The organism is Pseudomonas sp. LG1D9 (genome assembly GCF_002949995.1).
GTDB lineage: Bacteria > Pseudomonadota > Gammaproteobacteria > Pseudomonadales > Pseudomonadaceae > Aquipseudomonas > Aquipseudomonas proteolytica.
In genome coordinates this window covers 5,127,004-6,049,749 of record NZ_CP026881.1, presented here as the reverse complement: position 1 = coordinate 6,049,749, position 922,746 = coordinate 5,127,004, and the positions used below count along the sequence as shown (strand labels likewise).

General features: G+C 60.7%; 759 protein-coding genes, 2 tRNA genes, 13 pseudogenes and 3 riboswitches (2 of these 777 cut by a window edge). Of the genes and pseudogenes, 355 read left to right on the top strand and 419 right to left on the bottom strand.

Annotated elements, in window-relative coordinates:
- From nfsB to C5F71_RS27690, 3 genes are all read right to left on the bottom strand, one after another.
- On the bottom strand, window positions 1-585 hold the 5' portion of the coding sequence (gene nfsB, locus C5F71_RS27700; RefSeq protein ID WP_104912513.1) for an oxygen-insensitive NAD(P)H nitroreductase. The gene continues 69 nt to the left of window position 1, outside the view; only the first 585 of its 654 coding nucleotides appear in the window; the start codon lies at window positions 583-585; its stop codon lies beyond the left edge, outside the window.
- A 144-nt stretch (window positions 586-729) separates the two neighbouring features.
- Window positions 730-1,623 carry a glycine betaine ABC transporter substrate-binding protein gene (locus C5F71_RS27695; RefSeq protein ID WP_104912512.1) on the bottom strand — a complete coding sequence of 298 codons (894 nt, stop codon included), beginning with the start codon at window positions 1,621-1,623 and terminating at the stop codon, window positions 730-732.
- 59 nt (window positions 1,624-1,682) lie between these two features.
- Complete coding sequence (locus C5F71_RS27690) at window positions 1,683-2,846, bottom strand: L-dopachrome tautomerase-related protein (RefSeq protein ID WP_104912511.1); 1,164 nt, start codon at window positions 2,844-2,846, stop codon at window positions 1,683-1,685.
- Window positions 2,847-3,180: 334 nt separating this feature from the next.
- On the opposite strand from C5F71_RS27690, the pseudogene C5F71_RS27685 reads away from it, so the two are divergent.
- Window positions 3,181-3,831: pseudogene (locus C5F71_RS27685) on the top strand (acyl-CoA synthetase); the annotation flags it as partial.
- 147 nt (window positions 3,832-3,978) lie between these two features.
- The gene (locus C5F71_RS27680; RefSeq protein WP_104912509.1) at window positions 3,979-5,400 is read left to right on the top strand and encodes an FAD/NAD(P)-binding protein; all 1,422 of its coding nucleotides are present in this window, start codon (window positions 3,979-3,981) and stop codon (window positions 5,398-5,400) included.
- A gap of 5 nt (window positions 5,401-5,405) precedes the next feature.
- Here the strand turns inward: C5F71_RS27680 and C5F71_RS27675 are convergent, their stop codons facing one another.
- The 9 genes from C5F71_RS27675 to C5F71_RS27635 all read right to left on the bottom strand — a co-directional run bounded on the left by C5F71_RS27675 (window position 5,406) and on the right by C5F71_RS27635 (window position 14,905).
- A complete protein-coding gene (locus C5F71_RS27675; protein WP_104912508.1) occupies window positions 5,406-6,335 on the bottom strand; it encodes an ornithine cyclodeaminase family protein in 930 nt (309 codons plus the stop codon).
- A gap of 7 nt (window positions 6,336-6,342) precedes the next feature.
- A complete protein-coding gene (locus C5F71_RS27670; protein ID WP_104912507.1) occupies window positions 6,343-6,879 on the bottom strand; it encodes a MaoC family dehydratase in 537 nt (178 codons plus the stop codon).
- A complete protein-coding gene (locus C5F71_RS27665; protein ID WP_158682913.1) occupies window positions 6,876-7,709 on the bottom strand; it encodes a CoA ester lyase in 834 nt (277 codons plus the stop codon). The genes C5F71_RS27670 and C5F71_RS27665 overlap by 4 nt, the downstream gene beginning before the upstream one ends.
- Before the next feature lie 31 nt (window positions 7,710-7,740).
- Window positions 7,741-8,907, bottom strand: coding sequence for an MFS transporter (locus C5F71_RS27660; protein WP_104912505.1), 1,167 nt, complete (start codon window positions 8,905-8,907; stop codon window positions 7,741-7,743).
- Window positions 8,908-8,950: 43 nt separating this feature from the next.
- Window positions 8,951-10,135 carry an aminotransferase class I/II-fold pyridoxal phosphate-dependent enzyme gene (locus C5F71_RS27655; RefSeq protein ID WP_104912504.1) on the bottom strand — a complete coding sequence of 395 codons (1,185 nt, stop codon included), beginning with the start codon at window positions 10,133-10,135 and terminating at the stop codon, window positions 8,951-8,953.
- 143 nt (window positions 10,136-10,278) lie between these two features.
- Complete coding sequence (locus C5F71_RS27650) at window positions 10,279-11,538, bottom strand: efflux RND transporter periplasmic adaptor subunit (protein ID WP_070994206.1); 1,260 nt, start codon at window positions 11,536-11,538, stop codon at window positions 10,279-10,281.
- On the bottom strand, window positions 11,528-13,009 hold the full coding sequence (locus C5F71_RS27645; protein ID WP_104912503.1) for a TolC family protein: 1,482 nt from the start codon (window positions 13,007-13,009) through the stop codon (window positions 11,528-11,530). Before C5F71_RS27645 ends, C5F71_RS27650 begins: the two co-directional genes overlap by 11 nt.
- Window positions 13,002-14,201, bottom strand: a complete 1,200-nt coding sequence (locus C5F71_RS27640; RefSeq protein ID WP_104912502.1) for an ABC transporter permease — start codon at window positions 14,199-14,201, stop codon at window positions 13,002-13,004. Before C5F71_RS27640 ends, C5F71_RS27645 begins: the two co-directional genes overlap by 8 nt.
- Window positions 14,198-14,905, bottom strand: a complete 708-nt coding sequence (locus C5F71_RS27635) for an ABC transporter ATP-binding protein (RefSeq protein WP_029291154.1) — start codon at window positions 14,903-14,905, stop codon at window positions 14,198-14,200. Before C5F71_RS27635 ends, C5F71_RS27640 begins: the two co-directional genes overlap by 4 nt.
- Window positions 14,906-15,260: 355 nt before the next feature.
- Between C5F71_RS27635 and C5F71_RS27630 the strand changes: the two genes are divergently transcribed.
- Window positions 15,261-16,016, top strand: a complete 756-nt coding sequence (locus C5F71_RS27630; RefSeq protein WP_029291156.1) for a TetR/AcrR family transcriptional regulator — start codon at window positions 15,261-15,263, stop codon at window positions 16,014-16,016.
- Window positions 16,017-16,379: 363 nt separating this feature from the next.
- Here the strand turns inward: C5F71_RS27630 and C5F71_RS27625 are convergent, their stop codons facing one another.
- Together C5F71_RS27625 and C5F71_RS27620 are read right to left on the bottom strand one after the other, a co-directional pair.
- Complete coding sequence (locus C5F71_RS27625) at window positions 16,380-17,441, bottom strand: FUSC family protein (protein WP_104912501.1); 1,062 nt, start codon at window positions 17,439-17,441, stop codon at window positions 16,380-16,382.
- A gap of 159 nt (window positions 17,442-17,600) precedes the next feature.
- Window positions 17,601-19,226, bottom strand: coding sequence for an NADP-dependent glyceraldehyde-3-phosphate dehydrogenase (locus C5F71_RS27620; RefSeq protein ID WP_104912500.1), 1,626 nt, complete (start codon window positions 19,224-19,226; stop codon window positions 17,601-17,603).
- A gap of 140 nt (window positions 19,227-19,366) precedes the next feature.
- Here C5F71_RS27620 and C5F71_RS27615 point away from each other — a divergent pair, with 140 nt between their 5' ends.
- Window positions 19,367-20,233, top strand: a complete 867-nt coding sequence (locus tag C5F71_RS27615) for a Dyp-type peroxidase (protein ID WP_104912499.1) — start codon at window positions 19,367-19,369, stop codon at window positions 20,231-20,233.
- Window positions 20,234-20,269: 36 nt separating this feature from the next.
- Here the strand turns inward: C5F71_RS27615 and C5F71_RS27610 are convergent, their stop codons facing one another.
- Window positions 20,270-20,791, bottom strand: a complete 522-nt coding sequence (locus tag C5F71_RS27610) for a DUF3087 domain-containing protein (RefSeq protein WP_104912498.1) — start codon at window positions 20,789-20,791, stop codon at window positions 20,270-20,272.
- Between the two features lie 144 nt (window positions 20,792-20,935).
- On the opposite strand from C5F71_RS27610, the gene C5F71_RS27605 reads away from it, so the two are divergent.
- Window positions 20,936-21,145, top strand: coding sequence for a DUF6021 family protein (locus tag C5F71_RS27605; RefSeq protein WP_104912497.1), 210 nt, complete (start codon window positions 20,936-20,938; stop codon window positions 21,143-21,145).
- Between the two features lie 59 nt (window positions 21,146-21,204).
- On the opposite strand, the gene C5F71_RS27600 is transcribed toward C5F71_RS27605, so the two are convergent.
- Window positions 21,205-21,447, bottom strand: a complete 243-nt coding sequence (locus C5F71_RS27600; RefSeq protein ID WP_029291166.1) for a DUF6555 family protein — start codon at window positions 21,445-21,447, stop codon at window positions 21,205-21,207.
- 160 nt (window positions 21,448-21,607) lie between these two features.
- Here C5F71_RS27600 and C5F71_RS27595 point away from each other — a divergent pair, with 160 nt between their 5' ends.
- The 5 genes from C5F71_RS27595 (at window position 21,608) to C5F71_RS27575 (ending at window position 26,528) form a co-directional block, all read left to right on the top strand.
- The gene (locus C5F71_RS27595; protein ID WP_104912496.1) at window positions 21,608-22,441 is read left to right on the top strand and encodes an arylamine N-acetyltransferase; all 834 of its coding nucleotides are present in this window, start codon (window positions 21,608-21,610) and stop codon (window positions 22,439-22,441) included.
- Between the two features lie 148 nt (window positions 22,442-22,589).
- Window positions 22,590-23,342 (top strand): outer membrane beta-barrel protein, encoded by a 753-nt coding sequence (locus tag C5F71_RS27590; protein WP_104912495.1) that lies wholly within the window; start codon window positions 22,590-22,592, stop codon window positions 23,340-23,342.
- Window positions 23,343-23,485: 143 nt separating this feature from the next.
- A complete protein-coding gene (locus C5F71_RS27585; RefSeq protein WP_070994213.1) occupies window positions 23,486-23,842 on the top strand; it encodes a cytochrome c5 family protein in 357 nt (118 codons plus the stop codon).
- A 77-nt stretch (window positions 23,843-23,919) separates the two neighbouring features.
- Window positions 23,920-25,248 carry a D-arabinono-1,4-lactone oxidase gene (locus tag C5F71_RS27580; RefSeq protein ID WP_169870718.1) on the top strand — a complete coding sequence of 443 codons (1,329 nt, stop codon included), beginning with the start codon at window positions 23,920-23,922 and terminating at the stop codon, window positions 25,246-25,248.
- A 68-nt stretch (window positions 25,249-25,316) separates the two neighbouring features.
- Entirely contained in the window at window positions 25,317-26,528 is a 1,212-nt protein-coding gene (locus C5F71_RS27575) for a DSD1 family PLP-dependent enzyme (RefSeq protein WP_169904604.1), read from the top strand.
- Window positions 26,529-26,791: 263 nt separating this feature from the next.
- On the opposite strand, the gene C5F71_RS27570 is transcribed toward C5F71_RS27575, so the two are convergent.
- Entirely contained in the window at window positions 26,792-27,730 is a 939-nt protein-coding gene (locus tag C5F71_RS27570) for a transporter (protein ID WP_104912493.1), read from the bottom strand.
- A gap of 225 nt (window positions 27,731-27,955) precedes the next feature.
- On the opposite strand from C5F71_RS27570, the gene C5F71_RS27565 reads away from it, so the two are divergent.
- Together C5F71_RS27565 and C5F71_RS27560 are read left to right on the top strand one after the other, a co-directional pair.
- The gene (locus tag C5F71_RS27565; protein WP_104912492.1) at window positions 27,956-28,981 is read left to right on the top strand and encodes an AraC family transcriptional regulator; all 1,026 of its coding nucleotides are present in this window, start codon (window positions 27,956-27,958) and stop codon (window positions 28,979-28,981) included.
- 87 nt (window positions 28,982-29,068) lie between these two features.
- Entirely contained in the window at window positions 29,069-29,890 is an 822-nt protein-coding gene (locus C5F71_RS27560; protein WP_104912491.1) for an aldo/keto reductase, read from the top strand.
- 54 nt (window positions 29,891-29,944) lie between these two features.
- Here the strand turns inward: C5F71_RS27560 and C5F71_RS27555 are convergent, their stop codons facing one another.
- Window positions 29,945-30,460 carry an Hcp family type VI secretion system effector gene (locus C5F71_RS27555; protein ID WP_029291189.1) on the bottom strand — a complete coding sequence of 172 codons (516 nt, stop codon included), beginning with the start codon at window positions 30,458-30,460 and terminating at the stop codon, window positions 29,945-29,947.
- 544 nt (window positions 30,461-31,004) lie between these two features.
- Here C5F71_RS27555 and tssA point away from each other — a divergent pair.
- The 16 genes from tssA to C5F71_RS27475 are packed head-to-tail and all read left to right on the top strand — an operon-like array spanning window position 31,005 to window position 50,897.
- Window positions 31,005-32,558, top strand: coding sequence for a type VI secretion system protein TssA (gene tssA / locus C5F71_RS27550; RefSeq protein WP_104912682.1), 1,554 nt, complete (start codon window positions 31,005-31,007; stop codon window positions 32,556-32,558).
- Window positions 32,559-32,590: 32 nt separating this feature from the next.
- Window positions 32,591-33,088 (top strand): type VI secretion system contractile sheath small subunit, encoded by a 498-nt coding sequence (gene tssB, locus C5F71_RS27545; protein WP_092237127.1) that lies wholly within the window; start codon window positions 32,591-32,593, stop codon window positions 33,086-33,088.
- Between the two features lie 28 nt (window positions 33,089-33,116).
- The gene (gene tssC, locus C5F71_RS27540) at window positions 33,117-34,592 is read left to right on the top strand and encodes a type VI secretion system contractile sheath large subunit (RefSeq protein ID WP_104912490.1); all 1,476 of its coding nucleotides are present in this window, start codon (window positions 33,117-33,119) and stop codon (window positions 34,590-34,592) included.
- Window positions 34,593-34,606: 14 nt separating this feature from the next.
- Window positions 34,607-35,026: a type VI secretion system baseplate subunit TssE gene (gene tssE, locus C5F71_RS27535; RefSeq protein WP_104912489.1), complete on the top strand. Its 420-nt coding sequence runs from the start codon at window positions 34,607-34,609 to the stop codon at window positions 35,024-35,026.
- A complete protein-coding gene (tssF, locus tag C5F71_RS27530; protein ID WP_104912488.1) occupies window positions 35,016-36,785 on the top strand; it encodes a type VI secretion system baseplate subunit TssF in 1,770 nt (589 codons plus the stop codon). The genes tssE and tssF overlap by 11 nt, the downstream gene beginning before the upstream one ends.
- Window positions 36,749-37,765: a type VI secretion system baseplate subunit TssG gene (tssG, locus tag C5F71_RS27525; protein ID WP_104912487.1), complete on the top strand. Its 1,017-nt coding sequence runs from the start codon at window positions 36,749-36,751 to the stop codon at window positions 37,763-37,765. The genes tssF and tssG overlap by 37 nt, the downstream gene beginning before the upstream one ends.
- 2 nt (window positions 37,766-37,767) lie before the next feature.
- A complete protein-coding gene (tssH, locus tag C5F71_RS27520; protein ID WP_104912681.1) occupies window positions 37,768-40,341 on the top strand; it encodes a type VI secretion system ATPase TssH in 2,574 nt (857 codons plus the stop codon).
- Window positions 40,341-41,864 carry a sigma 54-interacting transcriptional regulator gene (locus C5F71_RS27515; RefSeq protein WP_104912486.1) on the top strand — a complete coding sequence of 508 codons (1,524 nt, stop codon included), beginning with the start codon at window positions 40,341-40,343 and terminating at the stop codon, window positions 41,862-41,864. The genes tssH and C5F71_RS27515 overlap by 1 nt, the downstream gene beginning before the upstream one ends.
- Before the next feature lie 41 nt (window positions 41,865-41,905).
- Window positions 41,906-42,043, top strand: coding sequence for a type VI secretion protein TagU (locus tag C5F71_RS29475; protein WP_071609993.1), 138 nt, complete (start codon window positions 41,906-41,908; stop codon window positions 42,041-42,043).
- A 15-nt stretch (window positions 42,044-42,058) separates the two neighbouring features.
- Window positions 42,059-43,186, top strand: a complete 1,128-nt coding sequence (gene tagH, locus C5F71_RS27505; protein WP_104912485.1) for a type VI secretion system-associated FHA domain protein TagH — start codon at window positions 42,059-42,061, stop codon at window positions 43,184-43,186.
- Window positions 43,187-43,191: 5 nt separating this feature from the next.
- Window positions 43,192-43,677: a type VI secretion system lipoprotein TssJ gene (gene tssJ / locus C5F71_RS27500; RefSeq protein ID WP_104912484.1), complete on the top strand. Its 486-nt coding sequence runs from the start codon at window positions 43,192-43,194 to the stop codon at window positions 43,675-43,677.
- A gap of 1 nt (window position 43,678) precedes the next feature.
- Window positions 43,679-45,001, top strand: coding sequence for a type VI secretion system baseplate subunit TssK (tssK, locus tag C5F71_RS27495; protein WP_104912483.1), 1,323 nt, complete (start codon window positions 43,679-43,681; stop codon window positions 44,999-45,001).
- A gap of 4 nt (window positions 45,002-45,005) precedes the next feature.
- Window positions 45,006-45,872 carry a type IVB secretion system protein IcmH/DotU gene (gene icmH / locus C5F71_RS27490; RefSeq protein ID WP_104912482.1) on the top strand — a complete coding sequence of 289 codons (867 nt, stop codon included), beginning with the start codon at window positions 45,006-45,008 and terminating at the stop codon, window positions 45,870-45,872.
- A 14-nt stretch (window positions 45,873-45,886) separates the two neighbouring features.
- The gene (gene tssM / locus C5F71_RS27485; RefSeq protein WP_104912481.1) at window positions 45,887-49,285 is read left to right on the top strand and encodes a type VI secretion system membrane subunit TssM; all 3,399 of its coding nucleotides are present in this window, start codon (window positions 45,887-45,889) and stop codon (window positions 49,283-49,285) included.
- Window positions 49,282-50,013, top strand: coding sequence for a PP2C family serine/threonine-protein phosphatase (locus tag C5F71_RS27480; RefSeq protein ID WP_256588032.1), 732 nt, complete (start codon window positions 49,282-49,284; stop codon window positions 50,011-50,013). Before tssM ends, C5F71_RS27480 begins: the two co-directional genes overlap by 4 nt.
- Window positions 50,010-50,897 (top strand): serine/threonine-protein kinase, encoded by an 888-nt coding sequence (locus C5F71_RS27475; RefSeq protein ID WP_104912479.1) that lies wholly within the window; start codon window positions 50,010-50,012, stop codon window positions 50,895-50,897. Before C5F71_RS27480 ends, C5F71_RS27475 begins: the two co-directional genes overlap by 4 nt.
- Here C5F71_RS27475 and C5F71_RS27470 read toward each other — a convergent pair.
- The gene (locus C5F71_RS27470; RefSeq protein ID WP_029291219.1) at window positions 50,894-51,232 is read right to left on the bottom strand and encodes a DUF6388 family protein; all 339 of its coding nucleotides are present in this window, start codon (window positions 51,230-51,232) and stop codon (window positions 50,894-50,896) included. The genes C5F71_RS27475 and C5F71_RS27470 overlap by 4 nt on opposite strands.
- 32 nt (window positions 51,233-51,264) lie before the next feature.
- Window positions 51,265-51,525, bottom strand: a complete 261-nt coding sequence (locus tag C5F71_RS27465; protein ID WP_029291221.1) for a hypothetical protein — start codon at window positions 51,523-51,525, stop codon at window positions 51,265-51,267.
- Between the two features lie 398 nt (window positions 51,526-51,923).
- On the opposite strand from C5F71_RS27465, the gene C5F71_RS27460 reads away from it, so the two are divergent.
- The gene (locus C5F71_RS27460; protein ID WP_104912478.1) at window positions 51,924-54,026 is read left to right on the top strand and encodes a PTS sugar transporter subunit IIC/EAL domain-containing protein; all 2,103 of its coding nucleotides are present in this window, start codon (window positions 51,924-51,926) and stop codon (window positions 54,024-54,026) included.
- 198 nt (window positions 54,027-54,224) lie between these two features.
- On the opposite strand, the gene C5F71_RS27455 is transcribed toward C5F71_RS27460, so the two are convergent.
- The 11 genes from C5F71_RS27455 to nirS all read right to left on the bottom strand — a co-directional run bounded on the left by C5F71_RS27455 (window position 54,225) and on the right by nirS (window position 63,178).
- Window positions 54,225-55,685, bottom strand: coding sequence for a cytochrome D1 domain-containing protein (locus C5F71_RS27455; protein ID WP_104912477.1), 1,461 nt, complete (start codon window positions 55,683-55,685; stop codon window positions 54,225-54,227).
- Window positions 55,682-56,515 (bottom strand): uroporphyrinogen-III C-methyltransferase, encoded by an 834-nt coding sequence (gene cobA, locus C5F71_RS27450; RefSeq protein ID WP_104912476.1) that lies wholly within the window; start codon window positions 56,513-56,515, stop codon window positions 55,682-55,684. Before cobA ends, C5F71_RS27455 begins: the two co-directional genes overlap by 4 nt.
- A 67-nt stretch (window positions 56,516-56,582) precedes the next feature.
- Window positions 56,583-57,761 (bottom strand): heme d1 biosynthesis radical SAM protein NirJ, encoded by a 1,179-nt coding sequence (gene nirJ / locus C5F71_RS27445; protein ID WP_104912475.1) that lies wholly within the window; start codon window positions 57,759-57,761, stop codon window positions 56,583-56,585.
- Between the two features lie 81 nt (window positions 57,762-57,842).
- The gene (locus C5F71_RS27435) at window positions 57,843-58,376 is read right to left on the bottom strand and encodes an Lrp/AsnC family transcriptional regulator (protein ID WP_029291232.1); all 534 of its coding nucleotides are present in this window, start codon (window positions 58,374-58,376) and stop codon (window positions 57,843-57,845) included.
- Window positions 58,351-58,794, bottom strand: a complete 444-nt coding sequence (locus C5F71_RS27430) for an Lrp/AsnC family transcriptional regulator (protein WP_092237071.1) — start codon at window positions 58,792-58,794, stop codon at window positions 58,351-58,353. Before C5F71_RS27430 ends, C5F71_RS27435 begins: the two co-directional genes overlap by 26 nt.
- The gene (locus C5F71_RS27425; protein ID WP_029291237.1) at window positions 58,787-59,302 is read right to left on the bottom strand and encodes an Lrp/AsnC family transcriptional regulator; all 516 of its coding nucleotides are present in this window, start codon (window positions 59,300-59,302) and stop codon (window positions 58,787-58,789) included. Before C5F71_RS27425 ends, C5F71_RS27430 begins: the two co-directional genes overlap by 8 nt.
- Window positions 59,299-59,757, bottom strand: coding sequence for an Lrp/AsnC family transcriptional regulator (locus C5F71_RS27420; RefSeq protein ID WP_029291240.1), 459 nt, complete (start codon window positions 59,755-59,757; stop codon window positions 59,299-59,301). The genes C5F71_RS27425 and C5F71_RS27420 overlap by 4 nt, the downstream gene beginning before the upstream one ends.
- Window position 59,758: 1 nt before the next feature.
- Complete coding sequence (locus C5F71_RS27415) at window positions 59,759-60,931, bottom strand: cytochrome D1 domain-containing protein (RefSeq protein WP_029291242.1); 1,173 nt, start codon at window positions 60,929-60,931, stop codon at window positions 59,759-59,761.
- Window positions 60,928-61,254: a cytochrome c gene (locus C5F71_RS27410; protein WP_029291245.1), complete on the bottom strand. Its 327-nt coding sequence runs from the start codon at window positions 61,252-61,254 to the stop codon at window positions 60,928-60,930. The genes C5F71_RS27415 and C5F71_RS27410 overlap by 4 nt, the downstream gene beginning before the upstream one ends.
- A 16-nt stretch (window positions 61,255-61,270) precedes the next feature.
- Window positions 61,271-61,585: a c-type cytochrome gene (locus C5F71_RS27405; RefSeq protein ID WP_104912473.1), complete on the bottom strand. Its 315-nt coding sequence runs from the start codon at window positions 61,583-61,585 to the stop codon at window positions 61,271-61,273.
- 24 nt (window positions 61,586-61,609) lie between these two features.
- Window positions 61,610-63,178 carry a nitrite reductase gene (gene nirS / locus C5F71_RS27400; RefSeq protein WP_224791098.1) on the bottom strand — a complete coding sequence of 523 codons (1,569 nt, stop codon included), beginning with the start codon at window positions 63,176-63,178 and terminating at the stop codon, window positions 61,610-61,612.
- 302 nt (window positions 63,179-63,480) lie between these two features.
- Here nirS and C5F71_RS27395 point away from each other — a divergent pair, with 302 nt between their 5' ends.
- The 3 genes from C5F71_RS27395 to C5F71_RS27385 are packed head-to-tail and all read left to right on the top strand — an operon-like array spanning window position 63,481 to window position 65,025.
- Window positions 63,481-64,257 carry a CbbQ/NirQ/NorQ/GpvN family protein gene (locus tag C5F71_RS27395; protein WP_029291253.1) on the top strand — a complete coding sequence of 259 codons (777 nt, stop codon included), beginning with the start codon at window positions 63,481-63,483 and terminating at the stop codon, window positions 64,255-64,257.
- The gene (locus C5F71_RS27390; protein ID WP_104912472.1) at window positions 64,241-64,807 is read left to right on the top strand and encodes a cytochrome c oxidase subunit 3; all 567 of its coding nucleotides are present in this window, start codon (window positions 64,241-64,243) and stop codon (window positions 64,805-64,807) included. Before C5F71_RS27395 ends, C5F71_RS27390 begins: the two co-directional genes overlap by 17 nt.
- A 50-nt stretch (window positions 64,808-64,857) precedes the next feature.
- Window positions 64,858-65,025, top strand: a complete 168-nt coding sequence (locus C5F71_RS27385; protein ID WP_092237484.1) for a cytochrome C oxidase subunit IV family protein — start codon at window positions 64,858-64,860, stop codon at window positions 65,023-65,025.
- 162 nt (window positions 65,026-65,187) lie between these two features.
- Here C5F71_RS27385 and C5F71_RS27380 read toward each other — a convergent pair whose 3' ends face one another.
- From C5F71_RS27380 to C5F71_RS27340, 9 genes are all read right to left on the bottom strand, one after another.
- A complete protein-coding gene (locus C5F71_RS27380) occupies window positions 65,188-66,510 on the bottom strand; it encodes a carbohydrate porin (protein ID WP_104912471.1) in 1,323 nt (440 codons plus the stop codon).
- Between the two features lie 165 nt (window positions 66,511-66,675).
- Window positions 66,676-67,446, bottom strand: a complete 771-nt coding sequence (locus tag C5F71_RS27375) for an SDR family NAD(P)-dependent oxidoreductase (RefSeq protein ID WP_104912680.1) — start codon at window positions 67,444-67,446, stop codon at window positions 66,676-66,678.
- A gap of 149 nt (window positions 67,447-67,595) precedes the next feature.
- Entirely contained in the window at window positions 67,596-68,654 is a 1,059-nt protein-coding gene (rhaT, locus tag C5F71_RS27370) for an L-rhamnose/proton symporter RhaT (protein WP_070994237.1), read from the bottom strand.
- Between the two features lie 43 nt (window positions 68,655-68,697).
- Window positions 68,698-69,018 (bottom strand): L-rhamnose mutarotase, encoded by a 321-nt coding sequence (rhaM, locus tag C5F71_RS27365; RefSeq protein ID WP_177410420.1) that lies wholly within the window; start codon window positions 69,016-69,018, stop codon window positions 68,698-68,700.
- Window positions 69,018-69,902, bottom strand: coding sequence for an amidohydrolase (locus C5F71_RS27360; RefSeq protein WP_070994238.1), 885 nt, complete (start codon window positions 69,900-69,902; stop codon window positions 69,018-69,020). Before C5F71_RS27360 ends, rhaM begins: the two co-directional genes overlap by 1 nt.
- A gap of 67 nt (window positions 69,903-69,969) precedes the next feature.
- Window positions 69,970-71,403, bottom strand: coding sequence for an aldehyde dehydrogenase (gene aldA, locus C5F71_RS27355; RefSeq protein ID WP_029291268.1), 1,434 nt, complete (start codon window positions 71,401-71,403; stop codon window positions 69,970-69,972).
- Window positions 71,404-71,413: 10 nt separating this feature from the next.
- On the bottom strand, window positions 71,414-72,214 hold the full coding sequence (locus tag C5F71_RS27350) for an aldolase/citrate lyase family protein (RefSeq protein ID WP_104912470.1): 801 nt from the start codon (window positions 72,212-72,214) through the stop codon (window positions 71,414-71,416).
- Window positions 72,215-72,225: 11 nt separating this feature from the next.
- The gene (gene rhmD / locus C5F71_RS27345) at window positions 72,226-73,410 is read right to left on the bottom strand and encodes an L-rhamnonate dehydratase (RefSeq protein ID WP_104912469.1); all 1,185 of its coding nucleotides are present in this window, start codon (window positions 73,408-73,410) and stop codon (window positions 72,226-72,228) included.
- Window positions 73,411-73,427: 17 nt separating this feature from the next.
- Window positions 73,428-74,723 carry an MFS transporter gene (locus C5F71_RS27340; RefSeq protein WP_070994241.1) on the bottom strand — a complete coding sequence of 432 codons (1,296 nt, stop codon included), beginning with the start codon at window positions 74,721-74,723 and terminating at the stop codon, window positions 73,428-73,430.
- Between the two features lie 122 nt (window positions 74,724-74,845).
- Between C5F71_RS27340 and C5F71_RS27335 the strand changes: the two genes are divergently transcribed.
- The 5 genes from C5F71_RS27335 (at window position 74,846) to C5F71_RS27315 (ending at window position 80,651) form a co-directional block, all read left to right on the top strand.
- Window positions 74,846-75,790: a LysR family transcriptional regulator gene (locus tag C5F71_RS27335; RefSeq protein ID WP_029291275.1), complete on the top strand. Its 945-nt coding sequence runs from the start codon at window positions 74,846-74,848 to the stop codon at window positions 75,788-75,790.
- 107 nt (window positions 75,791-75,897) lie between these two features.
- The gene (locus C5F71_RS27330; protein ID WP_104912468.1) at window positions 75,898-76,416 is read left to right on the top strand and encodes a sigma-70 family RNA polymerase sigma factor; all 519 of its coding nucleotides are present in this window, start codon (window positions 75,898-75,900) and stop codon (window positions 76,414-76,416) included.
- Window positions 76,413-77,348, top strand: coding sequence for a FecR domain-containing protein (locus tag C5F71_RS27325; protein WP_104912467.1), 936 nt, complete (start codon window positions 76,413-76,415; stop codon window positions 77,346-77,348). The genes C5F71_RS27330 and C5F71_RS27325 overlap by 4 nt, the downstream gene beginning before the upstream one ends.
- A gap of 221 nt (window positions 77,349-77,569) precedes the next feature.
- Complete coding sequence (locus C5F71_RS27320) at window positions 77,570-79,960, top strand: TonB-dependent receptor (RefSeq protein WP_104912466.1); 2,391 nt, start codon at window positions 77,570-77,572, stop codon at window positions 79,958-79,960.
- Between the two features lie 475 nt (window positions 79,961-80,435).
- Complete coding sequence (locus C5F71_RS27315) at window positions 80,436-80,651, top strand: molybdopterin-binding protein (protein WP_003173733.1); 216 nt, start codon at window positions 80,436-80,438, stop codon at window positions 80,649-80,651.
- Window positions 80,652-80,670: 19 nt separating this feature from the next.
- Here C5F71_RS27315 and C5F71_RS27310 read toward each other — a convergent pair whose 3' ends face one another.
- Genes C5F71_RS27310 through C5F71_RS27300 form a run of 3 tightly spaced genes read right to left on the bottom strand, consistent with a single transcriptional unit; the run spans window position 80,671 to window position 83,484 of the window.
- Window positions 80,671-81,819: a MalY/PatB family protein gene (locus C5F71_RS27310; RefSeq protein ID WP_104912465.1), complete on the bottom strand. Its 1,149-nt coding sequence runs from the start codon at window positions 81,817-81,819 to the stop codon at window positions 80,671-80,673.
- A gap of 49 nt (window positions 81,820-81,868) precedes the next feature.
- Complete coding sequence (locus C5F71_RS27305; protein ID WP_029291299.1) at window positions 81,869-82,549, bottom strand: Crp/Fnr family transcriptional regulator; 681 nt, start codon at window positions 82,547-82,549, stop codon at window positions 81,869-81,871.
- Window positions 82,550-82,596: 47 nt separating this feature from the next.
- Complete coding sequence (locus tag C5F71_RS27300; protein WP_104912464.1) at window positions 82,597-83,484, bottom strand: LysR family transcriptional regulator; 888 nt, start codon at window positions 83,482-83,484, stop codon at window positions 82,597-82,599.
- Window positions 83,485-83,597: 113 nt separating this feature from the next.
- Between C5F71_RS27300 and C5F71_RS27295 the strand changes: the two genes are divergently transcribed.
- The gene (locus C5F71_RS27295; RefSeq protein WP_243733249.1) at window positions 83,598-84,458 is read left to right on the top strand and encodes a DMT family transporter; all 861 of its coding nucleotides are present in this window, start codon (window positions 83,598-83,600) and stop codon (window positions 84,456-84,458) included.
- Between the two features lie 359 nt (window positions 84,459-84,817).
- On the opposite strand, the gene narL is transcribed toward C5F71_RS27295, so the two are convergent.
- Both narL and C5F71_RS27285 read right to left on the bottom strand, forming a co-directional pair.
- Window positions 84,818-85,465, bottom strand: coding sequence for a two-component system response regulator NarL (narL, locus tag C5F71_RS27290; protein WP_029291304.1), 648 nt, complete (start codon window positions 85,463-85,465; stop codon window positions 84,818-84,820).
- Window positions 85,462-87,267, bottom strand: coding sequence for a HAMP domain-containing protein (locus C5F71_RS27285; protein WP_104912462.1), 1,806 nt, complete (start codon window positions 87,265-87,267; stop codon window positions 85,462-85,464). The genes narL and C5F71_RS27285 overlap by 4 nt, the downstream gene beginning before the upstream one ends.
- Before the next feature lie 310 nt (window positions 87,268-87,577).
- On the opposite strand from C5F71_RS27285, the gene C5F71_RS27280 reads away from it, so the two are divergent.
- From C5F71_RS27280 to C5F71_RS27220, 13 genes are all read left to right on the top strand, one after another.
- Window positions 87,578-88,843: a nitrate/nitrite transporter gene (locus tag C5F71_RS27280; protein WP_050492699.1), complete on the top strand. Its 1,266-nt coding sequence runs from the start codon at window positions 87,578-87,580 to the stop codon at window positions 88,841-88,843.
- Window positions 88,840-90,237 carry a NarK family nitrate/nitrite MFS transporter gene (locus C5F71_RS27275; RefSeq protein WP_070994248.1) on the top strand — a complete coding sequence of 466 codons (1,398 nt, stop codon included), beginning with the start codon at window positions 88,840-88,842 and terminating at the stop codon, window positions 90,235-90,237. The genes C5F71_RS27280 and C5F71_RS27275 overlap by 4 nt, the downstream gene beginning before the upstream one ends.
- A 70-nt stretch (window positions 90,238-90,307) precedes the next feature.
- A complete protein-coding gene (locus tag C5F71_RS27270) occupies window positions 90,308-94,081 on the top strand; it encodes a nitrate reductase subunit alpha (protein ID WP_029291314.1) in 3,774 nt (1,257 codons plus the stop codon).
- Window position 94,082: 1 nt separating this feature from the next.
- Window positions 94,083-95,621, top strand: coding sequence for a nitrate reductase subunit beta (narH, locus tag C5F71_RS27265; RefSeq protein WP_029291316.1), 1,539 nt, complete (start codon window positions 94,083-94,085; stop codon window positions 95,619-95,621).
- A gap of 3 nt (window positions 95,622-95,624) precedes the next feature.
- Window positions 95,625-96,380 carry a nitrate reductase molybdenum cofactor assembly chaperone gene (gene narJ / locus C5F71_RS27260; protein WP_029291318.1) on the top strand — a complete coding sequence of 252 codons (756 nt, stop codon included), beginning with the start codon at window positions 95,625-95,627 and terminating at the stop codon, window positions 96,378-96,380.
- On the top strand, window positions 96,373-97,050 hold the full coding sequence (gene narI / locus C5F71_RS27255; RefSeq protein WP_029291319.1) for a respiratory nitrate reductase subunit gamma: 678 nt from the start codon (window positions 96,373-96,375) through the stop codon (window positions 97,048-97,050). The genes narJ and narI overlap by 8 nt, the downstream gene beginning before the upstream one ends.
- A gap of 10 nt (window positions 97,051-97,060) precedes the next feature.
- The gene (locus C5F71_RS27250; protein ID WP_092237027.1) at window positions 97,061-97,957 is read left to right on the top strand and encodes a peptidylprolyl isomerase; all 897 of its coding nucleotides are present in this window, start codon (window positions 97,061-97,063) and stop codon (window positions 97,955-97,957) included.
- A 1-nt stretch (window position 97,958) separates the two neighbouring features.
- Entirely contained in the window at window positions 97,959-98,945 is a 987-nt protein-coding gene (moaA, locus tag C5F71_RS27245; RefSeq protein ID WP_104912461.1) for a GTP 3',8-cyclase MoaA, read from the top strand.
- Window positions 98,946-99,078: 133 nt separating this feature from the next.
- Window positions 99,079-100,131, top strand: coding sequence for a YhcG family protein (locus tag C5F71_RS27240; RefSeq protein WP_104912460.1), 1,053 nt, complete (start codon window positions 99,079-99,081; stop codon window positions 100,129-100,131).
- 96 nt (window positions 100,132-100,227) lie between these two features.
- Window positions 100,228-102,228 carry a ribonucleoside triphosphate reductase gene (locus C5F71_RS27235; protein WP_029291329.1) on the top strand — a complete coding sequence of 667 codons (2,001 nt, stop codon included), beginning with the start codon at window positions 100,228-100,230 and terminating at the stop codon, window positions 102,226-102,228.
- 137 nt (window positions 102,229-102,365) lie between these two features.
- Window positions 102,366-102,521, top strand: coding sequence for an anaerobic ribonucleoside-triphosphate reductase (gene nrdD, locus C5F71_RS27230; protein WP_029291331.1), 156 nt, complete (start codon window positions 102,366-102,368; stop codon window positions 102,519-102,521).
- A complete protein-coding gene (locus C5F71_RS27225; protein ID WP_092237015.1) occupies window positions 102,518-103,213 on the top strand; it encodes an anaerobic ribonucleoside-triphosphate reductase activating protein in 696 nt (231 codons plus the stop codon). The genes nrdD and C5F71_RS27225 overlap by 4 nt, the downstream gene beginning before the upstream one ends.
- A 99-nt stretch (window positions 103,214-103,312) precedes the next feature.
- Window positions 103,313-104,932, top strand: coding sequence for a methyl-accepting chemotaxis protein (locus C5F71_RS27220; RefSeq protein WP_070994254.1), 1,620 nt, complete (start codon window positions 103,313-103,315; stop codon window positions 104,930-104,932).
- 200 nt (window positions 104,933-105,132) lie between these two features.
- On the opposite strand, the gene C5F71_RS27210 is transcribed toward C5F71_RS27220, so the two are convergent.
- The 4 genes from C5F71_RS27210 to C5F71_RS27195 are packed head-to-tail and all read right to left on the bottom strand — an operon-like array spanning window position 105,133 to window position 108,205.
- Window positions 105,133-106,458 (bottom strand): 4Fe-4S binding protein, encoded by a 1,326-nt coding sequence (locus tag C5F71_RS27210; RefSeq protein WP_104912678.1) that lies wholly within the window; start codon window positions 106,456-106,458, stop codon window positions 105,133-105,135.
- A gap of 32 nt (window positions 106,459-106,490) precedes the next feature.
- On the bottom strand, window positions 106,491-107,333 hold the full coding sequence (locus tag C5F71_RS27205) for an FTR1 family protein (protein ID WP_104912459.1): 843 nt from the start codon (window positions 107,331-107,333) through the stop codon (window positions 106,491-106,493).
- 17 nt (window positions 107,334-107,350) lie between these two features.
- On the bottom strand, window positions 107,351-107,674 hold the full coding sequence (locus C5F71_RS27200) for a cupredoxin domain-containing protein (protein WP_029291342.1): 324 nt from the start codon (window positions 107,672-107,674) through the stop codon (window positions 107,351-107,353).
- Window positions 107,675-108,205, bottom strand: a complete 531-nt coding sequence (locus C5F71_RS27195; RefSeq protein ID WP_029291344.1) for an iron transporter — start codon at window positions 108,203-108,205, stop codon at window positions 107,675-107,677. It lies immediately after the preceding gene.
- A gap of 176 nt (window positions 108,206-108,381) precedes the next feature.
- Here C5F71_RS27195 and C5F71_RS27190 point away from each other — a divergent pair, with 176 nt between their 5' ends.
- Both C5F71_RS27190 and C5F71_RS27185 read left to right on the top strand, forming a co-directional pair.
- Window positions 108,382-108,591 (top strand): DUF3079 domain-containing protein, encoded by a 210-nt coding sequence (locus C5F71_RS27190; protein WP_029291346.1) that lies wholly within the window; start codon window positions 108,382-108,384, stop codon window positions 108,589-108,591.
- Window positions 108,592-108,867: 276 nt separating this feature from the next.
- Window positions 108,868-109,080 (top strand): PLDc N-terminal domain-containing protein, encoded by a 213-nt coding sequence (locus C5F71_RS27185; RefSeq protein ID WP_029291348.1) that lies wholly within the window; start codon window positions 108,868-108,870, stop codon window positions 109,078-109,080.
- Between the two features lie 202 nt (window positions 109,081-109,282).
- Here the strand turns inward: C5F71_RS27185 and C5F71_RS27180 are convergent, their stop codons facing one another.
- Entirely contained in the window at window positions 109,283-110,161 is an 879-nt protein-coding gene (locus tag C5F71_RS27180; RefSeq protein WP_092237003.1) for an alpha/beta hydrolase, read from the bottom strand.
- Between the two features lie 74 nt (window positions 110,162-110,235).
- Complete coding sequence (locus C5F71_RS27175; RefSeq protein ID WP_070994257.1) at window positions 110,236-111,405, bottom strand: GGDEF domain-containing protein; 1,170 nt, start codon at window positions 111,403-111,405, stop codon at window positions 110,236-110,238.
- 183 nt (window positions 111,406-111,588) lie between these two features.
- Between C5F71_RS27175 and C5F71_RS27170 the strand changes: the two genes are divergently transcribed.
- Both C5F71_RS27170 and C5F71_RS27165 read left to right on the top strand, forming a co-directional pair.
- A complete protein-coding gene (locus tag C5F71_RS27170; RefSeq protein WP_104912458.1) occupies window positions 111,589-112,185 on the top strand; it encodes an NUDIX domain-containing protein in 597 nt (198 codons plus the stop codon).
- A gap of 96 nt (window positions 112,186-112,281) precedes the next feature.
- Window positions 112,282-112,869, top strand: coding sequence for a LysE family translocator (locus C5F71_RS27165; RefSeq protein WP_070994258.1), 588 nt, complete (start codon window positions 112,282-112,284; stop codon window positions 112,867-112,869).
- 1 nt (window position 112,870) lies between these two features.
- Here the strand turns inward: C5F71_RS27165 and C5F71_RS27160 are convergent, their stop codons facing one another.
- The 11 genes from C5F71_RS27160 to gloB form a co-directional block, all read right to left on the bottom strand.
- Window positions 112,871-113,692, bottom strand: a complete 822-nt coding sequence (locus tag C5F71_RS27160; RefSeq protein ID WP_104912457.1) for an AraC family transcriptional regulator — start codon at window positions 113,690-113,692, stop codon at window positions 112,871-112,873.
- A gap of 104 nt (window positions 113,693-113,796) precedes the next feature.
- The gene (locus C5F71_RS27155) at window positions 113,797-116,265 is read right to left on the bottom strand and encodes a TonB-dependent siderophore receptor (RefSeq protein ID WP_104912456.1); all 2,469 of its coding nucleotides are present in this window, start codon (window positions 116,263-116,265) and stop codon (window positions 113,797-113,799) included.
- 262 nt (window positions 116,266-116,527) lie between these two features.
- A complete protein-coding gene (locus C5F71_RS27150; protein WP_104912455.1) occupies window positions 116,528-117,496 on the bottom strand; it encodes a FecR domain-containing protein in 969 nt (322 codons plus the stop codon).
- Window positions 117,493-118,023, bottom strand: coding sequence for a sigma-70 family RNA polymerase sigma factor (locus tag C5F71_RS27145; RefSeq protein WP_092236993.1), 531 nt, complete (start codon window positions 118,021-118,023; stop codon window positions 117,493-117,495). Before C5F71_RS27145 ends, C5F71_RS27150 begins: the two co-directional genes overlap by 4 nt.
- Window positions 118,024-118,242: 219 nt before the next feature.
- Complete coding sequence (locus tag C5F71_RS27140) at window positions 118,243-119,853, bottom strand: ABC transporter ATP-binding protein (RefSeq protein WP_029291366.1); 1,611 nt, start codon at window positions 119,851-119,853, stop codon at window positions 118,243-118,245.
- Between the two features lies 1 nt (window position 119,854).
- Window positions 119,855-120,874: an ABC transporter permease gene (locus C5F71_RS27135; RefSeq protein ID WP_029291368.1), complete on the bottom strand. Its 1,020-nt coding sequence runs from the start codon at window positions 120,872-120,874 to the stop codon at window positions 119,855-119,857.
- A gap of 1 nt (window position 120,875) precedes the next feature.
- The gene (locus C5F71_RS27130) at window positions 120,876-121,949 is read right to left on the bottom strand and encodes a microcin C ABC transporter permease YejB (protein WP_029291370.1); all 1,074 of its coding nucleotides are present in this window, start codon (window positions 121,947-121,949) and stop codon (window positions 120,876-120,878) included.
- Window position 121,950: 1 nt separating this feature from the next.
- Entirely contained in the window at window positions 121,951-123,789 is a 1,839-nt protein-coding gene (locus C5F71_RS27125) for an extracellular solute-binding protein (RefSeq protein ID WP_104912454.1), read from the bottom strand.
- Window positions 123,786-125,615 carry an extracellular solute-binding protein gene (locus C5F71_RS27120; protein WP_104912453.1) on the bottom strand — a complete coding sequence of 610 codons (1,830 nt, stop codon included), beginning with the start codon at window positions 125,613-125,615 and terminating at the stop codon, window positions 123,786-123,788. The genes C5F71_RS27125 and C5F71_RS27120 overlap by 4 nt, the downstream gene beginning before the upstream one ends.
- 235 nt (window positions 125,616-125,850) lie before the next feature.
- Window positions 125,851-127,263, bottom strand: a complete 1,413-nt coding sequence (locus C5F71_RS27115) for a lytic transglycosylase domain-containing protein (RefSeq protein ID WP_029291374.1) — start codon at window positions 127,261-127,263, stop codon at window positions 125,851-125,853.
- Window positions 127,264-127,361: 98 nt separating this feature from the next.
- A complete protein-coding gene (gene gloB / locus C5F71_RS27110; protein WP_104912452.1) occupies window positions 127,362-128,129 on the bottom strand; it encodes a hydroxyacylglutathione hydrolase in 768 nt (255 codons plus the stop codon).
- A 65-nt stretch (window positions 128,130-128,194) separates the two neighbouring features.
- Between gloB and C5F71_RS27105 the strand changes: the two genes are divergently transcribed.
- Together C5F71_RS27105 and rnhA are read left to right on the top strand one after the other, a co-directional pair.
- Window positions 128,195-128,953 carry a class I SAM-dependent methyltransferase gene (locus C5F71_RS27105; RefSeq protein WP_029291378.1) on the top strand — a complete coding sequence of 253 codons (759 nt, stop codon included), beginning with the start codon at window positions 128,195-128,197 and terminating at the stop codon, window positions 128,951-128,953.
- An 84-nt stretch (window positions 128,954-129,037) separates the two neighbouring features.
- The gene (gene rnhA / locus C5F71_RS27100; protein ID WP_029291380.1) at window positions 129,038-129,490 is read left to right on the top strand and encodes a ribonuclease HI; all 453 of its coding nucleotides are present in this window, start codon (window positions 129,038-129,040) and stop codon (window positions 129,488-129,490) included.
- Between the two features lie 30 nt (window positions 129,491-129,520).
- Here rnhA and C5F71_RS27095 read toward each other — a convergent pair whose 3' ends face one another.
- Window positions 129,521-129,826 carry a DUF2388 domain-containing protein gene (locus C5F71_RS27095; protein ID WP_104912451.1) on the bottom strand — a complete coding sequence of 102 codons (306 nt, stop codon included), beginning with the start codon at window positions 129,824-129,826 and terminating at the stop codon, window positions 129,521-129,523.
- A gap of 200 nt (window positions 129,827-130,026) precedes the next feature.
- Here C5F71_RS27095 and dnaQ point away from each other — a divergent pair, with 200 nt between their 5' ends.
- The 3 genes from dnaQ to C5F71_RS27080 all read left to right on the top strand — a co-directional run bounded on the left by dnaQ (window position 130,027) and on the right by C5F71_RS27080 (window position 133,784).
- Window positions 130,027-130,767 carry a DNA polymerase III subunit epsilon gene (gene dnaQ, locus C5F71_RS27090; RefSeq protein WP_166647897.1) on the top strand — a complete coding sequence of 247 codons (741 nt, stop codon included), beginning with the start codon at window positions 130,027-130,029 and terminating at the stop codon, window positions 130,765-130,767.
- A gap of 189 nt (window positions 130,768-130,956) precedes the next feature.
- Window positions 130,957-133,212 carry an Orn/Lys/Arg decarboxylase N-terminal domain-containing protein gene (locus tag C5F71_RS27085; RefSeq protein ID WP_104912450.1) on the top strand — a complete coding sequence of 752 codons (2,256 nt, stop codon included), beginning with the start codon at window positions 130,957-130,959 and terminating at the stop codon, window positions 133,210-133,212.
- An 8-nt stretch (window positions 133,213-133,220) separates the two neighbouring features.
- Window positions 133,221-133,784 carry a GNAT family N-acetyltransferase gene (locus C5F71_RS27080; RefSeq protein WP_071609994.1) on the top strand — a complete coding sequence of 188 codons (564 nt, stop codon included), beginning with the start codon at window positions 133,221-133,223 and terminating at the stop codon, window positions 133,782-133,784.
- Window positions 133,785-134,061: 277 nt separating this feature from the next.
- Here C5F71_RS27080 and C5F71_RS27075 read toward each other — a convergent pair whose 3' ends face one another.
- The gene (locus C5F71_RS27075; RefSeq protein ID WP_092236973.1) at window positions 134,062-134,961 is read right to left on the bottom strand and encodes a LysR substrate-binding domain-containing protein; all 900 of its coding nucleotides are present in this window, start codon (window positions 134,959-134,961) and stop codon (window positions 134,062-134,064) included.
- 92 nt (window positions 134,962-135,053) lie between these two features.
- Entirely contained in the window at window positions 135,054-135,278 is a 225-nt protein-coding gene (locus tag C5F71_RS27070) for a hypothetical protein (protein ID WP_029291392.1), read from the bottom strand.
- A 227-nt stretch (window positions 135,279-135,505) separates the two neighbouring features.
- Here C5F71_RS27070 and C5F71_RS27065 point away from each other — a divergent pair, with 227 nt between their 5' ends.
- A complete protein-coding gene (locus C5F71_RS27065; protein ID WP_104912449.1) occupies window positions 135,506-136,063 on the top strand; it encodes an NADPH-dependent FMN reductase in 558 nt (185 codons plus the stop codon).
- Window positions 136,064-136,147: 84 nt separating this feature from the next.
- Here C5F71_RS27065 and C5F71_RS27060 read toward each other — a convergent pair whose 3' ends face one another.
- Complete coding sequence (locus C5F71_RS27060) at window positions 136,148-136,642, bottom strand: DUF934 domain-containing protein (RefSeq protein ID WP_029291397.1); 495 nt, start codon at window positions 136,640-136,642, stop codon at window positions 136,148-136,150.
- Window positions 136,626-138,284 (bottom strand): nitrite/sulfite reductase, encoded by a 1,659-nt coding sequence (locus tag C5F71_RS27055; RefSeq protein ID WP_029291399.1) that lies wholly within the window; start codon window positions 138,282-138,284, stop codon window positions 136,626-136,628. Before C5F71_RS27055 ends, C5F71_RS27060 begins: the two co-directional genes overlap by 17 nt.
- Window positions 138,285-138,736: 452 nt before the next feature.
- Here C5F71_RS27055 and C5F71_RS27050 point away from each other — a divergent pair, with 452 nt between their 5' ends.
- Window positions 138,737-139,816, top strand: a complete 1,080-nt coding sequence (locus C5F71_RS27050) for an ABC transporter substrate-binding protein (RefSeq protein WP_092236967.1) — start codon at window positions 138,737-138,739, stop codon at window positions 139,814-139,816.
- A gap of 4 nt (window positions 139,817-139,820) precedes the next feature.
- Here the strand turns inward: C5F71_RS27050 and C5F71_RS27045 are convergent, their stop codons facing one another.
- Window positions 139,821-140,036 (bottom strand): DUF2970 domain-containing protein, encoded by a 216-nt coding sequence (locus tag C5F71_RS27045; RefSeq protein ID WP_029291403.1) that lies wholly within the window; start codon window positions 140,034-140,036, stop codon window positions 139,821-139,823.
- Window positions 140,037-140,168: 132 nt separating this feature from the next.
- Here C5F71_RS27045 and C5F71_RS27040 point away from each other — a divergent pair, with 132 nt between their 5' ends.
- Window positions 140,169-147,278, top strand: a complete 7,110-nt coding sequence (locus C5F71_RS27040) for an NEL-type E3 ubiquitin ligase domain-containing protein (protein WP_104912448.1) — start codon at window positions 140,169-140,171, stop codon at window positions 147,276-147,278.
- Window positions 147,279-148,695: 1,417 nt separating this feature from the next.
- Here C5F71_RS27040 and metH read toward each other — a convergent pair.
- Window positions 148,696-152,406, bottom strand: a complete 3,711-nt coding sequence (gene metH / locus C5F71_RS27035) for a methionine synthase (protein ID WP_092236961.1) — start codon at window positions 152,404-152,406, stop codon at window positions 148,696-148,698.
- A gap of 165 nt (window positions 152,407-152,571) precedes the next feature.
- Here metH and C5F71_RS27030 point away from each other — a divergent pair, with 165 nt between their 5' ends.
- Complete coding sequence (locus C5F71_RS27030) at window positions 152,572-154,863, top strand: fatty acid cis/trans isomerase (RefSeq protein WP_104912447.1); 2,292 nt, start codon at window positions 152,572-152,574, stop codon at window positions 154,861-154,863.
- Between the two features lie 86 nt (window positions 154,864-154,949).
- On the top strand, window positions 154,950-155,534 hold the full coding sequence (gene nfuA, locus C5F71_RS27025) for a Fe-S biogenesis protein NfuA (RefSeq protein WP_003190728.1): 585 nt from the start codon (window positions 154,950-154,952) through the stop codon (window positions 155,532-155,534).
- A gap of 443 nt (window positions 155,535-155,977) precedes the next feature.
- Here nfuA and cobM read toward each other — a convergent pair whose 3' ends face one another.
- From cobM to C5F71_RS29130, 6 genes are all read right to left on the bottom strand, one after another.
- Window positions 155,978-156,724, bottom strand: coding sequence for a precorrin-4 C(11)-methyltransferase (cobM, locus tag C5F71_RS27015; RefSeq protein WP_092236955.1), 747 nt, complete (start codon window positions 156,722-156,724; stop codon window positions 155,978-155,980).
- 69 nt (window positions 156,725-156,793) lie between these two features.
- Complete coding sequence (locus C5F71_RS27010) at window positions 156,794-157,186, bottom strand: cobalamin biosynthesis protein (protein WP_029291422.1); 393 nt, start codon at window positions 157,184-157,186, stop codon at window positions 156,794-156,796.
- A complete protein-coding gene (locus C5F71_RS27005; protein WP_104912446.1) occupies window positions 157,183-157,884 on the bottom strand; it encodes a CbtA family protein in 702 nt (233 codons plus the stop codon). Before C5F71_RS27005 ends, C5F71_RS27010 begins: the two co-directional genes overlap by 4 nt.
- 11 nt (window positions 157,885-157,895) lie before the next feature.
- Window positions 157,896-158,084 carry a CbtB-domain containing protein gene (locus C5F71_RS27000; protein WP_027606475.1) on the bottom strand — a complete coding sequence of 63 codons (189 nt, stop codon included), beginning with the start codon at window positions 158,082-158,084 and terminating at the stop codon, window positions 157,896-157,898.
- A 95-nt stretch (window positions 158,085-158,179) separates the two neighbouring features.
- A riboswitch (cobalamin riboswitch) is annotated at window positions 158,180-158,383 on the bottom strand.
- 182 nt (window positions 158,384-158,565) lie between these two features.
- The gene (locus C5F71_RS29135) at window positions 158,566-159,681 is read right to left on the bottom strand and encodes a hypothetical protein (protein WP_177410419.1); all 1,116 of its coding nucleotides are present in this window, start codon (window positions 159,679-159,681) and stop codon (window positions 158,566-158,568) included.
- A gap of 479 nt (window positions 159,682-160,160) precedes the next feature.
- Entirely contained in the window at window positions 160,161-160,625 is a 465-nt protein-coding gene (locus C5F71_RS29130) for a hypothetical protein (protein ID WP_169870892.1), read from the bottom strand.
- 221 nt (window positions 160,626-160,846) lie between these two features.
- A riboswitch (cobalamin riboswitch) is annotated at window positions 160,847-161,049 on the top strand.
- A gap of 92 nt (window positions 161,050-161,141) precedes the next feature.
- On the opposite strand from C5F71_RS29130, the gene cobW reads away from it, so the two are divergent.
- The 4 genes from cobW to C5F71_RS26970 all read left to right on the top strand — a co-directional run bounded on the left by cobW (window position 161,142) and on the right by C5F71_RS26970 (window position 167,802).
- Window positions 161,142-162,203 carry a cobalamin biosynthesis protein CobW gene (gene cobW, locus C5F71_RS26985; RefSeq protein ID WP_029291434.1) on the top strand — a complete coding sequence of 354 codons (1,062 nt, stop codon included), beginning with the start codon at window positions 161,142-161,144 and terminating at the stop codon, window positions 162,201-162,203.
- A gap of 3 nt (window positions 162,204-162,206) precedes the next feature.
- Window positions 162,207-165,968, top strand: coding sequence for a cobaltochelatase subunit CobN (gene cobN, locus C5F71_RS26980; protein ID WP_104912445.1), 3,762 nt, complete (start codon window positions 162,207-162,209; stop codon window positions 165,966-165,968).
- Window positions 165,969-166,147: 179 nt separating this feature from the next.
- Entirely contained in the window at window positions 166,148-167,146 is a 999-nt protein-coding gene (locus C5F71_RS26975) for an ATP-binding protein (protein ID WP_104912444.1), read from the top strand.
- A 53-nt stretch (window positions 167,147-167,199) separates the two neighbouring features.
- Window positions 167,200-167,802, top strand: coding sequence for a VWA domain-containing protein (locus C5F71_RS26970; protein ID WP_032866420.1), 603 nt, complete (start codon window positions 167,200-167,202; stop codon window positions 167,800-167,802).
- Window positions 167,803-168,082: 280 nt separating this feature from the next.
- Here C5F71_RS26970 and C5F71_RS26965 read toward each other — a convergent pair whose 3' ends face one another.
- Window positions 168,083-169,030, bottom strand: a complete 948-nt coding sequence (locus tag C5F71_RS26965) for a DUF1853 family protein (protein ID WP_104912443.1) — start codon at window positions 169,028-169,030, stop codon at window positions 168,083-168,085.
- A gap of 155 nt (window positions 169,031-169,185) precedes the next feature.
- Between C5F71_RS26965 and C5F71_RS26960 the strand changes: the two genes are divergently transcribed.
- The 8 genes from C5F71_RS26960 to C5F71_RS26925 all read left to right on the top strand — a co-directional run bounded on the left by C5F71_RS26960 (window position 169,186) and on the right by C5F71_RS26925 (window position 177,637).
- Window positions 169,186-170,076, top strand: a complete 891-nt coding sequence (locus C5F71_RS26960) for an NAD(+) kinase (RefSeq protein ID WP_010210870.1) — start codon at window positions 169,186-169,188, stop codon at window positions 170,074-170,076.
- Complete coding sequence (locus C5F71_RS26955) at window positions 170,073-171,047, top strand: metallophosphoesterase (RefSeq protein ID WP_166647898.1); 975 nt, start codon at window positions 170,073-170,075, stop codon at window positions 171,045-171,047. Before C5F71_RS26960 ends, C5F71_RS26955 begins: the two co-directional genes overlap by 4 nt.
- Window positions 171,044-171,913: a rhomboid family intramembrane serine protease gene (locus C5F71_RS26950; RefSeq protein ID WP_104912442.1), complete on the top strand. Its 870-nt coding sequence runs from the start codon at window positions 171,044-171,046 to the stop codon at window positions 171,911-171,913. The genes C5F71_RS26955 and C5F71_RS26950 overlap by 4 nt, the downstream gene beginning before the upstream one ends.
- A 30-nt stretch (window positions 171,914-171,943) precedes the next feature.
- Window positions 171,944-172,204, top strand: a complete 261-nt coding sequence (locus C5F71_RS26945) for a YeaC family protein (RefSeq protein WP_029291449.1) — start codon at window positions 171,944-171,946, stop codon at window positions 172,202-172,204.
- A complete protein-coding gene (locus C5F71_RS26940; RefSeq protein ID WP_092236931.1) occupies window positions 172,201-173,031 on the top strand; it encodes a DUF2797 domain-containing protein in 831 nt (276 codons plus the stop codon). Before C5F71_RS26945 ends, C5F71_RS26940 begins: the two co-directional genes overlap by 4 nt.
- A 13-nt stretch (window positions 173,032-173,044) precedes the next feature.
- On the top strand, window positions 173,045-175,702 hold the full coding sequence (pepN, locus tag C5F71_RS26935; protein WP_070995259.1) for an aminopeptidase N: 2,658 nt from the start codon (window positions 173,045-173,047) through the stop codon (window positions 175,700-175,702).
- Between the two features lie 185 nt (window positions 175,703-175,887).
- Window positions 175,888-176,994 (top strand): cell division protein ZapE, encoded by a 1,107-nt coding sequence (gene zapE, locus C5F71_RS26930; RefSeq protein WP_104912441.1) that lies wholly within the window; start codon window positions 175,888-175,890, stop codon window positions 176,992-176,994.
- Window positions 176,995-177,145: 151 nt separating this feature from the next.
- Complete coding sequence (locus C5F71_RS26925; RefSeq protein WP_029291458.1) at window positions 177,146-177,637, top strand: GNAT family N-acetyltransferase; 492 nt, start codon at window positions 177,146-177,148, stop codon at window positions 177,635-177,637.
- A gap of 98 nt (window positions 177,638-177,735) precedes the next feature.
- Here the strand turns inward: C5F71_RS26925 and C5F71_RS26920 are convergent, their stop codons facing one another.
- The 3 genes from C5F71_RS26920 to C5F71_RS28995 form a co-directional block, all read right to left on the bottom strand.
- Window positions 177,736-177,957, bottom strand: a complete 222-nt coding sequence (locus tag C5F71_RS26920; RefSeq protein ID WP_029291460.1) for a hypothetical protein — start codon at window positions 177,955-177,957, stop codon at window positions 177,736-177,738.
- Window positions 177,958-178,106: 149 nt separating this feature from the next.
- On the bottom strand, window positions 178,107-179,852 hold the full coding sequence (locus C5F71_RS26915) for a phosphoethanolamine transferase CptA (protein WP_104912440.1): 1,746 nt from the start codon (window positions 179,850-179,852) through the stop codon (window positions 178,107-178,109).
- 155 nt (window positions 179,853-180,007) lie between these two features.
- Window positions 180,008-180,157, bottom strand: a complete 150-nt coding sequence (locus C5F71_RS28995) for a DUF6026 family protein (RefSeq protein ID WP_222936214.1) — start codon at window positions 180,155-180,157, stop codon at window positions 180,008-180,010.
- Window positions 180,158-180,436: 279 nt separating this feature from the next.
- On the opposite strand from C5F71_RS28995, the gene gnd reads away from it, so the two are divergent.
- Genes gnd through C5F71_RS26900 form a run of 3 tightly spaced genes read left to right on the top strand, consistent with a single transcriptional unit; the run spans window position 180,437 to window position 183,758 of the window.
- Window positions 180,437-181,417, top strand: coding sequence for a phosphogluconate dehydrogenase (NAD(+)-dependent, decarboxylating) (gene gnd, locus C5F71_RS26910; protein WP_104912439.1), 981 nt, complete (start codon window positions 180,437-180,439; stop codon window positions 181,415-181,417).
- Window positions 181,414-182,937, top strand: coding sequence for a glucose-6-phosphate dehydrogenase (gene zwf, locus C5F71_RS26905; RefSeq protein ID WP_070995263.1), 1,524 nt, complete (start codon window positions 181,414-181,416; stop codon window positions 182,935-182,937). Before gnd ends, zwf begins: the two co-directional genes overlap by 4 nt.
- A complete protein-coding gene (locus C5F71_RS26900; RefSeq protein ID WP_104912438.1) occupies window positions 182,934-183,758 on the top strand; it encodes an HAD family hydrolase in 825 nt (274 codons plus the stop codon). The genes zwf and C5F71_RS26900 overlap by 4 nt, the downstream gene beginning before the upstream one ends.
- On the opposite strand, the gene nhaB is transcribed toward C5F71_RS26900, so the two are convergent.
- Window positions 183,746-185,248 (bottom strand): sodium/proton antiporter NhaB, encoded by a 1,503-nt coding sequence (gene nhaB / locus C5F71_RS26895; RefSeq protein WP_092236911.1) that lies wholly within the window; start codon window positions 185,246-185,248, stop codon window positions 183,746-183,748. The genes C5F71_RS26900 and nhaB overlap by 13 nt on opposite strands.
- Before the next feature lie 216 nt (window positions 185,249-185,464).
- Window positions 185,465-185,731 (bottom strand): hypothetical protein, encoded by a 267-nt coding sequence (locus tag C5F71_RS26890; protein ID WP_032861167.1) that lies wholly within the window; start codon window positions 185,729-185,731, stop codon window positions 185,465-185,467.
- Window positions 185,732-186,071: 340 nt separating this feature from the next.
- Here C5F71_RS26890 and C5F71_RS26885 point away from each other — a divergent pair, with 340 nt between their 5' ends.
- Window positions 186,072-187,397, top strand: a complete 1,326-nt coding sequence (locus C5F71_RS26885) for a sigma-54 dependent transcriptional regulator (RefSeq protein ID WP_092236905.1) — start codon at window positions 186,072-186,074, stop codon at window positions 187,395-187,397.
- 75 nt (window positions 187,398-187,472) lie between these two features.
- On the opposite strand, the gene C5F71_RS26880 is transcribed toward C5F71_RS26885, so the two are convergent.
- The 7 genes from C5F71_RS26880 to C5F71_RS26850 form a co-directional block, all read right to left on the bottom strand.
- A complete protein-coding gene (locus C5F71_RS26880) occupies window positions 187,473-188,765 on the bottom strand; it encodes an autotransporter outer membrane beta-barrel domain-containing protein (protein ID WP_029291476.1) in 1,293 nt (430 codons plus the stop codon).
- Between the two features lie 49 nt (window positions 188,766-188,814).
- Window positions 188,815-189,561: a hypothetical protein gene (locus tag C5F71_RS26875; protein ID WP_029291478.1), complete on the bottom strand. Its 747-nt coding sequence runs from the start codon at window positions 189,559-189,561 to the stop codon at window positions 188,815-188,817.
- 37 nt (window positions 189,562-189,598) lie between these two features.
- Window positions 189,599-190,279, bottom strand: coding sequence for a C39 family peptidase (locus C5F71_RS26870; RefSeq protein WP_029291480.1), 681 nt, complete (start codon window positions 190,277-190,279; stop codon window positions 189,599-189,601).
- A 59-nt stretch (window positions 190,280-190,338) separates the two neighbouring features.
- On the bottom strand, window positions 190,339-191,094 hold the full coding sequence (locus C5F71_RS26865; RefSeq protein WP_104912437.1) for a hypothetical protein: 756 nt from the start codon (window positions 191,092-191,094) through the stop codon (window positions 190,339-190,341).
- A 67-nt stretch (window positions 191,095-191,161) separates the two neighbouring features.
- Window positions 191,162-191,710, bottom strand: a complete 549-nt coding sequence (locus tag C5F71_RS26860) for an adhesin (protein WP_104912436.1) — start codon at window positions 191,708-191,710, stop codon at window positions 191,162-191,164.
- Window positions 191,707-192,165: a hypothetical protein gene (locus C5F71_RS26855; protein ID WP_029291484.1), complete on the bottom strand. Its 459-nt coding sequence runs from the start codon at window positions 192,163-192,165 to the stop codon at window positions 191,707-191,709. The genes C5F71_RS26860 and C5F71_RS26855 overlap by 4 nt, the downstream gene beginning before the upstream one ends.
- Window positions 192,166-192,483: 318 nt before the next feature.
- Window positions 192,484-193,482, bottom strand: coding sequence for a FecR family protein (locus C5F71_RS26850; protein ID WP_092236893.1), 999 nt, complete (start codon window positions 193,480-193,482; stop codon window positions 192,484-192,486).
- A 151-nt stretch (window positions 193,483-193,633) separates the two neighbouring features.
- Here C5F71_RS26850 and C5F71_RS26845 point away from each other — a divergent pair, with 151 nt between their 5' ends.
- Window positions 193,634-193,903 (top strand): PepSY domain-containing protein, encoded by a 270-nt coding sequence (locus C5F71_RS26845; protein WP_029291487.1) that lies wholly within the window; start codon window positions 193,634-193,636, stop codon window positions 193,901-193,903.
- Window positions 193,904-193,914: 11 nt separating this feature from the next.
- Here C5F71_RS26845 and C5F71_RS26840 read toward each other — a convergent pair whose 3' ends face one another.
- The gene (locus C5F71_RS26840) at window positions 193,915-199,020 is read right to left on the bottom strand and encodes a dermonecrotic toxin domain-containing protein (protein WP_158682909.1); all 5,106 of its coding nucleotides are present in this window, start codon (window positions 199,018-199,020) and stop codon (window positions 193,915-193,917) included.
- 182 nt (window positions 199,021-199,202) lie between these two features.
- On the opposite strand from C5F71_RS26840, the gene C5F71_RS26835 reads away from it, so the two are divergent.
- A complete protein-coding gene (locus C5F71_RS26835) occupies window positions 199,203-200,234 on the top strand; it encodes an Ldh family oxidoreductase (RefSeq protein ID WP_104912434.1) in 1,032 nt (343 codons plus the stop codon).
- A 39-nt stretch (window positions 200,235-200,273) separates the two neighbouring features.
- Here C5F71_RS26835 and C5F71_RS26830 read toward each other — a convergent pair whose 3' ends face one another.
- Window positions 200,274-200,594: a YqjD family protein gene (locus C5F71_RS26830; RefSeq protein ID WP_070995271.1), complete on the bottom strand. Its 321-nt coding sequence runs from the start codon at window positions 200,592-200,594 to the stop codon at window positions 200,274-200,276.
- A 164-nt stretch (window positions 200,595-200,758) separates the two neighbouring features.
- Between C5F71_RS26830 and C5F71_RS26825 the strand changes: the two genes are divergently transcribed.
- Window positions 200,759-201,010: a hypothetical protein gene (locus C5F71_RS26825; protein WP_029291496.1), complete on the top strand. Its 252-nt coding sequence runs from the start codon at window positions 200,759-200,761 to the stop codon at window positions 201,008-201,010.
- 72 nt (window positions 201,011-201,082) lie between these two features.
- Here C5F71_RS26825 and C5F71_RS26820 read toward each other — a convergent pair whose 3' ends face one another.
- Genes C5F71_RS26820 through C5F71_RS26810 form a run of 3 tightly spaced genes read right to left on the bottom strand, consistent with a single transcriptional unit; the run spans window position 201,083 to window position 203,540 of the window.
- Window positions 201,083-201,631 (bottom strand): GNAT family N-acetyltransferase, encoded by a 549-nt coding sequence (locus tag C5F71_RS26820; protein ID WP_104912433.1) that lies wholly within the window; start codon window positions 201,629-201,631, stop codon window positions 201,083-201,085.
- A gap of 5 nt (window positions 201,632-201,636) precedes the next feature.
- A complete protein-coding gene (locus C5F71_RS26815) occupies window positions 201,637-202,104 on the bottom strand; it encodes an LEA type 2 family protein (protein ID WP_029291501.1) in 468 nt (155 codons plus the stop codon).
- A gap of 8 nt (window positions 202,105-202,112) precedes the next feature.
- On the bottom strand, window positions 202,113-203,540 hold the full coding sequence (locus C5F71_RS26810; protein WP_029291503.1) for a nucleobase:cation symporter-2 family protein: 1,428 nt from the start codon (window positions 203,538-203,540) through the stop codon (window positions 202,113-202,115).
- Window positions 203,541-203,774: 234 nt separating this feature from the next.
- On the opposite strand from C5F71_RS26810, the gene C5F71_RS26805 reads away from it, so the two are divergent.
- The gene (locus tag C5F71_RS26805; RefSeq protein WP_104912432.1) at window positions 203,775-205,400 is read left to right on the top strand and encodes a methyl-accepting chemotaxis protein; all 1,626 of its coding nucleotides are present in this window, start codon (window positions 203,775-203,777) and stop codon (window positions 205,398-205,400) included.
- A 295-nt stretch (window positions 205,401-205,695) separates the two neighbouring features.
- Here C5F71_RS26805 and C5F71_RS26800 read toward each other — a convergent pair whose 3' ends face one another.
- The 5 genes from C5F71_RS26800 to C5F71_RS26780 form a co-directional block, all read right to left on the bottom strand.
- A complete protein-coding gene (locus C5F71_RS26800) occupies window positions 205,696-206,673 on the bottom strand; it encodes a D-glycerate dehydrogenase (protein ID WP_104912431.1) in 978 nt (325 codons plus the stop codon).
- Window positions 206,673-207,971, bottom strand: a complete 1,299-nt coding sequence (locus C5F71_RS26795; RefSeq protein ID WP_070995274.1) for an MFS transporter — start codon at window positions 207,969-207,971, stop codon at window positions 206,673-206,675. Before C5F71_RS26795 ends, C5F71_RS26800 begins: the two co-directional genes overlap by 1 nt.
- Before the next feature lie 54 nt (window positions 207,972-208,025).
- Window positions 208,026-208,970 carry a sugar kinase gene (locus tag C5F71_RS26790; protein ID WP_029291514.1) on the bottom strand — a complete coding sequence of 315 codons (945 nt, stop codon included), beginning with the start codon at window positions 208,968-208,970 and terminating at the stop codon, window positions 208,026-208,028.
- Window positions 208,963-209,745 (bottom strand): sugar phosphate isomerase/epimerase, encoded by a 783-nt coding sequence (locus C5F71_RS26785; protein ID WP_029291516.1) that lies wholly within the window; start codon window positions 209,743-209,745, stop codon window positions 208,963-208,965. The genes C5F71_RS26790 and C5F71_RS26785 overlap by 8 nt, the downstream gene beginning before the upstream one ends.
- A gap of 110 nt (window positions 209,746-209,855) precedes the next feature.
- Complete coding sequence (locus tag C5F71_RS26780) at window positions 209,856-210,875, bottom strand: LacI family DNA-binding transcriptional regulator (protein ID WP_104912430.1); 1,020 nt, start codon at window positions 210,873-210,875, stop codon at window positions 209,856-209,858.
- A 255-nt stretch (window positions 210,876-211,130) separates the two neighbouring features.
- Between C5F71_RS26780 and C5F71_RS26775 the strand changes: the two genes are divergently transcribed.
- The 3 genes from C5F71_RS26775 to C5F71_RS26765 all read left to right on the top strand — a co-directional run bounded on the left by C5F71_RS26775 (window position 211,131) and on the right by C5F71_RS26765 (window position 217,830).
- On the top strand, window positions 211,131-213,080 hold the full coding sequence (locus tag C5F71_RS26775; protein WP_177410418.1) for a hypothetical protein: 1,950 nt from the start codon (window positions 211,131-211,133) through the stop codon (window positions 213,078-213,080).
- Between the two features lie 193 nt (window positions 213,081-213,273).
- Entirely contained in the window at window positions 213,274-215,322 is a 2,049-nt protein-coding gene (locus C5F71_RS26770; RefSeq protein WP_256588026.1) for a hypothetical protein, read from the top strand.
- 252 nt (window positions 215,323-215,574) lie between these two features.
- Window positions 215,575-217,830, top strand: coding sequence for an autotransporter outer membrane beta-barrel domain-containing protein (locus C5F71_RS26765; protein WP_070995279.1), 2,256 nt, complete (start codon window positions 215,575-215,577; stop codon window positions 217,828-217,830).
- A gap of 60 nt (window positions 217,831-217,890) precedes the next feature.
- Here C5F71_RS26765 and C5F71_RS26760 read toward each other — a convergent pair whose 3' ends face one another.
- From C5F71_RS26760 to C5F71_RS26750, 3 genes are all read right to left on the bottom strand, one after another.
- Complete coding sequence (locus C5F71_RS26760; protein WP_070995286.1) at window positions 217,891-218,532, bottom strand: DUF1345 domain-containing protein; 642 nt, start codon at window positions 218,530-218,532, stop codon at window positions 217,891-217,893.
- Window positions 218,533-218,687: 155 nt separating this feature from the next.
- The gene (locus C5F71_RS26755; protein ID WP_104912429.1) at window positions 218,688-221,780 is read right to left on the bottom strand and encodes an efflux RND transporter permease subunit; all 3,093 of its coding nucleotides are present in this window, start codon (window positions 221,778-221,780) and stop codon (window positions 218,688-218,690) included.
- Window positions 221,781-221,798: 18 nt separating this feature from the next.
- The gene (locus C5F71_RS26750; protein WP_029291529.1) at window positions 221,799-222,956 is read right to left on the bottom strand and encodes an efflux RND transporter periplasmic adaptor subunit; all 1,158 of its coding nucleotides are present in this window, start codon (window positions 222,954-222,956) and stop codon (window positions 221,799-221,801) included.
- 303 nt (window positions 222,957-223,259) lie between these two features.
- On the opposite strand from C5F71_RS26750, the gene C5F71_RS26745 reads away from it, so the two are divergent.
- The 4 genes from C5F71_RS26745 (at window position 223,260) to nudC (ending at window position 227,193) form a co-directional block, all read left to right on the top strand.
- On the top strand, window positions 223,260-223,961 hold the full coding sequence (locus C5F71_RS26745) for a response regulator transcription factor (RefSeq protein WP_029291530.1): 702 nt from the start codon (window positions 223,260-223,262) through the stop codon (window positions 223,959-223,961).
- Between the two features lie 4 nt (window positions 223,962-223,965).
- Entirely contained in the window at window positions 223,966-225,261 is a 1,296-nt protein-coding gene (locus tag C5F71_RS26740) for an ATP-binding protein (protein WP_104912428.1), read from the top strand.
- A gap of 279 nt (window positions 225,262-225,540) precedes the next feature.
- Complete coding sequence (locus C5F71_RS26735; protein WP_029291534.1) at window positions 225,541-226,353, top strand: crotonase/enoyl-CoA hydratase family protein; 813 nt, start codon at window positions 225,541-225,543, stop codon at window positions 226,351-226,353.
- A gap of 6 nt (window positions 226,354-226,359) precedes the next feature.
- Window positions 226,360-227,193 (top strand): NAD(+) diphosphatase, encoded by an 834-nt coding sequence (gene nudC / locus C5F71_RS26730; protein ID WP_104912427.1) that lies wholly within the window; start codon window positions 226,360-226,362, stop codon window positions 227,191-227,193.
- Here nudC and C5F71_RS26725 read toward each other — a convergent pair.
- Window positions 227,161-227,940, bottom strand: a complete 780-nt coding sequence (locus tag C5F71_RS26725) for a TSUP family transporter (RefSeq protein ID WP_029291538.1) — start codon at window positions 227,938-227,940, stop codon at window positions 227,161-227,163. The genes nudC and C5F71_RS26725 overlap by 33 nt on opposite strands.
- 338 nt (window positions 227,941-228,278) lie before the next feature.
- Here C5F71_RS26725 and sfnG point away from each other — a divergent pair, with 338 nt between their 5' ends.
- On the top strand, window positions 228,279-229,391 hold the full coding sequence (gene sfnG / locus C5F71_RS26720) for a dimethylsulfone monooxygenase SfnG (RefSeq protein ID WP_092236843.1): 1,113 nt from the start codon (window positions 228,279-228,281) through the stop codon (window positions 229,389-229,391).
- On the opposite strand, the gene C5F71_RS26715 is transcribed toward sfnG, so the two are convergent.
- The gene (locus tag C5F71_RS26715) at window positions 229,380-230,471 is read right to left on the bottom strand and encodes a GNAT family N-acetyltransferase/peptidase C39 family protein (protein ID WP_104912426.1); all 1,092 of its coding nucleotides are present in this window, start codon (window positions 230,469-230,471) and stop codon (window positions 229,380-229,382) included. The two genes, sfnG and C5F71_RS26715, sit on opposite strands and share 12 nt — an antisense overlap.
- Before the next feature lie 92 nt (window positions 230,472-230,563).
- On the opposite strand from C5F71_RS26715, the gene C5F71_RS26710 reads away from it, so the two are divergent.
- The gene (locus C5F71_RS26710; RefSeq protein ID WP_092236837.1) at window positions 230,564-232,150 is read left to right on the top strand and encodes a RimK family protein; all 1,587 of its coding nucleotides are present in this window, start codon (window positions 230,564-230,566) and stop codon (window positions 232,148-232,150) included.
- A gap of 220 nt (window positions 232,151-232,370) precedes the next feature.
- Here C5F71_RS26710 and map read toward each other — a convergent pair whose 3' ends face one another.
- On the bottom strand, window positions 232,371-233,126 hold the full coding sequence (gene map, locus C5F71_RS26705; RefSeq protein WP_104912425.1) for a type I methionyl aminopeptidase: 756 nt from the start codon (window positions 233,124-233,126) through the stop codon (window positions 232,371-232,373).
- A complete protein-coding gene (locus C5F71_RS26700; protein WP_029291544.1) occupies window positions 233,126-233,326 on the bottom strand; it encodes a ParD-like family protein in 201 nt (66 codons plus the stop codon). The genes map and C5F71_RS26700 overlap by 1 nt, the downstream gene beginning before the upstream one ends.
- 250 nt (window positions 233,327-233,576) lie before the next feature.
- On the opposite strand from C5F71_RS26700, the gene ilvA reads away from it, so the two are divergent.
- Entirely contained in the window at window positions 233,577-234,593 is a 1,017-nt protein-coding gene (gene ilvA / locus C5F71_RS26695) for a threonine ammonia-lyase, biosynthetic (RefSeq protein WP_104912424.1), read from the top strand.
- A 167-nt stretch (window positions 234,594-234,760) separates the two neighbouring features.
- Here ilvA and eco read toward each other — a convergent pair whose 3' ends face one another.
- Complete coding sequence (gene eco, locus C5F71_RS26690) at window positions 234,761-235,243, bottom strand: serine protease inhibitor ecotin (protein WP_104912423.1); 483 nt, start codon at window positions 235,241-235,243, stop codon at window positions 234,761-234,763.
- A 266-nt stretch (window positions 235,244-235,509) separates the two neighbouring features.
- Here eco and C5F71_RS26685 point away from each other — a divergent pair, with 266 nt between their 5' ends.
- The gene (locus C5F71_RS26685; RefSeq protein WP_104912422.1) at window positions 235,510-235,773 is read left to right on the top strand and encodes a DUF1652 domain-containing protein; all 264 of its coding nucleotides are present in this window, start codon (window positions 235,510-235,512) and stop codon (window positions 235,771-235,773) included.
- Here C5F71_RS26685 and C5F71_RS26680 read toward each other — a convergent pair.
- Window positions 235,774-235,956 (bottom strand): annotated as a pseudogene (locus tag C5F71_RS26680) (hypothetical protein); the annotation flags it as partial. It lies immediately after the preceding gene.
- Window positions 235,957-236,048: 92 nt separating this feature from the next.
- Here C5F71_RS26680 and aqpZ point away from each other — a divergent pair.
- Window positions 236,049-236,738 (top strand): aquaporin Z, encoded by a 690-nt coding sequence (gene aqpZ / locus C5F71_RS26675; RefSeq protein ID WP_029291556.1) that lies wholly within the window; start codon window positions 236,049-236,051, stop codon window positions 236,736-236,738.
- 13 nt (window positions 236,739-236,751) lie between these two features.
- Here aqpZ and C5F71_RS26670 read toward each other — a convergent pair whose 3' ends face one another.
- From C5F71_RS26670 to C5F71_RS26630, 9 genes are all read right to left on the bottom strand, one after another.
- A complete protein-coding gene (locus C5F71_RS26670; protein ID WP_104912421.1) occupies window positions 236,752-237,693 on the bottom strand; it encodes a carbohydrate kinase in 942 nt (313 codons plus the stop codon).
- 12 nt (window positions 237,694-237,705) lie between these two features.
- On the bottom strand, window positions 237,706-239,187 hold the full coding sequence (gene xylB, locus C5F71_RS26665; protein WP_104912420.1) for a xylulokinase: 1,482 nt from the start codon (window positions 239,185-239,187) through the stop codon (window positions 237,706-237,708).
- A 137-nt stretch (window positions 239,188-239,324) separates the two neighbouring features.
- A complete protein-coding gene (locus C5F71_RS26660) occupies window positions 239,325-240,806 on the bottom strand; it encodes a mannitol dehydrogenase family protein (protein ID WP_092236819.1) in 1,482 nt (493 codons plus the stop codon).
- Between the two features lie 16 nt (window positions 240,807-240,822).
- Window positions 240,823-241,926 carry an ABC transporter ATP-binding protein gene (locus C5F71_RS26655; RefSeq protein WP_104912419.1) on the bottom strand — a complete coding sequence of 368 codons (1,104 nt, stop codon included), beginning with the start codon at window positions 241,924-241,926 and terminating at the stop codon, window positions 240,823-240,825.
- 28 nt (window positions 241,927-241,954) lie between these two features.
- A complete protein-coding gene (locus C5F71_RS26650) occupies window positions 241,955-242,785 on the bottom strand; it encodes a carbohydrate ABC transporter permease (protein WP_029291568.1) in 831 nt (276 codons plus the stop codon).
- 10 nt (window positions 242,786-242,795) lie between these two features.
- The gene (locus C5F71_RS26645) at window positions 242,796-243,707 is read right to left on the bottom strand and encodes a carbohydrate ABC transporter permease (protein ID WP_029291571.1); all 912 of its coding nucleotides are present in this window, start codon (window positions 243,705-243,707) and stop codon (window positions 242,796-242,798) included.
- A 153-nt stretch (window positions 243,708-243,860) separates the two neighbouring features.
- A complete protein-coding gene (locus C5F71_RS26640) occupies window positions 243,861-245,171 on the bottom strand; it encodes a sugar ABC transporter substrate-binding protein (protein WP_029291573.1) in 1,311 nt (436 codons plus the stop codon).
- Between the two features lie 182 nt (window positions 245,172-245,353).
- Window positions 245,354-246,259 (bottom strand): AraC family transcriptional regulator, encoded by a 906-nt coding sequence (locus C5F71_RS26635; protein WP_104912675.1) that lies wholly within the window; start codon window positions 246,257-246,259, stop codon window positions 245,354-245,356.
- 66 nt (window positions 246,260-246,325) lie between these two features.
- Window positions 246,326-247,618 carry a glycosyltransferase gene (locus C5F71_RS26630; RefSeq protein WP_104912418.1) on the bottom strand — a complete coding sequence of 431 codons (1,293 nt, stop codon included), beginning with the start codon at window positions 247,616-247,618 and terminating at the stop codon, window positions 246,326-246,328.
- Window positions 247,619-247,786: 168 nt separating this feature from the next.
- Here C5F71_RS26630 and tpx point away from each other — a divergent pair, with 168 nt between their 5' ends.
- The 7 genes from tpx (at window position 247,787) to C5F71_RS26595 (ending at window position 260,712) form a co-directional block, all read left to right on the top strand.
- Window positions 247,787-248,287 (top strand): thiol peroxidase, encoded by a 501-nt coding sequence (gene tpx / locus C5F71_RS26625; protein WP_104912417.1) that lies wholly within the window; start codon window positions 247,787-247,789, stop codon window positions 248,285-248,287.
- Window positions 248,288-248,520: 233 nt separating this feature from the next.
- Window positions 248,521-249,825, top strand: coding sequence for an MdtA/MuxA family multidrug efflux RND transporter periplasmic adaptor subunit (locus tag C5F71_RS26620; protein WP_104912416.1), 1,305 nt, complete (start codon window positions 248,521-248,523; stop codon window positions 249,823-249,825).
- Entirely contained in the window at window positions 249,822-252,923 is a 3,102-nt protein-coding gene (locus C5F71_RS26615; protein ID WP_104912415.1) for an MdtB/MuxB family multidrug efflux RND transporter permease subunit, read from the top strand. Before C5F71_RS26620 ends, C5F71_RS26615 begins: the two co-directional genes overlap by 4 nt.
- Window positions 252,920-256,027: an efflux RND transporter permease subunit gene (locus tag C5F71_RS26610; RefSeq protein ID WP_029291587.1), complete on the top strand. Its 3,108-nt coding sequence runs from the start codon at window positions 252,920-252,922 to the stop codon at window positions 256,025-256,027. The genes C5F71_RS26615 and C5F71_RS26610 overlap by 4 nt, the downstream gene beginning before the upstream one ends.
- On the top strand, window positions 256,024-257,550 hold the full coding sequence (locus tag C5F71_RS26605; RefSeq protein WP_256588025.1) for an efflux transporter outer membrane subunit: 1,527 nt from the start codon (window positions 256,024-256,026) through the stop codon (window positions 257,548-257,550). The genes C5F71_RS26610 and C5F71_RS26605 overlap by 4 nt, the downstream gene beginning before the upstream one ends.
- 231 nt (window positions 257,551-257,781) lie before the next feature.
- Complete coding sequence (locus C5F71_RS26600; RefSeq protein WP_104912414.1) at window positions 257,782-259,878, top strand: bifunctional diguanylate cyclase/phosphodiesterase; 2,097 nt, start codon at window positions 257,782-257,784, stop codon at window positions 259,876-259,878.
- Window positions 259,879-259,965: 87 nt separating this feature from the next.
- On the top strand, window positions 259,966-260,712 hold the full coding sequence (locus tag C5F71_RS26595; protein WP_029291594.1) for an SDR family oxidoreductase: 747 nt from the start codon (window positions 259,966-259,968) through the stop codon (window positions 260,710-260,712).
- Between the two features lie 321 nt (window positions 260,713-261,033).
- Here the strand turns inward: C5F71_RS26595 and C5F71_RS26590 are convergent, their stop codons facing one another.
- The 4 genes from C5F71_RS26590 to C5F71_RS26575 all read right to left on the bottom strand — a co-directional run bounded on the left by C5F71_RS26590 (window position 261,034) and on the right by C5F71_RS26575 (window position 264,955).
- Window positions 261,034-261,489 (bottom strand): hypothetical protein, encoded by a 456-nt coding sequence (locus tag C5F71_RS26590; protein ID WP_256588024.1) that lies wholly within the window; start codon window positions 261,487-261,489, stop codon window positions 261,034-261,036.
- An 81-nt stretch (window positions 261,490-261,570) separates the two neighbouring features.
- Window positions 261,571-262,980, bottom strand: coding sequence for a GntR family transcriptional regulator MpaR (gene mapR, locus C5F71_RS26585; RefSeq protein ID WP_029291598.1), 1,410 nt, complete (start codon window positions 262,978-262,980; stop codon window positions 261,571-261,573).
- A 124-nt stretch (window positions 262,981-263,104) separates the two neighbouring features.
- Window positions 263,105-264,520, bottom strand: a complete 1,416-nt coding sequence (ccoG, locus tag C5F71_RS26580; RefSeq protein WP_104912413.1) for a cytochrome c oxidase accessory protein CcoG — start codon at window positions 264,518-264,520, stop codon at window positions 263,105-263,107.
- A 195-nt stretch (window positions 264,521-264,715) separates the two neighbouring features.
- Window positions 264,716-264,955 (bottom strand): DUF3203 family protein, encoded by a 240-nt coding sequence (locus C5F71_RS26575; RefSeq protein ID WP_070994825.1) that lies wholly within the window; start codon window positions 264,953-264,955, stop codon window positions 264,716-264,718.
- A 120-nt stretch (window positions 264,956-265,075) separates the two neighbouring features.
- Here C5F71_RS26575 and C5F71_RS26570 point away from each other — a divergent pair, with 120 nt between their 5' ends.
- Entirely contained in the window at window positions 265,076-265,570 is a 495-nt protein-coding gene (locus C5F71_RS26570) for an MgtC/SapB family protein (RefSeq protein ID WP_070994826.1), read from the top strand.
- Between the two features lie 9 nt (window positions 265,571-265,579).
- On the opposite strand, the gene C5F71_RS29125 is transcribed toward C5F71_RS26570, so the two are convergent.
- Window positions 265,580-265,738, bottom strand: coding sequence for a hypothetical protein (locus C5F71_RS29125; protein ID WP_166647845.1), 159 nt, complete (start codon window positions 265,736-265,738; stop codon window positions 265,580-265,582).
- A gap of 200 nt (window positions 265,739-265,938) precedes the next feature.
- On the opposite strand from C5F71_RS29125, the gene C5F71_RS26565 reads away from it, so the two are divergent.
- From C5F71_RS26565 to C5F71_RS26550, 4 genes are all read left to right on the top strand, one after another.
- Window positions 265,939-267,912 carry an alpha-1,4-glucan--maltose-1-phosphate maltosyltransferase gene (locus tag C5F71_RS26565; RefSeq protein ID WP_104912412.1) on the top strand — a complete coding sequence of 658 codons (1,974 nt, stop codon included), beginning with the start codon at window positions 265,939-265,941 and terminating at the stop codon, window positions 267,910-267,912.
- A 153-nt stretch (window positions 267,913-268,065) separates the two neighbouring features.
- Window positions 268,066-271,383, top strand: coding sequence for a maltose alpha-D-glucosyltransferase (gene treS, locus C5F71_RS26560; protein WP_104912411.1), 3,318 nt, complete (start codon window positions 268,066-268,068; stop codon window positions 271,381-271,383).
- A 51-nt stretch (window positions 271,384-271,434) separates the two neighbouring features.
- A complete protein-coding gene (gene glgB / locus C5F71_RS26555; RefSeq protein ID WP_104912410.1) occupies window positions 271,435-273,663 on the top strand; it encodes a 1,4-alpha-glucan branching protein GlgB in 2,229 nt (742 codons plus the stop codon).
- Window positions 273,664-273,943: 280 nt separating this feature from the next.
- A complete protein-coding gene (locus tag C5F71_RS26550; protein WP_158682907.1) occupies window positions 273,944-278,107 on the top strand; it encodes a hypothetical protein in 4,164 nt (1,387 codons plus the stop codon).
- 48 nt (window positions 278,108-278,155) lie between these two features.
- On the opposite strand, the pseudogene C5F71_RS26545 reads toward C5F71_RS26550, so the two are convergent.
- The 17 genes and pseudogenes from C5F71_RS26545 to C5F71_RS26465 all read right to left on the bottom strand — a co-directional run bounded on the left by C5F71_RS26545 (window position 278,156) and on the right by C5F71_RS26465 (window position 299,707).
- Window positions 278,156-280,736: pseudogene (locus C5F71_RS26545) on the bottom strand (autotransporter outer membrane beta-barrel domain-containing protein).
- Between the two features lie 240 nt (window positions 280,737-280,976).
- Complete coding sequence (locus tag C5F71_RS26540) at window positions 280,977-281,738, bottom strand: PIG-L deacetylase family protein (RefSeq protein WP_104912672.1); 762 nt, start codon at window positions 281,736-281,738, stop codon at window positions 280,977-280,979.
- 174 nt (window positions 281,739-281,912) lie between these two features.
- Window positions 281,913-282,572: a glycosyltransferase family 2 protein gene (locus C5F71_RS26535; protein WP_029291615.1), complete on the bottom strand. Its 660-nt coding sequence runs from the start codon at window positions 282,570-282,572 to the stop codon at window positions 281,913-281,915.
- The gene (locus C5F71_RS26530) at window positions 282,569-283,168 is read right to left on the bottom strand and encodes an SAM-dependent methyltransferase (protein ID WP_104912408.1); all 600 of its coding nucleotides are present in this window, start codon (window positions 283,166-283,168) and stop codon (window positions 282,569-282,571) included. The genes C5F71_RS26535 and C5F71_RS26530 overlap by 4 nt, the downstream gene beginning before the upstream one ends.
- Window positions 283,165-283,923, bottom strand: a complete 759-nt coding sequence (locus C5F71_RS26525; protein ID WP_104912407.1) for a PIG-L deacetylase family protein — start codon at window positions 283,921-283,923, stop codon at window positions 283,165-283,167. The genes C5F71_RS26530 and C5F71_RS26525 overlap by 4 nt, the downstream gene beginning before the upstream one ends.
- Window positions 283,920-284,921 carry an acyl-CoA dehydrogenase family protein gene (locus C5F71_RS26520; RefSeq protein WP_104912406.1) on the bottom strand — a complete coding sequence of 334 codons (1,002 nt, stop codon included), beginning with the start codon at window positions 284,919-284,921 and terminating at the stop codon, window positions 283,920-283,922. Before C5F71_RS26520 ends, C5F71_RS26525 begins: the two co-directional genes overlap by 4 nt.
- Before the next feature lies 1 nt (window position 284,922).
- Window positions 284,923-287,064 (bottom strand): glycogen debranching protein GlgX, encoded by a 2,142-nt coding sequence (gene glgX / locus C5F71_RS26515; RefSeq protein WP_029291626.1) that lies wholly within the window; start codon window positions 287,062-287,064, stop codon window positions 284,923-284,925.
- 116 nt (window positions 287,065-287,180) lie between these two features.
- The gene (locus C5F71_RS26510) at window positions 287,181-287,411 is read right to left on the bottom strand and encodes a DUF2934 domain-containing protein (protein ID WP_104912405.1); all 231 of its coding nucleotides are present in this window, start codon (window positions 287,409-287,411) and stop codon (window positions 287,181-287,183) included.
- Between the two features lie 23 nt (window positions 287,412-287,434).
- Window positions 287,435-290,182, bottom strand: coding sequence for a malto-oligosyltrehalose synthase (locus tag C5F71_RS26505; protein ID WP_104912404.1), 2,748 nt, complete (start codon window positions 290,180-290,182; stop codon window positions 287,435-287,437).
- A complete protein-coding gene (gene malQ / locus C5F71_RS26500; protein WP_104912403.1) occupies window positions 290,179-292,263 on the bottom strand; it encodes a 4-alpha-glucanotransferase in 2,085 nt (694 codons plus the stop codon). The genes C5F71_RS26505 and malQ overlap by 4 nt, the downstream gene beginning before the upstream one ends.
- Window positions 292,260-294,017 (bottom strand): malto-oligosyltrehalose trehalohydrolase, encoded by a 1,758-nt coding sequence (gene treZ / locus C5F71_RS26495; protein WP_104912402.1) that lies wholly within the window; start codon window positions 294,015-294,017, stop codon window positions 292,260-292,262. Before treZ ends, malQ begins: the two co-directional genes overlap by 4 nt.
- Window positions 294,018-294,031: 14 nt before the next feature.
- Window positions 294,032-295,591 carry a glycogen synthase GlgA gene (gene glgA, locus C5F71_RS26490; protein WP_070994839.1) on the bottom strand — a complete coding sequence of 520 codons (1,560 nt, stop codon included), beginning with the start codon at window positions 295,589-295,591 and terminating at the stop codon, window positions 294,032-294,034.
- Between the two features lie 560 nt (window positions 295,592-296,151).
- Window positions 296,152-297,105, bottom strand: coding sequence for a D-2-hydroxyacid dehydrogenase family protein (locus C5F71_RS26485; protein ID WP_104912401.1), 954 nt, complete (start codon window positions 297,103-297,105; stop codon window positions 296,152-296,154).
- Window positions 297,106-297,131: 26 nt separating this feature from the next.
- Window positions 297,132-298,145, bottom strand: a complete 1,014-nt coding sequence (locus tag C5F71_RS26480) for an alpha/beta fold hydrolase (RefSeq protein ID WP_029291643.1) — start codon at window positions 298,143-298,145, stop codon at window positions 297,132-297,134.
- A gap of 64 nt (window positions 298,146-298,209) precedes the next feature.
- Window positions 298,210-298,641, bottom strand: a complete 432-nt coding sequence (locus C5F71_RS26475; protein WP_104912400.1) for a YqaA family protein — start codon at window positions 298,639-298,641, stop codon at window positions 298,210-298,212.
- A 3-nt stretch (window positions 298,642-298,644) separates the two neighbouring features.
- Complete coding sequence (locus tag C5F71_RS26470; RefSeq protein WP_029291648.1) at window positions 298,645-299,091, bottom strand: DUF411 domain-containing protein; 447 nt, start codon at window positions 299,089-299,091, stop codon at window positions 298,645-298,647.
- Between the two features lie 166 nt (window positions 299,092-299,257).
- Entirely contained in the window at window positions 299,258-299,707 is a 450-nt protein-coding gene (locus C5F71_RS26465) for an SRPBCC family protein (protein ID WP_104912399.1), read from the bottom strand.
- 226 nt (window positions 299,708-299,933) lie between these two features.
- Here C5F71_RS26465 and C5F71_RS26460 point away from each other — a divergent pair, with 226 nt between their 5' ends.
- A complete protein-coding gene (locus tag C5F71_RS26460) occupies window positions 299,934-300,365 on the top strand; it encodes a hypothetical protein (RefSeq protein WP_158682905.1) in 432 nt (143 codons plus the stop codon).
- 57 nt (window positions 300,366-300,422) lie between these two features.
- Here C5F71_RS26460 and C5F71_RS26455 read toward each other — a convergent pair whose 3' ends face one another.
- The 12 genes from C5F71_RS26455 to arnC all read right to left on the bottom strand — a co-directional run bounded on the left by C5F71_RS26455 (window position 300,423) and on the right by arnC (window position 313,449).
- Window positions 300,423-301,574 carry an acyl-CoA dehydrogenase family protein gene (locus tag C5F71_RS26455; RefSeq protein ID WP_104912397.1) on the bottom strand — a complete coding sequence of 384 codons (1,152 nt, stop codon included), beginning with the start codon at window positions 301,572-301,574 and terminating at the stop codon, window positions 300,423-300,425.
- A 3-nt stretch (window positions 301,575-301,577) separates the two neighbouring features.
- The gene (locus tag C5F71_RS26450; RefSeq protein ID WP_104912396.1) at window positions 301,578-302,684 is read right to left on the bottom strand and encodes an enoyl-CoA hydratase/isomerase family protein; all 1,107 of its coding nucleotides are present in this window, start codon (window positions 302,682-302,684) and stop codon (window positions 301,578-301,580) included.
- Between the two features lie 158 nt (window positions 302,685-302,842).
- Complete coding sequence (locus C5F71_RS26445; protein WP_029291657.1) at window positions 302,843-303,547, bottom strand: HPP family protein; 705 nt, start codon at window positions 303,545-303,547, stop codon at window positions 302,843-302,845.
- Window positions 303,548-303,771: 224 nt separating this feature from the next.
- On the bottom strand, window positions 303,772-303,990 hold the full coding sequence (locus tag C5F71_RS28990) for a type VI secretion system contractile sheath small subunit (RefSeq protein ID WP_133714315.1): 219 nt from the start codon (window positions 303,988-303,990) through the stop codon (window positions 303,772-303,774).
- A gap of 156 nt (window positions 303,991-304,146) precedes the next feature.
- Window positions 304,147-305,742 carry a glycosyltransferase family 39 protein gene (locus C5F71_RS26440; protein WP_104912671.1) on the bottom strand — a complete coding sequence of 532 codons (1,596 nt, stop codon included), beginning with the start codon at window positions 305,740-305,742 and terminating at the stop codon, window positions 304,147-304,149.
- A 12-nt stretch (window positions 305,743-305,754) separates the two neighbouring features.
- Window positions 305,755-307,128, bottom strand: coding sequence for a UDP-glucose 6-dehydrogenase (locus C5F71_RS26435; RefSeq protein WP_029291660.1), 1,374 nt, complete (start codon window positions 307,126-307,128; stop codon window positions 305,755-305,757).
- Complete coding sequence (gene arnF, locus C5F71_RS26430; RefSeq protein WP_029291662.1) at window positions 307,125-307,538, bottom strand: 4-amino-4-deoxy-L-arabinose-phosphoundecaprenol flippase subunit ArnF; 414 nt, start codon at window positions 307,536-307,538, stop codon at window positions 307,125-307,127. The genes C5F71_RS26435 and arnF overlap by 4 nt, the downstream gene beginning before the upstream one ends.
- The gene (arnE, locus tag C5F71_RS26425; protein ID WP_104912395.1) at window positions 307,535-307,882 is read right to left on the bottom strand and encodes a 4-amino-4-deoxy-L-arabinose-phosphoundecaprenol flippase subunit ArnE; all 348 of its coding nucleotides are present in this window, start codon (window positions 307,880-307,882) and stop codon (window positions 307,535-307,537) included. The genes arnF and arnE overlap by 4 nt, the downstream gene beginning before the upstream one ends.
- The gene (gene arnT, locus C5F71_RS26420; RefSeq protein WP_104912394.1) at window positions 307,879-309,534 is read right to left on the bottom strand and encodes a lipid IV(A) 4-amino-4-deoxy-L-arabinosyltransferase; all 1,656 of its coding nucleotides are present in this window, start codon (window positions 309,532-309,534) and stop codon (window positions 307,879-307,881) included. The genes arnE and arnT overlap by 4 nt, the downstream gene beginning before the upstream one ends.
- Window positions 309,531-310,418: a 4-deoxy-4-formamido-L-arabinose-phosphoundecaprenol deformylase gene (gene arnD, locus C5F71_RS26415; RefSeq protein WP_371923404.1), complete on the bottom strand. Its 888-nt coding sequence runs from the start codon at window positions 310,416-310,418 to the stop codon at window positions 309,531-309,533. Before arnD ends, arnT begins: the two co-directional genes overlap by 4 nt.
- Entirely contained in the window at window positions 310,415-312,418 is a 2,004-nt protein-coding gene (arnA, locus tag C5F71_RS26410) for a bifunctional UDP-4-amino-4-deoxy-L-arabinose formyltransferase/UDP-glucuronic acid oxidase ArnA (RefSeq protein WP_029291671.1), read from the bottom strand. The genes arnD and arnA overlap by 4 nt, the downstream gene beginning before the upstream one ends.
- Window positions 312,415-313,449: an undecaprenyl-phosphate 4-deoxy-4-formamido-L-arabinose transferase gene (gene arnC / locus C5F71_RS26405; RefSeq protein ID WP_104912392.1), complete on the bottom strand. Its 1,035-nt coding sequence runs from the start codon at window positions 313,447-313,449 to the stop codon at window positions 312,415-312,417. The genes arnA and arnC overlap by 4 nt, the downstream gene beginning before the upstream one ends.
- 453 nt (window positions 313,450-313,902) lie before the next feature.
- On the opposite strand from arnC, the gene C5F71_RS26400 reads away from it, so the two are divergent.
- Together C5F71_RS26400 and xerC are read left to right on the top strand one after the other, a co-directional pair.
- Window positions 313,903-314,697, top strand: a complete 795-nt coding sequence (locus C5F71_RS26400) for a M949_RS01915 family surface polysaccharide biosynthesis protein (protein ID WP_104912391.1) — start codon at window positions 313,903-313,905, stop codon at window positions 314,695-314,697.
- A 108-nt stretch (window positions 314,698-314,805) separates the two neighbouring features.
- The gene (xerC, locus tag C5F71_RS26395; RefSeq protein ID WP_104912390.1) at window positions 314,806-315,720 is read left to right on the top strand and encodes a tyrosine recombinase XerC; all 915 of its coding nucleotides are present in this window, start codon (window positions 314,806-314,808) and stop codon (window positions 315,718-315,720) included.
- A gap of 635 nt (window positions 315,721-316,355) precedes the next feature.
- Here xerC and C5F71_RS26390 read toward each other — a convergent pair.
- The 15 genes from C5F71_RS26390 to C5F71_RS26320 all read right to left on the bottom strand — a co-directional run bounded on the left by C5F71_RS26390 (window position 316,356) and on the right by C5F71_RS26320 (window position 336,107).
- Window positions 316,356-318,923 carry a fimbria/pilus outer membrane usher protein gene (locus tag C5F71_RS26390; RefSeq protein WP_104912389.1) on the bottom strand — a complete coding sequence of 856 codons (2,568 nt, stop codon included), beginning with the start codon at window positions 318,921-318,923 and terminating at the stop codon, window positions 316,356-316,358.
- Between the two features lie 89 nt (window positions 318,924-319,012).
- Complete coding sequence (locus C5F71_RS26385) at window positions 319,013-319,759, bottom strand: molecular chaperone (protein WP_029291681.1); 747 nt, start codon at window positions 319,757-319,759, stop codon at window positions 319,013-319,015.
- Window positions 319,760-319,833: 74 nt separating this feature from the next.
- The gene (locus tag C5F71_RS26380; RefSeq protein WP_070994850.1) at window positions 319,834-320,439 is read right to left on the bottom strand and encodes a fimbrial protein; all 606 of its coding nucleotides are present in this window, start codon (window positions 320,437-320,439) and stop codon (window positions 319,834-319,836) included.
- Window positions 320,440-320,585: 146 nt separating this feature from the next.
- On the bottom strand, window positions 320,586-321,233 hold the full coding sequence (locus tag C5F71_RS26375) for a response regulator (protein ID WP_029291685.1): 648 nt from the start codon (window positions 321,231-321,233) through the stop codon (window positions 320,586-320,588).
- A gap of 40 nt (window positions 321,234-321,273) precedes the next feature.
- Window positions 321,274-324,456, bottom strand: coding sequence for a hybrid sensor histidine kinase/response regulator (locus C5F71_RS26370; protein ID WP_104912388.1), 3,183 nt, complete (start codon window positions 324,454-324,456; stop codon window positions 321,274-321,276).
- 82 nt (window positions 324,457-324,538) lie between these two features.
- Complete coding sequence (locus C5F71_RS26365) at window positions 324,539-325,732, bottom strand: EAL domain-containing protein (protein ID WP_029291689.1); 1,194 nt, start codon at window positions 325,730-325,732, stop codon at window positions 324,539-324,541.
- Window positions 325,719-328,529, bottom strand: a complete 2,811-nt coding sequence (locus C5F71_RS26360) for an ATP-binding protein (RefSeq protein ID WP_104912387.1) — start codon at window positions 328,527-328,529, stop codon at window positions 325,719-325,721. Before C5F71_RS26360 ends, C5F71_RS26365 begins: the two co-directional genes overlap by 14 nt.
- Before the next feature lie 64 nt (window positions 328,530-328,593).
- Window positions 328,594-329,580 (bottom strand): fimbrial protein, encoded by a 987-nt coding sequence (locus C5F71_RS26355; protein ID WP_104912386.1) that lies wholly within the window; start codon window positions 329,578-329,580, stop codon window positions 328,594-328,596.
- 23 nt (window positions 329,581-329,603) lie between these two features.
- Complete coding sequence (locus tag C5F71_RS26350) at window positions 329,604-330,329, bottom strand: molecular chaperone (RefSeq protein WP_104912385.1); 726 nt, start codon at window positions 330,327-330,329, stop codon at window positions 329,604-329,606.
- A gap of 100 nt (window positions 330,330-330,429) precedes the next feature.
- Window positions 330,430-330,924, bottom strand: coding sequence for a DUF4019 domain-containing protein (locus tag C5F71_RS26345; protein WP_092236701.1), 495 nt, complete (start codon window positions 330,922-330,924; stop codon window positions 330,430-330,432).
- 88 nt (window positions 330,925-331,012) lie between these two features.
- A complete protein-coding gene (gene otnI, locus C5F71_RS26340) occupies window positions 331,013-331,819 on the bottom strand; it encodes a 2-oxo-tetronate isomerase (protein WP_104912384.1) in 807 nt (268 codons plus the stop codon).
- Between the two features lie 39 nt (window positions 331,820-331,858).
- Entirely contained in the window at window positions 331,859-332,497 is a 639-nt protein-coding gene (locus C5F71_RS26335) for an aldolase (protein WP_104912383.1), read from the bottom strand.
- Complete coding sequence (gene otnK, locus C5F71_RS26330; RefSeq protein WP_104912382.1) at window positions 332,494-333,786, bottom strand: 3-oxo-tetronate kinase; 1,293 nt, start codon at window positions 333,784-333,786, stop codon at window positions 332,494-332,496. Before otnK ends, C5F71_RS26335 begins: the two co-directional genes overlap by 4 nt.
- Window positions 333,787-333,806: 20 nt before the next feature.
- Window positions 333,807-334,781 (bottom strand): D-erythronate dehydrogenase, encoded by a 975-nt coding sequence (denD, locus tag C5F71_RS26325; RefSeq protein WP_104912381.1) that lies wholly within the window; start codon window positions 334,779-334,781, stop codon window positions 333,807-333,809.
- Between the two features lie 15 nt (window positions 334,782-334,796).
- Window positions 334,797-336,107, bottom strand: a complete 1,311-nt coding sequence (locus C5F71_RS26320) for an MFS transporter (protein WP_070994859.1) — start codon at window positions 336,105-336,107, stop codon at window positions 334,797-334,799.
- Between the two features lie 165 nt (window positions 336,108-336,272).
- Here C5F71_RS26320 and C5F71_RS26315 point away from each other — a divergent pair, with 165 nt between their 5' ends.
- From C5F71_RS26315 to C5F71_RS26305, 3 genes are all read left to right on the top strand, one after another.
- Window positions 336,273-337,052, top strand: a complete 780-nt coding sequence (locus tag C5F71_RS26315) for a FadR/GntR family transcriptional regulator (RefSeq protein ID WP_104912380.1) — start codon at window positions 336,273-336,275, stop codon at window positions 337,050-337,052.
- A gap of 141 nt (window positions 337,053-337,193) precedes the next feature.
- Window positions 337,194-337,628 carry a hypothetical protein gene (locus C5F71_RS26310; RefSeq protein WP_104912670.1) on the top strand — a complete coding sequence of 145 codons (435 nt, stop codon included), beginning with the start codon at window positions 337,194-337,196 and terminating at the stop codon, window positions 337,626-337,628.
- Window positions 337,629-337,921: 293 nt separating this feature from the next.
- Window positions 337,922-338,704 carry a hypothetical protein gene (locus tag C5F71_RS26305; RefSeq protein WP_256588019.1) on the top strand — a complete coding sequence of 261 codons (783 nt, stop codon included), beginning with the start codon at window positions 337,922-337,924 and terminating at the stop codon, window positions 338,702-338,704.
- 665 nt (window positions 338,705-339,369) lie between these two features.
- Here C5F71_RS26305 and C5F71_RS26295 read toward each other — a convergent pair.
- Window positions 339,370-339,819 (bottom strand): hypothetical protein, encoded by a 450-nt coding sequence (locus tag C5F71_RS26295; RefSeq protein ID WP_104912378.1) that lies wholly within the window; start codon window positions 339,817-339,819, stop codon window positions 339,370-339,372.
- Between the two features lie 85 nt (window positions 339,820-339,904).
- On the opposite strand from C5F71_RS26295, the gene C5F71_RS26290 reads away from it, so the two are divergent.
- Both C5F71_RS26290 and C5F71_RS26280 read left to right on the top strand, forming a co-directional pair.
- Window positions 339,905-340,186 (top strand): helix-turn-helix domain-containing protein, encoded by a 282-nt coding sequence (locus tag C5F71_RS26290; RefSeq protein WP_104912377.1) that lies wholly within the window; start codon window positions 339,905-339,907, stop codon window positions 340,184-340,186.
- Between the two features lie 1,064 nt (window positions 340,187-341,250).
- Complete coding sequence (locus tag C5F71_RS26280; protein ID WP_158682903.1) at window positions 341,251-342,246, top strand: fimbrial protein; 996 nt, start codon at window positions 341,251-341,253, stop codon at window positions 342,244-342,246.
- 134 nt (window positions 342,247-342,380) lie between these two features.
- Here C5F71_RS26280 and C5F71_RS26275 read toward each other — a convergent pair whose 3' ends face one another.
- The 6 genes from C5F71_RS26275 to C5F71_RS26250 form a co-directional block, all read right to left on the bottom strand.
- Window positions 342,381-343,481: a polyamine ABC transporter substrate-binding protein gene (locus tag C5F71_RS26275; protein WP_104912375.1), complete on the bottom strand. Its 1,101-nt coding sequence runs from the start codon at window positions 343,479-343,481 to the stop codon at window positions 342,381-342,383.
- 62 nt (window positions 343,482-343,543) lie between these two features.
- Window positions 343,544-344,359, bottom strand: coding sequence for a carbon-nitrogen hydrolase family protein (locus C5F71_RS26270; RefSeq protein ID WP_104912374.1), 816 nt, complete (start codon window positions 344,357-344,359; stop codon window positions 343,544-343,546).
- Between the two features lie 369 nt (window positions 344,360-344,728).
- Entirely contained in the window at window positions 344,729-345,748 is a 1,020-nt protein-coding gene (locus C5F71_RS26265; RefSeq protein WP_104912373.1) for a fimbrial protein, read from the bottom strand.
- Window positions 345,745-348,249 carry a fimbria/pilus outer membrane usher protein gene (locus tag C5F71_RS26260; RefSeq protein WP_104912372.1) on the bottom strand — a complete coding sequence of 835 codons (2,505 nt, stop codon included), beginning with the start codon at window positions 348,247-348,249 and terminating at the stop codon, window positions 345,745-345,747. The genes C5F71_RS26265 and C5F71_RS26260 overlap by 4 nt, the downstream gene beginning before the upstream one ends.
- A gap of 81 nt (window positions 348,250-348,330) precedes the next feature.
- Window positions 348,331-349,050, bottom strand: a complete 720-nt coding sequence (locus C5F71_RS26255) for a molecular chaperone (RefSeq protein WP_104912371.1) — start codon at window positions 349,048-349,050, stop codon at window positions 348,331-348,333.
- 54 nt (window positions 349,051-349,104) lie between these two features.
- Window positions 349,105-349,698: a fimbrial protein gene (locus C5F71_RS26250; protein ID WP_104912370.1), complete on the bottom strand. Its 594-nt coding sequence runs from the start codon at window positions 349,696-349,698 to the stop codon at window positions 349,105-349,107.
- A 307-nt stretch (window positions 349,699-350,005) separates the two neighbouring features.
- Here C5F71_RS26250 and C5F71_RS26245 point away from each other — a divergent pair, with 307 nt between their 5' ends.
- Window positions 350,006-350,788, top strand: a complete 783-nt coding sequence (locus C5F71_RS26245; RefSeq protein ID WP_104912669.1) for a helix-turn-helix transcriptional regulator — start codon at window positions 350,006-350,008, stop codon at window positions 350,786-350,788.
- On the opposite strand, the gene C5F71_RS26240 is transcribed toward C5F71_RS26245, so the two are convergent.
- The gene (locus tag C5F71_RS26240) at window positions 350,779-351,888 is read right to left on the bottom strand and encodes a P1 family peptidase (RefSeq protein ID WP_104912369.1); all 1,110 of its coding nucleotides are present in this window, start codon (window positions 351,886-351,888) and stop codon (window positions 350,779-350,781) included. The two genes, C5F71_RS26245 and C5F71_RS26240, sit on opposite strands and share 10 nt — an antisense overlap.
- 219 nt (window positions 351,889-352,107) lie before the next feature.
- Here C5F71_RS26240 and C5F71_RS26235 point away from each other — a divergent pair, with 219 nt between their 5' ends.
- From C5F71_RS26235 to C5F71_RS26210, 6 genes are all read left to right on the top strand, one after another.
- Window positions 352,108-353,817 (top strand): ShlB/FhaC/HecB family hemolysin secretion/activation protein, encoded by a 1,710-nt coding sequence (locus C5F71_RS26235; protein WP_104912368.1) that lies wholly within the window; start codon window positions 352,108-352,110, stop codon window positions 353,815-353,817.
- Between the two features lie 111 nt (window positions 353,818-353,928).
- Window positions 353,929-355,221, top strand: a complete 1,293-nt coding sequence (locus C5F71_RS26230; protein WP_104912367.1) for a filamentous hemagglutinin N-terminal domain-containing protein — start codon at window positions 353,929-353,931, stop codon at window positions 355,219-355,221.
- A gap of 223 nt (window positions 355,222-355,444) precedes the next feature.
- On the top strand, window positions 355,445-356,662 hold the full coding sequence (locus C5F71_RS26225) for an MFS transporter (RefSeq protein WP_104912366.1): 1,218 nt from the start codon (window positions 355,445-355,447) through the stop codon (window positions 356,660-356,662).
- A gap of 62 nt (window positions 356,663-356,724) precedes the next feature.
- Window positions 356,725-357,840 carry an efflux RND transporter periplasmic adaptor subunit gene (locus C5F71_RS26220; RefSeq protein ID WP_104912365.1) on the top strand — a complete coding sequence of 372 codons (1,116 nt, stop codon included), beginning with the start codon at window positions 356,725-356,727 and terminating at the stop codon, window positions 357,838-357,840.
- An 18-nt stretch (window positions 357,841-357,858) separates the two neighbouring features.
- Entirely contained in the window at window positions 357,859-360,960 is a 3,102-nt protein-coding gene (locus tag C5F71_RS26215; protein ID WP_104912364.1) for a MexW/MexI family multidrug efflux RND transporter permease subunit, read from the top strand.
- A gap of 10 nt (window positions 360,961-360,970) precedes the next feature.
- Window positions 360,971-362,404, top strand: a complete 1,434-nt coding sequence (locus tag C5F71_RS26210; RefSeq protein WP_104912363.1) for an efflux transporter outer membrane subunit — start codon at window positions 360,971-360,973, stop codon at window positions 362,402-362,404.
- Window positions 362,405-362,441: 37 nt separating this feature from the next.
- Here C5F71_RS26210 and C5F71_RS26205 read toward each other — a convergent pair whose 3' ends face one another.
- Complete coding sequence (locus tag C5F71_RS26205) at window positions 362,442-365,678, bottom strand: hybrid sensor histidine kinase/response regulator (protein ID WP_104912362.1); 3,237 nt, start codon at window positions 365,676-365,678, stop codon at window positions 362,442-362,444.
- A 195-nt stretch (window positions 365,679-365,873) separates the two neighbouring features.
- On the opposite strand from C5F71_RS26205, the gene C5F71_RS26200 reads away from it, so the two are divergent.
- Both C5F71_RS26200 and C5F71_RS26195 read left to right on the top strand, forming a co-directional pair.
- Window positions 365,874-366,719, top strand: a complete 846-nt coding sequence (locus C5F71_RS26200; protein WP_104912361.1) for an EAL domain-containing protein — start codon at window positions 365,874-365,876, stop codon at window positions 366,717-366,719.
- Window positions 366,720-366,821: 102 nt separating this feature from the next.
- Complete coding sequence (locus tag C5F71_RS26195) at window positions 366,822-370,454, top strand: transporter substrate-binding domain-containing protein (RefSeq protein WP_104912360.1); 3,633 nt, start codon at window positions 366,822-366,824, stop codon at window positions 370,452-370,454.
- A gap of 11 nt (window positions 370,455-370,465) precedes the next feature.
- Here C5F71_RS26195 and C5F71_RS26190 read toward each other — a convergent pair whose 3' ends face one another.
- Both C5F71_RS26190 and C5F71_RS26185 read right to left on the bottom strand, forming a co-directional pair.
- Complete coding sequence (locus C5F71_RS26190; RefSeq protein WP_104912359.1) at window positions 370,466-371,095, bottom strand: response regulator transcription factor; 630 nt, start codon at window positions 371,093-371,095, stop codon at window positions 370,466-370,468.
- A 449-nt stretch (window positions 371,096-371,544) separates the two neighbouring features.
- On the bottom strand, window positions 371,545-373,020 hold the full coding sequence (locus C5F71_RS26185) for an aldehyde dehydrogenase (protein ID WP_104912358.1): 1,476 nt from the start codon (window positions 373,018-373,020) through the stop codon (window positions 371,545-371,547).
- Window positions 373,021-373,106: 86 nt separating this feature from the next.
- Between C5F71_RS26185 and C5F71_RS26180 the strand changes: the two genes are divergently transcribed.
- Window positions 373,107-374,027: an AraC family transcriptional regulator gene (locus tag C5F71_RS26180; protein WP_104912357.1), complete on the top strand. Its 921-nt coding sequence runs from the start codon at window positions 373,107-373,109 to the stop codon at window positions 374,025-374,027.
- Here the strand turns inward: C5F71_RS26180 and C5F71_RS26175 are convergent.
- The 4 genes from C5F71_RS26175 to C5F71_RS26160 all read right to left on the bottom strand — a co-directional run bounded on the left by C5F71_RS26175 (window position 374,024) and on the right by C5F71_RS26160 (window position 378,362).
- A complete protein-coding gene (locus C5F71_RS26175) occupies window positions 374,024-374,773 on the bottom strand; it encodes an SDR family NAD(P)-dependent oxidoreductase (RefSeq protein ID WP_104912356.1) in 750 nt (249 codons plus the stop codon). The genes C5F71_RS26180 and C5F71_RS26175 overlap by 4 nt on opposite strands.
- Before the next feature lie 112 nt (window positions 374,774-374,885).
- A complete protein-coding gene (locus tag C5F71_RS26170) occupies window positions 374,886-376,703 on the bottom strand; it encodes a Gldg family protein (RefSeq protein ID WP_104912355.1) in 1,818 nt (605 codons plus the stop codon).
- A gap of 4 nt (window positions 376,704-376,707) precedes the next feature.
- Window positions 376,708-377,442 (bottom strand): heme exporter protein CcmB, encoded by a 735-nt coding sequence (locus C5F71_RS26165; protein ID WP_104912354.1) that lies wholly within the window; start codon window positions 377,440-377,442, stop codon window positions 376,708-376,710.
- Entirely contained in the window at window positions 377,439-378,362 is a 924-nt protein-coding gene (locus tag C5F71_RS26160) for an ABC transporter ATP-binding protein (protein WP_104912353.1), read from the bottom strand. Before C5F71_RS26160 ends, C5F71_RS26165 begins: the two co-directional genes overlap by 4 nt.
- A gap of 242 nt (window positions 378,363-378,604) precedes the next feature.
- Here C5F71_RS26160 and C5F71_RS26155 point away from each other — a divergent pair, with 242 nt between their 5' ends.
- Both C5F71_RS26155 and C5F71_RS28985 read left to right on the top strand, forming a co-directional pair.
- Entirely contained in the window at window positions 378,605-379,360 is a 756-nt protein-coding gene (locus C5F71_RS26155; RefSeq protein WP_104912352.1) for a hypothetical protein, read from the top strand.
- Between the two features lie 733 nt (window positions 379,361-380,093).
- On the top strand, window positions 380,094-380,699 hold the full coding sequence (locus C5F71_RS28985; RefSeq protein WP_158682901.1) for a fimbrial protein: 606 nt from the start codon (window positions 380,094-380,096) through the stop codon (window positions 380,697-380,699).
- A gap of 294 nt (window positions 380,700-380,993) precedes the next feature.
- Here C5F71_RS28985 and C5F71_RS26145 read toward each other — a convergent pair whose 3' ends face one another.
- The 9 genes from C5F71_RS26145 to C5F71_RS26105 all read right to left on the bottom strand — a co-directional run bounded on the left by C5F71_RS26145 (window position 380,994) and on the right by C5F71_RS26105 (window position 392,656).
- Complete coding sequence (locus C5F71_RS26145) at window positions 380,994-381,266, bottom strand: hypothetical protein (protein WP_104912350.1); 273 nt, start codon at window positions 381,264-381,266, stop codon at window positions 380,994-380,996.
- Window positions 381,267-381,428: 162 nt separating this feature from the next.
- Window positions 381,429-381,704, bottom strand: a complete 276-nt coding sequence (locus tag C5F71_RS26140) for a hypothetical protein (RefSeq protein ID WP_177410417.1) — start codon at window positions 381,702-381,704, stop codon at window positions 381,429-381,431.
- A gap of 177 nt (window positions 381,705-381,881) precedes the next feature.
- A complete protein-coding gene (locus C5F71_RS26135; RefSeq protein ID WP_243733208.1) occupies window positions 381,882-382,874 on the bottom strand; it encodes a fimbrial protein in 993 nt (330 codons plus the stop codon).
- 239 nt (window positions 382,875-383,113) lie between these two features.
- Window positions 383,114-386,131 carry a GLUG motif-containing protein gene (locus tag C5F71_RS26130; RefSeq protein ID WP_104912667.1) on the bottom strand — a complete coding sequence of 1,006 codons (3,018 nt, stop codon included), beginning with the start codon at window positions 386,129-386,131 and terminating at the stop codon, window positions 383,114-383,116.
- Between the two features lie 72 nt (window positions 386,132-386,203).
- On the bottom strand, window positions 386,204-387,880 hold the full coding sequence (locus tag C5F71_RS26125; RefSeq protein ID WP_104912666.1) for a ShlB/FhaC/HecB family hemolysin secretion/activation protein: 1,677 nt from the start codon (window positions 387,878-387,880) through the stop codon (window positions 386,204-386,206).
- A complete protein-coding gene (locus C5F71_RS26120) occupies window positions 387,873-388,574 on the bottom strand; it encodes a molecular chaperone (protein ID WP_158682899.1) in 702 nt (233 codons plus the stop codon). The genes C5F71_RS26125 and C5F71_RS26120 overlap by 8 nt, the downstream gene beginning before the upstream one ends.
- Entirely contained in the window at window positions 388,571-391,039 is a 2,469-nt protein-coding gene (locus C5F71_RS26115; protein ID WP_158682897.1) for a fimbria/pilus outer membrane usher protein, read from the bottom strand. Before C5F71_RS26115 ends, C5F71_RS26120 begins: the two co-directional genes overlap by 4 nt.
- Window positions 391,040-391,323: 284 nt before the next feature.
- On the bottom strand, window positions 391,324-392,070 hold the full coding sequence (locus tag C5F71_RS26110) for a molecular chaperone (protein ID WP_104912348.1): 747 nt from the start codon (window positions 392,068-392,070) through the stop codon (window positions 391,324-391,326).
- 25 nt (window positions 392,071-392,095) lie between these two features.
- Complete coding sequence (locus tag C5F71_RS26105; RefSeq protein WP_104912347.1) at window positions 392,096-392,656, bottom strand: fimbrial protein; 561 nt, start codon at window positions 392,654-392,656, stop codon at window positions 392,096-392,098.
- Window positions 392,657-392,968: 312 nt separating this feature from the next.
- Here C5F71_RS26105 and C5F71_RS26100 point away from each other — a divergent pair, with 312 nt between their 5' ends.
- Window positions 392,969-393,619, top strand: coding sequence for a response regulator transcription factor (locus C5F71_RS26100; protein ID WP_158682894.1), 651 nt, complete (start codon window positions 392,969-392,971; stop codon window positions 393,617-393,619).
- Between the two features lie 933 nt (window positions 393,620-394,552).
- Here the strand turns inward: C5F71_RS26100 and C5F71_RS26095 are convergent.
- Both C5F71_RS26095 and C5F71_RS26090 read right to left on the bottom strand, forming a co-directional pair.
- A complete protein-coding gene (locus tag C5F71_RS26095) occupies window positions 394,553-395,182 on the bottom strand; it encodes a dTMP kinase (RefSeq protein WP_104912664.1) in 630 nt (209 codons plus the stop codon).
- Window positions 395,182-395,562 (bottom strand): lysozyme inhibitor LprI family protein, encoded by a 381-nt coding sequence (locus C5F71_RS26090; protein ID WP_104912345.1) that lies wholly within the window; start codon window positions 395,560-395,562, stop codon window positions 395,182-395,184. Before C5F71_RS26090 ends, C5F71_RS26095 begins: the two co-directional genes overlap by 1 nt.
- Window positions 395,563-395,676: 114 nt before the next feature.
- Between C5F71_RS26090 and C5F71_RS26085 the strand changes: the two genes are divergently transcribed.
- Complete coding sequence (locus tag C5F71_RS26085) at window positions 395,677-396,336, top strand: TetR/AcrR family transcriptional regulator (RefSeq protein WP_218274769.1); 660 nt, start codon at window positions 395,677-395,679, stop codon at window positions 396,334-396,336.
- On the opposite strand, the gene C5F71_RS29785 is transcribed toward C5F71_RS26085, so the two are convergent.
- Both C5F71_RS29785 and C5F71_RS26080 read right to left on the bottom strand, forming a co-directional pair.
- A complete protein-coding gene (locus C5F71_RS29785; protein WP_371923359.1) occupies window positions 396,290-396,406 on the bottom strand; it encodes a hypothetical protein in 117 nt (38 codons plus the stop codon). The genes C5F71_RS26085 and C5F71_RS29785 overlap by 47 nt on opposite strands.
- A 13-nt stretch (window positions 396,407-396,419) precedes the next feature.
- Window positions 396,420-396,890: a VOC family protein gene (locus C5F71_RS26080; protein ID WP_104912343.1), complete on the bottom strand. Its 471-nt coding sequence runs from the start codon at window positions 396,888-396,890 to the stop codon at window positions 396,420-396,422.
- Between the two features lie 139 nt (window positions 396,891-397,029).
- Here C5F71_RS26080 and C5F71_RS26075 point away from each other — a divergent pair, with 139 nt between their 5' ends.
- Both C5F71_RS26075 and C5F71_RS26070 read left to right on the top strand, forming a co-directional pair.
- Window positions 397,030-397,410: a RidA family protein gene (locus tag C5F71_RS26075; protein WP_104912342.1), complete on the top strand. Its 381-nt coding sequence runs from the start codon at window positions 397,030-397,032 to the stop codon at window positions 397,408-397,410.
- 94 nt (window positions 397,411-397,504) lie between these two features.
- Complete coding sequence (locus C5F71_RS26070) at window positions 397,505-399,508, top strand: U32 family peptidase (RefSeq protein ID WP_104912341.1); 2,004 nt, start codon at window positions 397,505-397,507, stop codon at window positions 399,506-399,508.
- Between the two features lie 71 nt (window positions 399,509-399,579).
- Here C5F71_RS26070 and C5F71_RS26065 read toward each other — a convergent pair whose 3' ends face one another.
- Window positions 399,580-400,488 carry a DMT family transporter gene (locus tag C5F71_RS26065; protein ID WP_104912340.1) on the bottom strand — a complete coding sequence of 303 codons (909 nt, stop codon included), beginning with the start codon at window positions 400,486-400,488 and terminating at the stop codon, window positions 399,580-399,582.
- 131 nt (window positions 400,489-400,619) lie between these two features.
- Here C5F71_RS26065 and C5F71_RS26060 point away from each other — a divergent pair, with 131 nt between their 5' ends.
- On the top strand, window positions 400,620-401,063 hold the full coding sequence (locus tag C5F71_RS26060; protein ID WP_070994865.1) for an Lrp/AsnC family transcriptional regulator: 444 nt from the start codon (window positions 400,620-400,622) through the stop codon (window positions 401,061-401,063).
- A 41-nt stretch (window positions 401,064-401,104) separates the two neighbouring features.
- On the opposite strand, the gene C5F71_RS29470 is transcribed toward C5F71_RS26060, so the two are convergent.
- The 3 genes from C5F71_RS29470 to C5F71_RS26050 form a co-directional block, all read right to left on the bottom strand.
- The gene (locus tag C5F71_RS29470; RefSeq protein ID WP_256324310.1) at window positions 401,105-401,236 is read right to left on the bottom strand and encodes a hypothetical protein; all 132 of its coding nucleotides are present in this window, start codon (window positions 401,234-401,236) and stop codon (window positions 401,105-401,107) included.
- A 4-nt stretch (window positions 401,237-401,240) separates the two neighbouring features.
- Window positions 401,241-401,459 (bottom strand): hypothetical protein, encoded by a 219-nt coding sequence (locus C5F71_RS26055; protein WP_104912339.1) that lies wholly within the window; start codon window positions 401,457-401,459, stop codon window positions 401,241-401,243.
- Between the two features lie 85 nt (window positions 401,460-401,544).
- Window positions 401,545-402,090, bottom strand: coding sequence for a hypothetical protein (locus C5F71_RS26050; RefSeq protein ID WP_104912338.1), 546 nt, complete (start codon window positions 402,088-402,090; stop codon window positions 401,545-401,547).
- Window positions 402,091-402,465: 375 nt separating this feature from the next.
- On the opposite strand from C5F71_RS26050, the gene C5F71_RS26045 reads away from it, so the two are divergent.
- From C5F71_RS26045 to C5F71_RS26035, 3 genes are all read left to right on the top strand, one after another.
- Complete coding sequence (locus tag C5F71_RS26045; RefSeq protein WP_092236667.1) at window positions 402,466-403,875, top strand: circularly permuted type 2 ATP-grasp protein; 1,410 nt, start codon at window positions 402,466-402,468, stop codon at window positions 403,873-403,875.
- A gap of 2 nt (window positions 403,876-403,877) precedes the next feature.
- The gene (locus C5F71_RS26040) at window positions 403,878-404,828 is read left to right on the top strand and encodes an alpha-E domain-containing protein (RefSeq protein WP_029299950.1); all 951 of its coding nucleotides are present in this window, start codon (window positions 403,878-403,880) and stop codon (window positions 404,826-404,828) included.
- A gap of 207 nt (window positions 404,829-405,035) precedes the next feature.
- Window positions 405,036-405,467, top strand: a complete 432-nt coding sequence (locus C5F71_RS26035; protein ID WP_104912337.1) for a nuclear transport factor 2 family protein — start codon at window positions 405,036-405,038, stop codon at window positions 405,465-405,467.
- Here C5F71_RS26035 and C5F71_RS26030 read toward each other — a convergent pair.
- The 3 genes from C5F71_RS26030 to C5F71_RS26020 all read right to left on the bottom strand — a co-directional run bounded on the left by C5F71_RS26030 (window position 405,464) and on the right by C5F71_RS26020 (window position 410,378).
- Window positions 405,464-406,399, bottom strand: coding sequence for an alpha/beta fold hydrolase (locus C5F71_RS26030; RefSeq protein WP_104912336.1), 936 nt, complete (start codon window positions 406,397-406,399; stop codon window positions 405,464-405,466). The two genes, C5F71_RS26035 and C5F71_RS26030, sit on opposite strands and share 4 nt — an antisense overlap.
- Before the next feature lie 80 nt (window positions 406,400-406,479).
- Window positions 406,480-408,732 (bottom strand): ATP-dependent DNA helicase, encoded by a 2,253-nt coding sequence (locus C5F71_RS26025; protein WP_104912335.1) that lies wholly within the window; start codon window positions 408,730-408,732, stop codon window positions 406,480-406,482.
- The gene (locus C5F71_RS26020) at window positions 408,729-410,378 is read right to left on the bottom strand and encodes a VRR-NUC domain-containing protein (protein ID WP_104912334.1); all 1,650 of its coding nucleotides are present in this window, start codon (window positions 410,376-410,378) and stop codon (window positions 408,729-408,731) included. The genes C5F71_RS26025 and C5F71_RS26020 overlap by 4 nt, the downstream gene beginning before the upstream one ends.
- A 188-nt stretch (window positions 410,379-410,566) precedes the next feature.
- Here C5F71_RS26020 and C5F71_RS26015 point away from each other — a divergent pair, with 188 nt between their 5' ends.
- The gene (locus C5F71_RS26015) at window positions 410,567-410,791 is read left to right on the top strand and encodes a YgdI/YgdR family lipoprotein (RefSeq protein WP_029299958.1); all 225 of its coding nucleotides are present in this window, start codon (window positions 410,567-410,569) and stop codon (window positions 410,789-410,791) included.
- 39 nt (window positions 410,792-410,830) lie between these two features.
- Here C5F71_RS26015 and C5F71_RS26010 read toward each other — a convergent pair whose 3' ends face one another.
- From C5F71_RS26010 to C5F71_RS25960, 10 genes are all read right to left on the bottom strand, one after another.
- The gene (locus C5F71_RS26010) at window positions 410,831-412,678 is read right to left on the bottom strand and encodes a polyurethanase (RefSeq protein WP_104912333.1); all 1,848 of its coding nucleotides are present in this window, start codon (window positions 412,676-412,678) and stop codon (window positions 410,831-410,833) included.
- A 102-nt stretch (window positions 412,679-412,780) separates the two neighbouring features.
- The gene (locus C5F71_RS26005; protein ID WP_371923403.1) at window positions 412,781-415,858 is read right to left on the bottom strand and encodes an autotransporter domain-containing protein; all 3,078 of its coding nucleotides are present in this window, start codon (window positions 415,856-415,858) and stop codon (window positions 412,781-412,783) included.
- A 115-nt stretch (window positions 415,859-415,973) separates the two neighbouring features.
- Window positions 415,974-418,898, bottom strand: coding sequence for an autotransporter serine protease (locus C5F71_RS26000; RefSeq protein ID WP_104912331.1), 2,925 nt, complete (start codon window positions 418,896-418,898; stop codon window positions 415,974-415,976).
- Window positions 418,899-418,964: 66 nt separating this feature from the next.
- A complete protein-coding gene (locus C5F71_RS25995) occupies window positions 418,965-420,302 on the bottom strand; it encodes a TolC family outer membrane protein (protein WP_104912330.1) in 1,338 nt (445 codons plus the stop codon).
- Between the two features lie 2 nt (window positions 420,303-420,304).
- Complete coding sequence (locus C5F71_RS25990; RefSeq protein ID WP_070994874.1) at window positions 420,305-421,627, bottom strand: HlyD family type I secretion periplasmic adaptor subunit; 1,323 nt, start codon at window positions 421,625-421,627, stop codon at window positions 420,305-420,307.
- Window positions 421,624-423,375, bottom strand: a complete 1,752-nt coding sequence (locus C5F71_RS25985; RefSeq protein ID WP_070994875.1) for a type I secretion system permease/ATPase — start codon at window positions 423,373-423,375, stop codon at window positions 421,624-421,626. The genes C5F71_RS25990 and C5F71_RS25985 overlap by 4 nt, the downstream gene beginning before the upstream one ends.
- Before the next feature lie 175 nt (window positions 423,376-423,550).
- On the bottom strand, window positions 423,551-423,919 hold the full coding sequence (locus C5F71_RS25980) for an AprI/Inh family metalloprotease inhibitor (RefSeq protein WP_029299970.1): 369 nt from the start codon (window positions 423,917-423,919) through the stop codon (window positions 423,551-423,553).
- 234 nt (window positions 423,920-424,153) lie between these two features.
- A complete protein-coding gene (locus tag C5F71_RS25970; protein WP_104912328.1) occupies window positions 424,154-425,602 on the bottom strand; it encodes a serralysin family metalloprotease in 1,449 nt (482 codons plus the stop codon).
- A gap of 516 nt (window positions 425,603-426,118) precedes the next feature.
- Window positions 426,119-427,213: a P1 family peptidase gene (locus C5F71_RS25965; protein WP_104912327.1), complete on the bottom strand. Its 1,095-nt coding sequence runs from the start codon at window positions 427,211-427,213 to the stop codon at window positions 426,119-426,121.
- 9 nt (window positions 427,214-427,222) lie between these two features.
- Complete coding sequence (locus tag C5F71_RS25960; RefSeq protein WP_029299978.1) at window positions 427,223-428,587, bottom strand: APC family permease; 1,365 nt, start codon at window positions 428,585-428,587, stop codon at window positions 427,223-427,225.
- Between the two features lie 298 nt (window positions 428,588-428,885).
- On the opposite strand from C5F71_RS25960, the gene C5F71_RS25955 reads away from it, so the two are divergent.
- Window positions 428,886-429,680, top strand: coding sequence for a helix-turn-helix transcriptional regulator (locus C5F71_RS25955; RefSeq protein WP_092236630.1), 795 nt, complete (start codon window positions 428,886-428,888; stop codon window positions 429,678-429,680).
- 183 nt (window positions 429,681-429,863) lie between these two features.
- Here C5F71_RS25955 and C5F71_RS25950 read toward each other — a convergent pair whose 3' ends face one another.
- Genes C5F71_RS25950 through C5F71_RS25935 form a run of 4 tightly spaced genes read right to left on the bottom strand, consistent with a single transcriptional unit; the run spans window position 429,864 to window position 433,653 of the window.
- Window positions 429,864-430,943 carry a polyamine ABC transporter substrate-binding protein gene (locus C5F71_RS25950; protein ID WP_104912326.1) on the bottom strand — a complete coding sequence of 360 codons (1,080 nt, stop codon included), beginning with the start codon at window positions 430,941-430,943 and terminating at the stop codon, window positions 429,864-429,866.
- Window positions 430,944-431,003: 60 nt separating this feature from the next.
- Window positions 431,004-431,345, bottom strand: coding sequence for a cupin domain-containing protein (locus C5F71_RS25945; protein ID WP_029299984.1), 342 nt, complete (start codon window positions 431,343-431,345; stop codon window positions 431,004-431,006).
- Window positions 431,346-431,372: 27 nt separating this feature from the next.
- Window positions 431,373-432,779 (bottom strand): FAD-binding oxidoreductase, encoded by a 1,407-nt coding sequence (locus C5F71_RS25940; protein ID WP_104912325.1) that lies wholly within the window; start codon window positions 432,777-432,779, stop codon window positions 431,373-431,375.
- A 49-nt stretch (window positions 432,780-432,828) separates the two neighbouring features.
- Complete coding sequence (locus C5F71_RS25935) at window positions 432,829-433,653, bottom strand: AraC family transcriptional regulator (RefSeq protein ID WP_029299987.1); 825 nt, start codon at window positions 433,651-433,653, stop codon at window positions 432,829-432,831.
- Between the two features lie 257 nt (window positions 433,654-433,910).
- Between C5F71_RS25935 and C5F71_RS25930 the strand changes: the two genes are divergently transcribed.
- Window positions 433,911-434,183 carry a DUF1652 domain-containing protein gene (locus C5F71_RS25930; RefSeq protein ID WP_104912324.1) on the top strand — a complete coding sequence of 91 codons (273 nt, stop codon included), beginning with the start codon at window positions 433,911-433,913 and terminating at the stop codon, window positions 434,181-434,183.
- Window positions 434,184-434,429: 246 nt separating this feature from the next.
- Here C5F71_RS25930 and C5F71_RS25925 read toward each other — a convergent pair whose 3' ends face one another.
- Window positions 434,430-436,895 (bottom strand): UvrD-helicase domain-containing protein, encoded by a 2,466-nt coding sequence (locus C5F71_RS25925; RefSeq protein ID WP_104912323.1) that lies wholly within the window; start codon window positions 436,893-436,895, stop codon window positions 434,430-434,432.
- A 227-nt stretch (window positions 436,896-437,122) separates the two neighbouring features.
- On the opposite strand from C5F71_RS25925, the gene C5F71_RS25920 reads away from it, so the two are divergent.
- Window positions 437,123-437,818, top strand: a complete 696-nt coding sequence (locus C5F71_RS25920) for a pirin family protein (protein ID WP_070994883.1) — start codon at window positions 437,123-437,125, stop codon at window positions 437,816-437,818.
- A gap of 58 nt (window positions 437,819-437,876) precedes the next feature.
- Here C5F71_RS25920 and pgm read toward each other — a convergent pair whose 3' ends face one another.
- The 4 genes from pgm to C5F71_RS25900 all read right to left on the bottom strand — a co-directional run bounded on the left by pgm (window position 437,877) and on the right by C5F71_RS25900 (window position 444,219).
- Window positions 437,877-439,526, bottom strand: a complete 1,650-nt coding sequence (gene pgm, locus C5F71_RS25915; protein ID WP_029299995.1) for a phosphoglucomutase (alpha-D-glucose-1,6-bisphosphate-dependent) — start codon at window positions 439,524-439,526, stop codon at window positions 437,877-437,879.
- Between the two features lie 113 nt (window positions 439,527-439,639).
- Window positions 439,640-441,040: a PLP-dependent aminotransferase family protein gene (locus C5F71_RS25910; RefSeq protein WP_104912322.1), complete on the bottom strand. Its 1,401-nt coding sequence runs from the start codon at window positions 441,038-441,040 to the stop codon at window positions 439,640-439,642.
- A 43-nt stretch (window positions 441,041-441,083) separates the two neighbouring features.
- Window positions 441,084-442,496 (bottom strand): hypothetical protein, encoded by a 1,413-nt coding sequence (locus C5F71_RS25905; protein ID WP_104912321.1) that lies wholly within the window; start codon window positions 442,494-442,496, stop codon window positions 441,084-441,086.
- A gap of 700 nt (window positions 442,497-443,196) precedes the next feature.
- Window positions 443,197-444,219 carry a zinc-dependent alcohol dehydrogenase family protein gene (locus C5F71_RS25900; protein ID WP_029300001.1) on the bottom strand — a complete coding sequence of 341 codons (1,023 nt, stop codon included), beginning with the start codon at window positions 444,217-444,219 and terminating at the stop codon, window positions 443,197-443,199.
- Between the two features lie 247 nt (window positions 444,220-444,466).
- Here C5F71_RS25900 and C5F71_RS25895 point away from each other — a divergent pair, with 247 nt between their 5' ends.
- Together C5F71_RS25895 and C5F71_RS25890 are read left to right on the top strand one after the other, a co-directional pair.
- The gene (locus tag C5F71_RS25895) at window positions 444,467-445,381 is read left to right on the top strand and encodes a LysR substrate-binding domain-containing protein (protein ID WP_070994887.1); all 915 of its coding nucleotides are present in this window, start codon (window positions 444,467-444,469) and stop codon (window positions 445,379-445,381) included.
- A gap of 242 nt (window positions 445,382-445,623) precedes the next feature.
- Window positions 445,624-447,222 carry a hypothetical protein gene (locus C5F71_RS25890; RefSeq protein WP_092236616.1) on the top strand — a complete coding sequence of 533 codons (1,599 nt, stop codon included), beginning with the start codon at window positions 445,624-445,626 and terminating at the stop codon, window positions 447,220-447,222.
- Between the two features lie 39 nt (window positions 447,223-447,261).
- Here the strand turns inward: C5F71_RS25890 and C5F71_RS25885 are convergent, their stop codons facing one another.
- Window positions 447,262-448,509, bottom strand: coding sequence for an MFS transporter (locus C5F71_RS25885; RefSeq protein ID WP_104912320.1), 1,248 nt, complete (start codon window positions 448,507-448,509; stop codon window positions 447,262-447,264).
- 102 nt (window positions 448,510-448,611) lie between these two features.
- Between C5F71_RS25885 and C5F71_RS25880 the strand changes: the two genes are divergently transcribed.
- Window positions 448,612-449,580, top strand: coding sequence for an AraC family transcriptional regulator (locus C5F71_RS25880; RefSeq protein WP_104912319.1), 969 nt, complete (start codon window positions 448,612-448,614; stop codon window positions 449,578-449,580).
- A gap of 28 nt (window positions 449,581-449,608) precedes the next feature.
- Here C5F71_RS25880 and C5F71_RS25875 read toward each other — a convergent pair whose 3' ends face one another.
- The 5 genes from C5F71_RS25875 to C5F71_RS25855 form a co-directional block, all read right to left on the bottom strand.
- Window positions 449,609-450,370 carry an SDR family oxidoreductase gene (locus tag C5F71_RS25875; protein ID WP_104912318.1) on the bottom strand — a complete coding sequence of 254 codons (762 nt, stop codon included), beginning with the start codon at window positions 450,368-450,370 and terminating at the stop codon, window positions 449,609-449,611.
- Between the two features lie 29 nt (window positions 450,371-450,399).
- Window positions 450,400-451,227, bottom strand: a complete 828-nt coding sequence (locus tag C5F71_RS25870) for a DMT family transporter (RefSeq protein ID WP_104912317.1) — start codon at window positions 451,225-451,227, stop codon at window positions 450,400-450,402.
- A gap of 74 nt (window positions 451,228-451,301) precedes the next feature.
- On the bottom strand, window positions 451,302-452,207 hold the full coding sequence (gene gcvA / locus C5F71_RS25865; protein ID WP_104912316.1) for a transcriptional regulator GcvA: 906 nt from the start codon (window positions 452,205-452,207) through the stop codon (window positions 451,302-451,304).
- 57 nt (window positions 452,208-452,264) lie between these two features.
- Entirely contained in the window at window positions 452,265-453,461 is a 1,197-nt protein-coding gene (locus tag C5F71_RS25860; RefSeq protein ID WP_104912315.1) for a GGDEF domain-containing protein, read from the bottom strand.
- A gap of 108 nt (window positions 453,462-453,569) precedes the next feature.
- Entirely contained in the window at window positions 453,570-454,052 is a 483-nt protein-coding gene (locus C5F71_RS25855) for an Lrp/AsnC family transcriptional regulator (RefSeq protein ID WP_070994912.1), read from the bottom strand.
- 195 nt (window positions 454,053-454,247) lie between these two features.
- Between C5F71_RS25855 and C5F71_RS25850 the strand changes: the two genes are divergently transcribed.
- Entirely contained in the window at window positions 454,248-455,288 is a 1,041-nt protein-coding gene (locus tag C5F71_RS25850; protein WP_104912314.1) for a zinc-dependent alcohol dehydrogenase family protein, read from the top strand.
- Between the two features lie 169 nt (window positions 455,289-455,457).
- Here the strand turns inward: C5F71_RS25850 and C5F71_RS25845 are convergent, their stop codons facing one another.
- Window positions 455,458-456,393 (bottom strand): helix-turn-helix domain-containing protein, encoded by a 936-nt coding sequence (locus C5F71_RS25845; protein ID WP_104912313.1) that lies wholly within the window; start codon window positions 456,391-456,393, stop codon window positions 455,458-455,460.
- A 522-nt stretch (window positions 456,394-456,915) separates the two neighbouring features.
- On the opposite strand from C5F71_RS25845, the gene C5F71_RS25835 reads away from it, so the two are divergent.
- The 10 genes and pseudogenes from C5F71_RS25835 (at window position 456,916) to C5F71_RS25795 (ending at window position 466,713) form a co-directional block, all read left to right on the top strand.
- Entirely contained in the window at window positions 456,916-457,983 is a 1,068-nt protein-coding gene (locus C5F71_RS25835) for a phenylacetaldoxime dehydratase family protein (RefSeq protein WP_104912311.1), read from the top strand.
- Window positions 457,980-458,849 (top strand): transporter, encoded by an 870-nt coding sequence (locus tag C5F71_RS25830; RefSeq protein ID WP_104912310.1) that lies wholly within the window; start codon window positions 457,980-457,982, stop codon window positions 458,847-458,849. The genes C5F71_RS25835 and C5F71_RS25830 overlap by 4 nt, the downstream gene beginning before the upstream one ends.
- Window positions 458,850-458,966: 117 nt before the next feature.
- Complete coding sequence (locus tag C5F71_RS25825; protein WP_070994917.1) at window positions 458,967-460,481, top strand: amidase; 1,515 nt, start codon at window positions 458,967-458,969, stop codon at window positions 460,479-460,481.
- Window positions 460,482-460,561: 80 nt separating this feature from the next.
- A complete protein-coding gene (nthA, locus tag C5F71_RS25820) occupies window positions 460,562-461,164 on the top strand; it encodes a nitrile hydratase subunit alpha (RefSeq protein WP_070994918.1) in 603 nt (200 codons plus the stop codon).
- A gap of 39 nt (window positions 461,165-461,203) precedes the next feature.
- Window positions 461,204-461,866 carry a nitrile hydratase subunit beta gene (nthB, locus tag C5F71_RS25815; RefSeq protein WP_104912309.1) on the top strand — a complete coding sequence of 221 codons (663 nt, stop codon included), beginning with the start codon at window positions 461,204-461,206 and terminating at the stop codon, window positions 461,864-461,866.
- The gene (locus tag C5F71_RS25810; RefSeq protein ID WP_104912308.1) at window positions 461,863-463,113 is read left to right on the top strand and encodes a GTP-binding protein; all 1,251 of its coding nucleotides are present in this window, start codon (window positions 461,863-461,865) and stop codon (window positions 463,111-463,113) included. Before nthB ends, C5F71_RS25810 begins: the two co-directional genes overlap by 4 nt.
- A 28-nt stretch (window positions 463,114-463,141) precedes the next feature.
- A pseudogene (locus tag C5F71_RS29555) lies at window positions 463,142-464,074 on the top strand (PAS domain-containing protein); the annotation flags it as partial.
- Window positions 464,075-464,122: 48 nt separating this feature from the next.
- Window positions 464,123-464,392: pseudogene (locus C5F71_RS29780) on the top strand (methyl-accepting chemotaxis protein); the annotation flags it as partial.
- A 93-nt stretch (window positions 464,393-464,485) separates the two neighbouring features.
- Window positions 464,486-466,126 carry an AMP-binding protein gene (locus tag C5F71_RS25800; RefSeq protein WP_104912306.1) on the top strand — a complete coding sequence of 547 codons (1,641 nt, stop codon included), beginning with the start codon at window positions 464,486-464,488 and terminating at the stop codon, window positions 466,124-466,126.
- 11 nt (window positions 466,127-466,137) lie between these two features.
- Window positions 466,138-466,713, top strand: coding sequence for a TetR/AcrR family transcriptional regulator (locus tag C5F71_RS25795; protein WP_070994942.1), 576 nt, complete (start codon window positions 466,138-466,140; stop codon window positions 466,711-466,713).
- Window positions 466,714-466,735: 22 nt separating this feature from the next.
- Here the strand turns inward: C5F71_RS25795 and C5F71_RS25790 are convergent, their stop codons facing one another.
- The 9 genes from C5F71_RS25790 to C5F71_RS25750 all read right to left on the bottom strand — a co-directional run bounded on the left by C5F71_RS25790 (window position 466,736) and on the right by C5F71_RS25750 (window position 478,496).
- Window positions 466,736-468,154 carry an aldehyde dehydrogenase family protein gene (locus tag C5F71_RS25790; RefSeq protein WP_104912305.1) on the bottom strand — a complete coding sequence of 473 codons (1,419 nt, stop codon included), beginning with the start codon at window positions 468,152-468,154 and terminating at the stop codon, window positions 466,736-466,738.
- A 14-nt stretch (window positions 468,155-468,168) separates the two neighbouring features.
- Window positions 468,169-469,494 (bottom strand): aminotransferase class III-fold pyridoxal phosphate-dependent enzyme, encoded by a 1,326-nt coding sequence (locus tag C5F71_RS25785; RefSeq protein ID WP_104912304.1) that lies wholly within the window; start codon window positions 469,492-469,494, stop codon window positions 468,169-468,171.
- Window positions 469,491-471,008, bottom strand: coding sequence for a serine hydrolase (locus tag C5F71_RS25780; protein ID WP_104912303.1), 1,518 nt, complete (start codon window positions 471,006-471,008; stop codon window positions 469,491-469,493). Before C5F71_RS25780 ends, C5F71_RS25785 begins: the two co-directional genes overlap by 4 nt.
- Window positions 471,009-471,072: 64 nt before the next feature.
- Entirely contained in the window at window positions 471,073-472,353 is a 1,281-nt protein-coding gene (locus C5F71_RS25775; protein ID WP_104912302.1) for an OprD family porin, read from the bottom strand.
- A 129-nt stretch (window positions 472,354-472,482) separates the two neighbouring features.
- Window positions 472,483-474,114, bottom strand: coding sequence for an ABC transporter ATP-binding protein (locus C5F71_RS25770; RefSeq protein WP_104912301.1), 1,632 nt, complete (start codon window positions 474,112-474,114; stop codon window positions 472,483-472,485).
- Between the two features lie 2 nt (window positions 474,115-474,116).
- A complete protein-coding gene (locus tag C5F71_RS25765) occupies window positions 474,117-474,986 on the bottom strand; it encodes an ABC transporter permease (protein WP_104912300.1) in 870 nt (289 codons plus the stop codon).
- A complete protein-coding gene (locus C5F71_RS25760; protein WP_070994929.1) occupies window positions 474,983-475,924 on the bottom strand; it encodes an ABC transporter permease in 942 nt (313 codons plus the stop codon). The genes C5F71_RS25765 and C5F71_RS25760 overlap by 4 nt, the downstream gene beginning before the upstream one ends.
- Before the next feature lie 11 nt (window positions 475,925-475,935).
- Window positions 475,936-477,504 carry an ABC transporter substrate-binding protein gene (locus C5F71_RS25755; RefSeq protein WP_104912299.1) on the bottom strand — a complete coding sequence of 523 codons (1,569 nt, stop codon included), beginning with the start codon at window positions 477,502-477,504 and terminating at the stop codon, window positions 475,936-475,938.
- A gap of 125 nt (window positions 477,505-477,629) precedes the next feature.
- Window positions 477,630-478,496: a hydrolase gene (locus C5F71_RS25750; RefSeq protein ID WP_070994931.1), complete on the bottom strand. Its 867-nt coding sequence runs from the start codon at window positions 478,494-478,496 to the stop codon at window positions 477,630-477,632.
- Window positions 478,497-478,627: 131 nt separating this feature from the next.
- Between C5F71_RS25750 and C5F71_RS25745 the strand changes: the two genes are divergently transcribed.
- Together C5F71_RS25745 and C5F71_RS25740 are read left to right on the top strand one after the other, a co-directional pair.
- Window positions 478,628-479,506 (top strand): LysR family transcriptional regulator, encoded by an 879-nt coding sequence (locus C5F71_RS25745; protein WP_029290644.1) that lies wholly within the window; start codon window positions 478,628-478,630, stop codon window positions 479,504-479,506.
- A 230-nt stretch (window positions 479,507-479,736) separates the two neighbouring features.
- Complete coding sequence (locus C5F71_RS25740) at window positions 479,737-484,617, top strand: RHS repeat domain-containing protein (RefSeq protein ID WP_158682892.1); 4,881 nt, start codon at window positions 479,737-479,739, stop codon at window positions 484,615-484,617.
- A gap of 87 nt (window positions 484,618-484,704) precedes the next feature.
- On the opposite strand, the gene C5F71_RS25735 is transcribed toward C5F71_RS25740, so the two are convergent.
- From C5F71_RS25735 to C5F71_RS25710, 6 genes are all read right to left on the bottom strand, one after another.
- Window positions 484,705-485,466: a 1,6-dihydroxycyclohexa-2,4-diene-1-carboxylate dehydrogenase gene (locus tag C5F71_RS25735; protein WP_104912297.1), complete on the bottom strand. Its 762-nt coding sequence runs from the start codon at window positions 485,464-485,466 to the stop codon at window positions 484,705-484,707.
- A 10-nt stretch (window positions 485,467-485,476) separates the two neighbouring features.
- On the bottom strand, window positions 485,477-486,499 hold the full coding sequence (gene benC / locus C5F71_RS25730; protein ID WP_104912296.1) for a benzoate 1,2-dioxygenase electron transfer component BenC: 1,023 nt from the start codon (window positions 486,497-486,499) through the stop codon (window positions 485,477-485,479).
- Window positions 486,500-486,509: 10 nt separating this feature from the next.
- Window positions 486,510-486,998: a benzoate 1,2-dioxygenase small subunit gene (benB, locus tag C5F71_RS25725; RefSeq protein ID WP_070994934.1), complete on the bottom strand. Its 489-nt coding sequence runs from the start codon at window positions 486,996-486,998 to the stop codon at window positions 486,510-486,512.
- Window positions 486,995-488,371, bottom strand: a complete 1,377-nt coding sequence (locus tag C5F71_RS25720) for a Rieske 2Fe-2S domain-containing protein (RefSeq protein WP_104912295.1) — start codon at window positions 488,369-488,371, stop codon at window positions 486,995-486,997. The genes benB and C5F71_RS25720 overlap by 4 nt, the downstream gene beginning before the upstream one ends.
- A 107-nt stretch (window positions 488,372-488,478) precedes the next feature.
- Complete coding sequence (locus C5F71_RS25715) at window positions 488,479-489,426, bottom strand: AraC family transcriptional regulator (RefSeq protein WP_104912294.1); 948 nt, start codon at window positions 489,424-489,426, stop codon at window positions 488,479-488,481.
- A gap of 873 nt (window positions 489,427-490,299) precedes the next feature.
- Window positions 490,300-490,875, bottom strand: coding sequence for a TetR/AcrR family transcriptional regulator (locus C5F71_RS25710; protein WP_104912663.1), 576 nt, complete (start codon window positions 490,873-490,875; stop codon window positions 490,300-490,302).
- A gap of 178 nt (window positions 490,876-491,053) precedes the next feature.
- On the opposite strand from C5F71_RS25710, the gene C5F71_RS25705 reads away from it, so the two are divergent.
- Together C5F71_RS25705 and C5F71_RS25700 are read left to right on the top strand one after the other, a co-directional pair.
- Window positions 491,054-491,842, top strand: a complete 789-nt coding sequence (locus C5F71_RS25705) for an SDR family oxidoreductase (RefSeq protein ID WP_104912293.1) — start codon at window positions 491,054-491,056, stop codon at window positions 491,840-491,842.
- A 60-nt stretch (window positions 491,843-491,902) separates the two neighbouring features.
- A complete protein-coding gene (locus C5F71_RS25700; protein ID WP_104912292.1) occupies window positions 491,903-492,901 on the top strand; it encodes an NADP-dependent oxidoreductase in 999 nt (332 codons plus the stop codon).
- A 7-nt stretch (window positions 492,902-492,908) separates the two neighbouring features.
- Here C5F71_RS25700 and C5F71_RS29455 read toward each other — a convergent pair whose 3' ends face one another.
- On the bottom strand, window positions 492,909-493,448 hold the full coding sequence (locus tag C5F71_RS29455) for an ATPase AAA (protein WP_029290620.1): 540 nt from the start codon (window positions 493,446-493,448) through the stop codon (window positions 492,909-492,911).
- A gap of 28 nt (window positions 493,449-493,476) precedes the next feature.
- Window positions 493,477-494,460 (bottom strand): Lrp/AsnC family transcriptional regulator, encoded by a 984-nt coding sequence (locus tag C5F71_RS25690; protein WP_050492663.1) that lies wholly within the window; start codon window positions 494,458-494,460, stop codon window positions 493,477-493,479.
- A gap of 97 nt (window positions 494,461-494,557) precedes the next feature.
- On the opposite strand from C5F71_RS25690, the gene C5F71_RS25685 reads away from it, so the two are divergent.
- Complete coding sequence (locus tag C5F71_RS25685; protein WP_104912291.1) at window positions 494,558-495,847, top strand: MFS transporter; 1,290 nt, start codon at window positions 494,558-494,560, stop codon at window positions 495,845-495,847.
- A gap of 84 nt (window positions 495,848-495,931) precedes the next feature.
- On the top strand, window positions 495,932-497,344 hold the full coding sequence (locus C5F71_RS25680; RefSeq protein ID WP_104912290.1) for an amidase: 1,413 nt from the start codon (window positions 495,932-495,934) through the stop codon (window positions 497,342-497,344).
- A 119-nt stretch (window positions 497,345-497,463) separates the two neighbouring features.
- Here C5F71_RS25680 and C5F71_RS25675 read toward each other — a convergent pair whose 3' ends face one another.
- Complete coding sequence (locus C5F71_RS25675; RefSeq protein ID WP_092236539.1) at window positions 497,464-498,354, bottom strand: LysR substrate-binding domain-containing protein; 891 nt, start codon at window positions 498,352-498,354, stop codon at window positions 497,464-497,466.
- Window positions 498,355-498,483: 129 nt separating this feature from the next.
- Here C5F71_RS25675 and C5F71_RS25670 point away from each other — a divergent pair, with 129 nt between their 5' ends.
- Window positions 498,484-499,881: an MFS transporter gene (locus tag C5F71_RS25670; RefSeq protein WP_104912289.1), complete on the top strand. Its 1,398-nt coding sequence runs from the start codon at window positions 498,484-498,486 to the stop codon at window positions 499,879-499,881.
- Between the two features lie 50 nt (window positions 499,882-499,931).
- Here C5F71_RS25670 and C5F71_RS25665 read toward each other — a convergent pair whose 3' ends face one another.
- Complete coding sequence (locus C5F71_RS25665) at window positions 499,932-501,077, bottom strand: serine hydrolase domain-containing protein (RefSeq protein ID WP_104912288.1); 1,146 nt, start codon at window positions 501,075-501,077, stop codon at window positions 499,932-499,934.
- Window positions 501,078-501,208: 131 nt separating this feature from the next.
- Window positions 501,209-502,276, bottom strand: coding sequence for a fatty acid desaturase (locus tag C5F71_RS25660; protein ID WP_104912287.1), 1,068 nt, complete (start codon window positions 502,274-502,276; stop codon window positions 501,209-501,211).
- Window positions 502,277-502,593: 317 nt separating this feature from the next.
- Between C5F71_RS25660 and C5F71_RS25655 the strand changes: the two genes are divergently transcribed.
- Both C5F71_RS25655 and C5F71_RS25650 read left to right on the top strand, forming a co-directional pair.
- Window positions 502,594-503,157, top strand: coding sequence for a recombinase family protein (locus C5F71_RS25655; protein ID WP_070996240.1), 564 nt, complete (start codon window positions 502,594-502,596; stop codon window positions 503,155-503,157).
- Window positions 503,158-503,310: 153 nt separating this feature from the next.
- The gene (locus C5F71_RS25650; RefSeq protein ID WP_256588014.1) at window positions 503,311-504,291 is read left to right on the top strand and encodes an NAD-dependent epimerase/dehydratase family protein; all 981 of its coding nucleotides are present in this window, start codon (window positions 503,311-503,313) and stop codon (window positions 504,289-504,291) included.
- On the opposite strand, the gene C5F71_RS25645 is transcribed toward C5F71_RS25650, so the two are convergent.
- Complete coding sequence (locus tag C5F71_RS25645; RefSeq protein ID WP_104912285.1) at window positions 504,277-504,645, bottom strand: MerR family transcriptional regulator; 369 nt, start codon at window positions 504,643-504,645, stop codon at window positions 504,277-504,279. The genes C5F71_RS25650 and C5F71_RS25645 overlap by 15 nt on opposite strands.
- A 241-nt stretch (window positions 504,646-504,886) precedes the next feature.
- Between C5F71_RS25645 and C5F71_RS25640 the strand changes: the two genes are divergently transcribed.
- The 3 genes from C5F71_RS25640 (at window position 504,887) to C5F71_RS25630 (ending at window position 508,936) form a co-directional block, all read left to right on the top strand.
- Window positions 504,887-505,414 carry a sigma-70 family RNA polymerase sigma factor gene (locus C5F71_RS25640; protein WP_256588013.1) on the top strand — a complete coding sequence of 176 codons (528 nt, stop codon included), beginning with the start codon at window positions 504,887-504,889 and terminating at the stop codon, window positions 505,412-505,414.
- Window positions 505,411-506,373 (top strand): FecR domain-containing protein, encoded by a 963-nt coding sequence (locus tag C5F71_RS25635; RefSeq protein WP_104912283.1) that lies wholly within the window; start codon window positions 505,411-505,413, stop codon window positions 506,371-506,373. The genes C5F71_RS25640 and C5F71_RS25635 overlap by 4 nt, the downstream gene beginning before the upstream one ends.
- 97 nt (window positions 506,374-506,470) lie before the next feature.
- Complete coding sequence (locus C5F71_RS25630) at window positions 506,471-508,936, top strand: TonB-dependent siderophore receptor (protein WP_104912282.1); 2,466 nt, start codon at window positions 506,471-506,473, stop codon at window positions 508,934-508,936.
- 116 nt (window positions 508,937-509,052) lie between these two features.
- Here C5F71_RS25630 and C5F71_RS25625 read toward each other — a convergent pair whose 3' ends face one another.
- From C5F71_RS25625 to C5F71_RS25605, 5 genes are read right to left on the bottom strand one after another with little or no spacing between them, the layout of a single operon-like run.
- Window positions 509,053-511,080 (bottom strand): LTA synthase family protein, encoded by a 2,028-nt coding sequence (locus tag C5F71_RS25625; protein WP_104912281.1) that lies wholly within the window; start codon window positions 511,078-511,080, stop codon window positions 509,053-509,055.
- Window positions 511,080-511,664 (bottom strand): hypothetical protein, encoded by a 585-nt coding sequence (locus tag C5F71_RS25620; RefSeq protein WP_104912280.1) that lies wholly within the window; start codon window positions 511,662-511,664, stop codon window positions 511,080-511,082. Before C5F71_RS25620 ends, C5F71_RS25625 begins: the two co-directional genes overlap by 1 nt.
- Complete coding sequence (locus tag C5F71_RS25615) at window positions 511,664-512,950, bottom strand: exo-alpha-sialidase (protein WP_092236514.1); 1,287 nt, start codon at window positions 512,948-512,950, stop codon at window positions 511,664-511,666. Before C5F71_RS25615 ends, C5F71_RS25620 begins: the two co-directional genes overlap by 1 nt.
- Window positions 512,951-513,000: 50 nt before the next feature.
- Complete coding sequence (locus C5F71_RS25610; protein ID WP_092236511.1) at window positions 513,001-513,546, bottom strand: cytochrome b/b6 domain-containing protein; 546 nt, start codon at window positions 513,544-513,546, stop codon at window positions 513,001-513,003.
- Entirely contained in the window at window positions 513,546-513,812 is a 267-nt protein-coding gene (locus tag C5F71_RS25605) for a PepSY domain-containing protein (protein ID WP_065894972.1), read from the bottom strand. Before C5F71_RS25605 ends, C5F71_RS25610 begins: the two co-directional genes overlap by 1 nt.
- 158 nt (window positions 513,813-513,970) lie before the next feature.
- On the opposite strand from C5F71_RS25605, the gene C5F71_RS25600 reads away from it, so the two are divergent.
- The 6 genes from C5F71_RS25600 (at window position 513,971) to C5F71_RS25575 (ending at window position 521,408) form a co-directional block, all read left to right on the top strand.
- Window positions 513,971-514,633 (top strand): response regulator, encoded by a 663-nt coding sequence (locus C5F71_RS25600; protein WP_092236509.1) that lies wholly within the window; start codon window positions 513,971-513,973, stop codon window positions 514,631-514,633.
- Window positions 514,630-516,015, top strand: coding sequence for a sensor histidine kinase (locus C5F71_RS25595; RefSeq protein WP_092236507.1), 1,386 nt, complete (start codon window positions 514,630-514,632; stop codon window positions 516,013-516,015). The genes C5F71_RS25600 and C5F71_RS25595 overlap by 4 nt, the downstream gene beginning before the upstream one ends.
- A gap of 52 nt (window positions 516,016-516,067) precedes the next feature.
- Window positions 516,068-516,239, top strand: a riboswitch (yybP-ykoY riboswitch).
- Window positions 516,240-516,244: 5 nt separating this feature from the next.
- Window positions 516,245-516,808, top strand: coding sequence for a manganese efflux pump MntP (gene mntP, locus C5F71_RS25590; RefSeq protein ID WP_104912279.1), 564 nt, complete (start codon window positions 516,245-516,247; stop codon window positions 516,806-516,808).
- A gap of 131 nt (window positions 516,809-516,939) precedes the next feature.
- Window positions 516,940-519,345: a glucose/quinate/shikimate family membrane-bound PQQ-dependent dehydrogenase gene (locus C5F71_RS25585; RefSeq protein ID WP_104912278.1), complete on the top strand. Its 2,406-nt coding sequence runs from the start codon at window positions 516,940-516,942 to the stop codon at window positions 519,343-519,345.
- 108 nt (window positions 519,346-519,453) lie between these two features.
- Window positions 519,454-520,686: a carbohydrate porin gene (locus C5F71_RS25580; RefSeq protein ID WP_256588165.1), complete on the top strand. Its 1,233-nt coding sequence runs from the start codon at window positions 519,454-519,456 to the stop codon at window positions 520,684-520,686.
- Between the two features lie 95 nt (window positions 520,687-520,781).
- Window positions 520,782-521,408, top strand: coding sequence for a LysE family translocator (locus C5F71_RS25575; RefSeq protein ID WP_029290593.1), 627 nt, complete (start codon window positions 520,782-520,784; stop codon window positions 521,406-521,408).
- A 21-nt stretch (window positions 521,409-521,429) separates the two neighbouring features.
- Here C5F71_RS25575 and C5F71_RS25570 read toward each other — a convergent pair whose 3' ends face one another.
- Window positions 521,430-522,434, bottom strand: a complete 1,005-nt coding sequence (locus C5F71_RS25570; protein ID WP_104912276.1) for a hypothetical protein — start codon at window positions 522,432-522,434, stop codon at window positions 521,430-521,432.
- Between the two features lie 100 nt (window positions 522,435-522,534).
- Between C5F71_RS25570 and C5F71_RS25565 the strand changes: the two genes are divergently transcribed.
- Together C5F71_RS25565 and C5F71_RS25560 are read left to right on the top strand one after the other, a co-directional pair.
- Window positions 522,535-523,626 (top strand): YafY family protein, encoded by a 1,092-nt coding sequence (locus tag C5F71_RS25565; RefSeq protein ID WP_104912275.1) that lies wholly within the window; start codon window positions 522,535-522,537, stop codon window positions 523,624-523,626.
- Window positions 523,623-524,579: an arsenic resistance protein gene (locus tag C5F71_RS25560; protein ID WP_104912274.1), complete on the top strand. Its 957-nt coding sequence runs from the start codon at window positions 523,623-523,625 to the stop codon at window positions 524,577-524,579. The genes C5F71_RS25565 and C5F71_RS25560 overlap by 4 nt, the downstream gene beginning before the upstream one ends.
- Here C5F71_RS25560 and yddG read toward each other — a convergent pair.
- A complete protein-coding gene (gene yddG / locus C5F71_RS25555) occupies window positions 524,576-525,466 on the bottom strand; it encodes an aromatic amino acid DMT transporter YddG (RefSeq protein ID WP_070996245.1) in 891 nt (296 codons plus the stop codon). The two genes, C5F71_RS25560 and yddG, sit on opposite strands and share 4 nt — an antisense overlap.
- Window positions 525,467-526,347: 881 nt before the next feature.
- Here yddG and mexE point away from each other — a divergent pair.
- From mexE to C5F71_RS25540, 3 genes are read left to right on the top strand one after another with little or no spacing between them, the layout of a single operon-like run.
- Window positions 526,348-527,595, top strand: coding sequence for a multidrug efflux RND transporter periplasmic adaptor subunit MexE (gene mexE, locus C5F71_RS25550; protein WP_092237450.1), 1,248 nt, complete (start codon window positions 526,348-526,350; stop codon window positions 527,593-527,595).
- Window positions 527,596-527,610: 15 nt separating this feature from the next.
- Entirely contained in the window at window positions 527,611-530,790 is a 3,180-nt protein-coding gene (locus tag C5F71_RS25545; RefSeq protein WP_104912273.1) for an efflux RND transporter permease subunit, read from the top strand.
- Entirely contained in the window at window positions 530,787-532,202 is a 1,416-nt protein-coding gene (locus C5F71_RS25540) for an efflux transporter outer membrane subunit (protein WP_070996246.1), read from the top strand. The genes C5F71_RS25545 and C5F71_RS25540 overlap by 4 nt, the downstream gene beginning before the upstream one ends.
- Window positions 532,203-532,491: 289 nt before the next feature.
- Here the strand turns inward: C5F71_RS25540 and C5F71_RS25535 are convergent, their stop codons facing one another.
- Window positions 532,492-533,508: an AraC family transcriptional regulator gene (locus C5F71_RS25535; RefSeq protein ID WP_092236481.1), complete on the bottom strand. Its 1,017-nt coding sequence runs from the start codon at window positions 533,506-533,508 to the stop codon at window positions 532,492-532,494.
- A 209-nt stretch (window positions 533,509-533,717) separates the two neighbouring features.
- Here C5F71_RS25535 and efeU point away from each other — a divergent pair, with 209 nt between their 5' ends.
- The 5 genes from efeU (at window position 533,718) to C5F71_RS25510 (ending at window position 539,377) form a co-directional block, all read left to right on the top strand.
- A complete protein-coding gene (gene efeU / locus C5F71_RS25530; RefSeq protein WP_104912272.1) occupies window positions 533,718-534,551 on the top strand; it encodes an iron uptake transporter permease EfeU in 834 nt (277 codons plus the stop codon).
- 9 nt (window positions 534,552-534,560) lie between these two features.
- Entirely contained in the window at window positions 534,561-535,763 is a 1,203-nt protein-coding gene (efeO, locus tag C5F71_RS25525; protein WP_104912271.1) for an iron uptake system protein EfeO, read from the top strand.
- A 14-nt stretch (window positions 535,764-535,777) separates the two neighbouring features.
- Window positions 535,778-537,067 carry an iron uptake transporter deferrochelatase/peroxidase subunit gene (gene efeB / locus C5F71_RS25520; RefSeq protein WP_104912270.1) on the top strand — a complete coding sequence of 430 codons (1,290 nt, stop codon included), beginning with the start codon at window positions 535,778-535,780 and terminating at the stop codon, window positions 537,065-537,067.
- A 25-nt stretch (window positions 537,068-537,092) separates the two neighbouring features.
- Window positions 537,093-537,905: an iron uptake system protein EfeO gene (gene efeO / locus C5F71_RS25515; RefSeq protein ID WP_104912269.1), complete on the top strand. Its 813-nt coding sequence runs from the start codon at window positions 537,093-537,095 to the stop codon at window positions 537,903-537,905.
- A 269-nt stretch (window positions 537,906-538,174) separates the two neighbouring features.
- Entirely contained in the window at window positions 538,175-539,377 is a 1,203-nt protein-coding gene (locus C5F71_RS25510; RefSeq protein ID WP_104912268.1) for an MFS transporter, read from the top strand.
- Here the strand turns inward: C5F71_RS25510 and pssA are convergent.
- A complete protein-coding gene (gene pssA / locus C5F71_RS25505; protein ID WP_029290564.1) occupies window positions 539,374-540,717 on the bottom strand; it encodes a CDP-diacylglycerol--serine O-phosphatidyltransferase in 1,344 nt (447 codons plus the stop codon). The genes C5F71_RS25510 and pssA overlap by 4 nt on opposite strands.
- A gap of 124 nt (window positions 540,718-540,841) precedes the next feature.
- Here pssA and C5F71_RS25500 point away from each other — a divergent pair, with 124 nt between their 5' ends.
- Both C5F71_RS25500 and C5F71_RS25495 read left to right on the top strand, forming a co-directional pair.
- Entirely contained in the window at window positions 540,842-541,405 is a 564-nt protein-coding gene (locus tag C5F71_RS25500; protein ID WP_029290561.1) for a TetR/AcrR family transcriptional regulator, read from the top strand.
- A 32-nt stretch (window positions 541,406-541,437) separates the two neighbouring features.
- On the top strand, window positions 541,438-541,917 hold the full coding sequence (locus C5F71_RS25495; RefSeq protein WP_104912267.1) for a nuclear transport factor 2 family protein: 480 nt from the start codon (window positions 541,438-541,440) through the stop codon (window positions 541,915-541,917).
- 30 nt (window positions 541,918-541,947) lie between these two features.
- Here C5F71_RS25495 and C5F71_RS25490 read toward each other — a convergent pair whose 3' ends face one another.
- Window positions 541,948-543,105 (bottom strand): PQQ-dependent sugar dehydrogenase, encoded by a 1,158-nt coding sequence (locus C5F71_RS25490; protein ID WP_070996252.1) that lies wholly within the window; start codon window positions 543,103-543,105, stop codon window positions 541,948-541,950.
- Between the two features lie 19 nt (window positions 543,106-543,124).
- The gene (locus C5F71_RS25485) at window positions 543,125-543,442 is read right to left on the bottom strand and encodes a hypothetical protein (protein ID WP_070996253.1); all 318 of its coding nucleotides are present in this window, start codon (window positions 543,440-543,442) and stop codon (window positions 543,125-543,127) included.
- A gap of 197 nt (window positions 543,443-543,639) precedes the next feature.
- Between C5F71_RS25485 and C5F71_RS25480 the strand changes: the two are divergent.
- Together C5F71_RS25480 and C5F71_RS29775 are read left to right on the top strand one after the other, a co-directional pair.
- A pseudogene (locus C5F71_RS25480) lies at window positions 543,640-544,003 on the top strand (Ku protein); the annotation flags it as partial.
- Window positions 543,976-544,266 (top strand): hypothetical protein, encoded by a 291-nt coding sequence (locus tag C5F71_RS29775; RefSeq protein ID WP_371923402.1) that lies wholly within the window; start codon window positions 543,976-543,978, stop codon window positions 544,264-544,266. The pseudogene C5F71_RS25480 and the gene C5F71_RS29775, both read left to right, overlap by 28 nt.
- Window positions 544,267-545,141: 875 nt before the next feature.
- Here C5F71_RS29775 and lpxO read toward each other — a convergent pair.
- Both lpxO and C5F71_RS25470 read right to left on the bottom strand, forming a co-directional pair.
- Entirely contained in the window at window positions 545,142-546,041 is a 900-nt protein-coding gene (gene lpxO, locus C5F71_RS25475) for a lipid A hydroxylase LpxO (RefSeq protein WP_029290547.1), read from the bottom strand.
- A gap of 279 nt (window positions 546,042-546,320) precedes the next feature.
- Window positions 546,321-547,664, bottom strand: a complete 1,344-nt coding sequence (locus C5F71_RS25470; protein WP_070996256.1) for a Wzz/FepE/Etk N-terminal domain-containing protein — start codon at window positions 547,662-547,664, stop codon at window positions 546,321-546,323.
- Between the two features lie 400 nt (window positions 547,665-548,064).
- Here C5F71_RS25470 and C5F71_RS25465 point away from each other — a divergent pair, with 400 nt between their 5' ends.
- Complete coding sequence (locus tag C5F71_RS25465; protein WP_104912266.1) at window positions 548,065-548,475, top strand: TIGR03067 domain-containing protein; 411 nt, start codon at window positions 548,065-548,067, stop codon at window positions 548,473-548,475.
- Between the two features lie 126 nt (window positions 548,476-548,601).
- Here the strand turns inward: C5F71_RS25465 and C5F71_RS25460 are convergent, their stop codons facing one another.
- Window positions 548,602-549,414, bottom strand: coding sequence for a bifunctional 2-polyprenyl-6-hydroxyphenol methylase/3-demethylubiquinol 3-O-methyltransferase UbiG (locus C5F71_RS25460; protein WP_104912265.1), 813 nt, complete (start codon window positions 549,412-549,414; stop codon window positions 548,602-548,604).
- Between the two features lie 467 nt (window positions 549,415-549,881).
- On the opposite strand from C5F71_RS25460, the gene C5F71_RS25455 reads away from it, so the two are divergent.
- Complete coding sequence (locus C5F71_RS25455; RefSeq protein WP_071610063.1) at window positions 549,882-551,468, top strand: ABC-F family ATPase; 1,587 nt, start codon at window positions 549,882-549,884, stop codon at window positions 551,466-551,468.
- Window positions 551,469-551,635: 167 nt separating this feature from the next.
- Window positions 551,636-552,808 (top strand): MFS transporter, encoded by a 1,173-nt coding sequence (locus C5F71_RS25450; RefSeq protein ID WP_104912264.1) that lies wholly within the window; start codon window positions 551,636-551,638, stop codon window positions 552,806-552,808.
- On the opposite strand, the gene C5F71_RS25445 is transcribed toward C5F71_RS25450, so the two are convergent.
- Both C5F71_RS25445 and C5F71_RS25440 read right to left on the bottom strand, forming a co-directional pair.
- The gene (locus C5F71_RS25445) at window positions 552,802-553,839 is read right to left on the bottom strand and encodes a dienelactone hydrolase (RefSeq protein ID WP_104912263.1); all 1,038 of its coding nucleotides are present in this window, start codon (window positions 553,837-553,839) and stop codon (window positions 552,802-552,804) included. The two genes, C5F71_RS25450 and C5F71_RS25445, sit on opposite strands and share 7 nt — an antisense overlap.
- Window positions 553,840-554,040: 201 nt before the next feature.
- The gene (locus tag C5F71_RS25440; protein ID WP_092236453.1) at window positions 554,041-554,652 is read right to left on the bottom strand and encodes an FMN-dependent NADH-azoreductase; all 612 of its coding nucleotides are present in this window, start codon (window positions 554,650-554,652) and stop codon (window positions 554,041-554,043) included.
- Between the two features lie 126 nt (window positions 554,653-554,778).
- Between C5F71_RS25440 and C5F71_RS25435 the strand changes: the two genes are divergently transcribed.
- Window positions 554,779-555,687, top strand: a complete 909-nt coding sequence (locus C5F71_RS25435) for a LysR substrate-binding domain-containing protein (RefSeq protein WP_029290534.1) — start codon at window positions 554,779-554,781, stop codon at window positions 555,685-555,687.
- Between the two features lie 11 nt (window positions 555,688-555,698).
- Window positions 555,699-556,046 (top strand): MmcQ/YjbR family DNA-binding protein, encoded by a 348-nt coding sequence (locus C5F71_RS25430; RefSeq protein ID WP_032866318.1) that lies wholly within the window; start codon window positions 555,699-555,701, stop codon window positions 556,044-556,046.
- 317 nt (window positions 556,047-556,363) lie between these two features.
- Here the strand turns inward: C5F71_RS25430 and C5F71_RS25425 are convergent, their stop codons facing one another.
- Window positions 556,364-556,747: a DUF1294 domain-containing protein gene (locus tag C5F71_RS25425; protein WP_104912262.1), complete on the bottom strand. Its 384-nt coding sequence runs from the start codon at window positions 556,745-556,747 to the stop codon at window positions 556,364-556,366.
- Window positions 556,747-557,577 carry an undecaprenyl-diphosphate phosphatase gene (locus C5F71_RS25420; RefSeq protein WP_029290527.1) on the bottom strand — a complete coding sequence of 277 codons (831 nt, stop codon included), beginning with the start codon at window positions 557,575-557,577 and terminating at the stop codon, window positions 556,747-556,749. Before C5F71_RS25420 ends, C5F71_RS25425 begins: the two co-directional genes overlap by 1 nt.
- A gap of 250 nt (window positions 557,578-557,827) precedes the next feature.
- On the opposite strand from C5F71_RS25420, the gene C5F71_RS25415 reads away from it, so the two are divergent.
- From C5F71_RS25415 to C5F71_RS25405, 3 genes are all read left to right on the top strand, one after another.
- Window positions 557,828-559,462, top strand: a complete 1,635-nt coding sequence (locus C5F71_RS25415; protein WP_029290525.1) for a methyl-accepting chemotaxis protein — start codon at window positions 557,828-557,830, stop codon at window positions 559,460-559,462.
- Between the two features lie 746 nt (window positions 559,463-560,208).
- The gene (gene pnuC / locus C5F71_RS25410; protein WP_104912261.1) at window positions 560,209-560,772 is read left to right on the top strand and encodes a nicotinamide riboside transporter PnuC; all 564 of its coding nucleotides are present in this window, start codon (window positions 560,209-560,211) and stop codon (window positions 560,770-560,772) included.
- On the top strand, window positions 560,769-561,296 hold the full coding sequence (locus C5F71_RS25405; protein WP_070996260.1) for an AAA family ATPase: 528 nt from the start codon (window positions 560,769-560,771) through the stop codon (window positions 561,294-561,296). Before pnuC ends, C5F71_RS25405 begins: the two co-directional genes overlap by 4 nt.
- 66 nt (window positions 561,297-561,362) lie before the next feature.
- Here C5F71_RS25405 and C5F71_RS25400 read toward each other — a convergent pair whose 3' ends face one another.
- Complete coding sequence (locus C5F71_RS25400; protein ID WP_104912260.1) at window positions 561,363-563,669, bottom strand: acylase; 2,307 nt, start codon at window positions 563,667-563,669, stop codon at window positions 561,363-561,365.
- A gap of 252 nt (window positions 563,670-563,921) precedes the next feature.
- Between C5F71_RS25400 and C5F71_RS25395 the strand changes: the two genes are divergently transcribed.
- Complete coding sequence (locus tag C5F71_RS25395) at window positions 563,922-564,314, top strand: fe2+ zn2+ uptake regulation protein (RefSeq protein WP_029290517.1); 393 nt, start codon at window positions 563,922-563,924, stop codon at window positions 564,312-564,314.
- Here C5F71_RS25395 and C5F71_RS25390 read toward each other — a convergent pair.
- The 6 genes from C5F71_RS25390 to C5F71_RS25365 all read right to left on the bottom strand — a co-directional run bounded on the left by C5F71_RS25390 (window position 564,304) and on the right by C5F71_RS25365 (window position 570,360).
- A complete protein-coding gene (locus C5F71_RS25390) occupies window positions 564,304-564,498 on the bottom strand; it encodes a hypothetical protein (RefSeq protein ID WP_029290515.1) in 195 nt (64 codons plus the stop codon). The two genes, C5F71_RS25395 and C5F71_RS25390, sit on opposite strands and share 11 nt — an antisense overlap.
- 289 nt (window positions 564,499-564,787) lie before the next feature.
- A complete protein-coding gene (locus C5F71_RS25385; protein WP_029290513.1) occupies window positions 564,788-565,561 on the bottom strand; it encodes an enoyl-CoA hydratase in 774 nt (257 codons plus the stop codon).
- 14 nt (window positions 565,562-565,575) lie between these two features.
- Window positions 565,576-566,703 (bottom strand): acyl-CoA dehydrogenase, encoded by a 1,128-nt coding sequence (locus C5F71_RS25380; RefSeq protein WP_092236434.1) that lies wholly within the window; start codon window positions 566,701-566,703, stop codon window positions 565,576-565,578.
- Between the two features lie 9 nt (window positions 566,704-566,712).
- Window positions 566,713-567,906, bottom strand: a complete 1,194-nt coding sequence (locus C5F71_RS25375) for an acetyl-CoA C-acyltransferase (protein WP_104912259.1) — start codon at window positions 567,904-567,906, stop codon at window positions 566,713-566,715.
- 12 nt (window positions 567,907-567,918) lie between these two features.
- Entirely contained in the window at window positions 567,919-568,686 is a 768-nt protein-coding gene (locus C5F71_RS25370) for an SDR family NAD(P)-dependent oxidoreductase (protein ID WP_104912258.1), read from the bottom strand.
- 21 nt (window positions 568,687-568,707) lie between these two features.
- Complete coding sequence (locus C5F71_RS25365) at window positions 568,708-570,360, bottom strand: AMP-binding protein (protein WP_070996347.1); 1,653 nt, start codon at window positions 570,358-570,360, stop codon at window positions 568,708-568,710.
- 417 nt (window positions 570,361-570,777) lie between these two features.
- Between C5F71_RS25365 and C5F71_RS25360 the strand changes: the two genes are divergently transcribed.
- The 4 genes from C5F71_RS25360 (at window position 570,778) to C5F71_RS25345 (ending at window position 576,111) form a co-directional block, all read left to right on the top strand.
- Window positions 570,778-571,671 (top strand): bestrophin family protein, encoded by an 894-nt coding sequence (locus C5F71_RS25360; protein WP_104912257.1) that lies wholly within the window; start codon window positions 570,778-570,780, stop codon window positions 571,669-571,671.
- Window positions 571,672-571,746: 75 nt separating this feature from the next.
- On the top strand, window positions 571,747-572,805 hold the full coding sequence (locus tag C5F71_RS25355; protein WP_029290502.1) for a tetratricopeptide repeat protein: 1,059 nt from the start codon (window positions 571,747-571,749) through the stop codon (window positions 572,803-572,805).
- A 133-nt stretch (window positions 572,806-572,938) separates the two neighbouring features.
- Complete coding sequence (locus C5F71_RS25350) at window positions 572,939-574,441, top strand: ATPase domain-containing protein (RefSeq protein ID WP_104912256.1); 1,503 nt, start codon at window positions 572,939-572,941, stop codon at window positions 574,439-574,441.
- Window positions 574,438-576,111 carry a response regulator gene (locus C5F71_RS25345; protein ID WP_256588011.1) on the top strand — a complete coding sequence of 558 codons (1,674 nt, stop codon included), beginning with the start codon at window positions 574,438-574,440 and terminating at the stop codon, window positions 576,109-576,111. Before C5F71_RS25350 ends, C5F71_RS25345 begins: the two co-directional genes overlap by 4 nt.
- 57 nt (window positions 576,112-576,168) lie before the next feature.
- Here the strand turns inward: C5F71_RS25345 and C5F71_RS25340 are convergent, their stop codons facing one another.
- The 5 genes from C5F71_RS25340 to C5F71_RS25320 form a co-directional block, all read right to left on the bottom strand.
- Window positions 576,169-576,546: a response regulator gene (locus C5F71_RS25340; protein WP_029290496.1), complete on the bottom strand. Its 378-nt coding sequence runs from the start codon at window positions 576,544-576,546 to the stop codon at window positions 576,169-576,171.
- A gap of 78 nt (window positions 576,547-576,624) precedes the next feature.
- Complete coding sequence (locus C5F71_RS25335; RefSeq protein ID WP_104912255.1) at window positions 576,625-577,818, bottom strand: hybrid sensor histidine kinase/response regulator; 1,194 nt, start codon at window positions 577,816-577,818, stop codon at window positions 576,625-576,627.
- Window positions 577,812-578,417, bottom strand: a complete 606-nt coding sequence (locus tag C5F71_RS25330) for a chemotaxis protein CheB (RefSeq protein WP_104912254.1) — start codon at window positions 578,415-578,417, stop codon at window positions 577,812-577,814. Before C5F71_RS25330 ends, C5F71_RS25335 begins: the two co-directional genes overlap by 7 nt.
- Window positions 578,414-579,229 carry a protein-glutamate O-methyltransferase CheR gene (locus C5F71_RS25325; protein ID WP_029290490.1) on the bottom strand — a complete coding sequence of 272 codons (816 nt, stop codon included), beginning with the start codon at window positions 579,227-579,229 and terminating at the stop codon, window positions 578,414-578,416. Before C5F71_RS25325 ends, C5F71_RS25330 begins: the two co-directional genes overlap by 4 nt.
- Complete coding sequence (locus C5F71_RS25320; RefSeq protein ID WP_104912253.1) at window positions 579,230-582,730, bottom strand: response regulator; 3,501 nt, start codon at window positions 582,728-582,730, stop codon at window positions 579,230-579,232.
- A gap of 223 nt (window positions 582,731-582,953) precedes the next feature.
- On the opposite strand from C5F71_RS25320, the gene C5F71_RS25315 reads away from it, so the two are divergent.
- Complete coding sequence (locus C5F71_RS25315) at window positions 582,954-583,319, top strand: response regulator (RefSeq protein ID WP_070996270.1); 366 nt, start codon at window positions 582,954-582,956, stop codon at window positions 583,317-583,319.
- 34 nt (window positions 583,320-583,353) lie between these two features.
- Here C5F71_RS25315 and C5F71_RS25310 read toward each other — a convergent pair whose 3' ends face one another.
- From C5F71_RS25310 to C5F71_RS25300, 3 genes are all read right to left on the bottom strand, one after another.
- Window positions 583,354-584,025 (bottom strand): DUF3313 domain-containing protein, encoded by a 672-nt coding sequence (locus C5F71_RS25310; protein WP_104912252.1) that lies wholly within the window; start codon window positions 584,023-584,025, stop codon window positions 583,354-583,356.
- 141 nt (window positions 584,026-584,166) lie between these two features.
- Window positions 584,167-584,661 carry a DUF934 domain-containing protein gene (locus C5F71_RS25305; RefSeq protein ID WP_104912251.1) on the bottom strand — a complete coding sequence of 165 codons (495 nt, stop codon included), beginning with the start codon at window positions 584,659-584,661 and terminating at the stop codon, window positions 584,167-584,169.
- Window positions 584,658-586,328, bottom strand: coding sequence for a nitrite/sulfite reductase (locus C5F71_RS25300; RefSeq protein ID WP_104912250.1), 1,671 nt, complete (start codon window positions 586,326-586,328; stop codon window positions 584,658-584,660). The genes C5F71_RS25305 and C5F71_RS25300 overlap by 4 nt, the downstream gene beginning before the upstream one ends.
- A gap of 239 nt (window positions 586,329-586,567) precedes the next feature.
- Between C5F71_RS25300 and ccoN the strand changes: the two genes are divergently transcribed.
- Together ccoN and C5F71_RS25290 are read left to right on the top strand one after the other, a co-directional pair.
- Window positions 586,568-587,995, top strand: coding sequence for a cytochrome-c oxidase, cbb3-type subunit I (gene ccoN, locus C5F71_RS25295; RefSeq protein WP_029294717.1), 1,428 nt, complete (start codon window positions 586,568-586,570; stop codon window positions 587,993-587,995).
- Window positions 587,995-588,216: a hypothetical protein gene (locus tag C5F71_RS25290; protein WP_029294716.1), complete on the top strand. Its 222-nt coding sequence runs from the start codon at window positions 587,995-587,997 to the stop codon at window positions 588,214-588,216. Before ccoN ends, C5F71_RS25290 begins: the two co-directional genes overlap by 1 nt.
- A gap of 166 nt (window positions 588,217-588,382) precedes the next feature.
- Here the strand turns inward: C5F71_RS25290 and C5F71_RS25285 are convergent, their stop codons facing one another.
- Window positions 588,383-588,877, bottom strand: a complete 495-nt coding sequence (locus tag C5F71_RS25285; RefSeq protein WP_029294714.1) for a hypothetical protein — start codon at window positions 588,875-588,877, stop codon at window positions 588,383-588,385.
- A 119-nt stretch (window positions 588,878-588,996) separates the two neighbouring features.
- On the opposite strand from C5F71_RS25285, the gene C5F71_RS25280 reads away from it, so the two are divergent.
- Complete coding sequence (locus C5F71_RS25280) at window positions 588,997-589,698, top strand: aspartate/glutamate racemase family protein (RefSeq protein ID WP_029294712.1); 702 nt, start codon at window positions 588,997-588,999, stop codon at window positions 589,696-589,698.
- Here the strand turns inward: C5F71_RS25280 and C5F71_RS25275 are convergent.
- From C5F71_RS25275 to C5F71_RS25265, 3 genes are all read right to left on the bottom strand, one after another.
- Window positions 589,686-590,198 (bottom strand): GNAT family N-acetyltransferase, encoded by a 513-nt coding sequence (locus C5F71_RS25275; protein WP_104912249.1) that lies wholly within the window; start codon window positions 590,196-590,198, stop codon window positions 589,686-589,688. The genes C5F71_RS25280 and C5F71_RS25275 overlap by 13 nt on opposite strands.
- 60 nt (window positions 590,199-590,258) lie before the next feature.
- A complete protein-coding gene (locus C5F71_RS25270; RefSeq protein ID WP_104912248.1) occupies window positions 590,259-591,407 on the bottom strand; it encodes a glycerate kinase in 1,149 nt (382 codons plus the stop codon).
- Between the two features lie 386 nt (window positions 591,408-591,793).
- Window positions 591,794-592,900, bottom strand: a complete 1,107-nt coding sequence (locus tag C5F71_RS25265; protein ID WP_104912247.1) for a sugar diacid recognition domain-containing protein — start codon at window positions 592,898-592,900, stop codon at window positions 591,794-591,796.
- 170 nt (window positions 592,901-593,070) lie between these two features.
- Here C5F71_RS25265 and C5F71_RS25260 point away from each other — a divergent pair, with 170 nt between their 5' ends.
- The 10 genes from C5F71_RS25260 to C5F71_RS25210 all read left to right on the top strand — a co-directional run bounded on the left by C5F71_RS25260 (window position 593,071) and on the right by C5F71_RS25210 (window position 607,184).
- Complete coding sequence (locus tag C5F71_RS25260; RefSeq protein WP_029294704.1) at window positions 593,071-594,381, top strand: MFS transporter; 1,311 nt, start codon at window positions 593,071-593,073, stop codon at window positions 594,379-594,381.
- Between the two features lie 420 nt (window positions 594,382-594,801).
- Window positions 594,802-596,931, top strand: coding sequence for a TonB-dependent receptor domain-containing protein (locus C5F71_RS25255; protein ID WP_238353709.1), 2,130 nt, complete (start codon window positions 594,802-594,804; stop codon window positions 596,929-596,931).
- 16 nt (window positions 596,932-596,947) lie between these two features.
- The gene (locus C5F71_RS25250; protein ID WP_104912246.1) at window positions 596,948-598,660 is read left to right on the top strand and encodes an ABC transporter substrate-binding protein; all 1,713 of its coding nucleotides are present in this window, start codon (window positions 596,948-596,950) and stop codon (window positions 598,658-598,660) included.
- Window positions 598,657-599,580 carry an ABC transporter permease gene (locus C5F71_RS25245; protein ID WP_029294693.1) on the top strand — a complete coding sequence of 308 codons (924 nt, stop codon included), beginning with the start codon at window positions 598,657-598,659 and terminating at the stop codon, window positions 599,578-599,580. The genes C5F71_RS25250 and C5F71_RS25245 overlap by 4 nt, the downstream gene beginning before the upstream one ends.
- Window positions 599,581-599,764: 184 nt before the next feature.
- On the top strand, window positions 599,765-601,006 hold the full coding sequence (locus C5F71_RS25235; protein WP_070996277.1) for an acyl-CoA dehydrogenase family protein: 1,242 nt from the start codon (window positions 599,765-599,767) through the stop codon (window positions 601,004-601,006).
- A 14-nt stretch (window positions 601,007-601,020) separates the two neighbouring features.
- Complete coding sequence (locus tag C5F71_RS25230; protein ID WP_104912245.1) at window positions 601,021-602,358, top strand: LLM class flavin-dependent oxidoreductase; 1,338 nt, start codon at window positions 601,021-601,023, stop codon at window positions 602,356-602,358.
- 175 nt (window positions 602,359-602,533) lie between these two features.
- Complete coding sequence (locus tag C5F71_RS25225; RefSeq protein WP_240160289.1) at window positions 602,534-603,301, top strand: ABC transporter permease; 768 nt, start codon at window positions 602,534-602,536, stop codon at window positions 603,299-603,301.
- Complete coding sequence (locus C5F71_RS25220) at window positions 603,298-604,938, top strand: ABC transporter ATP-binding protein (RefSeq protein ID WP_104912244.1); 1,641 nt, start codon at window positions 603,298-603,300, stop codon at window positions 604,936-604,938. The genes C5F71_RS25225 and C5F71_RS25220 overlap by 4 nt, the downstream gene beginning before the upstream one ends.
- Before the next feature lie 8 nt (window positions 604,939-604,946).
- Window positions 604,947-606,119, top strand: coding sequence for an acyl-CoA dehydrogenase family protein (locus C5F71_RS25215; protein WP_104912243.1), 1,173 nt, complete (start codon window positions 604,947-604,949; stop codon window positions 606,117-606,119).
- A 54-nt stretch (window positions 606,120-606,173) separates the two neighbouring features.
- Entirely contained in the window at window positions 606,174-607,184 is a 1,011-nt protein-coding gene (locus tag C5F71_RS25210; protein WP_092236378.1) for an aldo/keto reductase, read from the top strand.
- 64 nt (window positions 607,185-607,248) lie between these two features.
- Here C5F71_RS25210 and C5F71_RS25205 read toward each other — a convergent pair whose 3' ends face one another.
- On the bottom strand, window positions 607,249-610,023 hold the full coding sequence (locus tag C5F71_RS25205) for a hypothetical protein (protein ID WP_104912242.1): 2,775 nt from the start codon (window positions 610,021-610,023) through the stop codon (window positions 607,249-607,251).
- Between the two features lie 146 nt (window positions 610,024-610,169).
- Window positions 610,170-610,646, bottom strand: coding sequence for an Lrp/AsnC family transcriptional regulator (locus tag C5F71_RS25200; protein ID WP_104912241.1), 477 nt, complete (start codon window positions 610,644-610,646; stop codon window positions 610,170-610,172).
- 133 nt (window positions 610,647-610,779) lie between these two features.
- Here C5F71_RS25200 and rarD point away from each other — a divergent pair, with 133 nt between their 5' ends.
- Window positions 610,780-611,661 carry an EamA family transporter RarD gene (rarD, locus tag C5F71_RS25195; protein WP_029294674.1) on the top strand — a complete coding sequence of 294 codons (882 nt, stop codon included), beginning with the start codon at window positions 610,780-610,782 and terminating at the stop codon, window positions 611,659-611,661.
- A 47-nt stretch (window positions 611,662-611,708) separates the two neighbouring features.
- Here the strand turns inward: rarD and hppD are convergent, their stop codons facing one another.
- Entirely contained in the window at window positions 611,709-612,785 is a 1,077-nt protein-coding gene (hppD, locus tag C5F71_RS25190) for a 4-hydroxyphenylpyruvate dioxygenase (protein WP_029294672.1), read from the bottom strand.
- Between the two features lie 269 nt (window positions 612,786-613,054).
- A complete protein-coding gene (locus tag C5F71_RS25185; RefSeq protein WP_104912240.1) occupies window positions 613,055-613,984 on the bottom strand; it encodes a DMT family transporter in 930 nt (309 codons plus the stop codon).
- A 78-nt stretch (window positions 613,985-614,062) separates the two neighbouring features.
- Here C5F71_RS25185 and C5F71_RS25180 point away from each other — a divergent pair, with 78 nt between their 5' ends.
- From C5F71_RS25180 to C5F71_RS25170, 3 genes are all read left to right on the top strand, one after another.
- The gene (locus C5F71_RS25180) at window positions 614,063-614,950 is read left to right on the top strand and encodes a LysR family transcriptional regulator (RefSeq protein ID WP_104912239.1); all 888 of its coding nucleotides are present in this window, start codon (window positions 614,063-614,065) and stop codon (window positions 614,948-614,950) included.
- Window positions 614,951-615,164: 214 nt separating this feature from the next.
- Complete coding sequence (locus tag C5F71_RS25175) at window positions 615,165-616,706, top strand: EAL domain-containing protein (RefSeq protein WP_104912238.1); 1,542 nt, start codon at window positions 615,165-615,167, stop codon at window positions 616,704-616,706.
- Window positions 616,707-616,904: 198 nt separating this feature from the next.
- The gene (locus C5F71_RS25170) at window positions 616,905-617,270 is read left to right on the top strand and encodes a histone-like nucleoid-structuring protein, MvaT/MvaU family (RefSeq protein ID WP_029294664.1); all 366 of its coding nucleotides are present in this window, start codon (window positions 616,905-616,907) and stop codon (window positions 617,268-617,270) included.
- A 198-nt stretch (window positions 617,271-617,468) separates the two neighbouring features.
- Here C5F71_RS25170 and C5F71_RS25165 read toward each other — a convergent pair whose 3' ends face one another.
- Complete coding sequence (locus C5F71_RS25165; protein WP_029294661.1) at window positions 617,469-618,005, bottom strand: DUF4946 domain-containing protein; 537 nt, start codon at window positions 618,003-618,005, stop codon at window positions 617,469-617,471.
- A gap of 192 nt (window positions 618,006-618,197) precedes the next feature.
- Between C5F71_RS25165 and gloA the strand changes: the two genes are divergently transcribed.
- Window positions 618,198-618,719, top strand: a complete 522-nt coding sequence (gloA, locus tag C5F71_RS25160; protein WP_092236355.1) for a lactoylglutathione lyase — start codon at window positions 618,198-618,200, stop codon at window positions 618,717-618,719.
- Between the two features lie 120 nt (window positions 618,720-618,839).
- On the opposite strand, the gene ahpF is transcribed toward gloA, so the two are convergent.
- The 3 genes from ahpF to C5F71_RS25145 all read right to left on the bottom strand — a co-directional run bounded on the left by ahpF (window position 618,840) and on the right by C5F71_RS25145 (window position 622,149).
- Window positions 618,840-620,393, bottom strand: a complete 1,554-nt coding sequence (ahpF, locus tag C5F71_RS25155; RefSeq protein WP_070996290.1) for an alkyl hydroperoxide reductase subunit F — start codon at window positions 620,391-620,393, stop codon at window positions 618,840-618,842.
- 127 nt (window positions 620,394-620,520) lie between these two features.
- On the bottom strand, window positions 620,521-621,084 hold the full coding sequence (gene ahpC / locus C5F71_RS25150) for an alkyl hydroperoxide reductase subunit C (RefSeq protein WP_010210361.1): 564 nt from the start codon (window positions 621,082-621,084) through the stop codon (window positions 620,521-620,523).
- 132 nt (window positions 621,085-621,216) lie between these two features.
- On the bottom strand, window positions 621,217-622,149 hold the full coding sequence (locus C5F71_RS25145; RefSeq protein WP_104912237.1) for a site-specific integrase: 933 nt from the start codon (window positions 622,147-622,149) through the stop codon (window positions 621,217-621,219).
- A 196-nt stretch (window positions 622,150-622,345) separates the two neighbouring features.
- On the opposite strand from C5F71_RS25145, the gene C5F71_RS25140 reads away from it, so the two are divergent.
- Window positions 622,346-623,353 carry a DNA-binding protein gene (locus C5F71_RS25140; RefSeq protein ID WP_104912236.1) on the top strand — a complete coding sequence of 336 codons (1,008 nt, stop codon included), beginning with the start codon at window positions 622,346-622,348 and terminating at the stop codon, window positions 623,351-623,353.
- Here C5F71_RS25140 and gorA read toward each other — a convergent pair whose 3' ends face one another.
- Together gorA and galU are read right to left on the bottom strand one after the other, a co-directional pair.
- Window positions 623,354-624,712 (bottom strand): glutathione-disulfide reductase, encoded by a 1,359-nt coding sequence (gorA, locus tag C5F71_RS25135; protein WP_104912235.1) that lies wholly within the window; start codon window positions 624,710-624,712, stop codon window positions 623,354-623,356.
- 101 nt (window positions 624,713-624,813) lie between these two features.
- Window positions 624,814-625,653: a UTP--glucose-1-phosphate uridylyltransferase GalU gene (gene galU, locus C5F71_RS25130; RefSeq protein WP_029294645.1), complete on the bottom strand. Its 840-nt coding sequence runs from the start codon at window positions 625,651-625,653 to the stop codon at window positions 624,814-624,816.
- A 309-nt stretch (window positions 625,654-625,962) separates the two neighbouring features.
- Between galU and C5F71_RS25125 the strand changes: the two genes are divergently transcribed.
- Entirely contained in the window at window positions 625,963-626,148 is a 186-nt protein-coding gene (locus tag C5F71_RS25125) for a hypothetical protein (protein WP_029294643.1), read from the top strand.
- A gap of 145 nt (window positions 626,149-626,293) precedes the next feature.
- Window positions 626,294-626,575, top strand: coding sequence for a hypothetical protein (locus C5F71_RS25120; protein ID WP_029294641.1), 282 nt, complete (start codon window positions 626,294-626,296; stop codon window positions 626,573-626,575).
- A 9-nt stretch (window positions 626,576-626,584) separates the two neighbouring features.
- On the opposite strand, the gene C5F71_RS25115 is transcribed toward C5F71_RS25120, so the two are convergent.
- The 4 genes from C5F71_RS25115 to C5F71_RS25100 form a co-directional block, all read right to left on the bottom strand.
- Complete coding sequence (locus C5F71_RS25115) at window positions 626,585-626,815, bottom strand: hypothetical protein (protein WP_029294639.1); 231 nt, start codon at window positions 626,813-626,815, stop codon at window positions 626,585-626,587.
- 74 nt (window positions 626,816-626,889) lie between these two features.
- On the bottom strand, window positions 626,890-627,813 hold the full coding sequence (locus C5F71_RS25110; RefSeq protein ID WP_092236345.1) for a c-type cytochrome: 924 nt from the start codon (window positions 627,811-627,813) through the stop codon (window positions 626,890-626,892).
- On the bottom strand, window positions 627,810-628,460 hold the full coding sequence (locus tag C5F71_RS25105) for a c-type cytochrome (RefSeq protein WP_104912234.1): 651 nt from the start codon (window positions 628,458-628,460) through the stop codon (window positions 627,810-627,812). The genes C5F71_RS25110 and C5F71_RS25105 overlap by 4 nt, the downstream gene beginning before the upstream one ends.
- 182 nt (window positions 628,461-628,642) lie before the next feature.
- Window positions 628,643-628,993 carry a hypothetical protein gene (locus C5F71_RS25100; protein WP_029294633.1) on the bottom strand — a complete coding sequence of 117 codons (351 nt, stop codon included), beginning with the start codon at window positions 628,991-628,993 and terminating at the stop codon, window positions 628,643-628,645.
- Between the two features lie 213 nt (window positions 628,994-629,206).
- Here C5F71_RS25100 and C5F71_RS25095 point away from each other — a divergent pair, with 213 nt between their 5' ends.
- From C5F71_RS25095 to C5F71_RS25050, 11 genes are all read left to right on the top strand, one after another.
- On the top strand, window positions 629,207-629,509 hold the full coding sequence (locus tag C5F71_RS25095) for a DUF1883 domain-containing protein (protein ID WP_003173824.1): 303 nt from the start codon (window positions 629,207-629,209) through the stop codon (window positions 629,507-629,509).
- Window positions 629,510-629,535: 26 nt separating this feature from the next.
- The gene (locus tag C5F71_RS29115; RefSeq protein ID WP_092236342.1) at window positions 629,536-629,703 is read left to right on the top strand and encodes a hypothetical protein; all 168 of its coding nucleotides are present in this window, start codon (window positions 629,536-629,538) and stop codon (window positions 629,701-629,703) included.
- Window positions 629,704-629,735: 32 nt separating this feature from the next.
- The gene (gene alkB / locus C5F71_RS25090; RefSeq protein WP_104912233.1) at window positions 629,736-630,404 is read left to right on the top strand and encodes a DNA oxidative demethylase AlkB; all 669 of its coding nucleotides are present in this window, start codon (window positions 629,736-629,738) and stop codon (window positions 630,402-630,404) included.
- Between the two features lie 421 nt (window positions 630,405-630,825).
- Window positions 630,826-631,902, top strand: coding sequence for a bifunctional DNA-binding transcriptional regulator/O6-methylguanine-DNA methyltransferase Ada (gene ada / locus C5F71_RS25085; protein WP_104912232.1), 1,077 nt, complete (start codon window positions 630,826-630,828; stop codon window positions 631,900-631,902).
- Window positions 631,903-631,972: 70 nt separating this feature from the next.
- The gene (locus C5F71_RS25080) at window positions 631,973-633,037 is read left to right on the top strand and encodes a nitronate monooxygenase family protein (RefSeq protein ID WP_104912231.1); all 1,065 of its coding nucleotides are present in this window, start codon (window positions 631,973-631,975) and stop codon (window positions 633,035-633,037) included.
- 113 nt (window positions 633,038-633,150) lie between these two features.
- Window positions 633,151-633,906 (top strand): molybdate ABC transporter substrate-binding protein, encoded by a 756-nt coding sequence (gene modA / locus C5F71_RS25075; protein ID WP_371923401.1) that lies wholly within the window; start codon window positions 633,151-633,153, stop codon window positions 633,904-633,906.
- Window positions 633,907-634,587: a molybdate ABC transporter permease subunit gene (gene modB / locus C5F71_RS25070; RefSeq protein WP_070996299.1), complete on the top strand. Its 681-nt coding sequence runs from the start codon at window positions 633,907-633,909 to the stop codon at window positions 634,585-634,587.
- Entirely contained in the window at window positions 634,587-635,672 is a 1,086-nt protein-coding gene (modC, locus tag C5F71_RS25065; protein ID WP_256588009.1) for a molybdenum ABC transporter ATP-binding protein, read from the top strand. The genes modB and modC overlap by 1 nt, the downstream gene beginning before the upstream one ends.
- Window positions 635,673-635,738: 66 nt before the next feature.
- Window positions 635,739-636,755, top strand: a complete 1,017-nt coding sequence (locus tag C5F71_RS25060) for a DNA topoisomerase IB (protein WP_104912229.1) — start codon at window positions 635,739-635,741, stop codon at window positions 636,753-636,755.
- Between the two features lie 289 nt (window positions 636,756-637,044).
- Complete coding sequence (locus C5F71_RS25055) at window positions 637,045-638,679, top strand: ABC-F family ATP-binding cassette domain-containing protein (RefSeq protein ID WP_104912228.1); 1,635 nt, start codon at window positions 637,045-637,047, stop codon at window positions 638,677-638,679.
- An 80-nt stretch (window positions 638,680-638,759) separates the two neighbouring features.
- On the top strand, window positions 638,760-639,464 hold the full coding sequence (locus tag C5F71_RS25050) for a YoaK family protein (protein WP_029294615.1): 705 nt from the start codon (window positions 638,760-638,762) through the stop codon (window positions 639,462-639,464).
- A gap of 137 nt (window positions 639,465-639,601) precedes the next feature.
- Here the strand turns inward: C5F71_RS25050 and C5F71_RS25045 are convergent, their stop codons facing one another.
- From C5F71_RS25045 to C5F71_RS25030, 4 genes are all read right to left on the bottom strand, one after another.
- The gene (locus C5F71_RS25045) at window positions 639,602-639,955 is read right to left on the bottom strand and encodes a hypothetical protein (protein ID WP_029294612.1); all 354 of its coding nucleotides are present in this window, start codon (window positions 639,953-639,955) and stop codon (window positions 639,602-639,604) included.
- A gap of 69 nt (window positions 639,956-640,024) precedes the next feature.
- Complete coding sequence (locus C5F71_RS25040) at window positions 640,025-640,336, bottom strand: AzlD domain-containing protein (protein ID WP_092236320.1); 312 nt, start codon at window positions 640,334-640,336, stop codon at window positions 640,025-640,027.
- Complete coding sequence (locus C5F71_RS25035) at window positions 640,333-641,028, bottom strand: AzlC family ABC transporter permease (RefSeq protein WP_070996350.1); 696 nt, start codon at window positions 641,026-641,028, stop codon at window positions 640,333-640,335. Before C5F71_RS25035 ends, C5F71_RS25040 begins: the two co-directional genes overlap by 4 nt.
- Before the next feature lie 190 nt (window positions 641,029-641,218).
- Window positions 641,219-641,434: a hypothetical protein gene (locus C5F71_RS25030; protein WP_003212603.1), complete on the bottom strand. Its 216-nt coding sequence runs from the start codon at window positions 641,432-641,434 to the stop codon at window positions 641,219-641,221.
- A 142-nt stretch (window positions 641,435-641,576) separates the two neighbouring features.
- On the opposite strand from C5F71_RS25030, the gene C5F71_RS25025 reads away from it, so the two are divergent.
- From C5F71_RS25025 to C5F71_RS25000, 6 genes are all read left to right on the top strand, one after another.
- Window positions 641,577-642,860 carry an arsenic transporter gene (locus C5F71_RS25025; protein WP_070996302.1) on the top strand — a complete coding sequence of 428 codons (1,284 nt, stop codon included), beginning with the start codon at window positions 641,577-641,579 and terminating at the stop codon, window positions 642,858-642,860.
- A gap of 41 nt (window positions 642,861-642,901) precedes the next feature.
- A complete protein-coding gene (locus C5F71_RS25020; RefSeq protein ID WP_104912227.1) occupies window positions 642,902-643,729 on the top strand; it encodes an AraC family transcriptional regulator in 828 nt (275 codons plus the stop codon).
- A 52-nt stretch (window positions 643,730-643,781) separates the two neighbouring features.
- Window positions 643,782-644,393 carry a LysE family translocator gene (locus C5F71_RS25015; RefSeq protein WP_092236314.1) on the top strand — a complete coding sequence of 204 codons (612 nt, stop codon included), beginning with the start codon at window positions 643,782-643,784 and terminating at the stop codon, window positions 644,391-644,393.
- 309 nt (window positions 644,394-644,702) lie between these two features.
- Complete coding sequence (locus tag C5F71_RS25010; RefSeq protein WP_104912226.1) at window positions 644,703-644,987, top strand: hypothetical protein; 285 nt, start codon at window positions 644,703-644,705, stop codon at window positions 644,985-644,987.
- Window positions 644,988-645,191: 204 nt separating this feature from the next.
- A complete protein-coding gene (gene mgtA / locus C5F71_RS25005) occupies window positions 645,192-647,903 on the top strand; it encodes a magnesium-translocating P-type ATPase (protein ID WP_104912225.1) in 2,712 nt (903 codons plus the stop codon).
- Between the two features lie 235 nt (window positions 647,904-648,138).
- Window positions 648,139-648,867 (top strand): hypothetical protein, encoded by a 729-nt coding sequence (locus C5F71_RS25000; RefSeq protein ID WP_104912224.1) that lies wholly within the window; start codon window positions 648,139-648,141, stop codon window positions 648,865-648,867.
- 58 nt (window positions 648,868-648,925) lie between these two features.
- Here the strand turns inward: C5F71_RS25000 and C5F71_RS24995 are convergent, their stop codons facing one another.
- Window positions 648,926-649,660, bottom strand: coding sequence for a tellurite resistance TerB family protein (locus C5F71_RS24995; protein ID WP_104912223.1), 735 nt, complete (start codon window positions 649,658-649,660; stop codon window positions 648,926-648,928).
- A 295-nt stretch (window positions 649,661-649,955) separates the two neighbouring features.
- On the opposite strand from C5F71_RS24995, the gene C5F71_RS24990 reads away from it, so the two are divergent.
- Complete coding sequence (locus C5F71_RS24990; protein WP_029294579.1) at window positions 649,956-650,240, top strand: hypothetical protein; 285 nt, start codon at window positions 649,956-649,958, stop codon at window positions 650,238-650,240.
- 97 nt (window positions 650,241-650,337) lie between these two features.
- Here the strand turns inward: C5F71_RS24990 and C5F71_RS24985 are convergent, their stop codons facing one another.
- Both C5F71_RS24985 and C5F71_RS24980 read right to left on the bottom strand, forming a co-directional pair.
- Window positions 650,338-650,514, bottom strand: a complete 177-nt coding sequence (locus C5F71_RS24985; RefSeq protein ID WP_104912222.1) for a DUF2188 domain-containing protein — start codon at window positions 650,512-650,514, stop codon at window positions 650,338-650,340.
- Between the two features lie 135 nt (window positions 650,515-650,649).
- Window positions 650,650-651,552, bottom strand: coding sequence for a LysR substrate-binding domain-containing protein (locus C5F71_RS24980; protein ID WP_070996310.1), 903 nt, complete (start codon window positions 651,550-651,552; stop codon window positions 650,650-650,652).
- Between the two features lie 107 nt (window positions 651,553-651,659).
- Here C5F71_RS24980 and C5F71_RS24975 point away from each other — a divergent pair, with 107 nt between their 5' ends.
- Window positions 651,660-652,262, top strand: coding sequence for a glutathione S-transferase family protein (locus C5F71_RS24975; RefSeq protein ID WP_029294575.1), 603 nt, complete (start codon window positions 651,660-651,662; stop codon window positions 652,260-652,262).
- Here C5F71_RS24975 and C5F71_RS24970 read toward each other — a convergent pair.
- A complete protein-coding gene (locus C5F71_RS24970) occupies window positions 652,252-652,683 on the bottom strand; it encodes an MAPEG family protein (RefSeq protein ID WP_029294573.1) in 432 nt (143 codons plus the stop codon). The two genes, C5F71_RS24975 and C5F71_RS24970, sit on opposite strands and share 11 nt — an antisense overlap.
- Window positions 652,680-652,991 (bottom strand): DUF2834 domain-containing protein, encoded by a 312-nt coding sequence (locus C5F71_RS24965; RefSeq protein ID WP_104912221.1) that lies wholly within the window; start codon window positions 652,989-652,991, stop codon window positions 652,680-652,682. Before C5F71_RS24965 ends, C5F71_RS24970 begins: the two co-directional genes overlap by 4 nt.
- A 295-nt stretch (window positions 652,992-653,286) precedes the next feature.
- On the opposite strand from C5F71_RS24965, the gene C5F71_RS24960 reads away from it, so the two are divergent.
- On the top strand, window positions 653,287-654,096 hold the full coding sequence (locus C5F71_RS24960) for a helix-turn-helix domain-containing protein (RefSeq protein WP_104912220.1): 810 nt from the start codon (window positions 653,287-653,289) through the stop codon (window positions 654,094-654,096).
- 103 nt (window positions 654,097-654,199) lie between these two features.
- Here C5F71_RS24960 and C5F71_RS24955 read toward each other — a convergent pair whose 3' ends face one another.
- From C5F71_RS24955 to eutH, 8 genes and pseudogenes are all read right to left on the bottom strand, one after another.
- Entirely contained in the window at window positions 654,200-657,037 is a 2,838-nt protein-coding gene (locus tag C5F71_RS24955) for a TonB-dependent receptor (protein ID WP_104912219.1), read from the bottom strand.
- 97 nt (window positions 657,038-657,134) lie between these two features.
- Complete coding sequence (locus C5F71_RS24950) at window positions 657,135-658,100, bottom strand: FecR domain-containing protein (RefSeq protein WP_092236285.1); 966 nt, start codon at window positions 658,098-658,100, stop codon at window positions 657,135-657,137.
- On the bottom strand, window positions 658,097-658,603 hold the full coding sequence (locus tag C5F71_RS24945) for a sigma-70 family RNA polymerase sigma factor (RefSeq protein ID WP_092236282.1): 507 nt from the start codon (window positions 658,601-658,603) through the stop codon (window positions 658,097-658,099). Before C5F71_RS24945 ends, C5F71_RS24950 begins: the two co-directional genes overlap by 4 nt.
- Before the next feature lie 75 nt (window positions 658,604-658,678).
- Window positions 658,679-659,703 (bottom strand): annotated as a pseudogene (locus C5F71_RS24940) (LLM class oxidoreductase).
- A gap of 23 nt (window positions 659,704-659,726) precedes the next feature.
- Window positions 659,727-660,362, bottom strand: a complete 636-nt coding sequence (locus C5F71_RS24935) for a glutathione S-transferase family protein (protein ID WP_104912218.1) — start codon at window positions 660,360-660,362, stop codon at window positions 659,727-659,729.
- Between the two features lie 229 nt (window positions 660,363-660,591).
- Complete coding sequence (locus C5F71_RS24925) at window positions 660,592-661,443, bottom strand: DUF1989 domain-containing protein (RefSeq protein WP_070996318.1); 852 nt, start codon at window positions 661,441-661,443, stop codon at window positions 660,592-660,594.
- A gap of 180 nt (window positions 661,444-661,623) precedes the next feature.
- Window positions 661,624-661,980, bottom strand: a complete 357-nt coding sequence (locus C5F71_RS24920; RefSeq protein ID WP_104912217.1) for a DUF1937 family protein — start codon at window positions 661,978-661,980, stop codon at window positions 661,624-661,626.
- A 56-nt stretch (window positions 661,981-662,036) separates the two neighbouring features.
- Window positions 662,037-663,281, bottom strand: coding sequence for an ethanolamine utilization protein EutH (gene eutH / locus C5F71_RS24915; RefSeq protein WP_029294550.1), 1,245 nt, complete (start codon window positions 663,279-663,281; stop codon window positions 662,037-662,039).
- 386 nt (window positions 663,282-663,667) lie between these two features.
- Here eutH and C5F71_RS24905 point away from each other — a divergent pair, with 386 nt between their 5' ends.
- Complete coding sequence (locus C5F71_RS24905; RefSeq protein WP_070996320.1) at window positions 663,668-664,447, top strand: DeoR/GlpR family DNA-binding transcription regulator; 780 nt, start codon at window positions 663,668-663,670, stop codon at window positions 664,445-664,447.
- Window positions 664,448-664,451: 4 nt separating this feature from the next.
- Here C5F71_RS24905 and C5F71_RS24900 read toward each other — a convergent pair whose 3' ends face one another.
- The 3 genes from C5F71_RS24900 to C5F71_RS24890 are packed head-to-tail and all read right to left on the bottom strand — an operon-like array spanning window position 664,452 to window position 668,527.
- Window positions 664,452-665,867 (bottom strand): FGGY family carbohydrate kinase, encoded by a 1,416-nt coding sequence (locus C5F71_RS24900; protein WP_104912215.1) that lies wholly within the window; start codon window positions 665,865-665,867, stop codon window positions 664,452-664,454.
- 25 nt (window positions 665,868-665,892) lie between these two features.
- Window positions 665,893-667,131, bottom strand: coding sequence for an NAD(P)/FAD-dependent oxidoreductase (locus C5F71_RS24895; RefSeq protein WP_104912214.1), 1,239 nt, complete (start codon window positions 667,129-667,131; stop codon window positions 665,893-665,895).
- Window positions 667,118-668,527: an NAD(P)/FAD-dependent oxidoreductase gene (locus tag C5F71_RS24890; protein ID WP_104912213.1), complete on the bottom strand. Its 1,410-nt coding sequence runs from the start codon at window positions 668,525-668,527 to the stop codon at window positions 667,118-667,120. Before C5F71_RS24890 ends, C5F71_RS24895 begins: the two co-directional genes overlap by 14 nt.
- 625 nt (window positions 668,528-669,152) lie before the next feature.
- On the opposite strand from C5F71_RS24890, the gene C5F71_RS24885 reads away from it, so the two are divergent.
- The 4 genes from C5F71_RS24885 to C5F71_RS24870 all read left to right on the top strand — a co-directional run bounded on the left by C5F71_RS24885 (window position 669,153) and on the right by C5F71_RS24870 (window position 678,290).
- Window positions 669,153-669,668 (top strand): sigma-70 family RNA polymerase sigma factor, encoded by a 516-nt coding sequence (locus tag C5F71_RS24885; RefSeq protein ID WP_092236264.1) that lies wholly within the window; start codon window positions 669,153-669,155, stop codon window positions 669,666-669,668.
- Complete coding sequence (locus C5F71_RS24880) at window positions 669,653-670,600, top strand: FecR domain-containing protein (RefSeq protein WP_235861037.1); 948 nt, start codon at window positions 669,653-669,655, stop codon at window positions 670,598-670,600. Before C5F71_RS24885 ends, C5F71_RS24880 begins: the two co-directional genes overlap by 16 nt.
- Window positions 670,601-670,665: 65 nt before the next feature.
- Window positions 670,666-673,077 carry a TonB-dependent siderophore receptor gene (locus C5F71_RS24875; RefSeq protein ID WP_104912212.1) on the top strand — a complete coding sequence of 804 codons (2,412 nt, stop codon included), beginning with the start codon at window positions 670,666-670,668 and terminating at the stop codon, window positions 673,075-673,077.
- A 218-nt stretch (window positions 673,078-673,295) separates the two neighbouring features.
- Window positions 673,296-678,290, top strand: coding sequence for a glycosyltransferase family 32 protein (locus C5F71_RS24870; RefSeq protein WP_104912211.1), 4,995 nt, complete (start codon window positions 673,296-673,298; stop codon window positions 678,288-678,290).
- A gap of 75 nt (window positions 678,291-678,365) precedes the next feature.
- Here C5F71_RS24870 and C5F71_RS24865 read toward each other — a convergent pair whose 3' ends face one another.
- Window positions 678,366-679,694, bottom strand: a complete 1,329-nt coding sequence (locus tag C5F71_RS24865) for a PLP-dependent aminotransferase family protein (RefSeq protein ID WP_104912210.1) — start codon at window positions 679,692-679,694, stop codon at window positions 678,366-678,368.
- Between the two features lie 91 nt (window positions 679,695-679,785).
- Between C5F71_RS24865 and C5F71_RS24860 the strand changes: the two genes are divergently transcribed.
- Genes C5F71_RS24860 through yghX form a run of 3 tightly spaced genes read left to right on the top strand, consistent with a single transcriptional unit; the run spans window position 679,786 to window position 682,156 of the window.
- Window positions 679,786-680,676 (top strand): DMT family transporter, encoded by an 891-nt coding sequence (locus C5F71_RS24860; protein ID WP_092236252.1) that lies wholly within the window; start codon window positions 679,786-679,788, stop codon window positions 680,674-680,676.
- A 52-nt stretch (window positions 680,677-680,728) separates the two neighbouring features.
- Window positions 680,729-681,223 (top strand): PaaI family thioesterase, encoded by a 495-nt coding sequence (locus tag C5F71_RS24855; protein ID WP_029294528.1) that lies wholly within the window; start codon window positions 680,729-680,731, stop codon window positions 681,221-681,223.
- A 45-nt stretch (window positions 681,224-681,268) separates the two neighbouring features.
- Window positions 681,269-682,156 (top strand): YghX family hydrolase, encoded by an 888-nt coding sequence (gene yghX / locus C5F71_RS24850; protein WP_029294526.1) that lies wholly within the window; start codon window positions 681,269-681,271, stop codon window positions 682,154-682,156.
- A 201-nt stretch (window positions 682,157-682,357) separates the two neighbouring features.
- On the opposite strand, the gene C5F71_RS24845 is transcribed toward yghX, so the two are convergent.
- Window positions 682,358-683,242, bottom strand: coding sequence for a LysR family transcriptional regulator (locus C5F71_RS24845; protein WP_029294524.1), 885 nt, complete (start codon window positions 683,240-683,242; stop codon window positions 682,358-682,360).
- A 132-nt stretch (window positions 683,243-683,374) separates the two neighbouring features.
- Between C5F71_RS24845 and ampC the strand changes: the two genes are divergently transcribed.
- Entirely contained in the window at window positions 683,375-684,517 is a 1,143-nt protein-coding gene (gene ampC, locus C5F71_RS24840; protein ID WP_104912209.1) for a class C beta-lactamase, read from the top strand.
- A gap of 234 nt (window positions 684,518-684,751) precedes the next feature.
- On the opposite strand, the gene C5F71_RS24835 is transcribed toward ampC, so the two are convergent.
- The 7 genes from C5F71_RS24835 to norR all read right to left on the bottom strand — a co-directional run bounded on the left by C5F71_RS24835 (window position 684,752) and on the right by norR (window position 691,311).
- A complete protein-coding gene (locus tag C5F71_RS24835; protein ID WP_029294520.1) occupies window positions 684,752-685,228 on the bottom strand; it encodes an SCP2 domain-containing protein in 477 nt (158 codons plus the stop codon).
- Window positions 685,222-686,112 (bottom strand): U32 family peptidase, encoded by an 891-nt coding sequence (locus C5F71_RS24830; RefSeq protein ID WP_070996333.1) that lies wholly within the window; start codon window positions 686,110-686,112, stop codon window positions 685,222-685,224. The genes C5F71_RS24835 and C5F71_RS24830 overlap by 7 nt, the downstream gene beginning before the upstream one ends.
- A 10-nt stretch (window positions 686,113-686,122) precedes the next feature.
- Window positions 686,123-687,118, bottom strand: coding sequence for a peptidase U32 family protein (locus tag C5F71_RS24825; protein WP_029294516.1), 996 nt, complete (start codon window positions 687,116-687,118; stop codon window positions 686,123-686,125).
- Window positions 687,119-687,166: 48 nt separating this feature from the next.
- Window positions 687,167-688,402: a gephyrin-like molybdotransferase Glp gene (glp, locus tag C5F71_RS24820; RefSeq protein ID WP_029294514.1), complete on the bottom strand. Its 1,236-nt coding sequence runs from the start codon at window positions 688,400-688,402 to the stop codon at window positions 687,167-687,169.
- Window positions 688,399-688,953 (bottom strand): molybdenum cofactor biosynthesis protein B, encoded by a 555-nt coding sequence (moaB, locus tag C5F71_RS24815; RefSeq protein WP_104912208.1) that lies wholly within the window; start codon window positions 688,951-688,953, stop codon window positions 688,399-688,401. The genes glp and moaB overlap by 4 nt, the downstream gene beginning before the upstream one ends.
- 92 nt (window positions 688,954-689,045) lie before the next feature.
- Window positions 689,046-689,693, bottom strand: coding sequence for a pyridoxamine 5'-phosphate oxidase (gene pdxH / locus C5F71_RS24810; protein WP_070996336.1), 648 nt, complete (start codon window positions 689,691-689,693; stop codon window positions 689,046-689,048).
- 100 nt (window positions 689,694-689,793) lie between these two features.
- Complete coding sequence (norR, locus tag C5F71_RS24805) at window positions 689,794-691,311, bottom strand: nitric oxide reductase transcriptional regulator NorR (RefSeq protein WP_104912658.1); 1,518 nt, start codon at window positions 691,309-691,311, stop codon at window positions 689,794-689,796.
- A gap of 178 nt (window positions 691,312-691,489) precedes the next feature.
- Here norR and C5F71_RS24800 point away from each other — a divergent pair.
- Window positions 691,490-691,939, top strand: a pseudogene (locus C5F71_RS24800) (hemerythrin domain-containing protein); the annotation flags it as partial.
- 124 nt (window positions 691,940-692,063) lie between these two features.
- Here the strand turns inward: C5F71_RS24800 and C5F71_RS24795 are convergent.
- Together C5F71_RS24795 and C5F71_RS24790 are read right to left on the bottom strand one after the other, a co-directional pair.
- Window positions 692,064-692,495 (bottom strand): membrane protein, encoded by a 432-nt coding sequence (locus C5F71_RS24795; protein WP_029294503.1) that lies wholly within the window; start codon window positions 692,493-692,495, stop codon window positions 692,064-692,066.
- A 10-nt stretch (window positions 692,496-692,505) separates the two neighbouring features.
- On the bottom strand, window positions 692,506-693,693 hold the full coding sequence (locus C5F71_RS24790) for an NnrS family protein (RefSeq protein WP_104912206.1): 1,188 nt from the start codon (window positions 693,691-693,693) through the stop codon (window positions 692,506-692,508).
- Between the two features lie 514 nt (window positions 693,694-694,207).
- On the opposite strand from C5F71_RS24790, the gene C5F71_RS24780 reads away from it, so the two are divergent.
- The gene (locus tag C5F71_RS24780; protein ID WP_029294499.1) at window positions 694,208-694,909 is read left to right on the top strand and encodes a Crp/Fnr family transcriptional regulator; all 702 of its coding nucleotides are present in this window, start codon (window positions 694,208-694,210) and stop codon (window positions 694,907-694,909) included.
- Window positions 694,906-695,106, top strand: a complete 201-nt coding sequence (locus C5F71_RS24775) for a protein DnrP (protein ID WP_092236226.1) — start codon at window positions 694,906-694,908, stop codon at window positions 695,104-695,106. Before C5F71_RS24780 ends, C5F71_RS24775 begins: the two co-directional genes overlap by 4 nt.
- Here C5F71_RS24775 and C5F71_RS24770 read toward each other — a convergent pair.
- The 3 genes from C5F71_RS24770 to C5F71_RS24760 form a co-directional block, all read right to left on the bottom strand.
- Window positions 695,100-696,941, bottom strand: a complete 1,842-nt coding sequence (locus tag C5F71_RS24770) for a nitric oxide reductase activation protein NorD (protein ID WP_104912204.1) — start codon at window positions 696,939-696,941, stop codon at window positions 695,100-695,102. The two genes, C5F71_RS24775 and C5F71_RS24770, sit on opposite strands and share 7 nt — an antisense overlap.
- Before the next feature lie 73 nt (window positions 696,942-697,014).
- Entirely contained in the window at window positions 697,015-698,436 is a 1,422-nt protein-coding gene (locus C5F71_RS24765; RefSeq protein WP_104912203.1) for a cbb3-type cytochrome c oxidase subunit I, read from the bottom strand.
- A gap of 3 nt (window positions 698,437-698,439) precedes the next feature.
- The gene (locus C5F71_RS24760; protein WP_029294425.1) at window positions 698,440-698,880 is read right to left on the bottom strand and encodes a cytochrome c; all 441 of its coding nucleotides are present in this window, start codon (window positions 698,878-698,880) and stop codon (window positions 698,440-698,442) included.
- A 466-nt stretch (window positions 698,881-699,346) separates the two neighbouring features.
- Here C5F71_RS24760 and C5F71_RS24755 point away from each other — a divergent pair, with 466 nt between their 5' ends.
- Entirely contained in the window at window positions 699,347-700,597 is a 1,251-nt protein-coding gene (locus C5F71_RS24755; RefSeq protein ID WP_029294423.1) for a ribonucleotide-diphosphate reductase subunit beta, read from the top strand.
- Between the two features lie 136 nt (window positions 700,598-700,733).
- Here C5F71_RS24755 and C5F71_RS24750 read toward each other — a convergent pair whose 3' ends face one another.
- Together C5F71_RS24750 and C5F71_RS24745 are read right to left on the bottom strand one after the other, a co-directional pair.
- Entirely contained in the window at window positions 700,734-701,033 is a 300-nt protein-coding gene (locus C5F71_RS24750) for a putative quinol monooxygenase (RefSeq protein WP_057441906.1), read from the bottom strand.
- 83 nt (window positions 701,034-701,116) lie between these two features.
- On the bottom strand, window positions 701,117-702,127 hold the full coding sequence (locus C5F71_RS24745) for a zinc-binding alcohol dehydrogenase family protein (RefSeq protein ID WP_029295136.1): 1,011 nt from the start codon (window positions 702,125-702,127) through the stop codon (window positions 701,117-701,119).
- 112 nt (window positions 702,128-702,239) lie between these two features.
- Between C5F71_RS24745 and C5F71_RS24740 the strand changes: the two genes are divergently transcribed.
- Together C5F71_RS24740 and C5F71_RS24735 are read left to right on the top strand one after the other, a co-directional pair.
- Complete coding sequence (locus C5F71_RS24740) at window positions 702,240-703,130, top strand: LysR family transcriptional regulator (protein WP_070994943.1); 891 nt, start codon at window positions 702,240-702,242, stop codon at window positions 703,128-703,130.
- 34 nt (window positions 703,131-703,164) lie between these two features.
- Complete coding sequence (locus C5F71_RS24735; protein WP_029295134.1) at window positions 703,165-703,653, top strand: DUF1289 domain-containing protein; 489 nt, start codon at window positions 703,165-703,167, stop codon at window positions 703,651-703,653.
- Window positions 703,654-703,814: 161 nt separating this feature from the next.
- Here C5F71_RS24735 and mdeB read toward each other — a convergent pair whose 3' ends face one another.
- Window positions 703,815-706,493, bottom strand: coding sequence for an alpha-ketoglutarate dehydrogenase (mdeB, locus tag C5F71_RS24730; RefSeq protein WP_104912202.1), 2,679 nt, complete (start codon window positions 706,491-706,493; stop codon window positions 703,815-703,817).
- 192 nt (window positions 706,494-706,685) lie between these two features.
- On the opposite strand from mdeB, the gene C5F71_RS24725 reads away from it, so the two are divergent.
- Window positions 706,686-707,624, top strand: coding sequence for a class I SAM-dependent methyltransferase (locus C5F71_RS24725; RefSeq protein ID WP_104912201.1), 939 nt, complete (start codon window positions 706,686-706,688; stop codon window positions 707,622-707,624).
- Window positions 707,625-707,774: 150 nt separating this feature from the next.
- Window positions 707,775-708,497 carry a phosphatidylcholine synthase gene (gene pcsA, locus C5F71_RS24720; protein ID WP_029295130.1) on the top strand — a complete coding sequence of 241 codons (723 nt, stop codon included), beginning with the start codon at window positions 707,775-707,777 and terminating at the stop codon, window positions 708,495-708,497.
- 124 nt (window positions 708,498-708,621) lie between these two features.
- Here pcsA and C5F71_RS24715 read toward each other — a convergent pair whose 3' ends face one another.
- Window positions 708,622-709,407, bottom strand: a complete 786-nt coding sequence (locus tag C5F71_RS24715; protein WP_029295128.1) for a sulfite exporter TauE/SafE family protein — start codon at window positions 709,405-709,407, stop codon at window positions 708,622-708,624.
- A gap of 203 nt (window positions 709,408-709,610) precedes the next feature.
- On the opposite strand from C5F71_RS24715, the gene C5F71_RS24710 reads away from it, so the two are divergent.
- From C5F71_RS24710 to C5F71_RS24685, 6 genes are all read left to right on the top strand, one after another.
- A complete protein-coding gene (locus C5F71_RS24710; RefSeq protein ID WP_092236208.1) occupies window positions 709,611-710,132 on the top strand; it encodes a DUF3455 domain-containing protein in 522 nt (173 codons plus the stop codon).
- A 90-nt stretch (window positions 710,133-710,222) separates the two neighbouring features.
- Window positions 710,223-710,762, top strand: a complete 540-nt coding sequence (locus C5F71_RS24705; protein WP_092236205.1) for a sigma-70 family RNA polymerase sigma factor — start codon at window positions 710,223-710,225, stop codon at window positions 710,760-710,762.
- The gene (locus C5F71_RS24700) at window positions 710,759-711,451 is read left to right on the top strand and encodes an anti-sigma factor domain-containing protein (protein ID WP_104912200.1); all 693 of its coding nucleotides are present in this window, start codon (window positions 710,759-710,761) and stop codon (window positions 711,449-711,451) included. Before C5F71_RS24705 ends, C5F71_RS24700 begins: the two co-directional genes overlap by 4 nt.
- Before the next feature lie 84 nt (window positions 711,452-711,535).
- On the top strand, window positions 711,536-712,093 hold the full coding sequence (locus C5F71_RS24695; RefSeq protein ID WP_104912199.1) for a UPF0149 family protein: 558 nt from the start codon (window positions 711,536-711,538) through the stop codon (window positions 712,091-712,093).
- Between the two features lie 102 nt (window positions 712,094-712,195).
- Window positions 712,196-713,452, top strand: a complete 1,257-nt coding sequence (locus C5F71_RS24690; RefSeq protein ID WP_070994949.1) for a 3-phosphoshikimate 1-carboxyvinyltransferase — start codon at window positions 712,196-712,198, stop codon at window positions 713,450-713,452.
- Between the two features lie 32 nt (window positions 713,453-713,484).
- Window positions 713,485-713,886 (top strand): hypothetical protein, encoded by a 402-nt coding sequence (locus C5F71_RS24685; RefSeq protein ID WP_092236192.1) that lies wholly within the window; start codon window positions 713,485-713,487, stop codon window positions 713,884-713,886.
- A 589-nt stretch (window positions 713,887-714,475) separates the two neighbouring features.
- Here C5F71_RS24685 and C5F71_RS24680 read toward each other — a convergent pair.
- Window positions 714,476-715,156 (bottom strand): GNAT family N-acetyltransferase, encoded by a 681-nt coding sequence (locus tag C5F71_RS24680; RefSeq protein ID WP_104912198.1) that lies wholly within the window; start codon window positions 715,154-715,156, stop codon window positions 714,476-714,478.
- A gap of 28 nt (window positions 715,157-715,184) precedes the next feature.
- Window positions 715,185-716,090: a LysR family transcriptional regulator gene (locus tag C5F71_RS24675; RefSeq protein WP_029295111.1), complete on the bottom strand. Its 906-nt coding sequence runs from the start codon at window positions 716,088-716,090 to the stop codon at window positions 715,185-715,187.
- Window positions 716,091-716,209: 119 nt separating this feature from the next.
- Between C5F71_RS24675 and C5F71_RS24670 the strand changes: the two genes are divergently transcribed.
- The 6 genes from C5F71_RS24670 to C5F71_RS24645 all read left to right on the top strand — a co-directional run bounded on the left by C5F71_RS24670 (window position 716,210) and on the right by C5F71_RS24645 (window position 724,204).
- A complete protein-coding gene (locus C5F71_RS24670) occupies window positions 716,210-717,430 on the top strand; it encodes an MFS transporter (protein ID WP_104912197.1) in 1,221 nt (406 codons plus the stop codon).
- A 54-nt stretch (window positions 717,431-717,484) separates the two neighbouring features.
- Window positions 717,485-718,195 carry a FadR/GntR family transcriptional regulator gene (locus C5F71_RS24665; RefSeq protein WP_029295107.1) on the top strand — a complete coding sequence of 237 codons (711 nt, stop codon included), beginning with the start codon at window positions 717,485-717,487 and terminating at the stop codon, window positions 718,193-718,195.
- Between the two features lie 110 nt (window positions 718,196-718,305).
- Window positions 718,306-719,499: an L-2-hydroxyglutarate oxidase gene (gene lhgO, locus C5F71_RS24660; RefSeq protein ID WP_104912196.1), complete on the top strand. Its 1,194-nt coding sequence runs from the start codon at window positions 718,306-718,308 to the stop codon at window positions 719,497-719,499.
- Window positions 719,500-719,671: 172 nt separating this feature from the next.
- Window positions 719,672-721,000 (top strand): MFS transporter, encoded by a 1,329-nt coding sequence (locus C5F71_RS24655; RefSeq protein ID WP_029295104.1) that lies wholly within the window; start codon window positions 719,672-719,674, stop codon window positions 720,998-721,000.
- Window positions 721,001-721,080: 80 nt separating this feature from the next.
- Window positions 721,081-721,932, top strand: a complete 852-nt coding sequence (locus tag C5F71_RS24650) for a CAP domain-containing protein (protein WP_104912195.1) — start codon at window positions 721,081-721,083, stop codon at window positions 721,930-721,932.
- 85 nt (window positions 721,933-722,017) lie between these two features.
- Entirely contained in the window at window positions 722,018-724,204 is a 2,187-nt protein-coding gene (locus C5F71_RS24645) for a response regulator (protein ID WP_104912194.1), read from the top strand.
- 2 nt (window positions 724,205-724,206) lie between these two features.
- On the opposite strand, the gene C5F71_RS24640 is transcribed toward C5F71_RS24645, so the two are convergent.
- The 3 genes from C5F71_RS24640 to C5F71_RS24630 all read right to left on the bottom strand — a co-directional run bounded on the left by C5F71_RS24640 (window position 724,207) and on the right by C5F71_RS24630 (window position 728,029).
- Entirely contained in the window at window positions 724,207-725,334 is a 1,128-nt protein-coding gene (locus C5F71_RS24640; protein WP_104912193.1) for a diguanylate cyclase, read from the bottom strand.
- A gap of 158 nt (window positions 725,335-725,492) precedes the next feature.
- Window positions 725,493-726,893 (bottom strand): amino acid permease, encoded by a 1,401-nt coding sequence (locus tag C5F71_RS24635; protein ID WP_104912192.1) that lies wholly within the window; start codon window positions 726,891-726,893, stop codon window positions 725,493-725,495.
- Between the two features lie 101 nt (window positions 726,894-726,994).
- The gene (locus C5F71_RS24630) at window positions 726,995-728,029 is read right to left on the bottom strand and encodes a histone deacetylase family protein (RefSeq protein ID WP_104912191.1); all 1,035 of its coding nucleotides are present in this window, start codon (window positions 728,027-728,029) and stop codon (window positions 726,995-726,997) included.
- Window positions 728,030-728,149: 120 nt separating this feature from the next.
- On the opposite strand from C5F71_RS24630, the gene C5F71_RS24625 reads away from it, so the two are divergent.
- A complete protein-coding gene (locus tag C5F71_RS24625) occupies window positions 728,150-728,650 on the top strand; it encodes an Lrp/AsnC family transcriptional regulator (protein ID WP_070994957.1) in 501 nt (166 codons plus the stop codon).
- 157 nt (window positions 728,651-728,807) lie between these two features.
- Here C5F71_RS24625 and C5F71_RS24620 read toward each other — a convergent pair whose 3' ends face one another.
- From C5F71_RS24620 to C5F71_RS24610, 3 genes are all read right to left on the bottom strand, one after another.
- Window positions 728,808-729,287, bottom strand: coding sequence for a VOC family protein (locus C5F71_RS24620; RefSeq protein WP_104912190.1), 480 nt, complete (start codon window positions 729,285-729,287; stop codon window positions 728,808-728,810).
- 55 nt (window positions 729,288-729,342) lie between these two features.
- Window positions 729,343-730,554, bottom strand: coding sequence for an EAL domain-containing protein (locus tag C5F71_RS24615; RefSeq protein ID WP_104912189.1), 1,212 nt, complete (start codon window positions 730,552-730,554; stop codon window positions 729,343-729,345).
- Window positions 730,555-730,805: 251 nt separating this feature from the next.
- Window positions 730,806-732,866, bottom strand: a complete 2,061-nt coding sequence (locus C5F71_RS24610; protein ID WP_104912188.1) for a TonB-dependent receptor — start codon at window positions 732,864-732,866, stop codon at window positions 730,806-730,808.
- Window positions 732,867-733,116: 250 nt separating this feature from the next.
- Between C5F71_RS24610 and C5F71_RS24605 the strand changes: the two genes are divergently transcribed.
- On the top strand, window positions 733,117-734,337 hold the full coding sequence (locus C5F71_RS24605) for a multidrug effflux MFS transporter (protein WP_104912187.1): 1,221 nt from the start codon (window positions 733,117-733,119) through the stop codon (window positions 734,335-734,337).
- 15 nt (window positions 734,338-734,352) lie between these two features.
- Complete coding sequence (locus tag C5F71_RS24600) at window positions 734,353-734,964, top strand: TetR/AcrR family transcriptional regulator (protein WP_104912186.1); 612 nt, start codon at window positions 734,353-734,355, stop codon at window positions 734,962-734,964.
- A 185-nt stretch (window positions 734,965-735,149) separates the two neighbouring features.
- Here C5F71_RS24600 and C5F71_RS24595 read toward each other — a convergent pair whose 3' ends face one another.
- Window positions 735,150-735,503 (bottom strand): hypothetical protein, encoded by a 354-nt coding sequence (locus C5F71_RS24595; protein ID WP_029295077.1) that lies wholly within the window; start codon window positions 735,501-735,503, stop codon window positions 735,150-735,152.
- A 303-nt stretch (window positions 735,504-735,806) separates the two neighbouring features.
- Between C5F71_RS24595 and C5F71_RS24590 the strand changes: the two genes are divergently transcribed.
- The 3 genes and pseudogenes from C5F71_RS24590 to C5F71_RS24580 all read left to right on the top strand — a co-directional run bounded on the left by C5F71_RS24590 (window position 735,807) and on the right by C5F71_RS24580 (window position 737,050).
- Window positions 735,807-735,893 (top strand) — tRNA-Leu (locus C5F71_RS24590).
- A gap of 96 nt (window positions 735,894-735,989) precedes the next feature.
- A pseudogene (locus tag C5F71_RS29450) lies at window positions 735,990-736,091 on the top strand (DUF159 family protein); the annotation flags it as partial.
- A 179-nt stretch (window positions 736,092-736,270) separates the two neighbouring features.
- Window positions 736,271-737,050: a hypothetical protein gene (locus tag C5F71_RS24580; protein ID WP_154907440.1), complete on the top strand. Its 780-nt coding sequence runs from the start codon at window positions 736,271-736,273 to the stop codon at window positions 737,048-737,050.
- A gap of 180 nt (window positions 737,051-737,230) precedes the next feature.
- Here C5F71_RS24580 and C5F71_RS24575 read toward each other — a convergent pair whose 3' ends face one another.
- Window positions 737,231-738,562, bottom strand: coding sequence for a HAMP domain-containing sensor histidine kinase (locus C5F71_RS24575; RefSeq protein WP_029294913.1), 1,332 nt, complete (start codon window positions 738,560-738,562; stop codon window positions 737,231-737,233).
- A complete protein-coding gene (locus C5F71_RS24570; RefSeq protein WP_029294912.1) occupies window positions 738,555-739,229 on the bottom strand; it encodes a response regulator transcription factor in 675 nt (224 codons plus the stop codon). Before C5F71_RS24570 ends, C5F71_RS24575 begins: the two co-directional genes overlap by 8 nt.
- 137 nt (window positions 739,230-739,366) lie before the next feature.
- Between C5F71_RS24570 and C5F71_RS29110 the strand changes: the two genes are divergently transcribed.
- Together C5F71_RS29110 and C5F71_RS24565 are read left to right on the top strand one after the other, a co-directional pair.
- The gene (locus C5F71_RS29110) at window positions 739,367-739,543 is read left to right on the top strand and encodes a hypothetical protein (RefSeq protein WP_177410416.1); all 177 of its coding nucleotides are present in this window, start codon (window positions 739,367-739,369) and stop codon (window positions 739,541-739,543) included.
- 67 nt (window positions 739,544-739,610) lie between these two features.
- A complete protein-coding gene (locus C5F71_RS24565; RefSeq protein ID WP_256588005.1) occupies window positions 739,611-739,892 on the top strand; it encodes a hypothetical protein in 282 nt (93 codons plus the stop codon).
- 337 nt (window positions 739,893-740,229) lie between these two features.
- Here C5F71_RS24565 and C5F71_RS24560 read toward each other — a convergent pair whose 3' ends face one another.
- From C5F71_RS24560 to C5F71_RS24550, 3 genes are all read right to left on the bottom strand, one after another.
- Window positions 740,230-740,679 (bottom strand): hypothetical protein, encoded by a 450-nt coding sequence (locus tag C5F71_RS24560; protein WP_029294908.1) that lies wholly within the window; start codon window positions 740,677-740,679, stop codon window positions 740,230-740,232.
- Window positions 740,680-740,868: 189 nt separating this feature from the next.
- Complete coding sequence (locus C5F71_RS24555; protein ID WP_104912184.1) at window positions 740,869-741,477, bottom strand: LysE family translocator; 609 nt, start codon at window positions 741,475-741,477, stop codon at window positions 740,869-740,871.
- A 144-nt stretch (window positions 741,478-741,621) separates the two neighbouring features.
- Entirely contained in the window at window positions 741,622-742,017 is a 396-nt protein-coding gene (locus C5F71_RS24550; RefSeq protein WP_104912183.1) for a MerR family transcriptional regulator, read from the bottom strand.
- Between the two features lie 73 nt (window positions 742,018-742,090).
- Between C5F71_RS24550 and C5F71_RS24545 the strand changes: the two genes are divergently transcribed.
- Window positions 742,091-743,167, top strand: coding sequence for an SDR family oxidoreductase (locus C5F71_RS24545; RefSeq protein ID WP_104912182.1), 1,077 nt, complete (start codon window positions 742,091-742,093; stop codon window positions 743,165-743,167).
- Between the two features lie 73 nt (window positions 743,168-743,240).
- Entirely contained in the window at window positions 743,241-744,125 is an 885-nt protein-coding gene (locus C5F71_RS24540; protein ID WP_104912181.1) for a LysR family transcriptional regulator, read from the top strand.
- A gap of 47 nt (window positions 744,126-744,172) precedes the next feature.
- Here C5F71_RS24540 and C5F71_RS24535 read toward each other — a convergent pair whose 3' ends face one another.
- From C5F71_RS24535 to C5F71_RS24520, 3 genes are all read right to left on the bottom strand, one after another.
- Window positions 744,173-745,267 (bottom strand): alkene reductase, encoded by a 1,095-nt coding sequence (locus C5F71_RS24535; RefSeq protein WP_070994985.1) that lies wholly within the window; start codon window positions 745,265-745,267, stop codon window positions 744,173-744,175.
- Between the two features lie 504 nt (window positions 745,268-745,771).
- Window positions 745,772-746,365 carry a hypothetical protein gene (locus C5F71_RS24525; RefSeq protein WP_104912179.1) on the bottom strand — a complete coding sequence of 198 codons (594 nt, stop codon included), beginning with the start codon at window positions 746,363-746,365 and terminating at the stop codon, window positions 745,772-745,774.
- A 279-nt stretch (window positions 746,366-746,644) separates the two neighbouring features.
- Window positions 746,645-747,049, bottom strand: a complete 405-nt coding sequence (locus tag C5F71_RS24520) for a hypothetical protein (protein WP_070994988.1) — start codon at window positions 747,047-747,049, stop codon at window positions 746,645-746,647.
- A gap of 220 nt (window positions 747,050-747,269) precedes the next feature.
- Here C5F71_RS24520 and C5F71_RS24515 point away from each other — a divergent pair, with 220 nt between their 5' ends.
- Window positions 747,270-747,668 (top strand): VOC family protein, encoded by a 399-nt coding sequence (locus tag C5F71_RS24515; RefSeq protein WP_104912178.1) that lies wholly within the window; start codon window positions 747,270-747,272, stop codon window positions 747,666-747,668.
- A 218-nt stretch (window positions 747,669-747,886) separates the two neighbouring features.
- Here the strand turns inward: C5F71_RS24515 and C5F71_RS24510 are convergent, their stop codons facing one another.
- Window positions 747,887-748,492, bottom strand: coding sequence for a LysE family translocator (locus C5F71_RS24510; RefSeq protein WP_104912177.1), 606 nt, complete (start codon window positions 748,490-748,492; stop codon window positions 747,887-747,889).
- 65 nt (window positions 748,493-748,557) lie between these two features.
- Between C5F71_RS24510 and C5F71_RS24505 the strand changes: the two genes are divergently transcribed.
- The 5 genes and pseudogenes from C5F71_RS24505 to C5F71_RS24485 form a co-directional block, all read left to right on the top strand.
- Entirely contained in the window at window positions 748,558-749,475 is a 918-nt protein-coding gene (locus tag C5F71_RS24505; RefSeq protein WP_104912176.1) for a LysR family transcriptional regulator, read from the top strand.
- A gap of 24 nt (window positions 749,476-749,499) precedes the next feature.
- Window positions 749,500-749,868 (top strand): annotated as a pseudogene (locus tag C5F71_RS24500) (LysE family translocator); the annotation flags it as partial.
- 215 nt (window positions 749,869-750,083) lie between these two features.
- On the top strand, window positions 750,084-750,590 hold the full coding sequence (locus tag C5F71_RS24495) for a hypothetical protein (RefSeq protein ID WP_135948267.1): 507 nt from the start codon (window positions 750,084-750,086) through the stop codon (window positions 750,588-750,590).
- A complete protein-coding gene (locus C5F71_RS24490) occupies window positions 750,580-751,326 on the top strand; it encodes a hypothetical protein (RefSeq protein WP_104912175.1) in 747 nt (248 codons plus the stop codon). The genes C5F71_RS24495 and C5F71_RS24490 overlap by 11 nt, the downstream gene beginning before the upstream one ends.
- A gap of 209 nt (window positions 751,327-751,535) precedes the next feature.
- Window positions 751,536-751,811 (top strand): annotated as a pseudogene (locus C5F71_RS24485) (LysE family translocator); the annotation flags it as partial.
- A gap of 109 nt (window positions 751,812-751,920) precedes the next feature.
- On the opposite strand, the gene C5F71_RS24480 reads toward C5F71_RS24485, so the two are convergent.
- Window positions 751,921-752,811, bottom strand: a complete 891-nt coding sequence (locus tag C5F71_RS24480; RefSeq protein WP_029294881.1) for a LysR family transcriptional regulator — start codon at window positions 752,809-752,811, stop codon at window positions 751,921-751,923.
- 165 nt (window positions 752,812-752,976) lie between these two features.
- On the opposite strand from C5F71_RS24480, the gene C5F71_RS24475 reads away from it, so the two are divergent.
- The 4 genes from C5F71_RS24475 to C5F71_RS24460 all read left to right on the top strand — a co-directional run bounded on the left by C5F71_RS24475 (window position 752,977) and on the right by C5F71_RS24460 (window position 758,194).
- Window positions 752,977-754,059: a 4-oxalomesaconate tautomerase gene (locus C5F71_RS24475; RefSeq protein WP_104912174.1), complete on the top strand. Its 1,083-nt coding sequence runs from the start codon at window positions 752,977-752,979 to the stop codon at window positions 754,057-754,059.
- 43 nt (window positions 754,060-754,102) lie between these two features.
- Window positions 754,103-755,416 carry a dicarboxylate/amino acid:cation symporter gene (locus tag C5F71_RS24470; RefSeq protein WP_104912173.1) on the top strand — a complete coding sequence of 438 codons (1,314 nt, stop codon included), beginning with the start codon at window positions 754,103-754,105 and terminating at the stop codon, window positions 755,414-755,416.
- A gap of 133 nt (window positions 755,417-755,549) precedes the next feature.
- Window positions 755,550-756,854, top strand: a complete 1,305-nt coding sequence (locus C5F71_RS24465; RefSeq protein WP_104912172.1) for a CitMHS family transporter — start codon at window positions 755,550-755,552, stop codon at window positions 756,852-756,854.
- A gap of 95 nt (window positions 756,855-756,949) precedes the next feature.
- Window positions 756,950-758,194 carry an OprD family porin gene (locus C5F71_RS24460; RefSeq protein ID WP_104912171.1) on the top strand — a complete coding sequence of 415 codons (1,245 nt, stop codon included), beginning with the start codon at window positions 756,950-756,952 and terminating at the stop codon, window positions 758,192-758,194.
- Between the two features lie 292 nt (window positions 758,195-758,486).
- Here the strand turns inward: C5F71_RS24460 and C5F71_RS24455 are convergent.
- Window positions 758,487-758,954: pseudogene (locus tag C5F71_RS24455) on the bottom strand (DJ-1/PfpI family protein); the annotation flags it as partial.
- On the opposite strand from C5F71_RS24455, the pseudogene C5F71_RS29770 reads away from it, so the two are divergent.
- Window positions 758,943-759,068: pseudogene (locus C5F71_RS29770) on the top strand (integrase); the annotation flags it as partial. The pseudogenes C5F71_RS24455 and C5F71_RS29770 sit on opposite strands and share 12 nt — an antisense overlap.
- A gap of 185 nt (window positions 759,069-759,253) precedes the next feature.
- Here C5F71_RS29770 and C5F71_RS24445 read toward each other — a convergent pair.
- The 4 genes from C5F71_RS24445 to ggt form a co-directional block, all read right to left on the bottom strand.
- The gene (locus C5F71_RS24445) at window positions 759,254-759,742 is read right to left on the bottom strand and encodes a hypothetical protein (protein ID WP_104912170.1); all 489 of its coding nucleotides are present in this window, start codon (window positions 759,740-759,742) and stop codon (window positions 759,254-759,256) included.
- Window positions 759,743-759,997: 255 nt separating this feature from the next.
- The gene (locus C5F71_RS24440; RefSeq protein WP_104912169.1) at window positions 759,998-761,020 is read right to left on the bottom strand and encodes a ParA family protein; all 1,023 of its coding nucleotides are present in this window, start codon (window positions 761,018-761,020) and stop codon (window positions 759,998-760,000) included.
- A gap of 579 nt (window positions 761,021-761,599) precedes the next feature.
- Window positions 761,600-761,673: transfer RNA gene (locus tag C5F71_RS24435), tRNA-Cys, on the bottom strand.
- Window positions 761,674-761,902: 229 nt separating this feature from the next.
- A complete protein-coding gene (ggt, locus tag C5F71_RS24430; RefSeq protein WP_104912168.1) occupies window positions 761,903-763,627 on the bottom strand; it encodes a gamma-glutamyltransferase in 1,725 nt (574 codons plus the stop codon).
- 145 nt (window positions 763,628-763,772) lie between these two features.
- Between ggt and C5F71_RS24425 the strand changes: the two genes are divergently transcribed.
- Complete coding sequence (locus C5F71_RS24425; protein ID WP_029294857.1) at window positions 763,773-765,059, top strand: MFS transporter; 1,287 nt, start codon at window positions 763,773-763,775, stop codon at window positions 765,057-765,059.
- A gap of 560 nt (window positions 765,060-765,619) precedes the next feature.
- On the opposite strand, the gene C5F71_RS24420 is transcribed toward C5F71_RS24425, so the two are convergent.
- The 6 genes from C5F71_RS24420 to nosR form a co-directional block, all read right to left on the bottom strand.
- Window positions 765,620-766,123 carry a nitrous oxide reductase accessory protein NosL gene (locus C5F71_RS24420; protein ID WP_240160348.1) on the bottom strand — a complete coding sequence of 168 codons (504 nt, stop codon included), beginning with the start codon at window positions 766,121-766,123 and terminating at the stop codon, window positions 765,620-765,622.
- A gap of 25 nt (window positions 766,124-766,148) precedes the next feature.
- The gene (locus C5F71_RS24415) at window positions 766,149-766,979 is read right to left on the bottom strand and encodes an ABC transporter permease (protein WP_029294854.1); all 831 of its coding nucleotides are present in this window, start codon (window positions 766,977-766,979) and stop codon (window positions 766,149-766,151) included.
- Entirely contained in the window at window positions 766,976-767,887 is a 912-nt protein-coding gene (locus C5F71_RS24410; RefSeq protein ID WP_092237407.1) for an ABC transporter ATP-binding protein, read from the bottom strand. The genes C5F71_RS24415 and C5F71_RS24410 overlap by 4 nt, the downstream gene beginning before the upstream one ends.
- Window positions 767,887-769,146, bottom strand: coding sequence for a nitrous oxide reductase family maturation protein NosD (locus C5F71_RS24405; protein ID WP_186352617.1), 1,260 nt, complete (start codon window positions 769,144-769,146; stop codon window positions 767,887-767,889). Before C5F71_RS24405 ends, C5F71_RS24410 begins: the two co-directional genes overlap by 1 nt.
- 239 nt (window positions 769,147-769,385) lie before the next feature.
- Complete coding sequence (nosZ, locus tag C5F71_RS24400; protein ID WP_029294848.1) at window positions 769,386-771,308, bottom strand: TAT-dependent nitrous-oxide reductase; 1,923 nt, start codon at window positions 771,306-771,308, stop codon at window positions 769,386-769,388.
- Window positions 771,309-771,346: 38 nt separating this feature from the next.
- Window positions 771,347-773,527, bottom strand: a complete 2,181-nt coding sequence (gene nosR, locus C5F71_RS24395) for a transcriptional regulator NosR (protein ID WP_104912165.1) — start codon at window positions 773,525-773,527, stop codon at window positions 771,347-771,349.
- A gap of 221 nt (window positions 773,528-773,748) precedes the next feature.
- Here nosR and C5F71_RS24390 point away from each other — a divergent pair, with 221 nt between their 5' ends.
- A complete protein-coding gene (locus tag C5F71_RS24390; protein ID WP_104912164.1) occupies window positions 773,749-774,540 on the top strand; it encodes a MipA/OmpV family protein in 792 nt (263 codons plus the stop codon).
- A 214-nt stretch (window positions 774,541-774,754) separates the two neighbouring features.
- On the opposite strand, the gene C5F71_RS24380 is transcribed toward C5F71_RS24390, so the two are convergent.
- The 3 genes from C5F71_RS24380 to C5F71_RS24370 form a co-directional block, all read right to left on the bottom strand.
- On the bottom strand, window positions 774,755-776,038 hold the full coding sequence (locus tag C5F71_RS24380) for an ATP-binding protein (protein WP_104912162.1): 1,284 nt from the start codon (window positions 776,036-776,038) through the stop codon (window positions 774,755-774,757).
- A gap of 4 nt (window positions 776,039-776,042) precedes the next feature.
- Window positions 776,043-776,750: a winged helix-turn-helix domain-containing protein gene (locus C5F71_RS24375; RefSeq protein WP_029294841.1), complete on the bottom strand. Its 708-nt coding sequence runs from the start codon at window positions 776,748-776,750 to the stop codon at window positions 776,043-776,045.
- 149 nt (window positions 776,751-776,899) lie between these two features.
- Window positions 776,900-777,502 carry a tRNA-(ms[2]io[6]A)-hydroxylase gene (locus C5F71_RS24370; RefSeq protein WP_029294839.1) on the bottom strand — a complete coding sequence of 201 codons (603 nt, stop codon included), beginning with the start codon at window positions 777,500-777,502 and terminating at the stop codon, window positions 776,900-776,902.
- A gap of 157 nt (window positions 777,503-777,659) precedes the next feature.
- Between C5F71_RS24370 and C5F71_RS24365 the strand changes: the two genes are divergently transcribed.
- On the top strand, window positions 777,660-778,523 hold the full coding sequence (locus tag C5F71_RS24365) for a universal stress protein (protein ID WP_104912161.1): 864 nt from the start codon (window positions 777,660-777,662) through the stop codon (window positions 778,521-778,523).
- A 381-nt stretch (window positions 778,524-778,904) separates the two neighbouring features.
- Here the strand turns inward: C5F71_RS24365 and C5F71_RS24360 are convergent, their stop codons facing one another.
- Window positions 778,905-779,375 carry a DUF1289 domain-containing protein gene (locus C5F71_RS24360; RefSeq protein ID WP_029294834.1) on the bottom strand — a complete coding sequence of 157 codons (471 nt, stop codon included), beginning with the start codon at window positions 779,373-779,375 and terminating at the stop codon, window positions 778,905-778,907.
- 395 nt (window positions 779,376-779,770) lie between these two features.
- Between C5F71_RS24360 and acnB the strand changes: the two genes are divergently transcribed.
- Window positions 779,771-782,380, top strand: coding sequence for a bifunctional aconitate hydratase 2/2-methylisocitrate dehydratase (gene acnB, locus C5F71_RS24355; RefSeq protein WP_029294832.1), 2,610 nt, complete (start codon window positions 779,771-779,773; stop codon window positions 782,378-782,380).
- Window positions 782,381-782,772: 392 nt separating this feature from the next.
- Here the strand turns inward: acnB and C5F71_RS24350 are convergent, their stop codons facing one another.
- The gene (locus tag C5F71_RS24350) at window positions 782,773-784,050 is read right to left on the bottom strand and encodes an HAAAP family serine/threonine permease (RefSeq protein WP_070995931.1); all 1,278 of its coding nucleotides are present in this window, start codon (window positions 784,048-784,050) and stop codon (window positions 782,773-782,775) included.
- 342 nt (window positions 784,051-784,392) lie between these two features.
- On the opposite strand from C5F71_RS24350, the gene C5F71_RS24345 reads away from it, so the two are divergent.
- From C5F71_RS24345 to C5F71_RS24320, 6 genes are all read left to right on the top strand, one after another.
- Window positions 784,393-784,605, top strand: a complete 213-nt coding sequence (locus C5F71_RS24345) for a hypothetical protein (RefSeq protein WP_092235817.1) — start codon at window positions 784,393-784,395, stop codon at window positions 784,603-784,605.
- 285 nt (window positions 784,606-784,890) lie between these two features.
- On the top strand, window positions 784,891-785,385 hold the full coding sequence (locus C5F71_RS24340; protein WP_104912160.1) for a DUF4822 domain-containing protein: 495 nt from the start codon (window positions 784,891-784,893) through the stop codon (window positions 785,383-785,385).
- Between the two features lie 63 nt (window positions 785,386-785,448).
- A complete protein-coding gene (locus C5F71_RS24335) occupies window positions 785,449-785,880 on the top strand; it encodes a hypothetical protein (RefSeq protein WP_104912159.1) in 432 nt (143 codons plus the stop codon).
- 147 nt (window positions 785,881-786,027) lie between these two features.
- Complete coding sequence (locus C5F71_RS24330; RefSeq protein ID WP_029294822.1) at window positions 786,028-786,981, top strand: 2-hydroxyacid dehydrogenase; 954 nt, start codon at window positions 786,028-786,030, stop codon at window positions 786,979-786,981.
- A gap of 129 nt (window positions 786,982-787,110) precedes the next feature.
- The gene (locus C5F71_RS24325; protein ID WP_029294820.1) at window positions 787,111-788,178 is read left to right on the top strand and encodes a phosphotransferase family protein; all 1,068 of its coding nucleotides are present in this window, start codon (window positions 787,111-787,113) and stop codon (window positions 788,176-788,178) included.
- Window positions 788,179-788,194: 16 nt separating this feature from the next.
- On the top strand, window positions 788,195-788,962 hold the full coding sequence (locus C5F71_RS24320; RefSeq protein ID WP_104912158.1) for an SDR family oxidoreductase: 768 nt from the start codon (window positions 788,195-788,197) through the stop codon (window positions 788,960-788,962).
- A 225-nt stretch (window positions 788,963-789,187) separates the two neighbouring features.
- On the opposite strand, the gene C5F71_RS24315 is transcribed toward C5F71_RS24320, so the two are convergent.
- The 3 genes from C5F71_RS24315 to C5F71_RS24305 all read right to left on the bottom strand — a co-directional run bounded on the left by C5F71_RS24315 (window position 789,188) and on the right by C5F71_RS24305 (window position 794,877).
- The gene (locus tag C5F71_RS24315; RefSeq protein ID WP_256588002.1) at window positions 789,188-790,879 is read right to left on the bottom strand and encodes a hypothetical protein; all 1,692 of its coding nucleotides are present in this window, start codon (window positions 790,877-790,879) and stop codon (window positions 789,188-789,190) included.
- Between the two features lie 72 nt (window positions 790,880-790,951).
- Window positions 790,952-794,317: a calcium-binding protein gene (locus C5F71_RS24310; RefSeq protein WP_104912156.1), complete on the bottom strand. Its 3,366-nt coding sequence runs from the start codon at window positions 794,315-794,317 to the stop codon at window positions 790,952-790,954.
- Between the two features lie 119 nt (window positions 794,318-794,436).
- The gene (locus C5F71_RS24305) at window positions 794,437-794,877 is read right to left on the bottom strand and encodes a carboxymuconolactone decarboxylase family protein (protein WP_104912155.1); all 441 of its coding nucleotides are present in this window, start codon (window positions 794,875-794,877) and stop codon (window positions 794,437-794,439) included.
- A gap of 163 nt (window positions 794,878-795,040) precedes the next feature.
- Between C5F71_RS24305 and C5F71_RS24300 the strand changes: the two genes are divergently transcribed.
- Together C5F71_RS24300 and C5F71_RS24295 are read left to right on the top strand one after the other, a co-directional pair.
- Window positions 795,041-796,474, top strand: a complete 1,434-nt coding sequence (locus tag C5F71_RS24300) for a PLP-dependent aminotransferase family protein (protein WP_029294810.1) — start codon at window positions 795,041-795,043, stop codon at window positions 796,472-796,474.
- 83 nt (window positions 796,475-796,557) lie between these two features.
- A complete protein-coding gene (locus tag C5F71_RS24295; protein WP_070995939.1) occupies window positions 796,558-796,965 on the top strand; it encodes a cupin domain-containing protein in 408 nt (135 codons plus the stop codon).
- Between the two features lie 162 nt (window positions 796,966-797,127).
- Here C5F71_RS24295 and C5F71_RS24290 read toward each other — a convergent pair whose 3' ends face one another.
- Entirely contained in the window at window positions 797,128-797,757 is a 630-nt protein-coding gene (locus tag C5F71_RS24290) for a DNA-3-methyladenine glycosylase I (protein ID WP_104912154.1), read from the bottom strand.
- Between the two features lie 232 nt (window positions 797,758-797,989).
- On the opposite strand from C5F71_RS24290, the gene C5F71_RS24285 reads away from it, so the two are divergent.
- The 3 genes from C5F71_RS24285 (at window position 797,990) to C5F71_RS24275 (ending at window position 800,845) form a co-directional block, all read left to right on the top strand.
- A complete protein-coding gene (locus C5F71_RS24285; protein WP_029294804.1) occupies window positions 797,990-799,300 on the top strand; it encodes a C4-dicarboxylate transporter DctA in 1,311 nt (436 codons plus the stop codon).
- A 150-nt stretch (window positions 799,301-799,450) separates the two neighbouring features.
- Window positions 799,451-800,152 (top strand): FadR/GntR family transcriptional regulator, encoded by a 702-nt coding sequence (locus C5F71_RS24280; protein WP_029294803.1) that lies wholly within the window; start codon window positions 799,451-799,453, stop codon window positions 800,150-800,152.
- A 15-nt stretch (window positions 800,153-800,167) separates the two neighbouring features.
- A complete protein-coding gene (locus tag C5F71_RS24275) occupies window positions 800,168-800,845 on the top strand; it encodes a GntR family transcriptional regulator (RefSeq protein ID WP_104912153.1) in 678 nt (225 codons plus the stop codon).
- Between the two features lie 724 nt (window positions 800,846-801,569).
- Here the strand turns inward: C5F71_RS24275 and C5F71_RS24270 are convergent.
- On the bottom strand, window positions 801,570-806,429 hold the full coding sequence (locus C5F71_RS24270; protein ID WP_029294799.1) for an NAD-glutamate dehydrogenase: 4,860 nt from the start codon (window positions 806,427-806,429) through the stop codon (window positions 801,570-801,572).
- A gap of 447 nt (window positions 806,430-806,876) precedes the next feature.
- On the opposite strand from C5F71_RS24270, the gene C5F71_RS24265 reads away from it, so the two are divergent.
- From C5F71_RS24265 to C5F71_RS24230, 8 genes are all read left to right on the top strand, one after another.
- The gene (locus tag C5F71_RS24265) at window positions 806,877-807,230 is read left to right on the top strand and encodes a hypothetical protein (protein ID WP_092235787.1); all 354 of its coding nucleotides are present in this window, start codon (window positions 806,877-806,879) and stop codon (window positions 807,228-807,230) included.
- Window positions 807,231-807,481: 251 nt separating this feature from the next.
- Window positions 807,482-808,441 (top strand): MoxR family ATPase, encoded by a 960-nt coding sequence (locus C5F71_RS24260; RefSeq protein WP_003218556.1) that lies wholly within the window; start codon window positions 807,482-807,484, stop codon window positions 808,439-808,441.
- A gap of 5 nt (window positions 808,442-808,446) precedes the next feature.
- Window positions 808,447-809,379 carry a DUF58 domain-containing protein gene (locus C5F71_RS24255; protein WP_029294789.1) on the top strand — a complete coding sequence of 311 codons (933 nt, stop codon included), beginning with the start codon at window positions 808,447-808,449 and terminating at the stop codon, window positions 809,377-809,379.
- Window positions 809,376-809,870, top strand: a complete 495-nt coding sequence (locus tag C5F71_RS24250; RefSeq protein ID WP_029294787.1) for a DUF4381 domain-containing protein — start codon at window positions 809,376-809,378, stop codon at window positions 809,868-809,870. The genes C5F71_RS24255 and C5F71_RS24250 overlap by 4 nt, the downstream gene beginning before the upstream one ends.
- Entirely contained in the window at window positions 809,863-810,951 is a 1,089-nt protein-coding gene (locus C5F71_RS24245; protein WP_104912152.1) for a VWA domain-containing protein, read from the top strand. Before C5F71_RS24250 ends, C5F71_RS24245 begins: the two co-directional genes overlap by 8 nt.
- Window positions 810,948-812,684 (top strand): VWA domain-containing protein, encoded by a 1,737-nt coding sequence (locus C5F71_RS24240; protein WP_104912151.1) that lies wholly within the window; start codon window positions 810,948-810,950, stop codon window positions 812,682-812,684. The genes C5F71_RS24245 and C5F71_RS24240 overlap by 4 nt, the downstream gene beginning before the upstream one ends.
- Window positions 812,681-814,321, top strand: coding sequence for a BatD family protein (locus C5F71_RS24235; protein ID WP_092235780.1), 1,641 nt, complete (start codon window positions 812,681-812,683; stop codon window positions 814,319-814,321). The genes C5F71_RS24240 and C5F71_RS24235 overlap by 4 nt, the downstream gene beginning before the upstream one ends.
- Window positions 814,322-814,912: 591 nt before the next feature.
- Complete coding sequence (locus C5F71_RS24230; RefSeq protein WP_158682890.1) at window positions 814,913-817,972, top strand: hypothetical protein; 3,060 nt, start codon at window positions 814,913-814,915, stop codon at window positions 817,970-817,972.
- Window positions 817,973-818,051: 79 nt separating this feature from the next.
- On the opposite strand, the gene C5F71_RS24225 is transcribed toward C5F71_RS24230, so the two are convergent.
- A complete protein-coding gene (locus C5F71_RS24225) occupies window positions 818,052-819,965 on the bottom strand; it encodes a hypothetical protein (RefSeq protein WP_104912149.1) in 1,914 nt (637 codons plus the stop codon).
- A gap of 99 nt (window positions 819,966-820,064) precedes the next feature.
- A complete protein-coding gene (locus C5F71_RS24220) occupies window positions 820,065-822,011 on the bottom strand; it encodes a hypothetical protein (RefSeq protein WP_104912148.1) in 1,947 nt (648 codons plus the stop codon).
- A 238-nt stretch (window positions 822,012-822,249) separates the two neighbouring features.
- On the opposite strand from C5F71_RS24220, the gene C5F71_RS24215 reads away from it, so the two are divergent.
- From C5F71_RS24215 to C5F71_RS24200, 4 genes are all read left to right on the top strand, one after another.
- A complete protein-coding gene (locus C5F71_RS24215; protein WP_104912147.1) occupies window positions 822,250-822,534 on the top strand; it encodes a hypothetical protein in 285 nt (94 codons plus the stop codon).
- Between the two features lie 250 nt (window positions 822,535-822,784).
- Complete coding sequence (locus C5F71_RS24210) at window positions 822,785-824,026, top strand: exonuclease SbcCD subunit D C-terminal domain-containing protein (RefSeq protein ID WP_029294773.1); 1,242 nt, start codon at window positions 822,785-822,787, stop codon at window positions 824,024-824,026.
- Entirely contained in the window at window positions 824,023-827,661 is a 3,639-nt protein-coding gene (locus C5F71_RS24205; protein WP_104912146.1) for an AAA family ATPase, read from the top strand. Before C5F71_RS24210 ends, C5F71_RS24205 begins: the two co-directional genes overlap by 4 nt.
- 41 nt (window positions 827,662-827,702) lie before the next feature.
- On the top strand, window positions 827,703-828,263 hold the full coding sequence (locus C5F71_RS24200; RefSeq protein WP_256588164.1) for a glutathione S-transferase: 561 nt from the start codon (window positions 827,703-827,705) through the stop codon (window positions 828,261-828,263).
- 201 nt (window positions 828,264-828,464) lie between these two features.
- Here the strand turns inward: C5F71_RS24200 and C5F71_RS24195 are convergent, their stop codons facing one another.
- From C5F71_RS24195 to C5F71_RS24185, 3 genes are all read right to left on the bottom strand, one after another.
- Complete coding sequence (locus tag C5F71_RS24195) at window positions 828,465-828,644, bottom strand: hypothetical protein (RefSeq protein WP_104912144.1); 180 nt, start codon at window positions 828,642-828,644, stop codon at window positions 828,465-828,467.
- A gap of 162 nt (window positions 828,645-828,806) precedes the next feature.
- Window positions 828,807-829,970 (bottom strand): lactonase family protein, encoded by a 1,164-nt coding sequence (locus tag C5F71_RS24190; protein WP_104912143.1) that lies wholly within the window; start codon window positions 829,968-829,970, stop codon window positions 828,807-828,809.
- A complete protein-coding gene (locus tag C5F71_RS24185) occupies window positions 829,957-830,244 on the bottom strand; it encodes a DUF5629 family protein (protein WP_092235756.1) in 288 nt (95 codons plus the stop codon). The genes C5F71_RS24190 and C5F71_RS24185 overlap by 14 nt, the downstream gene beginning before the upstream one ends.
- A gap of 153 nt (window positions 830,245-830,397) precedes the next feature.
- On the opposite strand from C5F71_RS24185, the gene C5F71_RS24180 reads away from it, so the two are divergent.
- The 3 genes from C5F71_RS24180 (at window position 830,398) to C5F71_RS29100 (ending at window position 835,890) form a co-directional block, all read left to right on the top strand.
- Window positions 830,398-835,047 (top strand): hypothetical protein, encoded by a 4,650-nt coding sequence (locus C5F71_RS24180; protein ID WP_104912142.1) that lies wholly within the window; start codon window positions 830,398-830,400, stop codon window positions 835,045-835,047.
- 364 nt (window positions 835,048-835,411) lie between these two features.
- On the top strand, window positions 835,412-835,609 hold the full coding sequence (locus C5F71_RS29105) for a hypothetical protein (RefSeq protein WP_092235748.1): 198 nt from the start codon (window positions 835,412-835,414) through the stop codon (window positions 835,607-835,609).
- A gap of 83 nt (window positions 835,610-835,692) precedes the next feature.
- On the top strand, window positions 835,693-835,890 hold the full coding sequence (locus C5F71_RS29100; RefSeq protein ID WP_177410415.1) for a hypothetical protein: 198 nt from the start codon (window positions 835,693-835,695) through the stop codon (window positions 835,888-835,890).
- Between the two features lie 1,016 nt (window positions 835,891-836,906).
- Here the strand turns inward: C5F71_RS29100 and C5F71_RS24140 are convergent.
- Window positions 836,907-839,282, bottom strand: coding sequence for an RND family transporter (locus C5F71_RS24140; protein ID WP_029292848.1), 2,376 nt, complete (start codon window positions 839,280-839,282; stop codon window positions 836,907-836,909).
- A gap of 15 nt (window positions 839,283-839,297) precedes the next feature.
- Window positions 839,298-840,338 (bottom strand): YCF48-related protein, encoded by a 1,041-nt coding sequence (locus C5F71_RS24135; protein WP_177410438.1) that lies wholly within the window; start codon window positions 840,336-840,338, stop codon window positions 839,298-839,300.
- A 431-nt stretch (window positions 840,339-840,769) separates the two neighbouring features.
- On the opposite strand from C5F71_RS24135, the gene C5F71_RS24125 reads away from it, so the two are divergent.
- Complete coding sequence (locus tag C5F71_RS24125; protein ID WP_104912136.1) at window positions 840,770-841,885, top strand: Gfo/Idh/MocA family protein; 1,116 nt, start codon at window positions 840,770-840,772, stop codon at window positions 841,883-841,885.
- A gap of 351 nt (window positions 841,886-842,236) precedes the next feature.
- Here C5F71_RS24125 and C5F71_RS24120 read toward each other — a convergent pair whose 3' ends face one another.
- The 10 genes from C5F71_RS24120 to C5F71_RS24075 form a co-directional block, all read right to left on the bottom strand.
- The gene (locus C5F71_RS24120; RefSeq protein WP_104912135.1) at window positions 842,237-843,940 is read right to left on the bottom strand and encodes an AMP-binding protein; all 1,704 of its coding nucleotides are present in this window, start codon (window positions 843,938-843,940) and stop codon (window positions 842,237-842,239) included.
- 30 nt (window positions 843,941-843,970) lie between these two features.
- A complete protein-coding gene (locus C5F71_RS24115) occupies window positions 843,971-845,269 on the bottom strand; it encodes an acetyl-CoA C-acetyltransferase (RefSeq protein ID WP_104912134.1) in 1,299 nt (432 codons plus the stop codon).
- Window positions 845,266-846,168, bottom strand: a complete 903-nt coding sequence (locus C5F71_RS24110; RefSeq protein ID WP_029292860.1) for a MaoC/PaaZ C-terminal domain-containing protein — start codon at window positions 846,166-846,168, stop codon at window positions 845,266-845,268. Before C5F71_RS24110 ends, C5F71_RS24115 begins: the two co-directional genes overlap by 4 nt.
- A 2-nt stretch (window positions 846,169-846,170) precedes the next feature.
- The gene (locus C5F71_RS24105; protein ID WP_104912133.1) at window positions 846,171-847,514 is read right to left on the bottom strand and encodes a 3-oxoacyl-ACP reductase; all 1,344 of its coding nucleotides are present in this window, start codon (window positions 847,512-847,514) and stop codon (window positions 846,171-846,173) included.
- An 82-nt stretch (window positions 847,515-847,596) separates the two neighbouring features.
- Window positions 847,597-850,122 carry an acyl-CoA dehydrogenase gene (locus C5F71_RS24100; RefSeq protein ID WP_104912132.1) on the bottom strand — a complete coding sequence of 842 codons (2,526 nt, stop codon included), beginning with the start codon at window positions 850,120-850,122 and terminating at the stop codon, window positions 847,597-847,599.
- Between the two features lie 298 nt (window positions 850,123-850,420).
- Window positions 850,421-851,860, bottom strand: a complete 1,440-nt coding sequence (locus C5F71_RS24095; protein WP_092235726.1) for an outer membrane protein transport protein — start codon at window positions 851,858-851,860, stop codon at window positions 850,421-850,423.
- 125 nt (window positions 851,861-851,985) lie between these two features.
- Entirely contained in the window at window positions 851,986-852,510 is a 525-nt protein-coding gene (praB, locus tag C5F71_RS24090; protein WP_092235723.1) for an alkane oxidation protein activator PraB, read from the bottom strand.
- A 129-nt stretch (window positions 852,511-852,639) separates the two neighbouring features.
- Window positions 852,640-853,134 (bottom strand): alkane oxidation protein activator PraA, encoded by a 495-nt coding sequence (praA, locus tag C5F71_RS24085; protein WP_029292872.1) that lies wholly within the window; start codon window positions 853,132-853,134, stop codon window positions 852,640-852,642.
- A 146-nt stretch (window positions 853,135-853,280) separates the two neighbouring features.
- Entirely contained in the window at window positions 853,281-854,558 is a 1,278-nt protein-coding gene (locus C5F71_RS24080; RefSeq protein WP_070995962.1) for an alkane 1-monooxygenase, read from the bottom strand.
- Between the two features lie 326 nt (window positions 854,559-854,884).
- Window positions 854,885-855,883, bottom strand: a complete 999-nt coding sequence (locus C5F71_RS24075; RefSeq protein WP_256587999.1) for an alpha/beta fold hydrolase — start codon at window positions 855,881-855,883, stop codon at window positions 854,885-854,887.
- A 299-nt stretch (window positions 855,884-856,182) separates the two neighbouring features.
- Between C5F71_RS24075 and C5F71_RS24070 the strand changes: the two genes are divergently transcribed.
- From C5F71_RS24070 to C5F71_RS24060, 3 genes are read left to right on the top strand one after another with little or no spacing between them, the layout of a single operon-like run.
- Window positions 856,183-857,739, top strand: a complete 1,557-nt coding sequence (locus C5F71_RS24070) for an NAD(P)/FAD-dependent oxidoreductase (RefSeq protein WP_104912130.1) — start codon at window positions 856,183-856,185, stop codon at window positions 857,737-857,739.
- The gene (locus C5F71_RS24065; RefSeq protein WP_070995959.1) at window positions 857,736-858,632 is read left to right on the top strand and encodes an SDR family oxidoreductase; all 897 of its coding nucleotides are present in this window, start codon (window positions 857,736-857,738) and stop codon (window positions 858,630-858,632) included. The genes C5F71_RS24070 and C5F71_RS24065 overlap by 4 nt, the downstream gene beginning before the upstream one ends.
- Window positions 858,632-859,468 (top strand): metal-dependent hydrolase, encoded by an 837-nt coding sequence (locus tag C5F71_RS24060; RefSeq protein WP_029292881.1) that lies wholly within the window; start codon window positions 858,632-858,634, stop codon window positions 859,466-859,468. Before C5F71_RS24065 ends, C5F71_RS24060 begins: the two co-directional genes overlap by 1 nt.
- A gap of 726 nt (window positions 859,469-860,194) precedes the next feature.
- Here C5F71_RS24060 and hemN read toward each other — a convergent pair.
- The 3 genes from hemN to C5F71_RS24045 form a co-directional block, all read right to left on the bottom strand.
- Window positions 860,195-861,580, bottom strand: coding sequence for an oxygen-independent coproporphyrinogen III oxidase (hemN, locus tag C5F71_RS24055; protein WP_032866570.1), 1,386 nt, complete (start codon window positions 861,578-861,580; stop codon window positions 860,195-860,197).
- Window positions 861,567-862,892, bottom strand: a complete 1,326-nt coding sequence (locus C5F71_RS24050) for a coproporphyrinogen III oxidase (protein ID WP_158682888.1) — start codon at window positions 862,890-862,892, stop codon at window positions 861,567-861,569. The genes hemN and C5F71_RS24050 overlap by 14 nt, the downstream gene beginning before the upstream one ends.
- Window positions 862,893-862,974: 82 nt before the next feature.
- The gene (locus tag C5F71_RS24045) at window positions 862,975-863,418 is read right to left on the bottom strand and encodes a CopD family copper resistance protein (RefSeq protein WP_029292887.1); all 444 of its coding nucleotides are present in this window, start codon (window positions 863,416-863,418) and stop codon (window positions 862,975-862,977) included.
- 320 nt (window positions 863,419-863,738) lie between these two features.
- Here C5F71_RS24045 and C5F71_RS24040 point away from each other — a divergent pair, with 320 nt between their 5' ends.
- From C5F71_RS24040 to C5F71_RS24025, 3 genes are all read left to right on the top strand, one after another.
- Entirely contained in the window at window positions 863,739-864,344 is a 606-nt protein-coding gene (locus C5F71_RS24040) for an SCO family protein (RefSeq protein ID WP_029292889.1), read from the top strand.
- Window positions 864,344-864,814 carry a copper chaperone PCu(A)C gene (locus C5F71_RS24035; protein WP_029292891.1) on the top strand — a complete coding sequence of 157 codons (471 nt, stop codon included), beginning with the start codon at window positions 864,344-864,346 and terminating at the stop codon, window positions 864,812-864,814. Before C5F71_RS24040 ends, C5F71_RS24035 begins: the two co-directional genes overlap by 1 nt.
- A 591-nt stretch (window positions 864,815-865,405) precedes the next feature.
- Window positions 865,406-865,900, top strand: coding sequence for an HIT family protein (locus C5F71_RS24025; protein WP_029292893.1), 495 nt, complete (start codon window positions 865,406-865,408; stop codon window positions 865,898-865,900).
- Here C5F71_RS24025 and C5F71_RS24020 read toward each other — a convergent pair.
- Window positions 865,881-866,351: a GNAT family N-acetyltransferase gene (locus C5F71_RS24020; RefSeq protein ID WP_104912129.1), complete on the bottom strand. Its 471-nt coding sequence runs from the start codon at window positions 866,349-866,351 to the stop codon at window positions 865,881-865,883. The two genes, C5F71_RS24025 and C5F71_RS24020, sit on opposite strands and share 20 nt — an antisense overlap.
- Before the next feature lie 192 nt (window positions 866,352-866,543).
- On the opposite strand from C5F71_RS24020, the gene C5F71_RS24015 reads away from it, so the two are divergent.
- Window positions 866,544-866,879: a hypothetical protein gene (locus C5F71_RS24015; RefSeq protein ID WP_029292897.1), complete on the top strand. Its 336-nt coding sequence runs from the start codon at window positions 866,544-866,546 to the stop codon at window positions 866,877-866,879.
- Here C5F71_RS24015 and C5F71_RS24010 read toward each other — a convergent pair.
- The gene (locus tag C5F71_RS24010) at window positions 866,869-868,482 is read right to left on the bottom strand and encodes a hybrid sensor histidine kinase/response regulator (protein WP_070996380.1); all 1,614 of its coding nucleotides are present in this window, start codon (window positions 868,480-868,482) and stop codon (window positions 866,869-866,871) included. The genes C5F71_RS24015 and C5F71_RS24010 overlap by 11 nt on opposite strands.
- Before the next feature lie 113 nt (window positions 868,483-868,595).
- On the opposite strand from C5F71_RS24010, the gene C5F71_RS24005 reads away from it, so the two are divergent.
- Window positions 868,596-869,198, top strand: a complete 603-nt coding sequence (locus C5F71_RS24005) for a response regulator transcription factor (protein ID WP_029292902.1) — start codon at window positions 868,596-868,598, stop codon at window positions 869,196-869,198.
- 217 nt (window positions 869,199-869,415) lie between these two features.
- On the top strand, window positions 869,416-869,907 hold the full coding sequence (locus C5F71_RS24000; RefSeq protein WP_092235708.1) for a GNAT family N-acetyltransferase: 492 nt from the start codon (window positions 869,416-869,418) through the stop codon (window positions 869,905-869,907).
- A 14-nt stretch (window positions 869,908-869,921) separates the two neighbouring features.
- On the opposite strand, the gene C5F71_RS23995 is transcribed toward C5F71_RS24000, so the two are convergent.
- Window positions 869,922-871,133, bottom strand: coding sequence for a YgcG family protein (locus tag C5F71_RS23995; RefSeq protein WP_104912128.1), 1,212 nt, complete (start codon window positions 871,131-871,133; stop codon window positions 869,922-869,924).
- A gap of 131 nt (window positions 871,134-871,264) precedes the next feature.
- On the opposite strand from C5F71_RS23995, the gene C5F71_RS23990 reads away from it, so the two are divergent.
- The 4 genes from C5F71_RS23990 (at window position 871,265) to C5F71_RS23975 (ending at window position 875,386) form a co-directional block, all read left to right on the top strand.
- Window positions 871,265-872,080 carry an alpha/beta fold hydrolase gene (locus C5F71_RS23990; protein ID WP_104912127.1) on the top strand — a complete coding sequence of 272 codons (816 nt, stop codon included), beginning with the start codon at window positions 871,265-871,267 and terminating at the stop codon, window positions 872,078-872,080.
- The gene (locus C5F71_RS23985; protein WP_104912126.1) at window positions 872,070-873,236 is read left to right on the top strand and encodes a PAS domain-containing sensor histidine kinase; all 1,167 of its coding nucleotides are present in this window, start codon (window positions 872,070-872,072) and stop codon (window positions 873,234-873,236) included. The genes C5F71_RS23990 and C5F71_RS23985 overlap by 11 nt, the downstream gene beginning before the upstream one ends.
- 221 nt (window positions 873,237-873,457) lie before the next feature.
- Window positions 873,458-874,246 carry a GNAT family N-acetyltransferase gene (locus C5F71_RS23980; RefSeq protein ID WP_104912125.1) on the top strand — a complete coding sequence of 263 codons (789 nt, stop codon included), beginning with the start codon at window positions 873,458-873,460 and terminating at the stop codon, window positions 874,244-874,246.
- Window positions 874,247-874,267: 21 nt separating this feature from the next.
- Entirely contained in the window at window positions 874,268-875,386 is a 1,119-nt protein-coding gene (locus C5F71_RS23975; protein WP_104912124.1) for an acyl-CoA dehydrogenase family protein, read from the top strand.
- Between the two features lie 46 nt (window positions 875,387-875,432).
- Here C5F71_RS23975 and C5F71_RS23970 read toward each other — a convergent pair whose 3' ends face one another.
- Both C5F71_RS23970 and C5F71_RS23965 read right to left on the bottom strand, forming a co-directional pair.
- Window positions 875,433-875,816: a hypothetical protein gene (locus C5F71_RS23970; RefSeq protein ID WP_092235692.1), complete on the bottom strand. Its 384-nt coding sequence runs from the start codon at window positions 875,814-875,816 to the stop codon at window positions 875,433-875,435.
- A gap of 147 nt (window positions 875,817-875,963) precedes the next feature.
- Window positions 875,964-877,529 carry a murein L,D-transpeptidase gene (locus C5F71_RS23965; RefSeq protein WP_104912123.1) on the bottom strand — a complete coding sequence of 522 codons (1,566 nt, stop codon included), beginning with the start codon at window positions 877,527-877,529 and terminating at the stop codon, window positions 875,964-875,966.
- Window positions 877,530-877,566: 37 nt separating this feature from the next.
- On the opposite strand from C5F71_RS23965, the gene C5F71_RS23960 reads away from it, so the two are divergent.
- The 3 genes from C5F71_RS23960 to C5F71_RS23950 are packed head-to-tail and all read left to right on the top strand — an operon-like array spanning window position 877,567 to window position 879,393.
- A complete protein-coding gene (locus C5F71_RS23960) occupies window positions 877,567-878,265 on the top strand; it encodes a murein L,D-transpeptidase catalytic domain family protein (protein WP_029292921.1) in 699 nt (232 codons plus the stop codon).
- A gap of 44 nt (window positions 878,266-878,309) precedes the next feature.
- The gene (locus tag C5F71_RS23955; RefSeq protein ID WP_104912122.1) at window positions 878,310-879,059 is read left to right on the top strand and encodes a creatininase family protein; all 750 of its coding nucleotides are present in this window, start codon (window positions 878,310-878,312) and stop codon (window positions 879,057-879,059) included.
- Window positions 879,060-879,117: 58 nt separating this feature from the next.
- A complete protein-coding gene (locus C5F71_RS23950) occupies window positions 879,118-879,393 on the top strand; it encodes a hypothetical protein (protein ID WP_070996374.1) in 276 nt (91 codons plus the stop codon).
- Here the strand turns inward: C5F71_RS23950 and yfcF are convergent.
- Window positions 879,368-879,985, bottom strand: a complete 618-nt coding sequence (gene yfcF / locus C5F71_RS23945) for a glutathione transferase (RefSeq protein WP_186352432.1) — start codon at window positions 879,983-879,985, stop codon at window positions 879,368-879,370. The two genes, C5F71_RS23950 and yfcF, sit on opposite strands and share 26 nt — an antisense overlap.
- A 124-nt stretch (window positions 879,986-880,109) precedes the next feature.
- Complete coding sequence (locus C5F71_RS23940) at window positions 880,110-880,655, bottom strand: DUF924 family protein (protein ID WP_029292927.1); 546 nt, start codon at window positions 880,653-880,655, stop codon at window positions 880,110-880,112.
- 135 nt (window positions 880,656-880,790) lie between these two features.
- Here C5F71_RS23940 and C5F71_RS23935 point away from each other — a divergent pair, with 135 nt between their 5' ends.
- The gene (locus C5F71_RS23935) at window positions 880,791-881,954 is read left to right on the top strand and encodes a DUF1624 domain-containing protein (protein WP_104912121.1); all 1,164 of its coding nucleotides are present in this window, start codon (window positions 880,791-880,793) and stop codon (window positions 881,952-881,954) included.
- A 207-nt stretch (window positions 881,955-882,161) separates the two neighbouring features.
- Here C5F71_RS23935 and metE read toward each other — a convergent pair whose 3' ends face one another.
- Both metE and C5F71_RS23925 read right to left on the bottom strand, forming a co-directional pair.
- Window positions 882,162-884,450 (bottom strand): 5-methyltetrahydropteroyltriglutamate--homocysteine S-methyltransferase, encoded by a 2,289-nt coding sequence (metE, locus tag C5F71_RS23930; protein WP_070995915.1) that lies wholly within the window; start codon window positions 884,448-884,450, stop codon window positions 882,162-882,164.
- 121 nt (window positions 884,451-884,571) lie between these two features.
- A complete protein-coding gene (locus C5F71_RS23925) occupies window positions 884,572-885,480 on the bottom strand; it encodes a DUF4238 domain-containing protein (RefSeq protein WP_158682886.1) in 909 nt (302 codons plus the stop codon).
- Between the two features lie 205 nt (window positions 885,481-885,685).
- Here C5F71_RS23925 and C5F71_RS23920 point away from each other — a divergent pair, with 205 nt between their 5' ends.
- Window positions 885,686-886,783, top strand: a complete 1,098-nt coding sequence (locus tag C5F71_RS23920) for a carboxynorspermidine decarboxylase (RefSeq protein ID WP_070995917.1) — start codon at window positions 885,686-885,688, stop codon at window positions 886,781-886,783.
- A 29-nt stretch (window positions 886,784-886,812) separates the two neighbouring features.
- Complete coding sequence (locus tag C5F71_RS23915) at window positions 886,813-888,057, top strand: saccharopine dehydrogenase family protein (protein ID WP_029292938.1); 1,245 nt, start codon at window positions 886,813-886,815, stop codon at window positions 888,055-888,057.
- A 95-nt stretch (window positions 888,058-888,152) separates the two neighbouring features.
- Here the strand turns inward: C5F71_RS23915 and C5F71_RS23910 are convergent, their stop codons facing one another.
- The gene (locus tag C5F71_RS23910; protein WP_104912119.1) at window positions 888,153-891,134 is read right to left on the bottom strand and encodes an amino acid adenylation domain-containing protein; all 2,982 of its coding nucleotides are present in this window, start codon (window positions 891,132-891,134) and stop codon (window positions 888,153-888,155) included.
- A gap of 275 nt (window positions 891,135-891,409) precedes the next feature.
- Here C5F71_RS23910 and C5F71_RS23905 point away from each other — a divergent pair, with 275 nt between their 5' ends.
- From C5F71_RS23905 to C5F71_RS23895, 3 genes are all read left to right on the top strand, one after another.
- Window positions 891,410-891,916 (top strand): sigma-70 family RNA polymerase sigma factor, encoded by a 507-nt coding sequence (locus C5F71_RS23905; protein ID WP_104912118.1) that lies wholly within the window; start codon window positions 891,410-891,412, stop codon window positions 891,914-891,916.
- A complete protein-coding gene (locus C5F71_RS23900; RefSeq protein ID WP_104912117.1) occupies window positions 891,913-892,872 on the top strand; it encodes a FecR domain-containing protein in 960 nt (319 codons plus the stop codon). The genes C5F71_RS23905 and C5F71_RS23900 overlap by 4 nt, the downstream gene beginning before the upstream one ends.
- Before the next feature lie 101 nt (window positions 892,873-892,973).
- Window positions 892,974-895,418, top strand: a complete 2,445-nt coding sequence (locus C5F71_RS23895) for a TonB-dependent receptor (RefSeq protein WP_104912116.1) — start codon at window positions 892,974-892,976, stop codon at window positions 895,416-895,418.
- Window positions 895,419-895,858: 440 nt separating this feature from the next.
- Here the strand turns inward: C5F71_RS23895 and C5F71_RS23885 are convergent, their stop codons facing one another.
- From C5F71_RS23885 to C5F71_RS23875, 3 genes are all read right to left on the bottom strand, one after another.
- Window positions 895,859-897,112: a hypothetical protein gene (locus C5F71_RS23885; RefSeq protein WP_104912114.1), complete on the bottom strand. Its 1,254-nt coding sequence runs from the start codon at window positions 897,110-897,112 to the stop codon at window positions 895,859-895,861.
- A gap of 176 nt (window positions 897,113-897,288) precedes the next feature.
- Window positions 897,289-898,470, bottom strand: coding sequence for a sugar transporter (locus tag C5F71_RS23880; RefSeq protein WP_092235649.1), 1,182 nt, complete (start codon window positions 898,468-898,470; stop codon window positions 897,289-897,291).
- Between the two features lie 87 nt (window positions 898,471-898,557).
- Window positions 898,558-899,556, bottom strand: a complete 999-nt coding sequence (locus C5F71_RS23875; RefSeq protein WP_104912113.1) for a bile acid:sodium symporter family protein — start codon at window positions 899,554-899,556, stop codon at window positions 898,558-898,560.
- Window positions 899,557-899,641: 85 nt separating this feature from the next.
- Here C5F71_RS23875 and C5F71_RS23870 point away from each other — a divergent pair, with 85 nt between their 5' ends.
- The gene (locus tag C5F71_RS23870) at window positions 899,642-900,430 is read left to right on the top strand and encodes a helix-turn-helix domain-containing protein (RefSeq protein ID WP_029292952.1); all 789 of its coding nucleotides are present in this window, start codon (window positions 899,642-899,644) and stop codon (window positions 900,428-900,430) included.
- Window positions 900,431-900,824: 394 nt separating this feature from the next.
- Here the strand turns inward: C5F71_RS23870 and C5F71_RS23865 are convergent, their stop codons facing one another.
- A complete protein-coding gene (locus C5F71_RS23865; RefSeq protein WP_029292954.1) occupies window positions 900,825-901,853 on the bottom strand; it encodes a LacI family DNA-binding transcriptional regulator in 1,029 nt (342 codons plus the stop codon).
- A gap of 212 nt (window positions 901,854-902,065) precedes the next feature.
- Between C5F71_RS23865 and C5F71_RS23860 the strand changes: the two genes are divergently transcribed.
- On the top strand, window positions 902,066-903,397 hold the full coding sequence (locus tag C5F71_RS23860; protein ID WP_029292957.1) for an MFS transporter: 1,332 nt from the start codon (window positions 902,066-902,068) through the stop codon (window positions 903,395-903,397).
- Between the two features lie 13 nt (window positions 903,398-903,410).
- Window positions 903,411-904,778 carry an amidase gene (locus C5F71_RS23855; RefSeq protein ID WP_104912112.1) on the top strand — a complete coding sequence of 456 codons (1,368 nt, stop codon included), beginning with the start codon at window positions 903,411-903,413 and terminating at the stop codon, window positions 904,776-904,778.
- A 270-nt stretch (window positions 904,779-905,048) separates the two neighbouring features.
- Here the strand turns inward: C5F71_RS23855 and C5F71_RS23850 are convergent, their stop codons facing one another.
- The 7 genes from C5F71_RS23850 to C5F71_RS23820 form a co-directional block, all read right to left on the bottom strand.
- On the bottom strand, window positions 905,049-906,284 hold the full coding sequence (locus C5F71_RS23850; protein ID WP_104912111.1) for a Zn-dependent hydrolase: 1,236 nt from the start codon (window positions 906,282-906,284) through the stop codon (window positions 905,049-905,051).
- A complete protein-coding gene (locus C5F71_RS23845) occupies window positions 906,281-906,772 on the bottom strand; it encodes an L-2-amino-thiazoline-4-carboxylic acid hydrolase (protein ID WP_029292963.1) in 492 nt (163 codons plus the stop codon). Before C5F71_RS23845 ends, C5F71_RS23850 begins: the two co-directional genes overlap by 4 nt.
- 186 nt (window positions 906,773-906,958) lie before the next feature.
- Window positions 906,959-908,098 carry a branched-chain amino acid ABC transporter substrate-binding protein gene (locus tag C5F71_RS23840; protein WP_029292965.1) on the bottom strand — a complete coding sequence of 380 codons (1,140 nt, stop codon included), beginning with the start codon at window positions 908,096-908,098 and terminating at the stop codon, window positions 906,959-906,961.
- A gap of 84 nt (window positions 908,099-908,182) precedes the next feature.
- Window positions 908,183-908,899 (bottom strand): ABC transporter ATP-binding protein, encoded by a 717-nt coding sequence (locus C5F71_RS23835; RefSeq protein WP_029292968.1) that lies wholly within the window; start codon window positions 908,897-908,899, stop codon window positions 908,183-908,185.
- Window positions 908,892-909,665, bottom strand: a complete 774-nt coding sequence (locus C5F71_RS23830; protein ID WP_029292970.1) for an ABC transporter ATP-binding protein — start codon at window positions 909,663-909,665, stop codon at window positions 908,892-908,894. The genes C5F71_RS23835 and C5F71_RS23830 overlap by 8 nt, the downstream gene beginning before the upstream one ends.
- The gene (locus C5F71_RS23825; RefSeq protein ID WP_029292972.1) at window positions 909,662-910,762 is read right to left on the bottom strand and encodes an ABC transporter ATP-binding protein; all 1,101 of its coding nucleotides are present in this window, start codon (window positions 910,760-910,762) and stop codon (window positions 909,662-909,664) included. Before C5F71_RS23825 ends, C5F71_RS23830 begins: the two co-directional genes overlap by 4 nt.
- Window positions 910,759-911,706: a branched-chain amino acid ABC transporter permease gene (locus tag C5F71_RS23820; protein WP_029292973.1), complete on the bottom strand. Its 948-nt coding sequence runs from the start codon at window positions 911,704-911,706 to the stop codon at window positions 910,759-910,761. The genes C5F71_RS23825 and C5F71_RS23820 overlap by 4 nt, the downstream gene beginning before the upstream one ends.
- Window positions 911,707-911,912: 206 nt before the next feature.
- On the opposite strand from C5F71_RS23820, the gene C5F71_RS23815 reads away from it, so the two are divergent.
- From C5F71_RS23815 to C5F71_RS23805, 3 genes are all read left to right on the top strand, one after another.
- Complete coding sequence (locus C5F71_RS23815) at window positions 911,913-912,812, top strand: LysR substrate-binding domain-containing protein (RefSeq protein WP_092235633.1); 900 nt, start codon at window positions 911,913-911,915, stop codon at window positions 912,810-912,812.
- A gap of 149 nt (window positions 912,813-912,961) precedes the next feature.
- Window positions 912,962-913,753 (top strand): hypothetical protein, encoded by a 792-nt coding sequence (locus tag C5F71_RS23810; protein ID WP_104912110.1) that lies wholly within the window; start codon window positions 912,962-912,964, stop codon window positions 913,751-913,753.
- 96 nt (window positions 913,754-913,849) lie between these two features.
- Window positions 913,850-914,278 carry a hypothetical protein gene (locus C5F71_RS23805; protein ID WP_104912109.1) on the top strand — a complete coding sequence of 143 codons (429 nt, stop codon included), beginning with the start codon at window positions 913,850-913,852 and terminating at the stop codon, window positions 914,276-914,278.
- Window positions 914,279-914,654: 376 nt separating this feature from the next.
- On the opposite strand, the gene C5F71_RS23800 is transcribed toward C5F71_RS23805, so the two are convergent.
- Window positions 914,655-915,134 carry an Lrp/AsnC family transcriptional regulator gene (locus C5F71_RS23800; protein WP_029292979.1) on the bottom strand — a complete coding sequence of 160 codons (480 nt, stop codon included), beginning with the start codon at window positions 915,132-915,134 and terminating at the stop codon, window positions 914,655-914,657.
- Between the two features lie 161 nt (window positions 915,135-915,295).
- Between C5F71_RS23800 and C5F71_RS23795 the strand changes: the two genes are divergently transcribed.
- From C5F71_RS23795 to C5F71_RS23780, 4 genes are all read left to right on the top strand, one after another.
- Window positions 915,296-917,110 (top strand): tyrosinase family protein, encoded by a 1,815-nt coding sequence (locus C5F71_RS23795; protein ID WP_104912108.1) that lies wholly within the window; start codon window positions 915,296-915,298, stop codon window positions 917,108-917,110.
- Window positions 917,107-918,852 carry a hypothetical protein gene (locus C5F71_RS23790; protein ID WP_104912107.1) on the top strand — a complete coding sequence of 582 codons (1,746 nt, stop codon included), beginning with the start codon at window positions 917,107-917,109 and terminating at the stop codon, window positions 918,850-918,852. Before C5F71_RS23795 ends, C5F71_RS23790 begins: the two co-directional genes overlap by 4 nt.
- A gap of 157 nt (window positions 918,853-919,009) precedes the next feature.
- The gene (locus C5F71_RS23785) at window positions 919,010-920,608 is read left to right on the top strand and encodes a hypothetical protein (RefSeq protein WP_104912106.1); all 1,599 of its coding nucleotides are present in this window, start codon (window positions 919,010-919,012) and stop codon (window positions 920,606-920,608) included.
- Window positions 920,605-921,426 (top strand): hypothetical protein, encoded by an 822-nt coding sequence (locus C5F71_RS23780; RefSeq protein WP_092235617.1) that lies wholly within the window; start codon window positions 920,605-920,607, stop codon window positions 921,424-921,426. The genes C5F71_RS23785 and C5F71_RS23780 overlap by 4 nt, the downstream gene beginning before the upstream one ends.
- Window positions 921,427-921,542: 116 nt before the next feature.
- Here the strand turns inward: C5F71_RS23780 and C5F71_RS23775 are convergent, their stop codons facing one another.
- A protein-coding gene (locus C5F71_RS23775; protein WP_104912105.1) for an OprD family porin crosses the window boundary here: on the bottom strand, window positions 921,543-922,746 show its 3' portion. 38 nt of this gene lie beyond the right edge of the window; only the last 1,204 of its 1,242 coding nucleotides appear in the window; its start codon lies off the right edge, out of view; the stop codon is at window positions 921,543-921,545.

Here is a 922,746-nt window from a genome sequence, read left to right as displayed (position 1 = left end):
GCTGCGATATCCCAGGCTTACCACCACTGAGCTGGTAAACCCGCGCTCACGCAAACCCAGTTCGATATCCAACACCTTGCTGTCGAAACCTTCCATGGGCGTGGCATCAAGGTCCAGGGCTGCAGCCCCCAGCAACAGGGTGCCCAGGGCCAGATAAGTTTGTTTCTCCATCCAGTGCTGGACGTCCTTGAGGTCATAGCGATGCAAGTTGACAAAATTGTGCCGCCCTCTGTCCTGGCCAGCCTTGGCTTGCTCGTCGTGAAAGCGTCCATCGCTGGCCTCTTGGCTGAGCAGGGCCTGCAAGTATTCCTCAGTCATCTGGGTTCGGGTACACAGCACCAGCACATGGGAGGCGTCGAGGATTTTTGCCTGGTTGAAGCCAAAGGCACCTTCGGCACTTTTGGCAATACGTGCTTTGGCATGCTCACTTTCTGCGACCACAAAGTGCCAGGGTTGCGAGTTGACCGACGAGGGGCTGTTGCGCAGTTGCTCCAGCAACGGCTCCAGGGTGGTTTTGGGAATCTTGCGTGAAGCGTCGAAGAGTTTGGCGGTGTAACGGCGTTTGGAAAGTGTGACCATGTCCATCATTGAATCCCCGTTTTTGGTTAGTTGAAGCCTTGGGTGCGTTGCCGCAGGTGCGCGGCGCGGATGTCCCGTCCAGCCCCTTGGTGGGGGATGGACGGGGCCGCTTTTTCAGAAATCTTCAAATACGTTTAAAGACGCGCCTGTTCAGGCCAGCGGTGCCAACCAGCGGCGCAACGTTTCCGGGTGCCTTGCCAGCCAGTCGCTTGCCGCTTCGTCAGCCGACTGTTCGCCGCGATTGAAGGCGTCGTCGAGCTCGGCAACGATGGCGTTCGACAAGCGAATGTTGTCCAGCACCTGGATCTCGGCGGTTGTCAGTAGTGCCAGGCGATCCTCGCGAGCCAGCAGCACGGCCCGGTCGACGCTGCCGAGCAAACCCTTGGGGTCGCTGAGGTCGCGGATGCGATAGCGGTGATGCAGGAACTGCGGATGCCACAGCGGCACGACGCCCCAGCGCTGCTGGCGGTACAGGGCTTCAAAGGCGTCAATGCAGTCATCCTGGGAGCCGGTGCGGAACTGGTACCCGGCGCGGTTCAAGCCGTACTCATCCATGATCTTCAACGAGAACCGGGTAATTCCGGCCCCAGGTCCGATGCCCTGGATCAGCGGGTGCATCCGGGCGCGCACGGCTGGCTTGAGCAGGTCCTCAATGGAGGCCACCTCCTGTTCGTTCACGTAGTCAGGTACACCCCACAATGCATAGGGCTCGTAATGCAGGCCCAGTTCACGGGTGGGCGTCACCGCATCGACGGTCTGCTTGTAGATGCCGTGGCTGAACGGAATCCAGGCCGAGGCAATCATGTCGATTGCGCCTTCGCGCAATCGCTTGAAGTTGTCCTCGTGCAGGGCATATTGGCGCTCCACGGTCAGGCCCATGTGCTGCATGACCTGGGCGACTACCGCGGCCGTGGCGCGGTGGAACGACAGGTCCGTGACACCCAGCCGTACCCGCCGTGAGCCGTTGGCGATATTGGCCCGGGCGAAGTCTTGATGGGTCACAGGCAGCTTTTTACCCGGACGCCTTGGTGTGGTTTTACCCATGGTTGTTCCTTCACGATGATTGAGCGGCGTGGGACGCATGAACAGGACAGATCCTTGGCCTAGCGCGTGGGCGCCGGCGCTGCATCAATCTTCACCCGCAGCAGGCTGTAGGGTTTCTGGCGCAGATCCTTGCCCGCGTGAAAAATGCCCTGGCGATGCAGCTGGTTGGCCATGAAGTACAGGTAGCCATCCGGTCCGATGGACAGGGTGTCAGGCCAAAGCACGCGCGGGTCGTGGACGATGGTTTGCCACTGCCCATCTGCCAGGCGTTTGCGCACGCTGTTGTGTTCGTAGTCGCCGGCATACAGGGCGCCGGCGGCGTCGGCTTCGAGGCCATCGGAGGCGCCTTTTTCCCCGAGGTCCTTGACCGCCATATCGAGCCGCGCTTCGCTGACCGAAGGATCACGCAGCAGCGCAGTTGGCACCGAGTACAGATGGCGGCTGGACAGCGGGCAGAAGTACAGCGTCTGGCCGTCAGCCGACAGGGCGATGCCATCGGAGGCAACCGCAAATGGCCGGGTGCTGCCGTCGGCGTTGCGCACCTGCAAGACCTGGCCTTCGACCTTGGGCACGAAGTTGGGGTCTACCGAGGTCGACGGGGCGCCACTGAGTCGGCGTATGGCGGTGCCGCTGGCAATGTCCATGACGATGATCGCCCCCGGACCGCTGAGGGAGGAGTCGGTGATATAGATCACACCTTCATTGCCCACCCGGAAATCAAAGCGCATGTCATTGACGTAGGTGCTGGGCAGCATCACGTTTTTCGGGAAGACCAGGGTCTTGACCACTTTATTGCTGGCCAGATCGACGGCCACCAGCTTGGCGCCGCCCGGCGTTGGTGATGCGAAGCCGGGGGCGGCGGTATCCAATATCCAGATACGCCCGCGACCATCGGCCACCACACTCTGTACGCTGATAAAACCCTTGGCCGGGTCCTTCGGGTCGGCCTGGTTCAGGGCCAGGTCAGGGTAGGGCACGACCTTGCCTTCACGCAGCTCACCGACGGTAAACGGCACGGCATCGCCCCAACGTGGAAAGTTGACAAAAATCCGCCCGTTCTCGGCAACGCTGACGCCGGTGGGCATGGCGTCGTGGAACGCGAATACCTGCTCGATGGCGCCAACGGTTTGTTCGCTGGGCAACGGCTGGCTTTGGGCTGCATGGCTGTTGCTGGCAATCGTCAAGGCCAGGATCGACCAGATAAAGCGGTGCTTGAGGTGCATGAAAAACTCCGGGAATCAGCAGGCAAAGGCGCGTTGCGGCTTATGGTGTGCGTTCCCGGCGTATGGAAAAACCCACTAATGGCGCTAACAGTTTCATCGCAATCGAGAAAGTGCACGGCGCTTGCGCGTTGCTCTGCCGCTGTTCGCCAGCCAACAGTCAATCAACAGTTTGCTGGTTTCCCCAGGTGTGAAATGTTCACGGGGCCCTCTGAAAGCGCGGTTTTATTGGGCTTTTCAATCTTGGCGCAACATCTGCAACGGAGCAGGTCTGGCTACTGAAGAACGCGGAGCACGGACCACCGCACGCGCATTCCAACGAGAGGAGCAGTCCCCTATGAGCGTGCATACACTCAAACCAGCGCAGGATGTGAAGTGGCCCGCCGAGTGGGTCGCCGGCTTGCCCGAGGCCTTGGAGCAATTGCAGCACTGGGCCCAGTTCCGCCCGTTGCACTGCGCGTTGCGCCACAAGCGTCATGGCCGGTGGTATGCCTGGCGCTGGATCGACGCCTTGCGTGATGTCGAACGCCTGGCCGATGGTTTGCGCCAGCACGGGTTTGGCCAATACTCGCGGCTGCTGGTGAGTGGGGCCTTTGAGCCCAATCTGTTGCTGCTGGCCCTGGCGGCCGAGGCCTCTGGCGGGCAGGTGTTGACGCTGGCTGACACCCTTGAGCCCAGTGCGCTGCACGGGCAAATCTGGCGGCTGCGCCCGACCCATGCGTATGTCCCGGACTGCCAGCAGTTGCAGCATTGGCTCACGGTCGTGGGCAGCAGCGCCGTACCGCAGGTTTTGATCAGCGACCAGCAGGTACCGGGTAGTGAGGTGGTCGCCTTCACTCGATTGCTCGGCCCGGCGGAGCCGCTGCAGCGCCTGAATCGCTGGTGGCAACCCGCCGGCGAAACCGCGTTATGGAGCGAGGAGGGCACGCGCTGGCAAGGTGGCCTGGCGGTGTTACTCGAACAATGGCTCAACAGCGGCCAAGGCCTCCAGTGCGCGCCAAGGCGCCCAATGGCTGGATGAACTGAAACGCGATAGTGCATGATCGGGCAATACGTCACACGGCGACGCAACGGATTTTGGGCGCAAAGCAATTGGCATGATATTCATCCGGGCAAACAGTAAGGGCGCATTTTCATGAGTGAAACCGAACGCGGACAGGCGACAAAGGCCATCCGCAACGCCGATGTGCTGATCATCGGAGGGGGGCTGAGCGGCACCATGCTGGCCGTGCAGTTGCTGCGTTTGCCTGGCACACGGCAGATCCTGGTGATCGAGCCGCGCACGGAACTTGGGCGGGGTGAAGCCTATAGCGCGGTGGAGCTGGGGCACACGCTCAATGGCAACGCCGCGCGCATGAGCGTAGACCCGGACAACGCCGATGACTTGACCCAGTGGTTGACCGACTACATTGCTGCCGGCGGCTGGCCGGAGTCGGACCAGCAGCACGTGCCCGTCAGCGAGCTGTTCCCACCCCGGGGGATCTTCGGCCTGTACGCGCAACAGCGCCTGGCAGAGGCTCGGGCGGGGTCTGCGTCGACGCTGGAGCATGTTCGCGCCGAGGTAGTCGACCTGCAGGTGGCGCCGGGCGGTGTACTCCTGACCCTGGATGAAGGCCAGCAACTGCAGGGCGCCCAGGCGGTACTGGCCACCGGCATGTTCCCGGCGGCGCGCACACCACAAACCCAATCCAGCGGCCTGAATGCGGCGGCGGTAGACCCGTGGGACGTGCGCGGCATGACCCAACTGGACCCACACTCCACGGTGCTGATCATTGGTTCCGGCTTGACCATGGTCGATGCCGTGGTGTCCCTGGAGCAGGCCGGTCATCGTGGGCCGATCGAGATTTTTTCGCGCCATGGCCTGCTGCCCCATGTGCGCCGGCAACCACCGACCTGGCCGGATTTTCTCGCTGAAGATCACAGCCTGCGCAGCCCGCTGCAGTTGCTGCGGGAAGTGCGCCGCCAATGCCAGGGAGCCCAGGCACTGGGCATTGACTGGCAAGCGCCATTGGATACCGTGCGCGCCCATATCGGCCGTTTGTGGAGCCAGGCCAGCGAACGCCAGAAACGCCAGTTCGTGCGCCATGTTCGGCCCTGGTGGGAGAGCCATCACCATCGCTCGCCGCCGCTGAGCGCCGAGCTGGTGGCGCGGCTGCACAAGCAAGGGCGTCTGCGGATCCAGGCGGCATCGTTCCAGGGCCTGGAGCCCACGCTAAACGGCGAAGTGACCCTGCGCCTGCGCCGGCGTGGCGAGCAACACACCACGCAGGTCAGTGGTGCAGCGCTGATCAACTCCAGCGGGATCGAATACGACTGGCGCCGCGTGGCCCGCCCGCTGCCCCAGCAGCTGTTGGCGCGAGGCTTGATCCAGCCTGGGCCACTGGCGCTGGGGATTGCGGCGGATGCATCGGGTGCGGTGCTGGACGCACAGGGCGTGGCCAGTGAACGACTCTTCGCCATGGGCCCACCGCTGCGCGGCATGTGGTGGGAGAGTACGGCGGTGACGGATGTGGCAATCCAGGCCAAGGCACTGGCATGCCGATTAGGAGCCTCGTAATATCTTCAAACTTCGCTTACCAGCTTTAACTTCTTCAGGATTGCGATGCAGATGCACGCGTCCTGAAAAGCCGTCCCTACCGAAGAAAAAATCGTGGTCTCGCCTTGGTGAGCTGCATACTGGCTGTTCAGCATGTCAACAATGGATGTTGAGTTTTGGTGATAATCCCCTGCCTCTTCAATTGCAGCTTTTCTATCCTCCACCAGTAAGATAGCTCGATGCAGAAGCTCCAACGGGAACTCACGCGACACCAGTGTGTGCTTGCCTACCGCGTTTATATGGGCCCCCTTTACTACGTCGCAGGCGGAGAACAAAGGGGCTGCGCAGGTGGTCGCCGTGCAGATGATGTCGGCGCCTGAGACTGCCTGGCGGGCGCTATGATGGCTGATGTATTCAATTTCACGTAAGAACCGATTTTTTGCGTCAGCTATAAAACGCTCTGTGCTTGCCCTGCTTGTAGAGCATACGGCCACCTGGTTTATCTTTCTGACGCTCAATACAGCCTCAAATACGGCCATTGCCTGAGCACCTGCGCCGATGACGGCAACTTTTTTAGAGTGGGCCATTGCCAGCAAATCAGTCGCCAATCCTGCAGTGGCGCCTGTGCGTAGCGCGGTAATGGCTGCTGCATCCATTTGGGCTTTTATCTGCCCTGTAGCGCCATCCTGTATAACGATCACTCCACTTATAGATGTTCGTCCATGGGCTTTGTTGAGTAAATGATGAGAAACAATCTTGACCATAAATAGATTGTGAGAATGAGAGTAGTAGGGCATTACCCCGAACGTTGCATGTTTCTCCTGGACTCTCACGATAGTTCGCGTTGGGTTACTGTCGTTTGAGCTGTTGTATTGACGATAGTTTTCACGAAGTACGTCAATCGCCTCTTCCATACTGATGGTGTTTTTTATCAAGACCTCATCTAATATTTTCATAGGCTACTCATGCCATGGGTACTTGGTCGAGAGTGATCAGAAAACTGCGCTCGTAGGATAAACATATTTGTCCATTTGCCTTGAGCCCTTTTGTTCGCACTGTTACTACGCCTTGTCCGGGACGACTGGCAGAGGGACGTTTGTGGATGACTTCGCTTTCTGCATACAATGTATCGCCGACAAATACAGGGGCTACCAGACGAACATTATCCCAGCCTAAATTGGCAATTGCCTTTGCGCTCGTGCTCGCCAGGCTCATCCCACCGACTATCGAAAAGGTCACCAGGCTTGATACCAGTATTTGTCCAAATTCGGTTTGCTTCGCATATTCTGCATTGATGTGGGCAGGATGGTTATTCATGCAGATTAACGACATCCAGACGTTATCCGCCTCTGTCACCGTACGGCCTGGACGATGTTCAAATATGTCACCAATAATAAAGTCGTCAAAGCCAAGCCCATGATCCTCACGATAGCGTCCGGGCCCAACTTTGGTTAGTTTGCTTAATGCCTTGCTGCCGGGGAGCGATTGGTTGATGTTCATGCTGGCCTCCTATTGGTTCTTGAGAGCGATTCGTTAATTTTCAAAAGCCTGCGGGCCATGATTTCGAAAGGAGGGCCTAGCATTTCCCCATCTAAGGTGGATATGGCTGTCGTTGGGCCCGCTGCTTCGAGGCATTTGATAATTGCTCGTGCTTTTTTCAGTTCGATTGCTGTCGGGGTAAATAATTTGTTTATCAGTTCTACTTGAGCTGGATGAATGGCGATTTTTCCGGAATAGCCAAATTCTTTCGCTGTTTCAATTTCTGTTCTAAGCGCTTTTTCGTTGTTCAGTTTGAAACAGGGCGAATCAATTACCATTAGCCCCATGCTGAGGGCAGCGATGGCTATATCGCATTTTATATGGGTAAGCGCGCGCTCTGCGATTTTGAAATTGATCTCCGAGGAGAGGTCAGCGCTACCTAAAATCAACCCGCGCAGGTTTGTTCTTTCATTGATAATGGAGTCGATGCAGCGCAATCCTTTTAAAGTTTCGATGATTGCAAAGGTTTTTACTCGTTGGCCAGTAGCGGATATCAGTTCATTAAGGACTCTCAGTTCTCCGGCTGACTCTACTTTGGGGATGATCAAATATTCGGGAATAATGTTGTGGTCTAACAAGAAAACCAAGTCTCTGATGCCTTCTGGTTTGGTGAGTGTGTTAACTCTTATCGCTAGATTGCGCCGATTGTGGATAGAGTGGTCCAATGCCAGCAGTTGTTCTCGTGCAAATTGTTTTTTGTACATTGGGACTGAGTCTTCCAAGTCCAATAATACGATATCGGCGCTAGACTCAATAATTGTCCGTTCTATATGCTTTTGGCTGGCGGGCATGCATAGCCAACTTCTAGTCAATATGTCCATATCAAGCCTCTCTTTTCAGAATGAGCAGTGTGGTGAGTACACCAAGTCCACCCAGGCATGCGGTGAGCAGTGCCACAGTTTGAATGCCGTAAGGGATAAAGAAAGTCGCAAGAGCACCAAATATTAACGCTACCAATTGTTGTAGGAAACTAAACAGCATCATTGGGTGGGCGCCGGGTATTCTGCTTACTGCCATGGCTGCTGCACATGGGTAGAGTGTTGCTTGGGCGTACCAAATAACCAGATAGGTCCCAACAACCAAGTGGATTGACATGTTTTGCCAGGCGGCCAGAAACAACACGCTGCTCGAAGCGATTAATAGGCATGCGCCAAAAATTGATAATTGGCAAACACTGACAACAGTCAAGGCTCGCCTTACAGTCAGTGCGCCTAAGTAATAAGCCAGGCCCAACCACAAGCCGAATGTGCCGTAATCGGCGCTGTTCCAACGGAAATTAGAGTGAAATACATACGCTCCGATACCTTGATAGATAATAAAAATACCATAGCCGCACCCTCCTAAAATGACCGGTAGAAAAAAACTGGGCTGGGTTGCAGTGGAGTAGTAGTTTGGCGTTAATGCGGATTCTTTTTCCACGGCGTCTAGTTTGTAAAGGCGGGTGCGTATTTTAAAAGCTAGTGCGTAGGTAAGTATCAATCCGATGATCATTAGGTATGGCAGAGCGATCCAGTTAAGGCTTGATATCAGAAAGCCGCCTACTACTTGCCCGCCGATAAGCGCAAGAATAAATGAATAGGATAATACAGACAGGTTTTTCGCAAGGGCTGCCCCTGATGAGATATCCGTTAACAGTGCTCTGCCGATCAGAGCTCCTCCGCCAGCACCTATGCCTTGCATGAGCCGGGAGAAAAAGAACACCTCGGAGCCCAAACTGAATAAGGACAGCACGCTACCGACGAATAAAGTCGCGCAGCAAACGAGAATTGCAGTGTGGCGCCCGAAACTGCGAATAAGGCGTGACATAAATACTATCGGTAGTACAGCGCCGCCCAAATAAAATAGTAGAACTTTATAGCTTTCCGCCTCTTCTGTATTTAGTATCGAGGCGAGTTGGGTTGTTGCAGGTATATATAGTGTTATACCAAGCTGGGCAATTATGGTCGTGCAACACGCGAGTAGGAGTACTTGCTGGGGGGATGATGACATGTAAATTCCTTTTGTCACGACGTCCTAATGTGCGAGGTTGCATCTACAGCATTGAGTTTACCGCTGTGCAAAACTGTTTTAAGTCGTCTGAGGCCATGTTTGCTCTGAGCATGACGCGAAGGCCTGGAGTTGATTTGGGAACGACAGGGTAAAATAGCGGCGATGTATAAAATCCACGCTCCATGAGTTTTGTTGCGGTAGTGATTGCATGTTGCTCATCACTCATGGGAATCAACCTGATAGGTAATCCATCTCCTGCCAAGGTGGTCTTGATGTGTGTATCGAACAGTTGGATGTTGGTCGTCAATCTGTTTTGCAGGTGTTGCAGTTCTGTGGATCTATGTATCTTTGCGGACGCGATAATTGCACCCAAACCTGCTGTGTTAATTCGTTGGGACCAAGAGAGAGGGCCGCCAAACCGCAATAAATTTGATTTGCTAATCGACGAATCAAAGAGGATCGCCCCGCCCGATGCACCAAAGCCCTTGTTCAATGATGCGATGATCATGGTGTTACTGTTTAGTGTGCCCATTGTATTGAGAACTAATCCGCAGCCATTTGTACCCTGTGCCGACAGGCCATGAGCCTCGTCATATAGAACAAATAGACCGTACTTGTCTTGCAGGCTCATAAGCTCCGATACATTGGCGGATCCTCCCGTGCTATAGACGCCGTCCGCGATGTAAGCGACCCGTTGCTTTTGTTTGCAGCAGTCTTCCAGAAAGTTTAAGTCATTGTGCGGTGCTGTCACTACTTCGGATTCATCTGCGCAAACGGCTTTCATCAAACTCAAGCAGAAGTGCGCGGACTGGTCAAAAATCATTAGCGGGGGGATGTTTTGTGTGAATAAACCTGTGGCGAGTAATGGAAGCATTGCTGCGGCGGCTGAAGCGCATGAAACTGTAGTCAGCACCTGGACGGAAAACAGATCTGACAGTGCAAGCTCTGCCTCTTCCAATAGCGGTAAACAAATTCGGACACGGGATGTGGATGAGTTTAAGGTTTGCGACGAGTCTAGTGCTGTTATTGCTCCCTTCAAAATTTCTATATTGGAGTCCAAGCCGAGGTAGGAGTAAGAGCACATGTTTATGAATGGGTCACCATCGACTTGCATGAAGCCGTCACCGAGATTGTCGGCGACAATTCCGCTCATTCGGGCTTCTTGTGTTCGACTCCAAAATAAATCACCGCCAGCCACCATTTTTTTGATGTTTGAATAACGATTCATATTGCGCACCTGTCGCCCAAGGCAAAACGGATGACAATACTTTCCTAAGGAGTATTTTTTTACAATATTTTATGGCGTGGTAAGTTTCCTATGCTGATGTAGGTAAATTCCTAAAGTGTTTTTTAGGCACGATACAAAGGGATTCACAAGACAGTTTTGATAAACCCAGGCTGGAGCCCAAACACTTCCACCCCTAGGGCAGTCGATTGTCCCGTGGTGATTTTCACCCGTTCCACCGGCTTGTTCATGGCTGCCCGATATTCCACCGAAAGCCCGCCTGCCTCATGCCTGATCGCCTGGGCCGGGACGATGATCGCCTGCTCATTGTTATAGGTCACGATAGTCAGGCGCGCGCTCATGCCCAGGCGGACCCTTTGCAGCTGTTTATCGGTCAACTTGGGAATGGCCAGGGTCACCGGGAATTGCGCGCTGCCCTGGCTGTCATTGGCGATTGCCAGGCCGCTGACCACACTGACGGAACCGCTCAGGCGCTCGCCATCAAAACCGTCGCCCATGACTTCCACCGGCTGGCCCTGATGCAGCTGGTTGATATCCAGTTCAGAGACTTTGGCAACGATTTTCAGGCGTTCGATATTGGCCAGCCCGAACAGCACCTGGCCTTGGCTGACCTTGCTTCCCGCTTGCACCGGTACGTTGCTGTTGCTGCCGCCCTGGGGGGAGCTGCTGCCCGGTGGGGGCACGACAATCCCGGAAAACGGGGCCTTGACCTCCTGGCCTTCGAGCAGCTTGCGCAGGGCCTCGTACTTGACCGTGGCGTTGGTCAACTCCATATCCGCAATCTGTCGGTACTCACCCTTGCCCTGGTCCAGGGCTTGTTGCAGTTCACTGCGCGCGGCAGCCAGATCCAACTGTTGCTGCTGGGCCTGTTGCTTGAGGTCGTCCAATTCGTTGCGCGGGATGATGCCGCGCTTGAACAGGTTCTCGCTTTCAAGCAGTTTGCGCTGGGTGTTGTCGGCACTCATTTGCGAGGTGCGCAGGCCGCGTCGGGCGCGGCTGACGGTGGGGCTGGCGTCCCAGTCCTGCATTTCCTGCACGGTGCGCCGGGCCTTGAGTTGGGTAGACAACGCTTCACGCAGCTGCACTTCAAGGGTAGCGGGGTCCATGCGCAGCAGGACCTGGCCGGCCTCGACCCGTTGGCCCTGTTCCACCAGGTTGGCTTGCACGTTGCCGTCGAAGGGGGCCGTGAGGGTAATGGTGGTGTCGGGTTCGATCCTGCCCACCAGCCCAATCTGGTGGACCAGGGCATCATTTTTTATCTCAAGCCACTGCTCGGCCATGGCGGCCTGGTCGGCGGCAGGCGTTGGGCGGCTGAGCAGCGCAAATGCGCCAGCGCCCAGCAATATCAGCAGTCCAGCGCCCAGCAGGGCTTTTTTAGTAGTCATTGAGGGCGATTTCCCAACTTTCCAAAGTCATGCCCAGCGTCAGGTCGAGCTGGGTCTGGGCATTCAGATAAGCAATCAACGCATTGAGGCGGGAGTTTTCGGCGCTGCGCAAGTCAGCTTCGAAACTCAACACCTGGAAGTTGGTGGAGCGCCCGGCGCCCAGTTTGTCCCGCTCGATCTCGATCTTGCGCCGCGACAGTTCCACGGCCCGCTGGGCAATTTCATACTGGCGCCAGCGGGTGCCGAGGTCGCGCACCACGTTATTGACGCTGCGTTCCAGCTCCTGGCGTGCGTCGGTGATCAAGATGGCCTGGTTTTCCACATCCACCCGCGCGCGGACTTCGGCCTGCCGGGTGCTGATATCGCCGATGGGAATACGCACCTGGACACCTGCATAACTGTCCCAGCGCCGATTGCTGGTGCTGCCTGCATCGTTATCGGTATTGGCGCGGATCTGATTGGCGCCGCCCACCAGGTCGACCTGCCAGCGCCCGGAATCCTTGGCCAGCACCAGGTTGAGGTCGGCCTGTTGGCTGCCCAGCAGGGCCGATAGGTATTCGGGCTGCTGGGTTTGCGCCAGGTTGAACGCCTCGCGTTTGTCGATCGCCATGGGCGAGGCTTCGAGGGCTTCGGTGGCGCGGATCGGTGTGGCCAGGTCCAAGGCCAGCAGGCGCAGCAACGACAGGCGACTCATGTCCAACTGGTTCTGGGCTTCCTCGACCCCCAGTTGTTGCGAGGCAATGTCGGCTTCGGTCTGGACGATTTCGAACTCGGCCATGCGCCCGGCAGCGATCAACGCCTTGTTGACCTCCAGCAAGGTGTTGGAGCGCTTGAGCGCTTCCTGGGCGATGCTCAGTTGCTCCTGGGCGCGCAGCAATTCGCGGTAGGTGGCGATGATCTGGCTGATGGTCTGCGCGACGTTGGCCTTGAGGTTCAAGCGGTTGGCCTGCTCGGAAAGGCGCGACAAGCGCAGTGGTGCGGTGGTGGCGTCCCAACCGGCACCGCGCATCAGCGGTTGGATAATGGCCAGGTCCAGGCCGTCGCTGCGGTAGCGCCCGGCTCGGTTGGCGTTGTTCAGTTGCTGGGTCCAGCCCATGCTCAGCCGAGTGCCGTATTCGCCAAGCAAGCTGGTGGTGGGCGCCAGGTTGGCGTTCCGGGCGCGGTCGTCACTGCCTTGGGTGGTGCGGTAGGCACTGTTGAGCACCAGTTTGGGGTTGAAGGCATCTTCGGCCACCCGCAGGTCGAATTTCTGTGCCACCCGTTGCAGGTACGCGCTGCGAATCGCCGGGTTGTTGCGCAGGCCCAGGTACACCGCATCGCCCAGGGTCAAGGTAGTGAGCTGGGCATTGAGCGAGACACTGCGCTCATAGCCGCTGCGTGTGGTGGTCGGCGCCGAAGGACGGATCACGATATCGGCGGCCACACAGGGCAGGCTCACCAGGGCGATCAGCAACAGCCAGGGTTTATTCATCGCGCAGGGCCTCCACCGGCTGCAAGCGAGACGCCGAGACGGCCGGGTAAAGGCCGAAAAACAACCCCACCAGCAACGTACTGCCCACCCCCAGAGGCAGGGCCGACACGGCCAGGGCAAACTGCCAGCCCGACAGCCAGGCGTAGAGATAAGCCGCGCCCATGCCCAGTACCGCGCCGCACAGCGCGCCGACGGCGGTGAGGGTAACGGCTTCGAGCAGGAACAGGTTGCGGATATCGCGCTGGCGCGCCCCCAGGGCCATGCGAATGCCGATTTCCCGGCGCCGTTGCGAGACGTTCATCAGCATCACATTCATCACGCCGACGCCGCCACCCACCAGGGAGATCGCTCCCAGGGCCAGTAACAGATAGGCGAATGTGCGGCTTTGGCGGGTCATGCCGTCGATCATTTGCTGGGGGATCTGGATCTCGACGGTGTGGTCTGTGAGTTGAGCGCCCAAGGCGTGGGTGGCGTCGGCGGCGGTACGCTCCATGTCCTGGCCGGCGGACGCGCGCAGGATCACGCTGCCAACCTGCGGCGCAGAATAGATGCGGCGCATGCCAGGCGCCGGGATAAACAGTGAGTCGTTGGTTTGCACCGGAATCAGCATTGATCGCGGCTGGTTCTGCAGGATGCCGATGATCAAGAACAGATAGTCGTTGACCCGCACCCGGTCACCCAGGCGCAGTGGGTCGCCGGGCGTGCTCAACGCCTGGGCGATCTGGTCGCCGACCACGGCGTAGGTTTCGCCGTTATCGAACTCGGATAGGAAGCGGCCTTCGCGCAGTACCAGGCGCATCGCATCCTTGAGGCCAGGCGTACTGCCAATCAAGCCGGCGTTGGTGGTGCGACCATGAAAGATGACCGGCCCGCTGAACGAGGAAATGGCACCGATGTGGAGGATGCCCGGCACGGCCTGGCGCACGACTTGCAGGTTGAGGCTGGTGGGCATCTTCGCGGTGCTGTTGCCCTTGGGCGGGAACTGGGCCACCAGGGTATCGGTGCCCATGTCCTTGAAAATCATCGCCGCATCCTCGGCGGCGTTATGCCCGATATTGATCAGCGCGACCACCGATGAACTGCCGATGACAATCCCCAACAAGGCCAGGATGGAGCGCTTGCCCAGGGTTCGCAGGCTCACAAATGCTTCGTGCAGCAACTGGCTCAGGCTCTGTTCGACCCGCAGGCTCATACGCACTCTGCCTGATGAACCACGCCGTTGCGTACCAGGATCTGGCGATTCAGGCGTTCGGCGATCTGCGCATCATGGGTGACGATGATCAGCGTGACGCCTTGCTCGCGGTTCAGGGCCAGCAGCAGGTCCATGATGTCTTGGGCGGTGTGGCTGTCGAGGTTGCCGGTGGGTTCGTCGGCCAGAATCACCGCCGGCGCGCCTACCAGTGCCCGGGCAATCGCCACCCGCTGGCGCTGGCCGCCGGACAAATCGGCGGGGCGATGATGGGCCCTGTCGGCCAGGCCAACCTGCTCCAGCATATGCAGGGCCTGCACTACCGATTCCTGGCGCGACACGCCGCGATAAGCCAGGGGCAGGGCGACATTGTCCAGGGCGCTGAGACGCGGCAGTAGGTTGAAGCTCTGGAAGACAAACCCGATCTGCTGGTTGCGCAGCGCGGCCAGCTGGTCCGGTGTAGCGTTGAAAATGTCGTGGCCGGCAAAGCGGTAGGCGCCGCAGTCCGGAAGGTCCAGCAGGCCGAGGATATTGAGCAGGGTACTTTTGCCGGAGCCGGATGCGCCGAGGATGCCGCAGCTGTCGCCACGGGCGATGGACAGGCTGACGTCGTTGAGAATGGCCAGGTGCTGGCCAGCCAATTGATAGCTTTTACCGATGCCTTGCAGGGAAATGAAGCCTGGGAGCGTTGGGGTATCTGTCATCATGACTACGCCTTGCGCTGCGGCAATCCGGCCTATCCCTGAAAATATTTGAAACATGTTCAGGAACCGCGCCGCGGCTGCCAACAACTGGTTTTTATTCTTCTTTTAAAAACATTGTTTGAATAGTAACCGTGATCCAGCGGCTTCGCCAGCCACAGAGATAGAGCGGGTTTTTCTGGTTATGGAGCCGATTCTGGCCTTTGGAAAACGCTTGGGCCCACCCTGGGGGGAACGTTTACAGGGCGGCCCGGCCTGGGTTTGGATAGTATGGCGTACTGTCACTACTTGCTTTCGGACACCCGCCCCGGTATAAAAAATCAAATTTTTTTTTAAAACATATTTCCTCCGTGGAACTTATATGGTCGCGAAGAAACTCAGCGCTCCAAATGTAACCAAGACTCGACTGCTGGATGCGACAGAGGCTCTCTTCATCAAGTACGGCTACGACGCCGTGTTGTTGCGGCAAATCACCGAGAAGGCCCAGGTCAATCTCGCCGCGGTCAATTATCACTTCGGGGACAAGGATTCCCTGATGAAAACGTTATTGATGCAACGCCTGGAGCCGCTCAACGAGCAGCGCCTGGAGTTGCTCGCCCGCTGCGAGGCGGAGTCTGATGGCCCGCTCGATTGCGATACCTTGCTCGGCGTATTGTTCGCCCCGGCCATGGGCCTGGAGCGCAGTGATCCGGCCAGCGGCGAAGGGCGTTCCTTCATCCGGTTCCTGGGTCGGGTCTACAGCGACACTTCGCCCTTCATCCAGGAATACCTCAAGGTCCATTACCAGCCGGTGTTCCAGCGCTTCTTCGAAGCCTTCGCCCTGGCGTTGCCCGACCTGCCGCGCAATGAGCTGGGGGTGCGCCTGCAATTTGCCCTCAAGGCGATTTCCGGGGTGATGGCCGGCACCGAGCTGCGCCTTTTGATGAACTCCATGAGCCTGGGACGCCCGGCGACCGACGCGGAAGTCATGGCCAAGCTGATCACGCTGGTCTCGGCGGCCATTCGTGTGCCACAGCAAAGCCCGGAAGCCGAAACGGCGCTGGGGAGGGTACTCGATACCCAGCGGGCGATTCGTGAACAGTCGGCGCTGCCGGCGAGCAGCAAAGTCGCCCGCTGAACCCGTCGCAATCAAATGGAGTAGTCCCCACTACCTCTCGTGGCAAGCCCGCTCGCCACACAAGTACGGCCATCTAAGTAAAATATAGTTGTTTAAAATCAATAGCTTATTTGCTTTTTACAAGAGTGGTGGGTGACTCGGCTTCACCGGCATATCGAGTCGGCTCTATCGCCTGCGCTAGGCTCAACAGGTGCTCGCACAGGTTTGGCGGTGCTGTTCTGATCAAATCGCGCGCAAAAAAAAGCCCGCTGGGGCGGCGGGCTTGATATGCAACATTTGTAACGGATGAGGCTTCACCTTACGTTTGCGGATGTGAATAAAACGTGAAAAAAATGTGGATCCAATATTATTTCGCAACGCTTTTCAGATATTCCACGCCTTGACACTTTTCGCCAGTCGCGCATGCATTTCATCGATATTTGCCGCCAGTTGCGCCGTCAACATTCGATAACCATCCAGCGCACTGTGCACGGGAGTATCCGGCGACGGCTGTTCGGCGGGGACCGGGCTGGCCCGCTCCAGGCGTTGCGCGGCGCCGGTTTGTAGTGCCCGCGCCATTGCGATCAACTGCACGCGAATTTGCCGGTGCTGCGTTTTGAGCGCCAGTTGCAAGCGCGCCATGCCCTGTTCATCTCGTGGATCGGGACGGGTGTTACCGAGAATTTCCAGGGTGCTGATGCACATCCGTAGATGCCGCTGGATCGCGTCCAGTTCGGTCATGGAAATCCGCACTTCCTTGGACACCGACGGCATCAACGAGCGCAGTTGCAGCATCGCCGCATTCAAGCGGTTGAGCAGCTTGAGGTGTTCATCATCGGTGACCGACTGGCCACTGATGATCCGGCTGTAAATGGCGGCGCAATCACGCAGCGCACCGGCCAGGTTGTAGCGCCAGGAATACACCGCATACAGCGGCAGGGCGAAGGAAAATGCCAGGGCCAGGGCGATGCCTATCAGGATATCCACGGTGCGCCACAGGCCATCGGACAGCGGGTTAGCCCCATGCCCAGCGACGATAAACACGGTAATCGCCGACAGCAGTGCGGTGTATCCACCCTTGCCGATGGCGTGATAGGAAAAGAATCCGCACACCACTGACATCAGCAGATAAGTGAGCAGTGGCTGGCCCACATACGCTTCTTGCACCACCAGCAACAGGCCGACGCTGGCACCGATCAGCGTGCCATAGGCCCGCTCCACGGCTTTCTTGCCGATGTTGCCGTGGTGCTGCAAGCCGCCGATGACCACCAGCATGGTCACCGAGGCCCATTCGCCATGGGGCAGGTTCAGACCGGTGGTGAGCAGGATGGTGGCCAGCAGGCCGATGGACACGCGCACGGCGTGGATCAGCTTGGCGTTGCGATAGCGGCGATAGGGGTCGAGCAGGGGCCGCAACAGGCGGCGGGCGAAGGGCGGCAGGTTCATCGGGATTAAGAGGGCCTCATCTATAGATGTCATGCAGTCCAATGTGGGAGTGGGCTTGCCCGCGATGGCAGTGGGTCAGTCAACTGTATCTAACCTGGCACTGCGCTATCGCGGGCAAGCCCGCTCCCACACAAACCCCACACTGGAGCAATGTCGAATCTAGAAAATATAGTCGGTGGTCAGGAAGCTCGACGCCCGGTCACGAATGATATCGCTGATCAGGGCCTTGTTGCTGTCCTGGAACTTGGTTGCCACCAGGGTGCGTATCGAGAACACCCGCAACGCGTCATGCACCGACAGCGTGCCCTCGGCCGAGTTCTTGCGACCATTGAACGGGAACGTATCGGGGCCTCGCTGGCATTGGGCGTTGATATTGATCCGGCCCACCTGGTTGGCGAAGGTGTCCACCAGGCGCCCGACTTGCGCCGGGTCGGTGCCAAAAATACTCAGCTGTTGGCCGAAATCCGACTCCAGTACGTAGTCGATCACCGTGTCCAGGTCGCGATAGGGCACGATGGGCACCACCGGGCCAAACTGCTCCTCGTGATACACACGCATCTGCGGGTTCACCGGGTACAGCACCGCCGGGTAGAAGAACGAGCCACGGCTGGCACCTCCATTGGCGTTCACCACCGTGGCCCCGTGTTGCGCGGCATCGGCCACCAGCCCATTGAGGTAATCCACCTTGCCTACCTCCGGCAACGGTGTCAGCGACACACCGTCCTCCCAGGGCATGCCCGGCTTGAGGGTGGCGAGCTTCTGGTTGAATTTTTCGATGAAACGCTCGACCACCGCTTCATGCACAAACAGGATTTTCAAGGCGGTGCAGCGCTGGCCGTTGAACGACAACGAGCCGGTGACGGCTTCGTTGACCGCGTTATCCAGATCGACCTCCGGCAATACGATGCCGGGGTTTTTCGCATCCAGCCCCAGGGCCGCGCGCAGGCGATGGGGGCGAGGGTGCAGCTTCTTCAAATCACTGGCTGCCTTGTTGGTGCCGATAAACGCAAAGATATCCACCTTGCCGCTGGCCATCAGCGCACTGACGGTTTCGCGGCCGCTGCCATAGATCACATTGATGACCCCGGCCGGGAAACTGTCGCGAAAGGCCTCCAGCAACGGACGGATCAGCAGCACGCCAAGCTTGGCCGGCTTGAACACCACGGTGTTGCCCATGATCAGCGCCGGGATCAGCGTGGTGAAGGTTTCGTTGAGCGGGTAGTTGTAGGGGCCCATGCACAGTGCCACGCCCATGGGCACGCGGCGGATCTGCCCCAGGGTGTCCTGTTCCAGCTCGAAGCGGCTGGAGCGGCGGTCCAGCTCCTTTAGGGCATTGATGGTGTCGGTGATGTAGTCGCAGGTGCGGTCGAATTCTTTCTGGGAATCCTTGAGGTTCTTGCCGATTTCCCACATCAGCAGTTTCACCACGGCATCGCGCTGTTTGCGCATGCGGCGCAAAAAAGCCTCGACGTGCTGGATCCGCTCGACCACACGCATGGTCGGCCATTGGCCCTGGCCACGATCATAGGCTCGCACCGCTGCGTCGAGGGCGAGCAGGGCGGTGTCGGCATCCAGCAGCGGGGTGCTGCCGATAATCACTGGCGTGTCACCATCAGCGCCGACCAATTGGACCGGGCTGCGCACTTGGGCCAAGGGGCCGTTCCAGGTGCGCAACTGGCCGTCGACCAGATAGTCGCGCTGTTCGATGGGGGCGGCGAGGCGAAATTGTTCGGGAATGTCGTTGGCGCGGGGAAACAGATTGGCAAGCAGGTGATTGGTGGTCATGTCGCTACCCCTGGAGTGGTTGCACAGCTTGAGTCAGAGATTCCCCCATCCGAGGGCTCTGTTGCAAGGCTTACGCGCATTTCCCTACGCACAGTGGGGCTGTGCCGGGTAAACTACGCGGCTTTCTTGAAGGAGTTCATATGAGTCAGTACCAGCCGGGCATTCTTGCCGCACCGGTGCCATTGCAGGCACGCCATCTGTTTTTTGCCATCGAGTCCATTGACGCCGTGCCGGCAGCGCTCGACGCGCTGGTGCAGTTGGTCGACTCGGCAGTGGTGGTGGGGTTGGGTGAACCGCTGGTCAAGGCCCTTGGCGCACAGATCGAAGGGTTGCGCAGTTTCCCACAGATCTCGGGGCCTGCTGCCCACAACCCGTCCACGCAGCAGGCGTTGTGGTGCTGGCTGCATGGCGACGACCGGGGTGAATTGCTCCTGCGTAGCCGGGCCTTTGAGAAAGCCCTGGCACCGGCGTTTCGCTTGGTGCAGATGACTGAAGGTTTCCGCTACAAGACTGGTTTTGACCTGACCGACTACGAAGACGGCACCGAAAACCCCCACGACGACGCCGCCGTCGAAGCCGCCGTCGCCGGCAGCGGCGCCAGCTTTGCCGCGATCCAGCAATGGCAGCACGACCTGGATGGTTTCGCCGCCTTGCCGGCCCAGGAGCGCGACCACATCATCGGGCGTCGTCATGGCGATAACGAAGAACTGGACGACGCCCCCGAGTCCGCCCACGTCAAGCGCACCGCCCAGGAGAGCTTCACCCCCGAAGCCTTTGTGGTGCGCCGCTCCATGCCCTGGGCCGAAAATGGCCAGGCGGGGTTGATGTTCCTCGCGTTCGGCCACTCCTTCGATGCCTTTGAGGCCCAGTTACGCCGCATGAGCGGCCTGGAAGACGGGATTGTCGATGGCCTGTACCGCATCAGCACGCCGTTGACCGGTGGCTACTACTGGTGCCCGCCGCTCAAGGACGGGCACCTGGACCTTGGCGCGATCTTCCCCGCCTGACCCCCTGTAGGAGCCCGCTTGCGGGCTCCTACAAGGTCAGTTGTCCTTCATGGCCTTCAGCCACGCTGGATCCAGGCGTGTTTGTTCGGCCTTGATCCCCAGCGCCTTCATCTGCGCCTTATGCTTTTCGATCTCCCCGACCAACTGCGCCTGTGCGCTGGAATTGGCGTCCAGCTCGTGCATCTGCGTCAACCCCAAGTGATAGAACCGCAGCAATTTGAGCGCCGTCGGATCGTTGGCCTGTACCCGTTCGGTCACCTTGTGCATCACGTTGGTCACCCGCATCAGGTTGCGTTTGAGCTGCCAGCCATAGACCGCCGGCGCCAGCCACGCCTGCGACCAGAGCGGGCCCCGGACCAAGGCAATGGTCAGCACCACACCAGCCACCACGCCACCGATATTGAAGCGGAAGTTGTCACCACCGGGCTCGCCAAACAGCATCACGGCCAGGCTCGACAGCAGCATGGCCAGGGCGACGAAGATCACCGCGACGATCAACGTACTGCGGCGGGTCTGCTGGCGATAGGTTTGCGGATCGACGGGTTTGATCTCAAACATGCGGGATGCAGTCTCCATGAGCTAAGTAGGGGTATTGCGCGGCGCGGCATCTTCTCACGGTTTGTAGGCGGGCGTGAGAAAGTTGAACGATGGCGGCCAGGGTTTTCTCTAATAGCTGTATGCATCGCAAGCAAGGCGAAGGAGATGACTGTGACTGAACAATCGAAAAAGCCTGATGGCCCGCACTCGTCGGAACATGCCAGTGATCAGCACGACTTGGGCTTTGATCCGGACTCCCCGGATCTGGCCGACCCGCAGGTAGACCCGGTCGGCCCGGCCATTGCCCCGTTGGACAAGAAACACAAAGCCGGCAAGCAGCCGGCTTATGATCCGTTGGGCAATCTAAAGCTATAGCGGCCTGTGGCGAGGGGCGATACGGCGTCTTCGCCAGCCCCTTGCCAAGTCCCCAGCGACTACAAGCGCTGGGGTGCGATCCAGGTAACTTCGGTGATGCCGTATTTCTCCGCCCATGGCCGGGTGGTTTTCTTGGTGCGTTCATGGCCCTGACGGCCAATGCGCCCGACGTGGGCCACCCCAGCATCACAGCTGGCCCAATGCCATGCTTCGGCGTTGTTCATCACCTCCGCCCGCACCACAAAGGACTTGGGTTCGCCGTGCAGCCTGTAATGGATGGTGTAGATCGTTGCCGTGCCCATATTGCCTCCCTGTTTTGATATGGAGTTGATGCAATTAGGTTCAGAAAGGTTCAGAAAGTTTGTGGTGTGACACGCCGACCTCTTGCTACAGATCAGTATTGGCAGCGGCACCGGTTACAGGTATTAGTGAAACCTTCGCTCTACGCCCAAGGAATGCGCCATGCATCAGGATTCACCGAGCCTGTCTCACAGCAGCCTGTACCTGCAACGCCTGGGGTATGACACACCGCCAGCGCCTACCTTGGAGACCCTGGCCCAGTTGCAATTGCGCCATGTCAGTACCTTCGTTTTCGAAAGCCTTTGCACCTTTTTGCAGGTGCCGGTCCCCATTGATCTGGCCAGCGTCGAACAAAAAGTCCTGCTCAACGGGCGAGGTGGCTACTGCTACGAGCTCAACCAGATGTTCCTGGCGTTGCTGCAAGAACTGGGCTTCGACGCACGGGGTATCACTGGCCGCGTGGTGATGGGCGGGCCACCCGATGCGTTGACCGCCCGCACGCATCGCCTGACCCTGGTGACCCTGGACGGTGAACGCTACATCACCGATGTCGGCTTTGGTGGCATGGTGCCGACCAGCCCCCTGCGCCTGGACGATCAGGCGCCCCAGGCCACCGCCCATGAACCCTATCGACTGACCTCGAATGCCGGCAGCTACACCTTATGGGCCCAGGTTGGCGAGGAATGGCGCGGGCTATACGTGTTCGACCTGCAGCCGCAGTCGCACTTCGACTACGAAATCGGCAACTGGTACGTATCCACTCACCCTGACTCGCCGTTCCTCGGGCAGTTGAAAGTGGCCCTTATCGGACCGGGGCTGCGGCGTACCTTGAACAATGCCCACTACGCCGTGCATCACCTGGGCCGGGACAGTGAGAAACGTCGGATCACCGATGTCGACGAACTGTTGGCCGTGCTGCAAGAGGCGTTCGGTTTGCGCCTGCCCGAACACCCACAGCTACGCCCGAAACTCGCGCAGTTATTGGCCGATACGTGATGGGCCCGCTCAAAGAGGCTTGATCCAGAGCCTTCGCTGAAGCGTTTTACCTCCAAATCAAGGCAAATTAATTCGAACCTTTCGCGCCGCAGGGGGTTCGAACCGGTTCCTGAATAATTTGCCCACCCTAAAATGGAGATGTAAGACGATGTCCAAACTATTCGGAAAAATCCTCAAGAATTCTTCGATCCTGGCCTTGGTTGCTGCACCGGCCGTGGTCTTCGCTGCACCGTCCACCGACCCGATTTCCACCTTCGGTATCCTGGGCAGCTACAACGACTTCAAGCTTGAAGGCGGCAGCGAAAGCGAAAAGGACCATATGCCCGAAGCCGGCGTGTTCTATAACTTCGGCAACAAGCTGACCGCCGAATCCGGCTTTATCTACCAGGCCGGTGTAGACGCCAAGTTCGGCAAGAAAAGCGACAACAAGCTCAAGGAAGGCCAGGCTGACCTCGACCTGGGTTGGCGCGCCGCGCTGGATGCACGCAACTTTGTCGATGTGCTGGTCGGTGGTGGTTATAGCTGGACTCGCTATGAACCAGACTCCGACGACTACGACATGAAACTCACCAGCAAGTCGCCGTTTGCCAAGGCTGCGGTGGGGTACAACCATCAGTTCGACAGCATGACCATGCGCGTCGAAGTCGGCGCCCGCCACACCCTCGACGGCCGCGCCAAGCTCAAGGTCGACGGCATTGGCAGCGATACCGTGGACCTCAAGGACCGCACCAACCCTTACGCCGAAGTCAGCCTGCTGATGAACCAGAACGGCGACCTGCCGGTGATGGCTGGCCTGTACTACACCCGCACCGAGTACAAGCTCGATGCGGATTCGGAAGTGGCCGATAACACCAAGCTCAAGCGCGATGAGTACGGCTTCAAGGTCGGCCTGGCTTTCTAAGCCGGCTGTTACGGGCGCCGGCTTCGCCGGTCGCCCAACCCTGTCCGCCCAAGCCCCCTTTATGTCCGCCAATACCCTCAACACCGCGCCGCCACTGACTTAGTGTGAACCCAGCTGTTCATACCTAAAAAGAGAGGGTGGCTATGTGGTCTACGACCTCCTGTCGCATCGGTTTGCTGCTGGCCTTGCTTGGCCTGCTGTCAGCCTGTGACGACAAACCGCAACAGACTACGGCGCGCAACGCCGTACCCACCGATCCGACCCTGGCCCAGCTTTACGACAGCAGTTGCAAACTCTGCCACGCCAACCCGGCATCCGGCGCGCCACTGACCGGCGATAGCCAGGCCTGGAGCCCGCGTGTCGCCCAGGGCGCGGATACGCTGTTGGACCATACCCTCAACGGCTACAACGGCATGCCGCCGATGGGCCTGTGCATGCAGTGCTCCGAGGAGCAGTTCCTGGGGCTGATCGGTTTCATGGCCGGTGTTCATATCCAATAACAACAATGGGGTAGGTGATGGTGCTTTCACGCAGGCAACTGTTGCAGCGCTCGGCGGTGGCCGGTGCATTTCTGGCGATGAGCAGTAACCCGGCGCTGGCGCAATTGGCCCGGGCACCGCGCTTGATCCCCTGGCGTAACTGGTCGGGGGCACAAAGCTGCCTGCCCCTTGAGCGGCTGGCACCCAAGGACCTGGGGGAGTTGGTAAAGGCCATTCGCCAGGCGCCGGGCAAGATCCGTCCAGTGGGCTCGGGTCACTCGTTCAGTGCCTTGGTGCCGACTGATGGCACATTACTCTCGCTGAGCTTTTTCAACGGCTTGCTCGACCACGACGCCAGCACCCTGCAAGCCACCTTCGCTGCTGGCACACCCATGTCACGCATGGGGCCAGCGCTCAAGGCGGTCGGCCAGGCGTTGCCGAACATGGCAGACATCGACTACCAGACGCTGGCGGGGGCCATTAGCACCTCGACCCATGGCACTGGCGTCGGGTTTTCCTCGTATTCCGCCGGTGTCACCGGCCTGCAACTGGTGACGGCCCAGGGCGAAGTGCTGGACTGCGACGCCAACCGTGAGCGCGAGGTGTTCAGTGCCGCGAGGGTGTCACTGGGCGCGCTGGGCGTAGCCACCCGCGTGCGCCTGCAAAACCGCACGCCTTACCGCCTGCGGGAGCGCCAATGGATCGCCCGCACCGAAGAACTGCTGGAGGATGTGGCGAAAAACACCCGGGAAAACCAGCATTGGGAGATGCTGGTGGTAACACATTCGGACTACGCCTTGTCCATCGCTCTCAACGAGACCACCGACGCTCCGACCCCACCGATCGATCCGGCAGAGGCGGGCGGCAATGAGTTTGTGTCGATCATCGAAAACCTCGACAAATACGCCAGCGACTTTCCCCAGGCACGCCGCACGTTGCTCAACAGCCTGCGTTATTTCGCCAGTTTCCAGGACCGGGTGGCCGAGTCATTCGAAATCTACGCCAACGTACGCAACGTGCGTTTCAACGAGATGGAGTATTCGGTGCCCGCCGAGCATGGCCCGGCCTGCCTGCGGGAAATCCTCAAGCTGATCCGCGACAAGGACCTGCGCACCTGGTTTCCCATCGAGTACCGCTACGTCAAGGCCGATGATATTCCCCTGAGCATGTTTGAAGGCCGCGACAGCTGTTCGATCTCGGTGCACCAGCACTACACCATGGACCACCACAACTTCTTCGCGGCCGTCGAGCCGATCTTCTGGAAATACGCCGGGCGGCCGCACTGGGGCAAATTGCACACCCTCAATGCCCGCACCTTGCAGGCCCTGTACCCGCGCTGGAATGAGTTCGCGCGAGTGCGCCAGGCCCTCGACCCCGGCGGCAAATTCCTTAATGCACACCTGTCATCCATCCTGGGAGTTGCCTGATGAATCGCAGACACTTCATGGCCGGTACCCTGGGCGCCGGCGCCTTGCTGGTGGCGGGCGCGGCGCTGCTGCGTCCGGCTGACCGAGGGTCGCCGTACAGCGAGTATTTTCGCCAGTTGAACCAGCAGCTCAAGGCCCATGGGCCCATGCGTCCGGTGCTGCTGATAGACCTGGATCGCCTGGATCACAACATCGACATCGTCATGCAATCGGTACAGCGTGGTGGCAAGCACCTGCGGCTGGTGGAGAAATCCCTGCCAGCACCGGGGCTCTTGGCCTACATCGCCAAGCGCGCGGGTACCCGTCGCTTGATGTCGTTTCACCAACCCTTTCTCAACCACGACGCCCAAGTGTTTCCCGACGCCGATATCCTGCTGGGCAAGCCGTTGCCGGTACGTTCGGCCGAGCTGTTCTATCAACACCACCAAGGGGCATTCGATCCCGCCCGGCAATTGCAGTGGTTGCTGGACACGCCACAGCGCCTTCAACAATACCTGGCGCTGGCCCAGGGCCTGGGCACGCGGCTGCGGATCAATATCGAACTGGATGTGGGCCTGCATCGCGGCGGTATCAGCGACAACGCGGTGCTGGGGCAAATGCTGGGATTGATCCGCGCGCATCCGCAGCACCTGGAGTTTGCCGGCTTCATGGGCTACGACCCATTTGTCGGCATGGGCGTGCCGGGCATTCTCGGATCGCCCCAGGCGCTGTTCGAAAAGGTCATGCAACGTTACAACGGTTTTGTCGACTTCAGCCGCCAGCAGTTTGCGACGCTGTGGCGTGATGACCTGACACTCAATACCGCTGGCAGCCCCAGCTACCGGATGCATGAGCAGGAACAGTTGAGCAGCGAAGTCTCGGTAGGCACGGCGCTGCTCAAGCCTACGCATTACGATCTGCCTTCCTTGAGTGAGCATGTCCCGGCGGCCTACATCGCCACGCCCGTCCTCAAAAGTACCGGTGCGGTCAACATCCCGGCGCTGGACGACAAGTCCCGGTTGCTGTCGTGGTGGGATCGCAACCAACGCGCCACGTTTTTTATCTATGGCGGCAACTGGATGGCCGATTTCGAGTCGCCTGCGGGGCTGCAAAGCAATGGCTTGTATGGCCGTAGCTCCAACCAGGAGATGGTCAACGGTTCGCCTGGGGTTGGCTTGAACATCGACGACCAGGTGTTCCTGCGCCCGGCCCAGACCGAGTCGGTACTCTTGCAGTTTGGCGATCTGCTGGCGGTGCGCGGCGGCAAAATAGTCGACAGCTGGCCGGTTTACACCGGATGAAATACCGCGTCCCTATGTAGGCACCGACGGTGGTGAAGGCCTTGTTGTGGCTAGGGGGCAAGCCCTAATGCCGTTCAGTTAAGCGGATTCTGCTTTCTGTAGGAGCGAGCTTGCTCGCGAAGGACGTCAACGATAACGCGTGTTGGCTAGGTAAACGCGGCGCTCTCAAGTTCTTCGCGAGCAAGAACTAGGCGCCCCCCTCGCTCCTACAAAAAGGCTTAACTGAACGGCATTAGGACAAGCCCCCTAGCCACGAGTGGTTGCTACAAGGCAAACGGAATTGTCAGCTTGGCCCACAACATATCGCCTTGCGGCCGGTTCTCGACATCAAACTCCTTGGCCCAACGGACCTCCGCGCTGGCGTACTCGAGAAAGGTGAAGTACACCGCCGGCCCAATCGCAAACACCTGGCCACGCACACCGTCGTTGACTTCTTCGCCATAGATATTGGTCACGGTGCGTCCGTACTGCTTATCGTCAGTCGTCTGCTTGAGGTAGTAGCCATTGATGCCCAGGCTCAGGTTGTCGGTCACTTTGTAGCTGGCCGAGTAATCGAAGTGGAAAATCTGCCCCGAGCGGTAGTCCGTAGCGTGGTTTTCCTGGTTGAAACTGTAGGTGGTCTTGATCGACAGCTCAGTGCGCTCGTCAGGTAGCCATGTCACTGACACCAGCGGCTTGTAGGTGTAGAAATTGTTGCTGGTGTTGGCCAGGCGCGAAGCGTCGTATTCACCGGTAGGCACGGTGATTTCTACCGCGGCGCCCAGGGTCAGATTCTTGCCCAGGTCCCACAGGATAATCGGCGCGATAGTGGTGTCGCCTATGCTTTCACGTTGGTCAGACATGCCAAACAGGGCCACTTGTTGCTTGAGGTAGGGCTGGGCGATATAGCCACCCAACCGCCCGCCAAACACCCGCAACGGGCTCAGGTAATCCAGGCGCGGGATAATTGCATCCGAGCGGATCTTCACCTGTGGCACCTTGCCCCCGAGGGAACTGATATCCAGCTTCGTGGCTTCATAGTGGTTGTAGTAAAGGTTGAAGGCGAACATGTGGTCCGGCAGGTGATCCACATCCAGCGGCAGGATGTAAAAGCCATCGGTACCGGGGCCGATATTGTCCACGCCGCCCTCGGTGGCCAGGGTCGGCAGGCTGAGAAGGGCCAGGGCAAGGGGCAGGGGGGCAAGCGCGCGGGTCGGGTTCATGTCTGGGCTCATTATTATTGTTGGATGAATGCACCGTCGGCCCTCATCGGAGCCTTGCCCATAGAAATAAGCCCTCGACGCCCCGGAGGGCAGGGTATTGGCGGCCACATAGGGGGGCTTTGCCGGACAGCGTTCATTCAGAGTGCGGCAAGCCTTGCAAGCACCTATGATTGTCAGGATGTTTCTAAAACAATAACCGGGCATAGAGTCGGGAATCGCAGATCCATGCACAGCAAAACCGTTGATCCACACTACGAACTGGCGCTGGTCTCGCCTTTTCTCCTGCAAACCCTGGGGCAGGTTGCGGCGCAGAAGGGCGCCAATGCCGAGCATCTGTGCCGTGGCCTGGGGTTTACCCTGGCAGACCTGGATGACCCGGCGCTGCGCATTTCCTACCGCCAGGCGGTGGCGATGATCCAGCGTGCACTCAAAGTCCTGCCAGACCAGGGGCTTGGCCTGTGTGTCGGCAATCAGAATGTGCTGGGCACCCTGGGCCTGCTCGGGCATGTCATCTCACTGTGCAAGACCCTGCGCGATGCCTTTGCCGTGGGCGAGCGGCACCAACACACCTCCGGCGGCATCGCCACCTCGCGTATCCACGAAGGCGTCCAGCAGGTCATGGTCGATGTCGAGTGCCTGCTGCCCTTTGCCGAGGTCCAGGTATTTGCCGCCGAGGAGTTTTTTGCCAGCCTCATGATCTACGGGCGGACCTTGGTGGGCAGTGAGTTCAAGCCACTGCGCATGGAGTTCATGCACGCGCCACCGGCGTATGCCGCCGAGTACCAGCGTTTGTTCGGTGACGATGTGCGCTTTGGCTGCCTGCACAACCGCATGGTCCTGGAGGCCCAGTGGCTCGACGTGCCGCTGCCGAATCACCACGCCTTGGCATTGCGCCAGGCCCTTGGCCTGCTGGAGCTGGAAAGTGCCCAACTACACCGGAAAATGGACCTCATCCAGGCGGTGGAACGCGCTATTTCCCGCGACTTGCAGGGCAGCCAACTGGAGAAGGTCGCCAGTGACCTGAACATGAGCGGCCGCACCCTGCGCCGGCGTCTGACCGAGCATGGGCTGACCTTCGAAGCCTTGCTGGAACAGGTGCGTCGCGCCCGGTGCATGGGGCTGCTGGGCAACCCGAGCCTGTCCATCGAACGCATTACCCAAGAGGTGGGCTACAGTGATGTGCGCAGCTTTCGCCGGGCGTTCAAGCGCTGGACGGGGCTTAGTCCCAGCGCATTCCGCAGCGTGGGATGAGGGCCACGCCGGGCCGCGCAATTGCATTGAACCCTATTGCCCGGCCAGTGCCACATTAGGGGAACGCACACTTATCTGGAGGTTGGCATGCGCACCATCGATCTGGCGGGTACCCCAGTCCCGGTCATCGGCCAAGGCACCTGGCGTATGGGTGAAGACCCTGGACGGCGTACAGCGCAAGTGACTGCGCTGCAATTGGGCATTGACGAAGGCATGACCCTGATCGACACCGCCGAGATGTACGGCGAAGGCGGTGCTGAAGAAGTGGTCGGGCAGGCGATCCAAGGGCGTCGGGAGCAGGTATTCCTGGTCAGCAAGGTCTACCCGCATAACGCCAGCAAAGCGGGAGTTCCCCGGGCCTGTGAGGCCAGCCTCAAACGGCTGGGCACCGATCATATCGATCTGTATCTCCTGCACTGGCGCGGGCAACACCCACTTGCCGAAACGGTTGAAGCCTTTGAACGACTGCGGGAGGCCGGCAAGATCGGGCGCTGGGGCGTTTCCAACTTCGACGTATCAGACCTCCAGGAGCTGGCATCACCCGCCTGCGCCACCAATCAGGTGCTCTACAACATCGAACAGCGCGGCATTGAATTCGACCTGTTGCCCTGGTGGCAACAGCATCACCTGCCGTTGATGGCTTACTGCCCAATCGCCCAGGGTGGGGAACTGTTGGCCAGCCCCACCCTCAAGCAGATCGCCCGTCGACATCAAGTCACACCGGCCCAGGTTGCCCTGGCGTGGGTCTTGCGGCAGACCGGTGTCATCGCCATCCCCAAGGCCGTCACCCCCGAACATGTGCGCCTCAATGCCGCCGCGGCCAGGCTGGTTCTCGACGAACATGACCTTGACGCTATCGACCGAGTATTCGGTGCGCCGATACGCAAGCATCCGCTGGCAATGGTCTGAAGCCCTACTGAGGCGGGCGCGCGTTCCGCGCTACCGCCTCACCTGTGGCCGGGTTCAACCCGCTACCGGGCTGCGCCAGTCGTCAGAGCCGGACGTGCCCGAGACCTCATGGGTCCAGACAATTTTGCGGTAGGTAAAGTGCACATCTTCAAGGTGGGTGAAGTGTGCATTTCCCGGGTCCTGGCAGTTGGGCATCCGCGACTGGATATCGACGATGATCGCGTCCTCCAGCTCGATGGTGAAGTAATGCTCCTGGGTGCCGGCGGAGGAGGTGCGATACCACTCCAGGCGGCACTTGACCATTTCCCCCGACGTCAGTGCGCTGAACAGCAACGGTGAAGATTTATCGAATACCTTGCTGATCATCAGCGGCTTGTGTACACGCTGGCCGGTGGGTTGGCCCGACTGCGGATCACGGGGAATGATGACCTGATGCTGGAAGGCCTCGACCAGGATCTGGTCCTCGTGGCCTTCCTGATAGATATTGCCTACCGAATCCTGGGTGAACGTGCCTGCCGTGATCAAACCTTGCTTGGTACCGGTGATCGAGAGGTATGCGGGTGTTGGCATAATTGGTTTCCTTGCCTGATAGATAAGTTGGCGCCACAGGGCGCTACTACTCGCTAACAAGAAGTGTGCCGGATAATAGTTGGCCTAATAAAATAAGGGCGTTTCTTGGAGGAGGGGGCGTGACGGTGCATGGGCGGTATGATTTCTGGTTTATAAGTTGGTTTTCTTTGCGCAATAGTGCGCAGATATTTGCACTGTTGGGCACGTCACGATATTGAAAGGTGAATGTTTGCTTTCAAGGTGAGTTGATTGAAAAGAGTGCGCAGTTTTTTGCGCATCCCTGCAAGCTGTATGAGGCTCGCTAAGGCTGGAAACCTCTTGGTGTGGCAGGAGCATCGATTACGTGCGCTTACAAAGTTGCGAGATTTTATTATCTTTGTAGGATTCTACTTAACTACGCTTTAGTGGCTTGTCCAATAAAATCTGGCTGCTATTGTTTGCACTTGTCCCAGCGTGAAAATGGAATTCAGCAAGTATGTCTTCGGCGCTTAATAGCTGTTTGCCATACTTTAATTCAGCATTGATCAGCACAGTGCAGCCCATCATGATTTACTCAGACAAACTTTCTGCGCATTACTTGGAAGTTGCCCGCTCACCGATCTCCATTGCCTGTTTTGCAGGGCCGGACGTCCGTTATTCGCCAGCGTACGAAGCGCTGGAAAGCGAGTTGGACAAGGCCCGGTTGATCCATGGTAACAACCAGCCCGACTGGCAGCAGGTCATGGACAAAAGCGAGGCGTTGTTGCGTCACGAGTCCAAGGATCTGCGGGTCGTTGCCTGGCTGACGTGGGCCCTGTATCGGTGTGAGTCCTTTCCTGGCCTGTTGGCTGGGCTTGGCATGTTGCGCTACCTCTGTGAACACCACTGGACGACGGTACACCCCATCAAGCAGCGGACTCGCATCGCGGCCTTTGGCTGGTTGATGCAGCGCATCGAGCCGGTACTGGCGCAGAGCGTTGCCCTCAGAGAGCAACGCTCCCTGTTCCAGTGCATGGCTGGGCATTTGGCGTGTCTTGACGAGCTATGGGTTGGGCACCTGGGGGACGACGCTCCGTTGCTGCTGGCAGCCCGCAGGCATCTCGCGGACAAGCTGCAACGAGCCCAGGAGAGCGCTGCGCCACAGTCCGGGGTAAGCGCGGTGGTTGCCCAGGTCAAGCAGGCGGCGACTCAACTGCTGGCGCCTGAGCCTGTGGTGAACAACGAAAAAGACGTACACAAGCTCCTGCGCGCACTGCAAGACAACGCTCGCCCCCTATGTGCCTGGTGGCTGCGCCAGAACGCCACTGACCTGCGGGCCTTGCGCCTCAACCGCACACTGGCGTGGCTGGGCATCACCGGTCTTCCCGATAGCAACAGCGATCAGATAACGCCCTTGCGCGGGCTGGTGCCCGACAAGCTCAAGCGCTACCAGGAGCGATTTGCCCAAGGGCATTACGCCGACCTGCTGCTGGAGCTTGAAGCCAGCCTGGCGAGTGCGCCTTTTTGGTTTGACGGTGTGCGCATGGTCTGGGAGTGCCTGCAAGCGCAGCAGGCCGAATTGGCAATGGTCGAGACAGAGATTCAGTTCGCCCTGTTGCTACAACGATTACCCGGGCTCGCCCAGTTGCGCTTCCACGATGGAGCGCCCTTTGCCGATGCCGCCACCCGCGGATGGATCGACACCCAGGTCAGCCGCCACCTGCAAGCACGGGTGCCGGTCCGGAACACTGGCGGCGCCGGTCCGGCGCCATGGGAGGAGGCCTTGCAGGTGGTTGCTCCGCTGCTGCGCAAGGAGGGGCTGAAAGTTGCGGTCCAGGCCTACAAAAGTGCCATGCAGGCGGCGCGGGGTGATCGGGCGCGGTGTTACTGGCGCCTTGGCCTGGCTCGGTTGTGTATCCAAGGTGCCAAGCACGACTTGGCCAGGATCCAGCTTGAGCAGCTCGAGCAGGAGTTACAGCACGCCGGCCTATATCGCTGGGAGCCCGATCTGACCCTTGAGGTATTGCAACTGTTGTACGCCTGTTACGACGTATTGCCCCAGGGCCATGGCCTGCGCGAGCGCAGGGAGGATGTCCATCGCAAGCTGTGCCAGGTCGATCTGGAAGCGGTACTCGAATAGGTTTTCCCGTCATCAAGCAAAGGAGAAACAACATGGCCAAAGAAGGTTCGGTCGCCCCCAAGGAACGTATCAATATCACGTTCAAACCGGCCATAGGCGGTGCCCAGGAAGAAGTAGAGCTGCCTTTGAAGCTGCTGGTCGTGGGTGATTTCACCCAGCGCGAAGACACGCGCAAGGTTGAAGACCGCAAGCCCATCGGTATCGATAAGAACACCCTGGACGAGGTGTTGGCCAAACAAGCCTTGATGCTGACGTTGAGTGTTCCCAATCGGCTGCAGGAAACGGACGAAGCCGACGAGTTGGCGATCCAGGTGCGCATCAACGCCATGAAGGATTTCAATCCGGCTCAACTGGTGGAGCAAGTTCCGCAATTACACAAGCTGATGGCGCTGCGTGAGGCGCTGGTGGCGCTCAAAGGCCCCCTGGGCAATACACCGAGTTTTCGCAAGGCCATAGAAAGTGCGCTGGCCGATGACCAGGCCCGCGCGCGGGTGCTGGCCGAACTGGGGCTGAACAGCCCTGCCGCATGACCCACTCAGTAAAAAGGACACTGATAGCATGACCTCCAGCCCTAACGCCTATGCGGCACCCCTGGATACCGGATACAGCATTCTCGACGACATCATCGCCCAGACCCGCCTGACCGCCGATGATGAAACCTACGACATCGCCAGGCGCGGCGTCGCCGCGTTTATCGAGGAATTGATCAAGCCACAGAACCGCGGGGAACCAGTCAAGAAGCAGCTGGTGGACCGGATGATTGCCGAGATCGACACCAAGCTCAGCCGGCAAATGGACGAAATCCTCCACCACCCCGAATTCCAGGCACTGGAATCGGCCTGGCGGGGCTTGCAGTTGCTGGTGGATCGCACTGACTTTCGCGAAAACATCAAGATCGAGTTGCTGAACGTCTCGCGCCAAGACCTGCTGGATGATTTCGAAGACTCACCGGAGGTCGTTCAGTCGGGGCTCTACAAACACACCTACAGCGCCGAATACGGTCAGTTCGGTGGTCAACCCGTGGGCGCGATCATCGCCAACTACTTCCTTTCACCCAGCGCGCCCGACGTCAAGCTGATGCAGTATGTTTCCAGCGTCGCTTGCATGGCCCATGCGCCATTCATAGCCGCCGCCGGGCCTGGCTTTTTCGGCCTGGAGAGCTTTACCGGCCTGCCAGGCCTGAAGGACCTGCAGGACCACTTCGAAGGGCCACAATTTGCCAAGTGGCAGAGCTTCCGCCAGAGCGAGGATGCCCGTTACGTCGCCTTGACGGTGCCACGTTTTCTCCTGCGAACGCCCTACGACCCGGTGGATTCTCCGGTCAAGACCTTCGCCTATAACGAACATGTCGTCAGCAGCCACGAGCATTATCTCTGGGGCAATACCGCCTATGCCTTCGCCACGCGCTTGACTGACAGCTTTGCCCGTTTCCGCTGGTGCCCCAACATCATCGGCCCGCAAAGCGGGGGCACGGTGGAAGACCTGCCGCTGCATCATTTCCAGAGCATGGGCGAAATCGAAACCAAGATCCCCACCGAAGTGCTGGTTTCCGACCGTCGCGAATATGAATTGGCCCAGGAGGGTTTCATCGCCCTGACGATGCGCAAGGGCAGCGACAACGCCGCATTCTTTTCCGCCAGTTCCGTGCAGAAGCCCAAGCGTTTCGGGATCAGCGCCGAGGGAAAGGCGGCCGAGTTGAACTACAGGCTCGGCACCCAGCTGCCGTACATGATGATCGTCAACCGCCTGGCGCACTATTTGAAAGTGCTGCAGCGCGAGCAGTTGGGTTCGTGGAAGGAACGTACCGACCTGGAGTTGGAACTCAACAAGTGGATTCGCCAGTACGTCGCGGACCAGGAAAACCCCAGCGCCGAGGTTCGGGGGCGACGTCCATTGCGGGCGGCGCGGATTGTTGTCAGTGATGTTGACGGCGAGCCAGGCTGGTATCGCATCAACCTCAGCGTACGCCCGCACTTCAAATACATGGGGGCGGATTTCACCCTGTTCCTGGTTGGCAAGCTCGATAAAGAATGAGCCGGGAACTTGAGATGAGTCAGTACAGCGGTCTCCTTGAGCGCCTTGCCGGTACTGCGCCTGCGTTGGCGGGGCGCACGCCACGCGCCTGCGTTGCGGCATCGGTGGCCACCCACTTGGGTAACATGCTCAGCACCCGGGCAGGCAGTGTGCAGACGCTGCCTGACTACGGTTTGCCGGACCTGAATGATATGCGCCTGAGCCTGCACGAATCCCTGAGCCAGGCACGCTTTCTGATCGAACGCTTCATCGCGGCCTACGAGCCGCGCCTGAGCAATGTCCGGGTCGTCGCATTACCCCAGGGTCGCGATCCGTTGGCGCTGGCCTTTGATATCCAGGGCGCGCTGAATATCGACGGGGTCATGCAGGACGTGGTGTTTAGCGCAAGCCTGGCGGGCAGTGGACGCGTTGAGGTCGCCCCAGGTGTCCTTTAACCGCTATTACCAAAGTGAACTCAATGCCTTGCGGCAATTGGGGCGGCGCTTCTGCGAACGCAACCCGGCGCTTGCCCCATTCCTCGGGGACAGAGGCCGGGACCCGGATGTAGAGCGGTTGCTTGAGGGCTTTGCGTTCCTGACGGGACGCCTGCGACAGAAACTCGATGATCAGTTGCCGGAGCTCAGCCATTCGTTGATGCACCTGTTGTGGCCCAACTACATGCGACCAATACCCGCGTTCAGCATGTTGCAGTTCGCGCCGCTGTTACGCGCAGGGCCCGGCATTACGGTCGAGCGCGATACACCGGTGGAAAGCGTGGCGATCGAGGGTGAGCGTTGCCGTTTCCGTACGTGTTATGCAACGCAGGTGCTGCCACTTGAACTCACAGCGCTGGATTACTCCGCGCAAGGCAAGGGGGCCTTGCTGAGCCTGCGCCTGGAGATGACCGCCGAAGGGTATATGGGCGAACTGGCACTTGAACACCTGCGCTTGCATCTTGCCGGGGAGCGCTATGTCAGCCAGATGCTTTACGTGAGCCTGCTGCGTCACATGCAGGGCATTGAGCTGCTGCTGCTCGATGGTGAGTGCAAACCCCTGCAGGGGCGCGACGGTCAGGTCCTGTCGTTACCATTACCGGCTTCTGGCGTTCGGCCCGCCGGTTTTTCCCAAGACGAGGCGCTGCTGCCCTATCCGCCGAATGCCTTCACCGGGTATCGGCATCTACAGGAGTATTTCGCGTTTCCTGACAAGTACCTGTTTGTCGACGTCAATGGCCTGGATGTGCTGCAAAGCTTGCCGGATGACCTGCTCAAGCAGGCTCGGGGTTTGGAGTTGCGCTTCAAGCTGCGTCAGCGCAATCCCGAGCAGGTGCTCCCCACAGTGGACAACGTGAAGCTGTTTTGCACGCCGGTGGTCAACCTGTTCAAACACGATGGGGTACCGATCCGACTGGATGGCAAGCAGGACGAGTACCTGCTGCAGGGAACTGACTACGCACCAGGCCACTGCGGGGTGTTCTCCGTAGACCAGGTCACGGGATGGCGTCCGGGTGGCCTGGGCTACCAGACCTATGTGCCGTTCGAGTCGTTCGAGCACGATCAGCAGACGGCGAGCTACAGCATTCGCCAGCGGCCCTCGGTGCAACACACCGGCCTGGATACTTACCTGAGCTTTGGCATTCGTCAGTCCCAGGAGCAGGAAACCCTGTCCGTTGAACTGACCTGTACCAACCATGATTTGCCGCGCAAATTGCGGATCGGTGACATCAACCAAGCCTGCGAACAAACACCCGACTTCCTGTCCTTTCGCAATATCACGGTCGCCACCCCTGGCATCGCGCCTCCGCTGGACAGCGGTTTCCTGTGGAAGCTGATCAGCAACATGTCGCTCAATTACCTGTCCCTGAGCGATATCAATGCGCTGAAAGTGGTGCTCGAAACCTATGATTTGCCGCGCTACCACGATCGCCAGGCCGAAAAAGTCAGCATCCGTCGGTTGGGTGGATTGCGCTCCATAAGCCAGCGCCCCATCGACCGGTTGCATCGTGGCTTGCCGATTCGGGGGGTGGCAATCGACCTGATCGTCGATCTCCAGCACTTTCTCGGAGAGGGCGATTTGTTTGTATTTGCTTCAGTCCTCAACGAGTTTTTTGCGCTGTACGCGAGCCTTAACTCGTATCACGAACTGCGTGTCACCAACACACAAGGAGAGGTGTATCTATGGCCATCCCGGATGGGCCAGCAAGCCCTGCTTTAACCGAATTATCCCGGACCATTCGCGAGTATTCGCTGTTCCAGGCGGTCTCGCAGGTCATTGAGCGTATACGCGATGCCCACCCCTCCCTTGACGATGAGGCGCTTTATGAGCACCTGGAGTTCCAGGCCAATCCGGGGCTGGGGTTTCCCGGCAACGACATTGACCGAGTGACATTTTTTGTCGAGCGCGGGCAACTTCGGGCACGCATGCGCCTCAACGTATTGGGGCTGGTGGGGGCAAACTCGCCGCTGCCGGCATTCTATGCCGAACACGCATTGAGCGAGCGCGCGGGCGGTAATCCTGTCGCGGATTTCCTCGACGTGTTTCACCACCGTTTGCATCGGCTGATGCTGCCTCTGTGGCGCAAGTACCGCTACCGGGTGTGCTTTCGAGCGGGTGCCAGCGACTCGTTTTCCGAGCAGATGTTTGCCCTGATGGGCCTGGGCGGCCGGGCCATACGCAGTGCGACACAACTGGATTGGAATCGCTTGCTGCCCTACCTGGGTTTGCTGGGTATGCGCGCCCATTCGGCGGCGCTTATTGAAACGGTGCTGCGTTACTACTTCAAACACTCGCAGTTGATGATCGAGCAATGCGTCAAGCGCAAGGTGGTGATTGGCCCCAGGCAATGCAACCAATTGGCGCAAGCGAACAGTCGCCTGGGGCAGGACCTGGTCCTTGGGCGGCAGGTTGTGGATCGTGCCGGCAAGTTCAGGGTGCATCTGCAGGACCTCGACTGGCAGCGTTTTCATGACTTTTTACCTGGCGGCGCAAGCTACTCGCCGCTGTGCGCGCTGGTTCGTTTCGCCGTCCGCGACCCGCTGGACTTCGACCTGCGCCTGGCCCTGCGCCCCGGCGAGGTGCGGGCGCTGCACATAGGCCAACGCAACGTGTGCCGGCTGGGATGGACCAGCTGGATGGGGCAGGCGCGCGCGGATGGCGTGCTCATCCTGGCCAGTCAACTCGGGAGCGACGGATGAATATGATGAATGTGGATTTGCAGCAATTGATTCGTGTGCTGGCGCCTCAGACTCGCCATGACCTGGAGCACGCCGCCGCACGCTGTGTGGCCCGTGGGGGCGCCGAAGTCCTGGTGGAGGATGTCTTGCTGGCGCTACTGGAGCGCCCACAAGGGCTGCTGGCGCGTGCTCTGCAAGACGCTGGCGTTGAACTGGGCGAACTGCAAGCGACACTGCAGCCCAGGATGGGACAGGGGACTACGCGCAACCCGGTGTTCGCACCGCTGCTGGTGCAATGGCTGCAGCAAGCGCTGGTCGTTGCCCAGTTGGAGTTGGCGCAATCGAATGTCAGTGACGCGGCCTTGATCCTTGCCTTGTTGCGTAACCCACTGCATCACGCAGGCAGCCGCTATCAGGTGTTGTTGGCCCGCCTCGACGCGCAGCGCCTGCTTGAGTTTGCCTTGAGCGACCATGCCGAAGCTTCCCGTACACCCGCTTGTGCCCAGCATGAATCACTGTTGCAGCGTTTCACCCATGACCTGACCCAGCAGGCCCGTGAAGGGCGGGTCGACCCGGTGTTGTGCCGGGACGCAGAGATCGCGCAGTTGATCGATATCCTGGCACGCCGGCGCAAGAATAACCCGATCATTGTGGGGGAGGCCGGTGTCGGCAAGACCGCGCTGGTCGAGGGGCTGGCCAGGCAAATTGCCCAGGGACAGGTGCCTCCGGCGCTCAAGGAAACGCGCCTGCTGAACCTCGATATGGGGCTGTTGCAGGCGGGCGCCAGCATCAAGGGCGAGTTCGAACGGCGGCTCAAGGGCGTTATCGAGGAGGTCAATGCCGCGTTGGTGCCGGTGATCCTGTTCATTGACGAGGCACACACCTTGATCGGTGCCGGTGGCTCGGCGGGCAGCGGCGATGCGGCGAACCTGCTCAAGCCAGCGCTGGCTCGTGGCGAGCTGCGTACCATCGCTGCTACCACCTGGTCGGAGTACAAGAAGTACTTCGAAAAGGATCCGGCACTGGCCCGACGCTTTCAGCCGGTGCATGTACATGAGCCGAGTGTCGATGAGGCAGTGACGATCCTGCGCGGTCTCACTTCGGTGTATGAAGCCAGCCACGGCGTGTACGTGCGCGATGACGCCGTGGTTGCCGCCGCGCAGTTATCGGCACGCTACCTGGCTGTGCGCCAGTTGCCCGACAAAGCCGTGGATGTGCTCGATACCGCCTGCGCCCGCGTGCGCATCAGCCTCGTCACAGCCCCACCGGCGTTGCAGGCCGTGGCCACCCAATTGGCGCAAAGTACTGGCGAGTACCGGGCGCTTTGCCGCGACAGGGATGCCGGGTTGCCCATTGATCCAGGTGCGCTGCAGGTCCTGGCTGCGCGCCTGGACGCCGCCGGTTGCGAACATGAGCAGCTCACGCAGGCCTGGACGCGTCAGCGCGAGATGGCCGAGCGGGTGCTGGCCCTGCGCATGCAGTTGAATCAAGCCAGGCAGGCAGGCCAGGCCGTCGAGGTGCTTGAGCAGCAACTGTGCGAAGCCCACGGCAGCTTGCTGGCCGAGCAATCGCGACAGCGCCTGGTGAGTTTCGAAGTGTGCCCGCGGCTGGTGGCGCAAGTGATCAGTGCCTGGACTGGGATTCCACTCAGCCAAGTGGCTTGCGAACACAGCGTCAAGGTGCTCGACTTCGCTACCGATCTGCGTACGCGCATTCTCGGCCAGGAACAGGCGGTACAGATGCTGGACCGTTCGATGCGTGCGGTTGCGGCGGGCATCAACCGTGCCGATGCACCCGTGGGCGTGTTTCTGCTGGTCGGCCCCAGTGGGGTTGGCAAGACGCAGACGGCACTGGCCTTGGCCGACCTGTTGTATGGCGGCGAACGGTTCCTGACCACCATCAACATGTCCGAGTACCAAGAGAAGCATTCGCTGTCGCGCCTGATTGGCGCTCCGCCCGGGTATGTCGGTTATGGCGAGGGCGGTGTGCTGACCGAAGCCGTCAGGCAAAAGCCCTATTCGGTGGTGCTGCTCGATGAGGTCGAGAAAGCACACCTGGGTGTCATGAACCTGTTCTACCAGATCTTTGACAAAGGGCGGGCCAATGATGGCGAGGGGCGCGAGATCGACTTTCGCAACACGCTGATTCTGATGACCTCCAACCTTGGCAGCGACTGCACCATCGACCTGTGCGGCGCTACGCAGCGCCCCAGCGCACAAGTATTACAGGACGCCCTTGCGCCGCTGCTCAATCAGCATTTCAGGCCGGCACTGCTGGCCCGCATGCGTGTCGTGCCGTACTACCCACTGAGCGGTGCGGTGCTACGGGAGTTGGTACAAAGCAAGTTGCAGTGCCTGGGCCAACGTCTGCTGCAGCGGCACCTCGCATTCAGCTATTGCCCGCGATTGGTCGATTACCTGGCAGAGCGCTGTACCCACAACGGCAGTGGCGCGCGGTATGTCGATCAATGGATCGATAGCCATCTATTGCCCCTGATAGTCGATCGCCTGCTTGAAGCGATGGCCAGGGATGAGCATGTGCAGCGCGCCCACGCCATGCTGGACGGCGACGATCACATCACCTGTGAGTTTGCGTGATGAGGGATACCCCATTGTTACAGGCACCGGACGTTGCCGAACAACTGGTGCAGTGGCTCATGCGTCTGGGCCTCGATAGCGATAGGGCAAGTATGCCTGGCAACCTTGCCCATGCCGCCGCGCAGTTGAGCCAGTGCTCGCTCAGCCAGGTGTACCTGTCAGATGAGGCGGGTCACGGCTTGTTCCTGGCGGCCGAACATAGGCCGCAAGCAGGGCCGTGGGAAATCGGTGCAGGCGCAGAAGTGGATCAGCAGGGCCAGCAATTGCTGCGGTTCGCCCTGGAACATAAGCGTCCCCTGAGCCTCTGCGGCCTGCAAGACAGCATGTATGACACCGCTTTCATTCCATCAGGCCTGGTCCCATGGCAGTCGCTGTTGTGCGTCCCACTCATCCATCACCACCTACCGGTGAGGGGCATGCTGCTATGCGTCACGGAGCGCGCCCTGGACCTGCAGCCGTATGCCACGCCACTGGGGCAGTTGGGGGTTTTTGCGTTGCGCCAGCGGGCGCTGCTACAGGAGCCCGGTCGGCCAGCGGCGGCCCATCAGGCGCTCGGTAGCGTAGTGCGTCCCGCAGGCCTTGGCCTGATTGGCAACAGCGCAGCGATGGATGATACCTGTCGCTTGATCGGCAAGGTGCTGGACAGCACCTACACCGTGCTCCTGCGCGGTGAGACCGGTACGGGCAAGGAGGTGGTCGCCAGGGCGATCCATGCCATGGGCCCGCGCCGATCCAAGGCGTTTGTCGTACAAAACTGCGCGGCATTCCCGGAGGGGTTGCTCGAAAGCGAACTGTTTGGCTATCGCAAAGGTGCCTTTACGGGTGCTGACCGTGACCGTCCTGGGCTGTTCGATGCTGCCGACGGCGGTACGTTGCTGCTCGATGAAATCGGCGATATGCCCCTGTCACTGCAAGCCAAATTGCTGCGGGTATTACAGGAGGGGGAAATCCGCCCGCTGGGTGCCAGCACCGCCCATAAAGTGGATGTGCGCATCGTTGCCGCCACCCACCGTGACCTTCGTGCGATGGTGGCCCAGGGCAGTTTTCGTGAGGATCTCTACTATCGTCTCGCCCAGTTCCCGATCGAGCTGCCGGCGTTGCGCCAACGTGAAGGCGATATACGAGAGTTGGCCCGGCACTTCGCAGGTAAAGCCTGCGCCACCCAGGGGCGATCGCCGGTGTCCTGGTCAAACCAGGCGCTGGACCAGCTTTCCTGCCACAGCTTCCCCGGCAACGTGCGTGAACTTAAATGCCTGGTGGAACGTGCCGTGTTGATGTGCGACGAGGGGGTAATCCTGCCGCAACATCTCATGCTGCCACTGGCGTCACCCGCACAGGCCACCGACGCAACGCTGCGCCAACGCCTTGAGCGCGTCGAACGGGGCTTGCTGATTGATTGCCTGCACAAGAATCGCGGCAATCGTACCCGTACCGCCCGCGAGCTGGGGGTTGCCCGGCGCACCCTGTTGTACCGCCTGGCGCGGCTGAATATCCCCTTTGGTGACGTCAAGGAAGGGTGCTGAATGTTCCGCTCAATCGAATTCAATTCAATGGGAGAGCCTTGATGGTTGTTTCTCGAGGGCAGGTATTGCTGCTTGGTCTGCTGGTGTTGGCGCTAAGTGGGTGCACGGCAAATTACGTGTTTGACGACGATGACTACCGGCCGCTGGGTGATCCACGGTCCCACCAGCGTGGGCAGTAAGCCAGGAGACCTTCTATGCAGTTGGTATTTGAATTATGTAGCCATGGGCCTGGCATGCCCGGCGGCACCCGCAATAAAGTCTTCGATGGCGCCGGAGGAGTGATTGGCCGTGGTGCCGATTGCGATTGGGTCATTGCCGACCACAGTCGCCAGTTGTCCAGCCATCATGCCTTGGTCAGCTTTCGCGACGGTCAGTATTTTCTGACTGACATCAGCAGCAATGGCATTTGCCTGGGGGGCAGCGCCGTGCGTTTGCGCAAAGGCCAGGCTCGGCCTATCACCCCTGGCACTGTATTTCGCATGGGCCCGTTTGAAATTCGCGCGCAGCTGGTGGAGCGCTCGGGTGGTACGAGCCCTGGCGATAACCTGATTCCGGATGACGCGTTCCTGCAGCTGGATTCCGTGCGTGCCATGAATGACCCGGCCCCGCCCAGTGTGGCGCCGAACTGGACGGATACCAGCACTGTGGAGCGTCACCATGTGATTGTGCCGACCCTGGTCGAGCCTGCTGCGACGTGCGCGCCAGCCGCTGGGTATGTTCCGGCAGTCGATACGCATGAGCGGTTCTGGCGGGATTTTTCCGAGGCGCTGGGTGTGTGCCTGGAGCCTCTCGACGAGCCTGGGCGACAAGCATTGGCAGTCAAGGCAGCTGGCTTGCTCAGGCAGGCAATCGAAGGGCTGCAACAGAACCTGCACACCCATCAAGAGCTGACAAGTGAATTGAACACCGCACTCGGTCGTGCGCCAACCAGCGCCGAGCGTCCGTCGATGTGTGGCACCCCAGCACTGGAGGCCATGTTGGTGGCCGATCGCCAAGGGCAGTTGCCCGCCGAACAGATGATTACCCAGGCCTATCGTGATTTGCAGGTTCACCAGGTCGCGGTGCTCGCTGGCTGTCGCGCGGCGATGCGCGGCGCTCTGGCCGCGTTTGCGCCAGGGCAACTGCTGGCCTGTTTCCAAAAGCAGGGCAACACGCCGTGGATCCCCAGCAGTGGCGCCTATTGGCGGGCTTATCTGGTTCATTACCAACGCCTGGTCGAGGAAGACGGTTGGACTGAGCGCTTACTCAGCGAGGACTTTGCCAACGCCTACACGGAACAGGTACGCCTGGTTTCCACCCTTCATAGCACCTGTTCTGGATGATCTGCATGTCACGCTCCACCTCTGTTCTGCTACTCGCTGTGCTGGGGCTGTTGCCCGGCTGCAGCAATCTGTCTCCCTATTCGACGCTGACCAAGCTCGATCTGACGCTGGCCGCCAGTGATCTGGTCAACCCGGATCTGCATGGCCGGCCGTCACCGATCGTGGTGCGCCTGCTGGAACTCAGAAACCCCGTGGCCTTCGAGAACGCGGACTTTTTCAGCCTGTATGGCCGTGTCGAAAATACCTTGCCCAAGGACCTGGTCAGCAGCGAAGAGTGGGAACTGCGCCCCGGTGAACAGGTGACGCTCAAGCTCAGTGCAACGCCGGGCAGTCGCTATATCGGGGTGTTGGCCGCCTACCGTGATTTGCCCCAGGTGCGATGGCGTCATGTCGTGTCGTTGGACGTCGAGTCACGGACCCGTGTCGATCTGGTACTCGACGAAACGGGTGTGCACGCGACGGATGTGCCGCCCGCCAAGGCAGGTGGCTGACATGCTGATTGATAAAGTGATCTGGCAGGAAGGCATGTTGCTGCGCCCTCAACACCTGCAGCACAACGACCGCTATTACCATCAGCAACTGGCGCGCCGCAGCCAATTGTCCCCGGGCTATGCCTGGGGGTTCTTGAGATTGGAAATCGACCCGCAATACCTCGATATGGGCAAGGTGGTTGTCAATCAGGCCAGTGGGGTATTGCCTGACGGGACGTTGTTTGAGATGGCCACGCCGCTGGTGATGGAAATTCCAGCCAACAGCGCCAGCCAGGCGCTGTACCTGGCCCTGCCCATGCTCGCCGGCCATGCGGTCGAGGTTCGTCACCCGGCGCAGACTGACGTATTGGCCCGTTATAGCAGCTACGAAGTGGAGGTAGGAGACGCCAATGCCGGGGAAGACACGCGCTGCGCCATCACCTGCGCACGCGCGGATTTTCGCTTGGTGCTGGGCGATGATCACGACGTCCAGACCTACGTCAGACTCAAAGTCGCACAAGTCCTGGATTGCGACGCCCAAGGCCTTGTGCAGCTCGATAGCGCATTCTCCCCGACGTTCATGCACCTGCATGATTCGCCATTTTTGCTGTCGTGCCTCAAGGAGGTGGTCAGCCTGTTGGCGTTTCGCGCTGATGCGATTGCCGAGCGCTTGCAGGACGCGGGCCAGGCGGCGGGGGCCGAAATGGGGGACTTCTTGATGTTGCAGTTGATCAACCGAATGGAGTTGACCCTGCGACACTGCCTGGACCAGGCCCGTGTGGGCCCCGATGTGCTGTATCAAACCCTGCTTGGGCTGCTGGGGGAGCTTTCGACATTTTCCAGCACGACAAAACGCGCCTGTTTTGAAGGGCGTTACCGACATAGTGATCAGGGGCCGAGCTTTCGTGAATTGATGGCCGCGATTCGTTCGGTCCTGTCGATGGTGCTGGAGCAACATGCCATTGAACTGGTGCTGCAGTCGCGCCAATACGGCGTGCTGGTGTGCCCGGTCAATGGCCTGAACCTGCTGGGTTCGGCGACCTTCATTCTGGCGGTCAGCGCGCACTGCGATTCTGAGGTGTTGCGCCAGCGGCTGCCGGCGCACCTGAAAGTCGGGCCTGTGGAGCGGATACGCGAGTTGGTCAACCTGCACCTGGCGGGGATTCAGGTCAAGCCGATGCCTGTGGCACCACGGCAGATCCCGTTCCATGCCGAGAAAACCTATTTCATGCTCGAACTCAGCGCCCGTGACCTGGAGCAGTTGGAGCATTCAGGTGGGTTCGCCTTCCATGTGAGTGGTGAGTTTGTCGATCTTGAATTGAAATTCTGGGCTATCAGGAACTGAACCCATGACCACAGAAAACGCATACCCGCAGGACGACAGAACGATCCTGCTGGACCGTCAGGGTGTCGGTCCGGCGCAGGGCGCCATGACGGATTTCGAGGCGCCACCGCGCTTTGAGCAGCTTGAGGACCGAATGATTTATGCCGCTCATTTGCACGCCGCCCAGCACTTCAGGCTTGGCCTCAACCCTCTGGTGACGTTGGCCTGGAACCTGTTGTCGGAGGTGGTTCGACTCAAGGGCAGCCCGGCCCGTGAAGGCCTGCGCGCACTCAATGAACGTTTGTCTGCGGGTATTACGCACTTTGAAAACCAGGCCCGGCACGAGGCAATTCTCGACAGCCAGATCATGGCGGCGCGTTATGTGTTGTGCAGCGTAATAGACGAGGCAGTGGTCACCACGGCATGGGGTAGCCAGAGCGACTGGTCACAAACAAGCCTGTTGAGCCGTTTCCACAACGAAACCTTTGGTGGCGAAAAATTCTTCGAACTGCTTGAGCGACTGTCCAGGGACCCGATCAAGCACCTGGCGATGCTGGAGCTGATGTACCTGTGCCTGGCGCTGGGCTTTGAGGGCAAGTACCGGGTCTTGGAACGTGGGCTGCTGCAATTGGACGGCATTCGTGACGCCTTGTACCGACAGATCATCCATGTGCGCGGGGACACGCCCCAGGCCACCGGCGCCGGGCCGTCGTCCAGCGCTGCTCCCCGGCAGGCGATACGTATTGTTTCTGCAACCTGGGTTTGGCTCGCCGTCGCGATGGGCCTGGCCATCCTGTATTCGGGGTTCGCCTGGGTACTTGGAGAACAGCGCGAGAGCGTGCTGCAGCCCTATCTGCCGAGTACCACCGACATTACCCGGACACTGCTGTAACGCAGGAGCAATCAATGAAAAGTCTATTCAAAAAGCTGGCCGCTGCCCTGGGGCTGACCTGGGTCTGGAGCCTGCTGCTGGTGTTGTTGCTGGCGTGTGTGGTGTGGTGGATCGGGCCGCTGCTGGCGGTGGATGACCGGCGTTTCTGGCTTGGCGCGACTTCGCGCCTGCTGACCATCAGTGGATTGTTCCTGGCCTGGGGCCTGACGATGGTTTTCGTCAATCGGCGCGACGCCGTGCAACCCGTTGCAGATGATGCCGGCCCGGGCCAGGTGAATTCCAAACAGCGCAAGGGACTTGTGGAGCACGAGCACAACAACGTTCGCGGCCGTTTCACGGAGGCGCTGCAGGCCCTAAAGATGTCGCGACGCTATGGCAAGCGCGGTAAGCGCTGGCGCAACGAATTGCCCTGGTACCTGGTGATGGGATGCATTGCCAGTGGCAAGACCCGGCTGTTGCAGGCCGGTGGGCTGCAACAGCCGCTGGATCGCGTTGACTCCGGTGCCCCGCACGCAGAGGGCGCAGTGCGTCATTGCGAGTGGTATTTTGCCGAGCAAGGGGTATTGATCGAAACCCCGGCGCGCTACCTGACACACGCCGATGCGGACGTTGATAGCGGTGGCTGGGCGACCCTGTTAAACCTGCTGAAGGCCCGTCGTCGTGCGCGTCCGCTCAGTGGCGTGCTGCTGACGCTATCAGTCGATAGCTTGCTCAATGGCAGCGAGCAGGAACTGAGCGTCGCTGCGCGCCAATTCAACAGTCGCCTTCACGATTTACAACAGACCTTGCACATGGAGCTGCCGGTCTATCTGGTGCTGACGCAGGCCGATCATATGCCTGGCTTTGCCGAGTTCTTCGAGCACACGCAAGGGCATGCCCATGATGACCTATGGGGCGAGTCCATCTTGTCCGGCAAGACCGGGACCGATATTGCCGAAGTACGCCAGGCCTTTGAAACCTTGCTGCAGCGCCTGAGCGCGGAACTGATCCAGCGCCTGCATCTGGAGCGCAATGGCGAGCGCCGGGGCCGGATGTTGGACTTTCCCCGGCAGGTGGCGCAGATCGGTGAGCGGCTGTGTCTGTTTATCGAACTGGCGTTTTCTGCTCACCGTTACCAGCGCGTCAACGCATTGCGCGGTGTCTACTTGACCAGCTCCGGCAACGCTGCACACAGCCGTCCACGGTTTATTCAGGGCCTGTTCAAGCGGGTGGTGTTCGGTGACGTCGACCTGGCAGGCCTGGACCAGCGGGAGCGGGTGCACATCCGTCGCCGCCAGAGAGGCTTGGCGCTGGCCGCGTTCCTGGTGCTTGGAGGCATGGGTTCGTTGTGGATGTACAGTTATTCGCAGAACCATCAACGGCTGGAGCAACTGCGCGAATTGGCGCGGCCGCCCGTGCCTGGGCAGGCGGCAGAAGACCCGATTTTGGCGATGGTTGCGTTACTGGACAGTCGATTGGCAGCCACCCAGGTCTTTGCTGCGCCGCGAGGCGCGGGTTGGTGGCAGTTCGCGGGGCTGTTCCAGGGCAGCATGAGCCGCCCGGTACTGGACACGGCGTACCAGCAGGCACTGCTGCAACACCTGCTGGCACGGGTCAGCGAGATGTTGGAGGAGCAGGTACGCAACAGTGTGCACGACCGTCAGCAACTGCTTGTCAGCCTGCGGGCGTACCTGATGCTCAACCTGCCCGAGCACCGCGACAAACCCTGGTTGATGGATCGAGTCGCCGGGCTGTGGTCGGGGCACTACCCGGCGGACCCTGGGCTGCAGGCGCGGTTGAACGCACATTTCGCGCAATTGCTCGAACAGCCCTTTGAGCGACCGCTCGACGAAACACTGGTCGCCCATGCCCGTCAGGTCTTGAAGGTGCAACCCCTGGCGGGCGTGGTCTACCGCCTGCTGCGCGAACAGGGTGCGGAGCTTGAACCCTACCGTTTCACCCAGCATCTGGACCCGCATGAGCAGGTATTCGCCGGCATTGACCAGCCGATCCCAGGCTTCTTCACCCAGCATGGCTACCGTCAGTTCTTTGCGGTACAGGGCACCCGGATGGTCGATACCATCGTGCGCGACAACTGGGTACTGGGAGAGGGCACGCAATTGAGTGCAACGGGCTTGCGCCAACTGATGGTAGAGCTGGAACAGCACTATTTCAGCGACTACGCCCAGGCCTGGGGCGCCGCACTGGCCCAGGTGCGCTTGCAGCAAAGCGATAGCACCCGCCAGGTTGCCGGGCAGTTGGCGAGCCTGACGTCCGCGCGTTCGCCATTAGTGCAGTTACTGCAGCAAGTCAGGGAAAACACCCGCTTTGCAAGCCCGGTCGAGCGGCTGGAAGCGCTCCAGCCGGGCTCGCCAGTGGCCCAGACCGTCTTGGACAGTGTTGCGCAGCGTGCGCCCGACAACGCACAGCGCGCACTGCAGCGGCGCTTTGAAGCCCTGCATCACTTGCTCGATGAGCAGGACAACCCAGGGCCTGCGTTGTCCCAGATGCTGCAAACCCTCAACCAACTGCAGGCGCAGTTGGCCGCCCTTGGTCGGGAAAGCCAGCCTGAGCGGGCGGCCTTTGAGATGGTCAAGCGGCGCATGCAGGGGCAACAGGATGCTTTGGGCAACCTGCGCAATGCCACGGAGCGCCTGCCCGCAGCCCTCCACGGTTGGCTGGCCGCCATGGCCGACGACAGTTGGCGCCTGGTGCTCGATGATGCTTATCGTCACCTCAATCGGCGTTATCAGAGCGAGGTGTATGGGTTCTATTCTTCTGCGATCAAACAGCGCTACCCGTTCAGTGCCCATGCCAGTAGCGACGTTGCGCTCAATGATTTCCGCGAGTTTTTCAAACCCCAAGGGTTGATGGCGCGGTTCCTGGATGAGGATCTGCGGCCTTTTGTGATTGGCGATGGCCATCGCTATCGGTTGCGCAGCCTGGATGGCCGTAGCCTGCCGATGTCACGGGCGTTGCTGGAGCAACTGGCAAAGGCGCGCACTATCCGCCAGGCATTCTTTGCCGATGACCCGAGTGAACCCGGGGTGCGCTTTACGTTGGCGCCCTACAGCCTGGATCCCACGGTCAGCCGGGCGACCCTGCGATTCGGTGACCAACAGATGGAGTACCGCCACGGGCCGATCGTGCCGATGCTGTTCCAGTGGCCAACCACCGTCGAGGACGGTCGCAGCAGCCTGGTACTGGAAGGCATGGCGCAGCGGCCAATGGGCATCGAAAAAAACACCGGGCCATGGTCCCTGTTCCGCCTGTTCGATGTGCTGCAAGGCGAGGCGGCGAATGGACGTGATGCGCGGTTGCTCAAGGCCGATATCGGCGGCCTGCGCGCCAATTACCTGCTGACCAGCCAGCGCACGCCGAACCCGTTTGAAATGGCGGCGTGGCGTACCTTCCGCATACCGGAGCAACTGTGAGCCCGCGGCTCGATGCCTGTAGCAGTGCAGGGCGCACAGATCGTGGCAAGGTCAGGCCGCGTAACGAGGATGCATTTCTTCAACACCCGCAGATGGGCTGTTGGGCGGTGGCCGATGGCATGGGGGGCCACCGCGCGGGGGATGTCGCCAGCCAGTGGGTGGTCGATAGCCTGGCTTCGCTGCCCAGCGGCGGCGGCCTCGATGCGCGGATCAAGAGGGTCTGTCTTTGCCTGCAATGGCTTGACCGGCGCTTGCGCCAGGAGATCACCGTAACCAGCTCGAATGCGGATTGCACCATGGGCAGTACGGTGGTGGTCCTGTTGCTGGAAGGGGATCGTGCCGTCTGCATCTGGGCCGGGGACAGCCGCTGTTATCTGTGGCGCGAACGCACGTTGTACCAGTTGTCCCGCGACCACTCGCTACAGGAGCAACTGATGGTCGAGCAGCAGTTGAGCCCTGCACAGGCCCGCGCCCATCCGGCCGCGAATGCCTTGACCCGCGCGATCGGCGCCGATGAGCCGGTGGCGCTGGAAGTGTTGGAGCTGACCCATAACCCAGGAGATGTGTTCCTGCTGTGCAGTGACGGCCTGTACCAGGCGCTGAGCCATGCCGAACTGGGTCAGGCATTGAGCCTGGCAACCCCTGAGTCAATGCTGGATCGTTTGTTTGATGGGGTCCTGCGCGGTGAAGCGCGGGATAATCTGACGGCGGTGGTTATAAAACCATGATCGCAAAACAACCCCAGTCCAGCGCTCCGCCCGGCGCCAGAGCTTCTATGCCGAAGTTACTTGCCGGTCGCTATCGCCTGGAACGGGTGCTCGGGGTGGGTGGCATGGGCACCGTGTACCGGGCCCGTGACTTGCTCCATGAGCAATTCGGCGAACCGAGGCCCCGGGTGGCGCTCAAGGTCCTCAGTGAAAACCTTGCCCAGTCACAGGACGCGCACCTGCTGCTCTACAGCGAGTTTTCCCTGACCCGCTACCTGCGACATGAGCACGTGGTGCGGGTGTTTGCGTTTGACGTGGACACGGTCGCTGGGGTGGCGTTCTTTACCATGGAGTTGATGAGTGGCATGACTCTGGACCAATTGTTGCTCGACTGCCCGCGCGGGCTGTCCTGGCAGCAATTGCGGCCTATTGCAACTGGGCTACTGGATGCGCTGGGTCATGTCCATCGACAAGGTGTGCTGCACGGCGATGTGAAGCCCAGCAATGTCATGTTGGTGGATGACGGGCTGCGTCTGTTTGACTTTGGCCTGGCCCAAGCCACGACTGCGCCGTTGACGGAGCTGGCGGCTTTGAATCCCCGGCGCTTCAGCGCCTGGACACCGGCCTACGCGGCCCCCGAACTGTTGGACGGCGCGCCGCTGTCGGCCAGCACGGAGCTCTATGCAACCGCGTGCCTGTTGTACGACTTGGCGCTGGGCGGGCGTAGTGCACAAGGAGGGCGGCGAGAGCCTCCCCGGCAACTGCCACGGCGTTGCTGGCCAGCATTGCGGGTTGCGCTCAGTAGCAACCCGCAGCATCGAACCATCACCACCGACGAGTTGCAGGCAGCCATGCAGTGTGAACACTCGGTGGTGGGCCGCTGGTTCGCCGCCCGTGCTCGTTAAGAGGAGTGCTCAGCCAGGCCATGCAACTGACAGTACTCACCCCACTCCAGGCCCGCCATTTGAGCGACTTCCCTGTGCACCTCCAGTCGCCTGGCGGCGAACTCCTGCGGCGACTGGCTGATCAGTTGCAGTGTCAGCTCCCACGCAAACAGGTTCTGGGATTCTGCCTGGGCCTCGAAGGCTTCGTGCAAAAGCTCGCGGCGGTATTGCTCCATGGTCTGGCGCTTGGCCTGGGCGGCCAGAGGGTTGAGGGTGTCCAGTTCGGCGCGCAACTCGGGATGCTGGTTCAAAAAGATATCCAGGGCCAGCCGATGGTTTTCGCCAGGTTCAGACACGGGGTTGCTCCAGGAGTACAGGGGGTACAACGTCAGGATGAGGTTTGTTCGTAACGGCTTTTGCGGCGGGCGCGTTTGCGCAGGCGATTGGCCGTCCACTGTTGCAGTGGATCGAGCAAGAAAAAGAACAGGTACGCGGCGAGTACCAGCGTCAAGTCGACCCAGGTCTTGCTGATAGGCCCTTGGACGGCTTCGACGGCGGCCTTGATCAAAAACAGTACGGCGACCCCACACAACCAGAGCACTACAGTGAAAACCAGAGGTCGTGCGCGATTTGAGATCCTGCGTTGCATGTTCAATACATCTCCCTGAGATTGCTGGGCCAGTCGGTGTGCCGACACCCGCGCGTGTAGAAGTGGTCTGCGGATCGATTCATTCGATACCGGCCTTTAGGTCGGTAGACCTGCTCAGCTCAAGACCTGTGTGGGTGACCATTGGTTCCGACAATAGCTGGCGCACCCACGGGCAGTACTGCCCTTAAGCGGGCTATTGTTTCAAAAAGCGTAGGAAATTACACCCTTGCCAGTGCGCCCGCAGGTATGGAGGGGCGATTTATCCTGCCCAGGCGGGGCAAAACCCTTTCACTCCCGGTGCCTGGGCGTGTAGCGTTAACCCCTCGTTGAAGACTCCGATTGAAGCGCTGCCCCCGATCAGGCGGCCTCAAGGCCAGGAAGGGTGTAAGGAGAAAATCATGGCGCAAACGCTGTTCAAACTCTTTTTCACCCAACGCCTGGCGGCCCTGGCGAGCACGGAGTCGCTGCGGGCCATCCGTGAGGGGCTGTTGTGGATCCTGCCGTGCCTGCTGGTCTCGGCAGGGTTCCTGCTGTTGTCCGAATGTGCCCGGATCCTCGATTTCCCACCGCCGGTGGTGGCATTCCTGGCGGGCCTGCATGCCCAGATCAGCTCCGTGATCCCCCTGCTGGTCGCGGCTTCCATCGGCTATATGTTGGCGATCCAGCACCGCTTACCCCAGTTGCCAGTGGCCTTCCTGTGCCTGGCACACGTCGTCATCGCCACCTTTGTCCTGCGCGACTACCCCCGCGCCTCGGCGACGTTTGTCTTGTTCATTGCCATTGCCTCGCCGCTGATCAATGTCCCGATTATTGCCTGGCTGCATCGGTACCGCTGGACCCGTCTGGTCAATGAGGACCTGGTGGGACACAACCTCAAGGGCACCATCAACATGGTCGTACCGGGGGCAATCACCGCGTTGCTGCTGGTGGCGACGTTGTCGTTGCTGTTGCAGGTTCCCCATGTGGCCCAGTTCCAGGGCCCGGTGATGCTCGATGCGTTGCAGTCGCCTTATGGCAGCGGGATGTTTATTACCGCGATCAATTCGCTGCTGTGGTTTTTTGGCATCCATGGTGTGTATGCGATCCAGCCGCTGTTTGACGCACTGGATCAGGCGGTGGTGCTCAATGGGGCGGCGTTGGCGGCGGGAGAGCCCATCCTCTATGTGCTGAATGCCGGCCTGCTGGGGTGCTTTGCCTTTATTGGCGGGGCGGGCGGTTCCCTGTGTCTGTTGCTGGCGATTCTGCTGTTTTCCAAGAGCCAGTCCATGCGCCTGCTCGCCGTGGCCAGCCTGCCGTTGTCGCTGTTCAACGTCAGCGAGGTGTTGCTGTTTGGCTTGCCCATCATCCTCAATCCGCGCCTGTTTATTCCCTTTTTAGCCGTCCCGGTGATCAACACCTTGCTGGCATTACTCGTGGTGCAGGCCGGTTGGGTCTCGCCGGCGGTGGCCAGTGTGCCGTTTACCGCGCCGGTGCTGCTCAATGCCTACCTGAGCACCCAGGGCGATTTGGCCGCGGTGGCCCTGCAACTGGTGTTGCTGGGGGTGGGGACGCTGGTCTACGCGCCCTATATCCGGGCAATCCATCGGCAGACCCTGGAGGGCGCGACCGTCTACCTCAAGTCATTCGACATGACCTTTCGCGGGCTCGAAGAAAAAGGCCGTCTGCTGGAAATGGACCCGGTGCTGACGTCGCACAAGACGCTGGCCCGCCAGGCCCTTGATTTAAGCAGGATCCAGCAGATCAGCGACTACGAGTTCTACCTGGAGTACCAGCCCCAAGTGTCCTCCCGGACAGGCTTGTGCACCGGCTGCGAAGCCCTGATGCGTGCCCGTGATGGCGCAGGCAAGGTGCATTCGCCCTGGGAGTTCCTCCAGTGGCTGGCCCAGGCCCGCTTGATGCCGGACGTCGACCTGTGGGTGGCTTCCCAGGCGGTGCGCCAGTACCAGAAGTGGCAGAAAATCGGGTTTGCGCTGCCAATCACCATCAATATCTCCAGCGCTACCCTGATGACCCCGGCGTACGGCAAGCAACTGGTGCAGATCCTGTCCCAGGCCAACGGCCAGGTGTCAGTGGAAATCACCGAGGATGCGCTGGTGGGCGATATCCAGATAACCCGGCAGATAATCGAAAGACTGCAGGCCATTGGGGCCAAGGTCTATATCGACGACTTCGGCACAGGGTATTCCGCGCTGAGTTATCTGCACCAGTTTCCGGTCGACTTCATCAAGATCGACCGCAGTTTTGTGGTGGCCCAGCAGGACCCCAAGGGCGCGCAGGTCTTGACCGGCATGTTGCGCTTTTGTGAAGCACTGAACCTGGGCGTGGTGGTGGAAGGCGTGGAGACGGCCGAGCAGTTGGCGTTCCTACAGTCGGGCAGGGGGCACGCCGGGGCGGAGCTGATTATCCAGGGCTGGTACTTCAGCAAAGCGCTGCCTGGCGAAGCCGTGCAAGGCTTTGTGCGCGAGCGTGCGGACAGGGTCAGCGATGAGGCCGGTGCATAGCCCTGCCGTGGTGAGCGGGGCTGTTGTGGCGAGCGGGCTTGCCCCGCGCTGGGCTGCGAAGCAGCCCCATTCAAGAACAATGAGGTGTGTCAGGCATTGCCCGTTGCCTGGTTTTGGGGCTGCTTCGCAGCCCAGCGCGGGGCAAGCCCGCTCGCCACAACAAGCCCCACTCACCACGACAGCCCCACTCACCACGGGCTAATGGGAAGTCCCTTCGGCAAACTCGATCTTGTTGCCCACGTTGTACTTGCCCGATGGCTTGTTCATGGGCAGGCGCTTGACCTCCTGCAAGGTCTGGCTGTCGTAAACGATCAACGCACCCTCGCGGTCCCAGATGCTCAGCAGCAGGTAGCGTCCATCCCGGGTGAATTCCACGTGCGCCGCGGTCTTGCCCGGCATCGGCCGTAGGGTGTGGGCGATTTCCAGGGTCTGCTTGTCGATCAAGTGGATCGCGTCGTTGTCCGGACCAAAAAACACATCACTCCATACATAGCGCGAGTTGGCGTGGCTGCGCATAAAGAACCCAGGCCCCAAGGTGGGGATCTGTTTGATCAGCTTCCAGGTCTTGAGGTCCAGCACCGAAATCTGCCCCTTGCTGATATTTGGCGTGGCAAATACCCACTGCCCGTTGCGTTGCCAGTAAGTGCCCGAGCCCAAGTGCGGCATGCCCGCCAGTGCAATGTCGGTCACCACCTGCCCGGAGTCGAGGTCGATCACTTGCCCGCCGCCGGCCTTGCGTGAGGTGGCGAGCAGTTGGCGGTAGTCGGGAGAAAAGGAAAAGTCATCGAGCACATCCTGGGCCTGGATGCGTCGGGGCTCGAAGTCCGGGTTGGGCGCCGCGTAGGACAACTCCCAGACTTCATTCACATCCTTGAGGGCGACGATAAAACTGTTGCGTGGCGGGGCGGTGTACACCGCGCTGACCCGTGAGCCCGTCGGCAGCGTCTTGACCAGTGACAGGTCGCGGGCATCCAGCACCACCAGGTTGCCGGGCAGGTAATTGCCCACCAGCACCCAGCGCCCATCCTTGCTCACCGCGAGGTTGCGGGTATTGAGGCCGGCGCGGATCTCGGCGATCAGCTTGAGGTTGTGCAGGTCATACAGGCTGATCCAGCCGTCGCGCGAAGCGAAGTACACAAAGCGCCCGTCCGGCGAGAACTTCGGCCCGCCATGTACAGCAAAGTGCGAGGCAAAACGGTCGAGCACTTCAAAGCGATCCCCGTCGAGAATATCGATGTGATGATCGCCCGATTCCACCACCACAAACAGGTTCAGCGGGTCGGCGTGGTGCTGCGGGGTGCTGGGCAGTTGACTGAGGTCGGCCAATTGGCGATGGCTGCTGCGCATGTCCTGCTCGCTCCAGGTCGCGGGCGTGGCGGGCGGCTGTTGCAAGAAGCTCACCAGGCCGTCGATCTGTTGCGCCGTCAGCAGCGGGGCGAATGCCGCCATCTGGCTGGCCGGGCGACCTTGCTCGATCACCTGGCGAATTTCGGCCGGCTTGATCCGCCCCAGGCTCTCGGGCAGCAACGCCGGGCCGCTGCTGCCGACCCGGTTGAGGCCATGGCAGCTTTGGCAATGCTGCTGGTAATCGGCGGCGGCATCGGTTGCGCCGTGGGCGGCGCTGGCCCAGAGCAGCGGCACCAGCCACAGGCGTTTCATACCGCCACCCCGGACACTGCGCGGTGTGCGGGCGCCAGGCTGGCGGGGTAGTGCAGGGACGCATCGGCAAACAGGTCGACCACATGCCCGATCACCGTCAAGGTCGGCACCCCGGGTTCGCACATCAAGGCCAGGGCTGGCAGCAGGCGCAGGGTGCCGCGATGCACCTGCTGGTCGGCGCGGGCACCGTTGCAGATCAACGCAGCGGGCGTGTCGGCGGGCAGGCCGGCATCGATCAGGCGCTCAGCGATCATCGCCAGGTTCGACAGGCCCATGTAGAACACCAGGGTCTGGGTGCTGTCGGCGAGGCTGGCCCAGGGCAACTTCAATTCGCCGTCGCGCTGCAAATGCCCGGTGACGAAGCGGCACGAATTGACCAGGTCACGGTGGGTCAGGGGGATGCCGGCATAGGCGCTGCAACCGGAGGCCGCCGTGATGCCTGGCACCACCTGGCACGAAACGCCTTGTGCCAGCAGGTACTCCAGTTCTTCGGCACCGCGGCCAAACACGAACGGGTCGCCGCCCTTGAGCCGAACCACGCGCTGCCCCTGCAGGGCCAGCTCGGCCAGCAGTTCGTTGATCTGCGACTGGGGCAGGCTGTGATACCCGCTGGCCTTGCCCACGTAATGGCGGGCACAGGTCAGCGGGATCAGGGTCAGCAGGTCGGCGCTGATCAGGCGGTCGAACACCACGGCATCGGCCTGCATCAGCAGACTCCAGGCGCGCAGGGTCAACAGGCGCGGATCACCGGGGCCGGCGCCGACCAGGGCGACTTCGCCGGGGTGGAAGGGGCTGTGCAGCACGGAGGGTAACGCGTGGGATGAGTGCATGAGACTTCCTTGGTTCATCATCAGGTTGGCGGCCCCCGGTTGTTTCACCAGGTAGCCGGCCGGTGGTTCAGCGTGCCGAGCAAGGAATCAAGGTGGGCGGCGTGCGGGCGATTTCAGCGTCGCTGAGGTAGCAACCGGGGTCCGGGCCCCAAAGGTCGCCGCCAGCCCAGGCGCGGGTGCGGGTGTTGCCGTTGCAAATGCCCAGCCAGCGGCAGTCGGTGCAACGGCCACCGATCTCGCGCGGGTATTGGCGCAGGCGCAGCAGCAGCGGGTCGGGACGCTCCAGCCAGATTTCGCGGAACGAGGTGTTGCGCACATTGCCCACCGAGTGTTGCCACCAGTAAGTGTCCGGGTGCACTTCGCCGGTGTTGTCGATATTGGCGATGCCACTGCCCGAGGCATTGCCGCCCCAGGCATGCAGCAGGTGTTCAAGTTGCGGGTAGTGTTCCGGCAGGTGCTGGTGCACCCATTGCAGCAACAGAACGGCGTCGGCGTCGTTGTTGCCACTGACAAAATCGCTGGCCACGCCATTCTGGATGTCGTCCCAGGCCTGCTGGAACAGCATCAGCATGGCGTCGCGGCTCATTTGTTGATGGGCGTCCAGCTGCCGGCTGCGCTTGCCACGCCCGCTGTAGTTGAGGTGCGAGAGGTAGAACTTCTGCACATCGTATTCACGCATCAGGGCCAGCAGTTGCGGGAGCTGCGCGTAGTTTTCCTGGGTCAGGGTCGTGCGCAGGCCGACGCGGATCCCCGCCTGACGGCACAGGTTGATGGCGTGCATCGAGCGCTCGAAACTGCCCTCGCATTGGCGGAAGGCATCGTGGGTGGCCTTCAAGCCATCGATGCTGATGCCCACATAGTCAAAGCGTGCGGCGGCGATCTGCTGGATATTGCCCTCATCGATCAGCGTGCCATTGCTCGACAGCGCCACGAAAAACCCCTTGCTGCGGGCATAGGCGCTGAGCTGGAACAGGTCTTCGCGCAGCAGGGGCTCGCCACCCGAGAGAATCAACACCTTGACCCCGGCCTCGTGCAGATCATCGATTACCTTCAGTGCCGCTTCGGTGTCCAGTTCATCGCGGAACACACTGTCGGCGCTGGTGGCATAGCAGTGCTTGCAGGTCAGGTTGCAACGGCGCAGCAGGTTCCAGATCACCACCGGCGCGCGCTGGCTGCCGGGTTTGGCGCTGCGTGGAGGCGGGCATTGGCCGGCCAGGGTGCGCAGGTAATGACTGATCCTAAGCATAAGATGTTCCTTGTTGTAGGAGCGAGCGTGGTCGCGAAAAACGCCCCGGCGACACGTTCATCCAGGATGCCCGCGTTATCGTTAACGACCTTCGCTGGCAAGCCAGCTTCCACTGGAGCGAGGAGAGGCCAAGCGCAGGCCGGTTTTTTTCAGGATGCGGCTGCTTACCAACATCTCGTCGGCCCGGCTGGCAGTGCCCAGCAGAAAGCGCAGGTGTTCACGGTAGCTGTCGATTTCCTCACGGCTGCGCCCATGCACCATGGCGAACAGGTTGTAGGGCCAGTCCGCACGCCTGGGCCTGCGATAGCAGTGGCTGACAAAGGGTTGGGCGCCGATCAACTCGCCCAGGCGCGGCATCTGTTCATCGCACACATCCCACACGGTCATGCCGTTGTGGCGGTAGCCCAGGCGGTAGTGATTGGGCACGGCGGCGATCCGGCGGATGGCGCCTTCCGCCTGCAGGCGCTTGAGCAGGTCGAGGGTGGATTCGACGCTGATGCCCAGTTGCTCGGCGAGCCAGGTCCAGGGATCTTCCACCAGGGGCAGGCCGGACTCGGTCAATTGGATCAAGCGTTGGGCCAGGGTTTCGTCAAACCGGGAAGTACAGACCGACATGGTAGGTTTGCTCCTTGGGCAGGTTGAGCACCTCAAGCCCGGTAATGGTGTGGATATGGGCCAGGGTCTGGTCGAGGTCGGCGCAGGTCGCGCAGGCCAGCACAAACCACATATTCCAGGGGTGCTCGCGCCGGTAGTTGTGGGCCACTTGCGGCAGTTCGTTGAGTTGCGCCGCCACCTGTTCAAAGCGGGACTCGGGCACCGCAAGGGCGGCGAGGGTGAACGCGCCACCCAGGCGCTCGATATCAAACATCGGCCCGAAGCGCGTCAGCACGCCGTCTTCGAGCAACAGATGCAGGCGGTCGAGCAACTCGTCGGGCGTGCTGCGCAGCTCTGCCGCCACGGCTTGCCAGGGGTGACGTACCAGAGGCAGGCCCCGCTGCAGGCGGTTGATCAACTGCCGGTCGAGTTCATCCATGGGCCCATACCTGTGACGGTGGCGGTGCAAAGCGCCCGCCGCATTGTTTGAACATGCGCGTGCTGAACAGCAGGTGGTGGGGCAAGTCGGCGAGCAGGTGCTGGTCCAGCAGTGCCTGGATCTGCGCCTGCACTGCTGCGCGCTCACGGCCATGAACCATGCAAAACAGGTTGTAGCGCCAGTGCGGCAAGCGCCGTGGCCGCTGGTAGCACAGGGTGATGCCCGGCGCGCGGCCCAGCCGCTGGCCGACTTCATCAATCAGCGCATCGGGCACGTCCAGCACCAGCATCGCATTGGCCACATAGCCCAGGGCGCGATGGTTGAGCACCAGACCGACGCGGCGGAACAGGCCCTGTTCCTGCCATTGCTGCATCTGCTTCAACACCTGCAAGTGGTGGGCGCCGATCTGCTCGGCGAGGTCTTCATAGGGCCGCGAAACGCGCGGCAGCCCACGCTCCAGGCACTGGCGCAGGTCGAGCAATTGCTCATGGTTCAGCGGGGCGATCACGGGTGGCCTCCCAGGGCAAAACCCAGGTCGATGCGGTAGGAGGTGAGCATTGGCAGGTCCAGGGGGACCAGGCCGGTGTCCTTTTCCAGCTCCTCCAGAATCTGTTCCAGATGGCGGCGATTGGGCCCGGTCAGCACAAACCACAGGTTGTAGTGATGTTCGCGGGCGTAGTTGTGATTGACCTCGGGGTATCGACTGATGCGCGCCGCCACCTGCTCCAGGCGCTCGGCGGGCACCGCCAGGGCGGCGAGGGTACTGGCGCCGGCGCGGCTGTGATCGAATACCGGCCCGACCCGCGACAGCGCGCCCGCCAGTTCCAGGCGTTGCAGGCAGGCCATCAACTCTTTCTCGCTGCAGCCCAGGGTGTTGGCCATCTCCAGGTAAGGCTCGGCGCACAGCGGCATGCCATGTTGATAGCGGTCGATCAGGCGTGCGGTCAGTTCATCCAGTTCCATCTCAGTACCCCATTTTTTGCGCGCGGCTGCTGAAGAAGATGCCGCTGGGGCTTTCGGCCGGCAGGGTCTTGAGCAAGGTCAAACGATAAGGATCCCAAACCTGCACCTGCTGGCCGTCGCGAACCGACAACCACAGCTGCTCACCGCGCCCGGTGAATTCCATGTGCAACACCCCGGGGCCGGGGCGCAGGTCCGCGACCACTTGGTGGGTCTCGGTGTCGAGTACCTGCACCCGGTCGTTGTCCGGGTAGGCGAAGTTGACCCACAACTGGCGCCCGTCGGGGCGCGCGGTGACAAAAATCGGCTGGCCGGCCACGGCGATGGCGGCGGTCTGTTGCCAGGTGCGTGCGTCCATCACCAGCACTTGGTGGCGACCTACGGCGGGCACGAAGGCCTGGTTGTCGGCCACGGCCCAGCCTTCCAGGTGCGGCATCTTGTACACCGGCAGTTTTTCCTGGCCACGGCCGTAGTCGGCGAGCACGCGCTTGACCCCGTGCTCGGGGTGCCACAGGTCGAGCTGGGCCATGCCATCCTCGCCAAACAACCCGGCCATGTAGTAACGGCCATCGGCAGTGATCAATGCGTCATAGGGCTGGCGGCCAATACCGCTGAAGCGGGTGATGACCGGGGTGTTGCCCTGGCTGAAATCGGCACTCCAGATCTCGTCGGTATCGAACAGGCTGAACACAAAGCGTTGCCCCGGCGCATCCACCAGGCCCACCACCCGCGAACGCTTGCCGTCGGCCAGGGGTGTGGCCGGGATATCGGCCACCTGCTTGAGGGTTTGCGCGTCGAACACCTTGACCCCACCTGGCTGGTAGTTGGAGACCGCAATCAGGCGCCCATCCTGGCTGATCGCGCCGCCGATGCTGTTGCCGCCCTGGATCAGGCGTTGGTCGATGCGCATGGTCAGCAGGTCAACCTTGGTCAACCCGCCGTCGCGACCAAACAGATAGGCGTAGCGTTGGTCCCGGGAAAACACCGCCGAAGCATGGGACAAGTCGCCCAGCCCCTCGACCCGGGCCAGGCGGGCCTGGTTGCTGCTGTCGATAATCAGCAGGCTGCCGCTGGCACGTTCCACCACCAGGCCCAGGTCGCCGGTGCCGCGCAGCGGGGGTTGGGCACAGGCCGTGAGCAACAGGCCGGCAAAGCAGGCAAGCAGGGGACGGATCATGGCGCGGGGGTTCCTTGCAGGAGGCGGTCCACCAGCCAGGCAATCTCGCCGGCATTGAGCAACGGGGCCCAGCCGGGCATCGCCAGGGCAGGGCGGCCATAAGTCACGGTGGCAATCAGGGTGTCGCGGGTCTGTCCGGCCAGGGCTTGGGGCGTCAGGGCCGGGCCCAGGCCGCCGGTCAGATGCAGGCCGTGGCAGGCCCCGCAGTCCTGGGTCAGCAGGTGTTCCAGCTGGACCTGGCGTGCAGGCGCCGGTGCTCCATGCACCGGCGCGGGAATAAGAAAAAGCAGCGCCATGGCCGAACCGATCATCGAGACTTGCATGGCGTGCTCCTTGTGCTTATTTGAGGCTCAACACCCATTGGGCGAGGGTCAGGGCTTCGGCATCGGTGACTTGGTTTGGCGGCATCGGAATCGGCCCCCAGTTACCCTGGGTACCGTTCTTGATATGGCCGGCCAGAGTCTTGTCTGCGTCCTTGACCCCGGCGTTCTTCTCCGCGACTTCCTTGAGCGCCGGCCCCACCATCTTGCTGTCGATGGTGTGGCAGGCGGCGCAGGGTTTGCTCTTGAACAGCGCCGCACCATCCTCGGCAAGCGCCGTGGACAGGCTCAACGCCGCGCCCAGGGCCGCGAGTGCAAGCAGGATATTTTTCATTGGGTTGCCTCTTGTTGATGAAGCTCAATAGATATCGAATTGGGTGTTGTAAACGTTGAACTTGCCGGTCGGGGTAATCAGGCGCTTGTCCCTGATCACGTTCTTGAGCTTGAGGGTCTTGTCATCGACCACGACCAGCGCCGACTCCTCTTCCTGGCCGTTCCACACCGAGAACCACACTTCATCACCCGCCTTGTTGTATTCCGGCTGCACCACGCGCAGGGCGCCTTGCTTGATGCCGGACCATTCGGCAATCGGCAGCACGGTGTAGCCGGCGTCGAGCTTGTCGATGTTGAACACGGCCACCGACTGGCTGAGCTTGGTGTCGGGGTTGAGGGTGGTGTCGACGTAGAGGTTTCGCGAGTTGGGGTGGGTCTTGATAAACAGCGAGCCACCGCCCTGGCCGTTGAGCGATGTCACTTGCTTCCAGGCGTACTGCGGGTGCTTGACCGGGTCGGTACCAATCACTGAAACACCGCCGTCACCCAGGTGGCTGGTGGCCCACACCGGACCATATTGCGGGTGCACAAAGTTGGCGCCACGACCGGGGTGCGGGGTCTTGCCCACATCCACCAGAGCGGTGAGCTTGCGCTCCTTGGAGTCGATGACCGCGACCTTGTTGGAGTTGTTCGCCGCCGTCATGAAATAACGATGGGTGCTGTCCCAACCGCCGTCATGCAGGAACGGCGCGGCGTCGATGGTGGTGATGGTGAGGTTCTTGATGTCCTGGTAGTTGACCAGCATCACCTTGCCGGTTTCCTTGACGTTGACGATGAACTCCGGCCATTCGTGGGAGGCGATGATCGCCGCTACACGCGGTTCCGGGTGGTACTCCTGCTTGTCCACGGTCATGCCACGGGTGGAGACGATCTGCTTGGGCTCCAGGGTCTCGCCGTCCATGATGGTGAACTGCGGCGGCCAGTAGGAACCGGCGATCGCGTACTTGTCTTCGTAGCCCTTGAACTTGGACGTCTCCACCGAGCGAGCCTCGATGCCCACCTTGATCTCGGCGACTTTGGTCGGCTCGACGGGCCACAGGTCGATCATGTCGATCTTGGCGTCACGGCCGATCACCAGCAGGTAGCGCCCCGAAGCGGAAATCCGCGAGATATGCACGGCATAGCCGGTGTCGATGAGCTTGACGATTTTCTTGCTGTCGCCGTCGATCAAGGCGATTTTGCCGTCGTCACGCAGGGTGACGGAGAACAGGTTTTCCAGGTTGAGCTTGTTGAGTTGCTTCTTCGGACGGTCTTCGGGCTTGACCAGCACCTTCCAGGTCTTGAGGGTTTCGGCCATGCCCCATTCCGGTGGCGTTGGCGCGGTGTGCTGGATGAAGGTGGCCATGCTGGTGATCTGCGCTTTGGTCAGCGCATTGGAGGTGCCCCAGTTCGGCATGCCGGCGGGGGAGCCATAGGTGATCAAGGCCTCCAGGTACGCCTGGCCACGGGCCTGGGTGATGTCCGGGGTCAGCGGCTTGCCGGTGGCGCCTTTGCGCAACACTCCATGGCAACCGGCGCAGCGCTCGAAGTAGATCTGCTTGGAGGCATCGAACTCGGCTTGGCTCAAGTCGGGTGCGCCGGGGCTCTTGACCATGGCTGCAGCCGGTGCGGGGGCCGCCGCGAAGGCCTGGGTTGAGAGGGCCAGGGCCAGCGCGCAGCTGAGCCCGGCCAGCGTCAGTACAAAGGGTGTTTTGTTGCGAGTCAGCATTCCATATCTCCTCAGGCAAGACCTTTGCGATCCGGTTAGAACGCAGGTTCTTAGTGCCAGCAGAGACTATGTCGCGGTGGGTGAATGACCGCTTGACGGCGATCAAGTTTGCCTTGAGTACGGCTTGCCAGGTTGTCGCAGGCCCCCGTAGCGTGGCGGTCAAACCCGTTGTCCATGCAAGGTGCGCCATGACCGAACCCTTCTATCAAGCCGTCAACAACGAACATGAGTTGTTCGAACACGCCTGGCGTCACCGCATGCCGGTGCTGATCAAGGGGCCCACCGGCTGCGGCAAGACCCGCTTCGTGCAGCACATGGCCCACCGTCTGCAACTGCCGCTGTATACCGTGGCCTGCCACGACGACCTCAGTGCGGCCGACCTGATTGGCCGCCACCTGATCGGCGCCCAGGGCACCTGGTGGCAGGACGGCCCGCTGACCCGCGCGGTGCGCGAAGGGGGCATCTGCTACCTCGACGAAGTGGTCGAGGCGCGCCAGGACACCGCCGTGGTCTTGCACCCGGTGGCCGATGACCGTCGCGAGCTGTTCCTGGAGCGCACCGGCGAAGTCCTCAAGGCGCCGCCGTCGTTCATGTTGGTGGTGTCCTATAACCCCGGTTACCAGAACCTGCTCAAGGGCATGAAACCCAGCACGCGCCAGCGTTTTGTGGCGATGCGCTTTGGCTATCCATCGACACTCGAAGAAGAACGCATCGTCGCCCGCGAAGCCCAGGTCGACAGCGCCCTGGCGGCCCAGGTGGTGCGCCTGGGGCAAGCCTTGCGCCGGCTTGACCAGCATGACCTGGAGGAGGTGGCCTCTACGCGCCTACTGATCTTCACCGCCCGCCTGATCGCCGCCGGCATGCCGCCCCGCGAGGCGTGCATGGCCTGCCTGGCAGAAGCGCTGAGCGACGACCCGCAAACCGTCGCGGCCCTGATGGATGTGGTTGATGTTCACTTCAGTTGACCGGCGCCTGCCGGGTGATCTGGCGATGTGGTTTTTTATCCTTGCCGAACTCTCGGTGTTTGCGATTCTGATCCTTGCCTTTGCCGTGACCCAGACGCTACGGCCCGAGGTCTTTGCCGAAGGCCGCGCACAACTGGACACCTCCACCGGCCTGGCGATGACCCTGAGCCTGCTGACGGCCGGCCTGCTTGCGGCGTTGGCCCAGCAACAGGCACTCGCCGACCGCTCGCGGCGGGCGGCTGGGTTATTGGTACTGGGGTTGTTGGTGGCGCTGGTGTATGTGTGGATCAAACTCAGCGAGTACGGCCACCTGGCCGCTGCGGGGTTGGGGATGGAGCACAGTACGTTTTTTACCCTGTATTGGATTTTGACCGGCTTTCACTTTTTGCATGTACTGCTGGGGATGGTGATCCTGGCGTGGTTGGCGTTGCGCTGTTGGCGCGGGGCTTACGGGCCGGGGCGCCAGTCGGGGATGGAGTCCGGGGTGTTGTATTGGCATATGGTGGATCTGGTGTGGGTAGTGTTGTTTCCGTTGGTGTACGTGTTGTGAGGCTGCTGGCGTGCTGGACGGCGCTGGTGCTGCTGAGCGTGGGCACCGTCATGTCCGGTGCTGCGGGGTGGTGGTGGGCAGTGGTGCTGGCCGCAGTAGCCAAGGCCTGGGTGATTGCCGATGGGTTCATGGAACTACGTCACGCGCCCCTGGGATGGCGAGCCGCGATGTTGGCCTGGCCGGTGGTGTTGGTGGCGGGGATTGTGGTGATGCGTTAAGAACGCTGTAGTGCGACCAAAATCCAACCCCTGTAGGCGCGGGCTTGCCCGCGAAGGCGGTGTGTCAGCCCAAGCATAGGTTGCCTGGTACGCCGCCATCGCTGGCAAGCCAGCTCCTACCGGGACTGCAGCTTCGCGCTCCGGCTCTGCGGCCAACCTCTCTCAGAAGTCGGCAATAAACTGCACCCCACCCACCACTGCACCGTTGGTTTGCGTCAACCCTCCAGGGTATTTCACGTATTGCAGGTTAGGCCGCACCATCAGCCATTGGGTGGCCTGTACCCCGTAGTTGACCTCATAACTGTACTCACGCTTTTGCTCAGGCACATACAGCGGATCATCCATGCCCGTCACTCCATTGCGCGCGTTGAGCGCCTGGGTGTTGTCGGTATAGCGGTCACTGACCTGCAACTTCGAAGCGCCGATGCCAAAAGTGTCATCTGGCCGCGAGTCGAAGGGCCCTCGATAGATCAGCCCCACCTGTACCAGGCTCTTGATCACGCTTTTATGCGGATCATTCATGGTCAGGTTGGCAAACACGTTAAGCCCGCGCTTGTTGTTGCCATCGACCGTGGTCAACTGCTGTTGGCCCGACAACCACCAGCCGGCATTGCCTGAATACATCCGATAAGGCTTCTGGCTGCTGGCCGCGTAGTTGCCGTCGGCGTCCTTGAGCATGTCCTTGGTATCGGCATTGGCGTAGTAATAACCGGCGTGGTACTCCGAACTCAGCCCGCCAACCTGCCCCTTCCAGATGGCTTCGATAGGGAAGCTGGTACCTTGGGAGCCACTGATAAACGGCTTGAAGCCGTTGCTCGCCTCAGCGTTGCCAGGGTTCTTGTCGTAGGCGCCAATCTGCATCGCGAACTCATCGGTGAACTGGTACTTGGCGCGCACCGCCCACTGGCTGATGGGGAAGCTGTTCCACACGCCATTCCAGTTGCCTTCCTGGGAGCCGCACAGGGTGACGTTCTGGAATTCGCAGGGGAACTGGTCAAAGTCCTCGCCATGGCCGAAGCGCCCCAGTTTCAGGGCGAATTTGCGCTCGAAGAATTTCTGCTCGTACCAAAATTGCGACAGGCGCCAGGCATTGCCGCCGCCAAACACTTCCATGGTCGAGGTCAGGCCGGTGGCGTCGGGGTGATGCACACGGTCATTGGTGATGTCCTTGCCATGGCGCTCGCCGATGCCGATGCGAAAGGTCGCGTCCTGCCAACCCCAGAGTTTTTGCAGGTCCATGGTCACGCCGAGGATCAACTGGTCGCTCCAGCGGGCGGTCATGTGGGAGTCGTAGCCGGCACCGAGATTGGAGCCCGCTTCACCGACATACTTGAAGGTAAAGTCGTAGCCCTGCTCGGCCAGTTGCGGGCGCAGGCCGTTCCAGTCGCCGAGCATGGCCGGCGAGGCAGGGTCGAGCAAACCGGCGCTCAGGGCGTAGGTGGACACCGTGCTGCAAAGTAGGGCCAGGGGGAGGTTGATGCGCATGAATGCTCCTTGGTTTTATTGTTGTTATCAGGGGTAAAACACAAATTCCAGGCACACACAGACCCCCAATGTGGCAGCGGGCTTGCTCGCGATGGCGGTGTGAAGTGCGACCGCTATCGCCGGCAAGCCGGCTCCTACAGTGGATGTGTGGTGTCGGGGGAAGGGTTACTGCAAGTTGACGAACAACCCGCCATCGACCAGCAACGATGCACCGGTCACGTAGCGCGCCATATCGGAGGCGAGGAACACGATCGGCCCGGCGACGTCGTCCGGCTCACCCAGGCGGCCCAACGGCGTGCGCGAGGTCATGTAGGCGAGTTTTTCCTCGTCAGCCAGGTCTTCTTTGTTGATGTCGGTGGCGATAGTGCCCGGCAAGACCGAGTTGCAGCGGATGCCATACGGCCCCAGGGCGATGGCGCAGGACTGCATCAGCGAATGCAGGCCGGCCTTGGTCGGCGTGTAGTGGGTCTGCATGCCGCCGCCCACCAGGGCGCTGATGGAACTGACGGCAATGATCGCACCGCCACGCCCCTGGTTCTTCATTTGGTTGGCCGCTGCCTGCACCGCAAAATAGGCGCCGTTGAGGTTGGTGTTGACGGTCTTGAGGTACACCTCGCGCGGCATGTCGAGGAAAGAGTGGAACGGGCAGATACCGGCGTTATTGACGAACACATCGACACTGCCAAAGGCCTTGACCGCAGCGGCCACCAGCGTGTCGCCGGTGTCTGGGTCGGCGGCATCGCCACCCACTTCAATGGCCTGGCCGCCGAAGGCGCGGATCTCTTCGATCAGCGACAGCGCGGCGTGTGTGCCTTGTTCGCTGCCGCTATGGCCGATCACTACGCGGGCGCCCTGGCGTGCGCACTCGCGGGCGGCGGCGCGGCCGATGCCACGGGAGGCGCCGGTGATGATCACGGTTTTGTCTGCTAGCAACATCATGGGAAATCTCCTGAAAAAAATTAACGCTGTTGTAGGAGCGAGCTTGCTCGCGAAAAACGTCAACGATAACGCGGGCTTAGCGGCTAAACGCGGCGTCATCAGGTTCTTCGCGAGCAAGCACGCTCCTACAAAAAGACATTGCGGCCTCAGCCGAGGTAATTACCGTAGCCAACCATGGCAATCGCGCCGAGGATCACCGCGATCCCGGCCACCAGCACGCTTTTGTTGGTCGCGCTGGTGCCGTGCCATTCGCGCAAATACAGGCCCCAGCAATTGGACACAATGATGATGAAGGACATGTGCAGCACCCATGAACTGGCGTCGTTCTGCAAGCGGCTTTCGCCCATGCCATAGAAGAAAAATTGCAGGAACCACAGGGTCCCGGCGCACGCCACCAGCAGGTAGTTGCGCAACAGCGGGGTGCTGCGGTCGGTGTAGTTGCGGAACGTGCGGTTGCGCCAGTTCAGCCACAGGCACCAGATGCCGTTGGTCGTCAGGCCGCCCCACATGATTACCATGAACGTCACGTTGTTCTGGAACAGGCTGTTGGCACCATGTTCCACCGCTGCAGCGGCCAGTGGGCGCCCGGCGGAAATGCCATAGCTGAAACACGCGCTCAGCACCCCGGAAATCACCGCCACCAGCATGCCCTTGCCCAGGGCGAACTCGCTGACACTGGCTAACTTCACTGCCTGGGACACTTCCCGTTCCTTGATCAACCCGGCCTTGCCGCACACCGCGATGCCGATCAGCGACACGGCCACGCCCCATAGCACCCAATGGCCGCCTTGTGATGCCAGCATCGAGGTCAGGGTGCCCTCTGTCTCGTGGGTGAACAGGTCGCGGTACAACGCTGGCATCAACGCACCGAGGGCCGAGGTCAGGCCCATGATCAGCGACATGCCCAGTGACAGCCCCAGATAACGCATGGTCAGGCCGAACGTCAGCCCGCCGATGCCCCACAGCACGCCGAACATATAAGTCCAGAGCAGGGTGCTGGTGTCGGCGTTACGCAGGATCTCGACCCAGCCGGGCACGGTCAATTGCGCGGCAATCAGCGGCACGATCAGCCACGACACCAGGCCACCGGTGATCCAGTAGCTTTCCCAGGCCCAGCCACCGACTTTTTTGTAGGGGATGTAGAAACTGCCGGAGGCAAAGCCGCCGATTAAATGCAGAATCACACCGAGGAGAATGATTTCCACGTGTTCGAATCCTTTTTATTGTGGTGGTAAGCAGATGAATGGATCAGTCGGGCGTGAGGCTGAACATCGGTAGCAGGTCCATGCTGACCGGCGAGTTATCCGGGTGGCTGGGCATGATGTCGTGCATGTAGTGCCACCAGCGCTGCATCAGCGCAGTGCCGGGCAGGGCGTCGAGGCCATGCACCTCTTCGTGGGGCAACACTGCAAACAGTGCGTTGCTGGGCTCGTCGAGGAAGATCCGGTAATCCACCACGCCGGCATCACGCAGGGCCTGGGCCAGCTCCGGCCAGATCTGGTCATGGCGCCGACGGTATTCGTCGGCCATGCCGGGGTTGAGGTTCATGCGAAAGGCACGGGTCGGCATCAGAGGCCTCCAGGGGGCAGGGTCGGGCTGTAGATGCGCACGGCGTTGTGCAGGAAGAATTTTTCCTGGACGGCCTGTCGCTGATCAGCCATGCAGCGTTTGACCAGGCCCAGGGTGGCGGCGAAATCGGCGAGGTGATCGCTATTGGGCCAATCGCTGCCAAAGAAGCAGCGGTCTTCGCCAAACGCGTCCCACAGTACGGCCAGGCGGTCGTTGTAAAACGCGCTATCGACAATCAAGCCGTTGGGCCCGTGCTGGGGGATTTCTGCCAGCTTGGCAAATACATTGGGCCGTTCGGCCAAGCGCAACAGGTCTGCATGGTAGGCCGTTTCCTGGCCCACAGGGATCTGGGCGTTGGGCAGGTGATCGATAATGATGCGCAGCTCGGGGAGGGCATCGCTCAGGTGCAACAGGCCCTTGATCAGCCGCGGGTCTGGGTTGGCGCTGTCCAGGCAACGGCCGCAATCGGCAAGCTGGCGCAGGCCGTCGATAAACCCGGGACGTGTTTGGTCGACCAGCAAATCACGGTCCCACAGGTTGCCGTAGCGCAGGCCAAGGAACAGTGGCTCGTAGGCCAGTGCCGCAAGTTCGCCGGCAAACTGCGCGTGCAGCGGGTCGAGATTGCCGACAAAGCCAAGCATTCGCGCATCGCTGCGCAGGGTTTCCAGCAACCAGCGGTTATCGTCGCGCCACGGGCTGGCTTCTACCGCAATGGCACCGATCACGTTATGTCGGGCCGCCAGCGCCCAGTAGTCTTCAGGCAAATGTGCGGCGTACAGGCGGTTGCCCGGCTCGGGCCACGGGATACCCTGAGGGCGGCGTGGGTCGAACAGGTGCAAATGGCTGTCGATGATCGGGCCGCTGTAGAGGTTGGCAATGCTCATTGCGCAATCCTTGTTGGAAGGGTCGTTGTGAGGGCCGGCACTCACATGCCGTGACCGTTGCACCACCTCAGCTCTGCAGGTACACCACATGGGTATGGGTGTACTCGTACAGGCCGTGTTTGCCATCGGCGCCGCCGATCCCGGATTTGCGCACGCCGGCATGGAAGCCCTGCATCGCCTCGAAGTTCTCGCGGTTGACGTAGGTTTCGCCAAAGTCGAGTTCGCGCACTGCGTGCATCGCCTTGCCCAGGTCACGGGTGTAGATCGAGGAGGTCAGACCATAGTCGCAGTCATTGGCCAGGGCGATGGCTTCGTCGAGGTCGTCGATAATCTGGATCGGAAGCACCGGGCCGAAGATTTCTTCGCGCATGATATCCATGTCGGCGCGGCCACCGGCCAATACCGTCGGCTGAAAGTGAAAGCCGGCGCCGAGGTCGGCAATCTGCCCGCCGGTAACCAGGCTGGCACCTTGGGCCAGGGCCGTGCGCACCTTGCGGTTGACACTCTCCAGACCCTGGCGGTTGATCAGCGGGCCCATTTCCACATCGGCCTGGGCCAGTGGGTCGCCGTAGCGGGTGGCGGCCATCGCCGCGCTGATGCGCTCGATAAACTGGTCGGCGACGCTGCGTTGTACATACACACGTTCTGCGCAGTTGCACACTTGGCCGCTGTTGATGATCCGCGAGTCACGAATGGCTTTGACGGCCAGCTCCAGGTCGGCATCGGCCAGGACGATGGCCGGCGCCTTGCCGCCCAGCTCCAGGTTGAGCTTGGTGATGTTTGGTGCCGCCGCGGTCATGATCCGCGAGCCAGTCGCGACGCTGCCGGTGAAGCTGATCATGTCCACGCCCTTGTGGGCGGTGAGGGCGCCGCCGACCTGGCCGTCGCCGCAGACTACGTTGAATACCCCGGCCGGCAAGTCGGTCTCGGCCACCAGGCGGGCGAACTCAAAGCAGTTGTTCGGTGTTTCTTCGCTGGGCTTGATCACGATGGTATTGCCGGTCAGCAGAGCCGGGGCCATCTTGCGGGCGATGAGGAAGAACGGGAAATTCCACGGCAGGATCCCGGCCACCACGCCCAGGGGTTTGCGGAATAGGAAGATGTTTTCGTTGGGCCGGTCGCTGGTGATGATCTCGCCTTCGATGCGGCGCGCCCATTCGGCCATGTAGTCGAGGTAGTCTGCGGTGAAGTTGACTTCGATTTCGGCCAGGCTGCTGATCTTGCCCTGTTCTAGTGTGACGGTGCGGGCCAGGTGCGCGACGTTTTCCCGCAGCTTGGCGGCGATTCGTCGCAAGTGCCCGGCGCGCTCGATGGCCGGTTTGCGGGACCAGTCTTTTTGCGCTGCGCGGGCGGCGGCCAGGGCCTGGTCGACATCTTCGGCAGTGGCGGCCGGCACCTTGGACAGCAGTGCGCCGGTGGCCGGGTTCAGCACGTCGATGTGCGCGCTGCTGGCGGTAAAGCAGCCGTTGATGAAGTTCTGGTAAACCGGAACGGATGGCATGGCAGGCTCCTTAGTAAGTGCGCGAAGGCGCTTTAGCGTCGGCGGCAGGGCGGTAGCGGGCGAGGGTACTTTGGGCGCTCTGGCGCAGCAGGCTGATATCAATGGCTACCGCGATAAAGCGGCAGCCCCAGGCCTGGTAACGTCGGGCGTCTTCTTCATTGGGTGCAAGAATGCCGCAGGCCTTGCCCGCAGCGAGCGTAGCGCTGACCGCGTGCTGGATGCGCTCCTGGACTTCGGGGTGGCCGGGGTTACCGGCATGGCCGAGGCCGATGGACAGGTCAGCGGGGCCGATAAATACCGCGTCCACGCCTTCGACGGCGGCGATGGCCTCGACGTTTTCCACGCCCAGGCGCGACTCGACCTGAACGATCAGGCATAGCTCTTGATGGGCGGTCGTGAGGTAATGGTCGACGCCATCCCAGCGCGTCGCCCGGGTCAGGCCGCCGCCCACGCCACGGATACCGTGGGGCGGATAACGCATGGCGCGCACCAGGGCCTGGGCTTGCTCGGCGGTTTCGACCATGGGGATCATCAGGGTCTGCGCGCCGAGATCCAGCAGTTGCTTGATCAGGTTGGCATCGCCGCTGACCGCACGCACCACGGGCGCGGTGCTGTACGGCGCCACTGCCTGCAATTGATTGAGCACGCTGGGCACGGTGTTCGGCGCGTGTTCGCCGTCAATCAGCATCCAGTCGTAACCTACGCTGGCGACAATTTCTGCGGCGTAGCCGGTGGCAAAACCCGCCCAGATCCCGTATTGGCTGACGTCCTGCCGCAGGCCGGCCTTGAACGCGTTGTGAGGCATTTTCATGGTGAAATTCCTTAGCGGTTATACGGACGGTGCAGTTGGCAAGCGGGGTTCAGGTCTACGCCGAAGCCCGGCTTGTCGAGTACCGACAAGCGCATGCGGCCATTGATCGGCACCGGTTCGCCCAGCAGTTGCGGGTGGAACATCGGCACCACTTCGTCGGCCTTGGGCGCCATCATCAGGAATTCGGCGAACGGGCTGTTCTGCCGGGTGGCGACGAAGTGGTAGCTATAGACCGAGGAACCGTGCGGCACCACCATGGCGTTGTGCGCGTCGGCCAGGGCGGAAATTTTCACCAGTTCTGTCAAGCCGCCGCACCAGCCGACATCCGGCTGGATAATGTCGCAGCAGCCCATCTCCAGGAGCATGCGAAAGCCCCAGCGGGTGGCTTCATGTTCGCCGGTGGTGACCAGCATGCCCTTGGGTACGTTGTTGCGCAGTGCTGCGTAGCCCCAGTAATCGTCGGGGGACAGCGCCTCTTCAATCCATTTAAGGCCGTATTCGTGGGCGCCAATCGCCAGTTTGGTGGCGTAGTTGAGGTCCAGGCTCATCCAGCAATCGAGCATCAGCCAGAAGTCCGTGCCGACCCGCTCACGCATGGTCGCCAGCTCTTCGAGGTTTTTGCGCAAGCCTTCTTCACCTTCGGCTGGGCCGTGGTGCAGGGGCATCTTGCCACCGATAAAACCCATCTTCTGCGCCAGGTCCGGGCGCGCGCCGGTGGCGTAGAACTGCAGTTCATCGCGCACCGCACCGCCGAGCAATTGGTGTACCGGTTCCTGGCGGATCTTGCCGAGCAGGTCCCACAGCGCCAGGTCCACGCCGGAGATGGTGTTGATTACCAGACCCTTACGCCCGTAATACAGAGTGGACTGGTACATCTGGTCCCAGATTTTCTCGATATCAGTGACGCGTGCGCCTTCAAGGAAACGTGCCAGGTGTTTCTCAACGATATAGGCCGCAGGTTCGCCACCGGTGGTCACGGCAAACCCAACGGTGCCGTCGCTGGCTTCTATCTCCACTACCAACGTGCCGAGCACATTGATCCCGAAACTGCGGCGGCTCTGGCGGTACTCGGGGTACTTGCTCATGGGCGTGGAAATGTGGTCGTCGATCCAGTGACCGTCAGCCTGGTCGTGATAGTCCGCGCCACCGCCGCGCAACACAAAAGCGCGGACGTGTTTGATGGTGATGTTGCCCATGGTGTGACTCCTGAAAATTAAACAGTGGCCGGCGTGTTCGACGCTTTTTGGCCGGGGGAATGGATACCCAGCACCAGCAACGCAGCCAGTACCGTGGTGGCGGACAGCAGGTACAGGCCGGCTGCCGGGGAGTGGAAGGCGGTTTCCGCCCAGTTCTTCAGGACCGGGGCGATAAACCCGCCCAGTGCGCCAAAGGAGTTGATCAAGGCAATTCCTGCAGCTGCGGCGCTACCTGCCAGGTAGCTGGACGGGAAGGTCCAGAACACCGGCTGCACGGCAATAAATCCCGAGGCGGCGAAGCACAGGGCGAGCATGCCCAGCAATGGGTTGGCGAATGTCACTGAGCAGGCGATGCCGGCGGCAGCCATGAGTAAGGTGAGCGATGCGGTGCGCCGGCGTTCGCCGCTGCGGTCGGAATAACCGGGGATCCACCACGCGGCGAACAGCGCGCACACCCAGGGAATCGCCGAGACCAGCCCGACCATCAGGCCGACCTTGGTGCCAAGCAAACCACTGACCTGGGTCGGCAGGTAAAACACCACGCCGTACACACTGGCTTGGATCAGCAGGTAGACCAGGCACAGGTAAAGCACCGACGGCTGGCACAGCACGCTGAGCAGGCTGCGGCCATGGGAACCTTTGTGCTGGTCTTCGGCGTCCAGCAGGTCCTGGATCTGGCGGCGCTCCTCAACGGTCAGCCATTTGGCGTCGGCGGGGCGATTGTCCAGGTACCAATAGGCCCAGATCCCCACTGCCGAAGCCATCAGGCCCTCCACGACGAACAGCCATTGCCAGCCATGCAGGCCGCCGAAGCCGTCCATTTCCAGGAGCAGGCCAGACAGCGGGCTGCCGAAGATGAAGGCCAGTGGCGCGCCAAAGTAGAAAAAACCCATGGCCTTGCCGCGTGCGGCCTGGGGAAACCAGTAGGTGAGGTAGAGGATTACGCCAGGGAAAAACCCGGCTTCGGCCACACCCAGCAAGAAGCGCAGGATGTAGAAGCTGGTTTCGTTGTGGGCAAACATCATGGCCGCCGAGACCAGGCCCCAACTGACCATGATCCGGCACATCCACAGGCGGGCACCGACGCGATGCAGGATCAGGTTGCTCGGCACTTCGAGCAAGGCGTAGCCCATAAAAAACACCCCGGCGCCAAAGGCGAAGGCGGCGTCGCTCAGGCCGGTGTCGGCCTGGAAGGCTTGTTTGGCGAACCCGACGTTGGCGCGGTCGAGGAAGGCCATGATGTACATCAGTAGCAGGAAGGGCAGCAGCCGCCAGGAAATTTTGGCGAGCAGGGACACGGGTAGCGTGGTCATCTTGAAGTCCTTTTGTAGGGCTTTGTTCTTATGGGCCGGACTGTACGGCGGCCGAGCAATGCGCTACAAATCGAATCTCGCTCATAAGCGATAACCTCAGGGTATCGATAGTAAGGAAAAGAATGAGTAGTCCGCTGATCTCCCGCAGCCTGTTCAACCGCCTGCGCTACAAGCATTTGCATATGCTGGTGGCCTTGAGTTCGAGCCAGAACCTGCACCGTGCTTCCCAGGCCCTGAACATGTCGCAACCGGCGGCCACCCGCATGCTGCGCGAGATCGAGGACATGTTTGCCTGTGACCTGTTCGAACGCTTGCCCCGTGGCATGCGCCCCACGGCGTTGGGCAAGGAGTTGATTCGCTTCGCCGAATCGGCACTCAGCGGCCTGGACCGCTGCGCCGAAGACTTGATGGCCCGCCAGCAGGGCGGTTATGGCTACCTGGCCATCGGCACCATCATGGGCGCCGCGCCGGACCTGGTGATGGACTCGATTGCCCAGATCAAGTCACTCAACCCGCAACTGCGCATTCGCATTATGGGCGACACCAGCGACCAGGTGATCCAACTGCTGGAACAAGGGCGTATCGACCTGGCCATCGCCCGTCGTAACGCTGCCACAAATAGCGAGCATTACAGCTTTGAGCCGTTGGGCAACGAGCGCCTGCTGGTGGTGGTACATGCCGGGCATCCGTTGGCGCAGCGCGCGAGCTTGCCGTTGGAGGAACTGGTCAGCGACTGGCCGTGGATTCTGCAACCGGAAAGCAGCCCGGCACGCATCGGCTTTGACGAAGCGTTGCAGCGCCTGGCCTTGCCCCTGCCGGCGGACATCATCGAATGCAGCTCGGTGTATTCCATGCAGCAACTGATCCAACTGACCGATGCAATCATGGTGCTTTCGGAAAGCGCCCTGCGTGATTACCTGAAGATGGGCCTAGTGGTCGAGTTGCCAGTGGAGCTGGAAGTGACGCTTGCGCCATTTGGCATCTTGCTGCGCAAGGGTGAACCGGTGAGCCACGAGTTGGGGTTGTTTATTGATCTGCTGCGGCATAAGGCCAGGGCGCTTGATTAACAGCCTCCGCCCGTCTACCCGGCAAAAAGAACATGGTGCAGCGCAGGGATATTAAATAGAATGAATCTCATTTGAGACTCACTCGCGCTGCTCAGGGTTCGCTTGCCATGAATGATGCTGTATCGCCAACGACCACCGCCGAACCCAGCCTGAGCACCTTGTACCGCGACCATCGCAGTTGGCTGGAAAACTGGCTGCGTCGGCGCCTGGGCAATGCCTGGGATGCCGCCGACCTGAGCCAGGATACGTTCCTGCGGGTGCTGGCCAGTGCCCAGCCGGTAGCGCAATTGCAGGAGCCACGGGCCTATCTGGTGACAGTGGGCAAGCGCCTGCTGGTCAATTTCCATCAGCGCCGCAGCCTGGAGCAGGCCTACCTGAACGCCTTGGCACGCTTGCCCGACGACTGCGTGCCATCGCCGGAGCAGCGCTGGTTGCTGCTGGAAACCCTGCAGGCACTGGATGAATTGCTCGACGGTTTGCTGCCGGTTGTGCGTCGGGCGTTTCTCTGGAGCCAGCTCGAAGGCCTGGGCTACCGGGAGATTGCCGAGCGTCTCAAGGTCTCGGAACGTACGGTCAAACGCTACATGGCCCAGGCCTATGAGCATTGCCTGCTGGTGGAACTGTGAGCCGCACCGCGCCGGATGTGGCGCGGGCAGCGGCGCAGTGGCTGGCGCTGCTGGAGTCGGGCACGGCCGGCGAGCGCGATCACGCGGGCTTGCAGCAATGGCGCGACAGCCATCCCCAGCACGAACAGGCCTGGCAAAAAGCCCAGCTGCTGCGCCAGCGTTTTGCCGAATTGCCATCCTCCCTGGCCATGGCCAGCCTCGACCGCCCGCAACCGGGGCGGCGTGCCGTGCTCAAACGCGCCCTGGGCGTGGCAGCGCTGGTGCCGGCGGCATGGCTGCTCAGTCGCCAGTTACCCCTCGACGTGTGGCGTGCCGACCTGCATACCGCCACCGGCGAGCGCAAACGCGTGCCGCTGGCCGATGGCAGCGCCCTGCAACTGAACACGGCCAGCGCGGTGGATGTAAACCTTGCGCAGCGGCGCCTGACCTTGGTCGACGGGGAAATGGCGCTGAGTGTGCCAGGCGCGGCGGCGCTGACTGTCCACACCCGTTATGGCCAGGTTGTCGCCAGCCAGGCGGAGGTCTGTGTGCGCCAGTTGGCGCAGGCGTGTGTGGTGTCGGTGCTCAAGGGCCAGGTGCAAGTGCGCGACGGAGCGGGGCATAGCGCCCTGGTGCGCGGCGGGCAACAGATACGCCTGCAGGCCTCGGGGCTGGGGGCGCCGGTTCCGTTCGACGCGCTGCAACTGGGCTGGCGCGATGGCGTGCTGACGGCGCAGAACCAGGGGCTGGGCGACTTCCTGCGCGAGCTTGATCGCTATCGCCCGGGCGTTTTGCGCTGGGACCCGAGCCTGGAAGCCTTGCGCGTCACCGGCAGTTTCCGCCTGGACGACACCGACCGCATCCTCAGCCTGCTGGCCACCACCCATGGGCTGCAGGTGCAGTGGCGCACGCGCTATTGGGTCACGCTGGCACCGCGTAAAACCCTGGCTTGACCACGATTTAATTGTTGAGGCAGATCCAATGTGGGAGCGGGCTTGCTCGCGAAGGCGCAGGGTCAGCCAACTCATCTATGTCTGATACACCGCCTTCGCGAGCAAGCCCGCTCCCACACAAAGCGGCTCCAACATTTTTTCGGCCAGTTTGAACGATCGTGTCCCTTTTTTTCGGCTCGCCTGTCATCCAAGGCAAGTGAACGAAAACAGAGAGCCTTTTAATGCCTGTCGTCCCGCCATCGCTACTGCGCCTGAGTCTGGTCCTGAGCCTGAGTGCCAGCCCAATGTTTATCCCTGTGAGCTGGGCCGAGGACGCGGCCCGGCGCAGTTACCAGGTGCCCGCCGGCAGCCTGGGCAGCGCCTTGACCCGCTTTGCCGGGCTGGCCGGGGTCAATCTTTCGGTGGATCCGGCCCTGGTCGGCGGTCGCCAAAGCGCCGGGATTTCCGGTGAGTTTGCCGTCGAAGAAGGCTTCGCACGCCTGCTGCAAGGCTCGGGCCTGCAATTGCAAACGGTGGGTGAGCGTGCCTACACCTTGATCCCCGCGCCACAGGGCGGTGCTTATCAGTTGCCAGCCACCTCGATTCTGGGGACCGCGAACACACCCATTGCCCAAACCTACGCCGGTGACCAAGTGACACGCAAAGGCGCCCAGGGCCTGTTGGGCGATAACGACTTTATGGATACCCCGTTCAACCTCACGTCCTACACCGCCAAGGCGGTGAAGAACCTGCAGGCGCGGACCCTCGGCGAAATGGTTGCCAGCGACCCTTCGGTGCGCATCACCAACCCCGCCGGTGGGCGTTTCGAGCAGTTTTCGGTGCGTGGTTTCAGCCTGTTCAACAGCGATGTGTCCTACGGCGGCCTCTATGGCGTGCTGCCGACTTACGCCATCGACATGGAAATGGTCGAGCGCGTCGATATCCTCAAGGGCCCCGGCGCCTTGCTCGGTGGTATCGCGCCGCGGGGCAGTATCGGTGGCGGAATCAATATCGAGCCCAAGCGTGCCGCCGATGCACCGCTTACCGAGTTCACTGGCAGCTATGCCTCGGCCGGGCAGTTCGGTGGTGCGGTGGATATCGGTCGGCGGTTTGGCGACGAGCAGCAGTTTGGCGTGCGTTTCAATGGCGTGAAGCAATCCGGCGATACCGAATGGGATCACCAGGAGGTCGACCGCGAAATGACCGTGATCGGCCTCGACTATCGCAAGGAGCGAGTGCGCCTGTCCCTCGACCTCGGGCGTCAGGAACGCACCGCCGACGCGCCCCAGGAGCGCGTGGAAGTTGCCAGGGGCAGCGTGATGCCCAAGGCCCGTGACATCCGCGACAACTTTGCCCAATCCTGGACGTACTCCCATACCAAGGACACCTTTGGCGCGGTGCGTGGCGAGTTTGATGTCAGCGATTCACTGATGGTCTACGCCGCCGCCGGTGCGCGCAAAGGCAACTACGACTTCCTGCGCCACGGCGTGCAGGCGACCCAGAGCAATGGCGACTTCACGGTAGTGCCGCGCAGCTTCCGCCGCGACGAAGACGTCAAGACCGCCACTGTGGGCGCGCGCAGTTGGTTCAATACCGGCCCTGTAGGGCACACGCTCAATGTCAGCCTCAACCAGTTCAACATGGATTTCGACAATGCCGGCGAGCGCTATACCCCCGGCAGGAGCAACCTCTACAACCCGGTGGTGTTGCCCCGTCCAGGCCAGGCGGTGCGCTGGGACACCAGCACCCACACCGAAAACCGCTTCACCAGCCTGGCTTTGGCCGACACCCTGGCCTTCTTCGATGAACGGGTACTGCTGACCCTGGGTGCGCGCCTGCAAAAGGTCCAGGTCACGTCCTGGAGCAATGGCATCAAGGACCAGCCGGAGTACGACGAACAAGCGACCTCGCCAGCCCTGGGCCTGGTGGTGAAAGTCACCGATCAACTGTCCCTGTACACCAACTACATGGAAGGCCTGAGCCAGGGCGAGACGGCACCTTCGAGCGGGGTAAACAATGAAAACGCGATCTTCCCGCCGACCAAGAGCAAGCAGGTGGAGGTCGGCGCCAAGTACGACATGGGCAGCTTTGGCATGACGGCCAGCGTGTTTCAGATCAAGCAGCCGGCCTATGGCATCGACAACCAGGGCTTCTTCAAACCCAATGGCGAATTGCGCAACCAGGGCGTGGAACTGAACGTGTTTGGCGAACCTCTGGCCGGCGTGCGCCTGCTCGGCGGGGTGATGCTGCTCGACAGCGAACAGACCAAGACCGCCCAGGGCCTGACCGACGGCAAGCGCGGCACCGGTGCACCAGTGGCCAACGTCAACCTGGGTGCCGAATGGGATATCCCACGCCTGCAAGGCCTGACCCTGACCGCCCGCGCGATCCATACCGGCGCGCAGTACCTGGACGCGGCCAACCAGCAGAAGATCGACAATTGGGAACGCTATGACCTGGGGGCGCGCTACACCTTCAAGGTCAAGGAAAACCCAGTGACCCTGCGTGCGACTGTGGAGAACGTGCTGAATACGACCTACTGGGCATCGGCCGCGACCTCCAGCGACAGCGCGCCCGGCCTGACCCTGTCTACGCCACGTACCTGGCTGGTGTCGGCAACAGTAGGTTTTTGACCAAACCCATGTAGGAGCCGGCTTGCCGGCGATGGGCATAGGTATCTACACAACTTTCAGAAACTGACGAACTCTCCTGTGGCGAGCGGGCTTGTCGGAACGCCGCATCGCCCGCGCTGGGCTGCGAAGCAGCCCCAAAACCAGCCGCTGCGGTGTACCTGGTACAACGCATTCGGCTTATTGGGGCTGCTTCGCAGCCCAGCGCGGGGCAAGCCCGCTCGCCACAACTGCGCTATCTGCCTGGATTTAGGCGTTGTGGCAAAGTTGTGTAGATACCTATGCGGCGATGAGGCCCGTGAATCATGTGCTGAGTTCAAGGACGCCATCGCCGGCAAGCCGGCTCCTACAGGGTTTTGCATATATCTATATGGAATAAATAAATAGTTATTTATTCCTTTTGTTGTTGGTGTGAATGGCGCATTTTGAAGGTCTGCGCATTCGTGCGGATTGACCCAACAGTGAAAGGAAAACCGACATGACCATCAAAGCGATCAACGTGCGCAACCAGTTCAAAGGCGTGATCAAGGAAATCCTGCTCGGCGAAGTGGTGTCCGAGATCGACGTGCAAACCGCGTCCGGGATTGTCACCTCGGTGATCACCACACGTTCGGTGCGTGACCTGGAGTTGAAGGTGGGCAGCGAAGTGATTGCCTTCGTCAAATCCACCGAGGTGTCCATCGCCAAGCTCTGATCAGCCGCCAGGGCCGCGCCTACAGGTTTTGCAGGCTGCGTTCCAGGCGTGAAATACCTTCTTCGAGCAATGCCCGCGGGCAGCCAAAGTTCAAGCGTACGAACTGTTGGCTGTCATCGCCAAATTCCACGCCCGCACTCAAGCCTACCTTGGCCTGCTCAAGGAAAAACCGCTGTGGGTCTTCCAGGCCCAGGGCGCTGCAATCCAGCCAGGCCAGGTAGGTACCTTGAGGCGCATGCATGACCACCCCTGGCAGGCGTTTTTGCACGGCATCCACCAGGTAGTCGCGGTTGCCTTGCAGGTACGTGACCAACGCCTCCAACCACTCACTACATTGGCTATACGCCGCCCAGGTGGCTTCCAGGCCCAACGGGCTGACGCTATCGACCATGCCGCAGCGCGCCTTGTTGAAGCGCTCGCGGATGAGTGGGTCCTGGACAATCGCAAAGCAGGTCTTCAGGCCGGCGACGTTGTAGGCCTTGCTCGCGGACATCAGGGTGATGGTGCGCCGTGCGATCTCTGCACTCAACGAGGCGGTAGGGATATGCCGGCGCCCGTCGAAGCACAGCTCGGCATGGATCTCATCGGAGACAATCAGCGTGCCTTGTTCCAGGCAGGCATTGGCGACGGCCAGCAGTTCCTCGCGGGCAAACACCTTGCCCAGGGGGTTGTGGGGGTTGCTCAACAGCAGTGCGCCGGCACCTTTCAAGGCCTGGCGCAAGGCGGGCAGGGGGGTGAGGTATTCGCCCTGGTCGCTCAGTTCAAACGGCACTTCGATCTTCGGCAGGTTCCAGTTGCCCGCTGCATGGCGCAGCGGCGCGTAGTTGGGGGTTTGCAAGACCACCGACTGGCCCGGTTGGACAAAGGCATGCAAGGCCATGTTGAAGCCTGGCTCGACACCCGGCAGGAACAGCAATTCATCGGGTTGCACGTGCCAGGCGTACTTGTGCCACAGGTCGCTGATGATCGCCTCGCGCACTTCCGGCCGGGCGACGCTGTAGCCGAGCATCTGCTGGTCCAGGCGCGCGTGCAGGGCCTTGAGGATCGCCGGCGGGGCGGCGATGTCCATGTCGGCAATCCACATCGGCAAGACGTCTTCGGGGTAGCGGCTCCACTTGGTGCTGCCGGTGCCGAGGCGAGGGTGGATCGTATCGAAATCAAAGCTCATGGGGGCGCTCGTGTCAGGAAGGCGGGCGAAGAATGGCGTCGATTCTAAGTCAGCCGGCCTGATAGGTCATCAACTGCTCCTCGCACAGGATGCGGATCGTGCGCCGTTGTACATCGATCAGGCCGGCGTCTACCAGCCGATGCAGGATCCGCGAAAACGTCTCTGGCTGAATCCCCAGTTTGGAGGCCACCAGACGCTTGGGCACCTGCAGCACCACATCGCCGCTGGCCAGGTCGCGCTCCTGGATCAGAAAGTTGATGACCCGGCGACTGGCATTGGCCAGGCTCAGGGTGTCGATGTCCTTGAGGCGTTGATGCAGGTGGATGCTCATGGTGCCGAGGATTGCCAGGCAGATCTGCGGCTGGTCTTCCAGGGCCTTGCGGTAATGATGGCCCTCGATGGTAACCAGCACGCTGTCCTTGAGGGCCGTGGCACTCACCGGGTAGGCCTTGGCCTGGCTGAACAGTAGGGCTTCGGCAAAGGTCTGGCCGGGGCGAATGACTTCCACCAGATGCTCCTGGCCTTCACCGGTGACCCGGTGCAACTTGACCTGGCCACTGATCAACAGGAAAAACCGCTCGGCGGGGTCGCCCTGATGCATCAAGGTCGCGTGCCCGGGCAGGCGCTTGAGATTGGCCAGGGTGCAGACGTCCTGGAAGATTTTTTCCGGCAAGGGGCTGAACAGATGATGCCGGCGCAGGGTTAAAACGATGGATGGGTGGGTCAGCATGGCGTACCTCCGCTCCCCCCCATGGTAGGGCGCAAGGCTTGCCGGGCCTATGCCTCGTTGGAGGTAGCCCCGAGGAGGCAGTGATCGCGCAGCAGTGCCGAAAATGCATCCCGGGCCGGATGGCAGCCTGTGTTGGCGTGCCAGTAAAACCGGTTGTCGATGCGCGTCAGTTCCGCGAACTCGTGGCCTTGCCAGTTGGCGCCCTGACGATATTGCTCGTAGATCCCCCGCGGTACCAGCGCGGCGCCGCTGCCGGCGCTGACACAGCCGATAATCGTACCGTAGCTGGCGATGCTGACGATTGACGCGACTTGGCCGTGGCGTGACAACCACTGCTCCAGTGCCAGGCGATACGGGCAGCCGGTCGGCCACATAAACAGGGTCAGGCCCTGCAGGTCGGTCACGGTGCGCACCGGCCCCAGGGACTTGGGGGCGATCAGCACCAGGTCTTCGCTATACAGCAGCGTGCTTTCCAGCCCCGGGCGTTGCACATCCACGGCGACAATCGCCGCGTCCAGCCGATGGTGCTGGATATCATCGAGCAACTGCGACCAGGTGCCGGTGCTCAACGCCAACGACACTTGTGGGTACAGCGCGTGGTAGCGCGCCAGCAAATGGGGCAAGCGCCCCGTAGCACTGGACTCGATAGCCCCGATCCGCAGGTGCCCATGGGGCGCGCCACCAGATGCGACGGCACGCCGGGAGGCTTCGGTGAGGTCGAGGATTTTTGTCGCGTATTCGATAAACACTTCGCCCGCAGGACTGACCCGCAGGCCCCGGCCCTCACGCAGGAACAACGCGACCCCGAGCTCCTGCTCCAGGGACTTGAGCCGTGCGGTGATATTGGACGGCACGCAATGCAGCTTTGCGGCTGCACGGGCGATGCTGCCCAACTCGTAGACCGTCTTGAACATGCGCAGTTGGGACAGTTCCATGGTTCACCTGAAGTGAAGAGTGGGCTCAGTTTAAGTCACTTTTTTCAGGGCTTGGGTTTTCTCATACTTTTGCCAGGCAGTGCCTGTGTGCTGCCACGTCCCTGAGAATGCTCATGCCCCACGCAAAAGTTGTCCTGGCGACCCTCTTCGTCATCCTCTGCTGGGCGTATTCGCCTGTCGGCATCCATATCGCGCTGCAGGCCTATGCGCCCGACAATCTGGCTGTGCTGCGCTTTTTGATTGCTTCGGTGTTTATGGCCGGGGTGGCCTGCTGCAAGGGCATTGCACGGCCCCGGGTCCGGGATTTGCCTTTGTTTGCGGTGTTGGGATTGTTTGCGGTGACGCTGCACCACATCGCCCTCAACTACGGCCAGCGCGGGGTGAGTGCCGGCGCCGCCAGCGTCCTGGCGCAATCGACGCCACTGTTCAGCGCATTGCTCGCCAGCACGTTGTTCAGGGAGCGGCTCGGCGCCTGGCAATGGGGTTGTGTCCTCGGCGGCCTGCTCGGTGCCGGAGTCGTGGCGGTGGGGGATCGCGGCTTGGGCGAACTGGATGGGCATGGCGTGTTGATCCTGCTGGCAGCGGCGTCCTGGAGCCTGTATTTCGCCCTGCAAAAGCGTTACTCACAGCGTTATGACGGACTGACAATGGTGTGTTTCACCCTCTGGTCAGGTACGGCGTTGCTGCTGGTGTATCTGCCCGGATTACCGGAGGAAGTGGCCCAGGCGCCGGTGTCGGTGAACCTGGCAGTGCTGGTGCTGGGCATCTTTCCCAGTGCGCTGGCCTACCTGGCCTGGGCTTATGTACTGACGCACAGCCAGGTCAGTCGGGCAGCGATTGCGCTTTATCTCATACCGCCGGTGGCGATGGTGATGGCATGGGTGATACTGGCGCAGCGACCTTCGATGATGGTGATTGTGGGGACGGTTATTGTTTTGGCGAGTGTGGGGGCGTTGACGGTGAAAGTGCGGTAATGCAACGCCAGAGCGCGCAGCTGCATTCCCTGCGATCACCATAGGTATCTACACAATTTTGCCGCAACGCCTAAATCCAGGCAGATAGGGCTGTTGTGGCGAGCGGGCTTGCCCCGCGCTGGGCGGCGAAGCCGCCCTAAACCCGGCCATCGCGGTTTATCTGAAGAAACGTGGAGGGCTTTTGGGGCTGCTTCGCACCCCAGCGCGGGGCAAGCCCGCTCGCCACAGGGAAGTTCGTCAGTTTCTGAAAGTTGTGTAGATACCTATGCTGCGATCACGCCAGCAAGAACACCTCGGGGTGTCAGTTACCCAACGTCATCGCTAACGACCCTCGCAGGCACGCCAGCTCCCACAAAACCCTACCCAGCCTGGCGCAAATGCTCCATCGCCCACACCGCAGCCTCCACCCGCGAGCGCAACCCCAGTTTGTGCAGCAGATTCTTCACATGCACCTTCACCGTGCCCTCGGTAATCCCCAGCTTGTGCCCGATCACCTTATTGCTGTAACCCCCGGCGATGGTCTTCAACACCTGCCGCTCGCGCTCGGTCAGTTCAACCGCGGCATGGGGTTGGGGTGAGCGCAGGGCCTGGGCCAGCACGCGCGTCAGGCCAGGGCTGATCACCAGGGCGCCGTGCAGGGCATCGCGGATGTACTGGATCAGCAGTTCCGGCTCCATGTCCTTGAGCAGATAACCGTTGGCATCCAGGCGCAGGGCGTCGCGGATGTCGTCTTCGGCATCGGACACGGTAAACAGCAAGACCTTGCCGCCATAGGCCATGGCGCGCAGGCGGCGCAGGGTTTCCAGGCCGTTCATTTGCGGCATGTTGTTGTCCAGCAACACCAGGTCCGGTTGCAACGATTCGATCAGCCCCAGGGCTTCCTCGCCATTGCCGGCTTCGCCCACCACGTGCAGGTCATCTTCCAGTTCGAGCATCTGGCGCATGCCGTGGCGCATCATCGGGTGGTCGTCGACGAGCAGGATGCCGTGGCGGTGTGGGGTGTTCATGACAGGCTACCTTGTTGTAAAGACTGCCCGAGGAATTCCGGGCGAAACAGCAAATGTACCCGTGTGCCTTGGGGCTCGCGGGCAGAAATATCCAGTAGGCCGTGCAGGCTGCGGGCGCGTTCATCCATGATGTTCAGGCCGTGGTGTTCGCGTTGGTCCACCGGCTCGCTGAAGCCGCGGCCGTCGTCTTCAATGCTCAAGCTCACGGTTTCGCCGTGCTGGCGCAGTTGCAGCCAGGCGTTCTCGGCATGGGCGTGGCGCAGGCAGTTGGACAAGGCTTCACGGGTCACCTGCAACAGGTGGATCTGTTCACTGGCTGACAGTTGGAAGGCCAGGGCGTCCACATGCAGGTGTACTTGGAATTCGCCACGGCGCGAGAACTCCTCGGCGGTGTCCTTGAGCTCCTGGACCAGCCCGGCATCGTGGATTTGCAGGCGGAAGGTGGTAAGCAACTCACGCAGTTGCCGATAGGCGTTGTTCAGGCCTTCGCGCAGTTCGCCGGTGACGGTTTCCAGGGTGGCCTTGGGTTCGTCACGGCGCAGCAGGGTCTGCATGCGGCTGACTTGCAGCTTCATATATGACAGCGCTTGCGCCAGGGAGTCGTGCAGCTCGCGGGCGATGATCGTGCGTTCATCCAGCAGTAACAGGCGGTGGTCCTGTTCACGCTGGCGCTTGAGGGACAGCGAGGTGCCAATCAGGTTGGCCAGCGCCTGGATCAGCTGTTTTTCCCAGTCCTGGGGCGCATGCCCGTCGACGAAATGCGCCTTGAGTTCGCCCAACTCTGCGCCCTGGTTGCTGATGCTGAACACCTGGGGCGGGGCCACGTGATGCCGTTCGCAGGTGGCGCAGTCGCCAATGGCGCAGACGTTGCGGCTGTTTTCACCATGCAGCGCGAGCATCTGCTGTGCCGGGGCGAGGAAGTGCCCTTGCAGGCACAGCGACAGGCGCAGGCCCGGCAGGCGCTTCTGGAAGCGCCGGATCAATTCGTCGAGGCCTTCGGCGTTGGCCAGGCGCGTGGCCAGGCTGCGGCTGCTCTCGTAGAGCAACTCGAGGGCGGCGTTGGCTTGTTGCAGGTTGAGGGTCTTGTGCTGCACCTGGCTTTCCAGGGTGCGGTGGGACTGCTCGATGGTTTCGGCCAGGGTGTTGAAGCTCAGGGCCAACTGGCCAAGCTCGTCTTGGGAGCGGTGATTGACCCGGGCTGTGTAGTCGCCCTCGCGAAAGCGTCGCGTTGCATCCACCAACTCCTTCAGGGGCGTGACCACGCCGTACTGCAATTCATACAGCCCCAGCAGCAGGATGATCAGGGTGCTGAACAGCGCCAGGCCCTGGATCAGCTGTTGCCAGCCTTGTTTGTGCTCGCTCTGCTGCTGCAACAGGCTGACGAACTGGTTCAGTTGCTCGACAAAGGCTGGCGCGCGTTCGCGGAACAGGGCGCCGTCGCCACGCTCGATGGCCGGGCGCAGCTCCAGGTTCCAGTGTTGCTGGATCTGCTGGTAGCTCTGTTGCAGGGCGCTCTGGGGGCCGTCTTCCAGCACCGCTTTCAATGACTGGCTGTCCAGGCGCCGTTGCAGGCTTTGGGTGATGGCCTGGATCTCGTCGGCGGGGGCATGGTCGGCGAGTTTCCAGCTCAGGTGGTAGGTCTCCATGCGCACCGAGCCTGCGGTGTTGATGGCCGCGCCGTCGCCCTGGCTGAACCAGGCGATCAGCCCGGCGCTCAGGGAACTGGCCAGGGCCAGGATCGCAATCAGGATCACCGCGACACCGGCCCGCGCGGGCAGGGAGCTGCGCAGCCAGTTAAACATCACGGCGTAATCGAAGGAGGAAGAACAGCAGCATGGCGGCACCTGGCAAGGAAAACAGCATTGAATTCTGCAATCCCTGGCGCACTACCTCTAAAGAGTTGCCGGCGAACCCTCCCACGGGAAAAAGCCGGCACAAGAGACCAATCCATTGATAAATAAAGACTTTCTCTTGTTATTTGGCCTACCTCCTTGGAGGTAGATGGGGCAAGCATAGGCCAATACCCCCCAGGCGGACGTTGATCTGGGTCAAGTTCTGCGAGGACGTCGCCCCTAACCTGCGCTCATGGAATCACTTCTGGGAGCGCAAACCGTGACTCAACCCCGTGTAAGACAAGGCCTGGTGCTGGGCATGAGTACGCTGGCCTTCACCGTGTGCTTTATGGTCTGGATGATGTTCGCCGTCCTTGGCGTGCCGATCAAAGAGCTGCTGCAACTCAACGAAACCCAGTTCGGCCTGCTGGCCGCCACCCCCGTGTTGACCGGCTCCCTGGTGCGCCTGCCCCTGGGCCTGCTGACGGACCGCTTCGGCGGGCGCATCGTGTTCTTTGTACTGATGCTCACCTGCGTGCTGCCGCTGTACCTGATCACCTATGCCACCGCCTTCTGGCAATTCCTGGTGCTGGGGCTGTTTGTCGGCCTGGCGGGCGGCTCGTTCTCGGTGGGCATCGCCTATGTCGCCAAGTGGTTCGACAAGGACAACCAGGGCTTTGCCATGGGCGTGTTCGGTGCCGGCAACGCCGGGGCGGCGGTGACCAAATTTCTTGCGCCGGCCCTGATCGCCCTGGGTACCTGGCACCTGGTGCCGAAGGTGTTCAGCGCGATCCTGTTTATCACCGCGCTGCTGTTCTGGTTCCTCACCAGCGAAAACAAGGCCCACCGCAATGCCAGTGGCGCGACCTTTCGCGAGCAGTTGCTGTGCCTCAAGGACCCGGCCGTGTGGCGCTACTGCCAGTACTACTCGATTGTCTTCGGTGGCTACGTGGCCCTGGCGCTGTGGGCGACCAAGTACTACGTGCAGGAATACGGCTTCAGCCTGCAAAGCGCCGCGCTGCTGGCCGCGTGTTTTTCCCTGCCGGGTGGGGTGCTGCGCGCCGTAGGCGGCTGGATGTCCGACCGCTGGGGCGCACAAAGCGTGACCTGGTGGGTGTTGTGGGTGAGCTGGATCTGCCTGTTCCTGCTCAGCTACCCGCAGACCCAATTGCAGGTGCAGACCGTCAACGGCCCGCTGGATTTCCATATCGGCCTCAACGCCACCGTCTTCACCATCCTGCTGTTTGTGATGGGCATCGCCTTCGCCTTCGGCAAGGCCTCGGTGTTCAAGTACATCGCCAATGACTACCCGCAAAACATGGGCGCGGTGTCCGGCATCGTCGGCCTGGCCGGGGGGCTGGGTGGCTTCGTGCTGCCGATCATGTTCGGCGCCCTGGTGGACCTCACCGGCGTGCGCTCTTCCTGCTTCATGTTGATGTACGGCGTGGTCTGGGTCTCCCTGACCTGGATGTACTTCAGTGAAATCCGCAAGCAACCGCTGCTCGGTAAAGCGGTGGCCCAGCCTCTCCAAGGAGAATCCGCATGACTATCGCGCAAAAGCCCAATTCGGGCCCGGTGATCCACGACTGGCGCCCCGAAGACCCTGCATTCTGGGGCGCCAGCGGCAAACAGACCGCGACCCGCAACCTGTGGATCTCGATCCCGGCGCTGCTGTTGGCCTTCGCTGTATGGATGGTATGGAGCACGGTAATCGTGCGCCTGAACGCCATCGGCTTTAGCTTCACCACCGATCAGCTGTTCTGGCTGGCCGCCTTGCCGGGCCTGTCCGGTGCCACCTTGCGCGTGTTCTATTCGTTCATGGTGCCGATCTTCGGTGGCCGCCGCTGGACCGCCCTGAGCACCGCGTCGCTGCTGATTCCCTCGTTGTGGATGGGCTTTGCGGTGCAGGACCCCAGCACCTCCTACAGCGTATTTGTGCTGATCGCGCTGCTGTGCGGTTTCGGCGGCGGCAACTTCGCCTCGAGCATGTCCAACATCAGCTTCTTCTACCCCAAGTCCCAGCAAGGCACGGCCCTGGGCCTGAACGCCGGCCTGGGTAACCTCGGCGTGTCGGTGATGCAGTTCTGCGTGCCGCTGGTGATCACCTTTGGTGTGTTCGGCCTGCTCGGTGGTCAGCCGCAGACCCTGGAAGACGGCAGCCAGTTGTGGCTGCAGAACGCTGGCTTTATCTGGGTGCCGTTCATTATCACCGTGACCCTGTTTGCCTGGTTCGGCATGAACGACCTGTCCAGCGCCCGTGCTTCGTTCAGCGAGCAGGCAGTGATCTTCAAGCGCAAGCACAACTGGCTGATGTGCTGGTTGTACCTGGCGACTTTCGGTTCCTTCATCGGCTTCTCGGCCGCCTTCCCGATGCTGATCAAGACTTCGTTCCCGGACGTCAACGCTTTGAAATTCGCATTCCTCGGCCCCCTGGTAGGCGCCCTGGTACGCCCATTGGGCGGCTGGCTGGCAGACAAACTGGGCGGTGCGCGGGTGACCCTGTGGAACTTCGTGCTGATGATCGTGATGGTGTTTGGCGTCCTGCACTTTCTGCCACTGAACGGCCAGGGCGGCAGCTTCTACGGCTTCCTTGGCCTGTTCATGCTGCTGTTCATCACCACTGGCATCGGCAACGGCTCCACCTTCCGCATGATCCCGGTGATCTTCCGCACCCAGCATGAAAAAGCCAGCGCCGGCAAACCTGCCGCCGTGCGTGAGCAAGCCCTCAAGGATGCGACCAAGGAATCGGCAGCCGTGCTGGGCTTCAGTTCGGCCATGGGCGCCTTCGGTGCGTTCTTCATTCCCAAGACCTTTGGCTCGTCCATGGCCTACACCGGCAGCCCGGCATTGGCCTTCTACATGTTCGTCGGCTTCTACCTGAGCTGCATTGTCGTGACCTGGTGGTGGTATGCGCGCAAAGGCGCCGAGACCCCCTGCTGAGTCGACCCCGAATTCAAACCTTGCGTGGGCGGGGCACAGAACCCCGCAGCAAGCCTGAGAGGAAAGCACCATGAGTCATTTACTCGATCAACTGCGGTTCTTCAATCGCAAGCAAGACGAATTCTCCGAAGGTCACGGCGAGACCCGCAAAGAGTCCCGCGACTGGGAGAACGTCTACCGTTCGCGCTGGCAGTACGACAAGATCGTGCGTTCCACCCACGGGGTGAACTGCACCGGCTCGTGCTCGTGGAAGATCTACGTGAAGAACGGCCTGATCACCTGGGAAACCCAGCAGACCGATTACCCGCGCACCCGCAACGACTTGCCCAACCATGAGCCGCGCGGCTGCCCCCGTGGCGCGAGCTACAGCTGGTACATCTACAGCGCCAACCGCCTGAAGTACCCGAAGATCCGCAAGCCATTGCTCAAACTGTGGCGCGAGGCGCGCCTGACCCTGTCGCCGGTCGAGGCTTGGGCGAGCATTGTCGAGGACAAGGTCAAGGCCGACTCCTATAAAAGCAAACGCGGCATGGGCGGCTTCATCCGCTCCAACTGGGATGAAGTCAACGAGATCATCGCAGCGTCCAACGTCTACACCATCAAGCAATATGGCCCGGACCGCATCGTCGGCTTCTCGCCGATCCCGGCCATGTCCATGGTCAGCTATGCCGCCGGTTCCCGTTACCTGTCGTTGATTGGCGGCGTGTGCCTGAGTTTCTACGACTGGTACTGCGACCTGCCACCGGCCTCGCCGATGGTCTGGGGCGAGCAGACCGACGTGCCGGAATCGGCCGACTGGTACAACTCCAACTACATCATTGCCTGGGGCTCCAACGTCCCGCAGACCCGTACCCCAGACGCGCACTTCTTCACCGAGGTGCGCTACAAGGGCACCAAGACCGTGGCCATCACCCCCGACTATTCGGAAGTGGCCAAGCTTACCGACCTGTGGCTCAACCCTAAGCAGGGCACTGACGCCGCGTTGGCCCAGGCGTTCAACCATGTGATCTTCAAAGAATTTCACCTGGACAAGCCCAGCGCGTACTTCACCGACTATGCCAAGCGCTACACCGACTTGCCCGTGTTGGTGATGCTCAAGCCCATGACCGGCTTTGCCCCGGGCGCAGGCTTCCAGCCCGACCGCTTTTTGCGCGCGTCGGACCTGGTCGACAATCTGGGCCAGGACAACAACCCGGAATGGAAAACCATCGCCCTCGACGAGAGCGGCGAACTGGTCTCGCCACAAGGCGCCATCGGCTATCGCTGGGGCGAGAAGGGCAAGTGGAACATCCTCGCCAAAGAAGGCGGTGAAGGCCGCGAGATCGACCTGAAACTGAGCCTGATCGGCGATGACGTCGCCGAAGTGGCGTTCCCGTATTTTGCCGGTGAAGCCCACGACTACTTCCAGCACGTGGCCGGCGATGCCGTGCAGTTCCGTCGGGTGCCGGTGCACAGCGTGACCCTGGCTGATGGCACGGTGGCTAAAGTGGCGACGGTGTTCGACCTGTCCGCCGCCAACCTGGCCATCGACCGTGGCCTGGGCGGCAGCAATGTGGCCAAGGACTACAACGACGCCAGCGTGCCGGGTACACCGGCCTGGCAGGAAGCAATCACCGGCGTCAGCCGCGAGAAGGCGATCCAGATCGCCCGCGAGTTTGCCGACAACGCCGACAAGACCCGTGGTCGCTCGATGATCATCGTCGGCGCGGCGATGAACCACTGGTACCACATGGACATGAACTACCGCGGGCTGATCAATATGCTCATGCTCTGCGGTTGCGTCGGCCAGACCGGTGGCGGTTGGGCGCACTATGTGGGCCAGGAAAAACTGCGCCCACAATGCGGCTGGCTGCCCCTGGCGTTCGGCCTGGACTGGAACCGTCCGCCACGCCAAATGAACGGCACCAGCTTCTTCTATGGCCACAGCTCGCAATGGCGCCACGAGAAGATGAGCATGCACGACATCCTCTCGCCGCTGGCTGACAAGTCGCAGTTCCCCGAGCATGCCCTGGACTACAACATCCGCGCCGAACGCGCCGGCTGGTTGCCCAGCGCGCCACAACTCAATACCAACCCGCTGCATATCTGCCGCGACGCGGCGGCCGCTGGCATGGACCCGAAAGACTACGTGGTCAAGTCCTGGCAGGACGGCAGCTTGCGCTTTGCCTGCGAGCAGCCGGACAGCCCGGTGAACTTCCCGCGCAACATGTTTATCTGGCGTTCCAACCTGCTCGGTTCGTCGGGCAAGGGCCATGAGTACATGCTCAAGTACCTGCTGGGCACCAAGAACGGGGTGATGAACGAAGACATCGGCCACAGCACCGAATGCAAGCCGACCGAGGCCGAGTGGGTCGAAGACGGCGCCATCGGCAAGCTGGACCTGGTGACCACCCTGGACTTCCGCATGTCTTCCACCTGCGTCTATTCCGACATCGTGTTGCCGACCGCAACCTGGTACGAAAAAGACGACATGAACACCTCGGACATGCACCCGTTCATTCACCCGCTGTCGGCGGCGATTGATCCGGCGTGGGAGTCGCGTTCGGACTGGGAAATCTACAAAGGTATCGCCAAGGCGTTTTCGGCCATGTCGGTCGGCCACTTGGGCGTGGAACAAGACCTGGTCACCGTGCCGTTGATGCATGACAGCGTCGGCGAACTGGCCCAGCCGTTTGGCGGCACCGACTGGAAAAGCGCCGGTGTGGCGCCGGTACCGGGCAAGAACGCGCCAAACATGGCGGTGGTGGAGCGCGATTACCCGAACATCTACAAGCAGTTCTCGTCCCTGGGCCCGATGCTGGAAAAACTCGGCAACGGCGGCAAGGGCATCAACTGGAATACCGATGAGGAGGTCGAGTTCCTTGGCGAACTCAACCACCACGAAGGCGATGCGGGCATCAGCCATGGCCGGCCAAAGATCGACACAGCCATCGACGCCGCCGAAGTGATCCTGTCCCTGGCCCCGGAAACCAACGGCAAGGTGGCCTTGAAAGCCTGGGCCGCGCTGTCGGAATTCACCGGCATCGACCACAGCCACCTGGCGATTTCCAAGGCCCACGAAGCGATCCGCTTCCGCGATATCCAGGCGCAGCCGCGCAAGATCATCTCCAGCCCCACCTGGTCGGGCCTGGAAGATGAGCACGTGAGCTACAACGCCGGCTACACCAACGTCCATGAAAACATCCCATGGCGCACCATCACCGGCCGCCAGCAGTTCTACCAGGATCACCCGTGGATGCAGGCGTTCGGCGAGCAATTGATGAGCTACCGGCCACCGGTCAACACCCGCACCATCGAAGGGGTGAAGGGCAAGCGCAGCAATGGCGAGACCGAAATCGTCCTGAACTGGATCACTCCGCACCAGAAGTGGGGGATCCACAGCACCTACAGCGACAACCTGCTGATGCTCACCCTCAGCCGTGGCGGCCCGATTGTGTGGCTCTCGGAAATCGACGCCAAGCGCGCCGGGATCGAGGACAACGACTGGATCGAGTGCTTCAACGTCAACGGCGCCCTGACCGCCCGTGCGGTGGTTAGCCAGCGGGTCAAGGAAGGCATGGTGATGATGTACCACGCCCAGGAACGCATCGTGAACGTACCGGGTTCGGAAACCACCAAGACCCGTGGCGGCCACCACAACTCGGTGACCCGCGTGGTGCTCAAGCCGACCCACATGATCGGCGGCTATGCCCAGCAGGCCTACGGTTTCAACTATTACGGCACAGTCGGCTGCAACCGCGATGAATTCGTGGTGGTGCGCAAGATGGTCAAGGTCGATTGGCTCGATGGTTCCAGCGGTGATGATCTGCCGCGTCCATTGCCGACCGATATCGAGGAGAACTGAGATGAAGATTCGCTCACAAATCGGCATGGTCCTGAACCTGGACAAGTGCATCGGCTGCCACACCTGCTCCATCACCTGCAAAAACGTCTGGACCAGCCGCGAAGGCATGGAATACGCCTGGTTCAACAACGTTGAATCCAAGCCGGGCATCGGCTACCCCAAGGAGTGGGAAAACCAGGACAAGTGGAAGGGCGGCTGGATCCGTAACGCCAACGGCTCGATCAACCCACGTATCGGCGGCAAGTTCCGCGTGTTGGCGAACATCTTCGCCAACCCGGACCTGCCGAGCCTGGACGACTACTACGAGCCGTTCGACTTCGACTACCAGCACCTGCACACCGCGCCCCTGGGCGAGCACCAACCCACTGCGCGCCCGCGTTCGGTGGTGTCGGGCAAGCGCATGGAGAAAATCGAGTGGGGCCCCAACTGGGAAGAAATCCTCGGCACCGAGTTCGCCAAGCGCCGCAAGGACAAGAACTTCGACCAGATCCAGGCCGACATTTATGGCGAGTACGAAAACACCTTCATGATGTACCTGCCGCGCCTGTGCGAGCACTGCCTGAACCCGGCGTGCGCGGCATCGTGCCCCAGCGGCGCGATCTACAAGCGTGAAGAGGACGGCATCGTCCTGATCGACCAGGAAAAATGCCGCGGCTGGCGCATGTGCATCAGCGGTTGCCCGTACAAGAAAATCTACTTCAACTGGAAAAGCGGCAAATCCGAGAAGTGCATCTTCTGCTACCCACGGATCGAAGCGGGCATGCCCACCGTCTGCGCAGAAACCTGCGTCGGGCGGATCCGCTACCTCGGCGTGTTGCTGTATGACGCCGACCGCATCAGCGAAGTGGCGAGCACCGCCAACGAGCACGACCTGTACGAGAAGCAGCTGGAAATCTTCCTCGACCCCAATGACCCGGCGGTGATCCGCCAGGCCCTGGCCGATGGTGTACCGCAGTCGGTGATCGACTCGGCCCAGCGTTCGCCGGTGTACAAAATGGCCGTGGACTGGAAGCTGGCGCTGCCGCTGCACCCGGAATACCGCACCTTGCCGATGGTCTGGTACGTGCCGCCGCTGTCGCCGATCCAGAACGCCGCCGCTGCTGGCACCGTGGGCATGAACGGGGTGATCCCGGATGTCGATAGCCTGCGCATCCCGCTGCGCTACCTGGCCAATATGCTGACTGCCGGTGACGAAAAGCCGGTCAAGCGTGCGCTTAAACGCCTGCTGGCCATGCGCGCCTTCAAGCGCTCACAGCAAGTGGACGGTGTGGAGGACCTGCAAGTGCTGGCCGACGTCGACCTGAGCGTTGCCCAGGTGGAAGAGATGTACCGCTACCTGGCGATTGCCAACTACGAAGACCGTTTTGTAGTGCCCAGCGCCCACCGTGAAGACGCGATGAGCGATGCGTTTGCCGAGCGTTCCGGTTGTGGTTTCAGCTTTGGCAGCGGCTGCAGTGGCAGCTCCGACACCAATATGTTCGGGGCGAAGAAGGCCAACCGCCGCGACGTGCTGAAAACCGTACAGATCTGGGAGGACTGAGCCATGCGCATTCTTAAAGTGATCTCGTTGCTGCTGGACTATCCCACCGAAACCCTGGTGAACGGCCGCGATGAACTGGAGCAGGCGATTCTCGAATCGCGGGAAATCAGCCCCAAGCAGCGTGGTGCGTTGTTCGAGCTGTTGGAGCTGATCTGCAGCAATGACCTGATGGATGGCCAGGAGCACTACGGTGCGTTGTTTGGCCGCGGTCGCTCGCTGTCGCTGCTGTTGTTTGAACACGTGCATGGCGAGTCGCGCGATCGCGGCCAGGCTATGGTCGACATGATGGCCCAGTACCAGGAGGCCGGGTTTGCCATCGGCGTCAAGGAGCTGCCGGACTACATCCCGTTGTACCTGGAGTTTCTGTCCACCCGCGAAGACATCGAGGCCCGCGAGGGCCTGGCGGATGTGGCGCACCTGCTGGCCTTGCTGGCGGCGCGCCTGGACGAGCGCGAAAGCGCCTATGCCAGTTGCTTCCGTGCGCTGTTGCAGATCAGCGGCGCCGAGCCGCACCAGGCGATTGCCGAGTTGCGCGCCCAGGTTGCCGCCGAAGTGCGCGACGACTCCCTCGAAGCCCTGGACAAGGTCTGGGAAGAGGAGGCCGTGGACTTCATGCAGGCCGAGCAGCAGGACCGTTGCAGCGCCATGCCCAGCGCGCCGGGCAAGGCCCGCGAAGAAAGTGCGGTGCCGTTGCACTGGGTGGATTTTCAGCACGAAGGGCTGGCCGCCGTGCCAGCCAAGGAGGTGGGTAATGTCTAAGTGGAATTTGCTGGTATTTGGCGTGTATCCGTATGTCGCCCTGGCCATCTGCCTGTTGGGCAGTTGGGCGCGGTTTGACCTGTCGCAGTACACCTGGAAGGCCGGCTCCAGCCAGATGCTCAATAACCGTGGCATGCGTGTGGCGAGCAACTTCTTCCATATCGGCGTGCTGTTCGTGCTGGCCGGGCATTTTGTCGGCCTGCTGACGCCGGCGTCGATCTACCACCATGTGATCAGTACCGAAAACAAGCAGCTGCTGGCGATGGTCTCCGGTGGTTTCTTCGGCTTGCTGTGCCTGGTGGGCCTGGTGATGCTGGTCAATCGTCGCCTCACTGATCCACGGGTCCGGGCCACATCAAGCCCATCGGACATCCTGATCTTGCTGGTGTTGCTGGCGCAGTTGGTCCTGGGTTTGCTGACTATCGTTGCGTCGACCGGGCATATGGACGGTTCGGTGATGGTGATGCTCGCGGACTGGGCGCAGAACGTGGTGTTGCTGCGGCCGGTGGAAGCAGCGGCGGCGATTGCCCCGGTGAGCCTGATCTACAAGGCGCACGTGGCGCTGGGCCTGAGCCTGTTTGTACTGTTCCCGTTTACCCGTCTGGTGCACATGGTCAGTGCGCCGATCTGGTACCTGGGCCGTCGTTATCAAATCGTGCGGCAGAAGTGAGGAGAACGTCATGACTACAGGATGCGGATGTGGTGGCGGCAGCGGCGGTGGTGGTTGCAGCTCTTCGGCCAAAGAGCCGGAAGTGGTGGTGGCCGTCGAGCCGCAACTGATCGCCAGCAGTGAACAGGAATGGCCGATTGTCAGCGTCAACGGGGTGCAGATTACCCCCGAGGCGATGGCTCAGGAACTGCAATATCACCCGGCTGAGAGTCGCGAGGAGGCGGTGTTCCTCGCCGCCCGCGCCTTGGTGATCCGTGAGCTGCTACAGCAGCGGATTCGTGAGCTGGGAGTGTTGCTGGAAGTCGGCGCCGGCGAGAACGAAGAAGAGGCAGCGACCCGCCTGTTGCTGGAGCGTGAAGTCAAGGTGCCGGACTGCGACGAGGCCACCTGTGTGCGCTACTTCGAAAGCAATCGCGGGCGCTTTCACAGCGCGCCGTTGCTCGCGGTACGGCACATTTTGCTGGAGTGTGCGCCGGACGACGCCGAGGCGCGGCATGTCGCGCATTCCCAGGCCGAGGTGTTGTTGTTGAGCCTGCAAGAGTCACCGGCCAGCTTTGCCGACCTGGCCTTGAAGTACTCGGCGTGTCCGTCCAAGGCCCAGGGCGGTTCGTTGGGGCAGGTGAGCAAAGGCCAGACCGTGCCAGAGTTGGAGCGCCAATTGTTTACCCTGGCCCCGGGCCTGGCCAGCAAACCCCTGGAAAGCCGCTACGGCTGGCATGTGATCTGCGTCGATCAGCGCATCGAAGGCCAGCCGCTGCCCTACGAGGCAGTCGCCACGGCGATTCGCACCCAGTTGCAGCAAGGGGTGTGGCAGAAGGCACTGGTGCAATACCTGCAAACCCTGATTGGCGCGGCCGATGTACGTGGCATCGCGCTGCAGGGCGCCGACTCGCCGTTGGTGCAGTGACATGAGCCTGGTGGATGGTGTGGGCCGTTCCATTGACTACCTGCGGTTGTCGGTGACTGATCGTTGTGATTTTCGCTGTGTGTACTGCATGGCAAAAAACATGACCTTCCTGCCGCGCCAGCAAGTGTTGACCCTGGAGGAGCTGCAACGGCTGGCGACGGTGTTCGTCAGCCAGGGTGTGCGCAAGATCCGCCTGACCGGGGGCGAGCCGCTGATCCGTCCCGGCATTGTCGAGCTGTGCCGCCACATCGCCGCGTTGCCCGGCTTGCGCGAACTGGTCATGACCAGCAACGGCTCGCAACTGGGCCGCCTGGCGCGGCCGCTGGTGGAGGCTGGGGTCAAACGCATGAATATCAGCCTCGACAGCCTCGACCCCGAACGTTTTCGCGCGATCACCCGCAACGGCGACTTGCGCCAGGTGCTGGACGGCATCGAGGCCGCACGGGATGCCAGGTTCGAGCGGGTCAAGCTCAACTGCGTGGTGATGAAGGGCCGCAACTTTGATGAAGTGCCGGCGCTGGTGCAGTACGCCATCGACCAGGGCATCGATATCAGCTTTATCGAAGAGATGCCGTTGGGGGATGTGGGGCGCTCGCGGGGCGAATCCTTTTGTTCCAGCGAGCAGGTTCGGGCCTTGATTGCCGAGCATCACTCGCTGCTCGACAGCACCGAAAACAGCGGCGGCCCGGCACGTTACGTGCGCCTGGCCCGGCATTCGCAGACGCGCATCGGCTTTATCTCGCCCAACTCCCACAACTTCTGCGCCAGCTGCAACCGGGTACGGATGACGGTGGAAGGGCAGTTGCTGCTGTGCCTGGGGCAGGACAACGCGGTGGATTTTCGTGCGTTGCTGCGCCGCTATCCGTTGGATGATCGGCCGTTGGTGGAAGCGCTGCACAAGGCGCTGCGGGGTAAACCACTGCGCCATGACTTTACCGGGGAGGGCGAGGTGCAGGTGGTGCGGTTTATGAACATGAGTGGGGGGTGAGGAGGTGCTGGAACCCTGTCGAACAGTAGTTCCCGTTGTTTTGTATCAAGGGCATTCCGCTGGCCCGCGTGGCGTTTTTCCGTCGTTACCATTGCTGGTTTCTACAACGGGCAATATCGACAAGGAACCCGGAATGAATCGATCCGCTGACAGCCTCACTACACCTCCTGAGGGATATGGCGACTGGTTGAAGGAGCTGAAAAACCGTACTCACTCTGCCCAGCAGCGTGCATCGCTGGCAGTAAACCGTGAGCTTGTGCTGCTGTACTGGCAGATTGGCCAGGACATCTTGACCCGCCAGGCGCAGCAAGGGTGGGGAGCAAAAGTCATTGAGCGCCTGGCGCAGGATTTGCGTTCAGCTTTTCCTGATATGAAAGGTTTTTCGCCGCGCAACCTCAAGTACATGCGCGCATTTGCCGAGGCTTGGCCGGAACCTGAGTTTGTGCAAGCGGTGCTTGCACAATTGCCTTGGTATCACCAAATAGCACTGCTCGATAAACTGCCCGGCCCCGAAACCCGCCGCTGGTACGCCGCCCAAGCCATTGAACACAACTGGTCACGCAACATTCTGGTCATGCAGATCGAGACCCGTTTGCTGGAGCGCAGTGGCAATGCTGTCAGCAACTTCGAAACCCTGCTGCCCAAGCCCCAGTCGGACTTGGCCCGCGAGTCGCTGAAAGATCCCTATCGTTTCGATTTTCTGGGGCTGACCCTGGACGCGCAGGAGCGTGAGATCGAAAGCGCTCTGATCAGGCATGTCACCGACTTTTTGCTGGAGTTGGGGGCAGGCTTTGCTTTTGTCGGCAAGCAGGTCCTGCTGGATGTGGGCGGCGAGGAGTTCTTCATCGACCTGCTGTTTTATCACTTGAAACTGCGCTGTTACGTCGCTATTGAGCTCAAGGCCGGCAAGTTCAAGCCAGAGCATCTGGGGCAGTTGGGTTTTTACCTCGCAGCGGTGGACGCCCAACTCAAGCACCCGCAAGACAGCCCCACCATTGGTTTGCTGCTGTGCAAAAGCAAAAACAAGATAGTGGCTGAATATGCCTTGCGTGACAGCGCTCGACCCATCGGGGTGGCGGAGTACCAGTTGGTCGGCTCCCTCCCGGCAGAACTCCAAACCAGCTTACCCAGCATCGAACAGATTGAACGTGAACTGGCCCGTGACGATACCTCTACGCAAACTTGACCCTGGTCAATTGCAACCCATCTTTCACTGCGTACCATCACTGCATCTTGTGTCTATACGAACTATTAAATCTATATGTAGTGTTTTGGAGCCCCCATGCAGATCACCTCAAGCCCGCTGGTCAGTACCCGCCTACACAAGCGCGATGGCACCCTCGTAGCCTTTGATGCCGAGAAAATCCGCCAGGCGATGATCGCCGCGGGTAACGCCACTGGCGAGTATCAGGACGCCGAAGTCGATCTGTTGTTAGGGGCGGTGCTCGCCCGTCTACGCGGGATTACCCGCCTGGATGTGGAGCAGATCCAGGACAGTGTCGAGCGGGTGTTGATGGACGCCGGGTACTTTTTGGCGATGCGTGCCTATATCGTCTATCGCGAGCAGCACGGGCGCCTGCGCCGGGATCGCAAGACCCTGGTGGAAGTCGCCACCTCGATGAACGAGTACCTCGACCGTGAAGACTGGCGTGTGCAGGCCAACGCCAACCAGGGTTACTCCCTGGGTGGGCTGGTGCTCAACGTGTCGGGCAAGGTCACCGCCAATTACTGGCTGGACGAGGTCTATAGCCAGGAGATCGGCCAGGCCCATCGCGAGGCGGACTTGCATATCCATGACCTGGACATGCTCGCCGGCTACTGCGCCGGCTGGTCCCTGCGCACGCTGCTGCACGAAGGCCTCAATGGCGTGCCCGGCCGCGTCGAAGCCGGGCCGCCCAAGCACCTGGGCAGTGCCTTGGGGCAGATGGTCAACTTCCTCGGCACCCTGCAGAACGAGTGGGCCGGTGCCCAGGCTTTCAGCTCGTTCGACACCTACCTGGCGCCCTTTGTGCGCAAGGACCAACTGACGTTCCCCGAGATTCGCCAGGCGGTGCAGGAGTTTATCTACAACCTCAACGTGCCCTCGCGCTGGGGCACGCAAACGCCGTTTACCAACCTGACATTCGACTGGGTCTGCCCGGAAGACCTGCGCGAGCAGATCCCGATTATCGGCGGCGAAGAAATGCCGTTTGCCTACGGTGACCTGCAAGCGGAAATGGAGCTGATCAACCGCGCCTATATCGAAGTGATGCAGGCCGGCGACGCCAAGGGCCGGGTGTTCACCTTCCCGATCCCCACCTACAACATCACCCATGACTTCCCGTGGGACAGCGAAAACGCCGACCGCCTGTTCGAGATGACCGCGCGCTACGGCCTGCCGTACTTCCAGAACTTCCTCAATTCCGATATGCAGCCCAACCAGGTGCGCTCGATGTGCTGCCGCTTGCAGCTGGATGTGCGCGAGTTGCTCAAGCGTGGCGGCGGGTTGTTCGGTTCGGCGGAGCAGACCGGCTCATTGGGGGTGGTGACGATCAACTGCGCCCGCCTGGGCTACCTGTTCAAGGGCGACACCAGCGGCCTGCTGCAACGCCTGGACCACCTGATGGAGCTGGCAATGGAGAGCCTGGAGGTCAAGCGCAAGGTGATCCAGCACCATATGGACGCCGGCCTGTACCCCTACACCAAGCGCTACCTGGGGACCTTGCGCAATCACTTCTCAACCATCGGCCTGAATGGCATGCACGAGATGCTGCGCAATTTCACTGGCGACGAGGAGGGCACCCATACCGCCCGCGGGCGCGAGTTTGCGCTGCAGGTGCTGGACCATGTGCGCGCCACGTTGCTGCGCTTCCAGGAAGACACCGGCCACCTCTACAACCTGGAGGCCACGCCGGCCGAAGGCACCACCTACCGCTTTGCCAAGGAAGACCTCAAGCGTTTCCCCGCGATCCTCCAGGCCGGCAGCCTTGGCGCGCCGTATTACACCAACTCTTCGCAGTTGCCGGTGGGCTTCACCGAAGACCCATTCGAAGCCCTGGAGCTGCAAGACGAACTGCAATGCAAATACACCGGCGGCACCGTGCTGCACCTGTATATGGCCGAGCAGATTTCCTCGGCCCAGGCCTGCAAGCAGCTGGTGCGCAAGGCCCTGGGGCGTTTCCGCCTGCCTTACCTGACGGTGACGCCGACGTTCTCCATCTGCCCGGTGCACGGCTACCTGGCGGGCGAACATGAATTCTGCCCCAAGTGCGACGAGGTCCTGGCCCTTAACGCCACCTTGTAGGAGCGAGCTTGCTCGCGAAGCACTCAAGTACACCGCGTTTAACCAGGCAGCACGCGTGATCGTTGACGTTCTTCGCGAGCAAGCTCGCTCCTACAGAGCAAGGTGCTAACCGTTTTCCAACCCCAAGGAGATTCACCATGCAAACCACCCAGCCACAACGCCAACGCTGTGAAGTCTGGACCCGTGTCATGGGCTACCACCGACCGGTTTCGGCCTTTAACCCCGGCAAACAATCGGAGCACCGTGAGCGCGCGCACTTTACCGAAAGTGCGGCGGCGGCCGGGCGCCAATGAGTCGAGCACTACGGGTCGGGGGCCTCGTGCCCCTGACCACCCTCGACTACCCCGGCATGCTCGCCTGCGTGCTGTTTTGCCAGGGCTGTGCCTGGCGTTGTCGGTATTGCCATAACCCGGACCTGATCCCCCCTCGCGGTAGCGATGAGGTGGATTGGCGCCGGGTTTTGCTGTTTCTGCAACGGCGCCAGGACCTGCTGGATGCCGTGGTGTTCAGCGGTGGTGAACCGACCCTGCAGGAAGGCCTGCCGGCAGCCATGGACGAAGTGCGCAAGATGGGCTTTCGCATCGGCCTGCACAGTGCCGGGATCAAGCCTGCGGCGTTCGCCAATGCCCTGGCCCATGCCGATTGGGTTGGCTTCGACGTCAAGGCCCTGGCCGAGGACTGCCAGTTGATCACCCAGGTCAAGGGCAGCGGCACCGCCAATTGGCGCAGCCTCGACCTGCTGCTGCACAGCGATGTGGACTACGAATGCCGCACCACCGTGCATTGGCACCTGATCGACCCGCAGCGCCTGCTGCTGCTGGCCCAGCGTTTGCAAGAGCGGGGAGTCAAGCGCTTCGCCGTACAGCTGGTGCGCACCGCGCGCATGCTCGATGAGCAATTGCCGAGCGTTTCGGCACAGGCCTTGCTGCCTGAACTATGGGAGAAAATGCGGGCACTGTTCCCGGCATTTGTTTTACGGGGTTGATCCCTTCGCGGAGCCCTTTCAAGCGTGGCGATTGAACTCCCACCGGATTATCAAAGATGCTGCCCCCTGGGGGCAGGTATTCATCAGGGAGCTTATGACATGACTCGACTAACCACCGCCCGCCGTATCGCGATCGGCTTTGCCATCGCCCCCTTGGCCCTGGCGGGCATGGCGCTCTACGCCTTGCACGACCTGGGCACCCTCAAGGAACAATCAGAACTGATCGTGCAGCAGGACTGGCCGAAAATTGCCCCGATCATGGTGATTGCCACCGGTGTGCGCGACAACGGCCGTAACACCCGCGACTTGCTGATCGATGAGGACAACCAGGCCGCACAACAGGCCATTGGTACCACCCGCCAACGCATTACCGATGCCTTCACCCAACTGGAGCCGCTGTTCAACACACCTGCGGGCCAGGCGGCCTATGCCGACCTGAAGCAGCGTCGCGAAGCCTATGTGGGCGCCTTTACCCAGGTGCAGGCACTTATCCGCCAGGGCGCCCATGCCGAGGGTGTGGCGCAGCTCAAGCAGAATGTGCAACCCGCCGAGCAGGCCGTATTCAAGAGCCTGGAGGCGATGATGGCCTTGCAGGGGCAGATCTTTACCGAGCGCGAGCGCGCGGCGCAGACCCTGTACAGCGAGGCGCGGCGCAACATGCTGGGGCTGTTCCTGCTGTGCGTGGCCCTGGTGGTGGCGGCGGGGGTGATTGTCACCCGCAGCGTGACCCGGCCCCTGGGCGGCGAGCCCGACGAGGCCGCGCGGGTATTGAGCCAGATTGCCCAGGGCGACCTGACTACCGAAGTGCCAACGGCGGGCAGCGCCGACGGCAGCGTGATGAAAAACATGCAACAGATGCAGGACAACCTCAATGAAATGGTGCGCCAGATCGCCACGTCGGTGGACCGCGTGGCCAGTTCTTCCGAGGAGTTGAGCGCGGTCAGCAGCCAGACCAGCAGCAGCTTGCAACTGCAAGGCATGGAGATTGAACAGGCCGCCACGGCGGTCAATGAGATGACGGCGGCGGTAGATGAAGTGGCGCGCAATGCAGTGAGCACCAGTGAAGCCTCACGGTTATCGGCGCAGACGGCCCAACTGGGGCGCGATCAGGTGCAAGAAACCGTCGCGTCCATCAACACCCTGGCAGAGGGCGTCAGTGGCACCTCGGTGCGCATCCAGCAACTGGCCGGGCGGGTGCAGGACATCAGCGGCGTGCTGGAGGTGATCCGCAGTATTGCCGACCAGACCAACCTGCTGGCCCTCAACGCGGCCATCGAGGCGGCACGGGCCGGGGATGCCGGGCGCGGGTTTGCCGTGGTGGCCGATGAGGTGCGGGCCCTGGCCCATCGCACCCAGGCCTCGACCCAGGAGATCGAGCAGATGATCGGCAATATCCGCCTGGACACCGAACAAGCTGTGACCGCGATGCAGGGCAGCAGTGATTTGGTACGGGCTACCTTGAGCGTGGCCGAGCGTTCGGGCCAGGCCCTGGAAGCGATTACCCAGTCGATCTCGCAGATCAACGAACGCAACCTGATGATCGCCAGCGCCACCGAAGAGCAAGCATTGGTGGCGCGGGAGGTGGATCGCAACCTGGTGGGGATTCGCAATCTGTCGGAGCAAGTCTTGCTCGGCGCACGGCATACCGATACGGCAGGCCATGAACTGGCGCAAATGGCAGGGGAACTGCACCTGACGGTTGCCAGGTTCCGCGTCTAACCGCGCAAGACGGGCCATTGTGGCGAGCGGGCTTATTGTGGCGAGCGGGCTTGCCCCGCGCTGGGCGGCGAAGCCGCCCCAATAGCCTCACCCCGTTCTGCCAGATATACCGAGGTGGCTGGTTTTGGGGCTGCTACGCAGCCCAGCGCGGGGCAAGCCCGCTCGCCACAATAAGCCCGCTCACTGCGACAAGCCGGTTCCTAGAGATTCCAGCCCCAGAACTGTAGCCACCAGCCGTACCCCACCAGCCCATTGCCCAGTAGCAGGCAAGTCCAGGCGGCGCAGTGTCGTGGCAGTGGCGTGTCGGCCAGCTGTTTCCACCCCAGCCACAAACACCAGCCTATCGCCCCAACCAGCAGCGCGCCGCGTGCCGGCTGTACCCAGTCGAGCAACAACCCTTCATAGCGCAATAACTTGACGGTGGTTGCCGACAGCCCCAGGAACAGTCCTGCACCGCCAAGGGGCGTGAAGGTCAGCGCCAGGGCCCAATACCGTGCACGCTCACCGCTCAGTCGTGCGGCGAGGTGCACCAGCCCCATCAATGCGCCGCCGATCAGCAGGCTGCTGGCACCCAGGTACGCAACGATACAAAACCCATCCAACCAACTGAAGCTGTCGTTGGCCTGGGGGTAATGGGTCAACAGCCACCAGGGCGCGTTGTCCTGCAACGGCCACAACCAGTCGTGCTCCACCAACCATTGCGCCAGGGCCTGCTTGAACGTGATGAACCACGGGCTGACGGTCCACTGGAAGGCGCCCATCGCCAGGCCGATCACGCCAAACAACAACAAGCGCGTATCCCAGGCCAAGGCGGGTTTGCGTGGGGCCTGGAGGATTTCGCTATTGCACGAGCGCGCAATCAACTGCACCGCGCCACGTTGCCCGCTGCAGCGGCCACAGGCGTGGCAATCGCTGGCACCTTGCAAGCGGCGGATGTCCAGCAGTGGCGCGCAGTTGGGCAAGGGTAGCCGTGGGCCGTCGTTGGCTTTCCAACGTTGTTCATCAACCTGGAAATGCACGGGCGCCAGGCGCGCGAGCAGGGCGAACACACCGCTGACCGGGCACAGGTAGCGGCACCACACCCGTTTGCCGCGCACAAACAGCAGCCCTACCAGCACGGCGGCGACGGTCGAGCCGCCGAGGATCAGCAAGGCCGCCTGGGCGTAGTCGTACACACTGATCAATTGCCCGTAGAGGGTGGTCAGGCAGAAACCCACGGTGGGCCAACCGCCCCAGCGGATCCACCCCGGAATGCCCAGGCCGCGCCCATGGCGGCTGGCCCATTCGCTCAACGAGCCTTCAGGGCAGAGCACGCCGCACCACACGCGGCCGAACACGACGATGGACAGCACCACGAACGGCCACCACATGCCCCAGAACAGGAACTGTGCCAGTAGCGTCAGGTTATCCAACAAACGCGCCTGGCTGGCGGGCAGCGGCAGCAGCGCGGGTACCACCAGCAATCCCGCGTAGAACAGCACCACCGCCCATTGCATACCGCGAATCAGCCGCGCGTGGCGGCGCATGCCATCCCCCAGGCGTTGCAGCCAGGGGGTGTTCACAGCGTTGCTCGTCGGGTGCGATACAGCCCTTGGCCCACCAGCAACCAATAGCCGGCCAGCACCAGCAGGGTGACCGTGCTGGGCGTTGCGCGGTACCCGGCAAAGCCGGCGAGCACTGCGCCCAGGCCGTGGCTGTCACTGAGCAGGGCGCTGCTGTCCCACCAGGCTTCGCCCACCAGGGTGTAGACCCAATCGGGCATGTCCATCGCCAACAGTTGCCCGCCGATGCGTTCTGCGGCAGCGACCAGCAAGGAGGCCGCCAAAAGCAGCAACAGCACCTCACTGAGGGCGAAAAACCGCGACCACGAAATCAACCGCTGCGTGCTGCGCAGCAGCATCACTGTCAACCCGGCCAACACCAGGCCCAGCCCCCCGCCAATGGCGAACAGACCCAATGCCGGGCCATGCAGTTGGGCGCCGGCGCCATACAGGAACACCACGGTCTCGCTGCCTTCGCGGCTGACTGCCAACAACGCCAGCAACAACACACCGAGGCCGCCCTGGCGCGCCGCGCGCTGCTCGGCGTCCCGTAACAGTGTGTGCTTGAGGCCCGGCCCGTGGCGGTGCATCCAGAACACCATCTGCACCATCAACAGGCTTGCCACCAGGGTCATGCCGGCCTGGAACCATTCACCGCTGGGCCCGCTCATGGCTTCACCGGCCCACAGCATCAAGCCCGCCAACCCGGCGGAACACAGCAGCCCCAGGAGCACCCCGGCCCACAGGAAACGCCCCAGGCGCGAGCCCTCGGATTGTTGGCTGATCCAGGCCTGGAGGATGCCGATCACCAGCAACGCCTCGACGCTTTCGCGCCAGACGATAAACATCGATTGATTCATCAAATGCTCCTGGGCCGTTATTCGGCGAGGATGCTGCCCTCGGGCAACTGTGGGTTGAATTCGTCGAAAAACCCATAAGTGCCCGGCTTGAGCGGGTGGATCACCACGAAGGTGGTCACCCCAGGCGACAGCACTTTCTCCACGCGCAGCGGCGTGCTCTCGAACTCGGCCGGGCCTTGGCCGATGTTTTTCAACACGATCTTGAAGCGCTGGCCGGCCGGCACCTTGAGCTGCGCCGGGTTGAAGTGGCCGTCCTGCAGCGTCAATTCATAGGTCGGCAAAGGTGCTGCCAGGGCCGCACCAGCGGCCAGCAGGGCGCACAGGGCGAGGGCGCGGCGCATTCAGTAGCCGCCTTTCTTGCCAATACCCGCGTAGACGAATTCGTAGTGCACTTCGCAGCGCTCGAACCACGGCGCGACCCCGGTTTCCTTGTCGGTATGCCGGCCCAGTGAGCCGTGGCCGCTGGGTGGCATCACGGTGAAAGTCAGCTGGTACTTGCCAGGGCCCAGCAGCTTGACGTTATCGCCGTAGTGCGGCCCGTCGTTGGCCACCATGGCGTGGAACTCACCGATGATCGGGCTGGCTGCACCTTGCTTCTGCAGACGGAACGAGACGTTGAGGTAAGGCACGAAACTGCCTTCCTGGAAGCCCTGCTGATTGTCGGCAGTGGCGCGGATATCGGCCTCCAGATGCACATCCGAATCGGCGGTGGCGCGCATCATGCCCGGTGGCGCCATCTCGATCGGTTGCAGATAGACCGCACCGACTTCCAGGCCGGGGCACATTTGTGGCTCGCCGATCGGGTATTCCTTGGCGACGGCCGCGCCAGTCGACAACAGCAAGGCCAGTGACAGCGTGAAGGGGATACGCATGGGGGCTTCCTGACAGGGCAAAAGAGAGTCCGAGTCTAGAAAGCTTTGCTGTAAATAATAATGATTCCTGTCAAGTTTCCAGGGATATAACCACAACCATTCTTGACGTTGGTCAAGGCTGTGGGCGGGCGGCGGCCGTAGGATCAAATCACCGCCCACTGCCGTGGAGCCTGCTCATGGCCAAGCCATTCCCGCTAAACCCCAAACACCCTGAGCGTATCTGCTGGGGCTGCGACCGTTATTGTGCGACTAGCGCCCTGGCCTGCGGCAACGGTGCCGACCGCACCATGCACCCGGCCGAAATGATCGGTGAGGATTGGTACTTGCATGGCGATTGGGGGATTGAACTGCCGATTGCAACAGACAAGGTGCCAGACCCTGGTTGACCTAAGCCTGCAACTTGCAGCCCACCGCTGGCTTTTTTGTGGCGAGCGGGCTTGCCCCGCGCTGGGTGGCGAAGCCGCCCCAATAGCCTCACCACCTTCTGCCAGATATACCGAGGCGGCAGGTTTTAGGGCTGCTGCGCAGCCCAGCGGGGGACAAGCCCCCTCGCCACAACAAGCCACCCTCCCACAACAAGCGCCCTTGCCATAACTTGGTATTTTTTCTGAACCCTCGCGTTCACCCCTGGCCCTAAGGTGTATGACCTCAGGAGGTGAACCATGCAAATCGAATACGTCTGGATTATTTTGGCCACGCTGTTGGTGCTGGTGGAGTTGTGGGCCATCAACTGTGTACTGCGCAGTGCCAGTCGAGCCGAAACCAAAATGCTATGGGTTGTGGTGATTGTCTTCGTACCCCTGCTGGGTGTGATTCTGTGGGCGATCACTGGCCCCAAGGCGATTGCCAAGCAAAAGGCTGACGTCAGCCGGTGAACCATCAGCGTAAAAAAATCGTTTAAATGCAAAAAGAGTTGTCCACGAAAACCGTGGGTATCTCTGTGGATAACCTTGCGTGGCCCCGGCGCCACTGGCGATTCGACCTGCGATCAATATTTGATCAGGAACGTTTGCAAGCCTTTTGGCGCGTGGCATGCGCTTGACACGCGTCGCTCCAACCGGTGCCGGATTCGCCGTTCTACAGCAAACCCTGGAGTGCCTGGCGATAGCTGCGCCCGCCCAGGCTCAGGCTGTTGTTGTGACTGGCTCCCGGTACCAACAGCAAGTGCTTGGGTTCTTGCGCAGCATCAAACAGTTGCTGGCTGAAACGCGGCGGTACATAGCGGTCATCCAGGCCATGCACGACGAGCAAGGGCATATGGATATCGGCGATCTTGTCGATGGAGTCAAACTTCTGTGACAGCAACCACCGCACCGGCAGCGAGGTGTTGGCCACCGCCGCCGCGACATCGGCCAGGGAGGTAAAGGTGGATTCGATCACCAGCCCACGCACCGGCGGCGGCAGGTGTTCAGCGACGGCCTGCTGGCCCAGTTCGGCCGCCAGGTCAATGGCCACGGCGCCGCCCAGGGAGTGGCCGTAGATCAGGCGCTTGCCCGGGTCGGGTTGCAGCAGTTGGAAGCGCTCCCAGGCCACCCGTGCATCTTCGTAGACACTGGACTCTGAGGGCAGGTCGCCCCGGCTTTGGCCAAAGCCCCGATAGTCGATGGCCAGCACCGAGTAACCCTGGGCATGCAGTTGCTCGATGCGAAACAGCTGGCCGGTAAGGTTCCAGCGCACGCCGTGCAGATACAGGATCGCCGGCGCGTCTTTTTTCGCCGCCGGCCACCACCAGCCATGCAGGCTCTGCCCGGACTTGAAGCTGGCGGGCTTGAGCTCGAACTCCTGCACATCGCTGGGCAGCCCGCGATACCAACTGGCAGGGCCGGGTTCGATACGAAACACCAGCTCCCGCTCCTTGTGTTGCAGCACATTGCACCCTACTGGCAGGCCGAGGATCAGTAGCGCCATGCACAGCAGCGGTAGCCAGCGCCAGCGCGAGAGAGAACGTGAGGACATGGAGGTTCCAGGACAGAAGCGAAGCAGGTTTTTTACCAGAAGCCTTGCCCGTGAAGGAATTATTCAGACCGCCGTCAGGGGGCGATTGCTTGCAAAGTGTTACAGGCCGTCTGTACGCGGTTGCGCCCCTGATCCTTGGCGCGATACAGCGCCTGGTCTGCCTGGGACAGCAGCCGTGACAGATCGTGGCACGCGGCGGTGCTGGTCACCACCCCGATACTCACACTGAGGAACCCCGGGGCCAACAAGTCCAGTTCGGCGAACCGCTGGCGGATACGTTCGGCCACCTGCACCGCGCCTTGTTCATCGGTGTCGGCCAGCAGGCAGGCAAATTCTTCGCCGCCGATGCGCGCAAACAGATCGTGCTTGCGCAAAATCGACGAGGTCAGTTGGCTGAAGGCTATCAATGCCTGGTCGCCCATGGGGTGGCCGAAACTGTCGTTAAGGCGCTTGAAGTAGTCCAGGTCACACAACAGCAATGTCACCGGCTTGCCGCGTTGTTGGCTGTCGGCCAGCAGTTGCTCGCCATGCAGCATGAACGCCCGGCGATTGCCGATGCCGGTCAATACATCGCTGAATGCAGCGGCCTTGAAGTTGAGTTCGGCGCGCTCCTTGACCATCGCCAGGGTGACGTAGGCGATGCCGATCGCATACAGCATGGATTCGAACAGCATGAACGAAAAAAACGGCACGCCTTCGCCCATCAGCGCATGTTCATTCTTGAGCGGCATGCCGGGGTCAATCACCGCCCGTACGCAGTAAAACGTCGTATGAAACAGCATCAGCCCCATCGCTGGCAGATAGGCCACTTCCAGGTGTCGGCGATGGCGCCACAACTCCAGCGCCGACAGCACGCCATAGCTGGCAGCCAGCAGGGAGTAAAGCGACACCCGGCTGGACATCGACCCATAGAACTGCGGCACCAGGCACATCAACAGCCATAGCGCGGGGCCTGCGAGGATACCCGGCAGGTGCGGCCTGCCATGGACGAACAGGCGCATGGCGGTCCAATTCATGGCGGCACTGAGCAGCAGCACCACATTGCCCAGCACCAGCGCGACAAAATCCACGCCCACGCCGCGCACCACGATCAGCGTGGTGCCGAGGGAAGCCAGCAACAGCATCACCCCCAGGTAGCCCAGGGTCGGCTCACGCACGCGATGCCAGGCGTGGACGGTAAGCAGGCCCATCAGGCAGAAAACGAAGACCGCGACCATCAAGAGCGTCGGTATGTGCAGCATCATGTCCTTGACCCCGCAAGATGCATTGTCGAGATAACCCCGTCAGCCACAGGCGTGGGCGGTCATCCGGTACAGAAAGGGCGCGATTGTAGCCGGATAACGCGCGCCGATGCTGGCCGATGGACAGCTTGACGCTGACAGGATGTCCCCGACATGCTGCGCCCCCTGCGACCAAAAGGACCTGCCATGGACAACAGCCCCGTACGCATCACCTCCCAAGAGCTGCTCTCGGACAACTGGTACCTGCTGAAAAAGTACAGCTTTGACCTGCGCCGCCGTGATGGCAGTTGGCAAGCCCAGACGCGGGAGGTGTATGACCGTGGCAACGGAGCGACCATCCTGCTGTACAACACCCAGCAGCGCACGGTGTTGCTGATTCGCCAGTTCCGCATGCCGACCTTCGTCAATGGCCATGACGGCTACCTGATCGAAACCGCTGCAGGCCTGCTGGACAACGCCAGCCCAGAGGAACGTATCCGCCTGGAAGCCGAGGAAGAGACCGGCTACCGCATCGGCCATGTCGAAAAAATCTACTCGGCGTTCATGAGCCCCGGGTCGGTGACCGAGCGCATTCATTTCTTTATCGGTGAGTATCAACCCGGCGACCGCGTGAGCGAGGGCGGTGGGCTTGCGGAGGAAGGCGAGGATATCGACGTGCTGGAACTGGGCTTCGACGAGGCTATCGCCATGGTTGCGCGCGGTGAGATTGTCGATGGCAAGACCATCATGCTCCTGCAATACCTGGAGCTGCGATTGCTCAAGGCAACCCTGGCGGGAAGGTAGGCGCCGGCTCCTGCAGGGGCATTTTGTTCAATACGCATTGGCTACAGGAACGTAGCGTACAGGCCTCGCTCCCTGTGATTACAAAAAGGAAATGCAATGAGTTTGATCATGTCCATGGCCGCCTTCGCCCTGGCGACCTCTATCACCCCCGGCCCAGTCAATATCGTCGCCCTCGGCTCGGGGGCGCGCTTTGGTTTTGTCGCCAGCCAGAAACACGTGGCTGGCGCGGCGCTGGGGTTTACGTTGTTGCTGGTGTTGATCGGCCTGGGCTTGCATGAATTATTGATCCGTTGGCCGCTGTTGACCCAGGGCATCCAGTGGGGTGGGGTGATATTCCTGCTGTACATGGCCTACAAGCTGGCGACCGATGACGGCCGGCTGGATGCGCAAGATGCCAGCGTTGCGCCTTCGATGCTGTATGGCGCGGTCATGCAGTGGCTCAACCCCAAGGCCTGGCTGGCATGTGTCGCCGGTATGGGCCTGTTTGCGGCCGACGGCGAAGCCGCGCGGGTCTGGCAACTGGCGGCGGTGTACCTGGTGATTTGCTATTTGTCGGTGGCGTGCTGGTCGTATGTGGGCACTTTTTTTCGGCGTTACCTGAGCAATGCGCGGGGCATGCGCCTGTTCAACCGGGTGATGGCGTTGTTGCTGGTGATCAGTGTGGCGTACCTGTTGCTGGGCTGATTCAGCCGCGATATTGCCCTGGCGTGGCTGCCAGGTGCTGCTTGAACGTGCGCTGGAAGTGCGCCTGGTCGGCAAAGCCCGCGGCCAGTGCCACATCGGCAATCAACTGGCCGCTGCGCAGTTGCTGGCGGGCAAACTGGATCCGCTGGTTGACCAGGAATGCGTGGGGCGTCATGCCGTAATACTGCTTGAACGCGCGGATCAGGTACGACGGCGACAGCTGCGCGGCCTGGCAGATATCTTCGAGCTTCAGCGCCTCGGTGCACTGTTCGCGGATGTACTCGGCGGCGCGTTCCAGCTTGTGATTGACCTCCCGCACCACTGTTGCCGCCGGGTTCAGGCGCAATTGCACGTCACTGAGAAAACTCACCACGGCGCTGTGTTTGTGCAGGTGCTCGGCGTGTTCGTCGGTCAGCACGGCGTAGAGTTCGAGCAGGCCGGCAAACAGCTGCGGATCATCGGTATGGGTGGTGCTGAAACGGCGAAAGTCCAACTCGCTGGCAAACCCCAACTGGTGTTGCAGGTCGGTCAGCCAGGGCGTGTCTATGTAGAGCATGTGATACGACCAGGGTTGGTCGTCGATAGGGTTGCAGGCGTGCACGTCGCCGGGGTTCATCAGCACCACGGTGCCGGTATGGATATGGAAGGTGTCTGCGCCATGGATATACAGGCTCTGCCCGGCGGTGATCGCGCCAATCGAGAAATGGTCGTGGGCATGCCGGGTGTAGCAGACCTTGCGCCCATCATCGATGGTACGTGCTTCGATAAACGGCAGGCTGGCATCACGCCAGAAGCGCGGGGCGGCCAGGTCGGGCAGCGACATGATGGCAATCTCCAATGGGCCTTGTAGGGCCTCGATGATTACACATAAATACGCCGCCGACCTTATGTAGGCGCCGGCAAGCCGGCTCCTACGTTTGTGTTGGGTTAGAAGTCCCAGCGTGTGGCCAGTTGCAGGCTACGCGGCTCGCCGTAGAAACCGGTGCCGAAGTTGCCCAGGCCTGTGTAGTACTTTTTGTCGAAGGCGTTCTTCACGTTCAACGTGGTGCTCAAGTGCTCGTTGAAGCGATAGCGTGCCATCAGGTCCACCAGGTAATAGCTGTCCTGGGTGATGCGCGCGTATTGGCCGAAGTTGACCGTGTCATTCGGGTTGGGCTGGAACACATTGCCGAAGAACTCGCTCTGCCAGTTGACCCCGGCACCGATCGTCACCTTATCCAGCGCCCCCGGCAGGCGATAGGCGTTGAACAGGCGCACCACCTGCTGCGGCGTGGTGGTTTGCAGGACGGAGCTGTAGACATAGTCGTCGTTGGCATCACGGGTGTGCTGGTAGGTGTAGCCGGCCGAGACATTCCAGCCGTCGAGTACTTCGCCGGCCAGTTCCACTTCAAAGCCCTTGGTCGTGGCGCCGGCAATCGGGCGGTAGATCGAGTCGCTTTCAAAGCCCGAGACGTATTGCGCAACATTGTCCTGCTCGATACGGAAGGCGGCGAAGCTGGCATTCAGGCGGCCGTCGAAAAAGGCCGCCTTGAGCCCGGCTTCGTAGGTGTCGCCTTCAATCGCGTCAAGCAGCTTGCGGTCGGCGTCCTTGGTGTTCTGCGGGCGGTAGATCTTGGTGTAGCTGCTGTACACCGACCAGATATCGTTGAGGTCGTAGACCACCCCGGCATAGGGTGTCACCACGCCGGTCTGCTTGTAACTGGTGCGCGCGTCGGTGGCGGTCGGATCGTAGAAATCCGTGGTGTCGTTGTTGCTGAAATTGCTCACGCGGGTGCCGAGGATCACCGACAAGTCATCGGTAGGTTTCAGTCGGGTCGCCAGGTAGGCGCCGGTCTGGCGTTGCACAATGTCGTTCTGGCCGCTGCGTGGAATGTTCGGCTTGGCATACTCGCCACGCCAGTCATAGATGCTGCCGCCCACCGGCGGGTAGACCGAACCGTAGACCGGCACGTCCTGTTTGGAGCGGGTCGCCATAAAGCCCATGATCAACTCATGCTCGCGGCCCAACAGGCTGAACGGGCCGCTGAGGTTGACGTCGAGGGTGTTCTGCACCTGGTCGCCCTTGTACTTGCCCATGAACATGTACATGCCTTCGCCTGTGACCTGGTCCGGGTTGCCGCCGCTGGCGGAGGCGAGCAGGGTGTCGTGCTGGCTGCGCTTGCGGTCCAGGCTGACTTTGAGTGACCAGTCGTTGGCCAGCTTTTGCTGGACCGAGGCGAAGATCGTCTGGTTCTGGAAGTCGCGGCGGCTCCAGTCGGCGGCCGGGTTGAACGAGCGCGAGAAGTTCGTGCGATTGCCGTTGCTGAAGTACATCGGGAACCCGGTCCAGCTGGCGCCACGGGAGCGGGTGTCCTGCTGGTCGATACCGAAGGTCAGCAGGGTGTCGGGGGTGAGATCGGCTTCGAGGATGCCGTAGGCAATGTCCTTGGTGTTCTGGTAGTGGTCCAGGTAGGACGAGCGATCCTGATAGACCCCGACAAAACGCCCACGCACATTGCCCGACTCGGTCAACGGCCCGGAGATATCACCTTCGGTGCGGTAGTTGTCCCAGGAGCCCACGGTGCCGGTCACCGAGGCCTTGAATTCCTTGGTGGGCTTTTTGCGGATCAGGTTGACCGTGGCCGAGGGGTCGCCGGAACCGCTCATCAGGCCCGACGAGCCCTTGATGATTTCCAGGTGGTCGTACACCGCCATGTCGGTGCTGGTGGTGCCGTAGTCATACACGCCGTCATAGGTGGAGTTGACGCCGTCGTACTGGAAGTTGGTGATTGGCAGGCCCCGGCTGGAGAATTCCCAGCGCTCGCTGTCGTAGTTCTGCACGCTGACGCCAGGGGCGCGGCGCAGGGTGTCGGCGATGTTGTTGGAACCCTGGTCGTCCATCTGCTGGCGGGTGATCACGGTGACCGACTGTGGGGTCTCGCGGATCGACAATGGCAGGCCGGTGGCCGAGGCCATCGAGCCGGTGGTGTAGGAGTGGCTGTCTTCGGTGGTGGCCCCCAGTGCCACGCCGGAAATCGTGGTAGCGCCCAGTTCAAGTTCGCCGTTATTGAGCGGCGCAAGTTCCAGCACATAGCCATTGTTGCCCTGGGGCTGGGCCTGCAGACCGCTGCCTTGCAACAAGCGTTGTAGACCGGCAGCCGGGGTGTAGCTGCCGCTCAGGCCCGGGCTGGTCTTGCCTGCCGCCAGGCTATTGTGGCCGGCGATGAAAATCCCCGACTGTTCGGCAAAGCGGTTCAACACACTGACCAAGGATCCTGCGCCGATGCTGTAGCTGCGGGCGGTTTCCTGGGTTGCCGGCGTTTCTGTCGCCTGCACGGTAAGCGGGCCCAGGCAGAGTAGGGTTGCGGTGATGGCCAGCGCCAGAGGGCGCAGCGTGAAAGCAGCGGGTTGTGGCATGGAAGGTTCCCTAGGGGTTCGGCGAATTTGAAAGCGTCTGCTGGGTTAACCGAACGAACGTTGAAAAGGGGAACTGGGGGAGCCGATTTTTTTTGTGGCGCAGTTGGTGGGGTGAGAGGGCAGTCGTGGAGGCCTTTGTGGCGAGGGGGCTTGTCCCCCGTTGGACTGCGTAGCAGGCCCATTTTTGGGGTCGCTTCGCAACCCAGCGGGGGACAAGCCCCCTCGCCACAAAAGCCCCCACAACAGCCTGGCAGCCCGGCAGTCAGGTGGCGTGTATTTTCGGTCCCACGCTGACCCACCATGGCATCACTTTGTCTATCTGGATCGGCAGCGCGGCCTCCAGCAGTTGCAACGCGTGCTCGCTGTCCTTGAGCGGGAATGAGCCCATCACCGGCAAGTGCGCTACGGCCGGATCGCATCCAAGGTGCCCGGGGTGGTAGCGATTCAGTTCGCTGATCAATTGGCCCAGTGGCAGGTTGTCCGCCAGCAGCACGCCCCGGCTCCAGGCCTCGCGGGTGGCGGATGCCGTGCTGGTGCCGCGGATGGCGTGGCGATCGAATACCGCCTGTTGCCCTGCCTCGATAATGCGCACCTGTTGGCCGTCGGCGGTGCGCACTTCTACCCGGCCATCGAAGACATTGAGGGCGGTGTCGTGCTCGCCTTGCAGCACGCTGAAGCGGGTGCCCAGGGCACGCAGGCGGCCGTGCGCGGTGTCGACCAGGAACGGGCGCTGGAGGTCCTTGGCGGTGTCGATCAGCACTTCGCCAAAACGCAGGTGCAGCAAGCGTTGATGTGCATCGAAGCGCACGTCCATGGCGCTTAATGCGTTGAGCCAGATATGCGTGCCGTCACCGAGCAAGGCATCGCGGATCTCGCCGCTGGCCGTGGCGTAGTCGGCGCTCCAGCCGCCGACCACCCGGGGCAGGGCGGTGCCGCGCCAGGTGCCCCAGGCCAATGCCGAACCTACACCCAGCACCAGTAGCGTCTTGAGGGTTTGCCGTCGGGTGCCGCGCAGGGCCCGGCTGGCGCCGATGGGCTCGTCGGTCAGGGGCGCAAAGCGCTGGCTGACGCGCTCGACGTACCGCCAAGCCGCCTGATGCTCTGGGTTCTGTCCAAGCCATGTCTGCCAATGCTGTTGTGCCTGGTTGCCGCCCTGAGGGTCTTGCAGGCGCACATACCATAGGGCTGCCTGCTGCAAGCTGGCGTGGCTGAGTTTTGCGCTGGGGTTCATTCCACGAGCAACCCGTCGAGTTCGGCTTCCAGCACCGCGCAGTGCAACAGCGCCTGGGCCATGTATTTTTTCACCATGCGCTCACAGACCCCCAATTGCACGGCGATTTGCTTGTAGGTCAGGCCATGCAGTTGCGCCAGCAGGAAGGCGTCGCTGACCTTGCGCGGCAGGCGCGCGAGCATGGCGTCTACCTCGTACAGGGTTTCGACGATGATCGCCCGCTGCTCCGGCGAGGGTTGCACCGCTTGCGGGCGGTCGGCGAGGCTTTGCAGCCAGGCCTGCTCCAGTTGGCGGCGGCGCCAATGGTCGATGCACAGGCCCCGAGCGATGGTCGCCAGGTACGAACGCTCGCGCACTGCATCGGCCTGCTCGGGTGGGCGTTTGAGCACGCGGATAAAAGTGTCTTGCGCCAGGTCGGCTGCATCCCAGCGATTGCTCAGGCGTCGGCGCAGCAGGCCGAGCAGCCACGAGTGGTGGCTGCCATAGAGCTGACTGAATGAAGTGGGGGAAGTCGACACAATATCCAACCGGCGCTGACGCCATGACGTGAATAGGAATTGGTCGCGATTAAAGCAAAGGGCTGCGGGCAGCGCAAATGATATTGGTTTGCTTTTGCGAAAGACGTTGCCTGCAGATCTGCACAGATCAAATGTGGCAGCTGGCTTGCCTGCGATAGCGGTGTGTTGCCTGACCCACCGCTATCGCAGCCTCGCCGGGCGAGACGGCTCCCACAGGATCCCCCTGAATCAGATGCGAGAGGTCGGCACCAGGAACGCGGCCTCCAGCAACTGCCGGGTATAGGCATGCTGGGGAGCGGCGAAGATGGTCTTGGCATCGCCCTGTTCCACCACCTGGCCTTGCTTGACCACCATCAACTGGTGACTCAGCGCCTTGACCACCGCCAGGTCGTGGCTGATAAACAGGTAGGTCAGGTTGTACTTGGCCTGCAGGTTGCGCAGCAGTTCTACCACCTGGCGCTGCACCGTGCGGTCCAGGGCCGAGGTCGGTTCATCCAGCAGGATCAGGCGTGGCTTGAGCACCAGGGCGCGGGCGATGGCGATGCGCTGGCGCTGGCCGCCGGAGAATTCGTGGGGGTAGCGGTGGCGGGTCTGCGGGTCCAGCCCCACTTCCTTGAGCGCGGCGATAATCGCCGCTTCCTGCTCGGCCGCCGTGCCGATCTTGTGGATGCGCAAGCCTTCACCGACGATCTCGCTGACACACATGCGCGGGCTCAGGCTGCCAAATGGGTCCTGGAACACCACCTGCATTTCCCGGCGCAATGGCCGCACCTGTTGTTGGGTCAGTTGGTCCAGTTGCTGGCCTTCAAAACGGATCCCGCCCTTGCTCCCGATCAACCGCAGGATCGCCAGGCCAAGGGTGGATTTGCCGGAGCCGCTTTCGCCGACGATGCCCAGGGTCTGGCCCTGGGGCAGGCTGAAGTGGATACCGTCCACGGCCTTGACGTAATCGACGGTGCTGCGCAAGAAGCCTTTCTTGATCGGGAACCAGACCTTGAGGTCGTCGACTTCCAGCAATGGCGGACCAATGGCGTTGCTGGCTGGCCCGCCGCTGGGTTCAGCGGCCAGCAGCTCCTGGGTGTACGGATGCTGCGGGGAACGGAACAGTTCTTCACAAGACGCCTGTTCGACAATGCAACCGCGTTGCATCACACACACGCGGTGGGCAATGCGCCGGACCAGGTTCAAGTCATGGCTGATCAGCAGCAGCGCCATACCCAGGCGCGCCTGCAACTCCTTGAGCAGTTCGAGGATCTTCAACTGCACGGTGACGTCCAGTGCGGTAGTTGGCTCATCGGCGATCAGCAGTTCTGGCTCGTTGGCCAGGGCCATGGCGATCATCACCCGCTGGCGCTGGCCGCCGGACAATTCATGGGGCAGGGCCTTGAGGCGCTTGTGTGGCTCCGGGATGCCCACCAGCTCCAGCAACTCCAGGGTGCGCAGGGTCGCGGCCTTGCCGGTCAGGCCCTTGTGCAGGCCCAGCACCTCGTTGATCTGCTTCTCGATGGAGTGCAGCGGGTTCAGCGAGGTCATCGGCTCCTGGAAGATCATCGCAATGCGGTTGCCGCGGATCTGGCGCAAGGGTTTTTCTTTCATGGTCAGCAGATCCTGCCCGGCATACCCGATCGTGCCGGACGGATGCCGCGCCAGGGGGTAGGGCAGCAGGCGCAAGATCGAGTGGGCAGTCACCGATTTGCCGGAGCCGCTTTCGCCGACCAGGGCCAGGGTTTCACCACGGCGGATATCGAAGCTGATGTTTTCCACCACGCGCTGATGCTGCTCGCCGGTGACGAACTCGACACTGAGGTCGCGGACTTCGATCAGATTGTCCTGGTTCATCTCATTTCCTCGGGTCGAAGGCATCGCGAGCGGACTCGCCGATAAACACCAGCAAACTCAACATAATCGCCAGCACCGCAAAGGCGCTGATGCCCAGCCACGGTGCTTGCAGGTTGGATTTGCCCTGGGCTACCAGCTCGCCCAGGGACGGCGAGCCTGCGGGCAGGCCGAAGCCCAGGAAGTCCAGGGCAGTCAGGGTGCCAATCGCGCCGGTGAGGATGAACGGCATAAACGTCATGGTCGAGACCATGGCGTTGGGCAGGATATGGCGGAACATGATCGCCCCGTTCTGCATACCCAGGGCCCGCGCGGCGCGTACGTATTCCAGATTGCGTCCGCGCAGGAACTCGGCGCGCACCACGTCCACCAGGCTCATCCACGAGAACAGCAGCATGATCCCCAGCAACCACCAGAAGTTGGGCTGGACGAAGCTGGCCAGGATGATCAGCAGGTACAGCACCGGCAAACCGGACCAGATTTCCAGGAAGCGCTGGCCGGCCAGGTCGACCCAGCCGCCATAGAAACCCTGCAAGGCGCCGGCCGCCACGCCGATGATCGAGCTCAATACGGTGAGGGTCAGGGCAAACAGCACCGAAACCCGAAAGCCATAGATTACCCGCGCCAGCACATCGCGCCCCTGGTCATCGGTGCCCAGCAGGTTATCGGCCGACGGCGGTGCCGGTGCCGGGACTTTCAGGTCGTAGTTGATGCTCTGGTAGCTGTAGGGGATCGGCGCCCAGAGCGTCCAGGCATCCTTGGCCTTGAGCAGTTCGCGGATATACGGGCTTTTGTAGTTGGCTTCCAGGGGGAATTCGCCGCCGAAGGTGGTTTCCGGGTAGCGCTTGAGCGCCGGGAAGTACCAGTCGCCGTCGTAATGCACCGCCAGCGGTTTGTCGTTGGCGATCAACTCGGCGCCCAGGCTCAGGCCAAACAGGATCAGGAATAGCCACAGCGACCACCAGCCGCGTTTGTTGGCCTTGAAACGTTCGAAGCGGCGGCGATTGAGGGGGGATAGGTTCATCTCAATGCTCCCGGCTTTCGAAGTCGATGCGTGGGTCGACCAGGGTGTAGGTCAAATCACCAATCAGTTTCACCACCAGGCCCAGCAGGGTGAAGATAAACAGGGTGCCGAACACCACCGGGTAATCGCGGTTGATCGCCGCCTCGAAGCTCATCAGCCCCAGGCCGTCGAGGGAGAAGATCACTTCCACCAGCAACGAGCCGGTAAAGAAGATCCCGATAAACGCCGAAGGGAAGCCTGCGATCACCAACAACATGGCGTTGCGGAATACGTGGCCGTAGAGCACGCGGTGATTGGTCAGGCCCTTGGCCTTGGCGGTGATCACGTACTGCTTGTTGATCTCGTCGAGAAAACTGTTTTTGGTCAGCAATGTCATGGTGGCGAAGTTACCGATCACCAGGGCCGTGACCGGCAGCGCCAGGTGCCAGAAGTAGTCGAGGACCTTGCCGCCCCAGCTCAGTTCGTCAAAGTTGTTGGACGTCAGCCCGCGCAGGGGGAACCAGTCGAAATAACTGCCGCCGGCAAACACCACGATCAACAGGATGGCAAACAGGAACGCCGGGATTGCATAGCCGACGATGATTGCCGAACTGGTCCACACGTCAAAGTGGCTGCCATGCCGGGTGGCCTTGGCGATCCCCAGGGGGATCGAGACCAGGTACATGATCAGGGTGCTCCATAACCCGAGGGAGATGGACACCGGCATCTTCTCCTTGATCAGGTCGATGACCTTGGCATCGCGAAAGAAGCTGTCGCCAAAATCCAGCTGGGCGTAGTTCTTGACCATGATCCACAAGCGTTCCGGCGCCGACTTGTCGAAGCCGTACATTTTCTCGATTTCCTTGATCAGCGTCGGGTCCAGGCCCTGGGCCCCGCGGTAGCTGGAACCTGCCACCGAAACTTCGGCGCCGCCACCGGCGATACGGCTGGTGGCGCCTTCAAAGCCTTCGAGCTTGGCAATCATTTGCTCCACCGGGCCGCCGGGCGCAGCCTGGATGATGACAAAGTTGATCAGCAAAATGCCGAACAGCGTCGGGATGATCAGCAGCAACCTGCGAAAAATATAAGCCAGCATGTCAGTCGCCTCCGCTCGCCGGGTCGGCGCTGGTGTCTGTGGGCGGTGTCATTGCCGGTGGCGTGTTGGGTTTGATCCACCAGGTATTGATACCCACGTCATAGCGCGGCGGGACTTCGGGGTGACCAAGGTGATTCCAGTAGGCCACGCGGTAGGTCTTGATATGCCAGTTGGGGATCACGTAGTAGCCAAACTGCAAGACCCGGTCCAGGGCCTTGGCGTGGGCCACCAGGCTGTTGCGTGAGTCGGCGTTGATCAACTGTTCCACCAATTCGTCGATGGCCGGGTCCTTGAGGCCGATGTAATTGCGGCTGCCGGGGTTGTCGGCACTGCTCGATTGCCAGAATTCACGCTGCTCGTTACCGGGTGACGAGGACTGCGGGAAACTGCCGACCATCATGTCGAAATCCCGCGAGCGTACGCGGTTGACGTACTGTGAAACGTCGACCCGGCGGATCACCAGTTCAATACCCAGGTCCGCCAGGTTGCGCTTGAAGGGCAGGAGGATGCGCTCGAAGTCGGTCTGGAACAGCATGAATTCGATGCTCGCCGGTTTGCCGTTGGTGTCGACCATCTTGTCGTCGACGATGCGCCAGCCGGCTTCCTGCAGCAGTTGGTAGGCTTCGCGCTGCTGGCTGCGGATCATGCCGCTGGCATCGGTTTTCGGCGGGGCGAAGGCTTCGGTGAACGCTTGGGGCGGGACGCGGCCGCGCAGCGGTTCGAGAATCGCCAGTTCGGCTGGGCCGGGCAGGCCGGTGGCGGCCATGTCCGAGTTTTCGAAATAACTGCGGGTGCGGGTGTAGGCACCGTTGAACAGTTGCTTGTTGCTCCATTCAAAGTCCAGCAACAGGCTGATGGCCTTGCGTACCCGCACGTCCTGGAACATCGGCTTGCGGATATTGAACACAAAGCCCTGCATCCCGGTGGGGTTGCCGTTGGGCAGTTCTTCCTTGATCAGTCGCCCCTCGGCGACGGCCGGGACGTTGTAGGCATTGGCCCAGTTCTTCGCCGTGGTTTCCTGCCAATAGTCGAATTGCCCGGCCTTGAGTGCTTCCAGGGCCACCGTGCTGTCCCGGTAGTAATCGCTGATGCGGTAATCGAAGTTGTACAGGCCCTTGTTGATCGGCAGGTCCTTGGCCCAGTAATCCTTGACCCGCTCGTAGCGGATCGAACGCCCCGGTTTGACCTCGGCCACCTTGTACGGGCCGCTGCCCAGGGGGATCTCCAGGCTGCTCTTGGCAAAATCGCGGCCGGCCCACCAATGCTTGGGCAACACGGGCAATTGGCCGAGGATCAGTGGCAGTTCGCGGTTGCTGGTGTGTTTGAACTTGAACAGCACCCGCAGCGGGTCTTCGGCCACCACTTCGGCGACATCGGCGTAGTAGGTACGGTAGATGGGGCTGCCTTGCTTGATCAGGGTGTCAAAGGTGAACACCACATCCTCGGCATGCACCGGATGGCCATCGTGGAAGCGCGCTTCGGGCCGCAGGTAAAAGCGTACCCAGCTGTTATCCGGGGCTTTTTCGATTTTGCCGGCGATCAGGCCGTACTCGGTGATGGGTTCGTCCAGGCCTTGCTGGGCCAGCGTGTCGAAGACCAGGGAGATGTTATCCGCCGGCACGCCCTTGCTGATAAACGGATTGAGGCTGTCGAAGCTGCCCATGGCCGACTCGCGGAAGGTGCCACCTTTGGGCGCGTCGGGATTGACGTAGTCGACGTGCTTGAAATTGGCCGGGTACTTGGGCGGTTCGTCATACAAGGTCAAGGCATGTTGGGGAGCGGCGACAGCCTGGGTGCACAACAACAGGCCACTGATAATCGCAGTACGCAAAGCCATCATTGGGGTTTCTCCGATGCTTTCAGCCACCACGCGCTCAGGCCCAGGCTGTAGGGCGGCGTGGTCACGAAGGCGAACCGGTTACGGTACGCCAGGCGATGATAGTTGAGATACCAATTGGGAATACTGTAGTGCTGCCACAGCAGGACCCGATCCAGGGCCCGGCCGGCGGCGATTTGTTGGTCGCGGGTCTGCGCGGCGAGCAACTGCTCCAGCAGGTGGTCGACCACCGGGTTGGCGATGCCCGCGTAATTCTTGCTGCCCTTGATCCCGGCCTGGCTGGAGTGGAAGTACTGCCACTGCTCAAGGCCGGGGCTGAGGGTCTGGTTGAGCGTCATCAGGATCATGTCGAAGTCGAACTGGTCGAGGCGCTGCTTGTACTGCGCGCGATCCACGGTGCGCAAGCGCGCATCGATGCCGATGTAGCGCAGGTTCTCCACATAGGGCTGCAGGATCCGCTCCAGGTTCGGATTGACCAGCAGGATTTCGAAACGCAGCGGTTGCCCGTCGCTATTGAGCAGGCGCTGACCGGACAGTTTCCAACCCCCTTCGGCCAGCAGGCCGAGGGCGCGGCGCATGGTTTCGCGGGGGATACCGCGGCCGTCGGTCTGCGGCAGGCTGAATGCCTGGGTAAACAGATTGGCCGGTAATTGTTCGCGGTAAGGCGAGAGCATCAGCCATTCATGGCCCACCGGCAGGCCGCTGGCGGAGAATTCGCTGTTGGGGTAATAGCTCAAGGTACGTTTATAGGCGCCGCTGAACAGCGTGCGGTTGGTCCACTCGAAGTCGAACATCAGCCCCAGTGCCTCGCGCACCTTGGCCTGGCTGAAGGTGGCGCGGCGGCTGTTCATGAACAGGCCCTGGCTTTGGGTCGGGATCTGGTGGGCAATCTGTGCCTTGATCACCTCGCCACGGTTGACCGCCGGGAAGTTGTAGCCATTGGCCCAGTTCTTGGCCTGGTGTTCGATGTAGATATCAAACTCGCCGGCCTTGAACGCTTCGAAGGCCACGTCGCTGTCGCGGTAAAACTCCACCTCGACCTTGTCGTAGTTGTAGAACCCGCGATTGACCGGCAGGTCCTTGCCCCAATAGTCCTTGACCCGCTCGAACACCAATTGCCGGCCTGGCTGGACCTGGCTGATCCGATAGGGCCCGCTGCCCAGCGGCGGCTTGAAGGTGGTGGCCTTGAAGTCACGGTGCTTCCAGTAGTGCTGGGGCAGCACCGGCAGTTCGCCCAGGCGCAGGATCAACAGCGGGTTGCCGGCGCGCTTGAATACAAAACGAATGCGGTGGGGGTTGAGCACATCTACCCGGGCCACTTCCTGCAGGTTGGTGCGGTACTGCGGATGGCCTTCGGTCAGCAATGTGCGATAGGAAAACGCCACATCGTCGGCGGTGATGGGCTTGCCGTCATGAAACCGCGCTTGCGGGCGCAGGTTGAACACCACCCAGCTGCGGTCTTCGCTGTACTCCACCGATTGCGCAATCAGGCCATAGCTGGACGTGGGCTCGTCGCCGGAAGGGGCGTATTGGCCGGTGCCGACCATCAACGGCTCGTTGAGCTCATTGACGCCGTATTGCAGGAAATTGGCGGTGGAAACCGGGCTTGAGCCCTTGAAGGTGTAAGGGTTGAGGGTGTCAAACGTGCCAAACGCCATGACCCGCAAGGTACCGCCCTTGGGCGCTGCGGGGTTTACCCAATCGAAGTGGGTGAATTTGGCCGGGTACTTGAGCGTACCGAACTGCGCATAACCGTGGTTCTCGGTAATGGTCGCGTTCGCGGAAAAGCTCAAGGCCAGACTTATTAGTAGAAGGAGGGAACGCTTCAAGTCAGAGATCCGATCCGGGCGGCTTGGGCTTTATGATCGGTACAGTAACAGCTTGTTCCACTTGGAAAAAGACTGTTGAAAAGGCCATTTTCAGGCCCGGCGAAATCTTGAGTGGTGCGCGGACCCAATGTGGGAGCTGGCTTGCCTGCGATGCAAGTGCCGCGGTGAATCAGTCACACCGCGTAGATGCATTCGCAGGCAAGCCAGCTCCCACACAAGCCCGCTTGCGCTCGGGTCAGCGTGGTCCGGAAACCACCAGCATCTGCCCCGGCTTCAGCGCCTGGCCAGTGCGTGGGTTCCAGCGTTTGAGATGTTGCATCTCAACGTTGAAGCGCTTGGCAACCATGTAAAGCGAGTCACCTTTCTTGACCTTGTACTGCACCGGCTTCTTGCCGCCAGCCTTGGCCACGACTTTGCGGGTGTCCTGCATCACCAGGGTCTGGCCGACTTTCAAGGCCTGGCCATTGAGCTTGTTCCAGCGCTGCAGGTCATGCACATCGACCTTGTTGGCCTTGGCAATCAGCGTCAGGTTGTCGCCGCTCTTGACCTTGTAGCTGCGCGAACGCCCGGCCACGGCCTTGTGCTCGACTTCGTCAAACACCGGTTTTTTCGGGCGCAGGCTCAACAGCTCCTCGGGGTTCATCGAGGACAGGCTGCTGGCCAGCAATTGCGCCTTGGAAGTGGGCACCAGCAAATGCTGGGGGCCGTCCAGGGTGGTGCGTTGCTTGAAGGCCGGGTTGAGCTGGAACAGTTCGTCTTCGTCGATCTCGGCCAGCGCGGCGACCCGGGACAGGTCCATGCTTTGCTTGACTTCAACCATCTCGAAGTACGGCGTGTTGGCAATCGGGTTCAGGTTGACGCCGTAGGCCTCGGGGGCCAGCACCACCTGGGACAGCGCCAGGAACTTAGGCACGTAGTCCTTGGTTTCCTGGGGCAGTGGCAGGTTCCAGTAGTCGGTGGGCAGGCCAAGCTTCTCGTTGCGCTCGATGGCCCGGCTGACCGTGCCTTCGCCCGCGTTGTAGGCTGCCAGGGCCAGCAACCAGTCGCCGTTGAACATGTCATGCAGACGTGTCAGATAGTCCAGGGCAGCAGTGGTGGAGGCGGTGATGTCGCGGCGGCCATCGTAGGCGCGGGTCTGGCGCAGGTTGAAGTAGCGCCCGGTGGAGGGAATGAACTGCCACAGGCCCACCGCATCGCTGCGTGAATAGGCCATTGGGTTGTAGGCACTTTCAATCACTGGCAGCAGCGCCAGCTCCAGGGGCATGTTGCGTTCTTCAAGGCGTTCTACGATGTAATGAATATAGAGACTGCCGCGTTCGCCGGCGTTCTCCAGGAACGATGGGTTGCTGGCGAACCACAGGCGCTGTTGCTCGATACGCGGGTTGACGCCGACACCGTCCTGCAGTTGGAACCCCTGGCGCATGCGTTCCCAGACATCCTGGGGTACTTGCGGGCTTGGCTTCTCTGAGAGCCAAAGGGGTTTTTGCTTGATCTTGGCAGCAAATACGGGTTTGGGTTGCACGGTGGATTGTGCAGCGAAATTATTGGTTTGGCAGCCCGCCAGAGTTGCGGATACGGCCACCGCAATGGCTTGAGCCAGGCGGGTCAATGCGTCTGAATGGTTGGATTTACGAATAGATGACGACATTGGCTGGAAGTTAGTTCCGGGCAAAAATGTCGGGCGATTCTAGAAAGCGCTTTGGTTCCGGTCAACCATTCAGAAATTTCGTACCAGAACCTCTCTGCTTAGAACGTATCTTTCCAAGCGCGCAAGCTAGCAAACACCTCGCTCCCAGAGCGGTTGTCGCGGCCATTCCGCTCGTCCGCTTTTTGTTTAACGGATGTTTCAGCGGTGCGCAGAAAAGGGTTAGTCAACTTTTCCAGGGCCAAGGTCGAAGGTAATGTCATCTTGCCGCCTGCCCGCAGCTCGCTGACCTTTGCCACTCGTTCGGCTATATCGGCGTTATCCGGCTCCACTGCCTGGGCAAAGCGCAGGTTGCTTTGTGTGTATTCGTGGGTGCAGTAGACCAGCGTGTCGGCGGGCAGGGCGGCCAGGCGTTCCAGGGAGTGATACATCTGCTCTGGCGTGCCCTCGAACAAACGCCCGCAACCGGCGGCGAACAGGGTGTCGCCGCAGAACAGCAAGCCATGATGATAAAAAGCTATATGTCCCAGGGTATGTCCGGGCACGGCCAACACCTGGAGGTTCCAGCCCAGTACCTCGATACGGTCGTTATCGTGGAGCGCGACGTCACGGGCCGGGATCTTTTCGTTGGCCGGGCCATAGACCGTGGCGCCCGAGGTCTGCTTGAGCTGCTCCACACCGCCGACGTGGTCTGGGTGATGATGGGTCACCAGGATGTCGCTGAGGGTCCAGCCGGGGTGCTGCGCAAGCCACGCCAGTACGGGCGCGGCATCACCGGGGTCAACCACCGCGCAGCGATGGCTGCGATGATCTTGTAACAACCAGATGTAGTTATCGGTGAAGGCGGGCAGGGCACTGATCTGTATCATTCTTCTATTCGCCAAGCTGAACACATTGGTGCATCTTAGAACGTCTTGGCGAGTTGGAGAATGCAATGACTGATAAAGCGTTCGCCCAGGCCGATCCTGAGTGGCTGGCCTTGATCAGCGCAGCCCGTGAGTGGCTGTCCGGGCCGATCGGGCAATTTCTGCTGGAACAAGAGCGGCTTATGCTCGAAGAAGAGCTGGAACGCTTCTTTGGCGGTTACTTGGTGCACTACGGCCCTTCGGCCCAGACCCCACCGCCCGCACCCCAGGTGCAGCGCAATGTGCGCCTGGGTGCGCCGTTGCCGGGGGTCGAGATTGTCTGTGAAGAGCAGGCATGGCCTTTGAGCGAGCATGCCGCCGATGTGGTGGTGATGCAGCATGGCCTGGATTTCTGCCTGTCGCCCCATGGTTTGTTGCGTGAAGCGGCCAGCGCCGTGCGCCCAGGCGGGCATTTATTGATCGTTGGCATCAACCCCTGGAGTTCGTGGGGCCTGCGGCACGTCTTTGCCCATGATGCGCTGCGTCAGGCCCGCTGCATCTCGCCCTCGCGGGTCAGCGACTGGTTGAACCTGCTGGGCTTCGCGCTGGAGAAACGCCGCTTCGGGTGCTATCGTCCGCCGCTTGCCTCGCCCAAGTGGCAGGGCCGCCTGGCTGGCTGGGAGCGCCGGGCCGGCGCATGGCAGTTGTCCGGTGGCGGTTTCTACCTGTTGGTAGCCCGCAAGATCGTGGTCGGGCTGCGGCCGGTGAGCCAGGTGAGGCGCGAGCCCATGGGTAAACTGGTGCCGATGCCCCTGGCCAAGGTTAACCGTCGCTCCAGCGAGCCATAGATCATTTTTTGGAATTCAGGTCGCCATGTTCGACCTCGGGAACTGCCGGTCGATTGCCGGTAACCCGCTTTGATGGATAGCGTAATGACCGATAGCGTAGAACTCTTTACCGACGGCGCCTGCAAGGGCAACCCTGGTCCCGGGGGCTGGGGCGCCTTGCTGGTGTGCAAGGGGGTGGAGAAGGAGTTGTGGGGCGGCGAAGCCAACACCACCAATAACCGCATGGAACTGATGGGCGCGATTCGCGGCCTCGAAGAGCTCAAGCGCCGTTGCGATGTATTACTGGTGACGGACTCGCAATACGTCATGAAGGGCATCAACGAGTGGATGGTCAACTGGAAAAAGCGCGGCTGGAAAACCGCCGCCAAGGAGCCGGTGAAGAACGCTGACCTGTGGCAGTTGCTGGATGAGCAGTGCAACCGCCACAACATCACCTGGAAATGGGTGCGCGGGCACATCGGCCACCCCGGCAACGAGCGCGCAGACCAGTTGGCCAATCGTGGCGTGGATGAAGTGCGCGGGTACAAACAGAGCTGAAGCTCCCCATCGCCTCGCCGGGGCTGGAAGTTACAGCGCCAGCATTGCGCAGGCGAGTTGCCCGTCCGTCTCGCGCAACGCCGGCAAAGTGCGGCGGATGTGCAGCAATGCAGACTCCAGCCGCGCACCGCGTATTTCACCCCCGCTTGCGACGTAAGCCGCCGCATCGTCCTTTGCCGCCAATACGATTTTGTCATCCTTGAAACTGCTGCTGGTGCCCTTGGTAGCACTCATCGACAGGCTGACCAGGGCATCCGTGGTCATCACAAAGCTGGTGGCCTGGGCATTGGCGGCACTGATCAGGCACAGGGCGAGCAGGTAGTTTGGTGTGGACATGGGTAGTTTTTACGCATAGTAAAGAGCGGCGCAGGCTACCAAAGGGCGTGATGGCAAACTGCGCAAGCTTTGCTAAACCTTGTTAAAAACTGTTGGGCGAGGGGGCATGGCGCTCCGCCATGGGGCGCGTCGGGTATAGAGCGTGTTAATATCCCGCCCCTTGAAATACACACACCGTTGAGAGCTGAACCCTGATGGCCATCCGATCTGTTGTACTCGATACCGAAACCACCGGCATGCCGGTGACCGATGGCCACCGGATCATTGAAATCGGCTGTGTCGAACTGATGGGCCGTCGCCTCACGGGTCGCCATTTCCACGTGTACCTGCAACCGGACCGGGAAAGTGACGAAGGCGCCATTGGCGTCCACGGCATCACCAACGAATTCCTGGTGGGCAAACCGCGCTTTGCGGAAGTTGCCGATGAGTTTTTCGAGTTCATCAACGGCGCGCAGTTGATCATCCACAACGCGGCGTTCGACGTTGGCTTCATCAACAACGAATTCGCCCTGATGGGCCAGACGGATCGCGCGGACATCACCCGTCACTGCTCGATCCTCGATACCCTGATGATGGCCCGCGAGCGCCATCCGGGCCAGCGCAACAGCCTCGACGCCTTGTGCAAGCGCTATGGCGTCGACAACTCCGGCCGTGAACTGCACGGCGCCTTGCTCGACTCCGAGATTCTGGCGGACGTCTACCTGACCATGACCGGTGGGCAGACCAGCCTGTCCCTGGCCGGCAACGCCTCCGATGGCAACGGCTCGGCAGAAGGCTCGGGCAACCGACCTTCGGAAATCCGCCGCCTGCCGGCTGACCGTAAGCCCACCGCGATCATCCGCGCCAGCGAGCAGGACATGGCCGAGCACGCGGCACGCCTGGAGGCGATCGCCAAATCGGCGGGTGCGCCGGCGTTGTGGACCCAACTGACCCAGCAATAATCGCGGTCAAAAATGTGGGAGCGGGCTTGCCCGCGATTGCGGTGTGACAGTCAGCGCATTCGTTACTGACCCACCGCCATCGCGGGCAAGCCCACACACGCCCATTCCTACATTACTTATTATCTTCATTCGCCACATTCGCTCCCAGCTTCTACCCTGAGTACATCGCCCTCAGGACGCCAAGCCCTCATGTACAAAGACCTGAAGTTCCCCATCCTGATCGTGCATCGCGACATCAAGGCCGACACCGTCGCCGGTGATCGGGTCCGGGGGATCGCCCGGGAGTTGGAGCAAGAGGGTTTCAGCATCTTTTCCGCCATGGATTACGCCGAGGGCCGCTTGGTGGCCTCGACCCACCATGGCCTGGCGTGCATGCTGATCGCCGCCGAAGGCGCCGGGGAAAATACCCATTTGCTGCAGAACATGGTGGAACTGATCCGCCTGGCGCGCCTGCGTGCACCTAACCTGCCGATCTTTGCCCTGGGCGAGCAAGTCACCCTGGAAAACGCCCCGGCCGATGCCATGAGCGAGCTCAACCAACTGCGCGGCATTCTCTATCTGTTCGAAGACACGGTGCCGTTCCTGGCCAGGCAGGTGGCCCGCGCGGCGCGTACCTATCTCGATGGCCTGTTGCCGCCCTTCTTCAAGGCCCTGGTACAACACACCGCCGACTCCAATTATTCCTGGCATACCCCCGGTCACGGCGGCGGCGTTGCCTATCGTAAAAGCCCGGTGGGGCAGGCGTTTCATCAGTTTTTCGGGGAAAACACCCTGCGCTCGGACTTGTCGGTGTCAGTGCCGGAGCTGGGTTCGCTGCTGGATCACACCGGCCCCTTGGCTGAAGCCGAAGCCCGCGCGGCGCGTAACTTTGGCGCCGACCATACCTTTTTTGTGATCAACGGCACCTCCACGGCCAACAAGATCGTCTGGCACTCTATGGTCGGGCGCGATGACCTAGTGCTGGTGGACCGCAACTGCCACAAGTCGGTATTGCACTCGATCATCATGACTGGGGCGATCCCACTGTACTTGTGCCCGGAGCGCAATGAACTGGGGATCATCGGCCCCATCCCACTGACTGAGTTCAGCCGCGAATCGATTCGCGCGAAGATCGAGGCCAGCCCGTTGACCCGTGGCCGCGAACCCAAGGTCAAGTTGGCCGTGGTGACCAACTCGACCTATGACGGGTTGTGTTACAACGCCGAGCTGATCAAGCAGCAATTGGGCAACAGTGTCGAAGTGCTGCACTTCGACGAGGCCTGGTACGCCTACGCGGCCTTCCACGAGTTTTTCGCCGGGCGCTATGGCATGGGGACCTCGCGCACGCCCGACAGCCCGCTGGTCTTCACCACGCACTCGACCCACAAGCTGCTGGCCGCGTTCAGCCAGGCCTCGATGATTCATGTCCAGGACGGCGGGGCTCGGCAGCTGGATCGTGATCGCTTCAATGAGGCGTTCATGATGCACATCTCCACCTCGCCGCAGTACAGCATCATCGCCTCGCTGGACGTGGCGTCGGCCATGATGGAAGGGCCCGCTGGGCGTTCGTTGCTTCAGGAAATGTTCGATGAGGCCTTGAGCTTTCGCCGGGCCCTGGCCAATTTGCGCCAGCATATCGCCGCCGATGATTGGTGGTTTTCCATCTGGCAACCGCCTTCGGTGGCAGGCATAGACCGGGTGGCGACAGCTGACTGGTTGCTGCAGCCCGAGGCTGATTGGCATGGTTTTGGCGATATTGCCGAGGACTATGTATTGCTCGACCCGATCAAGGTCACGCTGGTCATGCCCGGCCTGACCGCGGGTGGCGCGTTGAGCGATTGCGGAATTCCGGCGGCGGTGGTCAGCAAATTCCTCTGGGAGCGCGGCCTGGTGGTGGAAAAAACCGGGCTGTATTCGTTCCTGGTGCTGTTCTCCATGGGCATTACCAAAGGCAAGTGGAGTACCCTGCTCACCGAATTGTTGGAGTTCAAGCGCAGTTACGACGCCAATGCCGGCCTGGCCAGTTGCCTGCCGTCGGTGTTCCAGCAAGGCCCGGCGCGCTACCAGGGCATGGGTTTGCAGGACTTGTGCGACCAGTTGCACGGCTGCTATCGCAGCAATGCCACGGCCAAACACCTCAAACGCATGTACACGGTGCTGCCGGAGATTGCCATGAAACCGGCCGATGCCTATGACCAGTTGGTGCGCGGCGAAGTCGAGGCGGTGTCCATCGACGCCTTGCCAGGGCGTATCGCTGCCGTGATGCTGGTGCCTTATCCGCCCGGCATTCCGCTGATCATGCCGGGGGAGCGCTTTACCGAATCGACGCGCTCGATCATCGACTACCTGGCCTTCGCCCGGGAGTTTGATAGCAGTTTCCCTGGGTTTGTCGCCGATGTGCATGGCTTACAACACGAAGACGACGGCAACGGTCGTTGTTACACCGTCGATTGCATCAAGTGTTAAGGATGGTTATGCAAGCTGTAATGAATCCGAAGTACCCGGGGCTCAGTGTGCGAGTCGCCGACGAGGGATTTGACGCCTACGTGTGGGGTAATGATTTCAGCTTCGAGGTGTGCACGTATGGCACGCCGGAGTTGGGCAAGCCTGTTGACCAGTGGGCGGTGGAGCAGATATTGCCGTACCGCAAATGCTACGGCATCGATCCCGAGGAGTTCGCCAGTTACCGCAATGCCACCGACAGTGCGGTATTCATGGCGTACCTGGATGATCGGCCGGTTGGGCATATTGTTGTCAGTACCAATTGGAACGGCTTTGCCCATGTCGATGAACTGGCGGTGGTGCTCCCGGCCCGTCGGCATGGCGTGGCCAAGGCTTTGCTTGATGTTGCGCAATTCTGGAGCCGCAAGAAAAACCTGCCGGGGATGATGCTGGAGACGCAGAACAATAATCTGGGGGCGTGCCGGCTGTACGAACGCAGCGGCTATGTGATGGGCGGCATCGACCACCTGCGCTATCGCGGGATTGATCCGCAGACCCGTGAGGTGGCGATTTTCTGGTATCGGCTGTTCCACTGACCAGGGGCAGGTGGTGGCTATGGGTCTTTTATGGCGCTTTTTGTGGAGAGGGGGCTATGCAGCAGCCTGAAACCTGCTGCCCACCGCTGGCATTTTGTGGCGAGCGGGCTTGCCCCGCGCTGGGTGGCAAAGCCGCCCCCGTAGCCTCACAACGTTGTGCCAGGTACACCGTGGTGGCCGATTTTGGGGCTGCTGTCGCAGCCCAGCGGGGGACAAGCCCCCTCGCCACAACTGGCTCCCGCAACTGGCTTCACAACTCCACAATAAGCCCTCTGACCTAGTTGATCGGGGACAGCAGGGCCTGTGCCTTCTGCGTGACAATCTCCAGCAACGCATTCAGCGCAGGGCTCGGGTTGCTGTCCTTGACCGTCAACCCGTACAAACTCACCAGGATCGGTGGTGACAATGGGCAAGTATCCAGCCCGGCTTCCCGTGCGCCACTGGCGGTGAAGGGGTCGACCACTGCCAACCCTTCGCCAGCTTCGACCATGCTGCGCATCATCTGGTAGGTCTGCACCCGTGTCTGGATCACCGGCAACGGCCGCAGCGCTTGTAGCTTGCTGTCCAGCAACTGACTCAACGGGTCTTGCCCCTCCAGGCCGATCATTGCCTGGCCGGCCAGTTCTTGCAGGGCGATGTATTTTTGCCGTGGCTTGAGCCAGCCATGGGGCGCCAGCAACTGCAGCTTGCCCTGGCCCAACAGGGTACTGGTGATTTGCGGGTGTTCGGGGTCATGCAGGCTCAGCCCCAGGTCCGCCTCGTGCAGCAGCAGGCTCCTGACGATGTCGCGTGTCGGTTGGCTGGACAGGTTGCAGGGCGTGTCCTGGAAGCGGCGGCGCAACAGCGCGATGCTTTGCGGCAATAGCTGGTTGGCCAAAGGCGGGGTACAGAGCGTGCGCAGCGGCGGGGCATGATGGTGCTTGAGGCTGCTGGCCAGGCGCTGTATGGGTTCCAGTGCTTCGTAAAGGTGGGCGATCTGCGCCTGCATGGCCAGGGTTTCACGGGTGGCCTGCAACCGCCCGCGGACGCTGGCAAACAGCATGAAGCCCAACTGTTGTTCAGCGTCCCTCAGGGTAGCGTCCACATCGGACACAGCCAGTTGCAACCATTCGGCGGCCGTGCCGAGGTGTCCGGTCTGCAAAATGGCTTGAATCACTTCGATATGACGTAAACGCATGCATGAAGTCCATGTTCAGCAGGTAAGGGATTCACCGGGTGAATCCTAACCCAAGTCCGCTCATATGACTTCTGCCTGGAGGCACAGCCTTGTCAAACAGGCATGTTTTCAGGCTCGCGGGTCAGGGATACCTGCGACTGAACCAAAACGAAGGTGTTCTCATCGACCTTGTTGACCCGGTCGCCAATCGCCAGCTTGTAGGAAATTACCGGTTCTGAACCGTCGCCTGACGAGGTGGACTCCTGGAATTCATGCACGGAATAAACGCGACCTTCCGCGTCACGAGCATGGAATTGTCCGACAAGTACTGCTGCCATCTGCTTAGAACCTCTGGAGAAAAACACCGATTTGCGGTTCTGTAGACCGTCATTAAGGCGGGTAGTTTACCTACATCAAAAAAATACTATTCGTTGATGTTCCGCTTATTTTTCCTACGGGCCAGCGATGGGGCCAAACCGCTGCTGATTGAGCAAAACCTGCTGGTGATAGGCCGGCGAAGGCTCTATAACTACAGGTTCCTTTAGTCAGATGTCGGGAAAGCCCCATGAGCAAGGTCTATACGATTGCCGTACTGGTCGGCAGCTTGAGAAAAGAGTCGATCAACCGCAAGGTCGCCTTGGCATTGGCACAGTTGGCGCCGGCCAATCTCAAGCTCAACATCGTCGAAATCGGCGAATTGGCGCTCTATAACGAAGACCTTGATGGTGCAACGCCACCTGCGGCCTACACCACGTTCCGTCAGCAGGTGGCGGCGGCCGATGGAGTGCTGTTCGTCACCCCTGAATACAATCGTTCGGTGCCGGCAGCCCTGAAAAATGCCATTGATGTCGGCTCGCGCCCCTACGGCCAGAGCGCCTGGAACGGCAAGCCGGGGGCGGTCATCAGTGTTTCGCCGGGGGCCATTGGAGGCTTCGGCGCCAATCATCATTTGCGCCAGTCCCTGGTGTTTCTGAATGTGCCTTGCATGCAGCAGCCGGAAGCCTACCTGGGAGGCGCGGGCAGTGCGTTCGATGAGTCGGGCAAACTGTCGGAGAAAACCAAACCGTTCCTGCAAGCGTTTATCGATGCCTATGGCCATTGGGTCGCACAGCACAAGGGCTGACGTACACAACGGCGCCTCTCGGAGCCCATAAAAAAACCGAAACCTGCGACGCCAAGTTTCGGTTTTTTTGTTTCCCGGCAGGGCTTAGCGACGACGGAACAGCGGCAGCGGTTCGTCGGTTGCGGCCTGGTACGTCACCGAGAAGTCCTTGAGGCTTTCCAGCGCTTCGTACGGGTCTTTGTCGGCGCGCAAGGCGTAGGCATCGAAACCGCAGCGGTGCAGGTAGAACAGCTGATCACGCAGCACATCGCCAATCGCCCGCAGTTCGCCTTTATAACCATAGCGGTCACGCAGCAGGCGCGCGTTGGAGTAGTTGCGCCCGTCGGTGAAGGCCGGGAAGTTCAGCGCGATGACCTGGAAGTGCTGCACGTCATCACCGATTTCTTCGGCTTCTTCATCGGCGTCCAGCCACACACCCAGGCCGCCATCGCGGGCCTTGAGGGCGTGGCCATGCTCACGCCACAGGGCCAACGGTACGATCAGGTCGTCGCAGTTGGAGATGCCATCGAACGTCGCGTCCTTGGGCAGCAGGTGCCAGGTTTCGTCGACGACTTCGTTGTTCTTAATGATTCGCTGCATAGACGCGCTCCTTGAACAGGTCAATGCCGATGCGCTGGTAGGTGTCGATGAAGCGCTCATCTTCGGTGCGCTGTTCGACGTAGACGTCGATCAGCTTGCCGATCACCTCGGGCATGGCTTCCTGGGCGAAGGATGGGCCGAGGATCTTGCCCAGGCTCGCATCACGGCTGGCGCTGCCACCCAGGGACACTTGGTAGAATTCTTCGCCTTTCTTGTCCACCCCCAGGATGCCGATATGGCCAACGTGGTGGTGACCACAGGCGTTCATGCAGCCAGAGATGTTCAAGTCCAGCTCGCCGATGTCGAACAGGTAGTCCAGGTCGTCGAAACGGCGTTGGATCGACTCGGCAATGGGAATTGACTTGGCGTTGGCCAGGGAGCAGAAGTCGCCGCCCGGGCAGCAGATGATATCGGTCAACAGGCCGATGTTCGGCGTAGCGAAACCGCCTTCGCGCAGTTCGCCCCACAGGGTGAACAGTTGGCTCTGCTCAACGTCCGCAAGGATGATGTTCTGCTCGTGGGAGGTGCGCAGTTGGCCAAAGCTGTAGCGGTCGGCCAGGTCGGCGACGGCGTCCAGTTGCTTGTCGGTGATATCCCCAGGCGCAACGCCGGTGGGCTTGAGTGACAAGGTCACCGCCACATAGCCCGGCTGCTTGTGCGCCAGGGTGTTGCGGGTCCGCCAGCGGGCAAAGCCGGGGTGCTGCTGGTCGAGTGCGGTCAGCTCGGCGTCCTGGTTGCCCAGGGCCTTGTAGTCCGGGTCGACGAAGTGCTTGGCCACGCGATGCACTTCGGCTTCGGTCAGGGTGGTCTGGCCCCCGCGCAGGTGTTCCATCTCGGCATCGACCTTCTGGGCAAATACCTCTGGAGTGAGGGCCTTGACCAGGATCTTGATGCGCGCCTTGTACTTGTTGTCACGACGGCCATAGCGGTTGTACACACGCAGGATGGCGTCGAGGTAGCTCAACAGGTCTTGCCAGGGCAGGAATTCATTGATGAACGCGCCAACTACCGGGGTACGACCGAGGCCGCCACCCACCAGGACGCGGAAGCCCAGTTCGCCGGCGGCGTTGTACACCGGTTCCAGGCCGATATCGTGGACTTCGATCGCGGCGCGGTCGGAAGTCGAGCCGTTGATGGCGATCTTGAACTTGCGCGGCAGATAGGCAAATTCTGGGTGGAACGTAGTCCACTGACGAACAATCTCGCACCACGGACGCGGGTCGATCACTTCATCGGCGGCAACGCCGGCGAACTGGTCGGTGGTCACGTTGCGCAAGCAGTTACCGCTGGTCTGAATGGCGTGCATCTGCACGGTGGCCAATTCAGCCAGGATGTCTGGCACGTCTTCCAGGGCCGGCCAGTTGAACTGTACGTTCTGGCGGGTACTGATGTGGGCGTAGCCCTTGTCGAAGTCGCGGGCAATCTTGGCCATCATGCGCGTCTGGCGCGAGGTCAACTGGCCGTAAGGCACGGCCACCCGCAGCATCGGCGCAAAGCGCTGAACATAAAGGCCATTTTGCAGGCGCAGAGGGCGGAACTCTTCTTCGCTCAGTTCACCTGCCAGATAGCGTCGGGTCTGATCACGGAACTGCTTGACGCGGTCCTCGATGATGCGCTGATCGTATTCGTCGTATACGTACATATAGGTCCTGTTCTCGGCAAATCTGCGCGCACGGCCGCGCACTCCCAACGGAGCCGGCGCACGATACCAGCTTGCGTTTATGCGCAAAAGTGATGTTTTAGTATATGCAAAGAACCAAATCGACTAATGAGAACGTTTATCGCGATACCCCCATTTGTCATAAGGGCAATCATCGACTTTACTGTGGTCGAGTCTTAGTGCAATCACCTATAAAACCGACAAGAGGCGATGCGATGAGCAATCCAATCAAAGCCCGTAAAACCGACAGTACCGTGGACGCCTGGGCGATTCTGTTTCTGATTATCCTGGTGGTTTCAACCGCCGTGTTCTGGGTCAGCCATCAATAACCGGCGCTGATCCCTGCGAAGCTGTCCGATCTGCCGGTAAATAGCCAAGATCAAAAGGCTCGTTGCCATTATCATGATCGGTCAATTTCCGGGGTTCGGGCTGTAATGTTGAAGGTTCTCTGCGGGTGCGTGTGGTGGGTGGGAATGACGTTCGGGGCGATGGCCCATGCCACGTCAGTGGTGTTTCTCAACCCTGGAATGTCCACTGAAGCCTTCTGGGTCAGTTACGCGCAATTCATGCAGGCTGCGGCCAAGGACCTCGGCCTGGATTTGCGTGTGCGCTATTCAGAGCGTGATCCGCAAAATACCCTGCAGCAGGCCCGCGAAGCATTGCAGGGGCCGCAGCGCCCGGATTACCTGGTGCTGGTCAACGAGCAATACATTGCCCCGCAGATCCTGCGCATGGCCCAGGGCAGCACGGTCAAGTTATTGATCGTCAACAACGCGCTGACGCCGGACCAGGCGCAATTGCTCGACGCGGGCAAATACCCCAACCTGCTGGGCAGCATGGTCGCCAATGACGAGGAGGGCGGCTACCTGATGTTCACGGAGTTATTGCGCCAATACGGCCCGGTCCCGGCGGGCACGACCCTCGACGTGCTGGCGTTTTCCGGCGCCAAGAACACCCCCACCGCGCAACTGCGTGAACAGGGCCTGCAGCGTGCCCTGCGCGAACACCCCCAAGTGCATCTGCGCCAACTGGTCTACGGCGAGTGGAAGCGGGAGCGCGCGTTTGAACAGGCCATCCAAATGTTCAAGCGCTACCCGCGCACCGCGCTCGTCTGGTCGGCCAATGATGAAATGGCCCTGGGCGCAATGCAGGCGCTCAAGGCCAGTGGGCGCACGCCCGGCAAGGACGTATTGTTCAGCGCGGTCAACAGCTCGCCCGACGTCCTGCGAGCGCGGCTCGACGGGCAGCTCAGCGCCCTGGTCGCCGGGCATTTCACGGTCGGTGGCTGGGCGATGGTGCTGCTGCATGATGATGCACGGGGCGTGGATATCCAGCGCCATGGCGGGCGCGAGCGCCAGGTGAAGCTGTTTCAGGTGATCGCCGAGCCACAGGCCCAACGCTTGCTCGACAGGGCGGGCCGCGAGGGCGAGGGCGTGGACTTTCGCGCGCTGTCGGCCCAGGGCAAGCCTGCGGCCTATCAGTATCCCTTCAGCATGCAGAGCGTGCTGCACTGAACCCCTAGACCCCGGCCAGATGCACCACCAGCTTGACGATGGCAAACAGGGTCAGGGCAAACAGCACGGTAAACACAATCCCCAGCACCACAAAATGACTGGGCTTGCCATGGGTAAAGTCCCGGGCGCGGTTTTTCCCGCTCTGTACGCCGAACGCGGCGGCCATCACGCTATGCAGCATCTGCCAGAAGGTCGGCGGTTTGTTGTCGGGGGCATCCATAGGTCCTCCTGCTGGGGTGGGTACGTGGGCGACTTCACAGAGAATAGCCAACCCCCCGGGAATGTGCAGACGTAGTTACCGCCGCGATTTCCAGTGGGCGTGGTGTGCTGTGGCTTTTCCTGGAGCCGCACCATGACCGACTCTCCTGTATTGCCCCCGACCCCCAGCATCCACGGGCGGTTGTTGAAGACACGTACGCCGCAATGGCTGATCGACGCCACCTCCCCACGCCGCGAGGCACTCAAGCGCAGCGATGCGCCTGTGCCGCCCGCCTACCGGCGCGCGCCCCCCGAGCAACGCCAGCGAGTGCGCGACTGCATTGTCGCCAGCTTCACCGCGCAGACTGCCCTGGACAAGACGATGTCAGCCCTGCAGGACATAGAGACCTTTGCCCGGCCGCTGCTGGTCAACGCCCTCAAAGACCAGTTCGGCGTGACGCTGGCCCCGCGGATCGAAACCTGGCTGAGCCTGCGCAAATCACTGCAAGTGACTCACTTCAACGTGGACACGCTGGCCTATGACTTTCTGAAACTGGAACTGCTGCAAGCGGCGCTGCATAACTTTGAGGAAGCCGAGTGCGAGCAGGGTGCGTTTCACCCGTCATCGGGTTTCAAGTGGCAAGTACCGACGCGTGGTGTATCACCCCAACATTCCTTGTTGCCGTTGCGCATGCGAGGCCTTGAAGTCCATCAGTTCATGACCATGTGCCGGACCCTGGACCTCGGTGGCCAGTACCGCAGTTACATCAGTAAATTCTTCAACCCCAGCGATGCCGCAGTCGAGACAACCCTGCGCCAACAGTTCATTGCCAGTCAAAAGACGGCGATGAGGGCGGCCGCCGAACTGGCCCTGGTGGGCAAGGACATAACCCACGACGACTACAACATGCTGCTGTCGGTGATCGATGGCGAGCGTTCACCGCGCAGTGGCGGCCAACCGGTATGGATCTGCGACCTGGGCCTGATGAAGCTGCGCATGACTGGGTGCGTGTTGTTTCTGGCTTTCGATCACGCCCGCGCCCATTTCCCTATCTTGTACATCCCCCACGACCCCTATACCCCGCTCAAGCGCTACGCCTCCCTCACGCAGATGCTGGAAACCCTCACGCAGCGCCTGATCACGCCGGGCTCGGCGTCAACCCGCGTGACCCGCCCGACGGATTACCAACGGTTCTTCAGTCAGTTCGTTGACGACGCCGATCGCCCTCACTATTTCAGCGAGTTCACCGAGGATGCTGCCGATGCGACCTTGCTGGAAAAAATCGGTTCTAACTTTGCGGGTCTTGAGCAGACATACGAACTGATCAGCAAACTGACGCCATTCACCGTGAACAATCTGCCGGCCATGCCGTTAGCGCCGCAGGTCCCGAACCCGCAGCCTCATCTGGCACCTATAGCGCTGGCGTTAAAAGGCCAGGTGCATGGCAGCGACAAGGTCGATCTGTGGAGCTATTTGTATGAACAGCACCGGCAAAAATGCATCGCTGATGCAGCCAGTCGTGCGGTGCCCACGGTCGATGTCGATGCCAGGGTGCGCAAACGCAAACTGGCGACGCTGTTGAATGTGGGGCTGTTCGGGCTCAGCGCGGTTGCGGGGTTCGTGCCGGTGCTGGGGGAGGTCATGATGGCGGTGATGGTCGAGCAACTGTTGAGCGAGGTGATCGAGGCGGCGCAGGAGTGGAGTGAAGGCGACCGCAAGGCCGCCAAGGCGCATATCATTGATCTGGCGCAAAACCTGGCCTTGATCGGGCTGACGGCGGCGAGTGGTGCCGCTTTGAGTCGGCTCAGGCCTGAGCCGGTAATCGAGGGCCTGGTGCCGGTGCAGTTACCCAACGCCAAGGTACGCCTGTGGAAACCTGACCTGGGCCCCTACAAGCAGGCCGACAGCCTTGTTGCCGGGAGCACGCCCAATGCCTTGGGGCAATACACGGTCGGCAACCGGCATTACGTGCGTATCGATAACGGCGTCTACGAGAAGGCCTTTGACCCGCAGCTGAAAAAATGGCGCATCCAACATCCCCATGACCCCATGGCCTATCAGCCGGTCCTCGAACACAACGGGCTGGGCGCCTGGCGCCATCGTCATGAGTCGCCCCTGGCGTGGGACCGCCTGACCTTGCTGCGGCGCCTGGGGCACATCACTGATAGCTTCGCGGATGAGACCTTGAGGGTTATTGGCGAGGTCAGCGGCGTTGATGACGACGTGTTGCGCAAGGTACACATGGATGGTTTGCCAGTACCTGCGGCGCTGGCCGATACCCTGGAGCAGTTCCAGGTCGATCAGGAGGTCGAAGCGCTGATTGGCCGGCTGCGCCGTGGTGACGGGTTGGACAGCCGCGATACCTACGCCGTGCCCCTTGCGCTTGAAATGCGCGGCTGGCCACGGGGGCGGGTGGTGGAAGTGTTTGAACAGGCTGTTGTAGATCTTCCTACCGTTGAAGAGCGGCAGTCGTTGTCAGATTTGGGCGAAGCACAGGCGCGTTACCTGCTCGGCACGCCTGACCGTCGAAACCTCCATGGCGTGCCCCTGAGCGATGAGTGGGGCGGCCCCACCGTCACTGCGCCGAAGCCCACTGGCCGCTCTGTGCGTTATGGCAGTCCGGCGTCAGCCGACGACCTTCGGCCCACCCTGAAAATCACCCGTGCCGACCTGCTGCAAGGCAGGCTCGCCCAAGCGGTGCTGGCGGGCCTGGACGAGCAGGAAACGGCCGCTCTGTTAGGCACTGCGTCAAATACAGGCGAGCTGACCAGGGCGCAGCGCTTCAATGAGCGCCTCGCCGAGCATGCCCTGCACAGGCAACAGGCGCTGTTTGACGCCCTGCTGCGCGCCAAGGGGCCGCACCCCGCCGATACAGGGTTGCTGGCGCGCCGGTTTCCCTCGCTGTCCCACCGCGCCCGCAGTGAGGTGCTGAACCACGCCAGCCCGCAGGAACTGACCAACCTGCACCACCACGCCCGGGCCAGTGCCCGTCTTGATCACCTGGCCCGTACCGCGGTGCAACAGAGCCGGGTGAGCCGTGCGATCAGTGGGCTGCATCGCGAACGGCTTGCCAGCCCTGACAGCGACCGCTTGGCCTTGCATGGCCTGGAGCGCCTGTCGGGTTGGCCCCAGGGCCTGCGTCTTGAGCTGCGCCTGGACAGTCATCGCGGGCCCCTGGTGGACAGCATCGGGGATGCCGACGCCGCCGTGCGCCGCTACCTGGTCAAGCACGGCGTTCACTTCCAGGCCTTTGATGCCGCAGGCAACGTGCTCAATAGCGCCGACGCCCCAGGGCGTAACTTGTTCCCGTCGATCCTTGCTGCGCTGCCCGATGACACCCGCCAGGCGTTGGCGCTGACGGGGCAGGGCACGGACTTGCAGACGCTGTTGGCGACTTACGCCAGGGCACATCGGCAGATCGTCGCCGAGCAGATTCTGAAGCTGCGTGCCCCCAGGTCCCGGCCTTCGCTACGCCTGCAGCGCGGGCGCCTGGGCTATGCGTTGTCCGGTCGCGGCCCGCTGCTGGGCATGGATGAGTATTTGATTGTCCTGGCTCGGGGTGTCTATCCGAACTTGGCGGACGATGAGGTCCTGGGGTTCATCGAGGCCCGCCGTCGCGACGGCGAAAGCGAGCGGAAAATCGCCCTGTTGTTTGCCAACCGCCAGCGCGAATTGACGACCTTGCGCGCGACGCTGGAGCAATGGGCAGGGGATGATGCGTCGCGCCTGCCCGCCGTGAACGATGTCATTGACTGTTGGCGCCAGGGCCTGGATCGGGAACGCGCTCCCCACGCCACATTGAATATGCGCGCGGATCAGGTGCTGCCTGAGTGGGAGGCGGACTTTTCCCATGTGCAGACCCTGAACTTGTCGGGGGCGCGCTTGCTGGCCGAAGAGCCAACACAACTACTGCGACCGTTTCCCCGTGTGCAGCAATTGGAGTTGTACGTGAGCCCCGAGCAACTCGAGGCCGTGACCCAGCGACTGGCGGATGTTTCAGGCCTCACGGCCGTGTCGATCACTGGTCCGGAACTGACCTACACCCCGCAAGCGCTACAGCCCCTTGAGCGCATGACCGGCCTCCAGCAACTGTCCCTGGTCGGTAGCTTGCCGGCCCTGGACCTCAGTGGCCTGACCTCATTACGCCGCTTGAGCGTATCCGGCACGCTGTCTGCCTGGCCTCAAGGGCTATTGGCACTTGAGCACCTGGAGTTTGTGGATTTCACAGGCACGCCGCTGCGGAACGTGCCGCCCGAAATGTTTGCCGGGCACCATCGCCTGTGGCGGGGCCTGCACATGAATTGGTCGGAATACGAACCCCAGGATTTCATGAGGGTGTATGAGCACCTGCATGACAACCCGGCCCACCTGGTGGATGAACAGCGCCTGGTGCAAACCTATTGCGAGGGGGCCTTGTCCGGCTTGAAAGATGGCGACCAGGGCTTTGCCGATAAAGTCCTCGCCGGGTTCAGGGCCCAGGGCCTGAGCGCGCGTCAACGCTTGGATCGGGTCAATACCTTGCGCAAGGAATACCGCGAGTTGTTCGAGGTGCTGGAGCAATGGTCGGATCACGAGTCCAGTGTCGGTAGAGTGGAGGTCGAGCGTCAGGTGGCGACTGAAAAAATCCTCGATTGTTGGCGCCACGGGCTGCCGCCGCGCTTGGTGACCGACGGCGAGTTGCCTGCCATGGGCGCGCACCTGGATCTGTCCGGCGCCAGACTGGTCGATTTGCCACGGTTGCCTGCCCCTGGGTTCAGCCATGTGCGCAGCCTGGACCTGAGTGATATAGGCGTCTCAGTGGAAGGCATCAATGGCTGGATCGGTCAATTCCCCCATCTCGACACATTGAGCCTGGCCCGAAACAACCTGATCGAACTGCCGTCAGCGCTTGTGCAATGCCCATCCCTGCGCCATTTGGACCTTTCCCATAACTGGCTGGTCGTCAGCCCGACGATACAGGCGCAGGTCAGCCAACTGACGGGGTTAGTGTCGCTGCGCTTACCGTATAACCCGATCCGCAGCCTGGATGTCAGTGCCCTGCATGACCTGCACACTCTGGACCTGAGCCACAGTGCGCTCGACGAGTGGCCGCAAGGGGTGCTGGAACTGCCGTCGTTACAACGTCTGGATCTGAGTTACAGCGCCGTGACCGGTATCCCCGAGGCGGCTTTGAGCGGGCATGACCCCTTGTTGCTCAACACCCACCTGCGGGGTTGCCGCCTCGACATGGCGACGCGTGCCGAGGCGCGGCTTTTTGCGCGCCGGTACCCAGCAACCCGGCTGGAAAACCCCCTGGGTATCCCCCGCGACCTTCTTGCCCAGGGGCTGACGGGGGGCAAGCCCGAATATTTTCCCGAAGATGCCTTGCGCCGTCCTGAGCTGCTGGCGGCGCTGCCCACGGCGTCCGCTGCCGACGCGGTGCAGTTAGCGCCAAGCGCCCGCTTGCAACGGCTGGCCCCAGCCCTGGATGACCTGCAGGCGGCGGCTCGCATAGACGAGCTGCACAGCCATGGCCTGGATGCGCAGCAGGTCCACGCCCGCCTGGATGAATGGGAAGCGCAATACGCGCAATGGGTGTCGCTGCTCAACGACTGGATGGATGTTCACGGCTATTTGGACGGCAGTTGGGTCAGTGCCCTGGATCGCCGCCGGGCGGCGGATCGCCTGTTGGAGAGTTGGCGGCACACCCTGCGCGCCACACCGCCCGCACCTGGGCTGGACGGCGTGCAATTGCTGGACTTTTCCCAGCTCTCGTTGGGGGATCTGCCCACGTTGCCTGACTATTTTGCGCATGTCAGCGAACTGAACCTGAGCCGAATCCGGCTTACCGCCCAGGGCTCCAATGGGTTTCTGCGGGCCTTTACCCATGTGCGTAAATTGACCCTGAGCCACAACGGCTTGCGCGCCATACCCGATGCCATCGCTGAGTTTCGGGGGCTGCGACACCTGGATATGGCCAACAATGAACTGCAGGCCACGGCGCCACTGTCGGCCCTGGGCGAACTGGAGTGGCTGGACTTGAGCGAGAACCTGTTGACCGAGGTGGAACTGGGCGGCCTGGCCCGGCTGAATACGCTGTATCTGCAGCACAACCTGCTGGACGATTGGCCCATGGCGGTCCTGGAACTGCGACACCTACGCAGCCTGAACTTGCAAGACAACTGGATCGAGAACCTGCCGGAGGCGGCACTCGCACTCCAGTATCGGCAACTGCTGGCGGGGACCAGTTTGTCAGGCAACCGCCTTGAGCAAGCTGCCTGTGAGCGCCTACAGGTCTATCTAGCCCAGACCGGCAACGGCCTGGGCTTTTCCACCGAGCAACTCGACGCCATGATCCGCAGCTATCAGGAACGCGACGAACTGGCTGCTTTCGACTCCCCGGATTACTCCCTCAATCATCCCGACATCGAAACGCCCCAGGAGCAGAAAGCTCGCTGGTTTGGCGGTGTCGCGCCGTATTCGTCAAAGCACCGGCTGTGGCAGCAACTGTTCGCCCAGGAAGGCAGTGGCGACTTTTTCTTCACGCTCTCGCAATTACGCAATACCGAGGACTTTCTTGAGACGCCAGCGGACCTGACGCAACGGGTGTGGGCGCTGCTGGAGGCGATGGATAAAAAACCGTCCCTGCGCCGCGATCTGTTTGCCCGGGCCACGGCGCTGATGCCCGAGGTGACCTGTGGGGATGGCCGCATCCTGATGTTCAATGAGCTGGAAACCCGTGCCCTGGAGTTCGATGCACTGACCCTTGCTGAAAAGGGACAGGACGGGGCCACACTGTTGAAATTTGCCCGCAGCATGCTGCGCCTGGAGGCTGTGGAAGAGATTGCCCAGGCCACTATCGAAAGCCGCGAGGACATTGACCCAGCAGAGATTCGCCTGGCCTTGCGCATCGGTCTTGCCCAGCGTCTGGAGCTGCCGCGGCAACCGTTGAGCATGCTGTACAGCGAGTTATCGGAAGTGACCACGGCCGATCTGGACAGCGCCTTTGCCGCGGTGCTGGAACGTGAGTGCACCTCGACGTTCGAGGAAAAGCTGGTGGGGCTGGAGTATTGGCTCAATTACCTGAAGCAGAAGTACGCCGCTGATTTTTCGGCGTTGGCCCAGGAGGTGGAGCAAAAGGCCGAAGCCTTGGAAGAGCGCTATCCCGACAATGGTTCGGACTACTTGCGCGACTATGCTGAGTTGGGAACCTGGAGCAAGGAGCAGCGCACGGCCCTGGCGATCCGCCTGACCCGGCAGGAGCGACAGGCGCTGAACCTCTAAGCGGCCAAGGAAAGCCGTGACCCGGCACTGGTTTTTTTGTGGCGAGCGGGCTTGCCCCGCGCTGGGCGGCAACGCCGCCCCAACACCCTCACCAAGTTCTACCAGATACACCGAGGGAATGGTTTTGGGTCTGCTGCGCAGCCCAGCGGGGGACAAGCCCCCTTGCCACAGAGGGCTATGCAGCACCCTGGAACTCGCTGCCAACACTGGCTTTTTTGTGGCGAGCGGGCTTGCCCCGCGCTGGGTGGCGAAGCCGCCCCAACACCCTCACCACGTTCTACCAGATACACCGAGGGGAATGGTTTTGGGTCTGCTGCGCAGCCCAGCGGGGGACAAGCCCCCTTGCCACAGAGGGCTATGCAGCAGCCTGGAACTCGCTGCCAACACTGGCTTTTTTGTGGCGAGCGGGCTTGCCCCGCGCTGGGCGGCAAAGCCGCCCCAACACCCTCACCAAGTTCTACCAGATACACCGAGGGGAATGGTTTTGGGTCTGCTACGCAGCCCAGCGGGGGACAAGCCCCCTTGCCACAGAGGGCTATGCAGCACCCTGGAACTCGCTGCCAACACAGGCTTTTCTTGTGGCGAGCGGGCTTGCCCCGCGCTGGGTGGCGAAGCCGCCCCAACACCCTCACCACGTTCTACCAGATACACCGAGGGGAATGGTTTTGGGTCTGCTGCGCAGCCCAGCGGGGGACAAGCCCCCTTGCCACAGAGGGCTATGCAGCAGCCTGCAACCTGCTGCCCACCACTGGCTTTTTTGTGGCGAGCGGGCTTGCCCCGCGCTGGGCGGCAAAGCCGCCCCAACACCCTCACGACGTTCTACCAGATACACCGAGGGGAATGGTTTTGGGTCTGCTGCGCAGCCCAGCGGGGGACAAGCCCCCTTGCCACAGAGGTCTATGCAGCACCCTGGAACTCGCTGCCAACACAGGCTTTTCTTGTGGCGAGCGGGCTTGCCCCGCGCTGGGCGGCAAAGCCGCCCCAACACCCTCACCACGTTCTACCAGATACACCGAGGGGGCTGGTTTTGGGTCTGCTGCGCAGCCCAGCGGGGGACAAGCCCCCTTGCCACAGAGGTCTATGCAGCACCCTGGAACTCGCTGCCACCACTGGGTTTTCTTGTGGCGAGCGGGCTTGCCCCGCGCTGGGCGGCAAAGCCGCCCCAACACCCTCACCACGTTCTACCAGATACACCGAGGGGGCTGGTTTTGGGTCTGCTACGCAGCCCAGCGGGGGACAAGCCCCCTTGCCACAGAGGGCTATGCAGCACCCTGGAACTCGCTGCCCACCACTGGCTTTTTTGTGGCGAGCGGGCTTGCCCCGCGCTGGGCGGCAAAGCCGCCCCAACAGCCTCACCAAGTCCTGCCAGATACACCGAGGGGGCTTGTCCCTCTAGCCAGAGGGACCCATGCAGCCCTTAGTTGTCGTATCCCAGGTTCGGCGCCAGCCAGCGTTCGGTCACGCTCAGGTCTTGCGCTTTGCGTGCGGTGTAGCTCGTCACCTGGTCCTTGTCGATCTTGCCCACGGCGAAGTACTGCGCCTGCGGGTGGGCGAAGTACCAGCCGCTGACCGCCGCTGCCGGGAACATCGCGTAGTGCTCGGTGAGGAACACACCGCTGCGCCCAGCGTGCATTTCGCGGGCCTCAGGGTCCAGCAACTGGAACAATTGGGCCTTCTCGGTGTGATCCGGGCACGCCGGGTAGCCTGGGGCAGGGCGGATGCCGCTGTACTGCTCTTTGATCAGGGCCTCGTTATCCAGCGCTTCGTCCTTGGCGTAACCCCAGTAGTCCTTACGCACCTGCTGGTGCAGCCACTCGGCGCAGGCCTCGGCCAGGCGGTCGGCCAGGGCCTTGACCATGATCGAGTTGTAGTCGTCGCCCGCATCCTGGTAGGCCTTGGCCACCTCTTCGGCGCCGATGCCGGCGGTGGTGATAAACCCGCCGATGTAGTCGGTCACGCCGCTGTCCTTGGGCGCCACAAAGTCGGCCAGGGAGAAGTTCGGCTTGCCGTCGGTCTTGATGATCTGCTGGCGCAGGTGGTGCAACTTGGCAATCGGCTGGCCATCGTCGCCGTACACTTCCAGGTCATCGTCCTGCACCTGGTTGGTCGGCCAGAAGCCGAACACCGCGCGGGCGCTGATGAGTTTTTCGTCGATCAGCTTCTTGAGCATCTCCTGGGCGTCGGCGTACAGCGCGGTGGCGGCTTCACCCACCACTTCATCGGTGAGGATGCGCGGGAATTTGCCGGCCAGATCCCAGGAAATAAAGAACGGCGTCCAGTCGATGTATTCGGCCAGGACCTTGAGGTCGATATTGTCCAGCACCTTGGCCCCGGTAAACGTCGGCTTGACCGGGGTGTAGGTGCCCCAGTCGAACTGGGGCTTCTTGGCGATGGCCGCCGCGTAGCTCAGGCGCTCGGTGCGGGCGCTGCGGTTCGAAGTGCGCTCACGCACGTCGATGTATTCCAGGCGGGTCTTCTCGACAAAGCCGGCCTTCAGTTCCTTGGACAGCAACTGTGTGGCCACGCCCACCGCACGCGAGGCGTCGGTCACGTAGATCACCGCATCGTTGCTGTACTTGGGTTCGATCTTCACCGCCGTATGCGCCTTGGAGGTGGTGGCGCCGCCGATCATCAATGGCAGGTGGAAGTCCTGGCGCTGCATTTCGCGGGCCACGTGCACCATCTCATCCAGGGACGGCGTGATCAGCCCCGACAGGCCGATGATGTCGCACTTCTGCTCCTTGGCCACCTGCAGGATTTTTTCCGCCGGTACCATCACGCCCAGGTCGACGATGTCGTAGCCGTTGCAACCGAGTACCACACCGACAATGTTCTTGCCGATATCGTGCACGTCACCCTTGACCGTGGCCATGAGGATCTTGCCCTTGGCTTCCGGCTTGTCGCCTTTTTCCAGTTCGATAAACGGAATCAAGTGAGCCACGGCCTGCTTCATCACCCGGGCGGACTTGACCACCTGGGGCAGGAACATTTTGCCGGCGCCGAACAGGTCGCCGACGATGTTCATGCCGGACATCAACGGGCCCTCGATCACCTCGATCGGGCGCGCGAAGGACAGCCGCGACTCTTCAGTGTCTTCGACGATATGGGTAGTGATGCCCTTGACCAGCGCGTGTTCCAGGCGCTTGTTGACGTCCCAGCCACGCCATTCCTCGGTCTCGGCTTCCTTGACGCTGCCATCACCCTTGTACTTGTCGGCGATAGCGAGGAGGGCATCGGTGCCTTCCGGCGTGCGGTTGAGTACCACGTCTTCGACAGCGTCGCGCAACTCGGTGGGGATCTGGTCGTAGATCTCCAACTGGCCGGCGTTGACGATGCCCATGGTCAAGCCGTTGCGGATCGCATACAGCAGGAACACCGAGTGGATCGCCTCGCGCACCGGGTTGTTGCCACGGAACGAGAACGACACGTTGGACACGCCGCCCGAGGTCAGCGCGTAGGGCAGCTCATCGCGGATATAGGCACAGGCGTTGATAAAGTCCACGGCGTAGTTGTTGTGCTCTTCGATACCGGTGGCCACGGCGAAGATGTTCGGGTCGAAGATAATGTCTTGCGGCGGGAAGCCCACCTCATTGACCAGGATGTCGTAGGAGCGCTTGCAGATTTCTTTCTTGCGCGCCTCGGTGTCGGCCTGGCCGGCTTCGTCGAACGCCATCACCACCACCGCCGCGCCGTAGCGCTTGCACAGCTTGGCGTGATGGATGAACTGCTCGACGCCTTCCTTCATGCTGATGGAGTTGACGATGCCCTTGCCCTGGATGCATTTGAGGCCGGCCTCGATCACTTCCCACTTGGAGGAGTCGATCATGATCGGTACCCGCGAGATATCCGGTTCGCCGGCAATCAGATTGAGGAAGGTCACCATGGCCTTCTTCGAATCGAGCATGCCCTCGTCCATGTTGATATCGATCACCTGGGCGCCGGCTTCCACCTGCTGCAGGGCAACTTCCAGGGCTTCGGTGTAGTTGTCTTCGCGGATCAGCCGGGCGAACTTGGCCGAGCCGGTAATGTTGGTACGCTCGCCGACGTTGACGAACAGCGACTGGCGATCAATGGTAAACGGCTCCAGGCCCGACAGGCGGCAAGCCTTGGGAATGTCCGGGATCGGGCGCGGCGCGTAGCCGGCCACGGCCTTGGCGATGGCTTCGATATGCCCCGGCGTGGTGCCGCAGCAGCCGCCGACGATATTGAGGAAGCCACTCTGGGCAAACTCTTCGATGACCTTGGCGGTTTCCGAGGGCAACTCGTCGTACTCGCCGAATTCGTTGGGCAGGCCGGCGTTGGGGTGGGCGGACACGTAGGTGTCGGCCTTGTTCGACAGCTCTTCGAGGTACGGCCGCAACTCACTGGCGCCCAGGGCGCAGTTCAAACCCACGGAAATCGGCTTGGCGTGGGCGATGGAGTTCCAGAACGCCTCGGTGGTCTGGCCCGACAGGGTGCGCCCGGAGGCGTCGGTGATGGTCCCGGAAATCATGATCGGCAGCTCGACGCCAAGCTCTTCATATACGCCTTGTACGGCGAAGATTGCAGCCTTGGCGTTGAGGGTGTCGAAGATGGTTTCGATGAGGATCATGTCCGCACCGCCTTCGATCAGGCCTTTGGTGGCCTCGGTGTAGTTCTCCACCAGTTCATCGAAGGTGACGTTGCGGTAGCCGGGGTTGTTCACGTCGGGCGACAGCGAGCAGGTACGGCTGGTCGGGCCGAGCACGCCGGCGACAAAGCGCGGTTTGTCCGGGGTCTCGAGGGTCTTGGCGTCGGCGACTTTACGCGCCAGGCGCGCGCCTTCCAGGTTCAGCTCGTAGGCCAGCGCCTCCATGCCGTAGTCGGCCTGGGACACCTGGGTGGCGTTGAAGGTGTTGGTTTCGAGGATATCGGCGCCGGCATCCAGGTACGCCTTCTCGATCCCGCCGATCACGTCCGGGCGGGTCAGGATCAACAGGTCGTTATTGCCCTTGACGTCACTTGGCCAGTCGGCAAAGCGTTTGCCGCGGTAGTCCTCTTCCTCCAGCTTGTAGCTCTGGATCATCGTGCCCATGCCGCCATCGAGGATCAGGATGCGTTCCTTGAGGGCTTGCTGGAGGGCTTGCAGGCGAGTGCTACGATCGGACATGGGACTACTCTAATCAGGCATTACGGAGGGCGTGGATCATAGCAAACCTGTGCGCTTTTAGAGCATGCCCTGGTTTTGCATGAATATCGCTCATGTTGATGGGGTGCCGACATCGGTAGAATCGCGGCAATTTTTCAGCGCACGCATTGAATCGGGACCGGATAGATGTCACTTCGCCTCATTACCAGCGCCGCCTTGGCGCTGGTCGCCTGTATCGCACAGGCCAACGGACCCGCCCCGGCGATTTCCTATACCCGCGACATTCAACCGATCTTCACCGAGAAATGCGTGGCTTGCCATGCCTGCTATGACTCTGCCTGCCAGCTCAACCTGGGCAGTGGCGAAGGCGCGGCACGCGGCGCAAGCAAGGCGCCGGTGTATGACGGCGAGCGCAGCCAGGCGTCGCAGCCGACCCGGTTGTTTTATGACGCCTTTGGCAAGGCCGCCTGGCAACGCCAGGGCTTTGCCTCGGTACTGGATGCCCAGGGCACCCAGGCTGCGCTGATGGCGCGCATGCTGGACCTGGGCCATAACACCCCCTTGGCACCCAATGCCAAGTTGCCCGATGACATTGTGCTGGGCCTGAACCGCCAGAACATGTGCCCGCTGCCGGGGGAGTTCGACGCCTACGCAGGCGCGCATCCCAAGGAAGGCATGCCCCTGGCCGTCACTGGGCTGACCGACCAGCAATACCAGACCTTGCAGCGCTGGCTCGCGTCCGGCGCGCCGATTGATGAGCAAGGCTTGGCGCCCAATGCCCAGGAAGCCTTGCAGGTGCAGCAATGGGAAAACCTGCTGAACCAGCCCGGTGCCCGCGAAAGCCTGGTGGCACGCTGGTTGTTCGAGCATTTGTTCCTTGCCCACATCTATTTCGAAGGCGGTGAGCCGGGGCATTACTTCCAATGGGTGCGCTCGCGTACGCCCAGCGGCCAGCCGATCGACCTGATCAACACCCGTCGCCCCAATGACGACCCGGGCACCCAGGTGTACTACCGCCTGTGGCCGGTACAAGGGGTGATCGTGCACAAGACCCACATTACCTACCCGTTCAGCGCGGCGAAGATGGCGCGGATCAAGTCGCTGTTCTACAGCGGCGACTGGCAGGCCATGGCGCTGCCGGGCTACGGCCCTGGCCGTCGGGCCAACCCGTTCGAAACCTTCGAGGCGATCCCGGCCAAGGCGCGCTACCAGTTCATGCTCGATAACGCCGAATACTTTGTGCGCACCTTTATCCGTGGGCCGGTGTGCCGGGGGCAGATTGCCACGGATGTGATCCGCGACAACTTCTGGACCCTGTTCCAGGATCCGGACCACGACCTGTACATCACCGATGCCCGTTATCGCGGCCAGGCCACGCCGTTGCTTGCCATGCCGGGGCAGAACGATGACGTGGGCAGTGTGTTGAGCCTGTGGCTGGCCTACCGCGACAAACGCAATCAATACGAGGCCCTGCGCCGCGACAACTACGCTGACTTACCGGCGCCTGGCTGGCCGAGCCTGTGGGCAGGCAATGACAACGCCTTGCTGAGCATCTTCCGCCATTTCGATAGCGCCTCGGTGACCAAGGGCTTGATTGGCGAAGTGCCGCAGACGATGTGGTTGTTCGATTTCCCGTTGCTGGAGCGCACCTATTACCAGTTGGCGGTCAATTTCGACGTATTCGGCAACGTCTCGCACCAAGCCCAGACCCGCCTGTATTTCGACCTGATCCGCAATGGCGCCGAACAGAACTTCCTGCGCTTGATGCCGGCGGATTCGCGCGATGGATACCTGGATGACTGGTACCAGAACAGCGGCAAGGTCAAGCTGTGGCTGGACTATGAAGCCATCGACAACGACAAGCCAACGGGCCTGAAGCTGGATGAAAAGGACCCGAAACGCGACTTTTCCCACCAGTTGCTCGCCCGTTATGGCAATTTGAACGCCAGCCCCGACCCGATCAACCGCTGTATCAGCGCCTATTGCTCGCGTCCTGGTATCGATCCGCAACTGCGCGATGCTGAACAGACCCTTAGCCGGCTGACTTCCAGGCCGGCGGCGGGGCTCAATGTGATCGAGCAATTGCCGGAAGCCACCTTGCTGCGCATCCAGACCCGCAGTGGCAAGCGCGAGGTCTACAGCCTGCTGCGCAACCGTGCCCACAGCAACGTGGCGTTTATGCTGGGCGAGGCCTATCGCTACCAGCCGGGCCTGGATACCCTGACGATCTACCCAGGCGTACTCAGCAGCTACCCCAACTTCATCTTCAACGTGCCGGCCGAGGATGTGCCTGAGTTCGTCGAGGACATGGAGTTGGCCAGGGATACCAAGCGTTTTGAGCGGATTGTCGAGCGCTGGGGCATCCGCCGCAGTCACCCGCAGTTCTGGGAGTACTTCCACGATCTGTCGCAGTACCTCCACGAAACCACGCCGGTGGAAGAGGGTGTGCTGGATATGAACCGCTACGAGAACCTGTAGAGGTGGATTTGCCCGACAAAAATACTAGGACTTTGTGCCGCCGAGGCGATTGGCGTAAACTGCCGGCAAGCCTGTGAGGAGTTCCCATGACTGCCATAACCATTACCGACGCCGCCCACGATTACCTGGCCGATCTGCTGTCCAAGCAGAACACCCCGGGCATCGGCATCCGCGTCTTCATCACCCAGCCGGGCACCCAGTACGCAGAGACGTGCATTGCCTACTGCAAGCCGGGGGAAGAGAAGCCTGAAGACACCGCGCTGGGGCTCAAGAGCTTCACTGCGTACATCGATGCCTTCAGCGAAGCGTTCCTTGACGATGCCGTGGTTGACTACGCCACTGATCGCATGGGCGGCCAACTGACCATCAAGGCCCCCAACGCCAAGGTGCCGAACGTCAATGCCGACAGCCCGGTCAACGAGCGCATCAATTATTACCTGCAGACCGAGATCAACCCGGGCCTGGCCAGCCATGGCGGCCAGGTCAGCCTGATCGACGTGGTGGATGACGGCATCGCCGTGCTCAAGTTCGGTGGCGGCTGCCAGGGCTGTGGCCAGGCTGACGTGACCTTGCGTGAAGGTATCGAGCGCACGTTGCTCGAGCGCATCCCCGAGCTCAAGGGCGTACGTGATGTGACCGACCATACGCAGAAAGAAAACGCCTACTACTAAGGCGTTCGCTGCAAACAAAAAACGGCGCCCGTGAGCGCCGTTTTTTATTGATTTAAATTAATGAGTTACACGAGCTATCTAACAAAGAGAATCAACTGTGGGAGCTGGCTTGCCTGCGATGACGGTGCGCCAGGCGACTTATCTATCGACTGTTTCACCGCTATCGCAGCATCGGTATCTACACAACTTTCAGAAACTGACGAACTCTCCTGTGGCGAGCGGGCTTGCCCCGCGCTGGGCTGCGAAGCAGCCCCAGTAAGCCGTATGCGGTGTATCAGATACTCCGTAGCGGCTGGTTTTAGGGCTGCTTCGCAGCCCAGCGCGGGGCAAGCCCGCTCGCCACAACTGCGCTATCTGCCTGAATTTAGGCGTTGCGGCAAAGTTGGGTAGATACTTATGGATATCGCAGGCAAGCCAGCTCCCACCCAGTGTCTTGCGCGGTGTCAGGGGCGATAGAGGTGGGCATGGCCCGCACGATACAGCGAGGATTCGCTAAAGCTGTCACTGGCCAACACCCTGCCCACCACAATCAGCGCAGTCCGCCTGAACCCCTTCGCAGCAACCTTTTCGACAATATCCGCCAAGGTGCCCATGGCCCAATCCTGATCCGGCCACGTCGCCCGATGAACCACGGCAATCGGACAGTCTGCACCATAATGGGGCAGTAGCTCGGCGACGATTTTCTGCAGATGATTGACCCCCAAATGCACCGCCATGGTCGTGCCATGGCTGGCCAGGCTGGCGAAGGCTTCACCGGCCGGCATCGTGGTTTTATCGGCATAGCGAGTCAGGATCACGCTCTGGGCGATATCCGGCAGGGTCAACTCGGTCTCCAGCAGCGCGGCACAAGCGGCGACTGCGGTAACACCGGGGATGATCTGGAAGGGGATGCCCAGCTCGCGCAAATGGCGGATCTGCTCGCCAATCGCCCCATACAGGCTCGGATCACCAGAGTGTACCCGCGCCACATCCTGGCCTTTTTCATGGGCGGCCTTGATCAAGCCAATGATCTGCTCCAGGTTCAGTTCGGCGCTATTGACCACCTGTTCGGCCCGATGCCCCTCAAGCACGGCAGCCGGCACCAGGGAGCCAGCGTAGATGATTACCGGGCAATCGCGGATCAGCCGCTGGCCTTTGACGGTAATCAGTTCCGGGTCGCCGGGGCCAGCGCCGATGAAGAAGACGGTCATGGAAAAATCCTGTGCAAAAGCGGGCGCGCATGAGTACGGCTCATGATCGAGAAGGGTAATTATCGGGCTTTAGCCGGCGCAGGCCAATGCAAACGTGGCCCTGGGGGCTTTTTTGCGGGTGATCAGCAGTCGGGCAGGGGCCTTGGCAAGCTGTTCTGCCAATGCCAAAGCGGCACTTTCGGCGATGCCGTAGCACCCCGTATGGGCGAAAACCACATCCGACTTATGGCTCAATCGTCCTTCGTAGACCTGCAGTTGTTGTGCATCAAAGCACTGCAATGGCAGGTTCAATGCGTTGGCCAGGGCGACTATGCCTGGCTCATCGCACTTGTGAGCAATACTTGCCAATGCGCTGATTTGGCCGGGGTCGATACCGGCCTCGGCCAGCGCACTGTTGAACAGTTCCAGCAAGGCTTCAACCTCACAGCCACGCTGGCAACCCAGGCCAACCGTCAAAATCATGCGGCGTATTGGTCGTCACGATTGCGGCGAAACAACCAGGCGCTGATCAGCCCCAACGCCAGCCAGAACGCGACGTTGGTCAACTGCGAGGCGATCTTGAATTGTGCTTCCAATGCCTCGGGAGCCAGCATCGAGTGAACTTCCGGCTGTGGCGCGCCAACCACATGGGGCACCGCCAGGATCGCCACGCCGAGGATCTTCAACAGCCAATTGCGGCCAAACACGATCAGCGCAATGCCGGCAGCCGTGGAGGCTGCGGTACCAATCCACCAGATCTGCCGTTGCGCCAGGTCTGCCGCTGCGGTGCCGGGCAGTTCCGGTGGCAGGCCCAGGGTCGGCGCCAACACAAAGGTGGCGTAGCCGGCCAGGCCCCAGAGCAAGCCCTGGGCAGTACGAGTCGGAGCGCGCAGGGTATAGAGGCCCGCGAGCATCAGCGCAAAACCGACAGCGACCACCAGGTTGCCGCCGGTGGTGGACAGCACGCGTTGCCAGCCGTCTTCCGGTTCCCAGGCCTCGGCGTCGTGACTGTGGGCTGCGGCACCTGAGGCGTGTTCATGTACCTCGGTTGCGGCCGGGGCGTTTTCGAAGGTTTCCGCCTGCAGAATCAGCGGGGCTACCCAGAAACTTTGCAGCAGCGTCAGCAGCAGGGCGGCCAGCAGGCCGCTGAAACCTGCGGTTTGCGCAATTCGCTTGATCATGGCGGCAGGTCTCAATGGCACGGGAAGGCAGCGCTGTGGCGCGTATCGTGGGCGGCGTTGTGTACGGCCTCGATATGGGAGAACCCGGCGAAATACACCAGGCACGCACCCAGGATCGACGCGCCAATGGCGGCGGTCAGGCGCTGGCTCAAGGTGGCGGAGCTGCTGGCGGTGTGTGAGGTGCTGCTGATGATCGACATGGCACGTCCCTTTCGAGTGGCAGGGTGATACGAGCGCATGAAAACCCCGCGAGCCGGGCACGCAGGGTTCTGAACAGCGCCCGCCCACCGCGGGTTTGTTATCTGATTGTTCGGGCCGGTCTCCGGGCTTGCGAGGGGCTCTGGGCCTAAAAGCATCACCTTCCCATGCCGTACAGGCACAGTGGATCTGACACTTCGCTCGCCTACCGTTGCGGGGGCAGCACCGGACTGTCATGCACGCATGGGTCACCGGTTTCCCGTTTCACCCTGTGAAGGGCACCTGAAACAAGATGTGTAGGAGAGCATGGTCAGGGGGATCCCGTCAATTGAGTGAGTGCGCACGCCGAACAACTCACGGATTGAAGTTTTGAGCAGGCGTGGCAGAGAACAAAGGGGCGCGTGCTTTGCCCGCTTATGCTACCGCCCGCACCAGGCCGCAGGGCTCAAGCCAAAAAACGCGGCAAACGAACTGCCCCCCGTCTTAAGACAAACGCCCTTTTTGCGCTGGCCCGGTAGGGCGACGCGGTAACCTCGAACTATTAAGGCGCACTTGGTAGACAGTTCCCCCTTCAATTTTTTCGTCTTGTTTCCCCGCTTCACCTTCATTGTTAAGACCTGTATCCAATTTGTGAAGCAGGTCAGGTCTTTTAAGGAGTGCTCGGGCAACCGCTGTTGCTTTTGAGGAAAATTGACGGGTGCTTGGTAGTTCGCCTGCCGCCTCTTTCAATTCGCTAAAACTTAGTTTGTCGGTGTCAGGTTCGGCGGCTAACTCCTCATAGTAAATGCTTAATTGAAATAGCAAGTAATTATCGTTGAGGCTTTCGAAGTCTTCAGCAGCAAGAGCGACATCGTTCCAGTTTAGTTCGGTGTTGGTCCATCCATCTATATCTTTATCGAGTACTTCAAGTAACTTTGGACGGTTGAGTATTTCCTTTGCAAGTTTCATTTGCTCTTGTGTCGCGTCTCGGCCGTCGTGTAGTTTTCCGGCTGCCATATTTTTTAGGTCGACCAAGGTAAAACCAGCGTATGGGAAGGTTGTGGAGATTTTTAGCTCGTCCAACGTAGACAGTAATTTCTTGGCCAGTACCTTGTCGCTGTAGCTCTCCAAAGAAGTTGTTTCGCGATACTTGTTGATCATGTAGTCCAGGTTGTCATGATCGAACCTTTCGTCTTTCAACCCTGGCTCCCTCCAAGTAGAGCCAACCCCTATATCCAGTTCGTCAAGCAGGCTAGGACGGTTGAGAAGTTCCTTGGCCACTGCTGACGCGTGCGTAGTAAAGGTTCTACTGGTCGGCTGCTGGCCGGCGGCTTCCTTCAATTCATTAAAGTTAACGTACCTGTCACCATCTCCCGCTGCGTACTGTTTAAAATGCTTCTTCACCTCCTTGAGTAGGCGCCTGTCGCTGTAGGACGATGGATAGTCTGCTTGAGGTGATGCCCCCGGCGTCGCTCGCGTTGTTCGGCTGGCGCCACTGGTGTCGTCTGCCAATTGGTTCTGAACAGTGTCAGTTTTGGAGGGCGGGGGTTGGTTGCTGTCTTTGCCCTGCGTGATTGGCAGCGAGTGAAGGCTGTTGGGCTGAAACATTGAAATAGTCATGACAGAACCTCGAGTTTTTTGCTGTATTGGGCGCTCACCGCAGATGGACTCCTGCGAGCAATGCCAACAGGGCTGCAAATGCATGAATCGGTGACTGTGTGGCGCCCCATTCAAACTTGTTCCCCGCCGAGGCCTGCAGAGTGATACAGGTTTTTTCTCAGAGTGCCGTGGGGTAAAAGTTGATCTGGGTTTGCCGACATTGACCCGTCCTCTCGCACTGCGTAGCCTTGCACCCTCGAGGTTCTTCGGCCCCGGTCGAAGCTAAGAAGGGAACGCGGTCGATGCCGTGGCTGCCCCCGCAACTACGGCTTACCGGTTTCCCGTTTCACCCAATCAAGGGCACCCGAAATAAGGCGCTGGAGAGCATGTGTGAGGGATGTGCCTCAAACACCTTGAACGCTGGCTGAGGTTTTGATCGCAGTACCGTCAGACGTACCGGTGGTTGGTGAGTATAGGTGCTTGTTTCAACAGGTTTATCCTTAGGATCGCCACTTGAATTTGACCCTGTCAGGCAACCGTCCGATCATGTGATCAAGGTTGTCATGATCAAACCTTTGATCTTTCAAGCCCCGTCCATCCCAAGTAAACCCAACGCCAATATCCAACTCGTTAAGTAGGCGACTGCGTTTGAGCAGCTCATCCGCAACTGCTGATGCTTGGGCAGAAAATGTTCTAGTGCTTGGACGGTGGCCGGCAGCTTCTTTTAGCTCATTAAAGTTGACGTATTTGTCATCGGCCCCCGCTGCGTACTCCCTAAAGTGTTTCTTTACCTCTTGCAGCAGACGCTTGTTGTTATAGGACGAGGGAGAACGTGTTGGGCGTGATTCCTCTGGCGTTGCACGGGTTGTGCGACTGTTACCGCTGGCTTCAGCCGCCCCTTGGTTGTTGCCCGGTGCGATCGGCGGAGAGTAGAGATTATGGGGCTGAGATATTGAAAGTGTCATGACAGATCCTCGAATTCACTGCTGTATAGGGCGTTCACCGCAGATGGACTCCTGTGAGCAATGCCAACAGGGCTGCAAATGCATGAATCGGTAAATGTGTGGCGCCCCCATCAAACTTGTTCCCCGCCGAGGCCTGCAGAGTGATACAGGTTTTTTCTCAGAGTGCCGTGGGGTAAAAATTGATCTGGGTTTGCCGACATTGACCCGTCCTCTCGCACTGCGTAGCCTTGCACCTTCGAGGTTCTTCGGCCCAGGCCGAAGCTAAGAAGGGAACGCGGTCGATGCCGCGGCTGCCCCCGCAACTGTAAAGGGTTTATCTGACTGCCACGCCACTGCCTGTATCCGGCGGGAAGGCGCAGCCAGCGCCAGCCACCAGGCCGGCAAGCCCCAAGCCAGGAGACCTGCCTCGCAACCGATTTTCCATTTCAACCGGGCGGGGTGATCCGGTGACGAATCCAGCGCCTGCGCGTCGCCGCAGGGCCAGTCGTCCCGTATGCCCGCCCCAAAGGGCATCCAATGAAAACACTGGCCAAACTCCCCGTTACTATCGTCACCGGCTTTCTCGGCTCGGGCAAAACCACCTTGCTGCGTCATATGCTGGATAACGCCCAGGGCCGCCGTATCGCCGTGATCGTCAACGAGTTCGGTGAGCTGGGTATCGACGGCGAGATCCTCAAGCAGTGTTCCATTGGTTGCACCGAAGAAGAGGCCAACGGCCGTGTGTATGAGCTGGCTAACGGCTGCCTGTGCTGCACCGTCCAGGAAGAGTTCTTCCCGGTGATGCGTGAACTGGTCGCGCGTCGTGGCGATCTGGACCATATCCTCATCGAAACATCTGGCCTGGCCCTGCCAAAGCCGCTGGTGCAGGCTTTTCAGTGGCCGGAAATTCGCAGCGCCTGCACGGTTGACGCGGTGATTACCGTCGTCGACAGCCCAGCCGTGGCGGCTGGCACCTTCGCCGCCTTCCCGGATCAGGTCGACGCCCAGCGCAAACTGGATCCCAACCTGGACCACGAATCGCCGCTGCACGAACTGTTTGCCGATCAACTGGCCAGCGCCGACCTGGTGATCCTCAACAAAACCGACCTGATCAGCGCCGAAGACCTGGCCCGCGTGCGCCTGGAAGTCGCCGAAGAGCTGCCTCCAGCGGTGAAAATCGTCGAAGCCAGCAGTGGTCGCCTGCCCCTGGACGTGTTGATTGGCCTGGGCGCCGGCTCCGAGGAGCATATCGACGGGCGCCACAGCCATCACGATCATCACCACGAAGGTGAAGACGATCACGATCACGATGCTTTTGATTCCATCTCCATCGACCTGCCACAGGCTGACGAAGCACTGCTGCTCGATGCCTTGACCCAATTGGTGGTGCAGCACGGCATCCTGCGTGTCAAAGGCTTCGCGGCGATTCCAAACAAGCCGATGCGATTGCTGATCCAGGGCGTGGGCACCCGTTTCGACAAACACTTCGACCGTGCCTGGAGCGCTGACGAAGCGCGCATCACGCGCCTGGTGCTGATCGGCCAGGATCTGGATGCAGCGGGCCTCGAAGCGCAATTGCGCGCCGCCCTCAGCGTTTAACCCATGCATCTGCTCAGGACCCAGCCCGGTGGTTTCGTCTCCGATGACAACATCGCCGACCTAGGACAGACTCCCGCCGAGTTGGTGATCCTGTGCAGCGGTGATTCCAGCCTGGCGCTGCTGGCCGAAGCGGCCCAGCAACTGCCCGACGACTATCCGAGCCTGCGCCTGGCCAACCCGATGCAGGTGCAGAACCACGCGTCGGTGGACCTGTATGTGGACGAGGTGCTGCGCCACGCCAAGGTCATCCTGATATCCCTGCATGGTGGCATTGGCTATTGGCGCTACGGTATCCAGCGCCTGGTGGAGTTGGCCGAGCAGGGCGTGCAGCTGATCCTGGTGCCAGGGGATGATCGTCCCGACCCCGAACTCAGCGGCCTGAGCACCGTGGATGCGCCGGCGCGTGACCGCCTGTGGCACTTTTTGCGCCAGGGTGGGCTGGGGAATGCGCTGGATTTCTATCGCTGCCTGGCCAGCAGCTACCTGGGGCGCGATTACGCCTGGGACGAGCCGCAAACCCTGGCGCGCACCGCGATTTATCATCCACACAAAGCCAATGCCTGCCTCAATGACTGGCAGGCAGACTGGAACGCTGCATGGCCGGTGGCGGCGGTGCTGTTCTACCGCTCGCACTTGCAGGCGGCCAATACCGCTTTTATCGATGTGTTCTGCCAGCGCTTGCAGGCTGCGGGCCTCAACCCGTTGCCAATGGCGGTGGCCAGCTTGAAAGAGCCGGGCTGCCTGGCGGTGGTCGAGGATCTGCTTGATGAGGTGCAGGCGGCGGTGATTCTCAACACCACCGGCTTTGCCCAGTCCAGCCCCGAAGCGCCCCATTTGCGACCGTTTCGCCGCAATATCCCGGTGATACAAGCCATCTGCGCCCAGGACAACCAACCCGGTTGGGAAGCCAGCGAGCAAGGCCTTGGCCCACGCGACCTGGCCATGCACATCGCCTTGCCGGAGCTGGACGGGCGCATCATCAGCCGCCCGATCAGCTTCAAGGATCTGGCCTGGCGCAGCGAGCGCAGTCAGTCGGACGTAGTGTGCTATCGCGCGGCGCCCGAGCGCATGGATTTTGTGGCCGAACTGGCGCGGCGCTGGGTCGAACTGGCGCGGGTGCCGAATGCAGATAAACGCATTGCCCTGATTCTGGCCAATTACCCGACCCGCGACGGGCGCATCGGCAACGGCGTTGGCCTGGATACCCCGGCCGCCGCCTTGAATATCCTGCGGGCCCTGCAAGCCGAAGGTTATCCGCTGCCATCCACCTTGCCGGACAGCGGCACGGCCTTGATCCATGAGTTGCTCGGCGGCGTGACCAACGACCTCGACAGCCTCGACCTGCGGCCCTGCCATCAAAGCCTGGGCCTGGACGATTACCAGGCGATGTTCAATCGCTTGCCCGAGGCCAACCGCCAGGCTGTGCTGGAGCGTTGGGGTACGCCCCATAACGATCCGATGTGTCGCGACGGGCGCATGATGATCGCCGGCCTGCGCCTGGGCCTGACCTTTGTCGGCATCCAGCCGGCGCGGGGTTACCAGGTGGATGCCAGTGCGGTGTACCACGACCCGGACCTGGTGCCGCCCCATGCTTACCTGGCGTTCTATTTCTGGCTGCGCCACACCTACGGCGCCCATGGCGTGATCCACGTCGGCAAGCATGGCAACCTGGAATGGCTGCCGGGCAAAGGCGTCGGGCTGTCCGAGCACTGCTGGCCGGATGCGCTGCTGGGGCCTTTGCCCAATATCTACCCGTTTATCGTCAACGACCCGGGCGAGGGGGCCCAGGCCAAGCGGCGCACCCAGGCCGTGATCATCGACCATTTGATGCCGCCGCTGACCCGCGCCGAGACCTATGGCCCGCTGCGCAACCTGGAGCTGTTGGCAGACGAGTATTACGAAGCGCAATTGCTCGACCCAAGACGCGCCCTGGAGCTGCAAAAGGACATCCTCAAGCTGGTGCGCGAAACCCGTATCGACCAAGAGCTTGATCTGGATAACGATGCCGACGCTGCGGTCTGGTTGCCGCGCCTGGATACCTACCTGTGCGATTTGAAGGAATCGCAGATCCGCGACGGCCTGCATATCTTTGGTGAATCACCCGAAGGTCGGCTGCGTATCGACACCTTGTTGGCCCTGCTGCGCATCCCGCGTGGCGACGGGCGCGGCCCGCAATCGAGCCTGCTGCGCGTGTTGGCCAAGGCCTTCGAACTGGGCTTTGACCCACTGGACTGTGCCTTGGCAGAGCCCTGGACCGGGCGCCGCCCCGAAGTGTTGCAGCAAATCGACGGCCAGTTGTGGCGCACCGCTGGTGATACCCGCGAGCGCCTGGAGTTGTACGCGGCGCGGCTGATCGAACAGGCGTTGGAAGGGCCGCTCGAACAGCTTGAGGAGCCGGGTTGGGAAGACGTGAAATCGGTAATCGAAAGCCTGCGCATCGTCGTCGCGCCGCGCCTGGATGCCTGCGGCCCGGCGGAAATGCGCGGCTTGCTGGATGCCCTGGGCGGTCGTTTCGTACCGGCCGGCCCCAGCGGTGCGCCGAGCCGGGGGCGCCTTGATGTACTGCCGACCGGGCGGAACTTTTTCACCGTCGATGTACGCAACCTGCCGACCACCACCGCCTGGCGGATCGGTTTCCAGTCCGCGAACCTGATGCTCGAGCGACACCTGCAGGACCACGGCGACCATTTGCGCCAACTCGGGCTTTCTGTGTGGGGCACCGCAACCATGCGTACGGGTGGTGACGATATCGCCCAGGCCATGGCGCTGATGGGCGTGCGTCCGGTGTGGGCCACGGGCAGCCAGCGTGTCGATGACTTTGAAATCCTGCCTATCAGCTTGCTCGACCGCCCGCGAGTGGACGTGACCCTGCGGGTGTCCGGTTTCTTCCGGGATGCGTTCGCCAACCTGATCCGGCTGTTCGATGCCGCGGTGCAGGCGGTTGCGGCGCTGGATGAGCCGGACGATATGAACCCGCTGGCAGCCAAAGTGCGCAGCGAGCGTGAGGCGCTGCTCAAGTCTGGCCTGGATGAGGAGGCCGCGGCCAGGCAGGCCGGCTGGCGCATTTTCGGCGCCAAGCCCGGCGCGTATGGTGCGGGTGTGCAGGGCGCAATTGACGGCCGCCTATGGCAAAGCCGCGAAGACCTGGCCGAGGTCTACCTCAATTGGGGTGGCTACGCCTATGGCGGTGCCGATGAAGGCACCGCCGCTCGTGAACAGTTCGCCCAGCGCCTGAGCCAGGTTCAGGCAGTGCTGCAGAACCAGGATAACCGCGAGCACGACCTGCTCGACTCCAATGACTACTATCAATTTCAGGGTGGCATGCTCGCCGCGGTAGAAACCCTCAGTGGGGCCAAGGCCGCGAGTTACCATGGCGACCATAGCCAGCCGGACCTGCCGAAAATCCGCACGCTCAAGGAAGAGCTGAACCGGGTGATCCGTTCCCGCGCGGCCAATCCAAAGTGGATCGAGGGGGTCAAGCGCCACGGCTATAAAGGTGCGTTCGAGATGGCTACAACGGTGGACAACCTGTTCGCCTTCGACGCAACCACCGCACTGATCGACGATCATCAGTATGCATTGCTGGCCGATGCCTACCTGCTCGACCCCGACACCCGGGCGTTTGTGCAACAGCACAACCCCGATGCCCTGCGTGACATGACCGAGCGCATGCTCGAAGCCCAGCAGCGCGGCATGTGGCAGGAGCCTGGGGCGTACCGCGAGGCATTGGAAAACCTGTTGCTGGACATAGAAGAAGACACCTGATGCTGATCGTGCTTGCCGTGAAGCTCAGTGCCAAAAGAGCGCACGCCTCACTGTAGGAGCGAGCTTGCTCGCGAAAAACCCAAGGGCAACGCGCTCATCAAGGCTCGCGTCAACGTTGACTATTTTCGCGAGCAAGCTCGCTCCTACAGGGGCGCTACAGAATTCATCGAGATATCAGTATGACTGACACCCCACATTTTCCATTGTCGGCTGTAGTCGGCGCCGACGACCTGAAGCTTGCGCTGTGCCTGGCCGCCATCGATCCGAAGATCGGCGGCGTACTGATCGAAGGCCCGCGCGGCATGGCCAAGTCCACCCTGGCCCGCGGCTTGGCCGATCTGTTGGCCAGCGGGCAGTTTGTCACCTTGCCCTTGGGCGCCACTGAAGAGCGCCTGGTGGGTACCCTAGACCTCGATGCTGCGTTGGCCGAAGGCCGTGCGCAGTTCTCTCCGGGCGTGCTGGCTAAGGCTGACGGCGGCGTGTTGTATGTGGATGAAGTAAACCTGCTGCCCGATCACCTGGTGGACCTGCTGCTCGACGTCGCTGCCAGCGGCACCAACCTGATCGAGCGCGACGGCATTTCCCACCGGCACTCGGCGCGTTTTGTGCTGATCGGTACGATGAACCCGGAAGAGGGCGAATTGCGCCCGCAACTGCTGGATCGTTTTGGTTTCAATGTGGCACTGAGCGGGCAGACCCTGCCGGCCGAGCGTGGGCAGATCATCCGCCGCCGCCTGGATTTCGACAGCGACCCTGCGGCCTTCTGTGCGCAGTGGGCCGATCAGCAAGGGGCGCTGCGCGAACGCTGTACCCAGGCTCGTGCGCGCCTGGCCAGCATCGCCCTGGATGACCAGGCCCTGGCGCAGATTAGCGAGCGCTGTTTTGCCGCCGGGGTCGATGGCCTGCGTGCCGATCTGGTGTGGTTGCGCGGGGCGCGGGCCCATGCCGCGTGGCGTGGTGCCGTGGCTATCGCTGAAGAAGATATAGAGGCTGTGGCGGAATTTGCCCTGCGTCACCGTCGCCAGGAAAGCTCTTCGCCTGCGAGCACGCCCGAGCAGGGCCAGGCGCCCCAGCCTTCAGATAACGCGCCAGGCCAAGGTCAGTGGGGCGATATGCCCGCGCCTGCGTTGCCCATGGGCGCTCGCCGAGAGGTGCCGGCCTGGCCAAAAAAGCCCTAGGCATCCGCCCCCGACCTGACACGGGGGCGGATGCCCGCCCCAAGGCTGGGCGATTGAGCAGCGGGCGGCAGGGTAAGGCGCGCAGCGCGCAGCAGGGCCTGGTCAACTGGCCGGGCACCTTGCTGGGGGGGCGGCCGCAATCTCGTGAAGACCTGCGCTACCACCTGCGCAGCCGCTCGGCCCATGAGTTGTGGCTGGTGATTGTCGATGCCTCGGCGTCCACGCGGCGCCATCAGGCGTTGAGCGATGCCAAGGGCTTACTGGCGCAGGTGTTTGACGATGCCTATCGGCAACGGGCGCGGTTGGCATTGCTGACGGCCAGCGGGCAGGTGCCGAGCTGGCAGGTCCAAGGATTGAAGGCCGCTAAGGGCTTGGGCCGATGGTTGGATGGGCTGGGCGCGGGCGGCGGGACGCCGTTGCTGGCGGCATTGACCGAGGCCGGGCATTGGCTGGTAGCACGGCGCAAGCGGTATCCGGCTGAACAGCAGCGATTACTGGTGATTACCGATGGCCGGTTGAAAGATATCGGCCAGTTGCCCGGGTTGGAGTGCCCCGGGCTGTTGGTGGATATTGAACGCGGCCCGATCAGGTTGGGTCGGGCCCGTGAGCTGGCCGCCGGGTTGCAGGTGGATTATCGGCATATTGATGGTTTGTAGCGCTGCGGCTAGCGCTCTCGCGGCGGTGCGGCGTTCCGATAAGCTGACGACCTCCCCTGTGGCGAGCGGGCTTGCCCGCGCTGGGCTGCGAAGCAGCCCCAGTAAGCAGAGTGCGGTGTATCTGATACTCCGTAGCGGCTGGTTTTGGGACTGCTTCGCAGCCCAGCGCGGGCGATGCGGCGTTCCGACAAGCCCGCTCGCCACAGGGGAGGTCGTCAGTGTCTGAAAATTGTGTAGATACCGATGCTGCCATGAGGCCCTCAAATCCACCATCGGAATATCAGCCCGCCCCCGGCACATTCGGCCAAAGATCCGCCACCAGAAACAGCCGCTCAGCTTCCTCCCACTCCTCGCCGTTCTGAATCATCCGCACCAACAACTGCGCTGGCGCCATCGGGTCAAGGTCGGCGAGCCAGCATTGCATCTGTTCTGCCGTCCACACGTCCTCTGTCGGGTAATGCGCCGGCGCGAGCCAGGCGTGGCGGGGCAGGGGTTGCCAGCGCCCCGACGGGCTGTTGCGGATAAAGTCCGGCCAGTCGCGCTGATGCAACCAGCGCCCGCGCAAGTGCTGGGGATGGGCGCCAAGGGGTGGCTCAGCCTCGCCGGGCCAGGGGTACAGCAAGTAGCCTCCCAGCCACAGATGGGCATCGAACTGTTGGATATCCAGCGCCGCCAGCACCTCCCGGCTTTCGGCTCTGGCCGAGATCGGCAACTGATGGTCGGCAAGGTGGGCCAGCTTGCGATCCAGTCGGTCATGGCAGCCTGGGCCCAGCCACTGTGCCGTGTCCTGGCCGCTGCCGTTTTGAGGCCCGAGGTAGAGTTTGATCGCCAGTTCCAGGTGATGCACGCCGTCACGGTCGCGCAGCAGCATATCCAACTCACCCAAGGTATGCCCGGCCTGGCGGATCGGCAGGTTGGCCGCCAGCAACTCTACGCCGGGGGCGTGCTGCACGGCAAATTGCCACAGGCGCTCGTAATACAGGCCCAGGCGCCGGGTGCGGGCCAGGCTCAGCCAATGCTGCAGGGCGCTGCTGTCCTGGTCCAGGTGCCTGAGCCAGTGCTCCAGAGCCGCAGGCCGCTGCACCCACTCGCTGCCGGCCAGGGGGTGGCGTTGCGGCCAGGGGGTCTGTTCCAGCATCGGCGGGGCGAGGATCACCCACGCCAGGTCCCGCACCTCGGGATGGCGCAATTGACGGGGCAAGTCCTGCAAGTCTGGGAACGGATTCATGGTCCGAGCATAGCTGTTTCCTACTGCCGGCGTGATCGTGTCGGGTGTTGAGAACCGTTGTCGTCTGGGCCCTGCGGCGACAAAGGATTTTGTCTAATGCGGCCTTTCGCCCATAATCGTTGTTTTTCGCCACACCCAAACCCTGCAGGAGCCCCATGGAGCAATTTCGCAATATCGGCATTATCGGTCGCCTGGGCAGTACCCAGGTTCTGGACACCGTCCGCCGGCTGAAAAAGTTTCTGCTTGAGCGCCACCTGCATGTGATCCTCGAAGACACCATCGCCGAGATTCTGCCGGGCCACGGCCTGCAGACCTCGTCGCGCAAAATGCTGGGTGAAGTCTGCGACATGGTGATCGTGGTCGGCGGTGACGGCAGCCTGCTGGGCGCCGCTCGCGCCCTGGCGCGGCACAACGTGCCGGTGCTGGGGATCAACCGCGGCAGCCTGGGGTTCCTTACCGATATCCGCCCCGATGACCTGGAAGTCGAAGTGGCCAAGGTGCTGGACGGTCATTACCTGGTAGAAAACCGCTTCCTGCTGCAAGCCGAAGTGCGTCGCCACGGCGAAGCCATCGGCCAGGGCGATGCCCTCAATGACGTGGTGCTGCACCCTGGCAAATCGACGCGGATGATCGAGTTCGAGTTGTACATCGACGGCCAGTTCGTCTGCAGTCAGAAAGCCGACGGCCTGATCGTCGCCACGCCCACCGGTTCCACGGCCTATGCGCTGTCGGCGGGCGGGCCGATCATGCATCCCAAGCTCGATGCCATTGTGATCGTGCCGATGTACCCCCATATGTTGTCGAGCCGGCCGATTGTGGTCGATGGCAACAGTGAGCTGAAAATCGTGGTTTCCAAAGACATGCAGATCTACCCGCAAGTCTCCTGTGACGGGCAGAACCACTTCACCTGCGCCCCCGGTGACACCATCACCGTGAGCAAAAAGGCGCAGAAGCTGCGGTTGATTCACCCGCTGGATCACAACTACTACGAAGTGTGCCGCACCAAGCTGGGCTGGGGCAGCCGCTTGGGGGGTGGAGGCGACTGATGCTCGATCCCGCGCGTAGCTACGACCTGATTGGTGACGTGCACGGTTGCGCTCATACCCTTGAGCACCTGCTCGACCAGATGGGTTACCACAAGCAGGGCGGCACCTGGCGCCATCCTTCACGCATGGCGGTGTTCCTCGGCGATATCATCGACCGTGGGCCACGGATCCGCGAGGCATTGCATATCGTCCATGACATGACCGAAGCCGGCCAGGCGCTGTGCATCATGGGCAACCATGAGTTCAACGCCCTGGGCTGGAGCACCCTGGCGCCTCCCGGCAGTGGCAAGCAGTACGTGCGCGAACATTCGCCACGCCACGCGCGGCTGATCCACGAGACCCTGACCCAGTTTGAACAGCATCCTGGCGACTGGCATGACTTCCTGGCCTGGTTCTACGACATGCCGTTGTTTGTCGACGCCGGGCGCTTTCGCGTGGTGCACGCCTGCTGGGATTCGGGGCTGATCGAGCCGCTGCGCAGGCAATTCCCCGACGGCTGCATTGACGAGCACTTCCTGCAGGCGGCGGCGGTGCCTGGCAGTTTTGCCTGCAACGCGTTCGACCGCCTGCTGCGCGGCACTGATATGCGCCTGCCGGACGGCCTGACGCTGACCGGTGGCGACGGCCTGACCCGTTCGTTCTTCCGCACCAAGTTCTGGGAGGACGACCCGAAGACCTACGGCGATATTGTTTTCCAGCCTGACGCCTTGCCTGACCCGGTGGCGCGTACACCGTTGTCCTCGACTGAGAAAAACTCCCTGCTGCGTTATGGCGTCGATGAGCCGCTGTTGTTCGTGGGGCATTACTGGCGCAGCGGCAAACCGGCGCCGATCCGCTCGAACCTGGCCTGCCTGGACTACAGCGCGGTGCTCTACGGCAAGCTGGTGGCCTATCGACTGGATCAAGAAACCCGCCTCGACCCGAACAAATTTGTCTGGGTCGATGTCGAGCGCCCTGAGGTGATTTCATGAGTACCGTTGCGGTATTGCGCTTGCCCCTGAGCGTGGACCTGGGCGGCTTCGTCAAACTGCTGCAGCGCATGCAAGTGCCCCATCGCGTCAGCGAAGAGGCCGGCGAGCAGGTGCTCTGGGTACCGGACGCGATCAGCGAGGACGTACGCAGCCTGTATCAACGCTTTCCTGCTGGCGACCCGGACCAGCAATTGGACCTTCCCCCGGAGCAGGTGGGCAAGCGTCCCGGTTTCCTCCTGCAATTGCGCCACAGCCCACTGACCGCCACGGTGCTGCTGCTGAGCCTGATCGTCGGCGCTGTCACGATGCTGGGTGACAATCTGCAAGCAATGAGCTGGTTGACGTTCCTCAATTTCCACGTGGCCGGCGAATACCTGTACTTCACCCCCTTGGCCGACAGCCTGGCGGCGGGGCAGTGGTGGCGGTTGGTGACGCCGATGCTGATCCACTTCGGCATCCTCCACCTGGCGATGAACGGCATGTGGTACTGGGAGCTGGGTCGGCGGATCGAGTCGCGCCAGGGCAGTATCAACCTGCTGGGCCTGACGTTGCTGTTCAGCCTGGCCTCCAACTACGCGCAATACACCTTTGGCGGCCCCGGCCTGTTTGGCGGTTTGTCCGGCGTGCTGTACGGCCTGTTGGGCCATTGCTGGATCTATCAGTTGCTCGCGCCCAACCCCGCGTATCGCCTGCCCCGTGGCGTGCTGGTGATGATGCTGGTGTGGCTGGTGCTGTGCCTGTCGGGCCTGGTGTCGATGATCGGTTTCGGCGAAATCGCCAATGCGGCCCATGTCGGCGGCCTGGTGGTGGGTTGCATCACCGGTTTGCTCGGCGGGTTGTACAGCCGCCATAAACGTAACCCTTGAATCTCTGCCCATTCTTTAAGGAAGAGTCTTATGTCCTCTTTTGCTGAAATGATCGAAAACATCACTCCGGATATCTACCAGAGCCTCAAGCTCGCGGTAGAAATCGGCAAATGGTCCGACGGCCGCAAGCTCACCGCCGAACAGCGTGAACTGTCCCTGCAGGCGATGATCGCCTGGGAGCTGCAAAACCTGCCGGAAGACCAGCGCACCGGCTATATGGGCCCGCAGGAGTGCCAGTCCAAATCGACCCCGGTGGAAAACATCCTGTTCAAGTCGGATGCCATCCATTGATTGAGATTGGCCGTGGTGCAGTCAGCAAGATGTCGGCGCAACTGGGTTCGCCGACCGTTCAATACGCTTTTCGCCTGGGTGACACCGAGGTGCCGGTCAACCCGTTGATTGGCACTCATATACGCCTGGAATACCTCGGTGCGATCCACTGCACCCATTGCGGACGCAAGACCAAGACCAGTTTCAGCCAGGGTTATTGCTACCCATGCATGACCAAGCTGGCCCAGTGCGACCTGTGCATCATGAGCCCTGAGCGCTGCCATTTCGATGCCGGCACTTGCCGCGATCCGGCCTGGGGCGAAAAATTCTGCATGACCGACCATGTGGTGTATCTGGCGAATTCGTCGGGGATCAAGGTCGGCATCACCCGCGCCACCCAGTTGCCCACACGCTGGCTGGACCAGGGGGCAAGCCAGGCGCTGCCGATCATGCGCGTGGCTACACGCCAGCAATCAGGTTTTGTCGAGGATGTACTGCGCAGCCAGGTCGCCGACAAGACCAACTGGCGCGCCTTGCTCAAGGGCGACGCGAGCACGGTGGACCTCAAGCAGGTGCGCGACGAGCTGTTCGTCTCCTGCGCTGACGGCCTGCTGCAATTGCAGGAACGCTTTGGCCTGCAGGCCATCCAACCGGTGACTGATATCGAGCCCCTCGAAATCCGCTACCCGGTGGAGCAATATCCGACCAAGATCGTCAGCTTCAACCTGGACAAGAACCCGATTGCCGAAGGCACGCTGCTGGGGGTCAAGGGCCAATACCTGATCTTCGATACCGGCGTTATCAATATTCGTAAATACACGGCTTACCAGCTCGCCGTGCATCAGTAGAAGGATTTCACGCATGCGCACCGAACAACCGAAGATGATCTACCTGAAGGACTATCAGGCGCCCGAGTACCTGATCGACGAGACCCACCTGACCTTCGAGTTGTTCGAGGACCATAGCCTGGTCCACGCGCAGCTGGTGATGCGCCGCAATCCCGAGCGCGGTGCCGGCCTGCCGCCGCTGGTGTTGGACGGTCAGCAGCTGGAGCTGTTGAGCGTGAACCTGGGCGACCGGGAACTGAGCGCTGCCGACTACCAGTTGAGCGACAGCCACCTGACATTGCAGCCGCTCAGCGACAGCTTCACTGTCGACACCAGCGTGCGGATCCACCCTGAAACCAACACCGCCCTGGAAGGCCTGTACAAGTCCAGCGGCATGTTCTGCACCCAATGCGAGGCCGAAGGTTTTCGCAAGATCACCTACTACCTGGATCGCCCGGACGTGATGAGCACGTTCACCACCACCGTGATCGCCGAGCAGCACAGCTATCCGGTGCTGCTGTCCAACGGCAATCCGATTGCCAGCGGCCCCGGCGAAGACGGCCGGCACTGGGCAACCTGGGAAGACCCGTTCAAGAAACCGGCCTACCTGTTTGCCCTGGTGGCCGGTGACCTGTGGTGTGTCGAAGACACCTTCACCACCATGAGCCAGCGCACCGTCGCGCTGCGCATCTATGTCGAGCCAGAAAACATCGACAAGTGCCAGCACGCCATGAACAGCCTGAAGAAGTCCATGCGCTGGGATGAAGAGGTCTACGGTCGCGAATACGACCTGGATATCTTCATGATCGTGGCCGTGAACGACTTCAATATGGGCGCCATGGAAAACAAGGGCCTGAATATCTTCAACTCCAGTGCGGTGCTGGCCCGCGCCGAGACCGCGACCGACGCCGCGCATCAGCGGGTCGAAGCAATCGTCGCCCACGAGTATTTCCACAACTGGTCGGGCAACCGCGTGACCTGCCGCGACTGGTTCCAGCTGTCGCTCAAGGAAGGCTTCACGGTATTCCGCGACTCGGGCTTCTCTGCCGACATGAATTCGGCCACCGTCAAGCGGATCCAGGATGTGGCCTACCTGCGCACTCACCAATTCGCTGAAGATGCAGGGCCAATGGCCCACGCCGTGCGCCCGGACAGCTTTATCGAGATTTCCAACTTCTACACCCTGACCGTGTACGAAAAGGGTTCGGAAGTGGTCGGCATGATCCACACCTTGCTCGGCGCCGAAGGGTTCCGCAAAGGCAGCGACCTGTACTTTGAGCGCCACGACGGCCAAGCCGTGACCTGCGACGACTTTATCAAGGCCATGGAAGACGCCAACGGCACCGACCTGACCCAGTTCAAACGCTGGTACAGCCAGGCTGGTACGCCACGCTTGGCGGTGAGCGAGTCCTACGACGCCGCAGCCAAAACCTACAGCCTGACCGTGCGCCAGAGCTGCCCGCAAACCCCGGACAACGTGGAAAAGCTGCCATTCGTGATTCCCGTGGCCCTGGGCCTGCTGGACGCCGATGGGGCTGATTTGCCGCTGCGCCTGGCCGGTGAAGCCGCCGCGCAGGGCACCTCGCGGGTGTTGTCGGTGACTGAGGCCGAGCAGACGTTCACCTTTGTCGATATCGCCGCACAGCCATTGCCGTCGCTGCTGCGTGGTTTCTCCGCGCCGGTGAAGTTGAGCTTCCCCTACAGCCGTGACCAGTTGATGTTCCTGATGCAACACGACAGCGACGGTTTCAATCGCTGGGAGGCGGGCCAGCAACTGGCAGTGCAGGTATTGCAGGACCTGATCGGCCAACACCAGCAGGGCCAGGCCCTGGTGCTGGATCAGCGGCTGGTCAATGCACTGCGCAGCGTATTGAGCGACGACAGCCTGGACCAGGCCATGGTCGCGGAAATGTTGTCGTTGCCCGGTGAAGCCTACCTCACCGAAATCAGCGAAGTGGCAGACGTCGACGCGATCCACGCCGCCCGCGAATTTGCGCGCAAGCAGTTGGCCGACCAACTGTTCGAAGGCCTGTGGCTGCGCTACCAGGCCAACCGCGATCTTTCGCGCAACACGCCGTACGTGGCGTCGGCCGAGCACTTTGCCCGCCGCGCCCTGCAGAACATCGCGCTGTCGTACCTGATGCTCAGCGGCAAGCCCGAAGTGCTGGCCGCGACCCTGGAACAGTTCGACGCATGCGACAACATGACCGAACGCCTGACTGCATTGGCGGTACTGGTCAACTCGCCGTTCGAGGCCGAGAAGGCCAAGGCCCTGCAAGTGTTTGCCGAGAACTTCAAGGACAACCCACTGGTCATGGACCAATGGTTCAGTGTCCAGGCCGCCAGCGTATTGCCGGACGGGCTTGCGCGGGTCAAGGCCTTGATGCAGCACCCGGCGTTCAATATCAAGAACCCGAACAAGGTACGCGCGCTGGTTGGCGCCTTCGCCGGGCAAAACCTGATCAACTTCCACGCGGCCGATGGTTCGGGCTATCGCTTCCTGGCGGACCTGGTCATCGAGCTGAATGCCTTCAACCCGCAGATCGCCTCGCGGCAGTTGGCGCCGCTGACCCGCTGGCGTAAATACGACAGCGCCCGCCAAGCGCTGATGAAGGCTGAACTGGAGCGCATCCGCGGTTCGGGCGAGCTGTCCAGCGATGTGTTCGAGGTGGTCAGCAAAAGCCTTGCATAGGGTTTTCTGTAGTGAAGGTGCTTGTCTGTGGCGAGGGGGCTTGTCCCGTTGGGCTGCAAAGCAGCCCCAAAACCTGCTGCTTCGGTGTGTCAGATAGAGCTCAGGAGCCTACTAGGGCTGCTGCCGCAGCCCAACGGGGGACAAGCCCCCTCGCCACAGATGAGCCATTCTGGCCGTGGATCGGTATGATTTTTGATTCACCCTTGGCCGCGTACCAGCAGGCCCTGCATGAGGGTTTTGTCGCCGACGATGCCCAGCGCCATGCCGTGCAAATCTTGCAGGATTGCCATGAGGCCTTGCATCAGGGCACCCATGGTCCCGTGACCGGGGTTTATCTCTGGGGCCCGGTGGGCCGTGGCAAAACCTGGCTGATGGATCAGTTCTTCCAGAGCCTGCGGGTGCCTGCGCGGCGCCAGCATTTTCATCACTTCATGGGCTGGGTCCACCAGCGCTCGTTCCAGTTGACCGGCACGCCCGACCCTTTGCAGGCCCTGGCCCGTGAATTGGCCGGGGAGGTGCGGGTGCTGTGTTTTGACGAACTGTTCGTCAATGACATCGGCGATGCGATCATCCTCGGGCGTTTGTTCCAGGTGATGTTCGACGAAGGGGTGGTGATGGTCTGCACCTCCAATCAACCGCCAGAGCAGCTCTACGCCGACGGTTTCAACCGGGACCGCTTCATGCCGGCCATCGAGGCTATCAAGGCCCATATGCAGGTGGTGGCGGTAGCGGGCAGTGAAGATCACCGCCTGCATCCCGGCACCGCTGAGCAGCGTTACTGGGTCGATGAGCCACAGGCACTGGCACAGGTATTTGAGCGGTTGAGCGCGGGACAAGCCTGCAGCGATGCGCCGGTGGTCGTGGGCTCGCGCAGCATTGCCACGGTGAAATCCTGTGCAACGGTGCTGTGGTGCCGTTATGCCGACTTGTGCGAGCAACCGTTGGCGGCCATGGATTTCATGCAACTGTGCGATCGTTACAGCGCCATATTGCTCGGCGAGGTCCCCTGCTTGAGTGCTCAGCAGCGTCCCGGACGGATTGCCCGCGGCACCGAGGACGGCGCCCAGCGTGTGGAGGCGGGGGATCGTGAGTTGCCGCAATTGTCTGTGCACGATGACGGCGTGCGACGCTTTATTGCCCTGGTCGATGAGTGCTACGACCGCAAGGTGCCGTTATACATCGAAGCCAAAGTGCCCCTGGTGTCGCTTTACACGGAGGGTTACCTGGAATTTGCGTTCCGACGAACGTTCAGTCGCCTACAGGAAATGCAGTTGCAACGCTTCGGCCGATAATGGCCTTAAGCCACTTCTGCCTGATTGGAGTCGTGAGAGCGCTTTCCTGCACAAACCTGTAGTTAATCTCCTTCATCTATGGCCGACAGCCCGCTTACAATCGAGGTTTTGCGGGGAGGTGATCCCTGCCTAACTGTTATCGAGGAAGGAAATGGAAGCCGCAGAAATACTGGTGTTGCAAGCCAGCTACAGCAATCCTGTACAGGCCGAGGCCATTGGCCTGCTGCTCAATCACTACGCGCAAGACCCGATGGGCGGAGGCAAAGCCCTGTCCGCCGATCTGCTGGAGCAACTGCCGGCTGAATTGGCCAAGCGTGCCCACGCATTCAGCGTGCTGGCCTTTGTGGGTGGCGAGCCGGCCGGGCTGGTGAACTGCTTTGAGGGGTTTTCGACCTTCGCCTGTCGCCCGCTGGTCAACGTGCATGACGTGGTCGTCATGGAGCAGTTCCGTGGCCTGGGCCTGAGCCAGAAAATGCTGCAAAAGGTCGAGGAAATCGCCCGTCAACGCGGCTGCTGCAAGATCACCCTCGAAGTGCTGGAAGGCAATCCGGTGGCTCAGGCGTCGTACCGCAAGTTTGGGTTTGATGACTCGGTGTTCGACCCCGCCCATGGCCGCATGCTGTTCTGGAGCAAGGTGCTTTAAGGCCGCGTCGGTGGTAAGGGGCTTATCCCGTCGGGTTGCGAATGCCCCTCACCACAGACAGCCTTGATGAACGTCTCCATCAGAGCGGAAGTGGCGCGTCAGCTCTTGGGTTGTTCACTATCCCGCGCCTGCTCGGCAGAGCCGCCTTCAGCGCCCTTGGCATCGGTCGCGGCAGTCTGCTCAGCATCGCTGTGGATTTGTTTCTGGGTGAAGCTGAAGTTGTCGAAGTGCTCCTTCACGCGTTCCGCGCCACCTTCGGCGAAGGCTCCGGCCGAGGTCAAGCCCAGCACGCCGGCTAGCATCAAGGTTGAAAGTTTCATTGCATGTATTCCCATTAAGAGTGATCGGTATCTGCACCGTCCCTGATCAGATTTATGGGAATAGTCTGTAGGAAGCTTATTAAATGAGAATTAACGTCAAGAACGTCCAAAGTTAATCACCCGGTTAACTTTGGACGGGGCGGGGGCGTTTACTTCAGCACTACATTCCTGGGGTCGGCGCTGACCTTGGGCTTGATCAGGCTGAAGTCGATCAAGGCCTTCTGCGAACGCTGGTAGGGATCGCCAATCAGCAAGGGGCGTGGCGTGAAGCTATCGCTGACCAAGCTGCGGCTGCGGTCCAGTTCGTCGAAGCTCAAGCCGGCAAGGTCGGCCCAGGTATGAATCAACTGCGAGCTGCTGTACGGCCGTTGTAAATCGCCTCGCATATTCCAGTCGTGGCTGGCGCGCCATTTCGGCGAGGCCCAGGTCATGAAAGGGATGGTGTACATCGGCGCCGTCGGCTTGCCCTCGTTGCGGCCCAGGGTGTCGTGGCCCGCCGAGTCGAACACATCCTCGCCGTGGTCGGAGAGGTACAGCAGGAAACCGTTGGGATCGGTCTTGGCGTAGTCCTTGATCAGGCTCGACACCACGAAGTCGTTGTAGCGCACCGCGTTGTCGTAGCTGTTGTAGGTCGGCAACTGGTCGTCGCGCACGCCATCCGGGACGCCCTGGCGGTCGGTAAAGGTGTCGAAGCTCGGCGGGTAGCGGTACTGATAGCTCATGTGGGTACCCAGTAGGTGCACCACGATTAGCTTGCGCTCAGCCTTGTCGGCGAGGGCCTTGGAGAACGGTTCCAGCACGTCGCCATCGTATTGGCGGGCGTTCTGGTTGCGGTTGTTATTGAGGTATACCTGCTCGTCGGCCTGTTCCGAGAACGTGGTGAGCATGGTGTTGCGCTTGGTCATGGTCTGCTGGTTGGTGATCCAGAAGGTCTTGTAGCCGGCCTGTTTCATCATGCTGACGATCGATGGGGTCTTGAGGTACAGGTCCGGGTGATCTTCGTCGGCAAAGGTCAACACCTGTTGCAGCGCCTCGATGGTGTAGGGGCGCGGGGTGATGACGTTGTCGAACACGTCCAGTTGGTCACGCAGCTTGTCCAGTTCCGGGGTGGTCTTGCGTGGGTAGCCGTAGACGCTCATGCGCTGGCGGTTGGTGGACTCGCCGATCACCAGCACCAGGGTCGATGGCTGGCCGGCCATGCTGTCTTTGAAGTTGCTCAGGGGCGGGATCTTGCTGACGTTGTCGAGCATGCCCTGCATGTTGTTCAACTGCTGGGTATAGCGACGATAGGCGACGATCATCTGCCACGGCACCGCAGGTTCGACACGGGTTTCGAAACCATCGATGGCTCGTTCCAGGGTGTCGTTGGTGGCGATCTGCTTGATCAGCGGATAACCGACAATCGCCAGCACAATGGCGGTGGCCGCAACCATCGCCCGTGCCTTCGGCAGATAGACCGGGCGCACGCGGGTCCAGAGGAAGATGGCCAAGGCCGTGTGGGCAATAAAGGCCAGCACGATCCACCAGGCAAAATATTGGGTTGCGTACTCGCCCGCTTCAGAGATGTTCGACTCGAACATGATGAAGATGACGCTCTGGGAAAATTCCTGCTGGTAAATAAAGAAATAGCCCAGGCTGGCCATGGAGCAGGCCCACAACACCACGCCGATCAGCGCCGCCAGCAGCCTGGCGCGACGCGGGAACAGCAGCATCGGCGCCAACCACAGTGCACTCATGAAGAACGCCTGGCGGAAACCACTGAAGCCGGAAGTACCGGTCAATTGGATCAGCAGTTGGGTAATGCCCGAGAAATACCAGAAAAACAGGAACATCCAGCCAAGGCCGGCCCAATCAAACCCTGTCGCAGACTTTGTGCTGCGTTTGAACATCGCCATGCAGCGCTCCAACCCGATAATTGCCACCGCCCATGGGTGAGGCGGCGTTCTGGTGGAGGATTATCGGGAAGGGCGGGTGAAAACTTCGTGAGTTTGATCCGAGACGGCGACCCCTGTAGGAACCGGCTTGCCGGCAAGTCGGCGCCTACAAAAGGTCAGCAGGTGATGGCTTGATTCGTGAGCTGGGCCTGCAATTGCGCACGCAGGCGGATCACTTCCTGCTGCAACTGTTCACGTTCGTCTTTCAACTGGCGCAACTCGTCGCGGCGGACGGTGACGTAAAGGGTTTGTGGCGGGCGTGTGATCTGTGCAGTGCGCATTGCTTACCTCGCAAATAGCCGGTGTATCGCGGTGCCAGGGGGCTTGAGTCGAGGCCCTCGGCAGGAGTCAGGGGCGATTCTGATTTCTTTTTTGGCTCAAGGGAACTTTTTTATTTTTTGGGGTCGCTGTGACTTTTCAGCCAGTGATGGTGAAACGATGGCCTGTTTTTGTGATGAAACTAGTGCGATTGGCGCCGGACTAATTCGTCATTGCGCTATAAACTGTGTCACACATTTTTTATTTGTAGTTGGGAGCATCAATACATGCAACTGGGGATTATCGGACTAGGCCGCATGGGCGGGAATATTGCGCGCCGCTTGATGCTCAATGGGCATACCACCGTGGTCTACGACCGCAATGAAGTATTCGTCAAAGGCTTGAGTGAAGAGGGCGCCACTGGCGTTGCCGATCTCGCCGCCCTGGTCGCCGGCCTGCAAAAACCGCGGGCTGTCTGGGTCATGCTGCCGGCGGGCGAACCCACCGAAACCACGATCAACGACCTGAGCCAACTGATGGAGCCCGGCGATGTGATCATCGACGGCGGCAACACTTTCTATAAGGATGACGTGCGTCGCGGCAAGGCTCTGGCGGAAAAAGGCCTGCACTACATCGACGTCGGCACTTCCGGTGGCGTCTGGGGCCTGGAGCGTGGCTACTGCATGATGATTGGCGGCGACGCCGAGACCGTCAAGCACCTGGACCCGATCTTCGCCACCCTGGCGCCAGGCCTGGGCGATATCCCGCGGACCAAGGACCGTACCGCCACCGATGACCGTGCCGAACGTGGTTACATCCATGCTGGCCCTGCCGGTTCCGGGCACTTTGTGAAGATGATCCACAACGGCATCGAGTACGGGATGATGCAGGCGTTTGCCGAAGGGTTTGACATCCTCAAGACCAAGAACTCGGAAAACCTGCCGCCAGAACAGCGCTTCGATCTGAACGTGGCCGACATCGCCGAAGTCTGGCGTCGCGGCAGCGTCGTATCTTCCTGGCTGCTGGACCTGACCGCCGATGCCCTGGCGACCGACCCCAAGCTCGACGGTTACTCCGGTTCTGTGGCCGACAGCGGCGAAGGGCGCTGGACCATCGAAGCGGCCATGGAGCAATCGGTGCCGGTCCCGGTGCTGTCCAACTCGCTGTTCGCCCGGTTCCGCTCGCGCCAGCAAAGCACTTACGGTGACAAGCTGCTGTCGGCTATGCGCTTCGGCTTCGGTGGCCATGTGGAGACTTCCAAAAAATGACGGCCAACGGCAAGAAACCCAAGGCCGAACCCGCTCCACCCACTACCTTGTTCCTGTTTGGCGCCCATGGCGACCTGGTCAAGCGCCTGCTCATGCCGGCGCTGTACAACCTCAGTCGCGATGGTCTGCTGGGTGAGGGCCTGCGGATTGTCGGGGTGGATCACAACGCTATCAGCGATGTCGACTTCGCCAAGAAACTCGAAGACTTCATCCGCACCGAAGCCGCGAGCAAGGTCAAGGGCAATGCCGAACATGCACTGGACCCACAGTTGTGGGCCCAGTTGGCCAAGGGCATCAGCTACGTCCAGGGCGATTTCCTCGATGATGGCACCTATGCCGACATCGCCAGCAAAATCGCTGACAGCGGCACTGGCAACGCGGTGTTCTACCTGGCCACCGCGCCGCGCTTCTTCAGTGAAGTGGTGCAGCGCCTGGGCCGGGCCAACCTGCTGGAGGAGAGCCCCGAGGCTTTCCGCCGCGTGGTGATCGAAAAGCCGTTCGGCTCCGACCTGGCCACCGCCGAGGCGTTGAACGCCTGCCTGCTCAAGGTCATGAGCGAAAAGCAGATCTACCGCATCGACCATTACCTGGGCAAGGAAACGGTACAGAACATCCTGATCAGTCGTTTCTCCAACGTGCTGTTCGAAGCGTTCTGGAACAACCACTACATTGACCACGTGCAGATTACCGCTGCGGAAACCGTCGGGGTCGAAACCCGGGGCAGTTTCTTCGAAAACACGGGCACCCTGCGCGATATGGTGCCCAACCACCTGTTCCAGCTGCTGGCGATGATTGCCATGGAACCGCCGGCGGCGTTTGGCGCCGACGCGGTACGTGGGGAGAAGGCCAAGGTGATTGGCGCTGTGCGCCCCTGGTCGCTGGAAGATGCGCGGGCCAACTCGGTGCGCGGCCAATACACCGCCGGCGAGATCGGTGGCAAGGCGCTGCCGGGCTATCGGCAGGAGGCCAATGTGGCCCCGGACAGCAGCACCGAGACCTTCGTGGCGCTGAAGGTGATGATCGATAACTGGCGTTGGGTTGGCGTGCCGTTCTACCTGCGCACCGGCAAGCGCATGAGCGTGCGCGACACCGAGATTGTCATCTGCTTCAAGCCGGCGCCGTATGCGCAGTTCCGCGACACCGAAGTCGACGAGCTCAAGCCGACGTACCTGAAGATCCAGATCCAGCCCAATGAAGGCATGTGGTTCGACCTGCTGGCGAAAAAGCCCGGGCCGACCCTGGACATGGCCAACATCCAACTGGGCTTTGCCTACAAGGACTTCTTCGAGATGCAGCCGTCCACCGGCTACGAAACCCTGATCTACGACTGCCTGACCGGTGACCAGACGCTGTTCCAGCGCGCGGACAACATCGAAAACGGCTGGCGTGCGGTACAGCCGTTTCTCGATGCATGGAAAGAAGACGACGGGATCCAGGCCTACAAGGCTGGCGAAGATGGCCCGGCGGCGGCAGATGCGTTGCTGGCCCGTGATGGCCGCGCTTGGCATAGCCTCGGATGAGTGCAGACGCGATTCAACCCATCCGTTTTTTGCTGAGTGATATGGACGGCACTTTGTTGTTGCCCGATCACAGCCTGAGCCAACGCACCATCGAAGCCGTAAGGGCGCTGCGCGAGGCCGGGGTGTTTTTCAGCCTCGCCACCGGGCGGCCGCCCAGGGCCATGTTGCAGCAGATCGAAGCGCTGGGCGTCGACGTGCCCACCGCGGGGTTCAATGGTGGCACCCTGGTCAACCCGGATGGCAGCATCCTGGTTGCCCACCATTTGCCGGCTGAAGCGGCGCTGATCACCCTGGCGCTGCTGTGCGAGCAGCCAGAGGTGGAGGTCTGGGTGTTTGCCGAAGGCGACTGGCTGCTACGCGACCCTACCGGCCCGATGGTGCCTCGGGAGCAGCAGGGCCTGGGATATGCGCCAGTGGTGGTGGAGAGTTTCGAGCCGGTCCTGGGGCGGATCGACAAGATCGTCGCCGCCAGCGCCAACGCCCAGTTGTTGATTGACCTGGAGGCGCAGTTGCAGCCCAAGGTTGCAGGCCTGGCCCAGGTATCGCGTTCGCAACCGGTGTACCTCGATATCACGGCCATGCAGGCCAACAAGGGGGATGCCCTGAAAACCCTGGCCGCTCATCTGGGCGTGGCGCTGGAGCAGACAGCGGCCATCGGCGACGGCGGCAATGACCCGGCGATGTTTCAGGTGGCCGGGTTATCGATTGCCATGGGACAGGCCGAAGAGGTCGTCAAGCGCCAGGCCGATGTGGTCACCGGCAGCAATCTCGAGGACGGCGCAGCCCAGGCTATTGAACGGTTTATCCTTCACAGCCAATAGCTGACCGCGTACCAGCCCAGCACGCCCATCACCACGGTGTACGGTAGCGCCATCCACACCATCCGCCCGTAGGACAGGCGGATCAGCGGCGCAATCGCAGAGGTCAGCAAAAACAGGAAAGCTGCCTGGCCGTTGGGCGTCGCTACGCTGGGCAGGTTGGTGCCGGTATTGATCGCAATGGCCAGGGTCTCGAAATGCTCGCGGCTCATATGGCCGGACACAAACGCCTGCTTGACCTCGGTGATGTAGATCGTCGCCACAAACACGTTATCGCTGATGGCGGATAACAGGCCGTTGGCAATAAACAGCATGCCCGGCTGTTGTTCGGCGGGCAGTGCCAGCACCCATTGGATCAATGGGGTGAACAGCTGTTGATCATGAATCACCGCGACCACGGCGAAAAACACCACCAGTAACGCGGTAAAGGGCAGGGCGTCCTTGAAGGCATTGCCGATGCGGTGTTCTTCGGTAATCCCGGTAAAGGCAGTAATCAGTACGATCACCAGCAAACCGACCAGGCCCACTTCGGCGATATGAAACGCCAGGCCGGCGATCAGGATCAGCGCTGCCAGGCCTTGGACAATCAGCGCCGCACGTTGGCGCGGGGTGCGTTCGGCGTTGTCTTCACGGGCGTAGTTGGCCAGCACTTGGCGCACGTTGTCCGGCAGCAGGGTGCCGTAGCCAAACCAGCGCAGCTTTTCCAGCAGCACGCAGGTCATCAGGCCGGCGACCAGCACCGGCAGCGATACCGGGGCAATTCGTTGGAAGAACTCAGTGAAATTCCAGCCCATCTCATGGCCGATCAACAGGTTCTGGGGTTCCCCCACTAGCGTGCAGACGCCACCCAGGGCGGTGCCGACGGCGCCGTGCATCAACAGGCTGCGCAGGAAAGCGCGAAATTGCTCAAGGTCGGCGTGGTGCAAGGTGGGCAGGTGGCGGTCGTCGCTGTACTCGCTGTCCTGGCGTGGATCATTGCCTGAGGCTACGCGGTGATACACCGAATAGAAGCCCACGGCCGCACTGATAATGACCGCAGTGACCGTCAAGGCATCAAGAAAGGCTGAAAGAAAGGCCGACAAAAAGCAGAACATCAGCCCCAGCAGCGCTTTTGAGCGCACGCCCAGCAGCAGGCGCGAAAACAGGAACAGCAGCAAATCCTTCATAAAGTAAATGCCGGCCACCATAAACATCAGCAGCAGGATCACCGGGAAGTTATGCAGCAGTTCGTCGTATAGCGCCTGGGGTGTGGTCATGCGCAGTAACAGCGCCTCGACCATCAACAGCCCGCCGGGCATCAACGGATAACAGTGCAGCGCCATGGCCAGGGTGAAAATGAACTCGGCCACCAGCAGCCAGCCAGCCGCAACCGGGCCAAAAGCCCAGAGCACCAGTGGGTTGATGATGAGGAAAGCGAGGATGCTGGCCTTGTACCAACGGGGCGAGTGCCCCAGGAAGTTATGGGCGAAGGCCTGGGCCATTGAACCGGACATGGGGTGCTCCTGGGGGCGAGAAGCGCGCAAAGTGCCCGATGCTCGCAGGAAGATCAAGCGGTCATGGCATGGCAGCCATATAAAGAAGGGAGATACTTAAATGTCAGGCACGCAAAACCCGTGGCGGGAGTCGAACTCACGCGCCACGGGTTTAATAGTCTTAACAAGTTGCAGCCAATATAAGAAGCGACGGCATGTCGCAGTGGCTGCCTTAACTTACTTGGGCATTGCCCAGGACTGTAGTTGATAACCTTCGCCATTGAGTTCGGCGCGGGCTTGTAGCAGCAGGGTTTCCAATTGTTTTGGATCGGAATAAGTGCTGCACGGAATCTGTTTGCGCCCGATGCGGTTCTCGGTGCGGTCGATCACGGTCAGGCTCAGTTCGCCAGTGCCGTCTTGTGGGGCCCAGGCCACGCAGTGAAAGGGTTGGAAAGCACGGTCTGCGATCAAAAGAGCTTCGTTGATACGGAGCGGGGCGTTCATGGGGTCTTCTCTCTAAGTGCCCAATCAGAAGATGTGCCGTCGGTTGGGCTTACCGTTCGGCTAGTACCTGTACTGATGCACGATGACGGGGTACGGGTCACATGTTAGAACAAGAAAATTCAACTTTTCGTGATTAACGTCATGTAAGGCGCGATTTTGAAAGGTGAATGAAAGATTGAAGTAGCGCTCGCCGAGGGCCTGATCGCTAAACGCTGTATCGGTGATGGTTTTATCGCGAAACGATACAAGGCTAGCGTCAAGATCTTGCTAGGGTTATGAGCAGCCTACCCAAACTATTGTTTCTAAATAACTTTAATGATTTTGACGCCAAGGAATAGTCATGGTTGTTACACCAGCCCTGCGTCGCTTGCTCGTGGTCGATCCCTGTGACGACTGCCACCAGTTATTGCCTGGTTTGCGGGCGGCTGGCTGGGATGTAGACAGTTGCGCCCTGGATGCATTGGGGGATCGTACCTGTGATGTGGGGTTGTTGCGGCTCAAGCCCATGCACTTGGAGCAACCCGAGGCGGTCAAGGAGCTGATCAGCCGCAGCGGTACCGAATGGATCGCCGTGCTCAGCCCAGAAATGCTGCGCCTGCAGAACGTCGGCGACTTTGTCTGCGAATGGTTTTTTGACTTCCACACCTTGCCTTTCGATGTGTCACGGGTCCAAGTGACCCTGGGCCGTGCCTTTGGCATGGCACGCCTGCGGGGTAAAGGCGCCGCTCATGTGAATGAACTGGAACATGAATTGTTGGGCGACAGCCGGCCAATCCGGGAGCTGCGCAAACTATTGGCCAAGCTGGCCCCCACCGAATCGCCGATTCTGATCCGTGGCGACAGCGGCACCGGCAAGGAACTGGTGGCCAAGACCTTGCACCGCCAATCCCAGCGCCACGCCAAGCCGTTTGTGGCGATCAATTGTGGCGCGATCCCAGAGCACTTGATCCAATCCGAACTGTTTGGCCATGAAAAGGGCGCATTCACCGGCGCCCATCAACGCAAGATCGGGCGTATCGAAGCAGCCAACGGCGGCACCTTGTTCCTCGATGAAATCGGCGACCTGCCCATGGAGTTGCAGGCCAACCTGTTGCGCTTTCTCCAGGAAAAACACATTGAGCGCGTAGGGGGGAGCCAACCGATCCCGGTAGATGTGCGGGTGCTGGCCGCGACTCACGTCGACCTTGAAGCCGCCATCGAGAGGGGGACTTTTCGCGAGGACTTGTACTACCGGCTCAATGTCCTGCAAGTGGTCACGGCGCCTTTACGTGAGCGGCATGGCGATGTCGGCATGCTGGCCAACCATTTCTCCAGGTTCTACAGCCAGGAAACCGGGCGCCGCCCACGCAGCTTCAGCGAAGACGCCCTGATCGCCATGGGCAAGCATGGTTGGCCGGGCAATGTGCGTGAGTTGGCCAACCGAGTGCGGCGTGGCCTGGTACTGGCCGAAGGGCGGCAAATCGAAGCGGCCGACCTGGGTTTGCAAAGCCAGCAGGCAATTGTGTTGCCCATGGCCACACTGGAAGATTACAAGCACCGCGCTGAACGCCAGGCGCTGTGTGATGTGTTGAACCGGCACAGTGACAACCTGAGTGTCGCCGCCCGTGTGCTGGGGGTTTCCCGGCCGACGTTCTACCGGTTGCTGCACAAACACCAGATCCGCTAGGGCGGGTAAAAAAGCCCCGTCGCGACCCTTATCGCGACGGGGCTTTTCCTTTTCTACTTTGTAGGAGCGGCGGTTTTAGAAGTAGTACGGGAATTTCAGGCTGAAGGTAAAGTCCGGTGCGTCATCGGTCATACCAATGGCCAGGTTGGGCACGATGGTCAGGTTCTCACTGGCGGCGATGGTCATGCCGACGTTGAAATAGCCTGCGTTGGCATCACTTGAAACAATCGACTGCCAGTCCCCCCCATCAGGCTTGAGCTTGCTCTTGCGCTGGATCAGGTCGGACACCGAGAACGACATACTCATGCGCTCGTTCAAGGCAAATGCCACACCCACGCCGAACTGGAAGCTGTCGCCCAGGCGGACCTTACCCCCGACCTTCTGGTTGACGTCGCTGCTGATGTCATCAAATGAGTCTTCGAGGTTGTGGGTGTAGGACACCGAACCAAACAGCACAGCCGGATCGAAGGTCTTGACCAAGGAAATCCCTGGGGTGATCGACCACACACCGTTGCCGGTGGGCAGGTTCTCCGGCACGTACAGGTTGTCGTTGGCGGTAGAACGCACCAACTTGATCCCGAACGGCTCCTTGCCGGTTGGCGCCTTGACCCGCACCGATACCACGGCATCGGGCATGGTTGGCGACTCGTCGAGGAACTTGTAGGCGATCCCGAAGTTGACGTCGCCGATGGTCGGGTCCCGGCTCACGGACTCTTCGGAAGTGGCCTGCGGGTCGCCGCCGCTGGCGCCGCCCGATTGATAGGTGGACTCGCGGTACACCACCGGGACGTTCACATCAAACTGCCAACGGTTGTCGAGGTTGTAGCGGCCGGTCAAGTCCAGGGTCCAGTTATCGGCCTTGATCCGGTCGAGGTTGATATTGCCGAGAAAGATCGAATCCAGTGCGAGGAAACCATTGAGGGTCAACTGGCGGGCGTCGTAACGCGCGTAAGTAATGCCGGTTTCAAAACTGAACTTGCCGTTGCCGAAGAAGCCGCTGGCTTCGTTATACAAGTTACTGACACTTTGCGCCGGCGCCGAATCATCCTTGAGTGATTGCCCGTAGGAGCTGCCGCCCGTGGCACCCCCCGTACCGCCACTGGCCGCCACCGTGCTGCCACTTTGCTTGAAGTCTGCTGGCGACTTGGCCAGGCGCTTGGGTGCCGGTACAGCAGGCTGGTCTTCCACCTGGCGTACCCGTTGTTCGAGGACTGCCAGGGCTTTTTGTTGGACTTCGTAGCGCTGCTTGAGCTCCAGCAGTTCTTGTTTGAGGGTTTCGATATCCGCGTCTGGCGCTGCGTACAACATACTCGCGGGCAAGAGCGTACTTAAACAGACAACGGCACGTAGTGATAACGATCGGTGCATGAAGTAAGCCGTCCTTTTCTAATGCGTAAGTGTCGAGGGTCAGCGTAGTTCAATAACCGAGTGTGCGTAGGCCCTTGAGTTGATCCAGATTGCAGTTCAGAGCCCCGGCGCTCAGGCCATTGCTGCCAAGCGCGACATTGAGCTGGGTCATGTTGTTGACGAAGTTGCTGTTGCCTTGCAACACCGTGCCTTGCAGCACGTTGCCGCCGCCGATCTGCTGCAGCGCGTTGCCCTGGTTGTTGTGGGCCGCGATGGCCATCTGCACGCCGCCATTGTTGGCGGACACACTGACCCGGCCGGCTGCACTGTCTGTTGTAAAAGAGCCGCCCGCCATCAACGCCTGCCCTGATTGCGCCACGTTGGCCGGTGACAGGCCGTTTTCACTGACATTGATCCCGACGTTGTTGTACGCCGTGTTGCCATCGCCGGCGGCACGTACGGTCTGGGTCACACCCTGGCCGCTGCCCAGCCCGGCGCCACCGACCACGGTGCCGGTGCCCGGGTCGCGCTGGGTGCCGTTACCCACCGACCCGCTGGATTGCACATAGAATTGCGGAGTGATCGTGGCTGAGTCGATATGCATGTTGGCGCTCACCGTACTGGTGTCGCCCGCAGCATTGGTCCAGGTGGTGCTCATGACAATGCCGAAACTGATAATGCGCCCCGGCATCACGAAGCGGCCGCGCAGTTCAGCCAGTTCCGCGTCGTTCATTTCAATGGGCTTGAACGCCGAGGACGCATAAGCAGGCATCGAGGCTGCCAGGCACAGGGCCGTGAGCCAACGGGAAGTGTTCATCATCTGCTCCTGGGGCGTCCTTCCCCTTATGGCGCTTCTAGAAGAAGTCGCTCTGGATGAAACCGAAGTCCATCAGCTCGGCGTCGCCCACGGGCCGGAACTCGTTCATTTTGGTCTTGGCGGTCAACGGCGTAGGGGGATCAAGCAGGGCGTTGGTCTTGTCATAGCCTTCACCCAATACGGCGAACACGATGCCATTCCAGCCTGCGACGAAGTCATCCCGCGAATAGCGCTTGTTGCCCAGGACCGGATCGCCGATATAGACCCAGTCTTTTTCGGCCCGCTGCATCACCACGAAGTGCTTGTAGCCACGGATCTCCAACAGCACCACTACCGGAATCTTTACCGTCAGCAGGGTGTCGGGGCCGATTTTGTAGCCCCTGGCCCGCATGCCGATGCTTTCCAGGTAGCGCTTCATGTCCAGCATGGAAAAGCCCTGGGTGCGCACCAGATCCTGGTCAGCGTTGATCAGCATGCCCTTGATGATGTGTGCTTCATCGACGTCCAACCAATAGGCCTGGCGCAGGATGGTGGCGAGTGCCGCGGCACCGCAACTGAAATCGGTTTTCTGTTCCACCAGGTTGGCGAACCGGCGTTCCCGGATGCTCTCGACCTTCTTGAAGATCACTGCACCGCCGGGCATGGCGGAAATCGCCATTTGTCCTGCCCAGGACGGGCCGGTGAGTAAAAACAAGAGGCAGAGGGTCGCGAGGCGCATGATCATGACCTGGTGGACACTGGAAATAAAAAGGGCCTTGTTGCCAAGGCCCCGTTGCATCAGAACGCCAGTTTGCTGCCAGAGCCCGATGCGCAGGCGGTGCAGCCGCTGCCCAGGGTGAGGGTGTTGCTTTGTTGGTTGCCAGCACCTGACGCCACGTTCACGCCGATGTTGCCGGACGCGTTGTTGGCGGAGTTGAGCAGGCCAGCGTTGTTGACCACGTACTGAGGTTGGTAGCTGTGTTTGGAGGACGCTTCGTTGAGGAAGTGGTTATCCAGGGACACTTGTTCGGTGTTCGAGGCAGACGCGACGTTTTTGCCGTCAGCTGTCACGATTGCCAGGTTGTTTTTCTGCTGGTTGCCTTGACCGGCCGCCACGTTCACGCCCACGTTACCGGAGCTGTTGTTGGCTGAGTTATTCAACGAGGCATTGTTTTGCGTGCCTTTGTTGGTGAACTTGTTGTCTTTGCTTTCTTGATAGATATCGGCCACGGCGAACACGGTGGCGATGTCTTTGCCAGCGCTGCTGGTAATGGCCGCAGCGTTGTCTTGCTGGTGGCCGCCACCGGCTGCGATGTTGGCGCCCAGATTGCCTTTGCTGTTGTTCAGCGAGCCGTTGGCCCCTGCATTATTGAGGGTCTTGGTATCGTCGAACTTGTTGTCCTTGCTCACTTGCGTGTCAGTCACAACGGCAGCCACGGTGCCGCTTGGAACTGGGGTTGGTTTCCATTTTTCGGCAGGACTTGCCTGTGCAGCAACAGCCATGAGCGCAGCCAGAGCGAAAACCAGTGGTTTGAGAGCCATTGTAGGTTTCATGGTGTATCTCCTTGCTTCTATTAGTTGGTTAAGTGTTGGTACGGTCTAACAAACACCTATCAAGCTGTTACTTGATAGTCACACCGAGGGTGTTAGCCATCCGGTTCCCCACCCCTGCACTCTGATTCACCTGTACCACTCCACGGCTGCCGGTGAAGGCCTGGTCGCTGGTAACGACCTGGCGGCTGCCAGTGGTAGAGGGGGATCGTGAGTCTGGTAACAGCGTCATGTTCTGTTGCGACAGGACGCTGTCATCGATGCTCTGCGGACCCGTGCTGATCCGCACCGCATTGATCATCTGGTTGTTGGCCCCGGCCGACTGGTTGACACCCAGGATGCCGTTGCCATTGCTGAATGAGTTGCCCTGGATCGCCGCGCTGGCGTTAAGGGCGGGATCAACCTTACCGTCGAGTTTCTGGATAAGCGCGTCGCTGGCCTGGCCACTGAGGCTGATCGCGCGGCTGTTGATCTGCTGTTGTTGATTGCCGGCGGCCTGGTTGACTGACAGCACACCGGTGTATTGCTTGCCGGCGTTGTCGATCAGCGCCTGGTTGCTGCTATCGGCCATGGCCGCCGAACAGCCGATTACGGTGAGGAACAGCCACGAACGGTTCATTGCTGGACCCCCATCATCGCGCCGATATTGTTCAACGGCGCCAGGCCGCGCTCGATCGAGCCGCTGATCTGCCCGCCCAGCGTGTTGCCGCTGGCATGTCCGGCCGCCGCACCGGCGCCCAGGCCAGCGGAGTTGCTGCCCAGGGTATTGCTCAAGCCGGGAAGGTCGCCGTTAGGCAGGATGGCGCGGGTGATGCTCGAGCCGCTGCTGACCCCCGCAAAATCGTTGTCGCTGAGTTCGCCGCCGGTAGCGCGCAGGATCTGTTGGCTGGGGTTGGCGTTGGCGGTGGATGGGTACGGGTCTTTGCCAAAGGCGGGCCGGCCGACCATAAACCCTTGCACATTACGCCCCGTCACGATGATCCCGTCCTCGGCGCAGGCGGGCAGGCTCACGCTGGCGCTGAGTACACAGCTGATCAGCAGCAGGCCTATGGAGCCTTGATTGAGAGTTGCCACGGCATCATTCCTTGTTTTGTGACGCTGACCCTAAACAGCGCTGTAAGGAATAGAGCAGAAGCTGTGCCGCTTTTTATATGTTCCAGCTTTTCAATGGCTTGGGATTTATGGCGGGGTGGAGGTGGCGTGGGGTGTATCAGGTATGAAACAGGATGCCGGCGGATGACCAGCGCCTTGCAGGGGGAAGGGGGTGTTTCAGCAAAGCAACACTATCGATGACGAACCGATGAATCCGCAGCCACAGGGCGGTTGCGCGGCGTTGAGTGTTTCAGAAGTGGACACAGCGGCGCGAGCAACACCCTGGGCAGAGCGTGCTGCTCAGATCTTCGGTGCTTTGCGCGGTATGGAGTTGAGCACGGTGTTGCCATCCTGGTTCTGGGTCAGATAGACCGGCAGCACCTTGGGCAGGGAGGACACCAGATGGGTGACTTCATGGATATCGTAGATCCCGCCAATACGGATATTGCCGGTACCGGTATCGGCCAGCATCACCGGTTTGCTGAGGTAGCGGTTGATCAGGGGCAAGGCATCCGCCAGTGCCAGGTTGTCGAGGATCAACTTGCCCGTGCGCCAGGCCAGTGCCGGATCATGGGGAGAGAACGCCTGGAGCTGTGGCTGCGCGTCACCGCGGTTGTAACTGGCTTGCATCCCGGGCGTCAGGTTCAGCCCGCTGTGGCTGGCATCGCTGGTGATCTTCACCGAGCCTTCGAGCAGCATGACCCGCACCTGATCGTCATACTTCCAGACGTTGAACTGGGTGCCTGTCACACGGATCTGCCCGGCGCCGGCGCGCACCACAAACGGGTGTTGGCGGTCATGGCTGATCTTGAAGAACGCTTCACCCTTTTTCAGGGTGGCCCGGCGTTCGTTTTTATAGTTGCTGTAGACCAGTTCGGTACCCAGGTTCAGCTCCACCACACTGCCATCGGCCAGCGTCACTTGGCGCAGGCCGTCTTCGGCATCGTAATGTTCATAGGAACTGGGCAGCCAACCCGCTTCCCAGCCAGTGAAGGCGGCCAGGGGCAGGGCCACCAACGAGATGGCCGCAGCTACGGCGTAGTTGCGCCAGCGGCTGGGCGGCGGCGCCAGTGCAACGGGTGGAGACGGCTGGCCTGTGCGTGGCAAATGGTCGGCCACATCCCAGATTTCCAGCATGGCGGCATATTCGAAGGCATGCAGGGGATGCGCATCGTGCCACTGTTCGAAAGCTTGCCGCTCGGCCTCTGTGCAATCAAAAGCGTGCAGGCGCATGCACCAATGCGCGGCGGCATCGGTGACGGCATCATATTCGGCTTCTGAAAAAGGCTGTTGGGTCATTGGTGCTTCCTGATTTCGTACATTCTAACCTTCCCGGTAGGGTGCCGAGAACAGCCATCATGGCGAATGAGCATCAATGTGGAACTAATTGGGCCTGCAAACACCCTAAAAATCTGGATCTGTAAGTCATTCTCTATAACGGAGTAAGAAAATGCTGAAGAAAACCCTCACTGCCATGCTTGCCACAGCCACCTTGCTCGGCGCTGGCGCCGCCTTGGCCGATAAGCCAGGCGCAGGCTGGATCACCATCGAAAAAGCCATCGAGACTGCCAAGACCAAGGCCGGCTACATCGAGGTCTACAGTATCGAAGCCGATAACGACGGTTATTGGGAAGGCAAGGGGCGCAAAGCTGACGGCAGCGTCTATGAGTTCCGTGTCGATGGCGCCTCGGGCAATGTGACACGCGACCAGAAAGACTGATCGCAAACCGATCAGTGCGCGGACGCCTTTCGATCGAAAGGCACCGGGTCCAATTGGCGTCCCAGGTTACTGATCAGGAACGCCGCCGAGTCGGCATTATCCAGGATAGTGTCGACTCGCTTGCCGAGATTGGTCATGAATATCCCCCTCGCATCACTCAGGTCCACACCGCCGGTGGTACGCAGGATCTGATCCCTGATGTATTCGGTTTCAGGTGTCGAGCCGAAGTCTCTCCAGACGTTGCCCGCGACGTCCACGTACTTGAACAATTGGCTGACGGGTGTCTTGCGCGAGTAACTCGTGGTTTGCCGGTTCTTCTGGTAAGCGGCCAGCTCGCGCCCGACCTGGGTCAGTGTCTCGATCAGATCGGAAAACGGCATCACCGAGTCCAGGTACGCTGCATCTGCTGTCGTGGCCACCAGATGGCTCAACTCGTGAATCAACAGCGTGGCCCGCGCATGGGCCTCCCGGTCGAAGTAGTCGATCAGGCGATTGTCGTAGTCGCTGAAGGGCGGGGCAAAAAAGTGCTCAGTCAAAAAGATCCGCCGGTCCGGATCATTGTCGATGGTAAAACCCCAGTTGTTCTGTGGGTCGATTCGATGAGACCCCACCACGAATCGTTTCGAATCGTGTGCATACAGGCTGGGGTCCAGCAGGCCGGCGAGAATCTGGTCGACGACGCGATGCAGCTTTTGCACCAGGGCTGGAGCAATCTCTTGAGGCCCCTGGTCCGGGTTGATATCGATCCCGAAGAAGCTATTGACGAAGCGATGTATACGGGTCACCGGCGCGATGCCTGGCGCCAGTAACGCCAGGTTCAGCTTGCAGTTCTGCACATAAAACGTTGCCAGGTCCATGGCCTCCACGATCATCCTGGCCCGCTGGGGATACAACCGGCGAATCGCCTTCATGCCGATCGCCTCGATATTCATGGTGGAACGGGCTGAGGCGCTGACATCTGCCCGGTCCTGCAGGCGGCCCAAGGCCTGGCCATAGCGCGCGATCTTTTGCCGGGTGTCGAGGCGCCATTGGCCCGCGCTGTCGCGATAGACAAACGGGCCATGGTTAGCGGCCGTCTTGATCCGCCAGAACGTACCGAGGCTCTCTACCCGGTAGACCTTGCCCGCCAGCGCAATGTACGGCACGCCTTTACGCTGGTAAGTCCCGTTGAATGTATTGAGCGTCATATCCGTCAATGCCACATCGTGCACTTCGCTGGGCGACAGCAGGGTGCGCTGCGGGGCGGTGATGTCCAGTGTCGACCAATTGGCGGAGGGCTGCGTCGGCGCGACAGGGGGCTGTTGCGCCGGGTCGAAGATCAAAGCCTTGGTGTCCTGCAAGGCCTGGCCGAGCGCGGCCATTTGTCCCAGCCCGTTGATGAACGTCTGCAAGGCCTGGCCCCAGTGCTGGTCCTGCAAGGCCTCTGCGGACTCAGTGAACAGTGAAATGCTTTGCCAGATGGCCCAAGGCAGTGCCAGCTTGCCGGGCAGCAAGCCGAGCATCCGGCCCGCAGTGCCATCGAGCACCTGGGTGAGGGTTTGCCACTCGGCCTCGGCGCCCTGGATCAATTGGGCACCCAGCAGATTGAGGAGTAACTGGCGGTTATCGTCGAACAGACGGCCCAGCAGGTTGCCCTGGATCGGATTGAATCCCAGGGTGATCTCCGAGGTAGCGCCTTGGGAACTGGCCAACAGGTTTCGATAGGTGGCGTCCTGGGGCGCGGCCAGCCGCCTGAGCACCCAGCCTTGCAGGGCGCCTGGAGTGATCAGGGCTTGCACGAACTGCGCCTCGCTTTCGAACTCGCGCAAGCTCAAGGTTGGGTGATAGGGCGCGTACAACACCTGCGGCCCCTCGCGCCCGGCGCTGATGAGGTACAGCCCCAGGGCCGGGGCCAGCGAAGCGCCGGCGGTGGCGAGCAATTCCAGTGGCCTGACCTGGGCCGTGGTGCCTGGCACCAGCGCACGGGCCACCGCGTCCGGCATGTCGAATGCCTGTTGCAGTAGCTCGAAACCCACATCTGACAGGCGCTCTTGCAACTTGAGGGCATGGGCGTGTTGCAACAGTTGCCAGGGCAACTGCTGGCTGAAATCCTGCAAGCGCTGTACGACACCGTCTGCGCCCGCCGACAGCTTTTGATTCAGGTATGCGTGATAGTCGCTCTGGATATTCAATTGCGTCAGCATCTGACGCACCACGGTTTGCGTCAGGCCGGTGGCCAGGGACACCACGTCAAATTCGGGCGCTTGCGCACTGGTGGGGCCCATGGCGAAATCCAGCAGGCTTTGGCGCCGTCCTGCCAGCGCCAGCCTGGGCACAATCTCGACGCCCGTGGCATAGGTTGAGTAATCGACGAGCATGTCGTTCAGGCGGTTCTCCACATGTTGACGCAAAGAATCAAGCTCGTAGAGATAGTCCCGGCCGTGCAAGGTATGGATTCGATATTGCTCCAATATCTCGGCCTGGCGCCGTTGCTCCCTGGGCGGCGCTGCGCCCAGCCGGTTGTGCAGTGAGTGCCGCAGCTCTGCCAGGCGTGCGATGTCCATCGCGCGCTGCAGGTTATTGGCGGGGACTTCGCCGTGCAGTTGTCCCAGAGCCTGGACCAGCGACGAGGCTTGGGCCTTGAGCGTCAGGGTGTGTTGGCGTTGGGCAAGGTAATGCTCGATCCAGGATTGCTGGCATTGCTGCAATACGGGCTTGGTCATCAACTGCAACGGCCCCAACTCATAACGTCGATGGGGGATGCGCTGCAAGGCCGAGAGGTTTTCCAGCAGGCCCAGGCGCTGGGTCGGGCTGCGTAGCCGTTGAGCCAAGACCTCGCGCAAGTCGCTGATCGAAGCGAAGGCTTCCACGCCTGCCGCCGGCGTCCACAGCAGCGCATGCCCGGAGTGGTAATGATCGAGGCCGCCGCGCTCAGTGAGCACAAAACAGTTGGTCAGTCGCAGCAGGCTGGTCTGGCCTGCGGGCAACACTGACACTGTGAATGCTTGTGGGGTGAAGCCTTTCAACACAGGATCCTGTCCGCGCACTGTGTTTTCCGGATCGAGCATCGTTTGCAGGATCTGGATATCGCGCTCATCAAGGGTCTTGTCCAGCCCTCTGAGCCGTGCCTCCTCAAGAATTCCCACGGACATGCTGTGCGCCAGCTTGGGGATCAAGGCCTCCAGGCCCGCACGGGGGATTTGCGCGACGGGCTGGCGGCTCAGACCGGCTAGCCACTGGGTGACCATACTATTGAGGCGGACAATGTCCAGGTCCGGTTTTTTCGTGGCCTGGCCGCGAGTCCGTGGTCCATATACCCCGTATTGCGCAGTGTCAGGGATGGCCTGTGCCTGGTTCAGCAGGCGGGCGATACAGTGCACCAACAGGCTCTGGCTGGATTGTGGCGTGCGCCGCTCCTGGGCGTCGGCATTGCCAGCATAGCGATTGATAAAAAGGTCTTGTGGGTTGAGCGCGGCCACCTCAGAGGCCGGGAAAGTGGCATGCAACTGCTCGCTGATGACCCGCTCCAGGCTGGGAACCTGCGCTATCAGGGTGTCCAGCGCATGGCTGACGCTGTGCAATCGCCGGTGGGTCAGGCGGGCCTTTTCCGCCGGCACCGACGGCGCGCAAGGATGAGTGCTCCAGCGTCCCTCGGCGTCCAGTGCCTGTAACCTGTGGTCGAGCATCGCGCGGATATCCAGGCCGTAATCCAGCATGGCGTAGGCGTTGACCGTACCCTGGTTGCGTCGGTACAGGTCCAGGCAGTATTCGAGGTTCTGCTGCTGTTTGCCGATGACCGTTTCCAACAAGGTGCTGAATACCGGCCCAGTGAACGGCACCGAGCTGAACTGCGGGTTTTCAAACCCGACAAACCGTGCCCGCTCTTCCAGTGACAAAAAACCGAAGAAATCATCCTCATGCCCCTGCGCAACGGCCATTGCCTTGAGCGTGGCCTGCAAGTCGTGCTCGTCCTTGAGCACTTGCCAACCTCTGGACTGGGTGTAGAGGTAGGCGTCGGGATGAGTGACCACAAGCGTGCTGGCCAGCTCGACATAGTAAGAGGTGTGCTCCCACAGGCGGACTTTTTCAGTCAACGGCCTGTGCTCGCGTTCGACGGGCTGGTAGAGCGCGGTCAGTTGCTGCCACTGTTCGGGAGTGAAGATCTCCTGCTGACGCTTGAGCAGTAAGTCGACCCTGGATTTATCGCTCATGGCCTGGGCAAAGTATTCGCGCCTGGACCACCCGGCGTAAACATCGGTGTTCCAGTAAGTGAGCAGTGAGTTGTTCAGATACAGGCGCAGTTGATCGGACGCTTGCCGGATGCCGTCGTCCCATTGGCTGAGGTCGTGCGCCTGGGGGCTGGTGCCTGAGGCCGACAATATCTCGGGGTTGGTGTAGACCCGGCGCAGCCCCACGGGCCAGGCATGCTGGCGGTGGAACAGCAGTAGGGCATCACGCAACAACAGGGCATTTACCCATTTTTCCTGGTCGGTGGATGATGAAACCTGCGCGTAAAAAAACATATGGGTCTTGCGCTGGTCCACGCTCGGGAATGGCTTGCGCAAGGTGCTGGCCAACAACTGGTCGAGCAGGGTTGCCACCAATGGCAGCTTGCTCAGTTCATTGAGCAGGGTCTGCACGGTGCGGTTCTGGCCACGTTCGATACAGGCTCGCTGTTCATCAAATACGTTGCCCGTGATCAACTGCCGGGTGAGGCTGGCGCCGGGCTTGAAGTCCAGGCCTATGCGAGCGTCCAGGGCCAGGAAGTGCAGGAGTTCGCCCCGTTGTGCATCGTCCAGCAGGCGTTTTTCCAGGGTGTCTAGCAGTTGCCTGGCATCACTGAACTTCTCCAGCCCGGTTTGCGGGCCGTAGAAAAACACAGGGGTGTAGGCGTCTTCGGAACTCATCATGAAGGCGCCGGCCAATTCGACCGGCTCGTGCCCCGGCAAGTTGATCAACAACCGTTCGGCAATCATTGGCGGGGTTTGCGCCTTGCGTGCATCGGCATCGACAAAAAACAGGTTGCGCAGGAATTCCCGATCCTTTTCGGTAATGCCGCGCTGTCGCTCACGCTCGTTCAAACGCTTGATCACCCGTAACGCTTCGGGGAAAAAATAGGGTAGAGGCTGGTCGTCCATGATCGTTTGTGCACTGGCTTGAGGAAGGGCAAAGCCTACGAGTACCGATGGGCGCAGCGGCGCTAAATAAATAGGCTGCGAGCCCGCACAGGTGTTGACAGGCGGGTTGCCGGGCGTTGTTTAATCAGGGCGTTGAGTCCAGCAGGCTGTAGCCCCCTCCAATAACAATTCCGGAGCTTCAGATGTCAGCCACGCCCGTTACTGCAGTGAACACATCCATGGCCTTCAGCGAACTGGTGGCCCTGCTTACACGCATCTTCATTCGTCATGGCACCTCGCCCGATGTGGCCGCTGTCCTGGCCGATAACTGCGCCCGTGCCGAACGGGACGGCGCGCACAGCCATGGGGTCTTTCGTATACCTGGCTACGTCTCGACGCTGAACAGCGGCTGGGTCAATGGCATGGCCGTGCCGCAGGTTGAAGATGTCGCGTCAGGCTTTGTCCGGGTCGATGCCGACAATGGTTTTGCGCAGCCGGCCCTGGCAGCAGCGCGCCCGCTGTTAGTGCAAAAGGCCCGCAGCGCCGGGATCGCGGTATTGGCCATTCGCAACTCCCATCACTTTGCGGCGCTCTGGCCCGATGTCGAGCCTTTCGCCGAAGAAGGGCTGGTGGCCCTCAGCGTGGTCAACAGCATGACGTGTGTGGTGCCTCACGGCGCAGATCGCCCCTTGTTCGGCACCAATCCCATCGCGTTCGCCGCGCCCCGCGCCGATGGGCCGCCGATTGTGTTTGACCTGGCCACCAGCGCCATTGCCCATGGCGACGTGCAGATCGCCGCGCGCAAGGGCGAGCGCGTGCCACCTGGCACCGGTGTCGACAGCCTGGGCCAGCCGACGCAGGACCCTCGGGCCATCCTTGAAGGGGGCGCGTTGCTGCCGTTCGGCGGGCACAAGGGCTCGGCCTTGTCGATGATGGTTGAACTGCTGGCGGCCGCGTTGACGGGAGGCAATTTCTCCTTTGAGTTCGACTGGTCCAACCACCCCGGCGCCAAGACGCCCTGGACCGGCCAGTTGCTGATCGTCATCGATCCGAGCAAAAACGCTGGACAGAGCTTTGCCGAACGCAGCCAGGAACTGGTGCGCCAGATGCATGCAGCAGGGTTACGACGTTTGCCGGGCGACCGACGTCATCGGGCGCGGGCCAGGTCTGAGGAGGAGGGGATTATCATCGACGGTGAAGAGTTGGAGCGCTTGCGGGCGTTGGCCCAGGCCTGAACACCGGCGCGGACGACGCCGCGCCAGTGATGACCGTTATCAGTGGCGACGGCCCAGCAACAGGCCGACGACCAGGCCGAAACCGGCCGAGATTGCCACCGTCTGCCACGGGTGGCCACCGATGTAGGTTTCGGTAGCATCGACCACCGGCTTGCTGCGCTCACGCACGTTGGACACCGAGTCCAGGGCCTGCTTGAGCTTGATCGCGACCTGCTCGCGCAGGGTTTCACCTTCTTCTCCCACCAGCGACGCACTGCTTTTGAGCAGTTTGTCCGATTCTTCGATCAGGGCCTGGAGTTCGCTGAACGCCTGGTCCTTGATTTGCTCTTCGACTGCTTGGGCGGCGGTTTTACGGGCCATTGAGTAGCTCCTTGCGGGGTAAGTGGGCAGTGAACAATGGAGTCTTGCAGTGGGCTAAAAGTTGCAGTTTTTTTCGCTGACTCTCAGCACGGGATAAAATCCGAATTCGGACCTTTCGACCTACAGTGTAAGATGTCACCTATTTGTGCAGCAGGTAATTCCACATGAGCTTCAATCTGGCTAACAAGCCCCTTGCCGAGCGCGCTGCGCTTGAAGATGAAAAGTCGCGCCTGTACGACTTGTGGCAAAGCAACCTGGGCAAGGCCAAAGGCGAGGGCGCCCGACTGTTTGGCGAGCGCTCCAAACGCAAGGGCAAATGGGCTGAATGGGTCCGCTCGGAATTGGACGGCATGTCGCCACCGGAGTTTGCCAACATGGTGCGCAGTGAAGTCAACCGACTGATGGCGGCCAAGTAGGGGCCGGCGATTGCGGTAGTTTAGTCACTACATGTGCTGGCTGGTATACCGCTGTCGCGGGCAAGCCCGCTCCTACCGGGGTTGTTTCATCCATTCTTCGCGGGTGATTTCCCAAATTTCCTTGGGAAATACCCCCGCCACGAAGCGTCCTTCTTCCGTGCGGATCAAGCGCATCCGGGTTTTTTCCGAAATCCTGCGCGACCCCAGGTTCGGCGCGGCCTTGGGCACCCGCAGCAGTGGGCGTTCGAGCACCTTGAACCAATACTCGGTCACCGCCGCACTGGCTTCGCTCATTAGCCCCTGACCTTGCCAGTGCGGGGCCAGCCAGAAGCCCCGGTTGTTATCCAGCTCATCCATCAGGCTCACATTGCCGATCAACTCCCCGGGCTCTTCGCGCAGGCGGATCGACCAGTGCCACTCGCGCCCCTCGACCATGGCCGGCAAGGCTATTTGCTCCAGGAAGCTGCGGGCGCCATCGGCCGGGTAGGGCCAGGGCACCAAGGCATTGAGGTAACGCACCACCTCCCAGTGGGGAAACTGTTGCTGTATACCCTCGGCGTCGTCCAGGGTCAGCGGTTGCAGGATCAGGCGTTCGGTGTGCAGGGTGGGCAAGGTGTCCATGTTGTTTACCACGTCACTGTGGTGGGCAGGTCCAGCGTCCCGCGATCAACAAAACGCACGGTGCCAAACAAACCACCGGCCAGCTTGCCGCGCAGGACATAGGGCAGGTTGTTCAAACTCTGGGTCTGGCTCAGGCCAAGGGTCTGGCGCAGCACGGAAAATGCCGAAACGCTGACCGGGACTGTCAGCACCGTCTCGGAAAAGCGCGGGATCGACCCCTGCTGATCGCTGACCCCGGCCGCCAGTGGCCGTCCATTGACCTCCAGGTCCAAGGCTACGCCGTTGTAGTCGATCGCTGTTTCGTTGGGGTTCTGCACCCGCAGCTTGACCGCAAACCGCACTTCCAGGTCCTGGCTTTGCAACGGTTCGATGCCCACCACATTGATATGCAGCGCGTCACGGTCGGGGAACAGGGCGCAGGCGCTCAGGCTGAGCAATACCAGGGATAGGGTCAGGCCGATCAATCTGCGCATAAGGGTTCCTATTTCGTCGGGGCCGGGTCCTGCATCACTTTGAGGGTCGAGGCTTCCGGATCAAATTCATCTTCCTGCAACTCTATGAACTCTTCAGGCAGGAAGATGTTCAGCAGGATCGCACAGAATGCACCGACGGTAATCGGCGACTCGAAGATGTTGTGCAAGGCCTTGGGCAACTCGCGCAGCACTTCTGGCACCGCCGCCACACCCAGGCCCATCCCCAGGGAAATGGCCACGATCAGCACATTGCGTCGATGCAGCCCGGCCTCGGCGAGGATCTTGATCCCGGCCACGGCCACGGTACCGAACATGATCAGGGTCGCGCCACCCAGCACCGGCTTGGGCATCAATTGCAAGACCGCGCCAATCATCGGGAACAGACCGAGCAGCACCAGCAGGCCGGCAATGAAATACGCCACATAGCGGCTGGCCACGCCGGTCAACTGGATCACGCCGTTGTTCTGGGCGAAGGTCACCATGGGCAGGCTATTGAAGGTGGCGGCCATTACCGAGTTCAGGCCATCAGCCAGCAGGCCAGACTTGATGCGCTTGATGTACAGCGGGCCTTTGACCGGTTGCTGGGAAATCATCGAGTTGGCTGTCAGATCGCCGGCCGCCTCCAGCGGGGAAATCAGGAAGATCACGGCTACCGGGATAAACGCCACCCAATCAAACGAAAAACCGTACTTGAATGGCACCGGCACGCTGACCAACGGCACCTGGGGCAATGCCGCCAGGTCGACCCGGCCCAGCCACCAGGCCACGACAAACCCCAGGGTCAGGCCGATGACAATCGAGCCCAGACGCAGGAACGGGTTATTGAAGCGGTTGAGCACCACGATGGTCACCAACACCAGGGCGGCCAACCCCATATTGCTGGCGGCACCCAGGTCGGCGGCGCCGTAGCCGCCGGCCATGTCAGTGACGGCGACCTTGATCAACGACAGGCCCATCAAGGTGATGATGGTGCCGGTAACCACCGGGGTGATCAGTTTGCGCAATTTCCCGATGAACTGGCTGAGCACCACTTCGATAAACGCTGCAAAGAAGCAGATGCCAAAGATCGTCGACAGGATCTCATCGGTGCCGCCGCCCCGGGCCTTGACCATGAACCCGGCACTGAGAATCACGCTGATAAACGAAAAGCTGGTGCCTTGCAGGCACAACAAACCCGAGCCCACCGGACCAAAGCGCCGCGCCTGGACAAACGTGCCCAGGCCCGAGACGAACAGGGCCATGCTGACAAGGTAGGGCACTTCGCTTTCCAGGCCCAGCACGCCGCCGACGATCAGGGTCGGGGTAATGATCCCAACAAAGCTGGCGAGCACGTGCTGCAGGGCGGCAAAAATTGCCGCGGTGAAGTGCGGACGGTCTTCCAGACCATAGATCAGGTCCGATTTATAGCGGGGGCGGGGGGCTTGAGCGTCAGACAAAATACGTGCTCGGGTCAGAAAATGGACGCGCAGGATGCCAGAAAGCGCCCGCTGTCAAAAGTGTGAAAATATATTTCTCGGATCCGTGCAAAAAGCCTCAAGCCTGCCGATATCCCTTATAGGCCCACATAACCCTTACAACAGTGGCGCCGAACAGTCACCTGTGTGCGTTGACGCACAGTGACCGTGTCGCGGCAAGGACGCTCGCAGCCATCCCTTCTTGAGAGCTTTCCTATGTCCCTCCGTAATTTGAATATCGCACCTCGGGCGTTTCTCGGTTTTGCGTTTATTGCGTTGCTTGTGATTGTTCTAGGGGTGTTTGCCGTCAACCGCATGACGCTGATTCGCCAGGCTGCGCTGGACATGGGCGCCAACCAACTGCCGAGTGTCGGCTACCTGGCCAATATGACCGAGAACGTGTTGCGCCTGCGCATTCTATCCTTCCGTGTCTTGGTCAATCGTGAGCCGGCAGCCCTGCAAGATGCCCAAACGCGCATCGGGGTGCTGGTCGACAAGGCCCGCCAAGCCCAGGCAGGTTATGCCGCGATGCCGGCCGGCGCCGAAGAAGCCGCGCTGTACAAGACCTTTGCGGCCACGCTCGACAGCTACCTCAAAGCCCAGGCCGAAATGCTTGCGCTGTCCCAGCAGAACAAAGTCGAGGAGATGCGCGCCCTGATCAACAGCCGGATCAAGGACGGCACCGATCGGATGGGTGAGCAACTGAACCAGTTGATTGCGATCAATGCCGCCGATGCCAAACAGGCTGGCGAAGACGCCGGGCGCAGCTATAGCGATGCGATCAGCGGGATCATCGTGGTGTCGGTGGTCGCGGCGCTGATGACTGTATTGCTTGCCTGGCTGCTGACTCGCAGCATCGTTACGCCCCTGCGCAAGGCCGTGGCGGCCGCCGAGACCATCTCCAGTGGCGACCTGAGCAAAGCCATCGAGGACGACGGCCAGGACGAGCCGGCCCGCCTGATCGGTGCCCTGGCGACCATGCAGAACAACCTGCGCCAGACCATCCAGCACATCGCCGGCTCAGCTACGCAATTGGCCTCGGCCGCCGAAGAGCTGAGCGCAGTTACCGAGGAAGCCTCCAAGGGCTTGCAGCAGCAGAACAATGAAATCGACCAGGCCGCCACGGCGGTCAATGAAATGACCGCCGCCGTAGAGGAAGTGGCGCGCAACGCGGTGTCGACCTCCGAGGCCTCGACCCAGTCGAACCAGGCCGCGCGGGAAGGGCGCGACCGTGTGGTGGAAACCGTGGGCGCGATCCAGACCATGACCCAGGACGTGCAGAACACCTCGGTGTTGATCGAAGGCCTGGCGACCCAGGGCCGTGATATTGGCAAGGTACTGGACGTGATTCGCGCGATTGCCGAGCAAACCAACCTGCTGGCCCTCAACGCGGCCATCGAAGCCGCACGCGCCGGTGAAGCCGGGCGTGGGTTTGCCGTAGTGGCCGATGAAGTGCGCGCCCTGGCCCATCGCACCCAGCAGTCGACTCAAGAGATCGAGAAGATGGTGGCCGGGATCCAGAACGGTACGGGTGAAGCGGTGCAGTCCATGCAGCAGAGCAACCAGCGTACCCAAAGCACTTTGGAAATGGCCCGCGCGGCGGGTGTGGCGCTGGAGCAGATCACCCAGTCCATCAGCCTGATCAACGAGCGCAACCTGGTGATCGCCAGCGCCTCTGAAGAGCAGGCCCAGGTATCACGGGAAGTGGACCGCAACCTGGTGAACATCCGCGACCTGGCCACCCAATCGGCGGCCGGTGCCAACCAGACCAGCGCCGCCAGCCACGAACTGTCGCGCCTGGCAGTGGACTTGAATGCCATGGTGGCACGCTTCGTGATCTAACTATTGGTGTGGAAAGGGGGGCGGCGGTAGCGCCAAAACCAGCCACCTCGGTGTAGCTGGCAGAACATGGTGAGGCTGTTGGGGCTGCTTCACCCCTTGTGGCGAGGGGGCTTGCCGGAACGCCGTATCGCCCCCGTTGGGCTGCGGCAGCAGCCCCAAAACCAGCCACCTTGGTGTACCTGGCAGAACAGGGTGAGGCTATTGGGGCGGCTTCGCCGCCCAGCGCGGGGCAAGCCCGCTCGCCACAGACAAGTCCTCTCACCACAGGCAAGTCTTCTGACCAATCAGGCCAGGCTCAGCGCTTCCAGGCGCTGGTGTTCACCAGGTTTTTCGGGCGTTCGCCGGCCAGTGCTGCCAGCAGGTTGTCCACCGCACATTTGGCCATCGCTTCGCGGGTTTCGTGGGTTGCAGAGCCGATATGGGGGGTCGCCACCACGTTGCTCAAACGCAGCAACGGCGAGTCGTGATTCAACGGCTCACGCTCGAACACATCCAGACCCGCAGCGCGAATCGTACGCTGTTGCAGGGCTTCGACCAGTGCCGCTTCGTCCACCACTTTGCCCCGGGAGATATTGATGAAAATCGTCTCCGGCCCCATAAGCGCGAACTCCTTGGCGCCAATCAATCCCTGAGTCTCGGCAGTCAACGGTAATGTCAGGCAAACAAAATCGGCTTGCTGCAGCAGATCGGGCAAGCTGCGGTATTGCGCGTCAAACCGCTGATCTACCGCAGGCTTGGGCGAGTGGCTGTGGTAGATCACCGGCATGCCAAAGCCAAAGTGCCCACGCTGTGCCAGCGCTTCGCCAATACGCCCCATGCCAATGATGCCCAGGGTCTTGCCGTGCACATCGCTGCCAAAGTGCAGGGGGCCGATGTTCTGGTTCCAGTTACCGGCGCGCACCATATTCGCCAACTCCACCACGCGTCGGGCGGTGGCGAGGATCAGCGCAAAACCGGTGTCGGCGGTGGTTTCGGTGAGCACATCAGGGGTGTTGCTGAGCAGGATGCCGCGCTGGGTCAGGTAGTCGATGTCGTAGTTATCAACGCCCACCGAAACACTGGCCACCGCCTCCAGCTGCGGTGCCAGGTCCAGCAGGTTCGCATCCAGGCGCAGGCTGGCGCCCAGTAAGCCGTGGGCGCTGGGCAAGGCATCACGCAATTGTGCCAGGCCGGTGGGGTCGAGGTTTTCAATCAGCGTGACCTGGGCCGCTTCGTGCAGGCGGGCCATCAGCGGCGCGGAGAGTTTCTTGTACAACACGACATGCTTTTTCATCAGGTTCTTACCTTCAAATCCAGGGAATGCAACGGTGCTGTCGGGGAGGGTTCACGTGCACCGGTCTTGAGGAAAATCGTCAGCACCACCGACAGTAGCAACGCACCGCTCATCAGCAGGTACGACGCGCCCGGCGAGCCGGTGCTGCTATTGAGGTAGCCCACCAGGTACGAGCCGCCAAACGAGCCCAGCGCGCCCATGCTGTTGATCAAGGCCATGGCCCCACCGGCGACGTTGGCCGGGAGGATTTCCGGGACGATGGCAAAAAACGGCCCATAGGGCGCATACATGCACGCGCCGGCGATCACCAGCAGGGTGTACGACCACCAGAAGTGTTCGGCCCCCAGCAGGTAGGAACCGTAGAACGCGATGGAGGCGATCAGCAGCGGCGGCCACACAAAGCGTTTACGTTTTTGCAGCTTGTCGGAGCCCCAGGACACCAGCAGCATGGCAATCACCGCCGCGAGGTAAGGCAGCGCCGATAACCAGCCGGCTTCGACCATATCCATCTGCAGGCCCGCCTTGAGGATCGAAGGCAGCCACAGCACAAAGCCGTAGACGCCGATGCTCCAGCAAAAGAACTGCAACGCCAGGATGATGACCTTGGGCGAGCGGAAGGCTTCGGCATAGTTTTTCACCGCCTTGAGACCCACCTGCTCGGCGGCCAGTGCGGTTTCCAGGTCGTGTTTCTCGCCGGCACTCAGCCATTTGGCATCCGCTGGGCGCTCATCGGCCAGGCGCCACCAGATAAAGGCCCAGAACACCGCCGGCAAGCCTTCGACGATAAACATCCAGCGCCAGCTGTAATGCTGAACCAGGTAACCCGATACGACCGACATCCACAACATGGTCACCGGGTTGCCAAGGATCAGGAAGGTATTGGCGCGCGAGCGTTCGGCACGGGTGAACCAGTGGCACAGGTACACCAGCATCGCCGGCATCACCGCGGCCTCGACCACCCCGAGCAAAAAGCGGATGGCGATCAGCATATAAGCGTTGGACACCACGCCGGTCAGCGTGGCCAGGCCGCCCCAGAGGATCAGGCTGACGAAGATCAGCTTCTTCACGCTGCGCCGCTGGGCGTAGATCGCGCCCGGCACCTGGAAGAAAAAGTAGCCAAGGAAAAACAGTGCACCGAGCAGTGAAGACATGCCCGGGGTGATCATCAAGTCTTCGGCCATGCCGGAGGCGGCGGCAAAGCCGTAGTTGGCGCGGTCCAGGTACGCCAGGCTGTAGGTAATGAAGACGATGGGCATGATGTACCACCAACGGCGGGTGGCGAGTTTCAGGTTATTCATGGGGTTGCTCCTGAGCTTGTTGTAGTTGTGGCAACAGGTAACGGTGTATTCGGGTCAGCCGGCTTTTTGCAGGGCGGGCAGGTCGGCGCGCAGGGGCAGGCCTTCCATATCGCCACGGCTCTGAACCGCGCGGCTGCCGATCCAGTTGGCGCGCTGCACTGCCTGGGCAAAGCTGAGGTTTTCAAGGAGCGCGCTGATCATGCCCACGGCAAAGCCATCACCGGCCCCCACGGTATCCACGACTTTGGTCACCGGCACGGCGGCGATAAACCCCTGGTCCAGATGGCTACGGTAGTAGGCGCCGTGGGCGCCGAGCTTGATCGCCACGGCCTCGGCACCCTGGTCGAGGTAGAAGGCGGCGATGTCCGCAGGGTCTTCGAAACCGGTCAGCAGGCGACCTTCGCTCAACCCCGGCAGCACCCAATGGGCCAGGCGGGCCAGAGCGTTGATTTCGCGGATCATTTTTTGCTCGCTGGGCCATAGCGAGGGGCGCAGGTTGGGGTCGAAGGACACACTGCGGCCTGCGGCGCGCATCTGGCTCATCAACTGGCGCGACAGCTCGGCGGCGGTGTCCGACAACGCCGGCACAATGCCGGTGGCGTGCAGGTGCCGCGCTTGCAGCAGCGCAGGCGTGATCACGGCACTGGACAGGTGGCTGGCCGCCGAACCACGGCGAAAGTACTCGACCTGCGGATCGGCGCCGGTCTCTTCCCGAGACTTGAGCTGAAAACCGGTGGGGTGCGCGGGGTCGACCGTCACATGTCGGCAGTCCAGGCCCTCGCGCTCGAGGGTCTGCACCACGAAACGCCCCAATGAGTCATCACCGACCCGACTCAACCAGGCCACATTGAAACCCAAGCGCGACAGGCCAATTGCGACATTGCTGTCGGCGCCGGCGATCCGTTTGTGAAACTGGCCGACCTGGGCCAGGTCGCCGGTTTGCTCGGCGACGAACATCGCCATGGTCTCGCCAAACGACAGGATATCGATCTCAGACATGGGCATTCTCCACACGCGGTTGGCCAAGGACGCTGAGGGTGGCCACTTGCTGGGCAGTGACCTCCAGCAGGTCGTCGCCTTGCAGTGGGAATTCCACTGCCCGGCTGATTCCTTGAGGCATCAGCCCCAGCAATTGTTCCCACAGATGCAGGTCGGGGGCGCCCGGCGGCAAGGCCACCAGCTTGCCGTCGGCGCGACGTGCCACCGCCTTGCAGTGCAGGTAATCGACATACCGCCCCAACAGGCGCGCGGCGGTCTGGGGGGACTGGTCCTGCCAGTGCCAGTTGCCGATATCGAAAGTCATTTTCACCGGGACGCTCAAGCGTTCGGCTTGATCGAAGAAGCGTTGCATCGGCTCGATGCGCCCACCGTGCAGGGTCTGGTCGTTCTCTACCAGCAAGCGCACCGGGTGGCGGTGGAGCAGGGCGCTGAGGCTGTGCAGGTCGTTGGTGTCGGTGAAGTAGCCGAGCGAAACCTTCAACCAGCGCGCACCGAAGGCCTGGGCCCGGTCGAGGGTGGCGGACAACTGTGCATTGGCTTGCGCGCGGCCGGCCACCCACAGCTCCAGGGGCGAGGAAAACACGCACTCCAGGCCCTGTTCAGCGGCGGCTTGGGCCAGCTCGCCGGGGTGTTCGCTGGTGAGCAGTTCTTCGCGCCATTCAATGCGCGTGGCGCCGGCAGCGGCCAGCACCTCGACGAAACTCAATTGGCCGCGCTGGCGAACCAGGTCGGCGCCGTAGCTGGAGAGGCTGATGGAAACGGGATATCTGTGCATTGTTATTAATCTCTGAAACCGGTTTCATTTGTAAATAAAAAAACACCCTTCAGGAGCCGGCTTGCCGGCGATAAGGCCCTTAGGCCGGGCACCTCATCGGCAAGCAACTCCTACAGGGGTTGGGTGGAGCCTCGAAGAATGAGTTGCGGAGCAAAATCCAGGGCACGGGGCGGCGAGGTATCGCCGCGCAAACGCTTGAGCAAACAGTCGAACGCGCTGGCGCCAATCGCTTCGGTGGGCTGGGCCAGGGCAGTGATGCCGCTGCCTACCAACGGGTACCAGTCCAGGTCATCCAGGGCAATCAGCCCGACGTCCTCGAACAACCGGCAACCCAATTGGCGCAGGGCTTTGGTGCAGGCAAGTGCGGCGACGCCGTTGGCACAAAACAGGGCTTTGGGGCCGGTGTCGCAGGCGCCAAGGAATGCCTGCAAACGGCTGGTCAAATCATCGCCAATTTCCAGCACGGCGGCATGCAGGCTGTTGCGGCGACTGATCTGGGCATGGAAGCTTTCCATGCGCTCAACCCGCGAACTGGTGCCATCAGCGGCTTCGCTGACCAGCAGGATATCCCGGTAGCCCTGTTGTTCCAGGTGCTCCAGGGCCATGCGCACGGCCAGCGGGTTGTCCAGGCCCACCAGATCGCTGTGCAAGGCCTCGACCTTGCGATCGACCAGCACCAGCGGCATTTCCCGCTGCAACTCCAGCAGTTGCTCAAGGTGATGGCCCAGGGTGTTCACGATCAAACCTTCGATGTTGTACGCCCGCAGGGCTTCCAGATGCTGGCGCTCCTGCTCGTCATCGCGGTCGGTGTTGCACACCACCAGGCTGTAGCCGTGTTGCCGGCAGGCGGTTTCCACACCATGCATCACGGCAATGGAATAGGGGTTGCGGATATCGGCCACCAGCATGCCGATCAGGCGCGTGCGCCCACGCTTGAGGCCGCGGGCCATCTGGTTGGGGCGGTAGCCCAACTCCTCGATGGCCTGCTCGATACGCAGGGCGATCGTGTCGGAGAGCAGGGCACGGTCATCGCCGATAAAACGCGACACGCTGGCCTTGGACACACCGGCACGGTTGGCTACATCAAGCATGGTCACGCGGCTGCGCTGGGCAGCAGAGAATGAAGTCACGGTAGCGGGCCTTTCTTATTTTGGATAACGGTTCATGAATCAATTTGAAACCGGTTTCAGTGGACGCCATGTTTGACGCCTCGTCAAGGAATTTTCTGAAGGCACATGGCTTTGAAAACACTTGAATCCGACGAATGGAATGCGGCACCTGTTAGTTTTGACAGTTACGGACAATGCAAATCAGGCGTTTAATTTCTCCAGCAGTCGATCCTTAAGTCACTGGCACCTTCTTGTTTCATCGTTGAGGTAATCGTCATGTCCGGCACCTCCAAGCCAACCACTCAAGCTGTCGTCACTCAACCAGAGCAAGGTGTGTTGAATCTTTTTCCGATGACCATTCCTGGTGTGGACCCTCTGGACCCAAATGGGCTGATCCCCGCAGCATTGATGCTCTCACCGCTTCAAGTGCAAGTTCCCATGTGGACACCGCCCCCTGAGCCGCTGGATACCCCCCATATCCTCATGATTTATTGGGAGCGCGCAGGCACTGTGGTTTACAGCGACTCGATCATTGTTCAGTCGCCGCCGCCACCGGTACCTGCCATGCACACCCTGTTCATTCCTTTGCTGGTGCTCCGGGCACAGTCCGGGCCCGTCGAACTGTATTATTCAGTCACCGATTCGTTTGGTGGGCGCAGCGAACTCAACCCTAAAAGAACACTGACGGTCGACATGGATGCGCCGCAATTATTAAACCCCGCCGACCAACTGACGTTTGTTGTGACTCCTGCACCCGCAGTTGATGAGGCGTACTTGGCCAGTCATCCACAGGTGGCGCTTCACGTTCCGCCCTATAGCGGCCGCAATGACGGGGACACGATTCATTTCTACCTGTCCAATTTAGCCAACCCACCGGTTGCGGGTGAAGATGGTGTTTATGAACTGGTGTCCAGCGCTGATCCGTTGATTGCCACCCTGGATGCAGCCGCTTTTCGCACGCTTAGCAATGGTGACGCTTACGTCTTTTTCAGGGTTTTTGACAAAGCGGGCAACTTCAGCGACCGCAGTGCCGGCCTGCCATTTCAGCTGGCGCTGACTGCAATGCCGGGGCAGTTGCCCCTTGCGCAAATCGTGCCTCCGCGTTATGACGATTTACTGATCAATCGCGAAGACGCCAGGGCCAGCGTATTTGTCCGCATAGGTTCCTACACCGACTGGGCTGCGGGGGATGAAGTCATTGTGTATTGGAAAGGCCGTCCTACTGTCAGGCATCCGGTCAACGGTTTTCCCACCGATGTGGAGGTTCCATGGGATGTTATGCGTGGCCCGCTGACCGATCCGTTGGTGCCCGAAGCGGTACCGGTACGCTATGAGATTATTCGAGGTGGTCTGCCGCCATTTCCTTCGTTCAATATTCTGGTGAATGTGAACCTCACGGTCGCTGGACAGGACCACGCGAATGCACCGGCACTGTTCAATCCGGATTTGCCCGTGCCGCAAGTCTGGGGGCTTGTTTCCAACACCCAGAACGTCGTCAACCATAATGACAATCCCGCCGGAGCCCGTGCCCGCGTCTTGCTTTATGAAAACCCGCTGCCTGGAGAAATTCTGCGGTTTTATTGGAATGGCACCGGGCCGGTTGCCAGTTACACCGTGCAGTTGGGAGATGTAGCAGGGCAACTGGTGTTTTCCACGGTTATTCCCTGGGCGGTGATGGCGGGTTTTATTCACCCAGCATTGCCGGTGTATTACACCACCAGTAATGGCGTGAATGATCAGCAATCGGACAATGCGCTGGTAAACGTAAATACGGGTGCATTGATTTCTTTTCCGGCTCCACTTCTAAACCATACGTTAGTGGGGCCCGCTGGCTACTTGGGTTGTTGTTCAAAGCCCGAAATATTCCTGGGAGTAGAGTGGTCATTGGCGCCGGATGATCGCTTTGAACTTAATGATGTGGTGACTTTTTTTTGGGAAGGGTTCCTGGTTAACAATTGGGAACCGCCGGTTATTGAAGAATCAAGGTATGACGATAGCAAAACATTCAGTACTGACGCAGATTTGATGAATGGATTGCACTTCCGGGTCGCGCCCTATGAGGAAAAAGTCGTGCCGATGCGTAATTACGGCTCGGCTCGGGCCTGGTATCAGGTGAGGCGTGGCGGGGCCCTTATAGGTGAGTCGCTGCCTAGAAGGATTCGTGTTGATCTGCTGTCCGCTGGCTCAGGTCAGTATTGTAAGTTAGGCGATGTCATTGTGTGTTAAAACGACGGCGTGGCAACCATTATCGGAAACAAGAGCAACTAAGGTTTGATGTTGGCTTGATCGCACTATTGTAGTTGTTTTTAAAGTGCGCAGTTACTCCAGTGCCCAAGAGGCTAGCCCGTTTGCAACTTGCATTGGGTGCTGCTGTACACCCTGAAAAAGCTGTAATACCCAATCAGCGTTGGAGAAGAAAATGGACAGGAAAACGTTAGAAACCATCCAAAGATTCCAAACTCGTTGCGCGACAAATAACACACTTCTTAGCTTGCCCGCGGGGACCTATGAAGGTCAGGTTCCGGGGTTTCCCGGGTTGATTGATCGCAACACCGCACTTAAAGAGACAATGGAGTTTTTAATTCCTCGTTGGGATGATTTCAGCACCGATCCAAATTTTCCAGACACCGTCAGAGTCTGGATGTGGCCATTGGATGACCCTCAGCCGTCCGAACCCTTTACGACATTTACCGTATCTTCACCTGCAGCGGGCGGGGTGCCGGTCAACATTGCATTGGCTCGGCGTCCACCTGGCGCGCACCTTATCCGGTATGAACTGTTCGTCGACAATGTCGGAAATTCCACCCAGTCAGATCCGCAATTGCTGATCGTGGACCTGGCGCCTCCCTATTACAGCCACGTGGGGCCGATTCCCGCTCCCTTACCTCCAGCAGGCCTGCCGACCCCTGCATCATTGGCTTACTTCCAGGGTTTACCCAATCAAGCGGCTATGTTTCGCGTTCCTGACTATGTGGCGAACGGGCGCGCACCTGGAGACTATGTATTATTGTATTACAACAATTCGGATACGCCTTATCTGCCTACGGCAGCCAGTACTGATCCGAAATGGGTTCTGCCTGCCGATTTGAGCTTCCCCTTGCCCTTGTCGGTCGTCCAGGGTAGCGCGGACGGGCTACGTAGTTTGCGCTATGAGTTGCACGACGCGGCAGGCAACTTTGCGAGGTTGTCATCCCAATTTGTATTTGACGTGGGGTTGTTTCCTGCGCCCAGTAATTTCATCGCTCCAACCATTGATCTGGCGGTTCCCGGTGACCTGCTGATTGATCGCAGTGATGTCGCACAGCTCAACGGCGCCATCATCCGCATACCTGCCTATAGTAATTTTCTGCGCGGCGACGAAGGGGACATGATCAGTGTGACCCTGACCACATCCCTGGGTACGGTGACCCTGCCCGACGTGCCGTTGGGCAGTAACACCTTCCCGCTGCAGGTACATGTTGCATTCCCTACGCTGGCTCTGCTTTATGGCGCCACTGAAGGGTTATTGTCGATGACGGCGTCCTACGCGGTAATGCGTCGTTCGGTCAGCTACCCTTCGACGCTGACCGCAACAACTGACCTTGACCTTTTTGTAGTTGGGCCAGCAAACCCGAATGAGCCGGATCCGGTCAACCCAGATCTGAACCCGGTAGTGGTCAGGGGTGAGGATGCAACGGGCGTCGAGGGTTCGCCCAATGAGTTGCTACCCGAACACGCAAACCGGCCAGCCAATGCCTATGTCACACTCTGGGACGAACCGCCGACTCCGGATGCCAGCGCATTTACCATCTACCTCTACTACGAAGGCGAACTGGTGGATTCGCTGTTTGTCGCAAACGGTATCGCCAACCAGGTCGTCCAGTTGCAGATTCCCTGGAGCGCCATTTCTAACCATAACAACGGTACCAAGCGGGTGTATTACACCATCGGTGCCGCAGGCAGTTCGAATCGACAACAGGCCCCCATCACACAGGTGGAGGTTACCGCCAACATCATATTCCTGGCGCCTCCGATCGTTCGAAACGTTGTCGTCGGCGGCGGCAGGGAGACTATCAACTGCAGCAGCTTCAGGCCCGTCGGGCCGCCCCCCGGTAACATCGTAGTGTTTGTTCCGCCCTCGGAGCATTTCTCGCTGAATATGATCGTTACCGTGCATTGGCGGGGTTACCGGGATGATGCGGGCACCATTGAAGTTCCTGCCGTCGCAGGCAGCAAAGCTTCGGTGCCCCTGACGCAGTCGATGGTCAACCTTGGATTCGAGATCGAGTTGGAGGACTACTTCACTCTCTTCAAACCGATTCAGCCGACCACGGCGGACCGGCTTGCCGGTTCAGCCAGTATTCACTACAGCATTGTTCTGCCCTCGGGCACGGTTAACTCCTCTGACGCTACACCGCGAGTGCGTGGGCATCAGGTCGGCGGTGCAACTTCGTTTTTTTGCGATGGAACGGCCTCGCCGGCGTCTTGATCTTTTGAGCTGTTGCCAAAGGGGAGCATTGCTCCCCTTTGGCATTTTGATGTGGATGATCAGCGGACGCCTGGAATCAGCTGGCGACGATTAAAGGCCTTGAGCCACGACCGCAAGCACACTTAAGGATAATCCTACATAAAGCGGTAAGTACTCTGGATACCGTTAGCACCGCTCGCTTGGCAGGGTCCCACACAGTTTGGAACCGGCCAGTTTCTTGCGAATTGGAACGCCAACCCAGAGGTCCGCTAAATGCCATCCGTATTCAATTTCAAACCATCACCGTTGAGCCTCGCATTGAAGGCCAACACTGTCACTTTTCTTATGCTTCTCGGCCATGCAGCCGAAGCCCGTGTCGTCACGGGGCCCGACGAGTATGTGCGCCCAGGTCCGGCGCCGGATCGCTTTGAACTGCGCACGGGTTCTGGCCTGACCGTCCAAGGTACCGAAACCCTGGAAATCCGTGCCCAATCCGCAACCCTGGTGGTCACGCCAGGCAGCTTGACCAAGGACATCGTCGCTTTTGATTCCCAGATCCGTGTAGACGGTTCGGATGTCATTGCTCGCAGCACGGCAGATGCCGCTATTCGCGCCACAGGCAGTAATGTACTGGTCAGCAACAGCAATCTCATCCACAACAATGGAACCGGCTTGATTGCCGGCCGCTCACTGGGCGGCACTGATGGTTCCAGCGTCAAGGTCATCAACAGCACGATTACCGGCACTAATCGTGGGGCCAGCGCCAGTGCCTACAGTGTGCTGGACTTCAGCGGTTCCCATATCGAGGCGACGAACGACAATGGCATGGGCCTGTCGCTGATGAGCGGGACAGCGTTTGCGACCGATAGCCGAATTGTAGGTGGCGCCAACGGCGTGCAAATGGCCGTCGACGGATCGTCCGGAATCATGGACAGTGCGTTGCTGCTGGACGGTTCCAGCGTGGTAGGTACGAACGGTGCTGCCATCCTGACAAGAGCGGGTACCAACGCTGATATTCAGGTGCTGAACGGTTCGTCCCTGACTGGCGGCAACGGCAACATCCTGGAAGTCACCGGTGGCTCCACCGCCAACATGAACGTTGACCGCAGCGCCCTGGTGGGCGACGTGGTTGTCGAGGATGGCAGCAGCGCCAAGGTGCAGCTCAACAACGGCTCCTGGCTGACCGGCCAGTTGAAAAATGTCGCCGAGTTGAGCGTGAACGATGCCTCCCACTGGGTCCTGGTGGGCGACAGCCAGGTCGACGCCTTGAAGATGGGCGGCGGCGCCGTGCACTTCGGCGGGGAAGATGAGTTCTACCAATTGAACGTCAAGAGCCTGGAAGGCGAGGGCACGTTCATCATGCACACCGACTTTGCCACCCACCAGACCGACTTCCTCAACGTCGAGGGCAAGGCTGAGGGGCAGCACAGCCTGATGCTGGCCGCTACCGGCTCGGAGATGGCCCGTGGCGAGCCGATCAAGGTTGTGCACACCGAAGGCGGCGATGCGCACTTTTCCCTGGTGGGTGACACCGTGGACGTCGGCGCCTATGCCTATGGCTTGAAGCAGGAGGGCACCGACTGGTTGCTCGACCCGACCCGTCGCGGCACCAGCACCAGCGCCCACTCGGTACTCGCCCTGTTCAACAGCGCGCCGACTGTGTTGTACGGCGAGATGAGCATCCTGCGTACGCGCATGGGCGAATTACGCTTCAGCGAAGGCGCTGGCAACGGCCTGTGGATGCGCAGCTACGGCAATAAATTCGACGTGGCGAGCAACAAGAACGGCGCGGGCTACAAGCAGGTCCAGAAGGGCTTTACCATCGGTGCCGACGCGCCGTTGCCCGGTGGTGATGGTCAGTGGATTGCCGGCGTGATGGGCGGCCACAGTACCTCGGACCTGAGCCTGACCCGAGGCAGCAGTGGCGAGGTCAAGAGCTACTACGTGGGTGGTTATGCCACCTGGCTGGACGCTGAAAGTGGTCTGTACTTCGATGGTGTGGCCAAGCTTAACCGCTTGCACACTGAGAACGACGTGACCATGAGTGATGGTAAAAAAGCCAAGGGCAACTACACGCAAAACGCCGTGGGCGCGTCGGCCGAGTTCGGTCGCCACATCAAGCTGGATAACGATTTCTTCGTTGAACCGTATGGCCAGTTGTCGGCCACGATCACCCAGGCGCAGAGCTATGAGCTGTCCAATGGCCTGAAGGCCAAAGGTGATCGCTCCAGCAGCGTGGTCGGCAAAGTGGGTGTGACTGCGGGCAAGAACATCCAGCTGGAAAGTGGCGGTGTGTTGCAGCCTTACCTGCGTACTGCGGTGGCCCATGAGTTTGATCAGAGCAACAAGGTGTTTATCAACGATCAAAGCTTCAACAATGACCTGTCGGGTTCACGGGTTGAATTGGCCGCCGGTGTTGCCATGTCGGTTTCGCAGAACGTCAAGGTGCACGCGGACTTTGAAACCAGCACAGGCAAGAAGATCGATCAGCCTTGGGGTGTCAACTTCGGTATTCGTTACGACTTCTAAGACCCCCACCCACAAAAAAAGGAAGCTTCGGCTTCCTTTTTTTGTGGGCGTTGTTGGGGGTCAGCCGAACAATCCGGCGGCAATATTGATCGAGAAGCCCAGGATCGCCGTGTTGAACAGGAACCCGATCAATGATTGCCCCAGTACCACCTTGCGCATGGCGCGGGTGGCGACGCCCACGTCCGAGGTCTGGACGGCGACGCCGATGGTGAAAGAAAAGTACAGGAAGTCCCAGTAGTTGGGTGTCAGCGGTCCCTCGGCAAAACGCAGCGCTGGCTCCTTGCCCTCCCAGGTGTAATAGAGGCGGGCGTAATGCACGCTGAAAATTACCCCGATCAGCAACCACGAGCCAATCACCGTCACCCCTGTAAAGCCGTAGTGCAGCAGGCGTTCGGCAGTGCCCAGGTCTTTACTGCCGGCCAGGCCAAAGGCGATCGTCGCCAGGCTGGCAATCGCGGCAATACACACCATGAACAGCACCAGGCCGGCGTTCTCGTCCTCGATTTCAGCGATACGCTTGACGTCTTCGGCCTTGGCCTTGATGGTCAGGCGCAGCATCAGTATCAGGTAGGTCCAGACCCCGGCGTTCCAGCCGATCAGGATTTTGGTGAGGATCGAATCGAAGGGCGCGAGGATGCCGATTGCCAGGCCCAGGACGGCGGCGGCGGACAGGCGAGGGTGGGTTCGGGCGAGAAAGGGCATGGTGCTCACAAATGCAGGTTTGGTGAGCAACCATAGCCTATTCCTGTAGGAGCCGGCTTGCCGGCGAAATTCATCAAAGATAACGCGGTTATCCTGATGCCCCGGAGCGCTCTCTGGTTTTTCGCCGGCAAGCCGGCTCCTACAGGGTGGCGCTATCAATCTTTGCGTTTGCGCACCAGTTTCATCACCACCACGAAGAACACCGGCACAAACACGACCGCCAATGTCGCGGTGATCATCCCGCCGATCACCCCGGTACCGATCGCCTGCTGGCTCGCCGAACTGGCACCGGTGGCAATGGCCAACGGCACCACGCCGAGGATAAACGCCAGCGAGGTCATGATGATCGGCCGCAGACGCAAGCGTGCAGCCTTCAACGTTGCCTCGATCAGGTCTTCACCCTGGTCGTACAGGTCCTTGGCAAACTCGATGATCAGAATCGCGTTTTTCGCCGACAGCCCGATAATCGTGATCAAGCCGACCTTGAAGAACACATCGTTAGGCATGCCACGCAGCGATACCGCCATGACCGCGCCCAATACCCCCAACGGCACCACCAACAACACCGAGGTGGGGATCGACCAGCTTTCATACAGCGCCGCCAGGCACAGGAACACCACCAGCAGCGACAGCATCAGCAGCAGCGGCGCCTGCGAGCCCGACAACCGTTCCTGCAGCGACAAGCCGGTCCATTCCTGGCCCAGGCCAGCCGGCAGTTGGCTGACCAGGCGCTGGATTTCCTCCATGGCCTCGCCGGTGCTGCGGCCCGGTGAGGCCTCACCGGAAATGGCGATGGCCGGGTAGCCGTTGTAACGGGTCAATTGCGCCGGGCCCTGGACCCAACGAGCTTCGACAAACGCCGACAACGGCACCATCTTCCCGGCGTCGTTGCGCACGTGGATCTTCATCAGGTCTTCGACCTGGCTGCGTTGGTCACCTTCGGCCTGTACCACCACCCGCTGCATGCGGCCCTGGTTGGGGAAGTCATTGATATAGGCCGAGCCAATGGCCGAGGACAGGATATTGCCCACATCGGCAAACGACACGCCCAAGGCATTCGCGCGTTTGCGGTCCACCTCAAGCTGCACCTGCGGTGCTTCTGCCAGGGCGCTTTCACGCACGTTAGCCAGGATCGGACTTTTTTCCGCCGCCGCCAGCAACTCGGTACGCGCCGCCATCAACGCCGCATGCCCCACACCGCCACGGTCCTGCAAACGGAACTCAAAGCCGCTGGAGGTGCCCAGGCCGTCCACGGGCGGCGGCAGCACGGCATAGGCCATCGCATCCTTGAGCTCGGTGAAGGCCATGTTGGCGCGGTCGGCAATCGAGGCCGCCGAATCGTCGCTGCTGCGCTCGGACCAATCCTTGAGCGTGGTAAACGCCAGCGCCGCGTTCTGCCCCGAGCCGGAAAAGCTGAAGCCCATGATCATCGTCGTATCACCGACGCCTGGCTCGGTGGCGTTATGCGCCTCGATCTGCTCGGCCACCTGCACCGTGCGGTTCTTGCTCGCGCCCGGTGGCAGCTGGATATCGGTGATGGTGTAGCCCTGGTCTTCCACCGGCAGGAACGAGGCGGGCAGGCGGCTGAACAAATAGCCCAGGCCCACCAGCAATACCAGGTAGATCAGCAAATAGCGGCCGCTGCGCTTGAGGGCATAGGCCACCCAGCCTTCGTAACGGTCGGTCAGTTGCTCGAAGCGGCGGTTGAACCAGCCGAAGAACCCGCCCTTGGTGTGGTGCTCGCCCTTGGCAATCGGCTTGAGCAACGTGGCGCACAGGGCCGGGGTCAAGGACAGGGCGAGAAACGCCGAGAACAGGATAGAAGTGGCCATCGACAACGAGAACTGCTGGTAGATCACCCCCACCGAGCCGGCCATGAAGGCCATCGGCAGGAATACCGCCACCAGCACCAGGGTAATCCCGATGATCGCCCCGGTGATCTGGCCCATGGCCTTGCGCGTGGCTTCCTTGGGCGACAGGCCCTCGGTCACCATGATCCGCTCGACGTTCTCCACCACCACGATTGCATCGTCCACCAGGATGCCGATGGCCAACACCATGCCAAACATGGTCAGCACGTTGATCGAGAACCCCAGCAACAGCATGGTGGCGAAGGTGCCCATCAGGGCAATCGGCACCACCAGCGTCGGGATCAGGGTGTAGCGGATGTTCTGCAGGAACAAGAACATCACGGCAAACACCAGCGCCATCGCCTCGAGCAGGGTGTAGATCACTTTGGTGATCGAGACCTTGACGAACGGCGAGGTGTCGTAAGGAATCTTGTACTCCACATTGGCCGGGAAATAGCGCGACAGCTCATCCATCTTCGCCCGCACCAGGGTCGCCGTGCTCAAGGCATTGGCGCCCGGCGACAGCTGCACGCTGACGGCGGTAGATGGCTTGCCGTTCAAACGCGTGGAGAACTGGTATTCCTGGCTGCCGATTTCGACGCGCGCCACATCGCCAATGCGCACGGTGGAGCCGTCCGGGTTGGCCTTGAGCACAATGTCGGCAAACTCGGCCGGTGTGGAGAGTTGGCCCTTGACCAGGATCGAAGCGGTGATTTCCTGGGTGTTGGTACCCGGCAAATCACCAATGCTGCCCGCCGAAACCTGGGCGTTCTGCGCGGTGATCGCGGCATTCACGTCGGCCGGGGTCAGGTTGAAACCGATGAGTTTCTGCGGGTCGATCCAGATCCGCATCGCCCGTTCGGCGCCATACAACTGGGCCTTGCCCACGCCGTCCAGGCGCTTGAGCTCGTTCATCACGTTGCGCGCCAGGTAATCGCTGAGCGCTACGTCGTCGAGCTTGCCGTCGCTGGAGGTCAGGGTCACCAGCAGCAGGAAACCGGCGGACACTTTCTCCACCTGCAGGCCTTGCTGGGTCACAGCTTGCGGCAGGCGCGGCTCCACGGCCTTGAGGCGGTTCTGCACATCGACCTGGGCCATTTCCGGGTTGGTGCCTGGTTGGAAGGTCGCGGTGATAGTGGCCGAGCCGAGGCTGCTCTGGGATTCGAAATACAATAAGTGGTCGGCACCGTTGAGCTCCTGCTCGATCAGGCTGACCACGCTTTCGTCCAGGGTCTGGGCCGAAGCGCCCGGGTACACCGCGTAGATTTCCACCTTCGGTGGTGCGACGTTGGGGTACTGCGCCACCGGCAACTGCGGGATGGCGAGGGCGCCCGCCAGCAGGATAAACAGGGCGACCACCCAGGCGAAGATCGGGCGGTCAATAAAGAACTGCGGCATTGTCTCTGATCCCTTTGATTACTGGCCGGCTGCCTGGGCAACAGGCTCGGGGCTGGCATCCACTTCGACTTTTTCACCGGGGCGCGCGTGTTGCAGGCCTTCGACGATGATGCGGTCACCGGCCTTCAGGCCGCTGTTGACCACCCAGCGGTCGTTGACCGCCGCGCCCAATTCCACCGGTTGCTGGCTGACGTTCTGTTCGGCATCCACCAGCAACACCATGGGGATACCGGCGCTGTCGCGGGTGATTGCGCGCTGCGGCACGCTCAGGCCTTGCTGGTCGACCGCTTGCTCCAGGCGCACACGGATAAAGCTGCCGGGCAACAGGTCGAGGTCCGGGTTGGGGAACTCGCTGCGCAGGATGATCTGCCCGGTACCCGGGTCCACGGAAATCTCCGCGAACAGCAACTTGCCCGGCAGCGGGTACAGGCTGCCGTCATCCTGGATCAGCGTGGCCTTGGCCTGGTCCTGGCCCACCTGCTTCAAGTGCCCGGCGCGAAAGGCCCGGCGCAGGTCATTGAGCTCGCGGGTGGACTGGGTGAGGTCCGCGTGGATCGGGTCCAATTGCTGGATCAATGCCATGGGCGTGGCTTCGTTCTGGCCCACCAGGGCGCCTTCGGTCACCAGCGCGCGGCCGATACGCCCGGAGATTGGCGCCGTCACCGTGGCATAGCCCAGGTTGAGCTTGGCGCGCTGCACCGCGGCCTGGTTGGCCGCCACATCGGCGGCAGTCTGCCGGGCAGCGGCGCGGGCGTTGTCGTAGTCCTGGGCGCTGATGGCATTGCCTTCGACCAACTGGCTATAGCGCTGCTCTTGCAGGCGCGCCTGGAAGGCATTGGCCTCGGCCTTGCGTAGGCTCGCCTGGGCGCTGTCGAGGTCAGCCTTGAACGGCGCCGGGTCGATACGGAACAGCACGTCACCCTGTTTCACGTCATGGCCTTCGTTGAACACCCGCTGCAAGACCACGCCTGCGACCCGTGCGCGCACCTCGGCAATGCGCGGCGCGGCAATCCGCCCGCTCAGTTCACTGCTGATGGACAGGGGCTTGGCTTCAAGGGTTTCAATCCGTACCTTGGCCAGGGGCATTTGCGGGGCTTCGTCCGCAGAATTGCCACAGGCCCCCAGGGCCAACGTCAGTGCCAGCAGGCAAAACGGCGCAAACAGATTCTTTGACATGCTCTTATCCCAATATTGACTGGCGCATCCTACGGGCGCCCCCGGCCCGGTGCTGTGAAGCTATGTAGGCGGTGTGTGAAGAAATGTAAGGTACGGCGCACGCCGGGGCACGTGCGTATATCCTTCACGGCTGTGGATCCTAACAAGCTCTTCTGATCAATGACGATCTAATGTGGGAGGGACTTGCCCGCGATAGCGGTGTGTCAGTAGATACATCCGGCGACTGATGCACCGCCATCGCGGGCAAGCCCGCTCCCACATTGGATTTGTGTACGACAAAAAACCGTATTAATTGGAAACACCATGCCCAACATCCTCCTGGTCGAAGACGACGCCGCGCTGTCCGAGCTGATTGCCAGTTACCTTGAACGCAATGGCTATCACGTCAATGTGCTCAGCCGTGGCGACCATGTGCGCGAACGGGCCAGGCTCAATCCACCGGACCTGGTCATCCTCGACCTGATGCTGCCTGGCCTTGATGGCCTGCAAGTCTGCCGCCTGCTGCGCGCCGACTCGGCGGGCCTGCCGATCCTGATGCTGACCGCCCGCGATGACAGCCATGACCAGGTGCTGGGCCTGGAAATGGGCGCCGATGACTACGTGACTAAACCGTGCGAGCCACGGGTGTTGCTGGCCCGGGTGCGCACCTTGCTGCGCCGCAGCAGCCTCAGCGAGCCACAGGCGGCCAATGACCAGATCCTGATGGGCAACCTGTGCATCGACCTGTCGGAGCGCTCCGTGACCTGGCGCGACCAGGTGGTGGAGCTTTCCAGCGGCGAATACAACCTGCTGGTGGTGCTGGCCCGGCATGCAGGCGAAGTACTCAGCCGCGACCAGATCCTGCAGCGCCTGCGTGGCATCGAGTTCAACGGCACCGACCGCTCGGTGGACGTGGCCATTTCCAAATTGCGCCGCAAGTTCGACGACCATGCCGGCGAGGCCCGCAAGATCAAGACGGTGTGGGGCAAGGGCTACCTGTTCAGCCGTTCCGAGTGGGAATGCTGACACCATGTTCCGCGTCCTGATCCGTCTCTACCTGCTGACCATCGTGACCTACAGCGCGGCGATCTACCTGATCCCCATGGGCATCATCGAGGTCTTCCACAAGCGCTACATGAACTACAACATCGAGCAATCCCGGGGCTTGCAAAGCCTGATCGTGCGCCAGTACCACAGCCGGCCGGTGGAGCGCTGGTCCGAGGTCACCGAGCAGTTGTCGCGGGACTTCGCGCCATTGAAGGTGCAATTGATGCATCGCCAGGACGCCCGCTATACACCAGATGAGGAGCGGTTGCTGGAGCAGGGCAAACCGGTGATCCGCCTGGGGGAGTGGGGCTGGATGGAAGAAATCAGCTCGCCGCTCAATGAGCAGTTGGCGGTCAAACTGACCATCCCGCCCGACCCGCTGGACATGAACCTGCTGTACTGGAGCATGAACGTGCTGATCGGCGCGGCGTTGCTGGGCGGGTTGTTGATATGGCTGCGCCCGCATTGGCGCGACCTGGAACGCCTCAAGACCACCGCCGCGCAACTGGGCCGCGGCCATCTGGAAGAGCGCACGCACATCCCCCCCAGCTCCAACATCGGCAGCCTGGCGGCGGTGTTCGACACCATGGCCAACGACATCGAACACCTGCTCAATCAGCAGCGCGACTTGCTCAACGCCGTCTCCCACGAACTGCGCACCCCGTTGACCCGCCTGGACTTCGGCCTGGCCCTGGCGCTGTCCGAGGACCAGCCGGCCGCCAGCCGCGAACGCCTGCAAGGCCTGGTGGCGCACATCCGCGAACTGGATGAGCTGGTGCTGGAACTGCTGTCCTACAGCCGCCTGCAAAACCCGGCGCAACTGCCCGAGCGGGTGGACGTGGTGTTGGATGAGTTTATCGACAGCATCCTGGGCAGCATCGACGAGGAACTGGAGAACCCCGAGATCGTGATTGATGTGGTGCTGGACTGCGCCATGGAGCGTTTTACCCTCGACCCGCGCCTTACCGCTCGCGCGCTGCAAAACCTGCTGCGCAATGCCATGCGTTATTGCGAACGGCGGATCCAGATTGGCGTCAAGGTCTGCGCCAAGGGCTGCGAAATCTGGGTGGATGACGACGGCATTGGCATCCCCGAAGAACAGCGCGCGCGGATTTTCGAGCCTTTCTACCGCCTGGACCGAAGCCGCGACCGCGCCACCGGAGGTTTCGGCCTGGGCCTGGCGATCAGCCGCCGGGCCGTCGAGGCGCAGGGCGGCACACTCACCGCACAAGCCTCGCCCTTGGGCGGCGCGCGCCTACGGCTTTGGCTGCCTACCTGAGCAGTGTGGCCAGAGGGCTTGTTGTGGCGAGGGGGCTTGTCCCCCGTTGGGCTGCGTAGCAGCCCCAGTCCCTCAAGCTCGCCGAGTTTTTTCAGACAAATAGAGTTGGCTGGTTTTGGGGCTGCTGCGCAGCCCAACGGGGGACAAGCCCCCTCGCCACGAATGCCCACTGCGCCCATTTGCTCCAGTCCTGCTTTTGGCACATGCGCTGCCTTACCGCCCCTGATGCACCCTTGCTATAGTTCGGCCCTTATCAGCCGTCAGCCAAGGATCACTGCCATGTCCGAATACCAAGCCTTTGTCGTCGAACTCCACGGCAACGTCGCCCATGTGCAGATCAATCGCCCAGAAAAAATCAATGCCATGAATGCGGCGTTCTGGAGCGAGATCATCGAGATTTTCCAATGGATCGACGACACCGACGCCGTGCGCGCGGTGGTGTTGAGTGGTGCCGGCAAACATTTTTCCTCGGGCATCGACCTGATGATGCTGGCCTCGGTGGCCAATGAGTTTGGCAAGGATGTGGGGCGCAATGCGCGCTTGCTGCGGCGCAAGATCCTGCAACTGCAGGCCTCGTTCAATGCCGTCGACAACTGCCGCAAACCGGTGCTGGCGGCGATCCAGGGCTACTGCATCGGCGGCGCAATCGACCTGATCAGCGCCTGTGACATGCGCTACGCCGCTGACGACGCGCAGTTCTCGATCAAGGAAATCGACATCGGCATGGCCGCCGACGTCGGCACCCTGCAACGCTTGCCGCGCATCATCGGCGACGGCATGTTGCGGGAGTTGGCCTACACCGGTCGCACCTTTGGCGCCGAAGAGGCGCGCAGCATCGGCCTGGTCAACCGCACCTTTGCCGATCACCAAAGCCTGCTGGCCGGAGTGATGGAGCTGGCTGCGCAAATCGCCGCCAAATCACCGATTGCCGTGACCGGCACCAAAGCCATGATCAGCTACATGCGTGACCACAGCATCAACGATGGCCTGGAATACGTTGCCACCTGGAACGCTGCTATGTTGCAATCCAACGACCTGCGCGTGGCCATTGCGGCCCATATGAGTAAGCAGAAACCCGAATTCGTGGATTGACTGAACATGACCCCAGGCTGGATTACCACAACGCTGCTGGACAACGACGCCCCTGGCGGCTGGGCCGTGGCCCGTAGTCGCGAAGGTTTTTTACTCGATGACAACGGGCCGCTGTTTCCCAGGGAGTGGCTCAAGCGCCAGGACCTGTCGGTGTTGGCCGAGCATGGTATTGGCCACCTGGACGGTGAGCCTGTGTATCTGCTGGAACTGAACAGCCCTGGCGATGTGCCAGGTTGCCGCTGGCAAGGTTTGCGGGCCTTTATGCTGCAGGGCGATCACCGTTTGTACAAAGTCCTGGGCTATGCCGCGCAAATCGGCACCTGGGCCCGCGAGCACCGGTTCTGCGGCAGTTGTGGCCAGGCGATGGTGCAGGTGCCCCGGGAGCGCGCGATGTTCTGTCAGGCCTGCGACCTGCGCAGTTACCCGCGCATCTCACCGAGCATGATTGTGCTGATCACCCGTGGCGATGAGATTCTGCTGGCCCGTTCACCGCGTTTCGTCACCGGGGTCTACAGCACCCTGGCCGGGTTTGCCGAGCCGGGGGAGTCTGCCGAAGACTGCCTGATCCGCGAAGTGCGCGAGGAAGTGCAGGTCGAGGTGCAGAACATTCAGTACGTGGGCAGCCAGTGCTGGCCGTTTCCCCACTCCATGATGCTGGGCTTCCACGCCGAGTATGCCGGGGGCGAGATCGTGCCCCAGGCCGACGAGATCGAGGATGCGCAGTGGTTCAACATCCACCAGTTGCCACCGCTGCCGGCGTCGCGCTCGATTGCCCGCTACCTGATCGACCTGTATGTGGCGCGCCGCTTAGGCCACGCTGAACCAGTGCTGCCAGGCTAGGCGCACAGTCAGGCCGAGGACCACGGTGATAAACACCGGGCGAATGAATTTGGCGCCACCGCTGATGGCACTGCGGGCGCCAAAGAACGCGCCCACCATCACCGACAGGCCCATGCTCAGGCCGACAATCCAGTCTACCGAGCCATTGAAGATAAACACCGACAGCGCCGCAGCGTTACTGACGAAGTTCATGCTGCGCGCCACGCCGCTGGCCTTGACCAGGTCGACGGGGTACATCAGCAGGGTGCTGACGGTCCAGAACGCGCCGGTGCCCGGGCCGGCCACGCCATCATAGAACCCCAGGCCAAAACCCTGGGTCGACTGCCATTTCTTCTTGATCGGCGCATCTGCGTCCAGCGGCGCCTTGGGTGTGCCGCCAAACAGCAGATAGATGCCACAGGCGAAGACAATCACCGGCAGCATCTTGTTCAGCCATTCGGCGGGCAGGTAATGGGCGACGACGGCCCCGACCAGCGCGCCCACCAGCGTGCCGACGATGGCATGCACCCACTGGCGCGGGTGGAACAGCTTGCGCCGGTAGAAGGTAAAACTGGCCGTGGCCGAACCGAAGGTCGAACTCAGTTTGTTGGTGCCCAACACCAGATGGGGCGGCATGCCGGCAGTGAGCAAGGCCGGGGTGGTGAGCAAACCGCCGCCGCCGGCAATGGCATCGATAAAACCGGCGATAAAGGCAACCACGGCGAGAATGGCCAGGGTGGTGAGGTCAACGCTGAGTTCAAAAGGCATGGAGGCGACTTATTTTCGGCGAGGCGCAGAAAGAGCTGCGCGAAAGTCCGCTAGCTTACCTACAACCGATTGTTACGGCGACTGTTGCAACACACCTTCACCTGTAGGAGCCGGCTTGCCGGCGATGGCGGTTGACCTGACACACCGCAATCGCCGGCAAGCCGGCTCCTACGGGTGGGTGTTGTGCCAGCAACAGTGATTCAACAAACCATCCGCCCGGGCAACATTCGCAGGTCCGGGTTCGGAGCGGTCGCAGGCGCCTGCCACGGGGCTTTGCCCACGCTGGCACGGTTGCTGCTCCAGACCCTGCACCATCCCTGTGTGCGAGGTACCGAACGATGACTCAGCAAGCCGTGAAATTCGCCTATTGGGTGCCCAATGTCAGTGGTGGCCTGGTGGTGAGCAAGGTCGAACAACGCACCGACTGGGGCATCGACTACAACCGCAAATTGGCCCAACTGGCGGAGGAGGCGGGGTTTGAGTACGCCTTGACGCAAATCCGCTTCACCGCAGGCTACGGTGCCGAGTACCAGCACGAGTCCGTAGCGTTCAGTCACGCGTTGCTCGCCGCCACCAGCAAACTCAAGGTCATCGCGGCGATCCTGCCGGGGCCCTGGCAGCCGGCACTGGCGGCCAAGCAACTGGCGACCATCGACCAACTGACCCATGGCCGGGTGGCGGTGAATATCGTCAGCGGCTGGTTCAAGGGCGAGTTCCAAGCCATTGGCGAGCACTGGCTGGAGCACGACGAGCGCTATCGCCGCTCTGAAGAGTTCATCCGCGCCTTGAAAGGTATCTGGACCCAGGACGATTTCACCTTCAAGGGCGATTTCTACCGCTTCAACAATTACAGCCTCAAGCCCAAGCCACTGGGCCAACCGCACCCGGAGATTTTCCAGGGCGGCAGCTCCCGCGCGGCCCGGGATATGGCGGCGCGGGTCTCGGATTGGTATTTCACCAATGGCAACACACCAGAGGGGATCAAGGCCCAGGTCGACGATATCCGCGCCAAGGCGGCGGCCAATAACCATTCGGTCAAAGTTGGGGTCAATGCGTTTGTGATCGCCCGCGACACCGAGCAAGAAGCCCAGGCAGTATTGGCCGAGATCATCGACAAGGCCGACCCGGAAGCGGTCAACGCCTTTGGTGACGCCGCCAAACAAGCAGGCAAGGCATCGCCCGAAGGCGAGGGCAACTGGGCCAAGTCCAGCTTCGCCGATTTGGTGCAGTACAACGACGGCTTCAAGACCAACCTGATCGGCACGCCCCGCCAGATTGCCGAGCGTATTGTTGCGCTCAAGGCCGTGGGCGTGGACCTGGTGCTGGCGGGCTTTCTGCACTTCCAGGAGGAGGTGGAGTATTTCGGCCAGCGCGTATTGCCCCTGGTGCGCGAGTTGGAAGCCAAGGCCGCCGCGACCGGCAGCGCCAGGCCGGAGGCGTTACCGGTATAACACCACCGCCGCCCGTAGCTGGTTGTTACCAAAGCGGCACATCCGCTCGAACTCCCCGTGGCTGACCGGCAAATGCTGGCAGTCCATGGGCTGGCGATGCTGGCTATGATCCACGTCGGGATCATGCAGGTAGACAAACTCCTTATCGCAGTCGGTCACGATCACCCAGTGCGGTGACTTGGATCGTGTCAGCCGGTAGCTGCTGATCAGCACCAGCGGCTGGCCACCGTCCTCCAGGACCTGGGCCAGGTCCAGCGCGCCGCCAAACACCTGTTGTACATCACTGTTGATCAACTCCTCTTCGAACCCCTCATGCACCAGGCGCATGACCTCTTTTTTATGCGGGTCGCGCACCCCATCGAGAAACAGCGGCCCACGGATGTTGACCTGCATGCGCACGCGAAAACCCCGGCGCCAGGCGGCCAGGGCCAGGCCCTGGGGGCTGCAGCCGCCGTGGCCGGCGGTCATGAACACGGTGGTTGCCTCACGCCAGATCTGCAATTCCTCCCGGCGCAGAAACTCTCGCCCAGGTAACAGCGCGCCCATGGCCATTAGCAGGCAGGCGGCGCCGCAGGTGAAATCGGTGGTCTGCTGGTAGTAAGGAACGCTCAAGGCACGGGCGTCCGCGTGCTGGAGGATGCGTTTCTCCAGGCGCAGGGCGTCGGTATGGTCGGCGTAATAGTCATTGATCAAGGCAAAGCGTCGGTAGCCACTGCGTTCATACAGCGCGATGGCACCTGGGTTGTCAGTGCGCACCTCAAGGCGCAGGTACGCACAATCGTGCGCCACCGCGCAGGCTTCGATGCGCGCCAGCAATTGCTTGCCCAGGCCCATGCCCCGGGCAGGCGCGGCAATAGCCAGGGAATACAGACGCGCCAACGAGGTGCCGCGATGGAACAGCACCAGCGCATAGCCCAGCAATTGTCCGGCGTTTTCGGCCACCAGTAACTGCGCGTGGGCACGGCTGATCATCCACTGGAAACTGCGCGAAGACAGCCGGTCTGTGGTGAAGCAGTGCTGTTCCAAGGCTACCAATGCTGGCAAGTCATCGAGGGTTGCAACGCGAAAAGAAAGAGTCATATAACCGCCGTAAAAGTTGCGTAACTAAACGAGACTTCTCTGAAAGATCGTGCTTAATAGAAAAGGTCAAGTTCTCTAGCGGATCAATCAATATGTCAGCGGTACACAGTCATTGGCGAGAAGTATCCGAGCAAATTGTCGCGGCGACAATCACCTCCGGCGGATATTTTTCCACTCCGCCCAAGAGTGCAAGCCAAGTGGTAATTATTGTTGAACGCAAGGAAGACTGGGCCTCGTACTTCCCCAGTGAAGATATTGTCACAGCCCAGGAATACCTCGAGCACCCCCGGCAGAACGAGGCCGGCAAACGGGTGCAGGTGATCAATCTGTGCCGCAGTTACAAGTACCTGGGGCATGGTTACTACTGCTCGCTGTTGGCCGAGGCGCGGGGGCACAAGGTAATTCCATCGGTGCGCACCATCAGCGAACTGACGAAAAAATCCTTGTATGGCCTGGCCCTGGATGACCTGGATAAAACCCTCGATAAAGCATTGAGTCATCACCTCTACAGTAATACTGAAGGTTTTACCCTGACACTTTATTTTGGTCGAACCAATATTGAGCCGTTGCAGGATCTGGCCCGCCAGTTGTTTGAAGCTTTTCCGTGTCCGATTTTATTAGTTGAGTTTCGCAAGAATAACGGCTGGCATATCGAAGGTATCAAGTCCGGGGTGTTACATAAGTTGCGTGATGACCAGGAAGATCAATTCGCCCATGCCTTGGATAACTTCAGCCGCAGGGTCTGGCGTCAACCGCGCTCCCGGCGCCTGGCCCGTTATGACCTGGCGATCCTGCATGATCCCCAGGAGCAGTTGCCACCGTCCAATGCCAAGGCCCTGGAAAATTTCGTGCGGGTGGGCAAGGGCCTGGGCATCGATGTGGAGCTGATCGAACGCAAGGACTACGCGCGGCTGGCTGAATACGATGCGTTGTTGATCCGCGAGACCACCAGTGTCGACAACCACACCTATCGTTTCGCCAAGAAAGCCGAGAGTGAAGGGCTGGTGGTGATGGACGACCCGGCGTCGATCCTGCGCTGCACCAATAAGGTTTACCTCACGGATATGCTCAAGAGCCATCAGTTGGGCATGCCCGCCACCGAGATTCTGTACAAGGAGCGACCGGAAGACTTCGAACGGGTTGGCGAGCGACTGGGCTTCCCCCTGGTGCTGAAAATCCCCGACGGCTGTTTTTCCCGGGGAGTGATCAAGGTGGAAAGCCAGGAGGCGTTGCTGGCCGCCACGGCCGAGCTGTTCGAACATTCGGTGTTGCTGCTGGCCCAGGAATTTTTCTATACCGAGTACGACTGGCGCATTGGCGTACTCAACCGCAAGCCGATCTTTGCCTGCCAGTACTTTATGTCCAAGGGTCATTGGCAGATCTACAACCACAAGGCCATCGGTCAGGACGTCAATGGCGAGTGCCGGACCCTGGCGGTGCACGAGGCCCCCAAGGCCGTGGTGGAACTGGCCGTCAAGACCGCCAACCTGATTGGCGATGGGTTGTACGGCGTGGACTTGAAGCAGTCCGGCGACAAGGTGGTGGTGATTGAGGTCAACGACAACCCGAATATGGATGCCGGAATTGAAGACGCCTACTTGCAGGACGATCTGTACTCCCTGGTGCTGGAAGAGTTCGTACGCCGCCTGGAGCTCAAGCGCCAGGGCCAGGTCTGGTGACCTGCTTCGAACTCAGGGAGGCGCGTTGCGCCGCACCGAGCGCGAAAATCCCGAGATCCTGCTGTTCAACAATCACTGACAGCGATGAGCGTGAGTGACTTCGCGAACGCAACACCGTTGATGAGCACGCGCTGGGAATGCTGCTGGGGCTGCGGCGGATTGCCAGGGGCGGCGGCAAAGCGGGGTGACAGGGCCCCGCATTGGCGCCAGTGCTGGGGGTTTAGGCGTTCGCCTGCAGGGTCAGCACTTCAAAACCATCAGCGGTGACGGCCACCGTGTGTTCCCACTGGGCTGAAAGGCTGTTGTCGCGAGTCACCACGGTCCAGCCATCCTTGAGGCTGCGCACCTTGGCGCTGCCCTGGTTGAGCATCGGTTCGATGGTGAACACCATGCCTTCGCGCAGGGTCAAGCCGGTGCCCGGTCGGCCGAAATGCAGGATTTGCGGTTCTTCGTGCATCTCCCGGCCGATTCCGTGGCCGCAATACTCGCGCACCACGCTGTAGCCATTGGCTTGGGCGTGGCTCTGGATCGCATGACCGATATCCCCCAGGCGGGCGCCGGGCCTGACTTGGCGGATACCGGCCCACATCGCCTCGAAGGTCTGCTCCACCAGGCGCCGGGCCTTGGGTGCGACGGTGCCGATCATGTACATCTTGCTGGAGTCGGCGATAAACCCGCCTTTTTCCAGGGTGATGTCGATATTGACGATGTCGCCGTCCTTCAACACATCCTTGGCACTGGGCATGCCATGGCACACCACTTCGTTGATCGAGGTGTTGATGCTGAACGGATAGTCGTACTGCCCAAGGCTGGCGGGGCGTGCTTGCAGGTCATTGCGGATAAACGCCTCGACCGCCGCATCCAGTTCCAGGGTGCTCTGGCCGGCGCCGACTCGGCTGTCGAGCATGCTGAATACCTGGCCCAGCAGGCGCCCGGCTTCGCGCATCACGGCAATCTGTGCAGGGGTCTTGATCATCAGCTGCGCCCCCGGATCAGGTCGGGTTTGTCGAGCAACAGTTTGTTGATCAGGTCGTTGTAGGCCAGGTGCGGGTTGAGCTCGGCCAACAGGCCGATCTTGATCCAGAACTCTGCCTGGGCGTTGATGGAGCGGTCCATGGTGGCGCTGGCCAAGCGGACTTGTTCGTGCAAATGGTCGGTAATCTTGACGATGCCCATGAGCTTCACTGTGTAGGGTGGATATACAAAGCGTATATGTTTCGTATATCGCAAGTAAACCCCGCAGTTGACTTGTAATAGGCTGCCGGTTAGTTTCGTTGCATGACATTTCAAACCTATCGTTCCCAGCCAAGCATTATTACCGCCATTCCTCATATGGCGGGATAGCGTTCGGCTGTACCCAAACCCGCCCTAGAGGCGGGTTTTGTTTTTCCGTCTCCAGGGCTCTGTCAAACGCCAGGAGACACCCATGAGTAGCCCACTGCCGCAGTCCACGCTCGACGATGGCTTGCTTGAGCATTACGTGAAGAAAATCCTCGCCGCGCCGGTCTACGACCTGGCGGTGCGCACGCCGTTGCAGCCGGCCCCGGCGCTATCGGCGTTGCTCGGCAATCAGATCCTGCTCAAGCGCGAAGACCTGCAGCCGACGTTTTCCTTCAAGATCCGCGGCGCCTACAACAAACTGGTGCAGCTTACCGATGGGCAAAAAAGCTGCGGGGTAGTCACTGCCTCTGCCGGCAACCATGCCCAGGGCGTGGCCCTGGCGGCGCGTGAACTGGGGATCAAGGCGACTATTGTGATGCCCAGTACCACCCCCGAATTGAAAGTGCTGGGCGTGCGCTCACGGGGCGCCGACGCGGTGCTGCACGGCGCCAGTTTTCCGCTCGCTCTGGCCCATGCGTTGCAGTTGGCCGAACAGTCGGGGGGCACTTTTGTGTCGCCCTTTGATGATCCAGACGTCATCGCCGGACAGGGCACCGTCGCCATGGAAATCCTGCGCCAGCAACAAGGCGCACTGGACGCGATCTTCGTGCCGGTGGGCGGTGGCGGGTTGATCGCTGGCATCGCGGCCTACATCAAGTATCTGCGCCCCGAGGTGCGGGTCATTGGCGTGGAGCCCGAAGGCTCCAGTTGCCTGCTGGCGGCCTTGCGTGCCGGCGAGCGGGTGATATTGCCCAGCGTGGACAGTTTTGCCGACGGCACCGCCGTGGCCCAGATCGGCGCCTACGGCTTTGAAATCTGCCGCCAGCATGTCGATGAAGTCATCACCGTCAGCAACGATGAACTGTGCAGCGCGATCAAGCTGATCTACGACGATACCCGCTCCATCACCGAGCCTTCAGGCGCCCTGGCGGTTGCCGGAATCCGCCGCTATGTGCAACGCACCGGGGCCCAGGGGCAGACGCTGGTGGCGATCAACTCCGGGGCCAATATCAACTTCGATAGTTTGCGCCACGTGGCAGAGCGGGTGGCGGCACAAGCCTGACGCCCCCCTTGTGGCGAGCGGGCTTGCCCCGCGCTGGGCTGCAGAGCAGCCCCAAACCAGGCGCTACGGAGGATCTGAAACAGCGCATTCGGCTTGTTGGGGCTGCTGCGCAGCCCAGCGCGGGGCAAGCCCGCTCGCCACAGAAGGCCTATTTACCGATCTGCGCGTTACTGCTCGCTAGCCTTCTCGACCGTGGTCGATGTCGACCAGATGCGGTAACGCACTTCGACATCTTTTGGAACATATACAACGATGGGCAACTTGCTGTTGTAACGCAGCACAAAACCGTCGCCGACCACCGGCACAAAGTCCTCGCGGGTCTTGCCATCGGGGCAGGCCATCATCGTGCTCATGGGGCCGCTGACCTTCTCCAGGCGGTAAAACGGATAGCCCCAGCCTTCGAGGTTTTTCTCTTCCAGCACACCGCCCAGGCGCTGCTGGTTGCAGTCCACCAGCAAGGTTTTGCCGGCGAGGATTTCGACCTTGAAGTCCTGTTCCTGGGGCTTTGCCGGTAAGTGGATGACCTGGCGAACATGCCCGGCGTCGGCCTTGGGGTAGGGCGCGATATCTTCAAGTTTGGCGGCATTGGCCTGGGCGGCCAGCACGCTCATGGCCAGTACCGAAAGGAGGGTGAGAGCAGAAGAGGTCATGGGACTTCCTTATCTTAGGGGGCAATAAAACAGCGGCTGCCACGATGCACGCCAACGTCCGGCCGTGCAAACCAGCAGCAACTTATATAAGGGTTGCTGGTGCTTATGAGGAAAGGATCCTACACCTACAGACACAAGGAGTAGGCTTTGCAGTTAAAGCGCCTGCCAGGGTTGGCAAGCGTGAAGTCAACCGTCCTGACGCGGCGGTCAGACTGTCGGTATCGATAAAAATTCATTGGCGGTCTCAAAAAAGGAGAGGTTCAGCCATGCTTTCTGAATTGGAATTACGCGGCCTTATTGAAGGCAGCTTCCTGCCCAGGCGTTGTGAATGCATCAAGGCTCAGGATGCGTCGTTGACCATCAAAATCTACGATGACGACGGTACGGATGTCACCTTCACCGGCATCCAGGCCCACGAACTCAACAGCAGCCGAGCGATCTGCAACTTGATCACCGAGTTGCGTGAAGACCTCAAGCATGCCCATGCCCATGCCCCGGCTCCGCGCAGAGCGGGGGCGAGACTGTACTGATCAGCGTACGGCAGGATTGCGGGCCTGGATAAACCCCAGGCCCAACGCCAACTCTGTGCCCACGGCCAGCAAAATCCCTGGGCCGGCATGGCCATTGAGCCATTCGCCGATCCCCAGCCCCGCCAACCCCAGGCAACCGACGATAAACCCTGAAACCAGTGCGCTGCGCGTGGGGGATGGGGGCGTGTGGCAAGCCTCAGACAAATCCGATACGGCGCCGCCCGCTTGCGCTGCTACTGTCCGGCGACATCTGTCGCCAGTGGCTGAGGTAGGGCGTGCAACAAAAAATCGCAGCAGAGTTTCTCGGCACTTTCTGGTTGACCTTCGGCGGCTGTGGCAGCGCCATTCTGTCGGCCGCATTTCCCGGCCTGGGCATTGGCTTTGCCGGGGTAGCCCTGGCGTTTGGCTTGAGTGTGCTGACCATGTCCTACGCGGTGGGCAGCATCAGTGGCGCGCATTTCAACCCGGCTATTACAGTCGGCCTGTGGGTGGGAGGACGAATGCCGGGGCTGGATGTGTTGCCCTATATCATCGCCCAGGTCGCCGGGGCGACCGTCGCGGCGGCGATTCTCGCGCTGATCGCCAGCGGCCGGCCAGGCTTTGAGCTCGGTGAGTTCGCAGCCAATGGCTACGGCGCGTTGAGTCCGGGCCAGTACAGCCTGTTGGCCGCACTGGTGGTAGAGAGCGTGGGGACGTTCTTCCTGGTGTTTATCGTCATGCGGGTCACCACACCCGGCGCCGCGCCAGGGTTTGCGCCAATTGCCGTGGGCCTGACGCTAACCCTGATCCACCTGGTATCGATTCCCGTCACCAACACCTCGGTCAACCCGGCGCGCAGTACCGGAACGGCGCTGTTTGCCGGCACCGATTACCTGATGCAGCTCTGGTTGTTCTGGCTGGCCCCGCTGGCTGGCGGCATCGTCGGCGCCTGGGTGGCCCGGGGCGTGCGAGTGACGGCGAAGTGAAACCGCATGGGGTTCATTCGTTTAATTGGTGGCGATAGGGCAGGTCTGGCCCGGTCTTGCCACAGGTCAGCGCGGCGGCACGGATGGCGAACTTGAGCATGCCGTCAATCTGCTCGCGGCCCAGGCCCTGCACACCTTCCACCGAATCCAGCTGCTGTTCGGTGAGCCAGGCGATCAAGGCCGCCTGGAAGGTGTCGCCAGCGCCCACCGTATCGGCCATCACCACCTTGACCGCCGGGGCCGACCAGTTACCGTGCTGGCGGCTGAACACGCTCGCGCCATCGCCGCCACGGGTCAGGAAAATCAACTGGCAGCGGTGCTGTAGCCAACCCTGCAACACGCTTTCCGGCGCCTGGCCGGGGTAGAGCAGGTGCAAGTCTTCATCGCTGACCTTGATCAGGTCGGCATAGTGCACCAGTTCAGCCACGCGCCGGCGCCACAGTTCGATATCCGGCTCGGGGTTCAGGCGCACATTCGGATCGAGGCTGATCAGGCGCTTGCCGCTTTCCCGGCGGATCAGGGCCAACAGGCTGTCAGCGACCGGCTGCACCACCAGGGAAAACGAACCGAAATGCAGACCGCGTACGCGCCCATCGAGCACCGGCAGATGTTCGATCTGCAACTCCCGATCGGCACAGCCTGCGCCGCGAAAGCTGTACTGCGGTGAACCGTTGGCCCCCAGGGCTACCATCGCCAGGGTGGTCGGCGCGGCAAACTCCACCAAATAGTCGTCGTGCACGCCTTCATCCTTGAGGACTTGGCGCAGGCGCTGGCCCAGGTAATCGCTGGACAGCCCGGCGAACAACCCGGCCTCGATCCCCAGGCGGCGCAGGCCCACGGCGACGTTAAACGGCGAACCGCCGGCAATTGCCTTGAAATTGACTTGGGACGCCTGCGCGCTGGCATCCTCCTGGCTGAAAAAATCAAACAGCGCTTCGCCACACACCAGATACATAGTTATTCGCTCTTAAAGGGTTGCCACATGCTGTTGATAACGTTCATAGGCCTGCTGATAAGCCCTGACGCTGGCGGCGACAGGCTGGGTGCGGCTGGCCGGGTCGACGCTGACGCAGCGTGCACACAGCGCCTGCAGGCTTTCGCCAGACTGGCACCATGCGGCCTGGATCGCCGCGCCCAGGGCCGCCGCTTCGCTTTGTTCGGTACACACCACTTCGGTGTCCATGATATCGGCGACCATCTGCCGCCACACCGGGCTTTTCGAGCCGCCGCCGGTCAGGCGGATACTGTGGCTTTGCAGGCCGGTCTGGCGCAACAGGTCCAAGCCTTGGCGCAAGCCGAAGGTGGTGCCTTCGACCACTGCGCGGCATAGATTGCCACGGGTCAGGTTGGTCATGGTCAGGCCATGCAGGCTGCCGGTGGCGTGGGGCAGGGCGGGCACGCGCTCGCCATTGAGGAACGGCAGCATGCTGACGCCCTCGGCGCCAATCGGGGCCTGGGCCACCAGGGCGTTGAACGCTACCAGGTCGAGCTCGAACAATTCGCGGATGACCCCGGTGGCATTGGTCAGGTTCATGGTGCAGATCAGCGGCAGCCAGCCACCGCTGGAAGAACAGAACGTCGCCACCGCAGCTTCGGCGCTCACCGTCGGTTGATCGGCAAACGCATACACGGTGCCCGACGAACCAAGGCTCATGGTAAACACCCCTGGCACGATGTTGCCGGTGCCAATCGCGCCCATCATATTGTCGCCGCCACCACTGGATACCATGGCCCCGGGGTTGATCCCCAGGCGTTCGGCGATGGCCGGCAGAATGTTGCCCACGGGCTGGTTGGCCTCGATCAACGCGGGCAAAGCCGCCTCCAGGCGCCCGCTGGCATCGATGTGCCGCAGCAACGCAAGGTCCCATTGGCGGGTGCGCACATTGAAATAGCCGGTGCCCGAGGCGTCGCCATACTCGGCGCAGGCGCGGCCAGTGAGCCAATAGTTGAGGTAATCGTGGGGCAGCAGCACATGGGCGATGCGTGCGAAAACATCCGGGTGTTGTTCCAGGGTCCATAGCAGCTTGGACACGGTATAGCCCGGGGCAATCGCGACGCCCAGCCGCTCCAGGGAGCCGCTTTCACCGCCCAGGTGCTCGAGTAAACGGGCGTTTTCGGAGCTGGTTTCGGTGTCACACCACAGCTTGGCCGGGCGCAGTACCTGGCCGTGCTCGTCGAGCAGCACCAGGCCGTGTTGCTGGCCGGAAACCCCGATGCCGAGGATGTCCTGGCCATCCACGCCGGCTTGTTGCAGGGCGCGGTGGGTGGCTTCGGTAAAGGCGTCCAGCCACTCCTGAGTGTGCTGCTCGCGCCGGCCATTGGCGCCGCTGATCAGTGTGTGGGCAGCCGCGCCCAGGCCCAGCACCTTGCCGCTGGCGGCGTCGAGGACGATGGCCTTGGTGCCTTGGGTACCGCAGTCGATGCCGAGGAACAGAGATTGCCGGGTCATAGTTATCGCTCAATGGAACGCGGTCAAAATGTGGGAGCGGGCTTGCTCGCGAAAGCGGCGTATCAGCCAAACATTTATCAACTGACCCACTGCTTTCGCGAGCAAGCCCGCTCCCACATTATTTTGCTCAAGTTGTGTCAGTGAAGGTTGGCGAGCAGGTGCTTCAGCGTCTCTGCGACACCTTTGTCACGCAAACTGGCAAAACACCGCTCAAACGCTGCCACAAACTCAGGTGAGTTGGGAATCGCCGGGCCAAAAATCTCTTCCACACCCAACAGCCGCTGACTGACGCAAGCGTCATCCACCACCAGTGCCCGGCAGAAGTCCGCGCGCGGGTCGGGGATGCGGTAGCGCACGCCGTTCTCGTCCACACCTCGCAGGTACAAGGCCCAGGCCGCCACCACCAGCGCTGCTCGCTCGGTGTCGCGACCCTCGGCAATCAGGCGGTTGATGGTCGGTACCGTGAACTTGGGAAACTTCGACGAACCGTCGGAACAGACCCGCTCCAGTTGATCGGCAATCGCCTGATTGGAGAAGCGCTCCACCAAGGTCTGCTTGTACTGGTCCAGATCGATGCCCGGCACCGGCGCCAGGTTGGGGGTCACGTCCAGGTCCATATAGGCGCGCATATACGCGACAAACAGCGGGTCGTTCATGGTTTCGTGGACAAACCGGTAACCCTTGAGAAACCCCAGGTAGGTCAGGGCCAGGTGGCTGCCGTTGAGCAGGCCGATCTTCATTTCTTCATAGGGCGTGACGTCGTCGGTGAACTGCACACCCACCTGCTCCCAGGCTGGCCGGCCGTTGACGAACTTGTCTTCCAGTACCCATTGCACAAAAGGTTCGCACACCACCGGCCAGGCATCATCGATGCCGTGTTCATCATGCAGTTGCAGGCGGTGGGCGGTACTGGTCATGGGCGTGATGCGGTCGACCATGGCGTTGGGGAAACTCACGTTGGCCTGGATCCAGTCATGCAGTTCGGCATCGCGCAACGCGGCGAACGCCAGCAACGCCTTGCGGGTCACGGCGCCGTTGTGCGGCAGGTTATCGCAGGACATCACGGTAAAGGCCCGAATGCCTGCAGCACGGCGCTGGCTCAGGGCCGCGCAGATAAAACCGAATACGGTCTGCGGCGCCGCAGGGTGGGCCAGGTCATGCTGGATCTGCGGCAAGTGGGCCATGAACTCACCGTTGCTGTCGTCGATGCAGTAGCCGCCCTCGGTGATGGTCAGCGACACGATGCGTATTTCAGGGCTGGCCAGTTTGTCGATCAAGGCCTGGGCGCCGTCCTGTGCCAGGAGCATATCGCTGATGGCGCCGATCACCCGCACTTGGGTGTCGTCGGTGTCGCCCAGCTCATACAAGGTGAACAGATAGTCCTGGCCGGCCAGGTCATCCCGCGCCTGGCGGTCTTCGGCGCGCAGGCCGATGCCGCAGATGCTCCAGTCCAGGCCGACACCGGTGTTCATCAGGGCGTCGGTGTAATACGCCTGGTGTGCGCGGTGGAAACCGCCGACGCCGATATGGGCGATGCCTTGGCGTGTGTCGGCAATGGCATAGGCGGGCAGGCGCACTTCGGGCGCCAACTGGGTGAGATTGTGTTGATTGAGTTTCATCAAAATTCTCGCGAAATCAGGCGGCAGCGCGCAGTGGACGGGCCACCGCCACGCCGTCGGCGTCGAATAGATGGCAGTGCGCCGGGTCCAGGTGCAATTGCAGCGTCTCGCCATACTGGCTGGCCATATCGCCACGGATCCGCATGGTCAGCGGCTCGCCACTGGCGGTGAGCACATGGCAGAACGTGTCGCTGCCCAGGCGCTCGCCCACGTCGGCGGTGACGGTGAGGCTGGTATCGCCCGGCGCGGCCAGTTCCAGGTGCTCGGGGCGGATGCCCAGGGTCACGGCGCTGCCCACGCTCAAGCTGGCGCTGCTCAATGGCAGGCTGATCAGGGTGCCAGCGTCCAGTTGCACATCGCAGCCCTGGCCTTCGACCCGCGTAACCTGGCCCTTGAGAAAGCCCATTTTCGGCGTCCCCAGAAAACCCGCGACAAACAGGTTGGCCGGCTGGTGATACAGCTCCAGGGGGGAGCCCACCTGCTCGATGCGCCCACTGTTAAGCACCACCACCTTGTCGGCCAGGGTCATGGCCTCGACCTGATCGTGGGTCACGTAGATCATGGTGGCTTGCAGTTCTTTGTGCAGGCGCGCCAGTTCCAGGCGCATTTGCACGCGCAGGGCGGCGTCGAGGTTGGACAGCGGCTCGTCGAACAGGAAGATCTTCGGGTTGCGCACAATCGCCCGGCCGATGGCCACCCGCTGACGCTGGCCGCCAGACAACTGCTTGGGCTTGCGCTCCAGCAGCGGGCCCAGCTCCAGGATGCGTGCAGCTTCACTGACTTTGCTGTCGACGATCTTCTTGTCCACGCCCGCCAGATCCAGGGCAAACGACATGTTCTTGCGCACGCTCATATGCGGGTACAGGGCATAGGTCTGGAACACCATGGCCAGGTCGCGCTTGGCCGGGGTCACTTCGGTGATGTCGCGGCCATCGAGTTCGATGGTGCCTTCGGTGACTTCCTCAAGGCCGGCAATCAGGCGCAGCAGGGTGGACTTGCCACAGCCCGAAGGCCCGACAAAGACCACGAATTCCTTGTCGTTCACTTCCAGGTCGATGCCCTTGATGATGGAGAAGCCTTCGAAGCCTTTTTGCAGATTCTTGATTTTCAGGTTGGCCATGATGGGCCTCCATTTTTTATAAGGGTCGTTATTTCACGGCGCCAAAGGACAGGCCGCGCACCAGTTGCTTCTGGCTGATCCAACCGAAGATCAGGATCGGCGCGCAGGCCAGGGTCGAGACGGCGGACAATTTGGCCCAGAACAAACCTTCGGGGCTGGAGTAGGAGGCGATCAACGCGGTCAGGGGCGCGGCATTCGACGAGGTCAGGTTCAGCGACCAGAACGCTTCGTTCCAGCACAGGATCAGCGACAGCAACACCGTGGAAGCCAGGCCGCCCTTGGCGATGGGCAGCAGCACCCGCACCATTTCCTGCCACAGGGTGGCGCCATCCAGGCGCGCGGCTTCGAGGATGTCCTTGGGAATGTCCTTGAAGTAGGTGTAAACCATCCACACTACAATCGGCAGGTTGATCAGGGTGTAGATGATGATCAGCGCAATGCGCGTATCCAGCAGGCCCATGCTCTTGGCCAGCAGGTAGATGGGCATCAGCACACCCACGGGTGGCAGCATCTTGGTCGACAGCATCCACAGCAGCGTGCCCTTGGTGCGCTGGGTTTCGTAGAACGCCATGGAGTAGGCCGCCGGCACCGCAATCAGCAGGCACAAGGCGGTGGCGCTGAAGGAAATCACCACTGAGTTCCAGGCGAAGCTTACGTAATTGCTGCGCTCGTTGATGTGCAGGTAGTTCTCAAGGGTTGGCGTGAAAATGAACTGCGGCGGCGTGGCAAACGCGTCGATTTCGGTCTTGAAACTGGTGAGCACCATCCAGAAGATCGGGAAGAAGATCACGATCGCGATGGCCCAGGCCAGGGTGCCGAGCAACAGGCTTTGCAGGCGGCGGGATTGTTGAAGCGTCATGGCGCGGCCCTCAAGGCTTGTCAGTCAGGTTTTTGCCGAGCATCCGTACCAGGATGATCGCCGCGATGTTGGCAATGACCACGGCAATCAAGCCGCCGGCCGAAGCCATGCCCACGTCGAACTGCACCAGCGCCTGGTTGTAGATCAGGTAGGCGAGGTTGGTCGAGGCGTAGCCGGGGCCGCCGTTGGTGGTGGTGAAGATTTCGGCGAACACCGAGAGCAGGAAAATCGTCTCGATCATTACCACCACGGCGATAGGCCGGGCCAGGTGCGGCAGGGTCAGGTGCCAGAAGATCGCAATCGGGCCGGCTCCGTCCAGGCGCGCAGCTTCTTTCTGTTCCTGGTCCAGGGACTGCATGGCGGTCATCAGGATCAGGATGGCGAAGGGCAGCCATTGCCAGGACACAATGATGATGATCGACAGCAGCGGGTAGTGCGCCAGCCAATCCACCGGCTGCGCGCCAAACAGCTTCCACACCGCCGCCAGCACGCCGGACACCGGGTGGAAAATCAGGTTCTTCCAGATCAGTGCACCCACCGTGGGCATGATGAAGAACGGCGAGATCAACAACACCCGCACCAACCCACGACCGAAAAACTCGCTGGCCTCCAGCAAGGCACTGATCAACACGCCCAGCACCACGCTGATCAACAGCACGCTGCCCACCAGCAATAGGGTGTTGGTGGCGCCGGGCAGGAAGCCGGAATCGGTGATGAAGTAGGTGAAGTTCTCCAGGCCCACGAATTGGTTTTCGCCGGGGTAAAGCAGGTTGTAGCGGATCAGCGAAAAGTACAGGGTCATGCCCAGGGGCACGATCATCCACAGCAGCAACAGGGCTACCGAGGGGCTGACGAGGAACCAGCCGGGGTTGAGCAGGCGGTTTTTACGCGGTTTATCCGCAGCAGCGGTTTGCACATTCATAGGATCAAAACCAGTTTGCAGAGCGAGAGTCGGAGCGCGGTCAGGGTGGGAGCGGGCTTGCTCGCGATAACGGTGGTTCAGCCGACATATTTGGTGACTGATACACCGCTATCGCAGGCAAGCCAGCTCCTACATTTACGGGGGGAGGCTGGGTTATTTGGGATAGCCGGCGCGCTTCATTTCCCGCTCGGTGGTGGTTTGCGCGGCAGCCAGGGCCTGGTCCACCGTCTGCTGGCCGGTCAGGGCGCCGGAAAAGAACTTGCCCACCTGGGTGCCAATCGCCTGGAACTCAGGAATGGTCACCAACTGGATACCGATATACGGCACCGGCTTGAGAGTCGGTTTGGTCGGGTCCGCAACCTTCAACGACTCCAGCGTCACCTTGGCAAAAGGTGCGGCCTGCATATATTCCTCGCTGTAGGTCGAGGCGCGGGTACCTGGCGGCACGTTGGCGATACCATCGGTCTTGGCCACCAGCGCGCCGTACTCCTTGGAGGTGGCCCAGGCACTGAAGACCTTGGCTGCGTCCTTGGCCTTGGAGCTGGTCGGGATCGCCAGGGACCAGGAATACAGCCACGAGGTGCCCTTGTCGGTGACCTGCTGAGGGGCAAAGGTGAAGCCGACGTGATCGGCGACCTTGCTCTGGGTCTTGTCGGTAACAAACGAGCCGGCGACGCTGGCATCCACCCAGATCGCGCACTTGCCGCTGTTGAACAGCGCCAGGTTTTCATTGAAACCATTGCTGGACGCACCCGGCGGGCCGGATTTTTTCATGTTGTCGACGTAGAAGTTCAGTGCATCCTTCCACTCGGGCCCGTTGAATTGCGGTTGCCACTTTTCATCGAACCAGCGTGCGCCATAACCGTTGGCCAGGGTGCCGATCAGCGCCATGTTCTCGCCCCAGCCGGCCTTGCCACGCAGGCACAGGCCGTATTGTTCCTTGCTCTTGTCGGTGAGTTTTTCGGCAAACTCGCCAATCTGCACCCAGGTTGGATGCTCAGGCATGGTCAACCCGGCCTGCTTGAACAGGTCGGTGCGGTAGTAAGTAATGGAGCTTTCTGCATAGAACGGCAGGGCGTACAGCGTGCCCTTGACGGAAAGGCCGTCGCGCACGGAAGGGAACACATCGTCCAGGTCGTAGGACGCCGGCAGATCCTTCATCGGTTCCAGCCAGCCCTTGGCGCCCCAGAGTGCGGCTTCGTACATGCCGATGGTCAGCACATCGAACTGCCCGCCCTGGGTGGCGATATCGGTGGTCAGGCGTTGACGCAGGACGTTTTCTTCCAGTACCACCCAGTTCAACTTGATCTGCGGATGCTCGGCCTCGAAGGTTTTCGACAGCTTTTGCATGCGGATCATGTCGCTGTTGTTGACGGTGGCAATGGTCAGGGTCTGTGCGCCCAGGCTGACGGCGCTGAGGGTCATGCAGGTACAGGCAAGCAGTGCTTTTGCAGGGAAGTTCATCGCGCACTCCGTTTCTGCGCCCAGGGGCTGCAGAAGGACAGTTATTGTTGTTGTGTCTTCCATGGCTGCAGGAAGAGTGTGCGTTGATTACAGCCTTCTAAAGGCGCGGTGACAAATCCTTGAGCGCACTTGCACTGATACTTTTTTGCACTGATGTGCGCGGCCTTTTACCGGCACCGGGCTCAGGCCAGGTTCTGTTCGGTCAAGCGCTGCATCGCCAGGCGCCGATAATGGGAGGGGGTCATGCCTTTGAGCTGCTGAAAGCGCCGGTTGAAGTTGGAGATATTGTTGAACCCCGATTCAAAGCACACGTCGGTGACGGCCTTGTCACCATCGGCCAGCAGTTCGCAGGATTTACTGATGCGCAGCCGATTGACGAACTCGATGAAGGTGCGCCCGGTCGCCTGCTTGAACACCCTGGAAAAGTACGTCGGCTTCATGCCCAGGTGGTCGGCTACTTCTTCCAGGGGCAACTCCCGGCCGTAATGGGCGAAGATATAGTCCACCGCGCGGTTGGTGCGGTCGATGCTGTGCTCATCGGCCAACTGCGGGGTGGTCACCCCGGACAGTAACTGGTAATCCTCGCAGGCGCTCAACACCTCCATCAGGATCAAAAAGTGCCCGAGCCGCGCCACGCCGCGTGCCTCTTCGATCTGCTGCATCAGCGTCATGGCCTGGGCGATGGTGTGCTTGCAGCGAAACTCGATGCCGTACTTGGCCCGTTCCAGCAACGGCGCCAGGGCCTTGAGCTCACTGAAGACCGGGACGGCGCTATCAAACAACTCGTCGGTAAAATTCACCAGCATGTCGCGCTTGGGCACCACCTCATCCTCGGCCACCTGGCTGATCCAGTTGTGGGGCAGGTTGGGGCCGGTGAGGAACAGGCTTTCGGGATAGAAATTGCCGATGTAGTCGCCGATAAACACTTTGCCGGAGCTGGCAATAATCAGGTGCAGCTCGTATTCCTTATGGAAATGCCAGCGCACCAGCGGGCAGGGGAAACCATGCTGGCGATAGATGATGGACAGGCCATTGTGGTCGTCCATCAATTCATAGGAGGGGTCGGTGATTCGCGCGGCTCGAGTCATGCTGGCGTCGCTTTTATTGTGGTTGCGCAACCGATAATGCCCCGTTGCGCAGCCCCTCGCCAGCATTTAGAGCGAGCGGTTTTTTGCCTCGATCCACTGGGCCATGTACTGGGTACTTTTATGCAGATGGTGGCGCAACATGCTGCCGGTGAAGTTGTTGCGTCGATGTTGCGCCAGTTCGCCACGGCAATGTTGCAGGCGCTCGACCAGCGCCGGGCCGTGCAGTTGCGGGGCATAGCGCCGGGCCAGCAGTTCGCGGCCAGCGGCTTGGGCCGCGGTCCAGGCTTGCGGGTCGGTGTACAGTGCCACGGCAGCGGCGGCCAGGGCGCTGGCGCTGTGGGCGATCGCTCCGGGCCAAGGCTGCCCGTCGGCCATGCCTTCGGCACCGATGGGGGTGGTGATGCTGGGTGTACCGCAGAGCATGCCGTCCGCCAGCTTGCCCTTGATCCCGGCGCCGAAGCGCAACGGGGCCAGGCAGATGCGTGCGGCTGACATGACTTGCAGTGCGTCTTCGGCCCAGTTCATCACATGAAAGCCCTGGGCCGGGTTATGCAGCGCGGTGGCCTTGGGCGGAGTATAGGCGCCGTAGATATGCAACTGGGCGCCCGGCAGTTGCTGGCGGATCAGGGGCCAGAGACTGTTCTTCATCCACAGCACGGCATCCCAGTTGGGGGCGTGGCGGAAGTTACCGATACTCAGGAAGTGCGCACGGTCTTCAAACGGCACAAATGCTTCGCTGGGCTGCTCGATCATCAACGGGCACCAGTGGAGCAGGGCGCGGGGCACCTTGAAATGCTCGGTGAGCAGTTGGATCTCGACGTCGGAAATCATCAGGCTGATATCACAGCGGTAGATCGCTGCGATTTCGCGCTTGGCCAGGTCGGTTGGCGCCATCAACTGGAATTCCTCATCCAGGGCGGGAGCGAACAGCGGGCTGAAATCATCTGCGTCAGGCTGGCTCTTGAGATGGTCCTTGAGGCGCTGATGGCGGGCATCGCGCAGGCTCTGCAAATCTGCAGTTTCCAGTACGCGCAAGGCCTCCGGGCAGTGCTTCTCGACCCGCCAGCCGAACTGCTCCTCCATCATGAAACGGTCGAACAGCACGATATCCGGGGCGAGTTCCCGGATAAATTCGTCGAAACTGCTGTTATTGAGCTCGATGGCGCATTCGCGGATGCCCAGGGCGGCAAGGTCGGCCTTGTGCTCGCCGATGGCCGCCGGGCTACTGAAGGTTATTTCCCAGCCTTGAGCAAGAAAACTCTCGAGGATCTGCATCATATGCCCGCCCGCAGCTGAGGAACGGGGCTCCGGCCAGACATAACCAATGACCAGGACGCGGGTGGCAGGCTGATTGTTCAACGATGAATTCCTTCAAGGGCAGGGCAAAAGCGGCGCAATTAAACCACAGCCGCCCGGCCCGGGCGCAGTCATGACATTTTGTGTTCGGCCATAGGTGTCAATCGCACTTTGTGGTTAACTTCTGCCTCTCGAATTCGTTTCATCTAACCCAGCATAAGGATTCCGTTCATGGCTCAAGTCACCCTCAAAGGCAACCCGGTCCAGGTTGAAGGCGAGTTGCCGCAAGTTGGCACCCAGGCCCTCGACTTTTCCCTGACCGCAGGCGATCTGTCGGACGTCACCCTGGCGACTTTCGCCGGCAAGCGCAAAGTACTGAACATCTTCCCAAGCGTTGACACCCCGACCTGCGCGACTTCGGTGCGCAAGTTCAACGCCCAGGCCAACGACCTGAACAACACCGTTGTACTGTGCATCTCCTCCGACCTGCCATTCGCCCAGGCTCGCTTCTGCGGTGCCGAAGGCCTGGAAAACGTGAAGAGCCTGTCGGATTTCCGCAGCGCCGACTTTGCCGTTGACTACGGTGTATCGATTGCCGATGGCGCCCTCAAGGGCCTGACCGCCCGCGCCGTGGTGGTTCTGGATGAAAACGACAAAGTGCTGCACAGCGAACTGGTTGGGGAGATCGCCGAAGAACCAAACTACGAAGCGGCCCTGGCTGTACTGAAGTAATTGTTCCAGCCCGTTACTGTCGCTTTGCAGTAACACGTATGATGCATGCTTGCGGCCTGGCCTAGTCCAGGCCGTTTTCATTTGTGCTTCAGCGGTTTAGCCCAAATTGCTGATGTTTCACCTCGAAAAGTAAATGTTTGTAAGCCCGAAGGTAAATAGCCGGTAAAGGCGCTTTTCTAAACGCGCCCCAGTGCTTATCTTTCAGCCTCCCAAAGAAGAAGCCCTCGCATCCAATGGTTGATCAATCCATGCAATCGTCTCCCCGTAGTTCCCGCCGCTGGCTGTTTGGCTTGCTTGTCCTGTTGGTGATTGCCGGCCTGTGCTGGAAGTTCTGGCCGGCAGGCTCCGCCCAGAAAGAGGCCCCGGCAGCCAGGACCAGCAAGACGGGGATGATGCGTCCCGGCTTCGGCGGCTCCGGCGCTGCGGTGCCGGTGCGTGTTGCACCTGCGGTCACTGGGGACTTCCCGGTGTACTACAAGGCGCTTGGCACTGTGACGGCGCTGAACACCATCAATGTGCGCAGCCGGGTCGGGGGAGAACTGGTGAAGATCGCCTTTGAAGAAGGGCAGATGGTCAAGGCCGGCGACCTGCTGGCGCAAATCGACCCGCGCAGCTACCAGAACGCCTTGCTCCAGGCCCAGGGCACGCTTCTGCAAAACCAGGCCCAACTGAAAAACGCCCAGGTTGACCTTGAGCGTTATCGCGGCCTGTATGAACAAGACAGTATCGCCAAGCAGACCCTGGACACCGCCGCCGCGCTGGTCCTGCAATACCAGGGTACGGTCAAGACCAACCAGGGTGCGGTGGATGACGCCAAGCTCAACCTTGAATTCACCCAGATCCGCGCGCCGATCTCCGGCCGTGTCGGCCTGCGCCAACTGGACGTCGGCAACCTGGTGGCGGCCAACGACACCACCGCCCTGGCAATCATCACCCAGACCCAACCGATCAGCGTGGCCTTCACCTTGCCGGAGAACAGCCTGCAAACCGTGCTGGCCCGCTACCGTACCGGCAACAAGCTGCCGGTGCAGGCCTGGGACCGTGGCGATCTGCAGCTACAGGCCACCGGCGTGTTGCAGAGCCTGGACAACCAGATCGATGTCGCCACCGGCACCCTGAAATTCAAGGCCCGTTTCGATAACCAGGACCAGGTGCTGTTCCCCAATCAGTTCGTCAACGTGCGCCTGTTGGCCGACACCCTGAAAAACGTGGTGTTGGTGCCATCGGCGGCGATCCAGTTCGGCACCAACGGCACCTTCGTCTATGCCCTGGACGCTGACAAGAAGGTCAAGATCCGCACCCTGGTCATTGGTGATACCGATGGCCAGAACACCGTGGTCAAGGAAGGCCTGGCTGCCGGCGATCGCGTGGTACTCGAAGGCACCGATCGCTTGAAGGACGGCACCGACGTCGAAGTGGTCAACGACAGCAACCAGGTGCCAACCACACCCACTGAACATTTGCAGGGCAAGCCCGCGGCACAAGGCGAAAGCAGCCCGGCGGCGGATGCCGGCAAGGCGCAAAAGGCCGGCGCATGAACCTGTCACGGCTGTTCATCCTCAGGCCCGTCGCCACCACCCTGAGCATGCTGGCCATTGTCCTGGCTGGCCTGATCGCCTATCGCTTGATGCCGGTGTCAGCCTTGCCCCAGGTGGATTACCCGACCATCCGCGTCATGACCCTGTACCCCGGCGCCAGCCCGGATGTGATGACCAGCGCGGTCACTGCGCCCCTGGAGCGCCAGTTCGGGCAAATGCCCGGCCTGACGCAGATGGCCTCGACCAGTTCCGGTGGGGCCTCGGTGTTGACCCTGCGCTTCAACCTCGACGTCAACATGGACGTCGCCGAGCAACAGGTGCAGGCGGCGATCAACGCGGCCAGCAACCTGCTGCCTTCGGACCTGCCGGCGCCCCCGGTGTACAACAAGGTCAACCCGGCCGATACCCCGGTGCTGACCCTGGCCATTACTTCCAAGACCATGCTGTTGCCCAAGCTCAATGACCTGGTCGATACGCGCATGGCGCAAAAAATCGCGCAGATCAGCGGTGTGGGCATGGTCAGCATCGCCGGCGGCCAGCGCCAGGCCGTGCGGATCAAAGTCAACCCCGAGGCCCTGGCCGCCAACGGCTTGAACCTGGCGGACGTGCGCAGCCTGATTGCCGCCTCCAACGTCAACCAGCCCAAGGGTAACTTCGACGGCCCGACCCGGGTGTCGATGCTCGACGCCAACGACCAGTTGGTATCGCCCGAGCAGTACGCCGAACTGATCCTGGCCTACAGCAACGGTGCGCCGCTGCGCCTCAAGGACGTCGCGCAGATCGTCGATGGCGCCGAGAACGAACGCCTTGCCGCCTGGGCCAATGAAAACCAGGCGGTGCTGCTCAATATCCAGCGCCAGCCGGGCGCCAACGTGATCGAGGTGGTGGACCGGATCAAGGCGCTGCTGCCCAGCATCACCGACAACCTGCCCGCGGGCCTCGACGTGACGGTGCTCACCGACCGCACCCAGACCATCCGCGCCTCGGTCACCGATGTGCAGCATGAATTGCTGATCGCCATTGCCCTGGTGGTAATGGTGACGTTCCTGTTCCTGCGTCGCTTCAGCGCCACTATCATCCCGTCGATTGCCGTGCCGTTGTCCCTGATCGGCACCTTTGGCGTGATGTACCTGGCCGGTTTCTCCATCAACAACCTGACCCTGATGGCCCTGACCATCGCCACCGGGTTCGTGGTGGACGATGCCATCGTGATGCTGGAGAACATTTCCCGTTACATCGAGGAAGGCGAGACACCGATGGCCGCGGCGCTCAAGGGCGCCAAGCAGATCGGCTTCACCCTGGTTTCCCTGACCCTGTCGCTGATTGCGGTATTGATCCCGCTGCTGTTCATGGCCGATGTGGTCGGGCGGCTGTTCCGCGAATTTGCCATCACCCTGGCGGTGGCGATCCTGATTTCCCTGGTGGTGTCCCTGACCCTGACGCCGATGATGTGCGCGCGGCTGCTCAAGCGCGAACCCAAGGAAGAAGAACAGGGCCGCTTCTACAAGGCCAGCGGCGCCTGGATCGACTGGCTGGTGGCTGCCTACGGGCGCAAGCTGCAATGGGTGCTCAAGCACCAACCGCTGACCCTGCTGGTGGCCATCGCCACCCTGGGCCTGACGGTGGTGCTGTACCTGGTGGTGCCCAAGGGCTTCTTCCCGGTACAGGACACCGGGGTGATCCAGGGCATTTCCGAGGCGCCGCAGTCGATTTCCTTTGCTGCCATGAGCCAGCGCCAGCAAGAACTGGCGAAGATCATCCTCGAAGATCCGGCGGTGGAAAGCCTGTCGTCCTACATTGGGGTAGATGGCGATAACGCCACCCTCAACAGTGGCCGCCTGCTGATCAACCTCAAGCCCCATAAAGAGCGGGACTTGAGCGCTGTCGAGGTGATTGCGCGCCTGCAGCCGACGCTGGACAAGCTGGTGGGCATCCGCCTGTTCATGCAGCCGGTGCAGGACCTGACCATCGAGGACCGCGTCAGTCGTACCCAGTACCAGTTCAGCATGTCCTCCCCGGACGCCGACCTGTTGGCACTGTGGAGCGGCAAGCTGGTACAGGCCCTGAGCCAGTATCCGGAACTCACCGATGTCGCCAGCGACCTGCAGGACAAGGGCTTGCAGGTGTACATGGTGATCGACCGCGATGCCGCCTCGCGCCTGGGCGTGTCGGTGGCCAATATCACCGACGCCCTGTATGACGCCTTTGGCCAACGGCAGATTTCCACGATCTACACCCAGGCCAGCCAGTACCGCGTGGTGCTGCAGGCCCAGTCCGGCGAAACCCTGGGGCCGGATGCGCTGAACCAGATCCATGTGAAAACCACCGACGGCGGCCAGGTGCGCCTATCGAGCCTGGCCCGCATCGAGCAGCGCCAGGCCCAGTTGGCGATTACCCATATCGGCCAGTTCCCGGCGGTGATGATGTCGTTCAACCTGGCACCCGGCGTGGCCCTGGGCAAAGGTGTGGAGCTGATCAACCAGGTGCAGAAGGACATTGGCATGCCGGTCGGCGTGCAGACCCAGTTCCAGGGCGCCGCCCAGGCGTTCGAGGCCTCGCTGTCGAGCACCTTGCTGCTGATCCTGGCGGCGGTGGTCACCATGTACATCGTGCTCGGCGTGTTGTACGAGAGCTACATCCACCCGATCACCATTCTCTCGACCCTGCCATCGGCAGCGGTGGGGGCCCTGTTGGCGCTGCTGCTCACGGGCAACGACCTGGGGATGATCGCGATTATCGGCATCATTTTGCTGATCGGCATCGTGAAGAAGAACGCGATCATGATGATCGACTTCGCCCTCGACGCCGAACGCAACCAGGGCCTGGACCCGCAGACCGCGATCTACCAGGCGGCGCTGCTGCGCTTCCGGCCAATCCTGATGACCACCCTGGCGGCGCTGTTCGGTGCGGTGCCCCTGATGCTGGCCACCGGCTCCGGCGCCGAACTGCGCCAGCCCCTGGGCCTAGTGATGGTCGGCGGCTTGCTGTTGAGCCAGATCCTTACGCTGTTCACTACCCCGGTGATCTACCTGTACTTCGACCGCCTGGGCCGTCGCTGGCGCAAGACCCCCGAAGCGCTGGAGCCGGTTGAGCCATGAACCTGTCCGGACCTTTTATTCGCCGGCCGGTAGCCACCATGCTGCTGAGCCTGGCGATCATGTTGCTGGGCGGTGTCAGTTTCAGCCTGTTGCCGGTGTCGCCGCTGCCACAGATCGACTTCCCGGTGATTGTGGTCTCCGCCAGCCTGCCTGGCGCCAGCCCGGAAGTGATGGCGTCTACCGTGGCTACGCCCCTGGAGCGTTCCTTCGGCGCGATTGCCGGGGTCACCACCCTGAGCAGTTCGTCGAGCCAGGGCTCGACCCGGGTGATCCTGGCCTTTGACTCCGACCGCGATATCAACGGCGCGGCGCGGGAAGTGCAGGCGGCGATCAACGCCTCGCGCAACCTGTTGCCCAGCGGCATGCGCAGCATGCCCACCTACCGCAAGATCAACCCGTCCCAGGCGCCGATCATGGTGCTGTCGCTGACCTCGGACGTGTTGCCCAAGGGCCAGTTGTATGACCTGGCCTCGACCATCCTCTCCCAAAGCCTGTCCCAGGTACCGGGTGTGGGTGAAGTGCAGATCGGCGGCAGTTCCCTGCCGGCGGTGCGCATCGAGCTCGAACCCAAGGCTCTCGACCAGTACGGCGTGTCCCTGGATGAAGTGCGCGACACCATTGCCAATGCCAACGTGCGCCGGCCCAAGGGCTCGGTGGAAGACGGCGAGCGTAACTGGCAGATCCAGGCCAACGACCAGTTGGAAAAGGCCAAGGACTATGAGCCGCTGCTGATCCGCTACCAGGACGGCGCCGCGTTGCGCCTGAGCGATGTGGCGAAGATCAGCGATGGCGTCGAGGACCGCTACAACAGTGGTTTCTTCAACAATGATTCGGCGGTGTTGCTGGTGATCAACCGCCAGTCCGGCGCCAACATCATCGAGACCGTCAAGCAGATCAAGGCGCAGTTGCCGGCGCTGCAGGCGGTGCTGCCGTCCAGCGTCAAGCTCAACCTGGCCATGGACCGCTCGCCGGTGATCACCGCCACCCTGCATGAGGCGGAAATGACCCTGCTGATTGCCGTGGCCCTGGTGATCCTGGTGGTGTACCTGTTCCTCGGCAACTTCCGCGCCTCGCTGATCCCGACCCTGGCGGTGCCGGTGTCGCTGGTGGGCACCTTTGCGATCATGTACCTGTACGGGTTTTCCCTGAACAACCTGTCGCTGATGGCCCTGATCCTGGCCACTGGCCTGGTGGTGGACGATGCCATCGTGGTGCTGGAGAACATCTCGCGGCATATCGACGACGGTATCGCGCCGATGAAGGCGGCGTATCTTGGGGCCAAGGAGGTCGGTTTTACCCTGCTGTCGATGAACGTGTCGCTGGTGGCGGTATTCCTGTCGATCCTGTTTATGGGCGGGATTGTCACCAGCCTGTTCCGTGAATTCTCCATCACCCTGGCGGCGGCGATCATCGTTTCGCTGGTGGTCTCCCTGACCCTGACGCCGATGCTCTGCGCGCGCTGGCTCAAGCCCCATGTCAAAGGGCAGCAGACCGGCTTGCAGCGCTGGAGCCAGAAGGTCAACGACCATATGGTGGCGGGTTATGCCCGCAGCCTGGACTGGGTGCTGCGGCACAAACGCCTGACCCTGCTCAGCCTGCTGGTGACCATTGGCGTGAATATCGCGCTGTATGTGGTGGTCCCCAAAACCTTTATGCCGCAACAGGACACCGGGCAACTGATCGGTTTTGTGCGCGGCGATGACGGCCTGTCATTTAGCGTCATGCAGCCGAAGATGGAGATTTTCCGCAAGGCTGTGTTGCAAGACCCGGCAGTGGAGAGCGTGGCCGGCTTTATCGGTGGCAGCAACGGCACCAACAACGCGGTGATGCTGGTGCGGCTCAAGCCGATCAAAGAACGCAAGCTGTCGGCCCAGGCAGTGATCGAGCGCCTGCGTAAAGAAGTGCCGCTGGTACCGGGTGGTCGCTTGATGCTGATGGCCGACCAGGACCTGCAATTTGGCGGCGGCCGCGACCAGACGTCCTCGCAGTACTCCTACATCCTGCAAAGTGGCGACCTGGCCGCCTTGCGCCTGTGGTACCCGAAAGTGGTCGCCGCGCTGCGTGAGCTGCCGGAACTGACCGCGATCGACGCCCGCGAAGGCCGTGGCGCGCAGCAGGTGACGTTGATTGTCGACCGCGATCAGGCCAAGCGCCTGGGCGTCGACATGAACATGGTCACCTCGGTGCTGAACAACGCCTACAGCCAGCGGCAGATTTCCACCATCTATGACAGCCTCAACCAGTACCGGGTGGTGATGGAGGTCAATCCAAAATACGCCCAGGACCCGATCACCCTCAATCAGGTGCAAGTGATTACCGCCGATGGCGCGCGAATCCCGCTGTCGACCATCGCCCACTACGAAAACAGCCTGGCCGACGACCGTGTCAGCCACGAAGGGCAGTTCGCTTCCGAAGACATTGCCTTCGACATGGCCCCCGGGGTCACGGTGGAGCAGGGCACGGCCGCTATCGAGCGGGCGATTGCCAAGGTCGGCTTGCCCGAAGACGTCATCGCCAAGATGGCGGGCACCGCCGATGCCTTTGCCGCCACTCAGAAAAGCCAGCCGTTCATGATTCTCGGCGCGTTGGTGGCGGTGTATCTGGTGCTGGGGATTTTGTATGAGAGCTACATCCACCCACTGACCATCCTTTCGACCTTGCCGTCGGCCGGGGTTGGTGCGCTGTTGTCGATCTACGTGCTGGGCGGCGAGTTCAGCCTGATCTCGTTGCTGGGCCTGTTCCTGCTGATCGGCGTGGTGAAGAAAAACGCGATCCTGATGATCGACCTGGCGCTGCAACTGGAGCGCAAGGAAGGCATGCAGCCCCTGGAATCGATTCGCAGCGCCTGCCTGCTGCGCTTGCGACCGATCCTGATGACTACCCTGGCGGCAATCCTCGGTGCCTTGCCTTTGCTGCTGAGCACCGCCGAAGGCGCGGAAATGCGCCAGCCCCTGGGCCTGACGATTATCGGCGGGCTGGTGTTCAGCCAGATCCTGACCCTTTACACCACCCCGGTGGTTTACCTCTATCTCGACCGCCTGCGCCACCGTTTCAACGGTTGGCGCGGGGTGCGTACCGACGCTGCCCTGGACACTCCGTTATGACCGCAACGCACCTCCCTGTAGGCGCTGGCTTGCCAGCGAAAAACGCCAACCATGACGCGGGGCACCTGACTCACCGCCGGGGCCTCAGGTTTTTCGCGAGCAAGCTCGCGCCTACCGTGTTTTGCGCCGTATTGCTCAGCGCTTGCGCCATCGGCCCGGATTACCAGCGCCCGCAAGTGGCTGAGCCGGCGCAGTACAAAGAAGCCCAGGGCTGGCGCCAGGCGGCGCCCAGCGATGCCCTGGCCCGTGGCGCCTGGTGGGAGTTGTATGGCGACCAGCAACTCAACAACCTGGTGGACAAGCTCAACAACGCCAACCAGACCGTGGCCCAGGCCGAAGCTCGCTACCGTCAGGCCCAGGCCACTGCGCGCAGTTCCCGTGGCGCCTTTTTTCCCACGGTCGACCTGAGCGCCGGTAAAACCCGCGCCAGCCAGGGCACCGGCAGCAGCAATGCAAGCCTGAGCAGCTCCAGCAGCGGTATCCGCGACACCCTCAACACCCAGTTGGGTGTCAGTTGGGAAGCGGATATCTGGGGCAAGTTGCGCCGTGGCCTGGAAGCCAGCAACGCCAGCGAGCAAGCCAGCGCCGCAGACCTGGCCGCCATGCGCTTGAGCCAGCAGTCGGAGTTGGTGCAGAACTACCTGCAACTGCGGGTCATGGACGAACAGACCCGCTTGCTGCAAAGCACCGTCGAGACCTACCAGCGCTCGCTGCAAATGACTGAAAACCAGTATCGCGCCGGTGTCTCCGGCAAAGACGCCGTGGCCCAGGCGCAGACCCAGCTCAAAAGCACCCAGGCCAGCATGATCGACCTGATCTGGCAGCGCGCACAGCTGGAAAACGCCATCGCCGTACTGATCGGCGAAGCCCCGGCCACCTTCAACCTGGCGGTGAGCAAGGATATTCCCGCCTTGCCGCAGATCCCTGCCAACCTGCCATCACAATTGCTGGAGCGCCGCCCAGACATCGCCTCGGCCGAACGGGCGGTGATCGCCGCCAATGCCAATATTGGCGTGGCGAAAACCGCCTACTACCCCGACCTGACCCTGAGCCTGGCTGGTGGTTATTCCAGCAGCACCTACGCCGACTGGATCAGCCTGCCTAACCGTTTCTGGTCGGTGGGGCCGAAACTGGCGATGACCCTGTTCGACGGCGGGCAACGCTCGGCGGAAGTTGACCGCGCCGAAGCGTCCTACGACGAAACCGTGGCCAAGTACCGCCAGACCGTGCTCGACGGTTTCCGCGAGGTGGAAAACTACATGGTCCAGCTCAAGGTCCTGGAAGACGAGGCGGGTGTGAGCAACGAAGCCCTGGAATCTGCCCGCGAATCCCTGCGCCTGACCCAGAACCAGTACAAGGCGGGCCTGATCGCCTACCTGGACGTGGTTAACGTGCAGGCCACGGCATTGAGCAACGAACGCACCGTGCTGACCTTGCTGCAAACCCGGCTGGTTGCCAGCGTGCAACTGATCGCCGCGTTGGGCGGCGGATGGGACGGTCAGATGCAGCCACGCGAAGAGTAATCGGTATCTCTGACAGCAGTTGGTAAGGCTATTGGGGCGGCTTCGCCACCCAGCGCGGGCGATGCGGCGTTCCGACAAGCCCGCTCGCCACAGGGAAGGCTGTTCGTCAAGGGGCGATTTCAGGTGATGGCCTTGTGACAATATTTCACCTATACAAGAATTATTCTCGCTACAATCCTCGGCCTTTCCCGGCATGGATGCCGCTCGCACTGTCATCCCTAGAGAAGCCCCATGCTTACCGGCAGTTATTCCCCCGCACTGGTCCTGATTTCCCTACTGGTGGCGATCCTCGCTTCCTATACCGCCCTTGACTTGACCGGCCGCATTGCCACGGCCAAGGGGCGGGCGGTGTACCTGTGGATGGCCGGCGGGGCACTGGCCATGGGCTGTGGCGTATGGTCGATGCATTTTATCGGGATGTTGGCGTTTAGCCTGCCCATCACCCTGGGCTACGACATTGGCATTACCGCGCTGTCGCTGCTGATCGCCATGCTCTCCAGCGGCTTTGCCCTCTGGCTGGTCAATCAGCCGCGCTTGCCGGCCTGGCAGCTGGGCTTTGGCGCCTTGATCATGGGCGCGGGCATCAGCGCCATGCACTACACTGGCATGGCCGCCATGCGCATGACCCCGGGGATCGACTACGACCCCACCTTGTTCGCTGCCTCACTGCTGATCGCCGTCGGCGCTTCGGCCGCCGCCCTGTGGATTGCCTTCAACCTGCGGCGCAATACCCCCTATGTACGCCTGGCGCGGGGTGGGGCAGCGGTGGTGATGGGCGTGGCCATCGTCGGCATGCATTACACCGGCATGGCCGCCGCCCGTTTTGCCGATGGCAGCTTTTGCGGGGCGTCGGTGGATGGCCTGAGCGGCAGCGGCCTGGATAACCTGGTACTGGTGACCACCCTGGCGGTGCTGGCCATTGCGCTGTTGACCTCGTTGCTTGATGCGCGCCTGGAAGCCCGTACCGCCGTGCTGGCCGATTCCCTGTCCCTGGCCAACCAGGAACTCACCCACTTGGCCTTGCACGACACACTCACCGGCTTGCCAAACCGTACGCTGTTGGCCGATCGCATTCAGCAGGCTATGCAGTTGGTGGCGGAGCAGGGCGGCTGTTTTGCCCTGATGTTTATCGACCTGGACGGCTTCAAACCGGTCAACGATGCCTTTGGCCATCATATGGGTGACCAATTGCTACGCGAAGTGGGCCTGCGCCTGCGTGAAGACCTGCGCAGCCAGGACACCCTGGCCCGGATCGGTGGCGATGAATTCGTGTTACTGGTGCAGTTGAGCCAGCCCGACGATGCCCTGCGCCTGGCCGAACGCCAGGTAGGCCTGATTAACAAGTCATTCCGAGTAGCGGAGCATGACCTGAATATTTCCGCGAGCGTCGGTATCGCCCTGTTCCCCGGCAACGGAGCAACGCCCCAGGAACTGTTGATGAATGCCGATGCGGCGATGTATCACGCCAAGAGCATGGGCAAGAACGGCTACAGCTTTTTCGATGTGTCAATGAACACCAACGCGCGCCGGCAACTGCAACTGTTGCAGGATTTGCGCAATGCGGTGGACCAACAGCAGTTGCGCCTGTACTACCAACCCAAGTTCGACGCCCTCAGCGGCCGCGCTGTCGGCGCCGAGGCGCTATTGCGCTGGGAGCATCCACAACATGGCTTGTTGCTGCCGGACAAGTTTATCGAGCTGGCGGAAAAGACCGGGGTGATCATTGCCATCGGCGACTGGGTGCTCAACGAAGCGTGCCGGCAAATGCAGGTGTGGTTTGCCCAGGGGTATCGGGACTGGCGTATCGCGGTCAACCTGTCGGCCCTGCAGTTCTGCCATGCCGGGCTGGTCACCAGTGTGGCCAACGCCCTGCAGCGTCACCAGTTGCCGGCCAACAGCCTGACCCTGGAAATCACCGAAACCACCGCCATGAGCGATGCCGATGCCAGCATGACGGTGCTGCAGAAACTCTCGGAAATGGGCGTTGACCTGTCAATCGACGACTTTGGCACCGGTTATTCCAGCCTGATGTACCTCAAGCGCCTGCCGGCCAACGAACTGAAGATCGACCGCGGTTTTGTACGGGACCTGGAGCATGACAGCGACGATGCCGCCATCGTCTCGGCGATTGTCGCCCTGGGCCAGGCCCTCGGCCTGCGCATCGTCGCCGAAGGGGTGGAGACCGACATGCAGCAGGATTTCCTCACGCGTCTGGGCTGCGACTCGTTGCAAGGCTATCACCTGGGCCACCCGCTGCCGCCGGATACATTTATGAGCGCTATCGTGGCCAAGGAACAACTGACCCGGCCGCCGTTTACCCAACCCTGAGATCAATTGACCCCGGTCCATGCAAAACCTGGCAGGCACAGGTATTCTTGGATCCAACAGCCTGGGTTGAATGGGGAGTCAGTACACATGGACAAAGTCGTCATCATTACCGGTGGCAGTCGTGGGATCGGGGCCGCCACGGCCTTGCTGGCGGCCCGGCAGGGCTATCGCATCTGCATCAATTTCCAGTCTGACGAAGAAGCCGCCCTGCGTGTGCTGGAGCAGGTCCGCGCACTCGGCGCCCAGGCCATCGCGGTGCGCGCCGACGTGAGCATCGAAGACGAAGTGATCAGCCTGTTCAACCGTGTCGACACCGAATTGGGTCGCGTCACCGCGCTGGTCAACAACGCCGGCACTGTCGGCCACAAGTCGCGGGTCGACGAAATGTCCGAGTTCCGCATCCTGAAAATCCTCAAGACCAACGTGCTGGGCCCGATTCTGTGCGCCAAGCATGCATTGCTGCGCATGTCGCCCAAGCACGGCGGGCAGGGCGGTAGCATCGTCAATGTGTCCTCGGTGGCGGCACGCCTGGGCTCGCCCGGTGAGTACGTGGACTACGCGGCGTCCAAGGGCGCGCTGGACACCTTTACCATTGGCTTGTCCAAGGAAGTGGCGGGCGAGGGGATCCGGGTCAACGCGGTGCGCCCGGGTTATATCTTCACTGAATTCCACGCCTTGAGCGGCGACCCGGACCGGGTCAGCAAGCTTGAGCCGGGCATTCCCATGGCCCGTGGCGGGCGCCCTGATGAAGTGGCGGAAGCGATTGTCTGGTTGTTATCGGACAAGGCCTCGTACACCACCGGGACATTTCTGGATCTTGGCGGCGGGCGTTGATCCTGCCTGGGTGCTGAGAGCCCCCTCACAAAGGGGCGGGGCTCCCTGGCTTTTCGTGGCGAGCGGGCTTGTCGGAACGCCGCATCGCCCGCGCTGGGTGGCGAAGCCACCCCAATCGCCTCACCACGTTGTGCCAGATATACCGAGGTGGCTGGTTTTGGGGCTGCTGGCGCAGCCCAACGGGGGACGAGCCCCCTCGCCACAGGGGGGGCGTTGCGGCAGCTAGGAATTTACTGTGGCGAGCGGGCTTGCCCCGTGTTGGGTGGCGAAGCCGCCCCAATAGCCTCACCACGTTCTGCCAGCCACCAACACGAACCCGTGTCAGAAAGTGCCTAACGCCTGATACCCCCGACGCGCAAACTGGTCCAGGCGGTCTGCCTCCGAGTCATGCAGGATGGTGACGCCCAAGTCGGAAAACCCGTCGATCTTGCCATTACGTTCCTCGCTGCCCTTGAGCTTGTCTTCGTCCAGGTTATCAATGAAGCGCAGCACTTTATCCAGGTTGTAGGTCGCATCGGCGCGGGCCTCGCGGTCTGTGTTGGACTGTGTCCAATCCCCCAGATGGCGCTTGAGGTCCACATCGACCTGAAAGCGATCATTGCCTTCAAGGAAGTCCCTGAGCACCGGGCTCTGTTCGATAATCCTTTCTGCCGAACGATGGTCACCCGCCGGGCGCCCGGCTGGCCCGTTCAACTGGCGAACTTCGCGCCGTTCGGCCACCCGCATGTAGTTGGGTGGGAGCGGAAGATGGAATAAGGATGGCAGCACACCTCGCATCAAACGTTTCCTGAGCAATGGAGAAAATGGACCCTCCTACGTGGCACGTTTCAGTGTTTGGTTCCCTTTCAAGCGCAGCCCTTAAAACGAACGCACAATGCGCCCCAACGTTTCCATGGCCTTTTCCGCCGCCTCATCCCAGGGGCTGCCGTAGTTCAAGCGAATGCAGTTACGAAAGCGTTGGGTCGGCGAAAAAATCGGCCCCGGCGCGATGCTGATACCTTGGGCCAAGGCCATCTGGAACAGTTTCAACGAGTCGGTCTGTTCTGGCAGTTCCAGCCACAGGAAATAGCCGCCGGCCGGTTGGCTGACCCGGGTTTGCGCCGGAAAGTAGCGGCCGATGGCGGCGAGCATGGCACTTTGCTGCTCTTCCAGGGCATAGCGCAATTTACGCAGGTGCCGGTCGTAGCCGCCGTGTTGCAGGTAATCGGCAATCGCCGCCTGGGCGGGCATCGAGGCACAAAGCGAGGTCATCAGCTTCAGGCGTTCGATCTTTTGCGCATAGCGGCCGGCTGCCACCCAGCCTACGCGATAGCCAGGGGCCAGGCTCTTGGCGAAGGAACCGCAGTGCATCACCAGGCCTTCGGTGTCGAAGGCCTTGGCGGGCTTGGGCGCCTGCTGGCCGTAATACAACTCGGCGTACACGTCGTCCTCGATCAGCGGCACCTGATGCCCGCGCAACAACTCAACCAACGCCTGCTTCTTGGCCTCGGGCATGGTTGCCCCCATGGGGTTCTGGAAACTGGTCATGCACCAGCAGGCCTTGATCGGGTAGCGCTCCAGGGTCTGGGCCAGCACTTGGAGGTCGATGCCATCGCGCGGGTGCACGGGGATTTCCACGGCCTTGAGTTTCAAGCGCTCGAGCACTTGCAGGCAGGCATAAAACGCCGGGGCCTCGATGGCCACCAGGTCTCCCGGCTCGGTCACCGCCTGCAGGCACAGGTTCAGCGCTTCGAGGGCGCCGTTGGTGATCAGCAACTCCTCCATGGGCAGCATCAAGCCGCCGACCATGTAGCGCAGGGCAATTTGCCGGCGTAGTTGCGGGTTGCCCGGCGACATGTCGGTGACCACCATGCGCGGATCCATCTCGCGACTGGCGCTGGCCAGGGAGCGGGCCAGGCGTTGCAGGGGGAACAGCATCGGGCTGGGGAAGGCCGAGCCAAACGGTACGGTCTGCGGGTCCTTGATCGAATCGAGTACCGAGAACACCAGCTCGCTGACGTCCACCTCAGTGGACTCGTGCACATGGGCGCTGACCGCAGGCTCGGAGAACGGGCTGGGGGCATGGGTATTGACGAAATACCCGGAGCGCGGGCGCGCACGGATCAGGCCACGGCGCTCCAGCAGGTAATAGGCCTGGAACACCGTGGATGGGCTGACGCCATACGTTTGGCTGGCATAGCGCACCGACGGCACACGCTGGCCGGGGCCGAGGACGCCGGAGCGGATCAGTTCAGCGATGTCGTCGGCAAATTTCTCGTAGCGTTTCATCGTGATCCTAGGTCTACACAGGTCAAAGTGTGGGAGCGGGCTTGCCCGCGATTACGGTGTGTCAGTAGCAGCTGACGCACCGCTATCGCGGGCAAGCCCGCTCCTACAAGGGAGGTTGCGTGTGTCAGCGGTTCAGCGGCGCCACAAAACGGCTGTCGGCGACACTATAAACACTTGGCTCATCCTTATCCGTCACCTTGAAGCGGATGGTTTGCGAGCTACTGGTCGGTTTGTCACGGGTCAACGCCACAGACACCGGCAAGTCGGTGATTTCCCCAGGCGCCAGGCTGACCTCGGTCTTGCCCTGCAGCTCGAAGCCCTCGCCATCCAGCAGCTCCACGCGGTAATCCTGGCGCTGTTGGGTCTTGTTGATGATCTTCAGGCTGTAGATGTTCTCGATCAGCCCCTGGCTGTTTTCCCGGAACATCCCACGGTCCTTGGTCACGTCCAGCGACACCATTGGCCGCTGCACCAGCGCCATCACCAACGCAGCGATCATCACCAGCAGCACCGCACTGTAGCCGATCAATCGCGGTCGCAGCAGGTGGGTCTTGCCGCCCTGCATCTGATGCTCGGAGGTGTAGCTCACCAAGCCCCGCGCATAGCCCATCTTGTCCATGATCGAATCACAGGCGTCGATGCAGGCTGCGCAGCCGATGCATTCCATCTGCAGGCCGTCGCGGATATCGATGCCGGTGGGGCAAACCTGTACGCACAAGTGGCAGTCGATGCAGTCGCCCAGGCCGACGTCGGCCGGGTTCACATCACGTTTGCGCGGGCCACGGCTTTCGCCACGGGCGGCGTCGTAGGAAATGGTCAGGGTGTCCTTGTCGAACATCACGCTCTGGAACCGTGCATACGGGCACATATGCATGCATACCGCTTCACGCAGCCAGCCGGCATTGATGTAGGTGGCGCCAGTAAAGAACAGCACCCAGAACAGGCTGACGCCGCCCATCTGCCAGGTCAGCAGTTCTTCGGCCAACGGCCGGATCGGGGTGAAGTAGCCGACAAAGGTCAAACCGGTCAGCACGCTGATCGCCAGCCACAGCGTGTGCTTGGCCGCACGGCGCGCCAGCTTGTTCACGCCCCAGGGCGCAGCCTGTAGCTTGATCCGCTGGTTACGCTCGCCTTCGGTGACTTTCTCGCACCACATGAACAGCCAGGTAAACGAGCTTTGCGGGCAGGTATAGCCACACCAGATGCGGCCGGCAAAGACGGTGATCGCAAACAGCCCGAAGGCACAGATGATCAACAACGCCGACAACAGGATGAAATCCTGGGGCCAGAAGGTCGCGCCAAAAATATGGAACTTACTTTCCGCCAGGTCCCATAACACTGCCTGGCGTGAGTCCCAGTTCAGCCACACGGTGCCAAAGAACGCCAGGAACAAAAAGCCTGCGCCACTGATGCGCAAGGTGCGGAACAGGCCGGTGAAACTGCGGGTGTGGATCAGGTTGTCGCTGGATTTGGCCTTCATCTTCTTTGGATGTGCAGGCTCGAAATGTTCTACTAATCGGACGGGGATTCTATCGCTCATGGTCTTTCGCTCATCAGCCTCCATCAGGCGGATGAACTATGGGCCGCGATCTGTTTGCATAACAGACTCAGGTAAATCGATAAAAAGCGGATCAGATGGGTTTTGGCGCCCGCCCTGCGACAATGTGCAGCACCCCGCAAGCCGTGGGGCCGGTGCCTGGATCAACAGTGCCCACGGCATGCTGATCCAGATCAATCAAATCACCGAATCACCGTCAGTGGCCTTGAGGTGCTTACGCCCATCGATGGCGCCGGCCACGGTCAAGGCGTCGGCTTGCGCCTCGGTGATGTAAATCCGCTGGCCGTCGATCTCCACCGCCGACATGGCTTTATCGCTGTCGGTAATCACCGTTACCTCCAACACGCTGCAACGCTGCTCTTCGCCGCTGTCGTCAATCTTGAAATAGCAGCTCTGGTTTTCGATACGTACGGGCATGGTGTTCTCCTGGTTGCACAGTCCTGTTGGTTAGGTGCCGCGCCCTTGCCAATGGTTCGGCGCAACTGACTGGCGGTCGTTGCTGTCCATCTTCTATCCCCCCATGAAAAGGACAGGACCATGGACGCCTGGTGGCAAGAAGTCTGGCAAACCCTGCAAAGCGAATTCGCCGATATCGGCGATGCGCGGCAAATGACGCAAATCACCGTACGCCTGCTGATTGCAGCGATCCTCGGTGGCATCCTCGGCTTTGAACGTGAACAAAAGGGCAAGGCCGCGGGGGTGCGCACCCATATGCTGGTGGCGATGGGCGCAGCGTTGTTCGTGCTGGTCCCGCAGATAGGCGGTTCACAGGCCGATGCCATGAGCCGGGTGATACAGGGGGTGATCGCCGGGATCGGTTTTTTGGGCGCGGGCACCATCCTCAAGGGCAAGGAGGAGGAGGCCGGGCAGCACGTCAAGGGGCTGACCACTGCGGCCGGCTTGTGGATGACCGCCGCCATCGGGGTGGCGGCGGGGTTGGGCAAGGAGTCCACGGCGGTGCTGAGCACCGTGCTCGCCCTTGCCGTGTTCAGCGTGATGCCAAGGATTGTGAAGCTGTTGGACAAGCCTTAGCCGCGGCTCCTACACGATAACCGGCGGCATCGTCGTCGGCGGTTCTTCCTTTGCCGGTGGCACGCTTTCCGGAGGTTCCTGCTCGGGAATCGGCTCCGGTTCGGTCGGCGGCAGGGTGGGTTTGTCGATATTCGGGTCTGGGGTTTCAGCAGGAATGGGGATGTTCATCGCGGTGGCCTCGTTTGTGCTTTGCTCAACCGGTGGACAACCGTCATGGCCGTTTGATTCCCGCCCGATGGCGGTACATCCACCTGAACTTTTCCAACGCGCCCGGGCTCGGACCTTATGTGGCCGGCTCAGGGAGAGCCCGCTTGCAGCACTGACAATCAAGCACAAGAGCGTCCATGGGGCGTAAGGGGAGATGCTCGATGACTGCTGAAAGACCCGCACTACCACTGTCCCAGGCACTGTTGCTGCCCAGGATCGCCATTGAAGACACCACACCTGTGATCGACGCCGGGGCCTTTGCGGTCAAGGCCGTGCAAGGCCAGCGCATCCAGGTGGCGAGCAATGTCTTTGCCGATGGCCATGACCAGTTGGCCGTCTTGATCCGTTGGCAGGCCTTGGGTGAAGACAGCTGGCACAGCGTGCCCATGAGTGACCAGGGCAACAATGCCTGGCAGGGCGCGTTCAGCGTGACCGAGCAAGGCCCCCACCAGTATTGCGTCGAAGCGTGGATCGATCATTTCGCCAGCTTCTGCTACGAATTGGGCAAGAAACACACGGCCGGGGTTCCTGTCAGCCTTGAGCTGCAGGAAGGTCGCAACCAGGTGCTGCAAGCTGCCGAACGCAGCGAAGGCGAGCTGCAGGAGCGCTTGCAGCAGTTGCACCAGCAATTGTCCGGGCTGCTGGAAACCGAGCAGGTCGCGCTGTTTCTGCACGAAGACAGTGCACAGCTGATGGCCCAGGCTGATTTGCGCCCCTACCTGAGTATCAGCCCGCTGTACCCACTGGATGTGGAACGCCCCCAGGCGCTGTTTGCCAGTTGGTACGAGCTGTTCCCGCGCTCGATCACCGACGATCCGGCGCGCCACGGCACCTTCAATGACGTGCATTCGCGCCTGGCGATGATCCACGACATGGGCTTTGACGTCCTGTATTTCCCACCGATTCATCCCATTGGCCGTAGCCATCGCAAGGGCAAGAACAACTCACTGAGCGCCGGCCCCGATGATCCCGGCAGCCCCTATGCGATCGGCAGCGAGGAGGGCGGCCACGATGCAATCCATTCGCAACTGGGCACCCGCGAGGATTTCCGGCGCCTGGTAGCCGCCGCCGCCGAGCATGGCCTGGAAATCGCCCTGGACTTTGCCATCCAGTGCTCCCAGGACCACCCGTGGCTCAAGCAACACCCCGGCTGGTTCAACTGGCGTCCGGACGGCACGATCAAATACGCGGAAAACCCGCCGAAAAAATACCAGGACATCGTCAACGTCGACTTCTATGCCGCCGATGCGATCCCCAGCCTGTGGTTGGAGTTGCGCGACATTGTGCTGGGCTGGGTCGAGGAGGGGGTCAAGACCTTCCGCGTCGACAACCCGCACACCAAGCCGCTGCCATTTTGGCAATGGCTGATCAGTGACGTAAGGGCCCAACACCCGGAGGTGATCTTCCTCGCCGAAGCCTTCACCACCCCGGCGATGATGGCGCGCCTGGGCAAGGTCGGTTATTCCCAGAGCTACACTTATTTCACCTGGCGCAACACCAAGGCCGAACTCAGCGAGTACTTCACCCAACTGAACCAGTCGCCCTGGCGCGAATGCTACCGGCCGAACTTTTTCGTCAATACACCGGACATCAACCCAGGCTTCTTGCATGAGTCCGGCCGCTCGGGCTTTTTGATCCGCGCCGCGCTGGCCACCATGGGCTCGGGCCTGTGGGGCATGTACTCGGGCTTTGAACTGTGTGAAAGCGCGCCAGTGCCGGGCAAGGAAGAGTACCTGGACTCGGAAAAGTACGAGATCCGCCCCCGGGACTTCAGCGCCCCCGGCAACATCATTGCCGAGATCGCCCAGCTCAACCGCATCCGCCGGCAAAACCCGGCGCTGCAGACACACCTGGGCCTGACGCTCTACAACGCCTTCAACGACAACATCCTGTACTTCGGCAAGCGCAGCGAAGATGGCAGCAACTTCATCCTGATCGCCGTCAGCCTCGACCCGTTCAACGCCCAGGAGGCCCATTTCGAGTTGCCGCTGTGGGAGATGGGCTTGCCGGACGACGCCCAGGTCCAGGGCGAAGACCTGATGAATGGCCATCGCTGGACCTGGTACGGCAAGACCCAATGGATGCGCATCGAGCCTCACATGCCGTTTGGCATCTGGCGCATAACCCATTCTTAAGTCGAACACGGTCTTCAGAACCCTGAGGATCCAATGTGGGAGCTGGCTTGCCTGCGATAGCGGTGGGTCAGTGAAAAGCATCTTTGCTGATCCATCGCTATCGCAGGCAAGCCAGCTCCCACATTAACCACAGTATTTATTCAGGAGTTTCCAATGGCGAAGAAACCCAAGGCTGCCACCTTTATCAAAGACCCGCTCTGGTACAAGGACGCGGTGATTTACCAGGTTCACGTCAAATCCTATTTCGACTCCAACAACGACGGCATTGGCGACTTCCCCGGGCTGATCGCCAAACTCGACTACATTGCCGACCTGGGCGTGAATACCATCTGGCTGCTGCCGTTCTATCCTTCGCCACGGCGTGACGACGGCTATGACATCGCCGAATACCGGGGTGTACACAGCGACTACGGGACCATGGCCGACGCCAAGCGCTTTATCGCCGAGGCGCACAAGCGTGGCCTGCGGGTGATCACGGAACTGGTGATCAACCACACGTCCGACCAGCACCCCTGGTTCCAGCGGGCACGCAAGGCCAAGCCCGGTTCCAGTGCGCGGGACTTCTACGTGTGGTCCGATGACGACCAGAAATACGATGGCACTCGCATCATTTTCCTCGACACCGAAAAGTCCAACTGGACCTGGGACCCGGTGGCCGGCCAGTACTTCTGGCACCGTTTCTACTCCCACCAGCCGGACCTCAACTTCGATAACCCGCAAGTCATGAAAGCCGTGCTGTCGGTGATGCGCTACTGGCTGGACATGGGCATCGATGGCCTGCGCCTGGACGCGATTCCCTACCTGATCGAGCGCGACGGCACCAACAACGAAAACCTCCCCGAAACCCACGATGTGCTCAAGCAGATCCGCGCCGAGATCGACGCCAACTACCCCGACCGCATGCTGCTGGCCGAAGCCAATCAGTGGCCGGAAGATACCCAGCTGTACTTTGGCGACCAGAAAAGCGATGACGGCGATGAGTGCCACATGGCCTTCCATTTTCCGTTGATGCCGCGCATGTATATGGCCCTGGCCCAGGAAGATCGCTTCCCGATCACCGACATCCTGCGCCAGACCCCGGAAATCCCCGCCAACTGCCAATGGGCGATTTTCCTGCGCAACCATGATGAGCTGACCCTGGAAATGGTCACCGACAAGGAGCGCGATTACCTGTGGAACTACTACGCCGCCGACCGCCGCGCGCGTATCAACCTGGGCATTCGCCGGCGCCTGGCGCCACTGATGGAGCGCGACCGCCGGCGCATCGAGCTGCTCAACAGCCTGCTGTTATCCATGCCCGGCACGCCGACCCTGTACTACGGGGATGAAATCGGCATGGGCGACAACATCTACCTGGGTGACCGCGACGGCGTGCGTACGCCGATGCAGTGGTCCATCGACCGCAATGGCGGGTTTTCCCGCGCCGATCCGGCCAGCCTGGTGCTGCCGCCGATCATGGACCCGCTCTACGGTTACCAGTCGGTCAACGTCGAAACCCAGGCCCAGGACCCACACTCACTGCTGAACTGGACCCGGCGCATGCTGGCGATCCGCAAGCAGTCCAAGGCATTTGGCCGTGGCAGCCTGAAAATGCTTTCGCCCAGCAATCGCCGGATCCTGGCCTATACCCGCGAATACACCGGCGCCGACGGCAAGCACGAAATCATCCTGTGCGTGGCTAACGTGTCGCGCACCGCCCAGGCGGCGGAGCTGGACCTGTCGGCCTTTGCCGGCATGGTTCCGGTGGAAATGCTCGGTGGCAATGCATTCCCGCCCATTGGCCAGCTGAATTTCCTGCTGACCCTGGCGCCCTATGGCTTCTACTGGTTCGTACTGGCCACCGAAAACCAAATGCCCAGCTGGCATGTGGAACCGGCCCAAAGCATGCCGGACTTCACCACCCTGGTCCTGAAAAAACGCCTCGAAGAGTTGCTCGAAGCGCCATCGCGCACCACCCTGGAGCAAACCTCGTTGCCCACCTGGCTGCCCAAGCGGCGCTGGTTTGCCAATAAGGACACGGCCATCGACAGTGTGCATATTGCCTATGGCGTACGGTTTGGCGATGCGCAGCACCCGGTGCTGCTCAGCGAGATAGAAGTGACCAGCGGCGGGCAGACCAGCCGTTATCAATTGCCCTTCGGCCTGTTGGGCGAAGACCAGTTCACCAGCGCCTTGCCGCAACAACTGGCCCTGGCGCGGGTGCGGCGGGTGCGCCAGGTGGGCTTGATCACCGATGCCTTCAGCCTCGACAGCTATATCCGCGCAGTCATCGAGGGCCTGCGTGCGCAGACCGTGCTCAGCAGCAGTGACGGCGAGATCCGTTTCGAGCCGACCCCGCAATTGGCCAACCTGCCGGTGGGGGACGAGTTGCAAGTGCGCTACCTGGCGGCAGAACAATCCAACAGTTCCGTGGTGGTGGGCGAAAGCCTGGTGCTGAAGTTGATTCGCAAAGTCAGCGCCGGGGTCCACCCGGAACTGGAAATGGGCGCCTACCTGACCGCCGCCGGCTACGCGCATATCTCGCCCTTGCTGGGGTCGGTGATCCGTCGCGATGCCGAGGGCCAGGACAATCTGTTGATGATCGCCCAGGGCTATCTCAGCAATCAGGGCGATGCCTGGAGCTGGACCCAGAACAACCTGGAGCGGGCGATCCGCGACGAACTGGCCCAAGCCATTTCCGAACAGGAACAACACTACAACGCTCTCGGTGAACTGGCCGATTTCGCCGGGCTGCTTGGGCAGCGGCTCGGGGAGATGCACAACGTCCTGGCCGCGCCTACGAGCAATCCGGACTTCCAGCCTGAAGTCACCTCGGCCAAGGACTGCCAGGGGTGGGCCAAGCAAGTGGGGGCCCAGGTCGAGCGCGCCCTGCAGCTGCTCAAACAGCATCAAAGTGAATTGAACCCTGACGATCAGGCGCTGGTCACTCAACTGCTGGCGCAGAAAAAGCCCATCGCCAGCCACGTGCAGGATCTGGCAAAAGCCACCCTGGGCGGTTTGCGCATCCGTGTGCATGGGGATTTGCACTTGGGCCAGGTGCTGGTGGTCAAGGGCGATGCCTACCTGATCGACTTCGAAGGCGAACCCGCACGGCCGCTGCACGAGCGCCGGGGCAAGCACAGCCCGTACAAGGACGTCAGCGGCGTGTTGCGTTCGTTCGACTATGCCGCCGCCATGGCCCTGAATGTGCAAGCACAAGGCCTGGATCACTCGGCTGATGCTGATGCGGCACGCCAGCGGGTCGCCGATCGTTACCTGAGTGAAGCGCGACAGGCATTTATCCAGGCGTATCAACAGGCTACGTCTACACTGGCGCATGACTGGCAGGATGCCAAAGGGGCGCAGGCGGCACTGGCGTTGTTCAGCCTGGAGAAGGCTGCGTACGAAGTGGCCTACGAAGCGCAGAACCGCCCGACCTGGCTGGCGGTGCCATTGCGTGGGTTGCATGGCTTGTTGGCCGGCCACATTTAGGGGGTTTGCTGTGTCTGACCTTATTCAAAACCACAAGCAGTGGGAGAAATCATGAGTTTTACACACAAAGAACCGCTGCATTCGACGTTCAAGATCATGCCAGCCCCCAAGGATATCGAAGCCCTGGTGCGAGCCGAGCACCCGGATCCGTTCGCAATCCTCGGGCCCCATGAGGACGAGGCAGGCGGCAAGGTCATCCGCGCGTTTTTGCCCGAGGCCCTGAGCGTCGAGGTCCTGGCCCGTGGCAGTCACGAGGTGCTCGGCAGCCTCGACGCCACGCCGGTCCCAGGCTTATTCATTGGGCATTTCGCCACACGCCAGGGCTACCTGCTGAAGATCCAGTGGGCGGGCGGCGAGCAAATCACCGAAGACCCCTATAGCTTCGGGCAGTTGCTCGGGGAAATGGACCTGTACCTGTTTGCCGAAGGCAATCACCGCGACCTGAGCAGCTGCCTCGGCGCCCAGGTGATGGGTGTTGACGGCATCCAGGGCGTGCGCTTTGCGGTGTGGGCGCCGAATGCGCGGCGAGTCTCGGTGGTGGGTGATTTCAATATCTGGGACGGGCGCCGCCACCCGATGCGCCTGCGTCATCCGGCTGGGGTCTGGGAGATCTTTATTCCTCGCCTGCAACCGGGGGCGGCCTATAAATACGAAATCCTCGGCGCCACCGGGATCCTGCCGCTCAAGGCCGATCCCATGGCCCTGGCTACGCAACTGCCGCCCGACACCGCGTCGAAAGTCGCCGCGCCGTTGCAGGTGGAGTGGGCAGATGAGGCGTGGATGCAAGCCCGGGGCGAACGCCAGGCGGCCAGCGCGCCGCTGTCGATCTACGAACTGCACGTCGGCTCCTGGCAATGCGAACTCGACGAGTTGGGCGAAGTGGCGCGCCAATACGGTTGGCGCGAGCTGGGTGAGCGGCTGATTCCCTATGTGCAGCAACTGGGTTTTACCCATATCGAGTTGATGCCGATCATGGAGCACCCTTTCGGCGGCTCCTGGGGCTATCAGCCGCTGTCGCAATTTGCGCCCAGCGCGCGTTTCGGTTCGCCCGATGACTTTGGCGCGTTCGTCAACGCCTGCCATCAGGCGGATATCGGCATTATCCTCGACTGGGTGCCCGCGCATTTCCCCACCGATACCCACGGCCTGGCGCAGTTCGACGGCACCGCGCTGTACGAATATGGCAACCCGCTCGAAGGCTTCCACCAGGACTGGGACACCCTGATCTACAACCTGGGGCGCACCGAGGTCCACGGCTTCATGCTGGCCTCGGCGTTGCACTGGCTCAAGCACTTCCATATCGATGGGCTGCGGGTGGATGCGGTGGCGTCGATGCTGTATCGCGATTATTCGCGCAAGGCCGGCGAGTGGGTGCCCAATCGCCACGGCGGGCGCGAGAACCTGGAAGCCATCGACTTCCTGCGCCATCTGAACGACGTGGTGGCGCTGGAAGCCCCCGGCGCTCTGGTGATCGCCGAGGAGTCCACGGCCTGGCCGGGCGTCAGCCAGCCGACCCAGCAGGGCGGCCTGGGCTTCAACTACAAGTGGAACATGGGCTGGATGCACGATTCGCTGCATTACATCCAGCAAGACCCGGTGTACCGCGCCCACCATCACAACGAACTGAGTTTCGGCCTGGTGTATGCCTGGTCCGAGCGCTTTGTGCTGCCGATTTCCCATGACGAAGTGGTGCACGGCAAACACTCGCTGATCGACAAAATGCCCGGCGATCGCTGGCAGAAATTCGCCAACCTGCGCGCCTACCTGAGCTTTATGTGGATGCATCCGGGCAAAAAACTGCTGTTCATGGGCTGTGAGTTCGGCCAATGGCGCGAATGGAATCACGACCAGCAACTGGACTGGTACCTGCTGCAGTACCCGGAACACCGCGGCGTGCAGAAACTGGTGGGCGACCTCAATCGCCTGTACCGCGAAGAGCCGGCGCTGCATGAGCAGGACGATGCGCCGCAGGGCTTCCAGTGGTTGATTGGTGACGATGCCATCAACAGCGTGTATGCGTGGCTGCGCTGGGGTAAAAGCGGCAAGCCGGTGCTGGTCGTTGCCAACTTCACCCCGGTGCCCCGAGAGGCGTACAAGGTCGGCGTGCCCTTGGCCGGCCGCTGGAAAGAGCTGATCAACAGCGATGCCGATACCTATTCCGGCTCCAACTACGGTAATGGCGGCGAAGCCTTTACCCAGGACGAGCCGCTCCATGGGCAGGCCGTATCACTGTCGTTGAATTTGCCGCCCTTAGCCGTGCTGATTCTGCGCCAAGAGTAATAACCGTAGGAGCCGGCCTGCCGGCGATGGACGATAACGCTGATGTTGGGTACCAGAAACCCCGCAGCGTTTATCGGCCGCCATCGCCGCCAAGCCGACGCCTGAAAACAGCCCGCGCCGTTGCCCTGACGAGCGCCGTTACCAATTCCTCTGGAACAATTTCTTACGTGTGATCCACACAAGGCTGTCAGCGATCAGGCGTAGGATCTCCGTTCACCTCGTTTCGTCGCTGTCCCTGTGTATCACTGCCAGAGACGCAAACACCATGACCCCAGCAAGCTTGAATACCCGACCCGCCACTCTTTCGCCTCAGGCGGCTCCGCCGGTTGATGCCCCACCTGTGGCCCAGGGCAAATCCAGCCTGGCCGCGGTGCCAACAGCGGAGCCACCTACCCGTGCGCAACAGGCCGAGGTGCGAGGAAAACTGGGGGATCTGGACGAAATGCTGAAGACTCTGAGGGAGCTTGCAGCCTCGAAAAACGCCGATACCCCCGTGAACAAAAGCGTGTTCCTGAACAAAGACTCACCGTTGATACCGCCGAACGGTTCCACCGAGCCGGGTACCAACCGGCTGGAGAACATGCTCAAGTTTTATGGAATCGTGCCATCTGATCCAAAGACACCGGAGCAACTGCAAGCAGCCATTTATGCCGTGGCAGATGCCCGCAGCGAAATCGCCCTGGGTCTGGATAATACTTCCAGTAATGCCGATGGCTTGTTGCACAAGACTAACGAGCCGGCTATCTCTGCATGGGTCACCGAGCAGGAGGCCAAGCACAAGCGGCCTTTGCTCAGTCTGTTGACTGAGGGAATCTCGCCACAGGCCCTTGAAAAAGCCAAGGACACACCTGCAGCGGTACTGGAACTGATACTTAAGTCACCCAAAGCCAATGAGCTGATTCAACAGCTGCTCAAGACCCTGGGCGGGGCTGAATTTCCACTGGATGGCGTCATTACCCGTGAGGTCAAGATCAAATTGTTGCTCAAGGCCCTGACCTTGAGCCTGGACCCGGTGCAAGGCCAAAAGCCGGGGCATATCGCCGGCTTTGACCTGGCGTCGAGTGAGCGTTGGAACCAAAGCTACCCAGCCATCAAGTCCGAGTTCAGGCAACACTTGGTCAGCACAAGGCAGTTATCCAGCGACCAGGCCTATCTGGCGGCCTATATCCTGAAACCCCAATTCCCGGCCGACTTTGCCGTACGTGATACGCCGGCAGAACTGCCTTACCAGGGATCGGCGGCGTGGGTGAACTTCAAGCACGGCGTCAGCCTGGCCGAAGCGATAAAACCAGGCTCTTCGCGGCACATGAGTTTTCAGGAGCTGGTTGACCTGCCAGCCAAGTTCAGCGAGCAAGCGACGACGGACGAGCAGTGGGCGGCTATCGCGTCGACCCGTATCCCGGCGACGTTGGATTGGGCCGTGGCACAAGGGCTGCTCCCACAAAAACAGGACTACTCCCAGGAGGAGATCAATACAGCAGTCGCCGCACTGGATGCCCACGTCGATAAGGTGGTGTCGGCAGCCCAGCAATTGTCAGCGGATGTGCCGATGCGCAAGGATTATTTCGAGCGTATGGCGCGGGGTACTTCACGCACCGAAGTGCTGAGCCTGTTCAGCCCTTTGTTTCTTCTGTACAGGCACCTCAATGGCGAGAAAATCACGCCGGCCGAGGTCAGCTATAAATACCCTGTCTATGATCAAGCCACGTTCAAAACGGCGTTCGACAAGTACCTTAAGGATACAAAGTCAGCCTATGCAAAACTGATCACCGACCAGTTGTCCCAACTCCCGCTAAAAGACCGCAGGGCCATTGAACAGGGAGATGTCACGGTTTACGCACTTAGGACCAAACCCGACTCAGCCAAGGAAACTGATGACGATAAAAAGGCAGCAATCACACGCCCGGCATTTATTCTCAAGGCGGTACATGAGGGGCAGACAACCTACTACGAGATCAATCCTGTCAAAGGTATCGCTCGGCGTCGTGACGACTTGAAACCGATTCTGGAGTCCTACAACCCGGCCGATAAAAGCTATGGCAAAGACTTCATCTCGATCGAACACTCCGCTGACGGTGTGCCTTCTGAAGAATTGGTTGTGCGCGACGCTCGTGCAGGTGGCAGGGCTGAGTTCCAGAAAAAGTGGGCGAGCTATAAGTCAGGCAAAGGTCCCAAGCCTGCCAGTTTCTCTATCGTTGTCCCTCAACAACTCGCCCACTTTCCATCATCTGCCGCCCCCTCTACACGAGCCGTGCCACAAACCCTCACGTCCGAACGGTCTGAGGCTATCGCAAAGACCGCTACAGATGATCTGTTCTACGTTGATACAGACAGGCTGAAGGAGTGGGCCGAGTCCGATCCTGAGCGAGAAAGTGCCGCACAGAAAAAAGATGAGGCGTTCTGGGCGCGCGTCAAAGGTACCGCGCAGATGGTGGTTCCGCTCTGGAGCGGCATTGAAAGTCTCGTCAAGGGTGACACCAAACAGGGTGTGTTGGATCTGGTTAACGATGGGCTGTCAGCGTTAGCGGGCCCTATGGGCAAGTTTGCCGCGGGCTCGGTGCGTTTGGTTTCGCGTGCAGGCAAGATCGGAGTGCGCGCGCTACTGCCTAAGTTTGGCTCGTTGGTAAAGAAGTTTGCGGTTTCTGTGGTGCGCAATCTCAACCCCCTTGACCCCGTGATGCCTGCACTGAGTAGCAGTGGCAACAGGCTGCTGAAGTTCGGCGGCGCGCACCTGCAAAATGTTCAAGCTGGCATTGCACAGTTCAAAAAATCTGCCGTGCTTAAACTGCCCGGCCGAGGGCGTTACGACCTCTCTCCAACAATTGACCTGACCCCCAGGCCCGTTGCCCAAGGACAGACCTTGCGGGTGGCCGAAGGTATTTCCAGTGAGCAGGCACGGGTGGTGAAACGCAATAAATACAGCGATGTGATGGTCGGCGATGACGTCTATCGCTATAACCCAGGCAAACCCGAAAGCCTGGTCAAACTAGGCGGGCCTGAGGATATAGGGCCGCTTGAAGGGTTTGTGATGACCTGTGGCGCCGGAGGGCGCCGTCACAAACGGGATCTCGACGACCTGTGTTACACCAAACAGATCGAACCTGGCGGCACCCCAGTGTTCCAGGACGCCCAGGCCCTGGAGCATCGTCGCCTGATTCCGGGGGTAGGGCAGGCGAAAGGTCCGCGCACGGTCATTCACGAGCATCGTCGTTACCGCGTCAATGAAGCGGGAAACCAAGAGCTACTACCAATGGCCAGTTCACAGCCTGTGACGTACAAGGGCCGTACCACGGGGACCGTAGTCAATGAACCGGACTTTGGTTATGACGACTTTGGTGTGCCTCGGGCGGTCAACCAGCAAACGGTTGTAGTCAAGATGGATGCGATCAGCGATCTGAGTAATGACCAGCGTGTCGTCAGGGGCCTGAAGGTCAATCATGACGGCCGGCAGTACGTGGTGGTCGAGGCCGATACCGGTGTGCACTACTACGCTGAGCTGAACGGCAATGGCCCACTGGAATTTCACCGCATGACCCGCAAGGATCCACTGGACGTTGAATTTATCAAACTGTACGACCAGCATAAGGATATCTATGGCTTTGCCGCCCAGGGCCTGCCGGACAACCCGTTGGTGGTGCTGCCGACTATGGATAGCCTGGTCAAGAAGATCGTCGCTGACGAACCCATGACGCCTAAGGAAATCAACCATCTTGCCGGCGTGTTGCAAGGACTGCCCCCCGAAAAACAGCGTGAAGTATTGATGGGGGTGTACGCCGCGGGTAGCAACCCCGGCCATGTGGTGGTCGCGGCAAAGCCGGTGCGACTGGCGCCGATCAAGAAGCCGGCTGACTTTGCCCAACTGCCGGCAGAGCAGCAGAACCGCTTGTATGCAGAAGGGGCGAGAAAAGCCGTCGACGAGCAATTCCAGGCCACTGGCATCCGGTCAGCCAATCAACAGGTTCCAGGTCTTGCCGGTGAGGTCGCACGTAGCAACACCGCCACGGAAATGGTGGGCTGGCTTTACACACGAGCAGGCGCCCCCAACTATAGCGAAATAGTCCTGAAGACCGGTGCCGGCAATTGCGACCAGATGGCCAAGGTGGCCGTTGATACCATCAATACCAGTGGCGGCCATGCGCGTATCGCGCAAGTCAAGGGGCATACTTTCGCTATCATCGGCGGCCCTCCAGGGCAGCCTCGCAGCAAAGGGTTTGTGGGGCCGGAGTGGGATGACGCCTGGGTCGTTGATCCCTGGGCCGGTATCACCTGCCGAGCTGCGGATTACCCCGCGTTGTTCAAGGCGCGAATGCAAGAGTGGAGCCAGTCGGGCCGGCGCATCCTGATCAGCGATGGGGCGACGCCACCCCGTTCAGTGTGGAGTGACCCCATGGAACCACGCTGGATAGCGGCGACCGTCGATGGCGAGGCTCAGGTGTTCCAATAGTCCCGGGCGCATCGCCCGCGACAGAAAACACCCACGCCTCTAGCCTTTTCAGAACTCCACCCTGACGCCCACAGTGCCTTTGCGCCCATCCAGCGCATTGCTATCGAGGTTGCGTTCATAACCCAGATCGCCATACAGGCTGACGCTGCTGGAAATCTGCAGGGTTGCACCGGCACTCAGGTCCAGGGTGGTGGATTTCTGCTCGGTGTCGATATCCGTGACCCCGTTGAAACGCACCCGATTGGTGCCGGCCGAGGCATGCCAGACATTGGCGCGCAGATACGGCTGGACCGGCATCGACGCTACGGTATAGCTGCCCCGCAGCCTGGCGCCGAGCCGCGTGGTGATGGCGGTATCGGCGGAAAACGAAACGTCGGAAACCCCGTCATTCTGGCGATCGAGCCGGGTTTTATTGACGATCAACTGCAATTGCGGCTCCAGCACCCAGTTTGGCGCGACGGGCAGCGGTACGCCGACTTCCACCGAGCCCAGCACATCGTGGCCTTTGGTCTTGAGCTTGAGCCCGCGATCAGACTCGCTGCTGCCATTGAGGCGGGTGCCCATCAGCACGGCATCGACGTACCAGCCATACGGGTCGATCAAGGTCCAGTACAGGCCCAGGCTGTCGCCACGCAAGGTGGTGTTGCCGGCATCCAGATGCTGCCAGCCGCGATTGAAGCCGTCGACATTGCCCCGCAGGCGGCTATGACCGACGAAGAAGCCCACGCGTTGGGTCTGCCCGTTGGCGGTGGTCCAGGCATGCACGTCGCTGCCCACCTGGAAACCGGTGACCGAACTGTCCAACCGCGGGCTGACCGTGCCGGCATAGGCTTGGCGGCTGCTGTTGCCGTACACCCGGCCCCAGCCCGCCGGGAATGAGCCGCTGCTGGCCTGGCGTGCCTGGTCGCCCATGCGCTCATGGTAGGTGCCGAGCATGGCCCGCACCGTCTGCTGCGCCGCGGGGAACAGCGCCGAATACACGGGTACTTCGGGGCGATAGATCGGGATCGGCGCTTCACCGGCCACCGGCGCAGGCAAGTCCACCGGTGTGCCTTCGGCGGGAATCGGCACCGGCAGCGGTTCCACGGGGCCCTCCGGGGCGGGCAGCGGCGGCGCCACCACGGCCGAGCGCAGGTACCACTGCTGCTGGGAGTCTGCGCTGACACCGCCCTTGAACAGGAAGTACTCGAACGCCCCGGCCGACACCGAGCCCCCCGCCAGGCTGAAGGCCTGGTCACTGCCGGTCGCGCCGTTGAGCGCTTGGACCACCTGAATGCCATCGCTCAGGGTTTCGGCGCCAGCCCCCCCAAGGTTGCTGACGTTGAGGGTCGTGCTGCCCTGAAGCGTGCCCTGGTTCACCACCAGTCTGTCACTGGCCGAGCCATCACCGCCCAATACACTTTGCAGCGCCATCTGGCCATTGTTGCCGAAGTAGTTGCCATTGACCGTCAGGCTGTCGGTGGCGCTGCTGCTGGCACTGGTCATATCAATCAGCGCTGTTATGGAGGGTGGCCAACTGGCCGGCAGTGAGGGGGCTGACGCTGCCCTGGCTGACCAACAGCACGCTGCTGCCGTCGACATTCAAGGTGCCAGTGCCGGTGCCTGTATCACCGAGTTTGAAATCCCCGGCCAGGGTAAAACGCGAGCCATTGTCCAGGTTGACCGTTTCCCAGTTGGCGTAGCGCTCGGCATTGGTCGCCTGGGTGTTGTCAAACGTCAGGGTATCGGCGCCCAGGCCGCCATCGATCAAGGGGGTGGCGGCGAGGGTGGCTTGCGTCAGGTTTTGCAGGAGTGCGGTGTCGTTATCCGGGCCCATATTGACCGCAGAATTGATCGTGCCGGCGCCGATCCAGTTGAACTGATCGTTGCCAAAGCTCATGAGCACCTGGCCGTTGACCACGCCGCCGGTCAGGGTAAACAAATCGTTGCCGCCGCTGACACTGACGTTACCGCCGATATACCCCCCGGAAATGCTGATGGTGTCCAAGCCAAACCCGGTCACCAGGTTGCCGTTGATCCGCCCGCCCAGCAGGGTGTAGAAGTTGTTGTCGAGCTTCATGTCGACCCGCCCGATCGTGCCCGCCGATTGGGTGGCAACATCGCCATCTTCGAACGCCCCGACGATCTCGCCGCCACTCATGTTGAACGTATCCCGCCCGTCGCCCTGGGCCAAACTGGCGACACGACCGCCGCTTTGCGCGTAGGCATCGATGCCATCACCCTGGTTGATCGCGCCAACGCTGCCGCCGCTGATTTGGATGCTATCGGCGCCGTCGCCCTGGGTCACCGCCCCCACGACAGCATCCAGCTCCACACGGAAAATATTCGCCCCATTGCCCATGTTCAGCGCGCCCATGCTGCCCGATTGCGCTTGCACCAGATCGTGGCCGTCGCCAAATGTCACGGCGCTGGTGATTGCGCCATTGCCACCGGTAGGCAGGTTGAGGGTGTTGTTGCCGTTGAGGTCGGTAAAGCCGGGCGTGGTGCCGCTGTCGCAGGTGGTGGTGTCGTCGCCGGCCGTGACCACCGGTGTACAAGCCGCGTAGGCCGGTAGCGAGAGGGTGGTCATCAGGGTCGCGCCGGCCGTCCAGGCGCTCAGGTGCAGCAGAGAATATCGCCGTGTGCTCATGATCCATCCTCACTCGATGGCAACTGACATCCCGTCGCCTGCATGGGCAGGCGCGGTACGGACCATGGCAACGAGAAGCACGATAACGATAAGGGACGGCTGGTTCCGTTTCGTAAAACATCGCCAATGCAAGGGGTTGGCATGGCTTTCTCGACTGCACCTGAACCGGTGCAGTGCTTGTTCCACGTTAGCAACAGCCGCAAAGGGCCGCCACTGTCAGAATTAACAGGTACAGACCAGTTACAAGAACACAATCTCGTAGGGTTCGCGCATCCGCTCCAACAGCACCGGTGGCAGCATCGGCGCCAGGCCGATCAGCGGGTCGCCAAGCAGTTGACTGGCGTAGGCATGGGCGGCGTGGCGTTTGCGCGCCACACTCCAGGTGTCGAGGCGCACCTTGCGCGCGCACTGCCAGGGCATGCGCCCGGCTTCACGGGCGGGGCGATGCCAGGCCCAGATCGGCAATTCAAGAAGGCGCGCGCCAGTCAGCGCACAGGCAATGGCCGTGGCGCGGCCGACGGCGTCGTGGTCGGCATTGCCATCATTGCGCCAGGTGGTAAACACCACATCACCGGGTTGCAGGTAGCGGGCGATAAAGGGGCTCAATAGCTGTTCGCGAGCGGCCAGGTCGTTGTCGCAAAAACCGCCGCGAATCCACTTCAGGCTATGCAGGGGCAAGCCGAGGCGGCGCAGGGCCTCGACACTTTCCTGGGGGCGAAACACGCTCAGGCGCTGCGCCGACCATTGGTTGGAACCCGGATGACTGGCGCTACCGTCGGTGATCGAGATCAGCTTCAAGGGGTGGTCAAGGGCGCTGAGCAGTTGCAGCAAACCACCGCAGGCCAGCACTTCGTCGCCCGGGTGCGGGGCAACTACCACCACCCGCGAGCCGGCAGGCACCAGGAGGGAAGGGCTGATGGTGGGGATTTGTGCCAATTGTGGTGCGCTGTTCCAGATTTGCGCCGGCGCATGGCGACCGTCGTTGAGAGTGGCGGGTTTGATCAATGTCACATCCTTGTCCTGATGATGCAGGTCGTGCCCCGTGGACGGGTCGACTCTCCTTTTTTATCGCGCAGGCGCCAAGGCCTGTGCGGCACACGGGCAATCCGAATCCTGGATTGCCAAGCTTGAGTATTGTTCATCACCCGGATTTCGCCGGGCAAAGTTGCAACTTTTTCAGGAAGGCTGCATCAGGCCCTTCAAATAATCGCCAAAACCGCCCTGAGCGCGGCAGTCCAGCCGCGCACTGGTGATGACCTGGGGCGCATGGCTCCAGGCAATGGTTGCGCCGCATCGCTCCAGTTGGCGCACCAGTTGCACATCTTCATGACAGGCCAGGGGTTCGAAGCCGCCGGCACGTACATAGGCACCGGCGCTGACGCCCAGGTTGGCCCCATGGATGTGCCGATGCCCGTCACAAGCCCGATAGGCCTGGTTGTAGCGGATCTGCGCGGCCTCATCGAAACCTTCGCTCCAGGCATCTACCGTGACCGTGCCGCATACCGCGTCCACGCCCAGGGCCAGTTGCGCCACCAGCCAATCACTCGCCACGCGGCTGTCGGCGTCGGTGCAGGAAATCCAGCGCGCACCCTGGTTCAATAGATGCCGTGCGCCTATTCCACGCACCTGGCCGACGTTGCGGGCCTCTACGTTCAGGCTGTGCACCCCGAATGCCTGGGCAATCTCGCTGCTGCGGTCGGTGCAGCTGTCGAGGACCACCAGGATCTGCACCTCTTCACCGAGCAAGCCCGGATGGCTGGCGGCGATCATCGCAGCCTTCAAGCACTCGGGCAGCAGCGCCTCTTCGTTGTGCACCGGGATCAGAATGCCGATCATCGCAGCCCCTCAAGGTGGGCGACCGAGGCGCTTTCGCGAGACCACAGGTCGAGTAGGAAATCACTGTCAGCCACTTGCGCCACGCGCGGCATGCCCAGGCGCTCGTGCAACAACTGGTGGACCTGTTCCGCCGTCTGCGGGCAGCCCTTGATAGGCGGGCGCCAGTGGCAGGCCAGCACCTGACCGTCGTGGGTCAACGCGGCCAGGGCCCGCTCGATCAACACGCACAGGTCATCCTGGTCGAGGTAATAGCACCACTCGCTGAGCACGATCAGTTCGAACCGGCCCTGCGGCCACTGTGCCGGCAAGCGGCTCTGGCACACCTGGGCGTGGGCAAAGCCCTGCAGGCGTGCCTGGGCCAAGGCCACCGCCTTGGCCGCGGTGTCGCAACACACCAGATGGTCACAGCGCGGCGCCAGTTCGGCGCTTAATTCGCCATTGGCGCAGCCGGGCTCGAAAATCGAGGTGTAGCGCGGTTTGCTCAGCAACCCCAGGGTCAAGGCCCGTTTGCGCTGCTCGTACCAGCGCTGGCGAAAGGCCCAAGGGTCGTCATTGTCGACAAACAGCTGATCGAAATAGGCGGTGGCAACACTCATACAAACACCACTTCAAAAGGTTGCAGTAGCCGCTCCAGTACATGGGGCGGCAACACGGGCGGCAAGTCGATCTGCGGATCACCCTCCAACTGGCTGGTGAACGCGTGCAGGGCGTGGCGCTTGCGCGCTACGGCAGCGGGCGTCAGGGCGATCTTGTGCGCACGGTGCCAGGGCACCCGCGGATCCTCTGGGGTTGCCCAGTGCCAGGTCCATACCGGCAACTCGATCAACTGCGCGCCTACGGCCCGGGCCGCCTGGGCACTGGCGCGGCCTACGGCTTCGTGGTCGCAATGGCCGTCTTCGCGCCACGTGGTGAACACCACGTCGTGGGGGTGCAAGTGTTGCTGGATAAATTCAACCAGTGCCGGTTCCCGCGCCTGTACCTGGCTGTCGGAAAAACCGCCACGCAGCCAGCTCAGCCGTTGCGGCGACCAGCCCAGGCGGTGCAGCGCCTCGGCCGACTCCTGGGGGCGCACCTCGCGTAAACGCTGGCGCGGCCAGCGGGCCGAGCCGGGGTGGCTGGCGCAACCATCGGTCACCGAGACCAGCAGCAACTCGCGGTCCAGTGCCGCCAAGCCTTGCAACAGGCCGCCACAGCCCAGTACTTCATCGTCTGGGTGGGGCGCGATAATCACCGCGCGACAGCCAGCAGGCACCAGTTGCGCGACGCTGATCAGGGGCAGGCCGGCGACCCGAGTGGAGCCTTGCCAGGCGCGCAGCGAGGTGCCTTGGCCGACAATCGGGTTGGCGTTCACAGCTGCCATGTCCCTGATGTTTGCTGCGACAGCTGCTGGCCGAGGGCCGCCAGGTCACGCTCGGCATGGCTTTGGCGCAAGTACACCGGCAAGTCGGCGATCAATCGGGCAAAGTGCGGATCCTGGCAATACGGCCCGGCGCCCATGGCCCGGCCAACGTGATGGATGACCTCGTTGGCCGTCGCCTCAATCACTGCTCGCGCCCGGCGGGCGAGCAGTTGGGCATTGGCCTGGGGTTGCTCATCGATCTGCCGCGCAGCGCTGCGCAACACCATGGCGCCAGCATGCAACGCCATGTCCACCGCGCCCAGGTGGGCCAGGGCATGGGGTTCTTCGCGGCGGCCACAGTGTTCGCGCAGGGCCTCGGCCAAACGTTGCGCCGCGCCGTACCAACAGGCGGCGATACCAACCCCGCCTTGCCAGAAACCCGGGCGTTGCAGGTAATCCCCTGGCCCGCCGACCGCTACTGCAACGGCGTTGTCGAAAACCACCTCGACACTTGCACAGGCTTGCATGCCCACGGCTCGCCAGCCGTCGCCGGTCACTTCGACACCCGGCTGAGCCATCGCCACCGCGACCAGCTGTTGGCGTTGCTGCTCATCCCAGGCAGTCAGTAATCCATGACTGACCACCGCAGCGCCGGAGCACCAGGCCTTGCGGCCCACCAACAGCAGTTGGCTGCCGGCGCGTCTGACCTGCACCCGGGCCGCCGGCGGTTCGGCGGCCCACATGCCCCAAGTGCTGCCCGCAGGCGGGGCCTGGCTGCCGAGTTCGGCCATGATTGCCAGCGCGTCAGTGTGCCCTTCGTACAACTTGCACAGGCTCAAATCGTGGCCGGCCACCTGGGCCAACTGGCTGAAACGCACCAGTGTCTGCCCGCCACCGGGGCGCGGCAACTGGTCCAGGCCAGCGTCCACCAGGGCCTTGAGGGTCAGGCCAAGGCCCTCGATCTCAGCCAGTGGGTGGCGGTTGAGTTGTAGAAAATCGTGCAATGCCATTTCACACCTCTTCCTCATGCTGCAGCTCGAACAGTAGCAGCGAGCGCCCGGTCACGGCATATTCGTGGTCAAAGTCAAAACGCTCCTGACCGCGTACGGCCGGCTGGTTGGTGTCGACCATGCAGGTCCAGAAGCCGCCATCCGGCACTTGGGGCAAACGGAAATTCACCAGGTCATGGTGCGCGTTCACCACCAGCAGCAGCGTAGCATCGGCCCCTGGCCGGCGAATCCCGGTTTCCTGGGCACGTCCGTCCATCAACATCCCCAGGCAACGGCCCTGGCTGTCTTCCCATTGTTCGATGGACATTTCGTTGCCATCGGGGGCCAGCCAGGTCACGTCCTTGACCCCGATGTCTTCGTTGTAGTCGCCCACCAGGAAGCGCCCGCGACGCAGGATGGGGTAGGCCAGGCGCAGCTTGATCAGGCGCTTGACGAACTTGAGCAAGGACTTGCCATCTTCATCCAGCTCCCAGTTGACCCAGCCTATTTCACTGTCCTGGCAATAGGCGTTGTTGTTGCCGTGCTGGGTGCGCGCGAATTCGTCCCCGGCCACCAGCATCGGCGTGCCCTGGGCCAGCAATAGGGTGGCGAAGAAGTTGCGCATCTGGCGCAGGCGCAGCGCGTTGATCTCGGGGTCTTCGGTGGGGCCTTCGACGCCGTGGTTCCATGACAGGTTGTTATTGCTGCCGTCCTGGTTGTTCTCGTCGTTGGCTTCGTTGTGCTTGTCGTTGTAGGACACCAGGTCGTGGAGGGTGAAGCCATCGTGGGCGGTGATGAAGTTCACCGAACTGTAGGGGCGGCGCCCGCGCTGGTTGAACATTTCGCCGGAAGCGGTCATGCGCCCGGCAAAGTCGGCCAGTTGCCCATCATCGCCTTTCCAGAACGCGCGCACGGTGTCGCGGAAACGGTCATTCCATTCCACCCAGCCTGGCGGGAAGTTGCCCACCTGGTAACCACCGGGGCCCACATCCCAGGGTTCGGCGATCATTTTCACCTGGCGCAGCACCGGGTCCTGCCGGCAGGCGACCAGGAAGCTGTGGCGCTCGTCGAAACCGTCGTGGTAGCGCCCGAGAATGGTCGCCAGGTCGAAGCGGAAACCATCCACATGCATTTCCGTGGCCCAGTAGCGCAGGGAGTCGGTGACCATTTGCAGCACGCAGGGGTGGCTCAGGTCCAGGGTGTTGCCGGTCCCGGAATCGTTGATGTAGAAGCGCTTGTCGTCGGGCATCAGGCGGTAGTAGGAGGCATTGTCGATACCGCGCATGGACAGCGTCGGGCCCTGCTCGTTGCCTTCGGCGGTGTGGTTGTAGACCACATCGAGGATCACCTCCAGCTTGGCTTCGTGCAGGTGCGCGACCATTTCCTTGAATTCGGCGATCTTGCCACTGGCCAGGTAGCGCGGGTCGGGGGCAAAGAAGGCGATGCTGTTGTAGCCCCAATAGTTGGTCATGCCTTTTTGCAACAGGTGCTGGTCATTGACGAAGGCGTGGATTGGCAGCAGCTCTACCGATGACACGCCCAGTTGGCGAATGTGCTTGAGCACGTCATCGACCATCAGCCCGGCGCAGGTGCCGCGCACCGCCTCAGGGACCGAAGGATGGCGCATGCTGATGCCGCGCAAGTGGGTCTCGTAGATGATCGTGCGATCCCAGGGCGTGCGCACCGGCTGGTCGTTGCCCCAGGTGTGGGCCGGGTCGATGACTTTGCATTTGGGCACGAAGGGCGCGCTGTCGCGCTCATCAAAGCTCAGGTCGGCATCCGGGTGGCCGATGGTGTAGCCAAACAGGGCTTCGGACCACTTGAGCTCGCCCACCAGTTGCTTGGCATAGGGGTCGATCAACAATTTGTGATGGTTGAAACGATGGCCATTGGCAGGATCGTAGGCGCCGTAGACGCGGTAGCCATAGATCAGCCCGGGGTGGGCGTCGGGCAAGTAGCCGTGGAACGTCTCGTCGGTGTATTCCGGCAGTTCGATGCGCTCCAGTTCTACTTCGCCGGTATCGTCGAACAGGCACAGCTCGACCTTGGTGGCATTGGCCGAGAACAGTGCGAAATTGACCCCCAGACCGTCCCAGGTCGCGCCGAGGGGGAAGGGCAAGCCTTCACGAATCCGCGATGGCTCGGTATCGGGTGTCTTGCTCATAGTGTTGCTCCTGCAAAGTTTTTCCGGGCCGAACGGGGCCGTGCTGACATCAGGTCAGATCAATCGTTGAGCTGTTTTGTAGGCGCCGGCGAGCCGGCTCCTACAGGAAGGTGGGGTCAGCCGACGGGCTTGCGTGGGGCTCGAGGCTTTTTGGCGGCGCCGGGTTTTTCCGCAGGCGGTTTTGCCTTGGCCGCCGGTTTGGCCTTGGGTTTGCTGGGTGTCAGGGCCTCGGCTTCGGCCAGTTTGCGGGCCATTTCCCAATGGCGGGCTTCCTGGCCTTCGGGCTTACCTTCGGACTCCCAGATCTGATACGCGAATTCACGGACGCGCTTGTCTTCGGTGCTCATCGCAATGCTCCTCACAGAAAATTTCAGCTTTCTTGATCGTCAGAATGGATAAAGACATTCACCGGGACATCCCCCAGGGCAGCGCTGATCAGTAGCTCCTTGTTGGGTGTGACTGCGCCTGTTTGCAAAAGTCCCTTCCAATTTTGCATCGTGGCGTCGAACGGTAATTTGATCCGGGTATCGCCCCAAACTTGCGCATCTACCCGGGGTTGGGCGCTGTTTTCAAGCAGGGCGTGGGTCCAGCGCGGCACCACCACCAACAGCCATTGGCCTTGATACTCGCGACTGAAAGCCACCACCCGCTGGGCATGCTTGCCCAGCACTTGCAGCGGCTCATAGCGGCCCCTGGCAAACAGCAACGGGTGGGCCTTGCGCAGGTTCAACACCTGGGCAATCAACGCCTGCTTCAGGTGCCCGTCACGCCAGCGCTCAAGCAAGGCGCCCGGTGCTGCCGCCAGGGCCCGTTGCCGGGCGCTGAAATCCACCGCCCGCCGGTTGTCCGGATCCACCAGGCTCAAGTCCCAGAATTCGTCGCCCTGGTACAGGTCCGGCACGCCGGGCACGGTGTTGCGCAGCAAGGATTGCGCCAGCCCGTTCAGGGCCCCGGCGGGGGCGATGGCCTCGGCGGCAGCGTGGATCGCCGTGCGCAAGGGCAGGCCGATCGGGTCGAGCAGCAGGCGTGTGAGGAACGCTTCGACACCCTGCTCGTAGAGGTCGTTGGGCGCACTCCAACTGCTGTGCAATTTGGCTTCGCGCAGGGCTTTTTGTTGCCATTGCCAGAGGCGTTGCTGGTAGTCGTCGATGTCGTGCAGGTCCAGGGGCCAACTGCCCAGCAGCACCTGGTAGAGGATCAACTCATCGCCGGCCGAAGGAATGCCCGGATCATCACGCAACGGCATGGCCAGCCGGCGCCAGTGCTGCACCTGCTCGACATACCACGGCGCACATTCACTGAGTACCGCCAGGCGCACGCGGCTGTCTTCGCCGCGCTTGTGGTCATGGGTGGCGGTGGCCAGCAGGTTATCGGGGAAGGTCTGCAGGCGTTGCTGGTTGGCGGCATGAAAGTCAGCCAGGGGCGCGCTGAACTGTTCGGTGCAAAAGCCTACGTCATTGCGCGAGAGCAATACCGCCGAGCGGTAGAAGGCGGTGTCTTCCACGGCCTTGGCGGCTGCTGGCGAGGTCAGTTGCTGGAAACGCACGCAGGCGTGCTTGAGGATCTTGCGCGGTTGCCCCACCGGACGCTCGCGCCAGGTTTGGCCACCGAGCCACTGTTGCAGGTAGTCGAGCACTGGCCAGTCGGCTTCGCTCAAGGTCCCTCGGGCGCCGGCCAGGGCCTGTTGGAACACGCTCTCGTCAGCGGCGTTGCGGCCACGGGCGCTGATATAGGTGCGGTACACCGGGAAGTGCACGACCAGCTCCTGCAATGCACGGCGGATCGCGCCCAGGGTCAGGTCGCGGCTCATCACGTCGGCGCGGGCTACTTGCAGCAGGGCCTGGGCCACGCTTTCAAAATCCCCGGCCAGGGAGCCGTTGAGGATCTGTTGCCGGGCCAGCCAGGCTTCCTCGATAAACGCCGAAGGCCGCTCAGTGGCCTCGCGCCAGAGCCGGGCCAAGGCTTCGAACCCCTGGGGGTCGTGCTGCACCAGCGACACCTGGTTCATGAACTCGTAGCCGGTGGTGCCATCTACCCGCCAGTCTTCGCGCAGGGTTTCGCCGGCGCCGAGGATCTTCTCGACAAAGATCGGCAAGTGGCGGTTTGGCGACAGTCCATCCACGCGCCGCCGCAACTTGCGGCAGTAACCCCGTGGATCGGCCAGGCCGTCGATATGGTCAATGCGCAGGCCGTCCACCAGGCCCTCACTGATCAGTTGGAAAATCTTGCTGTGGGTGGCCTCGAACACGGTGGTGCGCTCCACCCGCAGGCCGCCGAGCTCGTTGACGTCGAAAAAGCGCCGCCAGTTGATGTCATCCGCTGCCGTGCGCCAACTGGCCAAGCGATAGGCTTGCTGTTCGAGCAACTGATGCAGGCGGGCAAAACCTTGAGGTTGGCGCGCATCAAACACTTCCAGGGCCTGTTCGATGGCCGCCATGGTCAGTGGGTCCTGCGCGCGCTGCGCCAGTGCCTGTTTCAGGCTGGCGGCTTGAGGCCAGGCATCGGCCTGATACGCCAGGGCGCTGAAGCGGTCGGCCAGGTCTTTGAGGGGGGGATGGGCGCGCAGGATATCGCCGTAGTCACTGGGGCAGATCGGGAAGCGGTGTTCGTAGTGTTCGACAAAAAAACTGCCCTGGGCCGGGTCAAAACGCAGGGGCAGCGTACCGCTTTGCAAGGCTTCGCCGTAGTCGCTACCGAGGAAGGGCATCAACAGTTGGCCCTTGAGCAGGGGGTCCGGCGAGTGCCACTGGATATCGAAGAATTCGCTGTAGGGGCTCAGGCGCCCCCATTCCAGCAGGTCCAGCCACCAGGGGTTGTCGCTGCCGCCAACGGCCATGTGGTTGGACACGATATCCAGAATCAGGCCCATGTCGTGTGCGCGCAAGGCCGCCACCAGGCGACGTAGCGCCGGTTCGCCGCCGAGCTCGGGGTTGACCGTGGTTGGGTCGACGACATCGTAACCATGCATCGAGCCGGCGCGGGCCTTGAGCAAGGGCGAGGCGTACAGGTGGCTGATGCCCAGGCTGGCGAAATAGGGCACCAGCGGCACCGCATCATCGAGGGTAAAGCCCTTATGGAATTGCAGGCGTTGGGTGGCCCGTAGCAAGACGGCGTTCATCGGTCACGCTCGAAGGCCTGATTGCGCGCCACCGCCAGCAACTCCAGGCGGCGGGCGGCGTTCTCATTGTCGAGCAATTGCGCAGCGTCCCCCGGCAGGCGCCGGCGCCAATTGGGATGGGTATCGATGGTGCCGGGCAGGTTGGCTTGTTCTTCGACGCCCAGGGCGTCTTCCAGGGGCAGTATGACCAGCGGTGCGCGGGTGTGGCCGAGGTAACGCACGCTGGCATCGAGTATATGGTCGGTTTCGTTGCGCCACTCATCGCGAAAATTCTGCGGGTCTTGCGCCAGGGCCCGGCGCAGAGCCTCGCGCTCACCCTGGCGGTGCTCGCTCCATTGCTCCACGGTGGGCGCATCGATCAGCCCCAGTTGCACATTCCAGTCGATATCGCGGCTGTGCCACCAGCCGTTGAGTGTCGGCAGGTCATGGGTGCTGGTGGTGGCCAGGGCGTTGTCCGGCCAGTCGAGGATCGGCGTGAAGCACCCGCCATGGTCCTGTTCAAACAACAGCACGCGCATGCCAAGCATGGCGCGGGCGCTGAGTTTTTCCCGCAGGCCATCGGGCACCGTGCCCAGGTCTTCGCCCAGCACAATCGCCTGGTGCCGGCTGGATTCCAGGGCCAGCAGGCGCAGCAGGTCATCCACCGGGTAATACAGGTACGCGCCTTGTTTGGGCGAGGCGTCCTTGGGGATGACCCACAGCCGTTGCAGGCCCATCACATGGTCGATACGCAAACCGCCGGCATGGGCGAAGTTGGCCCGCAGCATTTCGATGAACGCCCGGAAACCATTGCGTTTGAGGCCTTCGGGGGAGAACGCGGAGATGCCCCAGCCTTGGCCAGCACGGTTGAGGATATCCGGTGGCGCACCCACGGTCAGGTCGGCCAGCAGTTCATCCTGACGGCTCCAGGCCTGGCTGCCGCCGCCATCGGCGCCCACGGCCAGGTCGGCAATCAGGCCGATGCCCATGCCACTGCCGCGTGCGGCTTGTTGTGCGCGCTCGAGGCAGCGGGCGATCAACCATTGGTTGAAGGCATAAAAACCAATGGCTTCGGCCTGTTCGGCGGCGAAGTGTGCCAGCGCGGCGCTGCCCGGGTCGCGCCAGTCCTCGGGCCACTGGCGCCAGTCGAGGCTTTCACCGTTGGCGGCGCGCGCGGCTTGCACGGCTTCAAAGCGGCAGTGGTTTTCCAGGGCCTCGCCACCGGCCTGACGGAAACTCATGAAGTCAGCCTGCTGCGGGTGTTCACCCTGGCGGAAATCCTCGTACAGCGCCCGCAGCAAGCGTTGCTTGGCCTTGGCGGCGGCGGGCCAGTCGATCAGGCTTTGTTGTTCCAGCTCTAGCAGTTCATCGGCCAGCCCGGTGGACTCGATGGCGCTGCGCAGTGCGCGCTCGCCGAGGATGCAACCGGGAGAGGCATACAAGCTATTGAGGAACAGGCGGCTGGACGGTGAATAAGGGCTGAAATGCTCGGTATCGGCACTGAACATTGCGTGCATCGGGCTGATCGCCAGGGCGTCGACGCCCCGTTCCGCGGCAGCGCGAGCCAGTTGTTCCAGGGCCTGGGTGTCACCGAACCCACCATCGCCGGCGCGGCGCAAGGCATATAGCTGGGCACTCAGGCCCCAGGCGCGGGCGGGCTGGCTATCCACTGCCTCGGCAACGCTGAAACACTGATGGGGGGCAACGGCCAGGGTGAAGGACTGGTCGGCGATCTGCACTCGGTGGTAGCCCACGGGCAGGACGCCGGGCAGGCTGGCGTCGGCATCCAGCGCCAGGCCTTGGGTGCTGCCGTCCTCCAGGTGAACCTGGCATGCCGTACCAGGGGCAAAGTAGGCGGCCAGGTCAAGACCGGTGCCCACGTCCACGGTCAACAGCGGCGCCAGGTGCCTGTCTTGCTGCACCCGCTCCAGTTCTTGCAGGCTGGCGGCGATGGCCGCGTCGGTGTCGGCGGGGTGGCCGAGGCCTTGGAGCACGGCGCGCAACGCGTCGGCGCTGACATGCTGCGGGCGGCCGTTGGCGTCGATCCAGTCCACCGCCAGGCCCGCACGGCTGGCGAGTATTTCCAATTGCGCTTCGCTCAAGAGTGCTCTCCAACAGATGATGAGGTGTCACCCGGCGTCAGGCTGACGCGGGCAGAGAAGGGCGTAAGTGACTTAAGGTCGCTGCTGGTGCTGAACAGTTCGCGGAGGCCGGCCGGGTGATGCAGGGTGGCCGAGCTCAGGTTGAGATCGATCTGCAATAGGCTGCCGTTACCCAGGCGCCAACGTGCAGACACCGCGCCCTGGCCCAGGATTTGCGCGCCGAGGGCAGTGCTGCCGGGCAGGTGGGGCACGATATGCTGTTGGCGCAAGCCCAGCAGTTGGCGGTACAGCGCGGCCGGCGCCTGGGTAAATTGCGGAATAGAGCGCTCAAAGGTCTGCGGCGCGTTGGGGTCGGGAATCTGCGCGCGGCGTGCGGGGTCACTGAAGGCGGCGAAGTCAGCAAATTCATTGCGTCGGCCTTCGCGCACGGCCTCGGCCAGTTCGCCGTGATGGTCGGTGAAGAACAGAAACGGCTGTTCGGCGTTGACTTCATCGCCCATGAACAGCAGCGGGATCATCGGCGACATCAATAACAGCGTGGTCGCCGCCTGCAACGCCTGGGGCGAACACAGTTGGTGCAGGCGCTCACCGAGGGCGCGGTTGCCGATCTGGTCGTGATTCTGCAAAAACAGCACAAAGGCGCTGGGCGGCAAATGAGCGCTGGGCTCGCCGCGCCGTGTGCCGTGGCGGGTGGTCTCGCCCTGATACACAAAGCCTTCGCCCAGGCAGCGGGCGAGTTTGGCGGTGGGATCATCGGCAAAATCGGCGTAGTAGGCGTCGGTCTCGCCGGTCAACAGCACATGCAGGGCGTTATGCCCGTCATCGTTCCATTGCGCATCGAAGCCCTGCTGTAACAGGTCGGCCTGGTTGAATTCGTTTTCCAGTACCAGCCACACGTGGCGCCCGGGCTGTACCTGCTCACGCACCCGTTGCGCCAGCTCCTTGAGGAACGCCGGCTCGTTGATGGCATGCACCGCGTCCAGGCGCAGGCCGTCGAAGCGGTATTCGTTGAGCCACATCAGGGCGTTATCGATAAAGAAGTCGCGCACTTCGCGGCGGCGAAAGTCGATCCCGGCGCCCCAGGGGGTGTGGCTGTCTTCGCGGAAAAAGCCTTTGGCATACTGGCCCAGGTAATTGCCATCGGGGCCAAAGTGGTTGTAGACCACATCGAGAACCACCGCCAGGCCATGCTCGTGGGCCGTGTCGATCAGGTGTTGCAACTGCTCGGGGGTGCCCAGGGATGCCTGCGGTGCGTAGGGCAAGACCCCGTCGTAGCCCCAGTTGCGCTCGCCGGGGCACTGGGCCAAGGGCATCAGCTCGATGGCGGTAACGCCCAACTCTGCCAGGCGTGGCAGGTGCTGCTCCACTGCGGCGTAACCACCCAGTATCCCCACATGCAGTTCGTAGATCACCGCTTCATGCCAGGGCCGGCCTTGCCAGGTGGCGTGGCGCCAAGGGTAGGCCAGGGGATCGACCACCACGCTGTCGCCATGCACGTCGGCATGTTGCAGGCGTGAGGCAGGGTCCGGCACCTTCTGCTCACCATCAATGGTGTAGTGGTAGCGGGTGCCGGCCCCACAGCGTACATGGGCGACAAACCAGCCCTCTGCCTGGGGCAGCATGGGCACTGACTGACCATTGTGCAGCTCGACGCTGACATCAGACGCGTCAGGCGCCCACAGGGCGAAGCGGGTATGTTGCGCATCCTGCATGATCGCGCCGTGGGGCCATGTTTCCAGAGTCCGTAACGGCATCTATCCCAACCTCTTTATGCTTTCCCTGATTTTCCCAGCGCTTTCGCTACCAGTTGTTCGTAAAGTTCGGCGTAGGGTTCCACCGCCTGGCACCAGTTGAACGGCGCGGCCATGGCCCTGCAGCGCATGGCGTTGAGCAGGCCGGGGAAGGCAAACACCTTGAAGGCGCGGGCGAGGGCGGCTTCGTAGCTCTGCACGGTGGACTCGTCGAACAAAAAGCCGGTCACGCCGTCTTCGATGGTGTCTGCCAGGCCGCCGGTATTACGCGCCACCGGCAACGAGCCGAAGCGCTGGGCGTACATCTGGCTCAGGCCGCAGGGCTCGTAGCGTGAGGGCATCAACAAAAAGTCGCTGCCGGCAAACATGCGGCGGGCATCGGTTTCGTTGAAGCCGATCCGCACCCCGATGCGCCCGGGGAACCGCAGGGCCAGGGCGCGCATGGCCTGTTCTTCTTCCGGCTCGCCACGGCCGATAATTGCGATCTGCCCGCCGTTTTCCACGATAAAGCCGGCGACCGCTTCCGTCAGGTCCAGGCCTTTCTGGTACACCAGGCGCGACACTACGGCGAACAGGGGGCCGGTGGACTCGTCCAGGCCGAACAACTTGCGCACGTGGCTGGCGTTGACCGCCTTGCCTTGCCAATCGCCGATATTGAACGGGTGATCCAGGTGCGGGTCGGTGGACGACTCCCAGCTTTCATCGATGCCGTTGGGAATACCACTGAGCAGGCCTTGCTGGGTCTTGCTGGCAAGGAAGCCATCCAGGCCGCAACCGAACTCGGGGGTGGTGATCTCCCGGGCGTAGGTGGCGCTGACCGTGGTGATATGGCTGGAATAAGCCATGCCGGCCTTGAGGAAGGACATCTTGCCGTAGAACTCCATGCCCTCCTGTTGCAAGGCATGTTCGGGAATCCCTAGCTCCGGGCACGAGGCCAGGCTCACCACACCCTGGTAAGCCAGGTTATGAATGGTGAACAGGGTGGGGGTGCGTGACCCACGCCAGTGCATATAGGCTGGCGCCAGGCCAGCCGGCCAGTCATGGGCGTGCACCAGGTCCGGGCACCAGTGGATTTGCGCGAGGTTGGCGGCAATATCGGCGGCGGCCAGGCCCAGGCGGGCGAAGCGGATATGGTTGTCAGGCCAGTCGCGACCGTTGTTGGCGCCATAGGGCGTGCCTTCACGCTCGTACAGTTCGGGGCAGATCAGTACATAGATGACCAGGCCATCCTTGAGGTCCATGCGCCCGATCTTGCACGGCGGCAGCGCGGCATGGCCGCCCAGTTCGCCGATGATATGGATCGGGTTGTCGCTGTCGAGCACCTGGCGGTAGCCGGGAATCAACACCCGTACATCGTGCAGGTGCGCCATGGCACGGGGCAAGGCGGCGGACACATCTCCCAGGCCACCGGTTTTCACCAGGTCGGCCAGTTCCGAGGTCACAAACAGGACTTTCTTGCGATTGGGGTTTTGAGACGAGACCGGCCGCACTGCGCCGGGAAGGTCAACCAAGGCGGTTGGCCCATCGACCGGCTGACTGAAACGCTGTCCCTGAATTCCCGAAGCGGCACTGATCATAATTATTCTCTCCCATGTGTTGGTCAGCTGAGGGCCTGGCGCCCTCAGCGAAAGTCAACCGCGTCCTGCGGTCACGCGCACTAGCACTGCACAGACTGGCAAGGCTTATGCCAATTGCACCGAACTGATAAATAGATTGGATGGGCGGACGTCCGGCTGGCGCCGGTGGCGTGCGTCCTACCTTAAACCTGACCTACGGCAGAGTTGGAAAGTTTCGATTTATTGCGGGGGCTTTTGTTCTGATCGTGACCCATCGGTCATGAGTCTAGGACAGAGCCCAGAGCCTGCAAGGGTTGTAGGAAAATTTTGTAGGACAATTATATTTTTCAGCCAGGCGCTCCCCTTGTAGAAGCTGGCTTGCCGGCGATGGCGGCCTTGAGAAATGCCGCGTTGCCCAGGGCCTCATCGCCGGCAAGCCGGCTCCTACGGGGCGAGTGCCTTTTTGTGGGGCGTCGGGGCTGGGCTGCTCGATAGGAGTGCAGCCGGCTACTTAAAGTGATTTGTTAAGAGTTGATATCTATATAGATCAATGCTTTATACGCAATACGTGAAGTAAATAATCAGATAAGGCTGCGCAAGGTCTGCCCACTGGCCCACGCCTGGATGTCTTCGATCATCTGCCCATAGAACTGCCGGTAGTTCTGCTCGCTGACATAACCCACATGGGGCGTCGCCAGGACATTGGGCAGATGGCGAAACGGGTGATCGACCGGCAACGGCTCCTGGCCGAACACATCCAGGGCCGCGCCCGCCAATCGCCCATGGCGCAGCGCATCGACCAACGCCGCCTCATCGACGATCGGCCCCCGTGCGGTGTTGACCAGTCGCGCATCGGGTTTCATCCAGCCCAGGGCCTGGGCATCCACCAGGCCACGGCTGCGTTCGCTGAGTACCAAGTGAATCGACAGTACATCGGCCTGCTCGAACAGTTCGCGCTTGCTGACCCAGGTCACACCCACTGCGGCGGCTCGCTCTGCGGTGAGGTTTTCACTCCACGCGATCACCGACATACCAAACACCTGGCCAAACTGCGCCACCCGCTGGCCGATGCTGCCCAACCCGAGGATGCCCAGGGTCTTGCCATGCAGATCGCCGCCCAGCCCTTGCTGCCACTGGCCGGCGCGCAGGGAGTTCGCTTCGGCCAGCAGATTGCGGGTGGATGCCATGATCAATGCCCAGGTCAGCTCGGGCGCCGCGTGTTTGTAGCTGTCGGTACCGCACACCTGGATGCCCAGGGCCTTGGCGGCGACAAGGTCGATGGAGGCATTGCGCATGCCGCCGGTAACCAGCAATTTAAGGGCCGGCAGCCCCTGCAACAGCGCCTTGTCGAAGGTTGTGCGCTCACGCATCAGGCAAATCACCTCAAAACCCTGCAAACGCTCGATCAGGGTCGCGGTGTCGGCGGGATAGTCATGCAGGAAGTGCACCTTGCCGATCGCTTGCAGGGCGGACCAATCCACAACGCCACGTGCCACATTTTGCCAATCGTCAATGACTGCGATCTGTACTGACATACACACCTGCCTCGGGTTAAGTGGAATTAGAGCGCCTTGAGTCCTTGCAACAGCGCCTGGTGAAAGCGCGCGGGTTCTTCCATCTGCGGGGCATGGCCCAGGCCTGGGAACTCCACCAGCGTTGAATGGGGAATGAGCTTGGCCACCTGCTTGCCCAGTTCGTTGTAGCGGCCGATCCTGGCCTTGACCTCGGGCGGTGCGTTATCACTCCCGATGGCGGTGATATCAGACGTACCAATCAGCAGCAGGGTGGGCATCTGCAGGTCCTTGAACTCGTAGTACACCGGCTGGGTGAAGATCATGTCGTAAATCAACGCCGAGTTCCACGCCACCCGTTTGTGGCCAGGGCCCTGGTTCAAGCCGACAAGCATGTCGACCCAGCGCTCGTATTCCGGCTTCCAGCGCCCGTCGTAGTAGGTCTTGCGCTCATAATCACGCACGCCGTCGGCATTCAGTTTCAACTCGCGCTCATACCATTGGTCGACGCTGCGATAGGGCACGCCCAGGGCTTTCCAGTCCTCCAGGCCGATCGGGTTGACCAGCGCCAGTTGCTCGGTTTGCGTGGGGTAGAGCAGGGCGTAGCGGGTAGCCAGCATGCCACCGGTGGAATGGCCAACAAGGGTGGCCGTGGAGATACCGAGCTTTTGCAGCAACTGATGAGTGTTGATTGCCAACTGCTGGAAGCTGTACTGATAGTGCTCAGGCTTGCTGGAGGTGCAGAAGCCGATCTGGTCCGGCGCGATCACCCGGTAGCCGGCTTCGCTCAGGGCCTTGATCGACGCCTCCCAGGTCGCGCCGCAGAAGTTCTTGCCGTGCATCAACACCACATTGCGGCCATTGGCAGGGCTTTTGGCGGGCACGTCCATATAACCCATTTGCACGGATTGGCCCTGGGACTGGAAGTCGAAATGTTCCACCGGATAGGGGTACTGGAACCCTTGCAACTGCGGGCCATAGCTTGGGCTTTGCGTGGCTGCCAAGGCAGGCAGGGCGCAAGCGGCCAGCAGACCGGTAAGGACAAACGAGCGTGTCAATGGCATGAGAAAGCTCCAGGGGCGATGCTCCCGGATGCTGTGGCGGGTGGATTAAGCGGGGATTAACCTGTTACATCCAGTGCAGCGTCAGCATTGCCACCACGGCATAACGAGCCGCCTTGGCCAGGCTGACGATTAACAAAAACCGCCACAGCGGCTCCTTCATCACCCCAGCCACCAGGGTCAGTGGATCGCCAATGATCGGCAGCCAACTGAGCAGCAGTGACCAATGCCCCCAGCGTCGATAGTGGCGACGGGACTTCTCCAGCTGCGCGGCGCTCACTGGAAACCAGCGACGGTCCTTGAACAGTTCCACCGAGCGGCCTAGTAACCAGTTGACCCAGGAGCCCAACACGTTGCCCAGGGTCGCGATCCCCAGCAGCAGCCCTACCGAGTAGCTGTCATTGAGCAGCAGCGCGACCAGCACTGCTTCCGATTGCAGCGGCAACAGAGTGGCCGCCCCAAACGCGCTGAAAAACAGCCCCGCATAGCCTGCAAGCATTGCTCAGTGAGCCGGGTATTCGGCTACCACCACATCTTTGCCGGCACGGGTCAGGCCAATGACTTGATAGGCGTCGCTCATCCCATCCATTTCCATGCCTGGCGAGCCCATGGGCATGCCCGGTGCGGCGATGCCCAGCAGGTCATCACGTTTGCGCAGGGCCAGTACCTGATCGGCGGGTACGTGGCCTTCGACGAATTTGCCGTCGATCACGGCGGTATGGCAAGACGCCAGGCGGGGTGCTACGCCCAGCCGCTGTTTGACCGAGCTCATGTCGGCTTCAACATGGTCGTTGACCTTGAAGCCGTTGCTTTCGAGGTGGCTGATCCATTTTTTGCAGCAGCCGCAATTGGCATCACGGTGCACGTCAATCGGGATCAGTTCGGCGGCCTGGGCCAGGGTGGTCATGAACAGGGCGGACAGTAAAGTCAGGCGCAGGGTGGTTTTCATCGACAGGTCCCATGGGTTACGGAGTGCGCAAAGAGGGCGCATTGTCCGCGCTTTTACGAATCAGGTGAGGTGGTTATGTTTCGAAATTATACGAGCACGCCACAACCCCGAAGCTTATCGTCCGCAGCTTTCAGCAAACTGAGAGGAAGATGACAAATTTGTCAGTTCAGGATGATTCCAGGCGCTGCTTGAGCTGGTCCATGGCCTGATTCGACAGCTCTACCATGCGCGCTTCCAAGGTGTTGAGCTTCAGTTCGGTCTCGTAGCTGAACACGCGAGTGAACAAGGTGCCGCTGCCGCGAGGTTTTAGATAGTAGTGAATGCAGCCATCTACCGCGAGCGAGGTAAAAACCGTCTTGAACTCCCGCGGCGGCTCGGCAATCTGCACCCGGTAGCTCATGGGCACACGCACCCCGAGCAAGTCGATCATCTCGGTAAACCGCTGGCCGGCAGGCAGCGAGCCGCTGGTGCCGGTGTCGGCGCTCAGGGATGTGGGGTGCCATTCGTGCCAGCGGTCCGGTTGGGTGACGTAGTCGTAGACGGCTTCGATGGGGGCTTGGATATAGCGTTCCTGGCTAATCTGCCTGACGTGGGCCTGGTGCTCGACAGCGTTCATGACACACCTCCTGTGTGGTGAGACGGAGCATTAGGAGCTGTCAGAATAGTCGTACTTGGCGACAGTGCGCGCAAAGATGTGTCGCCGATTGAAGCCTGTGTGAGTAAGCCGAAATTAAAAATGCCCCGTTTAGACTGTTATATCTGACAGGTTCTTTTTTTTGAGTTTCGCTCTCTAATGATCAGGCTCCTCCCATTAACTTAGCAATCATGAAATGGTGAAGAAAATGCCTAGTGACGCGCGCGTAGAAATTAAGAACGGTGACGTTAAATCGACTGGAAGGATGGAGGGTGACATTTCAATCAGTGATTCTGATTCTAAGAGCAGCTACTACTTCAGGTCGAATAGCGTTAATTACGTCAACAGTCGTTCAGCCCTCCAAGTAATGGGCATACAGGGGGAATCAGAGAAAAGTACAATTATCGCAGCAGATTTAACGCCGGGAACGCCTTCGGGCTCCTATAAATTTGGAGGGAGTGAAATCACCAGCCTGAGCTATTCCCCGCCGCGTGGAGAACTTTTATGGAAGGTGACAGATGGCGGGATCATTATCACATTTGATGAAGATGGGAAACGTGCTCACGGAGCCTTGCAAATTATCGCCAAGCGTGGAACACAAACTCTAGAAGCGTTTGTGAGTTTCGATGTCAGAAATTAATCAAAGGCCTACTGAGTGATGAATGTTCCCGATCAAGAGAACAATCATCACTTTTGATCAGATCTGATAGTTCTTCAATTCCCGGGCAATCACCAGCCGTTGGATCTCACTGGTTCCCTCATAGATCTGGGTGATCCGCGCATCGCGGTAGTAGCGTTCCACCGGATAGTCTTCCAGGTAGCCATAGCCACCATGGATCTGCATGGCCGAAGAACAGACCTTCTCGGCCATTTCCGAAGCGAACAGCTTGGCCTGGGACGCTTCGGACAGGCACGGCTTGCCGGCACTGCGCAAACGGGCGGCATGCAGGATCAGCAGGCGCGCGGCATTGAGGCGGGTCTGCATGTCGGCCAGCAGGTTGGCCACGCTCTGGTGCTCAATAATGGCCTTGTCAAACTGCACCCGGTCACGGGCGTAGGCCAACGCGGCTTCAAAGGCCGCGCGAGCGATGCCCAGGGCCTGGGCGGCGATGCCGATGCGCCCACCTTCCAGGTTGGAGAGGGCAATGGCCAGGCCCTTGCCGCGTTCGCCCAGCAGGTTGGCTTCGGGGATGCTGCACTGGTTGAGGGTCACCGCGCAGGTGTCGGAGGCGCGGATGCCCATCTTGTGTTCCGTGCGGTCCACGGTAAAGCCGGGCGTATCAGTGGGCACCAGGAACGCCGAAATACCTTTCTTGCCCAACTCCGGGTCGGTGACCGCAAACACGATTGCCAACTTGGCGCGCTTGCCGTTGCTGACAAACTGTTTGGCGCCGTTGATCACCCACTGGCCATCGCGCAGTTCGGCGCGGGTGCGCAAGTTGTGGGCTTCGGAACCGGCCTGGGGTTCGGTCAGGCAGAAGCAACCGAGGGCCTGGCCACTGGCGAGTTCGGCCAGCCAGGTCTCTTTCTGTGCGGGTGTGCCGTAGTTGAGGATAGGGCCGCAACCCACTGAATTATGGATACTCATCAGCGCGCCTACCGCACCGTCACCCGCAGAAATCTCCTCCACGGCCAAGGCGTAGGCCACGTAGTCGACGTAGGTGCCACCCCATTCTTCCGGCACCACCATACCCAGCAGGCCCAGTTCACCCATCTTGGCCACCAGGGCGTCATCGATCCAGCCGGCTTTCTCCCAGGCCTGGGCATGGGGGGCGATTTCACCACGGGCAAAGTCGCGCGCCATGTCGCGAATCATTACCTGTTCTTCTGTAAATTCAATATCTTGCATCAGTTATCTCCCGCTCTTTGCGAAGTCTTGGAAGAAGCTGTCGACGTGGCTCTGGTCCAGTGCCGCTAACGTTGGCGGGTTCCAGCGCGGGGATTTGTCCTTGTCGATCAACAGCGCACGCACGCCTTCGATCAGGTCGCCACGGGCAAACCACTGGCGGTCCAGGTGCAGTTCCAGAGCAAAGCAGTCCTCCAGCGCCAGGTGCCGGCCACGTCGCAGCATCTGCAGGGTGACGGCCATGGCCAAGGGCGAGCGAGTCTGCATCAACTGGGCGGTAGTCACGGCCCATTCATGGCTGTCGGCGACGGTCACTTGCTGCAACTGCTCGACAATGCTCGGCACGTCCGGCTGGGCAAAGAAGTGATCGATGGCCGGGCGCAGGGCCGCCAGCGGCGCATCCGGCAGTTGTCGCACCGCAAGCTTGGCCAGCAGGCCTTGCAGATCCTTGAGCGGTGAGTCTTGCCACTGCAGGTGGTCGAGTTTCTGATCCAGTTCGGCCAACCTGGCGCTGTCCAGGTACCAGTCGGCGAGCCCGCAATACAGGGCGTCGGCTGCGCGGATCTGCACCCCGGTCACGCCCAGGTAAATCCCCAGCTCACCGGGAATGCGCGGCAGGAAATAGCTGCCGCCTACATCCGGGAAATAACCGATGGCCACTTCCGGCATGGCCAGGCGACTGCGCTCGGTCACCACCCGCAGGTCGGCCCCCTGGACCAGGCCCATGCCACCGCCCAGGACAAAGCCGTCCATCAGGGCAAGGACCGGTTTGCGGTAGTGATGAATGGCCAGGTCGAGGGCGTATTCTTCGACGAAGAAGGCTTCATGCAGCGTGTCGCCGCTCTTGAAACTGTCGTACAGCGAGCGGATATCGCCCCCGGCGCAGAAGGCCTTTTCACCGGCGCCGCGCAGAACCACCGCGTGCACCTGGGGATCAGCGGCCCAGGCGTGCAAATGCGCCGACAGGCTGCGGACCATGTCCAGGGTGATGGCGTTGAGGCCGGCGGGGCGGTTGAGGGTCAGGTGGCCGATATGGTTGCGTACCTCGGCCAGGACGCTGTCCTGGGGGGACTCGGTGCTGCATGTCGCCTGGGACTGAGCCTGAGCAGTCATCTGTAACTCCCTGCTTTTATTGTTCTTTATCAAAATGTTCGCGGACGAACCATCACCGGATCGTACCAGTGCAAATTTGCCCAGTACAACCCGGAATCCTGCAGGTCATCTTTGCATTTATGCAGGGGGTGTTCGATAAAAAACCAGGGCAGGCGTGCTTAGACCCGACTGGCCAGTACTTGGCCAATGCTGCGGCGGCGAGCGTGGTCTTCGGCGATATGGATCAGCTCTTCGAGCTCAGTGGGGGTGACGTCGAAAAACTGCTCCATTTGCGCCAGCGCTTGCTCCAGGTCCACAGCGGTGATTTTTGGATCTACCTGCGGCGCCGCAGACGGCACCATGACCGGCGCTTCGGCTGGGCCCTTGGGGTAGCGGGTGCGCGTCAGGTTGTTATAGGCCAGGGCCGAGAGCAACAACGTGGCGGCGCCCAACATGACCGGCGCGACTTCCTGCCAGCCCAGGGCGATGGTGGCCGGGTCCGCCAGCACCAGGGTCATCGCCAGGCCCCCCGAAGGCGGGTGCAGGCAGCGCAGCCAGCACATCAGGATCAAGGCCATGCCTGCTGCGAGGCAGGCGCTGCCCAGGGTGCGCCCCAATACGCGGGCCACCAGCAAAGCCACCACAGTGGCGCACAGGTAGCTGCCAATGATCGACCACGGTTGGGCGAGGGCACCCGATGACACGGCAAATAACAGCACGGCGGAGGCGCCCAGCGGGCCCAACAGGTGCATGGCCACTTCCAGGCCATACACCTGGGAGCAGAGCCATACGGTCAATAGAGTGCCCAGGGCCATGCCGATGGCGGCACGGCTCCATTCGGCGGGGCGGGTGTTGATGGCAGCGGGTAACCAGCGAGCGAGCATTGCGGGGCAGTCCAATCTTGAAAGGCGATCACAAAACAATGCCGCTCAGCTACACCTGCAGGTTTGTGCAGAACTGAGTGACATCGGGCAAAAAAAGGGCTTTGCGGTTTGCCGCAAAGCCCTTCGAAAGTTCCAACATTTGGGGGAGGAACCGGCGCAGTGTGCCGTTCAAACAAAACTGTCGCAAATGCATATTAATGCAGCTTAAGTGCAGTAATTTTGCATCAAAACCGCTCAAGCCCCGGGCTCACCTTGCCCAGTACGCGGTCGTGGTTGGCGCTGCTGTTCAGCGACTGCTGCACGCTTTCCCGCAACCGTGGGTCGCTGGCCAAGGGCCCCTTGAGGGCGACAAGGGCGTCGCGCAGCCCCATTAGCCGAGCCAGGGTGGGCAGGGGGATATAGCCGACGTGTACCGGCTCGATAGGCAATGACTCGTCAGGCACGGCAGCGGTCCTCTGAGGGGTGTTTTTGAACGCAGGCGGTAACTAAATAGCGCAATGTGCGGCGAGTGTAACGCTGGGGTCATAGGGCCGGTAGAGGCGCCGCTACCGGTATTTACGGATACAAACGTAGGAGCTTTCTTGATAAAAGCCCCCCACTCAGTCACCCGTACCCAGATGCAGCAACACATAGGTGTTTTTATCGAACTGCCCAGTGAGAACCGGCGTCATGCCATGCCAGCGTGGCTCGCCCAGACGCATGAAATCCGCCTTGTCCATCACCAGCCATGCCGGCACGGGCACTGCTGCCAGGTCGCCAGGGGCTTGGGTGAACAATGGCACCCGGTCACATTCCACATTGACCATGAATTTGATGGCCTTGGCGTCTTTACCCAGGCCATGCAATACCAGGGGCGCCGGGTGCTGCCGGATCAATGCATGAGCCTCGCGGGCAAAGGTGCGGGTGTCATACAGGCGCCGTTCCAGGGGTTCGACCATCAGGATATATACGCTCCACACCGCCAGCACCGCGCAAAACGCCGGCCCGACCGGGCGCCAGTGCCACTTGAGGAGCATCCCGGCGACAACGACCTGCAAGCCAATCAGCAGGCCAACCACGCCCTGGAAATGCTCCAACTGCGCACCAAAGCGATGGCGCGCCACCACTAGCGCCCCCATCAACAGCCCCGGGCTCACTGCCCATAACACCAGCATCAAGCCTCGCAGCGCCTTGAACAGGCGGCCATCTGCCCGATGGAACGGGTACGCGGCGATGATCGCCACCATGGGCATCATGGGCAACAGATAGCGGGCTTTCTTCGCCTCGGGGATCGACAGGCCGAGCATCACGATCAAGCCCGCCGCCGTACAGCCCAGCAGCAACTGCCAACCACTGTCAGACATACGCCGGCCATTGAGCAGCACCGCAAGCAGCGCCAGCAGGGCCAACGGGTATGCCAGGGCGTAGTTGCCCAGGGAGCTGGTGAAGTAATACAACACGCTGCTTGATCCTTCGCGGCCATCCATGCGCCCGAGGAACTGCATGCGGATCACGTCCTGCATAAAGGCCTCGCCGCCACTGACCTTGGCCAGCAACAACAGCAACCCTATGCAGGCCACCAGCAACGCCAGGGCCAGCAGGCCGAAGCTGAACAACGGGCGCCACTGGCGATTGAGCAGGTAAAAGCTGCACAACACGCCGGCAGGGATCACCAGGCCGATGGGCCCGCGAATCGCAAAGCCGAGCAATAACAGGAGCAATAGCCACGGCAGGCGCCGGGGGCTGGCGAAGTGATCGTGGGCGTAGCCCAGGTAAAACACTGCCAGCGTCACCGCCGCCAACATCTGGTCCAGGGACACCGAGCGGGTTTCGCTGATAAACGTACTGCTCAGCAACAGCAACGCAACACTCAGCAACGCCCAGCGCCGCGAGTAGGGCGCGGTCAGGCGGTAGACCAGGGCGACGATCACTGCCGACGCAATGGCCGTCGGCAGCCAGGCGCTGAGGCTGGTGACGCGCCCCAGGGGCAGCGACAACAGCCAGGTCAACAAGGTTGAGGTCGACAGGTAGTCGGCATACGGCTGGCCATAGGTCGAGGGGAAAAATCCCGGCCCATGGCGCAGCATTTCCTGGGCGAACAGCACAAAGCGCGAGTCGAAACCGATAATTGCATGGTCCCAGTTGCCGGCGATAAACAGCAGCAGCGCCAGCAGCCCTATACCCCAGGACTGGCGGCGCAAGGTTGCGCCGAGCATGTTGTCCACGCCTCAGGCCTCCAGCAACCGTGGCAGCCACTGTTGCTGGGGGATCGGCAGGTCGCAGGATTGCCCACGGCCCATGGGGAAGTAATGGAAGCCCTTGCGCGCCAGGCGCTCGGCGTCATACAGGTTGCGCCCGTCAAAGATCACCGGTGCCTTGAGGCGTGCGTGCAGCAGGTCGAAGTCCGGCGCCTTGAATTGCTGCCACTCGGTGCAGATGATCAAGGCGTCGGCCCCGCCCAGGGTTGATTCCGGGGTGCCCATCAGCATCAGGCGCGGGTCATCGCCGTATAGCCTCTGGGTTTCCTGCATGGCCTCGGGGTCGAAGGCCCGCACGTTGGCGCCGGCGGCCCATAGTGACTCCATCAGCACCCGGCTCGGTGCGTCGCGCATGTCGTCGGTGTTGGGCTTGAACGCCAGGCCCCACAAGGCGAAGGTCTTGCCGCGCAGGTCGCCTTTGTAGAACGCGCGGATCCGTTCGAACAGTTTGCTTTTCTGCCGCTGGTTGATGGCTTCCACCGCTTCGAGCAAATCACTCGAGCAATTGGCTTGGCGGGCGCTGTGGATCAGCGCGCGCATGTCCTTGGGGAAGCACGAGCCACCGTAGCCGCAGCCAGGGTAGATAAAGTGGTAGCCGATCCGCGAATCGGCACCGATGCCCAGGCGCACCGACTCGATATCGGCGCCCAGGTGCTCGGCCAGTTCGGCGATCTGGTTGATAAAGCTGATTTTCGTGGCCAGCATGCAGTTGGCGGCGTATTTGGTCAGCTCGGCACTACGCACATCCATGAAGATGATGCGGTCATGGTTGCGGTTGAACGGCGCGTACAAGTCGCGCATTACCTCGCGCACCTCTTCGCGCTCGCAGCCGATGATGATCCGGTCGGGGCGGCGGCAGTCGGCCACGGCAGAGCCTTCCTTGAGGAATTCCGGGTTGGAGACAATATCGAACACCAGGCTGCGCCCGGCCAACGCCTTGTCGATGTGCGCGCGCAAGGTGTCGCCGGTACCCACCGGGACCGTGGACTTCTCCACCAGGATCACCGGTTCGACGCGATGACGGGCCACCGCATCGCCCACCGACAGCACGTACTTCAAATCGGCCGAACCGTCCTCGTCCGAAGGTGTGCCGACCGCAATAAACAGCACTTCGCCATGCTCGACCGCGAGTTTTTCCTGGCTGGTAAAGGTCAACCGGCCGTTTTCCAGGTTTTCCCGCACCAGGCTGGCAAGCCCCGGCTCGAAAATGCTCACATGGCCCTGTTGCAGCAGGCGCACCTTGTTTTCGTCAACGTCCATGCAGATCACATCGTGACCGACCTCGGCCAATACGGTGGCCTGTACCAGGCCAACGTAACCACTACCAAATACGCTGATTTTCATGGGGCATTCCTGGGGCTTGTGTTGCCGATACGACGGGAGTTGATTGTCAAGACGCCGAGGATGACCAGTGCCACCCCCAAGGTTCGCGACAGGGAAAAGGGTTCGTTGAAGCCCGGCAGGCTGGCTGCCAACAGGTACACCAGCACGTAGCTGATACTCAGCAACGAATAGGCGCGCCCCAGGGGCAAGTACTGCAGTGCGCCGAGCCAGCAGAGCATCGACAGCGCATAGGCAACAATCGCCATGACCACTACGCCCAACGCCAGCGGATCCACCGTGGCGTTACCGAGTGCAGTGAGCCAGTCGGCGGGCAAGGGCAGGCGCGTCATGCTCCAGCGCATGCCCAACTGGGCAGCGCTCACCAGCGCGACGCTGGATAACGCCAAGGTAAAACCACGTAACCGGCTCATACCTGGCCCCCCAGCAACAGCACGCCCGCCATCACCAGGGCCACGCCAAACCAGTGGCGGCGATCCACCGGCTCATGGAACACAAAGCGCGCCACCAGGGTAATCAAGACAAAATTCAGGCTGAGCATCGGGTAGGCAATCCCCACCTCCAGGCGTTGCAGCACCAGCAGCCACACCAGCAGGCCCAGGCCCAGGCACAACAGGGCCAGCCACAGCCAGGGCGAGCGCAGTTTCAAGGCCCAGCCCGCGGGCTGGTCGCGCCAGCCTTCGACGGCATACTTTTGGGCGATCTGGCCCATGCAGGTCAGCAGGCACGCGGCCAGGAGCAGCAGCAGGGTGATCAAGGCGCCACCTGTGGGAATACCAGGATCACCATGTTGCCTTGCTCGTAGCGCTTGCCATCTTTGGGCAGCAACTCGACCTCGCGTACTTCACTCTCGCCCTTGACGCGCATCACCACGCCCACCGAGCCCTGTTTGCGGGCCTCGGTCATCCATTGCTGGACTTGCGTGGTGTCGACCCGGCGATTGGCCGCATCGGCGTAGGCAAGGCCATATTTGACTTCGCCCAGGGTGTCGTACAGCGTCACGTCCGGGCGCTTGAGCCGCCACGCCAGGGACGAGGCGGCGCCCAGGTCGTTGCTCAGCAAGCGTTGGGTGCCTGCCAGCTCTTCGACGTGGTCAATGATGAACTGGTCCGGGGTCTTGTTATAAACCACCGAGTGCGGCAACGCCGCCGGCACCAGGGCCACCAGCAACCAACTGCCCAGGGCAGGCGCCGCCCACAGGCGCAACGGGCGAGCCACCTGTAGCAGGTTGGCGATGATCCAGCCCAACAGCACGATAAACACCAGCACCAGGCTCAGCAGTTCCTGCTGGTGGGCAAAAATCGGCTTCTTCAACTGGAAATACACAATGGCCAGCAGGCCCAGTACGCCAAGGATCAGGTTGAGCCCGCCGTTGATTTGCAACACTCGGCCACGGGCCTGGGCCAGTTTGTCCGCCAGGGTGTTGCCCATCAGCAATGCCAAAGGCAGCAGGCACGGCAGGATGTAAGCCGGCAGCTTGCCCTTGCTCAGGCTGAAAAACGCCAGGGGCATCAGCAGCCACAACAATAGGAAGCCGGTCTTGTGCGTACGCTTTTGCTGCCACGCCTGCTTCAGGGTGGAGGGCAACAGCGCCAGCCACGGTAGGCTGAACGCGGCCAGCAACGGCAAGTAGTACCACCAGGCCTCCTCGTGCTGGGCATCTTCACCGGCAAAACGCTGGATGTGTTCGTGCCAGAAAAAGAAGTTCCAGTAGTCCGGTTCCTGGGCATGCACCATCAGCGCCCAGGGCAGGCTGACCACAATTGCCACCACCACCGCGACCACGCCATAGGTCAGCAACTCACGAAAGCGTTTTTGCCAGACCATGTAGGGCAGGGCGACCAGCACCGGCAGCAGCCACGCCAGAAAGCCCTTGGTCATGAAGCCCATGGCGCAGGCCAGTCCCAGCAATGCCCAGGCGCCCAGGCGGGCGCGCCGGCCGTGGCTGTCGATACACAGCCACAGCGCCACGCCGCTGAGGTTGACCCAGAAGCTGAACTGCGGGTCGAGGTTGGCGTAGCCACCGGACATCGCCACGCTGACAAAACTCATGTACAGCACAGCGCTGGCCAGGCTCTTGCGTGGATCGTTCCACAGGCGCTGGGCCATGAAGTACACCAACAGGATGCTCAAGCCCGTGGCCAGCGCCGAGGCCACACGCACACCGAACAGGTTCTGCCCGAACACGGCCTGGCCCAGGGCGATCATCCAGTAACCGGCCGCCGGTTTTTCGAAGTAACGCAGGCCCATAAAGTGCGGGGACGCCCATTTGCCCGTCAGCAGCATTTCCTGGCTGATCTGCGCGTAGCGGCTTTCATCCGGAATCCACAGGCCATGGGTGGCCATCGGCAACAGGTAACACAGGCCGAAGACCAACAGGAGCAGGGGCAGCGCCCAACGTCGGATCATGCCTTTTGCACTCCCAGCCAGCCTTCGCGGCCGCCGAGTACGCCGCGTGTCAGATGCGCCTGGGGCAGGCTCGCCGGATCGGCCGGCAACAAGTTGCCCAAGGGCTGGAATTGAATGCCGCGCTGCCGTGCCTGGGCAAGCAACTTGCGAAACTCATTAGCCATCAGAATCCCTTCTACTTCTGCGTGGATCGTATAGACGTTGAGTGTCGATTCGGTGAACCGATCAAGAATAAAGCCGTTGAAGTCCTTGGCCGCGACCTGTGGCCCGACCACTTCGTCGAAGGTCGGCAAGTCCACCGGGATCTGTGGGGTGCCGGCACTGCCGTCGGCGAGCGTCGGGCGAAACACGCTGGTGCCGCGACAATCGCTGTTGTAGCGCAGGCCAAAGCCTTGCTTGGCCTGCACCACACGCTCGTCGGCGCGCCAGCCGGCGGCGGCGGAACAGTCCACGGGCTGGCCAAGAATGTCGCTCAGGGTGTCGAGCCCACGGCGCATCTGTTCCACCAGTTGCGCGTTGCTCCAACGGCCGGCATTGGCCTGCCAGCCATGGTGATCCCAGGCGTGCAGGCCCACTTCGTGGCCGGCGGCCCTGGCCTGGCGCATCAAATGCCCCAGGTCGCGGCCAATCGGCTTGCCCGGCCAGGCGGTGCCGGCCAGCAGGATGTCCCAGCCGTACAGCCCGGCCGCGTTGGAGCGCAGCATCTTCCACAGGAACTGCGGGCGGATCAGGCGCCACAGATGCCGGCCCATATTGTCCGGGCCGACACTGAAGAAAAACGTCGCCTTGATGCCGGCCTCATCCAGCAACTCCAGCAACCTTGGCACCCCATCGCGGGTGCCTCGGTAGGTGTCGACGTCAATGCGCAGACCTGCCTTCATTATTTGCCTGCTTCGCTGGACTGGGCGATTTCCAGCATCGCTTCACGCAGGAAGAAATCCAGGGTGTTGCCGATGGTTTCGCTCATCTCCACGCTCGGCTCCCAGTTCAGCAGGCGCTTGGCGTTGGCAATACTTGGCTTGCGGTGCGCCACGTCCTGATACCCGGCGCCGTAGAACGCCTTGCTTTCCACTTCGCGAAAACCCGCGAACGGTGGGAAGTTGCCACGCAATGGGTGAGCCTCGAACTGGCGCAGCAGCTCTTCGCCCAACTGGCGGATGCTGGCTTCGTTGTCCGGGTTGCCGATGTTGATGATCTGGCCGTTGCAAGCGTCGTTATCGTTGTCGATGATCCGCGCCAGGGCCTCGATGCCGTCGGCGATATCGGTGAAGCAGCGTTTTTGCTCGCCACCGTCAAACAGGCGGATTGGCGTACCTTCCACCAGGTTGAGGATCAACTGAGTGATCGCCCGGGAGCTGCCGATACGCGCCGAGTCGAGGCGATCCAGGCGCGGGCCCATCCAGTTGAACGGGCGGAACAGGGTGAAATTCAGGCCCTTGGCGCCATAGGCCCAGATCACCCGGTCCAGCAGTTGCTTGGATACCGAGTAGATCCAGCGCTGCTTGTTGATCGGCCCCACCACCAGGTTGGAGGTGTCTTCGTCAAAATTCTGGTCCTGGCACATGCCATAGACTTCGGAGGTCGATGGGAAGATCACGCGCTTGTTGTACTTGACGCAGTAGCGCACCAGCTTGAGGTTTTCTTCGAAATCCAGCTCGAACACGCGCAACGGGTTGCGGGTGTATTCGATTGGCGTGGCGATGGCCACCAGCGGCAGGACCACGTCGCACTTCTTGATGTGGTATTCGATCCACTCGGAGTGAATGCTGATATCGCCTTCCACATAATGGAAGTTGGGATGGCTGCGCAGGCGTTCGATAGCGTCAGAGCCAATATCCAGGCCGTAGACTTCGTAGCGATCATCGCGCAACAGGCGCTCGGACAGGTGGTTGCCGATAAAACCGTTGACACCCAGGATCAGCACACGGGTCCGCCGTGGCTTGCGGCCCGACTCGGCGCCACGCAGCACCGAGCCATCCACCAGCCCCAGCTCATCGGCCAGGGCCGGGCCTGTGAGGTACAGGCCGTGGTCGTTGCGCTGGCCGAAGTTGATCACCAGGGAGTCTTCACCGCAGGCAATGCGCAGCGGGTTGACGCTGATCACGCGACCGGGCGCCTGGCCTTCGTTGCCCTTGACCACCTCGGCTTGCCACACGATCAGCTTGTGCTCGCCCACGGCACAGAAGGCGCCGGGGTAGGGCTGGGTCACGGCGCGTACCAGGTTGTACAGCGCCTCAGCAGGCTTGCTCCACACCAGCTTGCCGTCTGCCGCGGTGCGGCGGCCGAAGCAGGTAGCCTGGCTTTCGTCCTGGGCAGTTTCGCTCAACGTGCCCTTGGCCAGTTGCGGCAGCGCATCGCGCAGCAGCTGGGTGGCGGCCTCGCGCAACTTGGCGTGGAGCGTCAGGCCGGTGTCGCTGCGTTCGATCATGACCTTTTGCTGGGCGAGGATCGCGCCGGCATCGGCACGCTTGACCATGCGGTGCAGGGTCACGCCGGTTTCGGTTTCACCGTTGACCAGCACCCAATTGGCCGGCGCGCGGCCACGGTACTTGGGCAGCAGGGAACCGTGCAGGTTGAATGCGCCCTGGCGCGCGGTGGCCAGCAGTGCCTCGCCCAGCAGGTTGCGGTAGTAGAACGAGAAGATGAAATCCGGGTTCAGCTTGGCGACACGCTCGACCCACAGGGGGTGGTTGGCGTCTTCCGGCGCGTGCACCGGGATGCCGTGGCGTGCGCACAGCTGGGCGACCGAGCCGTAGAAGGTGTTTTCCTTGGGGTCGTCGGCATGGGTGAACACTGCAGCAATGTCGTAACCCGCAGCGAGCAGGGCTTCAATGCCTGCACAGCCAATGTCGTGGTAAGCGAAGACAACAGCTTTTGAACTCATGACGGAACCTGATTGGAAGGTGAAGTGGAAGGCTGGGAAGAGGGCAGGCCATCGACGATGACCACCGGCGCGGGCGCTGCTGGCTCGTTGCGCAGCACCTTTTCAATAAAGAAGCGTGGGCGCGCGCGCACATCGCTGTACATGCGCCCCAGGTACTCGCCCAACAGGCCCATGCCGATGAACTGGCCGCCGGTAAACACAAACAGCACGGCGAACAGCACGAACAGGCCATCACCGGCCCAATCGGCACCAAAGGCCAGGCGCATGACGATCAGGGCGAACGCAAACAGCATGCCCAGGGCCGCCAGGCTGAAGCCGACGATGGACAGCAGGCGCAGGGGCGTGGTGGTCATGCAGGTCAGCAAGTCGAACATCAGGCTGATCAGGCGCATGGCGCTGTACTTGGATTCGCCGTGTTCGCGCTCGGCGTGGTGCACCGGGATCTCGGTGGTGTGGCGCGCAAAACCGTTGGCCAGGATCGGGATAAAGGTGCTGCGCTCACGGCAGGCGAGCATGGCGTCGACAATGGTGCGCCGGTAAGCGCGCAGCATGCAGCCGTAATCGCTCATGGCCACGCCGGTGGAGCGTTGCACGGCCAGGTTGATCAGGCGCGAAGGCCAGCGGCGGAAGGCCGAGTCCTGGCGGTTGTTGCGCACGGTGGCAACCACGTCGTAGCCCAACGCGGCTTGCTCGACCAGGCGTGGGATCTCTTCGGGCGGGTTTTGCAGGTCGGCGTCGAGGGTAATCACCACCTCGCCCCGGCATTGCTCGAAACCGGCCATGATTGCCGCATGCTGGCCGTAGTTGCGGTTCAGGATCACGGCCACCACATGGCTGCCTGGTTCACCTGCCGCGTCTTCCAGCAATTGCGCGGAACTGTCGCGGCTGCCGTCGTCCACCAGGATGATTTCGTATTCGTAGGCCAACTGCTTACACGCAGCACGGGTACGGCGCAACAGTTCGGGCAGGCTCTGTTCTTCGTTGTAGACCGGGATAACGATCGACACGCAATGAATAGGGTAGGGTTTCAAAGATTCATGACCTCGGTTTTAGAGCAACTTCAAGCGTAGAGATGACAACAAACAGCGGATGAAAGTGCGGGCAACTGAATAAAAAACAGCCGTGTGCATAGCCATCCTGAGTAAAGCCCATAACGACCAAAGGTAAAGCATTATCAAAGGGTTAGTCAGCAAAACGCGGTTTGCACCAAGTACTGCGGCCAAGATTAAGCGCAAATGTGTCCAGCGAATATGAAAGGCGGATGAAAAACTCGTTTATTTGTTGGGCAGACAGCGAGTGTTCAGCTAGACAATAAAGAACCCAGACAAACGATAACTGTTTGCGCTGTAGTCCCAGTCTGTAAGTGCTTTAGTGCGTATGTACGGTGAATTAACCGGGTTTGCACTCAGTCCCGCCTGACGAATCTTCTCTGCATCCCCCTGCAAGTCCCGGTAAAGTAAGCGATCTCTTGCCTGGGTAGTCGGATGAATAGCGTGCAGTTTTTACGCGGCCAGTTACGGCCGGTCTTGATGGTGATGGCGCTCGGGGCGGCCCATGCAGCTGTGGCGGCCGAGGAAATGAAGCTGACGCCGCTGAGCCAGGTTCCGCTCGGGATCGAGGTCCGGGGCAAGCAGGTGGCCGCGTATAGCTGGGATGATCGCCAGGGCCGTAACCTGCTGGTGTTGGCTGAACAGGAAGCCGGCGAGCGTGATGACGACGGGACGCAGTCGGCGTCGATCTACGCCGCCCAGTACCTGTTGGAGGGGGATCGCCCCAAGCGCCTGTGGATGCTGCATGACGATGTGCAGCGCTGCGAATTCGACGCCAGCCTGCACTTTGATAACGCCGCGACCCGCGTCACCGACCTGCTGGATGACGGCCTGAGCCAGGTGACCGTGGGCTACTCGCGTACCTGCACCAGCGATGTCAGCCCCCGGGAGTTCAAGCTGATCATGCACATCGGCAAGTCGCACAAATACGGGCTGCGTGGTGTAGACCGTTACGGAGCCAGTTGGTGGGACGAAGAAGCCGGTGCGCTGCGCGGTATGCCGCTGCCCACCGATTGCAGCGTTGCCGGGCAGCAGGCGTTGGTCAGTCAGTACAAGGAGCAGGGCACCGACCTGCCATTGCCAGGCTGCTACAACGACGAGCATGACTTCGCCAAGGCGCCCGCCACGCTGTTGGCTTTCATGCGCCGGCAGTGGTTTGCGCTGATGCAAAAACAGGACGTGGACTGGGGCCAGCAGCAAAGCCCGGCACCCGCAGAGGATGAGCCCTAGTTTGGTATGCGGCGCCGACCTGCGTTAGACTCGGCGCTCGCCAAACCACTAAATACCGAGATTAAACATAGGCTTAGTCTCGATATTTAATCTCAAGGCTGATCTATTTTGACCGAGATTTCCCGCAATCCCCTGACCCTGTATCTCGCGCGCCTGGCGCCCTCTAGCCAACTGACCATGCGCTACGTGCTGCAGGATGCGGCCGACCGCCTGGGTTTCGAAGAGATCAACCTCGAAGATATCGACTGGCACCTGCTGCAACCGGAGCACGTGATGGCTTTGGTCGCCGTGCTGCGTGAAGACGGGTATGCGCCCAACACATCGTCGCTGTATGTCAACGCGGTGCGCGGGGTGATGAACGAAGCCTGGCGCACCAGCCTGATCAGCCAGGAACACTTGCTGAAGATGCGCTCGGTCAAAGCCACCTCCGGCACGCGCTTGAGCCAGGGGCGTAACCTGCGTCGCACCTTGATCCGCGAATTGATGGACGTCTGCGCCGCCGACCCAAGGCCGCAAGGGCTGCGGGATGCGGCAGTCATCGGGATCCTGTATGGCTCGGGGATGCGCAAGTCAGAATCGGTCAACCTCGACCTGGCCCAGGTCAACTTTGCAGAGCGCAGCCTGCGGGTGATGGGCAAGGGCAATAAAGAGTTGATCAAGTACGCGCCGGCCTGGGCGTTTGCCAAGTTGCAGGCCTGGCTGGAATTTCGCCGCGAGCACTTGAAGGAAGGGGAACAGGACGATAATTTCCTGTTCAACCGCATCCGCCGAGGCAGCCATATCACCCGCGAACGCATTACCAAACATGCCATTTACTACATCGCCCGCCAACGCGGCGAACAGGTGGGTGTGAAAATCATGCCCCATGATTTCCGGCGCTCGTTTATTACCCGGGTGATCGAGGAGCATGACTTGTCGATTGCACAGAAACTGGCGCATCACACCAATATCCAGACCACCGCCAGCTACGATGTGCGTGATGACAACGAGCGGCGGCGCGCGATTGATCGGTTTGACCTTTGATCGCTGGAGAGTGAACACACCCCTTGTGGCGAGCGGGCTTGCCCCGCACTGGGTGGCGAAGCCGCCCCAATAGCCTCACCCCGTTCTGCCAGGTACACCGAGGTGGCTGGTTTTGGGGCTGCTGCGCAGCCCATCGGGGGACAAGCCCCCTCGCCACAAGGGGGAGCTTTAGCAGTCCGAAACCTGTTGTCGACCGCTAGCTTTTTGTGGCGAGCGGGCTTGCCCCGCGCTGGGTGGCGAAGTCGCCCCAATAGCCTCACCCCGTTCTGCCAGGTACACCGAGGTGGCTGGTTTTGGGGCTGCTGCGCAGCCCATCGGGGGACAAGCCCCCTCGCCACAAGGGGGAGCTTTGTCGACCGCTAGCTTTTTGTGGCGAGCGGGCTTGCCCCGCGCTGGGTGGCGAAGCCGCCCCAATAGCCTCACCCCGTTCTGCCAGGTATACCGAGGTGGCTGGTTTTGGGGCTGCTGCGCAGCCCATCGGGGGGCAAGCCCCCTCGCCACAAGGGGGAGCTTTGTAGACCGCTAGCTTTTTGTGGCGAGCGGGCTTGCCCCGCGCTGGGTGGCGAAGCCGCCCCAACAGCTTCACCCAGTTCTGCCACAGCGTTCCCATTGAACCATGAGCCAAAAGCTGCTTTTTAAAGACCTTGAACGCTGTGACACACCAACGCCTGGCGCTCGTAGTTCAGCGCCTTGTTTTGTGCAGGCAGCGCATACGGCGCAGTGCATTGCTGGTCACCCCACTTGATCGTCAGGCTGCCTTGGTCCTCTTCGACCAGTACCAAGGCATTGCCGCTGGGATCGGCGATGGCCAGCTGTTTGCCGCTGGCGTCTTCCAGTGAGGCGCCGAACGCCATGCGCTGGTGCTGCGCATTAAATAGCTCAAACAGCACGCGCCGCCCGGTTTTGCCGCTGTAGCGGGCCAATACCACCGCACCGCGGCGCGGTACTAACTGCTGCGTGGCCTGGGTGATTTCAACATCGCCGCCCAGGTCGCGGGTGTCGAGGCTGATCCAGTTCACCCGATAAGGCTGTGCCGAGGGCACCACGGCATAGCCGTTGCGCCCGGTTTCAACCCCGCTGTAGCTGCTGACTTTAGCCCCGCTGATACCCGGCACCTGAACCAAGGCAAAGGTTTCGCTGACGGTCTGCCCCAGGTTGATGCCACCGGCGTGCGCCACCACTGAGCCTGCAACGTTAAGGTTTTGTGCGTCGTACCCACGGCCCTGGCTATACCCCAGGCTGATATCGGCCATGGACGTGCGGCTATTGATGTTGGCCGATCCCGATTGGCCACCCGTTCGGCTATGCCCGGCCTGGACCGAATAGAACACATCGCTGGTATCGGCCACATAACCGTTGATACCCGCCTGGGTGCTGGTATCGCCTTGCTGGGTGCTGGTGGTGACGAATGCACGCGGCGCCCGGGGCTGGCTGCCCAAGGGGAACGAAAAGGACAGGTTGAACTGCGTGTCGGAGTCCGGTGCGCCCCAACTGGCAATCTGTTTGGTGCGTGTCACCCCCAGGTTGTAGCTAAGGTCGCCCCAGTTGTTGTTGTACCCCGCCGAAAAGCTCTGGGAGCCGCCACGGTTCCAATAGCGCTGGTCGGTGGCGTTCAAGTAAAGGCTGCCGAACTCGCGGTTGCGCCCGATGCTTTGGTTGATCGTCAGGTCGGTGCGGGTTTTCGAGTTGCCCGTACGCTTGACGGCACCTTCACTGGTGTCCTCGACGTGGTCGGTCAGGGTGCGGTAGCCCTCGGTCGAGTAACGATAGGCGGCCAGGGTGAAGTTGGTGTCGGTGCCGGCAAAGGTCTTGGCATACAACGCACGCACGCTGTTGCCCTGGGTCGTTTGCCCTTGGGCGGCGCTTGAGGAGTGAGTGACGTCCATCGACACCGCGCCCAGCGACGTGTTTTTGCCAACCCCCAGGGAGAGTGCCTTGTAGTCTTCGCTCACTTGCAGGCCGACAATCGCGCTGAGGTTGCTGGTGAGCCCGTAGGCGAGGGTGCTACTGACAAACTGCGGGCTCGCCAAGCCGTCAGCATTGCTGCTGAATTTACCGGCTGAAACGCTGTATTTGACCTGGCCTTCACGCACCATGATCGGCAGGCTGGAGAACGCCTGGGTGGTCACGCGCCGACGGCCGTCGGCCTCGATGATGGTGATTTCCAGGTCGCCGTTCGAGCCGCTGGGGTAGATATCGTTGATCTCGAAAGGCCCGGGCGCGACGTTGGCGGTGTAGAGGATGTAGTCGTTCTGGCGGATCTCTACCGTGGCGTTGGTCTGTGCCACGCCACGAATCACCGGTGCATAACCGCGCTCGCTGTCGGCGCGCATGCCTTCGTCGGACGCCAGTTTCACGCCTCGGTAACGCACGCTGTCGAACAGGTCGGTATCGGAAAAAATCTCCCCGGCACTGAACTGGCCCTTGAGCGTCGTCAGGTCATGCTGCACATAGCTGCGGTTGCTGGTGAAGTTGCTCGGCCGCCCAGTGCCATTGCTCAGGTTCGATTCGTTACGCAAGCGCCATGCGCCCAGGTTGATGCCGTTGCGCAGCCCCAAGTTGTTGTTGATGCGGGTTTCATAGTCGCCGGCGGTGCGGCTGCTATTGAGTTGATAGTTGATAAACGCTGCGGGCACGCCGTCGTCCCATAACTGGGGGTCGACATAACCGCGCATGCCCCGTTGCATCGCAACCTGTGGAATGCTCGCCGCCAGGCGCAGGCGACTGGCGTCATAGCGCAGGGTGGCCTGGTCGATCAGCGTCGGTAGGTCGTAGCAGGCCTGGGGTTGGCTGGCGTCGAGCTTGCCTTGGGCTTGCAAGAGGGTCAGGTCGATCCCCAGTTGCTTGAGCAAGTCCAGGGTCAGGCACGGATCGACCCGGCCGGTCTGCGGGTTGCGCTTGAAGTCGATGTCGCGACGGCCCACCAGGACCTCATTGCTATACAGGTCGACTCGGTAGTTACCGGGCAGCACGCTGTTGGCCGACAGCAGTTGCTGCAGGTCTACCGACGATTGAGCGCCCTGCAAAAAGGTGGTGTTGAACACTTCCAAGGACGGCTCATCGGCAACGGCCCAAACGGGCGAGCCGGCAAGAATGGCCAATGACAGCGTACTCAACTTCAGAGATGTGCACGTTGTAGACACGCGTGAAGTGCGCTCGCTTGATATGTAATGATTGGGCCTGCTGCCTAAAATAAAAAACATGCAAAGAACCTATATCATCCCTGTTTATCGGACAGGCGAGGCACGCGAGTACGCACTCGAATCGAACCTGGAGGGTTTAAGGGGAACGCTTATTGCCGGGTGCGCGCCTCAGTGGCCTTGGCCGTCAGGCGCGTGGAAAGTTGTGCGGTGTATTTATCTTGTGCGCCATAGTCGTTAATGCTGGAAAAAGACAACTGCACTGTTTCGTAACCACCGAGTTGTTTAACGCTGAACTGTTTTTCGGCGCCCGGCGCAATCATTGTCGAATCGGCAGCCAGTTCCGTTTGTTGCCCGGCCTGAAGTTTTATATCGGCCATGGACACGTGATACAGCGTCGGGTTTTTTACGCTCAGCCACGACTCGGCGCCACGCTTTTGCAGTTGCCATTCCAGTTGCGCCGGCGCCGACAGGGCGCTGCCTGGCAAACCGGCTGGCCGGAAAAATATCTTGATGCGCTGGCGTACCGCCAGTTGCAACGTGTTGTCGGAGGCGGCGGCCTGCGGGATCTCTTGCACATTGAGCCAGATCACGGATTCACGATCCGCCGGCATACCGCTGCCCTGGTAAAGAATGCGCAGCAATTGCTGCTCCTTGGCAAATATCCGTGCCAGTGGCGGGGTCACGGCGAACGGTGCAGCACTGGCTTGCGCATCGCTGGTATCGACCCAGGATTGAATCAATACATCCTGGTTACCGTTGCGCACGGTGATATTGGCTTCTTTATGCTCGCCATCGAAGACGATACGCGTGGCACTCAATGAAATGCTGGCGCCAGCCTGGGTCGCCATCAGCAGGGTCAACAACCCCAGGCCTGCGGCAATGGAACGAGGCAACATGATGTCTACCGTTTATGGGTCGGATAAATGGCGAGGCCCTGGGGCCTCGCGCGTGGCATTTACAGCCTGGGGGGTTATTCGTATTGCAGGATGAACGGCAGGGTGGCGTCACCACGACCCGCGGTGGAGGCGCCGGCTGCACCGGTGGTGACGTAGGCTGCGGCAAAGCTCAAGGTTGCATCGCCGCCTTCGGTGCCTTGGCCGTGCATGCTGCTTTCGATGCGGGCGCTGGCCGGGGAGCTGAGGTCGATCAGTGCGCCTTTGCTGTCGAGCAGGGCGATGCCGACGTTGCTTGCGCTGCCGTTGCCCGGGGTCAGGGCGAGGACTTTCTTGCCGGTGACCAGGCCCGAACCGCCGCTGTTGGCGTCAAAGATCATGGCCACTTTGGTGCCCAGGTTGCAGTTCACGTTGAGGTTGAAGTCTTTGGCTGTCACACGGCCCGAGGCCGGGTTTTCAGCGGTGCCCATGTCTTTGATCGATACCGAGCCCATGTCCACCGAGATCACGCGATCGGAGTTGGCGCCGTCGACCGAGCACGCGTCGTTGTTGATCACGCCGGTGAAAGTGATTTTGCCGCTGCCACCCAGGGTCGGGGTCGGCGCAACGGGATCTTCGGCAAATGCACTGCTGCTGGCGGCAATAACTGACACAGCGATAAGGGCCAGGGAAAACTTCTTCATGATGATGTCCGTTAGTGTTGGTTGTAGAGAGGGTTGAAACTGCCAACGAACAATAGTGATTTTAAGCCTTAGAGAGAATAAGACGATTCTTATAAAGCACTGCAAGGCAAGTTAGTTAAGGAGGTGATTAGTTGATAAGGCACGGATTAGTTGAAGATGTTTTGCGCCAGGCAATAAGCCAACAAGTCTTGATCACTACTGACTTCAAGTTTGCGCATGGCCGAAATCTTTTGCGCACTGATAGTCTTTGAACTTCTATTCTGGCTGCGCGCTATATCACTGACACTTTTGCCTGAAATAAACAAACGCAGTATCTCGAATTCCTTCGGCGACAGGGTCGAGAAACGCGCATCGATAGCCGTCATCGACTCGACCACCGAAGTCTTGGCGGGCTCCAGGCTGCGATACAGCGCCTGCTGCACAATAGACTTGAGGGCCACCTGGATTTCGGTGTGCAACTGGCTTTTCTGGATGACGCCCACCACGCCCATCTCTTGCAGACGGGTCAGGATCAGATGATTGGAGATCATGGTCAGGATCAGAATCTGCACCTGGGGGAAATGCCGCTTAAGGTATTCCACCAGTTTCAAACCATCGCCGTAGGGTGAATCGCCGGGCATGTTGTAATCGGTAATCACGATGTCGATAGGCTGCTGTTCAAGCAGCCCGATGAGGCCTGCCGAACAGATCGCTTCGCCCACTACTTGAAAGCGCGCGTCTCGCTCGACGAGTTCTCGCACGCCCAAAAGCACGATGGGGTGATCATCCGCAATAACCACAGTGAAGGTTTTCATAAGGGTTGCCCGTAATGCTGGTTCAGTGAGTGAGGAGGGCTCATGGCTGCACGCTGAGCAAGGCTGAAAGCCTACTGCTGACCTGGTTTATGCGCATTTCCAGCGCGGGATTGAGCCGGCCGCTGGCCAACTGGCTTTCCAGTTCGACACACGCCTGGGCCAGGTCCAGCGCCTGCACCGCGCCCAGGGCCCCGGCCACCGAGTGCAAGGTTTCGGCCAGGCGCCGGCAATCGCGTTGCTCCAGTGCGGCGCTGATGCGCTGCAGATCGTGCTGTACGCTGCTGACAAACAGCGGGCGCATTTTTTCTGACATCTGCACCGTGTCGATCACCGCCGGCAAGACGCGTACCGTCGGCCGGCACAGCTTGATCAGTTGCGCGCGCAGGGTTTGCAGGCTCAAGGGCTTGACCAGCCACGCATTCATCCCGACTGCCAGGCAACGCATGCCTTCTTCGCGCATGGCATTGGCGGTGACACCGATGATCGGTAATTGCGGGTCATGTTCCCTGAGGGTGCGGGCCAGTTCGTAGCCATTCATCAAGGGCATGTTGACGTCGGTCAGCACCAGGTCGAAGGCCTGGGGTTGCCACAGGTGCATGGCCTGCTCGCCATTGTCTGCCAAGGTAACCGTACAGCCCAGCGCTTCCAGTTGCTCCTGGATGATGGCCTGGTTTACCGGGTTGTCCTCGGCCACCAGAATGCGCAGTTGCAACTGCCCGGCGCTCTGTTGTTCGGCGTGCTGCACGGCTTCCTGCTTACCCTGCTGCGCCAGCGAGACCACCGACGCAATGGCACGCACATCATGCATATCCACTTCCCAGCCCTGGGCCGTATACAGCGGTGGGCTGTGTGCACCCGGCACACACAAGACACGCGGCCCGGCCCAGGACAATCGTGGCCCGGCGGGCAACATGTCGACCAGTACGGCCTGCGCATTCTGTGAGGCCAGGGGCAGCGTTGCCACCGAGGCCTGGATACCCAGGCGGCCGAGCCAGTCGCACAGGGATTCGGCCAACTCGCGCACCGGCGCCTGTACATAGACCGGCGTCGCGCTCGGCTCAAGAAGGGGAAGTCCGGGCAGCTCGCCACGGCCTACCGGCAAGCTCATTTTCAAGGTGAAACTGCTACCCAGGCCGGGCTCGCTGACGACCTTGATCTGGCCATCCATCATTTCGGCGAGCCAGCGGCATATCGGCAGGCCCAGCCCGGCACCGCCTTGGCCAGCGGTGTCCGGTGCCTGGTAGAACAAGTCGAACAGCTTGGCTTGCTGCGCCTGGCTGATGCCCACGCCAGAGTCGGTCACTTGCCACTCCAGGTCCACCTTATCGGCCCCCCGGCGAAGCGCCCGGGCCCGAATCACCACGCGTCCTATGTCAGTAAATTTGAGCGCATTGCTCACCAGGTTGTTGAGGATCTGGCGGATCCGCATCGGGTCGCCGACCACACAGTCGGGCAACTGCGCATCGATGCAGCCATACAGTTGCAGGCCCTTGCGCTGGGCGAAGGCGGCGTAGGTGTGCAAGGTGTCTTCGAGCATGTCCAGGGGGCAAAACTCGATGGACTCGATTGCCATCTGCCCGGATTCGATTTTCGACACGTCGAGCACATCACTGATCAGTTGGAACAACGTGGCAGATGAGCGTTGGATGGTGTGCAGGTAGGTTTTCTGGCGCGGGTCCAGGGTCGTCAACCCGAGCAATTCCAGGGTGCCGAGCACGCCGTACAACGGTGTGCGGATTTCATGGCTCATGGTTGCCAGGAACAGCGTCTTGGCTTCATTGGCCGCATCGGCGGCGCGCCGGGCATCTTCCAGGGCCAGGGCGTCTTCAATATGCCGGGTCACGTCGTTGAACGCATAAAGCCGCACATCCTGGCCTTGATAACGGGTCGACACGAAACCGACCTGCAGGTGCCGGCCTTCGATTTCCAGGTGGGTTTCGCCACTGTCGGCGCTGTCCTGGAAGCGGCTGAGGGCCGCCACCAACCTGGCGGTGCCCGGCCATTGTTGGGCGCGCTGGTTCTCGATCAGCACCTGGCCATCCGCGCGGCCCACCACACACAGGCCGGTAGGCGCGGTGTCGATAATCACCCGGCTGAATGCCACGCTTTCGGCAATCCGCTCATGGGCCTGGCGCGCCGGACGGATCACTTGCTTGCGGTACCAGCGGCTGCCGGCCCAGACAATCGCCAGTACGGCACACAGAAACAGCACCAGGATGGTCAGTGGCCACAGGGCATAGCGGAAAAAATGCTTGTAGCTGATCCCGTAGATTGCAGTCCACTGCGACTGGGCGTCGTGGGTGATTTTGAACTCCAGCCCGTCGGCGCGAATATTCAGCCCTTCACCCAAGGCAGAGGCGGGGACCTGGGGCCCCGTCAGCGTCTGCCCAGCGGGGGAGATCAGGGTGAATCGATCGTAGATGGACGACTCCATGGTGCGTTCCACATCGTTGACGTGTGCCATATCCAACAGCGTAGCAACCATCACCTGGTTAGTGCCTTGACCCGCGCGCAAAACCTGAGGGTTCAGGGGGATGCCGATATACGCCAACAACTGCGGAGCCCCGGAGGCCTTCCCGGTTGGGGTATAGGTTTCCCAGTAAAGTCTGTCGTCTACCCGGGGCAGTTGCTCGAGCCTTTGCTGCACCGCGTCGGCCTGTTCGGCCGTGGGGCCGTTGAACGGGGTTGTGCCGCCGCGTTGGTAGCCGACCGCAGGCACCGCAATGTGGTAGTTGACCAGGCGGTTGAGGATAAAGACGTGGGGCGATGCGTAGGGCGACGATGACCAGTACGCGCTGTAGTAACTGGCCAGATGCACCCCCAGGGCAAAGATCTTCTGCTGCTCGCCAGGCGTGACCCGTTGCGCCTCGAACTGTGCACTGAAGGGCACCGAAAAAGCGAACTCACGACCTTCATAGCGGGTGTTGTGCATGTCCAGGCGATGGCTCTGGAGGCTGGCCTGGGTGTTCTTGTCGCTGATCAAGTCCCGTTGGATCGCCGGCTGCGCCAGGGTCCGGAGGAAGGTTTCCTGTTCCTGGATATTTTCCATCAGCCGGGCAAAATGAAACCCCACCGCGGCGTGCTGCTCATCGATGATCCGCTGCAACGCCCAGTAACTGGTGCCTGCCAGCAACAACGCGACGCCGAGCACGCCCATCAGCCCTTTGTTCAAGCGCAGTGAGCTGCGGGTGAATGCTTCCAGGATCGCGTTGTTGTGCTTCATTGATGGTTTTCGCAGGCGGCTGAGAAATCGGCGCTGGATGGAGTTTACTCCTTATACAGGTTAGACAAATCCGAGCCGGGGGCTAATGAGATGTCGCTGGGCCATCATTGTTCAACAGTTGTTGAAATTGTTCTGAGGAGACCGCATGGGAGATCAGAAAACCCTGCACCTGGGTGCAGTCGATTTTGCGTAGCAACGCCAGTTGCTGGGGCGTCTCCACACCTTCGGCCACCACCGTCAGCCCGAGTTTGCGGCCCAGTGCGATGATGCTCGCCAGGGCCGAGGTCATGCCTTCGTTGTCATGGCAGCCCTGTACCAGCGCCTGGTCGATCTTGAGCTCGGTAAACGGGGTCGAGACCAGGTTCAGGTAAGAGCTGTAGCCCTTGCCGAAATCGTCCTGGGACAGGCCGAAACCCTTGATGCGCAGGCGGCAGGCGCCGGCGTAGAAGTTGCTGATGTCCTGGGGCACCGAGCATTCCATCAGCTCGAAGCAGATCATCCCCGGGATGCCTTGGTGGTCGAGGACGAACGCCAGCAGGCGGTCTGCCAAGTCATGGCTATTGAGCAGGTGGGTCGGCAAATTGATCGACACCGGAATCTCATACCCGCGCTGGCGCCAGCGTTCCTGGGCCAGGATCGCCTGTTTGAGCACCAGCCATAGCAGGCGTTCTTCCAGGTCGAAGGTCTTGATCGCCGGCAGAAACGCGGCGGGCAACATCACCCCTTGCTCGGGGTTCATCCACCGCACCAGCGCTTCAGCGGCGACAATCCGGCCGTTGGCCAAGGATTTTTTCGGTTGGAACCAGGCCTGGATCTGCCCGTTGCCCATGGCCTGGAGGAGGGTGTGCCGGTCAATCGCCGGCGGCGTGGCAGGCGCGGGGGAGGGGCTGCGGTCCTTGTGGTTGAGCTGGCTGACCAGGCTGCGCAAGGCGTCGGCTGCGACTGGCTTGGAAATCAGGCCGATGACTTTCACATCGAGATTTTTCGCCACCAGGCTGGCCGCCATCAACATACGCCGGGAGGCGGCACTCATGATGGCCAGGGCAGGCTTGCAACGCAGGGTCGCCAGGCTCTGGATAAATTGCACACCGTCCATGCCCGGCATCAGCAGATCGGTCAGCACCAGGTCGAAATCACGCTGGCGCAAGCGCTCCAGTGCTTCGTTTCCATCCTGGGCGGACTCCAGCATGAAGTCGCCCAATTCATTGAGCAGGTTCTGCAGGTACAGGTGCTGCAGGGGATGGTCCTCGACGATCAAAATACTATAGGGCTTCATGGGGGATCCGTGTGTAGGGCTCCAGGTAGTTGAAGAGGGCCCGCAACGCAAAGGGTTTGACCAGGCAATGGTTCATTCCGGCGGCCAGGCACAAGTCTGCCTCGCCGCGCATGGCGTTGGCGGTTGCGCCGATGATGGGCAGCGCGCAACCTTGGCTGCGCAACTCCCTGGCTAGTTCATAGCCGTTGACTCTGGGCATATTCACATCCGTCAGTACCACGTCGAAGTGTGAGGCCTTGCACAACTGCAGCGCTTCATGACCATCGCAGGCCAACTCCACGGTGCACCCAAGTTCCTCAAGCTGGTCACGCAAAATCAGTTGATTGATAACGTTGTCCTCAGCCACCAGCACATGCAGGTCGAGCTTGCGCAACTCACGCTTTTGCACCTGCTCGTCGACCCGGGCGACCCACAATCCCTGGGCCTGGCTGACCGCCTGGTGAATGGCGCTCAACTGGTTGAGGTTGGCATGCCACACGCCGGTCTCGGCATGCTGGCCATTGCTGCTGTTGCCACTGACCAGGATCACCGGCCCCGGCCAGTCGGGCACCAGGGGCTGTTCGATAGTGCCGGGATGCAGCTCCAGCAGCAGTTGCCCGTCGGGGTGGGTGGGCTGGCCGGTCTGGGCCCGGGCGCCCCAGCGACGCAGCCAACCGCTGATGGATTGAGCGAGTTCGGGAATGGGCGAAACCACGTAGACGGTCTCGGCGAGCAAGCTGCTCATGGGCGCGCAGGGCGCCACTTCGAGCGGCAGGGTGAGGCTGAAACTGCTGCCCAGGCCCAGTTCGCTGACCATGCGGATATGCCCATTCATCAATTGCGTCAGGCGCTGGCAAATCGGCAAGCCGAGCCCGGTACCGGCGACGACGTTGGTGTTGCCTTCGCTTTGATAGAACGGCTCGAAAATCATCGCCTGGTCTTCCTGGGCAATGCCTTTGCCGGTGTCGGACACTTGCCACAACACGCTGGAGCGCTCGTCGTCGCGGTCAAGCAACTTGACCCGCAGCACCACGCGCCCGTAGTCGGTGAACTTCACCGCGTTGCTCAACAGGTTGTTGAGGATCTGCCGCAGGCGGGTGACATCGCCCCTCAGCCGCTCGGGTAACTTGGGGTCAAAGCAGGCGTACAGCTGCAACCCCTTGCCCATTGCGGCCGCGGCGTAGCCCTGGATGATTTCATTGACCAGGTCCAGGGGCGAGAACTCGCTCAGTTCCAGTGCCAATTGCCCGGCCTCGATCTTCGATACATCCAGCACATCGCAGATCAGTTGCAGCAAGGTGGCCGAAGAACCCTCTATGGCATGCAGATAGTCTTTTTGCTGGGCATCGAGCTGGGTGCGGGCCAACAGTTCCAGGGTGCCCAGCACGCCGTACAGCGGTGTACGGATTTCGTGACTCATGGTCGCCAGGAACAGGGTTTTCGCGGCATTCGCAGCGTCGGCCGATTGCCGGGCTTCTTCCAGGGCCGCTTCCACCTGCTTGCGCGCGCTGATGTCGCTGAATGCGCAAAACAGCACATCCTCGCCTCTATAGCGGGTGGGTGCACTGCTGAGGTAAAGGTGGCGGCCGTCGAGGGTCTCGAAGTAGTCACAGTGCCCGGAGGGCTCACCATCGAATGCCTGGCGGATCCAGCCGGCGCAGAGGGTTTCACGCTCCAGGCCGGTGCCCAGCCACTGCTGGGCCAGGGTGTTTTCCAGTACCACCTGGCCGTCGGTGCGCCGCAGCACACACAGGGCCACCGGCGCGGTCTGGATCACATCGCGCCCGAAGGCTTCGCTTTCAATCAGCGCCTGGATGCCATTGATTGACGGGATGATGAAGCGTTGATTGACCCGGCGCATCACCAGCCAGATCAGCGTGACGCTGAACAGGCAAAACACCAGCGACCCGAGCAGCTCGCGCCACAACCCCCGCACCACATCGCGCAGGTTGATCGTGTACATCAGTTGCCAGTCCGACGATTTCAGTTGCTTGCGAATCACCAGGTGATCCGGCACCAGGCCATCGCCGACAAACCCGAAAAAATTCTCGCCCTTGGGCTTGAGCAGGGACTGGTCCAGCCGTGGGTCATGGCTATTGGTAAATACCAGCATGCCCTGGGAGTTGAGCATCATGAACTCGCCCGCGCTCTGGTCATTGAGGGTTGTGGAGACTTCCTGGCTTTCCATCTCCAGGCCCAGCCAGCCGGAGTCGGGATCGCGCTCATCCAGCAAAATGAACAGGTAGAGGTGGGAGTGCCCCTCGGTTTGGTCGCTGAGCCAGAGTTCGCCGGGGTCCAGTGGGTTGTGTTGCTTCAACGCCCGGAGGCGGTTGAGCATGCACTTGGAAAACGGCAGTACCTGCGGCGTCGAGTCATAGAGCCGGGTCAGTTGCGGATCGGGGCCGGCGGTTACGTAGAGCAGGTTGACCTGCTTGGTCTTCAGGTAACTGCGCATGCGCGAAGTCAGCCAGATGCTCCACTGATGGCCTGGGGCATTGCCCAGTTGCAGGCGCTGCTCTTCGCTGGAGGCCGGGTAAGCCTGGGCCTTGGCCTGGGTGGATTTGCGTACCGCTGACAGGCTCAGGCTTTCGAGCAGTGCTTCACGGGTGGTGAAGAAGGTATGAGCCTCGGCAATGGCGCTACTCATATAGCCACGCCGCTGGGAGATGTCATTGTTGAAGGTGGACAGCAGGAACGTGTAGACACCGCTCAAGATGCCGACCAATAACACGGCGGCGAAAAGACGAAGCAGCCTTCTGGCTGCTTCGGGGCGGGAAAGGACAGGATTGATCTGCAGCAGATAACTTTTAAATCGCATCGGCGGATTTTAATCGGCCACCCAGCGCCTGGGCATAAGACGATCCTTAAAAGCAGCCACGTATCTACTTGTAGAACATATCGACCACGACCGCCGCATCGAACGCGCCGGGAACGGGCAGGGTGCGCCACTTCAGGTCCGCCCTGAAGTCCTGGCGGGTGGTCTGGTTGGCCCCCTTCATCTGGGCCAGGGGGAACCACTCATTGAAGGGCAGGTTCTGGTTCGTATAGTCCCAGGACAACGCGATGCCCACGGAACTGTTGTTGGTGGGCACCAACAAGCCATTGACCACGTTCCCGCCGCCCGGAGTGGTAGCGAAGCGCGCGCTCACCGTATACGGGGTATCGCAGGCTTTGCGCAGGCTCAAGCTGAAGGCTGCGGTGCTGGCCACTTCGCCGATCTGCGCCTTGCGCGAGGGCTTGGGGAAGCTCACCACATTGGGCGTAATCGTCAGGTCGGGCGTGCAGGGCACGAAGCGTATGTCGTTCACGCCGGTGACGATGTAGTTGAGGTTGCTGTTGGGGCGGTTGTTGAGACCGGTAATACCGTCCAGTTGAAACACCCGGTATTGCGACAGGGTACTGGCCTGGCCGTTTTGTGGGGTGGTACCAAACTTCTCGATAAATACGCTGAAGTTGAGGGTGAACCGGGCCTTGTCCCAACCCACGCAACTTGCCAGGGTGCAACCGCGGTCGGAGTAGAACCCAGTACCGTACTTGCCGCTGCTTTGGGTGATGGGCACCGAGTTATAGCGAATCCCGGCGCGAATACCCTGGCCGATGCTGACGCTTGCCGGGTTCAAGTAGAAATACACTTCCTCGCGCCCATGCAAGTAGTCGTCTGCGCAGATCACATTGACCGAGCGAGGGCCGGACTCCCAGATAATCGTGCCATCTGGCGCATCGGCCGCCACGGCCAATGCGGTGCCCAGGGGAGCGGTGTCGGCGATCGCGCCGCTACCGTCCACCCGGCAGGCCAGGGCGTAGCTGGTAGCGGGGAGGGCGGCGCAGGCAAGCAGGGTGGCTACGAGCAGGTATTTAAGAGGTGACATAGGTCGGTATTCCCCGCGATCCATCACTTGAGGGCCGCGCGATGGCGGGCCTGCAAGCCGATATCGGTGATTTCGGTAAAGTTGATTTGGCTCCCGGCGCTGATGGGGGCCTTGGTGCTGAAGACCTTGCGTTCCCCGGGCTTGAGCAATACGTAGTCCTCCAACGCCTGAACCTGGCCGCCGGAATCGCTCTGCACGTCCACCAGGGACAGATGAAACGCACTGGGATTGGTGACGGTTACCGATTGCGCATCGGTGCGGCTCCACACCAATTGCTGCACGGCCTCGGACGAACTTCCTGCAAGCCCTGGCGGGCGATAGAACAGCTTGAGACGCTGGCGCACGGCAAATTGCACACTGTCGGCGGTCTCCGGTTTCAGCGGGATTTCCATGACGTTGAGCAGGAACATCGACTCCACGTCGCCGGGCAAGCCTTCGCCGGCGTACAGAATGCGCAGCAGGTGATGCTGTTGAGCATCCAGGCGAACCAGCGGCTGGACCACGGCGAAGGGCACCGGTTGAGTGGCATCATCGTTGTCCCCAGTGACCCAGCTTTGCACCACCAATTCGCTGGGGGACTGATTGACGATATTGATGCTGGCTTCTTTGAATTGGCCAAAGTAGATCAGGCGCGTGCCTTCAATCTTGACCGCCGCCTGCGCGCAGGGCGCCAGGGCCAGCAGCGCTGCAATCAGCGCGCTGATCCAGAGCAAGGGACGGCACAATGGCCAGTGGTTGAGTGGTGACATGAGGGCCCGTAGCTTTCCTGGGTATGTTCGCAGTGGCTTCGGGGTGCATGGTAGGAGGTGGGGGCCGGGGATTCTCTCAGGCGATTCTTAAAAGCCAAAATCAGGGCTGGGACGCTTTCTGCTGGTCGCCACCGAAAGTGACGCTCTTGTTAAAGAAATACCCCACCACACGCCATTGCTGGTCATCGTTGCGAAACACCACCTTTTCCCGGACGGTGGTGGTGGAGAACGTCGAGGCGAACTCGATAAGCGCGTATTTACCGGCGGGCGCATCAGGCATCTGCTCGGTAAAGCCAATGGCAGCCGGTTCCCGTTTGTGCAGTGTCCCCAAACCAAGGCGCAGGGCCTTGAGCCCATTGACCCATACCAACTCGGAGGTTTTCGCCTGCAGCACCGGGCTGACGGCTGGCCAGGTGCGGTCGGCCTTACCCGCATCCAGTAGCTCCAGAAACACCACTGCAGTATCCAATACCTGCTGTTGCTGTTGCGGTGTCCCCGGATCGGACGCCATGACCTTGGGCGTGCTGTTGTTGAAACTGATATCGCAGCCGCCAAGCAGCACCACACTGCACAGCACAATCGCCAACAGCTTCATGCAAAACCTCCAGGGGCGCCTTCATCCGTTGGGACGAGTAAAGACGAGCTTTGGACGCGTTGCCATGGGCCGGGTTAAAAAACCGATCTCAGCTTGGGCTGCCTTGAATCGAGCGCGCCTGCCAATCGCGCAGCCATTGCAAACCTTGGGATGTGTTGCCCCGTGGCCGGTATTCGCAACCCACCCAGCCGGTGTAGCCCAACTGGTCAATCAGCTCGAACAAATAGGGGTAGTTCAACTCGTTGTGCAGGTCCGGTTCGTGGCGATCCGGCACGCCCGCAATCTGGATATGGCCGATGCCGGCGAAATCCCGGCGCAGCGTCGTCGCCACGTCGCCTTCGACGATCTGGCAATGGTAGATATCGAATTGGACTTGCAGGTTGGCGTGGCCGACCGCTTTGCAGATGGCGTGCGCCTGATGCTGGTGGTTGAGGAAAAAGCCCGGGATGTCCCGGGTATTGATCGGTTCCAGCAGTACGGTGACGCCGATTTTGGCGGCCTGGGTCGCTGCGTAGTCGAGGTTCTCCAGGTAGGTCTGCTGGTGCCTGGCGCGATCGGCCTCGTCTGCCAGCAGCCCGGCCATTACGTGAATGCGGTCGTTGCCCAGGACGGCGGCATATTCCAGGGCCTGATCGAAACCTGCGCGAAACTCCGATTCGCGGCCGGGCAAGGATGCGGTGCCTTTTTCCCCTGCCGCGATATCGCCGGGCGGCGCGTTGAACAGGGCCTGGACCAAGCCATTGTCGTCAAGCCGCTGCTTGAGTTGCTGCGCGGGATAAGCGTAGGGGAACATGTATTCCACGGCCCGGAAACCATCGCTAGCGGCGGCGGCAAAACGGTCGAGAAAATCATGTTCGGGGTAAAGCATGCTGAGGTTGGCAGCGAAACGAGGCATGAAGACTCCTGCGGTGAAAAATCAATCGTATGGCCTGGGTTACCACTGAACCCCAAAGACCTCGTGCAACTCATCCAGTGCAGACTGAGGCAGGGGAGTCGGTCGTGGCTGGTTCATCAACCACAGGCGTGCGGTTTCTTCCAGCTCTTCCAGGGCGTAGCTGGCCTTGGACACTGAGCTTTCCCAGATCACCGGCCCCAGGCGTTCAAGCATTACACCGCGCACCAGGTTAGCCAACTGCGCCACGCGCTCGGCGACCTTGGGGGAGCCGGGACGTTCATAGGCGATCTGCGGAATGCGCCCGACTTTCATCACTTGATAAGGCGTCAACGGCGGCAGGATCATATCCTCCTGCCAGACGCCGGCCAGGGTCAGCGCCACCAGGTGAGTGGAGTGGGTGTGGACCACGCCGCCAACCCCGGGGTTGCGATCGTAGACTTGACGGTGCAGCGCCAGCGTCTTGGAAGGCTTGTCACCGCTGACCCAGTCCCCGGCCAGGCTGACCTTGGCTATCGCCGCCGGGTCGAGGCGCCCCAGGCAGGCGTCCGTGGGGGTGATCAGCCAGCCGTCCTCCAACCGCGCACTGATGTTGCCGGCGCTGCCCACCGTGTAGCCACGGGTGTACAACGAAGCGCCAACGTCACAGATCTCTTCACGCAGGGTGTTTTCGTTGCTCATGCCGGAACTCCTGCCAGTTGCTTGAGAGCCTTGTCGAAGAAGTCCACACCGCCGAAATTGCCCGACTTGAGTGCCAGCGCCAGCGGTTCCCCGGGCGTGCTGACGCAGGCGGGTACTCCAGGGTCGATTTGCGCGCCAATCTGCAATAGCTGGATATTCAGCGCCTGGACCACGGCGCCCGAGGTTTCCCCGCCGGCGACCACAAAGCGCCGTACGCCGGCCTCGCGCAGACCGCTGGCGATCCGCCCCATGGCTTGCTCGACCAAATGCCCCGCACGCTCAGCGCCCAACTCGCGCTGGACCGCCTTGACCTCGTCGGCCGTGTTGGTGGCGTAGATCAGCACAGTTTGCGCATGGTCGGCAGCGAAGGCCAGTGCGTCCTCAACCACCGGCTTTCCCGCCGCCAACGCCAGCGGGTCGACCCGCATCGCCGGACGACCTGCCTGCAGCCAGTTCGCGATCTGGCCCAGGGTGGCCTGGGAAGCGCTGCCCGCAAGTACCACCGCTGCGCCTCGGACCTCGGGCACGTGCGCGGCGTCCAGGTCGCGCAGCTTACCGGCACGCCGGAAGTTGCCCGGCAGGCCCAGCGCCAGCCCGGAACCGCCGGTGAGCAGCGGCAAGTCCGCACAGGCTTCGCCCAGCAGATAGAGATCGGTATCACACAGGGCGTCGGCGACAGCCATGCTGACACCGTCGGCGCGCAGTTGAGCAATGCGCGCGCGTATGCTCTCCACGCCGGCGGACACGCTGTCGTGGCGCAACAGGCCGACCTTGCCTTGGGTCTGCGCTTGCAGCACGCGAACCAGGTTTGCGTCTGTCATGGGCGTCAATGGGTGATGCTGCATGCCCGACTCGCTGAGCAATTGGTCCTGAACGAACAAATGCCCACGAAACACCGTGCGGCCGTTTTCCGGGAAGGCGGGGCAGGCAAGGGTGAAATCGCTGCCAAGGGCCTGCAGCAAGGCTTCGCTGACCTGGCCGATATTGCCGGCCGCCGTTGAGTCGAAGGTTGAACAGTATTTGAAGAATATCTGTTCACAGCCACGTTCACGCAGCCAGTGCAGCGCTTGGAGTGATTCCTCGACGGCATCGGCGGCCGGTACCGTGCGCGATTTCAGGGCGATGACAATCGCGTCGGCATCGAGTTGGTTGGCAACATCGGCAGCGGGAATGCCGATGCTTTGCACCGTGCGCATGCCGCCGCGCACCAGCATGTTGGCAAGGTCGGTGGCACCGGTGAAGTCGTCGGCGATGCAACCCAGCAGCGGCCGGGCAGGGGCATTCAACATGTCGAACTCCTCAAGCGGGTTTAGCCGGGCTGGTATTCATGGATGAACTGCTCGATCACATCGGTGAAACGCTCATCCGCGGTGAAGCCCAGGTCCCGGGAGTAGGTGGCACAAAACGCGCCCGGCCAGGAACCGACGATGCGCTCGATCGCCTGATTGGGTTCCAGGCGAATGCGTTCGGCCACTTGCGCGCCGGCTGTCTGGCGCAGGGCGTCGATCATGCGCTCTACCGTGATCGACAGGCCCGGCATGTTGATCACTCGGCCCTCCGTCAACTGCTCGCTACGCAGTTCATGGCCATGGATCAGGTTGCGAATGGCCTGTGCAGGCGACATCAGCCAGAGCCGGGTGTCCAGTGGTACCGGGCAGACGCTGGTCTGGCCGCTGAGCGGTTCGCGGATGATACCGCTGGCGAAGCTGGAGGCTGCAAGGTTTGGCTTGCCCGGGCGCACGACGATGGTCGGCATGCGCAGGCTGCGACCGTCGACGAATGCACGCCGGCTGTAATCGGCGAGTAGCAGGTCGTTCATGGCTTTTTGTGTACCGTAGGAGCTTTGTGGCGCCCATACCTGGTTATCTGGCACCTGTTCCGGCAACTGCCCGCCGAACACCGCGACGGAGCTGGTCATCACCCATTTTGGGCATGTGCCAAGCTGGCGCACGCGCTCCAACATGTGCTGGGTTGCACTGAAGTTGATGCGCATGCCCAGTTCAAAATCGGCTTCGGCCTGGCTGGAAACCACCGCAGCCAGATGGAAAATGCTGTCGGTATTGGCATCGATCAAGCGCTCCAGCACATGGGCGTTGGCGATATCGCCACACACCACTTTTACCCGGGGGTCATTGATCCCCGTCAGTTCGACCATGTCGAACGCGACAATCTGCTCGATGGGCCGGGACTGGCCCGTGCGGTCGGTGAGCGAACCACGCAGCAGCAGCGCTTCGATCAGGCGGCGGCCAAGGAAGCCGGCTGCACCGGTCACGAGAATATTCATGAGTTACTCCAAACGTCAGCGGTTGACGAGTTTTCCGGGAATTCTGAAGACCAGCAGGGCGCCGAGGAACAGTGCGCTTGCCATCACATACATGCCGATTGTGGTGCTGTGGGTCAGGTCCTTGAGGAAGCCCATCAGGTAGGGCGAGACGAAGCCCGCCAGGTTGCCCCAGGAGTTGATCAAGGCGATCCCGGCCGCCGCCGCCGTACCGCCAAGGAACGCAGTCGGCAGGCTCCAGAACAGCGGCAGGGTGCTCATGGCGCCCATCGAACCCAGGGTCAGGCCGATCATCGACACCGTGAAGTTGTCGCTCCAGGTCGCAGAGATGAACAGGCCGATGCCCCCGAGCACGGCGGTCAACGCCAGGTGCCAGCGCCGTTCGCGCAACCGGTCGGCACTGCGCGAAACCAGGATCATGGTCAGAGCAGCGGCGGCGTAAGGGATGGCGGTGAGCATGCCCACCTCGAACACATCGCTGACACCGGCCTGGCGGATAAGGGTCGGCAACCAGAAACCGACGGTGTAGAAACCGGCGATCATGCAGAAGTAGATGGCCGTCAACAGCCAGATACGCGGCTGTAGGAACACCTCTTTGAGGCTGTGTTTCTGGTGGCCGACGGCTTCTGCGTCAATGCGTGCCTGCAGCAGGGTTTTTTCTTCACGGGTGAGCCAGCCAGCGCTGGAGATCCGGTCGCTGAGGCAGAAAACCACCAGGAAGCCGACAGCAATCGAGGGTAGCCCTTCGAGGAAAAACAACCATTGCCAGCCCGCATATCCATGAACCCCATTGAAGGCGCTCATGATCCAGCCGGACAACGGCGCGCCTATCAGCCCGGACAGCGGCACGGCGGTGGCGAACAGCGCGTACATCTTGCCGCGGCGGTGGGTCGGGAACCAATAGGACAGGTAGAGGATGACCCCCGGATAGAACCCGGCCTCGGCGATCCCGAGCAGGAAACGCATGATGTAGAAGGATGTCGGCGTCGTCACCAGGGCCATGGCCGAGGAGATGATGCCCCAGGTGATCATGATGCGTGCGATCCACAACCGCGCGCCGACACGATGCAGGATCAGGTTGCTGGGCACCTCGACGAGGAAGTAAGCAATGAAGAAAATCCCTGCGCCGAGGCCATAGACGGCTTCGGAAAATTGCAGATCGTCTGACATCTGCAACTTGGCGAAACCGACGTTTACCCGATCCAGGTAGGCGACCAGGTAGCACAGCAACAACAGCGGCATGATCCGCCACGCCACTTTGCGATACGCCAGGTTCTCGAAGCGATCTGCGGGTACGACGGCACTGGTTTGAATCACTGATTCAGTCATGTGTTTCCCCCATCCTTATTTTTATAGTGGGTGGCGTTGTTTGTGTCGGATTACATGATGGGGCGTTTTTTATCATAATACGTCATACGAATTCAATGGCTAAATCCAGAGAGGACGGCGGGTCTAAAATGCAGTACCTTTCACAGATTTGAGCCAGAGTCGTCTATGCCCACTCCTGACAAATCCTCCTGTAGTGCCGATACGCTGGGTACCCTGAAGGACTCCGCCAAGGGCACACTGTCCGATCAGGTGACGGCGGCCCTCAAGGCCTATATCGCCAGCGGCGAAGCGCTGCCAGGGCATCGCCTGCCCACCGAACCGGTACTTTCGCAGCGTTTTGGCGTCAGCCGCACGGTCATCCGCGAGGCCATTTCGCGCCTGAAGTCGGCCGGCCTGGTCGAGGTCCGCCAGGGCAGCGGTACGGTGGTCAGCGAAGGGGCACACATCAAGGCATTCACGATTGACCTGGATGTCGGCGGGTCGATCGAGGCTGTATTGAGAGTCACCGAACTGCGCCGCGGCATCGAAGGCGAGGCGGCGGCATTGGCGGCCCAGCGACACTCACCGGCGCAACTGGAAGCCATCCACCATGCGCTCAAGGCCATTGATGCAGCGGAGCAGGGGAGCCGCGATGGGGTTGAGGAAGACTTGGCGTTTCATCACTCCATTTCCAAGGCGACCGGCAATCCGTTGTACCCGTCATTGCACGAGTTCATCGCGCAATTCATCAAAGAGGCGATCCGCATCACACGCTCCAACGAAGAGCGGCGTCGAGACCTGACCAAGACCGTACGGGCCGAGCACTTTGCCGTGTACGCGGCCATTGCCGCGCGTGATCCAGAAGGCGCGCGGCAAGCGGCGCTGGAGCATATCAATAATGCGGTAGAGCGGCTTAAAAGTGCGGATCCGTCGTTTTGGCAGAGTCCGGGGGCGAGGAAGGTTTAGTAGTTGAGCTTGGGGATGTGAGCGGTTTTTTTATAACTAAACTAAACAGTCATTTAGTTTAGTTATATTTATTGTTTATATTATAAGGGGGCGGTCTATATGCGGGGAAGGCTTACGTCAGGTCTATGGGTGGCATGTTTCGTGACCAGCGCCACGGCGCTGGCCGATGAATTGCCGCGTAGCGAGCAGATAAAAGCGTTCCGCGCTGCTGGATTTAACCAAGAGACGTCGGAGTGCGAAATCGAAACAACAGGTAGCTACACGCCGGCAACCATGGAAGTGGTTGAAGACCTGAACGGTGACGGCCGGCCGGATGCCTTGATTACCGAAGGCAGCACTGACTGTTATGGGCAAGCAGGTACCGGATTTTATCTAGTCAGCCAGCAACCTGACGGTCACTGGAAACTCATGCTCAAAGAAAGCGGCGTCGCTGAGTTTCTCGCTAGCAAAGGCAGTAATGGTTGGCCTGATATCGAAGTCGGCGGCCCGGGCTTTTGTTTCCCAGTACTGCGTTACGACGGGCAACGTTATCGATTTCACCACAGCGTTGGTGAACGGTGTGCTGACTCGCCGTAAACGTCCGATGGCCCAAGGGTCAAACGAAGGCAGGTCAGCGAGGGCGACGGTGGCTGCTTTTGAATCTGGGGTGCGGTTGGTTCTATGTCGCTTAGTGAAATGCACCGAACAGAGCCCCTGAAGGACAGTCTGCTTGGTTCGCATAATGTATATTATGTTAAACGACAGGCTATGTCGTAGATGTTCATGAGCTGTCTAAGCCACTGATTCGACAAATCCGTTTCTGACGTCCACTCTCTCAACGGGCCATGTCCTTCGTGTTCATGACGAGTCATTCAATGTGGTGGCTGCCGATGAAGCTGATTCAGTGCCGTTTCTCTTCAGGTCAGCGTGTTCCGCTGCTCGTGCACGCTGGTAACGCAGCGCCTTTGCCCATAGTCATTCCGTTCATCTACGTTCAACTCAAACTCAGGTACCGAGCTTACAACACGGCTGCGGCACATCTGCGCTCGATTCAGGCTTTCTACACCTACGCCGAAAGCCGAGGCCTAGATTTTGATGGTCAATTCCGCCTCGGTGGGCGGGAAGCAAATGTGTTTCGAGTAATCCCGCGTCGAGTGACACTCTTGGACATTAACCGCGCGTTGGGGAACGATGAAAAATATCCATCCATTTTTTCACGCCGATCATTAACAGAATCTAACGGCGCGCCTATTCGACTGACTAGCCACCAACCTCGACACTGGCGAAACACTATTTATCATCTGACCGGTATGAGTGATGTTCAGCAAGCATTGGCCTTAGGGCGAAAACGCCTCGACCAGAATGTCTACTACCAACACACAAGCATTGAGGAAAACACTGCTGCGCATCACGAGTTCTTGGCGTTCAATAGCCATCACGAGCGCATCGATTTTCTGCATACAGGCATAAGAGATAAACGCATTCAGGGCGCGTTAACCGACAGTTACCATGCGTTGCTGTCAGATAAAGGCACGACAACTGCAGAAGCATTCCTCACCGTACACGCCACGGCGCTACACGTAACACCCTTCGGAGGTTGCATTCACGATTTCTCCCAAGCGCCCTGCCCTAAGCATCTTCAGTGCTGGAACGGCTGCTCGCATCTCCAGTAGCGATGTATGGCTGATGGACCAGGAAGACAAGCTCAACAATTTAAAATCCGTCCTCGCACGCGATACCAATGTAGGTGTGCAACGCGTATTTCCGAATGGGCATCCTATGACGATTGCGGACACGGACAAACGGCACAGCTCTGTTTCAGATGATTAGAGGCGACCATGGCTCATCGACAGACCTTGAGAGGCGGGACCTTGGATGAGGCCATCGACGCCCTCCTCGCCCAAATGATTAGCTTAGGACTAGAGAACGCGCCTATTTCGCGCCCCGAAGTGCAGCGTCGATTGGGTCTGACTAGCCGAGCTACCTTAGTGGGGGACCGTGGGATGCGAATCGAGTCCGCCCGTATCGCGCAACTCAAGGAGAGTGGGAGAGATCCAGACGGTGCCCGCCGCCGAAGAAGCCTCGAAGAACGTATTGCTAATCTGCAGGCGGAGAATGCCGACTTGATAAAGCAGCGAGACCAGCTCTTTGAAGCACTGTCGGCAATTGCGCACAACTGTCTGCTGAAAGGATTGGATGTCGAAAACATACTGACTCCGTTGCGGAAACGGTAAGTGGCAGAAAGGTTGCCAACGCCGCCAACTGACTCGGCGGGCAGGCTAGATTGCCTAATCGCTAGCGCGTCGAAGATGCCGTTAACCGTTCGAGCGTGTTGGTCTCATGCTTGCTGAGATGCCGGTGTAGCCGAAAAAATGATACGAGGATTTTGCAAATCGGATGTGCTGGACCCCAAGGCCTCAGTGTAGGTATGCCCTCCCTCCAGGCTATACACGTAGGCCGCCTCCTCACTGGTGTTATCCACCATTTCGCGCACCTCTAACAGCCTCTCCATCTTCCACCCGTCACTTCCGTTCAGATAAGCCGGTGAAACCAACTGCACATCCAACAGCCAGATGTCTGCTCCCTGTTCGTTAAGTAGCTTCTCAAGCGCTGAAACGCTGGCAAGCATAACCATACTAGTCAACGCTTCACCGCCTTGTTGTCGCCCTACTCTGACGTAAAACCAGGGACAATGAGTGGTCTGCTCAACGTACTGCCAGTACTGGGTAGAGTCATCACCCAGGTATGCGCCGAGGAAAATCTCTGCTGGTTTGTGAGTGATGAACATAGCTCCACCCCAAAAGTGAACACTATAGATTGTAGCTCTATAGAGCTCGCGAAGGCTTCATCGTTCCTTTTGCGAGGTCGGCAATATGGAACTGAAACAGGCTTTTGGCACGGCCCTGAAAAAGCTGAGATCGGAGAGAAAGCTTTCCCAGGAAGATTTCTCCGACGTCAGTAGTCGTACCTATCTCAGCACCCTAGAGCGCGGTCTGAAGAGCCCTACGATCGAGAAGGTAGACGAGCTAGCATCTGTAATGGACGTTCATCCGCTGACCATCCTCGTAGGCTGTTATCTGCTTCAGGACAATCCGATCACCCTTGACGAGCTGTTTTCTCGGATTCGAACGGAGCTGCCAAGCGAGATGAAATGAACATTGGGCGAATTAGGATTACCCTCCATAAGCAAAGGGGATCAACGGAAGACTGCGGGTTGTAAGGCTTGTGCTAGCATCCAATTTGATCCGAAGATCGAGGTCAGCAGCGATGAAGCACCCAGTTCAGCCGGAAAATAGCCTCTCTGAAATTTTGGAAGGTAAACACAAACGTCGTGATGCGTTAATGCTTGCTATTAGCCTTGCGTCGCCGTCCGAGCTAGAAGGATCTGCTCAGCGTTTGAAAGAGGTGATGAGGAAAGCAGCTGGCGCGCGCCGTCAGCGCATTCCCCCACCAGAGTTCGCACGATAGGCGAAAGTACGATTTCTGCTTCTTAGAACAACAGCGCTACCGTGTCGATCGTCGGTGTCAGCCCCGTACCGTGGATTACCAACGTTGATGACCATATCTACTGCAGTTGGGGCTCGCTATATACATCGTAATTTCAGTCCTTAGCATAAGCTTCAGACTTGACGCTTGGGCCTCAGACTGAAGTGCAGGCGGCGAACCAAAGCTATCGTTGGTTCATTGATAAAGGTTTACTCGAATCCGAAATCGCCTCCCGCCGTTAACTACTTAATAAGCCTGCAAAAATCTGAGGGCCGGTAAAAGCGTTCTTCCGCTATGTAGCGGCTAAAACGTCTTGCCTCGTGAGAATATATTCAGCGAGGAGTAAGTATGTCCTCACAAAACCCTATCAGATAATTCGCGCTTTTTATCTGTTATTTCCACACGTGAGAAGGACGAATCTGATTCGCTATGATTGATGCCTCATGGCATGCAGACTGCGGTTTCGGTGTAACGTAAAATGCAAAAGCCGAAAATCACGGATTGAGATAAATCGTATGACGACAGAGCAATATATGAACTTTGAACAGTTCAGCGCTGAAAAGCCAGCCCTAAAAAAGGACATACGCCTTGTTGCGCGCCCATTGAATATGAAGGCTGAGCTATTGGCTATACAGGTACAAATGGTCAATATCGCATGATGCGCTGTTTGCCTCTTTCGTTGTTCGCCCTTAGCGGGCTCTGGCGCAGACGCACCCGCAGGTATCGGGAGGTCATGGCCACTGTCTGTGTAGTTAGCGGTCTGCTAGCATTACCAGCCAGTGCCCTGGCGGGCTGCGCGGCGAGCGGCAATAAAATCGTGCCGTCGATTTCGGATGTGCCCACTGACAGCGGAGGGATGATCTCGTCCGTTTGGCACTCGGCAACCATGTCGCTCATCTGCACGAAGATGCCCTCAGGCACCTATACGAATACGATGGGTGCTACAGGCGTGCCTGCCGGAGCATCCGTCGAGTTTGATGGCGCGTCCTACAACCTCTACCAGACGAACGAGAGTGACGTATTTTACTTTGGGACTTCTTCTGTCGATGGTGGGGCGGAGCACGGATTGAGTTCCAACGTCTACGAAACCGTGCGAGAGATAGGCTTCGGCGGCAGCAGCGGCCGCTACTTCGACTTTACAATGCGTTCGACGGTCAAAATAAGGTTTTACAGCCCCAAAAAGAGCATGACCTCAGGCCTGCGCACCATCAATACATTGGACGTCATCACGGGCAAAATTACCCATACTAAACCCGGGGTCTACAACGGTATATGGACGATGCGCACTGATAAATTCACGTTCGTGGCCAAGGGTACCTCCTGCACCTTAACCACGCCGGCCAATATTAAGCTTAAGCAAGTGAGCATGGTCGATATGCCTTCAGTCGGGTCCAGCATCGCCGGCGGTGCATTTGTACTGGGCCTGAAATGCAGCACGGATGCACCTGCATTTCAAGTGAGTTATTCCATGTCGGACGTGTACAACCCTTCGAACCTTTCTTCCTATCTGAGCCTGGCCGATGAGCCCACCAGAGCGGCGGGTATCGCATTACAAGTGTTGAATGGGACTAACGCCATCAGTTTCGCCCCTTCAGCCAATACCATAATGGGCAACTTGAGGAGCGGTACCATCAGTCAGCCTATGACCGTGCAATACATACGGACCGGTAAGATCGCGACGCCTGGAAAAGCCAACGCGGCTGTCACCGTTACCTTTACTTATGACTGATTGCTTTCTGGACTATCACACGCAAGCGTCCGGCCAACCCACCTTCCTGACCACGACACTATTTGCAGCTCACCGGAGGGCATTCCCTAGGCTCTAGGTGGCTGGCCAGACAGAAACGCTTCCAGTCATCGTAATCAGGTCCCACTCTTGACCTTACTCCAGACCCGCGTGCGCACCCGCTCCAGTTTCAAGGGCAGCGGCTCCAGCGCAAACAGCGTATCCAGCACTGCTTTGGAAGGATAAACCCCCGGATTATCGCGCACCTTCGCATCCACCAACTCCGTGGCATCCTTGTTGGCATTGGCATAGCTGAGGTAGTTGGACGATGCGGCGATCACCGGCGGGCGAAGCATGTAATCGATAAACGCCAAACCCTGTTGGGGATTCGGCGCATCATTGAGCAGCACCAGGTTTTCCACCCAGATCGGCGCGCCTTCCTTGGGGATGCTGTACTGAATCCTGCGATCATTGCCGGCTGCATCGGCCGCTTTGCGCGCGTCCATCACGCCACCCTCCCAGCCGACGACGGCGCAGATATCGCCGTTGGCCAGATCGGTGATAAAGCGCGAGGAGTCGAAGTAGCGGATATGCGGGCGCAGTTTTAACAGCAGTGCCTGGGCCTTCAGGTAGTCGTCCGGGTTCTGGCTGTTGTAGGGCAATCTCAGATAGTGCAAGGCAATCGGGATGATTTCAGCGGGCGCATCCAGCATGGCCACGCCGCACTCGCCCAGCTTGGCGAGATTTTCCTCCTTGAAAATCAGATCCCAGGAATCCACCGGTGCGTCATTGCCTAGCAGCGCGTGGACTTTGGCCACGTCGTAGCCGATGCCGGTGGTGCCCCACAGATAAGGTACTGCAAAGCGATTGCCGGGGTCGTTGCTACTGACCTTGGCGAGGATGTCCGGGTCCAGATGGGACAGGTTGGGCAGTTGCGAGCGTTCCATTTCCTTGAGTACGCCGGCCTTGATCAGGTTCGGCAACAGGTCGCCGGTAGCGACTACCACGTCATAGCCGCTACGCCCGGCCATGAGTTTGCTTTGCATGACCTCGCTGTTGTCGAACACATCGTAGGCCGATTGAATGCCGGTCTGCGCCTGGAAGTCCTTCAGCGTGGTGGGCGCGATGAAGTCATACCAGTTATAGATATTGACCTTCGGCTCCGCCGCTTGGACGCAAGCCATTGCGCCGCTGATCACGGCAGCCATCCCCCATTGCATGCATCGAATAGCGATCATCACGAACTCCTGGGCCGGCACCTGCGCGCCAGTTGATTATTGTTTGGAGGGTACAACCGCTGTCAGCGAATCAGCAGTTCACGGCGGCCATCAGGGTGCTCCACAGCCTCGCCTTGCAGCAGCAACCGACGATCATTGAGGTAGTGATAGTCCCTGCGAGCCGCCTTGATTTGAGCAAGGTCCAGGCTGATCACATGGCGGGTTTCTTCGCGCCCGGCTTCGTACAGCAGGCGACCAAACGGGTCGACCACGGCGCTTCCGCCAGCAAACACCAAGCCTTCATCGCCCCGCCCTGCGCGATTGACCATAACGCTGAACAGCTGGTTTTCCTGGGCCCTGGCCATGATCGCGGTGCGGTGCACCGGGCCGTAGGGGTCCATGTTACCGTTGGTAAGGATGATTAACTCGGCCCCCAACTGCGCCAGTACCCGCGCCGTTTCCGGAAGCTCGATGTCGTAGCAGATCAGCAGCCCGACACGCACGCCGTTCCACAGCGTAGTGACGAAGCGATCGCCCGGCGTGATGTCGGCGCGCTCGGAGGGCCACAGATGGGTTTTGCGATAGCGCAAAGCAATGCCGTCAGGGGTGATCAAGACCGAAGTATTGTAGTAGCCGCCGGCATCACATTCGACCAGTCCGATAACAACCGACACATTGCGCTCGCGCACCGCTTGTTGCACGGTTTGCAGTATCGGGCCTTCCAGGGGCTCGGCGACGTTGGCCAGTTGTTCACCACCGACGAAGCCCATCAAATGGGTTTCCGGGAATACCAGCAGGTCGGTATCTGTGCTGCAGTTGGCGATGGCCGCCAAAGCACGTGCAACGTTGTACGCCGTATTGCCGTCGCGGCCGGCTAACTGCATCAATTCAATCTTCATCAGTGATCCTTCCGCGCAGTTCAGCAAGTTCTTAAAGAGTATGGGCGGCGCTAACGAAGCGGAACATCACGTCGAAGGGGTACCCCCCAGGGGGTAGTGAGATCAAATAATACTCAGATGAAAGCAGCCCCTTCATAAGACAACATCATCGTTACTCCCGCGCTCACCGGCCCTCAGTGTGCGTTCAAGGCCGTGCGAATGTAGCGCACGCTTAGGGGCTTACTGATCGACCCAGCGCCTTTAGGCATAGCGTCTAACGTGCGCTGAGAAGCAGCCCCCGAACGTCACAGCCGTTACCCCCTCCATGCTCTGCAACCACACGACTGAGACCTGCTCGGTTACTTTCGCCAATGCAACTGCAGTTAAAAATTATTCATAAGAGAGGGTTACGGTGACTCCAGCGTTTACTGTTCCTGGTGTCATTTTCCCGGTACGAATATATTGAACACCAAAGAGTTTACCAATAGCTCCGCCCTGAACCCCCATATCCCCCAACTCTCCTTTGAGTGTAGTAGCCGAAGTTTGAGCCCCGAAGACCACAGGCGTCTCGCCATCAAGCACTTGCAGTGACACGCCCGACGCCGAATTGCCTGCTGAGTTTAGTATTAGATTCGAAGTTGTATTGCTCGGAGCATTTACATCCTCCAACGCATAAAGAATTTTGTACGGTGCATAGGAGGCAGCGCACGTCACGCCAATCTGGAAATTTACTGTTCCGGCCGTTTCTCCAACTAACGAGAGCAACGACAAATTAATCTTTTTTAGACGCACCACAGATGGCGCACTTAGCGTGCAGGAGGTATTGTTCACGGAAATGGTAGCTGGGGGTAAAGCTGAATCAGCGGTAAACATGGGAGTACCCCCTTCGTAAACTTCTAGCGAAAAAAATCCATTGATACCTGCCACTACTAGCTCACCAGCTGGCAATCGGTTAAGAGACACATAACGAAATCGATAGCTATAACCTTTTTTCACTATTCCGCCATTGCCTGGAATGGCAACTCGAGCATAAAAATATACAGGCACATAAGCCTCACCTGCAAAAGCGTGCTCATAAATCACAGCAATATTGGGATTATTAGTAAGCCACAGCGCATACGATTTACCTTCAAACAAATATTTGCCAACAGAAGCCTTGGCAAACATAAGGCCTATATCTAATTTCAAACTTGGGTTAGTCTCACTGCAAATCAAAAAATCAGGGAAGCTTCTTTCATGCCAAACACTCGAAAGCATATTCAGCCCAGCCTGCCCCTTCGTTTGTTGCACTTTCAGACTCACGCCCGGCCCTGCACTAATATCTTTTCTCTCGCAATTGGCGTAAGCCCACGCGCAATTATTGCAAAGAAACAAAACTACAAAACACATGCACTGAAAAAACAAATTCACTTATCATCTCCAATGCAAATAGCATCAAAAGCCTCATACATAAACTCTTTTTTTGCAGGCGGTAGATTATAACTAAAAGTACATTGCCCGCCGTGCCAACCAACAGTGAGTTCGCCTTTGTCCTTCACGCCGAAAACAAGGAGCCTTGATGTATTATCAACGACGCCAAGCACATTTCCACTCCCACCATAAACTTGAGCACCAAACGGAATTTTTTTACCATTACTCAACTGTAGTGAAAACTGTAACCTGCGCCCCGACTCAACCTCAAACCGACGTTTAACCACAGCGCCACGCGTCGGCACCACCCGCTGCGAACTTTCTGCGACTTCGATATCGCTACTAAAGGTATTGGTATCCAAGTTGATCCAGTTGTAACGATAGGGTTGCGCATAGGGCACGACCGCATAGCCTTTTTTATCGGTACGCACCGCAGTCCCACTTTCGAGGCCGACGCCCTTGGTATCGGGTACTTCAACCAATGCGAAGGTTTCACCGACCGGTTGCCCCAACGTCAACCCGCCGCTGTGAACCACTACCGATCCACTCGCCCCGACGTCAAAATGCTTGTTATCCCGACCCTGCCCATAGTTGCCACTGACTTTTGCGTTAGGCGTGTCCCAATTCATACCGACGCTGCCGGAGGCACCGCTGGTTTTGCTTTTGCTGCCCTGTACCGAATAACTCAAGGTATTTTGTTCGTCGATGTTGCCGGACAGGCCCGTTTGAATTGACGTCTCACCTTGGGACGATGAAGTAGCGCTGGTATACAGCCGCTGCGCGCGACGATTGTCACCGAACGGAATACTTAAGGATGCGGACACCTGGTTATCGATTCGTTGACTGCCACCCTGCCCCTCTGTACGGGACACGGCAAAGCTGTAGCTGGTGTCGGCATAGCTGCCGTTGTAGCCGAACTGCCAACGCCGCGTGCTGCCCTGGCCGTTCCAGTAACTGGTTTCACCCAAACTCAGAAACAGTGACCCACGCCCTTCCAGGGACTGGTTGACGTTCATGTCAAAACGGCTTTTTTGTCGGCCGTAATAAGGGGTGGCGAAGCGATCCTGTTCATCCACATGTTGGCTGAACGTGCGGAAAGACTCGGTGGAATAGCGATAGCCGACCATGGTGAAGGTGGTATCGGTGCTGCTCAGGGTCTTGGAATACAAAAAGCGCGCACTCTGGCCCACGTTCTTGCGCCCGGATACATCCTTGGAGTTGCTGTTGGTTACGTCAAACGACACGCCACCCCATGGCGAGTTAACCCCGACGCCCAGGTTCAACGCGTTGTAACCCTGGGAAGCGAGTAACCCGCCGTAGCCGGTGAAGTTATCGGTCACGCCATACACCAGCGTGCCTTGGGTAAACTTGGGCGCCGCCTGCCCTTCAGTCTGGTATTGGCCGGCGGCCAGGCTGTAGCGGGTACTGCCGCGACGTGTCATCACCGGCAGGTAGGAGTAGGCCTGGGAGTATTGACGCTCGCGCCCATCGGCCTCGATGATCTTGATGCTCAGGTCACCGTTGGAGCCGCTGGGGTAAATGTCGCTGATCTCGAAAGCACCCGCCGGAACGCTGGCCGAATAGATCACGTAGTTGTTCTGGCTGATCTCCACCGTTGCGTTGGTTTCAGCGATACCGCGCACCACTGGTGCGAAACCGACTTCATCATCGGTCAGCATGCCGAGCTCCGACGTCAACTGAGCGCCGCGAAAACGCACACTGTCGAAGATATCGCCCTGGGTGTACAACTCGCCCCCCGCCAGTTTGCTCTTTAGGCTGACGACGTCACGCTCGGCATAGGTACGGTTGCTGTTGAATGTGTCGCGCATACCGGTGCCCCCGGAGATCGACGACTCATTGCGAAAGCGCCAGGCACCCAGGTTGAAGCCGTTACGCAGACCTATATAGCGGTAGTCGCTACTGTAACCACGGCTGATATTGCGGCTGAAGTTAGTCTGATAATTGGTGTACAGGGCGGTGATGCCGTTATCCCATAAAGACGGATCGACATAACCACTGGACTGTCGCTTTATGTAAGCTTGAGGCATGCTGATCTGCAACGCCAGCGCGGTTACATCGAATTCGATATCGGCACCTGGCACCAGCGCCGGCAGATCAATCACGGTATCGTCGGCACTGCCCGCAGTGATGACACCCTCTTGTTCAAGCCGTGCAGTGTTCACCCCAATCGCCTTGAGTAGGCCCAGGTGTATGATCGGCTTGACCTCCGATCCGTCCTGCACGACAAACTTGATGGACTCACGCAGTATCAAAAATTGATTAAGGTAAATATCGACATTGTACTTACCAGGGGCGATCGTGCTTCCTTGCTCAAAGTACTTCAATTCGGCCGTGGCGCCATGCTTGTTCAAAAAAGCATCATTGAATTCCACAGCATGGGCTGCAAGTGGCAGGGAAGCACTTGCCAGCACTAGACTAGAGGCGCCAAAACGACCAAACGGACGGGTACCAGAATAACTCCCAAAACAAAATGCCCACATAAGAGTCTTGCCTCATTACTCAATCGTTACTGCTCGACTTATTTAAGATGCAGCGCTGCCTGCCTTCTTTTAAAAAGCCCTTCAGTTTGAAATATTGGCGAGATTCTTAACCGGAACGCCATAATCATTAATGGCATTAAACTCAACGACAATTTGAGCATTAGCAGGTATTGCACCTGCGCCTTCCACCAAAAACTTACCGGTCGCACCGGGCGCTACCATCTCCGCATTGACCGGGTGACGAGCCCCCTTATACTCAAGGGAAACAGCGCCAAAGGATGCGTAATAAACAGAATTGTTGGAGACCAACAGCCAGCGTTTTCCGCCTTCACTTAGCAACTGCCACTTCAAAAACTTTACAGACTCTTCAGGCGTACCGGACAAATCCGTCGGCCGATAAAACAGCTTGATCCGTTGGCGCACTGCAATCTGCAAAGTGTTATTGGCCTCAGACTTTTGAGGAATCTCCTGCACGCTGAGCCAGAACACCGATTCTTTGTCTGAGGGCAAACCTTTCCCCGCATAAAAAATGCGCAGGCTTTGTTGCTTGTTGCCGCCCAAGCGACTCAGCGAAGGGGTTAACGCAAACGGTACATCCTGATCCGTATTTTTTGAATCCGGCTCCAACCAAGACTGAATCATGATGTCCCTGTCGGCGTCATTCTTGACCATGATGGAGGCTTCCTTGAGCTTTTGCGGGTAGATAACCCGCGTGCCGCCCAATGTAATACCGGCCTGAGCGATACCACTGAAGAGCAATATTATCCCCGCCAGCCAATACCTGGAGTACGCGTTCTTCATTTAGTTACCTGCGATAAAGTAGAGAAGCATGAATATGCTTCTCTAATGAAAGACTTATTGGTAAGTCAGAGTGAATGGCAGCGTGCCATTGGCTGGACCAGGCACAATCGGAGTAACACCGTTAGCCACATAAGAGGCACGCATATTCAAATTAGCGGTATACGTGAAGGCTGGATCAGTACCGGCCTTGACTAACGGCGCGTCAAAAGAGCCGTTACCTGCCAGATTAATCAAGTTATTGCTGCTATCAAAGATACCAATACCCACGCCCTTCGCAGCGCCGGTGGTTTTGAGCAAGTTATTATTCGACCCATCCACACCTGAACCAGAGCTAGGGTCGAACATCACCTTAACAGTGGTCAACCCAGCAGCGGTATTACCACAATCAAGATTAATATTAATCGCCGTACCTGAAACAATCCCAGGATTTTTGGTGCTCAGAGAGTCAATACTGACCTTGCCCATAGGCACTTCAATTACCTGCGCACCGGCGGCTCCACCGACACTGGTGCCGGCGCCGGAAGAGGCTTTGCAGGAAGCAGCAGTAATTTCACCAGTAAAATTGATAGTCCCGTCTGCCGCCAAAGCGGAAGTTGTAATCAACGCGGTGATAGCCGCTGCCAGAATATGCCTTTTTTGGATAGCCACAATCAATTTCCTTTAGGTTGTACAGGAGGTTAATACTTGTAGTCGACCCTATAAAAGGGTCGGCTAAGTTTACCCAGTACACCCTCAGCAACAATCGCAAGAATCCATGCCTGGTCCTAGACGAATCCTAACAAGGCATCAGATAGATCCTACAAAATTAACCGGCACTCACATAACGTTTGATACAACGGCGAGTACGGTCTGTAGACTGACCTGTATTACATGGGATGTGCACGCGTTACACCAGCCAGTGGCGCACGACCAAGGGCAAGCAATAACGTCAAAGGGAGCATCGATGGGCAGTGAAATGAACCTTACGCTGCAGGAAGTAGCTTGGCATGACGCGGTCGGCAAGCTGATCGAAGCCTTGGACCGTCCTGACTTCTGGCGTTCGTTGACGCGTTTGCTGGGGCGCTACGTACCGGTGGATAACTGGGTGGTGCTGATATTCAGCACGGGCAGGCCGCAGGTGCTTGCCGAGTCTGCCGCAGAGGGAAACGAGACCGACTCACTCTTCCAAGACTACCTCAGGGGCCTGTACCTGTTGGACCCGTTCTACCTGGCCAACCGCGAGCAACCACAAAGTGGCCTGTTCCAATTGGACGACGTCGCCCCGGAGTGCTTCGAGCAGACAGAGTATTACCAGCGCTACTTTCGATTGAATGTCGTCGCTGACGAGATCCATATCAACGTGCAACTAGATGCCAGCCGCACTTTGAGCTTGTCGCTAGGTAGCAGTAGCCGCTTCAGCCAGCAGCAGATCGCTTTGCTGGGCTTGGTACAGCCCTGGGTCGCCGGCATGATGCGCCAACGGTGCACGTTCGAACAGAGTTTGAAGGACGCACCCGAGCAGGCACCTGACTGGCAGGAGCGCCTCCATACAACTACGCAACATATCAGCGCGTCATTGTCTGCCCGTGAAATGGAAGTGGGCCAACTGATGCTCAGCGGCTGCTCGAACAAAGAGATCGCCCGCAAGCTGGCGATCTCTGCCGAAACGGTCAAGGTGCATCGCAAGCATATGTATAACAAGCTGGGGATCAAATCCCAGTCCGAACTGTTCCTGTTGTTCCTTCAGGCTCAGGAATGAACGGCAGCCGTCCAACCCACTTTCGCCATCGCCGCCAGCAGTTGCTCAGGCTTGAGCGCCAGCGCTTGTCGGCCACGGCCCTGCAGGTCGTTGGCGGCCAACAGGGCGTTGAGAATTGCTTCCTCGACGGCGTCCGCAGCGGCCACAAACAACGCGGAGATGTAGTCGTTATTGACCATCTGTAAGGCAGTGGTCGGCGGGCCGGGTTGCCCGAGATTGGCAACCGGCAAGCCGGTATTGCCCACCGAGAACGCGATGAAGATGTCGCCGCTGTCGTCCTCGGTGCCGCCACCGACCCGCGCCAAACCGATACTCGCGCGCTGTGCCAGGCGCGTGCATTGATGAGGCAGCAAGGGCGCGTCGGTGGCGATGGTGATCACGATGGAACCCATGCCAGGCACGCCGACATTCACCGGCCCGTCATAAGGCGAAGGCGTGTCCTGCAATACGCTGCCCACCGGGTAACCCGCCACGCGCAAGGCGCTGCGTACGCCGTAGTTGGCCTGCACCAATGCGCCCACGGTCCAGCCGCCCTCCGCGGCACTCAAGACGCGAGACGAGGTGCCAATCCCGCCCTTGAACTCATGGCAGATCATCCCGTTACCACCGCCCACACAACCTTCCTGCACCAGGCCGCTGCGTGCATTCGCCAATGCGGCGTGCACATGCTCGGCAGTGACGTGCTGATCCCAGATATCGCTCAAAATGCCATCGTAGGTTTCCAGCACCACCGGCATGCACCAGTAGGCGTGCTGCTTGCCCATTTCACGCTCGGCGGCCACCAGTGCATCACGCACCACGCCAACGCTATGGGTGTTGGTGTAGGCAATGGGCGTGGTCAGCAAACCTGCTTCGCGAATCCACTCAAGGCCGGTGGCATCGCCATTGCCGTTGAGTACGTGAACGCCTGCAAAACACGGCGCCAGATGGGCCGCGACCGGACGCGGCTCGATGATGGTCACACCGGTATGCATTGAGCCGTCGGCGCTTTCAGCATTGAGGGTGTGATGGCCGACGCGCACGCCGGGCACGTCGGTAATGGCGTTGAACGCCCCAGGGGTGCCCGTGCCAATGGTGATGCCTAGGTCTCGTAAACGCATGTTTTAACTCTCAATAGTCGAGTGAAGAACGTGCGTGAAGTCTAGGTTGGCGGCGGATGCCTGACGATAACCTCCTTTGGTTACCCTCGGGACGTTAGGCAATTCGTACGATTTATCGCAGAGCCTATAAGACGGCGGACGCCCCATTGTCAGTAACGTCCATGGGTCGCCGAGCTTCATCTTATTTTTTCTTGCGCTCGACCTTCTTAGCATAGGCAGATGAAATCAACGCCCGGCACGCTCGGCTTCCACGCCTGCATCGCGACCACCCTGTATGTAACGACGCTATGGCTGTTTACGGCGATTCAGGTCGCGTGCGCGGCCAGCACGATCGATACCGTCACCAGCACTCAACGCCAGCAAGATCTCCAACTGAAAAGTTTGCAATCCCAAGCACTTGGAACCCCGGATGCACTGACCTCAACGCCCCTGCCCTTCGCCAATGCGCTGAAGCTGCCGGAAGAATCACCCTGTTTCGTTATCCGCACTGTGGCATGGAAAGGTGCAGATGATTTCGACTGGCTGGAACGCGCGCCGGCGATCCTGGGGCAGTGTGTGGGCGGCGAAGGGTTGACGGTTTATCGTCGCTGGGTAGCGGCGCAACTGATGGCCCGCGGATATATCACCACCCAAGTGTTGATACCGGTGCAAGACCTGAGCAGCGGGCACTTGATCGTCCAGCTTATCCCCGGGCGCGTGGGCAAGATCGATCAGCAACCGGGGGCGTTAGGCTGGTCGGGCATGGCGTTTCCTGTGGGAAAAGGCGAATTGCTGAACGTACGCGACCTGGACCAGGCGCTGGACAATGTGCGCCGCCTGCCAGGCCAAGCCGCGACGACGTTGAATCTGATTCCGGGCGCAGAACTGGGTGAAAGCGATGTGATCGTCCAGCAACCGCCGCAGGCACGCCGGGTGTTTGGCCTGCTGACAGCCGACAACGGCGGTATCGACGCTACTGGCCGCCACCAACTCGGCGGGATTGTCGCCATCGACTCTCCGGCGGGGCTTTACGACCAACTGCTACTGACCTACAGCGCCGACACCGACTTCAATAACCACACCCGTGGGTCTTCGGCTAAAAGCCTGGCCTGGAACGTACCCGCAGGCTATGCCCTGCTGTCGTTCGGTGCCAGCGAGTGGACCAGCAAGCAAGCCTTATTCAAAGACCCCGGGGGGCGCAGTATTGCGTTCAGCTCGCGCACCCGACGCGTCGATGCCGGGCTCGATTACGTGGTGAGTCGCTCCAATCGCAGCAAAAGTGTGCTCAACGCTCGCCTGGTCAATCGTGAGGATCGCGCCTGGGTAGCCTCCACCGAACTGCAGCAATTGCACCGGCAAATTACCAGCTATGAACTTGGCCTGACCCACCGCGCCAACCTGCGCTTTGGCAAGCTGACGGCGCAGGCTGGTGTGCGCGGCTCACTGCCCGGACTCAGCAAGACGCCCGGCGCGCTCTATGAGCAACAGGACTGGAACGGTCGCTATCACCTGTTCACTGCCAAGGCGGCGTTTGAGATTCCGTTTGACCAGGGCGCAATGCGTTTGGGCTATCGCAACGCGCTGGTCTACCAATATGCGCCGGTGCCGGTGCCGTCGACCGAATACATGCAGATCGGCGGCCGCTACAGCGTGCGCGGCTTTGACGGTAACACCACCCTCGCCGGCCCCACCGGCTGGACCCTGCGCAATGAGCTGTCCATCACCGCCTTCAGTGGCAGCCAGGCGTATGCGGCACTCGATGCCGGTGCGGCGTCGCCGGTGGGCGGCCAGCAGCAAGGTCGACAGCCAGTGATCGGCGCAGCTGTCGGTTTGCGCGGCAATGTCAGCCGCTTTGGTTACGACCTGGCCCTGGGCATGCCGATCAAGAGCAACGACGAGATGAACACCACCACGCCAACCCTCGATTTCTCCCTGAGCAGCCGCTTCTAGGCGAACACTTTTTCCCAGGGATGGGAATCCGAGTGCCACCCAGTGCACTCACCCGGCGCCCGCAGTCGCTACTGCGGGACGCCTCTTTAACCTTCAACCCTCGAGGTCTGTATGAACCCAATGATTCAACCCACTCGGCGCCCGTCCAAGCGCACGCTGCTGGCCCTCGCCCTTGTGGGCAGCCTGCCGCTGCTGCAACATAACGCGCAAGCGCAACCCGCCCTGACGTTGGACCCGAGCGCTGCGCGTAATGCAGCACTGTCGCAGATCAACGACACCCCGGTGGTCAACATTGCCGCGCCGAATGCCGCAGGTGTTTCCCACAACCGCTTCACCGAGTTCAATGTCGGCCCTGCCGGGCTGATCCTCAACAACAGCACCGCAGGCGCCCAAACCACCCTGGGCGGCGCCATTGCCGGCAACAGCCTGCTCAACGGAACCTCTGCCGGCGTCATTCTCAATGAAGTCACTGGTAAAACCGCCTCAAGTCTCAATGGCATGATTGAAGTCGCGGGGCCGAGCGCTCGTGTGATCATCGCCAACCCCAATGGCATCACCGCCAGCGGTGCTGGCTTTATCAACGCCAATCGCGTGTCGTTAGTAGCGGGCACGGCGGTATTGGACGCGAACGGCCAGGTGGCTCGATTGCAAACCGACCACGGCCAGATCCGCGTGGAAGGTGCTGGCCTTGACGCGTCCGGTGCCAATGAGGTCGACCTGGTCGCACGTACCCTGCAGATCAATGCGCAGCTGCAAGCCAAAAAACTCAACGCCGTGGCCTTGAAAGGCGAAGTCGACGCTATGGACCCGACCAGTGTGCTCAAGCACCTCGGCGCCGACGGCCAAGCCGACATCGCTATTGATGTGGCCCAATTGGGCAGCATGCACGCAGACTCGATTCGCCTGCTCGGCAAGTCAGCCGGCGTAGGCGTGAACGTTCAAGGCAACGTCAAGGCCCTGACCGGCGACTTGAAGGTCACCGCCGATGGCAAGGTACAGATCGCTTCCACGGGCGTGTTGGACGCCAGGCAGGCGCTGTCGATCGCTGGCGATCTGAGCAATCAGGGCGTGCTGCGCAATGGCGGCCCGTTGAGTTTGGTCGGCAACATCGACATCCAGGGTCCGATTCACTTCGGCGGCACGGCTGGGTCGGTTAACAATCTCAAGCCTGGCACTATAGTGACGGGCGGAGCCGCCTCCACAGGCGCTCAAAATGGTATAGGTGTGGTGATCAATCGCCCGGTCGCGTCACGCCCTTCCTATGTCGTCGCGCCGCCTGTATGGAGCAAGCCGGTGGTGAGCTACCCAGCGTTCAACTGGAGCGCCTATCCGTCGTTTGCCTTTAACACTGCGACAGGCCTGAAACAACCGACCCGCATCCTTCCTCAACCACGCTACTGGTAAAGCGCTTTAGCCGGGCGCGGTGGGTCATACCCGCCCGGTCATCCCGTAAGCGCCGCTGTTACTGCTCCCTGGACGATGACGAATGAAGCCTGGGGTTTCGGGCATGGTGCCAATCGCACCGGTCCGTATCATTTGCCAATGGGCAAAGCCCTCTAAACCGCATCCACATCCCGCTTGCAAACATTCACTCGGCAAAAGCCCTGAGCGCTGGGCTGGGAGACACATGTCCGTCGATATCACTAAACACAGCTCAAAAGGCTTGTTGTTTTTTCTCGCGCTGTCACTGACCGCAGCGCTCATGAACAGCAGCGCACCCACGCCGCTGTACCCGTTTTACCAAGAACATCTGCAGATCAACGCTGTGGACCTGACCTTTATATTCGGCGCCTACGGCGTCGGGGTTTTGCTGGCTTTGACGACTCTGGCGCGCATCGCCGGCCATGTCAAAGACCAGCGCTTTTTGCTGCTCCCAGCCATTGCACTGGTGCTGATCGGCGCCTGGTTGTGCGCCGAATGCGATTCGTTGTGGGCCCTGTGTGCAGCCCGCGCCATCTCGGGGCTTGGTGCGGGAATCATGACCACTGCCGTGAACGTAACGCTGGTACGGTTCGGCCCACTCGACAACGGCAAGTTGGCGGCGACGCTGGCCACCTTGGCAATGATCCTGGGGTTGGCTTTCGGCCCGGTACTCAGTGGCATGGCACTGCAACTGAACCTGTACCCGGCCAGCCTGCCCTTCTGGTCGATCATGGCCCTGGTCACCATCGCCGCCCTCGGCGTACTGGCGCTCTGGCCGCGCCGCGCCCTCCAGACCCACACCGCCGCTCACACTGCACAAGCGTCGTTACGTGAAGGGCTGCGCGGTATTGGTCGGCCCTTCCACTTGTGCGCATGGTCGGTGTTTTTCAGTTGGTCGTTCACGGCCTGCGTCTTCGTGATTGGCCCCGGCGCTGCCGAACAGCAACTGGGCTTGAGTGACCGTGGGATGTTTGGCTACAGCATGGCGGTGTACCTGTTGATCGCCGGGGCCAGCCAGCTGTATTGCAAACGCCTGGATGCAGCGCGTGCATTGCGTTCTGGATTGCTCGCCCAGTGTGCAGCCTTCCTGCTCCTGCTGACGGCCTTCTCGGTCCATTCGCTGACGCTCGCGGCGCTGGCCCTGGTAATCGCCGGCTACGCCTATGGCGCCATTTTTGTCGGCAGTGCGCGGCTGATCAATCAGCTGGCTCCTGCCAACTGCCACGCCAAGTTGGTGGCGTATTTCTATATGACCATCTACCTGTTCAACGCTGTGCCTATTCCACTTGGGCTGCTGGTGGACTCGATAGGGCTTGCCCCGAGCGTACTCGCCGCCTTGATCTTTTTTCTGGGGCTCGGTGCCGTGCTGGTGATTCTCGCTGCACGAGTCCGACTCCCTCATGCGCATCAACAACCCGGTTGAGCGCTCGTCACCGTTGAACCCTCAGGGTTCTTAATTTTTTGCCTTACGTCAGTACCGGAATCATGAATAAAAAACTTAAAGTGTGCGTCACGATTGCTGCGGTGCTCGCCATTGGCGGCGCCGTCGGCTTGTACCGGCAGTCCACCTCTGCCCAACCTACCCAAACGTCGGCCGGAACGGCTGCGCCGGCCATCCAGGTGGCTGTCGCCACCGCCACGCAAGCCGATATGCCCAACACTCTGGCGGGCATTGGCGAACTGGAAGCCACCCGCCAAGTCATGGTCACCGCCGAAAGCGACGGCCTGGTACGTGCCATTGCATTCCAACCCGGCGAGCGGGTGAAAGCCTGGCAAACCCTGGTGCAGCTCAACGATGCGCCGGAACAAGGCGAACTGGCCAGGCTTCAGGCACAGGCCGCCAACGCCAAGGCCCAGTTACTGCGAACCCAGCGTTTGCTGCCTCAGCAGGCGGCGACGCAAGAGGAACTGGATCAGGTGCAGTCCGCCTACTCCCAGGCGTTGGCCGATATCGTGCGGATCAAGGCGCTGATCGATCAGAAACGTATCAAGGCCCCTTTCACCGGCGTGCTGGGTGTACGCAAGGTCAACCTGGGCCAGTTCGTGCGGGCCGGCGATGCCATGGTGTCGCTGACCGACGCACAGACGCTGTACGCAAATATCACCCTGCCCGAACGTGCCCTGGCACAGCTCAAAACGGGCCAGGAGATGAGCGTCAGCGTAGACGCGTACCCGCAGCGCTTGTTCAAGGGCCACGTCAGTACCCTCGAACCACGTATCGACCCGGGCACCCGCACGGTGCTGGTACAGGCCACGGTTCCGAATCCGGACAACCTGTTGTCACCCGGCATGTACGCCAATGGCGAAGTCCATCTGCCAGCCAAAAAAGACGTGATCAGCGTGCCCGAAACGGCTGTGAGCTACAGCGCCTACGGTGACTTTGTCTACGTGGTCGAGGGCGCTGATACGCAACTGCCCAACACCGTACGCCAGGTCTACGTGAAGACCGGCGAACGCTCGGACGGCCGGGTCGTGCTGCTTGACGGCGTAAAGGCCGGTGATCGCGTGGTCACCTCCGGCCAGTTGCGCTTGAGCAGCGGCTCCCTGGTACGCATCGCGCTCAAGGACACCGTTGGGCTCGATCAGGCCTCGAGCCGCTGATACACCAAGGATCTGAAAATGAAATTCACCGACTTGTTCGTGCGGCGCCCGGTGTTGGCGCTGGTGGTCAGCACCCTGATTTTATTGATGGGGCTGCTGGCCATAAACAACCTGCCGATTCGTCAGTACCCCCTGACGGAAAGCTCCACGCTGACGATCACCACCCAGTACCCCGGTGCTTCGCCGCAACTGATGCAGGGTTTCGTCACCCAGGCCATCGCGCAATCTGTCGCTACGGTGGAAGACGTCGACTACATGAGCTCGACGTCGACCCAGGGCAAAAGCGTGATCACTGTGCGCATGAAGCTCAACGCCGACTCCAACAAGGCCATGACCCAGGTGATGGCCAAGGTCAACGAGGTCAAATACCGCTTGCCGGAGCAGGCTTACGACCCGGTGATTGTGAAATCCTCCGGTGAAGCCACAGCCGTGGCCTATGTGGGTTTTTCCAGCCCGACCCTGTCCACTGCTGCACTCTCGGACTACTTGCAGCGCGTGGTGCAACCGCAACTGTCTTCCATCGAAGGGGTCGGCAGCATTGACCTCAACGGCGGGCAGAAAATGGCCATGCGTATCTGGCTGGATGCCAATCGCATGGCCGCCCACGGGATTTCCGGCAGCGATGTGGCCCAGGCCCTGTTGAATAACAACGTGCAGGCTGCGCCCGGCCAGGCCAAGGGTTTGTATGTGGTGTCGGATATCCAGATCAACACCGACCTGGTCGATGTCGCCGAGTTTCGCCAGTTGGTGGTCAAGTCCAGTGCAGCCGGTGTGGTGCACCTGAACGATATCGCCACGGTGGAACTGGGCGCGGCGTCCACCGACACCAGCGCCACCATGGACGGTGTGCAAGCGGTGTTTTTCGGCCTGAATGCCGCGCCCAATGCCAACCCTCTGGTGATCGTCAAGAAACTCAACGAACTGCTGCCGGGCATCCGCGCCAACCTGCCGCCAGACGTGAAAGTCGCTGTGCCGTTTGAGCTGGCACGTTTTATCAGCGCATCGATTGATGAAGTACTCGGTACGCTGGGCGAAGCCATCGCCATCGTGGTGCTGGTGATATTCCTCAGCCTGGGTTCGGCGCGGGCGGTGATTATTCCGGTGGTCACCATTCCCCTCTCGATGCTGGGTGCAGCCGCGTTCATGTCGATGTTCGGGTTCAGCATCAACTTGCTGACCTTGCTGGCGATGGTATTGGCCATCGGCCTGGTGGTGGATGACGCGATCATTGTGGTGGAGAACGTTCATCGTCATATCGAAGAAGGCAAGTCTCCCACTTATGCAGCCCTGCTGGGCGCGCGTGAGGTGGCAGCGCCAGTGATTGCGATGACCCTGACGCTGGCGGCGGTGTATGCGCCCATCGGCCTCATGGGCGGGCTGACCGGCTCGCTGTTCAAGGAGTTCGCCTTCACCTTGGCCGGCTCTGTGGTGGTCTCGGGCATTATCGCGCTGACGCTGTCGCCGGTGATGAGCTCACTGCTGCTCAACAGCCAGATGAACGAAGGCTGGATGGCGCGCAAGGCCGAGAGATTCTTTCACCGTCTCGGCAGCGCGTATGGCCGGGTGCTGGATCTGTCGCTGCACCACCGTTGGGTCACGTTTACGATTGCGGTCATCGTGCTGATCAGCGTGCCCTGGCTATACAGCCGTGCCCAGACCGAACTGGCGCCCACCGAGGACCAGTCCACGGTGTTAACGGCCATCAAGTCTCCACAAAACGCCAACATCGACTACGTCGAGAAGTTCGGCAAACAGTGGAACGAAGCCATGGGGACATTGCCGGAGCAGAGCAACCTGTGGCTGATCAACGGCAGCAACGGTGTATCCAACAGCATCGGCGGGGTCAACTTCGTCGACTGGGAAAAACGCGAGCGCAACGCCGACCAGATCCAGGGCGATATGCAGAACCGCGCCAACACCATCGAGGGCAGCAACGTCTTTGCCTTCCAGTTGCCTTCACTACCCGGCTCGACCGGTGGATTGCCGGTGCAAATGGTGATCAAGAGCGCCGGTGACTACAGCGTGGTCTATGAGGCGATGGAGGCACTCAAGCACGCCGCACGTGAAAGCGGCTTGTTCATGGTGGTCGACAGCGACCTGGACTACAACAACTCGGTGATCAAGATCAAAGTCGACCGCACCAAGGCCAATAGCCTGGGCGTGACCATGAAGGATCTGGGCGACACCCTGGCTGTGCTGGTGGGCGAAAACTACGTCAACCGCTTTGCCATGGACGGCCGCTCCTACGATGTGATCCCGCAGAGCCTGCGCGGCGAGCGGCTGACGCCCGAAGCGCTGTCGCGCTTTTATGTGACCAGCGCCACGGGTGGGCAAGTACCGCTGTCTAATCTGGTCAGCGTCTCCACCGGGGTTGAGCCCAATCAGTTGACCCAGTTCGACCAGCTCAATTCGGCGATCTTCCAGGCGATCCCCAACCCAGGCGTGGCCATGGGCGACGCGGTGAAGTTCCTCGAGGCGCGAGCCAAACTGCTGCCGCCGGGTTTCACCTACGACTGGCTTTCGGATGCACGCCAATACCATCAGGAAAGCGGCGCGCTGGTCATGGCGTTCCTGTTCGCAATCATCGTGATCTACCTGGTACTCGCTGCGCAGTATGAAAGCCTGCGTGACCCGTTGATCATCCTGATCAGCGTGCCGATGTCGATTTGCGGCGCCTTGATACCGCTGGCCCTGGGCATGGCGACTATCAATATCTACACGCAGATCGGCCTGGTGACCTTGATCGGCCTGATCAGCAAGCACGGCATCCTGATGGTGGAGTTCGCCAATGAGATGCAGGTCAAGCAGGGTCTGGATCGTCGTGAGGCAATTCTGCACTCGGCGAAGATGCGCTTGCGGCCGATCCTGATGACCACGGCGGCGATGGTGGCCGGCTTGATTCCCCTGCTGTTCGCCTCCGGTGCTGGCGCCCACAGCCGTTATGACCTGGGCCTGGTGATCGTAGTGGGCATGTTGGTGGGCACGCTGTTTACCTTGCTGGTTTTGCCGACCATGTATTCGTTCATTGCCGTCGACCATCGTATCGCGGCCACCACACCCCGCGCCCGTGCGCTGGCCGCTGCCGATGCAGCCGACGCCGCCACGACCCAGACGGTGTAAGGAGACACACATGCACCCCTTTAATACCTTCGTGATTCGCCCGCTCGCGCTGCTGGTCTGCTCGGCCTGGATGACGGGCTGTACCGTCGGCCCGGACTACCGGGCCAGTAACGAGCCCGCAGTAGAGCTGACTCAAAGCCCCGATACCGCGCTGTATAGCAGCACCCGCGTGCAACAGGATTGGTGGCGACAATTCCAGGACCCACAACTGGATGCGCTGATCGATCAAGCGCTGGCGCGTAACCATGACCTGCGCATCGCCCAGGCCCGGTTGCTGGAGGCACGTGCGGTGCTGGACCAGCGTCAGTTGGACCAACTGCCAACAGTGACCGCCAGCGGGGCTTATTCCCGTAGCCTGTCCCAGGCCAACCCCGGCCCGAGCGGTGAGCGCAACCTGGCCAAGACCTATCAGGCCGGCCTGGATGCGCAGTGGGAGCTGGACCTGTTCGGCCGGCTGCAGCGCCTGTCGCAGGCGTCTTCGGCACGCGCTGAGGCCGTCGCGGCGGACCTGGCGCAAACCCGTATCGTAGTGACCGCCGACGTGGCGCGTCACTACTTTGAACTGCGCGGAGCGCAACGGCAGTTAGCGGTGGCCCAGGCCAACCTGAGTAATCAGGAAAAAACCGTGGCGCTGGTCCAGGGCCGCGTAGATGCCGGGCGCGGCACCGCCGACGAGCTGGCCAGCGCCCTGGCGGAGCGCGCACGGGTGCAAGCCACATTGCCGAGTCTGGAAACCCGTCAGGCGCTCAGCCGCTATCGACTCGCCGTACTCACTGGCTCGCGTCCCAGTGACCTGCAAACGCTCACCGACCTGAAACCCTTGCCGGCACTGGTCACACGCTTGCCGATTGGCCAGATCAGCGACTTGCTGCGCCAGCGTCCTGATGTTGCCAGCGCCGAACGCGCATTGGAGGCGTCGAATGCGGACATTGGCGCGGTGACGGCCGAGCTTTACCCACGGATCGACCTGGGCGGTTTTCTCGGCTTTGTGGCCTTGCGCGGTGGGGATTTGGGCGACAGCGGCAGCCGTGCATTCAGCGTGATGCCTTCGGTCAGTTGGCCGGCGCTGCACCTGGCCAGTGTCAAGGCAAGGCAGCGCGAGGCGCAGGCGCGAGAGGTGGGTAGTCAGGCGCGTTATGAGCAAGTGGTGCTGAATGCGATTGAGGAAACCGAGGGCGCGCTTACGACCTATAGCCTGTCGCAGCAACGGGTTCGCAGCCTGGCCGAGGCTACCGCGCAAAGTGAGCGTGCGGCTCGACTGGCACATGCGCGTTATGAAGCAGGTAGTGCGGCGTATCTGGTAGAGCTGGACGCGCAGCGTACGCAACTGAATGCTCAGGACGCGCTGACGCAGGCGGAGACCGCGTCGTATCTCGATGTAGTGCAGCTCTATAAAGCGCTGGGTGGAGGCTGGCGTGCGCCGGAATCAGTGGTATCCAAGTAACCCATAGCCGCCCTGAACGGGGCGGCATTTTCAATGCTTATACATTCGCAATAGCGCGTTCGACGCGCTGGATGAAAGCAGCCACGTCTGCATGGGTATGGACCAGCCCGTCCCGGGCGACAGCGACCTCCAACTCGCGACACAGCTGGATCAGACTTTTAGCTTTGCCTACCGCCAACGCACCCCGAATCCGATGCAGCAAACGGACGGTTTCATTACGGCCCTGCCCCCTGTCCAGCGCTTTAAGCTCACTCATATCCTGGGCGATCGTCTCAAGGAATAGTTCAAGCATGCGCTCCGGCACATTGATCTCGTCTACATCGCTTACCGGCGTATCGATTTCGCAAGCCTGGAAGACCGCAGGATCAAGCACACTGCGCAAACACAGATAGAGCCCCTGGATATCCATCGGTTTGGATAACCAACTGTTCATGCCCACGCGGATGCAATGCTCGCCCTCCTCGCGCAGCGCATTGGCGGTGACGCCGATAATCGGCATATCCACATCGCGCTGGCGCAATGTATCGGCAAGTTCATAGCCGTCAATGAGCGGCATGTTCACATCCGTCAGCAGTACGTCGTAAGCCTTCAACTCCAACTGCAGCAACGCCTGGACGCCATCGGGCACGACATCCACCGTACAGCCGATACGTTCCAGTTGCTCTTTCATCAGCACCTGGTTGACCGGGTTGTCTTCGGCCACCAGCACATTCAGCTCCAGTTGCAGATGCGTCACCGGTGGTTGCGGTAACGGTGCCTCCGATTCGCCAGTGATCGCCATCACCAACGCACGGCAAATGGACCCGACGCTGTTCTGGTTCACCACCACGTCCTGGCCGATAAACTGGGGCGTACTACTGAAATCATGCTGGGCGAAGACATTAATCGCGCCTGAGCTTGCCACCTCAACCTCTTGCGGCATGACCGTCAACACGGCATCAGGCGCTCCGCGAGCATCATCGCCCATCACGGTAGTGTGTGCCCCGTGCCACTCCAGCCAGGCGCAAAGGTTATCGGACAAGGTTGCATAGGGGGTGCGAACATCGATGCACTTGCCTAATAACTGTGGCAGTGAAGATTGGCGGGCCTCTAGAATTTCCAGGGCCAACTCGAATATGAAGGTACTGCCCTCGCCTAGTGCACTGTCCACGCTCAATGCGCCCCCCATCATCTGGCTGAGATGGGAGCAGATAGGCAGCCCGAGCCCGGTGCCGGCGACGGTGTGATGCTTGCTGTCAGCCTGGTAAAAGCGCTCGAACAGTTGCGCCTGCACCGCTTCGGACATCCCTGGGCCGCTATCGATCACGCACCATTGCAGGCTCACTTCGCCTGCGCAGACTCCGATAGGCGACAGGAAGACTGCGACATGCCCGCTCTGGGTGAACTTGATCGCGTTATTGAGCAGGTTGCCTACGATCTGCTGGATACGCATGCGGTCACCCTGCACAAGGTTCGGCACGCGCGGGTCAACGCAGCAGTAAAGCGCCAGCCCTTTGTTCGCCGCCACCGCCGAGAACCCGCGCACGGTTTCTTCAAGCATTTCCAGAGGCTGGAACGCCACGGACTCCAGAACCAGCTGGCCCGCTTCGATCTTGGACAGGTCGAGCACATCGCTGATCAAATGCATCAATACCGCGGATGAGCTATCGATTGTACGCAGATAACCACGTTGGCGTTCATCCAGAGAGGTCATGCCCAGCAGTTCAAGCGTGCCCAGCACACCGTACAACGGCGTGCGTAGTTCATGGCTCAGGGTGGCGACGAAGTTGCTTTTCTGCTCATTCGCCGCATCCGCCGCCTGGCGGGCGAGTAGCAACGATGCGGATGCTTCGCGGTGGGAAGAAATATCAGTGAAGGTACACAGCAACACGCTGTCGCCAAGATACTCGGTGGGTGTATAGCGCACATGCAAGACCCGCTGATCGAGCAGCAGGCAGCCTTCACCGGTAAGGGGTTTATCCTGCTCAAACAGCGGCCATAGCGCCATCATTTGTGCAAACTCGGTCGGCTCGCCCAACCATTGCGTATACAAACTGTTCTGCGTCACCAGTTCGATCTGCGGCCCCTTGACCACACACAAAGCCAGCGGCACCGTTTGCAACAAAGACAGGTTGAAGTCATGGTTGACCAATAACTCCCGAAAGTCATTACTCGCTGGCACCACGATGCGCCGTCGATACCATCGGATGACCGACCAGCCACTGATGATGCATAAGCCCAGCAAGCCGAGCAGTCCTAGCAACTGCCAACGTGCATCCAGGATCAGTTGTTTGTAGGGGATACGATACAGGGCCTGCCAGGCGCCCATGTCCCCGGCACTGCGCTTGATCAGTAGCCCTGAGGTAGTGAAATGGAAGCCGCTTTCATACTGGTAGATCTGTGGCGACTTGCCCCCCACTACACGCGTGCCGTCCGGCGCGGCGATGTCGACGTTGCTGTACAACGGCAGATCAAAAAACTGCTTTTCTATCCTTACCCCGGGTGCGTCAAATTCGTCCCAATACAGCAAGGTAGCGGCAATCAATTCCCTGGGGGGGCCCTTTCGTGCCCACTGATCCTCTTCGATGCGACCTGAGACATAGCCCAGTATTTGTTGAATGTCTTCACCGCCCAAAAAGAAATGACTGGGCCGCCAGCGCACCAACAAGTCACTGCTCAAGGGCGGTAGCTGACGCGCGGATTGCTTGACCTCATCCAATACCTGGGAAAAATTCCGCTGGCCTGGTTGAGACTGGGGGCTGATCGCAGGAATCGCGATGTCGAAATCGCTCGACAGATCAAACACGAACATTTGCGGTGACGCGAAGGTTGAACCGCTCCAGAAGTCGCCATACACATTTGCCAGCGCAACCCCAAGTTGCAGTTGTTGATCCCGCACCCCATCATTCGCATCAGCGGCTTTGATGGGTAGTGCCGCGGAAAACGTCGTCGCCACCTGGGATGCCTGGCCTTCATAAATACGCATGTTGCCCTGGATGGTCTGGTTGACCACATAGGCTCCAGGGCTAAATACCGGCTTGTATTCCAATTGGCTGCTGGCTTTGATGGCCCGTAGCAGAAATATTTCATGGTCGTAGGCTCGGCCCACAAAACGCATAAAGTGATAATCGACTTTAAGCACTTCCCCGCGAATGACCTTGTAGGTCACCCAATAGCCGGCCACGGCGAAGAACACTAGCAACAAAAAAGACACCAACAGGCCGAAACCCAACCAAAGCGAGACTTTTTCAAGCTTGCCAACGCTCGATTGCCTATAGCGCATAAGCGATGCCATTTGCAGTGTTCATAAGCGGACTTCTGGCCTTTGAAAGTTCAGGTACGGTTACCGAACAACCGTCTACTCGGATGAGTCTATAGGCTTTTCATTAGTCAGTAAGATTAGTCCTACGTATCCGTTCGAAAGAGCTGACGTTTATGGTTATTCACATCCTGCAAAATTAACTCATGGTCATTCCTTGCAGGGCATTACATGAAAACCTCAGCCGTACTAAGCCTCAGTCAGGTAGCCCCCCCAAAGTTTCTAGAGCCCGACGCACAGGCGCTGCGCCAAGGGTTGGCGGATCACGCGTTTGTGGGTTTCTACCAACCTCAGCTTTCGCTGAAAACGGGTACGATTTGCGGCTTGGAAGTGCTCGCACGCTGGCGGCACCCCGAGAAAGGCCTGCTGACGCCCGGGTATTTCCTGCAAGCACTAGAACGTCACGACCTGATGGACGAACTGTTCCTGCGCCTCTTCGAGCAAGGACTGATCCTGCGCCAGAAACTGGCCAGCATGAATCTGCCGTTGACGATGTCATTCAACCTTCAGCCGTCTCAACTCAGCAACCCCATACTAAGCCAGGCGATACAAGTGTTGTTGCGCGCGCATGAGTGCCCTGCCAAAAGCATCATCCTCGAGATCACCGAAACTGGCACGCTCAATCCGTGCAGTGTCGCCATGAACAACCTGCTACAGCTCAAGCTGTTGGGCTGCGGCTTGTCAATGGATGATTTCGGCACTGGCTTTTCTTCACTCGAGCGCCTGTGCGATGTGCCTTTCAGCGAACTCAAACTCGACGCCGGTTTCGTACACAAACTCGACACGCACTCGGCCTGCACAGCCATCGTTACCCACACCGTCAGCCTGGCAGCCAGCCTGGGCCTGTCACTGGTAATCGAGGGTGTCGAGACCCCGGCACAGCTCAAGCGGCTTAAAGCCTTGGGCGTGTACATCGTGCAGGGATATGCCATCGCCCCGCCGATGGCGGATACCGCGCTGCTGCCTTACATCCTTGAATACATTGCGGACTCACAGGTAGTGCTGACGTCAGTCTGAACCCCATTCACAGCGTTTACTCCCCCACCCGCCACGTCCGTGGCCGACCTTGAGCCGGCCAGCGCGGCGTACTTGGCATTTTGCAGTCAGGTATACGTTTTCATGTCCACGCTCAAAGCCTTCGCGGCTTTCTTCACCGTACTGCTGCCGGCTGTGTCGTACGGCGCTGCAGCAACGATACCTATGCCGCTACAACCCCTGCACTTGCTCAGTCAAGTGAGCCAGGAACCGCAGAAGCTGCAATTACCAGAAGCCGACTGGGCCTGGTTGCGCCAACGGCGTGCCCTTACCCTGGGCGTAGTCGCGCCGTTCACCCTACCCTTCGACATGGTCTACGGCAACGGCGACTACGAAGGTATCAGCGCCGATGTGGCAACGATGCTCAAACAGCAACTAGGCCTGGATATCAACGTTGCCGGCTTCGCCGACCGTGGGCAGGCGATGGCCGCTTTGCAAGCCGGCGAAATCGACTTGATCAGCCGGTCCAGCGACTATGACCGCGAGTCCTTTGACACGGTGGTGACGCTGCCATACAGCGTCAATGCACCGGTACTGTATCAACGCCAGGACAGCGACATTGTAGTTCCCTCAAATCTCAAGGGGCTTACCGTAGCGGTCTCCAGGGATTACCTGCCATACGCGCTACTGACCGAACGTTATCCCCACGCGCAGTTTTTTACCTACGGCACCACCGCGCAAGCCTTGGCCGCCGTCGCGTTCCAGAACGTTGATGTATTCTTGGGGGATTCGGTGACCACCCACTACCTGGTCAACCATAGTTTTTTCAGCTACCTGAAATTTATCCAGTTTCTGAAAATCGACTCGGGCGGCTATGGGTTTCTGCTCAAGCAAGAGGATCAACGCCTGCTGCGGATTCTGAACGCCTCGCTGACCACGTTCGGCCAACTGCGCATGAGCTACCTGATCAAGCGCTGGACCGGCGGCGGTACAGTGATGCCGGACGATAATGTGCATCTGAACGCCCAGGAAAGACACTGGCTCGCCCAGCACCCGGTGGCGCGCTTCATGATCAACGATGACATGGCACCCTCTGCCTTTTTTGACGCCAAGGGCCGCTTCAACGGGGTGGTCTCGGATCTGTTCGAGATCATCACCCAGCGCACCGGGCTTAAGTTCGATATCCAGCGGGCCACCAGTTTTGAAGGCATTCAGGACGCTTTGCGCGACGGTGATACCGATTTGGCTGTGCTGACTTCCAGCCCGGAGCGTATGAACAACTTCCGTTTCAGCCACCCGTTCGCAACCAGCTCGTTTGCGCTGGTCGCGTCTACCGCCCAATCGAGCCGTGAGCGTTCAAGCCTCAACGCGCTATCCGGCAAGCGCCTGGCAATTGTCCAAGGGCATGTACTGATCGACAGTATTCGCCAAGGCTTTCCCACGGTGCAGTTAATCACCCCAACGAACAACCTGGAGGCCATGCGCATGGTGGTCAACGGCGAAGCCGACGCCGTATTGATGACCTTGTCCATGGCTCGCTACTACACTGCCCGCCTCTATGAAAAAGAACTGCGCGTGGCCGGTATCGTCGATGGTCAGGCGGCCACCGCCAACTTCGCCATGCGCCGTGGCGAAACCGAGCTGCAGTCGATCATGGATAAAGCCTTGCTGAGCATCCCGCCTGACGAGCTCAACGCGATCACCATTCGCTGGCGCGCCAATGCTGCCATGAGCGGGCAGACCTGGCGCGACTACAAACTGGTGATCCTGCAGATCATCTGCTGCGCATTGCTGGTGCTGCTGGTTTCAATCCTTCGAATTGTACAGCTGCGTCGTCAGATCCGGCGCAGGGTCGCCGCCGAAAAAGCCTTGAATGATCAGTTGGAGTTTCTGCAAACCTTGAACCATGCCATGCCCGTGCCGGTGTATGTACGCGACCGCGAAGGCCGCCTCCTGTCATGCAGCCGCAGCTATGAACACGTCATGAAGCTCTGTCAATCCCAGGTGCTGGGTAAAACCGCCTTGCAAACCGTGTATGGCGATATCGAACTGGCGCCTACGCTCCACCAAAGTTACCTGCAGGCCATGGAAGATGGCAACGCCATCGAACAACAACTACAGATTGCTATCGACGGGCAATCCCACTTTATCGAGCATTGGATTCAGCCGTTTCGTGATTCCAACGGCTTAATTGCCGGTGTGATCTGCGGCTGGCAGGACGTTTCGCAACATCATCAACTGATCGAACAACTGCAACAGGCAAAAACCCAGGCTGACGATGCCAGCCATGCCAAAACCCAATTTCTGGCGACGATGAGTCACGAGATCCGCACGCCCATGAGCGCGGTAATCGGCACATTGGAGTTGGCGCTCAAACGCGCGGACCACGGCGTACTGGATCGAGTGAACATCGACGTGGCCTACACGGCCGCCAAGAACCTGCTTGAGCTGTTGGGCAATACGCTGGATATCGTACGCATTGAATCCGGGCATTTGAGCTTCTCCCCACGCCGGGCCAACCTCAAGAATCTGGTGGAGATGGTGGCGCGGGTATTCGAAGGGCTGGCGAGAAAGAAGAAACTGGACCTGATTCTGGAAATCGACGCCGGCACCACCCTGGACGTGTCCATCGACCCTCTGCGCTTCAAACAAGTACTGTCGAATCTGGTGAGCAATGCGATCAAGTTCACGGAACGCGGCCGTATCGTCATCCGCCTGGTATGCCGCGTGGTGAATGGGCAAACACTCAACATGCATCTGCAAGTGCATGACACGGGTATAGGCATCAGTGAGGCAGACCGGCAAACGCTGTTTCGCCCCTTCGCGCAAGTGACTCAGTCAGACCTCTCGGTCCATGGCGGCAGCGGGCTCGGGTTGGTGGTGTCGCGTTCGCTGTGTGAAATGATGGGTGGCCGTCTGGATCTGACCAGCACGCTGGGGCAAGGCACAACGGTCAACGTAACCCTCAAGCTCAAGCTTCTGGAACCGCTGCCTGAAGAAAAACTGCCGCTGCCCGCGTCCTCCGAGGCCACTCCAAGCTGGGCCATGCGAGTGCTGATCGCAGACGACAACACCTTGAACCGTCAAATGTTGCGCGCACAGCTGGAGTACCTGGGGTGCAAAGTGATTGAAGCCAGCAATGGGCTGGAGGCATTGGAGGCGTGGCGTGCGTTTGCGGTTGACTGGCTTATTACGGATTACCACATGCCGGTCATGGACGGAGTAGAACTGACACTGGCAATCCGCAAGGAAGAACAGCAACGCGACAGCAGTGCATTAACGATTCTGGGGCTGACAGCTGACGCTCAGCAGGAAGAAATGAACCGTTGCCTTAACGCCGGCATGGGTGACTGCCTGATCAAACCGATCAGCCTCGCCATCCTCGAACAGCGCCTGGTATTACTGGAGCCTGCGGATAAGCCAGGCTACAAAGTCAGCAAACCGGCGCAGCATCGGCCTGAATTCGACATGAATCTGCTCAAGCCGATTACCGGTGGCAACCCGGCAATCATTCAACAACTTCAAGCTGAATTGATGCGCAGCAATCAACAGGACATCGAGCAACTGCGTGACTTTAGTGAGACACGGGATCTCGCTGGCATTGCGGAGCTGGCTCACCGTTTGAGGGGTAGCGCGGCATTAATGTGCAATGATTATCTGCTTGAGTTGTGCAAGGAGCTGGAGCATGGCTGCCGAACCGGCGCCGAGGACGTACCGGCGCAGGTCAGGCAGGTGAAGAAGGAGTTACGACGTATTCAACAGATGCTCGAACCCTAGGCAGAAAGCGACTACGCCAAGCCATTGCGCTTGGCCAGCTCACCCAGAGCAATCAGGTTTTCCACACTCAACTTGCGTTGAAGGCGAATTTTGTACGTGCTCACAGTCTTATGATTGATCATCAACTCATCGGCGATGGCCTGATTGCCCATGCCGCGAGCCAGCAGCTTCAACACGGTGATCTCACGATCGGACAATTGTGCAATCAGCATGCTTTCCTCGCTGGCGGCCTGTGTATTGTCGCGTAACTGGTGAATGGTGTTGGCCGGGAAGTAGCTGTAACCCGACAACACGGCCTTCACCGCACCGACCAGTTCGTCCAGGTTGTCATCCTTGCAGACAAAACCCGCTGCACCAGCCTGCAACGAACGCATAGCGAAGTTGCGAGTGTCGCCGGAGGTAAGGATCAGCACTCGGGTAGAAATACCGATAGCTTTGAGGTGCGCAATGACTGACAGGCCGTCCATTCTCGGGATGCTCAAGTCAAGAACGATCATGTCCGGGAGCAGTTTGCGGATGACTTCTACCGCATCTACACCGTTGTCGACCTCGGCGACAATCGAATGCCCTTCCTGCTCGAGCATCACGCGCACAGCCATGCGCATCAGGGGGTGGTCGTCGACGATGACTATGGTGCCCATGATTAATTATTCCTGAAGTTCGATTTGAGTAGCGACGACGGTATCGTCTATGCAAGGGAACAACTGAGCAGCTAATCGTAACCCAAAGTATTCGACGCAATCTGCGTTGTGCGGCATGACGTACCGAGAAACGCATAAGTTATCGCGAACACTCGGCAACCTGCTATTGAGGCGCCGTCGCCGAGGACGCTAGCAAGAGGCGGCAATCATACTCAACTAATTCGCAGCGCAAACCGCAAGAATCTCTATGCCACCATAGATATATCCTTTGCGCAGGCAGGATAATTCCTACAACAGTATAGTTGACCAGAAAGCTTTCTTAGCGTCAGACGCTGTTTGTGCCCTCTCTCTACTGAACACATCTTCCAACCAATCGAACCAAAGATAATCGGTAAAATCATGCTATCGGGTCCGCGCGCACCATCTGACTGCACGCGGCCCCCGTTTATCTACACGCCTGTAAACCAGCTCAGCGGTGCACGCGCCTGCATCGTGATGGTTTTTATCTGTGTATAAGCATTCAGCGTCTCCCGACAAAACTCACGGCCTATACCACTGTTTTTATACCCGCCAAACGCCGTCCCATCGGTAATGTTCGAGTAGCGATTGATCCACACCGACCCAGCCTCCAGTCGCGCGGCGGTCTCTATAGCGTGCTGCAGGTTGCTTGTGTAGATCCCGGCGGCCAAACCGTATTCAGTTCCATTGGCCTGGGCGATCATCGTTTCATAGTCGTCCCACACGATCAGCGAAAGCACCGGGCCAAAAATCTCTTCCTGACAGATGCTCATATCGTTACGTGCCAGTAATAACGTTGGTTGTATGAAGTAACCGTGCTCGCAACCTGGAATCGATGCTCGACCACCACCTGCGAGCAGCTTGGCGCCCTCCTCCAGGCCCATGATGATGTAGCTCAACACGCGCTCACCTTGTTGCGCATTGACCAAGCAACTGACCCGTGATTCTTCAGCCAAGGGTGATCCGACTCTCACGCGCTTGAACGCGGCTATCAGTTTTTCCTGAAACTGTTCGGCAATCGATGCATGCACGAACAAACGCGTGCCCGCCAGGCACGACTGCCCATTGTTATGAATGGCGGCGAAGGTGGCGTTGTCGACCACCGCATCGATGTCGTCGATGTCCGGAAACACGATATTGGCGCTCTTGCCACCCAGTTCGAGTGTTGAGGGCACAAGACGTCGGGCTGCGACACCTGCTACCGTCCGGCCGACTTCGGTACTGCCGGTGAACGATAGCTTCCTGATCAAAGGATGCTCGCTTAACGCTGCACCGACGATGTCACCCAGCCCAGTGACCATGTTCACCACACCGGCGGGAAAGATCTTCTGGATCAGCTTGCCCAACTCCAGCGTCGACAACGAAGCATTTTCATCAGGCTTGAGCACGACGGTATTACCGGCGACCAGTGCCGGTGCGAGCTTGAACGCGGCCATGATCGCCGGCGCGTTCCAGGGAATGATCTGCCCGCATACGCCCAAAGCCTCACGCTTGGCGATGGCGTAACCACCGTCGATTTCCCGACCAGTGTCTTCATGAGCCATGATCACCGAGGCGAAATAGCGGTAGTGTCGGACGGCGGTCAGGTAATCCTTGCGTACTTCGCTGATGCAGCGCCCCACGTCATGGGCATCGATCATGGCCAGGCGTTCGCTGTGCTCTTCGATCTCGTCAGCCAGCAGGTTCATCAGCCGCGCGCGCACCTGCTGACCCAGGGCACGCCAGGCGGGAAACGCTGCATGCGCGGCCTTTACGGCGCGATCGACATCCTTGGCGTCACAATAACGGATGTAGGCTAAGTGCCTGCCCGTGGCAGGGTCGACCGCAGCAAAAGAGCGCGCTTTATCGTCGGTTTCAAACACCCCATTGATCAGTGGGCCATAAGACTTATCGAAATTGATTTGCATGATGTACCTCATATTTAAACGTGAAATCTGGATGAACTCTGTTATAAAATCCCGATTACTTTATTTTCCGTCCAACTAGGTGATATATGGATCCTCTGTCCGACGTTCTTTCCTTGCTGAGAATCCGTAATTACCACTCAGCCACGCTCTCCTTGGGCGGTGATTGGGCGTTCAATTTCCCTGAACGTGAGGGCATCAAGTTCACCGCGGTGGTCAAGGGCAGTTGCTGGTTGCAAGTGGATGGCGAACAGCAGCCGCAGCGCCTGCACCAGGGTGATTGTTTCCTGATGACCCGTGGCATGCCTTTTTCGCTCTACAGTGATATGTCCCAGCCGGTGATGAACTCCGACGGTCACTTTCAAACCCTCGCGGCGGACGAACTGGCCTTGCATTACGGCGGCAATGACACGCAGTTGGTCGGTGGCCGCTTTGACTTCAGCGGCGTGCCTACCCAGTTACTGCTCAGCAGCCTGCCCTCGCTGGTTCACGTGCAGGCCAATGAGCCTCAGGCATCGCTCCTACGTTGGGCGCTTGAGCGCTTCACCTCGGAGCTGCAGCAGAAGCGCCCAGGCCGCTCGCTGATGAACGAACACTTGGCGCACCTGATGCTGGTCGAAGTTTTGCGCACTCACTTGGCGACCCTGGAAAGCAGCGGCATCGGCTGGTTTTACGGCTTGGCCGACCGCAACCTCAGTGTTGCCCTTAGCGCGATGCACGCCGACCCGGCCCATCGCTGGAGCGTCCAGGAACTGGCGCAACTGGCAACCATGTCGCGCTCGGCCTTCGCGCTGCGCTTCAAACAGGTGGTCGGCGCAGCACCCATGGAGTATCTGACGTACTGGCGCATGTTGCTGGCCAGTGATCGGTTGAAGAACTCCGATGACTCGGTGTCCACCATCGCGTTCTCATTGGGTTATGAGTCCGAAAGCGCATTCAGCACGGCATTCAAGCGCGTCATGTTGCAGTCGCCCCGCCACTATGTGCGCGAGCACGCCGCCCAGGTTTAGTGCAGGCCGCCGCCGATTATCAGGGTTTCACCGGTGATCCAGCCTGCATCCGACGACGCCAGGAAGGCGACGGCGGGTGCAATATCCTCTGGCTGACCAATGCGTCCCAGCGGTGTAATAGCTTCAATTTTTTGCCGGAACGCCTCTTCGAAAAAGCCACTGGCGTGCACACCCTCGGTGACAACCAGTCCGGGATTCACTGAGTTGACACGGATATTTCTGGGCCCCAATTCATTGGCCAGGGTACGGGTGATGGCGTCAACCGCAGCCTTGGAGGCGGTGTACACCGCCGAATTGGCCGGTGTGAACGAGGTGACGCTGGAGCTGATGTTGACGATGCTGCCGCCCTTAGGGTTGAACACTTCAACTGCTGCCTGGGTACACTGGATCAGTCCCAGGACGTTGAGGTTGAACTGGCGATGAAACTCCGCCTCAGTAATGTCGGCCAAGGCGCTGGTCGAGTAGACACCGGCATTGTTGACCAAAATATCGAGGTGACCATGCTCATGCACGATGGTCTTGAACAGCACCTTGAGGTCGGCGCTGTTGGAGACATCTGCCTGCACTGCATGTGCCCTGGCGCCGGTTTGCAGGATATGTTCAACCACCCGGTCAGCGTCCTCGCGGCTGTTGGCGTAGTTAACGATGACGGTGGCGCCATCCTGGGCCAATTGTTTGGCAATGGCCGCGCCAATGCCCTTGGAAGCGCCGGTCACCAGCGCGACTTTCTTGTGCAACCTTTTCATGTTCACTTCCTCACTATTGCTGGTTGAAACTCAGTGAATCCAGCTTAAGGGGATGTCGTGAACCGGTTAATAGCCAATGCTCCAGAAAAGCTTAGTAATCGTCCTGCCTTCATCACGATCGCCCGCGCCATAAGAATATGCAAAAGCAGATCAGTGAAAGCAGCAATGGGATTGCCAGGATGTTGAGCGCCTTGAGCAGCAGGCCTAGATGCTCAACCTGAAGGGTCAGTTCTCGCGCTACAAGGCGCATCTGCATTTCAACGCCCGTTTTTTCAGCGTTAAATTGTGCAAAGGCGGTTTGCTGTTCCGCCGTCAGAGGCATATCTCGCCCCTGCTCTGCGGCCAAAGGCGCGAGATGTTTTTCAGCTTCATCGAGCTTTCCCTGCAGCTCACCGCTCATGCTGCGATAACGCTCGCGGAATTGCTGCTGCAACTCTTCGACCACAGTGAACGTTCGGCTGTAATGTCCCCGTGAGCGTAGGCTGATCAAGGCATCCGACCCGGACAGGCTGTCCAGCGCATTGAGCACCAGCACCGCATTGTCAGCCCATGGCACCGTGACTGCACGATCCCCTTGCTGCTGCACATCCGCCCACAGGTTGTCGCTCAATACGTCTGTGTCTGCCACCACCACGACGTTGATATTCTGCGCCTCGGTAAGCGCTCCGGGAGAGTCCAGAAAAGCCGAGCGTGCCGCCCCCTGCAGGCGTACCGCAATAAGATAACGCTCGCCTGTAGCGTTGAAGCTCTTGGACAGCGCGTCGGGGCTTTCCAGATGATTCAGAAGCGCCGTCTTGTAGGGCATGGCCTGCTCCGAACTGTGCAGCAGCGGTGTCAGAGTAGTTGTTGCACCCGGCACGGCGCTCAAGATACCGGCGGTTGTGAGGTTAAGGCTGCCAATACCAGCAGTAATCACATCCTTTTCATTCATCGCAGAGGGTGACAGCCCCAGGGCGGTCGGTTGCCAGACCGGCTCTGCGCCTTGGGCCATTGCCACAAACTGACCGTAGCGGCCGTCGCCCAACATGCGATCAGGTAGAAGCTTGATGCCCCACGCCTTGAACAAAAGCGCGAGGTCGGAAGACTTGTCTTTGCTGGGTATCCCAAAATAATAATCGCCGCGATCCTGCTCACTATAGGGGTCGACGAACACCAGCAAACGCCCGCCGCGCAGCACAAACTGATCAATGGCGCGCAGCGTGGGCGCAGATAAGTGCTTGGGATGCACGAGCATCAGGACATTGAGTGCACTGTCGATGGTGTCGACATCGGACGCCAGCTCGCGCACTTCAAACGCATTGTCGATCTCCTGCATGATCCGCCAAGGCTGTCGCGTTCGCCCCGACTGCACATCGAAGCCACCTGCCAACGGCAACGAAGACATCAGGCCAATCACTGGCCGCGCAGACCGAGTCAACGTCTGCAATGTGCGGCTGATGTCGTACTCAAGGAACGTTTGTTGTTCAAGCGCAAAGAAACCGATGCTGGCGTGGTGCGCCTGTGCGTCGACGATGGTCAAACCAAAGTAAACCGCCGCACCCGCCTTGCCGATGGGGGCTGGTTGCAAACCAAGCTCGACTGCGCGGGCTTCGTCCGCTGAAAACGGAGCAGGGTCAATAATGTGCACCCGTAGTCGGCCATTTGACACACGCTCATATTCACGCAGCAATGCTTTGATACGCACCGCGTAACCGCGCATGACCGTAAGGTCCCTGGCGGCCTGGCTGGAAAAGTAGAAGTACAGATCGGTGGGTTCCAACACGGCCTGAATGATCTGACGCGACCCCGGGCTGAGGGTGTAAAGCTGCTGCTCGGTAAGGTCCAACCGCATGGACGCCATACGTGGTGCCAACTCGAAGTTGACCGCCACGAACCCAGCGATAATGACCACGAGGCGCAAGCAGGTACGTGTCATCGATGTGAATGACATGGCGTCACACTGCCTTTTTCAATTCAACCGCAATCACGGTAGCGGCGAGCCAGCCTATGATCTGGCTGAAAAAATACAACACGTCCTGTGGGTCGATCACACCTCGGCATAGTCCCTCGAAATGTGTGAGGAAACTCAACGAAGCCACGCCATCGAGCCAGGGCAAACTTGACCAACCATGCAAGACATCCAATACCACCGGGAAGCCACAGGCCATGAATGCCAGACATAGCGCCATTGCGGTAAGGAAGGCAATCAGTGGGTTCTTGGTCAATGCCGACAGGCACCCGCCAATGGCCAGGCAACTGCCAGCCAGTAACCAACTGGCCAGATAGCCACAAAGGATGACGCCGTTGTCCGGCGCCCCCAGGTAGTTGACTGTAATCACCAGTGGAAACGTCAACGCCAGCGCCAACCCGCTGACCACCCAGGCGGCGAGGAACTTGGCTACAACCGCTTCAGCCGTACCCACCGCCAGGCACATCAACAACTCGATTGATCCGCTCTGCCGCTCGATGGACCACATGCGCATGGCAAGGGTCGGCAGCAGCAACGCATATAGCCACGGCAGATAGTCGAAGAACGGTGCCAGGTCGGCCTGGTTACGCTGGTAGAAGTCGCCCAGGTAAAAAGTGCTGATACCGCTGAGCAGCAGTAGCAAGAGGGTAAACACATACGCGACGGGAGTGAGGAAATAACTGCACAGTTCGCGCTTGAACACCGGCCAGAACGTCCTCATGGTTGTTGCTCCCGGGTCAGCAGCCGGAAGACCTCCCCCAGAGAGCCTCGCTCGACTTCCTGGCGTGGCACATCCCAGCCGCGACTCACAATCAGCGAATTGATAGCCGGTAATATCACCGCTCCAGCGCGTGCCAGCACCCGCACGCTATAGGGTTCAGGCCCCGCCTCTATGCCTGAAACGCCTGGCAGCATGCCCAGTGTCATTACATCCAGAGGCCGGGTGGCGTACAACGTCACTGCCTGGTGATAGCGCGAACGACTTTCCAATTCCAGCGGGGTGCTGTCGACCAACAGCCGACCTTTATCCATAACCAGCACGCGGCTGCACAATGCGGTGACCTCTTCGAGGATGTGGGTAGAAATGATGACGATTTTGTCGCGGGCCAACTCCTTGATTTGCTCGCGCACGCGGTACTTCTGATTCGGGTCCAGACCATCGGTGGGTTCGTCGAGGATCAGTATCTTGGGGTCATGCAAAATCGCTTGCGCCAATCCGACACGGCGCTGGAACCCCTTGGACAGGGTGTCGATGGTCTGGCCGCGTACCTCCATCAGCTCGAATTGCTCAAGCATGGCCGTGACCCGCAACGTCTTTTCGCGTCCACGCAAGCCACGTACTTGAGCAATAAAGCCCAAAAAACTCGCGACGGACATTTCGTTATAGCAAGCCGCTGTTTCAGGAACGTAGCCGATCAGACGTTGAGCGTGGCGCGTCTGACGGCGTATATCAAAACCAAAGAGGTTGGCGGTGCCTGAGGTGGGCGACACGAACCCAGTGAGTATACGTAGGGTGGTGGACTTTCCCGCGCCGTTGGGGCCGAGCATCCCCAGCACCTCACCCGAGATGGCCTTGAAAGACACATCGTCTACTGCCAGGGCTTTGCCGAAACGTTTGGTCAAATGCGTTATATCAATCATGGTTGCCCAGTTACCTGCTCAGACGCGGCGAAGCGTCTGAGAGTGCACGCTTCGTTTCGCGACGCACCTTATCGATAGGGTACGGATCCTGAAACCTCATCAGCGGTGAATCCGATTGTTCCTTGGCGCGAATCGAACTGTCCATTGGCGAGTAGGATTTATCTGACAACGCTATTGGGTCCAGTTGGCTATTCTGCTCACCTCACCGCCACCCCCTTCAGCCTCACGGAGCCGGATTGCTCATGTTATTGCGAACGCTTGAAATACCAGATGCCCATGGTCAATTGCTCAACGCCGTGGTCCTGTGCGGTTTCACCGCGACCAGTCTCAACCAGCAGTTCCTGGTTTATAGCCTCAATGAAAAATCGGGCGATGAACTGGTAAGGATTTACCTGACGTATCTTGAAGGTGAGTATCAGAGGCTGCGCATGCGCGATGCTCCGCCCGAGACACTTACGACGGCAGCTCAAGTACTCAAAGATGTTTTGCGCGATGCGTGCGCGAGTGACCCAAGACAAACCGAAGATACTTATGCGTTGATGGACCTGTCCGACAGCGTCATTGAGTGCAGCCCTGTAGATACGCATTACAGCTTGAAAATCAGTGACGCGTGGCTCATGAGTCTCTTGCATTACGACCCACAGTCCAAGGCCAGTCCCCTGCCCCTGCAATCGCAGCAGACTGGCAATTGCGCACCTACAGCAACACGCGTGACGAGCAGTTTGACGGGTGAGTCGGTGAAGACATGCGACGTACAAACCACTTCGTCCAAAATTGATGCGAACCTGAAATCACTTGTCGCCAGCATTACCAACCATAAGGAAATATTGCTGGGCAAGTATGTACGACTGGATGAGCGTCAACGCGAACTCGAACAGCGCGAACAGCAGTTAATGAACCGTGAGCTTGTATTAAACCAGCGTGAGGACGAACTAATGACCAGTATCAGTTCCTTACACGCAGCTGAAATACAACTCGATGCACTGCTCGACAACTGAAACAGCAGCGAGGCAACTGACGTGGCACGACTGCCTGGATGAGCTGTTGCGCATGGCTGGTGCCCAGCGGCAAACCACGCACCTGAACAGCTAACGCCAGCCTAGGACGAAGGACAACCTAACATCGTGTCCGGGATTAGTTGACCGCTAAAATATGATCCGGCACGTCGATACATGTATCAAGAGGAAACTTTGCAAACAAATTCGCAAAAACGATCGAAGAGAAAGTCTGAAATTTCCTTAAGTATGTGCGAACTATCTGATAGCAGCGCCGGTGCCGCCGGAGCATAATGCCGCCTTACATTATAGCAGGTGCTTAGCCTTCCCAAGCTATCGCACGCCAACACCCAAACATCATAATCGAGATTCTAGTATGCTCCCGAATATGTTACTGGCCAAGCAGCTCGCTGCAGCTCTCCTTTTATTATTTCCTACAATTACTTTTGCAGTGTGTACATATGATCCCCCTAGCGGTAGTACAAACTTAATACGGATCAATATACCAGAAACTATAACGCTTCCGCGAGACCTCGCTTCAGGCACGGTCCTTTTTGAATCCCCCGTATTCACACAGAACGTAGGCGCTAGGTTCACATGTTCAACTGCGGCATCTTTTGGCGTAAAAAATAACTTAGGAAGCGCCGGACTACACACTACGGAGTTCCCTATCGACAATACTGGGCTTTCTTGGGTAGTTGTTCGACAGGAACGCTTAGCGGAGTCGTACGGCTCTGTGAATCTCAAGCCTGGCATTTATTATGATAATTTCGGATCGCGCACACAAATTCGCATTATAAAAAGCGGAAATATAACTCAGGGGGCGACTATTCCCGCAGGTGAATTCGGCAGCCTGGTGAGCGATGCATTGGTGTTGGATAGTTACATCTCAAACAAAATCACCCATATAGTTGCCAGCGCCTGCGAAACACGCAACGTCAATGTAAAAATGGGCCAACACCGCTTAGAGGATTTTTCTAAAGATAGCTCTGCCGCGTCAACGGCAATCCCTTTTAGTCTTGAGCTTTTTAACTGTCCGACAGGTATTAATAGCGTTACATATACACTTACCCCTACATCGTCCTCGCCGTCATTGAGCGACGACCAAGGTCTAATCAGTCTCACTCAAGCCTCTACGGCTAAAGGTATAGGCTTGCAAATAACTGATGGCAATCTAAAGCCTGTTCCATTGAACAAGGCAATAGCTTTCAACGAATACTCAACCAAAGGTGGAAATTTTACCATTCCTGTGAGCGCTCGCTATGCGCTACAGGCTACTGGAACAGGAGTGGTTCCAGGTACAGCGAATGCCGAAATCACATTCACCATGAATTATAATTGATCTAACGATCACTTTTTATATTGAGCGGCAAACCTAAACTGCATGAATTCCGAAAAGTTTCCGGCGACCACTATCTGGCCCCTCAGGCGTGCGACGCGTCTTTGTTTGGGCGACTCAGCTAGCTCTCTGCTACCGCACATAGCCCCTTCTACTACTCGCCTGGGTCCGACAGTCCCACACGCAGCAATTTGCTGGTTGAGCGCTGTCCAAGTTGCACACACTCATCATTCAGTGATCGCAGGTCTCGAAGTAAATCAGCCCAATGCCGCCTGACTCAAGGCGGCGGGGCCACGTTTATACCTCGGCAAACGCTTGCTCCTCCCGCCGGACAAACGCCGCTAGCGCCTCAACGTTACGCTTTAGCCGCTGTTGCACCACCGCGGTCTCCAGATCAGGGCATACCTCAATCAAGCGCTTGCCCTTACCAGCGGCCAACGCCTTGGCGTCCGGCCAAGTCCTGGGCAATGACTTCAAAAAAAATTCAAGCATACGTTCGGGCACTTGGATCTCATCCACACCGAGGCCCTCGGGCGCCACGGACACTTGAAACACTACGGGTTTCAGCATCCCAAACTTTTACCTACTTGCCTACTAAGCCCTCGTAGAAACAACGATGGCTAACTCAGATCTGCTCACTTCACTGCTATCAAAGCTCTACGATAACCAACTGGCCCTAGGGATGGTGTGTAAGCGAACAGCCAACACACGTACAGCGCCCCCCCAAAAAAATTAAGAGCGATGGTGTCCCTTGGCTGTCGCCAACACAGCCTGCGTTTGGGCTAGGCGAACAGGGTCCAACTGCCAGTAGGCACCCTTAATCCGCGATTTACCTGCCAATCGCGCAAACGCTGGCACCGTCGGAATGGTGGGCGCATCGTAAGCGGCCAGCATCGCAATACGCTCCCGCTGAATATCCAAAACCGTCTGCTCCGCTTCCTTGACCACGCCCTCCTCCTCCGCGACTTCACACGTCGCAACAACCAACTCGAACAGCGAGCGCAGCATCTACTCCTCCGCGAACAGGCACTAAACCAGCGTGAGGATGAATTACTGGCCAGCATCAGTTCCTTACAGGCAGCAGAAGAACAACTCGATGCACTTCTGGACAGATGAAAATTCCAGCAAGACAACAAAGCGTATTGGTTATTTAAAGAATCGACATCCGTCACCTGCTGTATTCCATCAAGGAAAAGTAAAGGTAAACTCCGCCGCTCCATTCGCGGCGCCCGCTTTCAACGTCTCATCATGCCCCTGGCGAACGTAATGTGCGCTCAACGGTATTTTGGCTCCATCACCAGCCCGTTTCATCGGATAAGCAGCGCCGTCATAACGAACCACCTGATGCGTCAACTCATTGATCATGACTATCCCAAAACCCTGGGCACTGGTCGCAGAGGGTTCAAGAGTCAGTATCGTGGGGTCCGCAGGCGGCCCGTACTTGTCAGTGAATGTAATCTCTGGCTTGGCGTTGGCCGCGCATTGGCTCAACTCGATGGCGAAGTGCACAGGTATTGAAGTCGCACCCACCTGAGGAAAATCGTTCAGGCTCATGCGCCCCAGTTGCACCGGTATCGTCTGGTAGGTTTGCACGTCACAGGTATTTGGAATTTCAATCGGGCCACCATTCCCCATATTGATAGCAGCGGGCCCCATCAGCAGGTAAGGCGCGCGACAGATGCCAATCGGTATGTTGTCTGTAGGTACCTCCACACTACTGCCAAAAGCAGCTTTGCCCCTGGGTAGATCCACCGCATAAAGCATGAGTTGAGAACTGCCGGCAACGCGATCGACGATCAGTTTTCCGGCAGGAAGTTGGCTGGATGCGACCGTTAGAATCAACTGTTGCATGTAGTTGGTAACCATCGTTGAACCACGCGTTTGCGCTGCGGACGAATCATATTGAACGCGCTCTTTCTCCATCGCGATCGGCAGTGGCGTTTGCAGCAGCGGTCGACGTTGACCGTCCGATGAGTTCACATATATTTTCAGGCCAATGCCGTCAACGTTGGTGGGGGCAATTCCGTCTGTCAGCGGTGTACCGGGTCCCCAATAGGCCATAGAAACCAACTCATGGGCAATGCCGGCAGCCGGGGCAAAGTTGTAGTTGGCATTCAGCGCTACAGCGCGCTCCCATAACACCGAGCCAATGGGCGTATTACTCGTCAAAGGTGTCACTTGTGACCACGGCCTGCCCATACCGTTGCTGAATGTGCAAGACGTCGCAACACTGTCGACCAACGTCCCGGCTTCAGCCGCCACGCCACATATAAACAGCCATATGCCGACGCACGCTATGGCCGACCTTGAACGCCGAACATTTAGTATTGAATTCATATCAGGCATCGCAGAGTCAACAGACGGCCTGACGCATCACCTGCGTCAGGCCGTCTGGGATTAGAAGGAAAGGTTAACGATCAACGAATGGAGCCAAAATTTATGCCATACAAAGGCACAAGCGCAGCCTCTCCGGAGACGCCATTGAATGCCATATCACCGAAGTTAGCCCCGACCAGGCCACCAAAGGTCTGGCCATAATAAGGCGATAACACGGTGAGCTTCCCAGTGGCGACAGACAGGCGAACGTTTCCGGCGTTCGTGCCGACCAAGCCCCCCAGGGTGGCATTGCTGCCACCACTGACCCCGCCAGTTGCCGATGAGTTGATGATAGAGCTCTGGTTTAGACCGACCAAGCCGCCCACAATCGCACGCACGCCCCCCTGAACGGTGCCACTGGCCATGGCCGATTCAATATGGCTGCTGAAGTTGCCGCCATGGGTGCCGACGAGGCCGCCGACATAGCTGCTTTCCCCACCCACCACGGCGCCACTGGCTTCAACCGACTGCAACTCGCCAGCATTGGCCCCTACCAGGCCTCCCACCTGACTTGAAATCGACCCGCTGGTTTTTCCGCGAGCCACAGAATGAGTGATGGAGCCCTCATAGTTGTTCCCCACCAGACCGCCAACCCGAGCATTGCGCCCGCCTGTGACAGTGCCCAAGGCTTGTGCTGTATCAATGGTGCCGGAAATATTATTCCCCACCAAACCACCAACATTCTCCCCAGCGCTATCCCATACATCACCGCCAGCCTTGACCTCTTTGAGCCTGCTATTCTGGCTAGTTCCCACCAAGCCTCCGGTACCGATGGCGCCGTACCCTGTAACTTTGCTGGTAGAGGTTGACTGGATGATGTCGCCGTTTTTGCTGAAGCCTACCAGACCGCCCACATTACCGGCACCGGTGCCGCGTACCTCACTCGATGACGCCGTGCGCTCAAGCAAACCGCTGGAGTTGAAACCCACCAGGCCGCCAACATTGACGCCGGCGCCGTTGCCATTTGTCGAACCGGTACTGATGGCATCAGTGATGACGCCACCCTGGTTGGCACCCACCAGCCCGCCAACGCCACCCATGGCGTCTCGCTGCATGGCGCCGCCCACCACGGTATTTGAAACCACATGGTCTAACCGTGCCGTACCGGCTGAGGTCGTAACGTTTTCACCGGCTATACCGCCGATGGCGTGCGTATACGCGTTGCCCGCCACGCGCCCACTGGACACGGCATTTTTGATTGTGCCACCGTAGTTTTGCCCAACAACCCCACCGACGCTGTTCGCCCCGCTGCTGCCAGCGTTGACCAAGAGGTTGCGGGCAGTCACGTTGGACAATGTACCGACGTTCAGCCCCACCAGCCCTCCGATCGCTGCAAACCCATAGGCTTGCGACCCACCATTATTGATAGTCGCACTCGCCAGTGTCAGGTTGCTGATCGTGCCTGAGGAGACCGCAAACAGCCCGCTGTTACTGCCGGTGCTGGAGACCCACAAGTTGCTCACTGTGTTGCCCAAACCATCGAAAACACCTCCGAAGACGGATTTATCGCCAATCGCCTTGAATTGAGCCTCGCGGCCAACGATGTTATTACCCAGCACGTAATGGCCGTTGAGGTTCGCGTTGATGTTCTGTAACTGCGCAAGGTTCTGGATCACGGTGTATCGATCACCATTGGAGGCGTACGTCGCCCCTGCGCCAGACAAGGTCAACTGACCGCCCGTGCCTAATACCGAATCCCCTACGTGATTCAATGTGAGGTCGCTGAAGAGCCCGGTCAGTGAAACCTTACTGTTTACGTTCACATCACCACCGGCGTTGAGCGCTACACGCGCACCGCTACCGGTCGCATCCACGTTACCGTCGAGGTTGACGTTCCCGGTCGCGCTCAAGGTCAGACCATTGGCGCTGTTCCAGGCTATCGGCCCAGCCAGGTTCAAATCACCGTCGGTACTGACCAGCTCAATATTGGTGCTGATCAAGTTGCGCGACAACGTGTCGGAGTAGGCGGTCTTCCCCGCTGATGCTGCAGTTGGCTGAATCTGGACTGTCTTGGCGCTGACTTTAAACGTACCGGTCTGACCATTGGTGGCCAGTGTATTGACCTGGGTTCCCAGTTGGGTCTCGACCGTGGCGCCCTTGGCCTCGATCATGCCACCGCTGCCATAGGTATTTTGGGCGTGAGCCTGCAGCGAACCGCCGACCTTGACCGTACCTGCATCGCCGCCATCCAGCGTGATACGGCCAGCTTTGCCGCTCAAGGTTTTGGCTTCGATGGCGCCCTGGTTATTCACCACCGTTTGCAACATCGCATTGGCGCTTTTACCGGTCATCAGCACCTGGCCACCGTCGGCCTTGAGCAAGCCGCCGTTTTGCGCCAGGGCGTTGATCGCATCACCGGTGACCTGAAGATTGAGCAGTTGGTTGCCGTCGAAATTGACCGTGAAATCATTCCCAGCGCCCAACGCAACCTGGCCCATCTGGGCCTGGATAACGCCATCGTTGCGCACCTGGTTGCCAAGTAGCGCAATACTGCCGCCCGGCTGCGCGTTGATCGTGCCGCTGTTGCTGATTTCTGCATTGGAAACACCGCTGAAGGTGTATTTGCCAGCGAGGAAATCCGCGTCTTTGATGTCCTTGGTGGTAGCAATCAAGCTTCCGACATTGATCTGTGCGCCTTGACCGACCACGATCCCGTTGGGGTTGACCAGAAACACGCGACCATTGGCGTCCACTTGCCCCTTGATGCTACTGACGTTAGTACCGATTACCCTGTTGAGCGCAATGGAAGTGGCGCTCGGTTGGTTGAATACCACCTTTTGTCCTGCGGCAACGCTGAAGTCCGTCCAGTTGGTAATCAACTTGTCGCTGTGCTGGTTGATCGACATTTGCGAGTTGGATTCGAATCCCAATATGTCGCCCTTGCCGGAGACTACCGTACCGCCTAACGGCAAAGCGAATGCCGGTGCAGCGCCCAACAACGCCAGCGTGCCGATGGCCGAACATTTGGCGCCGGTCTTGCAATGCCGGCGAGCCCCTTCGTGAGCAACCTTCCAGCAGTTCATCGCGTGGTTCCAGACCAGTGAGTAAACCTTGTTCACATGAATTTCCTCTTCCTTAATGACGCCTTGCATAGCGTTGCAAGGCGGTACTGCTTCCAGGCACGAATGTGCTTAGAAATACTGAATGGCGCTGAACCACACGCGCGGATCCTGATGCGGTGCGTCGTTCTGCTCAGTCCCGTGGATGGGCCATGCTGCGGTGACGCTGAGCTGTTGCCCGACGCCGCGCCAACTGGCGCTAACCCCTGCGGCCGTGAGTGATCGCTGATTGCTTTGCGCGGTCCAGGGTTGCTTGCTGACCGTGATCACGCCCCGGTCGGCGAAGCCGCTCAACTGCACGCCCGGCGCCGCCAGATAGCGCAGCTCGGTGCTGGCCTGCCAGCCCTGGTCACCACTGCCGGCACCCAACGCGTAGGCACGAACACCATTGGGGCCACCAAGGCCAAACTTCTCGGAGCTGTCGAGGTTGTTACCCGCCCACTGCGCATTCAATTGGCTGTACAGCTGCCAGCGCGGGCTCAGGTACTGCAATCGGCCGAGGCTCAGATTTGCGCGTGTGAAATGCCCCGCGGCGCCGGCGCTTAGCCTATCCATGGTGCGATCGATGGCTTCGCCGATACCCAGGCGCCCGGCGCTGTAGCTGAGCGAGGCAAAACTTTGCCCACCGCCCAGCCAGCGGTCCTGGCCACTGGCATTGATACCCAGGGTCCACAATTCCACATGCTTGGGGCTGCGCAGGTCGAACAGGTCGATATCGTCTTGCAGTTGCTTGTCGTCGAACTGCAATTGCGCGCAGAGGTTGAAGGTGCGGCTGCGAATCAAGGGTTGCAAAGCAAAGAGGCTGCGCACGGTGGCTTGGCCTTTTGCTTCTAGCACTTCTACGTCCTTGCCCAGTTGGTAGCTCATGCGCGAATAAGAGGTGCCAAGGGTGGTCGACCACGGGCCCACGGGCAGGCTGTAGCCGAAGCGGTAGTAACGTTGGTGCTGATCGCTTTGCAGCAGGCGCATGGTGAGGGCATCACCCAGGCGCAGCGGGTTGTTTAAAACCAGGCTGGCGCCAAGGCGATATTCGCCGGTGTAGCGGTCGCCGTAGTTGTCGGCTTCCAAGGTGCCGGCGTACAAGGGGCCAGGTTCGGCATCGACCACCAAGTCGGTGCTGCCGGGCAGCGATCCGGGGCGCAAGGTGCCCTTTACTGCCACGCCTGGAAGATCGCTGAGCAACAACAGGCTTTGCTCCAGATCTGAGTCGTAGACCGCTCCACCCGGACGCAATGCCGACAAAGGTTGCTGCAACACAGCATCGATCACGCGGGAGCGATTGTTCAACTCGATGCGGCCGTAATACCCCTCCAGCACCTGGATACGCACGATGCCTTGATCGATGTCCTGGGCGGGCAAAAAAGCCCGCGCCAGTGCATACCCGTGGCCCTGGTAATACTGTGTAATGCGTTGTGCAGCGGCGCGTAGCCCGGCGAGGTCCAATGACTGGCCCGGCAAGTCGGCCAGCAGTTCAAGCAGTTGCTCGCGATTGAAGACCTGGTTGCCGTCGATCACAAAACCTTTCACTTGCAACTGCATACCGCCGCCAGGCGTTGCCTGAGAAGGTGCTGAAGGCGGGGGCATATCGACCTGTACCGGCGCAGAAGGCAGGGGTGCCGGTGCCAGGGATTCGATGTCACGCATCACCTGGCCCGCACTGGGCACTTGTGCCCACGCCGAGGGCACGCCAGAGAGCGCCAGCGCGACACCGACGGCGAGCAAAGGCCTCGTCGCGAAACCGTTAATCATGGTGAACCGGCGCCCGTGCATCGATCATTCCTCCCCTGTCTGCAACAAATTGGTAATGGATAAAAGTGGGTGTCGCCGACGCCCCGGTAAGGGGGAAATCCGCGCAGGTAAATGGCGCAATCGTGGCGCTGCGCTGAATCTCGTCAGCGGCTCCCGTCTCCAGTCGCTGCGCAGTGAGCGAGACAAAAAACGGTGCCTTATTGCAGGCCTCAAGGGCCTTGCGGTGTGCGCGCCAGGTCAACTGTCGGCCCGCCTCTTCCGCGCTCCCCGCCAGCCCCGCCGGCCTGAACAGCAGCTTCATGCGCAACCGATACGAAAGCCGCAGCAGATGTGTACTGCGTGGCGGCAGCGGTGGCACTTCAAGGAAGTTCAGCCAAAACAGCGACTCGCGGTCGGCGGGCAGCGCTTCGCCGGTGTAGCGGACTTCAAGCGCGCTGCGCTGCCCAGGGTCCAAGCGCAATAAAGGACGGCTGACTACGAACGGCACGGACAGGCCAGAGGGGTCTTGATTGATTTGGCCTCGGTCCAACCAGCTCTGGGCCAGGATCGGCGCTTCGCCGCCATTACTGATTCGTACCGTCAGCGCACGTGCATCGGCTGCGTAGACGAAGCGAGTTCCCGTCACCGTCAACGCTGCCTGGCTGCTGCTGGCATGCGCGCAAATCAGCAGGCACACGGCATAAAGCGACCTCACAACACACGCTCCTTGCCTGCAGGCCGGGCGTCTATGTCGTGACACACCAGATTGAGCAACTCAAACGCGCTGCCTTCGCGGGCGTGGCGCTCGGGCAACGCATAATCCACTTGGCATTGCTGGTCGGCATCACTGCCCCACTCCACACGAATCGAGCCGCGACTCTTGTCACTGCGTACCACCAGCCGGCTGCCCTGCCCCACCGCACCAATCACTTGGCCGCTCTGCACATCAACGGCTGAGGCAGCGAACGGCAGGCGCTGACCATTGCTGCGTTGGCTGTCGATCAACAACGGGCGGGATTTACGCGTCGGAAAATCGAGCATCACTACGGCGCCAGCACGAGGGGCGACGCTGCGTGAACTGACCTGTAGCTCTATGTCATTGGGTACGCCTTGCGGGTCGACATCAACCTGGTTGAGTTGATAAGGGCTCAGGCTAGAGACGATCGCGTAGCCATCTTTACCAACGCTCGCCCCTGTGTAACCGACCCTTGCGCCTTCAGCGTCAAGCGCCTTGACCACACCTACCGTTTCGCCAAGGGTTTGCGCAAGCGTCATGCCGCCCGGGTGCAGGACTACGGCGCCCGATGCACTGAGTGACTGCTGGTGATAATCCGCCCCCTGAGAAAGACTTGCACCGAACGCACCTTGAGGCAGGCGGTAGTTGACGCTGGCATTGCTGGAGGCACCGCGCTGCCGGTCGGCATGGGCGACCGAAACGGCATAGGACGCATCGCCGCGCTCACTGAAGGCGCCGGATATACCGGTAGACATCTGCCGGCCTGAGCGACGGTCATGGCTGGCATAACTGTTGATCACCGCACCGCCATGCCCATCGCGGCCCAAGGGAATCGACAGCGTGAAGGTGAGCTGCGTGTCGTCTTGATCCCTTGCATGTCGCAGCCCACCTGGCGATGCGCTATGACTACGCTGGGCCGCGATCGAGTAGAAATTACCGCGCCACTGATTGCTGTAGCCCATGGAGAAACTGAGGGTCCGCCCCGCTTGCTGCCAGTACTGGCTTGAGGAAGTGTTGAGATATACGTTGCCTCCATCGGTGCCCAGCCCCTGGCTGATATTGGCGTCGAACCGAGCGCGTACACGGGCGAAGTCGGTGGCGCGCCCGGACTCGTTGCGCATCCGATCCTGAAGCGCTACCGCATCGTGAAGCCCCAAGTACCCTGAGGTTGAATAGCGATAGGCGAGTAACGAGAAATTCGTGCGGCTATTGGGCAGGTTCTTGCTGTACGACAGGCGCAGACTGGAACCCTGCTGGGTCTGCCCTGCGGGGAGTTCGGTGCTGGCTGCGGTAAGGTCGGCGGCGAAACCGCCGAACCGGGTATTAAGCGCCATGCCTGCCAAGCCGGATACATAGCCGGGGGTCAGTGCGGTGCCGCCGTAACCGGTCAGGTTGTTGTCCAGGCCGCGTTGCAGGGTGCCTTGCAAGACAAGCGGAGGTCGGCCGTGCAAGCCGGGATCCACCAACTGACCGGCCACCAGGCTGTAGCGCGTTGAGCCTGGGCGGAGTAATTGCACCGTCGTAGCAAATGGCATGACGAACCCGTGTTCGCGACCATCGGCTTCGGTGACTGTTACCCGCAGGTCGCCACCAAAACTCGCTGCTTGCAAGTCGGCGATTTCAAAGGAGCCGGGCGCTACAGTTGTTTCGTAGACCAGGTACCCACGCTGATAGATCGAAACCTTGGCATTGGAGGTCGCGGTGCCACGTACCACTGGGGCGTAGTAGCGCTGCGTATCAGGCAACATGCGGTCGTCGCTTTCGAGCTGGACGCCGCGAAACGACACCGCATCGAACAACTCACCACTGGTAGTGCTCTCGCCGAACAGCAACTGCGACTTCCAGCCCGTGAGGTCGACCTGACCATAGGCGTAACCGCGCTGGTAACGCCCACCCAATGTGGGCGACCAGGTCAGGCTGGCGTTATGCCGCAGCCTGATACCCCCCAGGTTCAGGCCCATGTTCAACCCTGAATAAGCATGCGTGTCGCGGCGCCCTTGGCTTTGAGCGCTGAACAGGTTGGCGTCGTAGTTCAGCAAGCCGGCTGTTACGCCACTGTCCCAACTGGACGGGTCGACATAGGTGCTGGTGGCGGGCCGTTGCAGGTAGTACTGCGCAACGGTGATGTGCAGTTTCTGTTCGGGCAGGTCAACACTGATGGCAGCGCCCGGCACGAAACGCTCAAGCTTGTCGCAGGTCAGTCCTTGCGGGACGACCGCGCTCTGTTGATCGCTGCCACGTCCTCTGCGACTACGCTCAAGGTCTATGCCAACACGCATGAGTAGTTCGGCGCTATAGCATGGTTGCGCATCCGCAAGCCCGGCGACTGCCCGTAACTCGACCTCCTGGATCGCACGCCATTGGCCGTTGATCAGGATATCCAAGCGATAAGTCCCAGGAACATTGCGGTCCGGCTGTTCAAAACGGGTGGTATCAATGGCCATGCCGGACGCTCCTTGCATTAACATCTGTGAATCGAAAATGATCGGTTCATCAAGCTGGCTGGGCGTGACAGGCGTTGCCGTTGGCACATCCTGAGCCCATGCCTGAAGTTGCCCTCCCAACAGGACGGCAATGAATAAAAACAGTGCCCAAGGACGACTTTCATTCGCCCATGGCATAGCCAGACCACCGAATGCTCTCGGTCGAAATCGAACAGGTAAAAACATAGTCAGTCCCATACCACGGCTGTGTGCCGGAACCGGAAAGAAGCGCGAGGCCTGTGGCGTTATTTGCCTACGGGCTGCTCGAACATCCGCCTTGCGCCATAGTCATTGATGGCTTCGTAACGCACTTTTGGCCGACTAGCGTGGCAGTTAAAGCGGATTGAGGTTGTGAGCACTGTCTTGCCGAACGGTGCCACCATCCCTGTTTTGACGGGAAACGCCTGGCCATCGCAGTCAACTTCGACATGGCCGAAGGACACGTAATACGGCGTCGGATTCGCCACCTCAAGGTTCGTCGCTCCAGTCCTTTTGGGCGTCGCCACAACCGTCCATTTGAGCTGCTCGGGAGCAGCGTCTACGCCCGATGCAAGCGCAGTCGGACGGTAAAGCAGCTTGAGTCGCGTCCTGAAGGCAAACTGCAACACCGCATCATCCGACGCCCTGCGCGGCGGGGTTTCCAGCACATTGAGCCAGAACAGCGATTCGCGGTCGGCGACAGCAATAGATTGGGTTCGACTGATCCTCAACACCGCTCCACCACTGGGGTCAATCCGGCTGACCGCAGGCGCGACAACAAAGGGAACCTGGACATCCTCAGGGGCCATCTCTGCATGCCCATCATCCACCCAGCTTTGCACCAGTACCGGCTCACGACTTGAATTTGCCAGCCTGACCGTCACGTCATCCACATTGGCAGGGAAAATCACTCGAGTGCCTTGCACCACAATGGCTGCCTGGGACGCTTGCACAAACAGCCCGAGGAATACAGCGCCGATGGCGAGAGAATACGTACGCGCTATCGGCGCCATGAACCACCTCCTGCATCGTCAGCGGTTATTGATAGGCCAGCGTGTAGCGCACGAACGAAATGCCAGAACCCGGAGTCACAGCAGGCGCGGTCGATACGTAAGACGCTTTGTAGGACAAGGTCGCAGTATTGCCTTTGACCACTGCCACCTGAGGCGTTGTTTCTCTTTGGCCCAGCTGGATTTTCTTGCCATTGGCCGTATCGTTGAATACTTGAATCTGCACGCCTGTTGCAGGTGCACTGCCAATCAGCTTGAGATTACCGGTGACCGAATCGATGTTCTCAACTTGATCGAAATCGATCGAAACCTTGGCGTCGTTAGTGCATTGCGCACCCGACAATTGCAGCTTGAACGGCACAAACGGTGACGCGTTGCCAATCGCGGCAAATGTACCTGGCGCGATCCGGCCAAGTTCCACATTGGTCACGTTGCCGTCGCCTGGCCCCTGGCCGTTAATGTCACAGGTCACATCTGTGATGCTGCCCGAGAAGTTTACAATCCCATCCGCCGCATAGGCCAGCGAAGGCGCAATCAATGCGCAAAGAAAACTAGATGCAATCAGTTTTTTCAAAGAAACACTTTTCATACCATATCCTTATTAATTAAGTTTGCCACCGCGCAACTAGCAGACACCCCATTAAGGCGCAACTATCTCGACATACACCTTCCAATATAACTACCAGAAGACCGAAACGACGATACAGGACTTTCTTGCGGTTTATTTATAGATATTTCCTACAATGACTAAAGACATTTCGCACTGACGATAATTTTTTTGCCAGCACCTCCAAAACCATATTTAACTAAGTGCTGCCCTCATCGAATGAGGCCGGCCTTACTTGCGATGGGCTTGCCCCCCTATAGCATCGGGCACGTTACTCGGAAAAGGACTTTACGGATGAGCACCATTGTTGTCGCAGACCGCCATGCGTTGATGCGTTATTCGATCAAGAGACTACTGGAACAGAGTGGCCACACTGTCGTCGCCGAAACTGAGAATGGGCAGGAAGCTCTGAACATGGTGAACAGGCTTGAGCCGCACCTGCTCATCCTGGAACTCGACCTGCCAAAAATACACGGGTTGGACGTGATCTCTTTACTGACCTTCGGTAATTGCTCAAGCAAAATACTCGCATTCACTGCCTATGATGCCGAGAATTATTTAATCCGCTGTTTGAAAGCCGGCGCCTCCGGCTTTGTCTCAAAAACTGCTGAACTGAGTGAAATACAATGTGCTATCAAAGACCTGCTAAGAGGCAAGAGTCACTTCCCATATATCACACAAAAAATGCAACAGGCCATTAATCACAACTATTCATCGTACTCAACAAAGCCAGTAACGCTGACAAGACGCGAAACCGATATCCTGGCACTTTTGGCAAAGGGATTGAACAATCAGGAGATAGCTAAGCTTTTAATGATCAGCCATAAGACTGCGAGCGCTTACAAACTCAGACTATTATACAAGTTCAATACTTCCAATCTGCTTGGTATGATTGACGCGGCGCGCAGAGGCGGCCATATCGCGAAAACTTTAACGATACTCTAACAGCGAATCCATGATCAGTATTTATCAATTTTAAACCGCGCATCTCCAATTTGGAACCGCAGCTCATTTCACGATGTGCAAATAATAGCTCCAAGCGATTACTGATGTGAAGGCCGTACCGGCCAACGCGTTTTCAAGTGTTGCCGCAATTAAAATCTCGCAAAACAAAGAAAAACGCCAAAGTGCCTATTTTTTACATCGCAGAAAAGACAAAGCCACTCGTTACTGTGGCTTTTGCTTTAATTTTTTTAGAAGAAAACGGGAAGTGCATCGGGCGTCTTTACCCTGACTGTATATAGATTTATATCTTATTGCGCTTACGCAAGAATAAACCGAGAACGTATTCGTTTTTTCGCATTTTCAAATATCAAAAGACGTGCGGTGGATGACCAAACGTAAACACAGCCATAGTGCCCTCCGTACGCAACGTAAGAGAATTTCGCTGTTCAGGCGATTTAAGGCTAGCGCTCGCATACTTTATCGGGTGACCTTCAACATGCGTGAGCCTGATACCGAGGGTCAATGAACATCGACCATCAAGACACGAAGCAACCACGTTCCACACGCATGCACTCACCATCATCAACCGGATAACAGTTGCCGGGATCGAGAAAGGCCAGGTGTTCCAGCGGATTGATCGTATCCGTCCAGCCAAAACACCTTCTTGATTCCATCGTGCAAAGCGCTGCTGTCAGCACCTCGGTGCTTGAGGCGGCCGACAATCCCTAGGAGTCTTCTACAGATAAGCCAGAGGCCCTCATGAACATAAATCTGTGAACATCAGGCTCCACAACTCGTAGAAAAACTCAGGCATTGATTGATGTAAGGATCGCCCATGAACAAATGACATCGCCCATAAGTTAAATCACGTAATACTCACTTCAACCTCCACCCGACACCTGCAATTACTTCCACGCCCCCAGCTTCCTCCAGTCAACCGTCCGCCCCTCTGCATATAAGCGCCTTATAAATCTCAGAAACCACCTGCGCCGTTGCGCTTTCGAGCGTTCCTTCATTACGGCATAACACCCAGCCATGATCCTCAATCGCACGCTCGAACGCGTTGGTACATGCCGCATGTTCTTCCAACTGATGGATCACAGTGCTGTTCAAGCCGCGCCGTCGTGCCGCTGCCCGTGCCCAGGAGATATCAGGAGCGGTGACAATCCCGATATGCAGGTCGGGTACTTGCACATTCCGATCAATGTTCAACTGTAGGATTTCTGCAAACGGGACTGTGCGCCGGAACGCGGCATCGGACGGGTACCAGCGATCAATCAACACAATGCTGCCAGGTGGCTGTTTAGCAATAACGTGCCGGGAAATCCATGCACGGCTATCAGCGAGGCGCTCACACACCTCCCACTCCAAGTTCCGTGAGGGATTCCTGACCAGTTGGTTAACGAGGATCATTGTTTGCCCCCGATGGGGATCGCTTTTTTTCTCGCACAGCCGGATTACTTTTTTGTTGTCTGCCCTTAGTACTGTTGTAACGGCTTCCAACAGCGTGGTTTTGCCGGTTCCCTTGGGCCCGTCTACAGAAACAAACAGCGGACGCTTGATCATTTCTGGCTTGCGGGCGTAGACGTGACCACGCCATAACCCTTCTGGAGTTCGGTCAGGCGCTGGTTGTAACTGTCACGAATGCACGCCTGTTTGTCGTCAGCCTTCCAGCAGTCGTTGCGCCCCTTGATCCAGCCACGTTGTTCAGCCTTGAGCATCTTGGCCTGGCTACCGGCCTTTTTCAGTGCAGCGCTGTAGGTGCTCGCCATTTGGCGATCCAGGGAGGCAAGCCCTTCGCTGCTGCAAATCAGTGTCTCCACGGAGCTGGCCATGTTCGCGCTGCACTTGAACGAAGGTCCGGTCTGGGCTTGTGCGCTGACGGTCAAACCTGCGGCAAGCGCGACCACTGACAACAGCGCCGCCCGGGTGATTGAATGCATATAATGGTGTCCCTGTAAGGATGTGAATGAGCGTCGTGGTAAGGGCCCACGGCGGCGGCTGCAACGCGTATGATTCTTGCACGCTTTCTATAGGTGGCACTGCATAGGTCGACAATGGCAAAAATCAGCGTTAGCAACAAGGCGGCCACGCCAGGCCGAAGAAATCTCACGGCCGCCGATCGGCAGCAGCAGATGGTCGAACGGGCGATCACCCTCTTCGCCCAGAAAGGCTTCGCACTCACTACCCGTGAGTTGGCCGAGGGGCTGCAGGTGACCCAACCCCTGCTCTATCGCTACTTTCCCAGCAAGCAATTATTGATCGAGCAGGTTTACCAGCAGGTGTTCATGAGCCGCTGGGACCCCGAACTGGAGCAGCAGCTCAAGGACCGTACGCGTCCTTTAAGGGAGCGGCTGATTGATTACTTTATCGGTTACACCCGGACAATTCTGAGCAATGAATGGGTGCGGATCTTTCTGTATGCCGGCTTGCAGGACCCGCAACTCAACCAGCGCTATCTCAAGCAACTGCATGAAACGGTGTTCCTGACGATCATTGAAGAACTGCGCCATCAGAAGCAACTGAACACCCCGCTGGACGAGCAGGCGTTGAGCCTTGAGATCGAAGTGCTGTGGGGTTTCCACAGCAGCTTCTTTTACTTGGGGGTGCGTAAGTGGGTGTATCAGTTGCCCGTCCCTGAGGATCTTCCGCAGCTGATTGCGCTGCGGGTCAATGCCTTCCTCGATGGCGCCCTGCATTGCGACCAACTCCCGTGATGTCTATTTCCGCGAACAGATAGACCAGGCAAAAGCCATCCATGGGTATGACCGGGTTGGTCCAGATCATCCGTGAGGAGTCATCAGCTTCCTTCCTGCGACTGGCCAATGTCGAGGCTGGCCATGGCCTGGCCGACAATCCGGGCCCCCGGCACGTAGTCAAAGATCATCTCGATGGTGATCCCATTGGGGTCTTCGAGAAACAGCTGGTGCTCACCCATCTGTGGAATGACCCGTTCACGAAAGGCAATGCCCATCGATTGCAGACGGACCTGGACAGATTCCAGCCCTTCGCAACGTAGCGATACATGATCGAGACAGCCCGACCCGTAACCCCCCTGCTTGTTGCCCAGATAAGCCTGCAGATCCTTGTCACCGCCCACCACACTGGCGATATGCAGGAGTGGACGGCCACCGGCGTACATCCAGCAGCCGGGAAAACGAAAATCCGGGCGGGGCCCGGATGACAAGCCAATCACGCGTTCAAAAAACTCGGCGGTCTTGGCCCACTGTTCGGTGCGAATGGTGAAATGGTCGAGCGCTAGTACTCCCATGTTCCCTCCTGGCGTTACGGATCAGAGACGTTGCAGATGCATATTTTATCATCCGATAACTTATTTCAAGGGTAATTTATCAACCGATAACTTGTGTGGGCGGTTTACTATCACGCTGATCATTCTTCTAGGGTTCCCCATGGCCAACCACGACCTCAGCTTCACCCCCGACCTCGACCCCGACTCGATTTCTTCCGACGTCATCGGCTTCAACGGCATCCTGGTCTCCACGCAAATCCCGGTGCGCGCCGATGGCAGCCTGGAACTAGGCGATATCACCGCGCAAAGCGAATGCACCCTGCAAGCCCTCAAGGTCGCGCTCGAACGCGCCGGCAGCTCCATGGACCGGGTCATGCACTTGACCATTTACCTCACCGACATGGCCGACCGCGCCGCATTCAACGAGGTGTACAAGCGCTTCTTCGCCAAACCCTGGCCAGTACGCGCGGCGGTTGGCGTGGCCGCATTGGCGGTCGAAGGCATGCGAGTTGAAGTCACAGCGATGGCAGCCAAAGGCTGAGCACTGCGCACCATTGGGCATCCAGCGGGTGCCCACCCGGCGATTCACGGCTACAATGCGCACCTCAACCGTGACAAGCCTGACTAAAAAAACTATGTCCTTGCCCAAGCATCATCTGGAATTGCTCAGCCCTGCCCGCGATGTCGCCATCGCGCGCGAGGCTATCCTGCACGGCGCCGACGCCGTGTACATCGGCGGCCCAAGCTTCGGTGCGCGCCACAACGCCTGCAACGACGTGAGCGAGATCGCCCAACTGGTGGAATTCGCCCGTCGTTATCACGCCCGGGTGTTCACCACCATCAACACCATCCTGCATGACGATGAACTGGAGCCGGCCCGCAAGCTGATCCACCAGTTGCACGATGCAGGGGTTGATGCACTGATCGTCCAGGACTTGGGCGTGATGGAGTTGGATATCCCGCCCATCGAACTGCATGCCAGCACCCAGACCGACATCCGCACCCTGGCCCGGGCCAAGTTCCTCGATCAGGCCGGATTCTCCCAACTGGTGCTGGCCCGCGAGCTGAACCTGCAGGAAATCCGCGCGATTGCCGATGAAACCGATGCCGCCATCGAGTTCTTCATCCACGGCGCGTTGTGCGTGGCGTTCTCCGGGCAGTGCAATATTTCCCATGCGCAAAATGGCCGCAGCGCCAACCGTGGCGATTGCTCCCAGGCCTGCCGCCTGCCCTACACCCTCAAGGACGACCAGGGTCGTGTTGTCGCCTTTGAAAAACACCTGTTGTCGATGAAAGACAACAACCAGAGCGCCAACCTGCGCGCCCTGGTAGATGCCGGCGTGCGCTCGTTCAAGATCGAAGGCCGCTACAAGGACATGGGCTATGTGAAGAACATCACCGCCTATTACCGCCAGCGCCTGGACGAGATCCTTGAGGACCGCCCCGACCTAGCTCGCGCCTCCAGCGGCCGCACCGCGCATTTCTTCCTGCCGGACCCGGAAAAGACCTTCCACCGTGGCAGTACCGACTACTTCGTCAGTGATCGCAAGATCGATATCGGTGCCTTCGACACCCCAACCTTTACCGGCCTGCCAGTCGGCGTGGTGGAAAAGGCCGGCAAGCGCGACTTGCAGGTCATCACCCATGAGCCGCTGTCCAACGGTGACGGTTTGAACGTGCTGATCAAGCGCGAAGTCGTGGGTTTCCGCGCCAATATCGCCGAGCCCAAGGGTGAGTTCGACGAAGACGGCGAGAAGCGCTACCGCTACCGCGTCGAGCCCAACGAGATGCCGGCGGGCCTGCATCAGTTGCGGCCCAATCACCCGCTCAACCGCAACCTGGACCACAACTGGCAGCAAGCGCTGCTCAAGACCTCCGCCGAGCGCCGGATTGGTGTGTCCTGGCAAGCCTGCCTGCGCGAAGACCAACTGCAACTGACCGCCACCAGTGAAGAGGGGGTGAGTGCCAGCACCACCCTGCCCGGCCCGTTCGGCGTGGCCAACAAACCGGAACAGGCGCTGGATACCTTGCGCGACCTGCTCGGCCAACTCGGTACCACCCAGTATCACGCCACGGCCATCGAACTGGATGCGCCGCAGGCGTACTTCATCCCCAACTCACAGCTCAAGGCCCTGCGCCGTGATGTGATCGAAGCGCTGACAGTGGCCCGTGTCGAGGCCCATCCCCGTGGGGGCCGCAAAGCTGAAACCACGCCACCACCGGTGTACCCGGAGTCGCACCTGTCGTTCCTGGCCAACGTCTACAACCAGAAGGCCCGCGATTTCTATCATCGCCATGGCGTGAAATTGATCGACGCGGCCTACGAGGCCCACGAAGAAACCGGTGAAGTGCCGGTGATGATCACCAAGCATTGCCTGCGCTTCTCCTTCAACCTGTGCCCCAAGCAGGCCAAGGGCGTGACCGGCGTACGCACCAAGGTTGCACCGATGCAGCTGATTCACGGCGATGAGGTGTTGACCCTGAAGTTCGACTGCAAGCCTTGCGAAATGCACGTGGTGGGCAAGATCAAAGGGCATATCCTCGACCTGCCGTTGCCGGGCAGCGGTGTGCAGCAGCAGGTCGTGGGGCATATCAGCCCGGCCGACCTGCTCAAGACCATCCCCCGCGCGCCACACTGACCCACGCCCTTGTAGGATCCCGCTTGCCGGCCATGGCGCCCTCCAGATCGCCATCGCCGGCAAGTCGGCTCCTACAAGGGGCGCCTGGATGTCGGCAGCTCGTGTTCAGCACGCCACCACCAACCCCGCTGCAACCCCGCCGCCGCTAGCAATATCGCCGCAACCCCCAACCACTGTGCCCAGCCCAAGCGATGCCCGTAGGCCATCCAGTCAACCAGGATCGCCGCAACCGGGTAGATGAACGACAGCGCCCCGGTCAAGGCCGTCGGCAGTTTTTGAATCGCGCCATACAGCAGCACGTACATCAGGCCGGTATGCACCACGCCCAGCGTCAACAGCGCGGCCCAGGCATCGACGGGCGCCGATAGGCTTTGCCACGAGACCAGCGGCACCAGCAGCACCGCGCCGATAGTCACTTGAATCAGTGCCAGTAGGTGCGGCGGCACGGCCTTCAGACGTTTGATGATCAGCGCAGCGACCGCATACAAAAACGCCGCGCCTATCGCCTGCACCACGCCCAACAGGTAATGATCACCACTGCCCTGCTGCTCGCCATGGGCACTGACGATCGCCAGCATGCCCACGAAAGCCACACTCAACCAGGCGAGCTTCTGTGCGGTGATCTTTTCGCCAAGAAACAACGCCGCGAGCATCACCAGCATGAACGGCTGCACGTTATAGACCGCGGTGCTGATCGCAATGGAGGCCTTGGCGTAAGACGCAAACAGCAACAGCCAATTACCGACAATGGCCACGCCGCTCAACATCGCCCAGCCGAGTGTCGAGTAATTCAACCATCCGCCCCGCAAATACCCCAGCCGCCAGCACACCAGCAGCAGAGTCAGGCCGCCGATGACGCAACGCCAGAACACCACTTCGATGACCGGCACCCCAGACACCAGCACAAACCAGCCAATGGTGCCGGAAATCAGCATGGCGCCGACCATTTCCCATGAGCCGCGACGTATGGATGTGTCCATGATTTAGCTCCTCGAATGAGGCTAAATTATGGCAACCTGCGCCAATCAGGCTCCAGCGCCTGCAGAAGGTAAAAGGTGGTCCTTACCTATTCTTATTAGGCAAAACAGCCAATCTGCTTAAGGAGCCCAGGATGATTGATGTTATCGACCAACAACTGATCGCCGCCCTGATGGACGACTCGCGCTGCTCGCTCAAGACCCTGGCGGGCATTACCGGCCTGTCCTCCCCCAGCGTGGGCGAACGTTTGCGACGCCTGGAGGAGCGCGGAGTCCTCAAGGGCTACACCGTGGATATCGACCCGAAACACTTTGGCTATTTATTGCAAGCCATCGTACGTATCCGCCCCCTGCCCGGCCAATTGCAGGAGGTGGAACGGCAGATCCAGGCGATTCCGGAGTTTACCGAGTGCGACAAAGTCACTGGCGATGACTGCTTTATCGCGCGACTGCACGTACGCACCATGGACCAGTTGGATACCTTGCTCGACCGTCTCAACGCTTACGCCGAAACCAACACCGCCATCGTCAAGAAAACCCCGGTCAAGCGCCGGCTGCCGCCCTTGGCGGGCCAGTGATGCTCTGTTGATGGCTATCTCGCCCAGGCTGACGCCCTACGCTAAGCGTCAGCATCGCCTTCTTCAGCCAAATCATCCTGCTCGATCAGCGGCACCTGCGCATCATCCATCAACGATCCCGGGTCTTCATTGCCCGGATCATTGATCGGCTCCTCTTCGGCTGGGGTATGCATCGCCCTAGCCGCCCGGGGTATCAATGTCAGCGTCCGTTTCTGGCTTGGGCTCGCGCTCGGGCTTGAAGTCCGGGCTGTACTCGTTGTCCTTGGCGACTTCATCAGTCGCGGGTTGCGGGTCCTTGGGGGCCGTACCGGGAGCGGGTATTTTATGGGTGTTGTCATCGATGGCCGGATCATTCCTGCCACTGACTTGCGGGTCTTGACTGTGATTCGCGCTCATGGGGACCTCCTTCCAAGCTGATATACAGTTAAGGCGCCACGGAGATGGGTGAAGTTCAGTTCAAACGAGCCGCGCTGATCAATGGTCACGACCCCGGATTATCCACCTGGATATAAAACGCAAACGCCGCCAGCAGCATCCAGAACACCGTGAACAACCACGGTGTACGCACCGAAAACAGCAATGACTTGCGATAGCCCTTGTGCGACGACTCGGTCTCGCAGAACAGCGGCGACTCATCGTAGGCCATGCCCATCACCGGTTCGCTGCGCAACAACTCGCTCTGCTTGAAGTGCCAGTGGTCAATGATGTCGTAGGCTGCGCGGATGCCGGGCCAGGCGTTGAGCGAGCTGAACACGCCGAGCATCGACAGCAGCAGCGGCACCACCAGGGTGAACAGCTTCCCCCACTCGGGGTTGAGGTTGCCCATGCAGGACACAAAGGCAATCACCAGAAACGACTGCGCGGTGAGGTAAGCATCTGTACGGTTGGCAAGGATGGTGGTTTCGTATTGGATTTCCCGGCGATAGAAATCCAGGCGGTCCTTGGGCGAGCCAAAGATCTTGGCATTGTGTTCGGTATGGTCAGTCAGCGCCGATTCGGGGCTATGGGGGGAAATGATCAGGGGCACGATCGGTGATCCTTACGGTGCGTAATCCCGTTAGAAGAACCGGTGATGCCCGAAGTTCAGGTCAATTACCTGCACCGTTATGGAGCGTGGCGTATGCGTGGGGCGCACTGCACTTGCGCAGGCCGCTCCGATAACGGGCTTACACACTGTGTAATCCCTATAAACGCAGTTTCGGCACAGCCATTGCTTTACTCCTTAAATCCCCTGCCTGCCTAGGTGAACACAGGAGCAAACGTTACCCCCCGACTCAGAGCCGACTCCAAAAGAAAGTAAGGACAAGGTCCGTTGGCGCCAAAAGCTACGGGCTCATAACAATGCGTTTTCTAAAGCGGCAGTGCCTGCAACGTTTCACCCGGCACTGACAAGGTAATTGGAATGGCTCGATCTTTCTTTGATGAAATGAATGACGCAAATGGCGTGTGCCGTACGCACTATCAGGATTTTTCCCGCTGGCTGGCCAACACACCACCGGAACTGCTGGCCCAACGCCGTCGCGAGGCCGACCTGCTGTTCCACCGCGCCGGGATCACCTTCACCCTGTACGGTGACGAGCAAGACACCGAACGCCTGATTCCCTTCGATATCATCCCGCGCAGCATCCCCGCCAGTGAGTGGAGCGTGATCGAACGCGGCTGTATCCAGCGGGTCAATGCGCTAAACATGTTCCTCGCCGATATCTACCACGACCAGCGCATTATCAAGGCCGGGATCATTCCGGCCGAGCAGGTGCTGGGCAATGAAGGCTATCAAAAAGCCATGGTCGGCCTGGACCTGCATCGCGGTATCTATTCGCACATCTCCGGTGTCGACCTGGTGCGCGATGGCGACGGCACCTACTACGTGCTCGAAGACAATTTGCGCACACCCAGCGGTGTGAGCTATATGCTCGAAGACCGCAAAATGATGATGCGCCTGTTCCCTGAAGTGTTTGCCAAGCAGCGCATCGCGCCAGTGGATCACTACCCCAACCTGCTGCTCAAGACCCTGAAAAGCGCCAGTCGCCTGGATAACCCCAATGTCGTGGTGCTGACCCCGGGGCGCTTTAACAGTGCGTTCTTCGAGCACGCGTTCCTGGCCCGGGAAATGGGGGTGGAGCTGGTAGAAGGCGCCGACCTGTTCGTGCACGACCTCAAGGTGTTCATGCGCACCACCGACGGCCCCAAAGCAGTGGATGTGATCTACCGGCGCATCGACGATGCCTTCCTTGACCCGCTGGCCTTCAACCCGGAATCCATGCTCGGCGTTCCCGGCCTGGTAGCGGCCTACTGCGCTGGCAACGTGGTGCTGGCCAATGCCATCGGCACTGGCGTGGCCGACGACAAATCCATCTACCCCTACGTGCCGGCGATGATCCGCTTCTATCTGGATGAAGAACCGGTGCTGCAGAACGTACCGACCTTCCAGTGCCGCAACCCCGCTGAGCTGTCCCACGTACTGGCGCACTTACCCGAACTGGTGGTCAAGGAAACCCAGGGCTCCGGCGGCTACGGCATGCTGGTGGGCCCGGCCGCCTCGGCCGCCGAGATCGAGGACTTCCGCCAACGCATCAAGGCCCGGCCCCACGCCTATATCGCCCAGCCGACCTTGAGCCTGTCCACCTGCCCGACTTTTGTCGAAAATGGCATCGCGCCACGGCATATCGACCTGCGGCCCTTTGTGCTGTCGGGCAAGGAGACCCGCCTGGTGCCGGGTGGGCTGACCCGGGTGGCGCTGCGCGAAGGCTCATTGATCGTCAACTCGTCGCAAGGCGGCGGAACCAAGGACACCTGGGTGGTGGAGGGCTGAGTATGCTGAGTAGAACCGCCGCAGATCTGTACTGGATGTCGCGCTACCTGGAACGCGCGGAAAACCTGGCGCGCATGCTGGAGGTCAGCTATTCGCTGTCGTTGATGCCCCAGGCCGGACGCAGTGATGGCCTGGACGAACTGGCGATGTCGCTGCTCAGCAGCGGCACCCTGGACAGCTATCTGGAACGCCATCAACAGCTGGACGCCGAGCGCATGCTGCACTTCTTCGCCCTCGACGAAGAAAACCCGGCCAGTATCTACAACTGCCTGCGCGCTGCCCGGGGCAATGCCCATGCGGTGCGTGGGCGGATCACCGCCGACATGTGGGAAAACCTCAACGCCACCTGGCTGGAAATGCGCAGCATCGCCGCCGGTGGCCTGGCACGCCATGGCATCAGCCATTTCTGCGACTGGGTCAAGCAGCGCTCGCACCTGTTCCGTGGCGCCACCTCCGGCACCATCATGCGCAACGACGCCTATCGTTTTATCCGCCTGGGCACCTTTGTCGAGCGCGCCGACAACACCTTGCGCCTGCTGGATGCGCGCTACGAGATGTTTGGCGAAGAGTCCGAGGAAGTCAGCGACCTGTCCGCCCGCGGCTACTACCAGTGGAGCGCCCTGCTCCGTGCCTTGTCGTCATTCGAGGCCTACACCGAGCTGTACCCCAATGCGCTGAATGCGCGTTCGGTGTCGGAGTTGCTGCTGCTACGCAGTGACGTACCGCGCTCGTTGCATGCGTGTATCGAAGAGTTGAGCCATATCCTCGCCGACCTGCCCGGCAGCTACGGCCGCACGGCCCAGCGCCTGGCTGCCGAATTCGAGGCGCGGCTGCGTTATACCGGTATCGACGAGATCCTGGAGGAAGGCCTGCACAGCCGGCTGACCGAATTCATCGACACCGTGCGCGAGCTGGCGCGGGCGATTCACAGTTCCTACCTGGAAGTGGTGTAAGCGTCGCATCACCCTGTAGGAGCGGGCTTGCCCGCGATAACGGTGGAACAGTTGGAAATTGATCATCTGACCCACCGCTATCGCGGGCAAGCCCGCTCCCACAGGTCTGGTGTTTGCTCCAGACATATAACTGTCAGTTTGGATCATTGATCCCACCTCACGGCTGCTCTTATGGTTGCTCAACACTCATAAGAACAGGTACAGACCATGTCCGAAGCTCTGCAATTATCCCCTGGGGCCGCCCTTACCCTGAAGCGCTGGCACACCATGCTGGCCACTGCCGACCTCAAGGCCCTGCCCGAACTGCTGGCACCTGACGCGGTGTTTCGCTCGCCGATGGCCCACACCCCCTACCCCGGCGCCCCCGTCGTGTCGATGATCCTCAACACCGTGTTTACTGTGTTTGAGGACTTCCAATACCACCGAGAACTGGCCAGCGCCGACGGCCACAGCGTGGTGCTGGAGTTCAGCGCGCGAGTGGGCGACAAACAGCTCAAGGGCATCGACCTGATCCGCTTCAACGAAGAGGGGCAAATCATCGAATTCGAAGTGATGGTCCGCCCCTTGAGCGGCCTCCAGGCCCTCGGTGAGGAAATGGGCCGACGCCTGGCACCGTTCCTGGCCAAGGCCAAGGGCTAACGCTGCAGGAACTCCAGCATCAGGGTGTTGACCTGCGCGCCCTGCTCCACCTGGATCCAGTGCCCGCAGTTGGCCAGCACCTGCTGCTCCAACTGCGGCACCAACTCGGGCATGCGCTTGAGCGTGTGCGCCTCAAACACCCCCACCGGGTCGCGGTCGCCGATCAAAAACAGCGTCGGTTGCAACACCTGTCGGCCCGCCAGGAACTCGGTGCGCTGCCAATTGCGCTCGAAGTTGCGGTACCAGTTCAGCGGCCCGCGAAAGCCATTGGCAAAGGTCTGCACATAGATGTCCAGGTCGTGCTGGCTGCACCAGGCCGGCAAGGCGCCCGGCAGCGCGACGCCGTCCAGCAAGGTGGCCGTGGCTGGCTTTTGCTGCAGGAATACATCCTGGTCCTGCATGAACAGACGCAAGGTGCGTTCGATATCGGCTTCCAGTTCCTGCTCCGCCACGCCGGGCTGCTGGAAGTAGAGGATGTAGTTGAACCGTTCGGCATACAGCTCACGCATGATCTCGATCACCGGCCTGCGGGAACGACCGGCGAACGGCACCGACATCGTGACCAGCGCGTTGATACGCTCTGGCTCCAGCAAGGCCAGGTGCCACGCCACCACCGCGCCCCAGTCATGGCCGACCATCGCTACCCGTTGATGGCCGAACAGGTCCATGGCCCCCTGGATATCCGCGCACAGGGTCAACAGGTCGTAGTCGGCAATCTCGGCGGGCGCGCTACTGCGCCCATAGCCCCGCATTTCAGGCACAAATACGCGATACCCGGCGGCGGCCAGCACGGGGATCTGTTGGCGCCAGGAGTGCCAGCATTCGGGAAAACCATGGAGCAACCACACGGGCGGGCCGCTCTCGGGGCCGGCGATATGCAGGCTCAAGTGAATGCCATTGACCTGGATCGTCTGTTGTTCGATAGCACTCATCACGCAGCTCCATGGGGGGGACTGCTGCAGACTGCCCCACCGGCGCACCCCGCGCCAGCATCATTGACGGGGCAAATACCTCAGGTCACCGACCACCAGCGCGGTAGCAGCGGCCGCACCTTGGGTTCGGCAAAACGGTCATCGATCAGCATCACCACCCCCTGGTCCTGCTGGGTGCGAATCACCCGGCCTGCCGCCTGCACCACCTTCTGGATCCCGGGATACAGGTAGGTGTAGTCATAACCGGCACCGAACATCGCGCCCATGCGCAGTTTCATCTGCTCGTTGACCGGGTTGAGTTGCGCCAGGCCCAGGGTGGCGATAAAGGCCCCGATCAAGCGTGCGCCGGGCAAATCGATACCCTCGCCGAACGCGCCGCCCAGCACGGCAAAGCCCACGCCCCGGCTGTGCTGGGTGAACTGGTCGAGGAAGGCCTGGCGCTCGGCCTCGGCCATGCCCCGTGATTGATGCCAGGTAGGAATCGACGGATACCGCTCGGCCAGCAACTGCGCCACTTGCTGTTGGTAATCGAAGCTGCTGAAAAACGCCAGGTAGTTGCCCGGCGTACGCTCAAACTGCTCGGCGATCAACGCCACGATGGGCGCCAGGGACGCCTGGCGATGTACAAAGCGCGTGGAGATGCGGTCGATGATGTGCACCTGCAACTGTGCGGCATCGAAGGGCGATTCCACGTCCACCCACGCGGTGTCCGCCGGCAGGCCCAGCAGGTCGGCATAGTAATGCCGGGGGCTCAGGGTCGCGGAAAACAGCACGCTGCTGCGGGCCGCCGTCAAGCGTGGGCGGATAAATTCGGCCGGCACCACGTTCCGCAGGCTCAAGCGCGAGAAGCGACGCTTGGCTTGTGGGTCGCGCTGAGCGATATCAAAAATAAACTGCTCGTTGAACAGCTCCGCCACCTTGGCGAACTGCAACGCCTCGAAATAAAAGCCTTGCAGCTCGCCCGTGAGCGCCTGCGGGTGATCATTGAAATACTCGCCCATGGCGCTGGTACACAGGGCCAGGGCCTGCAACAGCTTGTCCGGTTTGCTGGCATAAGCTTGATACACCGTGACCTGCTCCTTGTGCAGCGCATTCCATTCACGGTTGAGCCGCTGCAACGGCTTTTTCAACGGCTCGGGGGCGGTATCGCGCAAGGTCTTGAGGGCAAATTGATCGAGGTCGGCGCTGTACATCGCGCGCCCCCGCTCCACCAGGTTATGGGCTTCGTCCACCAGCACCGCGACCCGCCATTGGTTGAGCTGGGCCAGGCCAAACAGCATCGCGCCAAAATCGAAGTAATAGTTGTAGTCGGCGACCACCATGTCGCACCAGCGCGCCATCTCCTGGCTCAGGTAATACGGGCATACACCGTGGGCGAGCGCGACCTCGCGCAGATTGCGTTGGTCCAGCAACCGGACCTTGGCTGCCGCCTCGCGCGCGGCCGGCAGGCGATCATAAAAGCCCTTGGCCAACGGGCAGGAGTCGCCGTGACAGGCCTTGTCCAGGTGTTCGCACGCCTTGTCCCGCGCCACCAACTCCAGTACGTGCAATGGCAGGTCGGCACTGGCGTGCAGTATCTGCACCGCGTCCAGCGCCAGCTTGCGGCCAGGGGTCTTGGCCGTCAGAAAGAACAGCTTGTCCAGTTGCTGCGGCGCCATGGCCTTGAGCATCGGAAACACCGTGCCAATGGTCTTGCCGATCCCCGTGGGCGCCTGTGCCATCAGGCAGCGCCCGGTGCTGACGGCCTTGTACACCGACTCGGCGAGGGTACGCTGGCCCAGACGAAAGGCCGCGTGGGGGAAAGCCAGAGCGGTGCTGGCGGCGTCGCGGGCCAGTCGCTGTTGCGCCTGCTGCTCGGCCCAGCCGAGAAACAACGCACACTGGCGATTGAAGAACGCCTCCAGCTCATCAACCGCACACACCTGGCTGATCACGGTTTCGCGCTCGCTGACGATATCGAAATACACCAGCGCCAGCGCGATCTCAGGCAACCCCAGCTTGCTGCACATCAGCCAGCCATAGACCTTGGCCTGGGCCCAGTGCAGTTGCCGATGGTTGGCCGGTTGGGCATCCAGGTCGCCACGGTAGGTCTTGACCTCTTCCAGCACATTGCAATCCGGATCATAGCCATCGGCGCGGCCGCGTACGTTCAACTGCTGGTAGAGGCCTTCCAGGGCCACTTCACTCTGGTAGTGCGCGCTACGGCGGGACGCCACGGTACGGTGGCCGAGCATGCCTTCCTGGGCACTGGGCGAGGGGGTAAACCGCAGATCGAGGTCACCCACCTTGGCCGTGAACTCGCACAATGCCCGTACAGCGACGGTGTAGCTCAAGCGCCCTGCTCCGCCCAGCGTACATAACACACGGTAACCGGCATCTGGTGCTCGCTGCAGAACTCCAGCCAGCGCAGTTGGTTGTCCTGCAGGCGGTCCCCCGGGCCTTTGACTTCGATCATGCGGTAGGTTTTTTGCGCGGGCCAGAACTGGATCAGGTCTGGCATGCCGGCGCGATTGGCGCGGATATCCAGCAACAGCCGGTCGAACCAGTGCCGCAGGTGCGCGGCAGGCAGGCAATCGAGCGCCTGCTCGAGCAGTGTTTCGCTCAATACATTCCAGAACACAAAGGGTGACTGGATCCCCCACTTTTCGGCGTAGCGCTGGCGGATGGTGGTTTTGTAGCGCTGGTCGTGCAACTGGTCGAGGCAGGCGGCGAACAGCTCGGCGCGGCGCTGCTGGAAGTCTTCACTGTGCAAATCCACCGGCCCACGCTGGAATGGGTGAAAGAACGAACCGGGCAACGGCGCGAAGATCGCCGGCCAGCACAGCAGGCCGAACAGCGAGTTGATCAGGGTGTTCTCGACGTAGTGCACCGGCCCCCCATCATCCCCCAGGTGCGCCTGCACGCAGAACTCAACGCTGACCACCGGTTCCGGGAACGGCAGTTCCAGGTCCAGGCGCTGAATCACCTGGGGTTTGGGCTTGGGCAGCGCCGGCTCGCCCAGCTTGCGCCGCAACCGCGGCAGGACCCGCAACAGGTGTTGCTGCTCGGCCGCGCTTTGTGGCGCGGCCTGGGCCGCCTGGGCCAGGGCCATCGCCTGGGCGAAATCCTCCTGGCGCTCCAGCACCCGAATCAGGCGGGCGCGGGCGCCGGGGTAGGCACAATCGCGGTAGATCACCTCGGCCAGGGCCAGTTCGGCGAGCCGCTCGCAATGCTGCCCAACCTGGAACAGCAGCTTGGCCCGACGCTTCTCCAGCCAGGGGTTATCGGTGCTCAGCGTGGCGATCTGCGCCAGCACCTCTTCCAGCGGTTCGCCCGCCTCGAAGGCCTGCTGGCATTGATGCAGGAACAGCAGGCCATACACATCGTCACGATGGCGCAGCCCTCGGGACTCGGCACAGAACTCGACCTTTTCGTAGGTGTAGATCCCCAGGTCCGCCAGTACAAACTCCGACCAGTCCTGGTACAGGTTGCCGAAGAACATCAGGCGCAGGCGGTCACACAGGTCCATCACCGCCAGGCTGTAAAGACGCTCGTCCAACTGCGGGCACCATTGCGCAAACGTACGTGGCTCGGTGAACCGGGTCGATAAACCGGGCAGCCAATCGGATTTCTTGCCCCTGGGCTGCTCGATCCAGGGCTTGAACGCCTGCAGCGCCTCGCCTTTTTGCAACTGCCCCCACACCTCATCCAGGGGCAGCAGGCCCTGCTCACTGACCCAGCCCAGGGCCAGCAATGGCTGCACGGCCTGGTCAGCCGGACCAATCTCGAGGTAGTTGAGCTTGCTCGCACGAAAATGCACCCCTTTGCGCATCACCATGCGCACCAGCAACGCTTGGGCCGGTTGCGGCACCTGGCTGAACTGCGCAATGAAGCGCTGTTCTTCATCATCCAGCACGTCGGCATAGCGCTGCCCCAGCCAGTCGAGCACTTGCTGGAAGTTATGCAGGTAGTAGAACGGGTCTTCGAGGGGGTTGGACATGACGGGCACTTGGGCAAACACTGGTTATGCATACAGAGTGCCGTCGCCAGGCCTGCCTTGCAATCGCTAATAGATCAGTGGCACACGCAACTTTTTGCATAAAAGTGATCAGATGGGGGTGGATCCGCGTAACATTTGTTGCCCGCAGCCGTTGAGCCCGGGGTTTTCGAAGGATGAGAGTAAAGGTTATGAACATGAAGAACTGGGGCCTGCCGCTGGCTGTACTGACGTTTCTGGCATTGGCCGGTTGCTCGACGCCGACCGTCGTGACCTTGCAGAACGGTACTCAGTACCTGACCACCGATGCGCCGAATGCCAATACGCCTGATGGTTTTTACGAATTCACCGACATCGCCGGCAAGCGCGTACGGGTCAAGGCGGCGGATGTCGCTACCGTCCGCAAGGAAAAATGACCAACCACTGTAGGAGCCGGCAAGCCGGCTCCTACAGTTTCAGGTGATGACGAAGGCCTCTGCCGACAGGCTGCCAAGTCCCACTCCCACCAGCGTCACCGAATTATCGCCGAACGTCAGCAACGTATCGCTGCCCACTGCCTTGGCATGATCGAGGTAGTTGTACTGCCCACCCACCCCCGCCACCCCCATGAACACCAACTTGTCCGTCGACTGGTAGCCCAGGATCCGGTCCTGGCCGAAGTCGCCGTCGAACAGGAAGGTATTGCGCCCGCCGCCCGCTTCGAGCAGGTCATTGCCCGCACCCCCTACCAGCACATCGTTGCCTTTGCCGCCGATCAGGTGATCATCGCCCTCCAGCCCAAACAACCACTGCCCGCCATCGCCGGCCTTGAGCACATTGGCGCCGGCATCGCCCTTGAGCGACGCAGCGTAGGCGGTCAGGTCCTTGCCCGCCAGCAGCCCCTTGTCGGTCACGCTGTGGGTCACGTTCTTGCTGAACAACAACAGATAGCTTTCCTTGCTCACTAGCGCGCCCATGTCGCGCGTCATGCTGATGCCGCCCTGCCCGTCGCGGATATACAGGGTACCTGCGCCATCGTTGGCCACCTCGACGTTTTTCAGCGACTGCTGCAAGTCCAGGGTATTGAACCCCGTGCCACCGAGCAGGATGTTGTAGCCACCGCCATCGCGGAACGTATCGTTGCCGGCACGTCCTTCCAGGTAGTCATTGCCGCGCCCGCCCTGGATCAGGTCGTTGCCGTCGCTGCCGATAATGAACGTGCTGCCCTGGTGGGCCTCAGCGTTGCGATTGAGGTCCTGCACCCAGGTAGTGGCACGCGCAGGGTCAGACAGGTTGGCGACGATGATCGTTGAATCGCGGCTGGTCAGTTCATAGAACTTCGACTCGAGGATGCGGCTCATGCCATCGCCATACCCCGTGGGTAAATGGGAAATCCACGTTGGCAGGTTGAGGATGGAAAACGGCAGGATGTTCCACAGCGTCGAGGCGTAATGGTCGTTGAAGCTTACGATGTTATCGGCGCTGGATTCGTGCGGTTGGTCGTGCACGCCCAGGGACGACAGATTGAACGCCGAACCGTCGAGGGCGCGATAGACCGGGTCGTTTTCGTAGCCGATGTTCAGCACCTTGTCGCCACTGCTCTGGGTCGGCGAGGCGTAGGCCACATAGTTGGCGTCCTGGTAGAACCCCGCCCAGGTGTGGTTGCTCAAGTCCGCCATGCTGTTGACCGCCAGGCCACCGAGGCTATGGCCGCTGACCAGTACATCCTGGCCGCTCAGCCCCTGAGCGCTGGCATACGCGGCGACTTTGCCAAGCAAGGTGCCAAACGCCTCGCCCGCGTAGTTTTTTGCATAGTCCGCCGGCCCGAACGCGGCCAGTAAATCACTGATCACATCGCCAATAGAGTCGACAATCAGGTTCTCCCTGGGGCCGGATGTGCCACGGAAGGCGATGCCGATTTCCAGTAGCTTGCCGGCGTCATCGTATTTGCCCAGGACCTCGACCTGGGCACTGGTGTAGCCGGTTTTTTCGCCGAAGAAGGTGCCCCGCGCATCGACCTTGCCACCATAGTCCAGGGTGCTGGCGCTGATGGGCGTCCAGCCGGCCTTTTGCACAGCGTCCAGGGCGGCCTTTTCCGAGTCCGGGTTCCACGGGATACCGGGAATCACCCCCTGGGAGTCGCTGCTGCCCAGCAACGCCTGCACCAGGGTGGCCGGCAAACCCAGGCCGAAGCCGTTTTGCTGATACCCCACGGCAAAGCCGTTATCCAGGTTGTGGTAGGAATACAACGTGATCGCCATGGCGTCGGCGAACAGGGCTTTGGAGTCCTCAGTGGTTAGGTTTTTGTAGTCATAGACACCCATGGTATTGCCTCTCTTTTGTTGGAATTGTCGAGAAAGCTAAAAATCCTGAACATCACACCGCCCCTTGTAGGAGCCGGCAAGCCGGCGCCTACAGGGTAAAACTCAGAACGCCCAGTCGAGGCTCAAGCCCACGCCGTGGATTTTCTCCTTGCTGGCCAGCAGGCCGTTGTAGTCAAAGTTCAACCGCGCATCCTTGCTCAGCGCCAGGCTGGCCCGTGCGCCGACCAATGCGGCATCGCGCACCATCGGTGCGCTTTGCACGGCAAACGCGCTACTGCCTGAGGCAAACGCCAGGTGGCGCGCGGAATCGGTGGCGCTGAGGTTGTGCTGCCACCCCAGGGTGCCGGAAACGTCCAGAGCCTGATGGTCGGTGAGGTTGAAGGTCTTCAAGGCACGCACGCCGAGGGTGCTCAGGACCAGGTCGCGTGTGTCATCGCCGCCCTTGAGCGCCGCCGCGTCGCCTTTCTCGCTGAAGCCATCGCTGTCCAGGTGCACATAGGCCAGGTTGGCGAATGGCTCCAGCGCCAGCGGTTGCAGGTTCAGGCGATAAGCCGCTTCGGTGAAGATCTGGGTGCTGCGGGCATCGACCTTGGCTTTCTGCTTGCCAGCGACTTCGCCGTATTGCAGCTCACGCTTTACATCGGCGCGATGCCAGCTGTAGGTCGCCCCACCGCTCAGGCGCCAGGCGCCGATTTCGTGCCCGGCATAGGCGCCCAAATGGTAGCTGTCCACCGATGCCCGCGAGTGGGTGCCATCGCCCATGTTCAGCGAGGTATCGCTGTAGCCGGCGACCAGCCCCAGGCGCGTGTCTTCATCCAGCGCACCGTCCACACCCGCGAGCAATCCGCCGATGGAAGTGGTGTAGCCCGCCGTGTCGCTGCTGCTGTCGGTTTTACCCCAGACACCAAGCGCCTTGACCCAGACATTGCCGCGGGTGTCGATGGTCTGTGGCGAGGAGCCCATTTCGCCCTGCTGCAGGCGCTCGCCCACCGCTTCGCGCAGGTAGCGGTTGTCATTGACCAGCGCGGTTTCCAGGGCCGGGTAGATTTCCCCCGACAACTGTTGGAACGCCCCTTGCGCCGAAGCCGCACTCGGCGCCAACAGCAGGCTTTCATAGACGCCATTTCCCGCGCCCAGTTGTTCGGCAGCGCCCGCCACGGCACGCTGGTTATCGGTCAATGCCACGCTGGCGAAGCTGTTGGCAGTGCGCGCGACATCCAGTTGCACACCGTTGGCGCCATAGTTCAGGTTGCCGCCCACAAACAGGTAGTTGGGCAGTACCTGCGCGAAGCTACCGGTGACGCCCCCTGCCGCCTGCAGGATGGTGTACTGGCGGCCGATCAGGCTTTGCGCCTCGGGCTGGCTGAGCAGTGTCGGGCTGTTCTCCAGGGCCAGGGTCACAGTGCCGCCGTTGAGGGTGGCCTTGCCGCCGGCGACGATGCGGTCACTGCTGCTGTTCGACAGCTCTACCGCATAGGTGGACCCGGCGTCGAAGTTGACATCCCCGGCCACGTTCAACGTACCAATGGAGTTGCCCGGCGCTACCGTACCGCCGCTTTTCGCGTGCAGCGCGCCGATGCTGCCGGAGCCGCCCAACACGCCGCTGTTGCTCACCGTGACCTGGGATACCAGCGAGCCATTGACCGCCAGCAGGCCCTGATTGACCAGGGTCGGCCCGCTGTAGGTATTGCTGCCGGTCAGCACCAGCGTGCCGATGCCTTGCTTGGTCAGGCCGCCATGACCGGAAATGTCGTTGCTCCATACATCCCGCCCGCAGTGCAGATCGTCGCATACACGCTCGGTGGGCTTGCCGGCGTCGACCACCGCCCCTACCCCCGGCAAGTCCGCGACAAACTGGCCGCTGCCGTAGCCGCCCTCGACGCGGAACTCGGCCGGGATGTCCTCGGCGGTGACCAACATGCCCGGCCCGCTGACCGCCTTGCCCAGGTTGATCATGCCCCAGCCGTACAGCGCGTCGATGCCCGGTGCACCGAGGTCGGTGGCGGTGGTCTTGAGCAGCGTGGAGATCTGCTCGCCATTCATATACGGGAAACGCTCCATCAAGACGGCGGCGGCGCCTGCCACGTGGGGAGCGGCCATGGAGGTGCCGTTTTTATTGTTCCAGCCCAGGGTCATGTTATCGACCGTGGTGCCCACCATCACCGAGCTGTAGATCGCCGTGCCCGGTGCTGACACACAGAAACTGGCGGCATAGCCGCAACGGGACGAGAAGGTGCTGATCACATAAGGGTTGGGGCTGTTGGTGTCCGGGTTGCGTTGCAGTGCGGCCACCGACAGCCAATTGGGCGTGATCTCGGGTACGAAGTAAGCCAGGCCGGAAATCGCATCGGGGTTGTTCAGGTTGTAGTCGTTGCCGGCCGCGAAGATCGTCAGCACCCCGCTGCGCGCCGCGTTGATCGCCCCGGTGTAGGCGCCACCTGGCGCGGTACCCAGCAACGGCTTGATCTGGTCGAACTGGGCCTGCGCGTCGCTCAGGTCAAAATGCGCGAACGCAGGGTCTTTGCCGCCCTTGGCAAACTGCTCGCCAATGCCGATCCCCCAGCTGTTATTGATGATGCGTGCGCCATTGGCCACCAGGCTGTCCCAGCCGGCCTGGTACACCGCACCGTCGTTGCCCAGGATGATGCCGTCTTCGGGGCCCGGGTCGCCGTTCTCGGCACTGAGGATCTGCGCGTTATAGGCCACGCCGTGCATCGGCCCGCCGTTGCGGTCGCCAGCCGCGATGCCACCGACATGGGTGCCGTGGTCGCCCAGCTTGCCGTTGGAGCCCTGGGACGGTGTACCGTCGTAGCGGAACGGGTCACCGGCCTTCACCGGGATATAGGGGTCGGTGTATTGGCGGATCCCCTCAGTGACCAGGGTCTGCACCTTGCCCGGGCTGGAGAACTCGGGATGCTGGGCATATACCGGCTGATCGAAAATCCCCAGCTTCACGCCCTTGCCACTGTAACCGGCGGCATACGCCACATCGGCATTGACCGCCCCCAGGCCCCAATCGGCCTTGAACTCATTGCTGCGCCAACTGGCGGCATCCCCCAGTTTGCCGGCTTCCACGTAGGGTGCGGCCTGGGCGGTACCCAGGCTGGCCAGGCAACACAGCAACGCGCCGTATGGCACGCGGCTCAAGGCTTTGAGCGGGTAGCCCGGGCCTGTTGGGATGGCGGAGTGAAACCCTCGTTGTTTTGCGTTCACGGTGACCTTCCTTAGTTTTGTTGCGTTTGTTGTTCTTATTCACCCGCCAGCAAGAGCCGGCGTACCGGCTCCTGCCGCAAGTTTAGAATTGCCAGTCGAGGCTCAGGCCCACCCCTTGGTTGCTCTCCTTCGAGCCCAGTTGGCCGCTGTAATCAAGGTTGACCCGCGTGGAGTCACTCAATGCCAGGCTGGCTTTCAAGCCCACCAGCGCGGCGTCGCGCTGCAACGGTGTGCTGCGCACGGCAAACGAGGGGCCGCCAGCGACAAAGGCCAGATGTTCCTCGGACTCAACCGGCGTAAGGCTGTGCTGCCAGCCCAGGGAACCGGAGAGCTCCACTTGCTGCTGGTCATTCAGAGGCAGGGTTTTGAGCGCGCGCAGGCCCAGGGTGCCGAGGGTCGCGTCACGCCGATCACTGCCGCGTTGCAGGGCAGCGCCGTCGCCTTTTTCATGCAATCGCTCGCTGTCCAGGTGCACGTAGGCCAGGTTGGCGAACGGTTCCAGGGCCAGGGCTTGCAGGTCCAGGCGGTAGGCCGCCTCGGTGAACACCTGAAGGCTGCGCGCATCCAGTTTGGTTTTTTGCTTGGCGCTGACGTCACCGTATTGCAGGTCGCGCTGCACATCGCCGCGATGCCAGCTATAAGCACCGCCCACGCTGACGCGCCAGTTGCCCAGTTCACGCCCGACGTAGGTGCCCAGGTGATAGCTGTCGATATCGGCCGACGAATGCGTGCCATCCCCCATGTTCAGCGAACTGTCGCTATAGCCCGCCATCACGCCCACACGGGTCTGCTCGTCCCACTGGCCATCGACGCCCAGCAACATCCCGCCGATAGAGCGGGTGTAACCGGCATATTCGCTTTGGCTGTCGGCCTTGCCCCAGGCACCGAGGGCCTTGATCCACAGGTTGCTTTCGCCCGTCACAGGCACATGGCGCAGGCGCTCACCGACGGCATCGCGTACATGGCGGCTGTCGTTGATCAGCATGGCGCCCACCGCCGGGTAGATCTCGCCAGATAACTGCTGGAAGGCCTGGCGGGCAACCCCGCTGGAGTCGCTGCTCAGCACGCTTTCATACACGGGGTTGCCAGCGCCCAGTTGCTCGGCCGCAGCCGCCACGGCGCGCTGGTTACGGGTTGCGGCGACGCTGGCAAAGCTTGCGTCATTGCGCGCGATTGCCAGTTGCACGCCGTTGCCGTTGTAGTCGAGGTCGCCACCGAGGAACAGGTAGTTGGGCAATACCGCACCAAAACTGCCGGTGACCCCGCCCGCCGCCTGCAGGATGGTGTACTGACGGCCCATCAGGCTTTGCGCCTGGGGCTGGCTGAGCAGGGTCGGGCTGTTTTCCAGGGCCAGGGTCACGGTGCCGCCGTTGAGGCTGGCCTTGCCGCCGGCGACGATGCGGTCGCTGCTGGCGTTCGACAGCTCCACCGCATAGGTGGAGCCGGCGTCGAAGCTCACATCCCCGCTCACATTCAAGGTGCCGATGGAATTACCCGGCGCAACCACACTGCCGCTGTTGGCCTGCAACGCGCCAATGCGCCCGGAACCGCCCAAGGTCCCGCCATTGTTGACCGTGACCTGCGATGCCAGCGAACCATCGACCTTCAACACCCCACCATTGACCGTGGTCGGGCCGCGATAGGTGCTGTCGCCGCTGAGCACCAGGCTACCGGCGCCGGACTTGATCAGGCTGCCTTGGTAAATGCGCTGGGCCGCGGCCGCATCCCGGGCCATGCCCACGGCGTAGTCAGTCTGTTCCTGCTGGCTGGCGCCGGCGCCGATGCCATTTTCCCAGCCTTTGTCCTGCAAGGTCTGTTGCCAGGCCAGGTGCTCGGCGCTGTCTTCGGCCTGGCGCTGCAGCAGCGCCTTGTCGGAGATGCCATTGCTCCATACATCGCCCTGCCCGGCCGCCAGATTGACGTCCATGGTGCCCAGCAACTGCCCCGGCCCATGCATCGCCCGGCCAAGGTCCGGCACGCCCCAGCCGATCTTGGCGCTCGGCGCGTCGGTCAGTGAACCGTCCAGTTGCGTGGCCGTTGTCAGCAACACCTGCAAGGCTTGCTCGTTGTTCAGGTACGGGTAGCGTTCCATCACCAGGGCCAAGGCCCCCGTGGCATGGGGCGCCGACATCGAGGTGCCGGACTTGACCGCATAACCGCCGCCGGGAATGGTGCTGTCGATCTTCGCGCCGGGGGTAGAGACGCACCAATACTTGGCGATGCCGCACTGGTTGTACTTCTGGTTATTGGCCTGGTCCAGGCCCGAGACCGCCAGCCAGTGGCCTTCCAGCTCTGGCTCAAAGTACGGCAAGGCCGAGCGCACGCTGGCGTTGGCATAGCCGCTGTTACCGGCGCTGAACACATTGATCACCCCGGCTCGCGCCACATCGGCGGCGGCGTCCAGCCAGGTGCCCTGGTTGAAGTGCTGGGCATAAGCTGCGTGCAGGTCATTCAGGGTCTGGTAGCTGACATCCTTGGGCTGGCTGCCCCAGCTGTTGTTGATCGCGCGCACCCCGGCATCGACCATGGCGCTGTACACCGCCTTGAAGTACTTAGGGTCAGGCGTCGGGCCAAACAGAAAGCTGTCGTTGGCGTTGGTATTGCCCACATAGAGCTGCGCGTTGTAGGCCACGCCGTGCATGCCGGTGCCGTCACGCGCAGCGGCCATGGTGCCGGTGACATGGGTGCCGTGGGAGTCGTTGTTGGGGTTCAGCGCACCGGTAGTGGAGAACGGGCTGCCATCCACATAGGTGCCGTTGGCGGTCACCGGGTGGAAGCGCGCCGGGGAGGCTTCCGGGTGGCTGGCATCGAAGCCCGAGTCCAGGGCGCCGATCTTCACCCCGGCCCCGCTGATCCCCGCGGCGTAAGCCTGATCGGCTTGCAGGCGGCCCAGGCCCCAGTCGCGCTGGAACTCCGCCGAGCGCCAACTGGCGGCGTCACCCGGCTTGCCCGCTTCCACGTAGGGCGCGGCCTGGACGGTACCCAGGCTCGCCAGCCCACACAGCATGACGCAGTGATAGCCTCGTTGTTTTGCATTCACGGTGACCTTCCTCACTTTTATTGTGTTTTTTATTCAGCGCGCGCCTGGGCCGAAGGCTTCGTCGACCTTGGCCAGGTCGGTGTCACGCAGATTGCCCGCGTAGTAGTGCAACTTCGTCCAGGCCATCAGGTAGTCGTAGCGGGCCTGGGCCAAGTCGCGACGAGTGCTGTACAACTGCTGTTCGGCGTTGAGGGCATCCAGGTTGACCCGCTCGCCACCGAGGATGCTCTGCTTGGTCGACACCACCAGCGCCTCGGCGGAGACCAAGGCCTTTTGATAGGCCCGCAGCTTGCTCACCCCCGACAGGCAGGCACTGAACTGGCGACGCAACTCGATCAGGGTTTCGCGGGTCTTGCCCTCCAGTTCGTACTCGGCCTGCTCCATGGAGCGGGTGGCCTGGCGGGTGGACGCCGAGACGCCGCCCCCGGCATACAGCGGCACGCTGACTTCAATACCGATGGTGTTGGTGTCGTAGCGCTGGTTGTAGGTGTTACCGCTGTCGGACTCTTGCTGGCGCGAGCTGGCGTACGCGGTGATCCGCGGCAAGTGCCCGGCGCGGTTGCGCTCCACCTCATAACGCGCCACTTCCACGGCCTGGCGCTGGGAAGCCAGGGTCGGGTTGTTGGTGATTGCCAGTTCGTGCCAGCTGTCGTAGTTGGCCGGCGCCAGGGTGAAAGCGGCAAAGTTCTGATTCAACGGTGCCAGGTCGGCAATATCGACGCTCTGTACGCCGAGCAACGCCCCCAGTTCGCGCAGTGACGCGTCCTGCTCGTCGAGCGCCTGGATCTCCTCGGCGGTCGCCAGTTCATAACGGGATTCGGCCTCCAGGATGTCGGTGCGCGTGCCCTCGCCCTGCTGGAACAGATGCTGGTTCTGCTGGAACTGTTGCTCGTAGGCTTTCTTTTTTGCCCGGGCGATATCGATCTGGTCCTGGGCGAACAGGGCCTGGGTGTAATACGTCAGCACCCGCACCAACAGCGCCTGGCTCTTGTCGCGGAAACTCTCGTCGGCAAACAGCGCCTGGGCCACGCCCTTGCGGTAGTTGGCATAGGCTTCGTAGTCGAACAGCGGCTGTTGCAGGGTGAAGGTCGAGCCGAAGCTGTTGTAGTTGCGGTCGTCGTGATAGTGGCCGCCACGGCCATCGGGCAGGTTGGCCTGGGAGTTGTTGCGGCCCTTGTTGTAGTTGTACGACAGCCGCGGCAACAGGCCGGCGCGGCCAATGGTGCGGTTTTCCAGGCCGGCGTCACGCTCCTTGATTGCGCCGAGGAACACCGGATCGTTACGCAGGGCCTGTTCATACACATCGAACGGGCCCATGGCGGCCTGGGTGCTGCTACAGGCGAGGAGCAAGGCGATGAATACGGGCTTCATGCTCATTCCTCGGTCAACGCCGAGCCGGCCCGGTCGAGCAGCGGCTTGAACAGGTAGTTGAGCAGCGAGCGCTCGCCGGTACGCACAAACATCTCGGCGGGCATGCCCGGCTTGATCACCAGGCCCTGGAGTTTTTCCAGGGAAGCATCGCTGACGGTGGTGCGCAGCACGTAATACGGCGCGCCGGTTTTTTCGTCGAGCAACTGGTCGGCGGAGATCAGGCTCACTTCTCCCGGCACCCGAGGCGTGCGGCTCTGGTTGAAGGCGGTGAACAGGATATCTACCGGCAGATGGCTGCCGACCTTGTCCACCAGGTTCACCGGCAAACGCCCCTCCACTTCCAGGCGCGTGTCCTGGGGCACGATTTCCAGCAGGGTTTCCCCGGCCCGCACCACCGCACCCTCGGTATGCACCCCGAGGTTCACCGCAATGCCATCGGCCGGCGCGTTGATTTCACTGTGTTGCAGGTCAAAGCCGGCGGAGGTCAACTGCTGCTCCAAGGTCAGGCTGCGCAGTTGCGCGTCGGCCAGTTGGCTGCGCACTTCCTTCTGGTATTCCTCACTGTGCTGTTGCAACTTGAGGCGCGATTCGAGGATGCCTTGCTCGATACGCCCACTTTCACCGGTGTTCTGCGCCAGGTCCTGCTGCACCTGGGACAGTTGGCGCTGGTATTCCAGCAGGCGATTGCGCGGGATATAGCCGTTGTCGGCCAAGGGTTGCAGGTTGGCCAGTTGATCACGCAGGGATTGCGCTTGGGCGCTCAAGTCAGTGCGGGCGCGGCGCATGCCGTTGAGTTGGGCGCTGGCGCCTTCAATACTGGCGCGGATCCCCGATTGCTCGCGGGCAAAAGCATCACGTCGGCTGCTGAACAGTTGGCGCTGGCCTTCAAGTACCAGGGCCAGCGCAGGATCGGCGGCGCTACTCAGTTCAGCGGGAAAGACCACCGCCGGTAAGTTGTCGCGCTCGCTCTGCCAGCGGGCGACGCTGGCCCAGGCCATGCGGTATTGCGCTTGCAGGGAATGCACGTCGGCCTGGCTTTGGGTCTGGTCGAGGCGAAACAGCGGCTGGCCCTGTTTGACCACCTCGCCTTCGCGCACCAGGATTCGGCTGACCACGCCGGGGCTCAGGGTTTGCACCGCCTTGCGCTTGCCAGACACCACCACCGTGCCCTGTACAGGAATGCCCTGGTCCAGGGGCGCCAGGCTGGCCCAGAGGAAGAACCCTCCGGCGCCGACCACCGTCATCACCCAACCCAGGCGGGCGAAAAAGCGCGCATCGCGCTCGGGGAAGATTTGTTCGTTTGGCAGGCTGTTATCGGTGCTCATTGGCCAGGATTCCTTGCCGCAGGATATTGACGGCTGAGGCTGACGCCGGCCTTTTCACGGGGTGGTTCGGCTTGCCCGGACAGCGCCCGAAGCACCTCCTGGCTGGGGCCGAATGCTTGCAGGCGACCTTCGTTGAGCACCAGCAGCTTGTCGGCCTGGGCCAGCGCCGAAGAGCGGTGGGTGACCAGGATCACGCTGCTGCCCTGGGCTTTCATCTGCATGATGGCGCTGGCCAAAGCCGCCTCGCCCACGGTGTCGAGGTTGGAATTGGGCTCGTCGAGCACGATCAGGCGCGGCCCGCCATACAGCGCGCGAGCCAGGGCCACCCGTTGTTTCTGCCCTCCGGACAAACCGCTGCCGTCGTCGCCCAACACCGTGTCGTAGCCCTGGGGCAGGCGCAGAATCAGGTCGTGCACCCCGGCTTGCTGGGCGGCCTGCACCACCCGCTCCGGGTCTGCCTGGCGAAAACGCGCAATGTTGTCGGCGATGCTGCCGCTGAACAGCTCGATGTCCTGGGGCAAGTAACCGACGTGCGGACCAAGGTCGTCGCGGTCCCAGCGATGAATGTCGGCGCCGTCCAGGCGCACCGTGCCGGCCAGGGTCGGCCACACGCCCACCAGCACGCGCGCCAAGGTCGATTTGCCTGACCCGGACGCCCCCAATACCCCCAACACTTCACCGGCCGCGAGGTTGAAGCTGACCTGGTGCAAGGTGGCCACCCGCCGCCCCGGAGGGCCGGCGCTGACCTGCTCGAAACTCACCTGGCCCTTGGGCGCCGGCAGCGCCATGGCCTGCGCCCCGGGCGGGAACTCCTGCAACAGCTCATCGAGGCGCTGGTAGGCCAGCTTGGCCGAGCTCCATTGCTTCCACACCGCGATCAACTGGTCGATCGGGCTGAGCACCCGCCCCATCAGAATGGTCCCGGCGATCATCATCCCGGCGGTCATCTGGCCCTTGATCACCAACAAGGCACCGAGCCCCAACACCAACGATTGCAGGAGCAGGCGCAAGGACTTGCTCAGGGAGCTGATTACCGAACCGGTGTCGCTGGCCTGGTTCTGCAAGCCGAGAAACCGCGAATGCACCTGGAACCAACGAGCGCGCAGCGCCCCCAGCATGCCCATGGCCTGGATGGTCTCGGCGTTGTGCAAGTGGCTGGTGGCCAATTGGGTGGACTGTTGCGAGTAGCCGCTGGCTTCGCGCAACGGTTTTTTGGTCAGGTATTCGTTCAGGCATGCCAGAGCGATCAACAGCACGGCCCCAGCCGTGGCCAACACCCCAAGCCACACGTTGAACAGGAAGATCACCAGCAAGTAGATGGGGAACCACGGCGCATCGAAGAACGCAAACAACGCCGGCCCAGTGAGGAACTGGCGGATATGGGTCAAATCGCCCAAGGATTGCCCGGCGTGGCCTTCGCCCCGTTGCAGGTTGCGCTCGAAGGCGGCCTTGTACACCTGCAGGTTGAACCGGCGCTCCAATTGGCTGCCGATGCGGATCACGATAAAGCTGCGCACCACTTCCAGGGTGCCGATGAAGGCAAAGAACCCCACCACCATCAGGGTCAACATCACCAAGGTGGTTTCGTTCTGCGATGACAGGACCCGGTCATAGACTTGCAGCATATAAATGGACGGCACCAGCATCAGCAAATTGATCAGCGCAGTGAAACAACCGACGCTGATCAGGATACTTTTATAATCGCCGAGGGCTTTAAACAGTGGTGCAGTGGGAGTGGTCTTCGCCATGTCGCCTGATCTTCCCTGGACTGAAATACGTGCGATAGTCTGCCGAGCGCCCCACTAAGGGGGCTGGCAACTATTTATAAGGTGTTTAATATGTTGGAAGTGACAGGTCGAGATAGGTCACGCCCAGTAAATATCCCTATATCGGCGGTTATAAATCTATAACCGCATGACTTTATTATTGTGTGCGTTGCAGTAACAGCTCCAACCCAGTAGCAGAACGCGCGGTATATTCGCCTTCTTTCTGCCGATTCAAATGGGTTATTCCGGTGCCCTCGGCATTCATCAGCCAGATACCATCCGGGGTGGGCAGCCAGGTCAGGGGTGTTTGCCCCAGCCACTGCTGCGCACAATCAATGTCACCGGCCAGGCTGTTGGGTTGAGCGATCAGATCCAGCTTGCACACCTGCTCTTGCTGGCGTAGTTGCCAGTGCCCGGCCAGTTGGGCGGTGCTGGGTAAAACAGGAATCCTTGCCATTGCATTGGCTCCTACCGACACGAGCAACGCCGGGATCAACCAGGCGATTGCGTTACGAAAAATAGTCATCAACAGTACCCGGTTTGTGGTGAGCAGCACTTGTTGTTGTGGGGGGTTGCTGTGGCGAGCGGGCTTGCCCCGCGCTGGGGCGCGAAGCGGCCCTGAAAAAATGGGACTGCTGCGCAGTCCAACGGGGGACAAGCCCCCTCGCCACGACAAGCTCCACCACCAAAGCAAACGTTTATCAAAGCAAACCCGTACCACAACAAGCAAGCCCCGCTCACCACAGGTCCTACGCCTTGATCAGGCCACGATGTCGCTGTAGGCCGCCTGGCCCACGGTGGTGACGAGGAAGTCCGCCACGCCGTGCCCGGCGAAGTCCACCGCCAACGTGCCCAGGTTGGTACCCGAGGCGTACGTCAGCACGGCATCGCCGGCAGCGCCGGTAAAGGCGTTGACGAAATGCAGGCCGCTGCCTTGGGTGATGCCGGTCAGGTCGATCTTGTCCGAACCCGAGGTGAAGTCAAGGATCTGGTCCGCCGCACCTGGGCGGGAGTCGGAGCTGGCACCGAACACAAAGGTGTCCGAGCCCGCGCCGCCCCACAGTTTGTCGGCCCCGCCACCGCCGTAGATCAGGTCATTGCCGGCCCCGCCCTTGAGGGTGTTGGCCACTGCGTTGCCGATCAACAGGTCGTTGCCCGAACCACCAAAGGCGTTTTCCACGGTCACGCCCTGGGCGATCGACACGTTACCCACCAGGCCGCCCACATCGGAGAACGACGTCTCGTTGAGGTTGATTTTCTGGTTCTGGGTAAAGCCGGAGAAATCCAGGGTGTCGTTGCCACCACCGTCCCATACCGAGAACACCAGCTTGTCGGCATTGGAAGTGGCGCTGAGGTGATCACGCCCGGTGTTGGAGTTGAACCCGTAGGTGGTATCGCCGGCACGGGTGTTGTAGTTGGCACCGTAGAGCTTCTGGATCGCCGCGATATCGTCGATCAGCGGGCCGGACGCATAAGCCTCTACCCCGCCTTTGGTGAAGTTCTGGTTGGTGTTGTTTTCGCCCCAGTAGCTCATCACGCTGTAGCCACGGGTGTCCTGGCCGTAGTCCGCGTCTCGGTAAGACGGGTTGCCGGTCCCGGCGTTGTAGTCGCCAGGGTGATCCAGGCCCAGGGTATGGCCGATCTCGTGGGTCAGGGTCTGGCGCCCGTAGTTGTTCAGGCCCGGGTTGATGTTGGCGGTGTAGCTGTTGTTGATCAGGTACCACGAGGTGCCATCCGTGCCGCTCGTGTGGTACTTCTCATTGGTGCCGGGCAAGTAGGCAAAGGCAGCGGCACCATCCTGGCCGGCGCTGTAGTTGCCGAAGGTCATGTGGAAGTCGCCGCCCGAGGCTTTCTCGGTGAAGGTGACATTGGCCACATCGGCCCAGGATTGCATGGCCAGTACGGCCTGGCCTTTTTGCAGGTTGCTGAACTGGCTGAACCCTGAGATGCCATGCTTGTTCATGGTCGCCGAAGAGGCCGACGTCAGGAAGGTGTAGGTCAGATCGATCCTCCCGTTGCCGTCAACGTCCCGGTATGCCGCGTTTTCGCGCAGCAAATGGTCGGCTGCCTGGTCGACAGAGAACGAAGGTTTGCCATTGACCGTGAGGTTGCCGCCGCGGTCGTACAAATGGCTAAAGCTATCGATTTGGGAATAGGCACTACTTGCTTGAGCTGCCGAGACAATAGCTTTGTCTTTTACTTTCGACATAAACGTACTTCCTTGTTTGCAAGTGGAACAGTTTTTGTCCGATATGACGCTCTCTGGCGAGATCGTCCTATCACTCGCCTCTTATGAAGGCGAAAGAAAACTGACACAAACTTAAATCACACGTCCAGTATTTTTTTTGCTGGGAAAGTGCTCGAAAGGAATAACGCCTGCAAACATTGGGGAGGAAGTGTTTATATTATTTGTTTTGGGCTGCTTGGCGGGAAGTTGGTTATTTAAATATTAAATAGTGCTAAATAATTAAATGCCAGACAGGTCACGTTTTAATATTGAATGGATCCAATTATTTGATTGGGTTGCATTTTAAAAGTGTCACCGTGTCAATAAAAACAATACATCCTGTGGCGAGCGGGCTTGCCCCGCGCTGGGGTGCGTAGCAGCCCTAAAAGCAGGCACTGCGGTGGAAGTCCTATTGGGGCTGCTGCGCACCCCAGCGCGGGGCAAGCCCGCTCGCCACAACAAGCCTGCTCGCCACAGACGCAGGCGCCCCTCAACCCTTTAGCGCCATCCCGTCTGGCGCATTGCCTCCAGCAGCGTCTGCCCATCCAGCCCCGGCACCAGCACGCCATCGGCGGTGGTCATGTCTTCCCCGGCGAGGATCGCGTTGATGATCGCCTCTTCCACCGCCTCGGCCGCGGCACTGAACAATGGCGAAATATGATCATTGTTGACCATGTTCAATGCCGTACTGAGGGGCAAGTCCTTGCGCCCGTAATCCGCAGGCGGCAGGTCATGGTTGCCGGTGGCAAACGCCAGGAACAGATCGCCACTGGAATCCTCGGTACCGCCGCCGGTGCGGGCAATACCGATGGAGGCGCGTTGCGCCAGGCGCTGGCATTGGTGCGGCAGCAATGGCGCATCGGTGGCGATGATCACCACGATGGAGCCCATGCCCGGGGTGCCACGGTCGGCAAACGGCGAGACAATTTCCATCAAATGGCGCCCCACCGGATACCCATCCACCCGCAGTTCCTGGCGCTTGCCGTGGTTGGCCTGCACCAGCACGCCAACGGTCCAGCCGCCCTGCTCCGCCGGCAGCTTGCGCGAAGCGCTGCCAATGCCGCCCTTGAACTCATGGCAGATCATCCCGGTGCCGCCACCCACCGCGCCTTCCTGCACCGGGCCGGATTCGGCATTGGCCATGGCCTGGAGCACATGCTCCGGCCCGATGTGCTGGCCCCAGATATCGTTGAGCAGGCCGTCATAGGTCTCCATCACCACCGGCATGCACCAGTACACCGCCGGGTCAGCCAGGCTGTCGCGCTCCAGGGCAATCAGGGTGTCACGCACAATGCCAATACTGTGGGTGTTGGTGATTGCCAGGGGCGTGGTCAGCAGTCCGGCTTCGCTGATCCATTCCAGGCCGGTGGCGTCGCCATTGCCGTTGAGCACGTGATACCCGGCAAAACACGGCTGCAGCCGCGCAGCACCGGCCCGCGGCTGGATCAGCGTGACCCCGGTGCGAACCTGCTTGCCATCGATCTGCTCCTTGAGCGTGCTGTGGCCGACCCGAACCCCGGGGACATCGGTAATCGCATTCAATTCGCCGGGTGTGCCCAACCCCAACGTAATGCCCAATTGACGTGCGCGCATAACCACTCCTTACAGTTTCTGGAACGCCGGACTCGACCGGCCGCTGATGCAATACAGGATCACCGACAAGGCCAGCAGGCCGATGATAATCATGATGTCGCGCATGGACGCGGCGATAAACAAGGTAAACAACAGATATCCCGCGCCCGCCACAGCCAGCAAGGCCGGCACCGGCCACAGGGGCATGCGGTACGGGTGCTCGCGGTCACGCAGCAGCACCCGGCTCATCAGCGCGCTGAGGGCGACGATCAGGTACACCAGCATGATCAACAACACGCTGAAGGACGTCAGGTCCGCCAGGTTGGAGCTGAAGCTGAGCAGTGCCGAAGGGATCGCCAGGAACAGCGTGGCCAACCATGGCGAATCCCAACGCGGGTGGATACGGGTGAAGAGTTTGTTGATGGTTGGCGTCCACAGCGCATCGCGGCCACTGCTGAACACGACCCGGCCGATCTGGATCACGATGGCGACGATGGCGTTGAACACGGAGAGGAAGATCCCGGCACTGACCAGGCGTGACAGGGTTTCATTGCCATGACTGGTCAGCAGGTAACCGATGGGGTCCGGGCTGCTGATCATCTCGCGCAAGGATGGGGCGCCAATCAACAGTGCGGTGATTGGCACCAGCTCGATCACCACCACCAGGCCCAGGGACCACAGCACCGCCTTGTGCACGCCCTTGCCGCCGCATTTCATGTCTTCGGCCAACAACACCGCCGGGCCGTAGCCGTTGAACGAGAACAGGCCGATGCCCACGGCGCCGATCACCAGGGCCCAGGGCGCCAGGTGCAATACGCCGTTTTCGACGATCTGCGGCTGGAACAGCACACTGGCCGGCTGCACCGGGTTGCCAAAGCCGATAAACACGATCACCAACAACGCCGCCACTTCCAGCAACAGGCAGGTACCGGTGATCCACGCATTGAGCTTGATATTGAGGATGCCCAGGGCGTAACTGCAGACCACGATCACCAGGGCCACGGTTTGTGAGTCGAATTGCGTGCCCAGGGCGTTGTTGAGGTAGGTCGCCGCGCCGGTGGCCAGTACCGGCGGGATAAACAGCAGCATTACCAGTACGGTGAGGAAGGTGGCATAGCCCGCCATCCCGCCGAACACCCGCTTGGCGTACACATACTCGCCACCCGCGCTGTTATGGGCACGCCCCAGTTCGGCGTAGCAAAAGGCGAACATCAGCGCCAGTAGCCCGGCCATCACAAACGCCAGGAACACCCCACTGCCGGCTTGCTGGATGGCAAACGGCGCAATGACAAACACGGAACTGGCCGGGGTCACCGCTGAAACGGTAATGGCCACTACATCGAACACACTCAAGGTTGGTTTAAGCACGCCATCAGGCGTGGGGGTGGTGCTCATATCGTTATCCTCTTGTTTATTCTTTTTATTGGAAAGCTGGTTTGAGGCAGAAACGAAAAAGAAGGAGCGATCAATTTTTTTATTGTAGGAGCGAGCTTGCTCGCGAAAAACCTGAGCGCGCTGCGGTTACCCCGCAAGCACGCGTTTGCGTTGACGTCTTTCGCGAGCAAGCTCGCTCCTACAGGGAATGTAGGGGTAGCCACTGCACCGGCCAATTCCCCTATTGGAGTACTCCCCTTGACGGGGCTGGGTAAAAACCGAACCCTTGGCCGATCTTTCAGCCACCGGAACCCATCACATGAGCCTGTTCAGGGAAATCAGCATGCATGCGGGCCTGGGCCGTACCGTGTCGCAAATTGGCACCGAGCGCTTCTGGAAGCAATTGGTGCTGTTGCTGCACCAGAACCTCGCCTTTGATAACGCCCTGGCGATCTTCTACCCCGTGGATGGCCCGCCCCAGGCGCTGGAAGAGTACGACGCGCAGCCCACCAGCAAACCGGCGTCGATGCTGGTGTACCTCAATGGCTTGTACTTGCTCGACCCGTTCTTCCAGGCGTGCCGCGAAGGCTACGCCAGTGGCGTATACCGCCTGGAAGAAGTGGCGCCGGACCATTTCCGCCAGAGCGAGTACTTCCTCAATTACTTCCACGACAACGTGCTGGAGGATGAAGTGCAATTCATCCTGCAACTGCCTGGGGCGGGCACCTTGTCGTTGTCATTGGGGATGCAGCGGGTATTTACCGCGACGGAAACCGGGCTGCTGTCGCTGCTGGCGGCGTGGGTGCTGCCGTTGATGCAACAGCATTGGCAGCAGAGTACCCGGCGCGCGCCGGCCGGCGAGGCAATGGCCAGCCAGATACGCGATGCGTTGAGCCATTTCGGCAGCGGGGTGCTGTCCGAGCGCGAACTGGAAATCGCCCGCCTAGTCCTGCGCGGGTTCTCGTCCAAGGCCATGGCCGAACGCCTGAGCATCTCGCCGGACACGGTCAAGGTGCATCGACGCCACCTTTACGCCAAGCTGGATATCTCGTCGCAGCCGGAGTTGTTCTCGTTGTTTATCCAATCGCTGGGGCACGACCTGGATAACCCATAGGCCCCAGCGAACGGCCTGTCGTGGGCTTTCGTGGCGAGGGGGCTTGTCCCCCGCTGGGCTGCGCAGCAGCCCCAAAACCAGCCACCTCGATTTACCTGATGCAATTGAGTGGACCTTATTGGGGCTGCTGCGCAGCCCAGCGGGGGACAAGCCCCCTCGCCACAACTAGCCCGTCTGCAGACGTTAGCGCCCGGTGCGGATGGTGTTCCAGATCCGTGTGCGAATGCGGTCGATCTTCATCGGCATGGCTTCGAGGGCGAACAGCTTGCCCATCATCTCTTCGCTCGGGTACACCTTGGTGTCGCTCTTGATCACCGGGTCTACCAGGCTGTCGGCAGCGCTGTTGCCGTTGGCGTAGTGCACGAAGTTGGTGATACCGGCCATCACGTCCGGGCGCAGCAGGTAGTTCATGAAGGCATAGCCGGCTTTTTCATCCGGGGCGTCGGCGGGTATGGCGACCATGTCGAACCAGATCGCGGCGCCTTCCTTGGGGATGTTGTAGCCGATCTTCACGCCATTCTTGGCTTCCTTGGCCCGGCTTTCGGCCTGCAGCACGTCACCCGAGAAGCCTACCGCCACGCAGATATCGCCGTTGGCCAGGTCGCCGGTGTATTTGGAGGAGTGGAAGTAGGCGATGTAGGGCCGCACCTTGATCAGCAGCGCCTCGGCTTTTTTGTAGTCCTCGGGGTTCTTGCTGTGGTGCGGCAGGCCCAGGTAGTTCAGGGCGATCGGCAGCAGTTCCGGACCGTTGTCGAGGATCGCCACCCCGCATTTGCTGAGTTTTTCCATGTACTCGGGCTTGAAGATCAAGTCCCAGGAATCGACCGGCGCATCGTCGCCCAATACGGCCTTGACCTTGTCGATGTTGTAGCCGATGCCAGTGCTGCCCCACAGGTACGGGAAGCCGTGTTCATTGCCCGGATCGTTGGTTTGCAGGGCCTTGAGCAGCACCGGGTTGAGGTTCTTCCAGTTCGGCAACTGGCTCTTGTCGAGTTTTTTCAGGGCCCCACCCTGGATCTGTCGGGCCATGAAGTGGTTGGACGGAAAAACCACGTCATAACCCGAATTGCCGGTCATCAACTTGCCATCCAGGGTCTCGTTGCTGTCGTACACGTCGTAGCTGAAACCGATCCCGGTTTCCTTCTGGAAGTTCTTGGTGGTATCCGGTGCGATGTAACTCGACCAGTTGTAGATTTTCACCGTTTCGGCGGCCTGGGTCAGGGACGCCACCAACATCAAGGGCAACAGGGCAATGGGTCTCATGGTTCGATTTCCTGGCGGTTATAGGGCTGTTTTTATGGCAGGCGATCAAGGATCAAAAGATTAGAGGATCAACACATAGGTCTTGCGCACGGTCTCCTGGATATCCCAGATCCCCGTGCTGTTGGCCGGCAACATCAGCGCATCACCGGCTTCGATCTGCAGGGTTTCACCGTCATCGGGGGTGAAGGTGCAGCGGCCCTGGATAAAGTGGCAGAACTCCTGGGCCACGATCTGGCGCCGCCAGCGGCCTGGGGTGCATTCCCAGATGCCGGTTTCGACACCATCGCTGCGCTCCACGCTGAGGGTGGACGCCACGGCAATCGGGGTGCCAAGGGGCACAGCGACCGGGCTTGAGTCCGGCAGGTGGCGGTTAAGGGTGTCTTTGAACTGGGTAATGCTCATGGTCATACCTGTGGTGATTGAAGCGACTTAGTGCATGAAACCTTCCATGAAGCCGGCCATGCCGCTGGCCAGCTTGCGCCGCCAGGGCGCGGTGTTCGGATCCGCCAGGGTCTGGTCCTCGTGGACAAAGCTGCGGATGATCGCGTTGTAGCCCAGCCAGCGGCACGGCTCCGGTTCCCAGCCCTTGAGGGCGTTCAGGCCGCCGTCGCGCAGCACCCACGGTTGCTGGACCAGCGGTGTGTCACGCCCCAGGATCAGGTCAGCCAGGGTTCGCCCGCCCAGGTTGCTGGCGCCGACGCCCTCCCCGCCGTACCCGCCCGACAAGGCGATGCCGCTCTGTTGGTCGCACAGCATGTGCGGCCGAAAGCGCCGCGACATACCGAGGTTGCCCCCCCAGGAGTGGGTGACGCGCACATGCTGCAGTTGCGGGAATAGCTCGCAGAACAGGTAGCGGCGCAACTCCACCTCGCTTTCTGTAAGGTCGAAGTTGTGACGCAACTTGCCGGCAAACTGATAACCACCGCGGGCCCCGAATACCAGGCGGTTATCCGCGGTGCGCTGGCCATAGGTGACCTGGCGGCTGCTTTCACCAAAAGCCTGGCCCTGATCCAGGCCGATTTCCTCCCAGGTACTGGCAGGCAAGGGTTCGGTCGCCACGATCAGGCTTTGCACCGGCAGTTGATAGCGGCCCAGGGGCTTGAGCGTCGGGGCATAGCCCTCCACCGCTGGCACCACCCATGAGGCCCGGACGTGGGCCTTGGCGGTGCGCAGGCTGGCGGCCTGCCAGTGGGTGACCGGACTGTTCTCGTAGATCGCCACGCCCATGGCCTCGACCACCCGCGCCAACCCGCGCACCAGCTTGGCCGGATGGATCGTCGCAACGTGGGGGGTATAGACCGCGCCATAAGCCGAGGCGATACGGATCTGCCCGGCCAGTTGCTCGGGGCTGAGCCAGCGGTAGTCAGCGTCGCTCAGGCCTTGGCCGTGGAGCTTGGCCAGGTATTCGCGCAGGCTGGCTTCTTGCTCGGGGTAGCGGGCGGCACAGTGCAGCGCCCCGCCCTTGCGGTAGTCGCAGTCGATGCCTTCGCGCTGCAGCACCTGCCCGACTTCATCGGGGATGCCATGCAGCAGGTCATACGAGGCCCGGCGTTGCTCGGCAGGTAAACCGGCGAGCAAGCGGTCTTCGCCCAGCAGGTTGCCCATCAACCATCCACCATTGCGCCCGGAAGCGCCGAAACCGGCAGTCTGGGCTTCAATGATCACCACCTTGAGCTGCGGCGCGTGGCGCTTGAGGTAATAGGCAGTCCACAACCCGGTGTAGCCGGCGCCAATAATGGCCACATCGACATCCAGGTCATGCTCCAGGGACGCGCGCGCCTCCAGCAGCTCTTGCAACTGGTCCATCCACAAACTGATCTTGCGCCATGCCGGCATGCCCAAACTCCACCACCAAACGTCGATGGCGTGATCCTAGTGCCTGGCTTCAGTCGTCGTCTTGCGCGCGTGCACGCAGAGAAATTTGTTTCACGTAGGCCTTGGGTGACAGGCCGGTGTGTTGGCGGAAACAGCTGTAGAACGCCGATAACGAATTGAATCCGGCGGCAAATGCCAGCTCATCAATGCGGATCGGCGGCGTGGCGCCATCCAGTGCCGCGAGCAAATGCTGCAGACGGGCCTGGTTGACGTAGCGGTAGAAGCTCTGCCCCAGTACCTGGTTGAGCAGGTAGGAGATCTGGTTGCGACTGTAGCCACACTCCTTGGCTACCCGTTGCAGGTCCAGTTCAGGGTCGAGATAAGGTTGCTGGCGCTGGAAGTACTGCTGCAAATCGTTGGCCAGGTAGCTCAGTTGCTGGGGCGACAAGCCCAGGCGGCTGACGGTCGGTCGCGTGGCCTGGGACTGGGAGCGGCTGGTGGCGGGTTCGTGGACCAGGGATGCGTATTCGTTGACACGCCAGATCAGCCCGTCGCGCACGGTGATCGCCTCACTGGTACGAAACGACACCAGGCCCTGGCCGCCACGCAAGGTCACGCGATACTGGATAAATGCAGTATCGCCATCGGTGCGGATACGATCAGTGTGCTCGATAGCCTCATCGGGGTCGCGGGGCATGCTGGCTTGCAGGTACTCACGCAGTTGGTCGAAGCACACCACGCGGTTCTGGAAGAAGTCGTGGTACTGGATATCTGGGTGATAGTGCGCCATGACCCCGTCCAGATCGCGGTGCTTCCAGCACAGGTGATGGCGCAACACTACGTCGGCAGTCGCTTGCGTCTGTTGCGGGCTATCGGCCGGGACGGTCTGTGGCATACAACACTCGCAAGCGGCTAAAGCCTGGAGCTTGCACAACTTTACCGAGTGCTTCAATGGCAAAGTGACAGTTTCAAATAATGGCCTTTTGCCTAAGCAGTTGTAAGACATGACCCACGTCAAACTTCTTGCAAGCAACTGCCGAACGGACCGAAAAAAACCCGATACCAATTGCGAGTGAGTGCTATTTTTTAAGCTTCACGGTCAGGACCATTGATGGACCTGACGCCCTTGCCGCGAGCTAAAGGAAGCGCTCAATGAACAAGGTTGGTCACATGAACAAAGTGACATTCCCCAATGCCTGCCAGTTGATGCGCTGGCATTTTCACCCGGTAGGCTTTGAAGGCAGCATGGACGCGCCCGGCAGCATGATTGCGCGATTGTTTGACCGAGAGAGTGGCGAAACCATGATCGCCATTGCTGGCATTCCCTGTGCCACAGTGATGAACGCCACGGATGTGGAACGCATTATCGAAGCGATTGAGGCAGAGCTCGAATCGTTTATACGCCCGCAGTTGCGGCAGGCGTAGTTGCAGGGCTTATTGTGGTGAACGGGCTTGCTGTGGCGAGCGGGCTTCTTGTGGCGAGCGGGCTTGCCCCGCGCTGGGCTGCGCAGCAGCCCCAATAAGCTCACGGAGTTTAGTCAGGTAAACCGAGGGCGTCGGTTCTAGGGCTGCTGCGCAGCCCAGCGCGGGGCAAGCCCGCTCGCCACAGCAATCCCACTAAGCCCACTAAGCCCACTAAACCCACTAAACCCACTTACCACAGCAACCCCTCTACTTCACCTTCGCCACCCGGCGGTCATCAAAGAACACTTTGCCCCCCGCCACTCGGTCCGACGCCCTCGGCGCATTCGCTCCTTGGCCATCCTGCCCTTCGACATACCAGTAGCAATGGCTCACTGCCCGGGTAATCCCGACATAGGCCAGGCGCAGCACCTCGTCTTTTTGCGCATTGTCATAGGGCTCGGCATCGCCGTCCCTGCCAAGCCCGGCCATGCGGTACACCTGGTTCTTGTAGGGTGAGCGCGTCAGGTGCTGGCAATCGCCCAGCAAAAACACCGCATCCGCCTGCAGTCCCTTGGCGCTGTGATAGGTCAGTTGTTTCAAGCGGCGCTGGGCCGGCGGCAAGCTAGAATCAAGGTTAATTACTGACTGAATATGCTCCTGAATCAACAGCTTATCGCTGCTTTTTCGATACAGCATTAACACCGATTCGCCCCGTTGATAGTGCGCCAGCAACTGCTGCGCCAGGGCGGCCTCATCTCGATCCAGCACCTGCACCGGTATCAGCGCCTTGGCTGCGCCGCTGGCCTTGGCCTTTTTACCGCTGATTGCCGGTGCTGCTTTAACGATATGCTCGGCGGCATCGATGATGTGCTGGTGGCTTCGGAAGTTCTCCCCGAGCATTACCCGGGTGGTGCTTGGTGACGGGAATGCCTTGTTGAACTCCATGAAGTACTTGGGCGAACTGCCGCGCCAGCCATAGATCGACTGCCAGTCATCACCCACGCATAACAGCGAGGAGTGCTGGGCACCGCGCCCCACATGCATTGCCGGCCCACGGCTGCGGATCTCGCGCAGGCTGGCGCGGATCCACGAGACGATCTGCGGCGAAACGTCCTGGAACTCGTCGATCATCAAGTGCGACAGCGGGCGCAACAGCCCGTCGCTGAGCAACTTGAGGTTCTCCGGGGTGTTCTCGCCAAACAGCGAAAACATGCGGTTGTAAGTCATGATCGGCGGCGACTGATCCAGCAGGTGATCTTCCAGGGCCTTCCAGAAAATGCTCAGGGCTTCGAAGAAAGCGCGGTCCGGGTCATCCTTGGCAAAGCTCATCTGGCCTACGGCCGTGGGCACGTCCAGGCCGAGGTTTTCAATAAACCCGGCGGCGGTGACAAAACAGTCCAGCAGCGGCGCCGAAGCCAACTCGCCCTTGACCTTGTAATCAAACCCCGGCCCCGAGCTGGCATCGCCCGCCAGGCTGCTCAAAAGACGCTTTGAAGACTCATAGTTATCAAGCCATATCAAAGGCTTGCGACAGAAAGCTTGAAACAGGGTGCGCTTGACTGCCCATTCGGCGCGCACCGACAGCTTGGCCCCTGGACGGGCGATCTGCGGGTTTTCCCTGGCGTCGAAGCCCAGTACCACCCAGGCGTCCAATTCGGCGCTGTAGCCGTGGCAGTGGAACGCCGCGCCGTTGATTTCCACGCTCTGACGGTTGGGCTCGATGCCCTTGATCGGCCAGGCACCGGCGCGAAACCACAGGTCCTCAATCACATCGCACAGCTCTTCGTCACGCTTGGCCGCCAACTCGGTGACCGCCATGCGCTTCTGCACATCCGGGTGGTCGCGCTCCAACTCCTTGAGCTGCAAGGCGTGGCGCGCCATCGGCGCAATCAGCTCGCGAAAGCGTGTGTGCCGGCCGTAAAGCCCGTGGTAACAGGCATTGAGCTGCTGGCGCTGGGCATCGTTGATGCGCAGCTCGAAGGGGTTGCTGTCAGCCTCGTCATCGTAGGTGCCGTTGTGCAGGTTCTCGAAGGCCTGCAAGCGCTCGAAGCCCGGCAGGCTGCGGACCATGGGCAGGATGCGTGAATGAAAGGTGCGCACCACGGCCTGGGCCTCTTTCAAACCAAGGGGTTGGCCCCACAGGCTGAGAATCTCCATGAGTTTGCCGATGAAGTCCTTGCGCGACTCACGGGTGAAGGTCACCACGGTCATGGAGCTCAGCTCAAAGCCCAGGTAATGGGTCAACAACAGGATGCGCAGGACCAGCGAGGTGGACTTGCCGGCCCCGGCCCCGGCAATCACCGAGGTTGACGGGGTGTCGCTGAAGATCATCTTCCACTGGGCCGCGCTGGGCTGGGCATGGGCCGGTAGCAAGCGCGCCACATCGGCCTTGATGCGTTTTTTCAGCTCAGGGGTCAATGGCAGGCGCCAATCGTCGAACAGGCTGTCATCAACTCCGGGCGCACGGTGCTCATCACTGCGAAAGTCACGAATCAACAGGACCTGGCGCCCCTCTTCGATGCCGTCGCGCTTGCCTTCCTGGTAGCCATACTCCACACCCGCTTCATGCCCACTGCGAAAACCATCCGCTTGGCCATGCAGCCACGAAAAACGGTGCTGGGCCCGCAGGCGCGTCAATCCGTGGCCAAACAGCCGGGCAGCCAGGCGCTTGAACAGCGGCATTTGCGCCAGGGGACGCAGTTCGGGGGGCAGATCGGGGGTGTGTTGCGACACGCGGACTCCTGCGGGGGGTTAAGCGGACAGAGCGCCTATGGTCGCCGTTATGCCGCGACAGTTCCAGCCAATTGCTTTGGCTTCATGCAGTTAGGCGATGAAGTGAATATCAGGTCGAGTTCGGCGGCGCGCAAACCAATCGAATAATCAGATGGGAATCAGGTATTTTTTACGCTTTTTATCGATTATGCCCTGGCGGATGATAGCCCCATCAACAGGAGACGATCATGCTTGAACTTCGACCTTTTACCTCCCTGGGCGGTGCCAATCACGGTTGGCTGGATGCCCATCACCACTTTTCGTTCGCTGAGTACCATGACCCTCAGCGCATGCACTGGGGCAACCTGCGGGTGTGGAACGATGACATCATCGCTCCCGGCACAGGCTTCCCACAGCATCCGCACCGGGACATGGAAATCATCACCTATGTGCGCGAAGGCGCCATCAGCCACGCTGACAACCTGGGCAACAAGGGCCGTACCGAGGCTGGCGACGTCCAGGTGATGAGTGCCGGCACCGGGATTGCCCATAGCGAATACAACCTGGAAGCCACGGCCACCAAGATCTTCCAGATCTGGATCATCCCCAATGAAGCCGGCCTGCCCCCTTCCTGGGGCGCCAAGCCTTTTCCCAAGGGCGACCGCGAAGGGTTTGTGACCTTGGCCAGCGGCAAGCTTGGCGACAATGAAAGCCTGCGTATCCGTGCCGATGCGCGCCTGGTGGCGGCCAACCTGAAGGCCGGGGAAAGTGCCGAGTATCACTTGGATGCAGGACGCCGGGCTTACCTGGTGCCGGCGACCGGGGTGATCGAAGTCAATGGCTTGCAGGCGCGGGCGCGGGATGGTGTTGCGGTGCAGGATGAACGCGTACTGCGGGTGACCGCGATCGAAGACAGCGAAGTGGTGCTGGTGGACCTGGCTTGATCTCAAGCCAGGCTCAAACCCAATGTGGGAGCAGGTCGCAGCGCCGCTCCCTCACTTTTTACGGCTGGCTGGTGATCGCACCATCCACCAACACCTGCGCCTCTTCCACCAGGCGCTTGAGGTGATCTTCGCCAATAAAGCTCTCGGCATAGATCTTGTAGATATCCTCGGTGCCCGACGGCCGCGCGGCGAACCAGCCGTTTTCGGTCATGACTTTCAGCCCGCCAATCGCCTGGTCGTTACCTGGCGCATGGCTGAGGATCTGCTGGATGCTCTCCCCGGCCAATTGCGTGGATGTGACCTGCTCCGGTGCCAGCTTGCCCAGCAGCGCCTTCTGCGCCGGGGTGGCCTTGGCATCCACACGGATGGCGAACGGTTCGCCCAAGGCATCGGTCAGGCCACGGTAGATCTGGCTTGGGTCCTGGCCTTTGCGCGAGGTCATTTCCGCAGCCAGCAATGCCGGGATCAGGCCGTCCTTGTCAGTACTCCACACGCTGCCGTCCTTGCGCAGGAACGAAGCCCCGGCGCTTTCTTCGCCGCCAAAGCCCAGGGAGCCTTCAAACAGGCCATCGGCAAACCATTTGAAGCCCACCGGCACTTCATACAGGCGCCGGCCAATGCGCGCCGCCACGCGGTCGATCAAGCCACTGCTGACCACGGTTTTACCCACGGCTGCATCAGCGCGCCACTGGGGACGGTTCTGGAACAGGTAATCGATGGACACGGCCAGATAGTTGTTCGGCGCCAACAGCCCACCAGACGGGGTAACGATGCCGTGGCGGTCGTGGTCCGGGTCACAGGCAAACGCCACGTCGAAGCGTTCCTTGAGGCCGATCAGGCCTTGCATCGCATAGCTGGAGGATGGGTCCATGCGAATCTGGCCGTCCCAATCCACGCTCATGAAACGGAATGTCGGGTCGACTTCGGTATTCACCACTTCCAAGTTCAGACGGTAATGCTCGGCAATCGCCGACCAGTAGCGCACCCCTGCTCCGCCCAACGGGTCTACGCCCAGGCGCAAGTCGGCGCTGCGGATCGCGTCCATGTCGATGACATTGATCAGGTCGGCCACGTAGCTGTTGAGGTAGTCATGGCGATGGGTGGTATCGGCTTTCAATGCCTGGGCATGGGTGATGCGCTTGACCCCGGCCAATTTGGCAGCCAGCAGTTCGTTGGCCTTGGCTTCGATCCATTTGGTGACGTGGGTGTCGGCCGGGCCGCCGTTGGGCGGGTTGTATTTATAACCGCCGCTCTGGGGCGGGTTATGGGACGGGGTGATGACAATGCCATCGGCCAGCCCGCTGGTGCGGCCACGGTTGTAGCAGAGGATGGCGTGGGAAATCGCCGGGGTTGGCGTGTATTCGTCACCTTCGGCAAGCATCACATGCACCCCGTTGGCCGCCAGCACTTCCAGCGCACTGGCGCCCGCCGGCGTGGACAGCGCATGGGTGTCGAGGCCAACGAATAGCGGGCCAGTGATGCCTTGTGCTGCGCGGTACAGGCAAATCGCCTGGCTGATGGCCAACACGTGCCATTCGTTGAAGCTCAAGTCAAAAGAGCTGCCACGGTGCCCGGAAGTACCGAAAGCCACGCGTTGAGTGGAGATGGCTGCATCGGGCTGGCCGGTGTAATAGGCCGTTACCAGTCGCGGGATGTCCACCAGCAACTGAGCCGGCGCCGGTTTGCCCGCAAAAGGACTGAGAGTCATGCAAAAACCTCTGAAAAGAAGGATTCGGAAAAGGATGCAGTTTACTGGGTGTTCGACCGCCGCGGGCCGGTATCTATCCCACAATAATCAGCGATATTTCCCACAAAGCCAATTCATCCGTGCTGCCCCTGCTTGAGTGCCTGTGCCAACTCCTCCAACACCAGGTCCAGGCTGTGATGAGTGCTTGCCACATGGCTCAGCCGAAAATGTTGCTGGTACAGGCCACTCACGCTGAACAACTCGCCAGGGGCAATCACCACCTGGCGCGCCAGCATGTTTTGAAAGACCCGACGCATATCGACGGCCCCGGTGGAGCGCAGCCAGTAGGTAGCACCCGCCTGGGGTCGACGGTACGTCAAGCGCCCGCCCAGATGTTGCTCCAGGCGCACGTGCATGGCGTCGGCATGCCCCTTGAGCAAGTCGCGCAACTGCTCAAGATGCTGGTCAAAACGGCCATTGTGGTGCAGCCGGGCGATTGCACGCTGGCGAATCGAGGACAAACGAAACGCGCGCAACAGGAACTGGCGCTGCAATTGCGTGCTCAGGTGCCGCGACAGCAGATAGCCGTAGGGCGCTTCCGGGCCCATGACTTTTTCGAAGGAAGAAAACACCATCAGTCGATCAGGGTTCACCAGATCGCGCAGGTAGCGGGTGCCCGCCTCGAATTCCAGCCCGCCGTGGATGTCATTCTCCAGCACCCAGCAACCGGCATGTTCCAGCAACCGCGCCACCTGCGCCTGATCCGCCAGGCTCAAGGCCGCCCCCGTGCCAATGCCCGGGGTCGAAGACAGCACTGCCAGTTGCACTTCCTCGCTCCGCAGTTGCTGCTGCAAGTAACCGAGGTCGAGCCTGCCCTGTTCGTTACACGGCCACTCGATCATGCGCACCCCGGCATCTTGCAGCAACCGCAGGACAAGCCAGTCACAGGGCGACTCCACCAACACCGCAGCCCCTCTGAGCGCCAACACCTCGATCAGAATGGCCAGCACCCCCCGCAGGTCAGCACCGATGTACACATCGTCGGCCTGCCAGCACCGTGTGGGCGAGTGGGTATAACGCGCCGCCAGCGCCGCCCGCAGCTCCCAAATGCCGCACGGCTGGGAATAAGGCTGCAACTGGCGCGGGTACTGGCGCACCAACTCACGCTCCAATTGCAGCAACGGCGCGTCCAGGGACAACAACTGGGCCGGCTCATCGGCACTGAGGACCAGCATCCCCGGCCTGCGTGCCCCGGCATACAGGCGCTCAAGGAGATCGCCTGCGGTGCAGCATGGCGTATTGCTGGCAATGGGCAGGGCGTAGTAGCCGGACTTGGCCACCGAATACACCCTGCCCTCCTTTTCCAGGAGCGAGTAGGCGTATTGAATGGTGGAAATCGACACATTCAAACGCTCTGCCAAGTGCCGCAAGGACGGCAGCTTGACCCTCGCCTCAGTGCCCACTTCGTTGATCAGGTTGATCATGTAGCGATAGACAGCCTGATAGGCGAAGTCAGCCGGCTTATCCCCCTTCATGACCTTGGCTGCCGCAGCACTGGCTGGCGTAGCGCAATCACCCTCAGTGCCCTGGTATGCCATGCGGCACCGTGGCCCCATCCTCGCTGTTGATACAGGCCGCATTGGCCGCGACATGGGCGCCGTACAGGTGCTGCAACAGCGCCAGGGGCAAGCCACTGGTATCGACAATCCAGTGCTGGATCAACTCTGCCGAGGGCTTGCCCTCAAGGACTTTGTGCAGTTCGGGCAGTGCCACCAGCATGCCGGGATGACAGCGGCGCAAGAAGGCTTCCAGCCGCTGCCCTTGCTGGATAAACGGTGAAAACAACAGGCATACCAATTGGCTTTCCTCCAGGCCAAAGAACTCGCGGGCGTACGTCGCCGCCAATACGCGGCCATCCCGCGTCCCGGCTTGGGCAATCAGCACGTCAGGGATTTGTTTACGGCGCATGAAGCCGATGGCCTGCTCGATAAACCGCGTGACACCCTGCTGATAGTCCAGGCCCTGCAGCACTTGCGCATGCAGGCCATGCAGGTGGGCCATCAGCAACGGGTTGGCGTAGGCCGGGGTGCTGAACTGAAAGGCGAACTCGTCTTGCTTGTAGCCCATGAAATCATTGAGCAAAGCCGTGCAGCCATGCTCCGTGGCGCGTAACAGGTCAGCCACGCCAATGTAGGCCAGGTGACGGTGCACCTCCTTGGCGGCGGATGCATCCTGTGCTGCGTAATGCTCGCCATACACATTGCGGTAATAACCGGCACTGCAATCGTCCATGCGGGAGAACAACGCGTTGAGCGCCAATGGCTGCCCGGAATGACCTTTCATGCCCGCAGCGCGGGTGGTCCTGGCCAGCCACGCCAGGTATTGATTCTGCTTGCGCGGTGAGTCGCTACTGGCCAAGGCGTGTACCCCGCCGTCCCACGCCGTGATGCGGCGGTAGAAATCCCCCAGGGACAGGTAGCCGTCGTTGCACAAACTGGCGCGGATATCCCCCGAACTCATATGCCCGACCATCAGCATGTTGCGCCGTCCCGCATCCTGCCCAGCGGCGGACGCCGGCCGCAGATGGTTGAAAGGCAAAACCTCCTGGTTTTCCACCATCAGCAACTCGACCCTGGGGTCGTCATGGAAAAACAACGCGCTGTAACCACGGTGAATGCTGTCCAGCGCCGCTTGCGTCATGCCCGTATGGCGCAGGGTCGCGACGCGCAATTGGAAACTCCTCGGCGCGCGGCCCGCAATGGTCAATTGGGCTGCCCGCAGGAAGGCCAATGCGTAACTGCTGCTTTTACCGCCCCCATGAGCCACCAGTACCTTGTAGTCGCCGATCTGCTCCAGACCCCCGGCCGCCACAATCAATCGCTGAATCAATAACTGAAGTGCCGTGCGCTCCGCTCGCGAAAAGTGACCCAGCAATCGCTGCAAAACTTGCTGATAAACATAATTCATGGCTTGTTCGTGAATAGCGCTCATAGCTTTACTACCTGAGGTTAACTGGCAGTTTCGGGCATGCAGTTAGGCGTGCCTGTCCGATCTGCGTTTACTTAAAGTTGACGCCTGTTGTGATTAAGGCTGATAGCTAAATGTTAGCACCGCACAACAAAGCGCCAGTTGGAACATCCTGACGAAGATGCCATCACCTACGGAGGAAAGCCCCTACAGCGGCCCACTGGCCGGCCTAGGAATGGTCTTACAGCCTCCTACTAATCTTTAACTCGAATATTAAAGAATGATCTGACATATGCGGCGCAGGGTAAAAATCGGATTGGGTTCGCGCACACTTAAAGGCGCTTTCTGCAAACCCACATCCTTGGGTCGGCATACAAAGCGACTTGTTAGTTTCGGCGAGCCGTTGTTTTGAGTTGTTTGCTGTATTCATTGCTCAGTCCTTGAGATGAAAGTGACCGGGCAATTATCAGCGCTTGATTGATGATTAAAAGATACAGACTCAGGGCAAAAACCAGTGCAGTTCGGTGGGCGGGGATTGACCGCAGCGCCCAAACAAAACGCCGCCGCTCTGGGATTCAGGGCAGCGGCGGCATCAAGGGCAGGTTTTGCAGGGAAGAAATCCCGGCAGGGGGCTCAGCAAGGACGTAGATCCAGTCCTTCTAAATGGCGTATTTGCCCCATGGCAAACACTCGCAGAATGTCCGTTTGCGAACATTCCCACAGATCAAACGGCTTCAACCTGCAACGCTACCCGCTCACGGCACGGGCATTCATCCATGTAGCGATGGGCGTCGACGAACTGGCTGAATGGAAACACCCGGGTCTTGAGCGGCACCAGCAGGCCATCTGCGGTCAACTGGTTGATCTCGTTCAGGGCCCGCTGCAGCGCGGCTTGATCCTGAGCAATACCCAACTCCGGCTTGCCGGTGAAGTTGCCGATGCAGTGCACAAAGAACTGGATGTTCTTCTGGAACGCGGCACAGGCCGGGAAAGGGGTCTGGTTGCCGCCTTGCAGGCCGTACAACACCAGGCTGCCACGGGGCGCGAGCACATCGCCCAACAGCGACATCTGCGGGCCGCCCAGGCCGTCGAACACTACATCCACGCCGCGCCCATCCGTGAACTTGTTGATTTGCATCAGCAAATCCTGTTCTTCGGTGACGATGACCTTTTCCGCGCCCAGGGACAGCAGGTATTCGCGTTCCTCCGGCGACTTGGTGGCCGCGATCACCCGCACGCCCAAAGCCTTGCCCAATTGCACGAACGATGGCCCGGCACAATGGCTGGCATCCGTCACCAGAGCGAACTGCCCGGGTTTGGCCCGTGCCAGATCGATGTAGGCAAAGTAGGCAATCAACAACGGCGTGTAATGCACGCTGGCCTGCACCGCGCTCAACACGTCCGGGTAACGGGTCAAGGCAGAACGAGGCAATACAATCACCTCGCCATACACCGGGTAATCATTGGGGCTTTCGGCCGGAAAGCTGGCAACCTTGTCGCCTACCACCAGGTCGTCGACGCCCTCACCCACGGCCACCACCACGCCAGCCATTTCATGTCCAAGGCCCGAAGGCAGGCGGGCATGGGAGGACGCCAGGTTCTGCCGCCAGAGAATGTCGTACCAGCTGATGCCAATCGCTTCGACACGCACCTGCACTTCGCCCGGTGCGGGCAACGTGGCTTCATGCTCTTCGCACTTGAGCACCTCGGCCGGACCAAACTTGTGAAAACGGATCGTGCGGGACATCGCAAACCTCGCCAAAGTAACCTCTAATGCCATGAACTTTATCTGGGCTTTCGGGGCAAGGCCACCGGTCGCCATTAATAGTCGTCATGTCTGTCATTGATTCCACCGCCTAGGAAAATACGCCAGGCAGCGTAGGAAATCTGAATTAGCCGGTGCAGAGTACCAGCCTTTCCCCGTAAGATTCATGCCGGCCATTGTTCCCATGTGGCCGCTCACGTCAAGTTCGCTGAATCTGCCAGGACACAAGATGAACCGTAACGACCTGCGTCGTGTCGACCTGAACCTGTTGATCGTATTCGAAACCTTGATGCATGAGCGCAGTGTGACCCGCGCCGCCGAGAAATTGTTCCTCGGCCAGCCCGCCATCAGCGCGGCCTTGTCACGCCTGCGCGGGCTGTTCGACGATCCTCTGTTCGTGCGTACCGGGCGCAGCATGGAACCCTCGGCACGGGCGGTAGAGATCTTCGCCTTGCTGTCGCCGGCCCTGGATTCGATTTCCACCGCCGTCAGCCGCGCCGCCGAATTCGATCCAGCCACCAGCACCGCGGTGTTTCGCATCGGCCTGTCGGACGATGTGGAGTTCGCCCTGCTGCCGCAACTGCTCAAACGCCTGCGCGCCGAAGCGCCGGGCATCGTGCTGGTAATCCGTCGCGTCAACTACATCCTGATGCCCGGCCTGCTGGCCTCCGGGGAAATCTCCATTGGCGTCAGCTACACCGCCGACCTGCCGGCCAACGCCAAGCGCAAACTGCTGCGGCGCAGCCTGCCCAAGCTGCTGCGCGCCGACAGCGTACCCGGCGCCCTGAGCCTGGATGACTTCTGCGCCCGCCCCCACGCCCTGGTCTCATTCGCTGGCGACCTCAGCGGGTTTATCGATGAAGAGTTGGAAAAACTCGACCGCAAGCGCCACGTAGTACTGGCCGTGCCACAGTTCAACGGCCTGGGCACCCTGCTGGCCGGCACCGACATCCTGGCGACCGTGCCGGACTACACCGCCGAAGCCCTGACCGCCGCCGGCGGCCTGCGCGCCGAAGACCCACCGTTGCCGGTGCGCAGCTTTGAACTACACATGGCATGGCGAGGGTCGCAGGATAATGACCCGGGGGAACGGTGGTTGCGTTCGCGGATTCAGATGTTTTTTGGGGATCCTGAGAGTCTTTAGGCGTTGTCGGATAGGCTGTTTATCTGATCATTTCTGCCTTTCCACACACCATGGAGCTCCATTCACCTCCAGTGGATCGCTACATTGGTGGCACATCTGAGGGCACGCTTTGGATGGTTTGAAAAGGATGCCCCCATTCGTCAGTACAAACTTCATCTTCTGGCACGTATCGCTGTTTTGATACTTAGTGAGAAGCTCTCATTTCCCTAGGATCGGGATGAACTCTCTATAAGGAAATGACCATGCTACCCACCACTGATCAACTGCCGACATTAGGTTTCCTGCACAAAGCCGTATGCGACTGCTTAGGCCTGTGGAACAGTGAAAACGAAGACTTCACCTTCCACGTATCCGCCACCGAAAAAGAACGTCGCGCCGCGTTACGGCAGGCCTTTAAAGCAGTTGAAAAAGACAACGGCACCTTTGGTTCTCTCGATGACCTTGCAGTCGTCACTGCCCAGCTAGCCCCAAAGGATGCGCAGAAGGTTAAGAAGAGCAGAACGATTCAAGCCTATGTGAATTACCTGTCCAAATCAGACTTTGAATCGTTCGATGAATACTTGGAGTTGAGCCAATACATCCAGACTTTAATCGCTGAACGTTACGCACGTTGGAATGTATCCGAATTCGCGATCGACTTTTATGTGTCGGCCTTTGCCCATTACCGAGAGTTTGTCAGGGAATATGCTTGCAACACACACAGCCAAACATCCAGCTACCAGTGGTTTCTCAGCCAAGATTTGATTGAATTGACGAAGGTGCTCGCCCGCGCAACGTCACATGGCAATACTTGGCCGGCAGAGGATCAGGACGAACAGTGGCCGTTAAGGAGCTTCGCCGACCTGGCTTGCAGCATAACCGGTATCTCGCTGCACAAACTTCATCAGTATCACCAGTTTCAGCTAGACGCGCCGCTCGGGGAGCAAGCTTGGAATTGTGATTTCACCTCCCAACTCGTGAACACTCAGTCGAAACAGGTGATCGATCGACTACGCAAGCCTAGCCGTGTGAAATGGGAAATATTTTATCCAACCCTTCAACCGCTGACCTGCCAGCTGCCGGAGGCGATCGATAAGAAAGCATTCGCAGTGCACGCCTTCGCGGCCATGATCGCTCACAACCTCAATATCCATGTGGCAGATTGCGGGACGTTTGAACGTGAGGCGAGGAGCCGCTCCAAAACAGCGCCGGTTGACCTACGTCATGCGATACCGAGTAGCGACTGGCTCGAATTGTTATTCAACCAGTACCCCCTCGACGATGAAGCGTTTGCCCAGCAGGCTTCCCTGCGTTACCAGGCACAGCTTGACGGTATCAGGCGTTTACCGGGCTCACTGAACAGCGCTGCAGAGATTCCAAGCTGCCTGGATCTCGCATATAGGAACGAACACAAGCTGTTTGCGCAAGGCGCCTGGCACATCGCGTCAGGGAGAGTAGCGAACTGGCTTAACGAATGGAAATTCGCCCAGGATGCCATGTATGCCGGTGACGACAAACGAGCGCTCGTGCACTTCGGCGCCGCGCTCGAACAGGCCAAACACAGAGCGGGACCGTTGTTCATCCCTTTTTACATACAGCTATGTGCGTTCAGTAAAGCGCAATATCGCCTGCTTTCAGAACGAAAAGAGGAGGAGCTATTCGAGCGCTTCTACGAAAGCCTGGTTAGCAACGCCGCGCTTTACGCAGGATTGCTAGGCTACACCCCACATTTCGTAAGAGATCCTCAGACGTTGTTACCCCAATGCACCCTGCCACTGAAGTCGAAGTGGATAATTGGTGAAACCGAAGTGTTGGCTAGATTCCTGATAAATCGGCTATCTGCGGGCGAGAACCGATCATAAGGAGCTACATCGTAATCAGCCTGCTCTTTGTGCCATGAGTCATGGGCCGAGTCCTTTCCACGATGGAACGCCCTGGGCAGAAGGGACGCGGACCCGCAGCGCAATCAACAGCGCGGCCAGCAGCATCAGCACAGCCGCTGCGACGAATACGCCTGCGCTGCCACCGAGGCTGAACACTGCACCGCCAGCGGCGGCGCCTGTTGCGATGGCCGATTGCACAGATGCCACCACCATGCCTCCGGCGCTTTCCGCCTGATCAGGTACCGCACTGGCAACCCAGTTCGACCACGCCACCGGCACACCACCAAAGGCCAAGCCCCAGATCGCCAGGAGTATCGCCTGCCCCGGCAACGATGCCGGCAACAGCACCAACGCCAGTGCTGCAACGCCGACCAGGGCGGGCATCAACACCAGTGTGGCCAGCGGGTGGCGCTCCAGCAGTCTTCCGGCCAACAGCGTGCCGACGAAGTTGGCCACACCGAACCCCAGCAACATCAGTGACAGCCCTTGCGAGCCAATACCCGTAGTCCCTTCAAGGAATGGCCGAACATAGGTGAACATCGCGAAGTGCCCGCTGTGCACCAGCACGCAACCGAACATCCCCATGGCGATGCCTGGGCGCTGCAACACCTCTAAAACAGTGCGCAATCTTGCCGGCCGACGCGGCGCGAGGCGCGGCAGAGTGAACGACTGAAAAGCCAGGGTCACCATGCCTACCGCCGCCGCTGCAAAGAACGCGCTGCGCCAGCCATACAGCCCGCCCAGATAGCTGCCCAGCGGCACTGCAACGACCGTCCCGATGGCAATGCCACTGAAAATGATCGATAGCGCCCGGGGCAATAGCGCACTCGGCACCAACCGCATCGCGACCGCCGCCGCCATGCTCCAGAACCCGCCAAGGGCGATACCCAGCAAGATGCGCATCAACAACAGCACCGCGAAGCTGGAGGAAACGGCGACCAACAGATTGGAAGCGACCATCAACGTGGAAAACCCCAGCAACACCCAACGCCGGTCGATGCCACGGGTCAGGCCAGGCACCAACAAGCCGGCGAACAGCGCTACGACGGCTGTCACCGTTACCGCCTGGCCAGCCAGCGCTTCGGACACCCCCAGGTCAGTCGCCATCAGCGTCAACAAACTGGCCGGAAGGTACTCAGCGGTCAGTAACCCGAACACCCCCATTGCCAACGAAAAGACGGCCATCCACGCGGGGGTCGCAGGCTCAACATCCACGTCGGCGCCAGGATGGCGCTCAGGGACGGCATTACATACACAGTCGGTCATCGTACGGATCTCCCAATCTTCATTACGAACCGAAGTCTAGGCGTCGTAATCCGGATGATCTATGATTGAAAATCTCTACTTTTTGACTGAAACACCTGAACGATGCCTATTGACCAGTTTGCTCTCTCCTCGGACCTCATCAACGAGCTATTGCGTGGCATGCGCCTGCGTGGCGTCGAATACCGGCGTATCCAGGCAGGCCCCGCCTTCGGTTTGGGCTTCCCGGAAAAACCTGGGCACGCCTGGTTCCACTTCATCGCCGTCGGCAATGCGGTGCTGCGCATGGAGGATGGCACCACCTACGAGCTGTCTGCCGGCAACGCCGTATTCATCTCCCATGGCGCGGCCCATCAACTGCTTTCACATCCAAGCGCGCCTGTTCTAGACATCGACCGTCTAGACGGCGCCCCGCTCGGTGACACCGTCAGCGCAGTGGATACCGGCGCCGATGCCAGCTCTACGCCGAGCACTATTTTGTTCAGTGGTTGTATGGAGTTTGAACTGGGCAGTATCCATGGCCTTGGCAAGCTGATGCCGGGCCTGATGCTGATTGATGCCGGCGGCCAGCGTTACCCCGGCCTGGTACCGATCCTGGCCACCATGGAGCGTGAGGTCAGCGCCGCCCGTATCGGCTTCGCCGGGATCCTCGCGCGTTTGGCCGACGTGGTGGCTGCCATGGTCGTTCGCGGTTGGGTGGAGTGCGCCTGCGGCAATGCCTCAGGCCTGGTCGCCGCCTTGCGCGATCCACGCTTGGCCGGCGCGCTGCTTGCGCTCCATCAGCAACCGGGCCGCGACTGGACCGTTGCGCAGTTGGCCGAGCACTGCAATACCTCACGCTCGGTCTTCGCGGACCGCTTCCAACTGACGATTGGCATGGCCCCGCTACGCTATGTCACCGAACTGCGAATGCGGCTGGCGAGCCAGTGGCTGACCCTCGAAAGGCTACCGATTGAAGAGGTAGCGCAGCGTTTGGGCTATACATCGCAGGCCGCTTTCAGTCGTGCATTCAAGCGCATCACGGGCAAAACACCTGGATTGAGTCGTAAGGTGAGGCAGCCCGCTGTTACTTGAAACCGAGTCGATGATCCACGCCTCTGACTCATTTACCGCCCGTTACGTCCAGGAATGTACCGGTCACGAACGATGCCTCGGCGCTCGCCAACCATAGAATCGCGCGTGCTACTTCCTCAGGTTGTCCGCCCCGCCCCATGGGGATCGAGTCCTTGACACGATCGACCCGCCCCGGCTCACCGCCGCTGGCATGCATGTCGGTATAAATATGCCCGGGGCGAATACAGTTGACGCGTATGCCTTCCCGAGCCACCTCCTTCGCAAAGCCAATGGTGAACGTCTCCAACGCCCCCTTTGACGCCGCATAGTCGACGTACTCATTGGGGCTGCCAAGGCGCGCGGATGCCGATGAGACATTGATCACCACGCCGCCCGGGCCCTTGTGACGGTAAGCCATGCGCTTTACCGCCTGTTGCGCGCAGAGAATTGGCCCAATGGCATTGACCGCAAAGATGCGCTGCATCCGCTCGAAGCCGAGCTCTTCCAGGCGTGATTGAGGCGCCAGCATCCCGGCGTTATTGACCAGGACGTCAATGCGGCCGAATGTGCGATCGATGGCCGCGAACAAATCGGCCACCTGCTGGGGGTCCGCACTGTCTGCCCGCATCGACAAGGCTTTGCGCCCCAACGCTTCAATATCCGCAACCACCGCCCGCGCTGCGGGCTCGTTGGCAACGTAGCTGATAGCCACGTCATAACCTCTTGCCGCAGCCAGCCGGGCGGTTGCCGCCCCTACTCCCCGACTTCCACCCGTGATTAGAATCAGCGGTACCTGCGAGACGTTGACCATGACATATAGCTCCTGCGTTATTGGCTGTATCAGCCGATGATGAGGATGCCGCTGGCGATCACCAGGCACGCCAGTATCCGACGCGCGCTGAGCGTTTCGCCGAGAAACACATAGCCGATCAACACCGCAAACAGCACGCTGGTTTCGCGCAATGCCGATACCGCGCCCAGGGGCGCTTCGGTCATGGCGTAGATGACCATTCCATACGCAAGCAAAGAGACCAGCCCGCCGACCAAGGCGGTCACTGTTCCGGGCCTCACGCAGAACAAGCTGCGGGTGTCACGCAGGCCGATGTAGACCACTGGCATCAGCACGCCCCACAGGGCGCACATCCACACGGTGTACGCAAGCGGCGCGCCGGAGAGCCTGGCGCCGATGCCGTCGACCACGCTGTAGGCCGCGATAAAGCCGCCCGTACCCAGCGCATAGGGCAGGCTGGGAATCGACAGACTGCGCCCTCTGAAGGCCAACGAAATAATCCCGCCTGACACCAGCGCAATCCCCAGCAATTGGCCGGGCGTGATGCTTTCTCCAGCAAAAACCGCGGCGCCCACGGTAACCAGCACCGGCGACGAACCCCGTGCAATCGGATAGACCTGCCCCAGGTCGCCGACCCGGTAACTGCGCACCAGAAACAGGTTGTAGCCCACATGCAGCAATCCCGAAAGCACCGCGTAGCCCCAGCTCTCAATCGCGGGGGGCACCATGAACACTGCGGCGACGACACAGGTGATGGCAATGGCAATGCACATCACCGTCATGGACCACAAGCGATCGGCACCGCTACGCAGCAGCGCATTCCAGCTGGCATGCAGGAGCGCGGCGAAAAGCACGAGGAAGATGATATGAATAGGCATGCGCCACTCTAGGCAATGCCGCGCCGGGACTAAAGCGAAGTCTCCTCATCGCAGCATGAACGGATGCTCATAATTCACTGGTCCAGCCGTTGGACTTTCAGTGCCTCGCCGACCAACCATTGGCGAAAGCTGGCGATGTGCGGTTGCGATTCAATGCCCTTGGGGCATACGAAGTAGTAAGCCAATGGCGATGGAAGCGGCACATCAAACAACCGCACCAAACGGCCATCGCTGATTTCGTTCTCGACATGCCCACTGCGCACCAATGCAACGCCCTGGCCGAGCAAGGCCGCCTCGACCGTCATGTTGGTATCGCCAAATCGGACGCTCTCCTTGAGCGGCAAATAGGCCAGCCCGACGGCTTGAAACCATACCTCCCACTTAGGCACCAACTCGGCACCGTCCCGCGTCAGCAGCGGGAAATGCAACAGGTCTGCGGGGCTCTGCGGAGTCCCGACGCGCCGCAACAGTTCGGGGCTGGCCACAGGAAAGACCTGCTCCCCAAACAGGAACTCAGAATGCAGACCGGGGTAGTTGCCCTTGCCGAGCCTGATCGCTACATCAGCCTGGCCGTGGGAGAAGTGGATTATTTTATCCGTGGTGTCCAGCGAGACCAGCAGCTCGGGGTACTGACGAGAGAGACGCGGCAAGCGTGGCAGCAGCCATTTGAGCGCGAAGGAATAGGTGGTGCTGACGCTGAGTCGAACCCTGTCTTTTTGCTCGCGCAAATCACCCAGAGTCGCCTCCAGACTGATGAAAAACTCCCGCACGATCGGCGCCAGCGCAGCCCCCGCTGCCGTGAGGCGTAACGTCTTGCTACGCTCAAACAACTGCACGCCCCAAAGCGCCTCTAGATGCTTGAGCTGGTGACTGACCGCGCTTTGAGTGACATGTAGCTCCTGTGCGGCCGACGTAAAGGTCAAGTGCCGGGTGGCTGCTTCAAATGCGCGCAAGGTGGCAGTGGGCGGCAGGTCTTTCATAGGGGCAGAATCCAGCGAGTTATCAGAAAGGCGCATGCATGAACGCTAGCTCATGTTTCACCTAGTGCTCCATGACGTGAACGGAGCCGTGTTATCGCGATGCTCCTGCTGCGGCGCCAAACACAAGGTATTGCGCCCCAAACCCTTGGCGTCATAAAGAGCGGCATCCGCACGGGCAAGCAGGCTGGCCGTGGTGTCATCTTCGTTTGGCACCACGCAGCAAACACCGATGCTGATGCGCAATGAGATGCTTGCCTCGCCAAACCGAGCCGGAGACTCAGCGACCGACTCACGCAACTGGTCCAGGACTGCCACGGCGTTTTCGGGGTTGGTGTGGGGAAGCAGCACCAGAAACTCCTCGCCACCGTAACGCCCGATACTGTCGGACTCACGAATTCGCTGGGTAAGTTGATTGACGCAGTGGCAAATCACCTCATCACCCGCCAGGTGCCCATACACATCATTGATCTGCTTGAAATGGTCGATGTCGACCATCGCCACTGCCAGGTAGGAAGCGTCTCGACGCGCGCGTTCCAGTTCTTTGGAAAACTGCTCGAGGACGGCTCTGCGATTGAGAATGCCGGTCAGCACGTCACGCAACGCCAGGCGCTGGAATAACGACTCACTGCGCTCTTTGGCCAGCAGCACCAGCCCGAGGGAGATCATCATCGCGGTGAACGTGCCGATGCTGACTGAGATGGTTTGCTTAAGGTTACTGACGTCATAGCGCATCTCGGCAGCCCCTCCGCCGATGATGGCGATCACCCGCATGCCCAGGCCGATCAGGCTGATGCTTGATCCGATGATCAACAGCATGCGCGCACGCCCCTGAGCGGGTATGTAGCGACGCGTCCAATAGATGATCAAGGCACACTGCACCATCAACACAAGCGTGGCGGCGAGCATGCGCGGCTCCAGCGTGTCGATCAGACTGACCATCAACACAAGCATCAATGCAGCAGGTGCAAATATCTGCCACCAGCAGACGCGCAACTCAACGATACGAAATACGCTGGCCCCGTAAAAGGCCAGCGCGACCGCCAACAATGTGTTCGCAGCCCCATAGGTCAACCATAACGGGGCGTGGCCGTACAAGGTGTATCCAATGTAGGCCAGGGCATGTGCCAGCAAACCAAAGCCAATGGTCAGCAAGCCGTCACGCTGGTTGAACTGGCCGACCAATATCAGACAAAACGCCATGATCGTCGCCACTAAGGCGACGCAGGCAAATAGCGTGGGGGTATGGGCAATCATGACGTCTCACCAGGCGCTGTCGGGAGCAGCTCTGGTGGAGTTTAGTTGAGTCGGCTGTCAGTTTGTCAGCCACCTGCAGCATTATCTTCGCGCCTGTCCTGACAGCATTCAGATACTCAAGAGCTCGCTGACGGGCAGCCGATTGGTGGTCTTCACCTCTCGCAGGGAGAGGTTGGAGCGAATACTTAAAACGCCAGGGAGCTTTCTCAGCACTTTTTCGACAAAGCGGCTATAGCTGTCCAGGTCCCGGGCAACTACCTCAAGCAAAAAGTCCGCCTCGCCCGTCGTGTTGTGGCAACTCAGGACCTGTGGGGCCGCCAGAATAATCTTTTCAAACGTCGCCGTGGCTTCTTCGCTGTGATCAGTGCAAGAGATCTGAACAAAGGCCTTCAGGCCTAGCCCTAGTTTTTTTCGATTGAGAATGGCTTGGTACCCCTCGATAACACCGCATTCCTCAAGCCGTCTTTGCTTGCGCCAACAGGATGCTTCGCTGAGGGACAGTTGCTCGGCCAGCTTGACATTCGACAGCTTGCCGTCGCGTTGCAAACGTTCAGTTATTGCAATGTCCGCCTTATCGAGCTGCTCGATAATGAAATAACTCCTCATATTAAGGCCAAAAAACGAAGATTAATTTCAGATCTGTTGATCCGTCAATTGCAACTTGAAGGGTAATTTCAAGGCGTTCATTCATAATTGGCAATGCCTGGATCATCACGTTTCGAAGCGAACCGAGGATGACCAGCAGCCGGTTGAGTCGCACCGCCCATCCAAACATAGGTAATTTGAATGAAAGCAGTCGTCTACGAAGCCTTTGCCAAACCGCCGCGCCTGATGAACGTGGCAGATCCTTCTGCGCAACGGCATGGTGTGGTGATTCAAGTGCTTGGCACCGGCGTATGCCGCAGCGACTGGCATGGCTGGAAAGGCCATGACCCCGACATTGAACTGCCGCATGTACCCGGGCACGAGCTCGCGGGCATCGTGGCCGAGGTGGGTAACGATGTCACGCGATGGAAGGTCGGTGACCGCGTGACCGTGCCGTTCGTGGGCGGGTGTGGTGCTTGTGCCGAGTGCAACAGCGGCAATCAACAGGTATGCCACACGCAGTTCCAGCCAGGCTTCACTCACTGGGGCTCTTTTGCCGAATACGTCGGTATCCATCAGGCCGATCTGAACCTGGTCGCGCTGCCTGAAAGCATGGATTTTGCTACCGCTGCAAGCCTGGGTTGTCGCTTTGCCACCTCGTTCCGTGCAGTGGTTGACCAAGGCAAAGTCAGCGCCGGTCAATGGGTCGCGGTTCACGGTTGCGGCGGAGTAGGTCTGTCTGCGGTGATGATCGCCCACGCCATCGGCGCGAACGTGATCGCCATCGATATTTCCCAGGATAAACTCGACCTGGCACGCGCACTCGGCGCTGTCGCCACCCTGAATGCCCAGTGCGTCGCGAACGTCACCGAAGCCGTGCTGGAAATCACCCAGGGCGGTGCCCACGTATCGCTGGACGCATTGGGTCACCCAACCACGTGTTTCAACTCCATCAGCAACCTGCGCCGTCGCGGCAAGCACGTCCAGGTGGGGCTGATGCTGGCTGATCACGCCACGCCGGCAATCCCCATGAGCAAGGTTATCGCGCACGAACTTGAAATCTACGGTAGCCACGGGATGCAAGCGCATCGCTATGGGGCAATGATCGAGATGATCACCTCAGGCAAGCTGGCGCCTGAAAAACTCGTGGGTAAGACCATCAGCCTGGAGCAATCTATCGACGCGTTGACCAATATGGACCGGTTCGAGACGGCTGGGGTAACGGTCATTACCGAGTTTTAATGCCTGTGGCCGTGGCGAGCGGGCTTGCCCCGCGCTGGGCTGCGAAGCGGCCCCAGTAAATCGAATGCGGTCTACCAGATACTCCATAACGGTTGGTTTTGGGGCTGCTTCGCAGCCCAGCGCGGGGCAAGCCCGCTCGCCACAGGGAAATTGTCAGTGTCTGGCAGTTTCAATCGCGGCGTAAAAGCGTATTCGGCGCCACACCGAACGCCTTGCGAAACGCATGGCTGAAATGGGAGAAATCAGAAAACCCGAAGTCCAGTGCCGCCTCGGAGACGCTGCGCACCTGGCCGCGCTCGATCGCTTCACGGCTAGCATTCAGGCGTTCCTTCCAAATCTCTGCAACGGGGGTTTTCTGGTAGCGCGCAAAGGCCCGCGTGACGGTGCGGGTGGACACATTGTGGGCCTGGGCGATGACTTCAATCGACAGGTCCGGCTCGGTCAAGTGCCGTTGAATGTACTGCATGATGCGGCCATAGAGGTCCAGTTCCTGGTGGGTAGCCTTCAGGTCCTGGAGCTCCAGGCTGATTACCAGCAGGTCGAGCAACGCCTCTGAATAACGATTGGAGATGGAATCATCCTGCAACGAAGCCGGGGCACTCGCCGCCTGGCGCAACATTTCGCGCAAAGGGATCACCCCTGGCCTGCGGTCGTCGAGGACCATCGCGGTGTATTCCGTAATGCGCGGCAGGCGTTCGGTCAGCAACGCTCGGGGAATACGGACCAGGTGGTTTTCGGTACCACCGAAGCTGAATCGGAACGCTTGAGTTGCGTCATAAAGAAACAAATTGCCAACTGCCAGGCTGGCTTTTCTTGCGCCCTGTTCAATCTGGCCATGGCCATTTCGCACGAAACCCAACCATAAATCTTCGGCGGGACCGCTGCGCAAATGCCGTTCGGAGCGCTCCCAATAATGCAGTGGCGATGACAGTGAACAGATGTCCAGACCGCCCAGGCTGTTGATCGCCAGCGCGCCATCGAAACTGCTCTGGGACAAGGGTTTGCTATCGGCCGCCAGGCAGTGGCGGCAGACCACTTCTTTCCAGTAATCAAAGCGACGTGGTGCAGCAACGGCAAGGGTTGAATATTGAGTGCTTGGATTCATGGCACTGGCCTCGGTACAGCAATGCAGTAAGCGCTGGAAAAAGTGTAACCGGCGTGTCAGCGCTAGCAATTAACAGGCCAAGCACAATCAGGGTCGCGCTCACGTGTGCATCGCGGCGCCCTGCCCCCTTTGCGTCACCATTAAGAGGCACAGAACCCTGGCTTTGGGGGCTGGTGCACCAACGCCGATCACCGCTGTGGCGCCCCTTGCGGCGTTGTCTTTTCCAACCAAGCGGTTGTCTCGACGAACCAAGCGGCCCCTCGCCGTCACGCCTAATTTTCCCCTCACAGCAGCCCTTCCCCGCTGATGAGGCACGCCATGCATCGAGACTATTCACAACGATTGGCTGATTCCTCCTGGCTTTTGCACAGGCGCGATCTGGCACCCGAAGAGTCGGCTTGTTGGTTGATTGAGTGGGGGTCCATGAAGCTGCTGCACCGACGCCAGACCGCCAAGCGCGGTCAATCAAGCAAGCACTGAAGCCCAACCGTAGGCCTGAACCAAAATAACGAGGAGCTCAAGATGGAATCTGCAATCGACACACATCTCAAATGCCCACGCACTCTATCGCGCCGTGTGCCCGACGAGTATCAACCGCCGTTCCCGATGTGGGTCGCACGCGCCGACGAGCAGTTGGAACAAGTGGTGATGGCCTACCTCGGCGTGCAGTATCGAGGCGAGGCGCAGCGCGCAGCGGCACTCCGGGCCATGCGGCACATCGTCGCCAGTTTCGACCTGGCCGATGGCCCACAGACCCATGATTTGACCCACCACACCGACAGCAGCGGCTTTGATAATTTGATAGTGGTCGGCTACTGGAAGAGCCCGGCGGCCCACTGCCGCTGGTTGCGCTGCGCGCCGGTGAACGATTGGTGGACGTCACAGGACAGGCTCAACGACGGCCTGGGATATTTCCGTGAAATCAGCGCACCGCGTGCTGAGCAGTTCGAAACACTCTACGCCTTCCAGGACAACCTGCCCGGTGTCGGCGCAGTCATGGATACAACCAGCGGCGAAATCGAAGAGCACGGTTACTGGGGTTCGATGCGCGACCGTTTCCCCATCTCGCAAACGGACTGGATGAAGCCAACGAGCGAGCTGCAAGTGATCGCCGGTGATCCTGCCAAAGGCGGACGGGTCGTGGTGCTGGGGCATGACAACCTCACGCTGATTCGTTCCGGCCAGGACTGGGCCGACGCCGAGGCGCACGAGCGCTCACTGTACCTCGACGAGATCCTGCCGACGTTGCAGGACGGCATGGACTTCCTGCGTGACAACGGCCAAGCGCTGGGCTGCTACAGCAACCGGTTCGTGCGCAATATCGACCTGGACGGCAACTTTCTCGACGTCAGCTACAACATCGGTCACTGGCGCTCGGTGGAGAAGCTCGAACGCTGGGCCGAATCCCACCCCACCCACCTGCGTATCTTCGTGACGTTCTTCCGCGTGGCCGCGGGCTTGCAGAAGTTGCGGCTGTACCACGAGGTGTCGGTATCGGACGCCAAAAGCCAGATTTTCGAGTACATCAACTGCCACCCGCACACCGGAATGCTACGCGATGCTGCTGTCGCGCAAGGAGAGCGACCATGAAACTGAGTCGACTCGTACTTGTGCTGGGGATGTTGCCGTTTGCAAAAAGCCAGGCCCTTGAAGTATCGCCGGGGGATTTCGAACCGCTGCCCGCAGGGGCCGATGCCGTGCTGTTTTACTACCAACACGCCGACAGGTCCGATCTTTATCGCAACGGCCATCGAACCTCCGACAACGCCAAGCTCAGCTCCGACGTGGGCATCCTGCGTTATATCCATGCCATAGGGATTTCCGAGAACCTTTCATGGGAACCGCAGATTCTGCTGCCGTTCGGCTATACGAACGCCTCGGGCGATGTCGGCGCGCTGGGCCACACCCATGGCGTGGGTGACCCGATCATCACCGCCCCTCTGAAGTGGACATTACCTACCGCAAACAAAGATGTGTTTGCCATCGCCCCTTACCTCTACATCCCCGTCGGCAGCTACAACAAAAACGATGGCTTGAACCTGGGCGAGAACCGCTGGCGGGCGACGTTACAAGCGGCCTATATCCACCACTTCTCCGCTCAGTGGGCGCTGGACACCGTCGCCGACGTGTCCTGGGTCTCGGCCAATAACGACTTCGGCGCCACCCGCGCAAAACTCGAAGAAAACACGCGCTACGAGTACCAGGCGGCCGTGCGCTACAACTGGACGCCAAGCACCACATTCGCACTCGGCGGGGGTTACGTCAGCGGGGCCGCGACCACCGTGGACGGTGTTGACCAGCACGATGGTGTCTCGACCTCCTACGCCCGCTTCACGGTCACTCATTTCATCGACCCAACCCTGCAGATCCAGGCCCAGCTGGGTAAGGACATCGAGGTTGAGCAAGGCTTCAAGGAAGGCGCGCGCTTGAATCTGCGCGTGTTGAAAGTGTTCTGAGTCCCAATGTCTTTCTCAGCCAAATGAGTGTCCTGCTCAACCATGCGCATACGGCAATAGATGCCTAATTTGGTCGCTATTGCTACCCGGACTGAACTGATAAAAGACAGGAAAATCATGGCCATTATTCGTCCCACACTTGATCAACTGCTAGCCATCGCGGCGCAGTTGAACATGCAGCTGACCCACGAGCAGGCGGCGTCCTACCTGGAGCTGATGCAATCGAGTTTCGATGCGTACGACCTGGTCGACGAGCTGTGTGATTTCGTGCCCCCCATCCGTTACGACCGCAGTGCGGGCTATCGTCCCTCGAACAGGGAGAACCCGCTCAATGCCTGGTATTACCGCACCGAAGTCAATGGCGCCCGCGACGGCCTGCTGGCGGGCAAAACCGTCGCGCTCAAAGACAACGTCTCCTTGGCCGGCGTGCCCATGATGAACGGCGCCGCACCGCTGGAAGGTTTTGTGCCGGGTTTTGATGCCACCGTGGTCACGCGTTTGCTCAATGCCGGCGCAACTATCCTCGGCAAAGCCACGTGCGAGCACTACTGCCTGTCAGGCGGCAGCCACACTTCCGACCCCGCCCCGGTGCACAACCCCTACCGCCACGGTTATGCCGCGGGCGGCTCGTCGTCGGGTAGTGCCGCACTGGTCGCCGCCGGCGAAGTGGACATCGCCGTAGGCGGTGATCAGGGCGGCTCCATACGCATCCCATCGGCGTTCTGCGGGACCTACGGCATGAAGCCGACCCATGGCTTGGTGCCCTACACCGGCATCATGGCGATTGAAGCCACCATCGATCATGTCGGCCCCATCACCGCCAACGTGCGCGACAACGCGCTGATGTTGCAGGCCATGGCCGGTTCGGATGGTCTCGACCCGCGCCAGGCGGCGCCTCAGGTCGATGACTATTGCAGCTACCTGGGACGGGGGGTGAGCGGACTCAGAATCGGTGTGCTGCAGGAGGGATTCGCGCTGGCCAACCAGGATGCCCGTGTGGCGGACAAGGTGCGTGAGGCTATCGCCCGCCTTGAGGCGTTGGGTGCGCATATCGAGCCGGTATCCATTCCCGAACACGACTTGGCCGGGGCGCTGTGGCACCCCATCGGTTGCGAAGGCTTGACCATGCAAATGATGCATGGCAACGGCGCGGGCTTTAACTGGAAAGGCCTGTACGACGTCGGCCTGCTGGACAAACAAGCCGGTTGGCGCGAGCAGGCCGACCAATTGTCCGCATCGCTCAAGCTGTGCATGTTCGTCGGCCAATACGGACTGAACCACTACAACGGGCGCTACTACGCCAAGGCACAAAACCTCGCCCGCTTCGCCCGACAAAGCTATGACAAGGCACTGCAAACCTATGACCTGCTGGTGATGCCAACCACCCCCATCACGGCCCAACCCCACCCGGCCGCAGGCTGTTCGATCAGCGAATACGTGGCGCGGGCACTGGAAATGATCGGCAACACAGCGCCACAAGACATCACCGGGCATCCGGCCATGTCGATCCCTTGCGGCCTGGTAGACGGCCTGCCCGTGGGGTTGATGCTGGTCGCCAAACACTATGCCGAAGGCACGATTTACCAAGCGGCGGCGGCATTTGAGGCCTCGGCGGACTGGCGCACGCTCTGAGTGGCTTACCTGAAAAACAATAACAAAGACCGGCACGTTTCAATCACACCACAACCGCGTTGACTGATAGGAGATACCCCATGAGTGCATCCACTTCTACGCCTGCGAGCACTTCAACCCCCGGTGAACGGGCCTGGGCATTGTTTCAAGTGCTCAAGAGCAAGGAACTCATCCCGCAGGGCTACGTCGAGCAGCTCACGCAATTGATGGAACACGGCTGGAGCCCTCAAAACGGCGCCCGCGTGGTCGCCAAGGCCTGGGTCGATCCGCAGTTCCGGGCGCAGTTGCTCAAGGACGGCACCGCTGCATGCGCCCAGTTCGGCTATACCGGCCCGCAGGGCGAATACATCGTCGCCCTGGAAGATACGCCTGAGGTTAAGAACGTCATTGTCTGCAGCCTGTGCTCCTGCACCAATTGGCCTGTGCTCGGCCTGCCACCTGAGTGGTACAAGGGCTTCGAGTTCCGTGCGCGCCTGGTCCGGGAGGGCCGCACCGTACTGCGCGAACTGGGCACCGAGTTGCCCAGTGACGTGGTGGTCAAGGTTTGGGATACCAGCGCCGAAACCCGCTATCTGGTGTTGCCGCTAAGGCCTGAAGGCTGCGAGCACATGAGTGAGGAGCAGCTTCAGACGCTGGTGACCAAAGACGTGCTGATCGGCGTCGCCCTGCCCCGCGCTGACTGAAAAACAGCGCATCTTCGTTCAATTCCCGGAGTTTCTATTATGGATGGCTTTCACGATCTCGGCGGTTTCCAAGGCTTTGGCAAAGTCCCTCACACCATCAACAGCCTGAGTTACAAACAGGTGTTCAAGCAGGACTGGGAGCACCTGGCCTACAGCTTGATGTTTATCGGTGCCGATCACTTGAAAAAGTTCAGCGTGGACGAAGTGCGTCACGCCGTCGAACGCCTGGATGTTCGCCAACATGTCGGCACCCAGTACTACGAACGCTACGTTATCGCGACCGCCACCCTGCTGGTCGAAACCGGTGTCATCACCCAGGCTGAACTCGACCAGGCGCTGGGTTCGCACTTCAAGCTGGCGAACCCGGCGCACGCTCAAGGTCGAGCGGCGATCACCGGTCGCGCCCCCTTTGAGGTCGGCGACCGAGTGGTGGTGCGGGACGAATACGTGGCCGGGCATATCCGCATGCCGGCCTACGTGCGCGGCAAGCAAGGCGTGGTATTGCATCGCACATCAGAAAAATGGCCATTCCCGGACGCCATTGGCCATGGCGATACGAGCGCGGCGCATCAGCCCACCTACCATGTCGAGTTCCACACCAAAGATCTGTGGGGCGACGCTGCAGACGAGGGCTTCGTGGTGGTCGACCTGTTCGAAAGCTACCTGGACCACGTCCAGGGCAATCGAGCGGTGAACGTATGATGGACGGCGCCCAGGCGGGCCGGCTGCCGGTGACCGTGCTTTCCGGCTTCCTCGGCGCCGGCAAGACCACCCTGCTCAACCATATCCTGCGCAATCGCGAAGGGCTGCGGGTAGCGGTCATCGTCAATGACATGAGCGAGGTCAACATCGATGCCGCAGAGGTGCAGCGCGATGTGTCGCTGCACCGTGGCCGGGATGAATTGATCGAGATGAGCAATGGCTGTATCTGCTGCACGCTGCGCGCTGATTTGCTGGAGCAGATCAGTGCCCTGGCACGTCAGCAGCGCTTCGATTACCTGCTGATCGAGTCCACGGGGATTTCCGAACCGATGCCGGTCGCAGAGACATTCGCCTTCCTTGACGCCGAGGGTTTCAGCCTCAGCGAACTGGCGCGGCTCGATACCTTGGTGACAGTGGTCGATGGCAGCCGTTTCCAGGCGCTGCTGGAGTCACCGGATACCGTGGCCCGCGATGACGCACAGCAAGACGCCCCCCAACGCCATCTGGCCGATCTTCTGATTGAGCAGGTGGAGTACGCCAACGTCATTCTTGTCAACAAACTGGACTTGATCGACGAGGCCGGTTACCAGGCGTTGCACGCAATCCTCACCGGTCTCAACCCCAGTGCGCGGATCGTGCCGATGGCCCACGGCAACGTTGAGCTGCCCGCCATCCTCGGTACGCACCTGTTTGATTTACCCAGCCTTGCAGCGTCGCCGGGCTGGATGAAAAGCATGGAGGCCAGCGATGCACCCGCCTCCGAATCAGACACCTATGGCGTGACTTCCTGGGTGTACCGCGAACGAGCGCCCTTTCACCCACAGCGCTTGCTCGACTTTCTCGAGCGCCCCTGGTGCAACGGGCAGTTATTGCGCAGCAAAGGTTACTTCTGGCTCGCCAGCCGACACCTGGAAACCGGCCTGCTGGTACAAAGCGGCAAACAGTTCCAATGGGATTACGTAGGGCACTGGTGGAACTTCATCGAGCAGCCGCAATGGCCACAGGATGAATATCGGTTGCACAGGATCATGGCCAAGTGGGACAGCGTTGTCGGCGACTGCCGGCAGGAGTTGGTCTTTATTGGCCAGAACCTGGACACCCACGCGTTGCAGCGCGAGCTCGACAATTGCCTGCTGAGTGCTCGGGAAATTGCCGACGGCCCCTCGGCCTGGCAAGCCCTGCCGGGGGCGCAAGCTTTTGACGCTCGGGCCTTATCAGCACGCCCTACGTCCCGCCTTGCAAGCTGACCCCATTTGACCGTGAAAGAGGTGTTCCATGCTTTTTTTTAGCCGAACCACCCGCTGGGTTCTGGCGTCACTCGCAGACAGGCTGGAGCAGCCTGACAAGGCGAGCACGCCTTTATCATCAAGCAACCCCTTGTTGCGCCCCATCCTGGCAAGCGTCGAGCACCTGCTGCAAGAGCGACGGGACCTCAAGGAGCAGGCCCGGGCGCAGACCTTGCAAATCAGTCAACTGGAGGAGCGCCTCGCTGGTAGCGACAAGGCATTGCGCCAAGCGCAGGCGCATTGGGCGCTGATAAGCCACGGCGCAGGCGAACGGTTTTGGTCATTGGAGCTGAATGGGGCTGGTGCACCTGCGCCGGAATCTGCGCTGACGTGGACGGGCGAAGGCCCAGATCAACTGGGGAGTTGGAGCGAACGGTTGCATCCGGCTGACCGGCAACCGCACTTGGAGGCGCTCGCCAGGCACCTGGCCGATCGCAGCGAACGCCCCCCCTTTACGCTGCTCGCGAGGATGAAGCCTGCAACAGGTGGTGACTATCGCTGGTGCAGGATCAGCGGTGCTTCAAGACGCGACGCGCAAGGCGTGGCGCTGGCCATCGGCGGAAGCGTGCGTGACGTGCATGAAGAGCACCTGCACAACGAAGCGCTCGAACTGGCCGCCACACGTTTCGATATCTCCCGGGAAATGCTGCATGACGGGCTCTGGGATATCGAGGTGGTGGCCGGCGACCCGGCGAACCCGAAAAACACCATTTGGTGGTCTTCACAAATGCGCCGGTTACTGGGGTGCAACACCGTTGAGGAGTTTCCTAACACCCTGGAGAGCTGGACCTCGCGCTTGCATCCCGACGACAGCGCACGGGCCATTGCGGCGTTTGTGGCACACGTCGACGACCGCAGCGGTAAAACGCCGTTCGATGTGGACTATCGACTCAAGCACAAAAATGGCACTTACCGCTGGTTCCGCGGCCGTGGGCAAACGCGCCGTGCCCAGGACGGGTCCCCGCAACGGGTGGTGGGCGCCATCACCGATATCCATGCCCACCATGAAGAAAGCACGATGCGCGAGGCGCAGGCACAGCAGCACCGGGTAATGCAGGAAACCCTCAGCAAGCTGACGCAGATCGTCTCCACCATCCAGGGCATTGCCAGCCAGACCAACCTGTTGGCGTTGAACGCCGCCATCGAGGCCGCACGGGCCGGCGACGCCGGGCGCGGGTTTGCGGTGGTCGCAGATGAAGTACGCAAACTGGCCACCCGGACCAGCCAGGCGACCCAGCAAGCGGCCGAAATGATGGACAGCTAGCCACACCCGGACACCTGCGCGATGGGCGCGGGTGCAGAGCATATTTCAACAAAAACAATCAGGTATGTTATGCGCGATTACGACTCAGCAGTGACCTCCTTCGACTATCTGCAACTGGCCGCCCAGGACTTGCACGGCGAGCCGGATGCCTTGAACGCGTGCATCGAATGCTGCGACCGGCACGCCCACGGGGATGCCGTGGCGTTGTACTGCGAAACCCGGGATGGCCGTGCCACGCACCACACCTTCAGCGAGCTGCAGGTACACGCTGCGCGCTTTGGCAATTTTCTGCGAGAGCAAGGGGTGCGCCCGGGAGACCGTGTCGCGGGCCTGATGCCACGCACGGTTGAACTGTTGATTGCCATTCTGGGCACCTGGCGCATCGGGGCGGTCTACCAGCCGCTCTTTACCGCCTTCGGTCCCAAGGCCATCGAGCAGCGATTGGGCTGCTCCGAGGCGCGCTGGATAGTGACCGACGCCCAAAACCGGCCCAAGCTGGACGAAGTCACTGACTGCCCGTCCATCATCGTGACCGACGGTGCGCCGCAGCGCCCCGGCGACTACGACTTCTGGAGCGCATTGGAGCGCCAACCAGCGGATTGCGCGCCTGAGTTGCTGGACGCCAACGCTCCTTTCCTGCTCATGTGCACCTCGGGCACTACTGGGCCGGCCAAGCCGCTGGAGGTGCCTTTAAGCGCCATCCTGGCGTTCAAGGGCTATATGCGCGACGCCATCGACCTGCGCGAGGACGACCGTTTTTGGAACCTCGCCGACCCGGGCTGGGCGTACGGCCTTTATTACGCAGTGACCGGGCCACTGGCGTGCGGCCGGGCCACCCTCTTCTATGATGGCCCGTTCAGTGTCGAAAGTACCTGCCGAGTCATCGCCAAGTATGCGATCAGCAACCTGGCCGGTTCGCCGACAGCGTATCGCCTGCTGATCGCTGCGCAGGCCGAGTTCGCCGACGCGGTGCGCGGCCATCTGCGTGTCGTCAGCAGCGCCGGCGAGCCGCTCAACCCGCAAGTCATTCGTTGGTTTAGCGAACAGCTCGGCGTGGTCATTCATGATCATTACGGCCAAACCGAGATCGGCATGGTGCTGTGCAACCACCACGGGCTAAGCCATGCGATACGCGAGGGCTCAGCCGGTTATGCGGTGCCGGGGTACCGGATTGTCGTGCTCGATGATGCCCATCGGGAGTTACCGACGGGTCAGCCGGGCGTGCTGGCGGTGGATCGTGAGCGCTCGCCCCTGTGCTGGTTCAATGGCTACTACGGCATGCCCACCAAGGCGTTTGTCGACCGCTATTATTTGAGCGGCGATATCGTCGAGCTTAATGACGACGGCAGTATCAGTTTTGTCGGCCGCAACGACGACGTGATCACCACGTCCGGCTATCGCGTCGGACCTTTCGATGTCGAAAGTGCGTTGATCGAACACCCTGCAGTCGTCGAAGCCGCGGTGATCGGCAAGCCCGACCCGCAACGCACCGAACTCATCAAGGCGTTTGTCATGCTCAACTGTCAGTACCAGCCCAGCGCCGAACTGGCGGAAGTCCTGCGTCTGCATGTCCGACAGCGCCTGGCCGCACATGCGTACCCCCGGGAAATCGAGTTCGTCGAACAGCTGCCCAAGACCCCCAGTGGCAAGTTGCAGCGGTTCATTCTGCGCAATCAGGAAATAGCCAAACAGCAGGCACTCGACACATGACCCATGGGCGGATGGTGCCTGTGCTGAGCCGATCGGAGTTTCAGCGCAGAGCCCTGGAGTTGTTCAAGGAGCGTAGTTTCAGTCAGGTCAGCATGCGTGAACTGGCGTCGCATGTCGGCATCAGCCCGGGAGCGATTTATCACCATGTAGAGAGCAAGGAGGCAATGCTGTTTGAATGGCTGATGGAGCTGTACCAGGCGTTGCTGTCCCTTGTCGAGCTGGTCAAAACGCGAAGATTGACGCCCGCACAACGTCTGACGAAGCTGATCGAAGGTCATCTTCAACTGCATGAACACATGACCGGGCACTTCACGTTGGCAGTCAGGGATGCCCATTGTCTGGGCGCCCCGATGCAGGCAAGCGTCGAGCGGTTGAGGCTGGCCTATGAGGCAGAATTCATGAAATTGGTCGGCCAGCTAGGCCATCAGCCTGGCGGGCCGTTGCGCGAGGGAGCGCTCGTAGCCATTTTGCCGATGCTCAACAGCCTGCCTGCATGGTTAAGCCCCATGATTGACAACGCTCAGCGTCGCGTTATTACAAAGACCATCGCCGATGCGGTAGTACGAGCAATAAACGCTCTTCCTTGAGCGCCCCTCGCCAGCGGTGAAATCAGTAGCCAAACAGCGACTTGCTCTCCAGATACTCGTCAAACCCGGACTCCCCCCATTCGCGGCCGTTGCCCGACTGTTTGTAGCCGCCAAACGGCGCGGCCTGGTCGGCGCGGGCGCCGTTGAGGTGGACCATGCCGGTGCGCAGTTGCCGGGCGACCTGGCGGCTGCGTCCAAGGTCGGCCGAGGTGACGTAACCGGACAAGCCGTAGGGGCTGTCGTTCGCGATGGCGATTGCCTCGGCTTCGCTGTCATACGGGATGATCGCCAAGACCGGGCCAAAGATTTCTTCGCGTGCCACCAGCATATCCGGTGTGACGTCGGCAAATAGCGTCGGTCGCCCATAGTAACCACGCTCAACGCCTGCTGGCCGCCCCAGCCCACCGGCGATCAACCGCGAACCTTCGGCGATGGCCTGGGCGATCATGTCTTGTACCCGCTCCCACTGCATGGCGTTGGCTAGAGGACCGATGGCGGTGATGGGGTTGCTGTCGTCGTAGCACACCTGCGCAAGTACCTGCCGGGCGATCTCAATCACCGCCTGTTGCTGCGCACGCGGCACCAACAGCCGCGTCGGGGCATTGCACGATTGGCCGCTGTTGCGCATACAGCCCAACACCCCATGGCGCACCGCGCTGGGCAGGTCGGCATCGTCGAGCAGGATATTCGCGGATTTGCCGCCCAGTTCCTGGGACACACGCTTGACCGTATCCGCCGCCGCCTTGGCCACTGCAACGCCGGCACGGGTGGAGCCGGTAAAAGACACCATGTCCACCTCGGCATGGCGCGCCAACGCGGCACCCACCCCTGGGCCGTCGCCGTTGACCAGGTTGAACACCCCCGCCGGTACCTCGGCCTCATGCAGCACCTGGGCAATGATCCGGGCTGACAACGGCGCCCGCTCACTGGGTTTGAGCACCACGGTGCAACCCACGGCCAGCGCGGGGGCGAGTTTGCAGGTGAGTTGATTAAGCGGCCAGTTCCAGGGCGTGATCAGGGCGCACACGCCAATCGGCTCGCGTACCACCAATGTATTACCCGCCCGGCGCTCGAAGCGGTACTCGCGTAACACATTCAACGCCTGCACCAGATGGCCCAGGCCTGCCGGCACATGGGCGCTGCGGGCCAGGGACAGCGGCGCGCCCATTTCCAGGTAAACCGCTTCGATCAGCGCTTCGCTGTGGCGCTGGTAGGCCTGGATTATGCGTTGCAGCAGCTCGATACGCGCCTCCAGCGAACTGGCGGCGAACCCCGCAAACGCTTGCCTGGCCGCGCCGACTGCGCGGTCCACATCGTGGCTGTCGCCAAGGATGATGCGCGCAACCGCCTGCTCGGTGGACGGGTTGACCACGGTTTCAACGGCCGTGCCGTGGGGCTTGACCCAGGCACCGTCAATGTAGAACTCAAACAGATCCGACATACCTTGGGCTCCCCTCAGGCGACGTGTTTCAGGGCACTCGCCAGGGTGTCGAACACCTGGGCGATCTCCTGCGGGCTGATGACCAGCGGCGGCGAAATCACAATGGTGTCACCCGAGCCGCGCACCAGCACGCCGTTGTCGAAGCACCACTGCGCAACCTCACTGCCACGGGCGCCGGGGAAACCTGGGCGTGGCTCGAGTTCCACCGCGCAAAGCAGACCGATCGCGCGTACGTCCAGCACCGCGCCGACACCTTGCAGCGCGAGTGCGGTCGACTGCCACAGCACACTCACCGCGTTGACGTGCTGGTTGATGCCCAATTCACGATGCACCTCCAGGGTCGCCAACCCGGCCGCGCACGCCAATGGGTGCGCTGAATAGGTGTAGCCGTGCATCAATTCGATGACATTCTGTGGGCCGGCCATGAACGCTTCATACACCGCGCCGCTGACCAGCACGCCGCCCATGGGCACGGCGCCGTTGGTCAGGCCCTTGGCGGTGGTGATCAGGTCCGGCAGCACGCCAAAGGCTTGCGCGGCAAAGGGCGCGCCGACGCGGCCAAAACCGGTGATTACCTCGTCGAAAATCAACAGCACGCCATGCCGTGTGCAAATCTCGCGCAAGCGTTGCAAATAGCCTTGGGGCGGCGGATATACCCCGCCGGAGCCGGTCACCGGCTCGACAATCACCGCGGCCACGGTGCTCGGGTCCTGGATATCCAGCAGTTGTGTCAGCGCATCAGCGTAACTGGCGCCCTGCTGCGGCTGCCCGGCGCTGAAACGCATGCTTGCGTCATAGGGCAATGGCAGGTGCGAGACCTCCCCCAGCAGCGGGCCAAAGTCACGTTTCTGGCGGCCGATACCGGATACCGACAGCCCACCGAAGCCCATGCCATGGTAGCCCTTGGCACGCCCGATAAATTTGGTCCGACGGCAATCACCGCGCGCCTGGTGATACGCCCGCGCGATCTTCAGCGCGGTATCCACCGCTTCAGAGCCGGAGTTGGTGAAGAACACCTGCTCCATACCGGCGGGGCTGATGTCGATCAGGCGCTCGGCCATTTCCAGGGCCTGGGGGTGGCTCATCTTGAACGACGAGACAAAGTCCAGGCGCCCCGCCGCTTCGCGAATGGCTTCGACGATTTTCGGCTGGCCATGCCCGGCATTCACGCACCACAGCCCCGCCATTGCGTCGAGTACGCGGCGCCCATCGGTGGTGGTGTAGTACATACCGTCGGCGCTGGCGAACATCATCGGTTGTTGCTGGAACTGGCGCATCGGGGTAAATGGCGCCCAGAACGCGCCGCGCGCGGAAACTGAAGGGTTGGAAAGATCGTTCATGGCGACTCCTGCAAAGCGAGGGTTGGATGGCCGGTCAGCGTCGGGCGCTGCAACGGGCCTGCGTTTACGTTGACACTGCGGTCCAGGTACAAGGTGCCGTGTTCGATACGGCAGGTGACCCGATCACAAAACGCCGTCTCGACAAACTGCCAGGTCATGCTCAACACCCCGTCTTCGGTCCAGCGCGCCTGCGCCACCACCGGGGTGAGTGCCGGCTGGTATTGGTGATGCAGATAGTGGCCGGTCATGCTGGTCTGGGTTTCGATGCCGGCGCTCAGCCCGGCCCGGATGCAATGGGTGCCACGGGGGTCGGTGAGGTAAAAGTCACAATGCTCAGGCCCGAAATCCAGCCGCACTTCGCTGACTTGGTCTTCGTTGGCCTGCATGGCAAACGTGCCATTGAATTCAGCCTGACGCGGCGAGCTGGCGGCGCCAGACATGACTGGCCGTTGTTGATGGGCCAGCAGCGCCGCCAGCGCGGCATCCGCCGAGCCTCCGCTGGGTACGTCCAGCGCCGGCAAAAGATGCTCCCAGAGCAGGCTGTGCAAGCGCCGCTCGCCCAGGGCAAGGCCTGCGGTAAACGCAATCACCGCGTTATGGCGCGGTAACACAATGCACTGCTGGCCAAACACGCCGGAGGCGTAATACCCACCGTGCTGGGTCATCCACCACTGGTAGCCGTAGCCTTCGCGGCGCGTGACAGCCGCGTCGCTCGACTCGTCGCGGCTCAGGTAGCGCTTGCCATCGAAGGCGCCCATCCATACATCATCGACGTGCCCACGGGTCGCTTCGGCTACCCATTCGCGCGATAGCAATTGCTGCCCCTGCCAATTGCCCTGTTGCAAGTGCAACACGCCGAATTTGAGCAAGTCTTCGGTGCGGCAACTGAGGCCATTGCCACCGGTGTTGAAACCGCCAGGAGCCAGGTCCCACTCGATGGGGCCCATGCCCATGGGTTGGAAGATACGTGCGTCGCACAGCTCGAACGCCGTCTGGCCGCTGACTACGCTGACAATCGCCGAGAGCATGAAGCTCGACGCACTGCTATAGATAAACCGGTGCCCTGGCGGGTCTTCGACCGGCTCATTGAGGAACAACCGTACCCAACTGTCACTGCGCCCGCGCCAGGCGCCACCAGAAATGCCCTGGCGATGGCCGGTGCGCATGGTCAGCAAATCCCGCACGGTCATGGCCGCCAGGTTGGCGCTGATGGATGCCGGGCAATCGGTGGCAAAAAAATCCACCACCTTGGCGTCCAGCGACAGCACGCCGTCATCCACCAACAGCCCGACGGCCATGGACACCCAGCTTTTGGTCGCCGAATGCTGGACATGCAGGCGTTCGGCGCAATAAGGCGCCCAAAACGCTTCAGCTACCACCGCGCCATCGCGGTACAGCATGAAGCTGTGCAACTCCAGGTCCGCAGCGTTCACCGCTTCGATGAAATCACTTACGCCACGCGCCGATACGCGTTGTTGACTGGGCAGTGCCCGCCGCAACGGCAAACTCGTCATCTGATCTATCCCCTCATTTCCACTGCTTGGGCGTGCAACAGGCTGCTGCTGCACGCCATTACCGCTACCAGAGCGCCACGGTGTAGCCCAGGATCACTCTGTTTTCGTTGGTGTCACGGGCGAAGTTGCTCGTCGCGCTGGCGTTCTGCCAACGCAGCGAGACATCCTTGAACGTGCCGCTCTGCACCACATAGCCGAGGCTCAAGTCCCTCTCCCACTCGCGCCCTTCGCCGTTGAAGCCGATGACCTTGGCGTTGTCGCCCTTGGCATAACGCGTCGAGAACAGCAGGCCCGGAATGCCCAGCGAGGCGAAGTCATAGTCATAGCGGGCATGCCACACGCGCTCGCCGGTCTGGGAGAAGTTGGCCAGTTGATACTCGGTGAACAGGTAGGTGTTGGTGCCGTCCACATAGGTGAACGGTGTCGAGCCGTACTGTTCCTGGTAACCGCCGCTGAGGTTGTGGCCGTAGAGGCCATAGCCGATGCGCGTGCTCAACGCCCGGTTGTCCACCTTGCCGGCCAGGCCTGCAGCGTCTTCACTGGCGCTGAAGTAGCGGATATCGGTCTTGAACGTGCCCGGGCCCCACTTGAAGCTGTTTTTCAAGCCCAGGTAATGCTGTTGGTACAGGCTTTCCAGTTGCGCGAACTGATAGGTCACAAAAGTCGTCGGCGTGAGTGCGAACTCGCCGCCGGCGTAGCGGAACTCATCGCTCTTGGCGCTGCTTTTGTAGGCGCCGTACTGGCTGGTAAGCCCCATATCCTCGTAGTGGGTTGAGTCGCGCTGCTTGACCTGGTCCAGTTGGCCCGCGCTCAGTGTCAGCTTGTCGATGTCCTTGGAGGTCACTGCGGTACCGCTGAAACTCTGCGGGAACAGGCGGCTCAGGTTCGGTTGCAGCGTCGGCAGGTCAGGCACCATGTAACCCACGCGCAACTCGCTTTTGGCCAGGCGCGCCTTGCCGGTGAGGCCCAGTTTTGAGTAGTTGTCATGGGCGCGGCGGGCGTAGCTGGGGGAGCCTGGCTCGGCCATGCTGGAGCGTGCCAGCAGCCCGGTGCCGGAGTTGTCCGGGCTCGAATCGAGCTTGATGCCCAACATACCCACCGCGTCCAGGCCAAAGCCCACGGTACCGTCGGTAAAGCCCGACTCGATCTTGAGGATAAAACCCTGCGCCCATTCGGCACGCTTGTTCTGCCCGCTGGACTCGCGGTAGTCGCGGTTGAAGTAGTAGTTCTTCAACTCCAGCGCCGCTTTGCTGTCGGCGACGACGTCGGCATGGGCAAACAAGGGCATGAAACCGGCGCCCATGACGCTGGCACTGGCGACAACTTTGTTGATGCGGTTATTCATGTGTAGGTTCCTGGCAGACAGGTTGAGTGGGGTTGTTTTTGTTTTCTTCGGCCATGGCTTCGCCCGCTTCGCAAATCGTCGATTTGCGAAGGGTTGGGTTTAATGCCGTGGCCTGGGGTGCAGCAGTACCTAAATCACGCTGGCACGGAGGCGGTAACTGCCGTCCGCACGTTTCTCCAAGGGGCTGGCCGCGGCGAGTAGCCGACGGGTGTAAGGGTGTTGTGGGGCGTCGAAAATCGTGTCACGCGGGCCCATTTCGACCACCTCGCCCTGGTTCATCACCGCCACACGGTGGGCGATGCGTTCCACCGCCGAGAGATCGTGGGAAATGAACAGGCAGGCAAAGCCGTATTGGCGTTGCAAGCGCTCGAACAGTTCGAGGATCTGCTTCTGGATGGTCATGTCCAGTGCCGAAATCGGCTCGTCGGCAATCACCAGCTTGGGCCGGCGCACCAACGCCCGGCCAATCGCCACGCGCTGGCGCTGACCACCGGAAAGTTGGTGGGCAAAACGCTCGCGAAACTGTTCGGGCAAGCCCACGTCGACCAGGGTGTCGGTGACCCGCTGGCGCTTTTGCGCGGCCGTCAGGGCGGGTTCATGACGCAGCGGTTCGGCGAGGATCTGGCCCACAGTCATGCGCGGGTCGAGGGACGAATACGGGTCCTGGAAGATCATCTGGCATTGCAAGCGATGTGCCCGGTTGGCGGCCTTGAGGATATCCACGCCCTGGAACAGGATCGCCCCGGCACAGGGGTTGACCAAGCCGACGACCGCACGCCCGAGGGTGGTCTTGCCCGAACCGCTGCCACCGACCAGGGCCAGGGTCTCGCCCGGAGCAATACTCAGGTTCACCGAGTGCACCACGCGCTTGGGCACGCTGCGCCCCCAGAAGCTGCGCGGCCCCGGGTGTTCGATACACACATCCCGGACCTGCAACAACGCGCTGTCGACCGCCGGCACGGGCACCAGTTCCCCGCGCCGTGGCAGCGCTTCGAGCAATTGCCGGGTGTATTCGGCCTTGGGGGCAAAGAGGATATCTTCGATACGGCCCTGCTCTACCGCCTTGCCCGAGCGCATCACCACGACTTTGTGGGCATAACGCGCGACCAAAGACAGGTCGTGGCTGATAAACAGAATCGCGGTGCCCTGCTCGCGGGTCAGTTCCAGCATCAACTCGATCACGTCCAGTTGCGCCAGGCAGTCCAGGGCCGTGGTGGGTTCGTCGGCAATCAGCAGCGCCGGGCGCAGCAGCATCACCGAGGCCAGCATGATGCGTTGGCGCATGCCGCCGGAGAATTGGTGCGGGTAGGACGCCAGGCACTTTTCGGCGTCCTTGATGCCGATGCGTTGCAGCATGGCGATGCAGCGCTCACGGATTGTCGCCGCATCCAGCGTGGTATGCAGTTTGAGTGCCTCGCTCATCTGCCGGCCGATAGTCAGCGCGGGGTTGAGCGAGACCATCGGCTCCTGGAACACCATGCCGATCCGTGCGCCACGCACTTCACGCATGGCCTTGGCATTGCTGCTGTCCAGGGCTTGGCCCTGGAAGATGATGCGCCCACCGCACACCTGCATCGGTGCTGGCAGCAAACCAATGGCAGCGCGCGCGGCCATGGTCTTGCCGCTGCCCGACTCGCCCACCAGTGCGACGATTTCGCCGGGGGCCATGGTGAAGCTGAAGTCATCGACGGCCAGCGGACCGTCCACGCCGACGCGAATCTGTAGATTTTCAACGGCCAGTAAAGGCACTGGAGCGCTCATGCTCATTTCCTCATGCGCGGGTCGAGACGATCACGCAAGGCATCGCCGAACAGATTGATAGCCAGCAACGTCAGGCTGATAAAGATGCCCGGGAAGATCCCCAGCCACGGCGCCGTCGAGATGTACGTGCGGCTGGCCGAGAGCATGCTGCCCCAGGTCGCGGCCGGCGGTGGAACCCCAAGACCGAGGAAACTCAGCGCACTCTCCGAGAGCAACGCCCAGCCAAACATGCTGGTGGCCAAGACACACAGCGGCGCCAGGCAGTTGGGGGTGATGTGACGGAACATGGTGTACAGCTCGGAGTTGCCGATCACCCGCGAGGCCTCGATGAACTCCAACTCACGCAGCGACAGCACGCTGCCGCGTACCACCCGCACCACCGAAGGGGTGTAGGCGATACCCAGGGCGAGCACGATGCCGTACTGGCTGGCGCCGACAATTGCCATGATGCCCAGGGCCATAAGGATGCCGGGGAATGCCAGCAACGCATCGTTGAGCATCATCAGCACCCGGTCGGTCCAGCCGCGCAGGTAACCGGCGAGCATGCCGATCAGCGTGCCGCAGATCACCGCTACGCTGACCGAGAGCAGGCTGATCCACAGGCTGGTACGCGCACCAATGATCAGCCGGCTGAACACATCGCGGCCAAATTCGTCGGTACCCAGCCAATGCACGGCGTTCGGTGCGTGCAGGCGTGAGAGCAGGTCCAATTTGAGCGGGTCGTAAGGTGTCCACACCACGCCGAGCAATGCCAGCAACACCAGTGCCGCGAGCAGGCTGCCGCCGATCAGGGCGTTCAGCGGCGGGTAACGCCAGCGCCGCCGGGGCGGGACCGCCGCCACGGTGGGCAAGGCAGGAGTCTTGAGGTTCATAGCTTCACCCTTGGATCGAACAGCGGATACAGCAGATCCACCAACAGGTTGACCAACACATAGATACAGGTGACCAGCAGCAGGCAACCCTGCAACACCGGGTAGTCGCGGGAGAAGATCGCATCGACCATCAACCGGCCGATACCTGGCAGGGTGAACACTGTTTCCAGCACCGCAATGCCGCCCAGCAAGTTGCCAAGGATCAGGCCAATCAGGGTCCAGGTCGGTGCAAACGCGTTGCGCAAGGCGTGCCTGCACAGCACCGCGCCTTCCGACAACCCTTTGGCCCGGGCATGGGCGATGTACTCCAGGCGTAGCACCTCAATGGTGCTGGCCCGTGCCATCCGGGCAATGGCCCCGAACTCCACCAGCGTCAGGGTGATGATCGGCAGCACCACATAGGTCAGCGCTTTCATCGGGTCGGTGGCAAAGCCCACGTAACCGATCACCGGCAACCAGCCCAATTGAATGCCGAAGACATACAGCAGCAACAAACCCAACCAGAAGCTGGGCACCGACAGCAACAACGTTGCCGTCGCCACCAGGCCCAGGTCCATCGCGCTGTTTTGCTTCCAGGCTGCGAGCAAACCCACTGGCACTGCAAGCAGGGTCGCCAGCAATACCGCCACCAGCACCACGGTTGCACTGACGCTGAAGCGCTCGAGCAGCAACTCCAACACCGGCTGGCGGCTGCTGATGGACACGCCGAGGTCGCCACTGAGCACCGACTTGATCCAGATCAGGTACTGGGTCACCACTGAGTGGTCAAGCCCCAGGCTGCTGCGCATATCGGCCAGGCTTTGCGGGTCGGCCATGTCGCCGAGCATCAAGAGTGCCGGGTCGCCGGGGATCAGGCGGATCAAGGCAAACACAATCACCGAGATCAGCAACAGGGTCGGCACCGCCATGCCGAGCCTGTGCAATATGAATCGAAACATAGCGCTACGCCTTACTTGGAAGTGTCGAGCAGCTTCACGCCCCACAGGCGCGGCTTGGCAACAGGCCAGGAACGATACCCCTCGACGCGCTTGCCCATGGCGCCGATGGCCGTGCCGTTATAGATAACCACCATGGGTACATCCTTGAGCATCAGCGTGTGCAGCTGGTCGAACAGTGGCTGGCGCTTGGCGGGGTCAACTTCACGCTGGGCCTCACGCAAGATGGCCAGGGCTTGGGGGTTGTCCCAGACCTTACGCGGTTCCTTGGCCTTGTCGCCGATCACCGATTCGTAGCTTTGCGCCGCATCGAAACGTCCCGAGTAGGAGAACGACATCATCTGGTAGCTACCGGTCTGGTAACGCTCCAACTGTGTGCCCCACTCCAGGGTTTCCATCTCGATGTTCAGCCCTGCCGCCTGGGTCATGGCCTGGCTGAGCAAGCCCATGTCGAACATCTGCGGGTAGCGCTTGTTGACCAGCATGCGGATTTTTTCACCGCGGTAGCCGGCTTCCTTCAACAGGCGCCGGGCCTCGTCGAGGTTATAGGTATAGCCTTGGTGCGCGGTGCTGTCGTAGTACGGGCTCGCCGTGGGAATGATTGAGTTGTTGACCACCGACAAACCATCGGACAACGCCGCCACCATCTGCGCGTAATCCAGGGACAACGCCACCGCGCGACGGATGCGCACGTCCTTGAGCAGCGGGTCGCGGGTCTGGAACAACAGCCCGCTGATGGTCATGATCGGGCTGACTTGGATCTGCAGGTTCTTGACCTGCTTGAGTTGTGCGGCATCCATTGCGGTCACGTCCGGCAGCAGGTCCACGCCACCCGACAGCAGCGCCGCCTTGGCCGAGGCCGAATCGGGGATCACCTCAAACCGCACGGTGTCGACAAACGCCTGCTTGTTGCCGGTGTAACCGTCCGCCTTGTCTTCGGCGCGTGGGGTGTATTGCTTGAAGCGATCCAGTTCGACGTACTGGCCCTTCTGCCATTTGCCCAGGGTGAACGGGCCAGTGCCAATCGGTGCGCGCCAACTGCCATCGGCGGCCAGGGAGTCTGGGTGCAGGATGCCGCTGCCCGCGCAATCCGGGCGGGCCATGGCGGCCAGGAACAAGCCATTGGCTTGATCCAGGGTGAACACCACGGTTTTCGGGTCGGGGCTGGCGATATCAACGATCTTCGCCGCACCGCGCCCATCGAACTCCGCCAGGCAACGCCACTGGGTCTTGGGGGCCAGGTAGCGCTGCCAGGTCCATTGCACGTCCTTGGCCGTCAATAGCTGGCCGTTGTGAAAGTGCACGCCGTCACGCAGGGTAAAGGTGTAGCGCAGGCCATCCGCCGACACGTCAACCGCGCTGGCTAGCATCGGGGCGATGCTGGTGTCTTCACGGTACGCCACCAACCCTTCGACGAGATGCATCATCACCGCGTCGGTGTTGTCGTCGCGGTTGACGCCAGGGTCGGTGCTGCGGATATCACCGTTGATCCCAACGCTGATGACCTTGTCCTGGGCAACGGCCATGGAGACGGTGCACGCCGACATTACGACGGCCAATGCCGTCTTTACGTAACTATTCACGGGAGAAAGACTCCTTGAAGGAATTTTCCGGTCAGTGGCGGGAGCCAAGGCAGGACCGGCATCAGAATGAGTGAATCCTTGGTTATTGTTATGCGGTCTGTTCTGAGTGCATCACTTGCGGTGTATCAGCCCAGGCTGCGCTTGTGGCGCAACACCTTGGCGAAAAAGTCCTGGGCGGCCGGCATGGCCTTGATGCCCTGGTGGGCGACGTTGGGCAGCAGGTCAAAGTGCACCTGCACACCGGCGGCCTCGAAGCTGGCCTTCAAGGTAGCCAGACGCTCGGGTCGCGTACGCCCGGCAGCGTTGGCACCGGCCATGAAGTGTTTGCCGCCTTCACGGTGGGTAATTTCCCAGGTTTCGAGGTCTGAATCACCCACCACCATATGCACGGGCAACCGCTGCAGGGCTGGCAGGTTCAGTGGTTTGCCAAAGCGCGTGGCAAAGTCCCGCACGCCGACCCACCAGTCCTGATCGGCATCGAGCAGGGTCACCGAACCCGGTGCGCCGATGGACGCCGCCCAGAGTTTTTCGGGGTGCAGGTAGCAGAAGCGATGGGTGAATTGCCCACCACCGGAATAGCCGAACAGTGCAAAGGTATCGAAGCTGCGACCGTAGCGCTTGCCAACGCTGGCAATCATGTCGAGTAGCACTTGGTCGTAACGGATATCGCCTTCGACCATCTGCTTGTAGCCATCACCATTGCCGTCGCCCAACACGCCGACCGGGAACAGCGGCGACAGGATCACACAATCGTTCCAGCGGCCAAATTCCGCGAAACCATTGCGGTAAATCTCCATCGCGCGGGTCGAGCCGTGCAGCGAAACCACCAGGTCTACCGGCCGGGTGCGGTCCTCGATGCTTTCAGGCACATAAAGGGTGTAGGCAAACCGGCTGTCCTCATAGTGGGAGTACACGGTGGTGGCGCCGAGGTGATACACGTTTTTTGCCGCACGTAATGCTGCGTCTTCAGGGCTGATATCTGGATTGCTCATTTGGAAAGTTCGCCGAGTCAGTTCGGACTTGAGTATTGGTCGAGCACTATAAAAAGAAAAACTAATTTAACTTTAACCAGAGTAAACAAAAGCTTTACGATGCCGGCGTACCCATGAGCGCGGGCCTACCCATGAGCAACATTCGTTTCTTCAAGACGTTTATCGCCGTTGCCGAGTACGGCAGCTTTGCCGCCGCCGCCGACCGTGTGGCCCTCACCAACGCCGCCGTCGGCCAGCAAATGCGCGCCCTCGAAGAAGAGATGCGCCGACCGCTGTTCGACCGTAGCCAGCGGCAGATCAAGCTGAGCCGCGATGGCGTGTTGTTGCTGCCCAAGGCCAAGCGCCTGTTGGCGGACTACGAGCAAATGATTGCCGAGGCGCCCGATGGCATGGCCATGGAGGGTGAAGTGTCCATCGGCGGCATTACCTCCGGCATGGGCCTGCTCGCCAATTGCCTGGTGCAACTGAAAAAGCTGCACCCGCGCATATCGGTCAACCTGATGACCGCCCGCTCCGACGAAGTGGTCAACCTGGTCCACGCCGCCAAGCTCGACGCGGCATTGCTGATCGAGACGGCGCGGCAGAACTTCGATGGATTGAGCTGGACCCTGCTCTACAACGAGCCCATCGTCATGCTCGCCAACACCGCCCAGACCGCCGGCATCGACGACGCTGTGGAATTGCTCAGGACCCAGCCGTTCATTCGCTATGACCGCTCCACCGCGGTAGGCCGCAAGGTGCAGTCGATCATCAAGAGCGAATCGGTCGAACCGCTGGAAATCCTCGAACTGAACTCGATCATCGGCATCGCCGACCTGGTGCGCCAGCAAGTTGGCGTGGCGATCGTGCCGCTGCTGAAGAACTTTGACTGGCACAAAGACCCCAGCCTGCGCGTATTACCGCTGCCAGGGGACCTGGCGGTACGCCGGGTGGGAATTTTGGAGCAAGGCACCAAAAGCGCGATTACCGGGGAGATTCGCAAGTTGCTGATGTCGGCGGTGGCGAAGTGACCGTGACCGGGCGGTGGTCTGAGGATCACCCTGGAACATTGCGATCCTCTGCCTAGCCCCACCGGGCAATACAGTGCTCAGACCAGCCCCCTCTCCAAAATCCAGCTTTAAAAACGCCCGTTTTTATTACCAGACGATATAAACGACTGTGAAATATGACAGTTACATCCTCGCCGCCGAGCCCGTAGTTTCTGGGTAAAAACAGGGCTACCCCACACAAGGAGAGGATGATGGCGCATAACCCTATGGGCACCGACCCAACCGACGACGAAAACGATCCGATCTTCAATGCGACGACCCAAAAGCGCAATGTCGTCGACCCACGCACCGGTCTATTTGAAGTCTATGTGCCCTTGCCCTCGGTGATTGGCAACGCCGGCAATGGACCGGTCATTGAAATGAGCCTGCACAATACGCCGGTGGTCAATAACGAGGCCGCGCTGGGGGACGGCTGGTTCTATTGCATGACCACTTTCAGCGAGCACCACAAGAAGCTCACGCTGCATTCCGGTGAAGTGTTGGCAATGGAAAAAGATAAAGATCTCAAGCAGTCCGCGATTATTGCGCAATGGAGTGCAGGCAAGTTGACGGTCCAGCGCAGAGGTGGCCGCAAGGAAGTGTTGGTGGCGGTGGGGAACACAGGGATTTATGTGCCCGAATCACTGACCACCGATGGTTACAACAGCCTGACCCTGAGCTGGATGCATACCCCCCATGTCATTGACGGCAAGACCTATTACCAGATCCAGTTGAGCGAAATCCGCGACGCCACCCGCAGCCTGCTCAAGGTGCAATACACCCCCGGCGACCCCAATGCCGCGACGGTCATCAGCGCAGCCAACCTGACGTTCTGGCCCGATGACGCAAGTGAAACCCTGGACTACGCCCTGGCCATCGAAAATTACGCACTCAAATCCGTCAGCCTGGGTGCGACTATCAAAAGCAGTTTCGAGTACGACGATCACCCCACCTGTGGCTGGCTGTTGACCAAAATCACCCACTTCGAGGGGCTCCAGGAGCAGGTGCAATACGAGGACAACGGCCTGACCTTTCCGGACAACCCCAAGTTGTCGGCGTTGCCCTGTGTCAGCACCCATACCCGCACCCCCAATGGTGGCGGGACGCCGGTCATTACCCGGTATGTCTATGAGCGCCAGGATGAAGACAACTACCGCACCATCGTGCGTGAGGGCGATCCGGCGATTCGGACCACGACTTATAACTACAACGCAAAACACGACGTCACATCGCAAGTCCTGGTTCAGGGGACGGCTAAAACCGAAAAAAGATACACGATGCAGGTGCAGGAAGAATTGCTTAGCCGCACGATTTCCACCACCTATACAAAGGCGGGTACAAGCAGAGAGGAAAAAAATGAAAACCGCTTCAATGCTCACTCCATGCTGGTCAAAAACCGGCAAGAAAGAATCACCACGGCACTGGATTACATTCCTGCCCCAGTGGCGATTCCAGGGGGCTCGAGTCACACACCCTCAGACAGCGAAACTACATTGCACAGCTTGCTGAATTTGATCCGATCAGCGTCAACCCAGCAGACCAACCAAGCAGTCGACACCTCATGGACCCCTATTCGGTTAATCCCTAATGAGTTGTTTACTTCAACTTATCTGGACACCGAAATCGTCGAGAACCCAGGCCTGCTGGCACTCATTCCAGAACTGTTGCCCGGCTTACTGCCTGAGCTTCTGAACGTCTCAAGTTTCAAGTATCACGCCTACAAAGAAATACCAGGCTTGCGCGAGTCGAAAATCAGCAGCACTTTACAAGGAAGCCTCACCTTTGCAGCCCGTTCTGGCGCCGCGCTGATCGGCCAGCGTATCGAGTACTTCGAAGGCGACGACTTTCGCAAGGGCCGCGTGAAGACACTGACCCGCAGCACGCTGGGGACACGTGACCGGCGACCGATTGCTTCCGACCCCGCGCGTACCCTTGGCTACGTACTGGGCGGGGCCGGTAATACCGAGTTGACCACCACCATCACCGACACCGATGAAACCGGCAAAACCCGTACCTCGTCGCAAACCCAGAGCACCCTCAGTGGGCGCCTGGTGCGCCAGGTCGATGCCGACGGCAACCGGACTGAGTATGCCTACAACAACTTCGGCCAACTGATCACCCTGACCGTCTGCGCCCAAAGCACCACCTATCGTCAGGTCACAACCTATGCGTATCCCGCCCCCGGCCAGATAAAGATCACCGCCCCCAACGGCCAGACGCGCTTGAGCCAATACGACGGCCAGGACCAATTGGTCAGCGAGCACCTGCTGCAGGGTAACCAGAGCAAGCAGACCAAGGCCGTCACCTATGACAGCCTGGGCCGTGAACTGCGCCGGTCCGAGTTCGATTACGACGCTGCCGGGAACCAACTGGTGCACTGGCAGCAAGCGCACTATGACGACTGGAACGAGGTCAGCAGCCAGCGTTACAGCGATGGCCGGCAGACCTTCAACCTGTACGACCCCATCGCCCTGACTCGCGCCCAATGGACCGGCACGGCCACTGACAAGCATGCAATCGTAACGTCCTACAACGTGGACGAGACTATCAAAAAGATTGAATGGAAAGACCAGGCCGGCCAGGTCTACCAGACCCAGACGTTTGACTACACCCCGTCCAAGCGCGTCAAGCAACTGAAAATCGACAACGAGTTCGGTTTCACCACCCTCGACTACACCTTCGATAGCGCCGGCCGCCTGCTGAGTGAAAGACACAGCGAAAAAGGCCGGGGCCTGCTCGACCTTCCCTTTGTCTACACCTATCACTACACCTACCCAGTGCATTGGCTGTTGCTGGACGCGACGCAGATCGAGATCGAGACGGGCGGCACTCGACAGATCCTGGGCAAGCGCAGCGTTGACAGCTGGGGGCGAGTCACTTCGCTGACCCGAGGCAGTAGCACCGAAACCTATACCTACGACGGTACCAGCCATGTGCCGGCAACGACGCTGACCGCCAATGGCCAGGCCCTGAAGCATGACTACATCAAGGAGTTGGGCAATCGCCTGGCCAAGACCAGCACCGCAGACGCCAGTGCACACACGTCTTTTGCCTATGCCTTTGGCACGCAAGATGTTGCGACGGCCAGCGAGGGTGACCGCTTACTGCAATACGACCATGACCTCTATCTGCGGGTCAGCCGACAGCATGTGCAAACCGCGCCCGGTCAGAGCAAGGATCTGCTCTACACCCACTCGCTGGGCTCGCGGCTGCTCGATAGCACCGATGCGCTGGGCAACCAGACCCTCTTCTCGTATAGCTCGACCGGGCAACGTTACGCGGCCAACAACTTTCACTTCACCACCAGTCATTCCTACGATGACCAGGGGCGGTTTAACGAAGAAATCATTGCTGGGCCCTATAACCTCGCGCCCGCGTCACCCGTCACCTTTCTTGTGAAGTACACCCACGACTCCCAACAGCGCGAAACCCGCCGCCACTTCACCCTCAGCGGCCAAGTCGACCTGCTGCTGGAAAATACCTACTACGCCGACGACAAGCTCAAGTCGGTGCAGTTGAAACAGGGCGCCACTGTGTTGGGCTCGCGCAGCCTGACCTATACCCCCGCAGGCCGCCTCAACTCCTGTACCACCACCGGCGTCTGGCGGCCCAAGACGCCCACGCACAAAGCCATCGACAAGCAGGAATTTACTTACAATGCACTGGGTGACGTCCTCACCTGCGTGACCACCTTCGGCACCGCGAAAAACACCGCCACCTACACCTACGACGCGCTTAATGGCTACCGTCTGGTCAAAGTCATGAACAGCCATGGGGATTACACCGCGTCTGCCACGTTGAGTTATGACGCCGCCGGGCGGCTAACCCAGGACCAGTCGGGCAAGACCTACAGCTATGACTGGCTGGGCCGGCTGATCCGGGCCGGGAGCACACATTATCGTTACGATCCGGCCAGCCGCCTGATGACCCGTGATGAGGGCACAGGCCCACAACAGGTGCTCTACGACGGACTCAAGGCCTGCGGCGACTATTCGCCTGGGACCAACGTCAACAGCCGCAACCTCAACCCTGGCAGCACCGCCTGTACCGCGCAACGGGTCAAGCGCTCAGGCGTCGAGCGCACACTGTTCGAGCTGCGGGACAGGAGTGGCAGCGTATTGGCCAGCTACGACGTGCAGGCACAAACCCTCAAGCACCACGCCTACACCGCCTATGGCGAACACTTTTGCGATGAGCCCGACTCGCTGCTGGGCTTCAACGGTGAATACCGTGACGTCCAGTACCCCCTGGGGATGGGCGTGCGCTGGTATGACGCCGCCAGCATGCGCTTTAACGCCCCCGATGAACTGAGCCCGTTCGGCAAAGGTGGGCCTAATCTCTATGCCTACTGTGCCGAAGGCGATCCCGTGAATTATCAGGACCCCACTGGGCACTTTTCCGTGGACAAGCGGCTACGGGAGATCTGGGGGGACACGCTGCCAGAGCCGTTGGGATTCAAGGGAGGAGAAGGAGCGTTGATTAACACGTTGCTATGGGGAGGGATCGGCGTGATGACCGCAGTGATGACAGGCGGTACCTCGCTGTTGCTGACAGCGGCCCTTGTCGGGCTCGCCGCGACCTCGCTGGCCACCGGCGTCACCTCCGTACTGGTAGCAGACAATGACCCCGACGCGTCAAGCATCCTGGCCTGGGTGTCACTGGGCACCGGAGCGTTAGGCGGCCTGGGAACACTGGCGGGCAAAGCAGCGCAGTTGACCGGGTACCTGGGACGGTCGTTACCGGCAGTCGCCAGGGATCTGATCAGCAAGGCATCCAGGGCGGTGATCAGCCCGCTGAAGCAGTCCAGCCTGGGCCGGGGACTTGAACGCTTTTGGGTAAAAGTACTGCCCAAGCCCGCCGTCGCCACGAGTGCTTACTACATTGAAAGCTCACTGACGTCACAAAAGGGGCTTTCTGGACTGTTCGACCTCGGTGATGCGAATACGCTCTCGTTCGTAACCTCCGGCGTCCTGGGAAATCTGGGGCTCCTGGAGTCAGAACCCGCTCAACTGGCCGACACATTCGTCGGTGATATCACCTGGCTGCCCTTCGGCAGTTGGGGCGGGTTATGGCTGACGATCAGGGGCCGCTGACGCAGGCCCCAGATGCACTCAAGCGAGCAGGGCCTGACGCCCTGCCCGCTTGGTGTTGTGCGTCAATGTCTGCAGGTAAAACGCGAATCAGCCGAGGTCGCCACCGCCTACCGGCAAGGTCACGCCGGTGATATAGGAGGCTTCGTCAGAGGCCAGGAACAGGATTGCGCCCACTTGTTCGTCGATGTTGGCGTAGCGCTTCATCAGGCTGCTATCCAGGGTCTGGTCGACGACCTGCTGGTACCACACGCGCTCCTGCTCGCTCTGCGGCTGGTTATTGCGCGGGATGCGCCGCGGCGGTGCCTCGGTGCCACCGGGCGCGGTGGCGTTGACGCGGATGCCACTGCCAGCGGTTTCCAGGGCCAGGCAGGCAGTCAGGGCATTCACCCCGCCCTTGGCCGCGCCATAAGGCACGCGATTGATCCCGCGCGTGGCGACCGAAGACACATTGACGATGGCGCCGCTGCCCTGCTCCAGCATGTAGGGCAGCACGCAATGGCAGCACCACAGGGTGGGGAACAGCGAGCGGCGCACTTCGGCTTCGATTTGCGCCACCTCGTAGTACTCAAAGGGCTTGGCCCAGATGGTCCCGCCGACGTTGTTGATCAGAATGTCGATGCGCCCAAACCGTACCTTGGCGGCGGCCATTACCTCGGCACACTCGGCATGCTGCTCAAGGTCGGCGGTCAGGGCCAGCACCCGGGCGTGTTGCAACTCGTGCACCAGTTCCGAGCGATCGACGGCGACCACCCAGGCGCCCTCCCCAAGCAACCGTTCGGCAACGCGCCGGCCGATGCCCTGGGCGGCGCCAGTGACCAGCGCAACCTTGGAGTCAAAACGTGGAGTCATGCTGATTTCCTCAGGCCGCATCAGAGCTGGCGACAACGTTGGGGGTAAATTTCTCGTAATGAAAACTGGCCGGGGTCACACCCATCTGCTTGAAGTACTGGCGCACCGCATCAACCATCGGCGGCGGCCCGCACAGGTAAACGTCCACATCGCCGCCATTGAGAACGTCGCTGGCCATATGCTGGGTGACATAGCCCTGGCGCGGGTGCGCGGTCTGCGGGTCGGCCACGCAGGTGACAAGCGTCAGGTTGGGCAACCGCCCGGCGAAGGCCTCCAGGGCCTCGACCAGCACCAGGTCCTGATCCCGGGTCACGCCGTAGATCAGCGTAATCGGCCGGGTTTCCCCACGCAGGGCCAGCACTTCAAGCATCGACAGAAACGGCGCCAGGCCGGTGCCGCCGGCCAATAGCAGCAGCGGCCGCTGCACCTCACGCAGGTAAAAACTGCCCAACGGCCCGGTCATCGCTACGCTATCGCCCGGCTGGGCACGCTCCAGCCAGCCGCTCATCAACCCGCCCGGTACATGCTTGATCAGGAAACTGGCGTGGGTGTCGCCAGGGCGGCTGCTGAATGAATAAGCGCGCGTCTGCCCGCTGTCGGGCACGCCGATATTCACGTACTGGCCTGGGAGAAACACCGGAACCTGATCCAGTTCGAAACTCACCTGCAGTGCGGCATCGGCGTGGCGGGTGATGCCGGCCAGCGTCGCGACGAACTGCGTAGTGCCGGTCTTGCATGCACTGGACGGCACGGGCACGGCAATCACGCAATCGGACTGCGGCACCATCTGGCAGGTCAGTACCTGGCGCTCCTGGGCTTCGTCCGCGCTCAGGGCATCTTCGATATAGTCGTCGCCCAAGTCATAGGTGCCGGTTTCACAGCGGCATTTGCAGGTGCCGCAGACGCCATCCGAGCAATCCATGGGCAGGTTGATGCGTTGGCGAAAGGCGGCGTCGAGCACCTTCTCTCCCACCTTGCAGTCGATGAAGCGGGTCACCCCATCTTCGAAGTTCAGGGCAATGGCATACGTCATGGCGGTGTCCTCAGATGTGGTAGATGTCGATGACCTGGTGGATGTAATCGTTTTTCAGCACCACCTTCTTGCGCGTGATCAGCGGCTGCTCGCCGCGTATATCCAAGGCATAGAACGAGGTGCCGAAGTAGCTGTCGGTGGTCTTGTAGCGGTGGCTGAGGGTGTGCCAATTGAAGCGCAGCTCGACCTGGGCACCATCGTCGGCCAGCACTTCGAGGTTGCACAGCATGTGCACGGTGCGTGGCTCGGGCGTGCTGGCGCTGGAGCGCTCGGTCTTGATGCGGAAGATGCGGTCTTCCAGGCCGTCACGGCTGGGGTAGTAGATCAGCGAGATTTCGCTGTGCGGGTCTTCGGTGAGGGTGTCGTAGTCATCCCAGGCGGGCATCCAGAACTGCGCCTTGGGCGAATAACACGCCAGCCATTCATCCCATTGGCGGTCATCCAGCAGGCGCGCTTCGCGGTAGAGAAAGTCCAGCAGGCGCTCACGGGACAGGCTCATAGCTGCACCTCCCGGTCGCTGGCGATCAGGCCTTGCTGTTCACGCTCGATCGCGCGCTGCAGGCTCTGGGCCCAATGCGCATGCTGGCGTACGAACAAGCCTTCGTCTTCGGTCTTCACCCCGCTCAGTTGCGGCTGCATGCCCATGGCCCTGGCGTTGTCGTCCGCCCCCTCGACCCACTGCTTGGCACCCCGGCTCAGGTCATTCCACAAGGTGCTCGCGCCCTGGTAGCCGGTCTGGCAGGCACGGAACTCTTCCAGGTCATCTGGAGTGCCCATGCCGCTGACGTTGAAGAAGTCTTCGTACTGACGGATCCGCGTCGCCCGCTCCTGGGGGCTTTCGCCAATCGGCGCCATGCAATAGATCGTCACCTCGGTTTTGTCCACCGCCAGCGGCCGCACCACGCGGATCTGCGTGGAGAACTGGTCCATCAGGTACACATTGGGGTAGAGGCACAGGTTGCGGGTCTGGTCGACGATAAAGTCGGCGCGTTCCTGGCCCAGGCGCTCGGCCAATGCCGCGCGGTGGGCATGTACCGGCCGCACCTCGGGGTTGAGCAGGCGCGTCCACAGCAGGATATGCCCATGATCGAAGGCGTAGACCCCGCCCAGGCTTTTCGACCAGCCATTGGCATCGACGGTGCGCGTGCCTTCGGCCTCGTAATTGCGCCGGCCCATGGTTGCCGAGTAGTTCCAGTGCACGGAGCTGACGTGGTAGCCATCGGCGCCGTTCTCGATCTGCAGCTTCCAGTTGCCGTCGTAGACATAGGACGAACTGCCGCGCAGCACCTCCAGGCCCAGGGGCGCCTGGTCGACCATCTGGTCGATGATGACTCGGGTTTCGCCCAGGTACTCGCTCAGTTCCGGCACCGCCTCGCTGAGGCTGCCGAACAAAAAGCCGCGGTAGTTTTCAAAGCGCGCCAGGCGCTTGAGGTCGTGGGAACCCTCGCAGTCGAAGCTGTCCGGGTAGGCGCCGGTCTTCCCGTCCTTGACCTTGAGCAGCTTGCCGGCGTTGCTGAACGTCCAGCCGTGGAATGGGCAGGTGAATGAGCCTTTGTTCCCCTGTTTGCGCCGGCACAGCATGGCGCCACGGTGGGCACAGGCGTTGACCAGGCCATGCAGGGTGCCCTGCTTGTCGCGGGTGATGACCACCGGTTGGCGGCCGATCCAGGTGGTGTAGTAGTCGTTGATCTCGGCCACTTGGCTTTCATGGGCCAGGTAGATCCAACCGCCTTCGAAGATGTGCTTGATCTCGAGGGCAAACAGGTCGGGGTCGGTAAAAATGTCGCGGCGGCAGCGAAACACCCCGGTCGCGGGGTCTTCCTGGACGGACTCGCGCAGTTGTACGGCGAGGCGGTCGAGTGTACTGGTCATGGGGCAGGCCCTCCGTTGTTCTTGTATCAGGCGCCCTCACCGTACGTGTTCGTCCCCTGCCCCAATATCCACTTCCTGCAAATCTGTATCCGGCTGGCGCAAGCGGCTCAGCGATAGCGCTTCCAGGTCTGCGAAGGCAGCTCGCCAAAGCGTTTGCGATAGGCCTCGGAAAAACGCCCCAAGTGCACAAAGCCATGGTCCAGCGCCACCTCGGTCACGCTACGCGCGCTGGTCAGTTGCAGGCGCGCATGCACCCGTTCCAACTTGCGCCGACGCACATAGTCACGGGGCGACAGGCCGACCTGACGCTCGAACAGGCTATACAGCGAACGCTCGCTGACCTTGGCCACGGCCATCAGTTGCTCGATGCTGATGTCTTCGCTCAAGTGCTCCTCGATAAACTCGCGCACCGCCTCGAAGCCGCCGCCTTGACCCGCCTGGGGCACCACCCGCAACACGTTACTGGCCAACAGCGCCAACAGCTTATTGGCCACGATCCGCTCGTACAGGCCTTGTACTTGCGGCTCGGCGGCGTTTTCCGCCTCGTGACAGATCAACCCGAGCAACTGTAGGAAGCCGTCCATTTCACTCAACGCATGGCGCGCCGCGGCAAACCGGATACCCGCCTGGGGCAGTGTCCAGTGCTGCGCCAGGCAAGCGTTTTCCAGCAGGCGCACCGGCAACTTGATGATGAATTTCTCGCAATCGGCGGAATAGGTCAGGTCCACCGGGTCATCGGGATTGATCAGCAAGATCTCGCCCGGCCCGAAGATAAGCTCCTCACCCCGGGAATTGGAGCGGCAGTGGCCTGTCAGCAGGATCTGCAGATGGTAAATGGTTTCCAGCGCCACCGACGTGACCTGCACCGGCGCGCCGTAGCTGATACGGCACAAGTCCAGGCTGGAAAAAGTCCGGTGGCTGATACTCGCCATGGGCCGGCCCTTGGGCGGCAGGCGGATACAGTGGCTGCCCACATGCTGATTGACGTAATCCGACACGGCATAGGCATCGGCACCCTGGAAAATCTGGCTGCGCTCACTCAATAGCACGGTCATGGTGCGCCTCTTTATAGTTATTGGCCTCAGGCTGAGGCGTGGCGTGGCGAGCGTCCAATATGGATAAGGTCTAAAGGGATACCCTGGAGGTATGGTGGACTGATTGCGGCTTGATAATGCGCACTAGCCCGGGCATCAGGCTGCGGGCCACCGACTGCATGGCGACACGTCTTGATACGTGTTGGCCGATGCCGACTTGCGGAGAGGGAGTCCCCCGCTGGGTTGCGTAGCAGCCCCGAAAACAGCCACCTCGGTATACCTGGCAGACCGTGGTGAGGCTATTGGGGCGGCTTCGCCGCCCAGCGCGGGGCAAGCCCGCTCGCCACGAAAAGCCAGCTGTTAACCCCCCTGTGGCTAGGGGGCTTGTCCCCCGCTGGGCTGCAACGCAGACCCAAAACCAGCCACCTTGGTATATCTGGCAGACCGTGGTGAGGCTATTGGGGCGGCTTCGCCGCCCAGCGCGGGGCAAGCCCGCTCGCCACGAAAAGCCAGCTGTTCACCCCCCTGTGGCTAGGGGGCTTGTCCCCCGCTGGGTTGCGTAGCAACCCCAAAACCAGCCACCTCGGTATATCTGGCAGACCGTGGTGAGGCTATTGGGGCGGCTTCGCCGCCCAGCGCGGGGCAAGCCCGCTCGCCACGAAAAGCCAGCTGTTAACCCCCCTGTGGCTAGGGGGCTTGTCCCCCGCTGGGTTGCGTAGCAGCCCCAAAACCAGCCACCTCGGTATATCTGGCAGACCGTGGTGAGGCTATTGGGGCGGCTTCGCCGCCCAGCGCGGGGCAAGCCCGCTCGCCACAGGTCAGTACTGGCCCTTAATTCAGGGCAATTGGCCAAACAGCTGTTTTTGAAAGGTATGGGCCAAAGACGAAATGAGCCTACGACTGAATAGGTAATGATTCGCTCATTTGCGTGTGACATACCGCCAGAATTTCATCGGCCAACGCCGAGTCGTCAGGACAGGCGCGCGACAACATGATCGCACCGACCGCGCGCGCCAGCAGGTCGATCATCTTCGCCCTCGCCTCCCCCGGCGCCGCATCCGGCCCGATCGGGTATTTTTCACCGAGCGTTTGCAACATGTGCTCGATACCTTCAGCGAAGGCCGATTTCAACTCGGTGGACTGACGCGCCGCGTCACCGCACAACGCTGCCATGGTGCAACCCGTGGAGCGTCCGTCGCGATGCTCCCTGGACACGTACACGTCAATGAAATCCTTCACGCTCATGGCTTCGGCGCTGGCCAATGACTGCGCGAGACTGTTGGCCGACGCTTGCGCCATCAGGTCAGCCTTCGAGCCAAAATGTTTGTAGAAACCGCCGTGGGTAAAACCGGCGGCGGCCATCAGGTCGGCCACGCCGACACCATCAAAACCGCGCTCGCGAAACACCTTTGAGGCCGTTTCGACAATGTGCTCCCGATTTGCCTGGGCCTGGACCTTGGACACTCGCATATTCGATACCTCTGCACCGCTGAAATTCATCAGCCGATCATACATAGATGCTGATCATAATCAAAACTGTTGACAGCTTAGATTCCGATCATCATCCTAAATGCCAGCGATATGCCCACCGAATCAGGTTTATCGCTGCAGCAATCCCAATCCATATTCCAGACCAAGAGCCCACATCATGACTACTCGCCCTACCGTTCTTATCACTGGCGCGTCCACTGGCATCGGCGCGGTTTACGCCGAGCGTTTCGCCCAACGCGGGCACGACCTGGTGTTGGTCGCCCGCGACCATTCGCGCCTGGAAACGCTGGCTGCGACGTTGCGTGGAGAACACAGCGTCGCCATTGAAGTGCTTCAGGCCGACCTGACTCAACTCAGCGACCTGCACACCGTCGAAGCGCGCCTGCGTGATGACGCGCGCATTGGCATCCTCGTCAACAATGCCGGCGCCGCACAGTCCGGCACGTTCATCGAGCAAAGCACGGATAGCGTTGCGCAACTGGTGGCCCTCAACACCACCGCGCTGGTGCGGTTGGCCAGCGCCATCGCACCACGCCTGGCCAAAGCAGGTGAAGGCGCGATCATCAATATCGGCTCCGTGGTGGGGCTGGCACCGGAGTTCGGCATGTCGGTCTATGGGGCGACCAAGGCGTTTGTGCTGTTCCTTTCCCAAGGCCTGAGCCTGGAGCTTTCGCCTCAGGGGGTTTACGTGCAAGCCGTATTGCCAGCCGCCACCCGCACAGAGATCTGGGACCGCGCCGGTATCGACATCAATACCTTGAGCGAAATCATGGAAGTGGGTGATTTGGTCGATGCGGCGCTGGTCGGCTTCGATCGTCGCGAACCGGTGACCATTCCCGCGCTACAGGAAGGCGAGCGCTGGGATGCCCTGCAAACCGCACGTCAGGTCCTTTTGTCGCAAATCAGGCAGTCCGCCGTGGCGCAACGCTATTTGACGCAAGTCTGACGATTATCGAGCCGGCCGGCCTCACCCCACTCTCGATCCACCGACAAGGGCAGCTGCAACATGAAGGCATTTTTTATCGAACGCTACGGCAAGCAGAGCGCAATGATTGGCGACATGCCTGACCCTGCGGTGGGTGTGCACGACGTGCTGATCCAGGTGCATGCGACAAGCGTGAACCCGTTGGACTCGAAGATTAAAACGGGGGACTTCAAACTGATCCTGCCCTATACCTTTCCATTGGTACTGGGCAACGACCTGGCCGGAGTGGTCATTCGCACAGGCGCGGCGGTGGAGCGATTCAAGCCGGGCGACGAAGTCTACGCACGTCCCCCGGAGGCGCGGATCGGGACGTTTGCCGAACTGATCGCCGTGGACGAAAACGCCCTCGCGCTAAAGCCGGCGAACCTGGACATGGCCCAAGCGGCGTCCATCCCCTTGGCCGCCTTGACGGCCTGTCAGGCGCTGGTCGAGACCGCCCAACTGAAAAAAGGCCAAAAGGTGCTGATTCATGCCGGATCCGGCGGTGTTGGCACGCTGGCCATTCAACTTGCCAAACACCTCGGGGCCTTCGTCGCGACCACCACCAGCACGGCGAACGTCCAATGGGTGAAAGCACTCGGGGCGGATGTGGTGATTGATTACACACATGAGGATTTTGCACACGAGTTGCGCGATTTCGACGTGGTGTTGCACAGCCTCGGCACCGCGCTACTGGATAAGTCGCTCAAGGTGCTCAAGCCGGGCGGACAGCTTATTTCCCTTTCGGGGCCGCCGACTGCGCAATTTGCCCAAGCGCAAGGCTTGTCCTGGGTGCTGGGGCAAGTGATGCGCCTGCTGAGCAGCGGCATTCGCAGGAAAGCGCGCAAACAGGGGGTGAACTATGCATTTTTGTTTATGCGTGCCAACGGGACACAACTGCAGAAAATCACTTCGCTTATCGAGACAGGTGTCATCAAGCCGGTCATTGACCGAACGTTCCCTTTTGAGTCCATAGCAGAGGCGCTGCGGTACGTCGAACAGGGCAGATCGAGAGGCAAAGTCACCGTGACAATCAGGTAAGCGCCGATCAATCTCGCGGAGCCGGGCCAGTCGAACTTCCAATGCTTGCGAGAAAAATCCTGGTGTCCCGATTGGACCGCAGATGAACCACACGGCAAGCGGCTGGTGCAGTTGCCACGAGGTGCTGCATCTTTGCCCGCGCTGATTTTTTCGTCCGCCACATGAATGCAAAAAACTCCGGCAGGTTCGCCAGCATTTCGGGGCAGTTCTCGGGCAAGTCAGGCCGAGACTTCCCGCGATGGAGCAGCGCTCTGAGCAGGACGCGCAAGAATCGAAGCGGCGCTGAACGATCAATCCAGATCAGAAGATCTGCACGGGCCACTCGGTTGTCCCACGTGGCTGAATGGCCACCCTCGAATATCCAGTTATCGCGGGCCTCGACCTCAAGACAAAGCCGCGTCTTCTCGTCCCAGGTTCGTTCAACCCATCCTGGCTGCCAGTGGATAGTGTCGATATGAACCACTGGCAATCCGGTGCACTGGCCAAGCTTACGCGCCAACGTGCTTTTGCCAGACCCAGGTTGGCCCACAATCATCACCCGTTGCATACAAACTCCTTGTCGATGGGCCGCAACACTACTCAACCATAAGCCCTCGACGCACGCGCCCCGCTCTTTTGTAGGCTCTTACCACCGTATTGGTCTCACAAGAAATGATCCCCTCCAAGGCGCCCATCCGCGTGGTTGAGACGCTCCACAAGTCATGAATATCACGACACAAGACATGCCAAAACAACTGCGAACCACCACTGGTACCAAACAGGCAACGCGTGTGTTCATCCTTTGCCAGCGCCTGGGCAATACCCTCTGCCGCACCCGGTCGGGTTTGGAGCGACACAATCGCCTCGACCCCGTAGCCCACCAACAGAGGCTCCAGTTCCACGCGAAATGTCAGGGCATTACTGTCGACCAGCCCACTTAGCATGCGCTGGACCTTGGGCTCACTGACGCCGCAGGTTTCAGCAAGCACGCCCAGGCTGGCCCTTCCATCGAGCATTAACGCGCCCAGTAGCCGCATTTCGTCAGCACTCAGGCTTACCGGCCCGGCCAGCACCGGCTCAGTCGGCACCGAACCATCGATACGCCAGCGACTGGCTCGCCTGAACGATCTGAGTACCACTTGCGTTTGCACCTGCCTTACCCCCGGCACCAGCGGCAACTCCTGCACCACCATGTCAGAAAGCGCTTCCACACTGGGTAAGTTGATCTCGGTGAAGATGTCGAACTCTCCCGTTGTCGCCATGACCACCTGGGTCTGCGGCAACTGCGCCAGATGCTCCGCCACTTCCCGCTGGCGCCCGTCGGCTACCCGGATCCATGCATGCAGCACCGGGCCGCTGCCGACGACAACCGGATCGAGCTCGCCGATGACCCGGATATAACCACTGTCCATCAAGCGTTGCAGGCGCCGCGACAGCGTACGCTCCGCCACATCGCAGCAGGCACTCAGATCCCGCCAGGTGCCACGAGGGTTGGCTTGCAGTGCAATTAGGCAGGCCAGATCCGTTTCATCCAGCGCAACATGTCTTTTTTCATCCGTATCAACGGTTGACGAGACCATATTCTTACAATACCTTCGCTCAAGTGGCTAAATTAAAACAAAACAAGGCCGCACATGTCTAAAAATAATTACAATTCAAACCCAAAGGCACAAGCCAATGAATTATGCGACTCAAACGTCCCACGCGGCAAAGCCGCAGGTATCAACCGCGCGCAAAATTGCTGCTGGCAGCATTGGCAATGCGGTGGAGTGGTTTGACTGGACGATCTATGCGTCGTTCGCGGTGTTCTTTTCTACCCAATTCTTTCCGAAAACTGACGAAACGGCGTCATTGCTAGCGACTTTCGCTATTTTCGCCGTAGGTTTCTTCATGCGTCCCATCGGTGGCTGGGCCCTGGGGATCTACTCTGATCGCTATGGCCGCAAATCAGCGCTGGGCGTCACCATCATGCTGATGGCCGGCGGCTCCCTGATGATCGGCATAACCCCCACCTACGAGCAGATCGGCCTGCTGGCGCCGGTTTTGCTGGTGATCGCGCGACTGATGCAAGGCTTGTCGCTGGGCGGCGAATACGCGTCAGCCTCTACTTACCTTGCCGAGTTGGCGCCAGACCACCGTCGCGGCTTCTTTTCGAGCTTTGTATTCTTTAGTTCCGCTGCGGGCATTCTGACCGCTTCGGCGATTGGCTGGGCACTGACCACCGTCCTCACCGACGAGCAGATGAGGGAGTTCGGCTGGCGCATTCCGTTCTTGCTCGGCGCCTTGGGCGGTATCGCAGGCATTTGGCTGCGCATGTCGGTGCCTGAAGCGCAAGCCTCAACGCAAAAAACCAAGAAGGTAGAGAAGCAACCGCTGCGCACCCTGCTGCGTGATTATCCGCGCGAAACCCTGCGGATCGTGGGCTTTTCGATCCTCAGCACCTTTGCCTTTTACCTGTTCGTCATCTACATCCCGACCTATGCCATCCGAGCACTGCACGTGGAGTCCTCCACAGCCTTTGCGGCGAATACGGTGGCAATGGTCGCGTTCATGCTCGTGCACCCACTCTTCGGCATGCTCTCGGACAAGTTCGGGCGCAAGCCGCAACTGATCGTTTTTGCCCTGGGTTACCTGCTGTTCTTCTACCCGATTATCACCAGCATGCAGCCGACGTTCTCATCGATCCTGATGGTGGAGTTGTTCGGCCTGTTGCTCTACGCGCTTTATACCTCGATTGCGCCCGCAATCATGTCTGAACAATTCCCCAGCAGCGTTCGCGCCGTCGGCATTGGTGCGCCCTACAACCTGATGGTGGCATTGCTCGGCGGTACCACGCCTTATCTGCTGACCTGGCTGCAGAGCCACGGTCAAGAGAGCTGGTTCTTCTATTACGTGCTCGCAGGCGCCGCGCTCACCCTGATTACGTTCATCAAAATGCCAGAAACAGCCGGGAAACCACTGAAATAGCCACTGGCTCGAACAACGCGATGCGATCCCCGTGAACGACGGTCGAACACGGGGATACCGACCCACATATCTTAGATAGAAATTATGCGCGAACCATCCGAAGCCCTTTGTTTCCAGACTGCCCTGCAGATTGCCCATCTGATCGCTACCCGGCAGACCACCTCACGCGCGGTCACGCAGTACTTTCTGGACCGTATTGCTTGCAGCAGTGCGCTTAACGCCTTCACCGTAGTCTTCGCCGAGCAGGCCCTGGCGGCAGCCGATGCCGCCGACCGCGCGCTCGATACCGGACACACATTGAGCCCCTTGCATGGCGTACCGGTTGCCATCAAGGACAATATCGAGATCGCCAACACCCTGGCGTCGGCAGGTTCGTTGAGCCGTCTGACCACGATCAGCGCCGTGACCAGCACCGTCGCGCAACGATTACAAGCGGCCGGCATGGTGATCGTGGGCAAGACCCAGATGACCGAATTTGCCTTCGGTTTATCCGGGCAGAATCCGACCCGAGGCACGCCCTGGAACCCCTGGGACGCCAAGCTGCATCGCGCGCCGGGCGGTTCCTCTTCAGGCGCGGCGGTTGCTGTTGCAGCAGGCCTGGTCCCGATTGCAGTGGGTGGTGATACCGGTGGATCGATACGGGCTCCCGCATCGTTAAATCACTTGGTCGGCTTCAAACCGTCCAGCGGGCTCATCAGCCTGGACGGTGTCGTGCCACTCGCTCCCAGCCTGGACGTGCTGGGCCCAATCGCCCGCGACGTTTACGATGCCCACACACTTACCGCCATCCTTGCCAGCCCCTCTACGGACAATGGGTTGAACGTTCAGGCTGAACTTGCAAGTGAGCTGGTGCAACCCCAGCCGGGCACAGTGTTGGTACTGGACCAGAGTGCGTTCCCCTGTGCCCTGTCCATTGGCGCCCGCAGGGTATGGGATCAAGCCTTGGCCAAACTGGACACGGCCGGCTGGACGCTGGAGTACTGGGTTCCAGATGATGAGTTAGCGATCGGTCGGCTTTCCGAGTGCAACTCGATGATCATTGCTTATGAGGGGTATCGCGAGTTTGGTCACCTTGCACATGACCCCGAACAGCTGCTCTGGAAGGTTATACGCAATCGAATCCTTGCCGGCGCCGATATCAGCCGTGACGCCTACGAAAGCGCCGTTGCACAGCGTGCATACGCAGCCGAGGCATTCACCCGAGCGATCGGCTCATCCGGGGCTCTATTGATGCCTGTCAGTGGCCATGGGGCCCTGCCCCTTGATGACCAGGACGCTGATCACGCCAGTATTGGCAAGTTCAGTCGAGCCAGTAACTACCTCGGCACGCCGGCAATCGCCCTCCCCGCCGGATTCGACGAAGCACAGATGCCGATTGGCGTGCAGTTGCTATCCCCGGTATTTACCGACATGCATTTGCTGAACATCGCGAGCGCGATGGCACCTGCGCTGTTACTTGACGAGCGCAGGCCTGAGCTTGGGCGATGGGGGCTTTGAACCGAAGGAAGATAGGGTGCTGGTTTGTCGACCTTATCCTCAAGTGCCGGGTTGTGAACGCAACGCCGAAAACAGCCGCTGATTTATACTTTTGCGCCTCGTGGCCCCTTGGCTTGGGACTATGTAGTGCCCTGGGCCTCTTCGATAACCCACTCCACAAACGCCTTGACCTCGTCACGTTGCATCGCCTCCGGCCGGGTCACGACGTAGTAGGCAAATCGTGCAGGCCAAGGCTTGTCCAAAACTTGCACGAGGCGGCCCGCCGCAATTTCCTCTTTCGCATATTCCACTGGCACCAGGGCGAGCCCCTGCCCGGCTTCTGCTGCGCGAATAAGCAGGAAGTCATCTTCCAAAGCGCTCCCACGTTCGGCACGTGGATCGTTGCCGACGCCATGGGCCGAAAGCCATAAGGGCCAATCTGCGCGGTCAGCGTCGTGCAACAGGGGGTATTCGAGGCAATCCTGCGGCTGCGTGAGCACAACGTTTGCGGGCACCAGGGCCGGGCTGGCCACCGGTACCAATACCGGCGCCATCAAGTGCGTGACGTGCAGGTTGGGATAGACCCCAAGCCCATGGCGTAATGCAACGTCGACTCGATCCCGGCGCATGTCCGCGATGGCGGACGTCGCTTCGACCCGCACTTCGATGTGTGGATATCGCTGGTTGAAACGGCCCAGGCGCGGCACCAGCCACGACGCCGCGAACGTAGCAACGGTACTGACCGTCAGGGTTTGCCAGGATTTGGCTTGTTCCAGCGACAGCAGCGTCTCCTGGATCTGTTCGAACGCCTGGAGCAAGGCGGGATGCACGCTGGCCCCGGCCTCAGTAAGACGCAAGCCGCTGCGCTCACGGGTGAAGAGCGGCATGCCTACCCGATCCTCTAAAAGCCGAATCTGTTGGCTGACCGCGCCCGATGTGACGCTCAGGGCCTGGGCAGCCGCCTTGATACTGCCGCGCTGGCCTACCTCAACGAAGGTACGTAACGCCAGATAAGGAAGGGATGTGGCCATGATGTTTAGTTTTCCTAAATTCAGCGACTAAAAAGGATCGTTTCCACTGTGCCGACGGGGGTCTGATGATAAGCCTTGTTTAGCGAAGTTAAACATCATTAGAAAAACTATATCAATCAGGATACCCCCATGAATCACCCTCGTTGGCGGCTCTGCCTCATCTTGTTGTGCACGACGCAATTCGTCGCCCTGCTCGACTTCTCCATCACCATGATCCCTTTGCCGCAGATCCAGGAAAGCCTGGGCTTTACGCCCGGCGCCTTGCAGTGGGTCATCAACGCGTACGGCGTCGCCATTGCAGGCTTTTTGCTGTTGGGGGGACGCGCCGCCGATATGTTTGGTCGCCGGCGGGTGTTCCTGCTCGGGTTGATGATCTTTACCCTGGGCTCCCTGCTCGGCGGCTTCTCACAGACCCCTGCCATGCTGATCGCCACTCGGGCCATGCAAGGCTTTGGCGCAGCTTTATTTTCGCCCGCCGCGTTTTCGTTGCTACTGGCGCTTTTCCCCGATCAGGCCTCACGCAATCGAGCCCTGGGTGCCTGGACTGCGGTGGCTGCGAGCGGATTCGTCGCAGGCCTGATCCTCGGCGGGATGATCACCGACCTCATGGGCTGGCGTTGGGTGCTGTGGATCAACGTGCCCGTGGGTATGTTGGTGATAGCCCTGGCAGGCAACCTGCCGGTGGGCCAACGCGATGCGGCAATGGGCGCAAGGCGCCTGGACCTAGGCGGAGCGATTCTGGTCGCTGCGGGGGCCGCAACACTGGTGTTCGCGTTTGCCAACAGCGAGCATGTCGGCCTTTCGTCTCCCGTCACCTATGGGTTGATTGCTTTGGCCATGGGGCTACTGGCCTTGTTCGTCTGGGTCGAAAGCAAAGTCGAATACCCGTTGATGCCCCTTCCGATTTTCTGCAGGCGCCTGACGGGCGGCGCGAACCTGGTGTCGCTGTTGGCGAACACGGCACTGGGGCCGACGTTTGTCGTGGTTGCGCTGTATATGCAGGAAATTCTCGGTTTTACGGCCACCCAGACCGGCCTTGGGCTGCTCCCGATGGCGGTCGCCTTCACCCTCTCCAGCGCCTGGGCCGGGCCGGCACTGATTGCCAGGGTAGACACCAAGCCAGTCATTCTCGGCGGCATGACCCTGTTCATTGCCGGCCTCGCGCTGCTGGGCATGTCGTTGGCCGTGGATACGTCCTGGGCCCTCTCCATCCTCCCCGGCACGGTGTTGGCAGGCGTGGGTTATGGCATCGCGTTTCCGGCGTGGACCGTGGCCGGTATCGAGGGCGTGGCTGAAGTGGATCACGGGCTGGCGGGAGGCATGCTGACCACGACCCAGGAAGTCGGCTCTGCGGTGGGCCTGGCTGTGGGTGTGGCCGTGAGCATTGCAGTGCTGGCCGGCGGAGGAAGCTCGGTACAGGGCTTTAGCTATGCCATTCTGGTGTCCGCGTGCATGGTCGTGCTCGGCTTGATAGGTGCGGCGCTCATCCTGCCGGGCAAGGCCAGCACGCTGGCGCTTGCACGATGAACGCCTCTGCGCCAGTTGAAAGATCAAGCACGGGTGAGCATTAACCCCCTTCAAAGCGCCGCATAAACAAGTGCCGATAGCCGGCCAGGACGGGGATCAATCATCGTATGGCTACCCGAAGTCGTAGTGACAAAACCAAAGCTCACTCGACTTTCGGGGTCGGCGAAACTCACCGGACCGCCAAGCCCAAGATGGCCAAAGGCATTGGGGCCCATGGCCAGCGAAGCCGTCGGATCGATTTGCTGCTCCAGCATGCAACCTAATCCATAACGCATTGGGCGCATCCATGTCCGGTCCATGCCGTGACTGTGCTCTTGGGTGAACTCGTTGAGCAGTTCGCGACCGATAAAATTTCCCGCCAGCAAGGCGCTATAGAAACCGGCCAGGCCGTGAGCGGTGCCGTGTCCACATATCGCCGGTTGCCGATACGCCCACCAGCGAGGGTCATTGGTGCGCCTAGGCACCATGCCGGGGTTGGTGAAGGCAAATGTCGCGATATGCAATGGCTGGTTTTTCAGAACGGTCCGCAACGCTTGTGAGTAGGGATCACCGACCCGGCCTGTGGCATTGACGAAACGAGCGATACGGTGAAAGTGCTTTTCGTCCACGCCAAGGTGAACGTCGAGGTCATGGGGGTCCAGAATCTCTTCGTGGATAAAGACACAGGCATCGCGCCCGTCCACCCTGCGAATCAACTCGCCGAGAATCCAGCCGAAGGTGGTGGTGCCATACCCCAGGTCTGTGCCCGGCTCCCACCACAGCGGCTCGGCCTCCAGGACCCGTATCATATGGTCCCAGTCAAACATCATGGGGTTATGGTCGGGGGCTCGCAGCGCCGGCAGGCCCGCAGTGTGGTTCATCACCTGGCGCAAGGTCACCTTGGCTTTGCCACTTTGGGCGAACTCGGGCCAGTAACGGGCCACCGGCGCATCCAGCTCCAGCTTGCCCTGCTCGACCAACATCAGCACAGCCACCGCGACATAGGGTTTTACCACGCAAAACGTATTGGCCAGGGTATCGCGCCTCCAAGGCTTGGCGCCCTCCTGGTCCGCCATACCGGCCCACAGGTCGATAACCCTCTCTCCATCTACTTGCACGCAGAGCCCGGCGCCACGCTCTTGTGGATCATCAAACATGTCCTCGAAGGCTTGCTGGACCGCTTCAAACTGCTTGGCACATATCCCTTGCGCTTTCATGCATCAGACTCCTGGTATTTGAAGTGCTGCCCTTGGTTTGCCAGGCGGCAGGAACGATCCTGCTGCCTGGCCGGCCATTACTAAAGCAACGTTATTCTCGCGAACCCAACCATTTAATGTGCGTGGAACATTCAACCCCGCGAACGCGTTTGAGAGTGGTCCATTGAAAAACGGTTCGCGCGTTTATAGGTGCCGAAGTCATTGAATCTGACACCTGCCTGCGCCATGACTTTATGCGCATAAGGGGCCGTCATCTGACGCAGGTAGAATGGGTCTCGCACAACAAAGTGGTGAATACTGTGAGTACTGCCGAAGTTAAAGCAGAACATCTGGAACGGCCACAACCACCAAGGGTTCATTACCTGGGTTTGTTGTAATGCATTACGCGGGGCAACATCACCATAGTAGTGCATATTGGAGCTGATAAAGAACAGGCAGAACTGCCTTATAAGATTGGGAGCGATCAGAATAACGACTACGCTATTGACGACTTCCATTAACGCCAATGTCGTAGCAGAACTATTAACCTCCTCTCCCACGATTGAACCAAACCAGACATACAGGTGGTAACCGAGGAACACATACCAGCACCCCCAGTACAAAAGCCCGAAAGGTGTATTGAGTCGAATAATCTTGCCTAACAATCTTACCTTTTGCCGCCACCCCGGAGCAAAAACCGCATTCAGGAAACCAAATACAAACCCATCCATCAGTTTCAATAACCGGAGCATTCCCCAAGGGCTACCGCTGGTGGTAATCCAGGCTTCCACATCCGAATCAGTTCCGGACTCTTTATGGTGATGAAAGTGCAGACTGCGCCTTAGCCAAGGGCTGGGCATTCCCGGTCGAGCCAACCAGCAAAAAAACATCATGGCATTATGGGCCAGGGGTTGTTTTCGGAAATAAAGCCGATGAATCAAGTCATGTTCGATTTCATGGATAAACGAAGTCAGTAGAGCATTGATGAAAATACACATCCACCCCGGGATAAAACCCTTGATGTAGAGCCCTCCCGTGACCGCCATCCCGACCAGGGAAAACACCATGACACCCGCCCCCAAAGCATCCTGATGCTGCAGGATCGGGTAGCGCTTGCGCAGGTAGTTCCCATGTTCGGTAATTCGCCGGGTGACATTATCAATCTTTTCCTGATCGGTACTTTGGCGGTCAATTCCGCTGGTGTCTTCCAAGACTTTCATCCATTCATCCTCTGTTTGCGTCGGGGAATTACCAGCTTCGTCAAGCCGGTCAAGTCAATTGTTTGAGCGATAAACAGCAGGCATTCAAATTTATTGGGAAAACTCACTCGCGCCACTCAATAAATATGAAATCGACTGCTTTCGAAAAACTTGTTAGGATCATTCCAAGCTTCAAAATGATAAGACAAGTTCAGTTCTTTGCAACTGTGTATTTTGGGCGAGCTTAGTGTTACAGGCATTTGTGTAATTTTTAATAATTTAGTTACAGTTTGTACAAGGATAAAATAACTGCGTACAAGTATTGCCAAGGAGGCACCATGAGATTGCATCGCATCAAATATTTTCGGCTCTCTCTACAAGAATCCGAGGGTAGCGCGGAGAAAAAAACGAGCCATGATGTATTTGACGCAGTGTTTTGCGATGACCCTGCAGACCATGCCGCGAATCGCCCTGGCCTGGAAAGGCTGATTCGCTACACACAGTGCGGGGACACTGTGGTGGTCGACAGCATGACATCGCTCACCTCAAGCACCGAGCAACTGTGCACCATCACTCGCCGGCTGATTGAAAAGCAGGTAACCCTGGAGTTTTTGAACGAAAACCTGGTCTTTCGGCATGACTGCCTTGAAGTCATGGAACCCATCATTGCGGTAATGGAACTGATCGCAGAGTTCGAGCGCGCAGCAACGAGGGAAAAACAGGCAATAGGCATTGCCAGCGCAAAAATGCGTGGGGCTTATAGAGGCCGAAAGAAAAAACTGTCTGACAATCAGGTTGTAAGTTTAATTGACCGCGCCGGCACTGGAGAAAGTAAATCCAAACTAGCGCGTGATTTTGAAATAAGCCGCCAGACACTTTATCGATACTTGAGATCTACTTAGAGGGCCAGTTACCTGCGGTGCAAATGTGGGTGGCTGCAGGCGTATTCAAACCTGCGCCGCCTCACATAACCATCGCACTTGACTCTGTCCCTTGGGACAAGCTCTACCCTGCCCTATCTACTTCAGTTTCATCGTCAGCGGATAAGGCAACCCATGAATACGTTATCGATGGTCACCGGTGCCAATGGGCATTTGGGCAACACCCTGGTGCGGGCGCTGATCGCCCGTGGGCAACGCGTGCGCGCCGGGGTCCGTGACCCGGATCGAAGTGCCGCCCTGGCGGGGCTCGACTGCCAGGTAGTGCGCGCCGAACTGCAAGACCCCCAATCCTTGCGCCAAGCCCTGCAAGGGGTGGATGTGCTGTACCAAGTGGCGGCGGTGTTCAAACACTGGGCGAAGGATCCACAGGCCGAAATTGTCGAGGTCAATGTGCAGGGTACGCGCAATGTCCTGCGTGCCGCCGCCGAGGCCGGGGTTCGACGGGTGGTCTATGTCAGCTCAGTGGCTGCGGTGGGGCATAACGGCCAGCGCCTGGATGAGAACAGCTGGAACACTGATGGGCAAAACCCCTACTACCGATCAAAAATCCTCTCTGAGCGCACGGCCTGGGAAACCGCCCAGGCCTATGACCTACCCCTGGTCAGCGTGTTGCCCTCGGCAATTATCGGCCCCCATGCCACACGGCTTACCGACACCATGGGCTTTCTGGCGGCCGTGCTGGCGCGCAAGTTGGTGCTGGACCCGAACTTTCATTTCAACTTTGTCGATGTACGCGACGTGGCCGATGGGCTGATCCGCGCGGCGGAAAAAGGCCGGCCTGGCCAGCGCTACATACTGGCCAATCAACAGGCCTCATCACTGGCGCGGGTGATCGAGGCCCTCGACAGCCTTAGCCCTGGCTACCCATTGCCGCGCCGTGCCCCCAAATCCCTGTTATTGCTGATCGCCTGGTTGCAAGAGCAGCGGGCGCGCTACACCGGCCGGCCAGCTGAATTGCTGGTCAGCCAGGTACAAATGTTTTATGGGGTGCGCCAGCTTTATTGCATCGACAAGGCGGTCAACGAACTGGGTTACCAGCCGCGCTCGCCGCAGGACGCCCTCACCCAGGCGTTTACGCATTTATTGGCCCGCTGAAGCTGGGGCAAATTGCTGGTTGATCTGGTGTTGCAACTGCGTCAGGTGCTGCTGTCGATCCTGTAAAACCAGGATCTGCGCCTGTAACTCCAGGCGCTTGGCCTCGATGCCCTGATTGGCCAGTGCCAGGGGAAACGGCGCCTGGTGTTGCTTGGCAGCCAGCAGCTCGCTCAGTTCACCCAGCTTGAACCCCGCCGCCTGGGCGCGACGAATCATCTGCACCAACGTCAGGTGATGGGCCGTGTACAACCGGTAGCTGCCCCGGCGCTGCGGGGTCAGCAGGCCCAGTTGTTCGTACAGCCGGATGGCTTTGGGCGTGCATCCCGTCAGCTTGGCCAGTTCACCTATGTACATAGAGCGCCTTCTCCCTGATTCGACGTCGGCCCGCAGTTTACTGGGTTGGGCTTGCGGTGGGTAATACCGGGTTTGAGGGACACGAACGCTCCCATCCGCCGGATGATCGTGCAGGCACCACCACGCAAATGCGCCAGTTGGTTTATCCGGCTTGTGAGCAACTTTGCTTGCTGAACACCAACACCCACACTAAGATGCGACGAATTCTCAAATGCATCCAGTTATCGCGCGGAGGCTTTTCGTGTCGTCGCCATCCACTCCTTCAGCCCCTCACGCCGAAATCCGCACGCTATACATCGATCACCACGCGTGGTTGCTGGACTGGTTGCTGGACTGGTTGCGCAAGCGGCTGCGCCATGGCGACAACGCCGCGGACCTGGCTCACGACACCTTTGTGCACATCCTCGGCAAGCCGGAGCGGTTGCAGGAGTTGCGTCAGCCACGAGCCTGGTTGAGTACGGTGGCTCACGGGCTGCTGGTAGATCGCGTGCGGCGCCAGCGAGTCGAACGGGCTTACCTGCAAGCCATTGCCCACCTCCCGGAAGCTGGGGTGCCGTCACCGGAGTCGCAGCTGATCCTGTTGGAAACCCTGGTGCGCATCGACGCACTGCTCGATGGCCTGCGACCCAAGGTGCGCATGGCGTTCCTGATGTCGCGGCTCGAGGGCCTCAGCTACAAGGAGATCGCCGAGCGCCTGGCCATCAGTCTCAGCTCGGTGGAGAAGTACATGGCCACTGCCATTCGCCACTGCTACCTGGCGCAACGATGATCGCGCCAGATGACGTGCTGGACCAAGCGGTCGGCTGGCTGGTGCGAATCGAGTCCAACGGCGCGACCCCAGAGGTCCTGGAAGCCTGCCAACGCTGGCGCCAGGCCGATGCACTGCATGAAACCGTCTGGCAAGCGCTGCAAAAAAGCGACGCCACCTTCCAGAGCCTGGCCGCGCTGCCCGGCACCGTGGCCCTGGATACCCTCGAGCGCCTCAACGGCAATCATCACAGCCGGCGCCAGGCCCTCAAACTGCTGGGGGTGGGGCTGCTTGCCTGTGGCGTTACCGGCTGGTCACTGCGCGAAAGCACGCTGGTGCCCTGGGGCGCGGACTATGCCACCGGGGTGGGCGAACGGCGGCAGTTCCTGCTGAGCGACGGCACCCGCCTGCAACTGAACACGGCCAGTACGGTGGACGTGCAATTGGGCGCCCAGCGTCGGCTGATCACCCTGCGCCGTGGCGAGATTTTCATCGATACCGGCAAGGACAACGCCGATCCCGGTGGGCGCCGCAGCTTCTGGGTCAGTACCCGGCATGCGCAGTTACAGGCCATCGGCACCGCCTTTGCAGTGCGTGACGAGCAACAGGGTACGCGCCTGCGGGTCGAGGATGGCGTGGTGGCCATTCAAGGTGCTGGCGAGCCGGTCCTGGTTGCCGCCGGTGAGGAATACCTGATTGATGCCAACGGCAGCCACCGTGTCCAGGTCAGCACCCTCAACGCCAGCGCCTGGACCCGTGGGCAATTGGTCGCCAAACGCATGCACCTGGGGGACCTGAGCGCCGAGCTGGCGCGTTATCGCCATGGCTGGTTGCACTGCGATCCCGCCATCGCGCAGTTAGAGGTCTCGGGAGTTTTCCAGCTCGATGACATCGACCGCGCCTTGAGCGCCCTGAGTGATTCGCTGCCGGTACGCATCGAGCGCTTTACGCCGCTCTGGACCCGTGTCGTCGCTCGTTGAGCCGGATGAGAAAAAATCGCAAAAACTTTTACGGGTTTTGCCCAGCCCTTCGACAGACAGGCAACACACCTCGTCATTCGAAAGGAGCTCGCCGTTCATGTCCCAAGCGTTGATTCCCCCTCGCCCCCTGCATCGCAGCGTTCTGGCGCTAACCCTCCAGAGCCTGTTGCTGGGCGCCGCGACTGGCCTGCCGCTGGCCAGCTTTGCCGTCCAGGCCGAACAGGCCGAGAGCCGCCATTACGACCTGGCCGCCGGGTCGCTGGAAGAGTCACTCAACAGTTTCGCCCAGGTGGCCGGGATCACCCTGCCCTTTGATCCGGCCCTGGTGCAGGGCAAGCGCGCGCCGGCGCTGCGGGGTGACTTTGGGGTGCATGAGGGTCTGGACCGCCTGCTGGTGGACAGTGGTCTGGCCGTTACGCGCAATGCCAGCGGCAACTACCTGCTGATACCGCGCAGCCAAGCCAGCGGCGCTGTCGAGCTGGGCGCGACTACCGTCAGCGGCCTGGCCCTTGGGTCGACCACTGAAAACAGCGGGTCCTACACCACCGGGGCGATGCAGACCGCGACCAAGCTGCCATTGTCCCTGCGCGAGACGCCGCAATCGGTCACAGTGATCACCCGCCAGCGCATGGACGACCAAGGCATGCGCAGCCTTGACGACGTCGTCCAGGCCACGCCTGGGCTGCGGTTGTCGGCCTCGCGCCCGGCCAACAGCGAGTACTTTGCCCGGGGTTTTCCCATCACCAACCTGATGTTCGATGGCCTGCCCACCACCTATAACGCCGACTGGGTGGCGGCCGCCGACCTGGCCCCCTACGACCGCGTCGAAGTGGTACGCGGCGCCACCGGCATGATGCAAGGCGCCGGCAACCCATCGGCCGCCATCAACATGGTGCGCAAGCGTCCCACCAAGGAGTTCCAGGCCAGCATCACCGGCAGCGCCGGCAGTTGGGACAACTACCGCAGCGAACTGGACGTTTCCGGCCCGGTCAATGCCAGCGGCACCGTGCGTGGCCGCTTTGTCGGCGCCTACAACGACAAGGACAGCTATCAGGATTACGCCGGGCGCGAGCGCGGCGTGTTCTACGGGATCAGCGAGTTCGACCTGAGTGACAGTACGACCCTGACCGTGGGGGCGTCCGACCAGAACGACAATAACAACATCAATTGGGGCGGCTTGCCGGTGAATCCGGATGGCAGCCATATGGGTTTCTCCCGCTCCAAGACTTTCGGATACAGCTGGTCGCACCAGGACGTCAACAACAAGACACTGTTCGTCGAACTCGATCAACGCTTCGATAACGATTGGCGCCTGCACCTGGGCGCCTCAAAAAACTGGTCCGAATTCAAGATGATGGGCGGCGTCCTCGAACGCAACAACGACGCGACCTACCGCCAGCGCATCTTCAACCAGGGCCGTGACTTCGACCAGTCCACCTATGACTTTTTTGCCAGTGGCCCCTTCTCGCTATTGGGCCGCCAACATGAACTGGTGGTGGGCGCCAGCAAGCGCCAGCTCAAGACCGAGGCCACCGGCGGCCACGTGTTCGTCGGCGTGCCCGACATCAACGGCTTCAGCCCCAAGGGCCTGGCTAGACCGAGCGTTCCGGACGTTTACTCCCTCAATGACAAAGTGGATCAGGAAGGTCTCTACCTGACCACCCGCTGGAACCTTGCCGACCCACTGAAAGTCATTCTCGGCGCACGCCTGGACTGGTACGACGCCACCTCGATCTATGACCAGACCAACGATCAGTACTACACCTCGGGCAAAACCAAGGAAGTGCGCCACGTCACCCGCTATGCCGGGGTTATCTATGACCTGGACGACCACCACTCGGTCTATGCCAGCTACACCGATATCTTCCAGCCCCAGACCGAGAAGAATGGCGAAGGTAACGGGATCAAGCCGATCACCGGCGAAAACTACGAAGTGGGTATCAAGGGCGAATACTTTGGCGGCGCGCTGAACGCCAGCGCTTCGCTGTTCCAGATCGACCAGCTCAACCGCGCGGCGGAAGTGGCCGAGTCCAGCGTCTGCCGGATCATCCCCGTCGGCAGCTACAGCTGCTATGAAGCCGCCGGCAAGGTACGCAGCCAGGGCCTGGAACTGGAGATCAACGGTGCTCTGACGCCCAACTGGCAAGTGGCTGCTGGCTACACCTTCGCCCAGGCCAAGTACGAAAAAGATGCGGACAAGAGCAAGGAAGGCACGCTGTTCGACACCGACGTCCCGCGCCACATGTTCAAGGCCAATACCACCTACCGTCTGCAAGGCGACATGAGCCAATGGCGCATCGGCGCCAACCTCTATAGCCAGAGCGCGACGTTCAACAAAGGCAGCAACGTGTTCGGCAAATTCCATATCGAACAGGATGCCTACGCCCTGGTCGGGCTGATGGCGGGCTACCAGGTGAATAAGCATCTGGATACCCAGCTGAACATCAATAACGTCTTCGACAAGAAGTACTACCAGGGCATCGCCAGCAACTCGACCTGGAGCCCGTACGACGTATTTGGCGACCCACGTAACTTTACCGTTACGGCGAAGTATTCCTTCTAAGGGGCAACAGGAGATTTCGGATCCCCCCAAAACAGACCAGCTACTAGGAGTCCACCGTCGCCGACAACTCAAACGTCCGCGGCGCCCCAGCCCCAGCCATAGCGCGCAGCCGGACCTCAACGCACATTGCGGTACAACATCAGCCGCGCGCTTTCATGCAGGCCCCGGGTCAGTTTGACCAGACGCTGGAATTCATCGGGGTTTTGCCCGGCCACGTTGTCCAGGGGGGTCAGGGAGCGCAGGTCGTGCAAGGTCGGCGCACTGCCGTCATGCTGCATCTGTAACAGATAATCCTGGGTGACCCCGCCGATCAGCGGGAAAGTGCCCTCACGCAAGACCAGCGGTACCACACGCTCGCCCTCCGGGGCCGGTTGCTGTATATCGCGCCCCATCGCCCCATTGTTGAACGCAACGCCCACCATCCCCGCGACCGTCGGCAACAGGTCCGCCAGCCCCACCGCCTCCTCGATCACCCTGGGCTTGAGCAAGCCCGGGGCGTGAATCAGCATTGGCACGTGGTTGCTTTCCAGGCCCAGTTGCTCGAAAGCCGGCGGCATATGGGGTATCTGGCTGATACGGGTGTTGTGGTCACCAAAGAACACGAAAATCGTGTTGTCGTAGTAACCACCCGCCTTGGCCATTTCCATCAACTTGCCGATATTGAAGTCCAGTAGGCGCACCGCGTTGTACTGCTCGACACTGCGTGAGCCGGCGGTTTGCACTTGCTCCAGGGACAGGTTACTGCGCTTGAAACCGTCATTGTCCCGAGGAATGGTGAACGGGCGATGATTGCCCGCCGTCTGGACATAGGCAAAAAAGGGCTGGTCCCGCGGCAGTTCCCGCAGGATCCGGTCGCTTTCCTTGAACAGATCCAGATCGGAAATGCCCCATACATCGACTCGAGGTGACTGCCAGTGGCGCTCTTCATACAAGCGCACGCCGTCGATGCTCTGCTGGATCAAGGCATTGATATTCGCCCATCCGGCATTGCCGCCAATCATGTACAGCTTCTGGTAATCGGTGAAGGCATTGATAAGCGTGTGCTGGCGTGTGATCAGGGGATGGCGGGTCGCCGTTTCCTGGCGCGTGACATCCGGGACGCCGGTGATACTCGCCCACACGGTCTTTGCGGTGCCAGTGACCGGCACGTAGAAGTGTTTAAAGAACCAGCTCTGGGTCGCCAGCCGGTCGAGGTTGGGCGTCGGGTCTAGAGGGTTGCCATATGCGCCGACCGCACTGGTGCCCAGGGATTCGAGCATCACAAACATCACGTTCGGCGTTGCGCCCAGGCGGTACGGCTGCGCGGTTTGCTCACGCTCGAACGTCAGGCTCTGCGGATCGGGGCGGTCCACCCCCAGGTAGCGGGCAACCACTGGGTAATGTTCACGCACCTGTGGCTCATCGAACTGCGCCTGGCCGGCCTTGAGCGTGTCATAGAAAAACAGCACCGGGTTCAGGCCCAATGCCGCGACCTTGCCGTTGCCAGAGAAAAACGCATCGCTCCAGCGCAGCGGTACCGGGTTTTGCAGGTTGAGATTTTCCACTCGCCCAAGCAGCGCCAACAGCACGGCGATCAGCCCCAGGCCGCTGCCGAACACCAGTGAAGCGCGCCGAATGGCCCGGGGTGGACGCCCCAGTGTCAGGCGTTCCAGCCCCACAAAAGCGTAGAACCACACACCCAGCACCAACAACCAGGCAAGGGCGATCCACAGCACCGGATAGGTCTGCCAAACCATCTGCTGCGAAATTTGTGCGTCTTCCAGGTAGCGCAACACGCTGGCGTTAAGCCGCACCCCAAGATAGGCGTAATGGCCGAAGTCGATGATGTACACCCAACCGACGAAGCCCAGCGTCAGCAGCCAATAGCCCCGTGCCACAACGCGCAAGCCCGCAACGCGCACCAGGTTCCAGCGTGGCATCCACGCTAGCACCGCCAGCGGCAACACCAGCAACACCGCCAGGCGCAGGTCGAAACGCAAGCCGATGCCCAGGGTGTCGAGCAACTGCCGGTTATCAGCGAACTGCGCCGGATCGATGCCGGAAAACCCCAGCACAAACACCAGCCGCAGCCCTGCAAACAGCAAGAACGCCAGACCTGTCGCCCCTACGCCATAGCGCAGTCGCCGCGATTGCAACCAACCCATCATTGACCCCTATGTAGTTTGACGCTCTTCACGCAGAGCACGCTGCCCGCCACCAGGCAATAGCCCACCAGCAGCGGATCGATCAGGTAGTCCCAGTAGTTTTCCGACGCTTTCAGGCGTAACGCAAAGGCCAGTGTGCCGAGCGCGAGCATCCACACGGCCAACGTATTGCGCAGCCACAACAGCCCCAAGGCGAGCAGCGCAACCAGCACAATCATCGGCCTTGGATTGAAGCCCCAGCGATAGGGATCAAAGTAAGTCAGGCCCATGGTGGCCGGGTACAACAGCGCCGCTAGCAGTCCAAACAGCACCAGCATCTGGGCACGCGCCCGAGGCTCTTGCGGCTCGACCAGCCCCAACCGCACCAGGCTTACCCAGCCCAGCAACACCAGGGTGCTGATTGCCAAATCATCGGTAAAACTGCGCACGTACGCCGCCAGCGGCAGGTCATTGAGGGGGATAAAACTGACCAACGCCAACCCTGGCAACAACCACGGGCGCCAGGGCTGTAGGCAACGCAACGACCCGAGCAGGACAAAACCTAGGAGGATGAACGTCAAATGGGCCTGCCACAGCATCATCATTACAGGCGCTCCGCCAGCCAGGCTTCGTTGAAGCTGACATGTTTGATAAAGGTGTTATTCCATGAATAAACCAGGTGATACACGCCGTCCTGGCCACGGCTGAAATACGGGTACTCGTACTCGAAATCACAGCCCCGAGGCTTGCACACCCGGTAATCCAGGTTACTGAGGAAACGCTGCTCCAACGGCAAGCGCCGTGCGCCGCTGGAGGCCCGAAAGCCGGCACCGATGATCGCCTTGTAGGCCTCGGGGGCGAAGGGTTGGCCAAGCGGATCCGGTGATTGATCCAACTCGATTACATTGCGCCAGTCATTGAGGTCCGCGTCGGTGCCATACAGGCTGAGTTTGAAGCGCCCGTCACGCAGGTCATTGAGCGCCACCAGCAAGCCGTTATCGGCAGTGCCGACCGCGGCCAGGGATGAGTTGGGATTGGCCGGTTCCAGAGGGTAAGGCTCACTCCAGGTCTGCCCGGCATCATCGGTGCGGCTGGCCAGCACGCGATGATGGGTATCGCCGGCATAACGCAGCATCGCCACCGCGCGACGTTCGTCCAGGGGCACGATGGTCGGCTGCAGCGAATGCTTGCCCCGGCTGATGCGGAATTTATCAATCACCGCGCCATCCGCGCTCAGGTACAAGTATTCGGAAAACTTACCCATGAGTTCGTGATAGACCGGCAAGCCAATCGAGCCGTCGGCATGAAAAACCGGCGCAGCACGCACCAGGGTGCTGACATTGAAAAACGGTGAGGTGATCAGTTGCCGGGGTGCAGACCAGTTGCGCCCCAGGTCTTCGGACACCATCACATTGATCGCGCTGGTCGCCCAGCCCCCCACCGACACCGACACATAGAACATCCACAGGCGCTGGTCCGGCGCCAGTGCAATCACCGGGTTGCCCAACTTGCGGATGTAGCGCCCGGTGCCATCGCGAGTCGACTCGCGGGTCGCCAACACATGCTCGGCGCCCCACTCCGTGGTATTGGCGTCGAACCGCGCAGTACGTATCTGCACGTCGGCGGCGCCTTCACGCGAGCCGGCAAACCACACGGCCATCAAGTCGCCTCCCGGCAGTGCGGTAACCGACGACGAATGCACAAAGTCATCCAGTTGCGAGGACACGAACCGGCTGTTGTAGACCGGCTCGGCGCTAGCGGCCAAGGGCGTGGCAGGCCGGGCGAAAGGCGCCAGGACATGGGCCGGATGACTGCGCCAGGCCGCCCAGAAGACCAGGCAGAGCGCCAGGCTGGCGAGAATGAATTTCAAGCGAAAAGACAGCACGCGCATAGTGAGCTCATGGCAAATGCAGGGTGGGGAGTAGAGACAAGACAGCGGTGTCAGTGCGCAGAATCATCCGGCAACCGACGCCGGCGACCGGTCAGCATCGATAACGGCAGGTTGTCGCGTACCTGGAAGCTTTCAAACACGGCCGCTGCGATATGCAAGCACACCAGCACCAGCAGGCCATTGACCGCAGTTTCATGTACTTGCAGCGGCCAATCGGCGCCCCATAAGGCATCGACCTCCTCCATGGCCCAACCGCTCAAGCCCGCCGTCAACATCGCCAGGAGCATCAAAATCATCACCAATGCACCCAACGGCGAGTGACCGAGGCGATGCTCCGGGCGCCTGGTGCGCAGGGAACGCACATGGGCGGCGAGCCTTGCCGGGGTCGGCCAGAAGTCCGCCCAGCGCGCACTGCGTGGCCCGACAAATCCCCACAGCAGCCGTACCAGCAACCAGCCCATGGCGTAATAGCCGAGCCAGACATGCCAATCGTCGCCGCCCTCAGTGAAGAAGTAGTTGGCGACAAAGACCCCGGCGATGGACACGTGAAACAGCCTCACCAGCGGGTCCCACAGTGCTATGGAGTTGCCTGGCATCAGCCCTTGATCTCGGTCTTGACCGCTTTGCCGCTGACCGGGTCGTGGTAGATCTCGACCTTGCGCTTGTCCTTGTCGAACCCGTAGATCTCATAGCAGTTGCCATCGGTGATCTTGAACTTGCTGATCTCGTAGCCCTGGGCTTTCAACTGGTCCTGGAACGCCTGCGGGTCTTGCCATTGCGCGCGCTGCTCCGTGGTGCATTGCGGTCCGGCAAGGGCCAGGGGGCTGGCAACAATCAGCGACAACAACAGAATTTTGCGCATGGTGACACTCTCGCTCGTTGAGGAAGGTCTCACTGTGCAAAACCAAGCTTAATGAAGTCTTAGCTGGTAATGAGTGGTTACATGTTTCTCGTCGCCCGGCCTGCCACGCCCGTCTCGGCAGCGGCATGATGCCGCCGATCTCACATCGGGAATACACCATGCGCCTATTGTTGGTCGAAGATGATCGGGCCCTCGGCCAAGGCATCCGCGTCGCCCTGAGCAGCGAGGGCTACACCCTGGACTGGTTGCACGACGGCGCCAGTGCGCTACATGCGTTACGCAGCGAAAGCTTCGATCTGCTGCTGCTCGACCTTGGCCTGCCGCGCCTCGACGGCCTGGCCCTGTTGCGTCAATTGCGCGATCGGCAACAGGACCTGCCGGTATTGATCCTGACCGCCCGCGACGGCACCGCCGAACGGATTGCCGGGCTGGATGCCGGCGCTGACGACTACCTGATCAAACCCTTCGATGTCGACGAACTCAAGGCCCGCATCCGCGCCTTGCTGCGGCGCAGCCAAGGCCGCGCGCAGCCACTGCTGGAGCATGCGGGCGTGTGCCTGGATCCGGTCGGCCAGCAGGTCACCTGGCACGGCAACCCGGTGGTGGTGACGCCGATGGAGTACCAGTTGCTCCATCAACTGTTGGCGCGCCCCGGCAACGTGGTGACCCGCGAACGCCTGTCCCGGGCCTTGTATGGTTGGCAGGAAAAGGTCGAGAGCAACACCCTGGAAGTGTTGATCCATAACCTGCGCAAAAAACTTTCGACCGAGCTGATCCGCACGGTGCGCGGCGTCGGGTATGTGATGGAACTCAAGCCATGACCTCGATACGTACACGCATTCTGGTGCCGGTGCTGATCCTCGTTCTGCTGGGCGATGTGCTGATCAGTTGGCTGGTGCTGCGCGACAGCCACCACGAGATAGAAGAGGTGTATGACGCCCAGCTCGCGCAAAGTGCGCGCCTGCTGCAAGGGGTGCTGGCACAACGTGCGCCGGGGGACAACGATTGGAACCGGCTCTACCAGGCCTTCGACGCAGCCATGAGCCGCGTGGGCGACACTGGAGCAGCGCACCCTTACGAAACCCGCCTGACATTCCAGGTGTGGCGCACTGACGGCCAATTGCTGGTGCGCTCGGCCGAAGCCCCGGAACTGAAGGCACCACCGGCGACCCTCGGCGCCCACGACCTGATGGACAACGGCCACGACTGGTGCGCCTTCCTGCTCAAGGACCCACAGCAAGGACTGCTGATCTGGGTGGGCGAGCGTGATGACATTCGCCAGGACCTGATCCAGCGCATCGTCGGCCATACGCTGTGGCCCAGTGTGATTGGCGTGCCGCTGCTGGCCACCTTGATCTGGCTGACCATCGGCTGGGGGTTGCAGCCGTTGCGCGCAATGGCCCGTACCATCCGTGGACGCACTACCGAAACCCTCAAACCGCTCAATCTGCGTCCCCTGCCCCACGACCTCGAACCCATGCAGACCGCGCTCAATCGCCTGTTGCAACAGATCGACAACCTGCTGGCGCGAGAAAGACGTTTTATCGCCGATGCCGCCCACGAGCTGCGCACGCCTCTGGCGATCCTGCGGATCCATGCGCAAAACGCCCAGATGGCCGGCACCCCACAGCAACGGGAGGAAGCCCTGGAGTTTCTGGTCAGCGCCGTCGACCGCGCCACGCGCATCGCCAGTCAGTTGCTGACCATGGCGCGTATCGAGCCGCACCTGGCCAACCCCGAGCGATGCGAAGTGGAACTGACCGAGCTGGTGCGGGAGGAACTGGCCGAACTGGCACCCCTGGCGCTGGCAAAGGATATCGAGCTGATCCTCGACAGCGACCACCACTGCCTGGTCAAGACCGACCCCATTGCCCTGGCCATCGCCCTTCAGAACCTGGTGACCAACGCCCTGAACTTCGCCCCGCCTGGCAGCGAGGTCAGGGTCCAAGTACAACCGCAAGGCTGCGGAGCGGTGTATATCAGCGTCGAGGATGCCGGCCCCGGTATCGATGAGGGTGAATATGCGCGCCTGTTCGAGCGCTTCTACACCCAGGGGCACGGCAACGGCGCCGGGTTGGGACTGGCGATTGTGCAGATGATCGTCAGCAAGATCGACAGCAGCCTGCAGTTGTACAACCTGCCCCAGGGCGGGCTATGCGCTGAACTGCGGATCAACCAAGGCGCGCCGCTTCATTCAAGTTGAGCGGCTTGCTGGCGGGCTTTGACGTTTTTTTCATGTGTGTGCGCATAAGATCCCGGACCTCGTTGGGGAGTAGCCTGCTTGTGAGCCTTTCGCAAGCGTTCGTATCAACATTCTCGGCAACCTGCCGTGGTACGAACACCTTTTGGTTGGTGAGACCAGCGACACATCCATGCCTAAAGTCGGGCGTGTGGTTGTGTCGTTGACTCATAGCCCGACTGGAAGATCACCCGTGAATCCTGTTTCCCTGATTCTCCTGGCCCTGGCCATGTCCACGGATGCCTTTGCCGCTGCTATCGGCAAAGGCTCAAGCCTGCACAAACCTCGCCTGGCCGAAGCGCTGCGCACCGGCCTGATTTTCGGCGTCATCGAAGCCATCACCCCGATCATCGGCTGGCTGATCGGCCAAGCCGCCACGCGCTGGGTGGAAAACTGGGACCACTGGATCGCCTTTACCTTGCTGGTGGTATTGGGCCTGCACATGATTTACAACGGCCTCAAGCATGAAGACGAGGCCGAAGAGAAAAGCGCCCAGCACTCCTTCCTGGTCCTCGCCGTCACCGCATTTGCCACCAGTATCGATGCCCTCGCGGTCGGTGTCGGCCTGGCGTTTGTCGATGTGAATATCTGGGTGGCCGCCGCCGCCATCGGCCTGGCGACCATGACCATGGTCACCATCGGCGTGATGCTCGGCCGGGTCCTGGGCACCGTGTTCGGCAAGCGCGCAGAGATCGTCGGCGGCGTGGTACTGATGATCGTCGGTGCAACGATTTTGTATGAGCACCTGTCCGTCTGACTCGCGACCTTGTACCCAGCAAAAGCCCCGTTAATCGGGGCTTTTGCTTTTGGGCGCAGATAGAATGTACCAAGCAGTTAATTAGCTTGCTATCATTACCCCCTGGACCATCACCCTCGGGCTTTCTCGACATGAAACACACACACCGCGCCACTGGCGCCTCTCGATTCCTGTTGCTGGGCTTAGGCGTCATTATCGTCCTGCTCGGCGTGGCCTTGGCTGTCGGCGGCGCAAAACTGCTGAGCCTGGGAGGCTCGGGCTACTTCCTGGTCGGCGGCGTGGCCATGGCCATCGCGGGTCTGTTGATTGCACAGCGCAAACCGGCGGGTGCCTGGTTGTTCGCTGCCTTTCTGCTCGGCACTGCCGTGTGGGCTGTATTGGATGTAGGCCTGGTGTTCTGGCCACTGTTTTCGCGGCTGTTCATGTTCGCCGTTATTGGCCTGGCGGTAGCGCTGGTCTATCCGTGGCTGGCACCGGCCGCAGGCCGTGGTGCCTACGGTGTGGCAGGCGTGCTGGCGGTGGCGCTGGCGGTGGCGGCGGGCAATATGTTTGTCGCCCACCCCAGCGTCGCACCAAACGGCGATGGCCCAGGCTTGACACCCGTTGCGCCGGCAGAGGCGCAGAAGGACTGGGCACACTACGGCAACACCGAAGGCGGCAGCCGTTTTGCCGCCCTGGACCAGATCAACCGCACCAACGTCGACAAGCTCAAGGTGGCCTGGACCTATCGCACCGGTGATGTGGCCATCAGCGACGGCAACGGCGCCGAAGATCAACTCACGCCCCTGCAGATCGGCAACAAGGTGTTTATCTGCACGCCCCATAACAACCTGATCGCGCTGGATGCCGACACCGGCAAAGAGCTGTGGAAGAACAGCATCAACGCCCAATCGGCGGTATGGCAGCGCTGCCGTGGCATGGCCTATTTCGACGCCAGTGCGCCCATCGCCCAACCGACCCAGGCCAACAGCTCGCCGATCATTGCCGCCAGCGTGCCCGCCGGTGCGCAATGCCAGCGACGCCTGTTGACCAATACCATCGATGCACGGCTGATTGCGGTGGATGCCGATACCGGTGAGTTCTGCGAAGGCTTTGGCAACCACGGCCAAGTGGATCTGAAAGCCGGCCTGGGCAATGTGCCGGACAGTTATTACCAGCTGTCCTCGGCGCCCTTGATGGCCGGCACCACCGTGGTAGTTGGCGGGCGCGTCGCCGATAACGTCCAGACCGATATGCCAGGCGGCGTGATCCGCGGTTTTGATGTGATCAGCGGGCAAATGCGCTGGGCGTTCGACCCGGGCAACCCTGAAGACAAGCAAGCGCCTGCCGCAGACAGTACCTATGTGCGCAGCACCCCCAACAGCTGGGCGCCGATGTCCTATGACCCGCTGATGAATACTGTATTCCTGCCGATGGGCAGCTCGTCCACCGATATCTATGGTGTCGAACGCACCCAGCTCAACCACAAATACGGCGCCTCCGTACTGGCGCTGGACGCCTCCACCGGTGAAGAAAAGTGGGTGTACCAGACCGTCCACAACGACCTCTGGGACTTCGACCTGCCGATGCAACCGAGCCTGATCGACTTCACCCTGGCCGACGGCAAGACCGTACCGGCCGTGGTGATCGGCACCAAGGCCGGGCAGATCTATGTACTGGACCGCGCCACCGGCAAGCCGCTGACCGCTGTAGAAGAAGTGCCCGTCAAGGCTGCCAATATTCCCAATGAGCCATACTCCCCCACCCAGCCAAGGTCCGTGGGCATGCCGCAGATCGGCGCGCAAACCCTGGGCGAATCGGACATGTGGGGCGCAACCCCCTATGACCAGTTGCTGTGCCGCATCGACTTCAAAAGCATGCGCTACGAAGGCTTGTACACCGCACCGGGTACCGATAAGTCACTGAGCTTCCCGGGTTCCCTGGGCGGTATGAACTGGGGCAGCATTTCCACCGACCCGGTGCATGGCTTTATCTTCGTCAACGATATGCGCCTGGGCCTGTGGATCCAGATGATCCCGTCGCAGAACAAGGCCCAGACCTCCTCCGGTGGTGAAGCGCTGAACACCGGGATGGGCGCGGTCCCGCTCAAGGGCACGCCCTACGCCGTGAACAAGAACCGCTTCCTGTCGGTGGCCGGCATTCCGTGCCAGGCACCGCCATTCGGCACCTTGACCGCCATCGACATGAAAACCCAGAAAATTGCCTGGCAAGTACCCGTTGGCACGGTTGAAGACACCGGCCCGCTGGGCATCCGCATGCACCTGCCGATCAAGGTGGGCCTGCCGACCTTGGGCGGTACCCTGTCCACCCAGGGCGGCCTGGTGTTTATCGCCGGCACCCAGGACTTCTACCTGCGCGCCTTCAACAGCGCCAATGGCGAAGAAGCCTGGAAAGCCCGCCTGCCCGTGGGCAGCCAGGGTGGGCCGATGACTTACGTGTCACCCAAGACCGGCAAGCAATATGTGGTCATCACGGCCGGTGGCGCGCGCCAGTCCACCGACCGTGGCGACTACGTAATCGCCTACGCCCTGCCTTGAGCCCCACGCGGCGCGTATGCGCCGCTGTTTGAAGGTGGGAGCCGGACTTCCCGGCTCCCACTGATAGTGTGATTTTTCCAGGAAGACCTCGCGTTGAATACTCTCTCTATCCGCTTGCTCGGCAGCCTGCTGCTGGGCGCCATATTGCCCGCCTACGGCAGCACCCTCACCGGCGACTGGGGTGGGCTGCGCCATCAGCTCGACGAGCAAGGCATCAAGTTCACCGGCGACTACAGCGGCGAAACCGCCTATAACGCCCATGGCGGCCAGCATCGGTCGGCGCGTTACTCGCAAAACATCAAGCTTGGCGTGCAGCTGGACCTGGGCAAACTGTATGGCCTGCACAACGGTGACAAGATCCAACTGACGGTCAACGACCGCCGTGGCAATAGCGCCTCCGAGGATCTGGTGGGCAACCGCCTGCCGATCCAGGAAAACTACGGTGGGCTCTACACCCGCCTTACCGAGTTGAGTTATGAGCGCACCCTGTTCACCCCGGCGCTGAACCTCAAGCTCGGTTATATGGCCATGGGCAACGATCTGGGCGGCCTCGACAGCGGGATCCTGTGCAACTTCATGAACGCCGGTTTCTGCGGGCACCCGCTGAACATGTCCGGCGGCAGCGGTTGGACCAATTACCCCAACGCACACCTGGGCGCGCGGGTGAAGTATGACTTTTCGCCGGCCTGGCAATTGCGCGTGGCGGCGTTCAATGTCGACCCGCAAAGCAACGGCAACTCCAGCCGCGCCTGGCATGTGGGGCCCAAGCACACCACCGGCACCGTGGTGCCCATCGAACTGGTCTACAGGCACGCCAGCGAACTGCCCGGCGAGTACAAGCTCGGCTATTACTACGACAGCTCCAACGTGCAACGCATCGGCAGCGATAAACACGTCAGCGGCCGCGGGGGCCATTATCTGCTGATCGACCAGGCCCTGTGGAACTCCCAGACCTCGGAGGGCCGCACCTTGCATGCGTTCGGCCAGTACTCGGCCGCGAGCAAGGCAGCGTCGCCATTCAGCCGCTGGTACGGCGCCGGCCTGGTGCTGTACAAACCGTTCGCCGGCCGGCCACGGGACACCGTTGCCCTGGGATATGGCCGTGCGGTGCCCAACCCACGCAGCCGCGATGTGCTGCAACAGGCCGCAGAAGCCAGCGACAATGCTTTCCCCAACCTGGACAGTGCCGAACAGTTGCTCGAACTGAGTTACGGCTACCAAGCCACGCCTTGGCTGATCCTGCGCCCGGATGTGCAATACATCATTGAACCGGGGGCGTTTTCCGGGGAGAAGATCGACAACGCGCTGATACTGGGCCTGCAAGTGAAGGCGACGTTCTGAAGCGCAAGCTTTCAGGCAGTTGAATTAAGCTTGATCCGGGTTATCCGGTTGGAACACGATGGCGGACTTGAACCGTTGACGAAAGGACTGTCGTAATGTTCCCACTGGATATCTGGCTGACCTATAGCGCTGCCTGCCTGTTATTGGTGCTCTCCCCCGGACCGGACAATCTGCTTGCAATCGCCAGGGGTCTGAGCCAAGGGCGTATGGCCGCAGCCATTTCGGGGATCGCGTCAGGCACCGGGATTCTGTTTCACGTGGCTACGGCATCGCTGGGCCTGACCCTGCTGATGCAGACATCCGCCGTGGCCTTCTGGGTGGTCAAGGTAATCGGCGCCAGCTACCTGTTATGGCTGGGCATCAAGGTCCTGCGTTCGCGCAGCCTGATCAACTTCAAGCCGGCGGCGCGGCAACCACTCAAAAGCATCTTCCTCACTGGCTTCCTGTCGGCGGCGCTGAACCCCAAGCCGGGGCTGTTTGTGCTCGCATTCATCCCACAGTTCGTCAACCCGTCATTGGGCTCGGTCACCGTGCAGATGATGGTCTACGGTGCCTGGTTCGCCGCGTTGACCGCACTGGGCTTTGCGCTCATGGGGATTTTTGCGACGCGCCTGTCGACCTGGCTGCAGCGCAAGCCAAAAGTGGTCAATGGCCTGAACGTGGGCGCCGGACTGACCTTCGTCGCGTCCGGGCTTTCGGTGGCGGCACTCAGTCAAAAATAGACCGGCCTAAAGATGCTATTGCTAGCCTGGCACCCGTGCCTTGGCCAGCATGTCATCCAACTGCGCAATCAGGTCATCGGCACTGACCTCGACAAAATTCCCACGGGCAGCCGCTAGGATCTTCTCGGCAAACTCGGCGCTGTATTCCTGGTATGGCGCCTCGGCTTCCTGGCCCAGGTCATAGCCAATCATAAACAGCGCCGCCTCCATGGCACGCAATGGATCATTCGGCGCCGCCACCTGCTGGAAGCGGCTGCCGGCAGCGTCTGGATGCTTGAGCACGGCACTGAGCACCCAGCTGGCGCGCAGGTTCCACATGGCGTGGTGGTGGCCGGAGCGCAAACCCGTGAACTTGAACCCATCGCCGCCGGGATTGCGGCGTTTTGGCGCGAGGGCATCTTTGTCTTCCTTGGCTTTGGCCCAGGGGAAGCAGAGGTCCCGCGGTACTTTTACCAGGCCGTGTGCATGGCAGTATTTCACCACCAACCAGCCCAGGCCTGCGGCCACGCGGCTGTCATAGATAATGAAGTCCTTGCACAGCAAGGAATACACCTTGGTCATCCCGGCGTTGAAGCGCAACTTGTCGCAGCGCAACACCGATGCACGCTCATCACCGGCGTCCAGCGCTGCCACGATGGTTTGCAGCATGCTCGCCAGGCCAACCTTGTTTGTCTGCAACCAGTCCACGTTGTGCGCCGTGACACCACCCCAGCGCATCACATCACTTGCCGCTTCTGCGCTACGAGCGTCGTCGCCGGCAGCCGCCACCAGGTCTTTACCCAAGGCTGCCAGGGCTTTGCCGTTGCTGAACGCACTGGTGCCTGGAGCAAAGTCCAGGCGCGCGTTGCCCGGATGGTTCCAGCGGTAGTGTTCGAATGCGTTGTACAAGCTGCTGCACGACCAATGCACGCCGGTTTTGCGGTTGACGTACTGATGCTTGAACAGCTCCGGGGATTCAAGCTCCGAGGCCAACCAGCGCGTGAACGCAATAACGTGTGGCAGGGCTAGATAGGTTTTGCAGTTCATGAAATGCTCCTGTGGGCTGGCGCTCTAAATCGCGGGATTGCTTGCCAGCGAGCACATAGTCCCAGCGAATAAACCCACTTTTTGTCTTTGAGTATCGGCCATGATCAATTATCACCGACGCCGCACCGCGCTGCGCAAGATTCTCCAGCGCAGCGGCACGTCGATGAAGACCGCAGACATCCATACAGCGCTGTGCAAGTGGTTCGATGACTTCAGCCTCCATGGCAAAACCACCCTGCGTGATCTTGAAGCCCTGACCGAAACCGAACTGGTGGCAGTGGGGGAAAAAGGCCCGGATAAAAAAGCCAAATACTGGAAGTCCGGGCGCGAGAGTTTTGACCTGACGCTCTCGCCCACCGAAGCCATGACCCTGGCAGCGATTTTCGAGCATGCCCAGCGTTTTGGGTTCAACGCCCATACCGAACAGCTCGGTGAACTGCGTGAATACGCGGCGTCGGAGATGACCAAGCATTCGGCCCGCCCCCTGGCCTGGTCCCAACGCATCACCAGCGGCACGCGGTTTACCCTGCTCCAGCCGGGCAAGCACGACCCCACGCACCTGGCCACGATTCAAACGGCGATCCTCGAAGACGTGTCCCTGGAAGTGACCTACCTGCCCAGGGACGCAGGCGGCGTCGAATGTCGGTACCTGTTGAAACCCCTGGCCCTCTCCTATCAGGACTCCAATGTCTATCTGTCTGCGTATGTGGAGCAGGAGCATTGGCCGGCCGGGTACGTGCCTGCAGATCAGCGTGGCAAGTACAGCAGCAACGGGCCGCGCACACTGTGTGCGCTGATGCTGCATCGCATGCTGGCCGTGAAGACCAGTTGGCTGGATGTGCCTGGCCCGCCGCATTACGACGTCAATTCGCTGGACGCGCAAAAGCACCTGATGACCATCCATGGCGAGGCACCAGTGCCGCTCAAGCTGCGCCTGAGTGCCAACCTGCATAATCGCTTGAGCGAGAACCCGCTGACCGACGACCAAGTGATCGTGCCCCAGGGTGACCAGCACTGGGACTTGAGTTGCAGCCTCTACGACACCCAGGGCCTGCGCCTGTTTTTGCTGAGCAATGCAGCGGATATTGAAGTCTTGGCCCCGGCCACCCTGCGCAGCCACGTACACCAGACTCTGCTGCGCGCCGTCACGCTTTACGCCAGCAATGAACCCGCGCCAAAGGACACTCCGTGAACCGAGACCAGCTTGAGCAGCACCAGATCGCGATCTATTTCGTGGCGGTCATTATCGCCGCCGTCGGCGGCTTGCTCGCCCCTCAGGCCGCGCAGGGCCTGGGCGGCCTCGTCACTCCGGCGATTGCGGTATTGATGTACGCGATGTTCCTGCAAATCCCGTTTCTGCAACTGCGCCAGGGCCTGGCCAACAAACGCTTCATCGCAGCGTTGCTGGTGGCCAACTTTGTGTTGATCCCCCTGCTCGTCTGGGCGCTTACCCTTGGCCTGCATGATCAACCGGCGATCCTGATCGGCGCGCTGCTGGTGCTGCTGACACCCTGCATCGACTACGTGGTGGTGTTTACCCATATTGGCAAAGGCGATGCCCGATTGACCCTGGCCGCCACGCCCTTGCTGCTGTTGCTGCAACTGGCGCTGCTGCCGTTGTACCTGACAGTTATTCCCGGTGAGGCTGCGGTAACGATCACCCTCGGGCCGTTTGTCGAGGCGTTTGTGCTGCTGATCGCCGTACCTTTGCTGCTGGCGGTGCTGACGTGTGCCGGGGCGCGGCGCTCGCCCCATATTGCGCGCTGGAACCAGGGCTGGGCGTGGATGCCGGTGCCGGCCATGGCGACAGTGCTGCTGGTAGTGATTGGCTCGCAGATCGCGTTCGTGGCGCGGGAGATCGAGCAGTTGTTGCCCGTGATCCCGGTGTACCTGGGCTTCATGTTGCTCGCACCGGTGGTTGGCGCCCTGACGGCACGGGCCTTCCGGCTGCCGGCGGCCACGGCGCGTTCAGTCACCTTCAGCAGTGCCACGCGCAACTCGCTGGTGGTCCTGCCATTGGCGCTGGCCTTGCCGGAAGACATGCGCATGCTGGCTGCGGCGGCGATCATCACCCAGACATTGATCGAGTTGGTCTTTGAGCTGATCTATATCCGGGTGATTCCGGCCCTGGTCTGGCGGGCCTAGGCCTGCTCGCGCGTCGCGTGCCAGCACAGTAGCGAACCTGCCGTGACCAGCACCGCGCCCTGCCAGAATTGCGGGGTGAGGTGGGCGCCCAGCCACAGCGCGGCGAAGGCCGATGACAACACCGGCGCGCCGTAGGACGCGGTCGCCAGCAACGTCAGGTTGCCGCGCAGGATGCCGATATTCCACAGGGCATAACCACCCGCCATGGCGACGCCCGTGGCCAGCAATTCCAGGCTGCTGCCCAGGCTAAAAGCCGGCAGCACCTCGGCACTCAAGCCGTATTTGACCCATAGCACCGCTGCGGTGAGGATGAAAAACAGCACCACCAGGTTTTGCCCACCCGCGTAGCGCCGTGTGACGTTGCAATACAAGGCAAAGGTAATCGCGCAACCCAGGGCCAGGCTGTAACTCAACGGGTTGGATTGCACATTGGCGACGATGGTTGCCAATGCCAGGCCATCGCCACTCACCACCCAGAGAATGCCAAACAACGCTAACGCGCTGCCCGGCACGATGATCCAGCGCGCCTTTTGCCCGTTCATGACAATCGCCAGTAGCACCGTCAGGCACGGCCATAGGTAATTCACCACACCTAATTCAATGGCCTGGTTGCGACTGCTGGCAAAGCCCAGTGCCAGAGACAGGCAGACCTCGTAGGCCACAAACAACCCGCTGCCCATGATCAAGTAAGGCCAGGACGTGGCGCGCAAGCGTGGACGTCCGAGCCAGGACACCAGCAGAACGGCACCCAACGTATAGATCAGCGCCGCACCGCCCAGGGGCCCGAACACCTCGCTGACGCTGCGGATCAACCCGGCGGCGGTGCTCCATAAAAGGATTGCCACCAAACCACACACCGTCGCGGCCCGCTCTCCCCTGATCTGCATGGATGCCTCTCTAAGAATGTCCACAGCCACAGTCACAGCACCTGCGGCACAAAGGCCGCAACGGTACACGCTGGGGTATTGCTTGTCGCCTTGCGGGAGCTCGGTGGGTCAGTTGATGCTTGTCTGGCTGAGCGGGCGCCATCGCACGCAAGCCCGCTCCCACAGGGGATCTTGGTGGTGCTGAATATTTCGGCTACACCACAGAACGAAAGTGGGAGCTGGCTTGCCTGCGATGGCCATAGGTATCTACACAACTTTCAGAAACTGACGAACTTCCCTGTGGTGAGCGGGCTTGCCCCGCGCTGGGCTGCGAAGCAGCCCCAAAACCAGCCGCTGCGGTGTATCTGGTACAACGCATTCGGCTTATTGGGGCTGCTTCGCAGCCCAGCGCGGGACAAGCCCGCTCGCCACAACTGCGCTATCTGCCTGGATCTAGGCGTTGCGGCAAAGTTGTGTAGATACTTATGCTGCGATGGCGGTACATCAGCCTACAGAGATGGTGACTGAACCACCGCTTTCGCGGGCAAGCCCGCTCCTACAGGGGATCTTGGTGGTGCTGAATATTTCGGCTACACCACAGAACGAAAGTGGGAGCTGGCTTGCCTGCGATGGCGATGGGTCAGTTGATGCATCTCTGGCTGAACTGACGCAGCCCCACAGGGAATATCTTCAGGGTAGGCACTCGAGATTGGCTGCAGATCGCGCAAAGGTGTTTTGCTATCAATGGGATTGATAGCACCCTAACGAAAACCCCATGCTAGAGGGCTTTCCCCAGGCTTATATCATTCCGAATGATAGTTACCTTTGTTTCATTCGATTCGTGAGATAGCACACCGCCGAGCATGATCCGCCCATCTCAAATACATTGGCGGATGCACCTCATGGAACAGTCACTCAAACATTTGCGCTATCCCCTGGCCCTTCTGGCCGTGCTGGTGATGAGCGCATGCGGCAAGGCCCCCGAGCAAGCGGCCGCCATGCCCGCCAGCAAAGTCAGCGTTGCCAAGGTGCTGGAGCAGCCCGTCAACGAGTGGGACGAGTTCACCGGCCGCCTCGAAGCCCCGGAAACCGTACAGATCCGCCCACGCGTGTCGGGCCAGATCGACCAGGTAGCCTTTACCGAAGGCGCGCTGGTGAAGAAAGGCGACCTGCTGTTCCAGATCGATCCACGTCCGTTCCAGGCCGAAGTGCGGCGCCTTGAAGCCCAACTTCAACAGACCCGAGCCGCCGCATCGCGCAGTGACAACGAAGCCCAGCGTGGCGAGCGCCTGCGCCAGAGCAATGCGATTTCCGCCGAGCTGGCCGACTCCCGTACCACTGCCGCCCAGGAAGCCCGCGCCGCCGTGGCAGGGATCCAGGCGCAGTTGGACCTGGCCCGCCTGAACCTGAGTTTCACCCGCGTCACCTCGCCCATCAGTGGCCGTGTCAGCCGCGCAGCGATCACCGCCGGTAACCTGGTGACCGCCGACGTCACCGAACTGACCAGCGTGGTCTCCACCGACAAGGTGTATGCCTACTTCGACGCCGATGAGCGCGTGTACCTCAAGTACACCGAACTGGCGCGCCAGGGCCGTCGCGGCGCGACCACCCCGGTGTACCTGGGCCTGTCCAACGAAGAGGGCAACCCGCACCTGGGCCAGATGAACTTTGTCGACAACCAGGTCAACCCGGCCACCGGCACCATCCGGGGCCGCGCCGTGTTCGATAACAGCGACGGGCGCTTCACCCCAGGCCTGTACGCGCGCCTCAAGTTGGTGGGCAGCGGCACCTACTCCGCCGTGCTGATCACCGACGAGGCCGTGGGCACCGACCTTGGCAAGAAATTCGTACTGGTGATGGATGGCGACAATAAGTCCGCCTACCGCGCCGTTGAATTGGGGCCAAAGATCGAAGGCTTGCGCATCGTACGCAGCGGCCTGAGCAAGGACGACACCATTATCGTCAAGGGCCTGCAGCGGGTGCGCCCGGGATCGCCAGTCGCCCCGCAAACTATCCCGATGGCCAGCCAGGCCACCCTCGCCGCCTTGGCCCAACAACGACAAGCGCTTGAAGCCAGCAACCTGGAGCAAGTGACGCCGGACAACAAAGCCGCGCCCAAGCTCGCCAGTGTCGCGATTCCACGCGGTTAAGGGACTACACACAAGATGAATTTTTCCAAGTTCTTCATATCACGGCCGATCTTCGCAGCGGTGCTCTCACTGCTGATCCTGATCGCCGGCGCGATCTCGCTGTTCCAGTTGCCGATCAGCGAATACCCGGAAGTGGTACCGCCGACCGTGGTCGTGCGTGCCAACTTCCCGGGCGCCAACCCCAAAGTCATCGGTGAAACCGTGGCCTCACCGCTGGAACAGGCGATCACCGGCGTCGAGAACATGCTCTACATGTCCTCGCAGTCGACCGCCGACGGCAAGTTGACCCTGACCATCACCTTCGCCCTGGGTACCGACCTGGATAACGCCCAGGTGCAGGTGCAAAACCGTGTGACGCGCACTCAGCCAAAACTGCCTGAAGAAGTGACGCGCATCGGTATCACCGTGGACAAGGCCTCCCCCGACCTGACCATGGTCGTGCACCTGACCTCCCCGGACCAGCGCTACGACATGCTCTACTTGTCCAACTACGCGATCCTCAATATCAAGGATGAGTTGGCACGCCTGGGTGGTGTGGGTGATGTGCAGCTGTTCGGCATGGGCGACTACTCCCTGCGGGTGTGGCTCGATCCGAACAAGACCGCCTCGCGCAACCTGACCGCCAGCGATGTCGTGACCGCGATTCGCGAGCAAAACCGCCAGGTGGCCGCCGGTGCCCTGGGCGCGCAGCCTGCGCCGAATGACACCAGCTTCCAGCTGTCGGTCAATACCCAGGGGCGCCTGGTCACCGAGGAAGAGTTCGAAAACATCGTGATTCGCGCCGGCGACAACGGCGAGATCACGCGCCTCAAGGACATTGCGCGCATCGAGCTGGGCTCCAGCCAATATGCCTTGCGCTCCCTGATCGACAACCAGCCGGCGGTGGCGATTCCGATTTTCCAGCGGCCGGGCTCCAACGCCATCGACATCTCCAACGATGTGCGCAGCAAAATGGCGGAGCTGAAAAAGAGCTTCCCTGAAGGCATGGATTACCGCATCGCCTACGACCCGACCGTGTTTGTGCGTGGCTCGATCGAGGCGGTGGTCCACACCTTGTTCGAGGCGTTGATCCTCGTGGTTCTGGTGGTGATCCTGTTCCTGCAGACCTGGCGTGCGTCGATCATTCCCCTGGTCGCGGTGCCGGTGTCATTGATCGGTACCTTTGCGGTGATGCACCTGTTCGGGTTCTCACTCAATGCGCTGTCGCTGTTCGGCCTGGTGTTGGCCATCGGGATCGTGGTGGACGATGCCATCGTGGTGGTGGAGAACGTCGAACGTAACATCGAGCTGGGCCTGGAGCCCTTCCCGGCCACGGAAAAAGCCATGAGCGAAGTGACCGGGCCGATCATTGCCACGGCGCTGGTGCTGTGTGCGGTGTTTATTCCGGCCGCCTTTATCAGCGGCTTGACCGGGCAGTTCTACAAACAGTTTGCGTTGACGATTGCCATCTCTACCGTGATCTCGGCATTCAACTCCCTGACTCTGTCGCCAGCCCTGGCGGCGGTGTTGCTGCGCAGCCATAACGCGCCAAAGGACCGGTTCTCCAGGTTCCTCGACAAGCTCTTCGGTGGCTGGCTGTTCCGTCCATTCAACCGCTTTTTTGAAAAAGCCAGCCATGGCTATGTGGGCACCGTGCGCCGGGTGATTCGCGGCACCGGTATCGCGCTGTTCGTGTATGGCGGCCTGATGGTGCTGACCTTCTTCGGGTTTGCCCATACGCCGACCGGTTTCGTACCGGCCCAGGACAAGCAGTACCTGGTGGCTTTCGCCCAGTTACCGGACGCCGCCAGCCTGGACCGCACCGAAAACGTGATCAAGCGCATGTCCGACATCGCCCTGAAACAGCCCGGCGTGGAAAGCGCCATCGCCTTCCCGGGCCTGTCGATCAACGGCTTCACCAACAGCCCGAACAGCGGCATCGTGTTCGTGACCTTGAAGCCCTTCGGCGAGCGCAAGGATCCGAGCATGTCCGCCGGGGCGATTGCCGGGGCACTGAACGGCAAGTATGCGGATATCCAGGAAGCCTACATGGCGATCTTCCCGCCGCCGCCGGTACAGGGCCTGGGCACCATTGGCGGGTTCCGCCTGCAAGTCGAAGACCGCGGCAACCTGGGCTACGAAGAACTGTACAAAGAAGTGCAGAACGTCATCGCCAAGAGCCACAACGTGCCTGAACTGTTTGGCCTGTTCACCAGCTACACGGTCAACGTGCCCCAGGTCGATGCGGCTATCGACCGTGAAAAGGCCAAGACCCACGGCGTGGCGATCAGCGACATCTTCGACACCCTGCAGATCTACCTGGGCTCGTTGTATGCCAACGACTTCAACCGCTTCGGCCGTACCTATCAAGTTAACGTGCAGGCTGAGCAGCAGTTCCGCCTCGACGAAGAGCAGATCGGCCAGCTGAAAGTGCGCAACAACAAGGGCGAAATGATCCCGCTGGCGACCTTTATCAAGGTCAGCGACACCTCGGGGCCGGACCGCGTGATGCACTACAACGGCTTTATCACCGCCGAAATCAACGGCAACGCGGCCCCTGGCTACAGCTCGGGCCAGGCTGAGGCGGCGATCGAGAAACTGCTCAAGGAAGAACTGCCCAACGGCATGACCTACGAGTGGACGGACCTGACCTATCAGCAAATCCTCTCGGGCAATACCGCGCTGTTCGTGTTCCCGCTCTGCGTACTGCTGGCGTTCCTGGTACTGGCCGCCCAATACGAAAGCTGGAGCCTGCCACTGGCGGTAATCCTGATCGTACCGATGACGCTGTTGTCGGCCATTACCGGGGTGATTCTGTCCGGTGGCGACAACAACATCTTTACCCAGATCGGCTTGATCGTACTGGTGGGCCTGGCCTGTAAGAACGCGATTCTGATCGTCGAATTCGCCAAGGACAAACAGGAAGAAGGCCTCGACCCGCTGGCTGCGGTGCTGGAAGCCTGCCGCCTGCGTCTGCGGCCGATCCTGATGACCTCGTTCGCCTTCATCATGGGCGTGGTGCCCTTGGTGTTCTCCAGCGGCGCGGGTGCCGAGATGCGGCACGCCATGGGTGTGGCGGTATTCTCCGGGATGATCGGCGTGACCTTCTTCGGCCTGTTGCTGACGCCGGTGTTCTACGTGTTGATCCGCCGTTATGTGGAGCGCAGCGATGCACGCAAAGCGGCCAAGGCCTTGAAGCTGGAGACACAGCAATGAGTGTGAAAGTGTTCTTGCCGAGCCTGTTGGTATTGGCGCTCGCCGCCTGTGCCGTGGGCCCGGATTATAAAACCCAGCAGTTGGAGGCGGCCAATATCACGGCCGCCGCCGATGCCAAGCAGTACGACCACGCCAAGTTCGAAGGCATCTGGTGGCAGCAGTTCGAGGACCCGATCCTCAACCAGCTGGTGACGCAATCGTTGAGCGGCAACCGCGACCTGCGCGTAGCGTTTGCCCGCCTGCGGGCCGCCCGGGCGATTCGGGATGACGCCAGCAATGACGCGATGCCCACCATCACCAGCCGCGCCAGCAGCGACTTGGCCAAAGGGCAGATCCCGGGCCAGACCACCCGCCGGGTCAACAGCGAGCGCTATGACCTGGGCCTGGACATGGCCTGGGAGCTGGACCTGTTTGGCCGCATCCAGCGTAACCTGGAGGCCAGCGACGCCGACCAGCAAGCCGCCGAAGCCGACCTCTATCAACTGCAAGTCAGCATGATTGCCGAACTGGTGGACGCCTACGGCCAATTGCGCGGTGCGCAACTGCGAGAAAAAATCGCCCTGGCCAACCTGAAGAACCAGCAGGATTCGCGCACCATCACCGAAAGCCTGCGCGATGCCGGCGTCGGCGACCAACTGGACGTGGTACGGGCCGACGCACGCCTGGCGGCGGTTGAAGCCAGCGTGCCGCAATTGCAGGCCGAACAAGTGCGCGAACGCAACCGCATCGCCACCCTGCTCGGCCAGCGCCCGGACAAACTCACAGTGGACCTGAGCCCGGCCGACCTGCCGGCGATTGCCAAGGCCTTGCCGATTGGCGACCCGGGGCAACTGCTGCAACGGCGCCCGGACATTCTCAGCGCCGAACGCAAACTGGCAGCGGCCACCGCGCGTATCGGCGTGGCCAAGGCCGACCTGTTTCCACGGGTCAGCCTCAGTGGCTTCCTTGGCTTTACCGCCGGCCGTGGCTCGCAGATCGGCTCGTCTGCCGCCAATGCCTGGGCCCTGGGCCCGAGCATCACCTGGGCCGCCTTTGACCTGGGCAGCGTGCGCGCCCGATTGCGCGGCGCCGATGCCGAGGCCGACGGCGCCCTGGCGACGTACGAGCAGCAAGTGTTGCTGGCGCTGGAAGAATCCGAGAACGCGTTCAGCGACTACGGCAAACGCCAACAGCGCCTGATCTCGCTGATCCGCCAAAGCGAATCCAGCCGTGCTGCGGCCGACCTGGCCGAGATCCGCTACCGCGAAGGCACCGCCGACTTCCTCGTGCTGCTCGACGCCCAGCGTGAACGCCTGGCGGCCGAAGACGCCCAGGCCCTGGCCGAAGTAGACCTGTATCGCGGCATCGTGGCGATCTACAAGGCATTGGGTGGTGGCTGGCAGCCAGACACGGTGGTCGCCACCCTCAAGTGATGTAAAGAGCTCCTTTGGTTGGTCGCATCCAGCCAATTTTTAGCCCCGTGGTCCATTCGGTCACGGGGCTTTTTTTGCTCTGGTGTTTGCGGCGGCTTTTGTGGAGAGGGGGCTGTCGTGGCGAGGGGGCTTGTCCCCCGCTGGGCTGCGTAGCAGCCCCAATAAGATCACCGAGGTGTGTCAGGTCAACCGAGGGTGCAGGTTTTGGGGCGGCTACGCAGCCCAACGGGGGACAAGCCCCCTCGCCACAGAAGCTCTGTTGCCATGCAGACTGCGCAGTGCCGACGGCTTAGTTGGCGTCGGTAAGAATCAAGCTACGGTAATGCCCAGGATTGGACCCCGACCACTTGCGAAACGCCTTATAGAACGAACTCACATCGGCAAAACCCAGGCGGCTGGCGATCTCGGCGAAGCTGATATCGGCCTCGGCCAGCCAGACAACCGCCAGTTCCTTGCGCACGCTGTCCTTGAGGCCCTGGTAGGTCTGCCCTTCTTCGGCCAGGCGCCGGCGCAGGGTCGAGGCGGACATGCATAATTCTTGGGCCAGGCTTTCGGTTTCCGGCCAGTGTTGGGCCGGGCGCTGGCGCAGGTCGTGCTTGATGCGCATCGCCAGGCTGTCGGGGTCGCGGTATTTGACCAGGATATTGGCCGGTGCATGGGCCAGGAAACGCTTGAGTTCTTCGGGGCTGCGCTTGACCGGCAGGTCGAGGCAGTCTGCCGAAAAGATCATCCGCGTACGGGTGCGATCAAAACGCAGGTTGTCGGAAAACATCACCTGGTAATCATCACAAAAGGCCGGCTGCGCACTGCGCAATTCGATGGCCAGGATCGGGATGCGCCGCCCGGCCAGCCAGCAGGCGACGCCGTGGACGATCATCCAGTAGCAAAAATAGGTGAACGCCCGGCGCGGTTCGGGCTCGTGTTCCAGCAAGACGATTTCCGCCAGGCTTTGCTGGCGTACCAATTGCGCCGGCAGGTGTTCGAGCATCAGCGACAGGAAGCTCAGGCCGGTTTCCAGGGCTTCGCCCAGGGTGGGCTGGGCCATAGCGGCGCGACACAGGAACTCCAGGCTGCCAGACTTCAACTTGCGCGGGTCCATGCCAAAGAACTCATCATCCCGGCGGCGCGCGAGCAAGCGCCAGAGCCGCGCGTACGCCAGGGCCGGAACCCGGGCGGCGGGCTGCTCCAGCAACGCTGGGTCGATCCCTACCTTGTTCAGCGCCTCTCGCGTCGCCGCACCGGGGGCGCAACTTTGCAACAAGGCTTCGCGAACCAGGTGGATGGAGATTGTGTCTTTTTCCGACATGGGCAAGGGCTCAATCTTGTAGGTCGGCCATTGTAGGAGCGTGCTGGCCTGGAAGGAACAGAGAGGCCTGGCATTTCATCAATCCTTGCAGAAGCCAGGAGATAGAGGGCTGTTCAGCGGCTGTTCAGGAAACGTCAAGATCCTCTGTTTAGCAATGAGTATCATTATGTTACAACTTAGCACCCTAACTAATTACGTTGCGGTGCCCGATGCTCGTACCCTTTCTCATCATGCTGCGCGAAGGCATTGAAGCCGCATTGATCGTTGGCATCATCGCCAGCTACCTGCAACAGACCGGCCGTGGCCAATGGATGCCGGCAGTATGGATTGGCGTGTTTCTGGCCGCCGCCCTGGCGCTGTTGGTCGGCGGTGGCCTGGAGTTGGTCAGCGCCGAGTTCCCGCAAAAGCAGCAAGAACTGTTCGAAGGCATTGTCGGCCTGGTGGCCGTGGGCATTCTCAGTTCCATGGTGTTCTGGATGCGTAAAGTCGCGCGCTCGATCAAGCACTCCCTGCATCAATCCCTGGATCACGCGCTGGCCGGCTCGCGCAACCAAGTGATTGCGCTGATCGCCATGGTGTTTTTCGCCGTGGCCCGCGAAGGCCTGGAAACGGTGTTCTTCCTGCTCGCGGTGTTCCAGCAAAGCGAAGGTCCGGCAGCGCCCATCGGCGCCCTGCTCGGCCTGGTGCTGGCGATTGTGGTCGGGTTCCTGATCTACAGCGGCAGCATGCGCCTGAACCTCGCCGCGTTCTTTCGCTGGACCGGACTGTTCATCCTGGTAGTAGCCGCCGGCATCCTCGCCAACTCGGTGCAGGCCCTGCATGAAGCCGGGGTGTGGAACCACTTGCAAACCGTACTGTTCGATTTCAGCGCCACCCTGCCGATGGATGGCCCGCTGGGTTCGGTACTGGCCGGCATGTTTGGCTATCAGGACGCACCGACCGTCAGCACCCTGGGTGCCTACCTGACTTATCTGGTGCTGGCGTTGGTGATGTTCTTTATGCCCGCCGCGCCAGCCACCTCCTCTTCCGTCTCCAGCCAGTAAGGTCGTCCCTTGCCAAACCAAGCCCCTGCCCCCGCCTCGCCACCCCGCGCCTTGCGGTGGGCGCTAGCCGGCTCGGTGATCGTGATGATCGCCGCCGGTGGCCTGTTCTACTATGCCTCGCAATTGGCCGCGGCCAAGCGCCAGGTCAATCACAACGAAATCGCGGTGATCATCCACGCCCACGCCTGCGAACCCAACGCCCTGACAGTGCCTGCCGGTCGTGCGAGTTTTCGCATCATCAACCGCTCCGATCGTGCAGTGGAGTGGGAAATCCTCGACGGCGTACTGGTGGTCGAAGAGCGTGAAAACATCGCCCCCGGCCTGAGCCAGGTGATCAACGCCAACCTGTTGCCGGGCGACTACGCCATCACCTGCGGCCTGTTGAGCAACCCGCGCGGCACCTTGCAGGTAACCCCCACCGCCGAATCCGACGCCCAGGCCAAAGCCAAGCCGTCGATGGTGGCCTTTATCGGCCCGCTGTCGGAGTTTCGCGTGTACCTCAATAGCCAGGGCAGCGCCTTGATCAAGGCCGTCAGCGCCCTCGAACAAGCAATTGCTGCGGGCGACCTGAGCCAAGCCCAGGCCCTGTACCTGCCAGCACGCGAGGCTTACCAGCGCCTGGCCCCGGCAGCCCAGCGCCTGGCCGAGCTGGACAACGCAATCAATGCCCGCGCCGATCACTTCGAAAAACGCGAACAGGACCCGGCCTTCAGCGGCTTTCATCGCCTGGAATACAGCCTCTTCGCGCAGCACAGCCTCGACGGCCTGGCACCGATTGCCCAGCGCTTGCTAAGTGATGTCACCGCCCTCAAGCAGCAGTTGCTCGCGCAGTCACTGCCGCCCGAGCAACTGGTCAGCATCCTGGTGCGCAACCTCAATAGCCTGGCCGACGTGCGCGCCGCCAGTGGCGAAGAGGAACGCTACAGCCACCTCGACCTCAATGGCTTTGCCGCAAACCTGGCGGCGACGCGCAAGGTGGTTGAGCTGATGCGTCCGCTTTTGACCAAGTCCGCTGCCGAGCTGCTGCCAGGTATCGATAGCGCGATCAGCGCCTTCGCCGGGCAACTCGACGGCCTGCAGGTCGATGGCAACTACCGCACCTATGACAGCGTTACCGCCGATCAGCGCCAGCAGATCGCCGACAAGGCCAAGGCTCTGGCCGCCGCACTCGATGGAATCGACCCAGCCCTTGGCCTCACAGGCCTTAAGTGAAGACGACCGAATAAATGAGTGATTCAGAACAGTTCAACGCCCAGCGCCGCCGCGTATTGCTGGGCATGGCCGCCACCGGTGCGGCGATTGCCGGCAGTAGCCTCAGTTGCCCCGCCATGGCGGCCGGCGCGGCCCAGGTCACCGCCGCCCCCGGCAGCGAAAAAACCCAGGACCACCACGCCTTCCACGGCAAGCACCAGAGCGGCATTGTCACCCCGCGCCCGGCCTGCGGCATGCTGGTGGCGTTCGATGTGTTGGCCAGCGACCGCGAAGACCTGGAGCGGCTGTTTCGCACCCTCAACGAGCGTATCGGTTTCCTGATGACCGGCGGTACGGTGCCACAAGTCGATCCCAAACTACCGCCCACTGACTCCGGGATCCTTGGCCCGGTGGTCACCCCGGATAACCTGACGATTACCGTGTCGGTGGGTGAGTCGCTGTTCGACGAACGTTTCGGCCTGGCCGGCGCCAAGCCCAAGCGCCTGAGCCGCATGGTCGGCTTCCCCAATGACGCCCTGGAACCTGCGCAGTGCCATGGCGACTTGAGCCTGCAGTTCAGCTCCAACACCCCCGACACCAACATCCACGCCCTGCGCGATATCGTGAAAAACCTGCCTGACCTGCTGCTGGTGCGCTGGAAACAGGAAGGCAGCGTACCGCCCCAGGCGCCTGCCCGGGCGGGGCAACCGGCACAGAGTGCGCGTAATTTCCTGGGTTTTCGCGATGGCTCGGCCAACCCGGACTCCAACGATGCCAAGGCCATGGACCAACTGGTGTGGGTCCAGCCCGGCAGTGACGAACCCGCCTGGGCCGCCAATGGCAGCTACCAGGCGGTGCGGATCATCCGCAACTTCGTCGAGCGTTGGGACCGCACGCCCTTGCAGGAACAGGAAAGCATCATTGGCCGGATCAAGACCAGCGGCGCGCCCATGGGCGGTCACAACGAAGCCCAGGTGCCCGACTACAGCACAGACCCAGAAGGCAAGCTGACCAAGCTCGACGCCCACATCCGCCTGGCCAACCCGCGCACCGCTGCAACCCAGGCCAACCTGATCCTGCGCCGGCCGTTCAACTACTCCAACGGCGTCAACAAGAACGGCCAGTTGGACATGGGCCTGCTGTTTATCTGCTACCAGGCCGACCTGGAAAAAGGCTTCATTACCGTGCAAACCCGGCTCAATGGCGAGCCGCTGGAGGAGTACCTCAAGCCGGTGGGCGGTGGGTACTTCTTCACGCTGCCAGGCGTCACCGGGCCGCAGGATTTCATCGGTCGCACCTTGCTGCACAGCACTGCCAACACCTAAACCCCATCCCAGCGGAAACCGTCCCATGAAGAAGTCGTCTCTTGCATTGTTGTTGACCCTTTCTCCGCTCGCAGCCTTTGCCGCGACGGCGCCCCTGGACCTGGTGGGGCCGGTGTCGGACTACAAGATCTATGTCACCGACAAGATCGATGAACTGGTCACCCAGACCCAGGCCTTTACCGACGCGGTGAAAAAAGGCGACCTGGCCACCGCAAAAAAACTCTATGCCCCTACCCGCGTGCACTATGAGTCCATCGAGCCCATCGCCGAGTTGTTCAGCGAACTGGACGCCTCGATCGACTCACGGGTCGACGATCACGAAAAAGGCGTGAAGGCCGAGGACTTCACCGGTTTCCACCGCCTCGAATACAGCCTGTTTGCCGAGAACAGCACCCAGGGCCTGGACGCCCTGGCCGATGGTTTGAACAAGGACGTCAAGGACCTGCAAACCCGCGTCGCCGGCCTGACCTTCCCGCCAGAAAAAGTCGTCGGCGGCGCGGCCGCATTGCTCGAAGAAGTGGCCGCCACCAAGATCTCCGGCGAAGAAGACCGCTACAGCCACACCGACCTGTATGACTTCCAGGGCAATATCGACGGGGCGAAGAAAATCGTCGACCTGTTCCGTGGGCAGATCGAGCAACAGGACAAGGCGTTTTTGGCCAAGGTCGACAAGAACTTCGCCACGGTGGACAGCATCCTGGCCAAATACAAAACGGCTGATGGTGGCTTTGAGACCTATGACAAGGTCAAGGAAAACGACCGCAAGGCCTTGGTCGGCCCGGTCAACACCTTGGCCGAAGACCTGTCGACCCTGCGTGGCAAACTGGGCCTGAACTGAGAAAGCCTTCGGCATCCACACCCCCCTGTGGGAGCGGGCTTGCTCGCGAAGGCGTCGGCCCAGCAAACATTGATGTTGACTGACCCACTGCTTTCGCGAGCAAGCCCGCTCCCACATTTGATCTTCGCTGCTTTGAGCATTGCGTTCGCTTACTGATCGGCATTAGGGCGCAGAGCAGCTGTAGATCTTCATCATTGCGGCTAATCGCGCTATGCGTTTAACCGTCTTACCTATAACGTTCAATCGATCCCACTCACGGAAGATTTCCCATGCCCGATTCGGCCGCCAGCGTTGATGCTGCCTTGCCCACCTCAGTGTCATTCAACCTGCGCCCCCTGCTGATCGCCAATATGGCCTGCACCATGGCGATGATGGCGTTTGTCTCGCTGATCGGCCCCATCGCCCGGGTGCTGGGGCTGGCGACCTGGCAAGCGGGTGCGGCCGTTACCGTGTCCGGGGTGATCTGGATGCTGTTGGCGCGGCCCTGGGGCCAGGCCAGTGACCGGCTGGGGCGGCGCCGGGTGCTGCTGTTGGGCACCGGTGGATTCACTCTGGCGTACTGGGCGCTGTGCGTGTTTATCGACGCGTCCCTGCAACTGCTGCCCTCGGCCATGCTGGCCTTTATCGGGTTGGTGCTAGGGCGCGGGTTGATCGGGGTGTTCTACGCGGCGATCCCGGTGGGCGGTTATGCGCTGATCGCCGACAATATCGAGCCGGCCCACCGCGCCAAGGCCATGGCCTCGCTGGGCGCGGCCAACGCCTGCGGCCTGGTGCTGGGGCCGGCAATTGCCGCGCTGCTGGCCCGCTACAGCCTGAGCCTGCCGTTTTATGCGATGGCGTTGTTGCCGATGCTGGGCTTTGTGGTGTTGCTGCTGAAACTGCCGCGCCAGGAGCTGCACCTCAAGCAACCGCCCAAGGCCGTCAACCTCTCGGACCCACGCTTGCGGCGCCCACTGGTGGTGGCCTTTGCCGCCATGCTGTGTGTGTCCATCGCCCAGATCACCGTGGGCTTTTTCGCCCTGGACCGCCTGCAGATGAACCCCGCCGACGCCGCGCAAACCGCCGGGATTGCCCTGACGATGGTGGGCCTGGCGTTGATCTGCTCGCAATTGCTGGTGCGCAAACTGGAGTGGCCGCCCCTGCGGATGATCCGCGTCGGCGCTATCGTCTCTGCCCTGGGGTTTGCCGGCAGCATGTTCGCGGATACGGCGTGGATCCTCTGGCTGTGTTTCTTCGTCTCGGCGGCCGGCATGGGCTGGATCTTCCCGTCGTTCGCCGCACTGGCGGCCAACGCGGTGGAGGCCTCGGAACAAGGCGCCACCGCAGGCTCGGTCGGTGCAGCACAAGGCTTGGGGGTGGTAGTCGGGCCTCTGGCCGGGACGCTGATCTATGCCGTCGAACCGCGACTACCCTACCTGGTCGCCGCGGCCCTGCTGTTGCTGATTGCGCTCTGGCCGGCACCGCGTCACTAGAGGATCCGATACAACAAGCGCTCGACCCGGACCCGGCTGACCCGGCGCAGGAACTTGCCGACGGCTTCGGGGTAATCCACCAGTGTTTCCAACTGCTGGTAGCCCTGGATCCGTGTGGCGTGCCGGAAAATCTCCTCAAGCTCGCTACGCCGTGGCGCCAGCCACTGGCCCTGGGGATCATCGATCAGCAAGGCGTTTTCCAGGTCCAGGCGGAAAGCCCTGGGGTTGAGGTTATTGCCGGTGAGCAAGGTATAGCGCTCGTCGATCCACATGCCCTTGAGGTGATAGGTGTTATCCCCATCGCGCCACAGGTGCAGGTTGAGCTGGCCGCTGTCGATCATGCGCTGGTGACGCTTGGCAAAGCGGCGCAGGCTGATTTCGTAGAGATACGGCAGTGCGGCGATGATCCTGAACGGTTCGCTGGGCGGGATGTAGAAGTCGTTGGCGGTCTTATCGCCGACAATGATGTCGATCTTCACCCCACGGGCCAGCGCGCGGTTGATCTCCCGGGTTACCGGTAGCGGCAGGTTGAAATACGGGGTGCAGATGGTCAATTGCTGCTGTGCACTGGCGATCAGCTCGCAGATCACCCGGCTCAGCGGGTTGTTCTTGCCCACCCCCAGCAACGGGCTGACCGACAACCCGCCAATGCCAGCCTGACCGGCCGTGGTGTCATAGGTCGCGTGCTTGAGCCGGCTGCGCAAGTCGCCAATGTCATTGCGCAGGCTGCGAGTGGTGGGCAGGTTGGGCAGGTCCAGGCGGTGGACCGCCTTGGAGGCGACCAGGCCGTGTTCCACCAGGTGCTGCATGGAGTCGGCCAGTGGCTTGTTATGGATCAGGTGATAACGGTCGAAGCGGTATTTGTCGAACTTGTGCAGGTACACATTGTTCAGGCTGGCGCCGCTGTACAGCACGCTATCGTCAATCACAAAGCCCTTAAGATGCAGCACGCCAAACAGCTCGCGGGTCTGTACCGGCACCCCATACACCGGCACTTGCGTCGAGTGTGACTGGGTCATCGCCTGGTACCAGGCGCTGTTGCCCGGCTGCTTGCCCGCGCCGATCAGCCCGCGTTGGGCGCGCAGCCAGTCGACCATCACCACGATATCCAGTTCAGGCCGTGCCGCCTTGGCGGCATGCAGCGCGTCAAACACCTCCTGGCCCGCTTCGTCCTGTTGCAGGTACAAGGCGACGATATAGATACGGTGTTGGGCCTGGGCAATTTTCTCCAGCAGGCAGCGGCGAAACTCGGCAGCGCCGGACAGCACCTCGATCGCATCGGTAGCCAGGGGGAAACCGCGCAACTTGGGCAACAGGGAACGTTTGAATAACGACGGCATAGGGCTCGCAATGATCGAATCCGAAGAGCCCGAGAGCTTACACCATGGGGGTGCCCAGGTCTGCCCACGAACCATGGAAAATAATTCATTGACCATGAAGAACGATCGTTCTACTGTTGGCGGCATGAACGATATGACCACTACTGAAACCCGCGACATTATTCTGGATGTCACCGAAAAGTTAATCTACCGGCACGGCATTGCGGCCACCGGCATGGAACGACTGGTGAAAACCGCCGGTGTCTCCAGGAAAAGCATCTACCGCTACTTCGCCAACAAGGATGAACTGGTAATCGCCGCCCTGCAGCGGCGCGACGAGCGTTGGCTGCAGTGGCTGCGCAGCGAGGTCGAACAAGCGCCAGACAGCGGCGCGCGCCTGCTTGGCGTGTTCAGCGCGCTCAAGGCCTGGTTCGCCTCTGCGGACTTTCGCGGCTGCGCCTTTATCAACACCAGCGGCGAGACCGGCAACCCGCAAGACCCGGTCCGTTTGTTGGCCAAGGCGCACAAACAGAAACTGTTCGAGTACCTGCTTGAACTGTGCAACGCCCATGGCACCCCGGCCCCGGAGCAACAGGCCGCGCAACTGCTGATCCTGGTCGATGGCGCCATCACCATGGCCCTGATAATGGGCGATGAAACTGCCGCTGATAATGCGCAATGCATGGCGCAATTGTTATTGGCACTTTGAATTAACGACTGACAATCCAAAGGAGTAATCAAATGACCGCCAATGCACAAGTGCGTCCGCCCTTGCCGCCCTTTACCGAACAATCGGCCATTGAAAAGATCCGTCTCGCCGAAGACGGCTGGAACTCCCGTGACCCGCAGCGCGTATCGCTGGCTTACACCCTGGACACGAAATGGCGTAACCGCGCCGAATTCGCCCATAACCGTGAGCAAGCCAAGGATTTCCTCACGCGCAAATGGGCCAGGGAACTGGACTATCGCTTGATCAAGGAGTTGTGGGCCTTTACCGGTAACCGTATCGCCGTGCGTTATGCCTATGAATGGCACGACGATTCCGGCAACTGGTTCCGCTCCTATGGCAACGAGAACTGGGAGTTCGACCAGAACGGCCTGATGTCCAACCGGCATGCGTGCATCAATGACATGCCCATCAAGGAGAGCGAACGCAAGTTCCACTGGCCCCTGGGGCGACGCCCGGACGATCATCCGGGGCTGTCCGAGCTGGGGCTGTAGGGGTCGGCTTGCCGGCCCCTGCAGTGCCCGTCAATCCTGCTTCAACCCCACCTGGTACAACACGCCATCAGCCTCATCCGTGAGTACGTACAGGAAACCATCCGGGCCCTGGCGTACATCGCGGATGCGCGCCTTCAACTCACCCAGCAGGCGTTCTTCGTGGACCACCCTGTCGCCATCGAACTGCAGGCGGATCAGCTCCTGGCTGGCCAAGGCGCCTATAAACAGGTTGTGCTGCCAAGCCTTGAAACGGTCGGCATCGTAGAACGCCATGCCACTGATGGCCGGCGACTTTTCCCACACATGATGGGGGGCGACCGTGCCTTCGGCAGTCTTGCCCTTGGCTTCGGGAATCGGCAACAACGAATAGTTGATGCCATGGGTCGCCAGGGGCCAGCCGTAGTTCTTGCCACGCTCGATGATATTGATTTCATCACCGCCGCGCGGGCCGTGTTCGTTTTCCCAGAGGGTGCCGGTCCAGGGATTCAGCGCCGCGCCCTGGGGGTTGCGCTGGCCATAGGACCAGATCTCCGGCCTGGCCCCGGGTTGGCCGACAAACGGGTTGTCATCCGGTACGCGACCGTCCGGGTAGATCCGCACGACCTTGCCTTGTAGCTTGTCCAGGTCCTGGGCCGTAGGGCGATCATTGTTCTCGCCCAGGGTCACAAACAGGTAGCCATCGCGGTCAAACACCAGGCGCGAGCCGAAGTGATTGCCCGTCGAAAGCTTGGGTGCCTGACGCAGGATTACCTGGAAGTCCTTCAAGCTGCTCAGGTCATCGCTCAAACGGCCACGCCCGACCGCCGTACCGGCCGTGCCGCCCTGGCCGCCACCTTCGGCGTAGGACAGGTAGACCAACCGGTCCTCCTTGAAATCCGGTGACAGCACCACATCCAGCAAACCGCCCTGCCCCTTGGCCCACACTTGCGGCACGCCGCTGAGCGGCGCGGACAATTTGCCGTCACGGCTGACAAAGCGCAGCGCCCCCGGCCGTTCGGTGACCAGGAAGCCTTGCTGGTCTGGCAAAAACGCCACTGCCCATGGGTGGTCCAGGCCTTTGACGATAGCCGTCGCGGTGACACTGCCTTGCTCACTGGGAAACTGTCGGGTATCGCCAGCAAGCGCCGGAAGCGCGGTGGCCAGGGCGCTGGCGCAACAGGTCGCTAAAAGGGTTGTGCGTAGAAACATACCGTGGGGTTCCTTTTATTTAGGGCCGGCGATTGCCATTGGCATCTTGCGTCGGGGCTGAAGGCTGGGTGGCAGGACGTGCGGGAGCGGCATCACGCTGCGGATAACGATTGCCGATGCCGCCGTTTTCCAGGGTCGGCGGGCGAGGCACCGGCGCGGTATAGGTGCCACGCGTCGCCGGTGTATTGGGCTGGGTGCCCTGCATGCTGTTGGGGTTGGCCCGCTTGATCGGGCTGTTATACGGGTTGTTGTTGCCGGGCAGGTTCTGGGCCTGCACCCCGCCACTCAAGGCAAGGCCCAGGGCCAACACCACAAGGCTGCGCGTACGGCTGTTCATGACAAAGCCTCTCTGGGGCGAGGAATACCTGCATTCGATAGCACGCTACGCGCAGGGTTCGGGTTTGGTAACTAAATACTTTCCGGGCAGGTGTAACACGGCTTTTCCAACGCCGCGCTTCCAGCCAGCCGACCACCGAAACTTTTGCCAGCCGCTGCGGGTCACCTGAAGACCATTCCCCATCAGGAAGCACTCCTATGCCACGGGCAATCTGGAAAGGCGCAATCAGCTTCGGCTTGGTTCACATCCCCGTGTCGCTGGTGTCGGCCACGTCTGCCCAGGGCGTGGATTTCGACTGGCTGGACAAGCGCAGCATGCACCCGGTGGGCTACAAGCGCATCAACAAGACCACCGGCAAGGAGGTCACCAAAGACAATATCGTCAAGGGCGTGGCCTATGAGAAAGGCCGCTACGTGGTGCTCAGCGAAGATGAAATTCGCGCCGCCCACCCCAAGGCCACGCAAACCATAGAGATCATCGCGTTTATCGACAGCGACCAGATCCCCCTGCAGAACATCGACACGCCCTACTACCTGGCCCCGGACAAACGCATCGGCAAGATCTTTATCGATTACCTGCTCAATGGTCGTGGCGCCAGCACCGTCGCCGCCTATTCGGTGCGCGCCCGCCCGGGGTTGCCGGTTTCGGTGCCGCTCAGCAGACAGGAACTCGCCAGCCTGCGCAGCGCCCAGCAGTGGAACGTGGCTAACCTAGAGGAACGCTTGCATGGCCTGAAAGCCGATCCCAGGGCGGGTTTTGCCAACCGCCAGCGAATCAGCAAGAAGATGTGGCAAAAACTCGGAGCGCAGCCGCCCTCACCCTAAACAAGCCTACAGACTCCTGTGGCGAGGGGGCTTGTCCCCCGTTGGGCTGCGGCAGCAGCCCCAAAACCGGCCACCTCGGTGTGCCTGGCACAACGTAGTGAGGCTATTGGGGCGGCTTCGCCACCCAGCGCGGGGCAAGCCCGCTCGCCACAGAACACCTGCGATCCACAGTAAGTTCCAAGCTGCCGCAACGCCCCCTGTGGGCAGCCCCCAAACCGGCTACATCGGTGTGTCTGGTGCGACGTGGTGAGGCTATTGGGGCGGCTTCGCCACCCAACGCGGGGCAAGCCCGCTCGCCACAGAAAACTTGTGATCCACAGTAAGTTCCAAGCTGCTGCAACGCCCCCTGTGGCGAGGGGGCTTGTCCCCCGTTGGGCTGCGAAGCGGCCCTAAAACCGGCCACCTCGGTGTGCCTGGCACAACGTAGTGAGGCTATTGGGGCGGCTTCGCCACCCAGCGCGGGGCAAGCCCGCTCGCCACAGAAAATCTGCGATCCACAGTAAGTTCCAAGCTGCTGCAACGCCCCCTGTGGGCAGCCCCAAAACCGGCTACATCGGTGTGTCTGGTGCGACGTGGTGAGGCTCTTGGGGCGGCTTCGCCACCCAGCGCGGGGCAAGCCCGCTCGCCACAGAAAATCTGCGATCCACAGTAAGTTCCAAGCTGCCGCAACGCCCCCTGTGGCGAGGGGGCTTGTCCCCCGTTGGGCTGCGAAGCGGCCCTAAAACCGGCCACCTCGGTGTGCCTGGTAGAACTCGGCAGGCTCTTGGGGCGGCTTCGCCACCCAGCGCGGGGCAAGCCCGCTCGCCACGCAAAGCCAGCGGCTGATAGTCGGTTTCAGGCGGCTGGGAGGTCTGTTTGACGCGAGGGGATGACGATCAGATCAGTATAAAAATCGCCGCCAGGCCGGCAAAGATCGCCCACTTTTCCAGGTAGTAACGGGTGCGGTTGCGCTTTTTCAGCTCCTTGCCCCGCAGGCGGATCTTGTACAGGCGGGTAAACGCGCGGTTCAACCCACCGGTCTTGTCCCCGGCATCGTTGGGCGAGCCGGCGGCGGCCATGACGTTGCGGCTGAACCAGCGATTGAACGCCGCCGCCCAGCGATATTTCATCGGGCGCTCAATGTCACAGAACAAAATGATGCGGTTCTGCGCCGTGGTGTTTTCGGCGTAGTGGATGTAAGTCTCATCGAACATCACCGCCTCGCCGTCACGCCAGTAGTAGTTCTCACCGTCCACATTGATGTAGCAGCCTGGATCGTTGGGTGTATCCAGACCCAGGTGATAGCGGTAGGAACCGGCATAAGGATCACGATGGCGCACCAACTTCGAACCAGGTGGCAGTTCGGCAAACATCGCGGCCTTGATCGAACCGATGCTTTGCACCAGCTCGGTGGTGCGCGGGCACAGCTTCATGGCCGAAGGATGACTGTCGCCGTACCACTTGAGGTAGAAGCGCTTCCAGCCCGACTTGAAAAACGAGTTGAAACCCACGTCGTTGTATTGGTCCGAGCGCTTGATCTCGCCAGCGCGCATGAGGTTCTGGCCTTCCTCGCGAATCTCCTGCCAATGTTCCTGGAGTGGGCTCAGGTCAGGGAAGTCGCTGGGCGAAAGGTACGGGCGGCCAGGCAGCCTGGAGAACAGGTAGAGGAAACAATTGATCGGCGCAAGGAAGGTCGAGTGGTCGCTTAATTGACGGCCCAGCTTATGTCGAACCCTGCCACGCAGGTGGACATACGCGATGGAGACAACGTAGAGAGCAACAATGATGAGTTTCACGGGAATTCGTCACATGTCAGAAGAGTACAGGCTGCTCCTTCAGGCCGGGCCCGAGAGGAAAAATGCAGCACCTGAAATCACAATTCATTAACAGGCCCTGGAGTGTCTTGGAGACAGTTCGGATAGTGGCCAATGGCAGTTATTTTAGCCCTAGATTGTAACCAAAGGTTAACTAAGAATTGTGAAAAGGTGTCTTCCAACTGTATAGCCGCGCCACCTCGAAAACACGATGGCGGGTATGCCGGGCTGCGATGCAGCCCGGGAAAGGTGCGCCCTGACTCAGCCCAGCGGCTGGTCATCCTTGCGTTCGCGCCGGGTAAAACGGTCGTCGTCCAAGGGCGAATAGGCCACTGGCTTGCCACGTGTGAGGACCAGATGGCGGACCAGCGCGATGAGCATCCCCAACAGCAAGCCAACCACCAGGCTCAACGCAATCACCAGGACTTTCTTCGGCTTGATCGGGCTCAGCGGCTCTTGGGCACGCCGGTCAATTGTCACCAGTTTCAAGGCGCTCATGTCGATATTCAGGCCACGCAGACGCGCCACTTCAGCACGCAACGGTTCGACATCCTGCAAGAAAATGTCTTCATTGCCCCGCCGCTTCATGACCTCGACCTGGCGATTGACCTCCAGCAACTGCAACTCCTTGCCAATTTCCGCGACGCGGCTGTTGGTGAAGTCATCGTTGGTTCGCTGTTGCAGGGCCGTACGCTCGGCTTCCAGGGCATCGGTGCCAAGGAAGTACAGGGGGATCTGCTGGTTGTTGACCTCGGTGCGCATTACCTGGCTGGAGCCGCTGCGCCCGGCGTCGGCCATCGACGACGGAGTGGTCGGATTCTTGATGCCCATGGACTTGGCAATCGAGATGGCTTCACTCAACTCTGCCAGGCGGTTGGAGCGCTGCATTTTCATCTGCAGGCGCAGGGCACTGAGTTCATCTTCCAACTGTGCGCGCTTGAGCTTGTCGCCTTCGAGCAGCTTGGCGATTTTCGATTCTTTGTCGGTTTCGTAATTGGAGCGCGCCGCATCAATCTTGCCTTTGAGCTCGGTGAGGCGGTTGTTGACGATCACCTTGAGATCGGCGCCCACCTGCTCACGCTCGGCGGCGATGGCATAGTCGACAAAGCCATTGAGAATCGCGACGCCATCGATATCGGTGGGGTATTGCAGCTCAAGGCGGATATAGCTGCTCAACGAGTCCGCTTTCTTCGGGTCGGGCAGAATCAGGTTGATCGAGTTGCGGTTGAACGCCTCGAAACTCTGCTCCAGGCTGCGCCCCGGTTTCTGGAACGCTTCGAACAAGGCCGGGTTGGCCTTGAAGAAGTTCAGCCGCGCATCGTACGAGTCCAGTTGCGCGCCGACTTTGGCCAGGGCATCCGCCGGCGGCAACTTGTAGACCTCCGAGCGATTGAGTGCATCCAGCTCATTGATAGCTGCCGGGCGCAGCACACTGCTGACCTGATACTCACGGGGAGCCAGCAGCGCGTAACCCACTCCAATCAGGCCCGCAAAAAGAGTACAGCCGATTACCAGTTTCTTCTGCCGCCAAATCGAGTGAAACAGCTCAAATAAATCAATTTCATCAGACGCCACGGGGGCTTGAACTTGGGGAGTTCTATTCAAAATGGGGACACCCTTCAAAAAGTGGACGCTGGCTGTCCACTACACGATAGATCTGAATAACCAACTGAAAAAGCAGGGACAACGCCCTGGATATGGCTAATACGACATAAGGCAACGCTTATCCGACCCTTGAGCTACGGAAAAAATCCCTACAGCATTGAGATTGTTTTCCTTCAGAAACAGTAATGTCATATAGACATTGCTCAGCGTAGACGACATATCGAGAAACACCGCTCTCACGGTATGTCAAAATAGTTTTAAATATCTGCTGGTAAAGGAAAAAACCCGACCAGAGCACAACTTTGGGAAATTTCCTGCAAACCTTTTAATCAATCTTGATAGGAAATATTTCTTGATGTAGGCAGAGCTTCATTTATGCCTGGTCAAAAAGGAGTTGTGCATGTCATCACCCTCGGCCCACGCGATCCCATGCCCAAGCGAACTGGACAGGCAAGCCCTGCAAGGCACTTGGGAGCAAATCGCCCTGGAAGACAGCGGCATCGCCAACCCGCCGGATGAACACAGTGCGCCTGGCGCGCTGACTACGATTGAGGGGGATCAATTCCGGGTCACGACCCAGGAGGGTGAGGTATTACTGCAAGGCTGTTTTACCCTGGATGCCAGCACCACACCCAAGAGCATCACTTGGATCGACGCCATCGGGGCTGACGCAGGAAAACGCCTACCCGCCAGCTACACCCTGGATGGCGAGAGCTTCGTTTTTATCGCCGCGGATGAAGGCATGCCCCGGCCAACCCGCTTCAGTACGACACGGGGGCAGACAATGCGCACCTTCATGCGCAAGTCTTGAGCAGATGAGAGGCATTCGTTTTTACGACAGTTTTTTCACAAACCCTTCACGTTTGACGCGCTAGGTTAAACCCAACTCCTCAGATGAATCCCTTGGCCCGCCGCCCCAGCGGGCCTTTTTTTGCCTTCAGGCAGAGCGTTTGACGGCGGTCAGTGTGTAGCACATCGGCAATTGCGCCGACTGGTTCTCATAGCGGTCGTAGAGCTCTTCACGGTTGGAGTGCGGGTACTCCTGCAAGTGGCTGATCTGTAGTCCTGCGGCAATGGCCGCGCTGACAACCTCCCCAAAGGTGTGTACGAACCAGTACGACGCAGCGGTTGCGTCGTCGCTCGTGCCTTCATAGACAATCGCCTCGTGCTGTACAAAAGGCTCGCGGCGAAAGTATGAGGTGACCGGCAGCATCGGGTTGGCGGCTTCCGGATCGAACACCTCGAGGAACGGGTGGGTCTCGTAGATCACCAACGTTCCCCCCTCCTTGAGGGTGCTAGCGACATGCCGCATGAACAGCGCGATATCCGGCATCCAATTGAGCACGCCGATGGTGATCAGGGCTACGTCAAAACGACCCAGCAGATGCTCGGGCAGATGATGAATATCGGTTTCGATAAACTCAGGGTTGTGAGGTGAACGACTGGCCAGCTCCGCCGCCTGCGCAAGAAACGCGTCGGATTGGTCGACCCCCACCACGCGATTGGCGCCAAGGCCATACAGCGAAAGGCTCTCACGGCCGTTATTGCAGCCCAGTTGCACGGCATCCCGGCCCGAGATTCCAACCTGCTGCAACAAGGCGGTCAGCGTGGGATCCAGGCAGTTGAAACCGCGCTCGGCCACGGCCGCGAGCAGCTTTTGCCAGGGGGCGCCAGCTTTATGGTGCGCGGCGGATTCGTTCCAGGCGGCCTTATTGCTGGCGATAGCCTGTTGAGCAGACAGCGTGTCCATTGCGTCTCCAAACCATTGAGCGTGCGCAACAGGATGGCAATGAGCGCCGTCAAAAATAAAGAAGGGGTTCGCCCCGCACCGATAGCCTCGCCATCCTTGAACCGGTAAAGAGCCATCACTGCAGGGCGAACGGAGGGAACTTAATCCACGGCCATTGGATGTTCAACTGTTATCAATTACAGAACCGACAATGGATACAACTTCGATACAAATCGATGTTTTTTGTGGAGTTTTTACTCAAAGCAGGCAATCCCGGCACTTCTCGGCGCCTCACACGCCGTCCTGTCATATAACTCGCGCCTGACATATGCGACAATGCGCGCCAAATTCCAACATGCACCCCATATTTCTGCTCGGCGACTGGGCTTCACGCCTTCATGTCGCTGTTGACGCATGCCCGTTGGCCCGGGCTCCGAATGGGTCCCGGCCCAAATAAGCGCACTCCAAGCTATTGATAGGTAAAGTAATTGATCTCCACAGCTAACATCACCATGCAGTTCGGCGCCAAGCCGCTGTTTGAGAACGTCTCGGTCAAGTTCGGCGCCGGCAACCGTTATGGTTTGATCGGTGCCAACGGTTGCGGCAAGTCGACCTTCATGAAAATCCTCGGTGGCGACCTCGATCCGTCCGGCGGCCAGGTGATGCTGGAGCCGAACGTGCGCCTGGGTAAGTTGCGCCAGGATCAGTTCGCCTACGAAGAATTCAACGTGATCGACACCGTGATCATGGGTCACGAAGAGCTGTGGAAGGTCAAGGCCGAGCGCGATCGCATCTACTCGCTGCCGGAAATGAGCGAAGAAGACGGCATGGCCGTGGCCGAGCTGGAAACCGAGTTCGCTGAAATGGACGGCTACACCGCCGAATCCCGTGCCGGTGAATTGCTGCTGGGCCTGGGTATCGGCATCGAGCAGCACTTCGGCCCGATGAGCGAAGTGTCCCCAGGCTGGAAGCTGCGGGTCTTGCTGGCCCAGGCGCTGTTCTCGGATCCGGAAGTGTTGCTGCTCGACGAGCCAACCAACCACCTGGACATCAACACCATTCGCTGGCTGGAAAACATCCTGACCCAGCGTAACAGCCTGATGATCATCATCTCTCACGACCGTCACTTCCTGAACAGCGTGTGCACCCACATGGCTGACCTGGACTACGGCGAGCTGCGCCTGTTCCCGGGCAACTACGATGAATACATGACCGTGGCGACCCAGTCCCGCGAGCAGTTGCTGTCGGACAACGCCAAGAAGAAGGCGCAGATCTCCGAACTGCAATCGTTCGTCAGCCGCTTCTCGGCCAACGCCTCGAAAGCCAAGCAGGCTACATCCCGTGCCAAGGCGATCGACAAGATCCAACTGGCCGAGGTCAAGCCTTCGAGCCGTGTGAGCCCGTTCATCCGCTTCGAACAGACCAAGAAGCTGCACCGCCAGGCGGTCATCGTCGAGCGTATGGCCAAGGGCTTCGACGGCAAGACCCTGTTCAAGGATTTCAGCTTCCAGGTTGAAGCGGGCGAGCGCGTGGCAATCATCGGCCCGAACGGTATCGGCAAGACCACCCTGCTGCGCACCCTGGTCAACGAACTGACCCCGGACGCCGGCAGCGTGAAATGGACCGACGCGGCTGAGCTGGGCTACTACGCCCAGGACCACGCCCATGACTTCGAAGACGACGTCACGCTGTTCGACTGGATGGGCCAGTGGGCCCAGGGCGAACAAGTGATCCGCGGCACCCTCGGCCGCATGCTGTTCTCCAACGACGAGATCCTCAAGTCGGTCAAGGTCATCTCCGGTGGTGAGCAAGGTCGCATGCTGTTCGGCAAGCTGATCCTGCAAAAGCCCAACGTCCTGGTCATGGACGAACCGACCAACCACTTGGACATGGAATCCATCGAAGCGCTGAACCTGGCGCTGGAGAACTATCCGGGCACGCTGATCTTCGTCAGCCACGACCGTGAGTTCGTATCGTCCCTGGCCACCCGCATCATCGAGTTGAGCCCAAGCGGCGTGATCGATTTCAGCGGCACCTATGACGACTACCTGCGTAGCCAGGGCGTGGTGTTCTAAGCCCAGCAACACAGCAAAAAGTGGCAAGCGGGCTTGCCCCGCTCGCCACAACCACAACCACAGCCATACTCATCAAAACCAGACGCCGGCGACAATCGTTAGCCTGCTTCCTTTTTCTCCAAGCCCTTGCCATGATGCGTTCACCGCCCTGCCGCGAATGAGCCTCCATGCCTACCGCTCCCAGTTCCCTGTCGATCACCCTGCAGATCGTCTCCATCGTGTTCTATACCTTTATCGCCTTCATCTGCATCGGCCTGCCGATTGCGGTGATTCCCGGCTACGTCCACGAACAACTGGGCTTCAGCGCGGTGGTTGCTGGCGTGACCATCGGTTCGCAATACCTGGCCACCCTCCTCAGCCGTCCCATGGCCGGGCGTATGTCGGACAACGTCGGCACCAAGCGCGCGATCGTGCTCGGTTTGAGCGGCATCCTGCTTAGCGGGGTGTTGACGTTTATCGCCACCCTGCTGCAGAGCCTGCCCAACTTGAGCCTGGGAATTCTGATTGTCGGTCGCGTGTTGCTGGGTGTGGCTCAAGGCCTGATCGGCGTCGGTACCATCAGTTGGTGCATGGGCCAAGTGGGCGCCGAACACACCGCACGCTCGATCTCCTGGAACGGCATCGCCTCCTACGGTGCCATCGCCATTGGCGCACCACTGGGCGTGGTGATGGTTGCGCAATACGGCTACAACAGCCTGGGCATCGCGCTGGCGGTGTTGGCCGGGCTTGGCCTGGTACTGATCCGCAAAAAGCCCTCGGTACCCGTGGTACGCGGCGAACGCCTGCCGTTCTGGGCAGTGTTCGGGCGCATCGCGCCGTTTGGCGCCAGCCTGTGCCTGGCCTCGATCGGCTACGGCACCCTGACCACCTTCATTACCCTGTTTTATCTGAACCGCGGCTGGATCGGCGCCGCCTGGTGCCTGACGGTGTTCGGCATCTGCTTTATCCTCTCGCGCCTGCTGTTTATCTCCAGCATCACCCGCTTTGGCGGATTCCGCGCGGCAATTGCCTGCATGACCCTGGAAACCGTCGGCCTGGCCCTGCTGTGGCTCGCGCCCTCTCCCGCCATTGCCCTGATCGGCGCCGGCCTCACTGGTTTTGGCCTGTCCCTGGTGTACCCGGCATTGGGCGTCGAGGCCATCAAACAAGTGCCCAACAGCAGCCGAGGGGCCGGGTTGAGTGCCTATGCAGTGTTTTTTGACTTGGCGCTGGCGATTGCCGGGCCTTTGATGGGCGCAGTGGCGTTGAACCTGGGGTATTCGTGGATATTCTTCTGTGCAGCGCTACTGTCCGTCACAGGCCTGGGCCTGACCTTGCTGCTGATGCGCCGGGCCTACTGATCGGCGGTCTGCATGCCGGCCCGCGAATGCTGGCCGAGGGTGCGCCCGAAAAAGCGCCCGGCCTCGGAAATCAGGTCACGGTGAATGCCCTCCCGGTCCACGCCATCGGCGTCCGTACACAGCGCCGGCATCAGCGCCAGTTGCTCGTCATCGCACGGGGCCATGAAGATAAAGTGCCCAGCCCCGGCCAACAGTTTGAAGTCCGGTGGCTGCGGCAGTTTGCGCGCCAGGGCGGCTGCGTTTTTATCCACGGCCACTAGCTTGTCGCCATCGCCGCTATACAGCAGCACCGGCACATGCACGTCACCCAGGGTGTGCCGGCCAAACATCAGGCTCAGCGGCGCCATCAGCATCAATGCGTGGATCCGCGAGTCCGCCTGGGGTTGCAGGTCATCGCGGTCGACCACCAACTCACCCTTTGTCGTACGGGCATCACGGTCTTCGGGGCGCTCCTGACAATAACGGCGCAAACGCTCGAAATCCGGCTTGGCCCCGGCCAGGATCAGCGCCGTCTCGCCGCCCGCCGAATAGCCGATTACGCCCACTTGTCGCACATTAACGAACGGCGACAGCATCGGGTCGCCAAGGGTCGCGGTAATCGCTGCAGAAATCTGGATCGGCCGGCCATATAGGTTGCTCAAGGTGCCCAAGCGGCGGTGGTCCTTGTAGTTATCACCGGGATGCAGCACCGCCACCACCACAAACCCTTTGCGCGCCAGCGACGTCGCCAGGTCGTGCAAGGCCAGGGGTGTGCCGGTGTTGCCATGGGACAGCATCAGCAGCGGGAAGCGACCAATGGCGACCTTGGCATCTTCGGTGGCGGCGACGCGATACGCGCCCACCTGGCTGATATGTTCGCGGCCCGTGGACGGATAGAACGCGATAGCTTTCATCGGCTGCGCATCCAGCGGGTCGGGAAAGCTCATCCGGTGATAGCCCACGCTCCAATGGGGGTGCGGGGCCACCGCGGCCTGCACTGAAACGAGGCCGCCGAGCAGGCAAACCAGCAAGACTGCACAAAGACGCATCATGGGGATGTCCACCTGTGCTGTGTGACGCCTGCGAGTCGGTTCAGGCTTGGGCGGTTTGACCCTGTACTGCATAAGCTGCGCCAGATTCGCCCGCCCAAAACAAAAAACTCCGTATCCCGCTGGTTTTCAGGCCAACAGAATACAGAGTTTAGGCGCCTCGAATCAGATTGATAGCGAGCCGCGGTGAAATTTACACAGGCCTTACGCAGCGACGAACAACTGCTCGCTGATCAGTGCATTGGCGTCGTTCAGCGCCTTGCTGCGCGCTTCGTCACCGTAGGCCAGGCCATGGGCACGGACGAACTCGATGTCGGTGATGCCGAAGAACCCCAACAGTACTTTCAAGTAGTCCTCGTGCCCCACGCCGGTAGGCTGACCCACATGCAAACCACCGGCGGTAGAAACCACGATGACTTTCTTGTTGCCGCACAGGCCTTCCGGGCCGGCTTCGGTGTAGCGGAAAGTCTGGCCGGCGACGGCAATGCGGTCGATCCAGGCCTTGAGCTGGGTGGGGATGGTGAAGTTATACATCGGCGCGGCGATGACCACCGCGTCGGCGGCCAGGAACTCGGCCAGGGTCGAGGCGCTCAGGTCGGCTTCGTGCTTTTGCACCGCATCACGCAGTTCGGCGGCAGTGCCCAGGGCGCCCAGGGTAATCCCGGAAAAGTGGTTGATGCCTTCACTGGCGAGGTCGCGGTAGGTGACTTCCACGCCCGGCTCGGCCGCTTGCCAGGCCTTGACCACTTCGCGGCTCAACTGACGGGATACCGAGTTGTCACCAAGGATGCTGGAATCAATATGCAAGAGTTTCATGTGGGATCTCCAAGTGAGGACCGCCACCGGGCGATCTGATGGAGAGAATCCTACAGATCAATCCAATAGCCGATTAGCCGGTTAAAATGCGATAGTTCGTCCCACTGACAGGACAATAGGCCTAACATGCAAGACCTCAATGACCTCTACTATTTCGCCAAGGTGGTGGAAGCCGGTGGCTTCGCGGCGGCTGGCCGGCTGCTGGGGATCCCCAAGTCGCGGCTGTCGCGGCGCATTGCCGAACTCGAAGAACGCCTCGGCGCCCGCTTGTTGCAGCGCACCACCCGGCAACTGACCCTGACGGCCGTGGGTGAGCGCTACCTGGGGCATTGCCAGGCAATGTTGCTGGAAGCCGAAATGGCCGACGAAGCCGTGGCCAACATGTCCAGCGAGCCCCGGGGGCGCCTGCGGGTCAGTTGCCCGGTGGGCCTGGCCCACGAAATTCTGCCGACGGTGGTGGCGCAATTTCTCGCGGCACACCCATTGGTGCAGTTGGAAATGATGTTGATCAATCGCCGCGTCGACCTGGTGGCCGAAGGCGTAGACGTGGCCTTGCGCGTGCGTGAACTGGGGGATGAAGACCCACTGCTGGTGACCCGCCGTCTGCGCCAGGCACAAACCGCCATGGTTGCCAGCCCCGAGTTTGTGCGTGGCCACCAGATCAACACCCCGGCCGACCTCAAGCACCTGCCGGTACTGGGCGCCCTGGAAGCCGATCGCCTGGTGCACCTGCGCATGCTCGACCCGGCCGGCAACGCCACCGACCTGGCCATGGAGGCACGCCTGGGCATCGATGATTTTCTGGTACGCAAAGCCAGCGCCCTAGCCGGCCTGGGTTTCACCGTGCTGCCGATGATGTATTGCGAGCAAGAACTGGAAACCGGCCAACTGGTGCAATTGCTGCCCGAATGGTCATTGCCCGGAGGTTGGCTGCAAGCGGTGTACCCGCATCGACGCGGTGTATCCCCAGCGGTGCGCGCCTGGATCGACTTTCTGGCCCATGCTTTCAACAATTGTGGAGATCGCCTGCTATGAGTACCCGCATCATGAGCGAAAACGACGTCGCCCAGTTCTGCCTGGGCTTGCCCGGAGCACGGGAGGATTACAAATGGGGCGGTGTGCGGGTGTTCTCGATTGCCGGCAACAAGATGTTTGCCCTGCAGAACCTGCGGGGTGACTCCCTGGCATTCAAGGTCGACAAGGAGCTGTTCCTCGGCCACGTGGACCGCCCGGGCATCCACCCGGCGCCGTACCTGGCGCGGGCGCAGTGGATCATCATGCAAGTGCCCTACCCCCTGGGCGGCGAGGAACTGCGCGGCTTGTTGCAGCGCTCCCACCAGTTGGTGGTGAGCAAACTGCCCAAGCGCACGCAGATCGGGCTCAGGCTGGTGTAGGAGCTGGCTTGCCTGCGATGGCCATAGGTATCTACACAACTTTGCCGCAACGCCTAAATCCAGGCAGATAGCGCAGTTGTGGCGAGCGGGCTTGCCCCGCGCTGGGCTGCGAAGCAGCCCTAAACCCGGCCATCGCGGTTTATCTGAAGAAACGTGGAGGGCTTTTTGGGCTGCTTCGCAGCCCAGCGCGGGGCTAGCCCGCTCGCCACAGGAGAGTTCGTCAGTTTCTGAAAGTTGTGTAGACACCTATGCTGCGATGGCGGCACCTCGGTGTATCAGGATGCCATCGCAGGCAAGCCAGCTCCAAGGTTGGCTATCTAGAAGACTGACAGCAGCGTCCCGCCAAGAAACAGCTGGTCGATCCAGAACACCTGGTGCAACAACACGATCAGCCAGAACACCACCTGGTACGACACCTTGCGTGTCTTGTGGCGAAACACCTGCTGCGCGACCAAGGCGCCCGGCCAGCCACCGGCCAGTTCCATGGCATGCAGGATCTTTTCCGGGGTACGCCAACTGTCGCTCTGGGCCTTGCGCTTATCGCTCCAGTACAGGCAAAACGTCACCATGCTGACCAGCCCGTAGGCCGCCAGCGGGATCAGCGACACCCCGCGGTACGCCAGCAGTGCCGCGCCAAACAGCGGCACGGCACACAGCAGCACAAACACCAGGGCCTTCAAGCGCAGATGCTGAATGCTCATCACGCCTTGGCCGCCGCCCAGTCAATCCAACCGAACTGCCAGGTGGCCAGGATCAGCAAACCGAATGCAATGCGGTACCAGGCAAACACTGCATAGCTGTGGCTGGCGATGAACTTGAGCAGGCCGCGCACCGCAATCATCGCGAAGATGAACGAGACTACAAAACCGACGGCAAACACCGGCAGGTCCGCAGGCTGGAACAGGTCACGGTACTTGTAGCCCGAATACACCGCCGCACCGACCATGGTTGGCATCGCCAGGAAGAACGAAAACTCGGTCGCCGTCTTGCGCGACAGGCCGAACAGCAGGCCACCGATAATGGTCGAGCCGGAACGCGAGGTGCCCGGGATCATTGCCAGGCACTGGGCAAAGCCCACTTTCAGGGCATCTTTCCAAGTGATGTCATCGACGGTTTCGGCATGGATCGCATGCTCGCGGCGCTCGGCCCACAACATGATCACCCCGCCGATCACCAGCGCGGTGGCCACAGTGATCGGGTTGAACAGGTATTCGTGGATCAGGTCGGCAAATATCACCCCCAACACCACCGCCGGCAGGAAAGCGATCAGCAGGTTGATCGTGAAGCGCTGGGCGTTGCGCTGGGTCGGCAGGCCGGTGACCACGTCGAGGATCTTGCGCCGGAACTCCCAGACTACGGCCAGGATGGCGCCCAATTGAATGATGATGTTGAACGCCATGGCGCGCTCGCCACCGAAGTCGAGCAAATCGGCGACGATGATCTGGTGCCCGGTACTGGAGATCGGCAAGAACTCCGTCAGCCCTTCGACAATGCCAAGTATCAATGCCTGAAAGGCGGTCCAAAGATCCATTATTCCCCCAAAAGGTCATGCGACTGCATGCCTCGTTGATATTTTCTAGGTGTTCACTAACGATGAGCACGCTGCAAGGCCGCGCGCAGGATCAAGGCTGAACTGCAAAAATTCTGTGAAAAATCAGGCAGGACTCAGGTTTTTTGATTCCGGGCCGAAAGCCTATCAGACAAGCCCGAATTTCGCTTCGCGTTATCACTGGCCGATCAACGCAGCACCGAAAATTATAAGAACGCGGAGTGACAAGACTATGAACAGTTTGCGCAATATGTCGATCAGCCGGCGCCTCTGGATGATCCTGATAGTCGCCGTGTTGATGCTGTTGACCTTGGGTTTGCTGATGCTCAAGCAGATCCATGACGATCTCTACCAGGCCAAGAGCCAGCAGACCCAGCATGTGGTGCAGACCGCCAGCGGGATTCTGAATTTTTATCACGGCCTCGAAACCACCGGCGTGCTGACCCGCGAAGCCGCGCAGAAGCAAGCCCTGAGCGTGGTGCGCGGCCTGCGCTATGACCAGGATGACTATTTCTGGATCAATGACCTGACGCCGGTGATGATCATGCACCCGGCCAACCCCAAGCTTGACGGCCAGAACCTCTCGGCCATCCGCGACCCGGACGGCTTTGCGATCTTCAATGAGTTTGTCACCCTGGCCAAGGCCAAAGGCGCCGGCATGGTCGATTACCGCTGGCCCAAACCCGGGGCGGATGCGCCGGTGGCCAAGACCTCCTATATCCAATTGTTCGAACCATGGGGCTGGATCATTGGCTCCGGCGTCTACGTGGATGATGTGCAGGCGCAGTTCCGTGGCCAGGTGTGGCAGGCGTCCCTCGTCGGCCTGGGCATTGCACTGATCATGACCCTGCTGGTGGTGCTCATCGCCCGCAGCATCGTGCGCCCGCTGCAGGAAGCGGTACACGCCATGGCCAATATCGCCAGCGGCGAAAGCGACCTGACCCGCAGCCTCGACACCCATGGCCAGGACGAAGTCACGCAGCTGTCCCGGCACTTCAATACATTCACCGCCAAACTGCGCCAGGTGGTCAGCCAGTTGCAGGTCTGCGCCAATGCCCTGGGCCAGTCGTCCGCCGAGCTGGGCAACAATGCCAGCCAGGCCCATGACCGCAGCCAGCAGCAGTCCCAGCAAATGGAGTTGGTGGCCACCGCCATCAATGAAGTGACCTACGGCGTGCAGGACGTGGCCAAGAATGCCGAACACGCCGCCAGTGAAATGCGCGACGCACAAACCCAAGCCGAACAGGGCCAGGTGAACATCGATGGCAGCCTGCAGCAGATCGATGCGCTGTCCGGGACTATCAGCCAGGCGGTGGAAGTGATCCGTACCCTGTCCTCGGAAAGCACGCAGATTGGCGGGGTGCTGGAGGTCATCCGTTCGATTGCCGACCAGACCAACCTGCTGGCCCTCAATGCTGCCATCGAGGCAGCCCGCGCCGGCGAACAGGGCCGTGGCTTTGCCGTGGTGGCCGACGAAGTGCGCCTGCTGGCCCAGCGCACGCAAAAATCCACCGCCGAGATCCAGAGCATGATCGAACGCCTGCAGGGGCACTCCGAAGCGGCGGTCAAGGTCATCAGCGACAGCCACCAGGCCTCGCAACTGACCATCGAACAAGCCGGCCAGGCGGGCGCCAGCCTCACCGCCATCGGCCAGGCCCTGCGCAACCTCAACGGCCTGAACGCCTCGATTGCCAGCGCAACCCTGCAACAGGCCCACGTAGTGGAAGACATCAACCAGAACGTGACGCAGGCGGCCGGCCTGTCCCACAGCACGGCACTGGCGGCCCAGCAATCGAGCGTAGCCAGCGTGCACCTGAAGGATTTGAGCGAAGAACTCAACGGCTTGCTGCGTCAGTTCAAGGTCTAGACAGCGGGACTGTGGGGTTCCTGTGGTGCGGTAAGGCCCCCGTTGGACTGCGCAGCGGCCCTAAAACCAGGCACCTCGGTGTGCCTGCCGGAACCTGGTGAGGCTGTTGGGGGCGGCTTCGCCACCCAGCGCGGGCGATGCGGCGTTCCGACAAGCCCGCTCGCCACGGGAGAGTCAGCGGCCTGTAGACTGCGGCAATCCCCCTGTGGCGAGGGGGCTTGTCCCCCGTTGGGCTGCGCAGCGGCCCTAAAACCAAGCACCTCGGTGTGCCTGCCGGAACCTGGTGAGGCTGTTGGGGGCGGCTTCGCCACCCAGCGCGGGCGATGCGGCGTTCCGACAAGCCCGCTCGCCACGGAAGAGTCAGCGGCCTGTAGACTGCGGCAATCCCCCTGTGGCGAGGGGGCTTGCCGGAACGCCGTATCGCCCCCGTTGGGCTGCGCAGCGGCCCTAAAACTAGGCACCTCGGTGTGCCTGCCGGAACCCGGTGAGGCTGTTGGGGCGGCTTCGCCACCCAGCGCGGGGCAAGCCCGCTCGCCACAGAAGGGTCATCTACCTACAGACTGCCGCAAGCCCCCTGTGGCAAGGGGGCTTTTCCCCCGTTGGGCTGCGCAGCGACCCCAAACCGACCACCTCGGTGTGTCTGGCAGAACGTTGTGAGGCTGCTACGACCAGCAGTGCAACCGGCAAGATTTTGCCCCGTCGGTTGGGTACAATCGCCCTCCTCTTCGACTCTCCCAAGGAATCCCATGTCCGGGCTTGAACTGTTTGCCGCCGCGCTGGGGGTGATTGCTGTCTGGCTGACGGTCAAGCAGAACCCATGGTGCTGGCCAATCGGCCTGGTCATGGTGCTGCTGTACACCTGGGTGTTCTTTGAGGTGAAGCTGTATTCCGACATGCTGCTGCAAGTGGTCTACGCCGGCCTGCAAGTCTATGGTTGGTGGCAATGGACCCGCGCGGGGGAGGTCAAGCAAGGTCGGCAAGTCACCAGCCTGGGCACCCAGTCCATCCTCCTGAGCCTGGCCATTGGCGCAACGGGCAGCCTGCTGCTGGGCGCGGCCATGGCGCACTGGACCGATGCCGCGCAACCCTGGCTGGATGCCGCGCTGACCGGCTTCAGCCTGGTGGCGCAGATGTGGATGGCGCAAAAACGCGTGCAATGCTGGGCACTGTGGATCGTGGTCGATGTGATTTTTGTCGGCCTGTTTATCTACAAAGGGCTTTACCTGACAGCCGCGCTCTACGCCCTGTTCACCGTGATTGCCGTGCAGGGCTGGCGGGAATGGCGCGCCGACCCGGCGTTGCGCACATGAAGGTGCTGGTGATGGCAGGCCCCGAGTCCAGCGGTAAAAGCTGGCTGGCCGAGCAGTTGCAGGCGCATTTCGGTGCAGTGCTGGTGGGGGAATACGTGCGCTATTTCATTGACCACTATCAGCGCGATACGACCCTGGCCGATATCCCGGATATCGCCCGCGGCCAACTGGCCTGGGAAGATGCCGGCCGCGCCCGCCAGCCCGAACTGTTGATTCTCGATACCCACCTGCTGACCAACAAGCTCTGGAGCCTGACCCTATTTGGTGATGCCCCGGCCTGGCTCGACGAGGCGCTGCTGGCTCGCCATTACGACCTGCACCTGCTGCTGTCGCCCGAAGGCATTGGCTGGACCGCCGATGGCCAGCGCTGCCAGCCAGACCTGGCTGACCGCCAAGCCTTCTTCCAGGCCAGCCGCGACTGGTTGGAGCAGCATCACCAGCCTTACCAGGTGCTGGGCGGGGATTGGCAAGCGCGGCATGACCAGGCGTTTGCCGCCGTTACCCAACTGCTCAGCAACCACTAAACCCTGTAGGAGCCGGCTTGCCGGCGATAGCGCTCGACGTTATTACAACCCGGCTCCTACAGGGCGTTAGCGCTTCTCGCTGATCAACTGCACCTGATATTGTGGATCCGCCTTGATCTGCTGTTCGGTAAACGGCAACGGGCTGAGCTTTTTCGCGGAAAACGCCTGGGTCTGGTCCTTGAAGTGAGGTGACGCCGGATCGCTGGACAACGAAAACGCCAACACCCCTTCCGCCTTCGGCCCCTGATCGTCAAAGGTCACGATCTGCAAGTAACTGCTGCCGCTGACCACCTCACGCTTGCCATCTGCCCTCGGCACGCTCTGCATGGCGTTGTAGATACCAAGTGCCTGCGGCCCGCCATGCATCGGGGTGTTGCCCGAGACCTGGATATCACCCCAGCGTGCGCCCCCCTTCAAGCCCAACTCGCTTACCTGCGCCACTGACGCCTGCATCGCCTCGCGTAGCGCCTTGACCACTGGCGGCCGCTCGATGGCCAGCCCACGCGGTGTGGTTTGCGGGTGGCTCGGGTCAAACGCCACGCGCCACACATCCGGCATTTGCTGCATGTGCTCCATTACGTGGATGAAATGCACCAGGCCCAGGCCGCTATCGAGGTTGGCTTTCTGGTCCCAGTCCTTGAGGCTGGCGCACAGGGTTTTCAGGGTTGCATCGGGCTGTTGCGCGCAGAACTTAAGCAGATCCGGCATCACCTGGCCGGCCAGGTACACCCGGTTGTCCAGCACCATATGCTGCAGGTCGGTGCGGGTGATGGGCTGCTTGTCCAGGTCCTGCAAGCGCTGCAAGGCAAAGCGTGAGCGTGCGCCCAAGGCAATGTGATCCTGGCTGACCACCGGCGAAAAACCGCTCAACGGCGCCTTGGGGTTGGCCATCCAGGCCGAGTCGTTGGAGTGCTGCACATAGTCCTTGCGCGCCAGTTGCGGCAGTTGGTCGGCCGCAAAAATCCCCGGCTGCGCCGCCCGCGGATCAATGTCCCAGGCGCAGGCACTATGGGCGCCGTCGAGCACAATCAACTCCAGGCCAGCCCGTGGATCACTGCATTGCTCGAGTTTTTTCGCACTGACGTTAGGAACCACCGACAGGTTCATGTACAGGCTTTGCCCCTGGTCATCGGCCGCCAGCGTATTGACCCACGGAATGCCCTGCAGGGTGTGCACCGAGGCCTGCAAATCCTTGAGGCTGCGGGCTTGGTTCATCGCGTACCACTGGTGCAGCACCCGGTCGTTGCCCAGGTTGGCATCGCGCAGGCTGAAAGCGTATTGCCCATTCCAGTCGAGCTTGCCCGGCCATTGCACCACCGGCCCGAACTGCGAACTGTAGACCGTTTGAGATTGATCCTTGAGGCTGCCGTCGGCGCCCCTGACCTGCACCGTCACCTGGGTTTTCTGCATTGGGATCGATTTGCCGTCCAGCAGGTAACGGGTCGCGTCTTTCGGATCAAGCGTCAAGCGATACAGCGTGAAGTGCTTGGACGTATCGACCGTGTGAGTCCACGCCACATGCTGGTTGAAGCCAATATTGACCACCGGCAGGCCCGGCAAGGCGGCGCCCATCACATCCAACTGCCCAGGGATGGTCAGGTGCATCTGATAAAAGCGCATGCCGCCAACCCACGGGAAATGAGGGTTGGCCAACAGCATGCCGCGCCCGTTGAACGAGCGCTCGCCGCCCACCGCCACGGCGTTGCTGCCGCGATCCAGGGCAAAGCGCTGCCGATTCAAGGTGGCGAGTTCAAACGCCCGCGCACTGCGCCGCACCGCCACGCCTGGCTGGGGCGGTGTCGCACCCACCAAGGCTTCGGCAAATTGGCCCACGCCACCTTCCACCAGCAGACGCCGGGTCAGCTTGACCAGGTCGGCGGTGTTGATCGGCCGCACCCACGCGCCCTGGCACTGCATCGGCCGGCCCTGTGCGCCGCGCTCCTGCAGATAACGGTTGTACCCCGCCACATACCCTTCAAGACGCTGCTGCACCTGCGGGGTCTGCGCCTTCCAGAAGGCCGCCACGTCCTGGGGTGTATTGAGCCAGGTAAAAAACACATCACTGGTGAGGTTGTTGCGTTCTTCGAGGGTTGCCTGCTCGGCGCCGAAATAGCGGGCACGCTGACCGTTGACGGTCACCACTTCGTTGGCCAGCAGGCACAGGTTGTCTTGCGCGTAGGCATAGCCAATGCCATAGCCCAGGCCGCGCTCATCGCTGGCGCGGATATGCGGGATACCAAAACCGGTGCGGCGGATATCGGCACTCATCACACCTGCCTGCACCTCACTCACCTGGCGGGCCGTGGCACACAAGCTTACCCCCAGCAACACACCTGCCACGCAAACCCTGGACAACCCGTTGGAAATAATCACGCAGCCCCCATCGTCAAGCCAAATTGAACGCCCAAGGCGGGGCCGACTCGCCAACGCCAGCCCATGGATTAAGACGTAGAAACGCGCAGAAATTTAGGCTGCGCGCGGCTTATTTACCGGCGCCAGGAATGTGACAGACGTGTTACTGACAAAATTTATACAGGTTGGACTTCATGATTTACGCGACTCATACGTCTTACTAACTATGAGCACCATCATTTTCCTGATCAGGCTCTGATAAGGAGTTTTTGCATGTACAACCCGCAACTGCCCACGGACGGACATTCTATGGCCCACGACGCCGCTTTTGGCTCGGTCAACCAGGCCTTCGCCAAGGCGCCCGAGCAACAAGGCAACCAACGCATCCGGCACCTGCTCAAATGTTTTGGACTACGCACCAGCCTGATCCGGCTGAAAGTCATCGACGCCCTGCTCACCGCCGCCGACAACGGCCGTACGCTGGGGGTTCGGGGTGTGCACAGCCATTTGCTGGAACTGGGCATCCCGCTCTCGTTTCTGAGTGTGCGCGAGGTGCTCAAGCGCCTGTGCAGCGAAGGTGTGATCACGCTCAACAGCGATAAAAGCTACAGCCTCCATGAAGAGGCTGCCAAAGTCCTCGCCGCCGGCGCAGGTCTCAACGGTTAGGCTTGACCTTGCGGCGCATGATGCCGTTGATCACTACCACGATCACCGCCACAGCAATGGCGATGTACTGGAACGTCTTCTCACTGATGGCGCCGGTGTTCTGCAGATAGGACAGGCCAAACATCGTGCCGAGGACGACCAGGGAAATCAGAATCGAGTAAATCAAGCGTTGCTTCTGGGTCATGACGGGTTCCTGAAACCTGAAAAATTGTATCCGCGCTGTAACGCCAGCCGGCCTGACTGCGATGGGTCGGCTGAAACGGGACCTCATATTACAGACGATGAGTCGCTTTGGCTTGTCTTCTGCCCGATTCAGCAGGCACCCGTTACCTCTAGCCAAACCCTGGATTTGGCAGAGGTAAAAGAGCGCCTGGCACGATTGAACTATTACGCGGCACAAACCATCAAGGCCACCCGCGGTGGCGAGAAGTGGATTGCTTTGGTCGGCCAGGCCCATGAGCGGGCCTGTTGCTTTACTTGTCCTTGAATTCGGGAGCGCGCTTGGCCACGAACGCCGCCATGCCTTCCTTCTGGTCCTGAGTGGCAAAGGCTGCGTGGAATACCCGGCGTTCAAAGCGCACGCCTTCCGACAGGCTGACTTCAAAGGCGCGGTTGACGCTTTCCTTGACCATCATGCTGATGGGCACCGATTTGCTGGCGATCAGCGCCGCCACCTTGAGCGCCTCTGCCAGCAGTTCGTCCGACGGCACGATGCGCGCAACGATGCCGCAACGTTCTGCTTCCACCGCATCGATAAAACGCCCGGTCAGGCACATTTCCATGGCCTTGGCCTTGCCTACCGCACGGGTCAGGCGCTGGGTGCCGCCCATGCCCGGCAGCACGCCAAGGTTGACTTCCGGCTGGCCAAACTTGGCGTTGTCGCCGGCCAGGATGAAGTCGCACATCAACGCCAGCTCGCAACCGCCGCCCAGGGCAAAACCGTTGACCGCGGCAATGATCGGCTTACGGCGGTTGGCTACACGGTCGCTGTCGCTGAACAGGTCGTCGAGGTAGATCTGCGGGTAGGTCAGCTCGGCCATTTCCTTGATATCGGCACCGGCGGCAAAGGCTTTTTTCGAGCCGGTCAACACAATGCAGCCGATCTCGGGATTGGCTTCCAGGCTGTCGAGGGCCTGATTCACTTCGCTGACCAGTTGCGCGTTCAAGGCGTTCAGCGCCTCGGGGCGATTGAGGGTAATCAGCCCGACGCGGCCTTGGACTTCAAGCAAAATGGTTTGGTAACTCATCGATCCGTTCCTCTTCAAAGATTGCGCGAAATGACCATGCGCTGAATATCACTGGTGCCTTCATAAATCTGGCAGACCCGCACATCACGGTAGATCCGCTCCAGCGGGAAGTCGCTCAGGTAACCGTATCCACCCAGGGTTTGCAAGGCGGCAGAACAGACTTTCTCGGCCATTTCCGAAGCGAACAGCTTGGCCATGGATGCCTCCACCAGCGCAGGTTTGCCACTGTCGCGCAGGGCTGCGGCGTAATGCACCATCTGCCGGGCTACGGCGATCTGGGTGGCCATGTCGGCCAGGCGAAACGCCACGGCCTGATGTTCGATCAGGGCCTTGCCAAAACTCTCGCGCTCGCGTGCGTAGTCCCGCGCGGCTTCAAACGCAGCCCGGGCCATCCCCACCGATTGCGAGGCAATTCCCACGCGGCCACCTTCCAGGTTGGCCAGGGCGATCCGATAACCTTCACCCTCCTCGCCCAGGCGGTTAGCCACCGGTACCCGCACATCCTCAAACAGAATCTGGCAGGTATCGGACGCATGCTGGCCGAGTTTGTCCTCGACCCGCGCCACCTTATAGCCGGGCGAATCAGTGGGCACAATAAACGCGCTGATCCCACGCTTGCCGGCCGCCGGGTCAGTCACGGCAAAGACAATCACCACCCCGGCGTTCTGCCCTGAGGTGATGAACTGCTTGCAGCCATTGAGTACATAGTGATCGCCTTCAAGGCGGGCACGGGTTTTCAGGCTGCTGGCATCGGAACCGGCCTGGGGCTCGGTCAAGGCAAACGCGCCGAGCATCGCGCCGCTGGCCAGGGGCTTGAGGAACTGTTCTTTCTGCTGATCATTGCCGAACTTGAGGATGGGCACGCAACCCACCGAGTTGTGCACGCTCATGATGGTCGAGCAGGCCCCATCCCCGGCCGCGACTTCTTCCAGGGCCATGGCGTAGGCCAGGTAACCGGTGTCGCAACCGCCCCATTGCTCGGGCACCAGCATGCCGAAAAAGCCCAACTCGGCCATTTCACCGATGGCCTCCTTGGGGAAGCGATGCTCGCGGTCCCACTCGGCAGCGAACGGCTTGAGCCGCTCCTGGGCAAATTGCCGGGCTGCTTCGCTGATTTGCAGTTGTTCGTCGTTGGGCAACATATAGATTCCTTAATCCAGGCACTCGACGGCCATGGCCGTGGCTTCACCGCCACCGATGCAGATGGCCGCGATACCACGCTTGAGCCCTTTCTGGCGCAGGGCCGAAAGCAGGGTCACAAGGATGCGCGCACCAGATGCGCCAATCGGATGCCCCAGGGCGCACGCGCCGCCATGGACGTTGACCTTGTCGTGGGGAATTTCCAGCTTGCTCATGGTCACCAGGCTGACCACCGCAAAGGCTTCGTTGATCTCGAACAGATCCACATCCCCCAGGTTCCAGCCGGTCTTGCTCAGCAACTTGCGGATCGCCCCCACCGGCGCCACCGGGAACAGGCCCGGCTCATCGGCAAACGCGGCATGGCCATGGATCACTGCCAGGGGCTTGAGCCCGCGTTTTTGCGCTTCGCTCTGGCGCATCATCAGCAAGGCCGCCGCACCGTCGGAAATTGAACTGGAGTTGGCCGCAGTCACCGTGCCGCCTTCGCGAAACGCCGGCTTCAAGGTGGCGATCTTGTCCAGGCGCGCCTTGGGCGGCTGCTCGTCGTCAGTGATGGTCTTTTGTTCCTTGCCCACGGTGACCTGCACCGGGACGATCTCGGCACTGAAGCTGCCGGCACTGATCGCCTGCTGGGCACGGGTCAGCGAGGCGATGGCAAAGGCATCCTGGGCCTCACGAGTAAAACCGTTGGCTTCGGCGCAGTCCTCGGCAAAAGTGCCCATGAGGCGGCCCTTGTCATAGGCGTCTTCCAGGCCATCGAGGAACATATGGTCAAGCACTCGGCCATGGCCCATGCGGTAGCCGCTACGCGCCCGATCCAGCAGGTACGGGGCGTTGGACATGCTCTCCATGCCCCCGGCGATCACCACCTGCACGCTACCGGCCAGCAGCGAGTCATGGGCCAGAATGGCCGCTTCCATGCCCGAGCCACACATCTTGTTGAGCGTGGTGCAGCGGGTCGACTTGTCCAGGCCGGCACCCAGGGCGGCCTGGCGTGCCGGGGCCTGGCCGAGACCTGCGGGCAGTACGCAACCGAACAACACTTCGTCTACTGCGTCGTGGGCGATACCTGCTCGCTCGACGGCGGCACGAATCGCCGCGGCGCCCAATTGCGGCGCGGTCAAACCCTTGAGGTCGCCCTGGAACCCGCCCATGGGCGTGCGTACGGCGCTGACAATAACAATCGGATCGTGGAGCTGAGTCATGCAAAAACCTCCTTACTTGGCCGCCATGCGCAAGGCGCCGTCAAGACGGACCACCTCGCCATTGAGCATGCTGTTTTCAATGATATGCCGCGCCAGCGCGGCGTACTCGACCGGCTTGCCCAGGCGTGGCGGGAACGGCACGCCGGCCGCCAGGGAGTCGCGTACTTGCGGGGTCATGCCGGCCATCATCGGTGTTTCAAAGATGCCTGGGGCGATGGTCATCACGCGGATACCGAAGCGCGCCAGTTCGCGCGCAGCCGGCAGGGTCAGGCTGGCAATCGCGCCCTTGGATGCCGCGTAGGCGGCCTGGCCGACCTGGCCGTCAAAAGCGGCCACTGACGCGGTGTTGATGATCACGCCACGCTCACCGTCGGCATCGGCCTCGGATTCAGCGATAGCGGCCGCCGCCAGGCGCAGCAGGTTGAAGCTGCCGATCAGGTTGACGTTGATCACCTGGGCAAAGCTTGCCAAGGCATGGGGCCCGTTCTTGCCGAGGATTTTCTCGCCACGCACCACGCCTGCGCAGTTGACCAGCCCATGCAGGGCGCCAAATGCCGCGACGGTCGCCTGTACTGCCGCTTCGGCAGCCGCTTCCTGGCTGATATCCGCCACCACACTGCGCGCCTGTGCGCCCAACTTAACCGCCTGGGCCGCCACGGCATCAGCATTCAGGTCCACCAGCATCACCTTGGCACCCGCCGCCACCAACATTTCGGCGGTGGCCGCGCCGAGCCCCGAAGCGCCGCCGCTGACCATAAATACCTTGTTCTCGATCTGCATCATTGTTTCCTTGAAGAGGGATCAAGCCGTGGTCGCTGCCTGGACCTTGGCGATTTCCTGGTTACGCAAAATAAACCGTTGCAGCTTGCCGCTCGGGGTCTTGGGCAAGTCGCTGACAAATTCGATTTCCCGCGGGTAGGCGTGGGCCGCCAAGCGCTTGCGCACGTGCTGGCGCAACTCCTCGGCCAGCGCAGCGTCGGCGCGGTACTGGCTGTTGATCACCACAAAGGCCTTGACCAGCTCGGTGCGCTCCGCGTCCGGCTTGCCGACCACGGCGGCTTCGATCACCGCCGGATGCTCAACCAAGGCGCTTTCCACGTCGAATGGCCCCACGCGGTAGCCGGATGTGGTGATCACATCATCACTGCGCCCAACAAAACTGATGCTGCCATCGGGATTGAGCTCCACGGTGTCGCCGCTCAAGTAATACTTGCCGACGAAAGCCTTGGTCTTGACCCCGTCGTAGCCGGCGAACCAGCACATCGGCGACTGCTCGCGGTCGATGGCGAGGATGCCGGGCTGGCCGGCGGGCAATTCCTGGTGGTTGTCATCCAGCACCACGATGCGGTGCCCCGGCGAGGCAAAACCAGCAGACCCGACATGCACCGGGTGCTCCAGGCCATGGTGATTGCACAGCACCATGCCCAGCTCGGTCTGGCCGTAGTGGTCGTGGATAGTCACACCCAAGTTGTCGGCGAACCAACGGATCACTTCCGGGTTGAGCGGCTCGCCGGCGCTGCTGACGATGCGCAGCCGGCCCTTGATCGAGCGCGCGAACTGCTCGCCACCGGCAATCAGCAGGCGGTAGGCCGTAGGCGAACCCGTGAGATTGGTGATCCCGTACTTATTGATGACCCGGCAGGTGCTTTCCAGGGTGAACGGGCCATCGTAGAAGGTGATCGGATGGCCCATGGACAACGGTCCGGTCACGCCAAAGTAGATACCGTAGGCCCAGCCCGGATCGGCGACGTTCCAGAACGCATCTTCAGGGCGCAGGTCCACGGCATCGCGGGTGTAGCTCTGGAACGCGACCAGCGCCTTGAGCGGTACGGCCAGGGCCTTTGACGGGCCGGTGGTGCCAGAGGTGAACATCAGCAGGAACGGATCATCGGCGCCCAGCAATACCGGTTCGCAGACATTGGAATAGTTGGGCAACTCGGCCCAGAAGCTGAAATCACCGCGCACAATGCCTTCGCCCTTGGCGCCGGCCACCGTGACGATGGTCGGGCAATCGGCAACTTCCGCCAGTTTGCTGCGGTTGACCGCGTCGGTCACCACCAGCGCCGCGCCGGAGCTGTTGAGGCGGTGTTCGATGGCCTTGGGGCCGAACGCGGTGAACAAGGGTTGATAGACCGCCCCGATGCGCCAGGTGGCCAGCACCGTCACCAGCAGTTCGGCGGTGCGCGGCAGCAGGCCAGCGACCTTGTCGCCACGCTTGACGCCCTGGGCCAGGAGAAAATTGGCGAAACGCGCCGCCTGATCCTGCAATTCAATGAAGGTCGAGGTGGCGCTGCGGCCATCCTTGCCCTCCCAGAACAAGGCAATACGCCCCGGCAGTGCATGCCGGTCGCAGCATTCAACGCAGGCATTGAGCCCTTGCAAGTGGCCGGCCAGTGCGGCCTCGACGGTTTGCTGGTAGTTGAACTCGGTAGTCGCAGCCAAATAATCGCGCATCGTGGCAAATCCCTGTGTCTTTTGTTGTTTTTGGGGGGCGTGCTTTTGCGGGGTGACGCTGCGCAAATAGTGGCGCCAGAGCGGCGCACGGACAATGGTCAAAGCTTTCAATGTGGCTGACTGGTTTGGCCAATGATGCGGCGCGTAGAGCTGCCGTCTGTGGCGAGCGGGCTTGCCCCGCGCTGGGCTGCGGAGCAGCCCCAGAACCAGCCGCTACGGAGAATCTGATACACCGCATTCGGCTTATTGGGGCTGCTTCGCAGCCCAGCGCGGGCAAGCCCGCTCGCCACAGGGGGTGTTCAGTTGTTTAGATGCCAATGCCCATAGAGCCCGACAATCGGCCAGTCAACGCAAGCGATTGGACGCCCTGCCCGCCAGCTTCTAATCTGAGGGGCTGCGCCACCGAAGAAGCCCTCGATGATTGTCCGCCCCAAACCCAACCTGTTCGGCATCCTGTTCTCCCTCAAGGGTTCGATTGCCAAGCGTATTGCCCTGCGCAGCCTGCTGGTCACGCTGCTGGCTTCGGTGATCGTACTGGTGGAAACCCTGCACCCAGCCTATTTTTCCAAGGTCAACGCGACCCCGTTCACCCTGCTGGGGCTGTCGCTGTCGATCTTCATGAGCTTTCGCAACAACGCCTGCTACGACCGCTGGTGGGAGGGCCGCAAGCAATTGGGGCAGATGGTCATTGAGATCCGCTCGCTGATCCGCGAAAGCCAGGTTTTTACCCGGCCGGGCGAGCGCGAAAGCCTGTTGCGCGGCCTGTACGGCTTTGCCCACGGCCTGGTCGCGCGCCTGCGCCTGAAAGACGAGGCCCATGCCATAAAGCCTTGGAGCAACGTGGAGTCCCACCACCCGAACCTGCCTGATCGCATCCTGCAAACCCTCGGTGCCCAATGCTCGGACGCCGCGCAACAGGGACGGATCAGCGATTGGCGCTACACCCAACTGGAAACCCGCCTGGTGGGGCTCAGCCAGGTACAGGCCGCTTGCGAACGGATCAAAAGCACGCCGCTGCCCTTCCCCTACACCCTGCTGCTGCACCGCACCATCTATCTGTTCTGCATCCTGCTGCCATTTGCCATGGCCGAGCCCCTGGGCTGGCTGACGCCGATTTTCACCGCCATCGTCAGCTACACCTTCTTTGGCCTGGACGAAATCGGTGACGATCTGGAGGACCCCTTCGGCTTCGACGAGAATGACCTGCCGTGCAATGCCATCGTGCGCACCCTGGAACGCGAGATCCTCGCCGCCCTGGGCGAAACCACCTTACCGCCGCCCTTGGAGCCCGTGGACTATGTGCTGACGTGAGCCAGGTTTGACACTCGTCGGTGTCTGACCGAAGCTGACCACTTTGCACTAGCTGCCCAGCTTTCGGACGCCTGCATGTCAAAGTCACGCCGTTACTCGATCATCGGCCTGAGCGCCCTGTTGTTTGTCGCACTGCTGTTCTGGTATTTCACCCGCACGCCCAGCGTGTCCGTACCGCCGGCCATTGCCCACGGATACTCCAAGGCCCTGAAACAGGCGCATAACGGCGAACCCGGCGCCGCACGGGTGCTGTATCAGCAATTGGGCCGGCCAGATCTGTCGGACGTGCGCCGCGCCGCCCTGCACAACGAATTGCACAACTATCCAAGCCCCCAGGCATTGAAACTGGCGGACAAGGACCTGAGCCACGAATCCCCCCTGGTGCGCCAGGCAGCCATTGCCAGCATCGTCGGCCTGGTGCCCAGCGGGCAGCGCACCCTGTTGCTCGGGCCGTTGCTCGAGGATGAACAACAAAGCGTGCGGTTTGCCGCTGCCAACGCCTTGCTGGGCCTGTCACCCGACACCCTGGGTCTGTATTTCGGCCCCTTGCAGCAAGTGCTGGATGAGTATGCAAAGTACCTCAAGGCCCAGCCCGAAAGCGCCGAAGGCTGGATTCAGCTGGCACGCCTGTACATCCACAGCGCCCTGCTGCCCGAAGCGCAACATGCCCTGGAACAGGCATTGCGCCTGGACCCGGATAATCTGCCGGCGGTGGTTGCACGCATCGAACTGCTGGATAAACAGGGCAAGGTCGATGATTCCCGCCAGGTTCTGGCCACGCAGTTACAGGCTCATCCCGATTCGGCCTACCTGCAGCACGCCCTGGGCATGTGGTTGCTGCATCATGGCGAACGCGCGTATGCCCTGCTCGGGCTGTCCAAGGCGGTGGAGCTTGAGCCAGACAATCAGGATTACCGCTACGACCTGGCAACCACCCTGCACGACCAGGACGAACTGGAGGCCGCGCAGCGCCAGCTGGAAGAAATCATCCAGCGCCACCCGGCCAACCGCAAGGCGCGGGTATTGCTGGTCAACTATTGGAAAGAAAGCGGCCAACTGCAGAACGTTCAAGTACTGCTGGCGCAGCTGGAGCAGCAAAACCCTGATGATCCAGCCCTGCAACAGGGCCTGTGAGGACGGTGCCCGTTGCCGGCACCCGACATATTTAACAAAACGTTGAACCGCCAATCGGCACCACGGTCAAGTAAATATGGCGCGTTTGCTCAGGCACGCGCCCTCTACTTGATAAGTCATCCGAGGGCACTTCTTGTCTACATCCAAAGAGCTGTTCACAGCAAAGGCGGCGACCGGTATCGAAGGTCTTGATGACATTCTTGACGGTGGCCTGTCACGCAGCCACCTGTTCCTGCTCGAAGGCGAGCCAGGTACGGGCAAGACTACGGTGGCCCTGCATTTCCTTCAGGCGGGGGCAAAAAATGGCGAACGCTCGCTGTATATCACCCTGTCTGAAACCGAGCGCGAATTACGCCAGGGCGCTGCATCCCATGGCTGGGACTTGGACGACAACATCCATATTTTTGAACTGACACCCCCCGAAAGCCTGCTGAACGCCGAACATCAGCAAAGCCTGCTGTACTCCTCGGACCTGGAGCTGGGCGAAGCCACCCGGCAGATTTTCGAAGCCGTGGAGCGCGTCAAGCCGACCCGTGTGGTGCTCGACAGCCTTTCGGAAATCCGTCTGCTGGCGCAAAGCTCGTTGCGTTACCGCCGCCAGATCCTGGCCATCAAACATTACTTTGTGCGCTATGAAGCCACGGTCTTGCTGCTCGATGACCTGACCACCGAAGCCCTGGACAAAACCGTACACAGCGTGGCCCACGGGGTGATTCGCCTGGAAGAACTGACCCCCAACTACGGCGCCGAACGTCGCCGGGTGCGCGTGGTGAAGTACCGCGGGCAGAAATACCGGGGCGGCTTTCACGACTTCACCATCATGGGCGACGGTGTGCATGTATTCCCCCGCCTGGTGGCCGCCGAGCATCGCGGCGGCTACAACCGCCAGACCTTGACCAGTGGCATAAGCGAGATGGATGCCCTGCTCGGCGGCGGTATCGAGACCGGCTCCAGCACGCTGATCCTTGGCCCTGCCGGTACGGGCAAATCGTTGATTTCGATGATTTTTGCTGCCTCGGCGGTGGCCCGCGGGGAAAAGGCCGCACTGTTTATCTTCGATGAAGAGCTGGGCCTGTTGTTTGAGCGCATGAAAAACATGGGGATCGACCTGGAGGCGCTGCAAGCCACCGGCAACCTGCTGATCGAACAGGTGGACGCCGCCGAACTGTCGCCCGGAGAGTTCTCCCATCGCGTACGGCGCTGCGTCGACGAACGCCAGATCAAGACCGTGGTCATCGACAGCATCAACGGCTATCAGGCGGCGATGCCCGAAGAAAACGCCTTGGTGCTGCACATGCACGAACTGTTGCTGTACCTCAACCGACGCGGCGCAGCGACCTTTATGACCGTAGCCCAACACGGCCTGGTGGGTGACATGCAGGCGCCAGTGGACATTACCTACCTGGCCGACACGGTTATTCTGCTGCGTTACTTCGAAGCCTTGGGCAAGGTGCGCCGCGCCATTTCGATCATCAAGAAACGCACCGGCAGGCATGAGTCGACCATCCGTGAGTACCGCATCAGCGGCACCGGGATGACCATCGGCGAACCCCTCGAGGCGTTCCAGGGCGTGTTGCGCGGCGTGCCCACGTACATGGGTGCCGGCAAGCCGCTGCTCAAGGATGAGAGTTCGTGACGGCGCGGGCCGAGACATTCGAGCGTGCAATTATTCTGGCGCCCCTGGGGCGCGACAGCTCGCTGGCAACAATGATGCTCAACGAGGCGGGATTTGGCGCCGTGACTGCGAGCAACCTGCCTTTGCTGTGCGAGTCCCTGGAGGACGGTGCCGGCCTGCTGATTATTGCTGCAGAAGCCTTGCGCGGCGCCGATCTCGAACCGTTGCTGACTTACCTGCAACAGCAGCCCGCCTGGTCCGACTTGCCGATCGTGCTGCTCACCCACCACGGCGGTAGCGAACAGAACGCGTCCTCACACCTGAGCGTACTGCTAGGCAACATCACCTTGCTGGAGCGCCCGTTCCACCCGGTCACCTTGATCAGCCTGGTCACCACTGCCTTGCGCGGCCGCCGGCGCCAGTACGAGGCCCGCGACCGAATGATCGACCTCAGCCTGAGTGAACAGCGCCTGCAAAGCACCCTGGAAACCCTGGAGCAACAGGTCGAGGAACGTACGGCGCAGTTGCGCGCCAACGAAGAAGCACTGCGCCAGGCGCAGAAAATGGAAGCCGTCGGTCAGTTGACGGGAGGTATCGCCCACGACTTCAACAACATGCTCACCGGGATCATCGGCAGCCTCGAGCTACTGCGAAGGCGGGTTGCCCGGGGCCGCACCGAAGACCTCGACAGCCTGATCGACCTGGGCGTCACCTCGGCCAACCGCGCCGCCGGCCTGACCCACCGCCTGCTGGCGTTTTCCCGTCGCCAGTCGCTGGACTCCAAACCTGTGGAGATCAACCACCTGGTGACGTCCATGAGCGAGTTGCTACGGCGCAGTCTCAACGAGAGCATCGCCCTGGATGTTCGGGTTGAGGAAAAACTGTGGATCGCCGAAGCCGACCCCAATCAGTTGGAAAGTGCCCTGCTCAACCTGGCGCTCAATGCACGCGACGCCATGCCCAACGGCGGGCAGTTGGTGGTGGAAACCAGCAACCGCCATCTCGACAGCGTATTCACCGCAGCCTACGGCACACTCGATCCTGGCGACTATGTCGAGTTGAGCGTCAGCGACACCGGTTGCGGCATGCCCGACACGGTTGTCAGCCGCGCCTTCGACCCTTTCTTCACCACCAAACCCATCGGCCAGGGTACGGGGCTGGGCCTGTCGATGATCTATGGCTTCGCCCGCCAATCCCACGGCCATGTGACCATTCACAGCGTGGTTGGCCAGGGCACCACGGTCAGCCTGTTCCTGCCACGCTTTGCGGGTGAAATAATCGCTGAGGAACCCCTCAACCCGCCGCAGCTACCATTTGCCAACGCCGGCGAAACCGTATTGATTGTCGAGGACGATCCGGCCGTGCGGGTGCTGGTCAGCGCGGTATTGAGCGAATTGGGCTATGCCTTTGTCGAAGCGGGTGATGCCAACAGCGCGTTGCCGATCATCGAGTCTGAGCAGCGGATTGATCTGTTGATCAGTGACGTTGGACTACCCGGTATGAACGGTCGGCAATTAGCGGAAATTGGCCGCCAACTGCGGCCAGGGCTCAAAGTTCTGTTTATCACCGGCTATGCCGAACATGCCGCGGTACGCGGCGGGTTTCTCGACCCGGGTATGCAGATGATTACCAAGCCGTTCACCTTTGAATTATTGACGCAGACGGTGCGGGAGATGATTCGCGCCACCTGACTGCGCGGGCTCGGTACACACATAACGAAGTGTCAGGTTTCGACTCTGTAACCCCTTTCAGGCCAACAAACGCTGGATATGTTCGTGCAACGTATCCAGATCGAACGGTTTGGCCAGGATCGGCGCATTGCGCGTGATCGGGCTGTTGCAGTCGAGAATTTCCTGGGGATAGCCACTGATGAAGATCACCTTGAGTTCCGGTCGCAACTTGATCGCGGGCTCGGCGATTTGCACCCCGGAAATGCCCCCAGGCAGCCGGTAATCGGTGACCATCAGGTCCAGGTGGGGTTTGCTGGCAAGGATTTCGAAGGCCTGTTCGCCATCAATCGCCTTTAAAACCCGATACCCCAGGCCTGCCAGGTATTCACCCAGCACAAACATAATTGATTCGTCGTCTTCAACGATCAGTACGACATCTTGTGCATCTTCACTCATGGGAAGCCTTTGCTCGGTCAGTTGCTGCAGTTACGACCATGGGGTCACGCAGAGGTTGCGTTGGATTGCTGAATGATTTCATGCCTCCAGCCCCATCGGCAGGCACACCCGGAACAAGGCACCCTCGCCTATCCGGCTTTCGACCTCAATAGTACCGCCATGGGCGGCGACAATCTGCTCGGAAATGAACAGCCCCAGGCCCAGCCCGGCCACGGCATGTTTGTCGGTGACGCGCTCGAACTGCTGGAAAATGCGCTTCTGGTTGTCCTCACTGATGCCGATTCCACGATCGCGCACCTCAACCCGCGCCTCGCCATGCTCGGCGTACACCCGCACATCCACCGGGCTCTTGGCCCCGTAGCGCAAGGCGTTGGTCAGCAGGTTGGACACCACCTGTTCGATCCTGAACTCGTCCCAGTGGCCCTCCACCGGTTGCTCGGCGAGCAGTTGGATCGAAGAGTCGGCCGCTGCCACCTGTGGGGCGAAGTTTTCCAGGAGGTTGCGCACCAGTTGCGTCAGGTCAAACCGCGCCGGGCGAATCGACAACTTGCCGGTGCGAATGCGCGAGACATCGAGCATGTCTTCGATCAGGCGGATCAGGCTCTGGATCTGCCGTTCGTCGCGGTCGACCATGGCATGCATCTTGTCCAGGGTGAACGCACCGGCGTTGTTGCGCGCCAGATGCATCTTGCGCAGTTGGGTTTCCAGAATCAGGCCATTGAGGGGCGTACGCACTTCGTGGGCCACGATAGACATGAAGTCATCGCGCATCCGCACCGCCTGCTCCAATTGCTCCTGGGTGGCCTGCAAGCGCGTCAGCAGGGCTTCCTGTTCGCGGCGGCTGTGCTCCAGGGCTTCGACCTGCAGCTTCATGGCCTTGCTCTGGCGATACAGCTCGACGAACACGTTGACCTTGCTCTTGACCGCGTGAATATCCAGCGGCTTGTGCAGGAAATCCACTGCGCCGCTCTCGTAGCCCTTGAAGGCGTAGTTGAGCTCACGCCCGGCGGCGCTGACAAACACAATGGGAATGTTCTTGGTTTTTTCCGTGCCGCGCATCATCTCGGCCAGCTCGAAGCCGTTCATACCGGGCATCTGCACATCGAGAATAGCCATGGCGAACTCGTGCTCAAGCAGCAGCGACAAGGCCTCGTCGGCACTCAAGGCCTTGTAGACCTGGCGGTCCTCGCGCTTGATCAGCGCTTCAAGGGCCAGCAGGTTTTCCGGCAGATCGTCGACGATCAGCAGTTTGGCCTGGACAGTAGTTAACATGGGGAAGATTCCAGGGAAGCCAGCAAATCGCCAATGCGGCTCAAGGTGAGAATATAGTCAGGTGTATGCAGCGCCAGGGCCGCCTTGGGCATCACGTCCACCCGCGCCTCCAAAGGGTCCTGGACAACCGTGATGCCGCCCAGCTGCTTGACCTGGGCCAAGCCGCGCCCGCCATCCTGGTTGGCGCCGGTCAGCAGGATCGCCAGCAAATTCGGGCCATAGGCGTCAGCAGCCGATTCAAACAGAAAATCAATGGCCGGGCGCGAGTGATGGACGCGGTCCTCCTGGCTCAATGACAGGCTGCGGTCATGCTCCACCGACAAATGATAGCCAGGCCCGGCAAAATACAGGGTGCCAGGCTGGATCATTTCCTTGTCCCGCGCCTCTACCACCGGTATGTGCAGGCGCCGGTCAAACACTTCGGCCAACTGGCTGCGGCGCTCATCCGGCAGGTGCAGCACAGCGATGATCGGCAGGCTGAACCCTGGCGCCAAGGCAGCAAAAATGCTCAACAACGCCTCGACCCCACCCGCAGATGCGCCGACGACAATGGCTTGGACGCCCGGCACAGACGCCGGGCTGGCAGCAGCTTCATTCATGATTTGCGGTAGATCCGTTCTTGCTTGACCAAGGGTTCGAACTGCTTGCTGTAGGCGGAAAAGTCCAGGGTTTCCTTGCTGCCCAGCACCAGGAAGCCGCGATGGCACAGCGACTCATGAAACAATCCAAACGCCCGATCTTGCAACTTTTTATTGAAATAAATCAGAACGTTACGACATGAAATCAATTGTGTTTCGGAGAACACACTGTCGGTCGCCAGGCTATGGTCGGCAAACGTCACGTTTTCCCGCAGCGTCTTGTCAAAGATCGCGTAATCGTAGGCCGCCGTGTAGTAGTCGGCAAACGATTGAGTGCCACCGGCCTGCTGGTAATTGTGGGTGTAGGCACGCACGCTCTCCAGGGAAAAGATCCCTTGCTTGGCCTTTTCCAGGGAGTTGGGGTTGATATCCGTGGCATAGATGATAGTGCGTTCGAGCAAACCCTCCTCGCGCAGGAGGATGGCCATGGAATACACCTCCTCCCCAGTGCTGCACCCGGCGATCCAGATCTTGATCGATGGGTAGGTCTTGAGCAGGGGCACCACTTCCTGGCGTATCGCCAGAAAGTGCGAGGGGTCGCGAAACATCTCGCTGACCGGGATGGTCAGGAACTGCAGCAATTGCATGAACGCCGTGGGATCGTGCAGCACCCGCTCCTGCAAGGCCGAGATCGTCTTGCAGTCGAACTGGCGCAACGCATGCGCCACACGCCGCTTGACCGAAGCCCCGGAATAATCACGAAAGTCATAGCTGTACTTGAGGTAGATCGCCTCGATCAACAAGCGCAGTTCAATATCAGTACTTCGATCCACTTAAATGCGTTCCATCTTCGGCAGCCAAACACGGATCAGCGAAAACAACCGATCCAGGTCAATGGGCTTGGCCAGATAATCGTTGGACCCGGCCGCAAGACAGCGTTCCTGGTCGTCCTTCATGGCCTTGGCCGTCACCGCAATGATCGGCAGCTTGCGCCAGCGCGGATCCTGGCGGATCAGCGCAGTGGCCTGGTAGCCATCCATCTCCGGCATCATCACGTCCATCAGTACCAGGTCGATGTCCTCGACCTCATTGAGTTTCTCGATGGCTTCACGGCCGTTACGGCCAATCACCACAACCGCCCCCTTGTGCTCCAGGGCACTGGTGAGGGCAAAGATGTTGCGTACATCGTCATCCACCAGCAACACCTTGCGCCCTTCGAAGACCTTGTCACGGCTGCGGGCGGTCTTGAGCATCTTCTGCCGTTCCTGGGACAACTGGGATTCGACTTTGTGCAAAAAGAGTGTCACTTCGTCCAGCAACCGTTCAGGTGAGCGGGCACCTTTGATGATGATCGAGCGCGAATACTTACGCAGTTCCGCCTCTTCATCCCGGGTGAGGTTGCGCCCGGTGTAGACAATCACTGGCGGGAACGAACAGATATCCTCGGTGGCCATGCGCTTGAGCAACTCGTTGCCAAGCATGTCCGGCAACTTGAGATCGATGATCATGCAGTCGTATACCGTGCTGCGCAGCAGGTCCAGGGCCTCCTGGGCGAAACCGACGGCGGTGATTTCGATGTCTTCGTCGCCGATCAGGCGGGCAATGCTGTCGCGCTGCAAGTCATCGTCTTCCACCAGCAGGATGCGCTTGACCTTCTGCGTCAGCTTGGCCTCCAGGCGCGCAAACACGTCCTTGAGCTCTTCGCGGGTGGTGGGTTTGACGGCATAACCGATGGCGCCCATGTGCATGGCGGCTTCGACGCGGTCTTCGACAGAAATCACATGCACCGGGATATGCCGGGTCTCGGCGTGTTCCTTGAGGCGCTGCAGCACGGTGAGCCCGGAGTGGTCCGGCAGGCGCATATCCAGCAGGATCGCGTCCGGCAGATACTGTTCGGCCAAGGTGTAGCCCTCGTCCGCGCCATGGGCCACCAGGCAGTGATAGCCCAGTTCGTGGGCCAGGTCGAAGAGGATCCGCGCAAAGTTCGGCTCGTCTTCCACCACCAGGATGCAGCGGGTGGTGAACGGGGCTTGCTCGCGGTCGTCGGCAAAGCGCGGTATCAACGCTTCGTCGGCCATGGGCAACGGCGACACCTTGATGGGCGCTACGGGTGCCGGGGCAATCATCGCGGCCTGCGGGCGCTCGATGGCGGGCGCGTCTTCATCGCGTTCAACGTACTGTTCCGGCAGCACCAGGGTAAAGATACTGCCCTGGCCCGGCTCACTGGTGACATTGATATAGCCGCCCAATAGGGTGGCCAGGTCGCGGGAAATGGACAGCCCCAGACCGGTACCGCCGTAACGGCGGTTGGTGGTGCCATCGGCCTGGCGGAAGGCTTCGAAGATGCTTTGCTGCTGGTCCGGAGCGATACCGATCCCCGAGTCACGCACGGTAAAGGCAATGCCCTCCCCCGGCTGACGGGAAATGGTCAGGCTGACCTGGCCTTTCTCGGTGAACTTGACGGCATTGGACAGCAGGTTCTTGAGGATCTGCTCCAGACGCTGGCGGTCGGTGAACAACATCAGCGGCGCACCGGGCTGCACCTCTATCTGGAAGCCCAGCTTGCGGTCACTGGCCAACGGCTCGAACATGCCGCGCAGGCCCTCTGCCAGGCGCGCCACACTGGTGTTCTCGGGACGCATATCGAGCTTGCCGGCCTCGACCTTGGCAATGTCCAGGATGTCATTGATCAGGTTGAGCAGATCGTTGCCTGCCGAGTAGATCGACTCGGCAAACTTGACCTGTTCGGCGCTGAGGTTTTCATCGGAGTTCTCTGCCAGCAGCTTGGCCAGGATCAGCGAGCTGTTGAGGGGCGTGCGCAACTCGTGGGACATGTTGGCGAGGAACTCGGACTTGTACTTGCTGGAGCGCTCCAACTCATCGGCACGATCCTCCAACTCGACCTGCACGCGATTGAGCTCGATGTTCTTGCGGTCCATGGCATCGCGCTGGTCGGCGAGGATCTGGCTCTGCTCGGCCAATTGCTCGTTGGTCTGCTCCAACTCGGCCTGCTGGGTCTCCAGGTGGGCCTGGGACTCCTTGAGGATGCGCGACTGCTCTTCCAGCTCCTCGTTGGCGGTCTTGAGTTCTTCCTGCTGCACCTGCAGTTCTTCATTGAGTTGCTGGGTCTCGGCCAGCACTTCCTGCAAACGCTGGCGGTAGCGTGCCGCTTCGATGGAGGTGCCGATATTGCCGGCGATCAGCTCCAGCAGCTCTACATCGCGCTCTTCCAGGGGACGCAGGAAGCCCAGTTCGATGACCCCGTTGACCCGATCATCATCGCTGGTCGGCACCACCAACACGCTGCGCGGTGCACCATCACCCAAGCCGGAGCTGACCTTGAAGTAGTCCACCGACACATCGTCCAGGCGAATCAAACGGTGTTGCTGGGCGGCCTGGCCGACAATGCCCTCGTCACGGTAGATCGCCTGTTCCTGCTGCTCCTGCTCCCGCGAGAAACCATACGCGGCCACGCGCTTGAGGCCGCCGTGTTCCTCCCGCACATACAGTGCAGCCACCACCGAGCCCATGTATTGGGCGCAGAATTGCAGAATATTGCGCCCCAGCAGGTTCAACGTCAGTTGGCCCAGCACCTGTTCAGCCAGTTCAGTCTGGCCATTGCGCAGCCACGCTTGCTGTTCCAGGCGTTTGGCGATCTTCAGTTGCGAGGCCAGGTTGGCGCTGTAACTGTCTGAAAGGGCTAATAGATTCTTCCTCCCGACATACGCCAAAAAGCCGCTCAGGCCCAGCACGAACAGCAAGTAGATCACCACGCTAAACACCGTGGTACGGGTCACTTCTGCGTTGCGATCAAGGCGGAACTGCTGCTCCATGGCAATCGCGGCCTCGTACTCCTTGCGAATTTCGTCGGTCAGGCGCTTGCCACGCCCGGCCTTCACCGCGCCGCGGTAATCGCCCTCTTGCCGTTGCATCTCAATCATCGTCTGGGCGTAGTTGTTCCACTCCAGTTGCAGCGACTCCAGGCGCTTGAGTCGGTCCACTTGCTGGGGGTTATCGGCGACCAGGACCTGCAGATTGCGCAGGTCGGAAATGATCCGGGGCTTGGCCACTTCGTAGGGGTCGAGGAAATGCTCATCGCCGGTAATCAGGAAACCGCGCATGCCGGTTTCCTGGTCGACCGTCAGTTTGGCGGTTTCATTGAGGTTGTTGATCACCCGGTCCGTGTGCTCCACCCACTGGATCACCGACAACAGATAAGTGATCAGGCACACAAAGAACACCGCACTGAGAACCCCCACACCCAGTGGCAATGCCACGTTGCGGCTCAGGAGTTTGCGGAAGCTGTTTTCATCGACTGACGAAGCGGGAGTCATGGGCGTGCCTTGGCCAAGTGCGGAAAAACCGGAAGTTTGCCCCAAACTCGACGACGACGGCTATGTTTATGCCGTATTTCAACGACACACCCAGGACATCAAGCCTGATTATCGGCACAATGCGCGCCCCGTTTGGGGAACTTGCCGGGATCGCCGCGACTCATTAGAAGATGGTCGTTCAACTGTTCAAGACCTGCACCTCAACCATCTGGGAACCCTCACTATGACCGCTGCCTCTACCATCCTTGTAGTCGAAGACGACGCCATCGTGCGCATGCTGATCGTCGATGTACTCGAAGAACTGGAGTTCAAGGTGCTTGAGGCTGAAGACGGCGAAACGGCGCTGGGACTTATAGAAGATGGCGCCAATGTGATCGACCTGATGATGACCGACTTTGGCTTGCCGGGCATAACTGGCAAGGAACTGGCGCAACAGACCCGCACATTGCGCCCGGCCCTGCCCATCTTGCTTGCCAGCGGCTATGCCGAAAACATCGAGTTGCCCCCGGGCGTGCAGATGATTGCCAAGCCGTTCTCCATCGATCAACTGCGCGATAAAGTCAAAGGCATGTTAGCTACCCCTTTGTAGGAACTGGCGTGCCAGCTCCTACATGTGGGATGGGTTATTTGTTTTTGAGCTTGACGTACGACTGATGCAAGTCCGCCGCCCAGCCATCCATCACACCCTTCACATCCGCTGCGGTCATGACTTGGGTGTCGTTTTCCAGGGGTTTGCCGGTGCCTTTGCGCACGACCTGGGCAATCACACGGCCACTGTCGCCATCGAGAAACTGTGCCTCGGTGCCCAGGGTGGTTTCCTGGTCGCGAATCCCGGTGCCGGTGCTGACCGCTGCCGCCACCAGGGCCACCGGAATGAATTCGTAGGGCTTGAGGCCTTCAGTCTTGCGACTGACCGCCGTGATCGCCGCCCGCACCACAATCACCCCAGGGCCCGGGCCGTTGGCCAGTGGCAGTGACTTGACCAGCTCACGCTTGAGTGCCTGGTTGTAATACTCGTTGATGCTGCGCAACGTGGCGTCGGGGATTTGCGCCGTGGCCTGGGGCTTGGGGAAGAATTGAGTGGGCTCGATATACACCGAGGTATAGCGGTTCAGATTCAACTTGGGATCGACCCAGCGCATCACCTCTGCGCCAGACGGCGACTTGGCTTCGCGCAATTGGCTGTAGTCCGAGAGAAAGCCCGAGTATTCGTCCGGCTGGGGGACTTTACTCGCACACCCGGTCACCCCGAGTGAGGCAATACATAGTGTGCTGATCATTAGCCCTAGCTTCATGGTGCGACTCCTTGGTGTTTATCGTCGAAACGTGAAGTTACAGGTATAGCCAACTCTTGGAAAATAACCTGCCTTCAGCCTCCAAGTGCGGGTTAGTTCGCAGCTTCGATTTGCCCCGCAGTTGGGCGCTCCTGCTCAACATCAACGCCGGCGAAACAGCGGCCGCGGCTCAATCACCGAGCGGCCATAGCTCACACTCATGCCCGCCAGCCCCTTGAGCGCGTCAGCCGCCGATTTGTCCTCACGCACGGCAAACCCATCAAACCCGCACTGGCGCATATGGCTGAGCTGATCGCGCAGCACATCCCCCACCGCCCGCAACTCGCCGTGCCAGCCCATGCGCGTGCGCAGCAGGTAGGCCTGGCTGTAGGCGCGACCATCGCGAAAGCTGGGGAAATCCAGGGCAATCAGCGGCAATACCTCCAACCACGGCTGCAAGTGTTCCACTTCATCATCCGGGCCGAGCCACACTGCGTCGTGCGGCGGGTCTGGTGCAATGCGCCGGCTCAGCCACAGGGCCAATGGCAGGATCAGCGCGCCCTCGGGCAGCGGTGCTTCGGCGTCGCGCACCAACGTCCAGGGGTCATCGAGTTTGATTGCGGCCACCCCCTGCTCCAGGCTCAACAGATTGTTCATGCCGGTTGCACCATGGCGCCATACACCCGCTCCTTGAACGGTTCCAGGCCGATACGTTGCACAGTGTCGATAAAGGGTTCGTCGCTTTCCCGGTAGCGAACGTAGGTGGCGATCAGGCGTGAAATCACATCAGGCACTTGTGCAGCGCTGAACGCTGGACCTATCACCTTGCCCAACGCGCTGGCCTTGCCCTGGGCGCCCCCCAGGGTGATCTGGTACCACTCGCTGCCATTTTTATCGACACCCAGAATGCCGATATTGCCGATGTGGTGATGCCCGCAGGCATTGATGCAGCCGGAGATATTCAGGCTGATATCACCCAGGTCATGCAGGTAGTCAAGGTTGTCGAAGCGCTGCTGGATCGCCTGGGCGATGGGGATCGACTTGGCATTGGCCAATGCACAAAAGTCGCCCCCCGGGCAGGCGATGATATCGGTCAGCAAGCCGACATTGGCACTGCCCAAACCCTGCGCACAGGCCAGGGACCACAAGGCATGCAGCCGCGCCTTGGGCACATCCGGCAGCACGATATTCTGTTCATGGGCGATGCGGATTTCGCCAAAGCCGAACTGCTCGGCCCACTGGGCCACCGCATCCATCTGCGCAGCGGTCACGTCGCCAGGCGGCGCGGCAATTCCAGGTTTGGTGGACAGCACCACACTGCTATAGCCCCGCACTTTGTGGGGCTGCACATTACGCGTCACCCAACGTGCGAACGCCGGGCTGTCAGCCATCTGCGTGCCATAGTCCAGGTCGGTATCGGGCAGTGCCTGATAGGGCGGTGGCACAAAGGCTGCGGCCACGCGCTGGTACTCGTGCGTGGTCAGTTGCGCCGGGCCGTCGCGCAGGTGCTGCCACTCCTCTTCCACTTCCCGGGAAAACGCCTCGATGCCCAGGGCCTTGACCAGGATTTTGATCCGCGCCTTGTACTTGTTATCGCGTCGGCCATGGCGGTTATACACCCGCAGTACCGCCTCGACATAAGACAGCAGGTGCTGCCAGGGCAAGCCATCGCGAATCTGCAACCCGAGGATCGGCGTGCGCCCAAGGCCACCGCCTACCAGCACGCGCAACAGCATCTGGCCGTCGGTATCCGGATAAAGATAGAGACCGATGTCATGCATCATGATCGCCGCCCGGTCCTGGTGTGCCGAACAGATGGCGATCTTGAACTTGCGCGGCAAGAACAGGAATTCGGGGTTGATGGTCGACCATTGCCGCAGGATTTCCGCGAGCGGGCGCGGGTCCAGCAGCTCGTCGGCGGCCACCCCGGCAAAGGCTTCGGTGGTGATGTTGCGCACGCAATTGCCGGAAGTCTGGATCGCATGCATGTCGACTTCGGCCAGGCGCTGCAGGATGTCGGGCACCTGCTGTAGCTCGATCCAGTTGAACTGCATGTTCTGGCGCGTGGTGAAGTGGCCGTAGCCGCGATCGTAATCCCGGGCAATGCTCGCCAGGGTGCGCAGCTGCTGTGCACCGAGGGTGCCGTAGGGAATCGCCACACGCAGCATGTACGCATGTTTTTGCAGGTACAGGCCGTTTTGCAGGCGCAGCGGCAGGAACTCTTCTTCGCTCAAGTCGCCAGCGATAAACCGTTCGACCTGATCACGGAATTGCGCCACACGCTCGAATACCAGCGCCCGGTCGTACTCATCGTACCGATACATCTCGCTACCTCATCATGGCTGACCGCGCTCGACGGCAGCGGTTTCTATGGGGGCGACTATGCACCTACAGCTCAAGACGTCACAGATTCAGCTAAAAACTAAAAAACCATATCAGCCGTGGAATACCCCATATTTTCATGGATGGATTCTGATCCGTATTAATGTAGTTTTTCTGAGCCTGTTTTGTTTTTCATGGATTTCCTACAGTGCCCGGGACTTGAAACCGTGGAAGACTGACCATGAGCACAGCATCAACCGGGCAGGCCTATAACTATAAGGTTGTCCGTCAATTCGTCATCGCTACCGTGGTATGGGGCGTTATCGGCATGGCCATGGGGGTGTGGATCGCCTCGCAGCTGGTGTGGCCGGACATGAACCTGGACCTGCCCTGGACCACGTTCGGCCGGTTGCGACCGCTGCACACCAGCCTGGTGATTTTCGGCTTTGCCGGCAGCGCGCAATTTGCCGCCAGTTACTACGCGGTACAGCGCACCTGCCAGGTGCGCCTGTACTCCGATTGGCTCGCCGCCTTCACGTTCTGGGGTTGGCAGTCGGTGATCGTGATCATGCTGGTCACCCTGCCCCTGGGCTACACCACCACCAAGGAATACGCCGAGATCGAGTTCTCCGGTGCGGTGTGGATGACCGTGGTGTGGGTGGCCTATGCGATTGTGTTCTTCACCACCGTGGTGCAGCGCAAGACCCAGCACATCTATGTCGGCAACTGGTTCTTCGGCGCGTTTATCGTGGTGATCGCCATGCTGCACGTGGTCAACCACCTGTCGATCCCGGTGGACTGGTTCAAGTCCTATCCAGTGTATTCCGGCGCCACCGACGCCATGGTGCAGTGGTGGTACGGGCATAACGCGGTAGGGTTCTTCCTGACCACCGGGTTCCTGGGGATGATGTATTACTTCGTGCCCAAGCAGGTCGGGCGGCCGGTGTATTCCTATCGCCTGTCCATCGTGCACTTCTGGGCGTTGATCACCCTGTATATCTGGGCCGGCCCCCACCACCTGCACTACACCGCGCTGCCAGACTGGGCGCAGTCGCTGGGCATGGCTATGTCACTGATCCTGCTGGCACCCAGCTGGGGCGGGATGATCAACGGCATGATGACCCTCTCGGGCGCGTGGCATAAGTTGCGCACCGACCCGATCCTGCGGTTCTTGGTGTTGTCGCTGGCGTTCTACGGCATGTCGACCTTTGAAGGGCCGATGATGGCGATCAAGACGGTCAACGCCCTGTCCCACTACACCGACTGGACCATCGGCCACGTACACGCCGGCGCCCTGGGCTGGGTGGCGATGATCACCTTTGGCTCGCTGTACCACATGATCCCCAAAGTCTTCGGCCGCGAGCAGATGTACAGCGTGCCGCTGATCAACCTGCACTTCTGGCTGGCCACCATCGGCACGGTGCTGTACATCGCCTCGATGTGGGTCAACGGCATCACCCAGGGCCTGATGTGGCGGGCAGTCAACGACGATGGCACCCTCACCTACTCCTTCGTCGAAGCGTTGCAGGCCAGCCACCCGGGGTTTGTCGTACGGTTTGCCGGGGGCGTGTTCTTCCTCGGCGGCATGTTGCTGATGGCCTACAACACCTGGCGCACCGTACGCGTAGCGGACTTGAAGGTGGCGCACCGTGATGCGCAGATCGCCTGATGTGGGAGATCATCCTCAACCTGGCGGCGGTCATCTGCCTATATGGCACCGTGGAATATTGCCTTCGGGACCAGTCGGGGGAAGCCTTGGATGAGGCCAGTCTGATTCCGTTTGCCGACGACCCGGAAGTGGCACGCCGGGTGGAATTGGCGACGGGCAAGCAGGTCAAGGCGGTGGCGCCTGAAGAGGCCAAGCCGGGTTGGGGCAACGTAGAGGTCTGAAGGCCTGAAGGCCTGTTGAGCTTTGTGTGGGAGCGGGCTTGTGTGGGAGCGGGCTTGCCCGCGATGACGGTGTGTCAGTCAAGTATTCCTAACCTGACACACCGCCTTCGCGGGCAAGCCCGCTCCCACATAAAGCCTGCTGCCGGCTCCCACATTTATTTGAGGATCAGCCGCGTTCGCGAGGAATCAGGCTCTGCAACTGCAAGGCCAGGAAATTGGCATCGAAGGTGAAGGTATCCGGGTCTTTCAAGCCATTGGTTTTCTTCCATAGCCAGTCGTCAGATCCCGGCAGCAGCACGAGGGAAATGCTGCCGTAGCGGGCCGCCGTCAGCCCAATGACCGACAACGAAATCAAGCCACCCGCCCCCATCACATCCGGTACGAACTCCACCGGTTTGCCAGCAATATGAATGGTCAACTTCTCGGTCTTGAACGTCGAAGTCTCCACCGGCACGCTCGGCCCGGACGCCACATAGGCCTCACGCTGCACCTGCAGTAAACCGTCGCTCTTGACCGGCGCCAGCCATTGCTCGATATGACCGTACAGCTCGGTGATTTTCTGGGTCCAGTGGGCTGACTGCACCTCGAACTGTTGGCGCTTGTGCGCTTCGCTGTCGGCGTAATGACGAAGCATCTCGCCCAGTTGCTGTACATCGTCCATTGCGGTGTTCCTCGGGGACTGCAAACAACGATCATGGCAGATGCAGCCACCGCGCGTATGACTAACGCTCGCGGGTTGAGTAAGGTGTGGCTTTCGCCCAACAGTTTGGAGAGTTTCGCATGCGCACCATCGGCCTTATCGGCGGCATGAGCTGGGAGTCCAGCGCCGAGTACTACCGGATCATCAACCAGCAGGTCCGCGACCGATTGGGGCCATTGCGTTCGGCACAAATGCTGCTGTACAGCGTCGACTTCGGCCCGGTGGAACAAGCCCAGCACGCCGGGCGCTGGGATGACGCGGCGCTGATCCTGCAAGACGCCGCACGTCGCCTGCAAGCGGGTGGCGCCGACTGCATCGTGCTGTGTACCAACACCATGCATTTGGTCGCACCGCAAATCGAAGCGGCCGTGTCGGTGCCGTTCCTGCACATTGCGGATGCGGCGGGCGCGGCGGCGGTCAAGGCCAATACCCTGACCGTCGGCCTGCTGGGCACGGCGTTTACCATGGAACAGGACTTTCTCAAGGCGCGCCTGGCGGCCCAGGGCTTGAACGTACTGGTGCCCGACGCGCAAGAACGCCGCGCCGTGCACCGGATCATCTATGAAGAGTTGTGCGTCGGGGTCATCAGCGAGGCGTCACGCCAGGTTTACCAACAGGCCATCGCGAACCTCGCGGCCCGTGGCGCCCAGGCAATTATCCTGGGGTGTACCGAGATTGGCCTGTTGATCAAGCCCGAGCACAGCGACCTGCCCTTGCTCGACACCACCGAGCTGCATGCGCAGGCTGCGGTGGCGTTTGCCCTGGAGGATCAGGCGGTCTGACGCAAGCGGGCCATGCTCAGGGCATCGACCCATACGCCGTCACGCACGGCGTAATCGCGCAACCGGCCTTCGGTCTCGAAACCGAACTTGCGGTACAGCGCCTGGGCCGGCTCATTGTCGCCATACACCGTCAGCTCCACCCGGTGCAGGTTCATCCAGTTGTCAGCCACCTCCAGCGCCGCACCCAATAACTGGCTGCCCACGCCCTGGCCCTGCCAGGCCACCGCCACCCCCATGCCGATGCTGCCGACGTGGCTCTGGCGACTGCGCGCATATTGCTCCAGGGTGCAACTGCCAATCACCTCGCCTGCGTGCACCGCCACCAGCCTGAGCAGTCGCTCATTGGTATCGGCCAGGCGCTTGCGCCAGATTTCCAGTGACTGGAAAGGCATCTGCAGCACCTGACGGCACACGGCCGGGTCGTCATAGAGCGCGTGCATGCCTTCGAGATGGTTTTCGGCAAAGCGCTGGATCACGATCTTGCTGTCAGGTACAGGCATTGTGTTTCATCCTTTGAAAGACAAGTGGCCGATCAGTGTAGGTGGCGATAACAAGCGCTGTCATCCTCGAATGCGCTGTGCACCCAGCCGCCAGACCCGCGCAATATCCGCTGCCCGCTCGCGCAACAGCCTCGGCGCTTCGCTGCAGGCCTGCTCCAGGCTCATCGGCCCACCTGGCAAGGCGAACGCGGCGTCGACGCCATGGGCGTACATTTGCTCGTAGCCCTCGCCCAGCGTCCCGGCGATCACAATCACGGGAACGCCGTGCTGCTTGGCCACCCGTGCCACGCCAAACGGGGTTTTACCGCGCAGGGTCTGGGCGTCGAAGCGGCCTTCGCCGGTGATGACCAGGTCGGCGCCGCGTACCGCATCTTCCAGGCCCACCAATTCGGCGACCACGTCCACACCCGCGCGAAACTGCGCACCGAGGAAGGCTTTGGCAGCAAAGCCCAGGCCCCCCGCGGCGCCGCTGCCCGGCTCGTCGCGCACGTCCCGGGGCAACACCTCGGCGCAGTGGTCGGCGAAGTGTCCCAGGGCCTGGTCCAGTTGCTCGACATGGCGTGCAGTGGCGCCTTTTTGCGGGCCGAAAATCGCCGAGGCGCCGTGGGGGCCGCACAGGGGGTTGTTGACGTCAGCGGCGATCTCGAAGCGCACCTGGGCCAGCCGCGAATCCATCGATTCAAGATTGATGCGAGCCAACTGCGCCAGGGCCAGGCCGCCGCGCGCCAGCGTTGCGCCTTGGGCGTCGAGCAGTTGCACGCCAAGGGCCTGCATGGCACCGGCGCCGCCGTCATTGGTGGCGCTGCCGCCAATCGCCAGGATGATCCGCTGGGCCCCTGCATCCAGGGCGGCGCGGATCAGCTCACCAGTGCCGAAGGTGCTGCTGGAACAGGCATCGCGCTGCCCCGGCGGGACCAGTTGCAAGCCGCTGGCTTCGGCCATCTCGATGATTGCCGTGGCACTCTCGGCCAACCAGCCCCAGCGGGCCTCAACGGTCCCGCCCAACGGGCCTTGCACGGTGCAACTGCGCAATTGGCCATGGCAGGCGGCGAGTACCGACTCCACCGTGCCCTCACCACCGTCCGCCATCGGGCACTTGATCAGCTCCGCATCGGGCCAGACCTGGGCCAACCCTTGGGCAATGGCCTGGGCTACGCCTTCGGCACTCAGGCTGTCCTTGAACGAGTCGGGGGCGATGATGACTTTCATGGGCTTTCTCCGGTTTTTATGACACCCATGCTGCCAGCTGGCACCGGCAATGACGCCTGTCCGATGCACAAGCGTGGCTGGGGTTTATTGTTCATTTGGACAAAACCTGCACAAACCATGGCTAACCTTTGCCCAGTAAGCTTACCTGTGGCCAGCGGCCTTGCTTGTGGCCAGGGGGCTTGCTTGTGGCGAGCGGGCTTGCTTGTGGCGAGCGGGCTTGCCCCGCGCTGGGCTGCGTAGCAGCCCAAATAAGCCCACCGAGTTTTACCAGGTAGTCCGAGGGTGCAGGGTTTGGGGCTGCTGCGCAGCCCAGCGCGGGGCAAGCCCGCTCGCCACAGACAAGCCAAAGCCATATCCATAGCCATATCCATAGCCGCAGCCCAGGATCAGAGGTGCGGGCCTTGGGGCAGCAGTTGCACCCCAAGGTACAGTGCAAGCATGCCATCCAGGGTCAAGGGGTCGACACCACTCAACTCGGCAATGCGTTCCATGCGGTAGCGCAGGCTGTTGCGGTGGATGCCCAAGGCGTCGGCGCAGGCCTGGCTTTGTCCGTCGTGCTCGCACCAACTGCGCAGCGTGGCCTGCAACTGGCCGTTGCTGTCCTTGGCCAGGACCTTGCGCAACGGGTTGAGTAACTCGTCCAGCGCATCGTCGTTGCGATGACGCCAGAGCATCACTGGCAACCGGTAGCGATTGAGGATCAGCAGGCGCGACTGGGGTAGCACGTCGCGGCCATAGGCGAGCAAGTCCGCCACGCGACGATAACAGCGGCGCAAGCCCGTCAATCCATCGGCCTGACCACCCACGGCTACCCGCAAGACGTTCCAGCCCGAGGCGTCGAGCTTTTCCAGCAGGCGCGGGTTGTCGATCGGCACCGTCGCAGGGCGACACCACAGCAACGAAAACTGCGCGGAGCTGACGCACCAGCTGTCCGGGTAACGCGATGCCAGCCAGGCCGCCAGGGCTTCGGCGCTCTGGCCCGGGCCCAGTTCAAACAGATAGGGGGTGCGCGGCAACTGCGGCTTGAGCCCCAGTTGCTGGGCCTCATCCACCAGGCGCGGTGATTCGCCACTGTCGGCCAGCAGCAACGCCAGCAGATCATCACAGCGTTGGCGCCGCCACTGCTGCTCGGCCTGTTGATGGCGCTGGCTGACCAGCATCTCGGCGGTCATGCGCACCAGCTCGGCATAAGTGCGCAGCAGCTGCGGTTCACCACTGATGCCCAGCACTCCGATCAGGCGCTGGTCATGCAGCAACGGCAGGTTGATCCCCGGCGCCACGCCCTTGAGATGCTTGGCGGTCTGGCTGTCGATTTCCACCACGCGACCGTTGGCCAACACCAATTGCGCGCCTTCATGGCGGGTATTGATCCGCTCCGGCTCGCCGCTGCCGAGGATCAGGCCCTGGCTGTCCATGACGTTGACGTTATAGGGCAAAATGGCCATCGTGCGATTGACGATATCCTGCGCCAGGTCATGATCGAGTTCGAACATGGGGCTAAATTCCTTGAAAGCGCTGCATTAAGCGATTGTTCAAAGGCACAGCGCAATGGATCGATCGCTGTGCGGGGGCACAAAGACACGGCACCGTCCCGTGACCGAGACTCTTGGGGCGATCAACGTTACCCTCGCATCGCGAAAAATCATAATAAAGAGAGAACGCCATGTCACAGAGCGCCGCCGCTACCCAGGCCAACGATGACGACAAAAACGCCGTCTACAAGCGCATCACCCTGCGCCTGATCCCCTTCATTTTCATCTGCTATCTGTTCAACTACCTGGACCGCGTCAACGTCGGCTTTGCCAAGCTGCAGATGCTCGACGCCTTGAAGTTCAGCGAGACCGTGTACGGCCTCGGTGCCGGGATTTTCTTTATCGGCTACGTGCTGTGCGGCGTACCCAGCAACCTGGCGCTGACCAAGTTCGGGCCACGGCGCTGGATTGCGCTGATGATGATCACCTGGGGCACCCTGTCCACCTGCCTGTTGTTTGTCACCACACCGACGCACTTCTACACCTTGCGCCTGTTTACCGGTGCCGCCGAAGCGGGCTTCTTCCCGGGGGTGGTGCTGTACCTCTCGCAGTGGTTCCCGACCTTCCGCCGTGGGCGGATCATGGCACTGTTCATGTCGGCGATCCCGGTGTCGGGCCTGCTCGGCAGCCCGTTCTCCGGCTGGATCCTCAACCACTTCGCGGCCGGCCAGGGTGGCCTCGCGGGCTGGCAGTGGATGTTCCTGCTGCAAGGTGTGCCGACGGTCATCCTCGGTGCCCTCGCCTACTTCCTGCTCAGCGACAGCTTTGCCAACGCCAAGTGGCTGACCGCCCATGAGCGCGCGGTGCTCGAGGCCGACCAGGCCACCGACCTGGCCAACAAGCCCAAGACCACCACAGATTCGCTGCTGGAAGTGTTCAAGAACCCGGCGATCTGGGCCTTTGGCCTGATCTACTTCTGCATTCAGAGCGGCGTGTACGCCATCAACTTCTGGCTGCCGTCGATCATCAAGAACATGGGCTTTAGCGATAACCTGGTAATTGGCTGGCTCAGTGCGATTCCCTACCTGCTGGCGGCGGTGTTCATGCTGGTAGTGGGCCGCTCTGCCGACCTGCGCAAGGAGCGACGCTGGCATTTGGTGGTGCCGATGCTGATGGGCGCTGTCGGCCTGATCATCGCAGTGAACTTCGCCACCACCCCGGCCATTGCCATCCTCGGCCTGACCATCGCCACCATGGGCGCCCTCACCGGCCTGCCGATGTTCTGGCCGGTGCCCACCGCCATGCTCAGCGCCGGCGCGGCAGCGGGAGGCCTGGCGTTGATCAACTCCATGGGCCAGATGGCGGGCTTCCTGAGCCCGTATGTGGTGGGTTTTGTGAAGGATGCCACCGGGTCAACCGACCTGGCGTTGTACTTGCTGGCAGCGGTGATTGTCGCGGGTAGCGTGCTGGCGTTGCGCATGACCCGCACCCTGAAGGCCTGACACGCTCAAAAACATGTAGGAGCCGCTTTTTGTGGGAGCGGGCTTGCTCGCGAAGGCGGTGGATCAGTCAACCTATGTATTGACTGAGACACCGCTTTCGCGAGCAAGCCCACATTTGGTTCGGTGTTTACAGCAGGCCGCCGCTGTCGAGGCCGGTGATATCTGTGCCGAGTTGCTCGGCGAATGATCTAACCTCATAACCAAAACCGCTCTAGCACGGGCTCCTCAGTACTGTTCAAAATCGAACAGTGGTTCAACACAGGTGTCGTTTTTTGGCATAAGCGACCCGCTGATTAAAACCAAATACCCCACAAAAACCCGCTTTGGCTCTTGGCATGCTTTCTGCTCTATCCCTGCCAGAGATTGACTATACGAATAGAAACTCGCCTCCACTCGTAGCCAATCACAGGGAATGCACAATTGAAGTTGATCTCAAGGCCTCTGCCTCAACTATCCTCCAGCTCGTTTAAAACCGTCAGTGCCCTGACCTTGATCCTCGCCTCCCAATGGGCCCACGCCGAGGATTCGCGCCTGCAGACCGTAACGGTGCAGGCGAGCAAGGTCACCGCCAGCGAAGAAGCCCAGCTCAAGCTCGACGAGGTGGCCGGCGGCGTCAGCCTGGTCAAGGCCGCCGATGTCGAACGCGGCCGCTCGGCGACCCTGGAAGACACCCTCGCCTATCAGCCCGGTGTGTACGCGCAGTCGGCGGGCGGCAACGATGCCATCAAGATTTCCATTCGCGGCTCCGGGGCCAATACCTCCCCTGGGTATTTTCGAGAAGGCACCAAGTTCCTGTTCGACGGCTTGGCCCTGACCGGCTCCGGCGGCACGCCTTATGAGCTGCTGGAAACCCAGGGCCTGGACTACACCGAAGTACTGCGCGGGGCCAATGCCTTCCAGTACGGCGCGCTGTCGCTGGGTGGCGCGATCAATATGGTGACCCACTCTGGCCTGACTGCACCGGGCAATCACGCACGCTTGGAGGCCGGCAGCTTTGGCTGGCGCAAGCAGCAACTGAGCACCGGCGGCGTGGTGGGCAATGGTGACTACTACGTCAGCCTGAGCAACTCCGAACGCGACGGTTACCAGGACTGGACCTTCACCAAGGCCAAGGGCGTGGTCACCAACTTCGGCTACCGCTTCAACCCCAAGCTGGAGACCCGGCTGTTCGTACGCTACCGCGAGGAATACCACGAAAGCTCCGGCACCCTGACCAAGGCCCAGCTCAAGCACAACTCGTCGCGAACCAACCCGGTGGCCCTGGCCAGCCGCGATGATTCGACCAAGCGCGGGTCGACCTGGGTCGGCAGCAAGACCACCTATACCTTCGACGATGACGCGACCCTGGATTTTGGCCTGGTCTATCACAACTATCCGCAAGTGCTGTACCGCAAGAGCACGGTCAACCCCAACTACTGGGACTGGCGCGACCTGAACCTGTCGCTCACCTACAACCGCAGCGACCAGATCCAGGGCCATACCAGCAATACGTCCCTGAGCCTGACCAGCACCCAGCACTTGCAGGCCGGAGTCAAGACCTACAACGGCAACCCCGCCTCCAGCACCTACGGCGCCCTGCAGAAACAGGCGCGCTACACCGGCTCGTTCGACCGCGTGTTTGCCGCCGGCAACGACCTGCAACTGACCGATCGCCTGTGGTTGTCCACCGGGCTGTCGCTGAGCCAGATCAAGCGCGATATCGAAGTGCTTTACTCGGACCGCGCCAATACGTCGCCCTACCCTGACCACTACGACTACGACAGTTGGAACGTCGCGCCGCGCCTGGGCTTGCGCTATGAAATCACGCCCAACTTCCAGGTGTTCGGCAACGTCAGCCGCTCCATCGACCCGCCCAGCAGTTGGTCGTCTTCAGGCTCTGGGGTGGCCAGCAACTACGCCAAGACCCTCACCGAGCAGAAGGCCAATACCGTTGAGTTTGGCGTGCGCGGCAAAGCCGGGATTTTCGACGGCAGCCTGGCGGTGTACCGCTCGTGGATCAAGGATGAACTGCTCACCGTCGAGGTGATTCCGGCCACCAACACCACCGCGGCGGTCAACTCCACCTCCAACGCCAGCCCGACCATCCACCAGGGCGTCGAAGCCGGCCTGGATACCGAGCTGTGGCACAGCGCGCGCGGCGAAACAGTCAGCCTGCGCCAGGCCTACACCCTCAATGACTTCTACTACCGCAACGACGCACGCTTTGGCTCCAACGAGCTGCCGGGGCTGCCCAAGCACGTGTACCAGGCCGAGCTGCAATACCGCCATCCCGACGGGTTCTATGCCGGGGTCAATGTGCGCTCGGTATCGAGTACCGCCGTGGACTACGCCAACACCCTGTATGCGCCCTCCTACACGATCTTCGGCGCCAAGCTGGGGTACGAAGCCCCAAGCAAGAAATGGCAGGTGTACCTGGACGTGAAAAACCTCACCGACCAGAACTACGTTACTGCCATACAGCCGATCTACGACGCCCAGGGCAAGGACGTTGCCGCGCTGTATCCAGGGGACGGCTTTGGTGCCTTCACCGGTGTGGCGTTCAACTTCTAAGGTGGGAGCTTTCACGATGCCGATCAATCACTGGAGCAGGTTCGGCCTGTTCCTGGGGTTGCTGCTGGTGAGCGCCTGCTCGCCGGACGCCCCACCGCCCAGCTCGGTGCAGCGGGTGGACGGGCACCTGGACGCCCAGGGCCTGCTCAGCTATGACCCCAGCGACTACCACGAAACCCGCCAGGGCACGCCGGGCGGCACCTTACGCGTGTCGGCGGCGTTGGATACCGGCACCTTCGATGTGCATTCCAGTTACCACGGCAACGTGCAATGGCTGGCGCGCATCGTCTACGACTGCCTGCTGTATCAGGACGAGAACGGCAAGATTTCGCCCTGGCTGGCCAAGTCCTGGGACGTCTCGCCGGATGGCAAGACCTACACCTTCCACCTGCGTGACGACGTGACCTTCAGCGACGGCGAAAAATTCAATGCCGAGGCGTTGCGGGTCAACCTGGAACATATGCGCGACCCGGCCACCAAATCACCGCTGGCCGCCGCGTATATCGCGCCCTACGTCGACGGCCGGATCATCGACGACTACACCTTCGAAGCGCACCTGCGCGAACCCTACTCGCCGTTCCTGTATGTGCTGGCGCAGTCCTGGCTGAGCATGGTCTCGCCCAAACAGATCCGAGAAGCACCCAAGAGTATCGCCGAGCACCCTATCGGCTCCGGGCCGTTCGTGCTGCAAAGCTATACCCGCGAACAAGGGGCGACCTTTACCAGGCGCGCCGACTACCACTGGGCCCCACCGGTCACCCGACACATCGGCCCGGCCTATCTGGACCGTATCGAGCTGAGCATCATCCCCGAGGCCATGACCCGCTACAGCACCCTGCAATCCAAGCGTTCGGACTTCACCCTGGATGCCCCGGCGCAGAATACGGCGGCAATGCGCGCCTCGCAGAACCTGGTGGTACGCAACCGGATTCGCATGGCCAGCCCTTACCGCAGCCTCACGTTCAACACCCTGCGCTTCCCGTTCGACGATGTACGGGTGCGCAAAGCCGTCGCCCAGGCCATCGACCGTGACGGCCTGGCCTGGATCGCCGGGTTCGGTGAGTTCCTGCCCAAGAGCGATTACCTGGCGGTGAACACGCCGTTCTACGATCCGGCCTACCGCGATGTACTGAAGTACGACGTCGACGCCGCCAACCGCCAACTGGACGAGGCCGGCTGGACCGCGCGCGATGCCGAGGGCTATCGGGTCAAGGATGGCCGGCGCCTGTCGGCGCACTTGCTGGGTTTTGAAAGCCCGCCGTTCCCCAGCAGCGTCGCGGTGGCGGTGCAGGCGGATGCGAAAAAAGTCGGCATGCAATTCATCATTGAAATGATGCCCCTGGCCCAGCTCACCGACCGTCGTACTGCGGGCAATTACGACGCCATCGGCGGTGGCTATTGGCACACCAACACCCCCGACGGCCTGTACATCCTGTACCACAGCGACTCACGGGCCTCGCCCACCAAAAGCGGCAACAACCTCAGCAACCTCAGCGACCCGCGCCTGGACCAACTGCTCAGCGCCGCCCGCCGTTCCCATGACCCGCGAGAACTGCAGGCCCTCTACAGCGCCGCGCAACAACGCCTGACCGAAGTGGTGCCAGCGGTGCCGGACTTCGAGAGCCAGGTGCTGATTGCCTATCGCACGGCGGTCAAGGGGCTGATCTTCGACACCGTGCACAACACCCCATTCTTTACCAGCGTATGGCTGGACCAGGAGGCACCATGAAACGGCTTGCCGCTCGACTACTGGCCGGCGTGGGCGTGCTGTGGGGCGCGGCCACCCTGACCTTCGTCGCTATTCACTTCAGTGCCGGCGACCCGGTGCTGGCGATTCTCGGCGGGCCGGATGCCATTCCCACCCCGCAGCAACTGGCCCAGGTCCGCGAGGAATACGGCTTCGACCAGCCACTGTGGGTGCAATACGGACGCTACGTGGGCCGCATTGCCCAGGGTGATTTTGGCGAGTCGTACCGCCTGCGCATTCCCGTGACCGAAGCCATCGGCAAGCAGATCGGCGCCACGTTGCAGCTGGCCCTGAGCGCTGCACTGTTGGCCATCGGCCTGGCGCTGGCCAGCGCGGTGCTCACCGCCAAGCGCAACCCCTGGGTACGCCGCGTGGCGTCGGCCAGCGAGCTGGTGCTGTCGTCATCGCCGTCGTTCGTGCTGGGGATTTTGCTGTTGCTGGTGTTTTCGTTCCAGTGGCCGGTATTGCCGCCGGCAGGCTCCAACGGCTGGCAAACCCTGATCCTGCCGACCATCGCCCTGGCCCTGCCGATTGCCGGGATGCTCAGCCAGGTGCTGCGCCAGGAACTGGAAGACATCCTCGAACAACCCTTTATCGCCATGGCCCGCGCACGCGGCCTGTCGCAGACCGCGGTGCGCCTGCGCCATGCACTGCGCCATGCCTTGGTGCCGCTGGTGACCCTGTCCGGGTTCATCTTCGCCAGCCTGCTGGGGGGAGCGGTGGTCACCGAAATGCTGTTCGCCCGCCAGGGTATCGGGCGAATGATGCTCGATGCCGCCGTGGCCAAGGATGCGCCGGTGGTGCTGGGGATCACGTTGTTGGCGGCGCTGGTTTATGTGGTGGTGAACCTGTTGGTGGATGTGCTCAACGGGTTGATTGACCCACGGGTTAAACCGCGATGAACACCGGTTTTATGTGGGGGCTGGCTTGTGTGGGAGCGGGCTTGCTCGCGAAGGCGGCGTTTCAGTCAATACATAGGCTGACTGATCCAACGCCTTCGCGAGCAAGCCCGCTCCCACAAAAGCCCGCTCCCACATTGGATCGTCGTCAGCTTTGAATGACTTAATTTCAGATTAGGAACCGACTATGAGCAACACCCAACTGCACGAACGCTTCGCCCCGGTTTTCCAGCGCATTGCCCAGGGCGCGGTGCAGCGTGAACAGGAGCGGACCCTGGCCTTCGACGCCGTCGGCTGGTTGAAACACGCCGGCTTCGGTGCCTTGCGCGTACCGCGTAGCCAGGGCGGCCTGGGCGCCAGCCTGCCCGAGTTGTTCGCCTTGCTCACCGAGTTGGGCAGCGCCGACTCGAACCTGCCGCAGATCGTGCGCGCGCATTTCGGCTTCGTCGAAGGCCGGCTGGTGAGCCAGGACAGTGAATCCCAGGCGTACTGGTTTCCCAAGGTCGTCGCCGGGCAATTGTGGGGCGCAGCCATGGCCGAGCGCAGTGACACCACCACCAACTCGGTGACGCTCAAACCCACCGCCGCAGGCTGGCAACTGGACGGGCAAAAGTACTACTGCACCGGCACCTTGTATGCCGACTGGATCGCCGTGGCCGCCGCCGACGGTGCCGACTTTATCAGCGTGGTGGTGCCCACCGATGCGCCCGGCGTGACCCGCGTGGATGACTGGGACGGGTTTGGCCAGCGCCTGAGCGGCAGCGGCACCACGCGCTTCGACCAGGTGGCGGTGCCCGAGCATCAAGTACTGCGGCGCTTCAAGCCCGGCGAATTGCGGGCCGAGTCGTATATCTCGGCGTTCTACCAGTTGTTCCACCTGGCGACCCTGGCCGGGATCGCTCGGGCCGCGCTGCGCGATGCCGTGGAGTTTGTCCAGGGCCGCACCCGCGCCTTTGGCATCCCCGGGCAATCCAGCCCGCGCCTGGACCCGCTGGTGCAACGGGTGATCGGCAAGCTGTCGAGCCTGGCCTATGCCGCCGACAGCCTGGTACAGACCACCGCGCAGGTGCTGCAAACCACCCATGAGGCCGTGCTCGACGGCTCCATCAGCGAAGCGCAATACGTCGACGCCGATGTGCGTACCTACCAGGCACAGCAAGTGATCCTGCCGCTGGTGCTGGAAGCCACCAGCCTGCTGTTCGAAGTCGGCGGCGCCTCGGCCACCAGCCAAGTGCGGCGCCTCGACCGGCATTGGCGCAATGCCCGCACCCTGGCCTCGCACAACCCGGCGATCTACCGCGAACGGGCCCTGGGCGATTTCTACCTCAACGACGTCAGCCCCGCTGCCGCCTGGCGCGCCGCCCAGGAACAAGCCGTGGCCGACAACCCCGAGCATGCCAGCGCGCGCGATGAAGCCAGCGCCGTCTAACCCCAGGAACCTGCATGAAAAAGCACATGAGCATTGGCATGAACATCCTCGGTTTCGGCGCGCACGCGGCGGCCTGGCGGGTCGGCGAAGTGCCGGCGGATGCCTACCTGGATGTGGAGTACTACCGCAATATCGCGCGTATTGCCGAGCGCGGCTGCCTGGATGCAATCTTCCTGGCCGACGGCCCGGCGCTGGTGGGCGATGTGGCCACGCAGCCGGTGGGCCGCCTGGAACCGACCATCCTGTTGACTGCCGTGGCCCTGGCCACGCAACACATCGGCGTGATCGCCACCGCCTCCAGCACCTATAACGATCCCTACAACCTGGCCCGGCGCTTTGCCTCCCTGGACCATATCAGCGCGGGCCGCGCGGCCTGGAATGTGGTGACCAACGCCACCGATGCCGCCGCACAGAATTTTGGCCTGGCCAACCAACTGCAGCACGCGCAGCGCTATGCCCGCGCCGAGGAGTTTATCGACATCGCGTGCAAGCTCTGGGACAGCTGGGAGGACGACGCGATCATCGGCGATGCCGGCAGCGGGCGCTACGCACACCCCGACAAGATCCACAGCCAGGACTTTGTCGGCCAGCACTTCTCCATCAAGGGCCCGCTGAACCTGCCCCGCTCACCCCAAGGCCGCCCGGTGCTGGTACAGGCAGGCTCGTCGGAAGGCGGCAAGGCCCTGGGCTCGCGGTATGCCGATGCCATTTTCACCACCCAGACCAGCCTGGAAGATGGCCTGCACTTCTACCGCGACATGAAGCAACGCGCCGCGCACTGGGGGCGCAATCCCCAGCACCTGAAAATCATGCCGGGCCTGTCCACGGTGATCGGCAGCAGCGAGGCCGAAGCCCATGCGCGCTTTGATCAACTCAATGCCTACCACGGCGAACATGGCCTGATCCAGCAGGTGGCCGCACGGGTCGGCATCCCGGCCGAAGAGCTGGAGCTGGATGCGCCGCTGCCGTGGGCGCGGATCGGTGAAGTGGGCACTTATGAACAAGGTTCCCAGGGGTTTCTCGAAGCCCAGCTCAACCTGGCCCGCCGCGAAGGCCTGACGGTGCGTGAACTGTCCCAGCGCATCCTGGTCGGCCATCGGCTGCTGGTGGGCACCCCGGAACAGGTGGCCGACACCCTCGAACACTGGTTCCTCGCGGGCGCGGCCGATGGCTTCAACATCATGCCGGACATGTTTCCCTCGGGGGTCGAGGTGTTTGTCGATGAGGTGGTGCCGCTGCTGCGCAAGCGCGGGGTGTTCCGCCATGAATACAGCGGTAGCACGTTGCGTGAGCATTTGGGCTTGCCGTACCCGCAAAGCCAGTATGCAAGGAGCCGCCATGAAACCCACTAACCCAGTGGTGAGCGGGCTTACCCGCGCGGGGCTGCGCAGCCCTCCCGGCCCTCTACCGGGCAACCCCGTTCTGCGCGCTATGTTGGGGCTGCTTCGCCGCCCAACGCGGGCAAGCCCGCTCGCCACAAGGGGGCGCGCCACTGTCAGGCCTGGGTTGGCCCTGGCCTGGCTGTTTTTGATCGCGCTTATCCTCGCTGCCATTGCCCCCCATTGGCTGACCGGCGTCGACCCACTGGCCGCCGCCGCCCGCAACGCCTACCTGCCCCCCAGCAGCAGCCACTGGCTGGGCACCGATGAAAACGGGCGCGATGTACTCGCCCGCTTGATCCACGGGGTGCGTCCTTCGCTGTTGATGGGCCTGGTGTCCACGGCCATCGGCCTCGGCGTCGGGATCATCCTCGGCTTGGCGGCGGGACTTGGCCCGCGCCTGGTGGATGGCGCAATCATGCGTTTGATCGATGTGTTGCTGGCGTTTCCCGACCTGCTGTTGGCCCTGGTGATCATCACGTTCTGGGGCCAGGGCCTGTGGATCACGCTGATCGCAGTGGGCGTGGCGAGCATCCCGCGCTTTGCGCGAATGGTGCGTGCGCAGACCCTGGTAGTGCGCGATGCGCCCTACGTCGAAGCCGCCACCACCCTCGGCCGACATCGTGCAGCCGTGGTGTTGCGGCATGTGCTGCCCAATGCGATCAAACCGATCCTGATCCTCGCCACCATTGGTATCGGGCACAACATCATCACCGGCGCGGCCTTGAGTTTCTTAGGCTTTGGCGCCTCGCCGCCCGCGCCGGAATGGGGTTCGATGCTCGCCATGGGCCGCAATTACCTGGCCAATGCCTGGTGGTTGGTGGCCTGGCCGAGCGTGGCAATCATCCTGACGGTGGTGTCGATCACCGCCATTGGCCGTGACTGGCTGGCACGCAGTGAGGGTAAATCCCGATGAGTACGTTAGTGCAAGTGCAAGACCTGCGGGTGCAGTTTGGCCACACACCGATTATCAAGGGCATATCGTTCAGCCTGGCCGCCGGTGAATGCCTGGCGCTGGTGGGCGAGTCTGGCTCGGGCAAAACCGTCACCTCACGCACCCTGAGCGGCCTGAGCGGCGCCGGCTCACGGGTACAGGCCGAACGCCTGGCGTTTGCCGACATCGACCTGCGCCAGTTGGACGACCGTGCCTGGCAGACCCTGCGCGGTGCGCAGATCGGCTTTGTGATGCAAGACGCCCTCGGCTCCCTCGACCCCCTGCGCCCGGTGGGCAAGGAGATTGCCGAACCGTTGCGCTTGCACACGCAACTGGATCGCGATGCGCGCCAGGCGCGGGTCATCGAGTTGCTACGTTCGGTGGGTGTCCCACAACCGGAACTACGCGCGTTGCAGTACCCCCATCAACTGTCGGGCGGGCTGCGCCAACGGGCCCTGATCGCCTCGGCGATTGCCGCAGGCCCGCGGCTGTTGATTGCCGATGAGCCGACCACGGCGCTGGACGCCACGGTGCAGGCGCAAGTCCTGGCGCTGCTGGAATCCCTGCGTTCCCAGGCCATGGCGATGCTGGTGGTCAGCCATGACCTGGCGGTGGTGTCGCGCCTGGCGGACCGGGTGGCGGTGATGCATCACGGGGTGATTGTCGAGCAGGGCCCGGTGGAGGCGATCCTGCATGATCCGCAGCACCCTTACACCCAATCGCTGCTGCGGGCTGGGCGCGCCGTGCATTTCCAACGACCGAACCGGGCGGCGCCGAAGGTGGCCAGTGTCGAGCGTTTCGACCTGCCGTTGATCGAGGCGCGCAACCTGCAAAAAACCTTTATCGGCCCCGACGGCCAGCCCCATGTCGCGGTACACAACGCCAGCTTCAGCCTGCGGGCTGGGGAAACCCTGGGGATTGTCGGCGAGTCCGGCAGTGGCAAGACCACCCTCACCCGCATGCTGCTAGGGCTGGAACGCCCGGACGCCGGCGATGCGTGGCTTAACGGGCGGCCCTGGAGCGCACTCAACGATCAGCAACGCCGCCAACTGCGCCAGCGCATCCAGGTGGTGTTCCAGGACCCGCAAAGCTCGTTTGACCCGCGCTACACCGTGGCCCGGGTGCTGAACGAGGCGCTGCAAGTGGCGGGCCTGCCACGCCGCGAATGGCCGGCACGCACCCTGGAGCTGCTGGAGTTGGTGCGCCTGGATGCCAGCGTGCTCGACCGCCGCCCCTTGGAGCTTTCCGGCGGCCAGCGGCAACGTATCGCCATTGCCCGGGCGCTGGCGCCCAACCCCCAAGTGCTGGTGTGCGACGAACCGGTGTCGGCCCTGGATGTGTCGGTGCAGGCGCAGATCCTCGCGCTGCTGGCCGACCTCAAGTCACGCCTGAAACTGGCCTGCCTGTTCATCTCCCACGACCTGGGCGTGATCAACCAGGTCAGCGAACGGGTGCTGGTGATGAAGGACGGCGAAGTCGTGGAAAGCGGCACGGTGCGCGACGTATTTGACCACCCCCAACATGCCTACACCCGCGCCCTGCTCGACGCCATCCCGCAGATCGACCGGCCGGCCCCGGTGCCCGAGCACCACTTCATTACCTATGCCATTGCCATATAAGGATTGTCATGAGCTTTTTGTCCGTGCCAGAGCTGTTGCAGCGTGCCGCTGTGTTATTGCCGCAGATCGCCGAGGGCGCCGCCGAACGCGAGCGCACCCGGCAACTGCCCCATGAGCAGATCCGCCAGCTGGCCGCAGCACGCCTGCTGACCCTGCGTATTCCTCAGCGCTATGGCGGCAGCGAGTCCAGTGTGCGCGAGGTGGTGCAGTTCGTGATCGACCTGGCGGCAGTGGATTCCAATATCGCCCAGTCCCTGCGCCCCAGCTTTGCCTTTATCGAGAGCTTGCTGGTGCAAAAGTCCGAAGCCGAGCGCCAGTTATGGTTTGCCCACTACCTGCAGGGCGAGGTGTTCGGCAACGCCGGCTGGGAAATCGGTGGCGCCAACGGCCAGGTCAGCGCGCGGATCGTGCCGGAGGGCGAACACTTTCGCGCCAATGGCAGCAAGTACTACAGCACTGGCGCGCTGTATGCCGATTGGGTCAGCGCAGTAGCCCTGGATGAAAACGAGGAGCCGGTGTCATTCGTGGTGCCCCGCGACCGCGAAGGCCTGGAACTGGTGGATGATTTCGACGCCATGGGCCAGCGCCTGACGGCCAGCGGCACCACGCGCCTGAACAACGTGCTGGTGCGCCGCGAAGAAATCCGCACACGGGTGGTGGAGGAAGGCCAGCGTTCGATCATCACGCCGTTCCTGCAACTGTTCCTCGGCGCGGTGCAGGCCGGTATCGCGCGCAATGCCTTGAACGATGCGGTGGCCTTTGCCAAGGAACATGCGCGGCCGATCAAGCACAGCAGCGCCAGCCGCTCGGTGGACGATCCCTATGTGGAGTTTTCCGTGGGTGAGATCTCGGCACGCGCGTTTGCCGCTGAAGCCGTGGTGCTGCGTGCGGCTGACCGCATCGACGCCGCGTGGGCCAATGCGCTGGATCACCAGTCGGTGACCCGCGCAGCCATTGACGTGGCCCAGGCGCAATACATCGCCGCCGAGTCGGCACTCAAGGCCGCTGAACTGCTGTTCGACGTGGGCGGCGCTTCCACTACCGGGCGCAGCCATAACCTCGACCGGCACTGGCGCAATGCGCGCACCGTGGCCAACCACAATCCGCGGCACTGGAAGGCCGCGGTGGTCGGCGCCTATCGGCTCAAGGACACCGAGCCACCGACGTCGGGCTTGTTCTAGAGCCTTGCTCTCTGGTATTGCATAGCAACTGTCTGCGCTTTTGAGGAGTTCACCATGATTTACCGCACGCTGGGCCAGTCCGGGCTCAAGGTCAGCCCACTGACCCTGGGCACCATGATGTTTGGCGAACAGACCAACACCGAAGACTCGCTGCGCATCATCGACAAGGCCTGGGACCAGGGCATCAACTTCATCGACACCGCCGACGTCTACACCGGCGGGCGCTCGGAAGAAATTGTCGGCGAAGCCATCAGCCGGCATCGCGACGATTGGGTCGTGGCCTCCAAAGTCGGCTTCGGCCCGCCGGACGGCCTGCCCAACCGCAGCGGCCTGAGCCGCAAGCGCATTTTCAACGCACTGGAGGCCAGCCTCACCCGCCTCGACACCGACTACCTGGACATCTACTACCTGCACCGCGAAGACCACGCCACCCCATTGGAGGTCACGATTTCGGCGATTGGCGATCTGATCCGCCAGGGCAAGATCCGTTATTGGGGACTGTCCAACTACCGGGGCTGGCGCATCGCCGAAGTGGTACGCGTGGCCGAACGCCTGGGGGTGGACCGGCCGATCATCAGCCAGCCGTTGTACAACATCGTCAACCGCCAGGCCGAGGTGGAACAGATCACTGCAGCGGCGGCCTATGGCCTGGGCGTGGTGCCCTACAGCCCGCTGGCCCGTGGCGTGCTCAGTGGCAAGTACGCACCGGACATCACCCCCGAAGCCGGCAGCCGCGCCGCCCGCCAGGACAAACGCATCCTGGAAACCGAATGGCGCGTGGAATCGCTGCGCATCGCCCAGCAGATCCAGCAATACACCCAAGGGCGTGGCGTGGGGATTGTCGAATTTGCGATTGCCTGGGTCCTGAACAACCAGGCGGTCAGCTCGGCGATTGTCGGGCCGCGTACCGAGGCGCAGTGGGACGCCTATACCGGGGCGCTCGAGGTGAAGATCAGTGCTGAGGACGAGGCGTTTATTGATTCGCTGGTGACGCCGGGGCATGCGTCGACACCGGGGTTCAATGATGTGGGGCACTTTGTCTCGGGGCGAGCTGTACGGCCTTAACGGATGATCTGAGTAAAACGGGGGAAGAGTTTCCCCCGCATTAAACGTGACTGACAGTCGAGCGCTATAGGGGCTGATCGAAAAAGCTGTTTGGGTTGATGCTCCCGCTCTGCACATAGAAGTCCGAGTCACTAAAGACACTGACGTCATACTCAGGCATCGCGCGATCGGCACCAAAAGGTTTGAATGTACTCCCCACTTTTCCGCTGTTGAGCAGGCTCTCTAATGCTTTCTCCATAGCCTGCTGAGTTGGAAACTTGGCCAGCCCGAAATTCGGATCGTAAAAAAAGAAACTTTTATTATTATTTTCTACAATCACCCCGGCAATAACGCCATGCCCCTTATCACTTATCTTAAATGTGGTGGTCGCCGTGGCACTGCCCAGCTCTCCGATAATATCCTTGTAGGTCATCCTCTTAACCGGTTGACTGCCATGAAAACTGTAAGCGACATTATCATGCAGCGTGCTAAGATTCTTTCTGAAATTCAGGATCTTGGGATCTTTTGACGCAGCTGTAGCCTTATATAAGTTAGCAATCAGCACATCTTCTTTCCCCTGAGATATAGCCAGGGCCATACTATTCGAGAGGGCAGCACACTCACCATTACTTAACACATCAACTTCTGACAGGTAAAGATTTTGTGGCATTCCCTTAGCGGTACCGCCTGCAGCCTCGACCTCACTTTTAAAATGTAAAAAATCCTCAAGACTTTTACCCGCCTTACGTTTTTCCAGAACCCTGACCAAGACACCTATTTGTTCGGAGGTTCGCTCGGGCTTCAAAGCGAGCTCTTTGATCTGATAACTTTTCATGCCTTTATAGTAACCACTGATACTGTCCGGGCTTCCGCTGTTGTAACCTCGCTCATAACTTGCACTATCAGGACCGTATTTTGCATTATCCATTTTAACTCTGAACTTATCGTTAATAAATGGATCTACGGGCTGCGAGCTTTCTCCTAATAAATATTCTTTCCATCCGTCAATTCTGTTCTGACTGGAAGGTGTAGAAGACGAGCCAACTCTTGCTTCCCAGACACCGGCTTCATTAGGCTTAGCGACAGTGCTGCTGCTTACCAGTTTCGATGGATCTTTTGGGTCTGGCACCCGTAGCAGGTAGTGCGTCCCGTCCCCGGCATCCGGTTTATCAGCAGCAAAATATTTGCTGCCATTAAACTCTATCTCACGTATCCCCGCGTCACTCCTGGATAACGGAGCCGTATTGAGTCTGAACTGCTTGACTCCCTTGCCAATATCATCGGCCGCGTTCCCCGCCCATTTAATCCCCTGCACACCGCCCTCCCATTTAACTCCCGAAACGCCAGGACTGCGAGTAAAACCAAGCATCTTTTTTGTAAAGGTGGAAAGCGGAGGAAACGCCGATTTCACGGCCCGAACAGCCCCTTTGCTCAAACTGGACGCCACTTCTCCGACAGGCAACGTGAAAGAAAGCAGGTCTACCCATATCTTGGCAACGCCCTCTATGGGGCGGCCTGCAATGATGGCCTCAATGCCGTGCCAAAGGGGAACAAATCCCTTCAGGAACTCTCGACGCTTACCCCTGGACGCACTGAGTTCCTTATAATTTTTCCTATCGTCTTTTTCGGCCTGGGTTACACGTTCGGGATCCTCTTCTGCCATATACAGCAGATCCAGATCTTTAGCATAAAACAACTTCTCCGAGATATTATTTGCAATGTCATTGGATCGCTTGGAGGATAAGGTTTGCGGCGTGGCTTGTTCGCCTGAACTGGGCTCGGCATCGGAAAACTTGCCAAGAGGCTCTAACGTATAGAGCTTCGCATGAAAAACCTCGTTATTCGGCCGAAGATCGGACTGGCTATCAACCCTAGGTTGATACTGAGCGCCCTGTAGACTTGGCTTGTCCCACACAGAAAACTCTTTGGAATAACTGCCGTCTTCAAGTTTTTTTTGCCCAATCGCACTACTCCCATTGAAAACGCCAGCATAATTATTATGCTTGCGTGCAATGCCGCGCGCAGGGTCAATTTCATAGATCGTTGTTTTTCCCTTATACACTGCTTTAATCAAAAAACTTCCACGTTCCAGGTCGTCTTTGTCCCCGGGGGGCTTCAGCGCATAAGTGCTTACCGCACCATGCTCTATGGCGATCCGGTCTTCCGGGCTCAACGTCGAAATCAGTTGTTTTATAAGAACACCGTAAGCCTTTTTTTTGTTTGCAAGATCAGCCTTGAAGTCGTCAGCAAACCTCTTGTCGTCATAGAGGGCGGTTGGGTACTTCTTATTATCCGGATCGTTGTGCCCAGCGATGGGCGACACCCACTGCGTCCCGGTAAAGTAATTTTTGCGCATAGGCATTGGAGTCGTAAGACTGGTAATGGACTTTGCCATCTCCTCCAGATGTAAATCGAGCGCCGACGCTGCTTTGTGAATATCATCTTTTGAGTAGTCGTTTTTTTTCGCAAGAATGCCATTCGCCACGGCCCAATCCAACGCAGGTGCAATTCTTGTCGACGCAATCAGCGCCTCCTGCCCTGGCGTCGTAGCCTCAGCACTCATTTTGCCGGGATAAGCGATCAACTGCTCCCGAGTCATCCGCTTGGAAGACCCCGGTTCAATCATTTCGGCAAGATTGATACCGTGCTGGTAATTCACCCAAACTGCGGAGGTTTTGGTTAACCCATCCCCAGCATCTTCGCTCGCCGCTTGAGGCTGTCCTGCCGGGCCCACCGCCGATGCCGACGAGCCGACAGAACGCAGGTCGCGCCTCCCCCCGTCTTGAACTGCACGCGTATCCTCAGGAGGAAGAGTTGGATACCGCGTAGATGGCAAGCTATTCACATCGGTTTTCATCATCAGTCATCTTCTTTTGACGGAGTTTTCCCTGGCTCACGTGAGACGCACAGCCTGGATTACCGATGTATGTGAATGTTGCCTACAAATTTGTTCCAGATGATGGATGACAAAGTGTTACCAAGTTTTCACGGGGCCCGATGAACCGCTTAGCCCAGCGGCACATCCAGACTGACCTTGACCCGGTCCATCACCACGATGCTGCGAAACCATTTGATATTACGGTTCTCGTAAAACAGCGTGCGCGCCAGGGTTTCGTAGGCCTTCATGGTTTCCACCACGACCACCAGCATAAAGTCCGCATCGCCGGTAACGTAATAGCACTGCTGCACCTCGGGGATCGACATCTGCGCCTTGAGCACGTCGAGGTCTTCGATATGGGTGCGCTCGGCGTGCACTTCCACCAGGATCGTGATCGGCTTGCCCACCGCGTCCTGATTGACCACCGCCGTATTCGCGCTGATCGCCCCGCTCTGCTCCATGCGTTTGATGCGCCGCTGTACCGCTGCGGTCGACAGGTTGACCTGCTCGCCAATCACCCGCAGCGCGGTGGTGTTGTCCCGTTGCAGGTGCTTGAGAATCGCGCGGTCGAAATCATCCAGGGGCGGTGGAGGGCTGACGGGCATGCTGGCGAACCTTGGACGTGAGAAAATTTCCCATAAGATGCCGTAAAACAGAGCAAACGTCTCACCTCAAAAGCAATATATTCCCACCTGAAATTACCCCCTCTTTTGTTTGAATCGGTTTGGCGAGGACTGCGTGTCTAAAGGCGTTGTTTTATCGGTAGCGGCCTCGGTGCTGTTTGCCGTGATGTATTACTTCACATCACTGCTCACGCCCTTGAGTGGCCTGGAGATTTTCGGTTGGCGCATGTTGCTGACCGTGCCGTGCATGACGGTGTTCATGGTGGTCAGCGGTGAGTGGCGCCACGTGTGGGAGTTGCTGCGTTTGCTTGCGGGCAAACCACAGTTGATCGGTGGGATTGTGCTGTCGTCGGTGCTGCTGGGGGTGCAGTTGTGGCTGTTTATGTGGGCACCGCTCAATGGCCGCAGCCTGGATGTCTCCCTGGGCTACTTCTTGCTGCCACTGACCATGGTCCTCACCGGGCGCCTGGTGTATGGCGAAAAGCTCTCGCGGCTGCAACTGATCGCGGTGGTGTTGGCGGCGATTGGCGTGCTTAACGAGTTGTACCAGGTGGGCGGCTTCTCCTGGGCGACGCTGCTGGTGATCATCGGTTATCCGATCTACTTCGTGCTGCGCAAACGCTTGGCGACCGACCACTTGGGCGGCCTGTGGCTGGATATGGCGCTGATGCTGCCGGTGGCGCTGTGGTTTGTCCAAAGTGGCGAGCAGGGCTTCGCCGTGCTGGATGCACACAAAGGCTTATATGGGTTGATCCCGATGCTCGGGCTGATCAGTGCTTCGGCGCTGGTGTGCTACATCATCGCCAGCCGCCTGTTGGCGTTCAGCCTGTTCGGCCTGCTCAGCTATGTGGAGCCGGTGCTGTTGCTGGGGGTGGCGCTGCTGCTGGGGGAAAGTATCGGGCCGGGTGAGTGGTTGACCTATATCCCGATCTGGCTGGCAGTGATGGTGTTGGTGTTTGAAGGGTTCAAGCACCTGATGCGGCAGCGTAGAGCCTGACCCAATAACTGTAGGAGCGAGCTTGCTCGCTCCTACAAAAAGCCCTGTCAGTCGGTGGTCAGTACGCCGCGACGAACCTGGTCACGTTCGATGGATTCGAACAGGGCCTTGAAGTTGCCTTCGCCAAAGCCGTCATCCCCTTTGCGCTGGATGAACTCGAAGAACACCGGGCCCATCAAGGTTTCCGAGAAGATCTGCAGCAGCAGGCGCTTGTCGCCGGCCACGGACGAGCCGTCCAGCAAAATACCCCGGGCCTGCAATTGGTCTACCGGTTCGCCGTGGTTTGGCAGGCGGCCTTCGAGCATTTCGTAGTAGGTGTCTGGCGGCGCGGTCATGAAGCGCATGCCGATCTTCTTCAACGCGTCCCAGGTCTTGACCAGGTCTTCGGTGAGGAAGGCTACGTGCTGGATGCCTTCACCGTTGAACTGCATCAGGAACTCTTCGATCTGGCCTGCTCCCTTGGACGATTCTTCGTTCAACGGGATGCGGATCATGCCATCCGGGGCGCTCATGGCCTTGGAGGTCAGGCCGGTGTATTCACCCTTGATGTCGAAGTAGCGCGCTTCACGGAAGTTGAACAGCTTCTCGTAGAAATTGGCCCAGTAGACCATGCGCCCGCGATAGACGTTGTGGGTCAGGTGGTCGATAACCTTCAGGCCTGCGCCCACCGGGTTGCGGTCCACACCGTCGATAAACACGAAGTCGATATCGTAGATCGAGCTGCCTTCGCCGAAACGGTCGATCAGGTACAGCGGCGCGCCGCCGATGCCCTTGATGGCCGGCAGGTTGAGTTCCATCGGGCCGGTTTCGATATGGATCGGCTGGGCGCCAAGTTCCAGGGCGCGGGTGTAAGCCTGTTGCGAGTCCTTGACGCGGAACGCCATGCCACACACCGACGGACCATGCTCGGCGGCAAAGTACGAAGCGATGCTGTTGGGCTCGTTGTTGAGGATCAGGTTGATCGCGCCCTGGCGGTACAGGTGCACGTTTTTCGAGCGGTGGGTCGCAACCTTGGTGAAACCCATGATCTCGAAGATCGGTTCCAGGGTGCCCGGGGTCGGCGATGCGAATTCAATGAATTCAAAGCCCATCAGGCCCATTGGGTTTTCGTATAGATCTGCCATGATTTGGCGCCTCATCATCTTTTTAGAATTAAGTAAATTAATTGCCAGCAAGGATGAGGTAGGTAGGTGGCGCACAGGAAATGCCCCGCACGCTGCGGGCGAGGAAGTCACCGTAGATGAGTTGGAACCCGAGTAGCTTCATGGTTGGATCATTCTCTTACGGGCGTCTCTGACGGACGAGGCCTGCATGGAAACAGGCGCTTATTCTTGTATGCGTAAACCGATTCTACACAGCGTAAACAGCTTTGTCCGTATTCCTTATCAAATCCCTATGCCCTGGCGGGCGCAAGGGGTTTATTGCCCAGGTAGATGCCCAGCAGGATCAACGCCCCACCGAAGCACATCGCAGTGCTCAGTTGCTCGTCGAGCAGCAACGCGCCACACACCACGGCCGTCAGCGGGTTGAGGGCGATAAACACACCGGCGCGGGTCGCGCCGATACGCCGGATACCGTCGTAATAACCGATGTAGGCCAGGGCCGAACCCAATACGCCGAGGTAAAGCAGGCCCAACAGATGCGGCCAATGGATGGTATCCAGCGCTTGCACGGTCAACCGGCCAGTCACCAGGGTGGCGAGGCACAGCATCAAGGTGCCCAGCAGCACCGACCAGGTCACCGTCTGCAAGGGGCCAAGGCTATGGTTCAGCGTGCGTGAACCCAGGGAATACACGCCCCAACTCAGCACACAGCCAAAAATCAACAGGTCGCCGATCCACGCATCTGCCCTGCCCTGCAACAGCAATGGGTTGCGGCTGACAATCACACACGCGGCGCCCCCCAGGCACAGCGCGATGCCTAGCACTTGGCGGCGCCCCAACCGCTCCTTGAACCACCAGCATGACGCCAGGCCAATCACCGCCGGGTTGAGGGCCACAATCAAGGAGGCGCGCGAGGCATTGATAAAATGCAGGCCATAGAAGAAACATAGGTTGTAGAAGAAGATCCCGAAAAAGCCCAACAGCACCAACCGCACCATTTGCGCAGGCGCAGGGCACGCCAGGGGGATCCGGGCAAAGGCCATGAACAGCAGTAACGCCAGGCTGGCCAGGATAAAGCGCAGGCTGGCCGTCAGCAGCGGATCCAGATCCGCGGCGAGAAATCGGCCGGCAACAAAAGTGCCGCCCCAGATCATGGTGACGGCCGCGAGCTTGGCGTAGGTCAGACGGTCGCCAGCAAGCACAAAGGTTGAACTGAGCATAAGGATCCTGGGTATCTGGCAGGCTGATTGGCGTATTCTTTTCCTAATGCCAAGTCATCGTAAAATGAGCAAAACCTCATGACCCTCACACAATTGGAAATTTTCTCGCTGGTGGCACAACTGCAGGGTTTCACCAGCGCCGCCCATCGGTTGGGCATCAGCCAGTCGGCGGTGTCCCATGCCATCAAGTCTTTGGAGCAGGAACTGGGGGTGGAACTGTTCCGTCGCCAGCAGTCACGGGTCGAACTCAGCGATATCGGCCAGCAATTGCTGTTGAGGGCGCGGGCGATGCTGGGGCTGGCCAGTACCTTGCAACAGGAAGCAGCCGATGCTCGAGGCATGAAAAGCGGGACGCTGCGCATCGGCTCCTTCGGGCCAACCGCGTCCATTCACCTGCTGCCCAGGATCCTTGAACACTTTCGCCAGGCGCACCCGGGAATCGAGGTGCATGTGGATGAGGGCCCCGACCGTCAAGTGCTGCAATGGCTGGAAGAGCGACGCATCGACGTGGGTTTTGTGGTGTTGGAACAGGAGCGCCTGGACACCTTTGCGCTGTTCGAAGACCAGATGGTCGCCCTGCTGCCCATAGGGCATGCCCTCGCCCACCAGGCCAGCGTAAAGCTCAAGGACTTGTGTCACGACCCGTTTGTCCTGACCGAGGCCGGCTCTTCAGAGTTGGTAGAGCGCTTATTCCACAGTGCCCGGCTCAAACCCAACGTGCGCTACCGCTGTTCGCAGCTGCTCAGCACCCTGGACACCGTCAGCCGGGGTGCGGGCGTGAGCGTAGTGGCCCAGGCCTCGCTGCCCCAGGACGATCAGCCACGCTACGTGCAGCGGCCATTAGCGCCCAGGGTGGCGCGGCAAATCGGTTTGGCGGTGCTGGACCGGCGCCAGTCGTCTCCGGCAACCCTGGCATTTATCCAGATGGCGCAGAGCGTGACCGCTGATTTTTTGTCAGGGCGGTGACTCATCCAAGCAGTGACGCAATAGACCAGACAGCCTTTCCCCGTCAAAATGTGTTGCAAGGTTTGGCAAAGCTACCCACACGCACAGCGAGTCAAGTGGCTAGATCAACGTGCGGCAGATGCTAATTTCCAGAGGCCAACTATCCTCCAGATATCCGACGTATTGCCTGTAGCCGTTACCAGGCGTCTCCCTCATTCTGCTACAGGCTGCATACATGCCACTTACCCTCAAAGGCCCGCGCAAACGCGCTGCCCGTTACTCGATCTCCATACTGTGCGGCCTGCTGCCGATTCTGCTGGGTGTGCTCATCCTGTATGTGCAGGCACAACGCACCCTGGAGCAAAGCACCGAGCACACAGCCATTGAGGCCGTGCGCCAATTCGACCTGATGCTCGATAACACCGCACTCGCCGCCCAGGAACTGCTGCCACTGGCCGGCAAGGACTGTGACAACGCAGCGCAACTGGCGCTGCGCGAGCAAGTCACGCGGCGCCCGTTCGTGCGCGCAACCACATTGTCCTGGCAAAAAACTATTTATTGCACGTCGTTGTTTGGCGGCGATCGTGTCTCGGCGGTCAACCCCGACGACTACGTCAATGGCCGCCTGTGGCTGATGAATGGCAACCCGGTCACGCCCAATACCGCGCTGCTGGTGTACCGGCTGGTGGAAGGTGACAAGGCGGCGTTTGCCTCGATTGACGGCTATCACCTGACTAATGCCCTGCGCCTGATCAGCCGTTACGCCGACCTCGTGTTGCAGGTGGGGCCCAATTGGTTGGGCAGCGACGGCCAAGTCCACACCAGCGCGCCGCCGGTCTTTGCCGTGGCCCATCACCAACTCGGTTCCCAGCGTTATGCCTACAGCGTGGAAGCCGGGATGCCCGAAGGTGAAGTGTGGCGTTACATGGAGGCGCGCTACCCGGCCTTGTTCAGCCTGGTGGTGTTTTTCGGGGTGCTGGCAGGCGCGCTCGCGCACTGGCTGCAAAAACGCTCTTCGGCCCCCACCCATGAACTGCAGCGGGCCCTGGGCGCCAATGAATTCGTGCCGTACTACCAACCAGTGGTTCGCGGCGACAGCCTGCAATGGGCCGGCTGTGAAGTGCTGATGCGCTGGCAGCATCCAAAGGAAGGCCTGGTACGCCCGGACCTGTTTATCCCCCTGGCCGAGCACTCCGGGCTGATCGTGCCCATGACCCGCGCGCTGATGCGCCAGGTTGCCACACAACTGGCGCCCCATGCCGACCGCCTGGGCGAGAACTTCCACGTGGGCATCAATATCACCGCCCGGCATTGCCAGGACCTGGAGTTGGTGCAGGATTGCCGGGAGTTCCTCGCAGCCTTCAAGCCGGGCCAGGTCCTGTTGACCCTGGAGCTGACCGAGCGCGAACTGATCGAGCCCACCGACGTCACCCGCCAGTTGTTCCAGGCCTTGCACGAACTGGGGGTGATGATCGCCATTGATGACTTCGGCACTGGGCACTCCAGCCTCGGTTACTTGCGCAACTTCAATGTTGACTACTTGAAGATTGATCAAAGCTTCGTGGCGATGATCGGAGCCGATGCTTTATCGCGGCATATACTCGACAGCATCATCGAGTTATCGGGCAAGCTTGACTTGGGCATCGTCGCCGAAGGCGTGGAAACCCAAGAGCAGTGCGATTATCTGGCGGCACAAGGCGTGGACTTTTTGCAGGGTTACCTGTTTGGCCGCCCAGTGCCGTTTGACGCATTCATTCAATCTTTGCGTGGCGCTTGAATATCGATCTAGCATCATTGTGAAATATTGTTATTTATACAAAAGACATGATTTACTCGTGACTCATTAACTACTACAATTTTTCCTGCCTGCGCCGAATTGGCAGGAGAGCCACATTTACCGAGTCATGCTGAGGCTCTTGGCTTATAGCTTTGTTTACAGTTGGTATCAGCCAAATACACTATTGGAGTAAAGATTTTGTCCAGACTCGCCGAATTTCGCGCAGCAGAAAAAGCCCTTCAAGAACAGCTCGCCCAGCTGGAATCCCTGAAGAACGACGCTGGTTTGAAGAAAGAAATCGAATTTGAAGAAAAGCTTCAAGGGCTGATGAAAACCTACGGCAAGAGCCTGCGCGACATCATTTCCATCCTTGATCCAAACCCGGGCAAATCGGGGATTCAGGTGGCCGCTGCCCCTAAAACCCGTCGCGCACGTGTAGTCAAGGTGTATCACAACCCACACACTGGCGAACTGATTGAAACCAAGGGCGGCAACCACCGCGGCTTGAAGGCCTGGAAAGAACAGTACGGCGCAGCCACTGTAGATTCCTGGTTGCGCGGCTAATACTGACGCACTAATAAAAGCCCCGCAGATGCGGGGCTTTTTTTGTGCGCTGCGATTTTCACGACCTGCCGCTTTCGCAAGTGAACTTCTAAATACATTCCACTTCGTACACATTCAGCGACCCGTGGCTCTACGCTACGGCCCCATAGTTATGTGTTTTTTCTCACGCAACCATGTCAGCCATCTAGCCATCACCGATCAAAGTTTCAGGCTTGCACGCACCGCGCTGACTTCGTCTTTGCTCGACTCATAAGCCTGCGCTTGTCCGGCGTATGAAAAAACATAGGCCTTATTCGTATCAATAGCGCCCACCAGTGTTTGCGAGAGCACATGCCGACCGTTCTCGGTAATCACGCAGGTAGTTTCCAGCGCTTCAAGATGACTTAAGGTAGTCGCGTGCATCTTGTTGCAGACACTTTGATAACCACTGCGGGCAAAGTCCTTCTGGATGGACTTGCGCATCTCCAGCAATACACCTTGCAGATTGACCACATGCCCTGGCTCGATCGGCGTGCCCGTCAGCTCCATGACCATCAGCGTCTCGCCATTTTCATCGTTCTTTATCGCGCGCTGACGGGAAACCGTTGACGGCTTGGCCGGCGTATCGGCATCCGCGACAACCTCCTCCACCTGCCAGCCGCTGGGCCAATGAATTTCGGGCTCGGCCGCCAATACAGGTGTACAACCGAAGATCAGGCAAAAGGTGGTCAACAATGGTTTGCTCAATCGGCTCATTGCAAAAAACACTCGAAGTTCAAGCCGCAAAGTTTGAGCCTGACCATGGGCCGCTCGCAAGGCCCGCGTGAGTTTTTCATTTGGCGCGGCCGGCGCAGCTTGCGTATCATGGTTTCGCTGCACAGATCTGCCGCAAGCCAAAGGGCCGCTCAATCCACGAGCTGCGCCTGCCCCATTTTTTCTGGAGGGCCCATGAGCCTGCACGAATTGAACACCTTCCCGGGCGTCACCGCCCAACCCGACACCGCCACTTCGAACTTCGTGTTCAACCACACCATGCTGCGGGTCAAGGACATCACCAAGTCGCTGGACTTCTATACCCGCGTCCTGGGTTTCTCCCTGGTTGAGAAACGCGACTTCCCGGAAGCCGAATTCAGCCTGTACTTCCTCGCCCTGGTCGACAAGGCGCAAATCCCGGCCGATGCCGCCGCGCGCACCCAGTGGATGAAGTCTATCCCAGGCATCCTGGAACTGACCCACAACCACGGCACCGAAAACGATGCCGATTTCTCCTACCACAATGGCAACACCGACCCACGTGGCTTTGGCCATATCTGCATTTCGGTGCCGGATATCGTTGCGGCCTGTGAGCGGTTTGAAGCGTTGGGCTGTGATTTCCAGAAACGCCTGACGGATGGCCGCATGAAAAGCCTGGCGTTTATCAAGGACCCGGATGCTTACTGGGTCGAGATCATCCAGCCAGCACCGCTGTAAACGGGCGCATACCCTGTAGGAGCAGGCTTGCCGGCGATTGCATCCCAGGCCAACCAGCTCCCACAAAAGCAACACCCAAAAAAAACCCATGATCGCTCATGGGTTTTTTAGTTTCAGGCCTTACGCTCGGATCAGGTGATCAAAAGCACTCAGGGAAGCCTTGGCGCCCTCACCCACGGCAATCACGATCTGCTTGTACGGCACGGTCGTTACGTCACCGGCGGCAAATACGCCTGGCAGTGAAGTCTCGCCACGGGCATCGACAATGATCTCACCACGGGGCGACAGCTCCACGGTGCCCTTGAGCCAATCGGTGTTGGGCAGCAAACCGATCTGCACAAAGATGCCTTCCAGGTCGATGGTCTTGAACTCGCCGGTATCGCGATCCTTGTAGGCCAGGCCGGTGACTTTCTGGCCATCACCCTTGACCTCACTGGTCAACGCACTGGTGATCACGTCAACGTTCGGCAGGCTGTAGAGCTTGCGCTGCAACACGGCGTCGGCGCGCAACTTGCTGTCGAACTCGAGCAAGGTCACGTGGCTGACAATACCGGCCAAGTCGATGGCCGCTTCAACGCCAGAGTTACCGCCGCCAATCACCGCCACACGCTTGCCCTTGAACAGCGGACCATCGCAGTGCGGGCAGAAGCACACGCCCTTGGCCTTGTATTCCTGCTCGCCCGGCACACCCATTTCGCGCCAGCGCGCACCGGTCGCCAGGATCACGGTCTTGGACTTGAGAGTCGCGCCACTTTCAAAGCGAATTTCGTGCAGTTCGCCGGGATTTTTCGCCGGGATCAAGCTGCTGGCACGCTGCAGGTTCATGATATCCACGTCGTACTGACGCACGTGGGCTTCCAGGGCGCTGGCCAGTTTCGGGCCTTCGGTTTCCTGCACCGAGATAAAGTTCTCGATGGACATGGTGTCCAGCACCTGCCCACCAAAACGCTCGGCGGCTACACCGGTACGGATGCCTTTACGCGCAGCGTAGATGGCCGCCGCTGAACCGGCTGGGCCACCACCAACGACCAACACATCAAAAGCGTCTTTGGCGCTGATTTTCTCGGCTGCTTTTTCGATACCGCTGGTGTCAAGCTTGGCGAGGATTTCTTCCAGGCCCATGCGACCCTGGCCGAAGTTCACACCGTTAAGGTAGACGCTAGGGACCGCCATGACCTGACGCTCGTCGACTTCAGCCTGGAACAGCGCGCCGTCGATAGCAACGTGGCGGATGTTCGGGTTGAGTACGGCCATCAGGTTCAGCGCCTGGACCACGTCCGGGCAGTTCTGGCAGGACAGCGAGAAGTAAGTCTCGAAGTTGAACTCACCTTTAAGGCTACGAATCTGTTCAATCACTTCGACACTGGCCTTCGAAGGGTGGCCACCGACTTGCAACAGGGCCAGCACCAACGAAGTGAATTCATGGCCCATGGGGATGCCGGCAAAACGCAGGCTGATATCGGCACCCGGGCGGTTGATGGAGAACGATGGCTTGCGCCCGTCGTTACCATCGGTGTTCAGGGTAATCAGCGTAGTGAGGCTGGTTACGTCCTGCAAAAGGGCAAGCATTTCCTGGGATTTCGCACCGTCGTCGAGGGAGGCGACGATCTCGATCGGCTGGGTGACCCGTTCCAGGTATGACTTCAACTGAGCTTTAAGATTGGCGTCCAACATACGGGCGATTTCCTATTAATTCGGTTTATTGCAGACAAAAAAACGCCCGAGCGAATCTCGCCCGGGCGTTTTGAGGGCGGATGCAGCTTACTTAGGTGCGGTAATCCGCCCTTGATACATCACAGACTTAGATCTTGCCGACCAGGTCCAGGGACGGAGCCAGGGTGGCCTCGCCTTCTTTCCACTTGGCTGGGCACACTTCGCCTGGGTGGGCAGCGACGTACTGGGCAGCCTTGATTTTGCGCAGCAGCTCGGAAGCGTCACGGCCAACACCGCCGTCGTTCAGTTCAACGATCTTGATCTGGCCTTCCGGGTTGATCACGAAAGTGCCGCGGTCTGCCAGGCCAGCTTCTTCGATCAGCACGTCGAAGTTGCGGGAGATGGTCAGTGTCGGGTCGCCGATCATGGTGTACTGGATCTTGCCGATGGCTGGCGAGGTGTTGTGCCAGGCAGCGTGGGCAAAGTGGGTGTCGGTGGAAACGCTGTAGATCTCGACGCCCAGTTTCTGGAATTCGGCGTAGTTGTCAGCCAGGTCTTCCAGTTCGGTTGGGCAGACGAAAGTGAAGTCGGCTGGGTAGAAGAATACGACAGACCACTTGCCTTTCAGGTCAGCGTCCGACACGTCTACGAAGTTGCCGTTTTTGTAAGCGGTCGCTTTGAACGGTTTTACTTGGCTGTTGATGATAGGCATCGTTGACTCTCCGTCAGGGGTTAGTAAGTTGATGGGTGAATCCTACCCAGTCTCATTGCCGATGGCTCATTGGCAAACCTGATGCTGCCGATTGGTTTTGGCTATCAACCAACTGTATTAATAGAAGAAATCTTAAAGCAGCGGATCGCGGGCCAACGTCATGCCAAGAAAGGGCGTCGCTTCAACATAGCGCATGGCTGACTTCATGTCCTTCCAGCCGACATACGTCATCAACGACTTCAAATCCCAACCGCTGCGATGGGCCCAGGTGGCAAAGCCACGGCGCAGGGAGTGGCTGGTGTATTGCTCGGCGGCAATGCCTGCTCGCTCAAGGGCCTGGCGCAGCAATGGGATCACGCTATTGGCATGCAACCCCTCCTCGCCCAGGTTGCCCCAGCGATCGATCCCGCGAAACACTGGGCCGCGCACCAGGGCCGAGGCGCTCAGCCATTCGCTATAGGCCTGCACCGGGCACAGGCGCAGAAGCGCCGGGGCTTGATAGGTCTTACCGAGGTTTTCGCGATCACTCTTGCTGCGTGGCAAGTACAAGGTGATGCCCGCTCCCGGCACCGCCTGCACGTGCTCGATCTGCAGCCGACACAACTCATCACTGCGAAAGCCGCGCCAAAAGCCCAGCAGGATCAATGCCCCATCGCGCTTGGCGCGCAGCCAGCGCGGTCGGTCGTCCTCTGCCCGCGCCTGCTCAGCTTCACCCGCCAGGTAACTGACCACCTGCTCCAGATGCTGGAGCTGCAAGGGTTCGGCCTGTTTTTCCTGGGCGGGATGCAAAGCGCGGATGCCCTTGAGCACTTTGCGCACCACCGGCGCCTTGGTGGGGTCTGCAAAGCCCTGGCTGGTGTGCCATTGCGCCAGCGCCGAAAGCCGCAGCTTCAACGTATTGACCGCGAGCACCCCGGCATGGGCCACCAGGTATCGCGCCACACTGTCGCTGGTGGCCGGCAGGAAGCCGCCCCAACTCACTTCAAAGTGTTCGATGGCAGCGCGATAGCTGCGGCGGGTGTTATCGCGGGTGGCGGCGTTCAGGTAACGATCTAATTCACTCATACCGCTATCGCCGGCAAGCCGGCTCCTACAAGGGTTGGTGTACGGGTGCTGGGCTCGGATGGGGGCCGGCAACCGCTGACAAGGGATAATACGCCAATATCCCATGTGTAAAATCATGAATTCAAACGTATTTTAATTTGTGATATGGTATGTATCTACATAGTACATACCACAGTATCAAATCGACGGAGAACCCATGGCTCGCGGCGGCATCAATAAAGCAGTAGTTCAAACGGCACGCCTGGCAATCCTCGCCCGTGGCGAAAACCCCAGCATCGACGCCGTACGCATCGAGATGGGCAATACCGGCTCGAAAACCACCATCCACCGCTATTTGAAGGAGCTGGACGAGAGCGAAACCCGCCTCACCATCACCGAAGCGCCCATCGACGATGAGCTTGGCGAACTGGTCGCACGCCTGGCCCAGCGCCTCAAAGAGAAAGCCCAGGAGCCCATCGACCTGGCGCTGGCGCAGTTCGAACAGCACAAAAGCGCCCTGCTCGCCCAGGTAGAAGCGCTTGAAGCGGCGCGCAGCCAACTCCAGCAGCAATTCGATATCCAGGCCGCCGCCCTCGCCGAAGAAAGCGCCGCCCTGCAAACCGCCAGCACCAGTTTGCAGACCGAGCAAACCCGCAACGCCGGGCTAAGCCAGGCGTGCAGCGATTACGAGCTGCGGATTTCGGATAAGGACGAACAGATTCGTTCGCTGGAAGAAAAACACCTGCACGCGCGCGACGCCCTTGAGCACTACCGCAACGCGATCAAAGACCAGCGCGAGCAGGAACAACGCCGCCACGAAGGCCAGTTGCAGCAGCTCCAGGCCGAGTTGCGCCAGGCACAGCAGAGCGCCATGGTGCGCCAGGATGAAATCACCCAGTTGCATCGTGATAATGAGCGGCTATTGATCGAGCACCGAGTCACGGCCAAGGAATTGACCGCCTTGCAGGAACAAAGCCGCAAAGATCAGGCCCAGCAGCTCAAGTTAAGCGAACAGGTGAGCCTGATTGATAGCGAACGCACCCTGCTCCAGGAGCGTCTGCGGGTTGCCATGCTGGACAGCCAGTCACGCCAGGAGGCACTTGCCGAACAACAACACACTCACAAAACCCTGGAACTGGACCTGATCAAGGCCCAGGCCACCATCGAGGCGCTGCGCCTGGCCACCGTCGTTGCAACGGCGCCAGAGGCAGCAACCGAAAGCTGATCAGTCAGCCACTGGTGTGCGCATGGTGACGAATTCTTCCGCCGCCGTAGGATGCACGCCGATGGTCTCGTCGAAATGCTGCTTGGTCGCCCCCGCCTTGAGGGCGATCGCCAGGCCCTGGACGATCTCGCCCGCATCCGGCCCGACCATGTGGCAGCCCAGCACCTTGTCGGTGTCGGCGTCCACCACTAGCTTCATCAGCGTACGCTCCTGGCATTCGGTCAGTGTCAACTTCATTGGCCGGAAGCGGCTTTCGAAGATCTGCACGTTATGCCCATCGGCCCGGGCTTGTTCTTCGCTCAGGCCCACGGTGCCGATATTCGGCAGGCTGAACACCGCCGTAGGAATCATCGCGTAGTCCACCGGGCGATACTGCTCAGGCTTGAACAGGCGACGCGCCACGGCCATGCCTTCGGCCAGTGCCACCGGAGTCAGTTGCACGCGACCAATCACGTCACCAATGGCCAGGATCGAAGGCTCGGCAGTCTGGTACAACTCGTCGACCTCGACAAAACCACGCTTGTCCAGTTTGACCCCTGTGTGCTCCAGGCCCAGGTTATCCAGCATCGGGCGCCGACCGGTGGCGTAGAACACACAATCAGCCTCCAGCACACGACCGTCTTTCAAGGTGGCCTTGAGGCTGCCATCGGCCTGCTTGTCGATACGCGCGATGTCGGCGTTGAATTGCAGGTCCAGGCCGCGTTTGGTCAGCTCTTCCTGCAAGTGCTTGCGCACCGCACCATCGAACCCTCGCAGGAACAGATCACCGCGATACAGCAGCGACGTCTGTGCGCCCAAGCCTTGGAAAATCCCGGCGAACTCCACCGCGATGTAACCACCGCCAACCACCAGCACTCGCTTGGGCAGCTCTTTAAGGAAGAACGCCTCGTTGGAGCCAATGGCGTGCTCATGCCCTGGAATTTCGGGAATCTGCGGCCAGCCGCCGGTGGCGATCAGGATGTTTTTGGCAGTGAAACGCTGGCCGTTGATCTCGACCTCGTTGGGCCCGGTCAGGCGCGCATGGCCTTCGTGCAGGGTCACACCACTGTTGACCAGCAGGTTACGGTAGATGCCGTTGAGGCGATTGATTTCGCGATCCTTGTTGGCGATCAGTGTCGCCCAATCAAAGCTCGCCTCGCCCAGGGACCAGCCAAAACCGCTGGCCTGCTCGAAGTCTTCGGCATAGTGCGCACCGTAGACCAGCAGCTTTTTCGGCACGCAGCCTACGTTGACGCAAGTCCCGCCCAAGTAGCGGCTTTCCGCCACGGCCACCTTTGCGCCAAACCCGGCGGCAAACCGCGCCGCTCGCACACCGCCGGAACCGGCGCCAATTACATACAGATCAAAATCGTAGGCCATTTCACTCTCCTCGGCAGGGCATCAGGATACCCGCTTGCGCCCAAAAAACCAGAAAGCCACCCGAAGGTGGCTTTCTTGAGGTTCAACAGGCAATGCTTAAATCAGTAAGCCTTGCCAGTCTTGTAGAAGTGCTCGTAGCAGAAGTTGGTCGCCTCGATGTAGCCTTCAGCGCCACCGCAGTCAAAACGACGGCCCTTGAACTTGTAGGCAATCACGCAACCGTCCTTGGCCTGCTTCAACAAGGCGTCGGTGATCTGGATTTCGCCGCCCTTGCCTGGCTCGGTTTCTTCGATCAGCTTGAAGATATCCGGGGTCAGGATGTAGCGACCGATGATCGCCAGGTTCGACGGGGCATCTTCCGGCGCCGGCTTCTCGACCATGTCGCGTACACGGATCAGGCCATCGCCAATGTCGTCGCCAGCGATCACGCCGTACTTGTTGGTTTCCGAAGGATCGACTTCCTGCACCGCAACGATGGTGCAGCGGTACTTCTGGTACAGCTTGACCATCTGGGTCAAGACGCCGTCGCCTTCCAGGTTGACGCACAGGTCGTCCGCCAGGACAACGGCGAACGGCTCGTCACCGATCAGTGGGCGACCAGTAAGGATGGCGTGACCCAGGCCTTTCATCTGGGTTTGGCGAGTGTAGGAGAACGAACACTCGTCGAGCAGCTTGCGGATACCAACCAGGTATTTTTCCTTGTCGGTGCCCTTGATCTGGTTTTCCAGCTCATAGCTGATGTCGAAGTGGTCTTCCAGGGCGCGCTTGCCACGACCGGTAACGATGGAGATTTCGTTCAGGCCGGCATCCAGTGCCTCTTCGACGCCGTACTGGATCAGTGGCTTGTTTACCACCGGCAGCATTTCTTTAGGCATGGCCTTGGTCGCTGGCAGGAAGCGAGTGCCGTAACCGGCTGCTGGGAACAAGCATTTCTTGATCATATAAGTCCTTAATAAGGGCTGTGCGTACGAAATTCGGCGCAGTCTAATCAGGCCGCAGCGACCTTACAATGGGCGCTGCTGGCGTTGCGATGTCAACATAGAGAAAAAATGTCGGCGTTAGTTCCGCCCGTGTGCAAACAAGCGAACCCAATGGCGGCGGAAAAACATCCCACCCCCCCGATTTCAAAGGGCCGTATTCTTTTTAGCACGCTTTAGGGGGTTCGGCACTGACCTGCAACAACTTGCGCGCCCCCATGGCATTTGGCGCTATCATTACTCGCTTGAACCAGACCACGAGATTGTTAATAGATGTCAGAACCAAAAGGCGTAAACGGCTACCTGATCACCAAGCGAGCAGACGGCTGGCACCTGATCAATTTTCATGGCGACAGCGTTGCCGGGGCATTCGCTACCGAAAGCCAGGCGATTGCAGTAGCCGAAGTGTTTGTGGATGAGGCCGGCCACGCGTCGAGCAAACGACCAAAGGGCAAATAAGCCCTTGCGATTGCGCAAGAAGCCCCGGTGAACGGGGCTTTTTTGTGATTGTCTGTACCTTGATGGCCGTTGGCTATAATCTCGCTGAAAACGCCCCACGACAGTGTCTGCGCGCCCCTTAACATTTCTCAACGACGAACCTTACATGAACAAGATTCTGGCACTGATCTCGGTACTGGCGCTCGCCGGCTGCACCACCACTTCCGACATTTACCTGAAAAACGGCGAACAAGGCCTGACCATTGATTGTTCAGGCGAGGCCAACTCCTGGGCCAGTTGCTACGAGAAGGCCGACGCCTCTTGCGCGGGTACCGGATACCGTATCGTCGGCACCGAAGGCACGCCAGCCTTGAAGGACAGCGACAAGACCCTGGGCGCCGATGTGGGCAACTTCAAGGGCCGCAGTGTGGTAGTGGTCTGCAAGTAAACCGGGCGCTTACATGTGAATCTCAGCGAACTTGATACCAAGGCCGCGGATGGTGTCGATCAGGTCATCCAGCTTCTCAAACGATTCGACCTCATCATGATCATCCACCAGGAAAAAGCTGCGCCCGCCGCTTTTCTTGAAAAACACGATCCACTCCCCTGAATTGGCCGGATTTTGAATCACATGGGTCGCAGAGATGTGACCCTCTGCATGCCGCTCTTTGACACGTTCACGCTTCATAATTGGTTTTCCAGAATGACAATGCCGCTCAAACCCCGGGGTTTGAGCGGCATTTTTTGTGTTCAGGCAGTAGTTTAACGGATGCCTTGGCCAATCAGCACGCCATCGACCGTTTGCCCGTACAGATTCACCCCATCATTGGCGTGAAACTTGACGCGGGTTTTCTCCACGGAGCCGTCCACCAGTCGCGGGTCCTGTGGGCGCTCATGGCGATTGACGTAGGCTGCCACGTCCCAGGCCTGCTGGTCGGTCAAGCTCCCACCCTTACCCAGCGGCATGTTGTGCTTGATAAAAGAAGCCGCCGTGTTGATCCGATGCATACCGGCGCCCCAGTTGTAGGAATCCTTACCCCACAACGGTGGCATCACGTAGTTGTCGCCCACCTTCTGCCCCTGCCCCTCGGCGCCATGGCACACCGCACACTGCGCCTTGTACACCTCGGCACCTTGCGCCAGGTTGTAGCCTTTGGCCGGCTGTGGCACCTCGGGATAGCCGCGCCCCGGCAGCTCCACGCCCAAGGGTGCCTTGCTCGCCAGCCAGTAGGCATACGTCGACAGCGCGGTAATCTCGTGACTGTCGGCTGCCGGAGGCTTGCCGCCGTTCATGCTGAACTGGAAACAGCCCTGCAGACGTTCGGCGAACGTGTTGACCTTGTCGTTCTTTTTTCGGTACGCGGGGTACATCGGGTAGGCACCCCACAGCGGCGCCGAATTGGCCAAACGTCCCTGATCCAGGTGGCAGTTGCTGCAGTTAAGGCCGTTGCCGACGAACTGTGGCGCCAGGCGCTTGGTATCGACGAACAACGCATAGCCCTGCATCACCAGCTTGCCGTAGGCGTTGTCGGGCAATTCGCTTTCCTGAGGCGGCTGGAACGCCGTGGCGGCAGGCACCGCAGCGGGCACCTTCAGTTGCGACTGATCTTCCATGGCAATCGGTGCCGCCCAGGCAGGCGCACTGATCAACGCGACAAACACGGGTGCAAATGACAGCTTCTTCATGGTTTGACCTCCTGGCCAGGCAAGGAGGCGAAATAGTTTGCGATCCCCTGCACTTCGTCATCAGTCAGGGATTTGGCCACATGCCCCATCAGGTCATTGGGATCATTGTGGCGGGTGCCACTGCGCCAGGCATTGAGCTGAGCAGCCAGATAAGCCGCAGATTGCCCTGACAACGGCGGGAACGCCTCACCCACCCCCACACCCGACGGGCCATGGCAACTGACACACGCGGGGATCTGCCGCTCCCAGGCACCTTGCAGCGCCAGTTTTTCGGCAGGATTGGTGGGGGTAGCGCTGCGTGGGCCGGCTGGCACAACCGGCGCCGGCATCGCCGCCAGTGTCTGGCTCACCGCAGCGATTTCTTCCTCGGTCAGCGCCTTGGCCAGCGACGTCATCACCGGGTTGCTGCGCGCGCCACTCCTGAAATCATGCAGTTGTTTGCTCAAATAACCCGCTGGCAACCCCGCCAGCCTGGGAAACCCCGCAGCAGCCAACCCCAGGCCATCCGCCCCGTGGCACGCCATGCACGCGGCAGCGCCAGGCTGCGCGCCACCTTCACTGAATATCTTTTTGCCCTCCAGCGCTTGCGCGCTGCCGAGCATGAGTAGCAAGGCGCCACCCATCAACACTCTCTCCACAGACATCATCACGACTCCATTTTTATAGTTATATGCTTAGACCTACAATGCATAAGCCTACAAATGGTAGGGTAATGAGCTGACAGTCACAACCGCAGCGTAAGAAATTGCGGACAATAAAAAGCCCGGCACTGCAACCGCAGGCCGGGCTTCTTGATCGGAGTTGATCGCGTATGAGCGGCGCCGTGAACTCAGCCGGAAATGCAGTCTTCCGCAGCTTTTTTCACGTCACCCGGACGAATCGGCACATTGGACATGCTCTCGTAGAGCTTGATGCTGCTACCGCTGGAGCGGTCTTCAATTTCAAAAATGGCCGAAGGGTCAGCCGAAAACTTCTGCGGCACAATCACCCGCACACCTTCCTTGTGAGGTTCGATCTGCGACGGACGACGGGTCGACGACAGTTTTTGCACCACACACGCCGCGTATTCCTGCGGTTTTTTCCCGGAGATAACCGCCAGTGTCGGCGGTGTCTGCTTGATGTCTGAAACCGAAGCACATCCACCTATTGCCAGGGCCAGAACCAATACACTCCACTTCATACAAAACCTCCGATAAAGACCCTACGACAGCGGGGATGGTATTTTTCTCCCGCCCACGTAGGATTTATCCCTGATATATCGGTAAATAACTGTTTTAAATTGTCGAAGACGTCGACGACGACCCGATAATAAACGTGCTGGGGCTGATAAACTCCATCTTAACCTACGTATCGTTCTGATTTTTCAGAAAAAGCCCTTCTGGAGACACCCCCCATGAAATTCATCCACCAGCGCGAACACTTGAACGAAGGGGATATTGTCGTCATTGAATGCTCGCAGACCTGCAATATTCGTCTGATGAGCGATGCGAATTTTCGCAGCTTCAAAAACGGCGGTCGCCACACTTATCACGGCGGTGCATTCGATAAGTTCCCGGCCAAGATCACCGCGCCGAGCACCGGGTTCTGGAACATTACCCTGGACGTGGTGACGCGCCGTGCCATCAGCGTTACGCGCAAGCCGGCGTTGTCCCATAAAATCCGCATTGTTCGCCGCACCAGCACCAAACTCAGCTGATTGCGCCCCACGCCACAGGAACGACCGTGACTCAAACCACCAAATACGTCATCAAGTACAAACTCAACGGCGAGCGCCGCTTCGAATTTGCCCAGTTACACGCGGCGAGCATCGAAGAAGCCCAGCAGGCCTTGGCCAAGATTCATGATGCCAGTGACCAAATCACTGAAATCACTGTGAGCAAGGCCCTGTAAAATCCTCACCCGCAACGGAGTGATTGTGCAACATGGACCCTCATTCCACCGGTGATCTGTTCAGCGACGAGGCCTTGCAGCAGCCGGCCCGTCGCGAGCAGATTGGCGAACAGTCTTACGTCCTCAGGGGCTATGCCCTGCCCTGGCTTGAGCGCTTGTTACCGGAGTTGCGTGCGGTACTGGCCCAGTCACCGTTCCGGCAAATGGTCACCCCCGGTGGCTTTACCATGTCGGCCGCGCTGAGCAGTTGCGGTGACCTGGGCTGGACCACTGACCGCCAAGGCTATCGCTACAGCCCCATCGACCCCGAGCGCCAACAGCCCTGGCCGGCATTGCCGAACGTACTGCGCGAGTTGGCGACAACGGCAGCGGCCGCTGCGGGGTTCGAGGGCTTTGCCCCGGACGCCTGCCTGATCAACCGCTACGTTCCAGGCGCAAGGATGTCGCTGCACCAAGACAAAAACGAGCGCGACTTCAGCGCGCCTGTGGTCTCGCTCTCCCTGGGGCTGCCGGCGGTGTTTCTGTTTGGTGGGCATCAGCGCAGTGACAAGACCCAGAAAACTTCCCTGTTCCATGGCGATGTGGTGGTCTGGGGCGGTGTCGACCGTCTGCGCTTTCATGGCGTGCTGCCGATCAAACACGGCGTACACCCGCGCATGGGCCCACAACGGATCAACCTGACGTTTCGCAAGGCAGGCTGACCCTTGGTAGAACTTGGCGGGGCTCTTGGGGCTGCGGCAGCAGCCCCAAAACCAGCGACCTCGGTGTAGCTGACAGAACATGGTGAGGCTATTGGGGCGGCTTCGCCACCCAGCGCGGGGCAAGCCCGCTCGCCACAGGAAGCCTGCGATCCACCGTAAGTTGCAACCCTGTGCCAAGGGGGCTTGTCCCCCGTTGGGCTGCGGCAGCAGCCCTAAAACCAGCCACCTCGGTGTAGCTGGCAGAACATGGTGAGGCTATTGGGGCGGCTTCGCCACCCAGCGCGGGGCAAGCCCGCTCGCCACATTGAGCGCGCTACGGCAAACGTCATTGCCAGGGTGAATTCGACCGCAAGTAACGGAGTGTCCAACTCCACCTCAGCGGTTATTCTGGGTGCCACTGTTGCGCTGTCGAGCCATTGCCATGACCACTGAAGATGACCTGCGTTGGGCCGCGATTGTCGCCCGCGATGCCACAGCGGACCTGACGTTCGTCTACGGGGTCAAGACCACCGGCGTGTATTGCCGCCCCAGCAGCAGCGCACGTCAGCCACTGCGCAAGAACGTCGAGTTTTTCGACACCCCGCAGCAGGCCGAAGCAGCCGGCTACCGCCCCAATAAACGTACCTCGGCCGATCAGACCCAGGTCGCGCAGCGCCATGCGCACCTGGTCGCTGCGGCCTGCCGTCACATCGAACAGGCCCAGGCGCTGCCCTCCCTGGAGGACCTGGCCAACGGCGCCGGCCTGAGCCCGTTCCATTTCCATCGGGTGTTCAAGACCCTGACCGGGTTGACGCCGAGGGGCTACGCCCGCGCCCATCGCTCACGCAAGCTCAGGGCTCACCTGCTGGACAATCAGTCGGTGACCGACGCGCTGTACGATGCAGGCTTCAACTCCAACAGCCGCTTCTACGCGTCAGCCAACCAGTTGCTTGGCATGAAGCCCAGCGACTACAAGGCCGGTGGCACCCATAACGACATTCACTTCGCTGTCGGCGAGTGTTCGCTGGGCGCAATTCTGGTGGCCCAGAGCAATCGTGGCGTGTGTGCCATCTTGCTGGGCGATGATCCGGATCAGCTGGCGCGCGACCTGCAAGACCAGTTCCCCCAGGCCAATGTGATCGGCGCCGACCCCGACTTTGAACAGTTGATTGCCCAGGTAGTAGGGTTTATCGAAGCTCCGGCCCTGGGCCTGAACCTGCCCCTGGACCTGCGCGGCACCGCCTTCCAGGAGCGGGTCTGGCAGGCCTTGCGGGAAATTCCGGTAGGCAGCACGGCCAGCTATGCCGAGATCGCCCAGCGCATCGGCGCACCCACGGCATTTCGCGCCGTGGCCCAGGCCTGCGGCGCCAATTGCCTGGCCGTGGCGATTCCCTGTCACCGCGTGGTCCGCAGCGATGGCCATCTTTCGGGTTACCGGTGGGGCGTGGAGCGCAAGCAGCAGTTGCTCCAGCGTGAACACAACACCCCGCATGAACAATCGTCGACGTCCAGTGAATAATACAGACTGGCCTTGCCTGGGCCGCCCCTGTTAAAAGGGCCAGACCGTTAATCCACTGGAGAAGCACCCCATGAGCACCTGGCCAGACACGCGGATTCTTGACCTGCTGGGCATTGAACTGCCGATCATCCAGGCGCCCATGGCCGGCAGCACCAGCCCGCAGATGGTGATCGCCGCAAGCCAGGCCGGCGCCCTGGGCTCCATGCCTGCCGCCACCTTGAACATCGATCAACTGCGCCAGGCCCTGACCACTATTCGCCAGGCCAGCGAGCGCCCGCTGAACGTCAATTTCTTCTGCCATCAGCCGCCGGTCCCCGACTCAGAGCGCGATCACCAGTGGAAGCAGATCCTGGAGCCGTATTACCGTGAATTGGGCGCCGATTTTGACGCGCCCACCCCGGTCTCCAATCGCGCACCGTTCGACGATGCCGCCTGTGAAGTGGTGGAAGAGTTTCGCCCGCAAGTCGTCAGTTTCCACTTCGGCCTGCCGGAAAAGTCTCTGCTCGATCGGGTCAAGGCCACCGGTGCAAAAGTGCTGTCGTCCGCGACCACGGTTGAAGAAGCAATATGGCTGGAACAGCATGGCTGCGATGCAATCATCGCCATGGGCTATGAGGCCGGCGGGCATCGCGGGATGTTCCTCAACGACCGCCTGACCAGCCAGATTGGCACCATGGCCCTGGTGCCCCAGGTGGTGGATGCGGTCAACGTGCCGGTGATCGCCGCCGGCGGGATCGGTGATGCGCGAGGAATCGTCGCCGCGTTCGCCCTCGGCGCCTCGGCCGTGCAGATCGGAACGGCCTACCTGTTCACGCCCGAGGCCACTATCACGCCCTCCCACCATCAGGCGCTGCATAGCGCCCCGGCCAGCGAAACGGCACTGACCAACCTGTTCACCGGCCGCCCGGCGCGAGGGATCGTCAATCGGGTGATGCACGAACTGGGGCCAATTAACCCCACAGCCCCGGCGTTTCCCTTGGCCGGTGGTGCGTTGATGCCGTTGCGCGCCCTGGATGAAGCCGACTTCAGCAGCCTGTGGGCCGGCCAGGCGTTGCGCCTGGGCCAGGACCTGCCAACACGCGAGCTGACCCTGAGGCTGGCCCGCCAGGCGCTGGCACAACTCAACAAGGGCTAGACCCCTGAGGCAACTTTGCACTGTACCGACGATGGCGAACCGCTATATATTCACGTACATAGCGACTAACTCTAACAAGCCGCCACGTCGGCACTCCAAGGAGCTGCTTCATGATGATCCGCGCCTCACGCCTGGCCCCTACCGCCCTGATCGCCCTCTTTACCTTGGGCTCGGCCCAGGCCGACGAAGTCCAGGTGGCGGTCGCCGCCAACTTCACCGCACCGATCCAGGCCATCGCCGCTGATTTCGAAAAGGACACTGGCCACACGTTGGTCGCTGCCTACGGGGCCACCGGGCAGTTCTATACCCAGATCAAGAACGGCGCGCCGTTTGAAGTGTTCCTCAGCGCTGACGACACCACCCCGCAAAAACTCGAAAGCGAAGGCGACACCGTCAAGGGTTCGCGCTTCACCTACGCGGTGGGCACCCTGGCGCTGTGGTCGGCCAAGGAAGGTTATGTGGATGCCAAGGGCGCAGTGCTGAAGAGAAATGAATACCAGCACCTGTCCATTGCCAACCCGAAAGCTGCACCCTACGGCCTCGCTGCTACCCAGGTGCTGGCCAAACTGGGCCTGACCGAACAGGTCAAGAGCAAGCTCGTCGAAGGGCAGAACATCACCCAGGCCTATCAGTTCGTGTCCACCGGCAATGCCGAATTGGGTTTTGTGGCCTTGTCGCAGATCTACAAAGACGGCAAAGTCAGCAGCGGCTCGGCGTGGATCGTCCCTGGCGAGATGCATGACCCGATCAAACAGGACGCGGTGATCCTCAACAAAGGCAAGGACAACCCGGCCGCCAAGGCATTGGTTGACTACCTCAAGGGGCCTAAAGCCGCTGCCGTTATCAAATCCTACGGTTATCAACTGTAAATGCCGCTATCGAGTGCCGATTTTTCCGCGATCTGGCTGACCCTGAAACTAGCGTCGCTAACCACTGTGATTCTGCTGATCATCGGCACTCCCATCGCCCTATGGCTGTCGCACACGCGCTCCTGGTGGCGCGGGCCGATAGGCGCGGTGGTCGCCCTGCCACTGGTGCTGCCGCCGACGGTGATTGGTTTCTACCTGCTACTGACCATGGGGCCCCACGGTTACCTCGGGCAGTTCACCCAATGGCTGGGGCTGGGCACCTTGACCTTCAGCTTTGCCGGCCTGGTGATTGGCTCGGTGATCTACTCCATGCCGTTTGTGGTGCAACCGTTGCAAAACGCGTTCTCGGCCATTGGCAGCCGACCCCTGGAAGTCGCTGCCACCCTGCGAGCCAATCCCTGGGATACGTTTTTCAGCGTGATCCTGCCGCTGGCCCGCCCCGGATTTATCACCGCGTCGATCCTTGGCTTTGCCCACACCGTGGGCGAGTTCGGCGTGGTGCTGATGATCGGTGGCAATATCCCCGACAAGACCCGCGTGGTCTCGGTGCAGATCTACGACCATGTCGAAGCCATGGAGTACGCCCAGGCCCACTGGTTGGCCGGGGCCATGGTGGTGTTTTCTTTCCTGGTGTTGCTGGCGCTCTACTCCAGCCGTAAAACCAAGGCAGGCTGGAGCTGATGTCGATGATTGAAGTGCGCCTGCAACTGAACTATTCCGGGTTTGCCCTGGATGTTGACCTGAAGCTGCCGGGGCGCGGTGTCACCGCGCTCTACGGGCATTCGGGCTCGGGCAAAACCACGTGCCTGCGCTGCATTGCCGGGCTGGAGCGGGCCGGCGATGGTTTTGTGCAGATCAACGATCAGGTCTGGCAAGACAGCCGCAACGGTGTATTTGTGCCACCGCACAAGCGTGCCCTCGGCTATGTGTTTCAAGAGGCCAGCCTGTTTCCCCACCTGTCGGTGCTGGCCAACCTGGAGTTCGGCCTCAAGCGCATCCCCAAGGGCCAGCGCCGCGTAGACCTGGCCCAGGCCACGCAATTGCTGGGCATCGGCCACCTGCTCGATCGCCATCCGCAGCATTTGTCCGGCGGCGAGCGCCAACGCGTCGGCATCGCCCGCGCGCTGCTCACCAGCCCGCAGCTATTGCTGATGGACGAACCCCTGGCCGCCCTCGACAGCCAGCGCAAAGGCGAAATCCTGCCGTACCTGGAGCGCCTGCACGACCAACTGGAAATCCCGGTGTTGTACGTCAGCCATGCCCAGGATGAAGTGGCGCGCCTGGCCGATCACATTGTCCTGCTCAATGAGGGCAAGGCCCTGGCCAGCGGCCCGATCGGCGAAACCCTGGCGCGGCTCGACCTGCCGCTGGCCCGTGGCGACGATGCCGGCGTGGTTATCAATGGAACCGTCAGCAGCCATGACGCCCACTACCAACTGTTGACCCTGCAACTGCCCGACAGCCCGCTGCAAATGCGCGTGGCCCATGCCCCGCTCGACCTGGGCAAGCACCTGCGGTTCAAGGTCCAGGCCCGGGATGTCAGCCTCAGCCTGCAACCCGGGGAGCACAGCAGCATCCTCAACTGCTTGCCCGTGACCGTGACCCAGGAGATCCCCGCCGACAACAGCGCCCATGTGCTGGTGCGGCTCGACGCGGCGGGCACACCGCTGCTGGCACGGATCACCCGTTACTCGCGGGACCAACTGCAGGTGCATCCCGGCCAGGCGCTGTGGGCACAGATCAAGGCGGTTGCGGTACTGGCTTGAACGGACGGCACAGGGCTGCGGTCAATCAGCCATACCGGCCTGATTTGTTGCCAAGGACTCTGCCCCATGCCCGACTCCAGCCTGCCCGTGGACCTGCCCCGTGACCTGCACTATGTTGACGACACTCAACCAGGCTTGAGCCGCCGCAAACTGCGGGGCAAGTTCCAGTATTTTGATAGTCACGGCCAACGCCTGACCGACGCCGCCGAAATCCAGCGGATCAACGCCCTCGCTATCCCGCCGGCCTATACCGACGTATGGATCTGCGCCGATCCCAAGGGGCACCTGCAGGCCACCGGGCGTGACGCCCGGGGCCGCAAGCAATACCGCTATCACCCACGCTGGCGCGAAGTGCGCGACAGCGACAAGTACTCACGGCTGCAGGCGTTCGGCAATGCGCTGCCCAAACTGCGCAAGCAACTGCAAGCACAGGTCGAGGCGCCGGGGTTCAATCGGGAGAAGGTCCTGGCTACCGTGGTGCTATTGCTCGATGCCACGTTGATCCGCGTCGGCAACAGCCAATACGCCCGCGATAACCGCTCCTATGGCCTGACCACGTTGCGCACCCGTCACGTGGATATCAAGGGCAGCGAAATCCAGTTCCAGTTCCGTGGCAAGAGCGGTGTCGAGCACCAGGTCAGCATCAAGGATCGGCGCCTGGCGAGCGTGCTCAAACGCTGCCTGGAGTTGCCGGGGCAGAACCTGTTCCAGTACCTGGACGCAGACGGCGAGCGGCATACCGTCAGCTCCACTGACGTCAACGCGTACCTGCACAGCCTCACTGGGGCCGACTTTACCGCCAAGGACTATCGCACCTGGGCCGGCAGCGCCCTGGCCCTGGCAGTCTTGCGCGAACTGGCATGGCAACCGGAATCGGATGCCAAAAGGCATGTGGTGCAGATGGTCAAGAATGTCGCCCGGCAGTTGGGCAACACCCCAGCGGTGTGCCGCAAGTGCTACATCCACCCGGCCGTGCTCGAGCACTTCAGCCTGGGCGCGCTGGCGAAGCTGCCCAGGCCCAGGGTGCGCAAGGGCCTGAAGGCCGAAGAAGTCGGGCTGGCAATGTTTCTCGAACAACTGTAGGAGCGAGAACTGTTGTGGCGAGGGGGCTTGTCCCCCGGTGGGCTGCGCAGCAGCCCCAATAATGGCCACCAACCACCAAGTAGTGTCAGGCAGACCTAGGGGGATGGTTTTGGGGCTGCTGCGCAACCCAGCGGGGGTGTAGACCCCTCGCCACGACATGCGCTAGGCTATCGGTCCTTTCCTACCGCAGGACGACCGCCGACGTGAACAACTAAGCCTTCCAACATGTAAACGCAACGAGCTGCCTGGCGCGCTTGTTGGCTTGTGCCACATTGTTCTGGAGGTGCTGATGACTGACGTCAACCGGCTGCCTGTACTTGTTTCCTTGCATCACGTGGGTTTCCAATTCGCCAATGGCGAGACGCTGTTGGAAGACCTCAACTTCTCTATCGATCACGCCCCCACCGGGATTGTCGGCCGTAATGGCATGGGCAAGAGTGTGTTGGCCCGTCTGTTGGCCGGCGTGCTTGAGCCATCGCATGGCGTTATCAAGTCCTCGGCCCGCATCGCCTATGTCCCACAAAGCATTGAGCTGCTGCCAGGGCAGACCGTGGCCCAGGTCAGCGGTTGTGCGCAGATCCTGGCCGCCCTTGAACGCCTGGCAAAGGGTCAAGCGCAAGCTGACGACCTGGAAATGATCGACGATCGCTGGGACCTGGCCGAGCGCCTGCGCCAGGCGCTCGACGGTGCCGGCCTGGCGCAGATCAGTCCCGATCAGCCCGCCGCACAACTGAGCGGCGGCCAATTGGCCAGGATCGCCCTGATTGGCGCCCTGTTGCGTGCGCCGCAGTTGCTGATTCTCGACGAACCCACCAACCATCTCGACAGCGCCGGCCGCGACTGGCTGTTGGCGACCCTCAGCGCCTGGCGCGGTGGCCTGGTGGTGGTCAGCCATGACCGGCGCCTGCTCAATAGCCTGGGGCGGATCATCGAGCTGTCACCCCTCGGGGCCCGGCTCTATGGCGGCAATTACGACGACTATCGTGCGCAGCGCAATGCCGAACAGCACGCCGCCCAGGCGGCCCTGGAACACGCCCGGCTGGATCGGCGGCGTGAGCATCAACGCTTGAAAAAGGATATCGACAGCTTCCAGCGCCACGCCGCCAGCGCCCGTAAATATGCAGAGACCGCCAATGTCGACGCCTTCACCAAATCCAGGTGGAAAGGCGCCGCCAACGAAATCGTCAGTAACGTGCGCAGCGCCCATGTGCAGCAAAAGCAGGCGTTGAATGAACGCGTACGCACCGCCCACGAACGGGTGGTGGACGAAACGCCGACCTTCCTCGCCTTGCCCGGCACGCCCCTGCCCGCAGGTCGCCAAGTGCTGACCCTGGCCGACTGCCAGTTGCCCTGGCTCGATCCGCGCGCGCCAAGCACCTTTATCAACGCGAGCCTGAGCGGGCCGGTGCGGGTCGCGGTCCATGGGCCCAATGGCTGCGGCAAGTCCACCCTGCTCAAACTGCTGGCGGGTCAATGGCAACCCATCCGCGGCCAATGCACGGTTCATGTGCCCTGTGCCTATCTCGACCAGCAGTTGACCCTGCTCGACGATGGGCAATCGATCGTCGAACAACTCAAATTGATGGACACGCCCCTGGCCGAAGCCCAACTGCGCACTCGCCTGGCGCTGTTGCAACTGGACGCGTTGCGCGTCACCCAACCCATCGGCCAACTCAGCGGGGGTGAGCGCTTGAAGGCGGCGATGGCGATTGCTTTATGGCGCAAGATCCCCGCGCAACTGCTGCTCCTGGACGAGCCCACCAACCACCTGGACCTGGAGTCGGTGATGGCCTTCGAGCAGGCTTTACAGGGGTTTGCCGGCGCGCTGATTGCGGTCTCCCATGACGCGGCGTTTCTCAACGCGCTCAAACCGACCCATGTCCTGACCTGGGACGCCATGGGCTGGCGCCTGGAGGTGCACTGAAGGATGTGCCAAGTCATTGCAGTCAACCCGAAAGCGTCCTACGTTAGTGGCCGGATAATCTCATTGAGGAACCTCTCGCCGTGCTGCCCTCCTCCCCTAAACCCCTGATCAATACCGCCCTGCAGCACCAGCACAAATGGCGGGGGCGCATCGGCCTGACACTGGTGGCCAGCCTCTCGGTGTTGGCCGGCATGACCGACGCCATCGGCTTTATGGCCAGTGGGGATTTTGTCTCGTTCATGAGTGGCAACACCACGCGGCTGGCGGTGGCGATCAGTGAAGGCGACCTGGGGCTGACCGGGCGCCTCACCCTGCTGGTGGCGACGTTTATCCTGGGCAATGCGCTGGGGGTGATCATCAGCCGCATCAGCAAGCGCCACGCGTTGCCGCTGTTGCTGTGTATCGCCACGCTACTGTGCGGCGCGGCGGCGTGGCCGATGGCCGAGCAATTACCCGCGGTGCTGGCCGCGATCATCGCCATGGGCATGCTTAATGCGGCGGTGGAACAGGTCAATGGCCTGCCCGTGGGGCTGACTTACGTGACCGGCGCGTTGTCGCGTTTCGGTCGCGGGCTGGGGCGCTGGATGTTGGGGGAGCGCCGTAATGGCTGGCGCGTGCAGTTGATCCCGTGGGCCGGGATGTTTGTTGGCGCGGTGATTGGCGCCTTGCTCGAACATCAGTTGGGGATCAAGGCCCTGCTGGTCAGCGGCCTGTTGTCGGCGCTGCTGGGGCTGGTGTCGCTGAAGATTCCGCGGCGCTGGCACCTGGGCTATATGCCACGCTGAAAAGGTGCTTGCCCGACATTTAGGCCTCGACATCCATGTACTGGTAAAGAGCCATCATGTCGGGCAAGCGCGGGCATTTTAAGGCAAAGCCGGCGGGGTGTCCGCCGGGCATTTCTGAAGAATTCTAAGGAAGCAACTTACAGACAGGTCGCAGCAGCGGCCAGGCGGCGCTTGGCCGCGAAATTATCTTCGGCTGCGTAGTAACTGACGGTGGTGCTGCTGCCGACACTGCGCACGTCGACAAAGTAGTCACCGCCCGTGGTGTAGACCGTATGGCCCCCGCCTTGCGCCGGCTCCATAAAGCCGCCGGCATCCACACCGAACACCGCCTCGTCCTGCCAGCCGAACTGGATGCACTGGGCGACGACCAATGCGGCCTTGTCTGAGGCCAGGGTTTTATAGGGCGCGCCAGAGCGTGCGTCTTTCATCTTCGAACCTGCGCAACCGGCCAGCGCCGCCAGGACCAACGCACCTATCACTACCTTCCGCATGCCATCGCTTCCTTGAAAAAACGCGACTTTACCATTGAAACCTCGTGGCGATAGCCGTCACAGGAACACTTAAAGCAACCAGCGGAACAGATAGAACAGCGCCATGCTCAGCAGCACCGTGGTCAACACGCTGCGGGTCCAGAACATCAAGGCCACCGCGCAGACCCCGGCCAACAAGTAAGGGTTGGTGGGGCTCAGGTTGAGCTTGTGCTCGGAGAGGAAAATGATCGGCCCGCAAATGGCCGTCAACATGCCGGGCACCGCGAACCCGAGAAACTCCCGCGCGCCGCGATTCAGGCGCACCGGCAAGCGCGGCTCAAGAAACAGGTAACGGTTGAAAAACACCGCCAGGCCCATGCCGATAATCATCACAAAAATCATTGCTGCCCTACTCCCAAGCGTTTGCAGGCATACCCTGCACACATCCCCAGCAACCCCGACACCACCACCGCCGACTCCCAGTGCCAGTAACTGAGCAGCACCGAAAACAGCAAGGCCACCGCCACGCACACCACCGTTGGCACATCACGCACCACCGGGGTGATCAAGGCGATAAAGGTTGCGGCGATGGAGAACTCCAGGCCCAGTTGATCAAGGTTGGGGATGCTCTTGCCGAGCACGATGCCGGCCAGGGTGAACAGGTTCCAGGCCACATAGAACGTCAGGCCCACACCCAGGGCATACCAGCGGTTGAAGGTCTGGCGGTCATATTGGCTGACCAACGCGAAGAACTCATCCGTGAGCAAAAAGCCCAGGCTCATGCGCCACCGCGCCGGCAAAGGCGACAGGGTGGCGCGCATATGCATGCCATACAGCAAGTGCTGGGAGGTCAGCAGCAACGTGGTGAGCAAAATGGCAATCAGACTGGCGCCGCTCTTGACCATGCCAATCGCCACCAACTGCGCGGCACCGGCGAACACAATGGCCGATAGGCCCTGGCTTTCCAGCGGGGTGAACTGGGCGTCAATCGCCAGGGAGCCGGCCAACAGGCCCCATGGGGCGCAGGCCAATGAAAGAGGAATGATCGCAATCGCGCCGCGGGCGAAAGCGTAATGCGGCAAGGCAGTAGGCATGGACAACAGGCTCATCGACAGACAGTCGATAAGCATGGCAGCGCCAACCCGGATTGTCTTGAACGATCTTGCAGCAGGCAACCCCCGGCGCAGGGACAGAGGGTTGCCCAGCGGAACTATTGCTGCAGGGCCGTGGCAGCCTCATCAATAAATGCCGCCACTTCACCGGCCCTGGAGGCACGTGCCATTATCACGCCAGCTTGACCGACACCCGCTCCACCGCATCCCTGGCCTCCCGCAGTTCGTGGGCATCCTGGTTAAGGCGGTGGATGGTGTTGAGCAGCCGCTGACGCAGCACTTCATCGCTGAGTTTTTCGACCGCGCGCATCAAGTCGAAAGCCGCGGTTTCGTTGTTGTCCGCGACAGAATCGAGGGTCTTGCGCAGGTTACGAGTGGCACGGGTCACACAGTTACTTCCTTTATCACCAATGGCGGGCACTTTAGGACAGTTGTGTTTCATTTTAATTTCAAGCACTTGCCACGGATTCCCAGTACCTTGTCACAGGTCAATCAAATGTCGAATCGCCACCCCGCGGAGAATGTCCTTGATGCTTGCTGCCGTCGCCATCTTCCTGTTCACCATTGTGCTGGTCATCTGGCAACCCAAAGGCCTTGGGGTAGGCTGGAGTGCGTCAATGGGGGCGATCCTCGCCCTGGCCTGTGGCGTGATCAGCCTGGCAGACATCCCGGTGGTGTGGCAGATCATCTGGAATGCCACCGGTACCTTCGTCGCCCTGATTATCATCAGCCTGATCCTCGACGAGGCCGGTTTTTTCGCCTGGGCCGCCTTGCACGTCGCACGCTGGGGCCGTGGCCGAGGCCGGCGGCTGTTTGCTTACATGGTGCTGCTGGGCGCGCTGGTCTCGGCGTTGTTCGCCAATGACGGCGCGGCCCTGATCCTCACGCCGATTGTCATGTCGATGCTCCTGGCGCTGCGCTTCTCACCCGCGGCGACCCTCGCGTTCGTGATGGGCGCAGGGTTTATCGCCGACACCGCCAGCCTGCCGCTTGTGGTGTCCAACCTGGTGAACATCGTCTCGGCAGACTACTTCAAGATTGGTTTCAACGAATATGCGGCGATCATGGTACCGGTCAACCTTGTCAGCGTCGCGGCGACCCTGGCGGTGCTGCTGTGGTTCTTCCGCCGTGATATCCCGCAAAGTTATGACCCCGCCGACCTGCCCGAACCGGCCAGCGCCATTCATGACCCGGCGACTTTCCACGCCGCCTGGTGGGTGCTGGGCATTCTACTCGTCGGCTGTTTTGCCCTGGAACCGCTGGGCATTCCCATCAGTGCCATCTCGGCCGCCTGCGCTTTGTTGCTGCTGGTGATCGCCGCCAAAGGCCACAAGATATCCACGCGCAAGGTGCTCAAGGAAGCCCCCTGGCAGATCGTGATTTTCTCCCTCGGGATGTACCTGGTGGTGTATGGCCTGCGCAACGCCGGCCTGACCACTTACCTGGCCACCTGGCTCAACACCTTTGCCGACTACGGCGTGTGGGGCGCGGCGCTGGGCACCGGGTTGCTGACGGCGCTGCTGTCTTCGGTGATGAACAACCTGCCGACCGTGCTGATCGGTGCGCTGTCCATCGAAGCCAGCCATGCCGTGGGCGTGGTCAAGGAAGCGATGATCTACGCCAATGTGATCGGCAGCGACCTGGGCCCGAAAATCACGCCTATCGGCAGCCTGGCGACCCTGCTCTGGCTGCATATTCTGGCGCGCAAGGGCATCCGCATCACCTGGGGCTATTACTTCAAGGTGGGTATCGTGCTGACCCTGCCGGTGCTGCTGATCACCCTGGCCGCGCTGGCCCTGCGACTGAGTGTCTAAAAAGGTATGCTTTGGCCACTTGCCGCCACCGAGCCCACCCGATGAGTTCCTCGCACCACGCCTGGCTGGGCCACTACGAAATCAGCAGCACCACCTGTAGCGGCCTGACGTTTGCCCGCCATAGCCACGACGAGTGCGTGATTGGCGTCAACCTGATCGGTGAGGAACAGGTCTGGCTGGACCGCCGCACCTTTGAGGCCGGGCCCGGCAGTATCACCCTGTACAACCCCGGCCAGATCCAGGGTGGCGGCGCCGCCCAGGGCGCGCCCTGGCACTTTGTCAGCCTGTACGCCGGTGCCGACCGCCTGGCCAGCGACCTCGGGCTGGCGCACCTGGAGTTCGACCGCGCGCTGTGTTTTGCCCCTGCTTTGGCGACGCAACTGGCGCAGGCCGCCAAGGGGGCATTAAGCGTCGACCCGCTGGTACGCGGGCTCAACGAAGAGGCGCTGGTGTTGCTGCTGGCCGAGGTGGTCAGGCTCAGTGGTGTGCGCCTGCCGGCAGGTGCCAGTGCGGGGTCAAAGCTAGTCGCCCAGGCCCAGGAACTGCTCGCCGCGCAGTTGCACCAGGGTGTGGCCCTGGAGGCCTTGGGCGACGAGTTGGGCCTGTCCAAATTCCACGTCTTGCGCACCTTCCAGAAAGAAACCGGCCTGAGTCCGCGCCAATGGGCCATGCAACTGCGCACGCGCCGCGCACAAGGCTTGTTGCGCAGTGGCCTGGGCGCCGCCGAGGTTGCCCATGACCTGGGTTTTGCCGACCAGAGCCATCTCAATCGGCACTTCCGTGCGGCCTATGGCATTACCCCTGGCCGCTATCAAAGCGCAATCCTGTCCAAGACAGCACACCTGCCCCGCCCTCAAACTGACCTGTAGGAGCCGGCTTGCCGGCTCCTACAAGAGTTACCGGTTAATTTTGGGGGTGGTGATGTTGACGATCTTTTTTTCTGCGCTGGTATTTGGCTTTGTGTTTTGCCTGTCCCCCGGCGCCGTGCTCGCAGAGACGCTACGCCGGGGCCTGTTGCATGGGTTCACGCCAGCGCTGCTGGTGCAGATAGGCTCGCTGGTGGGCGACGCGACGTGGGCGGTGATCGGCCTCACCGGCATGGCCCTGTTGATCCAGCACGAGGCGGTGCGCGTACCGTTGACCGCCGTTTGCGCGCTTTACCTGGCCTGGCTCGGCCTGCGCAGCCTGCTGGATGCCTGGCGCCTGCCGCAACCCGACAGCGCCCCGGCCAGCAGCGGGCGTAATGCGCTGATGGTCGGGGCCGCCATTTCTTTGGCCAACCCGAAGAACATCGTGTACTGGGGTGCCTTGGGCAGTGCCCTGTCAGGCATCGTTGGCGCCACCCCGAGCCACGGCCAGACCTTGATGTTCTTCGCAGGTTTTATGCTGGCCTCGATCCTGTCGTGCTTTTTGATCGCAGGGTTGGTGAATGTCTTGCGAAAGAACGCCTCGCCAACTTGGCAACGAATCAGTCATGGCGCCTGTGGGTTGGTATTGATCTATCTGGCGTTATTGGCCGCCTACAGCCTTTGAACTTATATATTGAATAACACCAATCTGAATGAAGTCTGAACGACCCACAAACATGTTGATTATTGATTGACATCCACTGCCTGCCTGAGTAGATTGCCCGTGCCTGCAACTCGGGCCTTTTTTCAACCTCACAAAAGAAGCCAATGGACACAGTATCTAGTTGCTGTCCTTCACCTGCGAATGCGGGGGTCGGGCGCCAAACCCAGTGTAATGACGGGACTCGCCTTCAAGGCCGGGTAAGCTGCGCTAGAGCTTGATGCTCCAACGTAACTGCCTTGCGCCGGCGCCAGTCCGGTCCCGAGGTGTGTTATGAATTTCCAAACCCTTGTTCTACCTGATGTACGCACGCTGGCCTCAGCCCTGCGTGCCAAGCTGTGCCGTACTTTCGTGGGCGTTGCCCCAGTGCGCACGGCCTTTGCCTGCCCTTCCCCGCGTATCAGCCAGGCACACCTGCAGGCGCACTGGCGCCTGTGCCCCACCACCGGCCACCTGGTTCAGCAATGGGACCACGCCGACCCTCAAGATCCGCAGAGACGGAGCGTTTCCAGCCTGCTTGCCCAAGCGCGCCTGATGCTCAGCGCCCGCGCGGCATAAGCCGACTGGAAACAGCAACTTCCTGATTATTGGTCAATTAATTAACTGGCGTTCCTTTCGAACTAAGCCAGCCGTAGTTTTCTGCGCGCCCGTTAATTAACTCGCCTCTTTAAAGTTATTGGAACTGATCGCAAACATTGCGAATCGGCATACTTGCGCTCGCCTGCCAGGCAAGTAACGGGTATGTCGACAGGAGTAAAAACCATGAGCGCCGTAAACACTAAACAACGTCCAGACAACAACACCGCCAATGCCAGCAAACTGTCGATGCGCGCCGCCCGCGAAGCGCAAAACGGCCTGGCGGCCACCCTGGCCAACGTCCGGGCAACCACAGACGGCCTGACCGAACTGGATGCCAGCGCCCGCCTGCAACGTGAAGGCTATAACGAGGTGGCCCACGACAAGCCGCCCCATGCGGTGGTGCAGTTCCTCCAAGCCCTGAACAACCCCTTCATCTACGTGCTGCTGACCCTCGCGGTGATCAGCTTTGTCACCGACTACTGGCTGCCGCTGCGCGCCGGTGAAGAAGTGGACCTGACCAAGGTCATCATCATCATGACCATGGTCGCGCTGAGCAGCCTGCTGCGCTTCTGGCAGGAACACCGTTCGGCCAAATCCGCCGAAGCCCTCAAGGCCATGGTGCGCACCACTGCCACGGTGCTTCGCCGTGAGCAGGTCGGGGCCAAACCCACCCTGCGCGAAGTGCCGATGCGCGACCTGGTGGCCGGGGATATCGTGCAGTTGTCGGCCGGTGACATGATCCCGGCCGATATCCGCCTGATCGAGTCCCGCGACCTGTTTATCAGCCAGGCCGTGCTGACCGGTGAAGCCCTGCCAGTGGAGAAGTACGACACCCTGGGCGATGTCACGCAAAAATCCGCCACCCCGAGCGCCACGGACCAGAGCAACCTGCTGGACCTGCCCAATATTTGCTTCATGGGTACCAACGTTGTCAGCGGCCGCGCCCAGGCGGTGGTGGTTGCGACGGGGCCACGCACCTATTTTGGCTCGCTGGCCAAGGCCATCGTCGGCTCCCGGGTCCAGACCGCCTTCGACCGTGGGGTGAACAGCGTCAGTTGGCTGTTGATCCGCTTCATGCTGGTGATGGTGCCCATCGTGTTTTTCCTCAATGGGTTTTCCAAGGGAGACTGGGGCGACGCCTTCCTGTTTGCCTTGGCGGTGGCCGTGGGCCTGACCCCGGAAATGCTGCCGATGATCGTCAGCGCCAACCTGGCCAAGGGCGCCAACGCCATGGCCAAGCGCAAAGTGGTGGTCAAGCGCCTGAATGCGATCCAGAACTTCGGTTCGATGGACGTGCTGTGCACCGACAAGACCGGCACCCTGACCCAGGACAAAATCATCCTCGAGCACCACGTCAACGCCTTCGGCCAGCGGGACGACCAGGTGCTGTCCCTGGCTTGGCTCAACAGCCACCACCAAAGCGGCATGAAGAACCTGATGGACCAGGCGGTGTTGGCGTTCTCCCAGCACAATCCCAAGTTCCAGGTACCGTTTGCCTACAGCAAGGTCGATGAACTGCCCTTCGACTTTGTCCGTCGCCGCCTGTCGATTGTGGTCAAGGACGCCCACGGCGATCACCTGTTGGTGTGCAAGGGGGCCGTGGAAGAAATGCTCGATATCGCCACCCATGTAATGGAAGGCGCCAGCGCCGTGGCCCTGGATGAGCGGCGTCGCCAGGAATTGCTACACACCGCCAGCGAGTTCAACGAGGACGGCTTCCGCGTGCTGGTGGTCGCCACCCGCAACATCCCCAAGGCCCTGGCGCGCCAGCAATACACCCCGGCCGATGAACGCAATCTGGTGATCCACGGCTTCCTGACGTTCCTCGATCCGCCAAAAGAAACCGCCGGCCCGGCCATTGCCGCGCTGCAAGAGATCGGTGTCGCCGTCAAAGTGCTGACCGGCGATAACGCTGTGGTCACCCGCACCATCTGCCGCCAGGTCGGCCTGGAGCCCGGCGAGCCGCTGCTGGGCGTGGACATCGAGGCCATGGACGATGCCACCCTCAAGCAGCAGGTCGAACAACGCACGGTGTTCGCCAAGCTGACCCCGCTGCAAAAGTCCCGGGTGCTCAAGGCCTTGCAGGCCAACGGCCACACCGTGGGGTTCCTCGGCGACGGGATCAATGATGCGCCAGCCCTGCGCGATGCAGACGTCGGCATCTCGGTGGACAGCGCAACCGATATTGCCAAGGAATCGGCCGACATCATCCTCCTGGAAAAGAGCCTGATGGTCCTCGAGGAAGGTGTGCTTAAAGGCCGCGAGACCTTCGGCAATATCATGAAGTACCTCAACATGACGGCCAGCTCCAACTTCGGCAACGTGTTCTCGGTGCTGGTGGCCAGTGCGTTCATTCCCTTCATGCCGATGCTGGCGATCCACCTGCTCCTGCAAAACCTGATGTACGACATCTCCCAGTTGGCCCTGCCGTGGGACAAGATGGACAAGGAGTACCTGGCCAAGCCACGCAAGTGGGACGCGCAGAATATCGGGCGCTTCATGATCTGGATCGGGCCGACCTCGTCGATCTTCGACATCACCACCTTTGCCCTGATGTGGTACGTGTTCTCGGCCAACAGCGTAGAAATGCAGACCCTGTTCCAGTCCGGCTGGTTCGTCGAAGGGCTGCTCTCCCAGACCCTGGTGGTGCACATGTTGCGCACCCGCAAGATCCCGTTCTTCCAGAGCACGGCGGCCTGGCCGGTGTTGCTGATGACCAGCCTGGTGATCGCGCTGGGGATCTATGTGCCCTTCTCACCCCTGGGCACCCTCGTGGGTCTGCAACCGTTGCCTTGGGCGTACTTCCCATGGCTGGTCGGCACCCTGCTGGCCTACTGCTGCGTGGCGCAACTGATGAAGACCCTCTACATCCGCCGGTTCAAGCAGTGGTACTGAGTTTGCTGTGGCGAGCGGGCTTGTTGTGGCGAGCGGGCTTGCCCCGCGCTGGGCTGCGAAGCAGCCCCAAAACCTGCCACCTTGGGCTATCTGGTAGAACTCAGTGACTCTATTAGGGCTGCTTCGCAGCCCAGCGCGGGGCAAGCCCGCTCGCCACAACAAGCCCGCTCGCCACAAAGAAACGCTCGCCACGCCCAATCACTACAGACAACTCGTTCAATTGGAGCATGAGCCCATGCACAAACACTCCCTCTTTTCGGCCTTCACCTGGCTACCGGCGTCGCGGCAACGGGCGCTGCGCCGCAACCTGATCTTTATCGGCGCCACCCTGGCCGTGGGCCTGCTGTCCAAGGCCTTTGCCGCAGGCGGTACCTACGTGGTGGACGATGGCGCGATCAACGCCCCGGGCGAATGCAATGTCGACGCTGGCTACACCCGTTCAACACAGCGCACCACCCTCTCCGCAGCCTGTACATCGGGGGCGCTACCTAATCTGCAATGGGGCGCCGCCATCGAGGATGAGCCTGGGCTGAGCCAACTCAGCCCGCAACTCAAGGGGTCTCTGTGGGCCTGGCAGGATGCGGGCGTGGAGATCGCCTGGGCGGCGGCGGCGCATATCGCAGTGGACCGTCGGCACCCATTCGACGGCGCAGACTTGGGCGTACCGCTGACCTGGCAAGCGTTTGAAACACTGCGCCTGAACCTCAATGCCGGCTGGAGCCACGCCTATGACGATGGCGAACAAAACCAGCGGCTGACCTGGGGCACCGGCCTGGAATACCGCGTGGCAGACTCTCTGACGCTGCTGGCGGAGCGCTACGGCCAGCAGCATGGCGACCAGGCCTGGCAGGCTGGGCCGCGGGTGCATCTGGGAAAGCAGGTGGATGTAGACCTGGTGGTCGGGCGCAACCTGACGGGGGATCACGACCGCTGGCTGACCACGGGGGCGACCCTGCGATTCTGAAGGACTGATGTAGACGCTGTTTCGCTGCGCGAGGCAGCGTCTACATGGGTATCGGGTATCAGGCCGGTTTGGTTTGCTGTTCGAGGTGCAGTTGCAACTCAGGCTCGATGCCCAGCGCTCCCGCCAGTTCATCCAGGTAGTTGCGCTCGGCGTCCTGCTGGTCATCCACCAGCATCACGCTGGCCAGGTAGACCTCGGCGGCTACCGCCGGGTCACCGGCATATTCGGCAAAATCCCGCGTATCCAAGGGTTTGGCGATTTGGGCATCGAGCCATTGCCGCAGGTCGGGGTCGTCGGTGTGGCACCCGATCTCCTGGGAGATCAACGCCATTTCTTTTTCGTCGATCCGTCCATCCGCCTTGGCCGCCGCGATCAATGCACGCAGCACTGCATGGCTATGGGCCTCGACGTCGGAGCCGGAGAGTTGATCAACCGTCTGCAAGGCCTGTTGCGGTGCCGAAGCCTGCTGGCGCTGCCAGGCTTGATACGCCTGGAATGCCATCATCCCCAATGACGCCAGGGCCGCGTAGTTGGTACCACCGCTGCGCGCCTGGGTCGAACCGCCCGCCGGGGTTGCGCCCAACATACCACCCAGGCCACCCAGCAGATCGCCCAGGCCGCCACCACCAGACGCAGAGGGTGCAGAGCCGCTACCCCTGAGCAAACCACCGAGCAGGCCACCCAACCCGCCGAGACCTCCCGCGCCGCCCTGGGGAGCCGCCGAACCGCCTTGCTGCGACATCGAGGCTTGACCTGCCCGTAGCAGTTGTTCCAGTAGAGCACTGGTGTTCATGGTATCGCCCTCCTATGGGCTGTGCGCCAGACAACCAACAATAGTCCCTGCTGCCTATAACGCCAAGATCGGCCAGCACGCGTGGTTTTGCCGAGCGGCCTGTACCCCAGCAAATCCGCCGCTGACCTGTAACGCCCGAGAGAATTGTTCAGATTCGACGCACCCAGGCGCGCGGTGAACGCAGGCCCGCACCTGGTGTCGGAAATATAAGGGCACAGCCTCAACCGGCCTGGCCTTGAGCGCGAGCATCAACAGATTTGCGGTGCCGCGTACCCTCACAGAAGGAGACGCTGACATGGTCACTCACTTCAAGGTCGCCGGGCACCTCGCTTGCGGCCATCACGGCAATAACCTCACATCCACGGTCGAATTGAACCGGGTCAAATGCCGTACCTGCCGCAACACCGATGCCTACAAGGAAGCCCGCCGCAACCAGCGCAATGCATCGCGCCGCGCGGCACGCAAGGCCCGCTCGGGCCAGGCCAGCAATGACTGGCGCAGCGCCTGGACCCAACGCCTGACTGCCCTACCCGGCCTGCAGCGCCTGCCACGTGGGTTCAGCGGCCAGCCTTTCGTCTAGATCGGCCCATTTGCAGGGCCCGGCTTGCCGGCGATGGCGGCCTGTGTGGCGCAGCAGTGCTGCCTGAACCGACACCATCGCGGGCAAGCCGGCAGGCTCAAGGTCGTGCACGCACCTTGTAGCCCGGTAGCGTCGCGGCATAGGCCATTGCCTGCTCACGGGAGCCAAAGGAAGCCAATCGATCATCCTTGGTGCACACGCGCCACGGGCCGCTGTTGACCCGGACAATGTCATAGCCATTGAGATGCATCTTGTTCAACACGGGAACGCTCATAGTCACCTCTCCTATTCCAGAGATAATCCACGGGTTGCCCGATCCACCATACGCTCGATCCACGCACTGTCGCCTACCGAACGTCGCAGACTGCAGCGACCGCTCCTGTGACACGATATTTTGTGGTCGCTGCAATCAGGGCTCGATGCTCGCCAATTGCGCCATGTAGCACTGCACTTCCCCATGCAGCCACTCAGAAAACACCCGCTGTTTGCTTTCCGAGCTTTCCCGAGGTGGCCAGGCCAACCAATACGGGTAGGCATACGGCGCGCTGATATCGCACAGCTGCACCAGCTCCCCGCGCACGATGGCGTCATGCACCAGGCTACGCCGCTCCAGGGCGATGCCCTGGCCCAGCCGGACCGCTTCCAGTACCAGGTTGGAGTCATTACTGCACAGGCCTTTGCGTTCGGTGCTCATTTCAATGCCAGCGGCCTGGCACCACGGCTGCCAGGATTCATTGCTGTAGATAATCGGGCTGTGCACGATTTGCTCGGGGGTTCGCGGCAATTGCCCGCCGTTGAAATGGGGCGCGGCGACCACCACCACTTCGTCGTGAAACAGCAGTTTCTGCTCCACCCCTTCCCATTCGCCCTTGCCCATGCGGATCGCCATGTCTACCGACTCTTGATGCAAGTTGGTAATGGCCAGGGTGGCTTGCAAGCGAATGCTGATGTGCGGGTAAAGCCGCTGGAACGCTGGCAGTCGCGGCAGCAGCCAGGAGCGTCCAAATGAGGGCAACACCGCCACCACCAACTCGTCCCGCTTGGGCTGGGCCTGGATCAAGCGCGTCGCGTCGGCGATATCGCCCAGGGCCTGGCGGATCTGCAACGCGTACAGCCGGCCATCTTCACTGATCCGTAAGCCGCGCCCTTCACGCACGAACAGCGTGAGGCCGACGATTTGCTCCAGCACCTTGATCTGCTGACTGATGGCCGAATGGGTGACATGCAACTCCTTGGCCGCCAGGGTGACGCTACCAAGCCTGGCGGTGGCTTCGAAACTGCGCAGGGAGGTCAGGGGCGGAAAAGCACTCATGTAAGCTCGACTAACCTTTTAAGGTAAAAAATATAGATATTGAAAGGACTTTGGCCGCTATAAAGTAATCCGCAATTAACAATAACACCATCAAGAATGGAGGCTTCATGAAACTGGTTGGCATGCTCGACTCACCTTATGTGCGCCGCGTAGCGATTGCCCTGGACCTGTACGGGGTCGATTTTGAGCAGCAGTCGCTGTCGGTGTTCAGCACCTTCGCTGAATTTGCCAGGATCAACCCGGTGGTCAAGGCGCCGACACTGGTGCTCGACGACGGCACGGTGCTGATGGACTCCAGCCTGATCCTGGACTATTTCGAAAGCCTGGCGCCGGCCGATAAAAAGCTCCTGCCCCAGACTGCAGCCGCCCGTGCGCGGGACCTGCAAGTGATCGGCCTGGCCTTGGCTGCCTGTGACAAGAGCGTACAGATCTACTACGAGCACAACCTGCGACCCACAGAAAAACTACATGAACCGTGGCTCGAGCGAGTAACCGGGCAACTGCTGGCAGCCTACGGGGGCCTGGAAAAACTGCTGGCCAACGCTCCTGGCCAGCCTTTGAGCCTAGCGTCGCTGAGCGCCGCGGTGGCCTGGTCGTTTTCAAGGTACGCCGTGCCCTCGGTGGTCAAAGCCGAGGACTTTCCCAACTTGCAGCGCCACGCCCAATGGGCCGAGCAACACCCGGCGTTCGGCAAATACCCTATCGAATAGGCAGCAACGCCGCGCCAACCAACCCCGCCAGCCCCAGCAGGCACGCCAGGCCAACGCCATAGGCCAGGGTGCGCCAGGGTTGGCGGCCGCCCAGGTACATCAGGGTATGCATTACGCGCGCGACGGTGAACAGGCCAAACAGCCAGGCCGTCGCGACTGCCGGGGCGTCCAGCGCCAGGCACAGCCCGCCGAGAACGAAAAACAGCGGAATGTTTTCCAGGTCATTGGCCCAGGCTTTCGCCGCACGGCTGACCGGCAGCAGTTCCTGGGCATTGGCCGGGCGCTGGAAGAAACCGGCATCCTCAGGATTGGTGAATGCACGGTGCCTGAGGCGGAAAAAACCCTGGTAACAGGAAATCCCCAGCATCTTGATAAACAGCACCAGCACACAGAGGGCAAACAGATGCAGGGGACTACTCATTGCCGGTCCCTGGCAAAGCCGTTGACCACGATATACAGCAGCGGCCCGACCGAGACGAACACCGCCGTCAGCAGCCAGTACGGCAACACACTGGCCAGCGACCGGCCCCGGGCGCGGGTGTCACGGTACATCCACACACAGGCCAGGGCCGCCATCAGGTACAGGTCGATCACCACCTGGGCGGTGTCGGGCCTGGACAACAGCTCAAGGCCGAACGCCAGCAGCGACTGCTCGGCCCAGAGCAAGGTGCCCAGGGTGTACAAGGAAAACGCCAACAGGCTGGCAAGGGCGATGTAGGGTCTGTGCATAGGGTCCTTCCTCTAGATAGGTAATGGTGAATGAGGCAGTTGTGGCGAGGGGGCTCGTCCCCCGCTGGGCTGCGAAGCAGCCCCAAAACCAGCGACCTAGGTGTATCTGACGAATCTCGGTGAGGCTTATTGGGGCTGCTTCGCAGCCCAGCGGGGGACGAGCCCCCTCGCCACAAAAGAGCCTCTCACCGTAGCGAGGGCCCCAATAAGCCGCACATTAGTGATAACGTCGCCACCCTCTCAATGACCTGTGAGGTCATGGACGCCAACCGCCCCGCCCTGCCAGAGTCAAGCCATGAGCCGCCCACCTTTCCCCCGAGCCACGCCCGATACCAATGCCGGCACGCAACTGCGGCAGTTGCGCCGCGAGGCGAAGTTGAGTCAATTGGAGTTGGCGCTGATCAGCGGTATTTCCCAGCGCCATTTGAGCTGTATCGAAACCGGCCGGGCCAAGGCCAGCCCTGGCACCTTGCACAACCTGCTCGGGGCCCTCGACGTGCCGCTGGAACGTTGCAACAGCCTGTTCCTCGCGGCCGGCTACGCCCCACGCTATGAGGCTACGCCGCTGGCTGCGCCGGCGATGGATGCCATTCGGGAGGCCATCAACCATGTGCTGAAGGCCAATAACCCAGCACCGGCCATCGTGCTGGGCAGCCACTGGGAAGTACTCGCCGCCAACGCCAGCACCCAAGTCCTGTTTGACCTGGTGGGCCTGGCGCCCGACGCAGCACAAGGCCTGAACCTGTTGACGACCCTGTTGCAACCGGGTGGCCTGGGCGACCATTTGCTCAATGCCGACGAAATCCGCAACCTCGCCTGGCAACGGGCGGCCCGGGAAGCATTGGGCAACCCGGCCCTGGCCACGCTGCTGGAAAGCCTGCCGGTGCCAAAAGGCTCGAAAACACCGACCAATGAGCTGCCGCCACTGGTGCTGACGCGCATCAATTCGCGGCAGGGGCAGTTGGACTTCATGTCCACCTTCACCACCTTCGGCATGCCCCAGGACATCACCGTCACCTCATTGCGGATCGAGCACCTGATCCCGGCCAACCCCCACACCTGGCACGTCATGACTGCCGCCTACGAACATTCTCTAACCCTGTAGGAGCGGTGTTTCAGGACGGGCATCCGCTGCTGATACAGCGCTTTCGCGAGCAAGCCCGCTCCCACGGAGGACCTCTGCCGGGCGCAGAATTTGCGCCACGCCATCAGAACTTGGTCACCAGCCCCATACGCAACGTGCGCCCCGGCGCCGGCATGAAGCTCTGGGCCAGCGGGTCCAGGTAGTAACGATTGGTCAGGTTATCCAGCGACACATTGAGATTGGTGTGGTCCTGCCACTTGTAGTTGAGGAACAGATCCACCAGCGCCACTTCGCGGTAGACCAGTTGCGGCGTGGTGGCCCCAGTCTGCCAGGATTTGTCTGCGGTGACGGTCGGGCCCGAGGTGTAGGTCAAGCGCCCGCCAACGGTCAGGGTCTGGCCGAAGAAGCGCAGGCCCGAGGTCAGGTTGCCGGCGACCCGTGGCGGGTTCTGGGTGTTGGTGTACGAGCCCATGAAGCTGCCCGGCGTGCAGTTGGGGGTGTCGTCAAGCTTCTGCCAGCGGGTGGAACTGGCCCGCAAGCGCGCGGCGAAGGCCGAGTCGCAGGTTTCGGTCTTCAGGTAGTAGGTCGACGACAGGTCGGCAAATACCCAGCCGGCGTCGTATTTAGATTGCAACTCCAGGCCGCTGGTCTTGAAGCTGTCGGTATTGCTGAAGTTCATCAGGCCCATCAGCCCAGGGCTTGGGTCGTAGTAACGGGTCACGTAGTTCTTGATGGTGTTGTTGAAGTACGCCAGCTTGATCGCCGCCGTGTCGTTGTCCGTCAGCAGGCCTTTTTGCAGGGTGCTCGCACCGATTTCCCAGTTGCTCGAACGCTCCGGTTTCAGGCCCTTGCCAGGCATGGTCTGCAAGGTGCCCTGGCTGGTTTCGAACAGCGAGGGCATGCGCAGGCCCTGGGTGTAGGAGGCGTAGATAAAGGTGTCCGGCGCGATCTCATAGTTGATGCCGATGGCCGGTGAAAAGGCGCCCTTGCTGTCGCTCTGCTTGCCCGAATAGGTGTAGCCGGTGACCACCTCGCCCACCTGTGACGGATAGACCCGCGTGCCAATGCCCCCGTAGTCGTTGTAGCGCGGGCCGTCGAATGGATTGTTGGTGTCGCTGAAGACAATCCCGTTGTTCAGGCGCGGGTCGGTGGCGTCGGTGTATTGGCCGTTTTCGTCGGGGAACCACAGCATGTTGCCGTAGCTGCCCGGCTTGATCACATTCACGTAGCGCAACTCACGCTCCTCGCGCTGGGCGGTGGCGTGCGGCACATGGTCCTTGGTGCGGTAGTAGGTGTAGCGCCCGCCGCCCCACAACGTCAGTTCTTCAATCGGCTGGTACTCCAACTTACCGTTGAGGCTGAACTCCTTGCGCGAACCGTCACGCAGGCTGCGGTTGGCGTTGATATCGTTCTGCGTGGTGACCACACCCTTTTGCGGCTGCAGCTCCTCGAGCTGGAACGAGCCCCCCAGGTCCAACTTGAAATCGCCGTATTGCGTTTCAAAACGCGAGGTATTGGCCAGGTCCCCGCCGATGCGCCGATCGGCCTGGCGAGTCCAGTTGCGGTCCGAGCGATAGGCCTGGGATTTGGGCGCCAGCACCGAGGTCAACTGACTGGTCTGGGCGTCGGTCATCCATAGGTTGGTCGTCAGGTCCACCAGCATATTGCCCGTGGGCAGGTAGTGATAACGGGCGGTGTAGGTATCGATCTGGGTGCGGCCGCGCGGGTACTGGTAGATGCCACCGGTGCCGAAACGGAAGATGTCCGACGGCATGATCTCGCCTATGCGCCCATCGTAACGGATGTAGCCGAAGTCGAAGGTGTGGTCGTCGGCCGGGCGCAGGGTGGTCTTGAGCAGGATCGATTCGGTCTCTGCCGAGGAGTTGAGCACCTCTTCACCGGGGTTGTAGGTGGTGGCCACCGTCATGTTTTCGCGGCCATAGCGGTCATAGGTGCGGTAGCGGTCCTGGCCGTGCTTGCCGGAGAAGTAGTTGCCCTGGTTGCGATGGGCGTAGGCCGCCACCACGTCGAACAGCTCGTGGGTGTATGCAAACGCCGCACTGCCCGACTCCGAATCGGAACCGAACAGGCCGCCACGGTGCTGGTGCGGCTCGGAATACAGGCTTTCGGTGGCCGAGTGGCTGTTGCGCGAGGCAGGCTCCACGCCGTTGTTCCACACGTCGCCCTTGAGGCGCAGGCCCACGTTCTTGCCATCACGCAGGATGTCATCGACACCCAGGGTGCGGATCGCTACCGTGCCGCCGATGGCGCTGGAGGTCAGGCTGGGGCCCTTGTCGATGGCCACGTCACTGACCAGGTCGGGGTCGATGTAGCTACGTTGTTGCGTGCCTGCATAACCGCGATAGACATCCAGCGCCTGTTGCGAGCCATCGACCGTGACCGCGACCCGGCTTTGCCCCTGGATCCCGCGGATATTCACATCCAGGCCACCGCCATTGCGGCTGTCACCCACCTGCACCCCAGGCTGGCCCTTGAGCAAATCGCCGGGGGAAATCACGGCAAAGCGCTGCACTTCTTCCGGGGAGATGTAAACCGCTGAACGTGGCGCCGAGTAGACGGCTTTCTTCTGAAGGTCCTCGCCGGTGACTTTCTGCGACGGCAGCACCACCGCAGTGGTTGCCGGGTGCAATTGAACGCTGCCATCGGCCTGACGCTGAAAACTCAGGCCGGTGCCCGCCAGCAACTGCGCCAGGCCCGCTTCGGTGCTGAAATTGCCGTGCAGGCCGTTGCTGCGCTTGCCCGCCGTCAGCGTCGAACTGCCCGCCATGCTGATACCCGCCTGCACGCCAAAGCGCGAGAGCGCCTGGTCCAGGGGACCGGCGTCGATGCTATAGGGCTGACGCTCGGCCTGGGCGAAAACCGCGGTGCTGTACAGCGGTTGCAGGCTGAGTAACAACAGACCCAATGTGCGGGTGCGCAAGACACTTGCGGGAGAAATCATGCAGGGCTCCTAGAGGTGAAGGCCCACCTGTCTCGGTGGGTTATTCCTATAGGCCAAGCGAGTTTTGAAAAACTGCGGGGGGAACGTAAAAAAATTTTCAGACCGGCACCACAGTCACCCAATAGCGGGTACGACGCTCGATGCGCACCGGCAACGCATGGGCCACCAACGCCAGCGCAGCATCGGTGTCATCCAGCTGGAAGCTCCCGGTCACGCGCAACCCCGCCACCTGCTCGCTGCAGCGCAAGACGCCCGGCCGGTAACGGGAAAGTTCGGCGAGCAGCACATCCAGGCGCATGCGCTCGGCAGGCAGAATCCCGCGCAACCAGGCCTGGGCCAGAAACCCGTCGCTCTGGCGTGGCGCGCCCACACCCTGGCGATCCACCCGGGTCTGCCACCCCGCCGCCACCGCGACCGGTGACGGGTTGCGCGGCGAACTCACGTCGACCCAGCCGCGCAATACGGTAATCCACGTGCCCTGCTGATCGTGGCGCACCAGCAGATTGGCCTCCCGGCTGCTCAGTAGCGCATCCGGCGTGACCAGTTGCAGCGGGCGTGACTCGACCTGTGCATCCAGCGCCACCTCGCCCTCGATCAACTGCACACTGCGCAGGTAGGCGCTGAAGTCCAGGCTGACGGCACTGGCGGTGTTCAGCCACAGTGAACTGCCATCGGCCAGGGTCCAGCGATGGCGCTCACCGGTCGCCGTGCGGTACGTGGCAAAGGCTGCGCGCACCAGCGTCGAATCGGCGCCCTGCCACGACAGGCCACCCAGCAGCCCCAGCCCCAGCAAGCACTTGAGCACCTGCCGGCGCCGCAGCGGATCAGCCCCGGCAGATTCCAATGCCCGCCGCGCGGTGGCATCCGCCAACAGGTGGGCACCGGGCTGCAGCGTCAGGGGCAAACTGGTGACGCGTTGCCAGGCGTATTCGTGCTCGGCGCTCGCCAGCCGCCATTGCTGCAACGCCTGGTGATCGGCCGGGCTCATCATTCCGGACTCAAACCTGACGATCCAATCGATGGCCGTTTCGCGGATTTTCGGTGCAACCGCAGTGCCCGTCATTCAAAACGACTCGCGTAGCACACGCTGAAAGCCTTGCCCATCGCCCGCTGTACCTGGGCCACGCTCAAGCTCAATTGCGTCGCGATCTGCGGGTACGTCAGGCCATCGAGCTGGGACAAAAAGAAGATCTTGCGCACCTGCATCGACAAGCCCACCAGCAGCGAGTCGAGTTGCAGCAGGGTTTCGATCATCAGGTAACGCGTTTCGGGCGACGGTTCCTCAGCTTCGGGGCGCGCGGCGAGTGCCTCGAGGTAGGCCCGTTCAATGGCCTGGCGGCGCCAGCGGTTGATCAGCAAGCCATTGGCGATCGCGGCAAGAAATGCCATGGGCTGGCGCAACTCACGCACATCCTGCTGCGTGCGCAACACGCGGATGAAGGTGTCGTGCGCCAGATCTTCGGCATCGGCGCTATGCCCCAGGCGACGCTGCAACCAGCCGCGCAGCCAGGGGTGATGACGGGTATAGAGTTGTTCGACGGGCGAGACGAGACTGTCGTCGTACATGTCAGGTCCAATGAGCGGTAATGATAATACTTCTCATTTTAGTGTCTGGACCTGACGCTTGTACAGCGCCCGCTGCTACCACTGTTGCAGATGGGGTTCGGGGCCAGCCAGTGCCGGAAACAGCGGCAACACCTCTTGCGCCAGCTCCTCAATGATCTCGGCCACCGGGCGCTGGGCCATCTGGATCCCGAGGGCGGCATGATTGACGCCCGCTTCACGCCACTCGCCAAGCAGGTCGATCAGGCCCTTGCGCCCGGTCTTGAGCACATAGCCACCTTGCATGGGCGTCCGCGGGAAGTCCGGGTCATCGGCCAGGTCGATCCATTCATTGGTCATATGCGGGCGGAAACCACCGCCTGGAATCCATCGCGCCAGGCGCGGATTTTTTCCGCCAGGCGCCTTGGCCCCATCACGTTATGGGTGCTGTCCGGGTAGGTCAGCCAGCCATCGGCCTGTTCTCCCAGCCACTGCATCGACTGGCGCGACGACCCGGTGACAACCAGGGGAATGCGCCCCGTTACCGGCTTGGGCAACAAGTACGCATCGCTCAGTTGCCCAAGGGGTGACTCAATAGTGGGCGCCGTGGCCGCCAGTAATTGCCGGAAGTAGTCCACCGACTGCGCAAAACGCTCGGCGCGCGCACCATGCTCCAGGCCATAGGCCGGAAACTCCACGGCACGGTCGCCCGAGGCGATGCCCATCACCAGCCTGCCACCGGACAATCGATCAATCGTCGCGGCGGCCTTGGCCAAGTCAATCGGATGACGCAACGAGAACACTGCACTGCCGGTCACCAGGGCAATCTGCCGGCTATGGGCGGCCAGGTAGCCCAGATAGGTAAACGGATCGAACACTTGGCCCGCATCGCCAAACGAAGGGTCGAACAAGGGCACGTCGCGCACCCAGACTGCGGCAAAGCCCAGGCGATCGATCTCGCTGACCCATTGCGCCTGGCCGGCGAGGACTGCCATGTCGCCCTCATAGAAACGCAGCGGCAGGAAGATCCCCAGGGTCAGTTGATCCGGCGCGAACATGCGCCGGTAGCCGGGGTGGTTGGCAAAGGCCGACGCGTTGGCGCCACAGGTGGCGGTGGAGTTCATACAGGGTCCTCGGAATGGGCCACTCAGGGGCCGGTGGCAGGGGCAGGCAGGCGGATACCGCGTTGCACGGCCGGGCGCAGGTTGACCCGCTCATACCACGCGCTCAGGTGCCGGTATTGACTGAAATCGAAGGCAATCACCCGGGCAATGTGCATCCAGCCAAAGGTCGCGATATCTGCGATGGAATAGGCCTGCCCTGCCAACCAGGGGTTGGCGGCCAATTGTTGGTCAAGGGTGGCAAAGGCCGCTTCGGTCAGTTGCCGATAACGCTGGATTGCCGTGGCGTTGGCGCTCTCATCGAACAATTCGAAATGCACGCGCTGGCCCAACAACGGCCCCACGCTTGAACTGTGGAACATCAACCAGGTAATCGCCGCCCAATGCGCCGGGCCGGCCGGGGGCAACAGTTGCCCGCTCTTTTGCGCCAGGTACAGCAGGATCGCGGCGGACTCAAACAGGGTGATGCCCGCGCCGCGGTCAACCAGTACCGGAATACGCCCATGGGGATTGAGCGCCAGAAAATCCGGATGACGATGCTCGTCGTGATCGATCTGGACATGACGCAGGGTGTAGGCCAGGCCCATTTCTTCGAGGGCGATGGTGATCTTGAAACCATTGGGCGAGCTGTCGGTGTAGAGCACCAGATCAGGGCTGTGCATGGCCGGTTTACCTCAGGCGAAATTGCTTGAGCGCCATACTAAGGAGGTAAAAACGGGCGTGGAAACGATACGTTCTTAACCACTGCTTTAGATTTTCTAAACCCACCCTGTGGGAGCGGGCTTGCCCGCGAAAGCGGTGAATCAGTCGCTGGATGTGTTGAATGACACACCGCATTCGCGAGCAAGCCCGCTCCCACCTGAAGCAATATCGCGCTCCTTCCCCACTCGATTATTTTTCCCACGCGGCCTTGGGAATCAACAAGCCGTGATTGCCGTTGTACGCGGCGCGCTCAGGCGACTTCCAACCCTCCAGCAACCCGTCGTCGAGCCGGTAGACTTCCACCCCCAGCGGCCGGCACACCGTCAGCGGGTCCTGGGCATCCGGGCCCCACATCGGCAGCGACAGGTCACCGCCCGGGCAGGTGGACAGCGCACACAACAAGTCAATCTCGGCAAAGAACTCCAGGTAATCGCCTTGTTTGGCCGGGCATGCCTTCATGAAGTACATGTCGTCGTGATTCAGGCCGGTGCACTGGAAGATATTCAACACGTCGTGCACATCAAACTCGGTCAGGCCATGGGGCAACACGGCGCGGGTCAGGTTGGAATGGCAATGATGGTGGAAGTCTTCGCCGGTGAGCATCTTGTTCACGTAGGGATCGCAACGCGTGCCCAGCAGATCGTGCAGGCGCCCGCCGTGCTCGTCGATGCCGTAGCCGGCCAGGCTGTCATCGGTGATGGTGACCATCGGCCGCAGGAACGGCAGGTTCGACCACAGGCGGTCGTAGGTGCTGACATGGGCGCCTTGCAGCTGGCGGGTGCGCGCAGCCCACATGCGCTCGCGCGGGTCATTGGCATTCCACACATTGAAATCGCCGACCTGCGGCCCGACCGGGGTGGTCACGCGGAACACATGGCCGGCCGGTACCTTCCACGCGCGACCGGTGCGGATCGGCACGTCGAACTGCTCGACCAGGGTGCGCCCTGCCCCGCACTCGCGCACACGGTCGTAAAACGCCTTGTCGACCTGCAAGGCTGCACCCTTGCTGACTTGGTAGGCGGCGGGATAGTCCTTGTACATGGTGGGATCCTCGTTGGCAGGGTTTGGCAAAACCATACAACGGGGCGGGCGTGACTTGAAGAGCACACACAAACCAATGTGGGAGCGGGCTTGCCCGCGATAGCGGTGGGTCAGGTTAGAAATACTTGACTGACACACTGCTATCGCGGGCAAGCCCGCTCCCACAAGGGCGGCGCGTTGTCAGATGAACTCGTTAGAAACGTCCGACCACAGGCTGACCTTCTGCCCACGATTCTTGAAGAACTCGATTTCGCGCTTGATCCCCGAGCTCAGGTCCCAGCCCGGCAGGTCGAGGATGATCAGCTCTTGCATCATGTCCATGAACAGCGCATCCACCGGTGCCCACAGCTTGCCGATGGTGGCGCTGTCCTTGCCTTCAAACGCCAGGTTGATCGGGTGTGACATCGACACCTGGCTAAACACCCCGTGGCCCGACTCGATGATCGAAGCCGCCACCTTGTTGCACTGGATAAAGCGCTCATGGGTGACCGACGCATCGGCATGGCTGTAGGGGCAGGCCAGAAAAATCTTTCTCATTGTTACCTCAGGGCAAGGCAAGGGCTCGCACCCTTGCGGTGATTAAACGGTTGGCGTCATACCGGCTGGGCGACTGGCACACCCGCTGCGTCGGCCTCTTCGCGCTCGCGTTCCTGGGCTTCGTAGCGCTGGGCGGCGGGCACAGAGATCTTGATCGCGATTGCCACGGCGAGCAGGCCACCAAACAGCTTGGCCAGCAGGATCGGCATGATCAGCGTCGGCTGGAAGTTGGCGGTAAAGGCCAGGTGATCACCAATGGTCGCTTGCGCGCAGACACCCAGGGCCACGCACAGGACCTTGTCCCGGGCATTCATCTTTTTGAACAGGTGATACACCGCGATGATATTGGCAAACACCATGACAAACGCCGCCGCGCCATCGGCCGACAGCCCGATGTGCTTGCCCAGCACTTGCATGGGTTTCTTGCAGTAGCGATTGAACAGGTAGCAGATGGGGAAAGTACCGGCGAGCATGATGCCGATATAGCCGGCAATCTCGATGGCGCGGAACAATTCCTTCTCGTCGGCGAACATCGGGTCGAAACCCCATACGCCGAAGTTTTTCATGAAGAAGCCAGTGAAGTGCTCGACGATGGCCAGCGCCAGGACGATCTTGATAAACGCGTCCATCAACTTACCGAACACCAAAAACCCGGCCACCATCCACGACGCCCGATACCGCAGGCCGGCAGCCAGCAGGAAACAGAACACAAACAAGGGCGCGAGCAAGCGCACGCAGTCGACAAAACCCAGGCTCAGGTAATGCAGGGCCGGCGAGGTGGTGGAGACGATGTCACGCACCGGCAGGTTGAAGGCCGTGATCATCATCAGCGACGCAAGCACCGCAAACGGGATGCTGATCAGCCCGGCCATGGCCCCCAGCGCCAGGTACTTGTGGTCCTTGCGCTCGAGCATCATCAGGCCGACCGGGATCAGGTAGACGATGGTCGCACCGGAGGTGTAGCCGACGATCATGGCGGTGATCCACATGTCGCGGTTCGCCGCCAGGGCATCGGCAAGCTGGTAGCCACCCATGTCCACGGCGATGATCGACAGTGCCGCAATGGACACGTCGGAACCCATCGCACCAAAGTACGGCCCCAGGGCCACCTCGATGAACTTGGACAGGTACGGGATCGCCACCATGATGCCCGCCTGCGCCAGGAACACCGGGCCGATGGAGTGGATGCCGTTGACAAACTCCTTGCCCAGGCCACTGTCGGGCTTGATCACGGACGCAAACGCGCCCACCACCGCGCCGATCATGATCAGGTAAATAACGTAGTTGCCGAATTCCGCCATTGTTTTCGCTCCATCTGTACTGAATCAATTGTTTTTGTAGGAGTACGCCCCAGTTCGGTCGCTCCATTGGCCAAACGCGTTTTACAGCCCCATTTGTGGCGCTTTCACACCCTATAACTAACCACTTCCCATGCCAATCGTGTGTTTCTTGTGGTTTTGCGGGTTAAACACACTGGAATCGGTCAATTCTATTGCGTAATCTCTGGTCATACCTTTCAAGGCAGCGGACTCTAAGCCCGTGAACGGCAAACGCCAATACCAAGTTCACGCAATCCGCGCTGGCGCTCAAGCGCCCCAACACAGGCTGCTGCGGCATCATTTGAGTGCCTCGGTAACAGCGCTGCGCACCGCTGGCGCACTCATGTAGCATCAAGAGGATCATCCCCATGCGCCCCAATGAAAGACGCCAACATATCCTTGAGCTGCTACGCCAGCGTGAACGCATTTCAGTCGATGAGTTGGCGCGCACGCTCAGCACTTCGCAAGAGACCATTCGCCGCGACCTCACGGCCCTGGCCGACGATGGCCAGGTCACCAAGTTCCATGGTGGTGCCTCGCTGCCACCCAGCGGCGAACATGAGAACGCCTTCCAGACCCGGATGAATGAATTTTCCCAGGAGAAACGTGCGGTGGCGCGGTTTGCCGCCGGGCTCTATGCGCCGGGCGACAGCCTGCTGATCGATACCGGTACCACCACCCTGTTCTTTGCCCGTGAACTGGCAAAGCTCAACCGCATCACGGTCATTACCAACTCCTTGTTGATCGCCTCCGCCATTGGCGCCAGTGGTAATCGCGTATTCATGATCGGTGGCGAATACCGCCCCGAATCGGAACAGAATATCGGCGCCCTGGCCATGGAGCAGATCGCGCGCTTCAACGCAGAGCATGCGGTGGTCACCATTGGCGCCTTGAACACCGACGGGGCCTTTGACTTCTCCATCGAAGAAGCGGAAATCACCCGCGCCATGATCGCCCGCACGCGCTACCTCACGGTGATTGCCGATTCCTCGAAGATGGGCAAGCGCGCGTTGTTCCAGGTATTCCCCCTGGAACGGATCGACCGCCTGATCATCGACCGCAAACCCTTGGGTGAACTGGCCAAGGCCCTGGCCGAGGCCCAGGTGGAAGTCCTGGAGGCCCCTGCCCTGAGCCGGCCGGAGTGGTAAGCCGTCAGCGCCAGTCGCGGCAACGGGTCACCGCATCGCTGAACGTGGCACGCCACTGCTGGGCTTGCGCGGCACTGACTTTCGGGTGAAAGCTGGTGCTGGTATTACGCGGTGGCTTGAGGGCCACGCCAAGGCCTTTGGCTGCCAGCGCTGCGCAGCCGAACGCCGTCAGCTCATCGAAGCGCTGGGTGACGATGCAACGCTGCAAGGCATCAGCAAGGAACTGCGCAAAATATGGACTGCGCGCCAGGCCGCCATCGATGGACAGGTGATCGGTGACGCTGAGAAAACCGTCCATGGCCGTGATCACTTCAACACTGCGTAACGCCACGCCTTCCAGCACGGCCTGGCACATATCCTGGCGCGTGGTGCTGCCATTCATGCCCACCCACAGGGCCGCCGCGCTGCGGTCCCAGTGGGGGCAAGCGAGCCCGGACAACGCCGGCACAAACGCGAGTTGGCGACCAATGGCCGGCGGCTCGTCGAAGGCCGCCAGCTCTGAAAAATCGCTGAACAAGCCAAGCCGCCCGGCCCACTCCACGGCGGCGCTGGCATCGTAGACACCACCGTCCATGGCATACGTGGGTTTGCCGTCGATCTGCCAGGCGATGGTTGCCAGCAGGCCCTTGTCCGGCGCTCGGATGATCTGCTCGCCCGTCAAGGTCAGGGCGAACGCCCCCGTACCGTAGGTGATCTTGGCGTCGCCCTCGTTGCGGCAACCATGGCCATACAGTGAGGCTTGCTGGTCGACAATCGAGGCGGTGACCGGGGTGGCGCCGATCTCGCCAAAGTGGCCGACGGTGTCGCGGATCTGCGGCAACGTTTCCATGGGCACGCCAAACAGCTCGCAGAGTTGGCTGTCCCACTGCCCGGTCGAAAGGTTCATCAGCGAAGTGCGCGAGGCGGTCGTGACGTCGGTGGCAAAGACCCCGGTCAGGCGATCGAGAAAGTACGCATCGGTGGTGCCCAGGCGCAGCCGCCCGGCTTTCAAGGCGCTTTGCGCGGCCGGCAGGTTGCGTACGATCCAGGCCAGCTTGCTCGCCGAAAAGTACGGATCCAACGGTAACCCTGCACGCTCCAGGGTCAGGGCTTCGCCCCCGTCGCCGCGCAACTGGGCGATCTCGGCCGAGGTGCGATTGTCCTGCCAGACGATCACCGGGGATAACGGCTCGCCGGTCTTGGCATCCCACGCCAGGCAACTTTCACCCTGGTTGGCAATACCGATGGCATCCACCTGGCCGGTGGCCTCCAGGCAACGCTGCAGGTTATTGAGCAACTCCAGTGGGTCATGCTCCACCCAACCGGGGTGGGGATGGTGTTGCTGATGGCGCAACGAGAGCTGGATATCAGCAGACCCATTGTCACTCACCACCAGCACACGGGTGCTGGTGGTGCCTTGATCGAGCGCGGCAATCCGCATGTTAAAGACTCCTCGGCAGGTCTTGTTAGTGGCCGACAAAGTCGACTTCGAGTTGCTGTACGCCCTGGGGCAGGCTCAGGCCGGCGATGGGGATCAGGATCCGCCGTTCCGGCAACCAGCTGCCGGCACGCGACCAGATTTGCGTGCCATCGGCCCGTACCACCAGGCGCCCTTTCACCTCACGGCTGACCCGCAGTTGCAGGTGCTGCATACCCGCCACGGCAGACGGGCTCAGGCGTTGCGGCACGCAGAGTTTCAAGTCGCCCTGGCAGGCGATCTCGACGCTCGGCGCACCAGCCGGCAAGTGCCCCTGCAGGTCGCGGGCGATCATCGTAGCGATCTTATGGCCTTCGCGAAACGACCAGCCTGCCGTCTCGACAGGACGCAGCAGATTACCCGCGGCAAAGTAGGCCGGATCACTGCAGCGCCCGTATTGATCGATGTGCGGGCCACCGCTTTTCGGGTCAAGCCGCAGCTCGCTCAAGCGCACCAGGCTGGATTCGGGGGTGAACTGGCCGGTGAGCAGCACGCCGTCACAGTCAAAGGTGGTGGTCTGGCCGTCAGCCAGGCGCACGGTCGCACCCTCCACGCGCCCGGTGCCATGGATCTGCAGCAGTTGCGCGCCGAAATGCATCGGCACCCCGCACAACCGCGGAAACAGCGACAACGGCCAGCGCGCCGTGGCCCGCTGATTGGCCTCGATCATCGCCACCGGCTGGATCCCGGCACGTCGGCAGCTCATGACCGCCGACAGGCTGACCAACTCGGTACCGACAATTAACGGGCGCTCAAAGGGCTTGAGGTGCTCCAGGTACAGATAGGACTGGAACGCGCCGGTATTGATGACCCCCAGCGGGCGGTCGCCGCCCAGCAGGCGCGCCGAGCGCGGCGTTTCCCGGGCCCCGGTGGCGATCAACACCCGGCGTGCCTGGATAACCCTGGCGCCCTCCGGGCTGACCAGTTCCAGGCGCCCGCCCTCGCCCATCTGCGTCACCGAGTGCTTGACGCGGATCTGCACCCCCGCCTTCAACGCCTGCGCGACGTTTTTGCGCGCATAGGCCGGCCCCGTGTAGAGCCTGCCGTATTCACGCAGGCCAAAAGGCGGATGCCCACAATGGCGCGGGATACCACCCGCCTCGGGCTCACGCTCCAGCACCACGACCTTGTCGACGCCCAGCTTGCGCAGAGTGATCGCCGCCGACAGCCCCGACGGGCCGCCACCGATAATCGCGACATCAATGTTTTCGACTTCAATGGGCTGCATGACAAACACCTGTTGCAAGGGGAACGGCCAGATGGCCAGCGCTCAACTGCGCCACTCGCGCGCCACAATAAAAGCCCTGGCAGCGCCCCATACAGGCCCGCGTGCGGCGCTTCAAACCACCCAGGTCACCGGGCGGCAGCGCACTGGCCAAGGCATTCTCGATTTCCCGCAGCGTCACCATTTCACAGTGGCAGACGATTTCGCCGTAGCCCGGGCGCTGGTAATCGCGCGGCAAATGTTCGGCAAGGTTGGGCAATGTCGGCCATTGCAGGATTTGCGCAGGGACCGGTGTGTGCTCGCGTTGATAAAGGCTGAACACGTGCCGGGCAATGCCCAGCGCCGCGGTCAGGCCGGTGGAGCGGATGCCGCCGACGCTGATCCAGTTCTTGCCTTCGACCCGCTGCACCCGGTACTCCTTCTTTTCCGTGGCCGGGCGCAGCGCGGCATAAGTGGCGGTGACCGGCATGCCGTCGAGCGCCGGAATCCGCTCGACGGCGGCGTCCACCAATTGGCGCAGCACATCGCCGTCGAGGCCGGCGTGCACGCGGTCTTCCTGTTCTTCGGCGGTCGGCCCCACCAGCAGATTGCCGTAGACCGTACGGGTCAACACGATGCCTTTGGTGCGTTCATTGGGCACCGGCAGGATGATGTTGCCCAGATAGCGCGCGGCGGCCTTGTCGAACACCACGAACTGACCTTTGCGCGGGTGAATGGAAAAGCTCGATGCGCCCAGCAACTGTTGCTCGAGCACATCGCCAAACAACCCGGCGCAGTTGATGATCGTGCGCCCGCGGATAAACCCGTTGGTGGTCTCCAGGGCCCAGAGTTCGCCGTCGAAATAACCGCCATTGACCTCGGTATTGAAGCGCACCTGTGCCCCATGGATCATCGCCTGGAGCAGATACCCCAGGGGCGCCGACCACGGGTCGATCAGAAACTCACCGGGCACCTCGACCGCCCCCAGCGCATTGTGTGCCAGGTTCGGCTCCAGGGCGCGCACCCGCTCGCGGCCGATCAGGCGGACATCGGCAATCCCATTGGCGTGCGCCTGCTCGACGATGCCTTGCAGCTTGCCCAGGTCCTCCTCGTTCCAGGCCACCACCATCGCGCCGGTCTTGAGCAGCGGCAGCGACATCTTCTGGTGGATCTGCAGGTATTCCTGGTAGCCGTCCTTCATGCATTGCAGCTCCAGGCTGCCGGTTGGCGCATCGAAGCCGGTGTGCAAAATCGCGCTATTGCCTTTGCTCGCTCCAGACAGAATGTCCGGGCTTTTTTCCAGCAACAGCACCCGCGCCCCTTCCAGGGTAAAGCGCCGGACCATCGCGCATCCCACAACGCCACCGCCAACAACGATGACGTCATAGATACCACTCTGATTCGGGAAGGGTTTGGTCATGATCAAGCCTATGGTGAAGTGAGCGCAGGATGTGCCCGGGATAGGTGCAGGGCATATGCCACTGACTGAACCCAGGTTGGAATGACCGATTGGCCAAGGCGGTTCATTCACAGCCCAGCGGCTGCGTCGTCGGTCGCGCCCAACCTCCCAGGCAAACACCGAGTGTTTATTGATGCCGGCGCTTTAAACGCAACGAGGAAAAACTGACCGATTCGTTGCGCATAACCCCGGCTCGGTCAAAACGACGTTACTGTGGATTCGGTCAATACGCCAAAAAAGTGCTACCCAACTACCCGCCAACATCAAGCATTGCTACTTTTTCACACCAAACCTGCCTAGATTGCAGTTTACAGAGCTGGCGTAAAGGGGTTTTCGAGCGTTCATTGATTCAATATCGCCAGCCATTGCGACTGTTCAGTCATTCAATCCAAATAATATTGACCGATTTACAACCACTAACCACATAGAATCCGAGGTATTAACCAATGCCGCCTCCAGAAGTTTTTTGGCTACCTCTATAAAGACGTCGAAAGGACCGTTCCTGAGACCAAGCTTGCCTCGCCCATTGCAGCTCTCCGCCAGAAACAACTAGAATAAGATTAATTCCCACTTACGAATTTTTCGCATGAAACCAGCCCAGCCCGCCGAAGCCGCGACGCTTGAAGCCCTGTACCGCGGCTACCACGGCTGGCTGTTGAGCTGGCTGCGCCGCCGCGTGGATTGCTCCCATCACGCCGCCGATGTGGCGCACGACACCTTTATCCGCCTGCTGTCGGCCGGGCCCTACGTGGCGCCCCGCGAGCCGCAGGCCTACCTCGCCACCGTGGCCCGCCGTCTGTTGATGGACCGCAATCGCCGGCGCCGCCTGGAGCGGGCCTACCAGGACGAACTGGAACGCTGCGCCCAGTACCTTGAGCAGGCGCCCTCGCCCGAGCAGATCCTGCAGGCAGTGCAAGTGCTCGAAACGATTGACCGGGCCCTGGCGCGCATGAAGCCGCGGATCCGCGAGACCTTTATCCTGCGCCACCTCGATGGCCTGGATCAGGCCCAGATCGCCGAACGTCTGGGGGTTTCGTTACGCACCGTGCAACAGGACCTGGTGCACGCCCTGCTGGCCTGCGACGCGTGCGCCCAGCCGTGAATGCGGCCATCCTGCGCGAGGCTGCCCAATGGCTGGTACGCCTCGACCATCAGGCCGACGCCGCCAGCCAGCAGGCCTTCCATGCCTGGCTCGCCGCCGACCCACAACATCCACTGGCTATCGCGCGCCTGCAAGGCCACCTGTCGCCCCTCAAGCAGGCTCCGGCCCGTGCAGCATTGCGCCGGGCACGCCAACCGAAAGCGATCAAGGGCCTGGCCCTGAGCCTGTTGATCGGCCTGCTCGCCCTGCCGGCCTATCAGTACAGCCAGCGCGGCTATCTGTTCGCCGACCTCAGCACCGCCAGCGGCCAATGGCAGCAACAACGCCTGGCCGATGGCAGCACCCTGCAACTGGATGGTGGTTCGGCGGTGGACCTGGACTTTGACGCCAACCAACGCCGGGTGCGCCTGCTGCACGGTGAATTACTGGTGGACGTGGCCAAGGATGCCCAGCGCCCGTTTTATGTCGATACCCCGCAAGGCAGCATTCGCGCCCTGGGCACGCGCTTTATCGTCGAACGCAGTGGCGAGGCAACGGTGGTCAGGATGCTCGAATCGTCTACGCGCATCGACAGCGCCACCCAGCAATTGACCCTCAACCCCGGCCAGCGCGTACGACTCGATGCACAAGGCCCGGGCAACGTAGAAAAATTCGATGCCCGCGCCCACGAAGCGGCCTGGAACACCCATCAGTTGCTGGCCAACGACGAGCCCCTGGCGGATGTGCTGGAGCGCCTGGGCCGCCATCGCAGCGGCCTGTTGTTGTTCGATCGCCAGGCCCTGCAAGGCCTGCGGGTCACGGTAATGCTGCCGTTCGACGACCCGGCGCGCGCCTTGCGCCTGCTCCAGCGCACGCTGCCGATCGAGGTCAGCAGCTACACCCCATGGGTCACTCGCGTGTCGTTGAAAAACAGCGCGAACAATTCTCAATAAAGTCTGCGTGTTTTCGGTTTTGCCGCGTCCTTTCCTTGGCCAACATCCAAAGGAGCACCGATTACATGTCTTCCAACCCCTCCACCCGTGGCAGCCTGCTGCTGGCCAGCCGCTTGCTGCTTGGCTGCCTGCCGCTGGCACTGCCGGCCTTTGCCTACGCGCAGCAACAGGTCCAGGCCTTCGATATAGCCCCTGGCCCCCTCAGCGAAGTCCTGAGCCGTTACGCCCAGGCTGCCGGCGCACCGATTGCGTTCCAGTCGCAACAGGTGGCTGGCGTGAACAGTGCTGGCGTGCGCGGCAGCTACAACGTGGAGGATGGCTTTGCCAAGGTCCTGGAAGGCACCGGCTTCGCCGCGCAGGCCAGTGCCGATGGCTACCAGTTGCAGGCACTGCCCCAAGCCAATGGCACCCTGGCACTGGCTGCCACCGAGATCACCTCCAACCAATTGGGCACCGTCACCGAGGGCACCGGGTCCTACACCCCGGGCACCATCGCCACCGCCACGCGCATGGTCCTGACGCCCAAGGAGACCCCACAGTCGATCACCGTGATCACCCGCCAGCACATGGACGACTTCGGCCTCAACGCCATTGACGATGTGATGCGCCACACCCCCGGCATCACCGTGTCGACCTATGACAGCGAGCGCACCAACTATTTTGCCCGTGGGTTTTCCATCGAAAACTTCCAGTACGACGGCATCCCCACCCTGCGCAACTCGGCCTACTCGTCGGGGCAGACCCTGACCGACATGGCGATCTACGACCGCGTGGAGATTCTCAAGGGCGCCACCGGCCTGCTGACCGGTGCCGGGGCGCCGGGCGCGACCCTCAACCTGATCCGCAAAAAGCCCACCCGCGACTTCAAGGCCAGTATCGAACTGGGTGCCGGCAGCTGGGACAACTACCGCTCCCAAGTCGACGTCAGCGGCCCACTCACCGACAGCGGCAATATCCGTGGGCGCGCCGTGGCGGCCTATCAGGACAAGCATTCGTTCATGGAACGCTACCAGCGCAAGACCAGCGTCTACTTCGGCTCGCTGGAAGCGGACCTCGACGACGACACCTTGCTGACCGTGGGCTTTGACTATCAGAACAACGATCCGCAAAGCTCGGGCTGGTCCGGCAGCCGACCGTTGTTCAACACCAACGGCGACCGCATCGACGTCAAGCGCTCGTACAACAACGGCGCCAAGTGGAGCCGCTGGGAACAGTACAACCGGGGTGCCTTCGCCACCCTGGAGCGCAGCTTCGCCAACGGCTGGGTAGCCAAGGCGCAAGTGACCCACCAACTCAGCGGCTACGACGCGCCCCTGGGTTCGATCCAGAGTGCGCCGAGCCCCGACACTGGCCTGTCGACGGTGTATGCCAACAAATTCACCGGCCTGACCCGCGCCAATTCCGCCGATGTATACCTCAGCGGCCCGTTCAGCCTGCTGGGCCGTGAGCATGAACTGGTCGTGGGCGCCTCGGCCTCCAACTCCCACTGGAAAGGCAAGGACTACGGCAGCCCCACACACGCCAATGGCAAAGTGGTGGACTTCTGGAACTTCGATGGCAATTTTGCCGAACCTGACTGGGGCGCGCCCACCTACATCAACGACCTGACCACCCGCCAAAGCGCGGGCTACATGACCTCGCGCTTCAGCCTGGCCGACCCGCTGAACCTGTTCCTTGGCGGCCGCGTCGCCAACTACAAACTGCGCGGCACCGACGACTCCACGGAAACCGGGCGGTTGGTGCCCTACGCCGGGGTGACCTATGACCTGAACGAAAACTTCACCGCCTACGCCAGCTACACCGACATCTTCATGCCGGAAAGCTACAACCGCGACCGTAACAACAAGCTGCTGGAGCCCTCCGAAGGCAAGAACTACGAGGGCGGTATCAAGGGTGAATTCTTCAACGGCCGACTCAATACCAGCCTGGCCTATTTTGAAGTACACCAGAGCAACCGTGCAGAACCCGACGCCGAATACAACGCCGCGCCGACCAACCCGTCCGTGGGTTATGCCTCCAAGGGCATCGAAGCCAAGACCAAGGGTTTTGAAGCAGAAATGTCCGGGGAACTGGCGCCCGGCTGGCAGGCCCAGGCCGGTTACACCCACAAGATCATCCGCGACGAAAGCGGCAAGAAAGTCTCGACCTGGGAGCCGCAGGACCAGCTCAGTTTCTACACCACGTACAAACTCAAGGGCCCCCTGGACCGCCTGACCGTAGGTGGTGGTGCGCGCTGGCAGAGTCGCAGCTGGCAAGAGCTGTACAACCGCTACAAAAGCAAAAATGAAGAGTTTGCCCAGGAAGCCTACTGGCTGGTGGACGTGATGGCGCGTTATCAGGTGACCGAGAATCTATCGGCGACCCTGAACCTGAACAACGCCTTCGACAAGAAGTACTACACCAACATCGGCTTCTATAACACCGCTTATTACGGTGACCCGCGCAACGTGATGCTCACCACGCGCTGGAGCTTCTGAGCTACACGCAGGGTTTAGGTGTCGCGTAGATCCCTGGTTTTCAACGCTCGATTGCAGCGGTTGAAAACCAGGTTTTTTTTTGCTTCAGAACAATCCCATGAAACATAAGGCAAATGGTCTGTTGGCCGAGCGAGGGAATCAACCTGCGGGAAATCGCTACACACGGTTGAGACCACAACCGCCGTAGCCCCTTCTCGTACCTTCAGGCAGCAGACCTTATGACCACTGTTTCCAATCGCCTCCCCGCACACTCCAACCCGCTCGCCTTAGCCAATCCTGCCCAGGCGCTGACGCTCGCTCGACCCAAGCGTGATGCCCCACCGCCGGCGCAATCGCCCCAAAGTGCGCGCGCTGAAGGTGATCGCGCATTGGCCATGGAGTACCACTCGGCGCTGATCCTGGCCGCCAATCGCGAGAAAAATGTCACGATCAACACCATTGCGCCAGACTCCACCTTCGGCCAGTGGTGGGCGCACTTGCGAGACACCTTCAAATCCCCCGACGTGCGTCAGTGGATGGACGAAAAAGGCATCAGCCCGGACTCCATCACCCTCAATCTGAATACCGGCGAAATTTCTTTCACGCGCCGACGTCATCTTGATCCCGAACAAAAGCGTCACACCCTTGGGCAAGACGACAGGCACTGGGCCGCGATCAGCGGGCCAATCCTGCAGGCCGCACGGGTGATTGATGCCGGCCACGGCGATACCACCTTCACCCCCCCGCTAAGCGACGTTGACCAGCCGGTTCCCTATTCGCTCGTGGGCAATTTTTACAATGAGCCGCAGAACCTGACCGGGCCGTCCATGCGCCGGCGTGCAGAAGAGATAGACCGGGCTCAAGGGTTCAAGCAACTTGATCCGGCAACCGCAGGCACGTTGATTCAAGCGCGCAGCGACAACGCGCTCCAGGTCCAGAAGGCCTACCTGGGCGACGTCTACAACCGCAGCCAGGCCAGCAACCAACTGCGTCACCTGGCGACCACCGTAAAAGACGGCGCCCACAGTGCCGGACAAATCGAAGACGAATTGAAGAACAGGACCGTCAGCCTGTCATTCGACGGCAGCTATCAGCCCGCCAATCGCGGCACCTGGAATGAGATCAGCCTGCTGCAATTGCTGCAGGATCACGGCTGGGATATCCCCACCACCCACCAACAACTGGAAAACCTGGCAACTGCCCTCGGCACCCCGCCCCCCCAGGCTGCCCCCCATGGCAACCTGGGCGGTGCGCTGGCCTGGCCCGCCCCTCTTGACGAAGACAGCCAGGCACAACTGCGCACGGACATAAGCGCCGGCAAGTTCGGCAATGTCTCGTTATCGCCCTTCAGGAGCGTGCTCGACTATCTGCTGAACAACCGACCGATCACCCCTGAAGAGCTGCGCAATCCACGCCTGTTGATTGCCAACTTGATCAATTCGCCCAGGGGCCAGCAACTGGGGAACGCCATCGCATCCACATTCGAGGCGCGCAGCATCAAAGGCACTGCCAACGACTGGACCCTGGCGGCGATGAACGAGGAGCTGGACAGCGGCACGGGTAAACCGCCCAGCGAGATCCAGGGTTACCGACTGATCTCGCCGGCCAATACCGGCAAGTCGCCCGCCACCATCATCGAGGAATTGGCTGCCCACCTGCTCGACGTCGACCGAGCGTCGTCGCCGGAGAAGGCCCTGGTCCAGGCGCACTTGTTACTGGCCAACCGGGCGCCCGCCTTCCTGGTCAAGGACATTCCCAAACAGGTGGTGGTGGGCACCCACAGCTGGGTCAGCTTCGTCACAGCGACCGCGCGCATTGAAGCAAAAGCGCCAGGGGCAACGGCAACCATGACCTACGCGCAAGTCATGCTCGAAGCCGAGACAGCGCCGATCACCGATGAAGAGCGCCAGGTTGAATATGCCGCGCAGAACGAAGCGATCAAAGACTGGGGAGTCGCCAACGGCATGCGTTACCCCGTGACCAAAGCCGAAGTCGATGCCGTGCGCGAGGCCTTCAATGCGCAGGTTCGCGAGCTACGCGAAGCCGCCGAATCGCCCCCCTCAGAGATGCCTACGACCAAGGCCATAGCCCTGGAGCAGTTGAAGAAAGCGCTGCCGGACATGGACCCGGCACTGTTCGAAAAAAAATGCATCGACTCGCAGCCATCCAGCAGGTTCTTTCCCGGCCCCTACTCGATACTGGATCTGTATATCGATGGCCGCGCACTGCTTGGCGCGCCGGTCTCGGCCGATAACTGGGGCGAATTTGGCCGGGATGTTGTGAAGGTTGTGACACTTGACCAAGTCAAGATTCCCGGTGACGGCCGACCGGCGGCCTGGGTCTCATCCTCGAGTGCAGTCGACTTCAACAAGGTTTTACCCAAGCTCAAAGACCTGCCGCGCCCTCTGGAAATCTTCAAAAAGACATTTGCTGATTACGCCCACACCGTCAAAAAAACTACGTCGGCGCAGATAAAGCTGCTTATCTCGAAACTGCCGCTGGAAGATCGGGAGAACCTGGAGTTCGGCAAAATATCCATCCGCAAGGAAATACGCTACTACCACGTCAATCAACCGATTCGTGTGGAACCAGGTGTTTTGCTGGTCAAGACCGAACGCAATGGCAAGGTCATGACCTACGCCATCGACCGGTTGAAAGGCACGGTGACTCGACGGCCAGACCAGGCCTACAAGGAGTTCGAGCCCCGCAGCGGCGTTGTGCTCTCCCCGGAAGGTAAACGCTTTGATACGGTCACACCGATGGGGCAATCTTCGCCCGCAATAACAGGTGAACAGCCAGCGGCACACAGCGCACCCAACAGTTTCAGTAGTCCCAGGACCCAGTACATTGCCGATGCGATAATCACCGATATGGAACTGCCGGCGGTCGAGGCCTACGCCAAAGGCGCAACAACCTTTCAGACAGAAGTACCGGCGTACAAAATCCTTGAAGAAGTGGCGTTGAATCTGATCCCGTTCCGCTCCGCGATAAAGAACTTTATCGACGGAAAAGTCGGTAACGGCATTGTCGACCTGGCCTTTGATATCTTCGGTTTCGCCGTGGGCCTGGGGGCTGCGGCCAAAGGCGCGAAAGCGCTGGCTGTCGGGGCCTCGACCCTTTCAAAAGTTGCCAACACCGGCAAGATCCTTGGCCGGGCGGCAATCGGCGCGCTCAACCCATTGGGCGGTGTGGATGACTTGGCCCGCGGCGTGGTGAGCCTGGGGCGTACCGCTCACAAGGGAGTTAAATCCCTGCGCGGTTCTTACCGCAGCATCAATCTGCTTGAACTGGCCAAAAAACCCGACCTGGCCGAAGGCACTTACAAGGCGCTCAATGGCGCCGCTGAAAGCAGAACCCTGGCTAAATTCGATGAGGTGACCCACAAGTGGTACGCCTTTGACCCACGTACAAAACAGGCCTACGGCAAAGCCCTGGAAAAATTTGCGGTGGATACCCCCAAGGCAAATGACCCCAACAGCCTGCGTGCTATCGGCAGCCAGGATGGCACCCAAGCGGCAAGCCAAGAGCATGGTTTGGCGGCCACCGGCACGTTCAAGGTTGGGCAAGAAACGGTTGAGGGCCCGGTGGTGATGTTCCAAGGCAACTGGCATCAATACGACACGCTGAAAAAACGCGCCTTCGGCCCGCCGCTAAAAGACTTCAAAGCCAATCAGGTGGCCGCCAATGGCGAGGTGCGATCGCTCAACACCGACTTATTGGGTTATGAAGCCAAACATATCGCGCTAGACGAGCTCCAGCTCAAGGGCCCACAGAGCAATATCTATGTGGGCCGCAGCCGCAAGGAATATGTAAAAGTCGATGGGCAGTTGTATGAGTCGCGTTTGAGCGAAGGCCAGCGCGTGATCCGTCACGCGGGCGGCGCAGGCCCGGATATCCCCGTGCGGGACCTCGGTGCCGGCGGATGGGAACCCACCTCACGCAGCCAGCGTCTGCTCGGCGGTGCGGGAAATGCGCCCACGCCCTGGAAGCTTGGAGACAGCACTTATGTCGTGCCGATAGACGACATCAAAGTCACCAATAATCCACTTTCCCCCTACTCGCTCAACTACAAGGGCGTGGACCATAGCGTCACCTTCGACAGTTCAGCCGGTGCATGGAAAGCCACCAACGTCTCGACCGGCATTGAGGCGCACAGCGCTACGTATTTCTGGAGAAGTGGCAAAGGCAAATGGCAGCGGGGGCCGTTCAGTGAGTTGAAAAAGGCCAAGCAGACTGACGCCCATCACTTCAAGTTTGTAGATGTTGCCGCGCCGACAACGGTTTCCATCCCCAAAGATATAAAGCCCCTGCCCCAACAGCTGCACTATTTTTGGGCCGGGCAGGATATCCCACCAAACCTGGTGAAAAACATGGCCAACAATGCAGCCAAGGCCCCGGGGTACAAATCCATCCTGCACGTGGATGCCGACACCCCCGCCATCTTTCAAAAAATAAAAGCTGACCTGGAGCGCAAAGCCCCTGGCCTGACCGTGATGAACCTCAATGACGATGAGGTGTTCAAGCAACTGAAAAATGGTGAGATGTACAACTACTTTCGCCAAGGACAAGGCAAAAACCTGGCGGCGGCCTCGGATGTCGCGCGCTATCCGATCATGAACAAATACGGCGGCATTTATCTCGATACCGATGATGTGATCCAAGCCAACATCGGCAGTACCGTATTGAATGCCGGAGCGAATGACGTCCTCCTTAATCGGCCTGTTGCCCATAGCCTTACGGACTACAAACCGTTCTACAACACCAGCAACTTTGCAACGCAACCTGGCAACCCGGTGATTAGCCAGGTGATCGCCGATATGGACAAACGATTTGCCGAGAACAAGGCCTATTTCGCCGCTAATCGGCCCACGGTTTCCAGAGGGGCCGATGGTCAGGTGCAATACACCCCGGAATTCGCTGCCTATGAGCGCAAGATTTTCGATACGGTGGGCCCCAACCTGTTCAATGACACCCTCAAATCGAAACGACCGGACATGTACGACCTGGGCTTTGATGGCATCACCAAAGAATCAAAGCTCGTCGACGGGCAGCTCGTCTCATCCGGGCCAATTGTCAACATCGAAGCCAACGCTCGCAATTACTACCAAAGCAAAGGCATTACCCCACCCGACCTGCTCGGCCTACAGGTGCTAAGGGCCAAGGAGCATTACATGCCGCTGTACCACCAGTTCAAAGTCAAGATTGGCGCTGAACACTCCTGGATCAATGCCTAACGGCCGAACCGTGCACCGTTCGACCCTCGCCACGGCGAGCGAGGGTCGAACGGGCTTTACGCCCCTCGGCCAATCTCAATAACCCGCCACCACCCATCGCACCCTCAGCAACGCTGCACGCAGCGCGTTTTTGTCCACCGACCCCAGCGCCAGGCGAATCGCATGGGGCACATGCTCGGACACCGCAAAGGGCTCTGCGCCAGACACCGAAATATTCTCCCGTGCCAGCGCCATGGTGATCTGATCGGCCCGCGCGTCTTCCCCCAGCGGCAACCATAAAAAATACGACGCGGGATGGGCAATGTAGTCCAGCCCCGCCAGCACCTGGGCCGCCAATGCCTGCCGGGCCTTTGCGTCCTGGCGCTTTTGCGCCTCAAGTTGCAGCACCGTGCCATCGTCGATCCAGCCCGCCGCAATGGCCGTCATCACCCCAGGCGCATTCCACACGGTGGCCATGATCGTGCGCTCCAGGGCCGGCACCCACTCAAGTGGCGCCGCCACGAATCCGACGCGCAGGCCCGTGGCAACGCTCTTGGACAAGCCACCGATGTACAGCGTGCGCTCCGGCGCCAACTGCGCCAGCGGTGGCGGCGCGTGTTCGGCGAGGAAGGCGTAGGCCGCGTCCTCCAATAGAATCAGCCCATGCTCACGGGCGATGCGCACCAGTTGCTGGCGCGTTTGAAGGTCCAGGACCCACCCCAGGGGATTGTGCAATGTCGGCATGCAATACAGCGCCCGCACGGGGCGCCGCCGACAGACCTGTTCAAGCGCAGCAAGATCAGGACCACGGGGCGTGACCGGGATCGCGACGGTCTCCAGGTGCAGCGTCTCGGCCAGCACCTTGAACCCCGAATAGGTCAGTGCGTCCACCGCCACCACATCGCCCGGCTTGAGCTTGGCCATCATGCTGACCGCCAACCCATGCTGCGCGCCGCTGACCACCAACACCTGCTCGGCCGCGACGCTTAAACCGCGGTGCAGCAGATGCCGCGCCATCGCCGCCCGTTCGTGCAAGCGCCCGGCTTGGGGCTGGTAGCGCAACAGCGCTTGCAGATCGCCCGACAACGCCAACTGGCGGAACGCAGTGCGCAGCAGGTCAGCCTGGCCCGGCAAGGACGGATAATTGAAGTTCAGGTCAACCATGCCCGCCGCCACGGCAACCTGCCCAACGCCCTGGCCCGGCGCCAGGGCGATCTCACGTACAAACGTACCGCGTCCGGTCTCGCCGCTGACCAGGCCCATGGCCTCCAGTTCGCTGTACACCCGGCTGGCCGTGACCAGCGCCAGGCCGTGGCTGGCCGCCAATTGGCGGTGGGTCGGCAGGCGGGTGCCGGGCACCAGGGTGCCAGCACGGATATCCCGCGCAAAGGCGTCCACCAAGGTTTTGTAACGGGCACGGGGCATGGGCGATGTATCCATGACAATTTTTTGATTGCCCCAATCTTCAGTCCTAGGATGCCGGTCACGCAACCCTCACTTATCGAGCACGCCCTGCATGGAACAGACTTCCCGGATTATCACTGCCCAACACAGCCGCAGCGGCTGGATCAATGGCTTGCTTGGCGTGCTGATATTCAGCGGCTCGCTACCGGCCACGCGGGTCGCGGTGCTGGAGTTCGACCCGGTGTTTCTCACCGTGGCCAGGGCCACTCTCGCCGCCATGGCGGGCCTGTGCCTGCTGTGGCTGCTCAAGGCCAGGCGGCCGACGCGCGAGCAATGGGCACCGTTGCTGATTGTCGCCCTCGGCGTGGTGCTCGGTTTCCCGCTCCTGACCGCGCTGGCCTTGCAGTCTGTGACGTCCGCCCATTCCATCGTGTTTATCGGCTTGCTGCCCCTGGCCACTGCCGTGTTCGGCGTACTGCGCGGCGGCGAGCGGCCGCGGCCGGTGTTCTGGTTGTTTTCGATCCTCGGCAGCCTGCTGGTCATGGGTTATGCCCTGGCGCAGGGCTTGAACGCCGCGCCCATCGCCGATCTGCTGATGCTGTTGGCCGTGCTGGCCTGCGGGCTGGGTTACGCCGAAGGAGGCAAGCTGTCGCGCACCCTCGGCGGTTGGCAGGTGATCTGTTGGGCGCTGGTGGTGGCGCTACCCGTGGTGGCGCCGCTGACGTTACTCCTGGCGCCCTCCTCCTTCGTCGGGATCAGCCTGCCGGCCTGGTTCAGCCTGGGCTACGTCGCGTTGTTCAGCATGTTGATCGGCTTCGTGTTCTGGTACCGCGGACTGGCCCAGGGCGGTATCGCCGCCGTCGGCCAGTTACAGTTGCTGCAACCGTTCTTCGGCCTGGCGCTGGCCGCCAGCCTGCTGCATGAACAGGTAAGCCTGGGCATGCTGGCCGTGACCGTCGCGGTGATTGCCTGCGTGGCCGGGGCGAAGAAGTTTGCACGTTAGGGGCGTGCGCCTTTAGGCTCAGGGATTGGCCAAAGAACAATAAGGATCGACGATGCACACCCCTTCCCTGCAAGACACCACCGCGCCGGACGGCGTCTGTTACGGCTGCGGACCGCGCAATGCCCATGGGCTGCACATCAAGAGCCGTTGGGCTGAGGACGGCATCCATATCGTCGCCGAGCACCTGCCCGAGGCCCAATACTGCGGCTGGCCGGACCTGGTCTACGGTGGCCTGATCGCCATGTTGGTGGATTGCCATTCCAACTGGACCGCCATGGCCTATCACTACCGTGCCGAACAGCGCGAACCGGGCGAGTTGCCGCGCATCGACTGCGTGACTGGCAACCTGGGCATCAAATTTATCAAGCCGACCCCAATGGGTGTGCCACTGGCCTTACGCGCCAGGGTCGAGGGTGAGGTCGGGCGCAAAAGCCGCGTGGTGTGCGAGGTGTACGCCGATGGTGTGCTGACGGCGATTGGCGATTCGATCTTCGTGCGGGTCGATACCGGGCGCCTGGCGGACACCGCCCATGGCCGGCAAGCCTGACAATGGTCTACATTCAACGCCACACGCCGCTATAGGAGCCTGCCGATGCCTCGCCTGACCGCCAAAGACTTCGCCCCTGAACTGCTGGAACTCTACGACGGCTACGCCCACGGCAAGATCAACCGCCGCGAGTTTCTCGACCGCGCAGCCCTGTTCACCTTTGGCGGGCTGACCGCATCGGCGTTGCTGGCGTCCCTGAGCCCCAACTACGCCCTGGCCGAGCAGGTGAAGTTCACCGACCCGGACATCGTGGCCGACTACATCACCTACCCTTCGCCCAAGGGCACCGGCCAAGTGCGTGGGTACCTGGTACGCCCGGCCAAGGTCGAGGGCAAATGCCCGGCGGTGGTGGTGGTCCATGAAAACCGCGGGCTCAACCCCTACATCGAAGACGTGGCCCGACGCCTGGCCAAAGCCGGGTTCATGGCCCTGGCCCCCGATGGCCTCAGCTCGGTGGGCGGTTACCCCGGCAATGACGAAAAAGGCGTGGCACTGCAACAGACCGTCGACCCGACCAAGCTGATGAATGATTTCTTCGCCGCCATCGAATGGCTGATGCACCACGACGCCAGCACCGGAAAAGTGGGAATCACCGGCTTCTGCTACGGCGGTGGCGTGACCAATGCAGCGGCGGTGGCCTACCCGGAACTGGGCGCGGCGGTGTCGTTCTACGGACGCCAACCCGACGCCAAGGACGTGCCGAAGATCAAGGCGCCGATCATGTTGCATTTTGGCGAGCTGGACACACGAATCAACGAAGGCTGGCCGGCCTATGAAAGCGCCTTGAAGGCCGCCGGCACGACCTATGAAGCGTATATCTACAAGGGCGCCAACCACGGCTTCCACAACGACTCGACCCCACGTTACGACGAAGCGGCAGCGAACCTGGCGTGGGAGCGCACGTTGGGCTGGTTCCGCAAGTACCTTGCCTGATCAGTAATGTTGGTGTTGCGGTTGCGGTTGTGGTTGTGGCGAGCGGGCTTGCCCCGCGCTGGGCTGCGAAGCAGCCCAAAAACCTGCACCCTCGGTCTATCTGATACAACTCAGCGGTCTTATTGGGGCTGCTTCGCAGCCCAGCGCGGGCAAGCCCGCTCGCCACAGTAAGCCCGCTCGCCACAACCACAACAAGGCCGCTCAAGCCATCTCAATCGCCGTCACCTCCTCCAGCCATTGCCGGAACGCCAGCATGGCCGGGGTTTCTGCCCGCGACTGCAGGCGCGTCAGCCAATAGCTACCCGTGGTGATCCCCACGTCGAACGGCTGGCGGATCACATCCTGGGCCAACTGCCGCGAGAACATCATTGCCGGCGCCAGGGCCACGCCATTGCCCTGCAACGCCGCTTCCATCATCGCCAAGGACGAGTCGAACACGATACTGCGCGGCACCAGGGTGTCGGCGGGCAACCCGGCGGCCTGGAACCAGAGGCTCCATTCATCGGCCCGATAAGAGCGCAACAACGTGTGCTTGAGCACATCGCCCGGGCCGTGCAACTGGCGGGCAATCGCTGGCACACACAATACCGTCAACGGCGCCGCCAGCAACTCACAGGCGTGGGTGCCGTGCCATGCGCCGGCGCCAAACCGGATCGCGTAATCCAGGCCTTCGGCGGCCACATCCACGCGGTTGTTATGGGTCGACAGGCGCAGATCGATAAACGGGTAGCGCGCCTGGAAATCCGCCAGGCGCGGCAGCAGCCAGCCCACCGCAAACGTGCCCACTGCGCCCACCGTCAGCACTTCGCGGTAGTGACCGGCCTGGAACTGGCCCAGGGTCTGGGCGATACGGTCGAAGGACTCGCGCAATACCGGTAACAACGTCTCCCCTTCGCGGGTCAGCATCAGGCCACGGGGCAGGCGCTTGAACAGCGTGACGTTGAGCTGTGCCTCCAGGCTCTTGACCTGATGGCTGACCGCCGCCTGGGTCACGCACAGCTCGATGGCCGCCCGGGTAAAGCTCAAATGCCTGGCGGAGGCTTCGAACGCACGCAGTGCGTTGAGGGGCAGATGGGAACGCAACATGGTTTAAACCCAAATTTTTCTAATGACTGGTGCGAGATATCATCGGTTGTCCAGGGCCCTGAAACTGCCTATCTTGGCCACGCCTGCGCAGGCTGTGATACCCCCGATCATCCTCATGGAAGCGACCTCATCATGTACCAACACGTGCGCAACGTCACGATTCTCAGCCTATTGATCGGCGCCGGCAACTGCATGGCCGCCGACAATCTGCGCCAGGTGGTGGACGCCACCGTCAAGCCCCTGATGCAGCAACAGGCAATTCCCGGCCTGGCAGTCGCCATCGTGCAAGACGGCAAGGCCCGATACTTTAACTACGGTATCGCCGCCAAGGACAGCCAACAGCCCATCAGCGAAAACACCCTGTTCGAGATCGGCTCGGTGAGCAAGACCTTCGCCGCTACCCTGGCCGGTTATGCCCAGGCCACCGGCAAGCTCAAGCTCTCTGCCCCCGCCAGCGACTATTTGCCAGCCTTGCGCGGCAGCCTGTTCGAGCACATCAGCGTGCTTCAACTGGGCACCTACACCGCAGGCGGGTTGCCGTTGCAGTTCCCCAGCGAGGCGGACAATGCCCAGCAGATGATCGGCTACTTCCAGCACTGGAAAGCTGCTTTCACCCCCGGCACCCAGCGCCAGTACTCCAACCCCAGCCTGGGCCTGTTCGGCTATCTGGCGGCGCAAAGCCTGCAGCAACCCTTCGACGTGGCGATGGAACAGACCCTACTGCCCAAGCTCGGTCTCAAACACACCTATCTCACGGTGCCCAAGGCGCAAATGGGCCTGTATGCGCAGGGCTATGACAAGGCCGGCAAGCCGGTGCGCGTCAGCCCCGGTGCACTGGACAGCGAAGCCTACGGGGTGAAGACCAGCCCCGCCGACCTGGCTCGCTACATGGCGCTGAACATGCACCCGACGTCGCTGGAGCAGCCGCTGCAACAGGCGATTGCCGCTACGCATACGGGTTATTACACCGTGGGCAACACTACCCAGGGGCTCGGATGGGAGATGTACCCTTACCCGCTGAGCGTCGACGCCCTGGTCGAAGGTAACTCGACGCCGATGGCCATGGAGCCGCATCCGGTCAAGTGGCTGACACCCGCCCAGCCGCTGCGCGCCAATACCCTGGTAAACAAGACCGGCTCGACCGGCGGCTTTGGCGCCTATGTCGCTTATGTGCCGAGCAGAGGCATCGGTGTGGTGATCCTGGCGAACAAGAACTACCCCAATGCCGAACGGGTGAAAGCGGCCCATGCAATCTTGCAGGCCATGGACCACTGAATCGGTAGCACCGCGCTTGCTTGTGGCTAGGGGGCTGGCTATGGATAGGGGGCTTGTTGTGGCGAGCGGGCTTGCTGTGGCGAGCGGGCTTGTCCCGCGCTGGGCTGCGCAGCAGCCCCAAACCCTGCGCCCTCGGTCTCTCTGATACAACTCAGCGATCTTGTTGGGTCTGCTTCGCAGCCCAGCGCGGGACAAGCCCGCTCGCCACAAGCCAGCCCTCTAGCCACAGGGGTATCAGGCAGCTCCTGTCGCCAGGCCTTTACCGGCCCGTTCCAGATTGCGCCATAACCAGGGCGGCAACACGTCCGGGTCGAGGCTGTCGATCAGGTTCTTCAGGCCCAACCCCAACTCCGTATCCCCCTCGATCACCAGCCGCCGGCGGAAGAACAAGGTGTCCGGGTCTTCCTGGCGGCTGGCCAATAGCAGAAACTCGCGCCAGTTGCCGCTGATGGTCACCTGGGCCTCGGCCCGCTCGGCGATGCGCAGCCCGTCGCGGCCCAGGGTCAGGTACCAGCGCAAGCCCAGGTCGGGAATGCGCAGGCACATCCAGCGCCCGCGCAGCAGTTCAAAGCCGCCATCGCGCAAGGGTTCGGCCAGGCAGCGGTTCAACGCCTGTTGCAACGCCAGGCGCTGCACCACAAAGGGCACCTTGCGCATCAGCGGCAATAAGCGGTCGGCGCCCTTGAGCAGCCATTGCTTGCGGTTCAACACAGCCCCACCTCCTCGACCCGCAACATCCCGGCCTGGCCATGCCAGTAGCCATTGCAGCCCTCGACAAACACCGGCGGCGTGGCGCCCTGGCGCACCCGATCAAAGGCTTCGACGATGCCCACCATGCCTTGCGCCCTTGGGCTCAGGCGCAGCAGGTCGGCGCCGCAACTCACCAGCCCTGGATAGTCGGCCAGCAGGTTGGTGACATCCGCCGACATGGTCTGGATGCCATTCAATGTAAACAACGCCTGCCCTTCCTGGCTGGTCAAGGCCATGCCATCGGGGTAATTCAGGCAACAGAACTGGCAGTCATCCTTGGGCCGGTTTTCCGCTCGGGCCGTGAAGCAACGCGCCGAGTAGGCCAGGGGCAAATGCCCATAGGCAAAGACTTCCACCTCCGGCAACGGCCGACCCAGTTCACGCACCTGCTCCAACACATCACCAATCAGCGCGGCCGAGCACTCTACCGGCGGCACCCAACGCATCATCCCGGCGTCCAGCAGTTGCACGAGGGCGTGGCCGTTGTACAAATTCAACGCCGGCCCACCGACAAAGGGCAGCTTGCGCTCGGCAAGCAGTTGCACGGCGCCCATGTCATTGGCCTCCACCAGCACCTCGCCGTTGTCACACAGGCGGCGCAGGCTCGACAGCTCCGATGCGGCCTCGATCAGGGTCAGGCTCGACAGCACGATTTGCGCGTTGCCGGCCGAGTGCAATTCGCGGCCCAGGCCCAACCATTGATCGAGGTTGAACGCGCGACGCTTGGAGCACACGGTTTCTCCCAGGTAGATCACATCCAGCGGCAAGCTGGCCATCTCGGAGTAGAACTGCCCCAGTTGTTGCTTATCCCAATAAAACAGCACCGGTCCCAGGCTGAGTTTCATGTGCGGTTCCTCATTGCCACGAACGATGGTAGGCGCCCAGGGTGGTCTGGCTGCCTTCGGATAGACCGGCCAGCACGCTGCGCCACTGGTCCTTGACCACAAAGCGTTCCGGCGCACTGCGGTGGGCGTCCAGCGCCGCGCGCCAGACCCCGGTGACTTGCTCGACATACGCCGGGCTGCGCTGGCGGCCTTCGATTTTTACCGCTTCCACACCCATGGCGATCAACTCGGGGATCAGGTCCAGAGTATCGAGGCTGGTGGGTTCTTCGAGGGCGTGGAAGCGCTTGCCATCGACCATGAAACGGCCCTTGCACAGGGTCGGATAGCCCGCCGGTTCGTCCGGGGTATAGCGGTCGATCAACACTTCGCTCAGGCGCGCGCTCAGGCCGTCGGCGTCTTCGCTCCAGCGCACGGCCTTGGCCGGCGAGCACACGCCGCACAGGTTCGGGGATTCGCCGGTGATGTACGAAGACAGATGGCACCGGCCCTCCGCCATGATGCACAGGCTGCCGAAACCGAAAACCTCGATCGGCACCGAGCTGCTGGCAGCCACATGCTTGACCTGGGCCAGCGACAGCACCCGGGGCAGCACCGCACGGCGGATGCCATAGCGCTCGGCGTAGAACTGCAACGCCGCCGCATGGGTCGCCGAACCCTGTACCGAGAGGTGCAAGGCCATCTGCGGATGGCGGCTACTGGCGTACTGCAGCACGCCCGGGTCACCGGCAATCAGCGCATCCACGCCATGGTCGGCGGCGCGATCCACTGCCCGTTGCCAGCGCTCCCAGCCTTTGGGCTGCGGGTAGGTGTTGACCGCCACATACAGCTTGCGCTGGTGCTGGCGGATATGGGCGACGGCGCCGTCGAACTGCTTGTCGTCCATGTTCAGCCCGGCAAAATGCCGGGCGTTGGTGTCGTCGCGAAACCCCACGTACACCGCATCGGCACCTTGGCGCACGGCGGCTTTGAGCGCAGGCAGGTTCCCTGCCGGGCAGACCAGTTGCATGGTTGATCCTCATCAAAAAAACTATCGCACTTGTGTCGCTGCAGGCAGTTACTGCATCAGTTCGGCGAAGGACACGAACCGCACCAGGCCGCCCTTTTCCACCAACTGCTCACGCTCCACAATCGCCAGGCCATCGGCCCAGCACGCCGCGCTCAACATCGCCGAGCTTTGCCGTGGGTGCAGGGTGATGCGCGCCTGGCCGTCGATGCCCGGCGCCAGGCGTGCCCGTAGGTATTGGCGGCGGCGGTTGCGCTGGGTCCAGGTAAAATCGGCAGGCAGCAGCATCGGCACCAAGGTGACGTCAGTCACACCCTGGGCGCGCAACAGAAACGGGCGCACCACCACCAACGCGGTAATCAGCGCCGCCGAGGGGTTGCCGGGCAAGCCGATCCACGGTTTGCCCGCCACGTCGCCAAAGGCCAGGGGTTTGCCCGGCTGGATCGCCAGGCGCCAGAAGTCCACGCGGCCCAGTTCCTCGATCGCCTGCTTGAGGTGATCTTCCTCGCCCACCGACACCCCGCCAGAGGTCAGCAGCAAGTCGCATTCCGAGGAGGCCAGGGTCAACGCATCGCGGCTGACGGCCAGTTCGTCGGCCATCACGCCATAGTCATGCACTTCCACGCCCCAGCCTTGCAGCAGTGCCGCCAGGCAGTGGCGATTGCTGTTGTAGATCTGCCCCGGCGCCAGGTGATCGCCCGGTTCGCGCAACTCATCGCCACTGCTCAACAGGCACACCCGCAGCGGCCGGTAGACCTTGACCTGAGCCAGCCCGGCCGCCGCGAGCAACCCCAACTCCTGGGCGCGCAGGCGCTTGCCGGCCGGCAGCAGCAAGGCGCCCTGGGTCACCTCTTCACCCTGCTTGCGTACGTGTTCGCCGGTGCGCATGGGCGGGCACCAGATACGCTGGCCATAGACCCGGCAACGCTCCTGGGGCACCACGGTGTCGGCCCCGGACGGCAAGGGAGCACCGGTAAAAATGCGCATGGTCTGCCCGCTGCTCAACGCCGTCGCGGCGGCGTCGCCAGCGGCAATCCGCCCGGCCAGGCGCAGGTAGCCGCCCTCGGCCGGCAGGTCTGCGGCGCACAGCGCGTAGCCGTCCATGGCACTGTTGTCCCAGGCCGGCAGGTTGACCGGGGAAAAAATATCGCCAGCCAGCACCCGGCCCAAGGCCTGGGCGGTTTTCACCTGCTGGGTGGACGGTGGGAGTGGAGCCTGGGCCAACAGACGTTCGATGGCCTCGTCCACCGGGATCAATTCACCGCTTTCACACACCGATGTGCTCATGACCGCGCCTCGCAGGGTTCCAGCGCTTGCGCGGCCTGGGGCTTGAGGTGTGGGGCGAAATTGCACGGCCCGGTGCGGCTGTCCAGTTGCCCCAGCAGGATCTTGTCCCAACCGGTACGGCACGCGCCGGGGGAACCGGGCATGCAGCACACCAGCACGCCGTTGCTCATGCCGGCCAGGGCGCGCGATTGCAGGGTCGACATGCCGATCTCTGACACGGACACCTGGCGAAACAGCTCGCCAAAGCCTTCGACATGCTTGTCCAGCAACGGCAGCACCGCTTGTGGGGTGTTGTCCCGCGCAGTGAAGCCGGTGCCGCCGGTGGTCAGGATCACCTGCACCTGTGGGTCGGCGATCCACTGCGAAATACGTGCGCGGATCTGGTAGATGTCGTCCACCACCAGCGCCCGGTCGATCAACTCGTGCCCGGCCGCCTGCACGCGGTCGCACAGGGTCTGCCCGGAGGTGTCGTTGTCAAAGTTGCGTGTGTCGCTGATGGTCAGGACGGCGATGTTCAGTGAGACAAAATTGCGTTGAGTCAGGTGTGCCATGGTGAAAATCCCGGGATAAATGAGCAATGGCCCAAGCCTGCACCGCAAAGGTCTGCGGGCCTATTCCTCCGAGGAGGTACCTCTAGGCGGATTCAGGGGGCCAGGCGGCTGCGCTGCCAGGTGCCGTCGTGGCGACGGTAATCGAGGCGGTCGTGCAGGCGGTCGGGGCGGCCTTGCCAGAACTCCACGCGCTCGGGTTGCAAGCAATAGCCGCCCCACTCTGCCGGGCGCGGCGGTTGTTGGCCGGCAAAGCGTTGGGTGACGTCGCGCAGGCGCCCTTCCAGCTCGGCGCGATGGGCCAAGGGCTGGCTTTGCGGCGACGCCCAGGCACCCACCTGGCTGGCCAGCGGCCGCGAATGGAAGTAGTCGTCGGACAGCTGCGGCGCCAGGCGTGCGACGGTGCCTTCGATGCGCACCTGGCGCTCCAGGCCCGGCCAGAAAAAGGTCATGGCCGCGCTGGGGTTGCTCGCCAGTTCCTGACCCTTGGCGCTCTGGTAGTGACCGAAAAAGGTGAAGCCCTCGGCACTGAAGCCCTTGAGCAAGAGAATCCGACAATGGGCGCGGCCCTCGGCATCGACCGTGGCCAGGGCCATGCTGTTGGCCTCCACAGGCGCCACTTCGGTCTTGCGCGCCTGCTCCAGCCACTGGCCGAACAACACGAGGGGATCGTCCTGTACCAGGTCATCCCGCAAACCGTACAAGGTGTAGTTGCGGCGCATCTGCGCCAGGGAAAGGGGCATGGGGCGAACCTCCGGTCAGTTCGCCACAGTCTGATCAGCCGAGGCGCCCGGCACCTTGACCGCGATCAACTGCGCGCCGCGGCATGGCGTCGCAGCGTTGCTACTTGAGGCCCAGGCGCCGCGCCAATTTGTGCAGGTTGCTGGAGTCCAGGCCGAGCATCCGCGCGGCGCTCGCCCAGTTATCGCCCGACAGGCTCAACGCCTGGCGCACCTTCTGGCGCTGGCAGTCGTCCACCGCGTCGCTCAAGGTCTGGAACGCCTGCGCCGGGGCTTGAACGACAGGGGCCTGCGCCAAGGTGGCGCTGTCCAGGTCCAGCAGTTCGGCTTCCAGGGTCATGATCTGGTTGCGATTGCCGCCACGGCTCAGTTGCTTCAAGGCCGCGCGGCTGATCACATGTTCCAGCTCGCGCACATTGCCCGGCCAGGCATAAGCCAGCAGGGTCTGCTCGGCCGCAGGCGACAGGCGCAAACCGCGCAAGCCCAGCCGCGCACGGTTGAGTTCCAGGAAATGCCCGGCCAGCAGCAGCACATCGTGACCGCGCTCACGCAACGCCGGGATCGGCACCGGGTACACCGACAGCCGGTGGTACAGATCGGCGCGGAACAGCCCTTCACGAATGCTCTCGGGCAGGTGGCGGTTGGTGGCGGCGATGATCCGCACATCCACATGCAACGGCTTGTCGGCGCCCAGGCGCTGGATCTCACCATTCTGCAAGGTGCGCAATAGCTTGGCCTGCACGCTCAGCGGCAGCTCGCCCACTTCATCGAGGAACAGCGTGCCGCCGTTGGCCGCGTCAAAACGCCCGGCACGGTCACTGGTAGCCCCGGAAAACGCACCTTTGACATGGCCGAACAGCTCGCTCTCGGCCAAAGATTCCGGCAGCGCCGCGCAGTTGACCTGGATCAGCGGCTTTTTGCTGCGCCGCGACAGGCGATGCAGGCGCCGCGCAAACAGCTCCTTGCCCACCCCCGTTTCGCCGAGCAACAGCACCGGCAAATCCGAGTCGGCGAGCACATCCAGCTCGTTGAGCAGTTGATGCAGGACCGGGCTCTGGCCGAGGATCTCGCCGTCTTCGACGCTGGGCGAACCCGCCACCGGTTCGCTGCGCGACAGGCGCAGGCTGCGGTTTTCCTGCTCCAGGCGCGTGACGCGCACCGCCGCCTCGATCTGCAGGGTGCAGCGCTTGAGTTGCTCGCGGGCATTGGCATCGAAGGTTCCGGCATGCAGCGCATCCAGGGTAATCGCGCCCCAGGGCCGGCCTTCGACGAACAGGCTCACGCCCATGCAGTCATGCACGGGCAGCGGTTCGCCGACCTGGCTGTCTAGAAGCCCGTCGTACGGGTCCGGCAGGCGGCTGTCGGGTTCGAACCAGGTCGGCTCGCGGGAGGCCATGATCGCTGCCAGGCGCGGGTGTTGGGCAATCACAAAGCGCCGGCCAAGGGCCTCATGCACCAGGCCCACGGTGGCCACGGGGCGCAGGCTGTCGTCGCCATCCAGGCGCAACAGGCCCACGGCGCCGCTATGGAAATATTCGCGCAGGGTCTGCACCAGGCGTTGCAGGCGCACCGCGTTGGGCAATTCGACAATCAGGTCGGCCGACAGACTTTCACGCAGCATGGTCATTACTACCCTTGTATGGTCGGTTCTACCGTGCAGCATCAGGGTGATCCTGACCACTACAAAAAATTAATTTCTATTTTTCAATAAGTTGGCGATGGCACACGGCATGCAATCACCGCTTCATCTGTTCACTTGATGAGGAAACCCCATGAACACCATCGCCCCGGACACCCTGCCCCAGGCGCAACTGATCGACCATTTGCTGGAGCGCTACCACGCCCGCCACCGCGAACAACTGCCGGAACTGATTCGCCTGGCCAGCCGCGTCGAGCAGGTCCACGGTCACCACCTGGCCTGCCCCAATGGCCTGGCCGACTTGCTGCGTGACATCGAGCAGGAACTGGAGGGCCATATGCTCAAGGAAGAACAAGTGCTGTTCCCAATGCTGCAAATGGGCCTGGGCCCCCAGGCTGCGCCGCCGATCCAGGTCATGCGCTTTGAACACGAACAACATGGCCAGGCCCTGGAACAGTTGCAGGCGCTGACCAACCACATCCAACCGCCCAGCGATGCGTGCAATACCTGGCGGGCCTTGTATCACGGGCTGGAGGTGTTTCATGGGGATTTGCTGGAGCATATTCATCTGGAAAACGACGTGTTGTTTGTCCGCGCACTGAAGGCCTGACCGACCTGTAGGAGCGAGCTTGCTCGCGAAGAACATCAACCAAAACGCGGGCTGCCTGGGTAAACGCGTTGTCCGTGAGTTTTTCGCGAGCAAGCTCGCTCCTACAGGAAGGGATCGAGGTGTCTTAACGCAGCATCAGTTTGGCCAGGATCACGATCAGCACCATGTGCCCAAGGATGCTGCGGCGAATCCATACCGCCCGCAGCGGGCTCAGGCGCTTTTGCGTCAACCAGTACGCGAGCAGCAGGTAATGCCCGATGATGCTCAGCGCCAACACGATCTTCAGGCTCAACATCGCCGAAAAAGGGCTGGCCCATGGCGCGCCCAGCACGCCGCGGTAATGCCAGGCCAGGCCGATGCCCGCGCCATACAACAGCACCACCACGCCATGCAGCACCTGCCGCGAACGCCGGGCAATGGCTTGGTCGCTGGTGAACTGCGCCGACCACGCCAACTCTTCACGGGCGCGGTGCCAGATGAAAACCTCGAAGAACAGCGTGCCGATAAAGGCAATGGCCGCCAGCAGATGCACAATCAATAGCCACGAATACAGCATTCCCGTTCTCCTAGCCCGGATGGCCGTCAACCCGCGCATGCCACAGCATTGGGGCATAGCGCCATAGATACACGCCCAGGCCCAGGGTCCAGCACAGGCCCGCCAGCCACAGCGCGGCGTACGGCCAGATCAGTACCAGCAGCACCCGGCTCAGGCAGGCCAGGTTCAACAGGGTGAAGGCCAGGGTCATGCCCTTGGGGGGCGTCAGTGGCCGGCCGGTATGACCGAGGCTGACCCGCGCGATCATCGCCAGGATCAAGCCGCCCATCGCCCCTACCGTCAGCGCATGCACCGCCAGGCTCGGGTTCAATGGGACACCCAAGTGCCACAGCGCCATGCCCAGGCACGCCACCGCCAACCAGGCATAGGCCAGGTGCAGCGACCACAGCAGCGGCACGCGCCACAGGCCACGGTCGTGCCAGCGCACCAGGCGCACCAGGTGGCCGATCCCCAACAGGGCAAACACTAAACCAACCCAGAGGCTGGGCATCAGCGCGACACCGCTGGCATACAACAGAGCGACCAGCGCCGAGCCTATCAACAACAGGTAATCCAGCCACGGCCAGGGCTTCACGGCTTGCGTGCGCCCCAGGCCACGCTGGGTGAAGAATGGAATTACCCGGCCGCCGATCAAGCCCATCATCGCCGCCACCAGCCACAGCCCGGTCAACACCGCCTGGCGCTGCCAGCCTTCGTCACCGCGCAGCAAGCCATACAGGGACAGGGCGTCGGCCAGGGTCAACAGCAGCAACACCAGCACAATCGGGTAGTTGCGCTGTTGCCGCACTTTCCACAAGGTCCAGCCCATCAACCCAGCGACGGCCAGGGGAAAGGTCAGTTCCAGCACGGCCAACAGCGGCCACGGCAGGTTGAACAGCCAGGCCAGGCGTGCGGCCAGCCAGAAGCCGGCCAACATCGCCAGCGGCGTACCGCTGATGCCGGGGCGACCGGTCCAGGTCTGCACCGCCGTCAACAGGAACCCGCCGATGATCGCCAAGGCGAAACCGAACAGCAGTTCATGGCGATGCCACGCCAGCCAGCCTCCCGCCGGCTGCCAGCCTGCGTCGCCGGCCAGGGCCAGCAACCACAGGGGAATCGCCAGCAACGCCAACAGGCAGCCACCGAGGAAAAATGGCCGGAAAGCCAGGCGAAACAACGGGGTTATCGACATGGCCTTGCGTCGATCCAGCACTTGCATACCACCACTCCTCAAGTCATTGCCGGCCCGATCATCCGGGATTGCCCGCGCCCGGCCCTTGTCGCAGATCAAGCAGGGCACAGAGGCGGCGCAATATCCTGGGGGCCGTCGCGGGATTGGCATTGCAAGGGCCGGGCCGGCTCCTTATGCCCACCGCAATCACGGGTGGGAGCTGGCTTGCCTGCGATGGCATCGCCGCGGTTTTACTGGGAGACCGAGGTGCCTGCATCGCAGGCAAGCCAGCTCCCACATGGGATCGGCGCTGATAATGAGGGTTTAAATGACCATTAGAGGGTTAAAAAAACCCTTATTGATAGGGTTATTCAAACCCTGGTGACGCTACAGCCCGCATTCTGCAACGCCCTCTCTTTGGCCCAGCTCTTGCTCTACCCGGTTATCCCGTCATTACCCTGCCCCACGGAGTCCCCATGAAAAAAGTCATCCAGCCCCTCGCCTGGTTCGTGATCCTCGGTTCGATGATGGCGGCGGCCAGTGGCCTGTCGTTGTGGCTTGTATGATCACCGACGCACCGAGGGTCCTGCACCGCGTGCATCATCAGATCCTGCGCAGCCATCACCTGTTCGAGCCGCTCAACGAAGAGCAGATGGATGAGTTGATGGCCAGCAGTCAATTGCTGAGTGTCGACAAGGGCGAACCATTGTTCCGCCAGGGCGAGCCGGCCGAGGGGTTTTACTTCGTGATTGCCGGCGCGGTGAAGATCTACCGCCTGACCCCGGACGGCCAGGAAAAAGTCTTTGAAGTGATCGGCGAGCGGCAGACCTTCGCCGAGGCGATGATGCTGATGGACACCCCCAACTACGTGGCCTGCGCCGAGGCGGTGTGCCCGACGCAGTTGTATCGCCTGTCCAACGCCACCTATATGCGCCTGCTCCACAGCAACAGCCGCCTGACCTTCGCCCTGCTGGGCAAGTTGTGTGTGCGCCTGCACCAGCGGGTCAACGAGATCGAGACCCTGTCCCTGAAAAACGCCACCCACCGCGTGGTGCGCTACCTGCTGACGCAACTGGTGCGCCTGCACAGCGCCGACAGTTCGTTCGAATTGCCCATGGCCAAGCAGTTGATCGCTGGGCACCTGTCGATCCAGCCAGAGACGTTCTCGCGGATCATTCGCCGGCTGATCGATGAAAAAATCATCACCCAGGACGGTCGGCAGATCGCCATTCTTGATCGCCTGCGCCTGGAGCAATTTGAATGAGCGCCGCGTGTGTGTGCCTGTATTGCCAACATGCCAACCCGCCAACGCAGCCAGCCTGCGCACGCTGCGCCATGCCCCTGCCCGCCTCCACCGCCAGCCTTGAGGCCCGGCGACTCAAACGTTTCCAATGGTTCTGCCTGGGGCTGGCCGTGTTCTGCATCACCATGTTCTTCTGGCTGCCCCGGGACTTTTACTGATCTTCGGTCAACTGCCGGTACAGCTGCGGCAAGCGTAGCGGCAGCTGCTCCGGCTGGCGGATCAAGGTGTAGCCGTGGGCGCCGAACATGTACGGCAGGTAATCCCCGGCCTGTTTGTCGATAGTGATGCAGAACGGCACCAGGCCCTGGCGCCGCGCTTGCATCACGGCCTGGCGGGTGTCCTCCACGCCATAACGTCCCTCATACAAGTCCAGGTCGTTGGGCTTGCCATCGGTCACAATCAACAGCAGTTTGCGCCGTTGCTTGCACGCGCCAAGGGTCTGGGTGGCGTGGCGGATGGCCGCGCCCATGCGGGTGTAGTAACCCGGCTTGAGGCCCTGGATGCAGCCGCGGGTGTGGTCGTCATAGGGTTGCTGGAACGACTTGAGCTGTTGCAGGCGCACCTGCTGGCGGCGCAAGGATGAAAACCCATACAGGGCAAACGCATCACCCAGGCCCGCCAGGCTCTCGCCAAACAGCAACAGGCTGTCGCGGATCACATCGATGACCTTTTGCGTATCGTTGAGGTGGGCGTCGGTGGACATCGACAAATCGGCCAGCAGCAAACAGGCCAGGTCACGCCGGGTGCGGCGCTGCTCCTTGAACAGACCGCGCTCGGCGCACGCGCCGTGCTGGCGCTCGACATGAAAATCCAGCCACGCCTGCAGGTCCAGTTCCGCGCCCTGGGGCTGTTGACGCAGCCATTGACGATCGGTACGCAGCTGCTGGAACTGGCGGCGCAACCGCGCAGCCTGGGGCAGCAGGCGTGCCGGCAGCGGCTGGGGCGTGCTGTCGCGCGGTTGCATCAGTTGCAGGTTGACGAAGTTGGCTTGCAGGCATTGTTGGCGGTAATCCCACTCCGGCAACTTGATGCCTTCGCCCAGGGGAATGTCGTCGACATCGGCCGGTGGCAGATCCAGGTGCAGCTTCAAGCCGCCACTCTTGCGCACGCGCTGGCGTGACAGGCTCAACTGGTCGAGGTCTTCGGCAACGCGGGCAGCATCTTCGTCCTCGGAGTCATCGGCCCAGCGGTCGAGGTCGACGTGTTCGGTCCAACTGAACAGGTTTTCCAGGCGCACCACCAACAGGCCGCCGTCGCGGCTGTTGTCATCGACTCGGTTGGCTTGTTTGGGCGCGCCCTGTTGTTCGCCGGGGCGGGTCGCCAGGTCATCGCCCTCGTCATCCAGATCGCCGGCCTGCGGGCTGTGCAGGTGCAAGGGTGGATACAGCCACAGGGGCAGCGGCCAGGCGGCGCGCTCGCTGCGGGGTAACTGGCGGATGCTGCCGGGTTCGCGCAGGGCCTTGCGCAAGGCCTTTTCCACGGCAGCTTCAGATGGGTTGAGGCTGGCGGGATCCGGGCGCAATTGCAGGTGGGCGTCCACCAGGCGCTGATAGCTGGGGAGCATGGCCGGGTAACGCTGCAACAGCAGCCAGGTCCAGCGCTGGTTGTCGCGGGCCCAGTGGGTCATCGGCCCGGCGTGTGCGGCCAGGAGCGCCAGCCAGCGGTACAACTCCAGGTTCAGGGCGGCCGAAGGAAACACCGCCAGGCTTGCCGGCAGGCGCAGGCGATGGCCATCGCACGAGGCCAACGGGGCTTGCCGGCAGGTGCCGGCGATGCGCATCAACAGGTTGCGCCGCAGCAGCAGGTCGCGCTCGCTGGCGGCCTCCAGGGCAATCCCGTGGGCGCCGCCCAGGGCGCGGAACAGCAGGGCCAGGCTGCGCTGGCGGTCGACCAGGTCGACCCGCGCCTCGGGGAAGTCCGCACTGGCGCGGCGGGTGATAAAGCGGTGCCAGACACTGCCGACCCACTCTTCCAACTCAAGGGTAAAGGCCATGTGAAGTGCTCCAGACATAAAAACGGCCCGCACTACCTGCCGGGCCGCCCTCTTGGGGATTAACGTTGACCGCTCATGCAGTCACGGGGACGGCAGAGTCCAAGCCCTTGCCCCGCTGCCGGAAGCTCCACAGGTAGCAGAGCAGGCCCAGCAGGAACACCACGCCACTGGCCAGTCGGGCCCAGAACAATACGGTCAGGTGGTCCATGGTGGCCATGAACGGCAGTGCCACACCGTCTACCTGCCAGCGCTGCAACCAGACTTGCACGGCACCGGCCGCCGTCAGGAACAGGGTGATCATCACCATCGACAGAACCATCATCCAGAAGCCCCAGATCTCCAAGGTCTGCGAGCGTGCATCCGGCGCTTCACCGATACCGCGCAGGCGGGGCATGGCGTAGCTGATCAGGGTCATGACGATCATGGCGTAGGCGCCGAAGAACGCCAGGTGGCCGTGGGCAGCGGTCAATTGGGTACCGTGGGTGTAGAAGTTGACCGGTGCCAGGGTGTGCAGGAAGCCCCAGACCCCGGCGCCGAAGAACGCCGTGACCGTGGTGCCCTTGGCCCACAACGTGGCCGCCCGGTTCGGGTGCTGGCGCCGGCGCTGTTTGACCATGGTGAAGGCAAACATCACCATCGCCAGGAATGGCAGCGGCTCCAGGGCCGAGAAGATCGAGCCAACCCACAACCACACCTCGGGCGCGCCGATCCAGAAGAAGTGGTGACCGGTGCCGATGATCCCGGTGATCAGGGCCATGGCGATGATCACGTACAGCCATTTCTCCACGACCTCACGGTCGACACCGGTGACTTTGATCAGTACGAAAGCCAGCATCGAGCCCATGATCAGCTCCCACACGCCTTCGACCCAAAGATGCACCACCCACCACCAGTAGAACTTGTCCCGTGCCAGGTTGCCGGGGTTGTAGAACGAGAACAGGAAGAACACCACCAGGCCGATCAGCCCGGTCATCATCACCATGCTCACCGTGGTCTTGCGACCTTTGAGCAGGGTCATGCCGATGTTGTACAAAAAGCCCAGGCACACCACCACGATCCCCATCTTGGTGATGGTCGGCTGCTCCAGAAACTCACGGCCCATGGTCGGCAGCAGTTCGTTGTGGGTCAGCTTGGCCAGGGCCGCATAAGGCACCAGCAAGTAACCGAGGATGGTCAACACACCCGCCACGGCGAATACCCAGAACAGCAGGATTGCCAGCTTGGGGCTGTGCAACTCGCGGTCGGCTTCTTCCGGTACCAGGTAGTAAGCGGCGCCCATGAAGCCGAACAGCAGCCACACGATCAGCAGGTTGGTATGGACCATGCGGGCCACGTTGAAGGGGATCAACGGGAACAGAAAGTCGCCGACCACGTATTGCAGGCCCATGATCAAACCGAACAGCACCTGGCCCAGGAACAGGATCAGGGCGAACACAAAGTAGGGTTTGGCCACGGCCTGGGATTGGAATTTCAGATATGGATTGACAGTACGCATCCCTCAGCCCTCCTTGTTTGGCGGCCAGCCGTTGGTGTTGATCTTCGAGCTCCACTTGAGGAACTCGGCCATATCGTCCACCTCTTGGTCGCTGAGGTTGAATTGCGGCATCGCGCGCCGGCCGGGAACGCCCAACGGTTGCATCTTCATCCAGGCATGCAGGAACGGCTTGAACGCTTCCTCGCCGCCACGGCGGTTGAACACATTGCCCAGTTCCGGCGCAAAGTACGCGCCCTCGCCCAGCAGAGTGTGGCAGCCGACACAGTTGTTGCGCTCCCAGACGCCCTTGCCGCGCACCACTGATTCGGTGAGTAGCTCCTGATTGCTGCGAGAGGGAAAGGTTTGTTCGGTGTGGTAGGTCAGGGCCAGGAATATCAGGAAGAAGAACACGCTTCCTCCGAAGTAGATATTCCTGGCCATGCCCTTGGTGAAGGTCTCTGACATGGTCGCTTCCTCATTGCTTGGCGGGGACCATGATAGAAAGCCGGGGGGTAAAACCTGCTTGATGGCGATCAAGAAATGCCGATGGTTTTGGTCGGGTATTGGGTGGGCGGTTGGCTACAGACGGTTTTTTTGCATGATCGCTCAAGCCTAAGCCCCCTGTGTGCGGGCTTGCTCGCGAAAGCGGTGGTTCAGTCAGCCATCTCCGGAGGCTGGTGAACCGCTATCGCAGGCAAGCCAGCTCCCACATTGACCTTAGGCGCCCCATCCAGCCACCCAGGCGTTATGGCTGAACCTGCGCCAGGCAGTGACCGAAAACCGCATATCTTGTGCGTTGACCATATTTCCTACACACCATATAGTGTGCCCACCCAGGAAGCCGACCACTACATAGTGTGCGAAGCCGGTAATTATCGAATTTTCTGGACGGTTTCATACGCCGTCAGAACAGACCAGGAAGGAGTATTTCATGCTGAGTTGGGATGAAGTCGACAACGAAGACACCGGCACCGCCGTGATCCGCGGCGCCAACGCCGGCCATGCCACCGAAGCCAACATGGACCGCCTCGACGGTGCCGGCGCCGCCGCTGCCATCGAAGCCCGCGCCGTGACCGCCAATGACTCCGCCGCCATCGTGCGGGCCAAGGCTGCCCTGGACAAACTCGACGTTGCCGAAGGCCTGGCCGAGCTCGAAGGCGCTTCCGCCCGTGTCGCTGTCGACGAAAAGCGCATGATCAACTGCCGCGCCGACCTCAACCAACTCGTGCCGTTCAAGTACGACTGGGCCTGGCAGAAGTACCTCGACGGCTGCGCCAACCACTGGATGCCGCAAGAGGTCAACATGACCGCCGACATCGCCCTGTGGAAAAACCCCGAAGGCCTGACCGACGACGAACGTCGCATCGTGATGCGCAACCTGGGTTTCTTCTCCACCGCCGATTCGCTGGTGGCCAACAACCTGGTCCTGGCCGTGTACCGCCTGATCACCAACCCGGAGTGCCGCCAGTACATCCTGCGCCAGGCCTTCGAAGAGGCGATCCACACCCACGCCTACCAGTACTGCATCGAATCGCTGGCCATGGATGAAGGCGAGATCTTCAACATGTACCACGAGATCCCATCGGTCGCTAAAAAAGCCGCCTGGGGCCTGAAGTACACCCGTTCGATCTCCGATCCGAAGTTCGAAACCGGCACCGTTGACACCGACAAGGAACTGCTGCGCAACCTGGTCGCCTACTACTGCGTGCTGGAAGGCATCTTCTTCTACTGCGGCTTCACCCAGATCCTGTCCATGGGCCGTCGCAACAAAATGACCGGCGTGGCCGAGCAGTTCCAATACATCCTGCGCGATGAGTCGATGCACCTGAACTTCGGCATCGATGTGATCAACCAGATCAAAATCGAAAACCCACACCTGTGGGATACCGAGATGAAGGAAGAAGCGACCCAGATGATCCTGCAAGGGACCCAACTGGAGATCGAATACGCACGCGACACCATGCCGCGCGGCGTGCTGGGCATGAACGCAGCGATGATGGAGGACTACCTCAAGTTCATCGCCAACCGTCGCCTGTCGCAGATCGGCTTGAAGGAAGAATACCCAGGCACCACCAACCCGTTCCCGTGGATGAGCGAGATCATGGACTTGAAGAAAGAGAAGAACTTCTTCGAGACCCGCGTGATCGAGTATCAAACTGGCGGGGCGTTGAGCTGGGATTGATCGCCCCACACCTCCTGTAGGAGCGAGCTTGCTCGCGAAGATCGTCAACGATAACCCAGGCACCCCGGATAAACGCGGCGCCTAGGCGTTTTTCGCGAGCAAGCTCGCTCCTACAAGTCAGTTGCGGTGTATGGCCTCAGTTGGACACTTGCTCAAGGAAGATCAGTTTCAGCGGTTCCTGGAGCAAGTCGTCTGCCGTGGCGGCAAAGCGCTGGAAGTACGGCATCGCAAAATGCGCATCGAGGGCCGCCTGGTTCTTGAACGCTTCACGCATATAGAACGTGCCGGGCTCGTCACGCAGTTCGAACAGCACGTAGTCCAGGTTGCCTGGCTCGGTGCGGGTCGGTTCGACCAAGGCCAGCAGGCCGGCCTTGAGCGCTTGTTCCTGGCCCGGTTTGGCCTTGAGTACGGCGATGGATATCAACGGTTTGGTCATGCTGGCGACTCCATTGGTAGGTTGGCTGGCGCAGCCGGCAAGCATTACGCACAGCGATAAGCCCAGGGCTTTGATCAGGGTGTTCATTGGAAATCTTCAAGCACAATCTTGCCCCGCGCCTTGCCGCTTTCCACCAGGGCATGGGCGCTGCGCATGTTGGCCGCGTTGATCGCACCAAAATGCGCGCCGAGGGTGGTGTGCAACACCCCCTGGTCAATCAGTTGGGCCACGCGGTTGAGCAGATGGTGTTGCTGGATCATGTCCGCCGTTTCAAACAGCGAGCGGGTGAACATCAGTTCCCAGTGCAAGGACAGGGATTTGAGCTTGAGTGGCATGACATCCAGGCTGGCCGGATCGTCGATCAACCCCAGCCGCCCTTGGGGGCGCAGCACTTCTACCAGTTGCGGCAGATACTCCTCGGTATGGGTGAGGCTGGCGACATGGCTGACCCCATCAACCCCCAGTGCCTTGAGCTGGGCGAGCATGGGCCGGCGATGGTCGATCACGTGATGGGCTCCCATACGCTGGACCCACTCGATGGTCTCGGGCCGCGAGGCGGTGCCGATCACGGTCATGCGGGTGAGTTGGCGGGCCAGTTGCACCAGGATCGAACCCACCCCACCAGCGGCACCGACCACCAACAGCACCTCGCCCTCGCCGCCGCCTTCGGTCACGCCAAGGCGATCGAACAGCAACTCCCAGGCAGTGATCGAAGTCAGCGGCAAGGCGGCGGCGTGGGCCGCATCCACTGTGCGCGGCCGGTGACCGACGATGCGCTCATCAACCACCTGGAATTCGCTGTAGCTGCCGGAACGGATCAGGGAGCCTGCGTAGTACACCGCGTCGCCCGGTTTGAACAGGGTGACGTCGGCGCCCACCTGGCGCACGATGCCCGCCGCATCCCAACCGAGGATTTTCGGCTCCTTGGCGAAAGTGCCGGCGCGCACCTTGGTATCGACCGGGTTGACCGCCACGGCCTGCACTTCTACCAGCAGGTCCCGGGGGCCTGGCTGGGGAGCATCGATGTTCACGTCGATCAGCGAGCGCGGGTCGTCAATGGGCAGGCCATGTTGGGTAAAGGAGATTGCTTTCATGGGAACTCACGGTTGATGAGGGGCGATGGCCCTCGATGGCTTATATCTTTACCGTTCCCAGCGCGAAGAAAAATCGACAAAATGCAGCAACACTTTCATCCCTGGAGTGAAAATGATCCGCATCGATGATCTTGGGCTGTTCCTGCGCAGCGCCGCCCTGGGCAGCTTCACCGCCGCTGCGGTTGAGGCCAATCTGTTGCCGGGGCAAGTCGCCGCAGCCATCAAGCGCCTGGAGCGGGAACTGCAGGTGCGTCTGTTTACCCGCACCACCCGCAGCCTGCGGTTGAGTGCCGAGGGCGAACAGTACCTGCCCACCGCCCGTGGCGTGCTGGAGCAGCTGGCCCTGGGCCGCGAACGCTTGCGCGGCGATGACGCGCCGTTGCAGGGCACATTGCAGGTCGCCGCGCCTTCGGACCTGGGGCGCAATATCCTGCTGCCGATGCTCACCGAGTTCCGCCGCCTACACCCTGAGCTGACCTTGCGCTTGCTGGTATCGGATCAGGTCACCAACCTGTTTCGCGACCCGGTGGACGTGGCCCTGCGCTATGGCTGGAACGAGGATGCCAACTACATCGCCCTGCCCTTGGCGCCCTGGAATCGCCGGGTGCTGGTGGCATCGCCCGACTACGTGGCGCGCCACGGCGCCCCCGCATCGGTCAACGACCTGACACGCCACCCGTGCCTGCTGTACCTGCAAAACGGCCGTCTGCATGACCGCTGGGAACTGGGCGAGCAGACCGTGCAGGTTGCCGGCCCCTTGTTCAGTGACGACGCCGACGTGGTGCGGCGCTGGGCGGTGGCGGGTGAAGGCATCGCCTACAAATGCTGGCTGGACGTGTACGCCGATGTGCAGGCCGAGCGTTTGGTGGTGCTGTTGCCCGAGGTTCCCGGTGATGTGTACCCCTTGAGTTTCGCCTGCCCCCACCGTGGGCAGATGTCACGGGCAGTCACCCAGTTGTATCAGTGGTTGAACCAGCAGTTCAGCGCCCTGGAGCGCCGATGAACCCTTTTGTCGTGGATTAGGAAAGACGCGGTTTATGCCAAATCAAACCATCAAGACGCCGTGCGTCGGCCTGTGCTCCACCGTGTATGGCGACCTGGTGTGCCGTGGCTGCAAGCGTTATCACCATGAAGTCATTCAGTGGAACGGTTATAGCGCCGAGGAAAAACAAGCGGTCTGGTTGCGCCTCGAACAGTTGCTGGTGCAGGTCATGGCCAGCAAGCTGCAAGTGCTGGATGCCCCGCGCCTGCGCCAGCAGTTGGAAGCGCGCAAGATCCGCTTTATGCCGCACCAGTCACCTTACTGCTGGGCCTATCAGTTGATTGCCCGCGGTGCGCGGGTGATTTCCAGGCTCGATGCCTATGGCCTGGCGCTGCTGCCGGAGTTTCGTGAGCGGCACCTGGCGGATTTGCGCGATGCGATTGATCGGGAGTTTTTCCTGTTGTCGGAGGCGCATTACCAGCGCTACATCGCGCCGCAGTTTTTGCATGAGGCATTTGGGCCGGCGTTGATTGCCACGCTCTAGAACACACCGAAAAACCCTGTGGGAGCTGGCTTGTGTGGGAGCGGGCTTGCTCGCGAAGGCGGTGGGTCAGTTGGTGCATAGATGACTGACCCGCCGCCTTCGCGAGCAAGCCCGCTCCCACAAAAGCTGCTCCCACATTTGTGCCTCGTTTAGCTTGAGGGTCAGTGGGTCCAGGACGCCCCGCGCTCGGTGTGCAGGCCGTAGCGGTCGATGGCCTGCTGGCACACCTGCGCCTGCATGCTGCCTTGTTCCACCAAGGCCGCCAGCGCGGCAAGGACGATGTGGTGACGGTCCACCTCGAAGAAGTCGCGCAACGCCGCACGGGTGTCGCTACGCCCGAACCCATCAGTCCCCAGCACGGTGTAGCTCGACCCCAGGTACGAGCCGATCATCTGTGGCACTGCACGCACATAGTCCGACACCGCAACCACTGGCGCGCCTTGGGGCAGGCAGGTCGCCAGGTGGCTGTGCCGTGGGCTTTGCAGCGGATGCAGGCGATTGTAGCGCTCCACCTCCCGCGCTTCGCGGGCCAGTTCGCTGAAACTGGTCACGCTGAACACCTCGCTGTCGATCTGCCAATCGTCAGCCAGTAACTGCGCGGCAGCCTGGGCCTCGCGCACCAGGGTACCCGAGCCGAGCAGGCGCACCTTGGCGCCGGCATTGCCGTCGAGGCGGTACATGCCCTTGATGATCGCGGCTTCGACACCCGCCGGCAGGCTCGGCTGCGGGTAGTTTTCGTTCATCAGGGTCACGTAGTAGAACTCGTCGACATCGTGCTCAAGCATCTGGCGCATGCCGTGGTCGAGAATCACCGCAAACTCGCCGGCGAATGCCGGGTCGTAGGCGCGGCAGTTGGGCACGGTCGCAGCCATCAAGTGGCTGCTGCCGTCCTGGTGCTGCAAGCCCTCGCCGCCCAAGGTGGTACGCCCCGCCGTGGCACCGAGCAGAAAGCCGCGGGCGCGCTGGTCGGCGGCGGCCCAGATCAGGTCGCCCACGCGCTGGAAACCGAACATCGAGTAGTAGATGTAGAACGGCAGCATGCGCAAGCCATGCACCGAATAACTAGTGGCCGCCGCGACCCAGGAGCTGATCGCGCTGGCCTCGCTGATGCCTTCTTCCAGGATTTGCCCGTCGGTGGCTTCGCGATAGCTGAGGATCGAACCGATATCTTCCGGCTCGTAGCGCTGGCCGACACTGGAATAAATACCGATCTGCTTGAACAGGTTGGCCATGCCAAACGTGCGCGCCTCGTCGGCGACAATCGGTACGATCCGCGGGCCCAGGGCCTTGTCCTTGAGCAGGTTGCTGAGCATGCGCACAAAGGCCATGGTGGTGGACATTTCCTTGCCTTCGGCCTGGGTGGCGAAACCGGCGTAGCCACTCACGGGCGGAACGGGTACCGGCTCGGCGCTCTGGCTGCGGCTGGGCACATAGCCGCCGAGGGCAGCACGGCGCTGGTGCAGGTAGCGCATCTCCAGGCTGTCGGCGGCGGGTTTGTAGAAGCTCAGGGATTCGGTCTGCTCGTCGGTCAAGGGCAACTGGAAGCGGTTGCGAAAGCCGATCAACGCCTCGCGGTCGAGTTTTTTCTGCTGATGGGTGGTCATCTTGCCCTGGCCGGCCTCGCCCATGCCGAAGCCTTTCTTGGTCTGGGCCAGGATCACCGTAGGGCGTCCCTTGACCCGCCGCGCAGCATGGTAGGCGGCATGGATTTTCAGCATGTCGTGGCCGCCGCGCTTGAGGCGGTCGATCTGCTCATCACTCAAGCCCGCCGCCAGCTTGGCCAGGGATTCACTCTGGCCGAAGAAATGCTCACGGTTGTAGGCACCGTCCTTGGCGGCAAAGGTCTGGAACTGCCCGTCCACGGTCTGGGACAAGGTGCGCACCAACGCACCGTCTTCATCCTTGGCCAGCAAGGCGTCCCAGTCCGAACCCCAGACCAGCTTGATCACGTTCCAGCCGGCACCGGCAAACAATGCTTCCAGTTCGTCGATGATTCGCCCGTTGCCGCGCACCGGGCCATCGAGGCGTTGCAGGTTGCAGTTGACCACCCAGGTCAGGTTGTCCAGGCCTTCGCGAGCGGCCAGGGTCAGGGCCGACATGCTTTCCGGCTCGTCCATCTCGCCGTCGCCGAACACGCCCCAGACGTGCCGGTCGGTGGTGTCCTGCAAGCCGCGATGGTGCAGGTAGCGCATAAAGCGCGCCTGGAAAATCGAGCTGATCGGGCCGATGCCCATGGAGCCAGTGGGGAACTGCCAGAAGTCCGGCATCAACCACGGATGCGGATAGCTGGACAGGCCACGGGCGCCCGCCTTGACGGCGCCCAGCTCCTGGCGGTAATGGGCCAGGTCCTGCTCGCTCAAGCGGCCTTCAAGAAACGCCCGCGCATAGATGCCGGGCGCGGAATGCGGCTGGTAGAACACCAGGTCGCCGCCCTCGTTGTTGTGGCGCGCACGGAAGAAATGGTTGAAACCCACTTCGAACAAGTCCGCCGCGCTGGCATAGCTGGCGATATGGCCACCCAGTTCGCCATAGGCCTGGTTGGCCCGTACCACCATGGCCAGGGCATTCCAGCGGACCAGCGAGGCCAGGCGTTCTTCGGTGGCCAGGTCGCCGGGAAAGTGGGGCTGTTGATCCACGTCGATACTGTTGATGTACGGCGTGCCATGGCGCGGCTTCCAACCGATGGCCGGGGTGTTGCCGGCGTCGGCCAGCATATCGAGGATCTCCCGCGCGCGCTCAGGGCCGGCGTGGCGTACCAGGGATGCCAGGGCGTCGCGCCACTCGGTGAGCTCCTGCTGGTCAATGGCTGTTTGATTGACTGTCTTTACGAAACCGTTCATGGGCACCTCCGAGCTGTTTTTTCCAGTTTATGTCTGCCCAAAAGGATTTTTTGACTGTTCTGGATAGGTTGCTGGGCGATTTGCAGCACAAAATGCTTAAACACAGCCAATTAAAAGCACGTTGTGCTTCAACCACCTGAAACACCGCAATTGTGTTTAAAATGCCGCCCGTTTAATGATCGACGCTGCCCGATGACCCCTGACGCCCTCGCCCTGCTCCACACCCATTTGCTCGCCGCCCTGCGCGACGTACCTGCAGAAACCCGGCGCCTGTTCCACGGCCGGGGCCGCTGCTGGCCGGGCCTGGAACAACTGACCGTGGATTGGCTGCAAGGCGTGGTGCTGGTCTCGGTGTTCAAGGAGCCCGAGGCGCCGCAACTGGATGCCTTGCAGCAATTGCTGCGCAACCTCTGCACCAGCGACGAATGGCAGCAGGCCGGCGCCCACACCCTGGCGTTGCAACATCGCTATCTGCCGCAAAGCACCACCGAATGGTTGTGGGGGCAGATGGTCGAGGAGCTGACCATCACCGAAGGCGGCCTGCTGTATCGCATCGACCTGGGCAAAAAACAGAACAGTGGGCTGTTCCTGGATATGCGCTACGGCCGCAATTGGGTCCGCGAACACGCCAGTGGCCTGCGGGTGCTGAACCTGTTTGCCTATACCTGCGGGTTTTCCGTGGCCGCCATCGAGGGCGGGGCCGAGCATGTGGTCAACCTGGATATGGCCCGTGGCGCCCTGAGCCGGGGCCGCGACAATCACCGGCTCAATGGCCATGACCTGGGCAAGGTGAGTTTTCTGGGGCACGACTTGTTCAAGTCATGGGCCAAGGTCACCGGCAACGGTCCCTATGACTTGGTGATCATCGATCCGCCGTCCTTCCAGAAAGGCAGCTTCCTGTTGACCAAGGACTATCAGCGCGTACTGCGCCGCCTGCCAGATTTGCTGACGCCCCAGGGCACAGTATTGGCCTGCATGAACGACCCGGCGTTTGGCGAAGACTTCCTGATCGAGGGCGTGACCCGCGAAGCGCCAGGGCTGCGGTTTGAGCAGCGCCTGGCAAACCCGCCGGAATTTCCCGATATCGACCCGCAAAGCGGCTTGAAGGCCCTGGTGTTCCGTCAGGGCTGATGCCGAATCCGTCAACGCTTGCTACGCTAAACCTAACGCCGTGGTGGTGAACCTTATCCCCACCTTTCCGGTCGATACCTGCATCCCTTGGCCAGATTCGACGCTCAATCGCCGTCGGCTGCCGTGTTTCACCTTTTGGAGAACGCCCCTGTGATATCGACCCTGCATGTAGCCAGACTCAAAGCCTGGGGCGCCCATGGTTTTACCGCCACCGGCGTGGTGCTGGCCTTCCTCGCGACGCTGGCGCTGCTGGAGAACCAACCCAAGGCCTGCCTGCTGTGGCTGGGCCTGGCATTGATTGTAGATGGCGTGGATGGGTCGCTGGCGCGACGGGTCAATGTGCAGACCGTGCTGCCAAGCTTTGATGGCTCGGTGCTGGACCTGGTGATCGACTACCTGACGTATGTGTTTATCCCGGCGCTGTTTATCTACCGCTATATCGACCTGCCGGACTTCACCCACCTGTTCACCGTCTCGGTGATCCTGGTGTCGTCGCTGTTCTGCTTCTGCAACGTCAACATGAAGAGCAAGGACAACTACTTCCAGGGCTTCCCCGCTGCCTGGAACGTGGTGGCGCTGTGTGTCTACATCATTGACCCGGACGCCTGGATCACCCTGGCCACGGTGATTGGCCTGGCGCTGCTGACAGTGACCCCGATGAAGTTCCTGCACCCCTTCCGGGTCAAGCGCTTTATGCCGATCAACATTGCGGTGACCACGGTGTGGCTGCTGTGCAGCCTGTTGCTGGTGATCGACCAGCCGTATACCAACAAGCTGACCATGGGCCTGTGGTTGTTGATGTCGGCGTACTTCCTGGGGATTTGTATCTGGCGCACAGCGGTGGAGTGGTTGGATAAATCGCGTAAGGCATAAGGCTTATCGTGGCAAGCGGACTTGTTGTGGGAAGCGGGTTTGTTGTGGCGAGCGGGCTTGCCCCGCGCTGGGCTGCGCAGCAGCCCCCTCTCCACAACAGCACCACTGCCACAACATACCGCAGTCAGAACGCCAGCTTGAAACCAATCAACCCCAGCATCACCGCCAGGCACGGGCGCAGCAGTTCATCCGGCACCCGGCCTGACATATGGCTGCCAACGTAGATCCCCGGCAGCGACCCCATCAGCAAGAACCCCAACAAATGCCAGTCCATGTTACCCATGCTCGCATGCCCTAGGCCTGCGACCAGGGTCAGCGGTACGGCGTGGGCGATTTCGGTGCCCACCAGGCGCTTGGTGGCCAGGAACGGATACAGGATAAACAACGCCACGGTCCCCAGCGCGCCCGCACCAATGGAGGTCAGGGCGACCATGGTGCCGAGGATCGCGCCGGTGAAGACTGTCAGCCCGTTGAGGTTGCGCGGGCTCATATGGTAGTTGTCGCCCGCATGGTGCTGGGCAAAGGCCAACAGTTTTTTCTTGAACAGAATCGCCAGGGCCGTGAGCAGCAGTACCACGCCCAGGGCCTGCTTGATTACCTCGTTCATCGCGCTGGGATCGGTGTGCAGACTCTTGAGGAACCACAGCGTCAACAATACTGCCGGCACGCTGCCCAGGGTCAGCCAGCCGGTGATGGTCCAGTCGATGTTCTTGTTCTTGCCATGCACCAGCACCCCACCGGACTTGGTGATGGCCGCATACAGCAAGTCGGTGCCCACCGCCGTGGCGGGGTTGATGCCGAACCACAACAGGATCGGGGTCATGAGCGACCCGCCACCCACGCCGGTCATGCCGACGATAAAACCAACGATCAGGCCTGCCACTACAAAACCAAAATTACCCACATCCATTACAACTACCTGCGGCCTTATAAAATTCTGGCGGCAGCATAGCGATTTTTCTTATAACGACTTATATCAATACGATCTGACTTTATTCCTTTTACGTCTCATGGATTTATTTGTCGCGCCGTGCATCCAGTCAGCCGTGCCGTGAGTAGTACAGGTAGTAGCCATAACGCTGCTCTGCTGTTCACCCCTACGGAGAGACACCGATGAACACTAAACCCCTGCTCTGCCTGACCTGCCTGCTGCTCGCGGCGCCCGCGGCCTTTGCCCAGACCAGCCTGCCCGACAGCATCAAGGTGCCGGACGGCCACAAGGTGACCATGGAAACCACCGGTGTCGGCGAAATCACCTACGAGTGCCGCGACAAGGCCAACGCTGCCGGCCAGACCGAATGGGTCTTCGTCGGCCCCAAGGCAGTGCTCAATGATCGCAGCGGCAAGCAGGTCGGCACCTACTTCGGCCCGCCCGCCACCTGGCAGGCCCAGGACGGTTCGAAAGTCACCGGCACGCAATTGGCCGTGGCGCCGTCCAGCGCGGGCAACCTGCCCTATCAACTGGTCAAGGCCAACCCGGCCGAAGGCAAGGGTGCAATGAACGGGGTCAGCTATATCCAGCGCGTCGCGCTCAAGGGTGGCGTGGCGCCAAGTGCCGAATGCAGTACCGCCAACAAAGGCCAGCAAGAAGTGGTGAAGTACCAGGCGGATTACATCTTCTGGGCGGCCAAATGATGCGCCTGGCAAAAAAAGTCGTCTAAGCTGCTGCGCTAGCACCCCGGCCAATCGCGGCCGGGGCTTGACCCTCAAAGGCGGCCCCACTCCTTGCCCGAACCTCTCTTTGACTATGAAGCCTGCCTGTTGGCCTGCGCCCGCGGCGAACAGCAAGCCTTGCGTCAGTTGTACGAACAGGATTGCGCCCGGCTGCTCGGCGTGGCCAAGCGCATTGCGCGGGATACGGCCCTGGCGGAGGACATCGTGCATGAGGCGTTTATCAATATCTGGAACGGCGCCGGCGGTTTCGACCCGCGTAGGGGTTCGGCCCGTGGCTGGGTGTATAGCGTGACCCGGCATCTGGCGCTCAACGTCATGCGCAAAAAGGGCCGCGAAGTTGCGCTCAGTGATGAGCATGAACAGACCTTGGCGGCTGAACCCAGCACCGAGCATTTCGAATACCGTGCCCGTAGCGGCAAGGTTTACCAGTGCCTGGAACACCTGGAACCGGCGCGTCGCAGTTGCATCCTGCATGCGTATGTCGACGGCCTGTCCCACAGTGAAATCGCACAGAAACTGGGCACCCCGCTGGGGACTGTCAAAGCCTGGATCAAACGCAGCCTCGCGGCATTGCGTGAGTGCATGGCATGACCCCCGAAGAATTGAACGACCTGGCCGGCGAATACGTATTGGGCACCCTGGCGGCCGAGCAACGCCTGCACGTGCAGCAACGCCTGGAACACGATGCGCCCTTGCGCGCGGCGGTGGAGGCCTGGGAACAGCGCTTGTTGCCGCTGACCGAGCTGGCCGCGCCGGTGGCTCCTTCACCCTACCTGTGGCGGCGCATTGAACGCAGCCTGGGCCATCACGCCGTGGGCGACACGCCGCCGGTGCCCTGGTGGAACCTGCTCGCGCTGTGGCGTGGCCTGGCCGGTGCCGGCTTGCTGGCCAGTTTGGTGCTGGCATCGCTGCTGCTGACCCGCCCCGCCGCCATCAACCCGACAGCCTACGTGGTGGTGCTGACGGCGCCACAAAGCCAGGCCCCAGGCTGGGTAATCCAGGCCAGCAACGATCAGCAAATCCAGTTGATCCCCCTGGGCGTCATGCAGATACCGGCGGACAAGGCACTGGAGTTCTGGACCAAGGGTGATGACTGGCAAGGCCCGGTTTCCCTCGGGCTGGTCAAACCGGGGCAGAGCCTGTCGATCCCCCTGGACAAGCTGCCGCCGCTGGCGCCAAACCAGTTGTTCGAGATGACCCTGGAAGGCCCCAATGGCTCGCCGACCGGTAAGCCAACCGGGCCGATCCAGGCGATTGGCCGGGCGGTGAAGGTGATCTAGCACTGGATTAAAACGCCGACTCGCGCCATCCTCCGCGTTTTACGCCGCCTTATCTGCGGCGCTTGACGCTCAAAGGATATTTTCATGCACGACCCAGCCCTCGCCCCTGCCGATTTCGAGTTCATCAAAGACATTCTGCTCAAGTACGGCGACGACAACTCGGTACTGAACCTGGCCGAGTTCGATGGCTACTTCACCGCCCTGGTGTCCGGCCCGGCGCCGGTGGATGTTGCCATCTGGTTCCCGGCCATCTGGGGCGACCAGATCCCGGCATGGGAAAGCAAGGCCGAACTGGAGCAGTTCATCGACCTGTGCACACGTCATCTCACTGGCATCGCCCAGCAGTTGGCCAGCGACGCCCAGGGTTTTCGGGCGCGCTTCGAACAAACCGAACACCAGGGCCTGCCGCTGACCCTCGCCGAGGAATGGTGCTTTGGCTATATCCGTGGCGCCGCGATCAGCCAATGGCCAGCCCTGCCGGCCGAGCAGGCAGCGCAGTTGGAAACCATCTCCTGGTGCGCCGAGCAGGACAACTTCCAATTGCCGGCCGACCTAGATGTGGCCGCCCATCAACAACAGGTGGCCCGCATCGAACCGGCGGCCAGGGCCTTGCATGCCTATTGGTTGAGCCTGCGCGGTTAAACCTGCGCCATGATTTGACCCTAGCGTGCCGGATGGTCGATTATTCGTCTCCGCCAGCCGGCCACTCCCAGCCACCGCGCCTTGAATCAGGAGCCTTGTACCTTGAGTTCGCAGAAAACCGTGACCGTGACACCGCCCAACTTTCCATTGCACGGCAAGGTAGCGCCTCCCGGCTCCAAATCCATTACCAATCGCGCCCTGCTGCTGGCAGCCCTGGCCAAGGGCACCAGCCGCCTGAGCGGCGCGTTGAAAAGCGACGACACCCGGCATATGTCTGTGGCCTTGCGCCAGATGGGCGTGACCATCGATGAGCCGGATGACGTGACCTTTGTTGTCACCGGCCATGGCAAGCTGCAGTTGCCGGCGCAACCGCTGTTCCTCGGCAACGCCGGCACCGCGATGCGCTTTCTCACAGCCGCCGTGGCGACCGTGGAAGGCACCGTGGTACTGGACGGCGACGAGTACATGCAAAAGCGCCCCATCGGCCCGCTACTGACGACCCTGAACCACAATGGCATCAAGGTTGAAAGCCCCACCGGCTGCCCGCCTGTGACCGTGCACGGCACTGGCCGCGTGCAGGCCAAGCGCTTCGAGATCGATGGCGGCCTGTCCAGCCAATACGTCTCGGCACTGCTGATGCTTGCCGCCTGTGGCGAAGCGCCGATCGAAGTGGCGTTGACCGGCAAAGACATCGGCGCCCGTGGTTACGTCGACCTGACCCTGGACTGCATGCGCGCGTTTGGCGCCCAGGTGGACGTGGTCAACGACAGCACCTGGCGCGTGGCCCCTACCGGCTACATCGCCCATGATTACCTGATCGAACCCGACGCGTCTGCCGCCACCTACTTGTGGGCTGCCGAAGTGCTGACCGGCGGCAGCATCGACCTGGGCGTCGCCGCACAGGATTTCACCCAACCCGACGCCAAGGCCCAGGCCGTGATCGCGCAATTCCCGCAGATGCCGGCCACGGTGGTCGGCTCGCAGATGCAGGACGCCATCCCGACCCTGGCGGTGCTGGCGGCGTTCAACAACACCCCGGTGCGCTTCACCGAACTGGCCAACCTGCGCGTCAAGGAATGCGACCGCGTCCAGGCCCTGCATGACGGCCTCAACGAGATCCGCCCGGGCCTGGCGACCATTATCGGTGATGACTTGCTGGTGGCCAGCGATCCAGCGTTGGCGGGCACGGCCTGCACCGCGCTGATCGACACCCACGCCGACCACCGCATCGCCATGTGCTTTGCCCTGGCGGGCCTGAAAGTCTCGGGCATCCGGATCCAGGACCCGGACTGCGTGGGCAAGACCTATCCTGAGTACTGGAACGCCCTGGGCAGCCTGGGCGTGCAACTGACCTACTGAGCCGTCAGCACCAGCGTGGGGAGGGAGTGATCATGACAATTCGCCAACCCTGCCCACCTGCTGTGTGTGATTGCGCGCGCGAGCAATTGCTCGATGCGCCCGGTACCGACCAGCGCATCCTGCAATTGACCCGCCAGGAAGAAAAAAAACTGCTCGAACGCCTGGAAAACCTGCAAAGCCTGGCAGACCTGGAACGCATGCAACACTTGATGCACCAGCAATTGGGCATCCGCGTGCACATCGCCCCAGGGCATACCGAAGTCAAAAGCATGCGCGGGATCCAGATCGTGATCGATGAACTGCCGGGGCTGTGCCGCAAGACGCGGCAGTCGATTCCGGCAGCGATTCGCAAAGGGCTGGAGAAACGGCCGGAGATTGCGTACCGGTTGCTCGATGCCCATGACCTTTTCCGCGACAGCCCGCCTTTGTTGTAACCGACCGGCTTTATCTTGCCCTGGGGGCAATTGTGGTTATGGACACGGTCGTGGCGAGGGGGCTTGCCGGAACGCCGTATCGCCCCCGTTGGGCTGCGCAGCAGCCCCAAAACCTGCCATCTCGGTGTGTCTGGCGGAGCATGGTGAGGCGGTTGGGGTGGCTTCGCCACCCAGCGCGGGGCAAGCCCGCTCGCCACATAAAGCCAGTAGTCACACAGTAGGCTTGAGGGGCTGCAAGTTCCCTGTGGCGAGGGGGCACCCCCGTTGGGCTGCGCAGCAGCCCCAAAACCTGCCACCTCGGTGTGTCTGACGGAGCATGGTGAGGCTGTTGGGGTGGCTTCGCCACCCAGCGCGGGGCAAGCCCGCTCGCCACATAAAGCCAGTAGTCACACAGTAGGCTCGAGGGGGCTGCAAGCCCCCTGTGGCGAGGGGGCTTGTCCCCCGTTGGGCTGCGCAGCAGCCCCAAAACCTACCACCTCGGTGTGTCTGACGGAGCATGGTGAGGCTGTTGGGGTGGCTTCGCCACCCAGCGCGGGGCAAGCCCGCTCGCCACATAAAGCCAGCGGTCCACAGTAAGTTCGAAGCCCAGTCAGGCCAAGCGGCTCTGTACGAATAGCCGGGCCTTGCGGGTCATCTGGTCGAAATGCCGGTCGCGCTGTTTCTCGGCATCGATCATCGCGCGCTTGCCGTGTTTCTGTAGCAGGTAGGTGTGGATTTGCCGCACTTCCAGCGAGCTATAGATCGATGCCACATCCAACACGCCCATCAGGCCATCGGTGCTGTAGTCGCGTGTATTCATCAACACCTGAGTCCCGCGCACGCCGCGCACCTGGAAGCCCATGGATTCAAAGGCCGGGACTTTTTCCACGGTGCAGGTCAATTCGCCATGGGGGTAACGGCTGAGCATCTCATCCATCATCGCCCGCGCCACGCCCTGGCGGCGGTGGCTGGCATGCACGGCCATATAGGCCACGCCGCAGGCCTCGGGATCGTCCTTGACCGGCAGGTACAGCAAGAAGCCGATGACCTTGGCCGGATCCTGCTCATCGGTCGCCACAATCAGCTCGACCGCAATGCCCTTGGCCCCACCCAGCGCCTCCAGGTACAGGTGCACTTCGTAGCCGATTGCATACTGGTAGATGTTGTACAGCAGGTTGCTCGGCGGTAAGGCGACCGAGCTGATATCGGTCAGGTAGTCGACCACCATCTGCAAGATCTGGCTGTTGACGGGCTCGGGGCATGGGCTGGTGTAGTGGGTAAGGGTGAACATCGAATTCCTGTTTCCTGGTATTTCGCAATCAAGGCAGCGGGGATTGTACCTGTTCTGCGCCACACACCTGGCGCAAACAGCCGCGCAACCAACGATGCGCGAGGTCGGCATCCAGCCGTGGATGCCAGAGCATCGCCACGCTGAACGGCGGCACCTCGACCGGCAGGGCAAAGCTGAACAGGCCCTCACGCAGGCCGCTGGTATAGCGCTCGGGAACGCTGGCGATCAGGTCGGTCCGTTGCGCCAGGGCCACGGCCGTAGAGAACCCGGTGACGATAGTTGCCACGTCTCGCGTCAGGTCCAAGGCCTCAAGTGCGTGGTCGATCTGCCCACGTTCGCGCCCGCGCCGAGACACGTAGATATGCCGGCCGGCGGCGTAGCGCGTGGTGGTGATGGGGCCTTGGCTTAATGGGTGGCCGGCGCGCACCACACCGATAAAGCGGTCGCGAAACAGCAACTGGGTGAGGACTTCGGGGTGGGCGCTGCTATCGACGACGCCGGTTTCCAGGTCCACGCTGCTGTCGCGCAGCGGCGCACCGGGCTTATGCACAAAGTGCAGGCGCACGCCGGGTGCCTGCTCGGCCACATGGGCGATCAGCGCAGGACCGAAACTTTCGACGAACCCTTCGCTGGTGCGCAGCACGAAGGTCCGCACCAGGCCCTTGAGGTCCAGGACCTGCCGCGGACGCAGCAGCGCTTCGGCCTCCTGCACCAGTTGGCCGACCCGTTCGCGCAGTTCCAGGGCCCGGGGCGTCGGCACCAGGCCGCGTCCGGCACGCACCAGCAGCGGATCGCCGGTGGTTTCACGCAGCCGCGCCAACGCACGGCTCATGGCTGAGGGGCTCAGGCCCAGGCGTTGGGCGGCACGGGCGACGCTGCCTTCGGCCAACAGCACGTCCAGGGTGATCAGCAGGTTGAAGTCAGGCAGCGACACGGCGGCAATCCTTATCAGGCGTTTGACGCACACATAGAGTGCAACTGATGCGTCTTCCGCCATGTTAGGCGACAGCCTAGAGTGCGGGCAACGACCACGGTGCAGAACAAGGAAACCCCATGACATCCCCTCCCCCACGCGGCGCGCTCGCCGGTTTGTCGCTGTGCATGCTCCTGGCTTCGCTGGGCACCAGCATTGCCAATGTCGGCCTGCCGCAAATGGCCGAGGCCTTTGCGGCAGGCTTTGCGGCGGTGCAGTGGGTGGTGCTGAGCTATTTGCTGGCAATCACTGCTGTGCTGGTGAGTGTCGGTCGCCTGGGGGATCGCTTCGGCCATCGCCGCCTGCTGTTGGCCGGCGTGCTGGTCTTCGCGGTGGCCTGTGCCCTGTGCAGTGCCGCGCCCTCCCTTGGCGTGCTGGTCGCGGCGCGGGCGCTGCAAGGGTTTGGCGCGGCGATCATGCTGGCAATGACCATGGCACTGGTCGCGGCCACCGTCCCCAAAGCGCAGACCGGTCGCGTCATGGGTTTGCTGGGGACGCTGTCGGCGGTGGGCACTGGCCTGGGGCCGGCCATCGGCGGCGCACTGATTGCGGCGTCTGGCTGGCGTGCGCTGTTTCTGGTGATGCTGCCGTTGGCCGCCCTCGCTTTTGTGCTGGTGCAACGCACACAGGCCGACAGAGACCCGCAACCAGCGGGTGCGGCCCGCTTGAGTGTCTTCGCGACACTCCATGACCGGGCCCTGGGCGCCGGGCTGGGCATGAGTACGCTGGTGGCCGCGGTGATGATGACCACCCTGGTCGCCGGGCCGTTTTACTTGAGCCATGGCATAGGACTCGATCCCGCGCAGATGGGCCTGGCGATGGCGGTAGGTCCGTGTATCGCGGCGCTGGCGGGCATACCGGCCGGGCGCCTGACCGACCGCTGCGGCAGCTACGCCACCACGCTGGGCGGCCTGCTGTGCATGCTGGCCGGCTGCCTGGTGCTGGCGTTGATGCCTCTGGGCGTCACGGGTTACATCGGTGCGCTGGGGATCCTCACCTTGGGCTACGCGCAATTCCAGGCGGCCAACAACACGGCGGTAATGGGCAATGTGCCGGCGGATCGACGCGGGACGATTGCCGGCTGGCTAAACCTGTCGCGCAACCTGGGCTTGATTGTCGGCGCGTGGGCGCTGGGTGCGGTGTTTGCCTGGGGCATGGGCGATGTCCATTCGGCGCTGCCCGCAGCGGTTGGCCGAGGGTTTCGCCTAGCGTTCTGGGTCGCCTCGGGGCTGGTCGCACTGGCTCTGCTGCTGGCCTGCGCGCGCCGGGTGAAAACGCTGCAGGCCAGCACAGCGCCTTGACAAGGGAAAATCGTAACAGCTATTGTCTGACAACCTGATCACCTAGGTTTTGCCATGCTTGAGCTCCAGCGTCCAGATTCCCTCGTCGTGCGTGTAGTCAGCGCCATACGGGCCGAGATTGACTCCGGACAACTGGCGCCCGAGTCGCGCCTGCCGACCGAGCAGCAACTGGCCGAACAGTTGAATGTCAGCCGTTCGGTGGTGCGCGAGGCGATTGCCCAGCTCAAGGCCGATGGGGTACTGACCGCCCGGCGTGGCCTGGGCTCGTTTATTTCGCAGACCCCGGCCGGTACGGTGTTCCGCTTTCCAGAAAAGAACGGCCGGCGCCCTGACCTCGCGCAAATGTTCGAAGTGCGCTTGTGGATCGAAACCCAGGCAGCCTCCATTGCCGCCCAACGCCGTGACGCAGGCGACCTGCAGCGCATGAAGCGGGCCCTGCAGGAAATGCACGACAAGCGCGCAGACTTTGAAGCCGCTGCCCTCGCCGACGTGGAGTTTCACCGCGCCATCGCCGACGCCAGCAAAAACGAATACTTCGTCGCCTTCCACGACTTTTTGCGCAGCCAGTTGGCCAGCGCGCGCAAGACCGCCTGGGAAAACTCGGCCTCGCGCTTTGCCAGCGGCTCGGCCGATGCCACCCAGGAACACCAGGCGCTGTACCAGGCCATTGTCGACGCCGACCCACAAGGCGCCGCCGCTGCCGCCGAAGCGCATTTGCGTGCTGCCGCCAAACGCCTGCAACTGGAGCTGCCCGCGACCCACTGATCGCCCCATACCGATAAAGCGTGCCTGCGGGCGCGCCGTTTTTTTAACAAGAACATTAGTCTGACAACCTGATAAGCAGACTGAAATGTATTGATTTAGGTAGCCCCCACATGATTTATGACTTTTGCATCATCGGCGGCGGCATTGTCGGCCTGGCCACCGCGATGGAGCTGCTCAAGCGCCAGCCCAACGCATCACTGGTGATCCTGGAAAAGGAACCAGTGCTGGCCAAGCACCAGACCGGCCATAACAGCGGCGTGATCCATGCCGGCATCTACTACGCACCCGGCAGCCTCAAGGCCGACCTGTGCAAGCGCGGCGCCGAGGCCACCAAACAGTTCTGCCGCGAACATGGGATCAAGTTCGAGGTGTGCGGCAAGTTGCTGGTGGCCTCCACGGCCCTGGAAGTGCAGCGCATGGAAGCGCTGTATGCGCGCTCGCAACTCAACGGGATGAAAGTCGAACGCCTGGACGCCGAGCAACTGCGCGCCCGCGAGCCGAATATCGTCGGCCTGGGCGGGTTGTTCCTCGATGCCACCGGGATCGTCGACTACCGCCAGGTCTGCGAAACCATGGCCGAAGTGATTCGTCGCAATGGCGGTGAGATCTGCCTGGAAAAAACCGTCACCGCGATTGCCGAAGACACCGACAAAGTCACCGTCAACACCCTCGATGGCGCCTGGCAGGCACGGCACCTGGTGGTGTGCGCCGGCCTGCAATCGGACCGCCTGGCGACCCTGGCCGGGATTGATATCGACCACCAGATCATCCCGTTCCGTGGCGAGTATTTCCGCTTGCCGGCGTCGAAGAACAACATCGTCAACCACTTGATCTACCCGATCCCCGACCCTGAACTGCCGTTCCTGGGGGTGCACCTGACCCGCATGATCGATGGCAGCGTCACCGTCGGCCCCAATGCCGTATTGGGCCTGGGTCGGGAAAACTACAAGAAGTTTTCCGTCAACTGGAAGGATGTGGCCGAGTACGCGCGCTTCCCCGGCTTCTGGAAAACCATCTGGCAGAACCTCGGCTCCGGCAGCGTGGAAATGAAGAACTCGTTGTTCAAGTCCGGCTACCTGGAGCAGTGCCGCAAGTATTGCCCATCCCTGGAACTCGACGATCTGCTGCCCTACGAAGCCGGGATCCGCGCCCAGGCGGTGATGCGTGACGGCACTTTGGTACACGACTTTCTGTTCGCCCAGACGCCGCGCATGTTGCACGTGTGCAACGCGCCGTCACCGGCGGCCACCTCTGCCATTCCGATTGGCGAAATGATCGCCGACCGCATGTTCACCCCCAACTGAATACCCCCTGTGGGAGCTGTCTCGCCCCGCGAGGCTGCGATGACGGCGGCACAGGCAAGAAAAATATCGCCTGACCCACCGCTATCGCAGCCCCGCCAAGGCTCGACAGCTCCCACAGTTGAACGCGTTCGCAACACCCTAATAAATATAATGACTGAGAAGGAAGTACAGCATGACGGCAAAAGCCCATAACCCCGCCACGGTGGAAACCCCGGCACAAACCAAGAAACGCCTGCGCAAGGTCGCTGCCGCCACCATCTTCGGCTCGATGCTGGAGTGGTATGACTTCTACCTCTACGCGACCATGGCGGCGATTGTCTTTTCAAAGATCTTCTTTGATAACAGTGACCCGAAGACCGCGACCCTGATGGCGTTTTCCACCTTCGCCATCGGTTTTATCGCCCGCCCCTTCGGCGGCATTCTGTTCGGCTACCTGGGCGACAAGTTCGGCCGCAAACATGTGCTGGTGCTGACCTTCTGCATGATGGGCGTGTGCACCACGCTGATCGGCCTGATCCCCAGCTACGCCTCGATTGGCATCTGGGCGCCGATCATTCTGGTGTTTATCCGCATCATCCAGGGCCTGGGCGCCGGCGCCGAGTTGTCGGGCGCGGCGGTCACTTCCTACGAGCATGCTTCAGAAGGCAAGCGCGGCAGCCAGGGTGCCTGGCCGGCGCTGGGCTTGAACCTCGGCCTGCTGCTGTCATCGCTGACCGTGTACCTGCTGACCATCAATGGCAATGAGTTCCTGCTGGCCGGCGGCTGGCGTATCCCGTTCATCTGCAGCATCGCCCTGGTGGGTGTGGGCCTGTGGGTACGTAACAGCATCCCGGAAACCCCGGAGTTCAAGGAGTTGAGCCAGGAGCCGGCCAAGGCCAAGGTCTCGCCGCTCAAGGCGCTGTTCAAGAACGACCTCAAGGGCCTGGCGGTGGTGTTCTTCGTGGCTATTGGCTACAACGCCCTGAGCTACATCTTCAAGACCTTCTCCCTGGCCTACCTCACCCAGTTCAAGGGTGTCGACGTGCATGTCACGTCGCTTTCGGTGACCATTGCCAGCCTGGTCGCCATTGTCGCCGTGCCGTGCTTCGGCTGGCTGTGCGACAAATGGAGCAGCAAATCGGTACTGGTGCTGGGCGGCGTGCTGTCGCTGCTGTTCGCCTACCCGTTCCTGGCGCTGCTGAACACCGGTGAAAGCCTGATGATCTACCTGGCCATCGGGATCGGCACCGGGATCCTCGCGCCGATGATGTTCGCCCCCCAAGGTTCGTTCCTCAGCCGCCAGTTCCCGACCCAGACTCGCTCTTCGGGCTTTGGTACCGGGCGTGAAATCGGTACGGCCATCGCCGGTGGCTTGGCGCCGCTGGGTGCCTTGTCGATGGTGGCCGCTTCGACCACGCACTCGACGGACGGTGTGGTGATCATCCTCGCTATCGCCTCGGTGCTGGTGGTGGTGTTTGCCCTGTGTGACCAGGGCCGCAAGCACTCGGCATTCAAGAACTGAGGGCAAAATGTTGCCCAAGGGGTGCATCTGCGCCCCTTGATCGCGCATCATGGGCACTTTCATGCTCAAGAGAAACGTCCATGCGCGTTCTGTCATTGATGATGGGTGTTACGACGCTGGCCGCCAGCCTGGTGTTTTGCGCCACGGCGTCGGCGAGCGAAGAGAGTCAATTGATCGACTCAATCAACCAGTACCGCAGCCAACTGCAACGCTGTGGCGACCAGGGTTCCCAGGAGTTGCCACCGCTGGCGGTCGACCCACGCCTGGTATTGCCGGTCAATAATGCCGGCGATTTGCAGCAGGACCTGGCCCAGGCGGCCTATCCGATGGTGAATGTCCAGGCGATCAGCCTGTCCGGACCTCGCAACGCGCAATCGGCGATGAAAGCGGTGCGCGAGAGTTTCTGCCGCGTGGTGCTGGACCCGCAGTTCGTCGATATCGGCGTCAGCAACAATGGCCAGGACTGGCGCATTGTCCTCGCCCGTCCGCTGCTGAGCCGTGGCCTGGCCAGTTCCCAGGAGGCCGGCCCGCAACTGCTGGAGATGGTCAACGCCGCCCGCAAGCAACCGCGCCAATGTGGCGAGCAGGCTTTCGCCGCCACCACGCCACTGGCCTGGAACGCGCAACTGGCAAGCGCCGCCGACAGTCATGCACGCAACATGGCCAACCACAACTTCTTCGACCATCTGGACCGCGACGGCCGCACCCCGGGCGACCGCGCGGAGCTGGCTGGCTACGTGGCCCAGCAGGTCGGTGAAAATATCGCAGCGGGCCTGGATACGCCGCGCAAAGTGGTCGATGGCTGGCTCGCCAGCCCCGGGCACTGCGCCAACTTGATGAACCCGCAGTTTCGCGAATTGGGTGCCGCCTACGGGCTGGATCCGAAAAGCGACGGCGGGATTTACTGGACGGCACTTCTAGGCGTGCAGTAGCGCTGAACTGCCGGACATTGCCCGGGTCTGTTGTTTGATATTGCGGTGCCATATCGCAACGTGGGACGAACTAGGTGTTGAGTAGATGACAGACTGGCTACAAGGCTGCGGTGAAATGGCCGAACGGGTTCGCCACCACGACTGGACCAACACGCCTCTGGGGGCGATGGACCAATGGCCGGATGTGCTCAAGACCACGGTGTCATTGAGCCTGGCCTCCCACTTTCCCCAGGCGGTGGTGTGGGGCCCCGAGTTGACCACCCTGTACAACGACGCCTTCGTCCCGATCCTTGGTAGCAAACCCGATGCACTCGGCCAGCCCTTCAGTGCCATCTGGCAGGAAGCCTGGAGCCAGATCAGCCCGATCGCCGATGCCGCATTTGCAGGCAACGCAACCTTTATCGAAGACTTCCCATTGATCGTCGAGCGTGGCGATGCGCCGGAACAGGCCTATTTCACGTTTTGCTACAGCCCGATCCGTGATGCCTGCGGCAACGTCGTGGGCCTTCTCGATACCGTCACCGAAACTACCGGCTCGGTGTTCATGGCGCGTCGCCTCGCCGTGCTGGATGCGATCAGCAACGGTGTAGCCAATGCCACCGATCCTGCTGCGATCATGGCGGCCACCACACAGATACTGGCGACCCACCTGAACCTGTCCAACTGCGCCTATGCCGACATGGAGGCCGATGAAGACGGCTTTACCATTCGCGGCAACTGGGCTGCAGAAGGTTCGCCCAGCATCGTCGGGCACTACCGCCTGGCCGACTTCGGCCAATTGGCGGTCGAGCGCCTGCAGGCCGGTGAGCCGTTGATCATTAATGACAACCTGACGGAACTGACGCCCGAGGAAGCCGCGACCTTCCAGGCTCTGGGTGTGACGGCGACGATTTGCATGCCGCTGATCAAGTCCGGACGCTTGACCGCGCTGATGGCTATTCACGACCGCGTGCCGCGCCGCTGGTCTTCCTACGACCTGGCGCTGCTGGGTGAGGTCACGGAGCGCTCCTGGGCGCATATCGAACGGGTGCGCGCCGATGCCATCGTCCGCGAGGGCTTGTCGGCACTGGCGGATTTGAATGCGACCCTGGAACAGCGGGTCGTGGAACGCACCACCCTGCTCAACCAGACTGAAGCGGCGTTGCGCCAGTCGCAGAAGCTTGAAGCCATCGGCCAGTTGACCGGTGGCGTGGCCCACGACTTCAACAACCTGCTGACGATCATCCGCTCGTCAGTCGACTTCCTGCGCATGCCCAACCTGCCCGAAGAGCGCCGTCAGCGCTATATGAGTGCCGTGACCGATACCGTAGAGCGGGCCAGCAAGCTGACCAGCCAATTGCTCGCCTTCGCCCGGCGCCAACCGCTGAACCCGCAAGTGTTCAATGTGGGCCAGCGCGTACAGAACATCGGCGACATGCTGGAGACGGTCACCGGCGCGCGGATCCATGTCAGCGTCCAATTGCCGGAACTGGCCTGTTACGTCTGCGCCGATTCCAGCCAATTTGAAACAGCCTTGATCAACATGGCCCTTAATGCCCGGGATGCGATGGACGGCCAGGGCACGCTGGTGCTGCGCCTGGACCGGGACCAGCCGTTGCCGTGCATACGCGGGCATGGCGGGTCAGGCAAACCCTTCGTGGCAATCTCCCTGGCAGACACCGGCAGCGGGATTGCCCAGGCGACCTTTGAACGCATCTTCGAGCCGTTCTTTACCACCAAGGAGGTCGGCAAGGGCACCGGGCTGGGGCTGTCGCAGGTGTTCGGGTTCGCCAAGCAATCGGGGGGCAACGTGGATGTGGCCAGTGTGCTCGGCCAGGGCACCGTGTTTACGTTGTACCTGCCACAAGTGGAGCCCGAGTCGACCCTCGACAACACGGTCCAGGCACCACTGGAACTGGATCCGGACGCCGCGCGGCGGCGCATCCTGATCGTGGAAGACAATCTGGAAGTAGGCCGCTTCGCCAACCAGATCCTGCAGGACCTGGGTTACCAGACCGTCTGGGCCACCCATGCCGAAGAAGCCCTGGAGATGATCGGCCCGGATGCCCGGGCCTTCGACGGGGTGTTTTCCGACGTGGTGATGCCAGGCATGGGGGGCGTGGCGCTGGCCCGTGAGTTGCGCCGACGCCGGCCCGACCTGCCGGTGATCCTGACGTCCGGCTACAGCGAGGAGCTGGCCAATTGTGGCTACGACGGCTTTGAGTTCTTGGCCAAACCCTACTCCGCCGACCAGATCTCCCGGGTGCTGGCCAAGATCATGGGCAAGGATTGAGGCTAGGACGCAACCGCCACCTGGTTGCGCCCCATGGCCTTGGCGCGGTACAGGGCTTTGTCAGCGGCATTCATCAAGTGCTGCAAGTCGTCACCCACAGCATAGTTCGGGGCCACGCCCAGGCTCGCACTCAATCCCTGTACCGGGTCGATGGTCAAGCGCGCAATGGCGCGGATCAGCTGTTCGCCGATGTCCTGTGCCACTTCCAGGGTGGTATTGGGTAGCAGCACCGCAAACTCCTCGCCCCCCAGGCGACCGTAGATATCCGACTGGCGAAAGGACGCTCTGATCACCTGGCCAATCTGGCGCAACACCTGATCGCCGGCCTGGTGGCCGTAGGTGTCGTTGATCGCCTTGAAGTGATCCATGTCCAGCATCAACGCGCATAGCGGCTGGTGAGTGCGCTTGCATTGGTCATAGAGCACCTGAGCATTTTCGAAGAACGCGCGGCGGTTCATCAAACCGGTCAGTTCATCGGTCTGGGCGGCGCGCGTTGAAATACTGTGGGCGCGCTCTATTTCGCGGGTCAGGCGAAACGCCGTCTCCAGGGCCTCGGACAATTTACGCGACGCCCCCACGACAAATGACGAGAACACCAGCACGGCAACAGCCATGCCCATCTGCATCTTGGAGGGTTGAAACAACAGCCACAGGGTGCACGGCAACAGCACCAGGGCCATGGACACTATGGTCATGTAACGGTAGGCCGAGTAGCACGACACCGCGCTGACCGACATGCCCACGGCAAAGAGCATGACCAGGGCCTGGGTCAGCCGGTCATCGGCGGGCATCACGGCAAAGGCCCCTGCCCCCCAGATCCCGGCCGACAGCACCAGGGTGATCCAGTAATGACGCTCCCAGCGCTGGGGCGTGCGCTCGCTGCGGGGGCTGCGAAAATACTGGAGGAACATCGACACACGCAGGAGCGACGAGCCTGCCAGCAATACCAGCCAACCGATCATCAGGCGGGGATCAAGCCGGTCCCAACACAGCCAGCACAGCATGCCCGCGGCCAGATAACTGCCAAAAACCGCAGAGAATGATTGGCTAAACAACTGACGCAGGCGATCAGTGCGCACCTGCTCTTCGATGAAAAAATCCTGGTCCTGCTCACGCCCAAGGCCATTCATTTGGTTCGCCTGATCCTAGTGCTGCGACAAAATGGCATTGTGGCACCCTGCCAGCACTCAGGACAGCGAAATTCGTTGCAGGTACGCGGTAAAAGCCCGAGTTAAAGCCATCGGGCTACCGCAGGAGGCGGCTTGCTGGCGATCGCTGCAGCAGGTCCTTACAAGGAGTGCGACAAGGACCAGCGTTTTTTGAACGTCGAGAGCTGATAGGCAATCGCCAGCCAGATAAACCACCCCGGCATGACACACAGCGCCAATCGGGTATCAGGACGCAGCGCCAGCAGGCACAGGACGAACCCAAGGAACGCCAGGGAAAACCACGCCATCGGCACGCCACCCGGCATTTTGTAGTGTGACGCGGCATGCAGGTCAGGGCGTTTCTTACGGTAGGCGATGTAGGACGCCAGGATGGTCGACCAGGTAAAAATCACCAGAATCGCGGACACGGTGGAAACGATGGTAAACGCTGTCATGACCTCCGGGACGATGAACAGCAGCAATACGCCCAGCAGCATCAGGAAAGTGGTAAACGCCAGACTGACAAACGGAACGCTATTTTTCGACAATCGCTTGAACACCCCTGGCGCGCTGCCCAGGTCGGCCAGGCCGAACAGCATGCGGCTGGCGGAAAACACCCCACTGTTGGCCGAGGACGCCGCTGAGGTCAGCACCACAAAGTTGACGATACCGGCGGCTGCCGGAAAGCCGGCGATCAGGAACAACTCCACAAACGGGCTCTTGGTCGGTGACACCGCCTGCCACGAGGTGACCGCGATAATGCACGCCAGGGCCAGCACATAAAACAGGATGATGCGCAGCGGAATCGAGTTGATGGCCTTGGGCAAGGTTTTTTCCGGCGAGCGCGTTTCCGCTGCCGCTGTGCCAATCAGCTCGGTGCCGGCAAAGGAAAAGATCGCCATCTGGAAGCCGGCGAAAAACCCGAGCAAGCCGTTGGGAAACACCGCCTGTTTATCCAGAAGGTTGCCCAGCGACGCCGTTACGCCCGTGGGCGAGACAAATGAACTGCCGATCAGCAACACACTCACACCGATCAGCGTTACAACCGCGATGAGCTTGATGATCGCAAACCAGAACTCAACCTCACCGAACAACTTTACGGTCAGCACGTTCAAGGCAAACAGCGTCAGCATCATGCCTATGGCCGGCATCCAGGCCGGCACATTGGGGAACCAGTACTGGAAGAACCCGCCCACTACCACCGCGTCCCCGACCACCGCCACGCTCCAGCTCAACCAGTAGGACCAGCCAAGAAAAAACGCCGCGCGCGGCCCCAGGTACGCACCGGCAAAGTCCGCGAAGCTCTTGAAGTTCAGGTTGGATAACAGCAACTCGCCCATGGCCCGCATGACGAAATACACGAACAGGCCGATGATCATGTAGATCAGGATGATCGAGGTGCCAGACAAGGCAATGATCTTTCCCGAGCCCATGAACAGGCCCGTACCAATCGCGCCGCCCATGGCCATCAGTTGAATATGACGATTACTGAGGGTGCGTTGAAGCGCAGGCTTTTCCAGCCCGGGTGCAGATGTTTTCATCACAAAACCTCTTGCTCTTATGTTTTTGAGTTTTGGCAGAAAAGTATCGAAGGTTTTTTATTGTTGGGGTCAACGTGGTTCGGACTTTGGGCGTTGAATCCTCAGGCGCGTTGGCTCTCGTAGCCGTGCAGCACATTGACCGCATTGATGCCGATCTCGTCGACCATATAGCCACCCTCCATCACAAACAGCGTGGGCACACCGACGCTGGCGATAATCTCGCCCATGCCGAGAAAGTCATGGCTTTCCAACAGGAAATGGCTGATGGGATCGTCCTTGAACGTGTCGACACCCAGGGAGATCACCAATACTTGCGGGGCAAAGTCGCGCAGTTTTTTACAGGCATCGAGCAACGCACTTTTGTAGGCCTGCCAACTGGTGTTCTTGGGCAATGGATAGTTCAGGTTGAACCCTTCACCGGCACCCGTGCCCTGCTCCGTATGGAAACCTGAGAAGTACGGATAAGACACCGAAGGCTCGCCGTGCAGGGAGATAAACATCACATCCGGGCGGTCATAGAAGATGTTCTGCGTGCCATTGCCATGGTGAAAGTCCACATCCAGCACTGCCACCCGCTGCGCGCCCTGGGTAATTGCCTGTTGCGCGGCGATGGCGGCGTTGTTGAGGTAGCAATAACCGCCCATGTATTCGCGCGCAGCATGATGCCCAGGTGGGCGGCACAGGGCGAAGGCGCTGTCGTGGCCTTCATCGATCAAGGCCAGGCCTGTAAGCGCAATATCGGCGCTGGTCTTCACTGCGTCCCAGGTGTTGGCGGTAATCGGCGAACCGGCGTCCATGGCAAAGAAGCCGAGCTTGCCATCGATAAAGTCCGGCACCTGTTGATTGGCCAAGTCGCGTACCGGCCAGACCAGGGGCAAAGCGTCATGGCTGCGGCCTACGGCCGTCCACTGTGCCCAGGCGGTTTCAAGGAAGGATACGTAGCGCTCGCTGTGGGCGTTGACGTAGCAGGCACGATCAAACGTACGCGGCACGATGATATCGCCCAAGCCGACATGCCTGACCCGATCACGCACGGTATCGGCCCGGCTCGGCTGTTCGAAGGACGGCTTGAGGACACCATCTTTAAGTTCGGTGCCATGGTGCAAACGGTGGGAATCGCTGAAAACAGTCAACATGGGAAGATATCCGCCTAATGAGGTTCAGGCGTCTATTTTGTTCGGGGCTTGAGGGGCTTTCTTTGCTTTTACTTCTCGCAATGCTAGCTTTATCGGGAATATTTCCTCAAAAAAAAGACAATGAAGAAAAATCTATCCAACCGCCCCACGCTTGACGACACCGACCTGGCTATCCTTGCCCTGCTGCAGGAAGACGCGAGCATTTCCAACGCTGAATTGAGCGAACGCCTGTCCTTGAGCCTCACGCCGTGCTGGCGCCGACGCAAACGTCTGGAGGAAGAAGGCGTGATCAAGGATTACCAGGCCAACCTGGACCGTCGCAAGCTGGGGCTGGATATCATGGCATTTGTCCACATCCGCTTCTCCACCCATACCGACCACACGCCCGAGGCCTTCGAGGCCGTGATCAAGCAACTGCCGCAGGTGCAGGCCTGCCACAAGATCACCGGCGATGCCGATTATCTGTTGCAGGTATTGGCCGAAGATCTGGATAGCTACAGCGACTTTGTCGAAAGCGTGCTGCGTCGCCAGTTGGGGATTGCCTCGATCCAGTCGAGCCTGGCGCTGCGCGAGGTGAAGACCACCAGCCGGGTGGCGATTCCAGGGCGTCGGGATAAGTGAGGGTGGTTGGCCGTTGCTTTTAGTCCGGCTTTCGTTGCCTACGGCCCGTGGAATGAATCGAAATCGAGAGCTTCAAACCGGGCGGCGAGGACTATCGACAATATGTATTTCCTTGCCGTTACCGCGTGCTGAAAACCCAGGTTGTACCTGGGTCTGATCAACCCTTGAGCGCCGTCTCAATGCTGGCGATGTCGATTTTCACCATGCCCATCATTGCATTGAATGCGCGCTTGGCCGCCGCGGGGTCGGGATGGATGATCGCTGCCGTGAGCACGCGCGGGGTGATTTGCCAGGACAGGCCCCACTTGTCACGGCACCAGCCACAGGCAACCTCCTCGCCGCCGTTGCCGACAATCGCTTGCCACAGGCGATCCGTTTCGGCCTGGTCGTCAGTGGCCACCTGGAATGAGAACGCCTGGTTGTGCTGGGTACCCGGCCCGCCATTGAGGCCCAGGCACGGGATGCCCATGACGGTGAATTCCACGGTCAGGACATCGCCTTGCTTGCCCGCGGGATAATCGCCCGGCGCTGTGTGCACGGCATCTACGGTGCTGTCCGGGAAGGTGGCGGCGTAGAATCTGGCAGCCTCCAGAGCTGTGCCGTCGAACCAGAGGCAGATGGTGTTTTTGTGGGGCATCTGGAGTCTCCAGGAAAGGCAAGTGAGCCTTGAGTCTAGCCCCTGTTTTGCAACATCAGAGCGTGCTGCGTGATGCCAACTTCATTGCCAGCCACGAGAGCGTGCGCGTTGCGTCCATGGGGCGTGCGCAGAGATAGCCCTGGCCCTGCTGGCAGCCCAGCTTGAGCAGGTGCTGGCGCTGGCTTTCGTGCTCTATGCCCTCTACCACGACCGCCATATCCAGTGCTTCAGCCAGTGCCAGGGTGCTGCTGATCACTGCACGGTTACGCGGGCTGCGATCAAGGTCGCGCACGAAGCGGGCATCGAGCTTGATCTCGGTGAATGGCAACAGGCACAGGCGCTCCAACGACGAGTAGCCAATACCAAAATCATCGATAGACAGGCCGGCCCCCATCATCCGCAGGCGGATCAAGGTTTCGAGCACTCGGGGAGAGACTTCCAGCAGGCCGCTTTCGGTGATCTCGAACGTCAGGCACGACGCCGGGATGGCGTAGCGCTCCAGCGCCGAGCCTAGATGCGCCAGCAGTGACTCGCTGGACAGTTGCTGCGCCTCCAGATTAAACGCCAGGGACAACACATGCCCCTGCGCCTGTGCCGTTTGCAGGAAGGTCAAAGCCTGGTCCAGCAGGGCAAAAAACAGCTCATCCATCAAACCGAACTGGCTGACCTGCGGCAGGAAATCTGCCGGGCACAGCACGCCGTACTCCGGATGCGCCCAGCGCGCGAGCACTTCAAGGCTGCCGACTTCACCGGTCGCCAAGTTGAACTTGGGTTGAAAAAATGCCTTGAGTTCATGCCCTGCAATGGCCTGTTCCAGGCCCGCCTGGCTGACAGTCGTGTAGCGAGCGTTCTGAGAGGCATGCCCAGGGGCAACAGTGGTTTCCAGATACCGGCTTAACAGCGGCGTGATTGAGCCAGCGCGCACCGGCACATCGACATACCCCAGGACGCAGACCCCAAGCATGCCGACCATACGATCGATGGCGTCCTGCAGGTCTGGGGCAAGAACGCTGCAAATGATGAGCGACTTGACCCGCTGGCTACGGCTAAGCAGTTCAAGCGTCGTCAGCCCCTGCATGCCCTCCTCCTTCAGGGCACAGAGCACGATATCCACCGGCCCTGTCCGGTCCAGCAGCTGCAGGGCAGTGTTCACATCCGCCACGCCAAGCACACTGTCACACCCGGCCTCCCGGAAGGCTTGAGTGGCAACGAGTTGTTTGAAGGGGTGATCTTCGACAACCAGGACACGAATCGGTAGAAAGGACATGACACATCACAGATGAGATAGAAGTGCGCTCATTCTCACGACACCTCGTATCGGCGTATTTAGGAAAACTCCCAAATAGAAATCGAAAATTCCACGGTTTGAAAACGCCGCCAAACAACGGCAGGACCTGGTTTGCCGGCACGGACCGTCGCTGCAACCCTTGAGTCCAAGCAGAAAAGGCTGTTGTGGCGAGCGAGCTTGTCGGAACGCCGCATCGCCCGCTCACCAGCCTCAGTCTACGAATCGTTGCCCTACATGTCGTAGCGCAACACCAGCCCAACCGTACGTGGCGCTCCCACATCGACGATATCGCCGCTGCGGTTGTTGGTGATGTACTCCTTGTCAAAAGCGTTTTTCACGAAGCCGGAAACCGCGACATTCTTGGTGACTTTGTACTCGGTGTTGAAGTTGACCAGCCAGTAGCTGTCGCTCCGGCGCTCGCCCGTGACCTGGCCTGCGGTATCGAACTCATACTCCGAGGGCGCGGTGCTCTGGTACACCAGGTCGGTGTTCAGGGTCAGGCGGTCATTCCAACGGTAGATGCCACCCAGGGACAGTTTGTACTTGGGTGAATAGAGGAACTCCTCGCCGCTCATATCGCGACCATCACCCGTCACAAAGTCCTTGTACTTGCCCGCGGTGATAGAGCCACCCGCCGTCAGGGTCAACTGCTCGCCGAGGTCTTTTTCGACAAATACTTCCAGGCCCTTGATATCGCTGCTGCCGGCGTTGAACACCTGGACGAAGTCGGTGTTGCGCTCGAGCGCGCTGACCTGCTGGTCTTTCCAGTCGGTGTAGTACAGGTTGGCGCGGGTGCGCAGGGTCTTGTCGAAGAACGAGCCACGGTAGGACAGCTCGTAGTTGGTGGTGTATTCCGGGTCATAACCTTCGTGGCCGCCACCGGCACGCACGTTGACGCCGCCTCCGCGATAGCCCTTCTGCACCATCACGCCCAGGTACTGGTTGGCGGCCAGTTCATAGTCCAGGCCCAGTTTCGGCAGGAGCGCATCAAACGACTTGCTGAGCTTGCCGGGGCTGGAGAAATCGTCTTGCTTGATATCGGTGTCGTTGGTTTCGTGGTCGTAGCGCAGGCCGGTGATCAAGGTCCAGCGCGGGGCGAATGTCCAGTTGATTTCACCAAACACGGCCTTGCTTTCAATGGTCGTATCGCCCTTGGCGGTACCGAACAGAAGGTTGTTGAACAACAGGCGGTCGTGGAAGTTGTTGGTGTTGTGGCCGTAGTAGGCACCGACAAAACTCTTCACCGTATCGCCGCTGTAGTTCAGGCGCAGTTCCTGGCTGAACAGGTCGCCGTCCTGTTTGCGCAATACCACTTGGTTGGCGTCGGCCGACTGGTCGAAATCCAGGCGCGCGTCGTAGTCCGAGCGGGTATTGGCGGTCAGGCTGGTCAGCGACCAGTTGTCGTCCAGGCGATAGTCCACCTTGGCGCTGAGCGTGTCCTGCCCAAGCTTGTCATAGGCCTTGGTGTTGGAGGTCATCTTGTAATAACGGATCTTGTCGTTCTGGCGCATCGCCGAGTTATCGCCCTTGCGGCTTTCACTGTGGGCGTAAGTCAGCAGCACATCCAGGTCGTCGTTGGGCAGGATCAACAGCTTGCCCCGGGCATTGCCGGTGCGTGTGGGGTTGGCGTCGTCATGCAGGGCGATGTTGTCGATATAGCCGTCACCCTCTTGGTAATCCACGGCAATACGCCCGGCGATCTTGTCATCGACCAACGCCCCGCCACCGGCCACTGCCGCACCGCGCTCGCCATAGCTGCCCATGTTGGTGCGTGCGGAAAAACTCGGCTCGAAGGTGGGGTTGCGGGTCTGGATCACCACCGCACCGGCCAGGGAGTTACGGCCCTGGGTGGTGGATTGCGGGCCGAGGAACACTTCGACCTGGTCGACGTCCCACAGCGGCATCGGGCTGAGGGTCAGGGCGCGGTTGGGTTGCACGGCGCCGTCGACAAATACCGAAACCGCACCGTTGAGCGTGGCGGGCCCCTGGTCGTCGAAACCGGACACGGGCACGCCGCGAATACCCCAGTTTTCGTTGCCGGACTGGTTGTACACGCCTGGCGTACGCGCGAATACGTCCACCAGGTCACGGTCCTGCTTTTCACGCAGTTGCTGGTCGGTGACCACCACCACGCTCGACTGGGTCTGCTCCAGGCTGCGGTTGATCTTTTCACCGGTGACGGTGATCGGTGCAATCTCCAGCGCGCTCGCAGGTTCTGCGGCCCACGCACCGTTGCACAGGTAGATCGCCGAGCCAACAGCCACTGCCATTGTGGTTTTCTTGAAATTCACGTCCTGCTCCCTACGCCGTTTTTTTTGTTTGTTCTAATGCCCAGAACGCTGCTCGTGCACAGCTGGCGGGAGTCTAATTCAATCAAAAAACTAAAGAAACATAATTGATAACAACTCTCATTCGCTCGCTCGGATTGCACTGTGCATGTGCAAATCCTCCCGAGTACTGGGGCGTTGACCGATTTAAGAGGTGTCGCTACTATGCGCAAACCTACCGACCGGTAGGCTGTTTTTTTTCGTTGGAGACGCTATGAATTCGCAACCCACCCACAGGGTCGCCCTGAGGCTGGCTATTGGCCTGGGACTGATCGGCGCCCTTGGCCCTTCGGCTGTCGATATGTACCTGTCGAGCCTTCCCGAAATTGCCCGCGAATATCAGAGCAGCTTCGCCAGCGTGCAGTTGACCCTGACGTTCTTCCTCCTGGCCATGGGTGCCGGCCAGTTGATCTTCGGGCCCATCGTCGACGCCTACGGGCGCCGCCGGCCCCTGCTGGCCGGCCTTGTGGTGTTTACCTTGTGCTCATTGGGCGCCGCATGGGCGCCGACACTTGAGACATTGATCGCCCTGCGCTTCGTGCAGGGGCTTGGCAGCGCCCTGACGCTGGTGGTGATCATGAGCATGGTGCGGGACGTCAGCGAAGGCGTGGCGGCGGCCAAGCTCTTCGCATTGCTGATGACCATCGAGGGCGTCGCGCCCATCTTTGCCCCGGCACTGGGCGGGGTGATCGACACACACTACGGCTGGCGTGCGGTGATGCTGGTGCTCGCTGCATTTGGCCTGGCGGTGCTGGGCAACAGCTGGCTGTCGCTGCCGGAAACCCTGCCCGCCAGCCAACGCGAGCCGTTACGCCTGGGCGCCGCCTGCCGCACGTACCTGACGATCGCCAGAGACCGACACTTCCTGCGTCCGACCCTGGCCGTGGCCGCCGTTTTCTTCTTTCTGTTTGCCTACATCGGCGGTGCGACACTGGTCTACCAGCAGACCTACGGCCTGAGCCCGCAAGCCTTTGGCATGCTGTTCGGCGTCACCGGGGTAGCCATCCTGATCGGGGCAATGAGCGCCGGGAAACTGGTCAGCCGGCTTGGCTTGGGCCGCCTGTCACTGATCGGCGTGTTTAGCATGGCCGCTGGCTCGGCAATCGCGGTGGCATCCACCCTGACCTACGTGGGTCTGCCCGGTATAGTGGCGGGCATGGCCCTTGCCCTGTTTGGCCTGGGCATCGCCGAATCCACGCTGATGTCACTGGTGATGTCCTCGCAAAAGCGCGCACTGGGCTCCACCGCTGCACTGCTGGGCGCATTCCAACTGTCCGTTTCCGCCAGCGCGACGCCACTGTCGGCATTGGCGCTGACCTATGGACCAGTGGCTTGGACCGCACTGCTGCTGGCCAGTGCATTGCTGACCTGCCTGCTGACGACAATCAGCCTCCCCCGAGGAGCGGGCGAAACCTTTGACCTGGCCGGGCACTGATTAAGGAAGAACCACATGACAGCCACCATCCTGACCTCGGCTGCCGAACGCATCGCGTATCTGGCTCTGGACCAATTTGCCGAGCATGGTTACGACGCCGCTTCACTGAATGATATCGCCGTGCGCGCAGGCATCAAAAAGGCCTCGCTGTACGCACATTTTGCGAGCAAGGATGCGCTGTACGTGGTCGCACTCGAACTCGCACTGCGCGCCGAACTGGACTACGTGCAAAGCCAATTTGCGAAAAACTCTCGATCGATCAAGGCCCCCGGCGAGGTCTACATCGACAACCTGCAACGCCGCTACAACCAGCATGAGTCCCTGCGCTTTTTGCTCAGGGCCGCCTTTTACCCACCGACGCCGCTAAGGCACGTGGTCATGTCCGGGTTCAATGACTACATGGCCACGATCCGCAGTCACTTCCAGAAAGGGTTACTTAAAGCCCATCCAGGCGTAGAGGACCAGGCCAGTGAAGTGCTGGCAGAGGCCTATCTGGTGACGATCGACAGCCTGCATGTCGAGCTGACTTATGGTGACGCAAAAGCCTATTCCCGCCGCCTGGATGCACTGCAGCGGCTGTCGCGGGCGGTCGGGTACGAGGAGATTATTCGGCGATTACACGGGTAAATGCCGGGCTGGGCTTGGCGAACATCTCGCACAAGCCCTCTCGCTTTACTTGCTCACCCGCCGATCTCTTTCAATGCGTATCGAATGACACTGGGGGCACAACAGCCCCAGCCGCACCCTACGCGTGAAGCGATGCTCGCACTTCTTGCAGCGGAAAAAATAGGGCGGCCTGTCGACAAAACCGCTCATGACTGTTTCTTTTTCAGGACCATTTTTCCGGCCTCGAAAGAGATCTCCTCATACCCCTTGAACAGGGCAATGATCAGCCCGAGCCCCAATGACGCGGCTGTAATAATGGCCGCGACTTCAAGCCCAGTCAGCGTGGCGATAGGCACAGCCGCTGCCATCGAAAGACCACCCGTAAAGGGCACAGCCGCCAATGCAGTGGCCAACAGCCCAACCGTGATCGTCCCCGCTACCGCGATCTTCTTGGACGATTTGAGCTTGTTCGCTAGCTCACCTTCTACCGTGATCTGCTCGTACCCGGCATTTTTGGCAGATTCAAGTTCCGTTTTAGTCCTCACCGTGATGACGCGCATGCCACTTTTCCTATTCGAGTGCTATAAACGTGAATGATCGCACATTGCCATGCTTTAAACTGCGGCTACCGGACCAGCCAGGTACCAGGCTGGTGGACGAGCCGGCGAGTCGCCCGCCCTCACCCGCAAATGTAGATCACTGATATAGCGAGCTTTTTTTCAAAGCTTGCACACACGATCAAGCAGAAAAAGACCGCACGCAAACTTGCGCCAAGGTGCCTTGATCTATATATTCCCTAGCCTGCTGCACCGCTCAAGCGCTTTGCCAGGCAAAGCCCCACTGAGTTGCTTCATCGCGCTGCCGCCCGAATGGCGAAACTGGTAGACGCATGGGACTTAAAATCCCCCGCTCGTAAGGGCGTCCCGGTTCGATTCCGGGTTCGGGCACCATAGATATCAAGGGCTTGCGTGAGATACTTCACGCAGGCCCTTATCTTTTCTGCTCCGCAATTTTAGACTCTGCCCCGCAATTCCACTCCTCACGGCGTCCTGCCGATCGAACTGGTCAGGGAATGGCTGGACCCGGCCACACCCAAGGAGCGTGCCGAGCAGATGGTGTTGCACCAGGGCGAACCGGCCGAGACTTTCGCAACCCAAATAATGGGATTAGGTCCGAGCAGGCAACATCACCTTTCATGATATCTTCTCGACACACCCGCTTTTATTTTCGAGTTTTCGACTGTCTATGGCGATAGTGTGCAAATGATTAGGCGCAGTGGCCGTCATCCAAAAAACAGCCCTACTGCGATTGAAGTGGAGAAGTGATAATGTATAACTCATATCGTAGCATGCCAATTATCAAAACAACCTCAAAGCCAAAAAACCATTTAGCAGGCCTTTTAGCCTTATTTATAAGTGGTTTTGTTTTTGCGAACTCCAGCACATCTTTTGATGATGAAAATCTCGACATGTATGACGCCAAAAATCTAATCGACCAGGGAAAGTATAACGAGGCAAAGACCATACTACTAAGAGAAGAAAAAACCATCACCGATATTGGAAAACTATGCTCCATATACAGCTCAATGCTAGGCTTGGCATCAATAAGCGACAACAAAGAAGAGGGAGCAAAATATGCCAACTTATTTCAAAAATGCTATAAAGAAAACAGCACCCCCTATATTTTTCTTGGGGCCATGACCATCTATTTCAAAGGAGAGCACGAAAAAGCATTACGCATCATGGATAAACTATTAGACAAGATAAACAATGAGCTTACCGAGGAAAAAAAATCAGATTTCCAAGTTTTTGCGGACAAGAATTTAATATCTACCATTTATAGACTTAAAGCCTCTGACCTCCTGACCCGCCAAGAGCCACAAAAAGTAAAACCCATGGTTATTTCATTTGCGGAAAAATCTTATGAAGCAACACCATTTGGTGACGCTGAAGGTTTCCTAGCTGCTATCTACAAACTTTATGGCGATACTGAGCGTTCAAAATCAATTATAGAAAAAAGTGATGGCGGAACTACCGAGGCACACACTGTTGACGTAATTTTAAAATCGATCAAGCAGAAAATAGATAATGCTTCCGTCTCACCCTAAGAACGTTGACTCGGAAAATTATGGCAATTTTCAAAAACAACTTAAATTACCGAGACACCTCCCTGACAGAAGCCCGGCCAGTTTCTGCACGGGCGTCATCACGGCACATCCATGAAAAAAACGTGATACGCGAGGCTTTGCTCGAAAGGGGCGCCCTCATCTTTTGTGCGCCGCAACGCTCTAGCTGTTACGCAACTCCCCCGCCCCCAGACTCTCGACGTCCCGCAAACTCGTAAACTCCAGAACCACCGTAAAACGCTGCTGCTCAAGAATCACGTCAATCTGCCAGCCCAGTTTCGCGCATAACTGGCGCATCAACTGCAGCCCCAGGCCGTAGCCAAAATCGCTGGAGTCCTCCCGCGGCTTGGCTTCCCTGATGTGGTTGGCAATCAGTAGCCGGGGATATTTGAAGCTGATTTCCACCTGGCCTTCTTCGGCATATTGCAGCGCGTTGCGCAGGAAGTTGCCGATCACGATGCGGCACGCGGTGGGGGGCAGTCGGCAAGGTTGGTTGTGGATGTCGACAAGCAGTTCGATATCCCGGTTGCCGATCAGGTAGCGATGTTTGTCAATCAGCTCGCCCACCAGTTCGCTCAGGTCAATGTCTTCCTCAGGCAACGGTTCGGGACGCTCGCGGCTCATCCACAGCAAGGTCTCGGCGATAAGCTGCATGTTCAGCACCGAACGTTCGATGCGCTGCAGGGAGGACGGCAGGACACCGCCGGCCTGCAGGGTCAGCAGTTCGATATTGGCCTTGAGCACTGCCAGCGGGGTGCGCAGCTCATGACTGGTGTAGCGCAACAGGCGACCTTCACGCTGGCTGGCGGCCTGCACCTGCTCCACACTCTGGGCCAGGGCATCGGCCAGCATGTTGAACTCCTTGAAGCTGAAATCAGGCCGCTCACTGGCCATGGCATCCGGGTTTTGCAGGGTGCTGGACCATTGCGCCAGGCGCCCCAATGGCCGCACCAACCACCAGACCAACAGGGCGATGATGATCAGCGCCGGCACGAACACCGCCAGGCTGATGAACGCAACGCCCTGCAGCACCCGGTCAAAGTAGGCATCGGACAGCGGCGTCTCGACCTCGCCGCCCTCTTCGTGGTCATGGTCGATGTCATACATGTAAAGGGTCTTGCCGTCCCCCAAGGGCTGGGAGAGGACCGCCCGGACTTCAGCGTCTTCGTCATCGGAGTCTGTATCACCGAACACCTGAACAGCGCCGAAGGACATGCTCGGCGGGGCCTCCAGCATCTGTCGCACGCTTGGCGGCAGGGCTTCCTTGCCGATGACGGCTTCGAAGAAGTAATTGTGAGGGGGTGGCGTGGTCGGATCCTTCTTGTAGTGCCTGACGAAGTACTGGGCCTCTTCTTCCATCATCGCGCTGGCGGTGTAGAGCAGGCCGCGTACGGTGTACACCGGCAGCAGCTGGCTGTAGATCAGTAACACCACGGCAATCAGCAACAGGAAGCTGCCGCTGATCACCCACTTCAGGCTCAGGCCATTACGCATGCGACTTCACCTGTATACCGACCCCGGGCAGGGTGTGGATCAGCGGCCGGCTGAAGGGTTTGTCTACGGCCTTGCGCAGCCGGTGCATGTGGACTTTGAGGGTATTGCTGTCTGGTGGCTCGTCGCCCCAGATGGTGGTTTCCAGGCGCTCCCGAGGGACGGGTTCAGGGCTGGCGCGCATCAGGTATTCCAACAAGGTCCAGCAGATCGGCGACAGGTGCAGCTCCTGCCCGGCACGGCTGACTTTGCGGGTGGTCAGCTCCATCACCAGGTCGTCCACCTGCAGGCGGCTGCTCTGGCTGCTGCGACGCATGCTCAGGGCACGAATCCTGGCCACCAGTTCGGCCAGTTCGAATGGCTTGACCAGGTAGTCGTCAGCGCCCGCGGCAAAGCTTGCGAGCTTGTCCGAAAGAGCATCCAGTGAAGTGAGCATCAAGATCGGTGTCTGGCTGCCTTGCTGGCGTAGCCGCGCACACAATTGCTGGCCGTCGAGGCGCGGCAGCATGATGTCCAGGAGAATGACGTCGTAATGCTGGTCGAGTGCCAGGTTGAGGCCGGCCTGGCCATTGCTGACGTGGTCGCAGACCATGCCGCTGATCTCCAGGTACTCGATGACGGTGGTGGCCAGGTCAAGGTTGTCCTCGACCAGCAGCAGGTGAATATGCACGGAAAAGTCCCCTCGGACAGGTGTTGCGCAGAGGTCTGAAGGATAACGGAAGTCGAGCAATTTCCCGCCGATGTTTACCTGGCGTTAACCCGGCACTCTCTAAGCTGGGGCTCTCATATCCAGAGGTCATCACCCTCATGAACCTTTACGCGATGGTCAAAAGAGTCCTGCTGGCCTTGATTCTCTTCGGCCTGATGGCCAGCATCCTGCCGTCTCGCGGGCAATTGGTAAAACTGGGAGGCGGCAGTCGGTTCCTGGTGGGCCAGAGTATCGAGCAGGCAGCTGCGTGCTGTGTCGCCAGTGCGTTGCGATAACGCGGGCGCCAGTTACACCTGGCAGTTACTGGTGTGCCTGGGCCTGATTATGGGGGTGTCGATTGCCATGGGGACCTATATCGTCCATCTGAATGCGCGCATTGATAAGCAGCGGGAGCTGTCGCCGGTGTATCTGCACGAATGTGAAACCGGTCGCGGCGGCTTCATCGTCTACCCAGACGGCAGGCGCAGCAGCGACAACTGCTACCCAATCGATGAAGCTGAATCGACAGCCGCCGACCCGATACCGGCCCTGCCCGGCTCACCGCGAACAGAATGGCTCAAATATGTACTGCCCGCAGTTGAGCCAGCCCCAAGAGCGCCGAAGGTGCCGCCGCGTACAGTCTGATCAGTACCTCCAGGCGCCAGCCCTAACCCCGTCATACCAGCCTGCAAGCTGCATCTGATACGCTTTTTTCTTTACTACCTGCATCTGTACCGAACAGACCATAGCCCCGACAATGGCTTATCGGCAGGAACTCTCCTGCCGCCCTTGCGCCTTTTGGAGGTCCCATGGCTAAGATGGCATTTTTTCTTTTAGGGTTTCTGGCACTGACCGTTGGAATCGGCCTGCTGGCCACGATTTCACCGGTCTGATACCGGGAGGTGGGGCAAGGTGCGCGTGATGCACAATGGTACTTCTGATATTGCGTTACCCAGCGCACGGTTTGGCGTCTTTCAAGGCGTTAACGGATCAGTTCGAGATGGACGCTCATCAGGCTGTCTGGCTTGTCCTTCATCCCATTGCAACAGACGTAGCCATCATGCAGGTAGAGCCCGGGGTATTTTTTAAAACTCACCGGATCAAGGGTCACGTACCTGGCGTTGCTCCACGCCGAATAGGCATAGAGATAGCTGCGATCGGTAAACGACAGATACTCTGCGGTATCGACGGTCATGATGTACCAATTCCCGTCGCCGTAACTGATGACCAGGAATTTCGAGGCCTGGTTAACATCCTTGGTGGTAATGACGTATCCGTTAGACATCATCAAATATCTGGGCGGGTTAACGGAGTTGTCCTTGAGGTAGGCCAACTGAGAGGGTGCGGCTTTCAACGCCTCAGCAGCACCTCCGACTTCAGGATTGGTTTGCAACGCTTGTGTGCCGGGCGGGTTGATTAATTCCTTTGACATGGGGTGACACTCCATTGACTCAAGATTGATGGTTTAGCGATGCCCCGAATAAAACAGCATTTTTTGGAAGGCCCGAAAACCGTGAGCAGCGGTTAATAGTGCGCAAGCACTTTACTGTCCGATACTGTCAATTTTCACAGTTCATTAGAGTGTTTCACTATAGGTACGGGGGTTTATATCCCGAACCTTTCACCCGAGAAAAAACATCGGGTACAACGAAAGCACCAAGAGCGCCGCCATCGACCAGTTGAATAGCTTCAACCAGCGCGGCTCACGCAAGACATTGCGCAAAGCGGTGCCGCAACCGGCCCACACGCACACACTTGGCAGGTTGACCACGGCAAAGACTACGGCAATCACCAGCACGTTAGTGAAGTAACCTTGCGCCGGTGTGTAGGTGGTGATCGCCCCCAACGCCATGACCCAGGCCTTGGGGTTGACCCACTGGAACACCGCGGCGGCAAAAAACGTCATGGGCTTGCTCTTGCGGCCGGTATCGTCTGACATCGCGCTGGAAGTCGCAATTTTCCACGCCAGGTACAACAAGTACGCCGCGCCGATGTAACGCAGCGCGGTGTATGCCCAAGGTAACGCCTTGAACACTTCCCCCAGGCCCAGGCCAACCGAAATCACCAACACCATAAAGCCCACGCTAATCCCCAGGGCATGGGGAATCGAGCGGCGAAAACCGAAGTTCACGCCCGATGCCAACAGCATGGTGTTATTGGGGCCTGGGGTAATCGAAGACACGAAGGCAAACAGCGCAAAGGCTGAAAGCAGGCTGGTGGACATAAACATGGTGCGTCATCCGGCGAGTTATTGTCGCCCTGACAGTAGAGGGTTCTGTGACGCGCCGCCCCGTACAGCTAGAGGTAGATCGAGAGATACAATTTACGATCAAAGTCAGCTGTACCTGAAGGGAGGCGTTGAAAGGACTGGCACTTAAACCGGCATCGGCGCCTGACGATAGGTAACGGTCTGCCCCAGGGCCAGGGCACTGGCCTCAAGCCGCAGACGCTCCTTATCCAGAAAGCCATGCAATACCTTGAGATGGCTGATCTTGAGTTCAATCTCAGCCATTTTATCGGCCACCAACGCGGCACCCTGGGCGCAGTCAATCGTACTTTGCCGTTTGGCCTCCAGGATCTCGCCGATTTCGGCCAGGGAAAACCCCATCTTCTGCGCCATCTGAATAAACTCCAGATCCTGTGCCGTCTGTTCGCTGTAAGCGCGATAGTTATTGGCGCCCCGCTGTACAGCGATCAACCCCAGCTCCTCGTAGTAGCGCAAGGTATGGCGTCCGAGGCCGCTCCTACGCTCCAGCTCTGCGACTTTCACGGTAAATTCTCCTTGACTGTAGAGGTAGCTCTACAGTTTAGCCTGCACCCCTTATTCGACCAAGGAGTGCGCTATGAGCGTGGAATGTTTTGTCACCGGCGGCAGCGGATTTATCGGGCAACACTTGCTGGCTCGCCAGACCTTTTCGGGACACAAGGTCTGGGTGCTGATGCGCCACGCTTCAAACCTTGAAACGCTCAGGGAACAGGTGCGGCAACTGGGGGGAGAACCTTCGCGTATTCATGCCGTTCAGGGCGACCTTAACCAGCAGGAACTGGGGCTCAATGCGGCCGACCGCCAGCGCATCGCCGCGGCCAGCGTGGTATTTCACCTCGCCGCACAATTCGCCTGGGGCCTGCCTTTGGACCAAGCCCGCGCGGTCAACGTGGACGGTGCCCTGGCGGTCGCCCGATTGGCCGCAAGCCAGCGTAGCCGGCTGCTGATGGTCGGCGGCTATATGCTGCAGAACATCGCCCACCTGAACAGTATTGGCATTGACCACCAACGCCCCGAAACCACCGATTGGCCCGCCGTGTACCAGCGCGTGGGGGGCTACGAGGCGAGCAAGCTGGAGGCACACTTTGCGGTCATCCGCGACATGCAGGCGCAGCAGGCCGACTACACCATCGTGCACCCTGCAACGGTGTGCGGGCATAGCGAAAGCGGGCATATCCTCGCGGGCCAGCCCATAGCCGAGCTGATTCGCGGCCTGGCGACAGGCAAGTTGACAGCGATTCCAGGGTCGCCACGCCACTGGCTGCCCTTGGTCAGTGTTGATTACTTGGTTGCGTTGATGGTCGCAGCAGCCTTCGATCCGGCAATGGCAAACCAACAAGCCTTGGCACTGGACGAGCGCACCCCGAACCTGCAAGGCCTGCTCACGCACATCGCCGGCACTCTGCAAGTGCAGCCGCCCCGCCACCATCTGCCCCTGGGCCTGCTCAGATGGCTACTGAAAATACCAGGGGTGGCAACGCACTTGGGCACCAGCCCGGAGTCCCTGAATTTCATCCAGACTGCGCGATTCGATATGTCTCAGAGCCGGGAACTGGAGAGCCGCTATCAGCTCAAGCATCCCGACCTGGAAATAACCCTGGAGAAAACCGCGCAATTCGTCAGGCGCGCACTGATGGTTTCGCCTGCACCATAAATGCCATGAGCGCTATCCAGTACTGACGTAGAATCCTGCTAAAAGCTCAGCCATATTCATGGAAATCCGGACAATGCTTTTCGAGAACCTCGCGTTGTTTCTATTGATTGTCGAAAAAGGCGGATTGTCGGCCGCAGGCCGCGAGGTCGGGCTTTCGCCTACGTCTGTGTCGGAACGGCTCGGGGCCTTGGAAAGGCATTACGGGGCAACCTTGCTGACCCGCACCACACGCTCGATCAGCTTGACGGATGAAGGGCGGATGCTGATGGACGGCGCACGGCGCCTGCTGGCAGAAGCGGAAGATATCGAGAGCAATATCAAGCTGGGCACCGAACGCATTTCAGGCCTGATACGCCTGAGCGCCCCCGTAGACCTGGGCCGCAACCGTGTGGTGCCAATCCTCGACGATTTCCTGCAAGAACATCCCAACGTAAGCCTCGACTTGAACCTGACCGATGGCTACCTGGACCTCGCGGGGCAAGGGATTGATTTCGCTATTCGATACGGCGCCTTGTCCGACAGCACCCTGCGCGTCAGAAAACTCAGCGAGGGCCGTAGGGTCGTATGTGCATCCCCCGCCTACATTGCCGCCCACGGGACGCCCCGGCATCCATCCGACCTGGCACAACAGCAGTGCATCCTGATGCGCTTTGGCAGCAACATCCACCGGGAATGGCAGTTCCGTGCCGATGGCCGTACGTTCAAGGTTCTGGTATCGGGCAGGCGTATTGCCAATGATGGCGAGCAGGTGCGCCAGTGGTGCCTGGACGGGCATGGCATTTGTATCAAGTCCTACATTGATGTACGCGATGATTTGCAGGCAGGTCGGCTGGTCGAGGTGCTGCAAAGCTACTCGTTGCAGGGCGTGGATTTGCAGATTGTCTACCCTTCAGGCCACGCGGTGCCGCGTCGGGTCAAACTGCTGATGGACGAAATCTCCTTGAAGCTGGCGACCTGAGTACGCTTCAAGGAGATGTTCCTGGCTATGGCTTATAGGTTTGCGCCCTACTGGGCCCAGGCAGAAAAATCCGAGTAACCGCGCTCGGTACCACCAAACAACTCGGCACCTTCCAGGCCGGCCAATGGATACCCCTTCTCCAGGCGCAGTGGCAGATCCGGGTTGGCTACAAACTTACGTCCGAATGCCACGAAGTCGGCGTAGCCTTTTTCCAGGACCCATTCTGCAAGCTCCACGTCGTACTTACCGGCCACCACAATCGCATTGCGAAAGCGCTCGCGCACGGCTTGGCGGAAATCCTCGGGAAACTTGGGGGCATCATCCCAGTCCGCTTCCACCAGGTGCAGGTAGGCAATGCCCTTGCCCTGCAGATAGCTGGTCGCTTCCAATAAAGTGGGCAGAATGTCCGGGCACGCCATGCCACGCGCAGTGAGAAACGGCGCCACACGGATCGCCGTACGGTCGGCGCCCACTTCATCAATCACCGCGTCCATGACTTCCTTGAGAAAGCGCAGACGGTTCTCACGCGACCCGCCGTACTCATCCGTACGAACGTTAGAGGTGGTACGCAGGAACTGGTCAATCAGGTAGCCGTTGGCCCCATGCACCTCAACACCGTCGAAACCCGCCGTCATGGCATTACGCGCAGCCGTCCGGTAGTCGTCGACAATCGCGCGGATTTCGTCGCGCTCCAGTGCCCGTGGTGTCGGGCATGGGGCCATGCTGCCGACACCGGATTGGGCATCCACTTTCCAGATGCTGCCATCGAAAGGGATCGCAGACGGCGCGACAGGTAAATCACCATTGTGGAAGTCAGGGTGCGACATACGCCCTACGTGCCACAGCTGCAGGAAAATTCGCCCTCCCGCGGCATGCACCGCATCGGTCACCAGGCGCCAGCCGGCGACCTGTTCGTCACTGTAAATCCCTGGGGTAAAGGAATAGCCCTTGCCCTGAGGCGAAATCTGCGTGGCTTCAGTCACAATGAAAGCGGCCGAAGCCCGCTGTGCGTAGTAGACCGCGTTCATGGCGTTCGGCACATCGCCAGGTTGGGTACTGCGGGATCGGGTCATGGGCGCCATGACCACGCGGTTGGGCGTGTTCAGTTGGCCAACAATACCTGGGGTGAAAAGTCTGGACATCAGTGTCGCCTCGTAGAGAGTCAGTGGTTTCGATGACCACAGGATATCTACCAGGGATTTTTTGATAATCGCCCCGATCCGGGAAACATATTCCGGTGAATCCGGATAATGCGCAGTGCTATTTGTCTACTCGTAAGGGTGTCAGGCAAACCTCTTCTTATTGGGCATCAACGTCAAAACGATACCTACGGCCAACATCAGCATGGCAGACCCGTTGGTGTCCTTATGCAACATGTAATACAACCAACAGGCCACAAGAAGCGGCCCGATGAGCTTGCTGTACTTGAATATGAAGTTGCCAAGTGGTGGGCAAACCTTACCTATCCAATGAAGGAAGAAGTAGCTGACCCCAACCATCACTAAGGTGACGAGAAGTATCCCCAAGAAAAAGCCCTCCATGATTGCAAAGGGCCATCTTAACGCCATGAGCGCCTGCCAACCTAGGGCTGCCCTGTTCACGGGCAACCAAAGGTTTTTGGCCGTGCGACGTAGAGTCGCCTTTTCCTACATCTCTCTGCAGTCAAAATCACCATAGGGATGGGGGTACCAGACCTGCAGGATTTTCGCGCTCTGCCCTGTAGTCAGCCGCCCTTCAGGTACGATCAACTCCTGACGGACTTGGCCGTTATAGTCGTACTTGATCCATACCGATTTGAATTTATTGTAGTTACTTATGATTGCCGTGTTATGTCCTGAGAGCTGTCTGACGAGCGTGTCTTCAGGTTTTTTCGGATCGTCAGGTCGATAACTGCCCTTATGTTGCCAAATAACCTGGTTTTCTGACCTTGACCCATTAGATATGGAACACCCTAATGGTTGAGGGGCATCCTTGGCATTTACAGAAAAAGGCAGAAAGCTACGACTTTTACCCACAGAAGTATGTTTCACCTCGCAGACGATCACGCTGCCATTATCTTTGGATCCCTGCGCCGGCTGGAGCAAAACCGTCCTGCCGCCAGCGCTCGAACAGGTATTTCCCAAGACGATTTCAACCGCATACTGCTCGGAGTCCAGCTTTTCAGTGTGCAAGGCAATATCAGCATAAGCATCAAGCGAAGCGAGACAGAGGCCACACCACGCCAAGTATTTGAGTTTCATTGGACAACTCCTTGAGACAAGTGAATAAGCAGACGGCATCACGTCGAACAGCTAGTCAGAGTCGTCCTGCGTTGAGCATCGGCATCCACACAATTTTGCCGCAACGCATACATCCAAGTAGATCGAGATGTTGTGGCGAGCGGGCTCGCCACAGGTACTTTCGTTAGTTTCTGAACGTTGTGTAGATACCTATGCTGCGATAAGCGTAGTACTCCAGATGAAAAAAGGTAGGCTCGACAGCACTTACAAGGCGCACGGGAGCTTTGCAAGGCGTGCTTCTCAAAGGGTAATTACCGTCGCAGGATAAAAGAGCATATTGAGCACAAACAGAATCATCCAGAAGCCGATCTCCAGGGTTTCCGTAATAGGCTGGATACGTTTCAACGCGCCGTACACATGCACCACAAACATCAACAAGAAAACCACGAACAGCATATCGAAGGCATAGCTATAGCTGGTGCCCGTGGTTGCAGAGCGCAACATCGCTACTTCCACCACCAGAATGAACGCCCCCAAACAGCGCCCAAAATAGATTGCCAGATGCTGATGTTCGGGGATCGTCCAGCGCATCGCGCGGGCCCAGGCAATCGGCGCGATAAAGATCGGCAAGGCAAAAAACAGGGTGGTGACGATCATCAGCGTAGTGATGTAGTACTGGCTGTATTGCGCGTAGTAACCGAGCATCAGGCGATTCCTTATCCTTGAGAATAACCCCTTGAGGGTAGAGCCCAAGAATTGCAGCCGGGCATACCGGTGTCCAACTTAAGCAGGTCGCGGGATACCAAAGAGAATGGGCTTGGGTAAATGGGATTACTACCGAAGATGCAATGCGTCACCGCCTACTCTGCTAGGGTACGGTCATCTGAAAACCCGGCTGTTGCACAACAGCCCACAAGGAGTAGGTATGTTCAGCCATGTCACTGTCGGAACCAACGATCTGGACAACGCCGCCCGGTTCTACGACGCCATACTGTTCCCACTGGGTCTGTGCCGGCGCCATGTGACCCCGGATGGCGGACCGTCTGCTGCATGCTGGATCACCCCAGGCAGGCCATTGCCGCGCTTCTATGTCTACGCCCCCTACGACCGCCAGGACGCCACAGCGGGCAATGGCAGCATGCTGGCTTTTTCTGCACCCTCGCCAGACGCCGTCGATGTGGCCTATGCCGCGGGTGTTTTGGCTGGCGGAGTCGACGACGGTGAGCCCGGCCCGCGCCCACATTACGGCGACGGTTACTACGGCGCCTACCTGCGCGATCCGGACGGCAACAAAGTGCATATCGTGCATCGCGGCGATATCTAGCAGCACAACAACCGGCACTACTACTGCGTAAAACACGATACCAACGCTCACTAGCAACTTCCCGATCATCGGCCACTTCCTTGTCGACGCTTCCCATAAACGCCTGAGCCGCGACTGTAGCGCCAGGCGATCCAGGCACCCAGCGCGGAAGCAATGGCAGACCCGCCAATCCCGTATAGAACCTCAAGCGTCAGCTGGCTTCCCCAACGCGCTCGCCTTCAAGCCATTATCAGCAGTACGCCGAAACTCACCAGCAAGGCACCAAAAATCCGGTCGATCCATTGTCGTGCGGCCAATAACCTATCGCGCACTGCCCCAGCGGAGAAACACAGCGCGATAAGGCTGAACCACACTACATGTGCCCCGGCGATAAATAGCCCATAACCGATTTGTACGGACAAACCAGTGTCCGGCCTTACGACGCCCATAAACAGGCTGACGATGAAGATCGATGTCTTAGGGTTCAACGCATTTGTCAGAAACCCCGTACGCAGCGCTTCCAGATCCGACAGGGCAGGAGGTGGCGCGTCCAGCTGTTCAACGGCCGGCTTGGAGCGCAGCATCTTGATCCCCAAGTAGACGAGATAAGCCGCTCCAGCCAGCTTCAACACATTGAACAACCAAGGCGTCTGTTGCAGCACCAACCCCAAGCCAAGCAGCGTGTAGCAGACGTGAACCAGCACCCCTAGGCCAATTCCCACAGCGGTGAGCACGCCAGCCCTTCGAGACAGGAGCAAGCCGTTGCGCGAGACCATGGCGAAATCCGGCCCTGGGCTGATGCACGCCAGTAGTGTGATGGTGATTACTGCTATCCATTCGCTCATGTTGTACCCTTTGAATTATCGGTCGCATAGGCCATGTTTACAGATCCTTTGCTCGGGTAATAACGATGATTCCTGAAGAAAATAGTGACTATAAATCACTGATTTCTGAGGCTCGCCTGCCATCGCTGCTTGGCTTGCGCTGCTTCGAATCAGCCGCACGCCTGGAAAATTTCGCCCGGGCGGCTGACGAGCTGCATCTGACACCCAGCGCCATTAGCCGCGCAGTGCGCCTGCTTGAAGAGGATTTGGGCGTTGAGTTGTTCGAGCGGCGTAGCCGAAAAGTGTTTTTGAACGATGCCGGAAGACGCCTGGCAAAAGCCGTGAGTGACGGGCTGGGGTTGATGAGCCACGCCGTTCGCGAGATACGCAGCGATGCCCGCCGAGCTCGCCAGCTTGTCTTGTCCTGCGAGCCAACGCTGCTGATGCGCTGGCTGATCCCTCGTTGGAGCGACTTCCAAACCCATCACAAAGGGCTGGATATTCACTTGGTTGCCGGCGGTGGCCCGTTCTCATTCAACCAGGGTATCGACCTGGCCATCCGGCGCGACGATTTCCCCTGCCCTCCCGGCTACCATACCGAGACGCTATTCCCAGAGAAGGTCGGCCCCGTTTGCCGGCCAGAAAAGGCAGGTCAGTGGTTTGGCAAAAACGGCAAAAAGCTGCTCGCCTCTGCCCCGCTGCTGCAGACAGCCAGCCGGCCTACGGCATGGCAGGAATGGGCTTACGCAAAGGGACTGCCCACTCCCGATAAGGAAATGCAAACGTTCGAACACTTCTATTTCAGTATCCAGGCAGCGGTTGCTGGCCTTGGCGTAGCCATCGGCCCCTGGCACCTGGTGCGCGACGATATCCAAAGCGGCGTGCTGGCCGCACCATTGGGCTTTGTTGAAGATGGTTCGCGGTACTGCCTGCTGTCGCCTACAGCGCTCAGGCCGGGTAGTGTGGAAATGGAACTGCTTGAATGGTTACAGGCTGTGGATTGATGCCCAGCAACTCTGGAGATGCATATGGACTTGGCAACACTCGCGTTATTCCTGCCGGCCTGCTTTGCACTGAATATGGCGCCAGGGCCCAACAACCTGCTGTCCATCAGCAATGCAACACGCTACGGATATCGCACAGCCTGCATGGCAGGCGTCGGTCGTTTGCTGGCATTCACGATCATGATCGCACTTGCCTCGGCGGGCTTGGCCGTCGTGTTGCAAACCTCAGAACTTGTCTTCTACGGGATCAAAATAGTCGGCGCGGCGTACCTCTTCTACCTGGCGTATCAACTGTGGAACGCCGCACCGCAAGCAGAGGCCGAATCAGTAAATGCTCGGGTGGGGCTGTGGGGGCTGGCTAGGCAGGAATTCCTGGTCGCTGCTGGCAAGCCTACTGATTGCCAATATAAAACGAGATGTCCACTTCGGTGCATAGACACTCCTCAGTAGACAAACTCTCCACATTGCAATAGCTTACAAATACAGTACTGGCATATCGATGCTAGAAATCAGTAGCTACTGCTTTGGGGAATCACATGGACGAACGTAGTAGATTTAGATTTTCTGCGACGGATAGAACGATAGAGTTAGAGGGCTCAGAGACGTTCGTGACCCAGCAAATTTCGGAATTGAAAGAGGTGATAGCTTTTTTCATCACACAGGAGCAAACGTCCCCTGCCAATACACAACCGGTCATGACACTAACAGATGTTACAACCACTGAAACTGTCACTGCCTCGATCACTCAAGTCAGTGAACGACATACCGTAGGCATTGAGACGTACCCTAACACTTTCGATTCTCTCGAAGGGGCTTTAAAACTAATATCTGACATACCTGGCGACAACAAAAAAATAATAGCTAGAAACGCCGCTTTAATTTACGGTTACGCATGCAGCCTTCAGGGTAAAGACACATTCCCAAGCGAAGAAGTACGCCAAATATGTATCAACCACGGCGTCCTTGACGCTGCCAATTTCGCGAGATCTTTTGATGACAAAAAATTATTTATAATAGGAGGTGTAAAAGGCGGTAAAAAAACATTAAAACTTACGATGGCCGGAAAAAAACTAGCGCTTCAACTAATTGAAGAAATCGAAGCAAATGCCAATTAAACAGCTATTGAGCAATGAACACCCAGCTCATCTCGTAGAGGCGCTTTATAAGTCTTACAGAGAAATCGAGAGAAACTACCAACTTTCAAACTGGAAAATTGCTGAGCTCGACGCAGGACACTTTGTCGAAGCAGCTTTACGCATCCTGGAGCACAAATTACTCGGCACGCACACACCGCTATCAACAAGCTTTGGCTCATTCAACCAAAATATTTTGACCAAATTCGAAAATGCATCAGGCCATGAATCCTACCGCATACTGATTCCTCGCACCCTTTTTAGCGTTTACTGCATACGGAATAAACGAGGCGTCGGGCACTTAGGTGAGGTGTCTCCAAATCAACTTGATGCAACTTATATAATTTATTCCACAAAATGGGTTCTGGCGGAACTCTTGCGATTATCATCATCCATCTCCCCCGAAGAAGCGAACGATATGATCCACCAAGTTATCGAACGCCAGATAGAAGCAATTTGGGATGACGGTGAAACCTTTATGATCTTAAATTCAAAAATAAAAACCCAAGATAAAATCCTGATGATTTTATATAAAAAAGACAACATTATTGATTTAGAGGTACAGCGCGCTACCGATTATAAAAACACATCTGACTTTAGAAAAATTCTAGTCAACTTAAAAAAAGAACGACTAATAGATTATACATCGGATAAGCGTTGCAAGCTTTCTCCTTTGGGAAGCAGGAAAGCCGAAGAGATTCTTTCCTCAAAGACTTAACAACCTCATTAATGCCCTGTGCCAAATAGTTAGCCCAATACGGTAAAAATTTCACACGCTGATTGTACTGGAGCATTTCGATCATTTGACCCCAAAGCCGTGTAAATACGGAGGCTCAGTGCATAATCTCCACTGCATTCACAGGGCGTGATTGGCATTGAATGGTATGGATTGGCGTACGGTTTACCCCTCCCTCGCTCGACCCCTGCTTCATGAGAGCCATAGGCAACCCCAAAGCCATTCTGATCTTTACCGCGTTCTTGCCTCAATTCGTTGACCCCACGGTAGATGTCGGCTCCCAATTCACACTGCTTGGATTGCTGTTCCTGGCACTGGAGTGGATTGCGATTGGCATCTACGCATACATCGGATTGCACATGCGCCGCTGGTTCACGCAGCCTCGCGGCAAGAAGATTTTTAATCGTTGCTGTGCCGGTTTGTTGTCCGCTGCGGCCTCGATGCTATTGATGGCGCGGCGCGCCTGATCATCATCGACAATACAAAAACGGACAACATGAGGGACCGATTTACGCTCGCAGAGCGGGCCCCTTTTTAGATAAAAAATCTGCCCCTTTGTGCTCGATTAGCCCTGGCTCACTGCGGCCATTGCTCAAGCAGTATCGAGACGAATTTTTCCGCCGCTGGCGAAAGCGATGAGCCGCGGCGGTAGACCAAGCCCAAAGAGCGGTTCACAACCGGCTCAATCAAAGGGACGCTGACCAAGGTGGGATGATCTTCAGCCGGCATGGCCAAGCTCGGCATCGCCGAAACCCCCAAACCAGCCTCCACCAGGCCCAACGAAGTAGAGAGGTGCTGGACTTCGTAGAACCATTGCGGCCGCCAACTCAAGCCCGACAGGGCGTGGTCGAGCAACATGCGGTTGCCGCTCAGGCGCCCTACCCCGATCAGCCGGTAATCGCTCAATTCAGACCAGGTGACCGAACTGCGCCCTGCCAATTCATGATCACGCCGGCACGCCAATACAAAAGGTTCGCTGACCAATGGCACGAACTCAATGTCCGGGTGCTGCCCACTCATCATGTTGATACCGAAATCGGCTTCCCCCCGCAGTACCGCTTCAAGCCCCTCATTGGCACTCAAGTCCAGCAGTCGGATGCGGATTTTTGGGTAGCGTTCGTTATACAGGCGAATGACTGAAGGCAAGAAATAGAAGGCGGCAGTGGGGATACATGCCAGCGTTACCCGGCCAATCTGGCGTTCAGCCAGTTCACGGATATTGAGAATCGACTCATCGAAGTCATCCAACAAACGACGCGCCTTGGGAAGAAAGTCACGCCCAACGCTCGTGAGGCTGACCTTACGTGTGGTGCGATCAAGCAAAGAGGTGCCCAACCCCTCTTCCAGTTTTTTTATCCGGCGACTGAGTGCAGGCTGGGACAGATGCAAGGCGTCAGCTGCTTCGTGAAAACTACCAAGTTCGGCGATTTTAACGAAAGATCGAATATCGTTCAGCTCATAGTCCATGTCTTATCTCATCAGCAGCAGGCGCCAGAAGAAGGCTCAGCGTAAATTCATCATTCGTAAAACGCAATAATCTCTTCAATTTTTGCATTTGATACATTTTTTAAAGCTTGAGACTCTTGCTCCAAGAACATCAATTACGTCGATTGATCAACAAGAGTCAGTATCATGCAAAGAATTCCCTGTGTGCTGATGCGCGGTGGCACCTCCAAAGGCCCAGTCTTTCTCGACTGGGATTTGCCGACAGCCATTGAGGCCCGTGACGAACTGCTGCTCAACCTGATGGGCTCCGGCCACGAACTGGAGATCGACGGAATCGGCGGTGGCAGCCCACAAACCAGTAAGGTTGCGATTGTCAGCCCATCGCTGCACCCGGACGCCGACGTTGACTACCTGTTCGTGCAAGTGATGGTTTCGCAACGTCGGGTCGACAGCGCGCCCAACTGCGGCAACATGCTGTGCGCCGTCGGCCCGTTCGCCATCGAACAGGGCCTGGTCAAAGGCACGCCGGGCCGCACCCGGGTCCGCATCCGCAACGTAAACACAGGGACCTTCATCAACTCCGACGTGTACACACCGGATGCCAAGGTCAGTTACGAGGGCGACACCGCGATCGATGGCGTGCCAGGTACCGCCGCGCCGGTACAACTGACATTCCTCGATGCGGCCGGCAGCAAGACCGGCAAACTCTTCCCGACCGGCAATACACAAGACGTGATCGACGGTATTGCGGTGACCTGCATCGATATGGCAATGCCCATGGTGCTGATCGAGGCCAGCCAACTGGGCAAGCGTGGCGATGAAAGCCCGGCCGAACTGGACGCCGACAAAGACTTCCTGCGACGCCTTGAGTCATTGCGACTTCAGGCCGGCCGGGCCATGGGCCTGGGTGACGTCAGCGACAAAGTGATTCCAAAGCCGGTGCTGGTCTCGCCCGCCAAAGCCGGCGGTACGATCCAGGTTCGCTATTTCATGCCACATAACTGCCACCGCGCGCTGGCCATTACCGGCTCGATTGGGTTGGCCACCGCGTGCGTAGTTGACGGCAGCATCGTCGCGCAGATGCTCGGCGGGATCAGTACGCCGCGCCTTGAAGCGGTGCGTATCGAGCACCCAAGCGGAGGAATTGATGTCGTATTGTCCTACACCGGCGTCAAGGGTGAGACAATTCAGGCCTCGGTCGTTCGCACCGCGCGCAGGCTTTTTTCCGGCTACGTCTATGCCACGGACTCTCAGCGCCTCGCCGGATAATTCCGGCGGCCGTTGGCATTTTTGCATCCGCACAATACTAAAAATGGGTGATGCCATGAAAGTTGTAAAATCGCTCTACTTCCAGATTCTATGCGCCGTGGTGCTGGGCATCGTGGTCGGGCACTTCTGGGCCCAGCAGGCCGTTGCACTCAAGCCGCTGGGCGATGCGTTCATCAAGCTCATCAAGATGATGATTGCTCCCGTGGTGTTCTGCACCATCGTCACCGGCATCGCCGGGATGAGCGACAAACGCTCGCTCGGCCGCCTGCTCAGCAAAACCATGCTGCTGTTTTTCGGCCTCACGGTGATCAGCCTGGTGATTGGCCTGGTGGCGGTGTACGTGTTCCAGCCGGGTGCTGGCATGAACATCGACCCCACCCAACTGAGCACCAAAGGCCTGGCCCAGTACACCGAGTCGGCGGCGAAGCTTGGGGTTGTGGAGTTTTTCATGCACATCATCCCGGATACCTTTATCGGTGCCTTCAGTAAAGGGGAAGTGCTGCCGGTCCTGTTTATCGCGGTGTTGTCCGGCTTCGCCTTGTCATCCCTGGGCGAACGTGGCAAGCCGGTGCTCGATGTACTCGAATCCGCCTCGCACATGGTGTTCAAGATCTTCGCGTACCTGATGCGTTTTGCACCGATCGGCGCTTTCGGGGCCCTGGCATTCACGGTCGGCCAGTACGGCATCACCTCGCTGGGCTCGCTGGCGAAACTGATCATGACCTTGTACATCGCCTGCGGCTTCTTCGTGTTCGTCGTCTTGGGCAGCATTTGCCGCGCCAACGGTTTCAGCCTGTGGAAACTGCTGCGCTACTTTCGCGAAGAGTTCCTGGTGGTGCTCGGCACCTCCTCCACGGAACCGGTCATGCCACGCATGCTGGAGAAACTCGAAGCGCTGGGCTGCAAAAAAGGCGTCGTGGGCCTGGTCTTGCCCACCGGCTACTCGTTCAACCTGGACGGCACGGCCATCTACCTGTCATTGGCGGCGATTTTCATTGCCCAGGCCTGCAACATTGACCTGAGCCTGACGCAAATCGTCACCATGCTGGCGATCATGCTGCTGTCCTCCAAAGGTGCAGCCGGCGTGACCGGCAGCGGGTTCGTGGCACTGGCCTCGACCCTGACGGTCATTCACGACATCCCGTTGGCCGGCCTCGCGCTGCTGATCGGCGTTGACCGCTTCATGTCGGAAGCGCGGGCGCTGACCAGCCTGGCCAGCAACGCGGTCGCGACGGTGGTGATTTCGATGTCCGAAAATGCCTGCCACCGCGAAACGCTGGCGCGGATGCTCGACGCAAAACCCGGTGCGGCACAGGCACAAGCCTGGGAAGACCAGAAGGTCGCCAGCCGCGTCTAGCGCAAACCACAAACACCTACCCCTGACTTGACTGACCCCCTTCCCCGCCAGGCGCCATTGTGCCGCCCGGCGGGTCAGGGCTCGTGCGCCTCGGCGTCAGCCATTCTTACGATAACAACAAGAGAATCGTCCTATGCTCGCTTTCCTTGGCTTGGCCATGGTGGTCGTATTCACCTTCCTCATCATGACCAAGCGCTTGTCACCGATCGTCGCACTCACCGTGGTGCCTATCGTCTTCGCGGTCATTGGCGGCTTCGGCGGCACCACCGGCAAAATGATGCTCGACGGCCTGAAAATGGTCGCACCGTCTGCCGCCTTGCTGCTGTTTGCCATCCTGTTCTTTGGCCTGATGATCGACGCGGGGTTGTTCGACCCGCTGATCCGCAAGATCCTCAAGCGCGTCAATGGCGACCCGATGAAAATCGCGGTCGGCACCGCCCTGCTGTCATTGCTGGTCGCCCTCGACGGCGACGGCACCACCACCTACATGATTACCTGCGCCGCAATGTTGCCGTTGTATAAACGCATCGGCATGAACCCGATGATCCTGGCGACCATCTCCATGCTGTCGTTGAGCATCATGAGCGGCATGACCCCTTGGGGCGGCCCCGCGACACGGGCCATCGCCGCACTGGGCCTGGATGCCGGCGAATACTTCGTGCCGTTGCTGCCAACCATGATCGGCGGCGCCCTGTGGGTAGTCTTCACCGCCTTCATACTGGGGCGTGCCGAGCGCAAGCGGATTGGCAACGTGCAACTGCAAAGCGGTGGCGGAGATTGCTACATCAACGCGATTCTTGAAGACACCCCGCACAAACGTCCGAAGCTGGCCTACGTCAACCTGGTGCTGGTGATTGCGGTATTGATCGCCCTGGTGATGGGCCTGATGCACTCGGCGATCCTGTTCCTGATCGGCTTTGTGCTCGCGCTGATGATCAACTACCCGCAATTGGACATTCAGAAAGAACGCATCCTGGCGCACTCGGGCAACGCTATGACGGTCGTGCTGTTGGTGTTTGCCGCAGGGATTTTTGCCGGGATTTTTTCCGGCACCAAGATGGTCGACGCCCTGGCGCAGACCCTGGTCGACTGGATCCCGCCGTCTTGGGGTCATCTGTTCCCACTGGTGGTTGCGGTCACCAGCATGCCGCTGACCTTCGTGCTGTCCAATGACGCCTACTACTTCGGTGTGGTGCCGATCCTGGCCAATGCCGCCGCGGCCTACGGCATTGATCCAGTGGAAATCGCCCGAGCCTCGATCCTCGGGCAACCGGTGCACCTGATGAGCCCACTGGTGGCCTCGACCCTGTTGCTGGTGGGCATGGTCGACCGTGACATCGGCGACTTCCAGAAAGCCACCGTCAAGTGGGCGGTGCTGACCTCCCTGGTCGTTACCGCGCTGGCCCTGCTGACCGGGGCTATCAGCCTGTTTACCTGATTCATCTTCCTGCTGCGTTCCAACGCGCCTCGTTCACGGGGCGCGTGCTGCCCTGCACGCCCAATAACAACAACGAGACGTTTGCCATGAACCCTATGTATACCCGTCGGGCCCTTTTTTGCGCGTTCAGCCTGGTACCCATCGCCGGTGCCAATGCCCAAGGCTTTATTGATGACAGCAAACTCAAGCTGCAACTGCGCAATGTGTATTTCAACGAGAACTTTCGCGACGAACACGGCATGAGCGCACGCGCCGCGAGAACGGCAAAAAGCGAGCGCACCGAGTGGGCCCAGGGATTGCTGCTCGACTATCAGTCCGGGTTCACCGCCGGCACTCTTGGCTTCGGCGTAGATGCCCTGGGGCTCTACGGCGTGAAGCTTGACTCAGGACGCGGTCGCAGCGGCACCGGGCTGATGCCGGTGCATGACGACGGCCGCGCAGCCGGCGAATTTGCCAGCGCGGGCGCCACCGCAAAAGCGAGGTTCGCCAACACCACCGTCAAGTACGGCACCCTGCTGCCCAAAACGCCGGTGCTGATTTACAACGACGCACGCTTGTTGCCCCAGACCTACCAGGGCACCCAGATCAGCAGCAACGACATTGAAAACCTGACCATCACTGGCGGGCACCTGGACCGTTTCAAATTACGCGACTCCACCGACAGCGTACCCATCGTGCCTGACGGCTACAGCGGGGGAAAATCGGGAGACTTCAACTATGCCGGGGCCGAGTACAAATGGGGGAAGAACACCCGCTTGAACTACTACTACGGGGAGCTGGAGAACTTTTACCGGCAGAACTTCGCCGGCATCCAGCACGACCTGCCGCTGGCCGGTGGCGTACTGACCGGCGACCTGCGCTACTTCAACAGCGTAGACAGCGGCTCGGCCTACGCAGGCAAAATCGATAACGACATGCTCAGCGGGCAACTGTCCTACGCGATCGCCGGGCATACCGTCGGCGGGGGCTACCAGACCCTGCGCGGCGATGCCGGCTTGCCCTACATCAGCGGCGCCACCGTGTACTCGTTCAGCAACGCCGGCATTGGCAAGTTCATCGAGGAAGACGAAAAGACCTGGATGCTCAACTACGGCTTCAACTTTGCCGCCGTCGGCGTACCCGGCCTGACCTTCGCTGCGCGCTACCTGAGTGGCAATGACGGCAAGTCCACCAGTACGGTCAAGGAGTGGGAGCGCGATACCGAACTGGCCTACGTGGTGCAGGCTGGCACGTTCAAGGGGCTGGGTGTGCGCATGCGCAACTATGTCTACCGCTCTGACTTTTCCCGCGGGCGCGACAGCAACCGCCTCTACCTCACCTATGACATTGCCCTTTGGTAAGTCGACGATCGCGGCCCTTGCGGCCGCTTTCCTACAGGTTCTGCGCGATTCATGCCGAGGTTTCGAGAAATCGTCATCTAATGACGCTGTCAGCGGTGAAACACGGGCACTGGCCAATTCTGGTTATGCCGTGTCGCCTCACCTGTGGTTGCCGCTCCTCTGCCCTTAGACTACTGGCTGTCTACCCCGAACGACCGCTATTGCTCGTTCACTTCCTTCAGACAGCCAGCAATCGGCCATGAGCAGCCACTCGAACAAATCACCTGATCGGCTGTTTATTAGGACGACGCCGTCACCGATGTTCCGCTGCCAACATTGATCTGAATTGAGAAGTGATCTCGCAAGATAGCCCGGCAGCTTCGAACACTGCGCAGGTGAAGCTAACGGGTGCAGGGCCTGGAGCAGTTATGATGCGGTCTGCAACCAAAGCCACTGGACTGCTTCGATAAAGCGTGCCCCCCTCATAACCTACGGCATTCTGTTGCAGGAAGTCAGCGCTGTTCGATGTATGAGGAACAGTGTTGAGAAGGCCAGCCCTGGCAAGTGCCACCGTTCCCCCACAGATGCCAGCAATTGTCGCTCCAGTTAAGCGACTAGCATGCAGAAACTCTCGAACATCTGGTGCTTCTTCACGCTCCCAAACCATTCCTCCAATGACGACAACAACGTCCGGTTTCCAGTCCAGACATTGTTGCAAATTGCTATCGACCGTTACGGCCAATCCACCCTGCGAGCGAAACTGCCCCGTATCCGGCCCAAAGCTGCTAGCGAGATCGAGCTGACGCACGCGAGCCGCCTACTAGGTCACTCCACAGAGGAAATGACCAAGAAGGCATATCGGCGAATTGGTGAAATTGTGAAGCCTACGAAATGACCCGTTGCTACTTGTACGATAGGCAGAAAACGGCCAGAAGCTGACTGTCAGGCCATATCTGGTTTCGGCTAATATCAGACACTCATCTTCCGCAATTCAAATCAAAGCGACTTTTTCAACAAAACCAGTGGAAAGCTGCCATTAGGGTTGGCAGTTATTCGACCTAAAGTATTAAGTGTTCTATGTTAGGTGGCATATTTGTCGGAAATTGCAATGTTTCCGCTCTCAGCCTCACCCTTTGATTTATCCCATTCGCGCTTCAGAAGAGTTTGCATATCGAACTCGAACTCCTCGAGTTCTGCTTTTAGTGAATCTAATTTTTTATCCTTTGCATACACCGCTATGGCCTGGAGTGCACGTAGGATCTTCGCATCAAGCTTATGACCGGGATGGCCGTTGAGTCGGAGTCGAATTAGAACCCGGGTTCGCTCGAATTCATTATTATATTCTTCGTTCGGCTTAGATGTATCGGCCAACTGGTTTGATAGCACAACATATGCCGCTGCGAGTTCTCGCATGTCCTTGCGCCATTGCGCTCGTTCATTTGTTACAACCTTAGTACGAACATCAAGCTGGGTGTCCTTTGACTTTCCAAATGCACTAAAAAGCGAACCTATAAAACCGAGAATGGAACCTATCAAGGCGCCCACAAATCCGAATACTGCAGTTTCCATCTATTATTCCTTCTTCCAGCTCAAATGCTCAAAACTTTTCAAAGCGGCTTTTGAATAGCTTTTTTTCGTAAACTTGTAAGGGCCTTTTACTGCTAGCTATTATCGTTGTTTGCCCTCAACGAAGGACTCTCACGGGGGGGGGCTGCCTCGTTCTAAAGCAGACGGTTTTAATGACATCATAAGGCGGATAGGTCTAGCCTTGCAAAGAACGGGATCTATGTGAAAGATCCCGTGCATTTGAAAATTTTAAAGTTACTAAGCAGTTAGATTTCTTACGGTTTCGGCAAGCCTTTTAAAGGTTTTATTGAAATCGTCGCGACTTATTTTCATATTATCAAGTATATTTCCACCTTGCTCAATCTGTACGTCAGTTAAAGCATAAACAGGTACATTATGCTTTTGCGCCTGAGCTATTAGCGAATTGAAGTCTGCAATATTCTCAAGATTGTACGGCTCATCTCTTACTGAGTAATCATTGAACAACCCTTCATTTATAGTCATGCCTAAGGGTTCCAGAACTGGAACTAGAGACTCTGCCACTTCGTTATTAATAATATCAATCCATCGCTGAAATGATTTTGCAGGCGCTCCGTTTCTAGGTCGGTATTTTTGAGAAATAATACCAATGAATTTTGGCGGATTCATTGGTAAGTGGTAAGTGAATTCTGGATCTCTGAACTCAGTTACTTCCTTGTTCCACTTTGGAATTACGCGCGTGAGGGATTTTATAGCTTGCGCGCAGAAAAAGTCAGGCGCTGTAGGGACGATAAAATAGTCGCTCGACATCAGGAGGCATTGATTCAACGCTCCGACGCTAGGACTCATATCAACTATTACGTAATCATATTCATATTTTTCGGCTGTTGCCCTAATGCACTGTCCAAGCACTCCAGGAATGTTTCTCATCGCGGGCAATTTGAGTGCGGTAGTTAGCGCTACACTGATCTGGGTTTCAGCTTCAGAGAGTTGGAGATTGCCGCATAACAAAGACAAATTAGGGTGAGCTGTTTCTACTGGAATTGCCTCAATATGGCGACCTTCGCCGTTTAACACTGGCAATATGCAGCTATAAAGATCGCAGTTAGGGTTTTTTGCGTAAAAGTCTGAAGTGTCATCGATAGAGGTGTAGCCTAATACCAGCGCAGTTAAGTTGCATTGAGGGTCGGTATCAACAATTAAAGTTCTATAACCTTGTTCCGCTAACATCCAGCCTAGATTAAAAGTGGTTGTTGTTTTACTTACGCCACCTTTGTGATTGAATAAAGAAATAATTTTCATGCGGAGTCCTTTAGCACGTTGAGAATACAAAACTAGCGCTTTGCCACTAGGTTGTCTAGATTAATATTTTCTGATTTGGGAGTAGGGAGTGACGACTTTTTTCACATAGAGACGCGCGGCGACTGCTAAATAGGCGCCTTTTTCGGAGTTACGACTTTGTGTTAAGGCATCTGCCGCAAGATATTCGATAGTTTTTGATCAGCCGGGATGGCGGTCTCGGCCAAAGTCGATTTCAGCCCCCTTATTGAAGCGATGATCTGGAGCTTAAGCAGAACGTACTAGCGATTGGTAGCCATCATTGCGGCCAAAATATAGCGATCTCAGCTAATTTCACCGTCGGTCGAGGTTTGATACGAACTAGACATGACTGACCGCTATTGGCCGTTAGTGGACACTCAGCCTCCTTAGTCTCGGGCACAATCCCACGTCCAATGGAGGAGAGCCATACCGATAACGGCTTCTTGCAATTTCCCGAAAAAAGGTAGGGTTGCGGAAGCGATCCGAAAAATTGCGGAAACGATGACCAGATGGCAGACAATAAAAAACCCCGTAGACGTTAATCTACGGGGCTTTCAAGAGTGGAGGCCGAGGTCGGAATCGAACCGGCGTAGGTGGATTTGCAATCCACTGCATAACCATTTTGCTACTCGGCCTCAAACGATCAATGCCACAACCACCGACATTCACCGCATATAAACTTGAGTGGGCTATGTGAAGCTTGCCTCTACTCTATCTCATTGAAAACATTGAAGTTTTTTATGCCTCAGTGCGTTCGATGGCGGCAATTATGTACTGATTTGCCGGGACTGGCAACCCCTTGATTTCAAAAAATATTCTTCTGTGAAGCAGAGCAAGGGCGGCTGGCCCCTGCCCTGCCTGGGGTTAGTAGCCCAATGACAGCCCGGTGTTGCGCCGTGGGTCGTTGGCGCCGTAGAAGCGGTTGTTGCCCACGGGTTTGCCGTCCAGGGATGGGGCGCCGACGAGGATGGCGGCCAGGTGGTTGGCGTCTTGGGGGCCGGCGAATTTGTGGCCCCAGCTTTCGAGGATTTTCTGGGTGTCGGGGCTCAGGGCGAAGGTTTCGAGGTTGGTGCTGTCGGGCATCCACTGTTGGTGGAAGCGTGGGGCGTTGACGGCTTCCTGGATGTTCATCTTGTAGTCGATGACGTTGAGGATGGTCAGCAAGGTGGCGGTGATGATGCGGCTACCGCCCGGTGTGCCGATGACCATCACAGCCTTGCCGTCCTTGGTGACGATGGTCGGGCTCATGGACGACAGTGGCGCCTTGCCTGGGGCAATGGCGTTGGCTTCGCCCTGGACCAGGCCGTACATGTTGGGCACGCCGACCTTGACGGTGAAGTCGTCCATCTCGTCGTTCAAGATCACCCCGGTCTTGCTGGCCATGACGCCAGCGCCGAACCAGTCGTTGAGGGTGTAGGTCACCGAGACTGCGTTGCCCCATTTATCGACGATGGAGTAATGGGTGGTGTTGCTGCCTTCATGGGGCGCGACGCCGGGCTTGATGGCCGTGGAGTCGCCAGCCTTTTGCGGCTCGATGGCGGCGCGCAGTTTGGCGGCGTAGTTCTTGTCCAGCAGGTGCTCCACCGGGTTCTGTACAAAGTCCGGGTCGCCCAGATAGCTGTTGCGGTCGACGTAGGCGTGGCGCATGGCTTCGATCTGGTAATGGGTACCCTGGGCCGAGCCGTAGCCCAGTTCGGCCATGGGGTAGCCTTCGAGGATGTTCATGATCTGGCAGATCACCAGGCCGCCCGAGCTGGGTGGTGGCGCCGAGACTACGTGGTAGCCGCGATAATCGCACTCGATGGGCGCCAGTTCGCGGGTCTGGTATTTGTCCAGGTCGGCCTGGGCGATGATGCCCTTGCCGGCCTGGCTGGAGTCGACAATGGCCTTGGCCACCCAGCCTTTGTAGAAGCCATCGGTGCCCTTGGCGGAGATTTCTCGCAGGGTGCGGGCCAGGTCTTTTTGCACCAGTTTCTGCCCGACCTGCAGTGGCTCACCCTTGTTGAGGAAGATGCCGCGCAGGTCCTGGTCTTTTTTGAACTCTTCGGTGGCGCTGTGCAGCATGTCGATATCGCCCTGGTCGAGGGCGAAGCCGTTTTCTGCGAGCTTGATTGCCGGCGCGATGACTTGGGCGCGCTTGAGGGTGCCGTATTTGCTCAGGGCCAGCTCCATGCCGGAGACGGTGCCGGGCACGCCGACGGCCAGGTGGCCCTTGGCGCTGAGGCCGGGGACGACGTTGCCGTCCTTGTCCAGGTACATGTCGGCGGTGGCCGCCAATGGGGCTTTTTCGCGGAAGTCGAGGAAGGTCTTGCGCCCGTCCGCCAGTTGCACGGTCATGAACCCACCGCCCCCCAGGTTACCCGCCGCCGGATAAACCACCGCCAGGGCGTAACCCACGGCGACAGCCGCATCCACGGCGTTGCCGCCGGCCTTCAACACATCGACACCCACATGGGTCGCCAAATGCTGGGCCGTCACCACCATGCCGTTTTCACCAGCAACCGGGGCCTGGGAGGCCGCCTGCACACCGCTGAATGTCAGGACCAGGGCCGTCGCGATCAAGGTTCGGGTAAAGGGTTGGTAGTTCATCCGTGGATACTCTGTTTTATTAGAAGCATTAAACGTAGCTGCTTTCGCACGCCAACCCCAGTCAGGTGGCGCGTTTCAGACAGAGCTTGTCGGTGTCGGAATGCTATATTCGCCCCGCCCCACTCCTTGCCCATGAGACTCACCGATGCCCACGGTCGCCGACCCGATCCATGCGCTGTACCACAAGATCACCTGGAAGCTGATTCCCTTCCTGTGTTTCTGCTACCTGGCCGCCTATCTGGACCGGATCAACATCGGTTTTGCCAAGCTGCAGATGCAAGACCAGTTGCAGTTCAGCGAAACCGCGTTCGGCCTGGGCGCCGGCCTGTTTTTTGTCGGCTATATCCTGTTTGAAGTGCCGAGCAACCTGATCCTGGAGCGTGTCGGCGCGCGGATCTGGATTGCCCGCATCATGATCACCTGGGGCCTGCTCTCGGCCTGCACGCTGCTGGTCACCTCCACCACCCAGTTCTATGTCCTGCGCTTTTTGCTCGGCGTCGCCGAGGCGGGGTTCCTGCCGGGGGTGTTGTACTACCTGACCACCTGGTTCCCCACCCATCGCCGGGGGCGGGTGATTGCGCTGTTCATGATCGGCCTGCCGCTGTCCAGTGTGATTGGTGGGCCGTTGTCCGGCTGGATCATGAGCCACTTCGACCAGCTGGCCGGCCTGCGCGGCTGGCAATGGCTGTTCCTGCTTGAAGCATTGCCCAGCGTGCTGTTGGGGGTGCTGGCGTTCTGGGCGCTGCCCAATACCTATCACCAGGCCAAATGGTTGTCTGCCGACGAAAAGGCCCTGCTGCAACAGCAATTGCACGCCGACGCCAGCCAGGCCAGCCACAGCCCGCGGCGCTTTCGTGATGGGTTCTTCAACATTAAGGTGTGGATGCTCGGTGGGATCGATTTTTCGATCCTGCTCAGTGCCTATGCCATGGGTTTCTGGATGCCGACCCTGATCCGCAACGCGGGGATCAGCGACACCTTCCATATCGGCCTGCTCACCGCCCTGCCCAGCGTCGCCGCGCTGGCCGGCATGCTGCTGATCGGCGCCAGCTCCGACAAATACCGTGAGCGCCGCTGGCACATTATCGTGCCCTTTCTGGTGGGCGCCGTGGCCATGGCCAGCAGCACCTTCTTCACCCATAACGTGGTCGCCACCGTGGCCCTGTTTGCCGTGGCTTCGGCGGCGATCCTTGGCGCAGTGCCGGTGTTTTTCAGCCTGCCAGCGACCTTCCTCACCGGCACAGCTGCGGCGACTGGCTTTGCCCTGGCCTGCTCCCTGGCGAATATCGCCGGCTTGGTCAGCAACTCGCTGATGGGCCTGGCCATCGACCTGACCGGCAGCAGCGCCGGGGCGATGTGGTTCTTTGCCGGGAGCCTGGTGCTCAGTTGTTTGCTGGTGATCGCCTTGCCGGCGAAGCTGGTCAACCGTTAAGGGCAGTACCGCACAACTCCCCCTGTGGCGAGCGGGCTTGTCGGAACGCCGCATCGCCCGCGCTGGGCTGCAAAGCAGCCCCAATAAGCCCGCCGCGTTTCTACAGATAATCCGCGATGGCCGGGTTTAGGGCTGCTTCGCAGCCCAGCGCGGGGCAAGCCCGCTCGCCACAACAGCCGTGTCTGCTTGATATCGCCGGTTTGTTCTGTAGCACGTTGATGGGGCTGGCCATCGACCTTACCGGCGAGGTTGGTCAACCGTTAAGGGCGGTACCGCACGACTCCCCCTGTGGCGAGCGGGCTTGCCCCGCGCTGGGCTGCGAAGCAGCCCCAATAAGCCCGCCGTGTTTCTACAGATAAACCGCGATGGCCGGATTTAGGGCTGCTTCGCAGCCCAACGCGGGGCAAGCCCGCTCGCCACAACTGCGCTATCTGCCTGGATCTAGGCGTTGCGGCAAAGTTGTGTAGATACCTATGCTGCGATAGCGGTGTGTCAGCCGCCAGAAATGCTGACTGAACTGCCGCTATCGCGGGCAAGCCCGCTCCCACAGGAGAGCAGCCTCAATGGCCGCTATGGGACATACCTGCCGGCTGTTGTAGCAGCGCCAGGTCGATCTCCTCGAAACGCAACACCCGCCCGCCGGTGTCCGCCGCGACTTTCTGTGCCACCGCCTGCTCGGCAAACGAGGCCAGCACTACGCCCATGGCGCCCTTGAGCCCGGTGCCCAGCACGTAGTACGCCGTCTTGGCGTCGATCAGATGGGCATCATCCGGGGTGTCCCAATGACTGCGCCCCATGTCATGCACATACAGCTTTGACTGGGCATGATGGTTTTCCGGCTGCAACCACCAGCCGAGCATTTCTGCGGTCGAGCAAAACTTCTTCGCCGCGCCCTGCTCCACCACCTCGCCCTTGGGCCCCGGGAATTCGCTGATCACCATGCCGCACACATGGCACTCATCGGCCGGATGAAACGCCACCGGCCCATCACCCACACCCGCCGCCACCGGTTTGTCACACCCGACCAACAGCAGGCTCAACAGCAATACCAACCCGATTTTCATGCTCATCCGCTCCACTAATAAAAACTCAGGCTGCGCGCCGCCCAAACAGCCAATAGGCCCAGGCCAGCGGCCCTACGACCCATAAAGCCAGGCATAGCCACAACACCGCCGTCGGCACTGCCAGGTCGCCCGCCAATGCCATCACGCCCACCGACGCCGGGCCGGTATCGAAGCCCGACAGGTTGATCAGCCGGTACACATCCGCCGGGTTGAACAGCAACAACCAGGGCAGCAGCGTCGGGCTGAACTGGCCCTCGCTGATGACCAGCAGCGCCAGCAACGCCAGGTCGAACACCAGGACAAAAAAGAACCACACCCCCAGGGCCAGCCCGGCCGCCGTGGACTTCTCTGCCGAGACGGCGCTCAACACATACGCCAGCCCCAGAAAGCCCCAACCGAGCAAGGTCGACGTCAGCATGAATCGACCAAACGCCCACAGCAGAAGGCTGAACTCCACGTCATCCACCAGCAGCGCAATGGCGAGCATGGCGCAGCCAAAGCCAATGAAGGTCGCCAGGGCCAGGATCAACCCGTGCCCCACGAACTTGCCCAGCAGGATCTGCCCGCGCCCCAGGGGATAAGTGAGCAACAGCAACAAGGTGCCGCTTTCGTCCTCGCCCACAATCGCGTCATAGGCCAGCAACAGCGCAATCAACGGCATCAGGAAGGTCGCAAGGCTGGCCAGGCTGGCGATGGTCGCCGGGATCGAGGTGAAGCCCAGTTGCCCGGACGCCGCCGCACCGAGCCAGGCGATGCCGATGGCCAGCACCGCGAACAACAGGCTGATCGCTAACAACCAGCGATTGCGCAGGCCATCGCTGAATTCCTTGCGGGCCATGTTCCAGATCGGCGTCATAGGGCACGCTCCGCAGGGCTGTCCATGTAATGGCGATAGAGGTCCTCCAGGGAGGGCACGACGATTTCCACATCGCTGGGGTTTTCCTGGTCGAGCAACTGACGCAGCAGGTCCAGCTTGTTGCCATTGAACGCAGCCACTTGCAGGCCCTGCGCGCCCCAGCGCCGAGTCACGTGGCCGGCCTCGCTCCAGCGTTTTTGCAAGAGCGCCGCCCGTTGCAAGCCACTGCTGCGGATCAGAGTCGGCAACCCGGCTTCTTCGCGCAACGCCGCCAGGGTGCCGAGGGCCAGCAAGCGGCCCTGGGTGAGGATCGCGGCGCGGTTGATATGGGCTTCCACCCCCGGCAGCACATGGGAGCAAAGGATGATGCTGGTGCCCTGCCCGCGCAGGCGGTCGAGCAAGCGATACAAATCCTGGGTGGCAATCGGGTCGAGGCCCACGGTGGGCTCGTCGAGCAGCAGCAGGCGCGGCTCGCCAAGCAGGGCCTGGGCCAGGCCGAGGCGCTGGCGCATGCCCTTGGAATAGGTCTTGACCCGCCGCCGCGCTGCTGCGGTCAGGCCGACGTCTTCGAGCAACGTCGCGACCTGGCTCATCGGCGCGCCCTTGAGCCGGGCAAAATGCTGCAGGGTCTCCAGGCCGCTGAGTTGTGGGTAGAAGGTCACGTTTTCCGGCAGGTACCCGAGCATCTGCCGTACCTGCGGATCGCTGGGCGCCCGGCCGAACACCCGCACCTGGCCGCTGCTTGCCTGCAACAGACCGAGGATCAGCTTCATACTGGTGGTCTTGCCCGCGCCGTTATGGCCGAACAGGCCCAGCACCTCCCCGGGCGCCAGGCTCAGGTTCAGGTCATGCAGCACAGTGGCGTGCCCATAACGTTGGGTCACGCCTTGGATTTCGACGACAGGCATCATGCGGGCTCCTTGAGCAGGGAAAGCGTGGGGTCTTTCATCAGCGGATGGCTGTCCATCACCCCCGGCGACTTGATCACCGGAAACGCCCGCTGCACCCAGCGCAGCAACTCGATGCCGGGGCTGTTCATCAACAGGCGCACTTGGGGGTACAGCCACAGCAGGCGGTCGACGTTATCGTTGGGCTCGTAGGCCACATCCCCCAGGCCATCGCTGTTGCGGTCCCAGCCCAGGTAGTCGCTCCAGTAATTGCCCCGGCCATCCGCCGACCACTCCTGCAAACGTGTGGCCACGTACTTGACCTGGCGCTGGTTGCCGACAAAGGCGTTGCCGGCAATCCGGTTGTCTTCGGAGCCGGCCGTGAGGTGAATGCCCACCGCACTGCGCCCGAAGTGGTTGTGTTCGATGCTGTTGAACAGCGAGTTGTAGATAAACAGTGCCTTGCCTTCGGCACCGGTGATCATGGTGTCGCCCGTGGTGCCGTCGCGCACATCGTTGACTACGTTGTCGCGCAGGGTGGAATAGGTGATGTAGTTCATCAGGATGCCGTAGTTCTGATCCTCTTCGGAGCGATTACCGATCACCGTCAGCTTGCGGCTTTGCATCAAGGCGTAGCCGGTACGGGTGCGGCGGGTGATGTTGTCGAGCACCTGGTTGTCGTTGGCGAACATGTAGTGGATGCCATAGCGCAGATCTTCCAGGGTGTTGCCTTGCAGCAGGTTGCCATTGGAGGTGTCGATGTAGATGCCGTCGCGGGCGTCGCGCACCTGGTTGCCGATCACTCGCGCGCCCTTGACCGCGTACAGGTGGATGCCATTGCCCCGGTCCTGGGAGCGCAGGGTGGGGTCGCCCTGGATCTGGTTGTCGATCACGCTCACGTCCGCCGTGCCATCGACCCACACCCCAAAACCCTGGCCGCGCATATGGTTGCCCTTGATCAAGGTGCCGTGCGCCTTGGGTTGGATGAAGATCGCCGCGTTCATCGCGGTGAGGTCATGGCCCCAGTCGAGGAAGGTGCAGCCCTCGACGGTGACGTCGGCAGCGCTGATCAGCAAGCCATTGCCCAAGCCCTGGCTGTGGATCACCGCACCGGGTTCGCAGGTGAGTTGCAGGGGTTGGTCGATGCTGAAGGAGCCCAGGTAGTCGCCGGCGGGCAGGCGCCAGTGCTGCGGGCCTGCGGCTACCAACGGCAAGTCGGTGATGGGCAGTAAAGCGGCGCTGGCGGTGGCCGAAAATAGCAGCCACACACACCCGATCAATAACGTGCGGGGTCGAGCCACGGAGTATTCCTTTTGATCAAGACAGATCCCCTGTGAGAGCGGGCTTATCGTGGCGAGCGGTCTGTTGTGGCGAGCGGGCTCGCCCCGCGCTGGGCTGCGCAGCAGCCCCAATAAGCCCACTGCGTTTCTTCAGATAGGTCGCGGCGGCCGGGTTTTGGGCTGCTGCGCAGCCCAGCGCGGGCGATGCGGCGTTCCGACAAGCCCGCTCGCCACAGCCGTTAAGCCCGCTCGACCAACATGCGCCCTACCATCTCCATATGCAGCGCATGGCAGAACCAGCTGCAGTAGTACCAATGCAGCCCCGGCTTGTCGGCGATGAAGGTAATGGACGACGTTTGCTGCGGGCTGATTTCCATGCTCACGCCATGGTTGGTCATGACAAAGCCGTGGGTCACGTCCTCGATCTGGTCGATGTTGGTAATGGTCACCGTGACCTCATCGCCCTGCTTGACGGTGAACTCGGTCAGGCCATAGGTCGGCGCCATGGAGGTCATGTACACCCGCACTTTCTTGCCGTCGCGGATCACCTTGTTATCGGTCTCCAGCTTGATCCCGTCCTTGGCGGCGATGGCCACGGTTTCGGCAAAGAACGGGTCGTTGCGCTCCCAGATTTTCTTGGTCTTGATCTGGTCACGCCGCGCCATCACGCAGTCATGGGGTTCGGCGAAGGTCGGGCCGTCGTGGACCAGTTTCATTTCATCGCCCGAGATATCGATCAACTGATCGTTTTCCGGGTGCAACGGGCCGGTGGGCAGGAAGCGGTCCTTGGAGAATTTACTGAGCACCACCAGCCATTGGCCGTCGGCGTCCCGGGTTTCGGTGAGCGAGGCGTGGTTGTGGCCCGGCTGGTAGTGCACATCGAGCTTCTGCTTGATGTAGTTGACCTTCTCGCCGCCATAGGCGCGGATGGCTTCGGCGATGTTCCACTTCACCACCTGGCTGTCGATAAACAGCGTGGTGTAAGCAAAACCCCGGCCATCGTAGGTGGTGTGCAGCGGGCCCAGGCCCAGCTCCGGCTCGCCGACGACCACGCCGCGCGGGTCTTTGATCTTGTCGCTGAACAGGTCGTCGAGCTTGTCGATGGCAATGATGGTGCAGGTCGGCGACAGCTTGCCGTTGGCGATAAAGTACTTGCCGTCCGGCGAGGTGTTGCAGCCATGGGGGTTCTTCGGCACCGGGATATAGCGGGTGAATTCACTGTCCTTGCCATCGTCGCCCTTGCGCCCGTCCACCACCGGCACCTTGACCCCGTCGAGGTTGATGAACTTGCCGGCCTTGATCGCCGCCTCGATGCGCGGGATGTTGAACACCACCACCCAGTCGCGCTCGTTGCGCATCATGCCGCCCAGGTCGGAGGCCTTCTCGGAGTTGTAGCAGGTAGCCGCGGCGTATTTGCCGGTGTAGTCCATGTCGGCGTTGTCGAGGTTGCCATCGACGATGACCTGGAAGGCCATTTCCATTTTTTCTGCGTCGATGGCGTTGAACATGGTGAAGCTGTTTTTGTCTTGCAGGTCGAAGGTGTGGCCGTCATTGGGGTGCGGAATGATGAACTCGGCGTTGCAGAACACGTACTTGGTGTACGGCACCTTTTGCAGGCGCAGGCCGTGGATCGCCTGGGCGTTGGGCACGGTGACGATCTTGTCGCACTTCATGATGTCCAGGCGGATCCGCGCGACGCGGGTGTTGGCCTTGTCGTTGATAAACAGGTATTTGCCGTCGTAGCGGCCATCGGTGGTGGACAAGTGCGGGTGATGGCAATCACCGTTCTGGTACTTGGCGCCCTCGCCGAGGATACGCTTGCTCTCGTTGGTCAGGCCCCAGCCGGTGGCCGAATCGACGTTGAATACCGGGATGCGCATCAGCTCGCGCATCGACGGCACACCCAGCACCCGCACTTCGCCTTGGTGGCCGCCGCTCCAGAAACCGTAGTACTGGTCCAGCTCACCCGGGCCCACATGGATCTTCGACTTCGCTTCCTTGGCCGCCGCCGCAAAGGACTCGCGGGTAAACACCGTACCGCCGATGGCCGAGGCGCCTGCCAGCACCGCGCCGGTCACGGCGCCGGTGCCGAGGAAACCACGCCGGCTCATGCCTTCGGGTTGCGGTGTGGCCCCGGTTTTTTTCGATTCGCTGTCGTTCATGATGTGCTCCAGATGGGAAAAGTGGGTGCCCAAGGCCGTCATTCAGGCACCGCCACCTGCACCACCGGGATCAATTGCCCAGGGGTGGGTGCGGCCTTGTTGCGTTTCTTGCGTTTGTTGATCAGTGGCGGGCATTTGTGGTCGTTGTGCCAGGTCATCTGGCAATCGAGGCAGTAGTGGCATTCATTGGCGTTGATATGGCCATCGGGGTGGATCGCCTGGATCTCGCATTCCTTGGCGCACAACTGGCACGGATCGCCACATTCCTTGCGCCGCTTGAGCCAGTCGAACAGGCGGAACTTGCTCGGGATTGCCAGCGCCGCGCCCAGCGGGCAGAGATAGCGGCAATAGACCTTGCGCGTGAAAATGTTGATCACCAGCAGCACCAAGGCATAGGCGACGAACCACCACTGGCGGTCGAAATGCAGGGTGATGGCGGTCTTGAACGGTTCCACTTCGGCAAACCGTTCGGCAGTGGCCATCGACTCCAGGGACAGGCCAAACAGCCCCAGCAGGATCAGGTACTTGATCGCCCACAGCCGCTCATGCACGGCAAACGGCAGTTCGAACTGGCGCACCTTGAGCTTGCGCGCCGCCTCGTTGATCAACTCCTGCAACGCCCCGAACGGGCACAACCAACCACAGAACACTCCACGCCCCCACAACAGGATGCTGGCGGCGGTGAATACCCAGAGCATGAAGATCAGCGGGTCGGTGAGGAACAGCTCCCAGCGGAACTGCTGGAACAGCGCATGCACGAAGGTCAGCACATTGACCACCGACAACTGGCCCAGGGCGTACCAGCCGATAAACACCACGGTAAACAGCAGGTAACCGCGACGCACCCAGTGCAGCAGACGCGGGCGCCGGGCCAGGCTGTCCTGCAAAAACAGAATCACCGTCAACAGCACCAGGGCGGCGCCCAGCACCAGGACCTGCACCTGTTTCTGGTACCAGATCGTCAGCCACATCGGCCGGTTGGCTTCGTCGATGGCGGCCTGTTCCGCGGCGGTCGGCAGGGGCCGTTCCAGGTAGGCCTCGGGCATCTGGTAAGGCAGTTCAAAGCTGGTGAAGGTGCCGCTGACCGGGCCGGTCTGGCGCCGCACCAGCAACTCCAGGGTCCACGCTGAGCCTGGGTCGAACGCGGCCTGGGGGCGCACGATAAACACTGACATTTCCTCGAACTCGGGCATGCCCTCGGCGAATACGTCATACAGGCGCTGGTGGTCCATATCGCGAAAGCTGATGACGTTGCCGAACTGGCGCAACTGCACCCGATCAAAAATCCCGCCGCGCACGTAGCCCGAGCCCTTGAACGAAAAAACCCCGCGACCCAGCACCGCAATGGCCTGTTCGCCAGGCTTGAGGCCCTGCATCAGCACCCGGTACTGCGCCTCACCCAACAGGTTGCGGCCGATGGTCGGCGCGTTGAGGTCCGCCACATACAAGTCGATAAACGTCTCGTCGGCCTGCCCCGGCCCCGCCACTTCCACACCTTCGGCCTCGGTGCCCTTGAAGGCAGCGTCCACCTGGCCGCGTGTCAGGTGCAGGCGACGCACTGCGCCATTACCGGTCAATTGCGCCCAGTTGGCGGGCTCGAACAGATCAGGGCGCACCAGCGCGACTTTCTGCGCGGTGCTGGCCTTGTCCTCGATCAATTTGAGCGACACCGCCACTTCATGGGCGGCACGCATGATCACTTCATTGACCACCATGGCCGTAACGGTGGCACCGGCCACCGCATCCACGGTCACCGCCTGGCTGTCGCTGGAGTGCCCCACCACCACCCGCTGCCTGACGTTGATCCCACTGTAGCGCGCCGTGAAGTCATGCAACTTGGCCTCGGGAATGCCGATCAGCAGGATCGGCTCGTGGTGCTCCAGCACATAGGCATCACGGATCACCCCGGCCGGGTCGAGGATCACTTGGGTGTTGATCGGTTTGCCGGAGTACGCCGGGATATCCACCACGTCCAGGCTCTGGAACACGTAGCCGATCACTGCGCCTTTGGCCGACAGCGTGCGCACCTTGAACTTGCCTTCAGGGGCGGAAATGGCGTCTGCCTGGGGGAAGATCTTGTCGATGCGCTGCTGTTCAATCGCGCCGTAGGACTTGGCCTGGGCCGGGCCGGCCAGGCTGAACAGTAAAACCAGGACAACCAACCAGGTGACGGGGCTTGCCGCCAAGGTAGCGAGGGTCGAGGGCTTGGTGCGGTTCATGGGCTCACTGACTTCAACGGCCGGAATATGCAGCCGATGGTAGGTGGCAGGTGGCCAGTGAGCCCTTGATTGAAATCAAGTCTGGGGGCGGTGCGGCGTTTGGGCGCTGGGCAGGCAGCCCCGGCTTAACAGTCTTTGACAGTTTCCCGACAAAGCTGTCAAAGACCCCTGCCCACGCCGTCCCTAGGATTCGAGCCTCCCATGGAACGACGAAGGCCATCATGCGTTCAAGAACGATCTACCTCGCTGCCACCTCTGTGTGCCTGCTCACCTGCACCCAACTGTCAGTCGCCACCGACTGGCAATACAGCCTGCAAGCCGGGGCGGCCAACCTGCCGCGCTACAGCGGCAGCAATGAACGGATGACTGCGCCCCTGCTGGGCGTAAACGTCGTCAGCCCATGGGGGATTTTTCTCGATACCAACAAGGGGTTGGGCTGGGGTTATGAAGATGACCAGTTGAGCTTCAGCGCCTATGTCGGCGCCAGCACCGCGCGCAAGGACCAGAAGAAAAGTACCCACCTGGGTTCCGACCGGCTCAAGGGCATGGGCGACATCAAGTCGCGGCCACAGTTTGGGGTGAGTGCCAGCTATACCCTGGGCAGCGCGATCCTGGGCGCGACCCTGGAACATGCCTTGGCGCAAGACGATAAAAAAGACAGCGGCAAGGCCTTCACCTCATTGGAGTTGAGCATCGGCACCAACCTGTATGACGGCGACTACGGCACCGTGGACGCCAGCCTCAACAGCCGCCTTGGCGATAGCAACTATGTACAGACGTGGTATGGCGTGACCAGCGGCCAAGCCCAGCGCAGCCGCTTTCGCGCGTATGACGCCAAGGGCGGGATGGTCAGCCGGGGGCTGAACCTCGATTGGAGCGTGCCCCTTGGCGAGCACACCACATTCTCGACCTTGCTGGATGTGCAGTACTTGTCGGGTGACGCGGGTAAAAGCCCGATTGTGGAGCGCAGGATGCAGACTTCGGTGATGGGCGTGCTGAACTACACCTTTTGAAGGAGCGGATGGCTGGGGAGAGTGCGCAGTTGTGGCGAGCGGGCTTGCCCCGCGCTGGGCTGCGGAGCAGCCCCAAACCCAGCCACCGCCGTATATCTGAAGAAACGCGGCGGACTTATTGGGGCTGCTTCGCAGCCCAGCGCGGGGCAAGCCCGCTCGCCACAACAGCCCGCTCGCCACAACAGCCCGTTTGCCACAATCGGCCGGTCGGCATCTACAGATCGGCGTAGGCCCAAGTCATGCGAAACGACGCCCCGCCCCACTGCGAGTCCAGCACCTGCACCTGCCCGCCATGCCACTGGCTGACCCGCTGGACCAACGCCAGGCCCAGGCCAAAGCCGCCGGTGCGGCGGTCGCGGCTGGCGTCCAGGCGCGTAAACGGCTGGAAGATTCTCTCGCGGCCGTCCTCGGGTACGCCGGGGCCGTCATCGCAGACGCGTACCTCATAGCCACTGCCGAATTTGACCAACGACACCTCCACCCGATGCTCGGCGTAACGAATGGCATTGCGCAGCAGGTTAATCACGGCGCGCGCCATAAACCGTGGCTCGATCTGGATGAACTCCACTTCACAGGTGCGCAGTGACAACTGCACGCCTTCCGCTTCCGCTTCCAGGGCGACGCTGCCGATCACACTGTCGAGCCAGCTTTGGGCCTCGATGTTCTCGCGGGTGACTTGGGTGGCGCCACGCTCCAGGCTGGCGTAGGTCAACAGCTCGGAAACCATGTCTTCCAGCTCGCCAAGGTCGGCGTACATGTCGCCAATCAGCGCGCGGCTCTGGCGCGGGTCCGCTTCCTGCTTGAGTTGATCGAGCTCAAACGACAAGCGCGCAATCGGTGTGCGCAATTCATGGGACACCGCGTTGGTCAGCTCACGCTGGTTGGCGATCAAGTGCTCGATGCGCTCGGCCATCTGGTTGAAGTGCCCGGCCAACTCACGCACGGTGGAGCGACGCGGCAACAGGATGCGCGAGCCCAGGTCATTGTCACCAAAACGCTGGGCCGCCAGGCGGATGTGCTCAAGGTCACGCCAGTGCGGGCGCACCCAGAAATACAGGACGATGGCCAGGCACAAGCCCAACAAGCTGTAGGCCCACAGATACAGCCAGCGTGGTTCCACCGGCAGCTTGACCTCAAGCAACTGCGCGCCGCCGTCGATTTCAGTGATGAACTCCATGAAATCGCCGCGCACCACCAACTTGCCATCAGCCAGCAACTGTTGCTCGCGGGGGTCAAGGCCGGCTGCGTCGCGGTCAATAAACCCCAGGCGCAAGCCATAGTGCTCTTGCAGCTCGGCCAGCCGCGCCTCGCGGGCCGGCCCGGGCGGCAACGGACGCAACTGCTCCACCAGGCCGTAGGCCGGGCCGCGCATGGCTTCACGGTTGTAGGTTTCGTTGGCTTCGGGCAGCAATTCGTCGAAGGTGTAGTTCACCAGCCAGATCGCCCCCGCCAACCCCAGGGCCAGGATGATGTACAGGCGCAGAAACAGGCGCAGCATCTGGCTAGACCTCCCAGGCAAACGGATTGAACAGGTAGCCCTTGCCCCAGATGGTCTTGATGCACACGGGTTCTCGGGGGTTGTCGTTGAGTTTGCTGCGCAGCTTGCTGATATACACATCGACACTGCGGTTGAGCCCATCAAAGGCAATCCCGCGCATACGGTTAAGGATATCGTCGCGCGAGAGGATCTTCCCCGCGCTGCTGGCCAGCAACCACAGCAGCTCGAACTCCATGGTGGTCAGGTCGATCTTCTCATCACCCAGGCTCACGCCCCGGCAACTGCGGTCAATCGCCAGTTGGCCGAACGCCAGCGAGCCGCGCACCGTCGGCTCCGGCAGATGACGGCGCTGCAAGGCGCGGAGGCGTGCCAGCAGTACCGGCGGCTTGATCGGTTTGATCACGTAGTCATCGGCGCCGGATTCCAGGCCGAGGATATGGTCCAGGTCATCCTCCTTGGCGGTGAGGATCACGATGGGTGTGTCGGACACATTGCGGATCTCGCGGCACACATGCAGGCCACTCTGGCCCGGCAGCATCAGGTCGAGCACGACGATCTTCGGCTTGAAGGCCAGGAACGCCGCCAAGGCTTCATCGCCCCGGTGCACCACGCGCACGTCAAAGCCATGCTGTGCCAGGAAATGCTCGATCAGCCCTGCCAGCTTCTCATCGTCCTCAACGAGCAAGACCTTGCCCAGACCCAAGTTTTCCATAAGTTTCCACTGCGCGCGCCGATTGAAGTGCGCGCATTATAGTGGGCAACCGCACTCCACAAGCGCATGCAGAGCCCCTTACAGCGGGGCTTCGACGCAAACTTCATGTTTTTAAGAGTTTTTTACAAATAGCCCGCAGTCTTTCACGATCAGGCCGGTACGCCGCTGTGGAAACGGAACTCGACGTCCGGCGATTCGATCAACTCCTGCTCGGCGGCGCGGACCCGCTCGATTACCTGGGCAACGTCCTTGGCATCACCATACTGATAGGCCAGCTTCAGATAACCCTGAAAATGCCGCGCCTCGCTTTTCAGCAGGCCAAAGTAGAACTTGCCGAGTTCTTCGTCCAAATGTGGCACCAGTGCTTCGAAACGCTCGCAACTGCGCGCTTCGATAAAAGCGCCCACCACCAGGGTGTCCACCAGCTTGACCGGTTCGTGACTGCGCACCACCTTGCGTAGACCCGAGGCATAGCGGCTGGCATGCAACTGGCGCAGCTCGATCTTGCGCTTTTTCATCAGGCGCATGACTTGCTCATGGTGCACCAGTTCTTCGCGGGCCAGGCGCGACATCATGTTGATCAGGTCGACATGGGAGTGGTACTTGGCAATCAGGCTCAGGGCGGTGCTGGCGGCCTTGAACTCGCAGTTCTTGTGGTCGATCAGCAGGGTTTCCTGGTCGGCCAGTGCGGCCTGGACCCAGGCATCGGGGGTGCGGCAACCGAGGAATTCATGGATTTCGGGCAGGTTCATCGGGCTCACGGGCAAAGGATCACAAAAGGCCGCCGATTATACCGACCCCGCTGCAGACCACCAGTCACGGGCCTTGATGTGCATCAACATGCCCTACGGCGGGCAACAACTATAGTTGTTCCAAGTCCTGCCCTTTTCCCCCTTGGAGATTCCGCTCATGAACGAAATTGGCAAAATCCTCGTGATCATCGAGCCCGAACACTCGGAGAGCCTGGCCCTCAAGCGCGCCAAGCTGATCGCCAAGGCGACCGGCGCACACCTGCATTTGCTGGTATGCGATAAAAAACATGAGCATTCGGCATTGTTGAGCCTGCTGAAGGAACAACTGTTGGCAGACGGCTACAGCGTCAGCACCGAGCAGGCCTGGAACAACAATCGGCACGAAACCATCATCGCCGTGCAGCAAGCCGAAGGGTGTGCACTGGTGATCAAGCAGCACTACCCCGACAGCCCGTTGAAAAGGGCCCTGCTGACGCCGGATGACTGGAAGCTGCTGCGCTTGTGCCCGGCGGCAGTGCTGTTGGTCAAGACCGCGACCCCGTGGACCGACGGGGTGATCCTGGCGGCCGTCGACGTGGGCAACGAAGACAACGAGCATAACGCCCTGCACGCCGCCATTGTCGGTCATGGTTTTGACATTGCCAGCCTGGCCAAGGGCCAATTGCATGTGATCAGCGCCCATCCGTCGCCCATGCTGTCGGCCGCTGATCCGGTGTTCCAACTCAAAGAAACCATCGAAGCCCGCTATCGCGAGCAGTGCAAGGCGTTCCAGGCCAAATTCGACATCGACGACAGCCACATGCATATCGAAGAAGGCCCGGCCGATGTACTGATTCCCCATGCCGCCCATAAATTGCGCGCGGCGGTCACAATCATTGGCACCGTGGCGCGTACCGGGATTTCCGGGGCGCTGATCGGCAACACGGCGGAAGTGGTGCTGGATGCGCTGGAGAGCGATGTGCTGGTACTCAACCCCCAGAGCATCATCGATCACCTGGAGAAACCGGCCAACAAGCGCTGATACCCATCCCGCGGCCAATGAAAATCAATTGGAGCTGGTTTGCCTGCGATGGCCATCGGTATCTACACAACTTTGCCGCAACACCTAAATCCAGGCAGATAGCGCAGTTGTGGCGAGCGGGCTTGTCCCGCGCTGGGCTGCGAAGCAGCCCCAATAAGCCGAATGCGTTGTACCAGATACACCGCAGCGGCTGGTTTTGGGGCTGCTTCGCAGCCCAGCGCGGGCGATGCGGCGTTCCGACAAGCCCGCTCGCCACGGGGGAGTTCGTCAGTTTCTGAAAGTTGTGTAGATACCTATGCTGCGATGGCAGTCAGTTGATACATCTCTGCCTGAACGGGCGCCATCGCGGGCAAGCCCGCTCCCACATTTTGATCGGTGTCGTCAGCCAGAAAGCGCATCCTTGAGGAACCCAGGGGCGATGTAGCGCTGGTAATGCGCCTCGGACAAGATAAAAAATTCCCGATCAATGGCATCGCGCAGTTCCGGCAGGTTCCAGTCGCGAAACTCCGGCATCAGCACCATCCCATAGGCTTCCAGGTTGTTGATCACCCGCGCGCCCCGGGCGATCAACTGGTAAGCCCAGCAGTATTCGGATTGGTGCGGCACAAAGCGGATTTTGCGCTGCTCCAACTGCCAACGCAGCTGCTTGGGATCGAAAACCTCCAGTTTGCCCGCCATCACCTGCACCAGCAGTTGCTCAAGCCGCAGCCATACGGCACGTTTTTCTTCCTCGCCGTAGCCGTTCCACTGGATCACTTCGTGGTGGAAACGCTTGCAGCCCCGGCACACGAGATCGCCGTAAACCGTGGAGCACAGGCCGATGCAAGGGGTCTTGATGGTTTGGTTGGACATGGGTGGCAGCGCACAAATCAGCGAAACAGTGGCCCATGTTAGCCCTTTGTCTAAGGTTCATCACCCTGCAAACTTGCTGCGGCAACTTACCTTTAGAAAATTTTTGCCGTAGAATCATCCGGCCTTGTAAGGCGCCAAATAATCCGTTGGAAGCTGTTTTCAAAGCGTCACGAGCACAGTCGTTCCTTCAGAACGGTGTTGGCGCTGGTTGTTTAACCTTTAAATAACCAGCACCAACCCTCATCAGCTCCGTTCTGCAGGCGTAAAACTTTGAAAGCAGCTTCTGTGAGAAATGCCGGCAGCGCTGGCTCTACGGCCCAAAAAGCCCTCGAGCGCATGCGTGCCGTGCATGTCTGGATGAGCGTCCCGTGGGACCACTGATGAGGGTAATAACTGTGCTTGAAGCCTACCGCAAACATATCGAAGAGCGTGCAGCCCTGGGTATCGTTCCCCAGCCGCTAAACGCCGAACAAACCGCAGGCCTGGTCGAGCTGCTGAAAAATCCCCCGGCTGGCGAAGAAGAGTTCCTCGTTGACCTGATCACCAACCGCATTCCACCAGGCGTTGACGAAGCTGCCTACGTCAAGGCCGGTTTCCTGTCTGCCCTGGCCAAGGGCGAAGTTTCTTCTCCCCTGATCGACAAAAAGCGCGCTGTTGAACTGCTCGGCACCATGCAAGGCGGCTACAACATCGTGACCCTGGTCGAGCTGTTGGACGACGCCGAACTGGCCGCCGTTGCAGCTGCCCAGCTCAAGCACACCCTGCTGATGTTCGATGCTTTCCACGACGTCGCGGAAAAAGCCAAGAACGGCAACCAGCACGCCAAGGAAGTGATCCAGTCCTGGGCCGACGGCGAGTGGTTCAAGAACCGCCCGACCCTGGCCGACAAGATCAGCCTGCGCGTATTCAAGGTCACCGGCGAAACCAACACCGACGACCTGTCCCCTGCTCCCGATGCCTGGTCCCGTCCTGACATCCCGCTGCACGCCCTGGCCATGCTGAAAATGGCCCGTGAAGGCATCGTGCCGGACGAGCAAGGCAAGACCGGCCCGATGAAGCAGATCGAAGAAATGCGCGGCCAGGGCTTCCCGATCGCCTACGTCGGTGACGTGGTCGGTACCGGTTCGTCCCGTAAGTCGGCAACCAACTCGGTACTGTGGTTCTTCGGCGACGACGTTCCCTACGTGCCGAACAAGCGCGCTGGCGGTTTCTGCTTCGGCAGCAAGATCGCTCCAATCTTCTACAACACCATGGAAGATGCCGGCGCACTGCCAATCGAATTCGACGTTACCAACATGCACATGGGCGACGTGATCGACCTGTACCCGCATGCTGGCAAAGTCTGCAAACACGGCACCGATGAAGTCCTGACCACCTTCGAAATGAAGACCCCGGTCCTGTTGGACGAAGTACGTGCCGGCGGCCGTATCCCACTGATCATCGGCCGTGGCCTGACCGACAAGGCCCGCGCCGAGCTGGGCCTGGGCCCTACCGACCTGTTCAAGCTGCCTGAAGCACCTGTCGACACTGGCAAGGGTTTCACCCTGGCCCAGAAGATGGTCGGCAAGGCCTGTGGCCTGCCAGAAGGCAAAGGCGTTCGTCCAGGTACGTACTGCGAACCGAAGATGACCACCGTCGGTTCCCAGGACACCACCGGTCCTATGACCCGTGACGAACTCAAAGACCTGGCGTGCCTGGGCTTCTCCACCGATCTGGTGATGCAGTCCTTCTGCCACACCGCGGCCTATCCAAAGCCGATCGACGTGACCACCCACCACACCCTGCCTGACTTCATCATGACCCGTGGCGGTGTATCGCTGCGTCCAGGCGACGGCATCATCCACAGCTGGCTGAACCGCATGCTGCTGCCGGACACCGTAGGTACCGGTGGTGACTCCCACACCCGTTTCCCGATGGGCATCTCGTTCCCGGCCGGTTCTGGCCTGGTCGCGTTCGCCGCAGCCACTGGCGTAATGCCACTGGACATGCCGGAATCGATCCTGGTGCGCTTCAAAGGCAAAATGAAACCTGGCATCACCCTGCGTGACCTGGTTCATGCCATTCCTTACTACGCGATCCAGTCCGGCCTGCTGACCGTTGAGAAAAAAGGCAAGAAAAACGCCTTCTCTGGTCGCATCCTGGAAATCGAAGGCCTGAACGACCTGACGCTGGAGCAGGCTTTCGAGCTGTCCGACGCCTCGGCCGAACGTTCGGCTGCCGGTTGCACCATTAAGCTGTCGAAAGACTCCGTCACCGAGTACCTGAACTCCAACATCACCCTGCTGCGCTGGATGATCGGTGAAGGCTACGGTGATGCGCGTACCCTGGAACGTCGTGCCCAAGCGATGGAAGCCTGGGTTGCCAACCCTGAGCTGATGGAAGCCGATGCCGACGCCGAATACGCCGAAGTCATCGAGATCGACCTGGCCGAAATCAACGAGCCAATCCTCTGCGCGCCGAACGACCCGGATGACGCCCGTCTGCTGTCCAGCGTTGCTGGCGAGAAGATCGACGAAGTGTTCATCGGTTCGTGCATGACCAACATCGGTCACTTCCGCGCTGCCGGCAAGTTGCTGGAGCAGGTCAAGGGCCAACTGCCAACCCGTCTGTGGCTGTCGCCGCCGACCAAGATGGACGCTCACCAACTGACCGAAGAAGGCTACTACGGCATCTACGGCAAGGCTGGCGCGCGCATGGAAATGCCGGGCTGCTCGCTGTGCATGGGTAACCAGGCACGTGTAGAGCCGAACTCCACCGTAGTGTCGACTTCGACCCGTAACTTCCCGAACCGTCTGGGTGATGGCGCGAACGTCTACCTGGCCTCGGCTGAGCTGGCGGCAGTCGCTTCCACGCTGGGTCGCCTGCCGACCGTCGAAGAGTACATGGGCTACGCGGCCAAACTGGACACCATGGCCAGTGATGTCTACCGCTACCTGAACTTCGACCAGATCGCCGAGTTCCGTAAAATCGCTGCAAGTGCCAACATTCCGGTGGTTCAAGCCTAAGGTCTGCTGACACAAAAAACGCCGCGTATCGCAAGGTACGCGGCGTTTTTTTATGCCTGGAGAAATGTGGGGCTGTTGTGGCCTCATCGCGGGCAAGCCCGCTCCCACAGGGGATCGCGGCGAGGCTGGGAATTTTGGACATGCCACAAAACAAATGTGGGAGCTGGCTTGCCTGCGATAGCGGTGGGTCAATCACCTATGCGTCTAACTGACCCACCGCTGGGGATCGCGGCGAGGCAGGGAATTTTGGACATGCCACAAAACGAATGTGGGAGCTGGCTTGCCTGCGATAGCGGTGGGTCAATCACCTATACGTCTAACTGACCCACTGCTATCGCGGGCAAGCCCGCTCCCACACAAAACTACCTTTTAGCGCTGTACAGCCTTGGGCCTTAGGCCAACAGGGAGTACACCACCGCTGTGATCGCCACCAGACCTACCGCCGTAACAAACACATTGGACGCCTGCCCACGGTATTTGGCCATGGCTGGTACCTTGCGAATCGCGTACATCGGCATCAGGAACAGGATCGAGGCGATGATCGGCCCACCCAGGGCCTCAATCATTCCCAGGATGCTTGGGTTCAGGGTGGCCACGATCCAGCACACCACCAGCATGAAGCCCGCAGTCATGCGGTCCAGGGCCTTGGCACCCGGGCGGCGGCCGCTCTTGACGATCAGGCCCTTGAGGCCTTCGCTGGCGCCGATGTAGTGGCCCAGGAACGACTTGGCAATTGCCACGAACGCAATCAATGGCGCCGCAAAGGCGATGGTCGGGTTATCGAAGTGGTTGGCCAGGTAGGACAGGATCGACAGGTTCTGCGCCTTGGCTTCGGCCAGTTGGCCTGGCGACAAGGTCAGCACGCAGCTGAATACGAAGAACATCACCATCGCCACCATCAACAGGTGGGCGCGGGACAGGATCTGCGAGCTGCGCTCTTCGGCGTGGGCGCCGTACTGGCGTTTCTGGTCAACGGCGAAGGCCGAGATGATCGGCGAGTGGTTGAACGAGAACACCATCACCGGAATCGCCAGCCACATCGTATGCAGCAGCGCCGACGGTGCCGGCACAGTGCTGGCGGTGCTGAGGATGCCGCCGTTCCAGTGCGGCACCAGGTACACCGCCAGAAACAGCAAGGCGACAATAAACGGATACACCATCAGGCTCATGGCCTTGACGATCACCTGTTCGCCGCAACGCACCACGCCCAGCAGGCCCAGGATCAGCACAAACGACAACAGCGCCCGTGGCGGCGGCTCAATGTGCAGTTGGTGCGACATGAAGCTGCCAACCGTATTGGTCAACGCCACGCTGTAGATCAGCAGGATCGGGAAGATCGCGAAGAAGTACAGCAAGGTGATCAACGCCCCGGCCTTGATGCCGAAGTGTTCTTCAACCACCTCGGTGATGTCCGAGCCTGCACGGCCCGACAATACAAAGCGCGTCAGGCCACGGTGCGCGTAGTAGGTCATCGGGAACGCCAGCAGCGCGAGGATCAGCAACGGCCAGAAGCCGCCCAGGCCAGCGTTGATGGGTAGAAACAAAGTACCGGCGCCAATCGCCGTGCCGAACAGGCCAAGCATCCAGGTCGTGTCCTGGCGGCTCCAGCCCGTGAGGCTTACAGGTGTCGTTGCGTAGCGTTCATCGACGCTATTGGCCTGATCATTCATCCGCTCGGTTCTCCGCTTTCATACGATCGCGACGAGTCAGAAAAACCTGACAGGCAGCGCCACGACCGTAACAGGGGCGCGATTGTCCGGGATTCGCCTGCATAAGCAAAGACTTAGCTGACGAATGCAGAGCCTGCAAAAAAGTCGCGCCGACAACTTCAGCCTCTGAGGCGGCCCCTCCAGCACCCATATGCAGCCCGCCTGAAGACTGCTCCCGATGCGTATTTGTATGTCGTGGTTTGTTCTTTCGGGAACGCGGTGCACCAGCACCACCACACAACGCTGCGCGCTATAAAAGGCGTGTCACGTCCACAACCTTCCCTCTTAATTGGAGAACTCAAAATGACTTCAATTGCTTCAAGCAATCAGAACTTCTTCTTCGATGCTGGCCTGCTGACGGACACCATCAGCCAATTCGTCGCATTACACCAACCCGACCAACAGCCCAAGCCTGAGCACCCACAAACTGACCCCAACACCTTCAGCTTCAATGGGGCCGAGTTTCAGGCGCACAAACCACGCAACTCCCTGATTCCCTTTCCAAGAATAGGCTGAGTCTCATCAAGTGACGTCGCGGCGCGTCAGCCCGCGGCGCACTTCCCGGCTTAAACATGAGTCATATCAAAAAGCCAAATCCCAGGAAACGACAACTTAACTTTAGGAGATCTCCTACACACAACTAAGCAACAAACCAAACATCAACTTTTTAACATCACTGAATTTGTTACAAACATATACTTAAGTATTGATAGACATTCTCAGCAGACCTATATTCCTCCACTACTGCTTCCAAGCAGTGCATCGCCGGCAGCACCCTCAACTCCATACAGGAATAATTCAATGAAAAAATACAATTGTATATTTACCGGGCTTTTTCTTGTGACCCTGCTCACCCCACTCGCCAGCCAAGCGCAACCGACAATCGCCGATATCCGCGCATTCGCTTCGTCCCCTCAGTGGCTGACCACCAAAGTTTATATAGAAGGTACCCCCCAGGTTGACGTCAAGGACAAGTACCCAGGCGTAGTAGGCATATCCATGTGGGACCCCGAGCGCAATCGCTACGAGTTCTTCTACGCCGACACCGGGTTGTCAAAATATGATAATGGCGGTGGCGGGTACTTCCTTGTTACGGGCGACAAAAAGACTCATATCCTGATCCCTGACAAAGGCCCGACCAGAACAGTGGTCAGGCGACTCGAGGCCCTGAATAACGAAGAGTTCACCTATTCGCGGGAGGTGCCGCGCGACATGGTCGAGAGCAACGAGAAAGTCCGCATCTATGTGGTTCACGCGCCTTACAAAGGCCCCATAAAAACCACCACATCCCACTGAACACTCTTCACCCATTGAATGCACTTTCCAACAACTTCCGAAAACAACAAAAAGACCCCATTTATGAAAACCCAACTCAAGTCACTCTTAATATCCACAGTAGGGGTTTGTGCTCTACTTATCGGCTGCGCCAATGCACAACCCACAGCCACCCCGGCCGCAAGCGCACCTGTTGCTACAAAAGACAATGCAATCATGCTGACGGTATTTCTAAAGCATGATCAATCGCGACCATTAAGCGAACTAAGAGCGCAACTCGCCAAGCAGGAGTTCTATAAAGTCTTCCCACCGGAGGGGGTAGAGGTCGTCAGTTGGAACATCACCATGGGTATCGGACAAGTCATCGTCCTGCGCCTGCCCGCCTCTCGCCTGTCGGCGGTCAACCTGGCATTGGAAAACACCGCATGGGGCCCCTACCGGACCGAGTTTTTCCCTACCTATGATTTCAAGGACATCGCCCAGGCGGAACAGAACAAGGTGAGGCAAGCCCAGTAGCACCGGAATCGATGCACAGCGTCTTCAGGCGCTGTCATCCCCCATCTCAAGAGCTCCCATCAAATAAAGATCTTCCACCCGCTGGCATTTCGTACTTAAAAAATGCCGCATAATCCCGGTCTCAAACCCCACAACAAGAGCTGCCCCATGTCCGCCACTGTTCTGGTCCTGGTTGAAACCATCAACGAATACCTGCACATCATCGAGAGCAATGACTTTCATGTGATCCTCGCGCCGACGCCCGCCGAACGCGCCCAGGCCATCAAGGCCCATGGCACGCAGATCAAGGCCGTGCTGACCCGTGGCCCTTTGGGGTTGCATGCCGAGGAAATCGCCGCCCTGCCGCTGCTGGAAATCATTTGCGTGATCGGCGCTGGCTATGAGCAGGTCGACCTGCAGGCTGCGAGCAACCGGGGCATCGTCGTCACCAACGGTGCCGGCGTGAACGCCCCTTCGGTGGCGGACCACGCCATGGCGCTGCTGCTGTCACTGGTACGTGACATCCCCCGCGCCGACGCAGCGGTACGGCGCAGTGAATGGCCGAAGGTCATGCGCCCCTCCCTTTCGGGCAAGCAACTGGGGATCCTGGGCCTGGGCGCGGTCGGCATGGCGATCGCCCAGCGCGCGGCGCTGGGTTTTGACATGCAGATCAGTTACCACAGCCGCCAGCCCCGCAGCGATGTGGACTACACCTACTGCGCCACACCGGTAGAACTGGCGCGCAACTCGGACTTTCTGGTGATTGCCACGCCCGGCGGGCCGGGCACCCGTCACTTGATCGACCGTCAGGCGCTGGACGCCCTCGGGCCCCACGGTTTTTTGGTGAACATTGCCCGCGGCAGCGTGATTGTCACCGCCGACCTCATCAACGCCCTGGAACAACGACGCATCGGCGGCGCGGCGCTGGATGTGTTCGATGACGAGCCCAACGTGCCAGACGGCCTCAAGCGCCTCAACAACACAGTCCTCACCCCGCATGTGGCCGGGCTGTCGCCGGAAGCGGCCCATGACACCGTGCAACGGGTGGCGGACAATCTGGTGGAGTACTTCGCCGGGCGCCCGGTACTCACGCCAGTCGCCTTGCCGGCGCCCGAAAAGTGACCGATCAGGCACGCTGATTATCATCCAACACGCTAACCTATTAAGCCGTGCCAGCCTTGTGGCGGGTCGGCTGTGCGCATTAGATTAGCCAATAGTCCAAGGCCTCAAGAATAAGCAGAAGGGATAAGCATGGCGCTCAATGACCAATCCACCCAGATTCGCCCTGGCGAAGAACTGGATGCCAGCCTCATCGACCCCTACCTCAAGGCCCATATCCCAGGCCTGACCGGCAGCGCAAAAGTCAGCCAGTTTCCGGGGGGCGCCTCCAACCTGACCTACTTGCTTGAGTACCCTGACCAGGAGTTCGTCCTGCGTCGCCCGCCCTTTGGCCACAAGGCCAAGTCCGCCCATGACATGGGCCGCGAATTCCGCATCCTGAACCAACTCAAGGACGGTTTCCCCTACTGCCCCAAGGCCTACCTGCACTGCACCGACGAATCGGTGATCGGCGCCGAGTTCTATGTGATGGAGCGGGTCAAGGGCATCATCCTGCGCTCGGACCTGCCGCCGGAGCTGGGTCTGGACGCCGGGCGCACCGAAGCCCTGTGTAAAAGCTTCATCGACAAGTTCGTCGAACTGCACCAAGTCGACTATCACGCCTGCGGCCTGGCCGACCTGGGCAAACCCGAAGGTTATGTGGCACGCCAGATCAGCGGGTGGAGCGATCGCTACGAAAAAGCCCTGACCCCCGACGCCCCGAAATGGGAAGCCGTGCGCGCCTGGCTCAACGACAAGATGCCGGCTGATCATCCGACCTCCAGCATCGTGCACAACGACTATCGCTTCGACAACGTGATCCTCGACCCCAACAACCCGATGCAGATCATCGGCGTGCTGGACTGGGAACTGACCACCCTCGGTGATCCGCTGATGGACCTGGGCAACAGCCTCGCCTATTGGATCGAAGCCGCCGACCCTGCGCCCGTGCAACTGATGCGCCGCCAGCCGAGCAACGCGCCCGGCATGCTCACCCGCCGCCAGTTTGTCGATTATTACGCCGAGCGCGCCGGCATCCAGATCGACAATTTCGACTTCTACTACACCTACGGCCTGTTTCGCCTGGCCGGCATCGTGCAACAGATCTACTACCGCTTCTTCCATGGCCAGACCCAGGACAAACGCTTTGCGCAGTTCATCCAGATGAACAAGCTGCTGGAGCAGATGAGCCTGAACGTCATCCACAAATCCACGCTTTGACCGACAAGGAACCACCATGTCCAAGACCCACCTGTTCGACCTCGACGGCAAGATTGCGTTTGTCTCCGGCGCCAGCCGTGGCATCGGTGAGGCCATTGCCAAGTTGCTGGCCCAGCAAGGCGCCCATGTGATTGTGTCGAGCCGCAAGATCGATGGCTGCCAACACGTGGCCGACGCGATCATCGCCGCCGGTGGCAAGGCTACGGCCATTGCCTGCCACATTGGTGAGATGGAGCAGATCACCCAGGTGTTTGCCGGCATCCGCGAGCAATTCGGGCGCTTGGACATCCTGGTCAACAATGCCGCGACCAACCCGCAGTTCTGCAACGTACTGGACACCGACCTGGGCGCCTTCCAGAAAACCGTCGACGTGAACATCCGTGGTTATTTCTTCATGTCGGTGGAAGCCGGCAAGCTGATGCGTGAAAACGGGGGCGGCAGCATCATCAACGTGGCCTCAATCAACGGTATTTCCCCCGGGCATTTCCAGGGTATCTACTCGGTGACCAAGGCCGCCGTGATCAATATGACCAAGGTCTTCGCCAAGGAATGTGCGCAGTTCGGTATTCGCTGCAACGCCCTGCTGCCGGGCCTGACCGACACCAAATTTGCCTCGGCACTGGTCAAGAACGAATCGATCCTCAACATGGCCCTGGCACAGATCCCACTCAAGCGCGTGGCCGACCCAAGCGAAATGGCCGGCGCCGTGCTCTACCTGGCCAGCGACGCCTCGACCTACACCACCGGTGTGTCGCTGAACGTCGATGGCGGCTTCCTGTCCTGACACCGGCGGCTCGTGCGGCGAGGTGGAGCTTATGTGGCAAGGGGGCTTGTGCCCCGCTGGGCTGCGCAGCAGCCCCAATAGGATCACCGCAACGTGTCAGACCAACCGAGGGTGCAGGTTTTGGGGCTGCTGCGCAGCCCAGCGGGGGACAAGCCCCCTCGCCACAGCAAGCCCCTTTTCCATAGCCGCCTTTGCCACAACGGCTCTCCCCCCACCACCTCCCCTCTAACGCACCGGGCTCATATCAATCTTGAACACATACTGAATGCCATCGGGTGCCGTGGCGCCGATCAGCTTGAATAACTGTCCACTGCTCAACGCCTGTCCCACAGCAGCCCCGGCCAGTGAATTCGCAGCGTCGGGATGGGCCAATACCGCAGTCACCCAGCGGTCTTCCATCTGCCAGTACCCCAACCCCTTCGCCATGCTGACACTGGACAAACGGTGAGTGTTACTCGGTGGGATATGTTTGATTTCCAGCAGATAAACCGCACCCGTAGGCCCTCGGAACACCAAATCAAAGCCGTGCAGCCCCATACCATAGGTGCCTCCAGGAATAATCTGGTAGCCATCATCGACCAACATCTGACGATACATACGCTCATTGGCCTCACCACGCTGACTGGTGGCGTGGCTGTCAATAGAACCCCATAGCACGAACAACCTTTGCTGTTCATCACTTCGGCGCCGCCTGGGGTAGTGAAGCTGGGCGTTGCTGCTGACGCTTTGAACGTTGAAGCTGCCGCCCTCACGCGCGCTGACGGTTGCCATACCCTGGAGCGGATCAAACTGCGCGATGCCCACCGGCAAGGCGCGACCATCCGCCTGGGCACTGATCGCCTGGCGCAAACGGTCATAGGGATAACCATGGCGCCAGATATGCTCGTCAATCATGCGATCCCGATCCCGTACCGGCGCCTGGCGTATGGCCGTCGTGTCGAACCCGATCAGTTGCCGGGCATATTGCTGCATATAGACATAGGTGTTCTTGTCCATGGTCGACATGACTCCCTGGCTCATGTCGCTGCTGACGCCGGTGTAGCCCAACACCCTGCGCGCATCCGCAATAATATCGCCGATATCGCGCAATCGAAGCTGCGGCACCCACGAACTCAAATGGCCGCCCGTATCCAGGTAAATCGCCTCGACCCCATTGCCGAGCAGCCGCCATTTCTGGCGCACGTTATCGAGCTCGATACGGCTGGTAACCCCCCCGACATACAGATAGGTCAGGGGCTCGCGCCCTGAAAGCCGGATAATCCCGTCCTCGGCAAACGAGCCACTGGGGCGTAAGTTGCCGTTAGGCCCGCGCTGCTGGATATGGCTTTGCTTGATCCTGAAGGCCTTCAAGTTGAACTGCGCACTCACGTAGTAACGCGTGCCCTGGACCACAAAGTCTTTCATTCCTGCCATCGGAAACAGCGGCACATTGCTCGCTTGGCTGACGTCATACCGCTGCAGGTCCCACACCGGGTCCAAGCGCCCTCTGGCCGGGACCGCTGTCGGCAACGAGACCGGGGCCTGCGCCGCAGCGGTGCGCCTGGCCCACAACGAACTGCCCGCAACCCGCTGCACCGGCGCGCCCGTGGCGGCCAGATGATGAGGCGCGCGTTCGCGCCACTCACCGGTGTGCGGGTCACGCACCACCAGTACCGTCTCGCCGGTTTCCAGGTCCAGATAAGTGCGACCGTTGTGGGTATACACGCCCTCGGCGCTCGGCGCCGGCAGCAGCGATCTGGTGACCAGCACGGCCATCGGCGGCATGGGTCCCGGCACGTCCAGGTCGCTGATTTGCGGCACTGTAAGCGACGCATCGTGGCCGCGTACCAGCGGGCGGCTCGCCTGACGCTCGGCAAAAGGGCTACGGCCCTGAGGACCAAAATCCCTGACCAGGCCGCCAGCGATCCCTGCCTCCACGCGAGGGGTAGGCCTGGAGGGCCCAGGCCTGGGTGAATGAGGTGTCTGTTGCATAGAAATCCCTTTCCAGTATTAGTTGAGTGACACGCTTACGCGCATCAGGTCTGCCGAAGCCACGCTACGCGTGGGGTCACCGTGGGCGACCCACCGATCGAGCAGCGCGTCGTAATCAATCGCACTGTCAGTGCCGTCCGCCAGTTGCACGCCGATCACCCGCAAGCGGCGCGCCATCAACCTTGAGTGCTGACGCATGCGGCGCAATTGCTGCCAGACCTCGGCTATGGTCAGGTAACTCGAGGCATCCAGTTGCACCAGGTAAACGCTGCCCAGATCCAGGCGGATCTCGTATCGATCGCCTTCAAGGGTCTGCACGTACAGTTGCTCCAGCGGCACCTGCGGGTCTGTGACGACGGGCAGGATCAGCGTCACGCTGCCCACCTTGAGCCGGTGCTCGGCCAGAATGATCTGCTTGTGATCGATGGGCTCATCCAGGCCGCTGGTGTTGATCTGCCAGGTGGAGGCATCCGAGGTCTTGGCCAGCGCACCTGGGGTAGACAGGGCAATGGTGGCGCCGCTGCTGGGGTGCACCTCATACACCGACCCGCGCCCCACCAGCGCATAGGTCTGACGATGGGGCCCAGCCGGGATCCGCAGGGTCTGCGGCAGCGCCTGCAGCCACACGCCCTTGGCACTCAGCGGCCGGAAAAACCCATGGCTGCCAACCCGCGCCAACAGTGCCGAACGGCCGTCAAAGACCCTGAAGCCCGGCTGGGCACGGTCTTGCAGGTAGGATTGCTGCAACGGTTGAACCCGATAAGACATGCCATCGTTGAAGACCAGCACACACTCGCAGTCGGGCTTCAGGCTGGCCGCCCGGATATTGGCGGCGACATCGGCGCGCACCGCACCACGGTCGCTGGCGAACTCGGCCAGGACCAGGCGGCCGCCGTCCGCGAAAGTCAGGGTCAAGGTCACATCGCTGTAAGTCAGCGTGTCGACCGGGCCTTGGCTGCGCAGGGTCACGCGATACCCGGCCACCACATCGATCAGTTCCTCGGTGCGGTAGTCCAGGTACAGGGTACAGGCCGTGGCGCCGCCCGCGATTCGAACCCGCACACGCTTTTCAGCCGCGCCGCGCTCGATAAAGCAGCGGGTCGACAGGCCGAATGGCAGCACCCATTCGCCGCCCGCCAACACGCGCTGAAACGCCGGCACAGGGCTCATCGAGCGGGCAGCCACCTTGATCGGCTGGTCGCCTTGCGCACTCAGCAACGGCGGGAGAACCGGCTCCAACGTGTAACCGTCCGCCGTCAGTAAACGCAGGTTATGGCCGGCCAGGCGCCGCTCGCCGAATTCATGCAGGTAGAGGTTTTCAATCCTGACCAAGCGCTCCGGCAACTCGCCGTCGAGGCCGCGCAGGGAGCGGATCACCAACGCACATTCCTGGATCACCCAGTCAGCAATGCTGGACAGCTCCCACCCCAGCTCAATCAGCGTGTCTTCCTGCCAGTGCTGCTCGTGCAGCGTGACGGTGCCCCGGTTGCTGGCAATGACATAGCGGTCGCTACCCGTTCCACCGTCGACCCAGGCATCGGTACCGTTGACGAAGATTGTGTCATTGCCGGCCCCGGCCTCGATCCGGTCGTTGTTGCCTTCGGCAATCAGGATATTGGCCTGCGCCGTACCCTTGACGTGACTGGCCACGCCCGCAGGCGTCGCAACGTTCTCGATCGAGTCCAGGGTTATCTGGTTCGACAGCCCGCTGCGGCCGGCATCCTTGCGCCGTGTGACGCTGCCGGCCTGCAGATCGATGGCAAGCCCCTCAATGCCCTCGACGTAAGGGGAGCGGTAGCCAAAATGCAAGGCATCACTGCCGCTGCCACCGTGCAGCTCACTCGCCGGGCCCGGGGTGGCAACGGCCTCGAACGTATCCGCTGGCAGCTCAAATATGAACTGGTCATCGCGGATGCCACCCGTGAGTCGTTTGTGCCCCGCCCCGAACTGAAAGACATTGCGCATCTCCAACAGGCCCTGGACGTTGTCGTTACCATCGCCCAGGCGCCAGAGGATCGCAGCGTGGGTAAACGGCTTGCCCAGCACCACCCCGGGCAGTTGGCTGACGCCGGCATGGGAGGCATCGACCACATCATCACCATCATGGATGGCCGGCCCAGTGGTATCGCGGTAGGGTTGCTCTCCCGCCGCTTCGTCCCAACGGTGCTTCCACTCCCGCACGGGGATCATGCGCACTTCGAACCGCCCATTGACCACCGCGTGTACGGTGTTCTTGAGCGCACCGCGCAGCCACTTTTCGGCCACGCCGGTAAGGTAGGTTGCGTGCTGCTTTTCCATCTTCGCCATCAGGTAGCGATCGCGCACATCCTCGTCCAGCTCCCGGCCTGCAAACGACAGCCAGCCGGCCCTCATGCGCTCGGACACGGTCAGTTCGATGTAATCGTCAATGTCATCCACCTGACGCACTGCGCTGTAGATCTGCGCCCCGAGAATCAGCACCACGGCCGCGGCAATCCCCAATGGCCCGGCATAGCTGAAACCCGCCAGGGCGGCGATCCCCAGCACCACGCCCAGGGCTGCACTGGCCAGGCTGAAGCCGGCATTGACGTAGTGGTCCAACGCCTCTTTGCCCTGGGCCTTCGCCGCCTCATTGAGTGACTGCACTGCACTGAAGATGTCGAACGGCAGGGTCAACACCTGGGCAAACAGGCCCGCGCCGCGCCGCAACAACTGGCCTACGCTGCTCGCACAGAACCCCTTGAACACACGCCCGCCGTTCTCCAGCATGCGCTTGCCCAGACGCTCCAGGGCCAACTCCAGGGCGCTGGATGTCAGCTCGGCGAGCAATTCGCCACCGGCGGCCAGGGTCTGGCGAATATCACCGGTCTTGATGGCCTGGGCCAAGGCGTTGATCGCGCTGTAATAGCCATAGACCTGCAAGCCAGTCCCCATCGCTTCCAGGGTTCGGCTTCGGGGAGTGTCGACCCAGGCGGGCAAGCCTTCACGTTGCAGGGCTTGGTTGAAGTTGGTGTTCTGCACGGCGCGCAGCAAGTCATCGAGCCGGGTCATCGTGTCACTGCTGTCCTGCATCGACGCCCCCTCAAGCAGCGGCTTGGCCGGGGTTGAGCGTAATGCGGCGAACTCGAACAGCAGGTTGGCGCTGCCATCACTGACGGTGGCGTCCGTGCCCAGGAATGCCTTGAGCTGCGGCGCCGCAAAGCGGATCGAATCGAGCAGCGTCTGGTCGGCCTCGCGCCCACCCAGGTGGTGCACGTTGATGGGCTTGCCGTTTATCTGCGCGCCCATTTGAGCCAGCACGGTACGGCGAACCGGTAAAACACCGACCAGCAGATCCCCCAGCCGGGCATCCAGATCGGCCAGCGCCAAAGGTGCGTCCACTGCGGGTGTATCAGGTTGAGTCATGAGTCGCTCCCTATGCCATGACGTGGGTCACATGGTTTGCCGGCAACAAGTGCCTTGGCATAGGGCGATGGTGCAACGGGCCACAAGCGCCGCAGCGGTAGATCTTTATCCGGGTGGGCTTATTCTGGCGGCAACTGGCCAAAGGCGACGGCCAGGCGGTTCCAGCCGCTGATGGTCGTAACCGCCATGGTCAGGTCCACCAGGGCCTGCTCGCCGAACTCGGCACGGGCGGCGGCGAACAGCGCGTCCGGCACGCCTGCACACGCCAGCAACGCCGTGGCCTCGCTCCACGCCAGGGCAAGTTGTTCGCGGCGAGTGAACAGCGGCGAATCACGCCACACGCACAACGCCAAAAGACGCCGCGTGCTTTCGCCCCGCGCCAACGCCGCCATGGCATGCATGTCACTGCAAAACCCACAGTGGTTCAGTTGCGAGACGCGGATCCTTATCAGGTCAAGCAAAGGCCTGTCGATGGCCAGCTCGAACAACGTCGCCTCGAGCACCATCATGCCTTTAAGCGCTTGGGGCGAAGCCGTGCAGTAATCCAGACGCGGTTGCATAGGGGGCGGCCTCGATGGGCAAAGACGATGGCCGCCAGCTTAAGACCGCCCAGGCCCCAGCCCTATAGCCAAAGTGGCGCTTTATGCCTAGACCGCCTTGGCCGTAGGCGCGCCCCACGGTTGCGGGTAATCTGGGCGCAGTCTGACCGCCTCGGGATGCTCCATGGAACTGCACGTCGTCATCAATGGCCGCAAGGATCTGGCCGAACAGCTGTATCGGCAATTGCTCGCGGCCATCCAGTCCGGGCGCCTGGCCTCGGGTGCGCAGCTGCCGCCCAGCCGCCTGCTGGCCGAGCAGTTGGGGGTGTCGCGCAAGACCGTCTCCGACACCTATGCGCTGCTGACCTATGAAGGGCTGCTGGTGGGGAAGATTGGCCGTGGCACCTTCGTCAACAGTCAGGCAAACCGCCCTGCCCGGCGCCAGGACGCTGCCGACCTGGCCTGCGCCGCGCACTTGGCCAAATGGCAGGCGCTGCCCTCGCCCATGCGCCATCCGACCCGCGACGGCACCTTGCGGTGCGAGTTCATCGGCGGCGCCACCACCCGCAGCCTGTTCCCCCAGGACGAATGGCGGCGCTGCACCCTCGACGCCTTGCGCCGCACCGCCCAGAACAGCGGGTTCTATAGCCAACCCGAAGGCCTGCCGGCCCTGCGTAGCGCGATCGCCGGGCACATCGCATTTTCCCGGGGGGTCAACTGCCGCGACACCGACATTGTGGTGTGCAATGGCGCCCAGCAAGCCTTGGACCTGATCGCCCGGGTGGTACTTGAACCGGGCAGCCTGGTGGCCATGGAAGACCCCGGCTACACCCCCGCCCGCTTGATGTTCGAGGCCGTAGGGGCAACGGTGGCCAGCGTGCCGGTGGATGCCGAAGGTATCCAGGTCACGCAGATTCCCCAGGGCACACGGCTGATCTACGTGACGCCTTCCCACCAGTTCCCCCTCGGCATGCCCATGAGCCAGGCACGCCGCGAGGCGCTGCTGGCACGCGCGCTGGAATTGGGCGCGATCATCATCGAAGACGACTACGACAGTGATTTCCGCTACGAAGGCCGGCCCACTCACTCCCTGCAAAGCATGGACGAGCGCGGCATTGTGGCCTACGTCGGGACCTTCTCCAAAACCCTGCTGCCGGACCTGCGCCTGGGTTATGCAGTACTGCCGCCGGCGATCCATGGCGCGGTGGTCAAGGCCAAGCAACTGACCGACCAGCACACCTCGACACTGCCGCAATGGGCACTCGCCAAGTTCATCAGCGAAGGCTACCTGCTCAAGCACATTCGGCGCTGTCACACCGTCTACGCTACCCGCCGCGAGCGCATCCTCAGCCGCCTGGCCGGCGACTTGTCTCCCTGGTTCGAAGCCGTGCCCAGCGTGGCCGGGTTCCACCTGGCAGCGCTGTGCAAGGGGGCAGTAAACATTCCCTTGCTGATCGAACTGGCGCGCCAAGTGGAAGTCGGGCTGTACCCACTGGACGTGTTTTTTCATGAAGCACCGGTGCGGTGCGGCCTGATTATCGGCTTTGGGGCCATCGAGACCCTGGATATCGACCCATCGCTGGACAAGGTGCGCGATATCCTCCAGCAGATTGGCTAAGGGGTTTTCCAGAGGATTGGCTATAGGTGCGCCACGGTGCCGGGCGTAGGGTGATGGGGTCTGGAACCCTGGAGAACTGCACCATGAAAATACTGCTCGGCACCACCCTCCTGCTGGCTTCGCTAAGCGCCTTTGCCCATGAGCCGGTCTACAACCAGGAATCGATCAAGGTCCTGCAAGAGCATGCCTTGAGTAACGTGCCTGGCAAAAAAACCATTATGCTCACCGTGGACTACGCACCGGGCCAGGCCACCGTCCCCCACAGCCACACCGGCACGGCGGTGGCTTATGTGCTGGAAGGTGAAATCACCTCGCGGGTCAACGATGAACCGGCCATTACCTACAAGGCCGGGCAATCGTTCTACGAACCGGCCGGCTCGCGCCACTTCGAATCCAGCAATGCCAGCCAGACCCAGCCGGCCAGGTTGCTGGTGGTGATGGTTCTGGATGACAAGGCTGATGTGCTGACGCCCCTGCCAGCGCAGAACTGATTGCTAGGCCCCAGAGCCCCTGTGGCGAGCGGGCTTGCCCCGCGCTGGGCTGCAAAGCAGCCCCAGTAAGCCGAATGTGGTGTATCAGATAGTCCGTAGCGGCTGGTTTTGGGGCTGCTTTGCAGCCCAGCGCGGGGCAAGCCCGCTCGCCACTGGGGCTTGTCAGGGGCGCTTGAACTGGCGCCGCAGGTCTTCGATCGGCTGCCGGCAGGCGCAGCCTTCCAGGTGGTCATTGACCATTCCCATGGCCTGCATGAACGCGTACATCGTCGTCGGCCCCACGAATGTCCAGCCGCGTTTCTTCAAGGCCTTGGACAAGCGCACCGAAGCTGGCGAGGTGGGATGGCCCGTCCAATAAGCCAGGTCCACCACCGCTGGCCGCTCATCGGCAGTCGGTTCAAAGGCCCATAACCAGGCCGCCAGCGACCCGCTTTGCGCCACCAACTCACACGCCCGGCGTGCGTTGTTGATGGCCGAGACGATCTTGGCGCGGTTGCGCACGATGCCCGGGTCAGCCATCAAGCGCTCAACATCCCGCTCGGTATACTGCGCCACCTGGCGAAAATCAAAACCCTCGAACGCCCGGCGAAAGTGCTCGCGTTTGCGCAGGATGGTGATCCACGCCAAGCCGGCCTGGAAGCCTTCCAGGCAGATCTTCTCGTACAACGCAATGTCATCGGCAACCGGCACGCCCCACTCGTGATCGTGATAATCGGGGTATTGGGCGGCGGCCGTGCGCCATGTACAACGGGTCAGCCCCGTTTCATCCGTCGTCAGTCCTGGCTTATCCATTTATCACCTCAACGGCCAAGCGCCGCATGATAAGCGAAAAAAATTCCACGCCGCCAACCGCTCAAGCATCACGCTTACCGAGCAACTGGTAAGACCGGATATCCCAAACACCCCACTCCCCCCTTGTAGTTTGCAAAAAACCGGGCGTAGACTGGCCACGCACTGGACTTACCGGTCAGACCACAACAATTAAGCCCTGGACCCACCAGGGCACCGAATAGAGATCCTTCCCATGCTCAGATGGTGCTCGCGTTCGATTTTCCTGCAAGTCGTCATAGGCCTGATGCTCGGCATCGCTTGTGGCCTGGCCCTTCCCGAATTCTCCTCACAACTCAAACCCCTGGGTGACGGCTTTATCAAGCTGATCAAGATGCTGATCGGCCTGATCGTGTTCTGTGTGGTGGTCAGCGGCATCTCCGGGGCCGGCGACCTGAAGAAGGTCGGGCGCATCGGCCTCAAGTCGGTGATCTACTTTGAAATCCTCACCACCATCGCCCTGGTGCTTGGCCTGGTGCTGGCCTTCAGTACCGGGATCGGCAGCGGGGCCAATATCCACCTGGAGCAGTTGTCATCTGCCGGCCTCAATGAATTGGCGGATCGCGGCCAACATATCAAGGGCACCAGCCAGTTCCTTATGGACCTGATCCCCAACTCGGTGATCGGCGCCTTTGCCGACAACAACGTGTTGCAGGTGCTGTTGTTCTCGGTGCTGTTTGGCAGCGCGCTGAACCTGGTGGGTGAAGCGGCCTCGGGCATTTCGCGACTAATCAATGAGTTGAGCCATGTGATCTTCCGCATCATGGGCATGATCGTGCGCCTGGCGCCGATTGGTGTATTTGGTGCCATCGCCTTTACCACCAGCACTTACGGCCTGGACTCGCTGCAACACCTGGGCAGCCTGGTGGGTTTGTTCTACCTCACGTGCATGGCCTTCGTCGCCATAATCCTCGGCGCCGTGATGCGGTTTTCGGGCCTGCGGATGTTGCCGCTGCTCAAATACCTGCGCGAAGAACTGCTGATCGTGATGGGCACCGCCTCGTCCGACGCCGTGCTGCCACAGATCATGCGTAAACTGGAGCACCTGGGCATTGGCAGTTCCACCGTCGGCCTGGTGATCCCCACCGGTTACTCGTTCAACCTCGATGGTTTTTCGATCTACCTGACCCTGGCCATCGTGTTTATCGCCAACGCCACCGGTACGCCGTTGTCGATGACCGACCTGCTGACCATCCTGCTGGTATCGCTGATTACCTCCAAGGGCGCCCACGGCATACCGGGCTCGGCCCTGGTGATTCTGGCGGCAACCCTCACTGCCATCCCCGCCATCCCGGTGGTGGGCCTGGTGCTGGTGTTGGCGGTGGACTGGTTCATGGGGATCGGCCGGGCGCTGACCAACCTGATCGGCAACTGCGTGGCCACCGTCGCCATTGCCCGCTGGGAAAAGGACATTGATATCCAACGGGCCAACAAGGTGCTCGATGGGCAGCAAGGGTATGCGTTCCAGGCCAAGAAACCGGTGCTGCCGGTTCATCAGGAGTTCTGAACCTTCCCCACACACTGTAGGAGCGAGCTTGTTCGCGAAAAACTTCAAGGCACCGCGCGCATCCAGTCTGCCCGCGTTATCGTTGACGGTCTTCGCGAGCAAGCTCGCTCCTACCGTTGAAGGGTTATTTAAATTCAAGGAGCCCACGACGTGATCAGCACCTCAACCGTCGTCAATTCAGTCGTAGAAAAACTGCGCGCTGCCCTGGCCCGCGGCCAGTGGCGGCGCGGGGAGATGCTGCCCGGCCAGCGCGAATTGGCCGAACAACTGGGCATCAGCCGACCTAGCCTGCGCGAGGCAGTGATCGTGCTGGAAACCCTCGGCCTGGTACGCTCGATGCCCGGCAAAGGCGTGGTCGTACTGGAAACCAGTGTCAACGACCCCCAGGCCCATGACGCGGTGGCCGATGCCAGCCTCGCCGATATCCTGCAACTGCGCTACACCCTGGAGCCGTTTATCGTCGGCCTGGTGGCCCAGTCCATCACCAGCAAGGAAATCGGGCAACTGCGCCTGACCTTGATGGACATGCGCGAGGCCCTGGAAGCCAACGACAGTGAAGCGGGGATGAACGCCTACATTGCCTTCCACGAAGAGCTGTTCGCCCTGACCTCCAACCCCATCTTCCAGAACGTGGTGCAACAGACCAGCAACGCCCTCAAACAAAGCGCCCAGGTGTTGCGCAACTCCCCCGAACACCTGGCCGAGCGCCTGCAGGAAAACGAAGCGGTGGTGCGCGCCATCCGCAACAAGAACAGCGCCCTGGCCAGCGCCGAAATGCGCCGCCACATCCTCAACGAGGGCCAGCGCATGGGCACCGCCCTGAACATTCCCGACGATCATCTCGGCAGCTGACTTTGGAGATTGGCCATGAGCGCTCACGCCCTGCAACGCAACATCGTTGTCACCGCCCCGCCCGCCATGCGCCTGGTGCCCGGCAAGCGGCCATCGGTGGAAGACCTCTACCCGCGCCTGTTCGATGCCATCCTGGAACAGCGCATCGTACCCACCAGCCGCTTTACCGAAGAAGGCCTGGCCCAGGAATTTGGTGTCAGCCGCAGCGTACTGCGCCGGGTCCTGGCACGCCTGGCCGAACAGCAAGTGATCATCCTGCGCCCCAACCTGCGCGCCCAGGTGGCGGCGCCGGATGCCGAGCAGGTGAAACATATTCTTGAAGCGCGGCGCTTGATGGAAGTGACCGTGGTGCAACTGGCGTGCGCGCAGACCAACCCAGGGCAAGTGCGGCGCCTACGCGAACTGGTGGCCCGCCAGCGGACGTACGTCGAGCAAGGCCAGCAAGGCCCGGCCATCCGCCTGTGTGGGGAGTTTCACCTGTTGCTGGCGGCCATTGCGGGGAACCGGCCACTGGCGCAGTTCCTTAATAGCCTGGTGCCATTGACCTCGCTGGTCATTGCCCGGCAGGGGGCGTTCTCCGGCACCTGGCGTGAGCAGACAGAGATTGTCGAAGCGGTGGAGCGCAGGGATGCGGGCACGGCCGCAGGATTGATGAGCCGGTATCTGGATCACCTGGAGTCGAAGCTCTCGTAAGCCCGTGGCGATCAACATGGGGGAACTGGGCTGCGATAGCGGTGGGTCAGTTGATACATCTCTGCCTGAACGGGCGCCATCGCGGGCAAGCCCGCTCCCACAGGGGATCTTTATCGGGCAGAGTATTTTGGCCACACCACAGAGCAAATGTGGGAGTTGGCTTGCCAACGATGGCGGCGGGTCAGTTGATACATCTCTGCCTGAACGGGCGCCATCGCGGGCAAGCCCGCTCCCACAGGGGGTCTTTGTCGGGCAGAGTATTTTGGTCGCACCACAAATCAAAGGTGGGAGCTGGCTTGCCTGCGATAGCGGCGGGTCAGTTGATACATCTCTGCCTGAACGGGCGCCATCGCGAGCAAGCCCGCAGGGGGTCTTTATTGGGCAGAGTATTTTGGTCGCACCACAGAGCAAATGTGGGAGCTGGCTTGCCGGCGATGGCGGTGGGTCAGTCGATGCATATGTGGCTGGACCACCGCCTTCGCGAGCAAGCCCGCTCCCACAGGGGGTCTTTGTCGGGCAGAGTATTTTGGCCACACCACAAATCAAAGGTGGGAGCTGGCTTGCCGGCGATGGCGGTGGGTCATTTGATGCATCTCTGCCTGAACGGGCGCCATCGCGGGCAAGCCCGCTCCCACATTTTGGGTTCCTACATTGAACCGGGTGAAAACAAAAAGCCCCGTATCTCGCGATACGGGGCTTTTGTTTTTAGCGCTCTAGCGGCTGATTACAGCACCGCCTGACCGCTCATTGCCAGGTCCAGCAGTTCACGGTTGGCTACCGCGTACATGGCGTAGTCCGTACCCACCGCAGCACGGATTTCCACCATCATCGCGCGCCAGCGCTCGACCATGCTCGCATTCTGCTCAAGCCACAGGGCCACGCGGGCTTCCATGTCTTCTGGCGCGTCGGCCATTTGCAGAACCTTGATGGTGATCGCCCGTTGCTGCCAGTCCACGTCATCGCGGAAGGCTTCGCGGGCCTGGGCCTGCCAGTTGTTGCCCACCGGCAGATCGCTGATCTGCTGCAGGTACCATGGCAAGTCCAGGGCGCTGCCCACGGCGAAGTAGGCCTTGGCCACATCGGCGGCGCTCTGGCCGGTCACGTCGGCGGCCTCGATGATCGGCAGCAGGGTGTACAGGTGCGTGGTACCTGCCACCATGCGCGCCAGCAACTCCGGGACACCGGCTTGAACATAAGCCTGGTAACGGTTCTGCCAGCCTTCGCGGGTCGGGCCTTCCAGCAGTTCGTCAAGCTTGAGGCCCAACGCTGCCAGATGCGGGCCGAAGTGCGCCACATCACGCGCCGCATCCTGCTCATTGCGACGGCTGCGCAGGAACCAGCGCGTAGCACGGCGGCCCAGGCGCATCAGTTCGTCCATCAGCGCCAGTTGCACCTCAGCCGACACCTGGTGGTCCAGGGCTTCGATCTGACGGAACCAGTGCGGGAGATGGAAGATGTCACGCACGATCACATAGGCGCCGGCCACGTTGGCCGGGCTCATGCCAGTCGACTCTTTGAGCCGCTGCACGAAAGTGATGCCCATGTGGTTGACCAGGTCGTTGGCGATCTGGGTGCTGACGATCTCGCGCTTGAGGCGATGGCGACGCATGGCCTCGGAGAACTTGGCCACCAGGCTCGGCGGGAACGCGGTCTCCATGTCACGGGTCAGGTAGTCGTCATCCGGTACCAGGGACTTGAGCAGCGCTTCCTTGAGGTCGATCTTGCTGTACGAGATCAGCACCGACAGCTCTGGACGGGTCAGGCCCTTGCCGGTGGTGGCGCGCTCGACGAGCTGCTCCTCGGTCGGCAGGTACTCGATGGCGCGGTCCAGCTTGCCACGGCCTTCCAAGTCGCTCATCAGGCGCTTGTACTCGGCAGCACGCTCGTAGGCTTTGCGTGCGGCCAGGGACAAGGCCTGGGTCTGCTTGTAGTTGTTGCCCAACACCAGGTTGCCGACTTCATCGGTCATGCTCGCCAGCAACTGGTTGCGTTGCTTGTCGGTCATGTCGCCAGCCTGCACCACTTCGTTGAGCAGGATCTTGATGTTCACTTCGTGGTCGGAGCAGTCCACGCCACCGGCGTTGTCGATGAAGTCGGTGTTGGAGCCGCCGCCATTGAGGCCGAACTCCACACGACCCAGTTGGGTCATGCCCAGGTTACCGCCCTCGCCCACCACCTTGCAGCGCAGTTCGTTGCCGTTGACGCGCAGCGCGTCGTTGGCCTTGTCGCCTACATCGGCGTGGCTCTCGGTGCTGGCCTTGACGTAGGTGCCGATACCGCCGTTCCACAACAGGTCCACTGGTGCCTTGAGCAAGGCGTTCAGCAGTTCGGTCGGGGTCAGTTTGTCGGCCTGGATGTCGAAGCGTTCTTTCATCTGTGGCGAGATGGCGATGCTTTTGGCACTGCGCGAGAAGATCCCGCCGCCTTCAGACATGATGCTGGTGTCGTAGTCGCTCCAGGCCGAACGCGGCAGCTCGAACATGCGCTGGCGCTCGACGAAGCTGGTGGCCGGGTTCGGGTTTGGATCGATGAAGATGTGCAGGTGGTTAAAGGCGGCGACCAGTTGCAGCTTGTCGGACATCAACAAGCCGTTGCCGAACACGTCACCGGCCATATCACCGACGCCCACCACCGTGATGCTGTCTTCCTGCACGTTGATGCCGCGCTCACGGAAGTGCCGCTGCACACCAACCCACGCGCCCTTGGCGGTGATGCCCATCTTCTTGTGGTCGTAACCGGCCGAACCACCGGAAGCAAACGCATCGCCCAGCCAGAAGCCGTAGTCGATGGCGATGCCGTTGGCGATATCGGAGAAGGTCGCGGTGCCTTTGTCGGCCGCCACTACCAGGTACGGGTCATCGTTGTCGTGGCGCACCACGTTCAACGGAGGCACCAGGGCGCCGTCTTTCAGGTTGTCGGTAATGTCCAACAGGCCGGAAATGAAGATGCGGTAGCAGGCAATGCCCTCGGCCGCGATCTCGTCCCGGCTGCCGCCCAATGGCAGGCGACGCGGCAGGAAGCCGCCCTTGGCGCCGACCGGCACGATCACCGAGTTCTTCACCTGCTGGGCTTTTACCAGGCCCAGCACTTCGGTACGGAAGTCTTCTTCACGGTCGGACCAGCGCAGGCCGCCACGGGCGACGTTGCCAAAGCGCAGGTGCACGCCTTCGACGCGCGGCGAGTAGACGAAGATTTCAAACTTCGGCACTGGCTTGGGCAACTCGGGAATGGCGTGCGGGTTGAACTTGAAGCTGAAGTACGACTTGTTCTGGCCGTTGGCGTCAGCCTGGTAGAAGTTGGTACGCAGGGTGGCCTTGATCAGGTCCAGGTAGCGCCGCAGGATCCGGTCTTCATTGAGCACCTGAACGTCATCCAGGGCGGTGAGGATCGCTTGTTCCAGGCGTTGCTGCTTGTCTTCCAGGTCGTCGGCGGTGAGCTTGCGCGCCAGGTAGAAGCGGGTCTTGAACAACCGGGTCAACTCGCGAGCGATGTCGGTGTGGTTGTTCAGGGTGCTGGCGATATAGCCCAAGTCAAAGCCCAGGCGGATCTGCTTGAGGTAACGGGCGTAGGCACGCAGCAGCGCCACGTCACGCCATGGCAGGCCGGCAGTCAGTACCAGGCGGTTGAACGCATCGTTCTCGGCATCGCCGTTGACGATATGCACGAACGCGTCCTGCAAGGTGTCGTTGAGCTGTTGGATATCGAGGTTCAGGCCTTCGGCGGCGGTGAACGCAAAATCGTGGATCCAGAACTCGCGGCCATTGGCGTGGCGCAGGCGGTACGGGAACTCACCCAGCACGCGCAGGCCGAGGTTTTCCAGGATCGGCAGCACGTCGGACAGCGCCAGCGGGGTATCGGCGTGATACAGCTTGCAGTGCAGTTCCTGCTGGCCGGTCACATGGCCCAGCGGCTGATAGAAGCTCATGACCAGCGGCTTGGCTTCGGTCAGGTTCAACAGGTGCTGCATGTCGACCACGGCCGAGTGCGCGGCAAAGCGCTCGCGGTAGCCGGCGGGGAAGCCCTTGGGGAAGTCCGCCAGCACGTTGGTGCCGTGGGCTTCGCCGAAGCTTTCGACCACCAGGCTCGCGTAGTCGTCCTGCCAGCTGCGGCAGGCCTGCACCACTTCTTTTTCCAGCAGCAGCGGGTCGATATCCAGGCGATTCTTCGGGTCAACCCGCAGGATCAGCTGTACACGGGCCAGCACGGATTCGGAGAAGAAGGTCCAGAATTCGCAGTCCGAGGCCTTCAGGCGATCCATCAGCACTTGCTGGATCTTCTGGCGCACTTCGGTGGAGTAGATATCACGCGGCACGTAGGCCAGGCAGTAGCAGAAGCGGCCGTATGGGTCTTTGCGCAGGAACACGCGGATCTTGTTGCGTTCCTGGATCTGCACGATCGACATCACGGTGCTGAACAGCTCGTCCACCGGGGTCTGGAACAGATCGTCGCGGGGCAGTACTTCGACCACCTGGGCCAGTTCCTTGCCCAGGTGCGCCTTGGCCTGGAAGCCCGAACGGCGTTCGATCTCCGCGACCTTGCGGCGGATATACGGAATCACCCGCACGCTTTCGCCGTACACCGAGGAGGTGTAGAGGCCCATGAAACGGCATTCCTTGATGACCTTGCCGCTGGCATCGATCTGGCGGATCGACACGTAGTCGGGGTAAGCCGGGCGGTGCACACGGCTTGGGTGCGCAGCCTTGGCGAACGACAATACTGTCGGTTCGCGCAGGTAGGCCACGGCGTAGTCTTCGATGCGCAGGTCTTCGGCAGTGAGGCCGGCGCGCAGCAGCTTGGTCAGGCCGAGGAAGGAATCGGCGTCATACTCCAGATGACCGCCGTCCTGCTCGTCGCGTACCACAAATTCTTCATAGCCCAGGAAGGTGAAGTGGTTGCCCACCAGCCATTCCAGGAAGCTCTTGATCTCGGCCTTTTCTTCGCCCTCGATGGCGAACTGGCTGTTGTCGATACCGTCCAGCAGTTCCTGGACCTTGGCCTTCATCGGCTCGAAATCAGCCACGGCCACGCGCACTTCGCCCAATACCTGCTGAAGCTCCGTGCTCAGCACGTTCAGCTCGGCGGCATTGGCGCAGCGGTCGATCTCCAGGTACATCAGCGATTCTTGCAGGACGTCTTCGCCCTGGGTGCCTTTGGGCAGGATTTCCAGCAGCTCGCCCTTCTTGCCACGGCGCACGCTGAGTACGGTGGTTTGCAGGGTGTGGATGCTGTAGCCGCGGCGGTTCAGTTCGGTACGTACCGAATCGACGAGGAACGGCAGGTCATGGTGCAAGACCTCGACCGCGGTGTGGGTCGACTGCCAGCCGTGGCGTTCGTAATCGGGGTTGTAGACGCGCACTTGCGGCTGGGTGTGATCAAAGCGCTCAAGCAGGCGCCAGGCAGACAGGGAGCAACCGGCCAGGTCGGACATGCGACGCTGGGTCAACTCGTCCAGGGAAATGATGCCGAAGAATTGTTCAGCGAACAGCGCCACTTGTGGCAGTGCCTGTTCACTGATGTGCTGCGCCAGTGCCGCTTGCAGTTGATGCTGGAAGTCGGCTTTGCTGGCTGCGGTGAAGAACGCCATCTGTGGTACTCCGCTTGGGCTTGTTATTGATGGAAGCGTCGCGTGTTATCCCCTTGCGGGGAGACCGTCATTTCTGTTCGTCGGTAACCATAAACGAATCAGGGTGACAGGTGGGTGAAGCTGGACAAGACAATGAGGTCACATGCCGCTGGCGGATGACGGTACAACGGGCAGGTCAGCGTCACGCTGCAGGCGCATACGTTGCGCAGCTTAACGAGTGTGGGAAGCGGCCTGCTTGCGATGCTGCGACATATTCGGTCATCAGCACGCAGCGCACCGGTTGCAATTTGTGCAACCTGAAATAACCGGTTGCAAAACAGGCTATTTTCCAGCCCGCGAGTGCCAGAAATGACTGATCCGGGCCCTGAGGTCATAACAGCATGCAGCACAAAATCGGCCGCAATGGCACAATTGCCACGCTGCGCCCTCTCCCACACAGGATTCCCCATGCAACTGACCACCGCCCACCTGCTCGCCACCCCGTGCGATGACGAAGAAGACAATATGGCCATGCTCTGCTGCCACGGCACCAATGGCGAGATGTTCATGCTGTCCCGTTATCCGGATGAGGACGAGGTGGAGCTGACCTGGGACTACGAACCTTCGACCCTGGACGGTTTGAAGATCACCCTGGGCGCGACCACCTTGCTGGTAGAGATTGGCGCGGCAGACAAGGACGCGCTGGGTGGCAGCGATCACCTGCAGATCAAGCACAGCACGCCGGAATCGGACCTGGCCGAGGTAGAAGAAACCTTGCAGAACATTCTCAAGGGCACCGGCACTTACATCCGCACGCCTTGATTGGCGGCTGCAAAATCGCCATCGCGGGCAAGCCCACTCCCACATTTGAACGCGCCACAATCCAAATGTGGGAGCGGGCTTGCCCGCGATGAGGCCCTCATCGACGCCAAAAACCTCAGACCTTTCCCACAAACCCCAAAAAATACCCCCCGGTTCGTTAGTCGCCAGCCCCTCCAATGCATTAAAGTAAGCCCCCCAGGCCCTGGCATTTTTCACACGCCCCAGGCTCATCTTTCCAGGAACCGTCATCGATGGAACATCGTGAAGCGCTGCTCGCGCTGCGAACCTTTCTTTCTACGCAGATTCTCGGCCAGGAAAAACTCATCGAGCGCCTGCTCATTGCCCTGCTCGCCGACGGCCATATGCTGGTAGAAGGCGCTCCCGGCCTGGCCAAGACCAAGGCCATCAAAGAGCTCGCCGAAGGCATCGAAGCACAGTTCCATCGCATCCAGTTCACCCCCGACCTGTTGCCCGCCGACATCACCGGCACCGAAATCTATCGCCCGGAAACCGGCAGCTTCGTGTTCCAGCAAGGGCCGATCTTCCACAACCTGGTGCTGGCGGACGAGATCAACCGTGCCCCGGCCAAAGTGCAATCGGCCCTGCTCGAAGCCATGGCCGAGCGCCAGGTCAGCGTCGGGCGCAGTACCTACGAACTGTCACCGCTGTTTTTGGTGATGGCCACGCAAAACCCCATCGAGCAGGAAGGCACCTACCCCCTGCCTGAAGCCCAGCTCGACCGCTTCCTGATGCACGTCAAGATCGGCTTCCCCGACGCTGCCGTGGAGCGCCGCATCCTGCAACAGGCCCGTGGCGAAGCCCTCAATGGCGAGACCAAGCCCGAGCGGCGGGTCAGCCAGCAGGCGATTTTTGCCGCGCGCAAGGAAATCCTCGGCCTGTACATGGCCGATGCCGTGGAGGAATACCTGGTGCAACTGGTCATGGCCACCCGCACCCCGGCCAAGTTCGACCCGGAGATGGCCGAGTGGATCGCCTACGGCGCCAGCCCTCGGGGCTCGATCGCCCTCGACCGCTGCGCCCGGGCCCACGCCTGGCTGGCCGGGCGCGACTTTGTCAGCCCCGAAGATATCCAGGCGGTGCTGTTCGACGTGTTGCGCCACCGCATCATCCTGTCCTTTGAAGCCGAAGCAGCCGGTATCGACCAGGACCGTGTGGTGCAACGCATTCTCGACGTCGTTGCCGTCGCTTGAGCCCCATGAACGCCGGCGATGGAATCCGTATTTCCCTCAGCGAGTTGATCGAGATGCGTCATCGCGTGCGGGAGGTGCAACTGTTTTCGACGCCGAGCCAGCGCAGCCCGTTGATCGGCCTGCACCACTCCAAGCTGCGCGGGCGCGGGGTCGACTTCGATCAAGTGCGGGTGTACCAGGCGGGTGACGATGTGCGCACCATCGACTGGCGGGTCACGGCGCGTACCCAGGAGCCCCACACCAAGCTGTTCCATGAAGAGCGCGAGCGGCCGATCTTTATCATGGTCGAGCAAAGCTGCCGGCTGTTCTTCGGCTCCGGGCTGATGTTCAAGTCGGTTCTCGCAGCGCAAGCCGCGAGCCTGATCGGCTGGGCCGCGCTGGGGCACAACGACCGGGTGGGCGGCCTGGTGTTCGGTGATAACGAGCACTATGAAATCAAGCCACGACGCAGCAAGCAAAGCCTGCTGCAACTGCTCAACCGCCTGGTACGGGTCAACCAGAGCCTCGACACCGAGAGCCGCCCCGAAGCCGATGCCCTGGGCATGGCCCTGCGCCGTGGCCGCGAAGTACTGCGCCCCGGCAGCCTGGTGATTGTGATCTGCGATGAACGTGCCCTGACCGAAGGTGCTGAACAACAACTGAGTTTGTTGTCGCGCCATTGCGACCTGTTGCTGCTGCCCGTCTCGGACCCGTTGGACCACGCCCTGCCCGCCGCCGGCCTGCTGCGCTTTGCCGAACGGGGCGCACAACTGGAAATCGACACCTTGAACTTCGAGCTGCGCCAAGCCTACAAGGCCCAGGCCGAAGCCCGCATCGCCCGCTGGGAACTGCTCGCGCAAAAGCTACGGGTATTGCTGATGCCCTTGAGCACCCAGAGCGAAATGGTCGAGCAACTGCGCGAATACCTCAACCCGCAACGCCCGGTGAAAAAGCCATGAGCAGCCTGGACCAACTGCAACCGCTGATTGCCCCGCCGGCCATTGGGTTCTGGCCTCCGGCGCCCGGCTGGTGGCTGTTGCTGGGGTTGATCCCCCTGCTGGGTTGGGGCCTGTGGTGGCTGCGCCGCTTTCTGCCGGGCAAACGCCCGCTGGCCCGGGCCGAACAACCCCTGGACCCCGTGCGCATCGCCGCCCTCGCGGAACTGGCGCTGATGCCCAAACCCTACGATGGCGCGCCGGCCGGCGCCTGGCTGCAGCAACTCAACGGCCTGCTCAAGCGCCTGTGCCGCAACGACTACCCCTACAGCCAGAGCCACACCCTCAATGGGCGCAAATGGCTGGCGTTTCTCGACAACCGCTGCCCGGCGGCCGGCCTGACGCGGTGGATGGTGCTGGTGGAAGGCACCTACAAACCCGAATGCAAACTCGACGACAAGGCCATCGCCGGCCTGACGCAAGCCGTCGACACGTGGATTCGCAAGCATGTTTGAGTTCGCCTGGCCGTGGATCTTTGCCCTGTTGCCCCTGCCGTGGGTGATGCGCCTGATCCTGCCGGTAGCCGACAGTGGCGAGCCGGCCTTGAAGGTCAGCTTCCTCGGCGACCTCGAAGGCCTGGCCCGGCGCCGCGCGCGCATCAACCTGCCGGGTTGGCGCCAACAAGCGCCATTCGTGGTCCTGTGGCTGTTGCTGCTGACCGCCGCCGCGCGCCCGGAATGGCTCGGCGAGCCGCTGCCCATTGCCGCCAGCGGCCGCGACCTGCTGGTGGCGGTGGATGTGTCAGGTTCCATGGACTTCCCCGATATGCAGTGGCAGGACGAAGACGTCAGCCGCCTGAGCCTGGTCAAACACCTGCTGGGGGACTTTCTGGAGAGCCGCGAGGGTGATCGCGTCGGCCTGATCCTGTTTGGCAGCCAGGCCTACCTGCAGGCGCCGCTGACCTTCGACCGGCGCACCGTGCGCACTTGGCTGGATGAGGCGCGCATCGGTATCGCCGGTAAAAACACGGCGATTGGCGATGCCATCGGCCTGGCCCTCAAGCGCCTGCGGCAGCGCCCGGCACAAAGCCGGGTGCTGATCCTGGTGACCGACGGTGCCAACAATGGCGGCGAAATCGACCCGCTGACCGCCGCGCGCCTGGCCGCCGAAGAAGGCGTGAAGATCTACCCCATCGGCATCGGCGCCAACCCGGAGCAGACCGGCACTCTGGGCATGCTCGGCCTCAACCCCAGCCTGGATCTGGATGAGCCGGCGCTCAAGGCCATCGCCCAAACCACCGGTGGGCAGTATTTCCGCGCCCACGACGGTGCAGAGCTGCAAGCGATCAAGGAAACCCTTGACCAGTTGGAGCCGGTGGCACAACAACCGACCCAGGCCCGCCCGACCCAGGCGCTGTACAGCGGGCCACTGGCCCTGGCGCTGTTTCTGAGCCTGTTGCTGGTGATCCAGGAGCGCTGGCCGGACAACGCCCTGCAACGCCTGCTCAATAAACTGTCGACCAGGGGCCACTTCCTGCAACAGCACCCACAATGGCGCCAACGCCTTCAACGCCTGCGCTTGCGGAGGCGTCGATGATCGCTTTATGGCCGCACTGGTTTCGTCCCTGGTGGCTGTTGCTGCTGCCCGTGCTCGGCTGGTTGCTGTGGCAACTGTGGCATCGACAAAAGCGCGCCGGGCGCTGGCAGATGATCCTGCCACCCGCCTTCCATGCCGCCCTGCTCAGTGGCGGCAATGGTCGGGAAAGCAAGTCGCCGTGGTTGTTGCTGGGCCTGGCCTGGTTGCTGGCAGTGCTGGCCTTGCTCGGCCCCGGCTGGCAACGGGTTGAACAGATCAGCCAGAAACCCGCCGACCCGCTGGTGGTACTGCTGGAACTGACCCCCGAGATGCTCGCCACCGACAGCCCACCCAACCGCCTGGAGCAGGCGCGGCGCAAGCTGGTGGATCTGCTGCAGGCGCGCAGCGATGCACAGACTGCCATCGTGGTGTATGCCGGGAGCGCTCATACGCTGGTGCCGCTCTCCGATGACCTGGCCACCAGCCGCAACCTGTTGGATGCCCTGCGTCCCTCGATCATGCCGCAGGCCGGCCATCGTGCCGACCTGGCGGTGGAAAAAGCCCTGGACCTGCTCAAGCACGGCGGCCTCGGCCAAGGCCGATTGCTGTTGATTGGCTCCTCGCTGTCCAAGCAGGAGCGCCAGGGCATTCGCCTGCTGCTCCAAGGCCAGGCGCCGAGCCTGTCGATCCTCGGCATTGGCAGCCGTGAAGGCACGCCGGTCACCCAGGAAAGCGGCGAGTTCCTCAAGGATGAGCAAGGCGCGATCCTTATCCCGCGCCTGGACAGCCCGACGCTCAAGGCCTTCGCCAGTGAAATGGGCGGCCGCTATCGCCAGGCGCGCCTGGACGACAAGGACCTGCGCAGCCTCGGCCTGCTGGACGGCCCGCAAACCCTGCGCGACGACGGCCAGCGCCTGCAACTGGACACCTGGGCCGACCAGGGCTACTGGCTATTGCTGCCCCTGCTGCTGCTCGCCGCCTGCGCCGGGCGCCGTGGCTGGCTGTTCTGCCTGCCGCTACTGCTGCTGGCCGCACCGCAACCCAGCTACGCGTTCAGCTTTGATGACCTGTGGCTGCGCCCCGACCAACAGGGCCAATACCTGCTCAAGCACAAACGCCCGGCCGAAGCCGCCGAACACTTCGAGAACCCGCAATGGCAAGGTGTGGCCCTGTATGAAGCGGGCAACTACGCCGAGGCCGCCCGGCGCTTTGCCGAAGGCAGTGATGCCTACTCCCACTACAATCGGGGCAATGCCCTGGCCCGCGCTGGCGAGCTGGAAGCGGCGATAGACGCCTATGAACAGGCCCTGGAGGCCCAGCCGGACTTGCAGCCGGCCCTGAAAAACAAAGCCCTCGTCGAAAGCCTGTTGCTGGAAGAACCGGAACCCGAGCCTCCAGCCCCCGAAAAAAACGAGGATGACGAATCCACCCAACCCGGCCAAACTGCGCAACCAGGCGACGATGGCCAGCAAACCAGCGGCGGCGAGCAATCGCCCCAGGGCGCGGGCCAGGCGGGCACCGGCGAAAAACAGCCCGGCACCCCGCCGCCTGCGGGCAATAACGAAGTACCCGGCAGCGAACTGGGCGATGAACAGACCACCACGCCCCCTCTGCGCCCGACGAACGACAGCCTCGACGAGGAGCACCGCCAGGCCCTGGAACAATGGCTGCGACAGATCCCGGACAACCCCGGCGAGTTGTTGCGACGCAAATTCTGGTACGAACAGCAACAACATCAGGACAAGACTCGATGAGCCGCTGCACCCCATTTGTCTTATTGCTAGCGCTGTGGGCCGCTCACGCCCAGGCGGCCGACCTGGCCGCCAGTATCGACCGCAGCCGCGTCAATTCCGGGGAAACGGTGGAGCTGACCATCGAGTCCAACGACGTCACCCAGTTCGGCAAGCCGGACCTGTCACCCCTGGATCCGCTGTTCGACGTACGCGGCACCCGCCAGATCAACCAGCTCACCACCCTCGACGGTAGCAACCACGCTACGACCCGCTGGATCATCACCTTGCAACCCAAGAGCACCGGCACGGTGGTGATCCCACCGCTGCAACTGGGCGAACTCAAGACCCAGGCGATCAGCCTGCAAGTGGACGAAACCCTGGGCCAGGACAGCGACAACCAACTGCAACCGGTGTTCATCGAAGCCAGCCTCGACCAGGACACGGTCTACGTGCAAGCCCAGGCCCTGTTGACCGTGCGCATCTACCATTCGGTGGCGCTGTATGACGACAGCAGCCTGGCCCCTTTGCAGTTGGCCGATGCCCGGGTAGAGCAAGTGGGCGATTCACGTACCTATGAGAAAGTCATCAACGGCGTGCGCCATGGCGTGATCGAAATGCGCTACGGGATTTACCCGCAACACAGCGGGCAATTGCTGATCCCCGCACAGATGTTCAGCGCCACCATGGTCGAGCCGCGCCCGGCCCAGGGCACTGCGCCCCAGGCGCCCAGGCCTGGCAAGCTGCTGCATGTCAATTCCACCGAGATCCCCCTGACGGTCAAGCCCAAGCCGGCCCTGTATCCAGCGGACGCGCCCTGGCTGCCGGCCCGCAGCCTGAGCCTGGGGGAAAGCTGGAACCCGGAACCTGCGAACGTACAGGTGGGCGACTCCCTGACCCGCATCCTTACCCTCAAGGCCGAAGGCCTGGCCAGCGCCCAGTTGCCGGCGCTGCCGAGCACCGAAATCGCCGGCCTGCGGCGTTACCCCGACCAGCCGGTACTGAGCAACCAAAACAGCGAACGCGGAGTGATCGGCAGCCGCGAAGACCGCGAGGCCCTGGTGCCCAACCGCGCCGGCGCGCTGGAATTGCCCGCCGTGGAAGTGGTGTGGTGGAACACCCACGAAGACCATCTGGAACGCACCAGCCTGCCGGCCCGCACCCTGCAAGTGGCGGTCAACCCCAGCCTGGTGGTCGACACACCGGCCACGCCCACGGTCATCACGGCACCGGATGATGGCCGCCTGTGGATCTGGCAGCTCACCAGCCTGCTCTTCGCCTGCACCACCCTGCTCGGCTTCGGCCTGTGGTGGCGGGCCCGCTCACGGCCGGCGATCCTGCGCGCCGCCCAGACCGGCCCTAGCCCTCGGACTTTGCTCGACGACCTCAAGCGCGCCAGCCAGGCCAACGACCCCCAGGCCACGCGCCAGGCCCTGGATGCCTGGGCCCGCCAGCAACCGGAAACCCTGGCGGACATGGCGGCGCGGTTCGTGCCCTTGTCCGATGCGCTGGATGGGTTGAATGGCGCGCTCTACAGCGAAAGCGGCCAGTATTGGCAGGGCGAAGAGTTATGGCGCGCGGTCAAGGCCATCCCAATGGCCGAACGCGAACAGGCGCCGGTGGCAGACAGCACCAGCTTGCCGCCGCTGTATCCGAAGTAACCACAATTTTGTGCCAACACTACAACCCCTATGGGCGCTGGCTTGCCGGCGATGGTGTCAGCAAGAACGCCGCGTGCATCCAGAAGCCACGCGTTATCGTTGACGTTTGTTCGCGAGCAAGCTTGCTCCTACAGGGGTATGCACAGGCTTCAAAAGTCAGGTCGGCGGTCAGGACTCCTCGCTTTTGATGTTGATCTCACTCATCCCGCTAAACCACGATGGCCGCAAAATCCTCGACCGCACACCGCTTAAGCCCTTCGGGAAGGGCTTGTCCCCGATAATAGTGGGTCAACAGACTGACCACCGCTATCGCACGCACGCCTCTTTCCACATAGGACCTGCATCATCTGGGGCAGAATGTTCTGCAACACAGATAAACGCCGATCCTTTTCCTCTTCTCCATAGACGAACCATTCGCCGCCACACTACTAACGTGCCACCGCTCTACGCCCAGGGAGGCCTCTACCAGTGACCATTCGTCGTCACTGTCATTTCTGACAGTTACCCACCCCTATCCTCCGGGTGTTTGATCTTCCTCGCCACCAACGCGTCCAGCCAGGGCGCGTTCCCCCTCAGCCAGGAGAGCTCATCATGCCCAAGCATTCAAGGTTTCCTACCGGTCATTCGCGTCCCGCCGTCTGCACAACGGACGGGCCACCGCCCCCCACCCCCGAGCCGCAACGGCTGGAAGACCTGGACCGACCTTATTCCGTCTATCCTTCGGTGCCACTGCAGTTTACCGCACATCCTGAAAACGCTATCCATGGCCTTGGCATTCGCCATGTGCGTCCCTACGCGCTGTTCGCGTTTGAAAATTGGGCCAGTCAGAACATCAACGATTATTACGCCCTTTTTCTTGGAGACAAGTTATTCGACGGTGTAGTCACCGACCTGACTCAGCCCCGTCATAACCTGGCAATACCCGAGGAGAAAGTGCCTATAGGCGAGGTGCTGGGCAGTGGCCTCGTGCGACGGGCCGGCAGCGGTAACGAAAGTACCTCTCCACCTGAACGCTATCTGATCAAGATCAACCGGCCTGGCGGAATCGATACCGATCCTGGCAACGAATGGCATACCGGGCTGGTCATGGCTGTCGAAGGGTTTGCATACGGGTCGACCATTGGCGCAGGCGATGTCTCTGCCGGCGTGTGGTGCCTGATTTACTTGTACCAGTACATTCGCCAAAACGATGTGATCGAATTGTCCTGGGATGGCATTTTCATATTGCATACCGTGAGCCCTGCCGAAGCCGCAGGGACGGGACCGATACGGGTTTTTGTACCCAAGTCGGTCATCGATAAGGGCGGACAACAGGGCGAGTTGACCTTGCGTTTTCGCGTGCGGGATGTGGTAGAAAACTTCTCCGGAGAAAAATACCAGTACTCCAAGCCGTATTTGCTGAAGGCCGAGTTGGACCCCAGTCTGTTGGAGGCTCCGACTTTCCTGGTGGATGGCGCCGTACTCGAATCGCGACAAATCGACTTCGACACCCAAAGTGGCACGATCTTCGAAGTCATCGCCTATACAGCGCGGTCGGTTCCGACACCCAACCCCAGGCATAAGATCATCGTTACCCTGTTCGGCACACTAGCCGACGGTACTCCTCAGACCTTCGTGCAGGCGCCTGAGACCGACAAGAACTTGGGATTTACCTATATTTCCATCGATGCCAGCATCATTAGCCAATTGGTCGGTGGTTCATTCCGGGTGTCATTCCGCTGGGAAACTGACGCCGGGGTATTCCTCGGGCAATCCGGCAGTATCACGATTACCGTGGTCGGTACCCCGGTTCTGATGCCGCCCCCCAGCGTCAGCCCTATTGAGCTTGGCTTGATTCCGGCAGGTCAGAACATTACCGTCACCATTCCGGTTTACGAGCCGCATAATCCGGGCTGGCTGGAAGAGCTGAAAATCACCCACGTACCTGCGGGTGGGGGCGAGGCCATTATCTACCGCAAGGAGCAATTGGCCGGTGCCCAGGGCGGCACATACACAGTCACCGCGGCCGAGCTCGCGCCGTTCACCGGCAAGGGCCACACGACGATTCATTACGAAACCAACGATGGCGCCGTTCATTTGTTGGGCGGCAATGCGCTGGCGATCCGTCAATCGGCGATGCTGGGTGTCCAGATCGGGGAGCGGACGGTGGATATGCCGGAGCCACGGCTGCAGGGGGCTATCGGTAACAACGTCGACCCCACTGACGTGCCCGGCAACGAGGTGTTGGTCACCTTTACTTTCCTCAACACTGTCGCTGGCGATACGCTGCATTGGTCGTGCATTGGTTCCGGCCCTGGCGGTTCCGCCAGCGGCAGCCTGGAGATCAACGGCGCAACGCAGGGCAAGGAACTGCCCTATCCCGTCAGCCGTGACATTCTCGATAAGAACAACAACGGTAGCCTGCGCATCTCCTACAGCCTGGAGCGCCCCGGGCCACCACGGGTGGTGCTGCGTTCAGAAGTTCTGGCGCTCACCGTCGGCAAGGGTGTGACGCTGGATCGGCCCATCATCGAAGGTGCGTCCCTGCACCCGGATCGGCTCAATCCCCTGGCCGCCTTGGCGGGCACCTGGGTCACTATTAAGTTCCGGCCCATGCTCGCGACCGATAAGAGTCTGCTCGAGTGGTTGAGCAGCGACGGGATTGGCAGCGATGCCATCCAAGTACAGGGTAATCCCGACACCCATGAAGTGCGCGCCTTCATTTCGCCGGAGATTATTGCCAAGGGCATTCGCGAAGGGGGCAATCGTATCAGCGTGCAATATCACTTCACCCGCGGCACGTTCCCCTATGCATCGGAAATCGTAGATCTGGAACTGCTGCCCCTTACCGGCTTACCCACCCCATTTATCCAAGGCGTAGGAGACGCCGCAGACCTGACACTCTCGCAGTTGGTAATAGGGGCTCGCACCCTGACACCAGTCTGGCCGTTCATTCATCCCGACAGCCGTGTCTGGATGGAATATCAGGGAATCTATAACAACGGCGACGCCTATCATGAGATGACCTACATCTCTCACCGCCTGGGAGAGGTTGACGCTATCGGAGGACTACAGCCACCCACACCCATTGAGTCTCTCCAGCGGCTCATGGACGGTTCAACACTGACCATTCAGCTGTGGGTAGGCTTCGGTCAAAGCTTGAGTAAAGCATTGGCCGTAGCCTTTCCGACGAGAACCTACAACGTACGTGTCGATTACTTCCGGGACCTGACCGACTTCTACAATTTCAACTGGAACGGATGGGTGAACAGCGTTAACGGCAAAGGTGCCCTGACGATTGAAGGCGCCGAAAACGTCATTTGGCAAGCAACCAAAAACAGCTTCGAGGCCATAGAACCCGGCGTGCAGAAAACCTTCGTCGATTTGAAGGCAAACACTCAATACGAGGTCAGCTTCTACTGCAAAACCACCGGTAGTACCTCACAAACGACAGCCAAAATCAGCTTTGGCAACACGACGGTTACCAGGGCTGTGGCCCCGGACCGAAATTGGGATAGGTTAAGCCATACCTTTACAACGCCTGCAACACCACCCACACAAGCTCACCAGGTAAGAATAACTTTCTCGATCAATGCGACAAGCACCTTTTCCCTCGACCAGATCCAAATACGGGAAATGCCCCGCATGCAATTTGTGCAACCTGCCAACTAGGTGAAATGCTCAACTGACGAACATAAACAACCCGCGACATCCGCGGGTTGTTTATATAACTGTTAGGTGAAGAGCACAGCTATTGTGCTGCCCTCGGATCAAAATACTGGTTCCTTACATTGCCACCCCATAATACGTAAGTGCCATCGGTGCGACGTGCCGCAAAGGAAGGGTCAGTATGCGGTGGGATGGGAGGCGGCGGCGGTGGAAGGACCACGTAGGGAAAACGCTTGATCGAGTACAACTCCGTTACGTTGCTGCGCAGGTACTCAGCCAACTCCGGAGGAATCTCACCGGCATCTTCCATCGCCAGTGTGGCCCCCCAAACTGATACCGCCCCATCCGTGCCGCCCTGCGTAGTGATTACACCGTACGCACCATTTGTACAGTAAACGTCACGAATCAGGCTAGCCATCAGAGTCTGCCGCAACGCCGGATTCATCGTGCCGCCATGAGTGTTCAACCCTGTCAACACGATTGCATTGGTCCGTCCGTCATCATGACGGCTCAGCAAAAAGAAGCTGACATCGTTGGCATACAAGCTGAGATTCCCGTCGACAATAATGGCTGAGGACGAAACATTCCTGCGCAGTCTTGGCGACTGACTGCTTTCGCCGCGCCGGCTGGCATAGCCCGGTACAGCTTTCGCCCCCTTCAACACCTGCCTGAATTGACGCTTCTCTTGAACAGTCAAGGGAGCCCCACCATATTGAGGGGCTCCCCAAGCCTCCGCCTGACCGCTACTGTTAGCCATCAGAAACGCCCACCGGGCGGACCGACACAAAATGATATTACCGCGCGCGGCAAGTTGAGCGGCACTGGCGCTCATATCGCCCCCTTCAGCTGCCCTGCCCCAACTGACCGCTCTACGCCTATTTCGCGTGATGGCGCAGAACGACGCCGTCGCGGCAATGACGGATTGCACGCCACCATCGTCCAGAATACTCGTCAATCGGTCTGTGGGAATGCTTCCGCCACCGGTAGCGGCCCCCCAGACAGCAATGTCGCCATCTCTCCCTATAGCGCAGAAGGAAATCGCCGATGCAACTATCCGAGTAACAAACATCGAATTCAAATGCGCCCGCACGTCTGGCGGTATGTTGCCGCCATTGTTGGGTTGCCCCCATGCGTAAACCCTGCCGTTTTGAGTTAAAACAGCAAATGCATCATCTGCGGCATAAATGGCCTTGGGAGGATCGAACCACAATTCTCGCTGGATCTCCGCAGGAACCGTGGAGACCGGATTATTAACAGGGCCAATCGCACGAATACTGTCTGCGCCGGGAGCAGGATTGTCGAGAATGACGGCAAACGCACTTCGAGTGCTGTAAACCGACTTTACCCCTTGAAGAATAGGCGCAGTGGATGGAATTGTATTACCCCAGCATAACAATTGATTGGTACTACCGACATTCACCAACGCGGCAAAACTAAACTCTGCCGAAAATAATTTTATCGCCTTGTTATTCTTTAGAAAGTTAACTATCTCAGGAGGTACGGGTAACCCCCAGCCGGTCTGCCCTTCCAAATGAACGTCGCCACTGGTTGGCTCAAGCAACGCAAATGCCCCGCCTGAGGAAACGAATATTCTATCTGAGGGCTCCGGGACGTGGAATGAAAAATTACCGCGCTGTTTTAGATAACACCACTCGTTTTCCTCGTCAGATATGCCCTGAAAACCTGAGCGAACCTCGTAAAACTGTGAGAAATACTCACTACCTGTTGTCCCTGCCGAGTCCACCGGCACAACCGAAAACTGCAAAAACTTACCGTCATCTGAAGGCCTGAGTTTTAAATCCAACTGCCCTTCATCAGATAAACGTTCACCATTGAGATGCCAATAGAAGCGTGACAATCCTTCGTGGCTGGCACCATTAGCATCATACTTATATAGGCCGTGCACAGTGGCGCCTACAAATATATCCCCCACAATTTCCACGTCACTTGCACTGGGGACAGCACGAATAACAGCCTTTTCCTTAACATTGCTCATGTTGAATTCTCCAATCACAGCAATCCAAACTGTTGGCAACTCTCTACAACGGCTCCAAATAACGGAAGCCGTAGAGCGCCGTCCAAAACATACACCCCCTTAACCGGCCGGGTCATACAACTCATCTGTTACATTCGCTCCGCCGCCCCAGACAACATACGTTCCATTTGTTCGCCTGGCTGCAAATGCTGAGGGCGATCTTGAGCCGGTAGGATAATAGGGCGGCATAAACTTCAGAGCGTAAAGTCCACTCACATCACCTCTCAAATATTCCTGAAGCGCTTCCGGAACTTCCCCTGCATCCAGATAAGCATTACCACCACCAAATACGGAAACCACCCCACCAACAAAACCTTGTGTGCTAATTACGCCATAGGCTCCATTCGTGCAGCGCACATCCGTTATTTGACTGGCCATCAGGACTTGCCGGGTAGCCGGTGGAATAGCTCCACCTCCTAGGGTTTGGCCCCAAGAAAACAGGTCCTTGGTTCGCCCATCGGACTCCTTCGCAACCATGAAAAAGCTGGAGTCATTAGAGTAAAGACTGATGATGCCATTAGGTGTGACAATTTCACCTAAATTGGCACCAGGGGTAGCACTTGGATCACATTCTGCTCTGTGGCGCGTCGGTGACCGTTGTTGTTGATACCAATCATTGATCCGCATATCTTTGAAGAGTGCTTCAATGCGATTCTTTTCAACGCTTTTTTCAAATACTTTCCCAGCGTCGTTTTCGTCGTCAGAACACTCGTGACCGGAAAGTCCACCATAACCCGATGCGCCCCAAGATTCAGACAGCCCGGAGTTATTGAACATGGTAAAGGCCCACGCAGAGCCTTGGCATAAAAGAATATTGCCTCCGGCAGCGAGTCTTCGTGCAGCTTCGGTCATGGTTCCTCCGTAGCTTGCCGCCCCCCAACTTATCGCTCTTCTGCGCAATTTCGTCACAGCGCAGAAAGCATTGCGATTGGCAACGACCTGTTCAACACCATCCTGATCAAGAATGTAAGTCAAGTCCTGGGCAGAAATTTCCCCGCCGTTAGCCGCGTCGCCCCAAGTCACGACGTGCTTGATTTCAGGGTCATTGATGACTTGCGGACCAATCGCGCAAAACGCACCGGCTGTGCTGATAATCCGCTCAACCTTCATCGTCCTTAAGTAATTCTGAGCATTTAAAGAAATAACTCCTCCGCCCGCAGCCTGACCCCAAGCATAGACAGTTCCCCTGTAAGTCAATACCGCAAACGCGGTTTCCGTCGCATAGATTGCCTTAGGCGGATCGAACAGCAGATTCCTCTGAATATCATCTGGGACCACTCCGCCGTTCGCGGCATTGCCAAATGCGCCGATCGTATTTTTTCCAGGCGCCGGATTGTCATAAATAAAGGCGACCGCCGTACGATTGCTATACACATACTTAATATTATTCAAGTCCAGCTGCGGGGGAATATTAGCCATATTAGTCCCCCACAACAACAGGCGCTTAGTACTGCCCAACACGGGTACCAGTGCACCAAAGTCTCGCTCGGTCGAAAACATACGCGTGGCTGGATTATTTTTCAGGTATTGGCGTATTTCTTGCGAGGGATCACCCGCATGATCAGCACGCCCTCTGATATGAACACTTTGCGTTTTCCCGTCAGTCAGTGAAAAGGCCTGTGCGCTAGCGACAAACACTCTATCTTTAGGATCTGGCACATAATAAGAACAATGACCCCGCTGGGAAACAAAGCTATTACGATGCTCTTCGTCGGTAATATTCTGATAACCATCAGAGATCTCTATCTCCGGCGAGAAGGTTTCTATACCAATGTCACCACTCTCATCCATTGGTGTTACCGAAAACCTGATTTTTGCTCCACTGAGGGATGCCTGTATTTGAAAGTCAAGGCTTTTAGCCTCTATAAAGGAAGCTCCATCTATATACCATCTATATATAGAGTTCTGCTCGGGAATATCATTAACGTAAAAGTAACTACCGCGGACCACTGCACCCGCAACGGCCTCACCGATAATCGTTACATGAGTTGCCACAGGAATTGACATAAGATAGACCTCCAGACATTAGAATATCTACAATCAGCAACCGGACTCAGTGGTCGCGTGAATAAATAGCTAGTATCAACGCTCAAGAACTAGCCTTTGCCCGCTCCATTCGTAATGAAGCTAAATCACGTCGTGGTGTAGGCAAGTACTAACAGTAAGCGCTGCCGAAAAATCACTGTCTACTGTCATATCTGACAGGTAAGTCGACCACTCGTCTGATAATCGGAGTCTTCAATAAATGAGCGCATTCGAAAAAACGCCGCACTGTGCCTATAAAAAGATAGGACTGGCACCTGGGCCAAATCCTCCACGGCCAGGGACGCGACTTCAAGCACGCCTGAGTGACGACTACCTGCGTGGTATCGGCCAGGCACATGAATGGTTCATTGCCGCCGCCAACGTCAAAAAAACGGGACAGATCTATTTAAAAGACCTGTCCCGTTTTCACTTCATTAGACACACCAAAATTCGACTGACACGCCGCCATCGCAGCATCGGCATCTACACAACTTTCAGGCACTGACGAACTCCCTGTGGCGAGCGGGCGATGCGGCGTTCCGACAAGCCCGCTCGCCTCAGGGTATCCAGTTTGATGCGCGACGGCACTACTTCGAAGAAGTAGTGGGGCCTCCCACATTTGCTTTGTGTAGCCCTGAAGACAAGGCGGTGTGTCAGCTGGCAGTTTTTTCAACTGACCCACCGCCTTCTCAGGCACGCCAGCGCCTACACAGGTAAACTCCTCCCCTCTTTACCTCTTCCCCACGGAGTTCGCCTTGCGTCTGTTCCACACCTCCGACTGGCACCTTGGCCAAAACCTCCACGGCCAGGAACGCGACTTCGAGCACGCCTGTTTCCTCGATTGGCTGCTGGGCCAACTGAAACTGCATGGCCCCGATGCGCTGCTGATCGCCGGCGACATCTTCGACACGGTCAACCCGCCGCTCAAGGCTCAGGAGCGCCTGTATGACTTCATCATCAGCGCCCATGAACAAAACCCGACGCTGACCATCGTGATGATCGCCGGCAACCACGATTCCGGCTCGCGCATCGAACTGCCTGCGCCGTTGATGCGCCGTTTGCGTACCCATGCGCTGGGCCGCGTGTTGTGGCTGGACGATGGGCAATTGGATGCCGAGCGCCTGCTGATCCCGTTGCCGGATGCCAAAGGCAAGATCGCCGCGTGGTGCCTGGCATTACCGTTCTTGCGCCCGGCAGAAGTGACCGGTGCGCACCTGGGTGACGACTACCTGCGCGGCATCGGCCAGGTCCATGAATGGCTGATTGCCGCTGCCAACGCCAAACGCAAAAAAGGCCAGGCGCTGATTGCCATCAGCCATGCGCATATGGCCGGTGGTTCGGTATCGGAAGACTCCGAGCGCAGCCTGATCATCGGCAATGCCGAGGCGCTGCCGGCCAACCTGTTCGACAAGAGTGTCGGCTATGTTGCCCTCGGCCATTTGCACAAGCCGCAAAAGGTGAATGGCGAAGAGCGGATTCGCTACAGCGGCTCACCGATTCCGCTGTCGTTCTCCGAAATCGGCTACAAGCACCAGGTTCTCGACGTGACATTCCAGGGCCAAATGCTGGTCAGCGTCGAACCCCTCCTGATTCCGCGCGCGGTCAACCTGCAACGCCTGGAAGCCGCGCCTTTGGCCGATATCCTCAAGGCCCTGGCCGATCTGCCGGATATCGACCTGCTCGCCGAAACCCAGCGCCACCCTTGGCTCGAAGTGCGGGTGCGCCTCGACGAACCGCAACCGGACCTGCGCCAGCAAATCGAAACGGCCCTGCTGGGCAAGGCGGTGCGCCTGGTGCGCATCGCCGCCGAGTACGCCGGCCAACGCGGCAGCGATGGCAGTGACGAAGACACCCTGATCGAACTCGACCAGCTCACCCCCCAGGAACTGTTCAGCCGCGCCTGGCAAGACAGCTATGGCAGTGAAGTGGATGAACAGACCCTGAAGGATTTCGCCGTGCTGCTCCAGGACGTGCAACAGGAGGGCGAACAGCCATGAAGATCCTCGCCATCCGCCTGAAAAACCTCGCCTCGCTGGCCGGGCCATTCGAGATCGACTTTACCGCCGAGCCCCTGGCCAGCGCCGGGTTGTTTGCGATTACCGGACCCACCGGCGCCGGTAAAAGTACCTTGCTCGACGCCCTCTGCCTGGCGCTGTTTGGCGCCGTGCCACGCCTGGGCGATACCGGCCAGGCGAAAATGCCCGATGCCGATACCGATATCTCCATCGGCGACCCACGCACCCTGATCCGGCGTGGCACCGGTGGGGGTTATGCCGAGGTCGACTTTATCGGCGTCAACGGACGCCGCTACCGAGCGCGCTGGGAGGCCAACCGCGCCCGGGACAAGGCCAGCGGCAAGTTGCAACACAGCCGCCAGAGCCTGATCGACCTGGACAGCGAACAACTGCTGGCCAGCCAGAAAACCGAATACAAGACCCAGCTGGAACTGGCCCTGGGCCTGAATTTCGAGCAGTTCACCCGGGCTGTGCTGCTGGCGCAAAGTGAGTTCAGCGCGTTTCTCAAGGCCAACGACAACGAGCGCAGCGAACTGCTGGAAAAACTCACCGACACCGCGCTCTACACCCAACTGGGGCAGCGCGCGTTCGTCAAGGCCCGGGAGGCCAAGGACGCCCACAAGCTGCTGCAGGACCAGGCCACAGGTGTCACGCCGCTGCCGGCCGAGGCCCGCGCCGAGCTGGATCAACAGTTGAGCGCGGCTCAGCAGCAGCTCAAGACCCAGCAGGCCCAGCTCAAGCAACTGGAACAGCAACACACCTGGCTCAAGGAACTGCGCGAGTGGCAAGAGCGCCAGCACAGTGCGGTCGAGCAACTGCAACAGGCCGAACAGGCGTGGCACAGCCAGGGCCCGCAACGCCTGGACTTGAGCCGCCTGGAGCAACTGGCGCCGCAGCGTCATCATTTTGCGCGGCACAGCGAGTTGACCGGCCAGTTGGAGCCCCTGGCGGCGCAGATCCGCCAGCACCTAGAGCAGCAGACAGCCCTGCACGCGCGTCAGGAACAACTGCAGCAGCAACAAGCCAGCGCGCACGGCGCCTTGGCCGTGGCCCTGCAGCAACAGACCGAGGCTGCGCCGTTGCTGCGCCAGGCCTTCGAGGAACACAGCACCCTCGCCCGCCTGACCCGCGAGCTGGCCCAAAGCAGCGAGCAACTGCAGCTAGGGCAAACCGCCTGCACCGAGGGCCAGGCCAGCCTGGATGCCCTGCACACCCAGCAACAGCAGGTTGCCAGCCGCCTGCAACAGCTGGCCGCACAGCTTGAACGCAGCGCCGCCCTCGCGCCCTTGAGTGATGCCTGGAACGCCTACCGCGATCGCCTGCAGCAACTGATGCTGATCGGCAATCGCCTGAACAAAGGCCAGGCCGAGCTGCCGCAGCTTGAGGAACGGGCCAACCGCGCCAGCGAGCAATGGACCCAACAGCGCACTGCCCTGGACCTGCTGTACCAGGAGGCCGGCGCCGAACCCCAGGCCGTGGCCGAGCAGATCCAATTGCTCGACAGCCTGCTCAAGGACAATCGCAAGCAACAACGGGCCTTCGAGGACTTGACGCGGCTCTGGGACAGCCAGCAGCAATTGGACCAGCAACAGCAGGAACTGGCCCGCAAGCAAGCCACCGCCCAACAACAGCGCGAGCAACTGAACCAGACCGGCCTGCAAGCCAAGGCCGAGCTGGCGGTGGCCGAGCAGACCCTGAGCGTGACCAAGCAGTTGCTGGAACGCCAGCGCCTGGCGCGCAGTGCCAGTGTCGAAGAGTTGCGTGGGCAATTGCAGGATGAGCAGCCCTGCCCGGTGTGCGGCAGCGTCGAGCATCCGTATCACCAGCCCGAAGCCCTGCTGCACAGCCTCACGCGCCATGATGAAAACGAAGAAGCCCGTGCGCAGCAAGCCGTCGATAGCCTCAAGGAAAAGCTCACCGAACTGCGCGGTGAAGTCGGCGGTTTGATCGCCCAGCAAAAGGAGTTCCTGCAACAACAGGAACAACTGACGAGCCAGCTCCAGGCCCTGGCGCCGAGCCTCGAGGCCCATCCGTTGAGCGCCGCCCTGTTCAACCAGGACAGCGGCAAACGCAGCGCCTGGCTGGCGCAGCAACTGGGCCAGCTCAACCAGAGCATCACCCAGGACGAACAGCGCCAGGGCGCCCTGCTCAACCTGCAACAAAATGCCGGGCGCCTGCAGCAGCAGTTGCAAGCCGCCCAGGACGCCAGCCAGCAAGCCCGCCAACAACTGATCGACCAGCAACGGGAACTGGCCAGCGACCGCGAACGCCTGGACGAAGAACTCAATGCCTTCGCCAGCCTGCTACCGGCCGAGACCCTGGCCGGCCTGCGCACGGAGCCAGCGGCAACGTTCATGCTGCTGGACCAGCAGATCAGCCAGCGCCTGGAGCAGCTTGGCTACCAGAAGGATGAACTGGCCGAGCAACAACAACGCCAGCAAGCAATCGAAAAAGAACAGGACCGCCAGCAACATCGCCAGCAACAGTTGGCCGTGCTGCAGCAGCAGTTGACCGAGCTGACCCGCCAACAGCAGGCCGCCCAGGAAAAACTCAGCGCGCTGCTGGGCACACATAGCAGCGCCGAGCACTGGCAGCAGCAACTCGAGCAGGCCGTGGAACAGGCCCGCCACAGTGAGACCCAGGCCAATCTACAGTTGCAGGAAACCCGCAACGAGCTGATCCAACTGGCCGCCGACCTCAAGTCCCGCCAGGAACGCCAGCAAGCCCTGGACACCGAACTGCAGGCGCTGCAAGGGCGTATCAGCGACTGGCGTGCTCAGCATCCGGAGTTGGACGACACAGGCCTGGCCCATCTGTTGGCCTTCGACGAGGCCGGCGTCAACCAGCTGCGCCAACAGGTGCAGCACAGCGAAAAGGCCATCGAACAGGCCAAGGTCCTCCTGCAGGAACGCGAGCAACGCCTCAAGGACCACCAGGCCTTGCACAATGGCAACCTCGATGCCGAACAGCTGGACAGTGCCCTGGCCGATCTCAACCAGCAATTGGACAGCGGTGAAAAACACTGCGCCGAACTGCGCGCCCAACAAGCCGAAGACCAGCGACGCCAGGACGCCAACCAGACACTGGCGCTCACCACCGCCAAGGCCTATGAAGAGTGGCAGCGCTGGGCCCGGCTCGATGCGCTGATCGGTTCGGCCACCGGCGACAAATTCCGCAAGTTTGCCCAGGCCTACAACCTCGACCTGCTGGTGCACCACGCCAACGTGCAACTGCGTCAACTGGTGCGCCGCTACCGCCTCAAGCGCGGCGGCAGCATGCTGGGCCTGCTGGTGCTGGACACAGAGATGGGCGATGAACTGCGCTCGGTGCACTCGCTGTCCGGTGGCGAGACGTTCCTGGTCTCCCTGGCCCTGGCGCTGGGGTTGGCGTCGATGGCCTCCAGCACCTTGAAGATCGAGTCGTTGTTTATCGACGAAGGCTTCGGCAGCCTGGATCCCGAATCCTTGCAACTGGCGATGGACGCCCTGGACGGCCTGCAGGCCCAGGGGCGCAAGGTGGCGGTGATCTCCCACGTGCAGGAAATGCACGAGCGCATCCCCGTGCAGATCCAGGTCAAGCGCCAAGGCAATGGCTTGAGCACCCTGGAGGTGAAGTGAGCGAGGCACTGCTGTATTCGTTTCGCCGCTGCCCGTACGCCATGCGCGCACGCATGGCGCTGCGCTATTGCGCGGTGGCGGTAGAGATTGTCGAGGTCAGCCTCAAGGCCAAGCCGGCCGAAATGTTGGCGCTCTCACCCAAGGGCACGGTGCCGGTGTTGAATGTGGGCGGCCAGGTGATCGACGAGAGCCTGGCGATCATGCGCTGGGCGCTGGCGCAGAACGACCCCGAGGACTGGTTGCTCAAGGATGATCCCGCGGCGCAGGGGCTGATGGCAGGGTTGATTGAAGAAAATGACCTGGTCTTCAAGGTGCACTTGAATCGCTATAAATACGCCGAGCGTTATCCAGCGCAGCCGATGCAACACTATCGCGCCGAGGGCGAAGTATTTTTGCGCAGGCTGGAGGCGTTGCTGGCGCAGCGCGACTACTTGCTGGCCGATCACCTGAGCCTGGCCGATGTGGCGCTGGCACCGTTTGTGCGGCAGTTTGCCCATGTGGATCGGGAGTGGTTTGCTGGCGCGCCTTATCCGCGTTTGCAACAGTGGCTGGAGCGGTTTTTGGCGTCAGCACTGTTTACCGGGGTCATGGCCAAGGGCTGAGCCTGTGGTCAGGAGAGCTTTTTGTGGTGATGGGGCCTTTTGTGGCTAGGGTTTTTTTTGTGGCTAGGGGGCTTGTCCCCCGCTGGGCTGCAAAGCAGCCCCCTCGGTGTGCCTGATACTACTCGGCAGTCCTTACTGGGGCTGCTGCGCAGCCCAGCGGGGGACAAGCCCCCTCGCCACAAAAAGCCCCCTCGCCACAACTCAGGAGTGGATCTTGTGGTCCAGAGCCGCATAGAAGTTGGCACTTTGCTGCAGGTATTTCTGGGTGTAGGCGCTGGTGCTGGATTTTTTGCTGCTGATTTCCACGCTGGCGCTGGCTGGCAAGGCAACGGTGGCGGAAACGGCGGAAGCGGCGATGATCGAGAAGAGATTGAAGTTCATGGCGGTAACCCTTGTGTTCGGTTGGTCAGGTGGCCCGTGGAGGCCTTGGAACCCAACTTACGCCGAGGGGGTTGAACGCAGAAATGCTTTGAAACAGTAGCTGTTATCACCACGATTAATACAACACCACAGGCCCCGAACCACGGAGCCTGTGGCGGATTGTCACATCAGGAACTTGAGGTCGCTGGGCGCATCGATCGCCAGTTTCTGCACGGTTTTACCCAACAGGCCGGTCTGGGTATCGCGTTCGATTACCACGATCTGGTTGCTTTTCTGGTTGGCGACCAACAGGAACCTGCCGCTTGGATCGAGGCTGAATTCACGGGGGTGATCGCCTTCCACGGAGCGGCGCTGGATTTCCTTCAACCGAGCTGTCGCCGGGTCGATGCTGTAGACCAGCAACGTGTTGGCCGTGCCCCGGTTGCTGACATACAGGAACTTGCCGTCGGCAGAGGCATGCAACGCCGCGCCGGCCTTGTCCGACGTCGGTTGCCCGGCAGCCATGTCCACCAGTTGGGTTCGGGTCAGTTGGCCGTCCTGATAGTCGAAGACGGCAATCTGCGCGCTCATCTCCATGGTCAGCCAGGCGTGTTTGCCGTCGGCGCTGAACAGCAGGTGACGTGGACCGCTGCCCGCCGGCAGCTCTACCACGGCCGCCGGCACCAGTGGGCGCTCGGGATTGGCCTTGGGGTCATAGCGATAGACAAAGGTCTTGTCGGCCCCCAGATCATTGGCAAACACAAACTTGCCATCGGGCGAAGACACCACTGAATGCACATGGTTGGACGCCTGGCGCTCGGGGTTGACCCCACTGGCGGGATGGGAGCTCAGTTGCACCGGTGCCGCCAGCCTGCCCTCGGCATCTACGGGCAGGATCGCCAGGCTGCCACCCGGATCTTCCAGCACGCTGTAGTTGGCCACGAACAGAAACCGGCCATCGGCTGCCAGGCTGGAGTGAGTCGGTTCGTTGCCCAGGCTCTGCACCTGATTGATAAGGTGCAACTGGCGGCTGTCCGGGTCGATGCGGTAGCTGCTGACGCGCCCGACCGTGTCCTGCTGGCCGGGGCCGTTTTCATTGACCACGAACAAGCGCTTGCGGTCGCTGGCCACCGTCAGCCACGACGGGTTTTGCGTCTTCGCGGCCAGCACCGCAGGGCCGGCGAAGTGCCCGGTGCGGCTGTCGAACTGCACCCGATAGATACCTTCGCTGGCACCTGCGGTGTAGCTGCCCACCAGCAGTTCGTGGGTCTGGGCCGGCGCGGCCTGGACTGACATCGCCCCCACACTGCCGGCCATCAGCAAAGGCCAGAATTTACGCATCAGCATCGTCTTCATCCTCGTCGTGGTTGCTGCCACTGATCCCACTCATGCACACCAGGCGGTGCTGGCCCGAGTCGCTAGTGAGGGTCCAGCTTTGCAAGGTTTCATCGAAGACGGCGGCCAATACCTGTTCTGGAGTAAAGCGCCAGTGCTTCTTGTCCCGGCCATCTATGCACTCAATGTGCAAGCACCCTTCCAGCTTGAAATCAAAGGTATACAGGCCATCGATTTCGAGCATGTTGCAGGTTTCAAGGGCGGTGGGCAGGTTAACGGCAGTCATCACAATCAGTCATCTGTTGGAAAAAAACAGATGATAGGCCAATCCCTGGCTTCTTTCTCGTTCCACGTGGGGTTGGGGTAGCCCGCTACCACCTCTGCCCCGACGACAACCGCCACTGTTGGGGTCCATCAACCCCACAGAACGGAATCTGCCATGCCCCCTGTTTCCCTGGCCGCCCAGGCGGTCAGCCAGCAATTTGCCAGCCGTCAGCCGCTCGCCACCGCCGTCCAGGCACTGTTGCAGCGCAACCTCAGCGAGCGTTACCCCAACCTGGTCTTTGATCTGCAGCAAATCCAACTTGCCGAGCCACAACCCAGCCGCAGCTGGCAGTTCAAGCCACTGATGAGCGTGGTTCAGGACTATTTGGGCGGTGGCGCGGACCTGGACTTCAGCGAACGTCACGGGCTGTTGCCTTACCTCTCGCAGACGCCACCCAAGCGCTTGAAGCTGCCCGAACTCAATCAGAACATCGACATGCAGGTGATCGAAGGGCTGATCCGCGAGCTGCCCGCCCTGCTGCCCATCGCCTTGCAAGACGCGCTAGTCGATGACTGGAATGCCAGTGGCCCCAGTGGCGTCACCCGCTGGCGCTGGCTCGGCGACTGGCTGATGAACACCCTGCGCACCAGCGGCCTGAAGCAGTCGGGACTGGACGCGGCCTCGCGGCAAACCCTCGACCAGCTCGTGAGCTTTCCCGAACGCGCCCAGCGCATCGCCCGCCACGGTGAGCAGGCGGTGATTGCCTACAGCCTGGAGACGGTGGTGGAACACAACGGGCAAACCACCCGCCTGTTGTCGGAGTATCTGCTCCTGACGCGCCCCATCAATGGCCGGGCCCCGGTGCTGCTGTGTGCGCCCAACGGGCATGTCGAGTGCTTTGCCTCCATGGGCGAGTTCAATACCGCCTGGAGCCAGCGCCTGGATGCACGCTTTGTGGCGCAGACCCTCACCACCCACCGCTACGAGCCGCAGGGTTCGATCTTCGAGCATCAGGCCAGCCTGCTGCTCAATCAACAACTGGAACACCTCGCCGCCCTCAAGCTGCCCCTGGGCAAGGACTGGCGCAGCCTGCAAACCCTGTACACCGAACTCACGGAGCCGGCGCTTTACTTCCTTGATGCCGACCAAACCCCCTACGCCCACCTGGACAGCCTGCGCGCGCACGTACCGGAGCCTTTGCGCCGCGCCACGCCCTCGGAGCGTTACCGCTATAGGCAATTAAGCCTGGAGCTGGCCAGCGCGCAGCAGCGCGCCGGCGATGAAACTTACCTGAGCGGCATCGACGACCTGCGCACCTATACGGTCAACGCCTTGCAGCGTGAGTTACGGCGAGTGGCCGCCCAGGCGCAGGCCCCCTTGACCACCCTGCCCCACCCCGATGAGGTGATGCTGACCTTTACCGTCGCCGCGGGCTATCCCGGTGGGGCCGGCATTGTCGAACGGCTGCCCATCAGCCTTACAGACCTGGCGATCCGCAACCTCGCCGCACGCCCCAGCGGCCAGGTGGCGCTCACTCACCGCCTGGCACACACCCTGCCGGCCTGGCTGACCACCGATGCGGTGATGGGCAGTGATGGCCTGATCGAGCGGGTCGACATTGGCAAGCACTATCCCCTGCTGCTCAAGGACGCACTGCTGAGCGACAGCCCCGAGGCGCTGCGGCGCGAACGGCTGTTCAGCGAGCATCAGGTGCTGCAATTGCCGCTGCTGGCCTTGGAGCTGAGCCTCAAGCACGAGCTCGGCATCAGCGCAGAAGGCGCACGCATGGTCGCCGCGCTGATGCAGCCCGACCCCAGCAACCAGCACGTCGACCAGCGCCCCGTGGTGATCCGGCACCTGGCCCTGCTGCGCAGTCCCAATGCGGCAGCAGACAAAGTCGAGAACATGTACCTGATCGAATACCAGGACATTTCCCCAGGCCCGCTGTTGCTGTACCGGCCGCTCTACGCCACGTCCTTGCAGCAATACCCCAGCCGCGCGGCGCTGTTCGAGGCCATGGCGCAGCCCGGCGCATTGCAGGCCAGTGTGCTGACGTGGCTGTCGGACAGTGCGCGACCGATCTACGATCACGGAGGGTTCCGCGAGCCCCACTATCTGCGGTTTGGCCTGGGCAGCGAGTTCGCTCCGGTACGCACGCCGCCACCGGCAACCCTGGGCAGCGATGGGATCAATGACGAGTTGCAACAGTGCCTGGTGACCGGGCGGCTGATGCAGTACCTGTTCAGCGAGCATAGCCGCGCCCTGGTCGACCAGGCCGAACGTGAATCGACCTCCAACCGTGAGAGCCGTTGGCAAGTGTTGATGGAGGGCGCCAGCCTGTTGTTCGGCAGCCTGCTGCAAGGCTTGCACGGCCCGGCGATGCTCGTGGGTTGGTTGCTGACGATGACTGCCAGCTTCACCCAGGCCATCCAGACCATCGTCAGCGGCGACACCAGCGCCAAGGAGCAGGCAACGATCGATCTGTTGCTCAACGTCGCGATGTTGCTGCTGGACTTTGCGCCGGCAAAGGCTTGGTCAAGCCTCGATCTGACGCTCAGGCAGCAAGCCCTGAGCACATCGCTGCGGCGCCGTGAAAGTGACGCATGGCCCGTGCCGCCTGCAGCGCAGGTGCGCCAGGGCACGGTAGGACTGCCGGGGGAAATGGCACGCGGCGACAATGCCGCGCTGGATTTCAGCTTCACCCAGGCCCGTCATCGCCTCACCCCCAACCAGCTGTCACGCCTGCAGGCCTTCAAAGTTGACGCGCCTCCCAAACTGCCGGCGCCGCAATCGAGCGGGCCATACAAAGGCTTGTATACGGTCGAGGACCGCTGGTACGCCGTGGTCAATGGCGACCTGTATCGGGTCAGCCTGGAGGATGATGCCAGCGTGGTGCTTGTCGATGCTGCCGACAGCTCGCGGCGCGGCCCTTATCTGTGGGTCGATGAACGTGGGGCCTGGACAGTCGATACGCGGTTGCGCCTGCGCGGCGGCATGCCGCCCAAACGCATCGCTGCCGAACGCCAGCGCAAGGCGCAGCGCATCGAGGCGCTGACCGCTGCTTATCAGCGCATGCAGTTGCGCCAGCGGGCCTTGATCGCCGCCACGGACCAGGCGCAGCAGGCCATGCTGAACCTGGAACAACTGCCCCGGCCCAACGAGGTGCAATTGGCCAATGCCCGCCGGCATTTCGACGCCACACTCAACGAGGAAACCACCGAGTATCAACAGATCCTCGATAGCCTCAAGGAACGGGAGGAGCTGCGCATCTCGCCACCGCTCAAAGACACCCTGGTGCTCCTGGAAAACACCATCAAAAATAGCCGTAAACACGTGATCATCGCGGAAAAGGATCGGCTGGCGCTGTACCGCACCTATCAGCGTTTTGGCATCGAGGGCCCCGCGTTGTCGCTGGCGGTGCTGCGCGATCAAGCGGGCTATCAGCAGTTCCTCGTGCACTTGCTGGAGATCAACGAGCGCACCATCCATTGGCTCGAACTGCAGGAGCGTTTGCTGGAGCAATTATTCGGCCTGGGCACCAGTGGCGCTGCCGTGTACGAGCGCCTGACCGAGGGCCGGCCGAACGAAATCACCGCCCTGGCCGTCAAGGACCTGCAGATCCGCGGTTTGAAGCGCATGATCGTCAAGGACTTTGCCCACCCGTTGTTCAACGCCCTGGACAGTATCGTCTCGCCCTTGCAGCAACATGTACGCACCCACGGTGAGCTCAACAGCCTGGAGCTTTCAGCGGGCGATCGCCTGAGTGTGCTGGAGAGCCTGATGGAGCACTACGGCAGTGCATTGGACGGCCTGCGGGGGTTGAACATTGTCGATGCCGAAGTGCTCGACCCGATGTACACCGGCAAGCTCATCGGGGTGATCGAGGCGCTTTACCAGAACGCCGCCCAGCGCCTGGCCAACGAAGTCAAACCCATTGCGCAACCTGCAAGGCGTCCACCCAAGCGTCCCCCCGTCAGCGCCGGAAGGCCGCTGAAAAGGGTCATAAAAACCCAGAGAAAAGGCACGTTTATCGGCCAGGTCAGCTCCGTCGGCAGCCTGGAAGTGGTGGAGGTACGAGACGAGGTCAGCAACCAGTTGCTGGGCATGTACTCGCAGCGTGGCGACGAATGGGTCGAGTTTATCGAAGCCCCACCGCCGGCGCCGGCCCTTACCACCCGTGCCGTCAGCGTCGTCAAGGGCGAGGCGCGCAAGTTGCTGGCAATGCTGGACGACCACCTGCGCCGGGCCGAGGACTACCGGAAAATCTCCCGGCATCCGCAAGAGGTGGAAGAGGTGCTGCAGTACGAGGCTTCGCGCTACGACAAACTGGCCAGCGAGCTGGACCGGGCGATCCAGGCCCAGGCCGAAAGCGCGCGCATCGCCGCCGACCAGAAGCTGGCCAGCGATCTGCACCTGGCCTCAGCGCGCTTGAGCACCCGGGGCCAGGCGCTGCGCCGCCAATTGTGCCTGGAACTGCCGCCGAACCACGGCAACCTGGAGTACCTGATCACGCAAGGCCAGGTCAGCGTGGCGAAACTGGGCGAGCGTCTTCAATTGAGCGGTGAGCGACGGGACTTCATCCAGGAATACGCGATCAACGACAATGCAGGTTACCCGGTGTGGTACGCGCACTTTCACTACCCCGCCGCGACTACCCCCAAGACCGAGTACAGCACCGCGCACTTGAAAACCCGCGAGCAACGCCGGCAAAACTACTACACCCTGCTGGACAAAGCGCAAGGCACCCAGGCGGTGGTAGACATACACCGCGGGTTGATTGGCAAGGCGTTGGCTGAGCGTTGGTTTCTGTCGTTCGAGCGATAAACCCTGGCTATGCAGTCGCATAGGGCTTCCGTGGCGAGCGGGCTTGCCCCGCGCTGGGCTGCGCAGCAGCCCCAGTAGTCAAATGCGGTGTGGCAGATACACCGCAGCGCTGGGTTTTAGGGCTGCTGCGCAGCCCAGCGCGGGGCAAGCCCGCTCGCCACAGTTTTTGCGCATTGAGCTGCTGGACAAGGCGCAAGGCACCCAGGCGGTGGTAGACATACACCGCGGGTTGATTGGCAAGGCGTTGGCTGAGCGTTGGTTTCTGTCGTTCGAGCGATAAAACCCTGGCTATGCGGTCGCATAGTGCCGCTGTGGCGAGCGGGCTTGCCCCGCGCTGGGCTGCAAAGCAGCCCCAGTAGGTCAAATGCGGTATGACAGATACACCGCAGCGCTGGGATTTAGGGCTGCTGCGCAGCCCAGCGCGGGGCAAGCCCGCTCGCCACAGTTTTTGTGCATTGAGCTGCTGGACAAGGCGCAAGGCACCCAGGCGGTGGTAGACATACACCGCGGGTTGATTGGCAAGGCGTTGGCCGAGCGTTGGTTTCTGTCGTTCGAGCGATAAAACCTAGTTATGTGGTCGCATAGGGCTGCCGTGGCGAGCGGGCTTGCCCCGCGCTGGGCTGCGCAGCAGCCCCAGTAGGTCAAATGCGGTATGACAGATACACCGCAGCGCTGGGTTTTAGGGCTGCTGCGCAGCCCCGCGCGGGGCAAGCCCGCTCGCCACAGTTTTTGTGCATTGAGCTGCTGGACAAGGCGCAGGGCACCCAGGCGTTGGTAGATATACCCCGCGGGTTGATTGGCAAGGCGTTGGCCGAGCGTTGGTTTCTGTCGTTCGAGCGATAAAACCTGGCTATGCGGTCGCACAGAGCTGCTGTGGCGAGCGGGCTTGCCCCGCGCTGGGCTGCGCAGCAGCCCCAGTAAGTCGAATGCGGTGTGGCAGATACACCGCAGCGCTGGGTTTTAGGGCTGCTGCGCAGCCCCGCGCGGGGCAAGCCCGCTCGCCACAGTTTTTGTGCATTGAGCTGCTGGACAAGCCGCAGGGCACCCAGGCGGTGGTAGATATACCCCGCGGGTTGATTGGCAAGGCGTTGGCTGAGCGTTGGTTTCTGTCGTTCGAGCGATAAACCCTGGCTATGCAGTCGCATAGGGCTTCCGTGGCGAGCGGGCTTGCCCCGCGCTGGGCTGCAAAGCAGCCCCAGTAGGTCAAATGCGGTATGACAGATACACCGCAGCGCTGGGTTTTAGGGCTGCTGCGCAGCCCAGCGCGGGGCAAGCCCGCTCGCCACAGTTTTTGTGCATTGAACTGCTGGACAAGCCGCAGGGCACCCAGGCGGTGGTAGATATACCCCGCGGGTTGATTGGCAAGGCATTGGCTGAGCGTTGGTTTCTGTCGTTCGAGCGATAAAACCCTGGCTATGCGGTCGCATAGGGCCGCCGTGGCGAGCGGGCTTGCCCCGCGCTGGGCTGCGCAGCAGCCCCAGTAAGTCGAATGCGGTGTGACAGATACACCATAGCGCTGGGCTTTAGGGCTGCTGCGCAGCCCAGCGCGGGGCAAGCCCGCTCGCCACAGTTTTTGTGCATTGAGCTGCTGGACAAGGCGCAAGGCACCCAGGCGGTAGTAGGATTGGCAAGGCGTTGGCTGAGCGTTGGTTTCTGTCGTTCGAGCGATAAACCCTGGCTTTGTGGTCGCATAGGGCCGCCGTGGCGAGCGGGCTTGTCCCGCGCTGGGCTGCGCAGCAGCCCCAGTAGGTCAAATGCGGTATGACAGATACACCGCAGCGCTGGGTTTTAGGGCTGCTGCGCAGCCCAGCGCGGGGCAAGCCCGCTCGCCACAGTTTATGGGCCCCAGGGGCTGCTGATCAGTGGGCGAACAACGAGTTGCCTTTCTGGCCCGCGAGTTTCTCGGGTTTGATCAGGAACCGCGCCAGTGCCGGCAACAGCCACAGTGCGCCAAACATGTTCCACAGCAGCATGAAGGTCAGCATCAGGCCCATGTCAGCCTGGAACTTGATCGCCGAGAAGATCCAGGTGCACACGCCGATTGCCAGGCACAGGCCGGTGAACAACACGGCTTTACCGGTGGACTTGAGCGTCTGGTAGTAGGCTTCCTGCAACGGTAGGCCGGCACGCAGGAAACTTTCCAGGCGGCTGTAGATATAGATGCCGTAGTCCACACCAATCCCCACGCCCAGCGCCACCACCGGCAAGGTCGCGACCTTGACGCCGATGCCCATGAACGCCATCAGCGCGTTGCCCAGCACCGAGGTCAGCACCAGCGGCAGCACGATGCACAAGGTCGCCGCCCAGGAGCGGAAGGTAATCATGCACATGGTCGCCACGCACAGGTAGACCAGGATCAGGATGGTCAGCTCGGCTTCCTTGATCACCTCGTTGGTGGCCGCTTCGATCCCGGCGTTACCAGCGGCGAGGATGAACTCCAGGCCGTCCTTGTTGTTTTCCTTGGCAAACTCCTGCACCGCATGCACCGCGCGGTCGAGGGTCTCGGCCTTGTGGTCGTTGAGGAACACCAGCACCGGCGCCAGGGAGCAATTGTTGTTGTAGAGGCCGTCGGCACGGGCGATGGAGTTGTTCAGCACATCCGGGTTGCGCGACAGGGTTTCCCATTTCAGGTTGCCCTCGTTCATGCCCTTGATCATCTGCTTGGACACGGTCACCAGGGAGATCGCCGACTGCACGCCCTCGGTGTTCTGCATCTTCCACATCAACTGGTCGATGGGCGCCATGGCTTCGTAGCGCGAACAGCCTTCAGCCTTGGTCTTGACCATCACCACCAGCACATCGGAGCTGGTGGAGTAGTTGTTGATGATGAAGTTGTTGTCTTTGTTGTAGCGCGAGTCCGGACGCAGTTCCGGGGCACCCTGGTCAAGGTCGCCGATCTTCAGGTTCTGGCTGTACCACAGGCCGCCACCGAAGGCGACCAGGGCCAGGGCAATGGAGATGGGTGCAACTTTGGGGCTGGCGAAGTTCGACAACAGGCGCCAGAACGGATGGTCGCGGTTGGCGTCTTTCTTGCTCTTGGCGATCGCACGCTTGCTGATGCCGACATAGGAAATCGCTACCGGCAGCAGGATCAGGTTGGTGAACACGATCACCGCCACACCGATGGAAGCGCCGATGGCCAATTCACGGATCACGCCGATATCGATGATCAGCAGGGTGATGAAGCCCACCGCATCCGCGAGAATCGCGATCATCCCCGGCAGGAACAGTTGCCGGAACGTGCGCCGCGCCGCTGTCAGGGCGTTGTCGGCCTCGCTGGATTGCAGGGCGATGCCGTTGATCTTCTGTACGCCGTGGGAAATGCCGATGGCGAAGATCAGGAACGGCACCAGCATGGAATACGGATCCAGGCCGAACCCGAAGAAGTGCATCAACCCCAGTTGCCAGACCACGGCCACCAGCGTCGTGATCAACACCGCGACCGTGCTGCGCAGGCAGTTGGTGAACCACAGCAGCAGCACCAGGGTGATCACGAACGCGATACCGAAGAACAGCACCACCATGATCAGGCCGTCGATCAGGTCACCGACTTTCTTGGCAAAGCCAACGATATGGATCTGGACGTTGGGGTTCTGCTCCTGGAACTTGGTGCGGATCTTGTCTTCCAGTTCGTGGGAAAACTTCTGGTAGTCCAAGGCCAGCAACTTGCCCTGGTCCTGCGGGTCCGGGTAGGACTCCAGCAACGGGATATCGACGATGCTCGACTTGAAGTCGTTGGCCACCAGGCGCCCGACCTGGCCGGACTTGAGCACGTTGTTGCGCAACTGGTCGAGGCTTTCCGGCGAGCCGTTGTAGCTCTGCGGGATCACTTCACCGCCGGCAAAGCCTTCTTCGGTCACTTCAGTCCAGCGCACGCTGGGGCTCCACAGGGACTTGAGGCCGGAGCGGTCAACACCGGAGATGTAGAACACCTCGTCGTTGATCTGACGCAGGGTCTCCATGTACTCCTTGCTGAAGATGTCACCGTCCTTGGCCTCCACCGAGATACGCACGGTGTTGCCCAGGTTTGCCAGGTCGTTGCGGTGTTCCATCATCTTTTCGATGAAAGGGTGCTGCAGCGGGATCATTTTTTCGAAGCTGGTGGAAGGCCGGATCAAGGTGGCCTGCCAGAACAGGAAAATGCTCACCAGCAGGCAGATCACGATCACTGCCGGGCGGTTGTTGAAGATCAGGCGCTCAAGAAAGGTCGCTTTATCGTTGTGATGACTGCTCATTCTATCCCCGCCTTCTTATTGTTTTTTGCGTTCGGCGCCAGTTGGCTCGGCGACGCGTACGCCACCCTGCCCCACCAGAATCAAGTCGCCGTTGCCCGCCGCCGTCACCGCCGACAGTGAAATACGGTCCGGGCGGTTGAATACGTTGAACGTCAGGCCATCGTCGTGGCTGACCACCACGCTGCCACCGTTGCCGACCACCACCAGGGTGCCGTCATCGAGCAAGGTCGCGCCCGACAAGCCAAATTCCAGGGCGCCACGGTCGGCCTTGAGCGCCACCGGTTCCCAGGTGTCGCCAAAGTCGGTGGAGCGGAACAGGTTGCCGCGCAAGCCATAGGCCAGCAGGGTTTTGGGCTGCGCGGTGCCGATCACGCCAAACAGCGAACCCTCGTAGGGGCCTTCGAGTTTTTCCCAGGTCTGCCCCTCGTCGCTGGAGCGGAACATGCTGCCCTGCTCACCGACGATGAACAGGCCGGCATCCTTGACCTGGGCGATGGCGTTGAGGTGGTACTGGTCTTCGTTGTCGAGGCGATCGCTGACATCGGTCCAGGTCTTGCCCGCGTCGGTGGTCTCGATCAGCGCACCGTAGGCGCCCACCGCAAAGCCGTGGTTGGGGTCGTTGAAGAGTACGTCCAGCAGCGGCGCTTCACGGCTGAGGTCTTTGAACTGCTCAGTCCAGGTGGCCCCGGCATCGGTGCTGGCGAGGATCTTGGCGTCATGCCCCACCGCCCAACCGTGCTGCTCGTCGATAAAAAACACGGCCGTGAGCAGTTGCCGGGTCGGCACCTTGGCTTGCACCCAGGTGACGCCCTGATCATCGGAATAAAGGATATGCCCGCGATCACCGACCGCCACCAGGCGTTTGCCGGCGTGCACGACGTCGATCATCAGGCCTTTTTCGGCCCTTGGCGATTCAATGGCAAATACCGCAGGTTCTGCGGCTTCGGTTGCAGCCTGGGCAGCCGTCGACAACGCGACAACCCCCAGCAGCGAGAGCGCTGTAGCCAGCACCGCGACCTTGCGCGATGCGAGCGGGCGGCAAAAACCCACACCCATGACAGGCTCACTCATAGACCTTTCTCCCATTTATTATTGTTAGGTCGTAACACCTTCCAGGGTGTTCGCAGTGCGCAAACCTGCAATCTAGAGCCCCTTGAGGAAGCAGGGGCCATCCTATCGGGCTTTCGAATCGTCTGACAATCGGCGCTACGTTATCTTTTGTTAACTGAAGGCCTTTTGCCTGCTGGCTGAATATAGCCGCATTCGCCGAAATGATGACTTCGTACATTTCTCTGTAGGAGCGAGCTTGCTCGCGAAAACCCTCAGCACACCTCGGGGGGGCCTGGAGCCCCGCGTCATCGTTGGCGACCTTCGCGAGCAAGCTCGCTCCTACAAGGAGATAATATTTATATTCCACGTATTGATGATTGAGAATTTTTATTCTATTAATTGCCTTCCTGAAAATAACAATCAAAAGGACCATCGCCATGCGCGCACTTGGAATCGGCCTGATCGGTACAGGCTTCATGGGCCGTGCCCACGCACTGGCGTTCAATAACGCCCGTACGGTATTTGAATTGCCCTTCAACCTGACGCTGGCGGCCCTGGCCGATGCCGACACCGAGCGCGCGCAACGCTGCGCCAGCGCCTGGGGGTTCGCCAAGGCCCATGGCGACTGGCAACAATTGATCGATGACCCGCAAGTGGACCTGGTGGCCATCACCACCCCCAATCACCTGCACTACCCCATGGCCATGGCCGCACTGGCGGCGGGCAAGGCGGTGTATTGCGAAAAGCCCCTGGCCGTGAGCCTGGAACAGGCCGACGCGATGCGCCGCGCCGCCCGTGAGGCCGGGGTGGTGACGCGGGTCGGCTACAACTACCAGCACAACCCGATGATCGTCCTGGCGCGGCAGATGATTGAAGCGGGCGAACTGGGGCAGATCATCAGTTTCCAGGGCGAGTTCAGTGAAGACTTCATGGCCGACCCGGCCTCGCCGTGGTCATGGCGCTGTGAGGTGGGACATGCTGGCGGCGCCCTGGCGGACCTCGGTAGTCATCTGCTGGCGATGGCGCGGTATCTGGTGGGCGATATCACGCACGTTTGTGCCGACAGCCAGACGGTCCACGGTCAACGACCTGCCAGCCCTGGCAGTAGCGAGAGGCGGCCGATCGAGATCGACGACCAGGTGCATGGCTTGCTGCGCTTTGCCAACGGCGCGCGCGGGACCGTCAGCAGTAGTTGGCTAAAGCGCGGCTACAAGAACCATTTGAGTTTCGAGATCAGTGGCACCCAAGGCACGCTGGCCTTCGACCAGGAGCGCTTGAATGAGCTGCGGGTATGCCGGGCTGGCGCAGACAGTTTCCAGCGTTTACTGGCCGGCCCCGCCCTGCCCGGCTATGCCGCGTTCAGCCCGGCGGCGGGGCATCAGTTGGGGTACAACGAGTTGAAGACCCTGGAGGTGCAGGAGTTGATCATGGCACTGGCTGGGCAAGGCGCGACGGGTACTGATTTCGAGGAGGCGTGGGCAGTGGAACGGCTGGCGACAGCCATTCGCCTCGCTGCGCGGGAAGAGCGGTGGGTCAACGTGAACCAGGTCTGAATCTGCATACCCCCTGTGGGAGCGGCGGTGCGACTTGCCCGCGAAAGCGCTGGTTCAGTCACTGCTTGGGTGGCCGATGTACCGCTATCGCAGCATCGGTATCTACACAACTTTGCCGCAACACCTAAATCCAGGCAGATAGCGCAGTTGTGGCGAGCGGGCTTGCCCCGCGCTGGGCTGCGAAGCAGCCCCAATAAGCCGAATGCGTTGTACCAGATACACCGCAGCGGCTGGTTTTGGGGCTGCTTCGCAGCCCAGCGCGGGGCAAGCCCGCTCGCCACAGGGAAGATCATCAGTTTCTGAAAGTTGTGTAGATGCCTATGGCTATCGCCTGCAAGCCGGCTCCTACAGTTAGCGCAGTGCCCGGCGCAGGACCTTGCCCACGGTAGTCTTGGGCAGTTCCTCGGTGCGGAACTCGACAAACTTGGGCACCTTGTAGCCCGTCAGGTACTCCCGGCAATGGGCCAACAGTTGCTCCTGGGTCAGGTTCGGGTCGCGGCGCACTACCACAATTTTCACCTTCTCCCCGGTCACCCCATCTTCCACACCAATCGCCGCCACTTCCGCCACGCCCGGGTGCAAGGCCACCACATCCTCGATCTCATTGGGGTAAACGTTGAAGCCCGACACCAGAATCATGTCCTTCTTGCGATCCACCAGGCGGATGAAGCCCTGTGCATTCATCACCCCGATATCCCCAGTCGACAGCCAGCCCTCGGCATCCAGCACCTCGGCGGTTTCCTTGGGGCGTTGCCAGTAGCCCTGCATCACCTGCGGGCCGCGCACCTGCAGTTCGCCCTGCTCGCCAATGTCAGCCAATGCGCCGTCCTCGCGGATGAAGCGCACCCAGGTCGACGGCAATGGCACGCCGATGCTGCCGGTAAATTCCATGTCGCGCATGCGTGAGATATCGATGGGGCTGATGCTCACCACCGGCGAGCACTCCGTCAGGCCGTAACCCTCGATGATCGGCAGGCCGGTGACTTCTTTCCAGCGCTTGGCCACCGCCGTGTGGGTGGCCATGCCGCCAGCGATCACCAGGCGCAGGTCGGAAAAGTCCCGCGCACGGAACTCGGCGTTCTCCAGCAAGCCGTTGAACAATGTGTTGACCCCGGCAATCCCGTTGAAGCGCTCCTTGCGCAGGATCATCTGCACGCGCTTCACGTCCCGTGGGTTGGCGATCAGGATGTTGCGCCCGCCCAGGCACATGAACATCAGGCAATTCACCGTCAGGGAAAAGATGTGATAGAGCGGCAACAGGGTGACGTTGGTTTCTTGCTGGTCCTGATCCAGTTGATCGCCGACCCACGCCTTGGCCTGCAACAGGTTGGCGATGATATTGCGGTGGCTGAGCATCACGCCCTTGGCATCGCCGGTGGTGCCGCCGGTGTATTGCAGAAATGCAAGTTCCTCACGGGCCAGCGGTACGGGCGTGTGCGTCAGGCCCCGGCCCTGCTTGAGGGCGGTGTTGAAGCGCACCGCGCCTGGCAGGTTGAAGGCCGGCACCTGCTTTTGCACGCGACGCAGGATGAAGTTCATCGCCGCGCCCTTGAAGGTGCCGAGCAGGTCGCCGATAGCGGCAATGACCACACGTTTGACGGTGCTGCCGGCCACGACTTTTTCCAGGGTGTGGGCGAAGTTTTCGAAGATCACCACGGTCTCGGCGCCGCTGTCCTTGAGCAGGTGCTTGAGTTCGTGGGAGGTGTACAACGGGTTGACGTTGACCACCACCGCACCGGCGAGGATGGTGCCCAGCAAGCAGATCGGGTACTGCAGGCAGTTAGGCATCATCAACGCCACGCGGTCGCCCTTGCGCACACCCTGGGCCTGCAGCCAGGCGGCAAAGGCAATGCCCTGGGCCTGCCAGGCGGCGTAGGTCATTTCGGTGCCGATGCTGACGTAGGCCACACGGTCACGGTACTTGTGCAGGTGCTCCAGGAAGACCTCGCGCAACGACGGGTAGTCCTCGATGCCGGCCTCAATGTCCGTGGGCACCCCGGGCAGGTAGGCGTTCAACCAGATCCGTTCGGTTTGTTCCTGGCTCACAGCGTTCATGGCAGTCTCCTTGTTGTTGTTTTTGTACGGCTACTTTTCAACGATGGCGGTAATGCCCAGGCCGCCGGCGGCACAGATAGAAATCAGCCCGCGCCCGCCACCACGCTGGTGGATGGCCTTGGCCAGCGCCGCCAGCTGACGACCACCGGTGGCGGCAAATGGATGACCGCAGCCCAGGGAGCCGCCGTTGACGTTCATTTTGTCGCGGTCGATGGGGCCCAGCGGCGCATCCAGTCCCAGGCGCTCACGGCAGTAATCAGGGTCTTCCCAGGCCTTGAGGGTGCACAGCACCTGGGCGGCGAAGGCTTCGTGAATCTCGAAGAAATCAAAGTCGGCAAAGCTCAGGCCCTCACGCGCCAGCATGCGGGGCACCGCATAGGCTGGAGCCATCAGCAGGCCTTCGCTGCCGTCGACGAAATTCACCGCGGCGGTCTCACCGGTGCGCAGGTACGCCAACACCGGCAGGCCGCGGGCGACGGCCCATTCCTCACTGGCCAGCAGCACCACCGAGGCGCCATCGGTCAGGGGGGTGGAGTTACCGGCCGTGAGGGTGCCGTTCTGCCGGTCGTAGGCTGGGGCCAGGCTGGCGAGCTTCTCCAGGCTGGCATCGGCGCGCAGGTTGTTGTCGCGGGCCAGGCCGCGATAGGGGCTGATCAGGTCGTCGAAAAAGCCGTTTTTATACGCCGCGTCGAGGCGCTGGTGACTGCTGAGGGTCAGTTCGTCCTGGGCCAGGCGCTTAATCTGCCAGCGCTTGGCCATTTCTTCGCAGTGCTCGCCCATGGACAAGCCAGTACGCGGCTCGCCATTGCGCGGCAGCAGCGGCTTGAAAAACATCGACGGGCGCACCTGCAACAGGCTGCGCAATTTGTTGCCCGTGCCCTTGGCGCGGTTCGCCGCCAGCAGCGTACGGCGCAGGGATTCGTTGATGCCGATGGGCGCGTCGGAGGTCGTGTCGGCGCCCCCGGCAATCCCCACTTCAATCTGGCCGAGGGCGATTTTATTGGCCACCAGCAACGCCGCTTCCAGGCCGGTGCCGCAGGCTTGTTGCAGATCATAGGCCGGGGTCTCGGCAGACAGAGTGGTGGACAACAGCGACTCGCGGGCCAGGTTGAAATCCCGCGAGTGCTTGATCACCGCACCGGCGGCGAACTCGCCCAGGCGCAGGCCGTGGAGGTTGTAGCGGTCCACCAGGCCTTGCAGCGCGGCCACCAGCAAATCCTGGTTGCTGTCGTGGGCATACACCGTGTTGGAACGGGCAAACGGAATGCGGTTGCCGCCGACAATCGCCACCCGGCGCGTCGGGGCGGGGCTGAAGCTGTAGTCACTCATGGACGACTCTCATCAAAACGTGGATGCCAGATAAACAGGCCGCGCATATGGGGTTTGTCGCCGGCCGGGTTGCGCACCTCGAATGCACGGTGGGGGCCGTCTGCCGGGGCATTCCACAGGGCGACCTGGCCGGGCAGGAAGATCGGCAGCTTGAACTCGCAATGGGCCTCGGCCACGTCCAGCCCGCCTGGCGGTTGTTGCGCGGCCAGGGCGCGGCCCAAGGTCCACATGCCATGGGCGATGGCCCGGCGAAAGCCGAACAGGCGCGCACCGATCAGCGAGGTGTGGATCGGGTTGAAATCCCCCGACACCTTGGCAAAACGTCGCCCCAGATCCGCCGGCAGCACCCAGCGTTGAGTGCGCCGCAAGGCTTCTTCGGGCAAGGCCAGGCTGTCGCCCCAAGGCTCGCCCACCGGATTGGCCACATCCCGGCGCAGGTACAGGCTGTCGCTTTGCCACACCAGCTCGCCAGCGCTGTAGGCATGGGTGGCGATACTCAACGCCTGGCCCTTGGCATGGGCCACCCAGCGCTCGGCAAACACCTCCAGGCGCAGGGCCTGGCCTTCCTGCAGGCGCCGATGCTGACGAATACGATTGGCCAGATGCACCATTCCACTGGCCGGGTACGGAAAGCTCGGGCGCGTCAGCAGCATCAAGTGCAAGGGGAACGCCAGCACATGGGGATAGGACAGCGGCACGCCTTGCTCACGCCGAAAGCCACAGGCCCGGCCATAGGCGGCCATCTCATTGGCGCACAATGGCACCGCCGAGCGCACCAGGCGCTCCTTGGGCAAGCTCGGCACGCCTTCAAGCGTAGGCTTGCGCAGCGCCAGCAGGCCGTCGAGCAGCAGGCGATTGCGCGACGGTGGCGGGTCGATAATCTGCGTCACGTAGTCCATGTTCAGGCTCCCAACAGGCTTTGGCCGCACACCCGCACCACTTGGCCGTTGACCCCGCCCGAGGCCGGGTGCGCCAGCCAGGCGATGGTTTCGGCGACGTCGATGGGTTGCCCGCCCTGGGACAGGGAGTTCATGCGCCGCCCCGCTTCGCGAATCATCAGCGGGATTTTCGCGGTCATCTGGGTCTCGATAAAACCCGGTGCCACAGCATTGACCGTGACCTGCCGCGCCGCCGCCACCGGTGCCAGGCCCTGCACCAGGCCAATCACCCCGGCCTTGGACGTGGCGTAGTTGCTTTGCCCCAGATTGCCTGCGATCCCGGAGATCGACGACACACAGACAATCCGCCCACCGGCATTGAGCCCCTGCCCTTGCAGCAAGGCGTCACTCAAGTGCAACGGTGCCTGGAGGTTGACGGCCAGCACACTGCGCCAGGCCGCTTCGGTCATCTTGGCGATGGTCTTGTCGCGGGTGATCCCGGCGTTGTGCACCACCACATCAAATGCGCCGTGCTCGGCGACATAAGCCTGCAACTGCTGCACCGCATCGGCGGCGGTGATATCCAGCGCCCAGGCGTGGCCGTCGACACTGCTGGCCGCCTGCTCCAGGGATGACAACGCTTGCGGCACATCCACGCAGACCACCTGCGCGCCATCACGGGCCAGGACCTGGGCGATGGCCAGGCCGATGCCGCGGGAGGCGCCGGTGACCAGGGCGCGGCGGCCGCTCAAGGGTTTGTCCCAGTTGAGGGCAGGCGCGGTATCCACCGCTTGTTCCAGGCGCACCACCTGCCCCGAGACGTAGGCCGAACGCCGCGACAGGAAGAACCGCAGGCTGCTTTCCAGGGCCTGCTCGGCCCCCGGCGCGACATAGATCAACTGCACGGTGATCGCCCGGCGCAGTTCCTTGGCCAGGGACCGCACCAAACCCTCCAGGGCGCGCTGGGCGATCGCCTGGGGCAAGTCCTGGCAGTGTTCGGGCGCGGTGCCCAGCACCACCACCCGTGCGTGTTGCCCCAGGCGCCGGGCGTTGGCGTGGAAGAACTCGTAGAGTTCGTCCAGTTGCTTGAGGTCGACCACGGCGCTGGCGTCGAACACCGCGCCCTGGACTTTGACCGTGGACGGCGCCTTGAGCGTGGCGGCCTGGGCCGGCACGGTGTCGGTGGCCTTGAAGATGCGCCGCACTTCCTCCGCCAGGCGCCCTGCCCCGGCGATGATCACCGGGTTGGCCAAGCCCTGTTGGCCGCTACGGTGGCGCTGCAGGGGCAAGGGCTGTGGCAGGCCAATGGTCTGGGCCAGGCGACGGCCCCAGGGGGAATTAACAAAAGAGAGATAGCTGTCGCTCATAAATCGATCCGTTTTCCTGACCTGCAAACCCAATCTCCTGTGGGAGCTGGCAAGCCAGCTCCCACAGGGCGCGTGTTGGTGTTTAGTTCACCGGGGCGTTTTCACGCTTTCTGGTGCTGGGCTTGGCTGCTTGTTCCAAGGTTTGCTGGCGCTTTTGCAATGCCTCCAGCAAGCCAAAGTCCTGCGGGAAGTCGTCCACCTGGATGCCGTGGTCGGCGTACTCCACATAGCGCGCCAGCAAAGCGTCTTCATCGGCGCTGATCAGGTCCAGGGCGCGGGCCTTGATGCGCCAGGCGGTGAAGGCGGTGGTGCTGATCGGCATCGGTTCGAGGGTGCCTTGCTTGACCGCCGCCTTGAGCCGTCCTTCGATCAACTCCACCTGTGGCAACAGGCGGAACGCCAATTCGCCGTAGGCCAACTTGTCGATTTCCGGACGTGGGATGTAGGAATTGGCCAGCAAGCGGTCGCGGCTTTCGCCGGGGGTCTGCACCAGTTCGGCCACCTGGGCCAGCAAGCGATCTGACGGTTTGCGCTGGGGAATGCCAAACGGGAAGCTCAAGCCACGAATCACTGCCGCAGCCGGCTTGGAGGGGTAATTGTCGAGCACCTCGGCCAGGGCCTCATGGGCCCGCAACAGTGCGTCCTGGGCCGACCAATGCACCAGCGGCAGATCGGCCTGGGGCCGGCCATCATCCTCAAAGCGCTTGAGCACGCAGGACAGGATGTAGAGCTGGGACAGAATATCGCCCAGGCGCCCGGTGATGCTTTCTTTGCGCTTGAGCGCACCGCCCAGCACGCCCATGGAGATATCGGAAATCAACGCCAGCACCACCGACAGCCGATTGGCCTGGCGATAGTAAGGCGCCAGCGCCGGGTCGGTCTTGGCCGGCACGGCAATCAGGCGCCCGCCTGTCAGGGAATGCACTGCCGCCCGTACGGTATTGGCCAGCACAAAGCTCAGGTGACCGAACATGGCGCTGTCGAACGCCAGCAACGCCTGGCGATGATCGGTGTTGCGCGCCGCTTCCATCTCACGGAACACGTAAGGATGGCAACGGATCAGGCCCTGGCCATAGATGATCAGGCAGCGGGTCATGATGTTTGCCCCTTCCACGGTGATCGCGATAGGGCTTTGCTGATAGGCACGGGCCAGGAAGTTGTTGGGCCCCATGCAGATGCCCTTGCCGGCGACGATGTCCATGCCATCGTTGACGATGATTCGCGCACGCTCGGTGACGTGGTATTTGGCAATCGCCGAAATCACCGAAGGTTTCTCGCCAGCATCCAACGACGCCACCGATACCTTGCGCACTGCATCGCAGGCATACAAGTGCCCGGCCATGCGCGCCAATGGTGCCTGCACCCCTTCGAACTTGCCGATCGGCAGGCCGAACTGCTTGCGCATCGCCGCATAGGCCGTGGTGCCGCGTACCGCCACCTTGCCCAGGCCGACGTTGGCCGATGGCAGGGAAATCGCCCGCCCGGCCGCCAGGCATTCCATCAACATGCGCCAGCCGTTGCCCACTTGCTCTCGGCCGCCGATCACCCATTCCAGGGGAATAAACACGTCCTTGCCGGTGGTCGGGCCGTTCTGGAATACCGCATTGAGGGGCCAGTGACGGCGGCCACTGTTCACCCCGGGATGGGACGTAGGAATCAACGCGCAGGTGATGCCCAGCGAGCCGGGCTGGCCCAGCAAGCCGTTGGGGTCTTCGGCGCGAAAGGCCAGGCCCAGCACCGTGGCGATGGGCCCGAGGGTGATATAGCGCTTGTCCCAGGTCACGCTGAAACCCAGCACTTCCTGGCCTTCATGCATGCCCTTGCAGACGATGCCCAGGTCTGGAATGGCGCCAGCGTCGGAGCCGGCATAGGGGCTGGTCAGGGCAAAGCACGGAATGTCTTCGCCACGGGCTAGGCGCGGCAGGTAGTAATTGCGCTGGGCGTCGGTGCCGTAATGCAGCAACAGTTCGGCGGGGCCCAGGGAGTTGGGAACCATCACCGAAATCGCCGCCGCCGAGCAACGGGTCGACAGCTTCATCACCACCTGCGAATGGGCATAGTGGGAGAAGCCCTTGCCGCCATATTGCTTGGGAATAATCATGCCGAGGAAACCGGCGTCCTTGGTGTACTGCCAGCCTTCGGGCGACAGGTCCTGCCAGACCTGGGTGGTTTCCCAGTCGTTGGCCATGTCGCAGAGGGTTTCCACTTCGTTGTCGAGGAACGCCTGCTCTTCGGCGCTCAAGCGTGCCGGCGCGGCTTGCAGCAGGCGCTGCCAGTTGGGTTTGCCGCTGAACAGCTCGGCGTCCCACCACACGGTGCCGGACTCGATAGCGGCGCGCTCAGTGTCGGACATGGCCGGCATGATCGTGCGAAACAGGCCCAAGGCCTTGCTGGTCAACAGCGCCCGGCGCAGGGGCTTGATGCTCAGCAGCAGCGCCGGCAACACCACCAGCAGCGCCGCAACGCTCAGGCCAAACCCTGCGACCCCATTGAACAGATAGCCACCGGCCAACCAGACCAGGCCAGCCCCCAGCCACAAAGTGGCTGCCGCTTGTCGATACGCCAGGGCAGTCGCCGCAGCGAGTCCCGCCAGTAACCAGATAACCATGGAGATACCTCTACTTATTCAGGGCAACTTATTCAGGGCACGGCATGCAGGTCAGCAAGCCGGTATGGCCTGCGACTGATCACCACACTACAAACTTGAAAAGCTAAATTCAAATTTTGTTTTGAAATTTTTATTTAATCGGTTCGCGAAAAAATTCATGGCCGAACGCGTCAGCCGAAATGCCAGAAGGAGGAAGAACTCACAATGGGTCGCGTGGGCGACCCATTGGTGCACTCGGAGGTAAACCCCACAGAAAGATGCGCTGACTGTGGTTTTACCTCGGTACTACGCAGACACGTTAAAAGGCGTACGTGGCCGACAGGCTGACCACTTCACCCTTGGCCTCGGATTTGCCATCCAGCGAACCTGCGCCAAGCCGATCAACGTTCTTGGTCTTGAGCTTGACGGTTTCGACAAACTGGCGGGAATACGCGCCGTCGATGCTCAGGCCAGGAATGGCGCGGATGTTGTAGCCAAAGCCCAGGGAGGCGAAGGTGCGATCACCATCCGGGATGCGTGGGTCACGGGTGGAGTTGCGGGTTGGGGTCTGGTCGAAGGCCACACCGGCGCGCACGGTAAAATCATCCGTGAGCTTGTAGTCGCCACCGAAGGAATACATCCAGGTGTTCTTGTACTTGTACGGGATCGACACGATGGTGCTGCCATTGGACTTCAAGGTCAGCGCCTCGAAGGACGACCATTGGGTCCAGGTCACGCTGGCGCCCAGGGTCAGGCGGTCAGAGAAGTCGTGCACCCAGTCCAGGGACGCGTTGGCAGGGATATCCAGTTGCGTGGAGGCCTTGGCGCCGCCGGGAAACAACTGCAGCCCAGGGTAAGCCATCTCAACCAGGGTTTTACCATCGACCATCGGAGTGGTCATCAGTGCTACCGACCCTGGATCGGCGTGCATATTGTATTTGCCCTCCAGCTTGTTCTTGATCTTGGCGTGGTAGTTCAAACCCAGGGTGTCTTGCGCCGTGGGCTTCCAGGTCATCCCCGCAAACCAACCCAGGGAGTTATTGTCAACCTTGACACGCATCAAGGCGAAACCTTGGCCGGCCGGGAACGGAATCATCCCAAAGTCCGGCGACTGCGCAGCAGCGGCATAGAGGTCGACGTTCTGACTCACAAAACCTTTGGTGTGCTGGAGAATCGCACCGCCACCGATGGAAAACTCATCATTGACCTTGAACGACAGCGAGCCGGTAAGGCCCACGGTTTCGATGCGAGTGTCCACCGCAAAGTCGCGGCCTTTCCAATCCTGGTCGTACGTGGTGCGGGCACCCATCGGCACCACCTGGCTCAGACCAAAGGCAAAACGGTCATTGATCGGGATCACCATAAAACCCGTAGGCACCCAAGCCTCGAAACCCGCCTGACCACCGTTACCGGTACGATCGTGGTAAATCGGACTGTAGTTTTCGTCAAGGGTCGTGTCGGACATCGGACGGCCAGAATAGTCGTAGGCCGATCCTTTGTATTTGATATCGATATTTGCGTAGTTGATGGTGAACTGCGAGATGGTCTTGTCAATAAAGGCCATTGCAGCAGGGTTGTTGTAGGCCGCTGAAGGGTCGTTCTTGAACATCGAACCACCACCGAATGCCCGGCCCCAACCAGCAGTGTTAGCGGTAGGAGTCATGAAGCCGCCTGCCTGGACCGAGCCTGCAGTCGCCATCAGCCCACTCAACAATGCCAGGCCGAGAAACGCTTGCGCCTGTTGTTTCTTATTATTCATGCCCCACTCCTTATTGTTTTTATCCGTCTCGACCGGTCAAACCGGTCGGACTTGCTTCAACAGGCGCCTCTAACGAGGCGCCTGCCTTTTTCTGGGTGATCAGCCCTTTTGGAGCAGTTCCTGCATCAAGGAACGATAGTGACCCCGGTAGCACCAACATTCAGCTTCACGACGGTGCAACTACCAGACAGCGGTTGATTATTCGCAGTCAATGTGATGCTTGGCGACGGTGCCGGAGTCGATGACAACAGCACGTCAATGGAGGAAGGGCCACAGTTGGTTGGCGGCGGGAAGCCCGGAGTGACGATCTTGTAGCCAACGTTGTGAGCCTTGCCAGTCGTCGCGGTGAGAGGCTCCAGCAACCAAGGCAATCCGGTGATCTGAGGCAGATCGCACAAAGAACTGGTGCCTTGAGAGATGGTGACCTTGGTGATATCCGCCTTGCCATCTGCACGGACCTTGCCTTCGAAAACAGCCTTACAGGTCACCGAGTTCTGGAACGAAGAAGGAGACTTAACCTCAATACTCCCAGTAGCCCCTGTAACGAACGTCGCTCCAACTGGACTAAAAGATGCCGCACTGGCCATCGAAGCCGCGCCAAAGCACAGAGCAAACGAACTTACACAAACGAGGGTTTTGAAACTTTTCATTATTTTTCCTCACATGTATGGCGAGTCATTTCGCCGGGGTAATGGCCATGATCGAGAGGTCACGGAGAAACAGCAGAACTTCCCTTTCCAGCCAAATTTCAATGCAATTACCGCTACAACTTCGGGTGATTACTCGACGACTTTGAAAGTCGGCGGCATCTTGATCGACACGCTCTTGATCTTGCAGTCTTCGCCAATCGGCACATTGGCCGCCTCCAACTTGCCGGTGGCGTTATCCCAGGTGCCTTCGGCGGTGGATGGGCCGCACTTGCCGCCCAGGCCAAAGGCGTGCACGTCGACGCTGATCTTCGACATAGAGCCGCTGGTGGTGTCCTTGGCCACCAGGATCCACGGCAAGTTGATGGCTTCGACGCGGCTGCACTTGAGGCCGCCGTCGAACTCGACCTTGTCGACATTGACTTGCGAACCATCGGCCGCAACCTTGCCGGCCACTTTGATGGTGCAATCGGCGCTGATCAGCGCGCCCTTGGAAAAGCTGATGGGGCCCTGGGCAGTGAAGGCGCTGCCGGCGGGTTCGATGCGTGCCGCCTGGGCCTGGTGATAGGCGATAAGGCCCAGTGCAGCGAGCACGATATGCGTAGTGAACTTGGCAGGTTTTTGCATGGTGTACGTCCTTCCCTTGATTTTATTTTTGTTAGGGTCAAACAACTTTCTTGCAACCAAGCAGCACTCGAAACCGGTAAACCGTGGGCGATGAAAACCTGCGCGATACACAGATCCCGAGTGCGCCTTACAACAGTTGATTCACATTAGAAGGTGCTGGTCTTGCCGTACTTCTCCAGTATCTTCAAGCGTTTGGATGGCTGGATATTGGCCAGGGTGACATCCCCCGAGTAGTGCCGCAGTACCCGATGATCCATGCGCCGGCGCCACAAGTAAGGGATGTAGGCCCAGACAATCATGCTGGCGTAGCCGTAGGGCAGTTGCGGCGATTCATCAAAGTGGCGCAGCGACTGATAACTGCGGGTCGGGTTGGCATGGTGATCGGAGTGGCGCTGCAACTGGAACAGAAAGATATTGGTGACAATACGGTTACTGTTCCAGGAGTGGCGCGGCGAACACCGCTCATAACGACCATTGGGCAACTTCTGGCGTTTAAGGCCGTAGTGTTCGACATAGTTCACTACTTCCAGCAACGAGAAGCCGTAGATGCCCTGTATCACCAAAAAGGGAATCACGGCCACACCCAGCCAGGCGATCATTGCGCCCCACAACACCACGCTGTACATCCAGGCGCTGAGCACGCCGTTCTTCCAGTGCCAGGCCGGCAGGCCGAGCTTGCGCAGGCGTTCGCGTTCCAGGTTCCAGGCCGAGCGCGCGCTGAACCACACCGAGCGCGGCAGGAACGCCCAGAAGCTCTCCCCCAGCCGGGAGCTGGCCGGGTCTTCCGGGGTGGCGACGCGTACGTGATGGCCACGGTTGTGTTCGGTATAGAAGTGCCCGTAGAAGGTTGGCGCCAGGGTGATCTTGGCCAGCACGATCTCCAGCAGGCGCGGCTTGTGCCCCAGTTCATGGGCAGTGTTGATCGCGATGCCGGTGGCGGCGCCGGTGGACATGGCCATGCCCAGGTAGGTGAACCAACTGACATCACCGTGCAGTTGCACCCGGGCCGTCAGGAAGCTGGCGGTTTGCGCCATCCAGCTCGATGGGTCCATGGACGCCGTGAGTTGCAGCAGCCCACCGTTGATCATCCAGTCGATGCCGCTGACAGCCAGCCAACCGGTAATCACCAGGGAGGAGATAACAAGCAACACGCCGGTGTAGACGATCCAGCGGTAGTACTTCTGCGATTCAAGGCCGCTGACCGCAGATTCCGGCGGGTTGCTGACGTCTTCGCCGAGCAGGCCATCAATCAGCGGAATCAGGCCGAAAATCACCAGCACACCCACCCACCACAGTTCTTGTACACCGGTGGTGATGGCCAGCGCGCCGGACAATAGCGGGGTTGCCAAAGGCATGATGCCGAGCCACCACAGGTGGCGCTTACCGTCGGTCCAGACGTGCGGGGCTGCCAGGGTCTGATTCATGGCAGCCTCCGGGCGCACTGCGCGGCAGGGAGGGAGAGCGAAGCAAAAGAGGCAGACAACAGATTCAGGCGGCACTGAAAGCCACTTGAAATCAACCATGCGATAAAAGGCGTTTTTTTCATTATTTTATTCGCTCTTAGGCATTTCAAAAATCATTTCAAAATAAATATTGAAATATTTTTTTAAATAAATAGCGCGGAACCGTTAGGTCGTCAACTACTTTTTCGAAGCCTTTTCTACGTGACCGGGCAGTCTCTTTTTCATCCATTCGGTCAGGTGTCTAGGGCAAGCGTTACCGACTCTCGACCACGCCGCGGGATGCACGATTATTTACTCGCCAGTGCAAATGGCGGGTGCAGAACGGTGGCGCTTTCTACCGGCTTGCTGCGCTTGGCCACCTGCTCCACCAGGGCCGCCACGCGCTCGGTGGCGGTGATTGGCAGCATGTGGCCGCGGCCTTCGATCACCTGCATTTTGAGCCCCGGCACCTTGTCTGCCAGGGCCTGGCCGTGTTTGCGAAAGTCCAGCACCTTGTCCCGCGAACCATAGATCAGGCCGATGGGCAGGCGCAGTTGGGGGTAGCGCTTGACCATATCTGGCAGGTAATCATTGACCAGGCCGATTTCGGTGGAGGCGGCATAGAAGTTGTCAGGGCGCATCCCCAGCATCCCGCCGCCACGGGTGGCGAAGTCGGCCGGTGCCGGGTCGGGGGCGAACACTGCCTTGACCACTGCGCCGCTGGTGAGCATGCCGATGGGCACCGTCAGCGTGCGCGACACCCAGCGCCGCAGCCAGGCCGGGCGCACGGCCAGAGAGAGAAACACCAGGGGGATCATGCGTTGGGGGTGGGTCAATGGCGCCACCAGCACCAGCCCGGACACCGTATGGGGATGATCCAGGGCCAATGCCAGGGAAATCGCCCCGCCCAAGGAATGCCCCAGCACCAGGGGCTGGCCCAGGTCCAGGGTCTGGATAAAGGTCGCCACTTGCCGGGCCTGGCTTTGCAGGTCGGCACCGGTGCCTTTATGCCGGGTGGAATAGCCTGAGCCGGGGCGGTCCAGGGTGATCACCCGAAAGTGCTCGCGCAATTGGGCAGACAAGGCATAAGTCAGGTTGCGACTGCTGCCCATCAGGCCGTGGATCATCACCAGCGGCGGCCCCTTGCCCTCCTCTACATAATGAAAGCGCTCGCCATCGACCTCCAGAAAGCGCCCGTTACTTGGAACAGCCACTTCGATACGGCGCGTCATCCAGGCACTCAAGCCCCACAACGCCGCACTCGCAGCTATAAACACACCCGCAGCGACAACCCATTCGACAGCCATAGCTCGGTCCTCGGCTTCCCTGCTGCTGGCGATCCGACCGGTATTGGTCAAGACCTCAGCCATCGTCCACACCCTGGACTTCAACTGCGTGCGCAAAGGCTCGTCCGTCGGACAAATCGCACATAAAGGACAAGGTTCTAGCGTAGGCGATATTTTCAGGTAGATTATTTAAAATCTTTTTTAAAATAATAAATTCAATTTTTCTTTGCAATGGTGTTCTATCTAAAAGCCAAAAACAAAAAAGGAGCACATCCGATGTCAAAACCCGTAAGGCGCCCACAGCCCACGAGGGACACCCTATGAATGCCTCTACCCAGCCGGGCGGCCCGGCAGATTGTGTGGATATCGCGATCATTGGCTCAGGCTTTGCCGGCCTGTGCATGGCGATCAAACTCAAGCAAGCCGGGCTCGACGACTTCTTCATTGCCGAACAGGCCGATTCCCTGGGCGGCACCTGGCGCGACAACCACTACCCGGGTTGCGCCTGCGATGTGCAATCCCATGTCTACTCGTTTTCGTTTGCGCCCAACCCCGACTGGACCCGCCAGTTCGCCCCCCAGGCGGAAATCCGCGCCTACCTGGAACACTGTGCACAGCGCTTCGAGCTGGCGCCGTACCTGCGTTTTGGCATGGGCCTTACACGGGCGGTGTTCGATGAGCAACTGCAACGCTGGCAATTGCAGTTCAGCAATGGCCGCCACGTCAGTGCGCGGGTGCTGGTGTCGGGGATGGGCGGCCTGTCGCGCCCGGCGCTGCCGGATATCGCGGGGCTGGACAGCTTCAAGGGCAAGCGCTTTCACTCCCAGCAGTGGGACCACGACTATTCGTTGAAGGGCAAGCGCGTGGCGGTTATTGGCACCGGCGCCAGCGCCATCCAGTTCGTGCCGCAGATCGCCCCGCAGGTGGCGCACCTGGACCTGTTCCAGCGCACCCCGCCGTGGATCATGCCCAAGCCGGACCGGCCCATTTCACGGGTCGAACGCTGGGCTTTCAAACACTTGCCGTTTACCCAACGGCTGGTGCGCGGGGCCTTTTACTGGGCCTTGGAAGGTCGGGTGGTTGGGTTTGCGCTGCACCCAAGGCTGATGAAAATGGTGCAGAAAATCGCCCTGCGCCATCTGCACAAACAAGTGGCGCGCCCTTCCCTGCGCAAGATCCTGCGGCCGGACTACACCATTGGCTGCAAGCGCGTGCTGATTTCCAACGACTACTACCCGGCGCTGTCGCGCAGCAATGTCGCGGTGGTCACCGACAACGTGCTGCGGATCGAAGCCGACGGGGTCGTCACCGCCGATGGCATCAAGCACCCGGCTGACTGCCTGATCTTCGGCACCGGGTTCCAGGCCAGCGATCCCCTGCCCCGCGACTGCATCATCGGGCGCGATGGTATCGACCTGATGGACACCTGGCGCGATGGCGCCCATGCGTACAAGGGCACTACCGTGCCGGGTTATCCGAACCTGTTCCTGATCGTCGGGCCCAACACCGGGCTGGGCCACAACTCGATGATTCTGATGATCGAGGCGCAAGTCACCTACATCCTCGATGCCCTGCAACAGATGCGTCGCCAGCAAATTGCCACGGTGGACGTCAAGCCGGCGGTGGAACGCGCCTACAACCTGAAAATCCAGGAAAAGCTCCAGGGCACCATCTGGAACACCGGTGGCTGCCGCAGTTGGTACCTCGACCCGCGCACCGGCAAAAACACCACGCTGTGGCCCGGTTCGACCTGGCGCTTCAAGCAGGTCACCCGCCAGTTCGCCCTGGGCGACTATCAAGTCACGCCACTGGTGACTGGCACTGCGCAGCGCCCCCTCGCGCAACCCCATGCCACCGCAGAAGGAAGCCTGTCATGAAGTCATTCAATGGTCGCGTGGCGGCCATCACCGGTGCCGCGTCCGGCATGGGCCGCGCCTTGGCCCTGGCCCTGGCGCGCGAGGGGTGCCACTTGGCCCTGGCAGACAAAAACCAGGCCGGCCTGCAACAAACCGTGGAGCTGATCCAGCGCAGCAGCCTGGCGCCGATCCGCGTGACCGCACGAGAGGTGGATGTTGCCGACCGCCAGGCCATGGAGGATTGGGCCGCCAGTTGTGCGGCCGAGCATGGCCAGGTCAATTTGATTTTCAACAATGCCGGGGTGGCCCTGTCGAGTACGGTGGAAGGTGTGGACTACGCCGACCTTGAGTGGATCGTCGGCATCAACTTCTGGGGTGTGGTCTACGGCACCAAGGCGTTCCTGCCGTACCTCAAGGCCAGCGGCGACGGGCATGTGGTCAACACGTCCAGCGTCTTCGGCCTGTTCGCCCAGCCTGGCATGAGCGGCTACAACGCCACCAAGTTCGCGGTGCGCGGCTTCACCGAATCGTTGCGCCAGGAGCTGGATCTGCAACGCAGCGGCGTCTCGGCCACCTGCGTGCATCCTGGCGGGATCCGTACCGATATCTGCCGCAGCAGCCGGATCGACGCGAACATGACCGGGTTCTTGATCCATAGCGAACAACAGGCCCGCGCCGACTTCGAGAAGCTGTTTATCACCGACGCCGACCAGGCCGCCAAGGTGATCCTGCAAGGCGTGCGCAAAAACAAGCGCCGCGTGCTGATCGGCCGCGACGCCTACGCCCTGGACTTGCTTGCACGCTGGTTGCCGGCGGCTTATCAGGCGTTGGTGGTGTTCGCCAGCCGGCGCATGGCACCGAAAAAGCGCAAGGCACCGCTGCCCAACCCCATCACAGAACAGGAGTCGCCATAATGTTGCCCATTCGCCGCGACCTGCATTTTGCCCTGCCCGCCGAACGCATCAAGGATTGGCACGAGCAAGGCCCTTTCATCACGCATTTCTTCAATGCCCTGTCGCTGCTGTTTCCCCAGGGCGAGCTGTTCTTCATGGACAGCGTGCGCCACTATCGCCAGCGCATCGACGACCCGGCGTTAAAGAAGGAAATCCAGGGGTTTATTGGCCAGGAAGCCATGCACAGCCGTGAGCACGTGGCCTACAACGAGCTGCTGCAAGCCGCGGGGTTGCCCGCCCACCTGCTTGACCGGCGGTTGAAATTCATCCTCGACCTGCAAAAGAAGCACTTGCCGCCGTCCTTCAACCTGGCAGTGACCATCGCCCTGGAGCATTACACGGCGATGCTCGCGGAAATCCTCCTCAGCGACCCCACGCGCTTTGGGGATTCGCTCAAGGGCTACCAGCAGATGTGGTATTGGCACGCCCTTGAGGAAACGGAACATAAGGCCGTGGCCTTTGATGTGTGGAACCGCGTGATCAAGCCGGGGCCCAAGCGTTACCTGCTGCGCACCGGGACCATGCTGTTCACCACGGTGTTTTTCTGGTTGGTGGTGTTTGATTTCCACCTGCGCCTACTGATCGCCGACCGCCGCGCGGGTGGCCATCTGAAAGGGTTCTGGCGGATGTTGAAATTTCTCTACGGCGCCAGGGGCGTATTCCCGCGCATGGCGCGGCCTTGGCTGCATTACTTCAAGCCGGGGTTTCATCCCTGGGATCACGACAACCGCGCGCGGCTGGAAGGGATCGATAAGCTGGTCGAAGAGATAGAGCGCACCAACAGCGCCTATACCTGACCTGTGGTGAAGGGGCTTTTGTGGCGAGGGGGCACCCCCGCTGGGTGCGCAGCAGCCCCAAATCCTGCCACCTCGGGGTGTCTGGTGGAGCATGGTGAGGGGGTTGGGGTGGCTTTGCCACCCAGCGCGGGGCAAGCCCGCTCGCCACATAAAGACGGTGGTCCACAGTAAGTTCGAGGGTGCGGCAAGCTCCTTGTGGCGAGGGGGCTTGTCCCCCGCTGGGCTGCGCAGCAGCCCCAAATCCTGCCACCTCGGGGTGTCTGGTGGAGCATGGTGAGCCGGTTGGGGTGGCTTCGCCACCCAGCGCGGGGCAAGCCCGCTCGCCACATAAAGACGGTGGTCCACAGTAAGTTCGAGGGTGCGGCAAGCTCCTTGTGGCGAGGGGGCTCGTCCCCCGCTGGGCTGCGCAGCAGCCCCAAATCCTGCCACCTCGGGGTGTCTGGTGGAGCATGGTGAGCCGGTTGGGGTGGCTTCGCCACCCAGCGCGGGGCAAGCCCGCTCGCCACATAAAGACGGTGGTCCACAGTAAGTTCGAGGGTGCGGCAAGCTCCTTGTGGCGAGGGGGCTCGTCCCCCGCTGGGCTGCGCAGCAGCCCTGAACCCAGGCGCTGCGGTCTGCCTGATAAAAAGCGGCGGTCTTATTGGGGCTGCTGCGCAGCCCAGCGGGGGACAAGCCCCCTCGCCACAGAAGGCACCAAACAAGCCTCTTCGGTCAGCAGGCGTGCGGTCAGACCGTACGAGAAAACTGCCCCTTCTGCTGCCCGCCCAAGTACGCATCAAATGCCATCGCTACGCTGCGCACCATCAATTGCCCCTGGGGCAGCAACTGCACGCCGTCATCCTGGATATGCAGCAAGCCATCCGCCACTTGCTCATCCAATCGCGACAACGCCTGGGCGAAGTATTCGGTAAAGCGGATCGCATGCCCGGCCTCGACCCCGGCAAAGTCAATGCGCCCATGGCACATCAGGCCGTTGATCACGTCGCGGCGCAGCACGTCATCGGCGTTCAGGCGGTAGCCGCGCTGCACCGGCAACAACCCGGCGTCGATACGTGCGTAGTACTGGGACAACTCCTTGACGCTCTGGCTGTAGCTGTCACCCACCTTGCCGATGGCCGAGACGCCCAGCCCGATCAGGTCGCAATCGGCATGGGTCGAATAGCCCTGGAAATTGCGCTGCAAGGTGCCATTGGCCCGGGCCAGGGCCAGTTCATCGTCGGGCAAGGCAAAGTGATCCATGCCGATATACACATACCCCGCCTCGGTCAGCCGGCGGATGGTCAATTCCAGCAGCTCCAGCTTGCGCTCGGGGGGTGGCATGTCTTCGGGGCGGATCATGCGCTGGGCGCGGATTTGTGTCGGCAGGTGCGCATAGCTGTACGCCGCCACGCGGTCCGGACGCAGGGCAATCAGCTTGCCCAGGGTCACGTCGAAACTGGCCACGGTCTGCAACGGCAGGCCGTAGATCAGATCCACACTGATCGACTTGAACTGCGCCTCACGCGCTGCCGAGACCAGTTGCACGATCTGCTCTTCGCTCTGCACGCGATTGACCGCTGCCTGCACATCGGCATCAAAGTCCTGCACGCCAAAACTCAGGCGATTGAAGCCCAGCCCGCGCAGGTTGTGGATCCGCTCGACGCTGATGGTGCGCGGGTCCACCTCAATGGAAAACTCATGGCGGTCACTGGTATCGAGGCTGAAGCCCTGGGCCAGGCAGTCCATCAAGTCGGCCAGCTGCCCATCGTCAAGATAGGTCGGCGTACCGCCCCCCAAATGCAACTGGGTCAGCGGCCGCGCGCGGTCGAACAGCGCCGCCTGCATCTGGATTTCGCGCTTGAGGTAGCTCAGGTATTCCACGGCGCGGTGGGTCTTGCGCGTGATGATCTTGTGGCAGCCGCAGTAGTAGCAAAGGCTCTGGCAAAACGGGATGTGGATGTACACCGACAACGCCTTGGGCGTCAGCGCGTGGTTGCTGGCCGCGACCGCCTGCTGGTAATCGTCCAGGGCGAAGGCTGCGTGAAACTGCGGCGCCGTCGGGTACGAGGTGTAGCGTGGCCCCGGGCGGTCGTATTTCTGCACCAGGGCCCGGTTGAACTCAAACGCTTTCATGGTCGATGGTCTCATCGTTGGAGCAAGGGGGGACGGCGCTGCCTGCCCGGTCAAACAGCGCACAGAGGGCTTCGACCCGGTGCCGGCCTGCTGGCAGTACACAGAGGAAACGCTCGGACAGATCGATCAGGCCGTCTTGGTGCAAATGCTCCAGCAGTGGCCAGATCGCCGAGAAATAGCGGGAAAAAATCACCCCATAGCGGCGCTCCAGGGCCAGGATATCCAACTCCAGGTCACAGGCCAGGCGCTCCATGACGTGCTGGCGGATCTGGTCGCCGGCCTCGCAGCGCCAACCGCGGGCGGTGGGCAACAGGTCGCTGCCCAACTGCTGGCGATAGAGCGCCAGGTCGTCGGTGTTTTGCGCATACAGGGTGTCGAGCTGGCTGATGGCGCCCAGGCCAAAACCGATATGGTCGCAGTAGCCGTGACGGGTAAAACCCTGGCAATTGCGGCTCAGGTGCCCGCGCTCCTGGGCCAGCGCCAGGTCGTCGTCGGGGCGCACGAACTGGCCCAGGCCGATGTAGTGATAACCGGCATCTTCCAGGCGCTGGAAAGCGATGCGGCGCATGCCACATTTGTCGGCATTCGACGACAGCGCACGCCGTGGCTGCTGCTGGTAGCGCCGGGGAGCCCGGGCATAATCGAAGACTTGCAGGCGGTCCGGCTCAAGGGCGATCAGGCTGGCCAGCTTGGTTTCAAAGCTCTCGCAGGTCTGCCAGGCGTGGCCATAGCCCAGGTCGACATTCACCGAACGAAAGCCGAAGGTACGCGCTGCGTCGATCAGCGACTGGATCGGCGCCGGGTCTTGATATCCGGCCACTGACGGCGTGGCTTCGGCACTGGCATCCGGCACGCCGATACTAATGTGGTTGAACCCCAGGTCGCGCAACAGGCCCATGGTTGCCCAGTCTGTGTGCAGCGGGTCGAGGTCGAGGCTGTAGTCGCCCTGGTCGTGATCAAGAAAGTGCAGGCGACTGCGCAGGTGCGCCATCACGCGTTGCAGGTCGGCAATGGCCGGGGTGGCGCCGCCCAGATGGAATTGGTCCACCGGTTGCCGGCCGCCCACGTGGCAACCGACCAGGTGAATCTCCTGTTCCAGCGCGCCGAGGTAGGTATCCGCCACCAGGCCTGCCGGCCACTGCAGGTTCAGCGCCAGGGGCCGTTGCCGCTGGCGGCTGCTGCGCAAGGCGCGCAGTAAATCAAGGGAGCCGATGCCCGTATGAAATTTACCGATGTCGACCTGGCCCTGGTCCAGCACGCTTTGGTCACGGCGCAGGCGCCACTCGCGGGCGGGATGAATGACAGTGAGCATGACGGCCTCCGGGTCTGGCTACGGTGGGTCATTGTGCGGTGCGACCGGACAGCGCACCTTGATATGCATCAAGCGCCGACGTTTACCAGGTGATGTAGAACATGCTCTTGGCCAACAACACAATGGCGACCATATGGCAAAACAGGCTCAGATGGACGAAGCGCAGATAAGCCGCGCTGACCCGCCCACGGCGCATCAACCACACGGTCAGCAAAAAATGCATCAGCACGCTGGCGGCAAGGATCAGCTTGAGGGTCAGCAACGCACCGAATGCGGAACTGGACGGCGTCGCCAGCACCGGCAGGTAGCGCAGCCAGACCATGCCGATGCCGGCGCCAAACAGCACCAGTAGCACCCACGGCATCAAGGCCCTGGCACGGCGGCCGATGCCCTGCTCCACCAGCAGCATGACGCGGGCCGGCAGTTGCTTGTGCACACTGGCGAGGATCAACACTTCAAAGAACACCGTGCCGATAAATATCAGCGCGGCGAATAGATGGGCCAGCAGGAATAGGAGATAGAGCATCAGAACCTCACGGTGCTTGTACCGTGACTGTGCCCACAGTGGGCGCGCGCTGCCTTGATGCGGGTCAAGGGCCCGGATAATCGTTGAAACATTTGCCCAAAGCCTTGTGCGGCGGGCCTTGGGCCGTGTCTGCGACAGTGTGCCACAGACTCAATCAACGCCCTGGCTGATAAGGTGGCGACCGCCCCTGTGGCAGAACGTCGCAGATTATCCAGCGCGATCAAGGTCGGTAGACTACCCAGCCTTCCTGTTCACCGCTTTTCAAAGCCTGACTGACCTGTTATGCGCAGCCGTCAGGCGCTTCACGGGACGCCCATTTCATGAGTACGTTATTCACCCGCCGCAAGGTCCTCACCGGTATGGGCCTGCTGGGCCTGGGTCTGCTGAGCGGCTGCGACACCGGCCCCAAGCTGAACTTCAAGTACGGCAAGGACTTGAGCGACAAGATCATGGGCCGCACGTTCAAGCTCAAGAACACGGCCGGTGAAACCGTCACCCTGAGTTCGTTCCGCGGCTTGATGCCGGTGGTGTTCTTCGGTTTCACCCAATGCCCGGCGGTGTGCCCCACGACCCTGGCACGCATGGCCCAGGCCAAGAAGCTGATGGGGCGCGACGGCGAAATCATGCAGGTGATCTTTATCACCCTGGACCCGGAGCGCGACACACCTCAGGTGCTCGACGCCTACGTCAAGGCCTTCGACCCCAGCTTCGAAGCGCTCTATGGCACCCCGGAAGAAGTCGCCGTGGCTGCCAAGGAATTCGGGATTTTTTATGAAAAAATCCCCGCCGGTGATACCTACACCCTGTCCCACACCGCCACCAGTTTTGTGTTCGACACCCGCGGCAACCTGCGCCTGGGCCTGTCGGCATCCCTTAACGCCAAAGAGTGCGCAGAAGACCTGCTCACCGTCATGGAGGTCTGCTAATGACTGCTGTCCATACCCTCAAGCGCATCGCCCTCGGTCTTTCCCTGCTGGGCCTCGCTGCCCACGCCAGCGCCGAGGTCCAAGTCAGCGACGCCTGGTCCCGCGCCACCGTGGCCGGGCAGCATTCGAGCGGTGCGTTCATGACCCTCACCGCCGACAGCGACAGCAAGCTGCTCAGCGTCAAGTCACCGGTGGCCAAGGATGTGCAGATTCATGAGATGAGCATGAAGGACGACGTCATGCGCATGGGCCCGGTGGACTCCGTGGCACTGCCCGCCGGCCAGGCGGTGAAGCTCGATCCCGAGGGTTATCACGTAATGCTGATGGGCCTGACGGGGCAGATCAAGGAAGGCGACCAGGTGCCGCTGACCCTGACCGTGGAAGATGCCAAGGGCCAGAAGCAGGACATCCAGATCCAGGCCCCGGCCCGCAGCCTGGGCAGTGCTGACGGCCATCACATGAACCATTGATCCTGCTCCCACAAGGGGGGGCTTTGCTGACCACAGTGTGGTGGCCGCCCCCATCAACTGTGGGAGCTGGCTTGCCTGCGATAGCCATAGGTATTTACACAACTTTGCCGCAACGCCTAAATCCAGGCAGATAGCGCAGTTGTGGCGAGCGGGCTTGCCCCGCGCTGGGCTGCGAAGCAGCCCCAAAACCAGCCGCTGCGGTGTATCTGGTACAACGCATTCGGCTTATTGGGGCTGCTTCGCAGCCCAGCGCGGGGCAAGCCCGCTCGCCACAGGAGAGTTCGTCAGTTTCTGAAAGTTGTGTAGATACCTATGCTGCGATAGCGGTACACCTGCCAGCCAAGAAGTGACTGAACCACCGCTTTCGCGAGCAAGCCCGCTCCCACAGGGGGGATGTCAGCGAAGCTGGGAATTGTGGTCATACCACCTATCAACAATGGCAGGTTCGCCACAGGGCGTTGCCGGTTTCGCCAGGATGCAGCTGCGCTACCCACAAGAGCTGTCCGTCGAAAGACACAAGTCGCGCCCATTTCTGGGATACAGGGAGTTGCCTTTGGTATCCTGCCGGCGCGACCCACCAGGTGCCCGACCATGCGCATTGCTCCGTCCCATGTCCTCCACGAAACCGAACACTGGCTGCTCAATCATCACTTGGCCTCGGCCCTGCCCGGTTATTTGATGCTGGGGGCCAAGATGCCGATCAACTCACTGGCTGACCTACCGGAAGCGGCCCTGGCGGAAATGGGTGGCCTACTGGCGAAAATCCAGCGGGTGATGGAAGTACAGCTCCAGCCCAAGTGGCTGTACATCAGCCGCTTTGGGCATATGCCCGGTTTCCCGTTGCACTTTCATTTGATCCCGGTCTATGACTGGGTCGAAACGCTGTTCTGGCAGGATGAGCGCTACCGGGTACTGCAAGATTTTGGCGCCGGCAGCAACACGCAGGCGTTGACGGATGGGGCCGAACTCACGCTGTTTATCTGGCGCGAATTCGGTGAGAACCCGACGCCCCCCGCCACTGCCGGGCTTTCGGTGCCGACCGTGATCGAACGCCTGCGTGCGGCGTTCAAACAGACAGGCGCTTGACCATCGGGATACACGCCAGGTCCAGCCCCGTAGGCGAATGATAGATGGACTGCTCGCTGCCTTCATAACCACGGCTGCGGTAGAAATCAGCGGCATTTAGCGTCGCATCCAGCACCACCTCCTCAATCCCCAACGCCAACGCCACTTGTTCCAGGTGCTCCAGCATCTGCCCGCCAATCCCGCGCCCGATAAAACCGGGCCGTACAAACAGCGCACCAACTTCCCGATGGTCCGGGTCGAGCATGCCGGTGGCGACCGGCTCACCCTCGACGCACCCCAGGTAGAACGGCTTGGCCATCAGCGCGGTATAGCCGTCCTCGGCCGCGCCACGGGTCCAGGTCAGCATCTGCTCGGCGGTGTAGGCACCGATGCATTGGCTGCGGATCGCTTGCAGGCGGATCTCGAAGGCGATGGGGCCGTCGTCGTCGGTGGCGCGTCTGATTTGTAGCATTCGAATCTCCCTGAATTAACCCTGTTTACCGTGACCTCAAGGTGCCATTAGCACACTTGTGCTAATCGACCCCGCAGGCGCCCGGCGCTATATTCGCCGGCAACCCAATGCTCCCCGTCAGCACGTCGAACTCGCCGTGCAAGGGATCGTTGTGCGTGTAAAAAACCAAAACAACCCCAAGGAAGAAGCGCCATGAAACTGCACTCCCCTGTTACCCGCCTTGCCCTGCTGGGCGCCCTGCTGATCGGCGTTGCCGGTTGCAGCAATATCAAACCCACCGAAGACCATCTCAAGACGCTCTCGGAAACCAATCTGGGTGAGCCGGTCAAGCGTGTTTCCAATGTACGCAGTGACTCCATGACCACCTATTACATCGCCAGCACCGCTTCCGGTGACTACAACTGCTCGGTGCCCAGCGGTGCCAGCGGCGGGATGTTTGCCGTGGCCAGCTTCGGCATGATGAAACCCGCTGCCTACTGCCAACCCAAGGGCGCCCGGGGTAACGGGTTGACGCCGTTTAACCAGTAACCGGCCCCTGGCTGAGCTCGCGCAGGGTGCCCCGTAGTTCAGCGGGGCGCACTGGCTTGGACAAAATGGCGATCTGCCGGTCGTGCAGGGCTGCCTGGATCCTCTCCACATCATGCCCGGTCAGAATCAGCGCCGGCACCGCCACGCCGCGCTGTGCGCGCAACTGGTCGATGCACTCGATACCGGTGGCGTGGTTGCCCAGGTCATAGTCGGCGACGATGATGTCGCAATCGCTGACCAGGTTATGCCCGCTCGACTCCGCCTGCACCTCGCAGCCCCACCGTTCCAGCAATGCCTGGGTGGCCAGCAGCACGTTATGGTCATCTTCCACCAGGCACACTTTCAAACCGGTCAGCAGCCCCGCCTGGCGTGCATCGTCGCGCACCACGGGTTGCTGGGGCGCGGTCGCCAGGGGCAGGCCGCGCAGGCTGACCGAGGTGCCACGGCCCACCCGTGAGCGCAGCCCTACGTCCATGTCCATCAACAGCCCCAGGCGCTTGACGATGGACAAACCCAGGCCGACGCCCTCAACGTCTTTGTCGCGCAGGTGGCGGACGCGGTAGAACTCCTCGAACACCCGGGGCAGATGCTCCTGCGCAATCCCCCGCCCCTGGTCGTGAATCTCCACCATCAGCCCCCCGCCGCGCCGGCGCACGCCGACCAGCACCGGGCGCTGGCCGCCGTACTTGAAGCAATTGGAGAGCACGTTCTGCACCATGGTGGCCAACAATGCCGGATCAACCCGCACCCAATGGGCGCAAGGACGCAGGCGCAGTTCTACCCCGGCCCAACGGGCGGCTTCGGCGTTCTGGCGTAGCAACTCGGCCAGCCACTCGCCCAGGTGAACAACCTGGTACTTGGGGAGCAAGCGGCCGTTGTCCAGGGTGTAGAGATCGAGAATGGAGCGGAACAATTGCGAGACGTTAAGCAGCGAACGGTCGATATTATCCACCAGCCGCCGTTCTTCATCGCCCAGCCGTGCTTCACGCAGGCACGCGGTGAACAGGCCGATGGAGTGAATGGGTTGGCGCAAATCATGGCTGGCCTGGGCCAGGAAGCGCGACTTTTCCAGGTTGGCGGCGATGGCTTCTTCGGACGCCTTGCGCGTGCGCTCCAGCAGCAGGTGGGCGTAGACCGGGATTACCGTACTGGTGATCATCAGCATCAGCACCATAAAGGGTTGCGCCTGCCACAACGGTGTCAGCCAATACACGATCAGCAGCGCCAGCAACGCCAGGCCCGTGGCAATCGCCAGGTAGCGCGAGCCATAGCGCATGCCGTTGCCCAGGTTGACCCAGACCATCACCGCATACAGCGGCAACGCCGCCTCACCGCCGATCACCAGGCCGAACGAGGTGCCGGTGTAGTCGTGGATCATCCCGAAAATCCGCCGCGCCGGGTAATGCCCGGGCCAGCGCGCGATCACCTGGCGCAGCACAATCGAGGCCAGCAGGAACAGGCCGATATAGATCATCACCGGCACATAATGCGCCACCGACTGCCCCGGCAAAAAACCCAGCAGGCCGATGTACACCATGGCGCAGGCGGCTACCACAATACGCAGGTTGGCTTGATCCAGTTCGGCGTCTTTCACGAACTTCATGGGCAACGTCCTTGTACGGTCATCGTCATATCGGCGCGCCCGGCAGGCAGGCGCCGAGCAGAGTGTTAAAGTACCACGCTACAGGACGACCTGGCCCCAGGGAGGAGCACCCCATGACATGCCGCATCATCATCGCCGACGATCATCCAATGTTTCGCGAAGGCATGCTGCGCACGGTGCAACGCCTGCTGCCCGAGGCCTGTGTAGAACAGGCCGGCGACCTGGACACGGTGCTGCACATGCTCAAGAGCGGCAGCGACGTCGACACGCTGATCCTCGACCTGCGCTTCCCCGGCCTGACCTGCATCAGCCAGTTGGGCGAACTGCGCCAGCAACTGCGGCGCACCACATTGATCGTGGTGTCGATGGTCGATGACCCGCTGTTGATCGAACAGGTGATGGCGATGGGGGCCGATGGCTTTATCGGGAAGAACATCGCCCCCGAAGAGATCGGCCAGGCCCTGCTCGCCATCCGCCAGGGCGAGGTGCTGGTCAAGTTCGCACCTTCGGGGCTGTTGCCCCTGGACACCAACACCCTGACTGCACGCCAGCAGGAAGTGTTGCGGCTGATCGCTCAAGGCAAGACCAACAAGGAAATCGCCAAGGCCCTGGATATTTCGCCGTTTACCGTGCGCATCCATGTGTCCGGGTTGCTGAGAAGCCTGAACGTGCCATCGCGGGCAGCGGCAGCCGTCAAATACACCTCGCCCTTGTAGGAGCCGGCTTGCCGGCGATGGGCATAGGTATCTACAAAATCCAAGCAGATAAGGCTGTTGTGGCGAGCGGGCTTCGTGAGTTCTGAAAATTGTGTAGAGGTCTATGCCCATCGCCGGCAAGCCGGCTCCTACAGGGGTGGGTTTTGTTTGTGGGATTTTCGTCAGCGGCCCTACCCCGCTATCATGCTGCCCCTCGCTCAACCGCCCAGGAACCGCCATGCCCGCCCTCACCCTACGCAACGCCACCCCGGCAGATGCCGCTCGCTGCTATGAGATCGAAATCAGCGCCTACGAAGGTGACGAAGCCGCGACCCTGGAGAAGATCACCACGCGCATCGCCCTGTACCCGCAAGGTTTCCTGATCCTGGAAGTGGACGGTCAGGTGGTGGGCTTTATCAACGGCGGTTGCGCCCATGACGTGGTGATGTCGGATGAAGCCTTCAAGGAATTGGTAGGGCACGCGGCAGATGCGCCAAATGTGGTGATCATGTCGGTAGTGGTGGACCCGGCGCACCAGGGCAAGGGCTACGCCACGCAATTGATGACGGCCTTTGTGCAGCGCATGCGCGGGATGGGCAAGCAGACCATCCACCTGATGTGCAAGGAACAGCATGTGCCGCTGTACACACGCATGGGCTATCAGTATGTGCAGCCCTCGGCGTCAGATCACGGTGGGATGGCTTGGCATGAAATGGTGATGACGCTCTGAAACCGCAACGGGCTTCACCAACCCCCCGAAGCCCCGCCGCCACCGCTGGAGCCGCCGCCACCGGAAAACCCACCACCGGAACTTGAACTGGAACTGGAACTGGAGCTTGAGCGGTCGCTGGAACCGCCGCTGGACCCGCCCGTACCCTGGCCATAGATGAACAGCGCCGCAAACGAACTGATGGGCAAGGCGAACAACCAGCCATCAAGCCCCATCTCCAGCAGATACCCGGCCGCGCCATACACCCCCAGCACCACCACCGACTGTAGGCAAAACCCCACCCGGCTGTTTTTCCAGGCGGCCTTCATCACCGCGAACAGGATCAAGTACAGGCCCAGCACCACCAGCCCAGCCATCGGCCAGCCCAGCCAGTTCATAAAGGACACTTCGGTCAGGTAGTGATCCACCAGCCCCAGGCCGATGCTGTAGGCCATCAGCGCCAATACGCAATAAAACACCACCTTGGCCTGCCACAACGCGCCGAATATGGCCGCGCTGATCGACATGCAAAACGGCAGCGCCACGACATAGATCGGCCAGGACTTGCCATTGATCGCGGCCAGCGCCGTCAGCAGCACGGTCACTGCCAGGGCGCCGATCAGGCCGCGTCGCCAATGCAGCTTGCCCGAGGCCAGCAACACCCCGCCGACGGCGCCGAGGACCAGGGCCAGCAACACTGCAGCCTCATCCACCGTCTCCCGGGTCTCGTCCACTGCGGGCAGGTCGCCGCCCTCGACCAACACGCTCAGGGCATCCACGGCGTGTTGCACACCGGCGGCGTAATCGCCCTGGCGAAACGCCGGGGTCATTTGTTCCTCGATAATCCGGTGGCTCAACAGGTCCGTGACCAGCCCTTCCAGGCCGTATCCGACTTCGATCCGCACCTTGCGGTCGTCTTTGATCACCAGCAGCAAAATACCGTCGTCGATGCCCTTGCGCCCCAGTTTCCAGGCGCGGAACAGCTCGGTGGTGAACGTTTCAAGGTCGGCGTGCGCCGTAGTCGGCAGCAACATCACGGCGATCTGCGCGCCCTTGCGCTGTTCGAGGTCCGCAAGCTGGTCGGTCAGGCGCTGCTGGGTCGAGCTGTCCAGGGTGTGAGTCAGGTCGATCACCCGCTGGTTCAGCGCCACGCTCGCCCATGGCGGCGGCGCCGTTTGCGCCAAAGCCAGCGCAGCCAACACCATGACCAGCAGGCCCAAGGCCGATTGCCGTAAAAACCGCGCCATACTGGATACCTGACGTTTCGTCCTGAAAGCGCCGACTTTACCCTATCAACGCTATACCTAGTGACCCCATGCGGATGACTCTCTAAACTGACGGCAAAACTTCATAGCAACACGCCACTACGAGCGCGACCATGGACCTTCGACATCGCAACAACGTCAACGTAGTGGGCAATGGTTCCTCGACACTGGTGTTTTCCCATGGTTTTGGCTGTAACCAGGCCATGTGGAATTACCTGCTGCCCCATTTCGTCGAACGTTTTCGCGTGGTGCTGTATGACCTGGTAGGGGCCGGCCTGTCTGACCCGGCGGCCTACGACAAGGCAAAATACGCCACCCTGGATGGGTACGCCGCGGACCTGAATGAGATCATCGATGGGTTCGCCAGCGGCCCGGTGATCCTCGTAGGCCATTCGGTCAGCGCCATGATCGGCACCCTCGCCGACCGCGCCGCCCCCGGGCGCATCGCCGCCCATGTGATGATTGGCCCTTCCCCCTGCTATATCGATGCCGACGACTACGTGGGTGGGTTCAAGCCCGAAGATATCCAGTCGCTGCTCGACACCCTCGACAGCAACTACCTGGGTTGGTCCAGCACCATGGCTCCGGTGATCATGGGCGCGCCAGGGCAACCGGCCCTCAGTGAAGAACTGACCAACAGCTTCTGCCGCACCGAGCCCGAGATCGCCAAGCAGTTTGCGCGGGTGACGTTCTTGTCGGATAACCGCGCCGATATCGGTGGCCTCACCACCCCCACACTGATCCTGCAATCGACCGATGACCTGATCGCCCCGGTCTGCGTGGGCGAGTACCTGCACCGTGTGCTGCCCCACAGCCGCTATTGCCTGATCGACAATGTGGGCCATTGCCCGCATATGAGCGCAGCAGCGGCCTGCGCGGCCGCGATGGATAGCTTCCTGATGCCATGGACCGCTGCCCATGACCGGTGACACATTGCCCGATCCCCTGGCGCTGTTCGACGGCGCGGCCTGTGCGCTGGCCGTCAGCGCCGAAGACGGCACGCTCCTGCGGGTAAACCAGTGTTTCAGTGACTGGGTGGGCATGACGGCGGACGAACTGCACGGGCGACGTTTCCAGGACCTACTGACCATGGGCGGGCGCATTTTTCATCAAACCCATCTTGCCCCGTTGATGCAGGTACAGGGCCGTGTCACCGAGGTCAAGCTCGACCTGCGCCATCGTGACGGCCACACCGTGACCGTCCTGCTCAATGCCATCAAGCGCGACCACCCCGACGGCGTGCGGCACGAACTGGCACTGTTCGGCACCACCGACCGCGACAAGTACGAACGCGAGCTGCTCAACGCACGCAAGTTGGCCGAAGCCCTGCTGCTGGAAAAAACCGCCGCCGAGACCGCGCTCCAGCAAGCCCAAGCCGAACTCAACGAGGCCTATATCAAGGCAAAGCGCCGGGCGCTGTTTGCCGAGCAAATGGTCGCCATCGTCAGTCACGACCTGAAAAACCCGCTGACCGCGATCAAGATGGCCTCCGATTTCCTCGCCCGTGGTGAGCGCACCGCCAAGGAAACCCAATTGATTGGCCATATCGGTCAGTCATCGGAGCGCGCCCAACGGATGATCGCCGACCTGCTGGACTTCACCCAGGCACGGGTCGGCGTGGGCATCGCTGTCACCCCCGCTGCGCTGGACCTGCATGACGTAACCCGACGCGCCGTGGACGAGCTGCGGGTGGCCTTTCCCCGCGCCACCCTGGTGCATCACACCGTGGGCCCTACCGATACTTGCCTGGATGGCGACCGCCTGCAGCAAATCATCGGCAACCTGGTGGCCAATAGCGTGGCCTACGGCGACCTGCAACACCCCATCACCATAACCTCACGCCTGGGCGACGACGGGGCCAGCCTTTCGGTGCATAACCATGGGCCGGTGATTGCCGATGCGTTGATGAGCGTGCTGTTTGAGCCCATGACCCGAGGCACCGATCAGCACACCGATGTGCGCAGTGTCGGGCTGGGGCTGTTTATCGTGCGGGAAATTGCCAAGGCCCATGGCGGGGATGTCGTCGTCAGTTCCCAGGTGGGGAGCGGCACGATGTTTACGGCTTGCTTCCAGGCGCAGCATTGACGCTTCGAATAGCCACCCACTGAATTCGCTTCAACTGCCGCTGCATATTGAAACAATACGCTTTGCTGTAAATTTCAAAATCCGCCTGTGTGCCCCGCCTTATTAACAGCGCATATCTCCCAAACACTTCGGACTTTCCTTATGCCGCCGATCAACGGGGCACATTAGTATTTTTTTACCGCTATCAGGCAGCGGTTAAATAAATCTAAAACGGAAGTCACATGCGATCAATAACAACATCCAGTGACAGCAACCCCAGTGCAAATAAAATCCATGCCAAGTTGACCGTGAGTCTTGCCGGCACACCGCAAGAAATACGTGAGGCACAACGTCTACGCCATAGAGTTTTCACTGAGACTTTCCAGCTTTCCGAACGGGTCAGCTGCCACGAACTTAATATCGATGAATTTGATGACTATTGTGACCACTTGATTGTGCGCGACGCCCAGACATCGTGTGTAGTGGGCGCCTATCGTTTGATGAGCCCGACAGTCGCGCAACGCATGGGACGATACTATTGCGAACAGGAATTTGACCTGAGTCGTCTAAATCATTTACGACCGCGCATTGCCGAAGCGGGACATGCCTGCGTCCACCCGGATTACCGTAGCGGCAGCGTCATCATGCTGTTGTGGAAGGGTTTGGCCATGTATATGCAGCGTGAACACTGCGATTATCTGGTGGGGTGCGCCAGCGTGAGCCTGGCGGATGGCGGCCACAATGCTGCGGCGCTGTATCAGGCGTTCACTGCACAAAGTTTTGCCCCAACCGACTATCGGGTGACGCCTTACAACCCATTTCCCGTGCATGTCCCTGCAACCGGACATGTTCCACAGATGCCGCCGCTGCTAAAAGGCTATTTGCGCTGCGGTGCTTGGGTAGGTGGTGAGCCGGCCCGGGATCCGGACTTCAATACAGCTGATTTCTTTATGTTGTTGCCGCTATCGAAGTTGGACGGCCGTTATGCGCGCCATTACTTAAAAGCAGATAACCCAACAACCCCCTCCTAAACCTTAAAGAAACCAACCGATATGTTTTTACACGAAGAAAGAAACACTGCCTTCGAGTGGATGCCGGAGATGGCAGCCGCTCTTGAAACTGCCTCACTTCTTGATCTGGAACGTGGCAACCCTCAGCAACTGGCCAACATGTTTCGAACATTCGGCCACCCCGCACTTACCATTGCCAAAGAACTGGGTGGCGCAGGTGCCAGCGCATCAAGCGTCGCGAAACTGCATACGTGGGTCGGCGGGCATTGCCCGTCCCTGGCAATCATGATGACCATGCATCACCACACCGTTGCCGGAATGATGGCCGCCAGGCAGTTCTTTCCTGATATTCAGGGGTTGTTGGGCTTGATTGCACGCGACAACTTATTAGTTGCCTCCGGGTTTGCTGAAGGACGCACGAATGCGCCTATCTTGGAATCAACAATGACCGTCGAAAAAACCCTCGGCGGCTACCTTGTCAACGGAAGCAAGAAACCGTGCACGATGACCCATCACTTCGACGTCATAACGTTTGGCGTCAGTTGCCTTGATCCTGAAGGCCGCGCCCAAATCGGCATCGGTGTGGGATTTGCCGGTGATCCAAGCATTGAGCGCAAGAACTTCTGGGCTGTACCGCATTTGCAGGCGGCAGACAGCCATGAAGTTATTTTCAATAACTTGATGGTTCCCGAAGCCATGATGTGTTTCAGCGCCACCATCGATGATCAACTCGATGATGCTCAACAAGGAACGGGCAACCATTGGTTCGCCATCTGGTTTCAACTGCTGGTCAGCGCGTCCTACCTGGGAATGGCATCGGCGCTGGCATCACGTGCATTGGCTGGTAACAAAGGGTCGCAGGAGAATCGGGCGATGCTGCTCATCGACCTGCAGGGCGCCACCATGGCCTTGCGCGGTCTGGCGGCGTCGATTGACGACAATCGATTCTTGCGCCGAGATTTGGCGCACGCACAGGCAACCCGGTTTGCCATACAGGAGGCCGTGAACCGCATTAGCACGCACGCTTTCGAAATCCTGGGAGGAATGGCTTTCATGTCTTCAGAAGAGATCGCGTACCTGCTGGTTGCCACGCGCTTGCTGGCATTCCACCCGACCTCCAGGCTTGCCAGCACCGCGTTCCTGTGTGAACAACTGAGCTAAGGAGCCGCCTGCCAGAGCTGGGCCTGCGGCAAGCCCTCGACTGGCCTTATGGGTAACTCACCGTCACCAGGTAGGCCCCTGAGCGCAACGGTTTGCCCGCCGCATCGTTCAAGCGGTATTGCCGATCGAAGTAACGGCCATCGCCTGTGGTTTCAGTCACCAGCTTGACCTTCACTGGCGAGTGGTCCACAGCGCTGACCGTGCGAACCGGTTCGACGATATGGGCGCTGATATCACCTCCCGGTGCAAACATCGGGCAGCCACTCAATGCCAATGTCGAGCCAACTCCCCCGCCCGTACTGCACGTTGCCTCGACGATGCTGCCATGAAACTGGATGACACCTTGGGCCACGGTGGTTGCTGCTTGGCCACTGCCGCTGACGAGCGCGAAAAACAGGCTGATACCAACTGCCAAACCTTGACTGCTCATAGTGAACGCTCCTGGGTATGTACCCATCACGTCGGCAGGCCTGGTCAGTTTCTTGAGCAATTGAGAAATACCTGATGGTTATTTTCTCAAGGATGCCAACCGGGTCTCATATTGCGCAGATACCCGGCGGCTTTGAGGTGGGAGCGCCTACAGGACCGCGCCCAGCGCCTTCAACAACACTCCATCGCGGCTATAGATATCTGGCGCGTACAGCAACGCACCCTGGCTATCCACTTGCACTGTCCAGTAGCCCAGCAATACGGGCACCGGCGTGGCCAGGCGGAACTCATGGGTCACCCCGGTCGCCAGCAACTCCTCGGTACGCGCCTTTTCGGCCGGGTTCACCAGCAAATCACGCAGCAACATCGGCTGTTCCACCCGCACACACCCTGAGCTGAACGCCCGTGGCCCCTTGCTGAACAACGGCTGGCTGGGGGTATCGTGCAGGTACACGGAGAACGGGTTGGGGAACCGCATGACAATCTTGCCCAGCGGGTTACGCGGGCCGGCGTCCTGGCGCAGGAGGATATTGCCGGGGTGCGACCAGTCCACTTCTTCGGGCGAGAGTGCGCGACCTTCACTGTCGAGCACCTTGAGGTTCTGCTGGCGCAAGTACTCCGGGTTCAGGCGAATGGCTGGCAGCTTGTCCTCGCGCATGATGGTCGGCGGGATCGTCCAGGTCGGGTTGAGGGTCAACCGCGTGATGCGCGATTTAAGCAGCGGCGTTTGCCGTTCGGCGCGGCCCACCTGCAAGCGCGTCTGCCACACCGGGACGCCGCCCTGGTAGACGCTCAACTGCGCAGCCGCGACGTTGACCAGAATGCCGTCTGGCTCCAGGTCCTGGGCCAACCAGCGGAAGCGTTCGAGGTTGACCCGCAGTTGCTCGCGCCGCACCGCCGGGCTGACGTTGAGCTCGGCCACCGTCCCCGGGCCGATCACCCCATCGGCTTGCAGCGAATGGCTGGCCTGGAAGCGCTTCACTCCCTCGACCAACTCATTGGTGTATTGATTGCCCTTGGGCACGCTCGCCAGGTAGCCGCCACTGACCAGGCGTGTGGCCAATGCCGGCACCCGTGGGTCGTCCCGGCCAGGGCGCAACAACGGGCCGTCTGCAATCACACCCCATTGCGCCAAGGGTTGCAGGCGCTGGGTGGCGTAGGCCGCGCGCAGGCCGCGGTACAACTGGGCGCTGGGCCTGGCCTGGTCAAACGCCGCGGGCATGTCGGCAAGCCCGGCGCTGGCCAGTGCCAGCACGGCAAGGGCCGGGTCCTCGCTCGGCGGCTGGGAATGCCACAGCGGCTCGTAATGGGCCTGCTGCAAACGGCCGTAATGCAAGTCATGCAGGGCTTGCAGATAGTGCTGGGTGGTTTCGAAGTCGGTACACAGCACATTGCCAGTGCTTGTCGTGTCGGGCAGCCGGTAATGCGCCGGGTCAAGGCCGTCGTCGGCCAGCAACAGCAACTGCTCCTGCAACGCCTGCCGGCGACCATCCACCCTCCAGAGGGGCGTATTGCCTTGTTGCTGGTAAAAAGCCTGTAGCCGCAGCTCGGCTGGCGTATCCAACTGAGTGGCTAAACCGGGGCAGACGCTCGACAACTGCCCAAGTGCCAGCTGTACTGGGTTTGACGGCTCGAGCAGCGCTTCATCGGCCGTGGCGACCAATGGTGCTACGAGCAAGCAAAGGCTCAAGTAACATGCAGTTTTTTTGAACAATGGCTTAGCTCCAATCTACGGCGGAGATGCTCGATAAATGCTGAATATTGACTGCCGACTCGGCCTGATCGCCGCCGCCCTGGCCGCGTTTTGTACGGGTGCCTTCGCAGAGAATGCCAAACCTCATACCTTGTATAGCAGCCTGGCGCGCTCGGCTCCAGAACTCAATCCCGCAGTCCTCAAAAGCGCCCTCAGCGCCATGCAGTGTGCCGTCAATAATGGCCAGGAACGCTCCGAACGCCTGGCAGTGATCGACTATTCGCAACCTTCGACCGCCCGTCGCCTGTGGATTTTCGATCTGCGCCAAAAAAAGCTGGTACTGCGCGACCTGGTGGCCCACGGGCAAAAATCCGGGGAAAACTTCGCCACCCAATTCTCCAACAGTGAAGGCAGCCATCAATCCAGCCTTGGCCTGTTCCGCACCCAGGAAAGCTACCAAGGCGCCCACGGCTACTCGCTGCGCATGGACGGCCTGGAGCCGGGCTTCAATGACCTGGCCCGCGACCGCGCCATCGTGATCCATGCCGCCGACTATGTCAGCCCGTTGTGGAGCAAGCGTGAAGGCCGTATCGGCCGCAGCCAGGGCTGCCCCGCCGTGCGCCCGCAAGTGGCGCGCCAGGTGGTGGACAAGCTCAAGGATGGGCAGTTCATGTTCTCCTGGTACCCCGACCAGCGCTGGCTCAAGTCCTCGGCCTACCTCAATTGCAAACCGCGCCAGATCGCCAGCGCCGGTTGAGGTAGTATCTGGAAGGCCGAGCCTGACCAGAGAGAGGACCTGAAATGCTTTTGCACCAGTCAACGTGGATCGAGATTGGCCAATTTCTCGACCGCAGCCGCACCGTGGTGGTCCCCATTGGTTCCAACGAACAACACGGCCCCACGGGCCTGCTGGGCACCGATTGGATGTGCCCGGAAATCATTGCCCATCAAGCGCAAAAAGACGCCGATATTCTGATCGGCCCGACATTCAATATCGGCATGGCCCAGCATCACCTCGGGTTCCCCGGCACCATCTCCCTGCGGCCGTCGACGTTTATCGCCGCCATTGGCGACTGGACCCGCTCCCTGGCGGCCCATGGCTTCGAGAAAATCCTGTTTCTCAATGGCCATGGCGGCAATATCGCCACCATCGAAGCCGCCTTTTCCGAGCTGTACGCCGAGGCCAGCTTCGCCCGCCGCCCCGCCGGCTTCGCCTTGAAACTGTGCAACTGGTGGGACTTGGAAGGCGTTGGCGAACTGGCACGCGCGCAGTTCCCGACCGGACATGGCACCCATGCCACCCCTTCGGAAATCGCGATTACCCAGTGGGCCTACCCGGACTCGATCAAGACGGCAGACTACTCGCCCCGGATTGCCCCCGCCGGCCCGATCCGCGAGGCCCAGGACTTTCGCGCCCGCCACCCGGATGGGCGCATGGGTTCCGACCCGGCTCTGGCAACACCAGAAAAAGGCGGTGAACTGGTGGCCCTGGCTGCCAAGGGGTTGGTAGCGGCGGTGCATGCATTCAGCGGCGAAGCCATGCCTGACTGACGCCATCCCCTGTAGGAGCCGGCGTACATACAACAAAATCTATAAGAAGGACCTGTCCATGAAGCCCCATCAGAAGACTTTTGATCGCATCCGCAACGCTGTACTGCCGGAGTTTCGCGAGCGCGTTGCCGACTATTTGGTGGAGTACGAAACCGTCCTCCAGGCCCCCGCTGTCGATACCCTTCAGGCCTGCGCCGCCGCCCAGCAGCTGCGCGGTTATCTGCGCGGTTTGAACACCACCCGGGTGCTGGGCATGGAAGACTGGGAAGACCTCGACCGCCGCGTCGCGCAGGAATGGCCGCTGGGCACTACAGCGCCGGGCGTGCCTGATTGACCCACGCCTGCACCGAAGGGCGCTGCCACTGACGCTGGGCGTACGCCACCAACGGCGCGGGCACTGGATCGCCGTTGAGGATCAGCCGGTTGAGCATCACGGCCAGGTCCACATCGGCAATCGACCATTGGCCAAACAGATAGTCATCCCCGGCGGCCAGCCAGTGCTGCGCAGCCGCAATCAGCTTGTCAGCCGCCACCTGGGCCTGGGTGGATAACGGGCCGTACTTGATCCCGCAAAACACCACCAGCGTGGAGCGCTCCTGGCGGATCGGCAGCAAGTCACTGCGCAACCACGCCTGGATCTGCCGCGCCCGCGCGCGTTGACGTGGCTCCGTGGGGTAAACCGGCACCTGGGGGAACACCTCGTCCAGGTACTCGGTAATTGCCGACGATTCGGACAAGGCAAACCCGCCCTGCTCCAGGGTCGGCACACGCTGGGTCACGGACAACCCGGCAAACGCCGGGGCCTGCTGCTCCAGGGCATCAAGGTCGAGGGTGTGCACCTCGAACGGCAAGCCTTTTTCCTGCAGGGTCACAAACACCGACATCGCATACGGGCTAGTGAACTGGGCATCGACATACAAGCGCATCGGCAGGTTCGTCACGGCGGCATCTCCTTGGGTGGACAGCCACGCTACGAGATGTGCGGCGACAAATACAATGCAGCTTTTTTATGGGGGCATTCCTCGGCGGAATACGACCGGTTCCTACACCCTATCCGGAAAACCCACCGCCCTGAAGAAACGCCTCCTCCTCCTCAGTCGTCACCCGGCCCAACGCTGCATTGCGATGGGGGAACCGGCCGAATCGCTCGATGATGTCGGCATGTTCCTTGGCCCAGTGGTAGGTATTGGCATCGAGTTGTTTGTTCAATGCCAGGGAACGCTGCTGGTCATCGGGTTGTTCTGAATGCTCGAAGGGCAAGTAGCAGAACGCGCGCAATGCCGGGTCGATCAGCCGGTCCATCCCCGCGTCGATCATACGTGCGGCGTACACCCTGGCCAGTGGATCGGTGGCAAACATATGGGCGGTGCCCCGGAAGGTATTGCGCGGGTATTGATCGAGCAGGATCAGCAACGCCAGCGCGCCTTCGGGTTCGTTCATCCAGTGCTCCAGTTCACCCCTGGCCGCCTGGAAATGGGCCTCATGGAAGCGTGCGCCGAACTCGGCATCGAACTGTGCATCTTTCTTGAACCAGCGTGCCGGGCCCGCCGCCATCCAGAATTGCACGACAGCTTTGAAATCAATCGGGGCGCTCATAAATGACTCCGGGGTCGTCAAGGTCTATGCCCTACCCTAGCATTTGCAGGGGGCGATTCCGACTCAGAACGCCACGACGGCCTCCAATGTTATAAGATAACTACCCTTTTTCCTTCCTACCGGCGACCTTGCACCATGACTGACGCTGTTCCCGCTGCCAACTCACGCCAACGCCTGCTTTCCATCGACGCCCTGCGCGGCCTGGTGATCCTGTTCATGTTGCTTGATCACGTGCGCGAAACGTTTCTGCTGCACCGGCAAGTCAGCGACCCGATGAACATCGACACTACGGAGCCGGCGTTGTTTATCAGCCGTACCCTGGCCCACTTGTGTGCGCCGGTATTTGTGTTGCTGACTGGCCTGTCAGCGTTTCTGTACGGCGAAAAATACCAGGGCCGCGGTGACGTCTCGGCGTTTTTGTTCAAGCGCGGGCTGTTTCTGGTGGTGCTGGAGTTCACCCTGGTGAACTTCGCCTGGACCTTCCAACTGCCTCCCAGCGTCATCTATATGCAGGTGATCTGGGCCATCGGCGTGAGCATGATCGCCCTCGCCGTACTGGTGTGGTTGCCACGCCCGCTGCTGATCGGCCTGGCACTGGTGATCATTGGCGGGCATAACCTGCTGGACGGCGTGCATTTCGCAGCGGGTTCGGCGTTGCACATTCCCTGGGCGATCTTGCATGAACGTAGCTGGATCGAAGTGAGCGACACGCTGCGCTTGCGCACGACGTACCCGGTGCTGCCGTGGATCGGGGTGATTGCCCTGGGTTATGGCATCGGCCCGTGGTTTTGCGGCTCGATGGCGGCGGCGCGACGTCAGCGTTATCTGTTACTGGCCGGCGTTGGCGCGCTGGTAGGCTTTGGGGTGTTGCGCCTGATCAATGGCTATGGTGAGGCGCCATGGCAGATGTACGACAGCCAGGTGCAGACGCTGATGAGTTTCTTCAACATCACCAAATACCCACCTTCACTGCTGTTCCTCGCGCTGACATTGGGTGTGGGGCTGTTGTTGCTGCTGGGCTTCGAACGCGCCGGGCAACGTCGCTGGATCGGCACCCTAGCGGTGTTCGGCGCGGCACCGATGTTCTTTTATCTGCTGCATTTGTATGTGTTGAAAGTGCTGTATGTGATGGGCGTGGCCTTGTTTGGCCTGAACCAGGAGACGCATTTTGGCTTCGACAACGTGGCATCGGTGTGGCTCGTGGCGTTGCTGCTGCCCCTGGCGTTGTACCTGCCAGTGCGCTGGTTTGCCAGGCTCAAAGCCCGGCGGCGGGATATTGCGTGGCTCAAGTACCTGTGACCAAAGATGGTGACTGAACTACCGCTTTCGCGGGCAAGCCCGCTCCCACAGGGGGGCTTTGTTGGGCATAGATTTTTGTGCCACACCACCATCAAAGGTGGGAGCTGGCTTGCCTGCGATGGCGGTGCAACTGCCACCAACGAGGGTGACTGAACCACCGCTTTCGCGGGCAAGCCCGCTCCCACAGGGGGCTGGGGTTAGCTGCTGCTATGCCAGTTCGGCGCGCAGTTGCCGTGCAGCGGCGACCATATGAATCAGCGCCGCCTCCGTCTCTGGCCAGGCGCGGGTCTTCAGGCCGCAGTCGGGGTTGACCCACAGTCGTTCGGCCGGGATGCGCTGGGCAGCCTTGCGCAGCAGGTTGGCCATTTCCGAGGCGTCCGGTACCCGTGGCGAGTGGATGTCGTAGACGCCCGGGCCAATGTCATTCGGGTAAGCGAAGGCTTCGAACGCGTCCAACAATTCCATATCCGAACGCGAAGTCTCGATGGTAATCACGTCGGCATCCATCGCCGCGATGGACTCGATCACGTCGTTGAATTCGCTGTAGCACATATGGGTATGGATCTGGGTTTCATCCCGTACTCCAGAGGCGCACAGGCGGAAGACTTCGGTCGCCCAGTCCAGGTAGTGTTGCCACTGCGCCCGGCGCAGGGGCAAGCCTTCGCGGAACGCCGCTTCATCAATCTGAACGATCTTGATACCCGCCGCCTCCAGGTCCAGCACTTCGTCACGAATCGCCAACGCCAGTTGCCGGGCCTGCACTTCGCGGCTCACGTCCTCCCGGGGGAATGACCACATCAGCATGGTCACAGGGCCAGTCAGCATGCCTTTCATCACCTTGTCGGTCAGGCCTTGAGCGTAGCGGATCCACTCCACCGTCATGGCTTTCGGACGGCTCAGGTCGCCGAAGATCACTGCTGGTTTCACACAGCGCGAACCGTAGCTCTGCACCCAGCCAAAGCGGGTGAACACATAGCCATCCAGTTGCTCGGCAAAATATTCCACCATGTCGTTACGTTCGGCCTCACCGTGCACCAGCACGTCCAGGCCGAGGTTTTCCTGCACTTCAACGGCGTGTTTGATCTCGCTGTGCATCGCTTCGACATATTCAGCCTCACTCAACTTGCCGGCCTTGAACGACTGGCGCGCCAGGCGAATCGACGCGGTCTGCGGGAACGAGCCAATGGTGGTGGTCGGAAACAACGGCAGGTCGAGGCCGGCGCGCTGCTTGGCGATACGCTGGGCAAACAGCGAATGACGCTGACTGTCCTTGGCAGTGATGGCCGCAACACGCGCTTGTACAGCCGGTTTGTGGATCCGTGGCGAAGCCGCACGCGCTGCCTGCACGGCACGGCTTTGGGCCAAGGCCGCCACGACGTTCGCGGCTTCTGGCTGGTTGATAGCCTGGGCCAGCACGGCCACTTCTGCGCACTTCTGCACGGCGAAGGCCAGCCAGCTCTTCAGCTCGGCATCGAGCTTGTCTTCACGCCCCAGGTCAACCGGGCTATGCAGCAACGAGCAGGACGGCGCGACCCACAAGCGGTCACCCAGGCGTTCATGGGCATGCCGCAAGGTGGCCAGGGCATTTTCCAGGTCGCAGCGCCAGACGTTACGCCCGTTGACTACGCCTAGGGACAGCACCTTATAAGCCGGCAGGCGATCGAGAATCGTCGGGTACTGTTCAGGTGCACGCACCAGGTCAATGTGCAGGCCATCGACCGGCAAGTTGGCCGCCAGGCCGAGGTTCTCTTCCAGGCCGCCAAAGTAAGTGGCCACCAGTTTCTTCAGGGGGTCACGCTGGATCAGGTTGTAGGCGCGCTCAAACGCATTTTTCCAGTCCTGGGGCAAATCGAGCACCAGGATCGGCTCATCAATCTGCACCCACTCCACGCCCAGGTCCGCCAGGCGCTGGAAGATCTGGCCGTACAGCGGCAGCAAGCGGTCGAGCAGGTCGAGCTTGTCGAAGTCCGCGCCCTTGGCCTTGCCCAGCCACAGGTAAGTCAGCGGCCCGATCACTACCGGCTTGACGGTGTGCCCCAGGTCGCGGGCTTCTTTGACTTCGTCGAACAGTTGATCCCAGCCCAGATGGAACTGCTGGTCAGCGCTGAATTCGGGCACCAGGTAGTGGTAGTTGGTATCGAACCACTTGGTCATTTCCTGGGCGTGGGCCCCGCCGCAGCAACTGTCGCTGACACCACGGGCCATGGCAAACAGGGTGTGCAAGGTGGCATGGCCGTCGGCCGGGCGAAAACGCTCGGGGATCACCCCGAACATCAGTGAGTGCGTCAGCACCTGGTCGTACCAGGCAAAATCGCCGGCGGGCAACAACTCGATGCCGGCCTGTTTCTGCAGGTCCCAGTGGCTCTTGCGCAACTCACGGCCGACAGCGCGCAGGCCGGCTTCGTCCAGTTCGCCCTTCCAAAACGCTTCCTGCGCTTTTTTCAGTTCACGATCGCGTCCAATGCGCGGAAATCCAAGGGAATGAGCGACTGCCATGACAAAAAACTCCAATGTGTTGATAGGGGAGCTATTGTCGGCAGGCGGTCATAGTGAGGCAAACTCATATTATTCTAGATGATCACGAAATATCCTCATGAAGATCTCTATAACCGCTGAGCTACACCAGCAACCCCCGACCCGATTGCTCGCCATTGGAAAGTACAACAAAGGAGTCTTGGGACTTCCGCTCAGCAAATGTCTGTTGGATGAAACGGGGTCGCAATGCCAATAGTTGCTCTTTCTTACCCACAATAAACTGGCGGGCACGCTCTACCGTCATATTGTTGGCAATAGGGGTTAACTCTTGAGAGACACTTTCAATGCTTGTGATCCTCTTATTTTTTTTAAAGTTCGGATCATTGGACGGACGCCCCACCAACAAAATTTCTGGTGTTAACGGGATATAGACTCCCTGCTGATTGCTAGCAGTCAGTGTCATGTCGAACAGCGGACGATCACCGATCAATAGCGGCTCTTTCGTGGGGCCATGAAGAGTAAAGCTCCAGCTTTCAAACTGCTGAATTTTTGTCGCATGCAGACTTCTAAAATGGTCGACAACCTGCCGACCAATAGACTCGTCCGAACAGTCCGGGTTTTCCTCTCTGATCAGCGTTTCAAGACAACTGAACTCGTAGGCACTACGAAAGCCCAGCATGATCGCTGCCCCGATAAAACTATCCCGCGCTTTGTCTTTTATAGCGTCGTATTGACCTTTCAATATTTGGTCCGTGACCGCAGCTAGGTCGCTTTCGCCCTGTGAGAACCAATCCTCCAGCCATTCGTCCCGATAGGCTGTCCCCTCCTTCGTATAACGTACCGGCACATACCGAAATTCCTTGATCGCAAAACTGGCGTTTTCACCTTTACGGAACTGGACTGTGCCTGAGTTGCAATCCAACACCCAGTAGCCTTTTTTGCCTTCGTTTTCTGCCAGCCAACGCTTGAGTAACCCCTTGGGTACTGTGTGGTTTTTATGCTTGGCCGATTTGCCCGCCAGGTTGGTCGTAACACCCTTTTTCTTTGCCATGAAACAGTCCTTTGATCGCACGGTAAATATTGGGCACGCCGAATGGATCATCCTCCCGAGCGCGCCACGTCAACGTAGAACAGTCATAGTGACAGACTACAGTGGCCACTACCCTGCAAAATCCGCTGACGAACCTTTCGATCTGCCCCAAGTGCGGGCACAATGCCTGTCCTTTTTTGGCAGGCTCCGCCACAGGCTCTGAAAAATGATCAAAACCCCGTATTACCTCATCGACAAACAGAAACTTCTGACCAACATGCAGAAGATCGCCTACGTGCGCGAGCAGTCCGGCGCCAAGGCGCTGCTGGCACTCAAGTGCTTTGCCACCTGGTCGGTGTTCGATCTGATGCAGGAATACATGGACGGCACCACGTCCTCATCGCTCTATGAGCTCAAGCTCGGTCGCCAGAAGTTCGAAGGTGAAGCCCACGCCTATAGCGTGGCCTGGGCCGACGACGAGATCGAGGAGATGCTCGATAACTGCGACAAGATCATCTTCAACTCCATCAGCCAGCTGCAGCGCTTTGCCGAGCGCAGCGAGGGCAAGACCCGTGGCCTGCGCGTCAACCCGCAAGTGAGCAGCTCCGACTACCTGCTGGCCGACCCGGCGCGCCCCTTCAGCCGCCTGGGCGAGTGGGACCCGGTGAAGATCGAAGGCGTGATCGAGCAGATCTCGGGCTTCATGTTCCACAACAACTGTGAGAACGGTGACTTCGAACTGTTCGACAAGATGCTGGGCACCATCGAAGAACGCTTCGGCGCGCTGCTGCACAAGGTCAACTGGGTCAGCCTCGGCGGTGGCATCCACTTTACCGGTGAAGGCTACGCAATCGATGCATTCTGCCAACGCCTCAAGGCGTTCTCGCAGAAGTACGACGTGCAGGTGTACCTGGAACCCGGCGAAGCGGCGATCACCAACAGCGCTTCCCTGGAAGTCACCGTGCTCGACACCCTCTACAACGGCAAAAACCTCGCCGTGGTCGACAGCTCCATCGAAGCCCACTTGCTGGACCTGCTGATCTATCGCCTCAACGCCAAGCTGGCGCCAAGCACCGGCGAGCACACGTACATGGTGTGCGGCAAGTCGTGCCTGGCCGGGGACATCTTCGGCGAATACCAATTTGATCAGCCGCTGGCCATCGGCGATCGACTGTCGTTCATCGACACGGCAGGCTACACCATGGTCAAGAAAAACTGGTTCAACGGCCTGAAAATGCCGTCCATCGTAGTGAAACAACTCGACGGTACAGTCGAAGTGGTTCGTGAATTTGGTTACGACGACTACCTGTCCAGCCTTTCGTAAAGCGGACAGATAAAGGAGAGATAAAGCAATTGAAAAAGAACGTTCTTATCATTGGTGCAGGAGGTGTCGCCAAGGTGGTGGCCCACAAGTGCGCGCAGCACAACGACGAACTCGGTCGGATTGCTATCGCGTCGCGCAACATCTCCAAATGCCAGGCCATCATCGACAGCGTCAAGGCCAAGGGTAGCCTCAAGGTACCCGCCCAGATCCAGGCCTTTGCGCTGAACGCTTTGGACGTGGAAGCGACCAAGGCACTGATCCGCGAAACCCAATCGCAGATCGTCATCAACGTCGGCTCCGCCTTCCTCAACATGTCGGTACTGCGTGCCTGCATCGATACCGGCGTGGCTTACCTGGACACCGCCATCCACGAAGAGCCGGGCAAGGTCTGCGAGACCCCGCCGTGGTACGGCAACTACGAGTGGAACCACCTGGAGGAATGCAAGCAGAAGAACATCACTGCGATCCTCGGCGTGGGTTTTGACCCAGGTGTGGTCAACGCCTATGCGGCGCTGGCACAACAACAGCATTTTGACCGCATTGATTCGATCGATATTCTCGACGTCAATGCCGGCAGCCACGGCAAATATTTCGCCACCAATTTCGACCCGGAAATCAACTTCCGCGAATTCACCGGACAGGTGTGGAGCTGGCAGAACAGCCAGTGGACCAGCAACACCATGTTCGAAGTCAAACGTACCGACGACCTGCCGGTAGTCGGTTCGCAGAACCTGTACCTGACCGGCCACGATGAAGTGCACTCGTTGTCGAAAAACCTCGACGTGCCCAACGTGCGGTTCTGGATGAGCTTCGGCGAACACTACATCAATGTGTTCACCGTGCTGAAAAACCTCGGCCTGCTCTCCGAGAAACCGGTCACCACCGCCGAAGGCCTGGAAGTGGTGCCATTGAAACTGGTCAAGGCCGTGCTGCCTGATCCGTCTTCCCTGGCACCGGGCTACACCGGCAAGACCTGCATTGGCGACCTGGTCAAGGGCACCAAGGATGGCCAGCCGCGCGAGCTGTTCATCTATAACGTGGCCTGCCACGAAGAAGCCTATGCCGAAACCGACAGCCAGGGCATCTCCTACACCGCCGGCGTGCCGCCTGTAGCCGCAGCGCTGCTGGTAGCCCGTGGCGAGTGGGACGTGCAACGCATGGCCAACGTCGAAGAACTGCCAGCCGAGCCGTTCCTCAAGGCGCTGGACGTGATGGGCCTGCCGACCCGTATCAAGGACGAGAAAGGCGACCGCGCCTGGGATGCTATCGCCTGATAGCGTCTTGTTCCCAAGATCACTCCCACATCCTGTGGGAGTGATCTCGGCCTGCCGCACGTGGTTATGCGCAGGAACCTACAGTGAAACGGGCCCTATACCTTGCTCTGCCCGCCTAACCGATTAAGGTAAATGGCCAGCACTTCACCACTGAACTCCGACTCTCGGATATCACTCCCCTCCAGCAATTCCTGCACTTGGCTCCGATCCCAATCGTAGTTGTCTTGATAAAGCTCCAGAATTGTCTCCCCCGCGTGCATGTCATCCTTGAACAGGCCAAGCAAGGGATACAGTGGCTCTCTCTGATTGCCTTCCCACAATCCAACCCACTCTTTAAACGCCACCACCGGAAGGTCGCGACCGTAGTAGCGCCCTACCCGTCGGCAAAATTCCTTGAGATCAAGGTTGGTGCGAGCCGTTTGGCAAAGATTAAGTTTCTTACCCAGCGCTTCAGGTTTTCGGGAGATATGCGCGATGGCAGCCACCATGTAGTCAACGGTGGTCAATCCTTCGCGCATATTGTGCAGGTCGGGTACTGCGTTATGCGCCAGGCACGTTTGAATGAAACGCCCCCACCACTGATAGTTGGCACAGACTCCCGTGCGACTGTGGCAGGTGGCGTAGCCGAGGCGAAACGTCACGACAGGAAGGCCTTGGGCGCCAGCAAGATCGGCGAGTTTTTCCATCACCCACTTACTCTGCACATACCCCAGATCCTTGCGAATCGCGCCCAGGTTCTGGTCAATATCGTCTTGCTCATAGGCCAGGGTTCGACCGGTAAAACGATGGCCCCAGCTGTAAATGGAAATGGTCGACATCAGCATCAACGGCTTGATTTTGCTAACGCTGCAAAACTGTATGACGTGACGCATGCTCTGCACGTTATCTTTCTTCATAGAGTCGTAGGGCATGATGAAATTGACGGCACTGGCCGAGTGGTAAACCAGATCGACTTCTTCAGCCAAGGCTGCATAGTCTTCTTGCGCCATCCCCAACATCAATTGCGATAAATCACTGACGTAAACGCGCACTCGCGACCAATCCTGATCGTCGATAACGATTTGATAACGCTCGGCGATGTGCTGTAACCGCACACGGCCAGCGCTGGGACTCTCACAGCGAATGAGGCAATGAACAATGGCGGTGCTGGTGCACAGCAATTGCTCAAGCAGATGAATCCCTACGAAACCGGTGGCCCCCGTCAACAGCATGTGGCGTGGCTCGATCAGTTGAATCGGATCAATATCTGCAGGTAATTGGCTACCGGGCAAAAGCCAGACGTCATCCTCAAAGCTGTTTGCGGTGGCGATCTCGACGCCCGATGACGCGTTGCACATGCGCCGACGTATTTCGCCAGCTTGCTCGGCGAACACCAAGTGCTGGTAAACATCTTGAACCGACACCTTTATCAGAAAGGTATCTGTCAACTTGCGCGCCAATGCGGCTGCGCGCAATGAATGCCCTCCAACCTCGAAAAAGCTGTGGTGTGGCTGAAAGTCATCGTGTTCAAGCAGCTCATACCAAACCTGCCCTAACGCCCGCTCCAGCTCATCATTAAAGCGTGTGCCGTCAAACGATGCCGCCGGCTGGGCAGCCAAAAATGCGAGCAGCGCCTGCTTGTCTGTTTTGCCATTGCTGTTCGCGGGTAACGTATCAAGGCAATAGTATTTTTCGGGAAGCATGTAATCCGGCAAGTCCACTTCCAGGCTGCGCCGCAGGCTGGCAATCAATTGTTCTGAATGCTCGTGCGGGTACAGCTTGACAACAAACGCCACCAGCCGCTTTTGCGCCTGCGACCCTGAATCCTGAACGACCACTGCCACCGAATTGACTCGCGGCTCCTTGAGTAAGCGGGCTTCAATTTCACCCACCTCCACGCGGTAACCACGAATTTTCACCTGACCATCCTTGCGCCCCAGAAACTGCAGACTGCCGTCGTCCAGACGCAAGGCCTGATCACCGCTGCGGTAAATGCGACAGCCCAACTGTTCTACATACATAAATCGCTCGGCCGTCAACTGCGGCGCCCGCAGATACTCGCGGGCCAGGCACGGTCCTGCGATACACAACTCACCGACTTCGCCTGCCGGCAGTTCGTCAAGGTTATCGTCAAGGATGTAGATCCGGGATTGGCCGATGGGAAAGCCGATGGAGGGAGGTTTATTCAAACGTTGAGTTTCCACCACCTTTGAGGTCACAAAAATGGTGGCTTCCGTTGGCCCGTAACAATCGATCAAACCATAGGAAAGATGCTCGACGTCCACCGGGTGCAGCTTCTCGCCACAGGTGTAAATGTATTTAAGACTCAACCCTTCAGGTTGCGCAGCGTTCACTACGTCATACACCTTCAACGTCGGGACAAAGGCGTGAGTGATAGCGTTAATCACGCAAAAATCTAAAAACGCCTGACTATTGAGCAGTGACTGCTGGTCCAGTAAGTAAAGACAGGCACCGGCAATCAGTGCCGACCAGATTTCTGCCTGGCAAAGATCAAAGCCAACCGCCGCCATCATTGTTTGGCGGCTGGACGAATCAATGTGCAGATCAAGATTATGTTGAAGCAACAACGCCGCGACACTGTGATGCTCAATCACCACGCCCTTGGGATTGCCCGTAGTCCCGGAAGTAAAAATCACGTACATCGCATCGCCGGGATCAACAGTGACGTGGCTAGCGGGACTGACTGGCGCATCAAGCAGATGCTCGACCGTTATCACCTCGCACCCCATTAATGGCCCATCGTCTTCATTGCTGGTACACAGCACATAGGACGCCAGACATTGGGCACCAATGTACTCTTGGCGGGAGTGTGGCAACTGCCGATCCAGGGGTACAAACGCAGCGCCGGCTTTTAATACACCCAGCATTGCTACCACCAACTCGATGGACCGCTCTGCCCGGATCAGCACCCGATCGCCAGCACCGACATTGCGTGAGTGCAACCAAGCGGCCACTTTTGCGCTTCGACGATCCAGTTCGGTGTAGGTAATGCGCTCTTGCAAACCGACGATCGCCAGCCGTTGCGGATCAGCCCGCACCTGGCGCTCGAACAAACTCACCACCGTATCCAGCGACATGATCAAACCTCCTTGTCCAGCGTTAACTGATTCCCTCCCTCAACCGAGAGATTGCCTGAGCAAGGCCAACCTCGGTAACTGTCAAAAATCACAGTTTTTTATAAAAAATCAAACTATCTGCAGGCCCTCTGAGCCACATAAAGAATAAGTCCTTAATTTCGACTCGCGTGTTCGGCAGCCACGCGTCTGCCCGTCTTCCCGGTTATTGCAAGCGCCCTCACGCAAAAGGTAATATTGAGAACGATTCACAATACCACCCTTGAGAAAGTCGACCCGTGCAGTCACCTCCAATCCGCAAGCTGGGCTTCTTTTTCAATGACCATCACCGGTGGTTGCTGCAACATATCCAGCATCGCGTGCGTAATCACGCCGATGCCGAAGACACCGCCGCCGATACGTTCTGCCAGATGCTCGCCGCGCGGGTCGACCCCGACAGCATCGAGCAACCCCGGGCCTATCTTTCGACCATTGCGCGTCGGCTGATCTTTGATCGTTACCGCCGCAGTCGCCTGGAAACCGCCTATCTGGAGCGGCTCGCCGCGACCCCCGAGGCGCTGGCGCCCTCCCCCGAAGACCAACTGCAACTGATCCAGGCCCTGGTGGCAATTGACCGCGCCCTCGATGGCCTGCCGCTGATCGTCAAGGCCACCTTCCTTTATAGCCAACTCGACGGCATGAGCTACGTGGCGATTGCGCGCAAGCTGCAATTGTCTGAGCGCACCGTGAGCCGCTATATGAAACAAGCCCTGCGCCAATGCTACCTGGCCGAGTTGGCCCCATGAGCAAGGCCCGCCTGGACCCGATCAGCGAGCAGGCCATTGACTGGATGGTGCGCCTGCGCGCGGGCAAACCGGATGCGTTGCTGCAGGAACGGTTCAATGCCTGGTTGGGCGTGGACCCGGCCCACGCCCAAGCCTGGGCCCGCTTGCAGGAGCGCTTGGGCGGATCGTGGAACACCTTGCGCAGCCTCGATAAACGCCTGCCCGGCGAAGCCCGGCAAGTGCTGTTGCAACCCCAGGGTTCACGCCGCGAAGTGCTGCGCGCCATTACGGGCCTGGGCCTGCTGGGTGGCGGCCTGTGGCTGGCGGCGCGCAGCCCGCTGGGTGACGACCTGCTGGCCGACCTGCACACCGCGCGCGGTCAGCGCCAGACCTTCACCCTGCTGGACGGCAGCCGCCTGACCCTGAACGCAGGCAGCGCCGTCGACCTGCAATTCGACCAGCACCAGCGCTTGATCATCCTGCGGCACGGCGAACTGGTGATTCAGGTGGCGGCCGACCCCCAGCGGCCGCTGCGCGTGCGCAGCGCCCAGGGCAGTGTCCAAGCGTTGGGCACGCGCTTCCTCGTGTCCCAGGAGCCAGACGCCACGCGGGTGGTGGTGCTGGAGCATTCGGTCCAGACGACGCTGCACAACGGCATCCAGCACACCGTGCAGCAAGGCCAATCGGTGCTGCTCCACGCCAACCGCATCGAACCGCTGGCCGGCAACCAGAGCTACCGCGCCGACTGGCTCGCCGGGCACCTGAACGTGCTGGACGACTCCCTGGAACAGGTGGTTAGCGCCCTGCGCCCCTACAGCCGTGGTTTTGTGCGCGTCGACCCGCAGGTACGCGAGCTGCGCGTGCAGGGTGTATTCCCCCTCAACGACCCACACCGGGCCTTCGATGCGCTGGCCGAAACCCTGCCGATCCGGGTGGATCACTACAGCCCGTGGCTGACCCTGATTCGTGCCAGGTAGCCCGGGCAAAACTTTTTTATGCAAATCACTCTTATTTGTGTCCGGTTTTCATTTCTCGGCCCACCTATCTCCTGACACGTCCACACCTTCAGGAGAATGCTGTGCTCAACCCTTGGCCCCATGCCCTTTCCGTCGCCGTTGCCCTGGCAACCCTGGCGAGCCCTGCCCTGGTACAGGCCCAAAGCCTGTCTTTCAATTTGCCGGCCGGCCCGCTGGCCCAAACGCTGAATGCCATTGCCAGCCAGAGCGGGCGGATTGTGTCCCTGGACCCGGTGTTGGTGCAGGGCAAGCAGGCCCAGGCGGTGATCGGCCAAATGCCGGCCGAACAGGCCATGGACCGTGCGTTGGCGGGCAGCGGCTTGCAGTTGCGGGTGACCGGGCAAGGCAATTTCAGCGTCGAGCCTGCCGCCGACAGCGGCGCCGCGCTGCAACTGGGCGTGACATCCATTGCCGCCCACAGCATCGACCCCACCATCACTGAAGATTCCGGCTCCTACGCCGCACGGGCCGTGACTATCGGCAAGGGCACCCACACCCTCAAGGAAATCCCCCAGTCGATCACGGTGATGACCCGCAAACAAATGGATGACCAGGGCCTGGTCGACCTCAAGGACGCCGTCAACCAGACCACTGGCCTGGTGGGTGTGCAAGGCGTGGGCAAAGGCATGATCATCACCTCCCGCGGCTTCCAGATCGACGACTGGCAGTACGACGGCGTGCCGATCCCGCGCAATACCTATGCCCTGGGCAACTGGGCCACCCAGGACCTGATCTTCTTCGACCGCCTGGAAGTGCTGCGCGGCGCCTCCGGCCTGCTACAGGGCACCGGCAGCCCGGGTGGCGCGATCAACCTGGTGCGCAAGCGCGGGCAAGCGGCACCCACCGTCGCCCTCACCGCCAAGGCCGGCAGTTGGGACCACTACGGCCTGCAGCTGGACGCCGGCGGCCCGCTGAACCAGAGCGGCACGGTCCGTGGGCGGATGGTGGCGGACGAAGACCAGAGCGACTCCTTCATCGACTACGAATGGAGCAAGACCCACTCGTTGTACGGCGCCCTGGACTTCGACCTGCAGGAAGACACCACCGTGGGGCTGGCCGTCAGCCGCACCAATGCCGAGTCGCGTCCGATGCTGCGCGGCCTGCCACGCTATGCCACCGGCAAGTCGATCGACCTGTCACGTTCTACCTTCACCGGTTCACGCTGGAACCACTCGCAGATCGACGTCACCACCCTGTACGCCGACGTGGAGCACCGCTTCAACGACGACTGGAAGCTCAAGGTCGGCGCGGTACGCATGCATGAAGAAAACACCTCCACCCACCAGCGCGTACAGACCAACAACGAAGGCATCGAAGCCGACGGCAGCGGCGTGTCATACGCCGACTGGTACACCGATTTCGATGGCACCAAGATCGGCCTCGACACCCACCTCACCGGGCGTTTCGAGGCGCTGTCCATGGCGCAGGAAATCACCCTGGGCGGCAACTACTCCAAGTACACCACCAACGACGTCATCGCCCGCACGTTCAATGACAGCACCGATAACATCTTCGACATCAATAACCACCGCCCCGAAGTCACCTACGAAAGCCTGATGAACACCCCTGGCGGCCGCGCAACACCGAGCAAGTACGACATCCGCCAAAAAGGCCTGTATGGCAGCTGGCGCGTCAAGCCGATCGACCCGTTGACCCTGGTACTTGGCGCCCGTGTCAGTTGGTATGACTACAGCTACACCTCCTCGGGCATCACGGCGGTGACCCACGCCACCAGCGTCAACAAACCCAGCACCACCAACGAAACCGGCGAAGTCACGCCCTACGCCGGGATCGTCTACGACCTGAGCCGCGAGTGGGCGGTGTACGCCAGCTACACCGACGTGTTCGAGCCACAGACCCAACGCGACCTCAGTGACGCGGTGGTCAAGCCGGTGATTGGCAGCAACTACGAAATCGGCCTCAAGGGCGAGTTGATGGACGGGCGAGTCAATACGTCGCTGGCGTTGTTCCGTTACGACCAGGAAAACCGTGCGATCACCGATTATTCCCTGGGCCCAGTCTGCGGTGGTACGGACTGCGCAACAGGTTCCGGCAAGGTGCGCAGCCAAGGCCTGGAAGCAGAAATCAGCGGCGAAGTGCTGAGCGGCCTGCAACTGTTTGCCGGCTATACCTACAACACCACCAAGTACCTCGAAGATCGCGACAACAAAGGCCGAGTGTTCAGCCAATGGACACCCAAGCACATGTTGCGGGTCTGGAGCGACTACCAGTTCAGCGGCGACTGGAGCAAGGTCAGCGCCGGGTTGGGCTTCACCACCCAGAGCCATACCCTGGGCTACGAGTACACCTATGACGTGGCGGGCTACACGGTGTGGAATGCGCGCCTGGCCTATCAGCTGACGCCGGAGGTAGGGCTGGCGATGAATGCCAACAACCTGTTCGACAAGACCTACTACGCGTCTGGGTACAACCAGCTCAACGGCAACAACTTCTATGGTGATCCGCGCAATGTGATGTTCAGCGTCAAATACACACCGCAGTTCTGAGTGGCTGACGCCAGCCCGTTGGGGTAGGCCCGGTTGCTGTTGCAAGCGGGTCTACCCTGGCAATAAGGCTTTGTTAGCCATCAGGTCAATCGCAGTAAACCGTTCTGACTGTCGAGCCCTCTTGTACGAACTTGACGCCTTTGCCACGGCACACAAACGGGTTGGGCGCATTGGCCTCCTTCCCGCCAATCGGGCCCACTCTGGGCGCCAGGGCTACCTTCTCGTGTGGAAATAAGAAACTGAATATTCGGTCGAGCGGAGCGAAAAAAGCGACGCCCTCTTCACCCACTTCGCCTCCTGAATAATAGCGTCCGCCTTTCATCCCCCCTGCGTATACCAATGAAGACCCAAGTATCTGAACGCCCATCAACAGTGCAAAAAAAACCGCTGTCCTTTTCATCTCAACCTCCTCAACCGCATAACCAGCACCTTGTGAACGTTCAGGGCAACTGCGCCACCACGGCAATATCGTCTTGTGCACCATCATTGGCCACACCCGCAACATAGGTTCCGCTGAAGGAGATACTGCTCAGGGTGCTCTGCAGTCCACCGCTCACAGGGGGGATGGGCACGGTAGCGTTGATAGGATCCCAGGTGCAGGCGGTGGCGTATTCATTGCTATTGGTGCAGTCCATCGCCACGGTGTCGTTTTCCGCAAGGCTGAAAGCACGGGTACTGACGCTACCCGGCAAAAACGCGATAGGCCGCACACCAAAACTGGTGGTGGTGTCCGCCCAAAAGAAATCCGTGGTAAAGCCCGTCGGTGCCATACCTCGCGCCAATACACGCCCGGCGTTGTTAACCGCAACCCCGCTGTTGTTGGCGCCCAACGGTAATGTCAGCAGCCGAGGCGCGCTGGTGGGTGAAGGCCAAAACGCGGCTTTACTGCTTTGGTGAGGCGTGGTGGGAAAAGTACAGGTGCCCACGACTTGGTTCAGATCGTTCATACCCACGCCCCAGCATGCAGTTGCCCCGCTTGCCAGAGGCAAGTCAGTGATCGAGTACGCGCTCGCCCCCCGTGTAGCGACTCGCGCCACTGGCTTGCCATTGACCGGACAGTTCAGCAGGAGGCTGGGATAACCGTTGATTGCAGTGTTGTTCACAACGGCACCGCGGCACATGTCGCCCCAACCTGAAATACGCAACGGCGTCGCAATGCCTGGCATATATAAAACGACAGTGACCGCGCCCGCACCGCTGATACTCAGGCCAAGCACCGCCCCTTGCTGGTTCTGCGCGGTTGCGGCGGTCTGCACATCGGCAGGACGTAACAGGGGGATCAGGAATGTTGCCGGCAATGGGGTCAGCTTGGTCGGCGCGCCACTGGGCGTGGCGGCACTCCAGGTCACGGCAAAATTACGACCGCTCGCATCGGCGCAACTGCCCAGCAGCGATCCGTTGTTGGCAATGGCCCCCACCGCACAAGGCTGATTGGCCGCCAACGAAGGCAAGATCTGCTGCGGCCCGGCGGTAGAGGCTGCATACCAGGGCTCGCCATTGGCGCTAGGGTCATCCTGCGAGCAATTACCCACACTCTGACCACTGTCGTTGACCCCGTTAGTCGCACATTGCGCGCCCGCCGCGTTGCCCAAATTGACAAAAGTCGCCGCATTGACCGCCGCGCTCGCGCCCCACAACAAAGCCCCGCCGCTCACCATCATTGGCAGGATCGCGCGTTTGAATAAGTTCTGCATGATCGGTCCGTCCCTGGAAAGTTACCGTCCTTCAGTCCAACGCATGACACTGGTTATGCGCTGGGTCCGAGAGGCAGTAAAAACCTGGAAAGCCGTGCCGACAACTGTCAGATCTGACAGGTTTTAAAACTACAAGAAGAGGTCCATAAAGAGAGGTTTTTAGTCGCGTCTGCCAATCAACTCACGCCACCCTGGCCGAACCGATAAATCGACAGGCAATACAGCCCCAGCGCCGCCACCGCCAGCAAGCCCCCGGCCGCGCCGATCCAGGCAAAGCCGAAGTGCCCGCCGACCCAACTGCCGAGCAAGGCCCCGCCACCAATCCCGATGTTGTAGATCCCGGAGAACATGGCCATCGCCACGTCGGTTGCATCCGGCGCCAGCACCAGCACTTTGGACTGCAACGCCAAGCCAAAGGCCATGATCGCCATGCCCCAGAACACGCTCAACACCACCAGGTACGACACATCGCCACTCAACGGCAGAAGCAGCCCCAGGCACAGGGCCAATACCGCCACCGCCACCAGCAGAAAGCGGTAAGGATTGAAGCGGTGCAGCACACTGAACAGCAACGAGCCAATGATCCCCGCCCCGCCAAACACCAACAGCACCAGGGTCACGGCATTGCCGCCCAGGCCGGCGACGCGCTCCACAAAGGGCTCGATATAGCTGTAGGCGGTGAACTGCGCGGTGACCACCATCGCCGTCAACACATACAACGCCACCAGTGCCGGGCGCTTGAACAGCAGCGGCAGGCTACGCAGGGAACCGGAGTTCTGGCTCGGCAACAACGGCAAGGTGCGCGCCAGCCAGAACACCAGCGCGGCGGCAAACCCGGCAATCACTATGAATGTGGTGCGCCAGCCCATGGCTTCGCCCAGCAGGCGCCCCAGGGGAATCCCCAGGACCATTGCCAACGAAGTACCCGTGGCCAACAGCCCCAAGGCCTGGACCTGCTTGCCCGGCGGCGCCAGACGCACCGCCAGCGACGCGGTGATCGACCAGAACAGCGCATGGGACAAGGCAATGCCGATACGGCTGACCATCAACAAGCCAAAACTGTTGGCCATACTGGACAGAAGATGGCTGGCGATAAACAGGCCGAACAGCACAATCAGCAACTTGCGCCGCTCGACGTTGCGCGTCAGCAACATCACCGGCAGCGACGTCAATGACACCACCCAGGCATAGATGGTCAGCATCAGACCGACCTTGGGGATCGGCATGTCGAAGCTGGCGCCAATGGCGCTGAGCAAACCGACCGGGACGAATTCAGTGGTGTTGAACACAAAGGCGGCCAGCGCCAGGGCGATGACCGGTTGCCAGTTGGCGGCGGGGGTTGCGGTGGAAGTACTCATCGACAGGTCGTTTTACTCTGTTGCGCGCTGATCCTGACGGCCCGATGCCAGCCCTTGAGCAGCGCGGAAAAATAGTAACACGATGGTTCAGGGATCGACTTGCGCCATGATCTCGGGAATGGACTCCGGGCGATTGGCATAGCGCTGGGCCAGCACCGCACAGACCATCAACTGGATCTGGTGGAACAGCATCAACGGCAGGATCAACACGCCCATGGTGCTGCCGGCAAACAGCACCTGGGCCATCGGCACGCCCGTGGCCAGGCTCTTTTTCGAGCCGCAGAACAGGATAGTGATGCGATCTTCCTGATTGAACCCAAAGACCTTGCCCAACAGCGCGGACGCCACCAGCACCAGTGCCAGCAAGACGCAGCAGGCCACCAGCAGACCAGCCAATTCCCACAACGGGATCTGATGCCAGATGCCTTCATTGACCGCTTCACTGAATGCGCCGAAGACCACCAGCAGGATCGAGCCCTGGTCGACGAACTTCAGCCAGTTCTTGTTACGCCCCACCCACTCGCCGATCCAGCGTCGGGCGATCTGCCCGGCGATAAACGGCAGCAGCAGTTGCACGCTGATCTTGAGGATCGCATCCACGGTGGAGCCGCCGTCGCCATGCACATTGAGCAGCAGCGTCACCAGCAACGGCGTAAGGAAAATCCCGAACAGACTGGACGCCGCCGCGCTGCAAATCGCCGCCGGGATATTGCCCCGCGCCAGCGACGTAAAGGCAATCGCCGACTGCACCGTGGCCGGCAGCGCACACAGATAAAGCATGCCCATGTACAAATCTTTGCCAATCATCGGCGACAGCAACGGCTTGAGGGCCAGGCCCAGCAGCGGGAACAGCACGAAGGTCAGGCTGAACACCAACAGGTGCAAACGCCAGTGCCCGGCACCGGCAACGATGGCCTGGCGTGACAGCTTGGCGCCATGCAGGAAGAACAACAGCGCGATGGCCAGGTTGGTCACCCAACCAAAGGCCACGGCAGCCTGGCCGCTGACGGGCAGCAAAGAGGCCAGGGCCACCGTGGCAATCAAGGTCAAGGTGAAGTTATCGGGTAAAAACCGGGGGCGGGTCATGGGCTGTTCTTTCCAGGGGTTGCCAGGGCGTCGTGCCGACTCTAACGTAACGGCTTGTTACCGACTAACGCCAATGAGCCAGTAAATGCCGCCAAAAGGACACGATAAGGCCGTTCGCCGCAGCATTCCTGGGCTCTCCAGCCTGCCGCGCCCGGTGTATGGCCGCACCGAATCCCTGCCCAACCGCGCCCTGACCCGCCGCCATAGCCACCCGTGGGTGCAGTTGTCGTATGCAATCTCCGGGGTGCTGGAGATCCAGACCAGTGCCGGGCGCTTCGTGGCGCCACCGCAACGGGCGGTGTGGATCCCGGCGGGCATGCCACATCGGGTGTTCAGTTCTCCACACACCGAAATGCGCAGCCTGTACCTCGACTGCAGCGTGACCGCCTGGGCGGCGGAGCGCTGCCAGGTACTGGCGGTGAGCGACCTGTTGCGCGAGTTGATCCGCCGCTTCAGCGAACTGCCGGTGGAATATGCCGAAGATGGCCCCGATGGGCGCCTGGCCCAAGTCCTGCTCGACCAACTCGCCGCCGCGCCGCAGGTGGACCTGATGCTGCCACTGCCGCTGGACAGCCGGTTGCGCCAGATCTATCGCAGCCTGAGCCTGCACCCCGAACAGGCGACCACGCTGGGACAGTGGAGCCAGCGCCTGGGGGTCAGCGAAAAAACCCTGAGCCGGTTGTTTGTGAGCGATACCGGCCTGACCTATCGCGCCTGGCGCCAGCGGCTGAGGCTGCTCGGCGCCCTCCCCGACCTGGAACGCGGCGAGCGGGTGACGGACGTGGCGCTGGGGTGTGGGTATGAGTCGGTTTCGGCGTTTATCGCCGCGTTTCGACAACAGTTTGATACGACACCCGGGGAGTTTTTTCGCTGACTGGATTGACCCGAGGGTTGGCCTCGCACAATCCCCTGTGGGAGCGGGCTTGCCCACGATGAGGGTGTGTCATTTGATAAATACAGTGGCTGAACCACCGCTATCGCGGCATAGGTATATACACAACTTTCAGAAACTGACGAACTCTCCTGTGGCGAGCGGGCTTGCCCCGCGCTGGGCTGCGAAGCAGCCCCAAAACCAGCCGCTGCGGTGTATCTGGTACAACGCATTCGGCTTATTGGGGCTGCTTCGCAGCCCAGCGCGGGGCAAGCCCGCTCGCCACAACTGCGCTATCTGCCTGGATCTAGGCGTTGCGGCAAAGTTGTGTAGATACCTATGGCTATCGCGGGCAAGCCCGCTCCCACATTTTCCACCGCCGATGGCCAGCCCTCAGTCAGCGCAACAACGACGAACTCGCCCGCACCTGCAACTGCGGCGCCACCATGATCGACTCGCACGCCTCGCCCTCGATGCGCTTGAGCAGCAGCTCAACCGCATGCCGGCCCATGTCTGCCAGGGGCAGGCGCACGCTGGTCAGGGGCACCATCAGTTCATTGGCCAGTGGTATGTCGTTGAAGCCCACCACGGCAATGTCCTTGCCCGGCATCAGGCCCTTGTCACGTGCAGCCCCCATCAAGCCGATGGCCAGGAAGTCATTGACCGCGAAAAACGCCTGGGGCCGTGGGCTGAGTCCCAACAGGTACTCGCCCTGGCGGTGCCCGGTAAGGCTGTCAAAAGGACCATTGAGCGTCCATTCCGGGCGCAGCGTAATGCCTTGCTCCCGGTAATAACGGGTAAACCCGCGCGTGCGATCAGCGCCGGTGGAGGCATGCCGTTCGCCCGCCAGAATGGCCACATCGCGACAGCCCAACTGGTACAAGTGCTCGGCCGCCAGCCAGCCGCCACGTTCATCGTCGCTGCACGCCGCCAGATGCCCGGCAATCTGGCGACTGACCAGCACGTAGGGAATGTGCTTGCGCGTCAGCAGTTCCAGGAGCGGCTGGCTTTCGCCGACATGTGAGTCCCCGACGATCAGCCCGGCCACCGAGCGGCGCAAGGCATGCTCGGCACGGGCCATCTGGCGGGGTTGCTGGTCGTCGGTATTGGAGACGAAGGTCAGGTAGCCGGCCTGTTCGGCCGCACTGTCGATGCTGTCGTAAATGGTCGCCATCACCAGGTCGGTGAGGCGCGGCATCAGCACACAGATTTCCTGGCTTTTGCGCAGTTTCAGGCTAGATGCCTGCGTGTTCGGCCGATAATCCAGCTCTTTTGCCAACTCCCGGATACGCGCCACCACTTCGGCAGACGCCGCGCGCTCGACCCCGGCCGGGTCGCCGTTGAGTACCCGGGACACCGTGGAGACATGCACGCCAAGTGCGGTCGCCATGGACTTCAAGGTGGCTGGACGAGATGGGCTCGGCATGTCTGAGGGGCTTCCGACTGTCTGATATTTAGCGCGCAGATTCTACCCGAACGGGCGTACCGCAGCCGCAGATAAATCTTTACCCAAACGTTTGACTAAAATTTTTTCCCACCTTACATTTCGCCTACCCAAACGTTTGGGCAACCAATAAAAATACGCCGGACGCGGCCGACTTTTTGACTTCTGCCATCATTTTGAAGAGTCAGATCCCTATGAACAGCCCCGCTATCCCGTCCTTCCGCTACCAGATTTTCTTCCTGATCATGCTCATGGCCTTGCTCAACTACATCGACCGTGGCGCGATTGCCTATGCGTCGGCGAGCATTCTTCCCGAGTACGGTTTCGACAAAGCCGACTGGGGCAACGTCCTGGGCTACTTCGGTTACGGCTACATCCTTGGGGCATTGGTCGGCGGCATTCTGGCCGACCGCTTTGGTGCCAAGCGCATCTGGCTGATCGCCGGAGGCACGTGGTCGGTCTTCGAAATCGCCACGGCATTTGCCGGCGACTTCGGCCTGGCGTTTCTCGGCGGCTCGGCCATGGCCGGTTTCGCCACGATCCGCGTGATGTTCGGCTTTGCCGAAGGTCCGGCCTACTCGGTGATCAACAAGAGCGTGGCCAACTGGGCCACGCCCAAGGAGCGCGGTTTTGTGGTCGCGGTCGGCCTCTTGAGTACCCCATTGGGCGCATTGCTCACCGCGCCTGTGGCTGTGGGCCTGCAAACCCTGACCGGCAGCTGGCGCAGCATGTTCGTGGTGTTGGGCGTGGTCAGCCTGGCGCTGCTGGTGTTTTTCATGACGCGCTTCACCAACACCCCGGATGAAAACCCGCGCGTGTCCAAGGCCGAACTCGACTTCCTGCGCAAAGAGCGCGCCGAGGCCGCCAATGCGTCGACGCCCACTACCAGCGTTGCGCCGCTCTGGCACTTCTTCAAGAACAAAGACCTGCTGTTCAACGCCGTCGGTTACTTCTCGTTTGTGTACGTGACATTCCTGCTGCTGACCTGGACCCCCAAATACCTGCAGGACGAGTTCCACTACAACCTGTCGTCGCTGTGGTACATGGGCATGATCCCATGGACCGGCGCCTGCTTCACCGTGCTGCTGGGCGGCAAGATTTCGGACTTGCTGCTGCGCCGCACCGGCAACCTGAAAGTCGCCCGCAGCTGGCTGGCCGCGACCTGTCTGTTGCTGACAACCTTGTGCTTCATCATGGTTTCCCAAGCCCAGACCGTCTGGGGCGTGATTGCCCTGATGACGTTGGCCAATGCGCTTAATGCCCTGCCCAACTCCGTGTACTGGGCGGTGGTCATCGACACCGCGCCGTCCAATCGGGTGGGTGCCTACAGCGGCATGACGCACTTTATCGCCAACACCGCGTCGTTTATCGCCCCCATGCTGACCGGCTACCTGACCGTGCGTTACGGCTATTCATCGATGTTCGTGGCCGCCGCCGTGGCCACCGCGTTGGGCATGAGCGCAATGCTGATGGTGCGCCCGGGCGGGCGTCAGGTTGCCCCGTCCTCTCAACCCGCTGCTGTTTGATGGAGTTGCATTTATGAGCCTGGTGAAGCCTACCCACGCTGGATACTTTTTTGGTCAGTCGATCATCACGCTGGCCGCGCGCCTGCGTGCCGGCAGCGTGACCAGTGTCGAGTTGACGCAGGCCGCGCTGGACAGCATCGAACGCTTGAACCCGGTGTTGAATGCGTTCGTTCATGTTGATGCCGCCGTGGCTCTGGCCCAGGCCCGCAAGGCCGACGCGCTGTTTGCCCAAGGCCAGGACCTGGGCCCGCTGCAGGGCATGCCGATAGCGGTCAAAGACAACATCGACACGTTTGACTACATCACCACCTACGGTTCAGCGCACTTCGACCGTTTCAAACCCAGCCACGATGCGCTTTGCGTGCAACGCGTACGCGAGGCCGGGGCGGTGATTATCGGCAAGACCTTGACCCATGAGTTCGCCTATGGCCCGACTGGCGACCGCTCACTGCAAGGCGCGGCGCGCAACCCGTGGGATGCGCGCTGCATCACCGGCGGTTCCAGCGCCGGCAGTGCCGCGGCGGTGGCCAGCGGCATGGTGCCGCTGGCGCTGGGTACCGACACGGGCGGCTCGATCCGGATTCCGGCGGCCTTGTGCGGCACGGTCGGCTTCAAGCCCTCGTTTGCCAGCGTGCCGTTGGACGGGGTGTTCCCGCTCGCGTCCAGCCTCGACCACGTCGGCCCCATCGCCAACCACGTTGAAGATGCACGCCTGTTGTTCGAAGTGCTGGCAGGACGCGCTTGCCGGCCGGCGGCCACGCCTCGAGCGTTGCGCGTGGGCTGGATCACGTGCGCCAGCTTCGGCCCGGTGGATGCCGAGCTGCATCAGCAGGTCTACCAGGCGGCGCAACAGCTGTTTGGCGAAGCGCTGCAAGAGACTGACGCGCTGCAAAAAATCGCGGCGGGCATGAAGGACACCTTGCAGACCTTGCAACGTGCCGAAGCCTTTGCAGTACATGCCGAACGCATGCGCGATGCGCCGCACAAATTTGACCAGGAGGTACGCGAGCGCCTTGAGGTGTCGAGCGAGGTCAGAGGCTGGCAGTACATTCGCGCACAGGCCAGCCAGGCGCAGTACAAAGCGGCCATGGCGCGGTTGTTCGAAGACTATGACTTGCTGGTTTCACCCACTGTGCCGATTACCGCCACACAGGTGAACGCACGCCAAGTGCGCGTGGGCGAACAGGACATTGACGTACGCGCCGCCGTACTCAGCCATACCAGCGCCTGGAACCTCACCGGCCTGCCCTCGATCAGCCTGCCGGTGGGGCACGTGAGGGGCATGCCGGTGGGGTTGCAAGTGATAGGCGCGGCTGGCGCGGATGATCACTTGTTGCAGGTGATGAGCCAGCTGTTTGTGCCGATTACAGGTGGTGACTGAACTACCGCTTTCGCGGGCAAGCCCGCTCCCACAGGGGGGCGCTGCAGAACGAAGGTGGGAGCTGGCTTGTGGCGAGCGGGCTTGCCCGCGCTGGGCTGCGAAGCAGCCCTAAACCCGGCCATCGCGGTTTATCTGAAGAAACGCGGCGGGCTTTTTGGGGCTGCTCCGCAGCCCAACGCGGGGCAAGCCCGCTCGCCACGGGAGAGTTCGTCAGTTTCTGAAAGTTGTGTAGATACCTAGGGCTTTCGCGGGCAAGCCCGCTCCCATCCATCACTCACGCGACGAAGCCAGAATCGCCTGCAACAACACATCCGCCCCGGCCGTGGACCAGTGCGGGTGGATCTCTTCCGCCTCGTTATGACTCAAGCCATCCACACAAGGTACAAAGATCATTGCCGTCGGCGCGACCTGGTTCAGGTAGCAGGCGTCATGCCCCGCGCCGGAAATCATCCGCCGATGGCTATAGCCCAGCGCTGCGGCCGCGGTCTGCACCACGTCTACGCAATCCTTGTCGAAGGCAATCGGCGCGTACTGGAAGATCTGCTTGACGCTGGCCTGCAGGCCAATCCCCTCGGCAATCCGCGCCACGGCTTCGTGCAGTTGCTGGTCCTGCACGCCCAGCACCGTCTCATCGGGATGGCGGAACTCAACACTGAAAAACACCCGCCCCGGCACCACATTGCGCGAGTTGGGGAAGATGTTGGCCATGCCCACCGTCGCCCGCCCTTCGGCGCCTTGGGCCAGGCCGATCTGGTTGACCGCCTCCACCACCCGGGCAAAGCCCAGCAGTGCATCCAGGCGGTGATCCATTGGCGTGGTGCCGGCATGGGCGCTGCGGCCGCTCAGTTCGACTTCATACCAACGCTGGCCCTGGGCCCCGGTGACCACGCCGATGGTCAGGTCCTGGGCTTCAAGGATCGGGCCTTGCTCGATATGCAGCTCATACGCCGCATGCACCGCCTGCCCTCCCACCGGATGCGGGCCGGCGTAGCCGATCTGCTGCAACGCCTGGCCGATGGTCACGCCGGCCTTGTCTTCGCGGGACAAACCGTATTCCAGGTCGAACACCCCGGCATACACCCCTGAAGAAATCATCGCCGGGGCAAAACGCGAGCCTTCTTCGTTGGTCCAGTTGACCACCTCGATCGGTCGATCGGTTTCGATGCCCAGGTCGTTCAAGGTGCGCAGCACTTCCAGGCCGGCCAGCACGCCGTAGATGCCATCGAACTTGCCGCCCGCTGGCTGCGAGTCGCCGTGGGAGCCGGTCAGCACCGGGGCCAGCTGGTCGAGGCGGCCGGCGCGGCGGGCGAAGATGTTGCCCATGGCGTCCACACGAATGCTGCACCCGGCCGCTGTGCACCAGGCCACGAACAGGTCACGCCCGCGCCGGTCTTCGTCGGTCAGCGCCAGGCGCGAGACACCGCCCTTGGGCGTGCCGCCGATCTGCGCCATTTCCATCAGCGAGTCCCACAGGCGCTCACCGTTGACCCGCGCCAGGGCACTCACGAGCGCGGCTCCTGGGGCTTGGCGTGGTAGCGGAAGTCACAGCTTGGCGCGCCGCCCATGATGGTCTGGGTGCGCGTCAATTCGATATTCGGGTTGTAGCCGACAATAAACAGCTCGTCGCGGTTGCACGACAACAGGTGGCCGATCTCGCCCAGGCCCATTTCGTGGTACATCTCGGCATAGCGGCAACGCTTGACGTCGTAGTCGTAGTGCTCGGCATCGCTGGCGATGATTTCGACTTTCAGCGCGTCGTCCTTTTCCCACAGCACTTGCAGCTCAACGAAGCTCTTGAGGTCGGCGCCCTGCTCTTCCTGGGCGGCAAAGTGCTTGCCGGCCTGGATCGCGGCGTTGCCCACCGCTTCGCCAATCACCGCTGCGGCAAAGGCCTTGCCCTGCTCGCGCACGAGGATTTCGTAGATCGGCTTGATGATCTCGGCCTCGATGCGCCGGCGGGCCAGGATGCCCAGTTCACCTTCAAGTTTGCTCATGGTGTGCCTCATTCAAAATGGCTGCGAAGATCCAATGTGGGTGCTGCCAAATGTGGGAGCTGTCTCGCCCGGCGAGGCTGCGATGCAGACACCACGGTGTCGCAGATACACCGCGGTGATCCCATCGCAGCCTCGCCGGGCGAGACAGCTCCTACATGAGCTGCGCCTACACTTAAATCCAGCGCGTTACTTTTTGCCGCCAGCCACGCTCACCGGTTGCCATTGATTGGCCTTGACCTGGTAAACGGTGAACGACGGGTTCTGCAGATTGCCCTGGGCATCGAATGCGATAGTCCCGGTCACGCCCGGATAGCTGATGGCGCGCAGTACCGGCAGGTACTTCTGCGGATCGGTGGAATTGGCCTGCTCGATGGCGGCGATCAGCACGCCCACACCGTCATAGGCAAAAGGTGCGTGCAGCTCGATGTTGCTCTTGAAGCGCGCCTTGTAGGCCTCTTCAAATGCTTTGCCGCCTGGCATCTGCGCCACGGCCAGGCCCGGTTCCAGGGCGATCACGCCCTCGCCTTCGTTCTGTGCCAGTTGCAGGAAGGTCTGGCTGACAAAGCCGCCGGCGCCCATCAATGGGGCCTTGATCCCCAACTGCTTGATGCGCCGGGCCAGCGGTGCAGCCTGGGAGTCGACGCCGCCAAAGAAGATCAGGTCCGGGTTTTGCCCACGGATGTTGGTCAGCACCGCACTGAAGTCGATGGTCTTGTCGTCCACGTATTCGCGCGCAACCACCTTGGCGCCACCGGCCTCGATGGATTTGACGAACTGGTCCGCCAGGCCCTGGCCGAACGCGGTGCGGTCGTCGATCACGGCAATGCGCTGCGCCTTGAGGGTCTTGAGTGCGTAGTCGCCGGCGACCTGGCCGCCGTCATCGTCGTGGCCCATGATCCGCAAGCTGGTGTCGAAACCTTGCTGGGTGTAGGCGTGACCAGTGGCCACCGGTGCGACCTGGGCAATCCCGGCGTCATGGTAGACCCGCGCTGCCGGAATGCTGGTGCCGGTGTTCCAATGGCCGACCACGCCAACTACGCCTTCGTCCACCAGGCGCTGGGCCACGGTGACGGCGGTGCGTGGATCGGACTGGTCATCCTCGGAAACCAGCTTGAACGTCACGGCCTCGCCATTGATTTTCAGGTGCTTGGCGTTGGCCTGGTCAATGGCCAGTTGCGCGCCGTTTTCCAGGTCTTTGCCGATCCGCGCCGACGGACCGGTCAAGGGTCCGGCCAGGCCAATCAGTACCGTCTGGTCGGCCTGGGCCACGCCGCTCATGGCCAGGCTCAACAACAGTACGCGTTTGAAGGGGGCAGTCTTGTTCATGGTTTTTTCCTGTTTCTCAGCAGGCCCTCATGGCCTGTGGGGTTGACGAAACACGCCGGGCGTCCGGTGGCGTTTGTTATGGGGTTATTCACCGAGGTAGGCACTGCGCACCTCGGGGTGGTCGAGCAATTGGTCACTGGCACCGCTGAGGCTGATACGCCCGGTGTCCATCACATAGGCGCGGTCAGTCACTTGCAGCGCAAGGCGCGCGTTCTGCTCCACCAGCAGCAGGGTCATGCCCTGGCGGCACACATCATCGATCACCTGGAACAGCTTTTCGACCATGATCGGCGCCAGGCCCATGGACGGCTCATCGAGCACCAGCAGGCGGGGCTTGGACAGCAGCGCACGGGCCAGGGCGAGCATCTGCTGCTCGCCACCGGAGAGCAAGCCGGCCGACTGCTGCAAGCGTTCTTCCAGGCGCGGAAAGTGTTCGAACAACTGGCGGATTTCCAGGTTGACTTGCTGTGGGTCGCGGCGCAGGAACGCGCCGGCCTGGAGGTTTTCCAGCACGCTCATGCGCGCAAAAATGCCACGCCCTTCCGGCACCATGGCGATGCCCAGGGTCAGGCGCTCATGGGGCGCCAGGTTGAGGATCGAGCGGCCAGCAAAGCGGATCTGCCCCGCAGCGGCCGGCAGCAACCCGGTCAGGGCCTTGAGGCTGGAGCTTTTGCCGGCGCCATTGGCGCCGATCAACGTGACCCGTTCGCCTTCATCTATATGCAGGTCCAGGGACTTGACCGCCTCGATGGCGCCGTAACGCACCTTCAGGCCGGCAATCTGCAACAACGCTTCAGACATGGGCGCCGGCTCCCAGATAGGCCTGGATCACTTGCGGGTGGCGGCGCACTTCGGCAGGCGCGCCCACGGCGATCACGCGTCCGTAGTCCAGCACGCTGATGCGGTCACACACGCCCATCACCAGCTTCACGTCGTGTTCGATCAGCAACAGGGTGTGGCCGTCGTCGCGGATTTTTTCCAGCAGGCTGCGCAGTTGCACTTTCTCGCTGGCATTCATGCCGGCGGCCGGCTCGTCGAGGGCCAGCAGGCGCGGTTCGGTGGCCAGGGCACGGGCAATTTCCAGGCGCCGCTGGTGGCCGTAGGACAGGCTGTCGGCACGGTAGTGGGCAAACCCGGCCAGGCCGACATAGGCCAGCAGGCGATGGGCGTGGGCGCGGGTCTGCGCTTCTTCCTCGCGCCCGCGCGAATGCCCGCTCAAGGCCGCCCACACGCCGTTATGGGTGCGTACATGGCGCCCGACCATGACGTTTTCCAGGGCGCTCATGGCGTTGAACAGGCGGATATTCTGGAACGTGCGCGCGATGCCAGCGCGGGCCACCTGGTGTACCGCCGTGGGCTGGTACTCCTGGCCGTCGAGTTGAAAGCGCCCGGAGTCCGGGGTGTATAACCCCGTCATCACATTAAAGAAGGTGGTCTTGCCGGCGCCATTGGGCCCGATCAGGCCGTAGATTTCCCCGGCCTCGATACTCAAGCTCACGTCATCGAGCGCGGCCACGCCGCCAAACTGTTTATTGACCTTCTCGATCTGTAATAACGGATGGTTCAAGGTGCACCTCCTGTGCGGCTCGGCCAGAGGCCGGCGGGTCGATACAGCATCGCCAGAATCAGCGCCAGGCCGTAGAACAGCTGGCGGATAATTTCCGGGTCCACCAGCACTTGGCCAAACAGCGCCTGCTGCAAGGGGCCCATGCTGGCGCGCAACGCTTCGGGCAGGGCCGCGAGCAACACGCAGCCCAGAATCACCCCGGGGATATGCCCCATGCCGCCGAGCACCACCATGGCCAGCACGGCGATGGACTCATTGAGGGTGAAGGATTCGGGTGAAACAAAGCCTTGGAACGAGGCAAACAGCGCCCCACTGATACCGCCGAACGCCGCACCAATGGCAAATGCCAGCAGCTTCAGGCGCAAGGTATTGAGGCCCATGGCCTGGGCCGCCTCTTCGTCTTCGCGGATCGCCATCCACGCGCGGCCGATGCGCGAGCGCTCGAGGCGGATGCAGGCAAACAGGATCAGCACCACCAACGCGGCGAACAGGTAGTAATAGAGGTAGACCGAGGGCAAGCGCAGGCCGAACAGTTCCTGGGTGCGCCCCAGGTTGACCCCCAGCAGCGTCACCGGATCAACCTGGGCGATGCCCTTGGGGCCGTTGGTGAGGTTCACCGGGCGGTCCAGGTTACGCAGCAATATGCGGATGATCTCGCCAAAGCCCAGGGTGACGATGGCCAGGTAGTCGCCGCGCAAACGCAGGGTCGGCGCCCCAAGGATCACCCCGAACCCGGCCGCCAACAGCGCCGCCAGTGGCAGAATCAGCCAGATCGAGGTGTGCATGCCCTCTGGCATCAGCGCCAGCAAGGCCGGGAACTGTTGCATCAGATGGGGCGACGAGAGCAATGCCGCCAGGTAGGCGCCCACCGCGTAGAAGGCGATAAAGCCCATGTCCAGCAGGCCGGCATAACCCACCACGATGTTCAGGCCCAGGGCCAACATGATGTACAGCAGGGCAAAGTCCAGGGTGCGCACCCAAGTATTGCCGCCGGCATGCCCGACAATCCATGGGGCCAACACCAGGGCCAGGGCGAACAGCACCAGGCCCAGGCTGGCGCGTTTGCTCGAAGGGCTCACAGCGGTTGCCAGGCTCATGCGCGGGTCGCCAATCGTTCGCCCAACAGCCCTTGGGGACGGAACACCAGCACCGCGATCAACACGATAAAGGCGAACACATCCTGGTAGTTGCTGCCGAACACGCCGTTGGTGGCAGCCCCCAGGTAGCCGGTGCCCAAGGCTTCGATCAGCCCCAGCAGCAGGCCGCCGAGCATGGCGCCCTTGAGGTTGCCGATGCCGCCCAGCACTGCTGCGGTAAAGGCCTTGATGCCGGGCAGGAAGCCCATATAGAAATGCGCGCTGCCATAGTTGCTGGCCATCATGATGCCTGCCAGCGCGGCCAGGGCGCCGCCGATGGCGAAGGTCATGACGATGATGCGGTTGGGGTTGATGCCCATCAGGCTCGCCACTTGCGGGTTCTCGGCCACGGCGCGCATGGCCCGGCCAAAGCGTGTGCGCTCGACCAGCAGCAACAGCCCGACCATCAGGCTCAGCGCCACGCCAATGGTGGTCAGCGCGGTGGCATTGGTCACGGCGGCATGGGTGGCATCGCCGGCCAGCACTTCGATGGGTTCCAGGGGCAGCAATTGCGGGAACATCTGTGGGTTACGGGTCCAGACCAGCATGGCGACGGTCTGCAACAACAGCGACACGCCGATACCACTGATCAACGGCGCCAGGCGCGGGGCGTTGCGCAAGCGCCGATAGGCGACACGCTCGATCACCACCGCCAGCACCGCACAAAAGGCCATGGCAATCATCGCCGCTGCCAGCAGCAACAGCACCGGCGGCATCTGCGGGAAGGCCGCCTGCAGCACACGGATCACCGACAGGCCCACCAGCGCGCCAATCATCAACACATCGCCGTGGGCAAAGTTGATGATCCGCAAAATGCCGTAGACCATGGTGTAACCCAAGGCCACTAGCGCGTAGAGACTGCCCGACAGCAAGCCGTTGAGCAGTTGCTGGATAAACGCATCCATGAGAACCATCAACTCCATACACAAAAACGTCGGTGCCAGGGCGCACCGACTAAAAGCCCGAGCGCGGAACACTAGTTATTTATTCTGTTTTTATCAAATATCTGAAAGGAATATGTTTATGCCAAATAAAAAACGCCCTATTTACGGCGTTTTTTCCCGGCCAAAGCCGCTTTATTTATCTTTTTACTTAGTATTTAATTCAACACATGAATAATTTAGAACAGTTAGCCAACGATCCACCTTTACGTGCCGTGCGCACCTTCGAGGCTTTTGCCCGCCATGGGGGCGTGAATGCCGCCGCGCGCGAACTAGGGGTGTCGCCCTCGGCGGTCAGTCATCAACTGCACTTGCTGGAGAGCTTCCTACAACAGCCGCTGACGATGCGCCAAGGCCGCAACCTGGGCCTGACCGAAGAAGGTCGCGAGTACTACCGGGCGATTCGCTCGGCATTCGCGGTACTGCGCAGCGCCACCGAGCACGTGCGGGAAAAGAGCGCGACGCGCCAGGTCACCATCAGCCTGATCCCGATGTTCGCCACCAACCTGTTCATCCCGAGCCTGCCACAGTTCTTAAGCGCCAACCCGGCACTGGATATCAACATCACCTACGCCAACCACCGCAGCTACCCCAGCGATGCTGCCGACCTGTCGATCCGTTTCGGTACCGGGCACTGGCCGGGGTATCACAGCGAGCCGCTGATCAGCGGCGCGGTCACGCCGTTTTGCAGCCGCGAATTCCTGCAGCGCCACGGGCCTATCGCCACACCGCAGGCGCTCAGCGAACTGCCGCTGCTGCACGACGAAGAACGCGGCACCTGGGGGCAATGGTTCGATGTCGCCGAGGCCAGTCACAGCAACACGCACAATGGTCTGTTGCTGGAGGACGGCCAGTTGACCCTGGTCGCCACCCTCACCGGCCTCGGCTGCTCGCTGCTGCGTGCGCCGTTGGTGGCGCCCCTGGTGGCCCGGGGTGAATTGGTGCAACTGTTCGACTTGCCGGTGGATGACGGACGCCAGTACTACCTGTGCCGCCGGGCCAGCAGCGAGCTGTCGAGCGAGGGCAATAACCTGTATGACTGGATCAAGGAGCGCCTGGGCCAAGGGTGAGACGCAACATTGCGCATCTAACCTTCCCATGTAGAAGTACAGGTGCGGGAACCTGAATAGATTTTCGCGCCACAGAAAAATAGCGGTTAGTGACCGTCAACAGTAAACGGTCGCTATCACGCCTTTCCATTTTTCTGAAGGATAAACACATGACATCTATTAATAACCAACCACTGGCCGCCCCGCTAGCGAATCACTCCCACATCACAGATCGTCATGAAACCAAGACAACAAACTCCGCCCGTCCCGAACCGAGTGCTCCGGCAGCGCACCGCTCCGCCAAGATGTACGACGAAACATATTTGAACATGTACAACACCATTCAACAGATGAAACCGCCACCCACTCTTGAGGCTATGCGAGCCCAAGTACCCGATGACAAATGGAACGCTTCACTTGACCGAAGCAAACCATTCCGAGAGCTAGGACGAAGTTATGGCCTGTCTTTGCTGCTTCAAACACCCATGGCGCAAGAGCTAGGTCGTAAGCTCAAAGAGCAGTTTGAAGATTTTTTCCCTGGCAGGTCTGATCTGTCTTGGGCGAGCCTAGGTATCACCGCCCTGTTAACTCAAGGAAAACATGGCGATCCGGGTGAAATCGCCGGGTTTGACTTCGACTCGTCAGGAACAAGCTCCTGGGATGAAATGGCGGCCAATATGTTCTCTCGGCTTAAAACACATCTGATAGCTACAGGTCGAGCAACACCTGAATTAGCAGAGGCCGCAACCTATGCACTGTTGTGGAACTCTGCGCCGGAGTATCTCCTGAACTTCATTCCTGAAAATGTGAACAGGCACTCCGATACTTGGGAGGCTGTCCGCAAAGAGATATCGAGAATGTCAGATGATGACAACCAAGCCCCCCTGGGGAAATTTTATGACAGCATCCTCGACAAGCTGGATCCCCAACGAGTTATTGACCGACAGAACGAGGGTGTTTAATTCAATAATCGCGAGTTGGTAGCCACCCGCCTCGCTGTCGGCTGGTATGATGCCGCGCTTTGAAAAACCAGCTGTAGACCTGCGAGGAAATACACCTTGAGTAACGACGCAAAAATGACCGGCGACCTGTTCGAAGTGGACAAGCGCCTGTCGCTCAAGCCCGTGGTGGACTTCAATAGCTACCTGCAGGCTGCCTTCGGCGATGGCCCTTGCACCTGCGTGCGCTGCGTTGCCAGCGCAGGTGACGAGAAAGGTTACGAATATCAGCACAGCTTCAACTTCCTGGGCCAGACTACCCACCGCCGCTTTGCGTTGACCGCTGGCAGCGATGTGTTGCAGATGCTGAAAAAGGCCTGGCTGTCCTATACCAAGGCCGACCTGCCGGGCAGTGGCGACTTGGCGTTGGAGACGGTCAAGGAGTTTGTCGAGCCGCAGCTGCACAAGCGTTTGCTGCCGTTGTTGCTGGCCAGCGGGTTGGTCAAGGATGTCGAAGGTGGCTTGCAGCTTCAGGCTGTGGCGGCCTGATAGACAACCGGATCATTACGGCGAACGCATAACCCTGTGGGAGCGGGCTTGCCCGCGATGGCGGTGGGTCAGCCAAGACAGGTGCTGACTGATCTACCGTAATCGCGGCATAGGTATCTACACAACTTTGCCGCAACGCCTAGATCCAAGCAGATAGCGCAGTTGTGGCGAGCGGGCTTGCCCCGCGCTGGGCTGCGAAGCAGCCCCAAAAAGCCCTCCACGTTTCTTCAGATAAACCGCGATGGCCGGGTTTAGGTCTGCTTCGCAGCCCAGCGCGGGGCAAGCCCGCTCGCCACAGGAGAGTTCGTCAGTTTCTGAAAGTTGTGTAGATACCTATGGTAATCGCGGGCAAGCCCGCTCCCACACAAGCCGGCGTCTACAGGTCTGGAGGAAGGTGCTGCACGCCTTGCAGCGGCAGTTCATAGGACTTCTTCACGGTGCGCACCACCAACGTCGACGAATAGGTGCGGATCGGAATATCCCGGTAAGTATCAAGAAACCGATAGATGTATTCGGTGTACTCCGTGGCATCGCGAAACTTGGCCACCATCACAAAATCAAACTCCCCGGTCATCAGGTAGCAGTCCTGAATCTCCGGGTGGTTGGCCAGGATGTGCTGCATCTTGCGATCAATGTCGTTGCTGTCTTTATCGAGCTTGATCAAAAAGAACGCCGTGACCTGGATCCCCAGCTTTTTTTCATCCAGCACTGCGACTTTGGCCTTGATGATGCCCACGCTCTCCAGGCGCCGGATGCGCCGGTAACAACTGGTCGAGGACAGCCCCACGCTGTCGCTGAGCAGGTCCAGGCTCTGGGTGCAGTCCTTCTGCAACTTGCCGAGAATTTTCAAATCCATGGCGTCTGTCATTATTTCCACTTCTTCCTTGAGAAAACTGCAATGAATCCGCCGTAAAGGCCGGCCAATTTGCACAAATCACTGCACAGTGGCCCGTTACTATCAACTCCAGCTTAGCAGCCCCGGAAAATCCAGCATTGGGGCCGCATGAGAGGGATCTTATGATAGTCGCGAAACCGACATGGGCCGCTGATATCCAAGGGCTTTTCACCGCGCCTTACTGGATACCAACGGCAGATCGCGCCAACGTCGCAGGCTCGTGGGTGCGCTGCATGAACGCCTACGATGTGTTCCTGGAAGACCCCGACTCGGTCAAGGCCTGGTCCGAAACTATCTACCAGCACCTGGCGTCGCGCAACATGCCGTTGACCCTGGACGACCGGCAATTCTGGCCCATCGACGCCCTGGAAACCTTCCGGCAGTGGGTCAACCAGGGCTGGCGCCTGAACAGCTTTTCGCCATTCGATATTGCCGAGCGCATCCCGCCTCCAGACCTGCCGCATCCGGTCAAGCGCGTGCGCCAGGACATCCGCGCGCTGAGCCAGGCGCAACTGGACCTGTACCGTGCGCGGCTCGACGACGTGATGCAGATCGGCAACCCGGACAGTGGCTCGCCCTGGCAGCGCTACGCCTATATCCATACCAACTGGTGCCTGCATTACCAGGAAGCCTTTGCCTTGTGGCATCGCGCCTACCTGCTGTACCTGGAAGCCTTGATCGACTGCCCGATCCCCTATTGGGACTGGATGGCCGAGGACGCCAGTATCGATGGCAGCCCGCAGGCCGGCCTGCCCCAGGCCTTTCTCGATGAAACCTATGTGCACCCGCACAGCGGCGAAGTGCGGCGAAACCCATTGCGCTATGCGGCGGCCAAGGATGGCCGCTCGAAAGTCTGTGCCTCGGGCAATGTCGAGGGTCTGGACTGCCGCTTCGTGCAGCGCAACCCGTTGTTCTATACCCAGGGCGACCAGCAGCGCGTCAAACGCACCCAGTTGTATGGCATGAGCCGGATTTTCCAGCAGCAGGTGGTGGATGCCTTGGAATTCAAGACCTTCAGCCAGCCCCAGGGCGTGCCGGGGTATCCCTGGGCCAATATCACCGTGTTCGATCCACCGCAAAAGGACGAGCTGTACCCCAACCGCACACTGAATTTCGATGGCCTGTTTGAACAGCCCCACGACAACTATCACGGCTGGATCGGCGGTGATATGGCCGATAACGCCTACACCGCGTTTGACCCGGTGTTCTGCTCCTACCACGCCAATATCGATCGCGTGCTGGAGATCTGGATCCGCGCCAACCCGGCGGCGCAGTACACCACCCAATGCCTGCTCCAGCCGTTTGCCGGCAGCCTGGCCGAGACCGTCACGTTCACCAGTGCCGATGCCTGGCGCTATACCACCCTGGGCGATATGGCCCAGGACAGCCGGCATATCGGCTATGACTACGGCATGCCTGTCGCGCCGCCGTTTGGCGCACGACGCGCCAGCGCAAAAGCCTGCTGCCCGCACAGTGCCGCGCCTGCCCAGGATCCGGCGCAGGCCGGCGGCCCGTGGGTGGTGTTCGACCATGTGCGCTGCACCCACGATACCTACCTGATCGACGTTTTCCTCAACCAGCCCGACGCCACGCCCCAACAGGTCAACGCTGATAACCCGCACTACGTCGGGCGCTTCAGCCGCATCGGCATGGGGCTGGTGGATGACAAGGGGCGCTGCATTACCCACGGCGTCTGCCGCGCGCTCAATGCCGCGCGCAGTGCCTCGGCACTGCACCTCGGCCCCACGGACGCCGTGCAGTTGAGCCTGCTGGTTACCCATCTCGATAGTGGCCGGGTATTGGCGCCGCAAGAGTACGCGCCGCTGCCCGGCTTTATCGCCCAACTGGTGTGGGATGACCCGCGCCAGACCGTCGCCGACCCTCCCCCGAGTGCCGGTTGCTGCAGCATTTCTACCCCCCATGGAGATTTGTCATGAGCACGCCCTTCAAGCAATTCACCTCCCCCGCTGGGCAAGCGCCAAAGGACTACAACAAACTGGGCCTGGAAGACCAGTTGCCACAATTCGAAACCGACTGGAACAACGACATAACCGGCTGGACCGAAGCGGCGATCATCGGCAACCCCTGGTCGGGCCTGTATGACGCGCCCCGCTCGGCCTATTACAACCCGCTGGTCGAAGGCTATGGCGACACCACCCTGCCGGCGATTACCTGGCAACCCTTTCCCAACCGGCTGTGGACCTTTTTCTACAACAACGGCACTGCGGTGATTCCCCAACTGGGCAACAAGGCCATGACCCTGCAACAGGTCATGGAGCTGACCGACAACGGCCAGATCACCATCAACGGCACCCTGTACACCCTGTACGACCCGGACAAGAAAGGCACCCTGCTGCAACTGCCCGTAACCCGCTGCCCGACTATCGACTGGAACGGCAAATACAAAGACTTCTCGCCCTCGGGGCCGCGGGGCTGGCTGGACGAATACTGCGAGTGGTCGATCGTGCGCGATACCAACGGCAACATGCGCAAGATCACCTTTACCAGTGAAAACCCGGCGTACTTCCTGGCCATGTGGCGCATCGATCCGAATGCCGTGCTGGGCTTGTATCGCGACTACATCGACCCGAATGTGCAACTGCAAGATCTCTACCTGCGCTACACCGCCGACTGCAAGACCGGCAAGGCCGGTGACCCGGTGATTGACCCGACCACGGGCCTGCCGGCCTACGACACCGTCAACAAGTGGAACGCCGGCACCGCCTGCACCCCCGGCCAGTTCGGCGGCGCGATGCACCTGACCTCTGGGCCCAACACCCTCAGCGCCGAGGTGTACCTGGCGGCGGCGGCCACGATCATGCGCCCCCTGAAAAGCAGCCAGAGCGCCCAGGCGCTGATCTGCTGCGCGCAATATGGGCAGAACTATCGCAACTCCGACCCGCATATCGGCTTTGCAGCCAACGGGGCGACGAATGATGGGGCCACCCCCAGCCGGATTTCCCTGACCAACCCCATCGCCCTGTACCTGCAACAGCCGACCAACTTCAATGCCTGGAAAGGCCCCCAAGGCCAGGATGTGAGCCAGTACTGGCGCATCACCCGCGGTACTGCCAAATCGGCGATCAACGGCTCCGACCAGATCCTGCAGGCGGTGTTCGAGGTACCGGAAAGTGCCGGGTTCTCGATCAACGACATCACCATCAATGGCCAGGCGGTGAACTATGTGTGGGTGATTGCCCAGCAATTGCTGGTGGGCCTGAGTGTCACCACCATGCCGAGCACCGCGCAGCAGCAATCGCCTTGCGTGCAGGATCGGGTCAATGGCCTGCAGCCCTGGCCGGTGCAGTTGTTGCCGCTGGACCTGTTCTACGGCCAGTCGCCCACCGACCTGCCGGCCTGGCTGGCCCCAGGTACCAGCGGGCAATTCGCGCTGGTGGTACAAGGCGCGGACCTCAAGACCACCGCCGCCACCGCACGGATCCAGTTCAACAACCCCGGTGTCACGGCGCAGGTCACGGAGTTCCTGCCCGACGCCTCGGCCATTCCCGGCCAGACCAATGCGGGCGGTACCCAGGGTTACATCATGACCATCACCGTCGCGGCGAACGCGGTGCCGGGGCTGGTGACAGTGCGCGCGCTCAATCCGGGCGAGGCGGATAACGTCAGCGCGGCGGACCACCCTTGGGAGTCCGGGCTGGCGCTGGTGCCATCCACTTAAGGGCCAACACCGACCTCTGTAGGAGCTGGCTTGCCAGCGAAAATCCCCAACGATAACGCGGGGTACCTGGCGCCCAACGGTGCCCTCAGGTTTTTCGCCGGCAAGCCGGCTCCTACAGAACGGTTACTGGCTTCACCTTCATGCAAGGAGCGCGATGATGTACAGATTTCGCTTACGTGGTCTGCTGCTGGTCGGCACGCTGCTGTCGCTGTTTCTCCTGCCCACGGCCCAGGCATCGGATGCCGATACCTGCGTCCAGCAGCAGTTGGTGTTCGACCCCAACAGCGGCGGTTTTCTACCCGTCAACAATTTCAACACCACTGGCCAGAGCTTCATGAACTGTTTTGGCTGGCAGCTGTTTATTGCCCTGAACTGGCCCGTGGATCCCGGATGGCCAGCCAATGCAGCCCTCGCGGGCGAGCCGAACCGCAAGGTCAGCATGGCGCAATTTGGCGTGCCCCAGGTCGCCGGGCAACCCATGACCACCGCGCCGGTGTGGGCAAGCTTTAAAGACGCTAACGATATATTCCTGCCCGGCGCCCGACCGCCCACAGGCTGGGGCGTGCAGACATTGGTGCCGTCCAATTGCAGCAGCGAGGGCAGCCTCAAAGCGCTGTCGGTGGGGGCGCGCAAGTTCATGAACGCCACCTCGGAAAGCGCGACCAACGCCAAGCATCGCTTCCACTTGTCCAGCGGCACCCTGGCTTCGATTCCCGACCCGATCATGGAAGCCGCCGGCGGCTGGCTGACGGACCAGACCGGCAACCTGGTGTATTTCGAGCGCAAGGTGGGCAAGGCCGAGTTTGACTATATCGTCAAGTACGGGCTGTACGATGCCGCCAATCAAATGGTCGTTGCACAAAACAGCGATGGCAATCATCCGGCCGGGCTGTCCCTGCCCGCCGGCGAGCTGATGCGCTCGATGCCGACACAGCCCCTGCCCCAGGAACAACTGGGCGCCCTGGAACTCAAGGCCGCCTGGCGTATCCTCACCGGCAAGCCCCAGCTCTACGGGCGCTACCTGACCACCGTGGCCTGGCTCAAGAACCCCGCCACCCTGCAGTGCACCCAACAGGTGGTGGGCCTGGTGGGCCTGCATATCATCAACAAGACCCAGAGTTCACCGAACTTTATCTGGACCACATTCGAGCAAGTAGACAACGTACAAGAGCCAGGCCAAGTACCTGCGCAACAGACACCGCCCGACGGCTATACCTTCTACAACCCCAACTGCACCGGTGGCCCTGACGTGTGCACGCCCAACGTGGCCCGTATCCAGTGCCAGCAGCACAACCCTGACCGTGAATGCACCGAGCCCTATCCACGCAACCAACCGGTCCAGACCACTCGCGAACACCCCCTGCCTTCGGACATGCAGGCGCTCAACGGCGCCGTGCAGGCCAGCTTCGCCCAGCAGACCAACGGCCAGTCGGTGTTCCAGTACTACAAGCTAGTCAATGTGCTGTGGATCACCGCCCCGACCGCACCGGACCCGGAGCCGGGCGCGGGTGCGAAGGTGCCCCTGTCCTATGGCGCCTTTATCAGCGATAGCAACGTACCGGTGGCCAATACCACCATGGAGACCTACGTCCAGAGCATGGACTGCAATGCCTGCCACCAACAGGCGACGATTGCCGGCAGCAGCAGCCTGGCCTCGGACTTTTCGTTCCTGTTCAACAACGCCGATTCGGCCAAGCAAAAAAGCCTGATCAAACGCGTAAATGCCTTCGAAACCCTCAAGGATGGCCCACCATGAAACGCTCCCTTGCAACCCTGCTGCTTGCGCTATCGATGGCCCTCGCCCCGCTGGCCGTTGCCCATTCACCCCATGAACTGCACGCGGTCAGCAACGGCGCCGATGCCGATGCGCCGGGCAACCACGGCATGTTCATGGTCGGCTCGCAGACCCTGTTCCTGGTGCACATGCCAATGTTCACCACGGAAAAGCACATGTACCAGATCGTGCTCCAGGCCAGCCTGCCCGCAGACGTAATGGCCAAGTACCAGGCCCTGCGCGCGGCCAATCCGAGCAAGCCGTACAACCTGATCAACGTCGACGACGACACGTTCACCCTGCCCCAGCTCAAGGCCGGTGAAGTGACCTCGTTCAAGGCGACGATCTTTGACGGCTACTCCAACGATGGCGGCGGCACACCGGGGCCGGTGCTGTTTGACAACGTACCCGTGACGGTCGAGGCGGTGGTGATCTACCGGCCGTTCAACCTGGGCATCGACCGGCCGAAACAGCTGGTCTACACCCTGTTTGGCCGGGGCACCGAGGCGCACTTGACGCACTACATCGCCCAGGATCCGGACTTCCAGGAAATCATCACCCTGCCCGGCCCGCCAGCGCCGTTTTCGGCGGCGCAATTGGTGTCTACGGTGGATTTGAACTTCACCACCGTGCAGTCGCTGCCGATTGTCTGCCAGTCGCCGCTCAAGCCTGGGGTTTATCCGACGTTGCTGGAGGGGCGCGCCGATGCGCCGGTGGCGCTGGACCTGGGGCCGGCGGCACAACGCGTGTGGTATTCGACGGGGAATCTGTTGAACAAGAACGATCCTTGCCAGCGCTAGGATAGGTCCCCTTGCCGGCGATGGAGGCGGGTCAGTCGATGTCTTTGTCGATTGATACACCACCATCGCCGGCAAGCCGGCTCCTACAGGGGAATGCAGTTTCCGGTTTTACCTGCTTAAAACAACGAAAGCGGATAACTGACAATCAACCGATGCTCATCAAATTCCAGCGTGCTGTAATCCCGACGCAAGGTCGAATTACGCCAACGCACGTTGAGATTCTTCGCCACCCCGCTTTGCACCACATACGCCAACTCCGACTCCCGCCCCCACTCCTTGCCATCCGTCACCGCCCCCACATGGGCATTGCTGCCGCGAATGTAGCGGGTCATCAACGTCAGGCCCGGCACGCCCAGGGCGGCGAAGTCGTAGTCATAGCGCAGTTGCCAGGAACGCTCACGCGCGGCGTCGTAGCTGGAGTTATAGCTGTCGTTGGCCAGGCTGGTACCGGCGGTGCCATTGACGCGCATCCAGCCGTTTTTCCCGGACATGCGTTGCCCGCCCAGGTAAAACGTATGGGCGTTGAACTTGGCCGAGAGCATCGCCGACAGCGCGCGGTTTTCCAGGTCGCCGGCCAGGGCCCTGGCGTTTTCTTCGCCGGAGAAATAACCCAGGTTGGCCCCCAATACCCAACGGCCCAGGGGTTGGCTGTGGATCAGGTTGAAGTAGCGCTGCTGATAGATATCGGCCAACTCCGAGTACCACACGCCCACCTGGGTTCGCTTGTCGTTGAACTGGTATTCGGCGCCGCCGAAGTTGAAACGGTCCGAGGTCACATCCGCACGCCCGGCCATAAACATATCTTCCATGCTCGCGTCATTGCGCGGGCTGTTGCCACGGAACTGGCCGCCGTACAGGGTCAGGCCATCGAACTCGCGGGAGGTCAATTGCGCGCCGCGAAAGGTCTGGGTCAGCGAACGGCCATCGTCAGAGCGCAACACCGGCAGGGCTGGTGCCCACTCCCCGGCTTTTAGCTCGGTGTTGGAAAGCTTCGCCTTCAATGCCACGCCCAACCGCCCGAAATCATCCGCCGGGCGCCCATCGTCGTGCACCGGCAACAACTGGGTGTTGGCAGTGCCCTTGCCGCCGTCGAGCTTCTGCGAATACAGGCCCAGTACATCCAGGCCAAAGCCAACGGTGCCTTGCGTAAAACCCGAACGCGCATCGAGGATAAAACTCTGCGTCCATTCCTCAGCCTTGGCCTGGGGGTAGCGGCCATCGACAAAGTTGCGGTTGATGTAAAAATTGCGCAGGTTCAGCGAGCCCTTGGCATCGTCGACAAAACCTTGGGCGTGGCTGTTGGCAGTGACTGCCAGGCAG

Coding starts and splice junctions, on each gene's coding strand:
- C5F71_RS26100 (WP_158682894.1), top strand. CDS start 392,969: ATGAGCACCATTGTTGTCGCAGACCGCCATGCGTTGATGCGTTATTCG.
- C5F71_RS25790 (WP_104912305.1), bottom strand. CDS start 468,154: ATGTCGGATCTGTTTGAGTTCTACATTGACGGTGCCTGGGTCAAGCCC.
- C5F71_RS24830 (WP_070996333.1), bottom strand. CDS start 686,112: ATGAAACTCAGCCTGGGACCGGTGCTGTTTTATTGGGATAAGCAACAA.
- C5F71_RS24515 (WP_104912178.1), top strand. CDS start 747,270: ATGTTCAGCCATGTCACTGTCGGAACCAACGATCTGGACAACGCCGCC.
- C5F71_RS27295 (WP_243733249.1), top strand. CDS start 83,598: ATGCCCCACGCAAAAGTTGTCCTGGCGACCCTCTTCGTCATCCTCTGC.
- C5F71_RS27665 (WP_158682913.1), bottom strand. CDS start 7,709: ATGCCCGCCAGCCAAAAGCATATAGAACGGACAATTATTGAGTCTAGC.
- C5F71_RS25740 (WP_158682892.1), top strand. CDS start 479,737: ATGGCGCATAACCCTATGGGCACCGACCCAACCGACGACGAAAACGAT.
- pgm (WP_029299995.1), bottom strand. CDS start 439,526: ATGACTCTCAGTCCTTTTGCGGGCAAACCGGCGCCGGCTCAGTTGCTG.
- C5F71_RS24265 (WP_092235787.1), top strand. CDS start 806,877: ATGCAACTGACCACCGCCCACCTGCTCGCCACCCCGTGCGATGACGAA.
- C5F71_RS23900 (WP_104912117.1), top strand. CDS start 891,913: ATGAGCAAGGCCCGCCTGGACCCGATCAGCGAGCAGGCCATTGACTGG.
- C5F71_RS24035 (WP_029292891.1), top strand. CDS start 864,344: ATGACTGCTGTCCATACCCTCAAGCGCATCGCCCTCGGTCTTTCCCTG.
- C5F71_RS25060 (WP_104912229.1), top strand. CDS start 635,739: ATGCCCGACTCCAGCCTGCCCGTGGACCTGCCCCGTGACCTGCACTAT.
- C5F71_RS27195 (WP_029291344.1), bottom strand. CDS start 108,205: ATGCGTATCCCCTTCACGCTGTCACTGGCCTTGCTGTTGTCGACTGGC.
- C5F71_RS24195 (WP_104912144.1), bottom strand. CDS start 828,644: ATGAACTTCAATCTCTTCTCGATCATCGCCGCTTCCGCCGTTTCCGCC.
- C5F71_RS26590 (WP_256588024.1), bottom strand. CDS start 261,489: ATGCGAGGTGTGCTGCCATCCTTATTCCATCTTCCGCTCCCACCCAAC.
- C5F71_RS25175 (WP_104912238.1), top strand. CDS start 615,165: ATGCCACTTACCCTCAAAGGCCCGCGCAAACGCGCTGCCCGTTACTCG.
- C5F71_RS27375 (WP_104912680.1), bottom strand. CDS start 67,446: ATGTTGCTAGCAGACAAAACCGTGATCATCACCGGCGCCTCCCGTGGC.
- C5F71_RS24625 (WP_070994957.1), top strand. CDS start 728,150: ATGAAGAAAAATCTATCCAACCGCCCCACGCTTGACGACACCGACCTG.
- pdxH (WP_070996336.1), bottom strand. CDS start 689,693: ATGCCCCTTTCCCTGGCGCAGATGCGCCGCAACTACACCTTGTACGGT.
- C5F71_RS23955 (WP_104912122.1), top strand. CDS start 878,310: ATGCTTTTGCACCAGTCAACGTGGATCGAGATTGGCCAATTTCTCGAC.
- C5F71_RS27675 (WP_104912508.1), bottom strand. CDS start 6,335: ATGAAAATATTAGATGAGGTCTTGATAAAAAACACCATCAGTATGGAA.
- arnA (WP_029291671.1), bottom strand. CDS start 312,418: ATGAGTTCAAAAGCTGTTGTCTTCGCTTACCACGACATTGGCTGTGCA.
- C5F71_RS24860 (WP_092236252.1), top strand. CDS start 679,786: ATGGAACAGACTTCCCGGATTATCACTGCCCAACACAGCCGCAGCGGC.
- C5F71_RS23935 (WP_104912121.1), top strand. CDS start 880,791: ATGACTGACGCTGTTCCCGCTGCCAACTCACGCCAACGCCTGCTTTCC.
- C5F71_RS24000 (WP_092235708.1), top strand. CDS start 869,416: ATGCCCGCCCTCACCCTACGCAACGCCACCCCGGCAGATGCCGCTCGC.
- pnuC (WP_104912261.1), top strand. CDS start 560,209: ATGTCCGGGCTTGAACTGTTTGCCGCCGCGCTGGGGGTGATTGCTGTC.
- C5F71_RS25670 (WP_104912289.1), top strand. CDS start 498,484: ATGAATCACCCTCGTTGGCGGCTCTGCCTCATCTTGTTGTGCACGACG.
- C5F71_RS26380 (WP_070994850.1), bottom strand. CDS start 320,439: ATGAAGAAGTTTTCCCTGGCCCTTATCGCTGTGTCAGTTATTGCCGCC.
- C5F71_RS24945 (WP_092236282.1), bottom strand. CDS start 658,603: ATGTACGACGACAGTCTCGTCTCGCCCGTCGAACAACTCTATACCCGT.
- C5F71_RS24190 (WP_104912143.1), bottom strand. CDS start 829,970: ATGCTGATGCGTAAATTCTGGCCTTTGCTGATGGCCGGCAGTGTGGGG.
- C5F71_RS25625 (WP_104912281.1), bottom strand. CDS start 511,080: ATGGGTTGGTTGCAATCGCGGCGACTGCGCTATGGCGTAGGGGCGACA.
- C5F71_RS23910 (WP_104912119.1), bottom strand. CDS start 891,134: ATGTCGCTGGATACGGTGGTGAGTTTGTTCGAGCGCCAGGTGCGGGCT.
- C5F71_RS24975 (WP_029294575.1), top strand. CDS start 651,660: ATGAAACTGGTTGGCATGCTCGACTCACCTTATGTGCGCCGCGTAGCG.
- C5F71_RS24390 (WP_104912164.1), top strand. CDS start 773,749: ATGCGTTCAAGAACGATCTACCTCGCTGCCACCTCTGTGTGCCTGCTC.
- C5F71_RS25615 (WP_092236514.1), bottom strand. CDS start 512,950: ATGCGCGTGCTGTCTTTTCGCTTGAAATTCATTCTCGCCAGCCTGGCG.
- C5F71_RS25825 (WP_070994917.1), top strand. CDS start 458,967: ATGGCCATTATTCGTCCCACACTTGATCAACTGCTAGCCATCGCGGCG.
- C5F71_RS25685 (WP_104912291.1), top strand. CDS start 494,558: ATGAATTATGCGACTCAAACGTCCCACGCGGCAAAGCCGCAGGTATCA.
- gnd (WP_104912439.1), top strand. CDS start 180,437: ATGCAACTGGGGATTATCGGACTAGGCCGCATGGGCGGGAATATTGCG.
- C5F71_RS26040 (WP_029299950.1), top strand. CDS start 403,878: ATGCTGAGTAGAACCGCCGCAGATCTGTACTGGATGTCGCGCTACCTG.
- C5F71_RS27625 (WP_104912501.1), bottom strand. CDS start 17,441: ATGAACCTGCCGCCCTTCGCCCGCCGCCTGTTGCGGCCCCTGCTCGAC.
- C5F71_RS27165 (WP_070994258.1), top strand. CDS start 112,282: ATGAGTTTGATCATGTCCATGGCCGCCTTCGCCCTGGCGACCTCTATC.
- glgA (WP_070994839.1), bottom strand. CDS start 295,591: ATGATCAGTGCCGCTTCGGGAATTCAGGGACAGCGTTTCAGTCAGCCG.
- nirS (WP_224791098.1), bottom strand. CDS start 63,178: ATGGTCAAGAGCCCCGGCGCACCCGACTTGAGCCAAGCCGAGTTCGAT.
- C5F71_RS25775 (WP_104912302.1), bottom strand. CDS start 472,353: ATGAATAACCGCATCAACAAAGTTGTCGCCAGTGCCAGCGTCATGGGC.
- C5F71_RS26260 (WP_104912372.1), bottom strand. CDS start 348,249: ATGTGGGCATTTTGTTTTGGGAGTTATTCTGGTACCCGTCCGTTTGGT.
- C5F71_RS27050 (WP_092236967.1), top strand. CDS start 138,737: ATGTTGAAGGTTCTCTGCGGGTGCGTGTGGTGGGTGGGAATGACGTTC.
- C5F71_RS26295 (WP_104912378.1), bottom strand. CDS start 339,819: ATGTTCATCACTCACAAACCAGCAGAGATTTTCCTCGGCGCATACCTG.
- C5F71_RS25290 (WP_029294716.1), top strand. CDS start 587,995: ATGTGGGAGATCATCCTCAACCTGGCGGCGGTCATCTGCCTATATGGC.
- C5F71_RS25620 (WP_104912280.1), bottom strand. CDS start 511,664: ATGATGATGCTGTGGCAGGCCCATTTGACGTTCATCCTCCTAGGTTTT.
- C5F71_RS26225 (WP_104912366.1), top strand. CDS start 355,445: ATGTCCGTCGATATCACTAAACACAGCTCAAAAGGCTTGTTGTTTTTT.
- C5F71_RS25220 (WP_104912244.1), top strand. CDS start 603,298: ATGAGTACGTTAGTGCAAGTGCAAGACCTGCGGGTGCAGTTTGGCCAC.
- cobN (WP_104912445.1), top strand. CDS start 162,207: ATGCATCTGCTCAGGACCCAGCCCGGTGGTTTCGTCTCCGATGACAAC.
- C5F71_RS27310 (WP_104912465.1), bottom strand. CDS start 81,819: ATGAGCTTTGATTTCGATACGATCCACCCTCGCCTCGGCACCGGCAGC.
- C5F71_RS26480 (WP_029291643.1), bottom strand. CDS start 298,145: ATGCCATTGACACGCTCGTTTGTCCTTACCGGTCTGCTGGCCGCTTGC.
- C5F71_RS24600 (WP_104912186.1), top strand. CDS start 734,353: ATGACAGCCACCATCCTGACCTCGGCTGCCGAACGCATCGCGTATCTG.
- C5F71_RS26645 (WP_029291571.1), bottom strand. CDS start 243,707: ATGAATGTGCAAACCGCTGCTGCGGATAAACCGCGTAAAAACCGCCTG.
- C5F71_RS23820 (WP_029292973.1), bottom strand. CDS start 911,706: ATGGATGCGTTTATCCAGCAACTGCTCAACGGCTTGCTGTCGGGCAGT.
- C5F71_RS25125 (WP_029294643.1), top strand. CDS start 625,963: ATGTCAGAACCAAAAGGCGTAAACGGCTACCTGATCACCAAGCGAGCA.
- C5F71_RS24045 (WP_029292887.1), bottom strand. CDS start 863,418: ATGCTCTATCTCCTATTCCTGCTGGCCCATCTATTCGCCGCGCTGATA.
- C5F71_RS25575 (WP_029290593.1), top strand. CDS start 520,782: ATGTTCCCACTGGATATCTGGCTGACCTATAGCGCTGCCTGCCTGTTA.
- C5F71_RS24255 (WP_029294789.1), top strand. CDS start 808,447: ATGAACGCCGGCGATGGAATCCGTATTTCCCTCAGCGAGTTGATCGAG.
- C5F71_RS25690 (WP_050492663.1), bottom strand. CDS start 494,460: ATGGTCTCGTCAACCGTTGATACGGATGAAAAAAGACATGTTGCGCTG.
- C5F71_RS25025 (WP_070996302.1), top strand. CDS start 641,577: ATGCTTGCTGCCGTCGCCATCTTCCTGTTCACCATTGTGCTGGTCATC.
- C5F71_RS25355 (WP_029290502.1), top strand. CDS start 571,747: ATGTCAAAGTCACGCCGTTACTCGATCATCGGCCTGAGCGCCCTGTTG.
- C5F71_RS25605 (WP_065894972.1), bottom strand. CDS start 513,812: ATGCGCAAAATTCTGTTGTTGTCGCTGATTGTTGCCAGCCCCCTGGCC.
- C5F71_RS26175 (WP_104912356.1), bottom strand. CDS start 374,773: ATGAAAAGGTTGCACAAGAAAGTCGCGCTGGTGACCGGCGCTTCCAAG.
- narJ (WP_029291318.1), top strand. CDS start 95,625: ATGCGCATTCTTAAAGTGATCTCGTTGCTGCTGGACTATCCCACCGAA.
- C5F71_RS26390 (WP_104912389.1), bottom strand. CDS start 318,923: ATGTTTTTTATTTTAGGCAGCAGGCCCAATCATTACATATCAAGCGAG.
- C5F71_RS24510 (WP_104912177.1), bottom strand. CDS start 748,492: ATGAGCGAATGGATAGCAGTAATCACCATCACACTACTGGCGTGCATC.
- C5F71_RS25485 (WP_070996253.1), bottom strand. CDS start 543,442: ATGAACAGCCGTACGCGCAGCCTTGTGGTGTTGGCCCTGGGCCTTGCC.
- C5F71_RS25120 (WP_029294641.1), top strand. CDS start 626,294: ATGAACAAGATTCTGGCACTGATCTCGGTACTGGCGCTCGCCGGCTGC.
- C5F71_RS25250 (WP_104912246.1), top strand. CDS start 596,948: ATGCCGATCAATCACTGGAGCAGGTTCGGCCTGTTCCTGGGGTTGCTG.
- otnK (WP_104912382.1), bottom strand. CDS start 333,786: ATGTTGAATGCCCCTGCCCGGCCGCTGCTGGGTTGCATCGCCGACGAC.
- C5F71_RS27065 (WP_104912449.1), top strand. CDS start 135,506: ATGAGCAAGGTCTATACGATTGCCGTACTGGTCGGCAGCTTGAGAAAA.
- C5F71_RS27455 (WP_104912477.1), bottom strand. CDS start 55,685: ATGAAACGCCTGTGGCTGGTGCCGCTGCTCTGGGCCAGCGCCGCCCAC.
- C5F71_RS27070 (WP_029291392.1), bottom strand. CDS start 135,278: ATGGCAGCAGTACTTGTCGGACAATTCCATGCTCGTGACGCGGAAGGT.
- C5F71_RS25360 (WP_104912257.1), top strand. CDS start 570,778: ATGATTGTCCGCCCCAAACCCAACCTGTTCGGCATCCTGTTCTCCCTC.
- C5F71_RS27605 (WP_104912497.1), top strand. CDS start 20,936: ATGACTGTGACTGAACAATCGAAAAAGCCTGATGGCCCGCACTCGTCG.
- benB (WP_070994934.1), bottom strand. CDS start 486,998: ATGAGCCTGTCCCGTGAGCGCCTGCTGGACTTTCTCTACCGCGAAGCG.
- C5F71_RS25900 (WP_029300001.1), bottom strand. CDS start 444,219: ATGTCCCGCACGATCCGTTTTCACAAGTTTGGTCCGGCCGAGGTGCTC.
- glgB (WP_104912410.1), top strand. CDS start 271,435: ATGAGTTTTACACACAAAGAACCGCTGCATTCGACGTTCAAGATCATG.
- C5F71_RS24565 (WP_256588005.1), top strand. CDS start 739,611: ATGGGGACCTATATCGTCCATCTGAATGCGCGCATTGATAAGCAGCGG.
- C5F71_RS25435 (WP_029290534.1), top strand. CDS start 554,779: ATGCAAGACCTCAATGACCTCTACTATTTCGCCAAGGTGGTGGAAGCC.
- C5F71_RS25890 (WP_092236616.1), top strand. CDS start 445,624: ATGCTACCCACCACTGATCAACTGCCGACATTAGGTTTCCTGCACAAA.
- C5F71_RS26010 (WP_104912333.1), bottom strand. CDS start 412,678: ATGGGTGTCTATGACTACAAAAACCTAACCACTGAGGACTCCAAAGCC.
- C5F71_RS25955 (WP_092236630.1), top strand. CDS start 428,886: ATGAGCCTGTTCAGGGAAATCAGCATGCATGCGGGCCTGGGCCGTACC.
- C5F71_RS27640 (WP_104912502.1), bottom strand. CDS start 14,201: ATGAGCCTGCGGGTCGAACAGAGCCTGAGCCAGTTGCTGCACGAAGCA.
- C5F71_RS27460 (WP_104912478.1), top strand. CDS start 51,924: ATGGCGCAAACGCTGTTCAAACTCTTTTTCACCCAACGCCTGGCGGCC.
- nrdD (WP_029291331.1), top strand. CDS start 102,366: ATGCAAACCACCCAGCCACAACGCCAACGCTGTGAAGTCTGGACCCGT.
- C5F71_RS27175 (WP_070994257.1), bottom strand. CDS start 111,405: ATGATGCTGCACATACCGACGCTCTTGATGGTCGCGGTCTTCGTTTTC.
- C5F71_RS24905 (WP_070996320.1), top strand. CDS start 663,668: ATGCGCCCCAATGAAAGACGCCAACATATCCTTGAGCTGCTACGCCAG.
- C5F71_RS24995 (WP_104912223.1), bottom strand. CDS start 649,660: ATGAACACCAGTGCTCTACTGGAACAACTGCTACGGGCAGGTCAAGCC.
- C5F71_RS24230 (WP_158682890.1), top strand. CDS start 814,913: ATGCCCAAGCATTCAAGGTTTCCTACCGGTCATTCGCGTCCCGCCGTC.
- C5F71_RS25960 (WP_029299978.1), bottom strand. CDS start 428,587: ATGAGCACCACCCCCACGCCTGATGGCGTGCTTAAACCAACCTTGAGT.
- C5F71_RS25235 (WP_070996277.1), top strand. CDS start 599,765: ATGAGCAACACCCAACTGCACGAACGCTTCGCCCCGGTTTTCCAGCGC.
- C5F71_RS24380 (WP_104912162.1), bottom strand. CDS start 776,038: ATGCTGCGCCTGTTTCTGCGCCTGTACATCATCCTGGCCCTGGGGTTG.
- C5F71_RS27630 (WP_029291156.1), top strand. CDS start 15,261: ATGGTCGCGAAGAAACTCAGCGCTCCAAATGTAACCAAGACTCGACTG.
- C5F71_RS25210 (WP_092236378.1), top strand. CDS start 606,174: ATGATTTACCGCACGCTGGGCCAGTCCGGGCTCAAGGTCAGCCCACTG.
- C5F71_RS25720 (WP_104912295.1), bottom strand. CDS start 488,371: ATGACCAGTACACTCGACCGCCTCGCCGTACAACTGCGCGAGTCCGTC.
- C5F71_RS26635 (WP_104912675.1), bottom strand. CDS start 246,259: ATGACTCGAGCCGCGCGAATCACCGACCCCTCCTATGAATTGATGGAC.
- C5F71_RS26385 (WP_029291681.1), bottom strand. CDS start 319,759: ATGTTGCCTCGTTCCATTGCCGCAGGCCTGGGGTTGTTGACCCTGCTG.
- C5F71_RS26065 (WP_104912340.1), bottom strand. CDS start 400,488: ATGGACACATCCATACGTCGCGGCTCATGGGAAATGGTCGGCGCCATG.
- C5F71_RS24935 (WP_104912218.1), bottom strand. CDS start 660,362: ATGCACAGCCCTGATCTGGTGCTCTACACCGACAGCTCGCCCAATGGT.
- C5F71_RS26085 (WP_218274769.1), top strand. CDS start 395,677: ATGGCAAAAATCAGCGTTAGCAACAAGGCGGCCACGCCAGGCCGAAGA.
- C5F71_RS26775 (WP_177410418.1), top strand. CDS start 211,131: ATGTCCGGCACCTCCAAGCCAACCACTCAAGCTGTCGTCACTCAACCA.
- C5F71_RS24780 (WP_029294499.1), top strand. CDS start 694,208: ATGATCACCGACGCACCGAGGGTCCTGCACCGCGTGCATCATCAGATC.
- C5F71_RS26370 (WP_104912388.1), bottom strand. CDS start 324,456: ATGAAGCACAACAACGCGATCCTGGAAGCATTCACCCGCAGCTCACTG.
- C5F71_RS24470 (WP_104912173.1), top strand. CDS start 754,103: ATGGGTGATGCCATGAAAGTTGTAAAATCGCTCTACTTCCAGATTCTA.
- C5F71_RS24865 (WP_104912210.1), bottom strand. CDS start 679,694: ATGCCCCGTGCCCGTTACAAAACCTTGGTGGACGCCTTTGCGCGGGAT.
- C5F71_RS26450 (WP_104912396.1), bottom strand. CDS start 302,684: ATGACTGCTCAGGCTCAGTCCCAGGCGACATGCAGCACCGAGTCCCCC.
- C5F71_RS26060 (WP_070994865.1), top strand. CDS start 400,620: ATGATTGATGTTATCGACCAACAACTGATCGCCGCCCTGATGGACGAC.
- C5F71_RS26620 (WP_104912416.1), top strand. CDS start 248,521: ATGGTTGATCAATCCATGCAATCGTCTCCCCGTAGTTCCCGCCGCTGG.
- C5F71_RS24290 (WP_104912154.1), bottom strand. CDS start 797,757: ATGGATAAGCCAGGACTGACGACGGATGAAACGGGGCTGACCCGTTGT.
- tssA (WP_104912682.1), top strand. CDS start 31,005: ATGATTTACTCAGACAAACTTTCTGCGCATTACTTGGAAGTTGCCCGC.
- C5F71_RS25800 (WP_104912306.1), top strand. CDS start 464,486: ATGCGCGATTACGACTCAGCAGTGACCTCCTTCGACTATCTGCAACTG.
- C5F71_RS24200 (WP_256588164.1), top strand. CDS start 827,703: ATGCGCGCACGCATGGCGCTGCGCTATTGCGCGGTGGCGGTAGAGATT.
- C5F71_RS24245 (WP_104912152.1), top strand. CDS start 809,863: ATGTTTGAGTTCGCCTGGCCGTGGATCTTTGCCCTGTTGCCCCTGCCG.
- C5F71_RS27695 (WP_104912512.1), bottom strand. CDS start 1,623: ATGGGTAAAACCACACCAAGGCGTCCGGGTAAAAAGCTGCCTGTGACC.
- C5F71_RS25655 (WP_070996240.1), top strand. CDS start 502,594: ATGAGATTGCATCGCATCAAATATTTTCGGCTCTCTCTACAAGAATCC.
- C5F71_RS25830 (WP_104912310.1), top strand. CDS start 457,980: ATGAAACTGAGTCGACTCGTACTTGTGCTGGGGATGTTGCCGTTTGCA.
- hemN (WP_032866570.1), bottom strand. CDS start 861,580: ATGAAAGCGTTTGAGTTCAACCGGGCCCTGGTGCAGAAATACGACCGC.
- cobW (WP_029291434.1), top strand. CDS start 161,142: ATGAAAACACTGGCCAAACTCCCCGTTACTATCGTCACCGGCTTTCTC.
- C5F71_RS26105 (WP_104912347.1), bottom strand. CDS start 392,656: ATGAAAAGTGTTTCTTTGAAAAAACTGATTGCATCTAGTTTTCTTTGC.
- C5F71_RS24460 (WP_104912171.1), top strand. CDS start 756,950: ATGTATACCCGTCGGGCCCTTTTTTGCGCGTTCAGCCTGGTACCCATC.
- C5F71_RS25510 (WP_104912268.1), top strand. CDS start 538,175: ATGCCCGATTCGGCCGCCAGCGTTGATGCTGCCTTGCCCACCTCAGTG.
- C5F71_RS27660 (WP_104912505.1), bottom strand. CDS start 8,907: ATGTCATCATCCCCCCAGCAAGTACTCCTACTCGCGTGTTGCACGACC.
- C5F71_RS23870 (WP_029292952.1), top strand. CDS start 899,642: ATGCCGCCAAAAGGACACGATAAGGCCGTTCGCCGCAGCATTCCTGGG.
- C5F71_RS25920 (WP_070994883.1), top strand. CDS start 437,123: ATGCTTGAACTTCGACCTTTTACCTCCCTGGGCGGTGCCAATCACGGT.
- C5F71_RS26470 (WP_029291648.1), bottom strand. CDS start 299,091: ATGAAAACCACCCTGCGCCTGACTTTACTGTCCGCCCTGTTCATGACC.
- C5F71_RS25010 (WP_104912226.1), top strand. CDS start 644,703: ATGAATTTCCAAACCCTTGTTCTACCTGATGTACGCACGCTGGCCTCA.
- C5F71_RS24480 (WP_029294881.1), bottom strand. CDS start 752,811: ATGGACTATGAGCTGAACGATATTCGATCTTTCGTTAAAATCGCCGAA.
- praB (WP_092235723.1), bottom strand. CDS start 852,510: ATGAAAAGTTTCAAAACCCTCGTTTGTGTAAGTTCGTTTGCTCTGTGC.
- aldA (WP_029291268.1), bottom strand. CDS start 71,403: ATGCCATCCGTTCCGGTTTACCAGAACTTCATCAACGGCTGCTTTACC.
- C5F71_RS24710 (WP_092236208.1), top strand. CDS start 709,611: ATGAACACTAAACCCCTGCTCTGCCTGACCTGCCTGCTGCTCGCGGCG.
- ahpF (WP_070996290.1), bottom strand. CDS start 620,393: ATGTTGGACGCCAATCTTAAAGCTCAGTTGAAGTCATACCTGGAACGG.
- C5F71_RS24010 (WP_070996380.1), bottom strand. CDS start 868,482: ATGAAGTTCGTGAAAGACGCCGAACTGGATCAAGCCAACCTGCGTATT.
- glp (WP_029294514.1), bottom strand. CDS start 688,402: ATGAGCACATCGGTGTGTGAAAGCGGTGAATTGATCCCGGTGGACGAG.
- moaB (WP_104912208.1), bottom strand. CDS start 688,953: ATGGCACACCTGACTCAACGCAATTTTGTCTCACTGAACATCGCCGTC.
- C5F71_RS24655 (WP_029295104.1), top strand. CDS start 719,672: ATGACGGCAAAAGCCCATAACCCCGCCACGGTGGAAACCCCGGCACAA.
- C5F71_RS24420 (WP_240160348.1), bottom strand. CDS start 766,123: ATGAAAATCGGGTTGGTATTGCTGTTGAGCCTGCTGTTGGTCGGGTGT.
- C5F71_RS24360 (WP_029294834.1), bottom strand. CDS start 779,375: ATGTCCAACCAAACCATCAAGACCCCTTGCATCGGCCTGTGCTCCACG.
- C5F71_RS26915 (WP_104912440.1), bottom strand. CDS start 179,852: ATGGCGATGTTCAAACGCAGCACAAAGTCTGCGACAGGGTTTGATTGG.
- C5F71_RS25180 (WP_104912239.1), top strand. CDS start 614,063: ATGACCCTCACACAATTGGAAATTTTCTCGCTGGTGGCACAACTGCAG.
- C5F71_RS26920 (WP_029291460.1), bottom strand. CDS start 177,957: ATGAAACTTTCAACCTTGATGCTAGCCGGCGTGCTGGGCTTGACCTCG.
- C5F71_RS26615 (WP_104912415.1), top strand. CDS start 249,822: ATGAACCTGTCACGGCTGTTCATCCTCAGGCCCGTCGCCACCACCCTG.
- C5F71_RS24670 (WP_104912197.1), top strand. CDS start 716,210: ATGACATCCCCTCCCCCACGCGGCGCGCTCGCCGGTTTGTCGCTGTGC.
- C5F71_RS26600 (WP_104912414.1), top strand. CDS start 257,782: ATGCTTACCGGCAGTTATTCCCCCGCACTGGTCCTGATTTCCCTACTG.
- alkB (WP_104912233.1), top strand. CDS start 629,736: ATGGACCCTCATTCCACCGGTGATCTGTTCAGCGACGAGGCCTTGCAG.
- C5F71_RS24370 (WP_029294839.1), bottom strand. CDS start 777,502: ATGAACCTGCCCGAAATCCATGAATTCCTCGGTTGCCGCACCCCCGAT.
- C5F71_RS24735 (WP_029295134.1), top strand. CDS start 703,165: ATGCCAAATCAAACCATCAAGACGCCGTGCGTCGGCCTGTGCTCCACC.
- C5F71_RS27300 (WP_104912464.1), bottom strand. CDS start 83,484: ATGGAACTGTCCCAACTGCGCATGTTCAAGACGGTCTACGAGTTGGGC.
- C5F71_RS24540 (WP_104912181.1), top strand. CDS start 743,241: ATGCTTTTCGAGAACCTCGCGTTGTTTCTATTGATTGTCGAAAAAGGC.
- C5F71_RS23880 (WP_092235649.1), bottom strand. CDS start 898,470: ATGAGTACTTCCACCGCAACCCCCGCCGCCAACTGGCAACCGGTCATC.
- C5F71_RS25490 (WP_070996252.1), bottom strand. CDS start 543,105: ATGTTTCTACGCACAACCCTTTTAGCGACCTGTTGCGCCAGCGCCCTG.
- efeO (WP_104912269.1), top strand. CDS start 537,093: ATGAAGAAGTCGTCTCTTGCATTGTTGTTGACCCTTTCTCCGCTCGCA.
- C5F71_RS24070 (WP_104912130.1), top strand. CDS start 856,183: ATGAATGCCTCTACCCAGCCGGGCGGCCCGGCAGATTGTGTGGATATC.
- denD (WP_104912381.1), bottom strand. CDS start 334,781: ATGAATATTCTCGTGACCGGTGCAGCCGGCTTCCTTGGCCGCCGCCTG.
- C5F71_RS25000 (WP_104912224.1), top strand. CDS start 648,139: ATGCACAAACACTCCCTCTTTTCGGCCTTCACCTGGCTACCGGCGTCG.
- C5F71_RS25990 (WP_070994874.1), bottom strand. CDS start 421,627: ATGAGCACCGATAACAGCCTGCCAAACGAACAAATCTTCCCCGAGCGC.
- C5F71_RS26045 (WP_092236667.1), top strand. CDS start 402,466: ATGGCTCGATCTTTCTTTGATGAAATGAATGACGCAAATGGCGTGTGC.
- C5F71_RS23845 (WP_029292963.1), bottom strand. CDS start 906,772: ATGAGCAAACTTGAAGGTGAACTGGGCATCCTGGCCCGCCGGCGCATC.
- C5F71_RS24415 (WP_029294854.1), bottom strand. CDS start 766,979: ATGACGCCGATCTGGAACATGGCCCGCAAGGAATTCAGCGATGGCCTG.
- C5F71_RS26570 (WP_070994826.1), top strand. CDS start 265,076: ATGGACGCCTGGTGGCAAGAAGTCTGGCAAACCCTGCAAAGCGAATTC.
- narL (WP_029291304.1), bottom strand. CDS start 85,465: ATGAACACCCCACACCGCCACGGCATCCTGCTCGTCGACGACCACCCG.
- tssJ (WP_104912484.1), top strand. CDS start 43,192: ATGTCACGCTCCACCTCTGTTCTGCTACTCGCTGTGCTGGGGCTGTTG.
- C5F71_RS24295 (WP_070995939.1), top strand. CDS start 796,558: ATGAAAATACTGCTCGGCACCACCCTCCTGCTGGCTTCGCTAAGCGCC.
- C5F71_RS25700 (WP_104912292.1), top strand. CDS start 491,903: ATGAAGGCATTTTTTATCGAACGCTACGGCAAGCAGAGCGCAATGATT.
- C5F71_RS26180 (WP_104912357.1), top strand. CDS start 373,107: ATGGATCCTCTGTCCGACGTTCTTTCCTTGCTGAGAATCCGTAATTAC.
- hppD (WP_029294672.1), bottom strand. CDS start 612,785: ATGGCAGATCTATACGAAAACCCAATGGGCCTGATGGGCTTTGAATTC.
- C5F71_RS26440 (WP_104912671.1), bottom strand. CDS start 305,742: ATGCTCGGCGCAACCTTGCGCCGCCAGTCCTGGGGTATAGGGCTGCTG.
- C5F71_RS24125 (WP_104912136.1), top strand. CDS start 840,770: ATGCGCGCACTTGGAATCGGCCTGATCGGTACAGGCTTCATGGGCCGT.
- C5F71_RS25105 (WP_104912234.1), bottom strand. CDS start 628,460: ATGATGTCTGTGGAGAGAGTGTTGATGGGTGGCGCCTTGCTACTCATG.
- C5F71_RS25870 (WP_104912317.1), bottom strand. CDS start 451,227: ATGCCTATTCATATCATCTTCCTCGTGCTTTTCGCCGCGCTCCTGCAT.
- C5F71_RS23990 (WP_104912127.1), top strand. CDS start 871,265: ATGGACCTTCGACATCGCAACAACGTCAACGTAGTGGGCAATGGTTCC.
- metE (WP_070995915.1), bottom strand. CDS start 884,450: ATGGCAGTCGCTCATTCCCTTGGATTTCCGCGCATTGGACGCGATCGT.
- C5F71_RS25570 (WP_104912276.1), bottom strand. CDS start 522,434: ATGAACTGCAAAACCTATCTAGCCCTGCCACACGTTATTGCGTTCACG.
- C5F71_RS24310 (WP_104912156.1), bottom strand. CDS start 794,317: ATGACTCAACCTGATACACCCGCAGTGGACGCACCTTTGGCGCTGGCC.
- C5F71_RS24275 (WP_104912153.1), top strand. CDS start 800,168: ATGAGCGCTCACGCCCTGCAACGCAACATCGTTGTCACCGCCCCGCCC.
- C5F71_RS27085 (WP_104912450.1), top strand. CDS start 130,957: ATGTACAAAGACCTGAAGTTCCCCATCCTGATCGTGCATCGCGACATC.
- C5F71_RS26160 (WP_104912353.1), bottom strand. CDS start 378,362: ATGATTGATATAACGCATTTGACCAAACGTTTCGGCAAAGCCCTGGCA.
- C5F71_RS24445 (WP_104912170.1), bottom strand. CDS start 759,742: ATGGAAACTGCAGTATTCGGATTTGTGGGCGCCTTGATAGGTTCCATT.
- C5F71_RS24505 (WP_104912176.1), top strand. CDS start 748,558: ATGATTCCTGAAGAAAATAGTGACTATAAATCACTGATTTCTGAGGCT.
- C5F71_RS25935 (WP_029299987.1), bottom strand. CDS start 433,653: ATGCCACAGACCGTCCCGGCCGATAGCCCGCAACAGACGCAAGCGACT.
- C5F71_RS23950 (WP_070996374.1), top strand. CDS start 879,118: ATGAAGCCCCATCAGAAGACTTTTGATCGCATCCGCAACGCTGTACTG.
- C5F71_RS26885 (WP_092236905.1), top strand. CDS start 186,072: ATGGTTGTTACACCAGCCCTGCGTCGCTTGCTCGTGGTCGATCCCTGT.
- C5F71_RS26795 (WP_070995274.1), bottom strand. CDS start 207,971: ATGAATAACCTGAAACTCGCCACCCGCCGTTGGTGGTACATCATGCCC.
- C5F71_RS27555 (WP_029291189.1), bottom strand. CDS start 30,460: ATGCCAACACCCGCATACCTCTCGATCACCGGTACCAAGCAAGGTTTG.
- C5F71_RS26245 (WP_104912669.1), top strand. CDS start 350,006: ATGAACCTTACGCTGCAGGAAGTAGCTTGGCATGACGCGGTCGGCAAG.
- C5F71_RS24955 (WP_104912219.1), bottom strand. CDS start 657,037: ATGATTTCTCCCGCAAGTGTCTTGCGCACCCGCACATTGGGTCTGTTG.
- C5F71_RS24005 (WP_029292902.1), top strand. CDS start 868,596: ATGACATGCCGCATCATCATCGCCGACGATCATCCAATGTTTCGCGAA.
- C5F71_RS25375 (WP_104912259.1), bottom strand. CDS start 567,906: ATGACTCAGCTCCACGATCCGATTGTTATTGTCAGCGCCGTACGCACG.
- C5F71_RS26760 (WP_070995286.1), bottom strand. CDS start 218,532: ATGCCCTTTCTCGCCCGAACCCACCCTCGCCTGTCCGCCGCCGCCGTC.
- C5F71_RS25140 (WP_104912236.1), top strand. CDS start 622,346: ATGGCTCGCGGCGGCATCAATAAAGCAGTAGTTCAAACGGCACGCCTG.
- ada (WP_104912232.1), top strand. CDS start 630,826: ATGACCACTGAAGATGACCTGCGTTGGGCCGCGATTGTCGCCCGCGAT.
- C5F71_RS26070 (WP_104912341.1), top strand. CDS start 397,505: ATGTCCTTGCCCAAGCATCATCTGGAATTGCTCAGCCCTGCCCGCGAT.
- C5F71_RS25545 (WP_104912273.1), top strand. CDS start 527,611: ATGAATTTTTCCAAGTTCTTCATATCACGGCCGATCTTCGCAGCGGTG.
- C5F71_RS26650 (WP_029291568.1), bottom strand. CDS start 242,785: ATGACGCTTCAACAATCCCGCCGCCTGCAAAGCCTGTTGCTCGGCACC.
- C5F71_RS27330 (WP_104912468.1), top strand. CDS start 75,898: ATGAATGATGCTGTATCGCCAACGACCACCGCCGAACCCAGCCTGAGC.
- C5F71_RS26190 (WP_104912359.1), bottom strand. CDS start 371,095: ATGGGCACCATAGTCATCGTCGACGACCACCCCCTGATGCGCATGGCT.
- C5F71_RS26000 (WP_104912331.1), bottom strand. CDS start 418,898: ATGCTGTGTGGGCTGGCGAGCCTGGGTACCGTCCAGGCCGCGCCCTAC.
- C5F71_RS25735 (WP_104912297.1), bottom strand. CDS start 485,466: ATGACTCCACGTTTTGACTCCAAGGTTGCGCTGGTCACTGGCGCCGCC.
- tssH (WP_104912681.1), top strand. CDS start 37,768: ATGATGAATGTGGATTTGCAGCAATTGATTCGTGTGCTGGCGCCTCAG.
- C5F71_RS24425 (WP_029294857.1), top strand. CDS start 763,773: ATGCCCACGGTCGCCGACCCGATCCATGCGCTGTACCACAAGATCACC.
- C5F71_RS27435 (WP_029291232.1), bottom strand. CDS start 58,376: ATGTCGGTCTGTACTTCCCGGTTTGACGAAACCCTGGCCCAACGCTTG.
- C5F71_RS27130 (WP_029291370.1), bottom strand. CDS start 121,949: ATGCTGGCTTATATTTTTCGCAGGTTGCTGCTGATCATCCCGACGCTG.
- C5F71_RS24990 (WP_029294579.1), top strand. CDS start 649,956: ATGGTCACTCACTTCAAGGTCGCCGGGCACCTCGCTTGCGGCCATCAC.
- C5F71_RS27115 (WP_029291374.1), bottom strand. CDS start 127,263: ATGTCGTCATCTATTCGTAAATCCAACCATTCAGACGCATTGACCCGC.
- C5F71_RS25745 (WP_029290644.1), top strand. CDS start 478,628: ATGAGCAACATTCGTTTCTTCAAGACGTTTATCGCCGTTGCCGAGTAC.
- C5F71_RS24560 (WP_029294908.1), bottom strand. CDS start 740,679: ATGTCAAAGGAATTAATCAACCCGCCCGGCACACAAGCGTTGCAAACC.
- C5F71_RS25230 (WP_104912245.1), top strand. CDS start 601,021: ATGAAAAAGCACATGAGCATTGGCATGAACATCCTCGGTTTCGGCGCG.
- C5F71_RS26820 (WP_104912433.1), bottom strand. CDS start 201,631: ATGGACACCTTGCCCACCCTGCACACCGAACGCCTGATCCTGCAACCG.
- C5F71_RS27595 (WP_104912496.1), top strand. CDS start 21,608: ATGCATCAGGATTCACCGAGCCTGTCTCACAGCAGCCTGTACCTGCAA.
- C5F71_RS24645 (WP_104912194.1), top strand. CDS start 722,018: ATGACAGACTGGCTACAAGGCTGCGGTGAAATGGCCGAACGGGTTCGC.
- C5F71_RS23940 (WP_029292927.1), bottom strand. CDS start 880,655: ATGAGCGCCCCGATTGATTTCAAAGCTGTCGTGCAATTCTGGATGGCG.
- C5F71_RS25675 (WP_092236539.1), bottom strand. CDS start 498,354: ATGGCCACATCCCTTCCTTATCTGGCGTTACGTACCTTCGTTGAGGTA.
- tagH (WP_104912485.1), top strand. CDS start 42,059: ATGCAGTTGGTATTTGAATTATGTAGCCATGGGCCTGGCATGCCCGGC.
- gcvA (WP_104912316.1), bottom strand. CDS start 452,207: ATGAAAGACCTGCCGCCCACTGCCACCTTGCGCGCATTTGAAGCAGCC.
- C5F71_RS27005 (WP_104912446.1), bottom strand. CDS start 157,884: ATGATCAAGCGAATTGCGCAAACCGCAGGTTTCAGCGGCCTGCTGGCC.
- C5F71_RS24790 (WP_104912206.1), bottom strand. CDS start 693,693: ATGCAAGTGCTGGATCGACGCAAGGCCATGTCGATAACCCCGTTGTTT.
- C5F71_RS24365 (WP_104912161.1), top strand. CDS start 777,660: ATGAACGAAATTGGCAAAATCCTCGTGATCATCGAGCCCGAACACTCG.
- C5F71_RS24740 (WP_070994943.1), top strand. CDS start 702,240: ATGATCCGCATCGATGATCTTGGGCTGTTCCTGCGCAGCGCCGCCCTG.
- C5F71_RS27275 (WP_070994248.1), top strand. CDS start 88,840: ATGACTATCGCGCAAAAGCCCAATTCGGGCCCGGTGATCCACGACTGG.
- C5F71_RS25950 (WP_104912326.1), bottom strand. CDS start 430,943: ATGAGACCCATTGCCCTGTTGCCCTTGATGTTGGTGGCGTCCCTGACC.
- C5F71_RS25280 (WP_029294712.1), top strand. CDS start 588,997: ATGCGCACCATCGGCCTTATCGGCGGCATGAGCTGGGAGTCCAGCGCC.
- C5F71_RS27610 (WP_104912498.1), bottom strand. CDS start 20,791: ATGTTTGAGATCAAACCCGTCGATCCGCAAACCTATCGCCAGCAGACC.
- C5F71_RS24980 (WP_070996310.1), bottom strand. CDS start 651,552: ATGAGTGCTTTTCCGCCCCTGACCTCCCTGCGCAGTTTCGAAGCCACC.
- C5F71_RS27240 (WP_104912460.1), top strand. CDS start 99,079: ATGAATCGATCCGCTGACAGCCTCACTACACCTCCTGAGGGATATGGC.
- C5F71_RS25045 (WP_029294612.1), bottom strand. CDS start 639,955: ATGCGGAAGGTAGTGATAGGTGCGTTGGTCCTGGCGGCGCTGGCCGGT.
- C5F71_RS27225 (WP_092237015.1), top strand. CDS start 102,518: ATGAGTCGAGCACTACGGGTCGGGGGCCTCGTGCCCCTGACCACCCTC.
- C5F71_RS25970 (WP_104912328.1), bottom strand. CDS start 425,602: ATGTCGAAAGTAAAAGACAAAGCTATTGTCTCGGCAGCTCAAGCAAGT.
- C5F71_RS26185 (WP_104912358.1), bottom strand. CDS start 373,020: ATGCAAATCAATTTCGATAAGTCTTATGGCCCACTGATCAATGGGGTG.
- eutH (WP_029294550.1), bottom strand. CDS start 663,281: ATGGCGGAATTCGGCAACTACGTTATTTACCTGATCATGATCGGCGCG.
- C5F71_RS23780 (WP_092235617.1), top strand. CDS start 920,605: ATGAAACGCTCCCTTGCAACCCTGCTGCTTGCGCTATCGATGGCCCTC.
- C5F71_RS27410 (WP_029291245.1), bottom strand. CDS start 61,254: ATGCAAGTCTCGATGATCGGTTCGGCCATGGCGCTGCTTTTTCTTATT.
- C5F71_RS26605 (WP_256588025.1), top strand. CDS start 256,024: ATGACCGCAACGCACCTCCCTGTAGGCGCTGGCTTGCCAGCGAAAAAC.
- C5F71_RS26765 (WP_070995279.1), top strand. CDS start 215,575: ATGCCATCCGTATTCAATTTCAAACCATCACCGTTGAGCCTCGCATTG.
- pssA (WP_029290564.1), bottom strand. CDS start 540,717: ATGCCGTCGTTATTCAAACGTTCCCTGTTGCCCAAGTTGCGCGGTTTC.
- C5F71_RS23840 (WP_029292965.1), bottom strand. CDS start 908,098: ATGAACAAGACTGCCCCCTTCAAACGCGTACTGTTGTTGAGCCTGGCC.
- C5F71_RS26860 (WP_104912436.1), bottom strand. CDS start 191,710: ATGAACCGTTCGTGGCTGTTCCTCACCGTAATCGGCTGTTCGGCGGCC.
- C5F71_RS26220 (WP_104912365.1), top strand. CDS start 356,725: ATGAATAAAAAACTTAAAGTGTGCGTCACGATTGCTGCGGTGCTCGCC.
- C5F71_RS26740 (WP_104912428.1), top strand. CDS start 223,966: ATGTTCCGCGTCCTGATCCGTCTCTACCTGCTGACCATCGTGACCTAC.
- C5F71_RS23975 (WP_104912124.1), top strand. CDS start 874,268: ATGTTTTTACACGAAGAAAGAAACACTGCCTTCGAGTGGATGCCGGAG.
- C5F71_RS25275 (WP_104912249.1), bottom strand. CDS start 590,198: ATGCCTGTACCTGACAGCAAGATCGTGATCCAGCGCTTTGCCGAAAAC.
- C5F71_RS25205 (WP_104912242.1), bottom strand. CDS start 610,023: ATGATGAAAACCGATGTGAATAGCTTGCCATCTACGCGGTATCCAACT.
- mapR (WP_029291598.1), bottom strand. CDS start 262,980: ATGAAACGCTACGAGAAATTTGCCGACGACATCGCTGAACTGATCCGC.
- C5F71_RS25905 (WP_104912321.1), bottom strand. CDS start 442,496: ATGAGCGCTATTCACGAACAAGCCATGAATTATGTTTATCAGCAAGTT.
- C5F71_RS26365 (WP_029291689.1), bottom strand. CDS start 325,732: ATGAAGCCCTATAGTATTTTGATCGTCGAGGACCATCCCCTGCAGCAC.
- C5F71_RS26475 (WP_104912400.1), bottom strand. CDS start 298,641: ATGCTTGCAGGCTATGCGGGGCTGTTTTTCAGCGCGTTTGGGGCGGCC.
- C5F71_RS26015 (WP_029299958.1), top strand. CDS start 410,567: ATGAACATGAAGAACTGGGGCCTGCCGCTGGCTGTACTGACGTTTCTG.
- C5F71_RS27635 (WP_029291154.1), bottom strand. CDS start 14,905: ATGATGACAGATACCCCAACGCTCCCAGGCTTCATTTCCCTGCAAGGC.
- C5F71_RS25385 (WP_029290513.1), bottom strand. CDS start 565,561: ATGAGTTACCAAACCATTTTGCTTGAAGTCCAAGGCCGCGTCGGGCTG.
- C5F71_RS24875 (WP_104912212.1), top strand. CDS start 670,666: ATGTCTTCCAACCCCTCCACCCGTGGCAGCCTGCTGCTGGCCAGCCGC.
- C5F71_RS25305 (WP_104912251.1), bottom strand. CDS start 584,661: ATGAACAATCTGTTGAGCCTGGAGCAGGGGGTGGCCGCAATCAAACTC.
- tssC (WP_104912490.1), top strand. CDS start 33,117: ATGACCTCCAGCCCTAACGCCTATGCGGCACCCCTGGATACCGGATAC.
- tssM (WP_104912481.1), top strand. CDS start 45,887: ATGAAAAGTCTATTCAAAAAGCTGGCCGCTGCCCTGGGGCTGACCTGG.
- C5F71_RS25910 (WP_104912322.1), bottom strand. CDS start 441,040: ATGAAGGGGGATAAGCCGGCTGACTTCGCCTATCAGGCTGTCTATCGC.
- C5F71_RS24870 (WP_104912211.1), top strand. CDS start 673,296: ATGACCACTGTTTCCAATCGCCTCCCCGCACACTCCAACCCGCTCGCC.
- C5F71_RS25340 (WP_029290496.1), bottom strand. CDS start 576,546: ATGAGTGAAGATGCACAAGATGTCGTACTGATCGTTGAAGACGACGAA.
- C5F71_RS26530 (WP_104912408.1), bottom strand. CDS start 283,168: ATGAGTGTTGCCACCGCCTATTTCGATCAGCTGTTTGTCGACAATGAC.
- C5F71_RS23885 (WP_104912114.1), bottom strand. CDS start 897,112: ATGCAGAACTTATTCAAACGCGCGATCCTGCCAATGATGGTGAGCGGC.
- C5F71_RS23920 (WP_070995917.1), top strand. CDS start 885,686: ATGATCAAAACCCCGTATTACCTCATCGACAAACAGAAACTTCTGACC.
- ahpC (WP_010210361.1), bottom strand. CDS start 621,084: ATGCCTATCATCAACAGCCAAGTAAAACCGTTCAAAGCGACCGCTTAC.
- C5F71_RS25245 (WP_029294693.1), top strand. CDS start 598,657: ATGAAACGGCTTGCCGCTCGACTACTGGCCGGCGTGGGCGTGCTGTGG.
- C5F71_RS25985 (WP_070994875.1), bottom strand. CDS start 423,375: ATGGCGAAGACCACTCCCACTGCACCACTGTTTAAAGCCCTCGGCGAT.
- C5F71_RS25715 (WP_104912294.1), bottom strand. CDS start 489,426: ATGACCGTGCTATTGAGTGAGCGCAGCCAGATTTTCCAGGGTGCCGAT.
- C5F71_RS25440 (WP_092236453.1), bottom strand. CDS start 554,652: ATGAAACTCTTGCATATTGATTCCAGCATCCTTGGTGACAACTCGGTA.
- C5F71_RS29135 (WP_177410419.1), bottom strand. CDS start 159,681: ATGACTATTTCAATGTTTCAGCCCAACAGCCTTCACTCGCTGCCAATC.
- C5F71_RS27690 (WP_104912511.1), bottom strand. CDS start 2,846: ATGCACCTCAAGCACCGCTTTATCTGGTCGATCCTGGCCTTGACGATT.
- C5F71_RS23785 (WP_104912106.1), top strand. CDS start 919,010: ATGTACAGATTTCGCTTACGTGGTCTGCTGCTGGTCGGCACGCTGCTG.
- narI (WP_029291319.1), top strand. CDS start 96,373: ATGTCTAAGTGGAATTTGCTGGTATTTGGCGTGTATCCGTATGTCGCC.
- benC (WP_104912296.1), bottom strand. CDS start 486,499: ATGACGTATGCCATTGCCCTGAACTTCGAAGATGGGGTGACCCGCTTC.
- C5F71_RS27170 (WP_104912458.1), top strand. CDS start 111,589: ATGGACAACAGCCCCGTACGCATCACCTCCCAAGAGCTGCTCTCGGAC.
- C5F71_RS25285 (WP_029294714.1), bottom strand. CDS start 588,877: ATGGACGATGTACAGCAACTGGGCGAGATGCTTCGTCATTACGCCGAC.
- modB (WP_070996299.1), top strand. CDS start 633,907: ATGCCGCTATCGAGTGCCGATTTTTCCGCGATCTGGCTGACCCTGAAA.
- C5F71_RS29130 (WP_169870892.1), bottom strand. CDS start 160,625: ATGACACTTTCAATATCTCAGCCCCATAATCTCTACTCTCCGCCGATC.
- C5F71_RS26670 (WP_104912421.1), bottom strand. CDS start 237,693: ATGTATCTGGTGTGTGGCGAAGCGCTGTTTGATTTTTTCAGCCAGGAG.
- ccoN (WP_029294717.1), top strand. CDS start 586,568: ATGAGCACAGCATCAACCGGGCAGGCCTATAACTATAAGGTTGTCCGT.
- C5F71_RS24765 (WP_104912203.1), bottom strand. CDS start 698,436: ATGCGTACTGTCAATCCATATCTGAAATTCCAATCCCAGGCCGTGGCC.
- C5F71_RS26030 (WP_104912336.1), bottom strand. CDS start 406,399: ATGAGTGCTATCGAACAACAGACGATCCAGGTCAATGGCATTCACTTG.
- C5F71_RS26685 (WP_104912422.1), top strand. CDS start 235,510: ATGCTTTCTGAATTGGAATTACGCGGCCTTATTGAAGGCAGCTTCCTG.
- C5F71_RS24065 (WP_070995959.1), top strand. CDS start 857,736: ATGAAGTCATTCAATGGTCGCGTGGCGGCCATCACCGGTGCCGCGTCC.
- C5F71_RS26255 (WP_104912371.1), bottom strand. CDS start 349,050: ATGAAGAACGCGTACTCCAGGTATTGGCTGGCGGGGATAATATTGCTC.
- C5F71_RS26945 (WP_029291449.1), top strand. CDS start 171,944: ATGTCCTCTTTTGCTGAAATGATCGAAAACATCACTCCGGATATCTAC.
- C5F71_RS24725 (WP_104912201.1), top strand. CDS start 706,686: ATGACCCCTGACGCCCTCGCCCTGCTCCACACCCATTTGCTCGCCGCC.
- narH (WP_029291316.1), top strand. CDS start 94,083: ATGAAGATTCGCTCACAAATCGGCATGGTCCTGAACCTGGACAAGTGC.
- praA (WP_029292872.1), bottom strand. CDS start 853,134: ATGCAAAAACCTGCCAAGTTCACTACGCATATCGTGCTCGCTGCACTG.
- ilvA (WP_104912424.1), top strand. CDS start 233,577: ATGAGTAGCCCACTGCCGCAGTCCACGCTCGACGATGGCTTGCTTGAG.
- C5F71_RS23960 (WP_029292921.1), top strand. CDS start 877,567: ATGCTGAATATTGACTGCCGACTCGGCCTGATCGCCGCCGCCCTGGCC.
- C5F71_RS27680 (WP_104912509.1), top strand. CDS start 3,979: ATGAGTGAAACCGAACGCGGACAGGCGACAAAGGCCATCCGCAACGCC.
- metH (WP_092236961.1), bottom strand. CDS start 152,406: ATGTCCGATCGTAGCACTCGCCTGCAAGCCCTCCAGCAAGCCCTCAAG.
- C5F71_RS26445 (WP_029291657.1), bottom strand. CDS start 303,547: ATGCTCGCTCGCTGGTTACCCGCTGCCATCAACACCCGCCCCGCCGAA.
- C5F71_RS25860 (WP_104912315.1), bottom strand. CDS start 453,461: ATGATTGCCCATACCCCCACGCTATTTGCCTGCGTCGCCTTAGTGGCG.
- C5F71_RS25420 (WP_029290527.1), bottom strand. CDS start 557,577: ATGGATCTTTGGACCGCCTTTCAGGCATTGATACTTGGCATTGTCGAA.
- gloA (WP_092236355.1), top strand. CDS start 618,198: ATGAGCCTGCACGAATTGAACACCTTCCCGGGCGTCACCGCCCAACCC.
- C5F71_RS27055 (WP_029291399.1), bottom strand. CDS start 138,284: ATGTACGTATACGACGAATACGATCAGCGCATCATCGAGGACCGCGTC.
- C5F71_RS27390 (WP_104912472.1), top strand. CDS start 64,241: ATGTTCACTTCAGTTGACCGGCGCCTGCCGGGTGATCTGGCGATGTGG.
- C5F71_RS26840 (WP_158682909.1), bottom strand. CDS start 199,020: ATGGACGACCAGCCTCTACCCTATTTTTTCCCCGAAGCGTTACGGGTG.
- C5F71_RS24140 (WP_029292848.1), bottom strand. CDS start 839,282: ATGAGCAGTCATCACAACGATAAAGCGACCTTTCTTGAGCGCCTGATC.
- C5F71_RS24700 (WP_104912200.1), top strand. CDS start 710,759: ATGACCCCCGAAGAATTGAACGACCTGGCCGGCGAATACGTATTGGGC.
- nudC (WP_104912427.1), top strand. CDS start 226,360: ATGACCCCAGGCTGGATTACCACAACGCTGCTGGACAACGACGCCCCT.
- C5F71_RS27615 (WP_104912499.1), top strand. CDS start 19,367: ATGAGTCAGTACCAGCCGGGCATTCTTGCCGCACCGGTGCCATTGCAG.
- C5F71_RS26800 (WP_104912431.1), bottom strand. CDS start 206,673: ATGAAAAAGCATGTCGTGTTGTACAAGAAACTCTCCGCGCCGCTGATG.
- C5F71_RS25750 (WP_070994931.1), bottom strand. CDS start 478,496: ATGAGCAATCCAGATATCAGCCCTGAAGACGCAGCATTACGTGCGGCA.
- C5F71_RS25610 (WP_092236511.1), bottom strand. CDS start 513,546: ATGCCAGGCAACTCCATAGCACTGTGGGACCCGCTGGTGAGGCTGTTT.
- C5F71_RS25945 (WP_029299984.1), bottom strand. CDS start 431,345: ATGAGCATTACCCAGTTCAAAGACACCCTTAACCGCCACCTGCCGGAC.
- C5F71_RS24630 (WP_104912191.1), bottom strand. CDS start 728,029: ATGTTGACTGTTTTCAGCGATTCCCACCGTTTGCACCATGGCACCGAA.
- C5F71_RS26080 (WP_104912343.1), bottom strand. CDS start 396,890: ATGGGAGTACTAGCGCTCGACCATTTCACCATTCGCACCGAACAGTGG.
- C5F71_RS25095 (WP_003173824.1), top strand. CDS start 629,207: ATGAAATTCATCCACCAGCGCGAACACTTGAACGAAGGGGATATTGTC.
- C5F71_RS25795 (WP_070994942.1), top strand. CDS start 466,138: ATGGTGCCTGTGCTGAGCCGATCGGAGTTTCAGCGCAGAGCCCTGGAG.
- C5F71_RS24620 (WP_104912190.1), bottom strand. CDS start 729,287: ATGCCCCACAAAAACACCATCTGCCTCTGGTTCGACGGCACAGCTCTG.
- C5F71_RS27235 (WP_029291329.1), top strand. CDS start 100,228: ATGCAGATCACCTCAAGCCCGCTGGTCAGTACCCGCCTACACAAGCGC.
- C5F71_RS25020 (WP_104912227.1), top strand. CDS start 642,902: ATGAGTTCCTCGCACCACGCCTGGCTGGGCCACTACGAAATCAGCAGC.
- C5F71_RS24795 (WP_029294503.1), bottom strand. CDS start 692,495: ATGCTGTATTCGTGGCTATTGATTGTGCATCTGCTGGCGGCCATTGCC.
- C5F71_RS24580 (WP_154907440.1), top strand. CDS start 736,271: ATGTATAACTCATATCGTAGCATGCCAATTATCAAAACAACCTCAAAG.
- C5F71_RS26735 (WP_029291534.1), top strand. CDS start 225,541: ATGTCCGAATACCAAGCCTTTGTCGTCGAACTCCACGGCAACGTCGCC.
- C5F71_RS26320 (WP_070994859.1), bottom strand. CDS start 336,107: ATGACTGAATCAGTGATTCAAACCAGTGCCGTCGTACCCGCAGATCGC.
- C5F71_RS24615 (WP_104912189.1), bottom strand. CDS start 730,554: ATGTCCTTTCTACCGATTCGTGTCCTGGTTGTCGAAGATCACCCCTTC.
- C5F71_RS27655 (WP_104912504.1), bottom strand. CDS start 10,135: ATGAATCGTTATTCAAACATCAAAAAAATGGTGGCTGGCGGTGATTTA.
- C5F71_RS24750 (WP_057441906.1), bottom strand. CDS start 701,033: ATGACCAAACCGTTGATATCCATCGCCGTACTCAAGGCCAAACCGGGC.
- C5F71_RS24060 (WP_029292881.1), top strand. CDS start 858,632: ATGTTGCCCATTCGCCGCGACCTGCATTTTGCCCTGCCCGCCGAACGC.
- C5F71_RS23855 (WP_104912112.1), top strand. CDS start 903,411: ATGAGCCTGGTGAAGCCTACCCACGCTGGATACTTTTTTGGTCAGTCG.
- C5F71_RS25270 (WP_104912248.1), bottom strand. CDS start 591,407: ATGAAAGTCATCATCGCCCCCGACTCGTTCAAGGACAGCCTGAGTGCC.
- C5F71_RS24595 (WP_029295077.1), bottom strand. CDS start 735,503: ATGCGCGTCATCACGGTGAGGACTAAAACGGAACTTGAATCTGCCAAA.
- C5F71_RS24440 (WP_104912169.1), bottom strand. CDS start 761,020: ATGAAAATTATTTCTTTATTCAATCACAAAGGTGGCGTAAGTAAAACA.
- C5F71_RS25705 (WP_104912293.1), top strand. CDS start 491,054: ATGACTACTCGCCCTACCGTTCTTATCACTGGCGCGTCCACTGGCATC.
- C5F71_RS26900 (WP_104912438.1), top strand. CDS start 182,934: ATGAGTGCAGACGCGATTCAACCCATCCGTTTTTTGCTGAGTGATATG.
- mgtA (WP_104912225.1), top strand. CDS start 645,192: ATGAGCGCCGTAAACACTAAACAACGTCCAGACAACAACACCGCCAAT.
- otnI (WP_104912384.1), bottom strand. CDS start 331,819: ATGCCTCGTTTCGCTGCCAACCTCAGCATGCTTTACCCCGAACATGAT.
- C5F71_RS24475 (WP_104912174.1), top strand. CDS start 752,977: ATGCAAAGAATTCCCTGTGTGCTGATGCGCGGTGGCACCTCCAAAGGC.
- nthB (WP_104912309.1), top strand. CDS start 461,204: ATGGATGGCTTTCACGATCTCGGCGGTTTCCAAGGCTTTGGCAAAGTC.
- C5F71_RS25565 (WP_104912275.1), top strand. CDS start 522,535: ATGATCAATTATCACCGACGCCGCACCGCGCTGCGCAAGATTCTCCAG.
- C5F71_RS26770 (WP_256588026.1), top strand. CDS start 213,274: ATGGACAGGAAAACGTTAGAAACCATCCAAAGATTCCAAACTCGTTGC.
- modC (WP_256588009.1), top strand. CDS start 634,587: ATGTCGATGATTGAAGTGCGCCTGCAACTGAACTATTCCGGGTTTGCC.
- C5F71_RS24205 (WP_104912146.1), top strand. CDS start 824,023: ATGAAGATCCTCGCCATCCGCCTGAAAAACCTCGCCTCGCTGGCCGGG.
- C5F71_RS25980 (WP_029299970.1), bottom strand. CDS start 423,919: ATGACTATTTTTCGTAACGCAATCGCCTGGTTGATCCCGGCGTTGCTC.
- C5F71_RS26835 (WP_104912434.1), top strand. CDS start 199,203: ATGTCAGCCACGCCCGTTACTGCAGTGAACACATCCATGGCCTTCAGC.
- C5F71_RS26845 (WP_029291487.1), top strand. CDS start 193,634: ATGCTGAAGAAAACCCTCACTGCCATGCTTGCCACAGCCACCTTGCTC.
- tpx (WP_104912417.1), top strand. CDS start 247,787: ATGGCTCAAGTCACCCTCAAAGGCAACCCGGTCCAGGTTGAAGGCGAG.
- C5F71_RS26825 (WP_029291496.1), top strand. CDS start 200,759: ATGAGCTTCAATCTGGCTAACAAGCCCCTTGCCGAGCGCGCTGCGCTT.
- C5F71_RS29475 (WP_071609993.1), top strand. CDS start 41,906: ATGGTTGTTTCTCGAGGGCAGGTATTGCTGCTTGGTCTGCTGGTGTTG.
- C5F71_RS23995 (WP_104912128.1), bottom strand. CDS start 871,133: ATGGCGCGGTTTTTACGGCAATCGGCCTTGGGCCTGCTGGTCATGGTG.
- C5F71_RS26170 (WP_104912355.1), bottom strand. CDS start 376,703: ATGTCATTCACATCGATGACACGTACCTGCTTGCGCCTCGTGGTCATT.
- C5F71_RS25100 (WP_029294633.1), bottom strand. CDS start 628,993: ATGAAGTGGAGTGTATTGGTTCTGGCCCTGGCAATAGGTGGATGTGCT.
- C5F71_RS27060 (WP_029291397.1), bottom strand. CDS start 136,642: ATGCAGCGAATCATTAAGAACAACGAAGTCGTCGACGAAACCTGGCAC.
- C5F71_RS27135 (WP_029291368.1), bottom strand. CDS start 120,874: ATGAACCTATCCCCCCTCAATCGCCGCCGCTTCGAACGTTTCAAGGCC.
- C5F71_RS24135 (WP_177410438.1), bottom strand. CDS start 840,338: ATGGGTGTGGGTTTTTGCCGCCCGCTCGCATCGCGCAAGGTCGCGGTG.
- C5F71_RS26055 (WP_104912339.1), bottom strand. CDS start 401,459: ATGAGCGCGAATCACAGTCAAGACCCGCAAGTCAGTGGCAGGAATGAT.
- C5F71_RS24640 (WP_104912193.1), bottom strand. CDS start 725,334: ATGAATGGCCTTGGGCGTGAGCAGGACCAGGATTTTTTCATCGAAGAG.
- arnT (WP_104912394.1), bottom strand. CDS start 309,534: ATGATCCGACGTTGGGCGCTGCCCCTGCTCCTGTTGGTCTTCGGCCTG.
- C5F71_RS25145 (WP_104912237.1), bottom strand. CDS start 622,149: ATGAGTGAATTAGATCGTTACCTGAACGCCGCCACCCGCGATAACACC.
- mexE (WP_092237450.1), top strand. CDS start 526,348: ATGGAACAGTCACTCAAACATTTGCGCTATCCCCTGGCCCTTCTGGCC.
- C5F71_RS25650 (WP_256588014.1), top strand. CDS start 503,311: ATGAATACGTTATCGATGGTCACCGGTGCCAATGGGCATTTGGGCAAC.
- C5F71_RS25055 (WP_104912228.1), top strand. CDS start 637,045: ATGACTGACGTCAACCGGCTGCCTGTACTTGTTTCCTTGCATCACGTG.
- C5F71_RS24925 (WP_070996318.1), bottom strand. CDS start 661,443: ATGTACAAGGACTATCCCGCCGCCTACCAAGTCAGCAAGGGTGCAGCC.
- C5F71_RS27340 (WP_070994241.1), bottom strand. CDS start 74,723: ATGACCACGCTACCCGTGTCCCTGCTCGCCAAAATTTCCTGGCGGCTG.
- C5F71_RS25415 (WP_029290525.1), top strand. CDS start 557,828: ATGAACAGTTTGCGCAATATGTCGATCAGCCGGCGCCTCTGGATGATC.
- C5F71_RS25450 (WP_104912264.1), top strand. CDS start 551,636: ATGCCTACCGCTCCCAGTTCCCTGTCGATCACCCTGCAGATCGTCTCC.
- C5F71_RS27000 (WP_027606475.1), bottom strand. CDS start 158,084: ATGTCGATCATCAGCAGCACCTCACACACCGCCAGCAGCTCCGCCACC.
- xylB (WP_104912420.1), bottom strand. CDS start 239,187: ATGACCCGGCAATCTCTGTTCCTCGGCATCGACTGCGGTACCCAAGGC.
- C5F71_RS24490 (WP_104912175.1), top strand. CDS start 750,580: ATGCCAATTAAACAGCTATTGAGCAATGAACACCCAGCTCATCTCGTA.
- C5F71_RS26565 (WP_104912412.1), top strand. CDS start 265,939: ATGACTGCTGAAAGACCCGCACTACCACTGTCCCAGGCACTGTTGCTG.
- C5F71_RS26460 (WP_158682905.1), top strand. CDS start 299,934: ATGCCTAGTGACGCGCGCGTAGAAATTAAGAACGGTGACGTTAAATCG.
- C5F71_RS27155 (WP_104912456.1), bottom strand. CDS start 116,265: ATGCCACAACCCGCTGCTTTCACGCTGCGCCCTCTGGCGCTGGCCATC.
- C5F71_RS24285 (WP_029294804.1), top strand. CDS start 797,990: ATGCTCAGATGGTGCTCGCGTTCGATTTTCCTGCAAGTCGTCATAGGC.
- C5F71_RS24680 (WP_104912198.1), bottom strand. CDS start 715,156: ATGTTCACCCTTACCCACTACACCAGCCCATGCCCCGAGCCCGTCAAC.
- C5F71_RS26655 (WP_104912419.1), bottom strand. CDS start 241,926: ATGGCCAACCTGAAAATCAAGAATCTGCAAAAAGGCTTCGAAGGCTTC.
- C5F71_RS27465 (WP_029291221.1), bottom strand. CDS start 51,525: ATGCAACGCAGGATCTCAAATCGCGCACGACCTCTGGTTTTCACTGTA.
- C5F71_RS25885 (WP_104912320.1), bottom strand. CDS start 448,509: ATGACCGACTGTGTATGTAATGCCGTCCCTGAGCGCCATCCTGGCGCC.
- C5F71_RS27095 (WP_104912451.1), bottom strand. CDS start 129,826: ATGTCCACACCAAACTACCTGCTCGCCCTGTGCCTGATCAGTGCCGCC.
- C5F71_RS27200 (WP_029291342.1), bottom strand. CDS start 107,674: ATGCGCCGCGCCCTCGCCCTGTGCGCCCTGCTGGCCGCTGGTGCGGCC.
- C5F71_RS25635 (WP_104912283.1), top strand. CDS start 505,411: ATGATCGCGCCAGATGACGTGCTGGACCAAGCGGTCGGCTGGCTGGTG.
- C5F71_RS24110 (WP_029292860.1), bottom strand. CDS start 846,168: ATGGACTACGTGACGCAGATTATCGACCCGCCACCGTCGCGCAATCGC.
- yghX (WP_029294526.1), top strand. CDS start 681,269: ATGCCTCGCCTGACCGCCAAAGACTTCGCCCCTGAACTGCTGGAACTC.
- C5F71_RS25330 (WP_104912254.1), bottom strand. CDS start 578,417: ATGAATGAAGCTGCTGCCAGCCCGGCGTCTGTGCCGGGCGTCCAAGCC.
- C5F71_RS25320 (WP_104912253.1), bottom strand. CDS start 582,730: ATGACTCCCGCTTCGTCAGTCGATGAAAACAGCTTCCGCAAACTCCTG.
- C5F71_RS25035 (WP_070996350.1), bottom strand. CDS start 641,028: ATGCCTACTGCCTTGCCGCATTACGCTTTCGCCCGCGGCGCGATTGCG.
- C5F71_RS26595 (WP_029291594.1), top strand. CDS start 259,966: ATGGACAAAGTCGTCATCATTACCGGTGGCAGTCGTGGGATCGGGGCC.
- ggt (WP_104912168.1), bottom strand. CDS start 763,627: ATGAACTACCAACCCTTTACCCGAACCTTGATCGCGACGGCCCTGGTC.
- C5F71_RS26240 (WP_104912369.1), bottom strand. CDS start 351,888: ATGCGTTTACGAGACCTAGGCATCACCATTGGCACGGGCACCCCTGGG.
- C5F71_RS24120 (WP_104912135.1), bottom strand. CDS start 843,940: ATGAACGCTGTGAGCCAGGAACAAACCGAACGGATCTGGTTGAACGCC.
- C5F71_RS26280 (WP_158682903.1), top strand. CDS start 341,251: ATGGCCACTGTCTGTGTAGTTAGCGGTCTGCTAGCATTACCAGCCAGT.
- C5F71_RS27190 (WP_029291346.1), top strand. CDS start 108,382: ATGGCCAAGCCATTCCCGCTAAACCCCAAACACCCTGAGCGTATCTGC.
- C5F71_RS26975 (WP_104912444.1), top strand. CDS start 166,148: ATGACTGACACCCCACATTTTCCATTGTCGGCTGTAGTCGGCGCCGAC.
- C5F71_RS26610 (WP_029291587.1), top strand. CDS start 252,920: ATGAACCTGTCCGGACCTTTTATTCGCCGGCCGGTAGCCACCATGCTG.
- C5F71_RS26205 (WP_104912362.1), bottom strand. CDS start 365,678: ATGGCATCGCTTATGCGCTATAGGCAATCGAGCGTTGGCAAGCTTGAA.
- C5F71_RS24410 (WP_092237407.1), bottom strand. CDS start 767,887: ATGCCTGTCGTCGAAATCCAAGGCGTGACCCAACGTTATGGGCACGCC.
- C5F71_RS23815 (WP_092235633.1), top strand. CDS start 911,913: ATGAATAATTTAGAACAGTTAGCCAACGATCCACCTTTACGTGCCGTG.
- C5F71_RS26375 (WP_029291685.1), bottom strand. CDS start 321,233: ATGAAAACCTTCACTGTGGTTATTGCGGATGATCACCCCATCGTGCTT.
- nosR (WP_104912165.1), bottom strand. CDS start 773,527: ATGAACCGCACCAAGCCCTCGACCCTCGCTACCTTGGCGGCAAGCCCC.
- C5F71_RS27380 (WP_104912471.1), bottom strand. CDS start 66,510: ATGCGCATCAACCTCCCCCTGGCCCTACTTTGCAGCACGGTGTCCACC.
- C5F71_RS26875 (WP_029291478.1), bottom strand. CDS start 189,561: ATGAACACTTCCCGTTGGCTCACGGCCCTGTGCCTGGCAGCCTCGATG.
- C5F71_RS25500 (WP_029290561.1), top strand. CDS start 540,842: ATGAACGATATGACCACTACTGAAACCCGCGACATTATTCTGGATGTC.
- C5F71_RS25380 (WP_092236434.1), bottom strand. CDS start 566,703: ATGTTGCCCAACGACGAACAACTGCAAATCAGCGAAGCAGCCCGGCAA.
- C5F71_RS23795 (WP_104912108.1), top strand. CDS start 915,296: ATGATAGTCGCGAAACCGACATGGGCCGCTGATATCCAAGGGCTTTTC.
- C5F71_RS26830 (WP_070995271.1), bottom strand. CDS start 200,594: ATGGCCCGTAAAACCGCCGCCCAAGCAGTCGAAGAGCAAATCAAGGAC.
- C5F71_RS25080 (WP_104912231.1), top strand. CDS start 631,973: ATGAGCACCTGGCCAGACACGCGGATTCTTGACCTGCTGGGCATTGAA.
- C5F71_RS24330 (WP_029294822.1), top strand. CDS start 786,028: ATGTCCGCCACTGTTCTGGTCCTGGTTGAAACCATCAACGAATACCTG.
- C5F71_RS26360 (WP_104912387.1), bottom strand. CDS start 328,529: ATGCGATTTAAAAGTTATCTGCTGCAGATCAATCCTGTCCTTTCCCGC.
- C5F71_RS27335 (WP_029291275.1), top strand. CDS start 74,846: ATGAGTAGTCCGCTGATCTCCCGCAGCCTGTTCAACCGCCTGCGCTAC.
- C5F71_RS24180 (WP_104912142.1), top strand. CDS start 830,398: ATGCCCCCTGTTTCCCTGGCCGCCCAGGCGGTCAGCCAGCAATTTGCC.
- C5F71_RS24100 (WP_104912132.1), bottom strand. CDS start 850,122: ATGGTTATCTGGTTACTGGCGGGACTCGCTGCGGCGACTGCCCTGGCG.
- C5F71_RS27430 (WP_092237071.1), bottom strand. CDS start 58,794: ATGGATGAACTCGACCGGCAGTTGATCAACCGCCTGCAGCGGGGCCTG.
- C5F71_RS24215 (WP_104912147.1), top strand. CDS start 822,250: ATGAGCGCATTCGAAAAAACGCCGCACTGTGCCTATAAAAAGATAGGA.
- nhaB (WP_092236911.1), bottom strand. CDS start 185,248: ATGTCCGGTTCAATGGCCCAGGCCTTCGCCCATAACTTCCTGGGGCAC.
- C5F71_RS24320 (WP_104912158.1), top strand. CDS start 788,195: ATGTCCAAGACCCACCTGTTCGACCTCGACGGCAAGATTGCGTTTGTC.
- C5F71_RS27220 (WP_070994254.1), top strand. CDS start 103,313: ATGACTCGACTAACCACCGCCCGCCGTATCGCGATCGGCTTTGCCATC.
- C5F71_RS27305 (WP_029291299.1), bottom strand. CDS start 82,549: ATGCTGACCCACCCATCCATCGTTTTAACCCTGCGCCGGCATCATCTG.
- C5F71_RS25835 (WP_104912311.1), top strand. CDS start 456,916: ATGGAATCTGCAATCGACACACATCTCAAATGCCCACGCACTCTATCG.
- C5F71_RS29455 (WP_029290620.1), bottom strand. CDS start 493,448: ATGCAACGGGTGATGATTGTGGGCCAACCTGGGTCTGGCAAAAGCACG.
- C5F71_RS27350 (WP_104912470.1), bottom strand. CDS start 72,214: ATGAAAATGCCTCACAACGCGTTCAAGGCCGGCCTGCGGCAGGACGTC.
- C5F71_RS25810 (WP_104912308.1), top strand. CDS start 461,863: ATGATGGACGGCGCCCAGGCGGGCCGGCTGCCGGTGACCGTGCTTTCC.
- C5F71_RS24220 (WP_104912148.1), bottom strand. CDS start 822,011: ATGTCAATTCCTGTGGCAACTCATGTAACGATTATCGGTGAGGCCGTT.
- C5F71_RS24305 (WP_104912155.1), bottom strand. CDS start 794,877: ATGCAACCGCGTCTGGATTACTGCACGGCTTCGCCCCAAGCGCTTAAA.
- C5F71_RS25600 (WP_092236509.1), top strand. CDS start 513,971: ATGCGCCTATTGTTGGTCGAAGATGATCGGGCCCTCGGCCAAGGCATC.
- C5F71_RS24300 (WP_029294810.1), top strand. CDS start 795,041: ATGGAACTGCACGTCGTCATCAATGGCCGCAAGGATCTGGCCGAACAG.
- C5F71_RS25425 (WP_104912262.1), bottom strand. CDS start 556,747: ATGAGCATTCAGCATCTGCGCTTGAAGGCCCTGGTGTTTGTGCTGCTG.
- C5F71_RS25875 (WP_104912318.1), bottom strand. CDS start 450,370: ATGGTCAACGTCTCGCAGGTACCGCTGATTCTAATCACGGGTGGAAGT.
- gloB (WP_104912452.1), bottom strand. CDS start 128,129: ATGATACAGATCAGTGCCCTGCCCGCCTTCACCGATAACTACATCTGG.
- C5F71_RS25310 (WP_104912252.1), bottom strand. CDS start 584,025: ATGAAGCTAGGGCTAATGATCAGCACACTATGTATTGCCTCACTCGGG.
- C5F71_RS25535 (WP_092236481.1), bottom strand. CDS start 533,508: ATGTCGGAAAAAGACACAATCTCCATCCACCTGGTTCGCGAAGCCTTG.
- C5F71_RS26195 (WP_104912360.1), top strand. CDS start 366,822: ATGTCCACGCTCAAAGCCTTCGCGGCTTTCTTCACCGTACTGCTGCCG.
- C5F71_RS24575 (WP_029294913.1), bottom strand. CDS start 738,562: ATGCGTAATGGCCTGAGCCTGAAGTGGGTGATCAGCGGCAGCTTCCTG.
- C5F71_RS26870 (WP_029291480.1), bottom strand. CDS start 190,279: ATGCGCCTCGCGACCCTCTGCCTCTTGTTTTTACTCACCGGCCCGTCC.
- C5F71_RS23980 (WP_104912125.1), top strand. CDS start 873,458: ATGCGATCAATAACAACATCCAGTGACAGCAACCCCAGTGCAAATAAA.
- C5F71_RS27315 (WP_003173733.1), top strand. CDS start 80,436: ATGACCATCAAAGCGATCAACGTGCGCAACCAGTTCAAAGGCGTGATC.
- nirJ (WP_104912475.1), bottom strand. CDS start 57,761: ATGCTTAGGATCAGTCATTACCTGCGCACCCTGGCCGGCCAATGCCCG.
- C5F71_RS25315 (WP_070996270.1), top strand. CDS start 582,954: ATGACCGCTGCCTCTACCATCCTTGTAGTCGAAGACGACGCCATCGTG.
- C5F71_RS26090 (WP_104912345.1), bottom strand. CDS start 395,562: ATGCATTCAATCACCCGGGCGGCGCTGTTGTCAGTGGTCGCGCTTGCC.
- C5F71_RS26035 (WP_104912337.1), top strand. CDS start 405,036: ATGTCCGAAGCTCTGCAATTATCCCCTGGGGCCGCCCTTACCCTGAAG.
- C5F71_RS24605 (WP_104912187.1), top strand. CDS start 733,117: ATGAATTCGCAACCCACCCACAGGGTCGCCCTGAGGCTGGCTATTGGC.
- C5F71_RS24715 (WP_029295128.1), bottom strand. CDS start 709,407: ATGGATGTGGGTAATTTTGGTTTTGTAGTGGCAGGCCTGATCGTTGGT.
- C5F71_RS25215 (WP_104912243.1), top strand. CDS start 604,947: ATGAGCTTTTTGTCCGTGCCAGAGCTGTTGCAGCGTGCCGCTGTGTTA.
- C5F71_RS23790 (WP_104912107.1), top strand. CDS start 917,107: ATGAGCACGCCCTTCAAGCAATTCACCTCCCCCGCTGGGCAAGCGCCA.
- C5F71_RS27180 (WP_092237003.1), bottom strand. CDS start 110,161: ATGTCCTCACGTTCTCTCTCGCGCTGGCGCTGGCTACCGCTGCTGTGC.
- C5F71_RS24105 (WP_104912133.1), bottom strand. CDS start 847,514: ATGAGCGACAGCTATCTCTCTTTTGTTAATTCCCCCTGGGGCCGTCGC.
- C5F71_RS29470 (WP_256324310.1), bottom strand. CDS start 401,236: ATGCATACCCCAGCCGAAGAGGAGCCGATCAATGATCCGGGCAATGAA.
- C5F71_RS26345 (WP_092236701.1), bottom strand. CDS start 330,924: ATGAAGCTGTTGGCGATTGTGCTGTGCAGTGTGGTGCTGCTTGGCGGC.
- C5F71_RS26275 (WP_104912375.1), bottom strand. CDS start 343,481: ATGATCGCTATTCGATGCATGCAATGGGGGATGGCTGCCGTGATCAGC.
- C5F71_RS27580 (WP_169870718.1), top strand. CDS start 23,920: ATGAGCAGTAACCCGGCGCTGGCGCAATTGGCCCGGGCACCGCGCTTG.
- C5F71_RS27250 (WP_092237027.1), top strand. CDS start 97,061: ATGACTACAGGATGCGGATGTGGTGGCGGCAGCGGCGGTGGTGGTTGC.
- C5F71_RS25585 (WP_104912278.1), top strand. CDS start 516,940: ATGAAACACACACACCGCGCCACTGGCGCCTCTCGATTCCTGTTGCTG.
- C5F71_RS26755 (WP_104912429.1), bottom strand. CDS start 221,780: ATGCCGCAGTTCTTTATTGACCGCCCGATCTTCGCCTGGGTGGTCGCC.
- C5F71_RS27620 (WP_104912500.1), bottom strand. CDS start 19,226: ATGACCACCAATCACCTGCTTGCCAATCTGTTTCCCCGCGCCAACGAC.
- arnF (WP_029291662.1), bottom strand. CDS start 307,538: ATGAGCCGGTTACGTGGTTTTACCTTGGCGTTATCCAGCGTCGCGCTG.
- rnhA (WP_029291380.1), top strand. CDS start 129,038: ATGACCGATAGCGTAGAACTCTTTACCGACGGCGCCTGCAAGGGCAAC.
- yddG (WP_070996245.1), bottom strand. CDS start 525,466: ATGCAGATCAGGGGAGAGCGGGCCGCGACGGTGTGTGGTTTGGTGGCA.
- C5F71_RS24950 (WP_092236285.1), bottom strand. CDS start 658,100: ATGACGGGCACTGCGGTTGCACCGAAAATCCGCGAAACGGCCATCGAT.
- C5F71_RS26535 (WP_029291615.1), bottom strand. CDS start 282,572: ATGATCGGCATTCTGATCCCGGTGCACAACGAAGAGGCGCTGCTGCCC.
- C5F71_RS24845 (WP_029294524.1), bottom strand. CDS start 683,242: ATGTTGCGTTCCCATCTGCCCCTCAACGCACTGCGTGCGTTCGAAGCC.
- C5F71_RS26020 (WP_104912334.1), bottom strand. CDS start 410,378: ATGTCCAACCCCCTCGAAGACCCGTTCTACTACCTGCATAACTTCCAG.
- C5F71_RS26960 (WP_010210870.1), top strand. CDS start 169,186: ATGGAGCAATTTCGCAATATCGGCATTATCGGTCGCCTGGGCAGTACC.
- C5F71_RS25465 (WP_104912266.1), top strand. CDS start 548,065: ATGTCATCACCCTCGGCCCACGCGATCCCATGCCCAAGCGAACTGGAC.
- C5F71_RS27320 (WP_104912466.1), top strand. CDS start 77,570: ATGCCTGTCGTCCCGCCATCGCTACTGCGCCTGAGTCTGGTCCTGAGC.
- nthA (WP_070994918.1), top strand. CDS start 460,562: ATGAGTGCATCCACTTCTACGCCTGCGAGCACTTCAACCCCCGGTGAA.
- C5F71_RS26715 (WP_104912426.1), bottom strand. CDS start 230,471: ATGACTCTTTCTTTTCGCGTTGCAACCCTCGATGACTTGCCAGCATTG.
- C5F71_RS24240 (WP_104912151.1), top strand. CDS start 810,948: ATGATCGCTTTATGGCCGCACTGGTTTCGTCCCTGGTGGCTGTTGCTG.
- C5F71_RS25940 (WP_104912325.1), bottom strand. CDS start 432,779: ATGCCGGCATGGCGCAAGATCAGTTTGTGGATGGACCAGTTGCAAGAG.
- zwf (WP_070995263.1), top strand. CDS start 181,414: ATGACGGCCAACGGCAAGAAACCCAAGGCCGAACCCGCTCCACCCACT.
- C5F71_RS27585 (WP_070994213.1), top strand. CDS start 23,486: ATGTGGTCTACGACCTCCTGTCGCATCGGTTTGCTGCTGGCCTTGCTT.
- C5F71_RS25265 (WP_104912247.1), bottom strand. CDS start 592,900: ATGTTCGAACTCGATCATGACCTGGCGCAGGATATCGTCAATCGCACG.
- nosZ (WP_029294848.1), bottom strand. CDS start 771,308: ATGAACGACAGCGAATCGAAAAAAACCGGGGCCACACCGCAACCCGAA.
- C5F71_RS25995 (WP_104912330.1), bottom strand. CDS start 420,302: ATGAAGCCCGTATTCATCGCCTTGCTCCTCGCCTGTAGCAGCACCCAG.
- C5F71_RS24535 (WP_070994985.1), bottom strand. CDS start 745,267: ATGTCCAGACTTTTCACCCCAGGTATTGTTGGCCAACTGAACACGCCC.
- nfuA (WP_003190728.1), top strand. CDS start 154,950: ATGACTGCCATAACCATTACCGACGCCGCCCACGATTACCTGGCCGAT.
- C5F71_RS26790 (WP_029291514.1), bottom strand. CDS start 208,970: ATGTCTGAGATCGATATCCTGTCGTTTGGCGAGACCATGGCGATGTTC.
- C5F71_RS24635 (WP_104912192.1), bottom strand. CDS start 726,893: ATGAAAACATCTGCACCCGGGCTGGAAAAGCCTGCGCTTCAACGCACC.
- map (WP_104912425.1), bottom strand. CDS start 233,126: ATGATCAAGACCCCTGCACAGATTGCCGTGATGCGCGAAGCCGGGCGC.
- C5F71_RS24545 (WP_104912182.1), top strand. CDS start 742,091: ATGAGCGTGGAATGTTTTGTCACCGGCGGCAGCGGATTTATCGGGCAA.
- C5F71_RS24225 (WP_104912149.1), bottom strand. CDS start 819,965: ATGAGCAATGTTAAGGAAAAGGCTGTTATTCGTGCTGTCCCCAGTGCA.
- C5F71_RS24775 (WP_092236226.1), top strand. CDS start 694,906: ATGAGCGCCGCGTGTGTGTGCCTGTATTGCCAACATGCCAACCCGCCA.
- C5F71_RS26350 (WP_104912385.1), bottom strand. CDS start 330,329: ATGTCACCACTCAACCACTGGCCATTGTGCCGTCCCTTGCTCTGGATC.
- C5F71_RS24895 (WP_104912214.1), bottom strand. CDS start 667,131: ATGCAGCCCATTGAAGTCGAAAACATTGATGTCGCGATTATCGGTGGC.
- C5F71_RS26505 (WP_104912404.1), bottom strand. CDS start 290,182: ATGAACGCCGTCTTGCTACGGGCCACCCAACGCCTGCAATTCCATAAG.
- C5F71_RS24025 (WP_029292893.1), top strand. CDS start 865,406: ATGCGCATTGCTCCGTCCCATGTCCTCCACGAAACCGAACACTGGCTG.
- C5F71_RS25595 (WP_092236507.1), top strand. CDS start 514,630: ATGACCTCGATACGTACACGCATTCTGGTGCCGGTGCTGATCCTCGTT.
- C5F71_RS24340 (WP_104912160.1), top strand. CDS start 784,891: ATGAAAAAATACAATTGTATATTTACCGGGCTTTTTCTTGTGACCCTG.
- C5F71_RS27395 (WP_029291253.1), top strand. CDS start 63,481: ATGACCGAACCCTTCTATCAAGCCGTCAACAACGAACATGAGTTGTTC.
- C5F71_RS25260 (WP_029294704.1), top strand. CDS start 593,071: ATGTCACAGAGCGCCGCCGCTACCCAGGCCAACGATGACGACAAAAAC.
- C5F71_RS25200 (WP_104912241.1), bottom strand. CDS start 610,646: ATGCCCGTCAGCCCTCCACCGCCCCTGGATGATTTCGACCGCGCGATT.
- modA (WP_371923401.1), top strand. CDS start 633,151: ATGATCCGCGCCTCACGCCTGGCCCCTACCGCCCTGATCGCCCTCTTT.
- C5F71_RS26815 (WP_029291501.1), bottom strand. CDS start 202,104: ATGCGCAGATTGATCGGCCTGACCCTATCCCTGGTATTGCTCAGCCTG.
- C5F71_RS26165 (WP_104912354.1), bottom strand. CDS start 377,442: ATGAGGACGTTCTGGCCGGTGTTCAAGCGCGAACTGTGCAGTTATTTC.
- C5F71_RS25665 (WP_104912288.1), bottom strand. CDS start 501,077: ATGAAAGCGCAAGGGATATGTGCCAAGCAGTTTGAAGCGGTCCAGCAA.
- C5F71_RS27590 (WP_104912495.1), top strand. CDS start 22,590: ATGTCCAAACTATTCGGAAAAATCCTCAAGAATTCTTCGATCCTGGCC.
- C5F71_RS25850 (WP_104912314.1), top strand. CDS start 454,248: ATGAAAGCAGTCGTCTACGAAGCCTTTGCCAAACCGCCGCGCCTGATG.
- C5F71_RS27565 (WP_104912492.1), top strand. CDS start 27,956: ATGCACAGCAAAACCGTTGATCCACACTACGAACTGGCGCTGGTCTCG.
- C5F71_RS26455 (WP_104912397.1), bottom strand. CDS start 301,574: ATGCAAGATATTGAATTTACAGAAGAACAGGTAATGATTCGCGACATG.
- C5F71_RS27160 (WP_104912457.1), bottom strand. CDS start 113,692: ATGTCGCTGCCCGACCTGGCCGCCCCGCGCTTCTGGCGTGATGCCAGC.
- C5F71_RS26335 (WP_104912383.1), bottom strand. CDS start 332,497: ATGAGCAACGAAAACACCCTGCGTGAAGAGATCTGTGACGTTGGCGCT.
- galU (WP_029294645.1), bottom strand. CDS start 625,653: ATGATCAAGAAATGCTTGTTCCCAGCAGCCGGTTACGGCACTCGCTTC.
- C5F71_RS24745 (WP_029295136.1), bottom strand. CDS start 702,127: ATGAAAGCAATCTCCTTTACCCAACATGGCCTGCCCATTGACGACCCG.
- C5F71_RS25370 (WP_104912258.1), bottom strand. CDS start 568,686: ATGCAGATCGAGAACAAGGTATTTATGGTCAGCGGCGGCGCTTCGGGG.
- C5F71_RS26435 (WP_029291660.1), bottom strand. CDS start 307,128: ATGAAAATCAGCGTATTTGGTAGTGGTTACGTTGGCCTGGTACAGGCC.
- C5F71_RS29105 (WP_092235748.1), top strand. CDS start 835,412: ATGCGGTATGACAGATACACCGCAGCGCTGGGATTTAGGGCTGCTGCG.
- C5F71_RS24890 (WP_104912213.1), bottom strand. CDS start 668,527: ATGACCAAACCCTTCCCGAATCAGAGTGGTATCTATGACGTCATCGTT.
- C5F71_RS26200 (WP_104912361.1), top strand. CDS start 365,874: ATGAAAACCTCAGCCGTACTAAGCCTCAGTCAGGTAGCCCCCCCAAAG.
- C5F71_RS27030 (WP_104912447.1), top strand. CDS start 152,572: ATGTCACTTCGCCTCATTACCAGCGCCGCCTTGGCGCTGGTCGCCTGT.
- pepN (WP_070995259.1), top strand. CDS start 173,045: ATGCGCACCGAACAACCGAAGATGATCTACCTGAAGGACTATCAGGCG.
- C5F71_RS26805 (WP_104912432.1), top strand. CDS start 203,775: ATGTCCCTCCGTAATTTGAATATCGCACCTCGGGCGTTTCTCGGTTTT.
- C5F71_RS26700 (WP_029291544.1), bottom strand. CDS start 233,326: ATGGGCATCGTCAAGATTACCGACCATTTGCACGAACAAGTCCGCTTG.
- C5F71_RS27150 (WP_104912455.1), bottom strand. CDS start 117,496: ATGAACCCCAGCGCAAAACTCAGCCACGCCAGCTTGCAGCAGGCAGCC.
- C5F71_RS27210 (WP_104912678.1), bottom strand. CDS start 106,458: ATGCGCCGCCACGCGCGGCTGATTCGCGGTATGCAATGGGCGGTGGTG.
- C5F71_RS25040 (WP_092236320.1), bottom strand. CDS start 640,336: ATGATTTTTGTGATGATTATCGGCATGGGCCTGGCGGTGTTTTTCAAC.
- C5F71_RS26210 (WP_104912363.1), top strand. CDS start 360,971: ATGCACCCCTTTAATACCTTCGTGATTCGCCCGCTCGCGCTGCTGGTC.
- C5F71_RS26115 (WP_158682897.1), bottom strand. CDS start 391,039: ATGGCCATTGATACCACCCGTTTTGAACAGCCGGACCGCAATGTTCCT.
- C5F71_RS29110 (WP_177410416.1), top strand. CDS start 739,367: ATGAACCTTTACGCGATGGTCAAAAGAGTCCTGCTGGCCTTGATTCTC.
- C5F71_RS26140 (WP_177410417.1), bottom strand. CDS start 381,704: ATGCTGCGCTCGCTGTTCGAGTTGGTTGTTGCGACGTGTGAAGTCGCG.
- C5F71_RS26235 (WP_104912368.1), top strand. CDS start 352,108: ATGAAATCAACGCCCGGCACGCTCGGCTTCCACGCCTGCATCGCGACC.
- C5F71_RS24270 (WP_029294799.1), bottom strand. CDS start 806,429: ATGGCGTTCTTCACCGCAGCCAGCAAAGCCGACTTCCAGCATCAACTG.
- C5F71_RS26075 (WP_104912342.1), top strand. CDS start 397,030: ATGGCCAACCACGACCTCAGCTTCACCCCCGACCTCGACCCCGACTCG.
- C5F71_RS27670 (WP_104912507.1), bottom strand. CDS start 6,879: ATGAACATCAACCAATCGCTCCCCGGCAGCAAGGCATTAAGCAAACTA.
- C5F71_RS24650 (WP_104912195.1), top strand. CDS start 721,081: ATGCGCGTTCTGTCATTGATGATGGGTGTTACGACGCTGGCCGCCAGC.
- C5F71_RS24970 (WP_029294573.1), bottom strand. CDS start 652,683: ATGAGTAGTCCCCTGCATCTGTTTGCCCTCTGTGTGCTGGTGCTGTTT.
- C5F71_RS27205 (WP_104912459.1), bottom strand. CDS start 107,333: ATGAATCAATCGATGTTTATCGTCTGGCGCGAAAGCGTCGAGGCGTTG.
- C5F71_RS26290 (WP_104912377.1), top strand. CDS start 339,905: ATGGAACTGAAACAGGCTTTTGGCACGGCCCTGAAAAAGCTGAGATCG.
- C5F71_RS26355 (WP_104912386.1), bottom strand. CDS start 329,580: ATGTCACCTCTTAAATACCTGCTCGTAGCCACCCTGCTTGCCTGCGCC.
- C5F71_RS25165 (WP_029294661.1), bottom strand. CDS start 618,005: ATGAGCCGATTGAGCAAACCATTGTTGACCACCTTTTGCCTGATCTTC.
- C5F71_RS24755 (WP_029294423.1), top strand. CDS start 699,347: ATGCTGAGTTGGGATGAAGTCGACAACGAAGACACCGGCACCGCCGTG.
- C5F71_RS25365 (WP_070996347.1), bottom strand. CDS start 570,360: ATGCGCGATTATTTGGCTGCGACTACCGAGTTCAACTACCAGCAAACC.
- C5F71_RS24050 (WP_158682888.1), bottom strand. CDS start 862,892: ATGCTCACTGTCATTCATCCCGCCCGCGAGTGGCGCCTGCGCCGTGAC.
- C5F71_RS23970 (WP_092235692.1), bottom strand. CDS start 875,816: ATGAGCAGTCAAGGTTTGGCAGTTGGTATCAGCCTGTTTTTCGCGCTC.
- tssB (WP_092237127.1), top strand. CDS start 32,591: ATGGCCAAAGAAGGTTCGGTCGCCCCCAAGGAACGTATCAATATCACG.
- C5F71_RS26750 (WP_029291529.1), bottom strand. CDS start 222,956: ATGTCAAAGAATCTGTTTGCGCCGTTTTGCCTGCTGGCACTGACGTTG.
- C5F71_RS26865 (WP_104912437.1), bottom strand. CDS start 191,094: ATGAAACCTACAATGGCTCTCAAACCACTGGTTTTCGCTCTGGCTGCG.
- C5F71_RS25390 (WP_029290515.1), bottom strand. CDS start 564,498: ATGACCCAGAAGCAACGCTTGATTTACTCGATTCTGATTTCCCTGGTC.
- C5F71_RS26575 (WP_070994825.1), bottom strand. CDS start 264,955: ATGCCCGTACGTATCGAAAACCAGAGCTGCTATTTCAAGATTGACGAC.
- C5F71_RS26270 (WP_104912374.1), bottom strand. CDS start 344,359: ATGAAGATTGAATTGATGCAGTTAGCCGGCCGCGACGGCAATACGGCG.
- C5F71_RS26510 (WP_104912405.1), bottom strand. CDS start 287,411: ATGAGCACCGAAGACAAGCGCGTCCGTGAATTCGCGTATCAGATCTGG.
- C5F71_RS24665 (WP_029295107.1), top strand. CDS start 717,485: ATGCTTGAGCTCCAGCGTCCAGATTCCCTCGTCGTGCGTGTAGTCAGC.
- C5F71_RS29125 (WP_166647845.1), bottom strand. CDS start 265,738: ATGAACATCCCCATTCCTGCTGAAACCCCAGACCCGAATATCGACAAA.
- C5F71_RS24555 (WP_104912184.1), bottom strand. CDS start 741,477: ATGTTTATGTCCACCAGCCTGCTTTCAGCCTTTGCGCTGTTTGCCTTC.
- C5F71_RS26725 (WP_029291538.1), bottom strand. CDS start 227,940: ATGCCTTTTGAACTCAGCGTTGACCTCACCACCCTGGCCATTCTCGCC.
- C5F71_RS26110 (WP_104912348.1), bottom strand. CDS start 392,070: ATGGCGCCGATAGCGCGTACGTATTCTCTCGCCATCGGCGCTGTATTC.
- C5F71_RS26890 (WP_032861167.1), bottom strand. CDS start 185,731: ATGAACGCCCCGCTCCGTATCAACGAAGCTCTTTTGATCGCAGACCGT.
- zapE (WP_104912441.1), top strand. CDS start 175,888: ATGATTTTTGATTCACCCTTGGCCGCGTACCAGCAGGCCCTGCATGAG.
- C5F71_RS24920 (WP_104912217.1), bottom strand. CDS start 661,980: ATGAGAAAGATTTTTCTGGCCTGCCCCTACAGCCATGCCGATGCGTCG.
- glgX (WP_029291626.1), bottom strand. CDS start 287,064: ATGAGCAAGACACCCGATACCGAGCCATCGCGGATTCGTGAAGGCTTG.
- C5F71_RS25460 (WP_104912265.1), bottom strand. CDS start 549,414: ATGGACACGCTGTCTGCTCAACAGGCTATCGCCAGCAATAAGGCCGCC.
- C5F71_RS26520 (WP_104912406.1), bottom strand. CDS start 284,921: ATGGCATTGCACGATTTTCTACAACTCAACCGCCACCCACTGGCTGAG.
- C5F71_RS26155 (WP_104912352.1), top strand. CDS start 378,605: ATGTTATTGCGAACGCTTGAAATACCAGATGCCCATGGTCAATTGCTC.
- tssK (WP_104912483.1), top strand. CDS start 43,679: ATGCTGATTGATAAAGTGATCTGGCAGGAAGGCATGTTGCTGCGCCCT.
- C5F71_RS25845 (WP_104912313.1), bottom strand. CDS start 456,393: ATGAATCCAAGCACTCAATATTCAACCCTTGCCGTTGCTGCACCACGT.
- C5F71_RS26215 (WP_104912364.1), top strand. CDS start 357,859: ATGAAATTCACCGACTTGTTCGTGCGGCGCCCGGTGTTGGCGCTGGTG.
- C5F71_RS25645 (WP_104912285.1), bottom strand. CDS start 504,645: ATGTACATAGGTGAACTGGCCAAGCTGACGGGATGCACGCCCAAAGCC.
- C5F71_RS27645 (WP_104912503.1), bottom strand. CDS start 13,009: ATGAATAAACCCTGGCTGTTGCTGATCGCCCTGGTGAGCCTGCCCTGT.
- C5F71_RS25335 (WP_104912255.1), bottom strand. CDS start 577,818: ATGTTAACTACTGTCCAGGCCAAACTGCTGATCGTCGACGATCTGCCG.
- C5F71_RS27360 (WP_070994238.1), bottom strand. CDS start 69,902: ATGAGCATTGCCAACCTCTACAGCGGCCCGATCATCGACAGCCATTTG.
- C5F71_RS25630 (WP_104912282.1), top strand. CDS start 506,471: ATGTCCCAAGCGTTGATTCCCCCTCGCCCCCTGCATCGCAGCGTTCTG.
- C5F71_RS25710 (WP_104912663.1), bottom strand. CDS start 490,875: ATGCGAGTGTCCAAGGTCCAGGCCCAGGCAAATCGGGAGCACATTGTC.
- C5F71_RS23860 (WP_029292957.1), top strand. CDS start 902,066: ATGAACAGCCCCGCTATCCCGTCCTTCCGCTACCAGATTTTCTTCCTG.
- C5F71_RS25395 (WP_029290517.1), top strand. CDS start 563,922: ATGTACAACCCGCAACTGCCCACGGACGGACATTCTATGGCCCACGAC.
- C5F71_RS24115 (WP_104912134.1), bottom strand. CDS start 845,269: ATGAGTGACTACAGCTTCAGCCCCGCCCCGACGCGCCGGGTGGCGATT.
- C5F71_RS24855 (WP_029294528.1), top strand. CDS start 680,729: ATGCACACCCCTTCCCTGCAAGACACCACCGCGCCGGACGGCGTCTGT.
- C5F71_RS27105 (WP_029291378.1), top strand. CDS start 128,195: ATGACTGATAAAGCGTTCGCCCAGGCCGATCCTGAGTGGCTGGCCTTG.
- C5F71_RS24040 (WP_029292889.1), top strand. CDS start 863,739: ATGAGTACGTTATTCACCCGCCGCAAGGTCCTCACCGGTATGGGCCTG.
- norR (WP_104912658.1), bottom strand. CDS start 691,311: ATGCTGCGTGAAAGTCTGTCGGCCGACCTGATTGTCGAATTGCCCAAC.
- C5F71_RS24235 (WP_092235780.1), top strand. CDS start 812,681: ATGAGCCGCTGCACCCCATTTGTCTTATTGCTAGCGCTGTGGGCCGCT.
- tssG (WP_104912487.1), top strand. CDS start 36,749: ATGGCCATCCCGGATGGGCCAGCAAGCCCTGCTTTAACCGAATTATCC.
- C5F71_RS26950 (WP_104912442.1), top strand. CDS start 171,044: ATGAGTACCGTTGCGGTATTGCGCTTGCCCCTGAGCGTGGACCTGGGC.
- C5F71_RS24020 (WP_104912129.1), bottom strand. CDS start 866,351: ATGCTACAAATCAGACGCGCCACCGACGACGACGGCCCCATCGCCTTC.
- C5F71_RS25895 (WP_070994887.1), top strand. CDS start 444,467: ATGAACCGTAACGACCTGCGTCGTGTCGACCTGAACCTGTTGATCGTA.
- C5F71_RS27600 (WP_029291166.1), bottom strand. CDS start 21,447: ATGGGCACGGCAACGATCTACACCATCCATTACAGGCTGCACGGCGAA.
- C5F71_RS25660 (WP_104912287.1), bottom strand. CDS start 502,276: ATGAAAGTCTTGGAAGACACCAGCGGAATTGACCGCCAAAGTACCGAT.
- C5F71_RS23825 (WP_029292972.1), bottom strand. CDS start 910,762: ATGAGCCTGGCAACCGCTGTGAGCCCTTCGAGCAAACGCGCCAGCCTG.
- C5F71_RS25780 (WP_104912303.1), bottom strand. CDS start 471,008: ATGACGAGTTTGCCGTTGCGGCGGGCACTGCCCAGTCAACAACGCGTA.
- C5F71_RS29100 (WP_177410415.1), top strand. CDS start 835,693: ATGCGGTATGACAGATACACCGCAGCGCTGGGTTTTAGGGCTGCTGCG.
- C5F71_RS26640 (WP_029291573.1), bottom strand. CDS start 245,171: ATGAACTTCCCTGCAAAAGCACTGCTTGCCTGTACCTGCATGACCCTC.
- icmH (WP_104912482.1), top strand. CDS start 45,006: ATGACCACAGAAAACGCATACCCGCAGGACGACAGAACGATCCTGCTG.
- C5F71_RS24465 (WP_104912172.1), top strand. CDS start 755,550: ATGCTCGCTTTCCTTGGCTTGGCCATGGTGGTCGTATTCACCTTCCTC.
- yfcF (WP_186352432.1), bottom strand. CDS start 879,985: ATGCGCTTGTATGTCGATGCCCAGTTCACTAGCCCGTATGCGATGTCG.
- C5F71_RS26230 (WP_104912367.1), top strand. CDS start 353,929: ATGAACCCAATGATTCAACCCACTCGGCGCCCGTCCAAGCGCACGCTG.
- C5F71_RS27040 (WP_104912448.1), top strand. CDS start 140,169: ATGACCGACTCTCCTGTATTGCCCCCGACCCCCAGCATCCACGGGCGG.
- C5F71_RS24695 (WP_104912199.1), top strand. CDS start 711,536: ATGCACGACCCAGCCCTCGCCCCTGCCGATTTCGAGTTCATCAAAGAC.
- C5F71_RS23835 (WP_029292968.1), bottom strand. CDS start 908,899: ATGTCTGAAGCGTTGTTGCAGATTGCCGGCCTGAAGGTGCGTTACGGC.
- C5F71_RS25405 (WP_070996260.1), top strand. CDS start 560,769: ATGAAGGTGCTGGTGATGGCAGGCCCCGAGTCCAGCGGTAAAAGCTGG.
- C5F71_RS27515 (WP_104912486.1), top strand. CDS start 40,341: ATGAGGGATACCCCATTGTTACAGGCACCGGACGTTGCCGAACAACTG.
- C5F71_RS24760 (WP_029294425.1), bottom strand. CDS start 698,880: ATGTCAGAGACCTTCACCAAGGGCATGGCCAGGAATATCTACTTCGGA.
- C5F71_RS25760 (WP_070994929.1), bottom strand. CDS start 475,924: ATGTTTCGATTCATATTGCACAGGCTCGGCATGGCGGTGCCGACCCTG.
- C5F71_RS25765 (WP_104912300.1), bottom strand. CDS start 474,986: ATGAACCTCAAGACTCCTGCCTTGCCCACCGTGGCGGCGGTCCCGCCC.
- rhmD (WP_104912469.1), bottom strand. CDS start 73,410: ATGGGCAACATCACCATCAAACACGTCCGCGCTTTTGTGTTGCGCGGC.
- C5F71_RS24520 (WP_070994988.1), bottom strand. CDS start 747,049: ATGCTCGGTTACTACGCGCAATACAGCCAGTACTACATCACTACGCTG.
- C5F71_RS23925 (WP_158682886.1), bottom strand. CDS start 885,480: ATGGCAAAGAAAAAGGGTGTTACGACCAACCTGGCGGGCAAATCGGCC.
- C5F71_RS26465 (WP_104912399.1), bottom strand. CDS start 299,707: ATGAACGCTGTCGAGCACCAGGCCCACGTCAGGCAGATTAGCCAGGAA.
- eco (WP_104912423.1), bottom strand. CDS start 235,243: ATGACCTCTTCTGCTCTCACCCTCCTTTCGGTACTGGCCATGAGCGTG.
- C5F71_RS25965 (WP_104912327.1), bottom strand. CDS start 427,213: ATGCGCGCACGTCAATTGGGCATTACGTTGGGGTTGGGCACACCCGGC.
- C5F71_RS24250 (WP_029294787.1), top strand. CDS start 809,376: ATGAGCAGCCTGGACCAACTGCAACCGCTGATTGCCCCGCCGGCCATT.
- C5F71_RS25445 (WP_104912263.1), bottom strand. CDS start 553,839: ATGATGCGTCTTTGTGCAGTCTTGCTGGTTTGCCTGCTCGGCGGCCTC.
- C5F71_RS25785 (WP_104912304.1), bottom strand. CDS start 469,494: ATGAACGATCTTTCCAACCCTTCAGTTTCCGCGCGCGGCGCGTTCTGG.
- C5F71_RS24095 (WP_092235726.1), bottom strand. CDS start 851,860: ATGAATAATAAGAAACAACAGGCGCAAGCGTTTCTCGGCCTGGCATTG.
- C5F71_RS27560 (WP_104912491.1), top strand. CDS start 29,069: ATGCGCACCATCGATCTGGCGGGTACCCCAGTCCCGGTCATCGGCCAA.
- C5F71_RS23865 (WP_029292954.1), bottom strand. CDS start 901,853: ATGCCGAGCCCATCTCGTCCAGCCACCTTGAAGTCCATGGCGACCGCA.
- C5F71_RS27475 (WP_104912479.1), top strand. CDS start 50,010: ATGATCGCAAAACAACCCCAGTCCAGCGCTCCGCCCGGCGCCAGAGCT.
- C5F71_RS26925 (WP_029291458.1), top strand. CDS start 177,146: ATGGAAGCCGCAGAAATACTGGTGTTGCAAGCCAGCTACAGCAATCCT.
- C5F71_RS27385 (WP_092237484.1), top strand. CDS start 64,858: ATGTCCGGTGCTGCGGGGTGGTGGTGGGCAGTGGTGCTGGCCGCAGTA.
- C5F71_RS23810 (WP_104912110.1), top strand. CDS start 912,962: ATGACATCTATTAATAACCAACCACTGGCCGCCCCGCTAGCGAATCAC.
- treS (WP_104912411.1), top strand. CDS start 268,066: ATGGCGAAGAAACCCAAGGCTGCCACCTTTATCAAAGACCCGCTCTGG.
- C5F71_RS24260 (WP_003218556.1), top strand. CDS start 807,482: ATGGAACATCGTGAAGCGCTGCTCGCGCTGCGAACCTTTCTTTCTACG.
- C5F71_RS23985 (WP_104912126.1), top strand. CDS start 872,070: ATGACCGGTGACACATTGCCCGATCCCCTGGCGCTGTTCGACGGCGCG.
- C5F71_RS24885 (WP_092236264.1), top strand. CDS start 669,153: ATGAAACCAGCCCAGCCCGCCGAAGCCGCGACGCTTGAAGCCCTGTAC.
- lhgO (WP_104912196.1), top strand. CDS start 718,306: ATGATTTATGACTTTTGCATCATCGGCGGCGGCATTGTCGGCCTGGCC.
- C5F71_RS26745 (WP_029291530.1), top strand. CDS start 223,260: ATGCCCAACATCCTCCTGGTCGAAGACGACGCCGCGCTGTCCGAGCTG.
- C5F71_RS24960 (WP_104912220.1), top strand. CDS start 653,287: ATGAGCCGCCCACCTTTCCCCCGAGCCACGCCCGATACCAATGCCGGC.
- C5F71_RS24770 (WP_104912204.1), bottom strand. CDS start 696,941: ATGGCCTTTACCCTTGAGTTGGAAGAGTGGGTCGGCAGTGTCTGGCAC.
- C5F71_RS25880 (WP_104912319.1), top strand. CDS start 448,612: ATGCCTATTGACCAGTTTGCTCTCTCCTCGGACCTCATCAACGAGCTA.
- C5F71_RS24985 (WP_104912222.1), bottom strand. CDS start 650,514: ATGAGCGTTCCCGTGTTGAACAAGATGCATCTCAATGGCTATGACATT.
- cobA (WP_104912476.1), bottom strand. CDS start 56,515: ATGCACTCATCCCACGCGTTACCCTCCGTGCTGCACAGCCCCTTCCAC.
- C5F71_RS27650 (WP_070994206.1), bottom strand. CDS start 11,538: ATGACTACTAAAAAAGCCCTGCTGGGCGCTGGACTGCTGATATTGCTG.
- C5F71_RS24015 (WP_029292897.1), top strand. CDS start 866,544: ATGAAACTGCACTCCCCTGTTACCCGCCTTGCCCTGCTGGGCGCCCTG.
- C5F71_RS26125 (WP_104912666.1), bottom strand. CDS start 387,880: ATGATTAACGGTTTCGCGACGAGGCCTTTGCTCGCCGTCGGTGTCGCG.
- C5F71_RS26850 (WP_092236893.1), bottom strand. CDS start 193,482: ATGACCCAACAGCCTTTTTCAGAAGCCGAATATGATGCCGTCACCGAT.
- C5F71_RS24965 (WP_104912221.1), bottom strand. CDS start 652,991: ATGCACAGACCCTACATCGCCCTTGCCAGCCTGTTGGCGTTTTCCTTG.
- C5F71_RS24335 (WP_104912159.1), top strand. CDS start 785,449: ATGAAAACCCAACTCAAGTCACTCTTAATATCCACAGTAGGGGTTTGT.
- C5F71_RS26145 (WP_104912350.1), bottom strand. CDS start 381,266: ATGCTGAAACCCGTAGTGTTTCAAGTGTCCGTGGCGCCCGAGGGCCTC.
- C5F71_RS25770 (WP_104912301.1), bottom strand. CDS start 474,114: ATGAGCGCTCCAGTGCCTTTACTGGCCGTTGAAAATCTACAGATTCGC.
- C5F71_RS27415 (WP_029291242.1), bottom strand. CDS start 60,931: ATGATCCGTCCCCTGCTTGCCTGCTTTGCCGGCCTGTTGCTCACGGCC.
- gorA (WP_104912235.1), bottom strand. CDS start 624,712: ATGGCCTACGATTTTGATCTGTATGTAATTGGCGCCGGTTCCGGCGGT.
- C5F71_RS27080 (WP_071609994.1), top strand. CDS start 133,221: ATGCAAGCTGTAATGAATCCGAAGTACCCGGGGCTCAGTGTGCGAGTC.
- rhaM (WP_177410420.1), bottom strand. CDS start 69,018: ATGCCGACCCGTGCCTTTCGCATGAACCTCAACCCCGGCATGGCCGAC.
- C5F71_RS27125 (WP_104912454.1), bottom strand. CDS start 123,789: ATGATGGCTTTGCGTACTGCGATTATCAGTGGCCTGTTGTTGTGCACC.
- C5F71_RS27405 (WP_104912473.1), bottom strand. CDS start 61,585: ATGAAAAATATCCTGCTTGCACTCGCGGCCCTGGGCGCGGCGTTGAGC.
- C5F71_RS27570 (WP_104912493.1), bottom strand. CDS start 27,730: ATGAACCCGACCCGCGCGCTTGCCCCCCTGCCCCTTGCCCTGGCCCTT.
- C5F71_RS23800 (WP_029292979.1), bottom strand. CDS start 915,134: ATGGATTTGAAAATTCTCGGCAAGTTGCAGAAGGACTGCACCCAGAGC.
- C5F71_RS24825 (WP_029294516.1), bottom strand. CDS start 687,118: ATGCAACTGGTCTGCCCGGCAGGGAACCTGCCTGCGCTCAAAGCCGCC.
- C5F71_RS25540 (WP_070996246.1), top strand. CDS start 530,787: ATGAGTGTGAAAGTGTTCTTGCCGAGCCTGTTGGTATTGGCGCTCGCC.
- C5F71_RS26880 (WP_029291476.1), bottom strand. CDS start 188,765: ATGCACCGATCGTTATCACTACGTGCCGTTGTCTGTTTAAGTACGCTC.
- C5F71_RS24685 (WP_092236192.1), top strand. CDS start 713,485: ATGACAATTCGCCAACCCTGCCCACCTGCTGTGTGTGATTGCGCGCGC.
- C5F71_RS29785 (WP_371923359.1), bottom strand. CDS start 396,406: ATGATCTGGACCAACCCGGTCATACCCATGGATGGCTTTTGCCTGGTC.
- C5F71_RS25185 (WP_104912240.1), bottom strand. CDS start 613,984: ATGCTCAGTTCAACCTTTGTGCTTGCTGGCGACCGTCTGACCTACGCC.
- C5F71_RS25495 (WP_104912267.1), top strand. CDS start 541,438: ATGACCGCCAATGCACAAGTGCGTCCGCCCTTGCCGCCCTTTACCGAA.
- C5F71_RS25300 (WP_104912250.1), bottom strand. CDS start 586,328: ATGTATCGGTACGATGAGTACGACCGGGCGCTGGTATTCGAGCGTGTG.
- C5F71_RS25015 (WP_092236314.1), top strand. CDS start 643,782: ATGTTGACGATCTTTTTTTCTGCGCTGGTATTTGGCTTTGTGTTTTGC.
- C5F71_RS24525 (WP_104912179.1), bottom strand. CDS start 746,365: ATGAAACTCAAATACTTGGCGTGGTGTGGCCTCTGTCTCGCTTCGCTT.
- cobM (WP_092236955.1), bottom strand. CDS start 156,724: ATGACCGTCTTCTTCATCGGCGCTGGCCCCGGCGACCCGGAACTGATT.
- C5F71_RS27010 (WP_029291422.1), bottom strand. CDS start 157,186: ATGATTTTGACGGTTGGCCTGGGTTGCCAGCGTGGCTGTGAGGTTGAA.
- C5F71_RS24900 (WP_104912215.1), bottom strand. CDS start 665,867: ATGCGGATTGCCGCGCTCGATCAAGGCACCACCAGCACCCGTGTGCTG.
- efeU (WP_104912272.1), top strand. CDS start 533,718: ATGCTCGTACCCTTTCTCATCATGCTGCGCGAAGGCATTGAAGCCGCA.
- C5F71_RS25680 (WP_104912290.1), top strand. CDS start 495,932: ATGCGCGAACCATCCGAAGCCCTTTGTTTCCAGACTGCCCTGCAGATT.
- C5F71_RS26785 (WP_029291516.1), bottom strand. CDS start 209,745: ATGCACAGATATCCCGTTTCCATCAGCCTCTCCAGCTACGGCGCCGAC.
- tssE (WP_104912489.1), top strand. CDS start 34,607: ATGAGTCAGTACAGCGGTCTCCTTGAGCGCCTTGCCGGTACTGCGCCT.
- C5F71_RS26660 (WP_092236819.1), bottom strand. CDS start 240,806: ATGAAACTCAATCAACACAATCTCACCCAGTTGGCGCCCGAAGTGCGC.
- ampC (WP_104912209.1), top strand. CDS start 683,375: ATGTACCAACACGTGCGCAACGTCACGATTCTCAGCCTATTGATCGGC.
- C5F71_RS24185 (WP_092235756.1), bottom strand. CDS start 830,244: ATGACTGCCGTTAACCTGCCCACCGCCCTTGAAACCTGCAACATGCTC.
- sfnG (WP_092236843.1), top strand. CDS start 228,279: ATGACTCAGCAAGCCGTGAAATTCGCCTATTGGGTGCCCAATGTCAGT.
- C5F71_RS25930 (WP_104912324.1), top strand. CDS start 433,911: ATGAACAAGGTTGGTCACATGAACAAAGTGACATTCCCCAATGCCTGC.
- C5F71_RS27420 (WP_029291240.1), bottom strand. CDS start 59,757: ATGGAACTGGATGAACTGACCGCACGCCTGATCGACCGCTATCAACAT.
- mdeB (WP_104912202.1), bottom strand. CDS start 706,493: ATGAACGGTTTCGTAAAGACAGTCAATCAAACAGCCATTGACCAGCAG.
- C5F71_RS24080 (WP_070995962.1), bottom strand. CDS start 854,558: ATGAATCAGACCCTGGCAGCCCCGCACGTCTGGACCGACGGTAAGCGC.
- C5F71_RS27270 (WP_029291314.1), top strand. CDS start 90,308: ATGAGTCATTTACTCGATCAACTGCGGTTCTTCAATCGCAAGCAAGAC.
- C5F71_RS24345 (WP_092235817.1), top strand. CDS start 784,393: ATGACTTCAATTGCTTCAAGCAATCAGAACTTCTTCTTCGATGCTGGC.
- C5F71_RS27285 (WP_104912462.1), bottom strand. CDS start 87,267: ATGTTTAACTGGCTGCGCAGCTCCCTGCCCGCGCGGGCCGGTGTCGCG.
- ccoG (WP_104912413.1), bottom strand. CDS start 264,520: ATGAGCGATAGAATCCCCGTCCGATTAGTAGAACATTTCGAGCCTGCA.
- C5F71_RS26710 (WP_092236837.1), top strand. CDS start 230,564: ATGTCAGCGGTACACAGTCATTGGCGAGAAGTATCCGAGCAAATTGTC.
- C5F71_RS26400 (WP_104912391.1), top strand. CDS start 313,903: ATGAATAGCGTGCAGTTTTTACGCGGCCAGTTACGGCCGGTCTTGATG.
- C5F71_RS24350 (WP_070995931.1), bottom strand. CDS start 784,050: ATGAATGATCAGGCCAATAGCGTCGATGAACGCTACGCAACGACACCT.
- C5F71_RS26315 (WP_104912380.1), top strand. CDS start 336,273: ATGCCCACTCCTGACAAATCCTCCTGTAGTGCCGATACGCTGGGTACC.
- efeB (WP_104912270.1), top strand. CDS start 535,778: ATGAGTGATTCAGAACAGTTCAACGCCCAGCGCCGCCGCGTATTGCTG.
- C5F71_RS27140 (WP_029291366.1), bottom strand. CDS start 119,853: ATGAACCAGGACAATCTGATCGAAGTCCGCGACCTCAGTGTCGAGTTC.
- C5F71_RS23875 (WP_104912113.1), bottom strand. CDS start 899,556: ATGACCCGCCCCCGGTTTTTACCCGATAACTTCACCTTGACCTTGATT.
- C5F71_RS24375 (WP_029294841.1), bottom strand. CDS start 776,750: ATGGAAAACTTGGGTCTGGGCAAGGTCTTGCTCGTTGAGGACGATGAG.
- C5F71_RS26485 (WP_104912401.1), bottom strand. CDS start 297,105: ATGTCAGTACAGATCGCAGTCATTGACGATTGGCAAAATGTGGCACGT.
- treZ (WP_104912402.1), bottom strand. CDS start 294,017: ATGCCGTTACGGACTCTGGAAACATGGCCCCACGGCGCGATCATGCAG.
- C5F71_RS26305 (WP_256588019.1), top strand. CDS start 337,922: ATGAAGCTGATTCAGTGCCGTTTCTCTTCAGGTCAGCGTGTTCCGCTG.
- C5F71_RS25110 (WP_092236345.1), bottom strand. CDS start 627,813: ATGAAGAAGCTGTCATTTGCACCCGTGTTTGTCGCGTTGATCAGTGCG.
- C5F71_RS26965 (WP_104912443.1), bottom strand. CDS start 169,030: ATGAATCCGTTCCCAGACTTGCAGGACTTGCCCCGTCAATTGCGCCAT.
- C5F71_RS27045 (WP_029291403.1), bottom strand. CDS start 140,036: ATGGATGCCCCCGACAACAAACCGCCGACCTTCTGGCAGATGCTGCAT.
- moaA (WP_104912461.1), top strand. CDS start 97,959: ATGAGCCTGGTGGATGGTGTGGGCCGTTCCATTGACTACCTGCGGTTG.
- C5F71_RS27185 (WP_029291348.1), top strand. CDS start 108,868: ATGCAAATCGAATACGTCTGGATTATTTTGGCCACGCTGTTGGTGCTG.
- C5F71_RS24075 (WP_256587999.1), bottom strand. CDS start 855,883: ATGGCTGTCGAATGGGTTGTCGCTGCGGGTGTGTTTATAGCTGCGAGT.
- C5F71_RS27075 (WP_092236973.1), bottom strand. CDS start 134,961: ATGCGTTTACGTCATATCGAAGTGATTCAAGCCATTTTGCAGACCGGA.
- C5F71_RS24325 (WP_029294820.1), top strand. CDS start 787,111: ATGGCGCTCAATGACCAATCCACCCAGATTCGCCCTGGCGAAGAACTG.
- C5F71_RS25115 (WP_029294639.1), bottom strand. CDS start 626,815: ATGAAGCGTGAACGTGTCAAAGAGCGGCATGCAGAGGGTCACATCTCT.
- C5F71_RS25430 (WP_032866318.1), top strand. CDS start 555,699: ATGAGCGAAAACGACGTCGCCCAGTTCTGCCTGGGCTTGCCCGGAGCA.